The sequence below is a fragment of the Ignavibacteria bacterium genome, from assembly GCA_036262055.1.
Classification (GTDB): domain Bacteria; phylum Bacteroidota; class Ignavibacteria; order Tepidaquicellales; family Tepidaquicellaceae; genus DATAJP01.
Genome location: DATAJP010000002.1, coordinates 115,344 through 1,038,089, shown reverse-complemented (window position 1 = coordinate 1,038,089; position 922,746 = coordinate 115,344). Strand labels below are relative to the sequence as shown.

Annotated in this window: 856 protein-coding genes, 5 tRNA genes, 1 other RNA gene, 2 pseudogenes and 1 riboswitch (1 of these 865 cut by a window edge); of the genes and pseudogenes, 486 read left to right on the top strand and 378 right to left on the bottom strand. The window is 36.3% G+C overall.

Going from position 1 to position 922,746, the window contains the following annotated elements; all coding sequences use genetic code 11:
• The 15 genes from VHP32_06540 to VHP32_06470 all read right to left on the bottom strand — a co-directional run.
• Nucleotides 1–358, bottom strand: partial view of a copper-translocating P-type ATPase gene (locus VHP32_06540; GenBank protein HEX2787547.1) — the beginning only. 1,595 nt of this gene lie to the left of the window's left edge; 358 of the gene's 1,953 nt are visible here — the first part of the coding sequence; it begins with the start codon at nucleotides 356–358; its stop codon lies off the left edge, out of view.
• A gap of 55 nt (nucleotides 359–413) precedes the next feature.
• On the bottom strand, nucleotides 414–1,103 hold the full coding sequence (locus VHP32_06535) for a lycopene cyclase domain-containing protein (protein HEX2787546.1): 690 nt from the start codon (nucleotides 1,101–1,103) through the stop codon (nucleotides 414–416).
• Between the two features lie 11 nt (nucleotides 1,104–1,114).
• On the bottom strand, nucleotides 1,115–1,387 hold the full coding sequence (locus VHP32_06530; protein ID HEX2787545.1) for a DUF5676 family membrane protein: 273 nt from the start codon (nucleotides 1,385–1,387) through the stop codon (nucleotides 1,115–1,117).
• Nucleotide 1,388: 1 nt separating this feature from the next.
• Nucleotides 1,389–1,583: a hypothetical protein gene (locus tag VHP32_06525; GenBank protein ID HEX2787544.1), complete on the bottom strand. Its 195-nt coding sequence runs from the start codon at nucleotides 1,581–1,583 to the stop codon at nucleotides 1,389–1,391.
• Between the two features lie 41 nt (nucleotides 1,584–1,624).
• Nucleotides 1,625–2,692: a YncE family protein gene (locus VHP32_06520; GenBank protein ID HEX2787543.1), complete on the bottom strand. Its 1,068-nt coding sequence runs from the start codon at nucleotides 2,690–2,692 to the stop codon at nucleotides 1,625–1,627.
• Between the two features lie 34 nt (nucleotides 2,693–2,726).
• Entirely contained in the window at nucleotides 2,727–3,197 is a 471-nt protein-coding gene (locus tag VHP32_06515) for a cation transporter (protein ID HEX2787542.1), read from the bottom strand.
• A gap of 29 nt (nucleotides 3,198–3,226) precedes the next feature.
• Nucleotides 3,227–4,612 carry an efflux RND transporter periplasmic adaptor subunit gene (locus VHP32_06510; GenBank protein HEX2787541.1) on the bottom strand — a complete coding sequence of 462 codons (1,386 nt, stop codon included), beginning with the start codon at nucleotides 4,610–4,612 and terminating at the stop codon, nucleotides 3,227–3,229.
• Nucleotides 4,609–6,021, bottom strand: coding sequence for a TolC family protein (locus tag VHP32_06505; protein HEX2787540.1), 1,413 nt, complete (start codon nucleotides 6,019–6,021; stop codon nucleotides 4,609–4,611). The genes VHP32_06510 and VHP32_06505 overlap by 4 nt, the downstream gene beginning before the upstream one ends.
• Nucleotides 6,022–6,098: 77 nt before the next feature.
• Nucleotides 6,099–6,491, bottom strand: a complete 393-nt coding sequence (locus tag VHP32_06500) for a hypothetical protein (protein ID HEX2787539.1) — start codon at nucleotides 6,489–6,491, stop codon at nucleotides 6,099–6,101.
• Between the two features lie 196 nt (nucleotides 6,492–6,687).
• On the bottom strand, nucleotides 6,688–8,247 hold the full coding sequence (locus VHP32_06495; protein HEX2787538.1) for a T9SS type A sorting domain-containing protein: 1,560 nt from the start codon (nucleotides 8,245–8,247) through the stop codon (nucleotides 6,688–6,690).
• A 24-nt stretch (nucleotides 8,248–8,271) separates the two neighbouring features.
• A complete protein-coding gene (locus VHP32_06490) occupies nucleotides 8,272–9,885 on the bottom strand; it encodes a galactose oxidase early set domain-containing protein (protein HEX2787537.1) in 1,614 nt (537 codons plus the stop codon).
• 217 nt (nucleotides 9,886–10,102) lie between these two features.
• A complete protein-coding gene (locus tag VHP32_06485) occupies nucleotides 10,103–11,293 on the bottom strand; it encodes a TolC family protein (GenBank protein ID HEX2787536.1) in 1,191 nt (396 codons plus the stop codon).
• Entirely contained in the window at nucleotides 11,290–14,382 is a 3,093-nt protein-coding gene (locus VHP32_06480; GenBank protein HEX2787535.1) for an efflux RND transporter permease subunit, read from the bottom strand. Before VHP32_06480 ends, VHP32_06485 begins: the two co-directional genes overlap by 4 nt.
• Before the next feature lie 40 nt (nucleotides 14,383–14,422).
• Complete coding sequence (locus tag VHP32_06475; protein ID HEX2787534.1) at nucleotides 14,423–15,904, bottom strand: efflux RND transporter periplasmic adaptor subunit; 1,482 nt, start codon at nucleotides 15,902–15,904, stop codon at nucleotides 14,423–14,425.
• A gap of 53 nt (nucleotides 15,905–15,957) precedes the next feature.
• On the bottom strand, nucleotides 15,958–16,287 hold the full coding sequence (locus tag VHP32_06470; protein ID HEX2787533.1) for a hypothetical protein: 330 nt from the start codon (nucleotides 16,285–16,287) through the stop codon (nucleotides 15,958–15,960).
• Between the two features lie 342 nt (nucleotides 16,288–16,629).
• Between VHP32_06470 and VHP32_06465 the strand changes: the two genes are divergently transcribed.
• From VHP32_06465 to VHP32_06440, 6 genes are all read left to right on the top strand, one after another.
• Nucleotides 16,630–16,705 (top strand) — tRNA-Lys (locus tag VHP32_06465).
• Nucleotides 16,706–16,740: 35 nt separating this feature from the next.
• On the top strand, nucleotides 16,741–17,130 hold the full coding sequence (locus tag VHP32_06460) for a hypothetical protein (GenBank protein HEX2787532.1): 390 nt from the start codon (nucleotides 16,741–16,743) through the stop codon (nucleotides 17,128–17,130).
• A gap of 384 nt (nucleotides 17,131–17,514) precedes the next feature.
• Complete coding sequence (locus VHP32_06455) at nucleotides 17,515–18,960, top strand: DUF6600 domain-containing protein (GenBank protein HEX2787531.1); 1,446 nt, start codon at nucleotides 17,515–17,517, stop codon at nucleotides 18,958–18,960.
• Nucleotides 18,961–19,018: 58 nt separating this feature from the next.
• Entirely contained in the window at nucleotides 19,019–19,759 is a 741-nt protein-coding gene (locus VHP32_06450; protein ID HEX2787530.1) for an outer membrane beta-barrel protein, read from the top strand.
• 82 nt (nucleotides 19,760–19,841) lie between these two features.
• Entirely contained in the window at nucleotides 19,842–21,530 is a 1,689-nt protein-coding gene (locus VHP32_06445) for an AarF/UbiB family protein (protein HEX2787529.1), read from the top strand.
• A gap of 306 nt (nucleotides 21,531–21,836) precedes the next feature.
• The gene (locus tag VHP32_06440) at nucleotides 21,837–22,070 is read left to right on the top strand and encodes a hypothetical protein (protein ID HEX2787528.1); all 234 of its coding nucleotides are present in this window, start codon (nucleotides 21,837–21,839) and stop codon (nucleotides 22,068–22,070) included.
• On the opposite strand, the gene VHP32_06435 is transcribed toward VHP32_06440, so the two are convergent.
• The 7 genes from VHP32_06435 to VHP32_06405 form a co-directional block, all read right to left on the bottom strand.
• On the bottom strand, nucleotides 22,067–23,008 hold the full coding sequence (locus tag VHP32_06435) for a YihY/virulence factor BrkB family protein (GenBank protein HEX2787527.1): 942 nt from the start codon (nucleotides 23,006–23,008) through the stop codon (nucleotides 22,067–22,069). The genes VHP32_06440 and VHP32_06435 overlap by 4 nt on opposite strands.
• Nucleotides 23,009–23,012: 4 nt before the next feature.
• Nucleotides 23,013–25,280, bottom strand: coding sequence for a glycosyltransferase (locus VHP32_06430; GenBank protein HEX2787526.1), 2,268 nt, complete (start codon nucleotides 25,278–25,280; stop codon nucleotides 23,013–23,015).
• A complete protein-coding gene (locus VHP32_06425; GenBank protein HEX2787525.1) occupies nucleotides 25,274–26,227 on the bottom strand; it encodes a glycosidase in 954 nt (317 codons plus the stop codon). Before VHP32_06425 ends, VHP32_06430 begins: the two co-directional genes overlap by 7 nt.
• A 27-nt stretch (nucleotides 26,228–26,254) precedes the next feature.
• Nucleotides 26,255–26,422 (bottom strand): hypothetical protein, encoded by a 168-nt coding sequence (locus tag VHP32_06420; protein ID HEX2787524.1) that lies wholly within the window; start codon nucleotides 26,420–26,422, stop codon nucleotides 26,255–26,257.
• A 99-nt stretch (nucleotides 26,423–26,521) separates the two neighbouring features.
• Nucleotides 26,522–27,022, bottom strand: coding sequence for a ferritin-like domain-containing protein (locus VHP32_06415; GenBank protein ID HEX2787523.1), 501 nt, complete (start codon nucleotides 27,020–27,022; stop codon nucleotides 26,522–26,524).
• A 41-nt stretch (nucleotides 27,023–27,063) separates the two neighbouring features.
• Nucleotides 27,064–27,333 (bottom strand): hypothetical protein, encoded by a 270-nt coding sequence (locus tag VHP32_06410; protein HEX2787522.1) that lies wholly within the window; start codon nucleotides 27,331–27,333, stop codon nucleotides 27,064–27,066.
• A 176-nt stretch (nucleotides 27,334–27,509) separates the two neighbouring features.
• On the bottom strand, nucleotides 27,510–28,178 hold the full coding sequence (locus VHP32_06405; GenBank protein ID HEX2787521.1) for a DUF3347 domain-containing protein: 669 nt from the start codon (nucleotides 28,176–28,178) through the stop codon (nucleotides 27,510–27,512).
• A 250-nt stretch (nucleotides 28,179–28,428) separates the two neighbouring features.
• Here VHP32_06405 and VHP32_06400 point away from each other — a divergent pair, with 250 nt between their 5' ends.
• Nucleotides 28,429–29,058: a hypothetical protein gene (locus VHP32_06400; GenBank protein ID HEX2787520.1), complete on the top strand. Its 630-nt coding sequence runs from the start codon at nucleotides 28,429–28,431 to the stop codon at nucleotides 29,056–29,058.
• Nucleotides 29,059–29,185: 127 nt separating this feature from the next.
• Here the strand turns inward: VHP32_06400 and VHP32_06395 are convergent, their stop codons facing one another.
• The gene (locus VHP32_06395; GenBank protein ID HEX2787519.1) at nucleotides 29,186–30,541 is read right to left on the bottom strand and encodes a sigma-54 dependent transcriptional regulator; all 1,356 of its coding nucleotides are present in this window, start codon (nucleotides 30,539–30,541) and stop codon (nucleotides 29,186–29,188) included.
• The gene (locus VHP32_06390) at nucleotides 30,519–34,250 is read right to left on the bottom strand and encodes a PAS domain S-box protein (GenBank protein ID HEX2787518.1); all 3,732 of its coding nucleotides are present in this window, start codon (nucleotides 34,248–34,250) and stop codon (nucleotides 30,519–30,521) included. Before VHP32_06390 ends, VHP32_06395 begins: the two co-directional genes overlap by 23 nt.
• Before the next feature lie 7 nt (nucleotides 34,251–34,257).
• On the opposite strand from VHP32_06390, the gene VHP32_06385 reads away from it, so the two are divergent.
• The 9 genes from VHP32_06385 (at nucleotide 34,258) to VHP32_06345 (ending at nucleotide 37,921) form a co-directional block, all read left to right on the top strand.
• Nucleotides 34,258–34,449: a hypothetical protein gene (locus VHP32_06385; protein HEX2787517.1), complete on the top strand. Its 192-nt coding sequence runs from the start codon at nucleotides 34,258–34,260 to the stop codon at nucleotides 34,447–34,449.
• A gap of 81 nt (nucleotides 34,450–34,530) precedes the next feature.
• Complete coding sequence (locus VHP32_06380; protein ID HEX2787516.1) at nucleotides 34,531–35,160, top strand: class I SAM-dependent methyltransferase; 630 nt, start codon at nucleotides 34,531–34,533, stop codon at nucleotides 35,158–35,160.
• Nucleotides 35,161–35,175: 15 nt separating this feature from the next.
• Nucleotides 35,176–35,550, top strand: a complete 375-nt coding sequence (locus VHP32_06375) for a YtxH domain-containing protein (protein HEX2787515.1) — start codon at nucleotides 35,176–35,178, stop codon at nucleotides 35,548–35,550.
• Between the two features lie 28 nt (nucleotides 35,551–35,578).
• Complete coding sequence (locus VHP32_06370; GenBank protein HEX2787514.1) at nucleotides 35,579–36,016, top strand: DUF948 domain-containing protein; 438 nt, start codon at nucleotides 35,579–35,581, stop codon at nucleotides 36,014–36,016.
• A gap of 24 nt (nucleotides 36,017–36,040) precedes the next feature.
• On the top strand, nucleotides 36,041–36,196 hold the full coding sequence (locus VHP32_06365) for a lmo0937 family membrane protein (GenBank protein HEX2787513.1): 156 nt from the start codon (nucleotides 36,041–36,043) through the stop codon (nucleotides 36,194–36,196).
• Between the two features lie 19 nt (nucleotides 36,197–36,215).
• Complete coding sequence (locus VHP32_06360) at nucleotides 36,216–37,085, top strand: SDR family oxidoreductase (protein HEX2787512.1); 870 nt, start codon at nucleotides 36,216–36,218, stop codon at nucleotides 37,083–37,085.
• Nucleotides 37,078–37,542: a low affinity iron permease family protein gene (locus VHP32_06355; protein ID HEX2787511.1), complete on the top strand. Its 465-nt coding sequence runs from the start codon at nucleotides 37,078–37,080 to the stop codon at nucleotides 37,540–37,542. The genes VHP32_06360 and VHP32_06355 overlap by 8 nt, the downstream gene beginning before the upstream one ends.
• Before the next feature lie 4 nt (nucleotides 37,543–37,546).
• The gene (locus VHP32_06350) at nucleotides 37,547–37,711 is read left to right on the top strand and encodes a phosphatidate cytidylyltransferase (GenBank protein ID HEX2787510.1); all 165 of its coding nucleotides are present in this window, start codon (nucleotides 37,547–37,549) and stop codon (nucleotides 37,709–37,711) included.
• 27 nt (nucleotides 37,712–37,738) lie between these two features.
• A complete protein-coding gene (locus tag VHP32_06345) occupies nucleotides 37,739–37,921 on the top strand; it encodes a hypothetical protein (protein HEX2787509.1) in 183 nt (60 codons plus the stop codon).
• 18 nt (nucleotides 37,922–37,939) lie between these two features.
• Here the strand turns inward: VHP32_06345 and VHP32_06340 are convergent, their stop codons facing one another.
• From VHP32_06340 to VHP32_06320, 5 genes are all read right to left on the bottom strand, one after another.
• The gene (locus VHP32_06340; protein ID HEX2787508.1) at nucleotides 37,940–39,019 is read right to left on the bottom strand and encodes a serine hydrolase domain-containing protein; all 1,080 of its coding nucleotides are present in this window, start codon (nucleotides 39,017–39,019) and stop codon (nucleotides 37,940–37,942) included.
• 9 nt (nucleotides 39,020–39,028) lie between these two features.
• On the bottom strand, nucleotides 39,029–40,129 hold the full coding sequence (locus VHP32_06335) for a serine hydrolase domain-containing protein (protein ID HEX2787507.1): 1,101 nt from the start codon (nucleotides 40,127–40,129) through the stop codon (nucleotides 39,029–39,031).
• Nucleotides 40,130–40,139: 10 nt separating this feature from the next.
• Entirely contained in the window at nucleotides 40,140–41,252 is a 1,113-nt protein-coding gene (locus VHP32_06330) for a serine hydrolase domain-containing protein (protein HEX2787506.1), read from the bottom strand.
• A 120-nt stretch (nucleotides 41,253–41,372) separates the two neighbouring features.
• On the bottom strand, nucleotides 41,373–42,467 hold the full coding sequence (locus VHP32_06325; GenBank protein HEX2787505.1) for a serine hydrolase domain-containing protein: 1,095 nt from the start codon (nucleotides 42,465–42,467) through the stop codon (nucleotides 41,373–41,375).
• A gap of 95 nt (nucleotides 42,468–42,562) precedes the next feature.
• Complete coding sequence (locus tag VHP32_06320; protein HEX2787504.1) at nucleotides 42,563–43,135, bottom strand: hypothetical protein; 573 nt, start codon at nucleotides 43,133–43,135, stop codon at nucleotides 42,563–42,565.
• Nucleotides 43,136–43,221: 86 nt separating this feature from the next.
• On the opposite strand from VHP32_06320, the gene deoC reads away from it, so the two are divergent.
• Complete coding sequence (gene deoC, locus VHP32_06315) at nucleotides 43,222–44,154, top strand: deoxyribose-phosphate aldolase (GenBank protein HEX2787503.1); 933 nt, start codon at nucleotides 43,222–43,224, stop codon at nucleotides 44,152–44,154.
• 51 nt (nucleotides 44,155–44,205) lie between these two features.
• Nucleotides 44,206–45,660, top strand: coding sequence for an aldehyde dehydrogenase family protein (locus tag VHP32_06310; protein ID HEX2787502.1), 1,455 nt, complete (start codon nucleotides 44,206–44,208; stop codon nucleotides 45,658–45,660).
• A 197-nt stretch (nucleotides 45,661–45,857) separates the two neighbouring features.
• On the opposite strand, the gene VHP32_06305 is transcribed toward VHP32_06310, so the two are convergent.
• From VHP32_06305 to fsa, 6 genes are read right to left on the bottom strand one after another with little or no spacing between them, the layout of a single operon-like run.
• Nucleotides 45,858–48,455, bottom strand: coding sequence for a DNA translocase FtsK (locus VHP32_06305; protein HEX2787501.1), 2,598 nt, complete (start codon nucleotides 48,453–48,455; stop codon nucleotides 45,858–45,860).
• Nucleotides 48,456–48,513: 58 nt separating this feature from the next.
• Nucleotides 48,514–49,326: a 2-phosphosulfolactate phosphatase gene (locus tag VHP32_06300; protein HEX2787500.1), complete on the bottom strand. Its 813-nt coding sequence runs from the start codon at nucleotides 49,324–49,326 to the stop codon at nucleotides 48,514–48,516.
• Nucleotides 49,327–49,338: 12 nt separating this feature from the next.
• Nucleotides 49,339–50,424 (bottom strand): glycine cleavage system aminomethyltransferase GcvT, encoded by a 1,086-nt coding sequence (gcvT, locus tag VHP32_06295; protein ID HEX2787499.1) that lies wholly within the window; start codon nucleotides 50,422–50,424, stop codon nucleotides 49,339–49,341.
• Between the two features lie 4 nt (nucleotides 50,425–50,428).
• On the bottom strand, nucleotides 50,429–50,632 hold the full coding sequence (locus VHP32_06290; GenBank protein ID HEX2787498.1) for a type II toxin-antitoxin system HicA family toxin: 204 nt from the start codon (nucleotides 50,630–50,632) through the stop codon (nucleotides 50,429–50,431).
• Complete coding sequence (locus VHP32_06285; GenBank protein ID HEX2787497.1) at nucleotides 50,633–50,857, bottom strand: type II toxin-antitoxin system HicB family antitoxin; 225 nt, start codon at nucleotides 50,855–50,857, stop codon at nucleotides 50,633–50,635. It lies immediately after the preceding gene.
• Nucleotides 50,858–50,860: 3 nt separating this feature from the next.
• Complete coding sequence (gene fsa, locus VHP32_06280) at nucleotides 50,861–51,505, bottom strand: fructose-6-phosphate aldolase (GenBank protein ID HEX2787496.1); 645 nt, start codon at nucleotides 51,503–51,505, stop codon at nucleotides 50,861–50,863.
• A 138-nt stretch (nucleotides 51,506–51,643) separates the two neighbouring features.
• On the opposite strand from fsa, the gene VHP32_06275 reads away from it, so the two are divergent.
• Nucleotides 51,644–52,507 carry a c-type cytochrome gene (locus VHP32_06275; protein ID HEX2787495.1) on the top strand — a complete coding sequence of 288 codons (864 nt, stop codon included), beginning with the start codon at nucleotides 51,644–51,646 and terminating at the stop codon, nucleotides 52,505–52,507.
• Nucleotides 52,508–52,518: 11 nt separating this feature from the next.
• Here the strand turns inward: VHP32_06275 and VHP32_06270 are convergent, their stop codons facing one another.
• The 5 genes from VHP32_06270 to VHP32_06250 form a co-directional block, all read right to left on the bottom strand.
• The gene (locus tag VHP32_06270; GenBank protein HEX2787494.1) at nucleotides 52,519–53,970 is read right to left on the bottom strand and encodes an amino acid permease; all 1,452 of its coding nucleotides are present in this window, start codon (nucleotides 53,968–53,970) and stop codon (nucleotides 52,519–52,521) included.
• Between the two features lie 82 nt (nucleotides 53,971–54,052).
• Nucleotides 54,053–55,096 carry an ATP-dependent 6-phosphofructokinase gene (locus VHP32_06265; GenBank protein HEX2787493.1) on the bottom strand — a complete coding sequence of 348 codons (1,044 nt, stop codon included), beginning with the start codon at nucleotides 55,094–55,096 and terminating at the stop codon, nucleotides 54,053–54,055.
• Between the two features lie 152 nt (nucleotides 55,097–55,248).
• A complete protein-coding gene (locus tag VHP32_06260) occupies nucleotides 55,249–57,684 on the bottom strand; it encodes a hypothetical protein (protein ID HEX2787492.1) in 2,436 nt (811 codons plus the stop codon).
• Nucleotides 57,662–58,474 carry a 3-deoxy-8-phosphooctulonate synthase gene (kdsA, locus tag VHP32_06255; protein HEX2787491.1) on the bottom strand — a complete coding sequence of 271 codons (813 nt, stop codon included), beginning with the start codon at nucleotides 58,472–58,474 and terminating at the stop codon, nucleotides 57,662–57,664. Before kdsA ends, VHP32_06260 begins: the two co-directional genes overlap by 23 nt.
• A gap of 64 nt (nucleotides 58,475–58,538) precedes the next feature.
• Nucleotides 58,539–59,159: an RNA methyltransferase gene (locus VHP32_06250; GenBank protein HEX2787490.1), complete on the bottom strand. Its 621-nt coding sequence runs from the start codon at nucleotides 59,157–59,159 to the stop codon at nucleotides 58,539–58,541.
• 210 nt (nucleotides 59,160–59,369) lie between these two features.
• Between VHP32_06250 and VHP32_06245 the strand changes: the two genes are divergently transcribed.
• Together VHP32_06245 and VHP32_06240 are read left to right on the top strand one after the other, a co-directional pair.
• Nucleotides 59,370–60,047, top strand: coding sequence for a hypothetical protein (locus VHP32_06245; protein ID HEX2787489.1), 678 nt, complete (start codon nucleotides 59,370–59,372; stop codon nucleotides 60,045–60,047).
• Nucleotides 60,048–60,227: 180 nt separating this feature from the next.
• On the top strand, nucleotides 60,228–61,259 hold the full coding sequence (locus VHP32_06240; GenBank protein ID HEX2787488.1) for a DUF4325 domain-containing protein: 1,032 nt from the start codon (nucleotides 60,228–60,230) through the stop codon (nucleotides 61,257–61,259).
• Nucleotide 61,260: 1 nt separating this feature from the next.
• On the opposite strand, the gene ligA is transcribed toward VHP32_06240, so the two are convergent.
• Nucleotides 61,261–63,270: an NAD-dependent DNA ligase LigA gene (gene ligA, locus VHP32_06235; protein ID HEX2787487.1), complete on the bottom strand. Its 2,010-nt coding sequence runs from the start codon at nucleotides 63,268–63,270 to the stop codon at nucleotides 61,261–61,263.
• Between the two features lie 6 nt (nucleotides 63,271–63,276).
• Nucleotides 63,277–64,503, bottom strand: coding sequence for a helix-turn-helix transcriptional regulator (locus tag VHP32_06230; GenBank protein ID HEX2787486.1), 1,227 nt, complete (start codon nucleotides 64,501–64,503; stop codon nucleotides 63,277–63,279).
• A gap of 168 nt (nucleotides 64,504–64,671) precedes the next feature.
• On the opposite strand from VHP32_06230, the gene VHP32_06225 reads away from it, so the two are divergent.
• From VHP32_06225 to VHP32_06185, 9 genes are all read left to right on the top strand, one after another.
• A complete protein-coding gene (locus VHP32_06225) occupies nucleotides 64,672–66,507 on the top strand; it encodes a S9 family peptidase (protein ID HEX2787485.1) in 1,836 nt (611 codons plus the stop codon).
• Between the two features lie 5 nt (nucleotides 66,508–66,512).
• A complete protein-coding gene (locus VHP32_06220; protein HEX2787484.1) occupies nucleotides 66,513–66,956 on the top strand; it encodes an SPOR domain-containing protein in 444 nt (147 codons plus the stop codon).
• A 90-nt stretch (nucleotides 66,957–67,046) separates the two neighbouring features.
• On the top strand, nucleotides 67,047–68,138 hold the full coding sequence (carA, locus tag VHP32_06215; protein HEX2787483.1) for a glutamine-hydrolyzing carbamoyl-phosphate synthase small subunit: 1,092 nt from the start codon (nucleotides 67,047–67,049) through the stop codon (nucleotides 68,136–68,138).
• A gap of 20 nt (nucleotides 68,139–68,158) precedes the next feature.
• Nucleotides 68,159–69,061, top strand: coding sequence for a bifunctional methylenetetrahydrofolate dehydrogenase/methenyltetrahydrofolate cyclohydrolase FolD (folD, locus tag VHP32_06210; GenBank protein HEX2787482.1), 903 nt, complete (start codon nucleotides 68,159–68,161; stop codon nucleotides 69,059–69,061).
• Nucleotides 69,062–69,108: 47 nt separating this feature from the next.
• Nucleotides 69,109–69,969: a 50S ribosomal protein L11 methyltransferase gene (prmA, locus tag VHP32_06205; GenBank protein HEX2787481.1), complete on the top strand. Its 861-nt coding sequence runs from the start codon at nucleotides 69,109–69,111 to the stop codon at nucleotides 69,967–69,969.
• Nucleotides 69,935–70,858, top strand: a complete 924-nt coding sequence (locus VHP32_06200) for a Ppx/GppA family phosphatase (protein ID HEX2787480.1) — start codon at nucleotides 69,935–69,937, stop codon at nucleotides 70,856–70,858. Before prmA ends, VHP32_06200 begins: the two co-directional genes overlap by 35 nt.
• 50 nt (nucleotides 70,859–70,908) lie before the next feature.
• Complete coding sequence (locus VHP32_06195; GenBank protein ID HEX2787479.1) at nucleotides 70,909–71,406, top strand: cupin domain-containing protein; 498 nt, start codon at nucleotides 70,909–70,911, stop codon at nucleotides 71,404–71,406.
• A 16-nt stretch (nucleotides 71,407–71,422) separates the two neighbouring features.
• Complete coding sequence (locus VHP32_06190; protein ID HEX2787478.1) at nucleotides 71,423–71,857, top strand: OsmC family protein; 435 nt, start codon at nucleotides 71,423–71,425, stop codon at nucleotides 71,855–71,857.
• Between the two features lie 12 nt (nucleotides 71,858–71,869).
• Entirely contained in the window at nucleotides 71,870–73,054 is a 1,185-nt protein-coding gene (locus tag VHP32_06185) for a DegT/DnrJ/EryC1/StrS family aminotransferase (GenBank protein HEX2787477.1), read from the top strand.
• On the opposite strand, the gene VHP32_06180 is transcribed toward VHP32_06185, so the two are convergent.
• Both VHP32_06180 and VHP32_06175 read right to left on the bottom strand, forming a co-directional pair.
• Nucleotides 73,055–73,645, bottom strand: a complete 591-nt coding sequence (locus VHP32_06180) for a sugar transferase (GenBank protein ID HEX2787476.1) — start codon at nucleotides 73,643–73,645, stop codon at nucleotides 73,055–73,057.
• 5 nt (nucleotides 73,646–73,650) lie between these two features.
• Nucleotides 73,651–74,868 (bottom strand): DegT/DnrJ/EryC1/StrS family aminotransferase, encoded by a 1,218-nt coding sequence (locus tag VHP32_06175; GenBank protein HEX2787475.1) that lies wholly within the window; start codon nucleotides 74,866–74,868, stop codon nucleotides 73,651–73,653.
• A 537-nt stretch (nucleotides 74,869–75,405) separates the two neighbouring features.
• Between VHP32_06175 and VHP32_06170 the strand changes: the two genes are divergently transcribed.
• From VHP32_06170 to VHP32_05965, 42 genes are all read left to right on the top strand, one after another.
• A complete protein-coding gene (locus VHP32_06170) occupies nucleotides 75,406–75,927 on the top strand; it encodes an SLBB domain-containing protein (protein ID HEX2787474.1) in 522 nt (173 codons plus the stop codon).
• 9 nt (nucleotides 75,928–75,936) lie between these two features.
• Complete coding sequence (locus VHP32_06165; GenBank protein HEX2787473.1) at nucleotides 75,937–78,204, top strand: polysaccharide biosynthesis tyrosine autokinase; 2,268 nt, start codon at nucleotides 75,937–75,939, stop codon at nucleotides 78,202–78,204.
• Nucleotides 78,205–78,206: 2 nt separating this feature from the next.
• Nucleotides 78,207–80,018, top strand: coding sequence for an ABC transporter ATP-binding protein/permease (locus VHP32_06160; protein HEX2787472.1), 1,812 nt, complete (start codon nucleotides 78,207–78,209; stop codon nucleotides 80,016–80,018).
• A complete protein-coding gene (locus tag VHP32_06155; GenBank protein ID HEX2787471.1) occupies nucleotides 80,011–81,018 on the top strand; it encodes an N-acetylneuraminate synthase family protein in 1,008 nt (335 codons plus the stop codon). The genes VHP32_06160 and VHP32_06155 overlap by 8 nt, the downstream gene beginning before the upstream one ends.
• A 6-nt stretch (nucleotides 81,019–81,024) precedes the next feature.
• Nucleotides 81,025–82,197 (top strand): UDP-N-acetylglucosamine 2-epimerase, encoded by a 1,173-nt coding sequence (neuC, locus tag VHP32_06150; protein HEX2787470.1) that lies wholly within the window; start codon nucleotides 81,025–81,027, stop codon nucleotides 82,195–82,197.
• Nucleotides 82,198–83,148 (top strand): NAD(P)-dependent oxidoreductase, encoded by a 951-nt coding sequence (locus VHP32_06145; GenBank protein HEX2787469.1) that lies wholly within the window; start codon nucleotides 82,198–82,200, stop codon nucleotides 83,146–83,148.
• On the top strand, nucleotides 83,141–84,082 hold the full coding sequence (locus tag VHP32_06140; GenBank protein HEX2787468.1) for a methyltransferase domain-containing protein: 942 nt from the start codon (nucleotides 83,141–83,143) through the stop codon (nucleotides 84,080–84,082). The genes VHP32_06145 and VHP32_06140 overlap by 8 nt, the downstream gene beginning before the upstream one ends.
• Nucleotides 84,067–84,768, top strand: coding sequence for an acylneuraminate cytidylyltransferase family protein (locus VHP32_06135; GenBank protein ID HEX2787467.1), 702 nt, complete (start codon nucleotides 84,067–84,069; stop codon nucleotides 84,766–84,768). Before VHP32_06140 ends, VHP32_06135 begins: the two co-directional genes overlap by 16 nt.
• Nucleotides 84,769–84,771: 3 nt before the next feature.
• Nucleotides 84,772–85,743 (top strand): polysaccharide deacetylase family protein, encoded by a 972-nt coding sequence (locus VHP32_06130; protein HEX2787466.1) that lies wholly within the window; start codon nucleotides 84,772–84,774, stop codon nucleotides 85,741–85,743.
• Nucleotides 85,736–86,527: a formyltransferase family protein gene (locus VHP32_06125; GenBank protein ID HEX2787465.1), complete on the top strand. Its 792-nt coding sequence runs from the start codon at nucleotides 85,736–85,738 to the stop codon at nucleotides 86,525–86,527. The genes VHP32_06130 and VHP32_06125 overlap by 8 nt, the downstream gene beginning before the upstream one ends.
• On the top strand, nucleotides 86,524–87,492 hold the full coding sequence (locus tag VHP32_06120; GenBank protein ID HEX2787464.1) for a Gfo/Idh/MocA family oxidoreductase: 969 nt from the start codon (nucleotides 86,524–86,526) through the stop codon (nucleotides 87,490–87,492). Before VHP32_06125 ends, VHP32_06120 begins: the two co-directional genes overlap by 4 nt.
• Nucleotides 87,477–88,439 carry a Gfo/Idh/MocA family oxidoreductase gene (locus VHP32_06115; GenBank protein HEX2787463.1) on the top strand — a complete coding sequence of 321 codons (963 nt, stop codon included), beginning with the start codon at nucleotides 87,477–87,479 and terminating at the stop codon, nucleotides 88,437–88,439. The genes VHP32_06120 and VHP32_06115 overlap by 16 nt, the downstream gene beginning before the upstream one ends.
• Nucleotides 88,440–88,442: 3 nt before the next feature.
• Entirely contained in the window at nucleotides 88,443–89,624 is a 1,182-nt protein-coding gene (locus tag VHP32_06110) for a CDP-glycerol glycerophosphotransferase family protein (protein ID HEX2787462.1), read from the top strand.
• The gene (locus VHP32_06105) at nucleotides 89,614–91,197 is read left to right on the top strand and encodes a T9SS type A sorting domain-containing protein (GenBank protein ID HEX2787461.1); all 1,584 of its coding nucleotides are present in this window, start codon (nucleotides 89,614–89,616) and stop codon (nucleotides 91,195–91,197) included. Before VHP32_06110 ends, VHP32_06105 begins: the two co-directional genes overlap by 11 nt.
• A gap of 42 nt (nucleotides 91,198–91,239) precedes the next feature.
• Nucleotides 91,240–93,750, top strand: a complete 2,511-nt coding sequence (locus VHP32_06100) for an exo-alpha-sialidase (GenBank protein HEX2787460.1) — start codon at nucleotides 91,240–91,242, stop codon at nucleotides 93,748–93,750.
• 93 nt (nucleotides 93,751–93,843) lie between these two features.
• Nucleotides 93,844–94,854 (top strand): UDP-N-acetylglucosamine 4,6-dehydratase (inverting), encoded by a 1,011-nt coding sequence (gene pseB, locus VHP32_06095; GenBank protein HEX2787459.1) that lies wholly within the window; start codon nucleotides 93,844–93,846, stop codon nucleotides 94,852–94,854.
• Nucleotides 94,851–96,029, top strand: a complete 1,179-nt coding sequence (gene pseC, locus VHP32_06090) for a UDP-4-amino-4,6-dideoxy-N-acetyl-beta-L-altrosamine transaminase (GenBank protein HEX2787458.1) — start codon at nucleotides 94,851–94,853, stop codon at nucleotides 96,027–96,029. Before pseB ends, pseC begins: the two co-directional genes overlap by 4 nt.
• Nucleotides 96,029–97,804: an N-acetylneuraminate synthase family protein gene (locus VHP32_06085; GenBank protein HEX2787457.1), complete on the top strand. Its 1,776-nt coding sequence runs from the start codon at nucleotides 96,029–96,031 to the stop codon at nucleotides 97,802–97,804. Before pseC ends, VHP32_06085 begins: the two co-directional genes overlap by 1 nt.
• A complete protein-coding gene (gene pseG / locus VHP32_06080; protein HEX2787456.1) occupies nucleotides 97,801–98,754 on the top strand; it encodes a UDP-2,4-diacetamido-2,4,6-trideoxy-beta-L-altropyranose hydrolase in 954 nt (317 codons plus the stop codon). The genes VHP32_06085 and pseG overlap by 4 nt, the downstream gene beginning before the upstream one ends.
• Complete coding sequence (locus VHP32_06075; GenBank protein HEX2787455.1) at nucleotides 98,751–99,212, top strand: GNAT family N-acetyltransferase; 462 nt, start codon at nucleotides 98,751–98,753, stop codon at nucleotides 99,210–99,212. Before pseG ends, VHP32_06075 begins: the two co-directional genes overlap by 4 nt.
• Before the next feature lie 21 nt (nucleotides 99,213–99,233).
• Entirely contained in the window at nucleotides 99,234–100,280 is a 1,047-nt protein-coding gene (gene pseI / locus VHP32_06070; protein ID HEX2787454.1) for a pseudaminic acid synthase, read from the top strand.
• Nucleotides 100,281–100,284: 4 nt separating this feature from the next.
• Nucleotides 100,285–100,959, top strand: a complete 675-nt coding sequence (locus VHP32_06065; GenBank protein ID HEX2787453.1) for a methionyl-tRNA formyltransferase — start codon at nucleotides 100,285–100,287, stop codon at nucleotides 100,957–100,959.
• Nucleotides 100,937–101,647, top strand: a complete 711-nt coding sequence (locus VHP32_06060) for a PIG-L family deacetylase (protein ID HEX2787452.1) — start codon at nucleotides 100,937–100,939, stop codon at nucleotides 101,645–101,647. The genes VHP32_06065 and VHP32_06060 overlap by 23 nt, the downstream gene beginning before the upstream one ends.
• Nucleotides 101,648–101,651: 4 nt before the next feature.
• A complete protein-coding gene (locus VHP32_06055) occupies nucleotides 101,652–103,076 on the top strand; it encodes a hypothetical protein (GenBank protein HEX2787451.1) in 1,425 nt (474 codons plus the stop codon).
• On the top strand, nucleotides 103,066–103,743 hold the full coding sequence (locus VHP32_06050; GenBank protein HEX2787450.1) for an SDR family oxidoreductase: 678 nt from the start codon (nucleotides 103,066–103,068) through the stop codon (nucleotides 103,741–103,743). Before VHP32_06055 ends, VHP32_06050 begins: the two co-directional genes overlap by 11 nt.
• Complete coding sequence (locus VHP32_06045) at nucleotides 103,733–104,812, top strand: FAD-dependent oxidoreductase (GenBank protein HEX2787449.1); 1,080 nt, start codon at nucleotides 103,733–103,735, stop codon at nucleotides 104,810–104,812. The genes VHP32_06050 and VHP32_06045 overlap by 11 nt, the downstream gene beginning before the upstream one ends.
• On the top strand, nucleotides 104,799–105,968 hold the full coding sequence (locus tag VHP32_06040) for a hypothetical protein (GenBank protein ID HEX2787448.1): 1,170 nt from the start codon (nucleotides 104,799–104,801) through the stop codon (nucleotides 105,966–105,968). Before VHP32_06045 ends, VHP32_06040 begins: the two co-directional genes overlap by 14 nt.
• A 5-nt stretch (nucleotides 105,969–105,973) precedes the next feature.
• Nucleotides 105,974–106,957, top strand: a complete 984-nt coding sequence (locus VHP32_06035; GenBank protein HEX2787447.1) for an SDR family NAD(P)-dependent oxidoreductase — start codon at nucleotides 105,974–105,976, stop codon at nucleotides 106,955–106,957.
• On the top strand, nucleotides 106,950–107,900 hold the full coding sequence (locus VHP32_06030; GenBank protein ID HEX2787446.1) for a glycosyltransferase family 2 protein: 951 nt from the start codon (nucleotides 106,950–106,952) through the stop codon (nucleotides 107,898–107,900). The genes VHP32_06035 and VHP32_06030 overlap by 8 nt, the downstream gene beginning before the upstream one ends.
• Nucleotides 107,901–107,912: 12 nt before the next feature.
• Nucleotides 107,913–109,043: an N-acetyl sugar amidotransferase gene (locus VHP32_06025; GenBank protein ID HEX2787445.1), complete on the top strand. Its 1,131-nt coding sequence runs from the start codon at nucleotides 107,913–107,915 to the stop codon at nucleotides 109,041–109,043.
• Nucleotides 109,044–109,048: 5 nt separating this feature from the next.
• Nucleotides 109,049–109,681, top strand: a complete 633-nt coding sequence (hisH, locus tag VHP32_06020; protein ID HEX2787444.1) for an imidazole glycerol phosphate synthase subunit HisH — start codon at nucleotides 109,049–109,051, stop codon at nucleotides 109,679–109,681.
• Nucleotides 109,681–110,442 carry an AglZ/HisF2 family acetamidino modification protein gene (locus tag VHP32_06015; protein HEX2787443.1) on the top strand — a complete coding sequence of 254 codons (762 nt, stop codon included), beginning with the start codon at nucleotides 109,681–109,683 and terminating at the stop codon, nucleotides 110,440–110,442. Before hisH ends, VHP32_06015 begins: the two co-directional genes overlap by 1 nt.
• Nucleotides 110,443–110,444: 2 nt before the next feature.
• Nucleotides 110,445–111,440, top strand: a complete 996-nt coding sequence (locus VHP32_06010; protein HEX2787442.1) for a lysylphosphatidylglycerol synthase domain-containing protein — start codon at nucleotides 110,445–110,447, stop codon at nucleotides 111,438–111,440.
• On the top strand, nucleotides 111,421–112,191 hold the full coding sequence (locus VHP32_06005) for a class I SAM-dependent methyltransferase (GenBank protein ID HEX2787441.1): 771 nt from the start codon (nucleotides 111,421–111,423) through the stop codon (nucleotides 112,189–112,191). The genes VHP32_06010 and VHP32_06005 overlap by 20 nt, the downstream gene beginning before the upstream one ends.
• Nucleotides 112,192–112,196: 5 nt before the next feature.
• Complete coding sequence (locus VHP32_06000) at nucleotides 112,197–113,528, top strand: glycosyltransferase family 39 protein (protein ID HEX2787440.1); 1,332 nt, start codon at nucleotides 112,197–112,199, stop codon at nucleotides 113,526–113,528.
• A 52-nt stretch (nucleotides 113,529–113,580) separates the two neighbouring features.
• Complete coding sequence (locus VHP32_05995) at nucleotides 113,581–114,969, top strand: O-antigen ligase family protein (GenBank protein HEX2787439.1); 1,389 nt, start codon at nucleotides 113,581–113,583, stop codon at nucleotides 114,967–114,969.
• A complete protein-coding gene (locus VHP32_05990; protein ID HEX2787438.1) occupies nucleotides 114,959–116,059 on the top strand; it encodes a glycosyltransferase in 1,101 nt (366 codons plus the stop codon). Before VHP32_05995 ends, VHP32_05990 begins: the two co-directional genes overlap by 11 nt.
• Before the next feature lie 5 nt (nucleotides 116,060–116,064).
• Complete coding sequence (locus VHP32_05985) at nucleotides 116,065–117,126, top strand: glycosyltransferase (protein HEX2787437.1); 1,062 nt, start codon at nucleotides 116,065–116,067, stop codon at nucleotides 117,124–117,126.
• Nucleotides 117,127–118,263 (top strand): N-acetyl sugar amidotransferase, encoded by a 1,137-nt coding sequence (locus VHP32_05980; GenBank protein HEX2787436.1) that lies wholly within the window; start codon nucleotides 117,127–117,129, stop codon nucleotides 118,261–118,263. It abuts the gene before it with no gap.
• Nucleotides 118,264–118,267: 4 nt separating this feature from the next.
• The gene (locus VHP32_05975; protein ID HEX2787435.1) at nucleotides 118,268–118,957 is read left to right on the top strand and encodes a class I SAM-dependent methyltransferase; all 690 of its coding nucleotides are present in this window, start codon (nucleotides 118,268–118,270) and stop codon (nucleotides 118,955–118,957) included.
• 88 nt (nucleotides 118,958–119,045) lie between these two features.
• Complete coding sequence (locus VHP32_05970; protein ID HEX2787434.1) at nucleotides 119,046–119,834, top strand: formyltransferase family protein; 789 nt, start codon at nucleotides 119,046–119,048, stop codon at nucleotides 119,832–119,834.
• 23 nt (nucleotides 119,835–119,857) lie between these two features.
• Complete coding sequence (locus VHP32_05965; protein HEX2787433.1) at nucleotides 119,858–120,799, top strand: glycosyltransferase family 2 protein; 942 nt, start codon at nucleotides 119,858–119,860, stop codon at nucleotides 120,797–120,799.
• A gap of 5 nt (nucleotides 120,800–120,804) precedes the next feature.
• Here VHP32_05965 and VHP32_05960 read toward each other — a convergent pair whose 3' ends face one another.
• The 3 genes from VHP32_05960 to VHP32_05950 all read right to left on the bottom strand — a co-directional run bounded on the left by VHP32_05960 (nucleotide 120,805) and on the right by VHP32_05950 (nucleotide 124,213).
• Complete coding sequence (locus tag VHP32_05960; protein ID HEX2787432.1) at nucleotides 120,805–122,040, bottom strand: aminopeptidase; 1,236 nt, start codon at nucleotides 122,038–122,040, stop codon at nucleotides 120,805–120,807.
• A 235-nt stretch (nucleotides 122,041–122,275) separates the two neighbouring features.
• Complete coding sequence (locus VHP32_05955; GenBank protein HEX2787431.1) at nucleotides 122,276–123,166, bottom strand: dienelactone hydrolase family protein; 891 nt, start codon at nucleotides 123,164–123,166, stop codon at nucleotides 122,276–122,278.
• A gap of 75 nt (nucleotides 123,167–123,241) precedes the next feature.
• Entirely contained in the window at nucleotides 123,242–124,213 is a 972-nt protein-coding gene (locus VHP32_05950) for a phosphotransferase (protein HEX2787430.1), read from the bottom strand.
• 152 nt (nucleotides 124,214–124,365) lie between these two features.
• Here VHP32_05950 and VHP32_05945 point away from each other — a divergent pair, with 152 nt between their 5' ends.
• From VHP32_05945 to VHP32_05910, 8 genes are all read left to right on the top strand, one after another.
• On the top strand, nucleotides 124,366–126,795 hold the full coding sequence (locus tag VHP32_05945) for a TonB-dependent receptor (protein ID HEX2787429.1): 2,430 nt from the start codon (nucleotides 124,366–124,368) through the stop codon (nucleotides 126,793–126,795).
• 440 nt (nucleotides 126,796–127,235) lie between these two features.
• The gene (locus tag VHP32_05940) at nucleotides 127,236–127,568 is read left to right on the top strand and encodes a hypothetical protein (protein HEX2787428.1); all 333 of its coding nucleotides are present in this window, start codon (nucleotides 127,236–127,238) and stop codon (nucleotides 127,566–127,568) included.
• A gap of 131 nt (nucleotides 127,569–127,699) precedes the next feature.
• The gene (locus tag VHP32_05935; GenBank protein ID HEX2787427.1) at nucleotides 127,700–130,018 is read left to right on the top strand and encodes a TonB-dependent receptor; all 2,319 of its coding nucleotides are present in this window, start codon (nucleotides 127,700–127,702) and stop codon (nucleotides 130,016–130,018) included.
• Between the two features lie 61 nt (nucleotides 130,019–130,079).
• Nucleotides 130,080–130,967 (top strand): ABC transporter substrate-binding protein, encoded by an 888-nt coding sequence (locus tag VHP32_05930; protein ID HEX2787426.1) that lies wholly within the window; start codon nucleotides 130,080–130,082, stop codon nucleotides 130,965–130,967.
• Entirely contained in the window at nucleotides 130,954–132,024 is a 1,071-nt protein-coding gene (locus VHP32_05925; GenBank protein HEX2787425.1) for an iron ABC transporter permease, read from the top strand. Before VHP32_05930 ends, VHP32_05925 begins: the two co-directional genes overlap by 14 nt.
• Nucleotides 132,017–132,799: a heme ABC transporter ATP-binding protein gene (locus tag VHP32_05920; GenBank protein ID HEX2787424.1), complete on the top strand. Its 783-nt coding sequence runs from the start codon at nucleotides 132,017–132,019 to the stop codon at nucleotides 132,797–132,799. Before VHP32_05925 ends, VHP32_05920 begins: the two co-directional genes overlap by 8 nt.
• 42 nt (nucleotides 132,800–132,841) lie before the next feature.
• Nucleotides 132,842–135,013: a TonB-dependent receptor gene (locus VHP32_05915; GenBank protein ID HEX2787423.1), complete on the top strand. Its 2,172-nt coding sequence runs from the start codon at nucleotides 132,842–132,844 to the stop codon at nucleotides 135,011–135,013.
• Between the two features lie 12 nt (nucleotides 135,014–135,025).
• Nucleotides 135,026–136,621, top strand: a complete 1,596-nt coding sequence (locus VHP32_05910) for a T9SS type A sorting domain-containing protein (GenBank protein ID HEX2787422.1) — start codon at nucleotides 135,026–135,028, stop codon at nucleotides 136,619–136,621.
• Between the two features lie 224 nt (nucleotides 136,622–136,845).
• Here VHP32_05910 and VHP32_05905 read toward each other — a convergent pair.
• A tRNA-Asp gene (locus VHP32_05905) sits at nucleotides 136,846–136,920 on the bottom strand.
• Nucleotides 136,921–137,054: 134 nt separating this feature from the next.
• On the opposite strand from VHP32_05905, the gene VHP32_05900 reads away from it, so the two are divergent.
• The 8 genes from VHP32_05900 to VHP32_05865 all read left to right on the top strand — a co-directional run bounded on the left by VHP32_05900 (nucleotide 137,055) and on the right by VHP32_05865 (nucleotide 143,394).
• Nucleotides 137,055–137,417, top strand: coding sequence for a helix-turn-helix transcriptional regulator (locus tag VHP32_05900; protein HEX2787421.1), 363 nt, complete (start codon nucleotides 137,055–137,057; stop codon nucleotides 137,415–137,417).
• Nucleotides 137,407–138,180 carry a hypothetical protein gene (locus VHP32_05895; protein ID HEX2787420.1) on the top strand — a complete coding sequence of 258 codons (774 nt, stop codon included), beginning with the start codon at nucleotides 137,407–137,409 and terminating at the stop codon, nucleotides 138,178–138,180. Before VHP32_05900 ends, VHP32_05895 begins: the two co-directional genes overlap by 11 nt.
• A gap of 329 nt (nucleotides 138,181–138,509) precedes the next feature.
• On the top strand, nucleotides 138,510–139,406 hold the full coding sequence (locus tag VHP32_05890) for a hypothetical protein (GenBank protein HEX2787419.1): 897 nt from the start codon (nucleotides 138,510–138,512) through the stop codon (nucleotides 139,404–139,406).
• 146 nt (nucleotides 139,407–139,552) lie between these two features.
• A complete protein-coding gene (locus tag VHP32_05885; GenBank protein HEX2787418.1) occupies nucleotides 139,553–140,245 on the top strand; it encodes a Crp/Fnr family transcriptional regulator in 693 nt (230 codons plus the stop codon).
• Nucleotides 140,246–140,333: 88 nt separating this feature from the next.
• Nucleotides 140,334–141,089: an iron-sulfur cluster repair di-iron protein gene (gene ric / locus VHP32_05880; protein HEX2787417.1), complete on the top strand. Its 756-nt coding sequence runs from the start codon at nucleotides 140,334–140,336 to the stop codon at nucleotides 141,087–141,089.
• A gap of 13 nt (nucleotides 141,090–141,102) precedes the next feature.
• Nucleotides 141,103–141,456 carry a hypothetical protein gene (locus VHP32_05875; protein ID HEX2787416.1) on the top strand — a complete coding sequence of 118 codons (354 nt, stop codon included), beginning with the start codon at nucleotides 141,103–141,105 and terminating at the stop codon, nucleotides 141,454–141,456.
• A gap of 12 nt (nucleotides 141,457–141,468) precedes the next feature.
• Nucleotides 141,469–141,813, top strand: coding sequence for a hypothetical protein (locus VHP32_05870; protein ID HEX2787415.1), 345 nt, complete (start codon nucleotides 141,469–141,471; stop codon nucleotides 141,811–141,813).
• A 33-nt stretch (nucleotides 141,814–141,846) separates the two neighbouring features.
• Nucleotides 141,847–143,394: a plastocyanin/azurin family copper-binding protein gene (locus VHP32_05865; GenBank protein ID HEX2787414.1), complete on the top strand. Its 1,548-nt coding sequence runs from the start codon at nucleotides 141,847–141,849 to the stop codon at nucleotides 143,392–143,394.
• Between the two features lie 79 nt (nucleotides 143,395–143,473).
• On the opposite strand, the gene VHP32_05860 is transcribed toward VHP32_05865, so the two are convergent.
• Nucleotides 143,474–144,379: a T9SS type A sorting domain-containing protein gene (locus tag VHP32_05860; protein ID HEX2787413.1), complete on the bottom strand. Its 906-nt coding sequence runs from the start codon at nucleotides 144,377–144,379 to the stop codon at nucleotides 143,474–143,476.
• A 169-nt stretch (nucleotides 144,380–144,548) separates the two neighbouring features.
• Here VHP32_05860 and VHP32_05855 point away from each other — a divergent pair, with 169 nt between their 5' ends.
• The 3 genes from VHP32_05855 to VHP32_05845 are packed head-to-tail and all read left to right on the top strand — an operon-like array spanning nucleotide 144,549 to nucleotide 147,235.
• Nucleotides 144,549–145,055, top strand: coding sequence for a hypothetical protein (locus VHP32_05855; protein HEX2787412.1), 507 nt, complete (start codon nucleotides 144,549–144,551; stop codon nucleotides 145,053–145,055).
• Nucleotides 145,052–146,173 (top strand): serine hydrolase, encoded by a 1,122-nt coding sequence (locus VHP32_05850; GenBank protein ID HEX2787411.1) that lies wholly within the window; start codon nucleotides 145,052–145,054, stop codon nucleotides 146,171–146,173. The genes VHP32_05855 and VHP32_05850 overlap by 4 nt, the downstream gene beginning before the upstream one ends.
• 48 nt (nucleotides 146,174–146,221) lie before the next feature.
• The gene (locus VHP32_05845; protein HEX2787410.1) at nucleotides 146,222–147,235 is read left to right on the top strand and encodes a metallophosphoesterase; all 1,014 of its coding nucleotides are present in this window, start codon (nucleotides 146,222–146,224) and stop codon (nucleotides 147,233–147,235) included.
• Between the two features lie 146 nt (nucleotides 147,236–147,381).
• On the opposite strand, the gene VHP32_05840 is transcribed toward VHP32_05845, so the two are convergent.
• The 3 genes from VHP32_05840 to nrfH form a co-directional block, all read right to left on the bottom strand.
• The gene (locus tag VHP32_05840; protein HEX2787409.1) at nucleotides 147,382–148,986 is read right to left on the bottom strand and encodes a DUF262 domain-containing protein; all 1,605 of its coding nucleotides are present in this window, start codon (nucleotides 148,984–148,986) and stop codon (nucleotides 147,382–147,384) included.
• Between the two features lie 325 nt (nucleotides 148,987–149,311).
• Nucleotides 149,312–150,817: an ammonia-forming cytochrome c nitrite reductase gene (nrfA, locus tag VHP32_05835; GenBank protein ID HEX2787408.1), complete on the bottom strand. Its 1,506-nt coding sequence runs from the start codon at nucleotides 150,815–150,817 to the stop codon at nucleotides 149,312–149,314.
• A gap of 24 nt (nucleotides 150,818–150,841) precedes the next feature.
• On the bottom strand, nucleotides 150,842–151,405 hold the full coding sequence (nrfH, locus tag VHP32_05830) for a cytochrome c nitrite reductase small subunit (protein ID HEX2787407.1): 564 nt from the start codon (nucleotides 151,403–151,405) through the stop codon (nucleotides 150,842–150,844).
• A 215-nt stretch (nucleotides 151,406–151,620) separates the two neighbouring features.
• Between nrfH and VHP32_05825 the strand changes: the two genes are divergently transcribed.
• Nucleotides 151,621–153,333 carry a hypothetical protein gene (locus tag VHP32_05825; protein ID HEX2787406.1) on the top strand — a complete coding sequence of 571 codons (1,713 nt, stop codon included), beginning with the start codon at nucleotides 151,621–151,623 and terminating at the stop codon, nucleotides 153,331–153,333.
• Nucleotides 153,334–153,335: 2 nt separating this feature from the next.
• Here VHP32_05825 and VHP32_05820 read toward each other — a convergent pair whose 3' ends face one another.
• Nucleotides 153,336–155,093: a T9SS type A sorting domain-containing protein gene (locus VHP32_05820; protein ID HEX2787405.1), complete on the bottom strand. Its 1,758-nt coding sequence runs from the start codon at nucleotides 155,091–155,093 to the stop codon at nucleotides 153,336–153,338.
• Nucleotides 155,094–155,110: 17 nt separating this feature from the next.
• On the opposite strand from VHP32_05820, the gene VHP32_05815 reads away from it, so the two are divergent.
• Nucleotides 155,111–156,658 (top strand): hypothetical protein, encoded by a 1,548-nt coding sequence (locus VHP32_05815; GenBank protein HEX2787404.1) that lies wholly within the window; start codon nucleotides 155,111–155,113, stop codon nucleotides 156,656–156,658.
• Nucleotides 156,659–156,773: 115 nt separating this feature from the next.
• On the top strand, nucleotides 156,774–158,186 hold the full coding sequence (locus VHP32_05810; protein ID HEX2787403.1) for a serine hydrolase: 1,413 nt from the start codon (nucleotides 156,774–156,776) through the stop codon (nucleotides 158,184–158,186).
• Between the two features lie 121 nt (nucleotides 158,187–158,307).
• On the opposite strand, the gene ndk is transcribed toward VHP32_05810, so the two are convergent.
• The 9 genes from ndk to rpmE form a co-directional block, all read right to left on the bottom strand.
• Nucleotides 158,308–158,718 carry a nucleoside-diphosphate kinase gene (ndk, locus tag VHP32_05805; protein HEX2787402.1) on the bottom strand — a complete coding sequence of 137 codons (411 nt, stop codon included), beginning with the start codon at nucleotides 158,716–158,718 and terminating at the stop codon, nucleotides 158,308–158,310.
• A gap of 106 nt (nucleotides 158,719–158,824) precedes the next feature.
• Nucleotides 158,825–161,116 (bottom strand): PBP1A family penicillin-binding protein, encoded by a 2,292-nt coding sequence (locus VHP32_05800; GenBank protein ID HEX2787401.1) that lies wholly within the window; start codon nucleotides 161,114–161,116, stop codon nucleotides 158,825–158,827.
• Between the two features lie 43 nt (nucleotides 161,117–161,159).
• Complete coding sequence (locus tag VHP32_05795) at nucleotides 161,160–161,930, bottom strand: UDP-2,3-diacylglucosamine diphosphatase (GenBank protein HEX2787400.1); 771 nt, start codon at nucleotides 161,928–161,930, stop codon at nucleotides 161,160–161,162.
• Between the two features lie 22 nt (nucleotides 161,931–161,952).
• Nucleotides 161,953–162,399: a hypothetical protein gene (locus VHP32_05790; protein ID HEX2787399.1), complete on the bottom strand. Its 447-nt coding sequence runs from the start codon at nucleotides 162,397–162,399 to the stop codon at nucleotides 161,953–161,955.
• Between the two features lie 158 nt (nucleotides 162,400–162,557).
• A complete protein-coding gene (folE2, locus tag VHP32_05785; protein HEX2787398.1) occupies nucleotides 162,558–163,385 on the bottom strand; it encodes a GTP cyclohydrolase FolE2 in 828 nt (275 codons plus the stop codon).
• Nucleotides 163,386–163,395: 10 nt separating this feature from the next.
• Nucleotides 163,396–163,866 carry an NUDIX domain-containing protein gene (locus VHP32_05780; GenBank protein HEX2787397.1) on the bottom strand — a complete coding sequence of 157 codons (471 nt, stop codon included), beginning with the start codon at nucleotides 163,864–163,866 and terminating at the stop codon, nucleotides 163,396–163,398.
• 100 nt (nucleotides 163,867–163,966) lie between these two features.
• A complete protein-coding gene (gene rpmG / locus VHP32_05775; GenBank protein ID HEX2787396.1) occupies nucleotides 163,967–164,143 on the bottom strand; it encodes a 50S ribosomal protein L33 in 177 nt (58 codons plus the stop codon).
• Between the two features lie 130 nt (nucleotides 164,144–164,273).
• Complete coding sequence (locus tag VHP32_05770) at nucleotides 164,274–165,524, bottom strand: putative sugar nucleotidyl transferase (GenBank protein ID HEX2787395.1); 1,251 nt, start codon at nucleotides 165,522–165,524, stop codon at nucleotides 164,274–164,276.
• A 128-nt stretch (nucleotides 165,525–165,652) separates the two neighbouring features.
• Entirely contained in the window at nucleotides 165,653–165,877 is a 225-nt protein-coding gene (gene rpmE / locus VHP32_05765) for a 50S ribosomal protein L31 (protein HEX2787394.1), read from the bottom strand.
• Nucleotides 165,878–166,103: 226 nt separating this feature from the next.
• Between rpmE and VHP32_05760 the strand changes: the two genes are divergently transcribed.
• On the top strand, nucleotides 166,104–167,957 hold the full coding sequence (locus tag VHP32_05760) for a T9SS type A sorting domain-containing protein (protein HEX2787393.1): 1,854 nt from the start codon (nucleotides 166,104–166,106) through the stop codon (nucleotides 167,955–167,957).
• Nucleotides 167,958–168,010: 53 nt separating this feature from the next.
• On the opposite strand, the gene VHP32_05755 is transcribed toward VHP32_05760, so the two are convergent.
• The 5 genes from VHP32_05755 to VHP32_05735 form a co-directional block, all read right to left on the bottom strand.
• Nucleotides 168,011–169,093, bottom strand: a complete 1,083-nt coding sequence (locus tag VHP32_05755; protein ID HEX2787392.1) for an ATP-binding protein — start codon at nucleotides 169,091–169,093, stop codon at nucleotides 168,011–168,013.
• A gap of 14 nt (nucleotides 169,094–169,107) precedes the next feature.
• On the bottom strand, nucleotides 169,108–169,806 hold the full coding sequence (locus VHP32_05750; protein HEX2787391.1) for a response regulator transcription factor: 699 nt from the start codon (nucleotides 169,804–169,806) through the stop codon (nucleotides 169,108–169,110).
• 55 nt (nucleotides 169,807–169,861) lie between these two features.
• Nucleotides 169,862–170,866 carry a Gfo/Idh/MocA family oxidoreductase gene (locus VHP32_05745; GenBank protein HEX2787390.1) on the bottom strand — a complete coding sequence of 335 codons (1,005 nt, stop codon included), beginning with the start codon at nucleotides 170,864–170,866 and terminating at the stop codon, nucleotides 169,862–169,864.
• Between the two features lie 30 nt (nucleotides 170,867–170,896).
• Nucleotides 170,897–170,995, bottom strand: an RNA gene (gene ffs / locus VHP32_05740) — signal recognition particle sRNA small type.
• Nucleotides 170,996–171,115: 120 nt separating this feature from the next.
• On the bottom strand, nucleotides 171,116–172,462 hold the full coding sequence (locus tag VHP32_05735) for an LptF/LptG family permease (protein HEX2787389.1): 1,347 nt from the start codon (nucleotides 172,460–172,462) through the stop codon (nucleotides 171,116–171,118).
• A 222-nt stretch (nucleotides 172,463–172,684) separates the two neighbouring features.
• Here VHP32_05735 and VHP32_05730 point away from each other — a divergent pair, with 222 nt between their 5' ends.
• The 11 genes from VHP32_05730 to VHP32_05680 all read left to right on the top strand — a co-directional run bounded on the left by VHP32_05730 (nucleotide 172,685) and on the right by VHP32_05680 (nucleotide 182,155).
• Nucleotides 172,685–173,599, top strand: coding sequence for a nucleotidyltransferase domain-containing protein (locus tag VHP32_05730; protein ID HEX2787388.1), 915 nt, complete (start codon nucleotides 172,685–172,687; stop codon nucleotides 173,597–173,599).
• Nucleotides 173,596–174,258 (top strand): hypothetical protein, encoded by a 663-nt coding sequence (locus VHP32_05725; GenBank protein HEX2787387.1) that lies wholly within the window; start codon nucleotides 173,596–173,598, stop codon nucleotides 174,256–174,258. The genes VHP32_05730 and VHP32_05725 overlap by 4 nt, the downstream gene beginning before the upstream one ends.
• 15 nt (nucleotides 174,259–174,273) lie before the next feature.
• Entirely contained in the window at nucleotides 174,274–174,861 is a 588-nt protein-coding gene (locus tag VHP32_05720; GenBank protein HEX2787386.1) for a DUF1697 domain-containing protein, read from the top strand.
• Between the two features lie 210 nt (nucleotides 174,862–175,071).
• Nucleotides 175,072–175,965, top strand: a complete 894-nt coding sequence (locus VHP32_05715; protein HEX2787385.1) for a carotenoid biosynthesis protein — start codon at nucleotides 175,072–175,074, stop codon at nucleotides 175,963–175,965.
• 86 nt (nucleotides 175,966–176,051) lie between these two features.
• Nucleotides 176,052–176,561, top strand: coding sequence for a hypothetical protein (locus VHP32_05710; GenBank protein ID HEX2787384.1), 510 nt, complete (start codon nucleotides 176,052–176,054; stop codon nucleotides 176,559–176,561).
• Nucleotides 176,562–176,656: 95 nt separating this feature from the next.
• Nucleotides 176,657–176,932: a hypothetical protein gene (locus VHP32_05705; protein HEX2787383.1), complete on the top strand. Its 276-nt coding sequence runs from the start codon at nucleotides 176,657–176,659 to the stop codon at nucleotides 176,930–176,932.
• An 84-nt stretch (nucleotides 176,933–177,016) separates the two neighbouring features.
• The gene (locus tag VHP32_05700; GenBank protein HEX2787382.1) at nucleotides 177,017–178,381 is read left to right on the top strand and encodes a glycosyl hydrolase family 18 protein; all 1,365 of its coding nucleotides are present in this window, start codon (nucleotides 177,017–177,019) and stop codon (nucleotides 178,379–178,381) included.
• A 12-nt stretch (nucleotides 178,382–178,393) separates the two neighbouring features.
• Entirely contained in the window at nucleotides 178,394–179,077 is a 684-nt protein-coding gene (locus VHP32_05695; GenBank protein ID HEX2787381.1) for a response regulator transcription factor, read from the top strand.
• A 41-nt stretch (nucleotides 179,078–179,118) separates the two neighbouring features.
• Nucleotides 179,119–179,541, top strand: coding sequence for a hypothetical protein (locus VHP32_05690; protein ID HEX2787380.1), 423 nt, complete (start codon nucleotides 179,119–179,121; stop codon nucleotides 179,539–179,541).
• A 10-nt stretch (nucleotides 179,542–179,551) separates the two neighbouring features.
• A complete protein-coding gene (locus tag VHP32_05685; protein HEX2787379.1) occupies nucleotides 179,552–180,841 on the top strand; it encodes a HAMP domain-containing sensor histidine kinase in 1,290 nt (429 codons plus the stop codon).
• A 69-nt stretch (nucleotides 180,842–180,910) separates the two neighbouring features.
• Nucleotides 180,911–182,155 carry a YHYH protein gene (locus VHP32_05680; GenBank protein HEX2787378.1) on the top strand — a complete coding sequence of 415 codons (1,245 nt, stop codon included), beginning with the start codon at nucleotides 180,911–180,913 and terminating at the stop codon, nucleotides 182,153–182,155.
• A 25-nt stretch (nucleotides 182,156–182,180) separates the two neighbouring features.
• Here the strand turns inward: VHP32_05680 and VHP32_05675 are convergent, their stop codons facing one another.
• Both VHP32_05675 and kbl read right to left on the bottom strand, forming a co-directional pair.
• Nucleotides 182,181–183,095: a hypothetical protein gene (locus tag VHP32_05675; protein HEX2787377.1), complete on the bottom strand. Its 915-nt coding sequence runs from the start codon at nucleotides 183,093–183,095 to the stop codon at nucleotides 182,181–182,183.
• Between the two features lie 56 nt (nucleotides 183,096–183,151).
• Nucleotides 183,152–184,369, bottom strand: a complete 1,218-nt coding sequence (gene kbl, locus VHP32_05670; GenBank protein ID HEX2787376.1) for a glycine C-acetyltransferase — start codon at nucleotides 184,367–184,369, stop codon at nucleotides 183,152–183,154.
• Nucleotides 184,370–184,497: 128 nt separating this feature from the next.
• Between kbl and VHP32_05665 the strand changes: the two genes are divergently transcribed.
• The 4 genes from VHP32_05665 to VHP32_05650 all read left to right on the top strand — a co-directional run bounded on the left by VHP32_05665 (nucleotide 184,498) and on the right by VHP32_05650 (nucleotide 191,745).
• Nucleotides 184,498–185,859 carry an NAD(P)/FAD-dependent oxidoreductase gene (locus VHP32_05665; GenBank protein ID HEX2787375.1) on the top strand — a complete coding sequence of 454 codons (1,362 nt, stop codon included), beginning with the start codon at nucleotides 184,498–184,500 and terminating at the stop codon, nucleotides 185,857–185,859.
• A 76-nt stretch (nucleotides 185,860–185,935) separates the two neighbouring features.
• Nucleotides 185,936–187,264, top strand: coding sequence for a replication-associated recombination protein A (locus VHP32_05660; GenBank protein HEX2787374.1), 1,329 nt, complete (start codon nucleotides 185,936–185,938; stop codon nucleotides 187,262–187,264).
• A gap of 314 nt (nucleotides 187,265–187,578) precedes the next feature.
• Nucleotides 187,579–188,646 carry an efflux RND transporter periplasmic adaptor subunit gene (locus VHP32_05655; protein ID HEX2787373.1) on the top strand — a complete coding sequence of 356 codons (1,068 nt, stop codon included), beginning with the start codon at nucleotides 187,579–187,581 and terminating at the stop codon, nucleotides 188,644–188,646.
• Entirely contained in the window at nucleotides 188,647–191,745 is a 3,099-nt protein-coding gene (locus tag VHP32_05650) for an efflux RND transporter permease subunit (protein ID HEX2787372.1), read from the top strand.
• Here the strand turns inward: VHP32_05650 and VHP32_05645 are convergent.
• From VHP32_05645 to VHP32_05605, 9 genes and pseudogenes are all read right to left on the bottom strand, one after another.
• Nucleotides 191,742–192,953 carry an ABC transporter substrate-binding protein gene (locus VHP32_05645; GenBank protein HEX2787371.1) on the bottom strand — a complete coding sequence of 404 codons (1,212 nt, stop codon included), beginning with the start codon at nucleotides 192,951–192,953 and terminating at the stop codon, nucleotides 191,742–191,744. The two genes, VHP32_05650 and VHP32_05645, sit on opposite strands and share 4 nt — an antisense overlap.
• 11 nt (nucleotides 192,954–192,964) lie before the next feature.
• Nucleotides 192,965–193,720: a class I SAM-dependent methyltransferase gene (locus VHP32_05640; protein HEX2787370.1), complete on the bottom strand. Its 756-nt coding sequence runs from the start codon at nucleotides 193,718–193,720 to the stop codon at nucleotides 192,965–192,967.
• Nucleotide 193,721: 1 nt separating this feature from the next.
• Nucleotides 193,722–194,018, bottom strand: a complete 297-nt coding sequence (locus VHP32_05635) for a hypothetical protein (protein ID HEX2787369.1) — start codon at nucleotides 194,016–194,018, stop codon at nucleotides 193,722–193,724.
• Between the two features lie 92 nt (nucleotides 194,019–194,110).
• Entirely contained in the window at nucleotides 194,111–194,485 is a 375-nt protein-coding gene (locus tag VHP32_05630; protein ID HEX2787368.1) for a hypothetical protein, read from the bottom strand.
• Nucleotides 194,486–194,501: 16 nt separating this feature from the next.
• Nucleotides 194,502–195,500 carry an amidohydrolase family protein gene (locus tag VHP32_05625; GenBank protein ID HEX2787367.1) on the bottom strand — a complete coding sequence of 333 codons (999 nt, stop codon included), beginning with the start codon at nucleotides 195,498–195,500 and terminating at the stop codon, nucleotides 194,502–194,504.
• Between the two features lie 134 nt (nucleotides 195,501–195,634).
• Nucleotides 195,635–196,153: a 3-hydroxyanthranilate 3,4-dioxygenase gene (locus VHP32_05620; GenBank protein HEX2787366.1), complete on the bottom strand. Its 519-nt coding sequence runs from the start codon at nucleotides 196,151–196,153 to the stop codon at nucleotides 195,635–195,637.
• Between the two features lie 46 nt (nucleotides 196,154–196,199).
• Entirely contained in the window at nucleotides 196,200–196,310 is a 111-nt protein-coding gene (locus VHP32_05615; GenBank protein HEX2787365.1) for a 2TM domain-containing protein, read from the bottom strand.
• A 64-nt stretch (nucleotides 196,311–196,374) separates the two neighbouring features.
• A pseudogene (locus tag VHP32_05610) lies at nucleotides 196,375–196,482 on the bottom strand (2TM domain-containing protein).
• A gap of 153 nt (nucleotides 196,483–196,635) precedes the next feature.
• The gene (locus VHP32_05605; protein HEX2787364.1) at nucleotides 196,636–197,562 is read right to left on the bottom strand and encodes a rhodanese-related sulfurtransferase; all 927 of its coding nucleotides are present in this window, start codon (nucleotides 197,560–197,562) and stop codon (nucleotides 196,636–196,638) included.
• A gap of 87 nt (nucleotides 197,563–197,649) precedes the next feature.
• Between VHP32_05605 and VHP32_05600 the strand changes: the two genes are divergently transcribed.
• Nucleotides 197,650–199,335 (top strand): capsule assembly Wzi family protein, encoded by a 1,686-nt coding sequence (locus VHP32_05600; GenBank protein HEX2787363.1) that lies wholly within the window; start codon nucleotides 197,650–197,652, stop codon nucleotides 199,333–199,335.
• 115 nt (nucleotides 199,336–199,450) lie between these two features.
• Here VHP32_05600 and VHP32_05595 read toward each other — a convergent pair whose 3' ends face one another.
• From VHP32_05595 to VHP32_05515, 17 genes are all read right to left on the bottom strand, one after another.
• Nucleotides 199,451–200,539, bottom strand: a complete 1,089-nt coding sequence (locus VHP32_05595; GenBank protein HEX2787362.1) for a hypothetical protein — start codon at nucleotides 200,537–200,539, stop codon at nucleotides 199,451–199,453.
• A 4-nt stretch (nucleotides 200,540–200,543) separates the two neighbouring features.
• On the bottom strand, nucleotides 200,544–202,772 hold the full coding sequence (locus tag VHP32_05590) for a bifunctional (p)ppGpp synthetase/guanosine-3',5'-bis(diphosphate) 3'-pyrophosphohydrolase (protein ID HEX2787361.1): 2,229 nt from the start codon (nucleotides 202,770–202,772) through the stop codon (nucleotides 200,544–200,546).
• Nucleotides 202,773–202,868: 96 nt separating this feature from the next.
• Nucleotides 202,869–203,516: a uracil phosphoribosyltransferase gene (upp, locus tag VHP32_05585; protein ID HEX2787360.1), complete on the bottom strand. Its 648-nt coding sequence runs from the start codon at nucleotides 203,514–203,516 to the stop codon at nucleotides 202,869–202,871.
• 10 nt (nucleotides 203,517–203,526) lie between these two features.
• Entirely contained in the window at nucleotides 203,527–204,546 is a 1,020-nt protein-coding gene (locus tag VHP32_05580) for a DUF6263 family protein (protein HEX2787359.1), read from the bottom strand.
• A gap of 120 nt (nucleotides 204,547–204,666) precedes the next feature.
• Nucleotides 204,667–206,367 (bottom strand): M3 family oligoendopeptidase, encoded by a 1,701-nt coding sequence (locus tag VHP32_05575; GenBank protein ID HEX2787358.1) that lies wholly within the window; start codon nucleotides 206,365–206,367, stop codon nucleotides 204,667–204,669.
• Between the two features lie 175 nt (nucleotides 206,368–206,542).
• On the bottom strand, nucleotides 206,543–208,381 hold the full coding sequence (typA, locus tag VHP32_05570) for a translational GTPase TypA (protein ID HEX2787357.1): 1,839 nt from the start codon (nucleotides 208,379–208,381) through the stop codon (nucleotides 206,543–206,545).
• A 157-nt stretch (nucleotides 208,382–208,538) separates the two neighbouring features.
• Nucleotides 208,539–210,233 (bottom strand): M3 family oligoendopeptidase, encoded by a 1,695-nt coding sequence (locus VHP32_05565; GenBank protein ID HEX2787356.1) that lies wholly within the window; start codon nucleotides 210,231–210,233, stop codon nucleotides 208,539–208,541.
• A gap of 173 nt (nucleotides 210,234–210,406) precedes the next feature.
• Nucleotides 210,407–211,555, bottom strand: coding sequence for a ribosome small subunit-dependent GTPase A (gene rsgA, locus VHP32_05560; GenBank protein ID HEX2787355.1), 1,149 nt, complete (start codon nucleotides 211,553–211,555; stop codon nucleotides 210,407–210,409).
• A 110-nt stretch (nucleotides 211,556–211,665) separates the two neighbouring features.
• On the bottom strand, nucleotides 211,666–214,890 hold the full coding sequence (locus VHP32_05555; GenBank protein HEX2787354.1) for a S41 family peptidase: 3,225 nt from the start codon (nucleotides 214,888–214,890) through the stop codon (nucleotides 211,666–211,668).
• 198 nt (nucleotides 214,891–215,088) lie between these two features.
• The gene (locus tag VHP32_05550) at nucleotides 215,089–216,915 is read right to left on the bottom strand and encodes an ABC transporter ATP-binding protein (protein ID HEX2787353.1); all 1,827 of its coding nucleotides are present in this window, start codon (nucleotides 216,913–216,915) and stop codon (nucleotides 215,089–215,091) included.
• A 30-nt stretch (nucleotides 216,916–216,945) separates the two neighbouring features.
• The gene (locus VHP32_05545) at nucleotides 216,946–218,841 is read right to left on the bottom strand and encodes an ABC transporter ATP-binding protein (protein HEX2787352.1); all 1,896 of its coding nucleotides are present in this window, start codon (nucleotides 218,839–218,841) and stop codon (nucleotides 216,946–216,948) included.
• A 562-nt stretch (nucleotides 218,842–219,403) separates the two neighbouring features.
• On the bottom strand, nucleotides 219,404–221,188 hold the full coding sequence (locus tag VHP32_05540) for a S8 family serine peptidase (GenBank protein HEX2787351.1): 1,785 nt from the start codon (nucleotides 221,186–221,188) through the stop codon (nucleotides 219,404–219,406).
• A 46-nt stretch (nucleotides 221,189–221,234) separates the two neighbouring features.
• Nucleotides 221,235–221,750 (bottom strand): DinB family protein, encoded by a 516-nt coding sequence (locus VHP32_05535; protein HEX2787350.1) that lies wholly within the window; start codon nucleotides 221,748–221,750, stop codon nucleotides 221,235–221,237.
• Nucleotides 221,751–222,317 carry a DUF899 family protein gene (locus tag VHP32_05530; protein ID HEX2787349.1) on the bottom strand — a complete coding sequence of 189 codons (567 nt, stop codon included), beginning with the start codon at nucleotides 222,315–222,317 and terminating at the stop codon, nucleotides 221,751–221,753.
• Between the two features lie 151 nt (nucleotides 222,318–222,468).
• Nucleotides 222,469–223,500, bottom strand: coding sequence for a glycosyl hydrolase (locus VHP32_05525; protein ID HEX2787348.1), 1,032 nt, complete (start codon nucleotides 223,498–223,500; stop codon nucleotides 222,469–222,471).
• 31 nt (nucleotides 223,501–223,531) lie between these two features.
• A complete protein-coding gene (locus tag VHP32_05520; GenBank protein ID HEX2787347.1) occupies nucleotides 223,532–223,885 on the bottom strand; it encodes a DUF3127 domain-containing protein in 354 nt (117 codons plus the stop codon).
• 66 nt (nucleotides 223,886–223,951) lie between these two features.
• A complete protein-coding gene (locus VHP32_05515; GenBank protein ID HEX2787346.1) occupies nucleotides 223,952–224,806 on the bottom strand; it encodes a class I SAM-dependent methyltransferase in 855 nt (284 codons plus the stop codon).
• 200 nt (nucleotides 224,807–225,006) lie between these two features.
• On the opposite strand from VHP32_05515, the gene VHP32_05510 reads away from it, so the two are divergent.
• From VHP32_05510 to VHP32_05455, 12 genes are all read left to right on the top strand, one after another.
• Nucleotides 225,007–225,486, top strand: a complete 480-nt coding sequence (locus tag VHP32_05510) for a ubiquinol-cytochrome c reductase iron-sulfur subunit (protein HEX2787345.1) — start codon at nucleotides 225,007–225,009, stop codon at nucleotides 225,484–225,486.
• Nucleotides 225,487–225,573: 87 nt separating this feature from the next.
• Complete coding sequence (locus VHP32_05505) at nucleotides 225,574–226,023, top strand: DUF2231 domain-containing protein (GenBank protein ID HEX2787344.1); 450 nt, start codon at nucleotides 225,574–225,576, stop codon at nucleotides 226,021–226,023.
• 154 nt (nucleotides 226,024–226,177) lie between these two features.
• Nucleotides 226,178–226,891, top strand: a complete 714-nt coding sequence (locus tag VHP32_05500; protein HEX2787343.1) for a hypothetical protein — start codon at nucleotides 226,178–226,180, stop codon at nucleotides 226,889–226,891.
• Between the two features lie 209 nt (nucleotides 226,892–227,100).
• On the top strand, nucleotides 227,101–228,186 hold the full coding sequence (locus VHP32_05495; protein HEX2787342.1) for a D-alanine--D-alanine ligase: 1,086 nt from the start codon (nucleotides 227,101–227,103) through the stop codon (nucleotides 228,184–228,186).
• 17 nt (nucleotides 228,187–228,203) lie between these two features.
• The gene (locus VHP32_05490) at nucleotides 228,204–229,295 is read left to right on the top strand and encodes an ATP-grasp domain-containing protein (GenBank protein HEX2787341.1); all 1,092 of its coding nucleotides are present in this window, start codon (nucleotides 228,204–228,206) and stop codon (nucleotides 229,293–229,295) included.
• 91 nt (nucleotides 229,296–229,386) lie between these two features.
• Nucleotides 229,387–229,860 carry a GNAT family N-acetyltransferase gene (locus tag VHP32_05485; protein HEX2787340.1) on the top strand — a complete coding sequence of 158 codons (474 nt, stop codon included), beginning with the start codon at nucleotides 229,387–229,389 and terminating at the stop codon, nucleotides 229,858–229,860.
• A gap of 157 nt (nucleotides 229,861–230,017) precedes the next feature.
• Entirely contained in the window at nucleotides 230,018–231,214 is a 1,197-nt protein-coding gene (locus VHP32_05480) for a KamA family radical SAM protein (GenBank protein ID HEX2787339.1), read from the top strand.
• 218 nt (nucleotides 231,215–231,432) lie between these two features.
• The gene (locus tag VHP32_05475) at nucleotides 231,433–231,843 is read left to right on the top strand and encodes a DUF6249 domain-containing protein (protein ID HEX2787338.1); all 411 of its coding nucleotides are present in this window, start codon (nucleotides 231,433–231,435) and stop codon (nucleotides 231,841–231,843) included.
• Nucleotides 231,844–231,859: 16 nt separating this feature from the next.
• Nucleotides 231,860–232,681, top strand: coding sequence for a DUF4097 family beta strand repeat-containing protein (locus VHP32_05470; protein ID HEX2787337.1), 822 nt, complete (start codon nucleotides 231,860–231,862; stop codon nucleotides 232,679–232,681).
• A gap of 94 nt (nucleotides 232,682–232,775) precedes the next feature.
• Nucleotides 232,776–233,420, top strand: a complete 645-nt coding sequence (locus tag VHP32_05465) for an RNA polymerase sigma factor (protein HEX2787336.1) — start codon at nucleotides 232,776–232,778, stop codon at nucleotides 233,418–233,420.
• Nucleotides 233,421–233,485: 65 nt separating this feature from the next.
• Nucleotides 233,486–233,884: a hypothetical protein gene (locus VHP32_05460; protein HEX2787335.1), complete on the top strand. Its 399-nt coding sequence runs from the start codon at nucleotides 233,486–233,488 to the stop codon at nucleotides 233,882–233,884.
• A 50-nt stretch (nucleotides 233,885–233,934) separates the two neighbouring features.
• Nucleotides 233,935–236,538, top strand: coding sequence for an FAD-dependent oxidoreductase (locus tag VHP32_05455; protein HEX2787334.1), 2,604 nt, complete (start codon nucleotides 233,935–233,937; stop codon nucleotides 236,536–236,538).
• Nucleotides 236,539–236,587: 49 nt separating this feature from the next.
• Here the strand turns inward: VHP32_05455 and VHP32_05450 are convergent, their stop codons facing one another.
• Nucleotides 236,588–236,971: a VOC family protein gene (locus tag VHP32_05450; protein ID HEX2787333.1), complete on the bottom strand. Its 384-nt coding sequence runs from the start codon at nucleotides 236,969–236,971 to the stop codon at nucleotides 236,588–236,590.
• A gap of 183 nt (nucleotides 236,972–237,154) precedes the next feature.
• On the opposite strand from VHP32_05450, the gene VHP32_05445 reads away from it, so the two are divergent.
• Nucleotides 237,155–237,886, top strand: coding sequence for a hypothetical protein (locus tag VHP32_05445; GenBank protein HEX2787332.1), 732 nt, complete (start codon nucleotides 237,155–237,157; stop codon nucleotides 237,884–237,886).
• 82 nt (nucleotides 237,887–237,968) lie between these two features.
• Here the strand turns inward: VHP32_05445 and VHP32_05440 are convergent, their stop codons facing one another.
• The 7 genes from VHP32_05440 to VHP32_05410 form a co-directional block, all read right to left on the bottom strand.
• Nucleotides 237,969–239,147, bottom strand: a complete 1,179-nt coding sequence (locus VHP32_05440) for a hypothetical protein (GenBank protein HEX2787331.1) — start codon at nucleotides 239,145–239,147, stop codon at nucleotides 237,969–237,971.
• Nucleotides 239,148–239,171: 24 nt separating this feature from the next.
• Entirely contained in the window at nucleotides 239,172–240,575 is a 1,404-nt protein-coding gene (locus VHP32_05435; GenBank protein HEX2787330.1) for an NAD(P)(+) transhydrogenase (Re/Si-specific) subunit beta, read from the bottom strand.
• 130 nt (nucleotides 240,576–240,705) lie between these two features.
• A complete protein-coding gene (locus tag VHP32_05430) occupies nucleotides 240,706–241,014 on the bottom strand; it encodes an NAD(P) transhydrogenase subunit alpha (protein ID HEX2787329.1) in 309 nt (102 codons plus the stop codon).
• Nucleotides 241,015–241,104: 90 nt separating this feature from the next.
• On the bottom strand, nucleotides 241,105–242,199 hold the full coding sequence (locus VHP32_05425) for a Re/Si-specific NAD(P)(+) transhydrogenase subunit alpha (protein HEX2787328.1): 1,095 nt from the start codon (nucleotides 242,197–242,199) through the stop codon (nucleotides 241,105–241,107).
• Between the two features lie 25 nt (nucleotides 242,200–242,224).
• Complete coding sequence (locus VHP32_05420; protein HEX2787327.1) at nucleotides 242,225–242,848, bottom strand: rhomboid family intramembrane serine protease; 624 nt, start codon at nucleotides 242,846–242,848, stop codon at nucleotides 242,225–242,227.
• Nucleotides 242,845–243,873, bottom strand: coding sequence for a quinone-dependent dihydroorotate dehydrogenase (locus VHP32_05415; protein HEX2787326.1), 1,029 nt, complete (start codon nucleotides 243,871–243,873; stop codon nucleotides 242,845–242,847). Before VHP32_05415 ends, VHP32_05420 begins: the two co-directional genes overlap by 4 nt.
• A 105-nt stretch (nucleotides 243,874–243,978) precedes the next feature.
• Nucleotides 243,979–244,053: transfer RNA gene (locus VHP32_05410), tRNA-Pro, on the bottom strand.
• Nucleotides 244,054–244,241: 188 nt separating this feature from the next.
• Between VHP32_05410 and VHP32_05405 the strand changes: the two genes are divergently transcribed.
• Nucleotides 244,242–245,654 carry a T9SS type A sorting domain-containing protein gene (locus tag VHP32_05405; protein ID HEX2787325.1) on the top strand — a complete coding sequence of 471 codons (1,413 nt, stop codon included), beginning with the start codon at nucleotides 244,242–244,244 and terminating at the stop codon, nucleotides 245,652–245,654.
• A gap of 36 nt (nucleotides 245,655–245,690) precedes the next feature.
• Here the strand turns inward: VHP32_05405 and VHP32_05400 are convergent, their stop codons facing one another.
• The 4 genes from VHP32_05400 to VHP32_05385 form a co-directional block, all read right to left on the bottom strand.
• Complete coding sequence (locus VHP32_05400; GenBank protein HEX2787324.1) at nucleotides 245,691–246,332, bottom strand: RecX family transcriptional regulator; 642 nt, start codon at nucleotides 246,330–246,332, stop codon at nucleotides 245,691–245,693.
• Between the two features lie 175 nt (nucleotides 246,333–246,507).
• The gene (recA, locus tag VHP32_05395; protein HEX2787323.1) at nucleotides 246,508–247,575 is read right to left on the bottom strand and encodes a recombinase RecA; all 1,068 of its coding nucleotides are present in this window, start codon (nucleotides 247,573–247,575) and stop codon (nucleotides 246,508–246,510) included.
• 328 nt (nucleotides 247,576–247,903) lie between these two features.
• Nucleotides 247,904–251,596 (bottom strand): vitamin B12-dependent ribonucleotide reductase, encoded by a 3,693-nt coding sequence (locus tag VHP32_05390; protein HEX2787322.1) that lies wholly within the window; start codon nucleotides 251,594–251,596, stop codon nucleotides 247,904–247,906.
• Nucleotides 251,597–252,099: 503 nt separating this feature from the next.
• Nucleotides 252,100–252,516 (bottom strand): SRPBCC family protein, encoded by a 417-nt coding sequence (locus VHP32_05385; protein HEX2787321.1) that lies wholly within the window; start codon nucleotides 252,514–252,516, stop codon nucleotides 252,100–252,102.
• 226 nt (nucleotides 252,517–252,742) lie between these two features.
• Between VHP32_05385 and VHP32_05380 the strand changes: the two genes are divergently transcribed.
• From VHP32_05380 to VHP32_05355, 6 genes are all read left to right on the top strand, one after another.
• On the top strand, nucleotides 252,743–253,282 hold the full coding sequence (locus VHP32_05380) for a DUF1572 family protein (GenBank protein HEX2787320.1): 540 nt from the start codon (nucleotides 252,743–252,745) through the stop codon (nucleotides 253,280–253,282).
• Between the two features lie 91 nt (nucleotides 253,283–253,373).
• The gene (locus VHP32_05375) at nucleotides 253,374–253,841 is read left to right on the top strand and encodes a GyrI-like domain-containing protein (protein HEX2787319.1); all 468 of its coding nucleotides are present in this window, start codon (nucleotides 253,374–253,376) and stop codon (nucleotides 253,839–253,841) included.
• Nucleotides 253,808–254,983, top strand: a complete 1,176-nt coding sequence (locus tag VHP32_05370; GenBank protein ID HEX2787318.1) for a hypothetical protein — start codon at nucleotides 253,808–253,810, stop codon at nucleotides 254,981–254,983. The genes VHP32_05375 and VHP32_05370 overlap by 34 nt, the downstream gene beginning before the upstream one ends.
• Before the next feature lie 90 nt (nucleotides 254,984–255,073).
• Nucleotides 255,074–256,291, top strand: a complete 1,218-nt coding sequence (locus VHP32_05365; protein HEX2787317.1) for a tetratricopeptide repeat protein — start codon at nucleotides 255,074–255,076, stop codon at nucleotides 256,289–256,291.
• Nucleotides 256,292–256,318: 27 nt separating this feature from the next.
• Nucleotides 256,319–257,545 carry a trypsin-like peptidase domain-containing protein gene (locus VHP32_05360; GenBank protein HEX2787316.1) on the top strand — a complete coding sequence of 409 codons (1,227 nt, stop codon included), beginning with the start codon at nucleotides 256,319–256,321 and terminating at the stop codon, nucleotides 257,543–257,545.
• Between the two features lie 120 nt (nucleotides 257,546–257,665).
• Nucleotides 257,666–258,214 (top strand): hypothetical protein, encoded by a 549-nt coding sequence (locus tag VHP32_05355; protein HEX2787315.1) that lies wholly within the window; start codon nucleotides 257,666–257,668, stop codon nucleotides 258,212–258,214.
• A 66-nt stretch (nucleotides 258,215–258,280) separates the two neighbouring features.
• On the opposite strand, the gene VHP32_05350 is transcribed toward VHP32_05355, so the two are convergent.
• The 7 genes from VHP32_05350 to VHP32_05320 form a co-directional block, all read right to left on the bottom strand.
• On the bottom strand, nucleotides 258,281–259,612 hold the full coding sequence (locus VHP32_05350; GenBank protein HEX2787314.1) for a C45 family peptidase: 1,332 nt from the start codon (nucleotides 259,610–259,612) through the stop codon (nucleotides 258,281–258,283).
• Between the two features lie 131 nt (nucleotides 259,613–259,743).
• On the bottom strand, nucleotides 259,744–260,616 hold the full coding sequence (locus tag VHP32_05345) for an RsiV family protein (protein HEX2787313.1): 873 nt from the start codon (nucleotides 260,614–260,616) through the stop codon (nucleotides 259,744–259,746).
• Nucleotides 260,617–260,685: 69 nt separating this feature from the next.
• Nucleotides 260,686–263,301, bottom strand: coding sequence for a DNA mismatch repair protein MutS (gene mutS / locus VHP32_05340; GenBank protein ID HEX2787312.1), 2,616 nt, complete (start codon nucleotides 263,299–263,301; stop codon nucleotides 260,686–260,688).
• 47 nt (nucleotides 263,302–263,348) lie between these two features.
• Nucleotides 263,349–263,720: a GxxExxY protein gene (locus VHP32_05335; protein HEX2787311.1), complete on the bottom strand. Its 372-nt coding sequence runs from the start codon at nucleotides 263,718–263,720 to the stop codon at nucleotides 263,349–263,351.
• Between the two features lie 42 nt (nucleotides 263,721–263,762).
• Entirely contained in the window at nucleotides 263,763–264,374 is a 612-nt protein-coding gene (locus VHP32_05330) for a sigma-70 family RNA polymerase sigma factor (GenBank protein ID HEX2787310.1), read from the bottom strand.
• Between the two features lie 68 nt (nucleotides 264,375–264,442).
• Nucleotides 264,443–265,435, bottom strand: a complete 993-nt coding sequence (locus VHP32_05325; protein ID HEX2787309.1) for a GDP-mannose 4,6-dehydratase — start codon at nucleotides 265,433–265,435, stop codon at nucleotides 264,443–264,445.
• A gap of 8 nt (nucleotides 265,436–265,443) precedes the next feature.
• On the bottom strand, nucleotides 265,444–268,050 hold the full coding sequence (locus tag VHP32_05320) for a YfhO family protein (protein HEX2787308.1): 2,607 nt from the start codon (nucleotides 268,048–268,050) through the stop codon (nucleotides 265,444–265,446).
• Nucleotides 268,051–268,260: 210 nt separating this feature from the next.
• Here VHP32_05320 and VHP32_05315 point away from each other — a divergent pair, with 210 nt between their 5' ends.
• The 6 genes from VHP32_05315 (at nucleotide 268,261) to VHP32_05290 (ending at nucleotide 274,729) form a co-directional block, all read left to right on the top strand.
• A complete protein-coding gene (locus VHP32_05315; protein ID HEX2787307.1) occupies nucleotides 268,261–269,772 on the top strand; it encodes a YCF48-related protein in 1,512 nt (503 codons plus the stop codon).
• A 75-nt stretch (nucleotides 269,773–269,847) separates the two neighbouring features.
• The gene (locus VHP32_05310; protein ID HEX2787306.1) at nucleotides 269,848–270,636 is read left to right on the top strand and encodes a class I SAM-dependent methyltransferase; all 789 of its coding nucleotides are present in this window, start codon (nucleotides 269,848–269,850) and stop codon (nucleotides 270,634–270,636) included.
• Between the two features lie 9 nt (nucleotides 270,637–270,645).
• Entirely contained in the window at nucleotides 270,646–272,133 is a 1,488-nt protein-coding gene (locus VHP32_05305; protein ID HEX2787305.1) for a polysaccharide biosynthesis C-terminal domain-containing protein, read from the top strand.
• Nucleotides 272,130–273,230: a glycosyltransferase family 1 protein gene (locus tag VHP32_05300; GenBank protein ID HEX2787304.1), complete on the top strand. Its 1,101-nt coding sequence runs from the start codon at nucleotides 272,130–272,132 to the stop codon at nucleotides 273,228–273,230. The genes VHP32_05305 and VHP32_05300 overlap by 4 nt, the downstream gene beginning before the upstream one ends.
• Nucleotides 273,230–273,982 carry a glycosyltransferase family 2 protein gene (locus tag VHP32_05295; protein HEX2787303.1) on the top strand — a complete coding sequence of 251 codons (753 nt, stop codon included), beginning with the start codon at nucleotides 273,230–273,232 and terminating at the stop codon, nucleotides 273,980–273,982. Before VHP32_05300 ends, VHP32_05295 begins: the two co-directional genes overlap by 1 nt.
• A 21-nt stretch (nucleotides 273,983–274,003) precedes the next feature.
• Nucleotides 274,004–274,729, top strand: coding sequence for an FkbM family methyltransferase (locus tag VHP32_05290; protein ID HEX2787302.1), 726 nt, complete (start codon nucleotides 274,004–274,006; stop codon nucleotides 274,727–274,729).
• 7 nt (nucleotides 274,730–274,736) lie between these two features.
• On the opposite strand, the gene VHP32_05285 is transcribed toward VHP32_05290, so the two are convergent.
• Entirely contained in the window at nucleotides 274,737–277,217 is a 2,481-nt protein-coding gene (locus VHP32_05285) for a YCF48-related protein (protein ID HEX2787301.1), read from the bottom strand.
• Between the two features lie 184 nt (nucleotides 277,218–277,401).
• Here VHP32_05285 and accC point away from each other — a divergent pair, with 184 nt between their 5' ends.
• From accC to VHP32_05205, 16 genes are all read left to right on the top strand, one after another.
• On the top strand, nucleotides 277,402–278,910 hold the full coding sequence (gene accC, locus VHP32_05280) for an acetyl-CoA carboxylase biotin carboxylase subunit (GenBank protein ID HEX2787300.1): 1,509 nt from the start codon (nucleotides 277,402–277,404) through the stop codon (nucleotides 278,908–278,910).
• Nucleotides 278,911–278,974: 64 nt separating this feature from the next.
• Nucleotides 278,975–279,313 carry a GIY-YIG nuclease family protein gene (locus VHP32_05275; protein HEX2787299.1) on the top strand — a complete coding sequence of 113 codons (339 nt, stop codon included), beginning with the start codon at nucleotides 278,975–278,977 and terminating at the stop codon, nucleotides 279,311–279,313.
• 40 nt (nucleotides 279,314–279,353) lie between these two features.
• Nucleotides 279,354–279,842 (top strand): acetyl-CoA carboxylase biotin carboxyl carrier protein subunit, encoded by a 489-nt coding sequence (locus VHP32_05270; GenBank protein HEX2787298.1) that lies wholly within the window; start codon nucleotides 279,354–279,356, stop codon nucleotides 279,840–279,842.
• Between the two features lie 5 nt (nucleotides 279,843–279,847).
• Nucleotides 279,848–280,864 (top strand): PrsW family intramembrane metalloprotease, encoded by a 1,017-nt coding sequence (locus VHP32_05265; GenBank protein HEX2787297.1) that lies wholly within the window; start codon nucleotides 279,848–279,850, stop codon nucleotides 280,862–280,864.
• A 42-nt stretch (nucleotides 280,865–280,906) separates the two neighbouring features.
• Nucleotides 280,907–282,145, top strand: a complete 1,239-nt coding sequence (locus VHP32_05260) for a flippase (GenBank protein HEX2787296.1) — start codon at nucleotides 280,907–280,909, stop codon at nucleotides 282,143–282,145.
• Nucleotides 282,129–283,391, top strand: coding sequence for a hypothetical protein (locus tag VHP32_05255; GenBank protein HEX2787295.1), 1,263 nt, complete (start codon nucleotides 282,129–282,131; stop codon nucleotides 283,389–283,391). Before VHP32_05260 ends, VHP32_05255 begins: the two co-directional genes overlap by 17 nt.
• Nucleotides 283,384–284,700: an O-antigen ligase family protein gene (locus tag VHP32_05250; protein HEX2787294.1), complete on the top strand. Its 1,317-nt coding sequence runs from the start codon at nucleotides 283,384–283,386 to the stop codon at nucleotides 284,698–284,700. Before VHP32_05255 ends, VHP32_05250 begins: the two co-directional genes overlap by 8 nt.
• Entirely contained in the window at nucleotides 284,693–285,784 is a 1,092-nt protein-coding gene (locus VHP32_05245; protein HEX2787293.1) for a glycosyltransferase family 9 protein, read from the top strand. Before VHP32_05250 ends, VHP32_05245 begins: the two co-directional genes overlap by 8 nt.
• 62 nt (nucleotides 285,785–285,846) lie before the next feature.
• Entirely contained in the window at nucleotides 285,847–286,437 is a 591-nt protein-coding gene (nadD, locus tag VHP32_05240; GenBank protein ID HEX2787292.1) for a nicotinate-nucleotide adenylyltransferase, read from the top strand.
• 2 nt (nucleotides 286,438–286,439) lie between these two features.
• Nucleotides 286,440–287,213: a YIP1 family protein gene (locus VHP32_05235; GenBank protein ID HEX2787291.1), complete on the top strand. Its 774-nt coding sequence runs from the start codon at nucleotides 286,440–286,442 to the stop codon at nucleotides 287,211–287,213.
• Between the two features lies 1 nt (nucleotide 287,214).
• A complete protein-coding gene (locus VHP32_05230) occupies nucleotides 287,215–288,339 on the top strand; it encodes a M48 family metallopeptidase (protein HEX2787290.1) in 1,125 nt (374 codons plus the stop codon).
• 30 nt (nucleotides 288,340–288,369) lie between these two features.
• On the top strand, nucleotides 288,370–288,801 hold the full coding sequence (locus tag VHP32_05225) for a CBS domain-containing protein (protein ID HEX2787289.1): 432 nt from the start codon (nucleotides 288,370–288,372) through the stop codon (nucleotides 288,799–288,801).
• A gap of 23 nt (nucleotides 288,802–288,824) precedes the next feature.
• Nucleotides 288,825–290,327 (top strand): sigma 54-interacting transcriptional regulator, encoded by a 1,503-nt coding sequence (locus VHP32_05220; protein HEX2787288.1) that lies wholly within the window; start codon nucleotides 288,825–288,827, stop codon nucleotides 290,325–290,327.
• A 154-nt stretch (nucleotides 290,328–290,481) separates the two neighbouring features.
• Nucleotides 290,482–291,243 (top strand): ABC transporter ATP-binding protein, encoded by a 762-nt coding sequence (locus VHP32_05215; GenBank protein ID HEX2787287.1) that lies wholly within the window; start codon nucleotides 290,482–290,484, stop codon nucleotides 291,241–291,243.
• The gene (locus VHP32_05210) at nucleotides 291,236–292,327 is read left to right on the top strand and encodes an ABC transporter permease (GenBank protein ID HEX2787286.1); all 1,092 of its coding nucleotides are present in this window, start codon (nucleotides 291,236–291,238) and stop codon (nucleotides 292,325–292,327) included. Before VHP32_05215 ends, VHP32_05210 begins: the two co-directional genes overlap by 8 nt.
• Nucleotides 292,328–292,375: 48 nt before the next feature.
• Entirely contained in the window at nucleotides 292,376–292,714 is a 339-nt protein-coding gene (locus tag VHP32_05205) for a GIY-YIG nuclease family protein (GenBank protein HEX2787285.1), read from the top strand.
• Nucleotides 292,715–292,733: 19 nt separating this feature from the next.
• On the opposite strand, the gene VHP32_05200 is transcribed toward VHP32_05205, so the two are convergent.
• The 5 genes from VHP32_05200 to VHP32_05180 form a co-directional block, all read right to left on the bottom strand.
• Nucleotides 292,734–293,927: a hypothetical protein gene (locus VHP32_05200; GenBank protein HEX2787284.1), complete on the bottom strand. Its 1,194-nt coding sequence runs from the start codon at nucleotides 293,925–293,927 to the stop codon at nucleotides 292,734–292,736.
• Between the two features lie 3 nt (nucleotides 293,928–293,930).
• The gene (locus VHP32_05195) at nucleotides 293,931–294,320 is read right to left on the bottom strand and encodes a hypothetical protein (GenBank protein HEX2787283.1); all 390 of its coding nucleotides are present in this window, start codon (nucleotides 294,318–294,320) and stop codon (nucleotides 293,931–293,933) included.
• A gap of 15 nt (nucleotides 294,321–294,335) precedes the next feature.
• Nucleotides 294,336–295,367, bottom strand: coding sequence for an aminopeptidase (locus tag VHP32_05190; GenBank protein HEX2787282.1), 1,032 nt, complete (start codon nucleotides 295,365–295,367; stop codon nucleotides 294,336–294,338).
• A 44-nt stretch (nucleotides 295,368–295,411) separates the two neighbouring features.
• Entirely contained in the window at nucleotides 295,412–296,515 is a 1,104-nt protein-coding gene (locus VHP32_05185; GenBank protein ID HEX2787281.1) for a carboxylate-amine ligase, read from the bottom strand.
• A 151-nt stretch (nucleotides 296,516–296,666) separates the two neighbouring features.
• On the bottom strand, nucleotides 296,667–297,710 hold the full coding sequence (locus VHP32_05180; protein ID HEX2787280.1) for a hypothetical protein: 1,044 nt from the start codon (nucleotides 297,708–297,710) through the stop codon (nucleotides 296,667–296,669).
• Nucleotides 297,711–297,879: 169 nt separating this feature from the next.
• Here VHP32_05180 and VHP32_05175 point away from each other — a divergent pair, with 169 nt between their 5' ends.
• Nucleotides 297,880–298,602 carry an HAD family hydrolase gene (locus VHP32_05175; protein HEX2787279.1) on the top strand — a complete coding sequence of 241 codons (723 nt, stop codon included), beginning with the start codon at nucleotides 297,880–297,882 and terminating at the stop codon, nucleotides 298,600–298,602.
• Between the two features lie 14 nt (nucleotides 298,603–298,616).
• Entirely contained in the window at nucleotides 298,617–298,985 is a 369-nt protein-coding gene (locus tag VHP32_05170) for a hypothetical protein (protein HEX2787278.1), read from the top strand.
• 79 nt (nucleotides 298,986–299,064) lie between these two features.
• On the opposite strand, the gene VHP32_05165 is transcribed toward VHP32_05170, so the two are convergent.
• Complete coding sequence (locus VHP32_05165; protein HEX2787277.1) at nucleotides 299,065–301,332, bottom strand: heavy metal translocating P-type ATPase; 2,268 nt, start codon at nucleotides 301,330–301,332, stop codon at nucleotides 299,065–299,067.
• 93 nt (nucleotides 301,333–301,425) lie between these two features.
• Here VHP32_05165 and VHP32_05160 point away from each other — a divergent pair, with 93 nt between their 5' ends.
• The 3 genes from VHP32_05160 to VHP32_05150 all read left to right on the top strand — a co-directional run bounded on the left by VHP32_05160 (nucleotide 301,426) and on the right by VHP32_05150 (nucleotide 303,172).
• The gene (locus tag VHP32_05160; protein ID HEX2787276.1) at nucleotides 301,426–302,106 is read left to right on the top strand and encodes an SLC13 family permease; all 681 of its coding nucleotides are present in this window, start codon (nucleotides 301,426–301,428) and stop codon (nucleotides 302,104–302,106) included.
• A 17-nt stretch (nucleotides 302,107–302,123) separates the two neighbouring features.
• A complete protein-coding gene (locus tag VHP32_05155; GenBank protein HEX2787275.1) occupies nucleotides 302,124–302,678 on the top strand; it encodes a hypothetical protein in 555 nt (184 codons plus the stop codon).
• A gap of 83 nt (nucleotides 302,679–302,761) precedes the next feature.
• Nucleotides 302,762–303,172: a hypothetical protein gene (locus VHP32_05150; protein ID HEX2787274.1), complete on the top strand. Its 411-nt coding sequence runs from the start codon at nucleotides 302,762–302,764 to the stop codon at nucleotides 303,170–303,172.
• Between the two features lie 2 nt (nucleotides 303,173–303,174).
• Here VHP32_05150 and glgB read toward each other — a convergent pair whose 3' ends face one another.
• The 8 genes from glgB to VHP32_05110 all read right to left on the bottom strand — a co-directional run bounded on the left by glgB (nucleotide 303,175) and on the right by VHP32_05110 (nucleotide 316,270).
• Nucleotides 303,175–305,541, bottom strand: coding sequence for a 1,4-alpha-glucan branching protein GlgB (gene glgB / locus VHP32_05145; GenBank protein ID HEX2787273.1), 2,367 nt, complete (start codon nucleotides 305,539–305,541; stop codon nucleotides 303,175–303,177).
• Between the two features lie 16 nt (nucleotides 305,542–305,557).
• Entirely contained in the window at nucleotides 305,558–307,123 is a 1,566-nt protein-coding gene (locus VHP32_05140) for a T9SS type A sorting domain-containing protein (GenBank protein HEX2787272.1), read from the bottom strand.
• 68 nt (nucleotides 307,124–307,191) lie between these two features.
• Complete coding sequence (locus tag VHP32_05135) at nucleotides 307,192–308,943, bottom strand: glycosyl hydrolase family 8 (GenBank protein ID HEX2787271.1); 1,752 nt, start codon at nucleotides 308,941–308,943, stop codon at nucleotides 307,192–307,194.
• A 33-nt stretch (nucleotides 308,944–308,976) separates the two neighbouring features.
• The gene (gene mfd, locus VHP32_05130) at nucleotides 308,977–312,390 is read right to left on the bottom strand and encodes a transcription-repair coupling factor (GenBank protein HEX2787270.1); all 3,414 of its coding nucleotides are present in this window, start codon (nucleotides 312,388–312,390) and stop codon (nucleotides 308,977–308,979) included.
• A 99-nt stretch (nucleotides 312,391–312,489) separates the two neighbouring features.
• Nucleotides 312,490–313,305 (bottom strand): 16S rRNA (adenine(1518)-N(6)/adenine(1519)-N(6))-dimethyltransferase RsmA, encoded by an 816-nt coding sequence (gene rsmA, locus VHP32_05125; GenBank protein HEX2787269.1) that lies wholly within the window; start codon nucleotides 313,303–313,305, stop codon nucleotides 312,490–312,492.
• Nucleotides 313,305–313,688, bottom strand: coding sequence for a RidA family protein (locus tag VHP32_05120; GenBank protein HEX2787268.1), 384 nt, complete (start codon nucleotides 313,686–313,688; stop codon nucleotides 313,305–313,307). Before VHP32_05120 ends, rsmA begins: the two co-directional genes overlap by 1 nt.
• A 102-nt stretch (nucleotides 313,689–313,790) precedes the next feature.
• The gene (locus VHP32_05115; GenBank protein HEX2787267.1) at nucleotides 313,791–314,486 is read right to left on the bottom strand and encodes an alpha/beta fold hydrolase; all 696 of its coding nucleotides are present in this window, start codon (nucleotides 314,484–314,486) and stop codon (nucleotides 313,791–313,793) included.
• Entirely contained in the window at nucleotides 314,486–316,270 is a 1,785-nt protein-coding gene (locus VHP32_05110; protein HEX2787266.1) for an ABC transporter ATP-binding protein, read from the bottom strand. Before VHP32_05110 ends, VHP32_05115 begins: the two co-directional genes overlap by 1 nt.
• Nucleotides 316,271–316,387: 117 nt before the next feature.
• On the opposite strand from VHP32_05110, the gene VHP32_05105 reads away from it, so the two are divergent.
• Nucleotides 316,388–317,023, top strand: coding sequence for a MarC family protein (locus VHP32_05105; protein ID HEX2787265.1), 636 nt, complete (start codon nucleotides 316,388–316,390; stop codon nucleotides 317,021–317,023).
• Nucleotides 317,024–317,140: 117 nt separating this feature from the next.
• On the opposite strand, the gene VHP32_05100 is transcribed toward VHP32_05105, so the two are convergent.
• Complete coding sequence (locus VHP32_05100) at nucleotides 317,141–317,953, bottom strand: DUF4292 domain-containing protein (protein ID HEX2787264.1); 813 nt, start codon at nucleotides 317,951–317,953, stop codon at nucleotides 317,141–317,143.
• A 74-nt stretch (nucleotides 317,954–318,027) separates the two neighbouring features.
• The gene (locus VHP32_05095; GenBank protein HEX2787263.1) at nucleotides 318,028–318,480 is read right to left on the bottom strand and encodes an NUDIX domain-containing protein; all 453 of its coding nucleotides are present in this window, start codon (nucleotides 318,478–318,480) and stop codon (nucleotides 318,028–318,030) included.
• Between the two features lie 124 nt (nucleotides 318,481–318,604).
• Between VHP32_05095 and mtaB the strand changes: the two genes are divergently transcribed.
• The 5 genes from mtaB to VHP32_05070 are packed head-to-tail and all read left to right on the top strand — an operon-like array spanning nucleotide 318,605 to nucleotide 322,639.
• The gene (gene mtaB, locus VHP32_05090) at nucleotides 318,605–319,939 is read left to right on the top strand and encodes a tRNA (N(6)-L-threonylcarbamoyladenosine(37)-C(2))-methylthiotransferase MtaB (protein HEX2787262.1); all 1,335 of its coding nucleotides are present in this window, start codon (nucleotides 318,605–318,607) and stop codon (nucleotides 319,937–319,939) included.
• Between the two features lie 7 nt (nucleotides 319,940–319,946).
• The gene (locus tag VHP32_05085) at nucleotides 319,947–320,453 is read left to right on the top strand and encodes a histidine phosphatase family protein (protein ID HEX2787261.1); all 507 of its coding nucleotides are present in this window, start codon (nucleotides 319,947–319,949) and stop codon (nucleotides 320,451–320,453) included.
• An 18-nt stretch (nucleotides 320,454–320,471) separates the two neighbouring features.
• Nucleotides 320,472–321,269: an ABC transporter ATP-binding protein gene (locus VHP32_05080; protein ID HEX2787260.1), complete on the top strand. Its 798-nt coding sequence runs from the start codon at nucleotides 320,472–320,474 to the stop codon at nucleotides 321,267–321,269.
• Entirely contained in the window at nucleotides 321,270–322,034 is a 765-nt protein-coding gene (locus tag VHP32_05075) for an enoyl-CoA hydratase-related protein (GenBank protein HEX2787259.1), read from the top strand.
• An 8-nt stretch (nucleotides 322,035–322,042) separates the two neighbouring features.
• Nucleotides 322,043–322,639 (top strand): DUF192 domain-containing protein, encoded by a 597-nt coding sequence (locus VHP32_05070; GenBank protein HEX2787258.1) that lies wholly within the window; start codon nucleotides 322,043–322,045, stop codon nucleotides 322,637–322,639.
• Nucleotides 322,640–322,698: 59 nt separating this feature from the next.
• On the opposite strand, the gene VHP32_05065 is transcribed toward VHP32_05070, so the two are convergent.
• A complete protein-coding gene (locus tag VHP32_05065; protein ID HEX2787257.1) occupies nucleotides 322,699–323,082 on the bottom strand; it encodes a hypothetical protein in 384 nt (127 codons plus the stop codon).
• A 172-nt stretch (nucleotides 323,083–323,254) separates the two neighbouring features.
• On the opposite strand from VHP32_05065, the gene VHP32_05060 reads away from it, so the two are divergent.
• From VHP32_05060 to ppdK, 7 genes are all read left to right on the top strand, one after another.
• On the top strand, nucleotides 323,255–324,118 hold the full coding sequence (locus VHP32_05060) for a hypothetical protein (protein ID HEX2787256.1): 864 nt from the start codon (nucleotides 323,255–323,257) through the stop codon (nucleotides 324,116–324,118).
• 140 nt (nucleotides 324,119–324,258) lie between these two features.
• Nucleotides 324,259–324,867: a LemA family protein gene (locus VHP32_05055; GenBank protein ID HEX2787255.1), complete on the top strand. Its 609-nt coding sequence runs from the start codon at nucleotides 324,259–324,261 to the stop codon at nucleotides 324,865–324,867.
• A 33-nt stretch (nucleotides 324,868–324,900) separates the two neighbouring features.
• On the top strand, nucleotides 324,901–325,263 hold the full coding sequence (locus VHP32_05050) for a four helix bundle protein (GenBank protein HEX2787254.1): 363 nt from the start codon (nucleotides 324,901–324,903) through the stop codon (nucleotides 325,261–325,263).
• 43 nt (nucleotides 325,264–325,306) lie between these two features.
• Nucleotides 325,307–327,757 (top strand): sugar phosphate nucleotidyltransferase, encoded by a 2,451-nt coding sequence (locus VHP32_05045; GenBank protein ID HEX2787253.1) that lies wholly within the window; start codon nucleotides 325,307–325,309, stop codon nucleotides 327,755–327,757.
• A 73-nt stretch (nucleotides 327,758–327,830) separates the two neighbouring features.
• Nucleotides 327,831–328,301: a PTS sugar transporter subunit IIA gene (locus VHP32_05040; protein HEX2787252.1), complete on the top strand. Its 471-nt coding sequence runs from the start codon at nucleotides 327,831–327,833 to the stop codon at nucleotides 328,299–328,301.
• A 102-nt stretch (nucleotides 328,302–328,403) separates the two neighbouring features.
• Complete coding sequence (locus VHP32_05035) at nucleotides 328,404–330,131, top strand: PDZ domain-containing protein (protein HEX2787251.1); 1,728 nt, start codon at nucleotides 328,404–328,406, stop codon at nucleotides 330,129–330,131.
• Between the two features lie 79 nt (nucleotides 330,132–330,210).
• Nucleotides 330,211–332,979: a pyruvate, phosphate dikinase gene (ppdK, locus tag VHP32_05030; protein HEX2787250.1), complete on the top strand. Its 2,769-nt coding sequence runs from the start codon at nucleotides 330,211–330,213 to the stop codon at nucleotides 332,977–332,979.
• Between the two features lie 131 nt (nucleotides 332,980–333,110).
• On the opposite strand, the gene VHP32_05025 is transcribed toward ppdK, so the two are convergent.
• The 13 genes from VHP32_05025 to VHP32_04965 all read right to left on the bottom strand — a co-directional run bounded on the left by VHP32_05025 (nucleotide 333,111) and on the right by VHP32_04965 (nucleotide 345,096).
• Complete coding sequence (locus tag VHP32_05025; GenBank protein HEX2787249.1) at nucleotides 333,111–333,815, bottom strand: outer membrane beta-barrel protein; 705 nt, start codon at nucleotides 333,813–333,815, stop codon at nucleotides 333,111–333,113.
• A gap of 120 nt (nucleotides 333,816–333,935) precedes the next feature.
• On the bottom strand, nucleotides 333,936–334,640 hold the full coding sequence (locus VHP32_05020) for an outer membrane beta-barrel protein (protein ID HEX2787248.1): 705 nt from the start codon (nucleotides 334,638–334,640) through the stop codon (nucleotides 333,936–333,938).
• Nucleotides 334,641–334,719: 79 nt separating this feature from the next.
• On the bottom strand, nucleotides 334,720–335,145 hold the full coding sequence (locus tag VHP32_05015; GenBank protein ID HEX2787247.1) for an OsmC family protein: 426 nt from the start codon (nucleotides 335,143–335,145) through the stop codon (nucleotides 334,720–334,722).
• A gap of 67 nt (nucleotides 335,146–335,212) precedes the next feature.
• Nucleotides 335,213–336,313: a T9SS type A sorting domain-containing protein gene (locus VHP32_05010; protein ID HEX2787246.1), complete on the bottom strand. Its 1,101-nt coding sequence runs from the start codon at nucleotides 336,311–336,313 to the stop codon at nucleotides 335,213–335,215.
• Between the two features lie 11 nt (nucleotides 336,314–336,324).
• Complete coding sequence (gene queG, locus VHP32_05005) at nucleotides 336,325–337,251, bottom strand: tRNA epoxyqueuosine(34) reductase QueG (GenBank protein HEX2787245.1); 927 nt, start codon at nucleotides 337,249–337,251, stop codon at nucleotides 336,325–336,327.
• A gap of 47 nt (nucleotides 337,252–337,298) precedes the next feature.
• A complete protein-coding gene (locus tag VHP32_05000; GenBank protein ID HEX2787244.1) occupies nucleotides 337,299–337,667 on the bottom strand; it encodes a nitrite reductase (NAD(P)H) small subunit in 369 nt (122 codons plus the stop codon).
• 87 nt (nucleotides 337,668–337,754) lie between these two features.
• Entirely contained in the window at nucleotides 337,755–339,959 is a 2,205-nt protein-coding gene (gene pnp / locus VHP32_04995; GenBank protein ID HEX2787243.1) for a polyribonucleotide nucleotidyltransferase, read from the bottom strand.
• Nucleotides 339,960–340,109: 150 nt separating this feature from the next.
• Nucleotides 340,110–340,379, bottom strand: a complete 270-nt coding sequence (gene rpsO, locus VHP32_04990; GenBank protein HEX2787242.1) for a 30S ribosomal protein S15 — start codon at nucleotides 340,377–340,379, stop codon at nucleotides 340,110–340,112.
• A 13-nt stretch (nucleotides 340,380–340,392) separates the two neighbouring features.
• On the bottom strand, nucleotides 340,393–341,319 hold the full coding sequence (locus VHP32_04985; protein ID HEX2787241.1) for a bifunctional riboflavin kinase/FAD synthetase: 927 nt from the start codon (nucleotides 341,317–341,319) through the stop codon (nucleotides 340,393–340,395).
• A 31-nt stretch (nucleotides 341,320–341,350) separates the two neighbouring features.
• The gene (locus VHP32_04980) at nucleotides 341,351–341,839 is read right to left on the bottom strand and encodes a redoxin domain-containing protein (GenBank protein ID HEX2787240.1); all 489 of its coding nucleotides are present in this window, start codon (nucleotides 341,837–341,839) and stop codon (nucleotides 341,351–341,353) included.
• Between the two features lie 116 nt (nucleotides 341,840–341,955).
• The gene (locus tag VHP32_04975) at nucleotides 341,956–344,277 is read right to left on the bottom strand and encodes an HU family DNA-binding protein (protein ID HEX2787239.1); all 2,322 of its coding nucleotides are present in this window, start codon (nucleotides 344,275–344,277) and stop codon (nucleotides 341,956–341,958) included.
• A gap of 6 nt (nucleotides 344,278–344,283) precedes the next feature.
• Nucleotides 344,284–344,565, bottom strand: coding sequence for an HU family DNA-binding protein (locus VHP32_04970; protein HEX2787238.1), 282 nt, complete (start codon nucleotides 344,563–344,565; stop codon nucleotides 344,284–344,286).
• 33 nt (nucleotides 344,566–344,598) lie between these two features.
• Nucleotides 344,599–345,096: a GAF domain-containing protein gene (locus tag VHP32_04965; protein ID HEX2787237.1), complete on the bottom strand. Its 498-nt coding sequence runs from the start codon at nucleotides 345,094–345,096 to the stop codon at nucleotides 344,599–344,601.
• 195 nt (nucleotides 345,097–345,291) lie between these two features.
• Here VHP32_04965 and VHP32_04960 point away from each other — a divergent pair, with 195 nt between their 5' ends.
• The 3 genes from VHP32_04960 (at nucleotide 345,292) to VHP32_04950 (ending at nucleotide 348,205) form a co-directional block, all read left to right on the top strand.
• Nucleotides 345,292–346,626, top strand: coding sequence for an MATE family efflux transporter (locus VHP32_04960; GenBank protein ID HEX2787236.1), 1,335 nt, complete (start codon nucleotides 345,292–345,294; stop codon nucleotides 346,624–346,626).
• Between the two features lie 110 nt (nucleotides 346,627–346,736).
• Nucleotides 346,737–347,594 (top strand): WYL domain-containing transcriptional regulator, encoded by an 858-nt coding sequence (locus VHP32_04955; protein HEX2787235.1) that lies wholly within the window; start codon nucleotides 346,737–346,739, stop codon nucleotides 347,592–347,594.
• 77 nt (nucleotides 347,595–347,671) lie between these two features.
• Complete coding sequence (locus tag VHP32_04950) at nucleotides 347,672–348,205, top strand: transposase (GenBank protein ID HEX2787234.1); 534 nt, start codon at nucleotides 347,672–347,674, stop codon at nucleotides 348,203–348,205.
• A 109-nt stretch (nucleotides 348,206–348,314) separates the two neighbouring features.
• On the opposite strand, the gene VHP32_04945 is transcribed toward VHP32_04950, so the two are convergent.
• Genes VHP32_04945 through ruvB form a run of 5 tightly spaced genes read right to left on the bottom strand, consistent with a single transcriptional unit; the run spans nucleotide 348,315 to nucleotide 351,938 of the window.
• Nucleotides 348,315–348,764, bottom strand: a complete 450-nt coding sequence (locus VHP32_04945) for a DUF1573 domain-containing protein (protein HEX2787233.1) — start codon at nucleotides 348,762–348,764, stop codon at nucleotides 348,315–348,317.
• Nucleotides 348,765–348,766: 2 nt separating this feature from the next.
• Nucleotides 348,767–349,270, bottom strand: coding sequence for a MauE/DoxX family redox-associated membrane protein (locus VHP32_04940; protein HEX2787232.1), 504 nt, complete (start codon nucleotides 349,268–349,270; stop codon nucleotides 348,767–348,769).
• Nucleotides 349,271–349,293: 23 nt separating this feature from the next.
• Nucleotides 349,294–349,845, bottom strand: coding sequence for a rhodanese-like domain-containing protein (locus VHP32_04935; GenBank protein HEX2787231.1), 552 nt, complete (start codon nucleotides 349,843–349,845; stop codon nucleotides 349,294–349,296).
• A gap of 10 nt (nucleotides 349,846–349,855) precedes the next feature.
• A complete protein-coding gene (locus VHP32_04930) occupies nucleotides 349,856–350,911 on the bottom strand; it encodes a hypothetical protein (GenBank protein HEX2787230.1) in 1,056 nt (351 codons plus the stop codon).
• A complete protein-coding gene (gene ruvB / locus VHP32_04925) occupies nucleotides 350,901–351,938 on the bottom strand; it encodes a Holliday junction branch migration DNA helicase RuvB (protein ID HEX2787229.1) in 1,038 nt (345 codons plus the stop codon). The genes VHP32_04930 and ruvB overlap by 11 nt, the downstream gene beginning before the upstream one ends.
• 65 nt (nucleotides 351,939–352,003) lie before the next feature.
• Between ruvB and VHP32_04920 the strand changes: the two genes are divergently transcribed.
• Nucleotides 352,004–352,462: a hypothetical protein gene (locus tag VHP32_04920; protein HEX2787228.1), complete on the top strand. Its 459-nt coding sequence runs from the start codon at nucleotides 352,004–352,006 to the stop codon at nucleotides 352,460–352,462.
• On the opposite strand, the gene VHP32_04915 is transcribed toward VHP32_04920, so the two are convergent.
• The 3 genes from VHP32_04915 to VHP32_04905 form a co-directional block, all read right to left on the bottom strand.
• The gene (locus tag VHP32_04915) at nucleotides 352,454–352,996 is read right to left on the bottom strand and encodes an NUDIX hydrolase (protein ID HEX2787227.1); all 543 of its coding nucleotides are present in this window, start codon (nucleotides 352,994–352,996) and stop codon (nucleotides 352,454–352,456) included. The genes VHP32_04920 and VHP32_04915 overlap by 9 nt on opposite strands.
• Before the next feature lie 83 nt (nucleotides 352,997–353,079).
• The gene (locus tag VHP32_04910) at nucleotides 353,080–353,601 is read right to left on the bottom strand and encodes a DUF4920 domain-containing protein (GenBank protein HEX2787226.1); all 522 of its coding nucleotides are present in this window, start codon (nucleotides 353,599–353,601) and stop codon (nucleotides 353,080–353,082) included.
• Between the two features lie 34 nt (nucleotides 353,602–353,635).
• The gene (locus VHP32_04905) at nucleotides 353,636–354,433 is read right to left on the bottom strand and encodes a class I SAM-dependent methyltransferase (protein ID HEX2787225.1); all 798 of its coding nucleotides are present in this window, start codon (nucleotides 354,431–354,433) and stop codon (nucleotides 353,636–353,638) included.
• An 80-nt stretch (nucleotides 354,434–354,513) separates the two neighbouring features.
• Between VHP32_04905 and VHP32_04900 the strand changes: the two genes are divergently transcribed.
• From VHP32_04900 to rpsT, 7 genes are all read left to right on the top strand, one after another.
• Complete coding sequence (locus VHP32_04900) at nucleotides 354,514–355,188, top strand: TMEM175 family protein (protein HEX2787224.1); 675 nt, start codon at nucleotides 354,514–354,516, stop codon at nucleotides 355,186–355,188.
• A 27-nt stretch (nucleotides 355,189–355,215) separates the two neighbouring features.
• The gene (locus VHP32_04895) at nucleotides 355,216–355,800 is read left to right on the top strand and encodes a nitroreductase (protein HEX2787223.1); all 585 of its coding nucleotides are present in this window, start codon (nucleotides 355,216–355,218) and stop codon (nucleotides 355,798–355,800) included.
• Nucleotides 355,801–355,815: 15 nt separating this feature from the next.
• On the top strand, nucleotides 355,816–356,250 hold the full coding sequence (locus VHP32_04890; GenBank protein ID HEX2787222.1) for a response regulator transcription factor: 435 nt from the start codon (nucleotides 355,816–355,818) through the stop codon (nucleotides 356,248–356,250).
• A gap of 186 nt (nucleotides 356,251–356,436) precedes the next feature.
• Nucleotides 356,437–356,988: a DUF4199 domain-containing protein gene (locus tag VHP32_04885; protein ID HEX2787221.1), complete on the top strand. Its 552-nt coding sequence runs from the start codon at nucleotides 356,437–356,439 to the stop codon at nucleotides 356,986–356,988.
• A 25-nt stretch (nucleotides 356,989–357,013) separates the two neighbouring features.
• Nucleotides 357,014–357,550, top strand: coding sequence for a DUF4199 domain-containing protein (locus VHP32_04880; GenBank protein ID HEX2787220.1), 537 nt, complete (start codon nucleotides 357,014–357,016; stop codon nucleotides 357,548–357,550).
• Between the two features lie 81 nt (nucleotides 357,551–357,631).
• On the top strand, nucleotides 357,632–358,054 hold the full coding sequence (locus tag VHP32_04875; protein ID HEX2787219.1) for a DUF1761 domain-containing protein: 423 nt from the start codon (nucleotides 357,632–357,634) through the stop codon (nucleotides 358,052–358,054).
• A gap of 105 nt (nucleotides 358,055–358,159) precedes the next feature.
• On the top strand, nucleotides 358,160–358,417 hold the full coding sequence (gene rpsT, locus VHP32_04870; GenBank protein HEX2787218.1) for a 30S ribosomal protein S20: 258 nt from the start codon (nucleotides 358,160–358,162) through the stop codon (nucleotides 358,415–358,417).
• A 94-nt stretch (nucleotides 358,418–358,511) separates the two neighbouring features.
• Here the strand turns inward: rpsT and VHP32_04865 are convergent, their stop codons facing one another.
• From VHP32_04865 to VHP32_04850, 4 genes are all read right to left on the bottom strand, one after another.
• A complete protein-coding gene (locus tag VHP32_04865) occupies nucleotides 358,512–358,895 on the bottom strand; it encodes a Rid family detoxifying hydrolase (protein ID HEX2787217.1) in 384 nt (127 codons plus the stop codon).
• Nucleotides 358,896–359,789: a ParB/RepB/Spo0J family partition protein gene (locus tag VHP32_04860; GenBank protein ID HEX2787216.1), complete on the bottom strand. Its 894-nt coding sequence runs from the start codon at nucleotides 359,787–359,789 to the stop codon at nucleotides 358,896–358,898.
• A gap of 92 nt (nucleotides 359,790–359,881) precedes the next feature.
• Nucleotides 359,882–360,727, bottom strand: a complete 846-nt coding sequence (locus tag VHP32_04855; protein HEX2787215.1) for an AAA family ATPase — start codon at nucleotides 360,725–360,727, stop codon at nucleotides 359,882–359,884.
• A gap of 16 nt (nucleotides 360,728–360,743) precedes the next feature.
• Nucleotides 360,744–361,418: a metal-dependent hydrolase gene (locus VHP32_04850; GenBank protein HEX2787214.1), complete on the bottom strand. Its 675-nt coding sequence runs from the start codon at nucleotides 361,416–361,418 to the stop codon at nucleotides 360,744–360,746.
• Between the two features lie 133 nt (nucleotides 361,419–361,551).
• Here VHP32_04850 and VHP32_04845 point away from each other — a divergent pair, with 133 nt between their 5' ends.
• On the top strand, nucleotides 361,552–362,031 hold the full coding sequence (locus VHP32_04845) for a hypothetical protein (GenBank protein HEX2787213.1): 480 nt from the start codon (nucleotides 361,552–361,554) through the stop codon (nucleotides 362,029–362,031).
• A gap of 15 nt (nucleotides 362,032–362,046) precedes the next feature.
• Here the strand turns inward: VHP32_04845 and cysS are convergent, their stop codons facing one another.
• The 6 genes from cysS to dnaN form a co-directional block, all read right to left on the bottom strand.
• On the bottom strand, nucleotides 362,047–363,453 hold the full coding sequence (gene cysS, locus VHP32_04840) for a cysteine--tRNA ligase (GenBank protein HEX2787212.1): 1,407 nt from the start codon (nucleotides 363,451–363,453) through the stop codon (nucleotides 362,047–362,049).
• Nucleotides 363,454–363,532: 79 nt separating this feature from the next.
• Nucleotides 363,533–364,363, bottom strand: a complete 831-nt coding sequence (locus tag VHP32_04835; protein ID HEX2787211.1) for an undecaprenyl-diphosphate phosphatase — start codon at nucleotides 364,361–364,363, stop codon at nucleotides 363,533–363,535.
• 95 nt (nucleotides 364,364–364,458) lie between these two features.
• A complete protein-coding gene (gyrB, locus tag VHP32_04830; GenBank protein HEX2787210.1) occupies nucleotides 364,459–366,462 on the bottom strand; it encodes a DNA topoisomerase (ATP-hydrolyzing) subunit B in 2,004 nt (667 codons plus the stop codon).
• Between the two features lie 6 nt (nucleotides 366,463–366,468).
• Nucleotides 366,469–366,777, bottom strand: a complete 309-nt coding sequence (locus tag VHP32_04825) for a DUF721 domain-containing protein (GenBank protein HEX2787209.1) — start codon at nucleotides 366,775–366,777, stop codon at nucleotides 366,469–366,471.
• A gap of 185 nt (nucleotides 366,778–366,962) precedes the next feature.
• Nucleotides 366,963–368,144 carry a DNA replication and repair protein RecF gene (gene recF, locus VHP32_04820; protein ID HEX2787208.1) on the bottom strand — a complete coding sequence of 394 codons (1,182 nt, stop codon included), beginning with the start codon at nucleotides 368,142–368,144 and terminating at the stop codon, nucleotides 366,963–366,965.
• A gap of 5 nt (nucleotides 368,145–368,149) precedes the next feature.
• Nucleotides 368,150–369,289, bottom strand: a complete 1,140-nt coding sequence (gene dnaN / locus VHP32_04815) for a DNA polymerase III subunit beta (protein HEX2787207.1) — start codon at nucleotides 369,287–369,289, stop codon at nucleotides 368,150–368,152.
• 232 nt (nucleotides 369,290–369,521) lie between these two features.
• On the opposite strand from dnaN, the gene VHP32_04810 reads away from it, so the two are divergent.
• The 3 genes from VHP32_04810 (at nucleotide 369,522) to VHP32_04800 (ending at nucleotide 371,944) form a co-directional block, all read left to right on the top strand.
• On the top strand, nucleotides 369,522–370,463 hold the full coding sequence (locus tag VHP32_04810) for a sterol desaturase family protein (GenBank protein ID HEX2787206.1): 942 nt from the start codon (nucleotides 369,522–369,524) through the stop codon (nucleotides 370,461–370,463).
• 126 nt (nucleotides 370,464–370,589) lie between these two features.
• Nucleotides 370,590–371,276, top strand: coding sequence for a YiiX family permuted papain-like enzyme (locus tag VHP32_04805; GenBank protein ID HEX2787205.1), 687 nt, complete (start codon nucleotides 370,590–370,592; stop codon nucleotides 371,274–371,276).
• A complete protein-coding gene (locus VHP32_04800; protein HEX2787204.1) occupies nucleotides 371,276–371,944 on the top strand; it encodes a class I SAM-dependent methyltransferase in 669 nt (222 codons plus the stop codon). Before VHP32_04805 ends, VHP32_04800 begins: the two co-directional genes overlap by 1 nt.
• Before the next feature lie 7 nt (nucleotides 371,945–371,951).
• Here VHP32_04800 and VHP32_04795 read toward each other — a convergent pair whose 3' ends face one another.
• The 9 genes from VHP32_04795 to VHP32_04755 all read right to left on the bottom strand — a co-directional run bounded on the left by VHP32_04795 (nucleotide 371,952) and on the right by VHP32_04755 (nucleotide 383,008).
• Complete coding sequence (locus tag VHP32_04795) at nucleotides 371,952–374,516, bottom strand: PEP/pyruvate-binding domain-containing protein (protein HEX2787203.1); 2,565 nt, start codon at nucleotides 374,514–374,516, stop codon at nucleotides 371,952–371,954.
• Complete coding sequence (locus VHP32_04790) at nucleotides 374,509–376,137, bottom strand: 4-alpha-glucanotransferase (protein ID HEX2787202.1); 1,629 nt, start codon at nucleotides 376,135–376,137, stop codon at nucleotides 374,509–374,511. The genes VHP32_04795 and VHP32_04790 overlap by 8 nt, the downstream gene beginning before the upstream one ends.
• 50 nt (nucleotides 376,138–376,187) lie before the next feature.
• Nucleotides 376,188–377,723 (bottom strand): DUF3536 domain-containing protein, encoded by a 1,536-nt coding sequence (locus tag VHP32_04785; GenBank protein HEX2787201.1) that lies wholly within the window; start codon nucleotides 377,721–377,723, stop codon nucleotides 376,188–376,190.
• An 11-nt stretch (nucleotides 377,724–377,734) separates the two neighbouring features.
• Nucleotides 377,735–378,937: a Type 1 glutamine amidotransferase-like domain-containing protein gene (locus VHP32_04780; GenBank protein ID HEX2787200.1), complete on the bottom strand. Its 1,203-nt coding sequence runs from the start codon at nucleotides 378,935–378,937 to the stop codon at nucleotides 377,735–377,737.
• A 78-nt stretch (nucleotides 378,938–379,015) separates the two neighbouring features.
• On the bottom strand, nucleotides 379,016–380,734 hold the full coding sequence (gene lnt / locus VHP32_04775) for an apolipoprotein N-acyltransferase (protein ID HEX2787199.1): 1,719 nt from the start codon (nucleotides 380,732–380,734) through the stop codon (nucleotides 379,016–379,018).
• 51 nt (nucleotides 380,735–380,785) lie between these two features.
• Complete coding sequence (locus VHP32_04770; GenBank protein HEX2787198.1) at nucleotides 380,786–381,337, bottom strand: phosphatase PAP2 family protein; 552 nt, start codon at nucleotides 381,335–381,337, stop codon at nucleotides 380,786–380,788.
• A gap of 11 nt (nucleotides 381,338–381,348) precedes the next feature.
• A complete protein-coding gene (gene ispF, locus VHP32_04765; protein HEX2787197.1) occupies nucleotides 381,349–381,825 on the bottom strand; it encodes a 2-C-methyl-D-erythritol 2,4-cyclodiphosphate synthase in 477 nt (158 codons plus the stop codon).
• A 65-nt stretch (nucleotides 381,826–381,890) separates the two neighbouring features.
• Nucleotides 381,891–382,541 (bottom strand): HAD family acid phosphatase, encoded by a 651-nt coding sequence (locus VHP32_04760; protein ID HEX2787196.1) that lies wholly within the window; start codon nucleotides 382,539–382,541, stop codon nucleotides 381,891–381,893.
• A gap of 80 nt (nucleotides 382,542–382,621) precedes the next feature.
• A complete protein-coding gene (locus VHP32_04755; protein ID HEX2787195.1) occupies nucleotides 382,622–383,008 on the bottom strand; it encodes a VOC family protein in 387 nt (128 codons plus the stop codon).
• A gap of 99 nt (nucleotides 383,009–383,107) precedes the next feature.
• On the opposite strand from VHP32_04755, the gene VHP32_04750 reads away from it, so the two are divergent.
• The 6 genes from VHP32_04750 (at nucleotide 383,108) to VHP32_04725 (ending at nucleotide 388,234) form a co-directional block, all read left to right on the top strand.
• Nucleotides 383,108–384,775, top strand: coding sequence for a GNAT family N-acetyltransferase (locus tag VHP32_04750; protein ID HEX2787194.1), 1,668 nt, complete (start codon nucleotides 383,108–383,110; stop codon nucleotides 384,773–384,775).
• A gap of 137 nt (nucleotides 384,776–384,912) precedes the next feature.
• Nucleotides 384,913–385,350 carry a MarR family transcriptional regulator gene (locus tag VHP32_04745; GenBank protein ID HEX2787193.1) on the top strand — a complete coding sequence of 146 codons (438 nt, stop codon included), beginning with the start codon at nucleotides 384,913–384,915 and terminating at the stop codon, nucleotides 385,348–385,350.
• Between the two features lie 43 nt (nucleotides 385,351–385,393).
• Nucleotides 385,394–386,329, top strand: a complete 936-nt coding sequence (locus VHP32_04740; protein ID HEX2787192.1) for a ring-cleaving dioxygenase — start codon at nucleotides 385,394–385,396, stop codon at nucleotides 386,327–386,329.
• Between the two features lie 25 nt (nucleotides 386,330–386,354).
• Nucleotides 386,355–386,981 carry an alpha/beta hydrolase gene (locus VHP32_04735; GenBank protein HEX2787191.1) on the top strand — a complete coding sequence of 209 codons (627 nt, stop codon included), beginning with the start codon at nucleotides 386,355–386,357 and terminating at the stop codon, nucleotides 386,979–386,981.
• A 1-nt stretch (nucleotide 386,982) separates the two neighbouring features.
• Complete coding sequence (locus tag VHP32_04730) at nucleotides 386,983–387,543, top strand: NAD(P)H-dependent oxidoreductase (protein HEX2787190.1); 561 nt, start codon at nucleotides 386,983–386,985, stop codon at nucleotides 387,541–387,543.
• Between the two features lie 28 nt (nucleotides 387,544–387,571).
• On the top strand, nucleotides 387,572–388,234 hold the full coding sequence (locus VHP32_04725; GenBank protein HEX2787189.1) for a YceI family protein: 663 nt from the start codon (nucleotides 387,572–387,574) through the stop codon (nucleotides 388,232–388,234).
• 65 nt (nucleotides 388,235–388,299) lie between these two features.
• On the opposite strand, the gene dnaG is transcribed toward VHP32_04725, so the two are convergent.
• Both dnaG and VHP32_04715 read right to left on the bottom strand, forming a co-directional pair.
• Nucleotides 388,300–390,156, bottom strand: a complete 1,857-nt coding sequence (gene dnaG, locus VHP32_04720) for a DNA primase (GenBank protein HEX2787188.1) — start codon at nucleotides 390,154–390,156, stop codon at nucleotides 388,300–388,302.
• Nucleotides 390,157–390,160: 4 nt separating this feature from the next.
• Nucleotides 390,161–390,670, bottom strand: coding sequence for a hypothetical protein (locus VHP32_04715; protein ID HEX2787187.1), 510 nt, complete (start codon nucleotides 390,668–390,670; stop codon nucleotides 390,161–390,163).
• A 116-nt stretch (nucleotides 390,671–390,786) separates the two neighbouring features.
• On the opposite strand from VHP32_04715, the gene VHP32_04710 reads away from it, so the two are divergent.
• Complete coding sequence (locus VHP32_04710; GenBank protein HEX2787186.1) at nucleotides 390,787–392,022, top strand: T9SS type A sorting domain-containing protein; 1,236 nt, start codon at nucleotides 390,787–390,789, stop codon at nucleotides 392,020–392,022.
• Between the two features lie 274 nt (nucleotides 392,023–392,296).
• On the opposite strand, the gene VHP32_04705 is transcribed toward VHP32_04710, so the two are convergent.
• Nucleotides 392,297–392,443 carry a hypothetical protein gene (locus VHP32_04705; GenBank protein HEX2787185.1) on the bottom strand — a complete coding sequence of 49 codons (147 nt, stop codon included), beginning with the start codon at nucleotides 392,441–392,443 and terminating at the stop codon, nucleotides 392,297–392,299.
• 388 nt (nucleotides 392,444–392,831) lie between these two features.
• On the opposite strand from VHP32_04705, the gene VHP32_04700 reads away from it, so the two are divergent.
• The 8 genes from VHP32_04700 to VHP32_04665 all read left to right on the top strand — a co-directional run bounded on the left by VHP32_04700 (nucleotide 392,832) and on the right by VHP32_04665 (nucleotide 402,732).
• Nucleotides 392,832–393,425: a hypothetical protein gene (locus VHP32_04700; protein ID HEX2787184.1), complete on the top strand. Its 594-nt coding sequence runs from the start codon at nucleotides 392,832–392,834 to the stop codon at nucleotides 393,423–393,425.
• Between the two features lie 26 nt (nucleotides 393,426–393,451).
• The gene (locus tag VHP32_04695; GenBank protein ID HEX2787183.1) at nucleotides 393,452–393,994 is read left to right on the top strand and encodes a hypothetical protein; all 543 of its coding nucleotides are present in this window, start codon (nucleotides 393,452–393,454) and stop codon (nucleotides 393,992–393,994) included.
• 55 nt (nucleotides 393,995–394,049) lie between these two features.
• A complete protein-coding gene (locus tag VHP32_04690) occupies nucleotides 394,050–396,062 on the top strand; it encodes a tetratricopeptide repeat protein (GenBank protein HEX2787182.1) in 2,013 nt (670 codons plus the stop codon).
• 12 nt (nucleotides 396,063–396,074) lie between these two features.
• On the top strand, nucleotides 396,075–397,103 hold the full coding sequence (mltG, locus tag VHP32_04685; protein HEX2787181.1) for an endolytic transglycosylase MltG: 1,029 nt from the start codon (nucleotides 396,075–396,077) through the stop codon (nucleotides 397,101–397,103).
• Entirely contained in the window at nucleotides 397,093–398,622 is a 1,530-nt protein-coding gene (locus VHP32_04680; GenBank protein HEX2787180.1) for a hypothetical protein, read from the top strand. Before mltG ends, VHP32_04680 begins: the two co-directional genes overlap by 11 nt.
• A 10-nt stretch (nucleotides 398,623–398,632) precedes the next feature.
• Nucleotides 398,633–399,283 (top strand): UbiX family flavin prenyltransferase, encoded by a 651-nt coding sequence (locus tag VHP32_04675; GenBank protein ID HEX2787179.1) that lies wholly within the window; start codon nucleotides 398,633–398,635, stop codon nucleotides 399,281–399,283.
• Nucleotides 399,284–399,299: 16 nt separating this feature from the next.
• A complete protein-coding gene (locus tag VHP32_04670) occupies nucleotides 399,300–401,396 on the top strand; it encodes a tetratricopeptide repeat protein (protein ID HEX2787178.1) in 2,097 nt (698 codons plus the stop codon).
• A gap of 67 nt (nucleotides 401,397–401,463) precedes the next feature.
• Nucleotides 401,464–402,732: a YCF48-related protein gene (locus VHP32_04665; GenBank protein HEX2787177.1), complete on the top strand. Its 1,269-nt coding sequence runs from the start codon at nucleotides 401,464–401,466 to the stop codon at nucleotides 402,730–402,732.
• A gap of 65 nt (nucleotides 402,733–402,797) precedes the next feature.
• Here the strand turns inward: VHP32_04665 and VHP32_04660 are convergent, their stop codons facing one another.
• Both VHP32_04660 and VHP32_04655 read right to left on the bottom strand, forming a co-directional pair.
• Nucleotides 402,798–405,722, bottom strand: a complete 2,925-nt coding sequence (locus VHP32_04660) for a hypothetical protein (GenBank protein HEX2787176.1) — start codon at nucleotides 405,720–405,722, stop codon at nucleotides 402,798–402,800.
• Between the two features lie 170 nt (nucleotides 405,723–405,892).
• Nucleotides 405,893–406,147: a hypothetical protein gene (locus tag VHP32_04655; GenBank protein HEX2787175.1), complete on the bottom strand. Its 255-nt coding sequence runs from the start codon at nucleotides 406,145–406,147 to the stop codon at nucleotides 405,893–405,895.
• Nucleotides 406,148–406,218: 71 nt separating this feature from the next.
• Here VHP32_04655 and VHP32_04650 point away from each other — a divergent pair, with 71 nt between their 5' ends.
• Genes VHP32_04650 through VHP32_04640 form a run of 3 tightly spaced genes read left to right on the top strand, consistent with a single transcriptional unit; the run spans nucleotide 406,219 to nucleotide 410,054 of the window.
• Complete coding sequence (locus VHP32_04650; protein ID HEX2787174.1) at nucleotides 406,219–407,013, top strand: AAA family ATPase; 795 nt, start codon at nucleotides 406,219–406,221, stop codon at nucleotides 407,011–407,013.
• 5 nt (nucleotides 407,014–407,018) lie between these two features.
• Nucleotides 407,019–407,429, top strand: a complete 411-nt coding sequence (locus tag VHP32_04645) for a hypothetical protein (GenBank protein HEX2787173.1) — start codon at nucleotides 407,019–407,021, stop codon at nucleotides 407,427–407,429.
• Between the two features lie 33 nt (nucleotides 407,430–407,462).
• A complete protein-coding gene (locus VHP32_04640) occupies nucleotides 407,463–410,054 on the top strand; it encodes an AAA family ATPase (GenBank protein ID HEX2787172.1) in 2,592 nt (863 codons plus the stop codon).
• A 231-nt stretch (nucleotides 410,055–410,285) separates the two neighbouring features.
• Here VHP32_04640 and VHP32_04635 read toward each other — a convergent pair whose 3' ends face one another.
• The 4 genes from VHP32_04635 to VHP32_04620 form a co-directional block, all read right to left on the bottom strand.
• A complete protein-coding gene (locus tag VHP32_04635; protein HEX2787171.1) occupies nucleotides 410,286–411,524 on the bottom strand; it encodes a YCF48-related protein in 1,239 nt (412 codons plus the stop codon).
• Nucleotides 411,525–411,553: 29 nt separating this feature from the next.
• A complete protein-coding gene (locus VHP32_04630) occupies nucleotides 411,554–412,177 on the bottom strand; it encodes a T9SS type A sorting domain-containing protein (protein HEX2787170.1) in 624 nt (207 codons plus the stop codon).
• A gap of 86 nt (nucleotides 412,178–412,263) precedes the next feature.
• Nucleotides 412,264–413,040: an alpha/beta fold hydrolase gene (locus tag VHP32_04625; GenBank protein HEX2787169.1), complete on the bottom strand. Its 777-nt coding sequence runs from the start codon at nucleotides 413,038–413,040 to the stop codon at nucleotides 412,264–412,266.
• A gap of 184 nt (nucleotides 413,041–413,224) precedes the next feature.
• Nucleotides 413,225–414,151, bottom strand: a complete 927-nt coding sequence (locus tag VHP32_04620; protein HEX2787168.1) for a DUF4835 family protein — start codon at nucleotides 414,149–414,151, stop codon at nucleotides 413,225–413,227.
• A 223-nt stretch (nucleotides 414,152–414,374) separates the two neighbouring features.
• Between VHP32_04620 and VHP32_04615 the strand changes: the two genes are divergently transcribed.
• The 4 genes from VHP32_04615 (at nucleotide 414,375) to VHP32_04600 (ending at nucleotide 419,619) form a co-directional block, all read left to right on the top strand.
• Nucleotides 414,375–415,304, top strand: coding sequence for a carbohydrate kinase family protein (locus tag VHP32_04615; protein ID HEX2787167.1), 930 nt, complete (start codon nucleotides 414,375–414,377; stop codon nucleotides 415,302–415,304).
• On the top strand, nucleotides 415,301–416,194 hold the full coding sequence (gene rfbD, locus VHP32_04610; GenBank protein HEX2787166.1) for a dTDP-4-dehydrorhamnose reductase: 894 nt from the start codon (nucleotides 415,301–415,303) through the stop codon (nucleotides 416,192–416,194). The genes VHP32_04615 and rfbD overlap by 4 nt, the downstream gene beginning before the upstream one ends.
• 395 nt (nucleotides 416,195–416,589) lie before the next feature.
• Nucleotides 416,590–417,870: a serine--tRNA ligase gene (gene serS / locus VHP32_04605; protein ID HEX2787165.1), complete on the top strand. Its 1,281-nt coding sequence runs from the start codon at nucleotides 416,590–416,592 to the stop codon at nucleotides 417,868–417,870.
• Between the two features lie 30 nt (nucleotides 417,871–417,900).
• The gene (locus VHP32_04600; GenBank protein HEX2787164.1) at nucleotides 417,901–419,619 is read left to right on the top strand and encodes a glycosyltransferase family 39 protein; all 1,719 of its coding nucleotides are present in this window, start codon (nucleotides 417,901–417,903) and stop codon (nucleotides 419,617–419,619) included.
• Between the two features lie 4 nt (nucleotides 419,620–419,623).
• Here the strand turns inward: VHP32_04600 and VHP32_04595 are convergent, their stop codons facing one another.
• Nucleotides 419,624–420,889, bottom strand: a complete 1,266-nt coding sequence (locus VHP32_04595) for an NAD(P)/FAD-dependent oxidoreductase (GenBank protein HEX2787163.1) — start codon at nucleotides 420,887–420,889, stop codon at nucleotides 419,624–419,626.
• Nucleotides 420,890–421,019: 130 nt separating this feature from the next.
• On the opposite strand from VHP32_04595, the gene rmuC reads away from it, so the two are divergent.
• From rmuC to VHP32_04545, 10 genes are all read left to right on the top strand, one after another.
• Nucleotides 421,020–422,435, top strand: coding sequence for a DNA recombination protein RmuC (rmuC, locus tag VHP32_04590; GenBank protein HEX2787162.1), 1,416 nt, complete (start codon nucleotides 421,020–421,022; stop codon nucleotides 422,433–422,435).
• The gene (locus VHP32_04585; protein HEX2787161.1) at nucleotides 422,386–422,883 is read left to right on the top strand and encodes a DinB family protein; all 498 of its coding nucleotides are present in this window, start codon (nucleotides 422,386–422,388) and stop codon (nucleotides 422,881–422,883) included. Before rmuC ends, VHP32_04585 begins: the two co-directional genes overlap by 50 nt.
• Nucleotides 422,883–424,619 carry a phosphoenolpyruvate--protein phosphotransferase gene (gene ptsP, locus VHP32_04580; GenBank protein HEX2787160.1) on the top strand — a complete coding sequence of 579 codons (1,737 nt, stop codon included), beginning with the start codon at nucleotides 422,883–422,885 and terminating at the stop codon, nucleotides 424,617–424,619. Before VHP32_04585 ends, ptsP begins: the two co-directional genes overlap by 1 nt.
• Nucleotides 424,620–424,625: 6 nt before the next feature.
• Nucleotides 424,626–425,279 carry a hypothetical protein gene (locus VHP32_04575; protein ID HEX2787159.1) on the top strand — a complete coding sequence of 218 codons (654 nt, stop codon included), beginning with the start codon at nucleotides 424,626–424,628 and terminating at the stop codon, nucleotides 425,277–425,279.
• Between the two features lie 5 nt (nucleotides 425,280–425,284).
• Nucleotides 425,285–426,340: a bifunctional phosphoglucose/phosphomannose isomerase gene (locus VHP32_04570; protein ID HEX2787158.1), complete on the top strand. Its 1,056-nt coding sequence runs from the start codon at nucleotides 425,285–425,287 to the stop codon at nucleotides 426,338–426,340.
• Between the two features lie 295 nt (nucleotides 426,341–426,635).
• Nucleotides 426,636–427,667, top strand: coding sequence for an NADH-quinone oxidoreductase subunit NuoH (gene nuoH / locus VHP32_04565; protein HEX2787157.1), 1,032 nt, complete (start codon nucleotides 426,636–426,638; stop codon nucleotides 427,665–427,667).
• 208 nt (nucleotides 427,668–427,875) lie between these two features.
• On the top strand, nucleotides 427,876–428,361 hold the full coding sequence (locus VHP32_04560; protein ID HEX2787156.1) for a TlpA disulfide reductase family protein: 486 nt from the start codon (nucleotides 427,876–427,878) through the stop codon (nucleotides 428,359–428,361).
• Between the two features lie 81 nt (nucleotides 428,362–428,442).
• On the top strand, nucleotides 428,443–430,125 hold the full coding sequence (locus VHP32_04555; GenBank protein HEX2787155.1) for a DUF6029 family protein: 1,683 nt from the start codon (nucleotides 428,443–428,445) through the stop codon (nucleotides 430,123–430,125).
• Between the two features lie 95 nt (nucleotides 430,126–430,220).
• On the top strand, nucleotides 430,221–431,009 hold the full coding sequence (locus VHP32_04550) for an Omp28-related outer membrane protein (protein ID HEX2787154.1): 789 nt from the start codon (nucleotides 430,221–430,223) through the stop codon (nucleotides 431,007–431,009).
• A gap of 46 nt (nucleotides 431,010–431,055) precedes the next feature.
• Nucleotides 431,056–432,396 carry a PhoH family protein gene (locus VHP32_04545; protein HEX2787153.1) on the top strand — a complete coding sequence of 447 codons (1,341 nt, stop codon included), beginning with the start codon at nucleotides 431,056–431,058 and terminating at the stop codon, nucleotides 432,394–432,396.
• Between the two features lie 274 nt (nucleotides 432,397–432,670).
• On the opposite strand, the gene VHP32_04540 is transcribed toward VHP32_04545, so the two are convergent.
• From VHP32_04540 to der, 3 genes are all read right to left on the bottom strand, one after another.
• Nucleotides 432,671–433,543 (bottom strand): FRG domain-containing protein, encoded by an 873-nt coding sequence (locus tag VHP32_04540; protein HEX2787152.1) that lies wholly within the window; start codon nucleotides 433,541–433,543, stop codon nucleotides 432,671–432,673.
• A complete protein-coding gene (locus VHP32_04535; protein HEX2787151.1) occupies nucleotides 433,543–435,075 on the bottom strand; it encodes a YifB family Mg chelatase-like AAA ATPase in 1,533 nt (510 codons plus the stop codon). Before VHP32_04535 ends, VHP32_04540 begins: the two co-directional genes overlap by 1 nt.
• A 237-nt stretch (nucleotides 435,076–435,312) precedes the next feature.
• The gene (gene der, locus VHP32_04530; protein HEX2787150.1) at nucleotides 435,313–436,677 is read right to left on the bottom strand and encodes a ribosome biogenesis GTPase Der; all 1,365 of its coding nucleotides are present in this window, start codon (nucleotides 436,675–436,677) and stop codon (nucleotides 435,313–435,315) included.
• Between the two features lie 83 nt (nucleotides 436,678–436,760).
• Here der and VHP32_04525 point away from each other — a divergent pair, with 83 nt between their 5' ends.
• Complete coding sequence (locus VHP32_04525) at nucleotides 436,761–439,043, top strand: TonB-dependent receptor (protein HEX2787149.1); 2,283 nt, start codon at nucleotides 436,761–436,763, stop codon at nucleotides 439,041–439,043.
• A 442-nt stretch (nucleotides 439,044–439,485) separates the two neighbouring features.
• Here VHP32_04525 and VHP32_04520 read toward each other — a convergent pair whose 3' ends face one another.
• The 8 genes from VHP32_04520 to VHP32_04485 all read right to left on the bottom strand — a co-directional run bounded on the left by VHP32_04520 (nucleotide 439,486) and on the right by VHP32_04485 (nucleotide 449,484).
• On the bottom strand, nucleotides 439,486–440,751 hold the full coding sequence (locus VHP32_04520) for a YCF48-related protein (protein ID HEX2787148.1): 1,266 nt from the start codon (nucleotides 440,749–440,751) through the stop codon (nucleotides 439,486–439,488).
• 282 nt (nucleotides 440,752–441,033) lie between these two features.
• A complete protein-coding gene (locus VHP32_04515) occupies nucleotides 441,034–442,338 on the bottom strand; it encodes a T9SS type A sorting domain-containing protein (GenBank protein HEX2787147.1) in 1,305 nt (434 codons plus the stop codon).
• Nucleotides 442,339–442,410: 72 nt separating this feature from the next.
• Nucleotides 442,411–444,195 carry a carbamoyl-phosphate synthase large subunit gene (gene carB / locus VHP32_04510; GenBank protein HEX2787146.1) on the bottom strand — a complete coding sequence of 595 codons (1,785 nt, stop codon included), beginning with the start codon at nucleotides 444,193–444,195 and terminating at the stop codon, nucleotides 442,411–442,413.
• A gap of 55 nt (nucleotides 444,196–444,250) precedes the next feature.
• Nucleotides 444,251–444,835 (bottom strand): DUF3299 domain-containing protein, encoded by a 585-nt coding sequence (locus VHP32_04505; protein HEX2787145.1) that lies wholly within the window; start codon nucleotides 444,833–444,835, stop codon nucleotides 444,251–444,253.
• 34 nt (nucleotides 444,836–444,869) lie between these two features.
• On the bottom strand, nucleotides 444,870–446,186 hold the full coding sequence (locus VHP32_04500) for an FtsX-like permease family protein (protein HEX2787144.1): 1,317 nt from the start codon (nucleotides 446,184–446,186) through the stop codon (nucleotides 444,870–444,872).
• Nucleotides 446,187–446,495: 309 nt separating this feature from the next.
• Nucleotides 446,496–446,999, bottom strand: coding sequence for a hypothetical protein (locus VHP32_04495; GenBank protein HEX2787143.1), 504 nt, complete (start codon nucleotides 446,997–446,999; stop codon nucleotides 446,496–446,498).
• Nucleotides 446,999–447,655 carry an ABC transporter ATP-binding protein gene (locus VHP32_04490; GenBank protein ID HEX2787142.1) on the bottom strand — a complete coding sequence of 219 codons (657 nt, stop codon included), beginning with the start codon at nucleotides 447,653–447,655 and terminating at the stop codon, nucleotides 446,999–447,001. The genes VHP32_04495 and VHP32_04490 overlap by 1 nt, the downstream gene beginning before the upstream one ends.
• A 149-nt stretch (nucleotides 447,656–447,804) precedes the next feature.
• Complete coding sequence (locus VHP32_04485; GenBank protein ID HEX2787141.1) at nucleotides 447,805–449,484, bottom strand: 2Fe-2S iron-sulfur cluster-binding protein; 1,680 nt, start codon at nucleotides 449,482–449,484, stop codon at nucleotides 447,805–447,807.
• A 294-nt stretch (nucleotides 449,485–449,778) separates the two neighbouring features.
• On the opposite strand from VHP32_04485, the gene VHP32_04480 reads away from it, so the two are divergent.
• Nucleotides 449,779–451,173 carry a hypothetical protein gene (locus VHP32_04480; protein HEX2787140.1) on the top strand — a complete coding sequence of 465 codons (1,395 nt, stop codon included), beginning with the start codon at nucleotides 449,779–449,781 and terminating at the stop codon, nucleotides 451,171–451,173.
• A 331-nt stretch (nucleotides 451,174–451,504) separates the two neighbouring features.
• Here VHP32_04480 and VHP32_04475 read toward each other — a convergent pair whose 3' ends face one another.
• The 11 genes from VHP32_04475 to alr all read right to left on the bottom strand — a co-directional run bounded on the left by VHP32_04475 (nucleotide 451,505) and on the right by alr (nucleotide 464,559).
• Nucleotides 451,505–453,259, bottom strand: a complete 1,755-nt coding sequence (locus tag VHP32_04475) for a T9SS type A sorting domain-containing protein (protein ID HEX2787139.1) — start codon at nucleotides 453,257–453,259, stop codon at nucleotides 451,505–451,507.
• A 397-nt stretch (nucleotides 453,260–453,656) separates the two neighbouring features.
• Complete coding sequence (locus VHP32_04470) at nucleotides 453,657–455,399, bottom strand: T9SS type A sorting domain-containing protein (protein ID HEX2787138.1); 1,743 nt, start codon at nucleotides 455,397–455,399, stop codon at nucleotides 453,657–453,659.
• A gap of 128 nt (nucleotides 455,400–455,527) precedes the next feature.
• Nucleotides 455,528–455,728 (bottom strand): hypothetical protein, encoded by a 201-nt coding sequence (locus VHP32_04465; GenBank protein ID HEX2787137.1) that lies wholly within the window; start codon nucleotides 455,726–455,728, stop codon nucleotides 455,528–455,530.
• Complete coding sequence (locus VHP32_04460; protein ID HEX2787136.1) at nucleotides 455,718–456,224, bottom strand: hypothetical protein; 507 nt, start codon at nucleotides 456,222–456,224, stop codon at nucleotides 455,718–455,720. Before VHP32_04460 ends, VHP32_04465 begins: the two co-directional genes overlap by 11 nt.
• Nucleotides 456,217–457,029: a nitrilase-related carbon-nitrogen hydrolase gene (locus tag VHP32_04455; GenBank protein HEX2787135.1), complete on the bottom strand. Its 813-nt coding sequence runs from the start codon at nucleotides 457,027–457,029 to the stop codon at nucleotides 456,217–456,219. The genes VHP32_04460 and VHP32_04455 overlap by 8 nt, the downstream gene beginning before the upstream one ends.
• On the bottom strand, nucleotides 457,029–457,361 hold the full coding sequence (locus VHP32_04450) for a VOC family protein (GenBank protein ID HEX2787134.1): 333 nt from the start codon (nucleotides 457,359–457,361) through the stop codon (nucleotides 457,029–457,031). The genes VHP32_04455 and VHP32_04450 overlap by 1 nt, the downstream gene beginning before the upstream one ends.
• Nucleotides 457,362–457,460: 99 nt before the next feature.
• Nucleotides 457,461–459,401, bottom strand: coding sequence for an excinuclease ABC subunit UvrC (gene uvrC, locus VHP32_04445; protein HEX2787133.1), 1,941 nt, complete (start codon nucleotides 459,399–459,401; stop codon nucleotides 457,461–457,463).
• A 253-nt stretch (nucleotides 459,402–459,654) separates the two neighbouring features.
• On the bottom strand, nucleotides 459,655–460,140 hold the full coding sequence (mce, locus tag VHP32_04440; protein ID HEX2787132.1) for a methylmalonyl-CoA epimerase: 486 nt from the start codon (nucleotides 460,138–460,140) through the stop codon (nucleotides 459,655–459,657).
• A 31-nt stretch (nucleotides 460,141–460,171) separates the two neighbouring features.
• Nucleotides 460,172–461,275, bottom strand: coding sequence for a mannose-1-phosphate guanylyltransferase (locus tag VHP32_04435; protein ID HEX2787131.1), 1,104 nt, complete (start codon nucleotides 461,273–461,275; stop codon nucleotides 460,172–460,174).
• Nucleotides 461,276–461,285: 10 nt separating this feature from the next.
• The gene (locus tag VHP32_04430) at nucleotides 461,286–463,328 is read right to left on the bottom strand and encodes a hypothetical protein (GenBank protein ID HEX2787130.1); all 2,043 of its coding nucleotides are present in this window, start codon (nucleotides 463,326–463,328) and stop codon (nucleotides 461,286–461,288) included.
• Nucleotides 463,318–464,559, bottom strand: coding sequence for an alanine racemase (gene alr / locus VHP32_04425; protein ID HEX2787129.1), 1,242 nt, complete (start codon nucleotides 464,557–464,559; stop codon nucleotides 463,318–463,320). The genes VHP32_04430 and alr overlap by 11 nt, the downstream gene beginning before the upstream one ends.
• Before the next feature lie 581 nt (nucleotides 464,560–465,140).
• Between alr and dnaA the strand changes: the two genes are divergently transcribed.
• The 3 genes from dnaA (at nucleotide 465,141) to VHP32_04410 (ending at nucleotide 469,488) form a co-directional block, all read left to right on the top strand.
• Complete coding sequence (gene dnaA, locus VHP32_04420; protein ID HEX2787128.1) at nucleotides 465,141–466,658, top strand: chromosomal replication initiator protein DnaA; 1,518 nt, start codon at nucleotides 465,141–465,143, stop codon at nucleotides 466,656–466,658.
• 505 nt (nucleotides 466,659–467,163) lie between these two features.
• Nucleotides 467,164–468,879 carry a DNA repair protein RecN gene (gene recN / locus VHP32_04415; GenBank protein HEX2787127.1) on the top strand — a complete coding sequence of 572 codons (1,716 nt, stop codon included), beginning with the start codon at nucleotides 467,164–467,166 and terminating at the stop codon, nucleotides 468,877–468,879.
• Nucleotides 468,880–469,020: 141 nt separating this feature from the next.
• Nucleotides 469,021–469,488, top strand: coding sequence for a hypothetical protein (locus tag VHP32_04410; GenBank protein HEX2787126.1), 468 nt, complete (start codon nucleotides 469,021–469,023; stop codon nucleotides 469,486–469,488).
• Between the two features lie 137 nt (nucleotides 469,489–469,625).
• Here the strand turns inward: VHP32_04410 and VHP32_04405 are convergent, their stop codons facing one another.
• The 10 genes from VHP32_04405 to VHP32_04360 form a co-directional block, all read right to left on the bottom strand.
• A complete protein-coding gene (locus VHP32_04405) occupies nucleotides 469,626–470,987 on the bottom strand; it encodes a choice-of-anchor B family protein (GenBank protein ID HEX2787125.1) in 1,362 nt (453 codons plus the stop codon).
• 200 nt (nucleotides 470,988–471,187) lie between these two features.
• Nucleotides 471,188–472,813 (bottom strand): GMC family oxidoreductase, encoded by a 1,626-nt coding sequence (locus tag VHP32_04400; protein ID HEX2787124.1) that lies wholly within the window; start codon nucleotides 472,811–472,813, stop codon nucleotides 471,188–471,190.
• Nucleotides 472,814–472,836: 23 nt separating this feature from the next.
• Nucleotides 472,837–473,355, bottom strand: coding sequence for a sugar dehydrogenase complex small subunit (locus VHP32_04395; protein ID HEX2787123.1), 519 nt, complete (start codon nucleotides 473,353–473,355; stop codon nucleotides 472,837–472,839).
• Between the two features lie 180 nt (nucleotides 473,356–473,535).
• The gene (locus VHP32_04390) at nucleotides 473,536–474,000 is read right to left on the bottom strand and encodes a hypothetical protein (protein ID HEX2787122.1); all 465 of its coding nucleotides are present in this window, start codon (nucleotides 473,998–474,000) and stop codon (nucleotides 473,536–473,538) included.
• Between the two features lie 79 nt (nucleotides 474,001–474,079).
• Nucleotides 474,080–475,477, bottom strand: a complete 1,398-nt coding sequence (locus VHP32_04385; protein ID HEX2787121.1) for a T9SS type A sorting domain-containing protein — start codon at nucleotides 475,475–475,477, stop codon at nucleotides 474,080–474,082.
• Between the two features lie 165 nt (nucleotides 475,478–475,642).
• Nucleotides 475,643–475,765 carry a hypothetical protein gene (locus tag VHP32_04380; protein ID HEX2787120.1) on the bottom strand — a complete coding sequence of 41 codons (123 nt, stop codon included), beginning with the start codon at nucleotides 475,763–475,765 and terminating at the stop codon, nucleotides 475,643–475,645.
• 107 nt (nucleotides 475,766–475,872) lie between these two features.
• Nucleotides 475,873–476,856, bottom strand: a complete 984-nt coding sequence (locus VHP32_04375; protein HEX2787119.1) for a cytochrome c — start codon at nucleotides 476,854–476,856, stop codon at nucleotides 475,873–475,875.
• Between the two features lie 69 nt (nucleotides 476,857–476,925).
• Nucleotides 476,926–478,821 carry a potassium transporter TrkA gene (locus VHP32_04370; protein HEX2787118.1) on the bottom strand — a complete coding sequence of 632 codons (1,896 nt, stop codon included), beginning with the start codon at nucleotides 478,819–478,821 and terminating at the stop codon, nucleotides 476,926–476,928.
• A 499-nt stretch (nucleotides 478,822–479,320) separates the two neighbouring features.
• Nucleotides 479,321–479,896: a DNA-3-methyladenine glycosylase I gene (locus tag VHP32_04365; protein ID HEX2787117.1), complete on the bottom strand. Its 576-nt coding sequence runs from the start codon at nucleotides 479,894–479,896 to the stop codon at nucleotides 479,321–479,323.
• Between the two features lie 155 nt (nucleotides 479,897–480,051).
• A complete protein-coding gene (locus VHP32_04360; GenBank protein ID HEX2787116.1) occupies nucleotides 480,052–481,416 on the bottom strand; it encodes an MBL fold metallo-hydrolase in 1,365 nt (454 codons plus the stop codon).
• 150 nt (nucleotides 481,417–481,566) lie between these two features.
• Here VHP32_04360 and mnmG point away from each other — a divergent pair, with 150 nt between their 5' ends.
• From mnmG to VHP32_04330, 6 genes are all read left to right on the top strand, one after another.
• The gene (gene mnmG, locus VHP32_04355) at nucleotides 481,567–483,591 is read left to right on the top strand and encodes a tRNA uridine-5-carboxymethylaminomethyl(34) synthesis enzyme MnmG (GenBank protein HEX2787115.1); all 2,025 of its coding nucleotides are present in this window, start codon (nucleotides 481,567–481,569) and stop codon (nucleotides 483,589–483,591) included.
• Nucleotides 483,592–483,721: 130 nt separating this feature from the next.
• Nucleotides 483,722–484,441, top strand: coding sequence for a DUF2071 domain-containing protein (locus tag VHP32_04350; protein ID HEX2787114.1), 720 nt, complete (start codon nucleotides 483,722–483,724; stop codon nucleotides 484,439–484,441).
• Nucleotides 484,442–484,633: 192 nt separating this feature from the next.
• Nucleotides 484,634–485,380: a methyltransferase domain-containing protein gene (locus VHP32_04345; GenBank protein HEX2787113.1), complete on the top strand. Its 747-nt coding sequence runs from the start codon at nucleotides 484,634–484,636 to the stop codon at nucleotides 485,378–485,380.
• A gap of 49 nt (nucleotides 485,381–485,429) precedes the next feature.
• Nucleotides 485,430–485,636 (top strand): hypothetical protein, encoded by a 207-nt coding sequence (locus VHP32_04340; GenBank protein HEX2787112.1) that lies wholly within the window; start codon nucleotides 485,430–485,432, stop codon nucleotides 485,634–485,636.
• Nucleotides 485,637–485,641: 5 nt separating this feature from the next.
• A complete protein-coding gene (locus tag VHP32_04335) occupies nucleotides 485,642–485,908 on the top strand; it encodes a type II toxin-antitoxin system RelE/ParE family toxin (protein HEX2787111.1) in 267 nt (88 codons plus the stop codon).
• Nucleotides 485,909–485,915: 7 nt separating this feature from the next.
• A complete protein-coding gene (locus VHP32_04330) occupies nucleotides 485,916–486,698 on the top strand; it encodes a GNAT family N-acetyltransferase (protein HEX2787110.1) in 783 nt (260 codons plus the stop codon).
• 299 nt (nucleotides 486,699–486,997) lie between these two features.
• Here VHP32_04330 and VHP32_04325 read toward each other — a convergent pair whose 3' ends face one another.
• The gene (locus VHP32_04325) at nucleotides 486,998–487,687 is read right to left on the bottom strand and encodes a hypothetical protein (GenBank protein ID HEX2787109.1); all 690 of its coding nucleotides are present in this window, start codon (nucleotides 487,685–487,687) and stop codon (nucleotides 486,998–487,000) included.
• A 304-nt stretch (nucleotides 487,688–487,991) separates the two neighbouring features.
• On the opposite strand from VHP32_04325, the gene VHP32_04320 reads away from it, so the two are divergent.
• From VHP32_04320 to VHP32_04265, 12 genes are all read left to right on the top strand, one after another.
• Nucleotides 487,992–490,445, top strand: a complete 2,454-nt coding sequence (locus VHP32_04320) for a TonB-dependent receptor (protein ID HEX2787108.1) — start codon at nucleotides 487,992–487,994, stop codon at nucleotides 490,443–490,445.
• Nucleotides 490,446–490,586: 141 nt separating this feature from the next.
• A complete protein-coding gene (locus tag VHP32_04315; GenBank protein ID HEX2787107.1) occupies nucleotides 490,587–491,204 on the top strand; it encodes a hypothetical protein in 618 nt (205 codons plus the stop codon).
• Nucleotides 491,205–491,216: 12 nt separating this feature from the next.
• Nucleotides 491,217–491,516, top strand: a complete 300-nt coding sequence (locus tag VHP32_04310; protein ID HEX2787106.1) for a transcriptional regulator — start codon at nucleotides 491,217–491,219, stop codon at nucleotides 491,514–491,516.
• Nucleotides 491,517–491,520: 4 nt separating this feature from the next.
• Entirely contained in the window at nucleotides 491,521–492,024 is a 504-nt protein-coding gene (locus VHP32_04305) for a hypothetical protein (protein ID HEX2787105.1), read from the top strand.
• Nucleotides 492,025–492,071: 47 nt separating this feature from the next.
• Nucleotides 492,072–492,857, top strand: coding sequence for a DUF3667 domain-containing protein (locus VHP32_04300; GenBank protein HEX2787104.1), 786 nt, complete (start codon nucleotides 492,072–492,074; stop codon nucleotides 492,855–492,857).
• A 14-nt stretch (nucleotides 492,858–492,871) separates the two neighbouring features.
• Entirely contained in the window at nucleotides 492,872–493,333 is a 462-nt protein-coding gene (locus VHP32_04295) for a hypothetical protein (protein ID HEX2787103.1), read from the top strand.
• Between the two features lie 97 nt (nucleotides 493,334–493,430).
• Complete coding sequence (locus VHP32_04290; GenBank protein ID HEX2787102.1) at nucleotides 493,431–494,951, top strand: hypothetical protein; 1,521 nt, start codon at nucleotides 493,431–493,433, stop codon at nucleotides 494,949–494,951.
• Nucleotides 494,952–495,039: 88 nt separating this feature from the next.
• A complete protein-coding gene (locus VHP32_04285; GenBank protein HEX2787101.1) occupies nucleotides 495,040–495,825 on the top strand; it encodes a M23 family metallopeptidase in 786 nt (261 codons plus the stop codon).
• A 400-nt stretch (nucleotides 495,826–496,225) separates the two neighbouring features.
• Nucleotides 496,226–496,576 (top strand): VOC family protein, encoded by a 351-nt coding sequence (locus VHP32_04280; protein ID HEX2787100.1) that lies wholly within the window; start codon nucleotides 496,226–496,228, stop codon nucleotides 496,574–496,576.
• A gap of 54 nt (nucleotides 496,577–496,630) precedes the next feature.
• Nucleotides 496,631–497,071, top strand: a complete 441-nt coding sequence (locus VHP32_04275; protein HEX2787099.1) for a DUF6265 family protein — start codon at nucleotides 496,631–496,633, stop codon at nucleotides 497,069–497,071.
• A 69-nt stretch (nucleotides 497,072–497,140) separates the two neighbouring features.
• Nucleotides 497,141–497,257: a VOC family protein gene (locus VHP32_04270; GenBank protein ID HEX2787098.1), complete on the top strand. Its 117-nt coding sequence runs from the start codon at nucleotides 497,141–497,143 to the stop codon at nucleotides 497,255–497,257.
• Entirely contained in the window at nucleotides 497,233–497,505 is a 273-nt protein-coding gene (locus VHP32_04265; GenBank protein ID HEX2787097.1) for a VOC family protein, read from the top strand. The genes VHP32_04270 and VHP32_04265 overlap by 25 nt, the downstream gene beginning before the upstream one ends.
• 3 nt (nucleotides 497,506–497,508) lie before the next feature.
• On the opposite strand, the gene VHP32_04260 is transcribed toward VHP32_04265, so the two are convergent.
• On the bottom strand, nucleotides 497,509–498,507 hold the full coding sequence (locus VHP32_04260; protein HEX2787096.1) for a hypothetical protein: 999 nt from the start codon (nucleotides 498,505–498,507) through the stop codon (nucleotides 497,509–497,511).
• 86 nt (nucleotides 498,508–498,593) lie between these two features.
• Here VHP32_04260 and VHP32_04255 point away from each other — a divergent pair, with 86 nt between their 5' ends.
• Nucleotides 498,594–499,157, top strand: coding sequence for a hypothetical protein (locus VHP32_04255; GenBank protein HEX2787095.1), 564 nt, complete (start codon nucleotides 498,594–498,596; stop codon nucleotides 499,155–499,157).
• Nucleotides 499,158–499,388: 231 nt separating this feature from the next.
• Nucleotides 499,389–500,600, top strand: coding sequence for an ATP-binding protein (locus VHP32_04250; GenBank protein HEX2787094.1), 1,212 nt, complete (start codon nucleotides 499,389–499,391; stop codon nucleotides 500,598–500,600).
• A gap of 4 nt (nucleotides 500,601–500,604) precedes the next feature.
• Here VHP32_04250 and VHP32_04245 read toward each other — a convergent pair whose 3' ends face one another.
• From VHP32_04245 to lhgO, 4 genes are all read right to left on the bottom strand, one after another.
• On the bottom strand, nucleotides 500,605–501,297 hold the full coding sequence (locus VHP32_04245; protein HEX2787093.1) for a hypothetical protein: 693 nt from the start codon (nucleotides 501,295–501,297) through the stop codon (nucleotides 500,605–500,607).
• On the bottom strand, nucleotides 501,294–502,082 hold the full coding sequence (locus tag VHP32_04240) for a nitroreductase family protein (GenBank protein HEX2787092.1): 789 nt from the start codon (nucleotides 502,080–502,082) through the stop codon (nucleotides 501,294–501,296). Before VHP32_04240 ends, VHP32_04245 begins: the two co-directional genes overlap by 4 nt.
• A 39-nt stretch (nucleotides 502,083–502,121) precedes the next feature.
• Nucleotides 502,122–502,781 (bottom strand): DUF1287 domain-containing protein, encoded by a 660-nt coding sequence (locus tag VHP32_04235; GenBank protein HEX2787091.1) that lies wholly within the window; start codon nucleotides 502,779–502,781, stop codon nucleotides 502,122–502,124.
• Nucleotides 502,782–502,908: 127 nt separating this feature from the next.
• A complete protein-coding gene (gene lhgO, locus VHP32_04230; GenBank protein ID HEX2787090.1) occupies nucleotides 502,909–504,111 on the bottom strand; it encodes an L-2-hydroxyglutarate oxidase in 1,203 nt (400 codons plus the stop codon).
• A gap of 141 nt (nucleotides 504,112–504,252) precedes the next feature.
• Between lhgO and VHP32_04225 the strand changes: the two genes are divergently transcribed.
• A complete protein-coding gene (locus tag VHP32_04225; GenBank protein HEX2787089.1) occupies nucleotides 504,253–505,767 on the top strand; it encodes an aldehyde dehydrogenase family protein in 1,515 nt (504 codons plus the stop codon).
• Nucleotides 505,768–505,807: 40 nt separating this feature from the next.
• A complete protein-coding gene (locus VHP32_04220) occupies nucleotides 505,808–506,242 on the top strand; it encodes an SRPBCC domain-containing protein (protein HEX2787088.1) in 435 nt (144 codons plus the stop codon).
• 210 nt (nucleotides 506,243–506,452) lie between these two features.
• Here the strand turns inward: VHP32_04220 and VHP32_04215 are convergent, their stop codons facing one another.
• Complete coding sequence (locus VHP32_04215) at nucleotides 506,453–507,475, bottom strand: hypothetical protein (protein HEX2787087.1); 1,023 nt, start codon at nucleotides 507,473–507,475, stop codon at nucleotides 506,453–506,455.
• A gap of 359 nt (nucleotides 507,476–507,834) precedes the next feature.
• Between VHP32_04215 and VHP32_04210 the strand changes: the two genes are divergently transcribed.
• The 8 genes from VHP32_04210 (at nucleotide 507,835) to VHP32_04175 (ending at nucleotide 513,661) form a co-directional block, all read left to right on the top strand.
• Nucleotides 507,835–508,926 carry a methionine aminotransferase gene (locus VHP32_04210; GenBank protein HEX2787086.1) on the top strand — a complete coding sequence of 364 codons (1,092 nt, stop codon included), beginning with the start codon at nucleotides 507,835–507,837 and terminating at the stop codon, nucleotides 508,924–508,926.
• Nucleotides 508,923–509,339 (top strand): hypothetical protein, encoded by a 417-nt coding sequence (locus VHP32_04205; GenBank protein HEX2787085.1) that lies wholly within the window; start codon nucleotides 508,923–508,925, stop codon nucleotides 509,337–509,339. The genes VHP32_04210 and VHP32_04205 overlap by 4 nt, the downstream gene beginning before the upstream one ends.
• A 68-nt stretch (nucleotides 509,340–509,407) precedes the next feature.
• Nucleotides 509,408–510,229 (top strand): tetratricopeptide repeat protein, encoded by an 822-nt coding sequence (locus tag VHP32_04200; protein ID HEX2787084.1) that lies wholly within the window; start codon nucleotides 509,408–509,410, stop codon nucleotides 510,227–510,229.
• A 3-nt stretch (nucleotides 510,230–510,232) separates the two neighbouring features.
• Nucleotides 510,233–511,075 (top strand): tetratricopeptide repeat protein, encoded by an 843-nt coding sequence (locus VHP32_04195; GenBank protein ID HEX2787083.1) that lies wholly within the window; start codon nucleotides 510,233–510,235, stop codon nucleotides 511,073–511,075.
• The gene (locus tag VHP32_04190; GenBank protein HEX2787082.1) at nucleotides 511,072–511,821 is read left to right on the top strand and encodes a tetratricopeptide repeat protein; all 750 of its coding nucleotides are present in this window, start codon (nucleotides 511,072–511,074) and stop codon (nucleotides 511,819–511,821) included. The genes VHP32_04195 and VHP32_04190 overlap by 4 nt, the downstream gene beginning before the upstream one ends.
• The gene (locus VHP32_04185) at nucleotides 511,818–512,246 is read left to right on the top strand and encodes a hypothetical protein (GenBank protein HEX2787081.1); all 429 of its coding nucleotides are present in this window, start codon (nucleotides 511,818–511,820) and stop codon (nucleotides 512,244–512,246) included. The genes VHP32_04190 and VHP32_04185 overlap by 4 nt, the downstream gene beginning before the upstream one ends.
• A 12-nt stretch (nucleotides 512,247–512,258) precedes the next feature.
• A complete protein-coding gene (gene era / locus VHP32_04180) occupies nucleotides 512,259–513,146 on the top strand; it encodes a GTPase Era (protein HEX2787080.1) in 888 nt (295 codons plus the stop codon).
• Nucleotides 513,147–513,169: 23 nt separating this feature from the next.
• Complete coding sequence (locus VHP32_04175) at nucleotides 513,170–513,661, top strand: LITAF-like zinc ribbon domain-containing protein (GenBank protein HEX2787079.1); 492 nt, start codon at nucleotides 513,170–513,172, stop codon at nucleotides 513,659–513,661.
• Here the strand turns inward: VHP32_04175 and uvrB are convergent, their stop codons facing one another.
• The 6 genes from uvrB to mazG form a co-directional block, all read right to left on the bottom strand.
• Complete coding sequence (gene uvrB / locus VHP32_04170; protein HEX2787078.1) at nucleotides 513,662–515,695, bottom strand: excinuclease ABC subunit UvrB; 2,034 nt, start codon at nucleotides 515,693–515,695, stop codon at nucleotides 513,662–513,664.
• 174 nt (nucleotides 515,696–515,869) lie between these two features.
• Nucleotides 515,870–516,142: an ATP-dependent Clp protease adaptor ClpS gene (locus VHP32_04165; protein HEX2787077.1), complete on the bottom strand. Its 273-nt coding sequence runs from the start codon at nucleotides 516,140–516,142 to the stop codon at nucleotides 515,870–515,872.
• Nucleotides 516,143–516,181: 39 nt separating this feature from the next.
• Nucleotides 516,182–517,432, bottom strand: a complete 1,251-nt coding sequence (locus VHP32_04160) for an MFS transporter (GenBank protein HEX2787076.1) — start codon at nucleotides 517,430–517,432, stop codon at nucleotides 516,182–516,184.
• A gap of 142 nt (nucleotides 517,433–517,574) precedes the next feature.
• Complete coding sequence (gene dacB / locus VHP32_04155) at nucleotides 517,575–518,858, bottom strand: D-alanyl-D-alanine carboxypeptidase/D-alanyl-D-alanine-endopeptidase (GenBank protein HEX2787075.1); 1,284 nt, start codon at nucleotides 518,856–518,858, stop codon at nucleotides 517,575–517,577.
• A 100-nt stretch (nucleotides 518,859–518,958) separates the two neighbouring features.
• Complete coding sequence (locus VHP32_04150) at nucleotides 518,959–519,411, bottom strand: NUDIX domain-containing protein (protein HEX2787074.1); 453 nt, start codon at nucleotides 519,409–519,411, stop codon at nucleotides 518,959–518,961.
• Between the two features lie 270 nt (nucleotides 519,412–519,681).
• Complete coding sequence (mazG, locus tag VHP32_04145) at nucleotides 519,682–520,452, bottom strand: nucleoside triphosphate pyrophosphohydrolase (protein HEX2787073.1); 771 nt, start codon at nucleotides 520,450–520,452, stop codon at nucleotides 519,682–519,684.
• A 129-nt stretch (nucleotides 520,453–520,581) separates the two neighbouring features.
• Between mazG and VHP32_04140 the strand changes: the two genes are divergently transcribed.
• The 20 genes from VHP32_04140 to VHP32_04045 all read left to right on the top strand — a co-directional run bounded on the left by VHP32_04140 (nucleotide 520,582) and on the right by VHP32_04045 (nucleotide 537,323).
• Nucleotides 520,582–521,454, top strand: a complete 873-nt coding sequence (locus VHP32_04140; protein HEX2787072.1) for a site-specific DNA-methyltransferase — start codon at nucleotides 520,582–520,584, stop codon at nucleotides 521,452–521,454.
• Nucleotides 521,414–522,160 carry a PmeII family type II restriction endonuclease gene (locus VHP32_04135; GenBank protein HEX2787071.1) on the top strand — a complete coding sequence of 249 codons (747 nt, stop codon included), beginning with the start codon at nucleotides 521,414–521,416 and terminating at the stop codon, nucleotides 522,158–522,160. Before VHP32_04140 ends, VHP32_04135 begins: the two co-directional genes overlap by 41 nt.
• 110 nt (nucleotides 522,161–522,270) lie before the next feature.
• Entirely contained in the window at nucleotides 522,271–523,392 is a 1,122-nt protein-coding gene (gene ald / locus VHP32_04130) for an alanine dehydrogenase (GenBank protein ID HEX2787070.1), read from the top strand.
• Nucleotides 523,393–523,404: 12 nt separating this feature from the next.
• Nucleotides 523,405–523,650 (top strand): DUF4160 domain-containing protein, encoded by a 246-nt coding sequence (locus tag VHP32_04125; protein ID HEX2787069.1) that lies wholly within the window; start codon nucleotides 523,405–523,407, stop codon nucleotides 523,648–523,650.
• The gene (locus VHP32_04120; protein ID HEX2787068.1) at nucleotides 523,622–523,873 is read left to right on the top strand and encodes a DUF2442 domain-containing protein; all 252 of its coding nucleotides are present in this window, start codon (nucleotides 523,622–523,624) and stop codon (nucleotides 523,871–523,873) included. Before VHP32_04125 ends, VHP32_04120 begins: the two co-directional genes overlap by 29 nt.
• Before the next feature lie 262 nt (nucleotides 523,874–524,135).
• Complete coding sequence (locus VHP32_04115; protein ID HEX2787067.1) at nucleotides 524,136–525,233, top strand: tryptophan 2,3-dioxygenase family protein; 1,098 nt, start codon at nucleotides 524,136–524,138, stop codon at nucleotides 525,231–525,233.
• An 8-nt stretch (nucleotides 525,234–525,241) separates the two neighbouring features.
• On the top strand, nucleotides 525,242–526,189 hold the full coding sequence (locus VHP32_04110; GenBank protein HEX2787066.1) for a stomatin-like protein: 948 nt from the start codon (nucleotides 525,242–525,244) through the stop codon (nucleotides 526,187–526,189).
• Nucleotides 526,186–526,635 carry an NfeD family protein gene (locus VHP32_04105; GenBank protein ID HEX2787065.1) on the top strand — a complete coding sequence of 150 codons (450 nt, stop codon included), beginning with the start codon at nucleotides 526,186–526,188 and terminating at the stop codon, nucleotides 526,633–526,635. The genes VHP32_04110 and VHP32_04105 overlap by 4 nt, the downstream gene beginning before the upstream one ends.
• Entirely contained in the window at nucleotides 526,635–527,741 is a 1,107-nt protein-coding gene (locus VHP32_04100; protein ID HEX2787064.1) for a hypothetical protein, read from the top strand. Before VHP32_04105 ends, VHP32_04100 begins: the two co-directional genes overlap by 1 nt.
• Nucleotides 527,741–528,604, top strand: a complete 864-nt coding sequence (locus VHP32_04095; GenBank protein ID HEX2787063.1) for a DNA adenine methylase — start codon at nucleotides 527,741–527,743, stop codon at nucleotides 528,602–528,604. Before VHP32_04100 ends, VHP32_04095 begins: the two co-directional genes overlap by 1 nt.
• On the top strand, nucleotides 528,604–529,398 hold the full coding sequence (locus tag VHP32_04090; GenBank protein HEX2787062.1) for an SDR family oxidoreductase: 795 nt from the start codon (nucleotides 528,604–528,606) through the stop codon (nucleotides 529,396–529,398). Before VHP32_04095 ends, VHP32_04090 begins: the two co-directional genes overlap by 1 nt.
• Nucleotides 529,399–529,604: 206 nt before the next feature.
• Nucleotides 529,605–529,910 carry a DUF4286 family protein gene (locus VHP32_04085; GenBank protein HEX2787061.1) on the top strand — a complete coding sequence of 102 codons (306 nt, stop codon included), beginning with the start codon at nucleotides 529,605–529,607 and terminating at the stop codon, nucleotides 529,908–529,910.
• Between the two features lie 14 nt (nucleotides 529,911–529,924).
• Nucleotides 529,925–531,367 (top strand): aldehyde dehydrogenase, encoded by a 1,443-nt coding sequence (locus tag VHP32_04080; protein ID HEX2787060.1) that lies wholly within the window; start codon nucleotides 529,925–529,927, stop codon nucleotides 531,365–531,367.
• Between the two features lie 102 nt (nucleotides 531,368–531,469).
• Nucleotides 531,470–532,432 (top strand): tartrate-resistant acid phosphatase type 5 family protein, encoded by a 963-nt coding sequence (locus VHP32_04075; GenBank protein HEX2787059.1) that lies wholly within the window; start codon nucleotides 531,470–531,472, stop codon nucleotides 532,430–532,432.
• 30 nt (nucleotides 532,433–532,462) lie between these two features.
• Complete coding sequence (locus VHP32_04070; protein ID HEX2787058.1) at nucleotides 532,463–533,593, top strand: FAD-dependent oxidoreductase; 1,131 nt, start codon at nucleotides 532,463–532,465, stop codon at nucleotides 533,591–533,593.
• A gap of 22 nt (nucleotides 533,594–533,615) precedes the next feature.
• Nucleotides 533,616–535,754, top strand: coding sequence for a YCF48-related protein (locus VHP32_04065; GenBank protein HEX2787057.1), 2,139 nt, complete (start codon nucleotides 533,616–533,618; stop codon nucleotides 535,752–535,754).
• Between the two features lie 4 nt (nucleotides 535,755–535,758).
• On the top strand, nucleotides 535,759–536,178 hold the full coding sequence (locus VHP32_04060) for a RidA family protein (protein HEX2787056.1): 420 nt from the start codon (nucleotides 535,759–535,761) through the stop codon (nucleotides 536,176–536,178).
• A 33-nt stretch (nucleotides 536,179–536,211) separates the two neighbouring features.
• Entirely contained in the window at nucleotides 536,212–536,742 is a 531-nt protein-coding gene (locus VHP32_04055; GenBank protein HEX2787055.1) for a DUF308 domain-containing protein, read from the top strand.
• 52 nt (nucleotides 536,743–536,794) lie between these two features.
• Nucleotides 536,795–537,016 carry a DUF308 domain-containing protein gene (locus VHP32_04050; protein HEX2787054.1) on the top strand — a complete coding sequence of 74 codons (222 nt, stop codon included), beginning with the start codon at nucleotides 536,795–536,797 and terminating at the stop codon, nucleotides 537,014–537,016.
• A 40-nt stretch (nucleotides 537,017–537,056) separates the two neighbouring features.
• Nucleotides 537,057–537,323, top strand: a complete 267-nt coding sequence (locus VHP32_04045; GenBank protein HEX2787053.1) for a DUF2007 domain-containing protein — start codon at nucleotides 537,057–537,059, stop codon at nucleotides 537,321–537,323.
• 64 nt (nucleotides 537,324–537,387) lie between these two features.
• Here VHP32_04045 and VHP32_04040 read toward each other — a convergent pair whose 3' ends face one another.
• The 10 genes from VHP32_04040 to sufB form a co-directional block, all read right to left on the bottom strand.
• Entirely contained in the window at nucleotides 537,388–537,966 is a 579-nt protein-coding gene (locus tag VHP32_04040; protein ID HEX2787052.1) for a disulfide bond formation protein B, read from the bottom strand.
• 231 nt (nucleotides 537,967–538,197) lie between these two features.
• A complete protein-coding gene (locus VHP32_04035; GenBank protein HEX2787051.1) occupies nucleotides 538,198–539,283 on the bottom strand; it encodes a 2Fe-2S iron-sulfur cluster-binding protein in 1,086 nt (361 codons plus the stop codon).
• Nucleotides 539,284–539,323: 40 nt separating this feature from the next.
• Nucleotides 539,324–539,620, bottom strand: a complete 297-nt coding sequence (locus VHP32_04030; GenBank protein ID HEX2787050.1) for an iron-sulfur cluster assembly protein — start codon at nucleotides 539,618–539,620, stop codon at nucleotides 539,324–539,326.
• Nucleotides 539,621–539,959: 339 nt separating this feature from the next.
• Entirely contained in the window at nucleotides 539,960–540,403 is a 444-nt protein-coding gene (locus tag VHP32_04025; GenBank protein ID HEX2787049.1) for a SufE family protein, read from the bottom strand.
• Nucleotides 540,404–540,606: 203 nt separating this feature from the next.
• Nucleotides 540,607–541,854 (bottom strand): cysteine desulfurase, encoded by a 1,248-nt coding sequence (locus VHP32_04020; protein HEX2787048.1) that lies wholly within the window; start codon nucleotides 541,852–541,854, stop codon nucleotides 540,607–540,609.
• 77 nt (nucleotides 541,855–541,931) lie between these two features.
• Complete coding sequence (sufD, locus tag VHP32_04015; GenBank protein ID HEX2787047.1) at nucleotides 541,932–543,257, bottom strand: Fe-S cluster assembly protein SufD; 1,326 nt, start codon at nucleotides 543,255–543,257, stop codon at nucleotides 541,932–541,934.
• Nucleotides 543,258–543,263: 6 nt separating this feature from the next.
• On the bottom strand, nucleotides 543,264–544,022 hold the full coding sequence (gene sufC / locus VHP32_04010) for a Fe-S cluster assembly ATPase SufC (GenBank protein HEX2787046.1): 759 nt from the start codon (nucleotides 544,020–544,022) through the stop codon (nucleotides 543,264–543,266).
• 18 nt (nucleotides 544,023–544,040) lie between these two features.
• A complete protein-coding gene (locus VHP32_04005; protein HEX2787045.1) occupies nucleotides 544,041–545,315 on the bottom strand; it encodes a YCF48-related protein in 1,275 nt (424 codons plus the stop codon).
• 60 nt (nucleotides 545,316–545,375) lie between these two features.
• Nucleotides 545,376–546,533 carry a T9SS type A sorting domain-containing protein gene (locus VHP32_04000; GenBank protein HEX2787044.1) on the bottom strand — a complete coding sequence of 386 codons (1,158 nt, stop codon included), beginning with the start codon at nucleotides 546,531–546,533 and terminating at the stop codon, nucleotides 545,376–545,378.
• A 121-nt stretch (nucleotides 546,534–546,654) separates the two neighbouring features.
• The gene (sufB, locus tag VHP32_03995; GenBank protein ID HEX2787043.1) at nucleotides 546,655–548,100 is read right to left on the bottom strand and encodes a Fe-S cluster assembly protein SufB; all 1,446 of its coding nucleotides are present in this window, start codon (nucleotides 548,098–548,100) and stop codon (nucleotides 546,655–546,657) included.
• A 218-nt stretch (nucleotides 548,101–548,318) separates the two neighbouring features.
• Between sufB and VHP32_03990 the strand changes: the two genes are divergently transcribed.
• From VHP32_03990 to VHP32_03980, 3 genes are all read left to right on the top strand, one after another.
• On the top strand, nucleotides 548,319–548,711 hold the full coding sequence (locus tag VHP32_03990) for a cupin domain-containing protein (protein ID HEX2787042.1): 393 nt from the start codon (nucleotides 548,319–548,321) through the stop codon (nucleotides 548,709–548,711).
• A gap of 132 nt (nucleotides 548,712–548,843) precedes the next feature.
• Nucleotides 548,844–549,278 (top strand): DUF4870 domain-containing protein, encoded by a 435-nt coding sequence (locus VHP32_03985; protein HEX2787041.1) that lies wholly within the window; start codon nucleotides 548,844–548,846, stop codon nucleotides 549,276–549,278.
• Complete coding sequence (locus VHP32_03980; protein ID HEX2787040.1) at nucleotides 549,241–549,717, top strand: DUF4870 domain-containing protein; 477 nt, start codon at nucleotides 549,241–549,243, stop codon at nucleotides 549,715–549,717. Before VHP32_03985 ends, VHP32_03980 begins: the two co-directional genes overlap by 38 nt.
• A 116-nt stretch (nucleotides 549,718–549,833) precedes the next feature.
• Here VHP32_03980 and VHP32_03975 read toward each other — a convergent pair whose 3' ends face one another.
• Nucleotides 549,834–550,592 carry a hypothetical protein gene (locus tag VHP32_03975; GenBank protein ID HEX2787039.1) on the bottom strand — a complete coding sequence of 253 codons (759 nt, stop codon included), beginning with the start codon at nucleotides 550,590–550,592 and terminating at the stop codon, nucleotides 549,834–549,836.
• A gap of 142 nt (nucleotides 550,593–550,734) precedes the next feature.
• Here VHP32_03975 and VHP32_03970 point away from each other — a divergent pair, with 142 nt between their 5' ends.
• The 4 genes from VHP32_03970 (at nucleotide 550,735) to VHP32_03955 (ending at nucleotide 554,932) form a co-directional block, all read left to right on the top strand.
• Nucleotides 550,735–551,187 (top strand): GNAT family N-acetyltransferase, encoded by a 453-nt coding sequence (locus tag VHP32_03970; protein HEX2787038.1) that lies wholly within the window; start codon nucleotides 550,735–550,737, stop codon nucleotides 551,185–551,187.
• A gap of 71 nt (nucleotides 551,188–551,258) precedes the next feature.
• Nucleotides 551,259–553,250: a cation:proton antiporter gene (locus VHP32_03965; protein ID HEX2787037.1), complete on the top strand. Its 1,992-nt coding sequence runs from the start codon at nucleotides 551,259–551,261 to the stop codon at nucleotides 553,248–553,250.
• 92 nt (nucleotides 553,251–553,342) lie between these two features.
• On the top strand, nucleotides 553,343–553,693 hold the full coding sequence (locus VHP32_03960) for an MmcQ/YjbR family DNA-binding protein (protein ID HEX2787036.1): 351 nt from the start codon (nucleotides 553,343–553,345) through the stop codon (nucleotides 553,691–553,693).
• A 12-nt stretch (nucleotides 553,694–553,705) separates the two neighbouring features.
• Nucleotides 553,706–554,932 (top strand): serine hydrolase domain-containing protein, encoded by a 1,227-nt coding sequence (locus tag VHP32_03955; protein HEX2787035.1) that lies wholly within the window; start codon nucleotides 553,706–553,708, stop codon nucleotides 554,930–554,932.
• A gap of 85 nt (nucleotides 554,933–555,017) precedes the next feature.
• Here the strand turns inward: VHP32_03955 and VHP32_03950 are convergent, their stop codons facing one another.
• Nucleotides 555,018–556,244: an MFS transporter gene (locus VHP32_03950; protein HEX2787034.1), complete on the bottom strand. Its 1,227-nt coding sequence runs from the start codon at nucleotides 556,242–556,244 to the stop codon at nucleotides 555,018–555,020.
• A 75-nt stretch (nucleotides 556,245–556,319) separates the two neighbouring features.
• Here VHP32_03950 and VHP32_03945 point away from each other — a divergent pair, with 75 nt between their 5' ends.
• Nucleotides 556,320–556,841 carry a DUF6036 family nucleotidyltransferase gene (locus tag VHP32_03945; protein ID HEX2787033.1) on the top strand — a complete coding sequence of 174 codons (522 nt, stop codon included), beginning with the start codon at nucleotides 556,320–556,322 and terminating at the stop codon, nucleotides 556,839–556,841.
• Nucleotides 556,819–556,995 carry a hypothetical protein gene (locus tag VHP32_03940; protein HEX2787032.1) on the top strand — a complete coding sequence of 59 codons (177 nt, stop codon included), beginning with the start codon at nucleotides 556,819–556,821 and terminating at the stop codon, nucleotides 556,993–556,995. Before VHP32_03945 ends, VHP32_03940 begins: the two co-directional genes overlap by 23 nt.
• Here VHP32_03940 and VHP32_03935 read toward each other — a convergent pair.
• From VHP32_03935 to VHP32_03915, 5 genes are all read right to left on the bottom strand, one after another.
• Entirely contained in the window at nucleotides 556,982–558,238 is a 1,257-nt protein-coding gene (locus tag VHP32_03935; GenBank protein ID HEX2787031.1) for an MFS transporter, read from the bottom strand. The two genes, VHP32_03940 and VHP32_03935, sit on opposite strands and share 14 nt — an antisense overlap.
• A 100-nt stretch (nucleotides 558,239–558,338) precedes the next feature.
• Nucleotides 558,339–558,980: a VTT domain-containing protein gene (locus VHP32_03930; protein ID HEX2787030.1), complete on the bottom strand. Its 642-nt coding sequence runs from the start codon at nucleotides 558,978–558,980 to the stop codon at nucleotides 558,339–558,341.
• Between the two features lie 78 nt (nucleotides 558,981–559,058).
• A complete protein-coding gene (locus VHP32_03925; GenBank protein HEX2787029.1) occupies nucleotides 559,059–559,361 on the bottom strand; it encodes a YciI family protein in 303 nt (100 codons plus the stop codon).
• Nucleotides 559,362–559,437: 76 nt separating this feature from the next.
• The gene (locus VHP32_03920; GenBank protein ID HEX2787028.1) at nucleotides 559,438–559,851 is read right to left on the bottom strand and encodes a VOC family protein; all 414 of its coding nucleotides are present in this window, start codon (nucleotides 559,849–559,851) and stop codon (nucleotides 559,438–559,440) included.
• A 53-nt stretch (nucleotides 559,852–559,904) separates the two neighbouring features.
• Nucleotides 559,905–560,315 (bottom strand): AraC family transcriptional regulator, encoded by a 411-nt coding sequence (locus tag VHP32_03915; protein HEX2787027.1) that lies wholly within the window; start codon nucleotides 560,313–560,315, stop codon nucleotides 559,905–559,907.
• Nucleotides 560,316–560,400: 85 nt separating this feature from the next.
• On the opposite strand from VHP32_03915, the gene egtD reads away from it, so the two are divergent.
• Genes egtD through VHP32_03895 form a run of 4 tightly spaced genes read left to right on the top strand, consistent with a single transcriptional unit; the run spans nucleotide 560,401 to nucleotide 564,180 of the window.
• Complete coding sequence (gene egtD, locus VHP32_03910; GenBank protein HEX2787026.1) at nucleotides 560,401–561,423, top strand: L-histidine N(alpha)-methyltransferase; 1,023 nt, start codon at nucleotides 560,401–560,403, stop codon at nucleotides 561,421–561,423.
• 44 nt (nucleotides 561,424–561,467) lie between these two features.
• Complete coding sequence (locus VHP32_03905) at nucleotides 561,468–563,000, top strand: PQQ-binding-like beta-propeller repeat protein (protein HEX2787025.1); 1,533 nt, start codon at nucleotides 561,468–561,470, stop codon at nucleotides 562,998–563,000.
• Between the two features lie 8 nt (nucleotides 563,001–563,008).
• Nucleotides 563,009–563,464, top strand: a complete 456-nt coding sequence (locus tag VHP32_03900) for a DUF1569 domain-containing protein (GenBank protein HEX2787024.1) — start codon at nucleotides 563,009–563,011, stop codon at nucleotides 563,462–563,464.
• Nucleotides 563,461–564,180, top strand: a complete 720-nt coding sequence (locus VHP32_03895) for a 2-phosphosulfolactate phosphatase (GenBank protein ID HEX2787023.1) — start codon at nucleotides 563,461–563,463, stop codon at nucleotides 564,178–564,180. Before VHP32_03900 ends, VHP32_03895 begins: the two co-directional genes overlap by 4 nt.
• Before the next feature lie 60 nt (nucleotides 564,181–564,240).
• Here the strand turns inward: VHP32_03895 and VHP32_03890 are convergent, their stop codons facing one another.
• Both VHP32_03890 and egtB read right to left on the bottom strand, forming a co-directional pair.
• Nucleotides 564,241–566,064 (bottom strand): T9SS type A sorting domain-containing protein, encoded by a 1,824-nt coding sequence (locus VHP32_03890; GenBank protein ID HEX2787022.1) that lies wholly within the window; start codon nucleotides 566,062–566,064, stop codon nucleotides 564,241–564,243.
• Between the two features lie 96 nt (nucleotides 566,065–566,160).
• Nucleotides 566,161–567,537, bottom strand: a complete 1,377-nt coding sequence (gene egtB / locus VHP32_03885; protein ID HEX2787021.1) for an ergothioneine biosynthesis protein EgtB — start codon at nucleotides 567,535–567,537, stop codon at nucleotides 566,161–566,163.
• A gap of 65 nt (nucleotides 567,538–567,602) precedes the next feature.
• On the opposite strand from egtB, the gene VHP32_03880 reads away from it, so the two are divergent.
• The 3 genes from VHP32_03880 to VHP32_03870 all read left to right on the top strand — a co-directional run bounded on the left by VHP32_03880 (nucleotide 567,603) and on the right by VHP32_03870 (nucleotide 570,286).
• Nucleotides 567,603–568,259 carry an ATP-binding cassette domain-containing protein gene (locus VHP32_03880; protein ID HEX2787020.1) on the top strand — a complete coding sequence of 219 codons (657 nt, stop codon included), beginning with the start codon at nucleotides 567,603–567,605 and terminating at the stop codon, nucleotides 568,257–568,259.
• 88 nt (nucleotides 568,260–568,347) lie between these two features.
• Nucleotides 568,348–568,755, top strand: a complete 408-nt coding sequence (locus tag VHP32_03875; GenBank protein ID HEX2787019.1) for an ester cyclase — start codon at nucleotides 568,348–568,350, stop codon at nucleotides 568,753–568,755.
• A 49-nt stretch (nucleotides 568,756–568,804) separates the two neighbouring features.
• Nucleotides 568,805–570,286, top strand: a complete 1,482-nt coding sequence (locus VHP32_03870; protein ID HEX2787018.1) for a glycine betaine ABC transporter substrate-binding protein — start codon at nucleotides 568,805–568,807, stop codon at nucleotides 570,284–570,286.
• Nucleotides 570,287–570,289: 3 nt separating this feature from the next.
• On the opposite strand, the gene VHP32_03865 is transcribed toward VHP32_03870, so the two are convergent.
• On the bottom strand, nucleotides 570,290–570,637 hold the full coding sequence (locus tag VHP32_03865) for a hypothetical protein (GenBank protein HEX2787017.1): 348 nt from the start codon (nucleotides 570,635–570,637) through the stop codon (nucleotides 570,290–570,292).
• Between the two features lie 3 nt (nucleotides 570,638–570,640).
• Nucleotides 570,641–571,258 carry an FMN-binding negative transcriptional regulator gene (locus VHP32_03860; GenBank protein ID HEX2787016.1) on the bottom strand — a complete coding sequence of 206 codons (618 nt, stop codon included), beginning with the start codon at nucleotides 571,256–571,258 and terminating at the stop codon, nucleotides 570,641–570,643.
• Between the two features lie 234 nt (nucleotides 571,259–571,492).
• On the opposite strand from VHP32_03860, the gene VHP32_03855 reads away from it, so the two are divergent.
• Entirely contained in the window at nucleotides 571,493–572,008 is a 516-nt protein-coding gene (locus tag VHP32_03855; protein HEX2787015.1) for a hypothetical protein, read from the top strand.
• Between the two features lie 47 nt (nucleotides 572,009–572,055).
• Here the strand turns inward: VHP32_03855 and ddlA are convergent, their stop codons facing one another.
• Nucleotides 572,056–573,162 carry a D-alanine--D-alanine ligase gene (gene ddlA / locus VHP32_03850; protein ID HEX2787014.1) on the bottom strand — a complete coding sequence of 369 codons (1,107 nt, stop codon included), beginning with the start codon at nucleotides 573,160–573,162 and terminating at the stop codon, nucleotides 572,056–572,058.
• Between the two features lie 84 nt (nucleotides 573,163–573,246).
• Here ddlA and VHP32_03845 point away from each other — a divergent pair, with 84 nt between their 5' ends.
• From VHP32_03845 to aat, 3 genes are read left to right on the top strand one after another with little or no spacing between them, the layout of a single operon-like run.
• Nucleotides 573,247–573,729 (top strand): DUF2165 domain-containing protein, encoded by a 483-nt coding sequence (locus tag VHP32_03845; GenBank protein HEX2787013.1) that lies wholly within the window; start codon nucleotides 573,247–573,249, stop codon nucleotides 573,727–573,729.
• A 60-nt stretch (nucleotides 573,730–573,789) separates the two neighbouring features.
• Complete coding sequence (locus VHP32_03840; protein HEX2787012.1) at nucleotides 573,790–574,164, top strand: DMT family protein; 375 nt, start codon at nucleotides 573,790–573,792, stop codon at nucleotides 574,162–574,164.
• 21 nt (nucleotides 574,165–574,185) lie between these two features.
• Nucleotides 574,186–574,791, top strand: coding sequence for a leucyl/phenylalanyl-tRNA--protein transferase (aat, locus tag VHP32_03835; protein HEX2787011.1), 606 nt, complete (start codon nucleotides 574,186–574,188; stop codon nucleotides 574,789–574,791).
• Nucleotides 574,792–574,866: 75 nt separating this feature from the next.
• On the opposite strand, the gene VHP32_03830 is transcribed toward aat, so the two are convergent.
• From VHP32_03830 to VHP32_03820, 3 genes are read right to left on the bottom strand one after another with little or no spacing between them, the layout of a single operon-like run.
• On the bottom strand, nucleotides 574,867–576,054 hold the full coding sequence (locus tag VHP32_03830) for a homogentisate 1,2-dioxygenase (protein HEX2787010.1): 1,188 nt from the start codon (nucleotides 576,052–576,054) through the stop codon (nucleotides 574,867–574,869).
• Nucleotides 576,055–576,084: 30 nt separating this feature from the next.
• Nucleotides 576,085–577,044 carry a thioredoxin-disulfide reductase gene (gene trxB, locus VHP32_03825; GenBank protein HEX2787009.1) on the bottom strand — a complete coding sequence of 320 codons (960 nt, stop codon included), beginning with the start codon at nucleotides 577,042–577,044 and terminating at the stop codon, nucleotides 576,085–576,087.
• 42 nt (nucleotides 577,045–577,086) lie between these two features.
• Complete coding sequence (locus VHP32_03820) at nucleotides 577,087–578,775, bottom strand: tetratricopeptide repeat protein (GenBank protein ID HEX2787008.1); 1,689 nt, start codon at nucleotides 578,773–578,775, stop codon at nucleotides 577,087–577,089.
• A gap of 114 nt (nucleotides 578,776–578,889) precedes the next feature.
• On the opposite strand from VHP32_03820, the gene VHP32_03815 reads away from it, so the two are divergent.
• Both VHP32_03815 and VHP32_03810 read left to right on the top strand, forming a co-directional pair.
• Nucleotides 578,890–579,417: an NADH-quinone oxidoreductase subunit J gene (locus tag VHP32_03815; protein HEX2787007.1), complete on the top strand. Its 528-nt coding sequence runs from the start codon at nucleotides 578,890–578,892 to the stop codon at nucleotides 579,415–579,417.
• Nucleotides 579,418–579,427: 10 nt separating this feature from the next.
• On the top strand, nucleotides 579,428–579,598 hold the full coding sequence (locus tag VHP32_03810; protein HEX2787006.1) for a hypothetical protein: 171 nt from the start codon (nucleotides 579,428–579,430) through the stop codon (nucleotides 579,596–579,598).
• A gap of 94 nt (nucleotides 579,599–579,692) precedes the next feature.
• On the opposite strand, the gene VHP32_03805 is transcribed toward VHP32_03810, so the two are convergent.
• From VHP32_03805 to VHP32_03790, 4 genes are all read right to left on the bottom strand, one after another.
• Nucleotides 579,693–581,357, bottom strand: coding sequence for an FAD-dependent oxidoreductase (locus VHP32_03805; protein HEX2787005.1), 1,665 nt, complete (start codon nucleotides 581,355–581,357; stop codon nucleotides 579,693–579,695).
• A 61-nt stretch (nucleotides 581,358–581,418) separates the two neighbouring features.
• Nucleotides 581,419–582,984 carry an Rne/Rng family ribonuclease gene (locus tag VHP32_03800; protein HEX2787004.1) on the bottom strand — a complete coding sequence of 522 codons (1,566 nt, stop codon included), beginning with the start codon at nucleotides 582,982–582,984 and terminating at the stop codon, nucleotides 581,419–581,421.
• A gap of 33 nt (nucleotides 582,985–583,017) precedes the next feature.
• Complete coding sequence (gene rho / locus VHP32_03795; protein ID HEX2787003.1) at nucleotides 583,018–584,322, bottom strand: transcription termination factor Rho; 1,305 nt, start codon at nucleotides 584,320–584,322, stop codon at nucleotides 583,018–583,020.
• Nucleotides 584,323–584,586: 264 nt separating this feature from the next.
• Entirely contained in the window at nucleotides 584,587–585,480 is an 894-nt protein-coding gene (locus VHP32_03790; GenBank protein HEX2787002.1) for a C1 family peptidase, read from the bottom strand.
• 151 nt (nucleotides 585,481–585,631) lie between these two features.
• On the opposite strand from VHP32_03790, the gene VHP32_03785 reads away from it, so the two are divergent.
• Nucleotides 585,632–586,723 carry a calcium:proton antiporter gene (locus tag VHP32_03785; protein ID HEX2787001.1) on the top strand — a complete coding sequence of 364 codons (1,092 nt, stop codon included), beginning with the start codon at nucleotides 585,632–585,634 and terminating at the stop codon, nucleotides 586,721–586,723.
• A gap of 138 nt (nucleotides 586,724–586,861) precedes the next feature.
• On the opposite strand, the gene VHP32_03780 is transcribed toward VHP32_03785, so the two are convergent.
• The 3 genes from VHP32_03780 to sdhA are packed head-to-tail and all read right to left on the bottom strand — an operon-like array spanning nucleotide 586,862 to nucleotide 590,140.
• A complete protein-coding gene (locus tag VHP32_03780) occupies nucleotides 586,862–587,572 on the bottom strand; it encodes a succinate dehydrogenase iron-sulfur subunit (protein ID HEX2787000.1) in 711 nt (236 codons plus the stop codon).
• Nucleotides 587,572–588,366, bottom strand: a complete 795-nt coding sequence (locus VHP32_03775) for a hypothetical protein (protein HEX2786999.1) — start codon at nucleotides 588,364–588,366, stop codon at nucleotides 587,572–587,574. The genes VHP32_03780 and VHP32_03775 overlap by 1 nt, the downstream gene beginning before the upstream one ends.
• 13 nt (nucleotides 588,367–588,379) lie before the next feature.
• Nucleotides 588,380–590,140, bottom strand: coding sequence for a succinate dehydrogenase flavoprotein subunit (gene sdhA / locus VHP32_03770; protein ID HEX2786998.1), 1,761 nt, complete (start codon nucleotides 590,138–590,140; stop codon nucleotides 588,380–588,382).
• Between the two features lie 71 nt (nucleotides 590,141–590,211).
• On the opposite strand from sdhA, the gene VHP32_03765 reads away from it, so the two are divergent.
• Nucleotides 590,212–590,406 (top strand): hypothetical protein, encoded by a 195-nt coding sequence (locus VHP32_03765; protein ID HEX2786997.1) that lies wholly within the window; start codon nucleotides 590,212–590,214, stop codon nucleotides 590,404–590,406.
• A 78-nt stretch (nucleotides 590,407–590,484) separates the two neighbouring features.
• Here the strand turns inward: VHP32_03765 and VHP32_03760 are convergent, their stop codons facing one another.
• The 3 genes from VHP32_03760 to VHP32_03750 form a co-directional block, all read right to left on the bottom strand.
• Nucleotides 590,485–592,152, bottom strand: a complete 1,668-nt coding sequence (locus tag VHP32_03760) for a trypsin-like peptidase domain-containing protein (protein HEX2786996.1) — start codon at nucleotides 592,150–592,152, stop codon at nucleotides 590,485–590,487.
• Nucleotides 592,118–592,930: an enoyl-CoA hydratase-related protein gene (locus tag VHP32_03755; protein ID HEX2786995.1), complete on the bottom strand. Its 813-nt coding sequence runs from the start codon at nucleotides 592,928–592,930 to the stop codon at nucleotides 592,118–592,120. Before VHP32_03755 ends, VHP32_03760 begins: the two co-directional genes overlap by 35 nt.
• Nucleotides 592,931–593,104: 174 nt before the next feature.
• Nucleotides 593,105–594,511: a choice-of-anchor B family protein gene (locus tag VHP32_03750; protein HEX2786994.1), complete on the bottom strand. Its 1,407-nt coding sequence runs from the start codon at nucleotides 594,509–594,511 to the stop codon at nucleotides 593,105–593,107.
• A gap of 72 nt (nucleotides 594,512–594,583) precedes the next feature.
• Here VHP32_03750 and VHP32_03745 point away from each other — a divergent pair, with 72 nt between their 5' ends.
• Nucleotides 594,584–595,078, top strand: a complete 495-nt coding sequence (locus VHP32_03745) for a GNAT family N-acetyltransferase (protein HEX2786993.1) — start codon at nucleotides 594,584–594,586, stop codon at nucleotides 595,076–595,078.
• 4 nt (nucleotides 595,079–595,082) lie between these two features.
• Here VHP32_03745 and VHP32_03740 read toward each other — a convergent pair whose 3' ends face one another.
• From VHP32_03740 to VHP32_03725, 4 genes are all read right to left on the bottom strand, one after another.
• On the bottom strand, nucleotides 595,083–597,131 hold the full coding sequence (locus tag VHP32_03740) for a T9SS type A sorting domain-containing protein (GenBank protein ID HEX2786992.1): 2,049 nt from the start codon (nucleotides 597,129–597,131) through the stop codon (nucleotides 595,083–595,085).
• 108 nt (nucleotides 597,132–597,239) lie between these two features.
• Nucleotides 597,240–598,982: a S8 family serine peptidase gene (locus VHP32_03735; GenBank protein HEX2786991.1), complete on the bottom strand. Its 1,743-nt coding sequence runs from the start codon at nucleotides 598,980–598,982 to the stop codon at nucleotides 597,240–597,242.
• A gap of 119 nt (nucleotides 598,983–599,101) precedes the next feature.
• Nucleotides 599,102–599,719, bottom strand: a complete 618-nt coding sequence (locus tag VHP32_03730) for an HXXEE domain-containing protein (GenBank protein ID HEX2786990.1) — start codon at nucleotides 599,717–599,719, stop codon at nucleotides 599,102–599,104.
• A gap of 116 nt (nucleotides 599,720–599,835) precedes the next feature.
• Complete coding sequence (locus tag VHP32_03725; protein HEX2786989.1) at nucleotides 599,836–601,650, bottom strand: FG-GAP-like repeat-containing protein; 1,815 nt, start codon at nucleotides 601,648–601,650, stop codon at nucleotides 599,836–599,838.
• Nucleotides 601,651–601,786: 136 nt separating this feature from the next.
• On the opposite strand from VHP32_03725, the gene VHP32_03720 reads away from it, so the two are divergent.
• The 3 genes from VHP32_03720 to VHP32_03710 all read left to right on the top strand — a co-directional run bounded on the left by VHP32_03720 (nucleotide 601,787) and on the right by VHP32_03710 (nucleotide 604,063).
• Nucleotides 601,787–602,779 (top strand): polyprenyl synthetase family protein, encoded by a 993-nt coding sequence (locus VHP32_03720; protein ID HEX2786988.1) that lies wholly within the window; start codon nucleotides 601,787–601,789, stop codon nucleotides 602,777–602,779.
• A 92-nt stretch (nucleotides 602,780–602,871) separates the two neighbouring features.
• On the top strand, nucleotides 602,872–603,138 hold the full coding sequence (locus VHP32_03715; GenBank protein HEX2786987.1) for an HPr family phosphocarrier protein: 267 nt from the start codon (nucleotides 602,872–602,874) through the stop codon (nucleotides 603,136–603,138).
• On the top strand, nucleotides 603,119–604,063 hold the full coding sequence (locus VHP32_03710; protein ID HEX2786986.1) for a hypothetical protein: 945 nt from the start codon (nucleotides 603,119–603,121) through the stop codon (nucleotides 604,061–604,063). Before VHP32_03715 ends, VHP32_03710 begins: the two co-directional genes overlap by 20 nt.
• Nucleotides 604,064–604,069: 6 nt before the next feature.
• Here VHP32_03710 and VHP32_03705 read toward each other — a convergent pair whose 3' ends face one another.
• From VHP32_03705 to VHP32_03685, 5 genes are all read right to left on the bottom strand, one after another.
• On the bottom strand, nucleotides 604,070–604,852 hold the full coding sequence (locus tag VHP32_03705) for a glycosyltransferase family 2 protein (protein ID HEX2786985.1): 783 nt from the start codon (nucleotides 604,850–604,852) through the stop codon (nucleotides 604,070–604,072).
• 96 nt (nucleotides 604,853–604,948) lie between these two features.
• Nucleotides 604,949–605,398, bottom strand: coding sequence for a tRNA adenosine(34) deaminase TadA (tadA, locus tag VHP32_03700; protein HEX2786984.1), 450 nt, complete (start codon nucleotides 605,396–605,398; stop codon nucleotides 604,949–604,951).
• Nucleotides 605,395–606,492 carry a hypothetical protein gene (locus VHP32_03695; GenBank protein ID HEX2786983.1) on the bottom strand — a complete coding sequence of 366 codons (1,098 nt, stop codon included), beginning with the start codon at nucleotides 606,490–606,492 and terminating at the stop codon, nucleotides 605,395–605,397. Before VHP32_03695 ends, tadA begins: the two co-directional genes overlap by 4 nt.
• 6 nt (nucleotides 606,493–606,498) lie before the next feature.
• A complete protein-coding gene (locus VHP32_03690) occupies nucleotides 606,499–607,932 on the bottom strand; it encodes an aldo/keto reductase (GenBank protein HEX2786982.1) in 1,434 nt (477 codons plus the stop codon).
• Between the two features lie 115 nt (nucleotides 607,933–608,047).
• Nucleotides 608,048–608,380 carry a hypothetical protein gene (locus VHP32_03685; protein HEX2786981.1) on the bottom strand — a complete coding sequence of 111 codons (333 nt, stop codon included), beginning with the start codon at nucleotides 608,378–608,380 and terminating at the stop codon, nucleotides 608,048–608,050.
• Nucleotides 608,381–608,543: 163 nt separating this feature from the next.
• Here VHP32_03685 and VHP32_03680 point away from each other — a divergent pair, with 163 nt between their 5' ends.
• The 5 genes from VHP32_03680 to VHP32_03660 all read left to right on the top strand — a co-directional run bounded on the left by VHP32_03680 (nucleotide 608,544) and on the right by VHP32_03660 (nucleotide 613,398).
• A complete protein-coding gene (locus VHP32_03680) occupies nucleotides 608,544–609,017 on the top strand; it encodes an Lrp/AsnC family transcriptional regulator (protein ID HEX2786980.1) in 474 nt (157 codons plus the stop codon).
• 43 nt (nucleotides 609,018–609,060) lie between these two features.
• Nucleotides 609,061–610,512: a type I glutamate--ammonia ligase gene (gene glnA, locus VHP32_03675; GenBank protein HEX2786979.1), complete on the top strand. Its 1,452-nt coding sequence runs from the start codon at nucleotides 609,061–609,063 to the stop codon at nucleotides 610,510–610,512.
• A gap of 108 nt (nucleotides 610,513–610,620) precedes the next feature.
• Entirely contained in the window at nucleotides 610,621–611,544 is a 924-nt protein-coding gene (locus tag VHP32_03670; protein ID HEX2786978.1) for a DUF4349 domain-containing protein, read from the top strand.
• Between the two features lie 144 nt (nucleotides 611,545–611,688).
• Nucleotides 611,689–612,093, top strand: a complete 405-nt coding sequence (locus tag VHP32_03665) for an RNase adapter RapZ (protein HEX2786977.1) — start codon at nucleotides 611,689–611,691, stop codon at nucleotides 612,091–612,093.
• A gap of 3 nt (nucleotides 612,094–612,096) precedes the next feature.
• The gene (locus VHP32_03660; protein ID HEX2786976.1) at nucleotides 612,097–613,398 is read left to right on the top strand and encodes an MFS transporter; all 1,302 of its coding nucleotides are present in this window, start codon (nucleotides 612,097–612,099) and stop codon (nucleotides 613,396–613,398) included.
• A 125-nt stretch (nucleotides 613,399–613,523) separates the two neighbouring features.
• Here the strand turns inward: VHP32_03660 and VHP32_03655 are convergent, their stop codons facing one another.
• From VHP32_03655 to VHP32_03620, 8 genes are all read right to left on the bottom strand, one after another.
• Entirely contained in the window at nucleotides 613,524–614,405 is an 882-nt protein-coding gene (locus tag VHP32_03655; GenBank protein HEX2786975.1) for an N-acetylneuraminate synthase family protein, read from the bottom strand.
• 137 nt (nucleotides 614,406–614,542) lie between these two features.
• The gene (locus VHP32_03650; protein HEX2786974.1) at nucleotides 614,543–615,358 is read right to left on the bottom strand and encodes an SDR family oxidoreductase; all 816 of its coding nucleotides are present in this window, start codon (nucleotides 615,356–615,358) and stop codon (nucleotides 614,543–614,545) included.
• 29 nt (nucleotides 615,359–615,387) lie between these two features.
• Nucleotides 615,388–616,731: an aminotransferase class III-fold pyridoxal phosphate-dependent enzyme gene (locus VHP32_03645; GenBank protein HEX2786973.1), complete on the bottom strand. Its 1,344-nt coding sequence runs from the start codon at nucleotides 616,729–616,731 to the stop codon at nucleotides 615,388–615,390.
• 83 nt (nucleotides 616,732–616,814) lie between these two features.
• Nucleotides 616,815–617,720, bottom strand: coding sequence for a transketolase C-terminal domain-containing protein (locus VHP32_03640; protein ID HEX2786972.1), 906 nt, complete (start codon nucleotides 617,718–617,720; stop codon nucleotides 616,815–616,817).
• Nucleotides 617,721–617,735: 15 nt separating this feature from the next.
• Entirely contained in the window at nucleotides 617,736–618,593 is an 858-nt protein-coding gene (locus VHP32_03635) for a 1-deoxy-D-xylulose-5-phosphate synthase N-terminal domain-containing protein (protein ID HEX2786971.1), read from the bottom strand.
• On the bottom strand, nucleotides 618,590–619,393 hold the full coding sequence (locus VHP32_03630) for a glycosyltransferase family protein (GenBank protein HEX2786970.1): 804 nt from the start codon (nucleotides 619,391–619,393) through the stop codon (nucleotides 618,590–618,592). Before VHP32_03630 ends, VHP32_03635 begins: the two co-directional genes overlap by 4 nt.
• Before the next feature lie 27 nt (nucleotides 619,394–619,420).
• Entirely contained in the window at nucleotides 619,421–620,440 is a 1,020-nt protein-coding gene (locus VHP32_03625) for a hypothetical protein (protein HEX2786969.1), read from the bottom strand.
• A gap of 102 nt (nucleotides 620,441–620,542) precedes the next feature.
• Nucleotides 620,543–621,052 (bottom strand): DinB family protein, encoded by a 510-nt coding sequence (locus VHP32_03620; GenBank protein ID HEX2786968.1) that lies wholly within the window; start codon nucleotides 621,050–621,052, stop codon nucleotides 620,543–620,545.
• 211 nt (nucleotides 621,053–621,263) lie between these two features.
• On the opposite strand from VHP32_03620, the gene VHP32_03615 reads away from it, so the two are divergent.
• Nucleotides 621,264–622,991, top strand: a complete 1,728-nt coding sequence (locus VHP32_03615) for a T9SS type A sorting domain-containing protein (GenBank protein HEX2786967.1) — start codon at nucleotides 621,264–621,266, stop codon at nucleotides 622,989–622,991.
• Nucleotides 622,992–623,144: 153 nt separating this feature from the next.
• Nucleotides 623,145–623,849, top strand: coding sequence for a hypothetical protein (locus tag VHP32_03610; protein HEX2786966.1), 705 nt, complete (start codon nucleotides 623,145–623,147; stop codon nucleotides 623,847–623,849).
• A 267-nt stretch (nucleotides 623,850–624,116) separates the two neighbouring features.
• Here the strand turns inward: VHP32_03610 and VHP32_03605 are convergent, their stop codons facing one another.
• Both VHP32_03605 and VHP32_03600 read right to left on the bottom strand, forming a co-directional pair.
• Nucleotides 624,117–625,982: a T9SS type A sorting domain-containing protein gene (locus tag VHP32_03605; GenBank protein ID HEX2786965.1), complete on the bottom strand. Its 1,866-nt coding sequence runs from the start codon at nucleotides 625,980–625,982 to the stop codon at nucleotides 624,117–624,119.
• A 115-nt stretch (nucleotides 625,983–626,097) separates the two neighbouring features.
• A complete protein-coding gene (locus VHP32_03600) occupies nucleotides 626,098–628,113 on the bottom strand; it encodes a T9SS type A sorting domain-containing protein (protein HEX2786964.1) in 2,016 nt (671 codons plus the stop codon).
• Nucleotides 628,114–628,604: 491 nt separating this feature from the next.
• Here VHP32_03600 and VHP32_03595 point away from each other — a divergent pair, with 491 nt between their 5' ends.
• Both VHP32_03595 and VHP32_03590 read left to right on the top strand, forming a co-directional pair.
• On the top strand, nucleotides 628,605–630,743 hold the full coding sequence (locus VHP32_03595; GenBank protein HEX2786963.1) for a YCF48-related protein: 2,139 nt from the start codon (nucleotides 628,605–628,607) through the stop codon (nucleotides 630,741–630,743).
• 49 nt (nucleotides 630,744–630,792) lie between these two features.
• Nucleotides 630,793–632,496: a T9SS type A sorting domain-containing protein gene (locus tag VHP32_03590; GenBank protein ID HEX2786962.1), complete on the top strand. Its 1,704-nt coding sequence runs from the start codon at nucleotides 630,793–630,795 to the stop codon at nucleotides 632,494–632,496.
• Nucleotides 632,497–632,561: 65 nt separating this feature from the next.
• Here VHP32_03590 and VHP32_03585 read toward each other — a convergent pair whose 3' ends face one another.
• Nucleotides 632,562–634,013, bottom strand: a complete 1,452-nt coding sequence (locus VHP32_03585; protein HEX2786961.1) for a hypothetical protein — start codon at nucleotides 634,011–634,013, stop codon at nucleotides 632,562–632,564.
• Between the two features lie 520 nt (nucleotides 634,014–634,533).
• Nucleotides 634,534–634,619, bottom strand: a tRNA-Leu gene (locus VHP32_03580).
• Between the two features lie 258 nt (nucleotides 634,620–634,877).
• On the opposite strand from VHP32_03580, the gene VHP32_03575 reads away from it, so the two are divergent.
• Both VHP32_03575 and VHP32_03570 read left to right on the top strand, forming a co-directional pair.
• Complete coding sequence (locus tag VHP32_03575; protein ID HEX2786960.1) at nucleotides 634,878–636,836, top strand: tetratricopeptide repeat-containing sensor histidine kinase; 1,959 nt, start codon at nucleotides 634,878–634,880, stop codon at nucleotides 636,834–636,836.
• A 114-nt stretch (nucleotides 636,837–636,950) separates the two neighbouring features.
• Nucleotides 636,951–637,343: a hypothetical protein gene (locus VHP32_03570; protein HEX2786959.1), complete on the top strand. Its 393-nt coding sequence runs from the start codon at nucleotides 636,951–636,953 to the stop codon at nucleotides 637,341–637,343.
• Between the two features lie 56 nt (nucleotides 637,344–637,399).
• On the opposite strand, the gene VHP32_03565 is transcribed toward VHP32_03570, so the two are convergent.
• Together VHP32_03565 and VHP32_03560 are read right to left on the bottom strand one after the other, a co-directional pair.
• Complete coding sequence (locus tag VHP32_03565) at nucleotides 637,400–638,161, bottom strand: tetratricopeptide repeat protein (protein ID HEX2786958.1); 762 nt, start codon at nucleotides 638,159–638,161, stop codon at nucleotides 637,400–637,402.
• 93 nt (nucleotides 638,162–638,254) lie between these two features.
• Nucleotides 638,255–638,965 (bottom strand): tetratricopeptide repeat protein, encoded by a 711-nt coding sequence (locus tag VHP32_03560; protein HEX2786957.1) that lies wholly within the window; start codon nucleotides 638,963–638,965, stop codon nucleotides 638,255–638,257.
• A gap of 199 nt (nucleotides 638,966–639,164) precedes the next feature.
• Here VHP32_03560 and VHP32_03555 point away from each other — a divergent pair, with 199 nt between their 5' ends.
• Nucleotides 639,165–640,433, top strand: coding sequence for a citrate (Si)-synthase (locus tag VHP32_03555; GenBank protein HEX2786956.1), 1,269 nt, complete (start codon nucleotides 639,165–639,167; stop codon nucleotides 640,431–640,433).
• A gap of 59 nt (nucleotides 640,434–640,492) precedes the next feature.
• On the opposite strand, the gene surE is transcribed toward VHP32_03555, so the two are convergent.
• The 7 genes from surE to VHP32_03520 form a co-directional block, all read right to left on the bottom strand.
• Nucleotides 640,493–641,305, bottom strand: a complete 813-nt coding sequence (gene surE, locus VHP32_03550) for a 5'/3'-nucleotidase SurE (GenBank protein ID HEX2786955.1) — start codon at nucleotides 641,303–641,305, stop codon at nucleotides 640,493–640,495.
• Nucleotides 641,298–642,305, bottom strand: coding sequence for a GTPase ObgE (gene obgE, locus VHP32_03545; protein HEX2786954.1), 1,008 nt, complete (start codon nucleotides 642,303–642,305; stop codon nucleotides 641,298–641,300). Before obgE ends, surE begins: the two co-directional genes overlap by 8 nt.
• Nucleotides 642,305–643,459 (bottom strand): hypothetical protein, encoded by a 1,155-nt coding sequence (locus tag VHP32_03540; protein HEX2786953.1) that lies wholly within the window; start codon nucleotides 643,457–643,459, stop codon nucleotides 642,305–642,307. Before VHP32_03540 ends, obgE begins: the two co-directional genes overlap by 1 nt.
• 54 nt (nucleotides 643,460–643,513) lie before the next feature.
• Nucleotides 643,514–644,752, bottom strand: coding sequence for an MFS transporter (locus VHP32_03535; protein ID HEX2786952.1), 1,239 nt, complete (start codon nucleotides 644,750–644,752; stop codon nucleotides 643,514–643,516).
• Nucleotides 644,749–645,228, bottom strand: coding sequence for a transcription antitermination factor NusB (nusB, locus tag VHP32_03530; GenBank protein ID HEX2786951.1), 480 nt, complete (start codon nucleotides 645,226–645,228; stop codon nucleotides 644,749–644,751). The genes VHP32_03535 and nusB overlap by 4 nt, the downstream gene beginning before the upstream one ends.
• 134 nt (nucleotides 645,229–645,362) lie before the next feature.
• Complete coding sequence (locus tag VHP32_03525; GenBank protein ID HEX2786950.1) at nucleotides 645,363–645,659, bottom strand: GIY-YIG nuclease family protein; 297 nt, start codon at nucleotides 645,657–645,659, stop codon at nucleotides 645,363–645,365.
• Between the two features lie 211 nt (nucleotides 645,660–645,870).
• The gene (locus tag VHP32_03520; GenBank protein HEX2786949.1) at nucleotides 645,871–646,803 is read right to left on the bottom strand and encodes an ElyC/SanA/YdcF family protein; all 933 of its coding nucleotides are present in this window, start codon (nucleotides 646,801–646,803) and stop codon (nucleotides 645,871–645,873) included.
• Between the two features lie 207 nt (nucleotides 646,804–647,010).
• Here VHP32_03520 and tmk point away from each other — a divergent pair, with 207 nt between their 5' ends.
• The 12 genes from tmk (at nucleotide 647,011) to coaD (ending at nucleotide 656,478) form a co-directional block, all read left to right on the top strand.
• Nucleotides 647,011–647,634: a dTMP kinase gene (tmk, locus tag VHP32_03515; GenBank protein HEX2786948.1), complete on the top strand. Its 624-nt coding sequence runs from the start codon at nucleotides 647,011–647,013 to the stop codon at nucleotides 647,632–647,634.
• 61 nt (nucleotides 647,635–647,695) lie between these two features.
• Nucleotides 647,696–649,324: a S41 family peptidase gene (locus tag VHP32_03510; protein ID HEX2786947.1), complete on the top strand. Its 1,629-nt coding sequence runs from the start codon at nucleotides 647,696–647,698 to the stop codon at nucleotides 649,322–649,324.
• Nucleotides 649,324–650,451 carry a 5-(carboxyamino)imidazole ribonucleotide synthase gene (locus VHP32_03505; protein ID HEX2786946.1) on the top strand — a complete coding sequence of 376 codons (1,128 nt, stop codon included), beginning with the start codon at nucleotides 649,324–649,326 and terminating at the stop codon, nucleotides 650,449–650,451. The genes VHP32_03510 and VHP32_03505 overlap by 1 nt, the downstream gene beginning before the upstream one ends.
• Nucleotides 650,451–650,729 (top strand): hypothetical protein, encoded by a 279-nt coding sequence (locus VHP32_03500; GenBank protein HEX2786945.1) that lies wholly within the window; start codon nucleotides 650,451–650,453, stop codon nucleotides 650,727–650,729. Before VHP32_03505 ends, VHP32_03500 begins: the two co-directional genes overlap by 1 nt.
• Complete coding sequence (locus VHP32_03495; protein HEX2786944.1) at nucleotides 650,719–652,002, top strand: dipeptidase; 1,284 nt, start codon at nucleotides 650,719–650,721, stop codon at nucleotides 652,000–652,002. The genes VHP32_03500 and VHP32_03495 overlap by 11 nt, the downstream gene beginning before the upstream one ends.
• Nucleotides 652,003–652,006: 4 nt before the next feature.
• Entirely contained in the window at nucleotides 652,007–652,414 is a 408-nt protein-coding gene (locus VHP32_03490; protein HEX2786943.1) for a YkvA family protein, read from the top strand.
• Nucleotides 652,411–653,244, top strand: a complete 834-nt coding sequence (locus VHP32_03485; GenBank protein ID HEX2786942.1) for a TIGR00282 family metallophosphoesterase — start codon at nucleotides 652,411–652,413, stop codon at nucleotides 653,242–653,244. Before VHP32_03490 ends, VHP32_03485 begins: the two co-directional genes overlap by 4 nt.
• A gap of 30 nt (nucleotides 653,245–653,274) precedes the next feature.
• Nucleotides 653,275–653,958, top strand: a complete 684-nt coding sequence (locus tag VHP32_03480; GenBank protein ID HEX2786941.1) for a hypothetical protein — start codon at nucleotides 653,275–653,277, stop codon at nucleotides 653,956–653,958.
• Between the two features lie 131 nt (nucleotides 653,959–654,089).
• The gene (locus tag VHP32_03475) at nucleotides 654,090–654,569 is read left to right on the top strand and encodes a helix-hairpin-helix domain-containing protein (GenBank protein ID HEX2786940.1); all 480 of its coding nucleotides are present in this window, start codon (nucleotides 654,090–654,092) and stop codon (nucleotides 654,567–654,569) included.
• A gap of 12 nt (nucleotides 654,570–654,581) precedes the next feature.
• Nucleotides 654,582–655,481, top strand: a complete 900-nt coding sequence (locus tag VHP32_03470) for a hypothetical protein (protein ID HEX2786939.1) — start codon at nucleotides 654,582–654,584, stop codon at nucleotides 655,479–655,481.
• Nucleotides 655,482–655,483: 2 nt separating this feature from the next.
• The gene (locus VHP32_03465) at nucleotides 655,484–655,996 is read left to right on the top strand and encodes an RsmD family RNA methyltransferase (GenBank protein HEX2786938.1); all 513 of its coding nucleotides are present in this window, start codon (nucleotides 655,484–655,486) and stop codon (nucleotides 655,994–655,996) included.
• Complete coding sequence (coaD, locus tag VHP32_03460; protein ID HEX2786937.1) at nucleotides 655,993–656,478, top strand: pantetheine-phosphate adenylyltransferase; 486 nt, start codon at nucleotides 655,993–655,995, stop codon at nucleotides 656,476–656,478. The genes VHP32_03465 and coaD overlap by 4 nt, the downstream gene beginning before the upstream one ends.
• A gap of 85 nt (nucleotides 656,479–656,563) precedes the next feature.
• Here the strand turns inward: coaD and VHP32_03455 are convergent, their stop codons facing one another.
• Together VHP32_03455 and VHP32_03450 are read right to left on the bottom strand one after the other, a co-directional pair.
• Complete coding sequence (locus tag VHP32_03455; protein HEX2786936.1) at nucleotides 656,564–657,049, bottom strand: hypothetical protein; 486 nt, start codon at nucleotides 657,047–657,049, stop codon at nucleotides 656,564–656,566.
• A gap of 97 nt (nucleotides 657,050–657,146) precedes the next feature.
• Nucleotides 657,147–660,662, bottom strand: a complete 3,516-nt coding sequence (locus tag VHP32_03450) for a DUF4175 family protein (GenBank protein HEX2786935.1) — start codon at nucleotides 660,660–660,662, stop codon at nucleotides 657,147–657,149.
• A gap of 149 nt (nucleotides 660,663–660,811) precedes the next feature.
• On the opposite strand from VHP32_03450, the gene VHP32_03445 reads away from it, so the two are divergent.
• The gene (locus VHP32_03445; GenBank protein ID HEX2786934.1) at nucleotides 660,812–661,315 is read left to right on the top strand and encodes a hypothetical protein; all 504 of its coding nucleotides are present in this window, start codon (nucleotides 660,812–660,814) and stop codon (nucleotides 661,313–661,315) included.
• A 21-nt stretch (nucleotides 661,316–661,336) separates the two neighbouring features.
• Nucleotides 661,337–662,308, top strand: coding sequence for a prenyltransferase (locus VHP32_03440; protein ID HEX2786933.1), 972 nt, complete (start codon nucleotides 661,337–661,339; stop codon nucleotides 662,306–662,308).
• A 114-nt stretch (nucleotides 662,309–662,422) separates the two neighbouring features.
• On the opposite strand, the gene VHP32_03435 is transcribed toward VHP32_03440, so the two are convergent.
• The 8 genes from VHP32_03435 to VHP32_03400 form a co-directional block, all read right to left on the bottom strand.
• A complete protein-coding gene (locus tag VHP32_03435) occupies nucleotides 662,423–663,334 on the bottom strand; it encodes an RING finger protein (protein HEX2786932.1) in 912 nt (303 codons plus the stop codon).
• A 2-nt stretch (nucleotides 663,335–663,336) separates the two neighbouring features.
• Nucleotides 663,337–664,494, bottom strand: coding sequence for a ThiF family adenylyltransferase (locus tag VHP32_03430; GenBank protein ID HEX2786931.1), 1,158 nt, complete (start codon nucleotides 664,492–664,494; stop codon nucleotides 663,337–663,339).
• Between the two features lie 155 nt (nucleotides 664,495–664,649).
• Complete coding sequence (locus VHP32_03425; protein HEX2786930.1) at nucleotides 664,650–665,555, bottom strand: carboxypeptidase-like regulatory domain-containing protein; 906 nt, start codon at nucleotides 665,553–665,555, stop codon at nucleotides 664,650–664,652.
• Nucleotides 665,556–665,595: 40 nt separating this feature from the next.
• A complete protein-coding gene (locus VHP32_03420; GenBank protein HEX2786929.1) occupies nucleotides 665,596–665,871 on the bottom strand; it encodes an EsaB/YukD family protein in 276 nt (91 codons plus the stop codon).
• Between the two features lie 299 nt (nucleotides 665,872–666,170).
• Nucleotides 666,171–666,737, bottom strand: a complete 567-nt coding sequence (locus VHP32_03415; protein ID HEX2786928.1) for a TMEM175 family protein — start codon at nucleotides 666,735–666,737, stop codon at nucleotides 666,171–666,173.
• A 15-nt stretch (nucleotides 666,738–666,752) separates the two neighbouring features.
• The gene (locus VHP32_03410) at nucleotides 666,753–667,184 is read right to left on the bottom strand and encodes an META domain-containing protein (protein HEX2786927.1); all 432 of its coding nucleotides are present in this window, start codon (nucleotides 667,182–667,184) and stop codon (nucleotides 666,753–666,755) included.
• A gap of 190 nt (nucleotides 667,185–667,374) precedes the next feature.
• Nucleotides 667,375–667,839 (bottom strand): META domain-containing protein, encoded by a 465-nt coding sequence (locus VHP32_03405; GenBank protein ID HEX2786926.1) that lies wholly within the window; start codon nucleotides 667,837–667,839, stop codon nucleotides 667,375–667,377.
• Between the two features lie 42 nt (nucleotides 667,840–667,881).
• Complete coding sequence (locus tag VHP32_03400) at nucleotides 667,882–670,119, bottom strand: DNA methyltransferase (protein ID HEX2786925.1); 2,238 nt, start codon at nucleotides 670,117–670,119, stop codon at nucleotides 667,882–667,884.
• Between the two features lie 231 nt (nucleotides 670,120–670,350).
• On the opposite strand from VHP32_03400, the gene VHP32_03395 reads away from it, so the two are divergent.
• The 3 genes from VHP32_03395 (at nucleotide 670,351) to VHP32_03385 (ending at nucleotide 673,011) form a co-directional block, all read left to right on the top strand.
• Nucleotides 670,351–671,511 carry an ABC transporter substrate-binding protein gene (locus VHP32_03395; protein ID HEX2786924.1) on the top strand — a complete coding sequence of 387 codons (1,161 nt, stop codon included), beginning with the start codon at nucleotides 670,351–670,353 and terminating at the stop codon, nucleotides 671,509–671,511.
• Between the two features lie 193 nt (nucleotides 671,512–671,704).
• Nucleotides 671,705–672,064: a four helix bundle protein gene (locus VHP32_03390; GenBank protein HEX2786923.1), complete on the top strand. Its 360-nt coding sequence runs from the start codon at nucleotides 671,705–671,707 to the stop codon at nucleotides 672,062–672,064.
• 50 nt (nucleotides 672,065–672,114) lie between these two features.
• Nucleotides 672,115–673,011 (top strand): branched-chain amino acid ABC transporter permease, encoded by an 897-nt coding sequence (locus tag VHP32_03385; GenBank protein ID HEX2786922.1) that lies wholly within the window; start codon nucleotides 672,115–672,117, stop codon nucleotides 673,009–673,011.
• 84 nt (nucleotides 673,012–673,095) lie between these two features.
• Here VHP32_03385 and VHP32_03380 read toward each other — a convergent pair whose 3' ends face one another.
• The 3 genes from VHP32_03380 to VHP32_03370 all read right to left on the bottom strand — a co-directional run bounded on the left by VHP32_03380 (nucleotide 673,096) and on the right by VHP32_03370 (nucleotide 675,354).
• Nucleotides 673,096–673,677, bottom strand: a complete 582-nt coding sequence (locus tag VHP32_03380) for a DUF1579 family protein (GenBank protein HEX2786921.1) — start codon at nucleotides 673,675–673,677, stop codon at nucleotides 673,096–673,098.
• Between the two features lie 155 nt (nucleotides 673,678–673,832).
• Nucleotides 673,833–674,405 (bottom strand): DUF1579 domain-containing protein, encoded by a 573-nt coding sequence (locus VHP32_03375; protein HEX2786920.1) that lies wholly within the window; start codon nucleotides 674,403–674,405, stop codon nucleotides 673,833–673,835.
• 172 nt (nucleotides 674,406–674,577) lie between these two features.
• Nucleotides 674,578–675,354, bottom strand: coding sequence for a M15 family metallopeptidase (locus VHP32_03370; GenBank protein ID HEX2786919.1), 777 nt, complete (start codon nucleotides 675,352–675,354; stop codon nucleotides 674,578–674,580).
• 110 nt (nucleotides 675,355–675,464) lie between these two features.
• Here VHP32_03370 and VHP32_03365 point away from each other — a divergent pair, with 110 nt between their 5' ends.
• A complete protein-coding gene (locus VHP32_03365) occupies nucleotides 675,465–676,181 on the top strand; it encodes a PIG-L family deacetylase (protein ID HEX2786918.1) in 717 nt (238 codons plus the stop codon).
• A gap of 59 nt (nucleotides 676,182–676,240) precedes the next feature.
• Nucleotides 676,241–677,236: a lipoate--protein ligase gene (locus tag VHP32_03360; protein ID HEX2786917.1), complete on the top strand. Its 996-nt coding sequence runs from the start codon at nucleotides 676,241–676,243 to the stop codon at nucleotides 677,234–677,236.
• Nucleotides 677,237–677,246: 10 nt separating this feature from the next.
• Here the strand turns inward: VHP32_03360 and VHP32_03355 are convergent, their stop codons facing one another.
• The 4 genes from VHP32_03355 to VHP32_03340 all read right to left on the bottom strand — a co-directional run bounded on the left by VHP32_03355 (nucleotide 677,247) and on the right by VHP32_03340 (nucleotide 681,437).
• Nucleotides 677,247–678,041 (bottom strand): DUF4239 domain-containing protein, encoded by a 795-nt coding sequence (locus VHP32_03355; GenBank protein HEX2786916.1) that lies wholly within the window; start codon nucleotides 678,039–678,041, stop codon nucleotides 677,247–677,249.
• A 122-nt stretch (nucleotides 678,042–678,163) separates the two neighbouring features.
• Nucleotides 678,164–680,587: a TonB-dependent receptor gene (locus VHP32_03350; GenBank protein ID HEX2786915.1), complete on the bottom strand. Its 2,424-nt coding sequence runs from the start codon at nucleotides 680,585–680,587 to the stop codon at nucleotides 678,164–678,166.
• Nucleotides 680,588–680,651: 64 nt separating this feature from the next.
• A riboswitch (TPP riboswitch) is annotated at nucleotides 680,652–680,792 on the bottom strand.
• A 20-nt stretch (nucleotides 680,793–680,812) separates the two neighbouring features.
• Complete coding sequence (locus tag VHP32_03345; protein ID HEX2786914.1) at nucleotides 680,813–681,211, bottom strand: PIN domain-containing protein; 399 nt, start codon at nucleotides 681,209–681,211, stop codon at nucleotides 680,813–680,815.
• The gene (locus VHP32_03340; protein ID HEX2786913.1) at nucleotides 681,195–681,437 is read right to left on the bottom strand and encodes a hypothetical protein; all 243 of its coding nucleotides are present in this window, start codon (nucleotides 681,435–681,437) and stop codon (nucleotides 681,195–681,197) included. Before VHP32_03340 ends, VHP32_03345 begins: the two co-directional genes overlap by 17 nt.
• Nucleotides 681,438–681,534: 97 nt before the next feature.
• Between VHP32_03340 and VHP32_03335 the strand changes: the two genes are divergently transcribed.
• The 4 genes from VHP32_03335 to VHP32_03320 all read left to right on the top strand — a co-directional run bounded on the left by VHP32_03335 (nucleotide 681,535) and on the right by VHP32_03320 (nucleotide 684,695).
• On the top strand, nucleotides 681,535–682,482 hold the full coding sequence (locus VHP32_03335; protein ID HEX2786912.1) for an AraC family transcriptional regulator: 948 nt from the start codon (nucleotides 681,535–681,537) through the stop codon (nucleotides 682,480–682,482).
• Nucleotides 682,483–682,785: 303 nt separating this feature from the next.
• Nucleotides 682,786–683,154 (top strand): VOC family protein, encoded by a 369-nt coding sequence (locus tag VHP32_03330; GenBank protein ID HEX2786911.1) that lies wholly within the window; start codon nucleotides 682,786–682,788, stop codon nucleotides 683,152–683,154.
• 102 nt (nucleotides 683,155–683,256) lie between these two features.
• Complete coding sequence (locus VHP32_03325; GenBank protein ID HEX2786910.1) at nucleotides 683,257–683,754, top strand: SRPBCC domain-containing protein; 498 nt, start codon at nucleotides 683,257–683,259, stop codon at nucleotides 683,752–683,754.
• A gap of 32 nt (nucleotides 683,755–683,786) precedes the next feature.
• On the top strand, nucleotides 683,787–684,695 hold the full coding sequence (locus VHP32_03320; protein ID HEX2786909.1) for a polysaccharide deacetylase family protein: 909 nt from the start codon (nucleotides 683,787–683,789) through the stop codon (nucleotides 684,693–684,695).
• A gap of 92 nt (nucleotides 684,696–684,787) precedes the next feature.
• Here VHP32_03320 and VHP32_03315 read toward each other — a convergent pair whose 3' ends face one another.
• The 3 genes from VHP32_03315 to VHP32_03305 all read right to left on the bottom strand — a co-directional run bounded on the left by VHP32_03315 (nucleotide 684,788) and on the right by VHP32_03305 (nucleotide 688,151).
• Complete coding sequence (locus VHP32_03315) at nucleotides 684,788–686,011, bottom strand: YCF48-related protein (GenBank protein HEX2786908.1); 1,224 nt, start codon at nucleotides 686,009–686,011, stop codon at nucleotides 684,788–684,790.
• A gap of 113 nt (nucleotides 686,012–686,124) precedes the next feature.
• Entirely contained in the window at nucleotides 686,125–687,186 is a 1,062-nt protein-coding gene (locus tag VHP32_03310; GenBank protein HEX2786907.1) for a UDP-N-acetylmuramate dehydrogenase, read from the bottom strand.
• Between the two features lie 95 nt (nucleotides 687,187–687,281).
• Nucleotides 687,282–688,151, bottom strand: coding sequence for a hypothetical protein (locus VHP32_03305; protein HEX2786906.1), 870 nt, complete (start codon nucleotides 688,149–688,151; stop codon nucleotides 687,282–687,284).
• Nucleotides 688,152–688,312: 161 nt separating this feature from the next.
• On the opposite strand from VHP32_03305, the gene VHP32_03300 reads away from it, so the two are divergent.
• On the top strand, nucleotides 688,313–688,558 hold the full coding sequence (locus VHP32_03300) for a DUF3175 domain-containing protein (GenBank protein HEX2786905.1): 246 nt from the start codon (nucleotides 688,313–688,315) through the stop codon (nucleotides 688,556–688,558).
• Nucleotides 688,559–688,657: 99 nt separating this feature from the next.
• The gene (locus VHP32_03295; GenBank protein HEX2786904.1) at nucleotides 688,658–689,773 is read left to right on the top strand and encodes a Gfo/Idh/MocA family oxidoreductase; all 1,116 of its coding nucleotides are present in this window, start codon (nucleotides 688,658–688,660) and stop codon (nucleotides 689,771–689,773) included.
• Between the two features lie 55 nt (nucleotides 689,774–689,828).
• Here the strand turns inward: VHP32_03295 and VHP32_03290 are convergent, their stop codons facing one another.
• Nucleotides 689,829–691,070, bottom strand: coding sequence for a YCF48-related protein (locus VHP32_03290; protein ID HEX2786903.1), 1,242 nt, complete (start codon nucleotides 691,068–691,070; stop codon nucleotides 689,829–689,831).
• Between the two features lie 73 nt (nucleotides 691,071–691,143).
• Here VHP32_03290 and VHP32_03285 point away from each other — a divergent pair, with 73 nt between their 5' ends.
• On the top strand, nucleotides 691,144–691,512 hold the full coding sequence (locus VHP32_03285; protein HEX2786902.1) for a hypothetical protein: 369 nt from the start codon (nucleotides 691,144–691,146) through the stop codon (nucleotides 691,510–691,512).
• Between the two features lie 106 nt (nucleotides 691,513–691,618).
• On the opposite strand, the gene hutU is transcribed toward VHP32_03285, so the two are convergent.
• Together hutU and VHP32_03275 are read right to left on the bottom strand one after the other, a co-directional pair.
• A complete protein-coding gene (gene hutU / locus VHP32_03280) occupies nucleotides 691,619–693,268 on the bottom strand; it encodes a urocanate hydratase (protein ID HEX2786901.1) in 1,650 nt (549 codons plus the stop codon).
• A 319-nt stretch (nucleotides 693,269–693,587) separates the two neighbouring features.
• Nucleotides 693,588–694,061 (bottom strand): hypothetical protein, encoded by a 474-nt coding sequence (locus tag VHP32_03275; GenBank protein ID HEX2786900.1) that lies wholly within the window; start codon nucleotides 694,059–694,061, stop codon nucleotides 693,588–693,590.
• Between the two features lie 186 nt (nucleotides 694,062–694,247).
• Here VHP32_03275 and VHP32_03270 point away from each other — a divergent pair, with 186 nt between their 5' ends.
• From VHP32_03270 to VHP32_03210, 13 genes are all read left to right on the top strand, one after another.
• Complete coding sequence (locus VHP32_03270; GenBank protein HEX2786899.1) at nucleotides 694,248–695,705, top strand: NADP-dependent isocitrate dehydrogenase; 1,458 nt, start codon at nucleotides 694,248–694,250, stop codon at nucleotides 695,703–695,705.
• A 234-nt stretch (nucleotides 695,706–695,939) separates the two neighbouring features.
• Nucleotides 695,940–696,554, top strand: a complete 615-nt coding sequence (locus VHP32_03265) for a hypothetical protein (protein ID HEX2786898.1) — start codon at nucleotides 695,940–695,942, stop codon at nucleotides 696,552–696,554.
• The gene (locus VHP32_03260) at nucleotides 696,555–696,854 is read left to right on the top strand and encodes a transcriptional regulator (protein ID HEX2786897.1); all 300 of its coding nucleotides are present in this window, start codon (nucleotides 696,555–696,557) and stop codon (nucleotides 696,852–696,854) included.
• A 4-nt stretch (nucleotides 696,855–696,858) separates the two neighbouring features.
• Nucleotides 696,859–697,152, top strand: a complete 294-nt coding sequence (locus VHP32_03255) for a 4a-hydroxytetrahydrobiopterin dehydratase (GenBank protein ID HEX2786896.1) — start codon at nucleotides 696,859–696,861, stop codon at nucleotides 697,150–697,152.
• Nucleotides 697,153–697,290: 138 nt separating this feature from the next.
• Nucleotides 697,291–699,507 (top strand): TonB-dependent receptor, encoded by a 2,217-nt coding sequence (locus VHP32_03250; protein ID HEX2786895.1) that lies wholly within the window; start codon nucleotides 697,291–697,293, stop codon nucleotides 699,505–699,507.
• Nucleotides 699,508–699,943: 436 nt separating this feature from the next.
• Nucleotides 699,944–700,279 (top strand): hypothetical protein, encoded by a 336-nt coding sequence (locus VHP32_03245; protein HEX2786894.1) that lies wholly within the window; start codon nucleotides 699,944–699,946, stop codon nucleotides 700,277–700,279.
• A gap of 92 nt (nucleotides 700,280–700,371) precedes the next feature.
• Nucleotides 700,372–700,803: a hypothetical protein gene (locus VHP32_03240; GenBank protein ID HEX2786893.1), complete on the top strand. Its 432-nt coding sequence runs from the start codon at nucleotides 700,372–700,374 to the stop codon at nucleotides 700,801–700,803.
• A gap of 148 nt (nucleotides 700,804–700,951) precedes the next feature.
• Nucleotides 700,952–701,725: a hypothetical protein gene (locus tag VHP32_03235; GenBank protein HEX2786892.1), complete on the top strand. Its 774-nt coding sequence runs from the start codon at nucleotides 700,952–700,954 to the stop codon at nucleotides 701,723–701,725.
• Between the two features lie 27 nt (nucleotides 701,726–701,752).
• Nucleotides 701,753–702,175, top strand: a complete 423-nt coding sequence (locus VHP32_03230) for a DUF1801 domain-containing protein (GenBank protein ID HEX2786891.1) — start codon at nucleotides 701,753–701,755, stop codon at nucleotides 702,173–702,175.
• Nucleotides 702,176–702,193: 18 nt separating this feature from the next.
• On the top strand, nucleotides 702,194–703,036 hold the full coding sequence (locus VHP32_03225; GenBank protein ID HEX2786890.1) for a DNA alkylation repair protein: 843 nt from the start codon (nucleotides 702,194–702,196) through the stop codon (nucleotides 703,034–703,036).
• Between the two features lie 125 nt (nucleotides 703,037–703,161).
• Nucleotides 703,162–707,058, top strand: a complete 3,897-nt coding sequence (locus VHP32_03220) for a PAS domain S-box protein (protein ID HEX2786889.1) — start codon at nucleotides 703,162–703,164, stop codon at nucleotides 707,056–707,058.
• A 3-nt stretch (nucleotides 707,059–707,061) separates the two neighbouring features.
• Nucleotides 707,062–707,418: a response regulator gene (locus VHP32_03215; protein HEX2786888.1), complete on the top strand. Its 357-nt coding sequence runs from the start codon at nucleotides 707,062–707,064 to the stop codon at nucleotides 707,416–707,418.
• A gap of 189 nt (nucleotides 707,419–707,607) precedes the next feature.
• Entirely contained in the window at nucleotides 707,608–707,862 is a 255-nt protein-coding gene (locus VHP32_03210; GenBank protein HEX2786887.1) for a DUF4404 family protein, read from the top strand.
• 67 nt (nucleotides 707,863–707,929) lie between these two features.
• Here VHP32_03210 and VHP32_03205 read toward each other — a convergent pair whose 3' ends face one another.
• Nucleotides 707,930–708,595, bottom strand: a complete 666-nt coding sequence (locus VHP32_03205) for a hypothetical protein (protein HEX2786886.1) — start codon at nucleotides 708,593–708,595, stop codon at nucleotides 707,930–707,932.
• A gap of 53 nt (nucleotides 708,596–708,648) precedes the next feature.
• Nucleotides 708,649–709,725, bottom strand: coding sequence for a thioredoxin fold domain-containing protein (locus VHP32_03200; GenBank protein HEX2786885.1), 1,077 nt, complete (start codon nucleotides 709,723–709,725; stop codon nucleotides 708,649–708,651).
• A 125-nt stretch (nucleotides 709,726–709,850) separates the two neighbouring features.
• Between VHP32_03200 and VHP32_03195 the strand changes: the two genes are divergently transcribed.
• From VHP32_03195 to VHP32_03175, 5 genes are all read left to right on the top strand, one after another.
• Nucleotides 709,851–710,633, top strand: a complete 783-nt coding sequence (locus VHP32_03195) for a hypothetical protein (GenBank protein HEX2786884.1) — start codon at nucleotides 709,851–709,853, stop codon at nucleotides 710,631–710,633.
• A gap of 117 nt (nucleotides 710,634–710,750) precedes the next feature.
• Entirely contained in the window at nucleotides 710,751–713,402 is a 2,652-nt protein-coding gene (locus tag VHP32_03190; GenBank protein HEX2786883.1) for a penicillin acylase family protein, read from the top strand.
• Nucleotides 713,403–713,415: 13 nt separating this feature from the next.
• Nucleotides 713,416–714,582 (top strand): formate-dependent phosphoribosylglycinamide formyltransferase, encoded by a 1,167-nt coding sequence (gene purT / locus VHP32_03185; protein HEX2786882.1) that lies wholly within the window; start codon nucleotides 713,416–713,418, stop codon nucleotides 714,580–714,582.
• Nucleotides 714,579–715,457: a hypothetical protein gene (locus VHP32_03180; protein HEX2786881.1), complete on the top strand. Its 879-nt coding sequence runs from the start codon at nucleotides 714,579–714,581 to the stop codon at nucleotides 715,455–715,457. The genes purT and VHP32_03180 overlap by 4 nt, the downstream gene beginning before the upstream one ends.
• A gap of 4 nt (nucleotides 715,458–715,461) precedes the next feature.
• Complete coding sequence (locus VHP32_03175) at nucleotides 715,462–716,754, top strand: glucose-6-phosphate isomerase (protein ID HEX2786880.1); 1,293 nt, start codon at nucleotides 715,462–715,464, stop codon at nucleotides 716,752–716,754.
• 41 nt (nucleotides 716,755–716,795) lie between these two features.
• Here VHP32_03175 and VHP32_03170 read toward each other — a convergent pair whose 3' ends face one another.
• Complete coding sequence (locus VHP32_03170; protein HEX2786879.1) at nucleotides 716,796–718,253, bottom strand: hypothetical protein; 1,458 nt, start codon at nucleotides 718,251–718,253, stop codon at nucleotides 716,796–716,798.
• A gap of 78 nt (nucleotides 718,254–718,331) precedes the next feature.
• On the opposite strand from VHP32_03170, the gene VHP32_03165 reads away from it, so the two are divergent.
• Nucleotides 718,332–718,634: a DUF559 domain-containing protein gene (locus VHP32_03165; protein HEX2786878.1), complete on the top strand. Its 303-nt coding sequence runs from the start codon at nucleotides 718,332–718,334 to the stop codon at nucleotides 718,632–718,634.
• Nucleotides 718,631–719,023, top strand: a complete 393-nt coding sequence (locus VHP32_03160) for a hypothetical protein (GenBank protein HEX2786877.1) — start codon at nucleotides 718,631–718,633, stop codon at nucleotides 719,021–719,023. The genes VHP32_03165 and VHP32_03160 overlap by 4 nt, the downstream gene beginning before the upstream one ends.
• A gap of 75 nt (nucleotides 719,024–719,098) precedes the next feature.
• Here VHP32_03160 and VHP32_03155 read toward each other — a convergent pair whose 3' ends face one another.
• From VHP32_03155 to lpcA, 3 genes and pseudogenes are all read right to left on the bottom strand, one after another.
• Nucleotides 719,099–719,398, bottom strand: coding sequence for a tetratricopeptide repeat protein (locus VHP32_03155; GenBank protein ID HEX2786876.1), 300 nt, complete (start codon nucleotides 719,396–719,398; stop codon nucleotides 719,099–719,101).
• 66 nt (nucleotides 719,399–719,464) lie between these two features.
• Nucleotides 719,465–719,788, bottom strand: a pseudogene (locus VHP32_03150) (FKBP-type peptidyl-prolyl cis-trans isomerase).
• A 297-nt stretch (nucleotides 719,789–720,085) separates the two neighbouring features.
• Nucleotides 720,086–720,652, bottom strand: a complete 567-nt coding sequence (lpcA, locus tag VHP32_03145) for a D-sedoheptulose 7-phosphate isomerase (GenBank protein HEX2786875.1) — start codon at nucleotides 720,650–720,652, stop codon at nucleotides 720,086–720,088.
• Nucleotides 720,653–720,771: 119 nt separating this feature from the next.
• Here lpcA and VHP32_03140 point away from each other — a divergent pair, with 119 nt between their 5' ends.
• From VHP32_03140 to purE, 43 genes are all read left to right on the top strand, one after another.
• Nucleotides 720,772–722,898, top strand: a complete 2,127-nt coding sequence (locus VHP32_03140; GenBank protein ID HEX2786874.1) for a YCF48-related protein — start codon at nucleotides 720,772–720,774, stop codon at nucleotides 722,896–722,898.
• 48 nt (nucleotides 722,899–722,946) lie between these two features.
• Nucleotides 722,947–723,285: a DUF6150 family protein gene (locus tag VHP32_03135; protein ID HEX2786873.1), complete on the top strand. Its 339-nt coding sequence runs from the start codon at nucleotides 722,947–722,949 to the stop codon at nucleotides 723,283–723,285.
• Between the two features lie 107 nt (nucleotides 723,286–723,392).
• Nucleotides 723,393–723,671, top strand: a complete 279-nt coding sequence (locus VHP32_03130) for a hypothetical protein (GenBank protein HEX2786872.1) — start codon at nucleotides 723,393–723,395, stop codon at nucleotides 723,669–723,671.
• A 1-nt stretch (nucleotide 723,672) separates the two neighbouring features.
• Complete coding sequence (gene creD, locus VHP32_03125; protein HEX2786871.1) at nucleotides 723,673–725,013, top strand: cell envelope integrity protein CreD; 1,341 nt, start codon at nucleotides 723,673–723,675, stop codon at nucleotides 725,011–725,013.
• Between the two features lie 177 nt (nucleotides 725,014–725,190).
• Nucleotides 725,191–725,718 carry a ferritin gene (locus tag VHP32_03120; GenBank protein ID HEX2786870.1) on the top strand — a complete coding sequence of 176 codons (528 nt, stop codon included), beginning with the start codon at nucleotides 725,191–725,193 and terminating at the stop codon, nucleotides 725,716–725,718.
• Between the two features lie 147 nt (nucleotides 725,719–725,865).
• The gene (locus tag VHP32_03115; protein ID HEX2786869.1) at nucleotides 725,866–727,926 is read left to right on the top strand and encodes a dehydrogenase E1 component subunit alpha/beta; all 2,061 of its coding nucleotides are present in this window, start codon (nucleotides 725,866–725,868) and stop codon (nucleotides 727,924–727,926) included.
• 246 nt (nucleotides 727,927–728,172) lie between these two features.
• Nucleotides 728,173–728,673, top strand: a complete 501-nt coding sequence (locus VHP32_03110; GenBank protein HEX2786868.1) for a DUF4199 family protein — start codon at nucleotides 728,173–728,175, stop codon at nucleotides 728,671–728,673.
• A 101-nt stretch (nucleotides 728,674–728,774) separates the two neighbouring features.
• Nucleotides 728,775–729,170, top strand: coding sequence for a response regulator (locus tag VHP32_03105; protein ID HEX2786867.1), 396 nt, complete (start codon nucleotides 728,775–728,777; stop codon nucleotides 729,168–729,170).
• Between the two features lie 10 nt (nucleotides 729,171–729,180).
• The gene (locus VHP32_03100; GenBank protein ID HEX2786866.1) at nucleotides 729,181–729,891 is read left to right on the top strand and encodes a hypothetical protein; all 711 of its coding nucleotides are present in this window, start codon (nucleotides 729,181–729,183) and stop codon (nucleotides 729,889–729,891) included.
• Between the two features lie 2 nt (nucleotides 729,892–729,893).
• Complete coding sequence (locus tag VHP32_03095; protein HEX2786865.1) at nucleotides 729,894–731,342, top strand: ATP-binding protein; 1,449 nt, start codon at nucleotides 729,894–729,896, stop codon at nucleotides 731,340–731,342.
• Nucleotides 731,343–731,487: 145 nt separating this feature from the next.
• Nucleotides 731,488–733,122, top strand: coding sequence for an adenine deaminase (gene ade / locus VHP32_03090; protein ID HEX2786864.1), 1,635 nt, complete (start codon nucleotides 731,488–731,490; stop codon nucleotides 733,120–733,122).
• A gap of 134 nt (nucleotides 733,123–733,256) precedes the next feature.
• Nucleotides 733,257–733,802: an SLBB domain-containing protein gene (locus VHP32_03085; GenBank protein ID HEX2786863.1), complete on the top strand. Its 546-nt coding sequence runs from the start codon at nucleotides 733,257–733,259 to the stop codon at nucleotides 733,800–733,802.
• A 107-nt stretch (nucleotides 733,803–733,909) separates the two neighbouring features.
• Nucleotides 733,910–735,229 carry a nucleotide sugar dehydrogenase gene (locus VHP32_03080; protein ID HEX2786862.1) on the top strand — a complete coding sequence of 440 codons (1,320 nt, stop codon included), beginning with the start codon at nucleotides 733,910–733,912 and terminating at the stop codon, nucleotides 735,227–735,229.
• A gap of 7 nt (nucleotides 735,230–735,236) precedes the next feature.
• Nucleotides 735,237–736,400, top strand: coding sequence for a DegT/DnrJ/EryC1/StrS family aminotransferase (locus tag VHP32_03075; protein HEX2786861.1), 1,164 nt, complete (start codon nucleotides 735,237–735,239; stop codon nucleotides 736,398–736,400).
• 9 nt (nucleotides 736,401–736,409) lie between these two features.
• Nucleotides 736,410–737,453, top strand: coding sequence for a GDP-mannose 4,6-dehydratase (gene gmd, locus VHP32_03070; GenBank protein HEX2786860.1), 1,044 nt, complete (start codon nucleotides 736,410–736,412; stop codon nucleotides 737,451–737,453).
• Nucleotides 737,454–738,440 carry a Gfo/Idh/MocA family oxidoreductase gene (locus VHP32_03065; protein ID HEX2786859.1) on the top strand — a complete coding sequence of 329 codons (987 nt, stop codon included), beginning with the start codon at nucleotides 737,454–737,456 and terminating at the stop codon, nucleotides 738,438–738,440. It abuts the gene before it with no gap.
• Nucleotides 738,441–738,453: 13 nt separating this feature from the next.
• A complete protein-coding gene (locus VHP32_03060) occupies nucleotides 738,454–739,038 on the top strand; it encodes a DapH/DapD/GlmU-related protein (GenBank protein ID HEX2786858.1) in 585 nt (194 codons plus the stop codon).
• Between the two features lie 29 nt (nucleotides 739,039–739,067).
• Entirely contained in the window at nucleotides 739,068–740,006 is a 939-nt protein-coding gene (locus VHP32_03055; protein HEX2786857.1) for an SDR family oxidoreductase, read from the top strand.
• Nucleotides 740,007–740,288, top strand: a complete 282-nt coding sequence (locus tag VHP32_03050; protein ID HEX2786856.1) for a hypothetical protein — start codon at nucleotides 740,007–740,009, stop codon at nucleotides 740,286–740,288.
• Between the two features lie 19 nt (nucleotides 740,289–740,307).
• Entirely contained in the window at nucleotides 740,308–741,006 is a 699-nt protein-coding gene (locus tag VHP32_03045; protein ID HEX2786855.1) for a peptidylprolyl isomerase, read from the top strand.
• A 258-nt stretch (nucleotides 741,007–741,264) separates the two neighbouring features.
• Entirely contained in the window at nucleotides 741,265–741,744 is a 480-nt protein-coding gene (locus VHP32_03040; GenBank protein HEX2786854.1) for a YhcH/YjgK/YiaL family protein, read from the top strand.
• Between the two features lie 188 nt (nucleotides 741,745–741,932).
• On the top strand, nucleotides 741,933–742,373 hold the full coding sequence (locus VHP32_03035; protein ID HEX2786853.1) for a hypothetical protein: 441 nt from the start codon (nucleotides 741,933–741,935) through the stop codon (nucleotides 742,371–742,373).
• 4 nt (nucleotides 742,374–742,377) lie between these two features.
• Nucleotides 742,378–742,611 carry a DUF2188 domain-containing protein gene (locus VHP32_03030; GenBank protein ID HEX2786852.1) on the top strand — a complete coding sequence of 78 codons (234 nt, stop codon included), beginning with the start codon at nucleotides 742,378–742,380 and terminating at the stop codon, nucleotides 742,609–742,611.
• Between the two features lie 12 nt (nucleotides 742,612–742,623).
• Nucleotides 742,624–743,664 (top strand): DNA polymerase III subunit delta, encoded by a 1,041-nt coding sequence (gene holA, locus VHP32_03025; protein HEX2786851.1) that lies wholly within the window; start codon nucleotides 742,624–742,626, stop codon nucleotides 743,662–743,664.
• Between the two features lie 126 nt (nucleotides 743,665–743,790).
• Entirely contained in the window at nucleotides 743,791–744,393 is a 603-nt protein-coding gene (locus VHP32_03020; protein ID HEX2786850.1) for a sigma-70 family RNA polymerase sigma factor, read from the top strand.
• A gap of 191 nt (nucleotides 744,394–744,584) precedes the next feature.
• The gene (locus VHP32_03015; GenBank protein HEX2786849.1) at nucleotides 744,585–745,445 is read left to right on the top strand and encodes a hypothetical protein; all 861 of its coding nucleotides are present in this window, start codon (nucleotides 744,585–744,587) and stop codon (nucleotides 745,443–745,445) included.
• Between the two features lie 114 nt (nucleotides 745,446–745,559).
• On the top strand, nucleotides 745,560–745,823 hold the full coding sequence (gene purS / locus VHP32_03010; GenBank protein HEX2786848.1) for a phosphoribosylformylglycinamidine synthase subunit PurS: 264 nt from the start codon (nucleotides 745,560–745,562) through the stop codon (nucleotides 745,821–745,823).
• Nucleotides 745,820–746,488: a phosphoribosylformylglycinamidine synthase subunit PurQ gene (gene purQ, locus VHP32_03005; protein HEX2786847.1), complete on the top strand. Its 669-nt coding sequence runs from the start codon at nucleotides 745,820–745,822 to the stop codon at nucleotides 746,486–746,488. The genes purS and purQ overlap by 4 nt, the downstream gene beginning before the upstream one ends.
• A gap of 70 nt (nucleotides 746,489–746,558) precedes the next feature.
• Nucleotides 746,559–746,747, top strand: a complete 189-nt coding sequence (locus VHP32_03000) for a twin-arginine translocase TatA/TatE family subunit (GenBank protein HEX2786846.1) — start codon at nucleotides 746,559–746,561, stop codon at nucleotides 746,745–746,747.
• Nucleotides 746,722–748,149 carry an Asp-tRNA(Asn)/Glu-tRNA(Gln) amidotransferase subunit GatA gene (gene gatA, locus VHP32_02995; GenBank protein HEX2786845.1) on the top strand — a complete coding sequence of 476 codons (1,428 nt, stop codon included), beginning with the start codon at nucleotides 746,722–746,724 and terminating at the stop codon, nucleotides 748,147–748,149. The genes VHP32_03000 and gatA overlap by 26 nt, the downstream gene beginning before the upstream one ends.
• Nucleotides 748,150–748,287: 138 nt before the next feature.
• On the top strand, nucleotides 748,288–749,541 hold the full coding sequence (locus VHP32_02990) for a glycosyltransferase family 2 protein (protein HEX2786844.1): 1,254 nt from the start codon (nucleotides 748,288–748,290) through the stop codon (nucleotides 749,539–749,541).
• An 85-nt stretch (nucleotides 749,542–749,626) separates the two neighbouring features.
• Complete coding sequence (gene lpxA / locus VHP32_02985) at nucleotides 749,627–750,400, top strand: acyl-ACP--UDP-N-acetylglucosamine O-acyltransferase (GenBank protein HEX2786843.1); 774 nt, start codon at nucleotides 749,627–749,629, stop codon at nucleotides 750,398–750,400.
• 3 nt (nucleotides 750,401–750,403) lie between these two features.
• Entirely contained in the window at nucleotides 750,404–751,225 is an 822-nt protein-coding gene (gene panB / locus VHP32_02980) for a 3-methyl-2-oxobutanoate hydroxymethyltransferase (GenBank protein ID HEX2786842.1), read from the top strand.
• Nucleotides 751,225–752,217 carry a bifunctional oligoribonuclease/PAP phosphatase NrnA gene (locus VHP32_02975; GenBank protein HEX2786841.1) on the top strand — a complete coding sequence of 331 codons (993 nt, stop codon included), beginning with the start codon at nucleotides 751,225–751,227 and terminating at the stop codon, nucleotides 752,215–752,217. Before panB ends, VHP32_02975 begins: the two co-directional genes overlap by 1 nt.
• 31 nt (nucleotides 752,218–752,248) lie before the next feature.
• Nucleotides 752,249–753,745 (top strand): leucyl aminopeptidase, encoded by a 1,497-nt coding sequence (locus VHP32_02970; protein ID HEX2786840.1) that lies wholly within the window; start codon nucleotides 752,249–752,251, stop codon nucleotides 753,743–753,745.
• A complete protein-coding gene (locus VHP32_02965; protein HEX2786839.1) occupies nucleotides 753,726–754,985 on the top strand; it encodes a DUF1343 domain-containing protein in 1,260 nt (419 codons plus the stop codon). The genes VHP32_02970 and VHP32_02965 overlap by 20 nt, the downstream gene beginning before the upstream one ends.
• 438 nt (nucleotides 754,986–755,423) lie before the next feature.
• Nucleotides 755,424–756,269 (top strand): helix-turn-helix domain-containing protein, encoded by an 846-nt coding sequence (locus tag VHP32_02960; GenBank protein HEX2786838.1) that lies wholly within the window; start codon nucleotides 755,424–755,426, stop codon nucleotides 756,267–756,269.
• 16 nt (nucleotides 756,270–756,285) lie between these two features.
• Nucleotides 756,286–758,277, top strand: a complete 1,992-nt coding sequence (locus VHP32_02955) for a T9SS type A sorting domain-containing protein (protein ID HEX2786837.1) — start codon at nucleotides 756,286–756,288, stop codon at nucleotides 758,275–758,277.
• 130 nt (nucleotides 758,278–758,407) lie between these two features.
• Nucleotides 758,408–758,481, top strand: a tRNA-Pro gene (locus VHP32_02950).
• 54 nt (nucleotides 758,482–758,535) lie between these two features.
• Entirely contained in the window at nucleotides 758,536–760,101 is a 1,566-nt protein-coding gene (locus tag VHP32_02945; protein ID HEX2786836.1) for a bifunctional UDP-sugar hydrolase/5'-nucleotidase, read from the top strand.
• A gap of 5 nt (nucleotides 760,102–760,106) precedes the next feature.
• Complete coding sequence (locus VHP32_02940; GenBank protein ID HEX2786835.1) at nucleotides 760,107–760,391, top strand: oxidative damage protection protein; 285 nt, start codon at nucleotides 760,107–760,109, stop codon at nucleotides 760,389–760,391.
• Between the two features lie 9 nt (nucleotides 760,392–760,400).
• Nucleotides 760,401–761,843 (top strand): PP2C family protein-serine/threonine phosphatase, encoded by a 1,443-nt coding sequence (locus VHP32_02935; GenBank protein ID HEX2786834.1) that lies wholly within the window; start codon nucleotides 760,401–760,403, stop codon nucleotides 761,841–761,843.
• Complete coding sequence (purE, locus tag VHP32_02930; protein ID HEX2786833.1) at nucleotides 761,844–762,350, top strand: 5-(carboxyamino)imidazole ribonucleotide mutase; 507 nt, start codon at nucleotides 761,844–761,846, stop codon at nucleotides 762,348–762,350.
• Here the strand turns inward: purE and VHP32_02925 are convergent.
• From VHP32_02925 to VHP32_02905, 5 genes are all read right to left on the bottom strand, one after another.
• The gene (locus VHP32_02925) at nucleotides 762,328–763,638 is read right to left on the bottom strand and encodes a glycosyltransferase family 87 protein (GenBank protein HEX2786832.1); all 1,311 of its coding nucleotides are present in this window, start codon (nucleotides 763,636–763,638) and stop codon (nucleotides 762,328–762,330) included. The genes purE and VHP32_02925 overlap by 23 nt on opposite strands.
• Nucleotides 763,639–763,705: 67 nt before the next feature.
• A complete protein-coding gene (locus VHP32_02920; protein ID HEX2786831.1) occupies nucleotides 763,706–765,004 on the bottom strand; it encodes a glycosyltransferase family 39 protein in 1,299 nt (432 codons plus the stop codon).
• A 54-nt stretch (nucleotides 765,005–765,058) separates the two neighbouring features.
• Nucleotides 765,059–765,865 carry a class I SAM-dependent methyltransferase gene (locus tag VHP32_02915; GenBank protein ID HEX2786830.1) on the bottom strand — a complete coding sequence of 269 codons (807 nt, stop codon included), beginning with the start codon at nucleotides 765,863–765,865 and terminating at the stop codon, nucleotides 765,059–765,061.
• Nucleotides 765,865–766,995 carry a glycosyltransferase family 9 protein gene (locus tag VHP32_02910; GenBank protein HEX2786829.1) on the bottom strand — a complete coding sequence of 377 codons (1,131 nt, stop codon included), beginning with the start codon at nucleotides 766,993–766,995 and terminating at the stop codon, nucleotides 765,865–765,867. Before VHP32_02910 ends, VHP32_02915 begins: the two co-directional genes overlap by 1 nt.
• 5 nt (nucleotides 766,996–767,000) lie before the next feature.
• Nucleotides 767,001–768,152, bottom strand: coding sequence for a glycosyltransferase (locus tag VHP32_02905; protein ID HEX2786828.1), 1,152 nt, complete (start codon nucleotides 768,150–768,152; stop codon nucleotides 767,001–767,003).
• A gap of 105 nt (nucleotides 768,153–768,257) precedes the next feature.
• Between VHP32_02905 and VHP32_02900 the strand changes: the two genes are divergently transcribed.
• The 4 genes from VHP32_02900 (at nucleotide 768,258) to VHP32_02885 (ending at nucleotide 773,005) form a co-directional block, all read left to right on the top strand.
• On the top strand, nucleotides 768,258–769,571 hold the full coding sequence (locus tag VHP32_02900; protein ID HEX2786827.1) for a glycosyltransferase family 39 protein: 1,314 nt from the start codon (nucleotides 768,258–768,260) through the stop codon (nucleotides 769,569–769,571).
• A 14-nt stretch (nucleotides 769,572–769,585) separates the two neighbouring features.
• Complete coding sequence (locus VHP32_02895; protein ID HEX2786826.1) at nucleotides 769,586–769,894, top strand: tetratricopeptide repeat protein; 309 nt, start codon at nucleotides 769,586–769,588, stop codon at nucleotides 769,892–769,894.
• Nucleotides 769,895–770,065: 171 nt separating this feature from the next.
• Nucleotides 770,066–772,234, top strand: a complete 2,169-nt coding sequence (locus tag VHP32_02890; GenBank protein HEX2786825.1) for a two-component regulator propeller domain-containing protein — start codon at nucleotides 770,066–770,068, stop codon at nucleotides 772,232–772,234.
• Between the two features lie 3 nt (nucleotides 772,235–772,237).
• Entirely contained in the window at nucleotides 772,238–773,005 is a 768-nt protein-coding gene (locus VHP32_02885) for a 1-(5-phosphoribosyl)-5-[(5-phosphoribosylamino)methylideneamino] imidazole-4-carboxamide isomerase (protein ID HEX2786824.1), read from the top strand.
• On the opposite strand, the gene hutI is transcribed toward VHP32_02885, so the two are convergent.
• Both hutI and VHP32_02875 read right to left on the bottom strand, forming a co-directional pair.
• Entirely contained in the window at nucleotides 772,995–774,290 is a 1,296-nt protein-coding gene (hutI, locus tag VHP32_02880; protein HEX2786823.1) for an imidazolonepropionase, read from the bottom strand. The genes VHP32_02885 and hutI overlap by 11 nt on opposite strands.
• Before the next feature lie 107 nt (nucleotides 774,291–774,397).
• Nucleotides 774,398–775,420 (bottom strand): ABC transporter ATP-binding protein, encoded by a 1,023-nt coding sequence (locus VHP32_02875; protein HEX2786822.1) that lies wholly within the window; start codon nucleotides 775,418–775,420, stop codon nucleotides 774,398–774,400.
• Between the two features lie 108 nt (nucleotides 775,421–775,528).
• On the opposite strand from VHP32_02875, the gene VHP32_02870 reads away from it, so the two are divergent.
• Together VHP32_02870 and bshA are read left to right on the top strand one after the other, a co-directional pair.
• Nucleotides 775,529–776,206: an outer membrane beta-barrel protein gene (locus VHP32_02870; protein HEX2786821.1), complete on the top strand. Its 678-nt coding sequence runs from the start codon at nucleotides 775,529–775,531 to the stop codon at nucleotides 776,204–776,206.
• A 20-nt stretch (nucleotides 776,207–776,226) separates the two neighbouring features.
• Entirely contained in the window at nucleotides 776,227–777,372 is a 1,146-nt protein-coding gene (gene bshA, locus VHP32_02865; GenBank protein ID HEX2786820.1) for an N-acetyl-alpha-D-glucosaminyl L-malate synthase BshA, read from the top strand.
• Nucleotides 777,373–777,423: 51 nt separating this feature from the next.
• On the opposite strand, the gene VHP32_02860 is transcribed toward bshA, so the two are convergent.
• The 7 genes from VHP32_02860 to ppk1 all read right to left on the bottom strand — a co-directional run bounded on the left by VHP32_02860 (nucleotide 777,424) and on the right by ppk1 (nucleotide 788,425).
• Entirely contained in the window at nucleotides 777,424–779,007 is a 1,584-nt protein-coding gene (locus tag VHP32_02860; protein ID HEX2786819.1) for a T9SS type A sorting domain-containing protein, read from the bottom strand.
• Between the two features lie 64 nt (nucleotides 779,008–779,071).
• A complete protein-coding gene (gene ispG / locus VHP32_02855; protein ID HEX2786818.1) occupies nucleotides 779,072–781,012 on the bottom strand; it encodes a (E)-4-hydroxy-3-methylbut-2-enyl-diphosphate synthase in 1,941 nt (646 codons plus the stop codon).
• Nucleotides 781,013–781,120: 108 nt separating this feature from the next.
• A complete protein-coding gene (locus VHP32_02850; protein HEX2786817.1) occupies nucleotides 781,121–782,074 on the bottom strand; it encodes a rhomboid family intramembrane serine protease in 954 nt (317 codons plus the stop codon).
• Nucleotides 782,075–782,109: 35 nt separating this feature from the next.
• Nucleotides 782,110–782,850, bottom strand: coding sequence for a phosphocholine cytidylyltransferase family protein (locus VHP32_02845; protein ID HEX2786816.1), 741 nt, complete (start codon nucleotides 782,848–782,850; stop codon nucleotides 782,110–782,112).
• Nucleotides 782,851–782,904: 54 nt separating this feature from the next.
• Entirely contained in the window at nucleotides 782,905–784,785 is a 1,881-nt protein-coding gene (locus VHP32_02840) for a potassium transporter Kup (GenBank protein ID HEX2786815.1), read from the bottom strand.
• Between the two features lie 16 nt (nucleotides 784,786–784,801).
• A complete protein-coding gene (gene carB, locus VHP32_02835; protein ID HEX2786814.1) occupies nucleotides 784,802–786,292 on the bottom strand; it encodes a carbamoyl-phosphate synthase large subunit in 1,491 nt (496 codons plus the stop codon).
• Nucleotides 786,293–786,298: 6 nt separating this feature from the next.
• Nucleotides 786,299–788,425 carry a polyphosphate kinase 1 gene (gene ppk1 / locus VHP32_02830; GenBank protein HEX2786813.1) on the bottom strand — a complete coding sequence of 709 codons (2,127 nt, stop codon included), beginning with the start codon at nucleotides 788,423–788,425 and terminating at the stop codon, nucleotides 786,299–786,301.
• A gap of 170 nt (nucleotides 788,426–788,595) precedes the next feature.
• On the opposite strand from ppk1, the gene VHP32_02825 reads away from it, so the two are divergent.
• The 3 genes from VHP32_02825 to VHP32_02815 all read left to right on the top strand — a co-directional run bounded on the left by VHP32_02825 (nucleotide 788,596) and on the right by VHP32_02815 (nucleotide 792,091).
• On the top strand, nucleotides 788,596–789,639 hold the full coding sequence (locus VHP32_02825; protein HEX2786812.1) for a T9SS type A sorting domain-containing protein: 1,044 nt from the start codon (nucleotides 788,596–788,598) through the stop codon (nucleotides 789,637–789,639).
• 110 nt (nucleotides 789,640–789,749) lie between these two features.
• Nucleotides 789,750–790,787 carry a deoxyhypusine synthase gene (locus tag VHP32_02820; protein ID HEX2786811.1) on the top strand — a complete coding sequence of 346 codons (1,038 nt, stop codon included), beginning with the start codon at nucleotides 789,750–789,752 and terminating at the stop codon, nucleotides 790,785–790,787.
• Between the two features lie 29 nt (nucleotides 790,788–790,816).
• Nucleotides 790,817–792,091, top strand: a complete 1,275-nt coding sequence (locus tag VHP32_02815) for an aminotransferase class I/II-fold pyridoxal phosphate-dependent enzyme (GenBank protein HEX2786810.1) — start codon at nucleotides 790,817–790,819, stop codon at nucleotides 792,089–792,091.
• Nucleotides 792,092–792,094: 3 nt separating this feature from the next.
• Here VHP32_02815 and VHP32_02810 read toward each other — a convergent pair whose 3' ends face one another.
• The 6 genes from VHP32_02810 to hflX are packed head-to-tail and all read right to left on the bottom strand — an operon-like array spanning nucleotide 792,095 to nucleotide 797,974.
• Nucleotides 792,095–793,321: a 4-hydroxy-3-methylbut-2-enyl diphosphate reductase gene (locus VHP32_02810; protein ID HEX2786809.1), complete on the bottom strand. Its 1,227-nt coding sequence runs from the start codon at nucleotides 793,319–793,321 to the stop codon at nucleotides 792,095–792,097.
• 3 nt (nucleotides 793,322–793,324) lie between these two features.
• A complete protein-coding gene (locus tag VHP32_02805) occupies nucleotides 793,325–794,110 on the bottom strand; it encodes an ABC transporter permease subunit (protein HEX2786808.1) in 786 nt (261 codons plus the stop codon).
• On the bottom strand, nucleotides 794,100–795,014 hold the full coding sequence (locus tag VHP32_02800; protein ID HEX2786807.1) for an ABC transporter ATP-binding protein: 915 nt from the start codon (nucleotides 795,012–795,014) through the stop codon (nucleotides 794,100–794,102). The genes VHP32_02805 and VHP32_02800 overlap by 11 nt, the downstream gene beginning before the upstream one ends.
• A gap of 23 nt (nucleotides 795,015–795,037) precedes the next feature.
• Nucleotides 795,038–796,219, bottom strand: a complete 1,182-nt coding sequence (locus tag VHP32_02795; protein ID HEX2786806.1) for an acyl-CoA dehydrogenase family protein — start codon at nucleotides 796,217–796,219, stop codon at nucleotides 795,038–795,040.
• Between the two features lie 29 nt (nucleotides 796,220–796,248).
• Nucleotides 796,249–796,650, bottom strand: a complete 402-nt coding sequence (locus tag VHP32_02790) for a hypothetical protein (GenBank protein HEX2786805.1) — start codon at nucleotides 796,648–796,650, stop codon at nucleotides 796,249–796,251.
• 7 nt (nucleotides 796,651–796,657) lie between these two features.
• Nucleotides 796,658–797,974: a GTPase HflX gene (gene hflX / locus VHP32_02785; GenBank protein HEX2786804.1), complete on the bottom strand. Its 1,317-nt coding sequence runs from the start codon at nucleotides 797,972–797,974 to the stop codon at nucleotides 796,658–796,660.
• A gap of 141 nt (nucleotides 797,975–798,115) precedes the next feature.
• Between hflX and VHP32_02780 the strand changes: the two genes are divergently transcribed.
• The 3 genes from VHP32_02780 (at nucleotide 798,116) to kynU (ending at nucleotide 801,337) form a co-directional block, all read left to right on the top strand.
• Nucleotides 798,116–799,189, top strand: coding sequence for a transporter substrate-binding domain-containing protein (locus VHP32_02780; protein ID HEX2786803.1), 1,074 nt, complete (start codon nucleotides 798,116–798,118; stop codon nucleotides 799,187–799,189).
• Entirely contained in the window at nucleotides 799,190–799,996 is an 807-nt protein-coding gene (locus tag VHP32_02775; GenBank protein HEX2786802.1) for a cyclase family protein, read from the top strand. It begins immediately after the preceding gene.
• A 66-nt stretch (nucleotides 799,997–800,062) separates the two neighbouring features.
• A complete protein-coding gene (gene kynU / locus VHP32_02770) occupies nucleotides 800,063–801,337 on the top strand; it encodes a kynureninase (protein ID HEX2786801.1) in 1,275 nt (424 codons plus the stop codon).
• 155 nt (nucleotides 801,338–801,492) lie between these two features.
• Here kynU and VHP32_02765 read toward each other — a convergent pair whose 3' ends face one another.
• From VHP32_02765 to VHP32_02740, 6 genes are all read right to left on the bottom strand, one after another.
• A complete protein-coding gene (locus VHP32_02765) occupies nucleotides 801,493–802,764 on the bottom strand; it encodes a YCF48-related protein (protein ID HEX2786800.1) in 1,272 nt (423 codons plus the stop codon).
• Nucleotides 802,765–802,996: 232 nt separating this feature from the next.
• Nucleotides 802,997–804,271 carry a T9SS type A sorting domain-containing protein gene (locus tag VHP32_02760; GenBank protein ID HEX2786799.1) on the bottom strand — a complete coding sequence of 425 codons (1,275 nt, stop codon included), beginning with the start codon at nucleotides 804,269–804,271 and terminating at the stop codon, nucleotides 802,997–802,999.
• Nucleotides 804,272–804,607: 336 nt separating this feature from the next.
• Nucleotides 804,608–807,724 (bottom strand): S8 family serine peptidase, encoded by a 3,117-nt coding sequence (locus VHP32_02755; protein ID HEX2786798.1) that lies wholly within the window; start codon nucleotides 807,722–807,724, stop codon nucleotides 804,608–804,610.
• Between the two features lie 108 nt (nucleotides 807,725–807,832).
• A complete protein-coding gene (locus VHP32_02750) occupies nucleotides 807,833–809,248 on the bottom strand; it encodes an OstA-like protein (protein ID HEX2786797.1) in 1,416 nt (471 codons plus the stop codon).
• A 162-nt stretch (nucleotides 809,249–809,410) separates the two neighbouring features.
• Nucleotides 809,411–810,319 carry a choice-of-anchor J domain-containing protein gene (locus VHP32_02745; protein HEX2786796.1) on the bottom strand — a complete coding sequence of 303 codons (909 nt, stop codon included), beginning with the start codon at nucleotides 810,317–810,319 and terminating at the stop codon, nucleotides 809,411–809,413.
• The gene (locus VHP32_02740) at nucleotides 810,312–811,946 is read right to left on the bottom strand and encodes an alkaline phosphatase family protein (protein ID HEX2786795.1); all 1,635 of its coding nucleotides are present in this window, start codon (nucleotides 811,944–811,946) and stop codon (nucleotides 810,312–810,314) included. The genes VHP32_02745 and VHP32_02740 overlap by 8 nt, the downstream gene beginning before the upstream one ends.
• A gap of 268 nt (nucleotides 811,947–812,214) precedes the next feature.
• Here VHP32_02740 and VHP32_02735 point away from each other — a divergent pair, with 268 nt between their 5' ends.
• From VHP32_02735 to VHP32_02705, 7 genes are all read left to right on the top strand, one after another.
• Nucleotides 812,215–812,766, top strand: a complete 552-nt coding sequence (locus tag VHP32_02735) for a rhodanese-like domain-containing protein (GenBank protein HEX2786794.1) — start codon at nucleotides 812,215–812,217, stop codon at nucleotides 812,764–812,766.
• Between the two features lie 11 nt (nucleotides 812,767–812,777).
• Entirely contained in the window at nucleotides 812,778–813,389 is a 612-nt protein-coding gene (locus VHP32_02730; protein ID HEX2786793.1) for a YdeI/OmpD-associated family protein, read from the top strand.
• 4 nt (nucleotides 813,390–813,393) lie between these two features.
• Nucleotides 813,394–814,905 carry a LuxR family transcriptional regulator gene (locus tag VHP32_02725; GenBank protein HEX2786792.1) on the top strand — a complete coding sequence of 504 codons (1,512 nt, stop codon included), beginning with the start codon at nucleotides 813,394–813,396 and terminating at the stop codon, nucleotides 814,903–814,905.
• 92 nt (nucleotides 814,906–814,997) lie between these two features.
• Complete coding sequence (locus tag VHP32_02720) at nucleotides 814,998–815,276, top strand: hypothetical protein (GenBank protein HEX2786791.1); 279 nt, start codon at nucleotides 814,998–815,000, stop codon at nucleotides 815,274–815,276.
• 132 nt (nucleotides 815,277–815,408) lie between these two features.
• The gene (locus VHP32_02715; protein HEX2786790.1) at nucleotides 815,409–816,620 is read left to right on the top strand and encodes a T9SS type A sorting domain-containing protein; all 1,212 of its coding nucleotides are present in this window, start codon (nucleotides 815,409–815,411) and stop codon (nucleotides 816,618–816,620) included.
• Between the two features lie 166 nt (nucleotides 816,621–816,786).
• Nucleotides 816,787–818,367 carry a lipocalin-like domain-containing protein gene (locus VHP32_02710; protein ID HEX2786789.1) on the top strand — a complete coding sequence of 527 codons (1,581 nt, stop codon included), beginning with the start codon at nucleotides 816,787–816,789 and terminating at the stop codon, nucleotides 818,365–818,367.
• Nucleotides 818,368–818,370: 3 nt separating this feature from the next.
• On the top strand, nucleotides 818,371–820,923 hold the full coding sequence (locus VHP32_02705) for a T9SS type A sorting domain-containing protein (protein HEX2786788.1): 2,553 nt from the start codon (nucleotides 818,371–818,373) through the stop codon (nucleotides 820,921–820,923).
• A gap of 102 nt (nucleotides 820,924–821,025) precedes the next feature.
• Here the strand turns inward: VHP32_02705 and VHP32_02700 are convergent, their stop codons facing one another.
• The 3 genes from VHP32_02700 to VHP32_02690 form a co-directional block, all read right to left on the bottom strand.
• The gene (locus VHP32_02700; protein ID HEX2786787.1) at nucleotides 821,026–821,517 is read right to left on the bottom strand and encodes an Lrp/AsnC ligand binding domain-containing protein; all 492 of its coding nucleotides are present in this window, start codon (nucleotides 821,515–821,517) and stop codon (nucleotides 821,026–821,028) included.
• A gap of 463 nt (nucleotides 821,518–821,980) precedes the next feature.
• Entirely contained in the window at nucleotides 821,981–823,387 is a 1,407-nt protein-coding gene (locus VHP32_02695) for a T9SS type A sorting domain-containing protein (GenBank protein ID HEX2786786.1), read from the bottom strand.
• Nucleotides 823,384–823,875: a DinB family protein gene (locus tag VHP32_02690; GenBank protein HEX2786785.1), complete on the bottom strand. Its 492-nt coding sequence runs from the start codon at nucleotides 823,873–823,875 to the stop codon at nucleotides 823,384–823,386. The genes VHP32_02695 and VHP32_02690 overlap by 4 nt, the downstream gene beginning before the upstream one ends.
• Before the next feature lie 142 nt (nucleotides 823,876–824,017).
• Here VHP32_02690 and VHP32_02685 point away from each other — a divergent pair, with 142 nt between their 5' ends.
• Nucleotides 824,018–824,518, top strand: a complete 501-nt coding sequence (locus VHP32_02685) for a DinB family protein (GenBank protein ID HEX2786784.1) — start codon at nucleotides 824,018–824,020, stop codon at nucleotides 824,516–824,518.
• Nucleotides 824,519–824,588: 70 nt separating this feature from the next.
• Here VHP32_02685 and VHP32_02680 read toward each other — a convergent pair whose 3' ends face one another.
• The 3 genes from VHP32_02680 to VHP32_02670 all read right to left on the bottom strand — a co-directional run bounded on the left by VHP32_02680 (nucleotide 824,589) and on the right by VHP32_02670 (nucleotide 827,379).
• Nucleotides 824,589–825,719, bottom strand: a complete 1,131-nt coding sequence (locus tag VHP32_02680; GenBank protein ID HEX2786783.1) for a hypothetical protein — start codon at nucleotides 825,717–825,719, stop codon at nucleotides 824,589–824,591.
• A 138-nt stretch (nucleotides 825,720–825,857) separates the two neighbouring features.
• A complete protein-coding gene (locus tag VHP32_02675; protein HEX2786782.1) occupies nucleotides 825,858–826,823 on the bottom strand; it encodes a hypothetical protein in 966 nt (321 codons plus the stop codon).
• Nucleotides 826,783–827,379 (bottom strand): RNA polymerase sigma factor, encoded by a 597-nt coding sequence (locus tag VHP32_02670; protein ID HEX2786781.1) that lies wholly within the window; start codon nucleotides 827,377–827,379, stop codon nucleotides 826,783–826,785. Before VHP32_02670 ends, VHP32_02675 begins: the two co-directional genes overlap by 41 nt.
• A 195-nt stretch (nucleotides 827,380–827,574) precedes the next feature.
• On the opposite strand from VHP32_02670, the gene VHP32_02665 reads away from it, so the two are divergent.
• Nucleotides 827,575–828,225: an O-methyltransferase gene (locus tag VHP32_02665; protein ID HEX2786780.1), complete on the top strand. Its 651-nt coding sequence runs from the start codon at nucleotides 827,575–827,577 to the stop codon at nucleotides 828,223–828,225.
• Nucleotide 828,226: 1 nt separating this feature from the next.
• On the opposite strand, the gene VHP32_02660 is transcribed toward VHP32_02665, so the two are convergent.
• The 4 genes from VHP32_02660 to VHP32_02645 form a co-directional block, all read right to left on the bottom strand.
• Entirely contained in the window at nucleotides 828,227–828,946 is a 720-nt protein-coding gene (locus VHP32_02660) for a phage Gp37/Gp68 family protein (protein HEX2786779.1), read from the bottom strand.
• Nucleotides 828,947–830,029 carry a three-Cys-motif partner protein TcmP gene (tcmP, locus tag VHP32_02655; protein HEX2786778.1) on the bottom strand — a complete coding sequence of 361 codons (1,083 nt, stop codon included), beginning with the start codon at nucleotides 830,027–830,029 and terminating at the stop codon, nucleotides 828,947–828,949.
• A 44-nt stretch (nucleotides 830,030–830,073) separates the two neighbouring features.
• Nucleotides 830,074–830,613 (bottom strand): LPS export ABC transporter periplasmic protein LptC, encoded by a 540-nt coding sequence (lptC, locus tag VHP32_02650; GenBank protein ID HEX2786777.1) that lies wholly within the window; start codon nucleotides 830,611–830,613, stop codon nucleotides 830,074–830,076.
• Nucleotides 830,614–830,741: 128 nt separating this feature from the next.
• Nucleotides 830,742–831,728: a KpsF/GutQ family sugar-phosphate isomerase gene (locus VHP32_02645; GenBank protein HEX2786776.1), complete on the bottom strand. Its 987-nt coding sequence runs from the start codon at nucleotides 831,726–831,728 to the stop codon at nucleotides 830,742–830,744.
• 103 nt (nucleotides 831,729–831,831) lie between these two features.
• Between VHP32_02645 and rlmD the strand changes: the two genes are divergently transcribed.
• The 13 genes from rlmD (at nucleotide 831,832) to VHP32_02580 (ending at nucleotide 845,873) form a co-directional block, all read left to right on the top strand.
• Entirely contained in the window at nucleotides 831,832–833,232 is a 1,401-nt protein-coding gene (gene rlmD, locus VHP32_02640; GenBank protein HEX2786775.1) for a 23S rRNA (uracil(1939)-C(5))-methyltransferase RlmD, read from the top strand.
• A gap of 235 nt (nucleotides 833,233–833,467) precedes the next feature.
• Nucleotides 833,468–835,030 (top strand): response regulator, encoded by a 1,563-nt coding sequence (locus VHP32_02635; protein ID HEX2786774.1) that lies wholly within the window; start codon nucleotides 833,468–833,470, stop codon nucleotides 835,028–835,030.
• A 216-nt stretch (nucleotides 835,031–835,246) separates the two neighbouring features.
• A complete protein-coding gene (gene tsaE, locus VHP32_02630; GenBank protein HEX2786773.1) occupies nucleotides 835,247–835,672 on the top strand; it encodes a tRNA (adenosine(37)-N6)-threonylcarbamoyltransferase complex ATPase subunit type 1 TsaE in 426 nt (141 codons plus the stop codon).
• Nucleotides 835,665–836,291, top strand: a complete 627-nt coding sequence (gene tsaB / locus VHP32_02625) for a tRNA (adenosine(37)-N6)-threonylcarbamoyltransferase complex dimerization subunit type 1 TsaB (GenBank protein HEX2786772.1) — start codon at nucleotides 835,665–835,667, stop codon at nucleotides 836,289–836,291. Before tsaE ends, tsaB begins: the two co-directional genes overlap by 8 nt.
• A gap of 95 nt (nucleotides 836,292–836,386) precedes the next feature.
• Complete coding sequence (gene accD, locus VHP32_02620) at nucleotides 836,387–837,226, top strand: acetyl-CoA carboxylase, carboxyltransferase subunit beta (protein HEX2786771.1); 840 nt, start codon at nucleotides 836,387–836,389, stop codon at nucleotides 837,224–837,226.
• A gap of 102 nt (nucleotides 837,227–837,328) precedes the next feature.
• Nucleotides 837,329–838,195, top strand: coding sequence for a pantoate--beta-alanine ligase (panC, locus tag VHP32_02615; protein HEX2786770.1), 867 nt, complete (start codon nucleotides 837,329–837,331; stop codon nucleotides 838,193–838,195).
• A 111-nt stretch (nucleotides 838,196–838,306) separates the two neighbouring features.
• Nucleotides 838,307–838,687, top strand: a complete 381-nt coding sequence (gene panD, locus VHP32_02610) for an aspartate 1-decarboxylase (protein HEX2786769.1) — start codon at nucleotides 838,307–838,309, stop codon at nucleotides 838,685–838,687.
• Nucleotides 838,688–838,786: 99 nt separating this feature from the next.
• The gene (locus tag VHP32_02605) at nucleotides 838,787–839,548 is read left to right on the top strand and encodes a sugar phosphate nucleotidyltransferase (GenBank protein HEX2786768.1); all 762 of its coding nucleotides are present in this window, start codon (nucleotides 838,787–838,789) and stop codon (nucleotides 839,546–839,548) included.
• Entirely contained in the window at nucleotides 839,548–840,951 is a 1,404-nt protein-coding gene (gene glmM / locus VHP32_02600) for a phosphoglucosamine mutase (GenBank protein ID HEX2786767.1), read from the top strand. Before VHP32_02605 ends, glmM begins: the two co-directional genes overlap by 1 nt.
• Nucleotides 840,944–842,119, top strand: coding sequence for a Na+/H+ antiporter NhaA (nhaA, locus tag VHP32_02595; protein HEX2786766.1), 1,176 nt, complete (start codon nucleotides 840,944–840,946; stop codon nucleotides 842,117–842,119). Before glmM ends, nhaA begins: the two co-directional genes overlap by 8 nt.
• Before the next feature lie 13 nt (nucleotides 842,120–842,132).
• Nucleotides 842,133–843,464, top strand: coding sequence for a TIGR00341 family protein (locus tag VHP32_02590; GenBank protein ID HEX2786765.1), 1,332 nt, complete (start codon nucleotides 842,133–842,135; stop codon nucleotides 843,462–843,464).
• A 21-nt stretch (nucleotides 843,465–843,485) separates the two neighbouring features.
• Nucleotides 843,486–844,922 carry a hypothetical protein gene (locus VHP32_02585; GenBank protein ID HEX2786764.1) on the top strand — a complete coding sequence of 479 codons (1,437 nt, stop codon included), beginning with the start codon at nucleotides 843,486–843,488 and terminating at the stop codon, nucleotides 844,920–844,922.
• Between the two features lie 105 nt (nucleotides 844,923–845,027).
• Nucleotides 845,028–845,873, top strand: coding sequence for an enoyl-CoA hydratase/isomerase family protein (locus VHP32_02580; GenBank protein HEX2786763.1), 846 nt, complete (start codon nucleotides 845,028–845,030; stop codon nucleotides 845,871–845,873).
• Nucleotides 845,874–845,900: 27 nt separating this feature from the next.
• Here VHP32_02580 and VHP32_02575 read toward each other — a convergent pair whose 3' ends face one another.
• The 8 genes from VHP32_02575 to VHP32_02540 all read right to left on the bottom strand — a co-directional run bounded on the left by VHP32_02575 (nucleotide 845,901) and on the right by VHP32_02540 (nucleotide 852,126).
• On the bottom strand, nucleotides 845,901–847,457 hold the full coding sequence (locus VHP32_02575; protein HEX2786762.1) for a Ppx/GppA phosphatase family protein: 1,557 nt from the start codon (nucleotides 847,455–847,457) through the stop codon (nucleotides 845,901–845,903).
• A 3-nt stretch (nucleotides 847,458–847,460) separates the two neighbouring features.
• The gene (locus VHP32_02570; protein HEX2786761.1) at nucleotides 847,461–848,549 is read right to left on the bottom strand and encodes a glycosyltransferase family 9 protein; all 1,089 of its coding nucleotides are present in this window, start codon (nucleotides 848,547–848,549) and stop codon (nucleotides 847,461–847,463) included.
• 26 nt (nucleotides 848,550–848,575) lie between these two features.
• A complete protein-coding gene (locus tag VHP32_02565) occupies nucleotides 848,576–848,764 on the bottom strand; it encodes a hypothetical protein (GenBank protein HEX2786760.1) in 189 nt (62 codons plus the stop codon).
• A gap of 3 nt (nucleotides 848,765–848,767) precedes the next feature.
• The gene (locus tag VHP32_02560; GenBank protein HEX2786759.1) at nucleotides 848,768–849,400 is read right to left on the bottom strand and encodes a deoxynucleoside kinase; all 633 of its coding nucleotides are present in this window, start codon (nucleotides 849,398–849,400) and stop codon (nucleotides 848,768–848,770) included.
• A 75-nt stretch (nucleotides 849,401–849,475) separates the two neighbouring features.
• Nucleotides 849,476–849,961 (bottom strand): 2-amino-4-hydroxy-6-hydroxymethyldihydropteridine diphosphokinase, encoded by a 486-nt coding sequence (gene folK, locus VHP32_02555; GenBank protein ID HEX2786758.1) that lies wholly within the window; start codon nucleotides 849,959–849,961, stop codon nucleotides 849,476–849,478.
• Nucleotides 849,962–850,002: 41 nt separating this feature from the next.
• Entirely contained in the window at nucleotides 850,003–850,362 is a 360-nt protein-coding gene (gene folB / locus VHP32_02550) for a dihydroneopterin aldolase (GenBank protein ID HEX2786757.1), read from the bottom strand.
• Nucleotides 850,363–850,409: 47 nt separating this feature from the next.
• Nucleotides 850,410–851,426: a succinate--CoA ligase subunit alpha gene (gene sucD, locus VHP32_02545; GenBank protein HEX2786756.1), complete on the bottom strand. Its 1,017-nt coding sequence runs from the start codon at nucleotides 851,424–851,426 to the stop codon at nucleotides 850,410–850,412.
• A 43-nt stretch (nucleotides 851,427–851,469) separates the two neighbouring features.
• Nucleotides 851,470–852,126 carry a hypothetical protein gene (locus tag VHP32_02540; protein ID HEX2786755.1) on the bottom strand — a complete coding sequence of 219 codons (657 nt, stop codon included), beginning with the start codon at nucleotides 852,124–852,126 and terminating at the stop codon, nucleotides 851,470–851,472.
• A 311-nt stretch (nucleotides 852,127–852,437) separates the two neighbouring features.
• Here VHP32_02540 and VHP32_02535 point away from each other — a divergent pair, with 311 nt between their 5' ends.
• The 50 genes from VHP32_02535 to VHP32_02290 all read left to right on the top strand — a co-directional run bounded on the left by VHP32_02535 (nucleotide 852,438) and on the right by VHP32_02290 (nucleotide 909,132).
• Complete coding sequence (locus VHP32_02535) at nucleotides 852,438–853,724, top strand: Glu/Leu/Phe/Val dehydrogenase (protein ID HEX2786754.1); 1,287 nt, start codon at nucleotides 852,438–852,440, stop codon at nucleotides 853,722–853,724.
• Nucleotides 853,725–853,800: 76 nt separating this feature from the next.
• On the top strand, nucleotides 853,801–854,448 hold the full coding sequence (locus VHP32_02530) for a hypothetical protein (protein HEX2786753.1): 648 nt from the start codon (nucleotides 853,801–853,803) through the stop codon (nucleotides 854,446–854,448).
• A 21-nt stretch (nucleotides 854,449–854,469) separates the two neighbouring features.
• On the top strand, nucleotides 854,470–855,231 hold the full coding sequence (gene bamD / locus VHP32_02525; GenBank protein HEX2786752.1) for an outer membrane protein assembly factor BamD: 762 nt from the start codon (nucleotides 854,470–854,472) through the stop codon (nucleotides 855,229–855,231).
• A 43-nt stretch (nucleotides 855,232–855,274) separates the two neighbouring features.
• Nucleotides 855,275–855,766, top strand: a complete 492-nt coding sequence (locus VHP32_02520; GenBank protein ID HEX2786751.1) for an acyl-CoA thioesterase — start codon at nucleotides 855,275–855,277, stop codon at nucleotides 855,764–855,766.
• Nucleotides 855,767–855,827: 61 nt separating this feature from the next.
• Nucleotides 855,828–856,466 carry an ABC transporter ATP-binding protein gene (locus VHP32_02515; protein HEX2786750.1) on the top strand — a complete coding sequence of 213 codons (639 nt, stop codon included), beginning with the start codon at nucleotides 855,828–855,830 and terminating at the stop codon, nucleotides 856,464–856,466.
• Nucleotides 856,467–856,485: 19 nt separating this feature from the next.
• Nucleotides 856,486–857,157 (top strand): heme exporter protein CcmB, encoded by a 672-nt coding sequence (locus VHP32_02510; protein ID HEX2786749.1) that lies wholly within the window; start codon nucleotides 856,486–856,488, stop codon nucleotides 857,155–857,157.
• Nucleotides 857,158–857,376: 219 nt separating this feature from the next.
• Entirely contained in the window at nucleotides 857,377–857,781 is a 405-nt protein-coding gene (locus VHP32_02505) for a hypothetical protein (protein ID HEX2786748.1), read from the top strand.
• A gap of 14 nt (nucleotides 857,782–857,795) precedes the next feature.
• Nucleotides 857,796–858,266 carry a PH domain-containing protein gene (locus VHP32_02500; protein ID HEX2786747.1) on the top strand — a complete coding sequence of 157 codons (471 nt, stop codon included), beginning with the start codon at nucleotides 857,796–857,798 and terminating at the stop codon, nucleotides 858,264–858,266.
• A gap of 13 nt (nucleotides 858,267–858,279) precedes the next feature.
• The gene (locus VHP32_02495; protein ID HEX2786746.1) at nucleotides 858,280–858,936 is read left to right on the top strand and encodes a cytochrome c biogenesis protein; all 657 of its coding nucleotides are present in this window, start codon (nucleotides 858,280–858,282) and stop codon (nucleotides 858,934–858,936) included.
• Between the two features lie 3 nt (nucleotides 858,937–858,939).
• Nucleotides 858,940–859,095, top strand: a complete 156-nt coding sequence (locus VHP32_02490; GenBank protein HEX2786745.1) for a CcmD family protein — start codon at nucleotides 858,940–858,942, stop codon at nucleotides 859,093–859,095.
• A 3-nt stretch (nucleotides 859,096–859,098) separates the two neighbouring features.
• A complete protein-coding gene (locus VHP32_02485) occupies nucleotides 859,099–859,497 on the top strand; it encodes a cytochrome c maturation protein CcmE (GenBank protein ID HEX2786744.1) in 399 nt (132 codons plus the stop codon).
• Nucleotides 859,498–859,588: 91 nt separating this feature from the next.
• A complete protein-coding gene (locus VHP32_02480; GenBank protein ID HEX2786743.1) occupies nucleotides 859,589–861,868 on the top strand; it encodes a cytochrome c-type biogenesis CcmF C-terminal domain-containing protein in 2,280 nt (759 codons plus the stop codon).
• Between the two features lie 221 nt (nucleotides 861,869–862,089).
• Complete coding sequence (locus VHP32_02475) at nucleotides 862,090–863,322, top strand: folylpolyglutamate synthase/dihydrofolate synthase family protein (protein HEX2786742.1); 1,233 nt, start codon at nucleotides 862,090–862,092, stop codon at nucleotides 863,320–863,322.
• Between the two features lie 63 nt (nucleotides 863,323–863,385).
• On the top strand, nucleotides 863,386–864,255 hold the full coding sequence (locus VHP32_02470; GenBank protein ID HEX2786741.1) for a 3-hydroxyacyl-CoA dehydrogenase NAD-binding domain-containing protein: 870 nt from the start codon (nucleotides 863,386–863,388) through the stop codon (nucleotides 864,253–864,255).
• Nucleotides 864,245–864,670, top strand: coding sequence for a transcriptional repressor (locus VHP32_02465; GenBank protein HEX2786740.1), 426 nt, complete (start codon nucleotides 864,245–864,247; stop codon nucleotides 864,668–864,670). The genes VHP32_02470 and VHP32_02465 overlap by 11 nt, the downstream gene beginning before the upstream one ends.
• 16 nt (nucleotides 864,671–864,686) lie before the next feature.
• On the top strand, nucleotides 864,687–865,376 hold the full coding sequence (locus VHP32_02460; protein HEX2786739.1) for a TIGR02253 family HAD-type hydrolase: 690 nt from the start codon (nucleotides 864,687–864,689) through the stop codon (nucleotides 865,374–865,376).
• Nucleotides 865,373–865,735 carry a holo-ACP synthase gene (gene acpS, locus VHP32_02455; protein ID HEX2786738.1) on the top strand — a complete coding sequence of 121 codons (363 nt, stop codon included), beginning with the start codon at nucleotides 865,373–865,375 and terminating at the stop codon, nucleotides 865,733–865,735. Before VHP32_02460 ends, acpS begins: the two co-directional genes overlap by 4 nt.
• 96 nt (nucleotides 865,736–865,831) lie before the next feature.
• The gene (locus VHP32_02450) at nucleotides 865,832–867,757 is read left to right on the top strand and encodes a nucleoside-diphosphate sugar epimerase/dehydratase (protein ID HEX2786737.1); all 1,926 of its coding nucleotides are present in this window, start codon (nucleotides 865,832–865,834) and stop codon (nucleotides 867,755–867,757) included.
• 171 nt (nucleotides 867,758–867,928) lie between these two features.
• Entirely contained in the window at nucleotides 867,929–868,636 is a 708-nt protein-coding gene (locus VHP32_02445; GenBank protein HEX2786736.1) for a hypothetical protein, read from the top strand.
• 166 nt (nucleotides 868,637–868,802) lie between these two features.
• On the top strand, nucleotides 868,803–871,064 hold the full coding sequence (locus VHP32_02440) for a polysaccharide biosynthesis tyrosine autokinase (protein HEX2786735.1): 2,262 nt from the start codon (nucleotides 868,803–868,805) through the stop codon (nucleotides 871,062–871,064).
• 52 nt (nucleotides 871,065–871,116) lie between these two features.
• A complete protein-coding gene (locus tag VHP32_02435; protein HEX2786734.1) occupies nucleotides 871,117–872,028 on the top strand; it encodes an FkbM family methyltransferase in 912 nt (303 codons plus the stop codon).
• 1 nt (nucleotide 872,029) lies between these two features.
• The gene (locus VHP32_02430) at nucleotides 872,030–874,159 is read left to right on the top strand and encodes a bi-domain-containing oxidoreductase (protein HEX2786733.1); all 2,130 of its coding nucleotides are present in this window, start codon (nucleotides 872,030–872,032) and stop codon (nucleotides 874,157–874,159) included.
• Between the two features lie 6 nt (nucleotides 874,160–874,165).
• Nucleotides 874,166–875,986 (top strand): asparagine synthase (glutamine-hydrolyzing), encoded by a 1,821-nt coding sequence (gene asnB / locus VHP32_02425; protein HEX2786732.1) that lies wholly within the window; start codon nucleotides 874,166–874,168, stop codon nucleotides 875,984–875,986.
• A 1-nt stretch (nucleotide 875,987) separates the two neighbouring features.
• Nucleotides 875,988–877,244, top strand: coding sequence for an oligosaccharide flippase family protein (locus VHP32_02420; protein HEX2786731.1), 1,257 nt, complete (start codon nucleotides 875,988–875,990; stop codon nucleotides 877,242–877,244).
• Between the two features lie 19 nt (nucleotides 877,245–877,263).
• The gene (locus VHP32_02415) at nucleotides 877,264–879,306 is read left to right on the top strand and encodes a heparinase II/III family protein (GenBank protein HEX2786730.1); all 2,043 of its coding nucleotides are present in this window, start codon (nucleotides 877,264–877,266) and stop codon (nucleotides 879,304–879,306) included.
• 8 nt (nucleotides 879,307–879,314) lie between these two features.
• Nucleotides 879,315–880,766 (top strand): O-antigen ligase family protein, encoded by a 1,452-nt coding sequence (locus VHP32_02410; GenBank protein HEX2786729.1) that lies wholly within the window; start codon nucleotides 879,315–879,317, stop codon nucleotides 880,764–880,766.
• Nucleotides 880,759–882,015, top strand: a complete 1,257-nt coding sequence (locus VHP32_02405) for a glycosyltransferase family 4 protein (protein HEX2786728.1) — start codon at nucleotides 880,759–880,761, stop codon at nucleotides 882,013–882,015. The genes VHP32_02410 and VHP32_02405 overlap by 8 nt, the downstream gene beginning before the upstream one ends.
• 3 nt (nucleotides 882,016–882,018) lie before the next feature.
• Complete coding sequence (locus tag VHP32_02400; GenBank protein ID HEX2786727.1) at nucleotides 882,019–883,185, top strand: glycosyltransferase; 1,167 nt, start codon at nucleotides 882,019–882,021, stop codon at nucleotides 883,183–883,185.
• A gap of 3 nt (nucleotides 883,186–883,188) precedes the next feature.
• Nucleotides 883,189–884,004, top strand: a complete 816-nt coding sequence (locus VHP32_02395; GenBank protein ID HEX2786726.1) for an FkbM family methyltransferase — start codon at nucleotides 883,189–883,191, stop codon at nucleotides 884,002–884,004.
• An 11-nt stretch (nucleotides 884,005–884,015) separates the two neighbouring features.
• Nucleotides 884,016–885,137: a DUF1972 domain-containing protein gene (locus VHP32_02390; protein HEX2786725.1), complete on the top strand. Its 1,122-nt coding sequence runs from the start codon at nucleotides 884,016–884,018 to the stop codon at nucleotides 885,135–885,137.
• A 224-nt stretch (nucleotides 885,138–885,361) separates the two neighbouring features.
• Nucleotides 885,362–886,792: a sugar transferase gene (locus VHP32_02385; protein HEX2786724.1), complete on the top strand. Its 1,431-nt coding sequence runs from the start codon at nucleotides 885,362–885,364 to the stop codon at nucleotides 886,790–886,792.
• Entirely contained in the window at nucleotides 886,792–887,802 is a 1,011-nt protein-coding gene (locus VHP32_02380; GenBank protein HEX2786723.1) for a galactokinase, read from the top strand. Before VHP32_02385 ends, VHP32_02380 begins: the two co-directional genes overlap by 1 nt.
• Nucleotides 887,799–888,734, top strand: coding sequence for an NAD-dependent epimerase/dehydratase family protein (locus tag VHP32_02375; protein ID HEX2786722.1), 936 nt, complete (start codon nucleotides 887,799–887,801; stop codon nucleotides 888,732–888,734). The genes VHP32_02380 and VHP32_02375 overlap by 4 nt, the downstream gene beginning before the upstream one ends.
• Complete coding sequence (locus VHP32_02370; protein ID HEX2786721.1) at nucleotides 888,734–889,429, top strand: nucleotidyltransferase family protein; 696 nt, start codon at nucleotides 888,734–888,736, stop codon at nucleotides 889,427–889,429. The genes VHP32_02375 and VHP32_02370 overlap by 1 nt, the downstream gene beginning before the upstream one ends.
• 9 nt (nucleotides 889,430–889,438) lie before the next feature.
• Nucleotides 889,439–890,752 (top strand): nucleotide sugar dehydrogenase, encoded by a 1,314-nt coding sequence (locus VHP32_02365; GenBank protein HEX2786720.1) that lies wholly within the window; start codon nucleotides 889,439–889,441, stop codon nucleotides 890,750–890,752.
• Entirely contained in the window at nucleotides 890,749–891,600 is an 852-nt protein-coding gene (locus tag VHP32_02360; protein HEX2786719.1) for an SDR family oxidoreductase, read from the top strand. Before VHP32_02365 ends, VHP32_02360 begins: the two co-directional genes overlap by 4 nt.
• A gap of 7 nt (nucleotides 891,601–891,607) precedes the next feature.
• Nucleotides 891,608–892,624: a Gfo/Idh/MocA family oxidoreductase gene (locus VHP32_02355; protein HEX2786718.1), complete on the top strand. Its 1,017-nt coding sequence runs from the start codon at nucleotides 891,608–891,610 to the stop codon at nucleotides 892,622–892,624.
• A gap of 2 nt (nucleotides 892,625–892,626) precedes the next feature.
• Entirely contained in the window at nucleotides 892,627–893,157 is a 531-nt protein-coding gene (locus tag VHP32_02350; protein HEX2786717.1) for an HAD-IIIA family hydrolase, read from the top strand.
• A gap of 6 nt (nucleotides 893,158–893,163) precedes the next feature.
• Nucleotides 893,164–893,760: an SIS domain-containing protein gene (locus tag VHP32_02345; protein HEX2786716.1), complete on the top strand. Its 597-nt coding sequence runs from the start codon at nucleotides 893,164–893,166 to the stop codon at nucleotides 893,758–893,760.
• Nucleotides 893,742–894,455, top strand: coding sequence for a transaldolase (locus tag VHP32_02340; GenBank protein HEX2786715.1), 714 nt, complete (start codon nucleotides 893,742–893,744; stop codon nucleotides 894,453–894,455). The genes VHP32_02345 and VHP32_02340 overlap by 19 nt, the downstream gene beginning before the upstream one ends.
• Nucleotides 894,456–894,464: 9 nt before the next feature.
• A complete protein-coding gene (locus VHP32_02335) occupies nucleotides 894,465–896,156 on the top strand; it encodes a capsule assembly Wzi family protein (protein HEX2786714.1) in 1,692 nt (563 codons plus the stop codon).
• A 91-nt stretch (nucleotides 896,157–896,247) separates the two neighbouring features.
• A complete protein-coding gene (locus VHP32_02330; GenBank protein HEX2786713.1) occupies nucleotides 896,248–897,414 on the top strand; it encodes a polysaccharide biosynthesis C-terminal domain-containing protein in 1,167 nt (388 codons plus the stop codon).
• The gene (locus tag VHP32_02325; GenBank protein ID HEX2786712.1) at nucleotides 897,414–898,064 is read left to right on the top strand and encodes a class I SAM-dependent methyltransferase; all 651 of its coding nucleotides are present in this window, start codon (nucleotides 897,414–897,416) and stop codon (nucleotides 898,062–898,064) included. Before VHP32_02330 ends, VHP32_02325 begins: the two co-directional genes overlap by 1 nt.
• Nucleotides 898,042–899,163, top strand: a complete 1,122-nt coding sequence (locus tag VHP32_02320; GenBank protein ID HEX2786711.1) for a glycosyltransferase — start codon at nucleotides 898,042–898,044, stop codon at nucleotides 899,161–899,163. The genes VHP32_02325 and VHP32_02320 overlap by 23 nt, the downstream gene beginning before the upstream one ends.
• Nucleotides 899,160–900,077: a glycosyltransferase gene (locus tag VHP32_02315; protein HEX2786710.1), complete on the top strand. Its 918-nt coding sequence runs from the start codon at nucleotides 899,160–899,162 to the stop codon at nucleotides 900,075–900,077. The genes VHP32_02320 and VHP32_02315 overlap by 4 nt, the downstream gene beginning before the upstream one ends.
• Nucleotides 900,078–900,709: 632 nt before the next feature.
• Nucleotides 900,710–901,516 (top strand): hypothetical protein, encoded by an 807-nt coding sequence (locus VHP32_02310; protein HEX2786709.1) that lies wholly within the window; start codon nucleotides 900,710–900,712, stop codon nucleotides 901,514–901,516.
• 7 nt (nucleotides 901,517–901,523) lie between these two features.
• Nucleotides 901,524–902,480 carry a glycosyltransferase family A protein gene (locus VHP32_02305; protein ID HEX2786708.1) on the top strand — a complete coding sequence of 319 codons (957 nt, stop codon included), beginning with the start codon at nucleotides 901,524–901,526 and terminating at the stop codon, nucleotides 902,478–902,480.
• Complete coding sequence (locus VHP32_02300; GenBank protein HEX2786707.1) at nucleotides 902,477–903,538, top strand: glycosyltransferase family 4 protein; 1,062 nt, start codon at nucleotides 902,477–902,479, stop codon at nucleotides 903,536–903,538. Before VHP32_02305 ends, VHP32_02300 begins: the two co-directional genes overlap by 4 nt.
• Entirely contained in the window at nucleotides 903,528–904,262 is a 735-nt protein-coding gene (locus VHP32_02295; GenBank protein ID HEX2786706.1) for a WecB/TagA/CpsF family glycosyltransferase, read from the top strand. Before VHP32_02300 ends, VHP32_02295 begins: the two co-directional genes overlap by 11 nt.
• Before the next feature lie 22 nt (nucleotides 904,263–904,284).
• The gene (locus VHP32_02290) at nucleotides 904,285–909,132 is read left to right on the top strand and encodes a C25 family cysteine peptidase (GenBank protein ID HEX2786705.1); all 4,848 of its coding nucleotides are present in this window, start codon (nucleotides 904,285–904,287) and stop codon (nucleotides 909,130–909,132) included.
• 61 nt (nucleotides 909,133–909,193) lie between these two features.
• Here VHP32_02290 and VHP32_02285 read toward each other — a convergent pair whose 3' ends face one another.
• The 13 genes from VHP32_02285 to VHP32_02225 form a co-directional block, all read right to left on the bottom strand.
• A complete protein-coding gene (locus VHP32_02285) occupies nucleotides 909,194–909,682 on the bottom strand; it encodes a glutathione peroxidase (protein HEX2786704.1) in 489 nt (162 codons plus the stop codon).
• A gap of 94 nt (nucleotides 909,683–909,776) precedes the next feature.
• Nucleotides 909,777–911,276 carry a dicarboxylate/amino acid:cation symporter gene (locus tag VHP32_02280; protein HEX2786703.1) on the bottom strand — a complete coding sequence of 500 codons (1,500 nt, stop codon included), beginning with the start codon at nucleotides 911,274–911,276 and terminating at the stop codon, nucleotides 909,777–909,779.
• 41 nt (nucleotides 911,277–911,317) lie between these two features.
• Nucleotides 911,318–913,753 (bottom strand): cation-translocating P-type ATPase, encoded by a 2,436-nt coding sequence (locus tag VHP32_02275; protein ID HEX2786702.1) that lies wholly within the window; start codon nucleotides 913,751–913,753, stop codon nucleotides 911,318–911,320.
• Between the two features lie 32 nt (nucleotides 913,754–913,785).
• Nucleotides 913,786–915,402 (bottom strand): CTP synthase, encoded by a 1,617-nt coding sequence (locus VHP32_02270; protein HEX2786701.1) that lies wholly within the window; start codon nucleotides 915,400–915,402, stop codon nucleotides 913,786–913,788.
• A gap of 90 nt (nucleotides 915,403–915,492) precedes the next feature.
• Nucleotides 915,493–915,984, bottom strand: a complete 492-nt coding sequence (locus VHP32_02265) for a GNAT family N-acetyltransferase (GenBank protein ID HEX2786700.1) — start codon at nucleotides 915,982–915,984, stop codon at nucleotides 915,493–915,495.
• On the bottom strand, nucleotides 915,972–916,694 hold the full coding sequence (kdsB, locus tag VHP32_02260) for a 3-deoxy-manno-octulosonate cytidylyltransferase (GenBank protein HEX2786699.1): 723 nt from the start codon (nucleotides 916,692–916,694) through the stop codon (nucleotides 915,972–915,974). The genes VHP32_02265 and kdsB overlap by 13 nt, the downstream gene beginning before the upstream one ends.
• A 164-nt stretch (nucleotides 916,695–916,858) precedes the next feature.
• Nucleotides 916,859–917,149 carry an Asp-tRNA(Asn)/Glu-tRNA(Gln) amidotransferase subunit GatC gene (gene gatC / locus VHP32_02255; GenBank protein ID HEX2786698.1) on the bottom strand — a complete coding sequence of 97 codons (291 nt, stop codon included), beginning with the start codon at nucleotides 917,147–917,149 and terminating at the stop codon, nucleotides 916,859–916,861.
• Between the two features lie 154 nt (nucleotides 917,150–917,303).
• The gene (locus VHP32_02250) at nucleotides 917,304–918,008 is read right to left on the bottom strand and encodes a lysophospholipid acyltransferase family protein (protein ID HEX2786697.1); all 705 of its coding nucleotides are present in this window, start codon (nucleotides 918,006–918,008) and stop codon (nucleotides 917,304–917,306) included.
• A gap of 106 nt (nucleotides 918,009–918,114) precedes the next feature.
• Nucleotides 918,115–919,377 carry an iron chelate uptake ABC transporter family permease subunit gene (locus VHP32_02245; protein HEX2786696.1) on the bottom strand — a complete coding sequence of 421 codons (1,263 nt, stop codon included), beginning with the start codon at nucleotides 919,375–919,377 and terminating at the stop codon, nucleotides 918,115–918,117.
• 8 nt (nucleotides 919,378–919,385) lie between these two features.
• Complete coding sequence (locus tag VHP32_02240) at nucleotides 919,386–920,129, bottom strand: metal ABC transporter ATP-binding protein (GenBank protein ID HEX2786695.1); 744 nt, start codon at nucleotides 920,127–920,129, stop codon at nucleotides 919,386–919,388.
• Nucleotides 920,130–920,135: 6 nt separating this feature from the next.
• Nucleotides 920,136–921,020 carry a transporter gene (locus VHP32_02235; GenBank protein ID HEX2786694.1) on the bottom strand — a complete coding sequence of 295 codons (885 nt, stop codon included), beginning with the start codon at nucleotides 921,018–921,020 and terminating at the stop codon, nucleotides 920,136–920,138.
• Between the two features lie 49 nt (nucleotides 921,021–921,069).
• Nucleotides 921,070–921,969, bottom strand: a complete 900-nt coding sequence (locus VHP32_02230) for a zinc ABC transporter substrate-binding protein (GenBank protein HEX2786693.1) — start codon at nucleotides 921,967–921,969, stop codon at nucleotides 921,070–921,072.
• Nucleotides 921,966–922,649 (bottom strand): metal-dependent transcriptional regulator, encoded by a 684-nt coding sequence (locus tag VHP32_02225; GenBank protein ID HEX2786692.1) that lies wholly within the window; start codon nucleotides 922,647–922,649, stop codon nucleotides 921,966–921,968. The genes VHP32_02230 and VHP32_02225 overlap by 4 nt, the downstream gene beginning before the upstream one ends.
• Nucleotides 922,650–922,746: the final 97 nt, after the last annotated feature.

Here is a 922,746-nt window from a genome sequence, read left to right as displayed (position 1 = left end):
TGTCAATTAATGTTGCTAATTCCCAAAAAAGAATACTGCCATCAAATCCAAATATTACTAATGCGCTATAGATATATGCGACACTTATGGCTATTGCTATTAACGTCATCATTCCCGGTTGTTTTCCTTTTATCTCATGGATAAAACCTTTGAGAAAAGGAGCCCCGCCATAAAAATAAATAAATGATGAAAGCAGGAATAACACATAAAGATCTCCGGTGAACTTTAAACTTTCGCCAAGACCTAACCAATGCTGAATCATATGAGAAAGCAAAAGCACGGGTATAGTAGCAATCAGGCAAATAAAAAACCGCTTTTTAAAATCATCAATTGAATGACCTTCGTGCCTATTATGTATTTCTTGGTTTTTATGTTCTTTATGATTAGTATTCAAAATTTTTATTATTCCTTCTTTATTTATTATTTTTTAATTTATTCCACGAAAAATGCTCATATATACTTGACCAATACATCCCAAAAGTAAAACCCCAAGCAAGTTCTTCAACGGGAATACCAATTAAAAATATTCCTGATAGAGCTTTCAAATTCCAAACTAGTTGAACAAAACCCGGATACAATACATTGAGTATTTCAAAAAAGATAAAGTAATAGATTAAAAATAACAGACCTCCAACAATTATTTTAAATTTTAAATCCGGTCTGCAAATTAAAGCAGCAACTGCACCCAAAAACATAGCAATTATTCCGCAATAAATATGATTGAGGTCCGAGAATACAGCAAAAAGGAGGAATATTATAGCAGGTGATATTATGGCATATTGATGAAGTTTATGTTTTTGTTTCTCAATGTTATTAAACGGCTCATTACTGGATTTAAATATTAGCTTATATATAATTGACCCTATACCACCTACTGAAAATGTAAATATAAAACTTTCTATATCAAATCCGGTATTTGCCGCAAGATTAAAAAGCGATGGCGGATTCCAGTATTCCGGAACAAAGAGTGGCTCTGTGAATCCAAAAAGCATCGTCCATAAGCTAACCGTTAACATTTCTTTTCTATATTGCCTGTTAAGGGTGTAAATAATAACCCATACAAACAGAAAAATCAGCGACCATATTAACCATGCATATTGCATCGTAAATTACTTTAATTTTTTAGTGAAAAATTGTAAATCGCAGCTATGCATACTCCTACAAACCAACCCAGAATGAATGATTCAATTAGTCCTATAACAGCAATTCCGAAAGACATTGTTGGTTTTATAATAGTTGAAACATCAATGCCGTGTAATAAAGTATTAAAGAAAAATACCGTTTGTTCTTTGCCTAATATTGAGAGTAATATTGCACATCCTAAGTATAATAATCCTGATGTTGTGCCAAATGCCAAGCCGAATTTTTTAATATTAATTTTATACATTTTATTCTCCCGAATTATTTTGATTATTCTGATGAGTCCCGGTATGATGTCTCATCATTAATAAATGACACAAAAAAATTATTATAAGAAAAATTAATGTTGCTGTAGTCCCGTTTATATTAAAAACAGGCATTAGAAAAACTAAGAGAACCGGCAGAACGCATCCGATTAACATCCATATATGATGCTTTTCCATAAGTTTTTTGTTTAATTTTTGAAGTTATGCTAATTCATTTTTTAATTTATATATCTTATTAAAAGACCATTTGGTTTTCTTCCTACAGGAATGTCCATGATTTTTGTATGTGTCAGAACATCAATAACAGAAACTGTATTTGCCATTTGATTAGTTATATAAGCTTTGGAGCCATCATTAGTAAATGCTATTGCATGAGCCCCGGCTCCCACAGCAATACTACTAGGCATTTCCCATTGGTTATTCATTCGGTGAAAATATACAACCCTTCCTCCGTCACCGTCTGTTACCCAAAGTTCATCCGTTTGTTGGTTATATGCGGCAAACCCCGGCTTAAATCCAAGATTAACGGTTTCTTCAACCTGCAATGAAGCAACGTCAATTACACTTATGGTCATTCCTTCTTCATTATCAACATACATTTTATTGTTTGTCCCGGTCCACGCCCCAACAGGATTTGCGCCGACAATTAAAGTTGTTATAACAGTTTTTGTGCTGACATTTATTGCAGTAACATCATCGGAACCTCCGTTAGCAACAAAAGCAATAGATCCGTCTGCAGAAAAAGTAACCTCTGAAGGTTGTGAGCCGACGGTTATAGAATCTTTTAATAAATAAGTAGTTGCGCTATACATAAAAACTTTTCCGGAAGCGCTCATCATAGCGCTCCAGATTTCGGAACCATCAGGTGAAAATATAGCATTATGATTTATATGAGGAGTTATTTTATTTAATAATATAGAACCGTTTTGAGCATCTAAAATAACAATTCTGCCTTTTGAGGTATCGGAACCATGCCCTCCGTGTCCTCCGCTTAAATCTATTCCCGGAACACCTATTGCTAATTTTGTCTTAGCAGGATTTAAATATATATGGTGAGGCCATTTTATTTCATTCGCTGAAGTTCCAGCAAGTTGAATTGTGGCTTTAACCGTGTTTGAAGCAACTTCTATTATGGATAGTGAAGCATCTTCACCATTAACCACATAAACAGCATCATAATTGATATCAAGAGCTGTAGGTATGACTCCATTATCATTTTTACAACCAGTAAATACAACCAACACATATAAAATTACTGCCATCATAAAAAACTTTATTAATGTCATATAATTTCCTCCTCTGTGTTTAATTTAAATGAATTTATTGGTCTTTAGGCAATTTGCAACAGTTATCAAGGTTTTTATATGCAGTTGGGTCAGCTTTTTTATCGTTAGCATCATATCCTGCCGAGGTTATAGCATTCTCAATTTTGTTCAAATCTGTTTTTGAATCATCAAATTCAACATGGGCAACTTTTTCATCTTTATCTACTTTTACTTCGATAACCCCGTTAACTTTTTTCACAGCTGATTCAATATTTTTTTGGCAAGTTCCACATTGCATGGTAGAAACTTTAATATGCACATGTTTCTCACTGCCAATATGCGAATTTTCTGTTTTTTGCTGTGTCTGCTGATACGAATCAGGTTTTGATTGAGTTTGTTCTTTTTGAGAAAGCTGGTTTTGTTCGCCGTTATTTGTCTCTTGCTTTCCACAACCGGTAAAATAGACGATTGAAGAAATTATTATTAATGAAAATAATGAGAGCTTTAATAAATTTTGTTTTAGCATTTTTTTGTTCCTTATTTTTTAAAATTAATTTAATGTTTGTGTTCTAAGTCTTGGTTTTTATTTTGAATATCCTTCATAATATCCTGATCAGGATTAATTTTCAGTTCATCATTGTTTTTATTTGTTCCGTGATTTTCGTGTCCCGAAGTAAAACCTTTTTGTATTTGTGTTTCGCTATCAATTAAAAATCCGCCTGACGTTACAATAATTTCATCTTCTTTTAAGCCCGATGTTATTGCATAATACCCATCTTGTTCGTAGGAAATCTGGACTTGTCTTGGTTCATATATCCCTTTTTCTTTTTCAATGTAAACTAAATTATGTTCGCCGGTTCTAATGACTGCATTTTTTGGAACTCCAATTGTTTGAGTTATATATGTATTTATCCGAACTTTCACATACATGTCGGGTTTCAATCTCAAGTTTGAATTTGTTACATCAATTCTTACTTCCATTGTTCTTGAATCAGGGTTAAATACGGGATTAATAAAATTTATTCTGGCAACCATTATTTCATCCGGATAAGCAGATGATAATATTTCTGCAATCTGCCCGTTTTTTATATACTGCATATCTGATTCGTAAACATTTGCTATTACCCACACAGTTGAAAGGTCTGCCACGTCATAAATATCTTCACCGGCTGTTGCCCAATGACCGACATGAACATATTTTTTTGTAACAATTCCTGAATATTTTGAATATTGGATAGTATTTATTGTGGGATCCTCAGTTCGTTCAAGTTCTTCAATTTGGGCTGAGGTCATTTCCCATTGAGATAACCGTTCTCGGGCTGAACGGACCAAGCTTTCAGCCTGTTCAATTGCAAAGCTATTTTCACTTTTATTAACTTGGTTGAGATTATTTAATGCGAGAAGATATTCTTTTTTAGTAGCAACAAGTTCAGGCGAATATATTTCCAGAACAGGTTGTCCTTTTCTTACCGGTTGCCCCTCATAGTTAACAAACATCTTTACAATTTTGCCGGAAACGGAAGTTGAAATATGGGCAAATTTTGTTTCATTTATTTTAACATATCCATTGAAAGTCTTTTCGCCCTGAAACTGCATAACACGTACTCTTTCTGTCTGAACATTCGCGAGAACTTGTTGGGAAGGTGAAAGCTTTATCGAATTCATGTCTTCTGAATTATTTCCAGAAGCTGAGGTATCATTTTTTTCAATATTTTTTTTAACCAAATCCATTCCGCAAATCGGACACTGTCCGGGTCTGTCCTGAATAATCTGAGGATGCATAGGGCATGTATATAATTCTTTAACCTCATTTTCAGTATCTTTTTTTGCAATAGTGTTAACATATATATAATAACTGCCAACAATTAATATTATTGCAATTGAAACGACTGTTATGATCTTAATATATTTTTTCTTGGTTTCCATTTTCTTTTCTTTCAATTTTTCAAATTAATTGCTGTAGCTTTTTCAAGCTCTGCGATCATCTTTAAATACATATTAACTGATTCATAGTACATAATCCTTGCCTCCTGATACATTTTATATGAATCCAGCAAATCCAGAAAATCGGTTTCATTATTTTCATAAGAGTATTGGGTGGACTTTAAAGTATTCTCGGTTTGAGGCAATAGTATAGCATAATAATAATTCATAGTTTCTTTTGAAGAGCGAATATTATTTATTATGTTAACAATCTCTGCTCTTATGTCATTTTTCTTTGCAATGAATTCATCAGAAGTAGATTTTATGATTATTTCATTTTTGCTGACAGAGTTGCTGTATTTCCCCGAGCTCCAAGGTGCGAAAGGAATATTTATGCCTATCATAAAAGCAAATGCATTTTTTTCTTCTGAAGGCAACAGTTTATATCCAAGTTTAATATTGAAATCCGGGTACCTATTAAGTTTTGCAATTTCAAGCTCTGTTTTATTCATAAAAATTTTATTTTCCAGAATCTTCAAATCTGGCCTATGTTCGAAAGCAAAATCAATAAGTTCTACCTGATCCCGCTCCGTTATATTGAAACTATTTTTATTTAAAAGATAATCAAAGTTTATATCACTGAAATCTATCCTTGTGTTTTCATCAATAATAATTTTTGTCAACGCAGTTAATTGTGAAAAAATATTCTTTCTTTGCTGCTTCAAAAGAAATTCTTCATTCTTAAGCTTGGACATTTCAATCTGAGATTTAAAAATCTCTTGTTGCATCCCTTTCCCGACTGAATATTGAATTTCAGTTGCGGCGGAAAATGTTTTTACCAACAATTGGTTATCCTGATTAATTTGAATTTTTTTATTTATTAAATATAAATCGTAATAACTCATTTTTATCATGTTAATCTTTTCAATTGACATAACCAGTATCTCAGATTCAAGCATGCTCATATTATTAAGAACGGATTGTTTTTCCAAAGCAAGCTTGCCCGGAAAAGGGAACATTTGGGAAACAAAAAAATTAATCATCCCAACTCTTTTAAAGTCCGACATAATATCATCAAGCTCAAATTCAAACATTGGGTCAGGTAAATATGATTTTTCTTCCGCCTGATATTTAAAAGCTTCAACCCTTGTCTCAAATGATTTCAAATCAGGATTATTACTGATCGTGAAAAATAATAATTGATTCAAGTTTATTGATTCCGCATTTGCAAAGGTATTATAAAAACTGGTATCAATATCAAAATCTTTTTTTTGCAATAAAAGAAGAGAATCCAATACTTTTAGCGAAGAAGTAAACCTGTAAATTGAATCTTTTGATAAATATTCATCAAAAGTATTTTGAGTATATACTTGTTTAGCTAATAATAAAAATAATATTATTAATATTTTAAATGTTATTTTAGACATTCTTTATAACTTAATTCAAAAAATAAAAAATAACCTTTCGGTTATAACTAAAAAATAATAATTGAATTGAAGTTATATTAAATAAGAAGGGAAGATATAAAGATAGGTATATCCTGTTTATGGAATCCAGTTATACCTTTATCTATTTGCATTGATATGTTTTGAGAAACAAAGCTTTGGATAGGAATTACTATTAATACTCCCAGAGAATGGATTTCCTTGGGCAAATCTGTTTTAGAAATAGAAAGAGTATTGGAATTTGAAAGTTCTGAGGTTTTTTCCGAACAACATCCGGAGGTTGTTTTATGGTAATTTAATTCGTTAGTCTTATTATCATAAGTGTGACTACATTCACAAGAATTATCATTATTCATTGAACATGCCATCAAATTTGTGGCATAACTAAAATTAGATAATATCAATAGAATTGCAAGTGATGGGATAAAATATTTACCAAGTAACTTGAGCATATACAAAGATAATCTATTTTAATAAAATATCAAAATTATTAACGTAATTCATTAGAATTAAGTTTCATTTACAATTGTTAACAATTTCCAATTTAAAAATCGCATATAATCTAAAGAAATCTCATTTCAATTATAATTAGCAATTATATCGCTTCTTTTGCATCCACATGTTTTTTGAGTAATTCTTTATAAGACATTATTTCAATAGAATCATTTTGTTCGTTTTTGAAAATTTATTTGCTTGAAAACAATAAAAATATATTCCGCTTTGTAAGATACCAGCATCAAAATCATAGGAATATTCACCTGCTGTTAACTTTTCATTTACGAGAACAGATACTTCCCTGCCTAGCATATCATATACTTTTAAAGAAACAAATCCGGAATTCGGAATTGAAAAATTGATTCTAGTTGTAGGATTGAACGGGTTTGGAAAATTCTGAGATAATGAATATTTATTAGGAATGTTTTCTGAAAGAATATTTATCCCTGTAACCTGCGATATTTTAAATGTTGACATTTTAACCCCCGTTCCTCCTCCCAAACCAAAACCCGAACCCGTTGTATAAACATAACCGTTTTTATCTACAATCATATCACGCGGAAGTTGTCCTGTATTTCCGGCTCCCGGATAAATGAGATGCCATTGAAGAATTCCATTTGGGTTATATTTATATACCTGCAAATCTCCCCAGGAACCCCTTGCTCTTGCGCTTGCGATATAAATATTATTTAAAGTATCGAGTGCAAATGCCGGATGGTAATTCCCATCAGGCATTAATCTTGTCCACATTTCCGAGCCGTCATTGGCATATTTAATCACAATATCATTTCCATTGTTATACCCGGCAACTATTACATTTCCTAATTTATCCAGCAATACGTGTGAACCTATAGAGCCGAAAGAATTAGAGTAAGTTTTTATCCATTTTTGAGTTCCGCTTGAATCATATTTTATCGTAACAATCTCAAATGGTCCTCCGGGGTCACCTACACCGGTAGCATACACATTGCAGCTATCATCTGTGGTTACATCATAAGCTAAATCTGTTGTAAATTGCCCCGTGGAGGTATAAGTTCTATACCAAACAAAATTTCCCGAATGGTCGAATTTCAGAACAAAAAAGTCATAATAAGTCGGCTCAAAAGACTCTCCTCTTTTTCCGCAAACAACAACATTCTGATTTTTGTCTATTGACATTGCATATACATCTCCGTTAAGTATGGGATACAAACTTCTCCATATTAAATTTCCATTTTGAGGTTCAAATTTAGAGACCACACAATAAAATCCTCCTGAAGCAACTACAACTCCTGTTGTCATAATGTATCCTGAAGAATCAAACATCATTGCATCTGTGCTTATATGCCATCCGCCTAAACTATCTCTCCTTTCCCATTGGATTACGCCATTTGTGTTGTATTTTAATAATGTTAGACTCCCACCAATATATACGTTCTTTAATGAGTCAACTATCAAAACACCACTACCAACAGGTGCTGATGATGATCCAAGAACCCTTGTCCAAACAGAATCACCATTTGGTTTATATTTTATTGTAGCACAGCCGGAGGGACCCCAATCTGTTATTCCAGTTATATATGTATACCCTGAATCATCGAGCCCAATGCAACTTCCCCAATCATCATTGGAATTTTGACCTCTGTAGTAACTATTCCATAAAACACTTTGAGCAAAAGCTGAATGATTTGCAAAAATAACAAAACTAAGAATATTTAATATTATTATTTTCAAAAAAAATATTATTAATTTATATATTTATCCAACAAATAAATTTATAAAAATTCCCATACTTGGAATTTTATTTTGACCCGATGTACTTGCATTTTTCGGTCTGACAGCAAACAACAAATATTTTCCGGGAGGAGCAACAAAACCATCAGCAGGTCCTGATATAACATATGTGATACCGTCATTTGGATATGAATCTACAATCTCAAGATAAATTGCTCTTTGGTCCGGGTCAAAGCCATGTGTAGGAACCCCCGGTTTTATTAATATAAACTCTGCTATTTGCAAATCCGAGTGGCAATAAAATGAAGTTCCATAAGTCATATCAGTTGTATTTACCCAAACATTGGGCCTGCTTCCATCAAATAAATATGGTGGTTTATAAATTTCAAAATTACGGTTACCGTTTGCAAACGTGTCATCTTCTTGTAATTCCCCGCCTGAGACAAGAACACTCCCATCCAATAATAAAATTCCTGTTGAATGGTACATTCTCGTAAAAGTACTCGCGCAAGGTAGAAGTTTTGATTCTCCTAATCCACTGTTAGCTTCGGGGTCATAAATCTCAGGTAAAGTTATGCCATTCTGTCTTGGGTTTGCTTGAGAACCGCCCATTACAAACAATTTTCCATCAGGTAATATAACTGTATTTACCAACATTCTTGGTATATTCAGATTTGCCATTTCTTTCCATTCAAAGTCTTCTTGAGTAGTAGCTCCTAAATTGAAAACTTCAACCGTGTCCGCAGGTAATTCTTCTACATCATATTTGCCGCCTAAAATCAGAACTTTCATATCCGTATTGTTCGGTTTTAACGGGAGAAGAACCGAGGCGCCGCTAAATCTTGCAAGCTGAGATTCGGGCATTTCTGTCCAGAATATATCACTATTCTCATTTCCATAAGGATTAAATCTCCATTTTTTTGCTAGAGGAAACGAATAAAAAACTTCACCTTTTAAAATTCCAAATTCCTCATTGTTATAAGGAATTAAATGCGCACCCGGATAATTTACTTCGGCTTCAATAAAGTCCTCAGGTATTGCAGCTTCCGGATTAAAAGCTTCAATATTATCATTATATACAGGGTCTTCACCATCAAGCTCATATCTATATCCTGCTATAACTAAAGCTATATATGGTCTTTCTTCAGAAACAGTTCCTAAATTTGTAACAGTTGGATACCATCTCCCGTCATCCATTTTTTGAGGTTGACTATCTTGGTTTCGTAAATAATCCCAAGTTTCATTATCAGGGTCAAAAACATAAGCAAATTTTAAACCTAAACCAAAATGGACATGAGGAGAAGGAGTTTCCCTATGTCCTCCTGCGCATAATAATTTACCATCTTGTAAATATGTATGACCGCAACAAAATAGTCTTGGTAGAGGTTCACTATCTCCCGGCCAGTTAGGAATTGTTTGATCTGTAATTCCTAATGGTGGATCAGAAGTAGTAATAGTTAAAATTCTTGTTTTTATAACTTCCTCTTCGTTTTCTTCTTCGGGTGTAAATGCAGCAAAGTATAAAATCTTCATTTGCCCTTCTGAAGATGTGGGTAATAAACACATATGAACTGCTTCTTGTTGGCTATCTAAAGCATCGCTATCCGTATCAGATGGATCTGATAATACTATTCCCACTTGCCTATTTCTGATAATTCATACATAGAGTTATTCCCTCCTTAATTTTAATTTAAGATTTTATTACCGGCGGAGTTTTTTTCAGTAAATATTAATTGACAGTATCGGCACCGTAATGTATTATAAAATAAAATTAATTTGCAAGTGATAAATAGCGGGAATTGATAATCCAACCGAGTTGTAATTATAACAAGATACTCAAAATTGTATAAAAGATTTACAAGTTATATTTAAGCAATTTACTCAAGGTTATATAATATTCCTTCTCAATCAAATCAAGTTTGTCTTTAATGGAATAGTAGTATGTCAATTCCATTAGATAGTCAATTGATGAAATCTCACCGAGCGAAAAAGATTTTTGAAGCAACTCGGCGTTATTGATAGTTGATAGTGCTCCAATGCTTTCGGACAAAGTATTTCTCAAAGAAATAAATTCATCATACATTCGTTTTGTTTCAAAGTAATGTTCGTTTTTATGTTCTTCAATTAATGCGAGTGAATAGATTGATTGCAATTCTTTGGCTTTAACCCTGTTGTTTCCTTCCCATAACGGTATTGAAATTCCCGCATGAACTCCGTTAAAGTTTTGGTTCAGCAAACCCTGATACCTATAACCTAATTCAATCTTCGGAAGATTTAAGTCTTTGTTTATGCTAATTTCCTGTTTTGAAATTTCATATTGCAGATTTAATCTTTTCAAAGTCGGGTCGTTCGCTTCAATTTCTGCTTCAAGCTCTACAAACTCGGGAATTTCTTCTACGGGCGGGTATTGAGTATCTGTAAATGTTATGGGTTTCCCGCCGTTTAATTCAGTTAATTTATTGTTCGCTTTATTAATCTCAATTTGATTTAACTGATAATCACTTTGATAATTAATCACCTGAAGCTTGGCTTTGTTAGCGTCTATTACATTTCCTTCGCCTGTCTGAAGTCTGGTCTGAAAATAATCATACAACTTTTGTGCGTCATTAAGACGTCGCTGTAATTCAATATTCCGTCTATTAAGATAAACTAACTCAATGCAGGTAAGTTTTGCTTCTAACAATACATCCTGTTTAACAGATTGCAAGTCATAATTAACCTGTGCTGTTCGTATATCTGCTAAGGTGCTCCGCTTTCCATATATCGTGGGAAAATCAAATGAAAAATTAAGGGTAAACTCCGTTTGATTTCCTATACCTTTGGGACTGCCGAACAAATAATCATATGAAACTTCCGGATTATACGGAGCGAGTCCTGTATTAAATTCCATTTTCCTTGCATTGACTAAATCACTGCTTGCTTTTATCTCTTTACTATTGGAAGCAATTTCTCTCAAAACATTGTCTATGTTACTTTGCGCAGATAGATATTGATTAGTAAATAATATAAACACTGCGCAAAAAATTATTACCGATATATGTTTCATACTGATTCTGTTTTTTTGTTTGTAAGATAATATACAACGGGAACGACAATTAAATTTAAAAACGTGCTAGTCAAAAGTCCTCCTAAAATTACTTTTGCCATCGGGCTTTGGATTTCATTGCCGGGTTCATCACCTGCAATGGCTAGAGGTATTAATGCAAGTCCTGCCGCAAGTGCAGTCATTAGGATAGGATTTAACCTGTCTAGTGAACCTTGTACTATTCTTTTATAGAGATTCATTCCTTCGCCTTTAAGCGTATTGTATCGAGATACAAGCAGTATTCCGTTTCTCGTAGCAATACCAAACAACGTGATGAAACCGATTATGGAAGGAATACTTATTATCCCCGATGTAAAATACACGGCAAACACACCTCCGATTAAAGCAAGCGGTAGATTGATAAGAATTATTGCGGAGGTCTTTAAGTCTTTAAATTCCTGATACAGCAAAATAAGTATAAGAAATATCGAAAATATTGACATTATCATTAACCGTTGAGATGCTTCCGCTTCTGCTTCAAATTGTCCTCCGTATTCTATTCTATACCCTTGGGGAAGCTTTACGCCTGCATTGATATTTTTTTGTATTTCTTCAATAACGCTTCTTTGGTCACGGTCTGAAACATTTGCAGAAATAACAATCTTTCTCTGAACATTCTCACGGTTAATCGTGTTCGGTCCCGAAGCAGAAACGACATCTGCAACATAATACAACGGTACTTTTTGGCCGGTGTATGTATCAATCAAAGTGTTTCTTATATTCTGAATATTGTTGCTTGCCGGATCATCGAGACGCAATATCAATTCATAACTCTTATTGCCTTCAAATACTTGACTTACTTCTTCGCCTGCAAAAGCAGCGTCAATGAACTCTGTAAAGTCTTTCATCGGAATACCATATTGTGAAAGAAGTTCTCTCTTTGGCTTAATCTGAATTTGAGGAATATCAACTTGTTGCTCGACACTCACATCAACAAGTCCTTCTATGTTTTGAATTTGACCTTTAATCTGATTACCGAGTGTATATAACTTTGTTAAATCGCTTCCATACAGCTTTATTGCAATATTTGCCCGTGTTCCTGAAAGCATATGGTCAATTCTATGTCCTATCGGCTGTCCGATGGTTATATTAACACCTGTTATGCCTGCAAGTTTTTGCCTGACTTCTTCCATAAATTCTTCACGTGAACGGTCGGTTAATGTGAATGGAACTTCGATTTCAGAAGCATTAACGCCCTGAGCGTGTTCATCGAGTTCAGCTCTGCCCGTTCGTCGAGCGGTGCTTTTAACTTCCGGTATAGTCAAAAGAATCTTTTCAAGTACCGTTCCCATTTTATTGCTTTCTTCGAGTGATGTGCCGGGAAGCGTTACCGCGCTAATTACCAATGAACCCTCGTTAAATTCAGGCAAGAAGCTTCTTCCGAGACTGAACATTATGACTACAGAAATACCTAACAAAACTAACGCTGATGCTATTACGAATTTTTTGGCGTTGAGTGATTTTTCAAGTAATGATTTATAATGTCTGCTTAAAAATCGCACGAACCTGTTTTCTCCGTGTGCCTGTTTTTCAAGTACACGATCATTCGTTAATAGATAACTGCATAATACAGGTGTTAAGGTAATTGCTACTATTAGCGATGCAAACAACGATACGATGAACGCAATGCCAAGCGGAACTAACAATCTGCCTTCCATTCCAGATAAGAAAAATAACGGAATAAATGCGGCAATGATAATGAACGTTGCATTAATTACTGACGGACGTATTTCAATAGAGGCATTATAAATTACTTCCATTTTTCCGTTTTGTTCTTCTTTTGGTTTTAACGAATTTTCTCTTAATCGCTTGAATACATTTTCAACATCAATAATCGCATCATCTACAAGCGCGCCGATAGCAATAGCCATACCGCCCAAACTCATTGTGTTTATGGTAAAGCCAAGCCATTTCATCGTTAATATTGCAACGACAAGCGAAATCGGGATTGCAACCAAAGAGATAACGGTAGCTCTTACGTTCATCAAAAAAACAGCTAATACAATGATTACAAAAATCGAACCTTCTATTAACGTTTTTGTAATATTATTTATGGAAGCTTCGATAAAATCTGCCTGTCTGAATATGTGAGTATTAATCTGAATATCCGGAGGGAGGTTTTTTGATAAATCACTTAATGATTCATCAATTTTTTTAGTAAGCTCAAGAGTATTTGTTGCCGGCTGCTTCTGTATCGCCAAAATGACTGCGGGTTCACCTTTCACTGAAGCATCCCCAATTTTTACTGAAGATTTTATTTTGATTTCAGCAACATCGTTAATTTTAACGGGAAAACCATTTACAACTTTAATAACTGAATTCCCCATTTCATTTAATTCATTAGTTCTTCCTATACCTCTTATTATATATTCTTGATAATATTCATTTAAAAAACCGCCCGAAGCATTTTGATTTATGTTTTTGCTTGTTTCAATAAGTTCATTTAATGAAACATTATAATAACTCATTTTTTGAGGAGATGCCTGTATCTGATATTGTTTATATTCACCACCAATAACAGTTACTTGGGATACTCCTCCAATGGCAAGTAATACAGGTCTTATATTCCAATCAGCAATTGAGCGAAGCTCCATTAAATCGGGCTTGCTTGTGGATATACTTATATACATTATCTCACCCATGATAGAAGACTGCGGAGCAAGGGTAGGATTTCCAACTCCTTCCGGTAACTGCTCAATTATTGCTGACATTTTTTCCGTAACAACCTGACGGGCTTTATATATATCCGTTCCCCAATTAAACTCTACCCATACAACTGAAAACCCAGCCGAAGATGAGGAACGAACTCTTCGCACGTCGGTTGCTCCATTGACGGCTGTTTCGATTTTGAAAGTTACTAATTGCTCAACCTCTTCGGGAGCCATGCCGTGTGCTTCGGTTAATACGACAACTGTCGGAGCAGTTAAATCAGGAAATACATCCACTTCCATATTAACAGCTACATACGTTCCGAAAACCAAAAGCAGTGAAGAAATGATGACGATTAGTAATCTATTTTTTAAAGAAAAACTTACAATTTTATTTAACATTTATATCATAGTTTAAATTGATGTTAGGTAATGATGTTAATTAATGTTCGTGTCCGTGCGCCGGCAAGCTTCCCGACATAGATGCAAGCTTGATCTGATATGCACCTTTCGTAACTACTCGCTCACCTTCTTCTATTCCTGACAATACTTGTACATTAAGTCCGTCCGACTCTCCGAGTGTTACTTCCCTTTTTTGAAAGCTCTCGCCCCCTGTCTGTACAAAGACATAAAATATCCCTTGTTCTTCTATAAGTGAGGAAACAGGAATAACTAAAACATCGGGCAGTCTGTTTGTTTTTAAGAAAACTTCGACAAATGTTCCGGGAATTAAGTCTTGCCTGTAATCAATTTCAAAATTTATCGGAAGAAGCAAATTATCCTGTCCTGTGTTTTTGCCATATACAATTGATTTGCCGTTTAACGATTCCGTGTCATATGTTCTTCCATCCGGTGTTTTGAAATTAGCCGAGCGTATTTCATTTATAACGTCAATATACTTTTGAGACAGATCGGCTTTTAAAATAAGCTTCAAGTTTTGAGTAATTGTTGCAAGTGTCTGACCGGGTTGAACATATTCACCTTGTCTGACATTGAGTGTCCGTAAATAACCGCTAATTGGAGTAAAAACTCGTACACCCGCGCTACTGTAATTATAAGTAAGCGAATTATACACTTCGCTTGCTATCTCATAAGTATTTTTAATTGCTAAAAATTCTCTATCTGATACAATTTTATCTTTATTCAATTCTAATGCCCGTTCATAATCTGCCTTCGCCCGCTCATAATTAGATTTAGCTTCAATGATTTTAGTATTAATGTTTTCTTCATTCAGATTACTTCCTGAAACAGTAAAAAGATTTTCACCTTTTACGACATTCATTCCCGTAATATAGTTGCCATTGTAATTGACAATGCCTCCTGATTTTGCCGAAATGATCGCTTCCTCACTTGGCGGCGTTAATATCTGCCCCGTCGTTTTTATTGTGTAATAAAAAGTTTGCTTCTTAATTTCTTTATTTGCAAACTCGACTTTCCATGCCTGTTCTTTTAAATAAGTTATGTCGTTTCCTTCCGCTTCTTCAGGCTGGTCGGCAAGCGCAGTTTGAAAGTCGGGATAAACGGTGATGTTGTCTATGGTAATAATATCGGTAAAATCCCGTGCCTCTATTTCAAAAGTAATTTTGAAATTAGTGCCTGCGGTTGTGGGTGTTATTTCAGGACGGAATATACCGGGCGGACTTGGAGCATTGGCAACCGACGAGCCGTTATCCGTAACGCTTACCTTAACTTTTCCTTCAGTCATAGGTGTAAATAGTTCACCTATAATTGTTACGTGAGCCGCAAAGCGTGAAGTCTCGCCAACTACTAAGGGCTTAAACTCTACAAAAAGTTCGCTTTTTTTTGCGTATAATGTATAAGCAACAGGTTCGAGTTTTTGCTCTTCATTCTCGCTTTTGTTTTTATTACAACTTGAAAAAATAAATATAGATATAATCGTATATAATATTATAAGCTTCTTCATATAAGAAGTATTTTTTAATTTAGAATTTTAAATTGAAAAACTATTAGGTGATATTACGAAATGAAAACAGGGGGAGCACGTAAAAGACGTATAGTAGTAAATTCATGCAATTGTATAATCGGTACTAAGTTTTCTACCGTTTGAGAATGTGATTGTTTAAAATTATCATTTTTAAATACATCCGTAACGCTAAATTCTTTATTAACGCTTTGGATAGATTTAATATCATTCTTCTTCGCTATGAGATAAAGAAAATCATGTTTGTGTTGAAAATGATGATGTGAATGATGTGCAGGTTCAAAAATAAGTTTTGCGTCTTTTAAAACAAATTCATCGTAAACATGAGTATCGTGCTTATGGTTGTGAGGCACGATGTCATGCACTTGCAAAAACAAAAGCGCGAAAAGAATAAAAATATTGATTGAAAATTTAATCACGATTTACGAAAATAGTGAAATAATTAAAGCTAAACAATTCTATATATTACTGCGATTTTAAAATTTATTTAACCAATGAATGGTTTAAATTAATTTATTTTTTTTAATTTTATATTATTTGCAAAAAAAAACGTTTTAATATTATTGTATTTTTTTATAAAATTAATATTCAAAAGTGTCAGCGATTTTGTCAGCGATTTTTGAAAAAAGCAGGTAATTTCGGGTAAAAGTAGGAAGGATGCGATTTTAAAACATTGAAAAACATTAAAAATTTCAATATTTTACTATGCGTCCTTAGCTCAGCTGGTAGAGCAAATGACTCTTAATCATTAGGTCGGGGGTTCGAGCCCCCCAGGACGCACCAAAATTACAATCAAAATTAAAATTCACAACCTTAAAATGAAAATTAAATTACTTTTCATCATCTCTTTTTTTGCGTTATTATTTTTATCAAGTAATATCAATGCTCAGACAATGGTTTTCAGCACGGGAGTAGGTTCTGACTGCGCACCTCAAGGAACAGGAACTTCTTTTGCGCTCGGAAAAGCAGGCACAAAAATTTATGCCATTGTTAATTTAACTTCGGATTTGCCCGACACTTCCTCTGTTACGTTTCAAGTTTTCAAAGACGGTCAGTATGATTTTTCTTCAACAATTGACCTGCCGGCGAAAACGAATTGCTATTGGGTGGATTTGGTTTTTTATAAAGCAGCAGCATGGACTATCAAGGCGATAGACCCAAACGGAAATATGATAGCTTCGGGAACTGTAAATGTTACTTCTAATTAAGAATTTTTTTTTACTTCAGTTTAGATTAAATTTCCGGCTTCAAAAAACATAAATTTAAACCTCATGAGTTTTAAATAACTTATGAGGTTTTTTAATTAAGCTTTACGTTGAAAGTAAAATTCACTTTTTAACACTGAAAATTTAAACATCTTAAGCTCAGGTGAATACCGCCATAACTATGACATTATTGTCATAAAATCTTAAATTTCCTGATTCATTTCTTCTCATTCTAATCCAAATTTCAATTTTTCCTTTGGTCTGTTATTTGTCCTAATATACTTTGATGTGGTATAATTAAACTGCATTATTTAGAATAGGAGAAAAAATATGATTAACCTAAAAAAAATATTAAATTGTATATTTTTCATAACATTGATTTTTTTATTGAGTTCCTGTTCAAAGGAGAACAGTGAAAAAATTAATACGGCAGATAATCAAAATCTCGAAGTTGCAGAGATTCCTGCCGATGACATTTCTGAAAAAGACGAAGATCTTTTAACAGTAGATTACAAAGTTTTTTATGACGAGCTTGCACCTCATGGTGAATGGATTGAGGTAACCGGAAAAGAATTAGGTTTGGACTTGAAGAAAGAAGCAGGTTCCGGTGCTAATAAAAATTCAAACCACAGGAGAATATCACTTTCACAGTTTTTCGGAATAAATGACGCTTATGCTGCAGATTTTGAGTTCGGGTCATTTTTTGTATGGCAACCCTCACCGAACTTAGCAGTCGGAATAACCGCAGGCGATGCTGCAGCCGCTCCGGTTTATTATACGCCTTATACAAACGGGCAATGGGTTTATTCTAATTATGGTTGGTATTTCAAAGCTCCAACTGCACATGAAGAAATTGTGCACCATTACGGAAGATGGGTTTATTCTCCTGCAATCGGTTGGGCATGGATGCCCGGAAGAGTCTGGTCACCTGCATGGGTTGAGTGGAGAGAAGACGACGTTAACATTGCCTGGTCTCCGATCCCTCCGAGTGTTTACATAGTTGCCAATGAGATTCCTGTTATTCCTGTTTATGAAGATACATATGTGATAGTTGAAAAAAGATATTTTGTTGAACCGGTCGTTTATAATTATATCTATACTGACAAAGAATATAAGAAGCTTTTAAAATCAATGAGAAGACCAAAAGGCGTGGTAATCGTAAATAATGTCATTGTTAACCAGGGACCGGCTGTGCTTGACATCGAAAGATATCACGGAAGCAGTATCGGTGTTGTAAAGGTTCATAAAGTTGATAACATAAGAGATATTCAATTTACGGGAACTGAATTAAGTGTATTTACACCACAATTCAGGAGAGTGAAAGCAAAGGGAAATCTGACTTATAATCATTTTCCACCGAAAAAATATACGAAGTATGATGAAACTTCGCTAAGGAATGAGAACCAAAAAAGAATAGAGAGCGCATCAAAGAATAATAAGTCAGATAAGAATTTTGATAAAAACAAGAATGACAATGCCGGTAGAAATGAAAAAATAAACAAAAATGCATTTGAGAAAAAGAATGATAATTCAAAAGGCAACGATAAAAACAGAATAGACAATAAAAATAATAATAAAAAACGCGATGAGATAAAGAAAGAAAATAATAAAAAACAGCGGGATATTAATAAAGGTAATGACGGAAAACAGAATAGAAAAAGTAATGGTGTAAAAGAAAATAAAAAATCACGCGGCAACGATAATTCTAACGGCAAACAAGAACGCAAGCAGGAACGTAAAAACGACAGTAAAAAAAGTAATGATAAGAAGCGAAGCTATTATGATGACGAAAGTAATTATAATGTAAAAAACACAAGAAACGGTAAAACATAATTTGCAATTTTAATTAATTTTATAAATGAATGGTGAGAAAAAAGGAGAGAAGTAAAAAATGAATAATAATAGAATCAAAATCTTATTGTTAATTCTATCAGTGTTCTTTATCAGTAATACAGCATACTCACAAAAGTTTCGTCTTGGTCCTATAATTGGACTTACTGCTCCGACGGGAGATTATTCCGGTACCACTATGGAATATTATGCAGGCACAAGATATGGAATGAACTCGGGAGTAAATTTCGGAGCGTTGTTTAAAGCAGGTATGGGACCTTTTAATCTTCGTGTTTCAGCAACATATGCACCTTTGAGCAATACCGGACAAGCAGAACCGGGTGAAGGTTTCATTGATGTGAAAAGCGATTTACTAAGTTTTTCTATCGGACCTGAATTCGAGCTGACTTCAATTCCTACTTCCATAAAACCGTATCTGGGTGCCGATTTACTGATTTCGTCGATAAGCGGAAGGACGACTTTTACGGACGCAGATTTTATTCCTGACGGCACATATGATATGCAAAGTGCAACCCGTATAGGACTGGGCTTAGGTGGAGGATTTGAATATGGTCTCGGAACAGGGGTTCTCGACATTGGAATAAGGTATAATCTTATCAATCTGTTCGGGAAAAAGTTTGAAGATGTAAACCCTACGGCAACAAGGCGGCTTGATTCATATCTTTCATTAAATGATGACCCTGACCCGCTTGCAGGCAGCCCTACATCAGTTCATCCGATAAGCACAAGCAGAAGTATTTCAGTAATTCAGGTTAACGTATCATATCTATTCGGATTTTAATTTTTAGTTAGGTAAAAAAATAACCTTCAGGATTTTTTGCTTTTTAAAAAACTTGAGGGTTTTTTTATAAATAGAATTTTATATGGGACTATCACTCAAACCACAGTATTTAAAACGATACAAAAACATAGCAAAGCTTCTTATAAAATATGGCAGGGCAGACTTGATTTCCTCAGCCGGTCTCGAAGAAGTCGTTCTTAATGAAGATAAAAAGCAGGAAGTAACTGAAGAAATTGACCGGTTACCTAATGACCTTGAAGAATTAGGGCCTGCTTATGTTAAGCTCGGACAGTTTTTTTCGACCCGTTCTGATATGCTCCCTGCTCAGTATGTTGAAGTTCTACAGCGCTTACAGGATAAGGTAAAGCCGTTTGATTTTAAAATAATAAAAGAAATTGTTGAAGATGAAATCGGAATGCGATTCTCAAAAGCATTTCTGGAATTTGATGAAGAACCGCTTGGCTCGGCTTCAATCGGACAGGTTCATAGAGCTGTTTTAAAAAACGGCAAGCCGGTTGTTGTTAAGGTTCAGCGTCCTGACATACGGGAAGAAATCGCAGCAGACATAGATGCATTTAAAGAAATTGCAGGTTTTTTAAACGAGCATACTGATTTTGGAAAAAGATTTATGCTGGCAGGAACAATTGAAGAATTTAAAAAAACCGTTTTAAGAGAGCTTGATTACAGAAATGAAATTCAAAATCTTAAAGTTTTAGCAAACAATTTAAAAGAATTTAAAAACATTGTCGTTCCACTGTCTGTTGAAGATTATTCTTCTTCGAAAGTCTTAACAATGGATATCATAAGAGGTAAGAAAATTACTTCAGTTAGTCCTTTAAGAAAACTCGAACTTAACGGGAAAGCGCTTGCTGAAACCGTATTTCAGGCATATATGAAACAAATAATGATTGACGGTTTTTATCATTCAGACCCGCATCCCGGCAATGTATTTATAACAGACGATAATAAAATTGCTTTGCTCGATTTAGGAATGGTAGGATATGTGTCAAATGAAATGCAGAATAATCTTCTGCATATTCTTCTTGCAATCGGTGACGGAAGAGGTGATGAAGTTGCAGATTATGCAATGAAAGTTGGGAACCCTGATGAAGATGTGAATAAGCAGGAATTTAAAAGTAAAATTAGTGAGCTTGTAGCACAGCAAAAATCCACTAGTTTAGAAAATCTTGAAATGGGAAGAATAATTCTGGAAGTTACCAAAGTTTGCGGTGAGAACGGAATGGTGCTTCCCAATGAATTTGCAATGCTTGGAAAAACTTTATTGAATCTTGATAAGGTCGGAAAAATCTTAGACCCCGATTTTAATCCGAACTCTTCCATTCGCCGCAACGCCGATGATTTAATGCGTAAAAAATTATTTAAATCGGCAACTTCAAAGAAGTCTTATGACGTTCTTCTCGACTCAAAGGAATTTATTGAAAAACTGCCTTCAAGGGTTAATAATATATTAGATAAAGTTTCAAATAATGAACTCGAGCTTAAAGTTAAATCAATTGATGAAGTTTATCTGATGAATGGTTTGCAGAAAATTGCAAATCGCATTGCGATAGGATTGATTTTAGCTGCTCTCATAATTGGAGCTTCAAACTTAATGAATGTTGAAACTGATTTTACATTATTTGGTTACCCCGGTGTTGCCATGATTTTCTTTTTAATCGCAATCGCGGGCAGTATTACATTAGCAATGAAGATAATGTTTTCTGATGAACACACATCAAAGAAAAAACAGCGTAAATTGTCAGAAAATTGACACTATTTCTGACAGCATTTGTCAGGATTGTCGTATTCTACGATAGAAACGCATCGAAATTAAGCTATAATCGCATATTTTGAATTGGCACATCAATTGTAATTATATAAATCAAAGGGTAAATGAGGATGATTGGCGAGACGAGGAATATATACTAACTGAGCAAGTATATATTCCAAGTATGAATAATGTTAATACCGTAAGAACTCTGTTCCGAATGGTATCAACTTGAATTTTAATAAATTCAGTTCATACAGTCTCGCCATTTTTTTTATTCTTTCCAATCTAACTATAATCACAAATAAAATGGGAAAATGTCATAAATGCGGTAATGAATATGATAAGTCATTTGACATTACTATTAACGGTGATACTTATACATATGACAGCTTTGAATGTGCAATAGATGAACTTGCACCAAGATGCGCTCATTGTGACTGCCGTATCATCGGGCATGGAGTTCAGGCAAATAATTCAATTTATTGCTGTGCAAGCTGCGCGAGACATTCGGGTGAGGATGAATTGGTTGACAGGGTTTAATACTTGTGTGTTTTTGCTTCTTCTTTTTCTACAGATTTTTTAATCAATTCAGATACCTTCGGGATAATTACGCCATCAACACCTTCTTTCAAAGGACACTTTCCGTAACGGCTTCTGTAAACCTGTGTAAACTCTGCCCCCAAAAATAAAATTATACCCGAATAATATATCCAGATGAACAACACTGCAAGAGATGCTGAAGCTCCATAAGTGGAGCTGAATGATGTGTTACCTAAATATAATCCGATTAAATATTTTCCTATTGAAAACAAAAGGGATGTAATTCCTGCGCCAATCCAGACATATTTCCATTCTATAACCACATCAGGCAAATATTTGAACATTAAAGCAAATACAACTGTAATTATTACAAATGCAGAAAGCATATTTAAAACCTGTGCTAACGGTAATGCCAAGCCAAACATGTTTGAAAAATATTCACTTAGCAGTGTAATGGCTGAGTTTATTATTAATGATATAAGCAAAACAAATCCTGAAGCCACTACCATTGAAAATGATACGAGACGGTTTTTAATGAAGCCCCATATTCCCCTGCCCGGTTTAAGCTCTACTCCCCAAATAATATTCAAAGATTCATGAAGTTCAATGAATACTCCCACTGAACCTAATATTAATAAAATTACACTTATGATTGTAGCAAAAATTCCGGTTGAAGTATTTGAAGCTCCTTTGATAATCGTCTGAACAAGCTCCGCGCCGTCTCTTCCCATAAGGTCGTCCATCTGTCTTATAATCTGACCTGTTGCGGCTTCTTCGCTAAAGAAAAATCCTGCTACCGCAATTACAATTATTAGTAATGGTCCCAAAGAAAATGCAGCATAATAAGACAATGCCGCAGCCATCTTGAAACCTTTATCATCTAAAAGCTGATTATATGTCTCAACAAGAAGTGACCATATGGTTTTGAACCGAATCATACTTTTAGTCTATCTGGAGTTCCTGACTGATTCTGTTCATTCGTAATAACGACTGAAGCCAGGATAATGTTGATTCTGCGCCCTGGTTTTGGTTGACCATATTTATTGTTAATCCGTCATAACATGCGCCTGTAGCGAAATCGCATAACGTTTCCTGACGGTCATTATTTCCTAAAAACCATGTAAATGCGACGCTTAGACGGTTAATCCATTTGTTATCTTTTGTAATAAGAAACGCCAGAAAACAAGCATCGATAATCCCGGGAATCTCAACCGGCTGCTGGTCATATTTCGCCTTTGTTCCGCCTTTAACATACCACCCTTCGTTGCCGACAAGAGATAAACAATTTTTTTCTTTGTCATAAAGCTGGTCATAAAGCCATTCAAGAGATTCCAGAGCGTCCGCAATCATTTTCTTATCATTTTTATAATGACCTCCCATAAGCAATGCTTGCGACAGACGCGAATTAACATAAGTAAGTTTATTTTCAAACCACTGCCAATCGTCAGTTCTGGTATCAGTATAACATTTATGCAGCCTGTCAATTAACACATTGCAGATGTTTTTAATTTCGGATGCTCCTGAAAATTTGTTGAGATAAAAGACACACCCTATGATTACATAAGATATTGCGCGTGGAGATTTGAAATTTACCATATTTTTAATGCTTTGTTCAAACAAAGAATTAACAAGTCCTAATATTGATTGAGATGATAAATTTTTTATTAAATAACCCAAAGTATAAATTACTCTGCCGTTACAATCTTCCGAGCCGGTTTCTTCAAGCCATTTACGGTCATAAGACATAAAGTTTCTGAATAATCCGGTTTCTTTATTGAATGAATAAGAAACAAACATAAGATATTTATTAATATAACTGTCGATTGATTCATCATTATAAATCATTTTATATAAAACAGCAGTAAGCAAAGCCCGCGCATTATCGTCAGTGCAATAACCTTCATTTGGGTTTGGAATGGAATATGACGCATGTTGTATAATTCCCGTATCGTCTGTCAGATTTTTTAAATGATTTAAGTTTACATCCGGCAATGACGGTAAAGTTTTTGTTTTTGCCAGGCGGATATAAGGAATAGACCTGCTTTTAAACTCTTCGATTGCTTCATAAAAGGTCTGCGAATACATTTTGCCCACGTTTGACCAGATCATTTGTCTTCCCCAGTCATATGCCTTCTTTCTGAAACGATTGCGTTTATTTTCATTGAGCAGCAAGTCTGATAAAGCCTTACCAATTGCTTCGGGATTTTTAGGAGGAACAAGTATTCCCCTGCCCTCGCTTAATGCTTCCTCAGCGTACCAATAGGGAGTAGAGATAACTGCTTTGCCGCTTGCAAGCGCATATGTTAATGTTCCCGAAACAATCTGTTCCTTATGATGGTAAGGACTCACATAAATATCGCTCATCAAGAGAAACTCAAGAAGCTCTTTTGTGCTTACAAACCTGTTAATGAACATTACATTATTTTCGAGTTCATTTTTCTTAACAAGATTTTCAAGAGAATTGCGGTAAGACTCACCAAATTGACGTTTGACGTTTGGATGTGTTGCACCTAAAACGATATACATTATGTCGGGATATTTTTTTATTACTACTGGTAAAGAATTTATTACATCTTCAAGACCTTTGCCCGGTCCGAGAAGTCCAAAAGTCAGAATAACCTTCTTTTCAGATAAGCGGAATTTGTCTTTATAATATGCCGTATCAAGAAAAGGAACATCATGCGCGCCATGAGGAATGTATTTAATTTTTTCCATCGGGATGCCGTAAATTTCATTCAGCATCTCAACTGCGCGTTGAGACATTACAACAAGAAAGCTCGTGTGTTCGCTAAGCTCCTTTATAATTTTCAGTTCTTCCTTTGAGGGATTCTCAAGTACAGTATGAAGTGTTGCTACAGACGGCTTATTCAGACGCTCTACGAGATGTAAAATATTTGAGCCGGCATCACCGCCATATAAACCAAATTCATGCTGAATGTTTATTACATCGGATTCAGATAAGTTCAGATAATAAGCGGCTTCTTTAAAATCATTGACACTTTTATCTTTGATTTCAAATTTAACATCGGGAGAATATTTATAACCTTCAGGAATATCATTTAGCGCAGTGATGTTTATATGGTACTCACTGTTTGTGTTAATTGATGTGGCTAAATCGTTTGTAAAGGTAGCTATCCCGCATTGGCGGGGAACGAAGGAAGATATGAATGATATTCCGAAAGGTTTATGAATGTCATCTGACTTCAACATTTTTTAATATATTTTAAAATATCTTTAACTGAAGCAGTTGCTACTGCCATTGTTGTATCCGCTGCGCCATAGTACATTATAAGCTCATCTTTGTTAACAACAGCTCCGCAGGGGAATGTAACGTCGGGAACATCACCGACACGTTCGTAAATTTCACTCGGTCCGAATACCCAGTCATCGCAACGTTTTATTACTTTGCTCGGGTCATCCAAATCCAATAATGCAAGTCCAAGACGATATAATGAACCCGATGCAGTTGTTTTAACGCCATGATAAATAATTAACCAGCCTTCGGATGTTTCAATCGGCTGAGGACCTAACCCAACTTTATAAGCATCCCACCAGCTTCCTCTTCTTGCAGGCAGCAAAATTGTGCTGTCTCCCCAATGTTTTAAATCAGGAGAATATGAAATCCATATATGCGCGCCTAAAGAATAATGTGTCGGTGACGGGCGATGAATTAAAATCCATCTTCCGTTAAACTTTCTTGGAAATAGAGAAGCATCTTTATCATCAGGAGTTCTTATTACACCATATCTTCTGAAAGTTTTAAAATCTTCTGTAGTTGCAAGCGAAACTAAAGGACCTCCTTCTGAATAAGCAGTATATACAATTGCGTATGTACTGTTACCTTCCAGTTTCATAATTCGCGGGTCTTCTATGCCGTACTTTTCTTCAGGAAATTCCATTGGTTTTGGAAGCATTGTCGGTGTTTTATCAATAACCCAATTTGTGTAACCGTCCCTGCTTATGGCTTTGCATAAATGCGAAAAACCTCTCATGTCTTCGACGCGAACTAAGAGCAAAACTTTGTTATCATAAATTGTTGCACCGGCATTGAAAACAGAATTGACCTTATAAGGCCACATGTTTGGTGTAAGGATGGGATTATTTTTGTATCGTTTAAATAATATGCTTTCTTGAGATGGATTTTGGTTAACTTTCATCAGATACAGTTTAGTTACGAAAGAAAGTCAGATGATTATCTGAAGAGAATCCAGCCTTTTTGAAATTTTTTCACTTAAACTTTCCTGAATATCATTATCAAGAATATGTTTATATTGTCGTTTCTTCTTAGGGTTGGATTTCTTTTTGCCGATTGAAGAATGGCTTTGTTTAGTTATATGAGTAATTTTATTCATCTGGTTTAAATAAATATTACCTGCCCGGAATTTCGGGCAGGTAAATTTGGGTAAAAAAAGTGGCAGATACCAAAGAACGATTTAATTCTACTCTTTTGTTTATTCTTCTTCTTCGAGGGCTTCGATATTAATCTCTTCAGCTATAGAAGTCAAAGTTTTATCAGCGTTTCCTTCCTCATCAAGTGTTTCCTGAAGCAGCTCTTCAGAGTTTGTGTCTCCAAGTAATTTTGCATAAGTTCTTGCACATCCATAAGAAGCGATTTCATAATGTTCAACTTTCTGTGCTGCTGCGATTATAGCTGCATCCTTTACTGCGGGTTCAGCTTCTTCTTCCATAACTTCTTTTCCTTCTTCCAGTAATCCTTCCATGGCTTTGCACTTTTTACCTGTCAAACCTTTTCCGATATTTTTGGAAATTTGTTCAAGTCTTGTAACTTGATTTTCTGTTTCTTCAAGATGATTTTGAAGCGCTTCTTTCAGTTCTTCTGAAGTTGCATTTTTAACCATCTTAGGTAATGCTTTTAAAATTTGTTTTTCAGCGCTATAAAGGTCTTTTAATTCTTCAATGAAGAAATCTTCTAATGATTTTAACTTTGCCATTTTCTTTTTTATTTTAAATTTTTATAAAAACTAATTGTTCACTAAAATAAACTAATGTAATCACTTCCTAAATTGTCGTAACCATTGTTTGATTTATTTTCATTTTCATCTGACTCATCATTGTCATTTTCATTCTCAAACAACTTATCTTTTTTTTGCGGTGAATTACCGGTTCTTTGGGTTTCTGAATCCGGTTCGCTTTGATTTTCTCTCTGTCTCATATCCATTTCGATTTCTTCGGTGTCTTTGATGGCATAGAGAAAATCATCTTCTTCCATATGCTGCGGAAGATTATATGGATTTTTTCTCATTTTAATTTCTCCTCAAATTTTTTGTTGAAATTCTAATATAAATATTGTCAATTATCGTGCCATTCAACAGCTTCAAAAAATCACTTGTTTTGCAATTAATTTATATCTTTTTGAAGCTGTTTCTGCCAATTCACGTGTCAGAATCCGACAAAGCTGTCTCATTTTCAGCAGGTAATTTAATTAAATTTCCAGGCGGCAACAACTTTCGCGCAATTCTTATTAGAAGCATTCTCGCCTAAATATGGGTTGTCACTATTTTTAGAATCCGATAACCAAGTTCCGCCCTTACCGGACAACGCATCACTGCAACTCAATTGATAAATAGTTTTATCTTCCAAGCCATATTGTTGAATTGCTTCAAGAACAGATTTGCTTAATTTATCAAACAATATCCGTTGTTTTTCCAGTGTTCCTGCTGCTTCAATTTCAGCGGCAGCTTTTTCAACTTTTTCTGATGAAAATTTCCATTTTTTATCTATGTTTTTTGGACCTATTTTTTCAATTGATGTTAAAACAACACTCATCATTTCTTTTGCTTTGCTTCTGGAATCAACAGAATCGTTATCTGCAAGCTCATTTTTTATATCTATATAGTAAGAAAAAATGTTATTTATGCTTTCTCGAAGCTCGGGAGACGAAAGTTTTGCTGTATCAACCTGTGTTATTTTTACATTGTTAAAAATCGTATCCCCGCTTTTAATTGATGAAATCAAAGTATCCAGTTCTTTTCTTACCTTTGTTGTTGCAGTATCAACTTCTTTTTCCAAATTAGTTTGCTGCTGTTTATTACAGGAAATAAATCCTAAAATAAAAATAAATGCGATTAAAAATTTTAACTTTCTCATATATGTCTCCTTTTGATGTTCTATAATATTAAAACAAAACTCATACCAATGAATTCCCTTAATAATAAATTTATATTTAATATAAAATTTTAACCCTATGTCATTTACTGACAAGAAGGTCAGGGATGTCCGAGCGGTATTTAACTAAAAAAGTGAATATTTATTTTAAATTTGCAGATTTTTTACTGGCACGCCAATTGTAATTTATATGGTAGCAGTAAAAACAATTAACTTATAGGAGGTTAACAAAATGAGATTCGTAAAATCATTTTTAACAGTATTAATTTTTACAATGTGTGTGAATAATTTTGCTTTTGGTCAAAGCACAACAACAACAACTGCTACGACAACTAGAACAGTAAAGAAAACAACATATCCTTATTTTTCAATTAACCCGAGTGGTGGTGTTATATTTCCATTGTTTCAATTAAGTGAAACTTTCAAACCTAATGCAACCATCGGATTGGATTTAGGATATAGAGTAAATAAAGAAGTTGGATTCTTTCTTGACTTAGGATATTATTTTATTTCATCATCACAGGCATCAGCACCGGTTGGTAAATACATAGAATTCAGTGTTGGTCCGAGATATTATTTTACACATCCGAGTTTAAAGTCATCGTTGTTTGTTGAAGGTGGTGTTGGTGGATATAGTTTCAATCAGGCAAGTTTTGTGAATCCTGCAGATCCATCAGGTACAGTAATTCCGCAGATTGACGAAACAAGAGCAGGTGTTAATGCAGGTTTAGGTGCAACACTTGGGGTAAGTGATAATGTTGATATATCATTAAAATCAAAGTATCACATGGTATTTTCACCTAACGGAAGTTCAAGTTTCATTACAACAATGGGTGGAATTAACATTAAGTTCTTAGACTAAAACATAATTATAAAAAAATAATCAAAGAAGAGTTGTCCTGTAGTTATTCTTCACACAAAAGCCCGTTACGAATCAAATCGTAACGGGCTTCCTCTCTTATATAAAAGTCATTTAAATAAATTAAAGCTTATTCAATCCCCAAACTTTTTAGTCTTCTGTAAAATGTCCGCTCATTCATATTGAGAATTTTAGCGGCTTTCGATTTATTTCCTCCGCTTTCATTAAGTGCCTTAATAATTAATTCTTTTTCAACAGCTTTGGTTGAATGTTTAATGGAAAATTTATCGTTTTCAACGGCAGATTCCTGTTGAGGCATACGCATAATATCATCAGGTATCTGAATCGTATTAATAACAGGAGTTAGAGAAAGCAAGACAGACCTTCTAATCACATTTCTAAGCTCACGCACGTTACCGGGCCAGCTATGATTCATCAATTTTTCCATTATAACCGGTGATACTTCTCTGATAGATTTATTAAGTTCTTTATTTGCATCTTTAATAAAATATTCAACAAACAAAGGGATGTCATCTTTTCTTTCACGAAGGGGCGGAAGGTCAATATGAAATTCATTTAAACGATAATACAAGTCATGACGGAAAGTTTTATTGTTTACAGCATCGCTCAAACGTATATTTGATGCAACAATGATTCTTACATTCAAATCAATCGGCTTTTTGGAACCAAGGCGCGTAACTTTTCTTTCCTGAATGATTCTTAAAAGCTTTATCTGGTTTGAATCTGAAAGGTTTGTAATCTCATCAAGAAAGATTGTTCCGTTATTAGCAAGCTCAAACTTTCCTTCCTTCATATTTTTCGCATCTGTGTAAGCTCCTTTTTCATGACCGAAAAGCTCGCTTTCAATGAGAGTGTCGGGAATTGCACCGCAGTCAACTGAAATGAGAGCATTTTTATTTCTGTCGCTTAATCTGTGAATCATGTTTGCAATAATTTCTTTTCCTGTTCCGCTTTCACCTTCAATCATAACAGTTAAGTTAGTCGGCGCAACTATTTTAACTTGCTCAAATACGTCCAGCATAACCTTGCTTTTGCCGACAACGTCGCCCGATTTATATGCCTCCTCCATCTTTTTTCTCAATATATTAACTTCCTGATTGAGATAATTCATTTCGAGGGTTTTCCTTATAACTTTAAGCATATCATCATTGTCAAAGGGCTTTGTGATATAATCATTTGCTCCCATCTTTATGGTCTCTACAGCGCTTTTAATATCACCAAACGCTGTAAGTATTATTACAGGGAGAGATTCTTTTATTGATTTAATTCTCCTCAGCACTTCACTCCCGTCCATTTCTTTCAGCTTCATATCAAGTATGACAAGAGAATACGGCTGTTCTTTCACCTGCCGTATTGCATCGCCGCCATCCTCAACGGCTGTTACAGCAAATCCCGCGCCTTCGAGAAGCTCTGACAAAGTAAATCTTAAATATTCATTATCATCAACTATTAATATTTTTTCCATTATTATTTTTTATTGGTAATTTAATTTCTATCTGTGTTCCTTTTCCAACGGCGCTCCTGATGTTGAATCCGCCGTCATGCGATTTAACAGTTTGGTAAGCAAGACTTAAGCCCAAACCTGTTCCGGTGTTTTTAGTTGTAAAAAACGGCTCAAGAATTTTATCCAGATTTTCCTGCGCAATTCCTATTCCCGTATCTGTGAAATAAAGTATTAATTCATCGGTATCTTTATCATGTCTCACGGTTATTGTAATCTTACCTCCGTCAGGCATTGCATCTTTTGCATTAAATACAAAATTTAAAAATGCATTCTCAAGCTTTAATTTATCTACTTCAATATTCGGAAGATTATCCGGAATATCCAGTATTATATTTATATTTTTTTCAGAGAAAGCAGGTTTTACGCTTTCAACTATGTTATTTATAATTTCACGAATGTTTTCTTCCCTAAAAGCTAAGTCTTCAGGCGAGGCAAAGTCCAATAAATCTTTTATAATGTTGTTTGCTAAATCGACATTTATCATAATGTAATTCAGATGTTTTTCAAGCTTTTCATCGACGTTTGCGCGTGAAACCATCTGTGCCAATCCTCTTATGTTTGCAAGAGGATTTCTGATTTCGTGAGCTATACCCGATGAGAATCTTCCGAGCGCAGCAAGCTTTTCATTATGAATAAGTTCCTTCTGTGTTTCGATTAATTTTATGTTAGCTTTTCTAAGTTCTTCTTCACTTTCTCTTAATTTTTTTTCAGTTTCTTTTATTTCTGTTACATCCAGACACGTTCCAAACATCCTTGTAATATTGCCTTCAGCATCGGTAAATACTTCACCGGTAGACTTTACTGTTTTTACTTTATTGTCCGGTGTGACAATCCTATGAAAATAATCGAACGGTTCTTTGTCAAGATATGCTTTGCCGATAATTTGTTTTGTATATTCTACGTCGTCAGGATGATTAACCGATAGGAATGACTCATAGTCCAAATCAATGTCTTCGGGCTTACGTTCATAAATTTCATAAAGTTCGCTTGACCAAGAAACCGTATTGTTTTGAACATCCCATTCCCAGCTTCCAAGTTTGGCAATATGCTGAGCATCAATAAGCAATTTTTCACTCTCTCTGATTTTTGTTATAATTTCATCTCTTTCAAGCACGCTTCCTATTTCCAAGCCAATATTTACGAGGCATTCAAGCATTTCATTATCAAGATTATATTTGTCTTTCTTAAAGAATTCCAGAACACCAACAGTTTCATTTTGTTTAATAATAGGTACCCATATGCCGGTTGATAATCCTGCAGATTTTGCTAACTTCGCCCGTTTATATTTATTAATGTCGATTAAATCATCTATCTTTATCCAAAAAGGTTTTCCGGTTTCTAAAGTTGCCCCCGGCAGTCCTTCACCACTTTGAAAAATTATGTCCCTTGTCAGAACTTTAAACTCGTTGTAAACCGGGTTCAAATCTTCATTCCATATTGCACAAGATTCCAGTTGATTATTCTTAGATAAATAACAATGACCTATATCCCAGGTTGTATATTGGCAGACTTTATTAACAGCATGTTGAATTGCTTCATTCAAGTTAAACGTTTTATTTGTAACCTTCATTACATCATTTAACAGATTTAAAAGACTATAACGTTTATTTATCAGTTCTTGATTCTGCTTATTCTCCGTTACGTCCTGGCATATGCCTATAATCGCCTCTATATCACCTTCATCATTTTTGATAGTTGTTGTCGATAGAGAAACATAAAACTCAGAGTTATCTTTTCTTGTTGTTAAAAAATCGCCTTTCCAACCGCCCTTCATAGTGCCTTGAAGGATTTCATTCCTTTTTTCATCGGAAATATGTTTTGCAGTTAGAATAGGAATTTCTTTTCCTTTAGTTTCTTCTTCCGAATATCCATAAATTTTTTCAAATGCGCTGTTTACGAAAATTACATTATTCTTAAGGTCTGTTATGTAAATACATTCCTTAATGCCCCTTACGGCATGCGCAAATAATTTCAGCCTGTTCTGGATTTTTTCCTTTTCATCAATCTCACTTATTAACTTTTGCAATGTATTGGCAAGCTCAATAGTTCTTTCTTTGACTTTTCCTTCCAGGTCCTCATGATATGAATTAAGCTGTTCTTCAGCTTTTTTTCTTTCGATATAATTTCCTATTTGCCTGCCGATTGCCTCAAGCACGTTAATCATTTCCTTGTTAGGAGTGGATATGTCTTTATTAAAAAATTCAATAATTGCAATAACGGCGTTTTCATTCATAATAGGCGTGGCAAATACTGAATTCCAGCCCATTGCAATAACTTCATTTTTCCTTACGAATTGTTGTTCTTTATGAATAACAGGAATCCATAAAGCAGATTTATTTTCCCAGACTCTGCCAAGCAGACCGTCGCCTTTATTGATTTCGCGGCTGCGGTCTTCCATTAATGAATATTTTAATTTTTCATCTTTATCGGAGCTCCAGAGCGCTTCCACTATTAGTTTTTCGTTTTCAACAATCCATAAGATTCCGAAATCCCAACCTACTGCATGGCAAATTTCTTCAAGCACTTTCCTTGAAGCAATCTCAAGCGAATGCTCTTCTGCCAGAATTTTAGAAATTATATACTGTATGTTCAGGAACTGTTCAGTTTTCTTTCTTTCGTTTATATCTATACAACCGCCTATATATCCTATAAACTCATTCCCTTCATACAGAGGAACACCCTTATGCAATATCCAGCAATAATCACCGGCATAATTTCTCAACCGGTATTCCATTTGAAATTTTTCTCTCCTGTCAAATGCAGTTGTATACATATCCATGCATCTCTGTAAATCATCCGGATGAACACCTTCAGCCCATCCATTTCCTAATTCTTGTTCAAGCGACCTTCCAGTAAAGTCCAGCCAAATTTTATTAAAGTAATTGCATAATTTATCCTCGTCTGCCATCCATATTAAAATAGGAGCAGAATCCGCAAGAGTCCTGAAACGTTTTTCGCTCTCTCTTAATGATGCCTCAATTTTTTTTCTCGACGTAATTTCATCTTTTAATTTTTCATTTGACATTTTTAGCTCATGAGTTCTTTCATCAACCTTGTCTTCAAGCTCATCATATGATTTTACAAGCAGACGTTCCGTCTGATTTTTATTTTTTATTAGCTTGTTGGATACATATAACGAAAATCCAATAATAATAAAAGAAAACAAACTCGTCGCTATGATAAATATCTGTGAGTTCCGGTTTGTTCTTTCCGACTCTGACATTTCCTGATGAAGTAAACGAGCTTCTTCATCTTCAATTGCTTTTGTAACCACGGCTATTTCAAGCAGCTTATGCCTAATCAGATTATTTATTTCATCCTGTGCTAAGGAAAGTCCGTTATTCTGATGGTATTGATATATCGAATTATCAAGAATTTGTATGTTTGAATTAATCAATGAATCTAAAATCCATATCAGATTCTGTTGAACCGGATTGGCAGATGTTAATTTTTTTATATGGCTGATTTTTGAAAGAAGAGAATCTTTTTGAGAATTATAATTATTAAGAAATTTTCCATTTCCGGAATTTATATATTCACGTCTTAGAGCGGGCAGATATGCAGCTGAAATTCCTATAGCTGCATTTTCTTTCATTATTTCATTTGAGTGATTTATCCTGTTAATGTTTGTCCTGTATTCATCAATGTTTCTATAAATAATTATACTCATTATTATAATGCACAGCAGGAAAACGAAAAATGTTGCAGGAATAAATTTTTCTAACGGCAGTCTTGCCGTGAATCCGGAAATATTTTTATTAAAAGAGCTTCTTAATTTTGAAGGTACAATCATTGAAATAGGTCAATTTTTTATGACAAAAATAGTCAAATTTGTCAGAAATGCAATAATTTTTAACAATTTTTATTAAAATATAATTCAAAATACACCATTTGAAATGGCATAATAATTGAAAAAATAATAATATATTTGAAGTTCAAACCTGAGCAATATGAATTTACTAAACACAGCACAAATTGTAAATAGAGGAATATTTAATGTATATAATAAATACCTTAACAATACTAATAAACTTTGGGATAAAATGTATGAACAGAATTACTCAGAAAAAATGGACAGCGTCGACCAGCAGCCAAGGAATTATATTCTATCCGGATTACTCTCGTCAAAAACCGGTGATGAAAAACATAATGTGCTTGATGTAGGTTGTGGCAATGGTTCATTATATGAACTCATAACACATGATTCAATTTCTTATCACGGAATTGATTTTTCACAAAAGGCAATAAAGATGGCAAGAGAACGATTTGGAAATAAACCTGTCTTTGAAGTCACTGACTTTGATTCATTTAACGGTTCAAGAAACTACGATACAATAATTTTTAACGAGAGTCTCTATTATTTTAAATTATTAACAATTAAAAAAAACATACAAAAAGCTGTTGAGCTCTTAAGAAACAACAATAGCTGTATTATAATATCAATGTCATCATCGGCAAAATCTTTTTTAATCTGGAAGATGCTGTCATTTCTTTCAAAGCCGAAAGATGATATAATGGTCAAGAGTTTACATTCCAACAGCAAATGGAATATAAAATCATTTTGTAATTTAAAGCATTAACACAGGAGGTATAAAATGTTAGAAGAAAAATCATCATCAGTAAAAAGCTTTATGCTTGGCGTAATAACCGGCGGCGTAGTCGGCGGTTTAATAGCGCTGCTTTATGCACCAAAAAGCGGTAAAAGACTGCGAAGAGATATTATGGAAAAGAAGGACGATATTGTGGATGATGTTGAGCATTATATTGCGGCAACAAAAGATAAGGCATCAAAAATGATTACGGACGGCAGAAAGAAAGCAGAAACCATAATTGATGAAGCAGTAAAAAGGGCTGAAGAAATCAGCAAAAAAGCCGGACATTTATTGAAATCGAATAAAGACAACGGAAGTAAAATGATTTCAGACATTAATGAAGATGTAAATTCGGGTTATCTTTATTCGAAGAAATAAATGTTAAATTAATTTCAAAGCTATCGAGATGGACACTCTCAATTTAATAGTTACTATATTCCAGATTATTTTCTACATCACTGCGATTATACTCGCTATATACTTAATATCTTCATTAAAGCGTATCACAAGCTCGGTTGAAAAAATTGAAATGGAGGTGGAAAAAACTTCCATGTCTGTTTCATCTTTTATAACCGATGCCAATTACGTAATTGATGATATTAAAGAAATATCTGACGATGTAAAATTGAAAATACGGAAGGTAGAATTGTTATCGGATGCAGTTGTAGAGAAAGGATATGAAATACTGAATACAGTCGATAAGGTGCAGAATTTTGGCTCTGATTATATTAACAAAGGAATGAGAATTATATCAGGAATAGGCAGCGGCGTTAGGGAATTTTTCCATAAGTTGAAGCGTCCATCTCTTGAATTAAAAAGTTTAAGTAAACCAAGTTCTTATTAAAAAAATAACATAGGAGAAAAAGAAATGCTCTGGACAATATTTATAATACTTTTGGTTCTTTGGCTGTTGGGTATAGTATCGTCAAATACAATGGGCGGTTATATCCATATTTTATTGGTAATTGCAATTGTTGTAATATTAATTCGGTTAATTCGCGGACGAAATCCTATCGATGACTAATTGATTAATATTCCGTTAGATGCAAAAATCGAATAAGAAAAAAACACTGCGTTCAGCACAATCTCAGCAACGTCAGCCCGGCATAGAGTCAAAGATGAAACCTTTGCCGGAATTTGAAAATTCTGAGTATCATGGAAGCGGTAAGCTTAAGGGCAAAGCTGCGGTTATAACAGGCGGTGACAGCGGAATCGGAAGGGCTGTTGCCGTTGCTTTTGCAAAGGAAGGGTGTGACATTGGCATTGTTTATCTGGATGAACACAAAGATGCAAAAATCACTAAAGAGCACGTTGAAAATGAGGGTCAAAGATGCGAATTAATTTCAGGCAACATTCGCGAAGAAAGTTTCTGTAAAAAAGCAATTGATAGAATTAATAAAAAATTCGGAAAGTTGAATATAATAGTAAATAATGCTGCCGTGCAATTTCCGCAAAAAGATTTAACGAAAATTACACATCAGCAGTTAATTAAAACATTTGAAATAAATATATTTTCATACTTTTACATTACGAAAGCTGCTTTAAAATATTTAGAGGAAGGTGCTTCCATAATTAACACTACGTCGGTAACAGCTTACCGGGGCAGCGCTAATTTGCTTGACTATTCTTCAACTAAAGGTGCTATTGTATCATTCACCCGTTCATTAGCATCATCTTTAGCCCAAAAGAAGATTCGTGTAAATGGTGTTGCGCCTGGTCCTATTTGGACGCCTTTGATTCCTTCAAGTTTTCCTCCAAAGCACGTAGCAACTTTTGGCTCGGACACACCTATGGGAAGGGCGGGTCAGCCTGAAGAAGTTGCTCCGTGCTATGTGTTTTTGGCTTCCGATGATTCGACTTATATGACAGGTCAAATTCTGCATCCAAACGGAGGGGAAATTGTAAATGGCTAAGAATTCAACAATTAAAAAAGGTGATAATTTTTTTGAAAAAGTTGCCGTTATGCTAACTAAGTTTAGCGGAGGAACTACAGCATTTATTTTAGCCTTATCAATAGTAATTGTATGGGCTTTAACAGGACCAATGTTCGGATTTTCCGAAACATGGCAATTAGTAATAAATACCGGCACGACAATAATTACTTTTCTTATGGTATTTTTAATTCAGAGGACTCAAAATAAAGATTCGCTTGCAGTACAGCTCAAATTGAATGAAATAATTGCGGCAATAAACGGCGCAAGCAACCGTCTCATTGATGCAGAAGATTTAAATGAAAAAGATTTGCAGACATTAAAATCTCATTACATAAAACTTTCGAAGTTATATGGAAAGGAAGTTCATATAACAGAATCACATTCAATTGAAGAAGCAGAAAACAGACATAATCAAAAAATTAAATCGGGAAATTAAAAAAATGAACAGACTAATATTATACACAATTTTATTTTTAAGCGCGCTTTGTTATCCGGGCTGCGAACTCATCGGTGATATTTTTAAAGCAGGCATCTGGGTCGGGATAATAATCGTCATAGCAATAGTTGCGGTTATCGCTTTGATAATACGAATGTTTAAAAACTAATTTATAATCATTTTATAGGAGAAAAAAATGAGAACATTAATTTTTGTAATACCTGCGTTTGTCATCACTGTAGTTGGCTTGTTCTTTCTGCTCAATGTCCCGGTCAGCTTCAGTGATGAGCTTAAATCAGATTTAGTAATTGCATCAACGTTTATCGTTGTAAGCTTCGGGTTAATAATGCTGATGATAAAAGTTCTGAAGAACGATTAATGATTTTGGCCTGTTAATTTATTGACCGTTCATTATGTCAATAATTCTCAGTGCCAGCCTATCAGGTGATAAATTACTAATCTGCACATTATACATTACGATGACAGAACAATTTTTTTCAGGAGAATATACGCTTAAATTTGTAAAACCGGGAATGCCTCCGTTATGTCCGTAATAGTTATCCCGAACTTTAAAAATTCCAAGCCCGTATCCCATTTGACCGCCCATCAGCGATGCAGCCCATTTCAATCTTTCATTCTGCATTTCTTTTGAAATCATAGAGCCGCTGCCAAGTGCTTTTATATAAACTTTAATATCCTCGATGTTTGAAATTATGTCTCCTGCAGCGCCTGCCCATGAAGGGTCATATTTTGTCGTGTTGTCATCATATGGAAGAACAAGCGAATCCCCTGCATTATAACCGTGAGAATAATCTCCGGGAATGTATTGGTTAGTTGGTATTACGGTGTTTTTTAAGCCAAGAGGAGCAATTATTCTTTTGTTGATTTCATCAGCAAGACTGTTGCCTGTTAATTTTTCAATAATCATTCCAATCATAATTGTATTGGTATTGGAATAATGAAAATCAGTTCCGGGCGCAAAATACGGTGGATATTTTATGGCAAGCTCAAGAGCGTCTTCTTCAGTCCATTTTTTTAATGGGCGATTTTCCAATGTATCATTAAATTCTTCTGTCTCGGTAAAGTTATAAATGCCGCTTGTCATATTTGCCAGCATCCTTACGGTTATATTATCTCCGTTTGGAAAATCAGGAAAAAACTTGCTTATCGGGTCATCAAGCTTTAACTTGCCTTCATCAACAAGCTGAAGCAGAGCTGTAATGGTAAATGTTTTTGTAACGCTGCCGATTCTGTAAGTTTTACCGAGAGTCATCGGCTGCTGATTCATAACATCGGCATATCCTCTTGCTTTTTCATAAGTGAAATCACCGCAAACAACCGATATTATCATTCCCGGAAGATTGGTATTCGCCATAACGGAATCAGCAACAGCATCAATTTTATCTGTAAGCGTTTGTGCAGAAACAACTGAAATACTAAAAAATAAAATTACAATTGTGAGGAAAAGTTTTTTCATAATTTTTTTTTATTTATTAATGATATTGTCTATCGGTTCAACTAAAAAGTTAGGAACGGGATTTTTGAGGCCTGCATAAAGAGTATATTCATTATATACTATAATCATTGAACAATCTTTTTCCGGTGAATAGACTGTTATGTTGCTGAAACCGGGAATCCCACCATCGTGCCCGATATACTTATCATTGGCAATAAACATTCCTAATCCATATTTTTCCATAGGGTTATCCATATCAAAGGAATTCCATTTCATTCTTTCTGCCAGCATCTGCGATGAATGAAGCTGTCCTTTTACAAGAGCCCGGATATAAATATTTAAATCGTGAACATTGGAAACTATGTTACCCGCTGCGCCACCCCATGAAGGGTCATATGTTTCGGTAACATCAACAAGAACCGCATTATCTTTTTTATCATAGCCGTGCGCATAGTCTCCCGGTATTTGATAACTTTCAGGGATATATGTGTTTCTCAATCCGAGAGGGTTTATGATTCTTTCATATGTGTTTTCTCTAAGTGATTTTCCTGTAAGCTTTTCAATAAGTTTTCCTATTATTATTGTATTAGTATTACAATAATCATAATTCGTTCCGGGTTCAAAATTAACAGGGTTTTTGAATGCCATTTCAAGCGCATCATCACTTGTCCATTTTTTATGAGGATTATTATTTAAAGTATCTGCAAAATCTTTTGAAACAGAATAGTTAGGTAATCCGCTTGTCATTCCGGCAAGCATCCTGATAGTAATTTTATCTCCGTTTGGAATCCCTGAAAAATATTTGCTGATTGTTTCATCAAGAGATACCTTACCTTCATCGACTAGCTGCATAAGCACTGTTACCGTAAAAGTTTTTGTCATGCTACCTGCTCTGAATGTTTTATCAAGCGTCATGGGAATTTTGTTTAGAACATCTGCATATCCCTTTGCTTTTTCATACTTGAAATCTCCGCATACAACCGAAACTATCATACCGGGAAGAGTGGAATTTGCCAATACGGAATCAGTCAATGCATCTAGCTTTTCGGTAATTGTCTGGGAAGATACCTGGGTGACATTTAAAAATAAAACCAACAGAAAAAAGTTTAACACAAATACTATTTTTTTCATGAGTATTTTTTTATTTGCCTATTGCCGCAAGCAATTGTTTTGCGACTGCATCAGGAAAAGGATTTGGGAGTTGATTGCCAAACATTGTAAATATATTATACATCATAACAATAGAACAGTCTTTTTCCGGTGAATAAACGGCAATATCTACAAATCCGGGAATACCTCCATTATGTCCGTAATAGCCTCCGAAAAAATTTGCCATTCCCAATCCATATTGCGAATTTGGGTCATCCTTATCAAGCGGAGTCCATTGAATTCTTTCTGCCTGGCTTTTCGCGGAAATTAACTTGCCTTTTGCAAGAGCTCGAATATATATATTTAAATCATTGATGTTGGAAACAATGTTTCCCGCTGCGCCAGCGAGAGAGGAATTATAAACTTCGGATACATCATAATATTCTTTGGGATTAGTGAAGCTTTCACTGTGACCGTGAATATACTCTGCAGGCATCGTGGTTTTATTTACTACATAAGTATTTTTAAGTCCAAGCGGTTTTATTATTCGTTCGGTGATATTTTCTGCAACGGTTTTTCCCGTGAGCTTTTCAAGAAGCTTGCCTAAAACAATTGTGTTTGTATTTGAATAATGAAAGCCGGTTCCGGGTTCAAAATATACAGGATACTTGAAAGCCATTGCAAGAGCATCATCGGGAGTCCATTGTTTTCCGGGATTAGATTTCAAAGTATCAGAAAAATCTTTTGACTCGGAATAATTATATAATCCCGATGTCATGTTCATAAGCTGCCTTATCGTTATTTTATCCCCGTTCGGTATTCCATCCAAATATTGATTAATCTTATCATCAAGCGAAAGCTTTCCTTCATCGATAAGCTGAAATACAGCAGTGATGGTAAAAGTTTTTGTAATGCTCCCGATTCTATAAACTTTATTTAAATCCATCGGGGTTTTGTTATTGAAATCACTATATCCGCGTGTCTGCTCCCATTTGAAATCACCGCAAACAATTGATACCATCAATCCCGGGATATTGGCATTTGCCATTGCGGAATCTAAGATAGCATTTAGCCGGTCTGTGTTTTTTGGCTGTGAACATGAAAAAATGTTCCCCATAAAAATAAGAGTGAAAATTATTACTGCGGAATAAATAAAGTTTTTCATGTTTTGGTTTTAAATGTGAATAAAAATTGAGACCGGTTTATGAATGTACAAATGTATAAATGTACAATTGAGTCAGGATATAACAATATAAAGAAACTGCTTTCTAATATTTATTAATTTCTAATTACCATTCATAATTTGCAAAATTCGTTTTGCAAGCGGGTCAGCTGCAAGTTTAGATTTTGCATTGTACATTACTATTATAGAGCAATCCTGCACAGGAGAATAAGCGGTTACATTTGCAAATCCCGGAATACCTCCATTGTGTCCGATATAGCTTCCTTCGATTTCGAACATCCCCAATCCGTATTTAAGTCCTGTGCTTGCAGGAATGAACGGAGTCCATTTCATTCTTTCTGCCTGCATTTGAGGAGAATAAAGCTGGTTTTTAGCCATTGCGCGGATATAAATTTTTAAATCATTCACATTTGAAATAATATCACCTGCAGCACCTGCCCATGATGGGTCATACATTTCAGTTACATCAACATATGGAATGGTAATCGAATCTTCGATATTATTATAACCGTGTGCATAATCACCGGGTATCACATAATTTTCAGGGACATAGGTGTTTTTTAATCCAAGTTTATTTATAATTCTTTCTGTTATGTTTTGCCCTATTGTTTTTCCTGTGAGTTTTTCGATAATCATTCCGATTAGAATGGTATTGGTATTCGAGTAGTGAAAATCCGTATTCGGCTCAAAATAAACCGGATATCTGAAAGCCATTTCAAGAAGCTCTTCATTTTTCCATCTTTTATGAGGATTATTCGTTAAAGAATCCTCAAAATCTTTTGTGTCGGAATAATTATATAACCCGCTTGTCATTTCGGCAAGCATGCGCACCGTTATTCTGTCGCCATTGGGAATATTATCAAAATATTTATTGACAGGATCATCGAGTTTTAATAAACCTTCATCGACAAGCTGAAGCAGAGTTGTAATTGTAAATGTTTTTGTAACGCTTCCTATTCTGAATGTTTTATCGAGAGTCATCGGAACATTGCCATAAACATCAGCAAAACCTTTTGCTTTTTCCCATTTGAAATCACCGCAAACAAGAGAAACAATCATGCCGGGAATTTTTGTTGCAGTCATTAATGAATCGGTCACTGCATCGAGCTTTTCAGGAAGTGTTTGCGAGAATAAAAAAGAAGTGTTTAAAAATAAAATTACAGGTAAAACCTTTAGCACCCTTAAAAGTTTTTTCATTAGTTTCAATTTTATTTGAATAATAAATATAAATAAAAATTTGTTAAGAAAGAAAAACTAACGTTTTTGAAAAAGAAATGAAAAAACTTATTAATTTATTTTTGATTATTAAATGCGACATTCAAAGGCACGGCTGTGCCTTTTATTTCAACGCGTAAACCGGTGGGAGCATGACCGTTGTAAACAATAAAATCTATAGTATTAAGTCCCGGTTGAAAACCAGTATTAATAAAGAAAGGTGAGATACCATAGAATGATTCAAATGGTGTTTGAAATCCAGTTGAGGTACCATTAATTAAAATATCCATTCCGTTATTGTCAGTTGACCAAATCCCTCCGATTTCGGCTGTGTTATAGTGAAATGAGGTTAGGTCAAAAGTTAACCTGTAAACATAATATCCTGATGCATTAAATTTATCTGCATCGAATCTGGGAGCAATCCATTTTGATTCGGGTCCGTTTGGAATCCACTGTCCAATCGGCCATATATCGGATGCCGGGATAAAAGCATCGGGACCGGGATATTGTGAATCATCACTTGAAACCAATTTGTAATGCAAATCCACCTCGCCATCAGCTAATAATTGATTATTACCGTTTACTCCCGTATTAAATATTCCAGGGATAGGAAGACGTTCGGTCTGTGAGAAAGCGCATTGGGTAGCCAAAAAAAATACAATTACCGGCAAAATTTTCATTCTATGCAGTTGTTTATCAATATAATAAAATTATTAATTTATTTAGCTTTATACAAATGAATAGCATCTCAAGTTTCATAAAAAAGTTTAATAATCCTATAGATGAAATAGGGACAAAGGAGCGTGCTGCGTTTTTGGCATCGAGAAGCATAAAGAACGAAACAAAGCTTGATTTCATAAAGCTCGCGGTTTCGATGATTGACCTGACGACCCTCGAAGGAAAAGATACCGTTGGTAAAGTTTTTTCTTTATGCCAGAAGGCAAAGTTCCCTATGCCGGGCAATACCGATATTCCGCATGTAGCGGCGGTTTGTGTTTATCCGAACCTGATTGCTTCTGCGAAAAAATTTCTTATAGGAAGTGGAATACACATTGCATCGGTTGCGACTTCGTTTCCATCAGGGCAATATCCGACTGAACTGAAAATCAAGGACACAATTGAAGCAATACGAGAAGGGGCAGATGAAATCGACATGGTAATTTCACGCGGAAAGTTTTTGCAAGGTGATTATGAATTTGTGTATAATGAAATAAAAGCAGTGAAAGAAGCATGCGTTGAGGAATCAAAGAAATTAAATACCAATGTTCATCTTAAAGTAATTTTAGAAACAGGTGAACTTGAAACATTCGACAACGTTCGCATTGCAAGTTTTCTTGCAATGATGGCAGGCGCAGATTTCATAAAAACATCTACGGGGAAAGTTCAACCGGCAGCAACACTGCCTGTGACACTTGTGATGTTCGAGGCGATTCGTGATTACTTTGATGAAACGGGCATAATGATAGGAATGAAACCTGCAGGCGGAATAAGAACAACAAAAGATGCGATTGCGTATCTTGTATTGTTGAATGAAACACTCGGTGCTGACTGGATGAATGCAAATATGTTCCGTATCGGCGCGAGCTCGCTGTTGAATGATTTGTTAATGCAGTATCAAAAACAAAAAACCGGATATTATCAATCGGCAGATTATTTTACAATAGATTAAATTTATTTTTAGTAGAACAGACATTCTTGTCTGTCCAATATAACTTATCACATGCAGAAAAGTTTAACCATAAAAGAAAAATCACCGATTAAATATGCATCTTCGATTGAAGACTCAAAGCATATACAGCTGAATAAAAAATATGACTTATTCATAAACGGCAAATGGCAGAAAACGAACAAATATTTTCCGACGATAAATCCTTCGAATGAAAAAGTTCTTGCTGAGGTTGCTTATGCAAATGAGAAGGATGTTGACAAAACTGTTACTTCTGCAAAAAATGCTTATGATAAATACTGGAAAAAGTTGCCTGCATCAGAAAGAGGAAAATATCTTTTCCGCATTGCAAGGATTTTACAGGAGAAAGCTCGTGAGTTTTCGGTAATTGAATCAATGAATGGCGGAAAGCCGATTCGCGAATCCAAATCTGTTGATATTCCTCTCGTGATTTCTCATTTCTTTTATTATGCGGGCTGGGCTGATAAGCTTGAATACATAACACGCAAAAAACCCGAACCGCTTGGTGTTGCTGGGCAAATTATTCCATGGAACTTCCCTCTTTTAATGGCGGCATGGAAAATCGCTCCCGCGCTTGCATGCGGGAATACGGTTGTAATAAAATCTGCGGAGACAACACCACTTACATTATATAAGCTTGCTGAAATTATTCAGGAAGCGGATTTGCCGCCGGGAGTTGTGAACATAATTTCAGGCGACGGAAAGACAGGCTCGTATCTTGTAAATAATCCGAATGTAAATAAAATTGCGTTCACGGGTTCTACTGATGTCGGAAAGCTGATTATGAAAAGCATTGCAGGCACGGATAAGAAGCTTACCCTTGAGCTCGGCGGAAAAGCGGCGAACATAATTTTTGAAGATGCACCGATTGATGCTGCAGTCGAAGGAATAATAAACGGAATTTATTTTAATCAGGGGCATGTGTGCTGTGCGGGTTCGCGCTTGCTTGTTCAGGAAAGTGTTGCTGAAATTATCGTTAAGAAGTTAAAACAGCGCATGCGCAATCTCCGAGTTGGAGACCCGCTTGATAAAAATACCGATATAGGTGCAATTAATTCAAAACAGCAGCTTGGAAAAATCACAGAGCTTGTCGATGCGGGAGTAAGCGAAGGTGCAGAAATTTATCAGCCGCAATGCGAATTGCCTGAAAAAGGTTTTTGGTTTAAGCCGACGTTTTTCACAAACGTTTCACAGGCACACAGAATTGCAAACGAAGAAATCTTCGGACCTGTTTTATCGGTGCTGACCTTTAGAACTCCGAAGGAAGCAATCGAGAAAGCTAATAATACTTTCTATGGATTATCAGCGGGAGTATGGACATCGAAAGGTTCAAAAGTTTTTGAAGTTCTGAAACAAATAAAAGCGGGAGTTATATGGGCGAATACGTTTAATAAATTTAATCCTGCTTCACCTTTCGGCGGTTACAAAGAAAGCGGTTTCGGTCGTGAAGGCGGCTTACATGGACTGCTGCCGTATTTGAAGAGTTAAGAGACCTAGCCACGAATTTACACGAATTAGCACAAATTTTTAAAATACAAAACCCAATGAAGTCATTCCCGCGAAAGCGGGAATCCCATTTCTTTGAAACACACCCCGTCCCGATAAATCGGGACACCCCTCTCAAGAGGGGAATTTTCTTTAAAAATTATTTTAGTGAAATTTGTGAAATTTGTGGGAAAGAAAAGCTATCCATTTAAAATATCTTCAAGCTCGTCTTCGGTGACGAGAATGTCACGTCCTTTAGCGCCATTGTTGGGACCGACGATGCCTGCGCGTTCAAGCTGGTCAACGATTCTTGCTGCGCGTGCATAACCAAGTTTCATTCTTCGTTGAATAACAGAAGTTGAACAAGTTTGCATGCTCAGAATCATTCTTGCAACATCATCAAACATAATATCCCTGTCATCATCGTCACCTCCGAACTTTCTGTTCTCCTGAGTTGAAGGAAGCAGGTGGAGCTTTTTAAATCCGTCCTGGTCGCCGATATAATCTACCATAAGTTCGCATTCTTCTGTTGACATGTAAGCATTCTGAATACGAATCGGCTTCGGTGAAGCGGAAGAAAGGTAAAGCATATCACCGTTGCGAAGAAGCGCATCGGCACCGCCCATGTCGAGAATTGTCCGCGAGTCGATTTTCGATGCAACCTGATAAGCAATACGAACCGGGAAGTTTGCTTTAATAACACCGGTAATAACATCAACCGACGGACGCTGTGTCGCGACAATCAGATGAATGCCGACAGCACGAGCCATCTGCGCAAGACGCGCAATCGGTTCTTCGATTTCACGCTTTGCAGTAATCATTAAATCAGCAAGCTCATCTATGATGACAACTATATACGGCATTTTCTTGTGCCGGATTGCATCGTTGTCTTTCAGCTTGCCGTCTTTATATTTCACGTTATATGCTTCGATGTTTCGCACACCTGCGTTTGCAAGCTTATCGTAGCGCTTTTCCATTTCGCTTACCAAACTTTTCAAAACCGAAACCGCGTTCGAAGGACTTGTTACAATGCTTTCGTTTATATCTTTTGTTGTTGCGAGGTAATGCTTCTTTAACTTCGAATATAAATTCAGTTCGATTTTTTTCGGGTCAACCATCACGAATTTTAAATCGGATGGATGTAATTTATAAAGCAAACTTGCAATAATCGTGTTTATGCCGACGCTTTTTCCTGAACCTGTCGCGCCTGCAATTAACAAGTGCGGCATCTTTGCAAGGTCATCGATGAAGACTTCACCGTCGATTGTTTTTCCGAATGCAATAGGTAAAATTTTATTTGACGATTTATATTTTGGTGATTCAAGAATTGATTTGATACGGACAATCTGTGCCTTGCTGTTCGGAATTTCAACGCCGACAGTTCCTTTGCCGGGAATCGGGATTATCATTCTGATGCCGCGTGCTTTCAATGCAAGCGCAATGTCATCTTGCAGCGACTCGATTTTTGAAAGCTTCACGTTTGCTGCAGGAACAAGCTCATAAAGTGTTACAACAGGTCCGGGAGTTGCGGTAACTTTTTCAATTTCGATTCCGAACTTCAGGAGTTTTTCTTGCAACAGTCTGCCGTTTGTAGTAAGCTCTTCATCAGTAACGTTCTCAAGCTCTTCTCTTGTCGGCTGTGTCAGAATGTCGGTGCCCGGAGTATTATAGTCATCAAGCGTTTCTTCTATGTAATCGTCTTCATCAATTCCTGATAAGGCCTCGGTTTCATTTGAGTTTTCAGGATTTATGTCTGTCTCCGAGACTTCCGTTTTCTTTTCTTTAACAACAATTAAATCGGCATCGCTTTCCTGCTTGGGTTTAGCAATAATTTCTTTTTTAGTTTCTTTTACTTCGGCTATCTCAACAGGTTTAGGTCTGTTTATTTCGGTTTCCCTTATAGGTTCTTCCTCTTCAACCTCGGGCTCGATTTCAGGCTCGACTTTCGGATCTTCAATTTCTTCGATAACCTGTTCCTCTAAAATCAAATCTTCTTCTTTTGCATACTTAATTTTTTTCAGTTTCTCTTTTTCTTTTATCAGAGCTTCCGTGAATGCAGTTTTTTTATTTGCTTCCTCCTGAAGTAAAACTGCTTTTTCTTCCTGTTCTTTTTTAAGTTGTTCCTGTAATTCTTTTTTCGCTTCCGCTTTTTGTTTTTGGCTTTCCCTGAAATCTTTGGACTTTCCAATTAAATAATTTACAAAAGCTTTTAAACGCTCAAATGATTTATAAAAACTTCCATTAATGAGCAGGAATATATTTACAAACAAAAGCAAAAAAATTATTACGGTTGCGCCGACACTTCCTGTCGTCTTATAAAATATTGTTGCGACAAAATCCCCTCCTGTTCCGCTGAGCTTTGATGATATTGCTCCTGCACCGGATAAAATTCTCAACAAACCCAACGCGCTTCCAAGAAGCACCATTAACAATACGGAATAAGAAAAATAAAATAAGTAAGGACGGAATTTTTTCTTTGCAATCAAAAGAATGCCTGCAAAGATTACGAGAAGGCCTATTATCGATGAAAAATATCCGAAAAGATTATTAATGAAAAACTGCGACACAAAAGCGCCTGCAATTCCAAGCCAGTTTTGGATAGGATAAGTGCCCGAATATGTTTCCTGTCTGAAAATCGAGAAAAAATTCAGTTTTTCGAGCGTTGCTTCGTCGTTTGTAGTGTAAGAAAAAATTGAGAGTAAAAGAAGAACTCCTGCTATTAAAACAAAGAAACCAAGAATCTGTTTTTTTGCTTCAACCGAAATGTTAAAATCTTCGTCTTTAGACGTTTTTGCCATCTATTTAAAACTTAAAGATGTTTTAATATTAAATTAATATTTAACTGTAACAAGATAATTACGCAGCCGAATCGTGAATAACTGTTTTCTTCATCGCAGCTTTCTGAACTGCTTCGGCATCAAAGGCTTCTTTTAATTTTATTAAACCGTTCTGATACATCGGAAGCGCAGGATATGAATTTAATTTAGAACAAAGATTCAAATCATCTTCAAAACCAATTCCTATCAGATATTTTCCGTGTTCAGTTTCTTTAAGCATTTTCAGAACCGCATCATCCTGTGCATTCGATGCATCTTTTAGATAATGCTTTGCAAGAACCTCCGAAGTTACCTCGGGGTCATTAACAGCCAGCTCAATTTTATCTTTCTTGAGCTTGCGCAAAATCATTCCCGCGCAAACAGTATCTTCTATACAGAAATTATTAAGCTTGCCTGAACATATAATTACAAAATCTTCATTCAGATTCTCAATGAATTCAACAACACGGTTAATGTTTAGAAAACTTGCAAGCACGCATGTCTTAGCATATTTAGCTTTCAGAATTGACATCGTTCCGTTTGTCGTGCTAAAAACAAGAACCTTGTCTTTAACGATTTCAGAAGTGTATTCAAGCGGTGAATTTCCAAGGTTAAATCCCTCGACAATTTTTCCGTTTCTTTCACCGCAAAGCAATGAATTGCCCGCTCCTTTGCCTATTCTGGCTGCCTTTGTCGGTGTATCGGCAGGAATTACTTCTTTTGCTCCATTTGAAAGCGCAACGTTTATAGTTGAAGTTGCCCTCAATACATCTATTATTATTACATTTTTATCTTTTAAAGTCAGCTCATCATTAACCAATGAATGAGTTAAATAAATTGTCGCGTTGAGCATTATTTATAGTTTCTATTTTAAAAATGGCGTCTTTACAGTCTTTGCCTTAATCTTTTTACCTCTTATATCAATCTCGATATCGGTTCCGATTTTATTGTAACCTTCATCAAGCAAAGCAAGCCCTATGTTTTTGTTAAGCATAGGAGAAATATTTCCGCTTGTTACAACTCCAACTTTTTTATCGCCTGAATAAATTTCGGCACCATGGCGGGCAATTAATCTGTCATCAATAATAAACCCGACAACTTTTCTTTTCAAGCCATCAGCTTTTGCTTTTTTTAAAGCTTCGCTTCCCGTGAAATCACCTTTGTCAAGCTTTGTTATCCATCCAAGCCCTGCTTCTAAAACGTTTATGTTCTCGTCCATATCATTTCCGTATAATCTGAAAGCGTACTCAAGCCTGAGCGTATCTCTTGCGCCAAGTCCGGTTGGTTTTATGTCAAATTCTTTTCCTGCTTCAAAAATTGCGTTCCATAATGCTTCTGATTTTTCTTTGTTTGAAGAAGAATAAATTTCAAAACAAATTTTTTCACCTGTATAACCTGTTCTCGAAATGATAACATCCTGACCTGCCATTTGTCCGAACTTAAAAGTATAATAAGGCATCGATGATAAATCAACGTCAGTCAGTTTTTGCAAAGTTGCCATTGAGTTTGGTCCCTGAACCGCAAGCAATGAAGTTTCATCAGAAATATTTTTCAGATGAACATCTTCATCGGTTATGCTTTGTTCTATCCAGTCTATGTCCTTATCAATATTCGATGCATTTATTACAAGCATAAAATAATCACCGCAGTTATAAACCAGCAGGTCATCAACCACGCATCCGTTTTCATAGCACATAGCCGAATACTGCACGTCACCAACGTTAAGTTTCGTAACATCATTCGTTGTAATCTTTTGAACAAACTTTGCGGCGTCAGGACCGTGAACCTGAACCTCGCCCATATGGGAAACATCGAATACTCCGACCGAATTTCTCACAGCTTTATGTTCGGCAATGATGCCTTCGTATTGAATAGGCATTTCAAATCCAACGAAGTCAACCATCTTCGCACCAAGTTTTTTATGTATATAGTAAAATGCTGTTTTTTTCAAAATTTTATTTTTTGGTTAAATCGTCTTTAGTGATTCCGGCTTGCTTTAAAATTTCATTAAAGGTCCCAATGGGTAAATCTCTATTATGAACAGGAACAACTGTCATTTTTCCGGTTTCATCATTTCTAAAAATTTGATGGCTTCCTTTTGAACGTTTGAGATAAAATCCTTTTGATTCCAAAATTTTTATTAATTCTTTTGGTTTCAATTAGACTTCAACTTTTATATTGTATTCAAAAGTTTCCTCTTCCGTTGGAATTTCTTCACCTAATTCATTTTTAGTTTCAATATATAATTCAACTGCTTCTTTAATGTTCTTTATACTTTCTTCCATGGTTTCACCATAGCTTATACATCCGGGAAGTGAGGGAATAAAAACTGTATATCCACCTTCAGGTTCTTTCCTTAAAAGAGTTCTATAATTATATATCATATTTTATTGATTTTTCTTCCAGTCGCTTAGGAATTTCTCAAGACCGATATTAGTTAGAGGGTGTTTTACAAGCATTTCAATGACTTTAAAAGGCATTGTTGCAATATCTGCTCCCATCATTGCAGAATCAACAAAATGCAGCGGGTGCCTGACCGATGCAACCAAAACCTGTGTCTGGTAATCATAGTTTCTGTATATGTTCACGATTTGCGCAATAAGCTCCATACCGTTTTGTGAGATGTCATCAAGCCGTCCGACAAAGGGGCTAATTATATATGCTCCTGCTTTCGCGGCAAGAAGTGCCTGCGATGCAGAGAAACAAAGAGTAACGTTTGTTCTTATCCCTTCTGATGAAAAAACTTTTACAGCTTTTAATCCTTCTTTTATCAAGGGCACCTTAACTACAATGTTCGGATGAATTTTTGCAAGCTCACGTCCTTCTTTTAGAATGTCTTCGCTTTTTGTAGAAATCACCTCAGCGCTGATATCGCCATCAACAATCGAACAAATTTTTTCAAGCATTGCGCGGAAGTCTTTATGTCCTTCTTTTGAGACGAGCGAAGGGTTTGTAGTGACACCGTCAAGAATTCCCATAGCGGCAGCTTCTTTTATTTCATCAAGATTGGCGGTATCGATAAATATTTTCATGTTTGGATTTTGGTTTAAACAAAATACCTATTAGAAATTTAGTTTTAAAGTTATTATTAAGGGATTATTAATTTACTCACTTGTTTTTTTAAATTTTATTTGCCTTTTTTAACACAACTTTATTTCATTTTTTGCCTTATGAAATTAGACAAATTCCACATTATTCTTATTTGTTTTGTTGTTGTCCTTCTGGCATACATAATCATAAAAAGCAATGTTTTGAATGTACCGAAACCCGGAATGGTTAATGACTCACTTGCTGCATGGGTTTATCCAAACATCAAGCGGTTAGACCTTAACAGCGATTCCGGAAAAATGATAAAATACGGCAATGAGATTCTGATGAATACGGCTAAAATAGTCGGACCACATGCAAAAAATCCTTCTTTAAAATATGCGGGAAATAACCTGACCTGCTCAAACTGTCATTTCAGAGCAGGAACTGAGAAAAATACACTTAATCTTGTCGGTGTTGTGGGAAGATATCCGCAATATATAGCTAGATTTAATGATACATTGGATTTGGTTGAACGAGTAAACAATTGTTTTGAAAGAAGCTTGAACGGAAGAGCTCTTCCTTCTGACAGCTATGAACTGAAATCCATAATTGCATATCTCAATTTCATTAGCCAAGATATTCCTGCACACGTGAAAGTGCAGTATGAAGGAATACCCGATATAAAGCCGTTCACGGGAACATTAGATACTGCAGTCGGGAAACAAATGTACATAAGAAAATGCATGACATGCCACGGTTCGGAAGGGCTTGGCGCACCTAACAATCTTGATGAACATCCTGATGGATATGTTTATATAATCCCTCCTATTGCAGGACCCGACAGCTATAATAACGGAGCAGGAATGCATACATTGGAAAAGTCAGCGAAATTTCTTTATCATGAAATGCCTTATAACGACAGAGGAAGCTTAACAACCGAAGAAGCTTATCAGATAGCAAATTACATGAACTCGCTCTCAAGACCGAGGTATTATAAGAAGTAGTTACTTTTCGATTATTTTTTTTCTTTCCAGATATAATAAAACGGTATTCCGATTAACACAAGTACGAGACCGATTCCTGCGTCGCGCGGGTTTTGAATGATTGTTACGACCACAAGCACTGCGCAGAACAGCACAAAAATTCCGGGTATCCACGGATAGCCCCAGACTTTATACGGGCGATGCTGGTCTTTCATTTTTTTTCTGAGAACAAACACACCAAGCGCGCCTGCTCCATAAAAAATAAACGAAGCAAAGATGAGCATGTCTGTAAGCTGGTCAAACGTTCCGCTGAGTGTAAGCACGCTTGCCCATGCTCCCTGAATGACAAGTGAAGTATAAGGAGTTCTGAATTTCGGATGAACCTTTGCGGCTGATTTAAAAAATAATCTGTCGCGAGCCATTGCAAAATAAATTCTCGATGATGCAAGTATGCTTCCGTTTGTTGTTCCGAAAGTTGAAACCATAATCAGCAGCGAAATAAAAAATGCTCCGTAATTCCCCGTGAAGCTTCGCATAACCTCAACAGCAATGATTGTGTTTTCGCGATTTGCATATTCTATTACCATATCAACCGGCAGAACATACAAATAAACAAAATTTATAAGCAGATAAATAAATATTACGATGCTAACTCCTCCGAAGAGCGCGATAGGAATGTTTCGTTTGGGATTTTTCACCTCACCGCCGAGATAGCCGATGTTATTCCATCCGTCATAAGCCCAGAACGCACCAAGCATTGCCGCAAACATAGCTCCGAAAAGTCCGAGTGAAGTGCCGTTATATGCCGCTCCAGGATTTTCTCCGATTGGCGCAAGATTTTCAACCGAGCCGCCGCTTATGGTTAAGCCGAGAATTATGATTACAAAAATTCCCGTTACTTTAAGAATCGTAAAAATATTCGAGATGTATCCACCGAAAATTACACCAAGATAATTCGCGGATGTTAAAAATAAAATCGTAACAATCGTCAGCATCTTTACGCCAAAGTTATTCAGCGGATTGAAAATTCCGAGAATTGAAAAACTTTCTAAATCAGGCGACAAATGCGGAAGCGGAAGAATGACATTAACCGACTCAGCAAATACATAAGCAATCGATGCAATTGAAGCAGACTGAATAACGGAAAAACATGACCATCCGTATAAAAAAGCAAATGCTTTCCCGAACATTTCTTTGAAGTAAACATACTGTCCGCCCGGCTCGGCGATTAGTCCGGCGACTTCGGCATTCGTTGCCGCGCCGAACAAGGTTATGATACCTGCAATCAGCCATGCCAGAAGAACAAGTCCGCCTGACTCAAGTCCGTCGGTCATCGGCGCGAGCTTTTTGAAAACACCCGAACCAATCATCGAGCTTATTACAATCAGCAGAGCAGTGAAAAGTCCAAGCCGTGTTGCAAGCCCCGAGTAATGAATAAATTCTTCTTTAACCTTTGGCATAATGATGCTAAGTAAGACAGACATTCCTGTCTGTCTGGACAGGCAAGAATGCCTGTCCTACTAATTTATTTTATTCCCGCCTGCACGGGAATGACTTCACAAAAGATTACCTAAAAAACACTTTGGCTATTTTGTATGTCTCTTCATCGACGGTTTTGAGCTTGCTGATTGCTTTGGTAATTGGAATGTCAGTGAGTTGCGTCGAGTGAATCGCTGCCATTCTTCCGAATTTTTTATCGTGAACCATTTCCATTGCATAAACACCGTAGCGTGTGCCGAGCATCCTGTCGAATGCAGTCGGTATTCCTCCGCGCTGAACATATCCCAGAATCGTTGCGCGGGTTTCAAATCCCGAGCGTGCTTCGATTTCTTCCGCAAGCAGATACCCTATACCGCCTAAACGGTTTCTTCCGAAGTCATCTTTTTTCTCAAATTCTTTTTTGTCGTATTTGATTGCTTTGATTTCATCTTCGATATATGTCGCGCCCTCAGCAACTACAATGATGGAAAATAACTTTCCTTTTGTGTAGCGGTTTTTAATTACATCTACAACTTCATCGATTGAAACGTGATACTCAGGAATCAAAACTGCATCTGCACCTCCGGCAATTCCCGAATATACCGCAATCCATCCTGCATGCCTGCCCATCACCTCAAGCACCATAACCCTGTGATGCGACTCTGCAGTCGTGTGCAGACGGTCAACGGCTTCGGTCGCAATGCTCACGGCAGTATCAAAACCAAAAGTAAAATCAGTTCCGTAGATGTCATTGTCTATTGTTTTCGGCACACCAACAATATGAACGCCCGCTTCATACGCGAGTTGGGCTACATGCATAGACCCCTCGCCGCCTATTGCAATGATTGCATCGAAGTCGGCTTTATAAATTTTTTTCATCAGGGTTTCTTTACCGCCTTCGACAGTGAACGGGCTGAATCTTGACGTACCAAGAATCGTCCCGCCGCGTGCGATTATTCCGCTTACTTCCTTGCTTCCGAGATGAAGATACTTTTCGTCAAAAATTCCCTGCCAGCCGTTTAGTATGCCTATGCAGTCGAATTTATATTCCATTCCTTTTCTCACGATTGCGCGAAGAACCGCATTAAGTCCCGGACAATCACCCCCTGATGTTAATATTCCAACTTTCATAATTATATTTCCTTTTTCATTCTGAGCGAAACGAAGAATCTCATTCGTTCTAATACTGGGATTCCCGCCTGCGCGGGAATGACTTCAAAAAAATTTTAGTAGGACAGGCATTTTTGCCTGTCCAGACAGACAGGAATGTATGTCTTACTAAATTAACCTTGAGTTTGTATCACAAACCTGTTTTGTTTTAAAATAAAAATCATTGCTATTGCATAAATCAACGCGCTCAGGATAAACACAAACATAAATCCTGTTGTCATTGCAAGCATAATAGTCATAACAGTTCCGATGACGCTGAAAAATCCGTTCACTCCCCATGAGAGAGCAACAAACTTTTTCTGATTATCGCCAATGAGCGATAAGCCAATCGGGAATGGCATTCCCATAAAGAAGCCAAGCGGTGCAATCATTGCGACAGTGATTAATATTCTCCAATGAATTTCCATTCTAACCGATGATGAAAATAAAATCGGGTTTAAAATTCCTATTGCTATTACAAACAGTGCTATTATGCTGAAAATAATTATAAGTTTTTTATTTGAGCCCTTGAAAAATTTAGTTGAGAACATGCTCCCAAAACCTGAAAATATCAACATCGTTGAAATAACAGTCAGCAATGTATAAACAGGCTGTCCGAGAAACAGCGTGAACTTCTGAATCATGCTGACCTGTATCATTATATATCCAAGCCCAAGACAAGCAAAATAAACCAGATAGCTCTTATTAAATTTTTTATCGCCTTTGTCTTTTATGAATTTCAAAGGAAGCAAAATGAAAAACGCAGCAGCGACAATTGATTGAATTAAAATTACAATCAAAGTTGTCTGCGCAACGGGTCTGTCTTTCAAAGCAAGAATTGCCTTATCGTTTTGCTTAAATACCTCACTCATGTTTTCCCAGGATAAACTTCCGAATCCAAGATTGTCGTCAAAATAAGGTTTGTTATCCGTTGCCGGCTGAATATTGGTTTTATAATTTGCTATTACACCATCAAGATTATCAGTCTCTATTAACTCTTTATATGGTCCTTCCTGTTTTGAGGTCGGGTCATATTCTATATTCAAACTCAACGATGCCGCTTCATTTTTTACGCGAATGATTTCATCTTCGGTAAAACCGTTTTTCTTATAAAGCACCCCGCCCATAAAACTTTTTTCACCTTCGAATTCAGACGGTGGTCTGCGGAAAATTATAAAACAATTTTTGCTGTTTTCAATTCCCTGACTAGTTTTCTCTCGTGCTTTGCGAAGTGTTGTTATTAGTTTCGGCACTTGTGTTTCAGGTCTTGTAATATATAAAACTCCGCCGTTGTTATTCAGATGATATAAATATTCTTCGACTGCTTCCTGTGTCAAGATATAATTTTCAACCAGGCTCATTGCTCCGCTTGAAATTGCCGAAGAAGAGATTGTATGCGCTGAAATTATTACATCATAAACAATTCTTTTTCCGCTCATTATGTTTCGCGCATCATCGGTAATCAGTCGAACATTTTTGTTACCGTTAATTAAGGGTCCTGTCCAATAACGGAGTTTATTTTGTATAATATCATTTATTGCTCCATTTATCTCTACTGCGGTTACATCTTTTGCATCATGATATAAACTAGTGAGAATTTCTCCGCCGCCTGCAGAACCTATTATGAACACTCTATTAATAGAGTCGAGCGGAGCAAAAGCCATGTTAGATGCGTCTGCGGGTTTGTTGGGTAATGGTAGAGCTTTAACATTAGGAATCGTGGTTGTTGCGTTTCCGTCATCTATGATTGCAGTATAAACATCGATACCGTCCTCAGAAGGTCCGTCTTCTTTCATTACATCAACTTTGGAAAAGATATTCCATTCGGTTAAAAGCTTTTTATCGGGATTTTGCTTTAAGAAGTTGCCGTAGATTTTATTCGGGGACGAATTTATCGGAAGCATGTTATCACGGTCAGCCAAAAACAAGAAACAAAAACCGATTAAGAAAAAATTTACAAGCGAGAGCCACTTATGATTTTGAATTCCAAATACAATAGCTGCTAAAAATCCGCCCATAGCTACGAACACAATCGTTCCGTTTCCGCCGAATGCAGGCATCACAAGAACAAACACAAAGCAGGCAAGCCCTGCGCCAATTAAATCATAAGAATATAATTTATTTATGTCACCCTTGAACTTTGTTAACAGCAAAGAAATTATAAGTCCCGAAATAAAAAAAGGTAATGTTATTAATAAATAATAAACCGGAAGATAAAAGAACTGCACGCTGTCGCTGAATAAACTAAACGGGTCAAAAGGAATTTTATTCATCAGAATAAAAATAAACAAAACGCTTACCCCGAAGACAAGCGAAAGCCACGTTAAGAGTTTGTCAATATTATAATCACGCAGCTTGTTGTTGATTGCCAGAAACGTCCCGCTGATACCATAACCGAGAAGCGCAACGCTGATAACCATAAACGCGAAATGATACCAGAGAACAATTGAGAGAATTCTTGTAAGTGTGAATTCAAGGAGTAAAGTTGATGAGGCGATTAAGAATATTCCCGCATAATTTGCAGGGTTTATGATTTGTTTTTTTTGTTTAATCTTTGCTATTGACGGCATTAAATACTCTTTTCAGTTTAATTAATAAATCTTGAACGTTGGTTAGTTTTATCATGTTGCTTCCGTCACTTAATGCTCTGGAAGGGTTCGGATGTGTTTCAATAAAAATTCCTTCTGCGCCAGCCGCGAGTGCAGCTTTTGCAAGCGGTTCGATAAACTCGGGATTTCCTCCGCTCACACCGTTTTCTTTTGAAGGCATCTGAACAGAATGCGTCGCATCGAACACAACCGGATATCCGAAATTTTTCATTACAGGCAATCCGCGAAAATCAACAACTAGATTGTTATAGCCGAATGTCGAGCCGCGTTCAGTTAACATTATTTTTTTATTTCCTGTTAATGCAACTTTCTCTGCCTGATATTGCATATCAAACGGTGAAAGAAACTGTCCTTTTTTTATGTTGACAATTTTTCCTGTATTACCGGCAGCTTCAAGGAGTTCGGTTTGTCGTGAAAGAAACGCAGGTATCTGCAAAACATCGACAACATCTGCTGCAAGCTCGACATCAAGCTCACTGTGAACATCGGTTAAAACAGGAACATCAAACTCTTTACGAACTTTTGATAAAATCTCAAGGGCTTTATCGACTCCGATTGTTCTGAAAGATTTTGCAGATGTCCTGTTTGCTTTAGAATATGATGCTTTGAATATAAACGGAATTTTTTGTTTGTCTGTAATTTTTTTCAGCTCATTGCAGACTTTAAATACCAAATCCTTGCTTTCAACCACGCAGGGTCCTGCAATTAGAAAAAATGTTTTTTTGTTTTTTAGGGTTTTATAGTCTATCATTAATTAGTCAATCTATTTTGCCAACAGTCAGGGGATTCTTCGCTTCGCTCAGAATGACACTCTACTAATCATTGGTAATTGGCGGAAGTCCGTATCTGTCAGCTTTTAAGATATATTTTTGAAGCTTTAAATTTAATTCATTTTCGTTGTGCATTGATTCATCATATTTCCCTGCTTTTAACCTTTGTCTCACTGCCTCAAAAATACAAATGCCCGCTGTCACCGAAACGTTCAAAGACTGAATCATTCCGAACATCGGAATCAGGAAATTTTTATCAGCATTCCTAATAACATCTTCAGATACACCCATAACTTCATTTCCCAAGACAATAGCTGATTTTTGTGAAAAATCGAGGTCATATAATGAGTAATTTTCGCCATTTTCGACAATTGCTGTCGAAAAAATATTGAATCCTCTATTATGAAGTTCATCAAAACAATCTTTTACACTATCAAATTTATGTAATTCCACCCATTTTTTAGCACTTGCAGAGGAGTTTTTGCCGATTTTGGGAAATTCTCCCGAATTATAGATTAAATAAACCTCGTCAATTCCCGCTACTTCTGCAGTTCTAAGGATTGCGCTAACATTATGCGGATCAGTGATATTTTCGAGCACAACAGTTAATTCCGGTTGTCTTTTCTCAACAACGTTTTTAATCTTATTATATCTTTTTTCTGTCAAAAATTTTTATTATGTTTTTGAAACTCGTGACTGAGTTTTTTTGTTAAAAACAATGATACAAAAAAATTTCGTAAATTAATTTTAAATTTATAGACCCCGTTTCTTTACCTCTTTAAAGACAAAGACCATAAGTTGTGCTACAGGACAGATACAATTTATGGCGTGAAATTTAAAAAAGTGTTTTAATTAATTTCTTTAATTTATTAATTTATGAAAAATAAATCATTTTTTGTATTAACATTCCTATTATTTGCTTCACTATTATTTTCCTCAAATGCTTACAGCCAGGTATATAACGAAAGTAATAAGATGCTTAAAAACCTTAACGATTTAACTGCATTCAAAAATACTTGGGGTTTTGGCGTTAATTATACCGAACAGGGTGTAGGTTTAACTTCCGGATTGTATTTTAAGCTCAGTGAAAATACAAATCTTACTGCTAATATTTCGATCGGCGGATTTTCCGATTCGCGTGAATTTGAAGAAGTCGACCGTTATGGTAACACAATTGTAAGCAACAAAGAAAACAGAATTTTTATGATTCCTGCAACTATAGGTATTCAGCATTTTATGTTTTCTGAAGACCTTGACGGAAGCTTCCGTCCTTATGTTAAAGCAGGGGTAATGCCGTCCTTGGTTTTAACTAATCCGTATTCCAAAAGTTATTTTGATGCGCTCGGATATATGAATGCAGCTTTTGCAATGGGTCCTTATGCCGGAATAGGTCTGCAGTTTATGCAAAGTCAAGCTTTGGCTTTTAACTTTACCGTCAGTTATTCTTATCTGCCTGTAATAGGAAAAAAAGTAAACAGCTTGTATAATACTCCGATTAAAGATGTCGGCGGATTGCAGTTTACGTTCGGAATGGATTTCATCTCCCGCAAATAATAAATTCTCATTTAAAACTTAAAAAATTTAAACAGGTTATTGTTGAAAACAGTAACCTGTTTTTATTTTACCAAAACCACTCTTTTGTTTTATAGCAAATTTCCATAAATAGATATGTATACAAATATTGATTTTTAGTATACTTATTGTTAACTTGCATACACACATTATTCGTATACAATGAATAAATCAGACTTGGAAAAAATAATTTTTAATTTTTTAGATAAAAAGGAAACAATATCTGTTAATGATATTGTTTCGGAAACAGGTTTTACAAGAGCCTATATACATCGAAAACTGACAGAATTAATTGCCGAAGGCAAGGTTATTAAAACGGGAAAAGGGAAAAACACTAAATATTTAAAATCAGATAGCAAAAGAATAAAAAAATTTTTTAGTAAAGTTCATTCTTTTAAACGAAGATACATTAATGTTAATTTAAAAGAAGACGAATGTTTAAATGAAATTGTTTCTCAAACTGCGATATTATCTAAATTACATGATAATATTAAAACTATATTTGAATATGCTTTTACCGAAATAATGAATAATGCTATAGAACATTCTAATGCAAGATATATTAATGTTTTAACAGAGAGGACTAAAGAACAATTAAGGTTTGAAATTAAAGATAATGGCATTGGAATCTTTAATAATTTAAAACATAAGCTTAGATTAAAATCTATTATGGATGCAATCCAGAACTTAACCAAGGGTAAATTTACAACTGATCCCAAGAGACATACCGGCGAAGGTATTTTTTTTACGTCGAAAATTGCGGATATATTTATAATAAAAAGTTACGGGAAAACTCTAACTTTTAATAATTTATTAAATGATGTGTCAATTAAAAATTCTAAAAACGTTAAAGGAACCTTCATTACCTTTGTGCTTTCAGCAGATTCTAACAAAACCCTTAATGAATTGTTTAAATTTTATACTGATGATTCTGCAAAGTTCAATAAATCAAAAATATGGATAAAATTATTTGAACAGAATAAGCATTTTATATCAAGATCGGAAGCGAAGCGGGTATTAAACGGATTGGAAAAATTTGATGTAATAATTCTGGATTTTAAAAATATAAATGAGATAGGGCAAGGTTTTGCAGATGAAATTTTCAGAGTCTGGCAATCAAGTCATCCGCAAATAAAAATAATGCCGATGAATGCAAATGAAAATGTTATGTTTATGATTAACAGAGCGATTTAGTTTACTTGACCATTTTCTTAAATTCAACCTCATCGATTATTTTGACGCCAAGCTTTTGAGCTTTATCGAGTTTTGAGCCGGCAGATTCCCCTGCCAAAACATAATCCGTGTTTTTACTGACTGATGATGAGACTCTGCCGCCGAGGTCTTCGATAATTTTTGAAGCTTCATCGCGCGAGTATGTTGGGAGTGTTCCGGTGAGAACGAAAGTTTTTTCGTTTATGAGAGGATTTACTTTTGAAGGTTTTTTCTTCTCGAATGAAAATTTTAATCCTGCCGCTTTAAGTTTTTCAATCGCAGCAACGTTTTTCTTTGTATCAAAAAAATCGCGAACGCTCTGCGCAATGCGCGGACCGATTTCCCTGACAGAATTTATTTCTTCCACATTTGCATTGATAAGCGCATCAATATTATTAAAATGCTTTGCAAGCAGCTTTGCCGTTCTTTCGCCGACGTGCCTTATGCCGAGCGAATACAACACCCTGTCGAACGGCATTTGCTTTGATGCTTCAATTCCTGCTAAAATATTTTCAGCGCTTTTTTCCCCGAATCTTTCAAGATCAACGATTTTCTTTTTCTTCTTGTGAAGGTCGTATATATCGGTAAAATCTTTTATGAAACCTTCTTTTAAAAATATTTCTATTATGCTTGTACCAAGACCTTCGATTTCCATTGCGCCACGGCTTACAAAATGCTCAATGCGTCCCTGCACCTGCGCAGGACATAAAAAATTTATGCAGTAATAATTTACTTCCCCTTCGGGTTTTTCAAGCTTGGTGCCGCAGACTGGACATTTATCAGGAGGATGAAATTCTTTTGCTCCTTTTTGTCTCTTCTCTTTTATAACTTCAGTAACTTTTGGAATTACATCACCGCCTTTTTCAATTTTTACATAATCACCGATTCTTATATCAAGACGTTTTACTTCATCAAAGTTATGAAGCGTTGCACGTGAAATTGTCGAGCCCGCAAGAAATACCGGTTCGAGGTTAGCTACAGGCGTAATCGTTCCGATTCTCCCCACCTGGCAAACGATGTCACGAACCTTAGTAACTTGCTGTTTCGCTTTGAACTTATAGGCAATTGCCCATCTCGGTGAACGTGAAACAAAACCAAGCTCTTTCTGCTGATTAATTGAATTTACTTTCACTACAACACCGTCTATTTCATAAGGAAGCTCATCGCGAATTAATTCAATTTCATTGCAGAATTTTTTTACCTCTTCGATGTTTTTTAGAAGCTTATAATACTTATTGACGGGGAATTTTAATTCTTCAAGAAAATGAATTCCTTCGATGTGAGTTTTAACTTTAACGTCATCCGAAATAAATGAGTAAGTAAATAAATTCAACGGTCGCGCAGCAACTGCTTTTGAATCTTTTTGTTTTAAAGTTCCTGCAGCAGTGTTTCGGGCATTTGCAAAAATCTTTTCACCTTTTAATTCCTGCTCCTCGTTGATTTTCAAAAAATCATCTTTCTTAATAAACACTTCACCGCGTACTTCATAATTTTTTATTTTGCTTGTTGAAGCAGAAAGTGGAATTGATTTAATCGTTTTTAAATTTTGGGTAATATTATCCCCCTTCTCACCGTCTCCGCGTGTTGCACCGGTTTTGAATTTGCCGTTCTCATAAACGAGCGAAACTGCAAGTCCGTCGAACTTTAATTCACAGGCATAGTTATAATCAACATTTCCCAAAATATTTTTTATGCGTTTATCAAAATCATCAAGCTCATCAAAGTTGTATGAGTTCGCAAGCGAAAGCATCGGAATTTTGTGATGAACAACTTCAAACTTCGATGTTGGTGTTTCTGAAACTCTTTGTGTCGGTGAATCGGAAGTAATTAACTGGGGATATTCTTTCTCGATGTTCTCAAGCTCCTTCATCATCATGTCATACTTCAGGTCATCTATGTCAGGCTCGGCGAGGACATAATACTTATAATCAGCATCCAAAATTTTTCTGCGGAGCTGTTCGGCTTTTTTAGCTATTGCTGAAGGAATTGCCATCAGAAGTTACGGTTGAGTAGTTTCGTTTGGTGTATTGCCGGGAGTATTGGTTCGTGTATCGTTTCTGTCAGTATTTGAATTATTATTTCGCGTATTATTATTCTCATCATTACTTCTTTGAGTTGTTCGTGTTCGTGTTGTGGAACCGCTTGTCTGAGGAATGATTCCGTCTTTATTTATACGAAGATTGCTAAATTTTCTCCTGTCGAATTCAAGAGTTTTTCCGTTTAAAACCGCTTTAAACGCCTCAGAATTGCTGGTTGTTATGAGAAAAAACTTTGACGCTTTAAATATTCCCGTATCGTTTTTCCCGAAAGAAATAATTTCTTTGTCATTTATTCCAAGGGAATCGGGAATAATAATTATCTCGCCATAGTTCGTTCCGATTATCATTAGTGAAAGAGAATCGCCCTGCGATGCCGCTAATAATCTTGCCTCCTCTTCAGCTTTTCTGATTGAGTCTGCGATTTCCGCCGGAGTTTTTTTACCTAAAATATTTTTTTCATTCTCCTGAACTATTTCATCAAAATTTTGTCTTACGATTTCTACATCACCCTTGCTTGAAAATACTGACGTAATTAAAAAGAATAATCCCGCTCCCCCAAGAATTATGAATACAATTATCATCAATGATTTCATAATCGAGCTGTCAACTTTGAACGAAGACGGTTCGCGGACATCCGCTTTAGGGGTAATGTTTATCTTGTAATCTTTTTGAGCAGATTGTTTTGTCTTATCATCATTTGTTGCGCGATGTTTAATCGTTTCTGATTTTTTTAATTCAACCGGCTCAATTTTTTTATCAACAGGCTTAACTTCTTCCTTTTCCTGTTTTACGGGTTCTTTTATTTCTTCTTTCTTAGGTAATTCAATTTTGGGTTCCTGCTTCGGTTCAGATTTTGGTTCTTCTTGCTTTTCTTCCTTTGTCTCTTCTTTTTTTTCTTCAACTTTTGGAGTTTCGGAAATCTTTACTTCTTCAAAAACTTTTGTCTGGTATTTTCCGGCTTTTGCTAAGTCATAATCTTTTAAAACAGCATCAGGATTTTCGTCTAACGCAATTGCATATTGTTTTAAGTAAGCGCGTATATATGTAGGAATTTCAAAACTGAAATCTCCCGATTCCATTTTTTCGAATATATGAATACCGAAACGTGTTTTCAGAGCAACTTCCTGAAGTGTAACTTTTTTTCGTTCTCTTATTTTTTTTAAATCTTCTCCGAAGTTTTTAAGCATTAAAATATTTTGTTTAATTAATTAACCAAATTAACTGATATGCTTCTTTAAAGAAATTCATTTTGACGTAAATTTTAAATAAAATACTATGAATCTTTGTGGATAATGAACTTATTTTTATGATTAAATTTTGTAATTTTCGGGAATTACAAATCCCTGCGTGTTTTAATGTCAACCAAGAAGAAAAAGAAAGAAAGTGTAGTAAAATACCCTGTAGAACAGTTTTATTCTGTAAGAACTATCACAGGGTATACACTGTCACCTGATAATAAAACCATTTATTATATAACAAATACAACAGGCTCTCCGCAAATATGGTCTATTCCGGTAAACGGAGGATGGGCAACCCAGATTACGTTGTGGAACCAGCCGGTAAGGGATTTGATGCATTCGCCGGGTACAAACAATATTTTATTTCTCAGTGACCGTGACGGAAATGAGAATCATCAGATTTTTATGACTTCTAACAAAGGCGGTGAAGTTGAATATCTTTCAGACGGTTTTGAGGATTCACAGACTTTTTATACCGACTTCAATAAAAAAGGCAACAAGCTTTTATTTATTTCCAATAAGCGTTTAAAATATAATTTCGATACCTATATTAAAGACTTAAAATCAGGTGAAAACAAACTTGTAAGAGCATTCGATGAAAAGGTTATTTGTGAGCCGAGTGCCTGGAGTCCTGATGAAAAGCATATAGTTTACAGCAAAGTTTATTCAAACTCTGAACATGATTTGTTTTTATATGATATCGATAACGATTCGTTCAAACAGATAACGGGAATTGACGGAGAAGAAAGAGGAGTTAACTCAAATGCAAAATTCAATAATAAGGGGACGGGGTTTTATTATTTGTCAGACAGCGGAAGAGAATTTATAGGGATAAAATATTACGATATTAAAAAAGACTCTTCGAAATGGTTTCTGAAATCCGGAGGCAACATCGAAGTTTACAAAATTTCTAAAGATGGGAAGTATATGGTTTATGTAGTGAATAAAAATGCGAGCAAGACCCCGCATCTGATAAATCTCAAAACAGGAAAGAAAGTAAAATTAAGACTGCCAAAGGGAAATTATAGCAACGTTAATATTACTTCTGATAATAAAAAGCTTGTCTTTATTCTGGATAGTCCGCTGAACCCGTCTGATATTTATACCTACAATATAAAAACAAAAAGACTTAAACAGATAACATTTTCACTTGTCGGCGGAATAAACAAACAAGCATTTACCAAACCTAAGGATGTTTATTATAAAAGTTTTGATGACCTTGAAATACATGCATTATTATATATTCCTAAAGGATTAAAAAAAGATGGTTCAAATCCTGCGATTTTATGGCCTCACGGCGGACCTGAGGCGCAGGAAATGCATAATTTTAGCAAATATATTCAGATTTATTGTAATAATGGTTATATTGTCATTGCACCAAATTTCAGAGGAAGTACTGGATACGGCAAAAATTTCCAGAAAATGATATACCGTGACTTCGGGGGCGCTGAATATCTGGACGTTCTTAAAAGTATGGAAGTTCTCGAAAAATCGGGTTATGTTAATATGGGAAAGGTTGCAATCGTCGGGGGAAGCTTTGGCGGATTTATGGTTCTTACCTGTATTACGCGAGCTCCCGATTTATGGAAATGCGCAATTGATATTTTCGGACCCAGCAATCTTGTAACATTTGCTAATTCTGTTCCGGAACACTGGAAAGAAGGAGTTGCCAGATTAGTCGGCGACGTTGAGAAAGATAGAAAGTTTCTTGAAGAACGTTCGCCGATAAATTATATCGATAACATAAAGTGTCCTCTGCTTGTGATGCAGGGTAAACATGACCCTCGTGTGGTGGAAAACGAATCTGTTCAGATAGTCGATAAGCTGAGAAAGAACGGAAAAGAAGTGGAATATGTTCTCTTTGAGGATGAAGGACACGGGTTCTCGAAAGTTACAAACACAATTAAAGCTTTTAAAACACAACTTGAGTTTTTAGATAAATATTTAAGATAAAAAAAATGAGAAACATTTATTCTAAAATTAGTTTACTGCTTCCTGTTCTATTGCTTTCTCTGACAGCATTAATTTTTAATTCCTGCGGCACATCATGTCCCGATTGTGATTTGATGGTAGGACCAAACGGTGAGCTTTTGGGACCGGATGGAAACCCGGTTTATGTTCAGGATACAATTAAAATGCCCCCTGTTATCGTTGAAGAGGTGGTTCCATATAAAGTTACAATTCAGATTGGTGCCTTCAGAGACAGAAATTATGCAGACGGGCTTGCTGCAAACGCAAGAGGAAAGCTTGATTTGAGAGTAGATGTTACTTTAGATCCGCTCGATGGACTTTATAAAGTTACTGTCGGAACATTTGATGACGTTCAGACAGCAAATAATTATCTGACAACTGTTATCGGACGCGGATTCACCGATGCATTTACAAGAACGAAAAGATTTTAACAGCGTGTCATTCTGTCCGAAGGACTTTTTTGGAGAGGAATGAAGTGACGAAGAATCCAACGATACATACTTAATTTTTTATTCTTTTATTTGAAGAAAGCAAAATTAGTTTTAGAAAACGGAGTTATATTTGAAGGTTATTCTTTTGGAAGCACAAAAGAAACAACCGGCGAAGTGGTTTTTAATACTTCGCTAAGCGGCTATCAGGAAATACTCACCGACCCTTCATATTACGGACAAATAGTAATAATGACCTACCCGCTCATAGGCAACTATGGCGCAAATCTTAAAGATTCAGAATCAATAAAAGCTCAGGTCAGCGGCTTTGTAGTTGGAAACTATGAGGATGAATGGAGCAACTTTGAAGGACTCGAATCACTCGGAGATTTTTTAAAGGAAAATGACATTCCGGGAATTGCGGGAATCGATACACGCGCTTTAACAAAGATGGTTCGCAGCGAAGGCGCAATGAGAGGATTAATCACTACAGAAAAAATCAGCGATAAAGAATTGCTTGAAAGAGTTTTGAATGCTCCGCAAATGGAAGGTGCAGATTTGGTTAAGTATGTCACAACAAAAAAGAATTATCTGGTATCTCCCGACAACCCCAAATACAAACTTGCAGTATATGATTTTGGGATTAAGAAAAACATTTTGAGAGAATTTGAAAAGTTTGATGCGGCAATGAAAGTTTTTAATGCTAACACCGCTCCTAAAGAAATTCTTGAATACAAACCTGACGGGATTTTTTTGTCTAACGGACCCGGCGACCCTGCCGCTCTTAATTATGCAATTGAGAATACACGAGCTTTAATCAATACGGGAATTCCTATATTTGGGATTTGCCTTGGTCATCAGATTATTTCACTTGCCCTTGGCGCCGATACATATAAGCTAAAATTCGGACATCGCGGAGCAAATCATCCCGTGAAGAATAAATTAACCGATAAAATAGAAATTACTTCTCAAAATCATGGATTTGCAGTCGATGAAAAAACTTTAAATCCCGACATCGTTGATGTTACACACACAAATTTATACGATGGGACAAACGAAGGATTGCGGCATAAAAAATTCCCCGTGATGGCAGTGCAATATCATCCGGAAGCATCACCCGGACCAAATGACAGCAAGTATCTGTTTGAGGATTTTATGAAAATTGTGGATTCATACAAGAATTAACCTGCCTTACTTAAAATTTAATGAGCTCATCCGAAAAATTACTTGATAAAATTATTGACGGCAAAAAAACTTCTGCGGATATAAAAGCCGAAGTAAAAGCCGAAGTTGATAAATTAAAAGCTAACGGTGAACGTGTCCCCGGACTCGCGTTTATTATTGTCGGTGAAAATCCTGCATCGGTTGTTTATGTACGAAGCAAAGGCAAAGCGTGTGAAGAAATTGGATTTTATTCCGTTACTGAAAAACTTCCTGAAAATACTTCAGAAACAGATTTAATAAAACTCGTTCAGAAGTATAATGTTGACGATAAAATCGATGGCATTCTTGTTCAGCTTCCTTTGCCGAAACACATTAACGAACAGAAAATAATTGAATCAATAGATTACAAAAAAGATGTTGACGGTTTTCACCCTGAAAACACGGGACGGCTTGTTTCAGGATTGAAAAGTTTTATTCCATGCACTCCATATGGCATCACCGAGCTTTTAAAAAGATATAATGTTCAAACGAACGGAGCAAACGTTACGGTTATTGGCAGAAGCAACATTGTGGGGAAACCCATTGCGAACTTGATGATTCAGAAAGAATTTAACTCAACTGTTTCTATTTGCCACAGCGCAACGAAAGATTTGAATTTTTATACACAAAATGCTGATATACTAATTGCGGCAATCGGCAAAGCTGACTTCGTAAAAGCCAATATGATTAAAGAAGGGTGCGTGATTATCGATGTGGGCATTAACCGGGTCGAAGATGCGAATGCAAAAAACGGTTACCGCATAACGGGGGATGTTGATTTTAAAGACTGCTATGAAAAATGTTCATTGATAACGCCTGTTCCCGGCGGTGTCGGACCAATGACAATTGCAATGCTTATGAAAAACACTTTGGATTCAAGAAATAAAGCTATTTATAGTCAGTAAAATCTGTGTTAATTTTTGTAAATTTATGGTAGATTTATACAGCAGATATGCATTACTACGAAATAGATATATTTTTTAATAAGAAAAACTACGAACAGCTTTATAACGTTTTGTATTATAACGGCGTTCAGCATATCCTTGAAGAAGAAGGTTTTCTGAAAATTTACATTGAGGATAACCTCAAATGGAAAATCGAGGAGCTCCGTAATACACTCACCAATACCAACATCATTCCCGAAAAAGATTTTGTAATTAAAAAAGTTGAGAATAAAAACTGGAACAAAGAATGGGAAAAAACCATCGAGCCGGTTTTTATTAAGAATAAAATAATTGTTTATCCATCCTGGAAGAAAAATAAGCTTAAAGATACTAAAGATAAAATTCTAATTGAGATTGACCCGAAAATGTCTTTTGGAACGGGACATAATGAAACAACACAGATTATTCTCGAAATGATGGCTGAAAATCTCGACGGTAAAGAAAAAAAGCTTCTCGATTTCGGAAGCGGGACGGGAATTCTTGCAATTGCCGCAGCCAAAATGGGAATAGAAAAAGTTACTGCAATTGAAATTGATGAAATCTCAATTGAAAATGCAAAAGAATATTTTAAAATAAATGAGACTGAAAACATCAGGCTTCTAAAATCTGACATAAAAGAGCTTAAGAAAGGAAACTTTGATGTTATCTGCGCTAACATTATCAGCGGTGTCATCATAGAAAACCTTCCGGAGATTTATGGAAGATTAGTCAACAATGGGAAATTGTTTGCAACGGGGATTTTGAAAGTTGAAGAACGAGACATTACTGACAAGCTTGAGAAAAATGATTTTGAGATACTAAAAAAATATTACAAAGCCGAATGGCTCGGGATATATGCAATCAAAAAGCAGCCGGATAGCAGTAATTGACATAGGCACAAACACCTGCATCTTGTTGATTGCAGAGCTGATTGACGGCAAGCTCATGAAAATTTTCGAGCATACCGAATTTCCCAGAATAGGCGAAGGAGTTGATGAGACAAAAATAATTTCAAACAGTTCGATTCAGCGGCTTAATAAAATTTTAAAAGAGTATTTACGGTTTTCTCATACTTATGAAGCTGACAGAATGTTTGCGTTTGCAACAAGCGCCGTGCGTGATGCAAAAAACAAGGATGAGTTTATTTCTTATTTTAGAAAGAAGCTTGACCTGCAAATAGAAGTCTTTGACGGATTCACCGAAGCAAAGTTCGGATATTTCGGGGCGGTGTTTGATTTTGAGGATGGCAACTCAGAGCATTATACGGTGCTGGATATAGGAGGCGGAAGCACGGAAAATTCTTATATTGATGACGGAAAGTTTTTTTCAAAAAGCATAGATATAGGTTCCGTAAGAGTAACGGAAAAATTTTTTAAGAATGGAATAAATGTTAAATCAATAGAACAGGCAAAAAATTTCATTAGCGAAAAATTTCTCGAAATAAATTTTCTTAATCTTGAGCATCGCACACTTATCGGAGTTGCGGGAACTATGACAACACTTTCTGCTCTTAATCAAAACCTGAAAACCTTTAATGAAGAGAAAGTTCATAAGAGCATTTTAGCAGTAAACGATGTTGATATTTTGTTCAACCGTTTGTCGCGAATGAACGAACAGCAGATTCTGGAGCTTGGTGATTTTATGAAAGGACGCGCCGATATAATAACTGCCGGGGCATTGATTCTTCTTGAGTTTATGAATTATTTCGGTTTTGAAGAAATAACCGTTTCATCAAAAGGACTTCGTTATGGAGTGTTTCTTTTTCTAACAAAAAATTAAAATTAACTTAGTCATTCCCGCGAAGGCGGGAATTCCAATAATTAACAATTTTGCATTCATCAAAATATTATATAGAGAAATTAAATCTTCTTCCACATCCTGAGGGCGGGTTCTTTAAAGAAATTTATAAGAGCGAAGAAAAGATTCACAAAGACCATTTGCCTGAAAGATATGGCGGACACAGGCATCATGCTACTTCGATTTATTTTTTACTTGAGACAGGCAACAGGTCGAAGTTTCACAGAATAAAATCCGACGAGCTTTGGTATTTTCATGCGGGATGTTCGTGCACGGTTGTAACGATTGATGACAATGGAAAACTCGAAGAACATAAAGTCGGATTAAACATAGAAAATGGCGAACAGCCGCAGGCAATAATAACTAAAGGTTTATGGTTTGGCGCATACGTAAACGAACCTGATTCGTTTTCACTGGTCGGTTGTGCTGTCGCACCTGGGTTCGATTTTCTTGATTTTGAAATGGGTGAACGTGAAAAATTATTGAAAGAATTTCCACAGCATAAAGACATAATAATTAAACTTACTTAATTTTAATTAGCACATTATGAAAGTTGAACTGTCGTTAGAATCAGGAATGCGTTTAAAGGGGAAAGATGATAAAGGACTTGAAACTTTTTTTGATGCAGGAGAATCAGACGGAGGAAAAGGTTCCGCTTCTTCGCCAATGGCGGTTTTCCTTGAGGCAGCAGGCGCATGTTCTGCAATAGATGTTTTGATCATCATACGCAAAAAAAGAAGAACGGTTAACGATTTAAAAATTTCTATAGAAGGCGAACGCGCCGCAGATTATCCAAAAGTTTATATAAAAGTTCACATGAAATACGTTTTGTATAGCCCCGATGCTAAAATCGAGGAGCTTCAGCAGGCAGTTGAGCTTTCACATGAGAAATATTGCAGTGCATCGGCAATGCTTGAGAAATCGGGATGCGAAGTCACATGGTCAGTTGAAGTAAAGAAAGATAAAGAAGAAAACAAATAAGAGTTCGGATAAATGATACCGGTATCAAAACCATATTTCGATGATGAAGATTTAAAAATCATTCAGGAGCCGCTTAAGTCGGGCTGGGTTCTTCAGGGAAAGTACGTTAAAGAGTTTGAAGATATGTTCTGCAAATGGACAGGCGCAAAACATGCAGTGACTGTTTCTTCGGGTTCAACTGCACTACACATTGCAGTCATTGCTGCAGGAATAAAGGAAGATGATGAAGTTATAGTTCCCGGATTCACTTGGCTCTCAACAGCAAACTGCGTCGAATATGTTAATGCTAAACCTGTATTCGTCGATATAGATTTAAGAACTTTTAATATTGACGTTGATAAAATTGAAGAGAAGATAACATCAAAAACAAAAGCGATTATTCCCGTGCATCAGTTTGGTTTATGTGTTAATATGGATAAAATTACTGCCATAGCCAAAAAGCATAATCTCATAATCATAGAAGATGCCGCCTGCGCGTTCGGAAGCAAATTTAAAAATAAACATTCCGGAACGTTCGGCGAGCTCGGATGTTTTTCGTTTCATCCGCGAAAGTCTATAACTACAGGAGAAGGCGGAATGATAGTTACTAATGATGAAAAACTTGCCAAACTCTGCCGTTCATTGAAAGACATCGGCGCTTCAAAATCTGATTTCCAGAGACAAAAAAATGAAGAAGAAAAAAAGCAATATTCTTTTTTGCTTTCTAAATATGAACATCTGGGATATAATTTCAGAATGACAGACATTCAGGCATCTCTCGGAACAACACAAATGAAAAAAGCAGAAACTATCGTGAAGGGAAAACAACATCTTGCTTTGGTTTATGATGATTTACTGAAAGATTTAGATTGGCTCCAGCTTCCTTACAAACACAAAGATTATTTTCACGGCTATCAGTCTTATGCAGTTTTATTTAAACCGGAAGAACTGACACTGAGCAATTGCGAGAAACTTTTTGATATGAGAAATGAAATTATGGATAAACTTGAGAAAAAAGAAATCACAACGCGTCAGGGCACACATGCACCTCCTTTTTTAGATTACTACAAGAATAAATATAATTACTCGCCGAAAGATTTTCCTAATTCATACATGGCTGAGAAGTGTTCCATTGCGCTGCCGTTTTATTATGGAATGTCTGATGAGGATATAAAAACCGTGGTAAGTGAATTGAAGAGCGCTTACAATTCTTTGTAATTATTTCCTGAAAATTGAGAACACTGTAATAAAAATAATTTTAATGTCGGAAAAAAAATTATTTTTGTTTACGTAATCTATATTAAGTTTTAGTTTTGCAGGCATAACTTCCTTAACATAAAAATCTTTAGGATTGTCTGACTGCGCAAGCAGTTCATTTTCGTTTCTGAACTTTATGGAAGCATAATCTGTAATGCCCGGCTTAACCGATAGCACTTTTTTCTGCTCACCATCATAAAGCTCTACATATTCTTTCAGCTCGGGACGTGGTCCGACAAAACTCATCTCCCCTTTTAAAACATTTATCAATTGCGGCAGTTCGTCAAGCTTAAATTTTCTCAGGTAATAGCCCGCATTTGTCACGCGAGGATCTCTTTTCCCTATTGTTATTGAGCCTTTCGAGTGCGAATCAACCTTCATTGAACGGAATTTGTATAAATAAAAATCCTGAAAATTTTTTCCGGAGCGGAGCTGTTTATAAAAAACGGGTCCTTTCGAATCCAGTTTTATTATTATTGCAATGATAAGAAATACAGGAGAAAGAATTATCAGTCCTAATAAAGATACAACAAAATCAAAAATTCTTTTCATTCGAATTATGCTTGTACAACTTTATTGTAAGCTGACTCAACCGCTTCGCATACAGTTTTAACATTTTCATCTGAAAGCTGGGGATAAATAGGAAGCGAAATTTCACCTGCATAGTTTTTATAACTCACGGGATAATTGTCTATTTTGTAACCTTTTTCTTTAAACAAGGTTAATATAGGCAGAGGTTGAAAATGAACATTTACTGCAACCTGGTTTTTATAAATTTCTTCCATAATTTTATCACGGGTTTGTTCGGTAATATTTTTTATTCTCAGTAAATATACATGATAACTGCTCTCTCTGCTTTCATCAGATGACGGCGGAATCAAAGCCCAGTCTTTTTGCAGAAAAAAATTATTATATGCATCAAAAACTTTTTTTCTTTTTTTCAATATTTCGCTTTTGTAAATTTTCATCTGAGTTATTGCTATGGCGGCAAGAACATCAGGCATATTGATTTTGAAACCCTGATAAACGATGTCATATTTCCAGCTATTCCCAGCAGTTTTTGTAAACGCATCTTTTGTCTGACCATTTAGAGAAATCAGACGCAGAAAATCATATTCTTCTTTGTTGTTAAACGGTGAAGGAAGATTTAAGCATATTGCACCTCCTTCTGCGGTTGTAACATTTTTAACAGCATGAAATGAAAAAATTGAAATATCGGAAATCGAACCTGATGGTTTATTTTTATAGACTGCTCCGACTGAGTGAGCAGAATCGGAAAGCACAAAAAGCCGACCGAGTTTTTTTTGTCTTTCGGTTTTCGGAATGAATTTTTTTAAAATCTCTTTTTCATTTACTATGGAAAAAATTTCATCATAGCTGCACGGAAAGCCGGCAATATCAACGGGCATTATCGCTTTAGTTTTTTCTGTAATAAGCTCGCGGATTTTTACGGGGTCAATATTAAAGTCTTCATTCACATCTGCCATAACAGGTGTTGCTCCAACATGCATAACAGCAAGAGCCGTTGCGGCATAAGTATAGGCAGGAACAATGACTTCATCACCTTTGCCGATTCCGAACCAGTGAAGAGCAAGCATCAGACCTGAAGTCGCGGAATTTACACACAAAACATTCTCAACTTGCGCAAGCTGAGCGGTCATTGCCTCAAGCTGCCTGACCTTCGGACCGGTGGTTATCCAACCTGATTTTAAAGATTCTGTAACTTCGTCAATTATTTCCTGATTTATGAAGGGAGGAGAAAAATGTATCAATATAATATTATGAGATTATGAGTTAAGATTAATAAATTTAACAAAAATAATGTTTTAAAAGCTTGTTTGAAATTTAATTTTTAAGGGACTTTTTTGAAGTTTGAAATTATATAAACAGCGATTTTTGGCTCTTTTTTACATTATATCGCTTATTTATAGATTGAAAAAATGAAATAGAGAAAGTAATTTAATAGCTTGTAATTTTAATAACTTAGAATTAGTTCTGCTTTATAATGAGTCATGAAGCTAAACGTATTTATTCAACAAAGCCGAACATTATCTTTTTGTCCCAATTGTCATAAAATAGGATTTCTTAAAAAATCCCGCAACAGAAATGCTTTTGAAAAAATTGCTAAACTCTTTTTTTTCAGATATTACAGTTGCCGGAATTGCGGCTGGAGGGGCGTCAAATTTAAGTATAAAATTGCAAGAGGCGGCTATAAAGCTGTTTTTTTATATATAATTATAATTATTGCATCGCTCTTTTTAGCCCGTTTTTTTCTTTCAAAACTTTTTTAACTTTCAAAAAATAATTACTTAATGAAAAGACTGATATTAATTATTACCTTACTATGCGCAAATATTGCGGTTGGTCAGAGTGACAGCCTGAAAATCGGAATAGATGAGATTATGAAGACGGGAGCCAATTATTATAATTACAGTGATAAAAATGCAGTTAACATAGAAGTAATAGTTATTGGAGGAGTCAGAAACCCCGGTAAATATCTTGTGCCAAGAGGAATAACAGCAGTTGATTTGCTGTCATTGGCAGGAGGAGCATTGTTTGAAAGCTCTTTTGAAAACATTAAATTATTAAAGTTAAGATCAGATTCACCGGAACTGCAGACACGCGAGATTGTTAACTTAAATCTTCGTCCTTTTTTTGGCAAAGAGCCGAGAACATCCTTTGAAGTCAGAAATCCCGTATTGTCAGCAGGAGATATTATGATTGTCCCGATCGAATTGGAGAGAACTTTTTGGGACAATGTGAAAGACGTATTAACGGTTTTAACGCCGCTTATAACTATAGCATCATTGATAGTAACAATAACAAGAAATTAAAAATTTATAATGCAAAGCAACGGATACTCGAATAAATTTGATAATAACTTAGAAAACGATGCCTTCGATTCGTTTGATATAAAATATTATTTAAATATTCTTCGCAATAATTTAATCCCGATAATATTAATATTCATATCAACGCTCTTAATCACTTTTTATTATCTTTCCCAGACAATAGATATTTACCGCTCAACCGCAACCCTGAAGGTTGATAATAATGAAGGCAATATTCTCGAAACAAAATTCAGCGAAAACTTAAAATACGAAGCGGAAAGATTTATCGGAAATGAAATAGAGGTTTTAAAGAGTTACTATTTCAGAGACAATGTTGCGCAGCTTTTATTGGATTCTTTAAAGAGATATCCGAATACAAAAGAATGGGTGTACATAACCCGAACTGATGATGAAGGCAATACAACTCCCGCAAACTCAGAACAGCTTAGAAAGAAGCTTATACGGGCCGTCAGCTTTGAGCAGTCAAAAGGGCTGGACATTATTGAGATAATAGTTGAAGGACCTTCATTTGTTGAAAACAGGCTGATAACCTCTACATACGCCGAATTTTATAAAAATTACTCAAAAGAAATAAGCCGTCAGGATATAACAGGAGTAAAGAATTTTCTTGAACAGGAGAAAGAAAAAAAGTTTAATGAACTTAACATTGCCGAGAGCAATCTTGAGAACTTTCAGGAACGGAACGGCATCTTTATGCTCGAAGCTCAGGCAACTAATCTCGTAAATACGATATCGGAATACGATGCTCAAAAGAATAATGTTGACCTTGACCTTAAAGCAAATGAACTTGTTCTTAATGGGTTAAAAAGAGAATACAACAACATTGACCCTAATCTATATACTTATGTCGAAGCGCAGTTAAACCAAACTTATTTAAAAGGACTTCAGGAAGAAATTGCAAAACTTGAAATTCAGAAAGACGTTGACCTGACGCAATCAACCGACCCGCTTGTCCGCCAGAAAGTTACTCAGGATTACGACAAAAAGATTTCAGCGCTTGAAGGACGATTAAACGAACAAACCCAAATTCTGAGAAACTCTATTCTTTCTGAAACTCCTGAGGAAGTTAAATCACTGACCAACAGAATACTTGATGCTTCACTTGCTACTGATGCTTTAAGAACCAAATCAAGAAATTTATCTTCAGTAATAAGAAATTATGAAAATGAATTTTCAGGTCTTCCTGCAAAAAATCAGGAATTAGCTAAGCTTGAAAGAAACAAGCTTTCAAATGAAAAACTTTATCTGACTCTTGAGGAAAAATATCAGGAAGCATTAATCAACGAACGAACAAGAATAGGAAATGCAACAATTCTTGATCCCGGTTCGGATAATTTTGGACCTGTAAAACCCAACCGTCAATTGATTGTGCTCACCGGCGCTTTAATCGGGCTTGGATTAGGTCTGGCGTTCGCATTTACAAGAAACGTTCTTGATAAATCAATCAAAACACCCGAACAGCTTGAAGCAAAAGGTCTCAGTGTTCTTGCATGGATACCAACGGTCGACATTCTTAAAGAAGCAAGAAATACCACAACGGAACTTATCATTGTTAATAATACAAAAGATGCTGCATCGGAAGCATTCAAAGCACTCAGAACAAGAGTTTCATTTTCAAAGCTTGAGTCTGACCCATTAAAGACAATTTTAATTACAAGCTCGCTTCCTTCGGAAGGTAAATCATTTGTTACCGTTAACCTTGCAGGAAGCTTTGCGCTTACCGGCAAAAAAGTAATAATTGTTGACTGCGACTTAAGAAAACCGAGAATTCATAATGTATTTGAAACGGAAAGATTCCCGGGATTGAGTGATTATCTCTTTTCAAATATGAAATTTGAAGATATAGTACGCAAGACAAAACTTGAAAATCTTAATTACATTACATCAGGAACTATTCCACCTAACCCATCTGAAATGCTTGGTTCATTACAGATGAAAGAATTCATAAATAAGTTGAAATCCGAATATGATTTAGTTTTAATTGATTCTCCTCCGTTCATTTCGGTGACAGATTCTGAAATATTGTTTAATATAACCGACGGAACGATTATTATTGCTAAGGCTCAAAAAACACCTATAGACATTCTCACAAAAACGTATAAAAAATTATACAGCATAAATCCGCATAACTTGCTGGGTGTTGTCTTAAATGATTTTTCATTCAAGACATCTTATGGATATTATTATAATTATTATTATTACTATTCAAAGCCTGAGGAGAAAAGAAGAAAGAAAGAATCTAAGACAGAAGAAATTTAGCTTTGAAGGATTTAGTAAAAAAAATATTTATACTTTTATCACCTTCCGAAAAAAAGAAATTATATTTTCTTTTCTTTGCAATATTTATAATATCCTGCATAGACGTTATCGGCATTACAACAATAATGCCGTTTATAGGAGTTGTAGCTTCACCTGAGCTCATAACCGAAAACAAATATTTAAATTATATTTATACGACGCTTAATTTTTCAAGTTCGAACTCATTTCTCATCTTTTTAGGACTTGTAGTTCTCACGGTTCTTGTCTTGAGCAATTCTTTTACAGCATTTGTATATTTTAGAATGTACCGGTTTAACTGGAACAGAAACTATACCTTCTCAATGCGTTTGTTTAGCAAATATCTCAATCAGAAGTATGTTTTTTTTCTTCACAGAAATTCTTCTGATTTAAGTAAAAATATTTTAAACGAAATAAACCAGGTTATCAACGGTGTAACCATTCCTTTGCTTGAACTTGCTTCAAAATTTGTAACCGCATTTTTAATTTTAGTTTTGTTATTGGTTGTAAATCCGATTCTTGCAGTAATCATATCTGTCGTTCTCGGTGGTTGTTATTTTATAATTTATAAATCCGTTCAGAAACGGCTTAATTATACCGGAGAAAAAAGAATTGAGGCAGCGCGAGCAAAATTTAAAATTGCTGCTGAGGCGTTTGGAGGAATTAAAGACGTAAAATTACTCGGAAAAGAAAATTCTTTTCTTAGATTATTTTCAAAACCCGCAAAAGAAACATCTCATTATTTTGCATCCAACCAGTCAATAGCAATGCTTCCCCGATATGCACTTGAAGTTATTGCTTTCGGTGGAATACTAATCATAATTTTATATTTACTTTATATAGGAAGCAGTGTTGCCGAAGTATTGCCTTTAATTGCTTTATATGCTTTTGCCGGATACAGGTTAATGCCATCGCTTCAGGCAATGTTCACGGCAAGCGCGAGAATAAAATTTTATACGCCTGCATTGAATTCGATTTACCGTGACTTTAATGAAAACGGCGGCTTTAATTATGATTTCAAATTTAAAGATGAAAAACCTGTTGAGAAACTTCATTTCAAAAATTCTCTTGAGCTTAAAGATATATTTTTTAAATATCCGTCATCGCCGGATTGGGTAATTAAAGGAATCGATTTAAAAATTGAACCAAACACAACTATTGGTTTTGTCGGAAGTACAGGATGCGGAAAAACGACTTTCATAGATATAATCCTAGGGCTTCTTGAACAGCAAAAAGGCAGCATAAACGTCGATAATATTATAGTGAATCCGGATAACATGAAAAGCTGGCAGCAAAATTTAGGGTATGTTCCCCAGCAAATTTACTTGACCGACAGTACAATTGCCGAAAACATTGCTTTTGGAATTCCTTCGGATAAAATAAAAATGAATGAAGTTATCGAGGCATCGAAAATATCGAACCTTTATAATTTTGTTATGACTTTGCCTGAGGGTTTTGATACGGTTGTTGGAGAAAAAGGAGTAAGATTAAGCGGCGGTCAGAGACAAAGAATCGGAATTGCAAGAGCCTTATATACGAATCCCGAACTGCTTATTCTCGATGAAGCAACAAGCTCTCTTGATAACTTAACCGAATACGCTGTGATGGATGCAATCAATAATCTGTCGCACAAAAAAACCATAATTATAATTGCTCATAGGTTGAGTACAGTAAAAGAATGCGATATAATATATTATTTTGAAAATGGAAAAATTACGGATTCAGGAAGATATGAAGATTTGCTTTTCAGAAATGAACGGTTTAAAGAATTAGCTACAATAAGCAGTAATGTCTGATAAGATAAAAATCATTGCGGAAGTTGCGCAGGCGCACGACGGCAGCCTGGGTATGGCTCATTCATTCATTGATTTGGCAGCAGATGCCGGTGCGGATATTATAAAATTTCAGACACACATTGCCGATGAGGAGAGCTCTATTGATGAGCCCTGGAGAGTGAAGTTCAGCAAGCAGGATAAAACAAGATTTGATTATTGGAAACGCATGGAGTTCACTGAAGTTGAATGGATTGGATTGAAACAGCATTGTGATGAACGCGGAATAGAATTTATGAGCAGTCCTTTTTCAATCAAAGCGGTTGAAATGCTCGATAAAATAGGCGTGAAAGAATGGAAGATTGCATCGGGCGAGGTTACAAATACACCACTGTTCAATGCTATTGCAAAAACAAAAAAACCTGTTTTGCTTTCGACAGGAATGAGTTCCTTAAAAGAAATAGATGAGGCAGTTAATATAATAAAAAAGAACAATCTTGAATTAACCGTTCTTCAATGCACATCAATGTATCCGACTGAACCTGAGAAGCTTGGATTAAACATGATTCAGCTTTTCAAAGAAAGATATAAATGCAAATCAGGATTGTCAGACCATTCGGGAAATATTTACAGCAGTCTTGCCGCAGCAGCGCTTGGTGCCGATGTTATTGAAGCGCACATAACGTTTTCAAAAAAAATGTTCGGACCGGATGTTCCGGTATCTTTAGATTTTGAACAACTTAAATCACTTGTCGAAGGTGTGGCTTTTATAGAAAAAGCATTGAAGCATCCCGTTGACAAAGATAAAATTGCAGATGAATTAAAAGAATTAAGAAGCATATTTAACAAAAGTATCGTAGCAGGAACAAACATTCCCGTTAACAGTGTGCTGAGTGAAGAACTGCTCGCATTTAAAAAACCGGGAACAGGGTTAACGCCTAATAAAATTGATTCCGTCTTAGGCAGGAAAGTAAAGAGAGATATAAAAATAAATGAACAGATTAAATTACAGGATTTGGAGTAGCATACAATGAACAAAGCGAATAAATCAAAAAGAAAAGTTTGTGTTGTAATCACAGCAAGACCGACATACAGCAGAATAAAAACTGCTCTTGATGCAATTAAAAAACATAAAGACCTTGAGCTGCAGCTTGTTGTTGCTTCATCGGCACTTCTTGACAGGTACGGCACTGCGGTCAACTACATAAAGAAAGACGGCTTTGATATAACTGCTCAGGTGTTTAATGTTCTCGACGGTGAAAATCTTACTGCTATGGCTAAGACAACCGGAATCGGAATATTAGAGCTTTCAACTGTCTTTGATAATTTGAAACCCGACCTTGTCGTAACAATTGCAGACAGATATGAAACAATGGCGACTGCGATATCGGCATCGTTTATGAACATACCTTTGCTGCATATACAGGGCGGTGAAGTAACCGGAAACATCGATGAAAAAGTCCGCCATGCAATTTCAAAACTTGCGGATTTTCATTTTCCATCATCTAAAAAAGCAGAGGAACGTTTGATTAAAATGGGTGAAGACCCGGCAGCTGTTTTTTTAACAGGTTGTCCTTCCATTGACCTTGCTGTTGATATTGCAAATTATAATAAGCTTGACTTCGACCCGTTCAAAAAATACGGAGGCGTTGGCAATCTTCAGGATTTATCTAAAGGATATATTGTTGTGCTTCAGCACCCGGTAACAACCGAATATGAAAAATCACGAGTTCACATTGAAGAAACATTGTGGGCTATGCAGAAATTACAAATGCCGGTTTTATGGTTTTGGCCAAATCTCGATGCAGGTGCTGACGGCACTTCAAAAGGAATAAGAACTTTCAGAGAATTTGAAGATGCTTCACGTTTCCATTTTTTCAAAAATATGGAACCAACGGATTTTCTTAAATTGATAAAATGCAGTTCGTGTCTTGTTGGGAATTCCAGCGTTGGCATAAGAGAATCTTCGTTTCTTGGAATTCCGGTAGTTAACATCGGCTCACGTCAAAATCAGAGAGAGCGCGGAAAGAATGTTATTGATGTCGGATATAACAGAAATGAAATAGTTGATGCCGTAAAAAAACACCTTAAAAACGGAACGTATAATCAGGAAATGATTTACGGCGATGGTAAAGCCGGTGAGAGAATTGCGGACTTGATAACAAAGCTGCAGTTAAAAATCGACAAGGTGTTGCAATATTAAATGCCTTACAAACATAAAATTTTATTAACTGAGACAAAAGATTTCAGCAAAGATGTAATCGAATACCTGAAAACTTTTTCTGATGTTGAAATAGCGGAAAACTTTTCGCAGGAGAATCTAAAAAGCTCTTTACAAAATTATGACGTTGTATGGATTAGGTTCGGCTTTAAAGTTACAAAGAACGATATTCCCGAAAACCCGCGGTGCAGATTTATTGCTATAAACGTTACAGGCACTGATCATCTCGATGAAAAATCTTGTAACGGGAAAGGCATTAAGATTTTATCTTTAAAAGGAGAATCGGAATTTTTAAAAAATATCCGCGCAACTGCAGAACTTACAGTAACATTAACACTTGCTTTAATAAGAAATGTTATCTCTGCCTATGAATCAGTGAAACAAGGTATATGGAACAGAGATTTATTTCGGGGAACAGAGCTTTACGGTAAGACCGCCGGAATAATAGGATATGGAAGATTAGGAAAAATCGTCGCGGGGTATTTTAAAGCATTCGGAATGAATGTTTGTGCATACGATATAAATAACGATGTAGATTTTTCAGGTGCTGAAAAAGTTTCATTAAACGAGCTTTTAAAAAATTCCGATGTGGTTTCTTTGCATGTTAATTATAAGCCCGAAAATGAGAATATGTTTGCCAAGAGTGAGTTTGATTTGATGAAGAAAAATTCCGTATTTATTAATACTGCGCGCGGCGGATTGGTTGATGAAGATGCGCTGCTTGAAGCATTGAAGAGCAAAAAAATCAGAGGAGCCGCAATTGATGTTTTGAAAAATGAATTCAATGCTAACAAAGAAAATAAGTTAATAGAGTATATGAACAATAATGATAACTTAATAATCGTTCCGCATATTGGCGGGAATACTTATGAGTCTTTTTATAAAACAGAAATGTTCATTGCTCAAAAAATTAAAAAAGAATTAGGTGGATAAAAAAATTACAGATATAAATTTAAGCAAAGAGGAAAGAGTTTCTGCTGTCGGCTTTGAATATGCAAACCAAAAGCTTCAAAGAGCAGGTGAATGCCAGTTATGCGGGAATAATGTTTTTCTGGAAATATCGCATACGGACAGATATGGATTTCCTGCAAATGCCGCAGCGTGCACAAATTGCGGTTTAACTTTTTTGAATCCGAGAATGGACGGGAACGGTTACTCGAAATTTTACGAGCATTATTACAGACCCCTTGTGAGCGCATATTACGGAAGATTGTTTGATGCTAAAACAATTCAGAAAGATCAGTTAACATATACCGATGAAGTTATAGAACTTTTGAATGAATATTTAGCAGATAAGCCCGGTATGTCTTTTCTTGACATAGGAGGTTCAACAGGAATAGTTGCCATGGGCTTAATAAAAAAATTTAATGTTAAGGCGACCATTCTTGACCCTGCGCCCGATGAGATTGCCGAAGCAAACAATCTGGGGCTTGAAACGATTACTTCACTATTTGAAGATTGGAATCCCGGAAAGAAAAAATTTGATTTAGTCGGAATGTTTCAGACCGTTGACCATCTGCTTGACATAAATAATACTTTTGAAAAAATCAGAAATATCTTAACAGATAACGGGTTATTTATTATCGATATAGTTGATTTTCGTCATAATTATCTGAAATTCTGGAGCACCGAAGAAGCGGTGAAAATTGATCATCCGTTTTATTTTACCGATAACAGCTTTGAAAAAATTCTGAAAAAGTTTGGATTTAAATTCATAAAAAAATCCATTAGCAAGGATAAGCATCTTGTAATGTATGTCTGCAAATTATCAGGTGAGACTCCGAATGTAAATTATAATGATAATTATATCGAAAAATATTTTGAAGAAATAAGATATGTGCAAAGCACGAAGTGGATGAAAAAGTAATGAAGATATTAGGATTGATTCCTGCCCGCGGGGGCTCAAAGGCAATCCCGGGCAAAAATATTAAAATGCTTGCAGGCAAATCTTTAATACAGCGGGCATACGAAAGCGCAAGTAAATCAAAATACTTAGATAGAATAATTTTATCAACCGACAGCGATGAAATTGCAGAAAATGCAAGAAGTTTCGGACTTGAAGTTCCGTTTATGAGGCCGGATGAATTTGCAAAAGACGAATCACCCATGATTGATGCTGTCATTCATGCATTGGAGACACTAAACAAATCCGGTTACGTACCTGACGCGGTAATGCTTTTGCAGCCGACTTCACCATTGAGGAATGCGAAACATATCGATGAAGCAATTGATTTACTAAAAGATAATGATTCCGTTTGCAGTGTAATAGAGATACCGCAGGATATGAGCCCTCATTATGTAATGAAAATCAACGGAGATGGTTATCTGGATTACTTTTTACCTGAAGGAAAAAATATTAAAAGAAGACAGGACGTCCCAAGAGCATATAAACGGGATGGAACGATTTTTTTGACAAAAACAGGTGTTCTTCTTAACGAAAAAAATTTTTACGGAAAAAAATGTGTACCCTATTTCATTGATACTTCTTTATCAGTTAACATTGACACGCCTGAAGAGTGGCAGATTGCAGAGAAGAAATTAAAAAAAGAATAAGAATTGTTAGCAGCAGTAAATTATCACTACATAAGAAAAAATTTCGATTATAAATATCCGAGTATTTTTGGTGAAACACCTGAACAGTTTGAAAAACAGCTTTTAGAACTTTCAAAGTTTGGAGAGTTCATTAGCCAATTAGACTTAAATGAATATATTACAAACGGAAAAGCTTTACCTGAAAAAAGTATTTTAATTACTTTCGATGACGGTCTCAATGAGCAATATGAACTTGCACTACCGGTTCTTGAAAGACATAACATACCTGCAGTTTTTTTTGTCAATACTTTGCCGTTGATTGAAAAAAAAATCCTGAATGTTCATAAAATCCACATAATACGCTCGGAAATTTCCTCCGATGAATTATTTACATTCATAAAACAATATTTACATCAGGAAATAAACGAAAAAGAATTGGTTAAAAAATCAAAGTTGACTTACAAGTATGATGATGAAGCTACAGCAAGAACAAAATATATTTTAAATTTTTTTCTTTCTGAAGAAGAAAAAAACGAAGCAATAAATAAAATTTTTAATGAATATTTTCCGGGAAAGGAAGAAGAAATTTGTTCCGGACTTTATATGAATGAAGAAGCCATAAAAGATTTATATAAAAAAGGATATCTGGGATGCCACGGTCATGAGCATACTCCCCTTGCATTATCCGGTGAAAAAATTATAGAATCAGACATAAAGACTTCTAAGAATATTTTGGAGAAAATAGCCGCTGGTGAAATTTATTCTTTCAGTTACCCGTATGGTACTTATGAAGCTACAAAAGGCATTGCAAAGATTCTGAAACACAGCGGGTTTAATTTTGCTTTTACGATGGAACGCGGGATTGTTTCGGATTTTTCTCAGCCGTTTTATTTATCAAGATTTTCCTGCACAGATATGCCTCTGGCAAAAGGATATAAATATTCCGATAATAATTTTTTTAATCATCTTCCGGTAAACGAATGGAAATATGAGTAAAATCGTGATACTTACGGGCAATGAGTTAAGACATAATTACTACATCAGCGAAATATCGAAAAAGCTGGATGTCGTTGGTGCGGTGCGTGAAGAAAAAATTTATCAGGCAAATAAATTCAAAGAAAATGCAGATGAGTTCAATGTTGCTCAAAAACATTTTGAGAGCAGAAAGAAGTCGGAAGAAAAATTTTTTAAAGATAAAATAAAATCTGAATTCGATTTTGAGTTGCTTGACATCAAAAACGGAACAGTTAATTCCCATGAAGTTTTTGAATGGGTAAAAAATAAAAACCCCGATTATATTCTTCTGTTCGGCTGCAGTCTGATAAAAGAACCTTTGATTAGTTATTATGAAAACAAGATTATCAACCTTCATCTTGGGTTATCTCCCTACTACAGAGGAGGCGGCACAAATTTCTGGCCTCTTGTGAATAAACAGCCGGAACTTGTCGGAGGCACAATACATCTTGCGGTTTTAAAAGTGGATGCAGGCGATATATTGAAGCAAGTAAGACCGGATGTTAATGCAGCCGATGGACCGCATGATTTAGGAAATAAAACAATTATCAAAGCAATTGAAAATATTCCTGATGTGGTGAAAGAATATGAGAAAGGAATCAGAAAACCAATCAGACAAAACCTTGAAAAAGGGCTGGTATATAAGCGTAAAGATTTAACAACGGAAGGAATAAAACAGCTTTATGAAAATTTTGATTCCGGGATGATTGCGGAATACTTAAACAGCAAAGAAGAAAAAATAAAATTATATCCGATAGTAGAATGATTAACATTGCAGTAATAGGTGCGGGGCAGTTAGGAAGCAGACACTTGCAGGGGCTTGCAAGACTTAATATTGAAAATAACATATACGTAATAGATCCCTCAAAGGAATCATTGGAAACTGCCATGCAGCGTTTTGATGAAATTCAACACTCCAATACAAAAAAAATATTTTTTTCAGAAGAAATAGACATAAAAGACAAGCTTGATATTGCAATTATCGCCACAAATTCTCTTCAAAGACGTGAAGTCATTGAAAAACTTTTAAATTCAGTAAAAGTTGATTATTTAATTATTGAAAAATTTTTGTTTCCTTCGCTTGAAGATTACAGTGCAATAGAAACACTAATATCAGAAAAATGCAAAGGCGCATGGGTTAACTGTGTAAGGCGGGCATATGATTTTTATAACTCCATAAAAAACCAAATTTCAGGAGAAGAATATATTTCTTATAATTATAATGGATATAATTTACGACCGGCATCTAATTCAATTCATCATCTTGACCTTTTCTCATACTTATGCGGCAGTTTTAAACTTGACATAGATTCAACAGGATTAGATGCAAATTTATTAAAAGCAAAAAGAGATTCATATGTCGAATTTAAAGGAACAATTATCGCAAAGGCAGATAAAAATATTTTTATGTTAACTTCTTACAATACCGGGAATGCTCCTGCGGTGATAGAAATCAAGACGCCGCGTTACAGGTATTTTATAGAAGAAGGAAAAAGACAGGTAATAAAATCATTTGAAGAAAACAACTGGGAGTATCAGACCGGTGCGTTTGAATATCCGATGCAAAGCGCATTAACAAATCTGATTGTTGAGGAAATAATCAAAGAAGGAAGCTGCAAATTAACTGATTACAAAGAATCATTTTACATTCATAAACAATTTTTAAAATCGATTTTTGAATTTTATAAAACGAAGAGAGGAGAAGACATAAGCTTTTGTCCGATAACTTAAAAAAAATATTACTGGTCGGAACCGGAAAGATGTCCAGAATTTACGCTAAAGTTTTAAGGGATAACCATGATTTGCTTGTAGTTGGCAGAGGTGAAAAAAAGACAAATGAATTTAAAGCATTATTTGCCGACGCTGAGGTTCTTGCAGGCGGTTTAACTTCTGAAATAATAAAAAAATTTTCACCTGATACAGCAGTTATTGCAACTTCCGCTGACCAGTTGTTTGCAATGACTTCTCTTCTTTTAGAAAACGGAGTTAAAAATATTCTTGTAGAAAAACCTTCTGCATTATTTGCTAAAGACATTAAAAAATTAAATGAACTTGCAAAGGAAAATAATGCTGAAGTTTTTCTCTCTTACAATAGAAGACATTATGCATCAGTGCTGAAGGCACAGGAAATCATCGAAGAAGACGGCGGAATTTTATCAGTCAACTTTGAGTTCACCGAGTGGATAAATAAAATTGATACAGCAAAGTTCGTTCCGCTTGTGTATGAAAAACTTGTTTTGTCATATTCATCTCACATACTTGATCTGGTATTTTATCTGATAGGTAAGCCCGCTGAACTTAATTCTGACATAAAAGGCAAGAATGTAATTCCCTATCATAAGTCGGGAGCTATTTTTACCGGCAGCGGTATTTCTGATAAAAACATTCCGTTTACATATCATACAAATTTTCTTGCACCGGGAAGATGGGCTGTTGAAGTTCTGACTAAAAAACACCGATTGTATTTTAAGCCTGTTGAAAAGCTTTCTGTTCAGAAAATGGATTCACTCGAAATTCAGGAAGTTCCTATTGAAGATTACCTCGAGAAAGAATATTCTCATGGAATTTACAGAATGGTTGATGATTTTTTAAATACACAGAACAGCCGCTTATGCACACTTGATTATCACGCCGATATGTTTAAACATTATACCAAGATTGCCGGATATGACGATTGAAATATGGGAAAGAAAAGAATCCTATATATACCGAACCTTTCATATCTTGCCAACCCTGTTTTTTTCTCTGTAATAAAACACCTCCCTGATTTTCAAAATATATATTTTGATGCCGACTATTATAAAGAATATGAAAATTCCGCAAACAGATTAGCAAATGATCAGCAAGCAATGCAGTTATTTGATGAATATTACAGAATAGATAAAAATGACAAAATTAATTTTAAAAGTGAAAACGAAGAAATTAATTTTATTAAAAATAAAATAGAAGGATTAAAGCCCGATGCCTTCGTAACCATTTCAGATAAAACTTTTGTTTATAAAATCTGCACTGCTTATTTTCCTGACATACCAATTTTTGTAATCCAAACTTGCGCTATAAAAAATTCATTCCCCGGAATTTCTTTCAAACAAAAATTAGCTTCCCTGATAAAAAACAATTCTTTTCGATTAAAAAATAATATTCCTTTTGCTGAGGACACTATTTCTTACAAACTTATCTGGTCAAAATTCTGGGTACGTGATAAATCTGTTTATGACGAAAATAAATTCTTTGAAACCGGAAATCCCGGTTATGACGCCCTTTTTCTAAATCCCCTTCAAAAACATGAAAACTTAAAAAAACAATTTGGCATTGATGAAGATAAAAAGGTTATTCTTATCACCTTAACAAAAAAACGAACCATAGGTGAAGAGAAATTCAATAAGTTTCTTGATATATATTCAGAGGTCATCAAAAAAAATGAAAATATTTTTTTCATAATCAAACCTCATCCGCTTGAAAACCCTGAATATCTGAATAAAAAGTTTAACGTAAATGAGGCTAAGAATTTAAAAATAATCTTTGAGGAAAAGCTTGAAAATCTCTTTAAAATCAGCGATTTATTAATAAGCAGCTGGTCGGTTACAGTTTATGAAGCATTAATTAACAATATTCCTGCCATCGTTCTTAATCCACAGAATGAGTTTGATATTAAAACTTTCACTCCCGATGCGGAAAACATAGACATAGCAGCAGACGATAAGTCATTAAATGCTCTGATTCATCAATCCCTATTTAATTTAAATTATAGTAAATTCACAGAACGAAAAAATAATTTCCTGAAAAAAGTTCTTACCATTATAGACGGCTCTTCAGGGAAACTTGCCTCGGATATCATAAGGGCAAAAACAAATGAAAAATAAATTAACATATTTATTTTTTCTCATATTTTTTGGAATTTCATCTCAAAGTTACAGCGTGCCTGTATATCCATCAACACAGATTTGGAATCTTGCTATTCACAATGCCTTCCCCGACATAATTTATTTCAAAAATAAAATTTTTATTACATTCCGTGAGGGTTCAATTCATCCGGGAGGAGGAATACCTGACGGCAAAGTAAGAATCATTTCTTCAACAAATAACGGAACCAATTGGATTTCTGAAATATTAATTTCGGATTCGTTGTCAGGTGATATTAGAGGAACAAAATTCATTAAAATAAATGAAGACACCCTTCAAATTATAACGTACGCAGTTTATTCAGTCGGTGCTGATTCCATTAATGGAGCTAATATTACTTATTTTACAACTGAGGGAACTAACTGGAGCAGGAGAAAACAGGTTGGTGAAAATTTTTTCTGGATGTATTTCCCTGCATATAACAATAATAAAATATATTCAATAGGTTATCCTTTATTTACTAACTCATCTTTAAGATACACAAGATTATACAGCACTACAGATTTTGATTATGACAATTATAATGTTCTTAAAGATACTTTGAGTTCTACAGCTGATAAAGATAGCGAAGCAAAAATTTTATTTATTAATAATAATTATGCTTTATGTGTAATTCGGCGCGATTCACCCAATGCTCTCATTGGCAGAGCGTTTTCTCCATTTACTAATTGGACTTTTACAGATTGCGGTTACAGAATCGGCGGACCGAATATAATAAAACTATCTAACGGTAAAATTATTGTAGCAGGCAGATTGCAAAACCCGACAAGAACTTCTCTATTATCATTGGATACTACCACTTTTACTGTTAACGAAATTATATCACTCGAGTCTTCAGGAGATACGGGCTATCCCGGCTTGTTGGAACATAATGATTCGCTTTTTATAACATATTACTCATCACATAGTAGTAATGCTCGAATTTATTTATCAAAAGTCAGTTTAACTGATTCAAACTTAGTTTTACCTGTAAAATTAATTTCTTTTACATCTGCTGTAAATCGTAATAATGTTGAATTATCATGGCAAACTTCCGAAGAAATAAATAATAATGGTTTTGAAATACAGAGAATGGAAAATAATATTTGGACTAAGCTCTCATTTGTTTCAGGAAAAAACACATCAGGCATAAATTATTATTCTTATATTGATAAAAATGTGAATCCCGGAATTTATAAGTACAGATTAATTCAGAAAGATTTTAACGGTAACTTTGAAATATATAATTTAAATAATGAAGTATTAGTACACCCGCCTGAAAATTTTTATGTATATAATGCTTATCCGAATCCCTTCAATAGCACTTTTAAAATTAACTTTGACACTGATAAAATATATGATTATCAGTTGCTGCTTTATCAGCTTGATGGTAAGTTGGTAAAGAAAATTCAGGAAAACAATGTTCAGCCGGGATATCACAGCTTTAATTATACTTTGGACAATTTTGCTTCGGGAATATATTTTATGATGTTGAAGTTTAATGACGGCAAAACTGAAAAAAGGAGTACACAAAAAATAATTTTACTAAAATAAGTGAAAACTTATTGCAAATATATCATTGTATTATTCTTTTTAATGTATAATAATTTATTTTCTCAACCTCTTTTTAAATCGACAATATTCACTCATAGCACGGATTTTAGTTTCGGGCAACCACTTAACAACCACGTCTCAAGCATTGAGAAGCTAAACGACGGAAGGTTGGCATGTGTATGGGTTTCGGGATGGAGAGAGGGCTCGCTTGATAATAAAATATTGATATCTTATTCGACCAATGACGGTTCAAACTGGTCGCCTGCACAGACAGCAATCGATACGGGCGGTGTATATTTAGTTCGCGACCCCTTACTTTTCTCATTCAGAAATAATCTGTATTTATTTTATAATCTTCAGAAAGATTCAGGAAGCGTAATCGCTGCTACAGATTCAAAAGGATATTATATATTTTCAACAAACAATGGAACTAACTGGTCATCTCCGACATTGATTGATGTCGGAAAAGATAAACCCGTTATGCCTAAGCATAAGCCTGTCATCTTAAGCGATAGTTCTTTAGCATTTGCATATTACTGGCGCAACTTCAGCCAGACACAAACACATTGCGGATTTCTCCGCATCTCAAAAAATTTTGATACTGTTTCTGTTTCAGGGGATATAATGATTTCAGGAAAAAATTTAGTCGAACCCGTTTTATCAAAAACATCTTCAGGGAATCTCATTATGTTTTTCAGAAGTAATATGGACCATGTCTTTTATTCATTTTCACCGGATAATGGCAATACCTGGTCGGTTCCGGTATCACTGAATGTTCCAAATCCCGATGGTTTAGTTGATATTAGAAAGTTAGACAATAATAAATTTCTATGTGCTTGGAATAACAGCGCTTATATAAGAGATAATTTGATGCTGGGCATTTTTTCGGATTCTTCATTCAATAATCTTGAAAATGTTATCACAATAGATCGCAGAGCAAACAGCGGGGTAAGCTATCCGCACATATGTATAGCCGGTGATACTATATTAATATCGTATTCATATGTGCTGGATGAAGGAACTGAAAATGGTTTCAGAAAAATAGCATCTGATATCAGATTTGCTAAAATAAATTTAAATAATATTCCCGCATTGAGTTACAGCTTACCTAATACTTATACAAAGCTTTCCGAAAATCAGAGCTTAAGAAATTTTAGTTTTAAAAATTCATCCACCGGATTTGTTGCTGCAAATATTTTTGACGTGAATAAATCAGTTTTATATAAGACAACCGATTCTGGGATTAATTGGCAATTAGTAGTTATGGATAATTCCATAATTGATGTTAACTGTGTTACTTATAGCGACTCCTTGAACATATTTGCCTGGGGATCAAGCGGACATTATTTTAAAAGCACGAATGATGGCTTAAACTGGAGTCATCTTGTTTTAGGTGGAATATCAAACGTTTTGGACATAAAGTTTAATGAAACAAACGGGATTTTATGCGGTTCAGCGGGCACGGTTTTTTATTCTACTAATAGCGGAAACAATTGGACGAATACTACAACAGGAGTTAGCATAAACCTGCGCAATATTTATTTTTATGATTCAACCAATGTTTTTATTTGCTGTGATAGCGGCTATGTTTTAAGATCAACTAACGTCGGTGTGAATTGGACAAAACTTAATAACCAGATTTATAAAGATTTGTATTCTGTTAAATCTCATGACAGTGATGTTTACATTTGCGGTGACAGCGGAGTATTTTTAAAATCAACAAATGCCGGCAATAATTGGAGCCAGCTTAATATTGGAACAGACAAAAACTTAAGAGATATTTCATTCGATAGTTCAGGAAATGTATATTTAATTTCCGACCAGAATAATATCTACTGGTCAATGCTTCCTGATATGATTATATGGAATGAAAAAATATTAAATCAGATACATAATTTTTCTAACGCAATCGTTTTAAACAATCATTTGCTAATATCGGGATGGGACGGCAGAATTTACAACATAGAGCTTAACGAAATTCTTCCTGTAGAAATTTCTTCTTTTAATTCTCTGCTTAATGGCAATGAAGTTACATTAAATTGGATAACAGAAAAAGAAGTTAATTCAAGTAAATTTATTGTTGAAAGAAAAAAAGAAAATGTAGATTATATTAATACAGGCGAAGTTAAATCGAAAAGTTCTTCAGGAAGAAATGAATACACCTTCAAGGATAAATTGTTCGAACCCGGCTTGTATTATTACAGATTAAAACAAATTGATATAAACGGTGATTATACATTTCATTATCTTCAGAGTTATATCAACCTTTCAACACCTGAAAAATTTATTCTGCATCAAAACTATCCTAATCCTTTCAACAATTCAACAAAAATTAAGTTTGAAATTCCTTTTTCATCTGAGGTCAAATTAAAAATATTCGATATAACCGGCAGAGAAATTAAAACAATAGAATCGGGCATTCTGGCAGGCGGTTATTATGAAAGAAATATTAATTTGGAAGTGTTAAGTTCAGGAATTTATTTTTACTCATTATATGTGAAAACTCCCGATAATACCACTGTATTTTTCAAAAAAATGGCTATTATTAAGTAAATTTGCACTTTTTTGGTTGAATTTTGACTTAAAAATGACAATTAATAAAGTTATACTTAAAGTTCGCATAAATTCAAAATAATTGTATAATTAATGGGATTCTTGGACAATAAGACTATTTTAATCACGGGAGGCACGGGCTCTTTCGGAAAAAAATTTTTGGAATACGTTTACAAAAATCATAAGCCCAAAAAACTTATAGTGTTTAGCCGTGATGAGTTAAAGCAGTTTGAGATGAAGTCTTCCGGATTTGATGACGCAAATATAAGATATTTTCTTGGAGACGTTCGTGATCTTGAGAGGTTAAAGATGGCTTTTGAAAATGTCGATATCGTTGTTCATGCAGCAGCACTCAAGCAGGTTCCTGCAGCCGAGTATAACCCGATGGAATTTATTAAAACGAATGTTCTTGGAGCGGAGAATGTAATTCAGGCGGCGCTTCAAACAGGCGTTAAAAATGTAGTTGCGCTTTCAACAGATAAAGCTGCTGCGCCAATTAATTTATACGGGGCGACAAAACTTTGCTCAGACAAACTTTTTGTTGCCGGAAACAACATACGGGGATGGCATGACATAAAATTTTCTGTCGTGCGCTATGGCAACGTAATGGGCTCACGTGGGTCGGTAATTCCATTTTTTATGGAAAAATCAAAATCAAAAACGCTTCCGATTACAGATGCTTCGATGACAAGATTTAATATTTCTCTTGATGACGGTATTAAGCTTGTTTTGTATGCAATTGAAAATGCATGGGGCGGTGAAATATTTGTTCCGAAAATTCCTTCATATAAAATCCTTGATGTAGCAAATGCAGTTTCGCCATCATGTAAAATCGAATATACAGGCATCAGACCCGGCGAGAAAATTCATGAAGAAATGATAACCGAATCAGATTCATATAATACTTATGATGTCGGGAAATATTATGTAATTCTTCCCCAGGTTCCGGTGTGGAATGTAGATGAGTTTAAGAAAAAATTTAACGCAAAAAAAGTTAGTGAAGGTTTCAGATATGCTTCAAACACAAATGATGAATGGATGACCGTTGATAACATACGCGATGAAATAAAGAAAAACATTAACCCTGATTTTATACCTGAATGATGGAAGCAATTCCTTACGGAAAACAAAATATAATTGATGCCGACATTCAGAACGTTGTTGAAGTTCTGAAATCAAAGTTCTTAACCCAGGGACCTAAGATTGATGAATTTGAAAATAAATTTTCAGAATATGTCGGATGCAAATATTCGACAGCAGTTGCAAACGGCACTGCAGGGCTTCACGTTGCCGCAATGGCGCTGGGAGTTAAGCCGGGAACAAAAGTAATTACAACTCCAATTACTTTCTGCGCTTCGGCAAATTGTATTTTATACTGCGGAGGTGAAGTTGATTTTGTTGATATTGATTTTAAAACTTATACGATTGATTTAAACAAGCTTGAAGATTTATTAAAATCAAAACCTGCAGGATATTATCAAGGTGTTGTTCCTGTTGATTTTGCGGGACTTGCAGTTAATCTTGAAGAACTTAAGAAAATTACCGATAAGTATAACTTATGGATTCTTGAAGATGCCTGTCATTCGCCTGCTGCATATTTTATTGATTCAAAGGGTCAGAAACAATTTGCAGGAAATGGAAAGTTTGCAGATGTATCTGTGTTCTCGTTTCATCCTGTTAAGCATATAACAAGCGGTGAAGGCGGAATGATTACGACTAACAATCCGGACATTGATAAAAAAGCAAAGCAGTTAAGAACTCATGGGATTACAAAAATAAAAAATGATTTTGTCTGCGATGATATGAAAGAAAATGGAGAGTATGGCGGATGGTACTATGAAATGCAGGAACTTGGTTATAATTATCGTTTAACTGATATTCAGGCAGTGCTCGGAATGAGCCAATTGAGTCACTCGCTTGAAAGCTTAAAGAAAAGAAAAGAACTTGTGAAAAGATATGATGAAGCATTCAAGCCATATGCAGATAAAATAAAAACTCCGTATCATGATGACGGGCATGCATTTCATTTATATGTCATACAGGTTGAAAAAAGAAAAGAGCTTTATGATTATCTTGTATCAAATAATATTTATCCGCAGGTGCATTATGCCCCTGTTCACTTACTTCCCTATTACAGAAACTTTGGATGGAAGAAAGGAGACTTCCCTATTGCAGAATCTTATTATAGTAAATGTCTGAGTATCCCGATGTATCCGACTTTAACGAATGAGCAACAGAATTATGTCATTGAAAAAATTATTAAGTTCATAAATAAGTAATGGTATATAATATTTTAGAAGTAGCAAATACGCATGGTGGAAATTTTGATTATGTGATTTCACTTATAAAAGAATTTTCTGAATTTCAGAATGGTTTCGGAATGAAATTTCAGCCGTTGAAATATGATAAGATTGCCTTGTCTGATTATGAATGGTATCCGGTTTATGAAAAATTATTTTTTGATAACAGCCAGTGGAAGAAAATAATTGCTGAAGCGAAAAAGACAAAAGACATATGGCTCGATATTTTTGATGATTATAGCGTTGAAATACTAAAAGAAAATCTTAAAAATATAAACGGCATAAAGCTTCAGGCATCAGTTCTTTACAATGTTAATTTACTGAATCAACTATCTGAAATTGATTTATCAAAAGTTAAGTTGATTTTAAATATTGCTGCTTACGACTTAGATGAGATTAAAAAAATCATTAAGACATATTCGGATAAATTAAATCCGGCTGAAATAATTTTGCAAATTGGTTTTCAGGCATATCCAACGAAGCTTGAAGACAGCGGGCTTTCAAAAATTAAAACTTTGAAAAATAATTTTGAAAATAAAATTTGTTTTGCGGACCATATAGACGGCAAGGGGGAAGATGCAAAAATGCTTCCGGTATTTGCCGTAGCTGCGGGGGCGGATTATGTCGAAAAGCACATTATGCATTCTTCTCTCAAAACAGAATATGATTTTTACTCAAGCTTAACAATTGAACAATATAAAGATTACATTAACTTGATTGATAAGTATTATCCTTTGCTTGAAACAGATTTTGTTAATGACAGCGAGAGAGAATACCTGAGAAAAAGCATTCAAATGCCTGTTGTGAATACCGATAAAGAAAAAGGAAGATTGCTTAGTGATTTTGAATTTGATTTTAAACGTTCTAACCAGCAAGGACTGAACATAGATGAAATTAAAAAACTTCAAAGCTCGTTTCATATACTTGCAAAAGATATTAGAAAAAACACGACGGTTAAATCCGGTGACTATAAAAAAGCAAAAATTGCTGCGATTATTGCATGCAGAATGAAATCAAGCCGTCTGCCTAAAAAAGCAATTTTAAAAATCGGAGATGTATCATCAATAGAGCTTTGCATAAAAAATACTCTGAAGTTTAAAAATGTCGATAACGTTGTTCTTGCTACTTCAACATTGGAAGAGGATTCGATTCTCGGTGATTACAAATACCGCGAAGATGTAATTTTTCATAAAGGTGACCCTGATGATGTAATTCAGAGATACATAGATATATGTGATAAGCTTGGGACAGATGTAGTTGTCCGCATAACGGGTGACATGCAGTACGTTTCGGATGACATTTGCCAGATTTTATTAAAAGAACATTTTGCATATGGTGCAGATTATACAAGTGCAAATAAAGCAGCAATAGGAACGAATCTGGAAATTATAAATGTAGCTGCTTTGCGCGAAGTAAAAAAATATTTTAAGAGCGCAAACTATTCCGAGTATATGACCTGGTATTTCAGAAACAATCCCGAGTATTTCAAGCTTCATTTTATTGATTTGCCTGATGAGCTTGTGAGAGACTACCGGCTGACCCTTGACTATCCCGAAGATCTTGATATGTTTAATATAATTGAAAAATATTTTAAAGATGAAAAGCTGGAATTCAGTTTGCCTGAATTATATAAATTTCTTGACAGCAATCCTGAAATTGCAAATATTAATAAAAACGGTGTTGTAAAATACCAAACTGATAAAAACCTTATTGATACATTAAATAAGTTAACAAAAATTCATAAAGAAAACTGAAAAAAAGAATTTTATTCAGGGCAGACGGTAATACTAAAATAGGTCTTGGTCATATCTTTCGTTCTTTGTCATTGGCAGATAGCTTACAACACAATTTTGAAATAACATTTTCATCTCTTGATGAAGTAAAGACTGATTTCAGTTTCATTAAGGTCAAAGATGAAGAACATTTTTTGAATGAAGTTATTGATAGCTACGATACCATTGTTCTTGACGGATATAAATTTGATTCGGATTATCAGAAAAAAATTAAACAGAAAAACAAAAAGCTTGTATGCATAGATGATATTCCGAAGATTCATTTTTATGCAGATGTGGTTATAAATCATAATCCGGGGATAAATCCGGATTCATATTCAATAGAACCTTATACAAAGCTTTGCATCGGAACGGACTATTGTTTACTTAGAAAAGAATTTATTGAAGCATCTTACGAAGAATCGGCAAATGTTTCAAATGGCAATGTTTATCTTTGTTTCGGCGGCTCTGATTTTAAAAATCTTACAAACAAAGTTTTAAAAGAACTTGTAAAGGTTAATTCAGTAAATAGTATAAACGTAGTAGTGGGTTCAGCATATAATTACAAAAACGAATTAAGTGAAACTGCGCAAGCAAATAAGAATATTTCTATTTATGAGAATATATCCGCAAATGAAATTATTTCTTTAATTAAAAACTCAGAGTTTGCAATCTGTCCTTCAAGCGCGGTTGCTTATGAATCGCTGCTCGTAGGAACGAAGCTTATAACAGGATATTATGCCGATAACCAGAGGGAATTTTATAAATATCTTGTTAATAAACAAAATGCAGTAGGATTAAATAATTTTGATGTTGTTGACAAAAGTTTGTTTACTGAAACATTTAGAGATTTAAAATCAAAAAAGAAAACAAAAATAAAAAGTCTGAATCCTTCTGAAAATTTTTTAACTTTATTTAAAAGTTTAAATTGAAAATACGCAAGGCAAACATAAATGATTTGGATTTATATTTTGAATGGGCTAATGATGACGTTACAAGAGCAAATTCAATTAATCCGGAAAAAATTAAATACGAAAACCATGTTAAATGGTTCAAGAATAAAATAAATGATAATGATTCTTTTTTATATATTGTTTCAGAAAATGATAATCACATAGGACAGATTAGATTTGAGTTAAAAGATGACGGTTATTACCATATAGATTATTCTGTTGACGTTAAAATGCGAGGTATGGGGTATGGGAAAAAAATTCTCGAACTTGCAATGAACGAACTTAAAAATGACATACCCGGAAAAGCAATATTGATAGCATTAATACTTGAATATAATTTGCCCTCGCTTAAAACTTTTAGGGGTTATGGTTTTAAAGAAGTTGGTTCTGTTGATATAAATCACAGAAAATATATAAAACTTATTTTTGAAATATAATAATTTGATTTTACACATATATTGAATAAAGAAATAGTAATAGAAAATAAAAAAATAAGTTCTGACAGCAAACCGTTTATTATTGCTGAGATGTCAGGTAATCATAATCAGTCTATTGACAGGGCTTTTGCGATTGTTGATGCTGCTGCGGAAACAGGAGTTGATGCAATAAAGCTTCAGACATATACTGCCGATACGATGACAATTCCCGGTGCATATACAATTACTGATAAAAATTCTTTATGGTATGGCAAGGAACTTCATGAACTTTATAAGGAGGCATATACTCCCTGGGAATGGCACGAGCCGATTTTCAAGCGTGCAAAAGAAAAAGGATTGATTGCATTCAGCACTCCTTTTGATGAATCATCAGTCGATTTTCTTGAAAGCTTGAATGTCCCTCTTTATAAGATTGCTTCATTTGAAAACACTGATTTGCCTTTACTCAAAAAAGTTGCTTCGACCGGCAAGCCGGTCATAATGTCAACAGGCGCTGCTTCACTTGCAGAAATTTATACTGCAGTCCAGACACTGAAAACAAACGGATGCGATAAGCTTGTTTTACTAAAATGCACAAGTACCTATCCTTCAACACCTGAAAATACGAATTTGAATACCATAACAGCCATGCGGGAAATTTTTGACTGCATAATCGGTTTATCAGACCATACGATGGGCATTGGTGCGGCGATTGCTTCCGTTTCACTTGGTGCGAGAGTAATTGAAAAGCATTTTACTTTAAAACGTGCTGACGGCGGAGTTGACAGCGCATTTTCAATGGAGCCGGATGAAATGAAATCACTGGTCATTGAATCCGAAAGAGCATTTCTTGCTTTGGGGAAAGTGCAGTTTGATATACAAAAAGCTGAAGAAAAAAGCTTATTATATAAGCGCTCGATTTATGCAGTAAAAGATATTAAAGCAGGTGAAGAATTTACAAAAGATAATATCAGAGTAATAAGACCCGGACTTGGCTTGCAGCCGGCGTATTTCGAAATAATTCTCGGCAAGAAAGCTAATAAAGATATTAAATCCGGAACACCTTTAACGTTTGATATTTTAACATAACAATATGAACTACGTAATTGCATCGGAAAAAAAATGGAATGAAGGTTTAACGGATTTTTTTAATTCCAAAACCAAAGCTAAATGGTTTTTGATTAATAAAAAAGAAGACCTGAATTTACAAAAGCTTAATGAAATTAAGCCGGAAAAAATTTTTATTCCGCACTGGTCGCATATTTTAAAAGCAGACATTTATGACAACTTCGAATGCATTGCGTTTCACATAACGGATTTGCCGTTCGGAAGAGGAGGAAGCCCGCTTCAGAATCTTATCACACGCGGTATTTATAAAACAAAGCTAAGCGCATTTCAGATTGTGAAAGGAATCGATGAAGGCGGAATTTATTTAAAGAAAGATTTGGAGCTTCTCGGGACTGCCGAGGAAATTTTTATCCGCGCAAACGAGCTTATAAAAGAAATGATTCTGGAAATAATTGACAAAAAATTAACACCTGTTCCTCAGGAAGGTGAAGCAGTAACATTTAAAAGAAGAAAACCCGAAGAGAGTGATATAAAAAATCTTGATGCTATAAATAAAGTTTATGATTACATAAGGATGCTTGATGCGGAGCATTATCCGAGTGCTTATATTGAAACTGAACATTTAAAATTTGAGTTTTCACGTGCGAGCTTAAAAGCCGACGGAACAATAACAGCAGATGTTAGAATATCTAAAAAATAAAAAAATAATGATTGTTGTTGCTCATCCCGATGATGAAATTCTGGGATTGGGCGGAACAATGCACAGATTAATAAAACAATATAAGGTTAAAACGAAAGTTTTAATTCTTGGCGAAGGCATCACTTCACGTTCGGATAAGCGAAGTGCTGAAGACTGGAAAGATGAGTTAGCCATTCATAAGAAAAATATTAAGTCTGCACAGAAGGCAATCGGATATCAGAATTTATCCGTATATGATTTACCGGATAACAGATTTGACTCAGTGGATTTGCTCGACATTATAAAAATCATAGAAAACGAAAAACAGAAGTTTAATCCCGATGTTATCTTCACTCATCATGGCGGAGATTTGAACATCGACCACAGAAGAACTTTTGAAGCTGTGATTACGGCAACGCGACCGATGGAATCCGAAAATGTAAAGACGATAATTTGCTTTGAAACTCCTTCAGGAACAGAATGGCGTGCTTCATCAGAGCCTTTCAATTTTGTTCCAAACTTATTTATTGAAATTTCAAAGGATGACCTGAAGGCAAAGATAAAAGCAATGGAATCATACGAGTTTGAGAAAAGAAAATATCCGCATCCGCGTTCGCCCGAGGCGCTTGAAGTTCTTGCAAAAAGATGGGGAGTTTCATGCGGGAAAAAATATGCAGAAGCGTTCTGCATAATAAGATCTGTTAACTGATGTTATGGCTCACATTGTTAATGAAGATAAGCTCATAAAGTTTGAGCGGGATTTAAATGAAATAAAATTCGATTCGATTCCTGTCGGTAGTTTGATTGCAAATTTCTTATATGTTCAGTTTTACCTCGGCAGGGGCGATGAAAGGAATACGGCAATATTAAAAGACAGATTGCTGAATTTTTATCTTAAAAAAAGGGGATTACCACATTTAAATAAAAACAAGGTATTTGATTTCAGTTCTTTACCAACAAATTTGCCATTGTTGACCTTTACTTCGGATAGAAATCATTTTTTTAATATTAATTATCCTTTGCTTAAAGAATTGGAAGTCGATAATTGCATAGCATTTTTAAAGTTTGGTAAGTTCTATGGTAAATTTACGGAAGTAAAACCAAAATATGTTTTTTCTTTGGAGAATTTAAATAATCCAAACCTAAAAAAATGGAATTCAATATATTCTAAAATAAAGCCGGAGTTAAAAACTAAGGTGAATGATTTTGTAAAGAACAATAAATTGCCGAATTATTTTGCGATAAGAATTATTAATGAAATCATAATCCAAACAATTTATGTTCTTATATTTAAAAGTATTCTTTCAATTTTGAAGTCATCATATATTATAGTTGAATACGATAGGTTGAATATTTTATCGGTTCTTGCGTCAGTTGCTAAAAAGATGTTTATTCCTGTTTACACTATGTCACATGGTATTATTGCAAATAAATTTGCATATAGTCCTCTGATAGCGGATAAGGTTTTTTCATGGGGTGAAAAACAGAAAAAACTTTACGAGATTATAGGAGTAACTTCTGAAGAAATTTACGTTACAGGGGCAACTCAATTTAGTACTGATGAACACAAGGATTCGGAAATTAAAAAAAGATATGGGTTTCAGAACGACGATAAAATCATATTACTTGCTACGAATCCGACACTGCAAGATTTAAGGATAAAACTTGTAAATCTATTTGGCGAAGCAATTCAAAGTTCAAACGGACAGATTAAAGGAATAATTAAAATTCATCCATCTGAAAAAATTTCAGATTATGATTTTATTAAAGAGAGTTATCCGGAAATAAAAGTTTTTGATAATAAAAATATGTGTTACGAAGATACGTTTAAAATTGCAGATTTAATGTGTGTATACAATTCGGCTATTTCGAACGATGCTTTAATTAAGAGAATTCCGGTAGCTGTTATTAATGTAAATGAAAATTTTATCGGACAGAATGAATCTCTATATAGAGATTACAACTTTCCTGTCTGTTATACAGCAAATGATTTAAAAGAACTAACCACATATTTTTTTGAAGGTAAAACAAGTAATAGTTATATAAGCTCGATTGATAATTTCATATCAAAGAATTTTAAAGCATTCGGGTCCGAAGCTGCAAAGAATGTACTCAGATATATAAATAATGCCAGCTAAAAATAAAAATATCTTCATTGCGGGAATTACGGGGACGCTTGGCACAGCGGTGAAAAATCTTTTTGAAAAGAATGGATACAATTGTTACGGTTCATCATCAAAAGAATCCGGAAAAAATATTTTTAAGATAGATTTTGAAAATATTGATGTAAAAGAAATTGGAAACATGAAAATTCCGGAACTTGATGCATTAGTAATAACTTCGGGATATGAACCGCAAATGAATTTAACCGAATCTACCGAAGAGCATTTTGATAAAATGATTAACATACATCTAAAAGGACCATTTCTTTTAATAAAATATTTAAGAAAAAAATTAAAAAATAATTCATGCATCATACTTGTTTCTTCAATTGCCGCTTATAAAGGCAGCTATGACCCTTCGTATGCTACTGTTAAAGGAGGATTAATTTCATTAACGCGAAGCCTTGCACGCGAGCTTGCACCGGATATACGAGTTAATGCAATTGCTCCGGGTCTTATAGATGGAAGCCCCGTTCATAAACGAATGACTGACGATTTCAGAAAAAAACATATGGATGCGAGTCTGACAAAAAAACTTATTACCCCGACAGAATGCGCAGATGCAATTTTATTTTTAGTTTCGGAAAAAAATATTACAGGGCAAATATTACATATAAACGGGGGACAATTTTTTGGCGGATAAGTACAGTATAATAATAATAGGCGGCGGGATTTTCGGTTTAACAAATGCAATTATTCTTGCAGAAAAGGGACATAAGGTTACAGTTGTTGAAAAAAATTATGATGTGCTTCTTGAAGCTTCAATGGTTAATCAAAACAGAATACATCTGGGGTATCATTATCCAAGAAGCTTGCAGACTGGCAAAGAATCAATTAAAGGTCTTGAATCTTTTAAGGATATGTATGGCGATTGCATAGTCGGTGATTTTAAAAAATATTATGCTATAGCAAAGAACGGTTCGCATACCGATACGCAGGGATTTATTGATTTTTGTAAAGCGCTAAAACTTCCTTTGAAAAAAGGATTTCCGGACAAAAAAATTCTGAACCGGAATTTGGTCGATGAGTGCTGGATAACTCCGGAAACTATTTTCGATTATTTCAAATTGAGGCAAAATATTATTTATAGAATCCGTGAAAATAAAAATATTCGTATAATCAGGAATGCTTATCCACGAAGAATTACTCTCGGAAGTCCTGTCACTGTTGAGCTTAACAATAATTATAAACTAACGGGTGACTTTGTTATTAATGCAACATATTCAGGAATTTCTGAAATGTCCCGCATGATTGACGGAAAAGAAATTCCTGCGCAGGCAGAACTATGCGTGATGCCGATTTTACAAATGAGCAAGCCGCCGGATGCTTTCGGAGTAACAATAATGGACGGACCGTTCTGTTCTTTAATGCCAAAAGGATTATCTCACGGGGAATTTATTTTATATCACGTGACTTATTCTGTTTTGCAAAATCATAAGGGCTCTAACAGAACAGGATGGGACCCGTTTGACGGATTGGTGGAATTTGAACTAATGGAGCAGGCGCAAAGATTTTTTCCGATAATAAAAGATATGAAGTGGAAGGAATCGTGGATTACTACCCGTGTGGTTCTTCCTGAACAAGAGCTCGATGATGCAAGACCGACTTTGTTGATTAAGCATACTCCTAACATATTTACTATATTCAGCGGAAAATTGACAACTTGTGTAGATTCGGCTTATAACGTGTTGGAGGAAATTGAAAAAACCTGATTCAAAAAAGCTTCTCGTTGTTTGCAGAACTCTTCCTCCATTGATTGTCGGTTCTTCGATACTTATGAGCAATCTGATAAATAATTACAAAGGTAAAGTTTATGCTATTGGCGGATGGCAATATGAAGCAAAATCAGATAAGAGCTTTAAACTAAATTGCGAAACCACCTATGTGAAATTCAACTTAAAAATTTTTCAAAGAATTTTTGAAAAATATTCATATAAGTTTATTGGTTATATAAAAAATAAAATAAAGCAAAAAGCTAAGGAAAAAAAAGCGGATTATATAATGGGAGTTTACCCAAACTCTGTTTTTTTTGTTGCCGCTTTTCTTGCTGCTAAGGAAGAAAATATTCCGTTTATAGCATATATGCACGACCTCTGGCAGGAAAATTATACGGCTGAATCTATTAACGGAAAATTAGCCGCGGAATACGAAAAAGAAATTTTAACAAATTCTTATAAAGTGTTCTGCATGACTGGCATACAGAAAAATTTTTATGATGAAAAATATAACAGATGCTTAAAAACGGATTTGTTTCCTCATAGCATTTCCGATGATAAGCTTGAAGGATTTGAATTAAAAAATTCTTATACTGTTTCGGGTTCTGCAAAAATTTTATATACTGGTAACATTAGCAACGGGATGAATCTTGATGCAATTAAAGTTTTAATAAAGTCTCTTGATTATTTAGGGGGGGATATAAAAGTTACTATTTTGTGCAGTTTTGATAATGAAACATTAAAACGTTACGGAATTTTTGATGAAAGAATTACTTATAACTGGGTTGACATGAAAGAAGCATTTGAAATGCAGATGAAATCCGATATTTTATTTTTACCTTTATCATTCAAGAACTGTTCACCGCTTGAAGTGAAAACCGTTTATGCAACTAAGGCTCTTGACTATCTTGTCTCCGGAACCCCGATACTTGTGTTTTCACCTCCTGAATCTTTTCATACTGTGAGTGCAAAAGAATCAGGATGGGGATATGTAGTTGAAAAAGATGATGCTGAGTTACTTGCAGAAAGTATAAAAAAATTATTAGGGAATAACGAACTGAAGAAAAATTTGGTTTTTAATTCATTTGAAGAAGCAAAAAGACGTAGGAGCTCTTTAATTGCAGAAAAATTATATAAAACTATTAACAATTGATCACAATGATTGATAAAAAAACTTTTCCATATAAAAAAGCTTTAGTAACCGGTGGAGCGGGATTTATAGGAAGTCACTTGGTTGAAGAACTTGTAAAAATGGATGTTGATACAATAAGCGTAGATAATTATTTCGCAGGTAAAGAAGAAAATCTTGCACACTTAAAACAATATCCGAATTTTCAAGAGGTCAAATGTGATGTGCTGGATTTTGAACAGCTGGATGAATTATATAAAGGCGTTGAAGTTGTATTTCATCAGGCAGCATCGAAAAAAACTATTTGCATGAATAATCCACGGCTTGACCTTGATATTAACGCGAAGGGAGCGTTCAATCTGCTCGAGCTTGCTGTGAAACATAAAGTTAAAAAATTTGTTCACGCATCCACGGGCTCTGTATATGGTGAAGCGCAATATTTTCCGCAGGATGAACAGCATCCGCTTGTTCCCTCTTCATATTATGGCGTGAGCAAGCTTGCCGGCGAGAAATACGCAAAAACTTTTAATCATTTATATGGTTTAAATACTACAGTATTAAGGTATTTTCATGTCTATGGACCAAGACAGGAGTCGAGCGACGTTGGCGGAGTAGTTTCCATTTTTACAAGGAAAATGTTAAAAGGCGAACCTATAAAAATATACGGAGACGGCACACAGCAGCGTTCGTTTACTTACGTCAAAGATGTTGTGAAGGCAAACTTGATGTCTGCTGCTTCAAAAAAATCTGAAGCACAGGTTTATAACTGTGCGTCAGGAATAAAAGTTACTGTTAAAGAACTTGCAAATATGGTTGCTGACATCCTCGGAATTAAAAATCAGCAAATAATTTATGATGACTGGATGCCGGGTGATATAAAAGTTTTTGACATCGACAATAAAAAAATTAAGGAAGATTTCGGAATTGAGTTTGTAACAAATTTCAGGGAAGGGCTTGAACAGACTGTTAATTGGGGAAAAGAGTATTTCAAAAAGGAGCTGAAGCTTGTATAAAGGTTATAACATAGCCGTTTCAATTCCTGCATATAACGAAGAGCTTCTGATTCCTGAAACATTGGAGGGAATACCTGACTATGTTGACAAAATTTATGTTGTAAATGATGCAAGTAAAGATAAAACACTTGAGAAAATTAATGCTTGTAAGAGTAAGGATCCGAGAATTGAAATAATTAATCATGAAAAAAATCTCGGATTGGGTCAGTCCTTAATTGACGGATATGTTTATAGTAAAAACAATCCTGATATTGATATAACTGCTGTTATGGCTGGTGATAATCAGATGCATCCGGACGACCTTGCATTATTGCTTGATAAAATGATTGAGAAAGAATTGGACTACGTTAAAGGAAATCGCTTACTTCATCAGAATATCGACTCTATGCCAAAACATAGGTTTTTCGGAAATGCATTTCTTACTATTATGACGAAATTTGCGACAGGGTATTATTCTCTGATGGATCCTCAATGCGGATATACGATAATAAAAAACTCAGCTTTGAGAAATATTCCGATTGAAAAAATGACAAAGGGTTACGGATACAACGCGGATATTTTATGCATGTTGAATATAGAAAGATTTAAAGTTTCCGACCAACAAGTTCGTCCAGTTTATGACCGAGAAAAAAGTAAAATTAAATTATATAAATACGTTCCCAAGACAAGCTGGCTTCTGACTAAATTATTTTTCAGAAGATTATGGAAAAGATATATCGTGCTTGATTTTCATCCGCTTATTTTATTTTACTTGTTTGCTTTGCTAAATATTGTTGCAATAATAATTCCTTTCACCATAAGGTTTATTTATTATTATTTTACCGAAGGAAAGGCTCCGCAAACCACTTTAATTATTTTAATTTTTTCAATATTAATGACATTTCAGTCCATACTATTTGCAATATGGATGGATATGGATTACAATAAAAAGTTTAATCTTTAATTTAATATATTTATGAGAATTTGTTCAAGATGCATGATGGATGAAACGGTTTCAGAGATTATATTCGATGAAAATGGTGTTTGCCAATATTGTAAAATGCATGACAGGTTAAATGAGCTTTACCCTTTGAATGAAGAAGGTAAAAAGGCTTTCGAGAAATTAATTGCTGATGTTAAAGAATCCGGTAAAGGCAAAAAATATGATTGCATAATGGGCGTAAGCGGAGGTACCGACAGTACTTTTGCATTATATAATGCCGTTAAATTAGGTTTAAGACCTCTTGCCGTTCATCTTGATAACGGTTGGGACTCTGAAATCGCGGTTCAGAATATTAAAAATGCTTGTAAAAAACTTAATGTTGATTTATATACTCATGTTCTTGACTGGGAAGAGTTTAAAAATATTCAGATTTCGTTTCTGAAAGCATCGACACCCGATGCTGAAGTTCCGACTGATGTTGCTATAATGTCCGTGCTTATAAGAGTAGCAGGCGATGAAGGAGTTAAATATGTATTAAACGGTCATTCATTCAGGACCGAAGGTATTTCTCCTCTCAGCTGGTCATGCATTGACGGAAAATACATAGAAAATGTTCAGAAGCAGTTCGGTAAAGTTAAGATGAAAACGTTTCCTAATTTTCTCGCAAAGGATTTGCTTTATTATACATTTGTAAAAGGGGTAAAAGTCGTTCCTTTTCTGAATTATTATGATTACGTGAAGCCGAAAGTCAAACCGTTCCTTACGGAAGAACTCGGATGGATTGATTACGGCGCTCATCATCATGAAACATATTACACAATTTTTTATCATGCATTTTTGCTCCCGCAAAAGTTCGGTATTGACAAAAGAAAAACCGAATATTCCGCAATGATAAGAGAAGGATTATTAACGCGCGATGAAGCTATGGCGGATTTTAAAAACAACCCGACAGAATATGATAAACGCGTTGTTGATTATACTATTGATAAGCTTGGTTTAACTAAAGATGAATTTGAAAAAATTTATAATTATCCCGTTAAATCTTTTAAGGATTACAAAACATATTTCAGCACGCTTCAGACATTTAAAAAACCAATCAGGATGCTTGTCAATATGGGGCTTTTTCCAGAGCTGCTTTACATGAAATATATAGGAAAGGATTAAATAATATGGTAATAATAAACTACGGCATGGGGAATTTGCACTCGGTTCTTAAGGCAATAGAGCGTTTAAATTATTCTGCAAAAATTTCCGAAAGCAAAGAAGACATTTTGAATGCCGATAAGTTGCTTTTACCTGGAGTCGGACATTTCGGAAGCGGGATGAAAAGATTAAAAGAGCTTGGGTACTATGACATTCTTAATAAAAAAGTTCTCGAGGACAAAACGCCGATACTCGGCATTTGTCTCGGCATGCAGTTATTTACAAAACATAGCGAAGAGGGTGATACCGAAGGATTCGGATGGATTGATGCAGAAACAAAACGATTTGAATTCCCCGGCGATGCGCATCACAAATACCGTGTTCCTCACATCGGCTGGAACACTGTTGATGTAACTAAAAAAGATAATGTATTGATGACGGACATTCTTGAAAAAGACGAGAACCCTGCTTTTTATTTTGTGCACTCATATTTTGTACAATGTAAAAATGAAAGTGATGTTTTATTGAAAACCGAATATGGAAACGAGTTTGTCTCGGGAGTGAACAAAGGCAACATTTACGGAACGCAGTTTCATCCCGAAAAAAGCCACAGCATCGGGCTGAACATTATTAAAAATTTTATTGAGAAAGTAAATTAATGTTCAGACCCAGAGTTATTCCGTGTTTATTGTTGAAGCATCTTGGATTAGTTAAGACGGTTAAGTTCAAAGACCCTACATACATAGGTGACCCTATTAATGCAGTAAAAATTTTTAATGAACTTGAGGCTGATGAACTTGCGTTTCTTGATATCACTGCATCTAAGGAAAACCGCCTGATAGATATTGAGCTTGTAAAAAGAATTGGCAAAGAAGCATTTATGCCTTTTGCTGTCGGCGGTGGAATTAAGTCAATTGAAGAAGTAAAAAGAATTCTCGGCTCGGGAGCTGAAAAAATAATCATTAATACAAACTCCGTGAATGACCCGGAGCTTGTGAATAAAGCTGCTGAATATTCAGGCAACCAGAGCGTGGTAGTTTCCATAGACGTGAAGAAAAATTTATTCGGAAAATATCAGATGTTCACAAAATCCGGAACGCAAAAAACTTCAATAGACCCTGTTGAACATGCTAAGAAAATGGAACAGGCGGGAGCAGGTGAAATTTTAATAAACTCGATTGATAAAGACGGAACAATGACGGGCTATGACGTGAATCTTATAAGACAAATTGCCGATAACGTAACCATTCCGGTTATTGCAATCGGCGGAGCGGGAACGTTTGAGCATTTCAGGGAAGCTGTTGACGAAGGACATGCCTCTGCGGTCGCGGCAGGAAGCATGTTTGTATTTCACGGCCCCAGAAGAGCTGTATTAATTAATTACCCGACCGAAAAAGAGTTAGAAAAAATATTTAATTAATATTGTCAAATTTCGGAAATAATCTTAAAAAATTTTCCAGATATTTTATTTCCATTATATTTCTGGGATTTGCCGTTTATATCGTTATAAAGAATGATTACTTAAGCTTATTAAAGAATATTACCGTATTTGATTTTGTGGTATCAATTCTTTTTTGCTGGGTATTTTACATAATCGGCGGTTTGCAGATTGTTTATGTTCTGAAAAAACTTGACAATGTTAAATTTAAGTTCATTGATATTCTTGCATTCCCGTTCGGACAAAGTTTATGGGGATACATAATTCCTAAAGGTGGAATATTATATTTATCTTTTATTATTAAATCAAAATATAATGTCGGTTTAAAAAATACTTTGTCGATTTCTTTGTTTAGTTATTTTGTATCGTTCATTTTTTGCGGAATAACCGGTTTAGTTTATTCCTATAAGTTCAACTATAGACCTGAATTTGTAATTATTTCCTTGCTGTTTTTGCTGAGTCCTTTGATGTTCGTAGCTTTTGCAAAAATTTCAGGCAAAGTCAAAACAACAGACAGCAGTTTCTTAGGTAAAATAAAAAATATTCTTTTAGAATCAAATGCCTTCATAAACAATTTATGGAAAAATCCTTCTCTGATAATCGGCTCCGTGCTGATTTATGTATTGAGATTGATTTGCCTTAGCGGATGGTATTATTTTCTGATTGTAAATTTTAATTTTAATTATGATTACCTGGATGTTGTTCTTATTTCACTGCTTACTGAATTCCTTGAAATAATAAGAATTATTCCGGGAAATTTCGGCTTACAGGAACTTGCAAACGGCGGATTGTTTTATTTGATAAGCAATAATTTTGTTGATGGTGTTTTTATAAGCCTATATACACGTGTCATAATTCTATTTTTGACGTTCACCGTCGGATTATATTATGTCCACATCAATAGTGAACATTTTTCTTTTAAAGAAATAAAAAATACACTTTTAAATTTCAGCTCTAGGAATGTCGGAAATTACTCATAAAAAATTATCGGAAGAAGAAGCTAAGCAGAAAGAATATTATAATTCCATTGCTGAAGATTATGATAAACATTATTCGGAAAAATATTCTTTAAAGTACAGGTACGACCTTTTTGATTATATTCTTAAAGGCATTGACCTAAAAGGAGCTAATGTTCTTGATGCAATGTGTGGTAATGGACAAAATACACAATATTTTTTAAATAAAGGTGCAAATGTAACAGGGCTTGACATTTCCGAAGGTCAATGTTCTCTTTTTGCCAAGCGTTATCCTAAAACGAAAATTGTCTGCGCATCGATTCTTGATACGGGTTTTGCCAATAATACATTTGATTTTATAATTTCTGATTCACTTCATCACCTTCATCCGCGTGTCAATGAAGCAATAAATGAAATTCACCGCATACTCAAGCCCGGCGGGAAATACATGATTTGGGAACCTGCAGCGGGTTCTATTATGGATTATTTTAGGAAACTCTGGTATAAAACCGACAATAAATATTTCGAGGAAAACGAACAGTCGATTGATATAAACAAAATTAAACAGGATTTTAGTAATAAATTTGATTTCTTAAAAATAAAATACGGAGGTAATATTGGTTACCTGCTTGTTCATGAGAGTATTGCTTTTAGAATTCCGATTAATTTAATAAAATATTACGCCCCGGTTTTGCTTCCTATAGACCGCTTCATACAAAAATTTCAATTCAAGCTGATTTCTTGTTGGGGTATCACAGTTGTTAGAAAAAAATGAATATATTGAGATTAACCTTTTTTAACAAACGCTTCAACATTTCCGAAAAAAAACTTTTACTGTATGTTTTTTTAATTTCCTGCATATTTCGTGTAGTATATAGTATTGTTAATTTTTATATCTTCGGCACCGAGAAGTGGGCTGATGATTTTGATTATTTGACTTATGCAGATTATGTCCTTCAGCAAGGACCTTTTGTTGGAAAGCTTCCTGTAGGACCTGCGGAAGTCGGACCCGTGTTTCCATGGATAATCGCAGCTGTATTTTTGATTTTCGGGAAAAATTATCTGGCTGTAATTATTTTAAATTCTATCGTCAGCGCTCTCATTCCGGTTATTATTTATTATGTGGCTAAAATAGTATTTGATGTTAATGTAGCTTTTCTTTCATCGCTCTGGGCAATCATTTATATTCCTTATTACGTTGAGCTTCCTTTTATTCTCAAAGAAAGCTGGATGCAGTTTCTTTTTATCCTGACTGTGCTTCTTTTTTTAAAAAGCTTAAACAGAAAAGATGGATTAAAATATTTAATTTTAGCTTCAGTAGTTTTTGCATTTTTTATCCATATGGATGAAAGATATTTTTCGTTTTTTCCTGTGTTTCTTTTAGGATATGTCTTTCTAAATAAGTCAAAAGACAGTTCACGTTTTATAAAGCCGGCTTTTTTCCTTTTAATAGTTGCGATGTTAATGATTCCCTGGACAATAAGAAATTACAATGTTTATGGAAGACCCATAGTGCTGACCGAACGGACTGCAAAGTTTACCGATAAACTCTTAGGATATCCGCAAGATGAACATGATTTTTATGAGATAAGTCCTTACAGCAGAAAGATGATACCTTTATATGAAGGCATTAGAGATTCTATATTAGCAGGGTATGAAATAAAAAGTAATGTAAGATTCTTAAGAAATATGAACGAAGGAATCAGCAAAGGCAATATCCCTCGAGCTTATGGAACAATCGAAAATTATTTTTCGGAATTTATTGACCTTTGGTCGCCGGCAAGGTTTAACGATTATTATGTTGCAAACGGATTCCGGTATCAAAAAGCATGGTCAACACGAAATAATATATTATTCATTCTTTCGTATGGAGTATTATTACCATTTTTATTAATTAGCATTGTTTTAATTTTCAAACATAAAAATTCTAAAGGAATGTTTCTTTTGATTTTGTTGGTAATGCAGACTATAATACACGTTTTTTTAGCCCATGCAAGATTCCGTTACCGAGTGCCTGTTGATTCCGTAGTTATTATATGTTCATTTTATGCAATATTTGAAACTTTAAAAACATTTAATATTAAATTCATTAAGGTAGAAATTGACAAGTAGCGGTCAGAGCATAAATATTTTTGTTCACCCGGTTAAGCTATTTTTATTTACTATGTTAATATACATAGTAACCTTTGTCGGTGGAGTGTTTTCAGAGCTTAATCTGCAGATTATACTCGGTTCATTCATGGCGGTTTTCGCGCTAATTTTTTTGTATCAAAAAACCGAACTTCTTTATTTTTTATTCGTCGGATTTATGTTAATCGGTGACTCAGTCACCGGCAATATTCTGGGGTTTAATTATGATTACGAGAAGATGGCAAATTATTTTTTTCTACTGACCAATCTTTTCGGATTTGTAACGTTTTTTTCTTTTTTAATAAATAAAAAATTAGCCCGGTATTTTAAAGCGAATTTTAATATTGGAATTCTTGAACTTTCATTATTAATTTTTTTGTTCCTTTCAATTATTTCCACAGTTTCCTCGTCATATGCAGACCCGAGTGTCAGACAACTTTACAGATATATTGTTTATGTGTTATTTTATTTTCTTACGTTTGCTGTTATAAATAATGAAAGAATATTTAAACGTCTGATTGTGTTCCTATGCATAATATTTGTTTTTTATGTTTTCATTTCATTTTATAAATTCTTATTTACTGATGATGCATATTATCCTGCATCATACAGAATAATTAACTTTTTGCCATTTGTTATTGCTTTATACAGCTATCTTGCCGCCGTTAACAGAAAAGCACTCCAAACTCTTGTCGTTCTTGCATGGGCATTGCTGGGCACATTTGCTACATTTTTTAGTGAGAGCCGGCGTTCCGTTATTGGCGTATCCATAATCTGGCTCTTAAAATTTACCAGACTTAATGTTCAAACTTTCAGATATTTGATTTTTGTGGTTATAGGAGTTTACATTGTAGTAAATACATTACCTCAGCCCCTTATGGAGCGAATTCAGGGAACGGAGTTCACACTTGAGATATTGTTAAAAGGCGGAGAAGAAGGTCTTGAGCAGTCCGGACTTGAAGGAACACTTTTTACCGAAAGAAACGTTATTTGGGCTTACGGATTTCAGTTATTTTTGGCAAATCCTATTTTTGGTGTTGGTATGATGAATTCTCAGGAATTGATTGTTGACTTAGGATATATGCGTGCAGCAAGAATGCATAATCTTTATCTTCAGATTCTTGTTGACATGGGGATTGCGGGAATATTGTCATATTTTTTTATTATTTTTATGGTTTTTTATTATCTTTCAAAAACTATAAGGATATTTAAGAGGATTAATAATAAATTTATGGTGTATATGAGCTATGCTATACGGGATTATTATATCGCGGTTCTTATAATCGGATTTTTTGGAGCATGGGGAATATATGATAAAATCGAATGGTTTATATATGGTATTGTTGCTGCGTCTTTTAACCTTGCAAAGCATCAATCGAAAGAAGTAAATGAAGCAAATAGGGTGAAAGCACTTGAGACATAATCTTCTTTTTGTAACGGATAGTTTGGGCTTAGGAGGTCAGGAGAAGCAATTATATTATCTTCTGAAGAATATCCAAAACAAATATAATTGCACCCTTGTTGTGTGGAATTCTGATGCCAATATTAAATATCAAAAAAGCAGTAAGTATTCTGATGAAATTTCAGATATGAATGTAGAATTGATTAAGCTTGATTCAAGTTTAAGTTCTTTAAAAAAAACATTATTACTTAGAAAAATAAATAAAAGGGTCAGCGCTGATTTAATTATATCATATTCTTTTTATTTAAGCTTTTATTCATGGCTCGCCTCAAAATTCAGTAAAGCCAAAGCAATAGGTTCTTTCAGAAGTCAGATAGTAAAATCGGAAAAAGACATAAACAAGATTTTTGTTTATTTGTGTGTATTGTTTCCGAAATATTTTATTTCAAACAATAAAAACTTCAATAAAGGATTTGCGTTTAATTTCATTTTTAAGTTCAAGAAGGTTTTTATTGTCCCTAATGGTATTGATTTTACATCTATTAAATATGGCTACCATGAACAAGGTGAATATATTAATAGTATTTCCATTGGAACTTTGAATCCAGTCAAACGAGTTGATTTAGCTATTGAGGTTATAAAAAAACTGACTGAAAACGGTTTTAAGATTAAGCACGTTCACTTAGGACACGGGAAATTATTAGAAGAATACCGTCAAAAAATTAATTCTTATGGTTTGCAAAACAATTTCATTTTTGCAGGTGAAGTTGAAAATGTAAATGAATATTTATCAAATGCGGATATTTTTTTATTGACTTCCGATTATGAAGGGTTCCCTAATGTCATACTTGAGGCAATGGCATCGGGAAAGTCCGTTGTTACAACAGATGCAGGAGATGCGGGGTTAATAGTAAAAGAAAATGAAACCGGATTTGTTTGCAAAACGGGAGATCTGGATTGCTTATATAAAAAAATTATTGTTCTTATGAACAATTATGATTTGAGAAAAAGCATGTCGGAGAATTCAAGAAAAGTTGTTGAAGAAAATTATTCTATGGAAAATTTTGTAAATAAATCCATCACAGTTTTTGACTCTGTAATTAAAGATTAGGTTGAATGAAAGAGATTAAAGTTCTTATGCTTCATGTCGGAGATCCTGTTGCTGAAAACTCTTTAAGTTCTGATGAAAACTATATAAAGGCAATTTGTTTAAATGATTTGCAGGAGCATACTTATCTTAAGAAAGATATTATAAATGCATTCCAGCAAATGGAATCGCTTGCAAAAAATGGTGTTGATATTAAATACGGTTTTTGGACGAATAGAAAATCCATTAAAGATCTTTTAAATGCCGGTCGCAAAATTAAAAAATTAATTAAAGACGAAAATCCTGATTTGGTTCACGTGTTCTGGGGAGCATCGAGCTCCCTCATTGCGGTAATGTATTCAAACAAACCTGTGGTAATTTCTTTTAGCGGGAGTGATTTACTCGGTTCGGTAAATTCTTCGGGCAAATATAATCTAAGCGGAAATATTTCAAGAATTATGTCTTTAATATCCGCTGTGTTTGCTAAAGAAATCATTACTAAAAGCGAGCATATGAAGACAAAATTATGGAAAAATACGCAGAAAAAGGTGACTGTAATCCCGAACGGAGTCGAGCTTTCACAATTTTACGTAATTGATAAAAACGAGGCCCGTGAGTTTTTGGGACTGGATAAGAATAAGAAAATAATAATATTTTTTAACGGCTCGGGAGCTTACGTGAAAAATCAGCCGCTTGCTGAAGAAACCTTTAAGTTAATTAAAAATAAAATTCCCGAATCCGAGCTAATGATTTTAAAAGACATTCCGCATAACAAACTCGTATATTATTACAACGCCGCTGATTTAATGCTTCTTACATCTTTTCATGAAGGTTCAAATAACTCTGTGAAAGAAGCAATGGCGTGCAATCTTCCGATTGTTTCGGTAAATTGCGGTGACACAAAAGAAAGACTCGAAGGAGTTGTGAACTCAGCAATCGTTACTGATTATAAACCGGAGTTGCTTGCTAAGGAATCAATAAATATCTTATTAAAAAACGAACGAAGTGATTCAAGAAAAAAAATTAATGAAGTCTCAATGCAGACTATCGCTGAAAAAATTACAAACTTATACAAGACTGTCCTAAGGTAAATGAAGAATAACCAAAATTATAAAATGTGTTCTTTGAGCGTGATGGATAACTCAGGCGACCCTGATATTTCATTTGATGAAAACGGAATATGCAATTATTATTACGAATATTTTGAAAAATCAAAATTAAGAACGATACCCGACGATGAAAAAGACGAACGTTTAGCCGAAATAATAAAAAATATAAAAGACGCAGGAAAAAATAACCAGTATGATTGCATTATTGGTATAAGCGGAGGAGTTGACAGCTCCTATACTGCTTATCTTGTCAAGAAATTAGGTCTCAGACCTATGGCTGTCCATTTTGATAACGGCTGGGACTCGGAGCTTGCAGTCAGCAACATTAAAAAAATTCTGAATAAGCTCGGAATCGATTTATATACGTATGTAATAGACTGGGAAGAGTTTAAGGACATACAGCTTTCTTTCTTAAAGGCATCGACACCGGATGGCGAAATACCCACCGACCATGCCATTTTAGCGGTGCTTTACAAGATTGCAAATGAGAATAAAATAAAATATATTGTCAGCGGTAATAACTTCCGTACCGAGGGCATAATGCCGCCAAGCTGGGCTTACGGTCATATTGATTGGAAATATATAAAAGGTGTGCATAAAAAATTTGGCAAGGTTAAATTCAAATCCTTTCCGTATATTACACTGCCAAAATATTTATATTATACTTTCGTTAAAGGAATAAAGATGGTTTCAATTTTGAACTATATAAATTATGACAAAGTAAAAGCACAGAAAATTCTGGAAGATGAACTTGGATGGCAATATTACGGAGGTAAGCATTACGAATCAATTTATACAAGGTTTTATCAGTCATATATATTGCCTAATAAATTCAATATTGATAAACGAAAAATTCATTTATCAACATTGATTTTTGCCGGCTTATTATCAAAAGAGGAAGCTCTGGAAGAAATGAGCAAACCTGCGTATCCTGAAGAAAAACTGAAGTTCGAAAAAGAATATGTGATAAACAAATTCGGAATTTCAGAAAAGGAGTTTGATGAAATTATGTCAGCTCCCGTTAAAAGCTTCAGGGATTATCCTAATTCAAACGGCATCCATCAAAAATATAAGAATGTACTAAACTTTCTAAGAAAAAAGAAAATCTTATATAACTAAAATCGTGGATAACAAAGTCCGTGATATCATCGAATGGGATATTGCTGCCTGGAAGGTTTGTCTTAAGTATTGGGACTGTGTGTTGGATAAGTATAAAACTAAATCCGACTTACGAGGGCTCGAAATAGGGGCAAGAAGCGGCGGTTTAACTCTTTATTTATCAACCAAGCTCGACATAGAAGTTTACTGTTCTGACTTAGTTAATCCAAAACCCACAGCAAGCGAGCTTCATTCAAAATATAATCTCAAGAATATTCATTATTTAAGTGCAGATGCAAAGCGGCTTCCTTTTGAAGACAATTATTTTGATATTGTAGCATTTAAGTCTGTACTTGGTGCAGTTGGTAGAGATGACAATTTTAGCGACCAAAAAGAAGCTATGAAAGAAATCAAAAGAGTGCTCAAAAAAGACGGAATATTGTTATTTGCTGAAAATGCAACAGCATCTTCTGTGCATAAAGTTTTGCGAAAAATGTTTATTTCGTGGTCAGAATACTGGCGTTATATTTCTTTTGAGGAAATGCAGGAACTGTTAAAAATTTTTAACAGTTATGATTTAAAGTCAAGCGGATTTTTAAACGTTTTTTTAAGGTCAGAATCGATGAAAAATGTTTTTTCACCTGTAGATAATTTAGTTTGTAAAATTATTCCGTCAGATATGAAATATATTTTATATGGTTCTGCTGTTAAATAATTTTTAATTATTACACATTTCATTGATATACGTTTCCTTTATTAATATCTTATCTAATCTCTAACTTTTTAAAACTTACCGTAAATTATTGAATATTATTTTTTTTGGAAGAGATAATTCGTTTAACAGGGCAATTATCAAGTTTCTGAATTTAGATCACAAAGTCATAGCAGTATTCTGGGTTGAAAATGACAGATACACTTTTAAGCATAAGGTTAAAAAATTTAACAAACGCCGAAAAAAATACGGCTTGCTAAAGGCTTCGGATGAAGTTTTGTTTCATGCATTCGACAGGTTATTTCTTAGAAAGAAAGAAGGCAACAAACTTAAGGAATATCCTGAATATTTTTTCCAAAAACATAAACTTGATTGTCCTGAATACAGAATAGAAAAGATTCACAATAAAGAATGGCTTGATAAAATCCGTGAGCTTAAGCCCGATTTGATTTTCAATGTATGCTCAAACACGATTTTTAAACCCAATCTGTATAACATACCAAAATACGGCACTCTTGTTTTGCATGAGGGCGTAACACCGGAATATAAAGGACTCCACAGCAACTTATGGGCGTTAATGAATAAGGATTTTGATAAAGTCGGATATACTTTGTTGAAAGTTAATGACGAAATAGACGGAGGAGAATTGGTTTCTCAGGCAGTATATAAACTAAAAAATGATGAAAGTTACAGGATGTGGGGATATATTTCGCATAAAAGCATAATTGAAAATCTTCATATTATGAGAGAAGACCTTAAAAAATATGAACAAACTAATGAAGTAAAGAAAAATGACCCTGCCAGGAAACGCAATTATTATACTTGGATTGGGTTAAGTAATTTCCTGAAATTATATCGTAAAAATTATAAAAATAATTGATATTTAATTTTTAAGCTACTCGCTTGATTATAAGCATAATCATACCTACCTATAACGAAATCAATTACATAGACGAGTTAATAAATTCCCTTCTTAAAAATAATATTAAGGATTGTGAAATACTTTTTGCGGACGGAGGTTCAACTGACGGCACACAGGAAGTCATAAAAAAATATTCCGCTAAGTATCCGTTTATTAAATTAGTTGAAAACGAAAAACAATATGTGAACTTTGGTTTCAATAAAGCTTTTAAACAGTCAGTTGGCAAATATGTAACTTTAATGGGTGCTCATGCAAAATATCCTCCCGATTTTTTTGTTAATGCAATAAAATATCTCGATGCTGATGAATGTGATGCGGTAGGAGGACCTTTGGTGCAGTCAGGAACCACTTCCAAAGGAAAAGCAATTGCATATTGCTTATCATCTAAGTTTGGTGTTGGCAACACGGAATTCCGCGTTTACAAAGATAAAAGATATGTTGACAGTGTTGCTTTTGCTGTTTATAAACGTGAAGTGTTTGAGAAGGCCGGTCTGCTTGATGAAGATTTAATTAAAAATCATGATGATGAATTCCATTATCGTCTGAATAAATTCGGATTCAGAATTCTTATGGTTCCCGAAATGCAATGTGAGTATTTTGTGAGAAACAGCTTTGCTGGTTTATTCAAACAATATTATAATTACGGTTTATATAAACCTCTTGTATTTGCAAAGCTTAAAACCGGGATAAGAATGAGGCATTTAATTCCGCCGTTGTTTTCCCTATATATTTTGTTTTTACCTCTGGCAATTATCTTTCCGTTTTATCTTATACCGCTTACGATTTATCTGGTTGGAAATTTTTACTTTTCGTTTATAAACTCAAATTCATTTAAAATAAAACTCTTTTCATTCCTGGCTTTTCCGATTATACACTTCAGTTACGGATTAGGATTCTTATTCGGCTTAGGAAAATTATTTTAAATTCATCAGATTACAAATCTTCCATCTTCAAGTATGCGGTGTTTGTTCCCTGCTTTATCATAACCCGCAACGTTTATATCTTTTGTTCCAATCATAAAATCTGTATGCACTAGCGAAAAATTACAACCATGTTTTTTCATTTCTTCAGGCGATGTTAAATCATTTCCATTTTCAATACAGGCGCTAAATCCCCTGCCGAGCGCAATATGACACGCAGCGTTTTCATCATAAAGAATGCTGTTAAATATTAATCCGCTTTCAAAAATTTTCGAACGGCTGTCAACAAGTGCAACTTCGCCAAGATACCTTGCGCCTTCATCAATATTAAAATAAGTATCAAGAATTTCCTTGTTGTTGTCACATCCGTAATCAACAAGCTTCCCCTCTTTAAACTCAAACCAAATTCCATTGATTTGCGTCTCAAGAACCTTCACGGGACGGGTAACTTTTGCTCTACCGTTTGTTCTTCTGAAATCAGGAGTAGTAAAAACTTCTTCAGTCGGCAAGTTCGGAATGAACGTTCTGCCATTAAGGGCATTTACCAAACCGCCCTTCCAGATGCATCCCGAATTAAGCCCGATTTCAAGATTTGTTCCATCTGCACTGAAAACCAATTTATCCAAATTCATGCTCGCAAGCTTGATTGCTCTTATATTCAGCTGCTCTGCGTGTTCTTTCCATTCCTTCACAGGGTCATGCGCATCGAGACGAAGTATCTTAATAAGATTTTCAGATAATTTTTCTTTTGCTTTATTTTCATCATCAATTCCTGTTACACGTTTTGCCCAGTTTACTCCCGGAGGAGCAGCTATAGACCATTGCATATGAAAAGAAGTTATTGCCTGCGCCTGTCTCATATAAGCTTTTTGTTCATTCTTCGTTATGATTTCCATTTTATGTGTGTCAATCCCTTTCATCACATCTATTTCATCAACATTGTCAATTTTCAGAAACGCCCAATCATTTGCAAGAAGCTCATTGCTTCTGGTGACGCTGTAATTTGGAATGAATTCCAAAAATGATTCTTTCTTGTTTCTGGCAATGCGCGATTTTTTTATTTTATCAGAGCTGAACCATACATCAACATATTTTGCTCCATTTTCATAAGCAGTATCGGCAACCATCACTGCAAAATCATGGTTAAGAACTCCTGCAATTATGAGCAGGCACTGCCCTTCATAAATATCGAGAGCGCTTTTTACAATTACTTCCGAATACTTTTTTAATAAATCGGGTGACATTTAATTGGCTTTTAGTATATAAGGAAAGCTAAATTTCGCTTATTTTTATTAATTATGATAGTAAGTAATTTGAGATATTTCTATACTTTTGATAATAAAAATATAATTCTATGAAATCATTTCTGCCAATTATTTTAATAACCGGTGGAATAATTCTTTTTCTGATTATGATGATGGTATTCCGAAAAGGAAATGTTAAAAAAGATAATAATAACGGTAATAAAACTTAAAACCGTTAGTTATTATCCATCAAATTGGTTTTTAGAAATGATAAAACTTTAAGTTTGGAATTTATGGTTGCTTCTTGATTATGATTAGGATTACTTGGATTTGCAAAACCATGAGAAGCATCATAAGTCAGCACAACTAAAGACTTTCCGGCAGTTTCCATATTTTTTTGAAATGCCGTAACAGTTGAATCCGTTATTGATTTATCCTGCGATGCCCAAACCATAAGAACGGGGCACTCAAGTTTACTTAAACGCTCGATACTTCCTTCGGGCTGTCCGTAATAAAACACACACGCATCACATTTGCTTCCGAGCTCAATTGCTGCCTGAAGAGACCACGTTCCTCCAAAACACCATCCTAAAGTTGCAATCTGAGCATCTGAACCGGCGTAAGTAGATGCTCCTGAAATCATTTTATAAATCCTGTTCTTATCAACAGACTGAACATACTTAGATGCTTCTTCCCTTGTTGTTGCAACTTTACCGTCATATAAATCAAGAGCGAGAACATTAACAGCGCCTAAATCATTATTTATTTCATCGGATTCTTTTTTTATGTAATCATTAAGTCCCCACCATTCCTGAAAAACAAAAATCCACTTATTTGAAGGAACTGCCGACTTAACTAAATATCCGCTTGCAGTTGTGCCGTCATCTAGAGAGTAAGTAATAGTTTCACCTTTAAAATCTTTATAGTCTGATGGCAGCGGATTAGGATGTATGTTTCTGAATCCTGCATCATTCCCGAATGAAGCAAATTTATCAACAGCTTCAAACTTGCAATCCTCGTTTTCAGCTGTTTCACAACAAGGAGCTTTCGTGGTTGTTTGAGCAAATAAATCTGCAGTCAAGAATAAAACTGAAAACACAAAAAAAATCCGGAATATTGATTTCATTGATTTCATAGCGTTCGTTTCTGTTTGGTAAGTTACAAATATAAACGATTGTAAAACTAAAATAATTCCTTTAAATCACACTCTAAAATTGAAATCTACAAAGGGTTCATCATTTTCTATTCTTTCTTTGCGGTTTTTTATGCGCTCAGCCCCTCTGCCCAGAATGTAATCATCCCCCATTGTTCGGTAAATCAAAATGTGAAGCAGTATGTCACGCAATCTTAAAAAATGCGGAATCTCACTAAACCATTTTTTGTCAAGCGAAAAATGTTTTGAGTAACCTTCCATGTAATCATTGAAATACTTCGGGATTTTTTTATTTCGTTCTTCAGGAGAAAGAATATGATAAACCGAATAATACATTGACATTGCTATGTCAAAAATAAACCAGCAGTAATTTATATCATCGAAATCAAATAACGTAATGTTATTGTTTTCATCAACAGCAAAATTTCCACCGTGAACATCGGAATGAATAAGCCCAAAGCTCTTTGAATCTTTCGGAAGCTTTGCAACATAATCCATTATTTCATTCCACTTCTTTGCAATAACAATGTCTTCCTTACGAATATATTTATCAACGTATCTGTGTTCCGGTTCCCAATCCGGTCGTTGATATCCCGGCGGCTCTTTATAGTTCAATGCAAGCTTATGCATTTTGGCTGTAGCTTCGCCTACTTGTTTATAAGGATGATTTTCTTCTGTCGGGGCATTACCTTTTGCGCGATTGAAAAGAACCGCAGAAAAATATCCTCCCTCAACATTAAAAGTTTCAACCCATTCATTGTTTGCTGATTTATTTGGAACTGCAGCAGGCACATCGTTTTCATATAAGTAATTTATCCAGTTTACTTCTGCCTGAACCAGATTACGCGGACGTCTATCCGAATGAGTTATTCTCAGTACATAATCTTTACCGTTTTTAGAACAAAAATAAACAAGATTTTCAAATGCAAATTTAACAGGTTCGGCGGATTTAAGACCGTATCTTTTTAAAAAATCATCTAAAATAGCATCTGAAAATAAACTTTTTACTTTTTTATCCAATATTTTTAATGTTTAACTAAAATTAGGCATTAAATAGAAGTATATAAATGAAATATTCTTATTTGATCCGGCAAATAAAATTATTAAACATTTTTCTCTGACCTGCGTAAAAAATAAAATATTTCCCCTATCTGAAACCAAATCTAAGCAAAATGAAAAGATTTTTTATAATTTGTATTTCCCTTACTTTATTTATTTGTAACTATGCTTTTTCACAGAGCAAGGGTTCTATAACGGGAACAGTCATCGAAGAAATTTCTGCAAAACCGCTTGAAGGAGTCTCGGTTAAGCTTATGGATGCAGCAGGAACAACTATAAACGGTGATGTTACAAAAACCGACGGCAGCTTTTCAATTACAGACATTGATTTCGGAAAATATAATCTTGAAATTTCTTTTATAGGATATAAAACAATCACAAGAAATGATGTTGAAGTCGCAAACAGTGATGTTTTAAATTTAGGTCAGATAAAACTGTTAAGCGACAGCATAAAAACCGATGAAATCCTTGTTGAGACAGACAAACCGAACGTTCAGTTTGAAGATGATAAGCTTGTTTATAATGTCGGAAGCAATACGGTTGCAAAAGGTGAAACCGTTCTTGATGTTCTTAAAAAAACTCCCATGGTGAGTGTAGATGAACAGGATAACGTGAGTATAAGAGGAAACACGGGTGTGAAAATTTTAATTGATGGAAAAGAATCACGTTCGTTCAGCAATCTGAATCAGATGCCTGCTGAACTTGTTGAAAAAATTGAGGTAATAACAAATCCTTCTGCAAAATATCAGGCAGAAGGAGTTGCGGGAATTATCAATATAGTCTTAAAAGATATGGATGTATTCGGAACAAACGGTTACTTGAATCTTAGCGGAGGTTATAAAGATATATATAATGCAGGTACAACCCTTGGATTAAAGAAAAATAAATTTTCAGCTGAACTGAATTTATATACAGGACAGTGGTATAGCGATGGAACAGGTTTCAGCAGACGTGATAATCTGAACAACCAATCATTAAAATATGTGACTAATGATTATAACAGCTCTAACCGTTCGAGATGGTATTATGGCGCTCCCTCAATGAACTATACATTCGATAAAAAGACCTTCGTTGAATTTTTTGGTGATTTTGTCATCTCAAACTGGACTTATAAATATAATTCGAATATAAATAATACTACTTCGCAAAATGTTTCCGTTTCGCAAATTGACCAGAGGAACAATATGGACGGCAAATGGAAAAGTTACAACGCAGGGATATTTTTTAATAAAAAATTTAATGAAGACGGCGACCATGAACTAAGCATTCAAACATCATACAATAAGCCGGGCAATGACCAAAATAATTTCATAACAAGAAGCTCTATGGATGGGAATGGAAATCCTACATCACCAAATCCTTATGTTTACAAGGAAAACAGAAACTTTAACTATAATAACTTTTATGCATCTGCCGATTACATTTTGCCAATTGACAAAACAAATAAATTTGAAGCAGGATATAAAGGTTCGATTGAGAATGAAGACAATGACTTCACAAATGATTCATTAAATCATGCTACCGGACAGTATGATAGAAATACTTTGATTTCCAATAGATTTAAATATGATAAAAACATTCAGGCATTATATACTGTGTTCAATACATCTCTGGCGGGGATAGGAATTAAAGCGGGGTTAAGAATGGAACATGCAGATATAAATGGTGATGTAATTAATACCGGACAAAAATTTAATAATAAATATACAGACTTATTTCCGAGCGCAACCATAAGTTATAAATTCGGAATGACCGAAGAAATTAAAGCGAGCTACAGCAGAAGAATAAACAGACCATTCAGCTGGTTTCTTAATCCGTTCCTGAGTCAGAATACACCACAGGCGTTGTATTCAGGAAACCCGGACCTTGACCCTGAATACACAAACAGCTTCGAACTTGCTTTCATGAAATTTTTCGGAACGTTCTCCGTTACTCCGACCGCATTCTTCAGGAGAAAAACCGATGTGATTTCTTTTTACAGTGAGCTTATCGACAGCAACACAACCTTTTCAACATATAGAAACATAGGAACTTCGGATAATTACGGGATGGATTTGATTATCGGCGGCAGACCATTGAACTGGTTAAATTTAAACGGGACTCTTAGCTATTACATATCCAAGTTTGATGAAAATTCCTTGCCTTCAGGAGCAGAAAGAGAAGGAAGCTTGTGGCAGGCAAATTTAAATTCATTTGTTACATTGCCTGAAAATTTTTCTTTGCAGATTTTTTATAACTATCAGGGTGATAACGTTACGGTTCAGGGAAAGACAAAGGGCTTTCATAATTTAAGTGCAGGTGTTAGCAAAAGTTTTCTCGATAATACTTTGACTTTTAACTTGATGGTAAGAGATATTTTAAAACAAAGCAGTTTTTATGCAGAAACCTATGCGTCGGGATATACGTCCGTGAATGAAACTAAAAACAATCAAAGAACAATTAATTTTTCCATTTCATATAGATTCGGAAAAATGGAACAGGAGCAAAAACCCCAAAGAAAAAACGAGGGAAGCAACCAGCAAGCGCCTCCACCAACTAATTAAACTTTACCTGACTGAAAACTGTTATGAAGATTATAAATGGTGTAACAAAAAAGGGTTAGAAATTGCATTCTAACCCTTTAATTTTTCAGTAACTTATTCGAGCGGAACCGACGGGACTCGAACCCGCGACCTCTTGAGTGACAGTCACATTTATAACATCAAAATATTGAAAATAAAGCAGAATCAAAGTTTTTGCTTTCCATTTTTTACCTAAAATCAACCACTTTTTTCAAAAATCGCTGACAAGTTTTTTAAAAGATTTTTAAAAATCTTCAAAAAATATGTTGATGGATTAAACTCCGATTTTTTTTATAACTATACTTTTTTATTTAGCGATTAAAATAAAACTTATCCAGCGTTATAGATACTTGAAAAAAAAATTCTGCTTTAAATATGCGGTGAATTATAGATTAAATTTGCGTATAATATTTCATTATCAAATGAGATTTTTTAAATACATATATTGTAATATTAAACATTCTCCTTTTATTAAGGATAATTCTTCTATTGCTAACCTTATTTTATTATTAGGAATAGTTTTATTTTTTGCTGTTCTTGAAGATTTTTCTACAGAAATTTCTCTCGATAAAAATGAAATTACAAATGTAATTCAAATTCTTGATAGCTCTGAAGAAGATTTATTTTTTGAAGACATAATAGTAATAATTAATCAAAAAAATTTTGTAACATTCTTAAGTATTCAAGATGTAATAATTGAACCGGTAGAATTATTCCACATTTTTTCCAACCGCTCTCCACCTGAAGTCTGTTAAATCTTACTTTATAAGTAATTAAAAATTATTCGTAATATCATACCTGTATCTGTTTATTGTTTACAACAGAAAAGTATTATGCACAGGCATTTGTTTTTATGAATTAAAAAATTTAGAAAATTTAACAGAATATGAAAAAATTAATTTCATTTTTGATGCTGTCATTTTTTATAACAGTAAATTTAAATGCTCAGAGCGTTCTTACGGGCGTTGTCAGAGATTTGCAGAACAATCAGCCGATACCTTCAGCCATAATTAAAATTGTCGGGGGAACTGAAACCGGGACAACAAACGATGATGGTATGTTTAGGATAAACTACTCATCAAATTTCTCAAAAATTCTGGTAAGCGCAATAGGTTATCAGGGAAGAGAAATATCAGTTGCTGATAAAACGAAAGAATTATTAGTATTGCTTGAATCAACAAATCTTTCTACTTCGGAAATTCAGGTTGAGGGATATTTAAATAATAGAAAAAATATTGAAACTCCGGGAAGCATAGGATTGCTTTCAAAACAGGACCTTAACAGAACAAACGGTATTAATATACAAAATGCAGTTAATCTTATTCCCGGTGTTGATATGCAATTCAGAACTATCGGAGCAGGTTCGAGAATGATAATCCGCGGCTATGGTAACCAAACAAATTTCAACGGCATAGGTTATAAAGCTTATTATAATGATGTTCCTTTAACCGATGCTGATGGTTCAACAGTTCTCGATGACGTTGATTTTACAAATTTAACAAACGTTGAAGTTTACAAAGGACCTTCATCAAGTATTTATGGAACGGGTATAGCAGGCGTTCTTAATATGCGTTCGGATAAAGCTCCGCTCGGAACAAATATAATCCAAAGAGGTCTTGCAGGTTCATACGGATTGTGGAGAACAAACACGGGAATAGGAACCGGAACAGATAAATATAATATTTTCGGAAACTATGGACATCAGAATTATTCAGGTTTCAGAACTCACAGTGCTTCAAATGAAGATTTTGCATTAATGAACGGTAATGTTTATATCGATAATAGAAATACTCTTTCGTTTTTTGGAAATTATTCATATACATTTAATGAATTAGCCGGTGAGTTGGACAGTGCAAGTTTTTATAATAATGCATCCCTTGCAGATTCTAACTATATAAAGAATGACGCTCACATAAGAAATGAAAGTTCACGCCTAACCGTTTCTTATGAACACATTTTCTCACCACTTTTCGTTAATAAAACCAGCTTCTTTACGGGTTTCTTTTTCAATGACCAGCCTTCAGCAGCCGGTTTAACAAGAGCAAACCGCTCAAAATACGGTGCAAGAACTACGTTCAGTTTTACCCCAATGCTTGGAAAAATGCGTTCCAATTTCGTATTCGGCGGTGAGTTTTTTAAGAACGTAAATTTTGCCCAGTCGTATGCTTTAACTAATAATGTGCTTGGTGCTTTAAGGGGTGACCAGGAAATTAAGCCGATGACATATAATGTATTCGGACAAGCAGATGTAAATATTACACCAACAACTTTATTTACCGTTGGCTCAAGCATTAACTTTATTGAATACACAGTGAATGATATGATTGCACAATCATCAACTCACGTAAATATGTCGGGATACAAAAGATTTGACCCGATAATTACTCCGAGAGTTGCAATAAATCAGACAATTAATGATATGGTTTCATTTTATGGAAGCTTAAGTACTGGTTACTCACCCCCTTCTACAAGCCAGGTTTTAATTACACAACTTGGGAAAGTTAATTATAACTTAGAACCTGAGAAAGCATTAAGTATCGAGTTCGGTTCAAAAGGAAGTTTGCTTAATAGAAATTTGAATTATCAGCTTGCTGCATTCCAGATGAATGTCACAAATAAACTTGTGACACAAAACTTTGCTGCTGCAAACGGTGTTCCTGCATATTCAATTACAACAAATGCAGGTGAAGTCCGTTACAGAGGATTTGAAGTAGCTCTTTCATATGCCTATGTGCCAACGACGCTTCAGTTCATCACTCTTGTCAGACCGTTCGCTACATATACATATAGTGATTTCACAAACGTGGATTTCAAAAGCAATAATAATAACGATTCAGCAACAAAGAATTACAATGGATTAAAAGTTCCGGGCGTTGCACCAAATGTATTCAATGCCGGGCTTGACGTTGAAACACAACCGGGTATATATACAAATCTTACTTTTATGTTCAGAGATAAAACTCCTCTTACATTTGATAATGTTAATAACGCGAAAGCATTCAGCTTGTTTAATGCAAAGCTCGGTTTGAGAAGATCTATTGCACAAAACATTTATATAGACGTTTATGCAGGAGCGGATAACATTTTTGGTGAAACATATTACCAGCAATTATTTCTGAATGTAAACGATAAGAGATTCTATATAAGCGGACCGAATAAAGCCACATTTTATGGCGGCTTATCGTTCCAATATACAATAAATTAATTCTTGCCTCCTACTTTGTGTCGGGAGGTTTCTTCCGGCACAAAGTTTTTAATTAAAGAAAATGAAAAAGTATTTTATTGTAATATTTGTTTTAGTTATTTCGATTTATTCATGTGGAAGATTTTCCAACAAAGAAACTGCAGATGATAAAAAAGATTCAGTGAGAATTGTTTGTGTCTCAAAACAGCTTACCGAAATGCTTTTTGCGCTTGATGCTGCAGATAAAGTTGTCGGGGTGGATATTTCATCTACCTATCCCGAAGATGCTAAAAAATTGCCGACCGTTGGCTATCACAGAGCGCTTGGGATAGACGGCATTGTTTCATTGAATCCGACCGTAGTTTTTGACAATGGCGGCATTGGTCCTGATGCAATAAAAGAACAGCTTAAGCAAATCGGGATTCCTTTAAAAGAATATTCACCTACTCCAAAAATAGATGATGCAAAAAATTTGTTGTTGGAATTGGGAAGAGAATACGGAAAAGAAGATAAAGCAAAGGAATTAAATGCAAAGCTCGATGCAGATTTGAAAAAAGCTGAAGAAAAAAGAAATCAGCTTAAGGAAAAACCAAGGGTAATGATAATCCACTTCGGACAGGCAAATAATAATTATTTCGTTATGGGAAACAGAGGAAACGCAAACGAAATGATTAACCTTGCAGGAGGAATAAATGCAGCCGATACTGTTTCATTCAGATTATTAAGTCCTGAATCTGTAGTAAGAAGCCAGCCGGATGTAATACTTGCAACGGATTTTGGTTTTGACAGAGCAGGCGGTTTGGAAAATTTTAAAAAACTTCCCGGCATTGAATTAACGCCTGCTGCAAAGAACGGACGCATATATAGAATAGAAGAACACGATTTGGTCTATTTTGGTCCGCGAACCGGCGAGAATGTTTTGAAAATGATGGAGCTTATTCACCAACCTGTAAATAATGAAACTAAGTAAGTTCAGCAACATAACAATATATACATTCTTTATTGTCCTGATGATTTTCCTGATGATTTTATCTGCGAAAGTAGGTGCAGTAAAACTCACTTTTGACCAGATATTTCAATATGCTTCGTCAGTTATCACGGGCAATTACGGTAAAAGCGATAATACAGTTTACGAAAATTTATTTTTATATATTCGCCTTCCCAGAATTTTTATGTGTCTGATTGTCGGTGCAGTTCTTTCCATGTCAGGTTCAATAATGCAGTCAATTTTCAGAAATCCAATTGTTGAGCCGGGAATTGTCGGAACTTCTGCTGGCGCTTCTCTCGGAGCGGCATTTATTTTTGTATTCGGGCAAATGGTTTTCTTTGCAAGAGTAGATTTTCTCGGAAGTTTTCTTCTGCCTTTCACTGCATTCGTTTTCGGATTAACTGCAACTTTCATTGTTTATAAATTCTCGAACGTTATGGGAAAGGTTAATGTTACTTCAATGATTCTTGCAGGAATGGCTGTTAACGCAATGGCTGCAGGAGGAACGGGATTTCTTTCTTATATGGCTCGCGACCCTCAGGCGAGGTCGATTACGTTTTGGAATCTCGGAACGTTTGCAGCATCGGATTGGAAATCCGTAATGATTGTCGGAATTGTTGCCATACTATGTTTTATCTATAATCTGCGTTACGCAAAAGATTTAAATGCGCTGCAATTAGGCGATGAAGAAGCATCATATCTCGGAATTAATGTTGAAAGATTAAAACTAAAGTTGATCATTGTTAATACACTAATGGTTTCAGTTGCAACTTCGATGGTTGGTGTTATAGCTTTTGTGGGATTGATTGTTCCGCATATACTTAGACTAATAAAAGGTTCGGATAATCGTTATTTAATGATTGGAACGATTTTTCTCGGTGGGGATATAATGCTTGGAGCTGATATCTTATCACGCACACTTGCTGCCCCTGCTGAAATTCCAATAGGCATAATTACAGCTTTCGTAGGTGCTCCGTTATTTTTGTTTTTGTTAAGCAGAATGAAAAAGCAAAACAGAAAAGGCGGCGTCTATGCTTAAAACTGATAAATTATCATATCGTATAAATGATTTTTATCTCGTAAAAGATGTAACATCAGATTTTAATCCGAGAGAGTTTGTTGTTATAATGGGACAGAACGGAGCCGGTAAATCAACCTTGCTGCGTTTGCTTGCTAGAAGTTTGAGTCCCTCAGAAGGAAATGTTTTTCTTAACGATAAAGACATAAAAGATTTCAGCGAATTGGAACTTGCCAAAATAAGAGCGGTTCTTTCCCAACATTATGATGTTTCGTTTCCGTTGACTGTTGAGGAAATAATTATGATGGGAAGATACCCTTATTTTAAAACATCACCGGCAGTAAAAGATTGGGAAATAATTTCCGCGGCAATAAAGTTATTGCAGATTCAGAATTTTAAGGAAAGAAATTACAATACTCTTTCGGGAGGCGAGTCTCAGAAAGTTCAATTTGCAAGAGTTTTGTCTCAGATATGGGAAGACTCAAATTTTCCAAGCAGAATTTTATTACTTGATGAACCTGTCTCAAATTTGGATTTACATTTTCAACATGAAATTTTGCGTATAGCAAAATCGTACATACATCACAATATGATTGTGATTGCAGTTCTGCATGACATTAATCTTGCTCTCAATTACGCTGACAGGATTTTATTTATGAAAGCCGGTGAATTGAGATACAATTATGACATTAAAGATGAGCTAAACAAAGAAATGATTGAAGATGTATTTAATGTGAAAGTTAAAATTATTGAAAACCCGGTGAATAATAAACCGTTAGTGATTATTAATGAATAAATAATATTATCAAATAGTTTTAAAAATATATACCTAACCTGAATGTATAAACTTATTTTTACTCTGTTCTTATTTTTTGTACTATGTTTGTATTCTTCTATTGCATATTCTCAGAATTATGAAGATGAGAATGAAGAAGAAAGAGAAAAAAATGAACAGCAATCCGAAGACACCTTAAAAGGTGAATTACAAGAAATAGTAATTACAGGAACACGAACATTTAAAAGAATTATCGACATACCGTATTCAGTATTTCGTGTTGGCAAAGAAGAAATTAGATACGGGAGAAATGTTACGGCAAAGGATTTGCTTGCTGATGTTCCGGGATTATTTCTTCAGACGCGATACGGAAATGATGTTCGTATTTCTATTAGGGGTTTCGGAACACGGTCAAATTCCGGAATCAGAGGCATAAGGGTTTTGCTTGACGGCATTCCCGAATCTGATCCTGATGGTGAAACTTCTATAGACGGAATTGATTATACTTCTCTCGGCGGAATCGAAGTAGTTAAAGGCAACCTTTCCTCTTTATATACCAATGCTCCAGGTGGTGTCATAAATTTTCTTTCCGATATAAATTTTACAAATAGTTTTGTCCGCTCTACAAGTGAAATAGGACAATTTGGTCTATTTCAAAACGGACTTAAGCTCGGCTTAAAAGATAAAAATTATAATTATTATTTATCATATACCTATAGAAATTATCAAGGGTATAGACAGCACAGTAGTGAGTATAGACATTTATTAAATACAATTCTTCAGACATTCCCGAATGCAACTTCATCACTTACTGTTTTTGGAAATTACACCGATGGACTCCAAAAACTTCCCGGCTCACTTACAAAAGAAGAATATGATGAAGATCCTCAACAGGCTTATTTTCAGGCGGTCTCAAGCGATTTCAAACGCATAACTCAAAAGGGAAGAATTGCAGTCAGATATAATAAATCTTTTGAAAGATTTAACGATATGGAGTTAACAGTCTATGGAGCGATGAGAAATCTTGATTTCACGACTAATACATTATATAGTGTAAGAAAGAAAAATATTTTTGGCTCAACCGGCAGATATGTAAATAAAATGCCTGTCTTCGGGCGCGATAATGAATTTTCTGCGGGAGTAGATTATTTTTTTGTGTCAGGTCCTTTAACTGCGTTTAATAATGTAAACGGACAGCCGGGAGATGAACTTCGCTCTGAAAATCAGGAGTCACAGTATAATCTCGGATTTTATTTTCAGGACCAAATTAATCTTATACAAGGGAAATTATATTTTTTAACTTCCGGAAGATTTGATAAAGTAGATTTTCAAAATGATGATGATTTGTTCAGACAAAGAAATTCTCAGAGAAGCTTTCAAAAATTTACTCCGAAATTTGCATTTAACTATAAGCTGAATCCTAACAACGCTGTTTATACATCATACGGTTTTGGGTTTGATACACCTTCATCATCAGAGCTTGAAAATTATCCCGGCAGCTCGAATAACGGCTTCACAACTTTAAATCCCGACCTTAATCCTCAGTCGTCAAGAAATTTTGAACTTGGCATTAAGGGAGAATTTGTTGATAAAAGCAGAAAAGTTTTGAGAAAAGCTTTTTATGAAGTTACTTTTTTTAATACACAAATTGATGATGAAATTATTCCCTTTGTCTTAAGCGATAAGACATATTTTCGCAATGCCGCAAAAACAAACAGAACAGGTATTGAGTTAGGATTAAAATTCGAACCTTTAAGAAAGTTTGATGTAATTTTAAACTATACTTTCACAAATTTTGTTTATGATGAATATATTGCCAGAACTTACGACTCAATAGGGACTCCTGTTGACGTAAATTATTCCGGTAACCGTGTTCCTTCGGTTCCTCAGCATTTAATAAATTTCATTGCAGAACATGAGTTTGAAATTACAGAGCACGTGGAAGGTTTATTCATTTTTGATTGTGATTATGTAAGTAAAATGTTTGTCGATGACCAGAACAGTGAAAGCACAAACAGTTATTTTTATGCCAATTTTCTTGCAGGAATAAATTATAATATCGGAAATTTAGGACTCATTCTTTCAGGAGGAGTAAATAATATTTTTAACAAGAAATACGTTGGATTTATAAATATAAATGCAAACCCTGAGTTCCCTCTGAATCAAAGACGTTATTATGAACCCGGAGACCCGAGAAATTTTTATCTGAATTTAAATGCAAGTTTCCGTTTATAAATATATCAGACTATGAAAACATTTGCAAAACATATTATAATTTTAATTTTATTTTTTTATTCAGAAGTCTCGCTTTCACAGTATGTGAATTACAGGATTCATCCATCAGGTAACGTTCAGATAGAGCCATCAATTGTAAAACATCCATTGAACTCTTCGATATTTTTTACAAGTGCATACACCTTAAGCGGCGCACTGCGAAGTGAAGGAACATATACTTCAACTGATGGCGGAACAACATGGTTCGGAACAGACACTTGTCAGGGAGCTCCAATAACAAGCGGGCATGGCGGAGACCCGGGTCCTATTATTGATAAGAACGGAGTTTTTATTTTAACGCATCAAGGCGGAATCATTGCAGGTATGTATGGAAATTATTCTATTAATCTCGGAATTAATTGGTCGTCCAACAGCATTATTGCAACTAATGACCAGGATAAAGGGAATCCGGGAACGGATGACGTTCCAAACAGTCCTTTTTATGGAAGAACATATCTTGCATGGACAAAATTTACTTCACCTTTACCGGTTGTAATTTCATATACCACAAATTCGGGAATGAGCTGGGTTCCTTATATTCAGGTTAATAATACGCCTGCAGGACATCAGTCGCTTGCTCCTTATGTCGTTTCAGGACCAGGCGGAATTCTTTATACAACCTGGGCAGCGGTAATAACCAATTCTCCCTTTAATGAAGATTTTATTGGTTTTGGAAAATCAACTAACGGAGGTAATAACTGGAATGTGAACGAATCGGCTTATGATTGCAATGGAATTAAAACTTCAACATTGGCACCATGGGATATTCGTGTTAATGGGTATCCGATTATGGATGTGGACAAAACAGGCGGAAACAGAAACGGATGGATTTACATTGTTACTGCGGAGAGAAATTCACCTCCAGCAGGAGCAGACCCTGATATTATTTTTCACCGTTCATCTGACGGCGGAAACACGTGGTCACCCGGCATAAGAGTAAACCAGGACCCACTTAATAACGGTCGTTCGCAATTTTTTCCTTTTATAACAGTCGATGAAAATGGAGGACTCAACGTTGTATATTATGATAATAGAAATTCTCCTGATTCCGTAGAAGTTTTTATTTCTCATTCAAATAATGGCGGCGACACTTGGACTGACACAAAAATCAGTGACCATAAATTCAAACCGAAAGCAGTAGGCGGCACTGGCGCTGGAAATCAGGGTGATAATATCGGAATGATTTATTCAAACGGATTTTTATTTCCCGTTTGGATGGATAATTCAACGGGCATATATCAGGTTTGGACGGCAAAGGTTGATTTGACTACAATCGATGTGAAAACAATCTCTGATAACATCCACGATAAATTTTCATTATACCAAAATTATCCTAATCCCTTTAATCCATCCACTATCATAAGGTTTGATTTAACTAAAAATTCTTTTGTGAAGCTTGAAGTTTTTGATATAACAGGAAAAAGAATTACTGAATTAGTAAATGGGGATTTGCAAGCTGACAGTTATGAAAAAGAATTTGATGCTTCAATGTTAGGAAGCGGTATTTATTTTTATAAAATTAAAGTTGAAAATTTTGTTGAGACAAAACGAATGGTTTTAATTAAGTAATGTAGTTCCCTGACAATCGTCATACTCTAATACTATTATTAATTTTCAATATCATGCATTTCAACAATTAAGTATATACTAATATAAAAAGTGATAGTTTGAGAGATGAACATAATAAATTTAGAATTAAAGTTTATTAAAATCCGCTGCATATTAATAAGTTTAAACAAAAAAGGGTTAGAAATTGCATTCTAACCCTTTAATTTTTCAGTAACTTATTCGAGCGGAACCGACGGGACTCGAACCCGCGACCTCTTGAGTGACAGTCAAGCGTTCTAACCAAACTGAACTACGGCTCCGGATTTAAATAAGGTTCAAAATAACGTTTTATCAGAACATTAACAATTCACTTACTAATCAAAAATTGCAATAGAATCTTTAGTGTTTAAAACTGTCTTGACAAATATATCCGTTACGGATATATTGTATAAGCATGGCAAATAATACTTCTAAAAATCCTTTAACTCCTGCAGTGCTTCACATTCTGCTCGCACTCTCCATGGAAGAGCGTCACGGATATGGAATAATGAAGCAAGTAGAAATGGATTCGCAAGGAAAAGTGAAGATGGGACCGGGAACGCTCTACGGTTCAATCGGCCGTATGATAGAAGCGGGATTAATCAGAGAAAGCGACAGAAAGATTGACCCCGAAATGGATGATGAACGGCGTGTTTATTATAAAATCACCGGAGCCGGTCAGGAAGCACTTAGTGCGGAATTAGAGCGTTACCGTGAAGTAGTAACAGTTGCTGAACAAAAACGGCTCTTGCCGAATACATTAGCTTATGATGCATGAACACATAATACAGAAATACCGCTATTGGTATTCAAAACTTCTTCAGCTTTATTCGAAGTCATATTATGAAAGATTCGGAGAAGGAATGAAGCAAACTTTTAGCGACATTCTACGCGCGCAGGCAAAAGATGGAAAAGATTTATTTAGTTGTGCCCTCTGGATGTTTATTGAAACATCGGGCGGAATTATTAAGAATAATTTAAAATTTATGTTTATGAACAATAAAAGAATTTTAATCGTTATAGTCATAACAGTATTAATTTTAATGATACCATTTGTGGCAATGCAGTTTACAAATGAGGTGGATTGGAGTCCCGGTGATTTTTTAATAATGGGTGTACTTATATTAGGCTTAGGACTTGCATTTGAGTTTTCAACTAGAAAAGGCAGTCTCCTTAATAAGTTTGCCATTGCTATTGCGGTAGGAACAGCTTTCCTTCTTACCTGGTCAAATCTAGCTGTGGGATTCATCGGAGATGCAAATCCTGCCAACCTTTTATTTTTTGTGCTTGTCATTTTTTTAGGTTTGGGAACTATAATATCCGGGTTAGACCCGCGAAAAATGTCGCGTCTATTGTTCACAGTAGCAATAATTCAAATTGTAATTCCTGTAATTGCACTGATTTTCTGGAATAATGATTTTGCACCCGGAGTTTTGCAAGTGTTTATATTGACTGCTTTTTTTGCCGGTCTGTGGACAGCGTCAGGTTTATTATTTATGCGGGCAAGCACTCAAAAGCTTGAGATAAAACCTGCCGGTTGAGTTTTATTACCTTGTTTCCAATATTTTCTAAAATGAAAAAGGGTTAGATTACAAAAATCTAACCCCTTTTTATTTATTATTATTATGAATTAAATAACAAAAATTTTATGCGGAGTATAACATTATTAGTAATTTTTCTTTTTCTATTGATTTGTGTTTGTTCAACAGGTTATGCTCAACAAGAACTTGGGGTCAATTATAATGGTGTATTTAGTCAAATTAACCGGGATGATTTATCTCGCTGCAATGCCCGGCTCATCCGTGGGTTTGTAGATTATTTTAAATTCAAGGAGGGAAAGAAAACTATAAGCAATGATGATGGTTTACAAATGCTTCGGAATCTTCATAATGCGGGATTTAAGGTCATTCTTAACATAAAATTTAATTTCGAAAAAAGAAATCTTCCTGTTTTTGATTCAGAAATTAATTCTGAGTTAAGTTATCTGGATACAGTGCTGAATGTTATTTATAGTGACTGCGACGTCCTTGTCTGCGGAAATGAACCTTTTATTGAATCAAAAATTGACCAGAGGGATTCGCTTCTTTTAAATTTTTATATTGCGGTCGCAAAAAAAGTAAAATCGTATGTTGATAACCAATCGCGTAAAGTTCCGTTATATATTGGTGCGTTCGACAATTTATGGAAGCCTTCCTGGCAGACTGAATCCGCAATTGCGCTGATTAATTTTGCCAGAGAATCCCAATGGATTAACGGAATTGATTTGCATATTCACCATACTTTGATGGAAGATATAGATAGTGCGTTTGCGTTTGTCTCGCCGAAAATTCGTAACGACCAAAAAATAATTGTAACTGAATTTTCTTTAAAGAACGAGTGGAAGCTTCACCTTCGCGATACTATTCCAAATGTCTTAAGCATTGATTTTGGAAAACCTGCAGATTTGGAGGTTTACCAGTATTTGAATTACACAATTCATAATCCTGTTTCACGTGATGAATGGGTAACTTTTTTAAGTAAGAGTCCATGGTTTGAAACAAGAAAAAACTATCTCACAGAAGCGTGGGGGAAATTTAATGCAAATCCAAAATTTTATATGGCAACTTACGGGTTATATCAAAATGCCCCTGAAGACTTCACTCCCAAAACCGATCCTTGGATTATTAACCCGCTATTTGTGAATGTAACTGTAATACGGGATTCTATTACAAACCATTATCAAACAAACTATGCTTTTTTTGATGAGTTTGTCAAAATAGTGAAATAATTTTATTTTAAATTATATATTAGATTTCATAAATTAGCTTGGTTCTGCTTTTCTTCACGTATTCATACTAACTATTATTTGATGCCGAAATTTAATAATTATTAAATTATTTTAATAAAATATTGTTATAAATAATAACCTTTAAGATGAACTTAAATATATTAAGAAAAATAACGCACTTCTCGGAACTTAATGATGAGGAACTTAAATCTATTTACAAGTTTTGCTCAATAAAGAAATTTAATAAAAACGATATAATTTTTTTTGAATCTGAACCTTACAAAGGTTTTTATGCCGTTTTATCCGGGCTCGTAAAGGTATTTAAAGTATCTCCCGAAGGAAAAGAACAGATAATAAATATTTTTGAACCTTTCGGGACTTTTGCCGAAGTACCTATGTTTAAAAACATTAACTCACCGGATTCCAATCTGAGTTATCCTGCAAATTCTGCTTCTTTGGAAGATGACACGGAGCTTTTATTTATTCCCGCAAAAGAATATATTAATTTCATTAAATCCGACATCAATCTTTGTCTTAAAATGATTTCGGTTCTGTCGCTTAAGAATGTTCATCTTAATATGATGTTAGGAAATATTACTTTAAAAGATGTTTCCAAGCGTCTTGCAGAATTTTTGCTTTCAGAAATTGAAAAATCAAATCAAAATACTGCTACAATCAAGCTCGATATAACACGTTATGACCTTGCTGCATATCTCGGAACAGTTCAGGAAACCATTTCTCGCACCTTAAAAAGACTTCAAAACGATGGTATTATTGAAGTTTCCGGTAAAGATATCTTCATCAAAGATATTTCAAAGCTGAAAAACCTTTCCGAATAAGCCAAAAATCTTTAAAGTTTTTAATTATTTGATTTAAGTCATTGATTTTGGGGGATCGTTTATTCTATTTTTATAATAAAAAAAGAAAATGGAAATAAACACACAAACCAAAGTTTCAGATGTAATTAAATTTAATTACAAAACAACCGAATTATTCGAAAAATTAGGCATTGATTTCTGCTGCGGCGGGAAAAAAAGTCTTTCTGAGGCATGCGCTAATAAAAACATTAATTTAGATTCATTACTGAATGACTTAAAAAATTATTCATTCAATAACGATGTCTTTAATGACTGGGAATTGGACTTCCTTGCTGATTACATTGTTAATGCCCATCATACATACCTGAGAAAAGTCTTGCCAAGAATTAAAGGGCATCTTAAAACTCTTTCTGAAAAACATTCAGTTAAATATCCGGAACTTATTGAAATCAATTCGGAATATGAAAAGCTTCAAAATGAGCTTGAAGAACATATGCTTAAAGAGGAGAATATCCTTTTCCCTTACATAAAAACTTTAGTTAATGCCGGCAGGGACAATTCTACGCTCAATACGCCGCCATTCGGGTCTATTGATAATCCTATTTCAGTTATGGAAAGAGAGCATGCAGAAGCGGGAAATTTTTTGGAAACAATCAGAAACCTAACAAATGATTTTTTGATAGAAGATTCTTTTTGCAACACACACAGAATAACCTATAATGAGCTTGAAGAATTAAACAATGACCTGCATAAACATATACATCTTGAAAATAACATTCTATTTCCGAAAGCTAAAGAATTAGAAGAAAAAATTTTTAATTCTGCGTGCAGTTCAGAAGGTTCCGCCTGCATGTGTAATTTATAAAGATGAATTTATTATGAAAACTTTTATTAAATTTATTTTAATCGCTTCAATTTTTATAGCAGAGAATTTATCTGCGCAGACCGAGACTATTTCCCAAGGTATGGATATGAAAGTTTATACTAAGTGGATGATGGCAGGTGTTTTTGTTTTGTTCTTAATAATATTCGCTGTTTTAATATTCGGCTCATCGAAAGAACCATCTCTTTCGGGAGGAACAACATTGCAAGCCGAAATAAGCCCTGTCAATATTTTCGCAGGTAACACAGTTTATATGCCTGCATTAAGCACAGAATTGCTCAGAATCAGATTTATTCTGATATCGGCGCTGATAATATTTTCTGTTATACTACTTTTATTAATATTTTAAATTAAAATTATCATGAAAAGAATATTTGCATTTTGTATTTCGATTATAACTCTGCTGACAATAGCAAATACCGAAATATTTGCCTGCCCTAAGTGTAATGAAGATTTCAGAAGTGAATTGCTTAAAGAAAGAGCTAATACATTAGGAGCTCAGGAACTATTGAAAGCCATAGAAAATCAATCCGGTTCAAATCAGCTTGTTTCATCTCCTGTGAAGTATAGTATTGATACACCTGAAAAAGAAAACAGCAAAGAAGAAATTGTTGAAAATGATTCGGACGATAACTCAATAAGTATATTTACTATAATAAAATTTTCTTCTCCGCTTGGTTTTTTTGTAGTTAGTTTAATAAGTTAAAATAATTTTTCAATGGAATTTAATATAAATAAAATGAAATCCTATCAAATGTTGCGAATGTTATTTATTGCGATGGTGTTGTTACCGGTTCAGGTTAATCTTTCTTTATTCGCAGAAAGCAAGGACACAACTCAGTTCATAGAAATAATGAACAGGGATAATAGTCTGTCCATTCCGCCGTCGAGCTATGTGCCGCAGAATGCCGGTATAAAACCGGATGCATCGGTTACAATTGAATTATCCGAAGGCGACACTTATATAGGCGCAGGAGTGCTTTTCAAAGGTTTTGTAATAAACGGAAGTATTCCCGGACCAAACATAATAGTAAATGAAGGTGATATTGTTGAGTTCACGGTTGTTAATAAAGGACAAATTCCTCACGGTGCATCGATTCACTCAGCATCTACCCAGACTTCAAAATATCTCGGAAAGATAAACGCAGGTGAAACAAAATCCATGTTGTTTAAAGCATCACGCCCGGGTGTATATATGTATCACTGCGCTCCCGGAGGACATGGAATTCCGCTTCACATATTATTCGGGCAATATGGAATGATGACGGTTAAACCAAAGAAACAGTATAAGCTTGAGCAAATGCTGAATAAAAAACCTGATGTAGAATTATACATACTTCAGCATGAAATGTATTCAAGCGGTAAAGATGCAATTGACGGAAACCCTATATACACTATGTGGAATGGAAAACTGTTCAAATATATCGAACAACCGATAAAAGCAAAACCCGGAGATTATGTAAGAATAAATTATCTGAATGTAGGACCAAACAAAGTTTCTACTTTTCATATTGTCGGTATTATGTGGGACTTTGTTTATTGGCAGGGAAATCCTGACCTACCTCAGCCCGGCGGTCAGACTGTAACTTCAGGACCATCTGATTCATGGGTTATAGAATTCAGAATGCCTCCTGATGAAGGAACTTATACAATGCTTGACCATGCGGTGAGCGCTGCAGACAGAGGTGCTATCGGATTATTGATATGCGACAGAAACGCGGTCACTCCTGTAACCATAACTGCAGACGGACCGCAATATGAAGAAAAAGAATTAAAAGATATAAAATCAAAAATCATAAGAACCATTGCGCCGTTTGAACCGGGAACGCCTGATGTTGACCCCGTCGTTGAATACGGACCGGAAGTGAAAGAAGTTATGATAAAAATAATAGGAAACAGTTTCTATCCCAAATCAATCAAAGTCCATCAGGGTACAACTGTCACATGGCAGAATGAAGAAGTTTTCACTTATATGGAAGGAGAATTTTCAGGCATTCATACCGCATCAACATATGATGCGCCGGAACCGTTCAGCTCTCCTTTGCTCGGACATGCTGAAACTTTTAAAGTAAAGCTTGACAAAGCCGGTACCTATAAATATTTATGCGCACCTCATCCATATATGAAGGGTGTAGTTACGGTTGTTAATGGCAATGAAACGGCAGGAACAAAGGGAAATATGTGGATTTTTGTGCTTGTTATACTGACAATTTTGTTAATTATATATGCGCTTTATAAAATAAATTCAATAAAAAAGAATATAGTTGTTTCGCCAAGCTCAACATAATTAAATCAATAATAGACTTAACAAAAAAGGAGCAATAAATATAACTTTATGCTCCTTTTTTTTATGAATAATTAAATTTTTATTTTAAGACTGTCATTCTTTTTGTTTCGATAAATCTTTCCCCGTTATTCTCGGCAACAAGACGGTAAAAATAAATTCCGCTTGATATTACTTCAGCATTAAAAGTTAGCGTATAAATGCCTGCTGTCTGATTTCCATTTATGAGGGTTGCCGCTTCACGTCCCGCTATGTCGTATATTTTCAAACTAACATACCCGTCATATGGAAGCTGATAATCGATTCTTGTTACGGGATTAAACGGGTTTGGATAGTTCTGAGATAAAAAATATTTATCGGGAACACCGATTGAAATTTCCCCCGTTAAATTAAAATACTCATAGTTGCCGTTGTAATCTAACTGCTTCAGCCGGTAATTATACCTTCCGGGAGAAACACTCTCATCAATGAAACTGTATTGATATGATTTATTGCTTGTGCCGTTACCTTTAACAAACCCAACTTTTAACCATTGGTTTGTTGATGCAATTTTTCTTTCGATGTCAAAGCCCAGATTATTAAACTCCATTACTGTTGTCCATAAGAGCTTGATTTTATTTTCAAATACGGACGCGCTGAAAGTTGAAATTTCCACAGGCAGGATTACCTCGAATGAAGCATCCATACCTCCGTGAAAAATACAGGTATAGTCATAGGTACCCTCCTCTGTAACAATATAATCGAATGTTTCACCCACGCTCCCCAGAAACATATGGTCCCATGTTGCAGCACCGGATGGAACAGTTACCGAAGTCGTGGTATGAAATCCTTCCATCAATGTCCATCTGACAGTATCGCCCACATTAACATTGAACAAAGTTGAGGGAAGAAAAAAATTGCTGAAAACTCCGACATTATACAATTCTGCTTTAAGCGGGGAAACCCCAAAAAATAAAATTGCGAAAAATAAGATGTATTTCTTCTTCATAAAGTGATTTTTATTTAAAAAATAAAATTTTACTCCTATCCCCCGGACTAAAATTATCTGTGTTTAAAAATCACTTTCCAGTGCATTTATAGTTGTCTAAATTATATTTTAAACACATATTAAGCAAGAAGAAAATTTGTCGTAGTTATACATACCACACTATAAATTTATGAGGAAAATGCTGTTTCATTTCAGTGAAAAACCTGATATAAAGAAGTTTTTTCCACAAATTATTTCATATAACAATCTGCCTGCATGCGTCTGGGCAATTGATGAAGAGCATTCAGTGAATTATTTTTTCCCTCGCGACTGTCCGAGGATTATTTATGCAAAGTCAGAAAATATCACTGCCAAAGATGAGGAAAAGTTTTTTGGTGGAACTAATGCTAATAAAATAATCACGGTTGAAAATAAAAACCAAGAACGGTTAAGTGAAGCAGTAATTTACAAATACACTTTTGATAAAGCGGGATTTAAGCTTCAGGATAAAATTGCCGGATATTATATATCATATAACGAAATTATTCCTTTAAAATGCGAACGTATGGAAAATTTAATTAATAAAATTAAAAACACAGGCGCAGAACTTAGATTTATGGATGATTTGAATTCTTTAAGAATTGAAATTTTAAATTCTTCCATCGATAATTACTCAATTATTAAAATGGAAAAATGAAAATAAAATTTTATATCGTTTTATTTGGCATAATGTTGTTAGTGAAAACACCCACAACGGCGGTTTCACAAACTGACAGCAGCATTCAGGCGCAGATTGACAAAATCGCATCTGATTATTTAAGCAATCCTGACAATGTCGGATTGATTATCGGTATTTATCCAAAACCCGATCCGAGGTCAATGAATGCTACTCCGCCTGCTCCACAAGTTTTTGCTTACGGCGAGGTGCAAAAAGGCACAGGTGTCCGCCCCAATGAAAAAACAATTTTTAAGATGGGCTCTGTCGGTAAAACTTTTACTGCAATGCAGTTGGCACATTATGTATGCAACCCGTCGTCGGGAGTTTTATTAACCGACCCTATTAATAAATATCTCCCTGCAGGAATGACGCTTCCCGAATGGCGTGACGCAAACGGCAACATTACTTACATAACTTTGCTTGACCTTGCAACGCATTTTTCTTCATTGCCTCGTGTCCCTTCCAACAGAGTTAAGCCGCCGGGATATACCGTCGAAATGCTTTATGCATATCTGCAGAAATATAAATTGAAATCACAGCCCGGTACAAAATTCTTATATTCGAATCTCGGGTTCGGAATACTTGGCGATATAATGACAATAATAGGAAAGAATGATTATCAGACTCTTGAAAACCAAATCTTCACCGATGCTCTCGGAATGGTTGATACAAAAATTTCCTTGAATCAAGAACAGCTAACGCGTCTTGCCTATTCATATTCAAAAGGAAAAGAACAGGAATTTTACGGTGTTACTTCGCCTGCGTTTTACGGTGCGGGTGGAAATTTTTCCACGATGACCGATATGCTGAAATATCTCGCTTATAATATGGGCTACCTGAATACTCCGCTTAATTCTTATCTTGATACCTTGCACAAGGTTAGAATGACAACGGGCTTGAAAAATCTTAAATGGATGGGGCTTGCATGGCAAATCGGAACACTTAACAATAACGAACTTATCTGGAAAGACGGCTCAACAGACGGATTCACAACTTGGGTCGGCTGGGTTGATGCAACAAAAACCGGAGTTGTTATCCTTTCAAACACAAACGGCGCAAGCGGTGTGGCAATGAAAGTTATGAATGTACTGCAATAATTATTTTCATATATGTTATAAAATTTTTAAATAATAAATTACAAATAAATGTATTATACCAAAATCATTTTATTTGTTACTCTGTCATTTGTGTTCACAAATGCTACTCAAGTATTTTCACAAACTGACACTCTTAAAATTGCAATACTTGGAGACAGCAGAAGCGATGGTGAAGAAGGAACAAACGGAATAAACGGAGGAGTGCTTTCCAAGCTGTTCAGTCTTGTAAAACAGCAAAATCCTGCGGCAGTTTTTTTCACCGGTGATTTGACTCTCGGATTGGAAAAGAAAAAAAACGTGAAGCCAGGTGACACGGTTAATCCTGCGCCGACCTCAGATGTTTTTGAAAACCATTGGGAAAAAGCCGGTTTCATTTATGATCAGACTGCTTTTAGAAAAATGATTACAACTTTTATAGAAATTAAAAATGAACATCTCGGAACGGAAATACCTTTTTATCCCATGATTGGCAATCACGAAGCAATAGGCACGGTATCTGTTTCGTTGTTTAAAGAATATTTTAACATACCTCAGGCACCGGGAGTTGATTCAATGCATCTTGTTTACAACATAGGGATTGAAAACGCTAACTTTGTTATAATGGCGACGGATTATTATAACAGAAAGATTGAAGCTCTTGTCGAGCATAATCTTAACGGCGGGCAAATTGATTGGCTAAAAAACGAATTGCAGACAACAAAAGATAAATATAATTATTTTTTTGTGATGGGTCATGAACCCGCTTATTCATTAAGCGCTTTAAGCGGCGGAAAAGCAAAGGGTCTGGATAAGTTTCCGAAGGAAAGAAATATTTTCTGGGATATTTTAAAATCCAATGGAGTGAATGCATATGTTTGCGCACATGAACACACTTTTGATGCAGCAGTGCAGAATGGCTTGTGGCAGATAATAACAGGAGGCGCCGGAGCACCGTTACAGCCCGGTGGATTTTATCATTTTATAATATTAAAAATTCCACAATTTCCCGATGGTGTGCTTTCTATTGATGTGATAGATATTAATAACACACTTGTAAGAACAATTGTGTTGGCGAAGCAGTAACAAAGAATAAATCATGACATCATCTTGAAAGACGGAATAACAGTCTTAACAACATAGGTCGGTTGGGTTGATACGGTAAAATGAAGTGGTTGTCTTTTCAACCACTAACGGCATAGCCTTGTGACAATAGAGATGATGAAGAGAATTTAAAAATTATTTAAATATTTATTAACAGATTTAATAATTAATTTTTTTCTTTCTTTCAAAAATTTTCTATAGTTCTCACTATCCCATAATTTTGTATTTTGTGGAATACAATGAGCAATTAAATTATTTTTAGATTCAGTAGTTAAATAATTTTTAGGGGAATTAGACTTTATCCTTTCATTTGACTCTATGGAAACAAATGTAATATTTGCAATATCATTTATTTCCATTCTTATTTCACTTTCATTTAATCTTCTTTTTTTTGCATTTTTTTGATATTCCTTATCCTTTATTAAAAAATCATATGGAAAAATATGATGTAAATGAATTTTTCCTACCTTAGATAGCTCTGTATTAAATACATCAAAATCACTAGCTCCTTTTAATCTAAATGCTAAATACATTAATAATAAATACGGGTTTTTGGAATAAACCCCTTCTAAATCTTTTTCTGTTATAAATGATCTTTTAAATTCATTATTTTTAATATTATTAAATAATTTAATAAATCTTTTGTTAATCGTTAAACGTTCATTTGTTAAGCTATAAAAATCTTTTCTTAATACTGTCTCTGATTGTTCACTATAATGACCACTAATCATTGAAAATAATAAATATTTAACAAAAATAAATTCATCCAACTGATTTTTTTTAATTTTCGATAATGTGTATATAATAGGAACTAATGCATTTCTAGTAGTGATTAATTCTGTTCTATCAATTAAATATTTTTCAAATATTCCATTTAAGCTTATAAACGAGGTTTTAGTTTTCTTCCAAAAAGTTATAAGTTGATTTTTCAAGAACGCGTTATTCATAACACGCTTAGTAAAATCATCAATTTTAGCCGAATTATTTGCTACAGAAGCTAAACAACGCATAATTAATGGTAAATCTATAATAAATCCCTCTTTTCGCATACGCCTAATAAAATTGCGAAATTCTTCAGAAATACCATTCCAATAAGGTATAATATTTGCTAATTCAATTTCAGCAGTAATTAATGTTTTCCCTTGCTTGTTAATTCTTTTAAAAACATTTGCTACATCAGTGTAATTATCTGTTTCTATTATTTGAACTGGATAACTATAATTTAGTATATTTCTTTTATATTTATTTAGCTGTGTTGATATTTTGATTTGAGTATCATCATTAAGGATTTCATTAATAAGAATTTCATTATGACTTAAATTTTTTAAATCTTTTCTTGCCTCAACAAGCAAGGTTTTCTTATTAATGATAATAGTAGGTAACTTTATTTCTTCACCTAGCTTATTATTAACCACATCACTTGGCAATATAACTGAAAGTAGTGAAGTAAGTCTTTGCTGACCATCTATCAATAGATAGCGTGGAGGTGTTTTTTGATATAAATGGAGTCTCTCTGGTCTAATATATAATTCTCTAATGCTCTTTTTCATCCCAATTGTATCCCAAAGGACTATTGCACCAGACGGATAATCTCTCTGAATAGAATCTAACAATTTTTTTATTTTATCACTCCTCCATACAAAATCTCTTTGTATTTCAGGAATTGCAATTTCCTTATCAGCAAACATCCTAACTAATTCATCAATGGTTTTATTAGTCCTGTTTAACTTCATAGAAATTATAAAAATTTAAATTTGGAATATTCGACAAATTTAATTTAACAAATTTAATTTTAAATAAAACAGAAAAAATTATATTAGTTGATGTTTTCAAGAGAATCCTGCGAGAGAAAATAATTAGTATTATAGAATATGCAATAAAAATGGAATTCAATAAAAACTGTCACCCTGAACTTGTTTCAGGGTCAACGTAACGCATATGGATTCCTGCTTTCGCAGGAAAGACAAGTTGTTAAAAATTATAAATTCATAAAGAAGCTATATACCGCGCCACTTCGTGGAACCCCTCTCGTAGAGGGGAATTTATTTAATTATCTTTTCACTTCTTATACCCTGACCCCTGGTTGTAGTCCTGTTTCATTTTGTCGTGGCGTTCTTCGGCGGATTTTTCCCACTGAGGAACAACCGTTTCAAGAAATACTTTTTTATTCTCTCTTAATTTTTCCATTTCAAGTCCGATATATGCCTGAGCTTTTTCCTTTGTGGAAACGTCAGGATACTGAATCGGAACGGTTACTCCTAGCTTTGTGAGCAATGCTGAAAGTGAAATTCTTGCTTCTTCGCTTTTCTGAATCGAGTTTCCGAGAATCCTTGCGGCTTCAAGCGGGGCGTGGAAACCTGCTCCGTGGCTTGCGGCAACAAAATCCCATCTCCATTGCGCCTGACGGATTAAATTCAGAACCGGTTTCATCTGTTCTTCGCTTGCGCCTTTTTCCCACGCTGTCATTGCTTCAAAATGCGCTTTGACAAGCGATGCCATTGCCATTTTCAGAAGCTCGTCGATTTTATCCTGACGCTCGGTTACGTTCTGCAGAAGCTTTGCTTCGGACTCACGGTGGCAAACCTGGCATGAATTTGAAATGTTATTAAGCGGACTTTGTATGTGATGGTCGGTGAACTTGACGCCGCCTTCGGATTTATAAGGCATGTGGCAGTCGGCGCAGGAAATTCCTCTGTCGCTGTGAACACCCAATTTAAAAACTTCAAAATCAGGATGCTGTGCTTTTAAAACCGGAGTCTTGCTCAATTGATGAACAAAATCTACATGACCCACACTGTCATAATATGTTTCCATTGCTTCAACAGTCATCCCATTATCCCAAGGGAATGTTAAATATTTATCTTCCTTTCCCTTGAAATAATATTCGACATGGCACTGTGCGCAAACGAGCGAGCGCATTTCCTGCAACGTTGATTTATTGATGTCTTTTCCTTGACGTTCCAATGCCTCGATTAAAGCAGGACGAGTAATGCGAAGATTCATTGTCTTAGGGTCGTGGCAATCCTGACATCCGATTGGGTTTGCAATTTCGTGCCCCATTTCCTTAAACTGATATTTATAAAATTCGGGAATGCCGAACTTGTTCATCACGCGCGGAACGTCAGTGCTTTTGCAGGTGTAGCAGGTGCTCGGTTGAGGAACGTCAGTTCTTAAAGTCTGCCGCAGGTCTTTCACGGCATAATAATGACCGCGCCCCTGATTGTAATCTCTTGAGAAAGCATAACCTGCCCAGAGTATAACAAGCTCGGGATATTTTTCAAGCATGTCGATTTTTCCCGAACCTCCGTATTTGCTTCTGAAATTTGTATCAAGAGTTTTAATATACGTTTCATATTCACGCGGATAGTTTTCACCCCAGACTTCATTGCGAGGTTCCCATTCCGAAAGCGGCTTTACGTTCTGCAGAATCAGATTTGCTTCCGTGCGACGCTCGATAATCGAACTGCCGAGCAGTCCTGCGAGAAAAACAACAACTATGGTTGCAAAAAAGATTACCCATCCAAGCCAGGGTTTTTTCTTGACGACTTCTTTTATGCTTTTCATTTTTTATATGTGATATTTATAAAATTATTTTTTTTGTTTTCTTATCCATTCGGGAACAATGGGAGAATGTCCGGGAATGTTCGATGCAGGAAACGTGGACAAACTGCTCACCGAGCCGTGAGGAGTTTCTTCATGACAGCTCCAGCATTTTCTTTCTTCGTTGCCTGAATAAATTAAGTTAGTATGGTTAATTAATTTTTCATGGCATCGTTTGCAGTTTGCCTGAACAGCTTCGATGCCCGCTTCTTTTATTTTCATAACCTGCGGTTCAAGGCGGAACGTGAACATGAAAGAATGACGCATACCGTCAGATGCCTTAAACATATATTTGCTTACAAAATTATCCTGTGGAACGTGGCAGTCATTGCAGGTAGCATAACGCGCATGAGAGCTCACGCGCCACGATGAATACTGAGGGTACATAACATGACAATTGATGCAGGTCTCGGGATTATCGGAAAGATATGAAGTGGCATTTCCGACATGAAGAACTAACAGGATTGTTCCTATCAGCACGCCGCAAACTATGATGACCGGAACTTTCCAGTTATCGGGAGGAATTATATAGCTTATCAGTTTTTTAATCATTTACTATATATTCTTTGTAATTTAAAGTTTTTTATGAAAATATTGAATGACTTTTGTAACTTTTTAAAAGAAATCTCATTTCCTTTTGTCATTTAATTTAAATTTGATAATTTGCATCTTATCTATTGTTTTAACAAATATATATTTTTAATAGAAACAGGAACTTATAGCGTCGTATAATTATTTAATAATAAAGCGGAATATACTTCACATAAATGGCGGATATTAAGGATAACGAAAATAACATAGAAAACAACGAAGAAAATAGCTCTGAAAACGAAAATCAGGACGATTTAAAGAATCAATCGGATGAATCTAAAGATTTAAAAAAGGATTCGACTGAAGATTCTGAAAAATCTCAAGAGTCTGAAGAGTCTGGAACTGAAGAAATAAAATCTGAAGAAGTTAAATCTGAAGAGGTTGAAAATACTGACCCTACCGAACAGGAACTGAAAGAAAGTATTTATCAGATTAGTCTTGCCGATGAAAATAATCTTAAGGTAAAAGTATTACTTGAAAGAACAATCAACATAGATTGTTATGTCCGGGGAGAAAGAACTCAGGACTTTCAGACAAATAAAATCACTCTCAATCCCGACAATAAAAATACCGACAGAGAAATTGAGGTAATAATTTCTTTGGACGCTTTGCAAGATGTTCCATCTGCTTCAAAAGACAGCAACTATAAAATCAATCTTGTTAATGATGATACTCTGAAGATAAAGGTTACAACTAATAAACTTTTATCGATTGACTGTTATTATAAATCAGGAGAGGAGCAGGATTCACAGTTCAATAAGATAATTGTTAACCCAAAGCAGGATTTATCAAAACAGGATATTGAAATTTTTATTTCTTCGCAGGAGTCCAAAACCGAAAAAGTTATTTTACCCGAAGGAATTACACAGGAAGAAGCTTTTGAGAAAGGAATTTTAGTTCCGAATCCTGAAGTTGCCGATTTAATAAACGGTGAAACTGAACTTGAACAAAGAATACCTCTTACAGAAGAAGAAAAAGTTGAAGAGGCGATTACCAAAAAAAATCCTTTTGTAAGACAGCGTGAAATATACAGAAGAAACCTGACACGCGCGGCAGTTACTGCTAACATAATATTTATTATTGCGATATTTGCTTTTTATGCATGGGGTTCGCAGGAAGAAACTCCGATGACAAATCCAAATCCACCGCGTATTGTTGTTCTCCAGGATTTACCTGACCCGAAAATCAATCTTGAAAACGTTGCCGACCCGAATAAACCCGAAGAAGAGCCTGAAGAAAAGGAAACACAGGATGCATCAGTAACAATCAGAAAAGTTACTCCCAGAAGAATAAACCGTCCTCCGATTGTAAGAAATACTCCGACAGACACGACAACGGCGCGCGATACGTCCGATTCAACCGGAGAACTTGACTCAATCAGAAAAGCAAACCAGCTTGCAGATAGCTTGAAAGGAAATGATACGACAAAAACTGCTTATCAGATACCTGATTCATTGAGAACTGAATATTCAGGTAACGAGATTGGGCTCAGAATAAACGCAAGACCAATATCGTGGAAAGTTATAGATTCACGAGAGATGAATACTACTATACAAAAGTTTAATGGATTAATATTAGCCGATACAACAAAACCAAGCGGTGCAATGAATATGTTTATTCAGGTTGATGAACAAAATAACTTATTCAAATCCGAGTTTCATGATGTGCCCTTTGTAATGACAGATTCAACAATAAATGCCTTTAAAAGCAGCAAGCCGCGATCAAGAATCGGCAGAACAAATGTTTATTATTATCTTTATACAAAAGTGGGGAATCTTTACATCAATGCCGAAGTGAACAACGAGCTTTTTGAGGGATATAAAGATATAATTGATGCTGTCGTTCGCTCTATAACAATCGAGCCGCCAAAACCATCAGGCGAGCAATAAACTTATTTAACCACCATCATAGTTTTTGTTAAAACCCCTGCGTTCGATTTCAAACTGTAAAAATAAATTCCACTGGATAAATTATATTTTGAGACATCTACCGTTATGCTGTAACTTCCCTCGTTCTTAACATCATTTAAAAGATTAAATAATTTCTTTCCGGAAATATCATAAACATCAAGTGAGATGTTTGCTGTTTTTGAAATTTCAAAACTGATCACAGTTTCAGGATTGAAAGGATTCGGATAGTTCTGGAATAGTTTGAACTCTTCCGGAATTTCATTGAACTGACTGCCAATCCCGACTGTTGCAGTATCATTTCTGAAAAGCAGAATGTCCCTCTGACCTCGGTTGACAACATATATATCCGGAAACCCATCTCTGTTATAATCAGCAGTTTTGAAACCAAGACAGTTGCCCGTCATTCCTGCAGGAATAACTTTGGGAGGAACTGTAATGTTAAAAATTTCTCCTCCTGTATTTTCATATACCAGAACCGGCTGAGATGTAAATCCCAAGGCAGTTATTAAGTCTTTATCACCGTCAAAATCATAATCAAGGAAAATTCCCTCAAGCGTGTGAAGGTTTTCGCTGAATAAACGTGTTGAAGTTTCATCAGTGAATCTCCCCGTGCTGTCATTCATCAGCAGACGGTCTTGAGCAGAAACATTGCCGAGAAAATTTACATTCGCAAAATAAATGTCAAGGTCGCCGTCGAAATCAATATCATCTAAAGTTACTTTTCTTGTTTCCTGCGGGACAGGAAGCGGAAGCCGTGATGCAGTTTCGTCCATGAAAAATCCGCTGCCGTTATTTATGTAAAGTTTATTTCCATCTTCATTGCCGACAACCATGTCTTTATCTCCGTCATCATCAAGGTCACCCATTTTTATATCCTGCGTTACATCAAGAACTGCTCCAAGACGTGCAACCGATTCATCTCTGAAGGTTCCATCTCCGTTATTTATTAAAACAAAATTCTGACCCGGTGTATCTCCCGGATTTGCATTTCCAAAAATCAAATCGGGAATACTGTCATTGTTCACATCATGAGCAAGGACTGAGTTTGCTGTGCTGTTCGGAAGGCGCGCGCTTACATCGTTATTAAAAAATCCCTGACCATTGTTTAGATAATATTCATGAATGCGGTGGTCTTCAGTAGCAAATACCACATCCAAATCACCGTCGTTGTCAAAATCTGCAATTGCAATATCCTCACTGTCAAGATTTTTTTGCGGAAGCCGGGCAGCAGAAACATCGGTAAAAACACCCGAACCGTTATTTAATAAAAGTTTGTTCGGAAAATATTCAATTGCAAGAAACACATCAAGGTCGCCGTCGTTATCGATGTCGGCGCATTCAACATCCATTCCCGCGCCGGTTACTGCGGCAAGAGGAAGATTGGTTAAGCTGACATCACGATACACACTTGAGTCCTGAGCTAAAGAATTTCCTTTAAACTCAATCTTTGCAAAACTGTAAAAACATATTAATAATAGAAATATTATAAGCGGAGAAAATATCTTTTTGTTATTCAAATTTTTTTGCATCTTTAAAAAGCGGGTATATTTAAAATTAAAATAACCCTTTGAAAAGAATCGAAAAACCACGTTTTTGCCTAACCTGACAAGTTGTTTTTTTATAAATATCCACCATTTATAAAAAACTATTTCCGAACTCTTTGGATTCAAAGGGTCTGAATAAATTACTTTATTTGTAATTTTGTTCAAAATTAAAATAAATCCATTCTTAGGATTCATTCTCTTATAAAAAAATAATGAAAGCAACGAACGATCTATACAAGCTCATAAAATCTTTATCTAAAACCGAAAAAACTTATTTCAAAAAGTTTGCCGTAAGGCATAACTCAAAGGAAAACAATACTTTTTTGCGTTTGTTTGATGCCTTTGAGGCAAAAAATAATGATATAAGATATAATGAAAACGATATAAAAAAGAAATTTAAGAATGAAAAATTTGTCCGCCAGCTTCCGGTGATAAAAAACTATTTATACAATACGATTCTTAAAAGTTTAAATCTTTATTACCTTGAAGAAAAAATTAATATAAAGTTAAATTCACTTCTCAACAGTGCTAACGTTTTATTCGATAAAGAACTGTTCAACGACTCATTGAAAGTTCTTGCAAAAGCTGAAAAAATTGCAGCAGAAAATGAAATGGATATAGAACTACTGCAAGTAATAAACATTCGAAGAAAAGTCTTGAGAGTAAAAACTTCTCTCAATGAATCTGCTGAAGAAATATTGAAAACCTATGAACAAGAAAAAAACATTCTTGAAAAAATGAATAATCAGGTTGCCTATAAAAAGTTGTATGATGAAATGGTAATATATGCATCATCAAAAGGTGTAACTAAAAATAAGGAAGAACAACAAGAATTACTGAGAATAAAGAATAATATTTTGCTTTCCGACATAGCATATGCAAACAACCTGCACTCGCAAATTCTTTATCATCTCATGCTTGGGGTAATTACTCGTTTTCTTAATGATTGGGAAGCAACATATTATCATCATAAAGAAATTATTATGCTGCTGGATAAAGAACCTGAAAAGAAAAAAATCTTTGCATCGCAATATTTATTAGCAAAACAAAATCTTATTACCCCTTCGCTTGTATTGAAAAATCATGAGGAGTTTCAAAACCTTTGTGATGAACTTTTGTCAAATCAGCATGAACTGCTAATTTACTTACCGCACAAGGTCAAAAGATTTGTCGAATCAAGGACATATGTAATTATAATCGGAATGTATAAATACAGAGGGGATTTTGAAAAATGCGTTCCGCTTATTGAAAAAACTTTAAATCTTGTTGAAAACAATAATTACCGGGATGAAGAAATCGTTGCACATTATGTAGCTGCAGTTACTTTCTTCGGATTAGGAGAACTAAACCGTTCGCTTAAACATCTTAATAAAATATTTAACTCCAAATCTTTTATGCTGAGAACCGATATTCAGTCTTCCGGCAGAATTTTTAATCTTATACTTCATTATGAACTTGGCAATATAGATTCGTTAGAATATTTTGTGAAATCAACTTATCGTTTTTTGCGCAAGACAAAAAATCTTTTAAAGTTCGAAACGCTTGCACTGAAGGTCATTAAAAAATTAACAAAAATTTCCAATAATAAAGAGCTTATAGTTTTATTAAAAGAACACAGGAATGAACTTGAAGAAATTTTTCTTGACCCGGAAGAAAGTGAAAGACTGCACGGATTTGACATTATCGCATGGGTAGATACTAAGGTTGAAAATAAAACATATCAAGAGATTGTAAAAGCAAGAGCTCGAAAAGTACATTAAAATACATAAATAGACTAAGAATGGTTAAGTTCTAAGTATACAAGATAATTTTTTTGAATTTTAAGCGTTTAATTGCTAACTTTATCCTCTTAGAAATTAGTTTAAATTTATATTTATGAAATTAAAATTTATTAAATCCGTATTATTTTTTACACTTGTTATTTCTTTTTTACTAACGGGCAGCAATAAGTCATTTGCTGGTCTTGACCCGCTATATGAAGCTGCGCTGCAATCATCACTTAACCAGCTTAGAACATCATATAATATACCCGGTATGTCTGCTATAGTAATATTACCGGAAGGAACATGGGAAGGAACCAGTGGAATTTCCGACAGCGGAAGTACTATGACTTATAGCCATTCATTTGGAATCGGAAGCATTACAAAAAATATTATTGCAGCCACAATTCTTAAGCTTCAGGAAAAAAATTTATTAAATATAGACGATAAGATTATTATGTATCTTCCGCGTTATGATAATATTGATTCCAATATTACAATAAGAGAACTTTTGCAGCATACAAGCGGTATTTATAATTTTACAAACAATCCGCAATATTCGGCAGCGATAAACGCAAACTTAGACAGCGTATGGAATCCTGAAAATGTTTTGCAATTTGTTCTGGCTCCGAATTTTCAGCATGGAACTTCATGGGCTTATTCAAATACTAATTACATTTTATTGGGATTAATTATTGAAGAGGTTTACAAAATGCCGCTGCATGAAGCATATCAAAAACTTCTTTTGACAAATCACTTTCTTGGCGGCTTATCGCTCTTTCCTTTTGAAGAATATACAGGACCACTTGCTCACAATTGGGTGGACTTAAACGGAGACGGAATCCTTGATGATGCTTCTTTCATTCCGAAAACTGCAATATTCAGCGGAGCATGGGGTGCCGGTGCAATAATCTCCCGTCCACAAAAATTAGCTTTTTATGCAATGCAGCTTTTTGGAGGTGAACTTCTGGAACCGCAGTCTATGCAGCAGATGACAACCTTCAGAAACGTTTCATTTGGTAATGTCAATGGGTATGGACTTGGACTTATGCGATACACCAATGTAGCAGGAAGAACAGTTTGGGGACATGGAGGAAATGTATTCGGATATGCAAGCATAATGATGCATGTTCCGCAGGATACTATCACAGCTGTTATTTGTTCAAATCGTGATTTATCAACTACAAATTTCGGACTTCCTTTTATGAATACTGTTATAACACAGCGCCCTGTGGGGATTCAGCCAATCTCACAGGAAATCCCGTCATCATTTGAACTGAAGCAAAATTACCCGAATCCGTTTAATCCTGAAACTACTATAGAATTTAAAATTTCAGGTGACGAATTTACTAATCTTAATGTATATGATATTAACGGCAGGTTAGTCGAGACACTTGTTAACGAAAAACTTCAGGCAGGGATTTATAAAATGAAATGGAGCGGTGCTAATGTATCGAGTGGTGTATATTATTACACGTTGAAAACGGAAAATTTTTCAGAAACAAAGAAAATGATTTTATTAAAATAATTTTTTCTTCATTTCTTTACTTTCTTTACAAAAAAAATCCCCGTGAGTTTTAAATTCACGGGGATTTTAATTTTACATTTGTTCGACTTTATGAACTTTAAAAACTTTCGAACTTTATAAACTACTTTTTCAATTCCGGAAAAAAGAAATCAACTTCTATTTGTCCGTTTTCAACAGAGTCACTTCCGTGAACTGCGTTTTCTGATTTTGAATCAGCAAATTTTTTTCTGATTGTTCCTTCTTCAGCTTCTGCAGGGTCGGTTGCACCAATTAATTTTCTCCATGCCGCAACTGCCCCGTCCTTTTCCAGAGCAATCGGAACAACAGGACCTGAAACCATAAAGCTTACAAGGTCGTTATAAAAAGGTCTTTCTTTATGAACTTCATAAAATTTCTTTGCCTGGTCTTCGGTTAGCTGAACCTGTTTCATTCCTTTAATATCAAATCCATTGTCGAGTATCATCTGGATGATGCTTCCCTGAACTCTTTTCTTCACTGCATCAGGCTTAATAATACATAAAGTTTTTTCCACAAATATTCCTTTCTTGATTTTATTTTAGCGTAGGGTAGGACAGACATTCGTGTCTGTCCCGACAGGCAGGAATGCCTGTCGTACCCTGAATTATTATTAAAACTTTTTAATATCCGATTGTTCCCGGAGGAGGTGTGTTTGAAACCTGTGTTGAATCGGAAAATAAGTAATGCGGAATATTGCATCGTCTCGGCATATTCCTTTTTAGAACAAGCTCAAGCGTTGCAGGGCAGCTTTCACCAGCAACCAGTCCTGATATCGAACAGATGTTAACCTCTTCTAAATCTTCAGGCATCAAGAAATATTCAACAGGAAAATCAAAATCATCATCTTCATAAACATATTTCATGAATCTTCCCCATATAGGCGCAGCAGCATATCCGCCCTGTCCGTATGCACCTCCGAATTTAATTCTTGCATCATCAAATCCGACCCATACACCTGTCACAAACTGCGGAGTATATCCGACAAACCATGCATCGGTATAGTTCTGTGTTGTTCCGGTCTTTCCTGCTGCAGGTCTGTGGAAGAAGTTTCTTACGCTTGTTGCCGTTCCCTGTTCGACAACTCCCTGCATCATATCACTCATCATGTATGCAACACCTTCGCTGAGAACCTCTTTTGTTTCAGGAATGAACTCTGCAATTAAATTTCCGTTTCTGTCCTCGATTTTTTTAATTGCAATAGGCTCAACCCAAATTCCTTCATTTGCAAAAACCCCGAATGCATTCGTCATCTCAAGCGGTGTTACCTCACCTGCGCCGAGAGAAAGCGATAAGTAATTCGGAAGCTCCGATTTTATACCCATCTCGTGGGCAAGCTCAATTACTTTATCTATGGGCGCCATCTCCATTGCAGTTCTGACAGCAACAACATTGATGGATTTTTCAATTGCTGTCCTCATAGAAATTTTTCCGCCGGTTCCGCCTCCGCGGGGAGTCCACGTTCTTCCGCCGACATTAACTGAAACCGGGTCGTTTGAAATCATATAACCGGGTGAATACCCGTTTTGCACCGCAAGCGCATAAACAAATGCCTTAAAAGTCGAACCCGGCTGACGTTTAATTTGTGTTACGTGGTTCAGTCCGTATTTCGTTCTTGTATATGGATTCGAACCGACCATTGCTTTTATTTCACCCGTCTTCGGGTTTATGCATGTCAGCCCTATCTGAATTGTAGAGGCAAGAGATTTAACTGAATCGATAAGCTTCTTGTCATTTTTCATCTTGTCATAAATAGCTTTCCTGTTTGCTTCTGTCTTTGCTTTTTTATATTCTTCCGACTGCTTTATGTACCTGTCAACATTATCGCTTAAAACATCCTGGTTATTTTTCCAATTCCAATAACCATTAAAGGTTTTCTGAAATCCTTTAAGCTGGTCTTTTACGGCATCTTCAGCATGTTTCTGGAAACGTGTATCAAGAGTAGTATAAACTTTTAATCCGTCTCTGTATAAATCAAAACCATATTTTTCAGCAATTCTTTGAAGAGACTGACGGACATATTCCGAAAACTCAGGCGCAATTGAATTTTGAACCAGAGTTTGCTGAGTCATATTTAATTTTATCGGATCGTTTGATGCTATGTCATAAGTTTCCTTATTAATATAATCGCACTCCCGCATGGAATTTAAAACAATATTTCTTCTCCTTAGACAATTTTCGGGTTTATCTACAGGGTCATAGTTTGTCGGAGATTTTAAAATCCCGACAAGTGTTGCCGATTCAACTAAATTTAAATCTTTTGCATTTTTATTAAAGTATGTCTGCGCAGCCGCCTGAATTCCATAAGCACCATTACCGAAATAAACCGCATTCATGTAATATGCGAGAATTTCTTTCTTGGTATAGGTTCTTTCAATCTGCACCGCCGTCATTGCTTCGCGGAGCTTTCTGTTAAGAGAAGTTTCAGTCCCGATATTTTTATATAAATTTCTTGCAAGCTGCTGTGTGATTGTTGAAGCTCCCTCGCTTGTCATATCTGCACGCATTACATTTTTAATGAACGCCTGAAAAATTCTCGGAACGTCGACACCCCAGTGGTCATAGAATTTTCTGTCTTCGGTGGCAATTAAAGCATTAATCAAATCCTGCGGCATATTATCGAGCGTTACCTGCGTTCTGTTCTGAAGAAAAAACTTATCTATTAACTCGCCGTTGTCGGAATAAATTTTTGTTGCTTCTTCGAGCTTCGGATTTTCAAGCTCTTCAAGTGAAGGTAATGTCTGTGAAAGGTAAAACAGGTAACCTGCAAGGATGAAAATTGCGGTTATTGAAATGAATAGAACAAGCTTAAAGGAATAATTCTGAACTTTTTTTTGCTTCCCTTTTTTATTTCTGTACTTCTTATCGCTAAAATATTTATCTAACTCTTCTTTTTTAGACTTCTTTTTAAACACTTTTTTTATATCCCCGATTTTTCTGCTTCAGCAGAAAAAAAAATCATAAAGTTTCGTTTATAAATTCGTTAGTTTTTAAATCGTAATATCTCATCAAATTCATCTTTCCGTTTCTGAATACTGCATAAGTAAAATGATACATCCAATCACCTAAGTTAAAATATGTCCTGCCCGGAGATTTTTGTGACTCCATTTTGACAGGAAAATGTCTGTGTCCCATAATAACATAATCATATCCTTCATCGCATTTCAGCATTGCATAATCCCGCAGTCCGTCTTTCTCACCGTAATCTTTTTCGCTTGTATATCCTCTTGATGTATGTGAGGTTTTTTTTGCAAGCCATATTCCTATATCAGGATGGATGAGAGAATAAAAAAACTGGCTTCCCTTATTACGTAAAATCTTTTTTAAGATTTTGTATCCTGTATCATTATAAGCAAGTCCGTCGCCGTGATGTATGTATAACTTTCTTCCTTCAATGGTTTTCTCGATTGGCTTATCAGAAATTTTAATTCCGAATTCTTCTTCGAAATAATCGCCGCGCCAGAAATCGTGATTTCCTGCAAGATAGGTTATCTTAATGCCGCTGTCTATTAACTCGGATATTTTGCTTAATACTTTGTAGTGTCCTTTTGGAATCACGTATTTATACTCAATCCAGTAATCGAACAAATCACCGACAATGAACAGTTCTTTTGCATCAAGTTTTATGTCGTCGAGAAATTGTAAAAGAACTTTTACTTTAAGTTTTTCTTTTTCCTTAGATTCAAGTCCAAGATGAACATCCGAAATAAAATAATAAGCATCCCGCATTAAACAAGAAATAAGTTATAACTTATTTTATTTTTATGGTAGTGCTGAAATCTTTTTTCGCAATTTTGCATACACCATCATCGGAATTACAGTAGCCAAACTTAACAGTTCCTGAAATTTTAACAGTTGTTCCGGATGCCAGACCTGATGGAACAGTGAAATTGTATTTTACTTTATTGCTGCTTAAGTAATCACCTCCACCTGCAGAATAATCCTGCATGCCTGCGCCTTCAACTCCGTTTATTGACGTAACAGTAATTTCCGGCTCTTTAGGAATTTTTACATTTTTTGCCGGTTTAAAAGAAATTGTCAATGTTCCCGTTTCACCTCCGTTAAAAGATTTTTTATTTGCTTTTACGGTAACTGTAGGAACTGACTGGCTGTATGCACTTCCTGCAAACGCAAATGATACTGCAAAAAATGCAGTTAAAATAAGTAAAGTTTTTGAAGATTTTATTAAAGATCTCATTGATGAAATATTTATTTATTATTTAAAAATATAAAAAGTAAAAATCATTACAAAGACATTATGAGATAGCATAATTTATGCTAAATATCTGATATAACAATATATAACTATATCAAATTACATATCTTTAAATGGAAAAAAGAGGAATTTAGTTCCGATTATTCTTCCTGCCCATTATGCGATTCTATGCATGCATAAGCATTATGATTATGAATACTTTCAAAATTTTCCGCTTCGACTTTATACCAAGTAATCTCAGAGTTTGCTTTTAATTTCATCACAATATTGCGGACTAAATCTTCAACAAAAACAGGATTTTCAAATGCGCGCTCGGTTACATATTTTTCATCTTCACGCTTCAACAAACTAAAAAGCTCACAGCTTGCGCTGTCCTCGACAATGTCAATTATATCTTCAATCCAGACTGAATCTTTAAAACGCACAGCAACGGTTACTTCACCACGCTGATTATGTGCGCCATATTGGGAAATGTTTTTTGAACAAGGACATAAGGTAGTAACCGGAACGACAACAGTCAGCACAAAATCTTTTTTCTCACAGGTCATTGCATGAAAACGGACAGTATAGTCTATGAGTGATTTCTTTTTTGTGACCGGCGCTTCTTTTTCCTTGAAGTAAGGGAATTCCATCTCAATATGTGAGCGCGTTGCGTGAAGACGCTCCTGCATTTTTTCAAGAATGTCATAAATTGCCTGAACGTGCAATTCACGGTCTTCATTTTGGAGAATCTCGACAAACCTGCTCATATGAGTTCCCTTGAACTCTTTCGGAAGGTCAACTGTCATCTGAATCGTAGCAATTGTGTGCTGAACTTCGCGGTCTTTATCAAGAACTGCAATTGGATATTTCAAGTTTTTTACGCCGACTTTATCGATAGGAATCTGGCGTATATCTGACTGATTTTGAGTATCGGGAAGCGTCTTTTCTTCACCGTTTGAGTTTATTTTAATTTCTTTTGTTTCCATAATTTTTTAGTTATTTAACCTCGACATTGCATAAATAAGGGGAATTGGAGCAATCTATGCTCAAGCTGAAAAAGTTATCATTATTTAAAACAAACTTCCAGAAATAAAGTTTATCGGTTTCAGGAAATTCAATATCTTCAAACTTTGACGGATGAACGAAATGAAATTTACCTTCTTTGAAAGCCGCAGGAAGTTCATTAAAATCTTTTTTGTATTCAAAAAGAAAAAGCATTATGTGACCGACTTTTGGGTAATTTTTTTCAGTTACAATTCCTTTTAAATGCCAGTCGCTTGGTTGTGATTTTATTCCGCATTCTTCTTCGGCTTCGCGCACTGCACATGCAAATGGCGATTCCGCATCTTCAATATGCAGCTTGCCTCCGGGAGGAGAAAATAAACCTAAGTTTGGTTCCTGCAATCTTTCAAGAAGCAGATATTCTCCTTTGGAGTTTTTGATATATAAAAGTGTTGCGAATTTCAAGACAGGTCGGCTTTAGATGGATGGACTTTTGTCCAAATAAAAAACCCCCTTTCGAAAGTGATACACCCGGTTACCGGAAGAATGAGGGGGTTGTTAAACTTTATTTTGCTTCTCTGTGGAGAATTCTTTTTTTAGTCCACTTGCAGTATTTCTGCAATTCGATACGTTCTTTGGTGTTATTTCTGTTTTTAGATGATACATAAACAGATTTTCCTTTGTGCGGACCTTCTACGCTAACGAGTTTTATATTAATTCTTGGACCTTCTTTACGTGCCATAATCGTTTGAGTTTATTTATTACGAACAAATAATTTAGCAAAAATTTTGATAAAATTTAAGCCCAAATTTGGGTAAAATTTATAGATAAAACCGGCTATAATATCTCTTTATAGATGTTTTTATCTATTTTTAATAATAACTTCTCACCAAATCTTCATATGCTGAAGACATTTCGACTTTGCGGCGGTACATTACGGTTTTTGCGGTTTCGAGTCCTTTATCGAGGTCATATTTTACATTCTCTTTTCCGGTTTCATACCAGCTGAATGACGGAATTTCTTTTGCAGGAAAGCCGCCTCCGAAAATATTCGCAAAAATCCCTGTGATTGTTCCGGTGTTTAGCATCGTGTTGATTCCCGTTTTGGTATGGTCGCCGAAAATCGTTCCGAGAAATTGCATACCGGTGTCAATTAGCTCCCCGTTAAAGTTTAGCTTAAGCTTTGAATAATTATTTTTTAAATCACTCGTTACGGTATCAGCGCCGAGATTTACAAACGGGCTAACATAAGAATGCCCGACAAATCCTTCATGCTGTTTGTTCACATAAGAATCGAAAATCGACTCACCAATTTCTCCGGCAATCTTGCACATTTCACCAATGTAAGATGGACCATATAATTTTAATCCGGATTTCAGCAAGCAATTTTTGCCTATATAAACAGGACCTTTTATGTAAACAAAGGATTCGATGTTTGTATTGTCATCGATAATGATGCTTCCTTCGGATGCATCAAGAACAACGTTAGGAGAAAACTTTACTTTTTTCCCTATGCGGATATTTTTCGGATTTATGAAATCAACTTTTTTCGGAGTCTTGGTCGTTTTAGGAAATATTTTGAGAAGTGTTTCCAAATCGGGCTGAACAAAATGTTCGAAATGTTTTATTGTATCCCAAGGATAATTTAATTGCGAAATTGTGAAATGGTGAAGTGGTGAATCTGAAATGGTTGAAATCCCCGAATTTAAAAAGGTTTCGGGTGTCAGGATAAAATTGTTTATCGAAAGATTATTTATGAGATTTTCGATTTTATCTTTTGATATTCTTGCGAAGAGAACTTTATTATTATCTGCTATAAAAAAATTGTCATCAAGGGCTTTATCAATTTTTTTATAAACATCTTTATCAAAATGAGCTTTACCGTTTATAAAGAGGTAATCATCATTTGATAATTGATTGACATTAAAACCGGAATATGTTTCTCTTGTTATATCAGCAATTTCACTTCTGCAAAGAAAATCTATCTTAGTCTTTTTAGGAATGAATAATTTTATTCTTTCAAACGAAGTATATACTCCGCATTTCACATTGAATGATGCCCGCAAGCAGGTGAGAGGGAAAAGATTTTTTACTGAGCTGTCTTCGAATAGGCAGATTCTCATTTACACACCCCGTCTCCGGCTTCGCCGGAGCCACCCCTCTCAAGAGGGGAATTTAATTATAATAAAAAAGCCATTCTGATAAATCAGGATGGCTTAGGTTTGTTTTTAAATTCCGATTAAAAATATTATTATGCAGTAACTTCTTGTTTTTCTGACTTCTTCCCGTATTTCTTTCTGAATTTTTCAACTCTACCTGCAGTATCAACAATTTTTTGAGTTCCCGTAAAATACGGATGACATTGTGAACATATTTCCACTTTTATTTGCGGAACGGTAGAACGGGTAGTAAAATGAGCACCACACACACAAGTTACCTCACATTTGTAATATTTCGGATGAAAATTCGCTTTCATAATTATTCCTTTCAACTTGTAATATAGCCATAATTCATTTTATATTCAATCCCGCCATTTTTACATAATTTTAATGTTTTTAAGTAAAATTATCGATTTTATATCGGCTATTTATAGATCAATTTAGAGGATTCGCTTTAAAGAGTGTTATTTTATTTAAAAAATAAAATACCTAATTTATACTAAATCTTATTTTAAATTAAACTGTAATTAAATCAAAAATAAAATGAAATCATTATTACTATTTCTGCTGGCTATGATGTTTTATAGTTCAGTGATTGCGGGAGATAGGACAGTATTCATCGAAAGATATACAAGTTCAACATGCGGACCTTGCGCATCAAATAATCCTGCTCTTGATAATTGGCTTTCCACGCAAGACCCGTATAAGGTAATGGGAATTGCTTATCATATGAGCTGGCCTGCACCGGGTACCGACCCTATGTATCATCACAACACTTCTGATAATGAAGCAAGAAGAAATTATTACGGAATTAATGCCATTCCTCAGGGAAGGTTTGAAGGAACTACATCATTAAACTCTCCATACTCATCAGGTTTATTTCAATCTCTTTATGACAGCAGGATTAATGTTTTAAGCCCGCTGACCATTTTAATGACAACGCAAAATATCGGCGCAGATTCAGTTGAAGTTACTGTGAAAGTATATTGTGAAACAGCGATGGAAAATCCGAATGTAGTTTTACAAATTGCTGTTCTTGAACATATTATTCAATACCCTTCACCTCCGGGAACAAACGGTGAAATGGTTTTCCACGATGTTATGAGAAAAATGCTTCCAAATGCAACGGGAACACCTATGACATTAACACCCGGACAAATGGTTACTGTAAAACAAAAATACTGGAAAAATCCTGTTTGGAATCAGTCTGAAATAAGAGTTATTTCATTCGTTCAGAGAAATGATACCAAAGAAATAATTCAATCAGGTCAAAAGACTGAAAACTTTACTTTGCTTCCAAACCCGGGTTTTAAAGTTGTAAATCAAGGTCAGACAGGAAGCGGTACTTTCCAAATCAGCACTCCTGTGATAGCAGACGGATATAATTCACCTGTTACATTTACGGCAACGGTTGAACCGTCAAATGCAGGAATCACAACAAGCTTCCCCGGTGGAAATGTTCTGAGCAATTTTACTCAAAGCATAGCCTTGCAGGTTAACTCAAACGCCTCTGTTCCGGCAGGAGTTTATAAAGTTATAGTAACCGGAACAAACGGACAGGGCAAAAGCCATAAGACCGTTGTTAATTATCTCGTCGGCAAAAATTATGTATCAGTCGGCACAAACAAAGGAAATCTGAGCTTTAAAGTTAACGGCACTACATATTCAACTCCGCAGTTATTTACCTGGGATATTAACTCAGCACAAACAATAGAAGCAGTAACACCGCAGGTTTCAGGAAATTCACAGAATGTATTTGTAAACTGGAGCACAGGACAAACAACGCCTGTTCTTAATCTCAATATAAACGCTGAACAAAGCCAATATACGGCAAACTTTAAGACACAATATAAAGTAATAGCTTTACTCAATCCCGCAGGAATTCCCGTGACAGTAACAAATGGAAATATGTTTCATGATTCCGGTTCAGCAGTAAACATAAATGTAACTCCGTATTCAGTTCAATTCAACGGAAGAACATACTGGTTCCAAAGATGGCAGGGAGCCGGAAACGGTTCATATACAGGAACGAGCGCAAGCTTTACTTTAAGTAATCTTTCAAATGCCGTTAATCAGATTGTATACTATGATACAATAAATACCGGTATTTCATCCATAGGTTCTGAGATACCTAATGTTTATAAATTATATCAGAATTATCCGAATCCATTCAATCCGACAACAAACATAAAGTTTGATATTCCTCAACAGGGATTTGTTACATTGAAGATTTATGACATGCTCGGTAAAGAAGTTGCTCTATTAAGCAATCAGGTTTTACAGGCAGGACGATATGAAGCAAACTGGAATGCTTCAGGAATGCCAAGCGGAGTTTATTTCTATAAGCTCGTAACTCCCGCTTACAGCGAAATCAAGAGAATGGTTCTTATAAAATAAAAAGCAAAAATATATTTTAAGTCTTAATAAAAAAGCCGCTTTATGCGGCTTTTTTATTTCTGCAAGTTAAACTCAAACTTTGTTCCTTTGTTTTCTTCCGACTCAACTTTTATCTGTGTATTATGTGCTTCGAGAATATGCTTTACAATAGAAAGACCAAGTCCGCTGCCTCCCCTGTCACGCGAACGGTTTTTATCCACTCGGTAAAATCTCTCAAAGATTCTTGCCAAATCTTTTTTAGGAATACCAATACCGTTATCCAATATCGACACTAAGACATTTTTCTCTGAATCTGTAAGCCTAACAATTATTAAACCGTTTTCAGCAGTATATTTAATCGCATTATCGATTAAGTTTATAAAAACCTGCTTCAAGCTTTCTGAATCTCCAAAGACCTGAGTTTCATCATCAAGATTTGTATCGAACTTCAGTTCGATGTTTTTGTTTTCAGCAAGAGAACGCATCTCGGCGACAATGGTTTTAACATATTCATTGAAGTTGAAATACCGCTTGCTCATTCTTATTCCTGTTTCAAACTTAGAGATTGCAATTAAATCGTCAACGAGCACTTTGAGGCGGTTCACCTGCTTCATCGCGCGGTTAAGGAAATCCATGTTCACCTTTTCATCATTAATTGCTCCGTCAAGCAGGGTTTCAAGTGAAAGCTGAATTGCAAAAATCGGCGTACGAAGCTCATGCGCAACGTTTCCGAGAAACTCATTACGATTTACTTTGAATATTTTTGCAGTGTTAAGCTCGTTAGTCAGGCGTTCTGTTGTCAGCTGAAGCGAATAAAAAATATCATTAACATCATCATTGTATTTATTTTTATTCAGATGCTCACCAAGCAGCTCATTTACTTTATTCAATTCGGTTAGCTTTTCTTCGAAGTCATCGGTATCGTTTTGCTTATCAGTATCATAAATTTCCTTTGAGAAAAAATTAAAAATACTCATCGGCCGCACAACTTCGGTATTCAAGAAATATAATGAGACGATATAAATTATTATAATAATAACAGATGAAATTATTACAGAAGTAATGCCGGCATTGAAAACAAATTGAAGTATTAATGAGAGGATTAAAATTATGAGAATGAAAAACGAAAACTTTAAGATGAGGTTTGATTTAAACATCAGGTGTATTTAGCTTACGCATCTTTGAAGCGGTATCCGAGACCTTTAATCGTTTCGATGTAATCGGCATATTCACCAAGCTTCTCACGGACTTTCGCTACATGAACGTCAACTGTCCTGTCGATTACATAAATATTTTCACCCCAGATTTGATTCAACAAAATTTCCCGGGAAAAAACTCTTCCACGGTTTGCAAGAAGAAAATGAAGGAGCTGAAATTCCTTCTTCGGGAAAAACACGTCTTTACGATTTATTCTGACTGTGTGAGAAATGCTGTCAACTTCAAGGTTTTTGAATTTAATTACCTCTTCAACTTTCTTTGTGTTGACTGCTTTAACATTGCTACGGCGAATAACCGATTTCATTCTCGCAATTACTTTACGCGGTGATATTGGCTTCTGAATGTAATCATCAGCTCCGATTTCAAGTCCGACAATTTCATCAATTTCGTTTTCTTTAGCAGTCAAAAATATGACAGGAATTTTTGAATTTGACGGATCGGATTTCAATCTTTTGCAGACTTCAAAACCATTAAGCTCAGGCATCATAATGTCGAGGAGAATAATATCGGGTTTTTCATTTTGAACGGCATCGAGCGCTTCTTTTCCGTTATATGCTGTGGTTACTTCAAACTCGTTTTCTTTTTCGAGGTTGTATTTCAGCAGGTCAACGATGTCTTTTTCATCATCAACAACAAGCACTTTATATTTCATTTTTTTATCTTTATCTATCAATATATTATCCTAATGTTAACAAATCTTTATCAATTTATTTAAAAATTATTTCCTTACCGCTTTTTGCCGATTTATATATTGCATCGATAATTTCCATCACTTTTAGCGCTTCTTCACCCGAAGAAATAAGCTTATCGTTCCCCTTTAACACACCTATGAAGTGTTTTAGCTCAAGTTCGTAACTATTTTTAAACGGATTTGCTGACATTTTTATGTTAGTCGGAGTGATGTTAAGAATATTGCTTTCCATCTTCTTGAAAATCTTCAGAGGGTTAATAGCAGAGCATCCTTTTTCTCCATACACGTTACAATAGAAAAACTCATCGCGAATTAAGCTCCAGCTTACTTCAAGATTAAGCGAAGAACCGTTTTTGAATTTTATCAGAGTGAAGTTTGTATCTTCAACCGATTTTGTATTATGATAATGATTAATAGCAGAAACAGAATAAACATCAGGAAAACCGAGCATCCACATTCCCGTATCGAGCATTGCAATACCGTTATCAATAACAACGCCTCCGCCTGATTTTTCTTTTTCTGTAAACCATTTTTGCTCGGAGCTCCGCGTTTTGAACCAGCCGGTCTTCACAAAGAAAATATCGCCAAGCTCTTTTGATTTGACAAAAGTTCTCTGCATCATCACGTCATATCTGAAGCGGTTATTCATACCCACCATGAGCTTGCGCTTTGCTTTCTTCGCAGCTTCGACAATCGGCTCTGCTTCTTTCAGATTTCTTGCGAGTGGTCTTTCAACAAGAATATCTTTGCCTGCTTCAAGCGCGGCTATTGCAAGATTTTTATGAACGTTTGTCTGCGCAGAAATAATCACACCGTTTATATCGGGGTTTTCTTCGAGCATCTTATCGATGTCTTTATATGCGCCTTTGATGTTATGCTTTGCTGCAACTTTTTTTGCTTTGCTGAAATCGGTATCGACAAGCGCAACGATTTCAACGTCATTCATACGTAATAGACATGGAAGGTGTATTATTTGAGCTACACCACCCAGACCCACAACTGCAATTTTGGCTTTATCCATAGAGTTAGAGAGGAAAGTAAGAGATGAAAAATTTGCCAAGACACCCGAATCACATACAGTAATTACTTGCCGCTGCTTCCTTCCGGACCTCACGGGGTTGGGTAACACCGTATTGTTCGGGGCTTAGCAAAAATCTTGTTTTTAAGAACTTGTTTGTGTCACTCTGAACGAAGTGAAGAGTCCCCCATTCCTTTGGTAATGGGATCCTTCGCTATGCTCAGGATGACATATTCGTTTAGTTAAATATAACTAAGACGATTTAAACATTAAATACAATCCGAATACCCCTAAAATAATATTGGCAATCCACATTCCCATAAACGGCGAGAGAAGTCCCCTGTCTGCGAGCTTTTCCCCGCCAATGAGTGACGCCCAGTAAAGCAGAAAAAATAAAAGCGAGAACCCCGCGGCAATTCCGAACCCGCCTTTTCTCACGCGATAGCCGAGCGGTGCGCCGATTAAAGCAAACACTATACATGCAAACGGAATGGAATATTTTTTATAAATCTCAACGAGATATGAATCGATTTGTTTTGATGCTTCCTGCTTAAAAGTCTGATGTGTTTTTCCCGATTGCACCAATGCGAAAACTCTTTTTGCAATTGAGTTCAAGCTGTCGAAAGTTTTATTTTTCACGGCATAAAATTCGGGAGTCAAAGCAGAGTCTTTTGCATCAGGAAGATATTGTTTATAAACCGTGTCCTTATAATTCAGCGAAGCAACAATATTTATTTCATTTATGACTCTTGCAGCAAAAGTGCTGTCGGCTTTGTTAAGAACCAGCTGCAGACTGTCAGCAATATTTCTCATTGTTTCAGCCGGAAGCTCACGGTCGCCGCGGATTAAGCTTCCCTCACCTGATTGCTGGAACCCGAAATTTTCCGCAGGCAGAATCATCCTGTGTTTTTCAAATTCAACCTTGCGGTATTTATTAGCAGGGTCACCTGTGTTGTATTGATGAATTTCGCCTTTGCTGAGATTTAAAATTATATTTTTGAAATCGTTTGAGAATCCAATATCACCGCTTTGCGCTGTAAAAAGATTTTTATAATTGCCCCGCGAGTTATCATAAATAAAAATTCCCTCTATGTTGTTGCTGTTCGGAAAAGTTTTGTTCACGAGAATTTTTGCTCCGCCGATATCCTCGCTGAATTTCCCCGGTTCGAGAATGAGTGTCGGTTTTGTCCGCGTGATGTCACTGAATAGCACACGCGCCTTATGATTCGCTTCGGGAAGAACGTCGTTGTTGAAGCGCACCATCAGGTAACATAAAATTCCAGAAATCAAAATCACGGGAATCATAAGCTTCGTCAAGCTTACTCCCCCTGCTTTTGCGGCGGTGATTTCGTTGTTCGATGCAAAATTCCCGAACGCCATAAGTGTTGCGACAAGCACAGCCATCGGAACGGCAAGCGTGAGCATCCACGCAAGGTTAAGCGAGATAAGCTGAATGATTATCCAGATGCTGAGACCTTTCCCGATGAGCTGGTCGATTGACTTCATCAAAAACTGAAACAGGAAAAGAAAAACCACAATCGCCAGCGCAAAGAAAAACGGTCCGATATGAGCTTTTAATATGTAGCGGTAAAGAATCAAAATACAAATAAAACCAATTGTTTTTTCAATACTTTTATATTAAATTAATGTTAATAATGTTGCCAAATTCTGCAAAACCTGTATCATTTAAGTATAGTATAAATTAATAATTATTAAAATTATTTAATTTTTATTAAAAAGTGAGGTAATATTTCTAATCAAGAACAATATAGTAAAGAAAGAATTTCAGATTTTAAAGATAGATTAAAGAATATACCTGAATTGCAAAATCATCAAGATTTATGCATTTATACAACTGGCTCATATGGAAGATTAGAAGCATGTGAATTTTCAGATATTGACTTATTTTTTCTTTATGATAACAACAAAGAAAAAGAATTTCCAAAAATTGATAAAATATTAATTGATTCTGGAATAATAAAAATTTGTCGAGAAATGAATTTTCCAGAATTTTCAAGTGATGGTGAATATCTACAAATACATAACGTAAATAATTTTTATGATGAATTGGGAAGCAGAAAAGATGACCATTGTAATTATTTTACAGCAAGAATGTTATTACTTTTAGAAGGCAGGTTTATATATAATAAAAATTTATATGAAAAAATTATTGATACAACGATAAATAAATATTATAAGGACTTTCATGGGCACGAAAAAGATTTCAAGCCTGTTTTTTTAGTAAATGACGTTATAAGGTTTTGGCGAACAATGTGCCTAAATTATGAACATAGCAGAAATAGGAAATCCGATGCAAGCACAAAAGTGTCTGACTATGAATTGAATCTCAAAAAAAATAAAGCTCACATTAAAAATCTTAAACTAAGATTTAGTAGGAAATTAATTTGTTATTCATTCCTTTTAAGTGTTCTTTATAGTGCCGAAATTTTAGACGAAAAAAGCATTAAATCAATAATTTCATTGACTCCTTTGGATAGACTTAAGAAATTAACTGAAATGGGTAAAGTTAAAAAAGAAGATATTGATTTGTTAATTGAACATTATTCTTGGTTTTTAGAAAAAATGCAAGTTGAAAATCAAGCTTTATTAGAATGGGTAAGTATACAAAAAAACCGTGATGAAGCCTTTGGAAAATCTAGAGAATTTGCTAAAAAAATTTTCAAAATAATGATGAATGTTGACAATAGTGATAATTTATTATATTTTTTGATATGAGTAAGAAATCTTTTTTTGTTATTTATATAAATGATAATGATCTAAAAACTATTATAGATAGTATTAGGGTAGTTGCAGACCCTCAACAAAAAAGTTCTTCCCACGTAACCGTTAAAGGTCCCTACAAAACAAATCAGGTAAAAAGATTACAAGAAGAAAGTAAAGCTATTGAAGGAAAATATTTTCCAGTTTTCGGAGTGGGTACTTTTTTTCATTTAAATCAAAATACTGTATTTTGGCGATGTTCAAACGAAAATATTTTACATGATATCTGGAAAACAAAAAGTAAAAAAACCTATGATGATTATCATCCGCATATAACTATTTATGATGGCACTGATAGAAATTATGCTCAAAAACTTTTTAAAATAATTAATTTTTTTGATATACATTTTTCATTCAAAATCAATAAGTTAGAAATATATTCAAGTAATCCTCTTTTTAACTTAAAAACATTTGCCGATTATGAATTTATTACCAGAGAAGTTGGATATGATATCAATAAAAACAATATTGATAATTTAACACCTAAACAAAGGTTATATATTGTAAGTAAACTATGCAAAAAATTACAATTAATATTAAAAGAAAAAAATCCTCATAATTTAAAAAGTTTATATAAAAGACATAAAGAGGAATTATTATCTCATAATATTTAGCTATTATTCTGCGCCATGACCTCATACACCGCTTTCTTACGGGGGATTAATGTTGGCGGGCATAAGCTCATAAAGATGGAAGAGCTGAACAGGATTTTTGTTTCGCTCGGGTTCAAGAACATCAAGACTTTCATACAAAGCGGGAACGTGCTTTTCGATGCACCGGGCAAAAGCTCCGCGGCGGCTTTGGAAAAACCCGATAAAAAGATTGAAGCAAAAATCGAGGCAGGCCTGAAGAAAGCGCTCGGCTATGAAGTGAGAACGACTGTGCGGACAGTAGATGAATTGAAAAAACTGATTGAGCTCGACCCGTTCAAGAAATTCAGCAAGCTCTCACCGAAAGAAGCAAAGATGTATGTAAGTTTTTTATATGACGAACCGGAGCACAAGCCGAAGCTTCCTTATAAATCACCCGAGAAAGATTTTGAAATTATAGGAATGAATAAATTAAGCAGCCGCGAGGTGTTCATCATCGCATATCCCTCTGTCAAGAAAGGCGGTGACTACATGACTTATCTCTCGAAAGAGTTTAAGAAAATTCAAAACACCACAAGGAATTGGAATACGATTTTGAAAATGATTTCACCAATTAGCAATGAGTAATGTGCAATGAACAATTTTACAACCCCCTAACCCCCTTTGCTAAGGGGGAATATTTAACTCACTCAACTTATATTTCATTTTTATATCGGCTGTTATTTATGTTTTATAAACGTTAAATTGCATCGTTCTCCTGTATATTCACTTCTCACATTCCTGGTCATATTCTGTTTTTATGTTCATAAAAAACTTTTAAAAAATAAACCAATCCAAATGGAACAAACAGGAGTTGTACACGAAAAAAAATCTGTTACAGGTTTTCTCTGGCTACTTGCAGTTTTATATTTTTTTGTTGTTGTCGGCAATAGTTTCGCTCCGCAGATTATTACGCGTGATATGTTTAACTTCGGAAGCATACTGCTTCCGTTTATATTTGCCATAGTTCATGGTAAAATGCGATACGGACTCAAGAACATGGCTGTGTTTGCAGTCATAAGTCTCATTGTTGGAAATTTTTATGAAAACCTGAGCGTCGAGACGACATTTCCGTTCGGGAATTATTATTACAGTGATAATCTCGGACCAAAAATCTGGAATGTTCCCATCATAATCGGGTTTGCATATTTTTCAATCGGCTATCTTGCATGGATTATGGCGCAGTCATTGATTGGCGCGCTTGCTCCGGTTTTAAAGAAAACAAATATTTTTTTCGTTCCTGTTGTTGCAGCGTTCCTTGTGGCAAGCTGGGACTTTTCATTCGACCCTGACTCATCAACGATAAACGGCGACTGGGTATGGCGTGAAGGCGGAGGATATTTCGGCGTTCCGTTTTCGAACTTTACAGGATGGTACTTATGTGTTTATACTTTCTTCCAGATATTTGCGTGGTATATATCCAGACAGCCGGAGTCTGACTTTAAAAATATGCCTGCTGCAAACAAAACTTACTGGTATCAGGCAGCAATATTTTATGCAATATATGCGATTGATTTTATTCTTGGCAAATATACTGCTCCCATATATAATGTTACCGACCCCGCAGGAAAAACATGGTCAACGGGCGACATTCACGACACAATGGCGATTATATCAATTTTCACGATGATTTTTTTCTCTATTTTATCTTTAATAATAGTTAAGAATAACGAAAAAATTCCTGAGGGTTAAAATTTAATTTCAAAAACTGACAAAAGTCATTCCGAATTTTAATTGTTGAATCTATTTTTATTAAGAATAAAGCTTACAATATAAATATGGACTTCAACGATTCTCAGACAATTCTTTATGGTGTTATAATTTCCAATATTGTTGCATTAATAATGCTATTGTGCAGCTGGAAAAAACCTAAAATTGCACGTGTGATGTTTTTTCTGCTATTCATATGGGCAGGATGGGTAAATGCCATTACTGCTCTTAACACTCCGCAGGTTTATCTTGAGTACAGTAAATTTGCATTTTTTCCTATTTATAGTTATATCATAGAAGGATTTTTTGGTGATAATATCACTGCAATAGTTTTTTCAATTGCTATGTGCCAGCTTATGATAGGTGTTTCAATGCTTCTTAAAGGAAGAATATTTGTTACCGGAGCGATAGGCGGAATGATTTTTCTTATCTGCATATCACCGCTCGGGTTTGGCTCCGGATTTCCTTCAACTTTGATTATGGCATGGGGTTTATATTTGCTTCTGAATAAAAACAGAAATATTTATTTGTGGGAATCCTCCAGTAAAAACCCGGATTTGAAAATACAAAATCCATAGTTTCCAAAACTTCGTAATTGTTTTTACAGCATTTAAAGATAAAATATTTATCTTTTACTGCTGTATAATCAAAAAATTAAATCTAAAAATAACTTATGAGCAAAATTGTAGCAATTTTTCGTGCTCCTGATATGACAAGGGAGCAATATGACACTGTCATAAAAAAACTTGAAGAGGCAGGCAAAGGAAAAATAAAAGAACGTCCGCATCACATTATGGGATTAAATAATGGCGGAAGTATAGTCATTGACGTTTGGGAATCACCTGAAGCATTAAATGAATTTTTCGGAACATTAAGTCCTATTCTTGAAGGCACAGGTGTGACTGCGCCTCAACCGGAAATTTATCCGGTTCACAATATAATTTCCTGATATACCATAAATTTATCTCTTTGATTATCTTGCTTATTTAAACTATTTTACCGGAATTATAGTCATATAATTTATCAGCCATATATGAAAAAAATAATTCCGGTCGTTAGTTTATTTTTTTTGTTATTAACAAATTCTCTTCGCGCGCAAACTCCAGCTCCTGCACTTGTAGGTTATTGGCAGAACTGGCAGGATTCACAATCGCCTTATATTCAGCTCACGCAGGTAGATTCCAGTTATAACATGATAATGGTTTCGTTTGCAACTCCGGTTGAAGGAACCACATATAACATGACATTTACTCCTGAAGTTGTAACACAAGCAATGCTGAAAGCACAGATTGACACGATGAAGATGCGCGGAAAAAAGGTAAATATTTCAATCGGCGGAGCGAATCATCCTATTTACATGCTGGACACAAACCAACGCAATACTTTTATAAATTCTCTTTTTACGATTATAACCACATATAACTTTGACGGAGTTGATATTGATATCGAAGGCGCATCGATTCCACCAGCAAGCGGAACGATTAATAATCCCACCGACCCGAAGATGGTAAATATGATTGAAGCAATAAAAAGATTAATGGTGAGATACCGCCAGCAGTATAATAAAAAAATGTCTCTTACTATGGCTCCTGAAACTGCATATATAACGGGAGGGTTTTTTGCATATTCCGGAATTAACGGAGCGCTTCTTCCGCTTGTGCAGGCATTCAGAGATTCAATTGATGTCATTCATCCTCAATTGTATAACAGCGGAAGCATGTACGGGCTTGACTCTGTAATTTATAATCAGGGAACTGCTGATTTTATTATTTCTCAAACCGAATCATTAATAAGAGGATTTACGCCGTGGACGACACCCGCAGCCGGAACATTTCTTGGTATAAACGCTAACAAAGTTGCAATAGGGTTACCTGCATGCTCAAGCGCTGCCGGAGGCGGATACGTTCATCCTGATACTGTGAAAGCCGCAATAAATTACCTGCGCGGACTTGCGCCAAAACCGGCGCATTACACTTTGAAGGGTGGTCCTTATCCAACTCTGCGCGGAATGATGACGTGGTCAATAAATTGGGATGCAGTTTCAACCTGCCATCCGCGATATGAGTTTGCAAATAATTATTATGCAATTTTTCATCCTGTCGGAAGCAACATAAATAATATTTCTTCTAATGCAACAACTTTCAAGCTTCATCAGAATTATCCGAATCCGTTCAATCCGTCCACATCGATAAGATTCAGCTTGCAAAAAACAGGATTTGTATCATTAAAGATTTATGACATTAACGGAAAAGAGGTCGCTGTTTTAATCAATAATAATTTATCGCAGGGGGAATATATTTTTGATTTTAATGCTAATGAACTGCCAAGCGGAACGTATTTTTATAAACTGAGTGCAGGTAATTTTACAGAAACGAAAAAAATGATGTTAGTAAAATAATTTATTAATAGGTTGAAGATATTAATTGTCGAGGATGAACCTGAGCTTAACAAAGATATAAAAGAATATCTTTTTCAGAATGAATGCGTCTGCGAAGCAGTTTCGGATTTTAAAACTGCACGTGAAAAATTTTTTTCTTATGATTATGACATTCTTGTCCTCGACATCATGCTTCCTGACGGAAACGGAATGCATCTTCTTGAAGAACTTAAAAAAGAAAAATCCGAAACAGGCGTTTTAATAATTTCCGCAAAAAATTCTCTTGATGACAAAATCAGCGGTCTGAATCTTGGCGCTGATGATTATCTCGCAAAACCATTTCACCTTCCCGAACTTCTTGCCAGAGTAAAAGCCATTTACAGACGAAAAAAATTCAGCGGGTTTGACAGCATTAAGTTCAACGAAATTGAAATAAATACCGAACATAAAGAAGTTTTCATAAATCAAAAAAAGATTGAACTCACTCTGAAGGAATATGAGCTTCTTCTTTATTTCATTGCAAATAAAAACCGGGTTCTGACAAAAGACGCCATAGCCGAGCATCTGTGGGGAGATTACATGGATTCGTCCGATAATTTTGATTTTATTTATCAGCATGTTAAAAATCTCCGCAAGAAAATCATGAATTTAAGCGGAAATGATTATATAAAAACGGTTTATGGACTGGGGTATAAATTCAGCGATTCCGAGAAATAACACTTCAAATTTGCTTCAGAATTTTAAACTAATTTTGTAATATGAAAAAGATTGTTTCCATATTATTAATATTCGTCCTGATAATTATGCTTCTCATTATCTTTTCCTGCGGAAGCAAACCGCAAGTTGAAAACCTGCCCGATTTATCCGATGTAAATTATGTGAGATTATCTTTAAAGATGGACTTTGATTCTTTAGGTCATCAAAAAATAAAAACCATCGAAGTATCGGATTCAAAGAATATTTTAGATTTAAAAAACACAATTTCACCGGAGCCGTTTCAATATTTATACTGCACTTCATCCGGAATGATGGATTTTTATAAAGACAGCTCGCTTGTTCTAAGTGTTGTTTTCAATACAGAGCAGGGACAAAGACACATTGCATTCAACAGAAACGGAAAGCTTACTGCAATAAAACTTGCCGATGAAAACGCAAAGTTTCTCGACAGCTTTAAAAATTAATTCGGATTAAGTGAGATTAATAACCAAAATAAGTCTGTGGAATATTTTAATTGCCGTTTTAATTTTTTTAATTGGTGGTTATGCAACTTATGTTATTTATAAAGACGGGATTATTAAAACCCGCGACAGGGACTTGAACCATCAATTAGGTGAAACAATAAGAAGACTGGAAACCGGTGTGCCTCCCCCTCAACAACCGCCACTCGACTCACAGGACAGACGCGGCAGACCCGATGAAAGAATGAGAAGCATCACTCCGATTCCTCCCAACGAAAATGTTGTCATCGGGGAAACTTTTTCTGATACACTGGTTTTTCATCAACCTACAAACAAACTTCAACCTCACAGGAAGCTTACGTCAATTAGAAACATAAACGGACAAAATTTTAAAATCGAACTGACAATACTTGCTTATGAAGACAATGATGTGATTAAAACTGTTGTAATGTCTATGTCGATTTTATTTGTTGCTTTGATAATCGTAATTATCACAAGCAATTATTTCATTTCAAAAAAATCTTTCAAGCCGTTTTATAAAACTCTAGAAAAAGCAAAGGAGTTTGATATAAAAAATCAACATGAAATAAAATTCGGTAGCTCGGGAATAAAAGAGTTTGACGAACTGAATGAACAGCTTGAAAGATTAACGGCTTATGCACAGACAGAATATAAAACGCTTAAAGAATTTTCCGAAAACGCATCTCATGAAATACAAACACCGCTTGCAATTATAAAAAGCAAGTTGGATTTGTTAATTCAGTCAGAAAGCTTAACGGAAAGCCAAAGAGAGCTAGTAATGCAGTCTTTCAAAGCAGTTGAAAAACTTTCGAAGCTGGGCAATGCGCTGACGCTTCTTGCAAAAATCGATAATAATGAATTCAGAAATACAGAAAACATAAATCTTAAAAACTTCATAAATGAACACATTAGCAACTTTAAAGAAATTCTTGAACTAAGACAAATTTATTTAGCAGAAGATTTATCTGAAAAAAATGTAATTGCAAATAAAACACTGATTGATATTTTAATTACAAATCTTTTGCAAAATGCAATAAGGCATAATACCCAAAACGGAACTATAAATATTGTGCTTACGGATAAATTTCTCGAAATCTCGAATACAGGAAAGAACGAGGCATTAAATGAAAATAAAATTTTTAAGAGATTTTATAAAAAAAGCGCTGACAAAGACTCATCAGGGCTTGGGTTATCAATCATAAATAAAATTTGTGAATATTATAAATACACAATAACTTATTCTTTCAAAGATTCAGTTCATTCATTCAAGATTGAGTTTTAACTTCAAAATTGCTTCAGAATCTATTTTTAATTTTGTATAAGAACATTTATTAATTTAACATTAATAAAAATGAAAACGATAATTTTTCTGTTTCTTGTAATCTTCACCGTCTCAACAGCAAGCTCTCAAACTCCTGACCTTTACTCCTGGAGGCAGAACAATACCGTTACCGGTTATAATGGAATTCTTGCAGACGTTCAGCAGGTGTTTTATTCTGCGAGCTATGTTTATGTGAAAGCAACGGGAATACCCTCTTATACAATCGGTCCGTGGGCAATGAACCCGAATCTTCCGGTAAATCAAAACTGGACATTCAAGATTGCAAGAACCCCGGTTAATAGTCCGAGTCCAACAACAGTCGGCGGCGGACAAATCGGTGTGCTGATAAACGGTGTTGTGCTTTTCAATTCAGGTGATGCACAATCATATAACAATCAGAACATATGGCATAGGATTGCTTATTATTTTGAAGGAACAGGTTTTGATACATCAGGCGGACATCCTGCGCCGGGCGGAGCTTATCATTATCACATAAACATGAAAAAACTTTATACCGCAAATTCATCACAGCACTCACCACTGCTTGGGTATATGTTTGATGGTTATCCCATATATGGAGCTTATGGATTTGCAAACACAAACGGAACGGGAGGAATAAAAAGAATGAGGTCGAGTTACAGAAAAAGAAACATTACACAGCGCACAACTCTTCCTGACGGAACACCTTTGCAGCCAAGTCAATATGGTCCTGCAATCAGCACACAATATCCATTAGGATGCTTCATAGAAGATTATGAATACATTGCCGGTTACGGTGACCTGGATGAACATAACGGCAGAGTAAACGTTACTCCTGAATACTCGTCAGCAATTTATACATACTATGCAACGATTGATTCGCTTGGAAATCCTGAATATCCTTATACTGTCGGACCTACTTATAAAGGTGTGGTTGTTGCGGGAAATACAGGTCCGGGAGGCGGACATATAACAATCACAGAAACAGTAACGCAGTTTTTCCCGACAGGAATTGAAAACATAAATGAGGAAATGGGATTTAATTTGTATCAAAATTACCCTAATCCTTTTAATCCCGAAACGAATATTAAATTTGAGATTGCAAAATCAGGATTAACAACTTTGAAAGTTTATGATATGTCAGGAAAGGAAATCGCAGTTTTGATAAATGAAAATTTATCTGCAGGCGGTTATGTAGTTAAATTCGGCGGCTCAAACTTATCAAGCGGAGTGTATTTTTATAAGATTGAAAACAATGGAAAGTCAGAAGTGAAGAAAATGATTTTGATGAAGTAACAACAAATTATTATAAATCCTTATATTAATTATTTAATTCCCATTCTTTTTTTATTAGATCAATGCTTAAGGTTTGCTTACTAGAAAGAATATTTTTAAACGGTGATAGTGTAAATAAATTTCCTTTTTTTAATTTAACACTTAGAAGAAAAAGTAACGATTCAATTTCGAAATACTGACAACGGAATTTTTCACTTTTTTCAATCTTTTCGAATTTTTTTGAAATAAATACAGGATGTAACTCTGATATATCTCTTTTATTTATTTCATGCTCACGATATTTTTCTAATGCCCTTAAGAATTTATCCTCAGGATAAAAACTATTGCTATTTTTGCAATCATAAACTATTCCATATTTAGTATTTACATTTTTAATTAAAGCAACTCCATCGGCATATGCACCAATAATTTTATAACCAATTTGTATTACTTCAAAGCCTAATGCTTGCAAAAGTCTTGCTACTCTATCTTCAAAATCATTATCGTTAAGTTCATTTTCTAATTCTAAATAATATTTACCAACATAATCTTTCCAAGTAATTTCTTCTTTGTGGTTACTTCTGATAAAAAAAGAAGGGATGAGATTTGAATTTTTTTTGTAAAATTCTGAAATCTTGTTTGTGTCAACTGAGCAAGCTAACCGGTAATTAAAATTAAAACTTCTAAGCCAATCTTCTAATTTATTACTTTCAATATCAGATTTTAAAAATGGTTCAAATGAAAAATAAACTTTAGAATCAAAATTTCTTATATCTTTTATTTTTATATATGAAAATTTTTCTTTAGAAGAGTCTTTGTAATAACGACCTATAGCAATGACAGGTAATTCAAAATTATTTTTAAACTCTTTAAAATTTACTTCGGTTTCTAAGAAATCTGCATCGTTTGCTTTTTCCCAAAAGTTTTTACGTTTTGTTGCAAGAATAATAACCTTACTCATTATATTAATAATTTCGTTTGGATTCCCGCCTGCGCGGGAATGACACGGTGGTGTGTTTATTTCACTGTTTCGAATTCTTTTTCTTTCAGCACTCCTAACTCTTTTCCGACTTTTGTAAATGCTGAGATTGCCCTGTCGAGATGTTCTTTTGTATGAGCGGCGGAAAGCTGAACGCGTATGCGCGCCTGTCCTTTTGCAACAACCGGGTAAAAGAACCCTATTACATAAATCCCCTCTTCAAGAAGCTTTGCTGCCATATCCTGCGCCAGCTTTGCGTCATAAAGCATAATCGGGACAATCGGGTGAACACCAGGCTTAATATCGAAGCCCGCTTTAGTCATATTTTCCCTGAAATACATTGTGTTCTCTTCAAGCTTGTCACGAAGCTCTGTTGTTTCACTGAGCATATCAAAGACAGCAATTGAGCCGCCGACAATAGATGGAGTAAGCGAGTTCGAGAATAAATAAGGACGGCTTCTTTGACGGAGCATTTCGATAATTTCTTTTCTTCCGCTTGTAAATCCGCCCATAGCGCCGCCAAGTGCTTTGCCGAGCGTGCCTGTTATGATGTCCATTCTTCCCATTACGTCGTTGTATTCAATCGAGCCGCGTCCGGTTTTTCCGAGAAAGCCCGTGCAGTGTGCTTCATCGGTCATTGTCATTGCTTCATAAGTATCGGCGAGGTCGCAGATTGCTTTGAGGTTTGCAATTGTTCCATCCATTGAGAATGCGCCATCAGTTACTATTATAATTTGTTCTGCGCCTTTTTGTCTGGCTTCGATTAACATTTTCTCGAGGTCAGCCATATCATTGTGCTTATAGCGAAATCTCATTGCTTTGCACAAGCGAACTCCATCGATGATGCTTGCGTGATTGAGCTCATCGGAAATGATTGCATCTTTTTCGCCAAGCAGAGGTTCAAACACCCCGCCGTTTGCGTCAAAGGCAGCTGCATATAAAATCGTATCATCGGTATGGAGGAACGTGCTGATTTTTTCTTCGAGAATTTTGTGAATCGTCTGCGTTCCACAGATGAAACGCACGGATGACATTCCGTAACCATATTCATCAAGAATCTTATGGGCAGCATCGATAACTTTCGGGCTCGATGACAAGCCGAGATAATTATTCGCGCAGAAGTTTAAAACTTTTTTTCCGTTGACGGTAATTTCCGCTCCCTGCGGTGACTCAATTATTCTTTCGGTTTTAAATAAGCCCGCATCTTTTATTGACTGAAGTTCTTTTTGTAAAATGGTTTTGAATTTTCCGTACATTTTTCTTTGACGCTGAACGCGCTGATTTATTTTATGATTTACGCTGTAATTTATTGAAAGGTAATTTAATAGTTAATTCAATTTTTAAACCTTAATTTTGAGAAAATAAGCTCAGAGCAATACAAGTTATGGAGAAAATTACAATAAACGGAGCCGGATTGGCGGGTTCTTTGCTGGCGATTTATCTTGCGCAGAGAGGATATGCAGTCGATATTTTTGAAAAACGTCCCGACATGAGAGTCGAAGATACGGGCGGCGGACGTTCAATAAATCTCGCGCTTTCAACACGCGGTATTCACGGTTTGAAAGAAACAGGTTTATATGATGAGATAAAAAAAATCTGCATTCCGATGTATGGAAGAATTATACATGACAAAGAAGGCAACACAACTTTTTTGAGATATGGAAAAGATGACACGGAATATATTAATTCGGTTTCGCGGGCAGAGCTGAATAAAAAATTAATGGACAAAGCAGAAGAGTATGAAAATGTTAAGTTTTATTTTAACCAAAGATGCGCGGGAATAAATTTTCAAAAAAATGAAGTGAGTTATGTTAATGACAAGACGACTGAGAGCAATTCGATTACTCCTGAGATTTTAATTGCGACTGATGGAGTTGCTTCTCCTATACGTGTGAAAATGCTCGAGCTTCCAAGATTCGATTTCTCACAGGACTATGAAAACTACGGCTACAAAGAATTAACAATACCTGCGGGAAAGAACGGTGAGCATCAAATCGAAAAGAATGCTTTGCATATCTGGCCGCGTGGAAATTATATGCTGATTGCGCTTCCTAATATGGACGGGTCGTTTACCTGCACGCTTTTTCTTGCTTATGATGAAGCACTCGGTGGAAAAAACAGCTTTGAATATATGCAGACTCCTGAAAAAGTTCTTGAGTTCTTCGAAGAAAATTTTCCCGATGCAAAAAAATTAATGACTAATGTATCTAAAGATTTTTTTGAACATCCGACCGGTTCGCTAATTACTATTAAATGCTATCCATGGGTTTATAATGATAAGATTGCATTGCTTGGTGATTCAGCGCATGCGATTGTTCCTTTTTTTGGTCAGGGTATGAACGCTGCATTCGAGGATTGCGTTTATTTGAATGAGTATATAAGGAAGTATAACGGAGACTGGAAGAAAATTTTTGCGGAGTATCAGCAGGTGCGAAAAATAAACTCTGATGCAATTGCGGATTTGGCGCAAGAAAACTTTATCGAGATGCGCGACCTTGTTGCAACTCCACGATTTCAATTAAAGAAAAAAATAGAAGGTGAATTGTTTAAAAAGTTTCCTGATAAATTCATTCCAAAATATACGATGGTAACTTTTATGAGGTTGCCTTACAGCGTTGCGCTTGAGCGTGGTAAAATACAAGAGCAGATTTTGAATGAATTAAGTGAAAATAAGTCAAATATTGATGAAATCGACTGGAAAAAGGGAGAAGAATTGGTTGAAAAAATGTTAAGAAAGATAGATTAAAACTTTTGTGGGTAGGACAGGCATTCCTGCCTGTCCAGACAGACAAGAATGTCTGTCTTACCAATCTTTAAAGAATATGAACGGACTTTTTCCTGAAGAGGAACCAAAGAAAAATAAAACCGGTAACCAGCCGCTTTCCGAAAGAATGCGTCCGAAAACTCTCGATGAGTTTGTCGGACAGCAGCATCTTGTCGGACAGGGAAAATCCATACGCATATTAATAGAAAACAACGAACCTGTCTCTATGATTCTCTGGGGTCCACCGGGAGTCGGCAAAACAACTCTTGCGCTGATAATTGCAAATTCAGTCAAAGCAAATTTCATTCAGCTTTCCGCAGTGAGCTCGGGAGTGAAAGACGTGCGTGATGCAATTGCAAAAGCGGAGTTCACTTTAAAAAACACCGGGAAGAAAACAATTTTATTCATTGATGAAATTCATCGTTTCAACAAAGCACAGCAGGATTCATTGCTGCAAAGTGTTGAAAAAGGAATTATAACTTTAATCGGTGCAACAACTGAGAATCCTTCGTTTGAGGTTATTCCGCCTTTGCTTTCAAGATGCAGAGTTTTCATTTTGGAAGAACTTACGCAGGAAGATTTTTTATTCTTGCTTGACAATGCTCTTAAAAATGATGTGGAGCTTTCAAAGAAAAAAATTGAAATCGAGAGTAAAGAAATTTTAATTCAATTTTCTGCGGGTGATGCAAGACGGCTGCTTAACGGACTTGAGCTTGCTATTAAGTTACAGAAACCTGATACAGATGGAGTGATAAAAATCACAAATGAAATTTTAAAGGAAGCGTTTCAGACTAAGTATGCAAAATATGACAAAGGTGCAGAAGAGCATTATAATATTATTTCGGCATTCATAAAAAGCGTTCGCGGCTCCGACCCTGATGCGGCGGTTTACTGGATGGCAAGAATGTTAAAAGGCGGAGAAGACCCGAAATACATAGCGCGCAGAATGATTATTCTTGCAAGCGAGGACATCGGCAATGCCGACCCATATGCGCTAACTCTCGCAACGAGTGCGTTCACGGCTATTGATTATATCGGGATGCCCGAAGCACAAATTGTTCTTGCGCAGGCGGCAACATATCTTGCAGCAGCTCCAAAGACAAATTCAGCAGTTGTTGCTATCGGTCAGGCAAACAGCGATGTTGAAAATCTCCCGGCTTACGGTGTGCCGATTCATCTGCGAAATGCTCCGACAAAATTCATGAAAGGTTTGGGTTACGGAAAAGAATATAAATATTCGCATAACTATGAGGAAAATTTTGAGATTCAGGACTATCTGCCGGAAGAAATAAAAGATAAAATTTATTACCATCCTAATGAGCAAGGCGAAGAAGCAAAAATCCGTGAGCGGTTAAATAAATTATGGGGAGAGAAAAAGAAGAGGTAATATCAATTTTCAATTAACAATTTGCAATGAACAATTCCCAAGCTCATATTATTGTTAAATTAATTATTAATTGCTAATTGCACATTGTTAATTGGAATTAAGGAACTATTTAACATTTAAAAATATTATTATAAGTTATATATTAAGTTAAACCGTAAGTTATTGTTTTCTGTCAAAATAACTGAAGGAAATACTCAGTCCCCGAGAGAGAAATCAAATATTCAGGTTTAACTAAACTCACCAAAAACATATACATAACAGGACAACTCATTTCACGTAATAGTATTTGAGAATAAGATTTATCTAAATTATTAATGAAAAAAACCGTAAGAAACATTTCCATTGTTTTAATAATACTTGCAGTTGGAGCATTGCTCATCATTCCAAAACTTTTATCAACAAAAAGCAAAGAACAGGGACAGCAGGGCGCAGGAGACCAAACCATTCCGGTTGATGTATATATTGCCAATCCTGTTCAACTTGAAAATCAGGTTAGCACAGGCGGAACAATTGTTGCTAACGAGGAAGTTCAGATAAGAAGCGAGCTTACAAGAAAGATAACGGGAATTTATTTCAAAGAGGGTTCATACGTTCCGAAGGGAAAAACTTTATTTAAGCTTGATGATTCGGATTTGCTTGCGCGTTTGAGAAAACTTGATTTGCAGGAAGAGCTTGCAATCAAAACCGAACAAAGAGATTTAGAACTTCTTAATAAAGGATTAGCTACTCAGGAACAATATGACATAACAGCAAACCAGCTTGCAACAATACGTGCAGATAGGGAGTTAGTGGAGGTTGAATTAAGCAAAACAAGTATTCGCGCGCCGTTTTCAGGTGTAACAGGTTTCAGAAACGTAAGCATCGGGAGTCTTGTAACAAATGCAAATGTTCTAACAACTATTCAGGATATAGGAAGAATCAAAATTGATTTTTCTATTCCGGAAAAATACATCGTTGCCTTTAAAGAAGGACAACAGATAAGTTTCAAAGTAGATGGCATTGACCAGAATTTTACGGGAACAGTTGTGTCGTATGACCCACAATTAAATGAAAACACACGAAGCATTCTATTAAGGGCTATTGCAGATAACAGAGGCAACCGTTTGCTTCCCGGAGCATTTGTGAAAGTGAACCTTGAGCTTGGGAGTGTAAGCAATGCATTGCTTGTTCCTTCAGAAGCGATTATTCCAAAACTAAAAGGGCAGAGTATTTATATTTTAAGAAACGGTGTTCCAAAATTAACCGAAGTTGAAATCGGCGCAAGAACGGAAAAAGATGTTCAGATAATAACTGAATTAGGTCCGGGTGATACGGTTATTACGACAAATATTTTAAGATTAAGACCAAATTCGAAAATTAAAGTAGTTAATGTTAAGCAATAAATGAGTTTATCGAGTGTTTGCATAAAGAGACCTGTATTATCAATTGTAATTTCGATTCTTCTTGTAATATTCGGAATTTTCGGATTTATGAATCTCGAAGTTCGTGAATACCCGAACATCGACCCGCCTGTTATAACAGTAAACACTTCGTATCCCGGCGCAAACTCTGAAGTAATCGAATCACAAATCACAGAACCACTCGAACAATCCATAAACGGCATTGACGGTATCAGAATCATGACAAGCCAGAGCCGTGAACAGTCAAGCCAGATAAGCATTGAATTTGACTTAAGCAAAGACATAGACGCAGCTGCAAATGACGTGCGCGACCGTGTGTCAAGAGTTCAAAGACAGCTTCCTCCGGATATTACCAATCCTTCAATTGAAAAAGCAGATGCTGATGCTGTACCGATTCTGATTGTATTTGTAAAGAGCGATTCAAAAGATATTCTTGAGGTAAATCAGTTTGCCTCGAACGTTATTGCTGAAAGAATTCAGACGATACAAGGCGTCAGCTCCGTGAGAATTTTCGGGGAAAGAAAATATGCAATGAGACTGCGGTTAAATCCTGATAAGCTTAATGCATATAATCTAACACCGGTAGAAGTTCAGCGTGCGCTTGAGAGAGAAAATGTTGAGCTTCCTTCAGGCAGAGTTGAAGGAGATAATACAGAGCTGACAATAAGAACATTCGGAAGATTATCAACACCGGATGAATTTAATAAAGTTATAATAAAGCAGGAAGACGGAAATATTGTCCGTCTTGATGACATTGGTTATGCGGAATACGGAGCCGAGAATGAACGAAATGAAGTAAAAGGCAAAGGCGTTCTTGGGGTAAATATTGCAGTCATTGCTCAGCCTGGGGCAAACGTTTTGCAGATTTCAGATGAATTCAATAAGAGGTTTAATGAAATAAAAGCAGAGCTTCCTGCCGGAATGGATGCAGAACTTGTCTTTGACTTTTCGACGTTCGTAAGAAAAACCGTTCTCGAGGTAGAAGAAACGATTTTCATTGCGTTCGCGCTTGTTGTTCTGATTATATATCTGTTTCTCAGAGACTGGCGCTCGACGTTCATTCCTGTTATTGCAATACCGGTATCAATCATTGCAACTTTTTTCATTATGTATCTTGCGGGATTTTCGATTAACGTGCTTACCCTATTCGGGATAATCCTTGCAATCGGGCTTGTTTGCGATGATGCTATTGTGGTACTTGAGAATATTTATGCAAAAATCGAAGAAGGCATGGACCCGATGCGAGCTGCACTAAAAGGTTCAAAAGAAATTTTTCTTGCAATCATTTCCATCACAGTTGTTCTTGCAGCTGTATTTCTTCCGATTATGTTTCTGCAGGGACTAACTGGAAGATTATTCAGAGAGTTTGCAGTTGTCATTGCCGGGTCTGTAATTATTTCGGCATTCGTTGCATTGACACTAAGTCCTATGTTGAGTTCAAGATTATTAAAACAGCACGAGCCAAGCTGGTTCTATAAAAAGACCGAACCATTTTTTCAATGGCTTACGAATGCATACAGCAAGTCACTCAAAGCATTTATGGAAGTCCGTTGGATGGCAATCATTCTCATATTCGGAATATTCGGAATGATTTACTGGATTGGCTCATCTTTAAAATCAGAACTTGCTCCGCTTGAAGACAGGTCTAATCTGCGGATTCAGATAACTGCACCTGAAGGTTCTTCATTCGAGTTTACGCAAAAATACATCAGAGAAATCGGGCAATATGTAATTGACTCGATTCCTGAAGCATATTTCCCAACTGAAATTGTTGCCGGAGGAGGAGGAGGCGGTGCTGTAAATACAGGTGTTGTAAATATTTATCTCATCGAACCTGAAAACCGTGCAAAAACACAGGAAGATGTTTTCAGAAAATTATCACGCGAAGTAAATCAGTTCTCAGGTGTGCGGGCTTCCGTTTCACAACCGCCGACAATTGGAAGCAGGTTTGGAGGTCAACCTGTTCAGATGGCAATACTTGCGCAGAATTTTGAAAAACTTACCGAAGCGCTGCCAAGGTTTCTGGAAGAAGCAAACAAAGATCCGCGACTGCAGTTTGTTGATGCAAACTTAAAAATCAATAAACCGGAGATTACTTTATCAATCGACAGAGAAAAAGCAGCTGACCTCGGAGTTTCAATCGAAGACGTTGGACGAACCCTTCAGGTTGCTTTCGGCGGACAAAGGTTCGGATATTTCCTTAAAGATGGAAAACAGTACGAGGTTATTGCACAACTTAATCGTGAATACAGGGATAATCCGGCGGATTTAAAATCCATTTTTGTTAAGAATGCCAATGGAGACCTTGTCCAGCTTGACAATCTTGTTACTTTAAATGAGCAGGCAGTTCCTACACAAAGATTCAGATATAACAGAAATGTTTCTGCAACGATAAGCGGCGGATTAAAACCGGGATATACAATCGGCGACGGAAATGCCGCAATGAAAGAGATTGCTGACAGAGTTTTAGATGAAACTTTTTCAACTGCATTCACCGGGCAGTCAAAAGATTTTGAAGAAAGCTCCTCAAGCTTGCTGTTTGTTTTTATTTTTGCAATTGTAATAATTTATCTCGTGCTTGCCGCTCAGTTTGAAAGCTTCATCGACCCGTTCATAATTATTCTTTCAGTTCCACTTGCTCTTGCAGGTGCATTGTTGTCGCTTTGGTATTTTGATATGACATTGAATGTCTTTAGCCAGATTGGGATGGTTATGTTGATAGGTCTTATAACCAAAAATGCAATTCTTATTGTTGAGTTTGCAAACCAGAAAAAGGCACAGGGAATGGATAAGATTTCTGCAGTCCTCCAAGCAGCTCATCAACGTTTCAGACCGATAATTATGACCAGTTTGGCAACATTATTTGGAATTTTACCAATTGCAGTAGGATTCGGCGCCGGAAGCAGAATATCGCTTGGAATTGCAGTTGTCGGCGGATTATTATTTGCAGGATTTTTAACACTATACGTTATCCCTGCCATTTATTCATATCTCTCAAGCAAAAAGCCAAGCATTGCTGCAATCGAGGAATATGAAAAGAGCAAACAAATAGACAAAGACGAAGAACTTGTTCTGACTTAATTGCCGATTATGTCTCCACTCATTCCATTATAAGATTCGACTTTGACCCATGAATAAGTTCCGTCATCATTTTTCTTCACAATCCAATAATCAAAATTTCCAAACTGTCTGTCGCCTGCAGCATTGAAATGAGTCCATCCGGTTAAACCATAATAATTAGATGCGCTTTGAATGAGTGAAGATTTAATTTTATTAATGTCGCCGGAAAAATTATTCATTGTTTGTGCTGTAATGATAAGCCACATTGCATCATATGCCGATAATGCAAACGCATCGGGTTCGATACCTGTCATATCCTGAACTGCACGTTTCACGGGCATCCATTTTTCAGAAGCATTATTATCCAAACCAAAAATGGGGCAGGGATAATCTGCTTTGATTGCAAAATCCGACGCAACCGAATTTGAAATTAAAACATTGCTCAACGCTGCGCCGTCACTGCCATACCATTTAACTCTTGAAAGCTCCGGAATTGTAGAAGCTTCTCTGAAAAGCTCCATATTTTCATCAAATGCCGCAAGGTAAATACCAACCTGTGCCAAAGGAAACTTAGATGTTGCCTCTGTGATTTTATTTTTCACAAGTTCCAGAACATTAGCAAACTGAGTTGCATCTGCTGTATAACTGACCGGCTCTGTTAAGAATAATTTCTCTTCATTAGCAACATCGTAAACGGATTTATATAAACCTTCATTCCCGATATCAAGGCGATAAACCGGAATTATGTACTTAATCCCATCATCCTGAATTAATGACACAATTGCCTTGGCTTCCTGAAAATCATCAGGGCACATTCTGAAAATGTTATCATTCGGAGTTGATAAATTGCTTGCAGTGCTTCCCATGCTGATAATTAGAATTCCGTTTTCATCTGCATATTTTTTTAATCCGAGGATTTCAGCGCTCGACTGAGGACCGATTATTATTTTATATCCTGCCTTATTTAATTGCTGAAGCTTTTCATAAGCAGTCTGCGGGTCAAGTTTTGTATCTTCAATTCTTAGACTTATCTTCGTGTTTGAACCGATGCTTTGATAAAATTTATTGATGTCACTTACGGCAAGCTCGATGGCAGCCTTACTGGTTTGACCGAGCGATGACCAATCGCCCGTAAGCGAAAGCAAAGCACCAACTTTTATTTCATTAACTGCAAAAACATTTGAGCTAAATAAAAGAATAAATACTAAAAAGGGAAATATTTTTTTCATATGATGATAAGTTATTTTAAAATTGATGAGTAAACTGCAGTATCATATTCAAACGCTACTTTTCCGTTTGTTTGATGTTTTTCAAAAATTTCTTTTAAATTTTTTAGCATAATCGAACTCTTTGGATCATTTTCATTCGGCGCATAGGAGGAAGACAACAAACGTCCTTTTAAACCTTCAAAGTCAAACAGCTGAACATTATAAAAAACTTTAATATTCATTTCGCTTCCAAAAAATTTCCGGATTACGTCGTTTGTGATATTGTTATGCTTCACTTCCTTATAGTCGGTTCCGAATTTCTGAAGCAGCGACTCATAATCTTTTAAAAAATCAGTATCCTCTCTTCTGACATTCCAGATAAGTGATACATATTTTCCCTGTTTCAAAATTCTTTTAAATTCTTTTCGTGCTTTTTCAACATCAAACCAGTGAAATGCCTGCGCGCAGATTATTAAATCAATTGAATCGCTCGTTAATGTTGTTTCTTCTGCAGTTCCGTCAACACTTTTAAAATTTTTATACCCGGAAAGGAATTTCTCCGCTGCTTCACGCATTTCTTTGTTCGGTTCAACACCTATGACTTCATAACTTTCTTTCAAAAATATTTCCGATGATATTCCAGTTCCTGAACCAATGTCGGCAATAACATATCCGGGTTTTAAAATTCCTTCCTTTACAAGATAAGAAATGATTTCTTCTGGATATGAAGGACGGTACTTAATGTAATTCTCAACTCTATCAGAAAAGCGGGTTGTGGATGAATTCATTTTATTCAATAGTGATTATTGTATCCAGATATCCCGTACTATAAAAGTAATTATAAAATCTTAACAACTTTTGTCCCGGGGTTTCAAACCATAACGATTGCTTATGAATTACTTTACCCAATGAACCAACACAGATAGGTTGTTCCTGGCTTCCGAAAATTTTTATTATGCGAATTGAATCGTTCCCGCTAACTTCAGAACCGCTGTAAACATAGCATGGACTGGGCGTTTCTGAAACAACTGTTACATCTATGCGATGGTTTAAAAACTCTGTTTTTTGTATTTCAAAGGTGTTCAACAATCTTGTGTTTGTATCATTCCCATCTAATATAGCGCAACCTTCAAATATAATTAATACAGTTATTAGAAAAATATATTTTAAATATCTCATTAATTAATAGTTATAATTGTATCAAGATATTCTCCATCAAATCGATAAAATTTCAATTTTTTTTCTCCGGAAGTTGGAAATATTATTTCCTGAACATGTTTAATTGAGTCAAGTACAGCTAAACATATTTCACCCTCTTCTTTACCATAAATTTTAATAATACATTCCGAATCAGTCTTAGTTATTTCGGATGAATAGAAATAATAGCAGGGAGTTCCGGTTGATAAAATAATATCCGTCTGAACTCTGTTTCCGTCAATTTGAATGTTTTCAACTTTCATTGTATGAAGCAATACAGGAGTCTGCAAATTACTTTCAAAAATATCACAGGAGAAGAAAAAAGCGGTAAAAAACAATAATATTATTGTTTTCATAGGGGTATAATTTAATTTATGAGAGAAATTTCTCTGCATTTTTACCCAAAATTTTTGCTTTAGTTTCCTCTGAAAGCTCGTCCATTGATTCGATTAACTCACCCGGATTAGGTTCGCCGAGCGGGAAAGGATAATCGGAACCAAGAATTACTTTATCGTCGCCGATTAGTTTTATTATATAATTCAATGCATCGGATGAATGCGTTAACGAATCAAGATAAAATCTTCCGAGATATTTTTCAGGCGATATGCAATTATCGACTGCAACCAAGTCGGGGCGGACATCGAAACCGTGCTTTATTCTTCCGAACGTGAACGGAAACGACCCGCCGCCGTGTGCGAAGCAGACTTTGAGCTTGGGAAACTTATCGAAAATGCATCCGAACATCATCGAGCAGATTGCAAGCGCGGTTTCAGCAGGCATCCCTACAAGCCACGGGAGCCAATATTTCGGCATTCTGTCCTTTCCCATCATCTGCCAGGGATGAACAAACAAAGCCGCGCCTAAATCTTCCGCTGCTTTATAAAACTCATAAAGACTTTCTTCATTTAAATTCCATCCATTAATATGCGTTCCGATTTCAATTCCTTTTAATCCCAACTCTTTGATACATCGTTCCATTTCTTTTATTGCAAGATCAGGTGCTTGCATCGGGAGAGTTCCAAGTCCAATAAATCTATCGGGATAATCTTTCACAACCTCCGCAATATGGTCATTTAAAAATCTTGAAAGGTCGAGCGCATCTTTCGGTTTTGCCCAGTAGCTGAACATCACAGGCACAGTCGAAAGCACCTGAACGTCAACATGTGATTTATCACAATCTTTGATTCGTTCTTTTGCATCCCAAGTGTTTGATTGAATTTCACGGAAAAATTTTCCATCAATCATCATCTTTGCGCAGCAAGGTTTATGATGTTCAAGAGAAACAAAACCTCCATATCCGTATTTATCACGGAGATTCTCCCAGTTCTCTGGAAGAATGTGAGTATGTATGTCGATTTTTTTGGGCTTCACTTACATTAAAAAGGATTTTTACACAGAGGACACAGAGAAAAAGTAATCGGATTCCCGCCTTCGCGGGAATGACTTCTCAAAATGCTCTGTGCCGAAAAATTTTCAAGAATAAAAAAGGGGCATAAGCCCCGTTATTAAGATTTTATTTTTGGAGGCGGCTCCATAACTGTGCCGCAATTTTTACAAGTGCGAAGTTCTTTTGAACTATAAAATTCCTCGAGTATCGGCGGAAGCTGAGTTACAATATTTTCCAGCTTGAAAAATTTTTCATAAAGTTTCTCACCGCAATTTTCGCAATACCACTGAAAACCATCCATTTCCTGCGGGTCTCTTTTTCGCTCAATGACCATCCCTATTGTTCCTGCCGGTCTTCTCGGTGAATGCGGAACGCGTGAAGGCACATAAAAAACTTCACCTTCTTTTATCTTTACAAGTCTCGGTTTCCCGTCTTCTATTAAGCCGACTTCGATGTCACCTTCGACCTGATAAAAAAACTCAGGACCTTCCTGAAAATGATAATCTTTTCTTGAGTTCGGACCGCCGACAACCATCACGATGAAGTCACCGTCATAAATGCATTTATTTCCTACAGGCGGTTTAAATAAATGCCTGTTTTCTTCTACCCATTTTTGAAAATTAATCGGTTGTATCATAACTTCTCCTTATCCTCCGTTTTAGTTAACGGAATAAATTTTTGTTTTAAGATTTATTTCCCTTGTTCATATAATCCTGAATCTTTTTTTCTTCCCAATCTGAACCGAACATCTGCGACTTTCCGAATACACCCCACGCCTGGAAAGCAAGTCCGATTCCCCCATCCGAGTGTTACCCAATAAAACCACCAGTTCCCGGGTGAAGTAAGGTAATTAAAAACCACTAAGAATGCATTGATGATTAAATACGTTACTAAATTGATGTAAAAACCCCTTAGAGCTCTGACATGCTTCTGAGCTTCCTGATATTTCGGATTATTCTGGTCCATTTAGATTTTTTGATATATGAAAAATACTAAAAAGAATCGTAATTAAAAGTTCATTGGAAAAGTCAGAGGGCAGAGGTAAAAGGCGAGAGGTAAAAGTTATCTTTTTTTATTATAACTTCTCACCTTTTACATCTTTCCTTTTATAATTATTCATTACTCATTGCTCATTGCTAATTGTTCATTATTAATTGCAATCTCTTTGCATTCTTCCGAGCAAGTTCTGTTCCATTTTACATCGCATTCCTCACAAAATAAAATCTGGACATTGCAGTCTTTGTTAGCACAGTTGTGATATACATCAGTCGGTATCCCGCAGTGATAACATTTGCCAACAGGCACATATTCTTCAACCTGGTTAATGGGAACAGAAATTCTCTCATCGAAGACATAACACTTGCCCTCAAAATGTTTTCCCAGCGCTGTTTTGTCTTTTGAGTATGAGACAATTCCGCCTTCCAGCTGTGATACGTCTTTAAATCCTTCACGCAAAAGCAAAGCTGTGAATTTCTCACATCTTATGCCACCTGTGCAGTAAGCAAGAATTTTTTTATCTTTATATTCCGATAAATTATCTTTTATCCATTGAGGAAACTGCTTGAAGTTTTTTATGCCGTCGGGACGTATTGCATTTTTGAAATGTCCGAGGTCATATTCATAATCATTTCTTGCATCTACAATTAAAACATCTTCCTCTTCAATTATCTTTAAAAACTCGGCAGGTTTTATATGCTTGCCGGTAATTTTGTTCGGATCGATTTCATCTTCAATGTTCAAGGTTACAAGCTCGCTTCTGTGCCGCACAAACATTTTTTTGAAAGCATTTTCCTGAACATTATCAATTTTGAAATCCATATTTTCAAAACGGGGGTCCTGGCGCATTGCATAAATATATGCTTCGGTCTGTTCATAAGTGCCCGACACCGTTCCGTTGATTCCTTCGCTTGCAACAATAATACGCCCCTTCAATCCGGCTGCTTTGCAAAAACGAAGATGCATTTCGGTGAACTTTTCCGGATTTTCAATTTTTACGTATTTATAGTAAAGCAAAACGCGGTATGGAGGTAAAATCTTTTTTGCCATACACGAAAATACCATTTATAGCCCAAGAATTAAATATAATAAAAAAGTGTCAGTATTAATTTTCTTAATTTATAGCTAAATTGCCAAATGCGAAAAATAATACCACTTCTATTTATCTTCATATTTATCAGCAAATTAAATGCCCAAGTCGAACTCACAAATGCAGGTGACAAGGTTTATGATTTCCTGCAGAGAATGCAGGCTGCAGAAATAATCCCTGATTATAATTCATCAAATCTTCCGCTTTCGCGCGGTCAGGTCGCGGATTTTCTGAAAGTCATTGACTCAAAGAAATCACAGCTTTCCACTAACGATAAAAAGATTCTGGATTTTTATCTGATTGAATATAATTATGACATTAACCACAATCTGAAAAAAAATGCTTCGCTCACGAGCGACTTTCACGCTGAGGATATGTTCAGCAATGATAAATATAATCATATTTATACTTATGCTGATTCAAATGCGAGTTTGTTTTTTGACATAACGGGCGGTACTTCGTTCAGAAAATCAAACGGAGATTCGCTCGGAGATAATTCCATTACATTTATGGGGGTTGGTTTCCAAACCCGAGGAACATTATTTAACAGTGTCGGATATTTTTTAAAAGCTGTCAACTACGCAAAGCTTAGTGGTGATTCAGCAGGAAAAATTTTTGCATCACTAACCGATCCTGTTATTTATGCTGACTGGAAATTTAACGAACGTAACGAAAACTATTATACGCCGTTTGAAGGGTATTTAAGATATCAAACTCCGACAAACTGGTTAGCATTGACAGTCGGTAGAACAAATCTTCGTCAGGGTTTCGGTTACATAGATAAATTATTTTTATCGAATAATACTGTTGCTTTTGATTTTTTTAAACTTGATTTGGCATATAAAGCGGTTCAGTATTCTTTTACATACGGGTCGCTTCGAGGTGATTCAGCGGGCATTCCCGACCATCAGCTTGATGCAAAAAATATTTCAACGCATAGATTAAACATAAATTTTTCAAACAGGTTTAAGCTCGGATTTTTTGAGAGTGTCATAATTCCAAACTCTCCTTTCAACTTTACATTCTTTAACCCAATCAGTTTCTTAACTGCAGCTGAGTTAAACAAGGCTTCTCAAGGACGTTCTAATAATGTTAACAATAGTCTGCTCGGATTGGATTTTGAAGTTATTCCCGTGAAAAATATTTCATTTCAGGCATCATTGCTTGTTGATGATTTTAAATGGAGCTCATTGTTCAAATCGGATGACATAACAAATAAATTCGGTTATCAGGCAGGACTTATGTGGAATGACGCTTTTACTTTGAATGGTTTGGTTTTAAAAACAGAATATACAAGATTGAATCCATTTGTTTATACCCATGAACAAAATGAGTCGCAATATACACACTGGAATTTGCCGCTCGGGCATTTGCTTGAGCCAAACTCAGATGAAATTGCTGTAAGATTAGATTATTATTACGACGGCAAAACAAATGCGAATATAACTTACAGACACCAAAGACATGCTGATGGATTAATTGATTCTGCAGGAAATGTTGTCATGAATTACGGCGGCAACATTAACAACGGATTTTATATTGCTTCGAATCAGGTGCAGTTTTTAAACGGCGACCGAATTAATAAAGATTTAATTGAATTTAATTTTAATTACCGTCCGTGGCTGCAATGGGAGTTGAGATTTAAATATGTTTATGCTCTGACAAATAAGCTTTTTTCAAATCAAAAGCTTATAGATAGGTATTTCTTTGTAACGGTGGACTTGTCAATTTAAGAGGTGAAGTCATTCCCACGAAAGTGGGAATCCCAGCCTAAAATAAAAATGATTTTTACTTCCAATACCGGGATCCCCGCCTGCGCGGGGATGACCACAAAATAAAATTCCAAAATTACTCCACCCAATCAACTATAAAAACATTTGTTTCACCGGGCTGGCTGTTATTGCGGTTTGAGGAGAACACAAGCTTCTTGCCGTCAGGTGAAAACATCGGAAAGCCGTCGAACTCATAGTAATATGTTATCCTTTCAAGTCCTGTTCCGTCAACATTAATCATATATATATCAAAATTTCTGCTCATCGGGTCGGCGATATTAGACGCAAAAATAATTCTTTTTCCGTCCGGATGAAAGAACGGAGCAAAGTTTGCTGCGCCATTATCAGTAACACGTGTTTTATTGCTGCCATCGGCATCCATAACATATATGTCAAGCTTTGACGGACGAATCAATCCTTGTTTCAGAAGAGCGCGGTAATCATCAAGTTCTTTTCCTTCTTGTGGGCGTGAAGCACGGTAAACAATTTTTGAACCGTCGGGTGAAAAGAACGCTCCGCCGTCATATCCGGGCTCGTCAGTCAAACGTACAACTCCCGAACCGTCAATGTTCATAGTATAAATATCGATGTCGCCATCTCTTGTCGAAGTGAAAACAATTTTATCTCCCTTTGGAGAAACAGTTGCTTCAGCATCATAACCTTTTACGTCGGTTAGCTTTTGCATGTTGTTTCCGTTTGTATCAACAGAATAAATATCATATGTATCATACAAAGCCCAAACATAGCCTTTTGAAAAATCCGGTCTTGGCGGACAATCATCACCGCCTTCATGAGTTGATGCAAATAAAATCCTGTCACCTCCCGGTAAGAAATATGCGCAAGTTGTTCTGCCTTTGCCGTTACTGACTTGCTTAACATTGCTTCCGTCAATGTTCATCGTAAAAATCTGGTCGCACTGATATCCTCCGCGCGTTGATTGAAAAGAAAATTTATCTCCTTCGAGGGAAAAATATGTTTCGGCATTTTCACCGCCGAATGTAAGCTGCTTTATGTTTGCAAAGTGTTTTTCCTGAGGAAGTATTAATGAAGATAATGAATCTTGCATGGATTTATTACCCTGAGTTGTTCCGGGTTTATCGCAAGCTGTTGAAATACTTGCATAAAGTAAAAAAACAGTAAGAGTAAGTGAAAATGTTTTGAGCATAATGTTAAATTGATTCTTCAAACCTTGTGACGCTGAACACGCCTTCCTGGTTGTTAATTTTATCTATTATTTGATTTAGTTGTTTAAGGTTGTTAATTGTCAAAATAAGAGTTCCCTCAAACATAGAACCCTTTGTATTTATTACGACACTTTTAATGTTTGTGTTCTGGAAATTATGAGAAATAATATTCGTAATATCATTGAGCATTCCCGGTCTGTCCTCACCAATGATTTTAAGTCCGCCTGTGTATTCGCCCATTCCGTTATCGTTCCAGTTGATTTCAAGAATCCTGTCAGGGTCATGCAAAAATAAATTAACAATATTCTTGCAGGATTTTCGGTGGATTTTTATTCCTTCGGTTTTGGAAACGAATCCGAGAACCTCATCGCCCGGTATCGGGTTACAGCATTTTGCAAACTCATATTTCAACCCGCTTATATCATTATTGCTTTTACCATTTCTTAACGCAATTCCGTTTGTTGCAGAACGCGCATCATTTATGAACTTTTCATATACCTGCTGTTCGGTTTTCGATTCAGCTTGCTGTAGTTTTTGTTCTGCAGGTGTAAGCTTATTCTTGTCCGAAATCAAATCAATCATTTCGTTCATCTTATCTTCATTCTGCGCAACTTCAAAATAAAATTCTGCTATGTCTTTATATTTGAGACGGTGCACAAGCTTCAATAATGAATCATCATTAATATGAAGCTTACCTTTTTTTAATTTTTTCTCGAATAATTCTTTTCCTTTGGATGCATTTTCACGACGTTCCGCGTTGAAATATTTTCTTAAATCCGATTTCGCTTTATGGGTAATAACATACTGCTCCCAATCGCGTTTGGGTGTCTGGTTTTTTGAAGTAAGAATCTCAACCTGGTTTCCGCTTCTGAGCTGGGTATTTATCGGCACAATTTTTCCGTCAACTTTTGCTCCGATACATTTCATCCCGATTTCGGTGTGTATCTCAAACGCAAAATCAAGCGCAGTTGTTTTTGAAGGCATTACTTTTAAATCGCCTTTGGGTGTAAAAACATAAATTTCATCCTGATATAAATTGAGCTTGAAACTTTCAAGAAGCTGTTTGGAAGAATCCTCATCACGCCCAACGCTTTCGAAAGTTTCTCTTATCCATCTCATCCACTTTTCGAGATTTTCCTCGTTGATGTTTGCGTGTTCTTTGTATTTCCAGTGTGCGGCAATTCCTTTCTCGGCAATCTCATGCATCTCACGGGTTTTTATCTGTACTTCAACCATCTTCCCCTCTTTGGAAACAAGCGTAGTGTGTATTGATTGATAACCATTTTGCTTAGGCAATGAAACATAATCCTTAAATCTTTCAGGAACAGGAATGTAAATTTCCGAGCAGATACCATATGCAGTGAAACAATCGTTTTTGTTCTTTGTATCGATAATTATGCGGACAGCAAATAAATCATAAATCTCATCGAATGACTTATTTCTCTGCTGAATTTTTTTGTAAATGGAATAAATTGATTTTGCGCGTCCCTGAATTTCGAATTTAAATCCTTCTTTTTCCAGACGTTCGCGAATCGGCTGAATGAATTTTTTTATAAACTTATCACGCTCGCGTTTTTTCTCGCTGAGTTTTTTGGCAATGTCGTCATAAACTTTTCTGTCGAGATATTTAAAGGATAATTCTTCAAGCTCAGTTTTTACGCTGGACAAACCGAACCTGTGAGCAAACGGAGCATATATTTCGATTGTCTCCTGTGCCATTCGGAGCTGCTTCGGGTTTGACAAGAACTCAACTGTTCTTAAATTATGCAAACGGTCAGCAAACTTAATAAGCATCACGCGGATGTCGCTTGTCATTGAAAGCAAAAGCTTCTTATAGGATTCGACCTGCTGAAGCTCATAATTTTCAAATATGCCGTCGATTTTGGTAGCACCATCAACTATCTCGGCAACTTCCTCACCGAATTCTTCTCGAATGTCTTTGATTGTAAATTTCGTATCCTCGACAACATCATGCAGCAATGCCGCCGCAACGGAAATGTCGTCAAGCGGAATTTCTTTTGCAACAATTAATGCAACTTCATATGGATGGGAGAAATATGGCTCGCCTGAAACACGCTTATCAAGCTTGTGTGCTTCAAGAGAAAATTTAAAAGCTTTATTTATAAGGTTTTCGTTTACCTTATGAGTGGGAAGATTATTCTTCGAATAAAATATTAACTCATCAAGCTTTTTTTTATAATACGAACTTAACATTTATCTAAACCTCCAAAAAACTTATATCATCTCATCCTTAACAATGGGATTCCCGCGTGACCCAGAGGGTACCCCGCGGAATGACTTATGAGATGATTATGTGCCGAACATTCTGTCTCCAGCATCACCAAGTCCCGGCATTATGTAACCTTTATCATTCAGTTTTTCATCAAGGGCGCAAACCGTTATAAAAATATTCTCATTCTGTGTTTTTGAGAATGAATTCTTAAATTCTTTTATTCCTTCAGGAGCGGCAATTAACGAAGCAACATACACTTTCTTAATTCCGAGCTCAAAAAGTTTTTTAATCGCATAAATCGCGCTTCCTCCTGTTGCTATCATCGGTTCAAGAACAATAACTTTTATATTCGCCTTTTTAGTATCAATAACAGGAAACCTGAAATAATAGTTTACCGGCTGAAGCGTGTGTTCATTTCTGAAAATTCCGATGTGGCTTACCAATGCATCCGGGTACAAATCTAAAAATCCTTTTTTAAGTCCTAATCCGGCTCTCAATATCGGCATCAAAATAACATCATCTTTTATCTTCACACCCTTGGTTTTTTTTAACGGCGTTTCAATGTTCTCGGTTTCCGTTGCAAGGACATTATATATATCCGATGCCATCAAATACGAAATTTTATCAAGTGCTACGCTGAACTCCTGCTTGCCTGTTGATTTATTTCTTAAAACAGTAAGATATGACTGAACTAACGGGTGTTCGAGGATTTTTAGTTTTGCCATTTAAAATTATTTAATTAAGCAGTTCTACTTTAAAGCCCGTCTTTATTGTCTGAACGGACTTTGCAGACTGACCGCCCGCTGCCATTTTTATGCTTATGTCAATTGCAAGATTTGTTTCTTTATTAACTATACATCCGCGTGTGAGATTCAATACAACTTTTCCGGTTCCGGTAGTTTTTGAATCCTCCACGGTTGCAGTCAAATCTTTTTCTTTAACCTGTTTCTCAATAAATTCATTATCGAGTGTTGCGTCAATTGTTACAAGCGTCTTTCCGTTTTCGGTTTTTACATCCGACAACTTATAGTTTAAAATTTTCTTAACCGGGAAAATTAAAAGCTGGTCGCTGTCTGTTATCATCCACGAAGAGTCTTTTGCGATTGCGTTTTCAGGAAACTTCTGAAAAGAATTCTGAAGCAAATCTTTAAAGTAAGTAGTGTTCAATGTCTGCTTAACAACTTCTTTTTCTTTGTCGGTCAATGTATCACCATAGGCTTTATAAATCGCATCATGAACGTTTTCAAGTTCATATGCTTCAAGAATCTCGCCTCTTGATGAAACTCTCATCTTGAAAGGATTATTTATTAAAGCATTGAATTCAACAAAGTCAGGTTTGGAATAAACCGAATCTTTTATGTTAGAACTGTAGTTTTGAGAAACTGATGTATCACCTGAAGATATTTTTGCGCTCACAAGAATACTATCAAATGTAACTTTATAAGTTATCACCCCGGACTCATTAACTTCATTCACTTGCTCGGAATAAAATATTGTAATGTTCTGGTCGTTTGTTAAATCTTTTCCACCTGTGTTCGGACTGTTTTCTTTAACATTGGTAGAGTTTGTGATTTTATATTTTAAAACGTCATCCTTCTTTGGATTATACTTTAGCATCACCTTGTCACCGACCATAACACTGGTGGTATCGTTTCCACTTTGGCTTCCGGGTTCATCTTTTTTAGTGCACGATGAAATTACAAACATAAAAATTATTGCGGGAATTAATAATAAAAAGCTTTTTTTATTTGACATTATGGAATCGCTCCGTTTATTGATAATTTAATAAAATACTTTTTTTGAATGCTATATTAAACATACTAAATTAGTGGTGAACAGCTTAAAAATGCAAAAATACTTAAAAACTAACGTTTTTTATGCTTCTAATTCAGCATCATTTATTGAACTCAGCCACTTATAAGGATGTTCAATTGCAGTTTTTACTGTTGCTTCCTCAAATGGTGATTTAAGTTTTGCAATTTTTATGAGCTCCGTGAAATTATATCTGCCGCCTTCCTTGCAAAGTCCGAGATAATCTTCCCAAGCTGTTTTTTTATTATCGACTGATTTCTTCCAGAACTGTAATGCGCAGATTTCGGCAAGACAATAATCTATATAATAAAACGGCAGTCTGTAAATATGCGGCTGGCTTTGCCAGAAGCCGCCGTTTTTCAAAAATTCAATGTCGTCATAATCTCTGAATGAAAGATATTTTTTCTCGATTGCACTCCAGGCTTTTTTTCTTTCTTCGGGAGTTGCATCGGGATTTTCATAAACAAAATGCTGGAACTCATCAACCGAAACACCGTAAGGAATAAACTTCAATGCTCTTTCAAGATGTGCATATTTAAATTTATCGGTCTGTTCCTCAAAAAATAAATTCATCCAGTCCCATGTCAAAAATTCCATGCTCATTGAATGAATCTCACATGCTTCCATTGTCGGCGTTCTGTATTCCGGAATGTCGAAATCACGCGAACAAAATCCCTGAAACGCATGACCTGCTTCATGAGTGAGAACACGAATGTCATCTGATGTTCCGTTCATGTTTGAAAAAATGAACGGTGATTTATAATCTGCAATAAAAGTGCAGTAACCGCCGGGAGCTTTACCTGCTTTGTTATATAAATCCGTCAGCTCGCCTTCCATCATGTAATTCATAAACTCACCTGTTTCGTGTGAAAGTTCATTATACATTTTCCCGGCGCGTTCCATTATCCACTCAGGATTACCTTTGGGTTCAGCATTGCCTGTATTGAAATCTATATCATTATCATAAAAATATAATTTATCGAGACCAAGACGTTTTCTTTGCTTCTCTTTTAATTCAAGCACAACAGGCACAAGATGCTTGCGTATATGTTCTCTAAAATCAGCAACATGAGTATGATTATAATCCGTTCTACGCATGCGTGCATAGCCAAGCTCGACAAAGTTTTTAAATCCAAGTTTTTTTGCAATTGTTGTGCGGACTTTTACAAGCTCATCGAATATCCTGTCAAATTCTTTTGAGTTATCCTCAAAAAATTTCCATTTAGCTGTTGTCGCTTCTTTGCGAAGATTTCTATCGGTTGACATAATAAGCGGCGAGAGTCCAGCAATGTTATATGTCTGTCCTTTAAAATTAATTTCAGCAGATGACATTAACTTTACATACTGCGTTACAAGATGATTTTCTTTTTTCAAGTCTTCAATAATAGAGTCATTGAATGTCGAAATGATTTTATCGGCAACATTAAACAAATGCGAACCGAGTTTTTTCTCAAGCTCAGTCCGGTGTTTAGTATTAACAAGTGCTTTATAATATTTGCTCATCAGACCGTCAATTGTCGGCTTCGCATCATCAAAAAAATTATGCTCTTCTTCGTTCTTCGGATCTCGGGTATTACCTGTATACTTAATGTTTGAAATTGTTCTTGCGGTTTCGTAATGATTTCGCAAAGTATTTATTTTTGAAATTGCTTCCAGTGCAGATTCAACCGAATGTGCATTATTCAAATCATTGACATATGATTCAAAATTTTTTGAAACTGAATCAAGATCAGGTCGCTTGTAAACATATTCTGAAAATTTCATATGACTTATTTTCTGCGAAGTAAATTTTAGGCTTCGCGATTGGGATTCCTGCCTTCGCAGGAATGACTTTAAAGTGTAAACACACTCCGTTTTCGACTTCGTCGAATCCACCCCCTTCAAGAGGGGATTTATAGAAATTATTAATTACTCATTACACATTACTAATTATTAATTGTCAGAGCTTTCCGCTTGCGGCTTTTCCTCTTTGCGTGTGTCTCGTCTGCGAGGAAAGAATTGCTTTCCTTAAGCGTATTGATTTTGGCGTTACTTCAACAAGCTCATCATCTTTTATAAATTCAATCGCACGTTCGAGAGTCATAGGAACAACGGGAGTTAAAATAATACTGTCGTCTTTTCCTGATGCGCGCATGTTAGTTAATTTTTTTCCTTTTGTAGCATTAACATCGAGGTCATTATCACGGTTATGTTCACCAACTATCATCCCTTCGTAAACAATGTCATTAGGATTTACGAATAACGTTCCTCTGGGTTCAAGGTTAAACAATGCATATGACAATGCCTCACCTGCTCTATCCGATACCAAAGAACCCGTTAAACGTGTCGGGAAATCGCCACGGTATTCTTCATAACCTTGCAGATAGGAATTCATTATTCCGGTTCCTTTTGTGTCGGTTAAAAATTCGTTTCTATAACCAATTAATGAACGCGATGGAATGCTGAATTCGATTCGCACTCTGCCTGTTCCGTGATTAACAAGATTAATCATTCTCCCTTTTTTCTTCGAAAGCTTTTCGGAAATTATTCCGACAAATTCTTCTTCCGTATCAATAAACAAATGTTCAATCGGTTCAAGATTTTTCCCGTCTTTCTTTTTAAAAATAACCTGCGGTCTTCCGACGCTAAGCTCATATCCTTCACGGCGCATTGTCTCAATAAGAATTGCAAGCTGAAACTCACCGCGTCCTTTTACAATAAAGCTTTCTCTGTCAGGTGAATCTTCGACCTTCAATGCAACGTTTCTCAGTGTTTCCTTAAACAATCTTTCACGGATTTTGTTTGACTGAACATGCTTTCCTTCTCTTCCCGAGACAGGCGAAGTATTAATGGAAAACAGCATCGAGATAACCGGTTCATCAACCATAATTCTCTTTAACGGCTTTGGATTATCCTTATTACATATAGTATCACCAATGTGTACATCTTCTATTCCCGATAAAATTGCTATATCACCGGGAAAAACTTCCGGAGATTCTTTATAAGTCAATCCTTCATAAACCTGAATTTTAGAAACTTTGAGCGGAAGAGCTTTGCCGTCTTCGTTTATGCAGACAAGCTCAGCGTTTTGTTTAATTGAGCCATTAATAACTTTTCCGATTGCGAGACGACCGAGATAATCTGAGTAATTCAAGTCAGCTACAATCATCTGGAATGGTTCATCTGCATCATACTTTGGAGCAGGAATTTCAGTTATAATAGTATCAAATAAAACAGATAGGTCACTTCCTTTTTCTTCAAGTGTTTTCTGAGCAATACCTTCTCTTCCGATTGCATATAAAACAGGAAACTCAATTTGCTGTTCCGTTGCATCAAGGTCGATGAACAAATCATAAACTTCGTTCAGCACTTCCTGAGGACGCGCATCTTTTCTATCAATTTTATTTACTATAACAATAACAGGCAATCTGTTTTCAAGAGCTTTCTTTAGCACAAATCTTGTCTGCGGCAGCGGACCTTCTGAGGCATCGACAAGAAGTATAACACCATCCACCATCATTAAGGCACGTTCAACTTCACCTCCAAAATCTGCGTGACCCGGAGTATCGAGAATATTTATTTTTATATCTTTCCAGAATATGGAACAGTTTTTTGCAGCAATGGTAATTCCGCGTTCTCGCTCAAGATCCATAGAGTCCATGACTCTTTCTTCGACTTCCTGATTTTCGCGGAAAAGTCCCGACTGCCTAAACATATGGTCAACCAATGTTGTCTTACCGTGGTCAACGTGCGCAATAATCGCAATGTTTCTGATTTTTTCGTTTCGTGATTTGTTCATTAAATTATTTTTATTAAAAATTACAATACCACAGAGAGCACATATAAAAAAACAAAAGGAAGTCATTCCCGCGAAAGCGGGAATCCCATTCCTTTTGCAAAACACAACCCGTCTCCAACTTTGTCGGAGCCACCCCTCTCAAGAGGGGAATTTATTTTTAAAATCTTGAGTCGTCGGTTTTATCTAACCATGTTTTTACTTCTGCAACGACTTCTTTAACGGTATCTTTTTCAAATGGTGATTTCAGTCCTGCCATTTTCAGTAATGTAGTGAATGATTTGCTTCCGCCTTCTTTACAGAGGTAAATATATTTTTCAAGAGCTCGGTCTTTATCGGCATTTGAAAGCTTCCAGAACTGGAATGCACAGATTTGAGCAAGAGCATAGTCGATATAATAAAACGGCATTTCATAAATATGTCCCTGTCTCTGCCATCTTCCGCCCTGTTCGAGATATTCATTGTCCGCATAATCAAGATGAGGCATATAAATTTTTTCAAGCTCTCTCCATGCTTTGTTTCTTTCAGCCGGTGTCATGTTAGGGTTATCATAAACAACATGCTGGAACTCATCGACAAGAACAAGATAAGGAATGATTAGAATTGCTCCATTCAAATGTGAAAACTTAAACTTTTCAGTATCCCCGTTGAAGAATAATTTCATGTGATCCCATGTCAAAAATTCCATGCTCATAGAATGTATTTCGGCGGTTTCAAAAGTCGGCTCCATGTATTCTTTCACTTTAAAGTCGCGGCTTGAGTATGCCTGAAAAGCGTGCCCTGCTTCGTGAGTAAGAACGGTTATATCACCTTCGGTTCCGTTCATGTTAGCAAAAATGAACGGGCTTTTATATTTTCCGATGAATTCGCAATAGCCCATATCTGCTTTACCTTTACGGCTATAAACATCCATAAGCTCATTGTTAATCATGAAATTAAAAAACGTTCCTGTCTCAGGTGATAAGTCATTATACATTTCTTTTCCCTGCTCAATAATCCACTCAGGTGTTCCTTTTGGCGATGGATTGCCCGACTTGAACTGAAGGAATGTATCAAAATATAAAAGTTTATCAATGCCAAGACGTTTTGTTTGTCTTTTGCGAAGCTCCGTTGCAAGCGGAACGATATACTCACGAACCTGCTTTCTGAAATTTGCTACCATGGGAGCATCATAATCAATTCTTTTCATTCTGGCGTAGCCAAGCGGAATATAATTTTTATATCCCACTTTAACCGCCATCTGCGTTCTTACTTTTACAAGGTCATCATATACTTTATCAAATTCTTCTTTTCTGCTTTTAAAATATCCCCAATATGCTTCGAAAGCTTTTTTTCTTTTCTCGCGGTCAGGAGATTCCATGTGCGGCTCAAGGTCCATGAGAGTTTTTTCTTCACCGTCGAACATAATCTTTGCAGAAGCTTTCAACTTCAAGTATTGGCTTGCGAGATGGTTTTCTTTCTTCAGGTCTTCGATTATTGCAGGGTCAAAAGTTTTTAATGTAATTTCTGCAATGTCGAACAAATGTCTTCCGAGATGATTTTCAAGAGCTGTTCTGAACTTGGAATTTACAAGAGCATCATAGTATTTGCTCACAAGATTTTGATACAACGGTGTATTATTATCAAAGTATTCCTGTTCTTCTTCAAATTTTTTGTTGTTGGTATCAATTGAGTAATTAATGAATGCAAGAACTTTGTTGGAATCAAATTCAGTTCTTAGTTCATTAATTTTATTGATTGCTTTCAACTGAACATCGGCGGCTTCTGCATTAAGAAATTCATCGAGGACTTTATTAAATGATGATTCAAATTCCGGCATGTCAATGCGGGAATAGGTCATTTCAGAAAATTTCATTAAAACTCCTTTGGTTTAGGTAAATGGGTTTAAAAAGACAAACTATAAAATACCGATTTTTTAGCTGTTTTTAAAGGGGAAAGGATATACAATTAACAATTAATAATGTGTAATTAATAATAAAAACTCCGCTGAATTTGTATAAATTCGTGAAATCAGTGGGAGATTTTGAGCTAAAAACTTCTTTTTTGATATGAGCGGTTGCGTCCTTCTTCGGTGAGTTTTTTCCACTGCTTCTTCTGTGCGAGACGAAGTTTTGTGTCTTGTTTCATTTCATTGTAACGAATTTCATTGAGAAGCTTTTTGTAGCTTTTGAAACGCTCAGGAGTTAGTGTTTCATTCTCGAGTGCTTCAATAATAGCACACCCCGGTTCGTTAGTATGAGTACAGTTTGAAAATTTACAGTTCAGGATTAATTGGTCAATGTCTTCGAATGAAGACTCAAGTCCTTCGGCTCCGCTCCACATCAGCATTGTTCTCATTCCCGGAGTATCCATAATGATTCCGCCGTTAGGCAAAAGCGAAAGCTCGCGGTGAGTTGTTGTGTGCTGACCTTTGTCTTTATAATCAGTGATTTCGGTTACTTTCATCTTATCTTCACCAAGCAAAGCATTTATCAAAGAAGATTTTCCAACACCTGATGAGCCTGCAAGTGAAATTGTTTGATTGCCTTCGAAATATTTATAAAGCTCGTCGATGTTTTCTCTTGTAAAACAGCTTACAGCATGCACAGGCGTTCCACCTGCAAGAGCATTAGCTTCATTTACGTAATATTCTTTTTCTTCATCGGTTGCTAAATCGGATTTGCTCAATATAATAACCGGCTTCAAATCATTTTCCCAAGCCATCGTTAAGTAACGTTCGATTCTTCGCTTGTTAAAATCTTTATTCATCGATGAGACAATAAAAACATAATCTATGTTCGATGCAATAATCTGCTCGTCGGTTCTTTCGCCGGGAGTAAGTCGCGAAAACTTCGATTTGCGCGGGACAATTTCTTCAATTATCGCTTTACCTTCAGCATAAGGTTTTACCAGCACCCAGTCGCCCACAACAGGAAAGCTTATCGTATCATCAGCCGATTGTACGGCTGTTGATTCTATACGGAATCGAAGTTTGCCCGACATCTCACCGGTAAGCTCACCTGCCTCTGAAAAAAGGACGTACTGATTCTTATGCTGTATCGCAATACGCACAAGCAGAAGTTCTTCTTTATTATTAATGTCTAACGAATTTAACTGTGCCTGAAAATAATCATTCCAGCCAAGTTGTTGTAATGTGATTTTTTTAATCAATAATATTTGTTTTAAATCTGAAGTCATTCCCGCGCAGGCGGGAATCCCATTCTGGTAAAAATTGGGATATCTTACTATGCTTCGCGTACTGGGATCCCCGTTTTCACGGGGATGACTTCCATTTTTTATCTTTTTTTTTATTTCGATAAATCCGGCTTCACTGTAAAATCAGGATTGAAAGGTGGATTCATTTTTATTTCTTCAAGTACTACTTCAATTGCTTTATCAAGCTGTGCATCGATTCCTTTCACAAAATCCTGCGGTTTATTATCAACAGGAATATCAGGGTCTGTTCCGTAATTCTCGACTCCCCATTTAGCATCTTTAAACCAGGTTGAAAATTCCGGCTGGGTTGTCAGTGTTCCATCTGCAAGCGCAAAACGAGGCCAGATACCGATTACGCCGCCCCATGTTCTTTTTCCGATAAGCTTTCCAAGTCCCATAAGCTTAAACGCATGCGAAACAATATCACCGTCGGAGCCGGCATATTCATCCGTCAACATCACCATAGAACCTTTAACTGATTCAATGGGATAAGGATAGCTTCCAAACCATCTTGCAACATCCGCACCGATTCTTTTACGTGCAAGTTTCTCAAGAAGCAATTGAGAAACGTGACCGCCGCCGTTGTGACGAACGTCAACAACCAATCCATCGTAATCAAGCTCGGTCAAAAAGTGTCTGTGGAACTCTGCAAAACCATTGGCACCCATGTCGGGAATATGTATATATCCGACTTTGCCTTTTGTTTGTTTGTGAACGTATTCCTTATTGAATGCAACCCAATCACGATAACGTAAATACAAATCGCTCGAAATGGTTTTAACATTCACATATCTTCCGTTTCGTCCGCTTCCGTCAGAAACTTTCAAACGAACTTCCTTGCCGTTATAATGCAATAACAATTTATTCGGCTCGTTATTTTTTGTTACTTTAAACCCGTTCACTTCGCGAATCAAATCACCAACTTTCACGTTCACTCCCGGAGCTTTCAACGGAGAAACAACCTGGTCATCCCAAGTATCACCCGAATATATATTCGTGATTTTATATGCATCTGTATTTTTATCATATTCATAATCAACTCCAAGCTTGCCGATGTTATAAACAGGCCAAGGTCTGTAATCACCGCCCATCTCATAAGCATGAGAAGTTCCAAGCTCACCCTGCATTTCCCACATCAAGTCTGAGAATTCTGCTCTTGATGAAACTCTGTCAACAAGCGGATAATACTCATCAAAAACTTTTTGCCAATCTATGTTCGACATTGACTCAACCCAATAAAACTCACGCTGCAGTCTCCAACCCTCTCTGAACATCTGACGCCATTCATCACGCTGGTTTATCTGCACACGGACTCTCGATAAATCAAGCCATCCGTTCTTACGTGCGGGTTTTCCGTTTTCTTTTATATGCTCAAGCTCTTCGCTTGCAGTTTTTAAAACTCGAAGCTTATTACCGACACGGATAATTATTGCAGTATTATCAGATGAAATTTTAAATTCCGAAACTCCGCCGAGAAGTTTTTTCTCTGCCTGATCGACTAAATCATAATATTTTAATTCACCGTCTGCAGGAGGATTCAAACCATGATTGTTGTTTGAAAATCTCGCACCTTCAGGTTCAAATTTTGTATAAAATATTTTATCACTTGTCGAACCGATATTTTTATAAATTGCTTCCTCACTCGGAACAGGAATCATTCTGTCTGCAATGCCATTGAAATCAATTCTGATTTCATTTGATTTTGGTTTAGCTTTTTCGTCTTTGTTGTCTTTATTATCAACAGGTTTTTTATGCATGTCATCGTCAAATCCTTTTGGAGCAGGACTGAACGGCGATGTATTATCTCTCTGCAATACAACACAGAAAGGTTTTGTTGCTTTCGGAAATCCCAAATCAAAATGAATCATGTCATAAATCGGATTCAAGATTCTTGCTGAAAGCAGATACATATATTTTCCTGTCGGGTCAAAAGACGGTTCAAAATCATTCAGCAACGGTGAAGTTGCGTTGTATGATTTACCTTCAGGAACAGAAAATATTTTTATAATCTTTGTTCGCAAATCAATCCTTACCGAATAAGCAAGATATCTGCTGTCAGGCGACCAGTTAAACCCGGTTACGTTGCCGAACGTGTCTCTATCGACCGCAGTCTTTGATTTGTTTTGCAAATCAACAATGAAAATTTCATTGCGATGATTAATAACAGCGATTTTATTTCCATCAGGAGAGACTTTCATATCATAAGGAAAACCAATCTCAACATTGTTCAAGCGTGTAACTTTTTCAGGATTGTTCAGATTAAAAACATTAACTCTGTATTCACCTGTTTCATCACTCATCAATGCAATGGTATTGTCCTTATCAATCCATCTTGCAAGACGGAATCTGCATCCGTTAGCATTTGGCAATTGTACTGCAGGACCTTCCCAATTTCCGAACGCAAAAACTTTTCCGCGTGTCGTGATTGTCATTCTGCTTGCATCTTTTGAAATATCATAATCTTCCAAGTATCTTTCGGCATCAATGAATTTTCTCATTGTCTGCGTAGAAGCGCTTCTGTATTCAAAATTCAGCTTTCTGCTTCTGTTTGTTTTTAGATTCAGCTCATACAAATCTGCGCCGCAGTGATAAACAATTCTGTTTCCATCAGTGAAGGCATTTCTTGCATAGAAAAAATTATGGCGTGTATGTTTTTTTATGTCGCTGCCTGATACATCTGCTGAATAAATATTTGCTATTCTTTCGTGGTCAGAAATAAAATAAATTCTCTTTCCCACAACCATCGGACAAGCAAAGTTTCCTTTCAAATCCAAAAATTTTTCGTAGTTGCCGCGATTGTTTTTGTCAATCCATAGTTCGCCTGCTGTTCCGCCGCGGTATCTCTTCCATCTTGCAGGATCGAGAGTATTTCTGCCGAGAACTGTAAACCCGTTTCCAAAACTTATGTCGGTTGCAACTCCATATTTAATTAATTTAGTTAAAGCTTTCGTCTTAACGTTTAACGAATACAAAAAATAATAACCGCCGTGAGGAGACTGCGCATCGGTTCTGAAAATTATTTCATCACCTCTCCATTTCACTGTTGCTGTATTGCCGCCAAGATATGTTAATCTTTCAATCTCTCCGCCTTCAGCGCTAACGAGATAAACTTCCATCTGCCCTTCTTCCTTGGCAGTGAATGCAATCCACTTTCCATCTTGTGAAAATTTCGGATGCGCAACATTGCTAAGATTAGATGTTAATCTTCTCGGAATTGATTTTTCATCTTCTAACAGCCATAAGTCATCATCAGCTACAAATGCAATCTTGTTTTTGTTAACCGTAGGAAATCTGAAATACCCTTTTGAATTTGCCATTACATTATTAGAGTTTGGTTTTTTATATTTTTAATTTTTTAACATTTCTTCAAATGGAAGTCATTCCCGCGAAAGCGGGAATCCCCTTCCGAGAACACACCCCGTCTCCAACTTCGTTGGAGCCACCCCTCTCAAGAGGGGATTTTATTATTTCACAACATTATTCATTACACATTACTAATTGCACATTGTACATTGTTAATTACTCATCACTAACTGCTCATTGTCGAGCATTTCTTTTTCTCTTTGCTCGCGAAGCTGTCTTGTGTAAAGCGAGTAATACTGTCCTTTCTTAATCATAAGCTCACGGTGGCTTCCGTCTTCGATAATTTTTCCTTTGCGGACAACCATAATTCTGTCACAATTCTTAATGGTAGAAAGACGGTGTGCAATTATAACGGAAGTTCTTCCGCGAATTATCTCGTTAATTCCCTGCTGGATTTTGGCTTCGGTCAGTGTATCAATCGAAGAAGTTGCTTCATCCATAATGAAAATTGCAGGGTTAGCAAGTACCGCTCTTGCGAAAGATATTAATTGCTTTTCCCCCATTGAAAGCTTTTCGCCGCCTTCGCCGACCTCTTCGTCAAGTCTCTCAATATATTCATCTATTCCGATAAATTTAAGTGCATCTATTATATCCTGGTCAGTCGCATTTTCATTGCCATAGCGTATATTCTCACGGATTGTCCCCGAAAACAAATGCGGAGTTTGCAAAACAATACCAAGCTGGCTTCTGAGAGACTGAATCGTCTTATTCATATAATCCTGACCATCAATTTTTACTTTCCCGCCGACAGGTTCATAAAATCTCGAGATAAGATTTATGATTGTCGATTTACCGCCACCCGTTTCACCAACAAGTGCAATCGATTGTCCCGCTTTGATTTTTAAATTCATATCAGCAATAACCGGCTTGTCTTCTTCATAGCTGAACGAAACGTTTTCAAATTCGATTTCACCCCTGATTCTTTCAAAGCTGTCAGATTTATCAAGGTCTTTTACTTTCACGTCCATATCAACAAGTGAAAAAATTCTTTCACCTGCTGACATACATCCCTGCGCATGTGCATAGAATCTCGATATGTCAAGTACCGGCTCGAAAATCAAAGTCGCATATCCGAAAAATGCTGCAAGTGTTCCAAGCGTGATTTCAGGAGGCAGACCAATAGTCATCTGACCGCCAACATAAATCACAATTGCTGCACCTATAGAACCGCCGAAAATGATGAGCGGAGTATAAAGCGCCGTGTAATACTCGGACCTAAATGAAGATAAACGCATTTTTTCGCTCAGTGTTTCAAATTTTCCGCTCGCGCGGTCTTCCTGAACCATCGATTTATTGACTTCTATCCCGTTAATGTTTTCGTTAAAGCTTGCAGTAATTTCCGAATTATACTTTCTTGACTCACGGGAATATTTCAGAATTAATTTTCTTATTCTTCCCGAAAGCAAGAACAAAACAGGAATAACTGCAATTACAATCAACGCAAGCTTCCAGTTGTAAATGAACATCACAATCGAACAGAATACAATCATGCCGAATCCCCAAACTGCTTCAATGAAGTTCCATGAAATAAGCTCCGTTACTTTATGCGAGTCCGAAGTAATTCGTGACATCAGCCAGCCGACAGCAGAAGTATCATAAAAGGAAAACGATAGCTGCTGAAGTTTTTTAAACAAATCCTGCCGAATGTCGAACATAACAAACTCCTGTATTCTTCCTGCGCAAAAAATAAAAACATAAACACTGCATGCAACAAAACATCCGAGTGCGAAATAAATCCATACGTATTTCCATAAAGGAGAATAATCGTTTGTCTGCTGTGTTACAAGCGGAACTATCGCATTATCTATCAGATTCATCCAGACAACCGGCAGCAGCGCTTCGGCTGCCGCGGTCGTGAGAACAAAAACTATAAACAACGTCAGAAATTTTTTATATTTTCTGGTGTAAGAGAACAATCTTTTTAAGAAAGGAAAGATTGACCCTTTCGCCTGAAAATGTTCTTCTCTTAAGTTTGTCATAATTTTAAAATTTTTTCTTTATCAGAAATATTAGTTTAATAAAGAAGTTAATGATTTATCTTTTTCATCTTTATTCGGTTCAAGTTCCTGTGTTTCTTTTTCAATTTCTTCTTCAATCGATACCTGTATGTCATAAATCTTTTTATAAAATCCTTCGTTCTTAATCAAATCATTGTGAGTTCCTGACTCAACAATTTTTCCCTTATCAAGAACTATAATTCTGTCGCAATCCTGAACCGAAGCAATTCTGTGAGCAATTACAAAAGTTGTTTTTCCTTTTGCAAGAGTTCTCAATGCTTTCTGAATCTCAAATTCAGTTTCTGTATCAACCGCAGAAGTCGAGTCATCGAGAACAAGAATATCGGGATTCATCAACAACGTTCTTGCAATGGAAACCCTTTGCTTTTGTCCGCCCGAAAGTGTCACACCTTTCTCACCGACAATCGTTTCATAAGAATGCGGAAACACCTCAGTGATTATATCGTGTATCTGCGCCGCTTTTGCCGCATCAATAACCTCATCTATGTGAGAGTTCTGATTTCCGTAAGCAATATTATCTTTTATAGTTGTTGAAAACAAAAAAGATTTTTGCAGAACTACACCGATATGACTTCTCAAAAATTCTTTTGAGAACGAGTTCAGTTTCTTGCCGTCAAGGAGGATTTCACCTTTTTGCGGTTCAAAAAATCTCATCAGCAAAGAAATGATTGTCGATTTTCCTGCTCCTGTCGGACCAAGCAGAGCAATTTTTTCGCCCGGCTTAATCTTAAAGCTGACATCATTTAAAATATGCTGGTCATGCTCATCATCATACTTGAACGTAACGTTTTTAAATTCAATCTCTCCTTCAAGCTTTGTTTTTTCATGCTCTGAACCTGAGTAATCCTCGGTCTCAGTATCGAGTATCGAAAAAATTCTGTTGATCGCAACCGTTGTCATACCCATCTCACTCACGATTTGTCCAATTCTTCTCAAAGGCCAGATAACGAAAGTCGCATAAGAATAAAATGCAACATATTCTCCGACTGTTATCTGGTTGTTCAATACAAAATATCCGCCTGCAAGCAATGCAATTGCCATCTGAGTATAAACAATGAAATCAGAGAACGGCCAGAAATAAGCATGAAGCTTCAACAGCTTCAATCCCCATGCGCGTTTAACTTCATTTTGCGCCGTGAACTTTTTTATCTCGTAATCTTCCTTCGCAAATGCTTTTACAACTCTGATGCCCGACAAATTTTCCTGAACCATAATCGAAAGCTTATCCTGTTCAGCTTCATGCTTTGTCCATATCTCACTTTCTTTCTTATAAAAGAAAATACATCCGATTAAAATTACCGGAACAAGAGAGATTGTTATGAACGCATAAGTAACATCAATCGTCAACATCATCGTAAACGCTCCGAAGAAAATTGCAGTCATCCTCAAAGTTTCAATCACCTGATGAGTCGAAAATTTTCTAATCGTCTCAACGTCTCCCGTGCATCGCTGAATCAGCTCGCCCGTCGGTGTCTTCGAGTGGTACGCGAGCGGAACCGCCTGCAGGTGGGAGAACAGCCTGTCGCGGAGCTTCTTTATCGCCTTCTCGGTCGAGTAAGTCGAAAGCGAGCTTGCGGATACCGAAAACAAACCTCTGAACAGTGAAATAACAAGAAACATTGCTCCGAGATAAATCAGAACTGTTCCGACGTTATCGTTGTTCAGCTCAGGCAGCCAGCTATAAAATTCCTGAGCGATTGCATCGTTGTTTTCCATTTGCTTCACCGAAGTGTCCTGAGTATATGCAACGATTTTATCAACCGTTATCTGCAGAACTTTCGGCTCAAGCATTCTCACCGTCATTGCACAGATAAGAAAAATACCTGCTATTACATAATAGTATTTCCACTTATCTAAAATCCTGAAAAGTTTTTTTAGATTATTCATATGATTTAAACCTCCGAACTGATTGAGCTGCAATCAAATTCAAAGAATAAAATTATTTAATTAGAAAAATTTGGTAGGACAGACATTCCTGTCTGTCCCGACAGGCAAGAATGCCTGTCGTACCCAACAAAATTGCTATTCATTATAAAAACGTATTACTGCAAAAAAAAACCGCGAACACTTTTGGTATCCGCGGTTTCTTGAAAACTCTTTTATTTGATTGCTTTTACGTCTTTAGCATTCGGAAGTAATGTGAGGTTTCTTTAAACCACGGATTTCCCACCACCGGAGATTCGATGGCTTGTCCCATAAAGCATATATCATATGCTGCGATATGTGTTCTTAATTTTATCATCTATTGTTTACGACGAGTCTAGTTATTTAAGACTTTGAAACATTATTTAGTATATGGTTTAAAGATTAACAAAAATAGTCATTCTAAAAAAAAATGTCAATCGTTTGATTGACATTTTTTTATTAAGTTTTGATTTCTAACAGGAATTGAAAGAAAAAAATTTAGACTGGGATTCCCGCCTTCGCGGGAATGACTTCTTTTTCTAATTTATTTTCCCATCGCTTTTCTGATTGCGGCTTCGATGTTGAGCTTGCCGTAGCCCCAGTCTGAGTTCGGAACTGTTCCCGTAAACTTATCGCTTGATGCCGACGAAAGAAGCATCTGTCTTATCTGCGAGTGTGTCAATGTAGGGTCATATTGAAGCATAAGCACAGCTGCGCCTACAACATGCGGAGCAGCAGAGCTCGTTCCGCTGAAAATCTGCGTTGCAAAATCGGGAGCAGTTGAGAATGTCGTATGACCCGGAGCGGTTATGTCTTCGCCCATCTTTCCCGTTATATTATAACCGCGTCCGCCATAATAACACAAGTCACCAATAACATCCTGCGGATAAAAAGGATAGTTCACTGTATATGCCGCAACTGCAATCACACTGTCACCTGTGCAGGGAAATGTAACCGTTCCTTCATCAGTGACGTGAGATTTCCAGTGGGTTGTTCCCGACCATGACTGTGAAACGTCGCCCGTGAATCCCCACAGCACAACATTTTGCTGAGATGTTGCGGTTATGTTCCAGTCGCCGCCGACGTTTCCCGAATCTTTCTCTGAAAAACCGAACCGCATCATCACCGTGTTTCTCGAAGAAACATCTCTCGAATAAAAAATATTATATTTCCCTAATGTAAAAAATCCCGAACCGTCTGAGATAACCTGTGTCTTCATTTTCTCCGGAGTTTCAATCACAAAAGAAATTTTATTTGAAGGTTCAGTCCATAAAAATGAAGTAAATATTCCGTCGTTAATTTTTCCTTCTGATTTTCTCGGGGCTGAAATTTCATAAGTTTCTGATTCTCCTGCTGAAAGCGTATCCTTCATTAGTTCTTTTGCGCCTGCAAGGTTTCCGCCGCCGCCGATTACCGTTATTCCGTTTCGCGCCATTTCATCCATCATCAATTCTTCTTCGGTTGAGCCGTCCATAAACTGCCATTGCCACTCACCGTCTTCTATTAATAATATGTTCGGATTTTCTCCTTTGATGAACTCGAGATACTCGGGAAATTCCGTAACATAAGGAGGTGTATATTTATAATCAATGTTCGCCATTACGAGTTCTGCATCGGGAGCAATCCCGTGAATTCTCTGGACACCATAATGTCCGCCGAGAACCAATCCCATAACTCCGGTCCCGTGTTGAATTGTATCGGGTTCGGTATGAATCAAATCAACTCCGCGTCTTCGCACTGTTCCGTTTTTCTCACGGACTGAACGAACTTTGGAAGTCTTTAGCGCTACAATCTTTTCACCTATGGATAACGTATTATTTTTATCTGCATCGATTGTTATTAAAAGCTGCTCACCATAAGTCGGGTCTTGCTCTGTGAATCCCTCTTTCAAGCCATAGTTTCTGTTCTTATCATTGTTAGCATCTACATATAAAAAATCCCAGTCTGCCTGATAGCTCGGTGACTTAGCTCCGAGCAATCCATATGTTCCGTCAGCAATAAACAAAACACCAATCTTTTCATTTGCATCTGCCTGACCGTTTTTATTTAAATCAACTGCATCAACCCACGGAGTAAATTTTTTATTTCCATCAACATCAATCCAGTCGAACTCACCGCCATCGGCAAAAAAGAAATAAGGATGAAATACATCAATACCCGAATCCATATCTGCAACCACCACTCCTTTTCCTGTCAACAAATTTCCATCTTTGTCATAAAACTTTTCTTTCAGTTTGGTTGTGATATCCATCTCGCCATAAGATGTCTGCGCCTGTGTAGTTCCGCATATTAACACAAATAAAGCAATTATATATGTAATTTTTCTCATTAATATTTATTAATTAACTTTTAATTCTATAATTTAAAGGAAAATATTACTTCTTTTGTTCCTTTAATTTTATATTTGATTTTGCAATTGATTCAATTATTCCGAGCTGTCCTGCGTGATATGCCTGATGCAGCTGCCACGCCTGGATAATCCGTTCTTTGGTTTTGAACCAATCATTCTCGGGGTCTTCACACAAAGCATGAAGCTCATCAAATTCAATGTCTTTTAGTTCTTGATAAATTTTTTCATTCTTGTCGCAAACAGCTTTCCACTTTTCAAGAATTTCTTTTACAGACGGATAATTTTCAGGAGACAAACATTTTGTTCCGTTCGCAAACAAATCTCGGTATTCAGGGAAAAGAAAATCTCCTTTACCCATATAAACAGAAAAATCATCATCGCTTACAACAAGATGTCCGAGAATATACACACCGTTATTTTTTCCCGGAGATACTTCAAGATTAAAAGCTTCTTCAGGGATTCTTGCTATGGTTAAGTTTATCCAATCATTAACCAGCATTTTCCACTGGTTATATGCAAAATTAGATTTAGGATTTTCCAATTATGAGTTCATTGTTATGTCTTCTGTCGGGAGCAAATCATAAAAATGCCAGACGTTGCAATAAAAATCTCCCGGTCCGAAAATATCTTTTGCTATTCTTTTTATTTTTCCGTCATCGGATTTTTCAAAAACAGAAACTCCAGGCCAGTAACCCTGACCATCAACATAATATCCCACATCTTTTGTAAAAGTATTTCCCTGGCTTGAAACTGAATTAAATTTCCAACCGCGTGATTCTTTGAAGTCTTTATGTGTCTGAGGTGAGTCAGGCGATACCAAAACAAATGCGCCCTTCTTTGCAATGTCTTTATATGTGTCATTAAATCCATCCGCCCACATTGTGCAGTATGAACATCCCTTGCCCATGTTATGAACAGTGTATAAATATTTCTGGTCACCGAACATTTCAGAAAGCTTTACTTCTTTTCCGTCAGGAGTATGAAATACATAATCCTGTTCGACATCCATTTTTGCAAGTTCGCTATTTATCTCAATAGCTTTCTTTCGGAGCTTCTCAAGGTCCTGATAAATCCCCATAAGCTCTTTTTCTGCTTTTTCTTTATCCATTTTTGTAAAATTTAGATGATTAATCTTATAAAATAACGAAATAAATTTTCATATAAATAATAAAAAATTAAGCACAAATCACACTAAAAACACAAAAAGCACAAACAAATTTGATTGTTTTGTGCTTTGTGAATTTCATGGACAGCAAAACTTATTTCAGTCTCGGTGTTGAAATGAATAATCTGTTTGAAATGAATTCTTTGTAAGCTTTCAATGCTTCAGGAGAAGAATCTATTTTCATGTTGTAAACTTTTCCATTTTCATCTTCCCATTTTGAATGCCAGTAGCTGATTGCCTTAATGCGGGGAAATTCGCCTGATTTTAAAGTAGTAAAAACATCTTTAAACCATTCAGATTTTTTGTATGATGCGTCTTCGATTGTCCCAAATTCAAAAATCGCAATCGGCTTTGTAATTGAAATCATGCTGAGCTTGAAATAACTATCACGCAGCACATCGACAAATTTTGAGGGAGGATTATTGTGAACCTGCGTTCCATAAATGCTGAGACCAATCCAGTCTATATAATCATCGCCGGGATAGTATGCATTAAAATTATTCCATGGTTCATCCGGTGCAGAGCCCGCATTGACGTGAAATGTCCACGTGATATTATCAACTTCATACTCACGGAATAAATCTATTATGTATTTATAAGTATCCTTGAAAAGTTCGGGTCCGTCAGGATACGCAGGATTACCATATAAGTCATTGCTTCCGCCGCCATTAAGCGCGCCGCTCCATGAAAACCAGTTACCGTTGACTTCCGTTCCGAACTCAACCATTATCGGTTGACCAAATTCTTTTGCATCTTTTGCCCATCGGATTAATTGTTCATCAAGACTTCCGCTCAGAATCTTTTGAAGTGAATAAACCGGATCTTCCACTCCATCATAAAAATCACTGCGCGGCATCATTCTTATATATGGAATTCTTCCAGCCTGCATGATAGTTTCGCAGTCTTCTTTTGGAAACCTGATTCCTTTGAACCAGTTGTTTGAGAAATAAACCCAGACAAGATTTTTCCCCGTCATTTCTTCGAATGATTTTATTTTTTCGAGAGTAACAACGTCTTCGGTTGGTCCCATTTCAGGAAATGCTGAATGATAAATGCCGTACTCGGGAGGCAGGACTTTTTTATGTTGTGAAAAAACAAAACCAGTGTATAAAAATAATATACACATACAAAAAAAACTTAAAATTAATGTTGAAATTTTAGAACGGTAGGTCATCCGGTGAGAACTCCTGATTTGAATTTTCTGATTTGCTGCTCTGGCTTTGACCCGCGCCTGAAGACGGTTCAATTTTCCATGCAACAAATGAATTGAAATAAGTTGTTTCTCCCTGTTTGTTTGTCCAGGCGCGTCCCCGTAAATTGAAATTAATTTCAACTTCATCGCCTACCTTAAAACTATCGAGCAAATCACAGTTGTCCTGTATAAGCTCAAACTTTAAATGTTGCGGATATTGAGTATTCTCTGAATACTCAACTACAAAATCTCTCTTTTTGAAATTATCTTTTATTTGTTTTGACGGGTAAATCTCGTGTATTTTTCCTTGTATGGTCATTATTTTATTTTTTGTTCAATTTAATCAGTATTGTCTTCACATTAAATTCATAAATGTATTTTTTATTTAAGCCGGTTTTCTTGCTTTCAAAGAAAACATAAGCGGCAAGCTTATGTTTTTGTCGGTGAAGCGAAAATGTCCTTCTTCATCTTCTTTCATATTCGGGTATTGCTGGTAACAAGTGAATGGAAACTCATGAAAAAATTCTAGATTTAATCCTTGATTCAATAACGCCATTATAACTTCCGAAATATTATGTACCCATTCAAATGTTCTGCTGTTATTTAATTTGGCATTTCTGTCTGCATAATCTCCGCAGTCATTAAATTCTAAAGGATTATCAGAATAAAAATATGGATACTTTAAAATCAACTGATTTGTTTCTTTTGAATATTCATATAATTGTGATGCCGGATGAATTTCTGCTATATAAAAGAATCCGCCTGGTTTCAAATAATGATTTATAACCTCAGCCCATTTATTTATGTCAGGCAGCCATCCTAATACTCCTGAAGAAGTGAAAACTATATCGAATTTTTCCTCACGCAGTTTTAAAAGCTCACCGGATTTATACTGAGAATTGTCTAAATTATCAATCAATGAATTTATATCGGTGTGGATAAACTTAGCTGAAATATTCAATTCCTTTGATAAATTTTTTGCTTCTTTGATAGCAACTTCAGAAAAATCTATTCCGGTTGCATTTGCTCCGAGTCTTGCCAGAGCAAGTGTATCCATTCCGAAATGACATTGAAGATGCAAAAGTGATTTTCCTGAAATGTCTCCAATTTCACTTAATTCTATTGAATTAAGTTTATTTTTACCTTTTTTAAAGGCTTCTACATTATAAAGTGTTGATTTTTTGTGTATTTCAACACTTTCATTCCAATATTTCTTATTGGTCTCTAAAAATTCGTCCATTTGTCCGTTTATTTACTTGCAAAATTTATGCCTGAAATACTATTAAACTAATATTTAATATTATATATCTAAATTTGGTATGTCGGAAACTATAATAAATAATTAAAAGTTATAAAAAGTGTGGTAGGTTGAACTACGACAAATTTTTATTCTTGCATTATAAAATATAATATTCTAATTTAATCAAAAAATCTGAAATAATGGAACAGGATAAATTAAAAAAGATAAATAACAGTTTAACAGATAATATACAAAGCAACTGCAGCCGCAGGGATTTTCTGAAAACATCAGCGAAAGGTTTAATCATCGGAGGTATTGCAGTTACCGGTTTAAATTTCGATAAGCTTTTTGCAAACGTTCAGGAAGCAGAAACTACCGGAATGGCAAAAGTTATTAACATTTCTGATTATCCAGAGCTTGGGAGCACGGGTGGCTATGCAATGGTAACAAACAAAGTAATTGTTTTCAGAACAGGCGGAAGTTCGTTCAGAGCAATAAATACAACTTGCACTCATAAAAAGTGCGCGACTGCATTTAACGGAACGGAGTTTCAATGCGAATGCCATGGTTCAAGATTTGATAAGACCGGAAAAGTTCTTGAAGGTCCTGCAACAAAAAGTTTGAAAAGTTACAAAACGACTTTTGATTCAGCAACAAATACGCTGACAATAAATATGTAATTTAAAAATTGATACGACAGGCATTCCTGCCTGTCGGACAGACAAAATATCTGTCCTACCCGTTTTTCTCAAAATAAAATCTTGTTTATGCCTAATTCAGCCCATCTTCATTTACTTACCAATCACTTTCCTGTAATAGGACTCATTATAATTTTTCTTGTTTTACTTTACGGTGTATTTCGAAAGAATAATGAGATTATACGGCTTTCAATGGTTCTTACCGTAATTATTGCGCTGATTACTATATTGACATATACTTCGGGAGAAAAAGCGGAACAACTAATCGAAGGACAGGAAGGCGTTAATGAAGAAATGATTGAAGAACATGAAGAAGCAGCGGAGTTTGCTTTCATTGCAATGGAAGTTCTGGGAGGTCTGGCAATTGTGGGATTATTTTTATTCAGAGGTGCGGAATCAAAACGCTGGATTATCGGATTAATATACATGCTGCTTATGCTTGGAGTTCTTGGAATCATGGTGCAGACAGCTCACCTCGGCGGACAAATAAAACATTCTGAAATAAACGAAAATAAATGAGTAACGAATAATTAATAATGAATAATTAAATTTTTTATTCTTAACCAATATTTTATTTTGAGCTTTCCCAATTAACTATTCTTTTTTCACTTCTCTATAATTTTAAAATAATTACTTTGTCTCACGTTTGACGTTTCACCTTTGATAATTAATAATGGCAAACTGCATAAATTGTGGACAAGAACTAACGGGAAAATACTGCGCCAATTGCGGACAATCCGCAGATACGCACCGTTATGATTTTAAGCTTATAATAAAAGACTTCTTTGATGTCTTTTATAAATTCAAAAGCAGCATTTTCCATTCAATAAAGTTAAACTATACCCATCCTGTCCAAAGCATAAACAATTACTTCATAGGGAAACGCATTGAATTTTATAATCCGTTAAGATATGTGTTTTTTATATCCGTTTTAAACTCTTTTTTGCTGATTAAGTCAATACATCTCACATCGATACCGGCAGCACCTGATGACCCATTGGTTGAAAAATTCATAAAGCTTTATTTAAGCAACATGTCAATTATTGACATGCTTGAAATTCCTGTTATTTCTTTATTTACCTTCCTTCTTTTCAGAAAAAGAAAGCTGAATTATCCTGAAAATTTGGTTGCAAATTGTTTTTTATTCGGCAATTTATTCCTTGTAAATATTTTAGTTACTTTGGTCCAATGGTTATTTCATTCACCCGCATTTGTTGAAGTGACTGATGAAATTTTCTTCTGGAGCGGTGTAGTTTATTTCATAATTATTTATACTTTACTCTTCAAAGAAAATTTTGTTTCAGGAATTTTAAAATCACTCCTTGCTGTTATGCTTTCAAAAATAATTTATGTTTGTCTTGTCATTGCATATACGGAAATTTTTTAATTCAAAAAATTAAAGCTCACCTGCGAAAAATATTTTTTCTTACTTCTCAAAAAAGTTTTTTTATAAAAATATTTTTTCTTAACTTATAACGCCTCAAAAAAAAAATTCATCTAAACACCTGAAAAAACAAGAAACTTATTGACAAATATATTTATAATGTTATATTTGCATAAAGCAATTGTTACGTGCTTCAAAAAAATTTTTATAAAGTGAAAGTAGCAATAACATACAACGTTAAAAAAGAAACCGAGCTCGAAAATTCTTTAGAGCAGGTTGAAAACAAAAACAGCGCTGCGTCAAAATATCTCAACGAAAATATTTTGGAAAAATATTCCGAGAGAGTGGATGACACTTACGCGGAATGGGACAGCATCGATACAATCGAAGCAATTAAAAATGCTCTCGAAAAAAACGGTCACGATGTTATATTAATAGAGGCAGATGAAGAAGCATTTGACAAGCTTCGCGCTATAAGACCTGAGTTTGTTTTTAACGTTGCCGAGGGTTTTGGCGGAGCATCACGCGAGTCGCAAATCCCCGCAATGCTTGAAATGCTTGATATTCCCTATACAGGCAGCGACCCCGTAAGCATTGGCATTTGTCACGACAAATCACGCTGTAAAGAAATACTTTCCTACTATAATATACCGAATTCCAAATTCTTCATTACCGATAACATAAACGAAATTCCTGCCGGAATCACATATCCGCAATTCGTAAAGCCTCTCCACGAGGGCTCTTCAAAGGGAATTTATAATACAAGTGTAGTTCATAATATAGATGAACTTAAAAATGAAATCTTAAGAATAAAGGATTGTTACAATCAGCAGTCAATCGTTGAAGATTATTTAACAGGAAAAGAATTTACCGTTGCATTGCTCGGCAACGGAAAAACCGTTCGTGTTCTTCCCGTTGTTGAAATCAATCTCGATGAAGTGCCTGAAGGTTTCAACAAAATTTATTCTTATGAAGTAAAGTGGTTTTTTGATACGAGAGAAAACCAGCTCGACATTTTTAAATGTCCTGCGCACATCGACCCTGAAACAAACAGAGCAATTGAATTGACATGCAGAGATGCGTTCAATGTATTGCGTCTTCGCGACTGGGCAAGAATGGATGTCCGTCTTGATTCAAAAGGTGTTCCTAACATAATAGAGATAAATCCTTTACCGGGTATTTTACCTAACCCTGAAGATAATTCCTGCTTTCCGAAAGCTGCGAGAGTTGCAGGAATGGATTACGACACGATGATTAACAAAGTTCTTGATTACGCAACCGAGCGTTACAAGAAATAAGCAGCTAAAAGAACGGAATGAAGATACATATCATCTACAACGACCCTTTGCAGTATGCGACCGGCAAAATCTATGACGACGGCGTAACCGATATTGATGCTGTCGAGGAATCAATTGACATGAGCGAATACGGCGTGCTTGATGAAATGAAAGCTGTACAGCGAGCTCTTGCACCATCAGGTCACGAAGTCAAAATTGTTCCTGTTGCGCTTGATATATATAAGTTAATCGATGAACTTAAAGCTGACCCGCCTGATATGATTTTCAATTTATGCGAATCCCTCGACGGCGACCCGACTCAGGAAATGAACATCGCTGCTTTATTCGAAATTTTAAAATATCCTTATACCGGTTCTCGCGCTTTGACTCTGGGCATTGCGCTTAATAAACCTCGCGTAAAAGAAATCCTTAACTATTATAATATTCCGACTTCATCGCATTTTGTCTGCGGTGATACCGATAAATTATTTTTAAACGGCTACTCAAGAGTTAAAGACAAGTATCCTTTAATAGTAAAACCGTCACGTGAAGATGCCAGCATTGGTATTGAAAACAAATCAGTTGTATATAACGATAAAGAGCTTAAAGAAAGAGTAGAGTTTATCTTAGCTGAGCATAAACAGCCGGCATTAATAGAAGAGTTTATCGATGGACGGGAAATAAATGTCAGCGTTGTCGGAAACGTTAAGAATGATGAAAATGATTTAATCGTTTTTCCGATTTCGGAAATTGATTTTGTTGAGCTTCCTGCGGATTATCCGAAGATTGTCAGCTACAACAGTAAATGGATGTATAAAACAGTTGAGTTTGCAGGAACGAAAGCAGTTTGTCCCGCAAAAAATATTTCACCTGAACTTGAAAAGAAAATTCAGGATACAGCAAAAAGAGTTTATAAGATAATCGGAGCTTCCGATTATGCTCGTGTTGATTTCAGAGTTAAGGACGGTGTTCCTTATGTGTTGGAACTTAATCCGAATCCTGACATTGCATCTGACGTTGACAGCGATACAGGTTTTACACGCAGCGGAAAAGCATACGGCTGGACTTATGAAGAGCTGATTAACAACATAATCAACTTCGCAGCCGAACGCTGGGGAGTTAAAATTTGAAGTCATTCCCGCGCAGGCGGGAATCCCATGAGGGGATAAATTATTTTTACAACCCCCTAACCCCCTTTACTAAGGGGGAATATGAAAAGAATTGATACGAAACTTAATATCTGAGGATAGAAATAAAATTGAGAAGATACTTTTTGATACGGGAAGTTTTAACGATGATGAAGTAAAGATAGCAATGGAACTGATTGATGTTTATATCAATAACAAAGAGCAGAAAGATTACGAGATATTTACCGATGAAGATGATGAGACAAAAGATATTCGGGGATATGTCTGCATAGGACCGAGACCGCTGACTGAAGGTACTTATGACTTATACTGGATAGCGGTTAACCCCACGATTCAGTCAAAAGGTGTAGGAAGCGGATTAGTAAAGCATATTGAAGACCATATAAAGAATAAAAACGGAAGATTGATTTTGATTGAGACAAGCGGGAAGCCGGGATATGAAAAAGAAAGAAAGTTCTATGAAAAAAACGGTTATGGTCTGCTTTACCAGATAAAAGATTTTTACCGACCGGGAGACGACTTGGTAATTTATGGCAAGTATCTCTGACGAAAGCAGAGCGAAGCGATGTCCCGCCTTGGCGGGATTTATTTAACAATAAAGTTTCTCACCTGAAATAAAAGAGGTGAGTATATAGAATAAAAGTTTTGGGTGTAAGATAAAAATAATTTTCTGACACCCTTGAATTAAAAAGGAGCAAAACTTTATGGAACTCTGGCAAGAAATGATTAGAGAAAGCGTTAGCAGTCCAGAGCAGCTTATGGATAAATTCGGAATTAAGAAAGAAACAGCCGAGCGGCTCGATGAATTCTTTCAGGCACGAATTAATCCTTACTACTTATCACTAATAAAGTATCCGGGCGACCCTATCTGGAAGCAGTGCGTTCCCGATGAAGTCGAGCTGAATGATATCGATGCACCTGAGGACCCTCTTCACGAGGATGACATGAGCCCGGTGCCGAATATCACTCACCGCTATCCTGATAGAGCTTTGTTCCTTGTTACTTCACAATGCGGGCTTTACTGCCGCTTCTGCACAAGAAAAAGAAAAGTCGGTGACTCAAGCAAGATTTCAATGAAAGGTCTTGAATCCGCTTTCCAATATCTTGAACAGCATACAGAAATCAGCGACGTGATTTTATCAGGCGGTGACCCGCTTATGTTAACCGATACAATGCTTGAAAAAATCTTAATGAGATTAAGAGAAATCAAGCACATTCAGGTAATACGCCTCGGCACAAAGATGCCTTGCGTGCTTCCTCACAGAATCACTGAAAAGCTTTGCACGATGCTGAAGAAGTATCACCCGATTTATGTTAATACTCACTTCAATCATCCGTGGGAAATCACTGAAGAATCAAAACGCGCAACGGGAATGCTTGCAGATGCAGGAATACCTGTCGGAAATCAATGCGTATTGATGAAAGGCGTAAACGATGACCCGCAGGTTATGAAAGACTTAATGAAAGGTTTGCTTGCAATGAGAGTGAGGCCTTATTACATTTATCAGGCAGACTTAACTAAAGGTGCTAATCATTTCAGAACTCCAATCAGCAAAGGACTTGAAATCATCGATGCGCTTCGCGGACATATTTCAGGACTTGCAGTTCCGCATTTCGTAATCGATGCTCCCGGTGGCGGCGGAAAGATTCCGCTTCTTCCTGAATATGTACTTGCACGCGATAAAGACAAAATCATTCTCAGGAATTTTAAGTATAATATATATGAATATCCTGACGTTCAGGATGAAAACAATGCTTACACAGCACAGACAGAATTATTTATGCGCAAGAATAAAGTAAGAAAGACAATTTATAAAAAGCGAAACGGAAGCAGAAACGGTACGAACGGAAATACTAACGGCACAAAAGTGAAAGACGTAAAGATACCTGTCTTGCAGTAAAAACGTGAGACGTCAAACGTCAAACGTGAATATGAAAATTCAAAGCATTATACGTTAAATATTCAAAAAGGGGCATTAAGCCCCTTTTTTCATTATAATATGCTAATTTTATTACAAATTGCACTTTATTAATTGCTAATTGATTGAAACCTTTGCCTGCTGTTTCAGTCATAACAATTAAGTAAATAATTAAACAAAACTCTAAAGGAGATTTAACAATGAATGATGTAGCAGAAGTTTTTGTCCCAATGGTGGCAATACTCGGGACATTCGGAATACCGGGTGTGATAATACTGTGGTATTTATACTCACGTCACCGTGAAAGAATGCGCTTAATTGAAAAAGGGTTAACACCCGAAGAAGTAAAGTCATATTTTGCCGAAGCAAAAAAACCAAAAAATCCTTATGCGGCACTTAAGTGGGGAATATTATTCCTGTTTGTGGGACTTGGTATTTTTGTCTCACAAATTTTATATAACATGTATGATTTCGATGAAGGTCTTGGATTTGGAATAGTCTTAATATTCGGCGGTGCGGGGTTGCTTTTATATTATGCTATCATTACCTCAAAAACGAAGAAGGAAGAAAAATCCGCAGCGGCTATATCTTCTAAAACTTTTTCAAACTAATTGCGCAAAAAATAAAATGAGCAGGCAAAATAAATTTTTATTCATCATACTCTGCATCCTGGCAGTTTACATGACAGGATGCGGAAGTTTCAGAAAGTTCACAAAGACTGAAACTGAAAAATTCACAATCAATGCAGCAAGCAAAAGAGCATTAACGCTCGATAACGTCAGCGGAAATATAACCATAATCAAAAGCCAGGACAGCACCGTGAAGATAACCGCGGTAAAAGAAGTTCTGGTCAGGAAAAAAGATTTGGATAAGCCGTTTGATGAAGTTAAAATTGTCATAGATACCCTTACGGACAACATCAGAATTGATTATGACACACGAGATTACGATGACGGACCTTTCTCAAAAATGAGACGTCCCGAAGTAAACTATACAATAGCAGTTCCTTCGTTTCTTAGTTTGAAAATAGATAACAACAGCGGCAATATAATCTTAAATAATCTTGAAAATGATATTGTGTTGGGACTTATTTATGGCGAAGTTAGTCTTGAGCATGTATCAGGAAATATTAAAGCCGATATTAATAGCGGTGATGTTACCGGAACGATTGATTCCACAAAAGGAATGATATTCGATATTATTAATGGAGATGTTCGTTTAACATTGGGACCAAACGTAAATGCAAAAGTCAGAGCTGACTGGATTCATGGAAAATTAGAATATGATGGTCTTACTTTTATGAATGTCGACAGATATGATAACAGAGATGGAAGCAGAGATAATGAAAGTTTCAAAGGTACGTTAGGCAGCGGTTTATATGATATAAGAATAGACATGACCAACGGCAAGATAAGATTTTTCGGAAACGGAACATCAACAACTTTATAAGAGGAAGTGGGGACGACAGGCATTCTTGCCTGTCGAGACAGACAGGGGCACCCTTTGGGTCATGTCTGTCTTACCAAACAAGATTTGAATAAGATTGAAAGAATACAAGGACAACATTGTAAAACAAATTAAGGAAGGAGATTCAAACTCCTTCCGGCTCTTTGTCGATGAATACAAGGATAAGGCATATTCCCTGTGCATTAAAATCCTGAAGAATCCTGAGGATGCAGAAGATGCGCTTCAGGAATCTTTTTTAAAGCTATACAGGGCAATCCTTGATGGTCAGTTTGAAGGAAAGTCAAAGCTTTCAACTTATTTTTATACTATTGTTTATAATACTGCTGTGGATAATTACAAGAAAATAAAGAAAATTAATTTCAGTATGATTTCGATTGATGTTGAAGATTCGGATTTTTCGGAAGGCGATGAGCTGACTTCAAGATTTAAAGAAAACCTAACTTCAGAAAAAGAAACTGACATAAGAACAGCAATACAGGACAAGCACTTTTCGGAAAAAGAAGTTAAAGATCTGGTTGACAGATACATAAAAAATTTGCCTGAGCAGTATTCAATCATACTTAACATGTTTTATCTGAATGATATGAGCTATGAAGAAATTACACAAACCTTAAAATTGCCCGTCGGAACGGTAAAAAACCGCCTGTTTCGTGCAAAAGAAAAGCTTCGCGAAATTATTTTGGAAAATTACTCCGAAGAAGAAATTTTTGATTATGTATAATAAAATGAATGCTTTTAAATTAAAAAAATTTTTAATTTCTAATTATGGAAACAAGAAAAGGGAAAATGGATAACTTTTTAGATGATAAAATAAAAACCTCTTTAATGGTGGATGCGCCTTATGATTTCACAGACCGTCTGCTTAAAGAAATTGAGCTCTCAAAACAATTCGCCATCGAAGATAAAAAAGAAGCAAAGGTATTGAAATATGTAACTGCTTTTATATCCTTAATTTTTGTTTCTGCCATTGTTGCCGTTGGATATTTAATGTCAACGTCAACCTCGCCTGCCGCGCAAAGAAGCGACAATCTTGTTCAGGATTTTTCAAATCTGGTGCAGCAATGGAGTTACAGCATCTCAAACTCAATCGGATTTTCCTCAGGATATCTTTTATTATTTATTGCCATTCTCGGACTTGCCCTCATAAGTTCATTTATGGATAAATTGATTTTAAGAAAACGATAAGATATTTTAGGGTTATCTAATAAAGTTATTTCCGAATTAAATAACCTTTAATGAGAGAAGATGAAGCAAGCTTCTTAAACCCAAGCTTCAACATAACATTCCAGGACTTTAATAATCCCTCAAAGCTTAAAATTTTATATAACGATTTTCTGAATTATTTTAAAAATTCGGATGAAGCCGCCTATGGTAAATTCATTTCATATCGGGATTCAAAGGGTGAAGGTCTAAAAGAACCGGAAATTTCTCAAATACTTATTGACGCGGCAAGAATTCAATCCCGTTTTATCGGTGAATTATTTAATCTCACCGGTGAGCTTGAAAAAATCCGTTTCAATACTGAACGTGAAAGAATCATTTTTTCCTTCAAGAAAGAGTTCATTCAAAGAATTGTTTTTAAGAAATATAAGCCAGAAAGTTTAAAAGATTTAAACTGGAATGAGCTGGATGATTTTGTAAATAAGATTAAAAAAGTTTTCTGCAATGTGAACGATTTTCAAATTGATGAAGAATACGCAACTGCAAAAATGATTCTTGAAATTCTGGAAATTGCAAAAGAGTTTAAGTGGTTTTATGAAGGAGACAAATTTGCTCCGGAAAATTTTGTAATCTCGGATAAAGTAAGGCAATATGCAAACAAATTAATTACCGATTTAAAGTCACAGGGCTTACTCGGTGATAAAGAGGAATATGAGAATATAAAAGAAATTCAGAGCAATCTTGAAAAATGGAGCTTTGTAAAATATTATTTCGATAAAAACACAAAGAATTGGGTTTCATATTTTGAACCTCATAAAGTAGATTTTGACCATCTTGTTCATTTTGAAAGACCTGACGAAAATTTTGCAGAGCTGATTGAAAATCCTCACGACCATTTCAGAGAGCGCGACGGTTTCAGCTTAAACGACCATCCGAGAACAACACGCCAGATATTGAACCAGGTTGATTACTGCATGTATTGCCACGAACGCGAGAAAGATTCTTGTTCGACAGGATATAAAGACCGATTCGGTGCAATACAAAAAAATCCTCTTGGTGTTACGCTTTACGGATGTCCGCTTAACGAAAAAATTTCTGAATCCCATTTATTAAGAAAAGAAGGCTTTCCTCTTGCATCGTTTTCAATTATAATGATTGATAATCCGATGTGCCCGGGAACGGGACACCGCATTTGCAACGACTGCATGAAAGGCTGTGTGTTTCAGAAACAGGAGCCGGTGAATATTCCGCTTGTGGAGACCAGCATCTTAAAAGAAATTTTAGCTCTTCCTTATGGCTTTGAGATTTATTCATTGCTTTCAAGATGGAATCCTCTGAATATTGAAAACCCAATTATGCAGGAGTATAATAGCGAGAAGGTTCTTGTTGTAGGTGCGGGACCTGCGGGATATACAATGGCACATTATTTATTGAATTTAGGATATGGCATTACAATGATTGATGAACTTTCTGTGAGAAAAATTTATCCTGAGTATTCAGACAGCTCAAATCCAAAACCGGTAAAAAATTATTATGAAGATATTTATAATGATTTGAATACACGCGACAGTCTCGGATTCGGCGGTGCCAGTGAATATGGCATCACAGTCAGGTGGGATAAAAATTTCCTGAATGTTATTTATATTAACCTGATGCGGCATAAAAACTTCCGAATCGAAAGCGGAAAACAGCTCGGCAGTGATTATACAATTGAGGATGCATGGAACGAAGGATATAAGCACATTGCGATGTGTGTCGGCGCAGCAAAACCGAACATAGTGAAAGTCGAAAATGCAAATGCCGAAGGGGTTTTTTACTCGACAGAGTTTTTAAGCAATCTGCAAATAAGAGATGCCATTAATCCTGATAATGATTATATATTTAAGGTTAAGCTGCCGGGAATTATAATAGGAGGTGGGTTAACTGCAATTGACTGCTCGACTGAACTTTTGAATTATTATCCGGTATTTCTTGAAAAATTATTTGCTGGTAAAGGTAAGGATTTAGAAATTTCAGATTCTGAAATGCTGTTGTATAAGGAACATTACGAGCAAGTCCGGAGAGAAAAAGAGCTTGCGAAATCAGAGAACCGCATGCCGAAGCTTGTTGAACTTGTGCGAAGCTGGGGTGGCGTGAAAATGATTTACAGAAAACGTCTCAATGATGCGCCGTCGTACAGAGAAAATCATGAAGAGATAATTGAAGCGCTTGAGCAGGGTGTTGATATAGTCGAGCTGTTTTCACCAGTCAAGTTCATTGTTAATGAAAGCAAGCAGCCTGTTGCCGCAGAATTTGAAAAAATCAGCTTTAACAAAGAAAAAGATAAATTAATTTTCAAAAACTCAGGAAAGTTTGAAATGCTGCCTGCGGGGACAATCGTTATTGCAGCAGGCACAAACTGCAACGATATATACAACGATGAACATCCGGCGACATTTGAAATCGATCCAAAGACAGGATACTATGTTTTGTTTAAACCCGAACAAAACGGAAAAATGAATCTTGTGCCGTGCGAAAAAGGTGAGAAGGCGGTTTTAACTTCATACAACAAAGACGGGAAATTCATTTCGATTTATGGCGATTCAAATTCCGCATTTTCAGGAAGCGTTGTGAAGGCAATGGCATCAGCAAAGTTCGGTGCTAAGGTTATTGATGAGTTACTTAAACAAAAATCCTAAAGTGTCATTTTGAGCGAAGCGAAGAATCCCCTCCTAAAAAATCTAAAAGCTATATCTTCTTTTCCAACGGGTCTGCCAGATACTCACCAATATGAATAATGTTATTATCCGGATCTTCGATTGTAATGAATTTCATAAATCCCGGTGCAGTAACAATATCATTCAGCATTTTAACATTTTTACTCACAAGTTCATCTCTGACTTTTTGAATATTATCTGTTCTTAGAACAAATCCCGTTCCGACTTCATTATCATCAAAATTATTTCTTTTGTTTGCGCCGCCAAAGAATGAAAACCTCACATCACCTGCGCGTGCCGCAAAAAAATTCGGTTTATCATCGAGTAATTCCATTCCGAGTGTGTTCACGTAAAAATTTTTCATTGCTTCGATATCCGAAACATTAAAGCTTATATGCTGGCATTTCAAATCCATAATTTTAAAATTTTTTATTTACAAGTTATGCAAATTAGAGATTAAAACAAACCAAAGAAAAAATTTTTAAGAAACTTAAATTTCCCTCTTGACATTTAAGTTTATAGATTATTATTTTGTCGTAGTGATTGCTACGACATTTTAAATAACTAAAACGGCAATCGGAACAAAAAAGGAAAAACAATGAAAACATCATTAAAAAGCAAAATAAATCTTATTTTCGCAGCATTATTTACGATTTCTCTTGGTTTTGCAGGATGCAATACAAACCCCCTGACAAACAACAGCACAAACAACAATGGCGGTGGAAATGGCACCGGAACCGGAAGTGAAAACATCAAACTAAACTTGGCTTCGACTGAAAACACAGATAACCCGACCGGCAACATTCAGATTACAGAAGCAAAAGCATTGCTCAGCAAAATCGAAGTAGAAAACTCTGCCGGAAGCAAAGAAATCCGTCTTAATCCGATTGTCATAAATTTTGATTTAAGCGGGAACGTTAAAGACCTTGTTTCGGCAAGCATTCCTGAAGGCACTTATAGCAAAATAAAGTTTCAGCTTCACAAACCTGAAGACAACGAAACCGTTTCTGATCCTGAATTCAAACTTGGCACAAGCGGTCATCAAAGATTTTCCGTAATCATAAAAGGCACTTATAACGGAAGCGCATTCGTTTTCAAATCAAGAAAAACAATTAACATTGTGATTGACTTCAACAGACCTGTTGACATAAGAAGCGAAGCAAAAAACATTACTGTCCTTCTTCAGAAAAATTTGTGGTTCCTCAGCAACGGCATCGAGCTTGACCCGCGAAACTCCGGCAACGACGATACCATTGATGACAACATCAAAAGAAGCTTTGCAAAAGCTTTCAGAGATGACGACCGCAACGGCTCACCTGACGATAATTAAAATTTTAATCTTACTTACAAATCTCATTTCCTTCCTTCAGTCCTCCCGAACCCCCGAGCCGCGCAAGCGGCTTGGGGGTTTGTTATTTATTAATCTTCTTAGTGCTTGAAGATGTCGGTGAGACTTCTTCATTTAAAACTTTTAGCACTCCTTCTTTAAGCTTTTTATAATCAACCGGCTCTTTGAAATTTAACGTCCCGTAAGTTGCGTGATAATAAACGCCGTCTTTTCGCAAACTCTTACCTAATACATAAATGGGTTCAACATCTCCGCCGGTTCCAAAAAGTAATTCCGTCTGAATTGTAAATTCCAAGCTGTCGCTATTTTCCCGATATACATAGTATGTTTGTTTATAAAAAGGATATTCTTTTTCAGGGTCAGGAAACGCAAAAGTTTCATAAGCCAACACATCGTAATTTTTCCATTTGAATTCATCAAACCTATATTCCTTTCTCAACCCCTTAATATCAGTTAACAAACCTTTCTCATATGCATCGTATAAAATTTTCCTGTATGGACTTGCATCATCATGATTTCCAAGTGCAAAATAATTTCTTATAATATATGGATATGCTTTGTATATAGTGGAATCAAGCTTTATAAGCTCAATCAGGTTTTCGTTTGAAACAGTATAATTTTTATCTTCAGCTTCCAATATTCCTATCATATCCAATATTGAAAGATAAAAATCATTCTCTGTATCTTTTTTGCTTTTACCTTCATTTAATATTTCAAGAGCAGTTTTGGAATCATTTTTTTCAAGCAAATATAACTTTGCCAAATAAAAATATCCTTTAGTGTATAACGCAGTATCAGCTTTGTAGATACTATCAGCAAGAGCAAAAGCCTCTTCCTTTCTATTAGTTTCATCAAGTAATGCAATTTTTTCTATTATATAGAACTGTTTATTCTCAGAAATGGCAATTGCTTCGTTAAATTTTTCAAGTGCTTTATTTTCATTATTCATAAAAAGATAACAAAGTCCTATATAATAAGTAATTGCTGCAAATTCCGGATCTTTTAAATATGCTTTTTCAAAATATGACATAGCACTATTGAAATCTTCTAAATAAAAAAATGAACGACCTATTTCATATAATGTTTTATCATCAAATTCATCTTCATTATATTTATTTTTTTCCGATATTACTTCTTGAAATTTATTTTCTTCAAACAGAGCTTGCAATGTTTTATTAGGATCAGATTGTGAATATACGTAGTTTGATAAAACCAAAAGAAAAAACAATATGATTTTTCTCATAAATTATTTTTACAATTAAAATTTTTACAACCCCTTCACTTCACTTACCAACTCTGACAAAATTTTTTTCGAATCACCAAAGAGCATTTTGGTTTTGTCGTTATAGAAGAGCTCGTTATCAATGCCGGCATATCCTGCGGACATGCTTCGTTTATTGACGATTATATTTTTTGCGTTTATTACTTCGAGAATCGGCATTCCGTAAATCGGCGAGGAAGGGTCGGTGAGAGCGGCAGGATTAACAACATCGTTTGCGCCTAAAATCAGGACAACATCGGTTTTTACAAATTCGGGGTTTATCTGCTCCATTTCATATAGCTTGTCATAAGGCACGTCGGCTTCTGCAAGCAGAACGTTCATGTGTCCCGGCATTCTTCCCGCAACCGGATGAATTGCATATTTAACCTCAACGCCTTTCTCTTCAAGCAGTGCCTCCAGCTCTTTGGTTACGTGCTGCGCCTGAGCAACGGCAAGTCCGTAACCCGGAACGATGACAACCGATTTTGAATAAGCAAGCAGAACAGCCGTATCGGAAACGGAAATTTCTTTTATGCTTCCTTTAACCTCTTTGTGAGCTGAGGAAGGTCCTCCCTGTGATTTCCACGAGCCGACAATTACGTTTGCAAGGGAGCGGTTCATCGCCTTGCACATTAAAATCGTGAGTATTGTTCCCGATGAGCCGACAAGAATACCGCCCGTCAGCATCACCTGGTTATCATATAAGAATCCGCCGAGCGCGGCAGCAATGCCCGTGAATGAATTAAGCAATGAAATTACAACCGGCATATCTGCACCTCCGATTGGAAAAACAAAAGTTAATCCGTATAAAAGCGAAAGAATTGTTATGGCATATAAAATATTGAGCGAGTGATTTGCTCCGAATACGGGAATCGCAAGCAAAACTAAAATCACAAGAAGAATTAAAATATTCAGAACCTGGTTGAACGGAAAATGAAAATCTTTAATTTTTCCTTCCAGCTTTCCGTAAGCAATCATGCTTCCCGAAAACGAAACCGAACCGATTACAAGTCCTGCAAGAATTATGAGAAATTTTACGTTGAATACCGGTGCAGCAAATTGATAAGAATGAAAATATTCCAAGAAAGAAATGATTGCCACGCAAAGCGCGCCGAGTCCGTTGAAAAGCGATACCATCTGCGGCATTGCGGTCATCTGCACACGACGTGCAGCAATTGTCCCGGCAATGGAACCGATAATTATGCCGCCGAAAATCCAGAGATAATTCCCTAATCTGATACCTTCATTGTTTTCATAAAGAAATATCGTTGCAATTATTGCGAGGGTCATCCCGCCTGCCGCGATAAGGTTGCCCTTGCGCGCAGTTTCCGGCTTGCCAAGCATCTTTAAACCGAGAATGAAAGTTACAGAGGCAATTAAGTATGATATTTCAAGAATATTATTCAAAATTTTTCAACGCTGATTGGATGATTGAGTATAATCAACAATTTATTTTAACAGCTTGGGATTCCCGCCTGCGCGGGAATGACTTCCATTAAACTTTATGAACTTGATGAACTTTCAAACTTTACAAACTAAATTATTTTTTCTTCTTAAACATCTCAAGCATGCGGTCGGTTACGACAAATCCGCCGACAACGTTAAGCGTCCCGAAAATCACCGCAAGAAATCCCAGCGTGAGCGAAAGAATATCATTCGGGTCTGCAAGTCCCATAACAATTATTGCTCCGATAATTACAACGCCGTGAATGGCATTTGCACCCGACATAAGCGGCGTGTGCAAAATTGACGGCACTTTTGAAATCACTTCAATACCGAGAAAAATAGAAAGTATGATTATATAAACTGAATTTATGTTTTCGCCGAGAAATTGAATTAACTGCTCCATGTTTTTTGACGCTGATTTATTATGATTTTTTTATGAATTACGCTGAAAATTTTTTAATTGCTCATTACAAATTGCACATTGTTAATTGAACTAAATCTTTACTTCACCGTTTGCGGTTACGCAAGTCTGCTGTATTATAACATCATTAAAATCCAGATTTATCTGTCCGTCTTTTAAAAACAGCTTCATAAAATTAAAAATGTTTTTACTTAAAAGCTTGCTCGCATCCGACGGCACAAGAGATGCAAGATTTGAATTTCCTATTATTGTCACACCGTTAATATTGATTGTTTTATTGTTTTCAGTCAGTTCAGTATTTCCTCCTGTCGATGAAGCAAGATCAACGATAACGCTTCCCTTTTTCATTTTCTCGATTGTGTTTTTGTAAATTAATATCGGTGCTTTCTTGTTGGGGATCTGAGCGGTTGTAATTACCGCATCCGATTTTATTGCACTGTTATGAACTGCTTCACTCTGGCGTTTTAAAAAATCCTCTGACTGCTCGACTGCATAACCACCGGCAGCTTTATCTTCTTTTGCGCCTTCGATTTTTATGAACTTTGCTCCCAAGCTTTTCACTTCTTCTTCAACAGCCGACCGGGTATCAAACACCTCAACTACTGCTCCCAAACGCTTTGCAGTTGCAATTGCCTGAAGCCCTGCGACGCCTGCACCGATAATAAGAACTTTTGCCGGAGGAATGCTCCCTGCGGCAGTCGTGAGCATAGGGAAATATCTCGGCAGATTATCCGCAGCAATCAGCACTGCTTTGTATCCCGCAATATTTGCCTGAGATGAAAGCACATCCATAATCTGCGCGCGGGTTATGCGCGGCATTAGCTCAAGAGAAAATGATGTTATGTTTTTTGATGCAAAAAATTCCGTAAGTGATTTATTCTGAAACGGCCTTAAAATTCCTATGAAGATTAAATTCTGTTTTATTGAAGAAATATTATCAACAACGGGAGCATTCACTTTCAGGATTATATCCGAAGATTTTAAAATTTCATCTTTCGATTTTATTAATGCTCCTGCGTTTTTGTAATCATCATCAAAGAAAAATGCGCGGTCGCCTGCGGAATTTTCAATCCATAGTTCCGCACCAAGCTTTGCAAATTGCTGCACATGCTCGGGAATAAGAGCCACGCGGTTATCGTTTTCTTCTTTTAAAACGGAAAGAATCATTAATCGTTATTGATTAATTTATAATTTAAAAATTACTTAAAAAATAATCCATTGCCCCGGGAATACAAAAAAGTGTAAAGAAAAAACCAGCAATTGCACCTCCAAGATGAGCCGCATGACCTATATTTCCAAGACGGGTTCTTACTCCATATATTGTAAAACCTAAATACAGTAATGCAAAAAGCCAGGCAGGCATAGGAATAAAAAAGAAAGCCAATGTGGAAAAAGGAGCATAAACAACAAAAGCAAATACTATTCCTTCAACTGCGCCAGATGCACCAACTGCAGCGTAGTTTCTGTCTTTATAATGAAGCAGAACAGTTAAAAGCGAACTAAACAATAAGCTGATGAAATAAACCGCAGCAAATATTAAGCTTCCTGTTGCAAAACCAAATTCTTCATTCCAGAATGGTTCAAGTATTGTTCCAAATATATATAAAGCATACATATTAAAAAACAAATGAAAGTAATCTGCATGAAGAAATGCAGACGTAAACATCTGATAGAATTTTTTCTCATAAACAATTTCATAAGGCCTTTCTGCAAGTTTCTCATAATAAATGGGATTGGAATAAAAAGCCCACATTGAAATTGCAGCATTTGCAAAAATTAACGTAATTGTTACAGGTGAATCAGCAATTGAAGTCATCTTAGAATCTTTTTTATTATACCAGGACCTTCGTAAATGAAGCCCGTATAAACCTGAACAAGCGAGGCACCGTTTTTGGTCTTATCCTCAAAATCCTGTTTTGAGAACACACCTCCAACACCAATTAAAATTAACTTCTTATTTTGATTTTTTAAATTTAATTCATTTAACATATGCAAAATTTTATCAGCTATCGGTTTTAGCGGTTTTCCGCTTAATCCACCTTGTTCATCAGATTTTTGTCCAAGATTTGAACGTGAAACCGTTGTATTTGTGGCTATTATACCGGTAAAATTATGCTTACAAACAAAATCATAAACTTCCTCAACTTCTTCGCTTTCCAAATCAGGGGAAATTTTTAAAAAAATATTTTTAGGATGAACTCCATGTTTAGCAGCAAGCTGTAAATTCAAATTCTGAATTTCAGCTAAAAGATTATCGAGATATTCTTTATTGTGAAGGTCACGAAGAGATTTTGTATTAGGTGAGGAAATGTTTACAGTAAAATAATCTGCGGCATCGAAAAGTTTTTCGAAACAAATTTTGTAGTCAGTCACCGCATTAATAATGGAGGTATGTTTATTTTTCCCGATATTCACCCCGACAACCAAACCATTTTTTAGTTTTGGTTTTGCTTCAAGAATATTTTTTCTGATTTCGTCTGCGCCTTTATTATTAAAACCAAGACGATTTATCAACGCTTTTTCTTTTTTAAGACGGAAAATCCTCGGCTTCGGATTTCCCGGCTGCCCCAGAGGTGTAACAGTTCCGACTTCAACATAAGAAAAGCCAACTGCATCCCAAAACCTCAACGCAACTCCGTTTTTATCAAAACCTGCCGCAAGCCCGAGAGGGCTTTTGAATGTGCAATTTGCAATTTGCAATGAACAATTTTTAGAAGGAGAATATATTAATTTGAAAACTGGATAGAGAAACGTAAACCGTGAAATTATAAATAGCGTGAAATTATGAATTTTTTCGGAATCGAAAAGAAAAAAGATGGGACGGATTAGAAGTTTATACAATAATAATTTAAATGATTATTGTTTATACAAATATCCTGTTTTTTGACAAAACACGAAAGCCACAAAATAAAACAAAAAAGCCCTAAATTTTCATTTAGGGCTTTGTCGGAGCGGCAAGATTCGAACTTGCGACCTCATGCTCCCAAGGCATGCGCGATAACCGGGCTACGCTACGCTCCGAATTGCTGAATTATAAAAATACTCAATTTGGGATTTTTAAACAATGGAATTTGTATTAAATTAACGAACCCTGTCCTTCTTTTTATTAATTAAACTTAAAAATTATGAAATTTTTAAAACTAATTCTTCTTTTCCTCTTTATTTCACAAATTTCGTTCGCTGCACCGAGAGTAAGTTTTACTGATTTAATGAACAATTTTGAAAGAAATCCGTCTATATTGCTTGATTTAAGAGCAAAATGCTTAAATGATGGGATTCCTTTGGAAATTTATACCCGAGATAAAAAACTCATTGTCGCAAAAGGATTTGAAGACGGCAAAATAGTTTATGCCGTGATGAGAAATCTTGTGAATATTTATGATAACTGCGGAGTAATGTTTTTTGATGAGGTCGAAAGTTCGTTTGATTTAAGCACTTCAAAACTTGTTTATGGTGATAAAAGAGTAGTTGATAACACAGGCGGAGTTTATGATTTGCAATATTCAAACAGAAGCGGTTTGAATATGTTTCTGCTTGTTCCCGAATGGGCTGATCAGGTTTATGCTTTTGATGCCATAACAGGAGATTTGGTTGACCCTACGTTCATACCCGTAACCAATCCACAGCTTCAAAGTCCGAAACATGCGCTTCAGCGTCCCTGGGACGGAAAAGTTGTTGTAGCCGACCAGGTATCAGACGTAGTTCAGTTATTTGACACAACAGGTGCATATGTGAACGTATTTGCTCCTGCAGGAGGCGTTAATACCACAATACTTAACAACGTAAGAGGTGCAGCTTTCAGACCAAACAAAAATCTTCTCGTTTCATCGGCTGATGGGGGAAATAAAATTCAGGAATTTGATACATCAGGAAATCTTGTAACTACTTTTATAACAGCAAGCTTGAACAGTCCGTTTGCAGTTTTGGAAAGAACCTCAGACGTGCTTATAACGAATTCAAGCGGAACTGCCGATGTAACACGTTATGATTTAACCGGAGCACCCTTGGGCACTTTCATTACATCAAGCTTAAGCTTTGCACAGCAAATAATAAAATTGAGTAATGGAAACATTGCAACCTGTTTCTTCAGCGGTACAACGACATCGGGTTTATTAATTACTGATTCCACAGGTGCAAATATTATCAATACTTTTCAGACAGTTACGGGTCTCCGTGGTGCATGGCAGCTCCCGAATGGAAACTTTATGGTAACAAATGCAGCAGGTGTCCACGAAATGAACGGCACCACAGGAGCTTTGATAAGAACGGTTGCTGCTGCTGCAAACTTTCAGTATTTCGGATTATATAATTCAGACATTCTGGTTGGCATCAATCCTGTTCAGACAAGCAATATTGCAGATGGTTACAAATTAGGAAATAACTATCCTAATCCCTTCAATCCTGAAACAAATATTGAGTTTAAAATTGCAGAGACAGGGCAGGTTCAATTGAAAGTTTATGACGCAACAGGAAGAGAAGTTGCAAATCTTGTTAATCAGAAAATGAATCCCGGAAGCTACAACGTTAAGTTTAATGCCTCAAATTTGAACAGCGGAATATATTTTTATACACTAACTGCAAATAACTTCCGCGAAACGAAAAAAATGATATTAGTAAAATAAAATTTATCTGTATTTTTTATAAATCCCTTCAGGAATTTATTTTTCTGAAGGGATTTTTGTTTCAAGCTCTTTCATTGCTTCCGTAACTACGCCATATTCGAATCCCCTGGATAATAAATATTGAAAACATTTTCGCTTCCTTTCGGTTTCATTTTTCGCTTTCACCTTTTTGGAATATTTTTTCAGAACCGTAACTGCTGCTTTCTGTTCTTTCTCTCCGGGATATAATTCAAGAATGTTTTTTTCTATAGTCTCTTTTTCGATTCCTGATTGCAGGAGCTTTTGTATTAGCAATCTTCTTCCTATAGGTTTTCTGATAGTTTTGCTCTCAATTAATAACTTGGAATAATGGTCGTCGTTCAGATATCGAATGTTCTCAAGCCAGTTTATTACTTCTTTAATTGAATTTTCAGAGAGCTTCAGTGCAGTTAATTTCTTTTCAATTTCTTTTTTACTGCGCGGTTTGTATGCGAGATATTTCAATGCCGTTTTCTTGCCGAAATTTATTTCATCATAAAGCTTTATTTCTTTTATCGCCTGCTCTGTAACTTCGTCACCTTTACGAAGACGAAATTTAACCAAAGTATCTTCATAAATTCCCATAAAAAATCTATCCTCTATAAAAATACTGCAGCGGTTCTTATCTTTCTCCTGTCTTGTAATTTCAGTAATTATCATACCGCAAAATATAAAAAACAAATGAGAAGCTAAATGAGGTAAATTTGAAGCAATAAAAATTTAATATGGAAGGGGTATAAAATAAAATAGAGACGCAAAATCTTGCGTCTCTACTAATTCTTAGTATGCTTTATAAATCCCGGCAAATCGGACTTCGCTGCATTCAGTTTTTAAACTACTTAGATTTCTTTTCTTTTACGGTTTCTTTTGCGAGTTCATCAACACTATTTCCATTTACAGCTGCACCATTAACCAAGCCCATACTTTCTCTGATTTGGTTGAGAACCTTATCAGCTAAGTCAGGATTATCAATAAACATCTTTTTGAGTCCGTCACGTCCCTGAACTCTGTAATCCTCATAAGTGAACCAAGCACCGCCTTTTTTGATGATTTCTTTTGAAACGGCAACATCGATAAGGTCACCGACTTTCGAAATTCCTTCGTTGTATAAGATATCGAATTCAACTTCTTTGAACGGAGGAGCAACTTTGTTCTTAACTATTTTTACTTTTGTTCTGTTACCTGTTACATCTGTTCCGTCTTTGATTTGTCCTATTCTTCTTATGTCCATTCTGATTGACGCATAGAATTTCAAAGCTTTACCGCCGGTTGTTGTTTCGGGACTTCCGAACATAACACCGATTTTATCACGAAGCTGGTTAGTAAAAATCAAAACAACGTTTGATTTTGCAACCGCTGCAGTTAGCTTTCTGAGCGCCTGTGACATCAATCTTGCCTGCATGCCCATAACTGCATCACCCATCTCGCCTTCAATTTCAGCTCGGGGTGTCAAAGCAGCAACAGAATCAACAACAATAACATCAAGCGCATTGCTTCTAACAAGAGTTTCGCAGATTTCAAGCGCTTGCTCACCATATTCCGGCTGAGATACAAGAAGATTGCTTACGTCAACACCAAGCTTCTGACCGTATGAAGTATCAAGAGCATGCTCTGTATCAATGAACGCAGCAAGTCCTCCCTGTCTTTGAGCTTCGGCAATTATGTGAAGACAAAGCGTGGTTTTACCTGAAGACTCAGGACCGTAAATTTCAATTATTCTTCCTCTCGGAACTCCGCCGATGCCAAGCGCAGCATCAAGTGAAATAGAGCCGGTTGAAATCGAAGAAATTTTTGCAATCGGTTTATCACCAAGACGCATTATTGTTCCGCGTCCGTGGTCTTTTTCAATCTGCTCCATTGCTATATCTAATGAACGGAGGCGGTTTGTTTTTTCGTCTGACATAATTTTGTTTGTTATAGTTTTAAAATTTTCTTATTCAAATATACAGGAAACAAATCAATTGTTATTCTAATTTTGTTAGAATAAATTTCTTTCCTTTATTTGAATCTGCGCATGATGTGAAAACTTTGTTTTTAATTACTTATAATGTAATAATCTTTTTTTAAAATAAAAACAAAATTTTAAATACCTTAAATAATTAAGCCATAAATTTACCCATAATGCTGAAATTGAACAATTTTTATAGTTTTTTGGGCAAAAAAATACCCGCGTTTAGCGGGTATTTTAATATATAACACCTGAATTTATCAGGGTGGTTATTGCTTTAATCTTATGAACAGCCCGAGGTTTCGCCACATGTTTCGCATTTCAGACAAGTGCCGTTTCTTACCATCGTAATTGACTGGCAGTTCGTACAAATGTCACCTGTGTAACCTTTAAGCTTTGCCTGTCTGATTTTATCTGCATTAGACTCACCGTTAGATGACATTGGAGAAACTGCAACCTTTGGCTTTACGGCTGTAACTGTTGCTGCAGTGCTTTTCATCTGAGGTGCAGATGAAGACTGTGCATCATTATCATTTGAAACCGGCTTTATCTTTATCGACGGATCTGAAATAGTATCGTCTTTCTTTGCATCATAGAATCTTTCCAAGAAAATTTCTTCTTCATCATAATCTTCATCATCTATTTTTGCAATTGCATCAATAGGTCCTCTCAATTCTTCTTCCTCGATGTGTGAAAGGTCGGTTCTTGAGAGATACGTTACTGCAAGCTCTCTGAAAATATAATCGATGATGGAAGTCGTCATTTTAATTTTCGGATTACCGATGACAATTCCGTTCGGTTCAAATCTTGTATAAACAAACGCATCAACGAACTCATCCAGCGGAACGCCATGCTGAAGTCCGAGAGAAATCGCAATCGCGAAACAGTTCATTAAGCTTCTGAATGCGGCGCCTTCCCTGTGCATATCGATGAAAATTTCACCAAGCTGACCGTTGTCATACTCACCTGTTCTTAAATAAACAGAATGGTTTCCGATTTTTGCTTTTTGAGTATATCCTTTTCTTCTGTAAGGAAGCTTTCTGCGTTTGGCAATGTATCTGTGAATGATTTTCTCAGCAACTTTTACAATGTCTCCGCCGCCTGATGCTGCCTTTGAAAGGTCTGCCGGTGTAAGTGTTTCCTCAGTATCATCACCTTCTTCATCGTCAGTCATGGAATTAAGCGGCTGTGACAGCTTAGAGCCGTCTCTATATAGAGCATTTGCCTTTAAGCATAATGACCATGACATCATATATGCGCTTTTCATGTCTTCGATGGTCGCTTCGTTCGGAAGATTAATAGTCTTTGAAATCGCCCCCGAAATAAACGGCTGAGCTGCAGCCATAATCTTTATGTGCGCATTAGCGTGAATGTACCTTGTACCTTTTTTACCGCATTTATTTGCGCAGTCAAAAATCGCATAATGCTCTTCTTTCAAGTGAGGAGAACCTTCAATCGTCATAGTTCCGCAAACATAATCATTTGCTTCATCAATCTGCTCTTTCGAGAAACCAAGAGCTCTTAGTATATTAAAATTAAAATCATCAAGCTGTTCTTCTGAGAATCCGAGAACGTTCATGCAGAATCCTGCGCCTAATGAATGTTTATTGAACACAAAATTAATATCAAAAGCAGTCGGTAATTGTTTCTCTATATTCTTTATTATTTCTTTAGTGAAACCTTTTTCTATTAAAGACTGAGGATTGATATGCGGACATCCGATTAGCGAGCCGTGCCCCTTTGTGTACTTAATAATGTCTTCAATTTCATTTTCGGTATAACCGAGGTTTTTCAATGCTGGTGGTACGGATTCGTTTATAATCTTGAAGTAACCGCCGCCGGCAAGTTTTTTAAATTTCACCAAAGCAAAATCAGGTTCAACCCCCGTTGTATCGCAGTCCATAAGAAGTCCGATTGTTCCTGTCGGAGCAATAACGGTTACCTGAGCGTTTCTGTAGCCGTATTTCTCGCCAAGGTTATATGCTCTATCGGCATCTTCTCTTGCAGCTTTCAATAAATCATCAGGACAGTATTTCTTTTCAATTCCAACAGGATATATTGTAAGACCTTCATACTCATGCTGGTTTATGTTATATGCAGCGCGCCTGTGATTTCTGATAACGCGAAGCATGTTTTCTTCGTTCTCTTTATATCTCGGAAATGGTCCGAGTTCCTTTGCCATCTGTGCTGAGGTCGCATAAGATGTCATGTGCAAAATACAGGTTAAAGCACCTGTGATTGCAAGAGCTTCATTTGAGTCATAAGGAATTCCCTGTCTCATTAATAGAGCGCCGAGATTTGCATATCCAAGACCGAGCGTTCTGTAATCGTATGATAACTGGGCAATTTCTTTACTCGGAAACTGAGCCATTAATACACTGACTTCAAGAACGATTGTCCATAATCTTGTTGCATGACGATATTTCTCGATTTCAAACTTGCCTTCTTTTTCATCGAAGAATGTTACAAGGTTAAGTGATGCAAGATTACAAGCAGTATCATCGAGGAACATATACTCAGAGCATGGATTTGATGCTTTGATTTCTCCGCCTTCGGGACAGGTATGCCACTCATTAATAGTGGTATGGAATTGAATTCCCGGGTCTGCGCAAGCCCATGCAGAATATGCAATTTCTTCCCAAAGCTCTCTTGCCTTTAAAGTCTTGCAAGGTTTCGGAGCACGTCCTTCTTTTGCTGCTTTTTTAAGCTCGGTTCTGAAATATAAATTCCAGTCGCTGTCATTTTTAACAGCTTCCATGAACTCGTTGTTTGCGCGAACGCTGTTGTTTGAGTTCTGTCCGGAGACAGTCATGTAAGCTTCCGAATTCCAGTCTATGTCATAAATAGGAATAAAAATCTCTTTATAACCAAGCTTTGCAAGCTGAATAACTCTCTCTATATAATTGGCAGGAATCAAAGCACGCTTTGCTTCGGAAATTGCTGCTGCTAAAACTTTATTGCTCTTTCTGTCGAAGCCGTCATTTTCAGGATGAACACTGTGGCAAGCTTTGATTACTTTATTAAGATGAATGTTTAAAACTTTTGAACCGACAACAAGGTCGGCAACTTTTTGCTCTTCGACAACTTTCCAATTGACATATTCTTCAATATCAGGATGGTCAAGGTCGAGCGTAACCATTTTTGCAGCGCGTCTTGTTGTTCCGCCTGACTTAATAGCTCCTGCGCTTCTGTCACCGATTTTTAGAAACGACATTAATCCCGATGAACGACCGCCGCCGCTGAGTGACTCGCCTGAACCTCTTAAGTTAGAAAAATTAGAACCTGTTCCTGAACCGTATTTGAACAATCTTGCTTCACGAACCCACAAATCCATGATGCCGCCTTCGTTCACTAAATCATCACTGACTGATTGAATGAAACATGCATGCGGCTGCGGATGTGTATATGCATCCGAAGATACAACTAATTGTTTTGTGCTCGGGTCAACATAAAAGTGTCCCTGAGACGGACCTGAAATTCCATAAGCCCAGTTCAAACCCGTATTGAACCATTGAGGCGAATTAGGAGCTGCCATTTGTTTTGCAAGCATATAAAAAAGCTCGTCATAGAAATTTTTGGCATCTTCTTCCTTATCAAAATAACCGTATTTCCAGCCCCAATATGTCCAGCATCCGGCTAATCTGTGGAAAACCTGCCTGGAATCGACCTCTGAGGTGAATCTTTCGTCTTCAGAAAGAGGACCCAATTTGTCCAAATCCGGTTCGGAAGGACAAAGCCAGTCAGGAATGCCTTCCTCTTTAATAGTCTTTAGATATTTTGGAACTCCCGCTTTGCGGAAATATTTTTGAGCAATAATATCAGTTGCAACCTGTGACCAGTGTTTCGGAATAATGATGTCATTCATTTCGAAAACAACAGAGCCGTCAGGGTTGCGTATGATAGAAGTTCTTTTTTCATACTCAATAGCTTCTGAAGCTTTTACGGAATTAGGTATTAGCAACCTGTTAACTTTCATTATTACTTATGTTAAAATTATTTGTATTAAAATTTTTTTGCGGAGAAAATTCTCTGAAGATTTGTTCACTAAAATTTTTTTCTTCACCCTTCATTAAAACCAGAAACCCTTTTAAAAACTTTTTACAGAAAAAAAATCCAACAAAGGCAATGAACCCGTGTTGGACGCATTATTTTTTACAAACTTATTTTTATGTTCAGTCTTAGATTATTGTATCGGTTATCCTTGTTAAATTTTTCTCTCAATTAATTTTGATGTTCTGTGAGTTGAGTTGTTATATCAAAATTAATAGAACTGTTTTATAAATGCAAAGGGTAAATTGAAAATTTCACTATTGACTTTTAACTAATTTTTATCCGAGTGTCACCAAATGGTAAAATTTTTCTTTTCACCTGCCAAAAATTTTTCATTTGCAACTATTGACAAAGGTCTAAGATTTTAATATAACCAAACCAAGTTTATAAACTGCTCTATTAATTATAAAATTATTTTTACCGGTCTGTTTAAACCGACTCGGTATGTTTTTTGTAATTATTTAAAATTGCCTGCCATCCGTTTCTTTGTAATTCTTCACTGTGAGTATTTTCCATATCAAATGTTTCAGTAACTTTTGTTCCTCCTTCAACGGGAGTGAATTCAACTTTCACATGTCTGTTATCATCCATATCATATTCAATAAGTTCATTTGTTTTTACATTGGTATATGTTCCGCCGAAATCAAATCCTGAGCTTCCGTCTTTTGCCTGCATTCTTGCTTTGAACTTTCCGCCTGTTCGTAAATCATTTTCTCCCGCTGGTGATTCCCAATCGTCGGATGCAAAATTCCATTTTGTAATATGCTCAGGTTTAGTCCAGGATTCCCATGCTTTATCTACAGGTGCGTTTACAACTGTTTCTACTGTAATTGCTTTTTTGTCCATTTTAGCTTTCTTTTTGAGGTTTTTAGGTTTAAAAATACGCTGTTTTTATATCGTTCTGAGCATATAAGGCAGCATAAAAACAATATGTTTGGTATGTAAAAAATTACATTAACTCATTCATAAATAAAATGAAAATAACATGCCCAATTTTTAACATTAAAAGCTAAAAGTTTAAGGTTTAAATAAACTTAAAAATTCTTAATTTCATTAAACAGTTTAAGAAAAAATGACAAGCGGAGAAAATTTTTTAAAGAGCAGCATAAAAGAATTTGAAGATTTAAAAAAACTCGGCGATAAATCTTTTTCGCAAATCAAGGATGAAGATTTTTTCTTTCAGCCGGATGAAGAGACAAACAGCATTGCAATAATAATTCGCCACATAAGCGGTAACATGCTATCGCGGTGGACAGATTTTTTAACAAGTGACGGAGAAAAAGAATGGCGCAAAAGAGATGAAGAATTTGAAAAACTTTTTTATACAGATAAAGATGATATAATCGAAAGATGGGAAAAAGGATGGAAGTGTGTGTTCGATGCTGTGGGAAGCTTAACTCCTGATGACCTTATGAAAACTATTTACATAAGAAGCCAGCCGCATACCGTCATTGAGGCAATAACACGTCAGCTTACTCATTATGGATACCACGTCGGGCAAATAGTCTATATGGCAAAACACCTGGCAAGAAATAGCTGGGGGAGCTTGTCGATTCCAAGAGGCAAAAGCGCAGAGTTTAATTCAAAGATGGAAGAGAAATATAAGAAATAAATTGAGTAATAATATTAGTACGACAGGCGTTTTGCCTGTCGGGACAGACAGGAATGTCTGACCTATTAAAAATTAATTTTAATAAACAAATATGAACATCGAAACACGCGAACTTCAGCCGCAGACAATTTTATCAATCAGAGAAAACTGCGAACCAAACACAAAAAGCATTGGTGATGCGCTTGGCAAAATTTATGATGAAATTGATGAAGTCATAAAAGAAAATAATCTAACAATAGCAGCTCCGTGCCTGACTATTTTTCACAGTTATACTGAAAAGGATGTGGAGATTGAAGGGGGTACTCCCGTTAATAAAGACAAAGAAATAAAATTAAGCGGAAGAGTAAAACTTAACGAGCTTCCGGGAGGAAAAACTCTTGTTGCTTCATATTACGGTCCTTATGAAGGGCTTGGAGATGCCTATAAAACATTTTTTGATTATATCAGAGATAATAATCTTCAGCCGCAAAGCGCGCCATGGGAAACTTACGTCATAAGCCAGCTGACCGAGCCGGATTCAAGTAAATGGCTTACAGAAATTCATATCAGTATAAAATAATTGAAAAATTAACGAAACTTATCTATTTTAAGCAAGGTTTATTCAAAACTTACGCCATAATTAATCAAAATACTAATAACATGAAAAACAATTCCGCCGTTGTTTTATTATTTTTAATTTTTGCATTTTTATCCGCTTTGTTTCTAACTTCATGCAGTAACAATTCACCCGTAACACCAAATACTGAAGTGACTTTTGATTCCGCCAGATATACATGGGAGAGAATAGATATACCATATAGCAATGTTCGTGATTTTTGTGTTGTCGATACAAATCATATTTATTTTATCCGGCAATCGAACAATCAATTTATTACTTACATAGACAGGCAATTTAACTCAATTTCATATACTGACAATAATTTTAATGCAACCTGTATTGGAAATGTCAATAATATGCTTTATATAGGAGGTTACAATATTATAGACGATAAACCGATGATTCAAAGATGGAATGGAACGGCATTAGAAAATGTCCCTGTCCCTGATTATGGAACTGATTTTGATTTATTGTTTGCTTTCCCGATGTCTAACGGAGAAATATGGTTTTCTGGAGCCAGCGGAAAAACTTTAAGAGTTTCAGGCAACAATGTATATCATTATGAGTTTGATTCAACAAGACTTGTCAGCAACATAAGCAATATAAATGGTGTAATTTATGCTGCAACTACTAAAGATACCGAACAAAAAAACACTTCTATATTAAGAATCTATAAATTTCAGAGCGGAACATGGAGTATAGCAAAAGAGCAAACTTTCAGCCCGAGTACTGAATTAGATTTTTTTAGCCCTTTTGTTAACTCAATTGAAAACCATATGTATGGTCTATGGGGAATTGGGAATATATATGACTTTGACGGTTTAAACCTTAATAAGGTCTTAACTTTACCTGAAATGATTGTAAACTTTAGAATAGCCGGAACCGGTTTAAATGAATTTACATTTCCCGGTTGGCGGAATGATTTCGTTGCCGCTGGGGACGGCTCTGTTTTCAACTGGAATGGAAATAAAATGAGTGTGGAGCTGCGCTTATATCAAACCGGACTTGCATATACAACATTTTATAAAAACAACTCATATTTAGTTTTGTGTGCAACAAATAGTTCGTTTTATGCCGATGTTTTATATATAGGTAAAAGGTAAAAATTTCAATAACGGTAATTTTTGTGGTATTGATTCTGCAAAGAAATTTTTTGAATTTTATTCAATTTAATTACCCTTGCTATGCGCCGGATGATACTTTCCCTTGTCTGTGTTTTACTCATTTCAAGCAATCTTTTTGCTCAGGAATTAACTTCCGAAGAAATATTCCAGAAATATAAAGACGTTATTGCAACAGTTTATGCATATGGTTTTGATGGGAAAAAAACAGAACAGGCAACCGGTGTTATATTAAAAGACCACGGATTAATTGTAACCAATTTCAGGTTTTTTTCGGGCAATGAACGTTTTGAAGTTATAACAGATAAGGATACTATAAAAGAACCTGAGATTATTGGAATTGACATAGAACGTGATTTGATGTTAATCAAACTACCGGATAATGATTACCCTATTGTTCCCATTAGCAATAGTGATAATATAAAAACAGGTGAAAAAATTTATGCAATTGGAAATCATCTGGGTTTTAACAAAACCATTACTGAAGGAATTCTGAGCGGTATAAGGAATAAAGTAAATGAGATTCATGCAAAGTTCATTCAGATAACTACCCCCATTTCTTTCGGAGGTCAAGGCGGTCCTGTAATAAATACAAAGGGTGAAATAATAGGAATTGTATCTTCCGAAACAGTAAAAGGCGAAAACCTTAATTTTGCCATACCTGTGAATGAAGTATTTAGTGTTCCCCAAATGTCATTCAAGGACAAAAAAAAGCTGGAAGCTCTTAATCTTTTTCTTCAGGGGCTTAAATCTATAAAACAGGGAAAAAATCAGGAAGCAATTGAGTTTCTTACAAAATACCTGGTTGAATTTCCTAATGATTTCCGTGGATATAATTACCGGGGTCTTGCTTATACTTACAGAAAGATGTTTGATAATGCAATTAAAGATTTCAATAAAGCAATATCACTTAATAACAATTTTTTGCCTGCATATTCAAACAGGGGTGATGCATACTATAAATCGGGAGATTATGAAGAAGCAGTAGAAGACTATACCATTCTTATAAAAAAAGACCCGAAAGACATGTACGCGTATATAGCCAGGGGCATGGCGCATTTTGAAAATGCAGATGTCTGGGCTGCAATAGAAGACTGCACCAAAGTAATAGAAAATGACAAAAATAACTTTGACGCATATTATACAAGAGGTAAAGCATATTATAGAGCCAAAAGATATAATTCGGCAATGGAGGACTGGAAGGAAGCATTAAGAATACAACCCGGAATGAAAGGTCAATTAGATTATTTTATAGACAACGCCGACGGACACAGAGTCTGGGGTTATTAAAATAAATTTAAGAATTAATATATTTTTATGAAGAAAATCATACTTTCTCTAATTTTTTTACTTGTTACAGGAAAAAGTTTTGCTCAGGATTTAACTTCAGAACAAATCTTTGACCTTTATAAAGATGCCGTCGTAGTAATCAACGCATACGGCTTCGACGGAACAAAATCAGGTTCGGGCAGCGCCGTAATTGTCAAAGACAAAAACCTGATAGTAACTAATTTTCATATTCTTTCAGGAAATGAGAAAATAGAAATTATCACTCATAAAGATACTTTAAAAGACCCGGAGATTATTGGTGTGGACATTGACCGTGATGTATTATTATTAAAACTTCCTCATACCGACTATCAGGCAATACAGGTAGGCAACAGTGATGATGTTAAACCGGGACAAAAGATTTATGCAATAGGAAATCCAATGGGACTGGAAAATACAATCTCTGAGGGGCTTGTAAGCGGAATAAGAGATTCCGTGACTGACATAAAAATGAAGTTCATTCAGATATCGGCAAGCCTATCACCGGGAAGCAGCGGCGGTGCTGTTATAAATTCAAAAGGCGAACTGATAGGAATCAGTTCGATGGGTATGAAGGAAGGACAAAATCTTAATTTTGCAATCCCAATAAATGAAGTATTCGACATACACCAGACAACCTATACGGACAAAAAGAAGCTTGAGGCATTAAACTTTTTTCTGCAAGCGCAGGAAAATCTTGAACAGGGAAAAAATAAAGAAGCAATAGAGTTTCTTGAGAAATATTTAAAAGAATTTCCCGATGACCACAAAGGCTACAATTACCGGGGTCTTGCATACACAGGCAGGAAAATGTATAAAGAGGCATTGGCAGATTTCAATAAATCGATAAAGATTAACGCAAAGTATGCACCTGCATATACAAACCGCGCGGACATATACTTCAAGACTGAAGATTTTGAAAAAGCTATAAAAGATTACAGTTCCATTATCAAAATGTTTCCTGACAACATATATGCTTATTATGCAAGAGGCATTGCGAGAATGTCAAACGAAGATAACTCTGAAGCTGCGGAAGATTTTACGTTTGTTATCAAAAAGGATAAACATTATACTGCGGCATATTTAAACCGAGGCATAGCATATTATAAAGACCACCAATGGGAACTGGCTATCGTGGATTTCAAAACTGCAATCAGCATAAATCCGGGATTGAGAGATGATTTACAGCCTTTAATCGACCAGGCAGATATATTATGGCAGGCAGGTGTGAAATAAGCCGGGAACATATGATTTCTTCAATCTGCTCCTCAAAATGACATACTTTTAATTTCTTTCAATTCCGTTTCATTAAAAAATTAATTTATTTAGTTTTGAAACTAAATTAATGTAACCCTGATGAAAAAACTTCTTCTACCTTTCTTGCTTGTTGTCGTATTTGTTTATTCATGCAATAATAACGGTGTTGGTCCTGAAAATACTTATTATTGGGAGCTAATTGAGTTTAACCGCGTTTCGGATTTTAATGCCCATCTCATAGACGATACTGCTGTAGTAAATCACGCTAAAAGCGGACAGGGACATGGGAGTTATCCCGGTGTTGATAATTGGTTTTCAGTAAGAATTGATTCAGGTGAAGCTGTCTGGGGAGGATTACCCGGGCAATCTCAGTTTTATTCAATAGTTGCAACGATTGACTCAAGCAAAGGTGAGAAAGTAGCATACTGGATGCTGCTTCAGGTGAAACAGAATCCTGTATTTGGATACAGAAAATATGTCGGCGGATACCGTCTTAATAAAACCATAAATGCCGCAATCTCAAAAACTCTTGCAAATCCTCAATACGGCAATGGAGGAGGATGGCAGATATTCATCGAAAATTTTTCTCACGACCTGATAAAGTTTAATGAGATTACTTTGAAGGATACTTCGGTTACTTTTAATTAATACAAATAAAAAATCCGGTTCAACTTAATGTTACCGGATTTTTTATTAACATTAACAAAATTATTTTTAATATTTAAATAAAGTCCATGGCTGGCTCGGACGGCTGATTAAATAACCTGCCTGCCAGTTCCATTGCGGATGGTCTTTCAAAAATTGTTCCGCGTTAAATGCAACACCGTCTGCTCTTCCGAACCTTCCCCACATTTCCATATTCTTTGCAAGGTCTGTGGTTGTTACTTTGCCTTCGACCGAACCTGCGGGATAATACGGGATATTCCATACGGCGTTCGGGTCACTAACATAATACATAGGGTCAACGTCATAATGCGAACAAATCGTTCTCGAACATGGATTCTCTTTTTGCAGATATACATCATATGTATCTGCAAGCATAGTTTGTCCGACTTTTTCATCTATTTGTCCATAGAAGCTGTCTAATACCTGAGGCCATCTCACCCGGCGTGCACCTGTCTGCTGACGGATATCATTATATCCGACATCGGTACATTCAAGATTTCTGATTTCAGGGTCATCAGGCGCATTGTCACCAAAGAAATATCCGTCGGTTTTCTTTTTTAAGCTTGTATAAATAAGTCCTTGCTCATAATCTGCAATCTCTCCTGTTTTTATGTCACCTATGAGCCACATGTTTGCATAACCTCCGTTATTTTTTGCGTCCATGAGAGATATCCATTCATCGATACTGTTTGCATACTGGCAGGCATTTCTTGCGCGGACATATTCAGGAGTTTTTGTAGTATCATACCCCTGGAAGCCAACAATTGTAGTTTCAAGAACAACGATGCCTCCGCCTGTTACCCAGAAATCTGTCATACTTGCAATCCATCCCGGCGCAGTTTGCATAACAATCTTATTTCCGTTTGTCGGAGTAATTTCAACTATTGCATTAAAATACTGACCGTTCCAGAATTCAGTAAAAGATGTATGACCGATTACAATCTTTCCGTCCTTTGTTGCCGAACCTGTCGCTATGAATCCGCTGCAATGCGCTTTTGCAAAACGTCCTGTCGGACCCGAGCTGGCATAAATCGACATCACAGTCGGCCACCAATAGCCCGTCATTTCCATATATGCATTATACCCGATTACATCATCGAGTGTTGTCGGCACTCCGCCTTTTGTAAAACCGGAAGCAATACCGCTCATTTCGTCAAGATATTCTTTTGGAATTTTCGGCTTATGTATTCTTGCAGCGCTTTCAACAAAGAACGAATAATCCATTCCCATAGTCTGCAAAGTCATTGCTTTATAAGTTCTTATTGCAGCTGCATAATCCTGTGCTGTGAGATATCCGTATTGAAATCCTCTTTCAAACGGCTCGCCTTTTATTTTTATATGCATCCAACCGTTAATGTCCGTTCTGCTTGCTTTACTCATCCATGCTTGCTCTTGAACAGTTAATAAACTCTGCGAATAAGAATTATTACATAAGACGAATATCACGCAAAATGAAAAAATAATTTTTGGAATTAACGTTTTCATTTTTATTTCCCTAATTTAAATTTTCTTTATTGGAACATAGCAGGATTTATAATATAATCCTGAATTGCGCTGATAGGAATTTCTAAATCTGTCGGACCGTATGCATAAGCTGCAATATCATAAGCATTATAATAAAATATTAACTTGCCTCTGGAAATCCCGAAATTATTTGTATATGTCAATGTATCGTTAAACAACACACTGTTTAAAGGCTCATTTGATTTCAGGCCTCTTACTTTTCTGAACTCTGCAACAATAAGCTCGTTAAGCTTTTTCTCAAATCCGGGTTTCAGAACGTCTGATAGCTGAAGACGATTGCCTGTATTCCAGTCGAAGTTGTAATAAAAAAGGTTAGTATTCGGATGCGCACCTCCTAAAAATGAGAATACACCAATTGTATAAACAATTACTGCCGGGTTATAAAACGGAATGCTTGTATTTACTTCCTGCGACCATGGAATAACATCTGCGCCGTATCCCCGGCTTGTCATATCTGTTTTATAACTGTTATATCCGGCCATAAATGTATCAAGGACAGCGTTCACTGTAAGTTTACCTGCAACGGTATCGCTGGTATAACTAAAAAATAGAGTACTGTCGAGCATCATCTGATTAATTTTATCTTTAGCCGGACCTTGTAATAATTTTGAAAAAATAATTTCTGTATATGTGCAGTTCGAATCATTTTTAGTACAGTTGTTCGGGGTTGACCTGTAATAAACCTCACTGATTGCAAATTCATCGGAATGAGTAGTGTCTATTTTTCCGCTTGATGTATTTGACGTATTTGTTGTTCCGGAATCTTTACTGCCTGAAGTTTTTATTGTGGTTTTTGAACCGCAGGAAATTAAAACCACCGTTAATGCAACAACGATAAAAAATTTTGTGTAAAGTTTCATAGAGGAAGTTTTTAAAGTTATTAAAATTGGATGTTGATTTGATGATTAGGTTAAAACTAAATTAATTATTTAGTTTTTATTTATCAACGTTTTTATTTTACTAAGCAGGTTGATTGACTCAAGAGGAGTGATGTTGTTGAGGTCAACTTCTTTTAAAAGCTTCTCTATTTCTGGTTCAAGCGCTTTTTCAACTTCAAAGAGAGAGATTTGGAGGTCATCTTTATGCTGTCTGCGGTATTCCTTATCTTCAAGCGTTCTTAAAATTTCTTTTGCACGGTCAGTAACCGATTTTGGCAGTCCTGCCATCTGTGCAACCTGAATTCCATAGCTGTGATCTGCTGTTCCGGGATTTATCTTCCTGAGAAATATTATTTTATCATTAATTTCACGGACTTCAATTCTATAATTTTTAATTCGCTCATACATATCTGCAAGAGCATTGAGTTCATGATAATGCGTTGCAAATAATGTCTTTGCAGTTACGTTCGGGTTTTCGTGCAGATATTCAGTCATCGCCCATGCAATCGAAATGCCGTCATAGGTCGAGGTGCCTCGTCCGATTTCATCAAGAAGAATTAAGCTTTTCCCTGTGCAGTTGTTAAGGATATTTGCAGCTTCGTGCATTTCAACAAGAAACGTGCTCTCGCCTTTTGCAATGTTATCCGATGCGCCGACACGAGTAAAAATTTTATCTACAATTCCGATTGATGCGGAACGCGCAGGAACAAAACAACCAATCTGCGCAAGCAGTGTTATCAAACCAACTTGACGCAAATAGCTTGATTTACCGCTCATGTTTGGTCCTGTGATAATCAGAATCTGGTTATCGGCAGTATCAAGCATAGTATCATTTGAAATATATTTATCTCCGGCAGCAAGAAGCTGTTCGATGACAGGATGCCTTCCGTCTTTGATAATAATTTTTTCTGAATCGTTGATTTCAGGCAGAATATAATCATACTGCTCCGATACTTCCGCAAAGCTCGTAAGCACATCAAGTGCTGCAATGAATGCGGCATTCATTTGAATGTCATCAGTAAATTGCAGAATAAAATTTCTCAGTTCATTGAAAATCCTATTTTCAATTCCGGAAATTTTTTCTTCCGCATTTAAAATTTTATCTTCATATTCTTTAAGCTCAGGAGTGATGAACCGCTCTGCATTAACAAGAGTCTGCTTACGAATATAATCGGAAGGGATTTTATCTAAGTTTGCTTTTGAAATGATAATGAAATATCCGAACACTTTATTGAAATCCACACGCAGTGAAGCAATTCCCGTGCGTTTTTTCTCGCGGCTCTGAAAGTTTTCCATCCATGTTTTACCGTTAATCAAAATATCTTTTATTTCATCAAGCTCAGCATCGTATCCTTTGTTTATTATTCCGTAACTATCCGCGCCTGATATATAATTTTCATTTAGCACTTTCCCGATTTCGGCAACAAGCTCAGGTAAATCTTTTAAATTACCTGCGATTGATTTGATTGCAGATGAATTAAACTTGTCTAACTTTCGTTTTATTTCGGAAATTTTAATGGAAGAAATTTTTAACTGCTGAACATCTCTCGGGACTGCCTTGCCTGTTGAGATTTTCGAAAGCAGACGTTCTGTGTCTGCAATTGAATTCAAATCCTCGATTATTTTTTTTCTGTCGGTTTTGTTTTTGAATAAATCATTAACTGCTTCAAGACGTTTCTGAATCTGTTCCAGTTTTTTGAGAGGTCGTGAAACCCATTTCTTCAGTAATCGTCCGCCCATTGCAGTGCGGGTTTTATCAAGAATCGAAATAAGTGTTCCTTCCCTGCCGCCTTCTGCAATCGATGAGGTAATTTCAAGATTTCTTTTTGTAGATGCATCAAGAATTATATAATCACTGTAATCATAAATCAAAATTTTCTTAATGTGAGCAAGATTTGTCTTTTGATTTTCGTTTAAATAATTCATTATCAACCCTGCGGCAATAATCCCCTCGCGCATGTTATCTAATCCGAAACCTTTCAATGATTGTGTTTTGAAATGCATTGTGAGAAGCTCAGTCGCATAATCAAAATTACAGACCCAATCATCAATTTTGGAAATAGTAAAGTTTTTTGGCTGTGATGCTTCCAGACCTGAGTCTTCTATTCCAAGCAGAGTAAATATTTTTTCTTTTTCCTTTTTTGGAATTAAAACTTCGACAGGATTAATAATGCTTAATTGCTCTTGCAAAGATGTAATTGGGATTTCACATGTCCCGAACTCTCCTGTCGATACATCGCAAAAAGAAAATCCACAAACACTGTCTTTAATATATATTCCGGCGAGAAAATTATTTGACTTATGGTCGAGAAGTTTTTCTGAAAAATTTGCTCCGGGAGTTACAACTTCTATAACATCACGTTTAACAATCCCTTTGGCATGCTTAGGGTCTTCCATTTGCTCGCATACTGCAACGCGATGCCCTGCTTTAACAAGCTTAGGCAGATAATTATCAAGCGCATGATGCGGAAATCCTGCAAGCGGAACCTCAGAAGCAGCGCCATTAGACCGTTTGGTTAAAGTGATTCCCAAAACCTTCGATGAAAGTATTGCATCATTTTCGAATGTTTCGAAAAAATCTCCCATGCGGAAAAGCAAAATCGTATCCGGATAGCGGGATTTGATTTTACGATACTGCGCCATTAATGGAGTTTCACTCTTCGTCATTGAATTGATAAAAAATTATACACAGAGGTCACAGAGGAAATTCCAATCTAAATTGAAAATCTTCTTATGCCTTTCTTTAATAAAGTTTCGTTAAAATTTATTAATAATCCGACTTTCTTACTGGATAGTTTTAGATAAGTTAATATTTGTGCCTCATGCACAGGTAATATCTGTTCAACTGATTTTAATTCAATCACAACAGAATCTTCAACTAATAAATCCATTTTGTATCCAAATTCAATCAACAACTCTTTATATATAACCGGTAATATTATCTCTCTTTGAACTTTTAATCCTGCTTTCAATAATTCATATTCTAAGCATTTTTGATATGCTGATTCCAACAAACCCGGTCCTAGTGTACTATGTATTTCAATACTTTTTCCAATAATTAATTCGGTAATTTTGTTAGTCTCCATTTTTTCTCTGTGAGCTCTGTGTAGAAAAAAGAATAATGGAATTTAGTAATTTTTAATCTTGTCTTTGAGGTATTTATTGAGGAGTTCGCGCCCGCGGAATATGTGCGCTTTTACTGTTCCAAGCGGAAGGTTCAATTCTTTTGCAATTTCTTCGTATTCCTTTTCCTGCTTGTGACGCATGGTAATGACCTGTCTGTATTTTTCAGGCAGGCTTTCGATTGCATCTTCAAGAACTTTTCTTCGCTGGTCTTCGATTATTTTTGTATCAGGCACGTAATCGGTATCAGGAATGTCAAACTTGTAATCACTTTCTTCCGATTCAATTTCCTTATCGATTGAAAATGTGTTAAGTTTTTTCTTGCGCAGATAATCAATCGAATTGTTTGTTGCAATTTTATAAAGCCATGTAGAGAAAGCAAACTGTCTGTCAAAATGCTGAAGTGAATTAAACGCTTTTATAAAAGCTTCCTGCGTAAGGTCTTCGACATCCTCTTTTTTGAAAATCATTTTATATATAAGGTTATAGATATGCTGATAATATTTTTTCATCAGCTTATCATATGCGGATTGCTTGCCGGCGAGCGCTTCTTCTATCAGGGATATGTCTTCGAGCTTGGATTTTGACTGGATTTCGGAGGCTTTTTCGTCTTTCATGAAGTCACAAATTACATCTATTATAAGTGAGTATCAATTTAGAAAGGATAGCAAAAATACAAAAGTTTTTAATAAAATTTATTTTCAGATTCCCATTTAACGAACTGCTGCTCGTCTCTGACGAGCAGTTTTATAAGATCATCAAAAGAAATGTTATATTTCCAATCCAGGTTTTTCTTAGCTTTTGAGTTATCGCCGTAAATCACCTCAAGCTCAACAGGACGCAATAAATTTTTATCTGTCTTTACATATTTTTTCTCATCAAGTCCCAGCTCATTGAAAACTTTTTTTACAAAATCATTTAAAGAATTATATTCTCCTGAACAGATTATATAGTCGTCAGGATTATCCTGTTGAAGCATCAGCCACATTGCCTTAACAAACTCAGGAGCATATCCCCAATCACGATATACATTAAGATTACCAAGCTTCAGTTCATTTGCCTGTCCGTTTTTAATTTTAACGGCAGTGTTAAGAATTTTTTTCGTTACAAAATTTTCACCGCGCAGACAGGATTCGTGATTGAACAAAATACCGCATACAGAATATAATCCATATGCTTCACGGTAATTTATTGCAATCCAATGTGCAGATGCCTTTGAAATGCTGTAAGGGCTAACAGGATGCAGAACGGAATTTTCGGTTACGGGCAGGTTTTCTTTTGATACCTTTCCGAACATTTCACTGCTTGAGGAATTATAAACTCTTATTTTGGAATTTACTATGCGAACTGCCTCGAGGAGATTTGCGGTGCTGATAATGTTAAACTCAAGCGTTCCTATCGGCTGCTCAAACGACAAGCCAACAGAACTCTGAGCAGCAAGATGATAAATCTCATCAGGTTTAACTTTGTCAAGAATGCGAATTATATTTGATAAATCCTGAAGGTTAGCTTTGTGAAGCTCAATTTTATCGCTGATTCCAAGATACATTAAATTTCGCAAACGAAACTCAGACGTATCTCTTGTTATGCCGACAACTTTATATCCTTTTGAAAGCAAGAGCTGTGATAAATACGCGCCATCCTGTCCGGTTATGCCTGTTATTAAAGCTGTTTTCATTTTAATAACTATACAGTTGACGGATTTTCGATTGCAATTTCTTTTTCAGTCGTTTTATCTTTCCTGACGAACGCCATATAAGCACCTGTAATCAATGCAAGAAGAATAATTATATTTGCAATCAAGCTTATGCTTTTTCCTGCGTAATATGTTTCAGGATAAAATCTCATTTCGACTTTATGTTTTCCCGGAGGAACGACAATCGAACGGAATAAATAATCAGTTTTATAAATCGGAGTTTCCTGTCCGTCTATGTACGCTTTCCAACCGGCAGGATAATAAATCTCACTGAACACAAGAAGATTGTTGCCTGTTGCATTCACGTCATACTCAAGATTATGAATATTTGCTGCCACAAGGTTTGCATACGCAGTCGAATCAGGCTTGTCTATTTTTTGATTTATGTTTTGTTCAAGATAAGCAATCTTTCGAGCATCAAAAGAAACATCTTTAATGTTATTCAAAATCTGCAATCCGTTTTCGACTTTATATTCATCCACAAAAAATGCTCTCGGCATGTATTTTGTATTTTCATAAACAAGCTTTTTTCCTTCAAAGACAAGAATAAAATTCGAGGTTTCCGGAGTTTCGGAAATCGGCTGATCGGAGAAAATATATTTTACATTTGCGAGTCCGAGCAGGTTTTGATTCATTCCTCCGATGACGTCTATTGCATCCTGATATATCCTGATTTTTGCTCCGTGATATCCGTTAAATTGATGAAACTTATAATATGCAAGGAAGTTGCTTGTTGCAAGCTGTCCGCGGTTCATATCAGCTATTCGATACTGATAGGTGTCAGGATCTTTTTTAAGAACAATATCAACGTAATCGCTTCTCGCAAACAACTGGTCTTTTTCGGTATTAGCATCCCAGTGAAGTGTCTTTGCGCTGATATTCCATAAGTCAAATACCGCAATGATAATAATGCCCGTATAAAAATACGACATTTTCATTTTGCCCTGCGTGTAGAAATACATTAAGGCAACTGCAATAGCAATAAGAAATGCATGAAGCCGCATGTCGGATACAACATTATCATACGCAAGCGAAGCAACCTGTGTGAAGTATTGATTTATCTGCTGAGGGGATGCTCCCTGCTGTTTTGCTTCAATTGCCTTCGGTCCGTTTAGAACGGAATTTTTATATGAAGACTCGAATCCAATGATCGAAATAATGAACATTAGCCCCGCAATCCCCCAGAACACAAAAGACCATTTTTTCATTTTTGCTTTCAGCACATTATCTTTTGCTGCTTGCACAATTGATTTTATGCCAAAGCCCGCAAGGATAACAAAAATTAAATCCATATAATAATGAATCATCACGGGTGCCCTGAAACTGCTGAAGAATGGAACGTAATTATAAAACATGTCATATAGTATGGGCCAGTTCCTGCCGAAAGATAAAAACAAAAAAATGAATATTATGAACGTGAACGCCTGAACAGAAGCATTTTTCCGGAAGTTAAATATGATTCCAACTATTGCCAGCAGCAAGACAATGACACCAAAATAAACAGGCGAGTCAGTGAACGGCATCTGCCCCCAATATATATTCTGACGCTGTCCTTCAATTTCAACTCCGCCAAAACCGTAATAATATGGAATAAAAAACGTAAGCACTTCACCCGGACTGAACGACCAGTTCGTTGCATAATTATAATCAAGCGGTTGCGAAACACCTGCATTCTCGGTCTGTGCAGTAATTCCTGCGGCTCCGCGGATTGAATATTTGTTATATTCCTTGATGGACATAATAATATCAGCGTCCATTGCAAGCGCAAAGATTGTTGATGCAATAAATACAGAGAGAGCCACAATTATCGGCTTAACCTGTTCTTTAGATAAAAGCTTATAGATTACAATGTAAAAGAAATAAATTCCTATCATAAGATAAGAATAAAACAACATCTGTATGTGATGAAAATGCAGTTGTATGTAAACAATAATTGCAAGAAGTGCGAAGTTGAATAAAACTTTAAATTTATTTTTGAATCCAGTATCAATGAGCCAATCAATGATTAAAAGTATAAGCGGAACGAAAGCAAACGTCATCATTTTAGTATGGTGTCCTGTTATAATCAACTGAATGATTGGAGTTGCAATCACTCCTGTCATTCCGCAGAAGAATGCTATTGTATTATTTTTAAATTTGTACCTTGTATATGCATAAAGAGAAATCCCAAAGAAAATATAATAAGGAAGTGTCAGAAAAAATGCGCTGTCACCTGCAATACCTTTGAGAATATTATCAAAAATGTATGAGAAAAAATTATGTGCGGAAGGAAGACCTGTCAGCATCGCCGCAAGGGCAGGCATGCCCCCGAATACATAAGGCACCCAGAGCGGGAATATTCCGTCTCTTTGTGCTTCATCAAGATATGTCTTAAAACTCATCGGTGAAAGATTATCTGCCGAAGCAAAAATTTTTCCCCCGAAAATTCCTTCTCTAAAAAAAATTATAACTAACAAAATGATGAGAGCAATATAAATATAATTCTGATATTTGATTAAATCGCTTTGTTTTTCTTTATATCCTGCAAGCGGTGAGTCTTTTCCTCGAGTTGATGTTAAAGATTGCGTTTTCGAAGTTGATTTTTTAGTCTTAGCCATTCATTTGAATTTTTTAGAGAAAAACCAAAATAATATAAATATATAACGAATATAAGGAATAATTTGAGAATAATTGTATTTAGAAATAAAGTTAAGATATTATTAAATCAATATTTAATATAGGTAAATATAACAGTTTAATACAAAAGAAAATGCTATTGAATTTGATTTATTAAAGTTTTACCTTGACAAACTAATTGGGAGGTTAGAATGAATATAATTACAAAATTTTCAGTATTTTTTATTGCATTTTTTGTGTTTTCAGCAAACGCATTTGCCGGATGGACAAATCAACCAAGTGGAACTGCTTCAAGCTTGCAATCAATATTTATGCTTGATGCAAATACCGGTTACGCTTGCGGAACAGGCGGTTCATTGCGTAAAACCACAAACGGTGGAACTACCTGGACCGGAATCACAACGGGAACAACAGACAGTCTTAACTCCGTTTATTTTCTTAATGCTAATACCGGTTACATTGTCGGTGCAAATGGTTTGTTAAGAAAAACTACAAACGGTGGAACAAACTTCACGACAATTCCTACAGGAGGAACTATATCCCTTAAATATATCTTTATGGTTAGCACCGACATAGGTTACATTGTCGGAAATAGCGGTAAGATTTTAAAAACAACAAACTCAGGCGCTAACTGGATTAACTTAACTACAGGTACTACTTTTAATCTTACATCAGCATATTTTATAAATTCAACGATTGGTGCCATTACTTCTTCAAATGGTTTTATATACACAACTACAAATGGTGGTTTTGATTGGTTGAGTTTTTCAGCAGGCAGCAATGCGAATTTTACCTGCGTAAGGTTAAATACTACATTAAAAATGATTGCAGGTATTCAAAACCCAATTGTCCCGGGAGGCAATATTGCAACAACAACTAACGGCGGCGCGAATTGGCAAATAACGGACTTAGGCAATACACGCGGAATCAGGACTATAGCTTTCCCATCTGTGGGAACCGGATATATGTTTGGTGATGGTGGAAATTTCTATAAAACAATTGATACCGGCCGTACCTGGATTAATATGACTCAGGGAACAGCTACTTATAATTCTTCTTCGTTTATTAACACAAACACCGGTTGGATTGTTGGAACAACAGGTACAATTTTAAAAACTACCGACGGCGGACTTTCAGCACCTGCAGCGCCTACAAACTTGGTAGGATTCCAATCTGCCCCAAGAAAAGTTTTTCTTTCCTGGTTTGATAATGCAACTAATGAACAGGGTTATAGAGTTGAACGCGGATTAAGCATGGCTGATTTTCAGATAATAGCTACGCTTCCTCCTAATAGTGTAGTTTATGTTGATTCAACAGTGGGCAATGCAACATATTTTTATCGCGTGAATGCTTTCCTTCTGAATCAAAATTCCCCGTATTCAAATGTAGTTATGGTTGGAGTTGTCGGAAATGAGGGCAATGCAACTAATGTTCCGGATAAATTTAATCTTTACCAAAATTACCCGAATCCGTTTAATCCTGCAACAAAAATTAAATTTGACATCGCACAAGCCACCCGTGTTACAATGAAGCTTTATAATGTTCTTGGAAAGGAAGTGCGTTCGCTCGTAAACAACACAGCTTATAATCCGGGTTCTTACGAAATTACAGTTGATTTCAGCAAACTGGAAAGCGGAATTTATTTTTACAAAATAATCACTCCTTCATATACCGAAATCAAAAAAATGACTTATATTAAGTAAGAAAATTAAATATATTTATTATCCATAACCGCTTTGGAACAATTCAAAGCGGTTTTTTTTTAATAAAACGTCATAATGATTTGTAAAATATGTTCTAAAAAATCCTCTTATTTCGGACAAGCAGAAATATTAAGTAAATATTCAATAAAATATTACAAATGTCCGGATTGCGGTTTTATTCAAACCGAGGAGCCGTATTGGCTTGAAGAAGCATATCACAGCACCATTAACAGAACTGATGTCGGTTACGTATACAGAAATGTACTCCTTTCAAAAGTTGTAAAAAAAATTATTTTCTATTTTTACAGCAAAACGGGAAAGTTTCTGGATTATGGCGGCGGGTATGGTTTGTTTGTCCGCTTAATGCGGGATATAGGATATGATTTTTACTGGGATGATGCTTACTGCGAAAATATTTTTTCTAAAGATTTTGAGTTGAAGGATGTAAAAGAAAAAAAATTTGAACTTGTAACTGCGTTTGAGCTTTGCGAGCACCTTGTAAATCCTCTTGAGGATTTTGAAAAAATATTAAAGTTTTCCCGAAACATTTTCATCAGCACGGAGGTATACCCAAAGACAAACCCCAATCTGAACGAATGGTGGTATTTCGGTCTTGAACACGGGCAGCATGTTTCGATTTATTCAAAAGAAACTTTTGAGTATCTTGCAAAAAAATATAACCTTAATTTTTATACCAACGGAAAAAATCTTCACCTCTTAAGTTCCAAAAAAATCAATTCATTGTTTTTTAAGTACATCAGTTTGTATTATATTTATATTTCACTGAGACCTTTTTCTTCGGTTAAAACATTAGTGAATAAAGATTTCGATTTGGTTTTAAATAGAATTAAATCCGGGAATTAATTTTATAAATTGGGAATAGTTCTAAAGCAAACAGTTAAAAATACAGTCATATCTTATGCAGGATTAATCATAGGATATATAAATATAATAATTTTATATCCTACTTATTTTTCTCTTGCTGAGTTCGGATTAATTTCTCTTCTGATGAGTGTTTCATTTGTATATTCCCAGCTTTCTGCATTCGGTCTTGTAAATACGATTATAAAATTCTTCCCTCATTTTAGAAATGAAGATAAAACACATGAAGGATTTGCGGTATGGATGATTGCGCTTATGTCAGTTGGATTTGTTTTGATTACCGCGCTTTATCTTGTTTTTAAACCGCTGATTGATGAAGCGTTTATCGAAAATTCACCGATTTTTCTTGAGTATTATTATTGGATAATTCCTCTTTCTTTATTTACATTGCTGTTCAATGTCTTCGAAAGCTTTGCGAGGGCAATTCATCAGACTGTTCTCTCAGCTTTTTTACGTGATGTTGTTTTCCGATTGTTGACAACTGCGGGAATAATTGCAGTTGCATTCGGCTGGCTTACATTCGACCAGTTCGTAGTTTACTTTGTTTTGATTCATGCCGTCATATTTGTTGTTTTATATCTGCAAATAATTATTTCAAAAGAATACAGATTCTTTTCTTTTATAAACAAAATCGAGAGAACAAAACTTAGAAGAATTATAAATTACGGGTTCTTCACACTTCTTTCCATTTCATCATATTATATTGCACTTAATCTTGACAGAATAATGCTTGGTTCGATGGTTGGTCTTGATATAGTCGGTATTTATCAGATTTATATTTTTGTGGGAACTGTGATTGTCTTTCCATACCGTGCGCTTGGACGAATTGCAGTGCCGTTAATTTCGGATAGCTGGAAGAATAACGACCTGCCGAAAATTGACACCATGTATAAAAAAACTTCTCTGATGCTTTTAATAATTTCGGTTATTCTTTATATCGGAATTATTGTAAACGAAAATAATTTATTGCTTCTGCTTAAAAAACCGGAGTTTGCAGGAACATTTGGAATTTTTATAGTCATAGGTTTATCATTTGTAATTGATGCTACAGGAGGAATAAACTCCGACATACTTGCTACTTCCGATAAATACCGTGTAGATACCGTTTTCAACATAATTTTTCTGGCAATAAACGTGATTTTAAATTTTGTTTTTATACCTATATATGGCGGGGTCGGCGCAGCGCTTGCAACAACATTATCATATTTAATTTTCAATGTGATGAAATGGCTTTACATAAAAATAAGATTCAAGATGCAGCCATTCGGATTGAAACATTTAATTGTTTTGCTGATTGCCGGCGCAGCACTATTAATCGGTATTTATTTGCCTGTAATCGGTAATGTATGGATAGATATTTTATACAGGAGCTGTTTGGTCGGAGGATTTTATTTCGGTACTATACTTTTGTTAAAAATTTCTGAAGATGTAAATGAAAAATTCATAAAAGTTTTAAGAAGGTTCGGTTTCGCAAGATGAAAGTAACTTATGACCATCAAATATTCATAATTTCAAAATTCGGAGGGGCTTCGCGGTATTTTGTCGAAATGATAAGCCGAATGGCGCAAAAGAAAGGTGTCGATGTTTCGCTTTTCATGGGATATTTCATAAATGAATATGGTCTGGAAAATTTTAAAAATCATTTTGCGAATTTCAACGGTAAGAAATACAACGAGATAAAAAAATCCAAGATGTTTATGTTTCATCTTGATAATTTTTTGTTCAAGAGTTTTTTAAAAAAATCTAACCCTGATATTTACCATACAACTTATTATAAATATCTTGTCCCTTCCTTCAAAGGAAAGAGAATCGTAACAATATTAGATATGATGCATGAACTTATGCCTGCTGCTTTTAGTAAATTTGACAAATCAGCGGAATGGAAAAAGGAAGCAGTCCGGAAAGCCGATGGAATTATCTCAATTTCGCATGCTACAAAAATAGATTTAATGAAGATTTATAACGTGCCTGAAGAGAAAATAAAAATTATTCATCTCGCAAATTCAATGAACACAAACGTAACGTCTGAACGCATAGTAAAAGAACCTTATATTTTGTATGTGGGGGGCAGGTGGGTATATAAAAATTTCAGAATGCTTCTTGATGTATTTGCAGGTTCAACTCATTTGAAAACAAATTTTAAAATAGCTGCATTCGGCGGTGGAAAATTTTCTGCCGAAGAACTCGAATACATGGACAAGCTCGGAATTAAAGATAAAGTAATATTTGATACGGGAGCAGATGAAAAACTTGCCGATTATTACAAATATGCTTCGGTTTTTGTTTATCCGTCTAAATATGAGGGGTTCGGAGTACCGCTTCTTGAGGCAATGAATATGGATTGCCCGATTGTTGCAAGTAATATAAGTTCGATTCCCGAAATCGGAGGTCCGGCGTGTTTGTACTTCAATCCTGATAGTCCCGATGACTTAAAAGAAAAGCTTGAAATTAGTTTAACAAAAGAAGATGTAAGAAATGATCTGCAAAACAAAGCAAAGGAATGGAGAAAAAATTTCAGCTGGCAAAAAACGGCTGACGAGACTTATGAATATTATAAACAAATTTTGAACAAGTAATGAATCCGAAAGTCAGCATAATAACGGTTACATATAACGCAGGTGAGTTATTGCAGAACACTTTAAACAGCATTAAGTCTCAGGCTTATGACAACATCGAATATATAATTATTGATGGAAAATCCGAAGATAATACAATTGATATTATCAAAAAAAATGAAAAGTTTGTTTCAAAGTGGGTGAGCGAGCGGGATAAAGGACTTTATGATGCAATGAACAAAGGAATTGAGCTTGCAACAGGTGATTACATCTGGTTTATAAATGCAGGTGATGAAGTTTATTCTAAAAATACTTTAGATAAAGTTTTTAAAACCGGACAAAATGCGGATGCATATTATGGAGATGTGCAATATATAGATGAAAATGGAAAAAATCTCGGGACACGGACTTTAAAGAAGCCGCCTAAAAACTTATCATGGGAAGATTTTAAGAACGGCATGATTGTTTCGCATCAGTCGATTATTCTGAAGAAAAAATATGCCGCGAAATATAACCTTGATTATAAATACTGCGCTGACCTTGACTGGATGATTCGCTCGTTAAAGAAATGTAAAGTAATTCAGAATACAAATTTGATTTTATCTAAGTTTTTAATCGGCGGGTATTCAAAAGAAAATATTATCCCATCGAATAAGGAACGCTTTAAAATATTAACAAAACATTTTTCAATATCAAAGGTTTTGCTGAGTCACATAGATATGTCATTTAAATTTGCAAAATATTACATAACCAACAAACGGAAATTATATTAATTAATACATTTATTCCAATCGATGCTGAAAGTTTTAAAAATAAAATATGAGATGATGCTGAGAAAACTCGGAGGAAAATTCGGGCTTGACCTGAAGATGACCGATGAGGAAAGATTTATGCTTCTCATCAAGCATCATAACATTGATTTAATTTTTGACATTGGCGCAAACACGGGACAGTATGCCGAGATGCTCTTTTCGCTAGGTTATAAAGGTAAGATTGTAAGTTTCGAGCCGCTTTCTGATGCTTATAGAGCAATGAAAAATAAAAGTGAACGAAATCCTAACTGGATTGCGGCAGAGCAATGCGCTATCGGAGAGTTTGATGGCGAGATAGATATTAACATTTCTGAAAATTCCGTTAGCAGTTCAATTATGAAAGTTATGGATGAACACACAAAAGCCGAACCTTCATCGAGAACGACAAAACAGGAAAAAGTTAAGATTCATAAACTCGATACAATTGCGAAACAGTATACCGGCAGTGCAAAAAACTTGTTGATAAAAATCGATACGCAGGGTTATGAAGATAATGTCATCGAAGGAGCTAAAGAAACAATTAAGCTATGCAAAGGAATGCAGGTTGAGTTATCTCTTGTTAAGCTTTACGAAGGACAAAAACTTTTTGATGAAATGGTGAAAAAAATTACATCACTCGGTTTCAGCTTGCAGCAAGTCGAACCGTCATTTACCGATAAAAACTCCGGCAAGATGCTTCAGGTTGACGGAATATTTTTCAGAGATTAATTAATTTTCATTTTACGAGCACCATTTTTTTGGTGTCAGTAAAATTAGGTGTTTCCAATTTATAAAAATATACCCCGCTTGAGAACCTTGCGCCGTTCCAAGTAATTTTATATGCACCTAAATCCATTTGCTGATTTATAAGAATAGCTATTTCCTTGCCTGTAATGTCAAAAACACGCAGTTTTAGAAATTCAGCTCGAGGAAGATTGAAGCTGATTGTCGTATTAGGATTAAATGGATTAGGATAATTCTGGAATAACTCAAACGATGATGGAACAACACCTGAAATATTTTTTATATTAACTGTTTCATAAAAGCTTTTTATCTGATCGGCATACTGTTTTAATTTCGTAACCGAGTTCAAATATGTATCACCCTTTGCAATAAGCTGTGCAATTACAAGAGTAACTTTTTGATTAGGGTGTATAGTTTGATTATCATTTCCTGAAGAATGAATTTGTTTCCGGGGACCTTTATTATTTATAGGGGTTGTAAAACCCGTCAAATTCCCGCCGCAGTTTTCAACACTGCCTTTAAACTCCGTCCATCCGAGATTTTCCTGCGGGTCCCCCGAATAATTAAATTTTGTTATTTGCGGAGGATTTGTGTTTGGGATTACCCAAGGAGTTAAATCTTTTTTAAATCCCCTCATAAAATTATAAGCGCCTTGGGGCTCACCGTTGGGGTCATATTCACATGGGGTAGCTGATGCACCATAAGAAAATCTGGCTGAGGATGTCATACCAAAATTTCCCGGTGTTCGTAAAAACATTGTCCCGACGGCAGGAGGAGCAACCCCATATTCAGCATCCTCATTATCACCGTTGTACATATATGACATATCTCTTAATGTATCACAACCCGAATAATTATCATTCGGGTCACCAACTTCACCTTCACTGTAAATAGTAAAATGAGTTCCATTCCAGTCAGAAGAGCTCTTATTTATAATATCCCATTTATAAAACATCGCATCCTTTAGAGGGTCAAAATTATAACCCCACGCAGTTAATCTTAATTCTGCATTAAGCGGTTCTGTTCCTCCTCCGAAACCTTCACCTAATGTGTGTGAAGAAGGGTTTGCGTCAGTCATTACACAGAACACTGTCTGACTTGCATTCTTGACTCCGGGTGTATCAACAAGGGGGTCATACTGAAAATTTCCATTCACATCAACATATGGCGCGCCGAAAGGCACCATCAATCCCCAGTTCATCCAGTCATAACTTTCTAAAGGAACATCGGATTTTGATACGCGGTAAATTTTCATGTTATCATTTGTTTCAAATTGTCCGCTGCTATTAACATAACCAGGTAAGTATTCTCCTCTGTATGAACCCGCTGCCATAAGCAATTCACTGTTCACCATTGCGGCAATTGTCAAACCGCTTGTAAATATCATATAATTATTACTTCCTGCAGGCCATTGAAGTCCAGCCTGATTTTGCACATCTGTATTTTGATTAAAAATTCCCCAACTTTTTATGAATGTATTAATATTATTTGGTGTAAAAGTCTGTAATGGATGATATAAAGGGTCGCTTTTTCTTTGCATCAGCGTTCCATTATCACCGACCGCCAATGCTAACTCATTATCCAATGCAATTATACTGTTTAGATTTTGAATTGTGTTGGAAATGTTTGGTGTCCATGTTTTTCCGCTATCAATAGTTCTTAAAATTGTCCCATTATTTCCAGCTATATAGCCGTTTTTCATTGAACCGTTTCCGGGAAAAGAGTGAAAATGAATTGCGTTCAAATCAGCTGAAGTTGGTATACTTAAACTTGCCCAATTTAATCCACCATTTGTAGTTTTAATAATTAAACCGCCTGAACCAACCGCAAAAATTTTTAGTGAATCAACATAATACATTGACTTTAAGTTTCCTGCGAATCCTGTATTAACAACAGTCCAGTTATCTCCCGAATTGGTAGTCCTCAAGATTTTCCCATTGTCTGCAGCAATCCAACCAAATTTTCTTTGCTGCATATTTCCAAACAAAACATAATTTAAATTATCGGAAATAACTTGCGGGACCAGACTCCAATTTGTTCCTGTATTTGTGGAATACAAAAGTGTACCATTGCTGCCAACAGCAACATATCTTGCTGTTGTCCCGGCAACTGTTAAGTTTATGGAACGTATATCGTTTGATGTCACTGTCTGAACAACTTGAAATGTAGTCTGTGATGTTGTGGATTTTAAAATTACTCCGTTGCTTCCACCAATAAATTTAGTTCCTGTTAATGAAAAATCACACAAGAGATTATTTGGTGTGCCTGAAGTAATTGATGCCCAGGGTATAGTTCCTGTAGGACTATAAAATAATGTCCCATTATTTCCTGTAATGTAAAGAGAAGAGATTGAATTTAACTTCTGAGTTGTTCCCAAATTAACGGAATACCATCTGTAAATCTGCGAAAACAATTTACCTGAAATAAAAATTGAGATGATTATAACGAGAAAAAAAATTTTTATGTTCCTCATTTATCTTAATTTAGTCGGATCATTAGTTATCCTTATAATAAAATAACATAATTAATTGTTTCTGCAAAAGACAAATTTGGCTGTTTGTGAACTGAAAATTCAGTGCATAAAAATGACCAAATTAACTTCTTTTATACGAGGAAATTTCCTTAAAAAATACCTATTTTACTGAAAATTCAGCTATTTGTTTAAAAAAATCTTAATAGCAAACCGTGGTGAAATTGCAGTCCGCGTGATAAATACAGCACGCGAAATGGGTATAAAATCTGTTGCGGTTTATTCTGATTTCGATAAAAATTCACTTAATGTCCGTCTTGCTGATGAAGCATTTCATATAGGCGAATCACCTGCCTCAAAAAGTTATTTGCTTGCTGACAAAATAATTGACGTTGCAAAAAAATCCGGGGCGGAAGCAATTCATCCCGGGTATGGGTTTTTATCCGAACGAAGTTATTTTGCAGAGATGTGTGAGAAATCGGGAATAAAATTCATAGGTCCTTCCTCAAAAGCAATTGATTTTCTCGGAAGCAAAACTAACGCAAAGAAAATTGCGGTTGATGCAAAAGTACCGATCGTTCCGGGAACTGTAACCCCACTGAAAGATTTTAATGAAGCAAATGATATTGCTAAAAAAATAGGTTACCCTGTTCTGATAAAAGCATCTGCAGGCGGCGGCGGAAAAGGAATGAGAATTGTTCAGAGTGAAGACGAACTTGAAAGTATGTTCCGCATGGCGCAGAACGAAGCACGTTCGTCTTTCGGTGATGACAGTGTGTTTATCGAAAAATATATTCTTGCACCAAGACATGTAGAATTTCAGATTCTTGCAGATGAACACGGTAACGTTATTCATCTCGGCGAGCGCGAATGCTCGATGCAAAGACGCTTGCAAAAAGTAATTGAAGAAACTCCCTCGACAATCATCGATGATGAGCTGCGAAAAAAAATGGGTGATTGCGCAGTGCAGCTTGCGAAAGAAGCGAATTATTCAAACGCAGGAACAATTGAGTTCATCGTAGATAAAAACAAAAATTTTTATTTCCTCGAAATGAATACCCGTCTGCAGGTTGAGCATCCGATTACTGAAATGCGAACCGGCATTGACTTGGTGAAAGAGCAGTTAAAAGTAGCTTACGGCGAAAAGCTTTCATTCAAACAAGAAGACATAAAGTTCAAAGGACATTCAATTGAATGCAGGATAAGCGCCGAAGACCCTGACAATAATTTTATTCCTTCGACAGGAAAAATAACTTACCTGAGCAGATTGCTTGGCAATGGTCTGCGTGAAGACACAGGAATTGAGCAGGGTGATGAAGTATCGGTTTATTATGACTCAATGATTGCAAAGCTTGTATCGTATGCAGATACTCGAGAACAAGCAATTGAAAAAATGAAACGCGGTCTTGAAAGCTATTTGCTGGACGGGATTAAAACCAATATTTCGTTTTTATACAGCCTGCTTGAATGTCCTGAGTTCATAAACGGGGGTTATGACACACAGTTCATAGAAAAAACTTTTTTAGAAAGATATAAGAATAGTACAAAAGATAAATTTGATAACGAAGACGCGGAAGCAGCAGCTTTTGTTGCGGTGTTAATGCAAAGAGAAAGTAAAAATGATGTTGCGAATAATAATTCTGTTCTGAAACAAACATCAAAATGGAAAGAACAGAATCTGAAGTATTATAGATAACTTTATCAAAAACTATTTTTTTGAAGTCATTCCCGCGAAAGCGGGAATCCCAGTACCAAAAATAATGAAAGACTTCTTTGTTTATATCTTAACAAATAAATCGAATGAAGTTTTATATATTGGAGTTACTAATAATTTATTACGAAGGGTTATTGAACATAAACAAAAAGCTATAAAAGGGTTTTCGTATAAATACAATACGGATAAACTGATTTACTACGAACAGTTTGAAAGAAGCGATTTTGTTATTGAACGAGAAAAGACATTGAAGAAATGGAATAGAGTCTGGAAAAATGAACACGGTAATAAGATTAATTCAGAATGGAAAGATTTATTTTATGAAATTGGTGGAAATGATGAGCTATTACAAAAGAGGCTGGGATTCCCGCTTTCGCGGGAATGACTTCTTTTCTTTATTTTAATTTAAAATAAATGATTTCTTAATGACCAAATATTTAATAAACAATAAAAAAGTAAACCTCGACACCGATTCAATCAACATCGATGGTAAGTCTTTTCCGTTTGAGTATGAAAAGCTTTCGGAAAATTTTGCTTCGGTGAAAATTAACAACAAGAATTACATTGTGAATATTGAACAAGAGGGTGATAATTTGAGATTGCGTATTAAAAACGAAGTATATAATATTACTTGCAAAAGCGAGACGGACTTAATAAAAGAGCGGCTCACGGGCGGCAGAAATCACCGGAAAATCAATAATGATATTAAATCTCCGATGCCCGGTGCAATTGTTAAACTTAACGTTAAAGAGAATGATGAGCTGAAACAAGGTGATGTTTTGCTTGTGCTTGAAGCGATGAAAATGGAAAATGAAATAAAAGCACCTTTCGATTGCAGAATTAAAAAAATATTCATCGAAGAAAAAAAGAACGTTGATAAAAATCAGCTCCTGATTTCTTTAGAATGTAAATAACAAATATGGACTTATTCTTAGCAGTAGCATCGTTATTTGCCGCCGTCATTCCTATGTTCGCCTATTTAATGATAATATGGTGGATGGACAGGAACGAACGCGAACCTTTCTGGCTTATACTCCTGAATTTTTTCTGGGGAGCAACGGGAGCGATTTTTCTTGCAATTCTCGGAAGCATAATTTTCCAGATCCCTTTGAACGTTTTAATAGAAAGCGTTGCAGACGGCGACCCAAGTGAGCTTCTTGACTTATCGGGTGCGGTAATCACTGCTCCTTTGGTTGAAGAATTCACAAAAGGAATTTTTCTTGTGTTAATGTCGATGACAAAAAGATTTGACGGCGTCGTTGATGGTGTAGTTTATGGCGGTGCAATAGGGCTTGGATTCGGAATGACGGAGAACTTTATGTATTTTCTTTTTTACGGAACAACCCCTGTAAGCTGGGTGATGATTGTTATAATAAGAACTTTATTCTCCGCGGTAATGCACTGTCTTGCGCAGGCATCGTTCGGAGCTTTCCTCGGGTATGCTAAGTTTAAGCCGTTCATATATAAAATAATATTGATTCCGACAGGATATTTTCTTGCTGTATTTTTACATTTTGTATGGAACCTGACAGTAAGTTTTGAAGAAACAACTTTAGTGGGATTTGCATTTTTGGTTTTATATCTTATGGCAATCGTTGCTGTGTTCCAGATTGCACTTTATCTCGAAAGCAAAACAATTGCAAAGGAGCTTCATGATGAATCTTTACAGGGAGTAATTCACAAAGACCATTTGCACTATCTTCCTTACGTAACTCGCAGGAACAGTCGAGGATGGCTTCCCCCAAAAGTTAACCAGAAAGAATACATACGGCTTTCGGTTAAGCTTGCTTTAAGAAAGTATCAGCACAGAAATATTTCCGGCAGCAAAAAAACTGAGTATTGGAAAGAAGTCGAACTGCACCGTTATAAAATTCAGATGATTTATTATCATGCGGGCTTGCCGTATAATAATATACCGCAAGAAAATAAATCATGATATAGATTCTCATCGTTTTGTATTATTGCCATATCTTAAAATTTGATTAAAGCAAATTTAAAAAATATTTCTTACCAGACATCGGCACAAATTATACCACGAGCGTTGATGTTTGTGTTCACGTTTTATATTGCGGGAGTTCTCGGCAGTGAGGAATACGGAAAATATGATTTTGCTTTATCGTTCGGATATTTAATCGGCGTTTTTTATGAGCTTGGCGGTAATATTATTCTCACTAAGCATGTTGCCCGGGGACTTTATTCAAGTTTTGCTTACTCGCTTAAATTCCGCCTTGCTTCGATAATAATTGCAATAGTTGTAACATTTGCTGTATTGAACCTATTTGGGTTATACAGCAACAACATTACAAATATCCTGTATGCTCTAATCGGAATTGCATTCAGCTCGCTGATGAATTTATATTTTGCTTTCTTCAGAGGAATAAGCAAAATGAGCTATGAAGCAATTGTTCTCATTATACAAAAAGTTATCTTTATAGCTTCTGCGTTTGCATTGATAATGATAAACAAAACAGCGTCGAATGTTTTGATGTCGTTTTGTTTAAGCATGCTCATTGCATGGATGATAATTTTGCTAATTTTTAATAAGAAAAAGCATAATTTTGATTTTACAAATGATGAAAAGAAAATTCAGTTCAGGGATTATATAAAAGACGTTATGTCTCTCGCTCTTGTTGAGGTTTTTTCGATTATATATTTCAGGGTAACACAGATTATCCTCGAAGCACATCAGGGATTTGATGCTGTGGGAGTTTACGGAGCTTCATATAAATTTGTTGAAGTATTTACAAATATACCGGCAATTTTAATGATAGTATTGTTTCCGAACTTTGCAAGATTATCCGTCGAGAATATGCCTGAATTTAAAACTCAGTTTAAAAAAGTTTTGCTTCTGCTGTGTTCATTAGGTGCAATTGCAGTTTTAATCTGCTGGTTTTTCGGTGAAATGTTTTTTTCACTGCTCGGAAGCGACTATGCAGATTCATATATAGTATTGAGATACATGACATTGGCATTATTCATAATTTATCCAAACTATCTGCTTTCGCAATCATTGATTGCACTGGATAAAAATTTGAAATACGCCTTTATTTTGAGCCTGGTGCTTATATTCAATGTAGCGCTTGGAATAATTCTTGTTCCTCAATACAGTGTTTACGGTTCGGCTTTATCCGTGGGAATTTGCGAGTTCATAATTTTTGTTTTAAGCTTAATAATGATAAATAAAGAATTTAAATCACGTCTTGCTAAACAGAGATAAACATAAAATACCGTTCAGATTAAAAGTTCACCGCGCAAAGAACACTCCTTATTTCAGATTTTTTGACAATATTATCTCGAGAATAAAACCGCCGAAAAAATTCAAAGGAATTCCCAAAAAGGTTTTGCTGATTCGTAACGATAAAATAGGTGATGCAATGGTAACGCTTCCTGTTATGCGAACGATTAAGTATAATTATCCCGATATAAAAATAGATGTGTTGGTTTCTGACAGAAATGAATTCTTGTTTAAAAATTTCAGTTATGTGGATGAATTAATAAAATTTTCTCCTGAGGGCTGGGACACTGATAAGCTAAGAAACAGGATTTATAAATTTTTTTTCATCGGACATATTTTGCAGTTCATTCGTTTTTTTTTGATTCCGTATTTCTTTAATAAAAAATTCAAGCAGGATATAAAAAGTTTAAAAACAAGAAATTACGATGCTGTTGTTGACCTTGTCGGTTCAAGAAGAAATATTGTTCTTTCAAGAATGATTTCAAAGTTCACCGTCGGTTCAAAAGTGTTTGGCTTATTCTGGCTTTACTCTTATTACATAAAAACAAACTGGGTTACCACGATTAATGAAGATTTTATGTCGAGGAAAATTGGCAACGCTATGTCAGAAGCGTTAAATCTTGACCTGAGTCAAAAAAATAAATCCTTACCGTTACTGAATTTTGAATTTCATAAAGAAGAAAATATTAAAACCGATATAATAATTCATCTGGGCGGTTCCGTATATAGAAAATTTCCCTACGAAAAAGAAAGGGAATTAATAAAAAGTTTATCGGATTACAGATTAATCATTACAGACGCAGGAAATACCGAAGGATTTAGAAATCTAAAAGAAGAATTTAAAAATTTTTCAAATATTCAATTTAAATTATATAATTTTATAACAGATATGCTTGAAGACGTTGCCGGCGCAAGATTATTTCTATGTTATGACGGCGGACAGGCGCATTTTATTTCTCAGTATATTAAATCAATTGTCATTTTTGGGTCCGGGTCTTTGCCATTATGGAAACCGTATGAGTTTGAAGATTATCAAGCAATAGAAAGGTCACCGGCCGGTGCTGTTGCTTATAAAAGTAAAGGACAGTTCGGACATGTTGCAATACATTACCCGATATGGTGTAATCCCTGTTTTGATATTGGGTGCGAGACAAGACCGTGCCTTGGAAATATTTCGATAGAATTTGTAAAATCAGTTGTTGACAAAACTTTTAATGCAAATGCTTAAAAAAGATACTGCATATAAACTTTTCATGGTTGCGTGGGTTTATTTTTTATTAATCACGATAATAGATTTTCATTATCCATTGGGAAAAAATTACATACCTATAATAAATTTTTCCAAAATCCAAAATTTTAAATTTATCCCTTTTGTGATTATTGCATTATTAATTCTTCCGTTAAACGCATACAAATCTCAAATAAATCACCATTTATTTAAAATTTTTCTTGTCATTACAATATTAATAATTTCAGGATTTGTTTCAGCAAGTTTATCCGAAAACCCGCGTGTTGGGTTTGCATTTATGACAAGGTTTACAATTTATTTCTTGATATTGTTATATCTTGTATTTGCATTAAAATATTTTGCGGGGTTAAATGAATTTCTTATTAAGAGTTTTGTGTATGTTAATCTCTTTATAATCATTGCGTGTATTATGGATTTTTATGTCCCTGCTTTTCATCAGCTTTTGGTAGATTATTTCGGAAGACCGCTTGTTAAACATTCTTTCATTAAGTATAATGATGAAATTTTGATGCGTCCCATGGGGTTTATTACCGAATCAAATCTTGCCGCACTCAGCATAACTCTTGCGAGCTTGCTTATGCTGCTTAATAATAAAAAATTCAATCAGTATTTCAGAATATGTTTTTATGTTCTGGGCAGCTTTGCGTTGGGAATGCTGGTATCGCGCAGTTCACTTATTTTCTGTATTATAATTCTTATATATCTCTTTTTTTCAAAAGCTGTTACCAGAAAAGAACTATATATTTATGCGGCCATCTATATTATCGTTCAGCTTATTACTCCGCAGACTCAATCGAGAATATTGCAGTTCTTCGATAAAAAACAGATGCAAGAGGAGGTCTCTGTAGGTAGACCTTTAATCTGGGAAGCTGACTTCAATGCTTTTAGAACTAATCCTGTTTTTGGTGTCGGACCCGATTGCTTTTTTCATTCAAGCCAGGATTATCTTCGTCAGGTGCTTATTTCAAAAAATATTAATATAGATAATCCTTCTGAACCTAATTATTTTGAAATTAACAGCGTAAATCCTCACAGCTTAATACTTGCAATTCTAACTGAAGGCGGTATTATCGGATTTATAATCTTTATAATTCTTATCCTGTTAATTTTTTTATATTACTTAAAGAAAAAGCTTTATACTTCAATGGTTTTTTTTATTAATTTATTGATTGCGGCAGCAGTTTCAAGTTATGCTCCATATTATACATATTTTTTATTAATCAGTGTAATATTTTTTATCCTTTCACTTAACAATATGTGCATTAAAGATAAAGACAGTAATGTTTAAAGATGTAAAAAAAATATTGATTGTTAAGTTGTGCTGTTTCGGTGATATAGTATTCATCACTCCTGCTATATGCGCATTAAGAAAAAGATTTCCTAAGGCCGAAATTACTTTACTGTATTCCGAGTGGGTAAAAGATTTAATTCCCTATCTGCCTTATATTAATAATTCAATAAACTTTGAAAACCCGTTTGAGAAAAACAAAATAAAATTATTAGCGGGCGGCCTTAAAATTTTAAGAATGCTCAGAAAAGAAAAATTTGATTTAGCATTTCTTGGTCATACGGATAACCGCTTCGGATTATTGCTAAAGTTAGCGGGAATAAAATACCGCCTTGGTTTTTCTGAAACAAAGCATCTCAATTATACCGCACCGTTTAATTACAACTTAAAAGAATCTAAAAGATATTTAACAATATTAGAAAATAACGGCATTACAGATTGTGACGATAATTTGGTATTAAAGCCATCAAAAAATAAAAATGAATTAAAAAAGCAAAACGGATTTAATGAAAATGACTTAGTAATCGGAATGTTTCCTTTCGGCGGAATCAATCCCGGAACAGATATGAACATAAAGCGCTGGTCACTTCATAAGTATATTGAACTGACACAAAGAATTAAAAATAAATTTTCGAACGTCAAAATTATTTTTTTTGAAGGAAAACTGCCGGAAGAAAGCATAAAAGAAGATATAAAAACTGAATTTGATAAAGATATTAAAATTACTAAAATTAACATAGACCTAATCTCAATGTGTGATATTTTTATTAGCAATGATACGGGTCCTTTGCATATTGCAAGCGGTTTCGGTGTTAATACAATCGGAATTTTTGGACCGTCCGACCCGAATCTTGTCGCACCTGAATCAACCGGCACTGTCATTCATAAAAATATCTGGCTTAATATTGCATGCAGTCCGTGCTATACACCTGAAACTGCCCGTGATAAAAATAATCCTAAATACTGGTGTGATGATAAATTTATTTGTTATATGATTGATAATGCCTGCATGAGAGACATAAGTGTTGAAATGGTTTTTGAGGAGTTTAAAGAATTAATTAAAAATTTTAAAATGTCACCCTGAACTTGTTTCAGGGTCAACAAAATGTTGATGGATTCCTGCTTTCGCAGGAATGACAAGGTATTATGAAACGTTACGGTATATTTGGCGGAGCATTTAATCCTCCGCATATTGCGCATTCAATAATGGCAGAAGATGTTCGCGAACAAATGCATCTTGATAAAATTATCTTTATTCCATCAGGCAATCCCCCGCTTAAAGAAGGCATTGAAGTTGCGTCGCCTGAGCACCGTCTCAATATGGCTAAGCTTGCTTTCGAAAATGATAAAAATTTTGAAGTGAGTGATATTGAAATGAAAGATTTAACAAAAAAATCATATACTGTTGACACTTTAATCAAACTTAAAGAGCAACATAAAGATGATTTTATAAATTTTTATCTGATTTTGGGAGTAGATAACCTGCTTGATTTTCCTAAATGGAAGAATCCGGAGAAGCTTTTTCTGCTTTCCGAAGTAATTGTAATTAACCGACCAAATTTTTATGTTAATGAAGTAAATCCTGAATATTCGCGGAGAGTAAAATATCTCAGCGTTCTTAATATCGAAATTTCCTCATCTATCATAAGAGAATATATCAGGAACGGCAAATCAATTAAATATCTTGTTCATCCTGAAGTAGAAAATTACATTTATAAAAACAAATTATACATTTAAAAATGGAAGAAAATAACCAAGTAACCGGAGAAGAAATAACCCAGCAAGTTGAACCTCTGTCCAAATTTGAGGCAATATCGGGTGTAATTACGGCTCCTTCAGATACTTTTGAGACCATTGCGGTTACTCCTAAGACGAATTATTGGATTATGCCTACTCTTTTATTTATGGTTGCAGCTCTTATTGGCGCATTTTTATTTCTTAATGATACGGAGCTTGTGACTAAAACCATGGATAAGCGTAAAGCTGACATTCAAAAAGGTCTCGATGAAAAAGTAAAAGCAGGCGATTTAACACAAGAGCAGGCAGACCAGCAAATGGCCGTTACCGAACCATTCCTCGACCCTAACGGTTGGTTCGTTAAAGTAACCGGATACGGAGCAAATATAATTTCACCGTTTTTTCTTTTATTCTTTATGAGTGTTTTGATTTTAATAATTATGAAAATTATGAGAAGTCCCATCTCATTTTATAACATATTAAATGTTGTGGGTTTGTCGTTGACTATATTTGCTATCAGTTCAGTGGTAACAAGCATCATCTCGGTTCTGATGGGTGATTTGCAGACATTAGGTCCGGGTTTAATTTTAAGTGAAGAATCGGTTGGAGCAAAAGCGTATGCCGTTCTTTCAGGAATCGATGTTTTTTCAATCTGGGCAATTGCCGTTATGTCCATAGGATTGTCTAAGCTTGGCAAGGTTTCATTGACTTCAGTTGCTGTTACATTATATGGGGTATGGCTTCTCTTAACAGTAGTAAGAGGTTTATTAACATAATATGGAAGATTATTCCGAATATCAAAGCAAAGAACAATTAGCAAAAAAATATGCTAAGACCAGGAGAATACTATCATTAACTTCTACGGTTATATTTTTTGCGGTAGTTTTAATTTTACTATTCACAGGTTTATCAAAAAATATTTCAGCGATAGCTTATGAGTATTCAGCAAATGATTATATTGCTCTTTTAATTTTTGTTGCTATAATCGGAATCGGTGAAAGCATCATTACATTCCCAATCGGTTTTTATTCCGATTACATTCTCGAACATAAATACGGAATGTCAAATCAAACCATCGGTGGTTACTTTAAAGAAAAATTAAAAGGTTTGGTCTTAGGATTAGCATTAGGAATTCCGCTTTTACTGCTCTTTTATTATATATTAAGCAACACGGGTGATAATTGGTGGCTTGTATTTGGATGTATTCTATTTTTGTTCACAGTTATAATTGGACAGCTTGCTCCGGTTTTAATTATGCCTCTGTTTTATAAATTCAGACCCATCGAAAATGAAAACATCAAAAGCCGGTTAATTGATTTATGTAAAAAAACAGGTGTTATGGTGAAAGGCATATTTGTGTTTGATATGAGCAAAAATACAAAAAAAGCCAATGCCGCATTTACAGGAATGGGCAAAACGAAACGAATTATTTTAGGCGATACTCTGTTAAATAATTTTACTGAAGATGAGATAGAAACTGTATTTGCTCACGAAATGGGGCATTATACGAGAAAACATATAATAAAGCTTGTTGCTGTTTCAACCATTTTAACTTTCGGAGGGTTGTATCTTACAGCGCTTTTATACAAATCTTCTTTATCTTTTTTCGGTTTTACGCAAATATATGAAATAGCTGCTTTACCTTTATTGTTTTTATATTTAAGTTTATATAGTCTTGTTACTTCACCGATTACGAATATTCTTTCGAGAAAATTTGAGTGGGAAGCTGATACTTACGCACTTGAAGTTACAAAAAATAATACTGCTTACATTTCTGCTTTAGAAAAACTGGCAGACCAGAATCTTGCAGAAAAAGAACCCAACAGATTCATCGAGTTTCTTTTTCATTCGCATCCATCCTTATCAAAGAGGATTGATTTTGCAAGAAATTTCAGGTCATAATTTTTATTAATTAATAGAAGGGGATGATATATGAAAACACTTAAAGATTTATTGAAAGGTGACAGGATTCATTATGTTAACAAAGGAACACCTGTTATAGACGTAATTAAATTTATGGATTTGCACAACGTAGGCGCAGTTCCTGTTCTTAACGAAGAAAAACGATTGATAGGGATTTTTTCAGAGCGTGATTTGTTGCGACGCGTAATTGTAAATGAGATGAACTTATACGATACGATTGTAGATGACGTAATGACCAAAGAAGTAATTGTAATCGAGGCGCATGATTCACCGGAACAGGCATTGCAGGTTATGAAACAAAAGAATTTCCGGCACCTTCCTATAATAGAGGATAAAACATTGATCGGGATTTTATCCATTAAGGATCTTATGTTGCATGACCTCGGTGAAAAAACCGAACAGATAAAACAGCTGAATACTTTTATTCAATACGCGGGTTAGTTCGCAGAATAATTTAATACTATATGAAAATTACAGATTTGAAAACCATTGGCGACTTAAAAAGACACGGATATGTAGTTAAGTCAGTTAAAGATGAAGTTCGAGATAACTTAATAAAAAAGCTTAAAAGCAAAGAGATTGTATTTGACGGAATTATCGGATACGATAATACCGTAATCCCTTCAATTGTAAATTCGATTCTTGCAAAGCATGATTTGATTTTGCTCGGACTCCGGGGACAGGCAAAAACAAAAATCGCAAGGATGCTTCCGCAGCTGCTTGATGAATACATTCCAATCATAAAGGGTTCGGAGATAAATGACAATCCTCTAAATCCAATTTCAAAACATTCAAAAGATTTAATCGAACAGTATGGGGATGAAACCGAAATTGAGTGGATTTCACGCGATCAGCGTTACAGCGAGAAGCTTGCAACCCCTGACGTGAACATCGCGGATTTAATCGGGGATATTGATCCGATAAAAGCCGCGAACCAGCGCTTGCATTACTCGCACGAGGGGGCGATTCATTACGGACTTATTCCCAGAACTAACCGCGGGATTTTTGTTATCAACGAGCTTCCTGATTTGCAGCCAAGGATTCAGGTTGGGCTTCTTAACATAATGCAGGAAAAAGACATTCAGATTCGGGGTTTCAACATTCGCATTCCTCTCGACGTTATGATTGTATTCACGGCTAACCCGGAAGATTATACAAACCGCGGAAACATTATTACTCCGCTCAAAGACAGAATTGATTCGCAGATAACGACTCACTATCCGAAAGAGCTTGATGAGGGCATTGCAATTACGGAATCGCAGTCATGGATGAAGCGTAACGAGAAGCAAAATTTAATTATTCCATATTACTTCAAAGAAATTGTTGAGATGGTTGCGTTTCAGGCAAGGACAAGTGAGTTCGTTGACCAAAAATCCGGTGTAAGTGCTCGCCTTACAATTTCATCGATTGAAAATCTTGTCAGCAATGCTGAGCGTCGTGCAATCGTGAACAATGATAATTACATTATGCCGCGCATCAGTGATTTGATGGCAATTATTCCGGGAATAACAGGAAAGATTGAGCTTGTCTTTGAGGGTGAACAGGAAGGCGCAATCAAAGTTGCAAAAGCACTCATCGCAAAATCTACTCGCGAAGTTTATAAAAAATATTTTCCTGACCCGCTTCAGAGAAAAAAGAAAGATGGTAGAGAAGTGAAAGATGAGTATTCAGATATAGTTGAGTGGTTTCAGGACGGAGGCAAGATTAATATTTATGACAACATGACCTTTAAGGAATATTTTGCCGAGCTGAAAAAAGTAAAAGGTCTTGAGTCGTTCGTAAAAAAGTATCCGCAGTATTTCGAATCCGAGTATGAGCTTGCATCATTAATGGAGTTTGTCCTTGATGGTTTGCACCAGAACTCCAAAATCGCGAAAGACGAAATCGAATCCGGCGCATCATACAAAGACATGGTGAATACAATCTTCTCAGGTTCATCATTCAAGGATGAAGATTTTTATAATTGAGTTATAAGGTTTGTAAGTTTATAAAGTTATAAAGTCATTCAAAATGAAGTCATTACCGCGGAAGCGAGAATCCAATTACTAAGGGGACTCTTCACTTCTTTCAGAGTGACACGAAATTTAAAAGGGCATTGCCCTTTTATTATATGTACAACGTATGAAGGAAAAAATAATCGAAGTCCGAAATTTAGTTAAGAAATATAAAGACCTGACTGCCGTGAATGGCATCAGCTTTGACGTTTATAAAGGCGAGATATTTGGACTGCTTGGACCAAACGGTGCGGGCAAGACAACTACACTCGAAATTATGGAAACACTCCGTCCGAAAACTTCGGGTGAAGTTATCATTGACGGGCTTTCAATCGATAAGGACCAGAATAAAATAAAACAAATAATCGGAGTTCAGCTTCAGGCGGCGGGATATTATCCTAATCTGCATCTTGATGAATTGGTTGAATTGTTCGGCGGACTTTATAACGTTGATGTTAACATTGATGAGATTTTAAATCTTGTTGACCTGAAAGAAAAAGCAAAGAGCAAATACAAAGAGCTTTCAGGCGGACAAAAGCAACGATTTTCAATTGCAACCACTCTCATTAACAGACCTAAAATAATTTTTCTCGATGAACCCACAACCGGACTTGACCCGCAGGCACGAAGAAATCTCTGGCAGCTTGTGAAAAAAATTCAGGATAAAGGTACAACTGTAATGCTGACAACGCATTACATGGATGAAGCGGAATATTTATGCGAACGCGTGGGAATAATCGACCATGGAAAAATTCTTGTAATAGAATCGCCCGGCAACCTGATAGACGATTTGCTGACTCGGGGATTTAAGAGACACGCGCAACTAAAAGAGGCAAGTCTGGAAGACGTCTTTCTTGAGCTGACCGGAAGGGAGCTTAGAGATGAATAAAAAGTATTCTCAATTCCGCGCGCTTTGGGCGATCACCAAAGGAAGCTTAAAAGCAATTTTCAGAAATCCATCCGCATTTGTTTTTAATTTGCTATTCCCTTTAATTTTTATTGTCGTATTTGGATTCATTGCCGGCGGCGGTTTCTCGATTGATGTTGCAATAGATAAAAACTCGGACAAAAATAATCCGATATATAACTCTCTAAAAGAAATTCAATCTATAAAGCTCATAGAAGACAAAAAAGACGACGACATAATTTCGGATTTATCTAAGGGTGTAATTGAAGGGGTGGTGAGCATCCAGAAAGATGCAAACGGAAGTTATGTTGTTGACCTGAAGATGACCTCGGCATCACCAACAGGCGGAAATGTTTTAAAAATGATTTTGTCACAATTAATCGATAAAGTAAATCTCTCAACAGTAAAAATCGACAGACCTGTTGCAGTTCTGAAAGAAGAAACCGTTCAGGGGCGTAGATATAAAATGATTGATTTCATTTTACCGGGACAGCTTGGATTTTCTTTGCTTTCCGCCGGAGTTTTCGGGACTGCGTTTATTTTTTTGATACTAAGAGAAACACTCGTAATAAAAAGATTTTTTGCAACTCCTGTAAGCAGATTTGCAATCGTCTGCGGTGAGGGACTGAGCAGGTTAATCTTTTCGATTTTTACCGCAATCATTTTGATTGTCTTCGGGCATTACATCTTCGGGTTTACTCTTGTAAATGGATTCATAACATTTATAAATATGCTTTTGCTATGCGTAATCGCGCTCATAATTTTTCTTGGCTTTGGTTTTGTTGTTTCGGGAGTTGCCACAAACCAAAATTCAGTGCCGGCAATTGCAAACCTTATAACGCTTCCTCAATTTTTGCTTGCGGGAACATTTTTTCCGATTTCAAACTTTCCTACATGGCTTCAGCCGGTTAGTAACTTTTTACCTCTTACATATTTGAACGATGCTTTGAGAAAAATTTCTTTTGAAGGCGCATCAATTTTCGACGTCGGTTCTGAAATCGGAATTTTATGTATCTGGGGAATTGTGGTTTATGCGATTGCGATTAAGGTGTTCAGGTGGGAATGAATATCAAAGACTTGTCATTCCGCGAAAGCGGGAATCCCAGTATAAAAAATGAAAAACTTCTTCGTTTATATTTTAGCAAATAAATCCAATGAAGTTTTATATATTGGTGTCACTAACAATTTATTACGCCGCATTATTGAACATAAACAAAAAACTATAAAAGGATTTTCATATCAATATAATACTGATAGATTAATTTATTATGAACAATTTGAAAGAGTAGAATTAGCAATTGAACGAGAAAAACAATTAAAAAAATGGAATCGAAGTTGGAAAAATGAGTTAATTGAGAAAGTAAACAATAACTGGAAAGATTTATTTTATGAAATTGGTGGAACTGATGAGTTATTAGAAATTAAACTGGGATTCCCGCTTTCGCGGGAATGACTTCTGAAAAATCATTTATTCATTGTTTAAAATACCCTATACTAGAACCGACCCAGGTTTTGTTTTTGTTGAAATCCACGCCCATCATTTTTCCTTTTCCCATCCTTACTAAGTTTATCATAAGTTCGGGTTTTCCGTTCTGGGGCCAAACGGCAAGCAGGCGAATCTCTGCTTTTGCAGGCTCATCAAGGGTTTCCACGCAGGGCGAAAAAACTATTTTTCTTTGCAGAACGTAATTATGCTTTTCATTCTCGGGAATAGACGTGATGTCCTCAGATGTTACATCGAACTTAACTCCTGCTCCTGCGAAAGAATAAAGAGGTTTTAATACATAATTTTCCAAATCAGACGGAATTTCTTTCAGCTCATTCACAAAATAACTCTTCGGGACATACTTGCTTTCAATAAACGGAAGCAAGTATTTGCTTATTTTGAAAAACCAGTTTGGATGCGTTACCCATTTTACATCAAGGTCTTCTGTAAACTTAAAATTATATTTAATATCTTTTCTTCCCTTCAGCTCATCATAAATTACACGGTTATAAATTCTTTCAATAGGAATTTTCTTTCCATTCTTTTCATAAAACAACTTCTTCCCTTCTTTCTGAATTTTGGTGAGACATACTGGACTTATACCGAGCATTCGCTCTGTTGCAAGAAAATCTATGTATGTCTTTTGTTTTTCAGGTTCGATTTCAAGAAGTATTACATTCTCGGGATTTGAGTCACCGATTAAAACTTCTTTCAGCTTTTGAATGTAAGTTTCGTGATTCAACCCGTTGAAATAATGAGCATAATTTTCAGGAATATTAAAGTATTCTTTAAACTTTTGATTTAAAATTTCCTGGTAGCAATAAAGTGACGGGAAACCCTGAAGCTCGATTAACTGAGGTATGTAATTCCCATTTTTATCAAGTCCAACAGCAAAATCAATTGCAAGAACATCAGTATGAGCGCTTTCATTGGGAACTTCAAGCCCGGGAGGAATTGCCTTTTTTGAAATTTCTTTAAATTTATCGGATTGCAGAAAATTCAGAATGTCATCTGCAGCTTTAATTAGTTCGTTCTTAAATTTGGGAGTTATAAAAACCGGAGTTTCAGAAATCCTGAATTCAATTTCTGTATCAAACTCTTTATCGAGGGCTTCTAAAAATTTTTTATACTTTTCGTAAGTAAATTCGGCGTTATATTTTTTTCGAAGCTCAGGAATCATACTTTAATTACCGGTTGTAAATTTCCAGATTGGACTTTCAGTGAAAGAATTATGGTTATCCTTAGCAATAACTTTCCAGTAAAATACTGTATTCGCGGCAACCAAGCCGACATCAACTATCGTCGCCGTAGTATTACTCTCAACCACTGTTATAGGAGGATTAACGGTTCCCATAATAACATCATATTTCACCGTATCAGATGCATCGGGGTCACCTCCCAGCCAGCTGACTGTAATAAATCGTCCTATATTCGATGCATTGTCTGCCGGATTTGGGTTTGAAGGCACATCAGGAGGACTATTGGTTGGGGTTATAGGATTATTGTTATTGATTGCTTCTCTGCATGATGCAAATGCAAAAAGGAATAAGACAATCAGTAAAAAATTTTTCATAAATACTTTAAAAAATTATATTAAAAATTTTCCTTTGTCCATTACCTGTTCAACAGAATCACCGTAGTCAAACCAGATGGAGTTTTTTATGCTCACGCAGTCAATATGAGTAGTCGAGACCCAGTCTGCGCCTGTATATTTCGAATACGGATGTCCGAACGCCATATGAATTGTCGGAAGCTTTTCATCCTGCAATATATTTCCGATAACTTTTTTGCAGGCAAGATTTGTTCCTATTGCAAACTCGCCGACTCTGTTGCTGTTGTCGTCAGTCATCGTGTATGCAGTAAACTCTTCGAGTAATTCTTTATTTACGCATTCCATTTTTTTGATGCGTGCGTTTTCAATTTCTATTGTAAGAGGTGTATTAATCAAATCACCATACTTTGAACATAAGTAATCACCAACAACACCATCTACAACAAATATTCCATTAACATTTTTAGGAGAAGTAAAAATTTCACCACCGGGAAGATTTCCCCATTTTTCAACTGAAATTATTCCGCTTGTCTTAAGCCATTTTATGTTTGGTGAAAACTCTCCGACTATGTTCGTCCCGTTTTCTGAAGTAGCTTTGATAAACTTTGCTCTTCTGGCTTTCTCAATTAATTTCTGGCTTAACTCATCTATCTTTAAGAAATCAGCTCTCATGCCTTCGTTCATAATCTGCTTCGTTATGTTCACCATATGCGCGTGTCTTATTCTGTTGGCATCGACAACTTCAGTCATATCGATTCTTGAACGAAGCTCCCCAGTTTCAGGATGTGCGGCAAAAATGCTCACCTGTGACTTTGCAAGGTCATCAAGAATCGGCTGAGGCATATGCTTCAGCGGTCGCTGTGCATAATCTTCCATTACGAAAACGGAATATTCTGAACCGACTTTTTTTACTTCGGAAGCTAACGCCGCCGCAATCTCAAGAGCATTGTTATCGGTAATAATCGTAACTCTTTCATTTGGTTTTAGTCTTAGACAAGTGTTAACTGCATTTTTTGCGCCTTCGGAAAGATCGCTGTCAAAAGTAATGTTTTGAATTTCAGAGAGCATAAGTATTTTGAAAAATTAGAGTAATTATAATAAAATGAATAATGTTAATTTATTTTTAAACCCCTGTGGGTTTCTTCGATAATGTAATCAACGACTTTTTTTAAATCGCCTGTTTCTTTGTAAACTTGCAGCTGCCTGTCAGCGCCTGTTCCTTCTTGCAATATTCGGAAGATATAACTTACTTCCTCGCGGCTTCCAAGCTCATCAACAACGTCATCGATAAACTCAAGAAGTTCCTTTGCAAGAGAAACAAACTCAACTTCTTTTTGTTTTCCGAAGTCAATTAGTTTTCCGGAAATTCCGTATCTCGATGCACGCCATTTGTTTTCCATGATAAGTGCCTGACGGTAAATCCTGAAATCGAGATTCTGCTTTACAAGCTTGTGAAGCTTTGCAACGACTGCCTGCACAAGCGCGGCAATCGCAATCGTTTCATCAATTCTCATCGTAACGTCGCATGCGCGGAATTCAAGTGTGTTAAAAATCGGATGCAAGCGGATATCCCACCATATTTTCTTTGCGTTGTCTATGCAGTTTGTTTTTACAAGCAGGTTCGTAAAAGTATCAAGCTCACCGACACTTGCGAAATAATCAGGTATGCCTGTTCTCGGAAATTTATCGAAAACTTTTACACGGTAAGATTTAAAACCTGTATCTCTTCCGAGCCAGAAAGGAGAATTAGTTGATAACGCAAAAATGTGAGGGATAAAATATCTCGCAGCGTTCATAATTTGCACGCCAAGCTCACGGTTATCGAGACCAACGTGAACGTGCAGACCGAAAATTAAGTTTGCGCGTGCGGTCTCCTGCATTTCGTTTATGATTTCTCTGTATCTTGGATGGTCGGTGATTTTCTGGTCATGCCAGTGAGAGAACGGATGCGTTCCCGCAGCAGCAATTCTCATTCCGTTTGCAATTGCAATCTGCGCAAGGTCGCTTCGCATCTTTGTTACCTGCCTGCGGGCGTCTTTTATGTCTTTACAAATATCAGTTCCAATTTCAACAACGGACTGATGCATTTCGGGTTTCAGATTTTCTTTTAAAACCTGCTTTCCTGAATCAAACATCTGCTGAACGTGAGAATGCAATTCCCGTGTTTCGGGGTCAACTATCTGAAATTCTTCTTCAATACCTAATGTGTAAAGCATATTATTTTATATGAAGTCATTCCCGCGCAGGCGGGAATCCCAGTCGTTAATATATAAATCTTTTAACTAATTATCGTGTTTCTTTGGTATATCCTTGTCTTTATTGCTTCACTACTTCACCATTTCACAACTTCACATTTATTTCTTCTTCTTATCCGACTTTCTTTTCTTTCGGTTCTTTATCTTTCTTCTTCAATACAGATTTAGTGCTTTTTTTTTTAATGATGTCGTTGATACTTTCATCATTTGCGAAGCTCTGGATGAATCCGCCCCAGGTGCAGTTGTTCTGTCCTGGCTTATAAGCTTTCGCTCTTCTGATTGCCATTTCCGATGCAGCTTCGACAATCCAGTTGAAGTTAACTTCACCGATTGAGTTTATATCAGCATCAGGTGCTGGGTTGCAGAAATCGATTGCATACGGCACGCCGTCACGGACTGCAAACTCAACTGTGTTGAAATCATATCCAAGCGCATTGTTCAATCTCAAAACATAATCTCTGATTGTTTCTAAAAGCTTCGGGTCTTTGTTCGGACTTTCACTGATGTATCTTAAATGATGAGGGTTTCTCGGCTCATAAGGCATTAAGTGCACATCTTGTCTGTCGATGCAATAGCATCTGAAGTAGCTTTCAAATTTTATTTCTTCCTGAAGCATCATGACAAGCTGACCTGTTTCGTTGTATGCTTTAAAAAATTCTTCAGGGTTTTCAACTTTATAAACGCTCTTCCATCCGCCGCCTGAAAACGGTTTAAAGTATGCAGGGAATCCGATGTAATCAAAAATTCCTTCCCAGTCTAACGGGAATGCAAGATTTCTGAAAGAGTTGCCTGTGGTATCAGGCGGATTTTCATTTGAAGGAAGCAGAACTGTTTTCGGAACAGGCACACCGACTTTAACTGCAAGAGCATTGTTGAAAAACTTTTCATCAGCGCTCCACCAGAAAGGATTATTGATAACCGCTGTTCCTGAAATTGCAGCATTTTTCAAAAAGCCGCGGTAGAAAGGAACATCCTGAGAAATTCTGTCGATGATAACCGCATAATCTGTCGGCTCTGACTGAACAACTTTATCTATTTTTACGAACTCGGCGACTATATCTTTTTCGCCGCGCTCTTCACACTTTGAATTTACTTTATCTACAAACGCCTGGGGAAATGTATTTTCCTGGCCAAACAGTATTCCGATTTTTTTCATTAATTAAAATATCTCCTTTGATTTATTATATTGAAAACTCTATTATTTTATGAAATTGTGAAAATTCAAACAACGGGTAGGAATGACTTAACATAAACCATAAAATTACCTAATTTTTAGGAAAGATTTAAGGGAAAAAACCTCGAAAATACTCGTCAAAACTGTTATTATGAGCGAAAATCTGCATACTATTCTTAATAATTGCGAAGTAATGCTGTTTGATGTTTGTAACACTTTTATGTTTGGAACTGACAGGTTTTCGGAAAAGGAAAATTATCTTGAAACTTATAAAAAGATTGGAGGAAATAATTTAAATCCAGATGAAATTAAGAAGATAATTAGTGAACTTCTCAAATTAATGGTAACTGAAAGCCGTAACGAAACGCTTTTTGAATCAATTCCTCCAATACACGAATATATTAATCGATTGGAAATCTCAAAAAATTTATCTGAGGAAGAAAAATTTAAAATAGAACGGGTGTTTGAATTGCATGAAGTCGGAACTGTCTCTCAGGAATATATTGATATTCTTAAAAAACTTTCTAAAAAATATGAACTTGGAATTATATCAAACATCTGTTCCAATAGTAAAATTTTTAAACAGGCATTTGATGCGGCAGGTATTTCAGATTTGTTTGAAGTCGTGGTTTTTTCTTCTGAACATAATTTTATAAAACCCTCTCCAAAGATTTTTCAGGAAGCAGTAAAAAATTTCGATGTTCCGCTTGAAAAGATTGTCTATGTCGGAGACCACTTAATAAGAGATGTATTGGGAGCACAATCAATTGGAATAAAAGCAATCTGGGTGGAAACTCAGCAACGATGGAAATATGATAAACCAATAATCCCGGATGCACAAATTAAGCACTTAAGAGAACTAATTTTAAATTAAAAAAATTTGATAACATGACACGACGAATTTTAATTTTTTCGGATAAAAAAGATTTAATCGACTTATTAAGCATTACTGCACTTACGCTGACGAAGCTTAATCATCAGGTTACGTTTGAAGAAGTCGATACCGAAGAAAAATACATAAGGCGCAGCGGTGATGAAAACGTAAATATGATTTTGCTTGACTTGGATTTAAAAGATGTGAACGTGATAGACCTTATAAGAAAATTCCGCAAAAGATGCCCGACCTCAAGCAAAAAACTTATTGCTTTTTATAAAGACAATGAGTTTTTGAAATCACAGGCATTCGAAGCCGGCTGCGACAGCGTCATGCGCGAAGATGAGCTAAAGGTAGTGGCAAATAATTTGTTTTCGTTTTGAACCTAATAAATTACGGGTACGACAGGCATTCCTGCCTGTCGGGACAGACAAGAATGTCTGTCCTACCCCAACAAAAGTTTCACTTCTTCGCCTTCAACCTCAACGAATTTAACACAACTGACAACGAACTAAATGCCATTGCGGCACCGGCGAGCATTGGATTGAGCAGGTAGCCGTTAATCGGATATAAAACTCCGGCGGCAATCGGGATGCCGATTACATTATATATAAACGCCCAGAAAAGATTTTCTTTAATTGTCTTAACTGTCTGATTCGAAATCTTGAGCGCATAAACAAGATTCAGCAAATCGTTTTTCATCAGCACGACCGATGCGCTCTCGATTGCAATATCCGTTCCGCTCCCGACCGCAACACCGATATCCGCCTGCGCAAGCGCGGGCGAATCATTGATCCCGTCACCGACCATAATAACTTTTTTCCCCTTTGACTGAAGCTCTTTCACGATTTCATTTTTCTTATCAGGTGTTACTCCCGCATAAACATGCTGCGGATTTATTCCGACCTCGCCTGCAACTTTTTCTGCGGTAATCCGGTTATCACCCGTTGCCATGAACACCTCAAGTCCTTCGCTCTGCAAAGTCGAGATTGCAAGCTTAGAAGTATCTTTAACTTTATCGCTTATGAAAACTCTCGCAAGCAGTTCATTATCCGAAGCAAAATAAACAACCGAGCCCGTGATTGCGTCTTTGATTTTATTTTCATCCGGAACCCAGTTTTCATTTTTTACTACAAACTGTTTTGAGCCGACATAATATTTTACATTATTGCTAACTGCAATAATTCCCGAGCCGGGAATGTTATCAAACTTTTCAAGAGAAATTTTTTCGATTTTTAGATTCTTGAAGTAATCCGAAATCGATTTCGCAAGCGGATGCTCCGATAAGCTTTCAATCGAAAGTAAAATCTGTGAGTATTTATTCACATCATCAAACGGCACGAACCACTCAACGTTTTCAACCTGCGGCTTGCCCTCGGTGATTGTTCCTGTCTTGTCCATTAAAATACAATTTGCAGTTCTGAATTTTTCTAAGCTTGCTGCATCCTTAAATAAAATCCCGTGATTAGCCGCTTTGCCGATACCGACCATTATCGCAGTCGGTGTCGCAAGCCCGAGCGCGCACGGACACGCAATCACAAGCACGGTAACCGAAGTAACAAACGCATAAGCAAACGGCGGAAGCGGACCCGCAATCATCCATACTATAAAAGTAATGACAGCAATTACCAAAACTACCGGGACGAAAATACCCGAAATTTTATCGGCGATTTTCTGAATCGGCGCTTTGCTAACCTGTGCCTCACGTACAAGCTCAATGATTTTTGCCAGCATAGTTTCGGAGCCGACCTTCCGCGCTTTCATTTTGAAGCTGCCCGATTTATTAATCGTTCCGCTAATCACTGTATCACCTGTTTTCTTCTCAACAGGAAGCGGTTCGCCCGTTACAGCGCTTTCATCAATGACAGAATATCCCTCGGAAATAATTCCATCGACGGGAATGCTTTCACCCGGCTTAATCAAAATTATATAACCGACAACAATATCGCTAACAGGAATTTGCTGTTCCTGCCCGAGACGAATAACCGTTGCAATCTTTGGCTGAAGATTAATTAACTTTTTCAAAGCATCGGATGTTTTTCCCGTTGCTTTTGCTTCAAAATATCTGCCAAGTAACACAAGCGTAATAACCACCGCAGCAGCTTCGTAATAAACTGTTGCTTCAAGTCCGCTTTCAAGCAAATAACTCGGAAAGAAAGTATTTATCACACTTAATATAAAAGCTGCACCTGTACCCAACGATACAAGCGTATCCATATTCGACGACAGATGCCTGAGCTGCTTAAATGCTGTTATGTAAAACTCGATACCCGAATAAAAAATCACCGGTAAGCTTAATGCAAACATTATGTAATTTGCGTTGTGCATGTGATGGATGAACATCGCAATAACCACAAGCGGTAAAGAAAAAATTATTGCAACAATTACTTTTCTTTTAAGGACTGCTTCATCCGTCATCATCATATGCTGCGAATGGTCCATACCATTCATTCCTTGCATATCATTCTTCATCCCTTCATGTTTATCCTTTTTCGTATCATCAATTAATTTATACCCGATGCTGTCAACTGCTTTCTGCATTTGAGCAATAGTAATCTTATCGGGATTATATCTTATCAATGTTGACTTATCTGCAAAGTTAACATTTACATCCTTCACCCCTTCCTGCGCCTTCAATATTGACTCAACGCTTATCGCACATGATGCACACGACAAACCCGAGACAGGAAGAATAATTTTCTTTATGCTTTCATTTTCATTTGTGTCCATATTCTAAATTATAAATATATAGCATTAGTCTAAATGCAAATAATTTGTTATTTTAAGCTGATATTAAAAGTTTTTACGTTTAATTTTATATTAATGAGCATAGAGATATTATCATTAGCTGGATTTATTATTGCAATTATTTTAGGAAGCATAAGAAGTGATATCAATACGGGCATTATTTCTATTGCACTGGCGTTTGGAATAGGATTTTATGCTGCGGGGTTCAGTATATACGAGATATCTTCTTTTTTTCCTTCAGAGCTGTTTCTCATATTAGTCGGCATTACTCTCATGTTTTATATGGCTAAAGACAACGGAACGCTTGAGAAGATTACAAGATTTGCAATCTGGCTTACAAAGGGTAAAAGCTATCTGATACCAATATTGTTGTTTGCATTAGCATCTATCTTATCTGCAATCGGAGCAGGCAACATTGCTGCAGTTGCAATAATTGCTCCGATAGGAATGCCTATTGCATATAAATTTAAGATAAATCCTTTGTTAAGTTCAATAATGATTTGCACAGGAGCGAATGCAGGTACATTCTCACCTATATCCCCGACGGGAATTATAAATCAGTCATTAATGAAAGGTATAGGTATTGAAGATAGTAGTTTATGGTTCGAAATTTTTTTATTAACCCTCATACTTCAAAGCTTAGCTGCAATTGCTGCTTACTTTCTTTTCAAGGGCTATAAAAAGCAAGACCACATTGACCATGACAAGCATTTAAATCATCTTCACCTTCGAAGCCCACCAAAAGACAATTCATAACAATTTTTTTTATTGCTATGCTGATATTATTCGTCATATTATTTGATGTTCCGATAGGATTGGGGGCTTTTACTATAGTAGTAATTATGTCTGTCTTAAAACTCAGCCACCTTGAGCAGGCAATTAATGAAATTCCATGGTCTCCGATTCTGCTCATATCGGGAATTACAGTTCTAATAGGATTAATTGCAAAAACCGGAGGGCTAATGCTTGCAACTGATTTTATTGCCGGTAAGACATCTGTTAGTTATATAAATACCGTTCTTGCTGTCTTAGCGGGATTTGTTTCTTTATACAGCAGCTCATCGGGAGTTGTTATGCCGACTTTCATAAATCTGGTTCCCGGTCTTCTGGAAAAATTCGGAACCGGAAGCGCCAAAGAAATGATTGTTGCAATTAATGTAGGCTCTCATTTGGTGGACGTAAGCCCGCTTTCCACATTAGGTGCTTTATGCATTGCTTCCCTCGAGGAACACGATAGAAGCAAAGTTTTCAGACAATTGCTTTTATGGGGATTTACAATGCTTCTATTTAGTGGTTTAATTATATATATATTTTTAGATTTATTATAACTTAAAATTGATAAAATTTTGAATTTTGTAATATGTTATGTTATTATAAATTACGATATATGAACAATAATTTAAATTAACTTATGAAAAAATTATTACTCGCTTTTATAATTTTAACCGGATTAATTTTTTATTCATCTGGTTGTTCAACCTCACCGGAATATGCCGCCGATTGGCAGGAACTGCAAAATCAATTTCAACCAATGATAAACATGATGGAAAAAGGTTTATATACTGATTTTATTAATATGTATGTTGACCCAAGATTGGTTTCGAGAAAAGATGGTGCTTCGGCAATGCTGACCGAATTTAACATGGATAAAAGAGAACAATTATTACGAGCATTAAAAACCGCAAAAAACATGCAGCCTACAATAAATACCGTTCAAAAGATTGCGACTTTTGATAATATAACTTTTCCTTATCCTTTAAGATTTCAAAAGTTCGGAGACAGATGGTATATACTCGATAACCAGGCTTTTGAAAATAATTAATTTTAATTATCGATAATTCTTTCAGGGGATTGTGCCTGCTCAGTTAAATTTACGTTATGAACTATACTCTCAGCATCATTCATAATATCATCTGATAAATTTTGGTCTTCTAAATTTCTTTCAACTTTAGAAGACCTTTGCTCAATCTTAAAAATATTTATTGCAAGCGGAGGAAGGGTGAGACTTAAAGAGTTATCATGATGAAATCTCTTTTCTTCGAATGATTCAACACCGCCAAGATTTCCTTTTCCGCTTCCCCCATAAATTACTGCATCACTGTTAAAAATTTCCTTATAAAATCCGGCTTCCGGAACACCAATCAGATAATTTTCGCGAAGTACCGGCGTCATATTGCAAGTGAATACAAGAAAATCTTTTTTGTCATTTGAGTATCGGATAAAGCTCAAAACGCTTTGCTCTGCGTCTGAAAAATCAATCCAGTTGAATCCCCTGCTTTCAAAATCCACTTCCCAGAACTCCTTATGAGCAAGATATAATTTCTGTAAATCTTTAAAATATAAATTTAGTTTTTTGTTATAATCATTCTCAAACAAATTCCAATCAAGCTGCCACTCACAGTTCCATTCCCTGAACTGAGCAAAATCGCTTCCCATAAAATTCAATTTTTTTCCGGGATGCCCGTACATAAACCCAAAAAACAAACGCAAGTTCGCAAATTTCTGCCATTGGTCTCCCGGCATTTTGTCAATTAATGAACGTTTGCCATGAACAACTTCATCATGAGAAATCGGCAGCAAATAATTTTCATTAAATGAATACCAAAGCGAAAAAGTAATCTGGTTATGATTATACTTTCTATAAATCGGGTCAGTCGAAAAATATTTCAGCACGTCATGCATCCAGCCCATGTTCCATTTCATATCAAAGCCGAGTCCTCCGAGATGAACGGGTTTTGTAACTCCCTGCCAGTTTGTTGATTCCTCGGCAATCATCACAATGCCTTTGTTATATTTATGAACCGACTTGTTTAACTTTTTTATGAATTCAACCGCTTCAAGATTTTCATTGCCGCCATGGATGTTCGGCTCCCACTCGCCGTCATTTCGTGAGTAATCAAGATACAGCATTGATGCAACAGCATCGACACGAAGTCCGTCTATGTGATATTTGCTAAACCAAAACAGTGCATTTGATACGAGAAAATTCACTACTTCATTTTTTCCATAGTCGAAAATAAGTGTTCCCCAATCTTTATGAAAAGCTTTCTTCGGGTTTTGGTAAGCATAAATCTGCTCGCCGTCAAAATCATTCAAGCCGTGCTCATCAGTCGGGAAATGCGCGGGAACCCAGTCGAGTATTACTCCGATATTGTTACAGTGACAGTAGTCAACAAAATACATAAAGTCCTCCGGCGTGCCAAATCTGCTTGTAGGCGCAAAATAATTTACAACCTGATATCCCCACGATGTATCAAGCGGATGCTCCATCACCGGCAAAAGCTCGAGATGTGTGAAACCCATTTCCTTTGCATATTCAACAATCTTGTGAGCAAGCTCACGGTAATTCATAAAGCCCCATTCGTTTTGGGGATACTCGGATTCTTCATTCAAGTTTCTTTTCCACGAGCCAAGATGAACTTCGTAAATCGACATCGGCTTGCGTTTAAAATTATTTCTTGCACGTTCTTTCATCCAATCACTATCTTTCCATTTATAATCTTTAAGTGAACAGACAACCGATGCAGTTTGCGGACGAACCTCCGCCTGAAACGCAAACGGGTCGGATTTAATTTTTATTTCATTTCTCTGCGACTTGATTGCGTATTTATATTTTTCCCCTTCATTAATGCCCGGTACAAACAAGCTCCATACTCCCTGACCGTTGAGATTTTCCATCGGATGAACACCTTCTTTCCAGTTATTAAAATCTCCGATTACGCTCACCGCCTTCGCATGAGGAGCCCACACAGCAAAATGAACACCAGTAGCTTTGTTAATCTTTCGTATTTTTGCGCCGAGCTTTTCATAAATCTTAAAATGATTTCCTTCACCGATTAAATATAAATCATAATCAGTGATTTGAAGCGGATATGCATAGGGGTCTTGAATTTCATATGAGGTTCCGTTTTGGTCTTCAAATAAAATTGAGTAAGGGAAAATTTCCTTTACGTTCTCAAACTCCGCCTGATAAATATTCTGCGGGTTGATACGCTTCATCTGAATCTTGCCGTGCAATTCAAATTTTTCTCTGTGCTTCTTTTTGAGCTTAATCCATGCATCAAGAGCAAAGGGAAGGTAGGATGTAATGGTTAGTGTTTTGTTTTTCGTATCAAGCTTAGGTCCAAGGACCGAAAACGGCGATGAAGATTCAAAAGAGGTAATTTTATTTAGTTCATCCTTTGTCTTCATATCCTTTAATGATACGCTACCTTATCAAAACCATTTTTTTTGTGTCGGAAAAATCACCGGATACAAGCTTATAAAAATACGTTCCGCTCGGATATCCCAGGCCAAGCCATGTAACTTCGTACGTTCCGTGATGAAGAAGTCCTTCAACCAGCCGGGTAACTTCCTTACCCAAAGCATCATATATAATAAGCTTGACTTCAGTCTGGTCCGCGCCGTTTGTAACGGGAACTTCAAATTTTATTTTTGTCTCAGGATTAAAGGGATTGGGATAATTTTGTGATAAAGAAAAGTTTTCGGGAATATTTCCGGCAGGATCCGAAACACCTGTCGTGAAATCAACAATTGCCGTCCAGATGCTTAACTGCATTCCATCAAGACGCGTCCAGATTGGACGGACAACATTATCGTGAGCAATTATATTATTATAATCACCAAAAAATACTGAAGCGCTTGGTGTAAACGGCGTTGCGCTGACTTTTATGTTTTGAAAAGTTTCTCCTCCATCGGTTGAACGGGCAATATAAACATCCGTTCTTGTATCCGTGTAGTTTCTTCTGTCGTGAAAAACAAAATATAAATAACCTGTTTTCTGGTCAACGGTCATCCATGTGAAAAACTGATGCTTGCCCGGAGGGTCGTCATTTACACGTTTAATTGTGCTCCAATTAGTTCCACCGTTTGTGGATTTAATTAAAAATACATCCGTGTCGGTTGAACCGTTTCTCTGGTCAGACCAGTTAACATAAACAGTTCCGCGATTTGGTCCGCTGCTTAAATCACAACAGGTTATAGGAAGTCCGTTGCATCGCTGAAGTCCCGGAATCGAATAGTCCCAGCCTCCCGGCTGTGAAGTTATCGGAATATCGTTTGAAAGCCAGGTGTTGCCTGCGTCTGTAGAGCGGTCAAAAACAAGCCCGAGCGGTCCTGTCCATGCGACATAAATTTCTCCGTTTGGTCCGACTGCAGGAACAGCGCCTTCAACAGTATTATCCTCATCGATGCAATCACCTGCTTTTGTGTTTATTCTCATTGCAGTTGACCAGTTTGTTCCGGCATTTGTCGATTTGGAAAAAAATATTATCGAGCTGTCCAATGGACTTGCACTTCCGTAAGAATCAAACTGCGTCCATGTTACATAAATATTATTATTTCTTGTATCAACAACTGCCCATTCTTTGTCTTGCTGTTTTGGAGGAAATAATCCGAAGTATGCGCCCGGAGTTGACCAGTTCACTCCTCCGTTAGTAGATTTCTGAACCACCATTCTGTCAATCCAGCTACCGCCTGATGAAGGATTTGATAAATGAAAATAATAAAAATGACCAAGCGTATCTATAATGATGCAGGGGTCTCCCCATACGCCGTATGTCGACGAAAGTGTGCCTCTTGTCCAGTTCAGTCCTCCGTTTGAGGAATAAAAATATGCATTAATATTGCATCCCGCTACAAGTCTATTTGTATTTTTCGGGTCCATCATTATGGAAACTTCTTCAGGATTTGAAATATTTGTTATCTGAACGTTAGTATATTGAGCAAAAATTATTGAAGGTATGAAAATGAAAGTCAGGATTAATGTTTTCATAAAGTAAAATTAACAACCTAATTTAAGCATCATTTATTAAGGGTAAAAGAGAAATAATTTGGTGGGAATTATTTAATTAATAACATCTTTTTGGTCTCAATAAAACTGTGAGAGATTATTCTGTAGAAATAAATTCCGCTTGGTAGCTGGAATGTTGAATTAAACTCAATATTATAATATCCGGCTTTTTGAAATTCATTTACTAAACTTGCAATAAGTTTTCCCGTAATGTCATAAACATTTAGCTTAACAAAACCATCAGAAGGTAATTGATAGGTTATTTTTGTGGAAGGATTAAACGGATTAGGATAATTTTGGGATAAGTAAAATTTATTTGGAGTACCGATTATAATCTCTTCCTTCAAGGAATGGTATTCATAGTTACCGTTATAGTCAATTTGTTTTAATCTATATTTATAAAATCCGGAATTTAAATTTGCATCTGTGAAAGAATAATTTTGCACACTATTTATGGTTCCGCTCCCTGCAACCGTGCCGATTTTTTTCCATTCACCATGACCCGGAGAGTACCCCACGCTTGACAATTGACATCTTTCAATCTCAAACCTCTCATTATTTATTTCTTGTGATGTTTGCCAGAATAAATTAACGGTGTTATTTGCAATTTGTGAACTGAAATTTTGCAAATTAACGGGTAATATGATTTGTCCGCTGATGAAATTTCCCGTCTGCATAAATAATGTTAATGCTTTCAAACTTGAATTATAATAATTCCATCTTCCGCTGAAAGTGCTCACATTTTCTGCATATATGCTGTCGAGAAAGTTCTGATTAAGCGATGTAGTCGCCATTGCGCCAACACCGAAAGGTCCGACAAAAGCATTGTTATGATATACACCCAGCGGTGTTCCACCCAAAGTATATTCGTCCACAATATTCACAGAACCCACACTTCTGGCAAAATTACTTATCAATGAACAAAAAGCCAATGAACGGGGGTCGCCAAACCAAACATAATCCATTGCGATGCGCCATGGCGTCCTGCATGCGTCGTAATAATAAGTATATCTGCATGGAAATTCAGGCGGGCAAAGTGTGAATGGTGTTCCATCGGGAAAACACCAGTCAGGAACGATTCCTGTTGTTAACGAATGAGTTGAAACAAACAGCGATAAAAAATTATAAGTATTATTCAGCACGCTGTCCCATCCCGGATTATTTGTTATTTCTCTGAACACCCTGTAATATGCAGGGGCAAAGTATGAAAAGTTGACTCTGTAAATTCCCCCTGGTTCATTTCCTGATTTCGGTAAAAAATATGTCGAGTCAATTTCATACTGAAAAACTTTATTTATCTGTGTCTGCGCTGCCTGTAAATAATTTATTGCACCTCCGCTTCCCCATTGCCTGTGTGCCATCACCAGCGCATATGCAACGTCTTCTTCTGCATCAGTTGCAGAGCCATCCGCAGTAAAGCCGCCTATGCTGAATGGATTGCCAAGTGAATCGATTATCCATATCATCAATCCTGTCGGGTCGAGATGCAAATTGTAATATCCCCACAAATCATTGAACAATGCCTGATCGCCGCGGTTAGCTGCAAGAAGCATTCCATATCCGATGCCTTCCGAGACGGTTGCACGCAGGGTATCCCAGACAACTCTCCTGAATGCACCTGCGCCGTCAGTTGTAATGTGACGATTTTTCCAGTTAGCATAAACAGAATCGGCATCGACTGCATTGCGATTAGATGGCATTATTCCAAAGGGATAGGTTTGGTTTTGCGGAAAAGGATAGATCTGGCTGAACAGATTACTTGAGGAAATTAAAAGAAACAATATGAATAAAGCTTTTTTCATATATGTATAAACGAAAAAGAAATCTCTTTGGATTTAATTTAAAATATTATCCAATTCTTTTAAGCGGTCAATATCCTTCACAGAATTTGTTTCTTTTTCAATTATAAGCTGGTCTTTTGCGCCTGAAATATTAAACTTCTTTGTATTATCTTTTGAAATCCTGTCAATTAAATTCGTAAAATATTCACCCTGAAAAATCGGATGCTCTTTATCTTTCGGGAAATATAATGAAATCAAATTATCCTGAATTGAAATTTTTTCCAAACCGAGATTCGTTGCTTTGATTTTTAATCTCACAAGCTCGAAAAGATTTTCAACATCTTCAAGAAACTCACCAAATCTGTCGATAAGCTCTGCTCTAATTTCTTTCAGCTCTTCTTCAAATGAAGCTTCATATAATTTTCTATAGATATTAAGACGCTCGGTGTCATTCTCAATATAGTCTTTCGGAATGAGAGCATTCAAGTCGTTTTCTATAACAGTAGGGTCTCTCTTAATAGTAACAAGACTTGGTTTCTTTTCGATTTTCTTTCCGAGTTTTTGAGTTTCATCTTTCTTTTCATCCTGTTCGATTGCTTTATCCTTATCTCCAAATTCTCTGAATAATTCCGAAAATTCATTTTCTTTAAGTTCTGAAACTGCTTCATCTATAATACTCATAAATAGCTCAAAACCAATCTGTTGAACAAAACCGCTTTGTTCTTTGCCCAAAAGATTCCCGACTCCGCGAATTTCCATGTCACGCATAGATAAATTAATTCCCGAGCCAAGTTCCGTAAATTCCTCAATCGCCTGCAGACGTTTAATCGCGGTCTTTGTCAGCTTGCCCGACGAGATGAGATAAGCAAATGCCTGTGTTTCGCTTCTGCCGACGCGTCCGCGAAGCTGGTAAAGCTCCGACAAGCCGTATCTGTCGGCGTTATTTATTATAATCGTGTTAACGTTCGGAATATCCAATCCTGACTCAATAATCTTTGTGCACACAAGCACATTAGTTTTTTTCTCGATGAAGTTTATAACTGCATCTTCAAGCTGATGCGCCTCCATCTGCCCGTGAGCAATGCTTGGTTTTGCATGAGGAATCTCATGCCTTATTTTATCTGCAAGAGTATATAGTCTTTCAATTGTATCATTTACAAAATAAATCTGTCCGCCGCGTTTTAATTCATAACTCATTATCTCATGAAGTTTATCCCAGTCCATTTTTATAATTTCAGTATGAATCGGTTTTCTGTTTTTCGGCGGTGTATTAATAATCGACAAATCTCTTGCGCCAAGCAATGAAAAATTCATCGTTCTTGGAATTGGTGTAGCTGTAAGAGTTAATGTATCAATATTCGGTTGGATGGAACGAATCTTTTCTTTTGCTTTCACACCAAATCTCTGCTCCTCATCGATTATAAGCAAACCAATATCTTTGAATTGTATGTCCTTTGACAAAATTCTATGAGTGCCTATGATAATATTTATTTTTCCTTCGGCAAGTTTTTCGAGAATCTCTTTTTGTTCTTTCTTTGTCTGAAACCTTGTAAGCACCGCAACCTCAACCGCAAACGGTGAGAGACGGTCACGGAAAGTGTTATAATGCTGAACCGCAAGAATGGTTGTCGGCACAAGCACCGCAACTTGTTTATTATCGAGCACCGCCTTGAATGCAGCGCGGACAGCAACTTCTGTTTTTCCAAAGCCAACATCACCGCAAACCAATCTGTCCATCGGACTTTGCGATTGCATATCGTTCTTCACATCGACAGTTGCTTTATACTGGTCAGGAGTATCCTCGTACATAAAATTCGCTTCAAGTTCTCTCTGCCAGTGTGTGTCCTGTGAAAAACTAAAACCCTGTTCGGACTTTCGCTTTGCATAAAGTAAAATTAAATCACGGGCAATATCCTGAACTTTTTTCTTTGCTCGAAGCTTAAGCTTATCCCATTCACCGCCGCCAAGACTTGTAAGTTTTGGAACATATCCTTCCGTGCTGGAATATTTTTTTATAAGATGAATGTAATTCAGATTTACAAAAACCGTATCCCCTGCATCATAGGTCAGCTTCACTGCTTCCTGTTCATTGCTACCAACCTTAATTTTTTTCAGCCCCTCAAATTTACCTATGCCGAAATCCCTGTGAACAATGTAATCACCATACGTAAGTTCTTTTAATTCATTGAAGGTTAAACCTTTGAACTTATGTTTTCGCTTTTTGAACTGTCTGAAATATCTTCCAAAAACCTGATGCTCTGTATAAACAACCGTGTTGGCATCATTAAAAATAAATCCTTCATGCAAAGAATCACTAAGAAATTTTACTCTTGATATGTCAAGCGAAGCAGAGCTTTCTTTTTTATAATTATCTTCTTCGTTATCTTCATCAAAATTGACTGAATGTATCTGTGTATCTCTGTTAAAAATTTCTTCATCTTTGAAATCTTCAAGCAAGGATTCAAAGCGCTCTGCTTGAACTTCATCAGAACTTAGAATATAAACATCATAACCGTCACGCTGATAGTTGCATATATTTGAATAGAAATGTCTGAGGTTTGAATGAAAATCGGGCTGTGGTTTACTTGAAAAATTTTCTAAAATAAAGTTTTGTCCGGTGGGTAAAAGATTTTGAGATTCAAGAACATTCAGATTTTCAAACTGAGTTATCAAACAAATCTGATGCATATCCATAAAGCTTAAATCCTCAACCTCTGCGAGAGTTACTTCAGGATTATCAAGAACGATTAATGTATCATTACTTATATACTCAAAAATCGAGCTGTCGGGTTTATAATTTTCATCTTCGTCTGTCTGCGTTGAAAGATTCATTCCGAATTTTACCGAGCTAATTTCTTTTAACGAACGTTGAGTAGTAATATCAAACTCACGGATAGACTCAACCGTATCTCCAAAAAACTCAACACGAACTGGAGTCGAGAGCGACTCTGGATAAATATCGATAATACCTCCGCGAACAGAAAAATCACCGACCTCTTCGACAAAATCTTTTCTCGTATAATGAAACGCTGAAAGCTTTGCAATCAAATCATTAAATGGAAAATCCTTTTCCTTTCCAAGCTCTATAATAGAAACTACAAATTTATCTTTCGCAATAAATTTTTTGGAAAGCTCTTTTGAGTTACATATAATTATAAATGAATCATCCTCTGAAAGAAGTGTCAGTGATTTTGAGATTTGTTCTTCATCATCGGGTTCACCCGTCTGAATAATTGAAACATTTTCAGATGAGCTGATTGTATCCAAATCATCTTTCAGATTATTAATTCTGTCTTTCTCTGATGAGATTAAAAAAACTTTAGGATTAACGTTTTGAGAAATGTATTCAAGAATGAATGAGGTAAGCGAGCCGTTAACTCCGGTAAGACAATAGGATTCCCTTTCCTTAAAACTTTTTAAGGACTGGAACTGTGAGGAATGAAAAATTTTCTTTTTTAAGTCTTTCACAAAAATTATAGCCACAAAGTCACAAAGACGCAAGCTTCAAAACAATTTAACGCTGATAAAAAAGTTAATAACTAACCACAGATTACAGGTTTACACAAATTAACTTCTTAAAATATTGTTAATAGAATTCGTCAATTCAACAAATTCCTGAATAGAAAGCTGTTCCGGACGTTTTGAAAAATCGAAATTCACGGACTCAAATTCAATGCCCTTTTCTTCAAAAAGTTTTTTTAATGAATTTCGCATCACTTTTCTCCGCTGGTTAAATGAACTTTTAACGATTTTTTTGAATAAATCAACATCTTTTATAACATAAGAATCATTTTTGAGTTCCAGCCTAACAACTGATGACGTTACCTTTGGCTTTGGAAAAAAAGCTGTCGGTGGAACATTATAAACAATTTTCGGAACAGCATTCACCTGCGTCAGGATTGCAAGAATCCCATAATCTTTTGTATTAGGTTTTGCAGTCAGTCTCTGTGCGACTTCTTTTTGCATCATCAAAACCGCACTTTGAACAAATTGTTTATTGTCATAAAGTTTAAACAAAATTTCCGTTGTGATATTATATGGAATATTGCCAATAACTTTAATTGGTGAAGTTGTAAAGTTGTGAAGTTGTGAAAAATCAAATTCTAAAAAATCTTTATGTATAAGATTAATCTTATCACCATACTTATTCGTAAGCTCTTCTACAATAAATTTGTCAAGTTCTACAGCAGTGTAATTTATGTTAAACTTTATAAGATGCTTTGTTAAAGCTCCATGTCCCGGACCAATTTCAAGAACATTATCACCATCTTTTATGTCAAGGAATGAAATTATTTTCTTGGCAATGTTTTCATCAACCAAAAAATTCTGTCCGAGAAATTTCTTCGGACGAAATTTTTCATATTTTTTATCGAGCTCTGACATTAAATCACTGCATCAGCTTCGATTTCTATAAGCATTTCTCTCACAACAAAAGCCGATACTTCCATCAATGTCATTGCCGGTTTTATGTCCTTAAAATATTCACCTAAAACACTGCCAACCTGTTCAAAATGGTCTATCTTAGTAACAAAAATCCTGACACGGACAACATCTTTTAAACTTGAATTAAACTGTTCAAGAGCAGTTTTTATTTTTTCGAGAATGATTTTTGTCTGTTCATAAGGATTATCGATTCCGACAACTTTGCCGTCAGTTACTGCGGTCGTTCCCGAAATAAAAATCATGTTGCCCGCTTGTACTGCGCGTGAGTAACCGACTTTTTCTTCCCAGACCGTTCCCGTTGAATATAATTTTTTTTCTGTCATGATTATTTTAATAACTACGAATTATACTAATTATACTAATTTAATTTTTCAAAAATCTTTTAATTATTGTAATTTGTATAATTCGTAGTAAATATTAGTTTTTTATTTAAAAAACTTTTTTATTTCACCTGAAAGCAAATCCACAGAAATCTTTTCTATCGGATGCGGAGTATTTTCCAAAAGTAAAAACTTTGCATTCGGAATTTTTTCTGATGTATTTTTCGTTTCTTGAATCGAAACCATATTATCTTTATCACCCACGCTAATCAAAACTTCATTCTGAATTTTTTCAAAATCGGATTCTTTTAATTCAGGATTTTTTCCCAAATTCAGCATCATTTCCTCAGTTTTGTTTAAAACCTGCTTCCAATCTTGCGGTGCATGCCGCTGCTTCAACTGCTCAGCAAATGCAGGAATCTTCTCTTCGATTTTTTCGGGATTCAGCATACCTGCTTCTTTCTTTGAGGTCTCTTCGTTCCAGTCAAATTTCGTAGCAGTTGTAAAAATTTTGTTAATCAATCCTGTGCCCGCATTATTCAAAGCCGCATGCAGCGCGACATACCCGCCCATGCTGTAACCAAAAACATCTATACCTTGAAGATTATTTTCATTTATGAATTTTACAAGTTCATCTGAAAATAATTTTATTGAAAAAGGTTCATCCGGAAAATTCTCCCCTCCATGACCCGAAAAATTCATTTTATAAATCTTAAAATCACTCGAAAGTTTTTCTTCAAGCTCAGTTAATTGTTCCTTCGAACCAAGCGCACCATGTAAGAGTAAAAGATTTTTCTTCATCAATTCATTCCCGGTTTTTCAGTTGTGAGAGCTTTCTGAATACTTTCACGCTCACCGATTTGCTGGCGCCACATTGCATAGTAAAGTCCCTTAAGCTCAAGAAGTTCGAGATGCTTGCCTGACTCAACAATATGACCTTTTTCAAGCACGTGAATCATGTCCGCATGCATAATAGTCGATAACCTGTGCGCAATCATTACCGTTATATGTTCCTGTGATTCTGAAATTTTTCTTATTGTCTTATTTATTTCTTCTTCAGTAATAGAATCAAGCGAAGACGTCGCCTCATCAAATACAAGCAAGTCGGGATGCCTGAGTAGTGCTCTTGCTATCGAAAGACGCTGTTTCTCACCACCTGAAACTTTCACACCGCCCTCGCCAATCACCGTATCAAGTCCCTTATCAGCACGGGCAAGCAAACTGTTGCATTGAGCTTTTTGGAGAACATCCATGCATTGTTCATCTGTAGCTTTCGGGTTTACGAATAACAAATTTTCGCGAATCGTTCCTGAAAACAACTGCGTATCCTGAGTTACAAACCCAATCTTCTCGCGGAAAGCATCGAGGTCGATTTCTTTTGAGTTAATATGGTTATAAAATATATCGCCTTTCTCCGGCTGGTATAAACCAACAAGCAATTTTACAAGCGTTGTTTTTCCTGAACCCGACGGACCCACAAACGCAACTGTCTGCCTTATGTTTACATCAAACGAGACATGTTCAAGTGCATGCACCATCGCAGAGCGATGTTTAAAAAATACTTTATCAAACTGAAGCTCAGTCAATTTATTAATAATAACCGGATTCTTAGGTTTTTTCTCCGCAGGTATCTCAAGAATTTTCTTAAAGTTCTCCAGCGATACTTCAGTTTCACGGTATATATTAATCACATTTCCAAGCTCCTGCAAAGGACCAAAAATAAAAAACGAATAAATAAACAGTGTGAAAAACTGACCAACGGTAATCTGCTGTGTAAAAATAAAATACATCATCATAAGCAGAATCGACGTGCGGATTAAGTTCACAATTGTTCCCTGAATGAAGCTCAGACGGCGGATGTATTTTACTTTGTTAAGCTCAAGAGCAAGAATTTTATTTGTCGTTGTATTAAGACGGTTAATTTCCTGATTAGAAAGTCCGAGTGATTTAACAAGCTCAATGTTTCTGAGCGATTCCGTTGTAGAGCCTGCAAGTCCCGTTGTTTCAGCAACAATTGTTTTCTGAATCTTCTTAATTTTTTTGCTCATCACCGAACTTAAAAGTCCGATTACCGGAATAGTAAGCAAATACACCGGTGCAATAATCCAGTGAACTGTAAACGCATAAACACCCACAAAGATTACTCCGACAAGTGAAGTAAATAAAATATTTATGAATGTCTGAATTAATTTCTCAACATCTATGCGAACTTTTTGAAGTATCCCAAGTGTTTGCCCGCTTCTCTGGTCTTCAAACTCCTGATATGGAAGCTCAAGCGAGTGCTTTATTCCATCAGAATAAATCTGCGCGCCAAGGCGCTGTGTGATTACATTGATATAGTAATCCTGAAAGTTTTTTGCAATCCTTGACACAAGAGCCGCGCCGACAGCGAGAAGAAGCAATCCTATCACTCCCTGCAAAAATTGATTCGTTGTATATTGTTCGTATTTTGTTGCATAGTTATCAATTACATACCTGAACACAAACGGGTCAAGAAGTGAAAAAACCTGATTAATAGCCGCAAGAACAAGCGCAAGAATAACCAATCCGCGATAGTTTTGTAAGTATGAATATAAGAGTTTCACTTTATTTTTCTGAGAGCATTAAAATATGCAAATTATAATTTTGATTTAGGTTAGAAAAAAATGCAGAGTTAAGTTTTATATCTGTAATTTTTAACAGGAATAAATTAACTTAAATGTATGGAAATTGCACAGGGAATAGCTTATTACATAAAAATTTTCATTTCAATCTTTGTTCTTGTTAATCCGCTTGAAGGCATACCTGTTTATCTCGCTTCAACTTCCACAATGCCCGACGAGCAAAAACAAAAAATTGCTAAGACTGCCGCCATCGGTGTTGCGGTGATTCTTTTAATCGCATTATTCCTCGGCAAATTAATTCTGCAGATATTTGCAATTACCATTCCCGCGTTCACACTTGCAGGCGGAACAATAATTTTTCTCATTGCTTTAAAAATGGTTTTGGGTGATGACAATAATTCTCCTGCAGCAACTCCAACTAAAAAGAATATTGCAATAGTTCCTCTGGCAACTCCTCTTCTTGCAGGACCGGGACCAATCAGTAGTGTAATTCTTTATGCAACACAAAGCACAAGCATCTGGAATGACCTTATGATTAGCGTTGTGATTGTCATTGTTGCGATTGCAACATGGCTTGCACTAAGGGGCTCCGCAAAGATGCAGGTTTACTTAAAAGAAAATGGTGTTGATGTGCTGACAAGAATTTCCGGAATTTTGGTTGCTGCTATTGCTGTTGAAATGATAATTTCAGGACTTTTGCAATTAATTCCCGGATTGAACGCACCTAAGCCGTAAAACATCTTGCCGCAAAGGCGCTAAGACTCAAAGAATACTCATAAAAAAACTTCAACAATTTTTACTTAACTGAACTTCTTTTAATTGCCGTTGTTGGTGTTTTCACCAACAACATAATCATTTCAAAGCAACTCTCCTAAAATCACCGGGAACACTTACATTAAAGCTTAAATACGGATTGTTATTATTAAATGTTTCGTACTGAATTATGAACGACTCACCTTTGAAAGGTCTTGAGGCATAAATTGTTTTTGCGAATGCGCCGTTGCCGTAATACACAAGATTCGCATACTCAACGTTCAGCACTACCTGGCGTTTTTCATTCATATAAATAAACTTCTTCACAAGCATTGAGGATTTATCAACATAAAATTTTCTATAAGTTTTTTTCGCAGACATAAATTGCAAAACGATATCATTACCTTCCTCGGTGTACCAGACGGAATCGGTCGTATATTTTCTGATTCTTGCTCCCCCGGAAATGATATTCATAAGCTCATCGAACGATACGCTGATTTTTGTAAGTGATGAAATGTTCAGATTATTCGTAGTCCCCGTGTAGCACTTTTCATTCAAATAGTCGCAAAACACAAATTTCTTTCTGTTGAAATGTCCTGCACCGACATCAACACCAAGCGGTCCGTCAATTTTAAAATACAAATCATCTTTCTTTCTCACAACTGACTCAATGTCCGCTGTTTCATCAATGCTGCGTGTATTAATCTTAATTGTTCCTGTTGCTTTTATGTCGTTCATCTCAAGCCAGTTTTCATTAACAGTTTTCATTGTTGCAAAAACAAACTCGCTTATCGGGTCGACTATGGAACTGGTAACAGAATCGGAAGTATTACCTTCATCATCCTGAGCAAAAGAAACGTTTGAAATACTAATTAAGAAAAGTGTTATGACAAGTAGTAGTGATTTTTTCATACGCAAAATTTATGAAAAATTAATCGATAGCCTATTAAGGAAAGTTAAAGATTTTGAAATAATTATGAAATGGTTTAATCCCGTGAAGTGAGATAAGAAAAGCTCGGATTTTCTATTTCTTCTATTAAATTTTGGAGCGGATAAATTCTGTATTTATTAAAATCCGATTTATCTATCCATTTAAGCCCTCTCGAACCCGGGTCAGGAACACTTCCATCGCATGCAGTCTGGCTTTCATCGGTGCATTTGCATCTAAAAATTACCTCAACCTGGTGAATCCCGTTTCGCCAGGGTTCAAATTCTGAAGTTTCCCTTGTGAACTCCCTGACCATTATAACTTCTGCCACTTCAACATCAAGACAGACTTCTTCTTTAAACTCGCGCACTAAAGTTTCCGCTAAAAATTCATTTACTTCCTGTCTTCCTCCCGGCAAAGCATAGAAAATTCCAAATTCATCTTTATATTCAATGAATAATACTTTATTATCTTTTTCAAGATAACCCCTGGCTGAGATTCTGTGAAGCATTTTGATTTAAAAGTTTAGGTTTGAGTTTATTAAATTAGCTTATTTTTACTCAAAATTCAACGTTTTTACTCCTGTCTTACTGATTTATAACCTTATTTAAAAGCATTAAAATCGTTAATTTTGTATGATGGATACTAGTGTAAAAAGTGTTGCTCTACATACGCTTGGGTGTAAGCTAAACTATAGCGAGACCTCGACTTTGGCTAAGCAGTTCGAGTCGCGCGGGTTCAAAATCAAAAATTACGGGGATAAATCCGATGTTTTTGTTTTGAATACATGTTCAGTGACGGAAAATGCTGACAAAGAATGCCGTCAAATCGTAAGGAGCATCTTACGTCAAAATCCCGATACATATATTATTGTGACGGGCTGTTATGCACAGCTTCAGCCTGATGAAATTGCTTCGATAAACGGTGTCGATGTTGTGCTCGGAGCAAACGAAAAATTTAAGCTGTTCGATTACATTCAGAACTTCGAAAAGAATGACGTGTCATGTGTGTTCAGAAGCCCAGAAACCGAAATAAAAAATATCAACGGCGCATATTCTGCGGATATAGACTCACGCACAAGAGCGTTTCTGAAAATTCAGGACGGATGCGATTACAAATGTTCGTTCTGCACAATTCCACTTGCACGCGGCAAATCACGAAGCCTTCCAATCAACGAAGTTCTCGACAACGCAAAGAAAATCATCGATGCCGGATATAAAGAAATTATTTTAACGGGTGTAAACACAGGCGATTACAATCATCAATTAGCAATGGGTAATGAGCAATTAACATACAAATTGATTGATGTTTTATATATGCTTGAAAAGCTCGACATTCAACGCATAAGAATAAGCTCCATTGAACCAAATTTACTGAACGATGAAATCATTGACCTTGTAAGCTCATCAAAAAAATTCTGCAATCATTTTCATATTCCGTTGCAAAGCGGTGATAAAGATGTTTTAAAGCTAATGAGAAGAAGATACACGAATGATTATTATGAAAATTTAATTTACAAACTAAATGATAAAATCAAAGACGTCGGAATCGGTGTTGATGTCATCACAGGATTCCCGGGTGAGACAAAAACGCATTTTGAAAATACTTATAACTTCCTCGAGTCGTTGCCGATAAGCTATCTGCACGTTTTCACATACTCCGAACGAAGAAATACCACTGCGGTAACACTGCCCGGCAGGGTTGAAATCAGCGAACGCCGTCACAGAAGCGAACAATTAAGAACATTATCAACCGAAAAACGCTCTGCGTTTTACTCTAAATATATCGGAACCAAGCAATCGGTTTTATTTGAAGCGCAAAAAAATGACGGCACTGTTGAAGGATACACAACAAATTATATCCGCGTAAAAGTTGATTCCGAAAACGATATCGAAAATCAAATCTCGGATGTTATTCTTGAGTCTCCAAACGGAGCTTTGCCCGTCACTGCTAAAATAATGCAAAAATAATCAACCTTTGAAAGTTTATCTAATCAGACATGCTGATGCTATATCTTTTGAAACCGATGTAGTTCAGAGCGATGAATTTCGTTTTCTAACTCCGGAAGGAAGATTAACAGCAAACACAGTTTTTCATGGTTTAAAAGATGAGCTGCGTGACCTCAGATTAATTTATTCAAGCCCGCTGATAAGAGCTGTTCAGACTGCGGAGATTCTTGCGAGCAGATTGGTTTTTCCAAGCGAAGCAGAAATAAACGTTGAATTGAAAAATGAACTGAGCACTGACACAACAATTGCGAAAATAATCGGACTCCTTGAGAACACCGGTCATGATGAAGTATGCTGTGTCGGTCATGAACCGACGATGGGAAAACTTATGTTTCATTTAACAGGACAGAATATAACCAATACCGGTTTTAAGAAAGCTGCGGTGTGTAAAATTAACTTTGATGTTGAAAATGTTAAAGGTGAGCTTGAGTGGTATTTCGACCCTGATGAAATGAATTTTATCTATGAATTTTAATTCTGATATTTTTTCTTAATGAAAACATTAGTTGAAATAAAAAATCTGAACTTTGAGTATTCCAATAACGGTTTCAGGTTATCTGATGTTAACTTAGAAATTTTTGAAAAAGATTTTTTAAGTGTTACGGGAAGAAACGGTTCGGGAAAATCCACCTTGATAAAATGTCTTGCAGGAATATTTCATCATTATAGCGGAGAAATTCTTCATAATAATAACAATATTCTGCAAATAAAGCGAAAAGAACTCGCAAAATCATTCAGCTATCTTCCACAATTTGCAATTAATGAAACATACGACATTAAAGTATCAGAGTTTTTACTTCTCGGGAGATATGCATATAAAAATAATTTTGAATATACTTATAATAATATAGACAGAAGAATTGTCGATGAAGTTTTAAAGCTGACTAATTTCGAGCATTATAGAGATAAGCTTGTGAGTCAGCTTTCGGGAGGAGAAAAACAAAAATGCCTGCTGGGACTTGCGTTAGTTCAGCTTGATGTTACATCCGATTTGTCGGGAAAGGTTTTAATAATAGATGAGCCGGTAACGTTTTTGGACATTCATCATCAGAAAGAAATTTTTGAGATATTAAAATTTTTAAATGCTTGTAAAGGACTTACAATAGTTAATGTAATCCACGACTTGAATCTTGCTTTAAAATATTCTAACAGGGTTCTTGTTATGGATAACGGAAAAATTGCCGCTGCGGGAAAACCCAGAGATATATTAAACGAAATAAATCTGCTAAAATTTTTTTTAACCGAAGCAAAATTAATCAACATTCAGAATAATAATCACATAATATTATAAATGGCTTACAATAAAATTTTAATTGAGCATTACAATCAGACAAGGAAAATAATTTTAAACCGTCCTGAGAAACGAAATTCGCTTGACGAAGAAATGATTTTTGAAATTACCGATGCGATGAATTCGTTTTCTGGTGACAAGGACTCAAAATCAATTGTAATCACAGGAGCCGGAGGGAATTTCTGCTCGGGATTATTCCTCGATTACCTTCAAAAAATTTCCGAGTTTGATGTTTTACAGAACAAAGAAGACTCAACGAAGTTTAAAAATATGCTGATGGCAATATATAACTGCAGAAAACCGGTCATTGCAATGGTTGATGGTTATGCTCTTGCAGGAGGATGCGGAATTGCTTCAGCGTGTGATATAATCATTTCTTCGGACAAAGCACAGTTCGGATATACTGAGGTGAAAATCGGTTTCATTCCTGCAATTGTGATGATTTTTTTATTAAAGCGTGTTAGCGAAACTCACGCGAAAGATTTACTCTTATCATCCAGATTTATTAACGCAGATGAAGCGGTCAGAATCGGGTTTGCAAATTATGCCGTAAAACAAAACGAGCTTGAAGACTTTACAATGAAGTTGTGCGATGATTTTAATAAGCTTCCTTTAAGCTCAATGATGCTTACTAAAGAAATGTTCAGAAATATTTCTTCTATGAGCTTTGAGTCTGCGCTTGACTATGCAGTTGACCTTAATGCAATCACCCGCATGACCGATGAATGCAAAAAGGGTGTTTCTAACTTCCTAAATAAGAAATAATATATTATATGTCTAAATCAAAACAAACAAATAAAGTTAACAAACAGAACAGCAATAAGAATAACAGCAATATGCCGAAATATATTTTTATAGGTGTATTGGTTTTAGTTGCTGCATATTTGATTTATATCTTTTTTATCAAAAAAGAAGAAGTGATGACGCCTCCGCATCAACCTACAATTCAACAGTATCAGCCGCCTCCGATAACTGATACAATATTCACAAAAGAAGGAGAGGTTACCTTTATGAAGAAAGGGGGCAAGAAAATTTTGCATAAATTTAATGTTGAAGTTTCAGATGAAGACAAGGAACGTGCTCAGGGTTTGATGTACCGCGCGCAGATGGGAACAGACGAAGCGATGATTTTTCTATTTCCAAGATCGGAACCTCAATCCTTCTGGATGAAGAATACAAAAATTCCGCTTGATATAATTTATATCAATGAAAAAAATGAAGTTGTAAAGATTTATAAAATGACAAAACCTTTCAGTCTTGATTCATTGCCATCGGAAAAAAATGCTATGTATGTCGTGGAAATAAATGGTGGCCTGAGTGATAAGTTTGGAATTGCGGAAGGTGATATAATCGAGTTTAGAAAGAATTAATAATTAATTGTGCTGGGGTTCTCGCTTCGCGGGAATAATTTTTTGCTTATAGCAAAAAATTATTTTTTCTTTTCTTTTACTAACTGTGCTTTTGCAGCATATGCGGCGGCGATTGCTTCATAAGCCCATGCAATGTCAAATTCGTTCTCGGAGATTTTATTCTTCTCGCATATCTCTAGACATTTCTTAGCGTGATATAAAGCCGGCTCAGGTCTTTTCAAAACGGAATAAACGCGCGATACCTGCCAATGTCCCGTCGCAAGATTTTTCGGTTTTCCGAACTGAGTCCAGAAATGCAATGACGCATGAGCCGCATTTACCATCTCATCATCTTCAGCTTCAGTGCGGTTTTTCTTTTCAAGCAATTTCCACACATCGGTGAACAGGTCACCTGCGAACTTTAATTGCGCTTCTCTTTCTGTATATTTTATTTCGTCTGCCATAATCTTCAAAAATCGCCATTATTAGAACAAATTTTATGCCAAAATTAATTTATTAATATAAATAATTTGAATTAAGTTATTAAAAAATCAATGAATTATAATACTTATCGAGTTAAAGTATTTATAGTATTTTATTATTTACTTATTTTCATTTCCAACAAACATACCCCCAATGAAATTTCTAATTTTTACAATTATTTTTTTTGCAATTCTTTTTTCTTCCAAAGGTTATTGTCAGTATGACCGTCATGGAAATCCGATTTTTAATAGTGTTATATTAAGTGAAGACGAAGTTGATGATTTTGAAATTGACTGCGGATATTATACGATTGATGATAACATTGCAAACGATGAATCATCGGTTTACATGAATGATAACCCTACAAAGGAAGATTACATAAAATTCGCAAGAAGTTTGCCGTCATATTTCTTTATCATTCACGAAAATAGAAACGTCCAGTTCATGATAATGCCAATCATAAAAGTTGAAGATGGAAAAACAAAATATTTTTATAATGTTATTTTTCCAGGCTCCAAAAAAAACGCACTATTTCCATGTACTGTTACAGGTGCTATAAGCGAGAAACGGGCTGAAGAATTGGTCAGACTTAAGGTTGACTCCAAAGCAAAAATATACTTTGAAAATGGAATAAAATTATTTGAATTTCAAAATGCAAAATATAAAGTTCAAAACTATAAAGAATTAAAATCAGAAGTTACCGGGCTTTCTAAAGATTTGATGAGTATAAAATCTTTAAGTCTTGGCGATATCGAAACTTACATAAAAAAAGAATCAATAGGCGGCAGGCTTGATTTTGTAAAAACTCTTGAAGCCGATAAATTATACCTTGTCAATGGTGTAGCAGTCGGACCGGCTCATTACAGCATTTTTCTTTGGGGGTTAGCTGTTGCAAAGCTTGGAATTGAAGATTATGAGGAAGCATTAGAACTTTATGAAGAAATCTACAAAACGGACTTGAGACCCGAATTGGAATCACTGCTTTTAGCCGGATTTAAAAGTGTTGAAAAAGAATAAACCTTTTTATAAATCAGAGTTTTTCTTTAAAAGTAATATTTTTACAACATCCCTTTCGAATTGTATCTAAAAATGCCAAATGGTATTTTTATGAACCTCCGAAATTCTTACTGAAAATGAGGAAATTAAATTATAATTATATGAAAATTAAATATTTTATTGCAATAATACTTTTGGCATTTGTTTCTTTGAACTTTTCAGGATGCGGTTATAATACCCTCGTGAGCCAGGAGGAAGCAGTCAATTCCGCATGGGCGCAGGTTGAAAACCAATACCAAAGAAGAGCTGACCTTATCCCGAATCTTGTAAAAACCGTTCAGGGCGCGGCTGATTTTGAAAAATCTGTTTTAACTGAAGTAACCGATGCTAGAAGCAGAGTCGGACAAACAAATATTACTGCAGGTGATTTAAGTGACCCGGCAAAATTCCAGCAATTCCAGCAGGCACAAGACCAGCTTTCAAGTGCTCTTTCCAGATTATTGGTTGTTGCAGAAAATTATCCTCAGCTGAAAGCAAACGAAAGTTTTCTTCAGCTTCAGTCGCAGCTTGAAGGAACGGAAAACAGAATTTCAGTTGAACGCAGAAGATTTAATGAAGTTGTTCAGGAGTTTAATTCAAATGTAAGAAGCTTTCCTACGCTTATAGTGGCAAAGATATTCGGCTTCAAAGAAAAAGCATACTTTAAAGGAAAAGAAGGAAGTGAAAACGCTCCTGACGTAAATTTCGATTTTAATAAAAAAGAAAAATGAAGTCAATGTGCAATTAGCAAAGAACAATGAACAATGGAAAGTAATTCTGAAAATATAATTAGAAAGAAATCCTTTGACTTTGCTGTTAGAATAATCAAACTATATAAGTATTTAGTTAAAAACAAAAAAGAGTTTGTTCTTTCAAAACAAGTTTTAAGATGTGGTACTTCTATAGGTGCAAATGTTGAAGAAGGAATCGGTGGAATAAGTAAGGCAGATTTTTCAAATAAACTTTCAATAGCTTATAAAGAGTCAAGAGAAACAAATTATTGGCTAAGACTTTTGAAGGAAACTGAGTTTATTGACCCAAAAATGTTTTTATCATTGTTTAACGATAATGAGGAAATAAGTAAAATTTTATTTAGTATTATAAGAACTTCAAGGGGTAAAAAGTAATGTGAATAATTGCACATTGCTAATTGTAAATTGTTAATTGAGTATGCAGGCTGTCATAATGGCGGGAGGGTTCGGTACGAGGTTAAGACCCCTGACCAATAACATTCCAAAGCCGATGGTTCCGGTAGTTAACAAGCCGATGCTTGAGCATATTTTTAATCTGCTTAAGCTTCATGGAATCACCGACTTTGTTATGCTGCTTTATTTTATGCCTGATAAAATTCAGGAATATTTCGGAGATGGAAAAGATTTTGGTGTTACTATAAGATATGTGACTCCTGATGCAGATTACGGAACAGCCGGAGCAGTCAAATACACGGAAGAATTTATTGATGATAAGTTTGTTGTTATAAGCGGCGACGTTCTTACAGATTTTAATCTCACCGAAGTAATGCAGTTTCACAACAAAAGAAATTCTCTTGCGACCATCTCTCTTTACAGCGCAGAAAATCCTTTGCAGTACGGAATTGTGCTCACAAACGATGAAGGAAAAATAGTCCGCTTTCTCGAAAAGCCCTCATCTTCAGAAGTTTTTTCCGATACAATAAACACAGGGATTTATTGCTTCAATAAACAAATTTTTGATTTCATACCTAAAGGAGAGAATTATGATTTCTCAAAAGATTTATTTCCAAAATTGCTTGGCTTGAATGAAGCATTATATGGCTACAAATGCAAAGGTTACTGGCGTGATGTCGGAAACCTGGAAGAATATATGCTTGCAAATATGGAAGCGCTTCGGGGTGATTTATATTATATAAAACAAAAAAATGCTGCAGGAAACTGCATTGATAAATCGGTGAAATTCGGCAACGGAGCGATTATTGAAAATAGTATTATTGGTAAAGACTGCGTCATCGACAGCGGTGCCGTAATCAGAAACTCGGTTTTATGGCGAAACGTGCATGTCGGCTCAAAAGTAAACTTGCTTTTTGACGTTATCGGAAATCACTGCACAATCGGAGCAAACACACGAGTCAACGATTTTGTTTTTATTGGCGATAATTGCGAAATCGGCAAGAATGTTTTTATAAGCTCGAGCATAAAAATCTGGGATAAGAAACAAATCGACAACAACGCAAAGATTACAAAGAGCTTAATTTACGAGGATACTTTTTTTAATGAACTGTTCACCGATTCAAGAATTTCAGGACTTTCAAACTTGCAGATAAACCCCGAGTTTGCTGCAAAGCTCGGCGCGGTTTATGGCGCTTACATCGGTGAAAATAAAAAAATCATTATAGGCAGAGACATCGACGATGTATCGAATATGATTAAACGCGCAATAACAAGCGGACTACTTTCAGCGGGAAGCTCGGTTATTGATTTGCAGTTAATTCCCATTCCGATGTTGAGACAGGAGCTTAAAAGCGGTAACGGTTCAGGAGGTATATTTGTGCGCAAATCGCCTTTCGATAAAGCAACTTCCGACATTATATTTTTTGATAAAGACGGAAAAGATTTATCAAGCAACAAAACAAAATCAATCGAAAGATTATTTTTCAGTGAGGAATATCAGCGCGCATCGTTTTATAATGTGGGCAGCATCCGTTTTCCCGAACGAACCAATGAGAAGTACGAAGATTTTTTCTTAAGCTGTCTTAATGTTAATGTTATCAAGAAAAGAAAGTTTAAACTTGTAATTGATTATTCATACGGAATAACTGCTGAAATACTCCCGAACATTTTAGGTGAGTTCGACATACAAATAGTTTCGTTATCCGGTTACCTCGATAAGGATAAAATCACCCGGCCGATTAATGAGTTTAACAAAGCATTTGAGAATTTTACTCATGTAATAAAAGCGCTTGATTATGATTTAGGTTTCATGATTGATGCAGGCGGTGAAAAAACCTGGCTCGTAACTCCCGACGGTAAAAAGCTCGATGGGCACCGTTTTCTTGTGCTTGTATTAAAATTATTTTTAATGACTCATCCCGGTGTGAAAAAAGTTGCCGTGCCTGTTCAGGCAACTTCTGAAGTTGACCTTGTTGCAAAAGAATTCGGCGTTGAAGTTGTTCGCGTAAAAGATTCGCACTATGCAATGATGATGGCTTGCGAGGATAAAGAAGTTAAATTTGTCGGCGGCGTAATGGGAGGATTTTTATTCCCGGAATTTTTACATGCAACAGACGGAATGTTTTCAATTGCAAAAATTCTTGAAATGCTTGCAATTAGCGGCGTAACAATTGAACAGCTCGACAAAGAAACACCGCGTCTGTATATGGTTAAGGAAAATCTTACCTGCCCAAAAGAAGAAAAAGGGAAAGTGATGAGGCAGTTTATGGAAGATACGATTAGCTTTAAACAACAGCTTATAGATGGTGTAAAACTATTCCTCAATGGAGTTGATACGGGAGTCGATACGGTTTTGTTTATTCCCGACAAAGACAGGAATATCATTCATCTTAATATTGAAACCGAATCAAAAGAAAAATCGGAAAAACTTTTAAAAGAGTATAAAGAAAAAGCATTAAAATATATTCCCGAATAATACGGGGATTCCCGCCTTCGCGGGAATGACTTCGTTAATAAAAATATTAATTTTATAGAAATTTTATACCAAAATGAAAATAAGTGACATCTTAACTGAGCAGACAATTATGGTTAACCTTGATGCAGCGGATAAAACCGAAGCAATAAATAAAATGGTTGACCTTGCAAACAACTCGGGAAGAGTATTGAATCTTGAGAGAGTTCGTGAATGCGTATTCGATCGTGAAAAGCTCGTATCGACGGGAGTCGGCAAGGGGTTTGCAATCCCCCACGGAAAAACAGATGAGATTTCTGACGTCGTTGCGGCGTTCGGCATTACAAAAAAACCGATTGATTTTGATTCCATTGATTCCGAACCTGTAAGATTTATTTTCCTGCTTGTTGGCAAAGACAGCTTGCTTAATGTTCATATAAAACTGCTTAGCCGAATTTCCAGAATTATGAATAAAGATGAGTTTAGAGGAAAACTTTTGCTCGCTAAGAATTCTGCGGATGTCTTAAAGCTTTTTCAGGAAGAAGAACAGCATATTACCGATGTTTAAAGCTTATACCGGATGATGATATTAAGGTTATTGTTTCCATTTTTATTTTTATTCCTATTAGTTCAATCCGTTAAATCAAAACCTTTCAAAGAATTTAAAGACTTGAAAAAAAACCAGATTCAATATACTCTGTCTTTTTCCAAACCCCAGAATAATTATTGCGATGTAGAAATTCTTGTTTCAACTGATTCGGAAGAATCTCTGCTATTTTCAATGCCCGTATGGACCCCCGGTTCTTATTTAATACGTGAGTTCGGCAGACACATAGAGCGTGTAAAAGCATTTAATGAAAACGGCAAGGAGCTTGAAGTATTTAAAATAAATAAAAATACCTGGCAGGTCAACTGCGCAGGCGCAAGTGAAGTCAAACTGACTTATAGCGTTTACTGCAATGAACTGACTGTCCGTACAAGCCAGGTGAATATCGACCATGCATTTATTTCTTCTTCCGGTGTATTTATGTTTGTTCGCGGACGGCTTGACAGCAAATGCATACTTAAAATTAATCCATATAAAACCTGGAAAGAAATTTCAACCGGATTAAGAAAGATTGCTAAAAATAAATATGAAGCTGAAAACTATGATAACTTTATTGACTGTCCGATTGAAATCGGCAATCAGGAGATAATTGAGTTCACCGTTGCCGGCAAAAAACATTATATCTGCATGGCAGGAAAAGGAAATTATAATGCAGATACATTAAAGAAGGATTTCAAAAAAATTGTAGAAGTTGAAAAAGATTTATTTGATGATTTACCCTATGAAGATTTTACATTCATAATTCTTCTTGTAAAAAATGGCGGCGGCGGGCTTGAACATAAAAATTCCTTTGCAGCAATTGGTGACAGAAATCTTTTTGATAATCCCGAAAGATACAAAAGATTTTTAGGGCTAATCTCACATGAGTTTTTCCATTTATGGAATGTAAAACGAATCAGACCTGTTGCTCTTGGTCCGTTTGATTACGACAATGAGAACTACACAAAAATGCATTATGTAACAGAAGGCTGGACAAGTTTCTATGACAATGTCTTTTTAAGAAGAGCTGACATACTTAATGACGAAGAATATATAGAATACATCGAACGTGATGTAAATGATATAATGAGATTTTCGGGACGCTTTAAGCAGTCGCTTGAAGAATCAAGCTTCGATAACTGGATAAAATATTACCGCCAGGATGAAAACAACCGCAACTCCCAAATTTCATATTACACGAAAGGTGCGCTTGTTGCAATGATGCTTGACATAGAAATAATTCGCGCAACTAACGCAAGAAAATCTCTCGATAATGTTTTAAAATTATTGTGGCAGGATTATAAGAACAATCCTGAACGCGGTTATGACGACGCAAGAATAAAAGAGCTGTGCGAACAGGTAAGCGGAAAGAATCTCAAATCGTTCTGGAAAAACTACATTGCCGGAACAAAGGACCTGCCTTTGGAAGAATATCTTGGCTATGCCGGTATTGACATGACAAATAAAAATGCTGAAGATAAAATCAGTCTTGATGTTGAATATACTGTTGTTTTGGATTCTGTAATCCAAATTACAAAAGTTTATGAAGGCGGAACAGGATTTGAAGCAGGATTAAATTTTAAAGACAGAATAATTTCCATTAACGGCGAGACCGTAACAAAGGCAAACTATGATGCAGTCCTTAACGCAAACGAAACAGGTGATGAACTTATTGTAAGAATCGACAGAGACGGACTCGAAAAAGAAATCAAAGTTACTTTGTTAACTGCAATTCCTGTTTACAAACTAAGTTTAACAAAATACCCGACCGAAAATCAGCTTAAGGTTTTTAATAAGTGGATTAAAGGATAAATGTGAATTTATTCCCGCAAAAGCGGGGGGAACCCTTTGGGTCATCCCGGTAGTTTTCAAAATCTAATCATAAAATTTTATGTCTCATAAATACGTCTATTACTTTGGCGGAGGAAAAGCCGACGGCAATGCGGAGATGAAAGACCTTCTTGGCGGAAAAGGCGCAAACCTTGCCGAGATGATTAATATCAACTTGCCTGTCCCCGCAGGATTTACAATCACTACTGAGGTTTGCACATACTATTATAAGAATAAAAAAACTTATCCGAAAGTTTTAGAAACTCAGATTAAAGACGCGCTTGCAAAAGTTGAAAAACAAATGGGAGCAAAATTCGGAGACAGCAAAAATCCTTTGCTTGTCAGCGTGCGTTCGGGCTCCCGTGCTTCAATGCCTGGAATGATGGACACGGTTTTGAATCTCGGCTTGAATGATAAAACAGCCGAAACTCTCATCAAAAAGACCGGCAACGAAAGATTTGTTTATGATTCATACAGAAGATTCGTGCAGATGTATGGCGACGTTGTGATGGACTTGAAACCGAAAGATAAAAACCAGGTTGACCCGTTTGAAGAAATCATTCACAAGAAAAAAGAAGCCCGCGGTATAAAGCTGGATATAGATTTCACTGTAAAAGACTTGAAAGAACTTATCAAAGAATTTAAATCTGCTATCAAAACCGAAACAGGAAAAGATTTTCCGACCGACCCGATGAAACAGCTTTGGGGCGCTGTCGGAGCTGTTTTCAAATCCTGGATGAATGACCGCGCGATTGTTTATAGAAAGCTTAACAGCATTCCCGAAGAATGGGGCACCGCTGTCAACGTGCAATCAATGGTTTTCGGAAATATGGGAGATACCTCAGGCACAGGCGTTGCATTTACGAGAAATCCTTCCAATGGTGAAGATGAATTTTACGGTGAATTCCTTATGAATGCGCAGGGTGAAGACGTTGTAGCAGGTATCAGAACACCTCTTCCAATCTCAAAACTAAAAAAAGAAAATAAAAGAATATATGACCAGCTTGAAGAAATAAGAGAAATTCTTGAACAGCATTACCGTGACATGATGGACATTGAATTTACGATACAGGAAGAAGTTTTATATATGCTTCAATGCCGTGTCGGTAAAAGAACAGGATATGCTGCGGTGAAAATTGCAGTTGATATGGTGAAAGAAAAATTAATCAACGAACGTGAAGCAGTGATTCGTGTTGAAGCTGAACAGTTGAATCAGATGCTCAGACCGATTTTCGATGAGGCACAAAAAAATGATATGATTAAAAAGGGAAAGCTTCTTACAAAAGGTTTAAATGCAGGTCCCGGAGCTGCAAGCGGAAGAGTTTATTTCAATTCTTTTGATGCCGTAAACGCCGCTGCGCGCGGTGAGAAAGTAATTCTCGTAAGAATCGAAACATCTCCTGAAGACATTCGCGGAATGAATGCCGCTCAGGGAATTCTTACTTCTCGCGGCGGCATGACCTCGCATGCAGCGCTTGTTGCAAGACAGATGGGCAAAGTCTGTGTTGCGGGATGCGGTGATTTGGATATCGATTATCTTCTTAAAACAATTACCGTTAAAAATAAATCTCATAAGATTCACGAAAAGGATTATTTATCAATAGACGGTTCTACAGGCGAAGTAATCATCGGCGAGCTTCATCCTAAAGCGTCTGAAATTTTACAGGTGCTTGTCGATAAAACAATGAAACCTAAAGATTCGGTAACATATAATTATTATTCCACTTTCATGAAGTGGGTCGATGCAAACAGGCGTTTGAAAATCAGAACAAACGCTGATCAGCCCGACCAGTCCGAAAATGCAATTGCATTCGGAGCGGAAGGCATAGGGCTTTGCAGAACCGAGCATATGTTCTTCGGCGGTGATAGAATCGATGCTGTCCGTGAAATGATTCTTGCCTACAGCGAAGAAGGTCGCAGAAAAGCGCTTGAGAAAATTCTTCCTTACCAGCGTGATGACTTCGAAAAAATATTTTTGGTAATGAAAGACCGTCCTGTAACAATAAGAACTCTCGACCCTCCTTTGCATGAGTTTCTGCCAAAGACAGAAATTGAAATGCGTAAGCTCGCAAATCAAATAGGTACTAACTTCGATGAAATAAAATACAAGGTCGACTCGTTGCACGAGTTCAATCCGATGCTTGGGCATCGCGGATGCCGTCTTGGTGTTTCATTTCCTGAAATCACCGAAATGCAGGCAAGAGCAATATTCGAAGCAGCCGCTTTGGTTATCAAAAAAGGAATAAAAGTGAAACCCGAAGTTATGATTCCGCTTGTGAGTCATATCAACGAATTTAAGCTTCAGGAAGACATAATCCGCAGAGTTGCCGCTGAAGTTATGAAAGCGAAAAAAGTCAAGATTGATTACATGGTCGGAACGATGATTGAAATTCCGCGCGCTGCATTGACTGCGCGTCAGATTGCCGGAAGAGCGCAATTCTTTTCTTTCGGAACGAATGACTTAACTCAGATGACTTATGGCATTTCACGTGATGACTCAAGCCACTTTCTCCCTAAATACCTTGAAGTAGATGTGCTTGAAAAAGACCCATTTGTTACCGTTGACGTTGATGGTGTAGGAATGCTTATAAGATTCGCAGTTCGTGAAGGGCGTGATGTAAATAAAAATTTAAAAATTGGAATTTGCGGGGAACACGGTGGTGACCCTGAAACAATTTCATTTTGTGAAACCAACGGACTGGATTACGTAAGCTGTTCGCCGTTCAGAGTCCCTATTGCGCGTCTTGCTGCAGCAAGAGCACAACTAAAGGCAAACGGCTTAAATACAAAAGAAACAAAAATCAAAAAAACAAAAGCTAAAAAGAAGTAAATTGAAATTCCCCTCTTGAGAGGGGTGTCTCCGATGAAATCGGAGACGGGGTGTGTTGAATAAAATTTATTATAAAAACAAAAAGCGGTTTCATACCGCTTTTTTTATACATAATATTTTTTTAAAACAATTTACAATCCAAATGAATATCCAATGCCAACCCCAATCTGAAAATAGCTTCTTCCATGAACAGTTTCTGCAGGAAGATTTACAGATTCACTTGTTGTCGAGCTGCCTTGTGTAATCTTAGTTGTCTGATTGAATACAGCACCCGTTTTCTTTAAAATGTTGTGATACCTTACCATAATATTTCCAAACAATGCAGTTCCTAAATTGATGTTTAACCCCGCACCGGCATTTAATCCAAACTGCGAAAGTGAACTGAAGCTGATTTCAGTAACTTTAGGAGGATTTGAAGAATCGGTTATTTTAAATGTCCCGGGCGTAAATGAATATAAACCCGCAGCAGCATCAATATAAATTCTTAGCATTTTATTTCCCGGAATATTTATATAATATCTCGGACCGATATATCCGCTGAATTGATTTGTGCTTGTTCGAGTGACAGTAGAACCGGGAATTACAACGTATCCGTCTTCAAAAGGAATAAAATCACTGGCAAAAGTCCCTGCAATTCCCCAGTTAGAATTTAGATTCACTACCGCTTCAACCTGAAAACCGGGAAAGCTCTTAAAAGCATTTTTCCAGCCCGAGTCCGAAAGCCAGAAAGAATAATTTCCTCTTGCTATAACGTTAACAGAAGGTTTAAACGTTTGTGCGTTTATTGCTTCTGTGAAAAAAATAAAAAATAAAAAAATGTAAAATGTCTTTTTCATTTTTCTGTATGTTTAAAGAATTTCATTCCGAGTTAAAAATTAATTAAATTATAATCTTATATAAATAAAAAAAGCGGCTCGAAGCCGCTTTTTTATACAATACTTTCTTTCAAATAGAATTTACATGCCGAAAGTAAATCCAAGACCTATACCGAACTGTAAATAACTTCTTGCCGGAATATCTTCGGGAGTTGAATTTGTAGTAGTAGTTGTTGTTGTACCTTGCTGTTCAACAGTTATTTTCTCTCTGAAAACTACATCTGTTTTCTTCAATACATTATGATACTTTATCATAAAGTTTGCAAACATTGAAGGTCCTAAACCAACATTCACTCCTGCGCCGGCATTAAATCCGAACTGTGAAACCGAATTAAAAGTTATTGTTGTAACTCTTGGCGGATTTGTAGTTTCGGTCATTTTAAAAGTGCCGGGTTTAAATGAATATAAACCTGCTGCCGCATCTATGTAAATTTTAACCATTTTGTTCGCAGGAAGATTTATATAATATCTTGGTCCTAAATATCCAGCAATTTGCGAGGAGCTTTCCTGTGTAAAGGTTGCACCCGGAATTGTTAAAGTTCGGTCTTTCGCAGAAATAAAATCCGCAGCAAAAGTTCCTGAAATTCCCCACATTGATGTCAGATTGACAACTGCTTCTAACTGGATTCCCGGAAATTCTTTATACTCATTTTTCCATGTTGAGTCGGAAAGCCATAAAGAATAGTTTCCTCTTACTATAACGTTTACAGATGGTTTAAAAATTTGCGCCTGAGCAGCGCTGCCAAAAATCATTACTAACAAAAAAGTAAAAATTAATTTTTTCACCTTGTTCCTCCTTTGTTTTTTGTTTTCCCCGTTCAGATAAAAATAGATAAAATAGATATGTTAAAAAAGTAAATTTAGACTAAAGACTATAATTAAAGTAGTGTTCTTGCTTCACATCACTGCTTATGCTGAGAGCCACAGGACAATTACGTGCAATATTTTCAAGAATTGCGCGTTTGTCTTCAGGAATGTTTTCTGAAAGTTCATAAAAAACTTTTATGACTGCAAGCTTTCGGGGTTGAGTAGTTGTCATGTGTTTTTCAACTCTGACCTGCGAACCGGATAAATTTATATTTTCGGGATCAGGATTTTTTATGTCCATTGTTGTAATAGAGCAGACACCAAGCGAAGTTGCAAGCAAATCTGTCGGAGAAAATGCTTCTCCGCGACCTTTATTATCTACAGGTGCATCTGTTGCAATTTTGTCTCCACTCGGACCGTGGGTTGCAACGCAATGAAACCCGCCTTCATAAAAAATATCTATGTTAACCATATTTTTTGTCATTCCTGCGAAAGCAGGAATCCATAAACGTTTTGTTGACCCTGAATCAAGTCCAGGGTGACAGATGAATTTACTTAACTAAAATCATCTTCTTTGTTTCCGAAAAATCTTTAGTTGAAAGAGTATAATAATAAATCCCACTTGGAAGATTTTCTGCACTCCATTGAACTTTATAATTTCCAACCGGTAACTCTTCATTAACCAATACAGCAACCTCTTTCCCTAAATCATTATAGATTTTTAATTGAGTAAATCCAAAATTAGAAATTGAAAATTCGATATTCGAAATTGGATTAAATGGATTCGGATAATTTTGTTTAAGCTCAAAGCTTTCAACCTTCGTAACAGGGTCAGAAATACTCGTCGGAATTGTTAACTGAACCAATCCTAAAGTATTATTTCCTGCGTTTGGTATCGCAAGCGTGTCTGTCCATCTGTTCACGTAAATATCCGCAGGATTCGATAAACCGGATGTAACTACAAAAGCCGGTAAAGCAAAATTTATGTCATATCTAATTACTGACTGCGCGCTCCATGTTGAAATATAAACATGGTCATTTCTGTCAAGTGAAATGCCGTCAAAGTTTCCATATGAAGTCGATAAAATTGTCTGAACGTTTGCTGAATCATTCAACGGAATACTGTAGACAATCGCAGATGCTCCCCATGTGCAGGCGAGGATTCTATTGCGCGGCTTATCTACAAAAAGTCCATTTGGCTGTCTTGCAGTTGTTCCAACCCATGTCCAGAATTCCGAGGTATTAGTATTAACTTTATAAATTCTTCTTGCTGAGAAATCGGATGCATAAAGCATTCCGTTTGTTGAATCAATTGCAACATCATTTACAAACGTTGCGCCGGTTATCTGCACGTTTAAAATTTCATTCGCATTGCTTAAATCATATCCGCGAACGCGGGTTCCGTTTGCAACATAAACTTTTCCGTTATAATATGTTATGCCGTGAATGCTTCCTCCGACATTTTTAAAAATGGAAGTTGTACCGTCCTGTGTTCTTTTAACTATGTTACTGCTTGATGTATTTGAAACATAATAAGCCTTCCCGACAGGGTCGTATGTAACGCTCTCGGGCGAGCTGTATTGCGCAAATGAACTGCTTACAAAAACGAGGGAAAGTAAAATTAAAAAGAATAACGAGTAGAGTTGTAACATGAATTATTTAATTATTTTATTTCTGATTTTGCTTTTTTAAGATTTCTTATCCAGCCGGAGTATTTCGTCCGCTTAACCGGAGTTCCGCTGAACGTCTCATTGAATTTTTCTTCCGTATAATTTAGCAATTCGTCATAAGACTTATTAGTTATTTCGGCTCGCGGAAAAAATGCTTCTTCAACTGTAAAAACACCTTTCCCGTTATAAGGACAGACATCCTGGCAGATATCGCATCCGTAAATCCATCCATGCATATTTATTTCATCAGGAATCTCTCCGCGATTTTCTATTGTCTGATATGACAAGCATAAATTTGCATCAAGCTTATATTCATCATATAACGCGCCTGTCGGACATGCATTCAGGCACAAGCGGCAGGTTTTGCACATATCCTCAGCCGGTTCATCATAATCCAACTCCTGATTTATTAATATCTCACATAAAAAGAAAAAGCTCCCTGCATCGGGATTTATTACATTAGTGTTTTTTCCCATCCATCCGATTCCTGATTTCACCGCCCACACCTTTTCCATCACCGGACCATCATCAACATAAAATTTTGTTTTGATACTTGAGTCAAACTCTTCGATTTCTTTGCAAACTTCTTTCAATTTTTTCTTTAAAACTTTATGATAATCTTTTGAGCCCCATGCATACCGCGAAATCTTTGGCATGTTTTTATCTTCATTATGCGAAACAGGAGCATCATAAATGTATGCAAGAGAAATTATGGACTTCACATCTTCCATTATTAAAAAAGGATTGATCCGCTTTTCAAAATTATTCCCGAGCCAGTGCATTGTTCCGTGCCTGCCTTCATCAAGCCAGTTCTTGAAATAAATTTTTTCTTTATCGAGAACTTCAGCTTTTGAAACACCCGCTTTAAAAAACCCGTTCTTAAGACAAATTGATTTTATATGTGAAGTGAGGTTTTGCAAGATACTCGGAATGGGATTCCCGCCTGCGCGGGAATGACTTCTCTTAGTTAAAACTTAAAATTAAAAATTTTCTTCTTTGGTTTTTTTATGTAAATAAAATCATTTTCTATTTTATGCTCAAAAGTTCTCAGCTTGCATCCCATCTTGTGCGGTTGTTCGCCTGTTTCTAAATGAAACTGAAAACCATGTACCGGACAAACAACATATTTTTCATTCTGAACTTCATCGATATATCCCTCATGCATCAATGGTGAATGATTATGAGGACATACATTGTCAACAACATACACTTTATCATAAACCTTAAAAATCGCTACCTCGGTTTCATCATCGAGCTGGAAAAACTTACCGTGCTTATTCGCAAGCTCTGATACTTTTACAGATTTCACAAAGTTTTTGTCGATATTGCCAAACATATTATCAAAATAAAAATTTTACAAATAAAAAAGGACAGACAAACCTGCCTGTCCTTTTTAATTATATTTCTTTAAAAAAGAGAATTTTTACTCTTCTTTTTTATCTTCTGCCGGTTTTTCGATTCTTTCTTTTCTTTCGGGTCTGTCTCTTCTATCCGTTCGTGGTCTTTCTTCTCTTTCAACATAACCCTCAGGTTTCGGCAGCAATGCTTTTCTGCTGAGTTTTAGTTTTCCCTGGTCATCTTTTCCGATTAATTTCACTTTTACCGCCTGTCCCATTTTGAGAACTTCTTTAACATCTTTCAATCTTCTGTGTTCTATTTCAGAAATATGAAGAAGCCCTTCTTTGCCGGGTAAGAATTCAACAAATGCGCCAAAGTCACGAATGCCTTTTACGACACCGTCATAGGTTTTTCCTATTTCCGGCTGCTCGGTAATTTTCGAAATCATGTCTTTTGCTTTTTCTGCAGACTCAGAATTCGTCGCGGCAATAGTAACTTTACCTGCGTCATCGATGTCAATCTCAGCACCGCTCTCGGAAATAATAAGACGAATATTTTTTCCGCCCGGTCCGATTACTGCGCCAATCATTTCTGTCGGAACATTCATCGTATATAAGTGCGGAGCATAAGTAGAAATATTTTCTTTAGCTTTTGAAATTGTTTCATTCATTTTTCCGAGTATATGCAGTCTTCCGTCTTTTGCCTGAGCAAGAGCTCTTTCCATAATGTCAAATGAAATTCCCTGAATCTTTATATCCATCTGAATCGCAGTGATGCCATCGGTTGTTCCTGCAACTTTGAAGTCCATATCACCGAGATGATCCTCATCACCCAAGATGTCAGACAGAATTGCTGTTCTTTCACCTTCTTTTATAAGTCCCATTGCAATACCTGCTACGGGTTTCTTAATAGGCACACCTGCATCCATCAGAGCAAGTGAACCTGCGCAGACAGTTGCCATCGATGATGAACCATTTGATTCAAGAATATCGGAAACAATTCTTATTGTATAAGGAAATTCATACTCATCAGGAGACATATTTTTCAATGCACGCTCTGCAAGATTTCCGTGCCCGATTTCTCTGCGTCCCGGTCCCGGTCTTCCGCCAACTTCACCCGTGCTGAACGAAGGAAAGTTATAATGAAGCATGAATCTTTTTGTAACATCAACTTTATATCCATCGATTATCTGTTCATCGCGTTTCGTTCCGAGTGTTGCCGAGGTTAAGCTTTGAGTTTCACCTCTTGTGAACAATGCAGAACCGTGTGTTCTCGGAAGAACACCGATTTCGCTGGTAATGTTTCTTATATCGGTAGTGTTTCTTCCATCGAGACGTTTTCCTTCATTAAGAATCATCTCCCTCATCTCATAATACTCGATATCGTTGATTATGCTTTTTATTTTCTTCTCTGCAGTCGGGTCTTCACCGTATGCAGGGTATCTTGCAATTATTTCAGCCAATGCTTTTTCATGGATTTCTTTAGCTTTGCTTCCTCTGTCTTCTTTTTTAAGAATACTTCTTTGAGCAGCTCTTAACTCGTCAATGATAATGCTTTTTATTTCTTCAATTAACTGCTGGTCAACGTCAGGCAATTTAACTTCTCTTTTTGGAATTGCAACTTCCTTTGCAAAGTCTTCCTGGAACTGGCAAAGCATCGCAATATACTGATGAGCAAATTTAATTGCTTCAAGAAATTCTTCTTCTGAAATTTCTTTTGCTTCGCCTTCAACCATCAAAATGGAATCTTTCGTTCCTGCAACGATTATCTCAAAGTCTCCCTGTTCGCTTTCATCTGTCGAAGGAAAAACAATCATTTTTCCGTCAACTTTTGTAATGCTTACTTCCGAAACCGGAATGTTAAAAGGAATATTTGAAATTAATAATGCTGCAGATGAACCTATACATCCGAGCACTCCTGAATCGAAGTTGCCTTCGGATGAATATAACGTTGCAACTATTTGTGTTTCGGATAAATAACCTTCCTGAAACATCGGACGCAATGGTCTGTCGATAAGACGTGAGTTTAATACCTCTTTATCCGGCGGCTTACCTTCACGTTTGAAGAATCCGCCCGGGATCTTCCCGTATGATGCGGTTTTTTCACGGTAGTCAACTGTCAGCGGAAAGAAATCCTGTCCTTCGACAGCTTCGTTTTTTGCTGTGGCGGTGCAAAGAACAACATTATCACCAAGAGTAACGAGCACGGCACCGTTTGCCTGTTTTGCTAATCTTCCCGTTTCTAATGTTAATGTCTTTCCACCAATCTCAATACTTTTTCTATGTATCATTTAGTTTTTGTTTGTATCAACCTGTCATTTGTCATTTTTAGTCATTTTGAAGCGCAGCGAAAAATCTCACTTGCTCGTTATAAATGAGATTTTTCACTTCGCTTCCCGCAGGATTTTCCTACGGACAAAATGACAATACGGTCGAAGTTTTTATTTTCTTAAATCAAGTTCTTTTACGATAGCTCTGTATCGTGTGATATCTTTGTTTTCAAGATATCTTAAAAGCTTTCTTCTTTTACCAACCATTTTTAACAATCCTGTTCTTGAATGATTATCTTTTTTGTGTGTGTTAAAGTGGTCAGCAGAAAGCTCGTTAATTCTTGTTGTCAAAATGGCAACCTGAACTTCAGGTCTTCCCGAATCTTTTTCAGATTTTCCGTATTTTGAAACAAGTTCTTTTTTTTGTTCTTTGTTTAACATATTTGTTTTTGAATTAATTTAATTTATTTAAAACCTTTGTTTTATCTGAAGCCATTGCCTCTATTAAATCTTCGAGAGAATTAAACTTCTGTTCTTCTCTTAAGTAATCTATGAAATTTACTTTTATTTTTTTCCCGTAAATGTCTTTGTCAAAATCAAAAATATTTACTTCTATTTTCAAGTTGTCATTATCTGATACCGTCGGATTAACACCTATGCTCATCATCCCATTATGCCTTTTTCCATCAATCTCTACCGACACAGCATAAATTCCTTTTTTAGGAATCAGCTTGAACTCATCGATTTTTAAATTCGCTGTCGGATACCCGAGTTCTTTACCGCGTTTATCACCGTGAATAACTTCACCTTCAATCGAGTATTCCCTTCCAAGCAAGTCATTCGCTTTCTCAATCTCGCCTGTCAATAGAAAATTTCTTATCTCCGTGCTGCTTATATGAGCACCGTTAAGGGTAAACTCTTCGACTTTATCGACATTAAAATCAAACTCCTTCGACATTTCTGCGAGCGTATCGAAATTTCCCTCGCGGTTTTTTCCGAACATATGGTCATAACCGAGAACCAAATCGGTCATTCCAACGCCATTTATAAGGTATTTTATATAAAATTCGCGGGCAGGGGTCTGAGAAAATTCCTTTGTGAAATTAATTATATAAACTAAATCAATTCCGTAAGACTCGAAAATTTTTATTTTCTCATCGGTAGTCGAAAGAATCTTTATATCTCTATCTTTATTTCTAAGAACAATTTGCGGATGAGGGTCAAATGTTACTATGACACTCCGCAATCCTTTATTCTGCTTTACAGAATTTAAAATCTTTATAATCTCCTGATGTCCGAGATGAACTCCGTCAAAAGTTCCGACGGTTATAATACTCTTTTTATCAAACTTTAACTCTTCTAAGCTTCTTGCAACAATCATATCTTATATGAACATACTGCACGATTAAAATCTACTTAAGAGATTTTAATGTTTCGTTTATTTTCTCAAAGTCCGGCTGTTTTCCGGCATCATCCAGAATTTCCGCATATCTTATAATTCCGTCTTTATCAACAACGAAAGCTGACCTTCTTGAAACACCGTTCATGTCATATACAAATTTTCCGTCGTCATATCTTGTGCCGTAGTCAACAATTGTTTTCTTATTGAAGTCACTTAAAAGCGGAAAATTAAGATTATTTGCTTTTGACCACGCTTCCTGAGTAAAAACAGAATCAACGCTTATGCCGAGTACATCCGCATTTAACGAACTGTAATTTCCAAGACCTTCATTTATTGAACATGCTTCTTTTGTACATCCGCCTGAAAATGCCTGCGGGAAAAATAATATAACAAGATTTTTGCCTTTGTAATCACTGAGTGAAATATCTTTCACCTCTCCCGTTAAATTCTTTGATTTTAGAGTAAAATTCGGTGCCTTATCTCCAACTTTTAGTGCCATAATAGTTACATTAAAATTTTAGCAAAGCATTAAATATACCTAAATTTTAAGGCATTAACAATGGAATTAGTGTGGTATTAAGTATTGTTTTTTTAAGTAGTTAAATCCGTTGTTGGTCAGATTTTGACCTTTTGTGAATTGTTTTTTGCTTCCTGAACCGTGGGGTATTTTCCAACTCTGACACGGTAATAAATCCCTTTTGCTCCAAGATTTGCTTCAACTACACTGACATTTTGAACTCCCGCTTTTTTAAGAGCGTTGGCTTTACCTTCTGCGATAGCTTTGTCTTTATATGAGCCGGTCTGGATGTAAACTCCGTCCGTGGTTCTTATGTAAACTACATTGTTTGCAGGGTCGTTTATTTGTTCCTCTTCACCGGGATTCAATTTTCTGTATTGTGAGTCTTCCTGAGTTGAAGTGGTTTGATTATTTTGCGTAGGTGGTGTTTGTGGCTGTGATGAAGTTTTTACAGTATCTTTTCTGTTTGTTGTATCTTTTGATTGCTGATTTTGTTTTGAAGAATCTGTTATGGCAGGAATAACCTGCTGTTCTTTTTTAACTGAATCTACAAGAACAGGCACGGATTTCGGTTTGAATAAATCTGATGACAACAGGAAATATATTCCAGCAAATACAGCGATGACAATTCCGATTAAAATCATTATTGATAACGAAAATATTTTGCTACCTTCTTTTTGTTCGTCTGTAACGTCTCGTTTAGGGTATGGCATTTGTTCGTGCGGAGTGGGATGAACAGTTTTCATTCCATGTCCACCTTCTTTATCCTCAAAAATATCGTTGTAATCTTTAAAGAAATCAAACTTCACATCCTCATCATCGCCATTTTTAAATAAAACCTGTTCATCTTTCTTTGCTTCAAGCCCTTCGAATGGTTTTACACTCTGAATTTCTTCGTGAAGCTGTTTTATCTCCTCAGGTATTAAAATATCAGACCCTTCAAATGAAAAATCTTCTTCTTGCTTATTTTTTTCAGCTTCGGCTTTGATTTCTTCTTCTATGACTTCTTCAGATTCTTCTTCCTGCGGAAGCTCTGCTTCTGGAATGCCCGACTCGGAGACACTGTCTTTAAATAAATTTTTGAAGTCAAAATCAGGGATTTTTATATCGTCATCCGGTGTCTGTGCTTTTAGCTTTTCTTCTGTTGCTTTGTTAATGTCTTCAATTTTCTTTATTGTATCGCTGTCTATATCATTAAAATCATCTTCATCGAGCTTTGCAAAATCTTCAGAGATTTTGCTTTCGATTTCTTTTAGGATTTCATCGCGCTCATCAAAAAGTTTTTCTTTCTCTTCAAACATATCCCTGAAAGATTGCTCTTCGCTTTTCGGCTCCTCAATCCTTGTTTCATCTTTTATTTCTTCAGATGTGTCTTGCTGGGTTATTAAATCTTCTTCAAGAACATTCGATTCTTCAGGAGTTCTTATTTCGGGTTCTTTTGATTCTATTTCAGAAACATCTTCAGTTAATGCCGGTTGAACCTCCTCTTGAATCTCTTCTTGAATCTCATCTTCCGCTACAGGTTCGGGAGATACAATATCCCCGAAAGTTTCCTTAATCTTGTTGTTTAACTCTTCTCTTATTCTTTCAAAGTCGAGTATTTCTTTTTCACTCGGAATGTAGCCATGTATTTCGGTGGTCTCTGTTTCAATTGTTGCTTCGGGTTCTTTAATATCTTCAATCGGCTCTTTAAGCTCAACGACCAGCGGTTCTTCTGGCTCTTCCCTGTCAATGAAACTAAAATCAGGAAGCGCTTCTTTGTGGGTTTCGATTATTTCTTGTTTTTCAATTACATTCCTGGCTTCAATTTCGTCAATCGTACCCGAAAGTATTTTATCGGAGATAGTTTCTTCGGTTGGTTCGGTTTTGGCTAATCTATATCTTTCGGAATCAAAGAAAGATTTTCTGCGGTCATCAGCAAGTTTATCAATTTTTTTCTCAGTTGATTCTTCTTTAGATTCTTCCCTGAAAATCTCTTTAAACTTTTCTTTTGTCTCTTCTTTAGCTTTATCTTTTTCTGTAAGTTTTCCTTCGACAACGCTGACGCGTGATTGTATAAATTCTTTCTCCTCAATTTCATCGATTACTTCCTCGTAATCTTCCATATCCACGTCAGGATAATCTTCTTCTTTGAAGTTAGTTATGAAAGCAACTGTAACCGGTTCGAGATTATTGAATGAGTCGTTTACGTCATAAGAAAATTTCTTAACGGGGGAAAACGAAACGGTCTGAAGAATTTTTCCGCTCTCGCCTTTTTTATAATTTACATCAAACTTCCCAAATTCGCTTATGTTTATGTGTTTCCCTTTGATGAGAGAGTTTCTGAGAATGGAAAAAATATTATTGACAATTTCAGCGGCATCAATCCGTGCAACGTCGAACTCATCCATTATTTTATTTATAATGTCTTCTTTCTTCATTGCTGGTTAGGACTCTTTCTTTATTTCTTCAACCATTTTTTCTTCGGGGAAAAATTTAACCTTATCTCTCGGCGGTAAAAGCTCTTCAGTCTTCTTCTTTTTATTAACGCGGCGCATCATCGGTTTGTGAATCTTCTCGAATTTTCCAAAGTCTTCTATTTCAACGGCATTGCCGTTAATAACGTCTTCCTTTACAAGCTCAAAAACCCTGTCTATGATTTTAGAAGAAATCTGACGGTTTAAACGAACCTTGAAAATAATTTTATTAAGTAAAGAATTTTTATTCATTAATATAAATGTAGAGACGCAATATTTTGCGTCTTAATAAAAGATATATTTAATTTCTGAAATTAATCTTTCGAGATACTCTTTGTCGGTTTCATCAAACGAAGCAAACTTATAGCTGTCTATGTCAAGAACTCCGCTGACCATTCCATCGAGCATTATCGGAACAACTATTTCCGAATTCGAACCTGCATCACAGGCAATATGTCCCGGAAACTCATGCACGTCATCCACAATTAAAGTTTTTTGCTGTTTTATGGATTCCCAGCATACGCCTTTTCGTTCTTTAAGCCGTGTGCAGGCTGTTTTTCCCTGAAACGGTCCGAGCACAAGCTCATCCTGATGTTCTTCGTCTATAAAATAAAAACCAACCCATGAAAATATTTCAAATGATTGCTTTAATGCTGCTGTGATGTTTGCTAAATTGGCAACTAAACTTGTTTCGTCCGAAATGAGCGAGACAATCTGGGGGATTAATGATTCGTATTTTTCTTTTTTAGACTGGTCAAAATCTACTGTAACGGTTTTCGCCAACTTGAAGCCAATTTATCAAAATTAAGAGAATATTTCCTTATTTGAAATGGTTTTTTTGTTCTTTTGTCTTTATAAATTAGCCCCAAAGACGCTAAGACGCAAAGGTGTTTTTACTTCTCTCTTTTAACTCTCCCGCTTTCACGTTTACATAAGTATATTCATTACTAATTACTTATCGATTGTGTATTTTTGTTAATGCCAAAATCTGAAAACCGACTCATTCTTGCTCTTGCTATTCCGGCGGTTCTTCAGACTGTCGTAAAATCTTCATTTACATTATCCGATGCATACTGGGTTGGAAAACTCGGGAGTGTGCCCCTCGCTGCGATTTCGGTAGCCACCTTTCTTGTCTGGGGAATGATGTCTGTCGGCGAAATGATTGCAACAGGAACAAACGCGCTCGTTGCGCAGTCAACCGGCGCAAAAAACAATGCGCTCTCGGCAAAAATTTCCATAATAAACATTGTTAATGCTTTTTTCTATTCTGTCATACTCGGTAATCTCGTTGTACCGTTGACTCCATATTTATACGACCTCATACATCTTGATGCCGAGCAGCGTTATTTTGCCGATGAATATTTTCATACTATTCTTTACGGATTCCCTGCATTTATATTGCTCTCGACTTTGAGTGCTGCGTTCCGCGGGTATGGAGACACAAAAACTCCTTTTTATCTTTTGATGTTTGCAGCAATATTAAATTTTGTTTTAAATCCCGTATTTATTTTTGGAATTAAAATCGGAGATGAACTAATTCTGAATTATGGAATCAAAGGTTCGGCTCTTGTAAGTATTTTATCATATTTTCTTGCATTCTTAATCGGGTTTTATATTCTGCTGAAACGAAAGCTCGCAGATAAAATTTTAAGCTATACATTCGATACAAAAATAATTTCCGATACGTTTAAAATCGGATTTCCGCTCGGACTTAACGGAGTGGCATTTTCAATGATATATGTTTTCGTAGCAAGTTTTGTTGCTGAATATGGAAGCACGGGACTTGCTGCGCTTGGAATCGGACACCGTTCAGAGTCGCTTGCATATCAGACAACTGTAGGTTTTGCGCTTGCTGCGACGATTATGGTCGGGCAGAGCATCGGCGCGGGTCTTCCCCAAAAAGCAGAACACTATACATGGAAGATTTTAAAACTATCGGGTGCGTTTATTGTTGCTTATTCAATTTTTCTGTTTATTTTCAGCGCGGATATTGCCGCAATATTTTCTCAGGATGCAGGGGTAATTCAAGCAGCATCGGACTACAACAAGCTCGCCGCGCTTGTTTTGATTTTCACTGCTGCCGATGTAATCTTAAGCGGTGCATTTTCAGGCGCAGGTGATACAATGCCTCCTGCAGTTATAAGTTTTACTTTTAATATAATCCGTATTCCTTTATGCTTCTTATTGTCTCCTATCTGGGGATTAACCGGCGTATGGATTGCAATATCTTTTTCTGCTTTACTGAAAGGTGTTGCCATAACAATCTGGTTCAAGCTCGGCAAATGGAAAACAAGAGGAGTGAGGATTTCATAAACATAAAAATGTAAGTACGACAGGCATTCCTGCCTGTCGGGACAGACAAGAATGTCTGTCCTACCCGGTTTTTAGCTTAACATGAAAAAATATTTACAGTAATTTTATAAATGCCTTTAGAAATCACAAAAGAACTTTTACGCAGAATTGAAATTGTCGGGATGGTTCTCGACAAGCCGGGATATTATACTGAAAATGATTTCTGCGAGCATTTCGGTTACAGCGTGCAGAACCTGCGTCTCGATATGCAAATCCTGCGTGAGAAAGGTGTTGATATTCACTCAACAAAAAAAGTTTTCGTCATCGACCGAAAGCTCGATTTGCAAACATTGAATAACCTCATAAGCTCTTACATTGCCGTTAATGACAATTATACAATACGCAATCTTAAGCCGATACAAAAAGTCTTTAAGGATGAAACTCTTATTACGTTCATAAAAATTGTTAAGTCTATAAATTCGCGAAGCATAATCGAAATGGAATACGGACATGATAAATACAATCAGCCGGTCAAGCGTCTCATTACTCCAATCGGACTCAATAATCTTGGAAAAACCTTCCACCTCATTGCACTTGAAAACGATGACATTAATAATCTCAAATTTTTTCTTCTTGAGAAAATTATCTCGATAAAATTCACAAATAAAAAATCCGCATTGAAAGAGCTTCCCAATCTCAGTGAAGTTTATAAATACTCATGGGGGAGCTATTTCGGGGGCGAAGCCGTTGAAGTAAAGCTTTTATTCGATAAAAAAACCGGTGAGTCACTTAAAGATAAAATTTTTGTCGAGGAACAGGAAATCGAAGAAACCTCTGACGGATATGTTTTGAAAATGAAGGTTAAACTATCGTATGAATTTATCTCGTGGGTTATGGGCTGGGGCGGAAGTGTGAAGATAGTCTCTCCAAAAATATTAAAAGACGAAGTTGTGAAACGGGCGAAAGAAATAGTGAAGAGTTATAGTTAATTAATATAATATAGCCTATTTTCTTAACAATTAATTAGCGCACGGTAGAGACGCAATATTTTGCGTCTCCTTTTTTAATGTTAAAATTTAAGAACAAATACAGAATACCTACATCCAGATTAAAAGGCTGGGACTATGGTTCTTCAGGATTATATTTCATTACAATCTGTACAAAAAATAAAGTACCTTATTTTGGAAATATACAATTCGATGAGGCAAAAGACACAGCGTCTATACAAAAAACAAAATTGGGATTAATTGCAGAAAATTTTTGGACAGAAATTCCAAAACATTTTGCATTTGTCAAATTAGATGAATTCATAATAATGCCAAACCATATTCATGGTATTATATTCATGGACAAAGAACCTCAAGTTCAATGGTTTGAAAATAAATTTGGTCCCCAATCAAGCAACTTAGCATCAATTATTCGTAGTTATAAAGCTGCTGTAAAAAAATATTCAACTCTTAACAAGATAAAATTTGAATGGCAAGAAAGATATTATGATCATATTATTAAATCAGATATGGAATTGGAAAATATAAGGAAATATATAAGTGAAAATATTTTAAAATGGACTTTAGATGAAAATTATATAAAAAATGAATGAGACGCAAAATATTGCGTCTCTACTATATGGTTTATCAATTTAATACCCAAAACAAAAAACCCGCTCTTCGCGGGTTTTTTATTTAAGACTATCACTTAAAATTGAACTCTTACTGCATGCTTGGGTCGATTTCGCAGGTGATTTTTAAAATCTTTTCGTTCTCAGGATCATTTGAGTAAACCACCAAAGTTTTCTCCTGATGTCCTTCTCTTCCCTGTGTGTTGAAGGTTACCTGAATCTGTCCCTCTTCACCTTTTGCATATTCTTTTTTGTCACCTACTGTTGCTCCGGTGCATCCGCAGGAAGTCTGAACTTTGTCAATCACAAGAGTTGCGTTACCGTTGTTTTTAAACTTGAAGTTATATTGAATCTGCGGTCCTTGTGGAACTTTACCAAAATTATGTTCGGTTTCATTGAACTGAAGCTTTGGACCTTTTCCTTCAGTAGATGCGGTCAAAGTAGAATTTGAAAATACAAAAAACATCAATGCGATTATGCCAAGCATTCCGGCAGTAAAATAAGAAATTTTTGCGATTTTTGTGTTTATGAAGTTACTCATTTTTAATTACCTCCGTTGTTAATATTTCCCTCCGGCATAGCCGTGGCGGTGTTTTGTGAGGAAACCGTTTTTGTAGTTTCCCTACCTGAAAAAATAAATATAATGATTATAGCAATCAACATAAAAATATCCTGCACAATCCGCCAAATTATGTCTGATGGTGTAGATGCAGCGCTTGTGGAAAAGCACCCACAATTGATTTCAAGCCCCCTTGCATATGCCTGTGCTAGCCCGATTATGAAGAAAAAAAGCAATGTGCCAATAATAGCAGCATTTGCTTTAGTCCACTTTCCAAAAATCAGCAATAAACCCGAAATTGCCTCAATATACGGCAGAATTATTGCTATTAAATTCACAGACCATATCGGGAAAAGATGATATCCTTTTACAATAGATGCAAATGCTTTCGGGTCTGTGATTTTGGGTATGGCAGCATAAATAAACAAGCCGCCGATTATCAACCTTAAAATAAAAAGAACAGTTTTGTTTTGGAAGAATTCTTTCAATATTATTATTATAAATTATAAGTTTATTTTTCTACAGGATAACCTGCGGTTTCCCATTCTTTATAACCGCCTCGGTAAATATTCAAGCTTGTATATCCAAGTCTTGCAATCTCATAAGCCAAATCAATGCTGATTTCACATTCTCCTCCGCTGCAATATACAACTATTATATCGTCCTTTCCGATATTTGAAAGAAAATGTCTTTTATCTTCTGTGCTGATTTTCATAAACTCTTCATAAGGAATGCTTATTGCACCTTTTATTTTCCCCGCATCATATTCGTGTTTCGGTCGTCCGTCTATGAACAAAGCTCCTTTTTCATGAAGCAATTTTGCAAAATCCATTTTAATATTTTGTGGTTTTACTATACCGGTCTTTGGGTCATAGTTCGGATTCTGCATTATGTTTTGAGTTTTTATCTGACCCTGTTCATACTGTTGTTTAAGCTTGTCACTGTTTTCTTCCGAATACATGCTTTCATCAATAACCAAAGGCAATCCTCCCGGACGGACAAAGTTTATAGCAAGTCCGACTACAATGCAAATTCCGAGAATGAATAAAATTTGTTTTCCCATATAATTAAAATTAATATTTTATTTTTACTCCTGTTGCCTGAATACCCGAAGCGCATGTATTATAGGCATTAATCAATTCTGCATACTTCGATATAACGTCATTCTTGAGTCTTTTAAATGCGTAATCTTCCGACCCGTTATAATTTGCAAACAATTGCGTTGAGCTTATAAAAGATTCAAATGCTAAATCGAAAATACTTTCAAAATCACTTTTTGCAACCGATTCGTTTTCACATAAACTCAACATTCCGGCTTTATAGTTTATATATTTTCTCTTTAGTGCTTCAAGCTGACCTTTCAAAGATTCTTTTTTATAGCCAGGTTGTTGGCCCTTCACAATTTCAAATACGATAGCAGCTTCATTTAAAAAAGAATTGTATCCTGCTACAATTGCTTCAAACTTTTTCTGATTCGGAATTCTTAGTTTAACCGGAACGTATAAATCAATTAAACGTCCAAACCCTTTCGCTTGTTTGTTAAACTCTTCAAACGCTTTCCCAACTTTATCGTTTAACTTGTCCGCACGTAAAATATCTTCTTTATATTCTGAATTTTTATAATACGTATATGCAGTATTAAGAGTATAAAGATAAGATTTTGTCTCGTGCAATAAATTTGAAAGCCCGTTCTTAAAATTCGTCTCCATTAGGGTGTCGTCAGGTCTAAATTCGTCTGAATTATTTTCTTTTTCTAATGTTTCAATTTTGTGTTTTAATATCTGGTCTGACGTTATGTCATGCACACTAATAACCGGGTCGTTTGCAAGTTCTGTTGGTGTAGGAATTATTCTGAAATACTCATTTTCCGCAAACTCAACATCAGCATATAAAGAATTATAATAAGAAATATAACGGTTATAAAATTGTAAATCACTTAATGAAAATATTACCTGTCCATCAGGTCCGCTTACAGGCTTCATTTCATAATCTGCCTGCTGTTCTTCACCCGAATTTTTTCCTGCTTCTCTTTTTTTAAGTTCAGTAATCTTTTCTTTCAGCTTTCCGCACGATATGGTAAAGAGCAAAACTAAAATCGAAAGGACAAAACCAAAAGATTTAGTTCTCATCAAAAAGCCCTTTTTGAGGAGATTTTCGGTTCTTTTTTATTCCTAAATGTTTATAAGCCAAGTCCGTAGCTTCACGACCTTTTGGGGTTCTCTTTATAAAACCCTCAACAATAAGAAAAGGTTCATAAACATCTTCGATTGTTCCGGGGTCTTCCCCGACCGAAGCCGCAACATTTGAAAGTCCCACAGGTCCGCCATTGTGCTTCAAAATAATAGTTTCAAGAATTCGTTTATCTATTTTATCCAAACCGTATTCATCAACGCCTAAAGATTCCAGCGCATATCGTGCAATGTCTTCAGTGATTGTTCCATCGCCTTTAACGATAGCAAAATCGCGTGTGCGCCTTAATAAACGATTTGCAATTCTTGGTGTTGCCCGGCTTCGCTGTGCAATTTCTCTGCAGCCCGCTTCATCTATTTTTAAATTCAAAATTCTTGCGGAACGTTTTACGATATCTGATAAATTATCCGTGCTGTAATAATCAAGATGTGCTGTGATTCCGAATCTGTCAAGCATTGGAGATGAAAGTAATCCCTGTCTCGTTGTTGCTCCGATTAACGTAAATCTCTCAAGCTTTATCGGTATGCTTCTCGCTGCAGGTCCCTGGTCAATCATTATGTCCAGCTTGTAATCCTCCATCGCAGAATACAAAAACTCTTCAACAATTTTCGGTATGCGGTGAATTTCATCTATGAATAAAATTTCGTTCTCACGAAGCTTCGTAAGCATTCCTGCAAGATCACCCGGTTTTTCTATGACAGGTCCCGACGTTGAAACAAGATTTACCCCGAGCTCATGTGCAATTATCAGCGCAAGAGTAGTCTTGCCAAGTCCCGGAGGTCCCGTGAATAAAACATGGTCAAGCGATTCGCCAAGCTTCTTCGAGCTTTGAATAAAAATTTTGAGATTATCTTTAACTTTCTGCTGTCCGATGAAATCATTAAATGACGACGGACGGACTTTGCTTACAAAATCCTTGTCCTCCGGAATAAGCTCAGTTGTATTTAATGCGCCTTTTCTGCTCAAACGGTTGAGAGTAAAATTTATTAATCACTTATGTATAAAAATAATATTAATTTATTTGTATTAATATGGAAAATAAAGATACAAACCAACCATCAGGTCTTGTTCATGAAGTTCAAATGGTGGTGATTGCCCGGAAAATCAAGGTTCTGGGAATTGCCATAATGATAGGGATTTTTGCAATTTATCTGCTTGGCGTTTTTGTTTCCACGTCTAACATAAACAAAGACCTGGCGGCATTGAATCTTGCTTCGCTTCTATTTTGTTCTGTAATGTGCATAAGCTCTGTTTATGTCCGCAAAGCATTGCTGAAAAAAGTTACTATGCAGAATTTCCAGACAAAATATTTTACAGCTCATATTGTAGCATTTGCAATGTGCGATGCCGGAGGATTGTTTTGCATAACCACAAACTTGTTCGTAAATCAAAACGTAATTTATGCAAGCTTCGGAACGTTGATTACTTTATTATATCTGTATATTAATTTCCCGAAACAGGAAGATGCGCAAAACGTTTTCTTAAACTAAAAACAAGTCCCATAGCAAAACTGAAATCGAAAACTGGTCTTTTATTTCTCCGTTTTTAATCATCTTGGCAATTTCTTCTTTGGTAAACCAACCTCTGTTTGTAATTTCATTTGTGTCAAGCTCATCTGATACCTGCTTAACATTTGTTGCGCTGAAACAGTGGAGCAGTTGATTGCTTGAACCAATCGAAGGATGAACAATGCCTAACTTTTTAATATTCCCTTTCCTTACCTCACAGCCCGCTTCTTCTTTTAACTCTTTTATGATAATATCATCAGGTTCAAATCCTTTATCGACTACACCGGCAGGAATTTCCCAGCTATATAAATCCGTTAAATATCTATAATTCTGCACCAATACAATTTTTCCCTGTTCATCTTTTGCGCAAACGCCTGCACCTTCAAAATGATAATGCACACCTTCAAACTGGATTTGCGTTCCATCAGGAAGTTTAATGTCATCCACACGCATTGATATCCATTTGCCGTCAAATACAGGTTTGGAATTTAAAATTTCCCAGAGTGGTTTTTTCATTTAATTTATAAAAAATTTGACACAGAGTTCACAGAGGCAAGAAAAAACTTCCCCCTTTGGAGGGGGGAAGGGGGAGGAAAAATTTATTCGCTTACGTTGTTCGCGTCTTTTGTTTTCGTTTTATTGCTTGATTCCGTTCCATCATTTGTCAGCACTATTCCTGTTGCTTTAATCTCATAAACTTTTTGTGGTCCGACAATGTTAGAAACATCTTTTTTGTTTTTTGCATCTTCATTAAAATGCTTAGCCATTTTTTCTGAAATTTCTTTTATAGCAAAAACACCATTGACGGTGGCAGTCTGATTAAAGCTGTCTTTTGGAAGAACAAAGTTATGGTCTGTTTTAACTCTGATTTCTTTGTCACCTTCCATAAAAGTAATCCAGCAACCTGCTTTCTGACAGACGTCAACAATTGAAGCTGTTACAACCACTTCCTGACCGTTATATGTTTCAGGGTTAGCAAATAATTCTGTTAGCGTTACGGTTTGAACACCCTCGGGAAACTCTTTGCCGTAAAGTTGTCCCTCTCCGCTTGCATCCTGTGCAGAAACCGAAGCAGTAATGAACAAAGAAAAAATAAGTAAAAATAATTTTAATGATTTCATTTTTTTGTTAAGTTAATTTATTATGATAAAATTTTTATTTGTAAGCAGCAAAATCAAGAAAAGCATCCATTGCAAATAAATTAGATACATCTTTGATTGCATTATAAGCGCCGGACTTTCCCGGCAGCTTATATGAAACTTTTACTCTTTCCGCCTTTTCAAATCCTGCGAGTCTCAATGTTTCTTTCAATATATCACTCGTAAAAAAACTTCTATGGTAAAGCGGATGATTGCCGCCTTTCCATTTTGACTTTGAAAGCCTGAACTTCAAGCTGTTCCAGTTAGGGACTTCAAGGAATAAAATCCCGTCATCATTTAACAAAGAGCGTATTTTTTTTAACTCATCAACAGGATTCCAAAAATGCTCAAGAACATGCCACAGAGTTATAACATCAAACTTCTTTTTTTCATTTATTAAATCCTCGACTTTTTTGTTCGATACATTCAACCCGAATTGCTTGCTTGCAAATTCAAGCGCTTTATTTGATACATCGATTCCATAACATTCATAACCGGAATCAGAAGCAGTTTTCATAAATAATCCGCTTCCGCAGCCGACATCAAGAAGTTTTCCTCCTGATTTATACTTCTTCAAGTAAGGAATTCTCTGCTCATTGATTGCAAAAATTTCTGCAAGGTGCGGAAACTTTGAATGAGCATTATAATCACTTCTCAAGTATTGAATATCATAATATTCCTCATAAATCTCGGATTCATCGGGCGGATTGAGCAAATAAATCAAAGAACATTTTTTACATTTAACAACTTTAAATTCTTTTTCCGTCAGCTCGATAGAATATTCATTGCTACCGCAATTTGGACATATCCGCATTAAACAATTTAAAAAATTGAAATTTCGTTTTAAATCCATTAATTTGAACTATTCAAAACTAATCTCATAAAGCGGCATATTTGGAAGAAAAACGTACCAAAAACATTGAATTTACGGATAAATTAAAGATTTCACGCATCGAGGCGCTTAGTGACGGCGTTTTTGCAATTGCTATGACGCTCATGGTTTTGAGTCTCAAATTTCCCGACCAGTTTCCTTCGAATCCGACACATCAAGAGCTTATTAACGGACTTCTTGAGTCTTTACCGGCGCTTGAAAAATATTTTATCAGTTTTTTGGTTCTTGGAATTTATTGGATGCGGCATCAGGCACAGTTTACTTTCATTCAATTTGCAACACGCGGACTTTTATATATCAATATAATTTTTCTTTTATTTGTCGCTTTGATTCCCGCTACAACAGCTTTTTTAATGACTTATAATTCTAATCAGATACCGCTTCAGCTGTACTTAATAAATAATCTTCTTATAAGTTTGGTTCTTATCTGGCATTGGCATTATATAACAAAAATAAATCCCAACCTTATCGTAAAAGAACTTACGCCTGATTTAATCAGAAAAGGTTTTTATATGAATCTTGTGGCTTGCCTTTTATTTGTTGTTTCGATAATTATTTCATTCTGGAATTTAAGAATGAGTATTTCGGTTCTTTATATAATGCCGATTTTATTCCCATTCTATCGTTTTGTAGAAAAAAAACGAATGAAAGAAAATTATAAAAATTTGCATACATAACCTTAAAAATATTAAAACTACTTTTTAATGACTTCCGAAGAAATCGAAAATATAATTAAGAACCGCAGAACGACTAAACCTGCAAAGATGAACGGTAAAAAAATCCCTGATGAAATAATAAAAAATCTTTTATCAATGGCAGACTGGGCACCGACGCATGGACACACTGAACCCTGGTATTTAACTGTCATAAGCGGTGAAAATGTCGTAAAGTTTTGCCGGTTGCATGCTGAGATGTATAAAACTTACACACCGGCTGAAAATTTTAAAGAAGCGAGTTATGAAAAGATTTATAATAATGGAAATATGGTTTCCCACATGATTGCAATAGGTATGAAGCGCGGAAGCAAACCAAACATCCCCGAAATTGAAGAAATCGAAGCAACTGCCTGCGCCGTTCAGAATATCTGGCTCACCGCAACTGCTTATGGTCTTGCTGTTTATTGGGGTTCAGGCGGGATGACGTACAAACCGCAGATGAAAGAATATTTCGGACTTGATGAGAATGATATATTTTTAGGGTTTTTATATCTTGGTTACTCCGATGAAAAATTTGAAGGAAAAAGAATTAAACCTGCCGGAGAAAAATTCAGATGGCTGGATAAAGTTTGACAAAGTTTGAATTAAGTGTATAAGAAAGTTTTCTTCATATCGTTCTTAACTGCCCTTCTTATTATTGCTCTTCACTATTTTGAAAACTCGTTTTTCATGGGTGAAATTTCTACAAAGACTTATATAACTATAATCGGAATTATTTTTTTGGGAATAGGCGCTTTAGTTGGGATAAAGCTTGCCCGGCGAAAAACAGTTGTAAAAACTGAAATTCAATATATAGAGAAAGAGCCAGCCATCAATATTGCTGAAAATGATATCCTGACTGACCGCGAAAATGAAATCCTCGTTTGCATTATAAAGGGCTATTCAAATAAAGAAATCGCAGATAAGCTCTTTGTTTCCGAAAACACCGTCAAAAAACATCTTAATAATATATACAGCAAGCTCGGCGTCAGCCGCAGAACCCAGGCAATTTCAAAAGCAAAGGAACTGGGAATAACCGCTTAATAAAATCCCCTCTATGAGAGGGGTGGCTCCGATGAAATCGGAGACGGCGTGTGTTTCAATATTTATGAATTTTCATAAAATTCTTAAAATTATACCAAAGTATTACAAAAAATTATACTAAAGTGTGATGCGCAAGGGCAGTCTGATATGCTATTTTTGTATAGTTTAAAATTTAAATTATAAAATATGAAAAAAGCAGCTTTAACATTCGGTTTAATCGGAGGCGTATTAGTTATCATTTATTCTGCAATTCTTTTTATGACTTTTGGGGATTTCGGAAACATGCCTTTAGATAAGCTCGGTATTCTCGAAGTAATGGGCTATCTCAATTATCTGATACTGATACTTGCAATCTTTTTCGCAATGAGAGCTCAGAAAAAAGAGTGGAGTGAATCCGGACAATCGATGAAGTATATGAGCATTGTAAAAGTGGGACTTATGGTCTCATTTATTGTTGCATTGTTTGTGGGAATCGGAGAGTTCATTTATATATCCATAAATCCTGAGTTTTTCAATCAGTATGGTGATTTGATGGTAAGGAAACTTGAAGCCGGCGGAGCCTCCGCACAGGAAATTACCGACCTCAGGCAGTCAATGGAAGATTTTAAATGGATGCAAAACCCGATAGGCAGCGGTGTATTTTATTTCTTCGAATCATTTGTGATAGGCGCAGTAATTGCATTCATTTTCGGAATATTTCTGAGACCGAAGAATAAAGTTAGTATGGCTCAGGCATAATTATTATAATTAAAAATTTAAAGATATGAAAAAAACAGCTTTGACTTTTGGATTGATTGCAAGTGCAATCATAATTTTTTACTCTTTCATTTTTTATTTGATATTTGGAGATGTTAATACGATGACACCTGGAAAAATGACAGTAATGGAAGTCTTCGGATACCTCCGCATTATAACTCTTATAATTGCAATATTCTTCGCAATGAAATCACTCAGGAAAGACCCTAATAATTCAACTTATATGTCTGTAGTCAAAACAGGACTTATGGTAGCATTAATAGTCTCCGTATTTATCGGAATAGGAGAAACTGTTTATACTGCTTTGAACCCCGGCTTATATGATAAATACGGAGAAATGGAAATTCAAAGTTTACAAGAAAAAGGAGTATCGCCCGAAGGAATTGCCGAAGAGCGTAAAATGAGGGAAGATTTAAGATGGATGGCAAATCCTGTGATGGCGGGAATATTTTGTTTCTTAGGAATATTCGTTATAGGGGTAATTGTTGCGTTAATTCTGGGAATATTTCTAAAGGCAAATACTGTTGCTCAGGCACGAATATAATATCTCTTTTTAGCGTTTTTACCGGATAGTTTTTGGTTTTAAATTCATTTTGTTTATTTTTACTAAACTAAACCAAAACATATGATGCAATTTTTCATGGGCTTAAATTATTTGGCAATCATCGTTTCAGGTATTGCATTCTTTTTTCTCGGTTTCCTCTGGTACTCACAGCTGTTCGGAAAAATGTGGGCAGCAGAATTAGAGAAGTTAGGTTTGAAATTCAACGAACCAGGCAAAGGCGAGATGGTCAAAAAAATGCTTATATCTCTTTTTGCAAATACTTTAATTGCTCTTGCATTGGCTGTCATTATAAAATATCTGAACCTGCAAACGCTTAGCGGTGCATTTCATTTAGCGCTTCTTGCGGGAGTCGGAATTTCAGCCGCAACCATAATGATAAATTATAACTGGGAAGGAAAATCTTTAAAATCATTTTTAATTGATTTTTCTCATATGTTCGTTGGTATATTTATCTGCAGCATAATCCTGATAAACTGGAAATAAGTAAAAATAGCAGATTTTTAACAAATTCAATCTATTAACCCTCATTTCAGACATTGAAATTACGGGTGAAAATGCGTAATTTGTTGTTTATTTAAATTTTATAGTATGCCATTAAGACATAAATCAGCTCAGAAAAGAGCAAGACAGACGGTAAAAAGAACCGAGAGAAACAAGAAGTATAAAGCTTTATTAAAGAGAGCTGTAAAAAATGTAGTTGATGCAAAAGATAAAGCAAAAGGTTCGGATGAGCTGAAGAAAACTACAAAGCTGCTCGACAGAGCTGCTGCAAAAGGCATCATTCATAAAAACAAAGCTGCCAACACAAAATCAAAGCTTACCAAGAAAGTTAACAAGCTCGGATAAGATTTTTTATTTGCTTCAAAGGCGAAAAGACACAAAGTTTATTTCAATAAAACTAATGTTTCAAAAGAGACATTAGTTTTTTTATTTCTGCTAGTTATTTTTTGTTCACGTGGGCTATCACATCCATCTCCACTAACACATCTTTCGGCAATCTTGAAACTTCCACAGTTGAGCGTGCAGGAAGTGACGTTCCGAAAAATTCATTATAAACTCCGTTCATCTTAGCGAAGTTATTCATATCGGTAAGATAAACCGTAACCTTGACTGCGTTCTCAAGTGATGAATCATGGTCTTCAAGCAGGCTTGATAAGTTTTGTAAAACTTTTCTTGTCTGTATTTCAATGTCGGGACCCAGCACTTTCCCTTCAGCATCCATTGCTATCTGCCCTGATGTATAAATAAGGTCGCTGTATTTTATTGCCTGGGAATAAGGTCCAATTGCAGGCGCTATTTTTTTAGATACAAGTTTTGTTTTCATTTATGTCGCGTCACATTTTTCTAAGATTCTGTCGAGGTCATCGTTTGAATAATACTCGATAACAATTTCACCCGAGTCTTTCGATTTCTGATTTATTTTAACCCGTGTTCCAAAGAATTTCCTAAGCTTGTCTTCAAGACGCTCAGTCGAAGGATTCCATAACGGGCTTATGACTGCTCGTTTTTTCTTTTCACGCAGGTTTCCTTTTGTCATTTCTTCCAGCTTTCTCACAGGAACTTTTTCTATAACAACTTTTTTCCATAGCTCAAGCTGGTGTTCTTTATTCTCAACCCTCAATAAAATTCTTGCGTGAGCTTCCGAGATTTCATTTTTTCTGAGGGATACTTTTATTTCAGACGGAAGCTTCTGAAGACGCAGAATGTTTGCAACCGTGCTTCTCTGTTTTGAAACTTTCTCCGCAAGCTGCTCCTGCGTCAAGCCGTAGCTGTCCATTAATGTTTGATATGCATTTGAAAGCTCTATTGCATTTAAGTCAGCTCTTTGAATATTTTCGATTATTGCCATCACGGTCATTTCAAGCGCGCTGATGTCCTCTTTGGTAAGAAGATTCGCCTTAATTGTTCTCTCTCCCAAAAGCTTGCACGCCCTGAGTCGCCTCTCACCGGCAACAAGAATATATCTGTCTTTATTTTCAACCGAAGTTTTAACTGTAATCGGATTCAGAAGCCCGTAGTTTTTAATCGATTCTTTGAGCTCGTTAATTTCAGAATCGGTAAATTCTTCTCTCGGCTGATATGGGTTTAAATCAATTTTTTCAATCTCGATTTCAAGTGAATCTTTTTTACTTGCATTTTCAATTGCGCTCACGTCAACATTCTTCTCTCCGAAAATTGCCGAGAGCCCTTTCCCTAACCTGTCGTTTTTGGTATCCATAATTTTGTTATTTGTTTAACACAAAATCACAAAAACACAAAGTTTAATTATAATTTTTTTTTTTGCTTTAGTGTTTATGTGTTTAAAAAAAATTATCCTTCCTGTTGTTCTTGCTGCTCTTCTACAGCAGGATTTTCTTCTTTAATGTATGAAGATAAACCGTTTTTAATTAAAAATTCTTTTGCAAGCGACATATAATTTTTTGCCCCGACCGATTCCGCATCATATTTAATAAGCGGTTTGCCGAAGCTTGGTGCTTCACCAATTTTTACGTTTCTTGCAATCTTAGCTCTGAAAACTTTATCATCAAAATATTTTCTTAGCTCTGCTTCAACCTGATTTGCAAGACGCAAGCGGGAATCAAACATCGTAAGCAAATATCCCTCGATGCTTAACTCCGGATTAAAAGTGTTTTTAACATTCTTAATTGTATTCAATAATTGAGACAATCCCTCAAGCGCATAATACTCGCATTGAACAGGAATCAAAATTGAATTTGCCGCAGTCAAAGCATTGAGCGTAATCAACCCAAGAGACGGCGGACAATCGATGATTATAAAATCATATTTCTTATCAGCAGAAGCGTTTGCAATAAAAGATTGCAGTTTATTTTTCAAAACTCTTTCACGCGAGATAATTTCCACAAGCTCAAGCTCTGCCGCAACAAGGTTTATGCTCGATGAAATGATATCGAGATTTTCAATTTGTGTGTTCTTAATCGAGTTTTCGATTGACTGGTTTGAAATCAGAACTTCATAAATCGTCTTGCCGTCATCTTTTGCTTCAATACCTAAACCCGTGGTCGCATTTGCCTGCGGGTCGGCATCGATTAACAAAACCTTTATGCCTAAGCTTGCAACAGATGCAGAAAGATTTATTGCGGTTGTGGTTTTTCCGACTCCGCCTTTCTGATTTGATATGGAAATTATTTTTGTCATTAAATTTGCTTGGCCGTTAAACTTCAAAAGAATCTTCAGGATTCATAACAATACATTTTTTTCCAATCGCTTCGATTTTTCTTTTGAAATTCTGTGCATCCTGTTTTATTACATCAAATGTATTATAATGTATTGGTATGATGGTGTTTGCATTAATAAACTCAGCAGCTTTTACCGCTTCATCAGGTCCCATTGTAAAATTATCTCCAATCGGCAGAAAAGCATAGTCAATTTTATTTAATTCACCAATCAACTTCATATCATAAAACAAAGCAGTGTCTCCTGCGTGATAAATAGTTTTACCGTCAATGTTAACAATCGCGCCTGCCGGCTCGCCCGCATAGCTTCCATCGGGCAATGAAGATGAATGATGAGCAAGAGTAAGTTTTATTGTTCCGAATGAAAATTCATAGCATCCACCCAGGTTCATTGCGTGAGTTTTCCTGTGCATCCTGTCACAATAATATGCAATCTCGGCAGTAGCAATTATTGTTGCATCATTTTCACCCGAGATTTCTATTGTATCACCAAAATGGTCTGCGTGCCCGTGTGTGAGAATTATATAATTACATTCAATATCTTTTGCCTTAACCTTTGCTGCAGGGTTTCCTGTAATAAACGGATCAATTATTATGGAATCTTTGCCTGAATTTATCTGAATACATGAATGACCGTGATACGTGATTTTCATCCTGCTGCTTTTGAAACAAAATACCCTATTTTCGAATTTAATTAAATGAAAAATACATTGAATTATTAAATTAATTAATTGAATTTAGTGCAATTAATCTCAAAAACAACCTCAATAGAAAAAATAGAAAAATATGAAAAAACTATTCTTATTATTTTTTGTGTTTGCTTTTACAGTGCCGGGCTTTGCCCAGGATAAATGGGTATGGACAGTTGCCGAGTTGAGTTATTACTCCGGACCTGTTTCGCCTGAGTATCAGTACAGGTGGACAGTTACAATAAACAATGACAGGAGCGCAATGTTCACAAGAACAGGCGCGGGAAAAGACACTTCATTTTCTTTCACACTCGGTCCTAAATGTTTCAATAAACTAAATAATTACATTAAAAATTATGACTTAATAACTGTAAACCCAAGCGATATGGAAACAACATCGCAAAAAATCGGAGGTCCGTCTTATACGCTTAAGATTACGATAATGAATACAAATCCAAATTATGACCAGCCGCCGCAAATAAAAACGTTCCCATCGCAACAGAATGAAGCATGGTCTTCCAAAATGAATAATGTTTATAAAGCAATGGAGTGTCCGGTTTCTAAAAGACTAAGATAAAAAATCTCGGGCGGGTTATAATTTTTTAAATTCGTATTCGTTCTTTTTGTCGATGATTTCGTAACCTGCCTGTTTGATTTGCTCACGCAAATCATCGGCAAGCTTGAAATCTTTTGATTTTTTTGCTTCGATTCTTTTTTCAGCAAGCTCAATAATTCCGGGAGGGACATCAAGTTCCTCCTTTTCTTCCTTCAAATCTTTAAATCCTAACCCAAGAACTTTATCAAATTCATAAACAAGAAAAAGTTTTTCATTATCTGAAAGCTTTTCATTTTTTAATGTCATCCAGAGCAATGCAAGCGCTTCGGGAATATTCATGTCGTCATTAATCTTTTCATTAAACAACCTAACAACTTCAGAAGTCTTTTCGGAGCTTTCAGTTTTATCCGATGCTGCCTGTTTTAATCTTAAAATTTTTCCTTTCAGATTTTCATACCCACTTTTTGCAGAGTCAAGCCCTTCAAAAGAAAATTTTAGCTTCGTTCTATAATGTGCATTTAACAAAAAGTATCTGTAATGAATCGCCGTGTATCCTTTTTGATTCAAAACATCTATGGTCAAAAATTCTCCTTTCGACTTCGACATTTTCTCATCACCCATATTCAAAAATTCACCATGCAGCCAGTAGTTCACAAACTTTTCGCCTGTGCATGCTTCCGCCTGCGCAATTTCATTCGTATGGTGAACGGGAATATGGTCAATTCCTCCGCAATGAATATCAAAATGATTTCCTAAAAATTTCACACTCATAGCCGAACACTCGATATGCCATCCCGGGAAACCCTTTCCCCATGGGGATTCCCACTCCATTGCTCTTTGCTGGTCTTTCGGTGAAAACTTCCACAAAGAAAAATCGGTTGGGTTTCTTTTCTCGGCAGAAAACTCTACACGCTCGCCTGCGCGGAGATTTTTTATGTCGAGACGCGCCATTGCGCCGTAATCAGGAAACTTTGCCGTATCATAATAAACTCCATCGCTCGTTATATATGTAAAACCTTTTTTCTCGAGACATTGAATCATCTCGATCTGCTCTTTTATGTAATCGGTCGCCTTGCTGTAAATATCCGGAGCAAGAATGTTCATCCGTTCTAAATCTTTTTTAAAAATATCGGTATAATACTCCGCAATCTGCCAGACAGTTTTCCCTTCACGCGCTGCGCCAAGCTCCATTTTATCTTCACCCTCATCTTCATCAGAAACAAGATGCCCGACGTCGGTAATGTTCATCACGTGAGTAACTTCATAACCGTTATAAACCAAAACTCTCTTTAAAATATCTTCGAACAAATACGTGCGCAGGTTCCCGATATGCTGATAATTATACACAGTCGGTCCGCAGCAATACATTTTTGCTTTTCCCGGCTCAATCGGAATAAACTCATCAGTCGAGCGAGTTAATGTGTTATGAAGATATAATTTCATTTTTATATTTTATACTAGGTAGAACAGACATTCTTGTCTGTCCCGACAGGCATTCCTGCCTGTCGTACTAAAACGACTCTTAATCCAAATTACTTAAAACGCCATTTGAAACCAAAAGAATAATTATTATTCCAAGTACAATTCTATAGATAATAAAAACCATGTTGCTGTGTGTGCGGAGATAATGCAAAAGAAACTTAATCGATGCATAGCCAACAATTCCGGATACAATAGTTGCTATAATCAGCGATGTCAAATTTGAATCCAATAATGTTGCCCGCTCGGAATATAGTTCATATAACCCGCTCAGTGTAATTGCGGGGATGCTGAGCAAAAACGAATATCTCGCGCATACATCACGCCTTAACCCTCTGAATAATCCTGCAGTAATCGTAACACCGCTTCGCGAGCTTCCCGGTATCAACGCCAATGCCTGCGCGAGCCCGATGACAATACCGTCTTTAATTGTAATATCTTTCATGTCCTTAGTTCGCGTTCCGACTTTTTCCGCTATATATAAGATTATAGCAAGTATAATCAACGAAGCGCTTATTACATACAATCCTCTCGCATCGCCTTCGATAAAGTCTTTTAACAGCAAACCGAAAATACAAATCGGTATCGTGCCGATTATGATTAAAAGAAAAATTCTCGATTCTGGATTTGAAAAAAAATCTTTATTCTTGAACGCTTGCAAAAAACCTTTCCATAAATTTTTTATGTCGGTTCTGAAATAAATGAACGTCGCAAGCAACGTCCCCAGCTGTATCACAGCAGTGAAAGCCGCTCCTTCATCTTTCCAACCGAGCAATGCCGGCACAATTCTCAAATGCGCGGTGCTGCTGATTGGAATAAATTCCGTCGCTCCCTGTACGATCCCGAACACAATAGCTTTAATTATTTCTTCCAAATGTTATAAATGTTACAGTATAAAAGAAACCCGTTCGCGATAAAAAGCAAACGGGTTCATAAGTTTAAATTAAATTTTTGAACTATGCATTATTATTAAGCATCGATGTTTGCATACTTCGCATTGTCCTCGATGAACTTTCTTCTCGGTTCGACTTCCTCACCCATAAGCACTCTGAACATCTTATCCGCCGCAGATGCATTTTCATTAGTTACAAGCAAAATCGTTCTTGTCTCGGGATTCATTGTAGTTGACCACAATTGCTCGGGGTTCATTTCACCCAGACCTTTGAATCTCGAAATCGCAACTCTGCCCTCAGGCACTGCCCCCGTTTCATCCTCGACAATCTCTTCCGTTGCTCCCTCGCCGTTTACGGTTGCTTTTGGCTTCAGACTCTTTTTATCAATCTTTAATGACTTTAAAATCGAATCTCTTTCCGCATCATCATATGCATAAAACTCCTGCTTGCCTTTCTTCACTTTATAAAGAGGCGGCTGTGCAATGTATAATCTTTCCGCATCAATCACTTCTTTCATGTGACGATAGAAGAATGTCAGCAGCAAAGTTCTGATATGCGAACCGTCAACGTCGGCGTCGCACATTATAATTATTTTTCCGTAACGGACTTTCATCACATCGAAGTCATCCGAGTTACCAATCCCTGCACCTATGGCGGTTACAATATTTTTAATCTCATCGTTCTCAAGAATTTTATTAATTCTTGCTTTCTCTACGTTCAAAATTTTTCCTTTAAGCGGAAGTATCGCCTGGAATCTTCTGTCGCGCCCCTGCTTTGCAGAACCTCCCGCAGAATCACCCTCGACGAGATACAACTCACATTGCAATGGGTCTGAAATCGAGCAATCAGCAAGCTTGCCAGGAAGTCCGAAACTGTCGATAGCATTTTTCTTTCTCACGGTTTCTCTTGCAAGCTGTGCCGCTCTTCTTGCCTCCGCAGCACGAACTGCTTTATCGATTATTCTTCTTGCAACGGACGGGTTTGTTTCCAAAAACTCACCAAGCTGTTCATTCACAATTGTCTGAACGATACCTTTCACTTCACTGTTGCCCAGTTTTGTTTTTGTCTGTCCTTCAAACTGCGGCTCGGGAACTTTTATGCTGATAACGCACGTCAATCCCTCACGATAATCATCACCCGTTAAGTTAATCTTATCGTTTTTGATTAGATTATTTTTCTGTGCAAAATAATTCAGTGTTCTCGTAAGCGCTGCCTTAAATCCTTCCAGGTGTGTTCCGCCTTCGTGCGTATTAATGTTATTCACAAACGTATAAATGTTATCGTTGTAAGATTCATTATACTGAAATGCAACTTCACACTGAATGTTTTCTTTATTGCCCTCGACAAAAACCGGCTTGCCTGTTAAAGATTTCTCACCTTCATCAAGATATTTTACAAAATCAATAATACCGCCTTTGTAATGAAACGTCACATCTTTGTTGGCAACACGTTCATCTTTTACTCTGATTGTAAGGTCTTTATTAAGATACGCAAGCTCACGCAGCCTGTCTTCAAGTGTATTATATTTGAAATTAACATCCTTGAAAATTTCATTATCCGGGTAAAACGTTACGCGGGTTCCTGTTTTTTCCTTAACTTTTCCTGTTTCTTTAACAGGAGCAACAGGCACGCCTCTTTTATATTTTTGATAATATATCTTTCCGTCTCGATATACTTCAACTTCAAGCCATTCACTGAGCGCATTCACTACCGAAACACCAACACCATGCAGACCCCCTGAAACCTTATAAGTGTTTCTGTCAAACTTACCGCCTGCATTAAGCTGTGTCATTACAACTTCAAGCGTAGAAATTTTTTCAGTCGGGTGCTTTCCTGTCGGAATACCTCTTCCGTTATCTTCAACGCTCACAGAACCATTCTTGTTTATCGTCAGCGTAATCTTCGTGCAATATCCCGCAAGCGCTTCATCGATTGCATTATCAACTACCTCATAAACAAGATGGTGCAATCCTCTCGCCGAAACGTCGCCGATATACATCGCAGGTCTTTTGCGGACGTGTTCAAGTCCCTTAAGAACCTTAATGTCACTCTCTTTGTATGTATTACTGTTACTTGCCATATATTTTTATATAAATACTATTTCTCTTATTAATTTTTTATTTAAGCTTTGGTTTAAACGCGGAATGATTTCATCTTTTCTCACCGATAATTCATAACGCCAAACCGAGTTTTCAACTTTCACGTATAATTTATGTTTAACAATCCTTATCGGCTCGGAAAATTTTGCAATCGAGCTTCCTACGCATTCTTCCCACACGTTCAAGATTTTCAAATCCTGCATCCTGTCATCAAGACCAATGTGTTTCATAAAATCATTCAGTTCGTCTTTCAGACAAACTGTTTTATTAAAACGATTTTGATCTATTCTTGGCATAATCTCATTTATAATTCCCCCTTAATAAAGGGGGTCAGGGGGTTGTTTAATAATTTACCCCTTCTAAACAAATAAATTCCCCTCTCGAGAGGGGTGGCTCCGACTTGTCGGAGACGGGGTGTGTTTAACACCATGTTAATGTTTTTAACTCTCCTGTTGGAGTCTCCGCAAGGGACTCCAACGCTTTACTCCTGCACCACCTCTCCGTTTGTTACTTTAAAAACGGAAATTTCATTATCTTTATAAAACTGCTTTATGTTATTCAAATAATTCCTGTCAATCGTCGTCAAAAAAATCTGCCCGTAGTCTTTCAAGTGCGATATAATCTGCGATACTCTGTTCTCATCAAGCTCAGATAAAATATCATCGAGAAGCAACACCGGGTCGGTATTTTTTTTACTCTTCAGATATTCATACTCTGCAAGTTTCACTGCAACTATGAACGTCTTATGTTCACCTTGCGAACCGTGATTTTTCAAATCAAAAACATCACCGCTTTTCGCAATCTTAAAAACATAATCATCTCTCTGCGGACCGACAAGCGAAAGCACTCTACCGGTTTCTTCTTTCTTGAATTCAGCAAGACGTTTTTTATAAACACTCTCCAGATCCTCGACACTAAGCTCTTTATCTTTTAAAACATCAATCTCGCCAATGAACTCCGAGTAATAACATATCTCCCCTTTACCACCGTCTTTTACAAGCAGCGCATAGCTTTTCTCGAAGTCAGCAATAAACTCTCTTAAAAAATTCAGTCGCTTAAAAGTTATGTTCGCCGATACCTCTACAAGCTTTTCGTTGTATGTATTAAACAGCGAATTAAACTCATCATTTGAATACCTTTTGAAGATTACATAATCTTTCAACAAAGCATTCTTCAACTGAAGCAAACGGTTCAGCTCTTTAAGTCTGTCGAGATAAACTCTGCTTGTCTGTGAAATCAGAATATCAAAGAACTTTCTTCTGTCAGAAGGATTACCGTAAGAAATATTCAAGCTGTGCGGAGTTAAATAAACAACCGGAAACTTTCCGAACAGCTCCGATGAAACACTTGTAATTTTTTCTTTATTGAGAAAGAACGTTTTCTTTTTTGCATCCGAGTCATACTCAACACTTACAATCTCATCGTTATCAAGGTCATTTACATAATCACCTTTTACAATAAAACTTTTCTCGCCCTGCTTAACGCAATCGGACTCACCCGAACCTATAAAGCTCTTCGCAAGACTAACCAGCGAAATTGCCTCAAGAATATTCGTCTTGCCGTTGCCGTTGTTGCCGTATATAAAATTGAATTTGCCGTTAAATGCAGCTTCTAAAAAAATGTAGTTTCTGAAATTTTTGAGGAATAGCTTCTTTAAAACCAATGTATTTAACTTATTCTTACCGGCATTACGAGCTCCATGAAGTTTTCATCTTCCTTCTGCTCGGTCGGATTTGCAATTGCGGCTTTCGAAGACGTCGTAAAGTTCATCAGCACTTCATCCGTTTCAATCTGGTTCAGGCATTCAAGCAGATACTCCGCATTGAACGCAATCGAGAACGGCTTCTTATCAAAATCTTCTTCGGCATCATTATTCACAAAACTGCAGTCGAATGATTCTTCACCTTCTGCGCCTATTTCAGGATTATCGGCTTTCACCGTAATCGTATCATTCTTAATTTCCAATTTAACTCTGTGAGTGATATTGTCAGAAACAATCTGCGCTCTTTTAAGCGACTGCTGAAAATCACTTGTGTTCGTCTTTAAAGTCTTGTCGTTATCCTTTGGTATCACCGATTCATAATTCGGGAATGTATCATCAATCAATTTTGAAATAATCTCAACATCACCGAAAACAATCTTCAGCATATTTTCATCGAAGCTCAGCTCTGCAGGTTCATTTTCATTCAAGCGGATATATAAATTGCATGTCTTTGTCGGAACAACAAGCTTGCTGTCGCGAATATCAGGATGATTAAAATTTTCTTTTATGATTTTTCCGAGTCTGAAACCGTCAGTAGCAACCATACGAAGCTGGTCTTTTCTTATGTCAAACAAAACTCCCGACATGTTTCTTCTGATAGCATCAGTATTAACCGAATGAATCACTTTGCTGATAAATCTTTTCAGAACGCCCCCGTCCATCTTAACTACATTTTTCAATTTTGTTTCTTCCGGCAATGGAAACTCATCTGCTTCCTGGCAAGGAAAAGAATATTTACTCTTCTTTGTCTTAACAAGAAGCTTTGTGTTGTCGGAGCTCTCAAAAGTCAATTCTTCTTTCGAAAGAGTTCTCACGAAATTCAAAAGGCGTTTTGCATCGACCGCAATTTTTCCGTCCTCACCGCCGGTAACTTCAAGCGATGATTTAACAAAAATTTCCAAATCCGATGCCAGCATTGTCAATTTATTTCCACTTAACTCGAACAAAACATTATCTAAAATCGGAAGCGTAGAGCGTGTAGGGATTACTGAATTTAGCTTATTAAAAGCTGTTACAAACTCCTGGGAAGTGGTTTTGAATTTCATCCGGTAAGTTTTATAAATTTAATTATTTATCTACAAAAATACTCATATTTTGCAGAATATACAATGAAATAAAAGTTGGTAATTCGGCTTAAAGTGGTCATAAAGAGAGAATTTTTGCTATTCATTTTCATTCGTGAAATTTGTGTTAATTCGTGCAAATTCGTGGCTTAGGTTTTTTAATTTCATTTAAAAAAACTTTCCTTATAATTATTTTTCAACTGAATATTTTTTAATGGACTTACAAACAATTTCATATATCATAGTCGGCGGCTCGGCCGTTTTGATGGTCATTCTCGAAAGACTGTTTCCTTACACGAAAGGGCAGAAGCTTTTTCGTGAAGGATTTTTTTACGATTTTATTTTATACACCGTCGTTCAGAGTTATCTGCTTGGACTTATCATCTTCGGACTTCTTAACTGGATTAAAGCCGATACCGACCTTTACAAATACAGCGTGATGGAAAATCTCGGCATTCCAATCTGGGCGCAGTTTCTTTTTTTCTTTGTCACGCATGACTTATACATTTACTGGTTTCACCGCTGGCAGCATAACAATTCTTTTCTGTGGCGTACTCACGAAGCGCATCACTCCCCGCGCACAGTCGATTGGCTTTCCGGCTCTCGCTCGCACGCTCTCGAAATTTTAATTAACCAGACCGTTGAGTTTGCTCCGATAATTCTTCTCGGTGCTGCTCCTGAAATTGCAATCATGAAAGGAACAGTCGATGCAGTCTGGGGAATGTTTATTCACTCAAACATCGATGTTCGTCTCGGCAAGCTGCAGTATTTTATCAACGGTCCCGAAATGCACCGCTGGCATCACTCCGATGACGAAGGTCGCGAGTATCAGAACAACTACGGAACCAAGCTTGCAATCTGGGACTGGATGTTCGGCACTGCATTTTATCCAAACCCGGACGAGCGCAAACCCATTAAATACGGGCTGAGCGACACTCCCGACTACCCGCTCTCGCACCTGACCTGGCACGATTTTAAAAACATGGACACCGCCGGGAAAGATATGCACAACGCCGCTGAAGCAAACAACAGGCGAACATTTGGCGGTCGAATAGTTCATTTCTTCAAAGTCATTTTCATAGACTCATTCGTCTATCTCAAGCAGCACCTCTTCGCCTTCCGCAGCTTCAAAGATGATAAATATGTGGGAGAGTAAATTTTTCTATTTTAAGACGGAATGCTCCGTCTCACCAGCTGTTATAAAAAGAACAAATAAATCCCCTCTTGAGAGGGGTGCCTCGAAGAGGCGGGGTGTGTTAGGGGGAGGACATATTTTTTTCATATGAAAAAATGGAAATATATAATTATTACAGTCGTAATTTTATTTCTGCTCGGAGCAGGATATTATCTCAAAAGAAAATATTATGACCCGAAAACAAGATTAAATAATGCCAACGAAGAAATCACTGCACTTGTTGACCAAAACAACATTAAAGAAGGTGATATAATTTTTCAATCGCTAAACTCAAAGCAGTGTCAGGCAATTAAAGATGCAACAAAATCGAAATACACTCACTGCGGAATAATCTTTAAAAACGGAAACGAGTTTCTTGTTTATGAAGCCGTTCAGCCAGTTAAGATTACGCCTCTAAACAAATGGATTGCACGCGGCAACGATGAACATTATGTAATCAAAAGGTTAAACAACGCCAGCGAAGTTTTGAATTCTGAGATTGTGAAAAATATGAAAAGCGAAGCAGAAAGTTTTGTTGGGAAAAATTATGATATATACTTCGGATGGAGCGATGATAAAATTTACTGCTCCGAGCTTGTCTGGAAAATTTATAAAGATGCCGCAAACATCGAAGTCGGAAAATTAAAAAAATTAAAAGACTTTGACTTATCAGGTGATGAAGTTAAACGCATAATGAGCGAACGTTATGGAAGCAACATTCCTTACAACGAAGATGTTATCTCACCCGCAGATATTTATGATTCGGAGTTACTCTATACAGTAAAATCAAATTAATGTCCGAATACACTTCAACAATCCGGCAGGACTTTGATGTCATCTCCGCTTTTCCTGCAAAGAAATGGGACCATAACAAAGAATTTTATAAGTTTGTTATTAAAAATCTTCCTGCGAATTGTAAAAATGTTTTAGAAATCGGAAGCGGACAGGGTAAGCTCTGCAAAGAAGTTGCAAAATATTCGGAATCGGTAATAGGTTTGGATTTGTCTCAAAGAATGACTGAACATGCGCAAAAATTAAACTCTTCAGACAATATAAAATATTTTACTGCGGATTATCTTAATTATGATTTTCCTGAAAATCATTTAGAATGTATTATCACCATGGCAGTTTTACATCATATTAATTTTGATTCATTCGCAGAAAAAGTAAAACATAATTTAAAGCCGAACGGCAGACTCATAATAATCGATCTTCTTCAAAACAGCTTCATTGAAAACGCACTGAATGCAAGTGTATCCATTCCGCTCGGCATTGCAAAAAATATTTATCATAACGGATTTATAAGAACGCCGAAAACCGAGCGTGACCAATGGAAAAAACACAGCGCAACTGATGTGTATTTAACTTATCGCGAGCTTATAAAACTTGCCAATAAATATTTTCCCGGGGCCGAAATAAAAAGACAATTATTCTGGAGATATTCTTTGGTGTGGACAGAATAAAAGTGTGTCATTCTGAGCGTAGCAAAGGGGTACCCTCTGGGTCATCCTTTTCATTAGTAAATACCTTCCCATTCTCATACTTCACCCTCTTACCCTCCAAATCATTTTCAACATTACTTACAATCGCTGACGGAATTTTTAATTCTCTCAAAAGAATTGCGCCGTGAGAAAACTTACCGCCGGTTTTGCTGATGACCGCTTTATATTTTTTATACTCACTGTATTTTCCCGGGTCAAGATAATCAACAATCAAAATATCTTTCCCTTCACCTACAACTCCTTCAGCCGAGCCGGGATAAATCACAAATGAAAAATCCTGTTCATATACATCACCTTCATCAGCCCAGAATGTTCCCGTAATGCTCCGCACTGCATCGAATTTCTTAAGCCACTCCCGTCCCTGTTCTGTGCCTTGCAAACCCGCATGCAGTCTTTGAAACAGCCGCATGTTGTTATCGCGAAACCACTCGCGGACATAAACAAAATAATTATTGAATCCAAAAAAACCCGCAGCATAAAACAGCTTCGCAGTTCCTCGTGGCTGTTCAAGCTCAACAACACTTTTAAAATCCGATGTGTTTCTTGGCGATGCAGGGTCGCTTTCAAAAGAAGTGCGGTGCTTAGAGCTTTCATTAAGCTCACTGTAAATTTTATTTTTCTTATAAAGAAATGCTCCCCGCGAGCTCGAATTCGCCGCTTTTATGATTATGTTCGTGCGGACAATGAACATATAATACCTAACAAACCAATTAATATACTCACCGGTTTCTTTCAACGACAAAAGTTCTTTCTCAAATTCTTTTATGTGTTGCTCAGTCGATAAAATATATTTTCTGGTAACACAAATCATTTTATAAAATCGCGGAGTGTTTTTTATGAACTTAAAGAAATTAAATTGTAATTCAGGTGCTGTTCCTCCAATGTCCTTTGATAAAACCGATGAGGGTAATCCCCATCTTTTGAACAACGACATATACAAATCAAGATTTATGTACGATGCATTTTCATACAAAACCGTGAACGGTTCATTGTCTTCAAGAACACGCGTATCCCAAAGAGAATAAATCCTGCTGATACTCGCCGCCGCTCCAACCTGCGCGTAATCCATGAGTTTGCTCACTTGCTTTGGCAGAATCTCATCGAGATTTGCCGATGTCAAAGCGCGGTGCCAGTTGTATGAAGTCACAGGTCTTATTTGCAACAAGTAATAACTCTCTCCGTCCCAAGCCCACTCGATATCCGAATGCTGATACTGAAAAACACTTATACATTTATTTAAAAAATCCGTGAGATTAGAAAGCATTAAAACAAACGGTGCATCCTCGACATACATGTTCCAGTTTTTCTGCCATTCACCTTTCATATCCGAAACAATCGCACGAAAAGGTTTTTTCTTTCCGCTGACAAGCTCTTCAAGATGCCCCTCGACCCATTCGATCTCACAGCTTATGTTTCTTACAAACGCAACACCCGAAACCATCGGCTCGATAAACTCCTGAACAATTACTTCATTCACTTGTTCTTTTCCACCGCTTGCAAACACATTAAAAATTCTTTCCGCAAGCTCTTCCTTTTTTACACTAATAAATGAAGCGTATTGGCCTGCGCTCGATGAATCGATGTTGTCTTCATTTGATGAAGACGAGCGAACCGCATACAGCGAATGAGTACTTAATATTGAGTAATTAGTAATTGAAAGATGTTGTTCAACTGCACTGATTGAAAATTCTGATAACTCAGAATTTTTAATTGTAAAAAATTCAGGGACTTTTATTTTTGCACTGGATTCAATTGTTGCAAGTTTTAATCTCCCTGATTTTGTATGAGATGAAAAAGAATTTTTATTAGTAATTAATGATTCTTGAATAGTATTTACAAATTCTTCTGGTTGCTCAAAATAAGGATAATGTCCCCAGTTATTTTTTACAGTTATATTCAAGTTCGCTCGCGCAAGTATCGCATCCCACGCAGGAAGATTTTCAATGCTCACAACTTTATCTTTCTCTCCCCAGATTATCTCAATGTCATTTTCAATCCATTCGGTTAGGTCGAGAGCGTTATATGGTTTTACATATTTAAAATACTCCTCAAAAATCTGAGTTTGTTTATAGCCGTCTGTAAATTTTTTAATTATGTTTTTGCTCCAGTATCTGTCTGTAAGTCTTTTTGAAATTCTTCTTGGATGGTTTGACAAAATATATTTCGCAATCTTTCTTGGAATGGCTGACGACAACAAATTTCCATATTTGCTTTTCCACAAATTCGCTCCGATGGGAGCAAACAAAATTATTTTATTAAAATACTTGGGATATTTAACACAGACGCGCAAAACAACAAGAGCGTTTATTCCGCATGCAAGAATGTTACAGCCCTGCTTGGTTTGCTTAACTAAATCATCAGCAAGCTTGTCGAGAAAGTTAAAAGAATTAAAATTTTTTGATTTATTATCAAGGTGAGAAAAATCTATTGGCACCGGAGTAATAGTTTCAAAATACGGAAGCGTATAATTCCACCATATTTTATTGCTCCCGTTTCCGCCAAGCAGATACAATATGTTTTTTCCATTATTCATCTTTCGTTACATATCTATTATTCTCTTTTACAATTTTCAAAATAGTATCGTTTATCTCAAGTCTTTTTAAAGCTTCGAGTGAACAAGGAGAAGTAATTGACCAATTATCCTGACTTACATATCCCGGAAAATTAATTCTGTAAGTCCAGTCTGAATATTTTTCTAAAATATTTTCATCGAGATAAAGATACTCAGGTAAAAGTTGAATGCTGAATATGGAAGCCGCTTCCATAACTTTTTGCAATGCACAATAAATAAATCCTGTATCAAACTGATCTTCATTTAAACCAAGAAAATTTAAAAAAAATTTTCTTTCAAGCTTATCAATATATCCCGCTTCATACTTCCACCACACAGGCAGAAAGCTCGAATCATGTGTCGAGACCGTTGCAATGGAATTTGTTCTGTATTCGAGAGGATTTTTAAAGTGAAATCCGTCATGATAAACCTTGTTCCATCTCTGAACATCGATTCCGGGAATTCCAAATTCTTTTAAAACAGTGTATGAACACTGAGGCACCGTTCCCAAATCTTCCGCGCATGGAAGCATATCCGTCGCAGAGTTCATTTCGGAAATAATTGTTCTTCCGTGAGTTTCCCAGAGATTTTCTTGTTGGGGTTCAAATGAACCCCCGGTTTTTTTCAACTTATTCTCTTCATAAGATAATGTCCATAATCTGAACAACCCCACAAAATGGTCAATTCGGAACATATCATAAAAATTTTCCGCATACTTAAGGCGGTTTTTTATATATGCCCAGTTATCGGTTGCTATGTTGCCCCAATCATAAGGCGGCATACCCCACTTTTGTCCTTTGGCAAAATACATGTCAGGAGGAGCACCGGCTTGTTTGTTCAGTATAAAAAAATTTTGTTGTGACCATACATCGACGCTGTCACGCGCAACAAGAAATGGCAAATCGCCTAAAAGCAAAACATTGTTTCTGTTTGCATATCGCCTTGCAGATTTGAGCTGTTCATATAACTGCCACTGAAGCCAGTAGTAAAATTCAAATTCTTTTTTATTTTTTTCTTCGGTTTTCTTTATGAGTTCTTCAGAAAAATTTTTATTTATTTCATTCCAATTGCTCCAGTCTTTATCACCCGATTTTTGTTTTAAAATCTTAAATGCAGCATAACTTTTTAGCCAATAAATATTTGTCCTGATAAATTTGTTATAATTTCTTGAGTTAAAATTCTTAAGCTTCAAGAAAATTTTTCTTAAAAGCTTTAACTTTGCATCTTTAATTTCATAGTTAACTCTTTTTTCTCCAGCAGGGAATTTTTTTTTCAGCTTTGCAATGTTATCTGCATAACTTTTTATTTCAACTCTTCTGAGATGTCTGAGAGAAACATAGCAAGGTTCAAGCGCAAATGTACTGATGGAATTATATGGAGAGAAATCGTGGCTGAGTTCGTTTAAAGGTAAAAGCTGGATTATTGTCTGACCCGTTATGTTGCACCAGTCAACAAGTCGTTTCAAATCTGAAAAATCACCAATCCCTATGCTTTGTTGTGAATAAATATGAAAAAGAGGCGCGCATACTCCTGCGCGGCGGTTGATTCCGATTCGTTGCCATTTGTCGGCGGTATGAGTATTTAATAAATAACTGTAATCCATTTCAACCGGGGATTCCCGTCTGCACGGAAATGACTTCGATAATAAATAATTTAGTTATGAAAATCAGGAACTCGTTTAGCGAAATGCTTCAGATAAATTTCACGTCCGTTTTTTTCTTCGGGTTTGTTGCTCTTTGCTTCAGCAATCTTTTCCAAAAATTGATTCTCCAAATTTTTCCCCGAAACTTCATAAGCAATTTCAATCGCTCGAGCAGCATATTGAAGTATTTGAATCGTTTCTATTCCTGAAATGTCCGCAAAAAACCATCCGCAGCTTGTGAACATCAGTAAACCATATCTTTGCATCTCAAGAAGTTTAATGCAAAACTCAGATTCTTCCGAACTCAGATACCTTTTCGCATTATGATAAAAAAACTCAGAGCCGGTCTTTAAATCAGGGGTTAAAATAACTTTTATGTAATCGTTCCTCGCATTCCATACATCTTTTAAAAAGTGACTTCCCGCATCTTCATAAATTTTTGCAATCTTGTCACGCAGCCAGTTCAATGCGTCACGTAAAGGCGAGCGCCATTCCTGATTCCATCCATTTATTCCCCCTCCCGAGCATCCGCAGTCTTCTTTCCATCTTCCGACACCGTGCATACAGCTCCACGAAGTTCCCTCACCGTCGCGACCTGTTTTAATTTTTACTTCATACTCTGAAGGATGGTTTTCAAGATACTCACCGAAATTTGTAACTGTTAATCCTGACCTCTGCGCAAGTTCATAAAACAAATATGCAAGAGTTCTTTCAGCAAAATTTTTATGATGACCGAAGGTCTCACCGTCTATTGCACTTGAAATAAGCTGGTCTGTTTTGCATTTAGCATCAACATTCTGCATAATTCTGTTTGCAAGCTTTGTTGCATCATATATATGGTCATCGAATGCAATGTTTCGTGAAAGCGGTCCGTCATAGAAAAAAATGTTTATGAATTTATTTTTTAGTTTTTCCGAATAACAACGATATGCAATCTTGGAATTTATACTACCGTTGCTTACATCTTTCCACTTGCCACGCTTTGCTTTTCTGGTTTTTTCTGCCTGCGAAGGGTCAAGAATAATGTATTTTATATTCTCATTAATTAAAGCTTCAACAGTCGCCTGATTGCATGCAGTTTCTGAAAGCCATATTGCCTCCGGCTCGCGGTTAAAGTGAAATTTAAAATCTTCAATTCCCCATTTTATCTGTGTTATTTTGTCGCGTTCATTTGCAAGCGGCATAATGATGTGATTATACACCATCGCGATTGCATTACCGTGCCCTTTGCGTTTTATAACGCTTATTTTATCGGCATCTATTATTAATTGATATGTTTTGGGATGAATTTTTTTTATCCAGTGAATAAGAGTCGAACCAAAATTAAAGCTGAGATATTCGTAGTTGTTAACTTTAGTAATTACGTTATCGGAGTCATCCACAATTACTGCGTGTGCGTTTGGTTTATAACATTCCTGAAAAATTCTTTCGTTCCAGTCGTGAAAAGGCGCTGCGGATGGCTGGGGGCTTATTTCGTTTGTCCATGCATCCTCGCGAGGCGGCTGATAAAAATGACCGTGTATGCACAGATATTTTTTTGCACTCATTTAATTTTTAATTAATGCTCAATTGCAGAAAGCAATTTTATTTTGGTCAGAATTTCGCCGTCGGGTTCGCGTTCATTGCGCTCGATGATTTGCCAAACGGGATGATTATCCGCATACACCTGCCATAAGGAAATTTTTCCCTCAATTACTTCTGCACGCCATGCAGCAGGCATTTCAAAACGGTTTTCTTTCAACAGCTTTCCGTTAACATCAAACGTTCCGCTTGCCTTGCCGAAAATTGCAATCGAAGTATCATCGACATAAGTATGCTCGAGTGTTATTTTATAATCAGGGAACCAGTCAAAGTAACCTTTCCATGCCTTCAGTAGAGTATCTTTTCCTTTTGCAATCGTTCCCATTGAATCGATGAATGAATGGTCATCGGTAATCATCTCGATAATCTTTTTTGCATCATGAGAGTTTATAACGGAAATAAATTCGTATGTCGTTTTTATTGTGTCATACTTTGCTTTATCAACTGAAACAGATTTGAAATCGGATTCCTTCCCGAGATAAATCGATTCAAGTTTCTCTTCGACAATTTTATCCTTTACTTTTTTAACTTTGAAAGCCGTCTTACCGGGACGTGATGCAACTATGCGAAGCAGTTTCGAATCTACAAAATGCAGTGCCGCACCGTCTTCAACACCATATCCTTCATCAATCACATCTTCAAGAATTAATTTTTTAAAAACCTCTCTCAATTCCGGTCTGTCATCATAGTGCGGACAAAAACTTCCTTTGAGAAGTCCGACACATTCAAGGCGGTCAAGCTCACCGGGATTAGGATTTGTAATTCCGTCCTCAAACCAGCAGATTGCGCCTGCGCTCATCCCCGAAAGTATCACGCCTCTCTGCCATGCTTTCTTCATAATTTTATCGACACCATATTTCATCCATGTTTCCATAATCAGTTTTGTGTTGCCACCGCCAACGTGAATAATATCCTGTTCAAGAATAATCTTCTCAATCTCTTTTAAAGTTTTCGTTGTCTCAGCTAAAGGAAGATGTGTCGGTATGCAGTTCTGCTCCCGGAAAAATTTATAAAACAAATCAATATATTCTTGTCCGTCATTGCTTGCGGTTCCAAGAAAGCAGATTTTAGGTTTCTCAACCATAGCAAGGTTAAGCAAATACTTATCCAATAAACCGTTTTCCGGCTCCATGGAAAACATTCCGCCGCCAAGCGCTACAATTTGTTTGGGTCGTTTCAATTAATTATTAATAATTACCAAAATATTATGAGAGAATATTGGATTAACAGATTAAAAATTAAAGTTTAAAAATTATGATTAGTTTTGAGAATTCTTATGTCTGAATCGAAGAAACATAAAGAAAAGAAATAATACAACAATTGAATACATGCTAAATCTTCCGAGTATATCACCATACATCGTATATATAGTTTGAAAATCTCTTGCTTCGATTTTTTTTGAGATAATTGTTTTAACATTAACCTCTGTTGCATCAAACATGTCCCCATAAGGAGAAATGAAATCGGAAATACCTGTATTAGCACAACGCGCAATCCATCTGCGGTTTTCTACTGCACGAAGAACGGCATATTGGTTATGCTGATAAACTCCAAACAGCTTTCCCCACCAACCGTCGTTTGTGATTATGACAATGAACTCCGATCCTTTGCGGACATAATCTGCAACAAACTCGGGGTAAACCGACTCATAACAAATAGCAGCATTAAAGTTATACACAGTATCCATTTCAAATGTCCTTATAATACCGGTGTCTGCTTCTCTTGGTACGATAATGCTGAAAACGGTTGTATCCTGTCCCATCTGAAACGAACTCAGACCCACGCTCCATTTAATCATGTCTTGAAGAAAAGTAAGCTTTTCCTGATATGGCATTCGCTCACTTGCAATCACAAGCTTTGCTTTATTATGAACCATCAATGAATCCTTATGCATGCCGGGTTCAATTAAAACAGCAGAATTAAACACATCATATTTCTCTCCTTTGCTGTTGAGCGTTCTTGCATCGGGAGGAGCAGAGTTAACATCAGGATAAACAAACAAATCAGGTGTTCCAGTAAGCACAGGAATATCAATACTGTCAACAACATTCTGAATTATTTTATAGTGCGAATCATAATAATCATACCGTAAATAATATGGAAAAGCAGTCTCGGGAAGTATTATTAAATCCGGTTTTGGTTCTTGTGACGCGGCTTCACGAATTTGGTTCGCATAATCTTCGGTGATTTGATTTATCTGTGAGCCCCATTTCTTCCATGGATTAACATTTGGCTGAATTATGCTTACCTGAATTTCTTCTTTTATCGGGTTTTGTTCAACATTTGATAAACTCGTTCTATTAATAAATAAAAAATTAAAACAATCGGGAAGCAAGTATATGACTACTATAAAAGAAATTAATATAATTAATTTAGCTGTGTTCTTTCTTCCGCTGTAAATAAAAAATAAAAGTTTATAAAGCAAACACCCTATGATACAAATCCAAAATGAAAGACCAAACATTCCAGTAACTTCGATGAACTGAATTTTACTGAGATTATATGTCTGCGTATATGCAAGGAAAAGCCACGGAAAATTTATCTGCCCGAGTGTCTGGAAATATTCAAACCCAACCCATACAAACGGAAAAATAAATATGAAAAGAGTTTGATGATTATATTTTTTAAGGGTTCGGTAGAAGAAAAATAAAACTATCGAAGGTATTACATAAAATAAAAACGGATGAATAATAAGCGTGAAAAACCCGCCGATTGCGATGAACCAGTCTGCGCCTTCATTAAAGGCGCTCAGCATAATCCACGACACTGCAATAAGCTCAAATACAAAAAACAAAATATAGGTTCGCCTGATAACCTGTTTATAGCTTTCGCATTGAGTCAAAATGTATATATAAAGAGCAACAGCAATAAATACAGCGGGATATATATTAAGCGGAGGGAATGATATGCCGAATAAAATTCCCGTAAGAATGCAAAGTAAATACGGACGAGATTTAAAAAAATTTATTAAATTCAAAAATTCGTTTTTGGTAGAGACGCAAAATTTTGCGTCTCATATATTTAAATTCTATTTAACAATCTTCAGTTTTGAGTTCACTAAATTCCATAGTGCGATTAAAATTAAAGCAACTATTGAACCCCATACCGCACCGGCAATAACATCAAACGGATAATGAACTCCGACGAATATGCGCGCAAGAGCCATAATCGATGCCGTGAGATATAAAACAAATGTAAAGTTTGGGTAAAAATGAGAAAATAAAGTTGCCGCAGCAAAATTATTTACTGCATGATTTGACGGCAAGCCATACGGACTATTGCATCCGACTAACAAATTAACATCCGGCAATGCCTGACAAGGACGAAGCCGCCCGATAAATTCTTTAAGAAAATTAGTTGACTGGTCGGTTAAAAAAATCAAAATCAGAACAAGAATAACCGCAACACGTCCTTTTGCTCCGCCTTTAATTAACAGATAGAGTAAAATGATAACATAAAAAATTGTCCAGTGATTATTTTCCGTAATGAACGGCATCAGCTTATCCGTTACAGGATTGGCGAGAGTCTTATTTATGAAATAAAATACAGAAGTATCTATTGAGTTGAGAAATTCGAGCATTAATTAATCAGTTACTTTGAGTTGTTTTTAAGTAGCGCGGTCGCATATGCAGCGCATCCCTTTTTTTGTCCGACAAACCCGAGTCCCTCGGATGTAGTTGCTTTGATGGAAATGTTTTTTGTTTTTAAAATCTTTGAAATATTTTTTTTCATTTCGGGAACGTATTTATAAATCTTCGGCTCTTCGAGAATTATCATGCAGTCTATGTTTTCAACTTTCCATTTTTTCTTAACAAGTTTATATGATTCTTTTAAAAGAATTAAGCTCGAAATATTTTTATATTTTACATCGGTATTCGGAAACTGATGTCCTATGTCCTCAAACCCTGCCGCTCCCAGTATTGCATCGCATATTGCATGAAGCAAAACATCTGCATCGGAATGCCCGTCCAGTCCCATCGTATGCGGGATTTCAACTCCACCCAGAATAAGTTTGCGCCTTTTTGCAAGTTTATGAACGTCATATCCAAGTCCTGTTCTGTATGCCATTTACACACCCCGTCACCGATTACATCGGTGCCATCCCTCTCAAGAGGGGAATTTTTATTTAAAAATTACTTTATATAATATAAATAATTCGGAATGCGGATGAACATTCCGCTGTTACCGCCGCCCATGTCACTGTACTGGTCGCCCGCATTTGCGACTATATTATATCCTTTTTCTTCCGTTAATTTTTTTCTGAAATAACTTTTATATTCAAGAGCGGTTGAGTTATAAAATTCCTTGGGTCTGCAAATGAATTCAGCATAAGTATTATAACCGTTGCGGGTTAAGTTTTTTGCAATGTATGGCTGGAGATTATCGTTACTGCCTGTGATAAAGATGATTACAAAACCTCTACTTACAACATAATCGTATAATCTTTTTGTTGGAAGCGCAAAAGAATTTAATCCTTCGACCCAATTTGACCAGGTAGTATCATAAAACTGTTCATTGTTTAGATATAAGCGTTCATAAAGCATAACATTCGAGAGCAGTGTTTCATCTAAATCAAAAACAATCGCGGTTTTTCCGGTGTCAATGGGAATTTTATCGAGATAAGGAATTACTTCATCAATGATTACATTGAGTTCAGCATCGTGGCCGCCGGATTTATAATAATTAAAAACATCTCCTTCCTGGGTCAGAAGAAAATAATCCTGAGCATAAATTGCTGAAGTAAATAGAAAGAATAAAAAAACAATCAGGCTTTTAATTTTCACGTAAAAATTTTGTTATAAAATGTTAACATAATAACTCCTGCGCGCAGATAAAATCCAAAAATCAACCGTGAAATGTTCAATCATTCTGAAATTCTTTCTGCAAATGCAATTATATGGCCATCAGGATCTGCAAAATAGCACGCTTTGTCTCCCCAGTCACGGTTTTGTATATCACTTATTAATTTAGCGGATGACTTAATTGCTCTGTCAAAATATTGCTGAATATCCTGAACATACAGATACAATTCACAGCGCGGAATACCGTTTCCTTCAGAAGGATGCGGGACTTGTCCCGATAATATTTTTGCAATCCCGTCCTCAGGCATTAAACCTATTTTACATTCTTCTGATAACTCAAACTCAGTCATTCCCGGAACGTCCAGACTTGGTTTTATATTGAGTAATCTTTGATAAAAATTTTTACTCCGGGTCTGGTCTTTTACATAAAGAATAAATTGAGCTTTCATAAATTAAATTTTGTATATGAGAATATATAAGCGACTAAATAAGTATAATCAAATTCCCTAAATTACATATATTTTACAATTACATTATTCTGAAACATAATGGATTTGCTGATAAAACAGATAAATATAGAACAAATAATTCCTCTGCGGGCAAAAATTCTCCGCAATGGCATTACTGAAAAGTCCCGTTTTCCTCACGATGAAGACGAAACAACGATTCATTTCGGTGTAATAGAAAACGATAATGTTGTTTCGATTGCCTCTTTATATAAAGAAAATTATAAAAATACTACGGGAACCGGTTACCGTCTGCGCGGAATGGCAACTGAAAATGAACTTCAGAATAAAGGTTATGGAAATGCAATTCTGAACAACTTAATTGAAAAAGTTAAAGAGCTTAACGGTGACTATATATGGTGCAACGCAAGAAGCACGGCTGTAAATTTTTATCTGAAAAATAATTTTGAGATTATTTCCGATGAATTCGGTATGCCAGACATTGGTCCGCATTTTGTAATGATGCTCCGCTTAAAAAAATCCTCTTTATCAAAATCTGTCCGTGACATCGAAATAAAAAAATATTCTTATAGAATTCCGTTTGAAAAAATTGCCTACTACCCCGAAGAAAAGCGCGATAATGCAAAGCTACTTATATATAAAGACGGAAAAATTATCGATGATAAATTTTATAATGCATTAAATTACTTTCCGGAAGATTCCTTGATTGTCTTTAACGATTCAAAAGTCGTTCATGCACGGATTTTCTTTGAAACATCAGAAGGAACCAAGATTGAATTATTTATTATTGAACCTTTCGATACAAAAGATTATACAAAAGCATTCAACACAAAGGGACATGCAAAATGGGAATGCATGGTCGGGAATTTGAGAAAATGGAAAGAGCCCGTTCTTACAAAAATAATTGACAACGGATATACAAAAATAATACTGAAAGCAAAAAAGAACTTTCTATCTAATAAATTTATTGTTGAGTTTATATGGGAGCCGGCATATCTGAACTTCAGTGAAATTGTAAATATCTTCGGAATGACTCCGCTACCGCCATACATAAAGCGTGATGCAGAGAAATCCGATGATGAAAAATATCAGACCATCTATGCAAATCAGGAGGGTTCTGTTGCTGCACCCACCGCAGGTTTGCATTTCACACCCGAGTTTATGAACAAGCTTAATGAAAAAAATATTAAACAGGATTTTGTTACGCTTCATGTAAGCGCTGGAACGTTTCTGCCTGTGAAAGGCGAAACAATCGGGAAACATAAAATGCATCCCGAATGGATTATCATTAACAAAAAAATCATCGAAGATTTATATGAACGTGATTTTGTCATAAGCACGGGAACCACAAGCCTGCGCACACTTGAAAGCTTGTATTGGATTAGTTATCTGATTCTCAATAAAAAAATCACGGACGAAGCACAAGAAATTAAAATAAACCAATGGATGCCTTATGAAACAGAGTATGATGTCCCGAAAAAATTTGCGCTAAAAACCATTCTCGATTTTATGGAAAAGAATAACCTGGACAAAATAACCGCATCTACCTCTCTATTAATAGTGCCGGGATATAAATTTAAAATGGTTGATGCTTTAATCACCAATTTCCATCAGCCGCAAAGTACACTTTTACTCCTCGTTTCCGCATTTATAGGCGAAAATTGGCGAAAAATCTATAAACACGCCTTGGAAAAAGACTACCGTCTATTCAGCTTCGGCGACAGCAGTCTGCTTTTCAAAAACAAGTAAACAATTTCCATTGCACATTGTTCATTGCTAATTGCACATTGATTTATGTGTTGACACACACATTTATTTTATATATATTTGTTGTAACACATAATTATATATTTTATATGGGTGAAGGTTTAAATAAATGGTTAAAAATGAGTAAGACTCCTGACAAAAGAGTCGAGGCAATCTTGAACCTTGCTGTTGTTGATACTTTTATTAGGAAGAAGCACGATGAACTTTTTTCTCAATATGATTTAACAATGTCGCAGTTTAATGTTCTGAGAATATTAAAAGGGGTTTATCCTGACGGTCATCCGAGATGTGAAATCATTACACGAATGATTGACCCTTCTCCGGATATAACAAGATTAATCGACCGTTTAATCACAAAGAAGCTCGTCAAAAGAGTAAAAGGAAAAGAAGACGCGCGAATGTCCGTTGCAGTCATAACTCCGAAAGGCATAGAGCTTCTCGATGAGCTTAACAAGAAAGTTTCTGCTTTAACAAATAAGTTATTCGAGAGTATTTCGGAAAAAGAGTGCGAAACACTCTCGAATATATGCGAAAAAATATATTCGGAACAAAATTAAAAAAATTTCTGTTAATATGTGTTACAACAAATAAATTACGAAAATGAAAAACAAAATCAGTGGAATTCATCACATAACGGCTATATCCGGAAACGCTCAGCGAAACTATGACTTCTATACAAAAGTGCTCGGAATGAAATTCGTTAAGAAAACCGTGAACTTCGATGACCCATATACTTATCATTTTTATTATGGCAACGAACCTGCCGAACCCGGAACATTGCTTACTTTCTTTCCGTGGGAAGGAATTACCGTCGGAAGAAGAGGCATAGCACAGGCAACTGAAATTCAATTTTCAGTTCCTAAGGGTTCATTTGATTACTGGCTTAAGAGAGTTGATGAACATAATGTTTTATACAATAAACCTTCTGACAGATTCAACGAAAGTTATCTCGTTGTCCTTGACCCTGACGGTCTTAAGCTTGAGTTCGTAATTTCTGACAGAGAAGACGACAGAGAGCAATACGTTAAAGGCGGAGTTCCTGCAGAAGCCGCAATCAAAGGTTTTTACGGAACAACCCTTACTTTGAAAAATATCGATAAAACTGCAAAACTGTTAACTGATGTTTTTGGTTATAAGCTCATAGATGAAAAAGTTAACCGCTTCAGATTTGCGGCTGATTCAAATGAAAATGCAAACTACATCGACCTTGTTGCTGTTCCCGGTGAGTCCATAGGTAACGTTGCAGGCGGTTCGGTTCATCATGTTGCTTTCAGAGCAAAGAATGATGAAGAACAAATGGCGTTCAGAGAAATTTTGGCTGACAGAGGATACAACATTACTCCGCAGATAGACAGAATGTATTTCAAGTCTGTTTATTTCAGAGAGCCTGGCGGTGTGCTTTTTGAAATCGCAACCGACCAGCCGGGTATGACTGTAGATGAAAGCGTTGATAATCTCGGAAGCACTTTAAAGCTTCCTCCGATGTATGAAAGCAAGCGCGCAGAAATCGAAAGCGTTTTGCCAAAGTTAGATTAAATTAGACTTAGAGATAAAATAAAAAATGAAAGAACAATTTCATCATATATTTATACCTGCGAAAAATAAGAAAGATAGTTATACAATACTTTTGCTTCACGGCACGGGCGGGGATGAGAATGACCTCGTTGATATAGGAAGATTATTCGGAAAGGATGTTAACCTGCTCAGTGTCAGAGGCAAAGTTCTTGAAGGCGGGATGCCGCGATACTTCAAGCGTCTTGCTGAAGGTGTGTTCGATATGGATGATCTGAAGCTCAGAACAAAAGAGCTTTATGATTATCTCGTTTCTGCTTCAGATGAATTCGGAATTGACAAAATTAAAATCATCGCACTCGGATATTCAAACGGTGCAAACATCGCGGGAAGCATTATGCTTACTTATCCCGATTTTCTTTCGGGAATGATTCAGTTCAGACCAATGAAACCGTTTGATGTTCAAGAAAAAATTAATTTTCCGGAAATACCTGTATTCATAAGCGCAGGCAGAAATGATTTTGCTGTCTCGCTTCCTGAAAGCAAAAGCTGGGCTGATGAACTTCAGTCATACGGGGCTAAGGTTGATTACAATGTTATAAACAGCGGTCATAACCTTACAAATGAAGATATTGAATTGTCTTTAAAATGGTTTCAGAAAAATTTTTCAAAATGATATGAATAACAAAATTAAAGTAATTGGATTTGCAGGGAGCTTAAGAAAAAACTCTTACAATAAAATGCTGTTAAGAAACATTCAGAAAATGTTTCCGCAGGATATGGAAATGGAAATAATTGAAATGCCTGATATCCCGATTTATAATTATGATATACAGGAGTCAAAAGGTTTTCCGGCAAGCATTACGGAAATCGGTGAAAAAATAAAACAAGCTGATGCAGTTTTGTTTGCAACTCCTGAATACAACTACGGCATTCCCGGCGGATTGAAAAATTTCATCGACTGGCTTTCACGTTTGGAAAGCAAGCCCTTCTTCGGAAAACCTATGAGCATGGTCGGTGCAACAACCGGACTGGGGGGCACCATCCGCGCTCAGGCGAATCTGCGAACTGTATCGCTATTCATAGAAACCAACGTGATGCCGAAACCCGAGATTTATGTTACTCGAGCAATGGAAAAATTCGATAAAGACGGAAACCTTATCGATGAAATAACAAAAAAAGTTTTAGAGAAATACATTGAGAGATTCAAAGAATGGATTTTAATTTTCAAAAAATAAAAATTTTTAAACTTAAATAATAAAAATCATGAAAACAAAAAATTATTTATTAGGCACATTCATAGTTCTGCTTGCATTTATCATAATGGCTTGCGGAGAAAGCCAGAACGCAAACAAAAATGCAGCCGGAAACAATGATAACGTAACTCTAACTGCAGCATCGAACAGCGGAACACAAACAACTGTTGACGTGAACAACAGCATTGTTAACTGGAAAGCATCGAAGGTTACGGGAAAGCATAACGGAACGGTTAAAATAAAAGACGGTACGATTTATGTTCAGAACGGACAAGTAACCGGCGGTAATTTTAATATTGATATGAATACTATAACCGTTAGTGATTTAACCGGCGAGTCAAATCAAAAACTTACGGGTCATTTAAAGTCTAATGATTTTTTTAGTGTTGAAAGTAATCCAACATCAAGTTTTGTAATTACTGAAATTGGTCCCGGCACAAATGGTGCAACAAACACAATTAAGGGCAACCTTACAATCAAAGGAATCACAAAGCCGGTTCAGTTCCCTGCAAACATTCAGGTGAACAACGGAAAAGTGACCGCAAAGGCAACTTTTGATATAGACAGAACAGAATATGACATTAAATATGGTTCAGGAAAGTTTTTTGAAGGTATTGGTGATAAAGCTATACACGATAACTTTAATATTGAATTAGACTTGATGACTAATTAAAACAACCTTCGGGTACGACAGGCATTCTTGCCTGTCGGGACAGACTGGAATGTCTGTCCTACCCGTTAAAGGGTAAGCGACTCCAATTTCTTCTTCTTCTCTTTTGCCAGATTCATAAGCTCAAGCGGGTCAGCTTGAGTTTTTCGCATTTCATCTCTTTTAATATCATACTCCACTTCGATAAATTTTCTTAACAGGTCTAAGGCAAACTTCATATAGTTGGTTTTTGTCTTGCTGGGATTTGCAAGTAATGTATACCTTGAATCGTTTTCCATTGCGCTCAACTGAAACTTATCACTTGAAAGCTGCGCGAGAAGTTTCACTGCCTCATCATCTTGTAACTTATTCATAACTTTAGCGACATCAATCTTTCCTTCGTTAATGTAATCTTCCCAGAACTCTTTCAGAATAATATTAATATGCTTATTGCTAATTAGCGACAAATCGATTTTGTCAAAAATATAATCAAGTACATCCTGGTCGCAGTTAAGAATCAACTCTATCAACTCACGCTCACACGCCGGAATAACATTCTTGTCAATTTTCTTCGTCGCAACTGTTTGTTTTTGTTCTGTTTTTATGTTTTGATTAACTTGTCTCGGTCTGAGTTCTTTCGATTGCTTAATCAACTCATCACGCAAATCTGATTCATAAAGCTTATGCAAATCAGCAAGCTCTTTAATATAAAACGCCTGTTTAATTTTATCCGGCATTTTCACTACATAGCTTATAATCTCTTTTATGAACGCAACCTTATCATTAACCGAACTCAGCTTATTTTCTTTTTTATATAAATCCGCAATGAAATTTATTACTGATTTTTTTGTGTTGATGGCAGCCTCAAATTTTTCCTTTCCGTGATTCCTTACATAAGAATCGGGGTCTTCACCATCAGGCAGAGAAACAATGCTGAGGTCAAGCCCCGCTTCAAGCACAAGCTCAATCCCACGCTTCGATGCTTTTATTCCCGCAAGGTCGGAATCATATATAAGAACAATATTATTAGTATACCGAGAAATTAATTTTATCTGTTCTTCGGTAAGCGCAGTTCCGCTTGATGCAACAACGTTGCGTATTCCCGCCTGATGAAGCGAAATCACATCGAAGTAACCCTCGACAAGCACCACGTAATCAAGCGCGCGAATGTAATCCCGCGCAAAGTTCAGTCCGTATAAAATTCTGCTTTTGTTATAAACTTTAGATTCAGGTGAGTTAATATATTTCGCAAGCTTGTCATCTTCAAACATCTGCCTTCCGCCGAACGCAACGACCTTTCCGCTTTCATTAAAAATCGGAAACATCAGTCTCCCTCTGAAGCGGTCATAAAATTTATTCTGCGAATTTTCTTTTTCGGATTTTATAATAAGTCCCGCCGCCTCGATATCTTCAGGACGGAACATATTATCTTCCGCAAAATGATTATAAAGCGAGTTCCAGTCCTTATGCGCAAAGCCAAGTCCGAAAATTATCAGCGTTCGTCCTTTTATCCCGCGCTCTTTCAGATAATTAAAAACAAATTCCCTCTCGCTTCCCGAAAGCCCTTTCAGCACATGATAAAAATATTTCGCCGCCTGTTTATTGATTTCATATTGCAGAGCAACTTCGTTCGATACGTCGGGCTTGGATTTATTTATGTGAATTGTAATTCCTGCGCGCTCGGCAAGCTTCATCGCCGCTTCAGCAAAAGTTATTTTCTCGTAGTTCTCGAGAAACTTAAAAACATTTCCACTCGCCCCGCACGAGAAACAATGATAAACCTGCTTCTCTTGAGAGATGCTCATCGAAGGATTTTTATCGGGATGAAACGGACACAGCGCAAGAAACGACTTTCCGCGTTTTTTCACGTGGATATACGACGACATCACGTCAATTATATCATTCGCCGAAGCGATTTCATCAAGCTTATCGGGAGGTATGAGCATTAAACTATAAGTAAGTTTTTAATTTAAAACTAGGTATAATAATTTTTTTGAGTTCTTTTTTATCAAAAAATTTTCTGTCAACAACAGGATGCTTTCGTTTGTTGTAACTTTTAAAATCCGCCTTTGATATAATACATACTCGATTTACTTTAAATGTTGCATTAATTTCAACTATAATTAAATCTGTCCACTTCTTATTTAAACCTAATCCAGATCCAGTTCCTCTTTTATTTTCATCGGTAATGGTTTTAACTGAAATATATAATTTTTCATTTTTATTAAATAAATCATAACCTGGATTATTAGTTATCGGTGGTTTTTCTAATTTAATTCCTCTGTTTTCATAATATCTCATAACAATCATCTCTCCTATTCTACCAATAATATTATCATTACCTGACAAATAATGACACGAATCTCCAAAATCTCTTAATTTTTTTCTCCAAATTAAATATTTTTTTACATACTCTTTAGAAGCTTTATATAATTCTTTGTTTGAGGTAACTTTACTCATTTAACAGGAATGTTAAACAAATTTTGGTGTTTATATAGATACCATAAATTAATATCTTAAAAGCTATTTTAAAAGAAACAAATTTGAAATTTTACAGCAAATATTTTTACATTTTATTGATTTTTTTCACCGTTGGAAGCGTCTATTCGCAGGAAAACGTGAGAATTATGTCATACAACATCCTTAACTATCCCGGTTCGGATGCCAATACCCGAAATCCGTATTTCAGAACAATTATAAGAAATTCCAATCCCGATGTTTTGGTAGTCGGCGAGATGCAGTCACAGGCAGGCATGGATAATTTTTTAAACAACGTTCTTAACCAGACAGGAAGTCAATGGAGTGCAGGAACATTCATAAACGGACCCGATACCGATAACGGAATTTTTTTTAAAACCGGTAAATTTATTTTTCTCGGCAACAGGGTTATACAAACCGCTTTGCGCGACATAAACGAATTTAAGATTATTCACGTTAATTACCCTATGGATACGCTTCGCATATATGCAGTTCACCTGAAGGCAAGCGAAGGAAGCGCAAACGAACTTCAGCGCGCTGCAGAAGTTGACAGCTTAAGAAAAATTACAAATCAGCTTTCTGTAAATTCCTGTTATCTTGTGTGTGGTGATTTTAATATTTACGGTGCAACCGAATCTGCTTACCAAAAGCTTTTGCAAGTGAACGGAAATCAGCAGGGACATTTTGTTGATGCATTGAATATGCCCGGAACATGGAACATCCCAAGTTATGCAATATATCACACGCAGTCACCAAGAGTGCGGGCATTTGGTGGCGGGTCAAATGGCGGAATGGATGACAGATTCGACATGATTTTATATTCCAACGCAATGGCAACAAACGGAAGAATTATTTATGTAAATAATTCGCTCACGCCTTACGGCAATGACGGACAGCATTATAATGACAGCATAAACAAGCGTCCGAACCTTGCAGTCGCAGATTCAATCGCTGACGCGCTTCATTATGCCGCAGACCATATTCCCGTATTTGCAACGTTCAAGTTCGGCAACCCGATGTCTATCAATCCAATCAGCTCAACACAACCCGAGAAATTTAATTTATACCAGAACTATCCTAATCCTTTTAACCCTGCTACACACATAAAATTTGATTTAACAACAAACGCTTATGTAAAACTGACGATTTTTGACATTCTTGGACGAATAGCCGATGTCCCTGTCAATAAACATTTGAACAGCGGCAGTTACGAAGTTAACTGGAATGCAAACAATCTTTCAAGCGGAATGTATTTTTATAAGCTTGAAGTTTTTGCACAGGACGGAATGAGCATGAAGTTTGTTCAGAGCAAAAGCATGATGCTTGTGAAATAAAGCTTAAGTTTAACACAAAATCCACAAAAACACGAAATTGTTAATTATTTATGAAACAGTTTTGTGCTTTTGTGGTTTCGTGATATGAAAGAAACTTTGACCCTGACCACTTTTACAGCACCAGGGTTACAAAGTGTTGTGTGAGGAATAGCGGGGTATAAATATGTAAGGCGGGAATCTTCGGCTGGCTTAAACTAAGGGCTGGGAAAACTCTCGAACACTATCTTACAAAGCTTCAGGCAATTTATCTTTTCAACTCACTTCACCAATTCATTTATTGATAAAATTCATCATCTTCTTCGGCAGAAATATATTTCACCGGAGCTTCAATGGAAACTTTTTCTTCTGTTAAAAATGTATTGCAGCATGTCAGACATAAAGCAACTCTTATTCTGACTGTGCTTAGTGGGGTTGTCTTCACTATCTTATAATTCCTTTTTGTCTTAGGGTAAGTTATAAGCATAGTATTGCAATGAGGACATTTCATGGCTCTAATTCCTCCTTAGAATGTTGTTTAATTCGGCAACTGCTGAGTGACGCGGGGATGAATTTAAATTCAGTCCTATTTACGATTACTTCAAATTCTGCATAATTGTTCCTTCGGCTTAAGAAAGTTAATCGTCCGAAAAAATTTCCGTGCACCGGATGCTGAACATTATAATATTGTTTTAATTTTAAGCGAAAAGATTTCGGCTTCGGTTTTTCAACCGCAGTATCTGCTAATGCTTCCATTGATTTAAATGTTTTAAGATTAATTTCCCGGCGCGGCGGTTTAAGTAAAATTGCTTTGAGTAATTACTACTCTAAGAATGTTTTCAGACCGGTTGCAGCGAACGTTTTACTCGGAGATGACGAATGGTTATGATTCTCCTTTTTTCAAAATCTGGATTCCGTCGTCACAAAACTGGTTAATCATAACACTTTCATTAAGATACCAGGCATTGACCGAATATCTCCAACAAAATTACACTGAGCATAAGCTTTATAATGGAACCTATATTCGAAAATTTCAGTATGCCGAATATTTCTGGACGCTTGATTATTCCACACTTGCTCAATCATCTGAAATAGTGAAACTCATTCAGGTCTTGCATTATCTTCAGAAAGATTTTACTGTTCTGTTGTATCCGCACAAAGAACAGTCCAGGTTTTTTTATGTTGTAGATGATTCCGAAGAACAGCTGGTTCTTGGAGAGCATTACGGCGGCGTGAACTCACCCGGCAATAAAGATTTGGTTTTTAAATTTAAAAGCAAAATTCAACTGACTAATCCCGGAAGTTCAATATTATGGCACGAAGTTAATACCGGCATTCCGAATATAGAGGTAAGCAACGTAAAATTTCTGACCAACGAGCAGCATGATTATATCTTAACACAATCAAACGAATTAATTCTCTTATAAATACTCACAAATTCACATTTAAAAACATGGCAGCAAATAAAATTTCAGAACTAACCGAGCTCACCGAAATCGGTGACAGCGATATTCTTCCCGTTGTTTCGGGAGGAGAAACAAAACGCATCACCCTCGACAATCTGCTCGCAAAAGCAGTGCGCATTGATAAACCAAATCAGATTGAATCTGTTGACAGCAAAGAAGCGATTGCAGACGATGATATTATTATGATTGAAGATTCGGACGATGCAAACAGCAAAAAGAAAATCACTCGCGAAGAATTTCTTTCCGATACCATCAGAATGGATAAATCCGACCAGATATCCGGGCTTGATGAAAAAACTTCCATACATGAAAACGATATTTTTCTCATTGAAGATTCAGAGGGCGGAAACGATAAAAAAATGATTAAGGTCAGCACGCTCCGCGATGGACTTGCTCTGATTGTCGAAGGTGAAGGCGCTCCCGGCTCAGCACCCGCAAAAACCGGAAGCATATATATAGACACTGCTACCGATGCTATCTATATTTCAAAAGGGACAACCGGTACAGATGACTGGGTAAGTGTGGGGTAACTCCTTTTTCTGTTTAAATACGTCTTTCAAATTGATATTTTGATTGATAATTTGAATGATGTCTAAAAAACCGTCACAGAAAAAAGCACAAGCACAGAAACCGGCATCCCAAAAACAGGGTAAAGCTCAGAAAACAGAAGTCAATATAACTGTTCCGTTTGAGCCGCAGAAAACACAAAAACTGCTTATTTATGTAATTCTTGCGATAATTTCGGCAGTTCTCTCTATATATTACATCAGCTACGCAAATTCGCAGAACGGAGTCAGCAGCTTTCCGCTTGATGACCCCTGGATTCATCTTACGTTTGCAAAAAATCTCGCCGAGTACGGAAGTTTCTCATATTTCAAAAACGAAATGGCAACTGCCGGCTCCACATCGCCTGTTTATACAATTCTTCTTGCCGCAGGATTTTTCATAACTAAAAATGAAATGATTCTCAGCTATGTCCTCGGCATAGCTTTTTTAATTTGTTCGGTCATTGCATTTTATAAGCTAAGTTCATTTGAGTTCGGCAAGGAAAATTATTTCGCGCTCGCATGCACGGGAATTTTCATTCTCGATAAATGGATGAATTTCATTGCCGACAGCGGAATGGAAACAACGATGTATATCTTTTTTCTGATTGCCGGATTTTATTTTTACAAAAAACGAAAAGCCATTCCGTTTGCAATTCTTTTTGCGTTAACTTTCTGGACCCGTCCCGATGCGGTTGCTTTTTACGGAGCAATCATAATTGATTACATCATCGTCTCTTACTTCGCAAAGACGGACAAATCATTACAGCTTTTCACCAAAAATGATTTAATGAAAATTGCGGGAGTAGCAGGAGGAATATTAATTCTATATTTTATTATGAATCTCGTTCTTTCGGGTTCTCTCTTGCCGAACACATACAACGCAAAACTTGATGCACCGATGATGCGAACAAGGGACTATTTTCTTAGTGAAGAGGTTTGGGGATACTATACTACCGGTGCTTATGGAATAATTATGATTGGATTTTTATTTTCAACATTAAAGTATGTATATGATTTAATAAAAAGAAAGTATAATCAAAACAGCGGTTATATTTTATTTTGTTTCTGTCTGGTTTTCATTTATTGGTTCAAGCTCCCATATACGCACAGATTCGGCAGATACCTTATGCCGCTTATTCCTTTTTTAATTCTTGTTTCAATGCGCGGATTTCGTGACATTTCACAAATTCTCGCTTCATCCTTCAACAGCCGTTCTTTTGCAAACGGATTTTTTATTCTGATTGTTGGGATAACTCTTGTTATTTCTGCTATTAATTACAACCAAAACAAACAGCTATATGCCACAGAATGCCGTTATATTTATGACAGACATGTAAAAGCTGCGTTATGGATAAAAGATAACACAGCTGAAAATGATATAATTGCCACTCATGATGTAGGTGCAATAGGATTTTACAGTCAAAGAAAAATAGTGGATGTTGCAGGGCTTATCTCTCCGGAGGTTATCTCAAAACTTAAAGAAAGTAATTACAACGTTATAATGACCGAATATATGAAACAGAAGAATGTTTCTTATCTGGTGTTTCTACAAGAGTGGTATAGAGTTGTAAACCAAAACCCTTTATACTCAACAGCTGATTCATTAGAGCCTGAAATAATGGAAATTTATAAATTTATTCCCGAAACCACATTGATTCTTTCTAATGATTCCAGAAATATGAATATATACGCCGGCAATTTGATACAACAGAAAGCATATCAACAGGCAATAAATGTGTTAAATCGTTCCCTTGCAAGCACACCCAATTCTTCTTACACGTACTATTTGCTTGCGTTAGCATATGCATTGGGGGGTGATGAAAAAAATGCTGAAGCAAATCTGATGAAAGCACTTCAATATTTTCCGGACTTTAAAGAAGTATTAATAGCTTTAGGAGATATAAATTTAAGACGCGGGAATTTGACTGATGCTAAAAAATATCTCAACAGGGCAGTTATAATTGACCCCGGTAATTCAAAAGCGCTAAGTCTTTTAAATTCAATACCTGATACTGTTAACAGCAACACTCAGTCAGATACTTTGAAATAATTTTTGGTTCTGATGAAAAAACAAATCTGGATTTTTTTATTCATTGCAATAGGATTAGTTATTGTTCTTTTAACTTTATCCTCTTTCTTTTTATTTTATTTTCCCAATACAAAAACTTATTCCGAAGACAAGTTTTTCAAAATTACCAAAGGACAATCCTTTTCGGAAATAGCCGGTAATCTGAAAGAAAGAGGAATCATTCGTGATGACTTTTCTTTAAAAATTGCAGCCAAAATCACCGGCAGAGAATCTCAAATTATCGCCCGCAACTATTTTTTTTCTGGCGGATTGACTAATAACGAAATCCTCGACATACTGACAAACCCTTCATATTTTCAAACTACCCGCCTGCGCATTCCCGAAGGATTTACCATCAGACAAATTGCTAAAGTTGCGGAAGACAGGTTTTCAATTCCGCAAAAAGATTTTATTGCTGAAACAAAAAATCCTAAGTATATAAAAGAGCTTAATCTCGAGGGCAAAATAAAAAACCTCGAAGGTTTTTTGTTCCCTGATACATATATAGTTGACATAAATACCGATGCAAAAGACCTGGTGAAAACTTTATTCGATGAATTTAAAAAACAGGTTCTGCAAAACTCCGGTATGATGCAGAAAATGGGCGCAGATAAGACAAATATTCTTAATGTTGTTACTCTTGCATCCATTATCGAAGCCGAAACGTATTTAAAAAATGAGCTTGAAATAATTTCGGGTGTTTATCATAACCGCCTGCAAAAAAATATGAAGCTCGAAGCGGACCCGACAGTGCAATATGCTCTGCCTGATGGTCCCAAAGAACGGCTTCTTTTCAGCGACCTGAAAATAGATTCTCCGTACAATACATATAAAAACACCGGCTTGCCTCCGGGACCGATAAATAATCCCGGTTTTGATGCAATAAAAGCCGCCTTAAACCCCGCTAAACATAATTTTTTATTCTTCGTAGCAACAGGCGAGGGCGGTCATAAATTTTCGGAAACTTATGACCAGCACTTGAAAGCTGCGCAGGAATACCGTAAAAAAATTGATGCAAAGTAATTCATCAAAAATATTATTCAACTTATTCTTAAAAACCGATTACCGGGATAAGGAAAAAACTGCATATAAAAAGCTTACCGGTATCTTTATTTCATATTTATTTGCCAATTCATTCATCGGTTGGAGCAACTATATGCGTTTCGATGAATACAGCTTTGTTGTTCTTGCATTCAGCATAAATATTTTTTTCATAACATTTGTTTCGCTGACCGAGTATGCAGATTTATTTTTTTCAAAGCGCCAGATGGACATTTTTACATCACTTCCTCTGAAAGACACCGAAATTTTTAAAGCAAAGCTCAAATCTGCAACTGCATATATTTCGTTTTTCTGTATATCCCTCATAATCCCCCAGTCAGTTTTTGTGTATTTATACAGTCACGATATTTTGAGAACTTTAATGTTCGCAGTTCTTTGCTTTGCTTTTACCTTGTCGATTTTATATCTGATTCTTCTTGTTCAGACTTTTGTAATTCTAATATCAAAAAAACAGTCCGGATATCTACAGTATATTCTTCAATTCTGTTTTATTTTTTTCATCGTTTATACTTCTTCGCTTTCTTCCAAAGCAGGTCTGGAAAACAAGCGTTCAATAAGAGATTATGATATTATTCAATATCTGCCGCAGAATTTATATTATCTCGGAATGGACAGTTATGTATATTTTGCATTGTCGATTTTAATATCTTTTCTGATTTTTCTTTTATTCTATTATATATTAAAATCCAATTATTCAGTAATATACAAGTTCCTCACAGTCACCGATAAGCCTAAAAAATCCCGTTCAAATTTTTCTTTAACTTCATTAAATAATTTTATAAGTTCACGACTTTTAAAAAACAACATTGAGCGTGCCTCTTATGATTTAATGAAATACCAGTTTATAAACTCACGCTCACTGAAAGTAAAATACATTCCAACGCTGTTTCTGCCGATAATATTTGCGGTAATTGCCGTAACAACCAATACACCCGGCTTTTTGACGTTAAAGTCCGCAGCTTTTTCCAACATAACGCAGGTGGTTGCAATTTTAGGTCCGACAATCACTATGATGATTATAATGTCATCACGTCTCATGATTTCAAGCACTAAAATCTCCGACGAGAACTCTGCAGGAACCGATTGGCTTTATAAATCAATGCCTGTTAAAGAAAACGTCTGGATTTTTAATGGGGTTAATAAATTCATATATATAAATCTCATTATTCCCATGCTTCTTATGGTATTTTTTATACTTTTGGTTCGTCTCGATATTAAAACCATAGGATTAAATATGTTCTTCATCATATCCTGCCTTATATTTATAAACTCATTATTCAGCTTGTTTGATAAAACCTTTCCTTTTACATTGGAAAGCTCTAAATTTAACTCTACTTCGAAATTTCTCGAAGTCTTGCTGACAATGGTTCTGGGAGTTGTAATTTTTGTAGGTCAGATTTTTATATTTCAAAATGTTATTTTTGTAATAACAGCAATTGCCGTGATGCTTGTTGTTTCGTTTATGATAAATAGAAACTAATTAAACGGTTATGACAGAAACCAAAATTTCCTCAGGCGTTCAGACTCAGACTAAGCCCTTAATAAAAACATATAACGGCGAAGGCAAGAACATAATACTTGCAATCACGGGAACAAGCGGTTCGATTTATGGATTAAGAATGCTGAGGGCTCTTCTTTTAAATGAGTTCAATGTTGATTTGATACTTTCAGAATATGCGCAATATACTCTCGAGTGTGAATGCAAAGTTGACATTAAGCCGTCGAACATTACAAGCATTTTTCCTGAAATAATGATGCTTAAATCATCCGTAACCATTCACAGCAATCTTGATTTGAAATCCATAATTTTTTCAAGCGGTTATACCGTAACCGGAATGGTTATTGCTCCCTGCTCAATGGGATTGCTTGGAGGAATTGCCGACGGTGAATGCGAAAATCTTATCGAGAAATGCGCAGACTATGCGCTTTCATACAACAAACCACTTATAATCGTCCCCAGAGAAACACCCATTAATAAAATTCATCTGAAAAATATGCTCGGTGTTATGGATGCAGGAGCAATGATGGTTCCCGCAATGCCTGCTTTTGATTTTTTACCTAAAGATTTTAATGACCTTGCGGATTATGTTGCGGGCAAAGTTATGGATATGCTTTGCAAAGGTGAAAAACCGATGGCATAATTTAAACTGCTTGTTTATGGAAGACTCACACCTTACAGACTTCGAAAAAAAACTCAAGAATTCAAAAGGAACCGAACGCGCAAAGCTTTTAAACGACCGGGCTTATGAACTGCGCAACTCCAATCCCGATAAAGCTATAGAACTTGCTAACGAAGCAATCACTTTATCAAAATCTCTTTCTGATAAAGCGGGCATCGGAAGAGCTTACCTGACAATTGGATGGTGTGAGTTTCTCAAAAACAACAATAAGAAATCTCTTGATGACACAAATGCAGCTCTAAAAATTTTTCTCGAGCTGAAAGATAATGAAAATCTTGCTTATGTATATAATAACTTAGGAAACATATACAACAGCATGGGTGATTTTGACAAAGCTCTGAAATATTATGAGCAGGGTCTGCGCCTTCACAGAGATACTTCCAACCACAAAGGTGAGTCGCATACTTTAAACAACATAGGATTAGTTTACTACCGCAAGGGTGATTACTCAAATGCCCTTAAACATCATTTGTTCAGTCTTGCAATAAAGCAGCAGTTAAAAGACAAATCCGGCGAGGCGACTTCCCTTATTCAAATCGGCGATGTTTATCACAGAATCGGTGACCATGCGAACGCGCTTGAAAATTTACTTAAGGCAATGATGATTAAGCGTGAAACATTCGATAGATACGGAGAAGGAAGTGCGCTGAACAGCATCGGAAATGTCTATTGTGACCTTGAAGATTATGACAAGTCGCTTGAATATTACAATAAAGCTTATGCGCTTTTTAAAGAACTGAAAGATTTATCCGGTGAAGCGCTCACTCTTGGCAACATGGGGAATATTTATTTATATAAAAATGAGTTTAAAGACGCTCTTAAATATTATCTCGACTCGCAAAAAATATTAACCGGGCTAAATGACAAAGAAAATATTGCAACTACATACATAAACATCGGAAATACATATACCCGAATGACCAAATTTAAAAATGCAGTAGAGTTTTATGAAAAAGGGTTGGAGCTAAGCAAAACAATCGGGGCAAGACGCGGACAAGCATTAAGTCTTCTCGGACTCGGACAGGCATACAGTGCATTGAATGATGAAAAAAACGCAGAGATTAATCTTAATGAAGCGCTGAAAATAACTAAATCAACCGGAAGTAAGGAAATAACCTTTAAAGTTTTGAAAGAGCTCTCAGGCATTCATGAAAAAACAGGTGACTATAAAAAAGCTCTCGAATACATAAAAGAACATCATACAAAACAGCGGGAAATTTTCAATGAAGAATCAGATAAAAAATTAAAAAACCTGCAGGTAATGCATCAGGTTGAAAATGCAAAAATTGAAGCCGAGATTTATAAACTCAAAAACGTTGAGCTTGCAAAAGCGCTTGCTGAAGTTGAGTCGTTAAATAAGGACTTAAAGCGTCTCGATGATGAAAAAAATGACTTACTTGGAATTGTTGCGCATGATTTGCGAAATCCTCTTTCATCTTTGATTATGTTAGGTGATGCAATTAAGGATAATTTGGCTTCTGAAAACCTGAACAAAGAAGAAATTGCTGAATATGCCGGCGACATTGAGGTAACATCAAAGCGCACTCTTATAATATTAACCAACCTGCTTGATGTAAATTCATTCGAATCAGGCAAGTTTAAAGTTGATATTAAAAGAATTATCATAGATGACATAGTTAAAAAGGTGGTTGAAGCCCAGAGCGATTATGCGCAGAGCAAAAAAATAACTTTGATAACAAACCTATCCGGAGGACCTTATCATATAATGGCAGACGAATCCGCTGTCGAGCAGGCAATAACAAACCTTATAAACAACGCAATAAAATATTCACCGCATAACAAAAAAGTTACTGTCTCATTAAAACGGAAAAAAGACAAAACTCTCTTTTCAGTTAAAGACAATGGACCGGGTATTTTAAAAAAAGACCGTGAAAAACTATTTTCAAAGTTTGCAAAGCTGAATAACAAACCGACCGGGGGAGAAATTGCAACAGGGCTTGGTCTTTATATTGTTAAAAAGCTTATGGAAAAAATGAACGGTGATGTATATTATCACGGTGATGTAGGAAAGGGATCGGATTTCACTCTGGAATTCAATTATTGTAAAATTTGATATTTTAAAATTCAAAATATATTTCTATATTTCATACATAAAATTTACCCGTTAGGAGGATTCTAAAATGATTAAAAAAGTTTTATTCTCCTTTTTTATATTTAATCTCTTATTTGTAATAATTTTAAAATGTTCTGCGCAAACAGGGTTTGCCATTGGGGAAAGTGGAACTCTTCTAAAAACTACAAACGGAGGCATTAACTGGACTTCTCAAGCTTCCGGAACAAATCAGGTATTATGGTCTTCATTTTTTCTTAACCCCTCAACCGGGTGGATTGTGGGCGGAACAGGGGCTACCGATATTGAAACAAGTTTAATCTTGAAAACAACAAATGGTGGTGCAACATGGGTTGAACAAAATGCAGGTGTAAATCACTGGCTTACATCTGCCTGTTTTATTAATGCACAAACCGGTTGGATTGCTGGCTCGGGTAGAACTGTTTTAAAAACAACCAATGGAGGAACAAACTGGAATGTCCAAATGACTGATCAGGATAATCTGCGGCTCGAAGAAATATGGTTTGTTAATGAAAATACCGGTTGGGTTTCTGCATGGGCAGGAATAGTTCTTAAAACTACAAACGGTGGTGCTAATTGGTTGACTCTAAATACCGGAACTCCTGAAGATATTTATTCTTTAAAAGTACTTTCACCTACTGTTGCATACGGCGCAGGTGAACATGGAGTTATAATTAAAACAACCAACGGCGGAAATAACTGGACTATCCTGAACAGTGGAACAACAATGAATCTGTTCTCAATTCATTTCAATAACCTGACAACAGGATGGGTAGTCGGTCACGACGGAAAGATCTTGAAAACAACAAATGAGGGGGCTACATGGATCTCACAGCCAAGCGGAACAACCGTTCGTTTGGAATCTGTTGATTTTTTAAATGACTTAACAGGATGGGCTGTAGGAGGATGGACAGGCAGTGTTATTTTAAAAACTACAAACGGGGGCACTAATTGGACTGCTCTCTCAAGCGGGATTAATGAATCATTATTTTCTATAAATTTTCCAAGAGGCGTAAGCGGAATTGAACCTGTAAATTCTTCCTCACCTGAGGGTTTTCATTTATACCAGAATTATCCTAATCCTTTCAACCCTTCTACAACAATTCCCTTCAGCATAACAAAACCGGGATTAGTAAAGATAGCTGTTTATGATATGCTTGGAAAACAAGTAGCTGAGCTTGTAAATCAAAATAAGCAGGCAGGAAGCTATAAAGTTAATTTTAACTCCGACAAATATTCACTTACAAACGGAATATATTTTTACAAGTTTACAAGCGGTGATTTTTCTGAAGTGAAAAAAATGATGCTGGTAAAATAAATATTTTAATATTCAAAGCTAACATTACAGAGACGTAAATTTTTGCGTCTCTGTTTTGGTTAAACTCAAAAATCCCACCCAAAAAATATCTGCTGAAAAATTCCATCCTGAAATTTCGTGAAATTCTTTTCAATTCTTTTTCCAGCATCGTATCTTAAAACTAAAAATCCGAATACGTTAAGCCTTAATCCTGCTCCGACACTTCCGTATGTTTGTTTATATTCTTCAAACGAATCGAATGCGCTTCCGGCATCAAAAAAAACAGCGCCTTTCATTACCGGGAAAATATAATTCAAGCTGAGAGGAAGTTTCTGGTTTATTATGTTAAAAATAGGAAATCTGAACTCTGCATTCGTCTGCCACATCTTTGTTCCTCTTATGTCCTGAAAGGGCCAACCCCTCAATGACCAACTTCCGCCCATGAAAAATCTTCTGGGATTTTTACCTTCGTTCATAAACCACTGCGCACGCGTTGCAAAAGTTGTAGAAGCTCCTATGCGAAAATATTTTCTGTAATCAAGAAGAAAGCTGTAAAAGTTTTCATTTGAATTCTGAATGTCAGAAGTATATCCTAAAGTCGCATTGAATCTCTCTCCGTCAAGAGGTCCTGTAAATCCCCATATTGCATTGTCTTTTACGTAGCTTACGGAATTTGAAAGCAAAAGTGAACGGCGGTAGTTTGTTATGTCAACATCTTTAACCGATTGTGATAAGCTTGTTGTTGTCTCAATTCGCCTGAAAAATGAAAGCGGATAAGACATACTGAGATAACCTCCATACATCCTTTCATAATACACCTGGTCTGATTCCCCGATGTCATATCTTCTTCCTGATAAATGAAAAATTCCGTATGCATAATTCAGTCTTTCTTCAAGCGACACCTTTGATACTGCAACGTTGAAGCTTTTCCAGAATCCCGTGTGAATATCCGAATTATTAAAAATCAAAAAATAATACCTTTCATTCCCGAGCATATCGCTCAAAGAAATCACTCCCCCCGCATTAGTTCCGAAAACAGGGTCTGTAGTAATCGACGTTGTTGCCAAATCCATTGAAAAATCTTTTGAGTACTTCAAATCTTCCTTTCCATGAATACCCTTTTCACTTTCTGTTATCCATATTCCTTCTTTTTTGCTGTAATCTATTTTATAAATAAATTTGCTCGAGTCATATTCCATCGAAATACTGTCCAGCAGTCTCACCCCGATTTTTCCGTTCTGAAAAGTCGTGAAAACAATGTTGTCATTACCTGCCCATCTTGGGTCCTGCGCTGCTGTCGTGAAGTTTGTAAGTCTCCTCATTTCGAGCTCATCAAACGAATCATACGTATATTCAACCGCAGAAAGCCCTGGGTTTATGTTTTGCTTGTATTTTAAAAAATCAATCATCCATAAGTTCTGCGCGCCTCCTAAATCCGATGTAAAAATAATTTTATTTCCGTCATCCGAAAAATTTGGAGAGTAATCTGTCTGCTCACCAATTGTCAGATATTCAATGTCGTTTGTTTTGAGATTATATAAAAATAAATTGTATTTATTTTTCTTTCCGAATGAAGTTCTGTCGGAAGCAAACACAACGAAGTTTCCGTCAGGTGAAATATCAGGGTCGCGGTCATCATAATAATCATTTGTTAATCTCGTCAGTTTTTCATCTTCAATGTTGAACAGATATAAGTCACTCTTTCCTGAAAAATCTATTCCCGGAAAAACGAGCTTCTTGTTGTCCCTGCTCCACATTGGAGAACCGATTCCGACAATGTTTTCAAAAGAATAATCTGCAATGTCATCTCCTGTGCTTATGTCATATATATGAATTGCATCTGCTTCCCCTTTCTGTGTTATGAATGCAAGCTGTCCATTATTTGATATATCCATCCCCGTTCTGAAGAAATGAAATGCCTCAAATTCATCCGATTTCTCACCCTCAATAAACAATTCAGGAGAAGCATTTTTTTCATCAACCTTAATTCTGAAAACGCTTGTATATCCTATCTCATCACCTATAAAAAATACTTCATTCAGTCCGTTAAAATTTGTATAAACGGGTTTATGTCCGAATACCTTTGAATATATATTCTGTGTTGTTTTGGTTGGCACATCTTCGGTGCTTTTTTCGTTCTGATAATATTGCCTCATATATGGCAAAAATTCCTTATCAAACTCTTTGTAGTTTTTCCCGATTGTATATTTCATTACTTCTGAAAAATTATCATCCATCCAGAAATTATCAATTAATTCTAAAACTTTTTCCTCACCGTATTTATTGGCAATGTATTCAAGAACCTTCTGTCCAAGTTTGTACATTAAATAACTTCCATATGTTTTTTCCCATTCAATCAGACCAACTCCGTATGGACTCAGCATCGCATCTTTGAAAACCATCTCTGACTGTGTGTCCCATTCGGTTGACCAGTACTCCGCAAGTCCTTCAGTAAACCAAAGTGGGGGCATCCTATCTTGAATTTTCCCGTAGCTCCGCAATTGATTTAAAATTTTACTCGTCATAAAAACGTGAGTCAATTCGTGTCTTATAACGTGTTTGAAATTTCCAAGCGAACCGTCAAAAGGAATCACAACTCTGCCCTTTATGAACTCAAAAAATCCTCCGACACCGTCAGGAATCAACCCGGGCGTTGTATTAGTTTGCTTAAAATGCATTGCCGAAGAATAAAAAATTATCGGCACCGTATCGATGAGCGAATACTTAAATTTTTGCTGAAGAATTTCATAACTGTCTTCGGCAAACTTCGCGCCTATTTCGGCAAGCTCCCTTGCTTCCTTGTAATAAAAAACTTTGAAATGTTTTGTTGAGATTGTATGCCACTCGAAATCGGAATACTGAACTTTGTTTCTTCCGAAATCCACAAACTGCGCACTGGCAGAATTGGAACATAAAAACACAAAAATTAAGCAAAACAGCGGTAATGAATCGCGAAGCCTAAAATATGTTTTTATTTTTTGCGGGGAAAAATTTGTAATTTTTTTCATCATATCGCAGGAGTTTAATCAACAGGATTAACCCGGATTTACATGAGGGCTGCTCTAATATTCCCGATATTTTATAACTAAATCAACCCTTAAAAACGGGGATATGAAGTAAATTAAGGATATAGTTCCCCTCTTGAGAGGGGTGGCTCTGATGAAATCGGAGACGGGGGTGTTTAAATATTAATTAAGAAGTCATTCCCGCGCAGGCGGGAATCCCATACTGAGTCTGGGGTACCCTTTGGGTCATTTGATTCAGTGTCAACAAATGCTTCGGAAAAATGCCTATTCTCATAATCCTCCACAAGAATTGCTAATGAATCTAATTCGTTAGCTTCTTTTGAACCAATTTTTAAATCTTTTTGCATAAGATTATATATCTTTTCTAATGCAAATTCATATTGTTTTTTAGATTTAATAATGCTCGACATATCTTAATATATTTTTTTTCTCTCTTACTTTCAAACCTCAAATTGAATATTTTAGTCATTATACTAAATTTATGATTCCTATATCAAAAATTAAAAATTTATCCGAAAATCAACAAAAAATTATTAACATTATACAAAAAAACGAATTAAAGTGTAAAATTTCTATATCGAATGAAAACTTGATTTTAACTTTTACAAAAATTAAAATAGAACAAATTGCTGATAATTTATTTAGAACCCAGGACTTTCAAGAGATTCCTATAAAAGATTTAATAAGAATATTAAAAAAAAGAAACATGAGTGTCCTTCATTCTTGGTGTGGGGGATTTATTAGCACCCAGACAGGCGATCCTGTTTTTCGTTTTGACCCAAACTTTCCATTATGGGTAAAAGCAGGGTTGTTAGAGGATTATGATCCAAAAGAGAAAATAGAAATAGATTTTGGAATTGATGAAAAAGAAATTAAGAAAGCGATGACAAAATTAAATAACTTAATTGGATTAAAAAACATTAAACAAGAAGTTGACCAATTAATAAAACTGATTAAATATTATTTAGAAACTGGCCAAAATATAAAAAACCGTATTTCACTTCATTCTGTTTTCACTGGAAATCCAGGGTCTGGGAAAACCACAGTTGCTCGAATATTAGCTGATATATATAAAGCATTTGGCATCTTAGAAAAAGGTCATCTTATCGAGGTTGATAGAGCTGGGCTTATAGGAGAATACGTTGGTCATACAGCTACTAAAACTAAAAGTGTTATTAATAGTGCATTGGGTGGAGTTCTGTTCATTGACGAAGCTTATGCTCTTTCAAATAAGGGGATAACGATTTCGGTCAAGAAGCAATTGAAGCTTTATTAAAAGAAATGGAAGATCGTAGGGGAGAATTTATTGTAATAGTAGCTGGCTACTCTGACGAAATGAAAATTTTTATAAATTCAAATCCGGGCTTGGAATCAAGATTTGATAAAGCTTTTGAGTTTGAAGATTATAATAATGACGAATTGTTTGCATTAGCTGAAAAAATGTTAAAAGAACAGGGATTATATCTTAATAAAGATGCTAAAAAACAATTAAAGGTTATTTTAGAATCAAAAACTATATTAAAAAACAAAACATTTGCGAATGGTAGGGGTGTTAGGAAAATAGTTGAAGACATAATTAGGAATCACCATATTCGAATATATGATACTCCTAAAAATAAAAGAATAAAAGATACACATAAAAAAATTATTTTAGCAGATGTTCTTGGTTTTAATCCTACTGAAAGAAAATAATTAAGTCTTTAAATTTTCACAATATATTCATTTATGAGCGATAATTACAAGTTTAAAGAACTGAAAACCTATGCCGAGGATGAGTGGCTTTTCGGAAGCACAAAAAAATACCGAACCGTTTTTGAAGAGAAAACCGTAACGTATATTGACGCCGAATTATCTCTATACAATAAAAAGTTTGATGAAGAAGACTGGAAGCTTACTGTAAATCTCAAAGCATTCGACAGTAAAGGTGTAATGCTTTGTGATTTACCCGTTACAAAAGATGTTCTGAAAACTGAAAACATAATTTTCATACGCAACGGTTGGGGCAACAAAAATCCGGGAGCGTTTTGGAAGCGCGGTTCATATCGCTGGGAAGCATGGATTGACGGGCAGGTTATCGGTTCAAAAAATTTTTACATAGAAAATCAGGGCATCGTTACAAAAACACATAACCCTTATTTCAGAATAAAATCACTTAAGCTTTATGAATCGGGAAATGAAGCCGCTGATAAAATAACTTATCTCAAAACTTTTGATTTCGCCAAAACAAGATTTATTTATTTTGAATTTATTGCGGAGAACCTTGTCAAAGATAAAGACTGGTGGGCTTGTGAAATATTTTTTAACTTTGAAACCGATCTTAATGAGCTAAAAGGTCAGGATACACAATTTAGAGTTATAAACAAATCCGACAAAGAATTATTTTTTACAGGTGGTTGGGGAAATGCAAAAGGCGGAAGCTGGTTTAAAGGAACATATTTTCTTGATATTGTTTTTATGGAAGAAATTGTTGCGCGTCTTCCGTTCAAAATCGATACACACGACGAAGAAGCGGGAGAAAGCTACTACCAGGATGCGCTGAATGAGCCTGTCGAAACTGCAAAGGAACTCGAAACTAAATCATCACCCGAAAGTCCGACCTACGAAGAAGCTATAAAAGAACTGAATGAGCTAATCGGACTTGAGTCCATAAAGAAAAAAATAAGTGAATATGCAGATTATATAAAGTTTCTGAAGCTGAAAGAACAAAAGGGTTTAAGTGGAAAAGATAAAATTCAGCTTCACTCTGTGTTTACTGGCAATCCCGGAACGGGAAAAACCAAAGTTGCAAACCTTCTCGGCAAAATTTATAAATCGCTCGGGCTTCTTTCAAAAGGTCATGTTCATGAAGTTGACCGCGAAATGCTCGTCGGCGAATATATCGGGCACACAGCACCAAAAGTTAAAGATGCAATCAATCAGGCGCGCGGCGGAATTTTGTTCATCGATGAAGCGTATTCGCTGGCACGAAGCGGTGAGGACTCGCGCGATTATGGCAAGGAAGTCATCGAAATTTTAATCAAAGAAATGTCCGATGGTCCCGGTGATATTGCCATAATAGTTGCAGGTTACCCAAAGGAAATGGAATTATTTCTCAATTCAAATCCGGGTTTGAAATCCCGCTTCAATATGTATTTTAATTTCCCCGATTATACTCCCGATGAGCTTATGAGTATTGCAGATTATTATATGAGCAAAAGCGGAAACCAAATTACTCCCGATGCAAAAGCCTTTCTGCTTAAAGAAGTCATTGATGCTTACCGCGACCGTGACAGGACTTTCGGCAATGCGCGTTATGTGAACGGCATCATTGAAGAAGCAAAAATGAAAATGGGTTTGCGTATCGTAAAAGAAGGTGATGTAAGCAATCTAAAATCCGAAGAGTTTACTACCATTACACTACAAGACATCCAAAGTGTGTTCAATCAACGCAAATCAAAACCTGTTGATATTCCGATTGACGAAGAGCTTTTGCGTGATGCTCTCGCAAAGCTTAATAATTTAATAGGACTTGAAAACATAAAACAGGAGGTGAATGAAATAGTCAAGCTTGTGCGTTATTACCGTGAAGCGGGGCGCGATGTAAAAAATCTCATTTCTCTGCATTCTGTCTTTATGGGAAATCCCGGAACGGGAAAAACAACAGTCGCCAGAATCCTTGCAGACCTTTATAAAGCTCTCGGCATACTTGAAAAAGGTCATCTTGTTGAGGTTGACCGTTCGGGACTTGTTGCAGGTTACGTCGGACAAACCGCAATAAAAACAACAGAAGTTATAAACCGCGCAATGGGAGGAGTTTTATTTATTGATGAAGCTTATGCTCTTTCAAGCGGAAGAGGAAATGACTTTGGTGAAGAAGCAATAGAGACAATTCTTAAACAAATGGAAGACCGCCGCGGAGATTTTATTGTCATAGTCGCTGGTTATACAAATGAAATGGCTTATTTCATCGAATCAAATCCCGGTTTGAAATCCCGGTTTGACAAAGTATTTTTATTTAGAGATTACAATGCTGAGGAACTGTTTATAATTGCAGAAAATATCTTCAAGCAGGAAGGACACTATATGGATGAACAGGCAGCAGCGCATTTAAAAGAATATCTTAAATCTCTCGATGCAGTCCGTGATGAGCATTTCGGTAACGGACGCGAAGTCCGCAAAATCGTAGAAGAGGCTATCAAGAACCACCACATAAGAATAGTAGATATACCTAAAGAACAGCGCACTGAGGAGACATACAAAAAAATTACGCTCAGCGATGTAGATGAATTTGTTCCCATCGTCGTTCAAGGAAAACCAAAAATGGGCTTCAGTGTATAAAATCAACAATTGTAGAGACGCAACATCTTGCGTCTCTAAATGTAATTCTCCTTTCAGAGAAGGTTAGGAAGAGAACCCCGAAGTCATTCACGCGAAGGCGGGGGGAACCCTTTGGGTCATCCCATTCTTTTCAAATCAAAAAACTAAAACAATAAAGCCGTCTTAGAAAATTCCTAAAACGGCTTTATCGCTTTAACACAGATGTATGAAGAAATAGAAGGTACAGTAAACTTATTTTACTAACATCATTCGTTTTGTTTCTTTAAAACTTCCCGCGCTTAATGTATAAAAATAAATCCCTGAAGATAAACCTATTGCATTCCAATTAATCGAGTAACTCCCCGGTTGTAAAAATTCATTTAACAAACTTGCTGTTTCTTTTCCGCTTACATCAAAAATCTTTAAACTTGCAAATCCGAAATCGGCAATCCGAAATTCAAAATTCGTTGATGGATTAAAAGGGTTAGGATAATTCTGCTTCAACTCAAACTCATCGGGAATTTCTGTAGATGTATTTGTTATTTCCGTCGGAAAAATTTGCCCGCCGCCATCTGTGGTTTTTAAAATCACTCCGCCTTCACCGCATGCCCAGCCTTCCCAGTCAGCCAGATAGAAAAAACATTTATGAAGATTCTGCGTTGTGCCCGAAACCTGAAATCCCCATGTGTTCCCCTGGTTTGTTGATTTCATAATTACACCGTCATCACACACCGCATAAACTTTATCATTATTATTCTGCGAATATTGATAAGACCTTATTGTCCTATTTGTTGGCGCTGGAATTGTAAACCAATTACTTCCGAAGTCTGAGCTTTTCCGGATTAATCCGTTTTCACCCATTAGAAGCAATGGCGCATGAAACATTGGTAATGCATAAAAATTACTTGTTACACCCGGATTAATTTGTGTCCAGACATCCCCGATTGCATTTGATCTGACCACTACACCGCCGTCACCTGCGGCAACAACAAGAAACGCATCGCTAATTACATTGAGCTTCGCCGTAACTCCGCTGTTTTTTTGCACCCATGTAGCACCATTGTTGGTAGATTTTAAAATTACACCGTTGTCACCGCAAATCATTGTCCCGTTATCGGCAATGTATCTCAATGTTGAGGTAACAGGACAAGGCACAACATTCCATGTTTGTCCGTCATTGGTTGTTCTTAAAATTAATCCGTTCTCGCCAACCGCAATTAAGGGAGCACCTTGCACTTCAAGCCATGCAATGCTGTACAATTTATTTGTTGTTCCCGAATTCTGCTGAGTCCATGTCGCTCCGGCATTAGATGTAAATACTATTATTCCGTTATCTCCGCAAGCCCAGACCCTGTTGCGGACATCCGAATGGTCTGCTACTATACTGTAGAAATCATTTGAAGTGCCGGAATTTTGTAATTGCCAGCCGGCACTTAAAGTGCCGGTGGCAAGGAAGGTTAACAATAATATGATTTTTACAACTTTACTCATAGAAGTTACTTTTAAGATTGCATCTTAATTTACTTCACAAGAAGCATTCTCTTTGTGTCTTTTAGGTTTCCTGCTCTCAAAGTATAAAAGTAAACTCCGCTTGTAAGATTGCTTGCATTGAAGTTAAACTCATACTCGCCTGCATTTAATTCTTCGCTGACAAGTGTTGCAACTTCATTGCCAACCAAATCATAAACTGCAAGAGTTACAAGCTCTCTCGAAGGAATGCTGAAATTTATTTTTGTTGTAGGATTAAACGGATTTGGAAAGTTTTGTTTTAATTTGAATACATCAGCAATTGAGGAAATCGGTTCAACACCGGTTGTAACCGTTAGTGAACCGTCCATGCCCGGATGAAGAGTGCAAACATAAGTATAATTTCCAACCACAGTTACTACATATGTAAATGTTCCCGATGATTGTATCGGTGAAGCAAATGATGATGCTCCACCGGGAACTGATGTACTTGTTACGTCATGTGTTCCTGAAACCCACGTCCATCTGATTGTATCCCCTACATTTGCTGCAACGTTTGCAGGACTGAAAGTGGTGGTAAAACCGGGACCAACCTGAACAGTTCTTATTGTTGCATCAGCAGATGAAACTAACATCAACGAAACACAAAAAATAAATAAAGTAATTATTGTTTTCATAGTTTTATTTAGTTTATATTATGTCTTAAAAATTGTCGTATGTTTAACTACAGCAAAATAGAAAATACTTTTCTATTAATCAAGAGCTAATTTTTTATAAATTCATTTATTAATAAAATAGCTTCCTCAAGTTTTTGTGTAGTTCCTTGAAATGGATGAACTGCTCCAAAGGTGTGTCCGGTATTTTCCAGCAATTTTAGTTCGGAATTACCGTTTTGGCAAAGTGTATGAAGGGTTTCTGCGCTTGAATAATCTACCGAAATATCTTCTGTGCCGTGAATTATTAACCACGAGATATTAATTTTTCCGGCAGCTTTTTCAATATCTAATGCTTCGGCATTTCTTTCAAAATCTTCAAGAATTGATACATTCATTCTCATCATTTGTCCGGTTCTCGAATTTTGCACTTCCCAGTAACCCTTTTTCTTCCAATCTTCTTTCAAACGGTCTGAATATCTATCAAACGTTGAAACAGACGCAAGCGTAATCAGTTTTTTTACTCTCTTGTCTTTTGCAGCTTGTAATATAACAATGCCGCCGCCTCGTGAATGTCCGATTAAAATAATTTTATTTAAATCATATAAAAACTTTTCACGGTGATTTTCAAGATAATCAATAACACTTTCCAAATCTTCAAGCTCACGCGTAAAAGTATTTTCTGCAAATCTGTCTAGGCGCGTAAACTCTGTCAGCTCATTACCTTCTTCTCCAACCCCATTGTATGAAAAATTAAAGCTCACAACAAAATTTCCTTCAGCTGCGATTTTATCAAGCATATAAGGAAAGCAGCCCCAATCTTTAAATCCCTTGAACCCGTGACAAAAAATTACAAGAGGCATCAAATCATCAAGCCGTGTTTTCATAAAACGAAAATCGGTTATAAGATTATCACCGTATCTGTTGGGGATTTTTAATGATAACAGCTCAATCTGCACCATAAATCTATAAAATTAAATTAAAATTATTAAATTAAAATTATTGAGGTGAGAAAAACAAATTTATTAAAAAATTGGCTCTTCACATTTCACAGCTTCACAATTTGAGACATCACCGGTTCTTATATTCTATATAAGTATTTTGGTGCGTCGGGTCATATTGTATTAGTTTATCATAAACCGATTTGCTTCCGTAATCGAGAAATGTCTCTGCAATTTCTACACTCTTTTCATCAAAAAATATATCCGCATTAAATGCCTTAATTTCCTTTTTCTTTATGACAGAAATTTTCTCAACCGCTCTCAAAATATATTGATATGCATTGGTTTTGTTGAGTGCAAGCGAATCAAGCCCCATCCAATGATATTCGAAATAACTTTTTCTGAAATCTTCAAATCTCGGATTGGTTAGTTCCTGAACAAGCTGTAATCTTGATGGTTTGGAACCGCCGCCTGTTTCAGTCCATCCGGTTTTGTCGGTCATTAGTTTATTACAAATATCCTGAGCTTTTTGAAAATACTTTGTGCCTCCTTTGGGGTAATAAGAATCTTCGTCAAATCCGATGATAAGATATGCATAGTAATTCAGCAGACTTAAAAGAGGGTCAAATATAACGTCATTTTTCATGAACTGCATAGAGCGTGAATAATTAAAATTAACACGTTCATCAAGTATTCTTAATGTTGTTGTGTATTTTATCGGGTCTGATTTATTTTTTCTGTAAATTTCCCTCTGTGCAACCACAAATAACTGCGTATTATATTGGTCAAATCCGTTTGTACCTGTAAAGTTAAATTCAAACGTGCATTTGACAGGAGGTATCGGTTCATCATGCCATTTGTTACGGTTAAGATAATCTTCAACCTGAGTTTTAAATTGTTTCAGACGCTCGCGGGCTTCAATAGGAAGAGTCTGGTCATTAACATTAACAATTGCAAGCAAATCCTGTGAATATGTATTTTGTAATGCTCCGAACACCAAAAATACAAAAACCGTAAGTGATAATTTTTTTATATTATGATTGAAAAATAATTTCATTCGATTTCTTTAAATTAAAATTGTCTTTATAGATAATATTTTCAATTCATTTATTATTTGAACTGTTTAAACTAAACCGTTTTTTAAGCAGAATTAATGCTTATTTTAAGCTAATTTTATACTATAACTATTATTTATAGTGTTTTGGCGTGTAAAAGTTTCTTCTTAATATTCGATTTGCTAAAAGCAATTAAAAAATTTCAGAATTAAATACATATTTAAATTGAATTACATTGTAATCGGCGAACCTTGTGTTGATTTTGTCATCAAGAAAAACGGTGATACATTTAAAAGCTTTGGAGGAATTATATATTCCCTCATAGCAATGTCTGTTCTTGCAGATAAAAATGATGTTATATATCCTGTTATGAACGCGGGTGAAGATGAATATGACAATATTATCTCTTTGTTAGGTGATTATCCGAATATTAATACTACCGGCATTAATAAAACTAAATTCCCGACAAGACAGGTCAATCTGGATTATACTGATACAACAAAATCTGAACGGCAGGAATCTTCAACATCGCCAATGCTAAGTATCGAATTTGAAAAAATAAAACCATTTCTTGAGCTTGCTGATGCGGTTTTAATTAATATGATTTCAGGTGCCGACATAACGTTAGATACAATGAAGCAGATTAAAAATAACTTTACAAAAAAAATTCATCTTGATGTTCATAATCTTGTTATGCAGACTCATAAAGACGGTTCCAGAACTTATATCCATAACGATGACTGGCTTGAATGGTGCACAAGCGTTACAACTTTACAGATGAATGAACACGAAATCAAAGTTCTCACAAAAGAGAAAAGGAAAGAATATCATATTGCGGAAGAAGTACTGATTAACTCAAGGAAGGATGTCAAAGGGTTAATCGTAACACGCGGAGCAGATGGTTTATCCGGCTACACTATGAAAGAAAAAGTTTTTAATAATGAAAAATTCATTGACCTCGACAAACAGGATATATGCGCAATCGACAACCCTCATTATCTTGATGCGACAGGTTGTGGTGATGTTTTTGCTTCTGCGTTCACACTGGATTATTCAAAAAACAATGACTTCACAAAAAGCATGCACTATGCAAACAGGATAGCATCATATAAGACATCTTTACAGGGAATAGGAGACTTAAAAAAATTAAAATGAGAATATTTGTTACAGGTGCAAACGGATTATTAGGACAAACAATCATATCAATTTTCACGCGTGAATCAGACCATCAGTTAATAACAAGCGGAATCGAACCGGCTCCGCTTATTGATCTTGGACATCAATATGAAAAGCTCGACATTACGAACAAAGAAGACGTAAAAAAACTAATCGGGTTTTATGAACCAAAAGTAATTATTAACTGCGCAGCATATACCGACGTTGATAAGTGTGAAACAGAGCGCGAGCTTTGCTGGAAAGTAAACGTTGATGCTGTGAAAAACTTAATCATTGCGGCGCGAAGCAATAACTCAAAGGTTGTTCATTACTCAACCGACTATGTCTTTGACGGAAAAAACGGACCCTATACGGAAAAAGATAAACCCAATCCGATTTCGTTTTATGGTCGTTCAAAACTTGCAAGCGAAAATGCTCTCATAACAAGCGGAATAAATTATCTGATTTTACGAACTATGGTTTTGTTTGGAATCGGTAATAACATAAAACCGAATTTTGCCCTCTGGATGATTGATAAATTAAAACACGAACAGCCCGTTAACATCGTGACAGATCAGATTGGAAACGTTACAATTTCCGATGACCTTGCTTATGGAACCCTTAAAGCTATAGAAAAAGGATGCACGGGGATTTACAACATTGCAGGTCGCGACATACTTTCTCGATACAACTTTGCTATGAAAGTCTGTGAAGTATTCAAGTTCAAAAAAGCTTTGGTTTCAAAAATTCTAACTTCAGAGTTGAATCAACCTGCTCCGAGACCATTGAACTCAGGGCTTGTAACACTCAAAGCTCAAACCGAGCTTGGCTTCAAGCCGATGGACTCGCTTGAAGCATTAAGGTTATTAAAAGTTCAATTAGGATATTAAATTTCTTTTCTCATTCTAAAAAATTGAAGTCATTCCCGCGCAGGCGGGAATCCCAGTATTAAGGGGAAGAACATAAAAATTCCCCTCTCGAGAGGGGTGCCGCGAAGCGGCGGGGTGTGTTAAGTAAATACTCTTATCACCCTAAAATAAAAATTGAAGTCATTCCCGCGAAGGCGGGAATCCCAGTATTAAGGGGAAGAACATAAAAATTCCCCTCTCAAGAGGGGTGCCGCGAAGCGGCGGGGTGTGTTAAACCCACCACTGTCACCCTGGGGTACCCTTTGGGTCACTTGTTTCAGGGTCAACGTTATGTTGTTTTAATTATTTTATTATGTGTCATTCTGAGCAAAGCGAAGAATCTCTTTTTTAATATTTTGAATAAAGAATACTAATATATGCTCGACATAAAACTAATAAGAGATAATCCCGATACTGTAAAACAAAAACTGAAAACAAGAAACGAGGACGCATCACAAATTGATGCAATTCTTGCAATCGATACAGAACGTTTAAAGCTGATGCAGAAAGCAGACGAGCTGAAAGCGCTTCGCAATAAAGTTTCCGATGAAATCGCCGTAATGAAAAAAAATAAACAGGACGGCTCTGCAAAAATCGAAGAGATGAAAAAAGTCGGCGAAGAAATTAAACAGCTCGATGAAACTCTGAAAAATTTTGACGGCGACATTGATGTAATTTTAAGAAACCTCCCTGCTCTTCCGGCAGATAATGTTCCCATTGGCAAGTCTGCCGACGATAACGTCGAAACAAAAGTCTGGGGAGAAAAGAAAACATTCGACTTTAAGCCCAAAGACCACCTCGAGCTTGGAAAGTCTCTCGACATTCTCGACTTCGAACGCGGCACAAAAATTTCAGGTAGCGGCTTTCCTCTGTATAAAGGCAAAGGCGCAACTCTCGAACGCGCTCTCTGGAATTTCATGCTCGATACTCACATCACAAAAAACGGCTACAGCGAAGTTCTCACTCCCGTTCTCGTGAACCGTGCTTCTATGGAAGCCGCCGAGAAAGTGCCGAAATTTGAAGAAGATATGTATCACATGGAAAAAGATGACCTGTTTGCAATTCCGACTGCTGAAGTTCCGATTATAAATATTCACCGCGATGAAATCTTAAAAGACGAAGAACTTCCTATAAAATACTGCGGATTTACAAACTGCTTCCGCCGCGAAGCAGGAAGTTACGGCAAAGACACAAAAGGATTTCTGCGCGTTCATCAGTTCAACAAAGTCGAGCTTATAAATTTCTGCAAGCCCGAAGATTCTTATGAAGAGCTTCAGAAAATGCTCTGTCATGCAACCGGAATTCTCGAAGCATTGAACGTTCATTACCGTATCCTCGAGCTTTGCACCGCCGACCTCGGCTTTGCCGCAAGTAAGTGTTATGACCTTGAAGTCTGGTCTTATGCAGAAAACAAATGGCTTGAAGCATCTTCAGTCAGCAACTGCACCGATTTTCAATCGCGTCGCGGAAAAATCCGTTTCAAAAGAAATTCACCTGATGCAAAATCAAAAACAGAGTTTGTCCATATATTGAACGGTTCAGGACTTGCAACGTCACGCTTGATGGTCGCGCTTCTCGAGGCAAACCAGACCAAAGAGGGCAAAATAATTATCCCTGAAGTTTTAAGAGATTATACCAAGTTCGATATAATAGAATAAATTTTTAATTCTTAATTCAACACAAACGACTTGAATTGGAATTACATCACAAATTATCCCACAAATTATCCTAAGACTTGTTTATTTTTTCTTCTATTACTATTAACGCTTTTTAAGCTACCTGCTATTGGATTCGATGACATTCAGCCGTGGGATGAAGGCATGTATGCAGCCCGCGTTAATTCAATTTATCTCAACGGTGATTTTTGGGATCAGGCACAGCACTCCGTCGCAGGCATGGACTCGGGCTCACAGCCTCCTCTCGTTGTCTGGCTTGGATATTTCGCAACTAAGGCATTCGGCTTGCACGACTGGATTTTAAAATTAATTCCATTCATCTTCGGACTTCTTTCCGTCATCGTCATAACAATGCTCGGCAAAGAGCTTTTCGATTTCAAAACAGGGTTTCTCTCGGCGGTAATTTTTTCTTCATCTGTCTTATTCAGCATCTACATAAAAAGATTTCAACTCGATATCCCCGTTCTGTTTTTCATTCTGCTGCCATTTTATTTCATCGTGAAATTTTTAAAAACTTCGGAATACGAACACACTTTCTTTGCTGGAATCTGCTTCGGTTTATCATTAATGACAAAGCTACTTGTCGGCTTTATCGTCCCTTTAATCTTAATTTGCTTTCTCGTCACTTTATTCTTTCACAAAAACAATTTAAACAGGAAAAAAATTTTTACCGGAATTCTTATTCTTTCTTTCACCGGCTTACTAATCGCGCTCCCATGGCATTATCACGTGCTCGAAAAATACGGCGGCAGTTTCATCCAATATATTTTTGGTTTTCATATCTATCAACGTGCAGTTGAAGGAGTCGATGATAACACAAAACCCAGCGGAATCTTTTTCTATATCAACTATCTCTTAACCCTTTTCCCGTTTGCAATTCTTGTTTTCTATTCAATTTATTATGATTACAAAAACAAAATACAGAATAACTGGAAGCAATTATTTATCCACTTATGGTTTCTAATCCCGTTAATCTTAATTTCTTTTTTTAAAACCAAACTCGAACCATACGCATTCTTATTTCTCCCCGCTTTCACAATCATAACCGCAAGCTTCATTCTCAACAATCACTGGTCAGAAAAAGACAGGCGAAACATTTTTATTTTATTGCTCTTCAACATTTTTTGGTTTTTCCTCGGTGATTACAAACGATCTTTCTTATCTTTAATCACTATCAATCTTTTAATCAGCATTCCAATAATTCTCATTATAGCTCTATGCATATATTTACTGACAAAAAAAGACAAAATAAATTTTGATAAACTAATCTCACCTTACACTCTCACAGCCTTCACTCTTTTATTTTTCATCTTCAACAACATCTTTCTCTTCTTCAATCCGCCTGCGTTCGAAAATAGCTTCAAGCTTTCAAACATAAAAAACTATCTCGACGAAAAGAATGTAAGCGAATTCATTTATGTTTCGCCCAACTATAAGTACAATCCACAGTTAAGTTATTATTTTAATGGAGTTGACATGAATTGGAATAGGGGATATAAATGGAATCTCGTAGAGCTGAATGAAAACCCTTTGCTCGCAAAAGCAAAATTGGACAGCTTAAAAAATAATTATGATTATATAATAATAGAGAAGGACAACATAAACCGCGGCACATACTTTGAATCAACTTCGTTCATCCCTGACGGCTACCGCCTCCTCATGAAATACCACGGCTACGAACTATGGGGCAGCAACATCGAAAGCGATAGCCGGACTCATTTCATAAAATGAACTTTCAAAACGCAAACCTGTCCTTTGAATCTATTGGCGATTGTATCACCCTCGCGCTTGCCCCAAACGTAAGGTAGCTCCAAATCCACGTTACTAAAATCGATACTTTGTTTTTAAATCCCACCTGATACCACAAGTGAACAAACAGCCACAAAAGCCATCCCATAAATCCTTTAAACTTTAATCCCTTTGATTCTGCAATTCCGTCTTTTCTTCCTATTGTCGCCATCGTTCCTTTATCAACATAATGAAACGGTTTATTTCTTTTTTCACCCTTAACTTCATTCAGGATTAACCTTGCAACATATCTTCCCTGTTGCATCGCAACGGGTGAAAGTCCCGGCAACGGCTTTCCGTCCTGTTCGAAATGCGCAATGTCTCCGATTACAAAAATTTCGGGATGGTCATCAACCGAGCAATACTGGTTTACGATAATTCTTTTCTGTTTGTCGTGAGGCAGCTTCAACTCCTGTATAAGAGGCACCGGCTCTACTCCCGCTGCCCAGATAATCAGATGTGAATGCAAAACATCACCTTGTATAAAAACCTTATGCTGCTCGATGTTCTCTACCCTCGTATTCACCATAACTTTTACACCCCGCTCTTCAAGAGATTTCTTTGTATATTCTGAAAGCTTCTCATCAAAAGTCGGCAACAGTCTTGGTCCCGCTTCAATCAAAGTAATCTTTGCTTTGCTTGTATCAATTTTTCTGAAATCTTTTTTTATGATTGTATGCGAAAGCTCTGCTATCGAACCTGCCATCTCAACACCCGTCGGTCCGCCTCCGATAATAATATAATTCAGAAGCTCGCTTGCTTTTTCCGGATGGTTTTCTGCTTCTTCAAATGAAAACAAAATTTGTTTTCTTATTCTAAGCGCATCAACAAGATTTTTCAATCCAAGCGTATGTTTCTCCCATTCATCATGACCAAAATAACTTGTCCGCATTCCTGCCGCAAGAATCAGGTAATCATAATGAATCGAAGCATTGTTAAAAAAAACTTCATGCTTGTCAATGTCTATTCTCGTAACGTTTTCCATAATTACCGTTACGTTATTCAGCCCCTTTGTCAGATTTCTTGCAGGTATTGCAATGTCGGCAGGACTCAACACTGCGGTTGCTATCTGATAAAGCAGCGGAGCAAATAAATGATGGTTAGTTCTGTCGATTAAAGTAATCTTGAGAGATTTATCTTTCGATAATTTCTTTACTGCCTGTAGTCCGCCAAATCCCGCACCAATAATCACAACTTCTTTTTGCTTAGGCATAAACCGGTATATTAATCAGTTATACTATAAAAATCGTAAATTTTTATTTAAGCTTATATTCATTAATAATTATGTATCCTTTATTTTTTATGGATTTAATCTTTACACAATGCTAATTATATTAAATTATATGGACATAATTTTCTTAATAATTGGCTTGCTCATAGGGGCAATTGCTGCGTTTTTCATAGCAAAATACAAGTTTTCATCTGATAAAGGCATTTCTCCCGATGAATTAAACCGTCTTAATTCAGAAATAACGCTGATAAAAACAAATCTCGGAAAAGCCGAAGAAAGAAACATATTCTTACAAAAAGATACCGAAGAAAAAAAATCACAGCTTGCTTCTCAGAACGAAAAACTGATAGACCTGAATTCCGCTCTTTCAAAAAAGAATGCCGACTTTGAAAATCTTCAGACAAAGCTCGCTGAACAAAAATCCGAACTTGAAAATCTCCAGCAAAAATTCATAAAAGAATTTGAAAACCTTGCAAACAAAATTCTTGACGACAAAAGTGATAAGTTCACAAGGCTCAATAAAGACAATCTCGATAACCTGATAAAGCCGCTTCGCGAAAAGCTGACAGATTTTGAGAATACCGTTCATCGTGTCCACACGGATGAAACAAAGATGCGAAGCCAGTTAATTGAACAGCTGAATCTTCTCAAAGACCTGAACAAACAGGTAACAGAAGAAACAAACAACCTCACAAAAGCTCTCAAGGGAGATTCAAAAACTCAGGGAAGCTGGGGCGAGTTTATTCTCGAAAGCGTTCTCGAAAAATCCGGCTTACGAAAAGGAAGCGAATATGATGTTCAGTCATCTTCAGTTAATGACGACGGCAAGCGTCTGCGTCCCGATGTAATTATTTATCTTCCCGATAATAAAAATTTAATAATAGACTCCAAAGTCTCCTTAACTGCATATGAACAGTTTGTTTCTTGTGTTGCAGAAAGCGAAAAAGAGATATGCCTGAAAGAGCATCTTAAATCTGTCAGAAATCATATCAAAGGTTTAAGCGGAAAAAAATATCAGGATATTCCCGGCTCGAAAAGTCCGGATTTTGTTTTGATGTTTATGGCTGTCGAGCCCGCATTTGCGCTTGCAGTTCAGAATGATGCTGATATTTTTACCGATGCATTTAACAATAATATCGTAATCGTAAGCCCGACGACTCTTCTTGCAACTTTGCGGACTGTCGCAAGCATCTGGACTCAGGAAAAACAAAACAAAAATGCTCTTGAAATCGCCAGACGCGGCGGACAGCTTTACGACAAATTTTGCCTGTTCATTGATGACCTTAAAGAAGTTCAGAAACAAATTTCTAAATCAGGTGACTCTATAGAAAAAGCTATCAGCAAGCTTTCATCGGGAAGAGGAAGTCTCACAAGCCAGGTTCAGGACTTGAAGCGTCTGGGGGCAAAAGCAACCAAAAACATTGATGAAAATTTTTTAGAGCTTTCACAGGAAAACAATAACGAAAACAATAATGACAATGAAGGACCTACTTCATCTATACACGAAATACAATCACTGGGCGAATAAGCAGCTTTGTCTGAAAATTTCCGAAATAGGAAACGAGCTTCTCGATAAACCCGTCAAAAACAGCTTTCCGTCTTTAAGAAAAACGGTCTATCATATCTGGGATGCCGAAGCAATCTGGCTTGAACGTCTGCTTGGAATGTCGGCAACCGACTGGCCCAGCAATCATTTCAAGGGAGATTTCATTGAAGCGCAGGATTTAATGCTGAAAATGTCCGAACGCTTTGTTGATTATATTGCAACCAACGATGAAGAATTTTTAATGTCTGAGTTTTCTTACAAAGGATTGGGAGGACAGGATTATAAAAACAAACGCTATCTTTCCATTATGCATTGCATGAACCATTCAACGTTTCATAGGGGACAGCTTATAACAATATTAAGAGAGTTCGACGTTCCTGATTTACCGGGAACGGATTTGATTATATACATAAGAGAAAATAATCTTTAATGCCGGAATCATCAGAAAAAATATTTACCGGAATTCCCGCATCACCGGGCATATCAATAAGCATTGCTTATACATATTCACGCGGAAAAATTTTAGTTAATCCATCAGAACAGAGTGAAAAAGACATTGAGAATGAGCTTCTTGATTTTGAAAAAGCCATTGAGCTTTCGTTAAAAGAATTAAAAAAAATATATAAAATTTCTCAGGAGCGTATCGGAGAGGAAAAATCCAGAATATTCGATGCTCAGATTGAAATCCTTAACGATACGCATTTTCTTGAAAGCGTTAAAAAACGAATTATCACGGAACGAAGAACCGCAAGCTATATCTTCAACGACGAAATAAAAAAACTCGAAAATATTTTGCTCGCAACCGGTGATGACTATCTTACCGAACGTCTCACCGATATACGCGATGTTAACAACCGCGTTCTCCGGAATATGAAACGCGAGAAGCTTGTTTCCAAGGTGGAGGAAAACTCAATCATCGTTGCGCATGAGCTTACACCTGCAGATACAATTTTATTCAGCCGTCGTAAAGTTCAGGGTTATGTAACAGATGTCGGGGGAGTTACTTCACACGCCGCAATCATTGCGCGGGCGCTTCGCGTTCCGGCAATACTCGGAACAAAATATGTTTCGGATTACATAAAAAACGGTGAGTTTATTATTGCTGATGGCTTTGAAGGGATTGTAATTTCAAATCCTTCACATAAAACAATCGAAAAGTATCAGGAGAAGCTTAAAGAAGTTAAAGCATACGAGAAAAAACTTTTTGAAATAATAGACCTCCCCAATGAAACACTCGACGGCAAAAAAATAAATCTTTCCGCAAACATCGAGTTCGACGAAGAAATTGATTTTGTAACTAAATATGGTCATTGCGACATCGGGCTTTACCGCACCGAACATTTATTTCTCGAAGCAGGGGACTTTCCTTCGGAAGAATATCAGGTAGAAGAATACTGTCATATTGCCGATGTTACCTATCCGAACTCTGTAACAATCAGAACTTATGACATCGGCGGAGATAAGCTCCTGCCGTCATCACAAAAAGAAGATAACCCAAACCTCGGGTGGCGCGGGATAAGAATCTGTCTTGACCGTGTTGAAATTTTCAAAGAGCAGCTCTGTGCAATCCTGAAATCTTCCGCAAAGAAAAACATAAAGGTTCTTTTTCCTATGATTTCTTCCGTTGAAGAAATCAGAAAAGCAAAAAAAGTTCTGGATGAAGCAAAGGCAGAGCTTAAAAAAGAAAATGTTAACTTCGATAAAAACATAAAAGTCGGTGTTATGATTGAAGTGCCTTCGGCTTATTTCCTTGCTGATGCTTTTGCAAAAGAAGTTGATTTCTTCAGCATAGGAACAAACGATTTAATTCAGTATATACTTGCTGTTGACCGCGGTAACGAGCGCATTTCTCAGCTTTATCAGGAATTTCATCCCGCTGTAATCCGCGCTCTCGATAAAATAATCCGTATTGCTCATAAAAATAAAATTCCTGTTTCTGTGTGCGGGGAAATGGCGTCTTACAAGCTTGCAAGCATTGTCCTCATCGGCATGGGTGCAGATGAGCTTAGCGTCACTCCTTCGGAGTTCACTGAAATAAAAAATATCATACGTTCGATTAAATATAAAGACGCAAAAAAACTTGTCGAGGAAATTCTTGAACTTGATACTGAGGAAGAAATACGGCAAAAAGTAAATAAATATTACAATAAAACTTTTAAAAAATAATACATTTTGTCAGAAGGTGAAAAATTAACTTCAGCAATAGAGATTTTTATTAAAAAATTTCAAAATGTACCCTTACATTATTTATTTGAGAGTGATTTAAAATGTGGATTATATAATGAGATTAAAAAATTATTTTCAGGAAACAAACAATTAAATACAACTTTTGAACTAAGTAAATATTACGTTGAACCCGTAAAAATACCAGAAGTTACTACTGAATACAAATATTTTAAGCATTATAAATCAAAAGGTTTTTCTATTCAAGTATCACACTGTAGATTTGATATAGCAATTTTAGGTCCAGAAATAGAATTCAATTCTATCAAGACATATAGTCCAGATTACGACTACACAGGTGATGCAATGTGGTTACAGCCGGTTCGTTATGGAATAGAGTTAAAATTATTTTACACACCAAATCATGTAAATTTAATAACAATTAACAATGAAATTGAAAAGTTAGATTCTTATGAATATTTTGAAGGTTTTTTGTTTAATGGAATATCTTTAAATTTTTGCTATACCGATTTTGATAATAATATAATGAATAAACTACAAATAGGTGGATTCACTCAAACGCAAAACGTTGAGTTATTTTCTAAAAGAATCGATTGTTTAGTTATTTTCAAAAATAAAATTTTTATAAAAAATACAAAATAATTTAAATGCTATTAAGCGACCAAATAAGAGAGTGTGATAAATCAAATATGTTTGACATTCTGGAAAACTTCGGAAAACAATGCGAAGAAGCCGTGCAAATCGCTGACAAATATGATTTATCAAAATATGATTTTACTGGAATCGATAACATAATCCTAAACGGACTCGGCGGCTCTGCAATCGGCGGAGACTTCGTGAGAAGCTTCCTTCAATACGAGCTTCCCGTTCCGATGTTTATCAATCGCAACTACCACCTGCCTGCATTCGCAAGCGATAAAACGCTTTCGATTATCTCAAGCTACTCAGGCAACACCGAAGAAACAAACTCTGCGTTCGAGGAATCACTCAACAAAAATTGCAAAATCATCTGCATCACAAGCGGCGGAAAAGTCGAGCAGGTCGCAAAAGACAACGGCCTCCCTTGCATAAAAATCCCCGGCGGACTTCAGCCCCGCTGCGCATTGGGATATTCTTTCTTTGTCGTGTTAAAAATTATGTTGAAGCTTAAGCTCGTCGAAGATAAATCAAAAGAAATTGCGGATACAGTCAATCATATTAAAAATTTATCAAAAGAGCTTTCTGATTTTAATAACAAAGATAACCGCCCGGTTCATATTGCGAGAGAATTAAAAGACAAGCTTCCTATAATTTATTCAAGCGTTGATGTTCTTGATATTGTCAATCTTCGCTGGCGCGGACAGATTGCTGAAAACGCAAAGCAGTTAGTCTTTGGAAATTTTTATCCTGAAATGAATCATAACGAACTTGTCGGCTGGCACTGCAATAAAAAACTTATGAAACAAATGTATGTGCTGATGCTTGAGGACAAAGAAGACAACAAGCGCATTCAGACAAGAATGGAAATCACGGGATCGGTTTATAAAGAATTTGCGGACGACCATATGCACATTAGCAGTGATGCTCCTTCGCGTCTCGAAAGAATTTTCGAGCTTGCATATCTCGGCGACTGGGTAAGCTACTATCTCGCAATCTTAAATAAAGTTGACCCAACCCCCGTCAAAGTAATCGAACACTTAAAACAAAAACTCTCAAAAATATAATTTTTAAAACTACCGTAGAGACGCAACATCTTGCGTCTCTATTGAAATATAATTCCCCTCTCGAGAGGGGTGTCGCAAAGCGACGGGGTGTGTTCATCTTTTTTTACTTTTGCTCCCGCAGGAGTCTCCTGCAAGGGACTCCTGCGTAATTCACAATAACCTTCAAAAAATTTGTGTAAATTTGTGCAAATTCGGGGATAGTTTTTTTAATCTTAAATTATCATTCTGTCATAAATTCTTCATTTCATTTTTGCTTATTTTTTAGGATTTTATATGATAATTCGATTTCTATACTATGCCAGAATGGTTAATTGATTTACTAATTACACTCGTTAAAATTGCGGTTGTGCATGGAGTCATTCTTACAGGAGTTGCTTATTCTGTTTATGCTGAGCGAAGAGTTTCGGCTTTCGTTCAGAACAGGTACGGTCCCAATCGTGTCGGTCCTGAAGGTCTCCTACAGCCCCTCGTTGACGTAATAAAGCTTTTGATGAAGGAAGACATTGTTCCTGAAAAAGCTAACAAGTTTATTCACGCGCTCGCTCCCGGAATTTCCATCGTAGTCGCGCTCTCCACTTTTGCGGTAATTCCTTTCGGCGATACAATTACTCTCTTCGGAAGAACAATCCAATTGCAGATTGCAAACGTTAACATCGGGATTTTATACATTCTCGCATTGCTATCGCTTGGTGTATATGGAGTAACACTCAGCGGATGGTCATCAAACAACAAATATTCGCTTCTTGGCGGTCTCCGCTCTTCTGCGCAGATGATTAGTTATGAGCTTTCAATGGGTATTGCAGTGCTTGGAATCATCATTATTAACGGAACTTTAGAGCTTAACCAGATAGTTCAAAACCAATACGGCTGGCAATGGAACATCATTTTACAGCCGGTCGGATTCATAATATTCCTTGTGGCGTCATTCGCTGAAACAAACAGAGCGCCTTTTGACCTCCCTGAAGCAGAGCAGGAGCTCGTCGGAGGTTATCACACGGAATACTCAAGCATGAAATTCGCAATGTTCTTTCTCGCTGAATACGCTGCAATGATTGTTGCATCTGCCGTTATAACAACTTTATATCTCGGAGGATGGCAGTTCCCGTACCTGCAGACATTCGGATTGCCTGATTTGCTTGTAAGCATAATTCAGGTGCTGGCATTCTGCATAAAAGTTGTTGCTCTGGTGTTTTTCTTTATTTGGGTTAGATGGACATTGCCTCGATTCCGTTATGATCAGCTGATGGATTTAGGATGGAAGGTGATGCTCCCTATAGCTCTTTTAAATTTATTCGTAACAGCATTAGTAGTTCTTTTATTAAAATAATTTTTCAAAATTCCCCTCTCGAGAGGGGTGGCTCCGACAAAGTCGGAGACGGGGTGTGTTAAAAGAGATTGTCATTCCCTACATGCCACCGGTGGTGCTGGCAGGGAACTCTGCAGGTCATCCCCCGGAAAACACGTGTCATTCTGAGGAGCGAAGCGACGAAGAATCTCTCTTTTTTTGTTTTTTAAAAAGTTTTAAACCAAGTTTTATGATTAAGAAATTTTTATTGTCAATCGTTATAGTTTTTGCTTTTGTAAATCTAACTAAAGCGCAGTCGTTTTATGATTTCACTCTTGAAGACCTCAATGGTGATGATGTTACATTAAGCGAGTTGTTAAAAAAGGGTCCCGTTATGCTTTCGTTCTGGGCAACCTGGTGCGCTCCCTGCAAAGATGAAATGAAATATATGAACGACATCTGGGCAAAATATAAAGACAAAGGTTTTACATATCTTGCAGTCAATAACGATAACCAAAAATCGCTTTCAAAAGTCCGTTCGTTTATTTCTGCAAACGGATATGAGTTCCCGGTTGTGCTCGATACCGATGAAAAAATCTTTGAAGCTTACCAGGGAAGCGGTCATCCGTTTTCCGTAATCATTGGTATGGATGGTTCGATAAAAGCGCGCCATCTCGGCTACGTTCCGGGTGATGAAGTAAAATTTGAAGAAGAAATAAAAGCTAATCTGAATTAATAAACTTAATTCAGGTTTTATAAAGTATATTTAATCGTTCAGTCCGGATAATTTCCGGATACATAAATTAAATCATCCTTAATGAAAAAATTCCTACCGGTTTTTTTGTTTGTTTTCATTTTTTACTCAGATGTTTTTTCTCAGACAACCATTCCCCCACTTAATATAGGTGACTTGAAAGTCGATGCTTCCGTAAGCAACCTTCTTCGTTACGGCAACGGTTATGAATATTTTAATACTACAAAGGCACCGAAAGAATATTTTGAGAATCTTACCGATGCAAGGTTATCAATAAATGACGTCATATTGGGACTGCGTTATGAAATAAGCGACCCCATTGAATATGGTGTTGATTTCAAGGGCATAAAAAAAAGATTCATTGAGTATAACCATAAAATTGGAGTATCTCTTCGCGCAGGAGATTTTTATGATATTTATTCACGGGGACTTACTCTCAATGTTTTTGAAGAGCGCGCCCTTGCTTATGACACAGGTATTGATGGAATTAGGTTAACTTATAAAAATAAATTCAGCGATAATAAACAAAATCCTCTTGACTTCAGAACGCAGATAATTGGCGGTGATTTGGAATATCGTGACTTTCTCGTTCTTTCAAGAGTTGAAAAATATAAAATCAGAAATGTTAACTTCGATTTTTCTCCTATCAAACAGGTGAAGTTTGGTGGAAGTTATATATATTCTCTCGGCGACATTCCAAACGCCGATGTAACTACAAATATCAAAGCATACCTGCCTGAAGTGAACATGACTGTTAATCTGCCTGACTTCGAGTTCTATACCGGTTATGCGCGCAAGCACATAAACACAAGCCCAAACACTTTATATCCACAGGCGATTTCTGCTGATGGCGACGGGTTGTATTCTTCCGTTTCATATACAAAAGGAAGCGTCGGAATGACTCTTGAATATAAAAATTATAGATTCGATTTAACAAACCCGGACAACAGAAGTCCTGACAGACCTACAAAGATGCTGCCGTTTCAGAATCCTCCGACAGCAGTTAAAGAACATACATATACTTTGATTTCACGTAACCCTCACGTCGTCAACTTTAACGATGAAGTCGGTGGACAGCTTGATGTTTTATATGTTGTGAATGATAAACTCACTCTTAACTTAAACGCGGCTGTTGCATCCGAGCATTACGAATATATAGACAGCGATTCAACAAGCAGACTGGTTTTCGCTCGCGTTGATAGAAGCGACAACTTTATCCCGAATTTTAATAAGGCTTTCTCTCCCTATTGGGAAGCTTTTGTTGAAGCTGAGTATCTTGCAGATCCAAAATGGACTTTCAAAGGCGCATATTGCAGACAGTATTCAACACTCTATAATTATGAATTTCCTGCAAATTCCAAAATTGACCATTTTACAACCGTTCCTCTTGAAGTGAAATATATTATTAATAAAACCTATGCATTGAAGCTGAACATGGAACAGCAATGGGCATACAGCTCTATAAGAATCAATCAAAAGAGTTTTATGAATCAATATATTTCATTAAATTTAACCAAGTCACCTGAGCTCAGCTTATCAGTAAATGCTGAATTCACAAATGACGATGAAGAACCGACGGGTAAAAAATTCTGGGCGCAGGGTGAAGCTCTTTACCGCCTGAACCAATCAAACACTGTGATTGTTTCTTATGGTAGTGAGCGCGGCGGATTGAAATGTACTAACGGTATCTGTCGTTTTGTCAATCCTTTTGAAGGATTCCGCCTGACTATTCAAAGTCAGTTTTAACACTATTTCCCCCTTTGGAGGGGGTCAGGGGAGGATGCCTCTCTTAAAACTTAACCAATACTTAATTTTATTTTTATATCTTAAGGAGTTTCAAAATGAATAAATTAATCAGTTTCTTGTTAATATCAATTCTTGCTCTCTCACTTACTTCGTGTGAAAGCAATGACAGTCCGCTTGTTGTGAGTCCGTCAAATCTAACAGCAACAAATAAAGTTTTAGTTGAAATATTTACAAACACAAGCTGCATTCCATGCGTCCCTGCAAATCAGTTTCTTGATAATATTTATAATCTTCAGGGGGTAACCATTAATGATACTAATGTGATAATAATCAGATACCATACCGCTCTTTATCCTAATGACCCGTTTTATCTATATAATGTTTCCCAAAACGATGCCAGAATTTCGTATTATAACTCTGCAAGTTCGAATCCACGCGGGTTTCTTCGCGGAACGTTTATGGGACAATTTAGCATTGGAACCTGGACAAATCTCATAAACGAACGTCTTGCAACAACGTCTTCTTATGGCGTAAGCGCAACCAATACTTTTAATGCATCCAATAGAACAGGAACTCTGGATATAACTGTAGGTCAGCTTTCGGGAAACACTCAGGATGGCATTGTTCTTCACGTTGCATTAACCGAAGACAGTCTTGCATTCACCGGACAGAACGGAGAAACATTATTTGAAAATGTTTTAAGAAATTTCATAACACCTGTTAGCGGCGAACCGTTCTCTATTTCTTCAGGGCAATCCGCAAACTTTGTTTTGAACTACACTGTTAATAACGCTATAAATTTATCTCACGCAAACTTTATTATTTTTGTTCAGAAAGTATCAACCAAGGAAGTATTTGTAGTAGAGAAATATTCAGTTGATTGATACCTTATGTTTTGATAGATTTGCAGAACGTATTACTTTTTTCTGATTGGCAAAAAAACAAGCAAAAGTTTTTGTATTAGATACCAACGTTATCCTTCACGACTCAAGCTGTCTCGTCCAGTTTGATGAGCATGATGTCGTAATTCCCATAACCGTGATAGAGGAAATTGACCATTTCAAGCGCGGAAGCCAGGTCATAAACCTGAACGCACGTGAGTTTGCACGCACGCTCGATTCAATGACCGGCTCTGCTTTATTTAATGGCGGTGTTTCACTCGGACGAGGCAAAGGCAAAGTTTCCATCTCCATTTCAAAAGGTCTTTCTGAAGATATAAAAAATATTTTTAAGGAAGATAATCCTGACCATAGAATTTTAAGCACTGCATTAGATGTAAAAAATAAGTTTGAAGGCAAGCGTCCCGTAATTCTTGTTACAAAAGACGTTAACCTTCGCATGAAAGCAAAAGCAATTGGGCTTCCTGCCGAAGATTATACAACCGACAGAATACCCGACATCGAAGAGCTTTATAGCGGTAAAGAAACAGTTGAAAATTTTGATGATGATATTTTACAAACTTTACATCATGCACCTTTTGAAGTTCCGCTTACGAAAACCTTCAAAAAACATAAGCAGGAAATCATTGCAAACAAATATTATATTCTAAGAAATTCGAGTCGTTCTGTATTAGCTTATGCCGATTTATCTCATGACTTATTAAAAAAAGTTGACAAGGTTCCTGTATATGGAATAATGCCGCGTAATGCAGAACAAACTTTCGCCGTCAATGCCTTAATCAACAGCGAAATCCCACTTGTCTCAATGACAGGAAAAGCGGGCACAGGAAAAACTTTACTCGCTCTTGCATCAGCGCTTCACGTAAAAAAACAATATCGTCAGATTTATATCGCGCGTCCCGTCGTTCCGTTGAGCAACAAGGACATCGGCTATCTTCCCGGTGATGTTGACAGCAAACTCGCGCCTTACATGACACCGCTTTGGGATAACCTCAAAGTAATCCAAGACCAATATCCTGAAAATGACAAACATCATCAGGCAATTTCTCAGATGCTGAAAGATGAAAAGCTTGTGATTGAACCTTTAAGCTACATTCGCGGAAGAAGCTTGCAGAGAATATTTTTCATAATTGATGAGGCACAAAACTTAACGCCTCACGAAATAAAAACAATCATCACCCGAGCAGGTGAGGGTTCAAAAATTGTTTTCACAGGTGACATATATCAAATCGACCATCCGTACCTCGACTCACAGTCAAACGGGCTTTCATACTTAATTGAACACTTCAAAGGTGAGAAGCTTTACGCGCACGTAAATCTTGTCAAAGGCGAACGAAGCGAACTCGCCGAACTCGCCAGCAACTTGTTATAAAATTTTTTATTGTAAATTCCCCTCTTGAGAGGGGTGGTCCCGACTTGTCGGGAGCGGGGTGTGTTTAAAACTTTCGTGTCATTCTGAGCGAAGCGAAGAAATAAAATTATGGGTAAGACAGACATTCCTGTCTGTCTCGACAAGCAAAGCTTGTCGCTCTAACTTTATCCAATTTGTATATAATTCCCCTCTTGAGAGGGGTGCCGCGTAGCGGCGGGGTGTGTTTAAAGTTTTCCCTTTTGGAGGGGGTTAGGGGGAGGACTGAAATCTCTCCTCACTCTTCCGTCATCATTCTGAACTTTCTTCTAGTCTCAAAATCTTCATCCATATGCGATAAATCCTTCGGCGAGTAGTGTCTGCGAAGCCAGAAACTAAGTCCGTCAAGCCCCGGGAACAGCACGCGCTCCGTAATATTCGCCTGATCAAGCTTATCCCTTATTTCCCATTTAAGTTTCGCGGGAATAATTATTCTGAAATATAAATCAGGATACTTCTTCAGCCAGTCACCAAGAATCGCTTTCGAGTCCGACATCAACGAAAACAAAGCATGCTGATTAATTATCCTGTCATCAAGCGACGGCGGTTCAAGAAACATCACAAATTTTTTTTTCGATAAATTATCGAACACCTTCAGCGACTTGCAGACTTCATCAAGCATCTCGGGCGTAAAAACATTCGACCCTTCCAACCTTATTTCTTTTTTTAATTTTGCCGGAAGTATCTCATTCGACTTAACATAATTCACACACCATATAACTCCATCGATATCATACTTAAAAAAATTCGCAGTCGCAAAATGCAAAGCAATATAAGGCGAGTAAGTCCAGTCAAGCAGCCTCGTCGGCAAGCCGTGATGCTGCGCAACCGCAAGCCAGTTCCATCTAGAATACCCCGGCGCAGGATTTCTATGCGCATACTTTCTGAAATTCCTCAATAAATGTCCTTCAAGCTGTGCAAAATTCCCACCCAGGCGAATCAGCGTTGTCTTCAAATCATATTCCTTATTCGAAAGCCCTCTATATACATAACTCGAACGGTATCTCTCCAGTTTTTCATCATAAGAATCCTTAAACAAAATTTCCTGAAGCTCCGCCCAGCTGCTTACAACAATATCATTCTTTGAATATTTCTGCTTCACTTGTTTCATCAATAATTCCCCCAGCTTTCCCTGTCAAGCGACCTGTATTGCACCGCCTCACTTATATGCGCAGGTGTGATATTTTCCTCTCCCGCCAAGTCCGCAATCGTTCTCGCAACTTTCAGAATTCTGTCATAAGCCCTAGCAGATAAATTCAGCTTGTTCATCGCAAGCATTAAAATCTTCTCACACGCATCATCGATTTTACAATAAACTTTTATATCTCTTGGTTCAATCTGCGAGTTCGTATAAATCCCTTTCATGTCCTTAAATCTCTTTAGCTGAATTTCCCTCGCCTTCACCACGCGCTCTCTTATCTGCTCCGACTTCTCTACATCTTTTTTATTCGCAAGCTCTTCGAACGGCACGGGATTAACCTGAATGTGAATATCAATCCTATCCAAAATCGGTCCCGATATCTTCGAAATATGCTTATGAATGTCATAATCCGAAAACGTCTTTAGCTCTTTCGCATTTCCTGCAGGACTCGGATTCATCGCCGCAACAAACATAAAACTGCACGGATATTCAACCGTAAGCTTCGAACGCGCAATTGTTATCTTTCTGTCTTCAAGCGGCTGTCTCATGACTTCAAGAACATTCCGCTTAAATTCAGTAAGCTCGTCAAAAAACAAAACTCCGTTATGCGCAAAAGAAATTTCTCCCGGCTTTGCCGATGTTCCGCCGCCGACAATAGCAACGTCGCTTGCGGTATGATGCGGTGAGCGAAAAGGTCTCTTGCTTACAATGGAATTTTCCTTCGATAAAATTCCCGCTATCGAATGAATCTTCGTAGTCTCAAGCGATTCATCCAGTGTCATCGGAGGCAAAATTGTCGATAGCCGTTTCGCAAGCATTGTCTTACCCGAACCCGGTAGACCAATCATAATTATATTATGTCCGCCTGCAGCGGCAATCTCCATTGCGCGCTTTACTTCCGCCTGACCTTTAACGTCAGCAAAGTCAACCGTATAATTAGAATACTCCTGAAACAACTTTTCAATTTCAATCTCATACGGCTTCAATGAAATCTCATCATTCAAAAACCCAACCACCGTTTTCAAGCTATCCACTGGATAAATTTCTATCCCGCCTATGAACGCCGCTTCCTTAACATTATCCGCAGGAATTATAACTCCCTTAAAATTTTGTCTCTTCGCCTCCGCCGTAATCGAAAGCACTCCCGGCACACTGCGAATATTCCCATCGAGTGAAAGTTCACCAATCAATAAATAATCTTTCAGCTTATCCGTTTTCACCTGTCCCGTTTCAGCAAGAATTGCAATCGCAATAGGCAAATCAAATCCCGCACCTTCTTTTTTCAAATCAGCAGGCGCAAGATTAATCGTATATCTTCGGACAGGAAATTGATACTCGTTATTTTTCAGCGCGGCAAGAACACGTTCCTTCGATTCTTTTATGATGCTGTCAGGCAGACCCACAATCGAGAACGAAAAAAGCCCGCGCTCGATGAATGTTTCAACACGGACAATATGAGCTTCAATCCCGAATGTAGCGGCAGTAAAAACCTCAGAAATCACGGCGATTATTTATGATTAATAAATTAATGATGATTAACTATGAATAATATATGAGTAATTAATGTTTAGTAGTGAGCACTAAATAATATCACAGAATAATTTTAAATAAAAAATTCTAATAAATTCACTTAAGATAGGTATTCCCCCTTTGGAGGGGTTAGGGGGAGGACTTATAACCTAGTAGGACAGACACTCCTGTCTGTCCCGACAGGCAGTTTGCCTGTCGCACAAATAAAATCAATTCTTCTTTCTGAAATTCATCGCAATCGGCACGCCTGCATATCCAAATCTCTTTCTCAAATTATTTTCGAGGAACTTCCTGTAATTATCAGGAATCAACTTCGGCTCATTGCAAAAAAACGTGAACACCGGAGGGTCAGTCTTTATCTGCGTAATGTAATTTATCTTCAGCTCTCTGCCGTTTGCAGAAGGAAGCGGCTGTAATTTTTTTACCTCTTCAAGAAAATCATTAAGGTCGCTTGTTTTTATTTTCTTCCCGCGCTCCTGATTGATTTCATGCGCCTCATCAAGCACCTTATGAATACGCTGCTTCGTCAAAGCAGATATGAAAATTATTTTTAGATAAGTTAAGCTCTTTAAATGACTCTCGATTTTCTTTCTCAAAATTTCTGCAGTCTTTGAATCCTTCTCGATTAAATCCCACTTATTAATCACAATCAGTAAACCCTTTTTGTAATTAATTACTTCCTCCAGAATTTTTATGTCCTGTCTGTCCAGTTTAAACGGTGATAATTTTAAATCTTCTGTATTTGCATATGGCTCCATTATCAGCGAAGCATCTATCACAACAATCGCAACGTCACATCTCTGAATCGCCTTATAAGTCCTTACCGTTGAAAAAAACTCGAGCGATTCTTCTTTTTTAATTTTACTTTTTCTTCTAAGCCCTGCAGTATCAATCAAAACAATTTCTTCACCATGATATTTCAACACCGAATCAATTGTATCTCTCGTCGTTCCCGGAATGTCCGTTACAATATTTCTGTCTTCTTTCAATAGCGCATTTACAAGAGATGACTTTCCTGCGTTTGGTCTCCCTATAATCGCAATTTTTAGTCTTTCATCTTCCTTGTCTTCACTCTCGTCAATGTTCTCTGTTAAAATATCCAGCAGGTCCGCAACGTTTCTTCCGTTCAATCCCGATATCGTGAACGGCTCTCCAAATCCAAGCGAAAAAAACTCCGCCGCATTCACATCACGCTCATTGTTGTCGCACTTGTTCGCAACAAGAATAATTTTTTTATCACCCTTGTATTTTCTTAGCAGCTTCGCAATCTCTTTATCGACAGGATGAAGTCCGGCTGCAGCATCAACCGTAAAAATAATTTCATCCGCTTCATCAATCGCAAGTTTTATCTGGTCACGTATCGCCTTCTCAAAAAGCTCATCCGTATCAGGCACAAACCCGCCCGTATCGATGAGAAAAAATTTCTTTCCCGTCCATTCCGCCTCGCTGTAATTCCTGTCGCGCGTCACCCCGCTTTCAGGATGCACAATCGCCTGCCTCTTCCCTATAATTCTGTTAAACAACGTCGACTTCCCTGTGTTCGGCCGCCCTATAATTGCAATAATATTTTCCAAAATTCTGTGTTTTTAGTTTGTTTTCGCTGTAGAAAACATATAAAATTTAATCTTTAAAATACTTTTAATATTTTGATTTTAATATGAAATATTTTCTTACCCTTTTTATGCTCCTGCTGAATTTTTCTTCACAAAATCTCTTTGCGCAAACCACTCAGGAAATTCGCGGAAAAATTCTCGACGAAGAAACACAAAAACCTGTCGCATTTGCATTGATTGAAATTCTGAACTCTGATTTAAAAACCGAAACAAATGAAAATGGTGAATTTGTTTTTTCAAATTTACCTCCCGAAACATATCAGCTAAAAATTTCTGCGCTCGGCTACGAACCTGTTATAAAAACCGACCTGATTCTATACGGAAGCAAGCCTTTGCAAATAACAATCAATCTCATTCCCAAAGGATTTATCACGGAAGAAATAGATGTCGATGCAAATTATTTTCAGAAAAGCTCCGATATAAACGTAAGCTTCATGAATCTCGACTATGAAGAAATTCGCCGCGCACCCGGCGCAGTGGAAGACATCTCAAGAATGTTCCAGTCAGCTCCCGGTGTTTCAATCGGCAATGACCAGCGCAACGACTTAATCGTTCGCGGAGGTTCACCATCTGAAAATTTAATTTTAATCGACGGCATAGAAATTCCTAACATCAATCACTTCGGAACTCAGGGTTCATCGAGCGGAGCAATATCTTTTATCAATTCAAAGTTCATTCTCGATGCAAATATGTTCACCGGCGGATTTCCTGTCATCTACGGTGACCGTCTTTCAAGCGTTCTCGATATTCACTTCCGGGAAGGCAACCGCAAAAATCATTATCAGGATATAAATCTTTCAATGGCTGGCTTCGGCGGAATCTTCGAAGGACCTCTCACAAACAAAGGGAGTTATATGTTTTCCGTTCGCCGCAGTTATCTCGAGCTCATTCAAAGTGCAATCCGTCTCTCTGCTGTCCCGAATTACTGGGACTTCAACCTGAAAGCAACTCATGAGTTTTCACCGACTGACCGTCTTACTCTGATCGGCTTCGCGGGCATCGACAAAGTAACCTTCTCAACAACAGAAGAAGACAATAACCCATACGGCAGGTCAAACGCCCGACAAAATTCTTTCGCCACAGGATTAAATTACACAAAGCTCATCAAAAACGGTTTCATTCAAACCGTTCTCTCAAACTCTTATGCAAATTATAAAATAGACCAGCTTTACTCCGACATCGACAAGCTCAGGTTCATGTCCAACTCTTCCGAAAACGAAACAACTCTTAAATCCGACTTGAACTATCAGCTTAGCAAATCGATAACCTTAAACACAGACATCGGCGCAAAATATGTTTTTATAAAGAATAATTTATTTCTTGATTCAAACACTTCGCCCGCAGGATATTATTACAACGCAATTGATGCTCACGTTGATACAACAACATATAAACTATTCACGCACATAAATTTAACCTATAAATTATTCAACGACCGCCTTAACATTAACACAGGTCTTCGCTACGATTACTTCGATTACATCCGCCTGAAAAGCGTTGTGTCTCCTCGTCTTGGAGCTTCTTATAATCTCACAAGCGTTACTTCCCTCAGCGCATCATGGGGAATTTTCTATCAGTCACCGCAATACCTCTGGATAACTTCGCACCCGAATAACTGGAAGCTCAACAATATCCGCAGCGAACATTACATCGCAGGCATCGAGCACTTTTTCGATAAAGATTTGCGCGCAACCCTCGAAGTCTATCAGAAAAATTACAAAGACTATCCCGTATGGAAAGATATTCCATATTATATTTTAATTGACGGCGGCGCAGATAACGGACCCAACATAGTCGGTGAAGCGGTCAGTGCAGGAACAGGATATATCCGCGGAATTGATTTTTCTCTTCAGAAAAAATTAACAGAGACGGGTTTATATGGATTGATAAATTATTCTTACAGCTTTTCAAAGTTCAAAGCTCTTGCAGGAAACGAAAAGCCCGGCGAGTTCGACCCCGGTCATCAGTTCACTCTCATCGCGGGGTACCAATTTAAAAACGATTGGCTTGTCGGAATCAAATTCAAATACGCAGGCGGAAGACCTTACACTCCGTTTAACATCGACTCATCGAAATTTTACAATCACGGAATTTTTTCTACATTTGATTATAACAGCGCAAGATATCCTTATTACATGCGCTTCGATGTTCGTGTTGATAAAAAATTCAACATCAAAAAAATCAGCATCGTCGGCTATCTCGAAATCCAAAACCTCTTCAACAAAGACAACATCTACAATTATTTCTGGAACGAAAACAAAAACCAACTCGGTACAATTTACCAATGGGCTTTCTTCCCCGTCGGCGGCATCAGCGTCCAATTTTAAATATAAAAATGCAAATGAATTGAAGTCATTCCCGCGCAGGCGGGAATCCCAGTATTAATGTATGAATAGAACTCCCCTCTTGAGAGGAGTGGATTCGACGAAGTCGAAGACGGGGTGTGTTAAGCTTGTTGCAACTTCATTCCCCCTTTGGAGGCGGAACGTCCCGTCTTGGCAGGAGGGTTAGGGGGATGACCTTTTTCACTTTCAAACAAAAAACCTCTCCTGCAGGAGTCTCCTGCAAGGGACTCCTGCGCTAATTATCATAACCACGTATTAACAAAAACCCATTTGCCGTTGTTGGTGTTTTCACCAACAACCATGAAAACTTCCCTTATTCTCGGTTTGTCGGAAGTTGGATGCATCAAAACAAAAAACCCGCTTCCGCGGGTTTCACTTTGTAAACATTATAAACCTATTGAACTTTATAAACCTTATGAACTTTCTACTTAACTAAAACCATCTTCTTCACTTCCTTAAAATCACCGTTACTCAACTCATAATAATAAATCCCCGAAGCTAACCCGTTCGCATCAAACTCATACTCATATGTCCCCGAGCTCAACCGCTGATTAATCAACTCTGCAACCATCTTTCCCGATAAATCAAAAACACTTAACCTCACATTTGAATTTCTCATGTTTGACGGAACGTCAAACCTTATCTTCGTCACCGGATTAAACGGGTTCGGATAATTTTGATGCAGATAAAATTTATCAGGCACCTCCGTGCTTATTTGGTTTATAAATACCGTTCCGCCTGTTGTGGTTTTTATAACTGTTCCGTTATTGCCGACCGCATACCCCGTAAAATTATTTACAAAATATATGGAGTATAAAGTCTGGTTCGTGTTCGATGTTTGTGTTGTCCAATTATCGCCTTTTGATGTCGATTTCAAAATCGTTCCCCCTTGTCCCCCAATGAACAAAACACTGTCAGGGCGTTTCGTTACTGAATAAAAATCATCCGTCGTTCCCAGATTAACTTGGTTCCAGTTTACTCCTGCGTTCGTGCTTTTATATATATACCCGCCTTTCCCGCATGTCACGCAGGTTTTTGAATCAAAACAAGTTATGGATTGCAAATCATTAAAAAACTTAACAAGTGACAGCGTCCAAACAACTCCGCCATTATATGTATGGTAAGTCTGGTCGTCACCAACCACATATCCTGTATCAAGAGAAGGAAAATAAACTGCGTAATGGTCATCCTCAAGACCTTGTTCTGTCCATGTGCTTCCCCCGTTTATTGTTTTTAAAATCCTGCCGAAGTTTACTGCCGCATAACCAACTTCGTTGTTATAAAAGAAAACCGCATGCACAGTATCTTCCGGGTTCAGTGTATATACAGCTCCCCATGTGCTTCCCCCGTTTGTCGTTCTGAAAATTTTTCTGCTCCCGACTATCCCCGTGTTCTCATTAAAAAAATGCACACAAAATAAATTTGAAATCTCCGAATTATCTATAAGCGTGCTTACCGTCCATGTTGCGCCGCCATCAATCGTTTTCAGGACTCTGCCTGTGTGTCCAACCGCATAACCTGTATTAGGATTTACAAAATAAACTGATTTAAGCAGCTTATCGGTGTTCGACACCTGCTGAACCCAACCGGACTGCGCCTGAACATCATTTATAAAAACATTCAATACACTAAAAACACACACAAACATAATTACAAATATGTTAAACACTTTATTATATAAAATTTTCATTCTATTGATATATAATTAATAGTATACTGCAAACAGTATACCATCCGAGCAAAACAAAAATAATGTTTTTTGATGTAATAAGATTTGTAAATAATAAGAACTTAAAGGATGTATTTCTACTCTCTTGCATTTAATTCCCCTCTTGAGAGGGGTGTCGCGAAGCGACGGGGTGTGTTTGCTATATTTTACTCCAAACAAAAAACCCGCTTCCGCGGGTTTTCTTTATAAACTTGCTCCAAAGCACTCCCTCTAGGAATAACCTTATAAACTTTTCAAACTCTTCTATTTCAACAGCATCAGTTTTTTGGTCTCGGTAAAGTTTTCTGTGGTAAGTCTCAGGAAGTATACTCCCGAATTAAATCCATCTGCATTCCATTGAAAATTATACATTCCTGCATTGAACTCGCTATTCGCAATCACATTAACTTCCTTACCTAACGAATTAAAAACTTTCAGCACCACGTTGCTTCTCTGCGGAAGTGAAACCTGAAAGCTCGTTGACGGATTAAACGGATTCGGATATGCGTTCGAAAGCGAAAACTTCCCGGGGATAACTGTGTTCGGGTTCCCCGCACTGGTAAGCACGTCTAAATTCACTTTCCATATTCCCTGATTTGCATGAGTCGTTATGTAAAGCATGTTGTTTTCACGAAACATAGAGTAAATAGAAATGTTCGCAGGAAGATTATTTGTAAAATTTATCCAGTTGTAATTAGTATTTCTGTCATAATAAACTCCATAAGGTCCGCCCGAAGTCCCTACGTATCTTATCCCCGTCAGAATAACCGAATTGTACTTTTCCATTGCAAAAAAATTCGAAAAACTTCCTGATAACTCAAGCGTTCCTGCTTGTGTCCAGTTGTTTCCATTATCGGTCGAAACAAAAAGCTTGTTCAGGCATCCTCCAATTATTTTGTTATCGGTTTTTATCATTGATGTCATCGGCTTTGAACCGTCAGGGTTTGAAGGCAATCCGTTGTTAGCCGGATAAATCCAGTTCAATCCGTTATTGGTCGAATAAAACAAGCCGTTTCTCGCGCCTGCATATAATGTGCTCCCGTCATTATAAAAATAATTTATTATGCCGAAGTTTGTCGGCAAGCCCGTGACTCCGAACCAGTTATCACCGTTGTTCGTGGAAGCATATACTACTGCACCCGTGTTTGCATAAGCAATAATGTTGTTGCCAGAAACAACCGCATCAAAAATTCCTGTCCCGAAAGTTCCGTTCACAGGGTCAAGCTGCCACGTTGCTCCGTTGTTTGATGAAATCAGCATTCCGTCTTCATAAGTTCCCGCAAAAATATAATTGCCCTTTGTTATCATGCAGAAAATACCCGATAACGCAAAACCTGTATTTACCGCATTCCACGTATCACCGTTATTTGTAGATGAATAAATATTCCCGCTGGTTAAAATATTTATCATCGACCCTGCAAAAAGCTTATCACCGCTTCTCACGATTGAAGTGGCAATATTTTCGCTGATGCCCGTTGTTTGTGTCCATTGAGAGTATGAGCCGGAATAGCTCGAAAAGAAAACTGAAAGAAATGCCAATAAAAAAAGAGGTGTAGGTTTTTTATCCATTATTATTCATTAATTAAAAAACCTTCATCCCTTACACCAAATTAAGAAAAAAATAGTTTAATATCTATATAGTTACTCTTTATAATACTCCTGCAAAGACTTCACTCCGATATCACCCGACTTTATCCGTGCAATTCCTTCGGCTACGGAGCTTGCTGCGGAAAGCGTAGTCACAAACGGAATCTTATACTGCACCGCCGCCCACCCGATTGCATACTCATCGAAACGCGATTCCTCGCCGAGCGGCGTGTTAATCACAAGATTAATCTCCCTGTTCTTTATAAGGTCAACAACGTCAGGTCTTCCTTCTTTAACTTTGAACACCGGCTTCGACTTAATTCCGTTCTCATTCAAAAACTTATTCGTTCCCTGCGTTGCAATAATTCCAAAACCCATGTCAACAAATTTTTTAATCATCTCAACCGATTTTTTCTTCTTATCGTTTTCATTCAGGCTGATAAAAATATTTCCTGTAATCGGAAGAGAATTACCCGTTGAGTCCTGCGCTTTCGCCATCGCAGCGCCGAACGATTTCGAAATTCCCATCACCTCTCCCGTTGAACGCATCTCAGGTCCTAAAAACATTTTCGCTCTCGGAAATTTCTGAAACGGAAACACCGATTCTTTAATTCCTATGTATTTTAAATCCTCGAAATTTTTTAAGTCAAACTCTTTCAGCTTTCTGCCGACAACAAGCTTTGCCGCAACTGATGCAATCGGCACTCCCGTCGTCTTGCTCACAAACGGCACCGTTCGCGATGCTCTCGGATTCGCCTCTATGATATACACCACATTATTTTTAATCGCAAACTGAATGTTAATCAGCCCCACAACATTTAAGCCCTTCGCAAGCTTCTTTGTATATGTTTTTATCTGGTCAAGATTTTTTTTCGAAAGCGATATCGGCGGAAGAATCGACGTGCTGTCCCCCGAGTGTATTCCCGCTTCTTCGATGTGCTGCATAATCCCCGCAATGTAAACGTCCTTACCATCGCAAAGTGCATCGACATCAATCTCGCGCGCTTCTTCTAAAAATTTATCTATTAACACAGGATGGTCTTCGGAATATTTCGATGCTTCCTCAAAAAACGACTCAAGCGCATCATCATTGTATACAATCTGCATTGCACGTCCGCCAAGCACATAAGACGGTCTCACCAGAACAGGATACCCGATTTTATTCGCAATGCTTAACGCCTTATCTAAAGTCTTCGCTGTTCCATATTCCGGCTTCGGAATCCCAAGCTCATCTAATAATTTTCCAAACTTTTTTCTATCCTCTGCAACGTCAATGTCTTTCGATGAAGTCCCCAAAACTTTCAATCCGTTTTTTTCAAGCTCTTTGGAAAGCTTCAATGGTGTCTGCCCGCCAAAGCTCACAATTATCCCCTTAACATTTTTCTCGTACTTAATAATGTTCAGCACATCCTCAACCGTCAGCGGCTCAAAATAAAGCTTGTCGGTTATGTCATAATCCGTCGAGACAGTCTCGGGATTGCAGTTAATCATTATCGTTTCATAACCTTCCTCGCGCAGCGCCTTCACGCATCTCACACAGCAGTAATCAAACTCGATTCCCTGACCAATCCTGTTCGGACCGCCCCCGAGAATAATAATTTTTTCCTTATCCGATGAAACCGACTCGTTATATTTTTCATACGTGGAATAATGATACGGTGTGTTCGCCTCAAACTCCGCCGCGCACGTATCAACCGTTTTATAAACAGGAAGAATGTTGTTCTTAAAACGAAAATCCCTTATCTCTTTTTCTGTGGTTTTTAAAATATTGGCAAGCTGCTTGTCCGAAAAGCCAATCTTCTTGGCTTTCTGCATTATCTCGGTAGTAATTTTTTTCAATATATCTGCATTTTTAATTCCCCCTTAATAAAGGGGTCAGGGGGTTGTTTAAAAATTATTGAACGCTTGACGCATCAATCGTATATATAACATCCGAATACTCATCCTTAATATCAAAATTTATTTTCAGCTGTCCTTTCACTTTCACGACACCTGTCAAAAAATCCGTCGTCTGCCCGTTCATCATCTTTACATAAATAATCTCATTAATAAAAACCGGGGGAGCGCAGTAACAGTTCAGCGGGGGAGTAGAGCACAATAAAAATTCATTCATGTCCTGCAATGCCGAAATCGGAGTCATGAACCCGTTTATCTCAACGTTCTTGTTGTTCAAATTTCTTACATCATTCGGAACTTCCTTTCCGGGAATGTATGTCCTTAAAGTTTTAAACTTAATTAAGTTGTAAGGTGCGTTCGGGTCAAAAGGAATATCAGAAAAACCCGACGGCGTATTGAACTTTGCATCACCATCAAGAGATGATTTTTTTGATGTATCCTTTTGTGATATTTTTTCTATGTCAATCCTGTTGCCGTTTTCATTCACGATAAACGGCTTGCCGTCTGTTCTCTTCGTCGAAAAAAACAAAACACAAATTACTATTATTAAAACCGAATAGCCGGTATATGATAAAATCTTCATTATTTTTCTTTGCTTAAACATTAAACTAATTAGCTTATGCTGGTGATAAATTTTTCGCAGCATCCGTTCGGTATGCCTTTACTGCCGGTAAAATTGATACTAACATTGCCAATATAATTGTTCCTAAAACCAAGTATAATTCAAAAATATTGAACGTCATTCCCGTAATTAAAATGCCCGTTTTTGCCGAAATCAGCGGACTAAATACATAAACTGCCAGATGCCCGATTAACAATCCCAGAACCGCTCCACCCAGACTAATGAACAACCCCTCCAGAATTATTATCCCGAATATCATTCCCTTGTTCGCTCCCAGCGCGCGCATAATCGCAATGTCTCTTTTGCGTTCATTGATTGAGTTATAAATCGAAACCAGAATCGAAATCACCGCAACAAATATCACAAGATACGCAACAATCAACAGCACCGAATTTATGTTCCCTATAATTTCGAACAACTGCATAATTTCCATAACAGGAATAACCGCCTGCGCATTCATACCATGAAACTTATCATCGTTTATCTGCCTCCTCAGTAAATCAAAATAAATCGGACTCTTCAGCGATACCAAAACCGACGTAATCGTTTTTCTGTCCTCGGGAATCCCCGAACTTACATAACTGCTGTCGTTACTGTTACTGCCATTACTAATACTATCTTTAACAACATTTTTTTGTTCTTTAGTATTGTTGTGTGAATGCCCGTGTAGATGTCCGTGTCCCGAATGTGAATTTGTTTTTGTAGTATCCGTTGCACCCTTAACATTCTCAACTCCATGATAGTGCATATCCCACACCGACTCCATCGGAATGAAAATCACTTTATCGTTCGGCGTAAACGTCTTTTGTAAAATTCCCGTTACAACAAAATTATGTTCATCGTGTTCCTCTGCATATTCATACGCCTCAACTCCATGCGAACCAATAAACGAATCTCCAATCTTCAATCCTGTTTTCTCTGCGACATCGCTTCCAATCACTGCTTCATTTTCGTTTTCAAATTGTTTGCCCGATGCAAAGCCATATTTCTTTCCCTTCTGATATTCAAACTGCGTAAAAATATTTTGCGTCGTTCCAATCAACCTGAAGTTCTTATAATTATCTCCCATCACATAAGGAATCGCAAGCTTCACTCTCTTGTCTTTCGCAAGCAGCTCATAGGTTTTCACCGGCATATTATTAACAGGCAGCCCGATATGATAAATAGTATTAAGCGTTAACTGCAGCGGACTTCCTTTCGGTCCGACAATCAGCTCGTATCCGGTTGCGGTCTGGTTAAACGCCTCCGCACTTTCCTGTTTAATCACAAGAATCGCCACCACAAGCGCAACTCCTAACAATGTCGATATCACTGTCAACACCGCCGATAACTTCCTCTGTTTAATATTTTTTAATACTATTTGAAAAAGATTCATACAAAATTAAAATATTTAAAAAACCTGTCACCCTGAACTTGATTCAGGGTCAACATATGCTTGTCATTCCCCACGAAAACGGGAATCTCATAAAACTTATATAACGAATGGTTTTGTCATTCCCGTCTTGCCACTATGTGGCGCAAGTAGGAAACCCTCGTATTTGTCATTCCCGCGCAGGCGGGAATCTAAGCAAAAATCTATATTAGAGAATTAATTTTAATAATTTAATACAAGGTTTACTTTTTAATCTACAAAAATAAAATCTTTATATCTAATATCATACCTTAAGTATTCAGATCCCATAAAGTCTTCTTTAATAGATAGTATAAACCCAAACGTATCATCAAGTCTATATCTGAAAACTTTTTCGTTTTTTACATTTTCGTTTTTCACACAACTCGGAACTAGCTCTGATAGTTTTTCAGGATAATGTCCATTAATTTTTTTAAACTGTTCTAAGCAAACTACAATTTCTCTTCCTTGTTGCTTAATATTCTCTATTCTATATCCTCTACTATATAATTTACCCACGACAAACAAACATATTGCAAATAATGGAACGACAATAATAAATATTTTTTTAAAACTATCCCTGTGTTTATATTTTAAAACATAAATCAGTAAGAAAAATAATCCCACGAAGAACCCAATTACAAAAAACCTAAAATAAATATTCGTGTATAAGGCTGTTCCTAGACTATTAAAAATCGAATCCCATATTCCAAATGGATTTAATAAACTTTCCATTAGTTTTTATTTAAACTTTCAAACTCCACCACTCTCCCAAACCTCCCAATCACATCCTTATCATGCGATACCAAAACCAAAGAAATATTTTTCTCATCACAAACTTTTTTTATCAGCTCGATTACATTCTCCGAATTTTTTGCATCAAGATTCGCTGTCGGCTCATCTGCAAGAATTATTTTCGGATTATTCACTATCGCTCTTGCTATAGCAACCCTCTGCTGTTCACCGACCGAAAGCTCCGCAGGCTTATTTTTCAACTTATTCTTTAAACCAACATACTCAAGCATCTCGCTTGCAAAACTTTTATTCGGCTTACCGGCAAACGTCATTCCCAGCAGAACATTTTCAAGCGCAGTAAATCCCTGAAGCAGGTTAAACGTCTGGAATACAAACCCGAAATTCTGCGCGCGAAATTTATCGCGGTGCGATTCATCGAGCTTCGTTATGTCGGTGTTATTCACAATCACGCTTCCTGAGTCCGGCTTCAATATTCCCGAAACCACATTAAGAAACGTTGACTTTCCGCTTCCGCTCCTGCCGTAAATTGCTAACTGTTCTTTTTCTTGTAATATAAATGAAGGAATGTTTAACACATTGGTTTGTTCGCCTGATGGCAATCGAAAGGATTTTATTATGTTCTTTAATTCTAACATTTTACAAAAGCGAAGTCATTCCCGCGAAGGCGGGGGGAACCCTTTGGGTCATCCCACTACTGTTGGCAAATACTAATCGTTAAAAAAACCGCTTACAAAAAAGGGGCATTAAGCCCCTCGTTCAAATTATAAAATAAATCAACAACTCATTAACTCGCAACCGTTGTGTTCACCGCTGTCCCTACAACAATTCCTTGTTCGCCGACCGAATCATAATCATAACCTTCCATTCCCTTAGTCTTGTTCGCAAGCTCCATGAACACTTCTTCCGAATTATCGAAATCAAAATTATATCCGAGCACCTTCGCAATGTTCTTTATAACTTTCCATGCCGGACGCGAATTAAACTTCGTTCCGTGTGTCCATCTGTCATTCGGTGCGCCGAACTTATCCCATCTCGAAAGCTCAAAATCTCCCGGAAGTCTTTCCTGCTCAAGTGTTGCAACTGCAGGTCTTACTCTCTGAATCCTGCTCTGGAAATTCACAAACGTTCCGTTAACTTCCGCATATGTTGAGTCGGGAAATAAAACATTCGCCGCATCAGAATACTTATTTTTTGTTTCAAGATGCTGAACGCTTCCGTCAATCTTTTTTAAGAAATCATTATATCCCGGAATCCTTGTAATGTCATCATTCAATACATACAGCAATTTAAACTGTCCTGCAATCAAATCTGCAAGCTGATTATTGTTATATGCATTTATGCCAAGCAGCTTTAAACCGTTTGAGTTCGGTGTTTTGTCCGAACGTCTCAGCAAATCATCACCAAACGATTCATCTATGTTAGGTATGTAAAAAATATTATTCGAATTAAAAACTTCCGATGCAAGTTTCTTTAATGCGTAGTTGTCTTCAAGGGTTGAGAATGGCGAAGCAACAAAACAAATCTCGGATGCATTGTAGCTCTTTAATATATACGCTGCTTGTGAAATCGCTTCATCCCATCCTACTTCAACCGTCTCGCTGTTTCCACCCGATGATGCTTTTATTTTTGGCGAACCGATTCTTAAGTTTTCATCATTTACATATTTAATCGTATTCAAACGTCCCCAGTCACATAGCCAGTAATCATTCACTGCAAAATTTTCTCTCGGCTCTATTCTTAATATGTTATTGTTTCTCACACCCATTATCGAATTACATCCGCGCGCGCATCCCGGACAAATCGTATTCGTAAATGACATCTCCCATACACGCGACTTAAATCTGAAATCTCTCGAAGTCAATGCACCCACAGGACAAATTTCAATCACGTTCATTGAATATGGATTATCAAGCTCTTCACCAGGAAAAGTTTCAATCGTAACTTTTTCACCTCGCTGAACAAACGTAAGCTCAGAGTCTTTTGCAATCTCATCACAGAACCTTATGCACCTTGAACAGCTTATGCATCTCTCCGCATCAAACATTACATTAGGACCTAACTCAACTCTTTTATCTTTTTCATTTTTCTCTTCATCAAATCTTGAAATGCCGACTCCATATTTATAAGCATAATCCTGAAGCTTGCACTCTCCCGCCTCATCACAAATAGGGCAGTCAAGCGGATGATTAATCAACAAAAACTCCATAACTGCATTTTGCGCGTGAGTTGCTCGTTCATTTTGTGTATGAACAACCATTCCTTCAGCGCATGGTGTTGCGCAGGCAATTGAAAGTTTGGGAAATTTTTCGATTTCAACGAGGCAAATCCGGCAGTTTCCGGCAACCGAAAGACCCGGATGCCAGCAAAAATGTGGAATTTCTATGCCATTTTCACGGGCTGCCTGTATTATAGTCTGCCCGGGCTTAAATTCTATGAGCTGATTATCTATTGTAATTGAAGGCATAAATCTCTGAAATTTAGTATTCAACCTAAATTAAACAAATTATCATAATAAATGTATGTAAAAAAGCGTCTTTTTGAATAATTTTACACATTAAAATCTTATGAAAATAGCCCTTAATTAGTGCAAATTATATTCATATTTGAAGAAAATTAAAATCAAGCTAGTTCGTTTTCTCTATATATATTATATATAAAATAGTTACGAAAAGGTGTTAAAGTAATTTTTTATTGCTTTTTAATTTTAAATATTGTATATTTGAAAGATTAAAATTTTAAAAAAATCAAAAACAACAGTATGAAGAATATCTACAAAATAGTATTACTCTTCGCAGCTTTTTTAGTTGTAAGTAATGCTCAGGCTCAGTCTGTGTATGATAACTACAGAGATCCCGATTCAAAGGGAAGAAGGTTAGAAGTTTATGGTCAAAATCTTTTTGATTTGAACCACTTTCAGGATTTAAATGGTGATACAATCACCAGCATGAATTTAAATCTTCGCGCTGATTACAGACAGTGGAGATTTACTCAATCAATGTTAGTTGGCGGTTATGTGAACACAGGTGTTAACTATAATTCACATAAACACAACAGCGGTAACTCAATCGGAAGAACTGATTTCGATGCAGTAACCTACGGTGCTGCCTCTTATTATTTCTCACCTAATCAGTTTTATGTAACCGGTGCTTTAGGTTTAAGTTATGCTACTTTCTCACAAGATACAGGAACAACAACCACGGGCTCTATTTCACGTAATGAAGGTCCTGGATATTTGTGGGGAAACGTTGGTTATGGTAGAATTTATAACGCAGGAAGAATTAAAGACGCTATAAATATCGAAGACGCTATGAGACAGGGCGGTGTTATCACAGGAACCCTTCCTAACAGTGTTACGGTTGCAATCGCAAAGCTCGTTACTCAAAGAGATAACGGTGATTTCGATGCAGCTTCACATGATGACCAAGACATTCAGTTCTTTAATGCTTTACAATCATTATTACAAAGAGATGGCGTTGTCAGCGGTGATTTCACAATGGCACAAACCATCAGAATTTATGAAGCTCTTAACAATACAAGAGGAAGATATGTCAACTATCCAAGATACGTTGGATATCAATTCCAGGTACAAGCTCAATGGCAGTTATTCAACCAAACAAAGAATAAACCACACGACCATCATTTGGCTTTCGATGCAGTGTTCGGTAAAGCTTTATCAAACAATACATCTTTCTTGCTTTCAGGATTCTTCGGCATGGCTTTAGATTCATTAGCCAGCGGTTTAGCTCCGTCAGCAGGTTTCGGTGGTCCGGGTTCATTCCAGAACTATCTGCCTTTCATTCCTGACCTTAACAATCTTGACTTCTTCGTAAGATCAGACGGTACAGGTTTATACAAAATCGGTTATGTTGGATTCAAAGATAAATTCTTTGGCGCAAGAGCTGATATATTCCACTCAATCAATTCAAGAGCCGGTATCAGAGGTGCTATTGAGTTCTCAAGTTTGTCATTCAACCAATCGGGACTTGACCCAAGAACAACAATCGGTGCTGAAGCAAGACTTGATTATAACATCACACACTGGTTGCGTTCATACGTACAAGCAGGATTAAACAAAATCTCAGGTACAGGCGAAAGAGATTTAGAATACAATGCTGCTATCGGATTTGTATGGAGAGTCTTAGGTAATAACTAAGATTTGTAAAATTTAAATAAGTAGTTTAGTTTTTAAACTAAACCCCGTTTCTGAAAAAGAAACGGGGTTTTTTATTTCCACATTTTTTGCCTGTAAAGGTCACAAGGGAAATCCCTTGGGTCGAACAAACCTGTCTCTTAAAACAATAATTTTGACGCTCTAGCCTCAATCATAATGTCATCCTGAACGAAGTGAGGGATCCCATTCTCTTAGATAAAAAACAACTCTTCTCTTTACACAAAACAATACATAATACTTTCTTAAAAAAAGCCCGCGTTCGCGGGCTTCTCTTTATAAACATTACAACTTTATGAACTTTACAAACTCACTCTTACTTCACAAGCATCATCATTTTCGTCTGAATAAAATTCTCCGTTCTCAGCTGATAGAAATAAACTCCGCTTGCAAGTCCCGTTGCATTGAAATCCGCTTCATAACTGCCCGCACTTAAATTCTGGCTCACAATCGTTTTTATAAACCTTCCGAGATTATCATAAATATTTAACGTTACAAAAGATGTTTTGCTAACATCAAATTTTATTTTTGTCATCGGGTTAAACGGATTCGGATAGTTTTGCATTAAATTAAATCTGTCAGGAACATTAGATGAAATCTGTTTTATTCCTATCGGACCCAGTGTTCCGTCATATTTTACATTTTGTGCAAAAACCCCGCCATGTGTATTTCGCGAATCCTGCCATACACACATCGTCATTCCGGATGAGTTCATTACCGTATTTGCATACGACTTCAAACTATTAACTGTGCTGACACCGTTGTTTCCCCAGTTCTTAGAACCTGATTGCCCGACTCTGAACGCTCTATATTGGTCAAGCTGCGGACCTAATATTTCCGTCATGTAAGTAACAACAACATTTGTATCTTTTGCATGGCAGTCAATTTCGAAAATTCCAACCGTATCAAGGGTAGTATAAGCTAATCCGTTGTCTCCCCATTGCCTTACTCCTAAATTATTTATTCTTTGTCCGTAAACTGCCTGGTGGCTTTGAGTTGTCGGGGGGTCAAGTTCTGTCCAGAATGCATAAACATCATTTGTTACCGTGCTTACTGTTACCGCTGCCTGTATATGTCCTCTTGCTGTTGTTGTTGCAACAAGAGTTCCGTTGTTTGCAAACATCTGTGTTCCTCCGGAAGAATATCTCTGAATAGACGAGAAAAACGTTGAGCTTCCTGTATGGAAATATGATATTATGATTCCGTTCATTCCGTCGGGAATAACTTGCGGCACCATATATATCGGCAAAGTATTTCCTGTATTGGTATAAACAATCTTAGGAAGCTCTGCCCATAACGATGGCTGACCTGCTGAATTATACTTATTGCACATCAACGAAACATTATCGGGGATAAAGCTTCCGACAGTGTCTTTCGGTCCATATACCCAGCTTACAATATAGCTTCCGTTATCGGAGGGAACTACATTCGGATACTGGTACCTTTTGCCGTCAGGGGATTGAATATTAACCGGCGGATTATATTGCGGAACACCTGCGGAATTTAATCTCTGAACCTTTACCCATGTTGTCCTTGTCGGCGGATAAAAATACCACCAGACAAAAGCTGTGCTTCCGTCAGATAAAACCGCCGCCTTTGGCCACATTTGATATCTCGATGTTTCACTCGTAAGCGCAACACCGTCTGCTCCCCATAAAAATGTTCCTGTAGGGCTTATCTTATATGCATAAGGATTGACCGTAGTATCCGTGCCGGTTGAAGCGCGTTTATCCGAAAAAACAACAATTGCGTTTCCCGAAGCATCGGTTTTTAAGTCCCAGTCTCCAATCCATGAGTTTTGAGGTTTATCGCTTACAAGCAATCCGTTTTCACCGAATTGTTTAACTCCATTAACATCTAACCTTTGTATATATACTTTCAGCTCTCCGTCACCTCTGCCGTCAAACCATGCCATGTAACAACCGCCGTCTGATGCGAGAGAAATTTTAGGGTCAAGCTGAGCATTATCTACATCACAAATGGTGTTGTTGACAGCAGGGTTGTTAGACCACTGCGCAATCAAGGGGTAATTAAAAATAAGTAATGAAATAATCAGTATAATTTTTTTCATGATATTAAAATTTAATTATGGAATTTTGTGATATTGTAGGTAAGATAAATTATAATTTTCGTGAAGACAAGCATCATATTTTTCAATATGAAGTTTAACGGTGTCTTAATTTGGATTAAATTATCTCTATCATTATAAATTATGTCTGTGTCATTCTGAGCAAAGCGAAGGGGCACCCTCTGGGTCATCCCATTCTTTTTCACTAAGAAGATTTCAGTACTTATAAAAAATTCCCCTCTCGAGAGGGGTGGATTCGACGAAGTCGAAGACGGGGTGTGTTAAATTATTTTGCTTTATGAACAGAATAATATGTATATTTCCGGCATAAAACAAAAAAGCCCGCGGAAGCGGGCTTTTCCTTTATAAACTTTATGAACTTTACAACTTTATAAACCACTTACTTCACAAGCATCATCGACTTCGTCTTAACAAAATTCTCTGTTCTTAACTGATAAAAATAAACTCCCGATGATAAATCTTTCGCATCGAAAGTTACTTCATAACGACCTTGTGCATAAGCTCCATTCACAAGTTGCGATACAATCTTTCCGCTTGCATCATAAACTTCGATTCTCACATTTGACATTTGACCATTCACGTTTGACGGAACGTCAAACACTATTTTTGTGCTCGGATTAAACGGATTTGGATAATTTTGTTTAAGTTCAAATTTATCGGGAACTATATTTGAGTTTTGTTTTATGTCGTTTGGATATCCGAGAGCTCCGTTGATACTTATGTTTTGCACATAAATATCACTTGAACCGTTTCTGTCATCACCCCATCCCGTATAAACCATTCCTGTGGTTGTTCGGAATATCTGTGTGCTTGATTGTGTCTTTGAGCTTGGAGTCGTAGCGACATTCACGTTCCAGTGAATCGCTCCCGACGGTCCCGTTTTTAAAGCTTTTGTTTCATATGTTGCTCCTCCTGTCTGCTGTGTATAAACGCAAACAATGTTCGTGTCTTTTGCGCCTATCCAGATATATGTTGGTACAACTGAGGTCATTGGAAGAAAAACTTTTCCTTCATTTCCCCAGTTTCGGGTTCCGCTTACGCTGAATTTTTGTCCATAAATTCCTGATTGTGATTGATTGAAATTATTATCCCTCCAGAAACAATAAGTTTCTCCCGAAGAAGGCACATAAACCGAAAACGGCTGGTTTCTTAAGAATGCATCTGCGCCCACTACCCAGGCTCCATTAACGGGAAATTGTCTTGCACCTGCAGAGTTAAACCTCTGAACATATGGTGAGCCGTTAGTTGCGTTTCTATCGTCAATCCATGTATAAACTGCTCCGTTATTATAATCAGACGCAATCGGAGGATTATAAAATCCACTCACCCTTCCTAATGCATACACGGTGTCAGGCGTTGGATTCCAAACCGTAGTTCCTGTTGTGCTGAATTTTTGTGTATATATTCTGTAGTTTTGTGGATTAATAAATGAACCTGTATAACCTGAATACATTGTTATAATGCTTCCATTATCGGATGCAACATGTTTAGGCCAATCAACGTTTTCACTTCCTTGCAATGAAATTGCAATATTGTTTGCAGCCCACATCTTTGCTCCGGCTCTTGAAAGTTTTTGCATATGCGCCTTTCTCGGTGTTGAAGCAAAAACCCAGATGAAAACATAATTTCCGTCTGATGTCTGCACAACTCTTGGATTCGCCTGATAAACCGAATTATCCGCGGAAAGGTCAACGCCGTTTGCTCCCCACAGAAATGTTCCCGTCGGAGAAATTTTATATGCGAAAGGTGTTATCTGTGCGCCGTTTCTTGTGTCTGTAAAAGTTACAATTGCGTTGTTGCTGTCATCTGCAATCATATCATAATCAACAAGTGATGAAGACTGCGGGTTTGAGCTCACAAGTAATCCGTCTGCGGCAAATTGTTTTACGCCGAACGCATTAAATTTCTGAAGACGAACCGTATATCCGCTGCCCCGGTTATCAAACCAACTTACGTAACACCCACCGTCTGAAGTCAATGCAACTTTATTTAATACCTGGTCGCCGCTTCCTGAATAAACTTCTGTATTCTGCGCAGGATTCGATGACCATTGAGCATTTAACAGTGAGTAATTAATGACGAATAATGAAAAAAATGTTATGGTAAATAAGAACTTTTTCATTTTAAAAATTTATGTTATTTATTTTTTAAAGAAGTTAGGTTATTAAATGTATTAAATTCGGATTGTTAAATAAAGGTATGATAAAAGAAGTTAATCTGCTTCAAAAACGTCATTCTGCTTCAAGGAAGTTAAATTTTCCAGACACGCTTCCCGGGCGGCAAGTCACGTCCTGTCGATTGCAAAATTTGAAAAGTAATTTTCTGAAGCTTTAAAAAAGCATCAAACTTCTTTTCTATGGATTCATTAGCCCGCGACTTGTGAAACTCTTTTTTAGATTTAAAAATTTTATTTATCGCTTTAGAGTTCACGATTTTTTCATCAATTTGCATAATTTAATTTATCAAATTTATCTTTTAAATTATACTTATTAAGAATATTATCTAAAGTCGCTTTATCTATAGTTGCTTCATTCAAAAACCTTATAGCTCTTTCTCTGTCTTTGCCTCTGAATGTATCAATCATTATTGCTATGAGGTATTCAGGAGAAATAACAGAAATATCTTCTCCATCGAATTTTTTTATTGCTGCATTCTCAACTGCTTCCGCTGTTAATTCATTATACACGGGTAAAAATTGAACCGGGATTCCTTCAATCAGAATATGTTCCTTTTCAACCGGAAAGTTTTTTTCTTTTGCCCACGCGTATATTTCTTTCAGAGGGTTAAGACTTTTTGCATCTTCTGTTTTTATAATAACAAAAATATCTAAATCAAACGTTGCGATTGGTTCTATATAAAAAATACTTGCGAATGCTCCGCCCACAGCATATTTTTTTATGATATTTTTACTTATTAATTCCTCAATGTTTTTTATTGTCTTAATCAATCTTCACTCTCCTGTCTGCAAATAAATGATTATTCGGATTTATGTTTTTATCCAGCGCAAGCGAAGCGTCTATCTCGACAATCCTGCACTCCTCCGTATCCTTTCCTGCCTCCGCAAGATAATTTCCCTTCGGATCTAAAATCACGCTCTGCCCCGTGAAAGAAATATCCTTACCGCCGTTCACATCTGTCCCGATTCTGTTCGCTGTAATCGTGAACACATGATTCTCAAGCGCTCTCGTAAACATCGCTCTCTGGCAGTACGGCATAACAAGATTTGATGAATGACAAATTATCTGCGCCCCCCGTAAAGCCAGTGCCCGTGCGGTCTCGGGGAATATCCAGTCGAAACAAATCATCACTCCGATTTTTACTCTCCCGAAAGTCTCTTTCTGAATTTCAAAAACTCCCGGCACATCTCCCGGCTTGAACCATTTTTTTTCTTCATCGAACAAATGAATCTTCCTGTAAACTTCAAACTTCCCGTCGGGATAAATCACATAAGCGGAATTATAAAAATCTTTTTCATTCTCTGCATCACGCTCACAAAACCCCGCAACAAGAAAAGAATTTTTCTCTTTAGCGATTTTCAGCATCGCATCAAAAAACTTTCCCTGTCCCGCAACCTCCGACAAATTTTTTAATTCTTCAAAGCTTGAAAACAAATATCCCGAATTTGCAAGCTCAGGCAAAACAAGCAAATCAAAATCTTCTTCGGGAATCAGGTCCGAAATTCTTTTTATGTTATGTTCAACATTCCCGAACTCCGGCTTAAACTGCAAAAACCCTGCTTTCATTTTATTCATTATAATTCCGCTCCGTCCTGCCAGATATGAAAATTCATCCCAAAAGGGTCTGAAATCATCATATTATTATCGCTGTACTCCTGTGTCACCGTGCATCCGTTTGCCTCGAGCTCCTTGCGCGCCTTCTGAACATCATCGACCTTGAATTCAAAAAACACCGTTCCCGCCTTCCCGCCGTTTTCAAAAACAAAATTCATAATCCCTTTTTTCATATAAGTGTCGTTGCCCTTAATCTCCGTAATTTCCATTCCCAGAACTTCCTGATAAAACTTCATCGCCTTCTCATAGTCCTGCACCTGAATTGCAATGTAAGGTGAATATTCCGATTTCATTTTTTTTATGTTTTTATTTTTTTATACATATAATAAAATCCCCCTCTCGAGAGAGGTGGATCCCGATGTAATCGGGAGACGGGGTGTGTTAAAGATTTCTTACCCTTCCTCTTCTTCTTTCACCACCTGATTAAAATACTCCTTCAAATTCCCCGCGACTTTTTTCCCGGCAAATTTTTCAATTGTCTCATAATTATTTTCAATCACCTCTTTTATATTCTCCACCGACCCATATTCACTTAAAAGCTTCACCATCGTTTTCTTTCCGACTCCCTTTATGTCCTCAAGCTCTGATTTAAATAAATTTTTATCCCTCAGCGTTCTGTGATACGTAACCGCAAACCTGTGCGCTTCATCTCTCACTCTTTGCAGCATCTTCAATCCGCTTGATGTATGCGGAATCGACTGCGGATCAGAATGTCCCGGCAGATAAACTTCCTCCAGTCTCTTCGCCAGCCCGATTACGTTCAGCGTCTCCAAGCCAATGTCGCTCAAAACTTTCACCGCCGAGCTCAGCTGTCCCTTGCCGCCGTCAATAACAATTAAATCCGGCATCGAAGCAAACGAAACATCCTGCTGTTTTTCTTTTTCATCAGCAGGCACATCCATAATTTGGTATTCTTCTTCCGCATCTGTTTTCACATGACCGTCTTCAACAAATCTTCTGAACCTCCTGTGTATAACCTCCCGCATCGAAAGAAAATCATCGGGTCTGCCGACTTCGTTCAACGCAGTCTGAATTTTAAATTTCCTGTAATCCGATTTCTTCGGCTTGCCGTCAATGAAAACCACCATCGAAGCAACCGTATCCGTTCCCTGAATATGCGAAATGTCATAGCACTCAATTCTTCTCGGCAGCTTCGTCAAACGCAAATCCCTTTTCAGCGCTTCAATAGAATGCGGAATAAATTCCTTTTTCATCTTCGCAAGCTTTATTTCATCAAGCACATATTTAGCATTCGCCCGCACCATAGCCACCAGCTTGGCTTTCTCGCCAATCTTCGGAACAACAATTTCAACTTTACTATTCTTTCTTTCCTTCAGCCATTTTTCGATTACATCAATATCTTCAATCTCTTTTTCGAGATAAATTTCCTCAGGGACAAAATCTGATTTCTCATAATAGCTCGTTACAAGATTTTCAATCACTTCATCATCGGTTTTTCCTTCGACGTTGTCCAGTGCATAATGAGACTTCCCAATCACTTTTCCTTCGCGGATTTTCAGAATCATCCCGACCGCTTCCTTCTCCTCACGAGCAACAGCAAATATGTCTCGATCAATTACATCTTCATCGACCATCTTCTGCCGTGATGAATAAACCTCGAGCGCATTAATCGTATCTCTCAGCTTCGCCGCTTTCTCAAACTGCATATTGTTTGCATACGATTCCATTTCCGAGTTCAGCTCTTTAATCAAGCTCGTCGTCTTGCCATTTAATAATTTCGCAACCTGATTAATCATCTTGTTATAATCTTCTCTGCTCACATAACCAACACACGGCGCCTCGCACTTATGAATATGATAATCCAAGCACACTTTATATTTATTTGCAGTAATCGTTTCTTCTGTCAGATTAAAACTGCACGATCTAATCTGAAAAACATCTCTTATTGACTTCAACGCGCTTCGCATTGTCTTCACATCGGTATAAGGACCAAAATACCTCGACCCGTCCGAACGCTTTTGTCTCGTCGGAAAAACTCTCGGGAACGCTTCATTCGTTATCACAATATACGGATATGATTTATCATCTTTTAAGTTGACGTTATATCTCGGCTTAAATTTATTAATTAAATTTAACTCTAATATTAACGCCTCGACTTCATTGTCAGTCCTGATAATTTCCAGGTCAGCAATCTTATTAATCATCACGTCCAAACGTGTCTCATGCGGTCGCGACTGGAAATACTGACGCACACGGTTTCGCAAAATTTTTGCTTTGCCGATATACAACACCTTACCAGTCGAGTCTTTAAACTGGTAAATACCCGGCGACGCGGGCAGTGCATCAATTTTATTTTTTAAAACTTCTGACATTTTTTTAATACTTCAAAAAATTTTAAATCCAAAAATTCCCCTCTCGAGAGGGGTGTCGCGAAGCGACGGGGTGTGTTACGAATTTCCACCCTTATATTTTATTTTCCGTCCGCAGGAGTCTCCGCAGGGACTCCTGCGAACTATGAGAACAACATTTTTTAAAAACATATTCCCCCTTAATAAAGGGGACAAAGGGGGTTGTTTTTCTTTTTTTCCAACCTCATAACAACACAATATCTTTTTTTTCTCTGACTTACTTTTTTTTGTGCTGGGTCAACTCTATCAACACATTATTGGTGGATTTCGGATGAAAAAAAGCAATCAGCATATCATCGGCTCCCGTCGTAGGAACCTCATTTATAAGCTCTATTCCGCTTTTTTTTGCTTCGGATAGGGATTTTACGATGTCCTCCACCTCAAACGAACTATGGTGAATTCCTTCGCCCTTCTTCTCTATAAATTTATATATCGGGGAATCCTCAGATGTTCCCTCAAGCAGTTCGATGTCAATATTTTCAAGATGAAATTTCTGTACGTTCACTTTTTGCTCCGCTACAAATTCAATCTCTGACGGTTTCACTCCGAAAATTTTTTCGAACTTCGGCACCGATTCCTTCAACGACCTCACCGCTATTCCCAAATGCGCAATCTTCATAATTATAAACTGTAGTCGTGTGTCATCCTGAACGAAGTGAAGGATCCCCTTACTTTCAACTAATGGGATTCTTCGTCGTTTCACTCCTCAGAATGACACAAGTTTAAAAATTCGTTTATATAAACTGATCCAATCCCTTCCTTCTCAAATAATCAACAACTTCCTTCACCTTTTGTGATTCTCCTTTTTTACAAATCAACAAACCATCCTCAGAATCTATTATCAATAAATCCTCAACTCCGATCGTTGCAATTATTTTTTGCTCTCCAAGCACAAGAGTATTTTTCGTATCAATCAGAACAGCTTTTGATTTCTTTACATTTCCATGATTATCTTTTTCGTTTATATTATAAATTTCATCCCAAGAACCGATATCGTTCCATCCGAAATCACTCTTAATCGTATAAACATCTTTGCACTTTTCCATAACACCGTAGTCAATCGAAATTCCTTTTATCTGCGCGTATTCATCTTCAAGTATTTTATCAAAATTATTATCGAGCAGTTTTTTCTCGAGATTCAGAAGCGACTCGAACAAATCAGGCAGAGAACATTCAAATTCTTTCATAATCGTATCAACCCTGAAAATAAACATGCCGCTGTTCCACAAAAAATCTCCACTCTCCAAAAACATTTTCGCCATCGGCAAATCGGGTTTCTCCGCAAAAGTTTTTACCTTATAAACTTTCTTCGCGGTGTTGTCAGAACCGTTAAGACTAACTTCGATGTTTGTATCGGGGTCAAACTGAATATACCCATATCCTGTCTCCGGCTTGTCAGGCGTAATCGCAAGCGTCACAATTCCTCCGTTGTCGCCGACAAATTTCATTCCTGCTTTTACGTTAAGCTGAAACTCGGGAACGTTTTTTATTATATGGTCTGCCGCAAGCACAAGAACATTTCCCTTCGGGTCGAACTGCTTAATGAAAACACTCGCAAGACCTATGCACGGCGCGGTATTCTTGCCGAATGGCTCACAAATGATATTTTCCTCGGGAATTTTCGGAAGCTGTTTGCGGACTTCATTTTTATAATTTATGTTCGTTACAACATAAATTTTGTCGTCCTTTATCAAACCTTCGATACGCCTGTAGGTTTGCTGAATCATCGTTTCGTTATTATTTGCAATCCTCAAAAACTGTTTCGGGTGTTTCGATGTTCCTTTGGGCCAGAATCTCGTCCCGACCCCGCCTGCCATTATTACTGCATAGTTCCCCATACTTGTTGATTTAATTTTTCTTTTTCTGCGTAAATATCTTCACCGGGTCGTTTAGATAAAATACGAATTCTTCAAAATCTTTTGTCGGCTTATCCAGAGCTATAAGCTTATAATTGTAAATAATGTAATTAAAAATCTGCTTTATGTCATTGTCAAAAGGACTCAATCTGTAATTCTGAATGAACTTAATGAATATATAACATGCCTCAGATAACCTTGCAAGCTTCTTCATGTCCAGACGCTTCGACAATACAACGGTTTTTTTGAGTATATTATACGTCTTTGAAAGTTTGCGGAGCCCTTCATATATTTTATATTCACCTTCAATCTCGTCTATCGATTTAAAAATAATCTCAAGTTCCATAATCTCTGCTTTCAGCACCATCATCATTTTTCTTCGTGAATCCTTTTCCGTTACCTGGCTTTCCGTCACATCTTTTTTCTCATATAAAACTTTTTCCGTCTCTTGTTCTTTCGGCTGTTCAACAACATTTTGTCTTATTTCTTTTTCTTCCGCTTCGGCAATTTCTTCAAATGTTTCAACTGGTGCTTCGGATAATGCAGTATCAATAGTTTCTTCCTCAACTTCGTCTTTAATCACTTTTTCCTCAATAATTTCATCCGTTTTCTTTTGATGTTCTTTTTCCGCAAGATACTTTTCTATTTCATAAAAATCACCAAGTACTTTCTCTATTCCTGAAAAATCTTCCTCTAAAATAAATTTTTCTATAACCCTCAGCGAATACGAAAATATATTTACATCTTTTTGTCTTATCTCAAACGGCAGACTGCTTGCCTTATCAAAATAACTTTCCATAAACCCGTACATGTTGGAAATTATCTCAAACGTCATTTCGCTCGTTGCTTTTCCAAGTTCCTTTGACTTCCTTGAAATAAACTCGGATTTATCTTTTAATCTGCTGTCGTTGTCATCATATTTTTTTATTAACTTTTCAATCTCATCAAAAGTCAGAGTCATCTCCAGGTTTCCCGCAACAAGCCGTTTCTCAAACTCTGCAAATCTTCTGTTTTTTTCATCGGGAAGTGGTGTTTCCTCGTCAATTTCATCATTTTTTTCAGGCAATATCTTGTTTTCTTCAAATATATGTGTATCTTCGTATTCTGTGGTTTTCTCTTTTTCTTCTTCGGAAGATACTTCAAGATGCTCACTCGAAATCTCTATTATCGCTTCTTCATCAAGTTCTTCTTCGTCTTCGGGATTTACTTCGCGCTCATGTTCATTTGCTGATTCTGAAACTGTTTCTTCTTTTACTTCATCAATTTCCTCTGTTTGTTTTTCGTCATCAATAAGGTCATTATGTATTTGTTCGGGTTGTTTTGTCTCCATCAAATCACTTAAATCAAATGCTTCTTCTTTTGCCTCAACTTCTTCTTCGCTTTGCTCTTCTGGGTATGCCGTATTTTTTTGTTCTGACCTTTCATCCCGGTTTTGTGTTTCGGTTTCGTTCACTTCATCTGCAAAGCTTTCTTTCACTTCCTCTAAACTCACCGATATTATCTCTTCAATTTTTTCTTCATCTTCGGGATTCAAATCCTTAAACTGCGTTATGTCAATTTCATCTTCACTGAATTCCTCCGTTACAATGTCCCTCTCTATTTCACCAACCTTGAATTTGCTCTCCGAAATCTCATCCGATACTTCCCACTGCTGCTCAAGATTATTTTCAGCAGCATAGCTCGGCATTTCTTCCCCATTTTCTTCCGTTTCTCCGCTTGCCTTGTTCAGCTTAAAGCTTCCAATCACAATTCTTTTCAGATACTCGACGTCGTATTCAATATTCACTGGAAGATTTTCATACTTCAAAGAATTTTCATCAAGTTTTTTATAAACAAATAAAAGATAGCTGCACAGCGAACCGCACTGTTTATATTTCGATAAAATAAAAATATCTCTGAGAATATCATCCGAGCTCATCAGGAATGTGATAGCTTTGCTTGCCTCTGTTCCGGTAATGTCAAACCCCGACGAATAAAGTGAGTTCCTTAGTTTTTCGAGTATGAAATTTATGTACTTGTGATTTCTATTTAACATAAACCCTTTTTACTCTTGGTGATATGTGACAGGTAATTTCATATGGAATGGTCTTAACAATTTTTGAATGCTCATACGCAGGATATTCAGGTCCCAGCAGCGTCACTCTGTCTCCGACTTTAATATCCTCATTTTTTTTAATATTAACCATAACCCAATCCATGCACACCGTCCCGACCGTTTTGTATTTTTTACCGTTAATTACAACCTTCGCCTTATTCGTCAGCGCGCGGTAATATCCATCACCGTAACCAACCGGCACAGATGCAATCAGCGATTTCTCCTTCGTAAAATACCTTCGCCCGTAAGAAATGCTTTTATTTTTTTTTACTTCTTTGATGAGGTTAACTCTCGACTTTAAGGACATAACAGGAATAAGTCCAATATCGTTCTTCGGTTTTTTGATGTCAGGATAATATCCGTACAAAGAAATTCCCGGACGTGCCATGTTGAACATTTCATTCTTATAATTAAAAATTCCCCCGCTGTTCTGCATGTGCTTAAGCTCGAATTTTATTCCTTCCTTCTCGAGCTTCTTCACAACATCTACAAAAAGCTTCATCTGCTTTTTTGCAAACGAATGATTCTTGATTTCACTCGTCGCAAAATGCGAGTATATTCCTTTCAGATTAATATTTTCCAGCTTTGCAATTTTTCTAATCGTCTCGAGAATTTTTTCTTCCGTAATCCCGACACGGTTCATTCCCGTATCAAACTGAATATGAACATCCGGCTTCATCTTCATTTCTTTTGCGACGTCGTTCAAAAAAACCGCTGACTTATAATCCGTTATCGTAACGTCAATTTTATTTTTAATTATTTCCTTCACCAATTTCTTGTCATGCTTCAGCGTTCCGAGGCACAATATCGGAATATTCTTCTGCCCGTGCTTATTCAGATATTTTCTCAGCGACAATGACTCAACATAATCCGCCGTCCCAAGATAATCCGCTCCAAACTCAGCCAGCGCAAGCGATGCCTCATAAAATCCATGCCCGTATGCGTTTGCCTTCACCACCGCACATATTTTTACGTAATTTTCACCCTTAGAGTTTTTTTCTGAATCTCTTTCGGGATTTTTTTTTGAATCCTTCTTTAAATTTTCTTTTGAAACCCTTTTTATGTTTTTCTGTGCTTCTTTTTTTATGAGATGGAAATTGTTTTTTAATGCTCCGAGGTTGATTTCGGCATATGTATCGTAAAACGACTCATCAAAATTATATATGTGCATTAAGCAAATTAACCAAACCCTTTTACAAAATATATTTATAATTTTAGTCTGATTTTCCTTTGCATACGAACAAAGGAAGTCATTCCCGCGCAGGCGGGAATCCCAGTAGTGTGGGGCATATATCACAATTCCCACAAACCTTCCCCCTCCCGCAGGAGTCTCCCGCAAGGGACCCCTGCGCACAACAAACGCACCCGCCGTTGTTGGTGTTCTTCCCGAAGGGATGGCTTTGCCACACCAACAACAAAAAATTTTTCAAACTTTATTGACTAAGTTTAAAACTTTCTTTAATATTATATATCAATTTCTTTTACCCGTTCTTTGTTAGCTAATTGTTAATAACTTTTTTGAGTAATTTTTTTAATATTAATTTATTATTATTAAACCATTACTACTAACATCGATTGTTAGTAACTTTTTACCTGTTTAATTAATCCATAAAAATCAGGTACTTAATTTATTGCCCACATGTTAATAATTATGTGAATTAATGACTTTTTGCTTGTCCCGATAAATTCGTTTCTTAAAGTTCTTTTTTAAACCAAACAGCTTGTTAATAAAAATATAAAGAGTTTATATCGTTGAATAATACTTTACCCTCTTCCGGCTCAGACGACTTTCACAAAGAAAACACAGGTGTTCAAAACACAGCACAGCTCACAACCGAAGCAGATGTAATCTGGAGCAACTTTCTGCGCCTCCTTGAAACCAAAATTAAAAAAAGCGTAATCGAAACCTGGTTCACTTTTCTCAAACCGGAAAAGTACGAGGACAACATCCTTACCGTTACTGTCCCAAACAATGACATTTATGGTATGATTGAGTCACGTTTCAACAAGGACATCGATAACGTTCTTAAAAGTCTCCTCGGCGATGAAGCAAAGTTAAAATTCGAAATTGCACAGTTGAATTTATTCTCTGCTCCGACAGATACACACCACGAAGCTCAGCAAATTACGCCTTCAATAAAAATTGCGGAGCCGAAAACACTCGTTTCAAATTTACCATCAGAAAACCAACAGCCCGAAGAGCCGTTCAAATCAAATCTTTATTCAAAAAATACATTTGAAAATCTTGTAAAAGGCGAAAACAACGAGCTCGCTGTTTCGATTGCCTATGCAATTTCAAACAATCCCGGCAAAGCATATAATCCGTATTTTGTTTTCGGCGGAGTAGGTCTCGGGAAAACTCACCTGGTTCAGGCAATAGGGAACGAAGTCCTGAAAAAATATCCAGAGAAAAAAGTTTATTACACAACAGCATCTGAGTTCACAAACAGATTTACCGACAGCATCGCGCAGAACAAAATGGATTTTTCGACTAAAAAACCTTACGGCACAAAAAAGCTCGACGCATTTTATAAATCACTCGACGTTTTAATCATTGATGACATTCAGAACCTCAGCGGTAAAACTTCTACACAGGATTATTTCTATCAGATTTTTAATTATCTCTTCCACGAAAAGAAACACATAATTTTCTCGAGCGATAAGCCGATAAATCAAATTCTCGGTATCGAAGAAAGACTGCTCAATCGTTTTCAGTGGGGAATGGTCTCTGACATTCAGCCTCCTAACTGGGAAATGCGTGTTGCAATCATAAAGAAAAAACTTGAGGTTGCGCAGGTCGAAGTTCCTGATGATATAATTAACTTCCTCGCGACAAACGTTAAGGACAGCATCAGAACAATCGAGGGATGTATCGCAGGTATGATTGCCGAGAGCACTTTTATTTATAAAGGAGAAATAACTCTCGACATCGCAGAGAAAGTCGTCAACAGGGTAGTCGGCGTTGCTAAACGCAACAAACACGTAACTCTCGAAAATATTCTTGACGTAGTCTCTGACTATTACAGCATCCAAAAACGTGACATTCTATCAAAAAAACGCACAAAAGAGATAGCTCAGGCGCGGCAGATCGCAATGTTTCTCGCAAAGGAATACACCGACATGACACTTCAACTCATTGGCTCATTTTTCAACGGCAAGGACCACGCTACGGTGCTTTATGCGGTCAATACAATCAACAAGCAGATAAAAGCCGACAAAAAATTCGCCGCCCAAATCTCCCACGTAAAAGAGACTTTAAAAAATAGTTAAAAGATTAAAAGAGTTGTTAAACATAATTTAGTAGGACAGACATTCCTGTCTGTCCCGGAAGTTCTAAATCCCCTCTCGAGAGGCGGAACGTCCCGGCTTGGCGGGAGGTGCCGCGAAGCGGCGGGGTGTATTAAAAAATTTAGGTGGGGCATCAGCCCCTTTTTCATTTAAAACAACCATACGTGTCATCCTGAGCGTAGCGAAGGATCTCGTTTTTATACAAAAAAAATTAAGAAACCGTTTATTAACAAATTTGTTAATAATTTTTGTTAATTTTGTTTTAATATTTATAACTTACTGACAATAAAATTTACTGAACCTGTTTTTAATAATAACAATTGTTATAAGTATCAGTAACTCGCATTTTTTATAAACACATTTTCAGAACGATTTTATTTATTTATAAAACACATTTGAAGTTTTTCCGACTTACTAACAATACTGACACCTTTACTATTACTACTATTAAAATATATATTATATAAATATAATAAGAAGACAATAAGTGATTCAAAAACTGGTCATAAAAAATTATTTACTTATCAAAGACGCTGAATTAAATTTCACAAACGGATTAAATATAATCACAGGTGAAACAGGAGCAGGGAAGACAATCATACTTGATGCCTTGTCTTTAATATTAGGAGAGCGCGCAGATTATTCAATAATAAAAAACCAGAACGAAAAACTTATCATCGAAGGAATATTTTATTTTAAAAAAAATGAATCGGTTAAGGAGTTCATATCAGATAAAGAACTGGATTTTAACGATAAGGATGGTGAGATAATAATACGCCGTGAGCTTTCACAAAAGGGAACCAGCAGAAATTTTATTAACGACACCCCGGTAAATATAAACGACCTTAAAGAGCTTGGTGATTTAATAATCGATATTCATTCACAGAACGAACATCAGTCGTTACTTAATAAAGAAACCCAGCTAAAAATTCTTGATAAGTTCTCAAGCCTTGATGAACAGTTAAATAAATACAAAAACAATTTTAACGCATACAAAGAACTCGTAAATAAATACAAAAATTTCCTGGAAAGAAAAAATCAGATTCTCGAAAAAAAATCTTTGCTGGATTTTCAGCTTAAAGAAATAAATAATGTTAACCCGCGTCAAGATGAAGAACAAGAACTCGAAAACGAGCTTAACAAACTCGAAAATTCTGAGGAAATTGCACTCGGATTAACCCAGATTATCAACCTTCTTTATGAGGGTGAAACCAACGTAAATTCCATATTATCAATAATTTCTAAAGACATAAAAAAACTTACCAAATTTGATAATATGTTTGAAAAATTATCGGATGAAATAGAATCAAGTTATGTTTCTCTAAAAGAAATCAGCCATAACCTTATCGACTATAACAACAACTTAAACTTCGATGCCGCCCGAATCGAACAAATCCGTGAACGCCTCGGCAGTTTAAACTTCCTGAAGAAAAAATATAATTTATCCGTCAACGAGCTGATAAAAAAAGCAGAAGACCTGACTCAGGAATTAAATCTCGCAGAAAACTTCGATTTTGAAATCGACAAACTCAAAAAAGAAATCGAAACTCAAAAAGAATCTTTATATAAAGAAGCTGAAAATATTTCTAAAAAAAGAAAAAAATCATCAGCAGACTTAGAGAAAAAAGTAAATTCATATCTCAACGAAACAGGTCTCGAAAACGCTGAATTTAAAGTCGAGTTTAAATCTTCATCTATCTCAAACGAAGACGAATTTAATTATAAAAAAGGTTCTAAAACAACAACAGGCATTACATCAAAAGGAATAGACGACATTGAGTTCTTTGTCCGCATAAACAAAGGCGCGGATTTTTCATCACTCCGCAAGTCTGCTTCCGGCGGTGAAATCTCCAGAATAATGCTTTCCATCAAAGCATCATTGTCAGAAAAAGATGACGTTCCGATTTTAGTCTTCGATGAAATCGACGCAGGCATAAGCGGGCGAATTGCAAACAAAGTTGGAAACCTCCTGCAGGAAATTTCAAATACGCATCAGATAATTTCAATTACTCACTTGCCGCAGATTGCCGCAAAAAGCAATAATCATTTTCATGTTTCAAAACAAAACAAAGGCAGCGAGACAATCACAGACATAAAAACTCTCGACAAAAATGAAAAAATATCCGAAGTCGCAAAAATGCTAAGCGGGGAAAAAGTAACTGATGCCTCCCTCAAAAGCGCAAAAGAACTTATCAATAATTAAAAAAACTTAGTAAATCCCCTCTTGAGATGGGTGGCAACGAAGTTGACGGGGTGTGTTAAGTGAGAGGTTTTTCCACCGAAAAAATCATTATAAATCCGTAAATTACAACAATACAAACTCAAAAGATAAAATAAAAATCAAATGGTATCACAACTTGCATTATTAAACGATGAAGAACAAACATTAATGCTGAACGTGCCCGCGCTTATAACCATTCTTGTTGCCGGCTCCGATAAAGACATCAGCAGCAAAGAACTTGACTGGGCGGAAAAGACTATCAACTTCAGAGCAAGAAAAGAAGGTTCAATCTTGCAGGACTATTATTACGAAGTTAGTAAGTTCATCGATGATTCAATAAAAGATTTTATGCAAAAGCTTCCCGAAGATGTTTCTAAAAGAACCCTTGAAATTGGAGAGATATTATATAAAGTAAATGCCATCTGGCCTAAGATTGACCATGATTTTGCGAAGGCGCTTTATGACAGCTTCCTGACCTATGCAGAGCAGGTTGCGCAGGCATCAGGCGGAATACTCGGAAGCTCAGCAGTAAGCCCCGAAGAAAAAGAGCTTATGAAGCTTAACATGATTAACCCTCCAAGCGTAAAGTAAAAGCAAAAATTTTATAATAATAAAAAATCCCGTTTAGATGTTCTCCAAACGGGATTAATTTTTTTGTTTTGTAGAGACGCAACATTTTGCGTCTCCGTTTTGTGTCTTCGCTACTTCGTGGCAAAAACGAAGCGCGCTTATCTCACCAACATCATCTTCTTTACGTCAGAAAAATTTCCCGCTGTGAGCTTATAAAAATAAATTCCTGATGACAATTCTTTTGCATTCCAGGTGATTTCATAATTTCCTGCAGCTTGATTTGAGTAAACATACTTCGCAAGCTCCTTGCCGAGCGCGTTATAAATGACAAGCGAAACATTGTTGCTGTTAGACGGAAGCGAATAAGAAATCTTTGTTTCAGGATTAAACGGATTCGGATAATTTTGCTCAAGCTTATACTCGCCCGGTGTCGTTCCGTTATTGTTTCCGATACCGACCGACGTTCCCATTTGAACTACATATAAGCCCGTTGAAATATCCGATATAACAATTTTTCCGGAAGCAAAATAAGGATAGCAGTTCCATGCTCCCTGATAAGCTGTTCCTCCGCCCGGATATGTATCATACCTGCCAATTTCCTGCGGAGAAAGCGGGTTTGAAATATCATAAACCAAAAGTCCCGACCTGTAATGCGCAAGATAAAGTGTATCACCCTTTACGTACGCATTATGCACCATTGTTGCTTCGTATGGAACAATATCCGCTACCTGAAGAGGAGCCATAATGTTTCCGATACTCCACACCTTAGCATGATTTGAGCCGCCCTCATCTGTTGTTATGAGATAATCACCGTTCTTTGATGTCCAGGCATTGTGAGTAACTGCGCCGGGATATGTCCAGAACGTTACCTGCTTCAAGCTGTCTTTGTTTGTTGCATCAATCACGGTCAGATTTGAGTTGCTGATGCAAGCCGCATAAATGGTATCGTTGCGTACATGGCAATCGTGAACATATCTCGTTCCCCATTGTCCGCGCTTAACGGGATTTTCAGGGTCAAGCAAATCAAGGATGAACACACCGCCGTTATTGTAATTCCCTCCGTTGCAATATAAATACCTTCCTTCGTTTCTCACCGTGTGGCTTCGCACATATCCCGGAAAAGTATAATTTTTTACAAGATGAACAGAGTCCGGAAGATACTGCATGTCAACAATCTGCACGCCGAGACCGCCCTCGGAAACTATGTAACAATAATTTTGATATGTTGCCATTTCACGGTAATTATAAAACGAACCCGGTCCGTAAATTGTATCGCATCTTACGATGTTTGCAGGGTTTGTAATGTCATACCAGATTGTTCCGCCATAAAAACCGATTATTGCATACTCTCTGCCGTTTGGCGCAGTCCAGCCCCAGCAAGAGGAATAATACCACCCCGCAGGAGTTCCGCCTGAAGTGAACTCGTTTTTACTGCCGAGCAAAGTCATATTCAAAACACTTTGTGAATACGCCGTTTGAAAAAGCATAAAACTTATTAAAAGTATAAATAAATATTTCATATGTAATTTTAATTCAAAATTTATTCAAAATTATATGATAAACTAATAATTGGCATAATCAGAAACTAAACAAAATTTTTGGGATAAAAGCAGGAGAGTTTGTCATTCCCGCGAAGGCGGGAATCTAAATGAACATTTTTATAGAATAAGTATTAAATTGTCTAAGAAGCTTAATAGAGAAGTACAAGTGTCAAAAAGATTTATTGAAAATTCTTCAGCTCTTTTTGAACTTGCTGAGCTAATCTCAGTGTCATTGCTGCTATGGTGAGGGTTGGATTACCTGTTCCTTCGGTCGGGAAAACCGAACTGCCGGCGATATATAAATTTTTATGGTCGTGTGTTCGCTGATTAATATCTACGACAGACGTTTTCGGGTCTGTACCCATTTTGCAGGTGCCGTTTATGTGACCTGCGCCCTGATTATATTGGTACCCGATTTCAGTTGCGCCGAGGGCAGCAAACATCTGCTGTGCTAATTCTTTACCTGCGTTCTGCCCGTCAAGAGCATACTGGTCATATTTATAAAATATCTTCGGTCGCGGTATTCCGAAAGAATCTAAGTTCGTCGGGTCGGGAATGATTCTGTTGTCAGGATTGGGAAGCGACTCAGTTAAAAAAGCAAATCTGAACTGCTTCGGAACGTCATTGGCAATCTGGTTTTTTAATTCTTGTCCGTATAAATTTTTTTGCTTTATAAGATAGACTGCATATGCCGGAGGAAAACCAATCGGCCAGCTCCATCCGTCATTACCGATTTCAATTCTGAACGAGCTTCTCTGGCTTCTCCATGCACCGTCACGTAAATTCTCTATTCCTGAAGTCGAAATAGGCGAACGGTATGGATAAATATTTTCAGGATAAAGCGCATAAGCAAGCAGGGTAAGATTGTCCATTAAATTTCTTCCGACCTGTCCCGAGGAGTTTGCTATACCGTTCGGATATTGGTTATCTGTTGACATCAACAGCAATTTTGCCGTTTCAATTGTGTGAGCGGCAAGCACAAATATTTTTCCTGTGATATTATTGTTTGCATTGTCCGGAGTTTTATAATTTATCCCGATTATGTTTCCGTCAGGGTCTGCCTGAACAAAAGTTGCAACTGCACTCGTGATAAACTGTGCGCCTGCCTGCTGTGCAAGCTGAACGTGAACAGTTGCATCATACTTCGCCTGTATCGGACAAATCGGAATACAGCTCGCATTGCCGCAGCATGATTTTCTTCCCTGATACTGCTGTGAATTTCTTGCCTGTGGCGTTGCCCTAACTTCAAGACCAAGCGGAGCGAGCTTCGGCTGAAGCAATGAATCCATATATGTCATTGCAAGCGGAGGCATCGGATAATTATTATTTCTCGGCGCGCCCAAATCATATTCAGAATTTCCCGAAACACCAAGCTGTGTTTCTGCCTGCGCATAATACGGCTCGAGGTCGTTATATGAAATAGGCCAATCAACCCCGACCCCGTAAGTTGACTTCATCTTAAAATCATTAGGCAATAACCTCACCGCAGTCCCGAGCCAGTGCCATGTCGTTCCGCCAAGAGCGCGAACGTATGTGCTTCCGAAAGTATCAGGACCCGCATTAACAAAATATTGTCCCGGCTCCGAAAGATATGGCATTGGTGCATACTTCGTCTGCGGATATGGCGTATCGATATTTCTACCCGGAGTGTTTTGATATAGGTCAACAGCTTTTTCTCTGTCGATTGCTTCACCTGCTTCAAGCACAATAACCTTTGCTCCTGAAGAAGCAAGAGACCACGCAAGAATTGCTCCCGAAACTCCCCCGCCTATTATGACTACATCTGCATTAAGATTATTCTGCATTAAGCTTTTTTATTCTAATTATTCTATGAAGTTTGCGGCGGTGTTGCCCATGAGTTTGTTGAACCATGGCACTCGCTTTCGGGACTTCCGTAAACCGTTGCTGCCCATCCGAGACTTTCATTAAAATTTGCTGTAACCAAACCGTAGTTTACCGAAGTATTGGTTGTCCTGTATTCGGCTGCATACCAATATTGCGTGATTGTCTGGGCAAGTTTTTCATCTTCTTTGTCAACTAAATCAACCGCTGCATCGGTATCTAAATTCACAGGTTTTCCGGGAGACAAACCAAATTTTGTATATAATTCTCCAATCGTGGTTGTTGATTGAGGAACTGTCGTTAAACTTGTGAGGTATTTTTGTGCAAGACCTTTGTCAAGTTGAGAAGCATCAAACCCCGTTAACAGCGAGCTGAGCTGAATAAACTCATCTAACGATACATCGGTCTTTTTTGAACAGGATTGTAAAAAAGGAAATGAAATCAGCGCAAGTCCTGCTGCAGATGTTTTAATGAAATCTCTTCTGCTGAATTTTTGCTGAAACATTTTTCTCCTTTGCATTTAAGTTAAACGTATGAGAAAAAAATTTCAACATAAAAAGAAAAAAACTTGAGTCATTCTGAACGAAGTGAAGGGGCACCCCTTGGGTCATCCCTTGCACAAAGAATAAAGCTCTTAACTTAACAAGAAGAAGGTTTTGAGTTTACTACAGTGCGGCATTATGTTTCACTCCATCACCACCTTCTCCGGTGTTATGTGTCCGCCATCAAGCACATACTTCCAGCTTCCGTCAGCTTGTTTTTTCCAGACAGTCATGTAAACTCCGTTCGTTAAAGTATCTGCTCCGCTCTCTGTTTTTGATTTTATCTGCCATCTCCCGAAAGTATATCCAAGCTCACCCGACCCCGACATCTCTCCCTTCAGCGGCTCCCATGTCAGCGTTGCATTGGGATTTTTAGGCCGGTTAAAAATGTTTTTTAACTCCTCAATCCCGATAATTGGCAGTTTGTTCTCGCCCGACAATATTACCTTTTCGTCTGCATAAAAAACAAACGCTTCCGACGTCCCTTTTTCCTCCGACATTCTAGAAAATTCTCTGTCAGTTTCCATCATTCTTTGTAAGTCATCATTGAAAAAACCGAAATTTAAAAATACTTCCGTCAGCATAAAAATTGTTAATATTGTTTTCATAACCGAATTTGAATTTAAAAAAGGACAGGCAAAGCAACCCTCAGCATCACCCGCCCTTGGTAACAAAAGAGAAAATTATTTATTTCAATAGCGTCATTTTCTTAACGTCTGAAAAATTATCCGCTGTAAGTTTATAAAAATAAATTCCTGACGATAATCTTTCCGCATTCCAATTAAAACTGTATTGCCCCGGATGTAAATTCTCACTAACTAAATCAGCAACAACCTTTCCTGTAATGTCATAAACTTTCAGTGAAACAAATCCGAAATTGGCAATCCTAAATTCGAAATTGGTTGTCGGATTAAAAGGATTTGGATAATTTTGTTTAAGCTCGAATCTTTCAGGAACCACATTGCTGATTTTTTGAACACTCACAAAAGTATTTGAAAGCAAAATTGCTGCAAGCTGTCCGCCGTAAGCACCCATATCATTTCGCGTTGTTCCGCGCGAAGGATATAAAGCGAAACCCGGCGCACCCTGCTTATCATTATATATCACCGCAGTATCACCCGCATCAATGCACGGCGACCCCGTTCCGAGAATAAAATTCGCGCTGTCAAACTGCGGCGCAGTATTTATGTTTCCCATTCCCGCAACAGTTGCATTTATGTTTGTATATGAAAAATTCATAGTTCCGGAATATGCTGCACCCGGTCCGGTATTGCCCCAGACTATACAGTTCCGGATGAATGTTGTTGGCGTATTAGAGTATATCCCTCCGGTTCCCGCCGTTGTTGCAGAGTTATTTACAATTGTGTTATTCTCAATAATTTTTGGAAGAGTACCGTTATTATTATTAATCCAAAGAGCAGCACCTGCTCCATATGAATTCGACCCGTAATTTTTCGTAATCACGCAGTTCTTTATTGTTGCTCCGGTATAATTCAAAACTATTCCGGCTCCGTATCTTCCCGTATTGTTCATTATGATGCAGTTAAGAATTTTCGGATTCCCGTCACCGCATCTTATTCCGCCTCCGCCTGTACTCACCACCCCTGTTCCAATTGCTGCCTCGTTATCTTTAATGACGCAGAATCTTATAGTTGGAGATGTATGCGCTGTCAAAATTCCGCCCCCCTCAGTATATCTTCCTGCTCCGTGTTCATCCTGCCACTTTGTGCCTTTGCCTCCTGTAATTGTAAATCCCTGCAGCACGGTTGTCGAATCTTCTCCTTGAAAAATCCTTACACAGCTTGCAGAATCGGGATGAGACGGTGTGCTTCCGTTTATTATAGTTGTATTAATAAAAGTGAGATTACCTGCAATATAAAACCTGCTCGTGAGAACAATTTTCTTTCCGCCGAAAATTATGTTTTCAAAATATGTCCCGGGTTCAACCAAAACAGTATCGCCGTTGCTCGACGCATTTATTCCCGCCTGAATCGTTCCATAACTCCCCGGAACGTTAATGATATTTGCTTTCAACATACTTGAAAGCAATATGAAAAGAATTAATAATTTGTAAAACGTTTTCATAATTAAATTCCTTATTTTGAAGTCTAATAAATTATTTATAGGGTTTATTTATTTAGACAATAAGGAAATAGGAGTGTGACAGCAACAACAAAATGTGGGTAGGACAGACATTCTTGTCTGTCCCGACTTGTCGGAGCGGGGAACAAAAGGGGTTGTTTCTAAAACTTATTCAACTTTATTCTCATCACCATTCTTCTCACCCGGCTTTCTTTTCGAAAAATCATACCAGACATAAGACATTGCAATTATTATGACAACGATAATAAGTATTACGGTTTCTGTGGTCATGTTCTAAAATAACAAAAGGCGGGAATAATTTCCCGCCTTAAAGTTTTATAAAAATCTTACCAAGTGTCATCCTGAGCAAAGCGAAGGACCTCGTTTTAAAAAAAACGCTACTGTCTCGGCGTAAACTTCTCAACCTTATTCTTCACCGGAGGCAACGTCCGTAAATAATCATAAATCGCATTAAGGTCTTCCAGAGTCATGCTGCCCAGCAAGGGCCACGGCATAACCGTATTAAACTCACCCGGCTTTACCACTTCAGGAGTATATATGCTGTGGTCATACATCTTAAACTTGCCTAAGAAAAATTCTTTTGACCACGTCCCGATTCCCGTTTCATTGTCGGGAGTTATGTTCGAGCTTCTCACCACACCTGTCGGCAGACTAAACTCCATTCCCCCTGCATACATTTTATCTTTTATGTACTCGCCTTTCTCCTGCGGTGTATGGCAATCTATGCACGAAGCGGAAGTCACCAGATATTTTCCGTATGCAACTGTATTCGATTTATCAGGTCTCGGTTTCAAATCGCTGTTTGTCGGCATCGTTCTCACAAGTATGTTCAAAGGAAAATTTAGCGACGGCTTAGGCACAACGTTTTCAATCGGCTTCAAAGTTCTCACATAAGCAATCACCGCATAAATGTCTTCCTTGTCAAGCTCTCTGTAATTCATGTATGGCATCAAAGGAAATAACGCTCTTCCGTCTTTGCTTACGCCCTCCGTTATCGCGCGGAAAACTTCTCCGTCTGTCCAGTCGCCTATTCCCGCGGGAGTTATGTTTGCAGAATAAAGCGTTCCCGGAAAGCCGGGCATTTCTTCGGGACTGAACTTAAATCCGCCCTGACCAATCGTTCCCGGCACAGCAGGGAATGTAAACTTATTAAAATCTCTTGCCGAATGGCAGTCAACACACGACATCACGTTGTTAAATAAATATTCACCTCTTTGGATTCTTTCGGGTGTTAGTTCAACCTTTATGTCAGGAGCCGCGTTGACCTTGGGAAAGGCAGTGTACATATAAACAAAAAACCCGACCACAACTAAAAAAATTACGCATACAACTATCAGTAAAACTTTTTTAAATGTTTTCATAAAGGGAAAAAGATTTTTTGATTATACAAAATTAAAGGATTTAATTTTAAAATTGAAGTGTTCAACAAGTCAATCTTCCGATAACACAACCAGCTTATCGCCGTCTTCAAACTTAATTTTATCGGATTTTTTCGGATTTACAACCACACCGTACGCTTTTGACGCATCTTTTGAATACCTGTTCAGGCGGTAACCAAACGCCGTTTGATTTTTTTGCGCCGCAGATTGAAGCACTGCATAAAAATCAGTTTCAATTCCCGTCTTAACATAATCCGAAACCGGCTTCAGATAAATTTCCGAGCCGTCTGCATCAAACAAATCATCGAACACAGTTTTTAAATTTCTATTTTCTGTTAACTGTGACATCAGCAAGCTCACAAGCCTGTTACTGACAATGAAATCATCTGCTTTCGTAACCTCCGCAAGTTCCTTATCGCGTATGTCAAGCATTTCACTGACGATGCTGAATTCCTTGCCTGTTTTGTTGCTTATATCTCTGAGATGCAGAAGCGTTACCAATGCTTTTGCATCGGCATGTTTAATGTCGTGCGCATCAGAGTCGCACAAAATTATTATGTGATTAAAATCCTCCGCGACAAGCGTCTCTATTGTTTCACGTTCCGTAGTGTCGCTCTGCACGCACTCGAGATTCGTGTTTTTCATATGATGCTTGAGCTCATTGATGACTATGGGAGTTTCAGGATATTCATCTACAATTTTTATAATCGAACCCTTCGAAGAATAATTATCAAGCTCGCGGACAATATCTTTTCCCATGTCGTTCCACGAGAAAATCAAAATCTTTCCGGCTTCATTTTTTTCCCCGGTCTTGGTAACAATTAAATCTTTATAGTCAGTGCGTTTTGGCTCGGAATATTTTATCGTATCATCATCTTTCGATACTGCAATCACTTTGTCGCCTTTTGCAATAACTGTATCCATGGGCGGATTAACCTTGCATTCACCTGACGTTGATTGAACACCAATGACCGATGACTTCTCGAACGAAGCAAGCGCATCTTTATATGCCTTCCCGACAAGCGCCGGCTCTTCCTGAAAATAAATTTCATCACCGTCAAAATCCAACAGCTCCGTATAAACAATGCTCAAGCCCGATTGTTTGCACGTCTGCGCAATCACACGTGAAATCAAATCATCCGAATACACAAGCGATGCTTCATCACCGCCGACAAGGTTTGCAATGTCCTTGTTTTTAATATTCGAAATCTCCGCAGTGATATGATACTTCTCTTTTTTTCTTTCGGGATTATTCGTGATTGCAAGAATGCACTTTATAACCGTTATGTCAGGTGAGTCATCTTCAGGTGCAAGAATCGTAATCGCCTTAGCATCGTTCGGGTTCACAATCTGCAAATCATTATAATCAATCGGGTTTCCGCTTCTGCAGATTATCTTCATGTTTTTTCTATCGGGAATGCGAACCCTCAGTTCATCTTCCATCTCGACTTTGTCCTTGTCACCGAGAATTACAATCTTCGGCGATGCCTGATTTTCATTTGCTACTATAAGCTCTGATATAATCGGAAAAATTTTCTCCGACCACCCGAGTATCAATATATGACCTTTCTCTATTACGAACGAACGTCCTTTTCTTAAATCATCAACCTTCGACGATATCCCGCTCGAGAGTAAACCGATAAGGGTTGACACGATGAAAATTCCGCCAAGCGTAACCATAAGCATCACAATTCTGAATCCCCATCCCGTATCTCCGCCCATCGTTCCCGGGTCAAGCGTTCTCATCAAGCTCAGCCACGCCGCCTCTATGAATCCCGGCGCATCCTCTCCCTCTTGCCCGATTCCGATTATGCTAATCACAATCGCCGCAACCCCAACAAGCGCAAGCGAAATCAACCCAAGCCACCCTATCAGCGCAATCACTCCCCGCGACATCAATTCATCAAACTTATACCTCACCGTTTTAAAGAAAAGAGAATCTTTCATTTTTTATTTTATTTTTTCTGAGCTAAAAATTTTTATAAAGTGTCATTCCCGCGCAGGCGGGGGAACCCCTTTGGGTCATCCATATGCGTTTTATTAATCCTTATCAATGTGTTATCCTGCTCCAAAGGAGTCCCTTTGGGAAGCGAAGAATCTATCCTTTCACAAAACACCATTGCGTTTTACTAATACTACAAATGTGTCATCCTGAGCGTAGCGAAGGATCCCCCTCCGCGAAGCATTATTTAATGTTAAATACAAAAAACTTTTTTCAACGTTGCTAAATAACAAAAACAAAAAATAAATTACTAATCAGAATTTATGGGAGAGAAATCAAAGAATTGTCATTCCCGCGAAGGCGGGAATCTAAGTAAAAATCTTTATAGAAAATTTATTTTATATTTAAAATTATTATCCAAAACAAAAATTTTCGTGAGTAAAAATTCCCCTCTCGAGAGGGGTGTCGCGTAGCGACGGGGGTGTGTTAAACAAAATTAACCTTCTATTTTTTCAATATTTTATACCTATGACAAGTCAGCATATGGTCGTTCACCATTCCTGCTGCCTGCATGAACGCATAGCATATTGTCGAGCCGACAAACTTAAATCCCCGCTTCAATAAATCCTTGCTCATTGCATCCGACTCTTTGCTTGTCGGACCCAAACACGATTCTCCGTCCCAATTATTTTGAATAGTTTTTCCTCCGGTGAACTGCCAGATATGTTTATCGAAGCTTCCGAATTCTTTCTGCACCTTCAAAAAATTTTTTGCGTTGATAACCGCCGAGTTTACTTTTAATCTGTTGCGGATTATTCCCGGGTCGGTCAAAAGTTTTTCAATTTTTTTCTCCGTGAACTTTGCAATTTTTTCCGCTTCAAAATTCGCAAACGCTTTTCGAAAATTTTCTCTCTTCTGTAAAATTATGTTCCAGCTCAACCCCGCCTGAAACGCATCGAGTATCAGAAACTCAAACAGCTTCCTGTCATCATGAACCGGCACACCCCATTCCTTATCGTGGTAATCCATCATCAACTGATTACCCATACACCATTTACACCGAATAATTTCCTTAGCCATATATTTATGTTAAACTATTGTTTTTATAGTTCTATAGTTTATAATTCCCCTTTAGAACTCATTCCCGCGCAGACCGGGGTTTTTAATAAATAAGTCAAGTCTTAACAGACCTTCCAATTGTTTCACGTGAAACAATTCAAATCCATTTGTAACACTTATAATAACTGATAATCTTTATACTTCTCAGGTGCGAGAACGCGTTTGTTCGGAAATTTTTCCACTATCTCCTTGCCGACGGAATCAATCGCCGGCTCATCACCATGAACCAACACGATAAGCTCGGGGTCAAGTGTTTCGACCATGTGCATAATTCCCTCCTTAGTCGAGTGCGACGAGAAGCTGAAGTTTTCGATGTGGCACAAAACCTCCGCGGTATCGACACCGTATTTGTCCAGGTAAATTATCTCGAACTTCTCGGCGTTCTTAATGTGGTACCCTGGTGTTTCAGGATCGCAATACCCGCACATCGCAATTCCAAAATTGCGGTTGCGCAGAAAGTTCTTGGCAATCTTGTAAGAGTATGTCCCCTCAATAACCATTCCGCTCGTCGCCAGGATAATCCCCGGCTTCTTATAAAACTCTCCCCTTTGGATGTCCTCCCGCTTTAGAATCTGAACGTCAATGTCGCTTAATTTGAAACCCTGCTTGGTTCGCCGAACGGTATAATTAAAGTCATCATAAACGTTATTTAACGCTTTTGCAAGCGAGCTGAAATAAACCGGAACGTGCGGAATCTTATTCTTCATCATCATTTCATCGATACGTGCGAGCATTTCCGATGCCTTCCCGAGCGCAAAAACCGGTATCAAAACCGACCCGCCTCTGTTGGTTATCTTATTAATGAACTGAGCCAAACGTTCCTGCTCACGATCATAATCAGGCATTGTAGCCGCTAATCCGTTGGTGGTTTCGGTAATCAAAACGTCAATCTTATGCTTCGGAAGCTCTGCTTTTGGAATGAGCTTCTGGCTGCGGAAGTTGATGTCCCCTGTAAAGAAAACCCGCTTGTTTTCAACGTTCAACAGCACACCCGCCGAGCCAAGCAAGTGTCCTGCATCGGTAAATTGAAAATTAACCTGTTCATTCAAACTTGTTTTCTCGTTGTAATCCCGCTGCTTGATAATCATCGGAATCAGGTTCAAAGTCTCTTCGGTGTAATACTTAATCTGCGATTTGTCCCATTCATCCTCGAATTCCCTCTCCATCAAAAATGCAGTATTCGCCAGAGTAATCTCAGCAATCGAATGCGTCGGCTTGGTCATGTAAATGTTCGCATACGGAAACAGGTTCAGGAAATACGGCAGTGCCCCGATATGGTCATTATGCGCATGAGTTATCATTAAATTCTGAACGGTCATGTCTTTTATAATCTCATAGTTCGGAAAAATCTCTCGCCCTTTTTTGCGAGGATGCAGACCGCAATCCATAACAAAATTGTCCTTGCCATAAGAAAACAAAAACGAGTTCGCCCCGATTTCATTTCCACCACCCAAAACCTTAAAAATGAGATTATTTTGCATTATTTGAATTGTTTCACGTGAAACAATTTTGATTTAAATAAATAAACGTTGTTTTAACAATATTTAGATATAAACTACTGTTATATAAATAAGATATTAGAATTTGAATAGATAATCAATATATTTTCTCGTAATTTTATTGTTAAATTTATGGCGAAGAAATATTTTGATATAATTGTTATCGGGGCAGGGCATGCCGGAGTTGAGGCGTCGTATGCTTGCGCTAAGATGGGGTTTTCGGTCGGGCTTGTGACGATGGATTTGAATGCAATCGGGCGAATGAGCTGTAACCCTGCAATCGGCGGAACAGCAAAGGGACACCTGGTTCGTGAGATTGATGCGCTTGGCGGGGTGATGGGAATTCTTGCGGACAAAACGGGCATTCAATTTAAAATGTTGAACCGCTCGAAAGGTCCTGCAGTATGGTCGCCGAGATGTCAATCGGATAAAGATTTGTATTCACTCGAGGCGGCGAAGCTGATTCGTAAAACAGACGGCATCACTCTTGTTCAGGATATGGTTCAGGAGCTGGTAGTTCAAGAGGTGAAGTGGCGAGGTGGTGAAGTGGTGAAGAATCAAATGCGAAATGGTGAAGAGTCAAATGTGAAGTCGTGGAGTGGCGAAGTGGTGAATGAAAAGAGTGTGAATGGTATCAGTGAAGAAGAATTGTTGTCCGGTTATAAATATAAGATTAAGGGAATAAAGACTTCGCTGGGTTATGAGATTGAGTGTAAGTCGGTGATAATTACGTCGGGGACTTTTTTGAATGCGATAATGCATACGGGACAATCGCAAACAGCAGGCGGTAGATTGGGAGAAAAATCTGCAACGGGTCTCTCGGAATGTTTGCTCGGAATGGGATTTGAGACAGGCCGATTGAAGACGGGCACTCCCCCACGGTTGGATATTAACACGATTGATTTTTCAAAGACGGAAGTTCAGCCCGGTGATGATGACCCAAAACCGTTTTCATACAGAACGGACAAGAAAAATTTTCCCGAGAAAAAACAGATCGATTGTTTCATTACATATACTAACGAAGCGACGCATGATATTTTGCGAACGGGTTTTGAAGAGTCGCCGATGTTCACGGGCAGAATAAAAGGCATTGGTCCGCGTTACTGTCCTTCCATCGAAGATAAGATTTCAAGATTTTCGGAAAAGCCGAGACATCATATTTTTTTAGAGCCGGAGACATTGAACGGCGAGACGATTTACATGAATGGATTTTCTACGAGTCTGCCGGTTGACGTTCAGCAAAAAGCAGCGCGAACAATTCCGGGACTTGAGAATGTTAAGCTCGTGAAGCAGGGTTATGCGGTTGAATATGATTTTTTTCCGACTCATCAAACAAAGCTTACACTCGAGACGAAAATTGTCGAGGGGTTATATCTCGCGGGACAGATAAACGGGACGTCGGGTTATGAAGAAGCAGCGGCGCAGGGATTTATTGCAGGTGTAAATGCTGCGTTGAAGCTGAAGGACAAAGAGCCGTTTATATTGAAGCGAAGCGAGGGATATATCGGTGTGCTGATTGATGATTTGATTAACAAATGTCCTGAAGAGCCGTATAGAATGTTTACTTCAAGCGCAGAATATCGTTTGATATTAAGACAGGATAATGCCGATTTGCGACTGATGCAAAAAGGTTATGAGCTCGGATTGATTGATAAGGAAATGATTGACAAGCTTGATGAAAAGAAAGAGCTGATTAACGAGGCGCTGGTTTATTTAAATTCGAATACGCTTGTGCCTTCGCAGGCGAATGAATTTTTGAAATCGATTAACTCGTCGGAGATTTCGCAAGGGGAGTTCATTGCAAATCTTGTGAAGCGCAATGACGTGAAAACAAAAGAGCTTTTCAGCATCGATGCGTTTAAGGAAAATAAATTGATTCAGGAAGTTCTGAGTAACGAGGAAGTGCTCGAGCAGATTGACATCGACATAAAATACAGCGGGTACATAAAGCGCCAGCATGAAATTGTAGATACGTTTAACAAGAATGAAGACCTGACGATTCCTGATGATTTTAAATACGAGAAGCTGAAATCGATTTCTGCGGAGGCGATGGAGAAGCTGAAGAAAGTTCGTCCGCGCTCGATAGGGCAGGCGATGCGAATTTCGGGAGTACGTCCATCAGATATTTCGGCGTTGATGATATATATGAGAGGGTGATTCAATGTGCAATTAGTAATGTGCAATGAGCAATGAGTAATTGATATTTACCAATCATGTCACCCTGAACTTGTTTCAGGGTCAACGAAACGTATATGGATTCCTGCCTGCGCAGGAATGACAAGGCAGAGTGGGAGAAAAAAATAAACAGCCGGTGTTTTTGACCGCGGAGTGGCGAAAGCTTGTGATGGCGAATTTTCTCATCGACCCGTCAATTCTTAAGAAGTATATCCCTTATAAAACCGAGCTTGATAATTGGAACGGCAGGCATTATGTGAGCATCGTCGGGTTTATGTTTTTGAATACAAAAGTCCTTGGGTTGTCGCTGCCGTATCATAAAGATTTTGATGAAGTGAATTTAAGATTTTATGTCCGCTATAAAGAAAATGGTAAATGGAAAAGGGGAGTAACGTTTATTAAGGAGATTGTTCCGAAGAAGATTGTGAGTGCTGTTGCGAATGCGATTTACAGTGAGAATTATATTACGCTCCCGATGAAAAGAGAGTTTGTACAGAATGAAAATAATTTCGAAGTTAAATATAATTTCGGCTCGCAGAACTTTCTTTATGCCAAAGCGGGAAACGAGAAAATTGTTTTAAAAGAAAACAGCGAGGAAGAATTTATTACCGAGCATTTCTGGGGTTATACTAAATGCGATGACCTAAAAACATCGGAATATCAGGTTGAGCATCCGAGATGGGATTTATACGAGATAAAAAATTTTGAGATGAATATTGATGTGAAGAATATTTATGGCGCGGAGTTTGTCGATACGTTGTCGGTGAAGCCGCATTCGGTTTTGCTTGCTGAGGGGAGTGAGATAGTTGTGAGGAAAGGGAGGGTGATATGAGAATTTTTGAACAACCCCCTTTTTTCCCCTTTATTAAGGGGGAATTAATTTTAAACTGTTGAGAAAGAAATGGGATTCCTGCCTGCGCAGGAATGACTTCGTTTATTGTCTTAATTAAAAAGGAGAAGGGGGATCCTTCGCTTCGCTCAGGATGACACAAAAGTTCAGGGTGATAAAAAAATTTAATTTCTAATGGATATTTTTTATGAGATACATAAGGATTTGCCGAGAGAGGGTCCGGGGGATAATGCATCAACAAGGAAAGCGCTGAGTTATCTGAAAAATCTTCCTAAGGATGCGAAGATTCTGGATATAGGGTGCGGACCGGGAATGCAGACTCTGGAGCTTGCGAAAAATCTTGAGAGCACTTCCTGCAAAATCATTGCGCTGGATAACCACGAGCCGTTTTTGAAAGTTGTCGACGAAAAAGCGAAGAAAGAAAATCTTTCGGAGAAAATTCAGACGCATTACGGGTCGATGTTCTCGCTCGAGTTTGAGGATGAGAGCTTCGACTGCATCTGGGCGGAAGGGTCGATTTACATTATCGGGTTCAAGCGGGGAATTAAGGAATGGAAAAATTTTTTGAAAGAAGGCGGGTATCTTGTTGTTTCGGAAATCAGCTGGCTGAAGTTTGATGTGCCCGAGGAAGCGAAAGAATTCTGGTCAACGAAATATCCCGTCAAGCAAATCTACGAAAATCTTCACGACATAAAAGAGAGCGGGTATGAAATCATCGAGCATTTCACTCTGCCGAGCGAAAGCTGGCGGACGGATTATTACACGCCGATTGAAAATCGCATTACCTCGTTATGGGATAAATACATTAACGACCAGGAGGCAATGAACGTGCTTTATGACACACAGCAGGAGATAAATATGTTTAATAAATACTCGGATTATTACGGGTATGTGTTTTATGTGATGAGGGTGAAGAATTAACGGTAAAGATAGTAGTTGAAACGACTAATAATTTTATATATTTTAAATTATGACAAATACAGAAATAAAAGATATAGTTAAGGAAGCGATAACCGAAGTTTTGGAATCAAAACCTGAATTATTGGAAAAAGCGCTTTTGAATGCTATTGAAGATATAGGGTTAATTAAGGCAATGAATGAAGGCGAAAAAGGTGACTATGTTAACTTTGATAAATTTATGAATGATTTAAACAGTCGAATTGATTCAGGCAATTAATTCGAATGATAATTAAAATTGAAAAATCTTTCGAGCGCGATGTTGCAAAAATTAATGATAAAATTATTCTGTCAAAACTTTCTGCTGTAATCACAAACATATCCGCAGTTTCTTCTCAAAAAGAAATTCCTAATCTTAAAAAACTTTCCGGTAATCAGTCGTATTATCGGATAAAAATAAATAATTATAGAATAGGCATTTCTATAACCGGTAATGAAATAATATTCATAAGATTTCTTCACAGAAAAGAAGTGTATAGATATTTTCCTTAATGTCTTCATGGTTATTCTCACCGATAAAAAAATTTTAGAAAAATCTTTGCGCAGAAATGCGGCGTTGAATATTTATCAGATTGGGGATTTGGATGATTTCTTCTGGAAATATACGACGTGGTATGGAGATGATGCGCAGGAGCCGAAAAATATCGTTTTGGTTTATGCGGGAGTTACGCCTCCGACAATGATTTCGCTTACCGATGATGTTGCGGGAATGACCGCGCTTTTGAAAAACGTGAAACAAAGTTTGCCGGGAAAATTCTTTTGTCATTTAACTCCGGGGCTGATAGATGTTTTTGGCAAGGAGGCAATTATTGAAGATTATGGCTTGCATTATAAGATGACGCTGAGAAATCTTAATACAGGTATTAAGATTGTTGAAAATAAAATCAGGCAGTTGACAATACATGACATTGAGGTCATAAAACATTTTTATTCTTTCAGTTATATCGGCAATTGGTTTGATAAAAGGATGCTTGAGACGGGAATATATTACGGGTATTTTGAACCGGGAGCCAACGAAGAGGAATTGATAGGGATTGCGGGGATACATATTTATTCCCCTGAATACAGAGTTGCGGCAATAGGGAATGTTACTACACATCCTGAGCATCGAGGTAAAGGGATTGCAACTCAGGTGACTTATAAATTATGTACGGAGCTGTTGAAGAAAGTAGATTATATCGGATTAAATGTTATGCCTGATAACGAGGCGGCTATCAGGAGTTATAAAAAGATTGGGTTTGAGGTGAGTGCGGAGTATGAGGAGTATTGTTTGGGGAGATGATGCCAAATTATTTTTTATAGCTTTTTAAATAAGACTGGGATTCCTGCTTTCGCAGGAATGACCTCTTTTTGATTAATGTAAGTGCACAAAAAAACTGTCATTCCGGTTTGCCAAATGAGCCGCACCGGAATGACAGTAGATTGTGTAAGCGTTAATAGAAATACTTATTTGTTTGTCATCTTTTCAATTTAAAAATAAAAATAGCTGTCATCATTAATAAATATTTCCTTAACGCTATCGTTTATCAGGTGGATTCATAAATTTTTACCCTTTAAGTTTTTATTTATAAATCCCGGAGGTTAATCCGGTTCGCCGTCTCTGTTTGTATCTCTGTAAATTCTTAAACTGTTGTTAATATTTGTTTGAATATTTGAATTTATCATTGCATCATTTACGGCATTCATCGGGTCGAGATAAGTTCCTCCTGAAAGGAACCACCCATAAGGACTTACTCTGAGAGTCAGATAAGTCATTGAAGTTGCCGCAAGATCAATGGCTGTTGGAAGATTCAATATAAGATTCGCATTTGCCGTAGACTTATAAGTAAATGCTGTTCCGTTGTATGTGCCTTTTGCAACTATGGAATATCTTCCGTTTGCGTCAACAAAGTCAGGGTCTCCTACAGATTCGCCAACACCAAGCTGATAAATATCAAGAGATGCCGATGAATATGCTCCCGGTCCCATATATGTGTTGCTTATTCGAGCAATACCATTTGAGTTTAAATTAATATATAAAATATACGGACCAAACCTGAAATTATTATATACACCCATAGCTGTTCCTAACTTTATATCCCGAACCAAAACTTTAACAGAATCTAACTGAAAAATTCCATCTGTTGCGCTGTTATCAGGTGAACCTCTGTATCCGACTTCAATATTATCTGAAACAGGACCTGTGTTTGTATCTGAACAACCATTAAAAAATAAAACTGCAGAAAAAACCAATGCATAAAAAAAACTAAGAAAATAAATACCGGGTTTCATAAAACCTCCTAATTGTTAATTAATAAGATAAATATGTCCCGGTTATTTCTTCACTCTCTTAATTTTTTAACCATCAATTCAATTTTTGCGTTCCTCAAAAGCACCGAAATATAACTTGAAACATATATCCGTAACGGATATATTATGAGATATGATAAAACGGTAAAAATCGTTAATTCGGGAACTTATGCAACATTTAAAGACCTTTTTCCGTCTAAACCTATAATACAGCTGGAGAGAAATTTCCGCCGAGAAATTTACAAATCACACTACAAAAAGGGACAAAATTTTAATTATTAATTATATGAATAACATTTACAAAAAATTAGCATTACTCTTGATTCTTGTGTTTATGGGGGCAGGAACCGGTTTTTCACAACAAACAGGGAGCATAACGGGAATGGTTGTTGACCGTGATACAAAAACACCCGTTCAGGATGCAACAATTACTTTGTTTAATTCTAACGACTCATCAAAAATCGGCGGAGCAGCAACCGATGCCGCCGGTATGTTTGTTATTTCAGGTGTTCCGTATGGAACATACAAGCTTGAGGTGAATATGATTGGTTACGGAACAGCGGTCGTTCGCGGAATAACGGTATCAAGTGATAAACCGAATGCAAATGTAAACACAATTTCACTCCGCGCGGGCATTACCGAAACGGAAGAGATTGTCGTCGAAACAGAGAAGAGCCCGATTGAATTCAAAGCCGACAGAAAAGTTTTTAACGTCGAGGGACAAATGATTACTCAGGGCGGTTCTGCAGTTGACGTTCTGAAAAATATTCCTTCGGTGTCGGTTGATAACGACGGCAACGTAAGCTTGCGCGGAAGCACAAACGTAAAGATTACCGTTGACGGCAAACCGTTTGGTTTGCAGGGACAAAACAGAAGCGCAATACTCGAGCAGATACCCGCTAACCAGATTGCCTCAATTGAGCTTATCACAAACCCGGGCGCAAAATTCGATGCTGAGGGTGTTTCGGGTGTCATAAATATTATATTAAAAAAATCCGATAACCTCGGATATAACGGCAGCTTACAGCTTAATGCAGGCACACAGGATAAATATACGGGTTCGCTTAATATGAATGTTAGAAAAAGCGATATTAATGCATTCGGCAGTTATGATTTCAGAAGATTTAATACTCCCGTTACAGGTGACGTAACAAGATACAATTACATTGACCCAAGCGCTTATTACTTAGACCAGAATACTTCAGCGACTAGCAGAAATACAAACCACTTTGTAAAAGGCGGAATAGATTATAATCCGAATGAGCTTAACACAATGAGCTTATCTGCTAATTATATGAACCGTGAGGGCAGAAGAAATTCAAGGGGAAATTCACTTCAGCAAAATACCTCAGGCGTAACAACTTCTGAATATTTAACCGACGGCGGTGAGGACAGAAAAGGATATACGCTTGACGCCAATTTTTATTATCAGAGAAAATGGAAAGAAACAAAAAGAACACTGACCGGGGATTTTACTTTCTCAAGAAATGATGATGATTTAAATTCTTTCACAAAGGAAACCCCGATTAATCCCGTTATTCCTGACCCATTGAACAGACAGCAAACAAATGACGAAAAAAATAATAACTTCACAGGGCAAATAGACCTTGTGAATCCGTTTAGTGAAACAATGAAGCTTGAAGCCGGCGTAAAGACAACGATTAATGATATTGATAAAGATTATGTAACAAACGATTTTAATTACACAACAAATCAGTTTGCAGTAAACCCTAATTTTACGAACAGATTCAAATACACAGAAAATGTTTATGCCGCATACCTTTCATATTCCGGAAGCATGGGGGATTTTTCATATGTGCTGGGGTTAAGGGGTGAGCAGACTAATACAAAGGGCGACCTTGTAACGACAAACCAGCAGTTTGACCAGAATTATTTTGATTTATTTCCGAGCGCAAGCCTGTCGCAGAAACTCGGAAAGACCGAAGAACTTTCTTTAAGCTACAGCAGAAGAATTCAGCGTCCGCAGTCATGGGCATTGAATCCATTCAAGCAGGCATCCGACCCTCAGAATTATTTTTCGGGAAACCCGAACTTAAAACCCCAATATACAAACTCTGTTGAGCTCAGCTTCATAAAATATTTAAACACAACGACAATCACCCCTTCGATTTTTTACAGAAGAACGACGGATTTAATTCAGCGTGTGAGAGTGCTTCTCGATAGCAACGTTGCGGAAGTAACTTTTGCAAACTACGCAAAGGAAGAATCTTACGGCGGCGAGCTTATTGTTAACTCTCAGGTGTTTCCATTCCTGAATCTTAACGGAAGCTTAAGTTATTTTGAGACAAAATCAGATGCGCAGAATTTATCTCCGGGACTTGCCAACAGCAACTCAACCTGGAGCGGAAGAGCAAGCGCTATGTTAAACTTGCCGGAATATTTTAACCTGATGCTTTCTTATTTCTATTCGGGAAAAATTACTTTTCCGCAGGGAAACCTCGACCCGTTCCAGTCTTTCGATGCATCCATCAGCAAAGATTTCTTTGACAAAAGATTAACACTCGGTTTCAGGTTCAGCGATATTTTCAATACGCTTAATTTTAAGGTTAACATTGTCAACGACAGGAATTTCAGGGAAGACCTTTCATTCAAGAGAGATTCAAGAACGGCTTTTTTCAATCTTACTTACAGGTTCGGAAATTACAAAGATAATAAACCGACCAGAAGAAGACGTCCGACCGAGCAGCAGCAACCGGGCAACGACGGCTTCGGGTTTTAAAAGTACTTAACATTTATTTCGAGCATAAAAAAGGACGGCATTGACCGTCCTTTTTATTTTAAGCAAGTTCCTTGACATAAAATTTTTTAATTATTAACTTTGTAATACAAAGTGCTTTTTATCACAGAAATTTTTATTAAAATGGATAAACAAAAAGAATTACTGGAAGATATATCGGGAATAAAAAACCTTATGGAGCGTTCATCGACGTTCAGCTCCATAAGCGGGTTATCGGGAATCGGCGCAGGCATAATAGGGCTGGTTGCGTTCGTGATTTCATTCATTAAAATATCCGAGTATCCCGATTTATACCGCATCACACTTGCTCAGAAGAAAGAGCTTGTTATGTTTCTTATGGTTGTTGCAATGCTTACGCTCACTGCTGCAGGAATAGTTGTGGTATTTTTTTCATACAGAAAGGCAAAGCTCAAAGGTCTGAACATCAAAGATATATCGGGCAGGAAAATGACATTAAACTTGATAATTCCGCTTGCAACAGGCGGAATGTTTTCTCTGATTATTCTGATGCAGGGAGTATTCGATTTAATTATTCCTACGACTCTTATTTTTTACGGGTTAGCGCTTGTCAATGCCGGGAAATATACGTTTGAAGAAATGAGCTGGCTGGGAATTATAGAAATAATCATCGGCTTAATGGCAGCAGTTCTCACGCCGTACAGCCTGTGGCTGTGGGGAACCGGCTTCGGCATCCTGAACATTATCTATGGAGCGATAATGTATTATAAATATGAAAGATGATTTGCAATTCCGATGAAAGAAATAATAGACAATATTAATAAAATTTTCGAAAGCAGGGTGAGGCTCGGCATAATGTCGATACTTGCCGTCAATGACGGAACGGATTTTAATACGCTCAAAGAGATGCTCGACGTTACCGACGGAAATCTTGCGAGCCACATAAACGCTCTTGAAAAAGAGAAGCTCATAAAAATAAAAAAGAAGTTTGTGGGGAAAAAAACCAATACAAGCTATCTGATCACAGAGACCGGCAGAAAAACATTCAAAGAGCACCTGTCGGCTCTTGAAAAATTAATTAAGAATCATACTTAATTTTATGAATAAATTAAAATATATATTTTTACTTGCCGCTTTATTTATAATTTCATGCTCAGCCAATGAAAAAGAAATAGGGCTTAACGAAGAAATCCAGCATGATGATTTTTTTTATTCCGTGCCGGGATATTTTACGATGGATTCGATATTCGACGGCTCGGTAGTTTTCAAGCCGAAGGGAAATTTTTATGTCGTAAAGTTTAAGGTTGATAACCGGGCAAAAAAAGTTGACCATCTGTGGAATAATTCGATTGCATACATAATTGATGAAAACGGGAATACTTATGAAAACTCGGTTGAGCATCAGAAAACGCTGAACAGAATAGAGCCGTTCAGGTTCAAGGAACAGCACGAAACAAAGCCTTATGAAAGTGAGGTTACATATTTTGTTTTCGAGGTGCCCGAAAGCGTCAAGAAGCCGTATTTAATGGTACGCGGAGAAACATTGATGGGAGACTTCTTCGACGGCAGTCAGTTTAGAAAAACAAAAGTTAAATTGTTTTAAATATCTGCGCGGTTTATCTGCCTTAAAAGATGGGTAGTTATGTTTGATTGAAAACATTATTTTCGTTCAAACAAAACTATTTAAAACAATCAATGACGGTCTGCCAAAACTGCGGTAACGAATTTCAGGGAAATTATTGCAACAACTGCGGGCAGACCGCCGACACTCATAGATTTTCATTAAAACACATCTTCCACGAAGCTGTCCACACATTCACTCACGCAGATAAAGGACTGCTTAAATTAATTCCCGATTTATTTACCAAACCCGGTGAAACAGTCCGCAATTATATTGCCGGCCAAAGAAAGAGATATTTTAACCCCATACAGTTTCTTATTATCATGACTGCAATAGCAGCATTTGCCACGATTCAGTTTCATGTTATGGAATCGGTAATTTCGACAACTACGGTAAATTTGCATGGAAGAGCATTATTCTTCTCACAATTTAATACTTTTATTTACAAGTATATTAACATAATAATGTTTCTTAGTGTGCCTCTTTTTGCTTTGTTTACACGTATCTTCTTTTGGAAATCGGGATATAATTATGCTGAAAATTTAATTATGAATACTTTTTATGCGGGACAAAGAAGCGTTATGTATGTCGTTATTATTATTCCCCTTGTAATAATCTGGAGACCTTATTTAACCTTTATTATGATGGGTTTTACATTATTATGGATGATTTATTATTATTATGCCTTTGCACAGTTTTTTAAGTTCAGAAGTGTTTGGATGTTTTTAAAAGGGTTTCTGTGCATAGCGCTTTTTTATGTGATTCATGGAGCTTTAATGTTTGGAACATTTTATTTATTCTTTTATAAGCCATGAGAAAAATTTTAATAATGTTTTTATTTTTTGTCAGCAGTGTTGCGACCGCGCAGGAAATCAGCAAAGTTACCGTTTATCTTGAAGAAGGAGAAAAAGGAAAAGATTCCTATGCAACGATTAAAGAAATAACAGTGGAAAATAATTTCATAAAATTTTCCGAATCTTATACAGGAAAATTGAAGAACAGGGAGAAAACCATTATTGAATGCGACCTTACAAAAGAATTAAGAGATGAACTAAAAAATTTAATTATCAAAAATGATTTTTTAAAAAATACAATTGAGTTGTATAACATATTATCGCCCGCAAGCTATAAAAAAATAAAAATTAACATAGAGTCAACACGGGGATATTTCCGCACGGAGTTCGAAGGCGCGCAGTATGATTACCGTTCTTCCGAGACCGCAAAAAAAATTGAACCCTTACTAACTTATTTAAAGCAGCTTTATACAAGCACAAATTTAAAATGTAAATAGGCAACAAGTTGGCAGGAAAAATGAAATTTTAAACAACCCCCTTTATCCCCCTTTATTAAGGGGGAATATATAATAATTCTAAAATAACATTCTCATTATGAAAAACCTTTCATTAGCTTTTTCAGTTTTTTTTGTTTTGGTTTTTGCTCAGTTTTTCTCCGCACCTGTTTTTTCTCAGGACGATGACCTTCGCGAATATTATGAAAAGCAAAAAGCTTTATATGTAAAAACCGATGATGCATTGCGTCTTGGCAGCGAGATTGTGCTGAATGAGAAAGAGCTGAAGGTTAATAATTACTTAAAATCCCTTCAGCAGGGATTTATTCAATCTGCAGGAAAAAATTTTCCGCCGGCTAATTATTTTTATAAAAACCGGAGAATGATTGACACATCAAGAATTTACGGTATCATAAAGCGAATGCCTAAAGGCGGACTTCTTCATGTTCACAGCTCGGCAATGGGTTCTGCCGAGTGGTTAGTGAAAGTTGCATCATACATGCCAGACTGTTATATGTACACTCAGCCGACTTCGCAAAATAATGTTTATGGCCAGCTTCAGTTTTTCAAACCGGGTGAAGCTCCTGCCGGCTGGGAATCTCTTGAAAAACTGCGGGCGCAGGATTCAAATTTTGACCAGAAGCTTCTTGACCTTTTAACTTTTGGCGAGCAGGATGACAGAAGCTCCGTAATCTGGGTTGACTTCGAACAGATTTTCACCAGAATCGGCGGTATCGTTTCTTATTATCCTGTATTTACAAAATTTCTTACAACGGCTTTTGATTCACTGCTTGCAGACGGAGTGTATCATATTGAGGTACGGACGTCACTTGGCGGACTGTATGACTTAACCGGCAAGCAATACACAAAAGAAGATGTACTGACTGTTTATAAAACCGCAGCAGAGATGAGCAGAATGAAGTATCCGTATTTTTCATATAAAATTATTTACAGTGACTGGCGCGGCAAAACGCAGGAACAAATTGCAGCAAGTTTGCAGACGGCAACCGACCTACGGCAGAAATATCCGAATGTAGTTGTTGGGTATGATTTGGTCGGCGAGGAAGATAAAGGACACACAACAGAATTTTTTGCAGAGCAATTTCTTAATGCAAGCGAAATAGCGCAGCAGATGGGAACGGATATTCCGTTTTATTTCCATGACGGTGAAAGCACACTGCCTGATGATTTTAATTTATATGATGCAATTGCTTTGAGAACAAAAAGAATCGGACACGGAATAAATTTGTTCAGGTTTCCTTCGCTTGTTGATGTGGTGAAAACAAATAACATTGCTCTCGAGGTTTGCCCGCTCAGCAACCAGATACTAGGCTATGTAGAAAATTTAAGAATGCACCCTGCATCCGAATATATAAACCGTGGTCTTCCGGTTACAATAAGCTCGGATGACCCGCTGATTTTTAATTACGATGGATTGAGTTATGACTTCTGGTCTGCGTTCATGGCATGGGAGCTTGACCTGCGTCAATTAAAACGTCTTGCATTAAACTCGATAGAATACAGCTCAATGGATGCCGGTGAAAAACAAAATGCCTATGCGCATTTTAGCTCTAAGTGGGATGACTTCATTAATCAGGTTTATCTCGAAGCAGGTAAATAAATTCTGTTTTCTTAAATAATTCATAAAACTTTATTCCGTTTTTTATAGTTTAATATTTATATGCTCAGACAAAATATGAAAACAAACTATGAAAAACGGAATTTTTATTTTATTGATAACGCTAATTTTCTTAAGCTGTTCAGGAAAAAACGAAACATATAACGCTGCAGGTGAAAAGGAAACCGAAGAGCTTGAAAAAGAAAAACGTCAGGATTTTTATTTAATATACTTTAATTTTAATCTTGCGATCGCGCAGTACAAGCTCGGTTTAATTGATAAAGAAGTAGCTGCCCAAAAAATAGAATCACTTCTCAAAGACACTGAAGATTTTTATAATGCCAGGTCTGAAAAATTATATTCTTATGAAGACTGGGTGTTTCCCCTTCAGGGATATGGTCCTGATCAGATTGGCGGAAAAAACGGAAACGGTTTCAAATCAAATAAATCGGATTTTCTTGAAGGAAAATATTCAGGACATCCCGCGCATGATATTTTTATCTTCGATAAGAACCAGGATAACCTTGATGACCGTACGAACCAGCCGGTAAATGTTTTATCTTTATCGGGCGGAATTGTTGTATCTACAAAAGAAAGCTGGATGCTTGGCGATAAATCAAAAGGCGGAAAATTTATTTGGGTATATGACCCGGTTACTCAATCCGTTTTTTATTATGCGCACAATAATGAAATATTTGTTGATGTTGGCGATTTAGTAAAGCCCGGAGATAAAATCGCAACAGTCGGAAGAACAGGAAATGCATTTGAATCACGCTCACCGACACACCTTCATCTTGGAATGTTTAAAATAATTGATAAACTTCCCCAGCCGCACAATTATTATAAGGAACTTGTTAAAGCAAAACAGGTAGGTTAAACTTTATTTAATAATTTTTCGTAATATAAAATGAGGGTTTCAAAATAACTGAAACCCTTATTTTTTTGACACTTTTCTTAGATAATAGCAATAATTTTTCCATTATTTATCCTCTTGACATTTAAAATAAATTATACCATATTTGTCGTAGCAAATACTACGACGTTTAAAATTTATGAAAAAACTAATATTTTATATAGATTCGGCGATTAGAAAAACAAATCAGCAGTTTTAACTTCTCATTAGTAATTCCTTCATCCCCCATACAAATCCTTCGATTCTTGTGAATAAGAAACGAAGGATTTTTTTTATTCCTATAATTCTAAAATTAAGCATTGCCCATATTTAAGATTTGTTTATCAAAAATGATTAATTTATTTTATCGTTCTAATTTAGAAAAATGGAAGCGGGACACATAGAATTATTTGTAAAAGAACCTTTAGTTTCAATGAAGTTTTACTGCGATGTACTTGGTTTTGAGCTTGTTGAAAACCAGGGTGATAAGTTTATCTGGGTTAAATCAGACGAAATTTTAATCCTGTTCAGACCCGGCAAAGAAACAAATAGAGAAAAAAATTATCAGGAAAGTTCTTTCGGATTGGTTTTATATACTGATAATCTTGATGAAAAAGCAAAGCAACTTAAGGAACGCGGACTCGTATTTAAGGGAACCGATGGGTCGGACAGATGCCTGACCTTCACCGACCCTGACGGCAACTGGTTTCAGCTTGTAAACCCAAAAGAACATTAAAAAATATTCTCAGGATAAATGAAATATTTATTTTTCATAATTATAATAATTTTTATGACAGAAAATTTAAAATCACAGACATCGCATAAGATTGAAGACTTTGGTTTTCTTCTCGGCAAGTGGCAGATGCAAACCAAAAAAGGTATCGTGTTTGAAGAGTGGCAGACAAGTGAAGACAGAAATAAGCTCACAGGCAGTTCTTACAGGGTTAAAGACAGTGACACAACGCTTCTTGAGAACCTTGAGTTATCAATTGAACCCGATGGTGTATATTACATACCGACGGTAATAAACCAGAATGACGGCTTGCCTGTCAGGTTTAAGTTGATTTCAAATAAAGAACAGGTTTATATTTTTGAAAACCCCGAGCATGACTTTCCTCAAAGAATAATATATTTTCCGAAAGATAAAAATAATCTGCATGCGCGTATCGAGGGAAAATATAACGGAAGTGAGGCAAGTTCGGAGTTTATTTATACAAGGGTTGTTGAGTGAGTTTTAAACAACCCCCTTTGTCCCCCTTTTCTAAGGGGGAATACTAACTAACAATTAAAAATAAAAATTATGGGACGAGTAGTTCATTTTGAAATTCACGTCGATGACGTGAACCGCGCATCAAAATTTTATTCAGACATTTTCGGATGGGAATTTAATAAATGGGAAGGCGGGGATTACGGCTGATTAAAACCGGAGAAGATGGAACCCCGGGAATTAACGGAGGCATGATGCCGCGCCGCGACCCGAAAGGAAATGTATATAATACGATTCATGTTGATAACCTTGACGAGTCTATGAAAAAGGTTCAGGCAAACGGTGGAAAAATAGTTGTTGAAAAAATGGGAGTTCCTAAAGTCGGATGGATGGCTTACGGCACAGATACAGAAGGAAATATCTTCGGCATGATGCAATTTGACCCGGATGCAAAATAGTTTTTAGCTCACATGGCTGGATATTTCATAATATACCAGCAAAATATAGGAAACAGCCAGCACAATAAAACAAATTTTGTCAAGTTTTTTCGATGCTTTTTCGTTTCCTTTTTTCATCAGAGAAAGCGAAATGATGGAAGTAATTATGCAGATGAAAATGTAAATAAATGATATGTCATGCAGAACGTCTACAAGCGTAAGCCGTTGATTTTGCGGAAGAGTGGAGCTTATCACATACTGGCTTGCGATGGCAGCAAAGATTGCCCCGACCGAAAGTCCGAATCTCGGGTCAAGGTCAAGCGGATTAATGAAAAAAGTTGCAAGTGAAATTAGAACAGAAATAAACAGTCCGATAAATAATTTAAAAAACAACCCGGCGCCTTCCCGCTCAAGGTCAACATAAATTATAACTCTTGAATAAGTTGCATATTCACCATCCGGAATATCGGGGTCGCCGTAATTTGTTTCATAAGGGTGGTCTTCAACCTTAATTCCATATCCTGTTATGCTCCACCCATCAATTGTTATATTGTTTGCAATTTTAGTGTTAACCGTATCAGGAATGAATAAAAGTTTCGTTTTATCTTTTTCAATGTCTTCGATTATTAACTCGACTCTCTGTCTGTCAAACGGAAAATCCGTTATGTCCCACTGCTCTTTAACCTTACTGAGAACTTTCAGCGTCATATAATAAATTTCACCGTTTGGTCCGCGTTTTTCATTTGTCTCACCCATTTTGCTTATCTCTTTTGCATTCACAAGCTCAAAATTTTCAAGCAGGTGCATACTGTCTTTGCTTGAATTATACCATAAGTAAAAATCCATGTTCATCTGATTATTCGGAAAGTCGATGTCATAAAGAGAAAATATATATGCGCCGATTTTTACAGTATCGGGAGTTCTCGGAACGGAATCGGTTTGCGAAAATGAATAGGAATTAGAAAATAAAATCAGGAAAGCTGCGAAGAAAAGACATTTAATAAATACTTGTTTTTTTATCAAATGTTAAGTTTGTGTAAAATTAATATTTCTTGTTTAATAATTCAATCTTGTTTAATTTAATATAAATTAATCAAGTTATTAGTATTATGGCAAAACAGATTAAAACCACACAAAGTAAATCCGAAAATTTCGGCGGTATTTCATCGGATGCGGTTAAAAAAGCCACCGGCAAAAGCTGGAACGATTGGATAAAGCTTCTTGATAAAGCCAGCGCTAAAGAAATGACGCATAAAGAAGTTGCGCAGATGATTTATGATAAACATGAAATCAGCGGATGGTGGTCTCAGATGGTGACAGTCGGCTATGAGCAGGCAACAGGAAAAAGGATTAAACATCAGGTGTCGGACGGTTACTCAATTTCAGTAAGCAAAACTTTTGACGCGCCGGTGAGCAAGCTTTACGATTATTTTTCAAAACCCGCTTTAAGAAAAAAATGGCTTTCGGAAAAGGTATCCATAAGAACGGAAACAAAAGATAAATCAATGAGGATGAACTGGGAAGACGGCAAGACAATTTTAAGCATAAATTTTTATCCCAAGAATAGTAAAAAAGCACAGGTGGTAGTCCAACATGAAAAACTTCCCGGAAAAACGACCGCAGAAAAGATGAAAAAGTTCTGGAAAGGTAAATTAGAAACCCTGTTAAATTAAAATAATTATAAATATATTAACTCTATTTTGTAATATTAAACTGTAAAATTAGGAGAATATTGGGGGTTTTTTAGTTTTTTTGCTCTGTTCACATTGGTGCCACCCACCAAAAATTAATATTACTCATTTTTCCTTTATTGCGCTCAGTAAAAATTAGTCTATAAAATACGGCATTAATTTGCTGTTATATACTATTTAAAATTTTTAACCACGATTGAATAGTAAAAAATAGTGACTACATCAGATTACATATTTATTTTCATATGTATTGGCATTGTATTAATCCTTGCGGCATTTTTTTGCAGAAAAAGTTTCTCAAAAGTTTTAACTCTTAAAAAAGAGATTGACAAAAAAGATAAACTTTTCAGGGCGATTACAAGCGGATGCCTTGACGGTTTTTGCATGCTTGCAGCGCAAAAAGACAATTCCGGTCACGTAAGAGATTTTGTTTTTAAGGAAATAAATAATCTTGCAGCAAAGCAAAAACACCTTCAGCGAAAAGACGTAATCGGCAAAACTCTTTCCGAAGCAAATCCAATTTATAAAGAACGCGGCTTTATTGAATTATTCAGTGAAGTATATAGAAGCGGAAAACCTTTTGAACAGGAATACACAATGCCCGATGGACACTACGAAACCTGGTTTTATCAACAGATAATTCCTTATCAGGATGGCGTCATTGTTTTTAACAGGGACATATCAAAAAGAAAGCTTGAAGCCGAAAAGGAAAAACTGCTGACCGAAAAACTTCTTGAGGCAAACCAGAATAAAGACAGAATAATTTCCATTCTTGCTCATGATTTGCGCAGTCCGCTTTCGGGAATAATAGGATTAACGAACATAATGAGCGAAGAATATAACGAACTGACAGACAGTGAAATAAAGGATTACCTTAACACCACGGCAAAAACTGCAACTGATATTTTTAACCTGCTTGATAACCTGCTTGAATGGGCGAGAATCAAAACGGGAAAAAAAGAAATTGAGCCTATTGTATTCGATTTGCGAACCCAAGTTGATAACGTTATAGAGCTGCTTCAGCTTAACGCACTTACAAAAGGCATCGAAATAAAAAATGATGTTCCGTTTAAAACACTTGTAAATGCAGATAAAAACTGCATTAATTCAATTTTAAGAAATTTGATTTCTAATGCAATAAAATTCACAAGAGATAATGGAAAAATTATCATTACGGCAGTTCACCAGAGTGATAAAGTTATGACTTCAATTATTGATAACGGGCTGGGCATCAGCAAGAAAAAACTTGAAAAGATTTTTAACAGCGATATGCAGTCAACCGCAGGAACGAATTTTGAAAAAGGATCCGGTTTCGGATTGATTATCTGCAAAGACCTTATTGAAAAAAACGGAGGATGCATCTGGGTAGAAAGCATTGAAGGCGACGGGTCAACATTCAACTTTTCACTTCCGGCTTTTAAATAATCTCTTAATTACTCAATTTAATAGAATCTCTTTTTGAATAATAATCGAGCTTGATTCTTCCATCACCGCTCGGTGTTTTTTGCTGAATGCCTGTTTCATAATGTCTTATCGCCTGAAGATAAATTTTGTTGACTGCTGAGGGAACATATGATGAAAAAATTACCTGTATGTTTGTTGCGCCGACAACATTCTGTTCAATTGTTACAAGCGTGCTGTCGTTCACGCTGTTGATGATATTAACCTTTACGTTCTCATCAGTCTGAACGACACTATTCCATGAAATGTTAACGGGTGCAGTTCTCTGCACGCTGTCAGGCAGAGGAAGAAAAGAAATCGTTCTGCCGTTGAAATTTATTTCATTTTTGTAAACTCTGTTTTGATTGTCGTTGTATTCCCATTGGTAGTTCGATGCTAACGCTGTTCCTGTTACGGTTAATGTATAAACCGAACCTATCAGCGATTTGGTTAAAGGAAGTCCGTTTAACTTTATGTAAGAGGGGGAGGTCAATTCAACTTCGGTTCCGCTCGGCAGCTTAAATGTTGCCTCTGTATATAATTCTAATTTTGCCTCGTTGTATCTTATGAAATAATTTTGATTAATCTTATCTATGTCAACTTCATTATCCTTCGGACACGAACCTTTGAAAAAAGCAAGACATGATATCGTGAGCAGAACTAAAAATTTTATTTGCTTCATTTTTGATTATTGAACTTATTTCCAAAATAGTTATTAAAAGCAAGTTCATCAATTCCTTTTCTTTGTGAGGAAGTCCAGTCAATTGCAGGACGCTCGACGTTTTCATCAATATATCCCATTCTGAAGATAGCCATAAGCTCCTGATCAAGGGGAATATTCAGAATCTCCGAAACTTCTTTCCATTTTTTGGGAATTTCACCGGGAGTTGAAATAAACTGCATTCCCATTCCGATTGAAGTTGTGACGAGCCATAAAGTCTGAATCACCGCCCCCATACTGATGACGGAATAAAACCCCGAAAGCTCACAGGGTTTATATTCATCTTTTGTAAGCGTAATTGCGAACAGAAGCGGTGATGATGAAACGAGCTTTTCTTCATCGTTGCCGAGAATTTTTGAGACTTTGAGCATTGAAATTACTTTGCCACCGGTTTCGGAGAAAATGCTTTTTGCAAACGGTTTAAGAAAAGCGGGCAGGTGGTCTATGTGTATGCCGTCTTTTGTTTTTTCCATTTCTTCTTCTGAGAAGCGGAAATATTTTTTGTATTGTTTCCAGAAGCGGCCGTCATCCATAAGCTGTGTCATTGCATCGCCTGCGATTCGTCCGATTTTTTTGATTACGGATTTATCCTGCACAAGCACAAAGCGCCACGGCTGTGAATTGAAATGACTCGGGCAGTGCGAGGACATTTTCACGAGAAGGTCGATGTGCTCTTGTGATATTTCCTTGTCTAAAAAAAATCCGTTAGTTGTTTTTCTTTTCTTTATTGCTTCGAGTAAGTCCATGAAAAATTATTTTAGTAAAACCATTTTTAATTAGAAAAATTAATCTTTGATTCTATAATGACCGATGATTTCCCAGAGGTGAAGCTTGTCTTCGTTTGCCACGTAGCCGGGATTGGGATGATTGTGAATGACGTAATAATTTCCGTTTGCGAAAGTGTCGGATACGATGCCGATGTGGTCGCTGTAACCATCCTGATTCATATCCCATACAACGATGTCGCCGGGCTGAAAGTCAGCATCGTTATTGAGTGTCTGCCAATATTTAGCAAACCAGACTTCGAGATTCATTACACGGCGATGGTCTATGTTTGAATCGGGTTTTTTTGCTTTCCATCTTTTCATGGGGTATGCGTTCCAATCGGATTTAACGTCGTCGTTGATTGCTTTTTGTAAATCGGTGATGCCTGATTTTCGCAAAGCGCGAACGATTACATCAGTGCAGACTCCTATGGTTTCATCAATGTCACCATTTGGAAAATCAATTGTATAATATGCCATCGACATATCGTATTCGTAATTATCGGCGAGAGTTTTCTTTGCGCCGTCGAGAACTTTTTGCTGATTGGCGGAAAGTGATATTTGTTTTGCTGAATCTTTTGATGTTTGTGTTACTTGCTGCGGCGAAGAAATTTGTTGAGTATTTTCCTTGTTGCAATTAAACGAATAGAAAAATAAAAAGAAAATTATTATGAGTGTCATGTTATAAAATTAAAAATTAAAATAAATATATTTTTCACCCTAACACCGGGATGACCCAAAGGGTTCCCCCCGCCTGCGCGGGAATGACTTCCTCTAATATATAGTTACAAAAATAAATATTACATTATTATAATCTTGAAATAATTTTATCGCTTATAGTGTCGCCGACCGAAAGTGAAGACGTTGCGGCGGGTGATGGAGCATTGAGAACATTTATGATTCTTTTATCTTCTGCAAACAAAAAATCATCGATTAAGTTTCCATGCTTGTCTACTGCCTGCGCGCGAACCCCGCTTCCGCCCGGAACCAAATCTTTGCCGGTGATATCGGGAATAAGTTTTTGCAACGAGTTTACAAATTCATATTTCATAAGTGAGCGGTAAAATTCGTAAATGCCTGTCTGCCAGTGTTTCCACGTGATGTGATAAAATCCGCTCCACGTGAAAGTGTCTTTCATGTCTTTAATGTTCATATCGAGCTTGCCGTAACCCTCGCGCTTCATTGCAAGGACGGCGTTTGGTCCCGCTTCAACATTTCCGTCAATCATTCTTGTGAAATGCACACCAAGAAACGGGAACTGCGGGTCGGGAACGGGATAAATAAGATGGTTAACGAGATAGCGTTTGTGTTCTTTTATATTGAAATATTCTCCGCGGAATGGAATTATCCGAACGTCGAGCTTGTTGTTTGTGAGCTTTGCGATACGGTCGGATTGCAAACCGGCACAGCTTACAAAAATTTTGCATTCATAATCGTCTTTATCTGTGATGACGGTCACGCAATTAGAATCCTCATCAACATCTTTTAATTTTTCTTTGAGCTTTATGTTTACACCGTGTTTGTAAAGTATGTCAAAAATTTTTTCTGTTACATTTGAGTAATCGATGATGCCCGTTTGCGGAACGTGAATTGCTTTCACGCAATTTACATAGGGCTCGATTTCCTTTGCTTCTTCTCTTGAAATAATTCTTAATCCCTGCAGACCGTTTTGGATTCCTTTGTCGTATAGAATCTGAAGCGCTTTTAGTTCGTGTTCGTTTGTAGCGACGATGAGCTTTCCGCAGATGTCGTATTTGATGTTATGTTCATTGCAGAACTCGAGGAGCATTTTATATCCGCGTATACAGTTTTGCTCTTTAAGACTGCCGGGCTTGTAATAAATTCCTGAATGAATGACTCCGCTGTTGTTGCCGGTCTGGTGTTTTGCGATGACGTCTTCTTTTTCGATGATGCAGAGTTTTACACCGGGATTTTTCTTTATCAGGTTGTAAGCAGTTGCAAGACCGATTATGCCCGCACCAATTAATATGACGTCGTATTTTTCTCTCAATTAGTTTAATTAATTCAATATATTCTATTAAATAAAAATTTTACAGTAAAAAATAGCTGTTTATAAGGATTTTATTATGAATAAAAACTTTGATGCATATATGTTAAATTGCACTAATATCTAAAAACTACAATAAATTACATGTCTAAAAAATTTCATAATTTCATAAACGGAGAGTGGCGTGATTCAGTAAGCGAAGAAACTTTTGAGAACAGAAATCCTGCAATGTGGGAAGATGATTTGATAGGGACGTTCCCTTCATCGAATGCAGATGACCTTGATGATGCGGTGATTGCTGCGAGAGAGGCGTTTAAAAAATGGAGATTGGTTCCTGCTCCGAGACGCGGTGACGTTCTGAAAGTTGTCGGTGATAAAATGCTTAAGCATAAAGAAGAAATTGCGCATGAGATGACACGCGAAATGGGAAAGGTGATTGCAGAAACACGCGGCGACGTTCAGGAAGGAATTGATACTGCATATTATGCGGCTTCCGAAGGAAGAAGATTATTCGGATACAATGCACCGAGCGAAATGCCGAACAAGATGAACATGAGCTTCAGGGTTCCGATTGGTGTCGGCGGATTTATAACACCGTGGAATTTTCCGATGGCGATTCCGACATGGAAATTATTTCCTGCGCTTGTCTGCGGAAACACATGCGTGTTCAAACCTGCGGAGCTTACTCCGAAGACTGCAACAACGCTTGTGAAGATTATCGATGAAGCGATGAGAGAAGTTTTGGGAAGCGGTTACATACCGGGAGTTTTGAATCTTGTGCATGGAAGCGGAAGCATTGTCGGTGAAGCGATGACATCGCATCCTGAAATCGATTTTATTTCTTTCACGGGTTCGACTGAAGTCGGGAAGAGAATTAATACCGTTGCTGGCGGAGATTTGAAGAGAGTTTCTTTAGAGCTTGGCGGAAAGAATGCGCAGATAGTTATGGACGATGCTAATCTGGACTTAGCGCTTGATGCTGTTTTATGGGGAGCATTCGGAACGACGGGTCAGAGATGCACTGCGACATCGAGATTGATTTTACAGAAAAAAATTCATGATAAATTTATAGATAAGCTTGTCAAGCGAGTCGAAAAATTAAAGCTTGGTTACGGTAACAATGACGGCATTGATGTTGGTCCTTGTGTGAGCGAGAAGCAAAGAGAAACGGTGAACAAGTATGTGAACATCGGAATCGAGGAGGACAAAGCGACGCTTGTATGCGGAGGTGATTATGCGACGCGCGGTGATTTGTCGAAGGGATGGTTTTATAAGCCGACGATTTTTAAGGACGTAACCACTTACATGAGAATTGCGCAGGAAGAAATTTTTGGTCCGGTGCTTTCGGTTATCGAATGCAAAGACTTGGATGATGCAATACAGATTTTGAACTCAACGCAATACGGGTTGTCGTCGAGCATATTTACGAATAATGTTAACGATGCTTTCAGGGCGATTCGCGATATCGAAGCGGGGATTACATATGTGAACGGCGCTACAATCGGCGCGGAAGCACACATGCCGTTCGGCGGTGTGAAAGCAACGGGCAACGGTCACCGCGAGGGCGGATGGACAGTGTTTGATTTTTATACCGAGTGGAAGGCTGTTTATGTTGATTACTCGGGTAAATTGCAGAGAGCGCAGATTGATAATTATTGATCAATTTGCAATTTGCAATGAACAATGAATAATTAAAAAATTGAAATACCAATTAAGAACAGAAATATTAATTAACGCTTCACCCGGAAAAGTGTGGAGCGTTCTAACAGATTTTGAAAAGTATCCGGAATGGAATCCGTTCATTAAGTTTGTGAAAGGTAATCCGATAGCGGGAGAAAAAATTTCTGTTCGTCTGGAACCACCTGATGAAAAAGGGATGACGATAAGTCCGAAAGTTTTAAAGGTTGATTATAACCGGGAGTTCAGATGGAAAGGTCAGCTTTTCATTCCGGGTTTATTTGACGGTGAACATATATTCGAGTTAAAAGATAATGTGAACGGCACAACAACATTTATACACAGAGAAAATTTTAGCGGAATATTGATTGGGTTTTTTAAAAAAATGTTAGAGGGAAACACAAAGAAAGGATTTGAGATGATGAATGAAAAGCTGAAAGAAATATCAGAGAAGTGAATAAGTAGGGCAGACGTTCCCATCTGTCCCGACAGGCAGAAATGCCTGTCGTACTAAAAGATATTAAATGAAGAATCCCATTGTAATGATGGGATTTTTGTGTTTGTATATACCGGGATGTCTCCCGCACTGTGCGGGGATGACTTCAATTATTAGGAATCACTCGCTTCGCTCGGGACAGACAAGAATGTCTGTCCTACTAAAATTTTTTTATAACCTCCCTGCTTCTTTTAATACAAATAATGCATCTGCTGTAACCCATTCGTTCATGATTTTTTTGCTGGGGGAGCCCCAGTTGACGTAGTCGGTGTTGTGCCCGAGTGTGTTGGAAGTTTTGAAATATTTTTTTTCGGCTGGCCATCCTTGTGATTCGCCGGTGGATTTGAGTTCTTTGCTTTCAAGCAAGTCGAGAGCGTCATTGCATCGTTTGTCTTTTATGTAGCCGGATTCTGCGAGAACTTTTAGTCCGTGGAGAATGTCATAATGCCAATAGAGATGATAATGCAGGTGAGTAAATTCCGGATGAATGATTTTTCCGTTTGTGATTCTTTTATATAAATGACGGCTTAAAAAAACTTCTGCGGCTTTGTCTGCGGCTTTGCGGACTTTTTTGTCGTTGTTCAGCTTTGCATAAAGAGCAAGTCCGCGAAGAGGCAGGATTGTTTCCATGAATGATGAAGTGTCTGCAGAAAAATTTTTGTCGCAGTTCCATCCGCCGTCGGGCCACTGCCAATGGAGCAGGCGTTCGACGAGAGAATCGATTCGCTTGTCTTTAAATCCGAGCTTCTGCAAATACCAAAGAGCATTGCCCTGCATTGAACCGCATCTGCGATAGCGCCCTTCGATTACCGGGACGCCTTCCTTTTGCTGAAGCTGAGATTTTTTTTCTATGATGACTTCGTTGAAATAAAACGGGTTCAGCCATGCGTCAAGCACGTCATCTTTTGCGGGATGAAGCGATTTGTCGTTTTCGGGATAGCCGATGTCAGCAAGCGACGCAAGAACCCAATGCGCTCCCTGCCATTTATCGTAAACGTGACCTTTAGAAATTATGTGTCCTGATTTATCATGGCGCGGGAGAAGTTTTTTTGCGATGTCACCGTTTCTGATTTCTTCGCGGAGGTTTTTTATTTCTTTTGAGTTAGGGTTTTCACCGAGAACGTTGACGCGGACTTTCCATCTGATGGATGGGTTAGTGCTTTGCAGTAGTTTGGTGATTAATTGTGAACGCATGATTAATAATTGATGCTCTGTGTTATTCTGAGCGAAGCAAAGAATCTCGTTTTATAATCAGACAAAGAAGAGATCCTTCACTTCGTTCGGGATGACACCCAAAGGAAAATATTTCAAACATAATAAAATTTATTTGAATTTTATAGTTCGTTGAATTAGGTTAATTTGTGAACACACCCCGTCTCCAACTTCGTTGACACCCCTCTTCCCATAGGGACTCCTTCGGAGCAAGAGGGGATTTGATGTAGTTTTAATATGAATTTGTTAACCGGAGACGCAAAATATTGCGTCTCTACAAAAAATTAGGAGAAAAAATTAAAAGTAAGTTTCCAAATACACCGACGAGTATTTTTAGTGTGATGTCGACGCTTTCGAATGAGTGCGGAGCGGTGAATCTTTCACAGGGATTCCCTGATTTTCCGGTTGACCCGCAGTTAATGGAGCTGGTTGCAAAAGCAATGAAAGACGGGCATAATCAATATGCGATGATGACGGGTGTTCCCGTTTTGCGGCAGAGCATTTCAAAGATTGTAAAGAAATTTTATGACAGGGACATAAATCCTGATACTGAGGTTACGGTAACATCGGGAGCGACTGAGTCGCTTTTTGCGGCAATTAGCGTTGTAGTGAATGACGGTGATGAGGTGATAATGTTCGACCCTTCATATGATTCTTATGAGCCGGCGGTTACTTTGAATAAAGGAGTTTCGGTGAGAATACCGCTGACGTTTCCCGATTATAAAATCGATTGGAATAAAGTTAAGGATAAGATAAACGATAAGACGCGGCTGATTATTTTGAACTCTCCGCATAATCCGACGGGGTCGGTTATGTCCGCAGATGATTTGAATACACTTGCAGAGATTATACGCGACAAAAATATTTATATATTGAGTGATGAAGTTTATGAGCATATAACTTTTGACGGCACGAAGCATCAGAGCATGTTGTTGAACGATGAGCTTTATAAAAAATCTTTTACCGTTTCATCTTTTGGAAAGACATTTCACATAACGGGCTGGAAGGTCGGCTATTGCACGGCACCTCCAAACCTAACTTCGGAATTTAGAAAAATTCATCAATTCCTTACATTTGCGACATCAACACCGTTTCAGTTTGCACTTGCAGAGTACTCGATGGACTTGCAAAGGATAGCAGACCTAAAAAATTTTTATGAAGAGAAAAGAAATCATTTTTTGGAGCTGGTGAAAAAGACGAGGTTCAAGCCGCTTGAATGCAAGGGGACGTATTTTCAGATTTTAGATTACTCGGATATATCAGATGAAAATGATTTTGAGTTTGCAAGGAGAATGACAAGGGATTACAAAGTTGCTTCTGTTCCTGTTTCGGTTTTTTATGAGAACAAAGATGATAATAAAGTTTTGAGGTTTTGTTTTGCGAAGAGCAACGCAACTCTTGAGAAAGCAATCGAGAATTTAACCAAATTATGAAGAGATTTTTATTTTTAATAATATTGATTGCGTTTGCAGGATGCGGTGATTCAATTAAGGGGACTTTAGATAAACAGCTAATGGGAGTTGATAAGGTGAAGATTTATTTTACAAACATTGTTCCAACAAAGGATACTGCTACCGAGCAGAGGGCAATTATCACGATTACGAATCTGGATACGGTGAACATGCTTGCGCAGTCGATAACGGATGAAACATCGGAGTTTTATAAATGCGGATATACGGGAACGATTGAGTTTTTCAAAGACAACATCAGCATCAGCAACATGCAATTCAACTTAATGAATGAGTGCAATCATATTGTTTTCCGCGTCAAAGATAATATATATTCAAAAAAAATATCAGATAAAGGAATCGAGGTTTTAAATAACTATTATAAAACTATAAATTAATTCCCATCCACAGGAACTATCCAACCGAAATCTATTTTAAATAATAAACTATGTAAGTAACTTGTAATATGTTAAAATCCGTAAAAATTATACTATTTTTGATATTTCCCGGTCTGATTTTTGCTCAGAGCAACCCTGAGGAGATATACGACAGAGCATCTGAGGAGTTCGGCAAAGCGAATTACACGGAGTCATATAAGCTTTATGATGAATATATAAAATTAAGTCCCGACAGCTCAAAAGGATACGTGGGCAAAGCAAACATTCTGCTTCTTACAAACATGCCGGATGATGCATTGAAAATTTATAATGAGGTTCTTGATAAAAATCCAAATTCGGCACCGGCGCTTTCAGGGAGGGGTGTTGTTTATACGATGAAAGGAGATTATGCTTATGCCATTGAGGATTTTAAAAAATCTCTGTTATATGATTCGACAAATACTTCAACATTAAATTCTCTTGCAGCGACATATCTGAAAGTCGGCTATATTGATGATGCAATAAAAATATTTGACAGGTCTTTGCTTTCAGACCCGGACAATCCGGAAACATACAGAAACATATCTGTTGTCCATTTTAATTTAGGAGATACAATAAAAGCTTTTGATGCTCTGAATAAAGCCCTTGAAATAAATCCCGGCAATGTTAATGTTCTTAATACGCGCGGCGCATTGTATAAAGAATGTAAAAAGCATGAGCTTGCAATTAAAGACTATGATAAAGTTCTTGAACTTGACCCGCAAAACGCGGAAGCTTTCTGCAGAAGGGGAATCGCTTATCTAATGCTCGGTAATAAAAAGAAAGCAGTTGAAGATATGGAATATGGAATAAAACTAAATCCCGGATTTAAACCTCAGGTTGAAGCTTATTTAATCGAAGCAAAAAATTAATTTATGAAGAAAAAATTACTATGTTTTATTGTTTTTATTTTGTCGGGATATTTTTCAGAGCAAGCAAAAGCTCAATATACTCCTGACCAGATTTTTGGATTCGGAAAAGAAGCATTGCTTGGGCAAGATTATAAAACTGCAATAAATTGGCTTACGCAATATATCCAGATAAAAACCCAGAGTTCGGAAGCATATAACCTGAGAGGAGAAGCATATTTTGGTTTGAATAATTATCAAAGCGCGATTAACGATTTCGGAACAGCTATTCAACTTGACCCAAAAAACATAAAAGCTTACATCAATCTTGGAATCTTATATATATCGCAGAAAGATTATCCCAACGCAATAAGCAATTTAACGAGCGCAATCCAAAACAGTCCCGGAAACGCAGTGGCATATTTTAACCGCGGAGTGGCATATTATGGAAACACACAGAATGATCTGGCTATGAGTGACCTTGATAACGCGATTCAATATGACCCGCAGATTTCAGATGCATATAGATATAAAGGGCTAATTAATCTATCCCAGGGAGATTCAGTAAAAGGACTTGCAAATTTTAACAAAGCGATTGAAATAAATCCGCAGAACTATAAGGCATTTTTTGACAGAGCGGTATATTTTTACAATAAAAATATTTATGATAAAGCACTGAGTGACCTAAACGAATCTATAGACATTTATCCCAGAAATTATCAGGCACTTATTATACGGGCATATATTTTGAACTCAATGCAGGAATATACTCTGGCTTTGAATGATTTGAAAACAGCCATTGAAATAGCTCCGGATATGCAGCCAAAGGTAAATGATTTTATGGAGCAAATTAAATTAAAAATAAGATGAAAAAATTTTATTTAATTTTGGTTCTCTTTTTCTTTTTTCTTTTTTCGAACACTAAAGAAGGAAGCGCGCAAAATGACCCCGATGCAATTTTAAGCCAGGGAACGACAGCGCTTAACTCGGGAAGTTATGTTGAGGCATTGCAGCTTTTTGACCTTTATATGACGATGGTGTCAAACAATGCGGAGGCATATTACAAAAGAGGCACAGTAAAGTTTAACACAAAAAAATACCGTGATGCGCTTGTTGACTTTGACAATGCCATCCAGATAGACACATCCCAATCCGATTATTTTAACCTCAGGGGGCAAACGAAAAAAGAATTGAAACAGGACAGTGAAGCACTCGATGATTTTACAAAAGCGATTATGTTAAATCCCGACAACCCGGAACCTTATAATAATCGCGGAATGATTTACGGTGATAAGCGTGTTTTCGGAAATGCAATTATGGATTTCACAAAAGCATTGAAGCTTCGTTCGGGATATACCGAAGCATATTTTAACCGCGGTGCAATTTACATGCAGATGGAAAACTGGCAAAAAGGAGTTGATGATTTTACTAATGCAATAAAAAATAATGCATCTTTTGCACAGGCATATGAGCTTCGGGGAATTGCAAATATGTATCTGCAAAAATATGAACTTGCCGTAAATGATTTTGAGCATGCGCTTGCACTTGATAAGTCACTCAAAGAAGAAATCCAGCCATTTCTCGATAACTCAAAATCAAACATGAAGAAAAAGTGAGAGCAGCATCTCTCACATTTCTTTTGATTGTATTATTCTCATGCAACAAAAATGATACAGTTAAGATTGAAAATGTTTTAGACAAGAAAGATTCACGCGAAGCAGGCTCAAATAAGCCGGATAGTTTAAAAGAAATTAAAAGGATCACAACTTCCGAAGCCGGGGTTAACATAGGCAAGGAGGTGATTATTGCCGGTGTTGTTGCACAGGTGACCAAAAGAAACAAAGTTTCATACCTGAATTTTGACGATAAATATCCTAAAAATACTTTCGCGGGAGTAATATTTGCTTCAAAATATGCTAAATTTGGTAATTTAAGTTTTTATGAGAAAAAGAATGTTGAGCTGACAGGGATTATAAGTGAATATAACAAAAAACCTCAGATAATTTTGAACTCACCGGAACAAATAAAAATTATAAAATAATTTATTCGACTTATGAAAACTAAATGCGGATATGTGTGCCTGTTCGGGCTGCCGAACGCGGGGAAGTCAACACTGATGAACGCAATGATAGGGATGAACCTGAGCATTGTGAATAAGAAGCCGCAGACAACGAGGAATAAAATTCTCGGGATACTCACGGAGAATGATTACCAGATAATTTTTACCGACGTGCCGGGGATATTGGAGCCGAAGTATGAAATGCAGACGGTGATGGCGAATGAAATCAGGAATGCAATGAAGGGTTCGGATGTGATTGCGCATATTGTCGATGTATCGAATTTTGATGTAAAAGAATTTCAGAAAGTGCAGGAACAGTACGGGAAGTTTTTTAAGGATAAAAAATATATTCTTGTTTTGAATAAGATTGATGCAATTGACCAGGACAAGCTTGTTGAGATTGGGAATGCGATAAAAGAAACTTACAGCGGTGATGTTATTCCTGTTTCTGCAAAGGAAAAGTTTAACATCGATACGCTGAAAAGAGAGCTTGTGAATGATTTGCCGGAGGGAGAATTTTTATTTAATGAAGATGAAGTAACGGATAAGTCGGAGAGGTTTTATGCGGCGGAGATTATCAGGCAGAGCATACTTGAACTTTTGAGCGAGGAGATTCCGTATAGTGTTTTCATAAACATAACCGAGTTTCAGGAGCGTGAAGCGGAAGGGAAACCGGATTACATAAATGCGGATATTATTGTCGAGAGGGAATCACAGAAAGGGATTATTCTCGGCAAGGGCGGCTCAATGATTAAGAAAATCGGTGAATCATCGCGGATTGAAATTGAGAAGATGCTTGGGAGAAGAGTTTTTTTGAAACTGTTTGTTAAGGTGCGAAAAGATTGGAGGAAGGATAAGAGATTTTTGAAAGAGAATTTTTAAAAAAGTTTTTTTATTTTAAAAAAATGGAAGAGAAACCGACCCCAGAACAACTTCAAGAATATTTTAAAAACGACAGAGCAAAGTTCGATTCAATTGCAAATCATTATCGTGAAAACGATACACAATTTTATCTCGAACATATACATCCTTTATATATAAAAGAACGGTCGATTGACAGCAAATATAAATCACCGGTTTTTATTAACGCGAAACAATATGATGTTAAAAAAATGGATTATAGTGTTCTGCCCGTTGAGCGTAAACCGGTAATTCCAAAAGCTGAGTATGTTAACCCTGTTTATTCGCAATTAAGACCCGGTGAAATAGAATGCCCTTATTGCCATCAAAAAGTTTACCCTTATCATTATGCAACAATATCAACAAGCGGCTGGGCAATGATTATTATGGGAACTCTTTTAACTCCGGTTATTATAGGAATTATATTTGTAATTGCAGGTACCAGAATGAAAAACATTCATTCCGGTTGTCCGAGATGCGGGATAAGGTATAATTAATTACTTTCCGTCCAATCTATCTATTTCATCTCTAAGTTCGGCGGCGCGTTCAAATTCCAAATCTTTAGCGGCTTCAACCATTTCTTTTCGAAGCTGGTCTATTAATTCATTGCGCTGTTCCTTTGTGATTTTTTTATCAAGCACACCCGTCATTTCTCTTATGCCGCTTTTCTTGTCGTCACGTTTTGGTCTGCCGTATTCTTCGGTATTTTTGCTTTTGCTGTCGGCGATGATTGTCGTAGACATAATTTCCTCAAATGATTTATAAACGGTTTTCGGTTCGATGTTATGTTTTTTATTGTATTCTTCCTGAATTTGCCTTCTGCGCGCGGTTTCTGCAATAACCTTTGCCATTGAGTCGGTGATTTTATCCGCGTAAAAAATTACAAGACCGTTTACGTTACGCGCGGTTCTTCCTGCGGTCTGAAGCAAAGATTTTTCGGAACGCAAGAATCCTTCTTTGTCGGCATCGAGAATTGCAACGAGAGAAACTTCGGGAAGGTCGAGGCCTTCTCTTAACAAGTTGACACCAACAAGCACATCAAACTCACCGAGACGGAGTCCGCGCAAAATATTTATGCGGTCGAGAGTATCGACTTCGGAGTGCATGTATTTTACTTTTATGCCGATGTCAAAAAGGTAATCGGTAAGGTCTTCGCTCATTCGTTTTGTGAGTGTGGTAACAAGCACACGTTCGCCTTTTACAGAACGCTTTCTGATTTCGTTTATTAAATCATCAATCTGATTTTTAACGGGACGCACCTGAATTTCTGGGTCAAGCAAACCGGTCGGCCTGATAATCTGTTCGACGATAACGCCTTCGCTTTTTTCAAGCTCATAGTTTGCCGGAGTTGCGCTCACGAAGATTGCCTGATTGACCATTCCCTCCCATTCTTCGAATGTCATTGGACGGTTGTCAAGCGCAGACGGCAGTCTGAAGCCGTGTTCGACAAGGGTTTTCTTGCGCATGCGGTCGCCGTTGTACATTCCTGAAATCTGGGGAACGGTTACGTGAGATTCATCGACGACGAGTAAAAAGTCTTTCGGGAAGTAATCAAACAAACACGACGGGCGTGAGCCCGCTGGTCTGCCGTCCATGTGGCGCGAATAGTTTTCTATGCCGCTGCAGTAGCCGATTTCCTGAATCATTTCTATATCGAAATTCGTGCGTTGTTCGATTCTTTGCGCTTCGATGTGCTTACCCTGTTTTTGGAAATAATTTATCTGGTCTTTAAGCTCTTCTTTTATGTTGACGATTGCTGCCTGAACTTTGTCTTTACTGCTTACGAAATATTTTGCGGGATAAATAGCAACGCTTATGTCTTTTCCGACAACACTACCATCAATGCGGTTGATGTAAGAAATTTTTTCAATCTCGTCATCAAAAAGCTCTATGCGGATTCCGATGTCGTTTTCATAAGCGGGAATGATTTCAATCACGTCACCGCGAACACGGAACGTACCGCGTGAAAACTCGTAATCATTGCGGACGTAATGTATGTCGATGAAATTCGATAATAAAGTTTTGCGGGAAATTTTTTGTCCGACGCGAAGTACTATCATTTGCGCGGCGTATTCTTCAGGCGCACCGATACCGTAAATACAGCTCACCGATGAAACGACGATAACGTCTTTTCTTCCTTCGAGGATTGCCGATGTTGCGCGAAGACGGAGACGGTCGATGTCTTCGTTTATGGATAAGTCTTTTTGTATGTAAGTATCCGAAGAAGGCACGTAAGCTTCGGGCTGGTAGTAATCGTAATATGAAATAAAAAACTCAACGCGGTTTTCCGGGAAAAATCTTTTGAACTCGCCGTAAAGCTGAGCGGCAAGAGTTTTGTTATGCGACATTACAAGCACGGGCTTGCCCGCGTTTTGTATGACGTTTGAAATCGAAAAAGTTTTCCCCGAGCCGGTGACACCAAGAAAAGTCTGGTACTTGTCGCCTCTTAAAACTCCTTCGGTAAGCTCTTTGATTGCTTTTGGCTGGTCGCCGGTTGGCTTGTATTGTGATTCTAACTTATAAGGCAAAATATTATTTACTCCTGACTAATATATTCTAAAAATCCATCTCTTGTAATTCTGAATAAATTAAGAATTTCAGGTAAGAAAAACGAGATTCTTCGCTTCGCTCAGAATGACACTATTTGCTTAGCTTAAAAGGATAATGTTTAAGTAGTTGATTATTTGGCGTTTATTTGATGAAATCTAAACGATTTTAGTCTTTAGATTTATTTCATTTAACACCGATTGGATACGCTTAAGTTCCTGAACTTCACCTGATTTTATGATGGCTTTACCTTTTGTATGCGCAATGACGGCAATTTGTTCGCAGTGCAAAAAATCGTAGCCGGTTGCTTTGTTGAGCTGGCGGACAACATCGTCCCAGTAATGAGCGGAGTTGTAAAGTTCAAGCTTGCGGGTTACATCAACACCCGAATCGACATCGGATTGTTCAACTTCTTTTACGGTAGTAGACATTCTTACATAAATTAAAATTGTTTTATAAAAAATATTTAATCAGTAAGGAATACTTGCATCAGGAATATTTCTCAGTTTGTATAATTTACTGAAGACCGGTTTTTGAAACTTAAGAGCAGCGATATAAATTACTCCGCTTGCCAAGACCAACAAACTTACTATAATCATTATTGTCTGCAATCCCAATGATGAAATAAAAAAACCGAACAGCATCATGATGACGGAAGAAACTCCCCAGCAGAACATTGTGTTGACTCCGAGCACTCTTCCGCATTTGTCGGGGTCTGATAAAAGCTGAAGCAAAGTATTGCTCATACCCATCGTTGCTATGAAAGCAAAATCAACACCCATCGCAAAAATAAAACTTAACCATAACGTTCTTGAAAAAGCAAGTCCTATGAGAGATGCCCCTGAAACAAAAATACAAATTATTAAAAACCATAGCAAGTTTTTTGTTGACTTTCTTTTGCCGAGATAGATTCCGGAAGTAAGTCCGCCGACTGCACCCGCTATAAACAGCACTCCAAGCTGGGATGAACCTCCTCCCATAAAGGTTGAGTCTATTGCTACGAGCTGAAATGTTACGAATACAAATACCGAGCTGATTGCGGTTGCGGCAAGGATTATTCCGAGCAGGACTTTATTTTGAAATGTATAGCTTAGCCCGGTCTTTATCTGTTGGAAAACCCCTTCGGTTTTGGTTTGGTATTGCTGCTGAACTCCCTTTACACGCATAAAAGAAAAGTAAGCGATTACGTTAAAAATGAATGCGCTGAGGAACGTGCCTGCTGCGGAGAATGCAGCAATTAAAAAGCTGAATGAAGATGATGCAATAAGCTGTCCGATTTTTGCATTAGATGCGGCAGCACCCATGACTTTCGGGAATTCTTTTTCATCTGCAATCATGTCTTTTACAATTGCAATCATTGAGGGGTAATATAAAGAAAAAAATCCGCCGAGCATGAACGAGCAAATTAAAATAACAGGATAAGTAAGATTGTTTGTTATAAAAATGAAAAATACGACGAGCGCGAGGATTACAAAGATGAAATTGAAATTGATGATTATTTTTCTGCGGTTATAGCGGTCAGCGATTACACCCCCGTAAACACTGAAAAGCATAAAAGGCACGTTCTGCGCAAAGCCGATTACACCAAGCTGTGCCGATGAGTGAAACTTTGTGTAATCAATCCACACCATCGTTAGAAAAGAGAGGTAAACACTTATGAAAACGCTTATATCGGTGACGAAATAATGAAAGACATTTTTCTTTTCTAATGGAGTAAGCATAGGTAATCTTTGGTGATGTCCTAATTTAAAAAAATGGTAGGCGAAAGCTTCAGCTTTCGTTTAAACGAACCCAAAGGGTTCGGCTACATAAATATTTATTAAAATCAGGAACTCTACTTAATGGTGAAAAAATTACTTCTTGTTATTTTCTTGTGAACTGACAGATAGCTTCGCAGATAGCGTCCTGAATGTCTTTGTAATATGTATTGCTGCCTGAGAAACCGTTCATTGCTATGTAAAAAATTATAAGTTCGTTGTCACGTGAAATTGCGTAACCTGTAAGAGTGCTCACACCGTTTAATGTTCCGGTTTTGGCATGAACGTTTCTCTCAGCTTCGCCCCCAATCATTCTTTTTCTGAGTGTGCCGTCATATCCACCGATTGCAAGAGTCTGATAAAAGAAATCAAAATTTTTAACGTCGTCATACATGTATTTCAAAAGACGCATATACATATCTGACGTAACCATGTTTTGTCTTGTAAGTCCAGAACCCTCGAGGATTTCAAAGCTTCCACGGTCCTGACCCATTGAGGTAAGAAGCTCGACTACGGCTTGAGTTCCTTTTTCAAGAGAACCCGGAATTCCGCCGTGAACTGCGCCGACAACTTTGAACACAGTGATTGCAGAATGGTTATCGCTTTCTTTATTCATATATGAAAGCACGTCGAAGATTTCATGCGAAACTTCTGCGAGTTCTTTTGCCGCAGGGGGAGTAACGCCTGATGTAATATTGCCGTTAAAGACTATTCCGAGACGAACGATTTCCGATGCGAGCAAATCGGCAGCGGTTGAAGCGGGATTATAGCCGCCCTGATTTTTATCCAGATTTATAGCGCTAACATAAGGCCAGTAATTTGAGCGTGTATCACCTTTAAAATAATTTGAAAGCCCGTAATAATTATTATCTAAAAACGACTCATCGTAATATAAATTTCCTGAAACGGATTTTATTCCTTTTTCCGAAAGACGCTGCGCGAGAGTTGCTATGTCAGATGAGTTTAAATCAGGGTCGCCGAAACCTTTAAGATAAATGTTTCCTTCTATATTGCCATCGGTAACGGTGCCGTCTGTATAGACGATTGTTTTGAATTTGTAATTTGACCCGAGAAATTCAAGCGCAATTGCCGAAGTAACAAGCTTGGTGATTGAAGCGGGAATCATGCGCGATTCAGGGTTATAAGAATAAAGCATATCATATTTAGACGCGCTTACGATTTGCACCGAGACGTTGCAGTCAGCCGCCGCAACGATTTCATCTAATCTTTTTTGAAGCTCAAGAACCGGGTCGTTTGAAGGTGAAGCGAGAACGTTATTGGGATTAAAAAGAAATAAAATAAAAAACAGATATGTCATCCCTGCGAAAGCAGGGATCCAGACTTGATGTTTCTTATAGGAACTTAGTTTATTGTTGAGGAAAATTTTCATAACTCTTTACACACCCCGTCTCCAACTTCGTTGGAGCCACCCCTCTCGAGAGGGGATTTTTACTTCTTCTTGCAGGCACTCTTTACGAAGCAATAGGGATTTATTTTTTATTTAAAAATTTTTTTACAATTTCATCAGCTTTGATGATGACTTCTTCGAAGTTTTTGTATTCGGAGAGCTTCAAAGCTTCGTTCATTGTGCACCATCTGTATTCGGAAATTTCATCGTTGTCTATCGTGACTTTATCATTCTGCACTTCTGCAAAATAAAACTCATTTGTTTTTTGTATAAGTCCTTTTTTATTATCTTTGAAGTGATATTGCTGTGTGAGTAAAATATCTTCAGAGATAAGCTTTATTTCATCGCTTTTGATTCCTGTTTCTTCAAAAAGCTCACGGAGAGCCGCATCGAGTTTAGCTTCTCCTGCGTCTATGTGTCCTTTTGGGAACGTGCCCCATTTATGAGCTTTGAGGAGGAGATATTTTATCTCACTCTCATTCTTGTCGCCGAACTTCTTGAATATTATTACACCGACTGCGTTGTCTTTAAGCATTGTTTAAAAACTTCCTTCTCCAAAAATCTACACAGAGGACACAGAGAAAAAATAAAATTCACGAACAAAAAATTATTAGTTTGTCTCTATTAACTTCTTTGAATATAAAATAAATACCTTTTCTCGATATTTTTTTTTGGATTCCCGCTTTCGCTGGAATGACATTTTGTGGTACTTTATCGATTTATTTTTTTTGTTTCTCTTGGTATTTCTCTGTGAACTCTGTGTAAAGTTTTTTAAGCTTTGAGTCTTTGTGCCTTTGCGGTAAATTTATTTTGCCTTTTCCCAGATTGCGTCCATTTCCTCAAGTGTCATGTCTTCAAGCTGTTTGTTGTTAGACTTTGCGAACTCTTCTATCTTTTGAAATCTCGATGAAAACTTTTTTATCGTTCCTCTTAAAGCGTCTTCAGGATTTATTTTTAAGAAACGCGCATAGTTCACTATTGAAAACAGCAAATCGCCGAGTTCGTCTTCGATTTCTTCTTTGCTTTTATTTGCCTGAACGTTTTCCTTCAGCTCTTCAAGCTCTTCGGAGATTTTATCGAGAACGGGAGCTTCTTCTTTCCAGTCGAAGCCGACTTTCGACGCTTTCTCCTGAATTCTATATGCTTTGAAAAGCGCGGGAAGCTCGCCGGGGATTCCGTCGAGAACAGACTTTCTTCCTTCTTTTGCTTTGAGCTTTTCCCAGTTAACTTTTACTTCGTCTGAGTTTGCAACCTTCACGTCACCAAAAATATGCGGGTGGCGGTCGATTAATTTTTTCTGTTCGGTTTTCATAACATCGACGAGAGTGAAGTCGCCCGTTTCCTCCGCCATTACGGAATGAAAGAGAACCTGAAGCATCACGTCACCGAGCTCTTTTTTTAGTTCGGTCATGTCGCCGGAGTCAATCGCATCGAGGACTTCATGAGTTTCTTCGAGGAGGCATCTGCGCAAGGATTTGTGAGTCTGCTCTTTATCCCAGGGACATTCCGCTCTCAGCCGGTTCATCAGCTCATAAAATTTTATGAATTCTTCAGCCAGGTCTTTTGTGTCTGCCAAAAATGTAACTTAATTGAGGTTTGAAATCTAAATATAAGCAGTTGAGGAAAAAGTATAAAGAGAGAAGTGAGGGGGAATTTACTTTATTTAAGAATTTTAAAATTCTATATACTAATGTATATTTACAATATGCAAACAGATTTATTCCTTGGAGACTCTAAAGAAGAATTAAAAAAACTTAAATCTAACTCAATTGATTTAATAGTAACGTCCCCTCCTTATACAGATCAAAGAAAGAATACCTATGGAGGTATTCATCCCGATAAATATGTAGAATGGTTTTTACCTATTTCTAAAGAGCTTTTACGTGTTTTAAAACCTACAGGAACATTTATTCTTAATATTAAAGAAAAAGTTATTGAAAGTGAACGCGCAACATATGTTTTAGAATTAATTATAGAAATGCGTAAACAGGGATGGTTATGGACAGAAGAATTTATTTGGCATAAAAAAAACAGTTATCCCGGAAAATGGCCAAATAGATTTAGAGATTCTTGGGAAAGACTTATACAGTTTAACAAAGAAAAAAGTTTTAGTATGTATCAGGAAGAAGTTATGGTTCCGATGGGAGATTGGGCTAAATCTAGATTAAAGAATCTTTCAGATACAGATAAAAAAAGGGATAACTCCAAAGTTAAGAGCGGTTTTGGAAAAAATATCTCTAATTGGGTGGAAAGAGATAAGGCATATCCTACAAATGTTTTACATCTTGCAACTGAATGTAATAACAAGAAACATAGTGCAGCTTTTCCCGAAGAATTACCTGAATGGTTTATAAAATTATTTACTAAAATAGGTGATACAGTTCTTGATCCATTTATGGGTTCAGGAACTACAATAGTCGTTGCAAATAGGATGGAAAGAAATTCCATTGGAATTGATATTGTTCCCGAATACTACGATTTAGTCAAAGAAAGGCTGTCATACTCAAAATTATCTCTGTTTAAAAACAAAAAAGAAGATGAAGACACTAAATTTGAAAGACGTATCGCGGTACGTTGAAAAAAACATAGGTGTTTTTCATCAAAAAAGAATTTCGGGTTTAAATAATCTTAAGCTTATCAAGGTTTTAAGTAAAAAGAACCCTTATCTTTTTAAAGCCAAATATATTCTTACGGCACAAGATATAATAAAAAGTTTAACAGATGCTTATATATCTTCACAAGAAGAAACAATATTTGGAGATTGGCTTGAAGGACTTGCAATATTTATAAACGAAAAAGTTTATAAGGGCAGAAAATCAGGAATACCAGGCATTGATTTAGAGTTTGATAAGGAAAAAATCAGATATATTATTACTATAAAATCAGGTCCAAATTGGGGCAATAGTAGTCAAGTAAAAAAATTAATTGAAGATTTTGATAGAGCAAAAAGAACTTTAAGAACAAGTAATTCAAAATTAAATGTAGTTGCTGTAAACGGTTGTTGTTACGGCAGAGAAAATAAATCTGATAAAGGTAGTTATTTTAAATATTGCGGTCAAAAATTTTGGCAATTTATATCTGGTGATAAGGAATTATATATAAAAATTATTAAACCTTTAGGCTTTAAAGCAAAGGAAAGAAATGATGACTTCATACAATCATATTCGCAAATGATAAATAAATTTACAAAAGAATTTGCTGATACCTTTTGTAAAAATGATGGTTCTGTTGATTGGGATAAATTTGTTCAATTTAATTCTGCTGAAATTTTACCCAAAAAGTAATTTTATATTCATTTCTTCTTCATTGAATCCCTCCTGTAAATACAGTATTTTTATGGACTTATCGAATGATTCAATTTTTATCAAAAATTAATATAAACTAATATAACTATATGAAAATAGGTGTTCCAAAAGAGATTAAAACCAACGAGAACAGAGTTGCTTTGACACCGATGGGTGCGGAGATACTTGTGAGAAACGGGCACAAAGTTTACGTCGAGCAGACAGCAGGTGTGGGAAGCGGATTTTCGGATGCGGACTACAAAAAAGTCGGCGCGACAATGCTGAAAACTCCGGATGATGTTTTCGATACTGCTGATATGATTATGAAAGTTAAAGAGCCGATTAAGCCGGAGTATAAAAGAATCAAAGCCGGGCAGACAGTGTTCACTTATTTTCACTTTGCTTCATCAAAAGAGCTTACCGAAGCAATGATGAAAAACAAATGTATCGCAATTGCATATGAGACTGTTCAGAAACCTGACGGCTCGCTTCCGCTTCTTATTCCGATGAGTGAGGTTGCTGGAAGAATGGCTCCGCAGGAAGGCGCAAAGTATCTTGAGAAAACAATGGGCGGTCGCGGTGTGCTTCTCGGCGGCGTTCCCGGAACACAGCCAGCTAATGTTGTAATTTTGGGCGGCGGTATCGTCGGAACAAACGCAGCAAAGATTGCAGCGGGATTCGGCGCAAGAGTTACCATTATGGATAATAATTTATACCGCTTGAGATATCTTGATGATGTTATGCCGAAAAACATTCAGACCATGATGAGCAGTCCTTATAATATCCGCGAAGCAATTAAGGAAGCTGATTTGGTTATCGGCGCAGTTTTGATTGCAGGCGCAAAAGCTCCGAAGCTTATCACAAAAGATATGTTGAAGCTTATGAAGCCGGGCGCTGTTGTTGTTGACGTATCGGTTGACCAGGGCGGATGTATCGAAACCTGTCATCCGACAACACACGCTAATCCGACTTATGTTGTGAACGACATTGTTCATTACTGCGTAGCGAACATGCCGGGCGCAGTGCCGTTCACTTCTACGATTGCTCTGACGAATGCAACGCTTCCTTATGCAGTTGAGCTTGCGAACAAAGGCGCGATTGCGGCGATAAAGTCAAATCAGGAGATTAAGCTCGGATTGAACATGATAAACGGAATCATTACTTACAAAGGTGTAGCAGATGCGTTTAAGTTTAAATACACACCTGTTGATGAAGTATTGAAGAGGTATTGAAACAAAAAGTAATTGCCAACTGTTTTAAAAATAAGAAGGTATAGGTTCTTCTTTTTCAGTTTAGAAAATAATGAACCTATTCATATTCATGTTGAATCAGGTGATAAATATGCTAAATTCTGGGTTGAACCTGTAGAATTGGCGAGATCATCCGGTTTTAAAGCACATGAATTAACTGAAATTAGAGATTTAGTAAAAGAACATAAAAATTTAATAATTAATAAGTGGAATGAACACTTCGGAATTAATAACGAATAAATTAAATTCACTGGCGCAAGATATTAAATTTGATGAATATATGATGCGCGTGATTTTGCTTGATGGCAGGGAATTGAGTGTTCCGTTAGAATGGTTTCCTCGCTTAAGAGATGCTAACAGCAAACAAAGAAAAAACTGGCGTCTTATAGGAAAAGGAATCGGTATTCATTGGGAAGATATTGATGAAGATATTTCAGTTGAGAGTTTGTTAAAATATAATTAATTATCTGAAAAATAAATTTGTGAAATTGAACCCCTTATAGGTTATGCTATGAGGGGATTTTTGTTTTAATACACTCCCATGTAGGACAGACATTCTGTCTGTCCCGACAGGCAAGAATGCCTGTCGTACTAATCCAAACTTCGTTTTACTTCCCAGAATGACAATAAAAGTGCTTTTTACAGTGCGTTTTTTTAACTGTTTAAATAGCTTCAATAATTTTATTTTATACAAACTAAGTGCTTCCTTAAAATTAAATGCTACCATGAAAAAAACTTATCCGCCGGTATATTATTCGGACTATTTACAACTTGAAAAACTTCTCGACAGCCAGAAAATGAAAAGCGAAGAGTATGGCGAAGCCGCACATGATGAAATGCTTTTCATAATCGTGCATCAGGCATACGAGCTCTGGTTTAAACAAATAATTTATGAGCTGGACTCCATAATTGAAATGTTTAAAAACGAGGTCATCGAAGAAAGCAATATCGGGAAGTGCATTTCCAAAATGCAGAGAATAACTTTGATTCAACGTTTATTAATCGAACAATTATCTGTTATTGAATCTATGACTCCGCTGGACTTTCTCGACTTCAGAAATTTTTTGATTCCTGCATCAGGATTTCAGAGTGTTCAATTCAGAACAATTGAAAACAAGCTCGGCTTGCGGTCTGAAACCAGAGTCACTTATAACGATAAGCAATATTATACGGTTGTTTCGGGTGAACATCAGAATGTTCTGAAGGAATCGGAGAAAGAACAGAGCTTGCTTTCGCTTGTAGATGACTGGCTTGCAAGGACACCATTTTTGAATTTAGAAGGATATGATTTCTGGAAGAGCTACAAAGGAACGGTCGAGAAACAATTGCTCGAGGATAAAGAAATTATTATGAACAATCCGAGCTTATCAGAAGAAAAAAAGAAACGTCAGCTTGAAGAGTTCGAAAAGACGATTGAGAATTTCAGAATGATTATCGATGAGAAAAAATATAATGAGCTTGTTGCACAGGGACACAGAAAAATTTCTCACAAGGCATATCTCGCGGCGTTGTTCATTAATCTTTATCGCGATGAGCCGATTTTGCATCTGCCATTCAGGTTTTTAACATACTGCGTTGAGGTCGATGAGAATTTTACGATGTGGCGATACAGACATGCGCTCATGGTTCACAGGATGATTGGCGCAAAGATCGGGACAGGCGGTTCATCCGGCTCGCATTACCTGATGCAGACGGCTGAGAAGCATAAAGTGTTTAAAGACTTTTTTGATTTATCGACTTATCTTGTTCCGCGTTCGGAAATTCCTGAGCTTGATGAGAGCTTAAAAAAACAACTGGGTTTTTATTATACATATAACAAATAATAAACATTATGGAAATCATTGCCATAGTCATTCTCGCTTTTTTTATCCTGATTTTATTTCTAAAAACTGCGCGGGTCGTTCCGCAGAAAACAGTTTTCATTGTCGAGCGTCTCGGAAAATATCACGCAACGCTCGATGCGGGATTTCATATTCTTATTCCGTTTATTGACAGAGTTGCATATAAACACTCGCTGAAAGAAATGGTAATGGACGTTCCGCCGCAGACTTGTATTACGAAAGATAACATTCAGGTTGAAGTTGACGGCGTTTTGTATTTGCAGGTTATTGACCCTGTAAAGTCGTCTTATGGAGTTAACAATTATGCGTTTGCTTCGATACAGCTTGCGCAGACGATGATGAGAAGTGAGATTGGAAAGATTGAGCTTGATAAAACTTTTGAGGAAAGAGAATCGATCAATGCGGCGATTGTAACTGCGATTGACAAAGCGTCGGAGCCGTGGGGATTGAAGGTGATTCGATATGAAATAAAAAATATTAATCCACCGCCGAGCATTAAGGATGCGATGGAAAAACAAATGAGAGCAGAGCGTGAGAAACGCGCGCTCATTGCGGAGTCAGAGGGTGATAAGCAGGCGAAGATTAACAGAGCTGAAGGTGATAAGCAGGAAGCAATTGCAAAATCCGAAGGTGAAAAACAGAGAAGAATTAACGAAGCTGAAGGACGCGGACAGGAAATCGAGAGGATTGCTTTTGCAACGGCTAAGGGTATCAGGGAAATTGCGAATGCAATCAACGAAAGAGGCGGAAGTGATGCGGTGAATTTGCGAATCGCGGAGCAGTATTTAGGTGAGTTTGGAAAGCTTGCGCAGAAAAATAACACGATGATTATTCCGAGCGATTTAAGCGATGTTGCTACTATGGTTGCAACAATCAGCAAGACGTTTACATCAATGAATCAGAAGTCAACCGAAATTCAGCAGGAGCATAAAAAATGAGCTTATTAGAAAATTATCCGCTCGTCTGGTTTATCATAGGTATTTTGTTTTTGTTTGCAGAGCTCATAATGCCGGGATTCATAATTTTCTTTTTTGGAATAGGCGCGCTTGTGACGGCGCTGCTGACGCTGGTGTTTGGCATTGAAAACGTTGCTGTGCAGATTTTGATTTTTATTGTTTCTTCAATGCTTAGCTTGGTATTTCTCAGAAATTTTTTCAGCAAGCTGTTCAAGGGGAAAGTAGATGCAAAAGGAAAAGTTAATGATGAGTTTATCGGAAGAAAAGTTATGGTTGTACGCGAGATAAAACCAAATTCTTTAAAAGGAAAAGTTGAGCTTAACGGTGCCTTGTGGGAAGCAGATTCGGAATATTTCATCGAAAAGGATGCGGTTGTTGAAGTCATCGGCAGAAAAGATTTAACGTTGATTGTAAAACCGGTAGAATAATGTCAGAGATAACGGCGTTTATCAGAGAGGTTAAATATATATCTAAGTTTAGAGAAGAACTCGAAACCTTAGATTTTAAAAAATTTAACATTAATGAAGCTCCCGGAGTTTTTTTATTAAAGGATAGTAAGACAATATTTTCTATTTCAAAATGGGTTTCACCTAAAAGAACCCGATCTTATCCTTATGAAAGAGTGTATAATTCTTTAAACGGTGGCAAGGTAATAACCATAATTCCGATAGTAAAAGATGAAGGATTTGATGGAGATAGGGATTTTCTTCAATTCGATACTGTTTCTTTAATGAGTTTATTGGATGTTTATATTATATATGCATATTATGTTGATGCAGAGAAAAACAATAGGTATGAGGGTAAATATTTAAATAAAATTACAAATCAGAAATTTGATAATAGTTTTATTAAAAAGAAAATCAAAGAAATAAAAAACTATAGAAGCTCATCATTACATTGGAATCTAAATGAATTATCTAATCCTATAACGATTAATAATGCAATAAAATCTTATTTAAATATTTCAAAGAATTTGCAAGTGAAACTGCATGATGTTAAAGGAATCGAAAAATTTAAAAATAAATTGATTGGTGAAGTTAATATTTTTAAAGAATTTTCCAGAAATAAATCTAAGGGTGCTCAAAATAGAGAATTTCTAACAACCCAACCTAAAGAAATTTTGAGTACAAAAACGAAGTCAAAGATAACTATAAAAAATTATTTAGGTGGTTTATATCATTTTACGGTTGATGAGATTGAGATTAGCAGCAATAATTTAATTCTTATAGAATCTAAGTGTAGTAAATCATTAAAAATTCCTTCTCGAGGGGATATAAGAGATGGATTATTAAAAATGATTTTATATTCCAATCTTGAAAAAGTAGAGCTAAATAATAAAAAATATAAGGCTATACCTTTGCTTGATTTAATTTCGCTCAGACTTAAAGGTAACATTAGTAATTATTCAGATAAAGCAGATATTGATAAATTCATAAGAACGAATGAATTAATGTCATATGATATTGAGTTAATAAAAACAATTTTTCTCGAAGCTCAAAAGAATAAATTTATTATAAGAGTTAGAAAAGGATAATGATAAAAAGTCCGTTAAGATATCCGGGGGGTAAGAGTAAAGCTATAAAAACTATGTTACCACTAATTCCTGATTTTGATGAATACAGAGAACCAATGTTAGGAGGTGGTTCATTGTTTTTAACTCTTAAACAACTTTTCCCTCAAAAAAAATATTGGGTAAATGATATTTATTATCAGTTGTTTAAATTTTGGGAAATGTCTCAAATTAATTTAGATAATTTAGAATGTGAGATCAATAATTTAAGAAATAAATTTAACTCAGGAAAAGAATTACACAAATATTTGATTGAAAATATTGATAAATTTAACGATATACAAACTGCAAGCGCATTTTTTGTTTTAAATAGGATTACTTTTTCAGGAACAAGTGAATCGGGAGGATACTCTCAACAAGCATTTGAAAAAAGATTTACAGAAAGCAGTGTGGAAAGAGTAAAACAATTAAATGGCTTACTTTCAAATACACTGATTACAAATTTTGATTATTTAAAAGTAATTAATACACCAGGAAAAAATGTGTTTATTTACTTAGATCCACCATATCATTCGGCAACAAAATCCGCATTATATGGGAAAAACGGTAATTTGCATAAAGATTTTGACCATGAAAAATTTGCTCAATCAATGAAAAGTTGTGAACATAAATGGTTAATTACGTATGATGATTCTGAATACATAAGAGGGCTTTTTTCTTTTGCAAAAATATATTCATGGAATTTAACTTATGGAATGCGAAATGTAAGAAACGGATCTGATAAAAAAGGAAAAGAATTATTTATATCAAATTATTTATATTCGATGCCTGAATTGAACGAACAATTTTTATTGTTTGATAAAAAGAAGAAAAAACTTTCATATTAATGAACATATCTCTAAAAAATAAAAATGCGGTGGTGTGCGGGAGCACGCAGGGAATAGGGAAAGCTATTGCGGTTGAGTTTGCAAAAAGCGGAGCAAATGTTACACTTGTTGCGCGTGATGAAAATAAATTGAAAGAAGTTTTATCGGAGCTTGAGAGTGTTAGTGAAAAAAACCAGAAGCACGGTTTTATTGTTGTGGATTTTGATAATTCGGATAAGCTGATTGAAGCGGTTGAAAAATATGCAAAGGATAATCCGAGTGTTCATATTCTTGTGAACAATACGGGCGGACCGAATCCCGGGAAAGCAATAGATGCGGAGATTGATGATTTTTTCTGCGCGTTTAACAGGCACTTGATTGCAAATCAGATTTTGGTGAGGACGTTTGCGGAGGGAATGAAAAAAGAAAAGTACGGAAGGATAATAAATATTATTTCTACTTCGGTTAAACAGCCGATACCGGGGCTTGGTGTTTCAAATACGATTCGCGGTGCGGTTGCAAGCTGGTCAAAGACGCTGGCGGGAGAGCTTGCTCCGTTTGGAATTACGGTTAATAATGTTTTGCCTGGAGCGACGAGTACGCAGAGGCTGACTTCTATTATAGAGAACAAATCGAAGAAGCTCAGCAAATCAGAAGATGATGTTAAGGAAGAAATGATGAAAGAAATTCCTGCGCAGAGATTCGGGTTGCCCGAGGAACTTGCTTATGCGGTGACGTTTCTTGCTTCGGAAAATGCGGGTTACATAAACGGAATTAATCTGCCTGTCGATGGCGGAAGAACTTTGAGCTTATAAAGTGGTGATTCTATAGTTAGAAAAATATAACTGATACAACCTCCTTGCTTTTGACAAGTGTATTCTCCCTTTGGAGAGGATTAGGAGAGGACTTATAAGACTTAAGTATTTGCAAACAATACTGGGATTCCCGCCTTCGCGGGAATGACTTCTTAATTTTGACAAGAAGTCTGTCCTACCAGGATTTAAATTTTAAAATTATATAAATGATAGTTTATAATGTTACGGTTAATATTGATGAGCCTGTAAAAGATGAGTGGCTTGAGTGGATGAAACAGGAACATATTCCCGATGTTATGAAGACGGGATTGTTTGTTGAATATAAAATTTTGCGACTGCTTCAGCCGAAACCAGATGACGGTGATACTTTTGCGATTCAGTATTTTGCAAAGAGCATGGAAGATTATGAAGCATACATAAAAGAACATGCGCCAAGACTTCAGGAAATTCACAGTAAAAAATATGAAGGCAAGTTTCATGCGTTCAGGTCAATTCTTGAAACAGCAGATTAACGAACTAACAGTTTATGGAGAAATTAAAAAATTATATCGGCGGTGAGTTAATTGCGCCCGCTAAGGGTAATTACATAGACGATTATAATCCTGCAACGGGAGAGGTGTTTACGTTGATTCCTGATTCAGATAAAGATGATGTCGAGCGGGCAATCGATGCGGCGGAGAAAATTTTTCCGTTATGGTCGCAGATGCCTGCGGAGGAACGTGCGTCGTATATGATGAGGATAGCCGATTTAATAAAACAAAAGTTTGAAAAGTTTGCTCTTGCGGAAACGATTGATACGGGAAAACCTTTGTGGCTTTCAAAGGAAGTTGACATTCCGCGCGCGGTGAAAAATTTTGAGTTCTTTGCTTCGGCGATAATTCATTTTGCAAGTGAAGCGCATGCGACGGATAACACTGCGATTAATTATACATTGAGACAGCCGCTCGGGATTGTCGGCGCGATATCGCCGTGGAACTTGCCTTTGTATTTATTGTCGTGGAAAATTGCTCCTGCGCTTGCGGCGGGCAACTGTGTTGTTGCGAAGCCGTCGGAGGTTACTCCTCTTACGGCGTTTATGCTTTCGGAAGTGTGCATCGAAGCGGGCTTGCCGAGAGGTGTATTAAACATCGTGCATGGTTACGGACATAAGGCGGGGCAGGCGATAATTTCTCATGAGAAGGTTAAGGCGGTTACGTTCACAGGCGGTACAAAAACGGGAAGAGATATTTCACGCATTGCGGCACCGATGCTGAAAAAACTTTCGCTCGAGCTTGGCGGAAAAAATCCGAATATAATTTTTGCGGACTGCAAGTATGACGAGATGCTTGAGACGACGATAAGGTCATCGTTTTCTAATCAAGGTGAAATTTGTCTGTGCGGTTCGAGAATTTTTGTCGAGAGAAGCTTGTATCCGAAATTCAAAAATGATTTTGTCGAGAGAATAAAAAATTTAAAAGTCGGTGACCCACTTTCGGAAGATACGAAAGTCGGGGCTATTGTTTCGCAGCCGCATTTTGAAAAAATATTAAGCTACATTGATCTGGCAGAAAAAGAAGGTGGAAATATTTTGTGCGGGGGAGATTCTATGGATATTGAAGGCAGATGCGGGAAGGGCTGGTTTATCGAGCCGACGGTGATTGAAGGACTGCCGCATACATGCAGAACGAATCAGGAAGAAATTTTTGGTCCGGTTGTTACATTGGTGCCGTTTGATACTGAAGAAGAAGCTTTGGAAATGGCGAACTCGACGGAGTACGGACTTGCATCTATTATATGGACGGAGAATTTATCGCGAGTGAACAGAATGACTACGCAGATAAAATCAGGAATTGTGTGGGTTAACTGCTGGATGCTGAGAGACTTGCGAACGCCGTTTGGTGGTGTGAACAGTTCGGGAGTTGGACGCGAGGGCGGACTTGAAGCGTTGAGGTTTTTTACTGAAGCAAAAAATGTTTGCATAAAATATTAGTGTTGCCGCAGAATTTTGCCACAAAGCACACAAAGAAGCACAAAGGAAAGAATAAAAACATAGACACAGAGTTCACAGAGAAAAACAAAAGGAGAAATTGTAATGAAAAAATTTAATAATTCTGTTTTTAAGTTTGCAATATTTATATTTGGTTTCTTCAATGTTTTATTCATCTACTCAAATGTAAATTCCCAAACCTCCGATAATCCGAATAAGCTTTTTGATGACGGATTAACTGTTTTGGTTTTTGGTGACTGGGGAAGAGAGGGAATAAAGATTCAGCAGGATGTTGCGAACCAGATGGGGATTTTTGCGCTGGCAAACAATGTGCAATTTCTGGTTGTTGTCGGAGATAATTTTTATGATGACGGCGTTACAGGACTCGATGACCCGCATTGGACGAGGTCGTTTGAAGCTGTTTACACCGCTCCGTCACTGCAAGTGCCTTGGTATGTTATGCTCGGAAATCATGATTACAGAGGAAACATTCACGCGCAGATTCAATATTCTGCTATCAGCAACCGATGGAAAATGCCTTCGAGATATTTTTCAAACACGGCAAAAATTAACGATACGACCGAAGCCTTGTTTGTGTTTATGGATTCGAGTCCGTTTGTGCAGTCATATTATACAAGAAAAAGCATGAAGAACGTTGTCGGTGTTGATACGCTGGCGCAGTTAAGATGGGCTGACAGTGTGCTTGCAAACTCAAATGCAAAATATAAAATCGTTGCGGCGCATCATCCTGTTTTTTCATACGGCGAGCACGGGCAGACGAAAGAGCTTATCACTCAATGGAAGCCGATGCTTGAAAGAAATAATGTTGATTTGTATTTAGCGGGGCATGAACACGACTTGCAGTATTTATATCCGCCGGACGGAAGCGTGCATTATTTTGTTTCAGGTGCGGGTTCGGAAACAAGACCGACAACATCGGGAGAATATACGAAGTTTGCAAAAGGAAAAACCGGAGGGTTTTTATTGCTGAACTTTACCGATAAGATTAAAGCTGCTTTTGTTGATCACAGCGGAAATGTTTTATATCAAACTGAGATTACAGATTAAGTTTAAAATTAATTTTAGTAATTAATCATAATGCTTTCTTTCTGGGAAAAAAATTCTTTTTTAAAGTATGATGTCATCATCATCGGCAGCGGAATACTCGGCTTATCGACCGCATGCGAAATAAAAGAAAACCATCCCGATAAATCAATTTTAATTTTAGAGCGCGGAATTTTTCCGACGGGCGCAAGCACGAAGAATGCTGGCTTTGCGTGTTTTGGAAGCTTGACGGAGATTCTTGCCGATTTCAAAACGAAAGGCGAGCAGAATACGCTTGAGCTTATAAGCAAGCGCATAAAAGGAATCGAGGCACTACGAAAGAGACTTGGTGATGAGAGAATCGGATATATTAATAATGGCGGTTATGAATTAATTGATAAGGACAATCTGGACAAGCTGAATTTCCGCGGAGGTGTGAACCTGATGCTTAAGGATATTGTCGGTGAGGATGTTTTTGAGATAAGAGATGATTTGATTTCGCAGTTCGGGTTTAATGCAAACAGGGTTAAGTCACTGGTTTATTCCAAATATGAATCACAGATTGATACGGGATTGATGATGAGCAATTTGATTTTGTATGCGCAGGAGAAGGGAATCAGGATAATAAACGGAAGTGAAGTAAAAGATTTTCACATTAAAAGTAACAAAGTTGAAGTTGCGGTATCGCATAATGTTTTGAAAGAAGATGTTGTATTTGAATGTGAGAAGCTTGTGCTATGTTGTAATGCGTTCACGGATAAGCTTTTCAAAGACATAAAAGTGACGCCGGGACGCGGACAGGTGCTTGCAACAAAGCCGATAAAGAATCTGAAGTTCAAAGGTGTGTTCCATTATGATGAGGGATTTTATTATTTCAGAGATTACAATAATAGAGTAATCTTTGGCGGCGGCAGGAACAGAGATTTCAAGAAAGAAGCGTCGCATGAGTTTGATTATAATTTTGAGATTCTCGATGACCTCAGAGAAAAGCTCGAGCATGTGATTTTGCCGTCGGAAGAGTTTGAGATAGATTATTACTGGACGGGCATAATGGGGTTTACGGAAACAAAAGAACCGGAGATACGCGACATCGAAAACAAAGTCATCGGCGCAATAAGCTGCAACGGGATGGGCATTGCGCTATCGAGCTACTTAGCAAAAGAGATTACAAGTAAATATTTTTAATTAAAAAAAACCTCGCCGGAAAATGAAAAATTTATTAATAATTTTGTTTCTGACATTAACACATAATCTCAACGCACAAACCCAATGGAGCTGGCAAACGCCCCAACCAAACGGAAATATGTTAAGAAGTGCAAGATTTTATAATCAGCAGACAGGGTATATATGCGGATTTTCTGGAACCGTATTAAAGACAACAAACGCTGGAACTAACTGGTTTAACTTAAATACCAATGCAGCTTTTTGGATGAATTCATTATATGTATTTGATAGCTTAAACGTAATTTGCTGCGGCGATACGGGCAGAATTTTGAAGACAACCGATGGTGGAATTAACTGGAAGACAATTATATCAGGTGCAGGAATATTATTATATGGAATTGATTTCGTTAATGAAAATACAGGTTATGTATGCGGTGCAGGCGGAGTTATTTTTAAGACTACTAATAAGGGAGAAAACTGGACGAACTTAAATTCGACAACAGGTGCACGTTTAAATGCCATAGATTTTGCGAACAGTAACACAGGTTATTGCGGTGGTGCAGGAATAATGTTAAAAACTACTAACGGCGGAAATAATTGGTTTAATACTAATGTGACATTCAGTTTTCCTTTTGCAATGATTCAGTCCATTTCATTATTGGATTCCAACAATATTTATGCAACAATTGTACTTGATTCAAAACTTATATATTCAAGCAACGGAGGCACCAATTGGAACTATTATGATACTCAACTGCCTCAAGTTTATAATGGCATAGATATGCCAAACTCAATTTCATTTTTAAATGTGCAGACGGGATATCTTGCAAGTGATTTTGGAAAAGTTTGTAAAACAACAAATGGCGGATTGAACTGGGTTCAGGATTCGACATTTACTTTTCCATACTCCAGACCTAATATTTTTTTTGGAGTATATGCAAACCAGAATATAGTTTACGCAGTGGGTGGCGGAGGAACGATTATAAAATCAACTAATTCGGGAAGCAGTTATTTTCTTCAAAGCGGCAGAAGAACCCGGCAGACAGATGTCTTTTTTATCAATCAGGATTTAGGATTTTCAGTCGGGTGGTCAGGTGAAATATGGAAAACTACTAACTCAGGAAACAATTGGATACAAAAAACATCTAACACAAATAGAAAATTACAATCCGTATTTTTTACAAACTCACAGACAGGATATATAGCAGGAGATACCGGCTTAATTCTGAAGACTACTAATTCAGGAGAAAATTGGTTTACTCAAACATCAGGTTCGGATAGAATGCTGATTGATATTTATTTTTTAAATCAATCAACGGGATACATTTGCGGAAATAACAATCCAATTCTTAAAACTACTAATGAGGGAAATAATTGGATAGCCATAACAAGTCCTATTGCCGGAGATTTAAACAAAATATATTTTCAGAATGAGAATACTGGGTTTTCTATTGAGGATGGTAGTTTCATGAGAACAACAAATGGCGGGATAAGCTGGAGTATAAATAATACATTTGGAGCAAAAGGTTTATGTTTCGTAAACTTAAATACAGGATATGCGGTTCGGGGCGGGGGTCAGGTATTTAAAACAACTAATAATGGACTTAACTGGTCTCAGATATCTTCACAAACAGGTTGGGTATTTTATGATGTGTATTTTGAAAATGAAATGAAAGGAATAGGTGTAGGTACTTCGAATAGTTCGAGCTATGGTTTGATTGCAAAAACTACAAACGGAGGAGTTAACTGGACCCAGATGTTTGTTACAAATAATTATTTATTTTCGGTTGATTTTGTTAACGAACAAACAGGATTTATAGTCGGTGACTGGGGAAACATACTCAAAACCACAAACGGAGGATTAACTTTTATAAATGAAAATCATAACGAAGTTATATCAGCTTATGAATTAAAACAGAATTATCCGAATCCGTTTAATCCATCAACGAATATTGAATTTAATATTCCACGTTTCGGATTTGTAAAACTATTGGTGTATGATATTACAGGAAAAGAAGTTGCTGTTTTGTTAAACAAAGAATTAAATCCCGGTGAATACAATATAGGATGGGATGCTTCTGCATTACCAAGCGGAGTTTATTTTTATACTTTGAAGGTAAACCCCGAAACAAGTTCAGGACAAGGGTTTTCTCAAACAAGAAAAATGATTTTATTAAAATAAATTTATGGCAGAAAAAGAATTATTAAATTCATCACGGGCACCGGAGGCGGTGGGGCTTTACCCTCATGCGAGAAGAGTGGGCAATTTGCTTTTTCTTTCGGGAGTTGGTCCGAGAGAAAAAGGGAAGAAAGAAATTCCCGGAGTAACACTCACGGAAGCGGGAGAGATTTTGGATTATGATATTGAAACACAGTGTCACTCGGTTTTTAAGAATGTGAGATACATTCTTGAAGACAGCGGGTCAAGCTGGGACAACATTATTGATGTAATTGTTTTTCTAACTAATATGAAAAAAGATTTTCCTATCTTTAACAAGCTGTATGCTGAGTACTTCAAGGACAATCAGCCGTGCAGAACCACAATAGAGATAAATGCTCTACCGACACCCATAGCAATTGAGTTAAAAGTAATTGCAACAATATAGTTTTTATAATTTTTAATAATTAACAAAACAATAATGTCAAAACACATTCAAAGTTATTCTCCTCTGTTTATGTTGAGAGGATTTCTCATTGTAATTCTCGGTTTGATTGCAATATTCACTCCACAATTTGTGATTAACTCATTGATGGTTTTTCTCAGTTGTGTGCTTCTTCTTGTCGGGGTAAGTATGATTGTTATGGGACTTCGCGGCGGTTTCGAAGATAATTTTCTGAAAGTTCTCGAAGGCGCGGTGTATATGGTTTTCGGTTTGTTGATTTTATTAAACACACAGGCATCTGCAGATGTAATTGTAACTTTGCTTGCAGCATTGTTTGTTGTCGGCGGGTTGGTTCAGATATTCGCGTCGATATTAATAAGACAGGTTATTCAAAATGAATTTCTCGGAATATTAAACGGTATCATTACAATTTTGCTTGGAATATTAATCTGGGCTGACTTTACAATGGGAAGCTTCGGAATAGTCCGCTTGATTGGTTTATTTCTATTAATTATGGGAATAATTTCCATCTGGCAATCAATGAAAATCAGGACATATAAATATTAATAACCCCCTCATTTAGAAAGAGGAGTACAAAACCAAAACAAAGGAGAAAACTTTGGAAGAGTTACAAAAACACTGGTGGGCAATTGCCCTTAGAGGTTTCATTGCAATAATATTCGGTCTGCTTGCATTCATAACTCCGAGGATGATGCTTGTATCACTTGTGCTCGTATTCGGATGTTACGCGCTGATATCGGGCGTGTTTATTTTCTTCGGTGCGTTTGCAGTTAAGGATACAAACGGGAGAATGTTCAGAATATTGGTGTTGTATCTATAGCAATGGCATTTAAAATTAAAAATCATACATTACAAACAGCATGACAACAGAGCAAGATAAACTTGACCATCAAAACGCAGTAACAGTTTTTTCATCCGGAAATGAAGCGGTTATTTCTGTGGTTAAATCTATTTTAGATGAAGCAAATATAAAATACCTGATAAAGGGAGAAGATGTTGAAAATTTATTCGGACTGGGAGTTATAGGAACAGGATTTAATCCCGTAACGGGTCCCGTTGAATTTCAGGTTATGCCGGAAAACGTCAAGTATGCAAAAGAATTATTGAAAGATGTAAAAGACGAGTAGTTAAGTTATAAAATAAGAATGGAAGTCATTCCCGCGAAAGCGGGAATCCCATTCTTATAATAACTCAATACATATAGTTTACGGGATTATCGGGGCAAGGTCCTAATCCGCACTCAAGAAATGAAGTTACCACATTAGCTGCCGCTAAAATAAACACCACATAAAAAGCAAACATAGCAAAACCTTCGAGCTTGCTGCCTGAAGGTTCTGTTGATTTATCAGTTAAGCTATCTGATGAAGTTTCAAATTGCTTTCCGAATAATATCACCACAGCGATTATGAATATTGTTATCATAAAAAATATGAATGCCCATGTATAAAGATGCATCCCGAGTATCGGTGTACCGTAACCTGTCGGCTGTCCGGGGACAGGAACTATGTGCAGTAAAATTTGTCTCATTGAAACCGAAGCACCGAAGAGAGCACCGATGATAGACATTCCATAATGCGCGGGTCTGATTCCAAACTTCAGATTCATCGCAAATCCGGTCATTACCATAAGCATTCCGACTCTTTGCAGTAAGCATAACGGGCAGGGAAGTTCATTTAAAACGAACTGGACTGTATATGCACCGATAATTACCAAGCCGAGCCCGAGTATTCCAATTATATTAATTGTTTTTGCAACCGGATGCATGTTCATTTTATCAGAATTATCAGAGATTAATATTTATTGCATCTGTTATGTGATAGCGGAATATTAAGGAAGAAAAAACGATATTTATTATAAAGGTGATGATTGCAGCTTTGCGCATACCTTTATAAATGAAGAAGATGTTTATCGTGAGAATGAGAAAAGGTAAAGATGCCATGTTGGTTTAAGAATGGGATTCTTCGCTTCGCTCAGAATGACACTTGTATAGTATTATATAAGTTACATATATTCCACTTGAACATCATCGGTCAGGGGGTGTGACTGACAGGTGAGTATGTATCCCTCCTCGATTTCAGCATCTGAAAGCCCTTCGCGTTCATCCATTTTTACTTTGCCGGATAAAAGCTTTGCGCGGCAGGTTGTGCAAATGCCGCTGCGGCATGAGTAAGGCGGGTCAAGTCCCGCGTCAATTGCCGCCTGCAGTATGGTTTTCAGCGGGTCAACGGTTATAATTTCATCTTCACGGTCGAGAATTACTCTGACTTTTCTCGGGACAAGCTCCTCTTCAACAATTTCCATTATATCAGGTATGGGAGGAGTAAAATATTCGGTATGAATTTTCTCGTTAGGAATTTTCCATAGCAGCAATTCGCTTTTAACTAAATCCATCATAGGCATGGGACCGCAGATGAAAGTTTCAAGGTTCTGTGGTTTTTCAGGAGGATGTTCATATCCAGTATCGTTGAAAGAATTTTTTATGATACGGGCTAAGTCATGAACATTGATAAAACCTTTTAATCCTTTCCAGTTGCTGTCGTAAGCATGCAAAGTATAGCAAACAATTAATCTTTCGGGATTATCTTTTGCGTATTCATCGAGCTCTTTTTTGAACATGATGTTTTCCTCGTTCTCACTGCCATAATATAAAATAACTTTGCTGTCGGGTTCGCATGCAAGAATGGATTTCAAAATTGCAAACAAAGGTGTGATACCGCTTCCTCCAGCAATGAGTAAATAAGTTTTTTTGTTACCGGCTGAAAGCTCGGGAGTAAAACTTCCGTTGGGGGGAAGCGTTTCTATTCTGTCGCCTTCATTCAGAACGTTTACGAGATAATTTGAAACAACGCCGTTGTTGGTAACTTTGCAGGCAAATGAAAGCGGTTCATCAGTATGCGGACTGCTGCAAATTGAATATTCTCGGCGGTATTCCTTGCCGTTGAGGATTACTCTGAAGGCAAGATACTGACCGGGTTTGTATTCAAAGAATTTTTTTAATGTATCGGGAATTTCAAACGTAAACGATGCGGAATCTTTTGTGAGAAAAGTTTTTTTGGCGATTTTTAATGAGAAGTATTTAACAGACATAGCAAGCAATTTTTATGTCTTCAGAAGTTTTCGACTTCGATTATAAAAATCCAAGCTCAAGCTTAGCTTCTTCGGACATTTTATTCATATCCCACGGAGGTTCAAACGTTATGTGAACTTTTGCATCGTGAACCATCGGATGATTTTTCAGTTTTTCCTCGACTTCACCAGGCAGTGTTCCCGCAACGGGGCATGACGGCGAAGTCAAAGTCATAATCACAAGCACATCATTGTTCTCCGCGATTTTAACATCATAAATTAACCCTAAATCATAAATATTAACAGGTATTTCGGGGTCAAAACACATTTTTAAAACTTTGATGACTTCTTCCTTCACGACTTCGGGCGGATAGTTGTGCTGAGGTTTTTCGTTATCTTCCTCGATAGATTTTTTAACCTCTTCCGCCAAAGTAGTTTTCGGCTGTTCGGATTTGGTTTCAGTTTTATTTTCAGGAGCATCTTTTTTTGTTATGTCGTCTTTTTTCATTTCGTTTCCTGTTTCTTCAACGTCTGAAGAATCAACAACAACTCTTTCAACTTTTCCGTCTTTTTTTATTATGTTATAGCTTGGCATATTAATATTAATTAAAAATCTTGTTTAATGCTATAGGCATTCGCCTATCGAGACAGACAGGGGGCACCCTTTGGGTCATGTCTGTCCTACTATTAGTTTGGTTTAATTCTTGTTTAAAAAACTTTTTGCATAATTTTTCATGTAGCTTATCATTGACACGAGTCCGTTTGAGCGGGTCGGTGATAAATGCTCGCGCATTCCGATTTTATCGATGAATGCCATATCAGAATTTACAACGTCTTCGGGTTTTTGTCCCGATAAAACTTTTATGAGCAGGGCAATTAATCCTTTTGTAATGATTGCATCGCTGTCGGCAAAATAATATACTCTTCCATCTTTGAATTCGGGACGGAGCCATACTTGTGACTGACAACCGGTGACTTTGTATTCATCGATTTTATATTTCGGGTCAATCAAAGGAAGATTTTTTCCGAGGTCGATGATGTATTCGTATTTGTCAGTCCAATTATCGAACGTAGAAAAGTCTTCGATTAACTCGTTTTCGATTTCCTGAATTGATTTATTATTTATTGCGGTTTCGTTCATAAACTTTTTAAAACTAAACACAAAATCACTAAAACACAAAACAAAAATTAATTTTCGTGGTTTGATATTTTTGTGTTAAAAAATAATTATATACTGTATCACTGATTTTTAAACCAAACACAAAAACACAAAATTTTTAAATTTATTGTAATTCTTTGTTTCGTGCTTTTGTGGCTTTGTGTTCACAATTTTTTTATGTTAAGTTATGAAAGCATTTTTTTTACTTTGTATATCCCCTCAATCATTTTATCTATTTCTTCTTTTGTATTATACAATCCGAACGAAGCGCGTATAGTTCCCGGAATGCCAAAACGCTGCATAAGCGGTTCTGTGCAGTGCATTCCCGTGCGGACGGCAATGCCCATCTGGTCGAGAAGCGAGCCGCAGTCATAAGGATGAAAATCTTTTATCAAAAATGAAATTATGCTTGCTTTATTTTTTGCCGTGCCGATTATCCTTATGTCACCGATTTCATTTAACTTATTTGTGCCATATTCGAGCAGTTCGTCTTCGTATTCTTTGATATTGCTTTTTCTTATGTCAAATAAATAATCGATTGTTGTTCCCATTGCGATTGTGTCTGCGATGTTGGGAGTGCCTGCTTCAAACTTGAACGGCAAATCGTTATAAACTGTTTTTGCGAATGAAACGGACTTAATCATTTCACCGCCGCCCTGATAAGGAGGCATTGCTTCAAGCAAGTCTTCTTTGCCGTACAAAATTCCTGCGCCTGTTGGTCCGTAAAATTTATGCGAGGACACTGCATAAAAGTCAGCGTCTAAATCCTGAACGTCGATTGTAAGATGCGGTCCTGCCTGCGCGCCGTCGATTACTACGATTGCACCGTACTTGTGCGCCGTTGCAATCATTTCTTTTATGGGGTTAATCGTGCCGAGTGAGTTTGATATATGAGCAACGGAAACAATTTTTGTTTTGTCCGTGAACATCGATTCGTATTCATCGAGCATGATTTCTCCGCTGTCGGAAATGGGAATGATTTTTAAGACCGCTCCGGTTTTTTCGCAAATCATCTGCCACGGAACGATGTTTGAGTGATGCTCGAGAGTCGAAATCATAACTTCATCTCCGGGCTTCAGAACCATTCCGCCGTAAGATGCGGCAACGAGGTTTATTCCGTCGGTTGTTCCTTTTGTGAAGATGACCTGACGAGTATTTTCTGCGTTTAAAAATGCGCGCGCCTTCTCGCGTGTTTCTTCGAATGCGCGTGTTGCCTTCTCGCTGAGGCAATGCACACCGCGATGAACGTTGCTGTTCATTTCGGTGTAGTACTCGGTTAATTTATTTATTACTTGTTTTGGCTTTTGAGTTGTGGCAGCGTTGTCGAAGTAAACGAGCGGATGGTTATTAACTTTTTGAGAGAGGATCGGGAAATCCTCTCTTACTTTCATTACGTTGTATGGTGATAATATTTTTTCTTTAACATCAATCATATTGGTATTGTAGTCGAACCTTTTAAGGTTCGTACGAAAGCTAAAGCTTTCGGCTACATTTTTAACTCAATTTATACTTAAATCTCTTTTCTGAGCTTTCTCATCAGATTTTTGTGAAGATATTCTCTAAGTGAATCATCCTGAACGGTATCGATTACATCGGTTGCAAATGCGTGCATCAATAAAATTTTTGCTTCGGCTTTTGAAATTCCGCGTGAGCGCATATAGAACATTGCAATTTCATCGAGCTGTCCTGTTGTTGCCCCGTGCGAACATTTTACATCGTCTGCATAAATTTCAAGCTGTGGCTTTGCGTTTATCTGTGCAGAGTCGGAAAGTAAAATATTTTTATTCGACTGATATGCGTTTGTTTTTTGTGCATCTTTGCGAACCATAATTTTTCCGTTGAATACTGCAACGGATTTATCATCCATCAATCCTTTATAAAGCTCGTTGCTGTAACAATTCGGAACTGCGTGGTCGGCAAGAGTATGGTTATCTGCAAACTGTTTTCCCTGCAAAGTATAAAGACCATTGAAGTGGCACTCGCAGTATTCACCTGCAAGAACAGAGTTAAGGGTATTCCTTATTAAAGAACCGCCCCATGTAACAACTGTGCTGTTATATTTGCTGCGGGTATCCTGCTGAACCTGTGTAAGCCCGATGTGGAATGCTTCGTCGCCATCGTTCTGAATTTTGTAATGCTCTATTGAAGCGTTCGACTTCAAGACGATTTCCAAAACTGAGTTTGTGAAAAACGGATTGCTTCCGATTGTGTTATACTCTTCGATTACGTTAATGCTTGCGCCGTCTTCGAGAACGATTAAATTTCTCGGCTGTGCAATCAAGCTTTCTTCACGCGCATCGGCGATGTTAAGAATCAAAACATGCTCGTTAACGGTGACGTTCTCGGGAACATAAATGAACACGCCGTCATTTGCGAAAGCGGTATTGAGAGCGGTTAAGCTGTTGCGGTAATAATCGGCATACTTTGCAAAATATTTTAAGATAAGCTCGTTGTGAGTTTTTCTTGCATCTGCAAAGCTCCCGATGAAAACGCCTTCCTGATTGGTTTCAATTTTTGAAAACTTGGAAGAATAATGTCCGTTTATTAAAACGATTATGTTGCCTTCAAATCCCGGGAAAATAAATTTTGCAACTTCTTCATAAGAAAGATTAATTTTCTCATGAATGAGGTATTGCCTGAATTTATTTTTAAGAATCGGGTTGAGGTTGGTATATTTCCACTCTTCGGATTTTTTTCCGGGGAAACCGAACTCCTCGAATACGGAAATTGCATCCTGCCTTATTTGGTGAAGCGGACTCTTCGACTCGCCGTTGAGCGAGCTTTCCATTAGCTTGAAATCCGATATGAGTTTATATTTTAAATCCTGATTTTCCATCTGTGCTTATGCGTTAACTTTTTCTTCTTCTTTAACCCAGTCGTAGCCCTGTTCTTCGAGGTGAAGCGCAAGCTCTTTACCGCCTGACTTTACGATTCTGCCGTCATACATAACGTGCACAAAATCAGGAACGATGAAGTTTAATAATCTTTGATAGTGAGTGATTACAAGAAAAGCATTCTTGTCGCTTCTTAATTTGTTCACGCCTTCGGCAACGGTTTTGAGAGCGTCGATATCAAGACCTGAATCTGTTTCATCGAGAATAGAAAACTTAGGGTCGAGCATTGCAAGCTGGAAAATTTCGTTTCGCTTTTTCTCACCGCCTGAAAATCCATCGTTGACGTATCTGCTTAAGAACTGCGGGTCAAGTCCGACAAGCGAAGCTTTTTGCTTCAAGAGCTTTAAAAACTCTGAAGCAGAATACGGCTCTTCGCCTTTTGATTTTCTGATTTCGTTAACGGCAACTTTCATGAAGTTGGTCGTCGAGACTCCAGGAATTTCAACGGGATACTGGAATGCAAGGAACACACCTTCGCGCGCGCGTTCTTCGGGTTCGAGCTCGAGTAGGTTTTTTCCTTCGAAGATTACTTCTCCGCCGGTTACTTCGTATCCCTCGCGTCCTGCAAGAACGGAAGCAAGCGTGCTTTTTCCTGAACCGTTTGGTCCCATGATTGCGTGCACTTCGCCTGCGTTTATCTGAAGATTAATTCCTTTAAGAATCTCTTTATCTTCAACTTTAGCTTTAAGATTTTTTATTGTTATCATTTTGTATTAAGTATAAACTTATTTTATTAAAACTGTCTTTTTTGTATCTATTAAATTGTTGTTTATGAACAAACTGTAATAATATATTCCGCTTGAAAAACTTTCCGCGTTCCATTCCGTTTCATAACTTCCGACGTTCATATTTTCGTTCACTAAAATCGCCATCTCTTTTCCTAAGCTGTTATATACGACTATCTTTATTTTACTGCTCAATGCAACATCAAACTTTATTTTTGTAATCGGATTGAACGGGTTCGGATAATTTTGTGATAAAGTGTGTTTATCAGGAACACTATTATTTAAATTTATTATGGGTGTTAACCCGCCGTTAGTCGTTTTAAATAATTTTCCTCCGCTTCTTGCACCTGCAAAAATTGTCAAGCTATCCGCAAAACAAACCGATTGAAACTTGGCTACATTGGAAAAACTTTCATTCCAGTTCAATCCGCCGGTTGTTGTTTTATAAATATAACCTAATCCGCCGGTGTTGTCCACAAATCCAACAATAAATCCTGTTGTTGCGTTTATAAAATCTATATCAAGGGATGAAATAAAAGTGGAAGTAACCTGAATGGTTAACCAATTTTGCCCTTTATCATATGTTATCATTATATTTCTATTTGCTGCCGCAAAACCGGTATCATTATTTACGAACTTTATAAAGCAAGGATGTATCGTTGTATTGTTGTGTGCCATATACCAATTATAACCACCGTTAGTAGTTCTCAAAATTCTTCCGTAAGTTTGGGGCTTAACTATGTATTCTCCTGTTATTATTCCGGTATTTTGATTAAAAAATTTAACGCCATAGACAGGATATAAATTAATATTATTACTTAACGAAACCCAATTTTGCCCGCCATCGAAAGTTTTTAACAAAATACTGGTATAACCCACCCCATATCCAATAAACGAGTCAAGCATATTATAAGTATTTGCGGAAAACATTGCGTTATACTCTAACCAGTTTACGCCTCCATTTGTAGTCTTGATTGTTTTATTAGCCACATAAATAAATCCAGTAGTTTGATTAATAAATTCCATATCATTGAAATATGTCCCGCTATAATTCAAAGTCCAGTTAATGCCTTTGTTAGTTGTTCTAAGCACGCTATATGCAGGATAATTTTCGTCAAGAAGATAACCTGTGCTACTATTAACAAAAATTATTTCTCTGATTCTTCCGGTTGCTCCACAATTCACTTCAAACCAGTTTTGTGCATATATATCATTACAGTATGTCAAAGAACTAATAAAAATAAAAACTATTAAAATATATTTTTGCAAGTTCATAAAAGATTCTCCTCCCATTAGTAAGAAATCTTTTCAATAAGAACTAAACAATATAAAGATTTATTTTATTAAAACTGTTTTCTTTGTATCGATTAAATTATTGTTTATGAACAAACTGTAATAATATATTCCGCTTGAAAAGCTTTCCGCATTCCATTCTGTTTCATAACTTCCTGCATTCATGTTTTCATTGACCAAAACCGTCATCTCTTTTCCCAGAGTATTATAAACAACTAATTTTATTTTACTGTTCGAAGCAACATCAAACTTTATTCTTGTTGTAGGATTGAACGGATTGGGATAGTTCTGTGATAAAGTATGTTTATCAGGAACAGCAGTATTTATTGTTGATATAAAAGTTGTTCCGCCTGTGGTGGTTTTTAACAGGTATGATCCACCGGCAAATCCTGTTAGTTCATTTATGAAATTAATAGAATTTATTGCATTACTAGCGCCTGTATTATAAGATAAATTCCAAATATTGCCACCATCAGAGGAAATATAAATTTTATATTTAATGCCATAATATGGAGGACTGACAAGATAGTAGTGATAGCCACATAGAAAAATATGATTGTTTATAATGTCAATTGAATTTATAACAGGAATAGAATCTGAAACAAAAATGGTTTTCCATGTTTCTCCCTGATTACTGGATTTACATAATCGATTTACATCCAGTAAATATAAAATATCATTATCTAAATACATTTTTTTTGCATTAGTGGAAAATTGAATTGCTTGCCAATTTAGACCACCATTAGTTGTTTTATAAATATGGCGTGTAAGTGGAAGATATTTTTCACCTAATGCAATGCCCTCAGATGAGTCAAAAAATAATAAATCAGTAACTAAATGCAAGTTTAAATCTGAGCCAAGCTCTATCCAATTTTGTCCTCCATTAGTTGTTTTATATATTTTGCCATAGTTAGAATTAATTCGACCTAAATAAGAACCAAATCCCGTACTTGAATCCAGCATATAATGATTATACATACTATCGGGCAAATTATATTCAAACCAATTCTGTCCGCCATTATTTGTTTTAAAAACTTTTGTTCTATTAAAAACAAACCCCAAGTTGTCATCAAAAAATTTAATTCTCTCAATACCTTGACTTCCACAATCAAGAATGGTTGACCAATTAATGCCCAAATTTGTAGTCTTTTTTAATTTGCTACCACTAGATATATATCCTGTATTAATGCTTGTAAACATTATTTCACTTACACCGAAACTTGAATTTATTACTTGCCAAGGTTGAGAATATGATGTATTAAACATCATTAACAATAATACCGTGTATATTATTTTTCTCATAGTGCAAAAATTAATTTTTTTACCCAACACTTCCTTCTAATGAAATTGCGAGGAGCTTTTGGGCTTCTACTGCAAATTCCATCGGGAGCTGGTTTAAAACTTCTTTTGCATATCCGTTGACGATTAACGCAACCGCATCTTCTTCGGAGATTCCTCTTTGCTGGCAATAGAACATAATGTCTTCACCGATTTTTGAAGTTGTTGCTTCGTGCTCAACTATTGCGCTCGGATTATCAATTTCAAAATACGGGAACGTATGCGCTCCGCATCTGTCAGTCATTAAAAGTGAATCGCACTGCGAAAAATTTCTTGCGTTGTCTGCGCGTTTTGCAACAGAGACAAGTCCGCGGTAACTGTTGTTGCTTTCTCCTGCGGAGATACCTTTTGATACGATACGGCTTTTTGTGTTCTTGCCGATGTGCTGCATTTTCGTTCCTGTATCTGCCTGCTGTTTGTTGTTTGTAACTGCAACGGAATAAAACTCACCGATTGAGTTATCGCCTTTTAAAATCACGCTCGGGTATTTCCATGTAATCGAAGAACCTGTTTCAACCTGCGTCCATGAAATTTTTGAATTGTTGCCCGCGCAGATTCCGCGTTTGGTAACGAAGTTATAGATACCGCCTTTGCCGTTTTTGTCGCCGGGATACCAGTTCTGAACGGTCGAGTATTTTATCTCTGCATTGTCATGCGCAATCAATTCAACGACTGCGGCGTGCAGCTGGTTTTCATCGCGCATAGGCGCGGTGCATCCTTCGAGATAGCTTACGTAGCTTCCTTCATCTGCGATGATAAGAGTTCTTTCGAACTGTCCCGTATTCTGCGCGTTGATTCTGAAGTAAGTCGAAAGCTCCATAGGGCATCGAACGCCTTTTGGAATGTAGACGAATGAACCATCGGAGAAAACCGCCGAGTTCAATGATGCAAAAAAGTTATCGGTATAAGGTACGACTGAGCCGAGATATTTTTTCACGAGCTCAGGGTGTTCCTGAATTGCTTCGCTGATAGGTGAAAAAATTATTCCAAGCTCTTTAAGCTTTTCTTTGTATGTTGTTACAACTGAAACGCTATCCATAACGGCATCGACTGCAACTCCTGCGAGCATCATCTGCTCTTCGAGAGGAATACCGAGACGGTCATAAGTTTTTTTGATTGCCGGGTCAAGCTCATCAAGACTTTTCAGTTTCTTGAAATCTTTTGGCGCGGCGTAGTAATATATATCCTGATAATCGATTGGCGGATAGTGAACGTTCTGCCAGTTTGGTTCGGTCATAGTGAGCCAGTAGCGGTAAGCTTTCAGGCGCCACTCAAGCATAAATTCGGGCTCGTTCTTTTTTTGTGAAATGAACTTTACGATGTCCTCGTTCAGTCCTTTCGGGGCACGTTCTTCTTCGACTTCCGTGATGAATCCGTATTTGTAGTCGGTTCCGGTAAGTTCTTCTAAAATTTGATTTTGATCGCTCATGTTTAAAATTATTCAGAAATTCTGTAAATACAGTAGTTTAGTTTCTATAAATTATAACTTTGAAAGGCAGTATTTAATTCCTGAAACAAGACTAAATTAGTCGTATTTTGCGAAAAATAAAAGGCGGAAATTAGGTCTTTTATGAAGCACAAAGTTGGCTGATAATTGAATTATGTAAGATTATATTGAATAAAATAATAAAAAATTCAGAATAAGATATGAATGAAACAAAAGATTACGGCAAGTATAATATAAATCTTGATGTGAAGTATAATCATCTTGAGCTGGTTGACGTTCCGCATGTTGTAAAGGGGAATAAAGAGAAGTGGTTTAACCAGACTTTGACGCAGGTGAATGACAGTGTCGTGAGAATCGGGATAATAGAGGGTGAGTTTCACTGGCATAAGCACGATGATGAAGATGAATTCTTTTTTGTGCTGGAAGGAAAGTTGTTTATTGATGTGAAAGAATATGGAAAAGAAAAAACTATAGAGCTTGACCCGATGCAGGGAACTACAATTACAAAGGGTGTTTTGCATAAGCCGCGTGCTCCGAAGAAAACGGTGATGCTGATGTTTGAGACCGGCACGATTAAGCCGACAGGAAGTTAACAATAATTAATTACCGAAAGCTTCAGCTTTCGTTTAAACGAACCCTGAAGGGTTCGGCTACCTGAATAATTTTAATTAGTAATTTGCTTGTAAAAGCATATTGTTTTAAATAATTTTAATAAACAAAAAATTATGGAACAACAACAGGAAACAAATTTAACTTCGGATGAAAAACTTCTTTCAATGCTTTGTCATTTATCGCTTTTTTTTGGAGGATTGGTAATTCCCATTGTAATATATTTCATTCAAAAAGGGAAAAGTAAATTCGTCGCATTCAACGCGCTTGAGACAATTTACTTTCACATATTTTATATTGTTGTTGTTTTTGTAGCGGCATTTGTAATAACAATAGTCGTAAGTATCGGGGCAATGGCTTCGACAACTTCACGAAACGATATGTCGCCTCTTGCCATAATTTTAATTGCCGCAGCAGCGCTTTTTATTTTTGCTATCGTTATTTATTTTATAATACTTGCAATCATTGCCTCTATAAAATCATATCAGGGGATAATTAAAAAATATCCGATAGTTGGCAATATGGCTTACAGACAGGTTTATGGAAATTAAACAATACATAGAGTCAAATCCGCAAGCGACAACCTCTGATGAAAGATTGTTTTCTTTGCTTAGCCACCTTTCGTTTTTCTTTGGAGGGCTATTTGTATCTTTGATTATATACTTCACTCAAAAAGATAAAAGTAAATTTGTTGCATTTAATTCTTTAGAAGCTATCTTTTTTCAGTTGAGTTACCTAATAATTGTGCTTCCGTGTTCGTTTTTATTTGGAATATGCTTAGGAATAATAGATGCAGCGAAAGGTTCAGCCGGCAGAGATTTATCAGGCATTATGATAATTATTTTCTGGGTGCTTTTGTTTATTGTTTTTGCAGCACTTATGTTTTTCGGAATATATTCGGTGTTCGTTGCAATTAAAGCATACAAAGGAGAAATTAAAAAATACCCGATAATTGGAAACATAGCATACAGAAAAGTGTATGGAAGATAGACGATATTGAAACGAAACAGAATTTAACCGAATTCCAGACTTTTGAGAGAAGGACAAATTTAAAACACAAAAGGGGCGAAAGCCCCTTTATGTTTTGTAATTATAATGTATATAATCTACGGTTTTTGTATTCTGAACTTATCCCATTGTTCTTCAGCATAAGGCAGAAAACTTTCCGGTGCCGTTTTGAATGCTGCATCGGGAGTTGCACCGCCCCCTTCAGATTGTTTTTTCCCGTCAATCTCGAATTCTATTCTGGTTGTTCCGCGAATTGCGTATTTTGTGTTTCCTTCGTGCATCATAAGCTTAAGCGCATCAGGACTTACATCTCCTTTGCAGGACATTCTGTATAAAAAAGTATTTTCAGCTTTGCCGTCACTGTTCAAATCCGTAACGCTCAAAGAGTTTGGAATATATTCAAGCTTCATATCAAGCGGGCATTCTTTTATGAAATCATTTATGTCCCACAGAAGAGTTGCTTTATCACCGTCGATGAGATAGCAATACCCAAAAAGTTCTTTTGAAAGCAGACGCTCATCACCCTTATTCGTCGTTTGTTCGTCCGTTTCGGTAATTATAAGCAAGTTCTCGCCGTTCTTATCAAGCCATCTTGAACCCGCCATAATATTTCCTTTGTATTTAACCGATGCCGGAATATTTTTTTTATCAAATTCGAGAGGAATAAGTTCATCAGCTTTTTGATTCAAAGTTTGGGAAGCAGACTCTCCGGTTGAGCCGGTTTGTGTTTGCGTATTAGAGTTTGTCTGTTGTTGTGATTGCGGTTGATTATTTGTTGATGAAGATGAATCTTTTTTATTGCATGAAAATAATAAAAAAGAAAATAGAACTACCAAGGAAAGGGTTATAGTTTTCATATATTTATTTTCTGAAATATTATAAAAAGATTATTTTTAAGATAGGGAATTGGGAAGCTATGAAAAGTATAAAAGAATAAGTTTATTGAAGATGAGCTATGTAATGCTGATATTGTTGCATCATTATCGAATCCCGTAAATTATGATTATTCTGACCGCAGAATTAAAACATCTTGATATTCTTTCAAAGCTGTTCGATGAATACCGCGTGTTTTATGAGCGCGAAAGCGATATCGAAGCCGCAAAAAATTTCATGAAACACCGTCTTGAAAATAAAGACTCGGTTATATTTATTGCGCTCGATGGAAACGGCAACGGAATGGGATTTACACAGTTATATCCTTCTTTTACTTCCGTGGGAATGCAGAGAATGTGGATTTTGAATGACCTCTTTGTAAACGAAAATTACCGCAAACAAAAAGTCGCAGAGTCGCTTCTTAACAAAGCTGAACAGCATGCAAAAGAAACCGGGGCTTTCGGGATGCTTCTTGAAACACGCAACACAAACATACCCGCACAGAATTTATATGATAAGCTTGGTTGGTATAGGGATACCGAGCATACGTGGTTTTTCAAGCCCGCTGATGAAATGTAATTAATTCTTATTTACATTCATACCTGTTTTTTTCATTATTAATTACTCATTATTAATTACAAATTGCATTCGTGCATATACCCATACTTACCGACATATTAATAATTCTTACTCTTTCGGTTTTGGTGACTCTGCTTTTTAACAAGCTGAAGCTGCCGACTGTTCTGGGGCTTTTAATAACCGGAATAATCTGCGGACCTCATCTGCTTAGTCTTGTTACGCAGGTTTCACAGGTTGAAATCCTTGCTGAGATTGGGGTAATACTTTTGCTTTTTACAATCGGTCTTGAGTTTTCAATTAAGGATTTACTGCGAATAAAAAAATATGTTTTTATCGGCGGATCGATTCAGATTGTTCTCACGGTTTTACTCAGCGCGGTGATTTGTTATTTTTTAAATTTCTCGCTGAAAGAGGACATCTTCATAGGATTTCTTGTTTCGCTTTCGAGCACTGCAATTGTTCTGAAGCTTTTGCAGGACAGCAAAGAAGTGAACAGTCCGCAGGGAAAAGTTGCGCTCGGCATTTTAATTTTTCAGGACATTGCCGTAGTTCCCATGATGCTTTTTATTCCGATTCTTTCGGGTAGCAGTGATAATGTTCTGACTGATATCGGCATATTGATTCTAAAAGGAATCATAATCATTGCGGGAGTTTACATTGCTACGCATTATGTTATGCCGAAGCTTCTTTATCAGATTACGAAGACGAAAAGCAAAGAATTGTTTATTCTCAGCATTATCGTGATATGTTTTGCAGTGGGCTGGGCGACTTCATCACTTGGTCTTTCGTTGTCACTGGGAGCTTTCATTGCGGGTTTGATAATTGCGGAATCGGAATACAGCCATGAGGCAGTCGGGAATATAATTCCGTTTAAAGCAATTTTTGAGAGCTTCTTTTTTGTATCAATCGGAATGCTTTTAAATATATTTTTTGTATGGGAGCATATCATAGTAGTTGTTACAATAACTCTTATTGTAATGAGCCTGAAATTTTTCACTGGGTGGTTTTCGGCTTTGTCGCTGAAAGTTTCGGTGAGAACGATGGTATTGGTCGGATTGCTTTTGTGCCAGGTCGGTGAGTTTTCATTCATACTTGCAAAGCTCGGTTTCGATTCGCAGTTGATTTCGGGAGATGCGTATCAATATTTTCTTGCAGTTACTATTGTAACGATGGCGGTTACACCGCTTGTTTTCAGATCAGGTCATAAGATTACACAAAGAGTTTTGAACACGCATTTTTCAATGCGATTCGGGGAGTATCTTGCGAAGAAGCATTTCTTAGACCCTGCAGTTCAGAAAATAAGAGATTATAAGAATCACATCATAGTAATCGGATATGGATTGAACGGCAGAAACGTTGTCAAAGCTGCAAAATATGCGCTTCTGCCGTATGTGATAATCGACACAAACCCTGATGTTGTGAAAGAAGAATTGAAAAACGGCGAGCCGATTATTTTTGGTGATGCTTTGAATGAAAATATTTTAGAAATGGCAGGGGTCAACAAAGCAAAGGTAGTTGTGATTGCAATATCGGATTCAATTGGAACGAGGAGAACTGTCTCGACCATTCAGCACATAAACCCGGATGCTTATACCATAGTAAGAACAAAATATGTTCAGGACATAAATACACTGATGAGGCTCGGAGCAAATGAAGTTGTCTCGGAAGAGTTTGAAACTTCGATTGAGATTTTTACGAGGGTGCTTTACAGATACAGGATTCCGAGAAACGACATTGAGCAGTTAGTGAATCTGATAAGGTCATCGGGATATGAAATGCTGAGAGCATTATCGACGGAAGAAAAACCGGAGATGGATATTACTTCGGCTTTGCAGAATGTGGAAATTGCAAACTTCAAGGTTACGGAGATGTGCCCGCTTGCATATAAGACGATTGCCGATTCGGACATGCGAAACAAGTATGGAGTTACCTTGCTTGGAGTAGCGAAGAAAGACCACGTTGTGAACGTTCCTGACGGTCATACTGTGCTTGAGCCGGAGGACGTGATTTATGTTCTTGGCGAGCCGGATAAGATTATAGGGTTTAAGCAGTTGTTTTGTTGAGAGTGGAGGAATGAACACACCCCGTCGCCGATTTCATCGGCGCCACCCCTCTCTAGAGGGGAATTAAATAAAATCGTGAATGAAATGTAATTATGAAATTTGAGGAGCTGAGAAAATATTTACTTTCAAAGAAGGGAGCTGAGGAGACGTTTCCTTTTGGTGAGGATACTTTTGTTTATAAAGTAGGAAATAAAATTTTTGCCATAACATCTTTTGATTTGCCTTTGAGCATAAATCTGAAGTGTGACCCTGAAAGAGCAATTGAATTACGGGAGCAGTATGAAGAAGTTCAGCCGGGTTATCACATGAACAAAAAACACTGGAACACGGTTTTGCTCGAAGGGAGAATACCGCTGAAAGAAATTAAAGAAATGATTGACCATTCGTATGAGCTTATCATAAAGTCATTACCAAAAAATAAACAAAAATATTTTTTAAAATAAATAATAATTGTTATGAAAAAATTTTTCATCATCAAAGGATTTTTGTTTTTATTAATCATCTCCAATTTACATGCTCAGGATATTCCGGTAAGCGGGACAGGTAATGCAGGATTGAAAGCAATAGAGGATAAAATGCTTGAGTTTATGAAAAAGTGGAACGTTCCCGGCGGACAGCTTGCGTTTTCAAAAGGCGGCGAGATAGTTTATTCAAAGGGATTGGGTTACGGTGATAAAGAAAATAAAGTGCCTGCAACGCCGAATAATATTTTCCGCATTGCGAGCTCATCGAAACCGTTCACTGCGATGGCGATTTTGAAGCTGGTTCAGGATGGAAAGCTGAAGCTTGATGATAAGGCATTTAAAATTCTTGAAGATTTGGTTTTATCAACACCGATAAAAGTTGCTGACCCGAGAATTTGGGACATTACGGTTGCGAATTTGCTTGAACACAGTGCAGGATATACATGGGAGCATGGCGACCCGCAATCGAAGTATGCGCGCATTGCGCCTGATGCTTTGGGCAAGCCGAGACCTGCAGTCCCTGAAGACATTGTGAGGTATATGTTGGGACAGCCGCTTGATTTTCCTCCGGGTGAGAAAAAAGTTTATTCGAATTTCGGATATAATGTTCTTGCGCGAATCATCGAAAAAGTTTCGGGGCTTACTTATGAACAATATGTTCAGCAGAATGTTTTAGCACCGGCGGGAATAAATGATATGGTTCTTGCGAAGACACGTTTTGTGGAGCGGCAGCCGAATGAAGTGGTTTATTATGCAGATGACAGATACAACGGAGTGTGGTCAGTGCTTGATGCGGAGGAGCTTCCGATTAACATGCCTTACGGTGGTGATTTTCAGCTTGAGCTTACGGACGGACATGGCGGATGGGTTTCCTCTGCTGAGGACATGGTGAAGTTTGTGAATTACATTGACCCGACAACGCCGGGTCAGCATTTGCTGAATGCCGATATGTTAAAGGTAATGCAGACTCAATCAACTTTCCCGGTTGCACCTGATGCAAAACAGATTCAAGGTAAAGGATGGAATATCAGTTTAGACGGATTGAACTGGCAGCACTCGGGAGCGTTTTTTGGAACGAGTTCTTTTGTGATGAGAGACGGAACGAACGGAGTTAACTGGGCGGTAGTGTTTAATTATTTGCCTATGGAACAGCTAAATGATTTTTTTGCGGAGCTGTATGGGATTTATATAGATAATATTAAGGATGTGAAGTGGTGAGAAGGGGTTTTAAAACATTTATGTTAATAATACTGGGATTCCCGCCTTCGCGGGAATGACTTCTTTAATAAATAGTTTAATAAGATTAAATTATTTCAACATAGCCTAAATCTTTTCCGAAGGTTTCTTCGAGACGTGATGTTGCGATGAACGCGATTATGATTGTGGTTAGTCCGACGATTAATGCGCTGTAAACTATTCCTGTTATGGGATTTAAGAATTGAAATGAAAGTGTGCTGAGGATTACCGAGCCGCGAATGAAATTCGGAACTGATGTTGTGACTGTTGCGCGCATGTTTGTTCCGAACTGTTCGGAAGCATTTGAAAGCATAATGACCCAGTAGCCGCATGCGAAGCCGATAAGCCCGCAGTAAACATACATACCTGTTGTTCCGAACTTGTTAAAGAATAAAAATACAAAAAGCATTACGGTAACACCGCTGACAAAAATGTGAATAACTTTTTTGCGCGACTTTAAAATCTGGCTTATCCATCCGCTTAAAAAATCTCCCGCAGAAATTCCGATGTATGCAAACATTATTGAAAGACCTGCTTTGACCGGTGTGGTGAATCCGAATGCTTTGCCGAACTCAGGTGAGAAAGTTACGAGAACCCCGACCGCAAACCACAAAGGCAATCCGAGAAGTATGCAGTTTAAAAATTTAAAAAACATTTTTTTGTTTGTGAACAATTTCAGGAATGCGCCTTTGGGAATGTTAGTGTGTTTTATGGAAGTGTACATGCCGGATTCATAAACCCCGACGCGCAGTAGCAGAATTAAGAATCCCATTCCGCCGCCGATGAAATATGCATTGCGCCAATCGGTTAAGTCGCCGACAAGTGCAGCAACGACAGCACCGAGCACGCCGACACCTGCGACAATCATGTTTCCGTAACCGCGTTTTTCCTTCGACATGGTTTCGCTGACGAGAGTGATTCCCGCGCCAAGCTCGCCTGCAAGCCCGATGCCTGCCAAAAATCTTATGATTGCATATTGAGGTATGTCGGTAACGAAGCCGTTGATAACATTCATAACGGAATACAAAATAATTGAACCAAAAAGAATCGATACGCGTCCTTTTTTGTCGCCGAGTATTCCCCAGAGTATTCCGCCGACAAGCATTCCGCCCATCTGCATGTTGAGAAGCATAATGCCTGTTGAGGTGACCTCAGCATCTGTTAAGCCGAGCGCTTTAAGAGATGCAACACGCACGATGCCAAACAAAACGAGGTCATATATATCAACAAAATATCCAAGTGCGGAGACCAGAACAATGGTCGCGACTTTCTTTTTGGAATTTCCGTCCTGCATTAAAGGGTAATTAATTCTAAAATAGGGTATTTAATTTATATAAAATTTTTTCTTGTTTATATATATATTTTATTGATGAAAGAGAAAAACCTGTTTACGCTTTTAGAAGAGCTTGCAAAAAGCAATGTGAAATTTGTTGTATGCGGAGGAATAGCATGTGTTTTGCATGGTGTTAACAGAGTTACTTTGGATATAGATATTCTTGCTGATATGGATGAGGTAAATTTAAAAAAGATAATAGATATTGCTCATTCTTACGGATTGAAGCCAAGAATTCCCGAACCTGTTGAGAATTTTTTAGATGAAAGCAAAAGAAATAAATGGGTTGAAGAAAAGAATGCTTTAGTTTATACATTTTTTTCAGATGATGGAAAAATACAGCTTGATGTATTTTTAAAATATCCTATTAATTATAAAGATGCATTTAAAAAAGCAGATAAAATAGAATATAGAAATTTAGATTTGTATGTAACCTCTATAGAAGATTTGTTGTTTGCTAAAAAGAATGTTTTACCACCCAGACATAAAGATTTACAAGATATAGAAGAGTTAGAAAAAATTTATAAGAGTCGTTATGGAAAAGAAAAAAAAGATTGATCCTTTATTTGACGGGCATCAGGAAATTAATATATCAGAATTAAACATCGAAGAAAAATTCGAATACATTCTTCTTCACATAGAGCTAATCTACAATCTTCGCCAGGGAAAACTAATCGAAAATAAAAATTTAAAAGAGATTAAAACTCGGTAGAAATTACTTCTTCTTTTTCCTCTCCAGGTTTAACAACAACAGCACTCGTTTCTTCTTGTGCAGGTTTTATTTTATGAATCATAAAAATTGCAATTAAAGTAAATGCCATTGCAATATATCCGACATAAGGATAATTTAAAAGCTCACCTGTTGGACTTTCAACCACTATAAATCCTGCGACAAGTGAAGCAATGCCTGAAGCTATCTGCATAAATGCGGAGTTTATGCTCATGAACCCGCCCCGGTAACGGTTGCTGACAACTGATGTAATATATGCAGTAGCAGGGACAAATCTTCCGCTGAAGCAGATGAAAACAAGTGTTGTGAAAATAAGAGCGATTGGGATAGAAACCGGCGGCAAATTTGTAACAAAGAAAATAGGTATTAAAGAAAGGAAAGCCATAACCATGAATACTTTTGGTTTACCGTATTTATCGGACAGCTTGCCAATTCTTGGTGAAGTCAAAATTGTTGCAGCTCCGCCAATAAAATAAATCAACGTAAGTTCTCTGTCTGAAAACCCGATATTCGCTGACATATAGGGACTGATGAACGGCACAATCGTGAACTGTCCGAGCACAAGCATCATTATAAAAACCAAAGCCATCCGCAGATTTGAATTTTTCAGAATATAAACAAGCGTATCGTATGGTTTTGTTTTATCGGTTTTATGGACAAGGTGCGCTTTGACCTCAGGCACGTATTTCATTATCATAAAATAAATCGGGGTGCCGATTGCAACGAGAAAGAAAAACGGCGCGTGCCAGTTCCAGAAGCTTGCAATAAATAATCCGAACGGTACACCAAGCACCGAAGCAAGAGAAAATGAAGTTGATACATAACCCATTGCTGTGCCTCTTCTTCTTTCTTCGATGACATCGCCGATAATGGAAAACACGAGCGCCATCAGAAGTCCGCCGAATAATCCCGTTAAAATTCTTGAAAGCACCAGAACTGTATAAGTTGGCGAGAGTGCACAGGCAAGAGTTCCGAGAAGAAAACCGAGATACATATTCATCAGAGCTTTCTTTCTGTCGAAATTATCAATCCAGAATACTCCTATAAAGCTTGAAAGCCCTGCGGCGAAAGTATAAGCAGAAACGAGGAACCCGAACTCCTGCGGGTTGATTTGAAAAATCCGCATAAGCTGCGGACCCAGCGGCATCATAATCATAAAATCCATTATTGCAGTGAATTGCACCGACGCGAGAACAAATATTAATATTTTTTCTTTTTTATCCAAGTATGTTTATATAACAAAAAAAGATTCCTGCAAATAATTGACAGGAATCTTGTATATTTGTATTCATAAGACTTTTAACGGAAAACTCTTTATAAAAGTTTTACTTCTCCGCTGTCTGCTGAGCCTTCATTTCTTTTCTGTGTTTCAGATATCCCGTAATAACAGGGATAGTTGAAATAATAATAACCCCGATTATCACATACTCAAAATTCTTTTTAATGAAGGGAATGTTTCCGAAGAAATATCCGAGTAATGTCATTGAAACAACCCAGAGTATCCCGCCGAAAATGTTATATGACAAAAACTTTTTGTATTCCATCTTTCCGACACCTGCCACAATTGGTGCAAACGTTCTTGCAAACGGAACGAAGCGCGCATAAATTATTGTTTTGCCGCCGTGCTTTTCATAAAACTCCTGCGCTTTTATCAGGTGCTCTTTTGCAAAAAATTTCGACTTCTCCCGTTTAAAAATTTTTGGTCCTGTTTTTCTTCCGAACCAGTAGCCGACAGTATCGCCGATTATTGCTGCAAGAATTAAAGTAACGTTCATCACGAAAATATCGAGATAACCCTGAGAAGCGAGAAGTCCGGCAGTAATTAAAAGCGAATCACCCGGCAAGAAAAATCCGATTAATAATCCGGTTTCAGCAAATACAATGATGATTAAAACGAGAAGTCCGCCCCATTTTATGAGTCCCTCCAAGTCTCTTAAATTCTTGAAAAAATCGATAATTACGTCCATCTATGCGTTTTTATATGAATAACGAAAATAACTTATTTAGTTTTGAAATGATACGGTGATATTTTTCTTTGGAGGATTTTAAAACTCGAAGTCTTTATTAAATAACGAAAGTCTGTAAGGATGAACTTCTCCTTTCATAACGCCTTTTTTAAAAGCAGGATCATTTTCTAAAAACCGCTGAGCTTCTTCGAGATTTTCAGCTTTAAAGATTGAGATGCCAAAGGCAGCATCCTCACAGGGTCCCGCAAGTAAAAGTTTTCCTTCGTCAAAAAATTTTTTCAAATATTCAAAATGCTCTCCGATAATCTTAAAATCTTCTTCCGTTCCCGTTTCCATGAAGTTTTCTTTCACGGGTGTTATTTTTTTAACAAAGATTGGCATATGTCTAAATTTAATTAAAAAGGAGATTGAAAATACTCAATCTCCTTTCGTAATACGAGTAAAATTTAAAAAAGATTTACTTCATTTCTTTTGGTTCGACCACGCTAAACCAGTTACCAAACGGGTCCTGCATTACCATTTCGGTTCCGTAAAATTGCTCTTTTGGCTCACCCTTGAATTTTACTCCTTTGGCTTTTAGTTCCTCATAGGTTGCTTTGCAGTTGTTCGTAACAAACGCTCCCGGTCCGAAAACGCCGTCCCCGGAAAGCTGCTTTATTTTTTCCGCATTTTCTTTGCTTATGAAAGAATTATCAACAGGCAAAAGAATCAATTCGATATCCTGTCCTTTTGGAGAAACCGTAAGCCATCTGAAATTATTTTCCATCGGAAAATCATGTTTTAATTCGAATCCAAGTGTGTTGACATAAAAATCTTTTGCTGCATCCTGGTCGGTAACGTAAATTGTTGAATGTGAAAGTTTTGTTATCATATTTTTTATTTAAGATTTGTAAATACAAATTACAAATCTTCATTTAATTAAACTTATTCAAAATTGCTATTTTGTGCAAACATTCCCATAAAGCAACTGGGGATTACTATAAGCGGCTCTCGCTTAATGGCAAAGTTTATTTGAAAAATTTTTTGTTTATAATCTCTCGGACTTTGTCCTGTATAATTTTTGAATAACCTGCTGAAAGACGGGATACTTTCAAAACCAAGCTGAAAACACACGTCTGTTACGGGATAATCTTTTTTCAGCAATTCTTTTGCTTTATCTATTTTCTTTTCAAGTAAATATTGATGGGGAGTTTTGTTATATATTGTCTTAAATAATCTAACGTAATGGAATTTGGAAATACACGCTTCGCGCGAAATCTCATCTAAGCCGAGAGGTTTTTCGTGGTTATCGTCAATAAAGATTTTTGAGTAAGCTATCTTTTTATAAATACTCATTTAAATCCACTAAATTTGCAACTAACGTATATTCCATAATGTTAGTTTTATTTATACATATTAATAACTAACTTAACGAAATTAAATGAACAAAAATCCCGAAATTTTGAGTGTCATAAAGCTAAATTCAGCCGGAGGCGAAGCTGATTTTGAAAATGATGTTATAAAAGGATTGACCTCGCATCCCAAATCCATTTCTGCAAAATACTTCTATGACCATGAGGGTTCATTGTTATTTGAAGATATTTGCAAGACACAGGATTATTACCCCACACGCACCGAAGAAAAAATTTTACAGGACAATATCGAGGATATTTTTAATAAAACAAAAAATGTAAAATGTATTGTAGAGCTTGGAAGCGGAACGTCGGTTAAGACAAAAACTATTTTAAAATATTTTGCAACACACCCCGTCAACTTCGTTGACACCCCTCTCGAGAGGGGATTTAGCAAACTTGAATATTTTCCGATTGACGTATCCGATATTCTGGAAACTACAGTTGAGAAATTAAAAACTGAATTCCCATCGATAAACATCACGGGAATTATGAGCGAGTATGAGGAAGGAATCGAAAAAGTTAATGAATTAAACAACAAACCTAAGCTTATAATTTTTCTCGGTTCAAGCATTGGAAATTTTACTCCGGCCGAAGCAACAAATCTGCTGAAAGTTATTACTGCTAACATGACTGATGATGATTTTTTTCTTATCGGATTTGATATGATAAAAGATAGGCAAATACTGCACAAGGCATATAACGACAGCGATTGCGTGACGGAAGCATTTAATTTAAATTTGCTGAAGAGAATCAACGGGGAGCTTGGAGCAGAATTTAATTTAAATAACTTTTCTCACCATGCTTTTTTCAATGAACAGGAATCCCGTATCGAAATGCACCTTGTTTCGAAAAACTTGCAGTATGTGAAGTTTAGGAAACAGAATAAGGAGATTTTCTTCGATGAAGGAGAAAGCATTCACACAGAAAACTCCTATAAATTTTCGAATGAAATGGTTTTGGATATAACAACTTCAGCGGGACTGCAAAAATTGACCGAATGGAAAGATGAAAATAAGTATTTTTCATTGTGGTTATTTAAAAAGAGTTAAACTAAATTTATTTTATAAATTTTAATAAAATTAAAATCCCGCCTATGAAAAAGTTAATTTTATTGTTTTTATTTATGTTTTTATTTATTGCAAATTATTCGTTTGCACAGTTTACAGATCCGGTATGGACTACGGTTGGCGGCAACAGTAAACGGAATGGTTTGACTGATGCCGGATATTTATTTGGTCCGCTCTCTAAAAGCTATGCAGCAGATAACAGTATTTGGGGAATGCAGATTTTTTCGTATGGCAGTAAATTTGTTACCTCGCGTTATGTCTCACTTTCACCCCTAAAAGCTGTTGTTAATGCATTTTCCTATGCAAGTGTGCCGAATTCTGGTCCTATCTGGCGGTTTGAAAAAACCGGAGCCGTGTATATAGTTATGGGTTTCAATGACGATAAAGTTTATGTTCGTGATTTTCAGCAGAATGGAAATGACTCCATTTTTGCTTTAAATGCAGAAAATGGAAATGTTATCTGGCGATCAAATCATACGGTAGAAAGAGGAATAATCTGGACAGCTGCATTTACATCAAACGGTGATTTGATTCTGCCCGGTTCAGGAACAAAAAAAATTATGCGGATTAACCATATGACCGGAGACAGCGTGTGGACAAATGATCGGATTATTCCTAATACAGGAGCAGAATGTTTATGCGTGAATGGCAACACAGTTTATGCTTTTCAGGGAGGATTGACAACACCAAAAACTTTAATTGCTATTGATGCAAACACAGGACAGACAAAATATTCTTCACCGGAACTTCCGGGTGATGGCGATCAGGAAATTCCATTCAGTATATCAGCAAACGGAATTATTTATATTATTAGAGACGGTGGATTAATGTATTCGTTGATAGATGATGGAACTTCATTAAGCATAAGATGGTCTAGACCGGTTTTACATCCTGTGGGAACATATTCACAAATTGGTATTTCATACGACAGTTCTGTTTATATACCGTACGGAAGAAAAATATATCGTTTGAGTTATGTAAACGGCACTGCTCTTGACTCATCAATTGAGATTGCATCATCAGGAACTATTAATCCAAGGTTTTTGATTGGTGCTGTAGGAGAATTATATGTTGGTAACGGTGCTTCCGTTCCTTCCGAAGGAAGATATTATAGATTTAATGCAAATCTGCAATCAATTTCGGTTAATCTTCCATTTCCTTATAATTATTATTCAGGTCCTGCTTTTGGAAATACGAATTTAGTACCAACAATTTTGATGACAGGAAGCGGAACACAAATTTATACGCGATATTCTGTTATAAGCAGTATGAATCCTATTTCTTCCATTGCACCGAATAATTTTAACCTTTATCAAAATTTTCCTAACCCATTTAATCCGGAAACATTGATTAAGTTTGATATTGCAAGTGCTCAGTTTGTTCAATTAAAAATTTATGACGCAATGGGAAAGGAAACCGAGACTTTAGTGAATGGTCAATTGAATTCAGGGACATATCAGGTTAAATGGAATGCGTCAAAATATTCGAGCGGAATTTATTACAGCAAGCTTATTGCAGGAAATTTTATCTCAACAAAAAAAATGATGTACATAAAATAAAATCTCTTATGAAAAGTTTATATAATTCAGCTGATAACCAGGAAGTTATTGACCGCATAAATAAATTATCTCCGGAATCAAAAGCTCAATGGGGTAAAATGAATGTTTCACAAATGCTTGCACATGCAGACATAACCATGAAAAGCGCTCTTGGTGAAATTAAAGGTAAGAGAACCTTGATGGGTAAATTATTTGGAAATATGGTTAAGAAGAAAATAACTTCTGATGACACTCCTTTTAAACAGGGATTACCGACGGATAAGGCATTTGTAATGACAGGAAATGAAAAAAATTTTGAAGCCGAAAAGAAAAACCTGATTGCCTCAGTTGAAAAAATCGGGCGGGTCGGAGCAAATGGAGTTTCTAAAGATCCGCACCCGTTCTTCGGAGAAATGACCCCACAGCAGTGGGATGTTTTAATATGGAAACATCTTGACCACCATTTAAGGCAATTCGGAGTGTGAATCAGTCTGTATACGATATTAAACTTGAGTGGGGATTAAATGGAATAGAAACACTTGCGCCTTTTTCTGATATAATAATAATTATCGATGTTCTTTCTTTTTCGACCTGTGTTGATATTGCAACATCAAACGGAGCGATTGTTTTCCCATATAAATATAAAGATGAATCAGCAAAAGAGTTTGCACAATTGATTAATGCGGAATTAGCTTCTCTCAGACGAAATCAAAACTCTTTTTCTCTTTCACCCGAATCACTAATAAGCATTTCCAAAGGAACAAAATTAGTTTTACCCTCACCTAATGGTTCGACTTTAAGCTTATCTGCAAAAAAGATTCCCGTTGTCTGCGGATGCCTGCGAAACGCAAAGGCAATTGCCGAATATGCAATGACAATAGGGAAAAAGATTTCATTAATTCCTGCAGGTGAGCAATGGCAAGAACATAAAAATGACGGAGCAATCAGGTTTGCGTTTGAAGACTTTATTGGCGCAGGAGTTATCATAAGCTATCTGAAAGGTACGTTATCGCCCGAAAGCAAATCAGCTTTATCGGTTTTTCAAAGTTTTTCAAGCAATATTTTCGAAGAAATAAAAAATTGTATTTCAGGAAGAGAGCTTGTTGAAAAAGGTTTTGAAAAAGATGTAGAACTTGCGTGCGAATTGAATGTGAGCAGCAATGTTCCTGTTTTGAAAAATAATTTTTATGTTAGCGCATAATAAAAAACCCGGTAATTTCTTGCCGGGTTTTCATTTAAACCATAAATTTTATAATACCTGTTACTTCATCAAAACCATTTTCTTTGTGATTTTTGTATCACCTGAAGTGAGAGTATAAAAATACGTTCCGCTTGCGAAGTTTGATGCGTTAAATCTTGCCGTGTAATATCCCGCAGTCATATTTCCGCTTATCAAAGTTGCAACTTCTTTTCCTGAAACATCATAAAGCTTTAAAGTTACAAATCCTGAAACAGGAATTTCGTAATTAATACTTGTTACAGGATTAAAGGGGTTCGGATAATTCTGTGAAAGCCTAAACTGTGATGGCGCAACAGGGTCATTTGTGATGCCGACCAATGCAACTTCGTCTGCGCCTCTTGATGGAAATAAAGCATTTCTTATTGTTCCGTCAATGTCCGTTAATATTCCCGGAACGGGTATTCCGCGAAGCGAATTATCCGTAAGCGATGCACCTGCAAGATGCAGGTCGGTATCGGATACAAACGTTACGTTTCTGAATCTTGTATTCACTTCATTTGGAAGAGTTGCAGCGCGGTATACTGTTGAATCGGTATATGTAATACCTTCCCAGACAGCCATCGATGAATTTGCTCCGGCATTGGAATAATAAACATTATAGTCAACACCTGTAATTCCGGTCATTCCTGTAAGCGCAGAACCTGTATGCGTACCCGTTCCAACTCCTCCGGTTCTGTTGTTAATAATGATATTATTTTTTTGATTATAAATAAGCTGTCCTGTTGCGGTTTTTATGATTCCCGCAGAAAGAACAGTATTTGTTCCGCCGCCCGTATGCGTTCCGCCTAATTTCATCGAATTGTAATTAACATTGCAGGTATAATCATTTGTTCCCGTAAATAAAATTCCATAAACAGTAACTGCATTGTTGAAATTATCGGTGAGTGAAATAAAATTATTATAAATGTTTATTGTAGAGCCGGCACCCGGTGCAACTGATGTATAAATTCCTCTTATTGTTAATCCTGTCGAAGTCGATGTTGATTTTACATCATAAATTTTATTGTTCTTGATTGTTACGGTATAAGCCGCAGAAACAGCGAGCGAGATTCCGGAAGGATTGGTTACATTATATCCGGTTGTATAAATCGAACAGGAGTCAATTATCATATTGTTTGAGTTTGCCTGCATCCACACGCCGGCAAATCCCCAATTTTTTATTTCGCACGAACGAATTATGTTGCTGTCATTGTTAATTGCGGCGGTCCCGTTACTTCCGACTCCGGTTCTGCCTCCGTCAATAATGCAGTTTGTTATCAGATTGTTTGAGTTTCCATGGGGGTCACCCGGTGAAACTCCAAAGCTTACCACTCTCGGACCGGCAGTGTTTTGAGTTGCATTGGTAAGTGTGCAGTAACGAATAACACATTGATTTGCACTGTTAATTAAGTTAACAGTATTGGAGCTTGTGCCGGTGGAGATTGTGTTGGAAATCGTAAGCCCATTTGCTGTTCCGGCTCCGCCCGGTCTTCCGTCAATGACAACGTAATCTGCTCCGTCTATTGCAATAACGGCGTTATTGTTTATGCTGGTTGAAATAACCTCGTTATTGTTGCCTGCAGCAGGTCTGAGAAATATTGTATTTGTAGGACCGCTTCCGATGCGTGAAGTCATACTTATGGGAAATACTTCAGTCGAGCCGTCATAGTTTGACTGGATTTCAATGAAATATGACTGTGTAATTGTTGCGGGGATTGCATTGTAAGCTTCCTGTATGTTTGAGTGCGAGCTTATAAGACCTCCCACACCGTTACGAAGCTGAACAGAGTTTGCCTGCGCTAAGCACATTGAAGAGGTAAGAAAAATAAATGAGGAAATTACAAGAAATTTGAAAACAAATTGCATAGAGTTAAGACCCCCCTTTATGGTTTTTGATTAATGGGTATAATAGGTAAAAATAAAACATAAGCTAAAAATTTCAAAGGGAAATAAAACGTATTTTTACTCATCCTTCACGCATCTGAATCCTGAGATTAGCCAGCGTTCGTGAGTTTTGAAGAAGTTTCTGTAAGTGTTTTTTGTTGATAAGTAATGTGTTCCGAATGAACCTCCGCGCAAGACTTTCTGATTGCTGAACCATTTGTCGTTGTATTCAGCGAAGCCGGATTTAAAGCCGGGGTAAGCCATGAACTCCGATGAAGTCCATTCCCATGTATCGCCAATCATTCCGTAACATCCGTAATATGATTTTCCTTTTTCAAAAAAGTTGACGTTGACGGGTTTCCAGATGTTAAATCCAAGCAGGTTGGTTTTGCTTTCATCAGGGTCGTCGTTTCCCCACGGGAATAAATTATTTTCGCCTGTGTCTTCGTTGAACGATGCGGCTTTTTCCCATTCTGCTTCAGTCGGCAGGCGCTTGCCTGCCCATTTTGCAAAGGCATCGGCTTCGAAGTAGCTTATGTGAGTAACGGGTTCGTTTAGAATGTCATCGATGAAAACTTTTCCTCTGAAATCATATTTAAACCACTTGCCGTTATCATCTTTTGCCCAGTAAAGCGGAGCGAAAATTTCGTTATCGTTTTTCCAATACCATCCGTCGGAAAGCCAGTAATGAAAATCCTCATAACCTTTTGCATTTATGAACTCGAGATAATGTCCGTTGGTGACAGGATATTTATCGATTGAATATTTATTTATGAAAACTTTATGCGCAGGCATTTCAATGTCGTAAGCAAAGCGGTCGGGAAACTTTTTGTTATCGAAACCGAGCATGAACATTCCTTCGGGAATTTTTATCATTTCTTGTTTTACGATGTGACCGTTTTTATGAGGAAGCTCAATCATGTTCACGGGTTTGTAATCATCGGCAAGCAAATGTTGTAAATCATATACGATTAATTCCTGATGCTGCCATTCGTGATTATAGCCGATGAGAAAATTTTTAATCATTTCATCTGTAAGCTGAGTACGTTCATCTTCAAAGAATTTTATTACCTGATTATTTATGAACTCTGCGTACTCGAAAGTTTCTTTTACTGTCGGGCGTGAGATTGTTCCGCGTTTTGCTTTGTTGAAAAGCTTTCCGTAAGTGAGATAATATGAATTAAAATAAAATGCCAAGTCTTTGTGAAAAGGTTTGAAGTCAGGATAATAAGATTTTAAGAGCTGTTCATAAAACCAGGTTGTGTGTCCGACGTGCCAACGGGGCGGACTCATAAATGCATCGGTCTGCACAACGTAGTCTTCGATTTCGAGCGGTTCGAGAATTTCAAAGGTCATTTTTCGCACGCTCAGAAAAGAATCGAGAAGCTCTTTCTTTTTTCCTGAAATTGCAGAATTGTTTTCCCCCAACTTTGATTTTAAAGTTGTAATTTCCATATAAATACAGCGAGTTAAATGTTTATTATTAATATATTGTTTTTGATAAAATAATAAAACCATTAATGTTTCCTATTCGTTTCCAAAATGTTTCGCAGTTTTTTGGAGAGCAAAAAATTCTCGATGACATAAATCTCGACATCGAAAAGAATAAAATTACTGTCATTATCGGCAAAACGGGAGCGGGAAAATCAACGCTTTTGAAGATGGTTAACGGGCTTGTGAAGCCGTCGGGGGGGAAGGTTTTTGTTTTTGAAAATGAGATTGATTATAACAATCTGCCGGAGCTTAGATTAAAAATAGGGTATTCGGTGCAGGGAACGGGGTTATTTCCGCACATGACTGCTTACGAAAATATTTCTTTGCTTGGCAGAATAAATAATTGGGATAAAAACAAAATTGATGAACGGGTAAATGAATTGATTAAGCTTGTTCACTTTGGCGAGCATTTGTTACAGAAGCATCCTTATCAATTATCGGGAGGCGAACAGCAAAGAGCGGGAATTGTAAGAGCAATGTTTTTGAATCCAAAAATTTATTTGCTCGATGAAGCATTTTCATCGCTCGACCCTGAAACGCGAACCGATATTCATAAAGAGATTTTGCATATTCAGCAGACGGAACCGCGAACGATTCTGCTTGTAACTCACGACATGCACGAAGCAAAAACATTGGGAGATAAGATTTTAAGAATTGAAAAACATTCTGTCATTCCAGCGTAGGCAGGGGGAACCCTTTGGGTCATCCATTTGAAGCTGTACCAAAAACTTTATTTAACCAAAAAACGTTGTTATATAAAAATATAACATCATGGACTTAGAAGAAAACAAAAAGATTGTTCAGGAATTTTACCACACTATTATCAACGAAAAGAAAATTGATTTCATCGGGCAATATTTAACCGATGATTTTGTTCATAACGGCGAACAGCGCGGAATCAAAGGACAAAAGGAAGCAGTGCAGATGTTCATTGCGGCGTTTCCTGATTTGCAGAATACTATTGAAGTTTCTCTTGCTGAGGAAGATTTGGTAGCGGTGCATGAAACATGGAAAGGAACTCACGAAGGCGAGTTTATGGGAGTACCTGCTACGAAGACACCGGTTAACTGGCAGTCAACAGCGATTTTGAAAATCCGCGGCGGTAAAATCTGTGAAGCGTGGGATGTTAACGATTTTCTTTCGCTGTTTCAGGAAATAGGAAAATATCCTCAGGAATAAATTTTCAGAAGTCATTCCCGCGCAGGCGGGAATCCCAGTCTATTTAATAATGAAGTATAAATTTTATTTAATACTTATTATCCCATTAATTTTTTCTTTCACTTTTTTCAAGAAAGAAAAAATTACTGTCGGTACGAAGCATTTCAATGAGGGATATATATTAAGTGAAATTCTCTCGCAGCTTCTTGAGAGCAATGGATATGAAGTCGAGAGGAAATTTAATCTTGGCGGGACATTGATTTGCTATGAAGCTTTAAAGAACAACGAGATACAGGTTTATCCTGAATATACCGGCACAATAAAGGAAGAAATTTTAAAAGTTGATGGTAATATTCCAACCGACAGTATCCGGAAGCTTGCGCAGTCGAATCTAAACTTAACATTCTCACAGCCGTACGGATTTAACAATACTTATGCGTTGACGATGAAGAAGTCGTTAGCGGATAGGTTGAATATTAAAACAATTTCAGATTTACGAAATCATCCTCAGTTAAAACTTGGTTTGAGTTACGAATTTATAAAACGTCAGGACGGGTGGGATAATCTTGCGAAAGAATATGCACTTCCTCAAAAGCCCGTCGGTATTGAGCATGGGCTTGCATACGGAGCGCTTGAAGAGGAGAAGATTGATTTGACGGATGCGTATTCAACGGACGGGGAGATTACGAAATATGATTTAGTGATTCTTAAAGATGATAAGAATTTTTTCCCTGATTACTCGGCGGTTTCGTTTTACAGACCTGAGCTTGATGAGAATACAAAAAATATTTTAAATAGTTTATCGGGAAAAATCGATGAACATCAAATGCAGGAAATGAATGCGGCGGTGCTGTATCAAAACAAAACTTTTGCTGAAGTCGCAAATGATTTTTTGAAAAAGGAAAATTTGATTCATCAGGAAACTGAATTTAAACAGACGCATATATTAAGTGACATACTTTCAAAAACTTTGGTGCATATTAAAATCAGTGCGATTGCAATATTTATTGCGATATTGATTTCTGTTCCGCTGGGAATTTTGATTTATCTGCAAAAAAAATTGACGCGGCCTGTGTTATATATGACGGGGATTTTGCAGACGATTCCATCAATTGCATTGTTTGCACTGATGATTCCGCTGTTCGGAATCGGGGTTCTGCCTGCAATTGTTGCGCTTGTGCTTTACGCGCTGCTGCCGATTACGAGGAATACTGTTACGGGATTGCTTTCCGTTGACCCGCTATTGAAAACAGTTTCTGACGGGCTGGGATTGACGACAACACAGAAACTGAAATACGTCGAGTTTCCTTTGTCGCTTCCATCTATACTTGCGGGAATAAAAACTTCTGCAGTAATTATTGTCGGCCTGACAACCATTGCGGCGTTCATTGGCGCGGGAGGATTGGGAGAGTTTATTGTTACGGGGCTTGCGCTGAACAATACGGAACTGATTTTAATGGGAGCAATTCCTTCCGCGATTCTGGCAATACTCACAGAGCTTTTCTTTGAAATGATAGAAAGGTTAACCACACCGCAATTCCAGCGAAAATAAAAATTAATCTCTGTAGTTATCAAGATGAAGTCTTATCATCGAAGCTTTCAGCACGGGATATATGAGTATTGAAATGATTACAATAAAAATCAGCCCGCTGAAAAGCGCATACACACCTGCAAATATTTTCGAAGAATTATCAGTTAATGCGTTAATTTCACCCATTCCCCCCATAATCATACTTGAGTTAAGAAAGGCATCTACCCAATCAAACCCGCAGATATAACGATAACCAAGCATTCCGACGACCAGATGAAATGCTATTAATATCGTTGCTAAAATAAAAAACCTTATTGTGTGATTAATAACATGCTTTGTCTGAGCCTTATTTTTATTGTTAGTATTATTCATAATTTATGTATTATTATTTTTCATTAGCTCTGAAATTTTTACTTTCAGAGAATCGTTTGAAGAAGATAAACTATTTATTATGTTCTCACGTTCTTCAGGCAATCTGTTCTGGCTAAGCTTGCTTTTTGCATCGATTGATTTTACTTCGATTTCAAAAGCAACAATACCGTTCAGCAAACCGTTACGATATTTATCAGAAAGCTCATTCCATTTATGCATAAAATCGGATTCAAATTCATTTATGGTTTCTTCAATGAGAGCCAATCGTTCTTCGTAACTTTCGAGAAGCTTAGGTGTGCCGTAAACATGAACAGCCATATAGTTCCAGGTCGGAACAGATTCCTGCTTTATATAATTTGTCGGTGAGATATAAGCATGCGGCTCGGAAAAAATTGCGAGAACTTCTTTTGAATCTGTAAAGCTCTTCCATTGCGGATTTGCTTTCGCAATATGAGTTTTAATCGTTAACTTGTTTTCCTTTTCGGTGATAATAAAAGGAATATGAGTTGCAATTACTTTTTCGTTTTCGTCAGTTGACACAAGAAGTCCAAAATTAAATTCTTTTATGAACGAAACTATTTTTTTATAATCGGTCTCTTTAAAATGCGCAGGGATATACATCGTGTTATTATATTATATTACTCAAAATTATTAAATAAATTGGTTCATAAAACTGCAAATTTTGTTCAATTTGTTTAAATTTGCCATTTAATATTATTTTGCAACGTTTTTATTTTGTTTTATGTTGATAGTATTGAGTGAAAATTATTATTTTTACTCAATTGTTTTTGAGGCATTTCGAGGAATAACTGCAGGACTACATTAAACTTTTTTAACAAAATAAAAATTAACAAAATGAAAACCTTAATAGTATTTTGTTCGTTATTTTTATTTAGTTTTAATTTGTATGCCGGTGACATCAATAAAGTATGGGATAAAAATGAAATCAACAGAATAGCTGATGATTTTATTTTTAACAGCCTGAAAATCAACAATCCTATTATTGCCGATGAAAACAATGACGGTATTTTTGATATTCTTAATATCGAAGAAAGCGGTGAAATAAGAGGATACATAAATTCAGGAACGAATGAAGCGCCTGTTTTTGATAAGTCTCAATATAAGACTTTTCAGACCGAGTTAAGCTCGATTGTTAAATCAATGCCGATGCCTGTATTCTTTGCAGACAATGACGGAGATAAAGACGTCGATATGTTTGCCATAAACGATGTTAAGTATAATTCTGAAACGAAACAGTTTGACAAGCAAATATTGGAGCTTGAGAATACGATGGACTTAGACCATTATACTCTCATAACTATTGCACTTGTTTTGATTATTGTAATTCTGATTATTGCGATTGCTAAATAAATTTAACTGAATTTTAGAAGGCAGTTTGGAAACGAACTGCCTTTTGTTTAGCTGAAATAAGAAGTTTTTAATCTTTTATCTCTTTCGAAACGCTGCATTGCGAGCTCGAGTAATTTTGTGATAAGCTCCGAGTAAGAAATGCCGCTTGCCTCCCACATTTTCGGATACATGCTGATTTTTGTAAACCCGGGAATCGTGTTGATTTCATTCACATAAATTTCTCCGGCATCGGTCAAGAAGAAATCTACTCTTGCCATTCCTTCACAGCAAAGAATTTTAAAAGTATCGCAGGCAATTTGCTGAATTGCGTGAATGATGTCCTGCGGAAGCTTTGCTGGAATTTCAAAAGTAGCACCGTTTTCGTCGAGATACTTTGCGTTGTAATCATAAAATTCATGAGTCGGGTGAACTTCGCCGGGCAGTGAAGCAATTGGTTCTTCGTTGCCAAGTACGGAGCATTCGATTTCACGCCCTGAAATATTTTCTTCGATTAAAATTTTATTATCGTATAAAAAAGCATCCTCAATTGCTTTGATGAGCTCGGCTTTATCATGTGCTTTTGAAATGCCGACTGATGAACCCATGTTTGCCGGCTTTACGAACAAGGGCAGACCGAGATGCTTGATTATCGCATCGGGAGTTGTCTTGCCGTATGAATATTTATTGAATGCAAGATATTTTGAATTTTTAATTCCCGCTTCGATGAGCAAACGCTTCATAACGTCTTTATCCATTCCCACTGCGGAACCGAGAACATCAGGACCGACAAATGGAATATCTGAAAGCTTCAGCAAACCCTGCACGGTGCCGTCTTCACCGAACGTTCCGTGAAGAATGGGAAAGACAACATCGATTCTTCCGATTGATTTTTTATTGTTCAAAGAAATCATTTTGTCATCAATATCACCGGGGATTAGTGCAAGCTCTTCGCTTGTGGTTTCGAGCTTAATTTTTTGCGGGTCTGATGCTTCAAGCAAAAAACTTGAATCTTCATTTAAATACCACTTTCCCTGCTTATCGATGCCGATTAGAACAACATCATATTTATTTTTATCGATTGCCTCAATTACATTCTTTGCAGATAAAAGTGATATTTCATGCTCGGCAGAGCGTCCGCCGAAAATTATTCCAACACGCTTTTTTTCTTTGCTCAATAATATAAATTAAATTATTATTTAAATCTTTTTAAGAGTTAATTAATTTACTAAATTTGCTTACTCTTAAAAAGTTTAATCTAAATGGCTTTAAGAATATCAAAAATCGCCGTGCTGTTTGTGATTGCCGCAAATATAACCGTAGTTGTATGGAATAATCTTGTTGATTATAACTCAAACTATGTGTTCATCAGCCACGTTATGAGCATGGACACGACATTCCCCGATAACGCTCTGATGTCAAGAAGCGTAACCTCTTCTTTCTGGTGGAATTTCTGTTACATATTGGTGATTATTACGGAGATTATAATGGCAATACTTTGCTGGATTGGATTTGTAAAGCTTATTAAAAACCGTAAACAAAATTTTGATGTGTTTAATGATTCTAAAAAATTTGCCATATATGGATTAACTTTAGGATTAATTTTGTTTGGCTTTGTGTTTATCACGATAGCAGGAGAGTGGTTTCTTATGTGGCAGTCAAAGCAGTGGAACGCCGTTGAACCGTCTTTGAAAATGTTTATAATGTCAGGAGTTGCGTTGATTTTTATTTCATCAAAAGATTAGAAATTTATGCTCAATAGTAACAATAATAATTTTAATATAAAAACTTTTTATCAAACCTCTATGGAATCTGTTGCAGTCAGAACAATTTTGTTTCTTGTTATTTCGAATCTTTTCATGACCATTGCATGGTATGGACACTTAAAATTTAAACAGATGGAAGGTTTTGAGAATCTGGGATTGTTTGCAATAATTCTAATTAGCTGGGGACTGGCATTTTTCGAATACTGCTTTATGATTCCTGCCAACAGAATGGGCTTTATCGATAACGGAGGACCTTTTAACTTAGTTCAGCTGAAAGTTATGCAGGAAGCCATAACACTTGTCGTTTTTACGATTTTTACGGTCATTTTCTTTAAAGACCAGAAATTAACATCAAATGATTTCATCGGATTTGTTTTTCTCGTATTAGCCGTTTACTTTATTTTTAAAAAATAATTTTACATTTCATAAGTTATAATGTCTGCCGAAAGCATCACTCCTGAAATAATTTTGCGCGCTTATATCAACGGAATTTTTCCGATGGGAGACCCTGATGCAGAAGATGAACTTAACTGGTATTCACCTGAACAGCGGGGGATAATTCCGCTTGATAAATTTAAAGTTCCGAAAAATCTCGAGAAGCTTTACAGAAGAAATAAATTCAGGATACTTGTTAATAAAAATTTTGAAGAGGTAATTAAGGAATGCGCAAACGTGAATAATCGTAGACAGCCCGAAACGGGATGGATAACGCCGAAAATAACGGAGCTGTATATTGAGCTTCACAAAATGGGATTTGCGCATAGTGTAGAATCATATTTCGAAGGTAAGCTTGTCGGGGGCTTGTATGGGGTTACAATTAATGGTGCCTACTTCGGAGAGTCAATGTTCACGAAAGCGACAGATGCTTCAAAAGTTGCGCTTGTGCACACGGTTGAAAGACTGAAAGAAAAAGGATTTAAACTTCTTGATACGCAGTTTATAAATCAGCATCTTGTGCAGTTTGGCGCGATTGAAATTTCTAAGGATGAGTATATGAAAATGTTAGAGGAAGCGTTACAGGTGAAGACAAGTTTTGTGTGAAACCATGTATTAGTACGACAGGCATTCCTGCCTGTCGGGACAGACAAGAATGTCTGTCCTACCAGGGTTTAATTTTTACTGCCCTTCGTTTATCAGCTCGCTCGGTTCTTTTTCTCTCCAGCTTAGATAATATTTCTCATCGTTATAATCTTTTGCGAAGTTTGTGAGCTTTAATGGCTTGAAAGTATCCATCATAACTGCTGTTTCAAGAGTCTCGCGTTTTCCAAGCGATGCGTCAACCGTACCCGGATGCGGTCCGTGAGGAATGCCCCCCGGATGCAAGCTGATTGAAGCAAACTCAACACCTTTACGGCTTCCGAAGTTGCCGTCAACATAATAAAGCATTTCATCGCAATCGATGTTACTGTGATTATACGGAACAGGTATGGCAAGCGGGTGATAGTCAAGCATTCTCGGACAGAATGAACAAATCACGAACCCGTTGCCTTCGAATGTTTCGTGAACATACGGCGGCTGGTGAACTTTTCCTGTAATTGGCATGAAGTCATCGATATTGAAAATCCAGGGATAATAAAATCCGTCATAGCCGACAACATCAAGCGGATGATAATCATAATGAACAAGGTTCATCTTGTTTCCTTTTTTAATCATCACGACGAAGTCGCCTTTCTCATCAACAACTTTTAATTCCTGCGGGATTTTTATGTCGCGCTCGCAGTAAGGCGAGTGCTCAAGAAGCTGTCCGAACTCGTTGCGGTAACGCGCAGGGGTTCTGATTGCCCCGGTTGCTTCGAATATTAAATATCTCGGCGCGGTTTTATGAATAAGCTTGAATGTGATGTTACGCGGAATGATGATATAATCTCCTTTTGTAAAAGGAAGTATTCCGAAGTTTGATTCAAGAACTCCTTCGCCTTCGTGAATAAATACAACTTCATCACATAAAGCATTGCGGTAATAATTTTCCATCTGCTTTGAAGGACGGCACACACTCATCACGATATCGTCGTTGAACATAATCGGCTTTCTTCCGAATACAAAATCCGACTCTTCGGGAGTTCCTTTTGTTTTGAAGTGATAAGGACGCAGGTCGGCATCTTTCCATTCCTGAATCACAAACTCATAAACTTTTTTATCGATTGATTCGATTTTCGCGGGTGAGTTTATGTGATAAGCATTTGTCAGATGCCCCCCGAAGCCGAGAGTCGAGAACAGTTCTTCTTTATAGAGAGAGCCGTCGGGCTGTCTGAACTGTGTGTGTCTTTTCTGTGGGATTTGTCCCAGTTTATGGTATAATGGCATAATAAAAAAAATTTAAATTTTATAAATAAATTAATGTGAATATAATTTTTCTAAATATCTTTCTGCATCGATTGCCGCCATACAGCCGGTTCCGGCAGCTGTAACTGCCTGCCTGTAATAACTGTCCTGCGCATCACCGCATGCAAAAACTCCTTCGATGTTTGTCTGCATCGAAGATTTTTTTGTTATCAGGTATCCAACATCATCCATATCCAAAATTCCTTTAAAAATATCCGTATTCGGTTTGTGTCCGATTGCGATAAAGACCCCGTCCATCGGGATTTCTTCGGTCTTTCCCGTTTCGACATTTTTTAGGCGAACACCTGTAACCGATTTTCTTCCGTTTTCTTCTTTGCCGAGAACTTCATCAATTGTCGTATTAGTTAGGAATTTAATTTTAGGATTTTTTCTTGCGCGGTCAAGCATAATTTTACTTGCTCTGAATGAATCGCGTCTATGAACAAGTGTAACTTCACTCGCATGGTGAGTAAGATAATTTGCTTCTTCCATCGCGGTATCACCTCCGCCGACAACAATAACTTTTTGGTTCTTAAAAAAGAATCCGTCGCAGGTTGCGCATGCAGAAACTCCGTAACCCATGTAATAATTTTCGGAATCAAGTCCCAGAAGTTTTGCGGTAGCGCCTGTTGCAACGATGCATGTGTCGCAGGTATATTCTTCGCCGTCATCAGCGGTAAGCACAAACGGACGAACATCAAAATTTACTTTTATGATATACTTATAAATCGATTCCGTTCCGAACCGGTGAACTTGTTTTCTCATAACATCCATAAGTTCCGGTCCCAAGATTCCATGTTCGAAGCCGGGATAATTTTCAACATCTGTTGTTATCATAAGCTGTCCGCCGGGCTGGTTTCCTTCGAACATAACAGGAGCCAGATTAGCGCGAGCAGTATAAAGAGCGGCAGTGAACCCTGCCGGACCTGAGCCGATTATAATTACTTTGTGATGATTTTTATTTTCAGTCATTAAGGTAAACGAGGTTATTTATGTTTTATGTTTTTAAATTTTTTATATATTAAACAATTTATTTTTTATTGCTTCATTGCCGGGGCTTAAGTCTAATGCTTTCTGCCAATACTTGCGGGCATTATCTTTGTCACCCATCGCGTTATAAATATCTCCCATATGCTCGTTAACAACTGCACTTCCGCCGTTGACTTGAAGCGATTGCATAATATAGCTTCTTGCTTCCTCATATTGCTTCATCTTGTAATAAATCCATCCTATAGTATCAAGATAAGAGGCATTCTTAGGTTCTTTCTGCAAAGATTTTTTTGACATTGCAAGAGCTTTGTCGAGCTTTACTCCGCGCTCGGAAAGCTGGTATGCATAATTATTAAGTATCAATGCGCTTTCAGGGTCAAGACGCAATGCTTTTTCATGAGCTTCATCCGATTTGTCATACATTTTCTGATTGTCATATGCCAGCGCAAGGGTTGAAAGCATTCCGACATCATCCGGGTTTATCTCGAGAGCATATTCAAAATAATTAATTGCTGTCGGTTCATCACCCTTTCGCTGAAGCACAAGACCATAAAAATAATTTGCCTGAAAATCCTCAGGATACAGGCGCACTGCTTTCGCAAGCGCATCGTCTGCTTCTGTGATTTTATTTTGTGTATAATATACATAACCTATCTGAAGCAAAGCATCTTTTGCCGTGTCGGCTAACTGCAATGCCTTTTCGAATTTTGCCGTATATGAATCAAAATCTTTATTTACAATATCTATTGCGCCGAGAAAATAATACGGCACCCATTTATCAGGATAATTTTCGCTGACATTAGTGAAAATATTTTTTGCAATTGTGATTGCCTCACGGTCCTGCACAATTAAATTATAATAAATTTCGCCAAGCTGGATTTTCTCTGCATAGCTTAAGGAATCCTTACCAAGAATTTTTCTGAACTTTTCGAATCCTTTATCCATTTCGTTTTTAACGAAATAAATTTTCGTAAGCTCAGTAAGTATTTCTTTATCCTTCGGGTCAATTATAAGAATTTCCGTATATAACTGCTCGGCTTCATCGGGACGGTTTATCATTACATAAAGCGCAGCAAGCTGTTTTTTATATGCAATGTCAAACGGATAAATTTTCAGAATAGCTGAAAGCGTTTCTACGCATTTTTCATAATCTTTATTCTGAAAATAAATCTCATACATTCTTTTCAGCACATCGAAATCATAACCTATCTCATCAGTAATTTTTTCGTATATAACAATTGCTTTCTCAGGTTTATTCAGATGTTGATACATTCTGGCAAGCGAGTACAGTCCGTAGGTATAGTCAGGTTTTTTTCTTATGATAGCTTCATATGTCTCGGCTGCTTTGTCATATTTTTCCTGAGCGCGCAATATCCCTGCTTTCAATTCAAGATAAGTAATATCATCGGGAGAAATTCTTAATGCTGAGTTGATAGAGCTTAAAGCATCAGCAGGTTTATCGAGTGTGAACTGTAGATTTGCGATTGCAAAATATATTCCTGCAGCTTTGTCATACTTGAGCGCGGTCTGATAATTCTGCAGCGCATCGTAGTAATTGAATTTCAATTCCGCAGTTTTGCCTGCAATGAAATAACCCTGCGCCTGTTCGTTGCTGCTGACTTTATCTGTTTGTGAATAAGAATTTTTGCTGAAGAATAAGCAAAAATAAAGTATTATAAATATGAAACTTATATAAGAAAACTTCTTTTTCATTAAGACATTATGCAATATTAAAGATAAAATTACTAATTCCCATTTACAATTTATATAAATGTATCCTTTTTTATCCTATATAATAAAAATTAAAAATGTTAATTTGTGGTTCCTATGTCATTCGAGAAAATTCTATTACCGGATATTTTATTCATTATTTTTGCCGTTGTAGCGGTTTTTTCCGCAATTATGATGGTTACAAGAAGAAGCCCGGTGACAAGCGCAATATATCTTATCGTGAATTTTCTTATGGTTGCGGGAATATATCTTTTGCTTAACGCGCAATTCCTGGCAATAATTCAGATATTGGTATATATGGGTGCGATTATGGTGCTGTTTCTCTTTGTTATACTTCTTCTTAATCTTCAGGATGAAAAAAAGCTCATCGAAAAAATTACTTATACAAAGATTTCAGGCATTCTTTTATCCATACTGCTTGTCTGTTTGCTGGGTTATACTGTATACTACGGATTTTATGGAAAATATCCCGCTTTGAGTCCTAATTCTGTTGACATCGGAACTGCGCAGACTTTAGGAAAAAGCTTAATTGTGAATTATTCATTCCCGTTTGAGATTGCCGGCTTTCTGCTTCTTGCCGCCGTTGTCGGTGCTGTTGTTCTTGCTAAAAAGAAATTCGAATAAAATTTAATATATGGTCTTATTAGAAATCATAAATGCCGCCTCGCTGACTTTTTTGATTATTGCTGTTTTTGTAATTGCAATGATTATATGTCTTATCACATTAAAAAAAGTAGCAAACAGAAAATATAACATTCAGGCGTTCTACGACCGCAAAAAAACCGAAGAACAAAACGCGCAGTAGCTTATTTATAAAAGTTTTAAATTAACACGAAAACACTAAACCACAAAATAAAACTTTGTGATTTAGTGTTTTTGTGTTATAAGACAGAATTGAGTTAATTTTTTATAATTGCCTTTGCGACGTTTTGACCGTCGATTGCGGCGGAAACAATGCCGCCTGCATAACCTGCTCCCTCGCCGCAGGGATATAATCCGCTAACTTCAACATGTTCATAAGAAAGTTTATCTCTTGGTATTTTTACCGGGGAGCTTGTGCGCGATTCGATGCCGATGATCTGCGCTTCATCGGTATAATATCCTTTCATCTTTTGCCCAAAATCAATTAAGCTTTTCCGCAATCCTTCTTTTATGAACTCCGGAAATAAATTATCGAAGTCAGATGAATAAATTCCGGGGATGTACGAAGTGCCGTTTAGTTTCGATGAAACTATGTGATTTACAAAGTCGGTAATCTTTTGCGCAGGGGCTTCCTGTGTACCTGCGGTATTGTTAAGAAAAAATAACTGCTCAAGTGATTTCTGAAACTCAAGTCCGCATAAAATATTTTTGGTATTCAGTTTTTTTGAAAAATGCTCGTTGAAATAATCAGACTTGTTATGTTCAGAGTACAGATTTTTTATTTCTTTGAAGAGATTACCGGTTAAGTCTTCGAGGTTTATCTGCACGACGATTCCTGAGTTGGCATATTTTGAATCGCGTCGTGACATTGACATTCCGTTGACGACGATTTCACCAGGTGCAGTTGCAGACGGAACAATCAATCCACCGGGACACATGCAGAATGAAAACACTCCACGTCCGGATGCGTGTGATACAAGCTTATAACTCGATGCAGGAAGGTTTTCATCGCGCGGTTTTTGTTTGTATTGAATAAAGTCGATTAATTGCTGGGGATGCTCTATGCGCACTCCGATTGCGAACGGCTTTGCTTCGACTAAAATGTTTTTGCCGTGAAGTAAATAAAAAATATCTCTTGCGGAATGCCCAGTTGCAAGAATTATGTTATCAGAATCAAATTCATTTTTGTTATTTATGATGACGGACTTAATCTTGTTGTTTTGAATCGTGATGTCGGTTAATTTAGAGTCGAAATGAACCTCACCGCCGTATTTCAGAATTGTTTTGCGGATGTTCTGCACGATTCCCGGCAGTTTATTTGAGCCGATATGCGGATGAGCTTCATATAAGATGTCGTCTTTTGAGCCGTGCTCGACAAGAATCTTCAGAACTTTGTTTACGTCACCGCGCTTGTCGGAACGGGTATAAAGCTTTCCGTCGGAATATGTCCCTGCACCGCCTTCACCGAAACAGTAATTTGAATCGGGGTTAACTTCATTAAATTGCTGGATTGCGCGCAGGTCTTTTCTACGCGTGCGTGCATCCTTGCCGCGGTCGAAGATGACAGGCTTAATTCCGTTTTCAATAAGTTCAAGGGCAGCAAAATATCCCGCAGGTCCTGCGCCGATGATTGCAACGCTTTTATTATTTTTAACGTGAACATATTTTGATGAAATGATTTTTTCTTCAGGAGGAGCTTCGTTCACATAAACTTCAACCTGCATGCGATAAACAGGAAATTTTCCCCGCGCATCAAGCGAGAGCTTTAGTTTTTTGAAGTTAATTTCTCCAGGGGAAACTTTTAGCTTTAATTCTTTTTTGATTTTGGATTGAATGAGCTTATCGTCATAAGCTTCGGAAGGGAGAAGATTGGTATTTAACTGCTTTATCACTTTGTCATTCCTGCGCAGGCAGGAATCCATATGCGTTATGTTATTAAGACCGGGATTCCCGCTTTCACGGGAATGACTCCGGTGTTATTTTTTAATCATTAAACTCGGCGGTGATGTCTTTGCCGGTTTTGCGGTCTATGAACTTGAAATCATCAAGAGCGAGCAAATCATCTTCTGCAACTTTAAAGCGGGTGAAGTATTTCATCTTTAATTTTCCAAGTTTGCTTGGAAATCCGGCTTTCATATACCCGTAAAGAAGCGGATTAAGTTTTAATATAAGCTTGTGTTTGTGCGAGCTTCCTTTATATCGCTGCAGCCATCTTTCGATTTCTGTTGTGAAACCAACGCGTGACTGAACGTGCCCTGTTCCGCTGCAAAGCGGGCATTGGTCTGATATGGCATGAAGAATCGATTGACGTATTCTTTGACGCGTAATCTGCACAAGCCCGAATTCACTCATCGGAAGCACGGTTACCTTTGCTCTGTCTTTCCGGAATTCTTTTCTTATTTCTTCGTAGAGTTTTTTTCTGCTTCGCTCTTCGTATAAGTCAATGAAGTCAATCACAATAATTCCGCCGATATCCCGCAAGCGAATCTGACGGACAATCTCTTTAGCGGCTTCGATGTTCGTATTGAGAGAGTTAAGCTCCTGCTCCTGATTCTTTGCATATTTACCGCTGTTGACGTCGATAACGGTCATTGCTTCTGTTGTTTCAATTACAATGTAACCTGCTCCTTTAACCCATACTTTTTTGTTAAGCGAATCGTTAAGCTGGCGTTCAACGTTAAATACATCGAATAACGGTTGGTTGCCGTTATATAACTCAAGACGTTCTGCAAATCCCGGCGAAGTCCTGTCGAGATAATTTTTTATTTCTTTATGAAGTTTTTTGGAATCAACAACAATTTTTGAAACATCTTCTTTCAGAATATCTCTCATCACGGATGAAGTTGTTGTTGCATCTTTATAAAGCAAAGAAGGAGACTTTGCGGTTTTAAGCTTTGCTTCTATTGAGTTCCATTCAGTTATCAAGGTATTCAAATCTTCCCTGATAAGTTTTTCATCCTGATTCATTGCAACAGTGCGGATAATAATTCCGAAACCTTTCGGAAGCATAGAGCGGACAATCTTTCTGAGACGGTATTTTTCGCGCGGGTTATAAATCTTTTTGGAAATTCCTGTGCGCTTGCCAAAGGGAATAAGCACAAGGTATCTGCCGGGAAGTGAAATTTTTGAAGTAACCCGCACACCTTTTTTGCCGACAGGTTCTTTTGTAATCTGAACAATAATATCCTGCCCTCTTTCCAGATTAGCAGGATTAAGTTTTATTTTTGATTCGGTTGAATTAGCACGTGAGGCAGGCTGGTCGTTTTCTTCATCTTCTTCATCTTCAATATCGGTATCTTCCTCAGACAGAAGAGTATCATCTAATGTGTTAATGTCGGAAAAATGAAGAAATGCATCCTGCGGGAAGCCGAGGTTTATGAATGCGGCGCGAATGCCCGCCATAACTTTCCATACTTTACCGAGATAAATATCACCGACGTTGCGTTCCTGGTCCGGGCTTTCTACAAAAAATTCGGTTAGCTTGGAATCCTCTGTGAGAGCGATTCTAATTTCATTGGAAGTCGCATTAATCAGTATTTCTTTTTTCATCTATATCGGGGATTAGTTCATCAGCTCCTTATTTTATGAGTTCATTGTCGCTAAAAATTCCTTATTGCTCTTTGTGCCTTTCATTTTTCCGAGCAGCCATTCCATTGCCTCAACCTGATTATAATCGGCAAGAATTTTTCTCAAGAGCCATACGCGATTCAATACATCGCTTGGAATCAACAGCTCTTCTTTTCTTGTTCCGGATTTGTTCAGGTCGATTGCAGGAAATACCCTTCTGTCGGAAATTCTTCTGTCAAGAACGGTTTCCATGTTTCCTGTTCCTTTGAACTCTTCAAATATAACTTCATCCATTCTGCTTCCTGTTTCAATCAATGATGTTGCAATGATTGTCAAGCTTCCTCCTTCGTCGATGTTTCTTGCAGCACCGAAGAATCTCTTCGGCTTGTGCAGAGCATTTGCGTCCACACCACCTGATAAAATCTTTCCGCTATGAGGAATTACAGTGTTGTGAGCTCTTGCAAGACGGGTGATACTGTCAAGAAGTATAACAACGTCTTTTCCTGCTTCAACAAGGCGTTTTGCTTTTTGCAGAACGATTTCGGAAACCGCAACGTGTCTTTCCGGCGGTTCGTCGAATGTTGAGGCAATTACTTCAGCATTAACGTTTCTTTCCATATCCGTAACCTCTTCAGGTCTTTCGTCGATTAGAAGAACAATCATGTGAACTTCAGGATGGTTCCGTATTATGCTGTTTGCAATTGTCTGAAGCAAAATTGTTTTACCGCTTTTGGGAGGTGAAACTATGAGACCTCTTTGTCCTTTTCCGATTGGAGTGAATAAATCCATAACTCTCATTGAGTATTCAACGGGAGTTGTTTCAAGATTTAATTTCTCATTCGGATAGAGAGGTGTAAGGTTATCAAATAAAATTCTGTCTCTTATAAGCTCGGGATTTCCGTAGTTGACCTGTTCGACTTTCAGAAGCGCGAAAAATCTTTCGCCTTCTTTCGGTGGACGAACCTGTCCGCTTACGGTATCACCTGTTTTGAGGAGGAATTTTTTAATTTGCGAAGGTGAAACATAAATATCGTCCGGCGACGGCAGATAATTATAATTTGCTGACCTTAAAAAACCGTAACCGTCAGGAAGAACCTCGAGCACACCAAAAGCATAGGCATAGCCGTCTTTTGCGGTTTGTGCTTCAATGATTTTAAAGATGAGTTCCTGTTTTTTGAGGTCGCTGTAACCGTTAACATTGAGTTCTTTAGCGATTTTAATCAGTTCGGGGACTTTTTTTGATTTCAAATCCAGGTTGTCTTTCGAATTTGCATTCGGAGTAGGAGCAACACCGGCTTTGGATGTGTTTTTCGAATCCATTTATTATCCTTTGTTTAGGGGTAACATATTAATTAAGATGTTTGTAAAAATTGGTTGATGGTTTTGGGGGTAGAGTTGTTAAAAAAGTATGATTTTAATTTATATTGTTATAATTTAGTATTATAAGCAGTTAAATTTTAAAGGGTGTGTTTTTTGATGCACCCAAAACTAAGCTAATTATAGTAAAAATACAAGTGAAAAGTTGCAAAAATACATAAAAGAACAAGCACTTTTCTTGTTCTTTTATGTATTTTTTAAAAGATTTTACATGCTCACCACAAACCCATGCACAATATAGGGGTCGTTTGTCCCGGGGATGTTTTTTGTGAAAACATCATAAGGAATAAAAAATCTTCCGTTTGTTCCCCATTGTGTTCCCCAGCTGTTCTGAACAAGGAATGCTCCATTGCCATAAGGAGTCTGAATTGTATCATCATAACCAATTATGCAGACGCAATGTCTTCCTTCTGCATCACTTGCGGAAGCATATTCAGGAAAGAAGTATGGAGTATTATTTTTATATGCGGCATCCCCATCTGCTCCCATGCCTTTGTAAGCATTTAAAGCAATCACAACAGGATAGCCGCTGAGCAAATGAGACTTGATGGACTCTTCATCCATGTTGATTCTTGCATAATCTTTTATCCTGTAATTAGCAGCAATTGTTTTTAAAGATTCGGGGGGTGTTACGTTATACTGTCCATTAACATAAGGCATGTAGTCCCACGGCACAGCACCGACAGTTTTTACAAACTCAAGCATGTCAAGAATATTTGTCCCGTTATCCTGCCCGCCGTTCAGTGAGTTATATAAAAAAGCAGGACTGAATACTTTCATTCCGCTCATTTCACCGTTAGCATCATAAATGCTGTAATTATTTTGCATCGCTGCAGTAATTGTCATGCAGGCATAACCCAAGCCCCATGCATTGCAGGCATCTTCCTGTCCCTGGTTGCCGACTTCAGGAACAATAGTGCTTTGCCAGTTTGTAAATGTCTGAGGTTTCGTGCCGTTATAAGTAACAACAGATACCTGAAGATTGTTATATGCATCTTCAGAAATGTCGTTGTAACCTGTTCCGTAATTTGTCTGCGCATTCAGGGAATTACAGATAACCGCTGTAAAAATAAAAGAGAGGATAAAAGATTTAAGTTTCATAAATTATTTGCTGTTAAAATTTTGTGATGTGAAATTTTGAAATATACTTTCAGGGTCTTTATAAAAATACTAAATTAATAATAATTTTTCATTTAACATTTATGTTCATATAAAGTATATTTGCTAATAAAATTTTTATATTCATAACATATTGGCAAAATTTTTAAAACGTGAAAAATCATTTCTGATAGCTTTATTAACGCTGATTATTATAACAGTGTTCCAGAGGGATTTATTTGAAGACGTATCGCTTGGTGCATCGCTTGTTTTGTTCTTTGTGATTTTTGTCGTGATAATTTATGCGGCAATAGGGGTTGCAGACCATGCGGAGGTGCTTGCGCATAAGTTCGGTGAACCTTATGGAACGATGATACTTACATTTTCGGCAATCACGGTCGAAATCATCATGGTAACGGCAATGATGCTTCACGAAGCAAAAGACCCGACTCTTGCGCGTGATACGATTTATGCGACGCTGATGATTTTGATTAACGGTATTACCGGATTATGCATGGTCATAGGAGGATTTAAATACGGCGAACAGTTTTTTAATTTGAAAAGCTCGAACTCATTTTTATCAATGATAATTGCAATTATCGGCATCGGTTTATTTCTGCCTGCATTTGCTAATCCTGAGCAGTTAACCATTCTCGAACGGTTTTTGATTTTTGCATCTTTAGCGCTTTATGCATTTTTTCTTTCGATGCAATCTAAAAAACACAGTTATTTTTTTTCATATAAAAACGCCGAAATAAAATCCGAAAGAGAAGAAGAGCTTGAATCAAAAAAAATAAACGGGTGGTATCATGCGGGAATGCTTCTTGCAATAATTCTTGTTATAGCAATGATAGCAGAGTTTTTATCGATTTCGATTGAGAATGGAATATTAATGCTCGGGCTTCCTGTAAAGCTTGCCGCATTAATAATTGCGTTAATCATAATTGCTCCCGAAGGTCTCACGGCGCTTCGCGCAGCGTATTCTGATGACATGCAGAGAGTGATAAACATTACATTTGGTTCTACACTTTCGACCATTACGCTCACAATACCGGCAGTATTAATAGTCAGCTTCATCACGGGCAATTCTATAATTCTCGGGTTAAGTCCTTTTATGGGTGTGATGGTAATTACTACTTTATTGCTGGGATTTATCAGCACAACAAGAGGGGACTCAAACGCACTTCAGGGATTTATACATATAATACTTTTTATTACGTTTGTGTTTCTGATATTTTTGGGATAGGTTCGGAAGAGATTTTATAGAGACGCAAAATGTTGCGTCTCTACGTGTTACGTTTGTGTTCCTGATATGTTTATAAATGTAGCCGAAAGCTTTAGCTTTCGAAAGCGAACCCTAAAGGGTTCGACTACAAAATAAATTTTACAGCTCTCTTTTTGAAATACGGGTTTTCAATTTTGAAATATGCCACGTAATATTTATTTCTTTCGGGCATGCTTCTACGCAATTGAAAATCGTGTGGCATCTCCAGATGCCGTTTGGCGTATCGAGTATGTCCATTCTCTCATCAGCCGCATCGTCTCTTGTATCATAAGCAAATCTATATGCTTTCAGAATAGCCGCAGGACCTATGTAGTTTTCATTCGTCCATGTTGAAGGACAGCTTGTCGTGCAGCAAGCGCATAAAATACACTTTGCCGACTCAAATAATTTTTCCGCATCTTCATTTGATTGCAGACGTTCTCTGTCACTTGGGGGAGGAGTATGGTTTATCAAATATGGTTTTACAACTTCATACTTTGCCCAGAAGTCGCTCATGTCAACAACAAGGTCTTTTATAATTGGCAATGACGGCAGCGGTTCTATCACAAGCGGTTTTGATGTATTCAGGTCTTTCAGAAGCAGCGCGCATGCAAGTCGGTTTTTTCCGTTTATTTTCATTCCGTCGCTTCCGCATATTCCGTGAGCGCATGAACGCCTGAACGTCAGCGTCCCGTCGTGCTTCCATTTTATTTCATGCAGAACGTCGAGAACACGCATATCCTCGCCTATGTTCTGCAGATGAAAATCCTGAAAATACGGTTGCTCATCTTTTTCAGGATTATACCTTAAAATTTTTACATGAAGATTCATTATTTTATCTTATAATCAGTTTCTAATGTCGAAATAAATTTGTTTAAATCAGGACATTTGTAAAATGTTTTCACAGTCTCGATTGCTTTCTGGTTTTCTCCTATAAAACTGTAGCTGACGGCTATTGCCGCAAGGATTGTCTTCAAGCTTCCTGCCGGAGTATTAAAAGTATCTTCATCGGCTGTCTTAGGACAAATGTTTTTATTCTGAAGCAAAAAATCTTTAAGCTGTTCGGTATATTCCTTTATGTCAAGATTAACAAGGTTAGGGTAATCACGCGTTACGTCAACAAATTTATTATTTTCCCATTTATAAACCATAGTCGGAAATCTTGTTTCGGCATAGTTCGTAAAAGCATACGAAATACCGTCGAAGGCAGTTTCTATTTCATAATGATGGTCATAGTTTAAATCCTTGAACTGGAAATATACGTTTCCCAGAAACAAAGTATCGGTCGGGGTATATTTATAATTTGAAAGCGTTCCGCCAAGAAGCTGAAAGCAGCAATGAGCCCCGCCGCTGTATTGCGAGACAAATATGTTTTTTTCACCCGTATTATTTAAGTCGATGATGACAACCGTATCAACCATGTATTCTGCAACGTCATCATAAACAATATTGCCGTCCTGTTTTATGACGACATGAGTTGAATAATTTGCGGTGTCATATTTTGCTGTAACCTGAAAATCACCGATGCTATAATTCTTATCATCAAAATACGACTGAGCATTAGCATCAGAAAAAAACAAACAAAATAAAAATAGGGATAAAAACACTGAAATGAGGTATTTCATTTTCATTATGTTCTTAATATTTCCTTTCCATCGGTTTATATCTGGTAACAACAACAGGCTTATATTTTATTTCGGGTCCCTGTCCGTTTCCCCTGGATATGAACGTATGTTTCATCCATTCATCATCGTTACGTTTCGGGAAATCTTCGCGGGTGTGAGCTCCACGGCTTTCGGTTCTGTTATATGCGCTGAAAACCATTGCCTCTGCAGATTCGAGAAGGTTATCAAGTTCGATTGCTTCAATTAAATCAGTATTAAACACAGTTCCTTTATCCTGTATGTGAACATTCTTATATCTTGCTTTTAGTTCCTCAACTTTGTCTTTCATTTTTTTCAGTGCTTCTTCTGTTCTGAAAACACCGCAGTCATCCATCATTGTTTGCTGAAGCTCGGTTCTTAACGCAACAACAGTTTCGCTTCCGGTACTGTTCAGAAGATGCGAAATCATCTCGCGGGTTTTTTCTGAAACTTTATTTTCGTCAATGTCTGAAAGAGTTGCTGTTTTCAAAAACTCTGCAATTGCTTTTCCGCCTCTTCTTCCGAATACAACGAGGTCAAGAAGCGAGTTTGTACCCAGACGGTTAGCTCCGTGAACAGAAACGCACGCACATTCGCCTGCAGCATAAAGTCCGTTGACAATATTTCCTTTTTCATCTCTCAACACCTCGCAGTTTGCATTTGTCGGAATGCCGCCCATCATGTAATGCGCGGTCGGCTGAATCGGAATCGGTTCTTTTGTTGGTTCAACGCCAAGATAAGTTCTTGCAAAACCGGTGATTTCAGGAAGCTTATCATCGATAACTTCTTTGCCGAGATGCGAAACGTCAAGCAGAACGTAATCAGTGCCGTCACTTCCTTTAATTCCTCTGCCTTCTCGAATTTCGGTTACGATTGCTCTTGAAACCATATCACGCGGAGCCAAATCCATAACAGTCGGTGCATATCGCACCATAAATCTTTCTTTGTCTTTATTTTTTAATATTCCACCTTCGCCTCTTGCAGCTTCGCTGACAAGAATCCCAAGCTTCCATAATCCGGTCGGGTGAAACTGATAAAACTCCATATCTTCAAGCGGAAGTCCGCTTTTATAAATAAGTCCGAAGCCGTCGCCTGTACCGACGTGAGCGTTGGAAGTAATTCTGAAAACTCTTCCGTTACCGCCTGTTGCAAACATAACCGCCTTTGCATGAAAAACGTGAATCTCGGAAGTTCTTATGTCAATTGCAACAACTCCTTTAGAAACACCATTATCGATAATTAAATCGGTTACAAAAAACTCAGAGAAAAACTTTACTTCGTTTTTAATTGCTGTTTCATAAAGTGTCTGAAGCATAACATGCCCGGTTCTGTCTGCAGAGTAACATGAACGCTTAACGGGAATTCTTTTTCCGTAAGGGTCAGCAGGGTCAGCAGGTTTTGTATGACCTCCGAAATTTCTTTGCGCTATGTATCCGTCTTTGTTTCTTGAAAACGGCATGCCCATGTGTTCAAGCTCAATGATAGCTCTTATGGCATCGCGGCACATAATTTCGATTGCATCCTGATCTCCGAGATAGTCACTTCCTTTCACGGTATCGAACGCATGATTTTCCCAGCTATCGTCTTCCATATTGGCAAGCGCAGCGCAGACTCCTCCCTGAGCAGTTCCTGTATGTGAACGCGGGGGGAAAACTTTTGATAAAACAGCGCAGGAGCAATCTTCAGGCAGTTCAACTGCGGCTCTTAAGCCCGCTCCGCCCGCTCCCACAATAACCACGTCAAATGTATGCAGCATTTTTTAATGTCCTGTATAATTGAAAAATATCAAAAAAATAGATGTTTTTAAATGGAAAATGTTACTTTCTTTTGAAAGATGAAAAGAAAGTAACCAAAGAAAAATCTTCCGCTTATGAAAAATTGCCTAAATTTCAAAATAATTGCGTAAAAATTCAAACTCCTCATCCCAAAAATCGGGATTCGTCAGACAGTGAATTTTTATTACCGCAATTATTTCAAAATTCATTACGCCAATTTTTCAAAGGCGGTGAAAAACAGGTTTAATCTTCTTTTTGAAGAATCTCCTTAGTCAAAAGGAATGGGATTCCCGCCTGCGCGGGAATGACATCTTTATATTACTGTTTAATCTAACATCTTTTTTAAAGCTCTGTATAAGTCGAGCTTCATTTTGGTTTCTTCGGGTGTGTACGTATAAATGTTCTTCAGTTCGAGATAAGCAAGCATTGCATCCATTTCACGTCCCTCCTCGATTGCCATCATACCAATATAATACAATGCGGTGACGTTATAGGATGAATAACCCGACATCAGGTCGCGTTCATAAGCTGCATTGAAATATTTTTTTGCAAGCTCTTTATTATTTAAATCTTTATAATAAATTGCTCCGATTTCTGAATATGCCTTTGTAAAAGTTGAATCACGGCGTATTAAATCGTTATATATTTTAATTGCGTTCTTATAATCTTTCATTTGTTTATACGTCTCGCCAATCTGAAATCTTATATAAGTGTCATTAGTGTCTTTCTTAAGAAGCTTCTCATAAAATCCGAGCGCTCGTTTATAATCTTTTGTCGTTGTATATGCATCTGCAAGAGCATATGATAAAGTGTTAAGCAAGCTGTCGTTATCAAATTTTTCGCGAATCTGTGTATATAAAGTTTCCGCTTTTTGATAGTTTGCGGTTACAACATATAAATCAATCATGTCTTTATATACATAAAACGAATCAGGGCGAAGCTCAATACATTTAATCAAATAATTTTCAGCTTTGATTAGATTATTTTTATTTAAGGAATCCTGCTTTATAACAAAAGTATCAATTACAACTTTCATTGTATCAGCTTGCTTTGTGTAATACCAGTTATTGATTACACGATTTTTGAAATTCGACGCAAGCTTGTAGTTTATGTTAAATAAATTTTCCTCTTTCTTTGCAAGAAATTCTGTATTGTCACCACCGGAGTTTAAGACAACATTAAGAAGAGTTTTAAATGAATTTATTGCCGATGCAAAATTCAGGTTGCCGTAAAATCCATATGAATAAGTTGTAATGCCGACTACTTCGCCTTTGTCGGTAAATAAAGCACCTCCGCTGTTGCCGGGTGAAATTGCCGCGGTTATCTGAATAACCTTATCAAAAACTTTCTGAACGAGTGCGTAAGTATTTGGGTCTGTGAACTCAACTCGTTCTTCCGGTCTTATTGCAGCAATTATGCCCTGTGAAATTGTATATTCAAATCCCAAAGGACTTCCTATTGCAAAAACATCCTGCCCGACCTTTAAGTCATCGGAATTTCCCATTGTAACAGTCTGAAAAATTCTTCCATTTGCATTTTTAATTTTTAAAATTGCAAAATCATTTTTTTCATCAACCATTATAAGCTCGGCATCGTAAAACGTGCCATCACTTGTTTTCACGAGAATGCTGTCTAAACTTTCAACAACGTGATAATTAGTTCCGATATATCCGTCGGGAGTAACCAGAAAGCCGCTTCCGTTCAGAAGAGTTGTGTCCTTCGGGGTTGATGAATAAGAATAGTAACTATAATAATCATCCACATGATACCAGATGGAAACTAAAGCATCTTTGTTCTTCTCTATAATTTGCTGAGCGTTGTAAATGTCATCAGCGAGAATGTTTACCGGTGCTTGTGTTAATCCTGCTTCTTTTTCCTGCGCAAAAAGATTTGACGCAGTGAGAATAAAAATTGCGAGAAAAGTATAAGTTAGTTTTGCGGTGAGTTGTTTCAAAAAATTATTTGCCTTTCCATTCGGGTTTACGTTTTTCAACAAATGCTTTCATGCCTTCAAATTTATCCTCCGATGCAAAAAGCAGATAGAAATTTTTTCTTTCGAATTCGAGTCCTGCTTCTATTGTAAGGTCAAAAGATTTCAAGACAGATTCTTTTGCAAGCTGAACAGCGACGGTCGGCTTTGTTCCAATTTCTTTGCCAAGCTCGATTGCTTCATCGAGAAAAACTTCATCGGGAACAACTTTTGTTACAAGTCCTGCGTTGAACATATCTGCGCTTGTGAACATTCTACCTGTTAACACCATTTCCATAGCTTTCGCCTTGCCGATTGCTTTGGTTAATCTTTGCGTTCCGCCGGCACCGGGAATTACGCCGAGGTTGATTTCCGGCTGACCGAATTTTGCGCCTTCTGCGGCAACAATCATGTCGCATGACATTGCAAGCTCGCATCCGCCTCCAAGAGCAAATCCGCTTACTGCGGCGATAATTGGTTTTTTAACTTTTCTGATTTTGTCCCATCGTGCAAACTGGTCGCGCAAATGCATTTCGATTGCAGTAGCGTCAGCCATTTCTTTTATGTCTGCGCCTGCGGCAAATGCTTTTTGATTTCCTGCGACTATCATGCACCCGATTTGCGGGTCTTTGTCGAATGCTTCGAGAGTCTCAACGACTTCTTTCATGAGTTCGATGTTGAGTGCGTTCAGTGCATCGGGACGGTTAAGCTGAATTAAACCGACTTTCAGGTGTTTTCCGTTATCGACTTCGGATACAAGAATATTCTTATATTGTGCGGATAGGTGTGCTTTTTCGCTCATTTATAGAAATATATGTGTGAAATTATGTTAAAATTGAAGAAATTATGAGTAAAATATTAAATTAGTGAGTGGAGATGTGATTAACAATTCAATAAAAGGAGAAGTAGGACAGACATTCCTGTCTGTCCTCGACAGGCAAGAATGCCTGTCGTACTATTATTTAAAATTATCTTTTTACTTCACTAACATCATTTTTTTTGTTTCACTGAAGTTGTTTGCTGAGAGCTTATAGAAATAAATTCCGCCGGGGAAGTTTGCGGCATTCCATTTTGCAGTATAGTTTCCTGCTGAAAGCTGTTTGTTGATAAGAGTTGCAACTTCTTTTCCGAGAGCGTCATAAATTTTTAACATTACAAATTCACTTCGCATACCCTCAGGAACAGAAAACTCAATCACTGTTTCAGGATTGAACGGGTTCGGATAGTTTTGTCCGAGCAGGTAATCTTTTACCAGAGCATTGTTTTCAGGTGTTATGTTTGCAGTTGTTGTATCAATCATGTGAATCCATAAACCTGTTTGCATGTCGGAAGAAATAATTTTTCCGGAAGCAAAATAAGGGTAGCATCCCCAGTTGCCGCGATATTGAGCGCTGTCGGCTGAAGGATACGTATCATAGTAAGCAATCTCAGTCACACCTGTCGGAAGTCCGCGCAAGTCATAGAATCTCAACCCGGCTTCGTAGTGAGATACGACAAGCAGGTTTCCTTTTATAAAAACATTATGGCAGATTGCATTGCTGTTTGCCGGAACTGACGGACGAAGCGCACCAACATAAGTTATGTTGTCATAATTCTGTATGTTCCAGATTTTCACTGAGCCGGGCGGGTTTTGTCCCTCGTCAGTTGTAATCAGATATTTTCTGTCCTCTGTTATTTCACAATTATGCGTAAGAGTGTAGCTCGGAAGATTATTGAACTCTTTGATTACTCTAATGGTATCTTTGTTCCTTGCATCAAGAATTGAATATTGATTTGCAAACATCTGCGCAGCATAAATGGTGTCGTTTCGGATGAAGCTGTCATGCACATACTTGTTATATCTTCCTTTGCGAACCGGGTTAATAGGGTCCAGCAAGTCAATAATTGCAATGCCTCCGCTTGGCGCAGCGTTACCGCCGTTGATGTACATATACCTTCCGCTGTTTGAAATCGTATGTCCCTGAGTGAAGCCGGTATAGTTCCAGGTTTTTACAAGCCGGACTGAATCGGGAAGATAGCTCATGTCAATTATCTGCATACCGCTTCCCGCGTTATCGGTTACCACATATGCATAATTTTGATAAACTTTGACTTCCCTCCATGGAGTTGTAGGACCTGAAACGAAATCTTTTTCGACTACATTATTTGTATCCGTTATGTCGATGAACGAGGTACCTGTTACACAGCATAAAATTGCATATTCTCTGCCGTTCGGGGCAGTCCAGCCCCAGATTGCGGCATAAATTGAGCCAAATTGAGATAATGGTTGCGAAGGTCTTGGATTGTAATTTTTTGAAAATTTTATATTTCTTGAAATCTGAGCGTTAATCGTAGTGTTTGAAACAGCTAAAACTAACAGTAAAAGTATAATAATTTTTTTCATTTAAAGTAATTTTAATGCAACACAAATTAATATTTCTTCCGTAAAATAGAAATATCAAACGAGCATAAAACAGTGTCAGAAAATCAGGATAAATATATAGTCCGTCCAATTGAAAAACGCGACAACGAACAAATCAGTAAGATTATCAAAACAGTCATGACGGAATTTGGCGCAGTCGGATGCGGTTATTCGATTGAAGACACTGAAGTTGACAATATGTTCGATGCTTACGGAGTCCGCGCAAAATATTTTGTTGTTGAGAAAGACGGCAGAATTCTTGGCGGCTCCGGGGTAGCGCAGTTGTTGAATGGAGATGCTGATACCTGCGAGCTGAAGAAAATGTATTTTCTTAATGAACTTCGCGGAAAGGGTTTTGGTGAGAAGCTTCTGAATCTTTGTCTTAAAGCAGCGAAGGAATTGGGTTATAAAAAATGTTATCTCGAAACTTTGACTCAGATGGAAAACGCGCAGAGATTATACGAAAAGCACGGCTTCAAAAAACTTGAGAGACCTATGGGAGATACAGGACATTTCAAATGCAACTGCTGGTATGTGAGGGAGGTGTGAAAATCTATTTTACCAATAACATTTTTTTAGTTTCTGTATAATCAAAACTTTCAAGTTTATAAAAGTAAATACCGCTGTTTAAGTCTCCTGCGTTCCATTCCAATTCATAATTTCCTGCATTAAGATTTTGATTAACTAAAATTGATATTTTCTGCCCGAGCAAATTATATATTTTTAATGTTACATAAGATTGTTCAGGGAGTTCAAACTTAATTTTTGTTGTTGGATTAAATGGGTTGGGATAATTTTGATGTAAAACAAATTTATCGGGGATAATGTTACTGGTATTTGTAATATTTACAAAACCCCCAAAACTGTGTTTGTAAATTCCATATCCTGCAACTGCAGCATAGACAGTATTCTTATGGCTGTATAAATAATTAACAGTTTTATTCTCCAACTCCCTGCTTATGTTAGTATAGTTAATTAAATTGTTTGTGGATAATCTTACGGGATATTGCGATGCACCCGCAATGATTATGCTGTCACTTCTGATTAACATATGCCGTGCAGGGATTAAAGTATTAGTCCAGTTCACACCATTATTTGTAGATTTAAATGCATAAGTGCCATTACCAATGTAAATATTATTACCCATTGCACCGAGCACCTGATAAAAAGAGCTTGGTAATCCTCCACCCATCATTCTTGTCCAGTTAAGTCCGCAATCTGTTGATTTGAAGGCATACATTTGTTCAATCATAAATAAATTGTTGCCAAATTTTTTCAAATCATATATCAGAGGAAAAAAGGAGGTAATGCCGTTATTTCGCAGCTGCCAGCTCGTGCCTCCGTTGCTGGAAAAATAAATACCGTCTGATAAAACACCCAAATAAATACTATCACCGCTTGAAATTATATTCGAAACATACTTATCCGCAAAAGAGGGAACAAGAGTCCAGCTGGTTCCTGCGTTAATTGATTTATATAAACCATCTTCAGTTCCTAAATAAAGTCCGTTTGAAGCGGCATGAATCGTTATTATTCTTCCCTGGACGGGAGGATATTTTTTGGTCCATTGGTGAAGCTTAGTTTCCGTAACATAAATACAGTCGCCATATTTCTGCGCTGCATATAAATTATCATTATCGTCCGATGTTATTACGCTCAGGTTTTCCGCCTGTATTCCATTATTTTTTTCTATCCAATTTATATTGTTTATGTTTGTTGAGAAAATGCCTCTGATTACATTTGTAGAAAAAATATTGTTATTGAAAACCGTTATATTAGTGGCATCTATGTTATTGTAAATATTATTCCACGTTTGTCCAAAATTTGTACTGCGGACAATTCCCGATTCTGTTATAGCATAAAAAACATCATTAAATATATAAAGCTTTAAAAAAGAACCTAAGGAAGCATCAGGCATTTGGATCCAGTTTGTTCCCTGATTTGAAGAATAATAATTATGTCCGTTTAAACGTCTGCCAAAAAAATAATTTTCATTTGCAGTCAAGATTACAAATGGAGGTGAAGTGTTATCAATGGACGTCCAATTATCACCGTTATTTGTTGATTTAAATAAGTTAAAAGGTACAGATGCAAGTATTGTAGAAGAATTTGCTCCCATACAATACATATCGAAAAGCTTATTAAAGAAAAGACCTTGCCATGAATTTCCAAGGTTAGTTGAACGATAAATCGTGTTATTAGATTGAGAATATAAGATCAGAGTATTGCCTGACTTTATTAAATTGCGAACATTTGAATTTAGTAATCCTTGATTTGCGGGAATCCATGTTTCGCCTTGATTTATAGATTTATAACAGGTTATGCTGTCATCGTTTCTAAAAGAAAGAAATATGGTACTGCCAATTGATTCAAATCCTACAAACTGTCTGATGTTTAAATGTTGGGTATTTAATAATTGCCATGAATCTCCATTATTTGAAGAACGGTAGATTTTGTTATAAGCAGAAGTAAATAAGTAAGTACCGTTTGAACCAATGAAAGACGGATTACCTCCATTGATTCCGGTTGAGACATCAATCCATTGTGAAAAACAGATATTTGTTAGAAATAAACTGAATAAAATTATTAGCCCGGCGCGCATATGATTTAATTTAGTAATTAAATATATTAATCTTTATTAAATAAAAAAACCAAATAAAATTAATAATTAATTCTATTTGGTTTTTTAAAAAAGAGTGAAATTTTATTCCTAATTCACGCTTTCTTTCATCTTTTTTGCATATTCGTATGCGTTCATAACGTCGATTACTCCGCCGGAGCGTGAGAGAGACGAGAACGAAACCTTTGAGCCTGAGTCGCCGACCTTAACTTTCAAGCCGTCATATTTTCTTACTGAGTTTGAAAGCACTTCTTTTAACTGCGCCGCAGTTAATTCAGGGAAGTATGCTTTAATAATTGCCGCAACTCCCGCAGCTTCAGGTGAAGCCATGCTTGTTCCGCTGATTCTTTCATATTTGCCGTTCGGGATTGTTGAGTTTATTTCAAGTCCCGGTGCAAATACGTCAACAATTTTTCCGGAGTAATTTGAAAAGTTTGCAACAAGGTCATATCCTCCTGATAAATTCTCAGGGTCTTTAGATGAGTTATAACTTTTCATCCATGAGCTTGCTCCGACCACGAGCATATTATCAAAATAATTTATCTGTCCGTTTTCATTTGTGAATTTTCTCGGGTAGTTAATCGTCGTTTCTATATCAGCCGATTCATTTCCTGCAGAGACAACAAACAGCACGCCTTTTTCTTCGGCATATTTAATTGCCTCAACTACAATCTCAGGATTAGGAGAAAAATATTTTCCTGCGGACATGTTAATAATATCAGCGCCGTTATCGACTGCATATCTGATTGCGTTTGCAATGTCTTTGTCGCGTTCATCGCCTTCACCGGGAACAGCGCGGAGAAACATAAGCCGAGCAAACGGCGCCTGTCCGATGCCGTCCTTATCCGCTGCAATGATTCCTGCTACGTGCGTGCCGTGGTCATCGTCTCTTGAACGAACGTCATTGTTGCCGTATCCCTTTTCATATAAATTATTCGGGTCATCGCCGATTAATTCTTCAGGATCTCTGTCATCAAATAAATATTTATTTTTTATTTCGTATTCTTTAGTATATTTTTCAAGCTCTTCTTTTGTAAGCCCGATGAACATATAAGTCGTGAGAATAACCATTGCAGCGCTTTTGTATTCGCCCTTTAAACCTTCTGCGGTGAGCTTCAGTTTTTCGGGGTCGGTTGTGTATCCGCCTCGTTTAAGAACATCTTCTGCGTCAATCAAACCCTGCAAAGATTCTTTAAGCCCTTCATAAGTTCCTTTGATATCCGAACGCTCGGAGTCATATTCCATTTTTACTCTTCTATAATACGGGTCACTTTCAGGAACGCCTTCTTTTTTCAGGCGTTTGAGTTCACGGGTTACTTCAAAGTTCAGATATTTTGCATCACCGAGGAAATTCCATCCGTTGAAGTCATCTATGTAACCGTTGTTGTCATCATCCACACCCGCGGATCCGTTCACTTCTTTTTCATTTTTCCAGATGTTGTTTTTCAATGCGGGATGGTCTATGTCAAAGCCAGAGTCAATCACCGCAACGATAACTTCACTTGTCTGAGGTTTTTCAGGAAGTGAGTTTATATATTTGAAAAAAGTTTTTGTGCGTGTTCCTTCGTAACCGTCTTTCTCAGGATCGAGCAATGCCCAGTCAGGTAAATCCTTATCACCTTCATCATCGATATCAAAATATAAACCATTATTATTCTGATTTTCTTCACTGTCTATGTTAAACAGCTTTAAAAATATATCGGCGATTCCAGGGTTTGAGTATATCTTATCCGCTCTTTGAGCAACCGGTGTGCCCGGAAAAGTAAATGAGGATAATGAAACTACAGAGAAAAGCGCTATTGCAAAAACTGTTATTCTGTTTATAATTTTCATTTTTTGTTCTAAAACTTAAATATTTAAACAATTGACAGGAACGTAAGTTCCTTATTTACTATATGGCGAAATCAAAATAACTAAAATAAATGGGTTAAAATAAAGAAAAGATAATGCCATTAAGGTTTAGCCTGCCTGGGTTGAAAAACGTATGGAGTGTTTTTGTTTTTCATCCAATTGATTACTTTTATGATGCCGACGTAGTTTAAAATGATGCCGAGAATTATTCCGATTATGTAATCAGATGTTTCTGCGAGATTGCTTGATGAAACATAATAGAAATAATAAATAACGATTGGCAAAAAAAGAAAAATACTTGTCAGCATTCCGGGGTTATAAAAAGTTTTTCCTTTTATGTTGAACAAAGTTGTATGCGCCATGAAGTTGCCGAGTGAAACGATAATCGGAATCATTGTGAACCATATTGCATTGTTGTTCACAAAAATTGCAGCGGCATAAACTCCCCAGCCAAGAATTACATTGATTATAAAAGCCGAACTTGTATTGAGCGGATATCTTTCAGGTTGAGTGCTTTTGAATAAAACAGTGTTGACCATTCCGGGAAAGTAACCGGGGTAGCGGTATTCTTCAACCTGATGAACGAACAACGAGATTAAGCTTATCCACAACAATATTTCAAAACTTGTTAATTGAGTATGAAATATTAATAGAGCAATTATATTAAGTATTGCAAGAATACCGCCGATGTCAAACCAATGATTTCTGAGGAAGTTCAAATTAATTTATTTGAAAAAATAAAATATTGTTTATGAATTGCAATTTCCAGTATAATCTGGTTTGAATAGAGAGCTTTAAAGAGACGCAAAATATTGCGTCTCTACATATCTCATATTTATTTTACAAGAGTCATTTTTTTTGTAATCTTGAAATCACCGGACTGCAATGTATAAAAGTACATACCGCTTGGCATATTTGCGGCGTTCCATTTTGCTTCATAGCTTCCTGCAGTCAGACTGCCTTCAAAAAGCCCGGCAACTTTTTTGCCGAGCATGTCATATACAGATAAACTTATTTTATCGTTAGCTATATTTTTTGGAATGTCAAAAGTTATGGTTGTCTCAGGATTAAAAGGATTCGGAAAGTTCTGGTGTAAAGCAAATCTTTCAGGAACTTCAGTTAATATACTTTTAACTGAAACGGGCTCGAGACTTCCGCCTTCAACCAAACGATAAAACTTGTTAACGTCAATATTCGTGAAAACCTGTGTTGTTCCAGAAATCCATCTCACTACTAATGAATCTATCACTGTTGCATTACCGAGTCCAAAATGCGCATTAAGCATATTCATCGAGCAGAAGCTGTTTTGAGCATTGATTTCTGTTCTTTGCCACATTGGAGTTCCGTTAATGTTAGCTTTAATTTTTATTTTTGTTCCGAGCGCTGACTTGCCTGAAACACCGCCGGTGCATTTTAGATTTATGAATGCATTTGAGTTTACAGTTGTGTTTTTGAATAACGCTTTCACTGTGGCAGTTCCTGAAGTAAATATATCGAGCTTGCCGTCGAGGTCATAATCAGCGGCGGCTATTCCGAAACGAGAGCCGAGGTCAGTTGCAATTTCAATGGATGTTAGCTTTGTAAATGTTCCGTTGCCGTTGTTTCGGTAATAAAATCCTACAGAATTTCCTGCATTGCCGACAAAGCAATCCAGCCAGCCATCGTTGTCGAAATCTCCCCAAACATTTGAAAGCGAGCTTGCAAGGTCTGAAACAATCGGACCAACCTGCGCTGAAGTCATTTTTGTAAATGTTCCGTCGCCGTTATTTTTATATAAGTCATTCGGAATTGTTCCGTTGTAATTTGTTCTGAATGCATCAAGGTCACCGTCATTATCATAATCAATCCAGTTCCAGACCTGCCCGTCTGCATTATCAGTTGCAAGAGGCGCGGAAGTAATTTTTGCGAAGTATGGATTTCCGGTTTCAATAAAAAGATTTTTGTATAAATAATCGGGAGCAAGTGAACCCGTTGCCGGACCGCTGCCGATGAATAAATCAATGTCACCGTCATCATCGTAATCATACCACGACGGAACAGTGTAAGGAGCAGTTCCAGTTGTAATTATGCTTGTGTCAACTTTTGTAAAATTACCGCTTCCTGTATTAAGAAATAAAATATTAGGATTGGTTATTCCTGCAAAATTAAATGCAGCCGCAATAACAAGGTCAGGTCTGCCGTCGTTATTGTAATCACCGAATGCGCATCCCCATCCTTTGTTCACACTGCTGTTTCCTATTTGACCTGTTATTATGAGAGTAAATGTTCCGTTACCGTTATTATTTCTATAAAGAAATGAACCGGGTGCGTTTCCTCCCGATAAATAACAATCTATGAAACCATCATTGTCATAATCAGCCCATGTTGTTCCGAACACCGAGGAAAAATTTCCCTGAATTGCGTTACTGATTTTTAAGAAATTTCCTCCTCCCATGTTTTTATAAATATCGTTTTTTCCTACAACATACAGGTCAAGCTTGCCGTCATTATCAAAGTCAATCCATGCACAGCCATTAAAAGCACCTGCGGCTGAAGGCGGGTCAGATACAATAGGATTATTGGAATCTGTTATTTTCTGAAAAGATTGGGGGAAACTATAATTGGCGATAATGAGGGTTAAGCCAATGAAAAACAGTAGTTTAATTTTCATATCGTTAATTTAGTTGTTCTCAATATTACGGACAAGTTCTAAGAATAGTTATTTATAGGAAGCTAATTAAAAACAGAAATTTTCATATTAGTAAATACTTAAATTTCATATATTTAATGTTTTATTATCTTTTTTGATGATGGATTCTAATTCCGGTAAATATAAAAAATATACGGCAGAAGTTGATAATCGTTTGATGGAAGTTACGGGCAAAAACGATCCGAAGCTGCTTTATGAGCCGATAAAATATATTCTCTCAGGCGGCGGAAAGCGAATACGTCCTGTGCTTTTGATATTCAGCTGCGAGGCATTTGGCGGAAAACCGGAAGATGCATATAGCGCTGCTGTTGCAATCGAGATACTGCATAATTTTACTCTTGTGCATGATGACATTATGGACAATGCCGATACACGGAGAGGAAAGGAAACCGTTCATAAAAAATGGGATGCAAACATTGCGATTCTCGCAGGAGATGAAATGATTGGTCTTGCATACAAATCACTTTCAAAAACAAAGTCGGACAGAATAAGTGAAATTTTCGATTGCTTCACTGACGGAATTATCGAAGTATGCGAGGGACAAAGCTACGATAAGGAATTTGAAACGAGAGGTAACGTATCGCTTGATGAATATTTAATGATGATCGGGAAAAAAACCTCGAAGCTTCTTGAAACCTGCGCAGTGGTCGGAGCGTTAATTGCCGGCGCAGATGAAAAACAAATTAATGCGATGCGTGAGTATGCAAACAACATAGGGCTGGCGTTTCAGATTCAGGATGACCTGCTTGACATTATTGCCGATGAAAAAGATTTCGGCAAAAAAAACGGAGGAGATATTTATGAGCACAAAAAAACTTATTTGATTTTAAAAGCACTTGAAACTGCAACAGATGGAAATGACAAAACGGAGCTTATGAAAGTTATTTCTAACAATGGTGAATTAATTTCTGAAACCGATGTCAATAAAATAAAAGCGATTTATAAAAAATACGGTGTGATTGAAGATGCAAAGAAAAAAATTGAGCATTATACAACCAAAGCAAATAATTATTTAGACATAATTTCAAACGAAGAACATAAAAAACAGCTCCTTTGGTTTTCGAGCATGTTGTTAAGCAGAAATTTTTAAAAACAGGTCATCCTGAGTGTAATGAAGATTCCATTTTTTCACTAATGGGGGGATTCTTCACTTCGTTCAGAATGACACATAAGAAAAGTATTGTGATAGAACGCGAAGTAACAATAGTAAACAAAGCCGGCATGCACACGCGTCCGGCATCACAGCTTGTGAAGATTGCTGCAAAGTATAAATCCGATTTTTTTATTTCAAAAAATAATTTTGAAGTGAACGGTAAAAGCATTATTGGTGTGATGACCCTTGCTGCCGAAAAGGGTTCTAAGCTCATCCTCAGATTTGAAGGACCTGATGAGGAAGAGTTTTCTAAAGAGATGGTAAAATTTTTTGAAGATGGCTTCGGGGAACTATAAAATAAAATTCTTATTATCCATTCTTATTTTTTTTGTTTTTATTTCCGCCTCACACGCTTTCTTTTTTATTCCTTCATACGGTTCTGATAAAGTTTTCATAATTTTCCCCGACACAAATTTTTATTCTGCATATCTTCACAAAAAAAATGGAAACGGTTATGAAAACTGTTTTTTGATGCAGAAAGATAGAAAACTTATGCTTGTTTGCGATGGTGATTTTCTGAATTTCAAAAATGGAAAAATTAATTATTCATTAATGGACTTTCAGTTTGATTTCTTAACCATTAAAGACAATGTAATAAAATATATTGACCCTGAACTTATGGTGAAGGTGCTTTATATAATGAATAATAATAATTTTGCATATAGAATTTCGGATGCGATGCGCAGTCCTGCTTTGCAGCACAGATATATGCGCAGAGGATGGTCTGACAGGGGCTCATCGCCGCATATGTTCGGGCTTGCCTTTGACATCACGAATTACTGGTCAGCCGAAAACAGAGACAAAATTCGTGAGGACGCAGTCGGGTTAGGATTGAAATTTCTTGAACATGGAAGAAACCGCCACATACACCTTGAAGACAGCACAAAGTGGCTTAACAACCCTTATTTTTTCACGGAAGAAAAGTCGATGGAGTTTGTGGACAAAATAGATTCGAATAATTATGTCATGAACATTCCAATTGAAGTAGAAAACAGCTTCAATTATAAAAACTTTATCAGGATAGATTTTCATAACTTGCAAACATCCGATATAAAATTCATCGCTGAAAGCATTTACGGTAAAAAATTATTTGAAGTAACCTGCGGTGTATTTAAGGAAGGAAATAATTTTATTTTTCTTAATAAAGAATTGTTTGGCTCGGAACCTTTGGTATTAAAAATTTATGAAAGAGGGAGTTTAATTTCCAGAGAAATGATGTAAGTAATTTCAGGATGAATATTGTCTCTTAAAGGGATTGAAGAGATATTGTTTTATTTTATTGAGCGGTCTTTTGATGAAAAGACAAACCCATGGAATAGGCAAGCCGTTATTTCTCCATGCTTTCAGAATCTCAAAATTTCCCTTCATAATGTTTCTTATGCTTCCGTTTGAAAGACCTCCGAGGCGGATTTTTGTAAGAATTCTGTCGTAATAAAATGCAGTAACTTTATTTACTTTAAAAAACCTAAGCATCAGTTCATAATCAGCCGCAATGTTATACTGCGTATTAATCGTGCCGAACTTTTTGTAAACATCTTTTTTTATGAAAAGACTAAGGTGGTGGGGAATTTCTCCGTCTTCAAAATAACCCGGATACATTTTTTTGCTTTTCCAGTAACGGACAATTTTGTCTTTATGTGTGTCGTCTCTTTTTATAAAAACCGCATTGCCGTATACAGCGGAAGTATCGTTTTTCGCAAACACATCAGCAACATTTTTTATAACGTCTTTGTCATAGTAGAGGTCGTCAGCATTCAAAAGCCCGATAATGTCTCCGGTAGCCATCGTAATTCCTTTATTCATAGCATAATAAAGACCATTATCTTTTTCGCTTATGAATATAGAAATTGAATTGCCGAATGAAGAGATAATTTCAGGAGTTTTATCAGTTGAACCTCCGTCAATTACTATATATTCAATGTTTTTATAATCCTGAGAAAGAACCGATTCAATGCAATCCTTGATAAACTCTTCCCCATTATATACAACGGTAATAATAGAAAATTTCATAACTATTCTGCTATAAAAATAGAAATTAAATTGTTAATATAATATGGAATAAGGCGGGTTATGAGAGGAATACAGCTAAAAATCATTGAATTTCAACTATCTTTTTAAGTCAAAGAAACTGTTTATAAGCTCTCCGCATTCGATATCCATAACCCCTCCGAGAACATTGACTCTATGATTCATATTCTTATTATTTGTAACATCAAACACGCTTCCTGCAGCTCCGCATTTTGAATCAAACGCTCCGAAAAAAAGATTTTCAAGCTTTGAATTCACAAGAGCTCCCGCACACATTACGCATGGCTCAAGAGTTACGTACATCGAGCAACCCATCAGATATTTTGATTGCAAGTAAGCTGATGCCGAAGTGATCGCAAGAATTTCCGCATGCGCGGTTGAATCTTTAAGTGTTTCAACCTGGTTATGCGCTTTCGCAATGATTGAGTTCTGGAAAACTATAACGCAACCAATGGGAATTTCTTCACGGTCATATGCTTTTTCTGCCTCTCTGAAAGCATATTTCATCCATCTTTCGTGTTCAGTCATTTTTGCTTGGAATCTTTTTGCTTCATAATTTCTTTAAACGTCAGAAATCTGTAGCCACGTTTGCGCAGGTTATTGACTTCACGTATGTAATTATTAAAATCATTCACATCAAAATCTACAAGATACGCCTGTGATCTTACCCCACGGTTTGTATTAGTAAATATCTGCGAAAATAAATCATAAATTTTTCTTTCCTCGGTTTCTTTTGTTGTAAATTTTATGAGAACCGTATCTTCATAAAGAACTTTCGAGTACTTATTAAAATGCGCAGACAAATCCTGTTTAAAGTTTATGTCTTTTGAAATGTTATTCAGAAAAATTCCGCTTGTGTTCGGATACTCTATTGTAACCGAGCGGACTTTTCCTTTCCACTGTTTTTCGCTCATGTCATTTCTAAAATCTGCCTCAGGAATATCCTGATTTCCGACATCATAAATTAAAACGTAATCCCTGCCCGTTTCAAGAATTTGAGATTGAATATCGGCATTTTCAAAATTCACCGGAAGAACGACTGTAAATTTTTCGGGAGATGAGACAATTTTTTCAAAATCGGAAGCACTGAGTTTATCTACATTGTTAAGTATAATGGCAACATCGGAGGCAATTCTATTAATTTTGTCGGAATACAAAAGAGATAATTTACCGAGCGGTTTTTTTGTTGAATCAGCAGAATGATAAATATCTATGGAAAGATTTTTTGAGCGCGGGTCTTCCGTTACGGTTTCCGCAAAATCAACCGATTTCAGGAAACTTTTTAGCTCATAATTAACTGATGCAAGAGGCAGGTCATAGGGAACAAGCACTTCTTTGTTGAACCAAAGCGCTTCATTTTTATTTTTTGCAGCGTTATCATTAATCCATTCTTTCATTATTCCGAACGTGAACAAAATCGTATCTATTTCATTCGGCATTTTTATTTTCAATTCTTCTGCGGTATAATTCTTTGTTTTTACTTCCTCGGTTGTTGCAGTAACATCCTGCTTAGTGACATTTCCGGAAACAATGAAAAGAATTATTCCGGTTATTGCAAGAACCGCGAAAATTAAAAGCTTAACTTTTGTGTTGGAGAAAATATGGTTGAATTTCCAGAACATTGCTAATTAAGTATATTCCGCCTGCATCAGCTCTTCATGCAGCCGTAAAAAAATTTGTTTGGCGTTCTCAACCGGGGGATAGTGCAGAACCTGGGCTATGTCATCGACATATTTATCTTTTCTTGCACCTACAAGAACACAGCTTACTCCGTCAATGGAGTTTATAAGAGCAACTGCTTTTTGTGATAAAGTTAACTTATGAAAATTTTCACCAGTTAAATCATTTATGCATTTATTTATGAAACCGCTTCGCTTGCTTGCCTTCATCTTATAATGGTTTGATACAAGATTAAGCATGATGTAAATATTGTTCAGAAGTTTTTTCAGAAACTCAAGCGTATCTTCATTCTGGTAATGCGCGTCGAATTGTTCTATTAAGTAATTAATTTTAGGGACAAAGTGATGCTCAACGTTATCATTAAAATGCTCAATGCTTCCGAAATACTTCCAGTTCTCATCAATTATTTTTCCGAAAGTAAAAAGCTTTTTAAGCTTTGTCATTTCCTCTTCGTCAATGGAATATGTTACCAGCTTTTCTTTAATCATGTCATCTTCCATCAGCTTCACTTTTTCAATCTGTTTATAAAAATCTTTTTCGGTATATGCGGTAAAATGAAATTCCGCAAGCCGGACGAGTCCTTTCGAGGTGATTGCATTCAATGGACGATTGATTAAGGCATAAATATTTTTTTCTGCGGCAAGCTCAAGAACTGTTTTCGTATCTTCTTCCTGATTTTTATTTATCAGCGCGCCTATTTCAAAAAGATTGAATGGAAGCTGAATGAACTTAAAATTATTGTTTTCAGAAACTTCATTTGCAATTTTTAAAATTCTTTCAAGCGAAGTGAAATTATAAGCGCTTGAGCTTACAGGAAAAGTGTTCGATGAGATGCCGTAACTCTTTATTTTTCCTTCGGTTACTTTTTGTTCCAGCCACTCAAAAGCTTTTTTTATTCGTGTGTAATATTCCGTGTGAGCAGCTTCGGTTGAGATATTATTTTTTTCCGCCCATCCGAGATAATATTCAGGATTGTGAAGCAGATAAACATCGATATAGTTTTGGTTTAACCTGTAAAGCTGGCGTTTCAGTTGATCTTCGAGAAAATCAGGACTTATGCAATGCCAGAGACCCTCGGCATACTCTACTATATCTGTAAAGGGATGTCCGTGTTCTTTTTGTTTTAACGCAAACTTATAATTCTGTCCCTGAAGATATCCGACTTTTGTAACGAGTGTAATGTCCTCACGTTTTATTTTTCCTTCGTTTGCAATTTCATCGAGAACGTTTCCGACAAGAATCTCGCTTCCGCCGTCGGAATAATTCGCGGAGGTATCGATAAGCGTAATGCCGTCTACCAAAGCTTTCTTCAAAGCTTTGTGATGCTCGTCGATTCTATAATCGACTCTGTAACATCCGAAACCGATTTTGGAAAAATTCATACTTTGTCATTCCTGCGCAGGCAGGAATCCATTTTGATGGTGGTGTCAGGAATTATTTCCTGATACGTATTTGTCAAGACGTAAGTCCTGACAACACAGTCAAGTTCATTATATGTTAAACGCTCTTTGCTTTTTTCATTGCGGCGAAACCTTTTATGTAATAAATCAGCGCAACAAAGCTCAATGCGCACATTGCAATTGCATAAGGACTTGCCGAACGGATGATAGGAAATATCAATGCGATGGCAACAAGAGCTGTAAGTGCTACCCCGATATGCGCTGCGGTACGATTTCCGTTTTTTGTCGGGAAAGAAAGTATGACAAGAATGACTCCCGCAATCGGAGCGATAAGTGCGGTTCCGCTTTTTACGGGACCGTTGAAATAAGAAAACAATCCGAGTCCAATCAAAACAAGTCCGTTGAACAACATCATTTTAAAATTATTCATAGCAAGTGAGGTTTTTGATTAAATTATTAACATATGCTTACTATATCAATTATATTATTTGTGCTTTCGCAGTTAATACCCATTAAAAGAGATATTGACATTTAAATCTATTCTCCTTAATTTATAAGGTATTTAATTAATTTTACCTTAATAATTAAGGCAAATGACAAAAATAGGTGAAGATATTAGGTTTGACGAGATAGATTACAAAATCCTGTCCGAGCTTCAGAAAAATGCCCATATCAAAAGAAACGAGCTTGCCGAAAAAGTCGGCTTGTCGCTTCCTTCCACAATCGACAGAATCCTTAAATTAGAAAATACCGGAGTCATTCAATCATATACCGCAATTCTCGACGCAAAAAAGCTGAAGTATGATATTACGTGCTTCATTACGGTTGTCAGCGAATCCTCAAAGCATTACAAGCAGTTTATTGAGCATTGTGACCATACGGATGAAATTCTTGAATGCCATTCAATTACAGGAGACGGCTCGCATATTTTAAAAATCAGAACCGAAAATACTTCATCGCTTGAAAAGCTGTTGGCAAAAATTCAGGCATGGCCCGGAGTTAAGTCAACAAAATCAAACATCGTTTTATCCACAATAAAAGAAACAACAACCCTTTCACTAAAATGACATTTAAATAATAATATAATATAAAACTAAAATAAAAAACTACATGGACGCAAAAAACAAAGAAGAGCAAAAAGAGAAGCTCAAAAAAATTAATGACGTGTTCAAGCTTGCAAAAGAAAAAGAAGTAAAGATGGTTGACCTTCGCTTTACCGACATGGTTGGTCAATGGCAGCACTTCTCGGTTCCGCTGAGTAAATTGACCGAAGATGTATTTTACGAAGGTTTCGGATTCGATGGTTCGTCAATAAGAGGATGGAAGGCAATCAATGAATCGGACATGCTTGCAATTCCCGATCCGGCAACTGCAAACATCGACCCGTTTATTACAACGAAATCTATGAGCTTAATCTGCGATATTTATGACCCGATAACAATGCAGCCATATGATCACGACCCGCGTTATGTTGCGAAAAAAGCATTGGATTATTTATATAAGCTCGGGATTGCGGATACTGTTTATTTCGGACCTGAAGCTGAGTTTTTTATTTTAGACCACGTAGCATATAATGTAAATGAATATTCAAGCTGGTTCAGATTGGATTCTGTAGAAGGTTTCTGGAATACAGGAAGCGAACACGAAGCAAACCTTGGACATAAAATCAGATTAAAAGAAGGTTACTTTCCTGTGCCTCCGTCTGATTCAACAAACGACATAAGAAACGTTATGGTTGAGCATTTGCTGAACGCAGGTATCGATGTTGAAACACAGCACCACGAGGTTGCAACTGCAGGTCAGGCGGAAATCGATTTCAGATTCTGTCCGATGCTTAATTGCGCAGACCAGTTACAGATGTTTAAATATATTGTGAAGAATACCGCAAGAGCAATGGGTAAGACGGCAACGTTTATGCCCAAGCCGATTTTTGGTGATAACGGAAGCGGAATGCACACGCACATCAGTTTATGGAAAGACGGCAAGCCGTTGTTCGCAGGCGATAAATATGCAGGCATCAGCGAAATGGCATTGCACTTCATCGGCGGTTTATTGAAACACGCTCCTGCTCTGCTTGCATTATCAAATCCGACAACAAATTCATACAAGAGACTTGTTCCGGGATATGAAGCTCCGGTTAATCTTGTTTACTCACAAAGAAACAGAAGCGCGGCAATAAGAATACCGATGTATTCGCAAAGCCCGAAAGCAAAAAGAGTTGAGTTCAGATGTCCGGACGGAACAGCAAATCCGTATCTTGCATTTTCGGCAATGCTTCTTGCAGGATTAGACGGCATACAAAATAAAATTGAGCCGGGCGACCCGATGGATAAGGATATTTATCATTTGGCACCCGAGGAGTATAATAAAATAAACCATGCTCCTGCAACACTTGAGCTTGCTCTTGAAGCCTTGAACAAAGACAGAAGTTTCTTGACACAAGGTGGTGTGTTCTCCGAAGACTTGATTAATACATGGATTGATTACAAAATGGAAAAAGAAGTGAAGCAGGTTCAGTTAAGACCTCATCCTTACGAATTCCATTTGTATTACGAAGTATAATATCTTATTATATGTTGTTTTGCTAAGGACAGTTCCGGTTCGGGACTGTCCTTTTTCATTTTGGAACAATAAAACAATCGGGAAGTAACAAAAGAAAAACCAACTGCCATGAAAACAAAAATTTTACTTCTCGCATTTGTAATTTTTTCATCAGGAATATTATTGGGATGCAATAAAAAATCCAATGATACCGGAAATAACCCGCCGCCGCAATTAAGATTGCTTGAGGATGAATCAGCCCCAAAATTCAAAATTGATAATTCTGAACCTGTATCGAAAAATATGGACGCTTTACAAATCAAAAATCAATCAAGAACTTCAACATCCATTCAGATTCAGGATAGAATGGTTGTTAAGTCAGGGCAGATTCAGATTGAAGCTGATAATTATGATGGTATTCTTAACGAAATTATAAAGTTAACTGGTGAATATAAAGGATTTGTTAATAACTCAACTTCATCACTAACACCCGCAAGCAAAAAACAGGGAAGTATAAATGTCAGAATTCCTGCGGCATCATTTGATGAGTTTGTAAGAAAAATTACCGGGCTTGGAAAAGTTATGTCGGAAAATATTTCTTCGCGTGATATTACTGATGAATTTATTGATGTTCAAGCAAGATTAAATACACAGAAAGAATTAGAAAAAAGATTGCTTGATTTATTGAACAGCAAAGCGGGAAATTTATCTGATGTGATTGATGTTGAGGATAAATTATCAGATGTAAGAAGCAAGATTGAATCCGCAGAAGGCAAAATAAATTTTTTAAAAAATCAGGCAGAATATTCAACGCTTCAGATAAACATTTTCGAGCCGTCGATTTTAAATACATCTTCAGGCGGAGGATTCTTTTATGAAATCGGGCAATCTATCTCAAAAGGATTGACAGGATTTACGGAAGTTACAGGCGGATTAATCGCCGGACTAATTGCATTTACACCGGTTATAATATTTTTTGTAATCCTTTTCTTTATCTTGAGAAGATTATGGAGGAAAAGAAAGTTGAATAAGGTTGCAATTCAAACCTCATAAAATTGTCATTCTGAGCGCAGCGAAGAATCCCATTCAAGTTATGGGATCCTTCACTTCGTTCAGGATGACACTCGTGAGTCAATAAATTCTAACTAACATTTTTATTTTATTATAGTGAAATTGTGTTAAACACATTTCAATTCAATGCCGCTTACAGTTCAGATAAATTCATTTTCATATAAAAAGTCAGGAATACCAAAAGATGAAACCGAAAACGGCGGAGGATTTGTTTTCGACTGCCGTTTTATGAACAACCCCGGCAGACAAACCGAGTTCAAAGAAAAGCATGGCAAAGATACGGAGATAATTGAATTTTTGAATGCGCAGGATTCAATGCAGGGATTTTTAAAAAATGTTTATAGTATCATTGACCCGGCGATTGAAAATTTTATCGAACGCGGTTTTTCTAACTTAATGATAAGCTTTGGATGTACAGGTGGGCAGCACCGCTCAATTTATTCTGCTGAAAGAACCAAAGAACATATCCTTAAGAAATATCCGGGAGTTAATGTTGTTGTTAAACACAGAGAGTTTGAACATCTGAACTAAACTGTGCGCCGCCTCACTTATCCATCCTATGATGCATTAATAATCGAGAAAAAAACTTTTGCTCTTCATTTGTTATGCCAATTTTTTAACGGACTTGTTGCGGGAATAATTGTCTTACAGGAAATTATTTTAAAAAAATCTTTATCAGGCACGGACTTTGAAGTAACAGTTCTCATTTATCTTACATCAATTTCATTTTTGCTTTCGATTTACGGAAGCGAAATAATAAACAGAACCTCGAACAAACCGAGAACGTTGTTTATAATCGGCGCAATCGGCAGGGGAGCGTTAATCTTCATTCCGCTTTTTGATAATGTATGGTTTTACATTTTTGTAATTTCCATTATGTTCATTGCCGATGCGCTGCTTCTTCCGGCTTGGAATTTTATTTTCAAACATAATTACACTGACCAGAACAGAAGCAAGCTTTATTCTTATGCTTACAGCTTCACGACAATAGTGCTGTTAATTGTTTCAATCATTGCAGGATTTATGCTTGATGAAAACGATATGGTTTATAAATTAATTTTTCCGATTGCCGGGGTTTCAGGAATATTATATTACTATTACATGTCGCGCATCATGAAGCTGGGCATGCAGGCTGATAGTATGGAAAAAATAAAATTAAGGAGCATAAATAAAAAGTTACTTAAAGACATTTTGATTTTACCGATAAGGAATTCAATAAGGATATGCAAAGAAGACAAAAGATTTTTTAAGTTTGAGGTGAATTTTTTTCTTTACGGAATGGCATTTATGATTCTTGCTCCCGCAATCCCAATTTTTCTTGTCGATTATCTTAATCTTGATTATACTCCTATTTCAATTGCGAAAGGTTTTATTTTTCACGGAGCATTAATTCTTGCAACACCGTTTATGGGAAAGATACTTGGCGTTAATAACCCGACAAAGTTTTGCGGAATTGTGTTTTTAACATTAGTCAGCGTTCCTTTGCTTATGCTTGTGAGTGATTTGATATTGAAAGGCGGATTATCGCTTCAGCCGGTTGATATAATTTATCTGACATTTTTTATTTTTGGAGTTGCTATGAGCGGAGTGACGATTGCGTGGAATCTCGGGTCAATATATTATGCGCCGCATAATGAAGTTGCGAATTATCAGGCAGTGCATATAACTTTGACGGGATTGCGCGGTTCGTTTGCTCCTATGCTTGGATATTTTGTGATAGAATTATTTTCTATTGAGGCGAATTTTATTTTATCGGCGGTGTTGTTTGCAATTGCGGGAACAGGAATGCTGATGGATTATAGAAAAACGAAGCGTTTTAAGTCAACCACGGTTTAACAAAAAAACACAAAAATACGAAAGCACAAAATCAAAACAAACGCTTATGGATTACTGCCTTCGCAGGAATGACATCGAAGTTTGTGGTTTAGTGATTTTGTGATTGAAGTTTTTTATTGAAGGGGTTATGACTGAACTCGTCTCAGTTTTTTTCTGGGACCGAGCTCGCTATCATATACTTTTTTCACGCCATCGCCTAGAGATTTTTCAATGTCGCGTATGTTTGCAACAAGACGCTGAAATCCCGACACTTCCACAGATGCTGCCTGGTCTGTTCCCCACATTGCGCGGTCAAGCGTTATGTGCCTCTCGACAAAACATGCACCGAGCGCAACTGCAGCCCAGCTCGGAGAAAGACCTGTTTCATGTCCTGAGTACCCGATTGGAACAGTTGGATATTTTTCTTTCAGCGTGCGGATTACATTTAAATTTAATTCTTCAAGTGCACAGGGATATGTTGAAGTTGAATGCGCAATCATGAGATTATCCGTTCCGATTTCAGAAACTGCTTTTTCAATTTCTTCCATCGTTGACATGCCTGTTGAAATCATCAATGGTTTTCCTGTTGATTTCTTTTTCTTTAACAAACTTATATCAGTAAGTGATGCTGAAGCGGCTTTGTAAAGCTTGGGATTAAACTGTTCGAGAAAATCCACAGATTCTTCATCCCAGCATGAAGCAAACCAATCCATTCCGATTTTATTGCAATATTCATCAATAGCTTTGTAATTATCATAAGTCAGTTCAACTTTATGTCGATAATCAATATAAGTCATTCTTCCCCAAGGGGTATCTCGTTCAATATACCACTGGTCTTTAGGAACGCAAAGCTCGGGAGTTCTTTTCTGAAACTTTACTGCATCGCATCCTGCGCTTTTTGCTCCGTCAATCATTTTAAAAACATTATCCATCGAGCCATTATGGTTGATGCCGATTTCCGCGATTACATATACCGGTTCACCGTCACCGATAAACCTGTTTCCAACTTTTACTTTTGCTTTGTTCATATTTTTCAATATATAAAATTAATGTTAAGAAAGAGTTAAGAAATAATTTGAGTTTTGTGTCATTCTGAGCAAAGCGAAGAATCCCCTGATACTGGGATTCCCGCCTTCGCGGGAATGACTTCCTAACAGCACTCATTCTACCAGCAAGTCCAGCCGCCGTCAACAACAAGGTTTGCACCAGTCATGTATGACGATGCATCGCTTGCGAGATAAATAACAGCACCCATATAGTCGGTTGGCGCAGCCATTCTGCCAAGCGGTGTTTTCTTTGAATATTTTTCCACAAAAAATTCATCCTGTGAGTTTTCAACTCCGCCGGGTGAAAGTGTGTTAACGCGAACTCCTTTATTGCCCCAATAAGCTGCAAGAAATTTTGTAAATGAAATCACTGCGCCTTTTGTTGTGGAATATGCAGGCGGCTTATAAAAATTCTGATTTCCGTTTTTGTCGATGTAGAGAGACTGGTCAGGACCGACAATGCCGTATGTCGAAGCAACGTTAATGATGCTTCCTTTTCCTTGATTCGCCATCTGCGCACCAAAAATCTGCGAGCATAAAAAAACTCCTGTTACATTCACATCTAGAGATTTTTTCCAGAGCTCGAGCGGATAATTTTCAAACTTCGACTGTTCGGTTGCAGCTTGCGGATTCTCAAACATATCATTTATTGCCGCGTTGTTCACGAGCACGTCAATTCTTCCGAAGTTTTCGAGAATTAATTCTTTTGCAATCTGAATCGAAACTTTGTCGGTAACGTCCATGTCGATTGCCATGGAATTAAATCCAAGCTTGTTGACATATTCTTTTATGGAAGAAGTATTAAGGTCGCATGCAATAACAGTTGCATCTGCGGCGGCAAGAGCTTCGCAGTGATGCTTGCCGATTAACCCGGCAGCACCCGTAACAACTGCAACTTTATCTTTGAGTGAAAAAATTTTTGATATTCCCGGCATCTATTATATTCTATCTATTGTATTATATGCTATGCTGTAGCTTTTTGTTTTGGCTTCATGTTGAAGTTGCTTGTCTTTCTGAAAACGGGTTCGACAGGTTCACCTTTGAGATAACCCTTGACATTTTTTTCTTCAACTGCTTTTTTCAGAACCGGCATTACGTCTTTGTATGCGTTTAAAGTATATTCAATATCTTCGAAGCTGTGAGAGAAGCACATATTATGAAAACCTCCCCACAAAATTCCGCGCTTAATCATTTCCTGCTGCACAAGCGATTTCATTTCAAGTGGGTTTCCGGCAGCGGCATCGAACGTTACGATTGTTCTGCAATCATATCCCGCACATTTTGTATAATTCATTCCGAGTTCTTCGGCGATTTTGTTGTAACCTGATTTTAATTTCTCTCCCTGCTTTGCAAGATAATCAGGAACGTTCTTATCGCGTATTACATTTATTGTTGCTTTCGCTGCGGCAAGAGAAAGAGCTTCACCGCCAAACGTTGTGAAAAAGAAAACATCTTTATCGAATAATTTCATAACGTCTTTTCTTCCTGTCAAAACTGAAATCGGCATTCCGTTTGCGATAGCTTTGGAAAAGCAAGCCATGTCAGCACGAACGTTGAAATACTGTTGTGCGCCGCCGAGTGCAATTCTGAATCCTGTCCACATTTCATCGAAGATTAACAACGCGCCGTATTCATCGCAGACTTCACGGACTTTCATTAAGAAATCATTTTTTTCCTGTTCGAATACAAACGGCTCGAGAATTACACAAGCAGTTTCATCATCGATTGAATCAATTAAAGATTGAATGTCATTATAATTAAATGTAAAAGTTAAATCCTGAGCAGCTTTCGGTATGCCGGCGTTTCTGTCCGTAACACTTATATACCAGTCATGCCAGCCGTGATAACCGCAGCATAAGACTTTTTCGCGTTTTGTGAAAGCACGAGCAACACGAACAGCAGCAGTTGTAATGTCGCAGCCTGTTTTTGAATAGCGAACGCTTTCAACATTTGGGACTACGGATTTCACAAGCTCGGCAACTTCAACTTCAAGCGGGTGCATTAATGAAAATGTAATTCCGTCTTCGAGCTGTTTTTTTATTGCTTCATCAACATCGGGGTAGCAGTAGCCAAGCACAAGAGGACCGATGCCCATGTTGTAATCAATATACTCGTTTTCGTCTGCATCCCATACGTGTGAACCTTTTCCGCGAACGAGGTAGTGAGGCGCAATGCCTTTTACCCATTGTGTCGGACCTTTTGCAAGAGTCTGGGTGTAAGCGGGAATTAATCCCTCGGCTCTTTTGAGAAGCTCTTTTGATTTTTCAATCACAGGAAAGTCGTTGTTAAATTCTACTTTGTTAGACATAAAATTATTTTATAATATTCAATTTTAAAACAACCCCCTAACCCCCTTTTCTAAGGGGGAATTTCATACAACAAAAAGTTAATTTAAATTTTTTCTAAAATGCTGTCTGCCATTTGTTGTGCAGTGAAACCTTCGTGCTCAAGCACGTCATTTAATAATGCCGGCTTGAACCATTTATTGTTCAATGCAAACGGTAAAACATTCGCAGTTTGTTTGTGCCGCAATAATATTTCAGCGAGAATCGTATATAAACCGCCGACTAAGAAATGGTCTTCGATAGTTACAATCCATCTTGAGTTATTAACTGCATTTAAGATTGCAGCTTCATCGATTGGCTTTACTGTTCGCAAGTTTATAAGTCCAACTGATACACCTTTTTGTTCAAGCAGCTCTTTTGCTTTGAAAGCTTCGCCGAATAAAAATCCATATACTATTAATGTCACGTCTTTTCCTTCGGAAAAAATTTCAGCTTTGCCGCATTCGAAAGTATGGTTATGCTGGCAGACAGGTTTAACATTATTGTAGCGAATATAAAACGGTTCGGGATGTTCAAGAATTGTGCGAAGCCCGATTAACATGTCTTCTTCATCGGCAGGACAAAAAACATTCATCGGCGGAATGCCGCGCATGATTGAAACGTCCTCGATTGCCTGATGTGTCGGTCCGTTGGCTTCGGATAAAAATCCCGGGACGCCTCCTACAAGCTTAACAGGCAGGCAGGAAATTCCAACGTCGGTTCTTACGAACTCAAATGCTCTTAATGTAAGGAACGTTGCGAGCGCATGCGCAACGGGTATTCTTCCGCGAAGAGCAAGTCCTGCGCAAATGCCGACAAGTGTCTGCTCCATTATTCCCGTGTCGATGAATCTGTTTCCGATTTGATTCGGCAGGTTTCTTATTGCAGCTCTGTTTTCTGCAGTCAGCACCATGAATCTTTCATCTTCTTCAACGAGTGCTTTTAAAATTTCTTCGTATGTTGTTTTGGTCATTAGTAAAGTAAAATTTTATCTTGCTATGATTACGTCTGATGTAATGTCAGCTTCTTTTCCGCCTTTAAGCTCTTCGAGAAGCATTTCGATTTCTTCGGACTTGAAGTTCACAAACCATCTGTCAGCTTTTGCTTCAATGCTCGGCAAACCTTTGCCTCGTCTTGTCTCTGCAACGATTACCACTGGCTTAGTTTGCTTTTGTTTTGCTTCGGTGAAAGTTTTTTCCATGCTTTCGAAATCATGTCCGTCGCAGGTATATGCATTCCATCCGAATGCTTCGAATTTATTTGTTATCGGTTCAAGCGGAATAAGCTTTTCTGTTTCGATGTTTGCCTGAAACTGGTTTCTATCGACAACACAAATTAAATTATCGAGCTTATATGCATTTGCAACGAGAAGTCCTTCCCATATTGTGCCTTCATCAAGCTCACCGTCACCAAGTATGACGACAATTTTATTATTATGCCCGCGAATCTTGCAATCCATAGCAACACCGATTGCAACGCTGAGAGAATGTCCGAGCGAGCCGGAATAAAACTCAACTCCTGTTACGTTTGTGTTAGGGTGCCAGTAAATAAAATCATCTGTCTTGAGATGTTTTTTCAGACGGTCTTTTTTTATGAAGCCGATTTCTGCAAATGTTCCGTAAAGCGCAGGAACATCATGCCCCTTCGATAAAAATAAATAATCTCTATCGGGATTTGCAATATTATTGCAGCTTATGTTTAAAAAATCTTTATACAAAAAAACAATCAGGTCAGCGCATGAAAGCGACGCTCCGATGAAGCATCCTCCGTCGGTTGACATTCTCACAATATGCTCACGCACTTTAAAAGCAGTTTCTTTGAGGTCATTAAGTTTTTCTTCGGTCATCGTTTATTGTTTTTATAATCAACCGTTTTCAACTCGCCGATGTGGTTTTTGTACCAGTATTCGCCGGCGTATTTCTGGTTAATTTCGTAAATTTCGGGTTTTTGCTTCAGCAAATTTAATATATCTGCAAGCCCAAATAAAGGATTATCGGCATACAATTCGTCATAAATGCGCTTTATAAATTCATAATCCTCTATATAATCAATCGTGAAACGGTGCGACTTTGAGTAATCCAAACCCGTTTCCCACTCAACATTGCCGATTTTGAACCGTTCAGGGCGTTCCCATATAAACGGCGTTGTATGCTCTCTCTCCATTTGTAACACTGCTTCCTTATATGCAGTTTCTAAAGTATCGAATGACATTACTTCTACGTCATTACCATCGGGATAAGTTGCAGGATGAAGGTTGCTTACAAAATCAAAATTATTTTTTAAATAATAACCAAAAACCTTGTCGATAATCTGCGGGTCTATCAAAGGACAGTCCGATGGAATTTTTGAAACGACGTCTGCTTTATATTTCTCTGCGCATTTGTAGTGACGTTCGAGCAAATCGGTGGGATGTCCGCGAAAGCATTCGATGTTATTTTCTTTGCAGAGCTTTTCAACAATATCATCGTTTGAATCGATTGTTGCTGCGACTACAATTTTTGCGGCAGTTTTTATCGCCTGAACACGCTCGACCATTCTTATGAGCAATGGTTTGCCTGCAAGCGGCATCATAATTTTATCAGGCAAGCGTGTTGAACCTCTTCGCGCCTGAATGACAACTAATATTTCGGAATTTATTTTATTCAAAAAATTATTGACGAAGATGCTGATTCGCTAATTCAATGCAACTTGAGGACTGAATTGCTTAATCAAATCAGGTATAAGGTTTGTAATGTCGCGCTTTGCTTCAAGCATCTCGCGGCAGATGCGCGCAATATTGCTTGCTGACATTCCTCCATTTTGAATCGGTGCCTGGCGCTTAAGGTCTTTAATGTCAAACGCAGAATAAACTTCTTTGCCAAGCGCAATGCCTACATATACAACGGTGGAATATCTTGTTATGAGAACGTCGCAATTTGCAATCATATGGTTAGTATTTTCAGTCTGGAATACAAGAGAACCGGGTGCCCATTTATCGACTTCCTTTTTTGCGCGTTCAAATTTTTCGTTCGGATGGAGCTTGAAAATTATCTGTCTGCCGTTAGCAATTTTAACAGCTTCTAAAATGAATTTTTTTCTGTTCTCATATTTATACGTCTCGCGCATATCCGATGTGCACACAAGAACATAATTTCTATATGGAAAACTATTGTTAAGATATTGGCGGCAGTTATCGAAATTCGGAATTCCCGTCACGGCAATCTTCTCGGGTCTGACACCCTTTTTAATAAACAGTTCACGGTAGCCCTCCGAAGCGACACAAAAAATATCATAAGCATCAGACAATCCTGTTACCGAAGTGCTTGCAAAATATCTCGGAAGTTTTAAAGTCTTTACTATATAGTATGCAAGATTTTCGGGGTCTGTCATTCCTTCCTGAACGAGAATTACTTTTTTATCTCTAATGTTTTTCGGAACGATTAAGTCGCTGCAGGTAACAACGAGGTCATAGTTATTATCTTTTCCCTCGCTGTCGATTTTAAGCTTGTTATTATAGAGGTATTCTAATGTCTGGGTTTTAAATTTTCCGCCGAGAACGGAAAAATCGAGTATGCCGGTTTTTGCTGCGGCACGGACTATGCCGTCGGAATAGTAAGGAGTAAAATAATTATCATAATCTGAAAGATTCTGCGCAATCTGGTGCATCATTGTTGTCTGATTCATCGACCCGCAGATAAACAGTATTTTCTTCATCCCATAAATTTAATTGACTTATCCCGATTATTCTAACACCCCCATGTAAAATAATTATTATTTTAAAATTATTAAAAGCAGAAAAACCGTATAATTCTAAAATTATCTCAAATATCTTTCCCTCAATACCTTTATATGGTGAAGTTCGTGCCCTGATATTATATACAATAGTCCTCTTACCGAAACATTATTTCCGTTTGCATTTCCCGTACGGTTTAAAATTTCTTCATCAAATGTACCGAACAAGGCAATGTTCGATGCGCGTATATAAAGCATTTCATCGGAAATATCCTGAATTGTTCTCCGGTTGAAATTCGAATGGTTCATATATTCGTTTTCATCAAAACCGGGAAGAGGTGTTTTTTCATTTCGTGCTATGGACATTGCGCGGTATGCCATCACACGCTCGGCATCGCACATATGCCCGAGAACTTCTTTGATTGTCCATTTGCCCGGCTGGTATGCATGAGCCCCGATTGCTTCGGGTATGCTCTGATAAAACTTTCTTGCTTCTTTTCCCTGCTCGGTTAAAATAACAATTATGTCTCCATCAGGAACTTCATCTATGTACGGCTTATAAAAACTTGCGTATTCGTTTTCGGTGGGTCTCATAATTACTATCCTTTCTTGCAGTTTACGTCAAATTCATATCGAACGCCGATATTTCTATTTAAGCGTTTTTTTAAAATAAAAGTTTCAATCATTAATATCAGCCATAAAGAGAGTGAATAAACGGAAGAGTTATGCAGCTTTTACCTTTTTGTGTTTATCATTTCTTTTTTGCACACAATTTCTAAACTTGAAAAAACCTTGAAAATCCACTATGAAAAAAACCTTAACTTCATTGCTTTTTGTTTCCGGTCTTTGGTTTCTTAATTTATTTTTCTATAATGGTTCTGTGTTCGCACAGCAGCTTGCAGTTCCATTTAGGGTTGAAGTCGAGCAGGTGTCACAATTAAATGCTCCAACTCTTCAGTCGTATGTATATGCACAGCAGAATGGTAAATGGCTTTTAATGGCAGGCAGAACAAACGGACTTCATAATTTTCCGTCACCTGTTAATAACTCCGCGTTCCCGACAGTGTTCGCAAATAAGATGATGTATGTTTATGATCCTGTTACAGACACGCGATGGTCAAAAAATATTTATACGGATTTACCTTTGGGAGTTGCCGACCAGCTTCGCGCAACTAATCTGCAATATTTAGTTCTCGGAAATATGCTGTATGTTGTCGGTGGTTACGGAAAAGATTCCGCGTTAAGCTCACCGGGAAGAGACTCGATGGTTACTTTTCCTCGACTTACTGCAATTAATATAAGCGGTGCGATTAATGCGGTGATAAACGGAACATCGATTGCACCTTTTGTGCGTTCAATTATTGATACCAACATGGCGGTTACGGGAGGGAAGCTCAGAAGACTTGACAATACTTTTCTTTTATGTGTCGGGCAAAAGTTCACGGGGCTTTACGGATTTTCAGGTTCGGGAGTTCAGAACGGTGTTCAGAAATATACCGATGAAATCAGAACTTTTAACATTGTCGATGACGGAGTTAATTTAAGCATAGCAAATCTTTCGCACATCACAAATCCAGCGATACTTCATCGCAGGGATTTGAATGTGGTTGATGTTATAAATAACACAACGCGATTACCTGAGCTTCGTTTGTATGGAGGAGTTTTTACAAACGATGTTTCTACGTGGAATAATCCCGTGAACGTTTCTTTGACGAGCGCGACACAGGATAATTCTTTCTCTCAAAGATTTTCTCATTATGACTGCGCTAATCTGGGAGTCTATGATTCGGTTTACAACCGAATGAGCACGGTGCTTTTCGGAGGCATTAGCTTATGGACATTGGATACGCTTACGAACACTCCTTACATCGACACAGCAGGGTGCGGGGGACCGTGCATTCCGTTTATAAATCTAATTTCGGTTATCACGAAATACAGCAATAATTCTTATAAGGACTCATTGCTACCGATTCGCTTTCCGCAGAATAAAACTTTAGGTTCGGAAATGAATTTCATAATAGATACGGCGCTTCCTACGTATAACAATCGCGTGATAAAGGTAAATCAGCTCAGCAACAGAACGTTTGTTGGTTATCTCTATGGAGGAATAGATGCAAGTGCAACGACGTCGGAAAATTCTTTTATGCATCAGATGTATGACAAATCAAAGCGCGGACGCGGAGCGGGAAGCACGGCAACGTCGATAATTTATAAAGTTTACCTAACGCCAAACGTGGTTTCGGTGCAGAATATTTCAAGCATCGTTCCGCAGAAATATTCTCTTCATCAGAACTATCCGAACCCGTTCAATCCTGTTACAAAAATCGGATTTCAAATTCCTAAGAGTGGTGTGGTGAAAATTTCTATTTATGATATAACAGGAAAGAAAATTTCATCGCTTGTGAACGAACAGCTCAACGCGGGAAGCTACGAGACAATCTGGAACGGCGACAAATTTTCAAGCGGAGTTTATTACTATACGATTGAAGTGAATGATTTTGTTGAAACGAGAAAGATGCTATTGGTGAAATGATTTTATCATTTTATCATAAGTCCCGTCTTTGCGGGACTGATGGTGAAGTAGAAATAATCTTTGTAATAAAGAAATATTTTTTTATTTTTATGAAGTCGAAGTATATACCTGCTTTTAATTTATTTTTTTGAAATAATCCTCAAAAATAATAAAATGAAACCTTTAATAGCTTTATTAGTTTTCGTTTTTGCAATCAATGCTTGCAATTTAAACACAAATAAAAAAACAGGAGGTATATCCTCTACAAATCCGAAAGAAGACTTTATGAAAGGTAGTAATTATGTTAACGAAAAAAATTGGGGATTGGCAAAAGTTAATTTAGAGCGCATACCTAGTTCAGATGAAAATTATTCAAAAGCTCAAGAATTATTGAAAGAATGTTATAAACACTTAGATAGTTTAAATTTTGTAAAAGGTATGGAAGCTTACAATCAAAAAAAATGGATTGAAGCAGAAGAGAATTTTAAAAATATAAGCAAACATTATCCTGTTGATTCAAACATTTTAATAAAAATTAAAAAAGAGATTTTATTATATAATGAAAAACAAGAAAAACTTAGAGCTGAAAACGAAAGAAAAGAAGAACAAAAATTTTTAAACTCAAAAGCTGGAAAAATCTGGAAGTTTTGTCAGAAAAAAAATGCGGTTGTTACTAAAGAAGATTGTATAAAAGCTAGCGAAGATAGGATTTGGATTGGAATGAATATTTGGTTATTGGTTGCAAGAAGAGGTAACCCGAGTTCTGTAAATCCGTCAAATTATGGATATGGAACCAAATATCAATATTGTTGGTGGGATTATACACCATCATGTTTTTATGATGATGATGAAGATCGTTTAGTTGATGCATATAACTAATTAGTATTTAATGTTATATATTCGGGCATAAAAAAACCGCATTGAAGTTATCAATGCGGTTAGTGGTTTTATGTGCCCGGGGCCGGAATCGAACCGGCACTGCCTTTACAGGCAACAGGATTTTAAGTCCTGTAAACTGTTAACAGTTCTATACAGTCCTTAAATTAACTCCCTTTTAAATATACTCTTAAATACAGAGTTTATTTGAAAAGAACGTCCAAAAAATTTAAGACGTTCTTTAATTTAATATATTAACTGTAAAATTAATTATTTAATTAACATCATACGTTTAGTCTGAACAAAATTGCCTGTTTGTATTCTGCAGAAGTAAATACCACTTGCTAAGTTTGAACCATTGAAATCTACATAATATGCTCCAGGTGTGGAATGATGTTTATTAACTAATACACTTACAACCTGTCCTAAGTAATTATACACTGTTATATTAACAAATCCTTCTTGTGGAATTAGATAATATACTTTTGTAACAGGATTAAATGGATTTGGATAATTTTCTAAAGCATATTTGTCAGGAGTAATACCCATTATTGTCTCGGTGTTTTCAGAATAAGTATCTGGCAAATAATCAGAATGAATTACATAATTCATTTGTTTTGAAAAACCAGATTCTTGCGAACTATTATCAACCATTGTTACTTTATATGAAATAGTTCCATAACTTTGCAATTCACCCGGTCCTACAAAAATATTTTCAGTATAATCAACATAATTATCACCCGATGTTGAACCAATATATTGGTATGAAACATCACCGGTGTCAAGCTTATATATTTTATAAGTATTAAAGTCTCTTTCATCGCGATTTTTTAAATGTATTTTAGGATGATAAAAATTTCCGCTGCTAATATGGCTTGCACGAACAGACGGAGGGGGAGGAGCAGGATCAAAGTTTGTTGAGTTCATCATTTTAGTATATGTGCCATAGCTTGCGACAAGAGCAATACCTCCGGTATTATACATATCAGCTCCTTCAATTTTGTTAAATACGGAAGCTCCTGTACCCCAGCCTGAGATACTTGAGAAAGTTTGTTCAGATGTTGAGTTAAATAGTCCGCTCGAAGCTGTATTGATAAAAACACTTGTATGACCATATGCACCGACAAAAACCAGGTCATTATAACCATCTTTATTAATATCTTTTGAAAAAATTAATGGAAGAGATGGGATATAGCTTGAACTGCTAAGTGTCCAGTCTGCAGTTCCGTCAACCGAACTGCCTAAATTATTTAAATATACTTTTGCAACATTATCATTGGATGCAACTATTATATCATTATAGCCATCATTGTTGACGTCTTCAACAAATAAATCCTGAATGTAACTCATACCGGTATTAATGTCTGCAAAGGCTGAAGAATTGAATGTATTACTACCTGTATTTAAGTAAACTTTTACATAACCATTAGAAATCAAAATTAAATCATCTCTATCTGATGTGTTTGAAGGGAAAAAGATATGTTCATTTATCTGCTTTAGTTTTATCTTGGTTGCGCTGCAAGTAAAAGAATAGGGCGTTGTGTTTAAATATCCATCATACTGATTATAATAAACTTTAATTCCATTTGATTGAACTATTATTATATCCTCATATGTATCTTCTTGATTAAATGAACCCTTTTCAATATATGAAGAACTAACACTGAAACTTTGCTGTTGTCCCGTTATTGTATTATTGTTATTCCAGAATACACGCATATTATCATTTTGAATTGTTACTATGTCCTTTTTTGTTGTGCTGTTTCTTAATCTTACCGCAACCATTCCTCTGAACTGGTTTAAATCATATTGAGACGGATTTTCAGAATAAAATGCACTTGAAGGAGAACCCAGACTACCACTTCCATTATTTGGAGCCCATTTTCCTAATCGGTATGTTAGGGTAAAATCGGTAGAATTTAAAGATGAACCCACATCAAGACGGCTTGTGGAAATTTCCTGCAAAGAAAAATAGTTTGTAGCATTTTGTCCTCCCCAGTCAACCGTGCTGATGCTCCCGGTGTTAAAATAAGAGGGAGGCGCGCCTTCGCCATCGTCCTGAGAAAGTGAAATTTGTGATGAAAACATAACAAAAAATAAAAATAGAAATGCGGGGTTTTTAATGAATTTTTTCATTGTTTATTTTTTTTTAGGTTAATAAAAAAGGGCAAACCAAAGCGAACTGCTTCGGCAGTTTAGATTGAGTACTTAGCGGTCTTCAATTTTTTGGAATGCCCTGCTTTTTTAAAAGCTATTTTATTAAAATCATCTTTTTTGTATCAATTTTTTTTCCTTCTATAATTAGTGAATAGAAGTAAATTCCGGATGAAAAATTTGAGCCGTCAAAGGCAAACTCATATTCTCCCGGATTTTTTATTCCTTCTAAAAGTTTTTCAACAACTCTTCCCGTTATGTCATAAATAATTAATTTTACTTCTGCTTTTTTCTTTATATCAAATTTAATTTTAGTAATCGGATTAAATGGATTAGGATAATTTTGATAAAGCTTAAAATTTTCAGGAACGGGGTTGTTATAATTTGTAATATTTACAGTTCCAAACTGTTTAAAATTGGTATAGAAAAAATCACCGGTCGGGGTTGAAGAAATCACCTTACCTAAGGGTGTCATGATATTTATTTTATTATCATTATCCATATAATGTAAAGCAGGTCTTACAAATGACGTTGAATCAATTCTTTTAAAATAAATCGAAGAAAAATCATAAAAAGATTGTTTTTTGTAAATGCTCGTTAACTGGTTTCCAATACCACCTTCAGAATATGCAATACATGGATAAAGAACTATAAAATTACCTTCAATTGAAGCTGTATCAATTCCCATATTAGGTCCGGCTCTAATACCTTGCAAAGTGTAGAAGACTGTTTGAAAATTATTTTCTCCGGGTGTTCCGGTATGTTTAATAACCCCCAAGCTTCCGCTTGAGTCTCCAATTCCTGTAGTCGTTATTTCTTTCTTGCCGTCATTATCGTAATCTTTCAAAAATGCATACCCGCAGGAAACTGGAGCATTAGTTATAATTTCTTTTATGCTGTATCCATGCCATTGTGAGGGTGTATTGCCGGTTGAATCAAGATAATTGACATATCCGCTTTCCCACTGTGTATCACCGATTACAACTTCGTCCTTTCCGTCGTTATCAATATCACCCGGACATATGCTGTAGATAAAACTTCGCGCATTTATAGGGACTTGGGTATCAAAAAAATATTCCGTTGCATATTTTGTTTTAAATCTCTCTCTTATTATGTAAGTGCTGTTTTCTTCCGGCATATAACTTATCCAAAATTCCTGTTTAATATCACCGTTTATGTTGACTGAATCCTTTTGCATGAAGTCAAACATAGGTCTGGCTCTATTAAACGAAGCATCAAAAAATTTATAAACTCCCGGTCCTAAACATTCATATACTCCTTCAGCAAGCTCCCCGGTAAATATACGTGGACCCACGCACAAAAACTCTTTTTTTCCGTTACTATCAAAATCAAATAAGGACTCCGTATGATTCCAACCGCCATGCTGCAAAACTGTATCCCAATCTATTCTGTATGTTTCAGGGGTTATATTTTCAAATACAACCACTCGAGTTGGCTTATATAACGGATATGATAATGTATCTGAAATAGGATAAAAAGTATATATTGCTTCTGTCTTACCGTCATTATCTATGTCCCCGATAGACTGACCATTATTCGGCTGTCCGCTTCTCCAGCTTGCCCACATTTCGTTGAATGTAATTGAAGAGCTGTAAAGAAACACTCTTCCATCATCAAGGAAATTTCTCAGAGGCACCTTTGAAGCATTTTCATTCAATATGTTAATCCTGTAATTATGAAGAACTTCTTTTTCTCCCGTAGAAAACTCTATCTCTAAATCATCAAACCGTGACATAAACGAATTCATCAATTCTGAATTTGTTTTTTTAACAAGAGTTATCTTTTTTATTTCCTTGCTCTGCTTGTAATTTTTATATTCACTTAAAGTTCCGTTTCCGTTGTTATTATATATAATCAGTTCATTTTTTGATTTATAATATACTGCAATATCTTTGAAATAATCCTGATAGTTAAATAACCCTATTACAATGGTGTCTTTTTGTTTTTGTGTCATACGATTTTCATCCAGGTTTCCCTTGAAAACGGTTAAACCTAAATCTGATGGTCTTATGGTTTTCGGAGAATCGGAATTGTCGGCAAATAAATTGAGATATGAAAATGAAAATAATAATAAAAAAATAATCTTCTTCATAAGAATTAATTTTTTAAGATTTAAAAATCACAAAAAATTCAGTAAAGATTATTTTTTTATAGAATGATAGATTTAAAGTTGATGCGGGGCATATTACTATTTAAAAAATTTTATTTTCAAACAGTGCTGTCATAGCAAAAATAATTTAACCTAAATAAATTTTAATTTTATTTTTTTATAAAATCAATTCTATAATTAAAAATCTCAACTAAACATTATCATCATAATTTATCTAAAAATTATTAAAAAACTTTGGACAAATTTTTGAGGTTGGACGCAGTTTAAGAATCGTTAATTTACAAAATAGTGTAATTTCCATCTTATTTTAAACAAAAATGGGGGACAGAAAATTGAAGTTGGACATTCCAATTAAAAATGCCATAAAAACTAATTAAATATATGATTTGTATGGATTTAGCTTATTATTAATATGTCCCACTTCAAAAAATTGTCCATATATCTTAATAATTTATAATTTAAATTTGTATTGAATGAAAAACTTATTCATAATTTTGCTTCTAACATTAACATATAATTTAAATGCACAAACTCAGTGGACATGGCAGATGCCATTGCCAAATGGAAACGGATTGGATGATGTAAAGTTTTACAATTCCCAAACGGGTTATGCTTGCGGACATTCAGGAACAATTTTGAAGACGACAAATGGTGGAAATAACTGGTTTAATCAAAATTCCGGAGTCACTACATTAATTCGTTCTTTCTATTTATTTGATAGTATTAATGTGATTGCGTGTGGTGATTCAGGAAGAGTACTAAGAACAACCAATGGTGGTAATAATTGGACTCTTATAAATACAGGACAAACTATTTTGTTAAATACCATAACGTTCACAAATTCAATAACCGGTTATATTTCAGGACATTCAAATACGATTTTAAAAACCACCAACGGTGGGTTTAACTGGTTTAATCTTAATTCAGGAACAAGTACTAACTTTCTATGTGTTGCATTTGCCAATGAAAATATAGGATATGCTTCGGGAAATGCTAAATGCATAAAAACAACAAATGCAGGAGCAAACTGGTTTGATATGGGGATAACTTTTACTTTACCTTTTTCAATTATATATGATATCTCAATTATTGATTCTAATAATGTCTATCTTTTAATCGGAGGAGATGAAAGAATTGCATACACAAGCAATGGAGGAGCACTATGGAATTATTATGATGTTAATCTCCCGCACATAGTAAGCGGAGGAGTTGATGAAGTTAGAGCAATATCTTTTATAAACCTCCAAACAGGTTATTTAGTCTCTGATGGAGGAAGTATTTGTAAAACAACAAATAGTGGACAAAATTGGATCCAAAACACAACATTTAGAACTAATTTTCAGATACATGGTGTGCTTTTTGATGTATTTGTAAACCAAAACGAAATCTATGCAGTAGGTGGTGGTGGAACAATAGTTAAATCTACAAACTCCGGCGAAAATTATTTTCTGCAATCAGGTTATAAGCGGGATTTCTTAGACATACGTTTTGTAAATGAAAACACTGGGTTTGCAATAGGTGAATGGGGAGAGTTTTATAAAACAAACAATTCAGGATCTAGCTGGATACAAAAAAACATAAACACTCAAAGAGATTTAAACTCAATATTTTTTGTAAATGAGCAGACAGGATATATTGCCGGAGATACGGGACTGGTTTTGAAAACAACTAACTCAGGTGAAAATTGGGTTTCTTTATCTACAGGAAGGAATAATATTTTGAATGATGTTTATTTTACAAACCAGTCAACAGGATATATATGCGGAACTCTTGGACTTGTGATGAAAACCACAAACGAAGGATTAAACTGGTTCAGATTAGATAGTGTTGAAAATGATACGTTTTGGAAAATCCATTTTATGAATGAAAATACCGGCATAACCATTTCAAGCACTGTAGTGTTAAGAACAACCAATGCAGGAACTAATTGGATAATTCAACCCAATGCAGACGGAAGAGCTATATATTTCATAAATGAAAATACCGGGTATCTGGGAAGCGGTTCGAGAATGTACAAAACGACTAATTCAGGTGAAACATGGGCACAAATATTTTCAAGAAGCGGATGGGTATTTCAGGATTTATATTTTGGAAACGAAATGGAAGGAATTGGAGTGGGATATGCAGGTCAGGAATTATTAGTAAAAACAACTAACGGAGGATTAAACTGGTTTAGATTATTTGCAACTAATAGTGTTTTATATGGCATAGACTTTATCAATAGCGAAACCGGTTATATAGTTGGTGACTGGGGCAATATTTTAAAAACAACAAACGGTGGGTTAACTTTCATTGAAGAAAATCATAATGAGATTGTCACGCAGTATGAATTAAAACAGAATTATCCAAACCCGTTTAATCCAGTGACGAAGATTGAGTTTGATATTCCGTCAAGTGTGAACAGTCAATTGTCGGGTACCCCTTGGGTCAATGTGAATTTAAGTATTTATGATATTACGGGTAAATTAATTGCAATACTGATTAATAAACCTTTGCAAAGTGGAAATTATGAACTAACATGGAATGCCTCTGCTTTACCCAGCGGAGTTTATTTTTATACACTAAAGACAGGTGTATTTTCTCAAACTAAAAAAATGATTTTAATGAAGTAAATCCAATTTCTTATACAATTCTCTTTTAATTAATTTAAATCATCACATTATGGCAAAACAAAAAAAATTCTCGTTATGGGGCATAGGATTCTTATTTTCAATTTTAAGCTTTCTATTATTTTCAAACAATAACATTTATGCTCAATTTCCTCCTGTTGGTTATCCTTTTCATGCAATTTCAGATGGAAATGATAACATTTATATAACAGGGATGGCATATAATTCAGCTAACTCAACCAATGATATATTTATTGCAAAAATTGATGGTTTTGGTAATTTAACATCAGAGTTTTTAGAAAATATTGATGGTTTGGATAAAGGAATGTCTATAGCACTTGACCATGAGAGCAATATACTTATAACAGGATTTTACTATAATTCCAATACATCAACTAATGATATTATTATTGCTAAATATAATAGTTCATTAGATTCACAGTGGGCAGTAGTTATTCCTAATGATGCAGGAGATGATGCCGGATTATCTATAAAAGAATTATCAGAGGATAATATAGCAATTTGTGGGTATTATACTAATCCGGGTAATGTAGATTGTTATTTATATGTAGTAGATAACAGCGGAAACTATGAATTTGATGGCGCTTATGATTCTCCGGATAAATTAACCGATGTTGGCACATCACTTATTGCAGATGATTATTATATATATGTAGCAGGATATACTGATCAGGGAAGTACTTATGGTTATGATTTATTATTGGTTGATTTTGATATTAGCACCGGCTCAAAAGTTGGGAATGAATTTATTTATAATAGCATTGCTAATGAATACCCAACCGGTCATATCATAACTGATTTCTCGCAAAATCCAATATTAAAATCCAAAAGGTCTTTATCGGTTCATCAGGAATACTCAGGGGGCAACAACAACTTCTTTACTTGCTATATTGATGGAAATAATTTAAGTAATAATTGGTACGACACCTTAGATTATTCAACCAATGATGTTTTAACAAGTGTAATTTGTGATAATGAATTTATATATTCCGCGGGTTATACTCATCGAGGAAGGAGCGAATATGATTTCGCAATATTAAAATATGAAGCAAATGGAAATATGGTTAGTGGTTTTCCTCTTTGGTATGATCATCTTGCATTAAAGGGAGATGATAAGCCTTCCTCTCTTTTAATCAGCAATGATCTTCTTTATATAACAGGATATAGTAGTTCTATTGTTAATGAGTATGTTGCTGTAGGATTTAATGTAGGTATTGTAGATTCATGGGAAAATGCAGAACCTGTTTGGGTTGGCAGATATATACCAAATTTGGGTAATAATAACTTGGGACAAATGAAAAAATATACTTATTGTGCAGCAGATAAAAATGGAAACATAACTATGATTGCATTTGGCTACAATGATAGCAATTCATTCATTGCGGGTCAAAAATACAATCGAGAAGGTAAAGTATTGCATTCAATACAACCTGAAATTATAAGAACTAAACGAATTATTCCCGGAATAATAGGTGAAGAAACAACAGTTACAAATTATCCCAACCCATTTAATCCCGTTTCTAACATTAGTTTCACGCTTCCTGCGCAACAGTTTGTTGAACTTGCAATTTATGACATAAGCGGAAGACAGATAGAATCATTAATAAAACAATATTTGAATGCGGGAAATCATATAGTTAAATGGGATGCGTCTAAATATTCCAGCGGGATTTATTTTTATAGATTAAAAACGGAAAATCAGATTATTACAAAAAAACTTGTGCTTGTAAAATAATAAAAATTCAGGTATGCCCTGCCGGACCCCTTAGAGGAGGTGGGACCCGCCAAAAAGGGCATACCTTATTTATTTTTAAATTTGCTTTGGAATTTTTCTAAAAACCAATTTTTTTCGGGAATAAAATAATGAAGTTTATTAATTTCATCATAACTAAATTCAGCTAATTCCTGAAATTTTTTATCATGCATAAATTCCAAGGTGTTTATTTTTATTAATTGTTTAATATATTTTGTGAAATTATCAATTGAACTTTTATTAAGCTCATTAATTTTTTTATTTCGTTTTTCAAGTTTTCTTAAATTGTCCAATTCGAATTCAATTGCAGAAATATTTTTCTGTTCATAATAAATTTTACAAAAAATTATTTTAGCACTTACATAATTAGATATGTTCCTTGAACCGACTAATATTAAATGAGAGATGCTTTTGTTATAATTCTTTTTTATAAAATAAATTTTTGCATAAGATAAATTTATAAAATCTTTGTTTTTATCATAATTTAACAATTTTTTATATTTTTCGATAAAGTATTGCGCCCAGTCTAAATTTCCGGTTGAGGTTGCAATAGAAACCACATCTCTAAAAGATTCAGCATTAATTTCATTATTTAATAACAAGAAATCATTTTTTTCTTGAAAAAAATAAATATCAAATAATTTCTGTCTATAGTCATAATTACCTTTATGGAGCATTAGTATATAATAATTTACTATATATAAATAATAATGGAAAAGTTGTGTTTTGTCAAACTTATTTAGATTGGCTTCTAAATATTTTAAATATAATTTTTCTAATTCTATTGTAGATTGGTTTTTTCTCATACTCAACTGAATTGATATAATATAATAGATAATGCAAATATTTGGATGTTCATTTTGTATTTTTTCAAAATTTAATTTAATGTCATTCAAAATTTCATTTAAATATGGAAACTTAAGGTCAAATTTCTTACCGGCATACTCCTCATGCAATATCATATCATTATAACAATGTAACAACTGGAAATAAAAATTATAAATAATGTTATCTCGCTTGGTATTTAAAATATCAGGATAATCTAGAGCTTTTTCATTAATTGTAAAGTTGTAATAATCATCTTCAATTATAATTCTGTTTGAATAATAGTTTTCATCTCGTTTAAATTTATTATCAAAAATTTTTATAAATTCATTTAATTTTTTCTTATAGTGAGTTGTAAACTTCTTTTCTCGCAAAGCTCTAAGCTCATACATCATATTAGTGTTTTCATCTTTTTCAAACTCCTTTAATTTTAGAAAATACTTCAACAACGAACGAAATTGTTTTGAAAGCCGATTTCTTTTGGAATTATCTAAATTTAGTTCTTTAAAAAGCTCAGTCTCCGAATTTAAATCAGAATTATAATTAGCATTAATTTTTTTAAGATTTTCAAAAATTTTTACTATAGTTTTATCGGTGTTATAATAAGGAGATTTTATGAACTTCTCAAACTCAATAATTTCATTTTTAGTAAGATGTGAAAATAAATCTAACATTATGTTGCTTTATTAAAGTACAGATGTACTATTTAAAATTTGTATTATATAAATAGGATATTGATGCAGCATTTTATAAAAGTCCCTCAATTTTTTCTCTTTTTCAACTCTAATTCAAATCATTTTAATATTTATAAACTCTGAAAAAAATAGAATATTGTAGATTTTAATAATAGACGTTGTCAGATTAACGAGCTTTTCAAAAACATATAATCTATATGGTCACAACAAAACAAACGACTCTGAGAACGTCTGTCTATAATCTTATTAAAATCTAAACAGAATCGTTTCAATTCTGTTAATCTGAATAAATAAAATTTATTTCAAATCTTTGAATCTTAAAACAATTCTTAATTGCATTTTTAAATACAGTCTAAATACAAGCTTGTAAAGTGTGATAAGAGATTATTCCTAGAACCCCGGGTGGCAGGAACTGGTAGAAACGCAGGACAAAAATTGAGAAGTTTTAAATCTAAAAAGAAAAAGACCTTTCAATTTAATAATCAAAAGGTCTTGTGTGTGCCCGGGGCCGGAATCGAACCGGCACTGCCTTTACAGGCAACAGGATTTTAAGTCCTGCGCGTCTACCAGTTCCGCCACCCGGGCGGGTGGCAAATTAATTATTGTTTTTACTGGAATTAAACCGAGCTAAAAGCTCGATTTTAATAATTAATTCACGTAAATATATGGATTTTACGCTATAATAAAAATGCAAAGCATATTGAGAAATAAAAAAATCAATAATATAAGTTAATTTGCTTACAAATTATCAAAAATATAGTTAATTTATGTATGTTTTTTTGATAATTTCACTATCACTTATTGGTTTAAATGAAAAATATGTCTTATTTGGGCACAACTGATATGCGAATTTCTTCTGTTAATCTTTCGGAAATTCGTTTAAAAAATGGCTATAGTTTAAAATCAATTGATGAGATGAAAGCAAAACTCGAAGCTCATATTTCATCGCTTAATTTTCACACCGTTAATCCTTCCCTTTTAAAATTTGCAGAGCAATCTCTAAAGGTTTTTAAAAGTTACAATGATTATAAAGCAGTCATAAGAGCAATGCGGTTAATCGTTGCTTATTATTATTTCACTTCAAATTTCAAAGAGTCAATAAACCAGATAGAAAAAGCTTTGGTTTATTGTAAAAAACACGATTTAGATACAGACCATTTTTTGTTTATTGCTGCTTCTAATTATTTATATCTGGGCGATATGACAAAAGCTTTGAGTTATATCCGTGAATCGCTAAAAATCAGGAAGCAGAAAAATAACAAGAAAGGAATTGCGCAATGCTATAACAGCATGGGTTTGTTTTATAATAATATGGGAAATTATTTTCTCGCTTCAAGATATTATCTTAAGTCCTTAAAAATTTCCAGAACATTGCCTGATAGCGCAGATTTAAAAAACGTTCTGAATAACCTCGCTGTCATGTATATGAATGTTAAAAAATATGACAGAGCAATAAAAATCCTTGAAGAAAATATTTCTCATCTCGGCAAAGACAGCACAGACTTGAGTAAGCTTGCCACGTGTTACTGTAATCTGGGAAACGTATATACACATCTTCATGATTATAAAACCGCATTAAAATATCTTGAGCTGGGTGATTCGATAAGCATAAAGATTAATAATAATATAAACCGGGTTCAGTCACTGAATCATCTTGGGGTTTTGCATGAGCATAAAAAAGATTATGAGAATGCGGAAAAATATTTTAAAATTTCACTCGAAATTTCAAATAAGATTGGTTATCAGAATGGTTTCCTGACGAACTATTCAAATCTTGCTTCGATGTATATAAAAACATGCAGGTTTGATAAAGCAATAGCCATGTTAAATAAGAATCTTGTTATTGCAAAGAAGATGAAAGCACTGAATATTCTGAAAGAATCATATCAGATGCTGTCACAGGTTTATAAAATAAATAAAGACCATAAAAATGCTTACAAGTTTCTTGAAAAGTATAATAAAATAATTGAGCAGTTAAATAAGAAAAAGGTATCGCTCAGAACAAAAAGCCTGCTCCTAGAAAATGAAGTTGAAATGCAGGAAACCGAGCTTAAGATTTCTGATGAAAAAAATAAAAAATTGATAGAGCTGTCTGAAAATCTTGACAGAGCAAACAAGGACAAGAATGATTTTATCGGAATCGTTTCACATGACTTAAGAAATCCGATTTCAACTATTTCGGCAATTGCCGATTTCATAAATGAGCATAGTGATTCTTTAAGCAAAGAAGAAATACAGTCGCTTATAGAAGACATAAAAAATTGTTCGGTTAAATCATTGGATATTATGTCGAATTTGCTTGACATAAACTCTATCGAATCAGGTAATTGGAATGAGAGACAAGAAAAAATTAATCTTGTAGAGTTAATAAGCCAGATAAAAGAGAAGAACCAGGTTTTCGCAAATCCTAAAAACATAGAAATAATTCTTAATAAAAAAATTAAAAACCCGGAGGTTATTACTGTTAAGATGTGTATTGAGCATATCATAAATAACCTGGTTTCCAACGCAATTAAATATTCTCCATTCAACAAAAAGGTTTATATTACTTTGCGTGATAATGTAAAAAATATTTATGTTGGCATAAAAGATGAAGGTCCGGGATTTACGGAATCAGATAAAAAAGGATTATTTAAAAAATTTGCCAAGCTTTCCAACAAACCAACGGGAGGAGAGCCGTCAAGCGGGTTAGGTTTGTATATAATCAAAAAATTATCCGAAATTATAAATTCTCAGGTTATATTAGAATCAGAACCGGGCAAAGGTGCTACTTTTACTCTTAAAATTCCCACAAAGAGATAACCTGCTATGTATTTAGTTTTTAAATACTTACCTTGAACTAATCAATTATCAGACTTATTTTTAATACCACCCTGAAACATTGCTTATATTAGCAAAACAAAATAAAATTCAATTATGAACAAAATAATTATCCGAAGCTTGATGTTGCTTATGCTTGCAACGTTAATTTCTTCGTGCTCTACCTGCAAACGCAGTGCAACAGAAACATTTCAGGATGCCGAAAATCCTCCGACTGATGACATAATCCAGTACAGGATGATTTATACAGGGACAACAAATAATGATTTGATAATTGATTTGCTTCAGGGGGAATCAACTTTTGTTATGGAATATAACGGAAACGGAAGTTTTATAGTTAACTTAACAACTAATGAAGGGCAAATTATAACGAATCTTGCGAACGTTACAGGCAGATGGAAAGGAGTTAAAAAATTTAATGTTACTTCCACAAATCCTTATTTGCTTCAGGTAAGAACTGAAGGTCCCTGGAGTGTAGCTTATTATTAAAATAAAAAACCCGGCAAAACCGGGTTTTTGTTTAAACACTTTTTTTAAATCTCTGCCTATAATCCGTTTATTCTCGGTCTTAGTTCAGCTTCGTATTTGGGATTAAGCTGAATTGCCGTCTCCCAATCTCTTCTTGCATTTTCTTCATCACCTATCATAAGATAATCAATGCCTCTGTTATAATACGTTTTCGCAAGACGGGGGTCTCTTTGCAGACTTCTTGTATATTCGTAAATTGCCTGATTGTAATTTCCGAGGTAATCATAAACAACTCCCTTATTGTAATAAGCAATAGTATCGGTCGGCTTTAGCTCGATAACTTTATCATAATCCGTCAGAGCCGCCTGATAATTTTTTAATCTTTCATGCGCATTTCCGCGGTTCATGTATGCAGAATGATTTGTCTGAATAAGCGAAATATATTTATCGTAATCTTTTATTGCTTCAAAGTATAATTTAATGTTCTGGAAGTGATTTCCCCTGTCGAGATATGGACCCGGGTTTGTAGAATCTTTTTTAATCAGAAAATTATACTGCTCAAATTCTTTTATGTTGTAGTATTTATATACGCTGTCTCTCGGAATGCTGTAACCCATATGAAAGGTTTCGAGACTGTCTCTATAATCATAATATCCGACACCATAAACGTCAGTACTGTCTCTGTAACCTGCAATTTTCCATTGATCACCTTCCGGTTGCATGTTAGGGTCGGTTAAATTAGACTGGTTTTGGCTATTAACAGTATCTTCTTTTTTTTGACATCCCGTCAGAATAAAAATTGTAATAATCAGAACTGTTATTAAGTTAAATATTTTCATATGTTTAGTTTGTATTCCTGCAAAAATGAACTATATAAATATCCATATTAATTATTACAAATTTTATACCAAAATTTCATCATTTATCATTTATTATTGACTGGAGCGTATCTTCGCAATCTGCATTTTTTCGGATAAATCACTTTCGAACGAAGGGTCTTGTTGGATTACAATATTCCAGTCTTCGAGAGCTCCTTTGTAATTTCCTGAATTATAATTTGCATTTCCGCGGTTTAATCTTGCTCCTACATTGGTTGGTTGACGATTTATTATAGATGTATAATCTGAAATTGACAATTGATAATTGCCTGCTTTATCATGTGCATTTCCTCTTACAAAATAGAAGTAAACATTGTTTGTATCCATATCAATTGCCTTTGTGTAATCAGTAACAGCCATCGGAATATTATTGAAGCTTTCGTGGATATTTCCTCTATTTATATAATCCTGAGCAGTCGGATAAAGTCTTATCAGGTTATCATATTCCTTTATTGCCTCAGAATATTTTTCCATCTTAACATACATTGCCGCAAGATTTCTCAAGGCAGGCAAATCAAACGGGTCAATCTGCAGGGCTCTCTGATAGTCCGCGACAGCTTCATTATATCTTTCGATTTTGAAATAGGCATCTCCGCGGTTTTTATAATAAACAGGGTCGGCGGGATATTTTTTTATCAATTCTGTATATACATTAATTGAATCAAGAGTTGCCTGTTCAACCTGTTTTTGACATCCTTCAATTGAAAAATAAAAAATAATAAGCAGAAGAACTATAAATCCTGATTTTATGAGCCGATTTACCATAAATTATTAACAAAATGATTTTTGTTCATGTTATAAATAAAAAAGAGACAAAAATGACCTTTAAAATATATACAAATTTGAGACCAAATAAATTCTAAATAATAATGCTGTTTTGGGCATAAAATCGTAACTTTTTACTTAAAATTAAATCGTATATATTTAATGTTCGATAACATTACATTATAAAAAATCTTTAAAAATGCGATTAAAAGAAAAACTCGCTTCTCAAATTCCTGCCCTGAGAGAAGAAGCGAAATCAATCGTAAAAAATTACAACACCAAAGTAATTGGTGACGTTACGATTGACCAGCTTTACGGCGGAATGCGCGGAGTAAAAGCATTGATTTGTGATACCTCAGAGGTCGGCTTAGATACGGGACTCATCATAAGAGGAATTCCTATTTTAGAATTAACCGGCAAACTTCCCGAAGAAATTTTTTATTTGCTCTTAACCGGAGAACTTCCCTCAAAAGAAGATTTGGATGCACTGATGAAAGACATTGATTTACGTTCAGGTGTTCCTGATTATATCTGGAAACTTATTGATACATTACCTGACGAGACACACCCCATGGTGATGCTGAGCACTGCAGTTCTTGCAATGGAAAACGAATCCGACTTCAGAGAAGCTTATGATAACGGCTTGAGCAGAGATAGATTATGGGAGCCGATGTATGAAGACTGTTTGAACCTGATTGCACGCATGCCGGCAATAGCTGCTTACATCTATAGAAAAAAATTTAACAAGGGCGCGAGAATTGAGCCTGACCATTCACTCGACTGGGCAGCGAATTACGCTCACATGCTTGGCATTGACGACAAAGACGGTTCATTCAAGGACCTTATGAGATTATATATGGTTTTGCACTCAGATCATGAGAGCGGAAACGTTAGCGCGTTCTCAACACAGACAATCGGGTCGGCTTTATCAGATGTTTATTATTCTGTAAGCGGCGGATTGAACGGACTTGCAGGACCGCTTCACGGACTTGCAAACCAGGAATGTTTGCGATTCATAGTTAAAATGCGAGAAGACATCGGTCACTCACCATCTGACGAAGAAGTAAGAACATACTGCCTGGATTTGCTTAATAATAAAAGAGTAATTCCGGGATATGGTCATGCTGTATTAAGAGTAACAGACCCGAGATTTACAGCGTTTCTTGATTTCGGTAAAAAATGTATGCCTGATGATGAAATTTTCAAAATCGTCGAGCAGTTGTTCGACATAGTTCCGAAAATTTTAATCGAGCAGGGAAAAGCAAAAGACCCATGGCCGAACGTTGATGCGGCAAGCGGTTCTTTGTTACATCATTACGGCTTAAAAGAATATACTTATTATACGGTATTGTTCAGCGTTTCAAGAGCATTAGGATTATGCGCGCAGTTGATTATGGCTCGGGCAATGAATGCTCCGCTTATCAGACCGAAGTCTGTAACCACAAACTGGGTAAAGGGTCAGTTATAAAATAGTTTATTGTAGAGACGCAAAATTTTGCGTCTCTACATTTATGCATCTCCGCATTCTTAAAACTTCAAATTCCAACTCTTAATTTCTTCAAGTGTTTTATGGTCAGTAAGATTGTAGTGGATTGGTGTTATTGAAATATAATTTTTCTCGACTGCTTTCTGGTCAAGCTCAATGTCTTTATCTCGTGAGGACATTCTTCCTGTGAGCCAGTAATATTCCCGCTTGTTCGGATCAAAACGCATATCATACCAGTCATCCCAGACAGATTGCCCCTGTCTAGTAAATAAAATTCCTCTGACTTTTGATTTAGGAACGGGAGGAATATTAACATTAAGCAATGTTCCTTTTGGCAATCCTGTTTTCAAGACATGTTTGCCAAGCATTGCAGCAAATGATGCCGCTAAATCAAACTTATTATAAGTGAAGCTCGCGAGAGAAATTGCAATCGATGGAATTCCGAGAATTGTTCCTTCAGTTGCTGCAGATACTGTTCCTGAATATATAATATTTATCGCAGTATTTGAACCGTGATTAATTCCCGAGACAAGCAAATCGATTTTTCTTCCTTTAAGTAAATTGCGGACTGCGAATTTAACAGAATCGGCAGGCGTTCCTTCTACAGCGTAACCATAATAATTTTTATCGATTAAATTTTTTCTTACGCGAATGGGATTTGCAATGGTTATCGAATGTCCCACAGCGCTTTGCTGTGTGTGAGGTGCAACGACATAAACTTCTGCAAATTTTCTCAACGCTTTCCATAATGCTTGAATGCCGTCGGATTCAATTCCGTCATCGTTTGAAATAACCACTAAGGGTTTTTTATTTGTTTTTTTCTTTTCAGTCTTCTTAAAGGTTCTCTTATTCATCTTTTTTTAATTCTTTTAATTTTTTCCAGATTGTGTTTTTTAGCTTATCGAGATTTTCACCGGTTACAGATGAAATCAGTAATTTAGTTTCTTTAATTTTCAGTTTCGCAATTCGTTTTTTTGTTTCTTCCGAAATTGCATCCGCTTTTGTGAAGCAGATAATTCTCGGCTTATCCATCAAGTCAGCCCCATAGTTTTTCAGTTCATCGGTCAAAGTTTTATAATCTTCAAGCAGGTCGCTGTCTTCATTATCAACTTTTGTTGAATCCAAAAGAAAAACTAAAATCGAAGTCCGTTCAATATGACGCAAGAACTGCAAACCGAGTCCTTTGCCTTCTGAAGCCCCCTCTATAATACCGGGAATGTCGGCAACAACAAATGTTTCGTATTCTTTATATTTAACAATGCCGAGATTAGGAATCAAAGTTGTGAAAGGGTAATCAGCAATCTTTGGTTTTGCTGCGGAAATTTTTGAAATCAAAGTTGACTTTCCTGCATTGGGAAAACCCACAAGCCCGACATCTGCAATAAGCTTAAGCTCGACAACGATATCAAGCTCTTCACCTTTTTGTCCCGGCTGTGCCATTCGAGGAGCCCGGTTTGTCGAAGTTTTAAAATGCGTATTGCCGAGGCCGCCTTGTCCGCCTTTTAAAATTACGATTTCATCTCCGTCATTCAAAACTTCACCGAGAATTTTTCCCGTTTCAAAATTTTTTATGATACTCCCGGGAGGGACTTTAATGATTTCATCCTTGCCGTCTTTGCCTGTTTTATCTCCGCCCTGTCCATGAGTACCGCGAGGAGCTTTATAATGCCTGCTGTATCTTAAATCGATTAGGGTGGATAAATTTGAATCCGCTTTGAAAATAATATCACCGCCTTTCCCTCCGTCTCCTCCATTTGGTCCGCCTTTGGGTACAAATTTTTCGCGCCGGAAGCTCACACATCCATTGCCTCCGTCGCCTGATTTTATGTGTATTTTTACGTAATCTAAAAACATTAAATTTTTTCTTCCTTATTTTTAAAATATCCTTCAATTAAATCTACAAATAAAATCACTTTGACATCATACATATCAACTTTATTTTTTACGAATAGATTTTTGAGATGCTCTACAGCATCATCCCAAGATGGTAATTTTTCAAGCTCTTCAAAAGTATCGGACATTTCCTGTCTGTTAAATTTAAAAACTTTTTTGTTTATCGCTTCAAGCTCATCTTTTTTGAATAACCGCTTAACTTTTTTTCTTTCTTCAGCTAAACTTGATTCATTTATGACTTCGGTCGGCAGTTCGATGTTTATCAGGTCTTCCTGTAATTCAATTGCCGGTATTTCGTGTTTTGCATAGGCAGCAGCATCGATATTTTCATCAAAATGCTTTATGTCGCTTTCAAAATTTACGATAATTTCACTTTCTTCGGCAATAGGAGTAACCACCTCATCTTCTTTTTTCTCTTCTTCTTTTAGTGTTACAGGCGATTCAATGTAATTAAATTTATCTGTGAAGATTTTTATAATGTCTTTTAAGCTTATTTCGTTTCCGGTGAAATGCTGTTCGTATTCAGTTAACTTTTGAAACAACTCATAAAATTCTTTGTCACCGATAAAAGTTTTTATAATGTTAAAATCAATTTCAGAGTGCAGATTTACTTCATTTTCGGAAATATATTTCAGCTTGAATAACTGAAGTAAAAAATTCCTTATGCGTTCGGTTGAAATGTCTTCTTTCAGCTTTTCATAAACGATAATGTTTGTATGATGAAGAACTTCTTCAATTTGATATGAAGTTATGATAACGTCACCGCTGTCGTCTATATATTGTGAAATTGTATCGGTATAATAATTATAAAATTTTAATAATTTTAGTTTTTCTTTTAATTGATTTGCAGGAATTGAATCCAGCTTGCCGAATAAAAACTTTTTCAGAGTCCACACAGGACGGATTGTATAGTTAAACCTTAACTTAACCGCATCTTCAATGAGCGAATTTAGGTCGTTAAATGAAAACCCGTCATGTTCAATCTTATACCGGATAAAATCTTTTGTAAACTTTGTAAAAGGAGTTTTATATAATTCGGTGAAGTCGTTAACGACAAGATTCTTTACCTTTTCGGATTCAATGTGAATATTTTCTATTAAATAATTATTGAGCATACCAAAATGAAGTCATTCCCGCGAATGCGGGAATCCCCGTCATATTTCTAAAATTTAATTAGTTTGCAATTTAACTCTATTCAAAAAAACAATTCCTATTACAAACAAAACTATCAACGAAAGCACCGCAAGCTTTTGGTCTCCTGAGATTGCCGACACAAGCCCGAAGAGTAATGGTCCCAATAACGTAGATGTTTTATCAAGCAGTGCATAAAACCCGAAATATTCGGCTTTGCTTTCATAGGGCGTTAACCGGCTCATTACAGCGCGGGATAAGCTTTGGGTAGAGCCAAGAAAAAACCCCGCGAAGCTGCCGATTATGTAAAACAAATGAACCTGCTGTCCGAATAAATCAACATATGAATCTTTATTTACAAAAATGAATATTGCAAGAATTATAATAAGCCAGAAAATTATGTTAATGTTCAGAGATTTCAGCTCTCCGATTTTATCTCCAAGCTTTGCAAACACAAGCGACCCTATAAGAGCCGTAATCTGAACGAGAATGAAAAATATTGCAAGCTGTGTAATCGTAAAGCCAAGCGTAGTGCTGGCAAATATTCCCGCAAAAAATATTATTGTATTAACCGAATCAATATAAAAGAAAAACGAAATCAAAAAATTTTTCAGGTTCGGAAGATTTCCTATGTGAAGTAAAGAATTTTTTACTTTCGTGAACCCGTATTTAATATAACTAACATCAGCCGGAGGTAAAACATTCTTTTTCTCTTTTAAAAATAAAAACAAAGGGAGCGAGAATAATAAAAATAACATTCCAGTTACAGCAAACAATAAATTCGGATTATCCTTCAAAGGGAACACAAGAAATACAGAAATAAGCGAACCGAGATAGCCAACCGCATATCCGATTCCCGAGAGTTTATTATAATATTCAGGTGTAGTTATTTCAGGAATGAACGCATCATAAAAGGTCATTCCAGTCTGAAAACCAATGTTTGAAACGATAAATAAGATTATTGCAAACAAAATCGTTCCAGGTCCGGTGAAATACATCATGCAGGTTGCAATAACCGACATCAATGTAAAAACAAACAAAAACTTTTTCTTGTTTGAAGATAAATCTGAGATTGCTCCGCAAACAGGATTGAGAACAGCGGAGATTATCATTGAGATGTTTATTCCAAGCGCCCAGTATAAATCGCCGATTGGTTCGTCATTTGCAATTACGGATTTAAAAAAAACGGCAAAGACAAATGCAACAATTATAGTCGCATAAGTCGAATTGGCGAAATCGAATAATGACCAGACAAAAACATCTTTTTTATTTTTCATTTTTTCTTGAAGTCAATCAATCCTCGGCCCGTTTTGTTCAGCTTATTGCTTTCCTTAAGCTCATCGAGAACCGCATCGAGAATCCCGTTTACAAACTTTCCGCTATTGCGGGTGCAGAATTCTTTTGCAATGTCTATTGCTTCGTTGATTGAAACTTTCGGGGGGATATCGGGAAAATACATCAGCTCGGTTATGCCCATTCGTAAAACAATCCTGTCAATAACGGAAATTCTTTCGAGTTCCCAGTTCTGGCATTTGCTCGTTATTATTTCATCGAGCTCTTTTTCATTTTTCAAAACGTGAGAAATGAGATTATCAACAAATTCTTTGTTTTCCTCGCTCAGTTCGTTTACAAAAATGTCTTTCTTGATTTTATCAACCGGGTCTTTTGACATTTCGTAGGCATATAGTATCTGCAATACTTTTACCCGCAAGCTTCTTCTGTTGGTCAAGCTGAAACCTTGTTTATCCTTCATCTGAGTCTAATAATGTGTGTAATGTTAAAATACTTATTTAAAAATTCATTAGAAATAAACTTATAAATATCAAAAAGTTAATAATTTATAAATGAATAGTAGTGTCATTCTGAGCGGAGCGAAGAATCTCTTTTTTATTGACAATATTCTTCATATAAATCATTCCATTGCGGATTAAAATTTTCAATTAATTTAATTTTCTTTTCTCTTAACCAGCCTTTAATTTGTTTTTCTCTTTCTATCGCTGATTTTATATCATCTGTGTTTTCAAAATAAATTAGTTTATTTAATTTATATCTCTTTGAAAAACCGTCAATTATACCCGATTTATGCTGGCTAACTCTTGAGCATAAATTATTTGTAACGCCGGTATATAAGACTTTATTAAGTTTATTGGTAATAATATAAACATAATATTGTTTTGTAAGCATATTCTAAAAACGAGATTCTTCGCTTCGCTCAGAATGACACCAATGTAGATTTTTTAAAAAGGATTCAGAATTCAATTAAGATAAGTACTTGAATGGGATCCTTCACTTCGTTTCCCAAAGGGACTCCTTTGAAGCAGGATGACACAAAGCTGTTGGATTCTTCGCTTCGCTCAGAATGACACTAAGATAGATATTTAAAAGTTTAGGGTTGTTACCCAATTCCATAAAACCAGAACATTAAAACAGCAAAGCTTTCTTTTATACAATACCAAACTTTGCCTTCGAGAGATAGGGGCATTTCAGTTGCGACTGCGCTGGAGTTAATGTCATTAAAACTGCAAATCTCTTTTATCCTGTATAAGTGATAGTTATCCGATATCAAAACAACTTTATTCCACTTTAATCTTCTATATAACTTATCCCGAAGAAAAAAAATCTGTTCGCGTGTTGAGTTAGATGTATTTTCAATAATCAGATTTTCATCTTTTACGCCATATTTCAGAAGCTCATTTCTTGCAACGTCGGCTTCGGTCATTTCATTAGGCGAGCCGCCTCCGGTCAATACCAGACGAGGAACGATTTTATTTTGATATAATTCAAATCCTTTATTTATGCGCTCGCGCAGAACAGGGGAAGGTCTGTTTCCGCCCCAAACCGCTGCGCCGAAGATTACACCGGCATCATTTTTTCCATTATCGGCGGAAACCGTTCCGTAATCATCATGAAAGAAAAATATATTCAGAAATATTGCAAGTATTCCTATTAATATAACAAACATTGCATTTGAAGCAGTTTTGAAAATTTCAAGCTTCCCTGACTTTGAACGGTATAACTGATATAACCCGCAAAGTATAAACATCATTATGAATAAAAATACCGAACCGTAAACAATTCTTTCGTCTTTTACAGCGATTAAATTAAATAGAATTAAAGTAAGCAATCCTGCAATCGACGCGATGAAGATTATTATAAGGGAAGTTAATGTTAGTTTGGATGAAGAAAGAAAATTCAAGAACATCAGAACAAAAATTAAAAGAAATAAAATAAAACAAATGATGTTGCCGGTTTTTAAAAAACTGAACTCATCGAGACGTAAATCCTGATTTGAATACCGCAGATTGGTGACAATGAAGCAGGTAAGCAACTGAATAAAAAATAAGCTGATTAGAACGAGACTTTTAATGGTGCGAGTATTTGTTTACGATAATATTTAAAATTTAAAATTAAATATATATTTAGAAAATAAGCCCGAAATTATACTTTTGAAGAAGATTTTGACTTCTAAATAAGGTATATTTTTGCAATCTTAGAAGTACCTATAAAAGTGGCTTCCTAATTATTACATTTACCTATGTTTATTACATTTGAAGGCATTGATTTCAGCGGGAAATCAACTCAGGCATTGCTTTTTTATAATCATTTAAAGAGGTATAATAAAAAGGCAATTTTGCTCCGCGAGCCGGGAGGAACCATTGTTTCAGAGAAAATTCGCAAGATTTTGCTTGATAAACGGCTTGATAATATGACTTATTTAAGCGAATTTTTGCTCTTTTCTGCATCGAGACAGCAGCTAACAAGTGAAATTATTCTGCCTCATCTGAAAAAAGGTTATATAGTGGTTTGTGACAGGTATTATGATTCCTCGACGGCATATCAGGGTTTTGGCGGAAAAATTGAACTAAAAACGGTTGAGATAGTTAATAAAATAGCTTCCGATGGTCTCGTTCCGGACAGAACTTATCTTATGAATATTACATTGGGTGATATGGCTAAGAGAAAATCAAAGCAAAATGAAAGAGACAGGATTGAAAAACGAAAAGCAGATTATTATAAAAAGGTTATCAAAGGATATCTGAAGATTGCTTCGGAAAATAAAAAAAGATTTTTGGTGCTTGATGCAGCCGAATCAAAAGCACTCATTCATAATAAAATACTGGAAGATTTTAAAAAAATAAGTTCACACAAAAAAATATAAATTAGTTCATAAATATATGTTTAATAAAAATAAATTTTTTAAGGGCAGGCTGATTGTTTATTTGTCTGCAGTTTTATTTGTATTTGTAACGGGTTCGACTTTTAAAGGCGAAGATGATATTTACGATAAGATAAACAAGAATCTTGACATACTTGGAAAAGTTTACCGTGAGATAACTTTGAACTACGTAGATGAAATCGACCCGGACAGATTTGTTGCCGCAGGGATAGAAGGAATGCTTTCTACACTCGATCCTTACACAAGCTATCTTGATGAGAGAAGCAGGGACCAGATTGATTTGATTACACTCGGAAAATATGGCGGCATTGGTGTTACAGTTGGTTTGCGCGACAGCGTTGTAACAATCACTGAAGTTATGAACGGTTATGAAGCGCAGAGAAAAGGATTAAGACGCGGTGATAAAATTCTTCAGATTGACGGCAAAGAAATTTCAGGATTGAAAATTGATGATATAAGAAAATTCGTAAGGGGTCCGGTTGGCTCTGTCATCAAATTAAAAATTGACAGGGAAGGAAACGAACTTGATATAGACATGACACGTGAAGAAATTATTTTGAAGAATGTTTCTTATTCCGGATATCTTGGCGAAAAAGCCGATGGTATCGGGTATATAAAGCTTGACAGATTCACGAACAACTCTGAGCAGGAATTTACTAATTCCTTAAAAATGCTTCAGGCAAACGGTCAGCTAAATGGTTTGGTTATCGACTTGCGCGGCAACGGCGGCGGATTGCTCGATGCTGCTATCGGTATTTTGAACAAACTCGTTGAAAAAAACAGCCTGCTTGTAATAACAAAAGGAAGAAAAGCTGATTCCGAGAAAAAATATTTTTCAACCGAAGAACCTTTGCTTAACAAAAATACTCCTCTTGCGGTTCTGATTGACAGCAATACTGCTTCTGCATCTGAAATCGTAGCAGGAGCTTTGCAGGATTTGGATAGAGCTGTTATTATCGGAGGTAATTCGTTCGGCAAGGGACTTGTTCAGCAGTTTAAAGACCTTGATGCAGATTCCCAATTGCGCATTACGCTTTCAAGATATTTTACACCATCGGGAAGATGGATTCAGGAAAAAAATTATTTTAAAGAAAACAAAAGCGGTGTATTCCTGAACAAAGATGCATTCACCCAGATGGAATTTAAAACACTTGACGGCAGAAAAGTTTTAGCGCTTGGGGGAATTATGCCTGATGTGAAGCTTGACCTTGCGGCTGAAAGCGACATTCATCAATCGTTGATAAACAACGATATGTTTTTCAAATTTGCAAATTATTATTTACTCAGCAATCAAGTTGATAAATCTTTCAGAGTCGATGACAATGTTTATAATGAATTTTTAAATTTCCTCAGCACATCAGGTTATATTTACAATTCAGTTGCTGACAGAAAAATTACCGATTTAAAAAATATCGGAACTCAAAAAAGTTTTTCATCAAGATATAATGAATTGTTACAAAATCTCGAAAACGAAGTTCAAGCAGAAGAAACCGGCGAACTTAATGCCGCAAAAGATGAAATCAAAAGAAGCATTGAGATTGAAATAAACAAAAGAAGAATAACAGAATCGGAACAGATTGAAGTAACGTTTCCGTCAGATTTAGTTCTGCAGGAAGCAATAAAAGTTCTGAGAGACAGAAGTCTTTATGATTCGTTATTAAGACCGTACTAATGAAAATAGGAATACTTGGCGGCGGACAACTTGCAAGAATGTTAATTGAGTCCTCATATAAGTTCGGATTTGATTTTAAGATTCTTGCCAATGAGGAGGATTCTCCTGCAGGGATAGTTACGCGCTATTTTCAGAAAGGTGATTTTAACAATGAGGCCGACCTTATCGAGTTTTCAAAAGACTGCGATGTTATTACGCTCGAAAATGAATTCATAGACTACAAAAAAATCGAAGCTCTCGAAAAGCTGAATAAAAAAGTTTATCCATGTTCAAAAATAATTAAATTAATCCAGGATAAACTTTTCCAAAAAGATACATTGCTCAAAGCGGGAATCCCGGTTGCAGATTTTGTTAATGTTGAAAATAAAGAGGATATTGTAAAATTTGCAAAAGAGCACAGCTATCCTGTTATTTTGAAATCGCGCACGATGGGTTATGACGGTAAGGGAAATTATAAGATTGATTCTGAAAGTGATATTGAAAAGGGAATTACCACTCTTAAAGCCCGCGGTGAATTAATGTGTGAGAAATTTATTAATTTCGATAAAGAAATTGCAGTTCAGGCAGCTCGTAATCATAAAGGCGAAATTGAAATATTTCCCGTAGTTGAAACCATTCAAAAAAACCATATTTGCCACATAGTGCGGGCTTCAAAGAATTTGTTTGATGAAAAAATTGTTAATGAAGTAAATGAAATAACAGAGAAGATTCTGGAGCAGTTAAATTATACAGGGGTTATTGGAATAGAAATGTTTTTAACCACGGATAATGAAATTCTTGTAAATGAGCTTGCGCCAAGAGTGCATAACTCGGGGCATTATACAATCGAGGGATGTTATACTTCGCAGTTTGAAAATCACATAAGAGCAATACTCGATTTGCCTCTTGGCAATACGGATATGACAGCAGGCTCGGCAGTTATGATAAACATTCTCGGTGAAAAAGAAGGCGAGCCGGATATGGAAGACCTGAGCGGAATTTTAAAACATGAAAAAACATATGTTCACAACTACAGAAAAAAAAAATCTCTTCCCGGAAGAAAGATGGGGCACATAACCGTGCTGCATGATAGCTTAAGCGAAGCTGAAAAAATTGCTAATGAATGCAGAAGGATAATTAATGTTTAATGCCGTTTAATATGGAAGAACTGGTTCTTGTTTATGAAACATATAATTATAATGAGGCAATGATTATAAAGGCAAAGCTTGAAAGTGAAAGCATTGATTTTAAAATTACAGGAGCGAGTCCGTATTTTCTTACAATGGAAGGCGTGAACAGCGAGCTCGGAAGAATGGCATTGAAACAGCCGATAAAGTTTTTTGTTTTACCGAAGTTTTATGAAATAGCAAAGGTGCTTATTAACACGGATAATTCACAGCTTCTCGATGAAGACTATGAATATTAAATTGAATATTAAATATTATATATACGGAGCTATTTTCCTCACAATGGTTCTTGCTGCATTTTTATTGAGCAATCTCTTTAAAAACAATTCTGTAAAAGAAAATATCATAAGCACAAACATAAAACCCGAAATGCCCGTTCAAAACAACCCTTATTCAGAAGAAGATTACTTAAAACTTCATTTCGATAACATACTTATTGATTCACATAATGATTTTTTATGGCAGGTATATGACAAGGGAGCGGTTTTTGAAAACAGAAATTCATTTACTCAGTCAGATTATTTCAGATTTAAGGAAGGCGGTGTTGACGTTCAGATTTTTGCAGTCTGGATTCCTATGAAGGAAGTGAAACGTTCGGTTGGTTTTACAAAGGGGCAAATTGAAAGGTTATATAACATTGAAAGAAACAATCCTGATAAAATCGAGATTGGAAAAACTTATGATGACATACTTCGTATTGTTAATACAGGCAAGCTTTGCGCATTATTAGGAATCGAAGGAGGCACGGCTGTCGGAAGTTCAGTTGATAATGTAAATATGTACTGGGATTTGGGTGTTCGATACATCGGATTGACATGGAATAACTCAAACCTAATTGCATCTTCTGCGCGTGACGAAAGAGAGCGCGGTAAAAACGGAGGTCTAACGAACTTCGGCACTGAAGTTATTAAGCGCATGGATGACGTTGGAATGCTGATTGATGTTTCACACCTTGGAGAAGCAAGTTTTTGGGATGTTATTGAAATCAGCAAAAATCCGGTGATTGCATCACATTCGAATTCATATTCAATAAATCCACATTTCAGAAATCTTACCGATGAACAAATAAGAGCTATTGCGCAAAGAGGAGGAGTGATAAACGTGAATTTTTACGATGAGTTTCTTGATAAGCATGCCAAAAGAAACCGGACTTCTAATGCATATAACTTATACAGCGCTGAACTTGATGAACTTAATGAGAAATATGGTGATGACTTAATAAAGTATAATGAAGAACGTGAAAAGTTTTTGAAAGAAAAAAATCTTGAAAGCGGCACAACCATTGATAAGGTTATCGAGCACATAGACTATATAAAAAATCTTGTAGGAATAGATTATATCGGAATCGGTTCGGATTTTGACGGCGGAATAACTCCGCCTGTTGAGCTTTATGATGCAAGCTGTTATCCTTTGCTTACAAAAAAGCTTCTTGAAAAGGGATATACAGAGGAAGACGTGAAGAAAATTTTAGGATTAAATTTTTTAAGAGTATTTAAACAAGTTTGCGGATAAAATTATGGAAGACAAAGACACAAAAATAATTTCAGGCATAGAAGAAAAAGCAGAGCACATTACTCCGGCGGAGGTTGATAAAGTTTTATCGAGCGAAAAAGTAATTGATGCAAAAGAAGATAAAGTTAAGAGAGAAAAATTATTTAAATTGTTTGACCAGGTAAAGCTCGGGATGCAGATGATGAAAGATTTTAAAGCAAAAAGATATACGCAGGTGCCGTGGAGAACGGTTGGGTTAATTACGGCTGCATTGCTTTATTTTATTAATCCGCTTGATATCATTCCCGATATACTTCCGATATTCGGTTATACCGATGACGCTGTTGCGTTCGCAGCAATATTTAAATCGATACAAACCGATTTAAAAAATTATTGTCACTGGAAAGGTCTCGACCCGGCGAATTATTTTTGAAAAAATTAAAAACGAACAGAGAAATTTTGAAAGATTACATTAACGTTCTTTTTATAGGGGACATTGTCGGTGAGCCGGGATATAAATTCACAAAAGAAGTTTTACCTGAGCTTAAAAAGAAATATGAAATCGATTTTACGATTGCAAACGGGGAGAATATAAATGAAGGCAACGGCATACTCGAGCGTGACGCAAAAAAACTTCTTGAGCTTGGAATTGATGTTTTAACGGGTGGAAATCACACTTTTGACAAGATTCAGGCGCATAATTTCATCAAAAATGCAACAAATGTACTGCGTCCTTTTAACTATCCGAAGGGGGTTTACGGGAACGGCTACGGAGTTTATAGCGTTAAAGATGAAAAGTGCAAAATAGGCGTTGTCAGCCTGATGGGACGTGTTTATTTGAAATATATCGATTGTCCCTTCAGAGGATTCGATGAAGTGTATAAAGCAGTCAGCAAAGAAACAAAGATAATTTTTGTTGATTTCCATGCGGAAGCATCGGCAGAAAAACTCGCATTTTATTATTATGCGGACGGCAGAGCATCTGCAATAGTCGGTACACATACTCATGTGCAGACAGCCGATGAGAGGATTTCCGAAAACGGAACTGCATATATTACAGATTCCGGCATGACGGGACCTTATGATTCCGTAATTGGCACGAATAAAGAATCCGCCATAAAAAGATTTATCTTCAGCACTCCCCACCGCCATGAGGTTGCGACAAATGATGTTAAGTTTGCAGGTATGTTTTATAAAATAAATAAAGATACGGGGAAAACGGAAGTTATGGAAAGAATATTCTTCCCTGAATTTAAAAAATAAATAACTAATTAAAATCAAAGGAGAAAAACTATGAAAAGAAATATTCTATTTCTTATTGTAGCAAGCATTATGGTTTACATTGCTTCAACAGGAAGCGGCTGCGAAGATAATCCCACCGGTCCAACGATAATAACAGATACAAATGTACATGTTTATTCGGGAAGAGTTATAACGGGTTATATGAGTCCAACATCAATGTCGGGTATTAATTTATTTACCGGTACAATTGTTACTTCAGAAAGTACTCAAAAAGATATTTTACTCAAAGATCTTGATGGAACAAATCAAGATTGGTTTTTAAGAGATGGCAGTTTATCTCTTCTCGATTTGCCGGCAGGCTCTGAAACTCTTTTTAAAATGCTAAGAGAGTATGATGATTTATCAAAAGAGCGTTTTGATACAATATCACGGATTAAAAACATTGGTTCCACAACCGTTCAACCAACCACGGAATTTTTTAATATTACATCAACGGCTCAATATTCCAACCCGCAATATCTTAATCCACCTCTTTCAAACAGAATGGTTCTTTCATTTTATTTGAAAGGAAAATATGAAAATGGTGTAACTCCAAATAAAGTATGGGGATTAATTCATCTTGAAAAAATGGAAACCGTCGGCGGAGAAGTAAAGCTTACCGTTAATGTTAAAATTAACACAAAGGGTGAAAATCAATTCCTGAGAGAAAGAACCGTTACGGGTATTGAACAGTAATGTTTTCAAAAAATATTTCATTTAAAAAGGGCTGCAAGACAGCCCTTTTTTATTTCAGCATATCTTCTTTTTTATCCCGAATATTCGTTATAAAATCTTTAAATTATTGTGAACGATGAAAAACATCTGAAGTGAAAGACTGGCAGAAATACATTGGCTTTACAAAAAATGAAAAACGTGTAATTCTATTTTTAATTATTGTTCTTACCGTAGGATTTAGCATTAAGCTGTACGTGGAAGTTATCAGCAAACCCGAGCTTCCTCCTTATGATTTTTCCGAATTCGATGAGAAATATCGCAAAGCATCGGAAACGTATAGTAAGCTTTTAAGCGGCGACACAACGATTTCGGACAGCTTAAACAATGTTATAGATTCACTTCTTAACAAAAAACAGAATGAGTATAAGGAATTTTTATCCGTTAATATTAATACTGCTACAATAAATGATTTTATAAAACTTCCCGGAATTGGTGAAGCAATGGCAGGCGAGATTGTTGCTTACAGGAATAAAAAAGGAAATTTTAGAAAAATAGAAGACATAATGAAAGTTGATGGAATAAAAAAAGCAAAATTTGATAAGATAAAAGAATTCATAAAGATAAAAGATTAAGAATATACTAAATTGATAAACACCTCCATAAATCTGACACAAAAAAAAATCCGCATACTTTGCACTGATGCAAAAAATGAAATTATTTTTTTAAAAGAAGAAGAATCAAATGTTGACTTCAGTGAGGACGTTTCAATTTATGGAAGCAATTTTGAAATAATAAATGAGCTTGCGGAAATAATTTCAAATGCCTTAAAAAGTGAAAATATACCTGCGCTTAATGCGCGGCTTATTCTTGATGTAAATCAATTTTTTATTAACTCGGTTCCGGTAGAAACTTTTGATGCTGAATCCCTTAAGTCATATATCATCTGGGACATTTCAAATTTTTATCCGGATATATATAAAAACTTTATTGTAAATTATCACAAAATTATTTCCTCAAGCGAAGCACAGGATATTCTCGGAGATTATAGAATTCTTACCATAAGCATTAGAAATAACTGCATTAATTTTATAAATGAGCTTTTCCGGCGATGCAATCTGACAATTGAAAAAATTGACATTGATTTGTTTGCCCTTAATAATCTTTTCAAAACAAATCCCGGAGCGGATTCAAAACTTATAATGAACTGTTATAAAAACCGCATCGATTACCTTATAATGAGCGGAAATAGTTTGCTTTGTTATGATTACGTTTATTTTAAAGACAACAACTTCGACATAGAGCTTGAGAATAACATAAAAAGATTAAACAGCAGAAAAGAATTTGAGAGGGTAAAAAATATTTATATATCGGGTGAAGATTATTCCGAATACGTTTTGAATGAAATAAAAAAATTTTACGGCAATAAAGAAATAAGCATAATAAACCCGTTGAATTTTTTAAAACCAGGAGAGAATTTTGTCAATAAAGATGTGTTGAATAATTCCGGTTATAAGTTTGCATCCGTTGCAGGAGCATTAATTTAATTTTGCGTGTCATATCGGGAAAATATAAAAGCAGGATTCTTAAATCGCCTCAAACGGAAAATGTAAGACCTACAACCGACCGCGCCCGTGAGACCTTGTTTAATGTTTTAAATAATCTTATAGATTTTGAAGGCATAAAAGGTATGGATTTATTTTGCGGAACAGGAAGCTTTGGAATCGAATGCCTTTCAAGAGGAGCCGGCTTCTGCACATTTGTGGATTTTAACACAAAAACAGTTGAAGAAAATATTAAAATGTTAAAACTGGAAGAAAATTCAAAAATCGTGAGAGGAGATGTCCTGAAATTTACAGATTCGGAGTTAAATTCAGCGCTCGTTTTTGCAGACCCGCCATATGAATTTGAATATTATGATAAACTCATTGCCCGTGTTCTGAAATCAGAGACAATGTTTGTTCTTGAACATAGCGATAAAATAAATTTCAAAAAAGATTTTTCCAACAGAGTTTTTCTTGAAAAGAAAATTGGCATTTCACATTTTACATTTTTCAGATGAAAAAAATAACAGCGTTATATCCGGGAACATTCGACCCCATAACAAACGGTCATCTTGACATAATAAAACGCGCATCGAAATTATTTGATAAAATAATTGTAACGATTGCGGTTAATTCCGGCAAGAAACAACTATTCACAAAACAAGAACGCAGGGACATGATTGAAGAATGTGTCAAAAATTACGGAAACGTGAAAGTAGATATTTTTGACGGACTCCTGGTTGACTATGCAAAGAAAAAAAATGCTTCCGTGCTGATAAGAGGATTGAGAGCGGTATCTGACTTTGAGTATGAGTTTCAGATGTCGCTTATAAATCATAAGCTTGACAGCGAGCTTACTACGATATTTATGATGCCAAATGAAAAATATACTTATCTGAACTCATCAATTGTTAGAGAGCTTTCGTCATTCAGGGGAGATGTTTCTGATTTCGTTCCCAAATATGTTCAGAAAAAATTAAAAGAGAAGTTTAAGAGATGATATTGGTGTCATTCTTATGAGCTTTGCGAACGAAGAATCCCACACTTTTGTGTGGGATTCTTCACTTCGTTCAGAATGACAAAAATTATAAAATCGTAGACAGGTCAGTACTTGTTTTCCCATCTCTGAAATAAATCAGCACCTGCTCAAAATCTCCTGCATCCATATAACCCGGGACATTCCTTGAAGTAGCTCCATTATACAAAAATGTAATGACAGAACCGTCAGGATTTAAAAACACGTGCGTAGGATAGCTCATTGCTTCGAACTGTCTTGCAAGGTCAGCAGCAGAAATGTTTTTTCCACCGTATGAATAAGTTTCAGTTCCCGATGCGTTAAGTCGGACAAAAACAAAACTTGAAGCAAGAATGCTTGATATTGCCGGCTCTGCATAAATACCGTTCATCTTATCAACCCAGGTATTGTCGGGAATATAAATTTCAACAATGACTTTTTTGTTCTGGGATTTAGCCTGAGCTAAACCGTCTGTGAAATTATAAACCGTCTGCGAAAACACCTGTGAAGTGAACGCAAGAATAAACAATATTAACAAATACTTTATGTTTTTCATTTTACTTTTGTTTTGCCTGAATTTTCGGCAGGGAAGATTCCCATTTCTTCCCGGAATTTAATCCTATAATGTTAAACATAAATTAAGGATTAATGTTTCAATTATCAATATAACCGGATTGCTTTAATTGCAGGAGGTATTTGGATATAAGCAGTTCATAATCCTCATTATAGCCGTTTTTTTGGATTTTCAGGAACTCCTCTTTTAAGGCATTGAATGAGTTCGGACCGCTTAAAATAATTTCGGGAGGAGTATTGCGAACTACGTTATTGCCGGGTTTTGACTCGCGTTTTTGTTCGAAATCTTTTTCTCTTTGCGAAAGCTGAGCATCGAGCATTCTGGAAAGAATGCGGTTTTGCTTTTCGATTAACTGGTCATCAATTTTATATTCTGACATCTGCTTGATAATTTCATTCATTTCTTTTCTCATTTCATTCATGTCGCCGAGAAGCTTTTCACCTGAGCGCTGTTTTTCTTCTTCAAATTCTCTCTGAAGCTGCTCCATGGATTTCTCTATTTGCTGCTGCTCCATTCTCAGCTTATCAATTTGCTGTAATTGTTCCTGACTGTAACCATCTTTTCCTGATTTTCCATCCTTACCGTTTTTTCCGTTTTGTCCTTCTTTGCTGTCTTTGCCGTTCTGACCAAATTGTCCCATCTGACCTGCAAGCCCCTGCTGCTGCGCAATCACATTTGCAAGCTGCTGCATTAGCTGGTTCATTTTTCCATTGCCTGATTTCCCATCTTTACCGCTTTTCCCGCTCATGCTCTGCTGCATTTCAGAAAGCATATCACCAAGCATCTTTGCAGCGTTATCCAAGGATTCTTTTGCTTTACCCTGATTACCAACTGCATCACTCTTTTTGCTGTTCTGTAAATCTTCGGATGCTTTATCCATCTTATTATAAGAATTGCCGAGCTCTTTGCCAAGCTCCGGACTCATCTGAAATCCGTCTTTCGACATCCCCATAAGGTCATCTATGTTCTGCGATAAATCTTTTTGAAGACCTGACTGGTCTTTGGATTTACTCTGAAAATTTTGTTTATCATTATTGCCAAGTTCCTGAGTTTTTTCTTTAAGCTCCTGCTGTTTTTTGCTAAGCTCTTCAAGATTGCTTTTTATGTCTTTCATTTTATCCATCATCTTCTGAGACATATCCTGTGTGTCAAGCATTTCGTCTAAAGATTGCTGCATTTCTTCATTCATTTCATTCAGATCTTGCATAATTTCTTCCTGAGTTTCTTCTGATTGGTTTTTATCGTTCTGCATCTGCTCGCTTGATTTCTGCATTTTGTTCTCGGTATTTTTCTTATTCATTTTATTCAGCAAATCTTCAAACTTTTTTGGATTCATATCATCATTGCCGCGTTTCTGCAGGTCTTTCATCTGGTCAACAGCTTCCTGCAGTTTTTGTTTAAAATCGTTTGTTTGCTGTTTTATGTCCTGCTGCTTATTAGCTAACTCAGATAATTTTTGCGGGTCGTTTTGATTAGCGTTCTCAGTTTCTTTTTTTAATTCATCTTGTTGTTTAGTTATGTCATCAAGCTTTTGGGTAAGTTCCCCGAGTTTTTGCATGCTCTCGATTTTTTTCATTAAGTCCATCAGCTTTTCCATGTTTTTCTTGAACATTTCTTCATCGAAGTTAAAATTCTTCATCGCATCGCGGAGTTCCTGAGGATTATTTTTCTTTAAGGCATCCTGAATTTTTTTAAGCATATCCTGAAGCTCGGGAGTGTTAATCTTGTTAAACAATTCCTGAAGCTTCATATATTGCTCCAGTGTTTTATCATTGAGCATGTTGGTTTTTTGAAGCTCGTTCAAACTTTGTTCTATTTTATTTTGCGCATCCTGCAAAGTGTTCTGAAGATTTTCGACTTTTTCCTGGATTTGCTGTTTTTGATTAGGATCATTTAAACCAAGTTCTTCATTCGTTTTCATCAGGTTGCGTGACTGCTGTGACTGCTGACTCATGTCGGACATGCTCTTAACTATTGAGTTTAAATCAGCTTTGATTTCACTTGTAAGCTTTTCTGTTTCTTTGAGCAAGTCCGATGCGGAGAAATAACTCAAAGTTCGCAGTTCGCTCTTGCCGGTTTTTCCGGTGTTGTCGGTAACTTCGAGATAATACTCAACTCTCTGATTTTTTCCGGGCTTTGGAAAATTCCATATATAAGGAACTTCAACAGCAGTTGCGTTGAGGTTTGTTACGGGAATGTTAAACGAAGTAAACTTTGGTGCAGCAGTTGAGTTGTTGTTCGAGATTGCGTAGTTCAATTTCAAAGATGAAAACCCGTAGTCATCAGAAATCCTTGCGCGAAGTAAAAGCTCGGATTGTGCTTTGATTGTATAATTGACTTCCTGCGGTTCAATTATCGTAACTGTCGGCGGCTGATTTGAGTTGACGGTGATGTTATACTCTGTTGCATTTTTTCCGTCTGTGCCGTTGATGTCTTTTAAAGTAAATTTATATTTCCCGTTCTGTGATGCGGTTATGGAGCCGTTTGCTTTATCGCCGTTTGTGTTAAATGAAATGAACTGCCCGTTGAAAGTAATGCCTGCCTGGGAAAGTTCTTTATTTGATTCAAGATAAAAACTGATTTGGCTTCCTTCGGGACAGATTATGTTGCCTTCGTTTTCGTTTAATTTCTTTTGGGGAAGTCCTGAAACCGCCGGAGGTGTAATGGTAACAAAGAATTTTTTTACAACAGGATAATCAGAAACTGAAATAAAGTATTTTGAAGAATTTATATCTTCAAGACTTACAAAGTAAGTCAGCGGGTTGTTTATGTTTTCAATCTTGGTGTAATAAACATTATTCCCCGAGCTTGTTAAAGTTCGTTTCTCTTTTTCGACTTCGGTTCCGTCAGCAAATTTCTCGATTAAGGTTAGGTTTATTTCTTCAACTTTTAAATCGGGTTTGTTGGACTTTAGTGTAACTTTTATTTCCGCTTCACCGCCTTTAACGATTTCAACGCTGCCGGGAGTTACTTCAAAATAAATTCCGTATTCGTTGTTAATGAAGCTATACTGGTAATTCACCAATCTGAAATAAGCGGCATTCAGGTCGTTTCCAAAAAATGCAAACGATAAAACATAAATTACTCCGACGCTTAACAGAACAAAAAACTTATTCCGTAACGATTTATAATTTATGAACGAAGCAAGATTTTTGTTTTTTATGTTGTCATTAACCTGAAGTAAGTTTTCAAAAATCAATTCATCAGAGTTAGATTTTATCGCTCCGGCTTTATCATACAAGAACAAAGAATTTGAAAGCTTGTCTTTTATGTCGGGATAATACTTCCCGAGCTTATTTGCATAAGCAACTGAGTTAATGTTCTGAAAAAATGATTTGAAGAAATTAAACAGAATTATTCCAAGAGAGCCGATTGAGACAGCAATGAATCCAAAAAACAAAACTTTTCTTATTGTAGAGTTGAAGCTGAAAATGGATTCAAGAACAAGAATTACGAATAAAAGCGAAGCAGAAAAAATGAGCAGTCGGAGGAAATTATTTGCAAAAACATAAAGCGATTCTTTGCGGCTGATTGCCGAGAGCCGTGAAGTAATCTCGTTGTATGTGTTCTGTGCGGTTAACTGAAGTGTTGACACGATAAAAACCCTTAATTACTAATATAACTTAATAATTTACAATAAGTTTCAGTAAAATTCAGTGTAATCATAGGATTTAAAATTTTGTTAGAATGACAAGATTTTTAAATTACATATTGTCTGAAAACTGCTTATTTTTAAACATACGAATGGATTTCAAAGCCACAATTTTAACTGCAATTGAGAGAGAAATAAACGTCTGCAAAAGATTGTTTACTTTGCTTCCTGCCGGTTCATATGACTATAAACCTTTTGAAAATACGCGAAGCATTTTGGAGCTTCTGCAATACCTGAGCTGGGTTGCGGTATCGCCGATTGATTTTTATGTAAATGGAACACTCGAGACGCAGATTGAAATGTATTCTAAGTATAGCAAGGACAGTGGCAAAGTAACACCGGAAAATTTTTTGCAAAAGATGGACGAGCAATGGGTGAAGATTCAAAGCCTGATGGAAAAAGTTGACATCAAAATGCTTGAAGAAAAAATTGTTATGGTTCCCTGGAGGGAAGAGTTTCCGATGGGAATGGCGATTACCGAGACAAGCATCAAGTGGCTTACAGGTTACAAAATGCAGTTGTTTTTATTTATGAAAATGTCATCTAATCCTGGGCTACACACGGGTGACTGCTGGATAACAACGGACATAGAATAAATTTTATAACATAAATAATTTATGAGCGAACAAACAAATAAACCAGAGCAAGCCAAACCGATGAACACAATGCAGAAGGCAATTATGGCATCACGTGCTTATTCCTTTCCTGCATCAGTCATTCCGATAATTTTCGGTTCGGTACTTGCGCTTCCCGTTGTCGGAGGAAGATTTAATTTTTTCAATTTCATTCTGACATTAATCGGTGGAGTGCTTATTCAAGTCGGCACGAATGTTGTTAATGACATTTATGACTTCAAAAAAGGAATCGATAAGGCGGATGAAAAAACCGGAATTCCTCACGGAGGCTCGATGGTGCTTTCGATGGGAATAGCTGATTTGAAATTTATGAAAATGGTTGCGTTCATTTCCATATCCGTTGCAACTTTAATCGGCATTTATCTTTATACTCAGGTCGGTCCATGGATATTATATCTGACAGCTTTCGGATTTTTATCGGCGATTTTTTATACTGCTGCCCCTGTTGCGTTAAAATATAAAGCGCTTGGTGATTTGCAAGTGATATTTTCTTTCGGTGTCGGAATGACTCTCGGCGCTTACATAGTTCAGACAGGACAGTTCGCATGGGGACCTATTCTTTATTCGCTTCCGCTTGGATTATTGATTGACGCAATACTTCACTCGAATAATATCCGCGATATTAACTTCGATGGAAAATTCGGTGTTAAGACTCTACCAATACTTATCGGTCAGGATTTATCGATTAAATTATACTGGGCTTTACTGATTGGCGCTTATGTTTCTTTGATTATTTTTGTTGCCATCGGAAGAATTTCTCCGTTTGCTTTGCTTGCGCTTATTACTTTCCCGGCGGCATGGAAACTCATGACAATGATTAGCGGCATTCCCGATGAGCCGCAGGCGAGATTTGAATACGGCTCAAAGCATACAATTATGACAGCGCAGTTGAATATTCAATTTGGATTGACGTTGATTATTGGTTTGCTGGTAGCTTATTTTTTCTTTAGCTAAATGATTTAAGCTTGTGTCTTTCTGAGGAGCTTTAGCGACGAAGGGGTACCCTTTAGGTCATCCCATTACCAATATGAAGGGGATTCTTCGCTTCGCTCAGAATGACAAAGGGGGTTATTTAAACTCTTCTCTGTAGATTTTCCATTCATCATTTTCTTTCCGCATGTATAAAGTTTTTTGTCCGTCGGATTTAAATTTATCCGAATTATATTTTTCATAAAAAGTTACTTTATACTCAACAGGATTGTCATTTATCTTTTGATATTTCAAGCTGTCAATATTGATGTTAATATAATTATATCTATCGAAGGTATAATCGATGCGCTTTAGACGAGTTTCCTTATCAATTTTTTTATTATCGCTTCCGTAATATCCATAATCTGCCGTAAGATATTTTGAATACTCGTTTAAGTTTTCATTTTCCCATGCCGCTTCCCAGTTATCGAGTGTTTTTGCTATTGCATATTCATCTGAGGTTATGTTTTGGTCAAAGTAATTATAGACTTTATAGATTCCGTATATAATAAGTATGAATAAAAGAAAAATTGAAGCAAAAAGGAAAAAAATTCTTTTTTTATGGAACGATGCTTTTTGTTTATAAGCAGTCTCAACTTGTTCATTAAACTTTTGACGGTCTTCTTCGCTGGATTTGAGGATGATGTTATGTCCACAGAATTTGCAATATGATGAATTTGCATCAACAAGCTGTCCGCATTCGGAACAGGGAATCATTCCTTCAAAACCGGGTATTCCTGCGCCGGGAATATTTTGTGTTTCGTTAACTGGCTGGATTGGTTCAATTGTGTTGATTGGGGGGATTACACCGCGGGGTACTTCGTTTGCAATATCGAGGTTTTCCTGTTTTTGTTTTTTTACTTCAGGATTTTCTTCGCATCCGTAAGTTGTGCATCCTTTGTTTTCCTCCCAGCATTCTTTGTGATGCGGAGTTTCGCACACGGGACATTTAATAATATCAGCACCGGGCTTGATTGAACTATGGCAATATGGACAGGTTTGTGTTTTCAGGTTTAAATGAAAATTTCCTCAGGTAAAAATTCAATATGCAAGTCTTCTTTTCCCGTTGCAAGAGTTAGAATGTCATTAACAGGAATGTTAAGCTCCTTCAAAGTTTTATCTTTTATGTAATCATACAGCTCGCTCTTGTTGTAAACCGAATGAAATAATTTCATTTTTAGAATCTTATCGTCAACTTTTATGTCATCGATTTTCATCGTATTCATATTTGCGAAGATTTTTTTCTTCAAATCGGATTGCGTGTCGAATAATTCATATACAACTTCATTGTTAAACATTAATTCGAATTTTTCTGTATTAAAATGTTTGCATCCGAAATCAAAAATATCTTTTATCTTTGCTTCGCTGAACTTTGCGTCAAACTTATGAAAATTCTTAAAATTATAATGCGAAGCGCAGTCTTCTTTTTCCTGATACTCTACTATATACGAGTCATTCGAGATTCCGTTGTATATAAATCCTTTACCGATGAGAATACTGCTTTGATCAAACCCGTGCAGTACTTTCACAGCTTCCTGAACTTCAATTGCTGCAATGATTGACGAGATAGTCGGCGTTGTCGGAATTTTTCCTTGCTCGATGTCTTCGATACCAAGAAGCAGACAGGATTTTCTTTTATTGAGAAGCTGATAATCAATTTCACTCATTGTGCATTCATAGCACGGAGAATTTTCGGGATAAAAAACCCTTGCGACTCCTGTGAGCACTTCGATTGCTCCGTCAATCCAGACTTTGTTTGCTTTTCTGCATGATTGATTAACGAACAATCTTGCCTCGCGGTTATCAAGCCCGCAGATTACCAAATCCATTTCCTTGAACACACCGAGCCCGAGATTAAAAATATTTACTGCGTAATATTTTACGTTTACATCTTTGTTGATTTCCTTTGCGCGCTTTGCAATGATTTCGGCTTTGTATTTTCCTTCGTCTTCTTCACGGAACAAAACGCTTCGTGTGAGATTCGATTTCTCGACTTTATCCATATCGACTACAAAAATATTTCCAACGCCGAGCATTGCAAGATTCTTCACTATTTCATTTCCGAGCGCACCGCATCCGACTACAAGAATTTTTGCGTTCTTGAGAATGCTTTGATCCCACCAGGAAATTAACTCAAAGCGTGAATATTTATTATCAACGTCGATTTTCATAAGAAATTTTACCCACTAATTTCACGAATTACACAAATTAACGATAAATTAATTTGAAATTACTTTAATTGAAGTGTTAAAAAGAGGTGAAGTTGGCAAGAGTATTTTAATACTCTTGGTTTTTATAAGAAGTTTGTTAATACTTAATTTTTATATTATCTTGCTTTTGTCAGAGTCCATGTCCCGCCTCCACCGCCGTCATGCTGCCATGTTCCGCTGAAAGTATATTCTGTATCTGATTCGAATAATGTAAATTCCGTTGTGCCGGTTGCATTATTCCAGGGCTGGCTGTATTTGAATCTCATAACGCCGGTATCTTCATCGAATGAACCCTCCGTTATCTGCCCTGTTTTCTCGCTGTCTTGTTTCCATGAACCGGTAACTGAAGCGTCTGTAATATTTAAAGTTACATCACCCCATCCTGATTTCCACGTTCCTGATAAACCAACTAAATCTCTTTTTTTCACAAGAAAAACTGTATATAAGCGCGCCTCCTGTGATGGTTGTAATAGTTCACTCGGGATTGTAGAGAATGCTGTTTTATATCCTTCTTTAGATACTTCCACAGTGATTTTTTTGTTGAGGTCGCTGACGTTCAGCAATATATAACCTTCACCGTTGTTGTCTGTAGTTACCCCCATTGTATTTTGTTCTATATATATACGTGCGCCGGCCAGAGGTTTTGTATTTTTATCTACAACCTGAACTATAAGAGGTATGTCATTTGCTTGCTTCTTTTCAAGAGCAATGGTTACTTCAGAGGTCTCACCGGTAATTGTAACTGATTTTGGTAAATATCCTTTAGCATCTACCGCTATTGTTATTACCTGATCTTTTTTATAATTATGGTCGTATATTAAAATTCCTTCAACTCCGGTTTGGAGAAATCCGGCTCCATTGAGTGTTACTGTTGCACCTGATATTGGCTCGGAGTTATTGTTTACATCAAATCCCACAACTTTTATTGTTAGCGGTGTGGTTTGTGCGGAAACCTGCCCGTATGGGAAGACTAAAGCAAGTAAAAAAATATAAACGATGATAAACCTGAAGTTATTTTTCATATGAACTTTATTTATTTTTTATAAATAATGTTATGTTGTTTTATAAACTTCCTGCTGTAATCTCCGGGTGAAGCCGGAGGACATCGCCTTCCTTCACCCCGGCTTCTGAGAGGGTCTGATTATCTTTGAGCTGTTTGCCTGATGCTTTGTGATGAAACTTATATGAGAGCGGTTCGCCGTCGGGTCCTGTAAGAGGCATTTTCATTTTCGGAAGCAAGACTTCCATGATTCTTTTTATCGGGGCATCATCGGGCAGAGTCGCTTCCTGCTCCTTGTTGCCCGTCGCGTCTATTATTGTAACGTTTATCTTCGCCATACTCTAAAATATGTATATTTATTTATACATAAAATTGAATTTCTGTTACTTTCTTTTGATTCATAAAAACCTGTTTTCTTAATCCGCATTTGAAAAATTGGCGTACCCCGAAGAGGCGGCTGTGCCGAAGAATTTGGAAATAATTGCGTCAATAAAATTCGCTGTTTGAGTATTCTGACTTGTCAGAATACGAGTTTGAATTTTATAGCAATTATTTAAAAATTTAGACAATTTTTCAGGAGCGGAAGATTTTTCTTTGGTTACTTTCCTTTTCATCTTTGAAAAGAAAGTAACAGAGGTTACAATCTATTAGGCGACAGCTTCTTTGATGGAATGAAATAAATCGCGGGGATTAAAATAAAAATTCCGGTCGGGATGTAAATGCTTATTAAGCTTAGCGGAATACTGATTGCATAAAGCGCAGTGCAAATCCAGTTAAGCTTATTCACGTCGCGGCGGTTTTTCTCGGGAATGTGAGTGAGATTTTTATTGACTACAAGCTGAAGTGTTGAGTATGCCGCTGCATTCAGCGTCATTACTACTCCATAAAAAACGTGGCTTTGAGAAGAAAAAAAATCCAAGCCAAGCGCTTCGGTCGGCAGGGGGATGAGCGACATAAAAAATAATAATAAAAAATTCAGCCAGACGATTGAAGCGTTAACTTTTTCAAGCTGCTCGAACATTGCATTGTGGTTGAGCCATAAAATCCCGATGACAATGAAGCTCAGCGCATAAACTCCCACGTGCCTGATTACATCGTGCACATTATCGGATGTAAATGCCGGAAGCTTTATTTCAAGCACCATCAATGTGATAATGATTGCAATAACTCCGTCACTGAACATCTCCAGCCGGTCTTTTTTCACTGAGCTTTGTTGAGTTTAATTTGCAGGGGCGAAAGTCATTACTTTGTAATCAACCGAAGTAAATATTTTCAGATATCCATTTTGAATGTCATAACGCTGCGCCGCTCCAAGCAGCCGGAGATATTCTCCTTCCATTTGTATCTGCGCACATCCGACATCCGTTGATAAAATTTTGCTTATTGATACTACAGTGCCGTTCAGGTTATACACTCCTGTAAAACTGTTGCACGGTCCTGTGCCGGTGACTTGCCCGGTGGAGAATTTCACGTCAAAGTCTGCGGTTACGGAATCACCGGTGACTGATATAAGAGCCCACATCGTGTTTTCAAACGGAGGCCCGCTCATTTTTCTTTCGGAGCCCGAGCTTGAGCAGGAGATAAATATAAATGCTGCAATCAGTAATGAGGGAAGGAAAAAATATTTTGATAAGGTTGTTATAGTCTTCATATGTTTTGTAACATACGAATAATTGAAAAAAGTTTAAATGAATAAGTCCTCCTTTGGAAGAGGACTTTCAGACCGAAAGGAGTTATTTTCTTTTGAAAGATGAAACAATTTCAACGCTGATTTTTATGATATTCTATAATCAAAGAAATTTTAAATCATAACAAAATCTTAGTAATCTGCGTTGAGTTGGTTAATACATCTTCCTGAATGTTGCGGTGGTGGTCAAACCGTCGGTGACTGAATAAAACGTCAGGCGGTTGCCGGAAGCATTGCTTGATATGCTGTATCTCGTTACGTTGCCGAGAAATGAGAAATATCTCTGCTCCAGGTCGAGCTCCGGGCAAGCCATTCTCGTAGCTCCGATTGCACCGATTGTAAGCGTTGTTCCGGTGACGGTATATGTGCTGAAATAGTGATTGCAGGGAGCTTTGCCGTTCATCTGGCTGCTGTCGGCGAAGTTGAGTGAAATCTCGTTGCCGGAAGTAAGATACATCGTGTCGACTCTCTCGCCGTAAAGCGACTCAAGCATCCACTTTGTGTTTTTTATGCTCTGTCCCGTTCCCGTCGTTCCTGCTCCCGAGCAGGAATACAAAACCACTGCCGTTATCATTACAATTGCGACTACACCAAATAAATATTTCAGATTTGTTTTCATATTTCGCGTTTATCTATTAAACACAGGAAAGAGTGAAAAGGTTTAGAATAATTCAAATTGTCCGTGTTCTTTTATTTTCCATGTATCGGCACCGTGACGAACAGCAACAGTTTCTAAAACATTTAATATTGTTTGGTGTTCCGGCGTAACTCCATTTCTCAAAAGAGGCATAATATGGAAAACAATTTGCTCTAAGGTTGGAAATTTATTTTCGAGTTTTTGGCGTCGAAGATATGAAATGAGATAATATTTTATTCTTAAATGTATATCAACATGAGTTTTAAATTTTGCATTCTTTTTTAAAGTAAATAATTCTGTGTCATCATCATAATCAAATGAATCTAATAATATTGGTGTTAAATCCGAATATTCTTTTTTTAATAAATCTAAAAACCCCAATTCCAAACCTTTAATTACTAATTCATCATTTATTTGTTCGAGTGTGGCACCATTATGTTGTGCTATAACACCTTCGACTGTCTGAAGAATTATTTCACTAATGTCCATTCCTAAATGAGCTTTTAAAATTGCTTTAGGGTTTTTGACTTTTTTAAAGTTAATTATTAATTGTCCTGCAAGCACCGTGAAAGGATGTTGTCTTTTCTTAAAACTTGTTTGACCATTCGCTTGTTTAACGGCACCTGCGTATTCAAAACCTGCCCTTTCTGCACTATCTAAAATTAAGTGCCAAAGTTCAGGGTCTTTATGAGCAAATACAAAACTCATCCATCTGTCAAACTTTAAAACTCTATACATTTCCTCAATAGATTTTGCAATTAACTCTGAATATTCTTGTTTAGTTTTTTCTTGCTCACCACCTTCTATTGCTTCTAATTGTCTATCCTTTTTAGTTACTTCAAGGTCAAGCCATGCATTCCACATCACGGATAAATCCAAATAGGGGATTTTATTTCCATAAGGCGGGTCTGTATAAATGTAGTCTATGCTTTCAGATTTTATTTGTTTTAAATCTGTTGCGGTTCCTTTATAGATTGATGCATTGCTAATTGTCTGCTCGTTAATTTTATATTGTATTTCGCGTTTAGCATTTAACACAGCTGAAAACTTTTTTGTGAAAGTTTCCATTAAATCTAAATTAACAATCTGAGGTGCAAGACGATAGCGATAATACATCATTGGGCCACTATTGCCTGCATTTTCACTGGCATATGTCGAATGATGATAAGTGAGATTTGCTTTGTTAACACTGCTAGAAAATGCAAGTAACAACGAGTTTCTAATGTTGTTATTTTTTTCTTTATTTATTAAATGTTTAAGAAAAGCAAGTTGAGCAAGTTGTTTATCGGAAAATAAATCTTCAATTTTTTCTACATCAGAACTTTTAGGAAGAATAAAACCTTTTGGATAAGGATATTTTTTAAGAGCTTGCTTAATTTCTTCTTTGGATTTAGGTTCGTTTTTTACATAGGAATTTTTAACCCTATCGAATGCATCCAAAAACTCTCGTTCTTTAACCGGAGCGATTAATGAGCTAACAATAAATACTGACATTGGATTTAAATCAATATGAATTGCTTTTCTATCGTTCATTAAGGCTTCAATTAAAGTAACACCACTTCCACCATATGGATCTAAAATAATGTCACCGGGTTGAGAGAAATTTTTTATATATTCAGCTACGATATTCCAGCTCTGTTTTGTAAAATAACCATGAACGCCAAAGTGTCTTTTCGCAGCTCGTTTTTTAACAGGAATTTCTTCCAATAATGGACGTTTTAAATAATCAAACTTTTCTTCTTTGGATTTTTCTATAACAGGTGTATATATAATTTCTTTTCCTGTTTGAAAAGACTCCGGAGATAAATATTTATAAAGTTGTTCCCAATATTTATTTATATCCTTAACATTGCAGTATATAAGTGGCTTTTCAATATCTTGCCGGAATAAAATAAATTCTCTGCCATTAGATAATGCAAAATACTTTGCGCGAATTTCGGGATGTATTGCATAACTAAATACTTGTTCAACATTATCGCCCTGTGTTATTTGTTCATTAGGAGCTTTTGCATCCAAAACAAAAGCAAAATTGTCTTTCACCTTTAATAAATAGTCAGGAATTATTGTTATTGGTCTTTTCTTTGAACCAATTTTTAAAAATGGATGTAATAAATTTTTGCTTCTTATAATATTTTGTGAATTATAACCCAATGCTTTTAAAATAGGTAATATAATTTCTTCACGAACACTATCCTCTTTAAAATCAGGTGAATTTAATAACTTAAAGTTGAAGTCTTTTAGGAGTTTTTGGCTTGATTGCATATTAACTTTTGTAAACTAACTAAAACCAAATATTTAAACAATAACTTCTGTTGGATTCCTGCTTTCGCAGAAAAGACAATATATAACAAATGTTATATCTATAACATTTTTTAATGTTACAATTGTAACATAAATCCCTTTAATTTCTGTATATATTCGACTAATTTTACCAAATCATTTCATTAATAAATCAGATTTTAGTCATTTTAATTTTAACCTAAAACAAGGGGTATGAAAAATATTAAACTTAGCAGTGTGGTTTATCTTTTGGTGTTTGGAGTTATTCTCGGCGGGTTCGGGCTTGGACTTGCAGGATGCAACAAAGGCGGCGGTGATACAATCAAAGTCGGGCAGTTTGCATCGCTTACGGGAAGTGAAGCTACGTTCGGGATTTCATCTGACGAGGGCTTGCGTCTTGCAGTTGAAGAAGTCAACTCACAGGGCGGAGTGCTCGGAAAACAAATCGAGCTTATCACCGAAGATAACCGCGGACAAACTTCCGAAACTCAGACGGTCGTTCAGAAGCTCATTAACAGGGATAAAGTCGTTGCCATAATCGGCGAGGTTGCATCATCACGAAGCAAAGCAGGCGCACCGATTTGCCAGCAGAATAAAATCCCGATGATTTCTCCGGCTTCGACAAATCCTGAAGTTACCGCTATCGGCGATTATATTTTCAGAGTTTGTTTCATCGACCCGTTTCAGGCAACTGTTATGTCGAAGTTTGCTCTTAACTCTCTGAAGGTTACAAAAGTTGCTTTGCTTATTGACGTTAAGAATGCTTACTCAACAGGTCTTGCGGAAAATTTCAGAAGAGTGTTTACTGAAATGGGCGGACAGGTAATCGGTGAACAGCAATATACCGCAGGTGATAAAGACTTCAAAGCACAGCTTACTGCTTTAAAGAATGAAAACCCGCAGGCGATTTTCATTCCGGGATATTATACGGACGTAAACTTAATTTCAATTCAGGCGCGCGAGCTTGGAATAACGATTCCTCTTTTCGGCGGCGACGGGTGGGAATCCGAAAAGCTTACCGAAGGTAAAGCAGCTAATGCGCTCGAAGGTTCTTTCTTCTCAACTCATGCATCAATAGATGACCCGAATCCGAAGATACAGAGCTTCGTTCAGAAATACAAAGCTAAATACGGAAAAACTCCTGACACTATGGCGCTTCTTGCTTATGACGCAGGATGGATTTTGTTTGATGCAATTAAAAGAGCCGGTTCGACCGAAGGTCCGAAAATCAAGGATGCTATTGCAACCACAAAAGATTTTCCCGGTGTATCGGGAACAATTTCACTTAACGAAGACCGTAATGCAGTAAAACCGGCAGTAGTTATGGAAATCAAAAACGGAAAGTTTGTTTATAAAGAAACAATCGCACCGTAGTTCAAGTGGTGAAGTGGTGAAGTTGCGAAGTGGTGAATTTATGAAATGGTGAATTTGTGAAGTGGTGAATGTTTAAGGGTGAAATAATGAATTTGTGAAATCGTGAAATGTGAATATTTTAATTGTTAAATAGTGAATGTTTAAATGTGAAGTTTTAAATTTGCGAAGTAAAGAAATACATTTAACAATTATTATGACTTTTAACGAAGATTTAAGAAATAGAACTAAAAAATTCGCTATTAGTGTTATTTCACTTATAAAAGATGAACCTAAGAAATTTGAGGTTCAAATAGTTTTTAATCAATTACTAAGATCTGCAACTTCAGTTGCAGCAAATTTTAGAGCTGCTACAAGAGCTCGCTCTAAAAAAGAATTTTATTCAAAGTTATCCATTGTTATCGAAGAATGTGATGAAGTATGTTTTTGGTTGGAGATTATTATTGAATCGAAATTATTAAGCAGTACTAAAACAGATTTGTTATATAAAGAGGCAATGGAATTAGTAAAAATATTTTCTTCAACACGTAAAAAAATCAGAGAGAAATATTTATGATACTTGTTTTTATTCGCAAATTCACGATTTCACAATTTCGCATTTGAACTATGACAGAGTTTCTTCAACAGCTAATTAACGGACTTTCGCTTGGTGCAATCTATGCACTGATTGCACTTGGCTATACGATGGTTTATGGTATTCTGAAATTCATAAACTTTGCTCACGGCGAGGTGTTTATGCTTGGAGCATTTTCAGGATATTATCTTGCGGGGTTATTCGGAGTAACATCACCGTCTATTGTATGGGCAGTTATTATTTTAATTCTAACGATGGTAATCACCGCAACAATCGGTGTGATAATCGAAAAGCTTGCATACAGACCATTGAGACATTCATCCAAGCTCACTGTGTTGATTACTGCAATCGGAGTATCGCTGTTTTTGCAATACGGCGGACAGCTTGTGTTCGGCGCAGACCCGAAATCTTTCCCGACATTAATCGAAAACTATAATTTTAATATTGCAGGTGTCAGAGTATCGTTGATTCAGCTTATCGTAATTTTCTTCTCGTTGTTTCTGATGCTTGGCTTGAGATTCATTGTAATGAACACAAAAATCGGAACGGCAATCAGAGCGGTTTCGAATAATCTCACAGCAGCATCATTGATGGGAATCAACATAGACAAAGTAATTTCATTCACGTTCATTCTCGGTTCTTCGATGGCAGGCGCAGCAGGTATTTTATATGCAATCAGCTATCCGAGCATCGACCCGTTAATCGGCTTATTACCCGGCTTGAAAGCATTTATTGCAGCGGTTCTTGGCGGTATAGGCAATTTTCCCGGAGCAGCACTTGGAGGAGTATTGATTGGAATAATCGAAACGCTGACGGTTGGATATATTTCACCTACTTACCGCGATGCAATTGCGTTTGCAATTTTGATTATCATTTTATTATTCAGACCATCAGGGCTTTTAGGAAAGAAGGAAATAGAAAAAGTATAAGTTTAACAGATATTGGAGGAAACAAAAAAGGGGATTCATCTCAGGATGAAGCCCCTTTTCTTTTTATATGATAAAATTATTTTTTTACCTGGTATATTCTATTTGCATCATCTTAAACTCTTTTCCGGTTTCGTTTAGAGTTTTGTAAAATTCCCATGTAGTGCTGTTAGCATTGTTGAATGTAATAACTTCTCTTACTGAGCTTGGTTGTCCGGTCATAAGGTCTGTAGAAGTTCCTGTCATTGTTAAAGTTTTTCCGTCTGCGCTCATTGTTCCGCTTGTATTATGTATAGATGTTGAACCGTTATCTATCCACATGTTTTGATAAGTTTGAGTTGCATTATCATATGCTGTTATGAACATTCCCTCAAAAGGCGAACTGTTTCTGTCAGATGTTGAAGTAACTTTCCCCTGAAGATATCTTCCTCCGTAAAGCATTTCATTTACTAATGTGCCTGTGCTTGTCATAGGCTGTGCTCCGGGATATACCCATAAGGTTGTGCTCACATTCCATGTCCCAACAGATGAAGCCATCATTTGGTGCTGTGTTCCAGGTGTCATGAATTCCGTCCATTTTTTGAATCCCTCGCTGTCATTTTGAGAATAAACCAATGAAGTGCCGCTAACCAAAAATAAAAATACAAATAGGGGAATTAATTTTTTCATAAGTATAAAGATTTAATTTGATAAAATTGTGGAAGCATAATTTACTTAAAAATTTGATTAATATAAATTAATAAGCCATTATGAAACAACTAAACTACTAAAAACAAAAAAGGGGCATTTGCCCCTTTTCATATTGAAAAATATTTAAATTTTTTTTATCGTGTATATTCGATAACCATCATTTTATACTCATTACCCGTTGCTCTGTCAGGACCATACATTTCCATTGTCATTTTGTTGTCACCATCGAAAATCAGCACTTCTCTTATATTACATGGTTTCCCTGTCATAGGGTCAACCATTGTTCCCGTCATTGTAAGTTTCCCGTCTGCACCAATATTTCCTGTTGTGAACATTATACCTGTTCCCATATTATCTATCCAGGTATTTTGATATTGTTTCGCAGCGTTATCATAAGCAGTTAATGAAATTCCTTCAAAAGGCATTCCCATCATTTGCGCGGTAATTTTTCCCTGTAAATATCTGCCTCCAAGAAGCATTTCGTTTACACAAGTCCCGGTGGTTACCATTGGTTCTGAATTAGGTTCCATCCACATTGTGTTTTTTAAATTCCAGGTACCAACTGACTTTGCCAGCATTTGTTGTTGTGCTCCGGGAGTCATTGCTTCCATCCATTTTGCCATTTCCTCATTGCTCATATCCTGGGAATATGCAGAGGACATACCGGCTAAAAATAGAATAACGAATAAAGATAGTAATTTTTTCATGGGGTTTATATTTTTTTGATTAATGAAAAATTAAAGGGTATTGAAAACTCTTATACAAAAATAAAAAAGCTTTCTTTATGATACTTCTTGAAAATTGCTTATTTGGTTTATGGAAAATTATTAAATAAATTTCTCAAATAATATATATTACGAAAAATTTTTAAGAGGGGATTTACTTATTTAGCAATTCAGGACGGTATTCGAAGTGCATTGTGTCATAATGAAACCATTTACCACCCCAAATAAATCCATATTTTTCAAATATTTGCACGATTTCCATAGGGATTTGATTTCTGTAAGTGGTAGATTTATCCCAAAGCCAGTAATCGGAATAAGCCGTGTTTATGTCGATTGCAATTCCGAACGAATGCGCGCTGTAGCGGTTCGTTCCTGCAATTGGACGCCAATTGAATGTCCCTGCGGTTTTTTTAACGTATTTTTTCAGATTATCAGGGAGCTGTTCAAGCTCATCGGAAACTGCTTTGAGCTGGATGTGAGCATCATTAATTTGTGAAACCTGCAATCTTTCGTTTGATGAGTTAGGCATCCAATCAATTGTAACAAGGTTTTGCTTTACTTCACCGGCGGAATTACCGTACATCTTCATAAAAAAAGGTTCATAGCGGATTCTTCCGGGGTCAAAGTTTTCGCCCGGAGGAGGGTTCCATTCACCAATAGGGTATTCAAGTTTGAACATATCTTCGAGGTCGGGATTGTCGAGCATTTCATCAAATGTTTTTTCTTTGCCATCATCGTATTGCATCACTGTTCCGTCCTTCCAGTATAAATTGTTTTCATCAGCCGAGTCAAGAAAATCAGGATATGCTTTTAAAAGCTTTTGCAGACCTTCGGGAATTTTCTTTTGCTGCTCAGCGTTAGCATTGCTGTTATTAACAGATTTTGTTCCGCACGCGAAACACAGCAAAATAACTATTGTGAAATATCTCATAGTCTATTTTTCGTATATTTTTTTACAAAATCAATTAAGTTATTTTTGAATAACGGGATGAATATAACTTAACCGCCAAGCAGTTAATTCTCACCTTACATAAAAACAAAATGAAAATACTTTATATCTTTCCCCATCCTGATGATGAATCGTTCGGACCATCTGCCGCAATGTCGGCACAAATGAGAGTGGGACATCAGGTTTTTTTATTGACCCTGACAAAGGGAGGCGCAACAAAACAGCGTCATAAATACGGTTATTCTGTTGACGAAATGGGAGAAGTGCGCTACCGTGAAATGTTAAATGTTGAAAAAGCTCTCGGACTTTCGGGAATGACCGTGCTTGATTTACCTGACAGCGGACTGAAAGAAATGGACCCGCGTGAAATTGAGAAAGTTGTCGAGGAGGAAATAAAAAAAATTAAACCTGATGTTGTTGTGAGCTATGCTGTTTATGGCGTAAGCGGTTTTCATGACCATCTTGTAATGCATGCAGTCGCAAAAAGAGTTTTTTTGCAGATGAAAGATGACGGCGCTGATTATCTGAAACGTCTTGCGTTTTTTACTTTGAGCAAAAAAGATCTTGAACAGAAAAAAGACACGAATGCGTTTAACATTCAATCATCACCTGATGAATTGATTGACTGCCAAACTCCTATAAATGAAGAGGATAAAAACAAAATGCGCGCAGGACTCGATTGTTATGTAACATTTCAGGAAACGATAAAAAATGTCGGAGTTGCCGATATGTTCGGTGATTTTGTTTCATTTGAGATTTTCGGTGAAGACCACAAACCGCCGTTAAAAGATATTTGCGAAAAGCTTTAAAACACTATTTAGTAGGACAGACATTCTTGTCTGTCCACTAAGAATTTAAAAAATATTTAATGAAGTTAATTAACAACGAAAATATTACCGACCCGACAATCAATCTTGCGCTTGATGAGTATTGCGTGAGAAATCTCGATGTTGAAAACGAAAATTATATTTTGTTTTACATAAACGCTCCGTCGATAATCATTGGTAAACATCAATGCACGATTGAGGAAATAAATTATCCCTATACAAACAGAAATAATATCTATGTTGTCCGCAGAATTTCCGGCGGCGGCGCCGTATATCACGATTTCGGCAACTTAAATTTCAGTTTCATAAAAAAATATGAACTTCACAGCATAAACAATTTTCAGAAGTTCACCGAACCGGTTATAAAAACTCTTCATTCGCTTGGTGTGAATGCGGTTCTTGGAGGAAGAAATGACATTACCGTTGACGGAAGAAAAATTTCAGGTAATGCGCAGTTCTCGAACACAAAATCGATGTTTTCTCACGGCACTTTATTGTTCGATTCAAATCTTGATGACGTTGTCGAAGCATTAAATGTTAAAATAGACAAAATAGAGAGCAAAGGGATTAAATCCATAAGAAGCCGTGTTGCAAACATAACGGAGTTTCTTAAAGAAAATATTTCGATTGAAGAATTCAGAAATGAGTTACTAAAAAACATTTTTGGAAGTGATAAAAATTTTCCTGTTTATAATCTTACGTCCAAACAATGGCATGAAGTGAGAGACCTTGCAGAAAAAAAATACAGAACATGGGAATGGAATTTCGGACGTTCGCCTGAGTTCAACATTCAGAAAGTTCACAGGTTTGATTTCGGTCAAATCGATGCAAGATTTCATGTGAAAGATGGTATTATCCAGGATATGAAAATCTTCGGTGATTTCCTCGGGCATGGTGAAATGAAAGAAATTGAAGACAAGCTGATTGGCAAAAAATATATGGAAGATGAAATTGAAAAAGCCGTGGAAGGAATTAACCTGAAAGAATACATCGGGATTGAAAATTCGAAAGAATTTGCGAAGTTTTTATATACTTAAGCTCGTTAACTTATTGCGCGAACAAAACAGTTCTCATCAAGTTTAAAATATATTGATATGAGTCACTCGTAATTTTTGCATCCCCAAGAAAGCCGTTATCCAGCACAAGAATCAAAAATAAAATAAGCACATTCATCAAAGTAAATGCTCCTGTAAGCATGCTTTGTATAACTAACTGATCCATTGTAAAGAAATAGGTGAAGAAAACAGAAAGTAATGCACCTATGATGAGCACAACCCACATAACGTTAGGCACTCTGTTTGTTGCGTAAAAAATTCTTGTCCGGCGTTGACCTACAAGGTCATTAAGCTTCTGATATATTTCCTGCAGAACAATTTCCTGGGTCTTACTGGTGGGATTATAACCTGCAAGTATTACAAAAACCTGAGAAAGTTTTTCCTTAGCGCTTGTGCTTGTTTGTCTTGTCTCCATTAAATCCCATTCCTCTGCCACAACAATTGAATCATACTGCATCAGCCGTGTCCTGATTTCGCTTTTCTGAGGGTCATTAAGAACTCCGACATCAAGAAAAAGCTCGAAAGATAAAATTGCTTCATTATCAACAGTCTCTTTTGCCGCTTCATAATCATTCCATGTTGCAAACACAACGAATGCAACAAGAACAGCATAAATTAATCCGTAACCGTTAAAAATAAAGCTTGCGACCTCATGATTGCTTTTCCAGTTTTCGGGTTCAAGTTTTTTTCTGATAATAATGAGTATAAGAATTGATGTCCCGACGGAAACAACTGAGATTAAAGGAATGGAAACTATTAAAGGTAAACGTATAAGCCACTCTAACATTCTATAAAATATATTTTTTATAGAGTTATATCAACGGATTTAATTAACAATTAACAATGTGCAATGAGCAATTAATAATACCAAGTATTACTAATTGCTCATGGTTAATTGTACATTGCAAATTACAGTCCCAGTGTCAGCTCAAAGAAAACATTTCTTGTAGCAGCGGGAATCCAGTACGGCGTTCCCGAGCCATCAACGCTTCCATAAGTTTCATAAAGCTTATCGAAAATGTTGTTAACCTTTAAGCTTAAATCAAATTTGCTAAGCTGCTTATAGTTGAGAACCTTCATTAAATCAAAACTGATGCCTGCGTTGAAAACATTATACGGCTCGATTACTTTATCTACATATCCCGGAACGTTTCTTGCAGAAGGATTTTTTCTGTCATTTTCGGAATTATCCAGATATTGTTTTCCGACTGACTGCATGTTCACATAAACAGTAAAGCCGTACCTGTTTTTATAATGTAAGCTCAGGTTACCTATTATGTCGGGAGTTAACAAAATTTTATTATCGGAATAGTTATTTCCATAAATAATATTTCCTGTTGAATCAACTCCGAGAACTTCGATGTACTCATTAAAAAAGTTTTGTGAGAGATTCAGGTTTCCTGAAACTCCGAACTCGTGGGAAAGATTTTTTAGCAATTGATAGTGAAGCTCAAGCTCGATTCCTCTGTGAGTTGATTTTCCCGCATTGCCGACAATCGGCTGACCGACGTTGTCGAGCTGACCGTTGTTCACGATTTCATTTCTGAAATCCATCCAGTAAAAATTTAAATTTGTGTTCAGTTTTTCATTGTCATATCCGAAACCAAGCTCGAAGTCAAGCATGTCTTCAGGCTTAATTAACGGGTCTTCGTAAGTATTCGTCGCAGGGTCAACAACTCTGAAGTTCGGCGTTGAGTAAGGACTTTCAGCATCATAGATGTCTTTCAGCCTCGGCTCTCTGCGCGCATAAGAAATGTTTGCAAACGTTCGGAAGTTATTTGTGAATTTATAATTCAAACCGAGACGCGGAGTAACAAAATTATAATTTACCGTGAAGTCATACGGCTTAAATTTATCTTTCGAGATTTTGTATTGATGATTTACATACTGAACACCAAGCATCCCCGTAAGCTGCGGAGTCAGCTCATAAACTTCATTCGCAAAAATAGAGAATGTTCGCTTGCCTCCCTGATAATAATAATATTGATAATTCACGGGAGTGCCTTGCGGAAGCGCATCACCGAAAGTTATCTCACCGTAATGCTCCGATTTATGGAAACGAACCTCACCACCGACAACAAGCGAGCCATTGTTAGAGTGATTCCACTTTAATTTCGGAAACCATCCATAAGTGTCGTTGTTCACATAAAGATTTGTAACGATGTCTGATGTAATGATTTCATAACCGAGTGCCGGGTCATAATAAAATGAACCGTCGGGATTTCTTCTATAGTAAGCCGGGTTATATAAAGTCGAATCTGGAACATAGTATGGATTCAATCTGAAATAAGAAAAATCATAACCGTAATAAGCAGGGAAGTTTGTTACGAAGTATCCCTCGCCGCGAATGTAACTGAACGTATTAGAGATAAAAAGATTTTTTGACGGCTGAGTGTTGAAAATTAATTCATAGTGCGGCTGGTTATAGTTATCGGATTCATTCGGGAATGTGATGAAATTATATCTGCGGTCTACAAGCTTGTCGCCTGTTACCTGCCCATCGAGATAATCTCTTGTAACGCCGAGATATGCAAGATGGTTTTTAATCGGTCCGCCGTAAAAATTTAATTTAACGATTGAGTGGTTGCCAATCATTTTTCCTGCGCTGAAAAAATATGCCATGTGGTCAGACCATGAAAGATCGCGGTATCCGTCGGTGTTTATTTTGGTGAACTTGCCATAAAACCCGAAACCGTTTGCAACGTTGCCTGATGAATACTCGAGCGAGTAGCGTTTGGAATTATAATTTCCGTATCCGCCTTTAAGATTTAAGAAACGATGCTTGAAGTAATCGATTGTCTGAATGTTAATAACACCGCCGATTGATGACGAGCCGTAAAGCGCAGTCCCGATGCCGCGCTGAATCTGGATATTCTCGACTGATGCGGTTAAGTCGGAAATATCAACCCAGTAAACCTGATGGTCTTCGGGGTCGTTCTGCGGAATGCCGTTTATCATAATTGACAGGCGATGCTGGTCGAATCCGCGAAGCGTGAGATAAGAATATCCGACTGACGAACCGGACTCGGAGTAAGTATTGATGCTTGTCGTTCCTTTCAGGAACATCGGAAGGTCTTCCATCCAGTAACGCTCTTCGATTTGCTCGCGGTCGATGTTTTCGAAAGTGATGGGAGTGATTCCCTCGACTCCTCGCAGAGCATCGACTTCGATTGTCTCGGTCTCGATGGTGGTTGTGGAATCATCATCTTTACTTGTGTCATTCTGAGCGAAGCGAAGAATCCCATTCTGGGAAGTCATTCCCGCGAAAGCGGGAATCCCAATAATTACGGATAAAAAAAATAAGTTTACAAAGAACACAAAAAGTTTTTTCATTTTATTTTAAAAATAAAAAACGCTCAAACCCTTTCCGAACCTGATAAAATGGAAAGTATTTAAGCGTTAAAAATTTTTTAATTCCTACGCCGGCATTACCCGGATCAGGTTCAAAGGGACTCTCTCAGCCTAAGTTTGATTTGCGGAGACGCAAAATGTTGCGTCTCTACATGCAAAAATCAATTAAGCACCCCTGTATGTTTACAAAGTTACAGATTTGTTAAGTTAAAATAAATCAATAAACTTTTCTTTATTAATGCCGTCTTTTAATTTTTTATCTCCTGTCCATAGTTTTGCATTCAGTTCCAAGCATAGTGCAACAAAAGGTGTATCGTTTAAATCGACATTTTTGCAAAATTCATAAGCTTTCTTTTTGTTTTTCGATGAGATTGTTGTTTCAGAAATAAATTCAATTCGTGATGTTAAAAGATGCAATAGCTCCAATAACTCATCAGAATTCAATTTTGAATTATTAAGTAATTTATTCTGATGTTTTAAGATTTCAATTAATACGAAATTAGGCGAGAACAGTTGGTAGGAATCAGTAAATATTATTTCCTGGAATTTGTTGTTTTGTGAAAGGAGAGCGCTGAAAATAATATTTGTATCAATTACTATCTTCAATTTCTTTCAGGAAATCTTTGCCATATTTTTTTGACCATTCCTCTTTTACTTCTTCAGCAAGATTCAGAATAGATTCATCAAACTCGGCTTTATCACTTAATTGCTGAAACCTTAAAAAATTATAAATTTCCTTTATGAAATCTTTATAGTTCTTATTATTGAGCTCAGATTTTTTTAATGAGATTAATATCTCATTCTCGTTAGATTTTATATTTAAGCCTGTCATAATATTAAATTAATATACAAATGAATTAAAGTAAACTCTATTTATAAGAACCTTATTTAAATAAGGTATTTTTAATAAATAATTCCTATATTTACCAATGATTCTTAAAGGATATCCTGATTATACTAAAGAGGGTTTTGATATAAACGCACCGTGTCCCGAGTGGAAATGGCCGAATATGATTATTCATAATAAAACTACATCGGCTGATTATCCCATGCACACAGGACCATTGACGCTAAAGTTCACGCTCAAGGGCGCGGAGTTCTTTAAAACTTCCGAGCGTGATTATACTGTCGAGGGCGGCTGCTATTTAATCATCAATCAGGGACAAAAATATTCGTGCAGAATTGCTTCGCGAAGCGAGGTCGAAACGATTTCGGTTTTCTTCAGACCTCAATTTGCTGAGGAGGTTCTTGCAAGTCTTGTAACTCCTGAAGATAAATTACTTGAGCTAAAAGAAACAAAGAGCGAGCTTCCGGTTCATTTTGTTGAGAAAATTTATGAACAGAACAGCTTCATCACGACTTCGATTATGAAGTTCAAGATCGCATCCGAAAATAATCTTGAAGATGAAGACTGGTTTGAAGATGAATTTTTTACGCTTCTGAAAAATATGCTTGTGCTTCACAGGGTCGTGAATAAGGAAGTCGAGAATGTTTCATCGGCGAAGCTTTCAACCAAATGGGAAATCTACCGCCGCGCGCATGTTGCAAGAGATTATATCGATGCTCATTTTACGGAAGAGATAAAGCTTGAAGATGTTGCAAAAGCATCATGCTTGTCTTTATTTCACTTCATAAGAATTTTTAAAAACATTTTTAAAGAAACTCCGAGACAGTATATCATAAAAAAACGTCTTGATAAGGCATCGGCTTTATTAATGCACTCGGAAGTTTCCGTGACGGATGTTTGCTTTGATGTCGGCTTTAAAAGCTTGAGTTCGTTCAGCTGGCTTTTTAAACAAAAATTCGGAATGTACCCTGAACAGCTTCGCCATTCTTATCAATATTTCCAAACCTCATTTAAAAACCTGAAAGTGTAATTTTCAACGCAGATTAGACGCAGATTTTTTATGATAGATTAAGATTTAAACTGAATATTCTTCAATACAAAATCCACAAAAACACGAAATAAAACAAAACATTGCAATAAATTTATATTTAATTTTTGTGTTTTTGATATTTTGTGTTAAGTCTCTTTAAAAGTTATTTAATTTTGTGTAGTTTTTAACTCTTCCCCAATTTAGCAATTTTCAAGAAGCACACCTGTTAATATTTTCTTAACTTTGTATCAGTAATATTAATCACAAACTAAACTGCAGAACAATCTGCAAGGAGAAATTTAAATGGCAAATACAATTAACTGGTTCGAGATTCCGGCTAAGGATTTCGATAGAGCATGCAAGTTTTACGGAACACTTTTTGACGCTGACCTTCACAAACAAGATATGGGTGAAGCTAAGATGGGATTCTTCCCGTATGACGGCAATGGCGTGAGCGGTGCTGTCTGTGCAGTAAAAGATTTCGAGCCGTCAACAAACGGTGTTATGGTTTATTTAAACGGCGGCGAAAACTTACAGGGAATGCTCGATAAAGTTGCGCCTGCAGGCGGAAAAGTTGTTGTTGAAAAAACTTTGATTACTCCTGAAATCGGTTACTTTGCGATTTTCATGGATACAGAGGGCAACAAAGTTGCAATGCACTCACCTAAATAGGCAAACTCATTCCATTATTATAAGATAAACAGATTTCCGATTTAACTTTCGGAAATTTTGTTTATCTTAATTATCTTTGTTTTAAATTAATTCAAAAATATCATGTCAAAACCATACGACTGGAGTAAGTTCACAGAAAAAATTGCGGTGAAAGGTGTAACACCAAAACAAATGTATGACTGGTGGATAACCGGGGATAATCTCGAGAAATGGTTTTTAAGACGCGCGGATTATTACCGGGACGGAAAAGTGATTTCTAAAAGTGAATCATGCAAAGCAGGTGACAGTTATGAATGGGAGTGGTTTGGCTACGATGTGATTGAAGAAGGAAAAGTACTCGAAGCAAACGGAAAAGATTTATTCAAGTTCACGTTTGCAAACGGCTGCACGGTAACGGTTAAGTTCGAGCCGTTCAAAGATTATACAATTATTACTCTCACACAGGAAAATATTCCACTTACCGAAGAAGCAAAAGTCAGCACACATCTCGGATGCTCACAAGGGTGGCAGTTTTATCTTTGTAATATTAAGTCCATCGCCGAAGGCGGAATAGACATCCGGAATAAAGATTCAGAAGTAAGAGGAGTTATAAATTCATAATTTTTTTGAACAGTTTTTATAGATAATGTGTTATGAAAATTATTTATTTATTTTTGTTTGTTATTTTGTTCTCACCAATTAATTCTTATTCACAAAAAATTGCATTAACGTTTGATGATGCTCCGAGAAAAGATGGAGCATATTATACAGGCATTCAAAGAACCAACACGCTTATTCAAAGATTGAAAGATGCAGGTGTAGTTCAAACTGCTTTCTTTTGTGTATCGGGAAACATCGATTATGACGGACATTTTCGATTGCTAAAATACATCGATGCAGGACATATCATCGCAAATCATACTCACACTCATCAGTTTCTTCGCAACATCGGATATGACGGATATATTCAGGATATAAAAACTGCCGATTCGATTTTATCGCGTTATAATAATTTTAAAAAATGGTTTCGTTTTCCTTTTCTTCAAGAGGGAAGAGACATTCCTGAGCGCGATAACATAAGAATGGAATTAAAAAATTTAGGATATGTAAATGGTTATGTTACTATTGATAATTATGACTGGTATATAGAAAGCTTATTTCAGAAAGCTCTCAAAGAAAAAAAGAAAATTGATTACAGAAAGCTTAAAGATTTTTATATCGAGCATTTATGGAACAGCATAAAGTTTTATGATGACATTGCACTGAAAACAATCGGCAGGTCACCGAACCACGTTTTGCTTTTACATGAAAACGATTTAGCCGCATTATTTATAGATGACCTTGTTGCTTACATAAGACAACAGGGCGGTGAGATTATTACAGTTGATGAAGCTTACACCGACCCGATTTTTAATATTGAGCCGCAGACACTTGTGTTGTATCAGGGCAGAGTAGCAGCAATAGCAAAGGATATGGGTTATACCGGAAAGTTATATCAGGAATCAGAAGACGAAGAGTGGCTCGATAAATATTTTGAGAATTATGGAATTATACAGAAATAAAATAAGTAGAGACGCAAAATATTGCGTCTCTACAAAGATTAATTTATTTTAATAAATTCCCAACAAGTCGGGATTTCTGTTAAAATGATAAATCATTTTAACATCAACATTTTCTTAACTGCAGTAAAACTTCCTGACACAAGCTTATAAAAATAAATTCCGCTTGAATTATTTAATCCGTTCCATTCAACATTGTAACTCCCTGAGTTCAAATTTTCATTCACTAAAGTTGCAACTTCTTTTCCGTTCATATCATAAATTTTCAAAGTATAAAAATCTGAATTAGGAACACTGAACTCAATTGTGGTCGAAGGATTAAAAGGATTCGGATAATTTTGTTTTAACTCAAAGCCGTCTGCAACTGTACTTATTGGGTTTGCAAAAGTCAGACCTGCAGCGTTTGTAGTTTTTCTCACTACGCCGTGACTTCCGACCATCCATCCCGTGTTTTGATTTATGAATTCAATCTTTGAATATCTGCTTGCGGGCAGATTGGTTTCTGTCCATGTAGTGCCGCCATCAGAAGTGCTTACTACGGAGCCGTTATCACCCGAAGCAAAACCTATGTTTGGATTGATAAAACAAATTGTATATAAACCCTGTCCACCGGTATCACGCTGCACTGTCCATGTTTCACCTCCGTCAGTTGTTTTAGCAATATAGCCCCGGTAACCGCATATCCATCCCGTATTCTCGTTGATGAAATCAATTGCATAAACAACTCTGAAGTCAGTTGTCGTATGTTTTGTTTCCCAGCTTTGACAACCGTTTGTTGTTTTCATTACCTGCGAGCTTCCGCTTGAATAAGAAGTTTTCCATCCGGTATTTTCACTAGTGAAAAACATATCAGGTACGGCAGCGTTAATTACCAAAGACCAGTTTATTCCTGCATTAGTTGTTTTGTATAATCGGTTATATGAAGATGCCCAACCCGTCTGGCTGTTTAAGAAAAATAAATCCTGTCCCTGGTTTCCGAGATATAAATAATTTATCCAATCGAGCCCGCCGTTGGTAGAATATAAAAGCGAATCATTTGTTGACGTCATGAATCCCGTTGTTTCATTCAAAAACCAGACTGCATTTAGATTGTCACCCGTGAAGCCGAGTGAAAGATCTATCCAGTTTTGGCCACCGTTAGTGGTTTTCATAAAAAACTCACCATAGCCGCAAATGTAACCGACATTTGCCGAAGGAAACGAACAGGAAAAAATTTGGTGTCCGGGAGATGGCGGTGATTGGTTAATCCATTGGCTGTAAGCATTCACGCTTACAAAACTAAGAATAAAACAAAGAAGAATTGTAATTAACGTTTTCATTTCGATTTTGTGTTTTGATGTTAATTAATTCTCCTTCTTCCCCGAGGATTGAACATATTAAACAAGCATTTAAAATGAAAGGGTAATTTCACGAAATGCAGATAATGCGAATTTTAAGCTATTATTTCGGGTTCAGGGGTAAGTTTTAAACCGAATTTTTCAAAAACTTTGCCTCTGATGAGATTAGCTAATTCGATGAGTTGGGTCGTGGTACCGTTGTAATTTACAAGCGCGAGTGTATGGTTAGTTGAAATTCCAACTCCCATATATTTGTAACCTTTATAAAAACCCGAGTTCTCAATCAGCCATGCGGCGGGAATTTTATATCTATCTCCTGATTTATATGAAGGAGGGTTTAGCTCTTTTGCATTCTCTAAAAAATTTTGGTATGATATTTCATCCAAAACAGGATTCATAAAAAAAGACCCGCACGATCTTGTGTTCGGGTCGTGAATGTCAATAACCATCGATTTCCTTTTTCTGATTTCAATCACGCTTTCTCGAACGATTTTTAATTTTTCTTTTAATGAATCAGTCGAATCATACTTAGTGTTTTCAGAAATATATTTCTGAAGCTCGGGATATTTTATTTTTGGACTTTCTGTTTTGGAAAGCTTAAGCGTAACATCCGTAATGACATATTTTTCTTTATCTTCTTTTTTAAATCTACTCTGACGGTAATCGAATTTACATTCCTCATTAGAAAAACTTTTTTCTTCAAGGGTATTTACATCAATTGCATTAAGAGAAACAAAAACATCTTTTATTTCCTGTCCGTATGCGCCGACGTTCTGCACGGGAGTTGCACCGACTGAACCGGGAATGCCTGAGAGACACTCAATTCCAGAGTAACCATTTTCGACGGCAAATTTTACAAAGCTGTCCCAATTTTCTCCTGCATTTATTTTTAAAATAATTGAATCCGAATCTTGCTCTAAAACCTCAAATGCCTGAAATTTATTTCTCAGAAGCAAAATAACTCCATCAAATCCTTTATCGGGAAAAACGACGTTGCTCCCGCCGGAGAGAACATAAAACTTTAAATTTTTTTCACGGGAAAAGTTAATTGCTTCTTTTATTTCAGCAGGTGATTCACACTCTATAATATATTTTGCAGGACCGCCAAGACCAATGGTGGTAAGTGATGATAAAGGATAGTTTTCTTTTATGTTCAATATATGGGCAGGTTATTCTTTATAATTTCTGTAATTAAATTTATATGAACAAAAAAAACAAGATTCTTCGCTTCGCTCAGAATGACACTATGCATTTATTGATACAGTGCATTGAGCTTTTGTTTATCAAGATTTACTTCTTCTTTATATTTTTCTGCGTCTGTTAAAATATTTTTTGCATTCACGCTTGCATCCTGAATGCTGAGAACGTTTTCGGAAATCACCGTTGTAACGAAGCTGATCGATTTCAGCATCCAGTTATCGAGTGCATTTTTATAATCCAGTAACTGGGGGTCTTGATTAAGAGCCTCATATTTTATGTCAAGCATTTGCTGCCGGATATCATTCAGATTTCTGAGATTCTTTTTCATTGCAACTGAGTTCTCAACTTTTGTTAAATCGAACTCGCTCTGAAATTTATCTTCGAGACGTTTGAGCAAAGCGAAATATTCATTGCTCAATGTTTTATCTTTTATTTTTTGCTCCTCTTGTTTCTGCGCATCGATTATCTGCTGCCGTTCATCCAGTTCAAGCTGCTGCTTTAGCAGTTCCGCTTTTTCAATCTCATTAACTTTATCCAGCATTAATTTTACTTCATTATAATATTCATCGTTAGGATTCACTTTCGTAAGAAACTGTTTTGCTCCGGCATAATCATTTACATTAAATAACTTCACCCCCTGAATATAATTTATCTTTGATTGTGCAGCTGTATAATCGCCTTTACCCGCCGGAACTTTCTGAAAATATATTAACGCCTGGTCATAGTTTCTCTTAGCAAGGAAATCCATCCCGCGGTCATAATCCGACACATTGAAATATGTTATCCATAACAATCCGAGAATGACAAGCACAAGTAAAATGATAATCGACATGAAGATTATCATTTTATTTCCCTGTTTTGTCATAACTTCAGTATCAAGTCTATCGTCGTTGACTTCTCTTTGGCTAAAATTATCCTGCATAATTTCTTTTGATTTAATTTTAATTAGCTTAAATTTAAGCTAAATATATTTTAATTAAAATTCGTGAAAAATTGAGTATTAATTCATTTAGTTAACGAATCTTAACTTAATTTATTTAATAGAACAGATATTTTATTAGTTCCAAATTTAAATTCAATATTATGTCGGAAGAAAACAAAAATTTGTGGTCGAAGGACGTTGATACCCATTGGCATCCGCCTGAAGGTTTTTTTGAGCAAGCGCCTGAAAAAATTGCAGAAGGATTGAAAGCGGCTTCAGATGGTGCACAGCAGGCAATGGACAGGTTGAATTTTTATATCAACCGCGCAGGCGAAAAACTTTCTGACCAGGCAAAAGCGAGATTGGAAGATGCGAAAGCAATGCTTCACAACCTCTATAATAAATGACACGAATCTTTTAGTCGAAAATTAACCTGAATTAATTTTTTATTCTGCGAACCCTAATGAGTTCGACTGCGTTATATATTATACTACTTTATGTAACGTATGGGAAACAAAAAAATTAATTTAGGTGTAATCGGTTTTGGCGGATTTGCAATGTTTGCAGTTCAGAATTTTTTGCAGCTGCCTGAAATAAAAATTGCAGGTATGTGCTGTACTCATCGCGAAGCAGCGCAAAGAGCATCAGAAAGATTTGGACTTGCAGGCATTCTGGAAATTACTGATATGCTTGCAAATCCTGAAATCGACCTCGTATATATTGCCACTCCTCCTTTTCTTCATTACGAACATTCCATGAAAGCACTCAATGCAGGGAAGAATGTCATAGTCGAAAAACCTTTTGCATTATCTCTCGAACAAGCAGATGAAATGATTGCGCTTGCAAAAGAAAAAAATCTTTTGCTGTCTGTTAATCTCATGCAGAGATATAATTTGCTTTATGATAAAGTTAAACAGTTAATCAATTCAAAAGCGCTCGGTGAAGTTCTTCACGGGTATTTTGAAAATTATGCCTCCGATGAGGGGCTTTCACCCAAGCATTGGTTCTGGGATAAAGGAAAGAGCGGAGGAATATTCATCGAGCACGGTGTGCATTTTTTTGATATGTTTGAGGGTTGGCTCGGAAAAGGAAAAGTTGAGTGCGCTCAAGAGTCAATGCGAGAAGGAACGAATATAATTGACCAGGTACAATGTTCGGTAAAATATAAAAATGACGTTATGATAAATTATTATCACGGGTTTACACAGGCAAACAGAATGGACAGACAGGAGCTGAGAATACTTTTTGAAAAGGGGGACATCACACTTTATGAATGGGTGCCGACAAGAATAAAAATTCACGCAATTACAAATGAAACGGAAACAAAAATCATAAATGATTTATTTCCTTATGCACGTATCGACATGACAAGCTGGTATAACGGTGATGAACGGAAAACAAAATCACGCTTTAAAGATTATGAAACATACCAGCAATATGATTTATACTGGAACGAACAAAAAGAAAAAATGCATATATACGGGGATATACTTCGTGCAATGATTGAAGACCAGATTGAATGGATTAAAAACAAATCTCACAAGAGAATAATCACTGAAGAAAACGGAAGAAGTTCACTTGAAATGGCAGTAGAGGCAGAGAGATTGAGCGAAAAGAAATAATTAATTATTGTAGTCGAACCCTTCAGGGTTCGGGAACGAAAGCTAAAGCTTTCGGTTACTTTATGAGTATCATTTTTTTCGTCTGAGAAAACATATCAGAATTCAAAGTATAAAAATAAATGCCGCTAGGAAAGTTACTTGCATCCCAAGTAATCTCATAAGTTCCTGTAGAAAGATTTTGATTTAATAAAGTCTCAACAAGCTTTCCGTTAATATCATACACATACAACTTGACGTTTGACATTTGGCTTTTGACGTTTGATGGAATATCAAACACAATCTTTGTAACAGGATTAAAAGGATTTGGATAGTTTTGAGATAAAAAGAATTTTTCAGGTATATTCGATGATATTTGATTTATACCAATTGGAAAGCCCGTGCCGCCTCCGTTTGTGGTTTTAAGAATCGTTCCCCAGATGCCGACAAGCCAGCCGGTGTTTTCATTTACAAAATGCATTCCGTGAATATCATTATGATTCGGGACGACGAGTGAGTCCCAGTTCATTCCATTGTTCGATGTTCTGAAGATGTATCCCGCCTCGGCGGCAATGAAAACTTTATTTGGCGTTACATATTTCAATGAATGTACTGTAAAGCCGGGGGTAAGATATACTTCGGGCGTCCAATTTATGCCGCTATTTGTAGTTCGCATCAGCATTCCGCAGCATCCGCTTACCATACCTGTGTTTTCGTTTATGAAATCAATCGCAAAAAGAGGGTTAGGCATTCCAAACCATATTGATGACCATGTTACTCCTGCATTAATGCTTGTCCATACGGTTGATTCCGTACCTGTGAAGATGATTTTATTTTCACTTAAGATTTTTAAATCGAGAATGTCAAGCGTATCGCCGCTGATTGAAATGTTACTCCAATTTAATCCGCCGTTTGTTGTCTTGAAAGCTTTTGCTTTATTGCCTACAACAATTCCGAAACTGCTGTTAAAAAATCTTATCTGATTCAGGTTGGTTGTAATTCCGAGATTAACCAACTCCCAGTTAACGCCGCTGTTTATTGTTTTATAAAGCTTTCCGTTATTACCTGCAATATATCCAGTTTCGGAATTTATAAACTGAATTGAATTGTTTGACCCGCTGATATTTATCTTCTGCCAATTAACACCTGAGTTGGTTGTCTTCAAAACACAATCATCACCGCAAATCCATCCCGTGTTTTCGTTTATGAAACATACATCGCTAAGCTTTCCCGTGACATTGGAAGTCTGTGAAATCCATTGAGCGTCTATGGAATGAGCAGTAGTAAAAACAATTGCAATTATGAAAACAAATTTTTTCATAGTATAAATTTCACGATATAGGTATTAAAATTCTATGTAGTTTTTAATATATTTAGAAATAAAAAATACATAAATGGGAATATTTTATAACATAACTCAACGAGCCATTGAACTTTTCTATAATGAGAAACTTTCACCGGAAGAAGCTTGGGAAGAAGCTTGGAATGAATTAAATGTTGAACTATCGATGATTAAAAAATCTTGTCCAAAAAGAGTTTACTTAGGATTTTGTTATAACAATAGATTACAAGAATTAAATTTTAATATACGAACAGGTAATAATAAAAATTATAATTATGCTAATGAAGGATATAGATTATATATCAATGATAATAGTATTAGAGATATGAAGATCGCTGATTTATGGAGAACAATAATGAGGAATCTAAATGAAGATGAGAATAAAGCTCCTAATAATCAATTGGATGTTTTGTCTGCTTAATTGATAGTGGGCGTTTAAGGCAATAAATATTCAAGCATTTCGTTGACTCTGAATCAAGTTCAGAGTGACAAAAAGTTTTTTCTCTGTGAACTCGGTGGCAAAATTTCTAATCCAGCATCGGCATTTTGATGCCGAATTTTTTTTCGTTATTGATTGCTTCTTTATAGCCCGCGTCTGCGTGACGGATGATTCCCATAGCCGGATCATAGGTTAGACATTTCTCTAATCGTGATCCGGCTTCTTTTGTGCCGTCTGCAACTATTACCATTCCCGAGTGAATTGAGTTTCCGATTCCAACACCGCCGCCGTGATGCAGCGATACCCAGCTTGCACCGCCGACACAATGCAAAGCAAAATTTAGAATAGGCCAGTCAGCAATTGCATCCGAGCCGTCTTTCATTTTTTCTGTTTCGCGGTTTGGTGATGCAACGCTTCCGCAGTCGAGGTGGTCACGACCGATAACAATCGGAGCTTTGACCTTTCCATCACGAACCAAATCATTAAAAATCTTTCCCGCTTTTGCGCGGTCGCCATACCCAAGCCAGCAGATTCGCGAAGGCAATCCCTGAAAATGAACTTTCTCTTTTGCGGCTTTCAGCCAGTTATGAAGCGGCTTGTCATCAGGAAAAGCTTTCATTATCGCTTCATCGGTTGTGTAAATATCTTCAGGGTCTCCCGAAAGAGCAACCCACCTGAAAGGTCCTTTGCCGTCGCAGAAAAGCGGACGGATAAACTCAGGAACGAAGCCCGGAATATCAAACGCCTGCTTAAAGCAATTCGCATAAGCTTCACCGCGCAGGTTGTTTCCATAGTCGAAAGTGATTGCGCCTTTCTGCATGAACTCCCACATCGTTCTGCAGTGAGTAACAACTGTTTTTCTTGCAAGCTCGATGTATTTATCGGGATTTTCTTTTCGTAATTTCAATGCTTCATCAAATGTCATTCCCATGGGAACGTAACCGTAAAGCATGTCATGCGCAGAAGTCTGGTCCGTAAGAACATCAGGAAAGATGTTGCGTTTTAAAATTTCAGGAAGCAGTTCACCTGCATTGCCGATTAGTCCGACTGACTTTGCAATTCCTTTTTCTTTTGCATCGAGAACGATTTGCAATGCTTCATCGAGATTGTCTGTCATCACATCGCAGTAACCCGTGTCTATTCTTTTTTGTATGCGAGACTTGTCAACATCAATACCAAGAAACGCAGCGCCGTTCAAAGTTGCAGCAAGGGGCTGAGCTCCGCCCATTCCTCCGAGTCCGCATGTAAGTACAAACTTTCCTTTCAGCGAGCCGCCGAAATATTTATCCGCGCAAGCAGCAAATGTTTCGTATGTTCCCTGCAAAATTCCCTGGGTGCCGATGTATATCCAGCTCCCTGCCGTCATCTGCCCGTACATTGTAAGCCCTAAAGCATCAAGGCGTCTGAATTCATCCCATGTTGCCCATGCAGGCACAAGCTGTGAGTTCGAGATTATTACACGCGGAGCATTCGCATGAGTTTTCAAAACAGCTACCGGTTTTCCTGACTGCACGAGAAGTGATTCATCTTCATTAAGAGTTTTTAAAGTCTCGATAATCTTGTCATAACTTTCCCAGTTGCGAGCAGCTTTGCCGTATCCGCCATAAACGATAAGGTCTTCGGGACGTTCCGCGACATCGGGGTCGAGGTTGTTCATAAGCATTCGCATTGCGGCTTCTGCCTGCCAGTTTTTGCAGGTCATTTTCGTTCCGGTCGGTGCTTTAATTTTTCTTGACATTAAAAAGTATAATTAAATAAAAATTATATTGGTTTTCAATTTAGAAACGTTGTTTTCTAATTGAATATTAATTTTAGGGTTCAACCTAGGATAAAAATAGCTTAATGTTTGTTTACCTGAATAATTTTGTATTATTCTAAATTCTTCATTAGTAATTTTAATTATTCTATTTCTCATTATTTCGTAATGGAAAAATCCAAAATATATAAATCTATTTAATATTTTAATTCTTGAAATTTCCAATTGCTTATTCATTTGCATATATTTTTATTGTATTAATGAAATTTTTTCAAATTCAAATAAAGTTTTATTTTGTTAGTTATTGTTCTTTATTTAAATATTTATCATATACTACACCACCAATAATAGCAGAAGCAAAGATTAAAACATATTGGATTATTTCTTTATTGTACCATCTGCTTTCTGTGTTAAGTTTTTCTATTTTTTCTAAAACACCTTTATATATTTCTAATATTGTATTTCTTTCATCATCATTTGGATTATTCTTATACATTTCTGTTAGATCTTCCAGAGATGAGTTATATATTTCCAAAGTTTTTGCATCAATGTTTTTTTGATTTTCAAGAATATTTTTAACAAGGTCAAAAGTTTGTGATATTACTTTATAATTAAAATCAAATATGGATATTAGTTCTTTTAAGGATAGAGATTTATGTTTAATATATGCATTCAGTAATAAGGATAAATTTTCTTTATTTAAATTATTTAAATCTGTGATTCCTATTTTTTGAAGTTTTTCTAATAAATCACTGCTGATTTTAGATCTTTCCATTTTTTAAATATTGATTAATTAAAAAATAACTTTGAAAATATTAATTTAATAGCATATTATCAGTATATGAAAAGACTGGGATTCCCGCCTTCGCGGGAATGACATTGGTTCTCTTTTTCAATTTTAATTCACATCAAAAATCGTTAAATTTGTTGTTTGTAAAATTTAACTCGCCTAAATATAAAAATGTCAGAAAATACACCAATTACAGTTGCTTACGGGGATGGAATAGGTCCTGAAATCATGACGGCAACACTCGATATTATCAAAGCTGCAGGAGCAAAACTCGATATCGAAACTATCGACATCGGAGAAAAAGTTTACCTCAAAGGCAACACCTCTGGAATAGAAGATTCATCATGGGAATCTTTGTTAAGAACAAAAGTTTTTTTGAAAGCTCCGATTACTACTCCACAGGGCGGCGGATATAAAAGCTTGAACGTCACTGCAAGAAAAACACTCGGACTTTTTGCAAACATAAGACCGTGCGTTTCTTATGCTCCGTTTGTTAAAACAAAGCATCCGGTTATGGATGTTGTAATCGTCAGGGAGAACGAAGAAGATTTATATGCAGGTATCGAATACAGACAATCGCAAAACGTAACAGCTGCAATTAAGCTTATTACAAAACCCGGCTGTGAAAAAATTATCAGATATGCATTTGAATATGCAAGAAGCCATTACAGAAAGAAAGTAACCTGCTTCGTTAAAGATAACATCATGAAAATAACCGACGGGTTATTTCATAAAGTATTCGATAAAATCGGTGAGGAATATCCTGACATTGAAAAAGAAACATGGATTGTCGATATCGGTGCTGCAAAGCTTGCAACCACTCCTGAAGATTTTGATGTAATCGTAATGGAAAACTTATACGGTGATATTTTATCGGATGTATCTGCTCAGATGACAGGTTCTGTTGGTCTTGCAGGTTCGGCTAACATTGGTGATAAAGCTTCGATGTTTGAGGCAATTCACGGCTCCGCTCCAAGAAGAGCAGGAAAGAACCTTGCCAATCCATCAGGATTATTGCTTGGCGCTGTTATGATGCTTGTTCATATTAAACAAATCGATGTTGCATCAAAAGTTCATAATGCGTGGCTTAAAACAATCGAAGATGGTGTTCATACATATGATATATTCAAAGAAGATGTCAGCAAAAAATTAGTCGGCACAAAAGAATTTGCTCAGGAAGTTATTGCAAGACTGGGACAAACTCCAAAAATCTTGAGACCTGTTCAGTATTTTGAAAGAGAAGCAATTGATATAACGGTATCAGAAGACAGCTTGATGAAGAATGCTCAAAAGAAAGAGCTTGTCGGTGTTGACGTATTTGTTCAGTTCGAGCCCGGCAAACCTGAAGAGCTTGCGAATATCTTAAACGGAATGAACTCCGATAACTTGAAACTTCTTGCAATCAGCAACAGAGGTGTTAAAGTATGGCCGGCAGGACTTGTAAAGCCGTTCTGCGTTGAGCAGTATAATTGCAGATTCATGAATCCTTCAAGCGGGAAAGCAATTTCTCACGATGAAATAATTTCACTGCTCGGAAAAATGAAAAATAAAGGTCTGGATTTCTTGAAAACTGAAAATCTTTATACATTCGACGGCGAAGCAGGATATTCGTTGGCACAAGGACAGTAACTTCAATGTGCAATGTGCAATGTGCAATGTGCAATGTGCAATGAGCAATGAGTAATGTGCAATGAGCAATTAGTAATTAAAAATATACTGGGATTCCCGCCTGCGCGGGAATGACTACCATTATTTAAATATGAAGCCCGATAAATCGGGCTTTTTTATTTTATGCTTGACATTAAAAATATTTTGATATAGTTTTGTAAAGCACTTTAAAAATTAAAGCACTTTATTAAAACAATGAAAACTTACGAAGCAGAATCTGAATTATCCGTAATCAAAAAAATAATGGAAGACAGCAGAAAGCTTAATGTTGATAACGGGTTTTATTATATTTTTTGGGGAATTCTTACATCGACAGCCCTTATTTTAAATTATCTTCTGATAATTTATAATTATTCAGGACAATATATAGGATTTATGTGGATGATACTTATGGTTATCGGTGCCATTATAGGAACAATTGCCGGCGCAAAAATGGAGAAAAAGAAAAAAGTAAAAACCTTCGCCGGAGAAATTCTTTCTTCACTATGGATTGCAATAGGAGCAATTATATTTACTTTTGTTTTTATCGGGATTTTTACGAAAGTATATAATGCAATTTACATTTCAGGATTTGTTTCATGCCTTCTTGCAATCGGATATTTTACAAGCGGAACCATTCAAAGACTTAACTGGCTTAAATATCTTTCGCTAGCATGGTTCCTTGGAGGCTGGGCATTTTTTATGAAGCCGACCACCGAATCGCTTTTGTATTTTGCGTTGATGCTTATATTTTTCCAGACCATTCCGGGAATTATTTTATATAAAAAATATAAAAGGGACTTAAATTCTGAATTACCTTCTATTGTATAAATGGCTAACTTTGACTATAACGAAATTGATGATGTAATTCACTCAAGAATAAGAACCGCTGTTATGGCTGTTCTTGCAAGCGTTGAGGAAGCCGACTTTTCTTATCTGAAAGAAAAAGTAAATGCAACCGACGGCAACCTGAGCGTACATCTTAAAAAACTTGAAGATGCCGGATATGTTTCGGTCAAGAAATTATTTATTGACAGAAAACCGGTTTCAAAATATAAAATTACATCAAAAGGTTTAAAAGCATTTGAGGCATATATCAACAAACTGGAATCGTTAATCAAATCGAAATAAGATTATGGCTAAGCTGACCTCACAACAAATTACAGATGCAATCGAAGCAATGTATGGATGGCAGTATGTAGAAAATTCTTTAAAGAAAACTTTTAAGACAAAAGGTTTTCCCCAGACAATGGGATTTATCTCTGCTGTCGGTGCATTATGCCAGGCACAGGACCATCACCCTGACTACGGAACATTCAAATATCAGGAAGTCGCTTTATCATTTTCGACGCATTCAGAAGGCGGAGTTACACAAAAGGATTTGGATATTGCAAAAGCAATAGATGAAATTTTTGATAACGGATTGTAGTTTGTAAACACGAAACCACAAAAACATAAAACTTTTCAATTTTTAATTTTGTAGTATTTTAGTTTTGTGATTTTGTGTTAAAAATTTTTATTTCGACAGACAAGAATGTCTGTCGTACCCACAAAAGAAAAATTTTATATGAAAAGATTATTTTTACTATTAGCATTACTTTTATTTATAATAATTGCTTTTGTTTCTCAGGCAAATTCACAGACAAAAATTTCAGGAACAGTTACAGGCGAGGAAAGCAAACCTCTTTACGGCGCAAATGTTGTTCTTGAAGGAACAATAGACGGTGCAACAACAGATGAAAAGGGCTTGTATGAATTTGAAACAGATAAGACGGGACGGTTTAATTTGATTGTTACGTATGTTGGTTATGCAGAGAAAATTGTAATAGTTGATTTAGCTCCCGGACAAAATGTTGTGAAAGACATAAAGCTGGGCAAATCAGAAATCGAGACCGAAGAGATTATTGTAACTGCAAGCTCATTCACATCGGGTGAAAATTCACGAGTTACACTTACGCCTCTTGAAATTGTCCGTATTCCCGGGGCTGATGCTGACCTTTACCGCGCAATAACGACTTTCCCCGGTTCAAATCAAGTTGATGAAGGAAGCCGCATAACAGTTCGCGGTGGCGACCCTGATGAAGTAATAACAATTTTAGACCAGGCAACATTATATAATCCGTTTATATTCGATGATTCTTATAATACGTCTTCATATTCTACAGTTAATCCATGGAGCTTACGTGGAATCAACTTCACAAGCGGCGGTTTTTCTGCAAAATTCGGAAATGCGCTTTCGGCGGTTCTCGATTTAAAGTCATATGAAATGACAAGAGGAACGGGGATGTTCGCGCTTCTTGGTGTTGGTGCAGGAAGTCTTGCCGGAGTTTGGACAGCAAATGACGGAAAGCTCGGAGCAACTTTTCAGGTTGACCAGACTTATCTAAAGCCGTTTTTTGATTTGAACGGAATCACAGCAGAATATTCTAAGGTTCCTGAAGCGAGAGGTTTCGGAGGAACCATTGCAAAACAATTTTCTAAAACAGGTTATGCAAAACTTTATTTTAGTTATTCAGGCGACCAGCTTGGAATACTAAGCAACTCACCTTCATTCGATGGGTTTTATACAACTAAATCGCATAATTATTTTACAAATCTGAAAGTATCTTTCGCACCGACTTCAGCATCAAGCTTAAGCATAGGCGCATCGTTCAGCCACTTTGACCGCAATCAGGCATATGGACTTCTTGATTCAAAAAGCAAAGACTACTATGCAAAGCTGCGGGCTGATTTCACAAATCCGGTTACTGAAAAAATCGAGTTCAATGCTGGCGCTGAAATCGAGTATAACAAAAATGATTTAAACGGAATTTTTCCTGAGAACGGATATAACATTCGTCCGGGTGCACCTTCAATAAACCTCAATCTTACGGAGAATACAAAAAGAATAGGAGGTTATGCAGAAGGACTTTTCAAAGTTACAAAAAAGTTTTTTGCAATCACAGGTGTTAGAAGTGATTATCATACTCTTTCAAAAAAAGTAAGCTTTGACCCCAGATTATCTGTCGGTTATCAATTTAATAATTATAATGCACTGAGAGGAGCCGTTGGTATTTACCATCAATATCCGAGAGTAGATGAATATGAGCGTTCTTTTGATAATGACCTCGATGCTCAGGAGGCAATGCATTATATTCTGGGATATGAGTTCAATAAAGACAATGAAATTATCTTCAGAGTTGAAGGATATTATAAGGATTATAAAAAACTTCCTTCGACTTATGCTCCATTATATTTCGGTCAACCGCCGACCTACGCATCAACAGGGAGCGGGTTTGCAAAGGGCATTGACGTATTTTTAAAAGGAAAATTTGAAAATAAATTTACCGGATGGATTTCTTACGCATACTCTGATTCAAAGAGAAGAAGATTCGATAGTGATGCGCTCGTTTCAGCAACATATGACATAACCCATAACCTCACAGTTGTCGGAAGCTATAATATAACAGACCGTTGGACGGCAGGAGTGTCTTACAGAATTTCTACAGGCAAACCATATACCCCTGTAGTCGGAAGCTATTATGATTTTGTTGAAGACGTATATGTTCCCATTTATGCAGAAACAAACAGCGGAAGATTCCCCACATATCAGAGAGTTGATTTGAACGTTCAGTATTTAACGTCTCTCTTCGATAAGTTCGCTGTATTCTTTGTTGCACTGAATAATTTACTCGATACAAAAAATTTATATCTTATTACATACAATCAGGATTATTCGCAAAAGATTGAAGTTCGTTCTAATAACAAAAGAATAGTTTATTTCGGAGTGGGCATTCAATTATAAATTCTTAATAAGCCGGAACTGTTTTTATAAATTTTTGTTTTTATATAATAGAAGGTTGCAACAACCTCCTAATGATGTGAGAATAATTGCAGGACATATTTTAAACTTATTTTTATAATTTTAAAAAATAAGGAATTACTCCAATGGAAAAGTCACTGTAGTATCTCACTCTCTGTGTGAAACATTTCTTTCAAATCTGCGCTCAATGATTTTATTTGGCGCAGATTTTTTTTAAGCACACCAATTCCATTCTTGCAAACTAAGCAATAATACTGTAAAATCACATATTTAATAGCTAAAATATAGCAAAAAATTTTATTTTTTAAATTTTGGGAACTAGTTACATCCGTTTTAGTATATGATTTGAATTGATTATAAGGAAGAAACTTCCTTTTTTATCAATCATTTTCCCAAAACCAAAAAATTTAAACCAAAAATGAAAAAATCTTTACTTTACCTTTTTTTATTAGGAGCGCTATTTATTCTTAATTCCTCGGTTCAGGCTCAGAACCAAAATTTCTCAATGACAAACAATACGGGAATGACCCTTATTGACGTGTTCATTTCTCCGAGTGATTCCGATTCATGGGGACCGGATGTCATTCCAAAAGATATGATTCTTGATGGTGAAACATTCGATTTCACTTTCACAGATGTATCAGCTGAGCAATGTATGTGGGATATAATGTTCACAGCCGATGATGGTGTGAAATATTATATGAAAGGAGTTAATCTTTGCGAGATAACCACAATTACTCTTACAAAGAATTAAGTTTTTAGAAATTCTGATTTTAAAATAGCTTCTCTTTCTTTTTGAATAGAAGCTATTTTTTTATTTTAATTAAAATAAACCTCAACTACTTTATGAAAAATTTATTCAAATTTTTATTTATGGTTGCTTTTGTTGTTACTCTGCAATCTTGTTCAAAAGATAAAGGAGCACCAACAACAAATCAGCAAACCACAACACAGCAGCAGCAGACAACAAATTCAGGTTCAAACACAACGTCATCGAGCAGCACCGATAATGCCGTTCAGAATTTTTCAATGGTCAATAATACCGGAATGACATTAATTGATGTGTTCATTTCTCCTAATGATGCTAATACCTGGGGTGAAGATGTTATTCCTAAAGATGTTATTGCAAACGGTGAGACATTCGATTTTACCTTCACAGATGTTTCTCCCGAAAAATGCATATGGGATATCAAGTTCACCGGAGAGAACGGAACAGAATACATAATGCAGGATGTAAATCTTTGTAAAACTGCTACAATTACTCTGACACAACAATAGTTAATTAAGTTTAAATTATCTTAAAAAAATGGCTTCTTTTAGCATGGAGGAAGCCGTTTTTAATTTTATATATAAAATCCTACTTTTATTTATCCTCGTTATACATTTTTAAATCCTTTATTTTTATAGTAATCAAAAAATTTAAGTCATGAAAAAAATATTTGTAATATTATTTCTTCTGGTTTTTTCTTATGCGCAGGCGGATGATTTTTCCGACGCGATGGTGAAAGCCAAACTAAATTTCAAAAACGCTGTAAATAAAGCTGATGAGAAAGAGCTTATAAAAGTTCGCGGTCAGTTTGAAAGAATTTTACAGCTCAAAAAAGACGAGTGGCTTGTTAACTACTGGATAGCATTCACGGATTATAATCTTGCTCTGATTCATTCTCAAAAAGAAGATAAAGAGAATATAAAAAAATATACCGAGTCTGCGTTTACTACACTTGATAAAGTAATTGATAAAAATCCGAATTTCTCAGATGCATATGTTTTGCGTCTTGCGGCAACTTTCAACAGATGGCTTTATGAGCAGGATAAAATGATGGACATAATTTCAGCTTCACAGCAAGCTGAAGAAATGTCCAAATCAGCCGACCCGAATAATCCCAGGTATTTTCTTGTAAAAGGGATATCGCTTTACTGGACTCCTGCAGCATTTGGCGGAGGTGAGGAAAAAGCGCTCGAGCAGTTTCAGAAATCCGAAGAGTATTTTAAAATCAGGAAAGAAGTGAACGAAACATATCCCGATTGGGGGCAGGACCAGCTTTATGGATATTACGCTCTCGCGCTTATGAAACGGGATAAAGAAGGCGACATGGCAAAAGCGAAAGAATATATTGATATGGCTCTTGCAATTGACCCTGAGTCAGGTTTCATTAAAAGTTTTGTTGAAAAACAGTATAATGAAAAAACAGGAAAGTAAAAAACTTTCTATACTTTAAAAGATATTATGAGCATACAAGAACAAATTAAAAAGTATATAGACAGCCAACCTGAACCAAAACGCAGCGACATGCAAGCGTTGCACCGCATCATTCTGCAAATAATGCCAAAATGTAAATTATGGTTCCTGGATGGCAAGAACAGTGAAAATAAAGTTGTTTCTAATCCTAACATAGGATATGGATTTCACACCATAAAATATGCTGATGGAAAAACCAGAGAGTTTTATCAAATTGGCATCAGCGCAAACACAACAGGAATCTCTGTCTATATTCTTAGTATTGAAGATAAGAAATACTTAGCTTATACATATGGAAAAAAACTCGGCAAGGCGAGTGTAAGCGGATATTGCATTAAGTTCAAAACTTTGAAAGATATAAATATTAATATACTTGAAGAAGCAATAAGACATGGGTTTGGGCATGGATAAAGCGGGGTAATTCATTAGATGAAAGACAGCTTATTATCCGAAAAAGAAAAAAAAGAAATTTTAAAAATGATTTCCGTGAAGAAATATCCGGAAATCATTTTTATTTTGGACAAGCATTCAACTGCTCACGCAGGCACCGCAAAGACAAAAGATAAAAGGTTTGTCATAACCGAAATAACAAAATTCATAAATAAGAACTCAAAAAATCCCGTCAAAGATTTTTATACCACAGGAAAAAAATTTCTGTCGGTTAAAAGTGATAATGCAAAAGAAATAGGCATTGCTTTGCTCAGAAGAGGTTACAAACAAAACCCTGCTGATGTGAAAAAATGGCTGTGTAAAATTGCCGATGATAAAAATTGGGAAGTAAGGGAAAGCGCAGGCGGAGCTTTTGCTGGAGTTCTGAATGCAAATCCTGAACTTTATGATTACATGTGCAAACTTTGCAAACATAAATCCGAAAACGTAAGACGCGCTGTATTATTTTCCGCACATGGTTTAATTGACGAAGAAAAAAATTTAACTAAAGCATTAAAGCTTATTGAAAAACTTTTAACGGATAGTTCGGTTTATGTAAAGAAAAATTTAGGACCGTTCATTCTCGGTTCTTATTTTGCAAACAGGTATCCGCAAAAAGTTCAGAAGCAAATTTTGAAATGGACGAAGAAAAAAGACGAACACTTGAGGTGGAATCTTGCAATGACATATAAAAACAGCTTCGGGAATAAATATCCCGAATATGCTTTGCAGACACTTTTGCTGCTTAACTCCGATTTAAGACCTGTTGTTCAAAGAGCTGTTAAATCAACGATTAATTTCCTTTCCAAAAGGCACCCTGAAAAAGTTAAAAAATTGAAATAATCGAAACAAATTTCAATAAAAACAGTATATAATAACATAAATTACTGTTTATTTTCTTATTTATTTTAGTTAAAATTACCCTTTCAGACTTCATAGCTTAATCTTCATTTACCCGAAGGAAAGTTATGAAAAATCTCTTGCGTGAAAATAAGGCTAATGGCAAGTTAGCTAAAAATCTATTTCCTTTTTCAACCATCCTAAAGGGACAATCCAATGGGGATAGTCTCATTAATTCTCATATTCCTTCAGTAAATCCAAATAAAAAAAATAATACATTAGCTGAAATTGGTTTAATGTTTATTATTTTTGTTATTTATTTTTTCGCGGGTAAGCTAGGGCTTAAGCTTGCTTATGAAAATGCAAGCGCAACTGCAGTATGGGCGCCGACGGGTATAGCAATAGCATTTTTCTTATTAAGAGGTTATCATATTTTTCCGGCTATTCTGCTGGGGGCATTCTTAATTAATGTTACAACGACGGGAGATATTCCGACTTCCATATTTATTGCAATCGGTAATACTCTCGAAGGTCTTGTTGCTGCATATCTTGTAAACAAATTTGCAAACGGAAAGCATGCTTTTGGAAATGTATATGATATATTAAAGTTTTCAATATTTGCAGGAATTCTTGCAACAACAATCAGCGCAACCATAGGTGTTACAAGTCTTTCTTTTTTTGGTTTTGTAAACTGGAACAATTATGTTTCAGTTTGGCTTACATGGTGGCTTGGTGATGCAGTAGGTGCGTTTCTCGTGGCACCATTGCTCATTCAATGGATTTTAAATCCACAAATTAAAATTAATAAAGAAAAAATTGTTGAGGGCACTCTTGTAATACTGACTCTTGCAGTTGTCTGTGTCATAATTTTTACTCCATTATCGTACCCTGCAGAAAACCATTATCCATTCAGCTATCTCATAATACCACCATTTGTCTGGATAGCTTTCCGTTTTTCACAGCGCTTTATAACAACTGCAGCATTTGCAATCAGTGTTGTAGCAATATGGGGAACACTTGAAAGGTACGGTCCTTTTGTGGTGGATTCACTCAATGATTCTCTTTTGTTTTTGCAGGCGTTTATCGGAATCATAACCGTAATGTCAATAAGTTTTTCTGCAGCAATAATCGAAAAAAACAAAAGCAGGAAATCACTGGAAGACAGCCAGAAAGATTTAAAAGATTTTATTGAAAATGCATCGGTCGGACTTCATTGGATCGGACCCGATGGAAAAATTATTTGGGCAAACAAAACCGAACTGGATTTGCTTGGATACACAGAAGATGAGTATATAGGTCATCACGTTTCCGAATTTCATCACAGTCAGGAAAAAATAAATGAGATACTTACGCGCTTAACGGACAATGAAACAGTTCATAGCTATGAAGCACAGTTGAAGTGCAAAGATGGCTCCATAAAACACGTTTTGATTTCATCCAATGTTTATTTCGAAGACGGAAAATTTATTCATACCCGGTGTTTTACCAAAGATATTACGGAGAAGCGGAAATTAGAAATGGAAGTTCAGGAACGTGAGCATGCGCTTCGCGAAGCAGAAAGACGCAGATGGACAATGCTTCAACGTTTGCTTGATAAGCTTCCCGCAGGGGCTTATACTTGCGATGCAGAAGGGTTAATCACATATTACAATGAAAAAGCGCTTGAGGTATGGGGACGCGCTCCTAAATTAAATGACCCGGTTGACCGCTACTGCGGTTCTTTTAGGCTTTTTCTTAATAGTGAGTTGATAAATCACAATACATGCTGGATGGCACGTGCATTACATAACGAACAGGATTATAACGGAGAAGAAATTGTAGTTGAACAGCCGACCGGAAATAAAGTTACAGTTCTTGCACATGCAAATCCTATTTATGATGATTCGGGTAAATTATTGGGAGCAGTAAATGTTCTTGTGGATATAAATGAGCGGAAAAAATTCGAGAGGTATCTCAATATACAATATTCTATTTCTAAAGCACTTGCCGGGTCAGGAACATCAAAGGAAGCTGCACAAAAAGTTCTTAAATCAATCTGTGAAGGCATAGGATGGGAGCTTGGTGCGTTATGGATTGTTGATAATAAATCGAATGTTTTACGAATCGAAAATTCCTGGTGCAAGCCCGAGAACAATGAAAAGTATTCTAAGATGGTGGAGCAGGAAAGAACATTTGAAAATGGAGAAGGGCTTCCGGGAAGAGTCTGGGAAACAGGCGCTCCGGCATGGGTGCACGATGTAACATCTGATAATAATTTCCCCCGCGCGCCGTTAGCTGTGGAAGCAGATTTACATGCAGGTCTGGCATTTCCAGTGAAAAATGAAAATGAAATAATAGCTGTTATAGAATGCTTCAATAAAAATATTCTGGAGCCGAAAGAAGATTTGCTTAATGTGCTTAATGCATCGGGTAGACAGATAGGAAACTATCTTGCAATGAAGAAAGCTGAAGAGGAAAAGCAAATAGCACAGGATACATATCAATCATTATTTGAATCAACCCTTGATGGAATTTTGATTGTTGATAATAACGGAACCTACGTAAATGTTAATGAAAGTTATTGCAGAATGCTAAAAGGCACCCGTGAAGAAATAATCGGTCAAAATTTCAGCAGGTTTATGCCGCCGGGTATGTTTCATCATGCGGCAAAGGCATTTGAAGATTTAAAAAACACCGGTTATTTCAGGGGAGAGTTTCCGTTAATGGCTCTTGACGGTTCAATTGTTCAGGCAGAATGGGTTTCAAAAGCAAACTTCATTCCGGGAATGAGTTTCTGCGTTGCAAGAGACATATCAGAGAGAAAACTTGCCGAAAAAAAATTAAATGAAGAATATTCATTCAGGAAAGCCATTGAAAATTCGGTAGCATCAGGAATAGCTGCTATAAATTTTAACGGAACGCAAACGTATGTTAATCCGGCTTTGTGCAATATGCTGGGCTGGACTGAAGAAGAACTTACAGCGGCAACGCCTCCGTTTTTTTATTGGCCTCCTGAAGAAATAGAAAACATAAACAATGCCTTTGCAAAAACTTTGCAGGGCACAGCGCCTCCAAACGGATTTGAGCTTAAATTCTGCAAGAAAAACGGTGAAAGATTCGATGTGCTTGTAAATGTTAATCCCATCAAGGATAGCGAAGGAAAACCCTCCGGCTGGCTAGCGTCAGTGACTGATATTTCTCTGATGAAAAAAGTCGAAAAAGAATTGAAGGATTCATATCTGAAAATGGAAGAGCGTGTAGCTGAAAGAACAAAGGAACTGCATATTATTGTTGAAGAAATGGAAAGAGAAATATCCGAAAGAAAAAGAACGGAAGAAAAATTAAAAGATGCTCATGAAGAGCTCATTCATTCGGAAAAGCTTGCATCACTCGGAAGATTTGCATCCGGCATAGCACATGAAATCCGGAATCCGCTTGCAAACATAAGCGCTCTTGCACAGCTTCTGAATAAAGATAAAAGTCTTGATATCAGAGTAAGGCAGCATTTGGATTATATATTGGTAAATTCAGACATTGCAAACAATATCATCAAAGATTTATTGATGATTGCATCACCGCATAATGTAAATCTTAAATCGACTAAGATAAGCGACATTATTGAAAATCTTTATAACCTTGTAAAACCAAGGTGTGATAAATATAATGTTTCTCTTAGCATAGAATTAAACGAGAATCTTCCGAAAGTAAAAACAAATCAGGAAAAACTGCAAACTGCATTTTTAAATTTCGTTTCGAACTCAATAGATGCGATGCCGCATGGAGGTGAATTGAAAATTTCTGCCAAAGCAGACAATAACACAAATGAGGTAATTGTGTCATTTAAGGATACCGGAATAGGAATAAAATCTGAAAATCTGAATAAGGTTCTTGAGCCGTTTTTTACTACAAAGGATGCCGGAACCGGATTGGGTTTAAATCTGGCTTATGAAGTTATAAAAGCAAATTCAGGGAAATTAAATATTAATAGTAAAGTTAACGAAGGCACGGAAATTATCATACGACTGCCTGTCTGTAAAGAATGCTAATACATGAAAAAAATTTTAATTGTTGACGATAACAAATATATTCGTTTTGCATTATCTGTCTTGATGGAACAATCCGGTTATAACGGACACGAAGTCGGGGAAGGCGAAAAAGTAATTGCTGAGGTTAAATCCAAAAACCCGGACTTAGTCATACTCGATAAAAAACTTCCCGGTTATGACGGTCTCGACCTTCTTGTCGAAATTAAAAAAATAAGACAAGAACTTCCGGTAATTATTTTAACTGCATATGGCGATGAAAAAACTCGTGAGAGGGCATTGGAGCTTGGTGCAGATGTTTTTATGACCAAACCGTTCGATAATGATGAAATTATAAGCACGATAGAACGACTTTTAAAATAATTCGAGAGTTCATAACTTACCACCAACCAATAATTACTCAAAACTTGTCATTTTTATTTAAGGTATCCGTTATAATTTTAATTCCTTTTATAATTGCTGCAATTTATGCCGCACCGTTATCTGCGGGGATATTAATCATATCGGTAATTTTCATAATAATATTTTTTTATTCGAACAAAGAGAGGAACAATGCTTCATAAATTAACAGAACTGGAAGAGAATGTAAGAAACTCAAAACTTCCGGAAAACCAGAAAACAGAAATTTTAAACAACATAGATGATTTGCGAACCGAATACATCAGTTCGGGAGAACAGCATACAAATCCTGTCAAAGCATCTTACAGTGCTTTGCGCAAATCGATATTGGAGTTTGAAAAAGAACATCCGACGTTAGTGAAGAACGTAAATGAAATTTCTACGATGCTCTCTAATATGGGTATTTAGTTTCAGATAAGTCATTATGAGCGAAGCGAAGAGTCAAACCCGCCTCACTCATAATGATATAAAATTATTAGTAGTTTACTTCTTTGAAGGTTACATCTGAAGGCGGAGTAACTTCACTATCACTGATTCCCGAATCCAAATCAATTGCCGTTGCTTCCATAGTCATTCCTTCGGTTTTCACTTTAAGCGGAATCATGTTATCATAAACGCTTATTGTGGAGCCCGGTGACATTTCATATATGTCGCATTCTTTTCCTATGATTGTTTCAGTTCCGATTTTTTTGAATTTCTCGAGTTCTTTTTTCAAGTCGGCATAGTCAATTTCAGAAGGGTCTTTCTTTGCTTTATCTTTAATTTTCATTTTGGTGTTCTGTTTTATGTCGCCCATATCCATCATTGTATATATCCATTCAGCATCATTAAAGCCCTGCATGCTTACTTTTTGTCCCTGCATATCATAGGACATGTTGGTTTTTGATTTTTTTCCTTTCACTGCAATCACACCGCTTCCGTTCATCATTCCGGAAATTTTATAATCAATTTTAAATCCCTTGTTCATAATATCTGCGGGATTACTGCCGGAGGAGCTTCCGGTGTTATTACTGCTTGTGGTTGTTCCGGCAGAATCGGTTTTGCCGCCCGTTGTATTCTGATTTTTTGAACAACCTTGAAACGAAATCTGCAAAGAAATGAAAACTGCAATTAAAAATAAAAGTTTTAATAGATTTTTCATTTTACTGTGTTTTTTATTATTTTCTTAACTTGAAAACATAATGTTAAAAAGTATTATTTTGTTTGTTCTTTAAGTTTTGCCTGAATTTTTTGTTTCTGGTCAACGTATGATTTTCTTGTTCCCCAGATTGCAAGAGACTTGTCAATATATTCATCAGCTGTTTTGTAATCTCCCATAGCATAATATAAATTGGATTTTACAAAGCTCGGACCTGCTTCAAAAACTCCGCCTTCTAAATAAGGAAAAGCCAAGTCGGTATTTTTAATAGCTTCCATTCTCATTTCATTTGTTGCCTTCTCATCTTTTGAAACTTTCGATGCCTTGCCCAGATAATACTGACCGATGTAAAAATTTACCATCTCATCAGAACCATACTTTGACTCGAGGATTGCTTTATACTTATCAATGTCGTCCTGTTTTCCTTTACCGACTGCATCATTGAATAAAAATATATAGGCATCTTTCTGCATATTTGATTCCGGAAATCTGGTGATTAATTCTGCAACCGCAACCGTATCATTTTTTCCCATTGCGGTCTGGAATAAAGCATCATCATAATATCCCGATGCATTTCCTTCGTCATTTTTGATTACGAACTCAAAATATTTTCCTGCATCCTCAGCTTTACCAACATTGAGAAGTTTTTCCGCATACAAATAATTTGCGGTAACATCATTTGCATTTTCCATTACTGCTTTCTGCAATGCAGGAAGAGTCTTTACTCGGTTTGAGTAATTCTTTATTGTTTCAAGAAAATCTTTTGCAGGATAATACCCGTAAATTCTATCGACTTCATTTCCGTCACCGTCAACAAAAACAATTGTCGGATAACCAACTACATTATATTTTTTGGCAAGCTCAATGCCCTCGCCTTTTTCCGCATCAACCTTCCAGTTGATTTGGTTTTTCGATGCAAAATCAATTATTTCAGGATTTGTGTAAACCTTTATGTCTGTATGCACGCACCAGATGCACCAGTCGGTTATGAAGTCAATCATTAAAAGCTTGTTTTCAGCTTTTGCTTTTGCAAGAACTTCCTGAAATGTTCCGTTCTCAAATTGAAGCTCGTTTGAATAAGAGATTTTAGAACAGAGAATTAACGCAAATAAAATTAAAAGTATTTTTTTCATATTATAAATTACTGATTTTTAAACTTCTTATGTTTTTAAAAGGAACTATATTAATTGAATAAAGTTGTAATATTACTATGATACTATCAAATTATACATTAGGATTCAAAATAAAAAGGTTTTTTTTGGCTGTTCTTATCGTATTTTTGGGCTCATCTATAGGTGTTTCTCAGGGATTTTCTCAGACTAAGAAGCCGCCGGTAAAAGAAAAAACATTTTATCTCGGAATTGGAACCTCAATCTCGTCGTTTTTGGGAGGTGAATTTGGCAACAGGTTTCAGATAAGATACGGAGAAGATGAATATAACTACGATGGATATAATTATGATTACGGACCTTCATACAGTCTGAGCCCTGTTCAGATTGCAATAATTGCAGGAAAGAAGCTTAATGAAAATATCTCGCTTGAACTTGAGATGTCATTTTTTAACCATACAAAAGGTTTCATAGACAACAGGGATATAACAACCGGCTCTAATGCAGGCACTCCTTATTATGATTCTTATGAAAGAGCAAAAATGCTTTCAATACCATTGATTGCATCGGTGAAATATTTCCCGGGAGGAAGAACTAACAGCGGGATTTACCTGACTGCAGGCGCAGGTTATGCCTATATGCGGGAATCCATTGAGCGTGTAAGAACATTAAAATATTTTGACAACTATTATTATTACTATTATTATTCGAAGCAGACTCTTGCAAGCTATTCAGACCACCAATGGCTGCCCGTGATGAAGCTTTCTGCAGGAACAGCATTTGATTTATTCGGAACTCTTGCAGGCGACGTTGAGCTGACTTATACTAACTTCAAAACAGTAAAAGAATTTGGCGACCCGCTTACCACAGGTCACGGTTCGTCGTTTCTCCAGAACCTTGCTTTAACGGGAAAGTTCTTTTTTGACATTTAAATTGTAACAACCTCCTAACCCCCTTTGCTAAGAGGGAATTTTCTCAAATTTATTTTTAACTCCATTTAACATAACAATTAACTTAGGTATTTTGCATAAATACTTAATCCGGGTTAATTGCATCCTGTCTTAAAAACCATAATCGGTCTTTTGATATTATTGATAGCGGTTTTCATAACGCTTGGAGTTCTCTTCAGCGACTTAACGCAAAGGTCATTTTATGAAGAAACGGGAACAGTAAAAGTCGAAGGAATCACCGATACTGTCAACGTCATAAGAAATAATTTCGGAGTTGCGCATATTTATGCACGCAATGAACGCGATATGTATTTTGCGCAGGGATATACTCACGCGCAGGACAGGTTATGGCAGATGGACATTATGCGGCGTGTTGCTGAAGGACGTCTTTCGGAAATTTACGGAAGGGACGTTCTTGATTATGATGTTTTGTTCAGAACAATCGGCATCGGAAAATCAGCTTACTCATTTTATAACCAGCTCTCACCAAAAACAAAATCGATTCTCGACAGCTACACAAAAGGTGTTAATTATTTTATTCAGACTCACATAAAAAATCTTCCGCTTGAATTCGACGTGCTTAACTATAAACCCGATGAATGGAAGCCCGAGCATAGTTTGATGATAGTCCGTTTGATGGGATGGGATTTAAACCTTTCATGGTATGCTGATTATATGTTCGGTGAAGTTGTGAATAAGCTCGGACTTGAAAGAGCAAAAGAGCTTTTTCCAATTTATCCCGAAACAGGACCGTTTGTAATTCATACTAACAAAGAAACAGAAAAGAAAGATTCAGTAAAAACTAAAAATGAAAAAAAGGATGTCACCCTGAACTTGTTTCAGGGTCAACGTGATGGAAATTCTTTTACTCAATATCCTCCCCTTGTATTGCCTCCCGACAAGTCGGGACGTTCCGCCTCCAAAGGGGGAAATAATATTTCTTATAATGTAATTGAAAATAATTATAAATCCCTTGCAGTTGAAGGCGCAGATTTTTTTAATACGGTTAAAAATTATAGAAATTATTTCGGCATCGAGGGTTCGCACATCGGAAGCAATGCATGGGTTGTCAATGGCAAGAAAACAGAAAATGGAAAACCGATTCTCGCTAATGACCCTCATTTGAGTTTGTCAGTTCCTTCGAAGTGGTATGAAATTCATTTATATAACGACCAGTATAAAAGCAGCGTTGCAGGATACAGTCTGCCGGGAACGCCGGCGGTTGTAATCGGCTCTAACAATGTTATCAGTTGGGGAATGACCAGCTTGATGAGCGATGACTCGGATTTTTATATTTTGCAGCTGGATTCATCAAACAGAACAAAGTATAAAATCAAAGATGCAACATATCCGCTTGACAGCTTAGTTGAAAGCATAAAAGTAAAAGGCGAGAATGATTCTTATGATTTTACATGTTACACAACGCGCTTGGGTCCTGTTATTTCAAATCTTAATGTTTCAGGTTTCGGAAGAAAGCGCGAGCTCAGAACCTCACCTGATAAAATTATTGTTCTGCGATGGACAGGTTTTGATTTTTCAGATGAGCTTGAAGCAATTTACAAAGTCAACTACGCTAAAAGCTGGACTGAATTCAGAAACGGTCTTTCTTTATTCGGGGTTCCACCCTCCAATTTTGTGTATGCGGATACTTCAGGCAATATCGGTTATCAGGTAGCAGGGAAAATTTCTTTGCGTAATAATGTAACAGGCGCAGATAACGGTTATATCCCGACTTATACTTCGATGGGAACAGTTGATTTTACGGGATATGTTCATTTTGATGAGCTTCCGAATGAATACAATCCTCAGAAAGATTATATAGTTACAGCAAACAACCCGCCGTTAAAAGATTATAAATATTATATCTCTGACTTATTTGAGCCGCCTTACCGCGCAATGCGTATTGACGAGATTCTGAAATCACGCGGAAGCTTTTCTGCAGATGAGTTCAAGCTTATCCAAACCGATTTTATGAATCTTCTTGCAAAGCAATACTGCGAATATTTGTTTGAAGCATTCAGGGATTCGGTCGGCATTCCGATGGATTACAGAAAATATTATGAGCTGTTGAAAAAATGGGATTATCAGATGACGGCATTCAGCCCTGCAGCGACAATTTTTGCTGCGTTTGAAATTCAGCTTTATAAAAACTTATATATGAATTTGCTTGGCAAAGATGTTTACGATAATTATGTTTTTATTCAGAATGTTCCTGTTAGAAATACTGTCAAGCTTCTTACAAAAAATAACTCGTGGCTTTTTTCTGATGGCCAGAACGAAACAACAAACAGAAATTTCATTTTGCGTAAAAGCTTTATTGACGGAATAGATGAACTGAAAGAAATTTCCGGAACGGATGATTATAACAATTGGCTCTGGGGAAATTATCATAAAATTCTTATGCAGCATCCACTGGGACAGGTGCCGGCGCTTGGCGGAATCTTGAACATCGGTCCTTATGAAATGGGCGGAAGCGGGGTCACTGTTAATAATGCCGAGTATAATTTTTCAAAACCACTTGAAAGCGGAAATTTTAACTTTACTCTGGGAGCGTCGATGAGGATGATTGTTGACTTATCAAAAAATAAAAATTTACTTACTATAATAACGACAGGACAATCGGGACAGCCATTGCATCCTAACTACAGAGACCAATCCAGGTTATGGCTGAACGGAGAATATACATCAATCACTATCGATTTCAATGAGCTTCTAAAAGAAGAGCTTAAAGTTTTAAAATTAGAACCATAAAAATTCTCATTTATTGAAAAAAATTTTACTGCTTGGCTCAGGTGAGCTGGGAAAAGAATTTACAATCGCTGTCAAGCGACTCGGACATCAGGTCATTGCTGTTGATTCATATAACAACGCGCCTGCACAGCAGGTAACGAATGAACGCGAAGTTATAAACATGCTTGACGGCAACGAACTCGATAGAATCGTTGCGAAGCATAAGCCCGATATTATCATTCCCGAAATAGAAGCAATCAGAACAGAAAAATTATTTGATTATGAATCGGTCGGAATACAGGTTGTTCCGAGCGCAAGAGCGGTGAACTATACAATGAACCGAAAAGCAATCCGCGATTTAGCCGCAAAAGAACTCGGACTTAAAACTGCTAAGTATAAATATGCCTCAACACTTGATGAGTTTAAAAATGCAATTAAAGAAATCGGCATTCCTTGCGTTGTGAAACCTTTGATGTCATCATCGGGCAAAGGACAGTCAACTATTAAATCTGAAAGTGACATTGAGAAAGCCTGGGAATATGCAACAACAAAAGGTCGCGGAGATTTTAATGAAATAATAATTGAGGAGTTTATTGATTTCAAATTTGAAATCACGCTGCTCACGGTTACACAAAAAAACGGCGAGACGTTATTTTGCGCGCCGATTGGCCACAGACAGGAACGAGGTGACTATCAGGAAAGCTGGCAGCCGTGTCCGATGGATGAAAAGCTTTTGAAGAAAGCACAGGACATAGCAAGGGAAGTTACAAAAGCGTTAACGGGTGCAGGAATCTGGGGAGTTGAGTTTTTTATTTCAGATGATGATGTTTATTTTTCAGAGCTTTCCCCAAGACCTCACGATACGGGAATGGTAACACTTGCAGGGACACAGCAGTTTAATGAATTCGAGCTTCATGCAAGGGCAGTTCTTGGTCTGCCGATTAACGAAATTAAGCTCTTGAAAAACGGAGTCAGTGCAGTTATACTTGCAGATGAAGAAGGTATAGAAAATCCGCAATACACAGGACTTGATGAAGCATTGAAAGAAAAAAATTCTGATGTAAAAATTTTTGGAAAGCCGGTTACAAGAAAATTCAGACGGATGGGAGTAGCGCTGACGTTTGGTGATGAAGGTGAGAGTATGGATACATTACGAGAACGTGCCAAAAGCATTGCATCAAAAGTAAAGGTAATCAAATGAATAAAACATATGGTATTGGGATTCCCGCCTTCGCGGGAATGACTTCCTTAATATTATTTATTGTTTTAATTTTTCCTTTCGAAGCAAAATCTCAGGATAATGATTCCACAAAAAGCATCATTGATATTGTTCAGGAATATATTGAACTGAGAAGGGCATTTGATGACAATTCCGAATCAACAAAACCCGCGCTTTTTTCATATTCAAAAAAAGATGACGAGGATGCAATTTATAAAATAGATGCTGCGATTCTTTATAAGAAACTCGATTACACAGACTTTGCAATTGCTCCGTTTGTTCAATTTGAATACATAAGCGGAGGCAAAGACAGAAAAGAAAAAGTAAAAGGCGGACTTACATTTAAATATTATTTATACAGAACAAAAAACAGTGCGGGGAAAATAGAACCGGAAGTTTCTTTCTGGAAAGATTTTTATTCAAAGAGAGAATTATTTGAAGCAAAACTTTCTTTCAATCCGACGTTTCCTAACTTTGCAATTCCTATAATGGACGCGTCGAAAGTTAAATTCAAATATAACGGGAAGGATAACCGCTGGGTGTATGGATTAAATCCAACCATCGGATTCGACTATCAAAGGCAAACGGGACCTAAGAAAAAAGATGATTTTAAAACTTATGATTCATTTGCATCATTGAGCTTTACTGTTAAAAGGTATTATATTCAGTTTGATTTAACAGGAAGAATCGAACGGGAAATAAATCCGAGCGTAAATTATGGATATAAATACGAAGGAACGGCAACTCTTTATCTTGATGAAAAAGAAAGGTCATCGCTGAATGCAAAGTTTGAGCAAGAAGAAAGAGATGATGAAAGAAAACGAAGAATAACTCTGGGATTGGGATTAAAATTATGAACAAATGGATTTCATAAAAGTAAATAAAGAATACATATCTTCATTTTTTTCTGATGATGAACTTAGAAAAGTTCAGGCGGAAGTTTTTAACGCTGATAATTCTTTAACATATGGAACGGGTAAAGGCAGTGATTTCCACGGATGGATGGATTTGCCGGCAAGGATTTCAGAGAGTGAGATTAATGATATAAAATACTGTGCCGAAAACTTGCGTTCAATTTCTTCGGCAGTCGTTGTCATAGGCATAGGCGGTTCGTATCTCGGTGCAAGAGCGGTTATTGAAGCATTAAGCCCGTCGTTCAAAAATAAATTTGAAAAAGGTAATCCCGATATTCTATACGCTGGGCATAACTTGAGTGAAGAATACCTTCACGAACTTCTGAGTTTATTAAGCGGAATTGATTATTCCATCATTGTTATTTCAAAATCAGGAACGACAATTGAACCTGCAGTCGCTTTCAGATTGCTGAAAAATCATATTGAAACAAAATACGGCAAGGATGAAGCAAGAAAAAGAATCGTAGCGGTCACCGATAAATCAAAAGGAGCATTAAAAAAACTTGCGGATGAAGAGGGCTACAAGACTTTCGTAATTCCCGATAATGTCGGCGGAAGATTTTCAGTTTTGACTCCTGTTGGATTGCTTCCTGTTGCATGCGCTGGAATTGACATATCCGGTTTGCTTCAAGGAGCAAAAGATATTTTAAACCATATTAATAAAGAAAAAGATTTTTTTAATAATCCTGCATGTTTGTATGCCGGGCTGAGAAATATTTTATACCGAAGCTGGAAAGAAATAGAAATTATGGTAAGCTATGAACCTAAACTTGGTTATCTTATCGAATGGTGGAAACAATTATATGGTGAGAGCGAGGGAAAACAAAGGAAAGGATTATTTCCGGTAGGAGTAAATTTCACGACTGACCTTCACTCACTTGGTCAAATTATTCAGGACGGCAAAAAGAATTTTTTCGAGACTGTTCTATGGGTTGATAGGACAAACGCCGAAATAAAGATTCCCGAAGCACAAAATGATCCGGATGGATTGAATTATCTGTCGGATAAACGAATCAGTTATATAAATGAAAAAGCAATGCTTGGCACAGTTCAGGCGCATACGCAGGGAAGCGTTCCTAATATCCTCATTAAAATTCCTGAATTAAATGCATATTACATCGGTCAATTAATATATTTCTTTGAGCGTGCCTGCGGTATCAGCGGATACATGTTAGGAGTCAACCCATTCGACCAGCCCGGTGTGGAAGCATATAAAAAAGAAATGAAAAAACTATTATGATTGAAGGTTATTTAATGTATCAGCAAATAAGCGGAATCATTCTATAATTTTTCTGCTTTGCTCACAAGCCATAGTTTAAACGGAAATTCCATTTTTTCTTTTTTTAACTCAAACAATAGTTCATCTTTTTTTTTCTCATCTTTTTTTTCTTTCGCATCTATAAGTTTTGAATAATAATTCACAAATACTCTCAATTTATTTCGTAGCTCTTTTGAAATAATATCATTTTCTTTCAGGAACTGCCTCACGGAATGAATCAGGTAATGAGTATCCTGAATCATATCAAGTTCATAAAATATTATCAGTTTATACTGACGGTAATTTATACGGTCATAATAATCTACTTCTTTTATTTGTGAAAGAATCTCAAGCGCTTTTTGATATTCTTCTCTTGAAAATGCCAGATCAAATTCGCATGCTTTTATTGTATTTTCTCTGATTCTTTCATTCAGATATTTCGAAAATGTATTTAAAAATTTTTCAGCTTTTCTGAACTCACCCAGGTAATTGTAGGTCTGAAAAGCGATGCTGAACAAAGTCGGGTCTATTGCATTTGTAGAAGGCTCAACTATAACATTAATTTTAATTAAAAATTCAATTATGTCGGCAATGTGACGGTTATATAACGGAGTGTCTGAGGAATTCAGGCTTCTGCCTCTGAGACACCAATTTATCATAAGTGTTGAATACATATAAAATGCTTTCGGAGCAGCATTCTTTCCTTTTTTAATCATGAGTTTTTTAGCCTTCAGAAAATATTCCGGGTTTTTGGGCTGCTGAAATGCTTTCATCATATTGTAATTAAAGCGGATTACATCTTTAAATGGTGAAGATTCTTTTTCGAGTTCAGCCAGGAAATTTTCTAAGTTAATATTCTTAAAAAACTCTTCCGCTATGTTTTTTTCAAAGTTGTAAACTTCAATGTTAACATACTTTCTTGTCTGCTCCTGCATTAAAATCGAAAGAATGTAAATGATTATATATTCATAATATTTCATACGTTCGGCAAAAACTTCTTTATTCTTTTTTTTATCGGAAGCTATCTGTATTTGGGGAACCTGTAAAAAGTGTTTTTCAGTCAGGACAAGAAAATCAAATTCATCCTGTTTTTTATAATATGTTTCAACATCATTCCATTTTGTGTCATACAAATTGTGCAGATGCCTGCTACGGTAAAACATAAGCAGGTACCTGTCAGGAAGTTTTGTTTTTTTAATTTCCGAAATCGAAATATATTCTTCGCACATTTTAAAAAGCCCGGATGATAATTTGCGTATGGTTGCGTCATTATATGATTTACCGGGATAAAGACGTTTAAAAATTCGTTCACGGCTTATTTTACTTTCATCGAAGTCCGGATAATATTTCTTTAATTCCTGCCAGAATTTCAACAAATAGGCGCTGCTGCCAAAATATGGTGAACGCACGAACCTGTCAAAATCTTTAATTTCAGACGGATTTAGCGTTTTTAAAACCTTTATGATTGAAAAATTCTTCATTTGGACATTATGAAAATTTATTCACATTTTTAAAAAAATCTGTTTGCATAATAACTTTACATTGTGCAATTTTGAACTATGAATGAAAAGGAAAAAATTTTATGGCTTCTTCTGAAAGATAAAACTTACAGCGGTCTCAGATTCAAAAGACAGCACCAAATCGGAAAATATGTTCTCGACTTTTACTGCGAAGAACAAAAAATTGCTTTAGAGCTTGAAGATGGATTTAAGGATGACAAAAAAAGCTTATACCATTCTTTAAGAAAAGATTTTTTTCGTTCAAACGGTATTAAAGTAATCAAACTTCCCGAATCTTCATTACAAAGTGAAATTAAACATCTGTTAAATAAAATACTCTATAAAAAAAGGAAAACAAAATGACAAAAAAAATATTTTTACCGGCAATTTTTTTATTTGCATTACTTGCATTTTTTAACACGGAAGCATCTGCTCAGTCAATTTACTTCTGTGAAGGTGTTGACTCTGACGGTTATCCGATTGAATCAGCATCAACATTCAACATTAACAGAAGCGGCGGCTTCCTTTATGTTCTTTGCCGTCTGCCTTATACAATTGAATGTAAATCAGTCCGATATGAAATTTACAGAAACGGTGATTATGATAATACCGTTTATGTTGATACAGAATATGACTGGGTTTGGTTCTGGAAAAAGATAACATTTTATAAAAACGGCAATTATACTTTCTATCTTTATGATTGTTTTGGAAACAGCTTAGGTTCAGCTTCAGTCAGGATTAATTATAATTAAATCTAAGGTATTAGTTTTTACAACAAAAAGGGGCGAAAGCCCCTTTTTTATTTTGTCTAAAATTTAAAAAATCTATTACTGATTCATCTTTGAAATCATGTTTCTTGCATTCTCGTTATCAGGATTAAGCTCAAGAGATTTTTCATAATTCAATATTGCATTCACCTTGTCGCCTTTTAGCATGTAAGCTTCTCCCAGGCTGTCATAAACGTTAAATGAGTTAGGATATTCTTCAACATTAAGTTTTAATACGGCAATTGCTGCATCGAAATTACCGCCTTGTAAAAATGTATAACCAAGGGAATTCAACTGACCTTCCTTGAAATTATATATGTCAGGTTCATTTGCTTTTATCTCTCTATACTTAGCAATCATTGCATCAACGCCGCTTTCAATGAAAACAGGAAGTAAAACATCTTCAAGCGCAATTTTAGGCTCGCTCACGCTCATAAGCTCAACATCGAAAATCAAAGTTGCTCCGGGAGGAATTACATCTCCTGCGCCTCTCTCGCCATAAGCAAGATTGGAAGGAATGATAAGCTGATATTTATCACCGATATTCATCAATGCAATACCTTCATCCCATCCTTTTATGACCTGCCCTTTTCCGAGAACGAATTCAATCGGCTCTTTTCTTTCGATTGATGAATCAAAAACCTTTCCGTCGGTTAACCGTCCCGTATAATGAACCTCAACTGCTTTTCCGTTTACCGCAGGCGCGCCGCCGGATTTGGAAATAATAATGTATTTTAACCCCGACGCAGTTGTGACAGTATCATTCTGCGCAAACACGTTTGATGAAATAAATAGGGAAAGAATTATTAAATATTTAAGCATGATATAATAAAAGTTTATTTTTATAAACAACAAAACAGTGTCATTCCGCGAAGGCGCGAATCCAAACTATTAAGATTCATTATTCAAAAAATTTTACGTTCTAAAATATCTTTGAGTATATACTCTTAGAACGAAAAACCATTTTTGATTAGATTCCCGCCTTCGCGGGAATGACAAACCGTAAAATTTTATTTTGCCGTTGTTGGTGTTTTCACCAACAACCCATTATAAATTCTTCTCTATATAATCGATTAGCGAATGAATTACCTTTATATGTATCTCCTGCACTCGGTCTGAGTAATTCGATTTCGGCGCGCGAATTTCAATATCGCAAAACTCAGCCATCTTACCTCCGTCTTTACCTGTAAGTCCGACAACTTTCATTCCTTTCGTCTTTGCCGAATCAATTGCATTCAATATATTTTTTGAGTTTCCGCTTGTGCTGAGTGCTAGAAGAACGTCACCCTTGTTTCCCAGCGCCTCAACATATCTTGAAAAAATAAAATCAAAACCGTAATCATTTCCTGTGCAGGTAATATGCGAGACATCAGATATTGCGATTGCAGGAAGTGCTTTTCTTTCGTCTCTGAATCTTCCTGTCATTTCTTCTGCGAAGTGCATTGCATCGCACATCGAACCGCCGTTTCCGCAGGATATAATTTTGTTTCCCGATTTCACGGCTGTAACCATTAAATCACCGGCTTTTTTCACCCGTTCAAAATTCTCAGGGTCAAAAATAAAATCATCTAAAACTTTCTTTGCCTCTAAAAAATTGTCTTTAATTGAATCCATTCAAATTTCGGTATTTTCAGATAACGTTTTTATTTTAAACAATATTTCTTAAATTAAATTAATATTAAATACTGGAATTAATCATATTTTTCAATAAAATCCCCGATAATCTAACACATATGAATCCTATTCTTACAAAACTAAAACTATTTTTGTTTCTTCTTATTGCTAATTGCACATTGTTAATTGCAAATTCTAATGCTCAGTGGACTTTCATAAACCCGTATCCGACGACGGAAGATATTTTCAGCATTGCCACTCCTGCTCCGAATAAAATTGTCGGCATAACAAATTTTATCGGTGATGCAGTTATCAGCACGAATGCAGGTGCTAATTGGACGACCGTTCCAGTTGGTGACGGTATAATCCGCGCAATAAATTTTGTTGATGCAAACACGGGATATGCAGCCGGAGCATTTACGGAAATGCTTTTCAAGACGACTAACGGCGGATTTAACTGGTTTCATCTTGCCGGCTCGCCCGATACAACAAAATACGGAGTTCATTTTGCAAACCATCTCACAGGATGGTGCGTAGGGTTTAATGGTTTCATAATGAGAACAACTAACGGCGGAGTGAACTGGGTTTCGCAAACAAACCCGGGAATTACAACTTCAACATTGTATGGAGTTTTCGCTCCGGGTTCGCTTCTTGTTCACGTTGTCGGAAATGCAAACTCTGTCTTGCGTTCGACTGACGGCGGAAGCACGTGGGTGAATCATCCGCAGATTTTCCCAACAAGCACAGATTATCGCGGAGTTAGATTTATCGGAACATCGAACGGTATGATTTGCGGTTCAGGAAAAAGAATTGCCATAACCACAAACAGCGGAGTTAACTGGACTGTATCATATAATCCGGGAGGTTCTGTTTTGCTTTGGTCAATCGACAGGGATTATCTTGGTAACGTAATAGCAGTTGGCGCAAGCGGAACAATCATTCGTTCGACAAATGACGGCGCAACATGGAGCGAAACAACAGCCCCTGGATTCACCGGAACATTGTATAACGTTAAGTTTGATGGTAACAATACTGCTTATGCTGCAGGCGCAGACGGAAAAGTTTTTAGAACGACAAACGCAGGCGCAAACTGGACTGAAGTAAGCAAGAGCTTCTCAACTGCATCAATTCAGGGAATGAGTTTCTTGAATATAAACACAGGTTATGCAGTTGCTGCAAATGGTTTTATAAGCAAAACAACAAACGCGGGAATTTCATGGACAACACAAACTTCACCCGTAACTACTCAGCTTGAACAAGTACAGATGATTGACGCGAACAATGCATACATCTGCGGATACTCGGGAAAAATTTTAAAGACAACAAACGGCGGAACAAACTGGATTGATCTTGGAGGAACAGCTACAAATGAATTATTGGATTTAGACTTTTTGGATGCTAACACGGGATTTGTTGCAGGGCAGAGCAGTCAGGTATTGAAAACAACAAACGGCGGAGTGAACTGGACTAACATAAACATCCCCGGAAATGTTTTAATATACGGAGTTGATTTTGTGAATGCAAACACCGGCTGGGTTGACGGTGTCGGAGAAGTTATTTATAAAACCACAAACGGCGGAACAAGCTGGACTTTGCAGTGGGATGGGTCTTCACTCGGTTTATACGGATTATCTATGGTTGATGAGAATAATGGTGTTGCAGGCGGTTCAAGCGGACTTGTGCTATGGACATCTAACGGTGGTACAACATGGACACCGGCAACCACGCAGCCTGCTTCTACTGTTTGGGATGTGAAAATGCGAAACGCGCTTTCAGGTTATGCAGGCGGTGCAAGCGGTTATGTTTATAAAACAGTTGATGGCGGAAGAAACTGGACTCAGGAAACAAGGATTACGATTAATACTTTTAATACTGTTACAATTTCAGGTGACGGTTATGGTTTGGCAACGGGAAATTCAGGAACAATGATTCGTTCGCTCACACCTCTTGTTGGAATTACTCCTGTTACAAGTGAAATTCCTGCTGAATATAAATTGATGCAGAATTATCCCAATCCATTTAATCCGACCACCAATATCGAATTTCGGATTGTGAATTTCGGATTTGCAAAACTAACCGTGTATGATGTAACAGGTAAATTGGTTAGAACATTAGTAAATGAAAATTTATCACCCGGAAGTTATAATGTTGAATTTGATGCGACTTCACTTTCAAGCGGAATATATTTCTACAGATTGGAAACAAATAACTTTTCCGAAAGTAAAAGAATGATGTTAATAAAATAAACAAAAGGATGTCATCCTCGTGAAAGCGGGGATCCCATTCTTAACTATATGAAATCATTATTTATTTTTCTTTTTTTGATTATTGCGGCCTGCGAGGCAAACTCGCAGGTTGTGTTTGTTACGGGTTGGAAGTCGGATGCCGACAAGCAGGTCTATATTTCCGAATGGAAAAGCGATGCGGATATGCTTGTATATGTAACCGACTGGAAAGTTGATGCGAAACCAAACTCAGGCATGTGGTATTTTACAGAGTGGAAGTCTGATGCCGACTGGCAGATTTATTTTACAAGCTGGAAAAGTGACGCTGACATAATTATAAAATTCACATCATGGAAATCCGAAGCCGGCTGGACAGATAAGGGTAAGAAAAAATTCGGATTGAACTAAAATTCTTTGAAACAAAACTCCTACTCAAGCAGTATATACGACTAAACTCACAAAACACCATTTTATGACAATTTATCTACTCTTTTAAATAGAAGAATAGATAAAATATGAACTCAGTTAATGATTATCCTGACCTGGAACTCCCCGGCGCAGGTAATCCTCTAACATTCATTATTTGCCGCAACCTCATTTCAATTTTCAACATTCATTCCGTTAGTCATAACGGAGCTCAATTCATTGTCTTTGCAATAATATTTATAATATTCCCGATTGTTTCACCATTCTTTTCCCAAATCAATTCATCCAAGAATAATTTCTCAAAACTATTTTTAACAAACTTAAAATCAATATCTCACGATATTGATATTTTTCCAGAAGGAGAATAAAATGGAAAACCAAGACAGTGGCGGAAGTCATTTTGTCCGGACATTTGCAAATTCGTTAGCATTTAAAATTATTGTTATTGTCGGATTAATATTTTTTCTTTTAATTCCATCGGCGTTTATTGGCTCGCTTATAGAAGAAAGACAGGAAGTCAAAGATGCGGCATTCACGGAAGTTTCATCAAACTGGGGCGGCAAGCAAAATATCGGCGGTCCCGTTCTTTACATTCCTTATGTGAAAACAATCAAAGATACAAACGGGAAAATTAATACTTACGAAGACATTGTGAAAATTTTGCCTTTGAACCTGAGTATCGACGGTAAAGTAGATTCGGAGCTCAGAAACAGAGGTATATATAAATTTACTTTATACACAACTCACAATAAAGTTACCGGCAAGTTTGACCTTAGCCATATTCCCGACATTGATACAAACAACACACGTCTCAAATGGAATGAAGCATATGTTCTTTTCGGTATCAGCGACATGAAAGGAATAAAAGATAATATTCGCTTGAAATGGAATGATATGCAGACGCAGTTTTCTGCAGGATTGATATCGGCAGATGTTTTTGATGCAGGCGTAAGCTCAAGTGTGAATGTTATTCCTTTTGAAATAAATAATTTTGAAATTGACCTTACTCTAAACGGCAGTGAGAGCTTGACGTTTCTTCCGCTCGGGAAAGAAACGAACGTGAACATCACATCAAACTGGGGAGACCCGAGCTTTACAGGAAATTTCCTGCCCGAAGAAAGAAAAATTACAGATACCAGCTTTGAAGCAAGCTGGAAAGTTCTTGACCTGAATAGAAACTACCAGCAAAGCTGGATAAGAAAAAACAATAAAGTAGAAATTGCATCATCTGCATTCGGACTTAATTTCTTTGTTCCGCTGAATGGTTACACTGAAGTAATGCGCGCTGTAAAATATGTGTTGATGTTCATCGGGCTGACTTTCATTATTTTCTTTTTCGTGGAATATCTCGGCAAGAAAAGAATTCACCCGATTCAATATACGCTCGTCGGATTCTCTCTGGTTGTTTTTTATCTGCTTTTGCTATCAATATCAGAGCATCTGCAATTTAACTTAGCGTATCTCATTTCGAGCGCAAGCATAATCTTACTTATAGGGCTTTATTCCCTAAGCGTGCTCAAAAGCAAAAAGTTTGCATTCTTCATCAGCTTAGCACTGACTGCACTGTATGGGTTCTTATATATTCTATTGCTTAACGAAGATTACTCATTATTAATCGGAAGCATCGGAATATTTGTTGTGCTTGCGGTGATAATGTATTTCCTGCGAAACATAAATTGGTATAAGGCAAACCGGCTTCAGCAGGCATAAATTTTCCCCCGTCCGAAAGGAAGTCTGTTTTTTAACAGGCTCAGGAAAACAATCCTTCCCGGTTAACTCCTCCGGGAAGGATTTGTAATTTTTCACCTAAAATCATCATTTTATCTGCGGCTTAAATTTCGTAATTTTGATTTGAACAGAAATGAAAGGAGAAAAATCGTTATGAGAATGTCACAAAAGTTACATGATGAGTTAAATTTGCAGATAAACAGGGAGCTTTCATCTGAATATGATTACCTGGCGATGGCAGCTTATTTTGAATCTCAAAACCTTGATGGCTTCACGAACTTTTTCAAGGTTCAGGCCGCTGAAGAGCATTTCCATGCAATGAAGATTTTTAATTTCGTGAATGCTATGGATGGAAGAGTAATTCTTAAAGCACTCAAAGAACCAAAAGCCGAATACAATTCCATTTATGATGTATTTGAAGCGGCAATGAAACAGGAAAAGTTCATAGCTGACTGCATAGATAACCTTATGGACATGGCAATTAAAGATAACAATCACGCAGTAATGAGTTTCATGAAATGGTATGTAGATGAACAGGTAGAAGAAATTGATTTGTTCAATAGACTGATTGCAAAAGTTAAGCTGGTTGGTAATGAGGGGCACGGTATTCTTATGCTTGATAATGAGCTTTCAAAAAGACAGGCGCCTCCTGAAGTTCTTTCAATCAGAACCGATACAGGCGAGTAAAAATTTCCCCGATTGACTTCTATCGGGATACAAAATTTATAACGGGGCTAACGCCCCTTTTTTATTAATGCAAATTATTAGTAGGACAGACATTCCTGTCTGCCTGAATGGGATTCCCGCCTGCGCGGGAATGACTTCAAAGGGAATATGGCACAGCTTTCAATTACTGACACAGAAGAAAAAAATAAAGAAAAAAATAAAAGAGAAGTTTTCATAAAATTCGACAGAAAGAATTTTGATGACGATACTCTAATCAGATTATACAAAGCAATTTTATTGCCGAGAATGATTGAGGAGAAGATGTTACTGAATCTTCGTCTCGGAAAGGTTAGCAAATGGTTTTCGGGAATCGGGCAGGAAGCAATTTCTGTCGGCGTTGCCGAAGCAATGGAATCAGATGAATATATTTTGCCGATGCATAGAAACCTTGGTATTTTCACTTCGCGCAAGCTTCCTCTTGATAAATTATTTATGCAGCTTCAGGGAAAGTATGACGGGTTCTCAAAAGCCCGCGAGCGTTCGTTTCACTTCGGAACGAATGAGCATCATATTGTCGGCATGATTTCACATCTTGGTCCCCAGCTTGCAATTGCAGACGGTATTGCACTTGCGTGTTCTTTGAATGTGAAAGCAAAAAAGGATAAAGCGAAGATTACGACTGTGTTCACCGGTGACGGCGGAACGAGCGAAGGTGATTTTCACGAAGCGTTAAACGTTGCTGCGGTATGGGATTTACCTGTTGTATTTATAATTGAAAATAATTGTTACGGCTTATCCACTCCCGTGAACGAGCAGTATAAATGCACAAGCTTATACACAAAAGCTGAAGGTTACGGAATGGAAGGAATGCAAATTGACGGAAATAATATTCTGACTGTTTATGAAACGATGAAAAATCTTTCCAAGTCAATCAAGAAAAAACAAAAACCTGTTTTGCTTGAGTGCATGACGTTCAGAATGCGCGGACATGAAGAAGCATCGGGAACAAAATATGTTCCGAAAAATTTATTCGATGAATGGGGAAAGAAAGATCCTGTAACGAACTATGAAAATTTTTTATTGAATGAAGCTGTAATTACCGAAGACTTTGTAAAAGAAACAAGAAAAGAATTTAAAAAAGAAATTGAGTCAGCGCTTGATGCTGCGTTCAGCGCGCCAAATGTTATTGCAAACACCGAAGATGAATTAAAAGACATTTATGAACCTTATGAACAGATTGTTATTAAGCCCGGCTCGAGTGCAAAGTCATCAAAAAGATTTGTCGATGCAATCTCTGATGGTCTTAAGCTTGCAATGGAAAAATATGATAATTTAATTTTAATGGGACAGGATATTGCAGAGTACGGCGGTGTGTTTAAAATTACTGAGAATTTTTATAAAGAATTTGGCAAAGACCGGGTTCGTAATACCCCATTATGTGAATCTGCAATCATCGGCGCAGCATTAGGTTTATCGGTTAAGCACTACAAGGCGATGGTCGAGATGCAATTTGCTGATTTTGTTACATCGGGATTCAACCAAATCGTGAATAACCTTGCAAAGATTCATTACCGTTGGGGACAGAATGCTGACGTCGTTATCAGAATGCCCTGCGGCGCAGGTGTTGGCGCAGGACCTTTTCACTCGCAATCAAACGAAGCGTGGTTTTTCCATACACCGGGATTAAAAATATTTTATCCATCAAATCCATACGATGCAAAAGGAATGATGATTGCCGCATTTGAAGATCCGAATCCTGTTATGTTCTTCGAGCATAAGGCATTATATAGGAGCTTGAAAGAAGATATTCCTGATGATTATTATACAATCGAAATCGGGAAAGCAAGCATTGTTAAATCCGGTGAGGAAGTTTCAATCATAACTTACGGGCTTGGTGTTCAGTGGGCAAAAAACTTTGCAGAAAAAAATCCTGACATAGATTGTGAGATAATTGATTTGCGAACTTTGATTCCTCTTGATAAAGAAACAATTATTAACTCGGTTAAGAAAACAGGAAAAGTTATCATACTTCACGAAGATACTTTAACCGGCGGAATAGGCGGAGAAATTTCTGCAATTATTTCTGAAAATTGTTTTGAGTATCTCGATGCACCGGTTGTTCGTTCAGCAGGACTCGATACACCCGTTCCTTTTGCCTTAGAGCTTGAGCAAAACTTTTTCCCGATTAAAAGATTCGAAGAACAAATCAGAAAGCTTGTTGAGTATTAAATTATTAGTATTATAAATTATACACTTTTTTTAATTCCTTCTGATTACGATAAGTTTGTATATGTTTTCCCCTTTGGAGGGGAATTAAGGGGAGGACTATGAGACTTGAAAGTATTTTGCAAACAGTACTGGGATTCCCGCCTTCGCGGGAATGACTTCTTTTTACACAATATAATGTGGCTGATTCTATTAAATCAGAATATTTATATACAAATTTATCAAAGCGTCATTTCTAAAAAATAAATTTTGAAATACGGATTATTTGCTGGCTTGGCTTTCATCATTTATGTTCTTATAGAGATGTCGATTTTCAATCAATATAATACTCAACTAAGCTTAGCAAACTTCGGGTTTTATAATCTCTCTTTTCCGTTTCTTTTTATTGCAACCTATATAGGAATTGATTCTTTCAATAACGAAAGCAGAGAGCTTAAAAATCAGAATTTGAAGTTTAAAGATGCAGCATTATACGGAATACTAATCACATTCAGTTTCATAATCCTTACAACTGTTTTTACTTATATTTATTATAATAATTTTAATAAAAATATTTCCAATACCTTAATCAACAACATTTATACTTATTCATTGCTTGATATTCAGTTATTAAACTCTCCGTTTATACGCAATAATTTATATTTTGAATTCAATACTTATTATTTGATTTTCCAATTAATTATTTATTCAATTTTTGGCGGATTTATCGCTTCGATTATAAATTCATTAATAATAATTAAATTTAAATAAGTTTTTTCTAAATTTATAGTTTTTTAACTTATATTATATTTATTTGAATATTGAGATTACATGGATACAATAGTAATTTGCTTGTTCGGGGGTAAAAAAGTATGGTAAATCCTAAAACTATCAAGGTTTTAGTCGCTGAAGATAATTATATCAATCAAAAATTAATCAGTAAGCTTTTACTCAATAAAGGGTATAATATTACGATTGTTGATGACGGTCAGAAGGTTCTTGATGCATTAGAAAATGAAAAGTTTCATATTATTCTGATGGATATTCAGATGCCTGTTATGGACGGATATCAGGCGACTAAACTTATACGTGCAAAAGAAATTACAAGCGGGAAATATGTTCCAATTATTGCTGTGACAGCTTTTGCTATGGAAAGCGACCGGCAAAAATGCTTTGAGATTGGCATGGATGATTATATATCCAAGCCGTTTAATAAAGATGATTTTTATAAAATCATAGAAAAACATTTATTGATACATTACGGATAAAAGATATAATTTGATACCTAAAATTTCATTTCCTCTTTTGTTGTTTGTTCTGCTCTTTCTTCTTAGTTCCTGCGATAAAAACCCTGATAAACGCGGATATCAGGCAGACTTTACTGAATTTTTCAAAAACGATTCCGGCTGTTTCATCCTCTACGATTTTAATAATAAGTATCACATATATCATAATGAAGCTTTTGCCAATAAAGAATTAAGTCCTGCAGGGACTTATAAATACCTAACCGTTCTTTCGAATGTAATCAATTCGAGAAATGATTCATTAGGAACAACGGATACCTCGGCAATAAATGCGCAAAAGAAAATCATAAAAAATTTTAGTTACGGAAATAATGATACGAGCTTTTCACCCGGTAATTTTTTATGCGGCGATGTTTTAAAAATTTCTGCTGTTGAACAAATTAATTTCATCAGAAAAATTTATATGAATGAAATTAATTTATCGGCAGAACAGCTTAATGTTTTTAAAACAAATTTTGTTTCAGATACGGTGAACCAAAGAAAAATTAGTTTCGTAAATGGAGAATGTCGCAATAACGGTGATAACGCGCAAAAATTGAATTGGTGCCTTGGAACCGTAGAATATGGTAACAATTTATATATTTTTGCATTAAATTTAGTCAACAGCTCGGAAGCCCGCGCTAAAGAAATAACCGAAAGCATATTGTACAGGTTCAGAATAATAGAACCTGAAAAAGAGAGTTAAATATGGCATCTTCAGATAAACCCCGATTAAATCCTATATTAAAACTTACATTATTATATTTCGTATTAAGTGTCGTTGTAATCATTTTCTGTGATAAGCTGCTAATTTCCAACATGACAACTTCAGGATTTTTTTCTGAAGTGGATCTTTACAGGCGTCTTTTATTCATCATAGCCACAACCGTAATTTTTTATTTTATTGCCGATAAATTATTTGCTCTTAAAAAAATAAATCCACCAATATCTTCATCTTCTTCATCTGCCGATGGAAAAAGTTCTTATGCGGATTTACTCGATGCAAAAGTGAAAGCTGAAGCCGCTAACCGCGCAAAAACTTCCTTCCTTGCAAATATGAGCCAGGAAATAAGAACACCGATGAACGGTATTGTGGGGATGACCGAGCTGCTTTCATTAACAAAGGTGAGTGAAGAACAAAAAGAATATCTCGATATAATAAAATTTTCTTCAACTACACTCTTAGCCATTGTAAACGACATTATGGATTTGGCAAGGATCGAGTCAGGAAAGTTTAAGCTTGAAAAAACGAACTTCAATTTTGAGCATCTTATAAAAAATTCCTGCAAAGTCATGGAAGCCGATGCAAGAAGAAAAAATATCGAGTTAAAATCGAACTGTGATAATCTTCCTTCAAAAGAAGTTCTTGGCGATCCGCTGAGAGTTAATCAGGTTATAATTAACATTATTTCTAATGCAATCAGGTTTACCGAAAAAGGAAAAATTGAAATAAACGTCAACAGCGAGCTTGATTATGGAAAGATAAATTATTTTATAACGGTTAAGGATACTGGAATAGGAATTGCACCTGAAATGCGTGAAAAAATCTTTGAAGCGTTTACATATAACGACCCGCTTGGAAAAATGACTTATACAGGAAAAGGTCTTGGGCTTGCGATTACAAAATGTATTCTTGACTCGATGGGAGGCACAATTAATATAGACAGTGAAATTGGTAAAGGCACAACCGTGAAATGCGAACTGCCATTTGAATGTGTTGATGTTACAGAAAATGCAGAAAACATTTCAAGTGAAAATTATGATGGAAAGCATGAGGGAAAAATAAGCATACTTGTTGCAGAAGATAATTTTGTAAACCAGCGGCTTGTTAAAGAGCTTCTTGAAAGAAAAGGATATGAAGTAACGATTGTTGAAAACGGCTTGAAAATTTTCGATGCAATGGAAACGAAGAAAAACTTCTATATGATTTTAATGGACGTTCAGATGCCGGTTATGGACGGACTTGAAGCAACCTCAATCATACGCGAAATCGAAAAAGAAAGCGGAGGTCATTTGCCAATTATCGGCATAACGGCATACTCAATGAAAGCCGACAAAGAACGGTGCATAGAATCAGGAATGGATGACTATCTCGCAAAGCCGTTCACCAAAGATGAGTTTTATAAAAAAATAGAACATTTTATTTATAAGACGTAATTACAAATCCGAAGTCATTTCCGCGGAAGCGGGAATCCCAATCAATGAGCAGTAATCTGCATTCCCAAATGAATGAGATCTTTCACTTCGTTCATGATGACAAATTTTTTTAATATTTAAACTCTAATTAATTTTATTAACTCTAATGGACGATACATTTTCAATATCGGGTAATGTTGTTGATATAGTAAACCGCAAGATAACTTCTTCGACAATTCACGTTAAAGACGGAAAGATTGAAAAAATTATTTCCGATGAAAAAGCAAAGTACGATACTTATTTGATGCCGGGATTTATCGATGCGCATATTCATATTGAAAGCTCAATGCTTATTCCATCGGAGTTTGCGCGCATTGCGGTAATTCACGGAACAGTTGCAACGGTTTCTGACCCGCATGAAATTGCAAATGTTCTCGGAATTGACGGCATTCGTTACATGATTAATAACGGAATTCAGGTGCCGTTTAAGTTTTATTTCGGCGCATCGTCTTGCGTTCCTGCTACATCATTTGAAACGGCAGGAGCAGTTATTTCCACAAATGAAATCAAAGAGCTTTTTGAAGTTGATGGTTTGGTTTATCTGAGTGAAATGATGAATTACCCGGGAGTGTTATTTGCCGACCCTGTTGTGATGGAAAAAATTAAAATCGCAAAAGATTTTCGCAAGCCCGTCGATGGACATTCACCCGGCTTAAAAGGTGAGCAGGCAAAAAAATATATTGATGCGGGAATCTCGACCGACCACGAATGCTATATGCTTGATGAAGCTCTCGGCAAGCTGGCACTGGGAATGAAGATAATCATTCGCGAAGGGTCTGCGGCAAAGAATTATGATGCTTTACATACGATAATTCCAGAGCATTACGAAAATGTAATGTTCTGCAGTGATGACAGACATCCTGATGATTTGATTCTCGGTGAAATCGATAAAATCGTTCACCGTTCCGTTGCGCACGGCTATGATGTTTTCAAAGTTCTGCAATGTGCATGCATAAATCCAATTAAGCATTACGGACTTAACGTGGGTATGCTTCGGGAAGGTGACCCTGCAGATTTCATTGAAGTAAATAACCTAAAAGATTTTAAAGTTCAGAAGACTTTTATCAACGGTGAGAAAGTTGCTGAGAACGGAAAGTCGAACATTCAAAAAGTTACCTCCGAAATTGTAAATCATTTTAATGCGGAACATAAAACTCCAGGTGATTTTAAAATCAAACAAACCGGAAGAAACATCAGAGTTATAAAAGCAATCAACGGGGAAATTATAACTCAGTCATTTGAAACCGAACCGAAAGTTGAAAACGGATTTTTGGTTTCCGATACAGATAGAGACATTTTAAAAATTACGGTAGTTGAAAGGTACACAGGCGGAAAACCTTCAGTTGCTTTCATAAATAACTTTGGATTAAAAAAAGGAGCGATTGCTTCGAGCGTTGCTCACGATTCGCATAACATTATTGCAGTCGGAACATCCGATGAAGACATTGCGCTTGCTGTTAATTCAATCATAGATGCAAAAGGCGGAGTGTGCGTTGTGAACGATGGTAAAGTAAACGTTCTCGAATTACCTGTTGCAGGTTTAATGACAAATGAAGATGCCTATTCTGTTGCTGAAAAGTACCAGACTATCGACAAACTGGCTAAAAATCTTGGCTCAAAATTATCGGCTCCGTTTATGACGCTGTCATTTATGGCGCTTTTGGTTATTCCATCTTTAAAATTGAGTGATAAGGGGCTTTTTGACGGCACAAAATTCGAGTTCGCACCTCTTCAATTCTAACAAAATTCTAATAAAATTTTGACAAAATTAACCGAATTTTAACAAAATCGTAACATATTTACGATTTTTTGGATTGAAAATCTGAGATAGTAAAACTAATTTAAAAGTTTGTAATTTTAACAATTTAGGTGAATTTGGGATTCAGAAAATTACTCATTCCTTTTTATTTTATTAGCTTATTATTTATATCAAACAGCGTAATTGCGCAGGACGAAAAAATCGGGCAGCAGAATATTTTTGGCAACACAACAGGCGGTTATTATAATTATGCAGACCCCGAAGGTGTTAATATCGAAGTCAACGTATGGGGATTTGCCAAATTTACCGGCAAATTTTTAATTCCTCAGGGAACAACATTACAGGATTTGATTTCTTATGCAGGGGGTCCGACTATTGATGCAAAGGTTGAAGAAATAAGATTGCTTCGACCCAAAAATGACAGCATAGGAATAACAAAAGACCAGATTATTACTTTCAATTATAATGACCTTTTTTGGCAGGATAAAGTTGGTTCTTCAATGAACAAAGCTAACCCTGTTCTTTTGCCGGGCGATATTTTGATTTTCCCCGGAGAGCCGAGATTATTTTTCAAGGATGAACTGATGTTATGGCTTGCAGTCGGTTCAACTCTTATTTCACTTGCAATCCTTGTATTGAACATTACTAATAAGAATAATTAATTTTTTTTATTTTCGGTTTCTATCGAAATATTTGTTCACTCCATTGCACGGGTCTAATAAAATTTTAGTCAGTACTTAATTTCATTCTCAGAAAACACAATTTAAATATGGCAGAAAAAGACATACTAAAGAAAAAAATTAAGAGTAAAAAATTCACTGTCGGCATTATAGGTATGGGTTACGTTGGTCTCCCGCTTGCGCTTGAGTTTGCAGAAAAAGGCATAAATACTCTGGGCTTTGACCTTGATGATAATAAAATCAAAAAAATCAATAAGGAAAAAACCTCATACATAAAACATATTCCCACAAAGAAAATAAAGGAATGCGTCGAATCAGGTAAACTTTCATCCACAACAGATTTTTCAAAATTGAAATCAGTTGATGCAATCATTATCTGCGTTCCGACACCGCTCGATAAAAATCGCGAGCCTGATATGAGTTATATAGTAAGCACGGGAAATACGATTGCAAAATATTTAAGAAAGGGACAGCTTGTTTCTCTTGAAAGCACTACATATCCCGGCACAACCGATGAGCTCCTTCTTGGGATTTTCAACAAAACAGGATTAAAAGCAGGAACAGATTATTTTCTTTGTTTCTCTCCTGAACGTGAAGACCCGAACAATAAAGATTATTCTACATCAACCATTCCGAAAGTTATCGGCGGTTACACAAAGAACTGTCTCGACCTCGGAGTAATGATATACAGTTTCGTAATTAAAAAGCTCGTTCCTGTTTCGTCTACAAGAGCCGCCGAAGCAACAAAGCTTCTGGAAAACATTTTCAGATGTATTAACATCGCGCTCGTTAATGAGCTTAAAGTAGTTTTCAGCAAAATGGACATTAATGTCTGGGAAGTAATCGAAGCAGCTTCTACCAAGCCATTCGGTTATACTGCGTTTTATCCCGGTCCGGGACTTGGCGGACACTGCATTCCTATTGACCCGTTTTATCTGACGTGGAAAGCGCGCGAGTATGAAACACCAACCAAATTCATCGAACTTGCAGGCGAAGTAAATACCGCAATGCCTGATTATGTAATCGAAAGAGTAATGCACGTCCTAAACGAAAACAAAAAATGCCTCAACGGCGCGCGAGTTTTATTGTTAGGACTTGCTTATAAAAAAGACATCGATGACTTGCGCGAATCTCCTTCACTTAAACTGATTGAACTGCTTCAGGAAAACGGAGCAAAGGTTGATTACAATGATGACTATGTAACGGAAATTCCTGAAATGAGAAAATATAAGTTCAATAAAAAATCCGTTAAGCTTACTAAAGAGAATTTAAAGAAATATGATTTGGTGCTGCTCTCAACCGACCATTCATATTATGACCCTAAATATATTTTGAATCACGCAAGACTTGTTGTGGATACAAGAAATAAATTCAAAGGATTAAAAAGTAAAAAATTATATAAAGCATAAATAACAAATGAAAGTCCCACTACTCGATTTAAAAGCACAATACGCGACAATAAAAGATGAAGTTACAAAAGCACTTTTGGATTGCGCTGAGTCACAACATTTTATCTTAGGTCCTGAAGTACAGAAGCTTGAAGAAGCAACAAATAAATATCTGCACGTAAAGCATTCAATCGGTGTTTCATCGGGAACCGATGCTCTTCTCATTGCTTTAATGGCAATAGATTTAAAGCCGGATGATGAAGTTATCATCCCGACATATTCATTTTTTGCAACTGCAGGCGTAGTAAGCAGAATGAACGGAAGACCCGTTCTTTGCGACATAGATCCTGTAACATTCAACATCGACCCTGCAAAGATTGAAGCGTTGATTACAAAAAAGACAAAAGCAATTTCACCTGTTCATTTATACGGGCAGTGCGCAGACATGGATCCGATAATCAAAATTGCAAAGAAACATAACTTAAAAATCATTGAAGACGGTGCGCAGGCAATCGGAACACAATATAAAGACGGAAGATATGTCGGTGAGCTTGGAGATATCGGATGTTTCTCATTTTTTCCGAGCAAAAACTTAGGCGGGTTTGGTGACGGCGGTCTTGTAACCGCAACAGATGATGAGCTTGGTGAAAGACTTCGCATACTCAGAGTTCACGGCGGGAAGCCGAAGTATTATCACAAGATAATCGGCGGTAATTTTAGAATAGATGCTATTCAGGCAGCAGTCCTGAACGTAAAGCTTCCGCATTTACAAAGCTGGACTGATGGTCGTCAGAAAAATGCTGAAAAATATACAAAGCTGTTTATTGAAAACGGTCTTGCAGAAACAGAAGGTAAGACTTCTTTCGATGCAAAGAATAAAGTTTTATTGCCGAAGCCGGTTTATAAAGATTCAAGCGTAAAAAATTATCATATTTATAATCAGTATGTAATTCGTGTTGAAGACAGAGAAGGAGTAAGAAAATTCTTAACCGACAATAACATCGGTAATGAAATATATTATCCGGTTCCGTTCCATTTACAAGAATGTTTCCAATACTTAGGATATAAAAAAGGTGATTTTCCTGTTGCAGAGTTCTGCGCTGATTCATCACTTGCAATCCCAATTTATCCGGAATTAACTGACGAACAGATTAATTACACGGTCAGTAAAATAAAAGAATTTATCGGGTAATTTTATTATATGAAGAAAGCACTAATTACCGGAATCACAGGACAGGATGGAAGCTACTTAGCGGAAATTCTGCTTCAAAAAGGTTATGAAGTTCACGGCATCATAAGAAGAAGCAGTTCGTTCAACACTTCAAGAATTGACCATCTGTATAATCAGCAGGGTGTTTTAGACAAGAAGTTATTTTTGCATTACGGCGATGTTGTTGATACAAGCAATTTGAACCGCTTGCTTGAAAAAATTCAGCCGGATGAAATTTATAATCTTGCCGCGCAGTCACACGTTAAAGTTTCTTTTGAGCTTCCGGATTATACAGCGCAGGTTGATGCGCTCGGAACACTCCGATTTCTTGATGCAATCCGCGAAACGGGTTTAAAGAAAGTAAAATTTTATCAGGCATCTACCAGTGAGCTTTATGGAAAAGTTCAGGAAGTTCCTCAGACCGAAAAAACTCCTTTCTATCCGCGCAGTCCTTACGGTGTAGCAAAGCTCTACGGTTACTGGATTGTTGTTAATTACCGCGAAGCGTACGGCATTTATGCCTGCAATGGAATTTTGTTTAATCACGAGTCACCAAGAAGAGGCGAAACATTTGTTACAAGAAAAATCACACGTGCAGCAGCAAGAATAAAAGCAGGCTTGCAAAAAAATCTGCGAATCGGAAATCTTCATGCAAAGCGTGACTGGGGTTATGCTCCTGAATACTGCGAAGGTATGTGGTTGATTCTCCAGGAGAAAACTCCTGAAGATTACGTTCTTGCGACAGGTGAAACTCACACTGTCCGCGAGTTTGCTGAAGTTGTTTTTAGAGAGCTTGATATGGAACTTGAATGGAAAGGCGAAGGAGCTAAAGAAAAAGGAATCATTTCCAAAACCGGTGAGGCGGTAATTGAAATTGATCCTGAGTATTTCCGTCCGACTGAAGTGGATTTGTTAATAGGTGATGCATCAAAAGCAAAAAAGAATTTGGGCTGGGAACCTAAAGTAAAATTTGAGGAGCTTGCAAAAATTATGGCGCAGGCAGATTATGAAAAAGTTTTAAAAAGAGGATATTAATTGGCTGATAATTTTAATGGTATTAACTTAGCAATAATAGGTTGCGGCAAATGGGGAATGAACCACGTCAAAACCGCAAACGGAGTCTTAAAAGAAAATTTTAAAATTGTCTGTGATAATTTTGCAAGCAATGAAGCAAAAATAAAAGAAGTTTCTCCTTCCGTAAAGTTCACAACTGATTTAAAGAAAGTTTTAAATAATCCCGATATAAATGCTGTTATCATTGCGACTCCTGCAGAGACTCATTATGAAATAGGAAAGCAATGTCTTGAGCAGGGAAAAAATGTTCTGATTGAAAAACCAATCACGCTTCATTCAAATGAAGCTCAGGAGTTAATCGATATTGCAAAAAAGCAAAACCTGAAGCTGATGGTCGGACATGTTTTGCTTTATCATCCTGCCATCCTGAAAATTAAAGAAATGATTGATTCGGGAAAAATCGGTAAGCTTCAATATATTTACAGCAACAGATTGAATCTTGGAACAATAAGAAGCGAAGAAAATATTTTATGGAGCTTTGCTCCGCATGACATTTCGGTAATACAGTTTTTTACGGAAAGCAATCCCGTTGAGATTTTTTCAAAAGGCGCAACGTATGTTCAGGATGACATTGAAGATACTACGATTACTTATTTAAAATATCCAAACAATGTTAATGCGCATATTTTTGTAAGCTGGCTGAACCCGTTTAAGGAACAGCGTCTTGTTATCATCGGTGATAAAGGTATGCTTGTTTTTGAGGACAGCTCTAATACTGATAAGCTTAAATATTTTGAAAAAGGTTTTCAGGTTAATGAAGAAGGACAGGTCGAGAAGTTTGATAAAAAATTTGAAGTTATTAATTTTGATGAATCAAAACCTCTTGAAGAAGAGCAGAAACATTTTTATAACTCGGTTATGAATAACACTATGCCTTTAACCGATGGAGTGCATGCGCTGAAAGTTCTTGAAATACTTGAAAAAGCACAGCAAGGTTTAAAAAATTAAATCATAAATTACTTTGGAAAAAAATTATTACGTAAATCAATATGCAGTTGTAGATGACAACGTTGAAATAGGCGATGGAACGAAGATATGGCATTTCTCACACGTACAACCAGGTTCAAAGATCGGGAAGAAGTGCGTGCTTGGTCAGAACGTTAACGTTGCGAACGGTGTTACAATTGGAAACTTCTGTAAAATTCAGAATAATGTTTCGATATACGAAGGCGTAACGCTTGAAGATTATGTCTTCTGCGGACCTTCTATGGTGTTCACTAATATTTTGAATCCGCGCTGCAAGTATCCGCAGGTTGGCGCTGAATTTTACATTAAGACTCTTGTCAAGGAAGGAGCTTCACTCGGAGCAAACTCGACAATTGTCTGCGGAATAACCATCGGACGTTTTGCTTTTGTTGCGGCGGGCGCAGTTGTTACAAAAGACGTTCCTGATTTTGCGCTTGTGATGGGAAATCCTGCACGAGTAAAAGGATGGTACAGCGAAGCAGGAAAAAAATTAATCTTCGATGAAAAAGGAATGGCACACTGCGAGAAATCAGGTGTTACATATAAAATCGAACACGGTGTAGTTCACGAAGTAAAATAATTTTCATTTAAATTATATTAAATTTATTGATGAAATATCTTGTTACCGGCGGTGCAGGGTTTATAGGTTCAAATCTGGTTGAAGCGCTTCTCCAACGCGGACATTCAGTAAGAGTGCTCGATAATTTTTCTACAGGAAAAAGAGAGAATCTACAAAAATTCGATAAGGATATTGAACTGGTTGAAGGAGACCTCAGAAGTCTTCACACGGTAGAGCAGGCAGTTAAAGGAGTTGATGTAATTCTTCACGAGGCAGCATTGCCGTCCGTTCCGCGCTCTATTAAAGACCCGATTACAACAAATGAAGTAAATGTCACCGGTACTCTTAATATTCTTAATGCAGCCGTCGGCGCAAAAACGAGAAGAGTTGTCTTTGCATCATCGTCTTCCATTTACGGTAACAATCCTGAGCTTCCGAAACACGAAGACATGGTTCCTAATCCTCTTTCGCCCTATGCAGTTTCAAAACTTGCAGGCGAAAACTACTGTAAAGTTTTTGCAAAGATTTACGGACTGGAAACAGTTGCTCTCAGATACTTCAACGTATTCGGACCTAATCAAGACCCATCATCACAATACTCAGCCGTTATTCCAAAGTTCATAAATGCAATTTTAAAAGATGAAAGTCCTGTTATATACGGTGACGGCGAGCAGTCAAGAGATTTTACTTACATATCAAATGTTATCGAAGGAAATATTCTTGCTTCAGAAATGAAAATAGACTCGCCTGTTATCGTGAACTGTGCTTGTCATGACAGAATAACATTGAATGAGCTTGTTGCTTCAATCAATAAAATTTTAGGAAAGGATATCAAACCAAAATATAATGATGAGAGAACGGGTGACGTAAAACATTCATTTGCGGCAATCGGAAAAGCCGAGAAGCTTTTGAATTATAGAGTGACCGACCCGTTCATGAACGGATTGGAGAAGACAATTGCATATTTTCAAAACCTGAACAAAAGTTAGATGAATATTCGTCTTTTCATCAATAGAAATGTAACGCTGAACCGATGTCCGAACTGCAAGGAAATCGGGACACTGAAAAGAAAACGCCATCTCAGCTTCATGATGCAGGTTCAAAAGATTTTTTTTCTCAGGCAGTTCAATTGTCAGAATTGCGGATGGAGCGGGACACTTTTTACAAAGCGGCTTTCTAAGAATTACTTGGTTGTTATAATTTTCTATATAGCTTTAATTGGCGTTACATACTTTTTAATGACTTTTATTCTCAAAAATTTATTCAAATAATCTTTATATTAATAAACTTATGAAATCACTAAACATTTTATTAGCAGGTATTTTTTTCTGTGTGTCTGTAGCTGCAGGATGCGGTAAAACCGAAAACACCGGCAATACAACATCAAGCGGGACAAGACAGAATACAACAAATTCATCCCAGCAAACACAGAATACACAAACCCAACAAACACAAACTAAAGATACGGCTGTCAAAAAAGACTCCGTAAACAAAGAGGAGAAAAAAGTGGACGATAAAAAATCAGCAGGCGACGTTGTGAACATGAAAACCTCAATGGGGAACATAAAAATAAAATTATATACCGATAAAGCCCCAATCACTGCAGGCAATTTCAAAGAACTTGTAGAAAAAGGATTTTACGACGGAATAATTTTTCACAGAGTTATCGACGGATTTATGATTCAGGGCGGAGACCCAACAGGAACCGGCACAGGCGGTTCAGGAAAAGTTATCAAAGATGAATTTGGCCCGGGATTGAAACATGATAAAAAAGGAATGCTTTCCATGGCTAATGCAGGTCCTAACACGGGAACTTCGCAGTTCTTTATTACGCTTGCTCCGACACCATGGCTTGACGGCAAACATGCAATTTTCGGTGAAGTTATCGAAGGAATGGATGTTGTCGAAAAAATCGGCAAAACCAAAACAGGTCCCGGCGACAAACCTGTTACGGAAGTGAAGATGATTAAAGTTACAATGGACGACTAAATCAATTTGCAATTAGCAATTGACAATGTGCAATTTTCTAATGAAGTCATTCCCGCGCAGGCGGGAATCCAAGCAATAATTTAATTAAGGGCAGATTATTATAGCTCTCAAATATGAAGCAGTATAATCGGGGCGTAAGCCCCGATTTGCTTTTAATGTGTCATTCTGAGCGAAGCGCAGCAAGCCGTCTCTTCTGGAAAGAATCCCTAAGTTTTGTTGTCATTCCCGTGCAAACGGGAATCCCATTCTATTCTAAATATGGTAATCGACACTCTCAAAAACTCAGCGCAATATCATTCTCTTCATCCTAATTTCAAAACGGCTTTTGATTATCTGACGTCAACCGATTTTTCGAAAACGGCAAACGCAACTTATGAGCTCGATGGAAAAAATGTTTATGCAATCGTAAGCGAATATGACACCAAGCCCGCTCTCGACGGAAAATGGGAATCGCATCTAAAATATTATGACATTCAGTTTATTGCTCAGGGACAGGAGTTTATGGGATATGTAAATAAAAATTATATGAAAATCTTGGAAGAATATAACGATGAAAATGATTTTATGCTCTGGCAGGAAAAAGACAAAGGAACAAGTGTCGAAAACATAGACGTGAATTTCATACACTTCAAGGAAAACAACTTCATGATTCTCGGACCTGATGACATACACATGCCCGGCATCGTAATCAGCGAACCCGAGAAAGTAAAGAAAGTGGTTGTGAAGGTGCTGATATAATTAGTAATGAATAATGTGTAATGAGTAAATAAAAAAACTGAAACACTGTCATTCCTGCGGGGTACCCTCCGGGTCACGCAGGAATCCATATGGAATTTGATTTTATCGGGGCGCAAGCCCCGATTTTGTTTAATACGCATTGATAAATTATTTCAATTTTTACATATTAAATAAATTGATGCGCATCAATGATTGCTAAACCTCTCCTTAGAAAACTAGTAAAACAAAAATTAAAAGATGCTGAAGCACTTATTAGCAAAAAAAGATATTATTCGTCAATTTATATAAGTGGTTATGCAATAGAACTAGCTCTAAAACATGAAATTTGTAAAATATATAAATTTAAAAGAGGTTTTCCAGAAACGAGTTCAGAGTTTAATTCATATACAAGTACTCTTTATCTTAATCCATATATCACAATTAATGATATAAGGAATCATAATTTACAGAGATTACTTCAATTTTCAGGGGCAATAACAAGAATTAATTCTGAATGCCAGAATGAATGGAACAATATAATAACATGGAATCCAGAAATTCGTTATAAAATTTTGACTACAAGAAAAAATGTAGCTTTAGTAAATTTAGATGAAGTTAAAATAGTTGTAAACATTATTTTAAGGAGATAAAACAATGGCAAAAAAAAATCAACATGTAATTCCATTTGGTGGTGGATGGGGTGTTAAAGGAGCAGGTAATAGTAAAGTCACAGTAATTACTACTACTCAGAAAGAAGCAATAAATGTAGCAAGGGATATTGCAAAAAATAATAAAACCGAAGTTGTTATTCATGGAAGAGATGGAAAAATAAGAGATAAAGATAGTTATGGAAAGGATCCAAATCCTCCTCGTGATAAGAAACATTAATATTGTTTCTTAATGCCTAAATCTCCATCATTCAAAACATCATTCAGCTCCCTGATTGATAAAATCAAAAAGGGGCAGGTTCAGAATAACTATCTTTTGTTTTGCAGTCAGAAGGTGTTGTTCGATGATTTTATTGCTACACTGGGAGATAAATTCGCAGGAAAAGATTTTAACCTTAAAGACAATTACAGGATTTATTTCTCCGATGAAGATGATATTCTGAATGTTCTCAATGAATGCTCTAACATAGGATTTTTTGTTGAGAAAAAAATTGTTATGCTGAAGCTGATTAAAAAATCCGGCGTCAAAGGGTTAAAAATTGCGGATAAGAAATCATTGATGGATTATTATAATAATTTTAATCCCGATACGATTTTAATTCTTAATGACGCAAACGAAGATTACAATCCTGATAACTATGCAGATTTGATTAATCCCAATCTTGCGATTTATGATGTGAATGAATTTTCCGAAACTGCTTACAAGAACTGGATTAAATACCGCTTCGATGATTACGAAATTTCCGATAATGAAATTGAATACCTAATGCAGTTTATGAATATGTCTTATGATGAGATGAATCAGGAAATTGAGAAACTGAAAATTTACTGCATGGAATCAAAAAAGATTACAAAGGAAGACATAAACCTTTGCGTCGGAGTTACAAAAGATTTTTCCGAAACTGCTCTCATAAAATCAGTTCTTGAAAAAGACTCTGAAAAAGCATTGCAGATTTATGAAAGCTTAATCCTAAAAAAAGACGTCGAGATTTTTCTGCTTATACTTCTCAACAGCGCATTTATTTCGATTGCAAAGCTCACCGACCCGCAGACCCGCCAGCTTTCCGGCTTTCCGCTCAAGCGTGCGCTCAAGCTTTGGTATGATTCCGATGAACTTTTACCTGTCTATAAAAGTTATCTATCCCAAATAAACGAAATTCAATTAAACAAAGCTTTTAGCTATATTTACAGCGTGGAAAAAGCGTTTAAATCATCCGATACTGATAAAAATTTGACGTTTTCTAAACTGATAATTGACCTATGTAATTTGTAATTTTTTCTTTATTTTTCCATAGGCAGTGCCAAATAACAAGTGCAAAAACATAAACTTATTTCAAAACGATAAGGAAATAATATCGGAACTAATCCTACATTTTTAAGTTAAATTAGATAGAAAATATTGTCTGAAGAAAAAACAGATTATAAGAAATTATCAGACGAACAACTTATTTTCAAATTTCAGCAGGATGATGTTCAGGCATTCAATGAAATTGTTCTTAGATATAAAGATAAGCTTGTCAACTTTCTGTTCAGGTACACCGGCAGCAGGGATGAATCCGAAGATTTAGCGCAGGATACATTTCTGAAGCTTTATAGGTCAAAGCATTTATACAGAGAGATAGCGAAATTCTCAACCTGGTTTTATACGATTGCAATTAACATCGCAAAAACCAATCTGCGGAAAAAAAGCAGATATAATTCGATTTCGATCAGCGACTTCGACCCTGAGAATGATAAAGACTTCGATTTGACGGCCGATGTTCAGCTTCCCGATGAAGCTGCAAATGCGGCAACTGAAAATGAATTTATACAGAAGGCAATCAATCAGTTAAGTGACAAGTTTAAAGAAGTAATTATTATGCGCGATGTGGAAGACCTCGAGTACGAAGAAATTGCGAAGATTACAGGGCTTCCGCTGGGAACAGTAAAGTCCCGCATAAATCGCGGAAGAGAGAAGCTCAAAGAAATGCTGAGCGGTATTTACAAACCTGACAACGAATGACGAAGTCATGAGTAAGTAACAAATGAGTGACGAAGTCAAGAGTGATATTAGTAAGTAATTAACTTATATATATAATGTCATTTTTGTTTTTCTTTCGCGAAGATTTTTTCAGGGTTTGAAAAGTCTGAAAGAAAATAAAAAACAAAAATCCTGAAAAAACTTTTTTATAGAAAAATTTAATACAGATTAAGTTGTTACACGACGAAGACGAAAAATATTTACAGATAAGAGAAAAACTCCGTAGTTTACCACGAGTAAAAGCAAGCGATAACTTTATGGTATCGCTCCAGCATAAGATAAACCTTGTTGACGCAGAAGCCCGTCATCTCGGAAGCACAATCCACAAACAAACACACGAAAGACTTCAACAGGGAACTCTGTCAAGATTCTTCGGATTTCAGCAGAGACCATGGCTTATTCCATCACTTAGTTTTACTGTTGTAATATTCCTTGTATTGATAGCAGTTTATTTTGGTTACTTCAATACATCAGGAACCGACATGCAGACTTCAAACAACAGTCCGCAGACAATTACTCAGAACAGCGGGGTAACGGGAAATACTAATAATACTAACTCAACAAACACACAGCAGCCAAATTCCGGAAATAATACAGGAACTGCGCAGGAAAAAATCGGCAATACTGACAGCCAGCCGGGCAATGACGAAGGACTGCTTGCAACAAACGATGATAAATTAGGTAAGACAGATAGTTATAATAATAGAAGTAATGTTAATGTAATGAACAAACTTCCCGTAACCGAAACCAGCAGATCGATTTCAAATGAAGAAACCGAAACTATGACCGCCGAACCGCCTGCAAATACCGAAGAAATGAAAATAAATTCATCAACCGAAAAACCGGGAATGGTCGGTACCACAATCGATGGCGGCAGAACAAAAGCTGCAATGAGACCTTTTGACGAAAATAGCGGTATATCTGTCGATGAAAAAAAGAAAGATTCCTCAAAAAATCCAAGAAACATACGAGAAGTTATCAGTATCGGCAAAACCGACCTTGAAGAACTTATTGATGCCTTAAACGGAGAGTAAAATCCACTCAATAATAGTAGATAATTGTTTAATAAATGATTTATTAATTCATTTATTATCACCTGTTTATATCCTAAATTAAACCATCTACAATAAATCATATCTAATATTTTGATGTATTTAGCGAAAGTTGTCATACGTTTGCGTGAATCAATACTCGACCCGCAGGGAAAAGCCGTTGAGCATTCACTTAAATCACTCGGATTTAATGCAATTCTCGATACAAGAATCGGGAAATATATTGAACTTAAAATCGATGCTGAGAATGTCGAAGATGCGAGAATCTTAATTGAGGGTGCTTGCGAAAAGCTTCTTGCAAATCCTGTGATGGAAGATTTTTCATATGAAGTTGAAGAATTAAAAGAAGTCGAAGCATGAATGCAAAAATAGGCGTTGTAGTTTTTCCCGGCTCTAATTGCGACCATGATGCATATTATGTCTGCAAAGAAATAATAAAAGCCGACACAAAATTTTTGTGGCACAAGGATAGCTCAATCGAAGACAGAAACATTATCATTCTTCCCGGCGGATTTTCTTACGGCGATTATTTAAGATGCGGAGCAATCTCGAGATTTTCTCCGATTATGACAGATGTAATTCGCTTTGCTAACAATGGCGGAATTGTAATGGGTATCTGCAATGGCTTTCAGGTGCTTTGCGAGTCAGGTTTGCTTCCCGGCGCATTGCTGAGAAATGAAAACCTTAAGTTTGTCTGTGATACAGTTTCATTGAAAGTCGAAAATAATAAAAGTATTTTTACGGGTAATTATGACATAAAGCAGAACATCGATATTCCTGTAGCGCATGGCGAAGGAAATTATTTCTGTGATGACAATACATTAACGGAGCTTATAAGCAACAACCAGATTTTGTTCAGATATAACAATAACCCGAACGGTTCTTTGGATAATATAGCGGGCATTCAGAATAAGAACAGAAATGTTCTCGGCATGATGCCGCATCCTGAAAGAGCTTCGGATGAAGTTTTAGGTTTAAACGACGGACTAAAGCTTTTTCAGTCTGTTGTTGAAAGTGTAATTTAGTTTTTGAAATTTGTTGGGTACGACAGACATTCCTGTCTGTCGAAATAAAAAATTAAAGGAGTAACATAATATGTTCGGATTAGGAACACCGGAAATAATATTAATAGTGATAGTGATTTTAGTTTTGTTCGGAGCGAAAAAAATTCCCGAATTGATGCAGGGATTAGGCAAAGGCGTGAAGGAATTTAAGAAAGCAACCACTGACATAGAAAAGGACATAAACACCGCTTCAAATGATGAACCAAAACCGAAATCTTAAAGAGATACAGGAAAATTTATATTCAGGTGATTTAAAGCTTGTTGATTTAGTAAATCACTACTTAGAGAACATAAAAAAAAAATCTTCCCTCAACGTTTTCATTTCGGTATTTGAAGACGAAGCTCTTCAGCGCGCAAAAGAAATCCAGAAAAAGATTAATAACAAATCCGCAGGCAAGCTTGCAGGACTTGTCATTTCCGTCAAAGACGTAATTTCCATTAAAGACAAGCTTCATACATGCGGTTCAAAAATTCTCAGTAATTTTTATGCTTTGTATAATTCAACTGCTGTGCAGAGATTGCTTGATGAAGACGCAATCATCATCGGCAAAGTCAACTGCGATGAATTTGCAATGGGTTCATCGAATGAAAATTCATACTTCGGTCTTGTTAGAAATCCCATTGATGAAACACGCGTTCCGGGCGGTTCATCGGGCGGAAGCGCAGTATCTGTTGCTGCTGAGATGTGCCTTGTATCACTTGGCTCAGAGACAGGCGGTTCGATAAGACAGCCCGCTTCTTTTTGTGGAATCACGGGACTTAAAGCAACATACGGAAGAATTTCCAGATTCGGCTTAACAGCTTTTGCTTCTTCATGCGATTCAATAGGAGTGTTTGCAAAAAATAATTATGACATCGCTGCTGTGATGAAAGTTATTTCAGGAAAAGATGAACGCGATTCAACTTCATCGCCTGTCGAAGTTGATGATTATGTAAATGAGATTTCAAAAACATATTCACCAAAAGACATCAAGTTTGGTTTTGTAAAAGAATATTTCGGTGAAGGACTTAACGAAGAAATAAAACAAAGTATTTTAGTAAAAATCGAACATCTCAGAAAAAAAGGTTTTGAAGTTAAAGAGGTTTCATTGCCTCATTCAAAATATGTCATTCAAACTTATTATATTTTAACCTGCGCTGAAGCATCGAGCAATCTTGCGAGATATGACGGAGTTCGCTATGGATACCGCACGGAGGATTTTACAAACCTGGAAGAAATGTATGTCAACACCCGAGCGGAAGGATTCGGCGCAGAAGTAAAACGAAGAATTATGCTCGGAACTTATGTGCTTTCATCGGGATATTATGATGCATATTACCGCAAGGGACAAAAGATGAGAAGAATGATTACGCAGGATTTCGATAACGCATTCAAAGAAGTTGATTTTATTTTATCTCCAACCACACCAACCACAGCATTTAAAATAGGTGAAAAAACCGATGACCCGCTGTCGATGTATCTCAATGATATTTATACTGCATCGGTAAATCTCGCAGCAATACCTGCCATTTCAATTCCAGCGGGAACAGACTCAAACGGTCTGCCGTTCGGACTTCAGATAATGGGCAAAAAGTTCGACGAATCAGGACTCTTAAGAGCCGCCGAGCTTTTCCAAAACTAATATTAATTCCCAAAATTTATATTTTCTCGTCATTTTCATCCTGAATTTGCATATCTATTGCATTTTAAAAACATTATATTTAAGATTATATTAATACATAATTTAGCGAAACGATAGGTATCGTTTTATGATAGATTTATGCCAGATAATTTACTTAAAAAAGATTCCGGTGAGCTCAAAAATACCGAATTAAACAAAAAAACCGAGACAAAAAATTCTGAAAAATCCGATAACAGCGTAAACGGTTCAAAAATAAAAAAACCTGTTCAGAGACGTTATCAGAAAAATAATTTCAGAAGACAATTTAAACGTGAACCTCTGCAATCCCAAAAACCAAATATCACCGGGAACGCCGAAAAACCCCAGCTTGTTAAATCACGCAATATTCCTGAACGTGAACAAAATCATCAGTCTCAGAAATTAAACAAACCTTTAGTATCCGATTACACAAAAATCGTCCCGCAGGGAAAAATGATTTCCGTTGTTGTGCCGTTATATAACGAAGAAGAATCATTGATGGAACTGTCTCTTAAATTAAGAGATGTGTTCGACAGGATGAAATGCATGTATGAAGTTATTTTTGTCGATGATGGAAGCAATGACGGTTCTTTCAAACAGATAAAATACATTCACTCACGCAACAGCAGGTTTCACTGCATAAAGTTCAGAAGAAATTACGGAAAGTCAGCAGCGCTTCAGGCAGGATTTGACATGGCGCGCGGTGATTATGTAATTACAATGGATGCAGATTTGCAGGATGACCCTGATGAAATTCCTGAACTTATTACTATGCTTAACTCAGGTTATGATTTAGTCAGCGGATGGAAAAAAGTTCGACACGACCCGTTTATCAAAAAACATACATCGAAGTTTTTTAATTATGTGACATCGAAGATGTCAGGAATTAAACTTCATGACTTCAATTGCGGTCTAAAAGCATATAAAAAAGATTTGGTGAAATCCGTCAGAGTTTACGGTGAAATGCACCGGTATATACCTGTTTTAGCGCATTTATCGGGTTTTAAAGTAACTGAAAAGCCCGTAAAACATCATGCCAGAAAATACGGCGTTACGAAATTCGGTATCAGCAGATTCTTCAACGGATTTTTTGATTTGCTTACAGTGATGTTTAATACAAAGTTTCATACCAAACCGCTTCATTTGTTCGGTTTGTTCGGAATAATTTCTTTTATAATAGGTTTTGTAATTACTGCTTATCTGACAGTAATGAAATTTGCTGCAGGGCAATATATCAGCGAACGTCCGTTATTTCTTGTCGGACTTTTATTTATAATTGTCGGAACACAGTTTTTTTCACTGGGTCTGATAGCAGAGATGATAACAAAAAACCAGATGAAAGACGAAGAAATTCTGGTAGAAACCACAATCTAAAATAATCATTTTAAGGACAGTTTTATTTTTAAAGACTGTCCTTTTTATTATTGATACTTTTAATGCTGCTTAACACTGTTTAACATTGTCTAACTCAGTCATATCAAATAAAGCGCGCATAGGCTCCAATTTTAAAATTGGGAATTTTTCCGTAATAGAAGATGACGTTGTCATCGGAGATAATGTTGAAATAGGAAATAATGTAACCATTGCCAACGGCGCAAGAATTGCAAACGGGGTGAAGATTTCTCATGGAGCGGTAATTGCAACCCAGCCGCAGGATTTAAAATTTTCAGGTGAAGTAACAACTGCAGAAATTGGTGAAGGAACTGTAATACGCGAATATGTAACAGTAAACCGCGGGACAAAATACAGCAATAAAGTTGTCGTTGGAAAAAATTGTTTCATTATGGCTTATGTTCACGTTGCTCATGATTGCATAATAGGAGATAATGTCATCCTTGCAAACAGCGTTCAGATGGGTGGACATGTGGAAATTGATGATTACACAATTATTGGGGGTCTTGTCGGCATTCATCAATTTGTGAAAATCGGAAAACAAACGATGATTGCAGCCCATTCCATGCTTGTCAAAGATGTTCCGCCTTACATTGTTGCAGGCAATGATCCTGTACAGTATGAGGGAATTAATCATATAGGTCTTAAACGCCGCGGATTTACAAGCGAACAGCTTGCAAAGCTTCGCGAAGTTTATGAAATTATTTATAATTCCGGCTTAAACGTTTCCGACGCAGTGAAAAAAGCTAAATCAGAAATTAAAGCTGATAATAACATAAATGATGTTTTTGATTTTATTGAAAAAAGAAGTACACGCGGAATCATAAGAGGGCTGAAATAAATTATGTCAATCGACAAAGAAAAAGACAAGCACATAACCACGAAGGTTCTTTACTCGATGAAAGAGCGCGGGGAGAAAATCACAATGCTTACAGCGTATGATTTTCTTACTGCAAAATTTCTTGATGCTTCAGGAATCGAAGTTATACTTGTCGGTGATTCTTTGGGTAATGTTATTCAGGGGAATGAAACAACACTTCCCGTTACACTCGATGAAATGGTTTATCACGCAAAGATTGTAAAACGTGCCGTAAAAAATGCAATCGTTGTTGCAGACATGCCTTTCATGAGCTACCAGGTCGGAACGGAAGAAGCGATAAGACATTGCGGAAGAATGATGAAAGAAACAGGATGCGATGCTGTGAAGATGGAAGGCGGAGATTACATTGCAGAGACAGTAAGAAGAGTTGTTGAAATAGGAATTCCGGTGATGGGGCATCTCGGGCTTACACCGCAATCAATAAATAAATTTGGAAGCTATAAAACCCGCGGCAAGGAAAAAGAAGAAGCTGATAAAATTTATAAAGATGCATTACTGCTTGAGAAGATGGGCTGCTTCGCAATAGTTCTTGAAAAAATTCCTGCTCCTTTAGGCAAAAAAGTTTCTAAAGCAATAAAAATACCGACAATTGGCATCGGCGCAGGACCTGATTGCGACGGACAGGTGCTTGTTACACATGATATGCTTGGTATGATTCAGGAGTTTAAGCCGAGATTCGTACGCAGGTATATGAACTTTGCCGATGACGTAAAAAAATCTTTTACAAAATACATTTCTGATGTAAAGTCAGGTGAGTTTCCCACGAAAGACGAGAGTTATTATTAATGGATTACACTCCCGATGAACTGCTAAAAATTATTAAGCCCGCCGATAAAATTGTTCTGACGACCCACGTTGTTCCCGATGGCGATGCAATAGGAAGCGAGCTTGCCTTTTGTGAATACTTGAAACAGCTCGGTAAAAATCCTGAAATTATAAATCATTCTCCGACACCCTACTTTCTTCAGTTTCTCGATAAAGAAAATAAGATTTTAGTTTTCAAAGATAATATTGAAAAGTATAAACATAAAATTTTAGAAGCAGATCTGATTGTGTTGTTGGACACGAATGAATTTTCACGAACAAAAACGATGGAATCGTTTGTCAATGAATCAAAAGCAAAAAAGATTTGCATAGATCATCACTTGGGGTTAATTGCAGAAAACTATGATTATGTAATTTCTGATATAAATTCACCTGCAACTTGTGAAATGCTTTATCATATAATAAGTAAAGACAATCCGGATTACATAAACAAAGATACAGCGAATTGTTTATATACCGGCATAATGACAGATACAGGTTCTTTCAGATATCCCCGCACGACTGCTGAAACTTTTTCTATTTGTGCTGATTTAATTACAAAAGGAGCTGACCCTGTTTATATTTATGAGAAGATTAATGCAGAAAATCCTGTAAGCAAGATTAAGCTTTTGTCTCTTTTTCTTTCAAGCCTTGAATTTTATAATGATAATAAAATTTGCATAGGACAGTTAACTATAGATGATTTTCAAAAATCAGGTTCGGATAATACCGAGATTGAGGGTTTTACTTCTTATATTATGTCGTTGAAAGATGTTGCGGTGGGTATTATCATAGTAGAGTTAAATGACAGTTTGAAACTATCATTCAGGTCAAAGGGAGAAATTTATGTCAACGAACTTGCCAAAGAATTTGACGGAGGCGGACATAAAAATGCTGCCGGTGCGAACGTTCCTAAACAAGATTTTAATGAGATAAAAAAGATAATTTTAGATAAAACCAAAAAATACATTTAAAAATTTTTCATTAAGTAAAAAACCTTTCAATATGGAATTTCAATATACAAAAACCCCCGCTAATACCACTGCCGATGCTTATGTATATTTTTTGTTCAAAGATGAAGAATTGCTCAGAAAAAAATTAAATGTCATTCAAAAAGACTTAGGAATAAGATTTGATTCAAATGCGCTGAATGATTTTAAGGGAAAAGATACTCAGGTTTCTGTTTATTATGTAGATGGCAAAAGAATAATTCTTTCGGGTCTCGGAAAAAAAGAAAAATACAATCTTGAAGTTTTAAGAAACTCAACAGCCCGCGCTGCCAAGTATGCTGAAGGAATAAAGCTTTCGAGCATTGCCGTTGAAATTTTTAAAGTATCGGGAAAAGTTGAGGATGTTATTGCAGCTGAAACAGAATCAATCATTCTTGGTTTGTACAAATTCAACAAATACAAAAAAGACAAGAACGAAGAAAACGGAGACAGTAAAAAAGAAATTACTTCAGTGATTTTTTTTGGTGATGCAGGTCAGCCGAATAAAATAAATAAAGTCATTGCCGATGCGCAGGCAATTGCCGAAGCAACTGCTTTCACAAGAGACTTAGGCAATGAGCCGTCTAATGTTATGTATCCTGAAGAATTTGCAAAAATCGTTGCTGCCGAAGGAAAGAAAGGAAATTTTGAAGTTAAGATTTTAAATAAAGCTGAGATCACGAAGCTCAAGATGGGAGGAATACTTGGTGTTGCTCAGGGAAGCATGCGCGAACCGCGTCTTGCAGTTTTGAAATACAACGGCGGCAGAGCAAAAGATAATCCTATTGTGATTGTCGGTAAAGGGGTTACTTTTGATACCGGTGGTATTTCTATTAAACCATCTCCGGGAATGGAAAACATGAAAATGGATATGAACGGCGGAGCAGCGGTTGCAGGAATTTTCAAAGCGCTCGGTCAGCTTAAGTTGAAAGTTAATGTCATCGGTTTGATTCCTATGGTTGAAAATATGCCTGACGGCAGCGCATTTAAACCGGGTGATATTTTGACTGCCTATAATGGAATGACAATCGAAGTGCAGAATACGGATGCAGAGGGAAGATTAATCCTCGCTGATGCGCTTGCCTATGCAGATCAGTTTCAGCCGAAATATATAATCGATATGGCAACGCTTACAGGCGCAGCATTGATTGCTCTTGGTAATACTGCAACCATTGCAGTTACAAATGATGATTCTCTTTATAAAAAACTTGAGCGCGCAGGAAAAGAAACTCACGAAAGATTATGGCAGCTACCGAGCTGGGATGATTATGATAAGCTCATAGATTCTGATGTCGCAGATGTCTGCAATATCGGCGCGGGAAGAGTTGCCGGCTCAATAGTTGCAGGAATGTTCCTCAAACGTTTTGTTAATAACAATAACTGGTGTCACCTCGACATTGCAGGAACGGGAATGGCTCCTAAACAGATGTCTGAATATGTACCAAAATATTCAACCGGTGTAGGTGTCAGACTTCTTACAAGATTTTTAATGGATGAAGCAAACTCTCGTTAAAATATTTTTATTTTTTTTATTAATTCTTCTTGTTGTTTCGTTTGGAAACGATAAGCAAACTATTGCACATCAAAAACCTGCAAGCACATTTAGGCTTGGTAATGAGAATTTGCTTTCTGAAAATATTGCTTTGATTTCAGGCAAGAATGTTGGCATTGTAACCAATAATAGTGGCATTTTATCCGACGGGACGTTGCTTGTCGATGCAATGCTTCAGCTTAATAAAGAGAAAATCAACGTAACAAAAATTTTCAGCCCCGAGCATGGTTTCCGCGGCGATGACAATGATAACAATCACATAGATTCAAAAACGGGAATTGAAATTGTAACCCTCTACGGCAACAAAAAGAAACCCTCATCAAGCGATTTATCAAATGTTGATGTTCTTGTTTATGACATTCAGGATGTCGGCACAAGATTTTATACTTTCATAAACACGATGTATTACTGTATGGAAGCCGCTATTGAGAATAATAAGCAAATTGTTATCTGTGACAGACCAATAATCCAGAATCCGGAATACATCGATGGGTTCATGCTTTCCCCGGATATAAAATCATTTGTCGGAATGCTTCCTATTTCTGCTGTTTATGGTTTAACCTGCGGAGAGCTTGCGAATTATCTTAATACGGTTGAGCTTAGTGGTAAATGCAATTTGCAGATTTCAAAGATGAGTGGATACTCACGCACAACCGAGTACACTTCACTCAACTTAGCATGGGTTAAGCCGTCCCCGAGTATGTATTTCCCTTCCACTGCGGTTGCGTATGCAGGAACCTGCCTACTCGAAGGAACAAACTTTGCCGAAGGACGCGGAACCGACAAGCCGTTTGAATATGTCGGCGCTCCATATTGTGATGGTAATGTTTTGAAAACGGAAATGGACTCTTATGGATTTGCGGGAGTTGAGTTCACTGCAATCGAGTTCACTCCGACTTCGATAACAAGTCCATCTAATCCACCGAAGTTTGTCGGTGAAAAATGTTCAGGAATTTATGTTAACATTACCGATAAAAAAACTGCCGAACCGTTTAAAATTGGAGTTGCGCTTTTAATTTCTCTCAACAAACTTTTCCCAAAATTCAAAATCCGCGACGATAAATTTCTAGATAAGCTTTCCGGCACCCGCGAGTTAAGAAAAATGATACTCGATGGAAAAGATTTAAGTTATATAATTTCAACCTTTCAAACACCGCTTTCAGAATATAAATCAAGTATTTCTTCATTTTTTTTATATTAACTTCCTGAGAACATTTGGTATAATTTTTGTGTATAAATATTTACCTATTGACATTTATATTTAGAATATATAATTTGTCGTAGCATTAACTACAACAGAAATTAAAAAATGAACGCAAAAATCGAAACACTCAAAAAAGACGGAAAGTTTGAAAAGACTTCCTACATTTTAGCATCAATAGTAGTGGTATTATTGGTTGCCGGATTTATTTTCTCATAAATCCTCCTTTGACCCAAGCAGAGCTGGCGGATACCGGCTCTGCTTTTGTTTTTATGCTTTACTTCTGACTTTTATGCTCACCTTAGACCTTTGACTTTTAACCATTCAATTTAATGATTACATTTCATATTAAATTGAATTGTATAATATCCAAAAACGACTTATTTTTTGTCGTAGTGTTTATAACAACATCCGTTTTTTATATGTAAAATAGAATGAATGAAAGAATTAATTAAAAACTTAGAGTTCCTTGGTTTCACCAATTACGAGTCAAAAGTGTTTTTGGTGCTGATGAAGGGACACAACATGACGGCTGCCGAAATAGCCGAAGAAGCGGGAATCCCCCGGACTTCCGTTTATGACATCCTGAAAATATTTTCAGAGAAAGGATACTGCAACGAGTTAGAAACCCCTACTAAATTAAGATACGAAGCTATTGACCCTGAAGTAATAGAAGGGAAGATAGAAAATGAAATAACACAATCTTCGAACAAACGTCTGAAAACTTTAAAAACAGTCTTCGAAGAAGTGCGCGCTACATATAAAGCCAGCATGCCAAGCGAAAACAAAGTTGACGTCGAGCTCATAAAAGGATTTAATAAATATAGACCGTTAAAGTTTATAGATTTAATAAAAGAATCCAAAAAAGAAATAATGTTAATGAATAGATTGGAAGGTCATGTTTCCACAGGTTTAGACAATGAGGTTAAGAAATTTTTTAAAAGGGGTGGAATATTTAGATCTATTTATGAGAGCACAACTAATTTTAAGCTTATAGTTCAGGGTGAAATTGTGAAAGCTTCTAAAGAATATTTATTAGAATTATGTGAAGAGTTTGTGAAACAAGGAGAACAAATAAAACTTTCGCGAAAAATTCCACAAAATATGGCAATTTTTGACAGACAAATAGTATTTGTAAGCTTGGTTGATGAAACTATTTCAAAAAATAACCGCACTGATATGATAATACGAAATAAAGATTATGCAGATTACGCAATTGAGATATTTGAAAACTACTGGAACAAATCAATGACTATTGACGAATATAAAAAAGCAAAAAATTAATTATCTTCCGAAAAAAATGAAAAAATTATTAGCACTTATAATATTAATACTTACAAGTAATATAGCATCAGCCGGTGACCCGGGCGCAACAGTGGGATGGAGCGCGCTTGGAACGGGTTTAAACGGGGAAGTAAAAGCCATAACTTATTATAATGGCAATCTTATCGCTGCAGGTTCTTTTACTATGGCAGGGGGTCTGTCTGCTAACCGCATAGCGATGTGGAATGGAGCAAGCTGGTCACCTCTCGGACAAGGTGTAAGCGGAACGGTTTATGCTCTGCAGGTATATAACGGTAATTTGTATGTTGGCGGTTTATTTACCTCTGCAGGCGGAGTTACATATACTTCATACATTGCAAGATGGAACGGAGCAAGCTGGTCTGCAGTCGGAACGGGTTTAAATGATGAAGTTACTTCTTTTGCCGTGTTTAACGGTGAGCTTATAGCGGGCGGAAAGTTTAACGTGGGTTCAAGCTATAACATTGCCAGATGGAACGGAACATCCTGGATGCCGATGGGTTCAGGGACAAATGAAGATGTGAATGCGTTAACACTATGGGGAGATACACTTATTGCTGCGGGAAGATTCAGTACTGCAGGCGGAGGCTCTGCAAGTAAAATAGCAAAATGGTATAATGGATACTGGTTTCCAATAAATAATGCAACATTTAACGATGAAATTTTTTCGGTAGGTGTTTTTAATGATTTGCTTTATGCAGGCGGTAAGTTTACGATAGGCACAGGTGTTCAGTCAAATTATCTTGTTTGTTTTTATGGAGGCAACTGGGTAAAGGTTGGAAATGGTGTTGAAGACAGAATATATTCGATTCTTTATTATGGACACAGTATGGTTGTCGGTGGACAGCATAAGTTTTCATATAACACAATTGCTCCTGATTCGGTTTATGTGAACAGAATCTCTGTGTTTGATGGTTTGAAGTGGTCAGGGTTTTATACGGGAATGAATGATAAGGTTAATGCCGTCATTGAAGGACCTGACGGTTCGCTTATTGCCGCAGGGGAATTCACAACGGCTGGGGGAAGAGTCGCGAACCGCATAGCAATCTGGGATACTTTATCGCAGGTTTCAATTTCCGGAACAATCAGATTCAGAGGAAGCAATCTTCCTGTTCAGGGCGGCTATGTTAAAGCGGTTAGGGTTGATTTAAATACAAGGCAGGCATTAGTTGTTGATTCAACAAATATTACCTCAAGCGGTAATTATACTTTGAATAAAGTAAGAAGAAATGATACCGTTGACGTTATTGCATTTCCTGAGGATATTATTGAACAAGATTTCACACCCACATATTATCCATCAACTCCATATTGGCAAGGAGCAACACGGCTCTATGTCAGCGGGAATTTAACTGATATTAATATACTTGTAGATACAGCAAATGCTGTTTCAGCAACGGGAAGTGTAACGGGTCAGGTAATCCTAAATTATACACCTCCGGGATTTATCGGAACAGGTCTTGGTCTGGATTTCAAGTCATCTGCAATCGTTTATGCAAAGATGGGCGGAGTATTCAGGAATTTTGGAATCACAGATAATTATCAGATATATAGCGTTACATCACTTCCTGCGGGCAGTTATGAAATGATTGCAAACAGATTGGGTTATACATCGGATACAGTTATAGTAAATGTTCCTGCGGGCGGAACGGTGAATAATATTAATTTTAATTTAAAGCCGCTTGATAATCCTGTGGGAATTGATCCGGGCGGAATTGAAATAGTAAAAGATTTCAAACTTAATCAAAATTATCCGAATCCGTTTAATCCCGAAACCACTATCGAGTTCACACTCGATAAGCCGGGATTCGTTAGCTTAAAAATTTATAACATACTCGGAAAAGAAATAGCTTCATTTTATAATGAAAGATTAAATGAAGGCAATCATATGTTAAAATGGAATGCCGGAAGCCACAGCTCGGGAGTATATTATTATAAGCTTTCATTCAACGGAGTTGAGCAAACCAAATCAATGGTATTGATAAAATAAAATTTTAATCGGCTGTGTTTTTTGTTGCAAAAGGGAATTCTTGAGTTTTAAGAATTCCCTTTGTTTTTTGTAAAAAACTCAATAAAATATTCATTTTTTACTAAAAAAGGTATATTTATATTGAATCTTTCGGGATGTAGCGCAGTCCGGTAGCGCACTTCGTTCGGGACGAAGGGGTCGCTGGTTCGAATCCAGTCATCCCGACAAATCGGGGGAATTCTGATTTTTCTCGCATCTTTTAATACTCTTAAGCCTTTAATGAAAAAAATTATTTTCTCATTTTTTATATTTTTGTTTTCAGGAGGAGTCCTGTTTGCGCAGGATGATGCCGTTGTAAAAGAAGTTCAGGTCCTTCATTGGAATGATTTTCATGCACGAAATACGTCATACAGCATCAACAAAAAAGATAGCGCCGGAAATACTTATTCTGTTATAATCGGAGGCACCGCAAATCTTCTCGGATACATAAACAAATACAGAGACGGAAAAACAATTTTGTTAAATGGCGGCGATGATTTTCAGGGATCGCCGATTTCGACAATCACAAAAGGACGATCGCAAATTGAGCTTCTGAACTTATATGGTCTTGATGCGTTTGTTCTCGGCAATCATGAGTTTGATTACGGAGAAAACAATCTTGACTCTGCCCTAATGAATGCAAACTTTGATTATCTTTCTGCTAACGTTTGGTTCACTCCGCAAAACAAAACTTTCGGGAAGTCATATGTTATTAAGGAAATTAATGGAGTAAAAATCGGAATTATAGGACTTACTGCACTTGATTTGAAAACACTCGTGCTTCCCTCCGGTGTGGATGAAATTGAAATGCTGAACGTTGATTCCGTTGTTTCTGTAAATATTCATGCGTTAAAAAATCAAAACTGTGATTTAATTTTCCTGCTTACGCACATCGGAAAAGAGAACGACCAGAAGCTTGCAGAAAAATTTTATGGCGATTTGGATGTGATTGTCGGAGGACATTCACATACACCGCTTTTCAAACCTGTTATACAAAACGGAGTTATCATTGTTCAGGCGGGTTCTTACGGCAGATGGCTTGGAAAGCTGAATTTAAATGTTGACATAACAAAAGATACTATTTTAAGTTATAAAGGAAATTTAGTTGAGACTTTATTGGACTCATCCATATACAATATGCATGCAGCTGCGTTGGTTGATGATATGCTAAGAGAGATAGAACCTGCGCTTAAAAGAGTTATAGGAACATTGCAAAGTGAATGGAAACAATCGTATAGCTCTGAAAGCAACATAGGACAGTGGGAAGCCGACGTTGTCCGTGCAAAAACAAACTCCGATATTGCTGTTTTGAATTCAGGCGGAATAAGAAAAGGCTTATCGCAGGGAAATATTACGGTTGGTGATATTTGGGAAATAAATCCATTTGGAAATACAATAACAATATTCGGTGTTTCCGGCAAAACACTAAAGGAAATGATTCGTAATAATATTAAGCAGAGAGTTATTGAAATTGACCAGGTAGGTTCAAGTGATATGCTGGTTGCTTCGGGTATGGAGATAGTTTATGATTCTAAAAAAGTTCTGAACAAAGAAGATGATTTTATCATTAGCATAACCGTTAATGGTGAGAATATTGATGAAAATAAAACATATCAATTAGCAACAAATAATTATATGGCTGGACAGTTTAAAAAATATTTCGGAGACGTTTCACAGGAAATTGTTATTACGGATACGAACATAATAGACAGGGATATGTTTATTGAAGCAGTTGAAGAACAAAATACGATAAATTCAGTCTTAGAAAAAAGAATAATTGACGTTTCAAATCAAGATTCAAATTAGAAATAATGGCACAACAAGTAAGATTAGTAAATTGCATTAAGCTTAATAAGGAATTACCCGGACTTCCGAGTCCACCCATTCCCGGTGAGCTTGGACAAAAAGTTTATGAAAATGTTTCGAAAGAAGCGTTCAATATGTTTCTTGAACATTTCAAGATGATTGTAAATGAATATCGTTTAGACCTCAGCTCGCCTGCAACTGACAAAGTTTTTGAAGACCAGATGAGAGAATTCTTTTTTGGAGAGGGTATCAAGCTTCCGGATGAATACGTTCCTCCTGCACAAACATAAAAAATCCGTTTGGTATCATATAGCATTGATAAATATTTAGACTTACCCAAGAACAAAGCTTATACTATTATTCTTGACGAAAAAAACCTGAGAGTCCTGAGGGTATTCCTTTGGTTTCTGATAGTAGCATTTATTGTTATTTTGGCTATTGGTGTCGGCGAAGGAAGACACATCTGGTATATCTATGTTCCGGTAATGTCCCTGAATATTTTATTCTTAGTGTTACTCAAAATTTTTTATAAAAAGATATTTAATATTGAAAACATAAGAAAATATCTTTTTATTTTTCTGTTAATACAGTTTGTGTTTATTCAGAGTGGAAATTTCATTAACTACTTTTATCCTCCTCCAAAACAGGAAATGGTTCCCGCACCTGAACGAGCAAGGTCGGATGTAAAAAAAGAGGGCATTACTGTAAAAACATCAAGCGATAACACCGATTATTTTTCAGGTTCAATCATTATTCTTTGTTTTTATATAGTGTTTTTCAGGTTTACAAGAAATGAATACCTGATACTTTATTCAATTGCGGCGCTTGGTCCTTTGATTTTAGATTTAATTTTTTACCGGAGCCTTGATGTTGATGAGCTTGTTCCGGGTGTTTCTATTACGGCAATGTTTCTTGTGATTTCAATTTTAGTTGAGCGTAAAAGATACAGGGACTTCAGTAACGAATTTGATTACCAGCATAAGAAAAATTTTGAAACAATCCGCATGCGGAAAGAGCTTGCGTCCGCAAGGGAAATTCAACTTTCAATGCTTCCGCGGAATAATCATAAAACAAATGAATTTGAAATTGCAGGAATCTCGATTCCTGCAACGGAAGTAGGCGGAGATTATTTTGATTATTTTGAAATTTCAGATACAAAAATTGGTTTGTTCATTTGTGACGTATCAGGACACGGTGTTGCCAGCGGACTTTTGCTTTCAGGACTGCGAAGCTGTATGCATATGATTCTGGAAGATACATCGGAACCACGTGTCGTTATGGAAAAATTAAATCGTATGATGCGCAAAACACAGAATAGAAAAATGTTTGTTACTGCGGTGTTCGCAGTTATTGACATCGCAAATAATAAATGCGAGATTTTCAATGCGGGCCATCTGCCGCCATATAAAATTTCCGGAACGACCAATGAGATTTTTAAGATTAAAAAACACAGCATAACACTCGGAGCTATGGATTCAATTTTTGAAAATGGTGCTGATAAGGAAGTAAAGTTTGATTTTAATAAAAATGATAAATTGATTTTATATACTGATGGTGTTAATGAAGCAATGAATACTCAAAAAAATGAATATGGGTTTGATAATATTGAAAAAATTCTTTACGCAAATACCGATAAGTCTGCAAATCAACTTCTTAACATTCTCACTAAAGATGTTGAAAGATTCACTGATGGCAGTATTCAAAGAGATGACTTAACAATTTTAATAATCGGAAGAAACTAAATGGCAAAACAAAAACCTATTGTGGGAATAATCATGGGCTCTGATTCAGATATGCCTGTTATGCAGCAAGCAGCAGATGTGCTGAAAGAATTTGGAGTATCTTATGAAATGAAAATTACATCTGCCCACAGAACGCCTCAGTTAATGGCAGAGTATTCATCGGAAGCATATAAGAACGGAATAAAAGTAATAATTGCAGGCGCAGGCGGTTCGGCGCATCTGCCCGGAATGAGCGCAGCTTATTCTCCGGTTCCGGTTATTGGTGTCCCGATTGAAACCAAAGCTTTGAAAGGTTTAGACTCACTTCTTTCAATTGTGCAAATGCCTTATGGCGTACCAGTTGCAACGGTAGCAATTAACAACGCCAAGAATGCAGCGCTTCTTGCAGTAGAAATTCTTTCAACATCAGATGAAAAACTTTTGAAAAAAGTAGTTGCCTTCAAAGAAAGAATCAAGAAAGAGTCGTTACTCAAAAATAAAAAGATTAAGAAGAAGCAGCAGATTTGAGTTGGGAAGATTTCTTAATCAACCAAAGAAGTGAAACAAAAATTATAACTTCCGAAATAACATATTTCAATTTATAAAAACTTTCAAACGGACTTTTATCAATTCTCCATAAATTATCAGGTAATGCAGATAAAACAAATCCAACTGCAATAAATCCGATTAAGTACCTACTTTCTTTATTTTTAAAATCTGCATTTATAATTATAAGTATCACCGGAATCAACCACACAAGATTCATCACCCAAGTGAACGTGCTGCTCAATAAAATAATCAATAAAATTAACTGCCATTTAATAAACTCGATGTAATTATTTTGCTTATTATTGCGCAAAACATTAAAACTTAATATAAATAGAATTATATAAATTATTGGAGATAAAAGTTTAGAATTTAATGTTATTCCTATACCCTGCATTGCCCAAACAAGCGAAGCTTTTGAATTAAAACTTAAGTATTCTGTCTTATATAAAACTTTATCTTTGAAAGACAATGCCTCGGGTGCCATCTGGAAATAAGTCGAAAGAACTTCAGAAGGAATCTTCATTTCATCAGTTCCGCTTTCACTGTATTCTGTTATTCGAGGAAGCTCATTTACAAAATAGTTATATGTCGCATCTTTGCCGTTCAGCAAGACAGTTAGAAAAATTAATCCAGCCATGCTCGCAAGGTAATATTTTGTAAATTTCCATTTTCGCATCACAATAAAAAACGGCAATGCTAAGATTAAATTAAATTTTATGAATGTAGCTAAAGCAAAAAATATTCCTCCTAAAATATTTTTATTATCGTAATACGAAAACTTGATTGAAAAACAAATTAACAGCAACGCCAATCCGCTTATCTGTCCCCGTTCAATCATTGTGTAAATCGGAAAGAAGTTTAACAGAAGTATTCCATAAACTAATAATGAAGTTTTGTCTTTTTTAAGGTTAAATGTGCTTATTAACACCCATACAGATAAAAAACAGAATACAACGTTTAGAATATTCCATAGGGTCTTCGCGGTTTTGTAATCAAATAGTGTAAATACTTCAAAAATATAAGCCACCGACGGTGGATATAAAAATCTGCTATGCTTAAAAACCGAAACGCCATCCCACAAATTCCAGTCGCTTATAATCTGGTTTTCGTAAATGCTTTTCCCGGCTTTTTGAACTTCACCTGCAGTATAATAAGCAGTAAAATCCATCTGCAGACTTTGTTTGCTTATGTTATAAACATTCCATGAGAGATTAGCGAGAGAAAGAAGAAAAAGAATTGATAAAATTATTTTTGCGTAGCGATTCATTCAATATTATTGAAGTCATTCCCGCGCAGGCGGGGGGAACCCTTTGGGTCATCCCAGTCTTTAAAATTTATTTATACAGCAGATAAAATTCTGAAATCCACACTCCTATTACAAACAAACAAAACGCTATCCCGATTATTTTTCTTTTTATATCAAGATTTTTAAACAAGTTTTTCCCGAGATATAAAGCGTTACCTGTTCCAAGAATAAAAAACGGTATCAGCACATAATGATACCTCGACAGCGCAACGAAAAGAAAAAACATCAGCATCCAAGAAAGAATAAAGCTCCAGATTAGAAAATTATTTTTCTTTAACGTCAGCAGTCCCCAGATTCCAAAAAGCATCACAGCAAAATAGGGAAGATTGACCAGCGCGACATATAATGGATTTATTGATTTATAAACTTCGGTCGAAGTCCGGGCTTTGTTTTCGTCAGGCATGAAGTAAAGCAAAATCATCCTTTCGCTTGAAAACAAATATCCGATTTTTTTTACTCCCACGATTAAAAATTTATGCGGATTGTGAATGGCATAATCGATTCCCTGTCTCCAGAACTCTCTATCTTTTTTTATTTCATCCTGTTCATTGAATAACGGGTTTGATTCTTCGATTTGATAATACCACGTGCCTGTTGCATTGGGATTGCTTCCGCCCCAAAAAGTAAATCCTGCCTGAGTCGCAAGAGAAAACCCACCCAGCTCTATTTTATTCCGCAGCATCCATGGAAACACAAAAATGAAAACTCCGACTAAAAATAAAACCGAATATTTAATAGATTTATTTAATCGGTTTTTAGCATAACCTTCGAATAATTTTCTCTGGTGGAAGAAAATGAACAATGGAACTATGAACACTGATAATGCAAAGCTGCTGCGAATCATTATTGCCGCTCCCCAAAGCAATCCGAGTAAAATTATTTTACCTGTATTCAACGTTCCGCTTCGCAGACATAAATACAAAAGCAGTATTTCAAAGAAATTAAATAACGGCTCGCTTAATAAAGTCTGGCTGTATAAAACATTGGAAGGAAAGAAAGCAAATATTGCAAGAGTGATTAACGAATATTTGGTATCAAGAAATTTGAGACACAGCAAAAAGAAAAGCAGACAGGTGAAAATTTCTATTATGGATTGAATGAACTTTACACATAAAATATTTTCACCAAAAACTTTGAAAATCATAGCAATGAAAAACGGATAGCCGGGAATATTCCGCGCAGTAGTTTTTCCTTCGAAGGTGTATTCACCTGTATTGTTTATGCTTTGTGCAAGCTGGTAGTAATCAAGACTATCGGAGCGAATTTCTTCGCGGACTGTGAACGCGAGAATAATTTTTACCGCAAATGAAAAAAGCAATATTAACATTAAATATTGCTTTTGTTTTTTTGTCAATTTGTTTAAAGACTCGAACAATTTATTTTATTTTTCTGCAACGAGCAAAATGCCTGTTCCTTCTTTGTTGTCGGTATGAACATCCATCCACATTAAAATTAACACGAACCATAAAGTAAATAAATAATAAAACGGCAAAATTAAAATCAACAGCTTCGATTTTCCTGCCATCAGAATCGGGTACTTAATTCCCCATCTCCATGAAATATTTCCCCACTTGCCGTATGTGTAATTAAAATGCTTAATCTTTAATCCCGCTTTGTTGAGCTTTTCCGTTATATCTTCTTTTGAGTAACCATTGCGCGCGTGTTCTTCTATGAAGCTCGCATCATCTTCCGACTCTGCATCACTGCCGCCGAGATTTGATGGGGTGTTCACCAAAAGCTTTCCGCCCGGCTTAAGCGCTTTAAAAAAATTATTGAATACTAACTGATCTTCGTGTATGTGCTCCATAACATCGACCGATAAAATAAAATCAAACTCGTTTTGATAGTTTATTGTCAATAAATCTGCAATCTCGAATTTTACTCTGTTTCCGTAACCTGTCTTGTCAAAAAAATATTTGCAGTCTGCAACCTGCTCATCTTTAACATCGATTGCAAGAATTTTTGAATTCTTATAACGTTTTGCCATGAAGTAAGAATACTGCCCGAAGCCCATTCCCGCATCGAAGATATACATTTTCTTATTGGGAGGGAATAATTTTTTTATCTGTTTTCTCACGTGCCATGAACGCAGAAACATTAAGTCGAGAAGCCAGTAGAAAACTTTTCTTAAGAAAACATTTTTTGAAACAATGTCGCCAAAAACTTTTTTGACCGGATCGTATTGCATTAACCGTTTTTTATTTTATTAATTTTTTGTTTTACCTGTTCAAAAACCATATCTGCAGTAATCACCTGCATGCAGTTCGGAACAAAGTCGCACGTCATCTTATAGCAAACCAGACATTCCAATTCATATGGCACAACTTTCGTAATTCTTCCGTAATCTTCAATTTCGTTATATGAAGTTGGACCGAACAAACAAATTACTTCTTTCTTCAATGCTGTTGCAATGTGCAGAGCGAGCGTATCACCTGTGATGAAAATTTGCGGAACATTCATTAAGGCAATAAATTGTCTCAAAGAATTATTGCTTCCAGTACTAATAATATTTTTACTTGAAGAACTTAACGCCTCAAGTAATTCTTTTTCTTCTTCACCGCCATAAAGTAATATGCACGCGTTATATTGTGCTTGAATTTTATTTATAAGCTCAATGTACCCGTCTTCACGCCATTTTTTATATTCCCATCTATCGCTTGCACCGGGATTTATCCCGATGATAATATCAAAATTATATTTTTCAAGATTTTTTAAATACTCATCGCTGAATTTCTGCTCGACGTCGTTAAGCTTAACAATTATTTCTCCCTTATCATAATCAAGACTGCAAATTTCGTGAATAATCTGCTGATATGTTTTTGTATTCGCTTTTTTTAAGTTATCAAAAGCACCCATCTCAAACCATTCTATTGCCTCATCATTAAAAGTAAAAACTTTTCCGTTTGGCTTTAAGCCGAATCCGATTTTTTCTTTTCCGTTTGCTTTTGTTGCAAGCGCAGCACTTACGGGAGAAGGGTCAAGATTAATTACCAAATCAAATTCCTCAACATCCAAATTCGTTTCAGTAGCGATGTTTTCATAAACAAAAATTTCGTTCACTAAATCATTATTCTTAAATAAATCCTTTGCATTATTTTTTGTAAGCCAGACAATATATGAATCGGTGTATTTTTTCTTGAGCGAATGAAGAATTGATGTCGTGCGGAGCACATCACCGATTGCATCGAGCTTTATAATTAAAATTCTGAATCCCATGGGTGTATATAAATCACAATCGGGACAAAGCACACCCGTTGTTTTATGCGGTTTACAAGGCCGGTCACCCGGAAAATATATGCAATCAGCTTTTAAAATCATTTAAATCAGTTCGATTCGTTAATAATTTTCTCAATTAACTGCGGCAGCTTATTAAATTCATTATCTTTTAATTTCTCTTCAACATTCTTTGTGAAATCAACTTTATCAGCATTGTCAATATATTTTTTTATTCCTTCGACTAATGATTGAATGTGGTTTGATTTAACAACATATCCTGTCTTTCCAACTACGACATCTTCTGCAAGTCCACCGACATCAGTTACTACAACAGGTTTTCTGAAACCATAAGCAATATTAAGAACTCCGCTTTGCGTTGCTTCGATGTAAGGAAGTACAACAAGCTCGGAAATCGAGTAATACTTCCAAACTTCTTCATTCGCGACAAACTGCTGAACAACTTTTATTTTATCTTTTAATCCGAGCTTATCTATCTGTTCATAATATTTATCTGGCGAATCATAAAACTCCCCGACGATTAATAATCTAATGTCTTTGTTATATTTCAGCAACGCAGGCATTGCATCGATTAAAATATTCAGTCCTTTGTATTTTCTTACATAGCCAAAAAACAAAATTATTCGGTCGGTATCGGAAAATCCTAATGACTTTCTGATGTCTTTTAAATCTTTATCCGGTGTTATGTTATAAGAATCATAAATCGGCAAAGCAGACTTATAAACTTTTCTCCCTTTTGAATATTCTTTAATCGAATCTTCAACTGTTTTTGAAAGAACAAGAAACTTGTCAGGATGTTTCAGTCCAAGTTTCGTCAGAAACTTATCGATGAATCTTCCTTCGTGCGAAATAACATTCTCGGTAATAAAAAGAATTTTATTCTTAAAATCCTTTTTCAGCTTTCGTGAAATTGCGTTATGCGAAGGACCAAAAAAAGGATTCCACCAGTCAAATATTATTAAATCCGGATTTTCCGCCTTAACTGCTTTTGCGGTTTTTCCCCAGGTAAACGGATTAATGGAATTTATAAGTCTTGTATTCGGAACTTGTTTTAAAACCAGACTGCTTTTGTCCTGCTGGGTTGTTCCCGGAAATAAAATAGACGGATATAATAAAGTATAATTTATTACTTTAACGTCGAAATTATCCTTAAGAATGTCATAAACATACGAAACAAAAAGCGCATTTCCACCGCGATAAGGATAAGCCGGACCTAAAATTACAATCTTTTTCTTACGCAAATAATTGAAAATTAAAAACTTAATATAAGAACATAAAACGTCATTTTTAATTCATTTATTAAAGTATTTTAATTAAATTGACTAAATTTACCCTATAAAGCCATATTGAATTACAGAAAGTTTCTCATAATTATTATTTCACTGCATTTAATTTTTTTCCTTTATTCAATTTTTTGGGGTAATATCTATGTTGGTGATTATCCCGAGTATCTGAACCAGGCAAAAAATTTTATTGAACACGGTAATTTTTATGCAAAAGATTATGCGGATAAATTTGACATAAATTATTTGACTCGCCGTCCTCCGGTATACGCGGTTTTCATAATTTTATCCCGCCTCATTATTAATTCGGATTACTCCGTTATTTTTTTTCAATCAATACTCAGCATAATAAACATTCTTGGAGTATGCAAGCTTCTTAAAAATTTTAATTTTAAGATTAATATTTATTTCTGGGTGTTGTTGTTTGTGATTTTGTATCCAAGTCAGCTGATATATGCAAACACTGTTATGACCGAAATGTTATTTCAGACGTTCTTATTCTGGTCGGTTTACTTCTGTTTCAAATTTTTAAAGTCATATTCACTAAAAGATTTATTATTGAATAATATTTTTATCGGGCTTGCAGTGCTTACAAAACCTGTTATGCTGGTTTTTGTATTTATAAACTTATTATTTTTTATTTTTGTGATTTTTAAAAAGAAAATAAAAATTACTTATATCTTTCCATGTTTGATACCTGTTCTTTGTGTCTTGTCTTTTTCCTATTATAATTACACGCAAACAAATTATTTTCACTATTCAAGCTTGCAGTTTAATCATTTGTTTGACTATAATGCTGTTTTCATAATTCATAATATACATGGCCAAGAAGAGGGAAATAAAATTTTAAAAGAATACATAATACACTTTGATACTTTAAAAACATTAAAAGAAATTGCAGATGAAAAATATAAGTATTCCAAAGAAATAATCTCCAATAATTTCGGACAATATCTTAGTTACCAAATGAAAGGATTTGCAAACTTCTTTTTAGACCCGGGAAGATTCGATGTGTTTACATATCTTAAAATTAATCCTGATGACAATAAAGGTTTGCAAAACGCTTTTTTGTATGAAGGTTATGGCGGAGTTATTAAATATTATTTAAATCAACCTCTTCCAATTTTAATTTATCTGACGTTAATTATGCTAATAAATTTATTCTTCATAATTGCATTAATCTTTTTTATGTTTGAAAAAAATGTTGAGGGAAGGTTAAGGCTTTACATGGTTATGGCAGTTATATATATAGCTGTTTTTTCAGCCAATTATGCGGCACTTCGTTATAAGTTGCCGCTATATCCGATTTTGGTAATAGCTTCAGTATTTTTAATAGAGAAATTAAAAGAAATTTCATTAAAGAAAAAAACCAGCTAATTTTAACTGAAATTATGAATAGAATTAACACTTTAACTAAAATTCTTGAAAGTGAACCAAATGATTCGTTTTCAAGATATGCGCTTGGATTGGAATATGTAAGTTTAAATGACTATGATGAAGCTCAAAAAGAGTTTAATTTTATATTAAGGAATGACCCTCAATATCTTCCTGTATATTACCAATTAGGGAAGGTTCTTGAATCAACGGGTGATTCTGATAAAGCATTAAAAATATATCAGCAGGGTTTATATGTTGCCTCTTCTCAAAATGATTTGCACACAAAAGCGGAACTGCAAGATGCAATCGATAGTTTATATTAAACATTTAATAATACGCGCATATTATTGATACACTTCTACCGTCACTCTTAAAACAAAATTAAATTTATGCAAACCGGAAAATCAATTATTGTATTTATCATAGCAATATTTTGTCTTTTTATTCAAACAACTGGTTTTTCTCAGGCTGTGAAGTGGGAAAATTATACCGATATGAAAGAAATCTCACAGATTGCAATTACACCTGACAATATTGCATATTGCGGCTCAAAAGGCGGAATCTTTGCCGTAAATCTTAATACCGGAGAAGTAATCAAAAAATACACTAATATAAACGGTCTGCTGAACAATGATGTTTTAAGCTTAACAATTGACAACCAAAACAGAATCTGGATAGGCAGTGCGGACGGTTCTATTTCTATATATGATTATACAAATAATGTCTGGAAATATATATATGATATAAAAAATTCAAGTGAATCGGATAAATCCATAAACAGCTTTGTTCAATATGGTAATTTTATGTTTGTAGCAACAGGTTACGGCATTCAAAAAATTTCAGTTTCAAATTTCAGTTTTATCGATGCGCCATATTATCAGCTTGGGAATTTTGCTCCAAGAACAAAAGTGAATGTTCTTACTATTTTAGATAATACGTTATTTGCCGGTACAACCATGGGCGCTGCTTATGCTAATTTGATAAATTCAAATTTAAACAGTCCGTCAAGCTGGACAAACTTTAATTCATTCGGTGCAAATAATAATGTTCTTACTCTTGCTTCCTTTGATAATAAAGTATTTGCGGGGTTACAAGGTTCCTGCATGTTTTATGAAAATGGATTCTGGAATGGTTATCCGAATGCCAAAATATCAAGCGGAAATATCAGAGGTATTTCATCAGTTCAGAACAGGATTTATTTTACGTTAAGTACAGGTGTGTTTTATGCAATACAAGGTTCACTCGAAACAGTGACTTTATTTGATGCTTCACAAAATTTTAAAAATGTATATGCAGATAAAAATAATAATATCTTATTATCATCTCTTGCAAACGGTATTTATACCAGTGTGAGCGGAAGTTATGCATATGTCTTTCCAAATGGTCCTTCTAAAAATTCTTTTGACTGGATTTCGATTGATGAAAACGGTGTAGTTTGGTCTGCAGCGGGGCAGGATGGAGCAGGATTTTCAAGCTTCAATGGAAGTCTATGGACTAATTATACTGCAGCAACACATCCTCAAATCGGACCGAGTAATTTCTTCAGAAAAATTTATACTCAGGGAACTACCGTATGGGCTTTAAGTTTTGGCGGAGGACCAACATTAATTGAAGGAAGTAATATCCGGAATTTTAATCCATCAAACTCAACACTTCCGGGTATAGTAGGGTCACCTAATTTTTGCACACCATTTGGAGGCGCTTTTGACAATAGCGGAAGATTCTGGATTTCCTTTTATGGAAGTAATAACTCCCAGAGTATTTATTGTTATATCGGAGATGGAAATTTTGTGGGGATACCAAATTCCGGATTTATAAATAATGCTGCGCTGGGAGCAATGGCAATTGATAATTATAACACCAAATGGGTTGTCTCCAGATCATCAAACGGGTTATATTTTTATAATGAAAATAGTTCATTGACAAATTTTTCCGATGACGTATATGGATTTTATACTGCGGGAGATTTTGGTGCAGGAATCGGTGACATATACGATGTTGTGGTGGATAAAAACGGGGAAGTCTGGATTGCTACCAATAACGGAGTTTTTATTATAGCTAATCCATTAGCTGCAATTCAGAATCCGGGCAGCAAACCTGCACCGGTGAAATTAGGACTAATCGAAGGAAATTTAAGAGTTCCGTTTACAGAACTTTGCCAGACTATCAGCATTGATATTTTAAATAATAAATGGATAGGGACACAAAGAAATGGAGTTTTTCATTTATCATCAGATGGTTCTACTCTCATTGAGCAATTCAATACAACAAACAGCCCAATTCTTGATAACAGTATAAATAATATAAGAATAAGCAATGAAACGGGTATAGCTTATTTTGCAACTTTGAAAGGGTTATCATCAGTAACTACAAACGGTATTGAACCAGTGGCTGAGTTTAAAGAAATTACATGCTCGCCAAATCCGTTTTTATTGCCTGCAAATGTTGACCTGAAAATTGATGGTTTAATAGAAAATTCATTTCTGAAGATTATTACATTAACCGGGGATGTTGTGGCTGAATTTGAGTCTCCGGGCGGCAGAATTGCAACATGGCAAAACAGCAGAAACATTAATCTTGCTTCGGGAGTTTATATAGTAGTGGCATTTAATAAAGACGGCAGCAAAGTCGGAAAGGGCAAGTTTGCCGTCGTCAGAAAATAAGATATGTTAGTAATACCAGTAATAGATATAAAAAATGGCAAGACTGCAAGAGTATTTGAAGGGCATAAAAATTATACCGAATATTACTGTGAAAGTCCCTTATCTGTTGCACGTTTGTTCAGAAAAGAAAATTTTAAAACTCTTCATATAACTGACCTTGACGGAGCCGTTCAAGGTCAGATGAGGAATTATGATACCATCTATAGAATTGCCAATTCTATAGACATCCCGATTCAAATTGGCGGCGGCATAAGAAGTTTTGATGTTGCAAAAAAAATGATAGAAGATTTGGGTGTCTATCGCGTTGTAATCGGAACTGCTGCAATCACTAATCCCGAGCTTGTAAAACAAATCATAAAAGAATACGGCGCATCAAAAATTGCAATCGGCATTGATGAAAAATTGAATAATGTCGTTAAGAACGGATGGGTTGATTATGCAAACATTACTCCTCTTGATTTTGCAAAGATGATGGAAGACATAGGTGTTAAAAGAATAATATATCAGGATGTAACACGGGTTGGGAATTTATCAGGACCTCACATCGAACGCCTTGTTGAAATTGCTGAGAATACCAAATTGAGGATTACTTCTGCAGGGGGAGTAAATGATTACCGTGATTTAAAAAAACTGAAAGAAATTGAACATCTTGGTATTGACTCAGTTATGATTTCGCGTGCTTTATATGAAAATAAATTTCCATGTCAGATGCTCTGGAGAGATGTCGAGTGCCAGGATTTATCTTTAGACCTTCCCGCAGTTAAGGGATAAGCTTCATTACGTTGTCGATGCTGTAAATCTTTCCTTTTTTAATAATATAAGAAATTCTGTTCACGGCAAAGTTATAAACAAGCTCTTTATAGCTTTCCATGTCGAAGATTAATAAATCTGCCTGTTTGTTTTCCTGAATGCTCCCTATTTCATTTTGCATATTCAAAGCAAATGCAGAATTAATCGTAACAGCATTAATAATTTCTTCTGAACTCATCTTCAGCATTCTCGATGCAAGCGACATTATAATCTGAATGTTTTCCGTCATCGCAGTCCCCGGGTTAAAATCCGTTGCAAGTGCAACAGGGACATTATTCTCAATCAGTTTTCTTGCCGGCTGGTAGCTTATATCAAGAAAATATGAAACACCCGGCAGCAAAGTTGCAATCATGAAATTTTTTGAAGAGTTATATCTTGATATTCGTTTTATATCAGCATCGTTTAGCACTTCAAGATGGTCAACAGAAATTGCGTTTACGTTTATTGCTGCTTCAATTCCGCCGATTGAATTAAACTGGTCAGTGTGTAATTTCGGAATTAATCCGAACTTCTTTCCCTGTTGCAATATCTTTTCAGACTCCTTTGCGGTAAAATATCCTTTCTCACAAAACACATCTATAAACTTTGCAAGTTTTTTCTGAGCAATAACGGGAATCATTTCATACATAACTTCATTTATGTATTCATCTTTATCAATGCCTGCAGGAACAGCATGTGCTCCAAGAAATGTTGGGATTATATCAAGATTGTATGAATTTTTACGGTTTAACTCATTTAAAACCCTGAGAGTCTTTATTTCACTTTTGGTATCAAGTCCATAACCCGATTTTCCTTCAAGCGTTGTTACTCCAAACTTAAAAAAGTTTTTAATTCTTCTTTCTCCTGCTTCAAGCAACTGGCTTTCAGTTGCTTTCCTAACTGCCTTGACGGTGGAGATTATCCCGCCTCCCGCTTTTGCAATTTCTTCATAAGTTCTGCCTGCAATTTTCATCTCGTATTCATTCTCGCGTGAGCCGGCAAAAACAAAATGCGAATGCGAATCAATAAATCCCGGTATTACTACATTTTTAGCGCAGTCAATTTCTATGTCAGGTTTTATTTTTTCTTTACTTAAAAAATTCTTCAAGGAACTTTGCTTGCCTGAAAAAATAATCTTATCATTATCTAGAATAACGGTGCCGTTTTTTATCAGGCCAATGTCATTCTGCGTTTTCCCCTTTTTAGGAAATGCATTTTCCCAGCGGCAGGTAACGAGTTCTTTAATATTTTTTAGTAAGATTATCATAAACTTTAAAATGTTGCCGAATCCGTAAGGGTTCGTTCGAAAGCTGAAGCTTTCGGCTACTTTTTGAAAACCTGAAACAAAAAAGGGGCGTAAGCCCCTTTAAATTTTTAGCTTGCTTTCGCAATCTTCATTGCATCGGTGTACATCTGGTAAAGAGGTTCTTCTTTTCTCCAGCATGCTGCAAGATGGTCAGGTGAGCCGATTGGTTCAAGCGGCGGCTCTTCGTTCCAGCATTTTTCGATTGCAAAGAAACATCTTGTACAGAAATGACATCCTTTCGGATAATGAGTTGCAGGCGGAACCGAGCCCTCAATTGTCGCAAGAGTTGATTTTCTTTTATCAGTTGACTTCGGAATTGAGTTAAGAAGCCCGATTGTATATGGATGCTTCGGATTTTTAAAAATTTCTTTTACAGGACCATACTCGGCAACTTTAGATGCATACATAACGCAGACTCTGTCGGAAACTTCCGCAATAACTCCAAGGTCATGAGTAATTATAATCACGCCCATTCCTAAATCTGTCTGAAGTTTTTTTATAAGCTCAAGTATTTGCGCCTGAACTGTAACGTCGAGCGCAGTTGTCGGCTCGTCTGCAATTAATATTTCGGGATTGCATGCAAGCGCTATTGCAATCATAACACGCTGTCTCATACCGCCTGAAAGCTGGTGAGGATATTCGCCGTATCTCTGCGCGGGAGCCGGAATACCGACAAGCTTTAACATCTCGATTGCTTTTCTTTTTGCTTCCTCCTTAGAAGCTTTTTGATGCAGAATAATTGCTTCTTCGATTTGATTTCCGCAGGTAAAAACTGGATTAAGCGAAGTCATCGGTTCCTGAAAAATCATGCTAATGTCGTTTCCTCGAATGTCGCGCATTTCTTTCTCGGAAATTTTTAACAGGTCTTTTCCTTTAAATATGATTTCGCCGCCGGCAATTTTTCCCGGAGGTTCGGGAATCAACCTCATAATAGAAAGCGAAGTAACGCTTTTTCCGCATCCTGATTCTCCGACTATTCCCAAAGTCTCGCCCTTTGAAAGCTCAAAGCAAACATCATCAACAGCTCTTGAAACGCCGTCATCGGTATAAAAATACGTCCTTAAGTTCTTTACTTCTAAAAGTTTATCCATATTGTAAAAATTTAATAAAATTATTATAAATTTGGCATTGTTTCAAGTATCTTTATTAAATTAATAACTTTTGGTATGTTTGTAAACCGTTAAATTAAATTATAAAACATGAAAAAATTAACCCTGCTGGGAGTAATATTCGTTTTTTGTTTAATTTCTAATGTTTCTTTAGCGCAGCATTTTTCACCGAAATTTGGTTTTAAAGGTGGAATGAGCAACTCAACCCAAAGTGTAGATTTAACAAATGATACACTTGAGCTGCTTTATGAAAGAGATAATAGATACAGAGCGGGATACACATTTGGAGTCTTCACGGATTTTCTATGGTATAAGTATATAACTGTTGGTACTGGGTTGGATTTTTTTCAGAAAGGACATAAGCTTGAAATTACAGTTACTTCAGAAACAGGACAAGTATTAGGAACCGATTATGTTACTTATAATCAAAATTATTTAATCTGGAACTTGTATGCCAAGATAAGTCCGCCCGGACTTGAAAGAGTTCATCCATACGTAATAATTGCCCCTCGTCTTGATTTTTTTCTGGGTTATAAATGGTATTTTGCCGGAGACCAGGAAGCAAACGTTGAAGATTATGTATTAGAGAGATATAAAAAAGTATCGCCAAGTGTATCTTTTGGTGCAGGAGTTGAAATAAATAAAATAATTCCATATTCAATTATCCTTGAATTTATGTATGTTCCTGATTTGACTGCTCAGTTTAATGAAAACGGAAATAAATTTTGGAATACAGCATATAGTATTTCCGCAGGATTAAAATTTTAATTTTATAATAAAGTTATTTAATGAAAATAGGTATCACGTGTTATCCGACTTACGGGGGTAGTGGTGTTGTTGCAACGGAGCTTGGTAAAGCGCTCGCACTGCGCGGGCATGAAGTTCATTTTATTTCTTATGCTCTGCCAATGCGTCTGCAGGGATTTATTCAGAATATTTATTATCACGAGGTGGAGTCTTTTAATTATCCGCTTTTCGATAATCCCATGTACACGCTAACACTTACGAGCAAAATTGTCGAAGTTGCTATGATGAATGACATTGAGCTTATCCACGCGCATTATGCAATTCCTCATGCAACAAGCGCATATCTTGCAAGGGAAATTTTAAAGAATGAAAAGAAATACTCGAATCATTTAAAAGTTATCACAACTTTGCACGGAACGGATATTACGCTTATAGGACTCGAGCCTTCGTTTCTGCCTGTTATGAAATTCAGTATTGAGCAGTCTGACGGTGTTACTGCCGTATCAAATTTTCTGCGGGAGAAAACAGTTACAAGCTACCAAATTAATAAAGACATAAAAGTCATTCCGAACTTTATTGATACGAATAAATACAAAAGAGAAGTTGATGATAAGACCGAATGTTTCAGAAAAAATTATGCGCCAAACGGCGAAAAGATTTTAATTCATACCTCAAACTTCAGACCATTGAAACGGGTTGAAGATGTCATAAGAATTTTTAATGAAGTGAGAAAAAAAGTTCCTTCAAAGTTACTGCTTGTCGGTGATGGTCCGGAAAGGGGAGATGCTGAACGCCTCACACGCGAGCTCGAGATTTCCAACGATGTGAAATTTTTGGGAAAGCAGGATGCTCTTGTAGAAATTTTGTCAATAGCTGACTTATTTTTAATGCCTTCGCAATCAGAAAGCTTCGGTCTTTCAGCGCTTGAGGCAATGAGCTGCAGCGTTCCTGTTATTTCATCAAGCATAGGCGGTTTGCCTGAGCTTAACGTTCACGGTGAAACGGGCTACATTGCCGAAATAGGAGATGTTGAAAGAATGTCAAGGTATGCAATTGATTTATTAACAAATGAAAAAAAGTTTGCGTTGTTCTGCAGACAGGCAAGACAGCGAGCCGAAACTTTCAGCGAAGACAGAATCGTTCCGTTGTACGAAAATTTTTATGAAGAGGTTATTTGTAAGAAATAAAAGAACAATTTTGTAGAGACGCAAAATTTTGCGTCTCTATAAAACCTACAATTACTTTATCAAAATCATTTTTTTCACGTCTGTAAACTTAGAAGTTTCAAGCTTGTAAAAATACATTCCGCTTGTTAACCTGCTTCCGTCGAAATTTATTTTATATGTTCCCGGTGTTAAATTTTGATTTACCAATGCAGAAACCTCTTTTCCCATAACGTCATATACTTTCAATTTCACAAAATCAGGGTTCGAAATTTTAAACTCAATGTTTGTAACCGGATTAAAAGGATTCGGATAATTTTGAGAAAGAGAATATTTTTCAGGAACTTCACTTGAAATATTTTCAACAGAAACAGGATTCGGAGTTATGAAAACTTTATATATAACATCATTCGCTGTGCTTGGACCGCCGTTTGGCAATGTTGCTCTGATGCCGCCATAAATATAACCGACAAGTGTTCTTCCCTGAATGCTTCTGAACTTTATAACCTGATTGTCATAAGCAGAAACGTTTTCAGATTTAATCATCTCAGAACTGGTTCCCAAAAGTCCGGGCATTTTTGCAGGCAAAACTTCTTCTATTGTGGAGCCGTTTGCATTTTTGGTCAACAATACAATATCGTCAATAAACGGTACAAGTGTATCGCGTTCATAATTTCCGCTATTATAATCATAAAGGCTTGTTCCGCCGAATAACGTGGTGTACATTTTGCCCGTTACCGAATCAAACATAGAAAGATGTGCTGTATGGTACTGACACATCTTTTGTGTGAAGCTCATATCAACCGAACATCCGTTTGCATCCATGTAAACAGGATTCTGAAACGGTAAATCAATATTATGTTGAAAGACACCTCCGTAAATAATTATATATGGAGTCATGTCCGGTTTCAAAGCAGGTGAGACATTTAAATCTCTTCTGTGAAGATTAACGGTATCAATGTATTCGTAATAATCGGTTATTGAAATAGTTGAAGATGTTTCGTCTATTTTAAATTTTTTATACGAGTTTGTATATTTCTGGTCATTGTTGCCTACTTGAATGTAATTTCCTCTGAAATCATGACCGCCGATTAAATAGAAAAACCCGTTCATATATTCCATATCACCGCCGCAAACTTCAACGCGGGTATCTTTAACTTGCTTAACTGAAGATGCCATGGAAGTCCCGTTTATTACGGCATTCATCATTTGCGGAACGTCAATTGCAGTAAGCATCGGGAATGTTTCATAGTTCCCGATTAAGCTATCGATTCCGAATCCGCCGCATACATAAAGCTTTGTACCGACCTGAATGCCCTGAAGATTTGTTGAACGCAGAGGGTCAGCTTGCGCGATTGATAAATCTGTAAATAAATTTCGTGACCAAACCTGATTAGTATTATAATCAATTACATAAACCATTCTGTTTGCATATGTTCTCGGGAATGCCGTTGAAGGTGTCATTCCGTGCAAGCCGTTTGTTCGTCCCCCGATTAACAGCCACTTGTTGTCATGTTTTGCAAATGTAAATGAATGAAGTCCGGGTGCGCCGGGAATGTTCAATGCTTCAAGCTCTACAGTGAATGGGTCATCGTTTCCTGCAAATGCAAATTGAAAAGATGTAACTGTGAGCAAAAAGAGTAATAAGAATTTTTTCATTAATATGTATAAGTATTTTAAATTTAATTTAATGCGGGTAATAAAAAAAATATGTGAACTGATTTTATGAGACAAGAGGATTTACCCAATCCCCGTTTTCTTTGATAAGAGTGATTAGCTCGTCAAGTGCGAATTCCGTATTGATACTGCGTTTAACAACTTCTTTTCCTTTGTACAACGTTATTTTTCCGGGTCCGCTTCCAACATAACCATAATCTGCATCTGCCATTTCGCCCGGTCCGTTCACAATACATCCCATTATTGCAATTTTTATGCCTTTCAGGTGGTGGGTGCGATTGCGGATTTTTGCGGTAGTTTCCTGCAAATCGAACAAAGTTCTGCCGCAGGAAGGGCATGAAATATACTCTGTTTTTGAAATTCTTGTCCTTGTCGCTTGTAAAATCCCGAAAGATATATTGTTAAGCTTATTTGCGTTAATCGTGTCGCTTTCAAGCCAGATTCCATCACCGAGTCCGTCGATTAATAATCCGCCAACATCTGTCGAGGAATAAAGCATTAAATTTTCTTCATCGATTTCTTTATATTCGCGTTTAATAATAACAGGATTTTTTATGTCCTTAAGATGAATGAATGCTGCGCGGATTTCTGCAAGAGCATTTTCATTATCGGTTCTTAAAATCAAAACCGTCGTGTCATCGTTTTTTAATTTTGCAACAAGCTCATGAGTTAAGTCATCGATTGTAAGCAGTAAAAAATTCTGTTTATCAGATAAATTAATATCCTTTGTATATTGTGAAGGAGTTAAAAGCGGAAATGAATCATTTTTGTTTTCAAGACCCATCCAATGACCATAATCAAAAATCTTTTTCAGTGTTCCGGGTAAATTAAAATCAATGTCTTTGTTCTTTAAATAGATATAATCCGCAGCAATATCGTTTATGTTCCACTTATCAAGTGAAGCATCATAGTTATAACCGATGTCAGCAAGGTTTTCAGGTTTTACTGTTTGTTTTTCGTTGAGTGTTAAAATCACAACAGGAACATGATGCCCGCCCGTTTTATTTATCTCAATTGAACTTCTCTTTTCGTAATCAAACGGGTTAATCGGATTTTCATGAATAGCAGGAATCAGCTTTGTGTTATCTCTTCTTGAATATCTCTCGACAAGTCTTTTGCAGACAGGAACTTCAAGCTCAGGTTCTTCGGTGAGCGAAACTCTTATTGTATCACCAAGCCCGTCTTCTAAAAGCGTTCCGATTCCAACCGCCGATTTAATTCTTCCGTCCTCACCTTCACCTGCTTCGGTTACGCCAAGATGAAGAGGGTAATTCATTTCTTCCTCTTCCATTTTGTTAACAAGCAAACGGTAAGCTTCAACCATCACCTTCGGATTGCTTGCTTTCATTGAAAGCACGATGTTATAAAAATTATTTTCCTGGCAGATGCGAACAAACTCAAGTGCAGACTCAACCATACCAAGCGGTGTGTCACCGTAACGGCTCATTATTCTGTCTGAAAGCGAACCGTGATTTGTGCCGATACGCATTGCCGTTCCGTATTCTTTGCAAATCAAAACAAGCGGAGTAAATTTTTCTCTTATTCTTTCGAGCTCGCTGGTGTAATGTTCATCGGTATAATTATAAACCTGAAATTTTTTCTTATCGGCATAGTTACCGGGATTGACGCGGACTTTCTCAACAATTCTTGCGGCAAGTTCAGCGGCATTTGGAGTGAAATGAATATCGGCAATCAGCGGTGCTTTGTATCCTCTTTTGCGAAGCTCTTTTTTTATGTTCTCCAGATTCTTAGCTTCGTTCATGCTCGGAGCGGTGATGCGGACATAGTCGGCACCTGCTTCGATTATGCGGATGCACTGCTCGACAGTTGCCTGAGTGTTCATCGTATCTGTGGTGGTCATTGATTGAATACGGATAGGGTTGTTTCCGCCAAGAGGAATATCACCGATGAACACTTCGCGGGTATGATAACGCGAGTATTCGGTTAAACTGTTGCAGTATTTTTTAGAATCTGTAGTTACTATCATTCCTTTTTAACACATCTTATATTTGTCATTCCTGCGAAAGCAGGAATCCATCAACGAAACGTTGACCCTGAAACGAGTTCAGGGTGACAAAAATAAGGATTAAAAAATTTATCTCAATTTTTTGCTTTCGTGGAATAAAATCTTTTTTTCTTCATCAGTTAAGCTTGCATAGCCACCCTGTGAAAGCTTGTCAAGTATTTCATCGATTCTTTTCTGTGCCATGCGTTCCTGTTCTTTTGATTCTTCCTGATATTTATCTATTACCGGTTCATTTTTTATTTCTTCAAACTTAACTTCTTTTGGCTTTTGCTCTTTCGATGAACCGTTGGTATAGCTTGTGTATATGTTCCCGCTATCCTGTTTAGTGTTGAACTTATCAAAAATATCAGGTTTCTTAAAACGCATGCTCATTCCCCGTCCACGTCTTGTTGTTATCCATAAATAAATAAATCCTGCAACTGCACCTCCGAGATGTGCAATGTGTGCAATGCCTGTATTGGCACTTGAAAGGATATTCATAAAATCAAAAAACATATAAAGCAAAATTACATACTTTGCTTTTACGGGAATCATGAAATAAATATAAATCGGTCTGTTCGGGAATAAGAAAGCAAACGCTGCAAGTATTCCGTAAATTGCACCCGATGCTCCGACAGTCGGTCCTGTTGTTGTAAACATAGGCGCAATGATTTCATTTGCAACAGCTGCAGCAAAACCGCACATCATGTAATAAATCAAAAACTTTTTTGAACCCCATATATTTTCAAGCTCGAAGCCGAACATCCACAGGATAAACATATTCATGAACAAATGCATAAACCCGCCATGCAGGAACATGTATGTAATTAACTGCCACGGCATGAAATATCCGCTGTCTATTGGCCATAGGTAAAAATATCTTATTAAATATTGTTCTGCCGGAACGCCGTCTATAGTAAAATTCCCTAAGAAAAATGCCTGAATAAGAAAAACTGCTATGTTAAGTACAAGGAGTATTTTCAGAACAGGTGGGAAAAAACTGAATCCGCCGAATAATCCCGGTCGTCTGTTAAAGGTATTCATTATTTAAAACTCTCAATCTTTTTAATGTCTTTTAATTATTTCTTTTCATTCCATAATTTCTTTGCCTGTTCATAATCTTCTTCGGTATCTATTTCGATGCATATACAATCTGAAACATCAATAGCATGCTGGCTGTTCCGTTTTTCGTTCGTATCAGCCATTTTTTGGAGATAAACCTCGTGAGGTTCGTTCCTGTTAGCGGGGTTCTCCATGTCTTTACTCAATATACCGAATAAGTTTTGCATATAATATGAAGAAAGACGGTAAATGCCGGTTGCTTCTCCAATTGCACCGGCTAAGTCTATGTTTTTACCTATTTTAGTAATACGATTGTCCATATCACACGCAACTTTTACCATTTCATTATTTAAATCGGAGGTTATATTAACAGCTGCCGGATTCTCAAGATGAGAATTATTTAGTTTTCGTATAACATCACTTTCAAATAATATGTCGGCATCCAATAAATAAATGTCTTCATCACGAATTAAATCTTTTGCAAGGCAAAGTCCATATGCGGAATTTGTTTTAGCGTAGTCTTCATTTGTTACATAGCGGACTTTAAGTTTTGTAAAATTGTATGCTATGTAATTTTTTATAAGTTCTTCACGATAACCTGTTACCATGATAAATTCTTCGATTCCATTGTCAATCAAATTGTCTATTGTAATTTGCAAAATATTTGTGTCTCCGATTTTCAGAAGACATTTTGGCAAATCTTCGGTTAAAGGTTTTAATCTGCCGCCGATACCTGCGGCTAATATGACTGCCTGCATAATTTCAAAATTTAGTTAAGGTTTTGTTATTTTAATAATAACGGAAAAAACTTATCAGAGTTCCACCTGAGTGCCGACTTCAAAAACTTTATCATTCGGCAAATTAAAAAACTCGGTTGCGCGCTGTGAGTTGTTAGAAAGGAGAACAAAAATTTTATTTCTCAAACGATGGAAAATATTTTTATCTTTAACTAAAAGCGATTCTCTGCCGAGGAAGAATGTAGTTTTGTTTTTGTCAACTTTAATTCCGCGCTCATTTAATACATGAATTACTTCATCTATATTAGTTTTATCCATAAATCCATAGAACGCAATTACTTTATAAAATCCCTCGAGTGGATTTTCTATCTCAATTTTTTCTTCGAGTTTTACGTGCGGAACTTTAAGGTAACTGATATTTAAAATGATAATCTGCTTATGCAAAAGCTTATGATGCCTGATGTTTAAAATAAGCGGCGGCGGTGTGCTTTTTCTGTTGCTTGACATATAAATTGCCGTTCCGGGAATCGTGAACATTCTCGTGCTTATTAAATCCTCAATAATATTTTCAATCGGCTGCGTTTCTTTCTGAATTTTATCCATAAGCTCTCTTCGTCCATGTTTCCATGTAGTCATAATAAAATAAATTAGCGCACCAAACAACAGCGGGAACCATCCACCCTGCCAAAGTTTAAGCATGTTTGAACTCCAAAAAGCAATATCAATTACAAAGAAAAACCCTGCGACTGCAATTGCAAAAGGCAGCTTCCATTTCCAAAGTCTTGTCATCGCAATAAATAATAAGATAGTAGTCGTAACCATAGTCGATGAAACTGCAATACCGTATGCTGCTGCTAAATTGCTTGATGTTTCAAAACTAATCACGAGCAATATAACAGCAGCGCACATTAAATAATTTAAACGGGGAATATATATTTGCCCTGCTTCTTTTTCAGACGTATAATCTATCTTTAACCTTGGTAAATAACCCAATTGTAATGCTTGGAACGTAAGTGAGAATGCGCCGGATATTACCGCTTGTGATGCAATTATTGCGGCAAATGTTGCTATAATAACCATAGGATATAAAGCCCATTCCGGTCCCATATTATAAAATGGGTTACTAACTTTGTCAGGTCTTGCAAGCAGAAAGGCACCCTGCCCGAAGTAATTTAATGTTAATCCCGGCAAAACAATAATGAACCATGCAGCTCTTATAGGGAATCTTCCGAAATGTCCAAGATCAGCATATAAAGCTTCACCCCCCGTTACAACAAGAAATACCGAACCTAAAATAATAAATCCGTGAAATCCGTTTTCAATGAAAAAGTTTACGCCCCAATATGGATTTACAGAAGCAAGCACGGAAGGATTTTGTATAATCCAGCTTATTCCTAATACCGCAAGCGTCGTGAACCAGATTAATGTAATTGGTCCGAAAATTTTTCCAATACCGCTTGTCCCTTTTTTCTGAAAAAGAAAAAGGATAATTATGATTACTATTGTAATTGGTAATATAAAATGATCAAAGTAAGGAGTAGCAACTGAAAGTCCTTCAACTGCAGATAATATGGAAATGGCAGGTGTGATAATTCCATCGCCATAAAGCAGTGCTGCACCAAATAATGCCAGAGCGATAATAATTGCTTTAGTTTTTCCCGATATCTTGTTGTTAACAAGCGCCATCAATGCAAGTATTCCGCCTTCACCTTCGTTATCAGCGCGCAGAACAAGAATGGAATATTTAATTGAGATAATTAATATTAACGACCAGAAAATAAGTGAGAGGATGCCATAAATATTATCATGGGTAAGCGGTATTGCATGCGGACCATGAAAACATTCTTTGAGTGCATAGAGGGGACTTGTTCCTATGTCGCCGTAAACAACTCCGAGTGCGGTGAGTGAGAGTAATGCTAAATACTTTTTTCCTTTGTGCTCGTACGAGCTACTCAAAATACTCCTAATTTAATTATAAACTATAATTATATAATTCCAGTTCAGCCTCAACAATGTCTTTAAGCTGACACAAAAACCATCTGTCAATTTTTGTAGCTTCAAAAATTTCATCAATCGTTGCATCTACAAGCATTGCATATCTAATCCAAAAAATATTATCACTTCGCGGGACCATAAGCTTTGTCAAAATTTTTTCTTTCAGTTCCTGCTTTTCTTTTTTATTAAGGTTAAGCAAATATTCCGTATCAAATACATCTTTTCCATCTGCTCCAAATCCTGCTCTCCCGGTTTCTAAAGAACGGATTGCTTTCTGAAAAGCTTCTTTAAAATTTCTTCCTATGGACATTGCCTCACCAACGGATTTCATCTGGACTCCAAGCACATCGCTTTCAGGATTCGATGAACGGAACTTATCAAAATCCCATCTCGGAATTTTAACTACGATATAATCAATTACCGGCTCAAAGCTTGCAGGAGTTGTTTTTGTAATATCATTTGGAATTTCATCAAGTGTATAACCCACAGCAAGCTTCGCGGCAATTTTTGCAATGGGGAATCCCGTTGCTTTCGATGCAAGCGCAGAGCTTCGCGATACGCGAGGATTCATTTCGATTACAATCACACGACCCGTATCGGGATTTACCGCAAACTGAATGTTTGAACCCCCTGTTTCAACACCGATTTCGGAAATTACTTTCTTCGCTGCATCACGCAAAACCTGATACTGCCTGTCGCTGAGTGTCTGCGCAGGTGCAACTGTTATCGAATCTCCCGTATGCACACCCATCGGATCAAAATTCTCTATTGAACATATAACAACAAAATTATCATTAATGTCTCTCATAACTTCAAGCTCAAACTCTTTCCAGCCGATGAGAGATTCTTCGATTAATACTTCTCCAATTGGCGACGCAGTAATTCCGCGCATGACTTTTGTCTCAAACTCTTCGATGTTGTATGCAGTTCCTCCGCCTGTTCCGCCAAGAGTAAATGAAGGTCTTATGATAACAGGAAAACCGATTTCTTTTATAAATTCTTTTGCATCTTCGGTTGAATGGACAAACCTTCCTTTTGCAACCTCAAGCCCGATTTTTTCCATAGCAAGATTGAACAATTCGCGTGATTCGGCTTTCTTTATCGGTTCAACCTTTGCTCCTATCAACTCAATGCCGTATTTTTCTAAAATTCCCTTTTCGTATAAATCCATTGCTGCATTTAAAGCAGTCTGTCCGCCCATAGTCGGAAGAATTGCATCCGGTTTTTCTTTGATGATAATTTTCTCTATGAACTCGGCAGTGATTGGCTCGATGTAAGTTGCATCGGCAATCTCAGGGTCTGTCATTATGGTTGCAGGATTGGAGTTTATGAGAATGACTCTGTAACCTTCTTCTTTGAGGGCTTTGACGGCTTGTGTTCCTGAATAATCAAACTCGCATGCCTGACCGATAACAATAGGTCCGCTGCCGATTATGAGAATGGATTTAATGTCGGTTCGTTTTGGCAAGTATCGTTAATCGTAAATTTTTATTTTCAATGCGTCGTGTTCCATAACTTTTTTTCGGACTTCTTCCTTGATTTCCTTTTCGTGTTTGCTCTTTACCTTTTTCAAAAAATATTCCTGAATATTTATTTTCTGATCGCTTGCATTTCTTCGCTTTCTGATATAACTGCCATCGGGAAGCAAAACTCTTGATTTGACATTATCGCTTAAATATAATTCAAGTATTTCAATAATGTCTTCTTTAATTCCTTTATCTTCAATCGGGAATAATACTTCGACGCGTCTGTCAAAATTTCTTTCCATCCAGTCGGCGCTTCCGAGATATACAGAAGAATTCCCGTTATTATTGAAATAATATGCCCTGCTGTGCTCCAAAAATCTTCCGACAATACTCTGCACCATAATATTTTCGCTAAGTCCTTCGATGTTTGGCTTAAGCGAACAAATTCCGCGGACTATCATGTCGATTTTAACACCTGCTTTGGAAGCTTCATATAATTTTAAAATAATATCGTTATCCATCAACGCATTATTTTTTACAATAATTCTTCCGTTACCATATTCTTTATGAGATGCAATTTCTTTATCAATTAATGAGAGTAATTTTTTTCTTAAGAATACCGGGGCAACTATGAATTTTTCAAAATTTAATTGCTTTGAATAGCCCGTCAGATAATTAAACAAATTCGATGCATCTTTTCCAAAGCTTTCATTACATGTGAATAATCCAAAGTCAGTATAAATTTTTGATGTTGCAGGATTGTAATTTCCCGTTCCCATATGCAGGTATCTGCGCATTCCGCCTTCTTCTTTTCTGACAACAAGCGCAAGCTTGCAGTGAGTTTTCAAACCGACAAGTCCGTATACGACATGCACACCTGCTTTCTCAAGTGCGCGCGCCCAGATGATATTGTTCTCTTCATCGAAGCGTGCTTTCAATTCAACTACTGCTGTTACCTGCTTGCCGTTTTCGGCAGCTTCAATTAATGACTTAATAATAGGGGAGTCACCGCTTGTTCTATATAATGTAAGCTTTATTGCATAAACATTAGGGTCTTCCGCTGCTTGCGCAACGAACTCGCTGACAGATGAGAAAGAATAAAATGGATGATGAAGCAGTATATCACGCTGTGAAATTGCTTTAAAGAAATCATCCTCCGCTTCCCTAAAGTAAGAAGATATGCGCGGAGTAAAACCCTCATATTTAAGATTACGTAAATCTATTTTATATAATTCCATAAGGTCGGCTAAGTTCATTAAGCCATCCATTTTATAGATTTCGTATTCTTTAACTTTTAAAAGGTTTACAAGAAAATTCAAAAGCTTATCAGGCATTTTTTTATCGACTTCAAGACGGATAAGGATTCCCAATCTTCTTTTTTTAACTTCTTCCTCGATTAATTTTAATAAATCATCCGCTTCTTCTTCTTCAAGTTCAAGATCTGCATTGCGTGTGATTCTGAAACTAAAACAATCGGTTGAGTGCATTCCCGGAAAAAGCTTATTAACGTTTGCGCGGATTATTTCTTCAGTTGAAATATATTGGTATCCTTCAAGAGTGTTAATTTTGTAAAACCTTGGAATGTTGCTCGGTATCTGGATTACACAAACTTTTTCTTCGTTCTCGTCAGTAGTCGGGTCATCGAGAATAATTGCAAGCGCAAGACTTCTGTTTACAAGATTCGGAAACGGATGAACGTTGTCAATTGCAAGAGGAGTTAAAATTGGAAAGAGTTCTTTATCGAAATATTCATTGACGGCCAATTTATCGGATTCAATCAGCTCATCATATTTAAAAATGTTGATGTTGTTTTCTCTGAGCTGCGGGGTAATGACTTCGTTAAAAGTTTTGTATTGTTCATCGACAAGCGGAACAAGTTTATTCCAGATTTCGGTAATCTGCTCTTGCGCGCTCATTCCGTCAACAGAAAGTTCGTTCACGTCGCTGACAATCTGACGTTTCAATCCCGATACGCGAATCATAAAAAACTCATCGAGATTGTTTGAGAATATTGAAAGAAATTTTACTCTTTCGAGAAGAGGGTTTGTGATATCCTGAGCTTCCTCGAGGACTCTTCGGTTAAATTCAATCCAGCTTAACTCTCTATTGAAAAAAAACTCTTTTCGCTTTTGCATAAAAATATCTGTATTTACAGTATTTTATTCATATTTTACGGTCATAATTTATATTTTCTATATATTACTTTCTATTCATAAAATGGGAATATAATGTTAAATTTTAATGGTTTAAAATCTTTAATTTTTGATAAATTTTCACTAAGTTTTAATAAATTAAATATCTTGCTATGAAAAAATTATTACTGATTTTGATTGTGGTCATAGTATCCGGTACAGGCTATGCACAAAATAAAAAAGTTTTATTTGAAGAGTTTACAAATGCTTCATGCGGACCATGCGCTGCAAGTAACCCGACGTTGAGAGCATATATGGAATCCAAAGGTGACAGCATAATCGGAATAAAATATCATACAAACTTTCCCGGCTTTGACCCGATGTATAATGCAAATCCGACCCAAGTAGAACAAAGAAGGGGAGGATATTATTCAGACGTTAATGCTGTTCCTTGGCTTAAAGGTGACGGAAATTGCTTTGCTGATATCTGGCCATTCAACCAGACAAATCTTGATAATGCATTTAACACAAGGAAAGCAATTACTCCGCAGGTTTTGATTACAGTTATAGACCAGAGGATTGCCGGAGATACAATAAGAGCGACAGTTACAATAAACATTCCTTCAAATTTGCCTGCAGGTGATTATAAGCTGAGAGTAATGGCAACGCAGAAATATATTCAATATGTTACTCCTCCCGGTTCAAACGGCGAAATGTATTTTCCGCATGTATTTTTATTGGGTTTGCCTGATATGACCGGAACAACATTGCCGACAAGCGCAGGAACGCATCAGTTTATATTTAAATATAAAAGACAGGCATCATGGATTGACTCTCTTGTTTCTACAGTTGCATTCGTTCAGAATGATGCAAGCGGGCAAAAAGAAGTTTTGAATGTTGGTGAAGGCGCCGATAACCCGACAGGAATCGTAAACACATCAACTGAAGTTCCTGCAAGCTTCAAGCTTCATCAGAACTATCCTAATCCGTTCAATCCGAGCACTTCGATTAAGTTCGAAGTTCCCGTAACAGGACACGTAAAGCTGAAAGTTTATAACTCACTCGGCAAAGAGGTTGCAACTCTAATAAACGAAAACCTCATTGCAGGAACATATGACTTTGATTTCAACGCATCAAACTTAGCTTCGGGAGTTTATATTTACAAACTCGAATCAAACAATTTCTCAGATGTAAAGAAAATGATGTTGCTAAAATAATTTCCTAAATTTTACAATTATTTAAGGGGCGGGAAGCCCCTTTTTCATTTATTAAACCTTTTAAAATACATATATTTATCAAACATTAATTTATTTAAATTTATCGAGATATGGCGACAAAGAAAGACTTCCTAAAAGAGACAATCCAGCACATTGACATCAAAAAACATAATGTAGTTCCGCTTGTTGATGACATGAAAGACATGGCTTTTTCATCGAGAGATTTGGCAAAAGCTGCCGAGTATTATGACATGATGCTTTCTGACCCTAATTGTTCAGTTATGTTGTGTTTAGCAGGCTCACTTTTTTCAGCAGGATTAAAAAATGTTGTAGTGGACATGGTTCGCAATAACATGGTTGATGCAATCGTTTCAACGGGCGCTATTATGGTTGACCAGGATTTCTTTGAAGGACTTGGCTTCAAACATTATAAAGGAAATCAGTTTGCAGATGATAATGTTTTGCGTGAATTAATGATTGACAGAATTTATGATACATATATCGATGAAGAAGACTTAAGAGAGTGCGATATGATAATCGGAAATCTATGTGACACTCTTGAAAGAAGACCATACTCATCACGTGAGTTTATATGGCACATGGGTGAGTATCTCTCAAAGAACGGAAAGAATAAAGACTCTGTTGTGCTTGCTGCATATGAACACAATGTTCCGATTTTTGTGCCTGCGTTCTCGGACTGTTCTGCAGGATTCGGATTGGTTCATCATCAGTTTCATAATCCCGATTCGCATGTTTCTATTGACTCGGCAAAAGATTTTCTTGAGCTTACAAAATTAAAGCTTGATGCTTTTGAAACCGGCTTATACATGATTGGCGGAGGTGTCCCGAAAAACTTTGCGCAGGATACTGTTGTTGCAGCAGAGATATTAGGCAAAGATGTCCCGATGCACAAGTATGCAATTCAGGTTACTGTTGCAGACGATAGAGATGGTGCGCTTTCAGGTTCAACATTGAAAGAAGCAAGCTCATGGGGAAAAGTTGACATGACCTACGAACAAATGGTCTACTGCGAAGCAACAATTGCGATGCCGTTGATTTCAGGATATGCTTATCATAAAGGCAATTGGAAGAACAGAAAGAAAAGAGAATTCAGCAAGATGTTTCAGAACGAATCAGTAAACGCATAATTAATTTTTTATTCAATAAAAGTTATTTAATGGAAAAAGAACTGAACTTAAAAGTTTCCGATATGGCGGAGAATTTAATTTTCTCCGAAATTGTAAAGCTTGCAAATGAGCTTAACGAAAAAATTAGAAACGGCGAGAAAGTTTTTAATCTCACCATCGGCGATTTTAACTCACACATTTTTCCAATTCCCAAGCTTCTTGAAGAAGAAATAATAAAAGCGTATCAGCGTCACGATACAAACTATCCTATTGCCGGCGGAATGCCTGAATTAAAAAAAGCAATATCCACTTTTATTCAACGCAAAGAAGACCTGCATTATTCACCTGATGAAATAACCGTTGCAAGTGGTGCGCGTCCGTTAATTTTTTCAACATTTTCAACACTTGTAAACCCGGGTGAGAATGTAATCTATCCTGTTCCTTCCTGGAATAATAATCACTATGCTCATATCTCTTTTGCAGAGCATATAGTCATTGAGACGTTCCCTGAAAATAATTTCATGCCGACTGCAAGTGACATAAAGCCGTTTATTAAAGATACAGCTTTAATTTCATTATGTTCACCTTTAAATCCGACGGGAACTGTTTTAACGTACGACATGATGAAAGAAATCTGTGAAGTTATTCTCGAAGAAAATGACAGACGCGGAGATGACGAAAAGCCAGTTTATCTTATGTTCGACCAGATTTATTGGGCGTTGACATATAACGGTGTTGAGCACGTCAGCCCTGTTCATGTATATCCTGAAATGAAAAATTATACCGTTTATGTTGACGGTATCTCAAAATATTTTGCTGCAACCGGTGTGCGTTTAGGATGGTCACTTGCCCCTGCTTCAATCACCGACAGGATGAAAACATTCATTGCCCATATGGGCGCATGGGCTCCGAAGCCCGAGCAGATTGCAACTTCGCATTTCTTAAAAAATGATGAAGCAGTTGACGGTTATCTTGATAACTTGAAAGACGAAGTCAGCTACCGCCTGAATAAATTTTATGAAGGGTTGTTATCACTAAAAGCGAAAGGGTACCCAATTGAGGTCATTCCTCCGCAGGCAGCAATTTATCTAACCGTGAAATTTGATCTAAACGGCAGAATTAAACCTGATGGAAATATCATAAATGATTCACACGACATCACACGTTATTTAATCAATGAAGCAAAAATGGGGCTTGTTCCTTTTTATGCATTCGGAACGTCCGAAGCTTCACACTGGTTCAGATTGAGTGTCGGAACGGTCAAGAAAGATGAGATTAACGATGTGATTAAAAACCTCGAAACTGCATTGAAAAAACTTACTTAAGATTTAATTTAAACTAATAGAAGTTAAAACCTCGTCCAAAGTTTTGTGCTCAGGAAAATATGAAAGTATTTTCTGAAGCACGTCATCTACAATAGAGTCGGGGCAAGACGCTCCGCTTGTCAGGATAATTTTCACCGGATTTTTTTCAGGAATGAAATTCTTTGTGGTTAAAAACTCGTGCGTGTGTATGTTGTAATGCGTGATTGTATTTCTGTCAAGAATTTTTTCAGCAGAGCTTATGAAATATGTCGGAAGTTTTTCTTCACAAAGCTCAACGATATGTGATGTGTTTGAACTGTTGTACCCTCCCACAACGATGGCAATATCCGCATCCTGTTCAAGCAAGCCGTAAGTTGCATTCTGGTTATCATGAGTTGCATAACAAAGCGTATCGCGGGTGTCCGCAAAATGTTCTTTTATGTTTTCATCGCCGTATTTCTGAATCATTGCTTGCTTCAGATAATCTGCAATTGACTGCGTTTCAGTTGCAAGCATTGTAGTTTGATTCACAACCCCGATTTTATCGAGATGTTTTTCAGGGTCAAAGTTATTCGAGAACCTGTTCTTGAAGAAATCATAAAACTCATCCGTCGAAATTTTTCCTAAAATGTAATCAGCTAAAATTTTTGTTTCGTCAATATCACGGACAATCATTGTCGGAGCATTTTCTTCGCTATGCGAAAAAGTTGCGCGGGTTTCCTCGTGCTTGTATTTTCCGTGAACGATTATTGTATGTCCTGATTTTCCCAGTGTTTCGGCGCGGTTCCAGACTTTTTCCACAAAAGGACAAGTCGTGTTATATTTCAACGGGTCAATGCCGATTGATGAAAGTTTGTTTTCAATTTCAAGTGTAGTTCCGAATGCAGGGATAATAACAATATCTTCGGGCTTTAATTCACTCCAGTCAATCAATTGCTTTCCTGATGTTTCTGTTAAGAATTTCACTCCGCGGTTTATTAAATCTTTATTGACCTCAGGATTATGAATCATCTCACTCAAAAGAAAAATTCTTTTATCGGGATTTTCAGCAAGCGCTTTATATGAAATTTCAATTGCATTCTCGACACCGTAACAAAATCCGAAATGACGCGCGATATAAAACACTACCGGACCGAAATCGAGTTTGGTTGGTGAGTAATCTTTTTTCCTCGGATCGGAAACCTTCCGGATGTTTTTCAGTTTTGAAATAACCGGGCTTCTGTAAAATATCGGGATGTCAAATGTTTTCATAAATTATGCTACAAGCTTTTCAGGTGTATATGAACTAACCGCTTTTTTGAATAAAAAATAATTTAATATAAAAATAAACAAACCTATTGTAAATATTATCAAAGAATTCAAATAAAATAATCCTGAAACCTGTCCCAAAATGAGAAAAATAATAGGTAAAATAATAAAAACTGTTCTCTGCTGAGCTTCCTGAAATGTTTTTGCTTTGGCGGAAACAAGCACCATCATGAATATTGCAAGTAATGTAACTGCCGGACACAACCATAAAACTAAAACAATCCACTTTGCATACGGAAACTCATACTGAGAACCGACAATGTATATTCCTAAAATGTTTGCAATAAAAAATAAGATAAACGATACAAATGTTATGGACAGTGAGGGTACTAATGCCGATAATATTTTTGCCTTAAACAATTGATTGATTGTAACGTTGGTATATAAAATGGACTCTATTGTTCTGTTTTCTTTCTCTCCGACAAATCCTGTCCCCGCAATTATGCTTGCAGTCATAATCGGTATAATCAAGAATAATGGCGGGAACATAAATCCCAATGCAAATGCAACCAGCTTATCTTTGTCCGTAAATGTATCATTTATGTCAGGAAACGGAATTGAATTAAAATCCTCTTTCATTGAATTTGAAAAAATTGTGCCGATATAAATTCCTGCAGGAAGAAGCAGGCAAAATATAATTGGGACAAGTATAAACGGCAGATAAATAAGCCTGTCGCTGAACACCGTTTTTAAATCTTTTCCGACTATTGCCCTATATAAATTATTCTGCATTATTGTTTATGCTGTTCCTTTTCTGAATTGCAAAGTAAAGTTCTTCAAGGTTTATTTTTCTTTGGACTGCCTCATATATCTTGCCGTTATTTAAAATAATCTCTCGGATTATTCGGTCAGCATCTTTATTGTCTTCAATCTTTATGGACAAAAAATTATTAGTTGCTTTAAATCCGGCAGGGAAGTTTTCTCCTTTAATTTCAAGATAAACAGAATTATCCACACCATTAGACAACTCACTAAATTTTCCAAAAGCAATTAATTTGCCTTCATCTATAAATCCATAAATTGAACAAATATCTTCTGCATATTTTAATTGATGCGTGCAAAGAAAAACCGTAACGTGAAAATCTTCAGCTGCCTGTTTGATGAAATCATTTACCATCTTTGCGCCTTCAGGGTCAAGCCCGGAGGTTGGTTCATCAAGAAAAACAATCTGGGGATTGTTCAAAAATGCTCGCGCAAGCTTCAAACGCTTTTTCATTCCCGTGCTGTAATTTTTTACCTGTTTATCTTTTTCATCATATATATCGAATCTTTTTAGAAGCTCACTGCACCTGGATTTTAGTTCAGTTGAATTTATTCCAAACAACGTTCCAAAGAAAACTAGATTTTCATAACCGGTCAGGTAATTATAAAATTCGGCATTCTCGGTTAATACACCGGAAATGGAATGAACATCGGAAGCATTATCGTAACTTAATTCTTTTCCTTTTATGAAAATTTTTCCTGCAGTTGGATTTAGTATGCCGTTAAGTAATCTGACGGTTGTGGTTTTTCCTGAGCCGTTAGGTCCCAAAAACCCAAGGACTTCGCCTGCTGAAAGAGAAAACGATAAATTATTTACAGCGTAAGTTTTATTATCGAAAGACTTGGAAAGATTTTGTGTTTCTATTATTTGCACTACTCACTTTTAATTCTGAAATTTTACCCTTCAAACGCGGCTATTCCCGTTACGTCTTCGCCAAGAATTAGCGTGTGCATTTCATGTGTGCCCTCGTATGTTTTTACGGATTCGATATTATTAAGGTGCCTCATTATCGGATATTCATCAAGAATACCATTAGCGCCGAGCATTTCCCGTGCCATCGATGCAATGTTTTTTGCAATCTCGCAATTGTTTCTCTTTGCAAGTGAAACCTGCTGAGGTCTCATTTTTCCTGAATCTTTTAATTTACCAAGACGGTAATTCAACAACTGTGCTTTTGTAATTTCAGTAAGCATATATGCAAGCTTTTCCTGTGTAATCTGAAACGCTGCGAGAGGTTTGTTAAACATTATTCTTGACTTGGAATAATTAAGCGCTGTATTGTAGCATTCCATCGCCATTCCCGTTACTCCCCACGCAATTCCGTATCTCGCCTGTGTTAAACACATAAGAGGTGATTTTAAACCGCTGCTGTTCGGCATCAGGTTTGCTTCGGGAATCAGGCAGTCTTCAAAAACCAATTCAGATGTAATTGATGCTCTTAGTGAAAGCTTTCCTTTCATTTCAGGAGCGGTAAATCCTTTCGTTCCTTTTTCAACTAAGAAGCCGCGGACTTTTCCATCGAGCTTTGCCCATACAACCGCAACATCTGCAACCGTTCCGTTTGTAATCCACATCTTTGCTCCGTTCAATAAATATCCGCCGTCAACTTTTTCCGCTTTTGTAATCATACCGCCCGGGTTGCTTCCGAAATCAGGTTCGGTCAATCCGAAACATCCGATTGCTTCTGCCCTCGCAAGCTTTGGAAGCCAATGTTTCTTTTGCTCTTCGCTTCCGAAAGTATAAATCGGATACATAACGAGCGATGACTGCACTGATGCGAAACTTCTCACTCCGCTGTCGCCGCGCTCGAGCTCCTGCATAATCAAACCGTATGCAATATTGTTCACGCCCATTCCGCCGTATTCCTCCGGCAAAGTCGGACCGAACACTCCAAGCTCTCCCATTTTTGGAACAAGCTGAGTAGGGAACTGCATTTCCTGGTTATACTCTTCGATAATCGGCAGAACTTCTTCATTAACAAAATCTCTTATGGTATCGCGGATAGATTTCTCTTCATCGGTGTATAACTCATCGAGGTCATAATAATCCACGCCTTTGTATGTAGTTGTAGTTGACATTATATTTTTAAATTAATTTTAATTTCTTTTTAGTTTGATTGAGCTTCACTAAGTGAAGTAAGACTTTTAATGATTTCCTGTTTCATCTCGACGTTGTCAATCGCAAGCGTTTCCATTTCACTCAAGACTATGTTATAAAAATAAATCGATTTTTCTTTAAGATTATTTTTTGAAGCTTCATCTTCGGTTATCATGCTGTCAAGCTCAAACAACTTTGCAACCGCAAAAAATTTATTTATATCAATGTCGGCATTGAAGCTTAGCATTGCCGAAACCGTCTCAACAGGAAGACTTTTTATAAAACCATAATCAACTCCGAGTATTCCTTTGCATGCTCCGTTTAAGTTTTCTTCTGCTTCAGCCCTGCTGAACACATCTTTATTCATCAGCATCTTTAAAATGACTGCAGTGGTCGTCTCAATTTGTCTCATCAAATAATCACGCGAAATCATACATCTTCTCCAATTTTGAGTAATTCTTTTCGGTGGTATTTATCTTCACTTTTATGCTGTTTTTCAAGTATTTTATGTCTTTCACTTCCGCAAGATTGTATAAATCACTAAGTCCTTTATAGTCACCTGCTTTCAGCTTCACGGTTTTATCAAAATTATTTGCAGTCAGTTCTTTTATTATTGCATCAATGAGGTTGTTTAAGTTCATTCCTTTCTCTGCAGAAACAAAAACCGAGTTCGGATGCATAACTTTTAAGTCATTCATTAACTCTTTACTTACTTCAGCAGAGGTATGCTCACGCAGAGCATCAACTTTGTTGAATACATTAATAATTTTTTTGTTATCCGCTTTTATTTCTTTTAATGTTGTCATCACTGCTTCCATCTGCTCTCTGAAATCCTCGTTTGAAACATCAATCACATGCAATAAAATATCAGATTCAACAACCTCAGCAAGAGTTGACTTGAAAGATTCAACTAACATATGAGGAAGGTTTTTTATGAATCCGACCGTATCAGAAATCAAAATCTTTTTCGGAAATCTTGATATAACGTCTTTGGTTTTCTTGTCTTTAATGCTTAAAGCTCTTGTCGAAGTATCAAGTGTTGCAAAAAGCTTATTCTTTACATATACATCAGAGTCCGTCAAAGAATTTAACAGCGTCGATTTCCCTGCGTTGGTATATCCGACAAGAGAAATCCTGTAATAATTTTTTCTTTCTGCTGCCTGTGTTTTCCTTTGTGCCTCAAGTTTCACGAGCTTTTCTTTCAGAACGGAAATCTTTTTGTCGATTAAACGTCTGTCAGTTTCAATCTGAGTTTCACCCGGACCTTTTGTTCCGATACCGCCGAACTGTTTTGAAAGGTGAGTCCATTGTCTAGTCAGACGCGGTCTCAGATATTCAAGCTGCGCAAGCTCAACTTGAAGTTTTGATTGCGCAGTTCTTGCGTTCGATGCAAAGATGTCGAGAATTAAATTCGTCTTATCCAGAACTTTTGTCTTAAAAGCAACCTCAAGATTTCTGAACTGCGTGAACCCGAGTTCGTTCTCAAAAATTACAAGCTGTATGTTATTGTTCTGAACAAAATCCGCAATCTCATCGACCTTGCCTTTGCCTATCAAATATCTTGAGTCAAAAAAACTGTTTTGCTGAAAAAAGGTTTTCACCACTTTTGCGCCTGCAGTTTCCGCAAGCAGCTGCAATTCCTCAAGAGATTTTTCAGAAAGGTTATGTTTTTCAGCAAATTTGTTTGAATAACACACCAAAACCGCTCTTTCCTGTTCTTTTCTAACTTCTATCAAAATAAATTCTTAAATTTTCTCTATAATATTCTAATTTTTAAAAATACCTAAATTGTTTCCGAGATTAAAGATAAATTGAATTGCCATTTTTCCATAATTTTTATGTTTATTTCGTGGAATCCGTTAAATATTTTGCATTATATGAAAAAATTTCTTCTATTTATATTATTGCTTCTAACTGTTTCGCAAAGCATTTATTCGCAGCAATTAACTCCCGGCAAAGATACAATATATGTAGGGGTTTATGAAAATCCTCCGTTTGCTCACAAGGATGAGCTTGGAAGATGGACAGGTATCGCGGTTGACTTGTGGCTTCTCATTTCTCAAAAGAAAGATGTACGATACAATATAATTGAGATAGACCAGGATTCGATTGCAGCCGTTCTGAACTCGGGAAAAATTGACGTTGTTGCTAACAGCTTAATCTTAAGCGACAATACATACAAAGATATTGAGCTGACATATCCTTTTTATACTTCATCCCTCGCATATGCTACAAAAAGCACAACGGGCAAAGATCCTCTGGTAAGTGTTTTCGATATTGTTATATCATGGAGTTTTCTAAAGCTTGCATTAATATTCGTGTTAAGCATAATTCCTGTCGGAATTTTAATCTGGCTGTTTGAAAGAAAATCAGACAAAAGCGATTATGGCGGTAAATGGCGAAAGGGTTTCGGGATGGGAGTTTTCTGGGCAGGCACAACTTTCACTACTATTGCAGGTGAAAAAAATCCTTCGACAACCGGCGGAAGAATTGTAACTCTTGTATGGATGTTCATCAGTGTCATTGCGGTAAGTTTTTTTACTGCAACAGTTACGAATATCATAAATCAGGATATAAACCAGCCGATGATACTTAACAAAAAAGATTTTTCAGGCAAATCTTTGGGGCTGCTGAAAGACATTGATGATTATAATTTTAAAAACCTTGGAGCAAAATTAAAAACTTATGACAGCAGTAACGACGGTTTTAGAGCATTGAAAGACGGACAAATCGATGCTTTTGTCTCAAATGAATATATGCTGAGATATGACATAAAGACAATGAATTACGATGACGTTATTCTTTACCCTATGCGGGCAGAGCAGGTTTCGTTTTCATTCGGAATGAAACATAATAGTCCCATCAGAGATTTTATTAATAGTTCATTGCTCCAGGTAATTGATACTGAAGAATACAGCAGAATTGAGTATAAATATCTTGAGGCATACTAAATGAAGTTATCCATTGAAATAAATAATAAAAATTATTCAGTTGATGTTTCAGCACCTCTTGAAATATCCATACCTGTTAATTTCAACGCAGAACAGCCGAACACATATGATGTCGAGCTTGCGACTTCATTCCCATATCAGGCGGGTGATATAATCGGCGATACACGTCAGGGCGGAAGCTGTAACTTTGAAAAAGTTACCCTTATCCCTCATTGCAACGGCACACACACCGAATGCGTCGGTCACATAACCGATAAAAGAATTTATGTAAATGATGTTCTGAAAAATATTTTTATGATTGGGGAATTAATTACCGTAGAACCTGTTAATGCAGATAAGACTAAAGATAATTATGACCCAAAGTTCAACGGCACAGATAAAGTCATTACACGAGAAAGCATAGAGAAAAAAATTAAAAAAAATGATAACGTAAAAGCTTTAATGATAAGAACTTTGCCGAACGATGATTCCAAAAAAATCAGAAGATACATGCAAAACGAACCGCCATTTTTTTCTAATGGCGCGATGAGTTATATTAATGAACTCGGCATTGAGCATCTGCTTGCAGATTTGCCTTCAGTTGACAGAACATTTGACGAAGGCAAGCTGTCTAATCATCATATTTTTTGGAACGTTAAACAAGAAAGTCACGATGTCGAAAAGAATAATCATTCATTGAAAACAATTACTGAAATGATTTATGCATCAAATGAAATAACTGATGGAAAATATTTGGTGAGTATTCAGATTCCCGATTGGAAATCAGATGCCGCACCAAGCAGAGTATTTCTTTACAATTTGCAATGACCTTTTTAATTAATTTTGTTTTTAAAAGTTCGTATTAATTTGTGAAATTCGTAATTAAATTGTAAAATGTACACAACAGATAAAAATTACGCAAAAGACGCTGACAAAAACGACCCGCTGAGGGAATTCCGCAACCGGTTTCATATTCCCCGTGATAAAGACCGTAATGAAGTTATTTATCTTTGCGGAAACTCACTTGGACTTCAGCCGTTCATAACTAAAGCATATGTTGAACAAGAACTGGAAGACTGGAAAAACCTTGGCGTCGAAGGTCATCTTCATGCGCAAAACCCGTGGCTGCCGTATCACGAGTTCTTAACCGAAAAAACCGCTGCGCTTGCGGGAGCAGAAAACGAGGAAGTTGTGAACATGAACTCGCTTACGGTCAACCTGCATTTAATGATGGTATCATTTTACAGACCAACAAATGAACGTTATAAAATATTAATTGAAGGAAATTGTTTTCCTTCCGACCATTATGCAGTTCAATCACAGATAAGATTTCATGGTTTCGGTGTTGCGGATGCATTGATTGAAGCAAAGCCGAGAGAAGGCGAATCCATCACAAGAATGGATGACATTTTGGAAATCATTGACAGGGAAGGAGATAAGATTGCTTTGATAATGATTGCAGGAGTGAATTATTACTCCGGGCAATTGTTCGACATGAAAGGAATTACTGAGGCAGGACATAAAAAAGGATGCATTGTTGGTTTTGATTTGGCTCATGCAATAGGAAATGTGCCATTGTATTTGCATGACTGGGATGTTGATTTTGCTGTGTGGTGTAATTATAAATATATGAATGGCGGTCCCGGCGCAATAGGCGGAGCTTTTATAAATAAAAAGCACGTTCAGGATGCAACACTTCCGAAATTTCTAGGATGGTGGGGACATGATAAGGGAACAAGATTCTTAATGGACTCGAAATATATTCCGATTCCAACTGCTGAAAGTTGGCAGTTAAGCAATCCTCCGATTTTTCAATTAGCGGCATTAAAAGCATCTCTTGATGTTTTTTATGAAGCTAATATAGAAAAACTGAGAGAAAAAAGTGTGCAGCTTACTGGTTATATGGAGTATCTAATAAACGAAAAAAATAAGGAACATAATAATTTAATAGAAATTATTACACCCGCAAATCCCGATGCGCGGGGCTGTCAATTGTCATTAAGAGCAAAAGAAAACGGAAAAATTATGCATGACAGATTGATTAAGGAATGCGTTTTTTGTGACTGGCGTGAACCGGATGTAATACGCGTTGCTCCTGTTCCGTTATATAATACTTTTGAGGATGTATATTGTTTTGTGGAGATATTGTTTAAGCAAGAAAAAAATTAATTTGAATTTAGTACGACAGGCATTCCTGCCTGTCGGGACAGACAAGGGGTACCCTTTGGGTCATGTCTGTCCTACCATATTAATGTTTACAAACAAAAAAGCCGCTGAGCAAGCGGCTTTTTTGTTACATATTTCTCTCTATTGTTCTCACTACATTATTTAATAAGAGTCATTTTTTTTGTCTGAACAAAATCATTTGTAATCAGTTTGTAGAAATAAACTCCGCTTGCAAGATTACCTGCTTTAAATTCATATTCATAAGTTCCAACGTTTAATTTTTCATTTACCAATGAGGCAATTTCTTTCCCGGATATATCATATACTGCCAGCTTAACAGGTCCTGCAAAAGGAATTGAAAAATTTATCTTCGTGCTTGGGTTAAAGGGATTAGGATAATTTTGTTTAAGCTCAAATTTATCCGGTACGCCGGTTCCGATTTGAGAAATTCCAACTGCACCGTTAGCGCTTGTAACATACATTGCTCCTGCAGCCCCGCTTCCTATTTCACCAACTGCAGTACCTTCAAGCAATGACCTTAATGATACACCGTACATGTGACGTGTTTCAAGGTTGAGCTGGTCGATGAATGTAAAACCCAAATCATTCGAAGTCATAATTTTTCCGTGGTCTCCGCAGGTGGTAATCTTAGTGTTTATTCCGTCAGTGAACATATCTATAGAGCGAAGATGTTCGCTTGTAAGAAATTGCAGATTAACCGACCAGGTATGCCCCCAATTTGTTGAACGTAAAATCGTTCCGTTGTTTCCGCATATCATTGCTACATCCGGATTTATGAAAACAACGTCATTAAGATAATCAAATCTTCCGGAAGGTCGTGATACCCAGTTAACTCCGAAGTTGGTTGAACGCCATATTAATCCGTCAGTCCCGCTTATTATTGCTCTTCCGTCAATTGCAAAGTTCGGCGAGAAAGCAATCGAGTGCATTGTCCACGGAATGTCTGTTCTTTGTGTCCACACCGCACCACCGTTATTAGTCTGAAACATTGCTCCTGCGTAACCGACAGCAAGAACGTTATCAACTCCCCATGTTTCAAGACCCCGCAAGGTATGCAAAACATCCGTCGAGTCTTTTGAGACTGTCCAATTTGCGCCATCATTAGTGCTTTTTAAGATAACCCCGTTAAGACCGACTGCCCAAGCCCAGGTCGGATTCCCCGCGCCCTGCCATTTAACATCATTAAGCCAGATTGTTAAATGCTGGTATACAAGATTCCAGCTTTGACCGCCGTCTATTGTTCTTATGATGGTTCCTCCCTGACCTACAGCAAGACCGGTATTTGCGTCCTTAAAATCGACTGCAAAAAGCGAATATGGAACTCCGGTTTGATATAATGTCCAGGGTTGTGCTTGGGTGCTTTCGACTGTGGCAAACACCAAAAATAAAGCGAAGAAAAATCTTTTCATAGCAAAAAATTTAATTTAGAAAATAATTCTAAGCTTCAGGGTGATTTTTTCAGGGTGTGATAAACAGGCGAAGTAGGGTAACTGAGCGAGTTTATTTACTACAAAATTGCGATTATAAAAATAAAAATCAAGACTTTTGTTTGTAAATAAGCATTTTTACTAATGAATTAAAATAAAAAAGCCCCGTTTTCACGGGGCTTCCTTACTATGAAAAAAGTATATTTGGAAATTCTTACTTAATAAGAGTCATTCTTTTCGTTTCAACAAAGTTGTTTGTTGTCAACTGATACATATAAATTCCTGAGGCAAGATTTGTTGCATTGAAATCATATGTATAATTTCCTGCGCTCAATGTTCCGTTAAACAATGAAGCAACTTCTTTTCCTGTTATGTCAAACACAGTTAATTTAACAGGACTTGTGAAAGGAACTGAAATATTAATTTTAGTGCTTGGGTTGAACGGATTAGGATAGTTCTGGCTCAACTCAAATTTTGAAGGAACTGTTGTTCCGTTCTGGCTGATGCCTACTGCACCGTTTGCGAATGTTACGAACATTGCGCCGGTAACGCCTGTTCCGACTTCACCTACTGCAGTTGCATTTGTTAATGAGTATAAAGAAACTCCGTATAAATGTCTTCCGTCAGCATTTAACTGATCAAACCAAACGAAACCATTATCGTTTGATGTCAGGATTTTTCCATGGTCACCAACTACAGTAACTTTGCGGGCAATACCGTCAAAGAACTGGTCAATTGAACGCAAATGCTCAATTGTAATTGATGAGAAATCAATAAGCGACCAGCTGAATCCCCAGTTGGTGCTTCTTAAAACTGTTCCGTTGTTACCGCAAATCATTGCGACATCCGGATCTAAGAAAACAACATCATTCAGGTAATCATATCTGCCTGAAGGTCTTGATACCCAGTTTGCTCCGAAGTTTGTTGACCTCCAGATTAAACCGTCTGTTCCGCAGATAATAGCTCTACCATCAACTAAGAAGTTAGGTGAGAATGCAATTGAATGCATTGTCCAAGGGATATCGGTTCGCTGAGCCCAAACTCCACCACCATTGTTTGTCTGGAACATTGCTCCTGCATAACCAACTGCAAGAACGTTGTCTGTTCCCCATGTCTCAAGTCCTCTTAATGTATGCAATACATCAGAAGAATCTCTTGAAATGGTCCATGTAACACCGTCATCAACAGATTTTAAAATTACACCGTGTAAGCCAACCGCCCAAACCCATGTCGGATTTCCTGCGCCTTGCCATTTAACATCATTGAGCCAGATTGTTAAATGCTGCCAGACAACTTCCCAGTTTGCGCCTGCATCCGTGGTTCTCAATACTGTTCCGCCCTGACCGATAGCAACACCGGTGTTTGCATCTTTAAAGTCAACACCGAATAATGAATACGGCTGTCCCGTATTGTAGGCTGTCCATGGTTGAGCATTTGCAATGGTTACAGTTAAAAACATCATTGCTAAAACCATAAAAATTTTTTTCATAGCAGTTAATTTAGTTTTATGAATATTATTTAAAATCAGGGGTTTTTCTCTTTCAGGGTAAAACAAAAAACTACGTTTTAAGATAGTTTTTACACTACAATTATAAAGAACCCAAACAATAAAATCAAGACTGATAAAAATAATTATTAATTTAGCTTAGATATAACTTATTTATCCTCAATAAGTCGTTAATTCTAAGTTAAAACACTTAATTATACTTACAATTATTGGCTATTTAAGTTTATTTTTTGAGGATTTTGTGGAAATATAGAAATGTAAATAAAAAAGCCGTCAAAAGACGGCTTTTTTAAAATAAATCAATGTTTTTTTACGAGGTTACTTGATAAGCATCATTCGTTTTACGTCAATGAATTCTTTTGATTCCAATCTATAGAAGTAAACTCCCGATGCAAGATTTGTTGCATTGAAATCAACCGAGTAGTATCCGGGTGACTTCATTTCGTTAACAAGACTTGCAATCAGTCTTCCTGTTATGTCATAAACTTTCATAGATACAAATCCCTGTTTCGGAATTGAGAAGTTTATTTTTGTTACAGGGTTGAACGGATTCGGGAAGTTCTGTTTTAATTCATAAACAGTTGGAATAGCATTCGGGTCTTCTATGTTGGTCGGATTTATCTGGTCAACATAATCCAATGCTCCGAGTATCCATCTTCTCTGAGGTGAACCGCTTGCACCACCGACTGCATTTTTAAGAGATTCAAAGTCAACACAGAATGTTGCAACGTTAAAGTTATTTGCCATTCTTCCAACACCATTATAGTTACCGGCTACTCTTGTAAATGCATATAAGTGTGACAAGCTTGGAACAGTTGATTTTGCAATCACATCAGGCCATGGACCTGAAGTGCTGTCTTTTAATCCTGCGTTTATTCTATCACCCATTAATCCCTCAGGACCTGTGCTTCCGGTAGGTCTGTCGGCAACGAATGTCCATCCGAGTGTGTTTGAAACGAAATCAACATCAATATATGTTGAGCCGGTTCTGCCCCAGTGATAACCGGCATCCTCAGCAAAAATTATAAGCTTTGATTTTGTTGCAATTGAAGTTCCGCCTGAAGCAAGATATGTCTTTAAAGAATCTTTTACTCTGTTCGAAGCAACTGAAGTTCCTTCACCAAGAAGAATTACTTTTTTGTAACCTCTGAAAGAAATACCTGTAGTTGCAGTATTTCCGCCTCTATTGAATAAATCATAAGTAACGCCTCTTGAGTTAAGACCTGCAATGATTGAGTCTTTTGAAATTCTGCAGTTTGCGACTGTTGAATCGTATAAAACTATTACATCGCCTTTTGCCTGGCGTTTGAAAGTAATGTTATAAGTTTGTGTTGATTTAAGTGAATCAGCCCCATTATAAGCCCATACAGCATATTGACCAACGGATGAATCACCCGGATTTAAACCTAAGCTTCCCAATATTGCATCGAGTGCAGAATTTTGAATAGTTAGTGTTGTATCTGTTCCGCCATTATTCGATGCCATTCCAAAAATCGGTGGACCTGTGAATGTCGGACTATCATAATAAACTTTATATGTTGTTCCTTCGCCTGAACGTCTCCAGTTAAATAAAACATTACCCGTATTAAAGACTGAAGTTACAATTGTAGTGCCGCTTGCAGGTGCATTAAGATTGAAAGCGGACAAAACCGGGGTTTGCCTTCTTAATGTAACTGCTCTCGGACCGTTAGCAGCTTTTAAAGAATCGTTTACAGGAAGTGTTCTGTAAGCCCATGCATCCCATTGACCAACAAGCTGACCGCCTGTTGCAACTCCAAGTGCTGCAAGCATTGAATTTAACTGTCCTGATGTAAATGTCACTGAATTTAATCCAGCAGGAACCGAAATTTGTCTTGATGTAGCATTTGGTGAGCCAAAAATAAATCTATATGAAGCGCCCGTTGCCGAAGTATCCCAGTTAAAAGTAATAGGAGTGTTTGAACCGGGCAAAGTATTAATTGTAACACCTGCTGCAGGTGAAGTCAAGTTATATGCATTAAGGACAGGAACATTCTGAATTTTAACTTTTGAAATTGTTTTAAATAAATTCAGTCTTCCTTTAGATAAAATTAAACTTTGAAGCGATGCTAAAGTATCAACACCCTCCATTATAAACTTCTTAAATAATCTTGCGCATGAGTCAGGGTCGTTTTTTGCTAAAGTTATAAACGGCGCCCCTGCCGCAGCATACATCAAGCCCACTGTTCCTGCCACGTGAGGTGTCGCCATTGATGTTCCGGTATTGTTTGCATAATTATTATTTGGAGTAGTTGAAAGGATGCTTGTGCCCGGAGCTCCAATGTCCATATTTATAGGACCAAAGCCTGCTCCTGAGTTTTTAACGTCTGTGTTCGTTGTGTTTGTTACTGAAATCATAAAATCAGAAGGGCATGCTGTCGGAATATCACCAACAATGTCAATGTTAACATTATTGTTAGGACCTGCACCGCAATTTAAAATTCCCCATGCACCAAGTGAATCATAAAATCCGCACCATAAAGGATAGTTCGCCGGCTGACCGTTATCAACACCAAATGAAGAATTTGTTGAAACTACAAATGCGCCTTTTTGTCCGTTCGTTTGCAGATAAAGCATTTTTTGTTTAAGAACATAACCGTATGCTTTTACAACTGTTGCTTCAGTTCCGGATGACCCTTGAACTGCCATAACTTTGACTTTCCAGTTAACACCGGTGACACCCTGGTTATTGTTACCAACTGCACCGATTGTTCCGGAAGTGTGTGTTCCGTGTGATGCACTGGTTATTACACCGCTGTTTGTGTAAGCACTCCATCCATCATAATCATCTACGTATCCGTTTGCATCGTCATCAATTCCATTACTTGGAATTTCACGTGTATTCTTCCAATAACTTCCGTCCTGATGAGTTAAGAAAAAACCGTCGTCAACGTCGGCACAAACAACGGTATCGTTAAATACAGTTTGACCGCCGGTTGCGATTGCCCAAGCTTCAGGAGCATCAATGTCTGCATCAGGTGTTCCGCCTGTCTGCCCTGTATTATGCATATCCCATTGCTCATTGAATCTCGTGTCATTAGGAAAAACCTGTTGTCTTGATTGTACTTTATGGTTAAACTGCACAAGCTTAACATTTGGCTCACCCATAACATCCATCAATGCGTTAACAGATTCGCTTTTAGTTCTGTCAAATTTAAACAGCCATATATTATACGGCTCGAATAAAACTTCTTTGGGTTCGAGACCAATACTGTTAGATCTGTTATATTGTGAAGCAAAATTATTTGCATCCACTCCTTCTTTAAGCATTACGATAAGCTCGTCTTCGATATAATTCTGGTCGTAATGAAAGTTGGTTTTATTGTTGTTCTCACCGATGGTTTTCCCGCCTGAAGAAATTAACAGCGCGGTGACGATAACAATAAAAAGAATTGGTAAAAGGTTTTTTAGTTTCATGATAAAAAATAATTAATAAAGGTTATTTTTGAGGTTAGCAAAGAAATAAGTTAAGATTTATTTTGCTCAGATAAAATACATTTTGTATCTTAAAATTTAATTAAAAACCTATTTTCTAATGGGTTTATCATCTCGCCACATAAATCCCGGAAGACGCAAATTTATCTCGGAAATGTTGTTCTCAGAGGCATATTGACCGGTTGGATCCTGCTCTATTATGATTTTTTCAACCTGTTCGGTGCTGTCAAATAAAACCTTCATATCTACGCCTGATATTTTATTCACACCATTTGCTTTGCCGTCTTCTTCATACAGAAAATAAATACTGCTTGAGTTATTATCTGAGAAGACATTGTTTACTTTGTCGTTCAGAAAATTGATTATGATATTATCACCTGTAACCTGATTATATCTTTCTTTGAAATAAACAGAATCTGATTGCGAAATAAGAAATGAAGGTCTTTCGGATGCTTCAAATTTCATTACATAAATTGTCTGTAGTTGTTTACCCGGAAGCTCGGCATAAATAGAATCACCCGTCATCTGAGAATTATTCTGCCATACCACGGGGTTGCCTGTAAGGGAAATAGTTTCAGCATCACGAAAATAAAATGCATTTTCCGAACGTGACATAAATTCAGTTCTTATCGTCTCGACGTTTCCGCTTGCAGTATATTTTTCAGGTTTATCCCTGAATGCTTCCATCATACTGCTGTAAATAAACAAAGTGTCGTTTATGCCGTTTGCGTTTTGTTCAATCTGCTGAAGCTTCGCATTACCGGTTATCTTTGTGTAGTTTCTATCTTCAAAATTTTCTAAAAAATTTCCGGTGATGACAGTGTTGTTATTCTCACTTACTATTGTAACGTTTCCTGATGCTTCCGAACGGTTTTCGAATGAAAAATCTCTTAACGTATCTGCAGTTATAACCGTTGAATCCGAAACCAGCTTTGCATTCTGATATGCAAATGATAGTCCCTGACGTTTCAAAAAGTCCACGTTTTCAGCCGTTATAACTGCAGAATCCGTCTCGACTTTCACGTTCCCTTTTGCGTAAGAATCTTCCGAGTTTCTATAATATGTTAGTTCCTTTGATGTGATTTGATATTGCGGGTTTCTTATGATTACATCCCCGTTGAAAATTGCTTTTGCTTCGTTGAAGTAATATGTTCCATAATCGGCACGCAGTGTTGCATTGGGGTCTTTTAGTGTGACACCGCCTTCACCTGTCGCGCGTTTTTCATTTCCATAATAAACACCGCGAGATGTAGTGAGCGTTAGAGTATCTTGATAAATTCTCACATTTCCGACAAGTATGATTCTGTTTTCATCTATGAACTGCGTAGCGGAATTGCAGAATACGCGAATGTTTCCCTGAACAAACTGGACGTTGCCCTCCGCTTCACGCACCGATTTTCCATCAATAACCTTGCCCGTTAACCTGTCCGCATTCTTAAGCTCGACAACTTCCTGCGCAAAAAGAGAAAATGGAAGAAAGAATAATATGAGAAAAAATATTTTCACAAAACTAATTTAATTAATTTTGAATGTTTAAAATGTTCAATAAAAAGGGGAGAGGAAGATAGAGTGTCATCCTGCACCAAAGGTGTCACTTTGGGAAACGAAGTGAAGGATCTCGTTTTTAAAGAAAAGATTCTTCGCTTCGCTCAGAATGACACACTTAGGTCATTTCTTCAACACCATCTTTTTTGTATGAGTGAATTTAGGAGTGACCAGCTTATAAAAATATATCCCGCTTGCGAAATTGTTTCCATTGAAAGTTACATGATATCTCCCGCGCTGATGAAATCCGTTTGCTAAAACCGAGACTTCTTTTCCTGTTACATCATATACTTTCAATGAAACATTTGATGCTTCAGGCAAACTGAATGTTATTTCCGTTCCGGGATTGAACGGATTAGGAAAATTCTGTGCAAGCTCATAAGTCTCCGGTAGGCTGGTTGAGTATTTGCTCGTGAGCAAAAAATAATCAATCCAGACATAATCAGACGAAGTTCCAAGCGCGCCGCCGTTTTGCAAACTGTAGTTTACAGCGAAATAAATATTCTGTCCGCTGTATGCCGACAGGTCATAGCTTTTTTTATGCCAGACTCCCGCCGAGCCGTTCACCTTGAATTGGTCTATTTCTACAAAGCTGCTGAGATTATTGTTTGTTGTGGAGATTAAAACTCTTATAGTGTCCTTAAACTCACCGTCAATTGAACCGCACCAGAAAGACATTGTGTCACCGGATTCTATATTGGTCAGATATGGAGTAACGAGCCAGTCGTCTATTACGTTCTTAGGATTTGCATTATCAAAATTGAACAGATAAAAATTATTCCCATCGTATGCATTCTGATAGCCGAGATTTAGAAAGGTAAATGCACTTCGTATCTGAGGCACAACAAAACTGCTGTCGTTGTTTACTTCAAGCCATCCCCGTGATTGAATGTTTCCAGTGTCGAATGTTTCCTCAAACTTGACGAATTGTGCATATGAAGTGGTGAGAGAAAAAAAAGATACAATGACCACAATTGTCATTCTGAGCGTAGCGAAGAACCCCATTCTTTTTATTATATAAACTTTATTCACACGAATAAGAAATCTTTAAATCTTTTTTTACCTGTTTAAGAAAATCGAGACCATCTTCAACCGCATTTATTCCGGGCGGAAGAGCCTGATTGCCGTAAGCTGCAGCGTTAGCCAGTTTAATTATATCCATCTGAAGCGGAGCCAAATCTTCGCAGAGAAAATAATTCTTATCTGCTTCAATCTCGGATTCTCTCGGAACCGTAACAGGCCAGTCTTCCTGTGGTCTGGGAGTTGTAGAATTAAAAATATTTACAAAAGAAGGTGACGTTAAATCTCTGTTGGTCAGATGCCCGAGATTCCACTTATCAGACATAGTTTTTATGACCGATGTATGAGTCATTTGCTCGGAAAAAACTGTCCCGCTCTTTATATATGCGGAAATAAAAACAGCCGGAACACGCACTCCCAAACGATTGAACTTAAAATTCATTTCCGTGTTTGGCTGAAATATATAAGGCGGCTCTGCAAGCGGCGGAGGAACGTGGTCGTAGCATCCTCCGTGTTCATCGTATGTAATAATGAGTAAAGTATTTTTCCAGTTGTTGCCCGTTGAACTGTTTGATTTTCTAATTGCGTTATAAACTTTGCTGATTAACTGTTCACCGGGTAAAACACTCGACGGTAAAACAATACTTCCAATCAATGGTGCAGGCGGATGTTCATCATTATGAAAGAAGATCAGTCTTGGTTCTATGAAAGAATACTTTGGAAGCAATCCTTTCTCGACGTCGTGTTCAAAATTTTCAAAGTTGCAGATGTTAGAGCTTGCGTATTTTATTAACCTCGGAAAATGAATCAGTAAAGTAAGCGGAATGATATCTTTATGGTCAAAATAAATTCTCCACGTATGTCCGTTGTTTTCAAGACGTTCAAAAATCGTTTCCTGAAAATTCAAAAGCCATTTTTCATAGGGTTCGTTATTTACATAACCCCATGACGAACCGCAGTTAAAAAATGCCCTGTTGCAAAATGTCTGCGACGGCACAGCGCAATGCCAGTTATCGCATACGGCAAAACTTTTCGCAAGCTGGCTGATGACGGGTACTGCAGTCGGCGGAAAACAGCTCATTATGATTTTATATTCGGAGTAAGTCGGCATTCTTCCCTGAGTTGCGCGGAAGTTATTTATGTAATCCTTAACAAAACCGTCCATCGGAATATTTTCCGGAAGCGGGTCAGGTTCGTTATATGGAGAAAACATATTGTATGTTGTAAGAAACCTGTTTGTATCAGGAATCACCGTTCCGAAAAGTTGCGTATTAATATGAGGATACGTCTCACCCGGGTCAGGATTCGGATTATTCATTATTGAATCGGGATAAGTCCTGATGCTGTCAATAAACTTTGCCGAATCTGCATAAGAAGGAATAGGGTTTGTATGATTTCCGAATGCTACTCCTTCAAAGCTTTGCCCGTTAGGCGGTGGATTTTGAGGTGTGTATAAATAGCCGAGCATATTGTCGAACGAGCGGTTTTCCATCATAAGAACAACTACGTGGTCAAACTTATCAAGATTGTTAACAACTTCCTGATTTTGAAAAAGCTGCGGCATATTGTTTCCGATTGTGCCAAGCGCAATTGAACTTCCGGCAAGCTTCAGGAAATCACGTCTTGAAAATTTATTCATAAAAGGTAATGAGTATCAAATAAGTATCAGCAGAATGAGTTTCCGCTTTTCAAATTAGATTTCAACATAATATTTCAAACATAAAATTAAAACTCAATTGTTTTAATAACAGACAATTTTTATTTTAATTCCAATATGAATGTTAATGTCATTCCCGCGCAGGCGGGAATCCAGGTAACTATAATTATAGAAATTAGTATTTTATAATCAAACAAATATAAGAAGAACTTAGCGAATTATATTTCGTATATATCTACAAAAAAACTTTATGCTCAAAAAACTTTCCATAGTTTCCCCGATTTTAATTGTTTTGTTTTTCTTTTCGGTTTCTGCAAATGCTCAGACAGAATATGTCTGCTCGCCTTGCGATATTGATTGCGACACGCAGGTATATGATGCTCCAGGCAAATGTCCGCACTGCCAGATGGAGCTTGTAGATAAAAGTACTGTGCTGTTCACTGACATTGCAATCGACGAAGTTCCTAAAACCGTTGCATCAAATAAAGAAATAATTATTCTCGACGTTCGCAGTCCCGAAGAGCATAACGGAACAATCGAAGGAAGATTGAAAATTGGCGCTCTTAAAAATGCAATTAATATAAACATAGAAGAGCTTCCGCAAAGAGTTAGTGAGCTTGAACAATATAAAGATAGAGAAATTATTGTTTATTGCACTCACAGCCACAGAAGCAGACGCGCAAGTTATATTCTTAATAAAAACGGTTTCATAAAAGTCCGCAACATGGCTGACGGAATTTCACAATGGGAAAACAAAAATCCCGAAGGCGGACAAGAACTTTATATAGATTATAATCCTTAAACAAAACCATAATGGCAAAAATAAAGCATAACCCTGATGCAAAAAAATTAATTGATGAATATATCAATGCGCTTCCACCATTTTCAAAAGCAATCTGCAAGAAACTTCGCACGTTGATTTTGAAAGCTGACAAGGGAATCATCGAAGACTGGAAGTGGGGACCGAACTATTATTACGAAGGAATGATTTGTGGCTACGGCGGTTTCAAAAAACATGTTGCGCTTGCATTTTTTCAGGGAGCTGCAATGAAAGACCCTTACGGCATAATGGAAGCATGCACCGAAACAACAGTTCACAACAGAAGAATTTACCTGTACGATGTAAAAGATATAAATGAAAGTGCGATTATTGAATATGTTAAAGAGGCAATCGAGCTTAATAAAAAAGGAATTAAAGTTGTCGTAAAAGACAAGACCGTTGTCATTCCCGATGATTTTAAATCAGCTCTTAACAAAGGAAAGCTTCTAAAAGGATTCGAAGCGCAAAGTTACTCGCATAAAAAAGAATACGTTCAATGGATTACCGAAGCGAAGCGTGAAGAAACCCGCAAAGAAAGAATTGCAAAAGCCGTTCAAATGATTTCAAAAGGCGAAGGAAGACACGATAAATATAAGAAAAAGTAATTTCATGAATGCCTCGGAAACCGGAAGGAAGATTGATGAAATTATTGATTATGCCGACAAGCATCAGAACAATGCTCCCGCCGGTGTAATTAAAAAACTCCGCATTGCCGAAAAACTTGCCTCAAAAACAGACTACAGAAGGTATGACATTTATAAAAAAATCGGACTGATTTATTCAAACAGGGGCTGCCATGACAAGGCATTTGAATATTTTTTTAAAGCGGAAAAAACTCCCGCTGCAATTAAGGACGAAGAAAAACATTCCGAGATACTTTCTTTAATAGGAAATACTTATTACAAAATTTACAATACAAAGAGCGCTCTCGAGTATCTTCTGTCTGCATTAAAAATTCAGCAAAGCATTGGCGACAGGCGCGGTGAGTGCCTCACCCTCATTCGCATCGGGAATGTTTATTATCTTAATAAAGATGACATTAAAAAAGCTTCAGCGTGTTTTTCAAAAGCAAATAAAATCAGCAAGCTTGCAAAAAGCAAGAGGTTTGAAGCTCTGACAACCGGTGCATTGGCTGACTGCTATTACGAATCAGGAAATTACAAAAAGAGCATTGCTTTTTATAAACATTGCCTAAAACTAATTGAGGAGCAAAAAGATGATTATTATAAAGTTGGCGCTTATGAAGGACTTACCAAAAGCTATTTTGCTCTCAAAAAATATCAGCAGTCATTGGAATATGCAATGAAATCTTTGGATGCCGGAAGAAATTTTGCAAATTATAATATAATGTTCATTGCGCTTGGCAATATTATTCTCATTTACTATAAGCTGAAAGACAGTAAGCATGTATTGCATTATATCAATGAGGCAAAGAAAATAGAAAAAAAGATTGATGACCGTCTGGCATTGAGAGATTTTTATAAAGAGCTTTCAAAAATTTATTCGGCTGAAAATCCTGCCATGGCGCTGGATTATTTTATGAAGTATCATTATGTTTATTCTGAAATAAACGGCGAAGAACTGCAAAGAAAAACAAACGAGCTTAAGGCAGTGTTCGAAAGAATTCAGGCAGAAAAAGAAGCCGAGATTTTGCGGTTGAAAACACTTGAGCTAAAAAGAGAAGTTGATTCCAAAACAAAGGAAATGAACCTGATGGCAAATTACCTTGTTCAGAAAAATGATCTTATAAAAAAACTTACTGAAGATATTAAAAAATATTCCCGTAATTTTAAAACATCAAAGGTAGATTTCAGAGAATTTGACGAGTTCTTGAAAACTATAGAAATAAATAACCGCCTCACGGATGATGTAATAATCTTTGAGAAAAATCTCGACACTCTTAACTTTGCGTTCATTAATAAGCTTTCAAAAAAATATTCTGCACTTACTCCCATCCAATTAAAGATTTGCTCTCTTCTGAAAATTAATTTATCAAACAAAGAAATCTCAAATCTTCTGCATATTTCAAACCGCACAGTTCAGAATCAGCGTTATAAAATAATTCAGAAACTGAAGCTTCCGCGTAAACAGTCACTAACCACATTTATTAATACTTTCTGATACTTCTCACATACTCTATTTATACTCTATCCGCAGAAACCTGTTGTATAAACCTTTTCTGTTAGGCAGTTTTGTTCAACTGTTTAACAAAAATGAAAAGTAAAAACTCTTACAACCTTGCATCAATACAGGATCAGCTCATTCTTAATTTAAATAAAGAGCTTGTTAAGAAATTAAGAGTAAGATTCAGAAATCTTACGCATGATGAGCTTAAAATCTGCGCTCTTGTAAAATCCAATCTTGATGATGCAAAAATAAAACATTTGTTATCGCTTTCAGATAACACTCTCAAAGCATTTTACAATAAGATTTCAAAAAAATTAAAAATTCCCTTAAAAACTCAATTACATAATTACTTAACTAAAATATAGGAGCAATAAAAATGAAAACATTCACACAATATTTTTTTTTTTTGTTTTTCGGTTTTTTTAAATACTTCAATAAGCGCGCAATGGATAACGCTGAGTTCAGGTACAACAAGCAATATCACAGGTTCTGCTTCGGTGCCCGGCAGCGGAAATAACCTGTGGTTCACAACCGGAAACGGAAGCGTTCTAGTTACAACCAATGCAGGCACAAATTTTACTTCAAGAGCGACCGGAGTGCCGTCTCTCACCGATATAACTTTCAGAAACAGCACAACAGGTATTGCAGTCGGCGGTTCATTCGTGCTTGAGGCAACGTCTCAAATTGTTATTACAACCAATTCGGGGCAAGACTGGTTTCCGGCAATGAACATAAACGGCTCTATATTAACTGCTGCGCATTTTCTTCCTCAAAATCCAAATATTGTGTTTGCGGCAGGAGGTTCAAACATGTTTAAATCAACTAATGGAGGATTAAACTGGACTCAGGTTAATGTAAATTTTTTAATGGACTTTACAGCATCAATAACTTCAGTTACATCGGGTCCGAATACAAAACTTTTTGCCTTCGGGGGGAATTTTGTTCCTCCGTTTGAAACTAAGGTGTTTGTTTCCACTGATATGGGTGCCACCTGGAACCAGATAACAGCTGGTTTTGCGTTAAACGATTATATTACTGCAGCATATGTTATTCCCGGAACATCTACAATAATTGCTGCAACAGGCGATGGAAGTTTATACAGGTCAACTAATGGCGGAGATAATTTTAGCCCTATGACTGTAAATCCTCCGATACAAATTGGAAGCAGTTTTGAAGCTATTACAGGTGATGGATTAGGAAACGTTTATGTAGCCGGTCTTGACGGATCCGTATATAAAATGCCTGCAGGTTCAAACACTGCAACACCAACAACTTTTCAGCCGCCTGCAAATAATGGAATCAATACAATTGTAAAAGGAAGCTCGGATGGAGATAACCCTTTGATTGATAATTCTTATTATGTCGGATGCGGCAATGGTGCAATTTATAAAACGTCAAACGGCGGCGGAACAACAGGAATATCAAGTCTCGGAAATCCCGTCGTAAATTCATTCGAGCTCTATCAGAATTATCCTAATCCGTTCAATCCATCGACAACTATAAATTATAATTTAATTAAAAATGGTTATGTTATAATTAAGGTTTATAATTCTTCAGGACAGGAAGTCTCCACCCTGACAAATCAATTTCATAAAGCGGGATATTATTCGGTCAGTTTCAATGCATCAGGTCTTTCATCGGGAGTATATTTTTATAAAATCTTTATTGATGGATTTTCCGAAACAAAGTCAATGGTATTGATAAAATAATATTGCTTTGTATTCAGGAGTTACCCAAGAATGCAATAAACATAGAGACACAAAATCTTGCGTCTCTATGTTTTATTACTTCTTTTCACTTTACTCTTTTCCCATTTTTGCCTTTTGCATTTTTACTTTTCACCTTAACTTCACTCAAAATAAAACTCATCCTCATATGAAATTCCTGAAGCTTTTCATTTACATTGTTTTAATTATAGCTCTTATTCTTTTCCTGCTCTGGAAACGCTCACCGACTTTAACCGACCCTGTCGCACAAGTCGAACAGCCCGGTACATATACTTCAATGCCTTATGTCGAATTCAACAAGCTCATTCCTCAGCGCATTGAATACACAAAAGACAAAAGCACTTTTCTCGAGCCATATAATAAAGAAAAACTTGAGTTCATTCAGCAGAACATCGGCAGCGTGAACGACATGCAAAAGTTTCTTATGCTTGCAAGTGTTCCGAATATTGAACTGGGATATTACCAGATTGCTCCTATAAAGCAGGATCCTAAAGTTCTTTCATCATTTCAGTTTGAGCAGGGAATGACAGGGTGGTTCTGGATTTACGGAACGTTCATCGACAGCACAGGCAATACCGCATCGTTCATGTATTATTTAATTAGAATGGATATGTTTCCTCCTGAACTGCGAAAGCAAATGAACCTTCCTATGGGCTCGACAACTTATTATTTTATTTCGACAGGTGTCGGAAGAGGAAACGAATGGAAATACTCACCGTTTATGTTCGTTCGCGGAGAGTATAAAATAAATTCCGATTCATCATTTTCATTCAAAGCAATCGATGCGCCTGATGGGTGGACTTCAAACTTAAGCATGGACGGAGTTGGAAACTTCATCGTGGAATCCGGCTGGACAGACAGCACCGGAAAGAAAAACGGATTTTCAGCCAATATGGATGCGGTAAGAAGACCGTATCTCGACAACCCCGGCGGATGCACACCTTGCGCAGGCGGAGCAGGGACTTTGTATTTTTCATATACACAGCTTGCAACGAACGGAAACATAACATTGAATGACTCTTCAGTCGCATGTAAAAACGGAACAGGATGGGTTGACAGGCAATGGCTTAACCGGCAGGTAACAACAGTTTATTATTCGCTGCTTGCAAATGTAATGAACGTTTTTGAATCCGAAACCCGCGGACTCGGAAAATATGTCTGGCTCAATCTTCATCTTGGAAATGATTTGCAGTATATGGTCTCAGGAAACTTTGGTCCTGAAGTTCCGATAACCAAAGGCACAGTTTTCCCGACAAACACAAATCGTTACGGTCCGAATGATGATGTTCAATGGAAAATAAATGGAGTAACTGCGGAAGTCCTTGATACTCTTACAACAGAGGGCATAACTTTCCCGATAAAATATAAAATCAATACACCTGACGAAGTCTATATTTTAGACGCAACAAAATTCCCGCATTCGGTCAGCATAGACTTAACGAACAATCTGCATTACAACGGCTCGGCTTTGGTTTATGATTCAACTGGAAAATTAGTCGGCACAGGATTTATGGAAGCAAACCAGTTTGCACCTGAAGCACAATACACATCAAATGTTCTCGAAGGAATGGGACTTCAGGTTAATGCACAAAACATTGCAATGTTCAGTTCATATACTCAGCTTCCGTTCTCGAAAGGATTGCCAAGCCTGCTGGTTAGTATCTTAACAGTGATAGCATTAATTACCTTTATAATTTTATTCATAAGAACAATTTTCAAGAAAACCTGACAAATGAAATTTCTTCTTATCTTTTCTTTTTTTGTATGTGCAGTATTATTAGTTGGGATTAATCTAAATAAAGATAAAAATTTTAAAGATGTAAATGTGAACCAAAAGGATGAGGAGGAAGAAAAATCCGGACCCGGATTTGTTCCTGCTCAGGACTGGTTTGCCAAACAGCGCGCATTTCCTTTTGATGAAATTCCGCAAGATGAATATCTGAAATCGGTTGAGTATGTCAAGAATGAAATGCCGTACTCAAGCAACCGTGATGTTGTCGACTGGACTCTTGCCGGACCAATCAACATCGAAGGAAGAATAACAACTGCAGTAATTGACCCGGTTAATCCTCAGATAGTTTATTGCGGCTCTGCAAACGGCGGAGTTTGGAAATCAACGAACTTCTGCCAGACGTGGACAAGCATTTTCGATAATCAGAATACATCATCAATCGGTGCTCTTGCAATTGACCCGAACAATCCAAACATAATTTATTGCGGAACGGGTGAAGCAAATTCTCTACGCAGTTATTATCCCGGAACAGGAATGTATAAATCCGTTAACGGTGGTGCTAACTGGACATTCATTGGCTTGGATAGTTCGTTCTGCATCGGCAACATTGCAATCAATCCTTCAAACTCGCAGGAAGTATATGTTGCATCGATGGGATGGACACGCAGAAAAAATGACCAGCGCGGAATTTATAAATCAACAAACGGCGGAGTGAATTGGTCGCGTTCATTTTTTATTGCAGACTCAGTCGGAGCAATTGATGTTGCAATTGACCCGTCAAATCCTTCACGTGTATTTGCTGCAATGTGGGAAAGACAAAGACGCGAAGATTATGTTAAATACGGCGGAATAAAATCAGGTTTATATTTATCAACAAACTCAGGCGCAAGCTGGTCGCAGGTATCGGGGGGATTTCCCATCAATGATGCAACGCTCGGAAGAATTTCTTTTGATATATGCAGAAACTCTCCGCAAATAATGTATGCTCTCACAGCATTTGCAAACGGCAACTCGCGGGGATTATATAAATCAACGAATGATGGAGTGAATTGGAATCAGGTAAATGCTTCGGGTGCCGCTTCATCTAACTATGCATGGTTTAACAGGATCTGCAAAGTTCATCCGACAAATCCTGATGTTGTAATATGCGGAGGATTAAATATGGAAGCTTCAGTAAATGGAGGCACATCATTTTCAACATTACCGGCATCACATGTCGATGAACACGCAGTTGCTTTTGCTCCGTCAAACCCCGGTTTTCTTGTATTAGGGAATGACGGCGGAATAGATTATACAACTAATGCGGGTTTAACATGGAACGAAAGCACAACTCTGCCCATTACACAATTTTATGCGGGTGATATAAGCTATCTCAATCCATCAACAATACTTGGCGGAACACAGGATAACGGAACAATAAGAACAACAGGCGGATTAGTATGGAATGAAATTTACGGAGGTGACGGATTTTATGCTCTTGTTGATTATTCAAACCAGCAATATGTATATGCATCATCTCAAAGCGGCGGACTTGGAAGATCAACAAATGGCGGAAGTTCATTTCTCGGAGCAACCTCAGGACTTGATTTGACCTACACAAACTGGATGACTCCTTATGTTATGGATAAAAATAATCCGCAGATTTTATATTGCGGGACATACAAAATTTTCAAAACAACAAACCGCATGCAAAGCTGGACTGCAATAAGTCCTGACTTGACAAATGGTCATGTTCAGAATCTCGGAACAATAACAACAGTCGATGTCTCAAAATCAAATCCGAATGTAATTTACTGCGGAACAGATGATGCAAACGTTTGGGTAACGCAAAACAGCGGAACAAACTGGACAAAGATAAACAACGGTCTTCCTTACAGGTGGGTTACGAGGGTTGCAGTTCATCCTGATTCTGCAAATGTTTGTTATGTAACTTTATCAGGCTACAAAGTTGATTCAACCGGCTCACATATTTTCAGAACAACAAACTTTGGTACTAACTGGACTTCGGTAAGAGGCAATCTGCCCGACGCTCCGATTAACGATGTTATTATTGATCCAAACTTCACAGGCACGCTATTTATCGGAACGGATATTAATGTTATGGTCTCGACCAACTGGGGAACAACCTGGTCAGTGCTTGCGCAGGGAATCCCGTCTAACGTCCCGTGTCATGATTTGACATTGCATAACCCGACTCGAAAGCTTGTAGTATGGACTCACGGCAGAAGCGCGTTTCAGATAACGTTGCCCGTGGTATTAAATACAGAAAATTCTGCTTCAGAAATTCCAAACAGTTATGAGTTAAAACAAAATTATCCAAACCCGTTTAATCCAAGTACGAACTTAGAATTTCAAATTCCAAAAACGGAATTGGTAAAGCTCACCGTCTATGATATTTCAGGAAAAGTGATTGCAAATTTAATCAATAAAAATTTGAATCAGGGAACTTATAGAGTTCAATTCAACGGAAACAATTTATCGAGCGGTGTTTATTTTTATAAACTAACCGCAGGAGATTTTTCGCAGACACGTTCGATGGTCTTAATAAAGTAGATTCCCCCTTTGGAGGGGGAGTAAGGGGAGGACATATGAGACTTGAAAGTATTTTGCAAATAATACTGGGATTCCTGCTTACGCAGGAATGACAAATGAGTCTTATATCTTCACCTGTCTTTTAAAACTTTCTTCAAGCGAAATAAAAGTCTCCGTTCTCTGAATCCCTTTGATTGACTGAATTTTTTCGTTCAGTACGTCGCGCAGGTTTTGTGTGTTCTTGCACACAAGCTTTGCAAACATGCTGTATATGCCCGTTGTATAATGAAGCTCGACAACCTCCGGAATTTTACTCAGCTCTTTTGCAACATTATGATACAAAGAACCTTTCTCGAGATATACTCCGATGAATGCGGAAATATCGAATCCTATTTTTGAAGGATCTATGATAAGCTCAGAACCTTTCACAACTCCCATCTCGTTTAATTTTTTCATCCGCACATGAATCGTTCCGCCCGATACTAACAACTTTTTTGCAATATCGGTATAAGGAACAGTCGCATCTTTCATTAAGATGGAAAGAATTTTTAAATCGAGTTCATCAACATCGATTTTTGTCGCAAACTTTTCATTGCTAACTTGATAATTTTCCATTTGATATTTGATATTAAATTAACAAATTTATAATAAATATGTTGATTTATTATTAATATAGCAAAAATTTACTTAATTAAATATTAATATTGCAATAAATGGTGGGGATGCTTAATTTTGTATTAACTCTGTAGGGTGGTGAAACAGGCAGACATACCCTCCGGTCTCGAGGGTGGAGAGTTCGGGAGAAATTCTGGATTCAGGGCTAACCGCTCCATGAAGGTTCGACTCCTTCCCCTACAGCTCGTAAAGCCAAAAAAAATGTTCATTCGGCAGGAGTAAAATCCCGGCTAACCCCAAAAAGCAGTTTCCAAAAGATACTGCTTTTTGTTTTTACACAAAAAAAGAGACGGAAAATATTGCGTCTCTACGATAAAACTTATAAAATATTTTTTCCGTGCAGTCAGGAGTTAACTCCTGACTGCTAAGCAAACATTGTTTTTGCTTTTTTACTTTTGCTTTTTCACTTCAATAATATCATTTTCCTCGTCTCAACAAACCCATTAGTTTCCAATCTATAAAAATAAACTCCGCTGTTTAAGCCGTTTGCATCAAAATTAATTTTATAAGCGCCGGCATTTAAATTTTGATTAATCAATGTTGCAACAATGCTTCCTTTTATGCCATAAATATTCAGCTTCACAAATCCGAAATCAGCAATCCGAAATTCGAAATCAGTCACAGGATTAAACGGGTTCGGATAATTTTGTCCAAGAGAAAATTTTTCCGGAATTTCATTCGAGATAGGATTTATTCCTGATGGAATGGATTGAACAAATGTCCACCATACTCTTCCGCTGCTTCCACCTGACCACACTTTTTTTCTGTTATAAATTTCCAGACAATCATACCAGCTGTAAGTTGTGTTGTCCATAACCCAATTTGTGCCTCCGTTGCTTGTGAACATAATTGCTCCGGTTGTTGGCGTTCCGTGAACCGCCCATCCCGTATCAGCAAACACAGACATAAATTGAATATCATTTATCTGGTTCCATCCTGCCTGTGATACTGCATTATTCTGGAAAATCCAGTTCAAACCTCCATTTGTGGTTTTGTAAATATTATTCCTTTCAAGATTTGCCGCGCCAATCCATCCTGTTTCCTGGCGTACAAATGAAACCGAAAGCAATGAGTTATGTCCGTTGCCTGTTGGGGGCACATTCGCAAAACGATTTTCAAAACTTGCTCCTGCATTTGTTGTATAAAGCAAAACATCGTATCCTGCAATCCATCCTGTTGTAACATTCAGCCAATGCATATCATTTAATTCCTGTGCTGTTGGCACAGAGGGAGTTATTTCTGTCCAGTTATTTCCACCATTAGTCGTTTTTGCAAGAAATGGCTGATAAGGAAAACCTTTGCTTCCTGCGATGTAACCGGTGTTTGCATTTGCAAACCAAACCGAGCGGTTGATTCCCGATACGGGAGGACCATATTGTTTAAACCAGTTCAATCCGCCATTAGTTGTTTTTCTTATCTGTATTGAACCGCCAACACACCATCCCGTGTTTATGTTTATAAAATAAATTCCGTTATAGGCAGTAGTGAATGTCGTATCGGCAAAACTAAAAGATGTCCATGTTGCTCCGCTGTTTGTTGTCCGGATACCGCCATTACCCGTATGACTGCACCATCCATACAGAGAATCAACAAATATCATATCAACTATCTGTGAAGTTACGGGAGTCGAAACGAATTGCCACAAAAACGGCGCGCTCGAATTTGTTTGATTGTTATTTGTTGAAGAATTTCCGGTTCTCCAAAATCCGCAGTTTACATCATAAAAATTATTGTTAAAATCCTGCGCAATAATTTGAGAACAGCATAAAATAAAACCTAAAATCACGTTATATAAAAAAAACTTTTTCATTTATTTAAATTTAATTGTTTACGAACTAACATTATTTGTCCGGTATGATATGCATTATGTATGTTTATGTTTTCAAAAATTTCCCACCATTTACTTTGATTGTCAGGAAAATTTTTAAAAACATTTTCATCAAGTTTTTCATCGGAAATATTTTTTATAATATCCGAAAGCTCATCAAAAACCTGATACATTTTTTTTATCAGTTCGTCTTTAGATAAACTGTCGTACATATTAAATGTCGGGTCGTTATCCTTTTCAATTTTAATTGTATCAAGAGGAACATCTTTTATTCTCATTAAATATCTTTCATTCCAGAAAAGCAGATGGTCAACAAGCTGTCTTATGGAATGAACATTATCACCCGGTTTCCGGTTAAACTGCTCATCGGTAAGCCCTTCAAGAGCTTTAGTCAGCGGAATAAACCAGTTTTCCTCATTGTAACATGCATTAAACTGCTCGAATAAAATTTGACCGCGTTTCGAATTCATAGCTTTTTGTTAACCGTAAAATAACCAAATCTTTAAATTTTAAAAACAATAAACCTTAAACTTTAATCTTTCGTATATTATTGTTAGATTAAGCTTTCCCAACAAACTTTACCTTTTTTTAAAAAATCTAAAATACAAACACATGGCATTAAAAGAAGCATTAAAAGCAGAACTTGAGCAGGAAATGAAATCAACAAGAGAAATGCTTAAGAGATCTCCCGAAAAAGACTTTGAAAAAAAACCTCATGAAAAATCCATGACTCTTGGGGAGCTTGCATCACATGTTGCAAACACTAACAAATGGATATCGCTGGTTGTTGATAAAGATGAGTATGATTTTGTAAAAGAAAACTATTCTGAAAAAACTGCTAAGTCTAATGAAGAATTAATGAAGATTTTTGATGATACTCTTGCAGGGGCAATTAAGTCGCTTGAGAACACTACGGACGAAGAGCTTATGAAAGGCTGGAAGTTAAGAGCCGGAGACCAGATTTTCTTTGAATTGCCAAAGGTTGCCGCTTTGAGGACAATGGCATACAGCCATTTATATCACCACAGAGGACAACTATCAGTTTATCTTCGTCTTCACGATGTTCCGCTTCCTTCTGTCTATGGACCGACTGCAGACAATCCGATGAATTAATTTTATTAAAATAAACAAATTTAAAGAGACGCAAAATTTTTTTTTGCGTCTCTTTTTATGTTATATCAAATTATTTCCGGTGAGTTTTTATAAAGGAAGATAATCCCGTTGTATCAGGCTGCTCCATTTCACACGGTGCATAATAAAAATTCGTTTCGGGCGCATTCAGTAATCTTAGATACGTGTTATGGTCATGCTCAAATCCTACCCAGCAGCTGTACTGGTCAAAAGACGGTGAACCTGACGGACAGTTTCCCGGAATTGCTTGCCCCAGATATCTTACCTCACCAACATGATGGTAATATATACCTTCATAGGTGAAATAACTATACATAGCAAAGAAAGCTGTTTCAATGGATAAAGGAAGCAGAGTAGGGTATTGCTTAAGTAAAATTGTATCAATCTCGCTTATAAAGCGAGGAATGATGTCTCTCGGATTAACAACTCTATGACTTTCTGCACCAGCAGAATTTACTATGCTGTTAAAATGTTCTACATAACCTTTATTGCCGACTGTCGGCGCTGCAAAAGTATAAGATTTTATGTTAAAAACATGACCCATTCCGTTATCAAGCATCCAGGAAGTCAGAACGGTTGCAAGCGCTCCGCCAAGACTATGTCCTGTTATGAATAAATCATGTTTGCCTGACGGAATTGGTCTTTTTATAGCAGTTAAGTATTGAAGAAAAGTTTTATGTGATAACGGGTCAAGCAAGCTTAATATTTTAGATAACCCCAGCGAAGCACCTTCAGAAATCGAATCGTTCACATTACCGCTATATGTATAAGGCACCATGCTGTAAACAAGAATATCTTCTTTAATGTTAGTTAAAAAGCACCAATCTGTTCCGCGTATTGCAATCGCATACATATCGGGATTTTTAAGAGTATCTTTAACTACATAAAGCATGTTTGCCTTGTCCGGTGTTAAAGCAGGTCCCCATTCAAGCTTCCAGTTTCCTCCCGTTTCATAATTGCTGTTTGAAAGCTGGACTATGAGCGAATCCCTCATATAAACAGGATTATTTTCATTCACATAAGCAAGTGAAGCAAGTGTCATGCACGCGGCTGATTCATCATCGTTATATCCTTCATAAAAGCTTGTCGGTGCCTTTTGGGAAGTAACGGGTGAATTGGAGCATGAAACAAAATAAATTGTAATTAATATTACTACAGGTATTAATAGATAAAATTTTTTCATTCTATGTTTTATATGTCTTTATTTAATAAGACGTTTTAAATTTATTCTAAAAAAATAGATTAAATATTATTAAATAAAAACAAAAAAACCCGCCGAAGCGGGTTTAATAATTAGTGCTAAAACTTTTAAATTAAGAGTTTACTTTGTAACTTCTTCGTCTCTTTCGACTTTTATTTTAACTTCCGGTTTTCCATCTTTTCCTATAGTTCTTTCAATTGTTATGTCCTTATCTTGCACTCCGGGATTGTCCTTTTTAACTTGTTCTCTGATTTGTTCATCTGTCATATTTTCAAACGGTTTCTCATCACCAAGAGGCATTTTTTTAAGCTTAATAACTTCACTACCGTTATTGTTGTCAACGTTAATTTCTAATTGACCTCCTTCAGGCATATTAAAATCAGTAACCATGAGTCTTTTCTTTCCGTTTATATTTTCATAACTCACTTTTGCCCCTTTGAAACCTGATTGTTCAAGCTGTTTATAAATTTCCGCAGTAACTTCTTCATCGGTTTTTCCTTCTCTGTTAATTTCAATCTTCAGGAAATTTTCCAGAGCATAAGAATATAATGGCATTGTTTCGCTGTCGGTCATTGGCGTAAGCTTCACATTTGAAACTCCAGCAACAGAACGAATTTTATTGCTTATGTTCTCAGCTTCCGCTCCCGTTAAGTCTTGTAAAATCATGTGATGTAATTCTGTTTTACCATCATTACTGCCTGAAATTTCATGTGTTGATATAAATTTTTTGTCAATCTTTCCGACTTCTTCCATCATGATTGATGAGCTTTCTCTTGGCGATTCCCATGAAAGCAAATATCCCAGTGTGTTAGTCGAAGTAACAGGCATGTTGCACGCTGCAATTGTTAAAAGTAAAAACGCAATGATTGCAAGTTTAATACGGTTGTGTGAAAGGAAATATTTTAGATTAAAAGAATTTTTCATTGTTTGATTTGATTGATTGTTTAGAGTTTTTTTGCGAAACCAGAAATCGAATTCATCATACGATGAATCGTAACTTTCCGATTTTACATTTTTAAATAATTCATTCATATTTTTATCTGTATCATCTGACATTGGATTCTGAAATGAGCTTGATGGTTTCATTTTCAATTTCTCCTGAATTAATGTTTGCACTTACTTTTTTATCCGACTGAATTTCTTCAATCGTTTTTTTCATTTTTTGCCGCGCGCGGCTGAGTCGTGATTTCACTGCTGAAATACTCGACTCATTCTGGATGTCCTTAATTTCTTCAATCGAAAAGCCGGCAACTTCAAAAAGAAGAATCGAGGAACGCTCTTTTACTGATAACTTACTTAAGGCAACTGATAAAGCATTGTGATTGTCGAACTTTTCATCCTGCTTAAAATCAACAGGTATGTCGTGTTCTTTCTCGCTGAAATCAAGCGGAAGAAATTTTTTCCAGAAATTATTTCTGTAAAAATTTTTTGTCTCTCTTGATACAATCGTGAAAATCCAACTTTTGAATTTTGTTTCGTCTTTCAATGAACTGAAATTCTCAAATGCTTTCAGCATTGAATGCTGCAAAACGTCTTTTGCATCATCCGCAGAAATATCCCTGCAGAGATATTTGCAGAATTTTACAATATCGGAATAAACCGGCTTAAGCAGTTCAAGAAATTTCTGAGAATCACGTGACATCAAGTACTTGTTTTATATATTAGACGCAAAGCAACCCAAAAAGTCGCAAACATAATTTTTTGATGCTGTTTCAACGCTGATTTTTATGATTTCTTATGAAATCATAATTAAATCAGCGATTATCTGCGTTAAAATTGTTAATTTTGAAAATAATTTGAAGTCATTCCCGCGAAGGCGGGAATCCCAGTCTTTGTTATGATGATTTTATTAGACCAAAAAATTCAAGAATATTCAGACGGTTTTACAAGCAAGGAAAGCGAGCTTCTTGAAGAAATCAGACTGAATACGACCCAAAACCGTGATGATTCTGCAATGCTTTCGGGATTTCATCAGGGAAGATTTCTTGCAATGCTCAGCAAGTTAATGTCGCCGCATTGCATTCTTGAAATAGGAACGTATGTAGGTTATTCGAGCTTATGTTTTGCTGAAGGACTAAGTCATCACGGAAAAATTTATACGATAGACATAAGCGAAGAAAATATTAATATTGCTAATTCATATTTCAAAAAATCTGAGTATCAAAATAAAATCGTTCCGCTTCTTGGGAATGCTCTTGATATAATTTCAAACTTCAACGAAACAATCGATATGGTTTTTATCGATGCCGATAAAATTAATTACATAAATTATTACGAAGCTGTTCTGCCGAAGATGAGAACGGGAGGATTAATCATCGCTGATAATGTTCTATGGTCGGGTAAAGTTCTCGATGCCGCAGAAGGAAGAGAAGCTGATGAAGACACAAAAGCACTTCATAAGTTCAATGAAATTATAAACAACGATAATCGTGTTGAAAATGTTTTGCTTCCCTTAAGAGATGGCTTGATGCTAGCGAGAAAAAGATAAATTAAGCAACTAATTTAATAGGCATCTGATTGTAAGTTTTTCCCTTGAGTAATCTACCATTCTTTTTCTTATGAAAACCACCCCATTGTTTGAAAAAGAATGGGACATGATTTAAATAGCATTGTTGTTTAATACTTGTAACCCAATCTTCTTCAATAGGTCTTGCTTTAAATCCTGATTCCCCACCTACTATAACCCAGTTAATTTTCTTTAAATTTAAATTATCTAAAGGTCCAAGCAAAGGCTCTAAGGATAGAAATTTTATTTTAGCATCAGTCTTTCTTAGATCATCGATTCTAAATTCTACCTTTTCATCTTCAACAGACACCCCCATCCAAATATTAGGAGACCAATTTAAAAATTTATTTAATTCTAACAATCTTTCAGATCGTTTTGTTAAAACTTGAAATACATGCTGTGGACATTCATTCATTACATCAAAAACTTTTTGAATAAAATCCAAAGGAACGTCTTTCTGAAATAAATCACTCATACTATTAACAAAAATCATTTTTGGTTTTTTCCATGATTTTGGAATATTTAGGGACTCTGGATGTATTCTAACTTTTTTAAATCCAGCGGAATATTTCTCGACGCCCATTAATTGCAATCTCTTAGACATTATCTCTGCATAACAATTTTTGCAACCAGCTGAAAGTTTGCTGCATCCTGTAGTAGGATTCCATGTCATTTGAGTCCATTCTATAGATGATTTTGCCATTTATTTAACTTTAATTGCTTGAGGTGTATAATCTTTGATTTTTTTACAATTAGATTTGAAAGTTATTTTTTCAATTTTACCTTCTTTTACTAATTGTTTTGTAACGTCTTTGTAATGCTGTGCTAAAAACCCATTTTCTAAAGCATATAATAATACTTCAACATCGGTTTTTAATTCTCCAGCTACAATTTTAGTTTTAATTTCATCTTCAAAAATTTTTATTTTTTGAGATTTATTGTGTTCACTAAATAAACTTGGTTGTTCTAAACTAATATTTTCTCTATGAATATCAAAGTTAGCTTCTCCAGTTATTTTGTCTTTTTCCCAACAAATCTTTAAAAATTTTTCCATCCCTAAAGGATGATTGGTTCCGAATATTAGACCGTATATATTTGCACCCTTTTTAATTGAAAATTTTGATAAAAAATATTTTGTATTAATACTAATTAGCGATTTATAATAATTAAAAATTTCATTGTGTATTTTATAATAATCAGATTGTTTTATACTATCAGGATTAATTCCTAAATACTTCTTGAAGTTAGGATCATCTTTAAATCTTTTAAAATATGAAGAAGAAATAAAGAATAAAAAATCAGTTTTAGGTAGCTTTATTATTTCTTTAAAGATTTCTTCGGATACAAATCTAACTCCACATTGATCTAAAAAAATAAAGTTTATTGATTTGTCAAAGGTTTTATTTATTTCATTAAATAATTTAAAGAAATCAGAATTTAGTATTTCTACTTTAAATAAATTATTAATCTCGGTTTTAACATTTTTTAATAATAAATTGTATTTGTTCTTATTAAGTTCATTTAAGAAAAGATTTATTTTGATTTCATTTTTTAGAATTAAATCTTTGTATTTATTAATATTTTCAATAAATATTAAGGGACTTCCTTTGTTACCTTTTACATCTCGTCCCGGTCCTGCAAAAAAATCAAATATATTTATTTGAGGATAGTCAGCAAATTTAGTAACGGTGAAAACAGGTAACCATTCTTTAAAATATCCTTCAAGTATACTTAATTTAAATAAGGTACCTTCATAAAATTCTTTATTATGGAATTCCTTCGACATTGCCCTTAAATATTTAAGGATAAGTTGAGAAAAACAAGGGATATTTACTTACTAAACGTTCCCGTTACTTTATAAATAGTATAATTTTTCAATTCCTGGTCTGATTCAAATCCAATTCCTTCAATAATCTCTTTTGCTGTCGTTATCTTTACGTATTCCTCCGACGAAACTCTTCGAGTTTTGTTTGTCCATAAAAGCTTTTGTGTAATCAATTCATTTCCTTCAACGCTTCTGATTTTAACGCTGTCCTGCATTTCGATGTTTTTTGTATCATCATGAACAACTCCGCGCTTGCCTGTTAAGGTCGAAACATTTTTTCCTTCTTTAAAAAAATCAACCACCGCGCCGCTGTCTATTATAGTGAGCCCTTTTTGGCTGTAATAAGCAATATATTTAGCTTTGAGAATTGCAATTACCTGATTGGAATCGGAAAACGACACGGTCGCATTCCAGCTTTGCTGGTCGGGGGAGTCGCCTGCAGTGAAATCCGTCTTTTGAGGAATATATCCTCCTTCACCGCATCCGATTATTATAGAGCCGCAGAGAATAAAGAGAAGAAAGAAAACTTTTTTAACACTGAACAACGCTGAATATTATGATTTAGTATGATTTTAAAACTAATAAATTAAAAATGTCATTCCCGCGCAGGCGGGAATCCAAAGAAATATTTATTTGGAAATAAAAAATTAAGCAATCAAAGAACTATAAAAAATCAAAGTCCCAATTCAATCAACTTATGTATATGTAAAATCCCCTGAAGCTTGTTTTTCTTGTCGGCAATTATTAGTGATGTAATTTTATTGTCTTCCATAATTTCCAATGCGCGTTTTGCAAGAGTATCTTTCGGAATCAACTTAGGATTTCTGCTCATCACATCTTTTGCAGTAAGATTTTTTATCTCAAGAGTTTTTTCAAGCAAGCGTCTGATGTCACCATCGGTGATAATTCCTTTAACCGTGCTTCCGTTTACAACAACTGCACATCCGAGACGTTTTGATGAAATCGCATAAATAATATCTTTCATTCCCGTTGATTCTTTCACAGTCGGAACATCATCACCTTCACTCATAATGTCTTCGACTTTCAATATAAGCTTTTTACCAAGCGAACCGCCGGGATGAATGAATGCAAAATCTTCTTTTCTGAAATTTCTTTTTTGCAGAAGCGAAACGGCAAGCGCATCACCGATTACAAGCGCAACCGTCGTCGATGATGTCGGAGCAAGATTATGCGGACATGCTTCTTCTTTCACTGAAGCATCTATTATTATATCACAAACATCCGCAAGGTCGGATTTTGTGTTGCCTAAAATTCCAATCATCTTCACGCCGAGGTCGCGCAACGTTGGAATAATTTGTTTGACTTCGCTTGTATCACCGCTCTTTGAAATCAAAATCACTACATCATCTTCACGTACGATTCCCAAATCACCGTGAATGCTATCAGCCGAGTGTAAAAAAATCGAATACGTTCCTGTTGAATTAAAAGTCGCAACAATTTTTTGCGCAATGATACCTGATTTACCGATTCCCGTAATCACAATTTTTCCTTTGCATTTGAAAATCGCATCGACCGCCTGCCGGAAACTGTCGGAAAACTCAGCATTGTTGAATCTACGTTCGAGGTCACTGATAGCTTTTTTCTCGATTGAAATTACTTTCCTGGCATTTTTGATAACATCTTCGCTTGTTTTGCTCAATTTTTGTTAATTTTTGTCAATTTTCTTTAGGTATTATTAAGAGTATTTTACCATTTAGACAAACAGATTACTGCAAAGTTAAATTAATTTCTGATTTATTAATATGAAAAAGGGAGATGAGTTAGAGCTGTCGATTTCGGAGTTGAGTTCCGAGGGGATGGGTATTGCCAAGATTGAAGATAATTTTGTGATTTTTATTCCGCAAACTTTGCCCGGCGACAGGGTAATTGCGCAGATTAATAAAAAAAAATCTAATTATGCGGAAGCAAAATTAGTCGAGCTTCTCGATGAATCGCCCGATCGTGTTGCACCATATAGTATGCATTTCGGTGTTTGCGGCGGTTGCAAAATTCAGAACTTTGCTTACAACAAACAGCTTGAGTTCAAAACCAACGTTGTAAAAAATGCTTTCTTGCGGATTGGTGAGTTTGACAACATCGAAGTAAATGACTGCCTCGCAAGTCCCGAGGTTTTTTATTACAGAAACAAAATGGAGTTTTCATTTTCCGATGATGTATGGCTTGAAGACCCAAGTTTGAAAGGAACGGAAAAATTTGCGCTCGGACTCCATGTTCCGAAATTTCATTCAAAGATTCTCAACATAAAATACTGCTTCCTGCAATCGGAGCAGTCAAATAAAATTTTAAATTTCACACGTGACTTTTTCAAGGAACGAGGCACGAGTATTTATTCGACTAAAACTCATTCGGGATATTTAAGATTTTTGATTATTCGTCAATCGAAGCATACACCTGACTTGATGGTGAATCTTATTACTGAAAATTACGATGAAGAATTAATCAAAGAATATGCTAACGCTTTGAGATATGCAGTTCCTGAAATCACTACGATTATAAATGCGATAACATCGAAAAAAGCGCAGGTTGCTTTCGGGGAACAAGAGTTTGTTATATATGGTGACGGGGTGATTTATGAGAAGCTCACGAATCTGAACGGCAACGAGCATACATACAAAATTTCCGCAAATTCGTTTTTCCAGACGAACACTTTGCAGGCGGAAAACCTGTTCAATATAGGAATGCAATACGGGGATTTTAATGGAAAAGATAATGTTATTGATTTATATTGCGGTGCCGGGTCGATTTCTTTATTTATTTCAGATTCAGTAAAATACGTTAAGGGAGTTGAGCTTGTTGCCGATGCAATTGCAAACGCAAACAAGAATAAAAAGCTAAACGGAGTTGCAAATTGCGACTTTGAGCTTTCAGACATCAAAGATTTTTTGAAAAGCTCATCTATTGAGCAATTCAATAAAATCATTCTTGATCCGCCGAGAGCGGGATTGCATCCTGAAATCTGCGAAATTTTGTCTGAAACAAGAAAAGAGAAAATCGTGTATATAAGTTGTAACCCCTCAACACAGGCAAGGGATTTAAAGATAATTTGTAACAAGGGAAATTATAAGCTTGGCAGAATTCAGCCGGTTGACATGTTCCCGCATACATACCACGTTGAAAATGTTGTTGAGGTATTAGCAAACTAAAATCAATATGAATGTCATTCCCAGCTTGCCACCGTGTGGCGAAGGCGGGAATCTAAGCTAAAAACTTTTTAGAACTAAAATTTTTATTATCGAATATCTCTTCTGTTTAAACTTTGGGTACGACAGGCATTTCTGCCTGTCGGGACAGACAAGAATGTCTGTCCTACCAAATAAAATTTTTATAAATCTAAACAGGAGAGTTATGTCAGCAAGCAATAATATAGCAAACAATTTTATGAGTAAAATACTTTGGGTAGATGACGAGATAGACCTTCTTAAATCGAACATTATGTTTCTTAAACAAAAGGGATATGATGTTGAAGAAGCAGCTAATGGTGAAGATGCTGTGAACATGATTGAGAAATCGGATTACGATTTAGTCTTCATGGATGAAATGATGCCCGGCATGGGAGGTCTTGAAACTCTTTTGAAAATAAAAGACGTCAAGCCCGCGCTTCCGGTTGTGATGGTAACGAAGAACGAAACCGAAAGCCTGATGGAAAATGCAATCGGCAAAAAGATTTCGGATTATTTATTAAAACCTGTAAATCCCGGACAGCTTCTGCTTGTCTGTAAAAAACTTCTAGATTCAAGAAAAATAGAAGGCGACCAGCTTTCACGTGATTATATTCAGGAGTTTAACCAGACTTCAATGGCGTTGATGGAAAATCCCGATTGGCGAGACTGGATTGAGCTTTATACAAAGGTTACTAACCGCGAACTTGAGCTTGATGAACACCCCCAACTTGGATTAAAACAAACCTTAACAGACCAGAAAAAAGAATTTAACGTTGAGTTTGGTAAATATATTGAGAAGAATTACAAAGACTGGGTAAATACTGAAGACATTAATAATAAACCGGTTCTGTCAAATCAGATAATGGAAAAATATGTTTTCCCTGAGCTTGATAAATATAAATCGGTGTTCTTCTTTTTAGTTGACTGCATGCGTCTTGACCAATGGCTCGAAATGGAAAAATATTTGCATCAGTATTTCAGAATTTCAAAGGATTATTATTATTCGCTTCTTCCGACTGCTACACCTTACAGCCGTAACGCAATCTTTGCGGGATTATATCCATCAGAGCTTGAAAAACATTATCCGAACTTATGGAAACAGGATGATGATAACGAAAACAGCAAAAATAATTTTGAGCGGGAATTTCTTGCAAAGCTTCTCGAAAGAAAAAGAATAAAACTAAGAAATGAATTCCGTTACACAAAAATAATGGATTCCGAGTTCAGTCGCGGAATTGAAAGTAAAATTCCGTCTTATCTGAATAATCATCTGAACACAATCGTGATTAACTTCCTCGATATGATGGTTCACTCGCGAAGCGATTATGCAATCTTAAAAGAAATTGCTCCCGATGATTCTGCGTTTCGTTCGCTCACGACTTCATGGTTTGAGCATTCATCGTTCTTTGGAATGCTTCGCCAGCTTGCGAATAAGCCTGATGTGAAGGTGATTATCACAACTGACCACGGAAGCATCCGCTGTCTGCATGGCGTTAAGGCATTTGGCGACAGGGAATCATCTCCGAATCTACGTTACAAATATGGACGCAATGTTAAAGCAGAGCCGAAGCATTCGATGTTGATAACAAAGCCGACCGATTACAGACTTCCCGTAAGGAACGGTATGGTGAATTACATAATTGCCAAAGAAGATTTCTATTTTGTGTATCCGACCGATTATCATAAATACTTGAATCAATATAACGATACATTCCAGCACGGTGGCATTTCTCTGGAAGAAATGATACTGCCGGTTATATCGCTGGAATCAAAGACTTAGATTTAGATAAATATTTTTTACTTAGCAAAGCTCATTGAAAATATTTCAGTGAGCTTTTTGTTTTTTATCTGTGTCATTCTGAGGAACGTAGTGACGAAGAATCCCATTCATTTTAACTCGGGGGATTCTTCGCTTCGCTCAGAATGACACCAAAGAATCATTTCGGTAAATTTTTCAGAGTTTATAAAGCGGTTTTATTTTCCGAAATTTGTTTATATGGAAATAGTTACGCAAAATGAAGATGAAACGATTAACGCCGGATTTGAATTTGCAAAAAATTTAACTCCCGGTGACGTTGTCGGCTTATCAGGTGACTTAGGCGCAGGTAAAACACGATTCATAAAAGGCATCTGTAATTATTTTCAGGTTAAAGAACCCGTTAACAGTCCCACGTTCATAATCGTTAATGAATACAAAGGGCAGCATGATAACAAACCTATGAAGATTTTTCATTTTGATTTATATCGCCTTAATAATCCCGATGAATTAATAAATCTCGGATTGGATAACTATTTCACAAATGAATCCATTTGCTTAATTGAATGGATTGAAAACGGAAGCGACATAATAAATCCCAATCATCTCGTTGAACTCGGTTTTGGAAATGCCGATAATGAAAGAATAATTAATCTGCATGAATAACCTTCTTTTAATAGATTGTTCAGGAAAACACGTTGAATTCGGTTATTATGTCGATTCCCGCTTGGTAATCAACAAAAAACTGGATAGAGATAATAATGCAGATTCGTTAATTTACAATTTAGCTATTGAATTAGATAAAAAAGGGTTATTTTTAAAGAATGTCGAATGTGTTTCGGTCTCAAACGGACCGGGTTCTTTCACGGGATTGCGTATCGGGCTTGCAATAGCGAAGGGCATTTGTTTCTCAACCGGAGCAAAACTTGTGCTTGTTTCATCGCTCGATGTTCTCGCAAATAAGGGGGAATCGGATAAAGATTTTATTGCGATAATTTCCGCAAACACGAAACTAAACGAATATTATTATACGGTTTATAACAAATCCGGTGGAGAGTTGAAACGAACAGATGATTATAAGATAGGATTGCTTGATGACATTAAGAAGTTGAATTTAAAGATTTTTTCAGAGGAAGATTTTAGTTCTTCAAATATTAGTTCAATTGAATCGTTATTGCAGTTGAGTTTAAAAGCAATCGATGAAAATAAATTTGAGAATTATGAAACGGCAGAACCGTTTTATATGAAAGAATTTATTCCTCTAAAAGCAAAAACAGAAAAGTAATTCAATTGCTGTAGCCGAAAGCTTCAGCTTTCGTGAACGAACCCTGAAGGGGTCGGTTACAATGAGAAAATAAACAGAAGAGAGAGAAAAATAATTTGGCTTGGTTTAAGAGAAAACAGGAAAACATAACAACCGATGAAAAGAAAGGCGTTCCCGACGGCCAATGGATAAAATGCGACGGATGCGGAGAGCTTATTCACCGCAAACAATGGGAATCGAATTTTTATACCTGCCCTAAATGCGGACTTCATTTCAGAATCGGAAGCGATGAATACATAAAAATTCTTATCGATGAAGGAACGTTTAAGGAGATGGATAAAAAAATGAAATCCATTGACCCATTGAACTTCACGGATACAAAGCCATACAAAAAACGTCTTGATGAAACTTTCAACAAGACTGATTTATATGATGCGATAAAAACAGGCACGGGAAAGCTTGAAGGACACGACATTGTTTTCGGATGCATGGATTTTGATTTCATCGGAGGCAGTATGGGAAGCGTTGTCGGCGAAAAAATTTCACGAGCAATAGATAAGTCCATAAAAACAAAAAATCCGTTAATTATAATTTCATCTAGCGGCGGCGCAAGAATGATGGAAGGCGTCCTTTCCCTTATGCAGCTTGCGAAAACAAGCTCCAAGCTTGCAAAGCTTGATGAGGAAAAAGTACCTTATATATCGATTTTGACTAACCCGACAACGGGCGGAGCAAGCGCTTCATTTTCTATGCTGGGTGATTTTAATATTGCAGAACCAGATGCTTTGATTGCATTTGCAGGTCCTCGTGTCGTTAAGCAGGCAACAGGAAAAGATTTGCCAAAGGGATTTCAGAAGTCAGAGTTTTTGCTCGACCATGGATTTATTGATTTGATTGTCGAAAGAAAAGACATGAAAGCAAAGCTTTCGCAGATTTTGAATTTGATAAAGAATTAAAACACTTGTGTCATTCTGAACCCGATTCATCGGGTGAAGAATCCCATTCGTTTTATCTCAGGGGATTCTTCGCTACGCTCAGAATGACAAACTTAAAAAAATATGAAAGTAGTCAAAGAAGTCAGGGCAATGCAGGAAATTTCGGAGTTCAACCGTTTGACTTACAAGAAAATCGGTTTCGTTCCCACAATGGGTTATCTTCACGAAGGACATACTTCTTTGATTCTGAAAGCAAAAGAAGAATGTGACATTGTTGTTGTGAGCATTTATGTCAACCCGACACAGTTTTTGCAGGGAGAAGATTTTGAAACTTATCCGCGAGATTTCGATAAGGATTATGAAATGTGTAAGAACGCGGGAGCGGACTATATTTTTTATCCCGATAATCTTCAGATGTATAAAAGAAATCATATGACTAACATAATGATTTCAACAATTACAAACAGACTCGAAGGAGAAATTCGTCCGGGACATTTTATCGGAGTTGCTACAATTGTTCTGAAGCTTTTCAACGTTGTTAAACCTCATAAAGCATACTTCGGACAAAAAGATGCACAGCAGGTTGTAGTTCTGAAACGCATGACAAATGATTTGAATCTTGATGTCGAAATAATTACCTGCCCCACAATACGCGAAGAAAACGGTCTTGCAAAAAGCTCGCGAAATACTTACCTGACCGATGCAGAAAGAAATGATGCTGCGATTTTATACGCCGCGCTTGAAAAAGGAAAAGATTGGGTGCTTAAAAGAAGCGAAGACTTAACAACTGAAGAAATAAAAGAATTAATGAGAGATGTAATTGATGAAACCGTAAAAGATGCAAAAGTACAGTATATTGCAATAACTGACAATGAACTTTTGAACGAAATTAAGGATATAAATGGTTATAAGGGTGAAGTATTGATTTCACTTGCCGTAAAAATGGGAAAAACACGGCTTATTGATAATATTGTTTTTTCAAAGAATTAAAAAAATATAAGTTTTATAAAGTGTCATTCTGAGGAGCTTGCGACGAAGAATCCCCGAATTTTTACTCAAGGAATCCTTCACCTCGTTCAGGATGACAAAAAGGATTGAAAAATGAAACGCATAATGTTTAAATCAAAGGTTCATAGAGCAACCATAACACAAGCGGAGCTTCATTATGAGGGCTCACTTACGCTTGATTCTGCATTGATGGATGCGGCGGGTATGCTTCCATATGAGCAGGTTCAAATTGTTAATGTAAATAACGGTGAAAGATTTGAAACATATTTAATTGAAGGTGAGAGAAATTCAGGTATAGTCTGCCTGAACGGTCCTGCTGCCCGCAAGGGTCAGGTCGGTGACCAGATAATTATTATTAATTATGGATTATTCGATGAACATGAGCTTGTAGGTTTTGAACCGAAAGCTATTCATGTGGATAAAAATAACAAAATCATAAAAGAAAAAAGCTCCCTTGAGCTTATAGATGTATAATTGAAGTAGTCCTCTTTTATTCCGCTTGTGCTGGGATTCCCGTTTTCACCGGAATGACTTCAGTCAAGCGGATTCTTTTTTAAACGCTTAACATACTAAATGAAAAAATTAGCTACCGTTATACTTGCTGCCGGTAAAGGTAAACGTATGAAGAACCCCGATAAGTCAAAAGTTATGTTTGAGCTTGGCGGGAAACCGATGATTGAATACGTTATCAACCTTGCACTAAAAATAAATTCTGATTTAATTATTCCCATCGTTGGTCACCAAAAAAATGCAGTCATAACTTTTTTAAATACAAAGTTTGATGCTCATTCAAGTAAATTAAAATATGCTCATCAGGATGAACAGCTGGGAACAGGACATGCTGTAATGCAGACAAATCTGCACATGGAGGACTTTGATGGTGATGTTTTGATTCTATCGGGCGACGTTCCTTTGCTTTCATTTGAGACTGTTGATAAATTTCTGAAATTCCATCAGGCAAATAATTTTGATGCGTCGCTTTTATCAGCAATATTCGATGACCCTTCAGGTTACGGTAGAATTATACGCGACAATGAGGGAAATTTCATTGACATCATTGAACATAAGGATTCGAATGATGAGCAGTTAAAAATAAAAGAAATCAACTCCGGAATTTATATTGTCGATAACAAAAAATTATTTGAAGCATTAAAAACTTTGAAGACGGATAATTCGCAGGGTGAATATTATCTCACGGACATTTTCAAATATTTCCGTGATATGGATTATAATATAGGCGCAATTCCCGTAGATAAAAATCACGAGATTACCGGAATAAATACTATAGAACAATTGCAGGATTTGGAAAATTTATATTTGACGGGAGCTAAATAATGTCTGACATAATAGTTTCAGTTTCAGGAGTGCGTGGAATAGTCGGTGATTCATTGACTCCGCAGAACATTGCTAAATATGTTTCTGCGTTTGCAGAATATTGCAGGTTAAATTCTAAAAGTAAAAGCATAATTGTCGGAAGAGACGGACGCCTGCATGGCGAGATTATTGCCGATATGGTAATAAACATTCTTAAAATTGCAGGATTTAATGTGACGTTCATTGGTGTTGTTCCGACCCCGACTGTTCAGATTGCAACCGAAGACCTTAAAGCTGCAGGCGGAATTTCGATTACCGCTTCTCATAATCCTCAGATATGGAATGGTCTGAAATTTTTAAATTCAAACGGAACGTTTCTTGATGAACTTCAGGTGAAAGAGTTTATCGACATTGCCGAAAGCGGAAAGTTTCAATATGCCGATATTGATAACATCGGCTCTGAGGTAAATGATTTTTCATGGTTAAAAAAACATGTTGCCAAAGTTTTAAAACTGAAAATTCTGGACAAAGCAAAAATCCGCAAAAGAAAATTTAAAGTTGTTGTAGATACGGTTAATTCTGCCGGTTCTAAAATCGTTCCCGATTTACTTGAAAAGCTCGGATGTAAAGTTATAGAATTATTTTGTGACGGAAGCGGAGTCTTCCCTCACACTCCCGAACCGCTTCCTGAAAATCTTACGCAGCTAAGCAAAGCTGTTAAGAAACACAAGGCGGATTTCGGAGTTGCCATTGACCCGGACAGCGACAGAATGGTACTGATCACAGATGAAGGAGAGCCGTTCATCGAAGAAAACACGATTACATCTGTTGTTAACTTTGTCTTAAGAAAAACTAAAAATAAAGATAAGACCGCTGTAGTTAATTTATCAACAACAAGAGCTGTTGATGATGTTGCTAAGCCGTTTGACGGAAAAGTTTTCAGAAGCGCAGTCGGGGAAATAAACGTTGTCAAGGAAATGATGAAGAATAACTCTGTCATTGGTGGTGAAGGAAGCGGCGGAGTAATTTATCCTGAACTTCATTATGGAAGAGATGCAATTGTCGGCTTGGCATTGTTTTTGAATGAGCTTGCAGATTTTTCTGAAAAACAGGGAAAGAAGAAAGGAAAGCTGAGCGATTACAAAAATCAGCTTCCGCAATATTTTATTTCAAAAGCTAAAATAGAAAACGTTTCTGACCCGGATACAGTACTTAATATTGTTGCGGGTGATTATGCTGAAAACGGATGCATCGTAAATACTCTTGATGGTGTAAAGCTTGATTTCGAGGATTACTGGATTCATCTTCGCAAATCCAACACTGAGCCCATCATAAGAATTATTACTGAAGCTAAAGACAAAGAATCTGCAGAAACAGTCCAGAGTGCATTTGTAAGTTATATTAAAAGTTTAATTAATGGTTAAAAAACAGACTCCAGTAGATTACTTTAATGAATTTTTAGAATCGGAAAAAAGCTCCGGAGTTCTTCTAATTATCTGCACTGCAATTTCATTATTACTTGCAAATTCACCTTTATCTTCAGCTTATTTAAGCATATTTAATTTTACATTCGGCATTGAATCATTACATTTGCGCGAGCCCGTTTTGTTGTGGATAAATGATTTACTGATGTCAATATTTTTTCTGCTTGTCGGGCTTGAAATAAAACGCGAGTTTGTCTGCGGTGAACTTTCTTCCTTCAAAAAAGGAGTTCTGCCAATCGGTGTTGCGCTTGGGGGAATGATTTTCCCTGCTTTGATATTCGTGATGTTTAATGCCGGCACTGATACAATTTCAGGATGGGGAATTCCAATGGCAACCGATATTGCTTTTGCGCTTGGAATAATTTCAATTGCCGGAAAAGCTGTGCCATATTCGCTTAAGGTTTTTCTTGTTGCTCTAGCAGTTGTTGATGACTTAGGTGCAATCATTGTGATTGCAATTTTTTATACATCTAATCTTGCATTGGTAAACTTACTTTATGCGGGAATATGTATCGTGGCTTTATTTGCAATGAACAAGCTTAAGGTTAAGAATATTTTCTTGTATTTCATTCCGGGAATATTTTTATGGTATTTTATTTTCTTATCAGGTATTCATGCAACAATTGCAGGTGTTTTGCTTGCGCTTATGATTCCGATTTTTAAAAATACAGATGTGTCACCTTTGCACCGTCTTGAACACGCATTGCACAAGCCGGTGAATTTTTTAATCATGCCGTTATTTGCTCTTGCAAATACCAGCATTGTTCTTGACAGCAGTTTTATAACAAGTTTATTATCCAATTATTCATTTGGAATTATGTTCGGATTGTTTTTCGGAAAGCCGATAGGTGTTTTAATTTCAACATGGCTGTTAATCAAAACAAAAATTGCGCAGTTTCCTGACGGTGCAAAATGGTCACAGATTATAGGAGTTGGTTTTCTCGCAGGTATAGGATTCACGATGTCAATTTTTATTACTACCCTTGCTTTCACTGATTTTAGTATTATTGAAAGAGCTAAATTTTCAATATTAATTGCTTCCTTATTGTCCGGTATAATAGGTTTTATTATTTTAAAAAAGAACGGTAGAAATATACCGTCCGATTAGTAAAAAACATTAAATGACTTTATCGAGATACTTAAAATATATTTTTAACATTAAAAGAGGTTCCGATGAAGAAACGACAATTACGGAAATTACCGGTAGTGTTGACTTAAAAGGCGTCAATATCTGGCTTCTGTTTTGCTCCGCAATCCTCACCTGCATTGGTCTCGACACAAACTCTGCGGCGGTTATTATTGGGGGTATGTTAATATCTCCTTTAATGTTTCCGATTCTGGGGATAGGTCTATCGATCGGAATTAATGATTCAAATGTTTTCTCACGTTCCATAAAAAGTCTTTCCTTTGCGGTCATAATTACTTTAATTTCAAGTTTTATTTATTTTAAATTCACACCATTGGGTGATGCTACGTCTGAACTTCTTGCCCGGACAAGCCCTACCTTACTTGATGTTCTCGTGGCATTTTTTGGCGGTGTTGCAGGCATAATTTCAATCTCAAGAATTAAAAAGACTAGCGCTATACCTGGTGTGGCAATCGCAACGGCATTGATGCCTCCCCTTTGTTCAACAGGATATGGACTGTCTCTTGGTTCATTTAATATTTATGGCGGAGCATTTTATCTTTTCTTTATAAATGCAGTTTTCATAAGTATTTCCACATATTTAATTGTTAAGCTATTAAGATTTCCGTTAAAATCCTACATGAATAAAGCATATGAAAAAAAAGTGAAGGTATATATGGCTATTGTGTTGATTATAGCATTATTCCCAAGTATTTATTTTTTATATACGGTGTATCAAAAATCTCAGATAAATCATATTATCAATGACAATATAATAGTTTCGATGATTACTCCTGAAAGGGAAATAATTAAATGGAATATCCGTGAAACTGATTCGGTAAATTCCATAAATATTTTTTATGCTGGAAGAAGAATTAACGATGTTGATAAAAAAAAATATAATGAAATATTAATTAATTCAGGACTGGATAATTTTAAGATAAACCTTGTTCCTATTAACGTTTCAAAAGATGAAATTAAACAGGTAAGCGAAGACATAACACGCGAAATGTTAAAGACCATTGAGCTTAATGCAAAATCCTCCGAACCCGTTATCGAAAATAACCTGCTTAGAGAAATTTATAATGAAATAAAACTGGTGTTTCCCGAGATAGAAGAATTCAGCATAGGCGAACAATATAAAGTTCAAGACGATACAGTAAACGTAAATAATAAAGATTCCTTAAAGACCGATACGCTTAAAACATTGTTTGTAAAATTCAATTCAAGTGTGAATATTGCAAATAAGAATACCATAAAGGAAAGAATCACAGCGTTTATCAAGAATAAACTGAATTCAGATTCTCTTATTGTCATTGAAAATTAAAATTCTAAATCCGCCGAGATAATGCTGCTACTGCTAAACAAATTTACTTATAAAGAACTTTTAGAATTTGAAAAGTTCATCAAATCTCCCTTCTTTAATACAAGCGAACGCGTCACAAAACTATTTTTTTATTTAAAGAGTTTATATCCCGGGATAACAGAAGAGAAAATATCCCGCGAAAATATTTTCAAAGCGATTAATTCCGGGAAAAAATATGACGACCAGAACGCACGGAAACTTATTTCCGACTTTAACAGAATTTTTGAAAAATATCTTGCATATAAAAGCTTTGAAAAGTATAAATCAGCTTATAATTCGTATCTTTCCACTTCGCTGAAGGAAGCGGGCGACCAGAAACTTTTCAATTTTACTGCCAAAAAAATCCTTACAGACTTTGATAATAATTTTAACCGCGATAACGATTATTATTATTACAAATATAAAATTGAAAATGATGTTTATTATGCAAACTTTGATTCGTATAAACCCGGTATACCTAAAATCATAAAAGATAAATCAAAGGACGTTGACTTCTTGTTTGCATTTATGAAGCTTCACATATATAATGAAGTTTTGAATATCGAAACAGCAATGAAGAAGAAACTTGATTTTGATTATTCATATTATGACAGCATTATGGGTTTTGTTAAGCAGAATGAAACTGAAATAAAACGTAAACATCCTGACTTATATGTAATTTATCTCAGAACCTTAATGTATAAGCATTCGGACGAATTTGCATACGTTAAGGAATTGATTAATTACATCAGGAAAAATGCCCGGAAATTCAACAAAGAAAAATTAAATTTTTATTATACCTTCGCCGCTGCTTTTTATTGGGAATTTTATAATAAGGGTGACTTATCAGTCATAGCCCCATTGTTCAGTATTTATAATTCAATGATGAAAGCCGAAAGCTTAATAATGTACAATAAAATTTTTGCTGCTGATTTTAACTGCATTGTTCTTGTCGGGCTTCATCTTGAAAAATATGACTGGCTTGAAAATTTCATTTATAAATACGGCAGTTATCTTGACAAAGAAATAAGAAAGGATTTGGTGAATCTTGCCCTTGCGCGTCTGCATTTCCGCAAGAATGATTTTGAAAAAGCAATTTCTTTTGCTTCAAAGGTAAAATCTTCAAGCCCGATTTATTATGTAAATATAAACTTCATATTTGGTAAATCATTCTTCGAGCAAAATGATATAAAGTCGCTTGAATATATTCTTGATAATCTCAAGCATTATAAATCACGCAACAAACAGATTAATAAAGATTTAATTGATAACATTAACATTTTTAATTTTTACATGACAAGATTGATTAAGATTTATGACTCAAACGATGAAGACAGCTACATTGAACTGAAAAACTTTTTGAAAAAAGAAAAGCGGTTTGTTCCTGACAAACGCTGGCTTATTGAAAAAATAAAAGAAAAAGAAAAATCATTTAAATAACTTAAAATCTTTCGACTTTAATCCGCAAAATTTAATAATTAAATTGTAACGAATATAATTAATTTCCCCCTTTGGAGGGGGATTAAGGGGGAGAAATAAGAAAACTTGAGCAAAAAATACCAATCATACTTACCAAAATCACACAGGTTTAAATTCATAAAATATAAAAAAGACGGCTATAAGGCGACCATTACGATTAACCGCGAAGATAAGCTGAACTGCCTTAACCTTGAAACTATTCAGGAGTTAAAAAATGCTTTTAAGCAGTCTGCGTGGGATGATGATGTAGCGGTTGTAATTTTAACCGGTGCCGGCAAGCGAGCATTTTCCACGGGCGCAGATGTAAAAGAACAGGGTGATTATTTCATAAACAATCCCGATGATTATTATAAATGGATGTATGAGTTCATTGAGCTTCATCAAGTAATGAAAGATTTAGGCAAACCGACAATTGCCCGTCTAAATGGAATGGTTGTCGGAGGCGGCAACGAGCTTAACATGAGCTGTGACCTTGCAATTGCAGCCGACCATATCACGATTAAGCAGGTCGGTCCCAGAATGGGAAGTGTTCCGGCTGCAGGGGCAACACAATTCCTTCCGCTTATTGTTGGCGACAGAAGAGCACGTGAAATAATTATGTTGTGTGAAGACATTCCCGCAAAGAAAGCTCTTGAGTGGGGACTTGTAAATGAGGTTGTGCCTTATGCACAGCTTGATAAAGCTGTCGATGTTTTAGCAGAAAAATTATATAACAAATTACCTGTGTGTTTAAGATATGCCAAGCAGCAGTTAAACTTCTGGAGAGATTTATCGTGGCATCTGACAATAGGTCATGCCCGCGACTGGCTTTCAATTCATAATCTTTCAAATGAGGTGAAAGAAGGAATAACAGCTTTCAACAAAAAAGAAAAATTAAATTACAAAAAAATCCGGGAGAAAAAGTCTAAGTAAGGTCATTTCCGTGCAAGCGGGAATTTTTTATTTCTTCACTCCAATTTCCAGCTTATACTCAAAGCTTTCTTCAAATAGTTCTTTTCTTCGGTTTGCGCCCCAAAGTTCGAGCTCTGGGTTTTCAGGAGTCGTCGTTTCAAGTTTCATTTCCAGTATATCGTTATTAACCGACATATCAACATTCTTCACAACCGATTTATGACCACGGTCGAGCCCGTCAGCTACGCGCAAAATTCCTGAAAGTCTTCTTACAAGCTCTTTATCTTTTGGGCTGAGCTTATGATATCCCTCGTGCTTGGACTTAGGGTGAGACTTGCGGTGGTAGCGCGCTATGTTTGCTATGATTTCAATTTCATTATCCGTAAACCCAAGCATCTCGGAATTTCTTATTAAATAATATGAGTGTTTGTGATGCTGTGTATGTCCGATATGATATCCGATATCATGCAATAGCGTACCTGCTTCGAGATATTCCTTTGCCCGGTCGTCAAGTTCAAATTTCAATTTCAAAAAATCAAAAATTCTTAAGGCAATATGTGTTACTTGTTCGGCATGTTCTTTTTCATAATTACAAAGTTCGGCAAGATGCAAAATGCTGTTACGGCGGACATTGCTTAAATGCCCGAGGTGTTCATTTCCAAGTTCTTTGTTTATAGTATCAAGAATTATTCCCTCACGTAAAGCAAAGTTCGATACTGTTATGGAAGGAAGCTCAAGCTCGTTGAATATTTGTTCAAGTATCAATGCGCCTGCAACGATAATATCTGCGCGTTTTTCATCAAGCCCCGGAATTTTTTTCCTGTCTTCAATTGTCTCTGCTTTCAGAATTTTTTTGATGATTTTATCAAGCGAATCTTTGCTGTAAGTGAAATTATTAAGATTAAATTCATCTTCAATATTTGGCTTGTCGAATGCATAAATCATCAGACCAATATTTGAAATCGTGCCTGAAGAACCAACTGCCAGGTCAAATTTTTCATTTTTAATTGCGCGAATAACGGGATTTATAGCTCCTTTAATATATATTCTTGCCTCTTCAACGGCTTTCTCTTTTACTTTCCCATCTGGAAAGAAATTCATTGTCAGTCTAACGGCACCTACTTTGACGCTATTGCCATGAATAATATTTCCTTTTTCACCGATTAGAATTTCAGTGCTTCCGCCTCCGATATCAATCATTACAATTCTTTTGTTAAATATCGGCAGCGCCTGAAGAGTTCCGAGATAAATCAAGCGCGCTTCTTCATAACCTGAAATAACCTCAATTTCTATTCCTGTTTCCTTTCTTACACGGGAAATAAATTCTTCTTTATTGACAGCTTCACGCGTTGCACTCGTTGCAACCGCTCTTATGCGAGCATTAAAAGAATCACTCACTTTCTTAAATCTTCTGACGGCATCAATTGCTCTGTCAATTGCATCCGGAGTAAGATACTTCATGTCTTTTGAACTGCTCCCCAAGCGTACGACTTCCTTATCTCTCGTTAAGATTTTAAACCGTTCTTTTCCCAATATTTTTGCAACGACAAGATGAAAGGAGTTTGTCCCTAAATCCATCGCAGCAAGTACATCATTTTTCAACATAAGTTACTCGTTAGTTTTATTTTTAATCATGTTAATCATTGAAACAGCTGTATCAAAAACCTCACTCAATGAAATGTCATTTATGTTAACTGTTTTTGATTTTATATAAATATTATTTTCTCCATAAGGTGCCCATTCAAAACCGTTTGTCGGACCAAATAAAGACAGCACGTTTGCATTAACCCCTCCGGCAACATGCATAACACCGGTATCGTTAGTTATGAATAAATCCGTCTTGCTCAAAACAGCACCGACTTTTCTAATCGGAGTATTTTCCAGAATAGTATGAGGAATGTTTTTTTCGTTCAATAAATCAGACAGATTGCGTGTAACGTCCTTATCTATAAAACCCGATGTTATCAATATATAATTCCCGTATTTTTCATAAAGCTTAGAAATGAGTTCAGAAAAATTTTCAACGGACCAGCGATTTGCAATTTTTCCTGCGCCGGGATGAAACGCAATCAATAATTTCGATTTATCAGGAAAGTTTTTTGAAATAAATTCTTCTGCAAACTCATTCTCGTTTTTATGAAGTATGATTTTTATTTTTCTTTCCTGAGGAGGAAGGTCGCATCCAATCTGTCTTCCGATATCGAGATTCCGTTCAATCTGATGAAACTGTTTTTTATCCCATTCAAAATCCGATTTTATGTTAAGCAGAAACTCCGACCCGTTCGGTTTCCCATCTATACTTTTTACCCCGATTTTTACTTTTGCTCCGCTGAAATAATTTATAAGATGTGAAGTTCTCGAAAGTGAAACAGTCGAAGGGACAAATCCTAAATCGAAATGCCTGCTTCGTAATTTTTTTATGAAGCTTAGAATTTTTTTAACAGAAGATTTGTCATAAACAAGCACATCATCAATGAACGGATTTATATCGCTGAAAAGAATTTCATAATTTATCGGTGATGCAACGAGTGTGATTCTTGCGCCCGGATATTTTATCCTTATTGCCTCAAACAGCGGGACGGAGCACAGCATATCGCCAAGCTGGTTATGCTGGCGGACTATTAAAATATTTTTCACGTCCGGTAGTTCGGAAGAGTTAAGAGGTTTGGCTTTTAAGAATAGTTTTAATAATTCCAAATTGTATAAGGAAACTAAAAGGAAGGTTATTTTATTTCTTCAAAGTCGGCATCGATTATTTTTGAGCCGTCCAAATTTTCTTTTTTTGCCTGTCTGTTAAGATTGTTGTTTTGCGGAGGATTAGGATTTCCACGCATCCCTTTTAAAACAGTCCTCACTACAAGCAAAATCAAAAAAATAAGAATTAATATTATTATAAATGAAAATTTACCCATTGTCTATTTTTCTGCGGACTTGCTTGCGCCCGGGTCATAAAATTCCATCGCCGGACGTTCAGGTTTCAAAATTTCAGTTACTAATTTTTCAAAATCTTCATCATTATTGACAAAATCAATCTCGGTAGAGTTTACTATCATTACTTTTGTTGTCTTAAATCTGAAAAAGAAATAATTATATGCTTCATTTAAATCTTTTATATACTCCTCTCTGATTTCTTTTTCTATCTCCCGGTCTCTGTGACGGATATTAAACATCAACCTGTCCATGCTTGATTGCAGATATATAATCAAATCAGGGACGACGAGATTTTTCTCTATGAGTGTTGCAATTTTTTCATAAAGCTTAAGTTCGTCATCTGCAAGATTCAGATAAGCAAAGATTTTATCTTTCTCAAAAATATAATCGGCAACAATATATTCGTGAAACAAATCCGGCTGACGCAAATCCGCAAGCTGCCTGTAGCGGCTGAGCAAAAAATACATTTGAGTATGAAATGCATATTGCTGGGGACTTTCATAAAATCTTTCAAGAAAAGGGTTCTCATCAAAGTTCTCGAGGACAAGCTTCGCATTCAATCGCGCTGAAAGCTTTTTTGCAAGCGAAGTCTTTCCTGCGCCTATAACCCCCTCTATTGCAATATATTTTATATTAATATCCTCCGTGTTTTCTGGGAAGTCATTTCCGTATAAACGGAAACCCCGATCGTGTTAATTTTCATATTTCTTTACTACCAAAGCATCTCCGCTCTTACTCAAAAGCTCAGTTATTGTTTCATTAAAAACCGGATGAACAAAATCCGGTGCAAGCTCATACATGGGAATTAAAACGAATTTTCTTTTCTCAATTTCTTTGTGAGGAATGTTTATTCTCTCCGATTTAATAATTTCGTTTCCATAAAACAAAATATCTATGTCAATCTCCCGCTCCTGCCACTTGCCTTTGCTTTTCCGTTTGAGCTTCTGTTCAATTGATTTTACTTCATTAAACAATTCTTCAGCAGAAAGCATTGTTTCAATCTCAACCGCAGAGTTTATAAAATCGGGCTGTTCCTTGAAACCCCACGGTTCGGTTTCATAAAGCGATGCTTTCTTTATAATCTTCGTATCTTTTAAAGAACCAATTTCTTCAATCGCTCTCTCGATATATTCAACCCTGTTGCCTAAATTAGAACCAAGCCCTAAAAATACTTTCACATCCTCCCCCTCAATCCCCCTCCGAAGGGGGAAGAAAAATTTTATTCACGTGTATATTTTTGTTCAATCTCAACGTTGTCGATAATGCCAAGCGGTGCGTTTGGTTTTCTTATTCGCACGGTCACTTCATAAACCTTATCGAAGTTATTTAGTATTTCCGTTCCAATCATTTCATTCACGGTTTCAATCAGGTTAAACTTATGTGTCGTAAAAATCTTCTCAACTAATTTATACACAGCAAGATAATCTACTGTATTGTTCAGGTCATCAGTCATTTTCAATCCCGGCAGGAAGCAGTCCATCTCGATATCTACTTCAAATTGGTTGCCGTATTCCTTCTCATACTCAAGCACTCCGTGATAAGCATAAAACTTCGCATTATTTATTTTAATCTTGGTCAATTAATTATTTTGTTGAAGTCATTCCCGCGAAGGCGGGAATCCCATTCTTATCTTTTCTTCTTTGCTGTTTTCTTTGTCATTTTCTTAACAACCTTCTTCGTCTTCTTTGCAGAAGATTTTTTAGTAACTTTCTTACCTGACTTCTTTAAAGTTTTTTTCGAAGACTTTTTATACAACTTCTCCAGAGCTTTCTGCATTGCTGCTCCGATGTCAGCAGGAGAATCAACAGTAATGATTCCGCACTCACGCATAGTCGCAAGTTTTTCATCGGCAGTTCCTTTGCCTCCTGAAATAATCGCTCCCGCGTGTCCCATTCTTCTTCCGGGAGGAGCAGTTTTCCCTGCAATAAATCCGACAACAGGTTTCTTTACATTCTTCTTTATGTAATATGCCGCCTCTTCTTCAGCGCTTCCGCCGATTTCACCTATCATAACAATCGCATCAGTATCTTTATCTTCATTGAATAATTTTACTGCATCAATGAATCGTGTTCCAATCACAGGGTCGCCACCGATACCGATACATGTTGACTGTCCGATACCAAGCTTTGTTAATTGATTTACAGCTTCATAAGTCAGCGTTCCGCTTCTTGAAATCAACCCCACTCTTCCTTTTTTGTGAATGAACCCCGGCATTATGCCGATTTTACATTCATCAGGAGTTATTATCCCCGGACAGTTTGGTCCTATATATCGAACACTTCTGCCGTTTGTATTTAAGTGTTTAATATAATCGTAAACTCTAATCATATCTTTGGTGGGAATTCCTTCGGTGATGCAAACAATCACATCGATACCCGCATCAGCTGCTTCTATAATTGCATCGGCAGCAAAAGGCGCAGGAACAAAAATAACCGACGCATCTGCTCCTGTTTCATTAACTGCATCTTTAACTGTATTATAAATCGGAATCTTGTCATTGAATTTCGTTCCGCCTTTTCCCGGTGTAACGCCTGCAACAACTTTTGTTCCGTAATCAATCATTTGGTTTGCGTGGAATGTTCCTTCACCGCCTGTAATTCCCTGAACAACAACTTTAGTCTTTTTATTAACAAGAATGCTCATTTAGTATTTTGTATGTTATGTAATATGTTTTAAGTTAGCTTATTTATTTTTTTGAAATTTTGTTATTCTTGATTTTCCATTTTCCTGTATCGTCTGAAACAAGATTATATGTTACCGTCATCTCGGTTTCCTGCTCCTTGCCGTTGACTTCTTCAACCTGCTTCAGCTTAACTTTAACCGTTGAGCTGTTTCCTTTCTGCGAAACAACTTCAGGTTCGGAAAGTATTACAAACTTCTTTACGTTTTTATACGCAGACTTGAATTTTTCTTTGGAGCGTCCTTCCCACAAGCTTGCAGCGTTATTCATGTTCTTGTCAAAGTTGCCGTCCTCATCTGTTCCGCGTTTTATGTATTCAAGATAATCATCGATTGTGGTTTTCGGATTGGTAACCTTCTTGTTAAGCTCTTTTTCTTTCTGAACAACCTTTGCGTCTTTCTTTTTTTTCTCTGCGGCGGCAAGTGAATCTCTTATTGCAGTCGAATCAATATGCGATGTAATGGAATCAATGTGAGTAGTAGAATCACCCGTAATCTCCTGAAGCTTTTTCAGCCGTTCAAATTCCTCACGCGCTAATCTTTCTTTTTCAGCATCGGCATTAAATTCCTGATTCGGAGGAACAAACTGCGGCTCTTCTTTTTTATTACACGAACTCAGCACAATAAACCCGAAGAGTAAAATGAATAAATATTTGTTTTTCATAAACTATATTTAACAAAATACTCTAATTAAAAAATTTATTCAATTTATTAATTGGTTTTGTGGATAAATCCTCAAATATTAACTTGAATACCTCATCGCTTTCAGCTAATTTTATTGTTGACATATATTTAACTTTTGGATTATACTGAGTTTAACAAAACATTAGGATTTAATATGAAAATGCTTCTTTTCAGCGACAGAATGAGAAGAAGCATTTTTTATTTTAGAAATTCTGATGGGTTTTCTTATGTTATAAATTTTAAAGAAGCTTAAACTCACAAAACCAAATTTTAAATCTAACTTTTTAAATAATGGCAGAATCAACATACAAAGAACCGGCTCCGTATAGAAAAGGCGAGGCAAATCCATTCGAATCAATGATGATTAGATTCGATAAAGCAGCAGAGATGTATAATCTCGAAGAAGGATTATATAACTATCTTAAATATCCTGTCAAAACCGTAATAGTTTCGATACCCGTTCAGATGGATAACGGCAAGCTCGAAGTATTCGAAGGATATAGAGTCATACATGATAACATTTTAGGTCCCTCAAAAGGCGGCATCAGATATTCACCTGACGTTGACCTTGACGAAGTTAAAGCGCTTGCATCATGGATGACATGGAAATGTGCAATTGCAAATCTTCCTTTCGGAGGAGCAAAGGGCGCAGTGAAATGCGACCCGTCAAAACTTTCAATGACAGAGCTTGAAAAAATAACAAGACGATATACTTCCAATATGCTTGAGATATTCGGACCGGATACAGATATACCTGCACCGGATATGAATACTAATGAACAAGTGATGGCATGGATAATGGATACATATTCAATGCACAGAAGAAAAACTGTAACCGGTGTTGTTACAGGCAAGCCGATTATAATCGGTGGTTCACGCGGTAGAAGAGAAGCAACCGGACGCGGAGTTATGATTGCGGCAATGTGCGCTCTTGCACGTCTTGAAATTGATGTTAAACATACTACAACCGTAATTCAGGGATTCGGAAATGTCGGTTCGGTCAGCGCGCAATTGCTCAGAGAAAAAGGTTCAAAGATTATTGCCATCAGTGATATATCAGGCGGATATTATGACAAGAACGGTATTGATGTTGATTTGGCAATCGAATATGTGAAGAAAAATAGAACACTTGAAGGCGGTGAATTCGGAACAAAGATTACCAACGAAGAGTTACTCGAATTAGAATGTGACATTTTAGTTCCTGCTGCAAAAGAAGACCAGATTTCTGCTGAAAACGCTCCAAGAATTAAAACCAAAGTTATAGTTGAAGGCGCTAACGGTCCGACGATGGCTGAAGCTGACCAGATTCTTAGAGACAAAGGCATAATGGTTATCCCCGACATACTTGCAAATTCAGGCGGTGTTATAGTTTCCTATTTTGAATGGGTTCAGGACAGACTCGGATATTTCTGGGAAGAAGATGATGTTAATAACAGATTGAACAGAATGATGACAGAAGCTTTTGATAATGTTTACGAAACTGCGGTTAAGTTCCAGACAACACTCAGACTTGGTGCTTATGTTTATGCAATCGATAAAGTTTCACAGGTATTGAAGCTCAGAGGAATATACGGGTAAGATTTAATGTGTCATTCTGAGGAACGAAGTGACGAAGAATCCCATTCCTTTTAAAATGGTGACACATAAATTATAAATGATATACAGGATAATTTTATTTTATTTCTCTTTAATATTTTCTTTTGTTCTTTTTAATAATTCTTATGCTCAGGTTGACTCTACGAATATCAATGTTAATGTAAAAACTAACGATGAAATTGTTAGAGACCTAATAAATAAGAATATTGATGAGCTGAAAAATTTTCTTGAGTCGGATACTATATATGTTGAGATTAATGAAGAGAATTCTTCACTTAGAAATTTTATTAACGGAAAGCTGAGAAACAGTCTTGATGAGTATAGTCTCCGTCCTTTTAACGCAGACCTGGCTTATATTCCTGCAAAGCTTCAAGTGAGGAATGTAAAGGTAAATGTAAGTTATCCCGGATTTGGCGGAACAGGAGTTCTGGGCAATAAAAGTTTTAACAGAGTTATAAGCGTTAGCTTTGATGTGAGTTATAACAGGTTAAGTGATAATACAGTAATATATACAAAGAGAATTGAAGATAAATATTCGGACGAAGTTGATATTTCATTAAAACAAAAAATCGAAAACAGTAATTATTCTTTTTTAAGTTCTAATCTTCCCGAAGATAACTTTTTTAACAAATACCTGATTCCGGCAGGATTGATTGTCATCTCGGCAGTAACAATTGTTTTATTTTTCGCAATAAGAAGCAACTGACTTTTTGTGCTACAATATAATATGAAAAGATATACTTATATAATTATTTTATTAATTTCCGCAGTGCTGTATTCATGTTCATCTGCAAGCAAAAGCAACATAAACACAGACGACCCCGAAAGAGCTCTCGCCATCGCGATGAAAAGCTATAATGAGGGTGATTATCTTCAGGCAATCGAAGATTTTTCTTTGATAAAGCTAAAATTCTCAGGAACCACGGTCGCAGACAAGGCGCAGTATTACCTCGCTATGAGCCATTATAAAAGAGAAGAATATATTCTTGCTGCATATGAGTTTGAAATGTATATAAAGAATTATCCTTCAGGACCGGAGGTAATAAATGCCGCATATAATCTTGCAATGTGCTACTACGGTTTGTCGCCTGCATATAATCTTGATCAGACATATACAAAGCTCGCCATATCACAATTTCAGCTTTTCCTTGAGCTTTTTCCTGACAATCAATATACGTCTCAGGCTGAATCACGCATTAAGGAATTAAGAACTAAGCTCGCTTTAAAAGCTTATGCAAGTGCAAATCTTTATATGGATATGGATGACTACAGAGCTGCGACTGTTTATTACGACTATGTGCTTAATGATTACTTTGATACCGAATATGCCGATGACGCTGCGCTCGGGAAAATTCAAGCGCTCATAAAAAGAAAAAAATATTCCGAAGCTGCTGAAGAAGTAACAAAGTTCGAAACAAAATTTAAAGACAGTCCTCTTCTTGCAAGAGTGCGAAGCTTGAAAAGCGAAATCGCTTCGAATCTTAGATAGAGGGAAGTCATTCCCGCGCAGGCGGGAATCCCATTCTTTTCCAATGTCCCAAAAAAAGAAAACAGTTCAGGATTCTCAAATCCAGATGGTTGAGCTTGTAATGCCGAACGATACAAACGTTCTCGGCAATCTTGCAGGCGGACGCTTAATGCACTTTATGGATATTGCAGCTGCGCTTTCTGCAGCAAAGCATGCTAACACTATTTGCGTAACCGTTGCAGTTGACAACCTGATTTTTCATCGTTCAATCAAACTTGGCGAAATTGTCCGTCTCAAATCATCAGTCAACCGAGCTTTTAAAACTTCTATGGAAGTTGGTGTAAAAGTCGAGATTGAGGATTTTTATACAGGAGAAGTTTTTCACTCAAACAGCGCTTATTTGACTTTCGTTGCAATAGATAAAGTTACACAGAAACCGATACTCGTTCCCGAAGTTCTTCCTGAAACCCCTGAAGAAATAAGACGCTATGACCAGGCGTTGAAACGACGCGAGCAAAGATTACGCCAGAAACACGGCATCGTAATGGATATATAACTCAACTAAATTGTTGGGCAGGACAGACATTCCTATCTGTCCACGAAGTAAATTTTCCACCATGATTCAACTAATATGCGATAAGATTTCAAAGGACTTTGACAGAAAAAATGTATTTAAAAATGTTTCATTTGATTTAAAAACCTCGCAGTCGCTTGCCATCACCGGAAAAAACGGTTCCGGAAAATCCACCCTTATTAAAATCATCGCAAATTTTATAAATCCTACTTCAGGTTCATATAAAATTTCACAAAACGGTTACGGGCTTCCTCAAAATAAATTATATAAAGCAACGGGGCTCATTGCGCCTTATCTGAATTTGTACGACGAGCTTACAGGTTATGAAAACTTATTATTTTTTTATAATCTGAAAACAGGTGTAAATAAATTAAACCCGCAAAAGAAAAGTATTATTAATAAATATCTTGAAGAACTGAATTTATCGAACGCAAAAGATGAACAGGTAAAAAATTATTCATCTGGTATGAGGCAGCGCCTGAAATTTGCATTTGCGATTATGAATGACCCTGAATTGCTGCTGCTTGATGAACCAACAAGCAATCTTGATAACGAGGGACGCGATATATTTTTCAATATTATACAAAACAGAAAGAAAAACTGTCTTATACTTCTTGCAACAAATGATGATGAAGAGAAGAAACTTTGTGATGCTTCTTTAAACATCGAAGATTATAAATGAATATTACAGAAGATTACAAATGAATGAGTTTATACAAAACGTAATTGAAGTATTCAGAAAAGAATTAAAATCCGAATTCAGAACAAAATATGTTCTTAACTCGCTTTTGATGTTCGTTCTCATAAGCGTGGCAATTATCAGGTTCGCAGCAGGTGATGAAAAACTTGATGAGGATATTACGACGGGGCTTTTTTGGGTTGTGATTTTTTTTGCATCGGTCAGCAGTCTTGCAAGAACATTTATAAAAGAACAGGACAAGGATACTGTTAACGCACTGAAGCTAAGTTCAATTCCTGAAGCTGTCTTCATTGGTAAGTTAATGTTCAACCTGGTGTTAAGTTACTTTACGGGATTCCTGACTCTTATTTTGTTTGTTATGATAATGGATTATCAAATTATGAATATATTCGGTTATGTTTTGGTTTTTCTGATAGGAATAAAAGGTCTGGTAATCAGTCTTACAGTAATCGCAGCAATTATTTCAAAAGCTAACTCAAAAGGAACGCTTTATCCTGTGCTAGCGTTTCCAATTCTGATTCCATTGCTTATAACAATAATTCATTCATCAAAGCTTTTTGCTTCGGGAGCGCAGATTTTTGCTCTTGTTGATGAATTTATAATAATGATTTGTTATATAATCGTCGTTTTTACTGCTTCTATTATGCTTTTTAAATTCATTTGGGAAGAATAGCTACATTTAATTATTTAAACAAATAAGGTAATTTTGTAATAAACCAAAAGAAGTCATTCCCGCGGAAGCGGGAATCCCATAAACATTAATAAAGTAGCCGAAAGCTTTAGCTTTCGTTCTAACGAACCCTGAAGGGTTCTACAACAGTTTAAAGAAATCATGAAAAGTTTTTTAATACTAACATTATTTATATTTATCGCATTCGCCGGTTGTTCTAAAATGGAAGAAAAAAAACCAACTGTTACGCCGGGCGGTCAGCAAAATCAAAATCAAACTAATCAGCAGGACGGGATTCAAAATCCTCACAGTAATTTTGATTCAAAAACTTCAAACTCAGGCGACCAGCAGGCAGAAAATTTGAAGCAGCAAGCAGAGGATAGCTATACTGTATATAAAAAGGAATCGAGTGATTTTAATAAGCAGGATGCAATAAATAAAAATATGGCAGCCGGGATGTATTATACCTATGATGCCGATTTGCCCCCGAAGGATAAATACAGACCTGCGCTGAGATTCTTCAGAGTTGTGCTTGAGCTTGATCCGAATAACAAAGACGCAAAAGAGAACAAAGAAAAAATCGAAGAGATTTATACTATGATGGGCAAACCGGTTCCGCAGGACTAACAAAATTCATAAAAATGGATAAAGAAAAAACACTTTGGACCGGCTCGCCTTCACAGGTTTTAAACTTAGGCGCGTTCATCTTAATACTAATAATAGCCGCTGCGGTAGTTGTTGTTTCTATATTGTTTCTTCCGCTTCTCTTGATTTTATTAATCGTACCTCTTGTTATGCTTATAATTAATTATCTGAAGGTTAAATCCGAAGTCTTTGAAGTTACAACACAGCGTTTGAGAAAAACTACGGGAATATTCAGCAAGCAGACAGAAGACCTTGAGCTTTACAGGGTGCGTGATTACAAAATTCTCCAGCCGTTTTTTTTAAGATTGTTCGGATTAGGGACTATTGAATTAATCACAATTGATAAATCTTCACCGCACGTTTTAATTCCCGCGGTGAAAAATCCAAAAGAATTAATTGACATCATCAGGGAAAATGTTGAGAAAATGAAAACCGCAAAGGGAGTTCGGGAGCTCGACGTAGAATAGTGAAATAATAATTATGACTGACACATTTCTCAAATATGCTTCATTAATTTTAATCACACTTGTAATTCTTTTGGGATTTCTTGTTCCCATCCCATACATCCCCGCGTTAGGCGATAAAGCAAGAGTCTTATATTTTCACGTTCCTATGTCATGGATTAGCTTCGTTGCATTTTTAATGTCGATGATTTATGCAGTTAAATATCTGAGAACACGAAATCCCGAATATGATATCAAAGCATATTCATCGGCACATCTCGGATTTTTATTCTGCATTCTTGCAACTGTAACCGGAGCAGTATGGGCAAAATTCAGCTGGGGTTCTTTCTGGAACTGGGACCCGCGTCAGACTTCCATTTTCATATTACTCCTGATTTACGGAGCATATTTTGTGCTCAGAGCCTCACTTGATTCTTACGAACAAAAAGCCCGATTAAGCTCTGTTTATGCAATAATTGCGTTTGTAACCGTCCCGTTTTTTATGTTTATTATGCCGAGAATCGTGGAATCTTTGCATCCGGATCCGATCGTTAATTCTCAGGGTAAAATTAATATGGATAGCTCTATGCTTATAATATTTTTGACTTCATTGGTAAGTTTTACGGTGTTATTTTGGTGGATGCTGAGACTTAAAATCAGAAGCGAATTGTTAAACTACAAATTAAACGGATAATATTTGGATAGTCTTTATAGCTTTTTAGAAACCAATTCAATATATGTTGTTCTTATTATTACGCTAATCATTTGGCTCGGATTATTTATGTATCTCAGCGGCATTTCAAAGAAATTAAAAAATCTGGAAAGAATTTCAGAAAAGAAACAGGACAGTTAATTTATGAATGGTAAAGCAAAATACATTATCGGCGGAATCATAATACTTGCATTTCTTGTTGTCGGCTTTATGTCATTTATGGACAGCAAAATTGAATATGTTGATTTTGCAGAAGCGCAAAACAGACTCAAGACTGTCGAGGTAAAAGGATACTGGCTGAAAGATAAGGAAACAAAGTTTGACGGTAATACAAATACTTTCAGTTTTTATATGCGCGATGATCACAACAACGAAATGAAAGTTATTTTTGACGGAGCAAAACCGAATAATTTTGAAGTTGCTGAAGCTGTTGTAGTAAAAGGTAAAGTCAAAGACGGCTGCTTTATGGCGAAAGATATTTTAACAAAATGTCCTTCCAAGTATGAAGCGCATCCTGACGAAATAAAGAAATCACAATTATAAATCATAAAGGTGTCATTCTGAGCGAAGCGCGGCATAGTCGTCCCTTTGGGAAAGAATCCCCTTGCATTTCTAACATCATAAATAATATAAGTTGCTCGGAAAGTTTTTAATATACATAGCGTTTGCAGTTTCAGTCCTTTCGATAATCTCTTTTTTGCTGGTTCATTTTAAACAGGAAAAATATCTGAAGTTCGGAAGAATTTTTTATTATGCAGGTGCATTCAGCGTCATTGGTGCATCGGCATTTATGTTGTACAATATTTTATCGCATCAGTTTCAATATACTTACGTTTGGGAACAAAGCAACCGTGAGCTCGGATTGCCACTTCTGATTTCTACGTTTTACGCAGGTCAGGAAGGAAGCTTTATGCTCTGGACTTTCATGACTGCAGTTATTGGGATTTTCCTGATGCGTTATCTCGGCAAAGGCGACCGTCTTGAACCGCAGGTAATGAGTGTCTATAGCTTAGTGCTTGCATTCCTTGCATTCATTCTGATTTTAAAATCGCCATTTAATTATGTATGGGATTCTTTTCCGGGTGAAGTTGAATACGGTTTCATTCCTCCGGATGGCAGAGGATTAAATCCATTACTCCAGAACTTTTGGATGTCTATTCATCCGCCTACACTTTTCGTAGGTTTTTCATCAATGGCTGTCCCGTTTTGTTTTGCCATAGGGACATTAATGAAAAACCGTTATAAAGACTGGATTGGATTTGCTATGCCGTGGCTTTTGTTTTCAGGCGGTATCCTCGGGCTTGGAATTATGATGGGCGGTTACTGGGCTTATGGAGTTCTGGGATGGGGCGGTTACTGGGCTTGGGACCCCGTAGAAAATTCCTCATTCATTCCATGGCTTATAATCGTTGCCGCAATTCATACAATGGTTGCGCAGAAACGAACCGGTGGTTATATAAAAACAAATTTGATTTTATGTATCATTGCATATTTGCTTGTGCTTTATTCAACGTTCCTGACTCGAAGCGGTGTGCTCGGCGATTCATCCGTTCATTCATTTGTTGACCCCGGGCAGGAAGTTTATTTATCTCTGATAGTTTTCATCTCGCTCTTTATTTTAATTGCAATCTTTGCTTTTGTTTTCAGGATTAAGACCTTAAAAAAATATGCTCCCGAAAATAAAAAGTTATTAACTCGTGAAAATGCTTTATTCGTCGGCTCGCTTACGCTTTGTGCAGCGGCAGTGATAATTCTTGCAGGAACAAGCTGGCCTATAATTGCAAAGGGTTCGATTGATGCTGAATTTTACAACAGGATGAATCTGCCTGTAGCTATTCTCATTGCATTCATAAACGGTATCAGTCTCTTGCTGAAATGGAAAACATCGAGTGATGAAAAATTTATACAGGGATTGTTTTTCCCTCTCATACTTGCCGTTATTGTAACCATCGGTCTTGTACTGGTCGGCGTTCAGGATTTTCTTTTTGCGCTCTTTGCTCTCGCTGCGCTGTTTGCATTCTTCGTTAATATAGAAATTGCGGTTCGTCTTTTCAAAAAACAAAGAGACAACATCGGCGCATACATTGCTCACGTCGGGCTTGCGCTTGTTTTTCTCGGCATTATTGCTTCGGCAAAATACAGCAAAGAGGAAAATCTTACTCTTGAGCTTAACAAGCCGGTCAATGCATTCGGATATACAATGACTTATGTCGGAGCATCCCCGTTTGAAGATGCAAACAATAAAACCGATACAAAATATCATTTCAATATTCTGCTCGAGAAGGACGGAAAAGAAATGGTCTTACAGCCAGTTATGTATTACAGCGCCTTTTCACAGGGAGTTATGAAAAATCCCGATATTGCAAACTTTGCAACAAAGGATTTATATATTTCACCAATGGGGCTTGTCGAGCCGGAAACGTTTGCACAGGAAGACCTGCATGAGTTTAAAAAAGGCGAAGTAAAACAAGTTGGAGATTTATCGGTTGAGTTCGTTGATTTCGATTTCGGAAATATGCAAAAGGGCGGAGAAGAAATTCAATCAGGAAATTTCGAAATGGGTGCAATTTTGAAAGTAAAAGATTCAAAATTTACCGAAAACATTTTGACAAAAATAAAATATACTGACGGGAATCCTGAGTATTATGAAGCCAAAATGACCGGTAATGATAACTATAGTTTTTACTTTACTAAGATGGCTATCAAAGGTGAGGAAGAAGGCGGACCCGCAGGCACGTTTGCAATAGTTGATAACAGAGTTAAGAAAGAACATGACGAACATCAGGTAACAGAAGAAGCGCTTGTAATAACCGCTTCCATAAAACCGTTCATTAACATTCTCTGGGCAGGCACAATAATTCTCGTAGCCGGATTTTTTATTTCCATTATAAGAAGAAGAAAAGAGATTCTATAAGTTTATAAAGTTCATAAGGTTCGTAAAGTTTATAAGGTTCGTAAAGTTTATAAAGCTGAGCGAAGCGAAGTCCCGACCTGTCGGGATTTTTAAAGTTATAAAGTTGTTGTTTTAAAAATCCCCTCTTGAGAGGGGTGGCTCCGATGAAATCGGAGACGGGGTGTGTTAAAACAAAACTATGAGATTAGGGGCAATGCCCCTTTTTTATTGTCAAATAATAATTGAAAAAATTTACTTCATATAACAAGTGCATAGATTATTTATTCTCACTCGAGCGGGTAGGAATAAAATATGATTTAAAAAATATCAATCTTATTTTAGACAAGCTCGGTCGTCCCGAAAAATCTTTTAAGGCAATTCATATTGCAGGAACAAACGGTAAAGGTAGCGTATCCGCGATGACAAACTCCATTTTAATCGAGAGTGGTTTTAAAACAGGTTTATATACATCACCGCATATTTTAGATTTCAGAGAAAGAATTTTAATTGATGGAAAACTCATTTCAAAAAAATTTATAGTTGATTTCACGAATAAACTTATTCCATTAATTCAAAAGATTAAACCGAGTTTTTTTGAAGTTACAACTGCTCTTGCATTCGAGTATTTTCGTCAAAAACAGGTCAAATTTGCAGTAATTGAGACAGGTTTAGGAGGTCGGCTCGACTCTACAAATGTCTTAAACCCTATTATAGAAATTATTACATCCATCTCCATTGACCACACAAATTTTCTCGGCAGCACAATCGAAAAAATCACAAAAGAAAAAGCCGGCATTATAAAAAAGAATTCTGTCTGCATTATCGGTAATGTTTCTGCAACCAGCAAAAAAATAATTAAACAAGTTTGCAAAAAACAAAATGCAAAGTTTATTGATTCAGATAAAACAAAAATTTCAAATTTAACTTTGCCGTTAATCGGCGCTTACCAACAAAATAATTTACGAACCGCCGTTGCTGCATTAAAAGAAATTTTGAAGAAGGAAAAACTTCCGCATATAAAAAAGAACATCAAACGCGGATTGAAAAATATTGTTTCGAACTCAAATTTTCACGGAAGATTTGAGTTAATAAATAAGAATCCGAAAATCATAATCGATGTTTCGCACAACGAACAAAGCTTAAAAAATCTTTCAGATAATTTAAAACAGGTTCAGTATAAAAATCTTTATGTGATTTTCGGTTTAATGAAAGACAAGCAAATTGCCCAATGCATTTCTCAGATTAAAAAGCTCAAAGCGGAAAAAATTATTTTAACTAAGCCGGAGTACAAACGCGCCGCAGAGCCGGAAGAGCTCGCAGAATTTTTTAATTCAACGAAAAACATTATCACAAAACCAGACTTAAAAGAATCATATAATTTCATAAAAACTGCATTTAAAAAAGATGATTTACTGCTTATCACAGGCTCATTTTTTGTTGTGTCAGATTTCTTAAAAACATATAAAAAACAGTAATTTATTATCAATTCTGATAAATAAATGAGTATAAATAAACGTTTTTAAAAAGTATATTAGTTAATGAACTTAAATAGCATTAAAACTATTGGAATTCTTGGGTCAGGAACGATGGGAGCGGGCATTGCTATATCCTGCATAACCAACGGCTATAAAGTCGTTATTTATGACATAAACGACGAGATACTCGGTAAAGCGGGTCATCAAATATTAAAAACTCTCAATAAAGCAGTCGAAAAAAACAAACTCACCACTGAAGCAAAACAAGATGCTTTGGACAACCTGGATTTTTCATCGAAGTTCATTGAGCTTGCAAAGTGTGATTTTTTTATCGAAGCTGTTCCTGAAAATTATGAAATCAAAAAAGATATTTTTGAAAAGCTTGATGCTAACTGTTCACCGACTGCGATTCTTGCAACTAATACTTCTTCAATGTCCGTTACAATGATTTCGACGTTCGTGAAAAATAATCCGTCACGCGTTGTCGGGATGCACTTTTTTAATCCCGCGAACATTATGAAGCTTGTCGAAGTTATTAAAGGTGATTTTACAACCGATGAAGTTTCGGATATAACTTATAATCTTTCAAAAAAAATCGGCAAGGTTCCTGTAATGGCGAAAGATACCCCGGCGTTCATTGTGAACAGAATCGCGAGACCATTTTACGGCGAAGCACTCAGAATGTACAGCGAAGGAACAGCAGACTTTAAGACAATTGATAAGGTGATGAAGAACTGCGGAGGGTTTGCAATGGGACCATTTGAACTTATGGACTTAATCGGTATTGACGTTAATTTTTCAGTAACAAAATCCGTCTTTGATGCGTTTTTCTATGATTCTAAATACAGACCAAACTTCATTCAGAAGAAAATGGTAGATGCTAACTTGCTTGGCAGAAAGACGGATAAGGGATTTTACAGTTATGAGAAGTAAAGAAAAAGATAAGGAATTGTTGGAAGTATTATGCACTCATTCACTCAGAGTTACCAGCCCGAGAGTGGAAATACTGCAGATCTTAAGAGCAAATCATAACCCTCTGACAATATCTGAAATTCATTCAAAAATAAAATCTAAGGGAACAGACCTTGCAACTGTTTACAGAACCATAAACTCTTTTTTAAAATTTAATATTGTTAATGAAGTAGATTTTAAAGACGAGTTTAAGCGTTACGAATTAATTTTTGACAGGCATCATCATCACCATGTTGTGTGCAAAGTTTGCAAGAAAGTTGAGAACGTTGATTTTTGTGTTGGAAATAACATTGAAAAAGATTTAAAGAAACGGGGATATAAAAACATATCTCATTCACTTGAGTTCTTTGGAATTTGTCAGGATTGCGCGGAATAAAACCGGAGATGATTAAATGATAAAAGCAATCATCTTCGACCTCGATAACACGCTTGTTGACTTTATGCTTCTTAAAGAAAGAGCAATAGCTGCGGCAATCGGTGCAATGATTGATGCCGGGCTTAACTTATCCTTTGAAGAAACGCACAAACGGATTGATGAAATATATAAAGCAGAAGGAATTGAATATCAGAAAGTTTTTGACACAATGCTCGAAAATGTTCTCGGCAGAATTGATTACAAAATACTCTCGGCAGGCATAGTTGCATATCGGACTGCGCGGGAAGCGGCATTAAGTCCTTACCCGAAAGTTTTCCCGACTTTAATAGAATTGATTAAAATGGGAATTAAGCTTGCAGTTGTTTCGGATGCACCTGTTAAAGAAGCGTGGCTGAGATTGTCTTATTTAAACTTTCATTACCTGTTTGATGTCGTAGTAACATACGATGATTCGGGAGAAAGAAAACCATCAAAAGCTCCATTTAATTTAGCTCTGCAAAAATTAAATCTTACTGCAGATGAATGCCTGATGGTTGGCGACTGGGCTGACAGAGATATGGTCGGGGCTAAAGCCGTTGGTATGAGAACGGTTTTTGCAAGATATGGAGATACTTTTAATACACAGCATCCTGATTCAGATTATGAAATAAATGAAATATCCGAACTAATAAACATAGTTAAAAAACTAAATAATTCTGTAAAATGATAGTTGGAATTGGTATTGATATTATTGATATTAAGCGCATCCGCGAGATAGTTGAAAAATTTGGAGATAAATTCTACGAGCGGATTCTAACTGAGAATGAAATAAAATACTGCAAATCTTTTTCCAAGCCCGAAATTCATCTTGCAGGGAATTTCACCGCTAAAGAAGCTTACTCTAAAGCCATCGGGACGGGTGTGGGCAAGGAATTTTCGTGGAAAGACATCGAAATTGTTCACGATAAAAAAGGCAAACCGTATATTCATCAGTTAGTTGACAGGGGGTTCTTCTTATATAAGTTTCACGTCAGCATTTCCCATACCGAAGAGTACGCCTCTGCCGTAGTTGTCTGCGAAGATTAATATTTGATTTATATGGAATTATTTTATATTTTTAATTAGATTTTGAAAACCATTTATACTAAAACTTCGTAATTATTGTAATTTTTATACAATTTAATGCCAATACAGTCACTATATAACAAGATACTAAAGGTCAGAAATCGTCATTTCTTCGGATTGGACATAATTGCTTTTCTAATTACTCCCTATATTGCGCTTTTAATCAGATTAGACTGGAGTTTCAATATGTCTGATTATTATCCCGCGCTTCTTTTTGCAACTGTAGTATTTATTGCTCTTAAAGTCAGTTTATTTATTCCGTTAGGTTTGTATAGAAGATACTGGCAGTATGCAAGTATCGATGAGCTTATACGCTTGATTGTCATAGGGATAACCGTTTTGATATGCCAGACAGCATTGTTCAGCATATTTTATTATGCTCAAGTGCTTCAATTTAATAAACTTCCGCTTTCATTGCCGCTTCTTGATGGCGTATTAACTTTATTGTTTATAGGCATAACAAGATTAAGCATAAGAATCATTGAAAGATTTAACGAAAGAGTATTTAGCGAACATAACTTTGAAAAGATACTTATTGTAGGTGCAGGTAAAGCAGGGATTTCAATTGTTCAGGAGATGCAAAGAAATCCGCAGCTTGGGTATGCGCCTATCGGATACATTGATGATGACCCTCAGAAACAGGGAGTTAAGATAAGGGGTGTTCCGGTATTAGGCAAAAGAGGACAGATTAAGGAAATTGCAAAGGAATATAACATAGATAAAATATGGATTGCCATACCTACGGCATCAGGAAGTGACATACGCGAAATTGTTGCTCTTTGTAAAAAGATTGGTGTTAAAACAAAAATTATCCCCGGTATATATGAATTGCTCGATGAGACTGTCAGAATTGACTCTGTTCGTGAAGTACAGATTGAAGATTTACTAAGAAGAGACGTAATTGATACGGACATTAACGAGGTTGAAAGATTTATAAAAGGCAAAAGAATTTTAGTAACCGGTTCGGGAGGTTCAATCGGCAGCGAGCTTTGCCGCCAGATTTTGAAATTTAAACCCAAGGAACTTGTGCTGCTTGGGCATGGTGAAAACTCCATCTTTGATGTTGAACAGGAATTGATGAGGAGAATAGGATTTTTATCAAACGGCCATAATCCTGTTATTAAGACCTTAATTGCCGATATAAGATTTCCGCACAGAATAGATGCAATCTTTGCAAAATATAAACCCGAGGTAGTATTCCATGCCGCAGCCCACAAACACGTTCCTATTATGGAAGTGAACTCGAGCGAGGCAATCACTAACAATGTTCTCGGAACAAAGATTCTTGTTGAAAGCGCATTGCGCAACGGCACTGAAAATTTTGTTCTTATCTCGACTGATAAAGCAGTAAATCCGACAAGCATAATGGGAGCATCGAAGCGTGTTGCCGAAATGATTGTTCTTAACTATGCAAAGAACTTTAATAAAAATTATGTTGCAGTCAGGTTCGGTAATGTTCTCGGAAGCCGCGGCAGCGTGATTCATACTTTCAGAAAACAAATAAAAGACGGCGGACCAGTAACACTCACACACCCCGATATAACAAGATATTTCATGACGATTCCTGAAGCATCACAATTGGTTTTGCAGGCATCGGTTCTTGGTAAAGGCGGGGAAGTATTTGTTCTTGATATGGGGGAGCCGATAAAAGTTATTGACCTTGCAGCCGATATGATTCGTCTTTCAGGATATGAGGTTGACAAAGACATAAAAATTGAAATTACCGGCTTGCGTCCCGGGGAAAAACTTTTCGAAGAATTATTCATAAAAGAAGAAAAATACGAACAGACTCTTCACGAGAAAATTTTAATTGCAACAAATGCCAGCAATGTATGCATGGAAAACTTTGACAATATGGTTGAGGATTTGATTGAAATTTCCAATAATTCAAACAAATCTCAAATTGTATATATGCTAAAGAAGATTATAAAGGAATATGAACCTGCATTTCATGCAGAATTGAAAGAAACTGTATCAAAATAACATTATTTACATTTAATTTTATAGTATTTAAATTACAGTCCTTATTTTTGGAGAAAAGTTTGTAAAAAAGCGGCGCAGTATTAAATTACGTTAAAATTGCAGTTTTTCAATTAAAAATCTTGAATTTACCATATATTAATATTAAATTGTATCAATCTTAAGGGAAAACATATGAAAAAAATATTTACTACCTTGTCAATTGTTTTTATTTTTTTTGTTGTAAATAATGCCTTTTCACAAAGCCGAACTCCTGCTCCAATCAGCGTAGGTCTATATTTGAATGCTGATTTCGCAACTAATGATGCATACGGTGCAGCATTCGGTTCAGGATATAACTACGGTGCTATCTGGGGAAGAGGAGTTTCATTGACCGGTAAATTCGGTTTAGGTCAAAAACGTTCAAGCAGAATTGTTGTCAGTGCAGAATATAATAAGATGATTAACAGCAATGAAGAGAACAAAACTCCGTTGCTTATGAATCCTAATCCTCCTCATACATTTTACGATATAATTTCAGGTTCAGTCGGATATGAATATGTCTTCCGTTCAACCTGTCCGGACAGACAATATCTTGGATTAATGTTAACCGTGAACAACATATCAGCTCCTAATTACAATTACTATGGTGAAGTTGAAAGCTCAATGAGATTCGGTCTTGCATTAACAGGCGGTTATGAATGGGTGTTTGGAGCTAACAGAAATATCGGATTGAACATCGGTATTAAATATAATGTTATGAATATGTTTAATGATGACAATAGTGCTTTACTTGGTAGTACAAATTTGAATGATGGTCCTAATGCTGGCGGTCCGGGATTCAAAAGATATTTCAGCATTGTTACAGCTAATGCCGGAATAAATTTTTACTTTGGTAAATAATATAAGTTTTAAAAAAGTTTTAAAATAATCATTATTAATTTATAAATAAAAAACTCGGTATCTGCCGAGTTTTTTATTTGTCTTATCAATGCTCTAAAAGATTATTATTCCTGAAGGTAGTATTCTTCCAACACATTATAAGCAGATAACCAAAACTATCGTATTTATGTCAAGACAGAACGGAAAACAAGACTTAAACAGCTCTCAGGCAAAATTTGAAACATCAAAGGATAACTTTAAGATTTATCTTTCTATCCTTAAAGCAAATATACTTCCCATAATTATTATTTTTTTGGTCTGCGTGATAGTGACTATTTTTTATGTAATTAATGCAAAAGATATATTCAAGTCAAGCACTTCCATTCTTATTCAGAAACCGCAGGGCAGTCTTCTTTCATCCAATATAATTCCGGGTCTTCAGGATTTTGCAAATGACAGATTTGTATCCAACGAAATTGAAATTTTAAAGAGTTATACCATAAGAAGAAAAGCTGCGGATGCGCTGCTTGATTCTTTTAATGTAAGTAATGAAAAAAACCGTTTTTATTTTGTCATTAATCAAAAGAAAAAAGATGCGCTTGAACCTGTCAACGCGGAAGAACTGACGGAAGGACTTGCAAAAATTGTCACCGTTGAACAAAAACGAGGACTTGATATAGTAACGTTGGAAGTTGAGGACCCTTCAAAATATGAAGCTAAGCTAATCGCAAACGCATATGCAAACGCATATCTCTCATACAATCTCGAATTTAACCGGAAGGGATTAATAAACATAAGTAATTATCTTGTAGAAATTAAAAATAAAAAATTACAGGATTTAAATAACTCTGAAGCAGCTTTGCAGGATTTTCAGCAGCGCGGAAATATAGTTTTTCTTGATAACCAGGCAAGCTCGATAGTTGAACAAATTGCAACTTTGGAGGCAGAAAAAAACGCATCGGAAGTTGAACTCACAACCTCAAGAAAAACATATGATGCTTTAAGAAGCGAACTTGAGAAAATAGACCCTCAGCTCATAACTTATGTTGAGTCACAGGTTACTCAAAGTTATATAGATCAATTACAAAAAAATATAGCAGAGCTGGAAGCTGAAAAAATCAAAGAAATAACAATACCCAAAGAACAGAAATTAATAGATAGAGTAGCTGCAGAGTATGATAAAAAATTGGATTTGTTAAAAAAAGATTTAAATGAAAAAATAGATGTTCTAAAAACAGGAGTATATGCAAGCACACCCGATATCAGGAGAGAAATTGTTCAGCAGCTTTTGTTATCAAACATTAAAGTTCAATCCTCAAATGCAAAGTTTAATTCTTTAAAAGGATTACTTGGAAAATATGAAGTCGAGTTTTCAAAACTTCCTGCGCAGGCAATTGAGCTTGCAAAGCTTGAAAGAAATAAAAAAGCCGACGAAAAACTTTTCCTTCTTCTGGAAGAAAAATATCAGGAAGCAATCATAAATGAAAAATCGTTGTTAGGTAATGTCAGCATTATAGACCCTGCTATTGAAGCATTAAAGCCGACAAAGCCCCACAGAATGTTTATTTTAATAACAGGGTGCATATTTGGTGTATTGCTTGGAATCGGTTATGCAATGGCAAGAAATTATTTTGACAGAACAATCAAATCCCCTGAAGATATCGAATCAAAAGGTGTCAGCTTGCTTGCATGGATTCCTTCTATCGCAGACTTGAAAGCCTCAGGTTCTTCTTCTGAGGAATTCTTTGTAGCAAACAATCCGAAATCTTCAGAGTCCGAATCTTTTAAAGCGCTTAGAACAAGAATTCAGTTTGCTAAGCTTGACGGCGGACAGTTGAAAACAATTCTTGTTACGAGTTCAATTCCTTCGGAAGGTAAGACTACCGTTGCATTAAACCTCGCAGGTTCTTTTGCGTTATCGGATAACAAAGTGTTATTGATTGACTGCGACTTGCGTAAACCAAGAGTGCACTCTGTGTTTGAAACAGAAAGATTCCCCGGATTGAGTGATTATTTGTTTGGAAATGTTCAGCTGGATGATATTATTAAGCCTACTAAGATATCAACATTAAGTTATATTACAAGCGGCACCATTCCGCCGAATCCTTCCGAATTATTGGGTTCAAAGCAGATGCTTAATTTAATTGAGCATCTTAAAACTTTATACGATTATGTTATAATAGATTCTCCTCCATTTATCTCAGTTACTGATTCTGAAATCCTTTCCAGAATAACCGACGGTACCGCCTTGGTTGTTTTAGCAAACAAAACACCTATAGATGTATTTATGAAATCATGTGAGAGGCTGCATAATATGAATCCTCATAACTTCCTGGGAGTCGTCTTAAACAACTTCAGCTACAAGAACGTTTATGGATACTACTATAATTATTATTATTATTATGCTAAACCCGATGCAAGCGGAAAGATTCCTTCTAAAGTCAAATAATTTTAAATTTATTATCAGGGCATTTTAACTGCCCTGTTATAAATTATAACTAATGAGCCGGAATTTTTATACCAACATAGAATTAAATCTGCTGTCATTAATTTCAAATGGAATCGGAAACGATTCGATTAAAGGGAAAGCTGTTATCCGCGGGTATAAGCTGCTTTCAAAATCTACCGGAAAATATACCGTACATTATGACAATAAGAGAACTCATAACAGTTTTGATATAACCATATCGGCACCGTATGATAATTTATATGCTGAGCTTCTTATACTCGGAACAATAGAAAAAGGCACCGTGAATTTTTTAAAATCATTTGTAAAAAACGGTGATATGGTTTTTGATGTCGGAGCAAACATCGGATTTTATTCTCTGTTGTTTTCAACATCAGGACCCGATACAAAAATTTATTCCTTCGAACCGATGCCTGTTACATTTGAGAGATTGAAACAAAATGTCTTTCTAAACTCCAAACAAAACAACATTAACATTAACAATATAGCGCTGAGCGACAAAGACGAAGACTTGAAGATTTATTTATTCAAAGAACTTCATCACGGATATAGTTCGATATCTACTCAGGGCAGAAGTGACGCAGTTGGTTTTGATGTTCATGGCACAACATTGGATAAATTTGTTTCAGAGAATAAAATTAATTCTGTGGACTTAATAAAAATTGATGTCGAGGGCGCGGAAAAGAAAGTTCTTCAAGGCGCGAAAGAATCAATTATGAAATTCCACCCTTCGGTTCTTATGGAAATGAATTTTGAAACCTGTGAAGCAAGCGGATATAAGTGCAGTGAATTAATGGATATGCTTTCAGGTTCAAATGATTATATTTTATATAAATTTCCTTCAGCAAGAGGAAACTTGACAAAGATGAAAGATAAAGCTGATTTTTCTCACGGTGATAACGTTTTATTTGTAAGCCCAAAACATAAAGATAGGATTAAAAGCTAAAGTGTTACAGGTAACGGTAAAAAAGGGAAATGTTTTAACGGAAGATGTTCCGGCACCCGTAGCCGGAGAAAAAACTCTTATCATACAAGTTGTCAATAGCTGCATTTCCGCCGGAACTGAACTCAGCGGTATAGCGCATAGCGGCAAGTCTTTAATTAAGCGCGCCATCGAACAGCCTGAAAAAATTAATAAAGCCATAAATTATATTTCAAATTTCGGAGTGCAAGGTTTTCTTGATAAAATCGATACGGAAAATTCTGCGAAGCCTACAGGTTATTCTGTCTCTGGAATTGTTGTTGAGGTTGGAAGCGGTATTAAAAAATTTAAGCTTGGTGACAGAGTCGCAGCAGCAGGTTCAGCTTATGCAAATCATGCTGAGTTTGTGGAAGTACCTGAAAATCTTACGGTGAAGATTCCTGGAACATTGGATTTTGAAAAAGCATCATCCGTTACGCTCGGCGCTATTGCACTTCAGGGTGTGAGAAGAGCCGATTTAAAGCTCGGTGAATTCTGTGTCATTATTGGCGCGGGTATTCTGGGGCTTCTTGCTGTTCAGATGCTTGCATCATCGGGTGTAAGAGTAATCACAATCGACCGGGACGAGCATCGCCTTGGCTTAGCAAAGGAATACGGCTCCGAGTTAGTTATTAACTCTTCAAATATCGACTCTCTTAAAGAAGTCGAGCTCGTAACAGGCGCGCACGGCGCAGATGCGGTGCTTTTCACTGCGGCTACCACAGAGCCGGATGTTATTTCACAAGCGTTTAAAATGTGCAAGAGAAAAGGGAAAGTTGTCCTCGTCGGAGTTGCAGGCGATACAATCAAGCGTGATGATATGTATATGAAAGAACTTGACTACATAGTTTCCACTTCTACAGGTCCGGGCAGGTATGATTCAAGTTATGAAGAAAAAGGAATTGATTATCCTTATGATTATGTTCGCTGGACTGAGAATAGAAATATGTCGGAGTATTTGCGTCTGCTTGATAAAGGTCTCGTGAACATAGATAAGATGATAAACGGCATCTTCAAAATTCAGGATGCTCCTGCTGCGTTTAAATCATTGACCGAAGCACAGCCAAAACCATTAATGGTAATTCTCGATTATGCTAATGCTTCATTTAAAGATAATTTAATTTCAAAAAAAGTACAGGTTTCTGATTTTAAAGCAAAGCAGGGAGTTATTAATGTCGGTCTTATTGGCGCAGGTAACTTTGCAACAGGAGTCCATCTTCCAAACTTAAGAAAATTAAAAGATAAATTTCATATCAGAGCTATTGTCAGCAGTAAAGGATTAAAAGCGAAGCAAGCAGCTGAGCAATATGGAGCAAATTATGCGTCAACCGATTATAAAGAGGTTTTGAACGATAAAGATATTGACCTTATAATGATTTGCACGCGTCATGGCAATCACGGAGCATTGACTCTTGAGGCATTGCAGGCAGGTAAAAATGTTTTTGTCGAAAAACCCTTGGCAATAAATAATGATGAGCTTAAAAAAATTGAAGAATTTTATTCATCATCCGATTCTTCTCCAAAGCCGGTATTGATGGTTGGATTCAATAGACGATTCAGCAAATATGCACGGGAAATAAAAAAACATGTTAATAAAAGAGTTAATCCTTTATTCGTTTCATACAGAATTAATGCGGGATATGTTCCTGAAAACAGCTGGATTCATGAAGACGGCGGCAGAATAATCGGTGAAGCATGCCACTTTATAGATTTTATGAATTTTTTAACCGGTGCTAAAATAGAATCTTATACAACACTTAATATGTCGCCGGCTGATAGCTCAAAGTTTAATCCCGGAGATAATGCTTCCATCATACTTAAATATTCTGATGGCTCTATTTGTAACATAAATTATATTGCATCAGGAAATAAAGAATTGCCAAAGGAATGTGTTGAGATTCACTTCGATGAAAAATCGATTGTGCTCGATGATTTTAAATCGCTTAAAGGGTACGGCGTTAAGATAAATGAAATAACCTCATCATCACCTGATAAAGGTCATATTGACGAGTTGAATGCGTTATATGATACTCTAAGCGGTGTATCAAAAAACTTTCCTATTGAACTTCAGGATATGTTTCAGACCACAGCAGTGACATTTAAATTAAGCGGTTAATTTCTTATGTGCGGCATAGCAGGAATAATATCGCCCGGCTTTGATGTAAATAATGATGAATTACTTTCATTAGGATTTTCAATTCAGCACAGAGGTCCTGACCATCAGGGTATCTGGTTTTCACCTCAAAAAAATATCGGACTTGTTCACAGACGGCTTGCAATCATTGACCTTAGCGAGAGAGCAAACGAGCCTATGTCCGATGCATCCGGAAAAATTAAGTTAATATTCAACGGTGAGATTTATAATTATAAGGAAATTAAATCTCAGCTTGAAAAAGATTATGAATTCAGAACGTCATCTGATGCTGAAGTAGTTATATACTCATATTTAAAATGGGGATTGAAAAAATCTCTCGAAAAATTCCGCGGGTTTTTCGCATTTGCAATATATGATGAAAACATAAATAAGCTTTTTATTGTAAGAGACAGATTCGGAAAAAAACCGCTTCATTATACAACCATAAACAATAAGTTTTATTTTTGCTCCGAGCTTCATCCTTTCTTAAAGTTAAAAAAATTTAAGGTTAATGATGAAAGCATCTATGATTATTTTTCTATCGGCTCGAACATTGCTCCGCAAACATTTTTTGAGGGTATCTCCAAGCTTGAATCAGGACATATTTTAGAATACGACACAAAAAATTATTCATATATTACCTATAAATATTTTGACATCGCTGATTATCTTAATAAATCAATAGAAGATAAAGATTATTTTAATAATTTCGAGCGATTGCTTGACGAATCGGTTCAATACCGTTTTGTTGCTGACGTTCCTGTAAGCATTACACTCAGCGGAGGCATTGATTCGTCGTTGAATGCTTATTATTGCAGGAACTTGAAACCTCTTGCAGTCACAATGAAGTGGGAAGGTGTCAATGTTTTTGATGAATCAAGAATTGCTGCTAAGGTTGCGAAGAAATTTAATCTCGATATATTAGAGCTTAGCATAAATCCTAATTCCTTCAGAGAATACTTTGATGAATATATCGAAATTCAGAAAGACGTTCCTATCGGTGACATAAATACCATTTTAATTTTTATTCTATCTAAGTATTTGCGTGAAAATAATTATAAAGTTTGCATTGTCGGCGAAGGCGGTGATGAGCTTGGTGCATATCCTTCATACTTCAGGTCATTTCAGATTGCAAAATACCATAACTTATATCTTTTCAGAATGTTGCTGCCGTTTTTAAAAATTGCAGACAAAGGAAAAATATTTGCCGATTTAAAATATAAGAACGATGTAATGCCAAAAAATGCACTGTTTGGATTTTATGAATATCAGAAAAAAAATTTCTGGGCGGGAAAAATTTTTAATACATACGAGAAACTGCTTCCGTATATGAACGAAATCAACTGCAATACCGATGAAATGGATTTATATCTTAAAAAGATTTCGAACATTGAGTACAAAATCCGTTTGCCTGAACTCATACTTGCAAGAATTGATTACCCTTCGATGGCTTCCTCAGTTGAAATTCGTGCTCCTTATATGGATAATAAACTAATTGAGTATAACTCGTCGTTGAACTGGAATGTAAAAACAAAGAACGGAACAGCAAAAAGTATTTTAAAAGAACTTGCAAGGAAACATCTACCTGAAGAGGTTTACAGCCATCCGAAAGTCGGCTTTACCGAAATATTTTCGGATTTCTTTTCGAAAGAATTGCCTGATATTTTTAATTCCGAGATTTTACAAAAAGATTGCCCGATAAAAAATTACGTTTCTCAGAATTTCCTTAAAAATTGCCAGCAAAATCTGAGAAATGAAAATCTATGGCGTCTATATTCATTAAATAAATGGCTTGAGAAAGTAAGCTGAGATGAAACAAAGTTTAACGGGACTGATAAAAAATAAAACACTGCACAACATCAGCATGGTGTTTGTTTCTCAGATCGGTTCAAAAATCTTAATTGCCTTATCTTTAGTCATTGTTCTCAGGTATATTACTCAGGATGAGTTTGGAATGATATCTCTTATTCAGTCGCTTATCGTAATTGGTTCAGGAGTCTTCCTGCAGGGATTGAATTTTTCTTTCATAACAAAATTAGCTGGTGCTAAATCAAATATCGAAGAACAAAAAAAGTTCTCTGCTTCGAATTTTTATTCGACAATCCTTATAGGTATTGTACTTTCAATATGCTTTTATCTTGTTATAATGGTTAAGCCTGAGATATTAAAAGAATATGGCAGACAAAATGTTTATTCTTTATTAATCATAGCGGGGATACTCGGAACTTCATTGGTTAATTTCATAACTGCTTATTATCAAGGGAGAGAGCTTTTCAGGTTTTCTGCAGCGATTACTTTTCTGCAGGCGTTGTTTATAATTTTATCATATCTGATTTTAATTTATCTCGATTTAATTTCTTTACCTGCAGTTTTGATTGTGATAGCAGCAACACCGTGTATGTTTTTTTTGTTTACTGCTTTTATGAATAGGAAAGTTTTATTAAGCAGTAACTTTAATTTTAATATTGTTAAAAAAGAGATTTACGGTTCTCGCTATTATATTTTATACAGCTCGCTTCTTGTGATTGCAAGCCAGCTTGATATATTAATGATGTCAAGATTTTTTTCATTTAAAGATGTGGGTGAGTACAGTGTTGCATCGAAGCTTTATTCTTTTTTCATTATCGGTCTTGCTTCCATTCACACGGTTCTTCTTCCAAAATTTTCTTCTTTGAAAAGCATTAATGAAATGAAAGCGCTTTTAGTAAAATCTATGCGTTTCACTGTCCCCGCTGCTTTTGGGCTTGTCATCATCGTTTTGCTGACATCAAATTGGATTATTAGGATATTTGCCGGCAGTCAATATGAGGAAGCACAGGTGCCGTTAATAATTTTGTCAGTATCCGCCGGTTTTTCATTAATATTAAGTCCGTCCGCAAACATTTTATTTGCAGTTTCAAAAGTACGGGTCTTGGTTCTATCAGGTATTATGCTTCTTGTTGTGGCATTTCTTTGCCATACATTTATCACCAGCAGATTTGGTGCAGACGGCGCAGCAATCTCTACCCTGATATCTTACCTTACGATTAACGGATTTTTGTTTTTATATGTTTTTAAGTTAAATTAAATTTTTAAAGAATTTAGTGGTGAATATAGTAAACAGAGCGGTAAATAAAGTTAATGTTATTTTAAATAATAACATTGACCATTTAAAAACGGTATTCGGCAGTTCATATAAAAACTATAATGAAACTGTTTCTGCTTCATATGTCGATATTAATTTATTAAGTGTTGAAAGACTTAATTCGAATATTACAAGTATACTAATTGAAAACTATCTAACACACAAGTTCGATATTCTTGGTTCGGGTTGGGTCGATGTTAATCACAGTGCAGAACATCAGACATTGTTTAGAAATAATCTTGCTGATATCGAACAAAATATTTTACCGGAATTTTCAGATGAATATAAATTCATTAATTGGCATAAAGATTTTAAGAGTGGTTATGAATGGGATTCAAAAGTTTTTTGTAAAAAAATAAAAATAGGAAAACAACAAGGTGTCGATATAAAAATTCCATGGGAGCTCGCAAGACTTCACCATCTGGTTCAATTAGCGGTATTTTCTATCAAAAAAACTAAGTTTACAAATCAATGCATCACTGAGTTTCAAAATCAGATTTCAGATTTTTATATTAATAACCCCGCGGGGTATGGCGTCAACTGGACTTGTGCAATGGATGTAGGAATAAGAGCTGCTAATATGGCTATCGCTTATGATTTATTTAATCAGCTTGATACGGAAAATTTATTTACGGAATCATTCAAGGTTATGTTTTACAATTGCTTGTTCGAACATTGTAAATTTGTATCCAATAATCTCGAATATTCCGATAAACTGACAACCAATCATTATCTCGCAAACATTGCAGGGCTTTTAATTGCTTCGCTTTATCTTAAAGAGAACGCAGAAACAAATCACTGGATTTATTTTTCGGTTACAGAAATTATTTCAGAATTTGATAAACAATTTTATAATGACGGTGGAAATTTTGAATCGTCAAGCTCTTATCACAGGTTAAGTCTTGAAATGGTTATTTATTCTGTTGGGTATATAACTGCATTTTATAATATAGATAAAAAAAGATTCACTAGAATTTTTGATGATAAGAGTTTTAATGACATTAATAATTTCTTAGGAAATAATTTTATTGAAAAACTCGGGAAAGCAATAAATTTCTTAAACGATTTGATAAAACCTGACGGAAACATCGCGCAGATAGGCGACAATGACAGTGGCAGATTTGTTAAATTAACTCCATCAGGAAATATTTTAAATGATATTGAGTTAAAAGAATATTTAAATCTTATAGATAAAAAATTTGATTCACGGAATTATTTTAATGAAAATAATTTAGAATGCAGAAATACTTTATCGTCTGCTTTCGGTTTAATAGCTATCGAAGAACTGTCAGAATATAAAAACTTATATCCTCTTGAGTATTCTTTTATTAAATCATTAACTGGTGAAAATATTATTAAATCAAAATCTGTAGATTATAAAAATGCTGAAAGTATAACAACAGAATTAAAAATTAATTTTGATAATTATTTTAGTAAAGAAACAGTAATAAAAAACTCAGGCAATCTTTCTTTAAAAGACGGACTTGAATTCAGATTTTATCCTGAAAGCGGAATCGTTGTTTATAAATCAGATGCATTGCATATGATAGTTTATTCAACTACACCCGGACAAAATGGAATCGGAGGACACACGCATCTCGATAAAGGGAGCATCGAATTATTTTTAAACGGCAAGGAAATTTTTTCAGACCCGGGTTCTTATCTATATACTTCAAATCTCGAAATGAGAAATAAATTCAGAGCAATGGAAGCTCATAACGGAATAATAATTAAAGATGAAAACATTATGTCTAAATTACGGAATTCATTGAAAATTAATCCATTTATGCTTAATCTGAAATATGCTGTTGAGTTTATTGAAGTAAATAGTTCTCATTTATTTTTAAAGATAAAGTATGAATATTTTGAGCATATGAGAGAAATTATTATTAACGACGATTCTATTATAGTAAAAGACTTTTGTTCTGTTGATTTTGAGCAGAACTTTAATAAATTTGAATATTTTTCCGACGGATACGGAAAATTAAAAAAAACTAAAGCTTAAAATTATATTTGGCATATTTCGAATTAAATAAAACAAGCAACAACGACATAAAAGCTATCCTCATTTTTCTATTGTTGTCATTGATAGCGCAGGCTTATTATTTCAGCAATGATACTGATATTTTTAGATTGATATCGATTGGTTCGGTTGCTTTCTTTTTTTTCTATGCAGTTACAAAATTACATACTGATGAGTTTTACATTACTGCATTATTTATTGCAGCTTCATCCATTATAACGGGATTTGCAGGAAGAGAATTAAAAGAAATAGTTTTAGTTCCTCTGTTTATTTGCTTTTTGATCTTCAAAAAAAATAAATTAAAACCGCTTCCTCTTCTTTTTATTTTATATGCAATTTTCGGAATGATAGCTTTTTTCACTAATTTCGAAATGCCTAATTATTTTGAGGTATCATCTGACCAATCTACAGGCTTTCAATCGAGGTGGTGGATTATTTCATCACTTATCTGTTTTTTAATCGGATATTTATTTACCGAAAATCTTGATAGAAATAAGTTCATTAAATTCATTTTTTATTTCTTCCTCACAGTGCTTTCCGTCTCTTTAGTAATGTATGCTCTTAACATTGAGAAAATTCCTTTCTTCAATTCATTTGTATGGAGTAACAACATTGAGTTTAACCGCTTTGGGATTTTATCGAACTCGGGATTAATTGTTTGTATTTTTATTGTGTCCGGATTTATGAAAGAAAAAAAAATAAGATATTTATTTTTCCTTCTTGGGGTTTTAGGAACATTATTCGGCGGCGGGCGGGCATCATTTATTGCGCTTTTAGTTATTGTGTGTATATATTTCCTTGTTTCGGATTCTATAAGTAAGTTTGTTAAAATTGGCGTTACTGCCGGACTAATACTTTTTGTCATAAGTTATAAACAGCTTGGTATAGAAAACGAATTACCGAATAACATTCGTCGCGCAATGGAGTTTAGCGATTTTGAAACAATATATTCTGCAATAACTTCAAACTATGATACGAAGAATTTTAACGTGTTTACGACCGGTGATAATCTTGGTGATACTTACGGAAGTTCTTTTGGACGGCTGACTGCATGGATAATTGCAATGGAAGGGATAAATAAAAACCCATTTTTTGGAAACGGTATTGAGAATAGTTATAATCCCGGTGTTGGCGAAGATGAGTATCACTTTGAAAGTCTGGTTTATTCGGGGGGATTGCATAATGTATTTTTCTCTCTCGCCTACACGTGGGGAATTCCCGCCTGCATATTGTTTTTGATTATGTTGGTTATGGCAATTATTTATACGTTCAAAGAATATCTAAAAGACAGAAATGTTTTTTTTGGTTTCCTTACTTTTTATCTGATTGCGTCCTTTGTTCAGGGTTTTATGGGTGATATACATTATGATTATTTTTTCATGCTTATTTTTGGACTCGTCTTTTCCGAAAAATATTATTCAACACAAAAAGAAGTTGAATAAAAAAAATATACTTCTCATTTCATATTTCTTTCCTCCTTTTGCAGGCGGAGGTGTTGTAAGAATCAAAAGCATTTTTAACTTCCTGATTGAAAAAAATTATAATGTTTCCGTGCTGACTGCCACAAGTGATTCTTATCCTGCATTTTACGAATTGGAACCGGAAAACTCTGAATCAAAAAAAATTACCCGCATTAAGCTCCCTTTTAGTAAAAACATTGTTGGAAGTATGAACAAACATATTGTCTCAACTACAAAAACTTCTTCCGGTTCAAATATAAAAAAGAAAATTAAAAGTTTTTTTGTGCCCGATGAATATGCTTTCTGGGCTTTTAAATCTGCCCGTGCGGGGATTAAGCTTTGTAAAAAAGAAAAAATCGATGTTCTTTTTTGCACAGGACCTCCATTCTCTGCGTTTTTATCAGGATATTTGATTTCAAAATTTTATAACTGTGATTTAATGCTTGATTACAGAGATTTGTGGACTCAGAATCCCTTTCTAAAAAAATCTTTTCTTGCAAATAAGCTAAACAGATTTTTAGAAAGAAAAATTTTGAGGAAAGCAAAATATGTTATTACAACTAACCCAAAAGCAGAAACTCAGTTAAGGAACTTTGAACCAAAAATTGCAAAAAAAATTAACGTAATACATAATGGATATGTTTATAAACCATCAATCACAGAAATTGCATATCCGTTTTTGAATAACTCAGGATTTATAAATATTGTTTATTCCGGAAGTCTCACCAAAAACAGAACCCCAGAATATTTCTTTGAAGCTTTGCAGTCATTTAAAAAATATAACTTTAAAATTTCTTTTCTTGGCTTCTTTGATGTTGAGCACTACAGTTTAATAGACAAATACGGGTTGAAAGAAAAAGTTGATGTTCTCGGCTCAAAAACATTTCAGGAAAGTTATGACTATCTTGTTAAAAATGCGGATGTGCTGCTTGTTTTTCAAAGGAACTCAGATGGCGGAAAAACTGCGATTCCAGGAAAATTATACGAATATTTGGCTATGCAAAAACCTGTTCTTTGTTATGATGACGATGAGGGTGCAATGACGGATTTTTTAAATACGCTCGGATTAAAAACAATCAGATATAATGATGTTAATGCATCTAAATTATTGATGGATAAAATCTTTTCTGATTATTCAGGATTCCTGAAATCACAACGGCTTTCAAATGATATGATAGAAAAATTTGACAGAAAGAATCAGAATGAAAAACTAATTAATTTATTAAGCTGAGCTATGAAAGTATTAATAATTAATCAGTTTACGAGGGGCATTGGCGGTGTCGATAAAATTGTGAATAGTCAGGTTCAAAGCTTTGAAAAAAACAAAATAGACTACAAGTTATTTTCGTTCCTTAATAAAGAGTTTGATGACATGAATGCTTTTCAAAAAGCAATTTTTTTGAAAAATTATTTTGCAAAGAAATTATTTGTGAACCAGCTTGAAGAAATTTGTGATTCATTCAAGCCGGATATTGTGCATTTCCATAACTTGTATCCTTTTATGCATTCCTCGGTACTGAATTTTTTCAAAACAAAAAATATTAAAAAAGTTTATCACCTCCACAATTTTTATCCATTCTGTCTGAACTCATATTTTTATGACAATCAAAAAATATGTTTCGACTGTTACGACAAAAAATCATTTAACCCCGGCGTGGATAAAAAATGTTATAACGAATCATATTCACAATCTTTATTTGTCTCAAAAAACAGAGCATCGGTTTTTGATTGGATTGAAAATAAATTTAATATAGACAAGTATATAGCTGTCAGTAATTTTGTTAAAACAAAATATGTCGAATTAGGTTTTTCTAAAAACATTTTAGAGGTAATTTACAACCCGGTAGAGTCAACGGAAGAAAAGATAGACCAATCTGTAGGTGACTATGTTTTGTTTATGGGTAGCATAATAAAAGCAAAAGGAATTTTTGATTATGTCAGTATTGCTAAAAATTTAAAAAATATTAAGTTCATTATTGCAGGTGATGGAAAAGACCTTCCGGAAGTATTGAAATTAATTCAAAATGAATCTAATATTGAATATGTTGGTGAAGTTGACGGGGAATCTAAAAAAAGGCTTCTGACAAATGCAAAATTAATTATAGCTCCGTCTTTATGCTACGAAACATTCGGACTCATTGTTATTGAGGCAAATTGCTTCGGAAAACCTGTATTGGCTTCAAGAAGAGGCGGCTTGGAAGAGCTTGTTACCGAAAATAAAAACGGGTTCCTGTATGAACCTCTCGAGATTAATTCATTGATGGAAAGAGTTCAGAATTTATATGAAAAACTTCCGGATAATTATGACAAGCAATACTGCTATAAATTTTCAAGAAAATTTTCACCGGATATTTTTTATAATAATTTGATGAATATGTATAATCAGATACTTAATAATTAAATAATGACCAAAGACAGATTACAAGTTGTAAAATATTATTTGGATGGCAAAAAAAATAATACATCTTTTTTTGAACTCCTTAATTTTTTCTTCGCTTCATCTTATGGAAGTAAAGCGGCAAAGAAAATTAAAAACATTTCCGAAAACGATGGATTCTATGAAGTTTATTTTCAGGGATTTGACAAACCTTTATTTTTTCCGGTCTCTTTTGATCTAAAAATGCTTAATCAGGTTGTGGTTGAAACATTTTATCCGGAAAACTGGCATTATTATACAATCCCCGAAACAAAAGTTAGTGCCGATGATGTCATTGCAGATTGCGGAGCATCTGAAGGAATTTTCACCTTTGTTAATTTAGGAAAATTTAAAAAAGCATACCTGATAGAGCCGCTTCCGAAATTTGTAAGCGCATTGAAAAAAACTTTTGCCGGTTCTGATAATGTTGATGTAATAAATTGTGCATTATCGGATAAACCGGGAGAATCATTCATTTCAGAAGATGGAATTTGCGCAAACCTTGATACCGGTTCGGGAACTAAAACCAAAATTGAAACACTTGACCAGTTGTTTTACGATAAAAATATAAAAATTACATATATAAAAGCAGATTTAGAAGGTTATGATTACGCAACATTATTAGGTGCAAAGAATTTAATAACAAAAAATGCTCCGAAGATTGCTATTACAACCTATCATAAATACGAGCACGCCGAACAGATAAAAAAATATTTATTGTCGCTTAATTCTAATTATAAAATAAAAACAAAAGGCATTTATCAGGAAACCGGCAGTCCTGTTATGCTCCATGCATGGGTTTGATTTAGAAATTATTGAAAAAGATAGCTTTCATAGGGACAAAAGGTTTTAATTTTGGTGAAGATGCCTTTGGCGGATTTGAAACCGTAATTACCGAACTTGCGCCAAGATTAATTAAGAAAGATTATGATGTTACTGTTTATTGCAGAAAAAAGCTTTATAAAACAAAAACCTATCCTGATAAAATCGATGGTGTTAATTTGAAGTTTTTGGGAAGTATCGAAACAAAAAACTTCGGTACACTTTCAAATTCATTCGCCGCAGTGCTAAGCGCAATTAAAAACAAAACCGATGTCGTATTTTTTTTTAATATTGGTCTTGGAATATATATTCCTTTATTAAAATTATTCGGAATTAAAATTGTTACTAATCTCGATGGTATAGAGTGGGAACGAAGTAAATGGAGCAAGCTTGCAAAAATGATGTTTAAGACAGGAGCTTACTTCAACGTAAAAATGGCAGATGTTCTGATAGCAGATGCTGAAGCGATACGCAAAATTTATCTCGATAAATTTAAGCGTGACAGTGTTGTAATTTCATACGGTGCGGAATTATATGACGATATTCCTTTTAGTTTGCTTGAAAAATACGGAGTTGAACAAAATAATTATTATTTACTCGCCACAAGATTCATTCCAGAAAATTATCCGAAACATGTAATCAAAGAATTCATAAAATCAAATACCGGTAAACAGCTCATAGTTCTTGGAAAAAATTATTATGGCTCTGAATATGAGAACAGTATCAAAGATATTTCAGACCCGCGGGTCAGGTTTTTAGGGCATATAGCAAATAGAAAAGAACTCCTTGCTTTTTACAGGCATTCATATTGTTATATTCATGGTCATTCAATGGGAGGCACAAATCCGACAATGCTGGAGGCAATGGGAAACTCGTGCTCAATAATTGCATTGGATACGGTTTTCAACAGGGAAATGCTTCAGGACGAAAATTACGGTCTTTATTTTAATTTAAAAACTGGAAATCTAACTGAAAAAATTAATTTTATTGATAAAAATCCTGAACTTGTTAAAGAAATGAAATCAAAAACTACCGAAAGAATTAAGAATTATTATAATTGGGATTTGATTGAAAAAAAGTATTTCGAGATGTTAACCAATTTGAACGTTAAATAATTAAAAAAACAATTATTTATATTTAAAATTGATAAATATTTATATGTTTTTTGCTACTTTTAAATTCCTTATTTTATAAGCCTTTATTGGGGATATCGGAATAGAAAGTTTACATCAGTAAGTCGCCTTCGCAGTTAAGCATATTTTTAACATCTTTCATCCCCAACTTATTTTATTTTTTTATTATCGATAATTAGTATATTTATATTACAAAATCATAATTAATGATTTGGAAATCTACAAGCAGAAGCGGTATAGTAAGGATAATTGATTATTTTACAATCTTTATTACTTTCTATATTGCATATTTTTTCTGGAGTTTGCTTGACCAAAGAATCGGCGAAAACCTTATTGGTAACATCGAGCTTTTTAGTCTTGAAGCGGGTGCAATTTCAATTTTAATTCCATTCATAGGCGTTTATATTTTTAAATATTTCGGTGCGTATTCATACCAGCGGTTCACTTCCATAAAATCCGAATTCAAAATCATTATCAAATCAGTTCTGCTCATTGACTTGCTGTTTATATTCTTTATGTCCCTTGCGCGTATGGGAAACGTTTCGCGGACGTATCTTTTAATTTTCTCAATCACACTGTTAATATTTATTTGCATTCAGAAATTTTTAATGTTTATCATTGCAAATAAAATCAGAGCAAAAGGTAAGGACATAAAAGAAGTTCTTGTAATAGGTTCGGAAAGTTTGACTGTAAAATTTTTACGAACAGCAAAGAACAATCCGAATTTTGGTCTGCATATTAAAGGCATACTAACAGATAAAAAACTTGCAAGTGACAGCATACTTGATTATCCGATATTAGGAGAAATAAAAGATTTCAGACACTTTCTTACTCAGTTTAAAATTGATGACGTAATTGTAACGTTGTCATTAAATGAATTCAGTAAAATTGAGGAAATCATCGAAATTTGCGAAGTCGAAGGGGTTCAGATAAGAATAATTTCTAACTTCCTTGGCAAAGTTGCCAAAAAACTTCGTGCAGATGAAGTATTTGAGATGCAGATTATCAGCATAACAATGACACATGATAACGAGCTTCAGCATCTTTTGAAACGAACAATTGATATCATTGGTGCAAGTATTGCAATAATTCTTTTTTCACCTTTTATGCTTCTTGCTTTCATCGGAATTTATCTTTCCAACGGCAAACCGATTTTATATAACTGGAATGTAATAGGTTACAATAAAAAACCTTTCAAAAGCTGGAAATTCAGGACAATGTATAACGGCGCAGATAACATAAAAGAAGAGTTGATGAAACAAAATGAAATGTCGGGACCTGTTTTTAAAATTAAAAATGACCCGCGCATTTTTCCGTTCGGAAGATTTTTAAGAAAATGGAGTATCGATGAGCTTCCTCAATTATTCAGTGTACTAAAAGGCGATATGAGCTTGGTTGGTCCGCGGCCTGTTTTTTATCAGGAACTTGTGAACTATCAAAGCTGGCAGAGAAGAAAATTAAGCGTAAAACCCGGACTCACATGTTTGTGGCAGGTAAACGGCAGAAATGATATTTCGGATTTCAATGAGTGGGTAAAACTTGATTTATTTTATATAGATAACTGGAACGTGTGGCTGGATATAAAAATTCTTTTGAAAACTATTCCATCGGTTTTGCTGGGTAAGGGAGCAAGTTAATGATTGTAGTTAGAGCGCCTTTCCGTCTTCCTCTTGGCGGCGGCGGCACAGACCTTCCTTCTTATTATCAAAAAAATGAAGGGTTCTTGATAACGGCAGCAATAAATAAGTATATGTTCATCAACATTAATGAACCTGCCATTGTCAATAAAATAAAAATAAATTATTCCAAAGTAGAAATTATCTGTCCGCAGGATATTGATTCTCTTCAGCATGAAATTGTCCGCGAATCTTTGAAGTATCTCAAAGCTATAAGACCAATGGAAATTAGCTCAATGGCTGATTTATCTGCGGGAACGGGAATGGGCTCTTCAAGCTCATATGCTGTCGGACTTTTAAAAGCGCTTAATGCAATGCTGAGACGTGATATTTCTACCCACGAGCTTGCAGAAGAAGCATGCAAAGTTGAAATTGAATTGATAGGCAAACCTATCGGGAAGCAAGACCAGTTTGCATCAGCATTCGGAGGAATTATTCAGCTTGATATCGACCGGCTCGGAAATGTTACTGTTACCCCTCTTGATTTAGACCACGAAGTTATATACGAGCTTGAGAACAGATTATTGATGTTTTATACCGATATGGAAAGAGATGCAAACCAGATCCTTGGCGAACAATCAAAAAAAATCTCGGAGGCTAAGCCCGAAAAAAACAAGTCTTCTGCACTTGATTATATGGACAAAATAAAAAACATAGGTTACAAGATAAAAGAGACTTTGCTCGATGATGACATTGATTCATTCGGAAAGCTGCTTCATGAACACTGGCTGACTAAAAAAAGCGTTTCGGATAAAATGAGTAACTCCAAAATTGATGATTGGTATGATTTGGCAATGAAAAACGGTGCGATTGGCGGAAAAATTATGGGTGCAGGCGGCGGCGGATTTTTATTGTTATGTACCGAAAACGGTAAACGCAAACATCTGCGCAAAACAATGGAAAGCGCAGGATTAAAATACATGGATTTTAAATTTGATTTTGAAGGTGCAAAGGTTTTAGTGAATATATGATTAACGTTCTTATCACAGGTGTCGCCGGATTTATCGGTTCCAATCTTGCCGACCGTCTTGTTAATGACAAAAACTACAGAGTCATCGGCATCGATAATCTTGCGTATGGCGTTAAGGAACAGATTCCCGATGGTGTGGAATTTCACAAGCTCGACATAAGGTCAAAAGATATTTACAAAGTTTTTAATGATGTTGATTTTGTTTATCACTTCGCAGCGAAAAACAGCATTATTGACTGCCAGAATGACCCGCTTGAAACTTCTGATATAAACATCACAGGCACAATAAATGTTTTTGAAGCATCGCGTCTTGCAGGCGTGAAAAAAGTTATTTACGCCGAAAGCTCGGCTTTGTATGAAGGAAGCGATGTAATTCCGACTCCTGAAACCGAAGTTAGGCCGCAAAGCTTTTACGCAATCAGCAAAGTTGGAGGAATGCTTTTTGCTGAAGGATATAAAAGATTTTTTAATGTTGACTCGACTGCGTTAAGATATTTCTGCGTTTATGGCCCGCGTCAGGATTACCGCAGAACGGTTCCTCCTGTTTTTTCTGCTTTCATAATTAAGTTACTCAAAGGCGAGCAACCTATTATATACGGCACGGGTGATAAACGCCGTGATTTTATTTATGTCGATGACATAAATGATTTTCACCTTCAGTGCATGACCGATAACCGTACTGACAATAAAGTTTTTAATCTCGGAAGCGGTGAAAATTTTTCCGTTAAGGAAATTTATGAAATGATTGCAGGTTTACTTGGTTCGGATATTGAACCTGTTTATAAAAATGATTTACCGGGTGAGGCATTTCAGAATCTTGCTGACATCACCGAAGCAAAGAAATTAGGATGGATTCCAAAAGTTGATTTAAAAGACGGATTGAACCGTTCTATTGATTTTATTAAATCCGAAATGGCGAAAGGTAAGATTTAATGAAAGCTGTAATTCTTGCTGCAGGCAAAGGTGAAAGATTCAGGGAAGTAACAGACGCGATTCCAAAACCGATGCTTGTCTATAAAGACAAGCCCGTTCTTGAACATAATATTTTGCTCTGCAAAAAATACGGAATAACGGATTTATATATAAATCTTCACCATCTTCCTGATGTCATCAAAAATTATTTTGGTGACGGTTCAAAATTCGGAGTGAGTATAAAATATTCATTTGAAGATGAGCTTCTCGGGACTTCAGGCGCAGTAAAAAAAATCGCAAATAATTTCTTGCAAAACAGTAAAGAAGATTTTTTTGTAATTTATGGTGATAATTATTCGGATTTAGATTTGAGCATGCTAAAAAATAAGTTTGACGAAGTAAATCCTCTCGGTGTTATAGGGTTTCATTACCGAGAAGACGTAAGCTCAAGCGGTGTTGCGTTGTTTGATGAGAATTTTAAAATAAAAGAGTTCATTGAAAAACCTAAAACAGACGTTGGTACTAATTGGGTGAATGCAGGTATTTATTATTTCAGTCCTGAAGTTTTAAATTTTATTCCTGAAGGGTATTCTGATTTTGGAAGAGATATTTTTCCTGATTTAATGAAAAAAAATCAGTTTCTTTACGGAGTCTGCTACAAAGACGACGTGCTTTATTTTGATACAAAAGAATTTTATAATAAAAATATTTCATAATATATTTTAATGAACAAAACGATTGGAATAATTGGTTTATGGCATTTGGGAAGTGTGATAGCGGTCAGCTGGGCAAAGCTTGGCTATAAAGTAATCGGATTTGATTACGACAAAAAACGTATTGAAAACTTTAAACAAAACAAACCTCCGATTTTCGAGCCTGGCTTAGAAGATGAAATTAAAGATTTAACAGAAAAAGGATTACTTTCTTTTACCTATAACATAAAAGATTTATCCGAATGCGATTTTGTTTTTCTGACTTATGATACTCCCGTTCGTGATGATGATTCGAGTGATACGAGCATTTTAAAAAAATCTGTCAAAGATGTACGCGGTGTAATGAAAGATAATTCAATCTTGATTGTCAGCTCGCAGTCGCCGGTCGGATATTGTGAGGAATTGAGAAATCTTCTTAAAAAGAAAAATAAAACTTTAGAGCTTGCTTACTCACCTGAGAACTTGCGTCTTGGAGAGGCTATCGAATGTTATTTGAATCCGGGAAGAATTATTCTCGGAACCGCATCAAAAGACACTGAACAAAAATGCATCGAGCTATTCGGTAAAATTACAAACGATATTCTTGCGATGAGTCTCGAAAGCTCCGAAATGGTGAAACACGGAATCAACTCTTTTCTTTCTACGAGCATAGTTTTTGCAAATCACATTGCTGACCTTTGTGAAGAAAAAGGTGCAAATATCACTGATGTTATAAAAGGAATGAAATCCGATGTAAGAATCGGTCAGAAGGCATATCTTGCGCCCGGTATTGGCTTTTCAGGCGGTACCTTAGGACGTGATTTGAAAGTTCTTGAAACCGTTAATAATGAAATGGATGGTTACGCAAAGCTTTTCGGATTTATTCACAAAACAAACTTTGAAAGAAAAAAAGTAATCGTTAAAAAAATCGAAAAGATTTTAAAAAAGCTCAAAGGAAAAAACATCGGTATTCTTGGTCTTACATATAAACCGGGTACAAGTACTTTGCGACGCAGCTTGCCGCTTGAGATTGTTGATTTGCTTATAAAGAGCAAAGCCAAAGTAAAAGTTTTTGACCCAAAAGCTGATTATGCTGAACTTACGTTTAAGCCAAAATTTAAAATCGAGAATAGCATAGAAGCTGTTGCAGATAAATCCGATATACTTGTTATTCTGACTGACTGGCCCGATTTCAAAAATTATGATTGGTCAAAAATAATTTCTTCAATGAACTCAAAGAATTTTTTGGATGTCAAAAATTTTCTTGATAAGAAAAAAATGAAAGAAATCGGATTTAATTTTTATTCGTTAGGTGCAGGTGAAGATTTAAAAAGAGGGAACAAGTGATTTTAAAAGACAAAACAATTATTGTAACAGGCGGTAGCTTGGGCATAGGACTTGCGATTTCAAAAAAATGTGCGCAGGAAGGCGCAACAGTTATTATAGCCGCAAGAAATAAAACCGATTTAGCAAATGCGTTAACAGAGTTAAAACAAATTTCAGATAAACCTCATACATCATATTCACTTAACATCGGCAACTACGAAGAAGTTGTGAAATTTGCTGACTGGTGTAAGTCACAGAATCTTGAAATAAACGGTTTGGTAAATTGCGCAGGTGTTTATGGTCCTATCGGTAAAACAACCGAAGTTGATATGGAAAAATTTACCGAGGCGATTCAGATAAATTTTCTCGGCACTGTATATATGTGCAATGTTTTTGCGCCGGTACTGAAATCAGCTACAAAGAAAAAAATTGTTAACTATTCCGGCGGCGGCGCTGCAACTCCTTTTGCAAATTATTCCGCTTATGCTACAAGCAAAGTTGCAATCGTGAGATTCACTGAAAACTTATCAATAGAGCTTGCCGACGAAAACTTCGACATAAATTGCATTGCTCCGGGTTTTGTGATTACAAGATTGCATGAGCAGACAATTCAGGAAGGTGCAGGCAAGGCAGGCAAAGCATTTTTTGAAGGAACGCAAAAGCAAATGGAAAGCGGCGGTGTTCCTCCTGAAAAAGCCGCTGACCTAACGGCATTTCTGCTTTCTGATGAGTCCGATGGAATCACAGGCAAATTTATTTCGGCACCCTGGGATGCATGGACAGAAAAAGATTTTCAGGATTTATTGAAGTCGGACAAAGATTTTGCGACACTAAGAAGAATAGATAACAAAGGATTTTATAAAAAATAAATATTAGATGAGAGTTGGTATAATTGGCTGTGGATTGATTGGACGTAAACGTACATTAGCTTTGGAAAAAAAGGATGAACTTATTGCGTGCTGCGACACGAATTCAGTAATCGGGAAAAAATTTGCAGATGATTTCAAATGCAAGTTTTATTCTGATTATAAAAAATTAATCGATGACTCAAACTGCGATGCAGTTATTGTTGCAGTTGTGAATAAATACATAAAAAAAATTGTCATTTATGCTTTGAAAAAAGGCAAGCACGTAATCGCTGAAAAACCTCTCGGCAGAAATGCAAAAGAAGCGGAACAGATGATAAAGACTTTAAATGCTGCAAACAAAAATAGAAAACGAAAGCTCGTTCTTAAAACAGGATTCAATCATCGCTTTCATCCCGCATTACTGAAAGCAAAAAGCATTTTTGACAGCGGTGAAATCGGAAAGCTTATGTTCATCCGCGCAGCTTACGGACACGGCGGAAGAAACGGCATGGAAAAAGAATGGCGCGCCTCGAAAGACCTTTGCGGTGGCGGCGAGCTTCTCGACCAGGGCGTGCACATAATCGATTTAAGCCGTTGGTTCGCGGGTGACATTGCAAAAATATTCGGTATTTCCAAAACGAAGTTCTGGAACATGAAAGTCGAGGACAATGCTTTTGTGCACATGACTGCAAAATCAGGCGCAGATGTTCATTTCAATGTAAGCTGGACAAACTGGAAAAATATTTTTTCATTTGAGATTTTCTGTACAAAAGGTTATCTAAAAATTTCAGGTTTTGGTGGAAGCTACGGCAAGGAAACTCTTGAAGTTGGTATCAGAAAATCCGAAGGCGGAAGACCCAACATAAAAAAATATTCATTTCCGAAAGAAGACAAAAGCTGGAACCGCGAATGGCGCGAATTTAAATTGGCAATTAAAGATAACAGACCTGTTTTAGGTGACGGTATCGATGGACTCAAAGCAAATATGATAATCGAGAACATTTATAAATCTAACAAGCTTGGTAAAACTGTAAGTATAAAATAAGAATGATAAAAAATATTTTTTTTGACAGAGACGGTGTAATCAATCACGTAGTTTTCAGAGAGAAGTTCGAAACTGCTCCATGGACTTTTGATGAGTTCAAAATAAGAGAAGACTTCGTTGAGCTTTATGATTCCTTGAAACACAAAGATTATAATATGTTTGTTGTTTCAAATCAGCCCGATGTCATTCGCGGTGATATGAAACAGGAAGAGCTTGACAAAATCACAAAGGTCATAACGGATAAATTTGATTTCAAGGAGATTGTTTACTGCTACGACAGCGAAAACACAAGCTTCAACAGAAAACCAAACCCGGGAATGCTTCTCGGCTTAATCGAAAGATACAATCTTAACCGCGATGAAACCATCATGGTCGGCGATACCTGGAAAGACATTGAAGCTTCACACAAAGCAGGGATAAAAACTATATATATTAAAAATAATTATAATAAGTTAAATTCGTATCTGCCTGATTTCGAAGTTGATACTTTGCACGAAGTTGAAGATATCATAAATAAATTAAACAAAGAGTAAATATAAATGAGTTTTTCTGAACAGTTTCTGAAAGAATCAATCGACATTATAAACAAGCTGGATAAAACCGAGCTTGAAAAAGCTGTTGCTATCTTAAAGCAGACCCGCGAGAACGGCGGAAGACTTTTCATCATAGGTTCAGGCGGCGGCGCAGGTCATGCATCGCATGCTGTCTGCGACTTCAGAAAAATCTGCGGCATGGAAACATACTCTCCATCTGATAATGTATCAGAGCTTACCGCACGTGTGAACGACGAGGGCTGGGACGTTTCTTATGTGAACTGGATTAAAGGAAGCAGATTCAACAGCAAAGATTGTGTTCTGGTTTTTTCAGTCGGCGGCGGAAATGCAGACAAACAAATCAGCATGAATCTCGTGAATGTTATCAAACACGCAAAAGAAATCGGCGCAAAAGTTGTTGGTATTGTCGGGAAGGATGGCGGCTACACAAAAGAAGCAGGTGATGCAGTAATTTTAATTCCGACAGTAAATGAAAGCAGAATCACACCGCACACTGAAGGTTTTCAGGCAATAGTCTGGCATTTAATAGTATCTCACCCTGAGCTACAAATAAACAAAACAAAATGGGAGTCAGTAAGTTGAAAGTAAAAATTTTTGCAGACGGGGCTGAGAAAGCAGGCATGCTGGAGATGTATGCGAATCCGCAAATTTCGGGATTTACTACAAATCCGACATTGATGAAGAAAGTTGGAATAAAAAGCTATGTCGATTTTTCAAAAGATATTTTGTCAAACATAAAAGATAAGCCGATTTCACTCGAAGTTTTTTCGGATGACTTCGATGAAATGGAACGACAGGCGCTCGAAATAAATTCTTGGGGAGATAACGTTTATGTAAAAATTCCGATAACAAACACTAAGCGCGAGTCAGCGGTTAATCTCATAGAAAAGCTTGCTAAGAAAGGCGTTAAGCTGAACATCACTGCTATAATGACCGTTCAGCAGGTGAAAGATATTTTACCTGCATTGAAGCACAGTCCCGCTTCGTATGTTTCGGTTTTTGCGGGAAGAATTGCAGATGCCGGCGTTGACCCTATTCCCATTATGAAAGAGGTTGTTGAGCTTTTGAAGCCGTATCCGCAAATGGAATTAATCTGGGCAAGTCCGCGTGAGTTGCTTAACATAGTTCAGGCAGATGGAATCGGATGTCATATCATTACCGTTACAAATGACATTCTGAAAAAACTCCCGACACTCGGAAAAGACCTTGATGAATTTTCACTCGATACCGTTAAGATGTTTTATGATGATGCAAAAGCTGCAGGATATAAAATTTAAATAATCCAATTGAATCTGAAAAATAAAACATCATTTTATTTATTTTTAACCGGATTTCTTTTTTTAGTTACTTCTATTTCTTTTTCTCAGCAGGATTTGACTCCCGTTCAGGATAATGTTTACATTTTTCTTAAACGTATGCAATTGCAAGGATTGATTCCTCAATACAATTCTTCAAATCTTCCTTTATCACGCAATCAAATCTCGAATTTTTTAAAACAGATTGGCTTCCAAAAAAGTAAATTAGCAAACACTGATAAAAATATTCTGGACGAATATTTAGTTGATTATAGTTACGAGCTTACAGGTAAAGTAAAAGCAGAAAATATTCTCCAAGGAGGCAATATTTTAAGCAACAAAAATAAATATTTATATTATGATGCCGATTCTTCTAATTCGCTTTTCACAAATTTATATTTCGGTGTAAACCAAAAAGTCGGTAACGGCGATTCGCTCGGGAATCATAAAATTACTTTAGGTGAAGCAGGAATTGTCATTCGCGTAACGTTCAGAAATATTCTCGGATTTTATTTGAAGGCAACAAACGGTGAAAAGCTAATAGGCGATTCCGCCGATATTCAATTTGCAATCAACAACGACATAAAATATAAAGCAAATAATAAATTTGTTCTTGAAAAGAAAAACTTCGATTCTTTCAGAGGATATTTGCGTTATGCACCTAAAAATGATGAGTGGATATCTGTGATGATTGGACGTGAACAGATAAATCAGGGATTTGGATATATGGATAAATTATATTACTCGAATAATACAATACCGTTTGATTTGGTTAAGCTTGATTTGAACTTCAAAAAAGTAAATTACTCTTTCAGCTTCGGTTCGTTAAAAGGAGATTCGCTCGGCCGGGACATTCCGACAAAAATAATTGCATCGCATAGATTAAACTTAAACTTATTTGAAACTTTTAAGCTAGGTTTTTTTGAAAGCATAGTTTCAACAGCTACACCGTTTAGCATAACATATCTTAACCCGATTAGCTTTTTAACATCGGCAGATTTAAACACAGGTCAGGCAAGCACGGAAAGCAGTAATACAAGCTTGGGACTGGATTTTGAATACATTCCTGTAAAAAATCTGGGCTTGCAATGGACGTTTTTAATCGATGACATAAATCTGAAAACGGTGTTCAAAGATGATTCGACATATAACGATAATAAATTTGGTTATCAGCTTGGAATATTTTGGAATGATGCTTTCACCTTACCCGGCTTGACATTCACAACTGAATACACTCGTCTCGACCCGTTTGTTTACTCTCATAGAAGCAACAAGAGCAATTACACAAACTGGGCTTTGCCGCTTGGACACCACATTGAGTCCAACTCAGATGAAATTGCGGGAGAACTTCAGTATTTTATCTCAAATAGATTTAATGTAAAATTAAGATACGGCTACACAAGGCACGGCTCGGGATTTATTCTTGACAGCTTGGGAAATCTCGTTCGTAACTTCGGTGGAGACATAAATTTTGGTGAAGGAGACCAGACAGTTCCTGTAAAAAATACTTTTCTACAGGGATACAGAATTAACAGCAATAATATTTCATTTTCACTTAATTTCCAACCGTTGAAACAGTTGTTTATAGACTTAAATTTTCAGTATTGGTTATCTGATTATGTTTACAAAAACCAAAAGTATAAAGATTTTTATTTTAACGGATATTTTTATTTCTACATTTAATGGGTAAATTTTCCTTAAATAAAATTGTAAAGCTGTTTCTGGAAAGCAAATATGTTTTCTTTCTGACCGTTTCGGATAAAATATTTTTTTTTTGCTTTTTCTCATCTTTGCCCGCTTCTATCCCGTCGATGATTACGGAATAATCATCTCATCGTTTGCATTATCCAACATTGTAATTCTCTTCTTTGACTTCGGGCTCCCGATTTATCTGCAAAAAACCATTGCGCAGGATGCAAAAGCTTCGACTGACTTAGTTTATGCTTCCGTTAAAATAATTTTTTATTCTTTCCCTGTTTATATATTAATAAGTTTTATTTCATTTCTTATTATTTATCCGTTCTTCAGTCCGCTTCTTGTTATTGAGATTGTTTTGATAATTTTCTTGTCGAATTTCATTAACCTCTTCAGCAAAATTTTATTTGCAAAAAATAAATTTAAAGAACTGTTTTATGTTCAAAACATCATAAGATTTGCAATTCTTTTATGCGTATTTTTGGAAACGCTTCTGCTTGATTTCCAGATTGAGTTCAGTCTTGGTTTTTATCTTATCGGCAACCTCATTTTAACTCTTTACTTATTAGTATTTGTAATTAAATCCTTGCAGACTAAATATAGATCCATTCCATTCAAATCAGTTATTAAAATTTTAAAAATATCTTTTCCACTTGCGCTTGCAGTGCTTTTTAATTTTCTTTATGATAAAATTGATATTGTGCTTATTTCAAAATTCACAAATTTTTATGAGACGAGTTATTACAGCGTCGGATACGGTCTTTATAAATCGGCAACTTTAGTGTTTGCGTTTTTATTAATTGTCGGCTTAAACAAAGCATCGAACTTAAGCTCTAATAAAACAGCTCTAAAGATTTTATTCAATAAATACGCTTCTCTATTAATATTTATATCCATAATTCTTAACTTAATACTATTCTTTGGAGGTGGAACAATAATTTCTATAATTTATACCGATAAGTTTGCTGCCTCTGATTTTGTCATAAAAATTCTTTCATTTGCGGTATTGGGTATCAGCTTAAATAATCTGACTGGTGTTATTCTTAACGGAATCGGTGACTTTAAGGGCAACATGTATGTAACCCTGATCGGACTTGTGATAAATGTTTTACTTAATTTAATTTTTATTCCTCAATATGGAATTGCAGCGGCTGCTGTAATCACGCTGATAACGGAGTATTTTATTTTCTTCGGAGGATATTATTTATTAAACAAACATTGGCGGGAAGCTCCTGCCCAAGCATAATGCCTACATCTAACTGGCAAAATATTTCTTATAATATTGAGTTAATCAGGAAGATTAACCCTCAGACAATTCTTGATGTTGGAGTCGGCTTCGGAAGATGGGGCATCTTAATGCGCGAATTTCTTGAAGTATGGGATAACAATAATTATAAAGGAGAATGGAAAAGAAGGATCGATGGCATAGAAATTTTTCCGGATTATCTGAAACCATACCATTCATATTTTTATAATAATATTTATACTCAGGATGCATATGATTTTTTACGTGAGACAAAAAATCAATATGACTTAATAAATTTCGGCGATGTTATAGAACATTTTACCAAAGACAAAGCTTATGAAATTATGAAGCTTGCTCTTGAGAAGGGAAAGTATTCTCTCGTTAATATTCCGATAGGAACCAACTGGCAGCAGAAATGCGACTATAATGAATATGAAAATCATTTGAGCAGCTGGGAGATTTCCGATTTTGATTTTCTTCAGCATAAGAAAATGAAGATTTTCAAAGATTACGTTGAACGTAAATTTGCAGTTATTTTATTTTCAAACGAGAAAATTAATCTTAGGAAATATGATATTGAGCACGCTAAGAATATTTTAAAATATAAATTAGGTCTAAAAGATTTTATTGAGAAAATTAAATCGAAATAAAACCGAAGTAATCTTTGCAGGAACGTTTAATCCTCAGGAAAAACTTTCCGGCTCAGAAAAAGTAGCGAAGAGAATATTTGAAGCTTATACAAAAAATCATCAGTCCGTTTTTATAGATTATTTTCTCGACGGTAAAAAATATGGTATTATAAAAAAACTATTCGGACACGAACTGGTTCAGGAAGTGAATGGCAGTCCGGTGTTAAAAACAGGGATTTTCAAGCTGATTTTGACTGTTTTGAAATGCAGGCCTCGTATTATCCACCTTATTACATATGAAAGATTCTATTCTATTTTATTTTTTTTAAGACCATTATTTCGCTATAAAATAATTTATAATGTGCATGGTATAAGAATTTATGAGAATGAAATTAATGGGTCGAGCATATCGACTTCATTGAAACATAAGGATAAAACCTGCGAGAAATTAATTTTTAAGCGTTCTGATAAGCTCTTATTTTTATCGCAAAACTCTTTCAACTTAGCTTCGAAATATTATCAATTGAATAAAGCTAAAACTCAATTTATCAAAAACGGTGTCGATGAAATTTTTCACAAAATATCCGTGAATAAGAATTTCAAAAATAATGTTTTGAAAATTGTTTTTGTCGGAGAAGTCATAAATAAACTAAAAGGTTTTGATTTCTTGCTTAACGCATTGCGAAAACTAAATTTTTCGGTAGAGCTGTATGTCATTAGTGATTCAAGAATTGAAACGAGTAACTCAGAGAAACTTATACTTACATTTCATAAAAGAATGGATACTGTTGATTTTGCTAATTTTCTAAAAGACAAAACGGTATATGTTTCTGCAAGTAAAAGCGATTCGTTTTCAATAACAGCAGTTGAGTGTATGTCGGCAGGGCTAATTCCAATCTTAACCAACCAAACAGGAAGCTCAGAATTAATTGATAACAATGTTAATGGGTTTGCATTTAATTTTAATGACGAAAATTCTCTAATAAATATTTTAATTGAGCTAAACGGAAATCAAGAATTACAAAACCGCATTTCATCCGAATCAAAGAAAATATATAATGAATTAAGCTGGACTAAAGTCTGTGAGTCATATGTGAAAATTTATGAAAATATGCTATGAATCTGACAGTTTTAATGCCTGTATATAACGGAGGTGAGAAGACAAAATTTGCAATAAAAAGCATATTAAAACAGACTTATAAAGACTTTGAGTTTTTGATTGTCAATGACGGCTCAACCGACATTACCGAAGAAGTAATTTTATCATTTAAAGATTCCCGGATAAATTATAAAAAAATTGAGCACTTGGGGATTTCAAATGCGTTGAATTATGGAATTAATAATTCTTCAGGCGATTACATTGCCCGTATGGATGGCGATGATATTTCGCTTCTTAGCAGATTGGAATTGCAAGTGCAAGAAATTAAAAAAGATTCATCAATTTCGATTTTATCAAACTGGTATGCTCATATGAAGAATTATAAAGTTTTCAGAGTCGTGCAAACCCCTTTATCAAATGAACAAATCAAAAGAGATTTATTAAAGCAAAGCGTTATCTGCCATGCTTCAAGCATTTTAAAAAAGTCTGACATAATAAAAATTGGATTGTATAATCCCGAATATGAGGGTCTTGAAGATTATGAACTATGGCTTCGCGGATTAAACGAATTTACTTTCAAAAATATTCCGCAGGTGCTGTATTGCGTTAATGATTACGGAAAAAAAGAAATTAATAAAAATAACAAACAAATTTTATTTGATTTAACGAACAAATATTTATCGCTTTATGGCAGTGCTGAAACGAAATTTGATTCGACATATCTTTATGGAAATAAGGAGCAGCTTCGTGGATTGAAACTTCCGAAGTTAAACCTGAAATATTTGTTTCGTTATTTTTACAGCTTTATGCCCAAATTTATTTACAATAAAAAAATTGACTTATGGCTTTATTGGAGAATGTTAATTTTAAAAACGATGTTTTCGAAGCAAAAATCTGAAATTAACAAAGAAATTAAAGAGATAATATCAAATTGAAAACAAACCCTAAATCTCTTTTAAAATATTTTCTTTATCTCAATATCATTTTTCTTCTTATATATATATTATTTTTGAAAAATTATTTATTAGAAAAAATAGAATTAACTCAAGAGGAACCGGATTATATTTTTTATTTTGGAATATTCAATAATCTCGAAATTGCAATAATCAGCTTTTCAATATTTTTAATTGTAATATTAATATTATGGGACAAAATAAAAAAATTGATTATTTCAGTAACTAATATAAATAAATTCTTTATCTATTTATTAATAGGAGTAACATTTTTGAAAATATTGCTTCTTACATTTGTTCAAACCCTGCCGTTTAGTGACGCGGACTTATATGTAAACCTGGCAAAACGCTTATATGAAACGGGATCATATTTAAATAATAGTGGTGATTATTCTGTTTACTTTCCGGTAGGATACCCATTTATATTGAGCATATTTTTTAGAGTATCCTTGGATCCTGTATTAGTAGGAAAGATATTTAACATTATTATTTTTAGTGGAACCCTGATAATACTCTACAATCTATTTAAATCTAAATTAAATAAAAACCAACTCATAATTTTTCTTATAACTTTTGCATTTTTACCGAACAATTTTTTCAGTTCAAATGTTTTAATGACAGATTATCTGTTCTTATTTATGGCTTGGCTGATTTTCTTTATAGTACTTAGAGAAAAAATTAAATTTCCTCATTTGATCATTATAGGCATCCTAATCGGTTTAACGGCTTATATTCGACCTCTTGCATTAGCTTTTCCGTTACTATTTTTATTGTATTTTATAAAATTTGATAAAAAATCGGTGATTCTTAAATTTGGAGTAATCGCAATTTTTATGCTTCTTGTAATTCTTCCATGGATTTTGAGAAATTATAATTTATTTGATTCTATAATAGTAGTATCTGCAAATACAGGAACAAACTTTTTAATAGGAAATCATGTAAACGCAAACGGGGGTTACAATTTTGATACTGCTTCTTTTCCGTCCGCTAAAACCGAAGTTGCTGAAGACAAAATAGCATTTCAAAAAGGTTTAGATGATATTTGGAATAACCCTGTAAAATCAATTTTAAGAACTCCGGTAAAAATTTTCAGAGCATACTATAGATTTGACAGTTCATTCATCTGGACTTTTAAAAAAACAAATAATCAAATTCCTGATATTATATTAAGCATATTTTTTTATTTTTCAAATGCACTGTTCTTTTTAATTTTATTTTTCAATTTTTTCTATGTTTTGAAAAAAGGAATAAAAATTAATTCGAAGTTTAATTACTTGATGGCTTTGTTTTATGGATATACATTACTCTTAATGATTGTGTTTTTTGGCAGCGACAGGTTCATTATACCGGTAATTCCAATTCATATTTTTTTGTTTACAAAATATTTTTTTAACGGTAAAGAAAATTATGAGCTTGCTTAGTGTGTTAATGACTACATATAACTCAGGTAAATATTTAAAAGAATCGATAAACAGTATTTTGAATCAGGACTATAAAGACTTTGAGTTAATAATCGTTGATGATTTTTCAGAAGACAATACAATGAATATCATTGAAAGTATTAATGACAAAAGAATTAAGCTTTTTAAGAACAGTAAAAAAGGCAGAGGTAATGCTTTAAATTTCGGATTGAATGTATCAAATTCAAAATATATTGCTTTGAATGACTCCGATGATATTTCTGTACCGTTTAGATTGTCAACTCAGCAGAATTATTTAAAAAATAAACCTGATAATTTTGTTGTGTCAACAAATTTTGCATGCTTCAGAAACAACAAGTTATTGTATGAGATACAAAACCCCGAGCATTCTAAAGATATAAAAAAAAGCTTAGCAAAACATTGTAGAATTATGAATTCTGGTGTTATGTATAACAGAGAACATATTCTCAAATCCGGCGGATATGAAAATGTTTTAGCAGAAGATTATATGCTGTGGTTGAAAATAATGAATGACACGGAATTTTATAATATTCAGAATGTATTAATGTTTGTGCGGTTAGATGAAAATTCATTGTCTGTAGTTAATCAAAAAAACTTTAAGGAGAAAAATAAAGCCGTATATGATATTCAGGGTAAGAGTATTGATTATTCTGTAGAAAGTAAAAATAGTTCAGAAAAAGAATTAAATATTCTGAAAGGTTGGAGGGAATATTTTTACGGTACACCTCAAAATGCGCGTAAATACTGGCAAAAAATAGGTTTTAAAATTTTTAATCTAAAAATATTGTTTGCATATGTATTAACATATTTTCCTGAAAGTTTTGTTGTAAAATTTAAATCTTTTATGCTAAGGTATAGAATTGAATATTATTTAAAATATTTTTCTCAAAAAAACAGCACATTGAGAAAATTATTTAAGCAAACATTAAATAGTGTTCGATGAATATTCTGCATTTAAATAATCAGCTTAATCTTGCCTGCGGAGTATCAAATTCCATTTTTAATCTTGCTTACACAACACGTAATAAATACAAACATCATTTCCTTGCATTAACCGAAGATGCAAAAGAAAAATTCAATAAAGCAGGTTTTTATCCCGAGCTTTTTCCTCATAAAAAAATCAGTTTATTTAATTCATATGATACAATAAAATTCATAACAAACTATTGTGATAAGAATAAGGTTGACATAATTCATTCGCATCACAGAACGTTTGATGCTTTAAGCTTTTTGGTTAATAAGGTAAGAAAAACAAAAACTATTGTAACCGTTCATAATATCAGGTATGATAAGAAATTTATAAGTTACAGCTCGGATAAAATTATTGCTGTCAGCAAATATGTAGCTGAGCATTTGCAAAATCATTATAAAAAAGACGATGCAAAAATCGAGATCATTGAAAATTTTATAAATAAAGATTTTATTAAAATCACTCAATATCCCGATTTTATAAGAGCTTCCCTTAAATTAAAACAAACTGATTTTGTGTTATTATATGCCGGCAGATTTAGTGAAGAAAAGGGAATTGATATATTAATTAATGCTTATGAATCATTAAAAGAAAAATTTTCGGGAATGAAGCTGGTTTTAATCGGCGGAGGTCCGGAAGAAAATTATTATAAACAACTCAACCATGAAAAAAATTTAGATATAATATTTTCTAAACCTGTTGAAAATATTTTTGATTACCTGAATATTGCTGATCTTGTCATTCTTCCTTCACGTGATGAAGCTTTTGGGAATATCATATTAGAAGCAGGATATCTAGAAAAAATTTTCATTGGTTCCGAAATCGGTAATATCAGAAATTTCATACAGGATAAAAAAAATGGACTGCTGTTTCAATCCGGAAATTATCTTGACCTTGCTGAAAAAATTCAGCATGCATACATAAATTTTGATAACCTGAATCAAATTGGAATTAACCTGAAAAATTCTCTCATGGATAAATTTGATGAGCAAAAATTTGTTTTAAAAATTCAAAATTGCTATGAGCGGTAACGGTTATATTTTTAATAAGCTCATATTTAATGAGGATGATTTATTTTCTCTCGTTCATAAATCTGTTCAGCAGCCGGGAAGTTTTCTTCTTACATATTTTAATCAATTTTGTTTTAATGTTTATATTAAAGATAAAAAGTATAAAGATATAATTGATAAATTTTTTTATGTTTATAAAGATGGGTTTGGTATTTATTGCGCATTTAAATTACTAAAAAAACAGAAGTTAAATAAGTTTAACGCATCTGATTTAAATCTTAAATTATTGCAATTGTTTTCAAGATTAAATTTAAAGATATTCGTTGTCGGCGGCAATTTTCAGCAAGCGCAATTGAATGAAAATTTCATTTCGCTCGGAGCAAATTTAGCCGGATATGAAAACGGTTTTTTTGAAACAAATGAACTCGGGTCAGTTGCGGAACATATTAAAAAAAGCGGGGCAGATGTAATTTTTCTTGGAATGGGGGTTCCGCTTCAAGAAAAGGTTGCTCTTGAATTGACAAAATATCTGAAGAATCCCAAAATTATTTGTGTAGGAAATTTTTTTGAGTTTTTAACCGGAAACATAAAACGAGCCCCGCAATATTTGCGCAATAGCGGTTTTGAATGGGTTTATAGATTGTCAAAGGAACCAAAACGGTTATGGAAAAGGTATATAATTGGAATCCCTTTGTTTGTTTATCATATTTTAAAAATTAAGTTCGGCAAAGAACACACGCAATAATATACGATTGAGAAATAATTTTATGAAGTTTTTTTTCAGCTCTGCATTTTTATACTTTCTTTTTTTATCAGGCAGCATATCAGCTCAGAATCCAAACTGGATAACACCAAATAAGCTTTACATTAAGCTCTCAATTACAGAAGACGGTATTTACCGCATAGATAAATCCGATTTTACAAACCTGAGCATTAACACATCAAACATAGACCCAAGGACAGTAAAAGTAATTTACAAAGGTGCTCAAATTCCTATTTATTTCGAAGGTGAAAACGATGGCGTATTCGGTGATAACGATTATTTTGATTTTTTTGCTCAGAGAAATTATGGAGGTCCGACAAATTATCTCGACGGTTATAGTTTTCAGCTAAAATATACAACCAACGAATATTATAATGAATATTCAGATACAAATGCTTACTGGATTGACTGGGGCGGTGACAACGGCTTGCGTTATAACATCGTGAACTCACAGAATAATTTAACTCTTTATGATAAACAGTATTATTTAAAAAATTATCATTTCGAACAGGATAAGATTTACAGTCTTGGTGAAAAAATAAACCCGACAGATTTCAGAATTTTTAATACAGAAAGAGTTCAGGGTGAAACTTGGTATTGGAAACAACTGACAGACGGAACATCTCAAAAAGATTCTGCTGCTAATCCTAATTTTTTTAGTTCTCCGCAAAACTTATGCGAAATGAGATTGTTTATTTACCCCAATTCGCTTGATACACATAAATATAACATAAGAGTTAATTCCCAGACTGTATCACAGATTAATAAGATTTCTTATAACCGTTTAGACACTACAATTACATTTCCTTCAAACATTTTAACTGGTTCGACAAATAATGTGTTTGAAGTTTTTTATACTCACGGTTCATCAAACCCGAATATTTTCGGAAATGTTTATTTTGATTTGATGTCATTAAACCTGCCTATTTCATTTACGTTTGATAATAACCGTATCAGTTTTGAAACAAAAAGCACAGATACCACAAGAAGAGTCTTTAAGATAAAAGGATTTAATGGCGCAAATCAGGTTAATATATATGACGTCAGGAATAATCAGCGTATAGTTAATTATTCCGTAAGTGGTGACACCTTAATTTTCAGCGGAAAGCAGAACGGAAAGTTTTTTGTTGAGAACAAAACAATTACAAAAAAACCTGTAAAGCTGAGAACAAGAATGGTAACCAATCTTGTAAGCAATCAGGCAAATTATATTGTAATATATCACAAACTTTTTGAATCACAGGCAGAGCTTCTTAGAGCGCATCGCCAGTCTTATGATACTCTCATTGCAAAAAAAATAGACATCGAAGACGTGATGGATGTTTTCAATTATGGAATTGATAATGCAATTGCAGTAAGAAACTTTGTGAGAAATGCTTATGCAAACTGGCAGGCACCGAAGCTTAAATACATTTGCCTGTTTGGCAGAGCATCGCTTGACCCGAAGAAAAATGCATCGAACACAGTTTATTATAAAAATTACATACCCACTTATGGTAATCCGCCTTCCGATGGTTACTTTGCTAACATAAACGCAACCGGATATAAATATTTCCAGCAGATTCCTGTCGGCAGAATTCCTGCATATGATATTGATGAAGCAAATAATGCAGTCGAGAAAATCATTGCATACGATAACGAAAGAAACAACTTCAGCAGTTGGTGGAAAACTTCGGTGTTTATAACGGGTGGACTTGACTCAAACGAACAGAACAGCTTTAAAAGTACTTCGAACAGCATGATAAATACTTACATGGCAGGGAATCCGTTAAGATTAAGTTCAAAAAGAATTTATCGTGATGATGACGGAAGCGGTATAACTTTTGCCTTTTCAGATTCGATTAAAAATAGCTTCAATGAAGGAGCGATGTTCATGAATTATATCGGGCACGCCGGAAACGGCACCTGGGATAATGGTCTTGAAAATCCGAATATCATAAACAACGGGAACAAACTTCCCGTGCTCTTTAGCATGACCTGCTTCACAGGAAAAAATTCAATTCCGGAAGATAGAGGATTCGGTGAAAAGTTTATTTATCTTCCTGATAAAGGCGCAATCGGTTTTATTGGAAATACCGGCTGGACTTTTGCTTCTTCGGGAATTTTTATGAACCAGAAATTTCTTGAATCATTCAAAGGCGGTTCAAGAAGAGTGGGGGATATGTTCAGGTTTGCATCCGTTTCGGATTCTCTCAATTCAAGTTACCCCTCAATCTTTACAGTTAATACTTATAATCTTTTGGGAGACCCTGCTTCCAAAGTTTTAATTCCCAATCATCCTGAGTTCGTTATCAGACCTGCGGATTACTCGCTGTCAAATCCATTCCCTGCGGTCGGTGAGCAATTTACGATTTATGCTTATCCGAATAACTATGGTATTAATGCCGACTCATGTAAAATCAGCTTTCAGCTTTTTAAAAATAATGCACTGCAGAATGAATACGATACTATCATAAGAAACTTCGGATATTACAGAGACACAGTCAGCTATGGCTTGTCCATAAACACAAACGGATATTATAAAATGAAAGTTACGGTTGATTCCGATAACTGGTATCCTGTCGAATATAAACCTAATAACACAATCACGTTTGATATTCCTCTGAGAAATATTTCTTATGTGCCGTTAAAGCCATATCCCAATTCAATTATAAGAACCGATTCGGTCGAATTTGTCGGAATAAATCCGAATGTGAATCCTTATTCAAATAACGTAAAAGTCTATTTGCAGCTTGATACTACTTCAGGTTTTACCTCTCCTATGACATATTTCAAAACAGTTACGGGAGACATAAAAACAAAATTCAAGCTCGAAATTCCATACAAAACCGAAAATAAAATTTATTTCTGGCGGATGAATGCGCTGATTAACAATATTGATTCTTCCGGCTGGTCACCTGTTCAAAATTTTGTTTACTCAAACAGTTTAAGCAAAGACAATTCAGCGGCAGATTCACTTGTTTCCGTCATTGGTATGAATCCAAAACAATTTGAGAAAAGTGAAATAAACAATTTGCAATATACCGGTAACGGATTTGAGTTGAATACTTATGAAGGAAATCTGCGCGTCCGTTCCTATGGAAACCGCGGTGAGGCAGCAACTGAATTCGAGTTTAACGGAAGCATAATAAGAATAGATGATGTAACACGTTTTGCAGCGGGATTGTTTATTTTAAAGCTGAATAAGTTTACAGGTAATTTTATTGAATTCAAAAACGTTAGGATGAGCACCGCTCAATCGTCAGATTCACTGGTTAATATACTCAATACTTTTGATACCACACACATTCTTATGATTGCCAAAGCACATTTTACTCCTGGACAAAATTTTGAGTTAAGCCCTGCTGCATTGGATAAGCTTCATCAGCTTGGCAGTGAATATGCAGATTCAATTGGTTCATTTGGATATTACAATCAGTGGAGTTTCTTATCGTATAAAGTAAATAACCAGAACATAACAAGCGAAGCATACTGGCGCAACGGAACGTTTTGCCAATATCCCGTTGAGCCGGGAACATGTTATGCCGAGTGCACAAAACTTAGAAATTTCTCCGATACTGCGGGATATATTTCAAAAATGATTTCTCCCTCAAATAATTGGATTAATCTAAGCTGGGCGCAGGAGCTTAACAATACATATGATTCGGTAAAATTTGATATATATGGTATCAACCGCGACAATAAGCAGGTAAATTTGTTCTCAAATGTTTCAAGCAATAACTCGTTTGATTTGTCATCAATAAATTCTTATGATTATCCGTCTCTTCTTTTAAGAGCAAATTTAAAAATTGATTCGACATCAACCGAATCTCCCGTATTAAACAACTTCAAGTTGTCATTGGTGCCTCCGGCTGAACTTATTCCCGATAATTATTCTTTTCAGTTATCTGATACTGCCGTTCAGGAAGGTGATACCATTAATATAAAAATAAAATATCAGAACGTCGGTTACATAAATATTAAAGATTATATCGCAACCTGGTATGTTTACAACAAAGGCAAGATAACCGATTTGAAAGTTGATACTGTAAATACTTTTGCGTTTATCGATTCGGTTTATCAGTCTGAAATTGCTTTCAATACAGCCGGATACAGCGATACGGTAAATATTTATTTTGATGTTACTCCGTTTAATAATCAGAATGAGTTTTTTACTTATAATAATACTGCCGTAACATCCGTTTTTGTTCAGGGTGATTCGCTTCAGCCGGAAATGGAAATTACCTACAACGGCATCGAAGTTCAGAACGGCGATTTCATTCAGTCAAAACCCGACATTAATATTGATTTTTTTGATGATTCACGTTTGGTAATCACAGGCATTGATACGTCACTCGTAAGAATAAAGCTTAACGGACAATTCATTCCTTATTATATAAACTCAACTCCAAATCCTGAGCTGCAATTTATCATTCCTGACGATTATAAACTTCTCGCTAAGATAATTTACAAGCCGATACTTACAAACGGAAACTATAGGTTTGAATACATAGCAAAAGATAAATCAGGAAATCCCGGCGATACGGTGAAACACTCGCTTAGTGTGGATGACAACTTAAAAATCCTTGACCTTACGAATTATCCGAACCCGATGAAAAACGAAACGAGCTTTATGTTCAGCTTGCGCGGAGGAGTTAATCCCGGAAGATGCACGATTAAAATCTACACTGTTGCGGGAAGACTTGTAAAGCAGATTTCAGCAAATGCCAACATCGGCTACAATCAGATTCCGTGGGATGGCAGAGATTCAGACGGCGACAACATGGCAAACGGAGTTTACTTATATAAAATGATTATCGAAGGCGACTCAAAAATCGAAACCTCAACTCAAAAACTGGTGATATTGAAGTAAAATTATCGTTAAGCATAAACCGAAGTCATTCCCGCGAAAGCGGGAATCCCAATACTAAATTTCACTTCTTCAACTCCGTTTCAATTGCGCTGACTATCTCTTCACTCTCGGGTTTTGTCTTATTATGAAACCTTCCGACAACGTTACCGTTTTTATCGACTAAGAACTTTTCAAAGTTCCATTTCACATCACCGCCGGGAGCAAAGTTTATCATTTTTGCATACAATGGATTTTTGTTGTCACCTAAAACTGCTATCTTGTCAAATAACGGAAACGAAACTTTATATTTGTTTTCACAAAAAGTTCTTATCTCGTCATTGGTTCCCGGTTCCTGCTCGCCGAAATCATTGCATGGAAATGCAAGTACTTCAAATCCCTTTGCATTATATTTCTCATAAATCGCTTCAAGCCCTTCATACTGCGGAGTGTTGCCGCAATATGTCGCAACGTTCACGATGAGCAAAACTTTTCCTTTATAATACGACAAAGAAACTTCCTTGCCGTCCATGTCTTTAACTTTAACGTCGGATATGTTAATTGTATCAGTCATATTTTGTAAAGTTGAATTATAATTATTCTCGGCTTTTGAACACCCAAGCAGAGCAAAAATTGTTAATATAAAAATTATTGTTTTCATAAAAATTTTATGTTCCTTCTAAATTAAGTTTTCCCAAAGTTTTCTCTGATTTAGCAATAACCACGCATGCAAGCGAATCGGCAATAACGTTAGGGACAGTTCTGCACATATCAAGCAATCTGTCAACACCAATAATCAATGCAATACCTTCTTCGGGAACCCCTATAGACTTTAACACAATAATCAGCATAATAAGTCCGATACCCGGCACAGGCGCAGTCCCTATTGCTGCGAGAGATGCAGTTAAAACAATTGTAAGTTGCTGTGTTAAACTCAAATCAAATCCGTAAACTTGCGCAATGAACATTGCTGCAACCGCCTGATAAAGCGCTGTTCCGTCCATATTTATTGTTGTTCCAAGCGGTAAAACGAAGCTCGCTATTTTATTCGGAACACCTAATTTCTTCTCGCAAACCTCCATTGTAACAGGCAGAGTTGCGGCTGATGAGCTTGTCGAAAACGCAACTGCTATTACCTGTCTTTGAGTTTTGAAAAAATCTATTACTGACATTCGTGTAAATGCTTTCAGAAGCAAAGGATACTCGACAAAAGTTAAAATTGTTAAACCTAAAATTACCGTAAGAGAATACAAGAGCAAAGTTTGCAGTATATTAAACCCAAACTCCGATACAGTTGCAGCAATTAAAGTAAACACTGCATAAGGTGCGATATACATGACTTTTTCCACAAGCACAATTAATGCTTCCGAAAGCCCGCTGAAAAAATTTATTACGGTGGCTGATTTATCTTTGGGAATCTGCGTGAGAAAAATTCCTATCATTATTGAAAAGAAAACTATCTGAAGAAAATCCCCGTCAGCAATTGCTTTGAAAGGATTTTTTGGAACGATGTTCACAAGAAAATCAACAATGTTCAGTGAAACATTCTGGTCGATTCTCGTTTTCGCTTCATCCTGAAAAGTTTCCATCAGCCTGTCCCGCGTTTCAGGAGGCATTGATGTTCCCGGCTGAATAAGATTAGCAAGCGTCAGACCGATAGTAATTGCAATCACCGCAGTCAAAGCATAAAACCCGATTGTCTTCCCGCCGATTTTTGCAATATGTTTTAAATCCGATAAGGAGGCAGCTCCGACAATAAGCGATGCGAGAACAAGCGGAACAGCAATCATATTCAAAAGGCGTATGAATAAATCTCCAAGCGGCTTAAAAACCATCCCGATTGTTTTTACTTTTTCAATTGCTGCAATGTTTTCAAAATTATCCGTTCTTCCGTCAGGATATTTAACAAAAGCTCTTAATGCTGCCTTTTCTTTTGAAGTTTTAAAATATTTAATTATGGAAATCTGAGCATCATTGCCATAAGTTTTGACAAGCGAATCACCTTTGAAGAAACTAAACTCCTGCCAATTCTGAATTTCAAATTCATTCCCGCTGCTTATAACTTCAAGCTTGTGCGGACTGATTGCGAAGATAGAACCAAATACCGCGCCGAGAATTAACCCGATTACTATCTGTGTATGTAAGGCAATCTTAAATTTTTTCTTCACCGGTTTTTTTGATTAGTGAACTATAAAAAATTGAATGTTGATTAACCAAAGCTGCTGAAAATTCTTTTTCTTATATATTGAGCAATGAATAACAAAATAGCCGAGCCGACACCTATCACAATCGTCAGAACCCAATAATCAAAGCTCAGGTAAGAAATTTCATAGAACTTTTTCAGAATGTTTATTACCACAAAATCCCAGTTCGTAGCCGCTAAAAACAGATAAATGAAAATAATTAATAATCCGTAAATTAAATATGTATTATTATTTTTGTCCTCATTATGAATTGCAACCGAATAAAAATTAGCAATCGATGTTATGATCATCGTTGTCAGCAAAATCATCTGGTCTTCAGTCTCATTTATTGTAAAGTACATACCGGATATGTATGTACCTAAATATCCCGCTACAACTATTATCAAAGCGGAAATCAAAACAAAAGAAAACAATTCTCCAAGAAAGTTTTTCGGACGAGTAGTGTTGGAATTTTTTAATGCAATTATGAATGACGGAAGCCCTATTATAAAAATGTTTATTAACGCAATTCTTCGGGGTGTGAGTGCAAACTCAAGAAGAAATATCAGACTGAATAATGTTGTATAAATAACAATGAAGTTCTTTGTAAGGAATAGTTTTGAAATTGCCGTTACAGTATTGACAATTTTATTTCCCTCATTAAATATTTCAGGCAGAAGAGAAAATTTATTTTTCAGCAATACGATATCCGCAATCTCTTTTGTTATCTGGCTTCCTTCCTCCATCGCAATACCCATATCGGCTTCCTTGATTGCAGGCAGGTCATTCACGCCGTCGCCTATCATTGCTGTATAAATCTTTTCTTCTTTCAGGCATTTGATGATTCTTAGCTTGTGCTCGGGCTTTAATCTCGCGAAAATTTGATTTTTTAAAACAGCAGTTTTAAAATCAGCATCGTTAAGCTTTTCCAGTTGACCTCCGGTAATCATCTCATCGTCATTTATCTCCCAGCCGATTCTGCTTGCAATCGCCTGCACCGCATAAGGCGCATCACCTGAAAGAATTTTAAAGCTTATTCCGTTATCCCTGAACAAATTTATTGCATCCATCACGTCATCGCGTACCTGATCGGAAATCGACATAATGCAAAATGGAGTTATCTCAAGACTGTCTAAGTATTCCTGCGAGTTCTCAAAACTGTTTTTATTGGTTACCTCACCAAACAATAAATTTCTGTAAAGTTTTAAGTTATTTTTATCAAAAAGTTCTTTTGAATAATTTTTTGATTTTTCATCAAGTCGCTCAACAAGAATATCATAAGCTCCGAGAACTAAAATTCTTTCTTTTCCGTCAAATTTAATTTTAAGCAAGCTCATCTTGTTTTCCGAGCTGAAAGGAATCTCGTCCAGAATTTCCATTTTATCAACGGCAGGAATACTCTCAATTGCTCTTATGGTCATGTTTTTATCGGAAGAATATTTTGCATAATCTCCTAAAAGCTCTTTCGCGTTAACTTCACTTACATTTTCATAACAATTCACCATCTCTACTTCCAATTTGTTCTGCGTCAACGTTCCTGTTTTGTCCATGCAGACAATTTTCACATTCGAGAATGATTCTATTGCATTCAGCTTCTGAATGATAGCCCCTATCTTACTGATGCGGTAAACACCTAAAGCAAAAGTAACCGAGCTCATAAGCACCAATCCCTGCGGCACAAGTGAAATTAAAATCGTCGCCATCTTACGGATAAAACTGACATTGTCCAGGCTTGCATTGTTGTCAAAAAAAAGATTTAAGACAATAAGAAAAAGAGCAATTCCGAAAAGCGACTTAACGATAAAATCCAGTTTCCTTTGAAGCGGTGTTACCGTAAACTTATATTTCTTTGCCATCACAGTAACGTTCGCAGCATAACTCTCATCACCGACTTTTTCCGCAACGTAATAACCGTTTCCCGAAACACAAAAGCTTCCTGATAAAATTTCATTATCTTTAATTTTATCAACAGGTAAGGATTCTCCCGTTAATAACGATTCATCAATCTCAAGATGATTGGCAGAAACAACCTTCCCGTCAACAGCCGCCTGGTCTCCGCGCTGGATAAAAATTAAATCATCTGTAACAATCTCATCCTGATTGATAATGATTTCTCTGCCGTCGCGCACAACGGTTACTTCCTTCTTTAAAAGCAAGCTGACCTTATCAAGCGCGCGTTTGGCTTTTATTTCCTGAAATATCGCAAGGAATGTATTTGTAAATGCAATGGTAACTATTCCGATGGAATCAAGAAGTAAATTAACATCACCTGAGCGGTAATAAAAATATATAATGGCAAGAAGTATTGCGAAGATAATATAATTGAAAACGGAAAAAATATTTTCAACTATAATTTCACGGATTGTTTTTGATTTGGCTTTGGAGGTTTTGTTGACTAATCCTTTTCGTATTCTCTCATCAACTTCGTTCGTATTTAATCCTTTTAATTCCAATAGTTTCAATTATAAATATTTTGCAAACATTTGCAAACATCTTAGCTGTAGCTCTTTGCAGCTTTTACGAATTCTCTGAAAATAGGATGAGGTATTACGACTCTCGATTTAAATTCAGGATGGAACTGCGTTGCAATAAAAAACGGATGTGTCTTCTGGGAAAGCTCAATCATTTCAATCAATGTGCTGTCCGGTGAAACTCCCGAAAATATCAGTCCTTTATCCGATAAATCTTTCCTGAAATAATTATTTACTTCATATCTGTGTCTGTGCCTCTCATTCACAAATTCTTTTTGGTAGCATTTGAAGGCAAGAGAATTTTTTTCTACGATACACGGGTATAAACCTAATCTCATTGAACCGCCTTTTACTTTCACGGTCTTCTGATATTCCATTATGTCAATTACATTGTATTTAGATTCCTTAAACTCGGATGAGTTTGCATTTTTCATTCCTGCAACATTGCGGGCAAATTCAATCACAGCACACTGTAAGCCCAGACAGATTCCGAAGAAAGGAATTTTATGCTCACGCACGTATTTTATTGCCTGAATTTTTCCTTCAATACCGCGATTGCCAAACCCGGGACACACAAGCAATCCGCTTATGTCTTTCAAAAATTCTTTCGCGCCTGTTTTGCTTTTCTCTATGTCTTCGGAATCAATCCATTTCAGATTTACTTTCACATCGTTGTAAGCACCCGCATGCACAAACGCTTCCATAATGCTTTTATAAGCATCAGGAACACTGTTATACTTTCCGCAAATGCCAATAGTGATTGTCTTCTTTGGGTGTTTTATTTTATCAACGACTTTAGTCCACGATGTAAGTTTCGGAGCAGGAGCTTTAATATTTAATTTTTTCAGAACTGCCTCATCAAACCCTTCTTTCTTTAAATTCAGCGGAACTTCGTAAATGGATTTTGCATCAAGCGCCTGCAGAACATTTCCCGGCTCGATATTACAGAACAAACCGATTTTATTTCTTAATTCTTTGGAAAGTTCATGCTCACTTCTGCAAAGCAAAATATCCGGCTGAATTCCAATTTCAAGCAAAGTCTTTACCGAGTGCTGAGTTGGTTTTGTTTTAAGCTCTCCTGCAGATGCAATATAAGGAACAAGCGTTAAATGAATTGAAAGCGAATTGCTTTTTCCAACCTCAAGCATCAACTGTCTCATTGCCTCAAGAAACGGGAGCGACTCGATATCGCCCGCTGTTCCGCCAATTTCTGAAATTATAATGTCATACTTTGATTTCTTTTCAAGCAACCTAATCCTGCGTTTTATCTCATCTGTTATATGCGGAATTACCTGCACTGTAGCTCCTAGATAATCACCGCGACGTTCTTTTGTTATGACCTCGTTATAAATCTGACCCGTTGTCATGTTGTTTGCCTTTGACATATTTTCATCGAGAAATCTCTCATAATGTCCTAAGTCCAAATCAGTTTCTGCTCCGTCATCGGTTACAAATACTTCACCATGCTGTGTCGGTGACATTGTTCCCGGGTCCACGTTTATGTAAGGGTCAAGCTTTTGTATCGTAACCTTTAGTCCCCGTGATTTCAAAAGAAGTCCAAGCGATGCCGCGGCAATTCCTTTTCCAAGCGAGCTCACAACACCGCCTGTAAGAAAAATATATTTAGGTTGTTTTGTCATTAAATATTTTTCCGAAAAATTTTATTTATGTTTTTAATTTTAAAATATTAGTATTAATCATAAAGTATCATAAAAATCAGCGTTGTAAAATTACACCACAAACGAATACAGCTTTGCGTTTATGTACCTGTCGCCTTTTTTGTTTTTCTTCTTCAATAGTCCTTCGTATTCAAACCCGCATTTTTTCAAAAGCTTTTCTGAGCGCACATTATCTTCAAAAATTTCTGCCGAAACTCTCACAAGATTCAGTTCATTAATCGCAAAAAGAAGCATGTCGTTTATCGCGTGCTTCATATATCCTTTGCCCCAGTAAATTTCACCAAGCCAGTATCCTATTTCTCCTGCATGCTCAAATCTTTTTCTAAGCCCGATTCCACCGACATGAACTCCATCGCACTCGATTGCATAGTTATAGTCTTTCCCGTTATTTTCTGTTTCCCTGCATTTGTTCAGCCACCAGTAAGCATCAAGCAGCGTATATGGATTGGGAACGAGCAAAAGCCAGTCCGAAACATTCTTGTTGTTTAATAACTGCACAAGTGAATCTCTGTGCGCATCGCAATATTTTACTAACTCAACCATTTTTTAACTCCTTTCAAATCTTCCGACGTATCAATCGAAATCGAATCCTTATTGGTCAAAACAATTTTTATCTTTCCGCCGTTCTCAAGCACTCTTAATTGCTCAAGCTTCTCGGTTTTTTCAAGCCGGCTCTCAGGCATCTTTGTAATTTTCATCAGATAATTTTTCCTGTAAACATAAAGCCCGTAATGCTTATAATAACTTACGTTCTTTAAGCTGTCTCTGTTGAACGGTATCGCGCTTCTCGAAAAATACAACGCTCTAAACTCATCATCAAAAACTACCTTAACATTATTCGGGTTATTAATCTCTTTTTTATCTGTAATCTTCCTCGCCGCTGTCGAAACCTGCACAGTCCTATCTTTTTTCAGCGCATCGATTGCTTTATCGATTATTCTATAATCAATAAACGGTTCATCACCCTGAATATTTACAACAATGTCGCACTTAAACTTCTTCGCTGCTTCTGCAATCCTGTCGGTTCCTGAACGGTGCTTTCTGGAAGTCATCACAACCTCCCCGCCAAATCTTTTCACTGCATCAAAAATTCTTTTGTCATCCGTTGCTACAATCAATTTATCAATTAATTTTGATTTCAAAGAGCTTTCGTAACACCATTGAATCATCGGTTTCCCGTTTATGTCCGCAAGCGCTTTGCCGGGAAATCTTGTCGAGCCATATCTCGCAGGTATTACACCAAGAACTTTCATCTTAATTAATCGTGTTTTATTCGGTTCTGTTTTATAATCATATGCCTTTGTGCTTTTGCGTCTTCGCGGCAAAAAAAACAAAAGTTATTTTTGCCGTTGTTGGTGTTTTCACCAACAACATTGGGAAAACTATCTTTGAGCCTTCGCGTCTTCGTGACAAAAATTCACTTATCCAGCACCTTCGGAACCTTAAAATAATTTCCCGTCTTTGCAGGTGCATTTTTCAATGCTTCTTCCTGCGAAAGCCATTTTTCATCTTTATCTTCACGCATCACATTAATTATCTCGTTAATATTTTCAAGCGGCTCTACATCATCGAGATTAACCTCATTCATCTCATCCATATACTCGAGAATCCTGTTAAGGTCTTTCTGAAGCTTTGCTTTTTCCTCATCGGAAAATTTCAGCTTTGCAAGCACTGCAATTTTTTCTACATCCTGTATTGTAACTGACATATTATATTAGGTCACCCTGGAGTACCCTCCGGGTCACTTGATTCAGGGTCAACGTTTAGTTTAATAATGAGATTCCCACTTGCGCGGGAATGACTTCAATTAAAAATTTTTTATCAACAATTCCTGCCGTTGTTGGTGTTTTCACCAACAACCATTATTTATCAAATTCCTCAACTAACATTTCCCTAATTCTCCCCAACAACGCTTTATCCTTGCTATACTTTACCGGTTCAAAAAACTTTACTTCGACTCTCGCAGAATTTATTTTATATTTCCCCTTCTGCATTATGTTAAAAGAACCTTTTATCAGCACGGGAACAATATCTTCCTTCGCTTCATCTGCAAGTACAAACAAACCTTTCTTGAAATCTTTTATCTCTCCGTCAGGTGAGCGCGTGCCTTCGGGGAAAATTACAATCGAAATTCCTTTTTTTACCTTCTCTGCCGCTTTGCGCAGTGCCTTCAGTGCCTCGCGTCCGTTTTCCCTGTCAATCGGAACATACTGTCCTAAATACATGCCCCATCCGAAAATGGGAATCTTTGTCATCGATTTTTTGTAAATGAACCTTACGTTATTCGGAATTGCCTGCATGAGAATCGGTATGTCGAAATATGAAGCATGGTTCGAAACAAATACATATGATTTATCCCTGTCAATTTTTTCTAAACCGCTGACCTTAAGCTTAATTCCTGAAACAAGTAAGATTACCTTAGAAAAAATCTTCGATATGTAATGAGTAATTCTCCCTTTTGAGTCAAAGGGGCTGACCAGTATAGTGAGTATGGCTATAATCAGAGCATAAACCGCAATAATTATTGCCTTAACTATAGTAATCACTCCTGAAAATACTGAAATCACACTTTATTTAAAAGATATATTATGGGGAGAAATTGAACAATTAGTAGGATAGACATTCGTGTCTGTCCCGACAGGCAGGAATGCCTGTCGTACTCAATGTAAGCATTTATTTCTTCGGTATCGGCGAGCCATGCGGGTCGGTTTCAGGATGCCCGAGCTCTCTGTCGAGCTCTTCGACTAAATCCTCGGGGAGTATATGCTCGAATTTCTCCGCATCGATGTGAATGTCCTTTGCATCGACAATGTTTTCTTTCGTAACATAAGTCTCCCAAAGTCGGTGGCTTCGGACAAGACGCAGTGCAAGCTTATGACCTTCAGTCGTGAGGTAATAATGTCCGTTCGTTTTTGTAACAAATCCTTTATTGCTAAGCTCATTCATAATGCCGCCGAGCTTGTTACCTGAAACCCCGATTTCTTTTGCAAGCATTGTTTTAAACTCTTCATCGCGGTATCTTTCACCGTATCTGTGAATAAACTTCACAACGTCCTCAAGCGTGTTCATTCTTTGTGCCTTCATTCGCTTTAAGTACTTCAACACAAGTCCTTCCTTCGGTGAGAAGAAGAACGCAAGCGCAAAAATCAAAACTGCAACAAGCACAATAGATGCGCCTGAAGTATAATTGAAGTAATATGATAAATATAAACCTGCTATCGACGACACAACCCCGATTAACGCAGAATAAAACAACAGCCATTTAAGTTTATCGGTCAGCAAGAACGCAGTCGCAGGCGGAGTAATGAGCATAGCGATAATTAATATCACGCCGACAGACTGCAATCCTGTTACAATCGACATCGAAAGAAGCGTCATCAAAAAATAATGAACCACCGCAGATGATATGCCGATAATTTTCGCCATCGTCGGGTCAAATGACGTTACAAGCAGCTGCTTATAAAACAAAATCACCGATAATAAAATTATGACTGTTATAATTCCTGAAAGAATAATATCGCCTGTGGACACGCCCAGTACGTCCCCGAACAAATATGATGACAGGTCAAGATGCACCTGTTTAAGTTGTGACACCAATAAAATACCTAATGCAAATGCTCCTGTGAAAATAATACCGATGGAAGTATCTTCTTTTATTTTAGAATTTCTCTGAACAAAGCTTATGAGCAAAGCAGAAACAATGCCCGCTGCGAGCGCACCGATGAAGAGCGCAATTTCGTTTTTCTCACCAGCAATCATAAACCCGATTACAACACCCGGCAATACCGAGTGCGCAAGCGCATCACCGATTAGCGACATTCTGCGAAGCATAATGTACACCCCGATAAGTCCGCAGCTCACTCCGATTGAAATCGAGGCAATAAGCGCGCGCTGTATGAATTCATATTGTAACGGTTCCGTAAGAAAATCTAACATGCTTTTTTTTATAATAACTGTGTTGCTTTTTCTAAAATTGTAAGTCTTCCGCCGTAAGTTTTCTCGATGTTTTCTTTTGTGAAAACTTTATCGGTTGGACCTGCGGCTACTAATGTCTGGTTAATTAGAATTAATTCATCAAAATAATCTTTTATCCTGCTCAAATCATGATGAACAATTAAAATTGTTTTGCCTTCGTCTTTGAGTTCTCGTATTAATTTAAAAATCGCTGCTTCGGTCTTTGCATCTACGCCTACAAACGGTTCATCCATAAAATAAATTTCACTCTGCTGCGCAAGCGCGCGCGCAAGAAAAATTCTTTGCTGCTGTCCGCCCGAAAGGTTTCTTATCTGCGTGTCTTTATATTTTATCATCTCAAGCTTTTCAAGAGACTTAATTGCAATTTCATTGTCCTTCGTTCCGGGTCTCCCGAACGTGCTTAAATAAGGATAACGTCCCATAATCACAACGTCATAAACATTGATAGGGAAGTCCCAGTCAAACTGTTCTTTTTGCGGAATGTATGAAACCCGCTTCATTACATCCTGAACCGGCTCGCCAAAAATCCGCACTTCTCCAGTATCAATCGGTAAAAAACCGAGAATGCCTTTTATCAAGGTTGACTTACCCGCCCCATTAGGTCCAATTATACCTATAATCTTACCGCTGCCGATGCGCAGGTTAATTCCCTTAATCGCTGGCTTCCTGTTATATGTAACCGTTAAGTTCTTTACCGTAATAATATTGTCCATAAAAAATTAATTTGGAAATCTAAATGAAATTCCTGCTCCTATAAAATAATCCGTTAGATTATCCTGCAAATCATATCCGCCTGATATGTCAAGCTGCACATTATTATTTACAAGATATGTAAATCCTGCATCAACATAATGACGTGAGTTTTGACTATTAAATGGAATAAATCCATATATTTCAGTGAACATCCCAACTCTATTTGTAAAATCAAAGCCCATAGAAACCGAATATAAAAATGTTGAGTTAGTAGTACTTTCACTATTATCCATATCAATTCCTAAGTTATATGAAAGCTCACCGATGTTCGGCAGTTGATTTGAAAAGCAAAGTTTTAAAGACGGATTAAAATAACTGTCACTGCTTTTTAACGTTAGTGCAGGTAAGTCAGCTTCAACCAGTAACGATGTCTTAGGCAATATTTCACCTTCTTCTAAAATATTAAGCTTAGCTCCAATCATTAGAGGACCGAAATCCGTTGAAGAGGAATTACTTGAGTCGTTAACTATGGTTTTTCCTGTATTGACGCTTGTTCCGAATCTTAATTCAATGGTTTCTGCCAGTCCATAACGAGCCAGTAAATCGGGAGTTGTAAAAATTTCATAAACAACACCACTGATATGATTGTATCTTATGCGTTCGTATGAAAATCCTGCCTCAATTTGAGTATAATTCAACGGCACAATATCAGGAGACTCCGTTTGGTCAGGCCTGTCTGTTGAAATCGGAGAAATTTCCTGCCACCTCAATTCAACCTGTGTATCATTTTTAGGGGCAATTTTTTCAGACGATTCCGATTGGTCGGGTCTGTCTGTTGAAATAGCTGGAATATTTTGTGCAGCCGCAGAACCGCTGATAAATAAAAAAATAATGAGTAAGATTTTTTTCATAATATTTTAAAAAAGGAAGTCATTCCCGCGAAGGCGGGAATCCCAGCCGTTATTTTAATGAATTTACAATTGTATTAACATTATGCTTAACAGCGCCTATGTATGTTCCGTCCTCCGTTCCTTCATTCCCGATTGAATCGGAATATAAAACGCCTCCGACCTTTGCTCCTGTCTCTGATGAAATCTGCTCGAGCAGTTTCGGATTAACGCTTGTTTCTATAAATACGCTTTTTAATTGCCTCTCCTTTATAAAATCAACGAGTTTCTTAACGTCATCGGTCTGGATTTTTGCTTCTGTTGAAATTCCCTGTAAGCCATGCACTTCAAAACCGTATGCTCTACCGAAATATCTGAATGCATCATGCGAAGTTATAAGCACTCTCTGGTTTTCAGGCAATTCCTGAACCCGGGATTTTATCCAGTTGTTCAATGAATCAAGCTGCAATAAATAATTATTCAGGTTATCTGTATAATATTTTTCATTTTCTTTATCAACAGAAATTAAACCTTTAGCAACATTCTTTGCATATGTTTTCACGTTCTCGACGTCAAACCACGCATGCGGGTCAGGGTCGCCATAACCCTTTTCATCGGTCATCGGAGTAAGCCCTTCGGTAACGGTAACAACTGTTTTCTCGCCGCCGGCATTGCGAATCATTTCTTCAATCCAGTGCTCAAGCCCGAACCCGTTTATGAAAACTATGTCGCTTTCAGAAATAAGCCGCGGGTCATTCGGCTTTGCCTTGTATATATGAGGGTCAACCCCGACCCCGCAGATGCTGTAAGTCTCAACTTTATCGCCACCGATGCTTTTAACAACGTCATCAATTATAGTTATTGTTGAAACAGCCTTTATTTTTCCCGAATCACTTTTGTTTTGAGTTTTATTGTTGCATGAAGCGAGTATTAAAATCGGAATTACAAGAAAAGCTAAAAAAAGTTTTTTCATAGTTTACCTGTTTTGTTTTTATCGTTAGTATTATTCACAAATATATTGCTTGCAAGCTTATCGCTAAGAAAAATTTTTTCGTTGTTGCATGAAATCTGAACCGAGTTATCGAAATTTATTTTATCTAAAATTAATATCTGGTCGTTTAGTTTAATGTTCATTTTTGTCAGATATACAAGTACCTCTGAGCTTTCATCCGATACTCTCACAATTGTTGCCTTATCACCGATGTTAAGCTCGGTCAGCTTTATTGATTTATCTTTTGCAATATTTCCGTTTCTGTCGGGGATAGGATGCCCGTGCGGGTCATGCGCAGGAAAATTCAGAAACTCTTCAAGCTTTGCAATTAAATCATCCGATGAAGCATGCTCAAGCATTTCCGCTTCATTGTGAATTTTATCCCATGGATATTTTAAATATTCAGTAAGAAAAACTTCCCATATCCTGTGTTTGCGGATTAGGTTCACCGCAATTTCATCGCCCTTTTTTGTAAGCTCAGGATCTTTATAAGGAGTATGTTTTACAAAACCTGACTTAGCAAGCTTAGATAGCATTTCGCTTACCGAAGCGGACGAAATATTCATCTTTTCGGCAAGCTGGGAAGTAGAAACTTTTCCGCCCGATTGCTTTAAAGAATAAATATTCTTTAAATAGTCTTCTATGCTTGTGTTATTTTTCATTAGGATAATTTAAATAGAATGATATATATATACAACATTAAAATTAGGTATACCTAACAATTTTAGTTAAGGAGTAGAAATTTTAAATGAGTATAAT

Excerpts from the sequence above, each read along its gene's own strand:
- neuC (HEX2787470.1), top strand. The coding sequence starts at position 81,025 with ATGAACAAAGCGAATAAATCAAAAAGAAAAGTTTGTGTTGTAATCACA.
- VHP32_04625 (HEX2787169.1), bottom strand. The coding sequence starts at position 413,040 with ATGAAAACACGGCTTGATGATTTGATGCCTCTTGTAATTTTTTGTCAC.
- VHP32_04395 (HEX2787123.1), bottom strand. The coding sequence starts at position 473,355 with ATGTTTCAGCAAAAATTCAGCAGAAGAGATTTCATTAAAACATCTGCA.
- VHP32_04335 (HEX2787111.1), top strand. The coding sequence starts at position 485,642 with ATGATAATTAAAATTGAAAAATCTTTCGAGCGCGATGTTGCAAAAATT.
- VHP32_06505 (HEX2787540.1), bottom strand. The coding sequence starts at position 6,021 with ATGTCTAAAATAACATTTAAAATATTAATAATATTATTTTTATTATTA.
- VHP32_04795 (HEX2787203.1), bottom strand. The coding sequence starts at position 374,516 with ATGAATAATGGAAAAAACATATTGTATCTGCTTGGCGGAAACGGGAGC.
- VHP32_03325 (HEX2786910.1), top strand. The coding sequence starts at position 683,257 with ATGTCAAAACCATACGACTGGAGTAAGTTCACAGAAAAAATTGCGGTG.
- VHP32_05060 (HEX2787256.1), top strand. The coding sequence starts at position 323,255 with ATGAAATTTCTAATTTTTACAATTATTTTTTTTGCAATTCTTTTTTCT.
- VHP32_05160 (HEX2787276.1), top strand. The coding sequence starts at position 301,426 with ATGAGCATAGAGATATTATCATTAGCTGGATTTATTATTGCAATTATT.
- VHP32_04270 (HEX2787098.1), top strand. The coding sequence starts at position 497,141 with ATGGGACGAGTAGTTCATTTTGAAATTCACGTCGATGACGTGAACCGC.
- VHP32_03375 (HEX2786920.1), bottom strand. The coding sequence starts at position 674,405 with ATGAAAAAATTACTATCTTTATTCGTTATTCTATTTTTAGCCGGTATG.
- rho (HEX2787003.1), bottom strand. The coding sequence starts at position 584,322 with ATGGATTCGAAAAACACATCCAAAGCCGGTGTTGCTCCTACTCCGAAT.
- VHP32_02690 (HEX2786785.1), bottom strand. The coding sequence starts at position 823,875 with ATGAATTCGAAACGCGGTCAAATTTTATTCGAGCAGTTTAATGCATGT.
- purQ (HEX2786847.1), top strand. The coding sequence starts at position 745,820 with ATGAATGCAAAAATAGGCGTTGTAGTTTTTCCCGGCTCTAATTGCGAC.
- VHP32_05460 (HEX2787335.1), top strand. The coding sequence starts at position 233,486 with ATGGATAACTTTTTAGATGATAAAATAAAAACCTCTTTAATGGTGGAT.
- VHP32_03820 (HEX2787008.1), bottom strand. The coding sequence starts at position 578,775 with ATGAAAAAGAAGTTTTCTTATATAAGTTTCATATTTATAATACTTTAT.
- VHP32_03960 (HEX2787036.1), top strand. The coding sequence starts at position 553,343 with ATGAAATTTGAGGAGCTGAGAAAATATTTACTTTCAAAGAAGGGAGCT.
- VHP32_03840 (HEX2787012.1), top strand. The coding sequence starts at position 573,790 with ATGGAATCTGTTGCAGTCAGAACAATTTTGTTTCTTGTTATTTCGAAT.
- VHP32_06440 (HEX2787528.1), top strand. The coding sequence starts at position 21,837 with ATGGGAAAATGTCATAAATGCGGTAATGAATATGATAAGTCATTTGAC.
- VHP32_04550 (HEX2787154.1), top strand. The coding sequence starts at position 430,221 with ATGAATAAATTAATCAGTTTCTTGTTAATATCAATTCTTGCTCTCTCA.
- VHP32_06035 (HEX2787447.1), top strand. The coding sequence starts at position 105,974 with ATGATTGATAAAAAAACTTTTCCATATAAAAAAGCTTTAGTAACCGGT.
- VHP32_05655 (HEX2787373.1), top strand. The coding sequence starts at position 187,579 with ATGAAAAAAACCGTAAGAAACATTTCCATTGTTTTAATAATACTTGCA.
- VHP32_02445 (HEX2786736.1), top strand. The coding sequence starts at position 867,929 with ATGAAAAAAATATTTACTACCTTGTCAATTGTTTTTATTTTTTTTGTT.
- VHP32_05070 (HEX2787258.1), top strand. The coding sequence starts at position 322,043 with ATGTCTAAATCAAAACAAACAAATAAAGTTAACAAACAGAACAGCAAT.
- VHP32_03270 (HEX2786899.1), top strand. The coding sequence starts at position 694,248 with ATGTCAGAAAATACACCAATTACAGTTGCTTACGGGGATGGAATAGGT.
- VHP32_06145 (HEX2787469.1), top strand. The coding sequence starts at position 82,198 with ATGCCTTACAAACATAAAATTTTATTAACTGAGACAAAAGATTTCAGC.
- VHP32_05270 (HEX2787298.1), top strand. The coding sequence starts at position 279,354 with ATGACCAAATATTTAATAAACAATAAAAAAGTAAACCTCGACACCGAT.
- VHP32_05425 (HEX2787328.1), bottom strand. The coding sequence starts at position 242,199 with ATGATTCTTTCCGTTTTAAAAGAAGAAAACGATAACCGCGTGGCTCTT.
- VHP32_04810 (HEX2787206.1), top strand. The coding sequence starts at position 369,522 with ATGGACTTACAAACAATTTCATATATCATAGTCGGCGGCTCGGCCGTT.
- VHP32_04285 (HEX2787101.1), top strand. The coding sequence starts at position 495,040 with ATGAAAAACGGAATTTTTATTTTATTGATAACGCTAATTTTCTTAAGC.
- VHP32_03755 (HEX2786995.1), bottom strand. The coding sequence starts at position 592,930 with ATGAGCGAAAAAGCACACCTATCCGCACAATATAAGAATATTCTTGTA.
- VHP32_03670 (HEX2786978.1), top strand. The coding sequence starts at position 610,621 with ATGAAAACAAAAATTTTACTTCTCGCATTTGTAATTTTTTCATCAGGA.
- VHP32_06390 (HEX2787518.1), bottom strand. The coding sequence starts at position 34,250 with ATGAGTATAATTATTTATAGAAACATTGATGAATACAGGACAAACATT.
- VHP32_02705 (HEX2786788.1), top strand. The coding sequence starts at position 818,371 with ATGAAATTTCTTCTTATCTTTTCTTTTTTTGTATGTGCAGTATTATTA.
- VHP32_04465 (HEX2787137.1), bottom strand. The coding sequence starts at position 455,728 with ATGCAAATTGATGAAAAAATCGTGAACTCTAAAGCGATAAATAAAATT.
- trxB (HEX2787009.1), bottom strand. The coding sequence starts at position 577,044 with ATGACTGAAAATAAAAATCATCACAAAGTAATTATAATCGGCTCAGGT.
- VHP32_03875 (HEX2787019.1), top strand. The coding sequence starts at position 568,348 with ATGGACTTAGAAGAAAACAAAAAGATTGTTCAGGAATTTTACCACACT.
- VHP32_05430 (HEX2787329.1), bottom strand. The coding sequence starts at position 241,014 with ATGGAGCAGTTAATTCAATTTCTCGGCGAAAACATAAATTCAGTTTAT.
- VHP32_02720 (HEX2786791.1), top strand. The coding sequence starts at position 814,998 with ATGAAAAGTAAAAACTCTTACAACCTTGCATCAATACAGGATCAGCTC.
- VHP32_05910 (HEX2787422.1), top strand. The coding sequence starts at position 135,026 with ATGAAAACATTTGCAAAACATATTATAATTTTAATTTTATTTTTTTAT.
- VHP32_02370 (HEX2786721.1), top strand. The coding sequence starts at position 888,734 with ATGAAAGCTGTAATTCTTGCTGCAGGCAAAGGTGAAAGATTCAGGGAA.
- VHP32_02810 (HEX2786809.1), bottom strand. The coding sequence starts at position 793,321 with ATGAAAACATTTGACATCCCGATATTTTACAGAAGCCCGGTTATTTCA.
- VHP32_02915 (HEX2786830.1), bottom strand. The coding sequence starts at position 765,865 with ATGCAATACGATCCGGTCAAAAAAGTTTTTGGCGACATTGTTTCAAAA.
- VHP32_05935 (HEX2787427.1), top strand. The coding sequence starts at position 127,700 with ATGAAAAAATTAATTTCATTTTTGATGCTGTCATTTTTTATAACAGTA.
- VHP32_04675 (HEX2787179.1), top strand. The coding sequence starts at position 398,633 with ATGACAGAAACCAAAATTTCCTCAGGCGTTCAGACTCAGACTAAGCCC.
- VHP32_02815 (HEX2786810.1), top strand. The coding sequence starts at position 790,817 with ATGGAAAAAGAACTGAACTTAAAAGTTTCCGATATGGCGGAGAATTTA.
- VHP32_05915 (HEX2787423.1), top strand. The coding sequence starts at position 132,842 with ATGTATAAACTTATTTTTACTCTGTTCTTATTTTTTGTACTATGTTTG.
- VHP32_04330 (HEX2787110.1), top strand. The coding sequence starts at position 485,916 with ATGGTTATTCTCACCGATAAAAAAATTTTAGAAAAATCTTTGCGCAGA.
- VHP32_02400 (HEX2786727.1), top strand. The coding sequence starts at position 882,019 with ATGAAAGTATTAATAATTAATCAGTTTACGAGGGGCATTGGCGGTGTC.
- VHP32_05105 (HEX2787265.1), top strand. The coding sequence starts at position 316,388 with ATGGAAATTGCACAGGGAATAGCTTATTACATAAAAATTTTCATTTCA.
- VHP32_03500 (HEX2786945.1), top strand. The coding sequence starts at position 650,451 with ATGCCGTTTAATATGGAAGAACTGGTTCTTGTTTATGAAACATATAAT.
- VHP32_05725 (HEX2787387.1), top strand. The coding sequence starts at position 173,596 with ATGAGTAAGAAATCTTTTTTTGTTATTTATATAAATGATAATGATCTA.
- VHP32_06340 (HEX2787508.1), bottom strand. The coding sequence starts at position 39,019 with ATGAAAAAACTTTTCCTCACAATTGTAATTTTATTTTTTAGTATTTCA.
- VHP32_06260 (HEX2787492.1), bottom strand. The coding sequence starts at position 57,684 with ATGCCGTCAATAGCAAAGATTAAACAAAAAAAACAAATCATAAACCCT.
- VHP32_03275 (HEX2786900.1), bottom strand. The coding sequence starts at position 694,061 with ATGGAAAGATCTAAAATCAGCAGTGATTTATTAGAAAAACTTCAAAAA.
- VHP32_05605 (HEX2787364.1), bottom strand. The coding sequence starts at position 197,562 with ATGGCAAAAAAGATTTTACCTCCATACCGCGTTTTGCTTTACTATAAA.
- VHP32_05380 (HEX2787320.1), top strand. The coding sequence starts at position 252,743 with ATGACAAGCGGAGAAAATTTTTTAAAGAGCAGCATAAAAGAATTTGAA.
- VHP32_03615 (HEX2786967.1), top strand. The coding sequence starts at position 621,264 with ATGAAAAAAACCTTAACTTCATTGCTTTTTGTTTCCGGTCTTTGGTTT.
- sucD (HEX2786756.1), bottom strand. The coding sequence starts at position 851,426 with ATGAGCATTCTTGTTAATAAAAAGACTAAAGTTGTTGTTCAGGGAATT.
- VHP32_04360 (HEX2787116.1), bottom strand. The coding sequence starts at position 481,416 with ATGCAAAATAATCTCATTTTTAAGGTTTTGGGTGGTGGAAATGAAATC.
- VHP32_05045 (HEX2787253.1), top strand. The coding sequence starts at position 325,307 with ATGCAGGCTGTCATAATGGCGGGAGGGTTCGGTACGAGGTTAAGACCC.
- VHP32_04950 (HEX2787234.1), top strand. The coding sequence starts at position 347,672 with ATGTTAAAATTTAAGAACAAATACAGAATACCTACATCCAGATTAAAA.
- VHP32_04210 (HEX2787086.1), top strand. The coding sequence starts at position 507,835 with ATGTCGACGCTTTCGAATGAGTGCGGAGCGGTGAATCTTTCACAGGGA.
- VHP32_05150 (HEX2787274.1), top strand. The coding sequence starts at position 302,762 with ATGAAAAAATTATTACTCGCTTTTATAATTTTAACCGGATTAATTTTT.
- VHP32_05265 (HEX2787297.1), top strand. The coding sequence starts at position 279,848 with ATGGACTTATTCTTAGCAGTAGCATCGTTATTTGCCGCCGTCATTCCT.
- VHP32_06015 (HEX2787443.1), top strand. The coding sequence starts at position 109,681 with ATGTTCAGACCCAGAGTTATTCCGTGTTTATTGTTGAAGCATCTTGGA.
- gyrB (HEX2787210.1), bottom strand. The coding sequence starts at position 366,462 with ATGGCAAGTAACAGTAATACATACAAAGAGAGTGACATTAAGGTTCTT.
- VHP32_02665 (HEX2786780.1), top strand. The coding sequence starts at position 827,575 with ATGATGATTTTATTAGACCAAAAAATTCAAGAATATTCAGACGGTTTT.
- VHP32_05855 (HEX2787412.1), top strand. The coding sequence starts at position 144,549 with ATGAGGAAAATGCTGTTTCATTTCAGTGAAAAACCTGATATAAAGAAG.
- VHP32_02910 (HEX2786829.1), bottom strand. The coding sequence starts at position 766,995 with ATGATTTTAAAAGCTGATTGCATATATTTTCCGGGTGACCGGCCTTGT.
- VHP32_04005 (HEX2787045.1), bottom strand. The coding sequence starts at position 545,315 with ATGAACTTGCAAAAATATATTTTAATAGTTTTTATTTTTATTAGTTCT.
- VHP32_06445 (HEX2787529.1), top strand. The coding sequence starts at position 19,842 with ATGGGACTATCACTCAAACCACAGTATTTAAAACGATACAAAAACATA.
- VHP32_03160 (HEX2786877.1), top strand. The coding sequence starts at position 718,631 with ATGACAAAAAAAATATTTTTACCGGCAATTTTTTTATTTGCATTACTT.
- VHP32_05960 (HEX2787432.1), bottom strand. The coding sequence starts at position 122,040 with ATGTCACCCGATTTATTAAAAAAGTATTCGGAAGTAATTGTAAAAAGC.
- VHP32_03565 (HEX2786958.1), bottom strand. The coding sequence starts at position 638,161 with ATGAAAATATTTAACTTAATAACAGTTCTGATTATTACAATTTTTATT.
- VHP32_02635 (HEX2786774.1), top strand. The coding sequence starts at position 833,468 with ATGAGTAAAATACTTTGGGTAGATGACGAGATAGACCTTCTTAAATCG.
- VHP32_04930 (HEX2787230.1), bottom strand. The coding sequence starts at position 350,911 with ATGAGAACTAAATCTTTTGGTTTTGTCCTTTCGATTTTAGTTTTGCTC.
- VHP32_05980 (HEX2787436.1), top strand. The coding sequence starts at position 117,127 with ATGAAGAATAACCAAAATTATAAAATGTGTTCTTTGAGCGTGATGGAT.
- VHP32_05710 (HEX2787384.1), top strand. The coding sequence starts at position 176,052 with ATGGACTTCAACGATTCTCAGACAATTCTTTATGGTGTTATAATTTCC.
- VHP32_02850 (HEX2786817.1), bottom strand. The coding sequence starts at position 782,074 with ATGAATACCTTTAACAGACGACCGGGATTATTCGGCGGATTCAGTTTT.
- VHP32_04770 (HEX2787198.1), bottom strand. The coding sequence starts at position 381,337 with ATGCTCGAATTTCTCAACTCAATAGATACTTCTGTATTTTATTTCATA.
- VHP32_05885 (HEX2787418.1), top strand. The coding sequence starts at position 139,553 with ATGAACTTAAATATATTAAGAAAAATAACGCACTTCTCGGAACTTAAT.
- VHP32_06380 (HEX2787516.1), top strand. The coding sequence starts at position 34,531 with ATGAATTTACTAAACACAGCACAAATTGTAAATAGAGGAATATTTAAT.
- VHP32_04660 (HEX2787176.1), bottom strand. The coding sequence starts at position 405,722 with ATGATGAAAAAAATTACAAATTTTTCCCCGCAAAAAATAAAAACATAT.
- recA (HEX2787323.1), bottom strand. The coding sequence starts at position 247,575 with ATGTCAGACGAAAAAACAAACCGCCTCCGTTCATTAGATATAGCAATG.
- VHP32_02960 (HEX2786838.1), top strand. The coding sequence starts at position 755,424 with ATGAAAGAATTAATTAAAAACTTAGAGTTCCTTGGTTTCACCAATTAC.
- VHP32_04340 (HEX2787112.1), top strand. The coding sequence starts at position 485,430 with ATGACAAATACAGAAATAAAAGATATAGTTAAGGAAGCGATAACCGAA.
- VHP32_02740 (HEX2786795.1), bottom strand. The coding sequence starts at position 811,946 with ATGAATAAATTTTCAAGACGTGATTTCCTGAAGCTTGCCGGAAGTTCA.
- VHP32_05575 (HEX2787358.1), bottom strand. The coding sequence starts at position 206,367 with ATGAAATTTTCAGAATATGTTTACAAGCGACCTGATCTTGATTCAGTT.
- VHP32_06370 (HEX2787514.1), top strand. The coding sequence starts at position 35,579 with ATGGACACTCTCAATTTAATAGTTACTATATTCCAGATTATTTTCTAC.
- VHP32_02535 (HEX2786754.1), top strand. The coding sequence starts at position 852,438 with ATGGCAGAATCAACATACAAAGAACCGGCTCCGTATAGAAAAGGCGAG.
- VHP32_02795 (HEX2786806.1), bottom strand. The coding sequence starts at position 796,219 with ATGTCAACTACAACTACATACAAAGGCGTGGATTATTATGACCTCGAT.
- VHP32_04095 (HEX2787063.1), top strand. The coding sequence starts at position 527,741 with ATGATAAAAAGTCCGTTAAGATATCCGGGGGGTAAGAGTAAAGCTATA.
- VHP32_04085 (HEX2787061.1), top strand. The coding sequence starts at position 529,605 with ATGATAGTTTATAATGTTACGGTTAATATTGATGAGCCTGTAAAAGAT.
- VHP32_02700 (HEX2786787.1), bottom strand. The coding sequence starts at position 821,517 with ATGGAAAATTATCAAGTTAGCAATGAAAAGTTTGCGACAAAAATCGAT.
- VHP32_03200 (HEX2786885.1), bottom strand. The coding sequence starts at position 709,725 with ATGAAAAAAATACTTTTAATTTTATTTGCGTTAATTCTCTGTTCTAAA.
- VHP32_05675 (HEX2787377.1), bottom strand. The coding sequence starts at position 183,095 with ATGAGTAAGGTTATTATTCTTGCAACAAAACGTAAAAACTTTTGGGAA.
- VHP32_03395 (HEX2786924.1), top strand. The coding sequence starts at position 670,351 with ATGAAAAATATTAAACTTAGCAGTGTGGTTTATCTTTTGGTGTTTGGA.
- VHP32_03255 (HEX2786896.1), top strand. The coding sequence starts at position 696,859 with ATGGCTAAGCTGACCTCACAACAAATTACAGATGCAATCGAAGCAATG.
- VHP32_06365 (HEX2787513.1), top strand. The coding sequence starts at position 36,041 with ATGCTCTGGACAATATTTATAATACTTTTGGTTCTTTGGCTGTTGGGT.
- VHP32_04620 (HEX2787168.1), bottom strand. The coding sequence starts at position 414,151 with ATGAAATTATTTTTCAATCATAATATAAAAAAATTATCACTTACGGTT.
- kynU (HEX2786801.1), top strand. The coding sequence starts at position 800,063 with ATGTACACAACAGATAAAAATTACGCAAAAGACGCTGACAAAAACGAC.
- VHP32_06110 (HEX2787462.1), top strand. The coding sequence starts at position 88,443 with ATGGGAAAGAAAAGAATCCTATATATACCGAACCTTTCATATCTTGCC.
- VHP32_03655 (HEX2786975.1), bottom strand. The coding sequence starts at position 614,405 with ATGAACAAAGCAAAAGTAAAAGTTGGAAACAGGTTTATCGGTGACGGT.
- VHP32_05510 (HEX2787345.1), top strand. The coding sequence starts at position 225,007 with ATGGAACAGGATAAATTAAAAAAGATAAATAACAGTTTAACAGATAAT.
- dnaG (HEX2787188.1), bottom strand. The coding sequence starts at position 390,156 with ATGCTCATACCTCCCGATAAGCTTGATGAAATCGCTTCGGCGAATGAT.
- VHP32_03035 (HEX2786853.1), top strand. The coding sequence starts at position 741,933 with ATGATTGCTAAACCTCTCCTTAGAAAACTAGTAAAACAAAAATTAAAA.
- VHP32_04560 (HEX2787156.1), top strand. The coding sequence starts at position 427,876 with ATGATTAAGAAATTTTTATTGTCAATCGTTATAGTTTTTGCTTTTGTA.
- VHP32_03480 (HEX2786941.1), top strand. The coding sequence starts at position 653,275 with ATGAAAAGAAATATTCTATTTCTTATTGTAGCAAGCATTATGGTTTAC.
- VHP32_02515 (HEX2786750.1), top strand. The coding sequence starts at position 855,828 with ATGATTCAACTAATATGCGATAAGATTTCAAAGGACTTTGACAGAAAA.
- VHP32_04960 (HEX2787236.1), top strand. The coding sequence starts at position 345,292 with ATGCCAAAATCTGAAAACCGACTCATTCTTGCTCTTGCTATTCCGGCG.
- VHP32_03685 (HEX2786981.1), bottom strand. The coding sequence starts at position 608,380 with ATGAATAATTTTAAAATGATGTTGTTCAACGGACTTGTTTTGATTGGA.
- VHP32_05500 (HEX2787343.1), top strand. The coding sequence starts at position 226,178 with ATGGCAAACTGCATAAATTGTGGACAAGAACTAACGGGAAAATACTGC.
- VHP32_05100 (HEX2787264.1), bottom strand. The coding sequence starts at position 317,953 with ATGAAAAAATCACTACTACTTGTCATAACACTTTTCTTAATTAGTATT.
- VHP32_03300 (HEX2786905.1), top strand. The coding sequence starts at position 688,313 with ATGTCGGAAGAAAACAAAAATTTGTGGTCGAAGGACGTTGATACCCAT.
- kdsB (HEX2786699.1), bottom strand. The coding sequence starts at position 916,694 with ATGAAAGTTCTTGGTGTAATACCTGCGAGATATGGCTCGACAAGATTT.
- VHP32_05680 (HEX2787378.1), top strand. The coding sequence starts at position 180,911 with ATGAAAACGATAATTTTTCTGTTTCTTGTAATCTTCACCGTCTCAACA.
- VHP32_05555 (HEX2787354.1), bottom strand. The coding sequence starts at position 214,890 with ATGGCAAATTCAAAAGGGTATTTCAGATTTCCTACGGTTAACAAAAAC.
- VHP32_05015 (HEX2787247.1), bottom strand. The coding sequence starts at position 335,145 with ATGACAAAAAATATGGTTAACATAGATATTTTTTATGAAGGCGGGTTT.
- VHP32_05210 (HEX2787286.1), top strand. The coding sequence starts at position 291,236 with ATGAATAAAAAGTATTCTCAATTCCGCGCGCTTTGGGCGATCACCAAA.
- VHP32_02240 (HEX2786695.1), bottom strand. The coding sequence starts at position 920,129 with ATGGACAATATTATTACGGTAAAGAACTTAACGGTTACATATAACAGG.
- VHP32_05285 (HEX2787301.1), bottom strand. The coding sequence starts at position 277,217 with ATGAGGAACATAAAAATTTTTTTTCTCGTTATAATCATCTCAATTTTT.
- VHP32_05365 (HEX2787317.1), top strand. The coding sequence starts at position 255,074 with ATGATACTTTCCCTTGTCTGTGTTTTACTCATTTCAAGCAATCTTTTT.
- ispG (HEX2786818.1), bottom strand. The coding sequence starts at position 781,012 with ATGATAGTAACTACAGATTCTAAAAAATACTGCAACAGTTTAACCGAA.
- typA (HEX2787357.1), bottom strand. The coding sequence starts at position 208,381 with ATGAACAAATCACGAAACGAAAAAATCAGAAACATTGCGATTATTGCG.
- VHP32_02590 (HEX2786765.1), top strand. The coding sequence starts at position 842,133 with ATGACTTTATCGAGATACTTAAAATATATTTTTAACATTAAAAGAGGT.
- VHP32_05890 (HEX2787419.1), top strand. The coding sequence starts at position 138,510 with ATGCTTCGGAATCTTCATAATGCGGGATTTAAGGTCATTCTTAACATA.
- VHP32_03945 (HEX2787033.1), top strand. The coding sequence starts at position 556,320 with ATGAAAGAGAAAAACCTGTTTACGCTTTTAGAAGAGCTTGCAAAAAGC.
- VHP32_06185 (HEX2787477.1), top strand. The coding sequence starts at position 71,870 with ATGATACCGGTATCAAAACCATATTTCGATGATGAAGATTTAAAAATC.
- VHP32_05705 (HEX2787383.1), top strand. The coding sequence starts at position 176,657 with ATGAGCAAAATTGTAGCAATTTTTCGTGCTCCTGATATGACAAGGGAG.
- VHP32_05745 (HEX2787390.1), bottom strand. The coding sequence starts at position 170,866 with ATGGATAAAGCCAAAATTGCAGTTGTGGGTCTGGGTGGTGTAGCTCAA.
- VHP32_02955 (HEX2786837.1), top strand. The coding sequence starts at position 756,286 with ATGAAAAAATTATTAGCACTTATAATATTAATACTTACAAGTAATATA.
- VHP32_05350 (HEX2787314.1), bottom strand. The coding sequence starts at position 259,612 with ATGAGTAAAGCAAGCAGAACGGACATTAACGGTTGGATGCATATAAAA.
- VHP32_02805 (HEX2786808.1), bottom strand. The coding sequence starts at position 794,110 with ATGCAGAATAATTTATATAGGGCAATAGTCGGAAAAGATTTAAAAACG.
- VHP32_04195 (HEX2787083.1), top strand. The coding sequence starts at position 510,233 with ATGAAGAAAAAATTACTATGTTTTATTGTTTTTATTTTGTCGGGATAT.
- VHP32_03665 (HEX2786977.1), top strand. The coding sequence starts at position 611,689 with ATGCCGCTTACAGTTCAGATAAATTCATTTTCATATAAAAAGTCAGGA.
- creD (HEX2786871.1), top strand. The coding sequence starts at position 723,673 with ATGGAAAACCAAGACAGTGGCGGAAGTCATTTTGTCCGGACATTTGCA.
- VHP32_02245 (HEX2786696.1), bottom strand. The coding sequence starts at position 919,377 with ATGTTAGATTTTCTTACGGAACCGTTACAATATGAATTCATACAGCGC.
- panB (HEX2786842.1), top strand. The coding sequence starts at position 750,404 with ATGTCAATCGACAAAGAAAAAGACAAGCACATAACCACGAAGGTTCTT.
- VHP32_05000 (HEX2787244.1), bottom strand. The coding sequence starts at position 337,667 with ATGTTTGGCAATATCGACAAAAACTTTGTGAAATCTGTAAAAGTATCA.
- glnA (HEX2786979.1), top strand. The coding sequence starts at position 609,061 with ATGGACGCAAAAAACAAAGAAGAGCAAAAAGAGAAGCTCAAAAAAATT.
- VHP32_06165 (HEX2787473.1), top strand. The coding sequence starts at position 75,937 with ATGCAAAGCAACGGATACTCGAATAAATTTGATAATAACTTAGAAAAC.
- VHP32_03180 (HEX2786881.1), top strand. The coding sequence starts at position 714,579 with ATGAATAAAACATATGGTATTGGGATTCCCGCCTTCGCGGGAATGACT.
- VHP32_05335 (HEX2787311.1), bottom strand. The coding sequence starts at position 263,720 with ATGGAGACTAACAAAATTACCGAATTAATTATTGGAAAAAGTATTGAA.
- VHP32_04150 (HEX2787074.1), bottom strand. The coding sequence starts at position 519,411 with ATGCTTAAAGACAACGCAGTCGGTGTAATAATATTCAAGAAGTTCGGC.
- VHP32_06285 (HEX2787497.1), bottom strand. The coding sequence starts at position 50,857 with ATGATATATAATTATAGAACTCTTTTAAGGAAAGAACCTGAAGGTGGA.
- VHP32_03230 (HEX2786891.1), top strand. The coding sequence starts at position 701,753 with ATGAGCATACAAGAACAAATTAAAAAGTATATAGACAGCCAACCTGAA.
- VHP32_03000 (HEX2786846.1), top strand. The coding sequence starts at position 746,559 with ATGTTCGGATTAGGAACACCGGAAATAATATTAATAGTGATAGTGATT.
- VHP32_03165 (HEX2786878.1), top strand. The coding sequence starts at position 718,332 with ATGAATGAAAAGGAAAAAATTTTATGGCTTCTTCTGAAAGATAAAACT.
- VHP32_05200 (HEX2787284.1), bottom strand. The coding sequence starts at position 293,927 with ATGATTCCTGAGCTTCGAAAAAAATATAACGCCGAATTTACTTACGAA.
- VHP32_02970 (HEX2786840.1), top strand. The coding sequence starts at position 752,249 with ATGGAATTTCAATATACAAAAACCCCCGCTAATACCACTGCCGATGCT.
- VHP32_02530 (HEX2786753.1), top strand. The coding sequence starts at position 853,801 with ATGATATACAGGATAATTTTATTTTATTTCTCTTTAATATTTTCTTTT.
- VHP32_05580 (HEX2787359.1), bottom strand. The coding sequence starts at position 204,546 with ATGTCAAATAAAAAAAGCTTTTTATTATTAATTCCCGCAATAATTTTT.
- VHP32_04110 (HEX2787066.1), top strand. The coding sequence starts at position 525,242 with ATGGAAATCATTGCCATAGTCATTCTCGCTTTTTTTATCCTGATTTTA.
- VHP32_02325 (HEX2786712.1), top strand. The coding sequence starts at position 897,414 with ATGCCTACATCTAACTGGCAAAATATTTCTTATAATATTGAGTTAATC.
- VHP32_02825 (HEX2786812.1), top strand. The coding sequence starts at position 788,596 with ATGAAAAAATTATTACTGATTTTGATTGTGGTCATAGTATCCGGTACA.
- VHP32_05530 (HEX2787349.1), bottom strand. The coding sequence starts at position 222,317 with ATGGATAAAGAAAAAGCAGAAAAAGAGCTTATGGGGATTTATCAGGAC.
- VHP32_03720 (HEX2786988.1), top strand. The coding sequence starts at position 601,787 with ATGATGGATTCTAATTCCGGTAAATATAAAAAATATACGGCAGAAGTT.
- VHP32_02760 (HEX2786799.1), bottom strand. The coding sequence starts at position 804,271 with ATGAAAAAAATTTTTATGGTTTTAGCAATGATGTTTTTAACTGTAACC.
- VHP32_03265 (HEX2786898.1), top strand. The coding sequence starts at position 695,940 with ATGAAAACTTACGAAGCAGAATCTGAATTATCCGTAATCAAAAAAATA.
- VHP32_04070 (HEX2787058.1), top strand. The coding sequence starts at position 532,463 with ATGCTTTCTTTCTGGGAAAAAAATTCTTTTTTAAAGTATGATGTCATC.
- VHP32_05940 (HEX2787428.1), top strand. The coding sequence starts at position 127,236 with ATGAGATTTTTTAAATACATATATTGTAATATTAAACATTCTCCTTTT.
- VHP32_04875 (HEX2787219.1), top strand. The coding sequence starts at position 357,632 with ATGATGCAATTTTTCATGGGCTTAAATTATTTGGCAATCATCGTTTCA.
- VHP32_04920 (HEX2787228.1), top strand. The coding sequence starts at position 352,004 with ATGGAAAATAAAGATACAAACCAACCATCAGGTCTTGTTCATGAAGTT.
- VHP32_03205 (HEX2786886.1), bottom strand. The coding sequence starts at position 708,595 with ATGAAAAATCTATTAAAACTTTTATTTTTAATTGCAGTTTTCATTTCT.
- VHP32_04405 (HEX2787125.1), bottom strand. The coding sequence starts at position 470,987 with ATGAAATATTTATTTATACTTTTAATAAGTTTTATGCTTTTTCAAACG.
- VHP32_02505 (HEX2786748.1), top strand. The coding sequence starts at position 857,377 with ATGGAAGAAAAAAAACCAACTGTTACGCCGGGCGGTCAGCAAAATCAA.
- VHP32_06420 (HEX2787524.1), bottom strand. The coding sequence starts at position 26,422 with ATGAATAAAATTACTCATATAACTAAACAAAGCCATTCTTCAATCGGC.
- VHP32_04865 (HEX2787217.1), bottom strand. The coding sequence starts at position 358,895 with ATGAAAACAAAACTTGTATCTAAAAAAATAGCGCCTGCAATTGGACCT.
- VHP32_04700 (HEX2787184.1), top strand. The coding sequence starts at position 392,832 with ATGTTTTCAGACCGGTTGCAGCGAACGTTTTACTCGGAGATGACGAAT.
- panD (HEX2786769.1), top strand. The coding sequence starts at position 838,307 with ATGAAACGCATAATGTTTAAATCAAAGGTTCATAGAGCAACCATAACA.
- VHP32_05450 (HEX2787333.1), bottom strand. The coding sequence starts at position 236,971 with ATGGATTTGAAATGCCAGCATATAAGCTTTAATGTTTCGGATATCGAA.
- VHP32_05040 (HEX2787252.1), top strand. The coding sequence starts at position 327,831 with ATGAAAATAAGTGACATCTTAACTGAGCAGACAATTATGGTTAACCTT.
- VHP32_06350 (HEX2787510.1), top strand. The coding sequence starts at position 37,547 with ATGAACAGACTAATATTATACACAATTTTATTTTTAAGCGCGCTTTGT.
- VHP32_04290 (HEX2787102.1), top strand. The coding sequence starts at position 493,431 with ATGAAAAACCTTTCATTAGCTTTTTCAGTTTTTTTTGTTTTGGTTTTT.
- tsaB (HEX2786772.1), top strand. The coding sequence starts at position 835,665 with ATGAATAACCTTCTTTTAATAGATTGTTCAGGAAAACACGTTGAATTC.
- VHP32_03225 (HEX2786890.1), top strand. The coding sequence starts at position 702,194 with ATGAAAGACAGCTTATTATCCGAAAAAGAAAAAAAAGAAATTTTAAAA.
- VHP32_02305 (HEX2786708.1), top strand. The coding sequence starts at position 901,524 with ATGACTACATATAACTCAGGTAAATATTTAAAAGAATCGATAAACAGT.
- VHP32_06460 (HEX2787532.1), top strand. The coding sequence starts at position 16,741 with ATGAAAATTAAATTACTTTTCATCATCTCTTTTTTTGCGTTATTATTT.
- VHP32_02975 (HEX2786841.1), top strand. The coding sequence starts at position 751,225 with ATGGATTACACTCCCGATGAACTGCTAAAAATTATTAAGCCCGCCGAT.
- VHP32_03830 (HEX2787010.1), bottom strand. The coding sequence starts at position 576,054 with ATGCCATTATACCATAAACTGGGACAAATCCCACAGAAAAGACACACA.
- VHP32_02670 (HEX2786781.1), bottom strand. The coding sequence starts at position 827,379 with ATGTCACGTGATTCTCAGAAATTTCTTGAACTGCTTAAGCCGGTTTAT.
- VHP32_02675 (HEX2786782.1), bottom strand. The coding sequence starts at position 826,823 with ATGAAACCATCAAGCTCATTTCAGAATCCAATGTCAGATGATACAGAT.
- VHP32_04020 (HEX2787048.1), bottom strand. The coding sequence starts at position 541,854 with ATGATTGATGTTAAAGAAAAAATATTATCACCATACAACGTAATGAAA.
- VHP32_02890 (HEX2786825.1), top strand. The coding sequence starts at position 770,066 with ATGAAAGAAATCTCACAGATTGCAATTACACCTGACAATATTGCATAT.
- VHP32_06085 (HEX2787457.1), top strand. The coding sequence starts at position 96,029 with ATGGTATATAATATTTTAGAAGTAGCAAATACGCATGGTGGAAATTTT.
- VHP32_05795 (HEX2787400.1), bottom strand. The coding sequence starts at position 161,930 with ATGCGGGATGCTTATTATTTTATTTCGGATGTTCATCTTGGACTTGAA.
- VHP32_02440 (HEX2786735.1), top strand. The coding sequence starts at position 868,803 with ATGTCAAGACAGAACGGAAAACAAGACTTAAACAGCTCTCAGGCAAAA.
- obgE (HEX2786954.1), bottom strand. The coding sequence starts at position 642,305 with ATGTTTTTAGATTACGTAAAAATACACATAAAATCAGGCGACGGAGGC.
- VHP32_03605 (HEX2786965.1), bottom strand. The coding sequence starts at position 625,982 with ATGAAAAAATTCATTAAAAACCCCGCATTTCTATTTTTATTTTTTGTT.
- VHP32_05820 (HEX2787405.1), bottom strand. The coding sequence starts at position 155,093 with ATGAATCCTAAGAATGGATTTATTTTAATTTTGAACAAAATTACAAAT.
- VHP32_04075 (HEX2787059.1), top strand. The coding sequence starts at position 531,470 with ATGAAAAAATTTAATAATTCTGTTTTTAAGTTTGCAATATTTATATTT.
- VHP32_03445 (HEX2786934.1), top strand. The coding sequence starts at position 660,812 with ATGGATTTCAAAGCCACAATTTTAACTGCAATTGAGAGAGAAATAAAC.
- VHP32_02790 (HEX2786805.1), bottom strand. The coding sequence starts at position 796,650 with ATGAGACAAATTGAGACGACCACTGCAGTCATTTTAAAGATGCTGATG.
- VHP32_04055 (HEX2787055.1), top strand. The coding sequence starts at position 536,212 with ATGTCAAAACACATTCAAAGTTATTCTCCTCTGTTTATGTTGAGAGGA.
- VHP32_03055 (HEX2786857.1), top strand. The coding sequence starts at position 739,068 with ATGAAATATCTTGTTACCGGCGGTGCAGGGTTTATAGGTTCAAATCTG.
- VHP32_05690 (HEX2787380.1), top strand. The coding sequence starts at position 179,119 with ATGAAAAAGATTGTTTCCATATTATTAATATTCGTCCTGATAATTATG.
- VHP32_05215 (HEX2787287.1), top strand. The coding sequence starts at position 290,482 with ATGAAGGAAAAAATAATCGAAGTCCGAAATTTAGTTAAGAAATATAAA.
- VHP32_02735 (HEX2786794.1), top strand. The coding sequence starts at position 812,215 with ATGCTCAAAAAACTTTCCATAGTTTCCCCGATTTTAATTGTTTTGTTT.
- VHP32_03155 (HEX2786876.1), bottom strand. The coding sequence starts at position 719,398 with ATGATTGCTAAGTATAGAGAGATAAAAGCAAATGAACCTGACATATAT.
- rfbD (HEX2787166.1), top strand. The coding sequence starts at position 415,301 with ATGAGAATATTTGTTACAGGTGCAAACGGATTATTAGGACAAACAATC.
- VHP32_02395 (HEX2786726.1), top strand. The coding sequence starts at position 883,189 with ATGACCAAAGACAGATTACAAGTTGTAAAATATTATTTGGATGGCAAA.
- VHP32_06330 (HEX2787506.1), bottom strand. The coding sequence starts at position 41,252 with ATGAAAAACTTTATTTATTCCGCAGTAATAATTTTCACTCTTATTTTT.
- VHP32_05155 (HEX2787275.1), top strand. The coding sequence starts at position 302,124 with ATGCTGATATTATTCGTCATATTATTTGATGTTCCGATAGGATTGGGG.
- VHP32_02820 (HEX2786811.1), top strand. The coding sequence starts at position 789,750 with ATGGCGACAAAGAAAGACTTCCTAAAAGAGACAATCCAGCACATTGAC.
- VHP32_05275 (HEX2787299.1), top strand. The coding sequence starts at position 278,975 with ATGAAAGACTTCTTTGTTTATATCTTAACAAATAAATCGAATGAAGTT.
- VHP32_03440 (HEX2786933.1), top strand. The coding sequence starts at position 661,337 with ATGAGCGAACAAACAAATAAACCAGAGCAAGCCAAACCGATGAACACA.
- VHP32_02520 (HEX2786751.1), top strand. The coding sequence starts at position 855,275 with ATGTCCCAAAAAAAGAAAACAGTTCAGGATTCTCAAATCCAGATGGTT.
- VHP32_05480 (HEX2787339.1), top strand. The coding sequence starts at position 230,018 with ATGGAACTCTGGCAAGAAATGATTAGAGAAAGCGTTAGCAGTCCAGAG.
- VHP32_03925 (HEX2787029.1), bottom strand. The coding sequence starts at position 559,361 with ATGCCAATCTTTGTTAAAAAAATAACACCCGTGAAAGAAAACTTCATG.
- VHP32_05515 (HEX2787346.1), bottom strand. The coding sequence starts at position 224,806 with ATGGACGAATTTTTAGAGACCAATAAGAAATATTGGAATGAAAGTGTT.
- rpsO (HEX2787242.1), bottom strand. The coding sequence starts at position 340,379 with ATGTTAAACAAAGAACAAAAAAAAGAACTTGTTTCAAAATACGGAAAA.
- VHP32_06450 (HEX2787530.1), top strand. The coding sequence starts at position 19,019 with ATGAATAATAATAGAATCAAAATCTTATTGTTAATTCTATCAGTGTTC.
- VHP32_04740 (HEX2787192.1), top strand. The coding sequence starts at position 385,394 with ATGAAAAACAAAATCAGTGGAATTCATCACATAACGGCTATATCCGGA.
- VHP32_03360 (HEX2786917.1), top strand. The coding sequence starts at position 676,241 with ATGAAGTTAATTAACAACGAAAATATTACCGACCCGACAATCAATCTT.
- VHP32_02660 (HEX2786779.1), bottom strand. The coding sequence starts at position 828,946 with ATGGCAAAATCATCTATAGAATGGACTCAAATGACATGGAATCCTACT.
- VHP32_06025 (HEX2787445.1), top strand. The coding sequence starts at position 107,913 with ATGAGAATTTGTTCAAGATGCATGATGGATGAAACGGTTTCAGAGATT.
- VHP32_03170 (HEX2786879.1), bottom strand. The coding sequence starts at position 718,253 with ATGAAGAATTTTTCAATCATAAAGGTTTTAAAAACGCTAAATCCGTCT.
- VHP32_05310 (HEX2787306.1), top strand. The coding sequence starts at position 269,848 with ATGATTTGTAAAATATGTTCTAAAAAATCCTCTTATTTCGGACAAGCA.
- ric (HEX2787417.1), top strand. The coding sequence starts at position 140,334 with ATGGAAATAAACACACAAACCAAAGTTTCAGATGTAATTAAATTTAAT.
- VHP32_05470 (HEX2787337.1), top strand. The coding sequence starts at position 231,860 with ATGAGCAGGCAAAATAAATTTTTATTCATCATACTCTGCATCCTGGCA.
- VHP32_05790 (HEX2787399.1), bottom strand. The coding sequence starts at position 162,399 with ATGAGATCTTTAATAAAATCTTCAAAAACTTTACTTATTTTAACTGCA.
- VHP32_05755 (HEX2787392.1), bottom strand. The coding sequence starts at position 169,093 with ATGTTTAAATCAAACCTCATCTTAAAGTTTTCGTTTTTCATTCTCATA.
- VHP32_06345 (HEX2787509.1), top strand. The coding sequence starts at position 37,739 with ATGAGAACATTAATTTTTGTAATACCTGCGTTTGTCATCACTGTAGTT.
- VHP32_03905 (HEX2787025.1), top strand. The coding sequence starts at position 561,468 with ATGAAAAAGTTAATTTTATTGTTTTTATTTATGTTTTTATTTATTGCA.
- VHP32_06125 (HEX2787465.1), top strand. The coding sequence starts at position 85,736 with ATGAGTAAAATCGTGATACTTACGGGCAATGAGTTAAGACATAATTAC.
- VHP32_02775 (HEX2786802.1), top strand. The coding sequence starts at position 799,190 with ATGAAGTTATCCATTGAAATAAATAATAAAAATTATTCAGTTGATGTT.
- VHP32_02450 (HEX2786737.1), top strand. The coding sequence starts at position 865,832 with ATGCCAATACAGTCACTATATAACAAGATACTAAAGGTCAGAAATCGT.
- VHP32_03880 (HEX2787020.1), top strand. The coding sequence starts at position 567,603 with ATGTTTCCTATTCGTTTCCAAAATGTTTCGCAGTTTTTTGGAGAGCAA.
- rsmA (HEX2787269.1), bottom strand. The coding sequence starts at position 313,305 with ATGTCAGAGCTCGATAAAAAATATGAAAAATTTCGTCCGAAGAAATTT.
- VHP32_03990 (HEX2787042.1), top strand. The coding sequence starts at position 548,319 with ATGAATGAAACAAAAGATTACGGCAAGTATAATATAAATCTTGATGTG.
- hutU (HEX2786901.1), bottom strand. The coding sequence starts at position 693,268 with ATGTCAAGAAAAATTAAAGCACCGACCGGAACGAAAATGACCTGCAAA.
- lpcA (HEX2786875.1), bottom strand. The coding sequence starts at position 720,652 with ATGGATTCAATTAAAGACAATTTTTTAGAGGCAAAGAAAGTTTTAGAT.
- VHP32_05770 (HEX2787395.1), bottom strand. The coding sequence starts at position 165,524 with ATGAGAATCTGCCTATTCGAAGACAGCTCAGTAAAAAATCTTTTCCCT.
- VHP32_03430 (HEX2786931.1), bottom strand. The coding sequence starts at position 664,494 with ATGAAAATCGACGTTGATAATAAATATTCACGCTTTGAGTTAATTTCC.
- VHP32_04640 (HEX2787172.1), top strand. The coding sequence starts at position 407,463 with ATGAGCGATAATTACAAGTTTAAAGAACTGAAAACCTATGCCGAGGAT.
- VHP32_02295 (HEX2786706.1), top strand. The coding sequence starts at position 903,528 with ATGAGCGGTAACGGTTATATTTTTAATAAGCTCATATTTAATGAGGAT.
- hutI (HEX2786823.1), bottom strand. The coding sequence starts at position 774,290 with ATGATAATCTTACTAAAAAATATTAAAGAACTCGTTACCTGCCGCTGG.
- aat (HEX2787011.1), top strand. The coding sequence starts at position 574,186 with ATGTCTGCCGAAAGCATCACTCCTGAAATAATTTTGCGCGCTTATATC.
- VHP32_03890 (HEX2787022.1), bottom strand. The coding sequence starts at position 566,064 with ATGCAATTTGTTTTCAAATTTCTTGTAATTTCCTCATTTATTTTTCTT.
- VHP32_03045 (HEX2786855.1), top strand. The coding sequence starts at position 740,308 with ATGAAATCACTAAACATTTTATTAGCAGGTATTTTTTTCTGTGTGTCT.
- VHP32_04400 (HEX2787124.1), bottom strand. The coding sequence starts at position 472,813 with ATGCAGAATAATCTTAATGCAGATGTAGTCATAATAGGCGGGGGAGTT.
- VHP32_02435 (HEX2786734.1), top strand. The coding sequence starts at position 871,117 with ATGAGCCGGAATTTTTATACCAACATAGAATTAAATCTGCTGTCATTA.
- VHP32_06480 (HEX2787535.1), bottom strand. The coding sequence starts at position 14,382 with ATGTTAAATAAAATTGTAAGTTTTTCTTTAAAAAATAGATTACTAATC.
- VHP32_03915 (HEX2787027.1), bottom strand. The coding sequence starts at position 560,315 with ATGAGTATTTATAAAAAGATAGCTTACTCAAAAATCTTTATTGACGAT.
- VHP32_05590 (HEX2787361.1), bottom strand. The coding sequence starts at position 202,772 with ATGTTAAGTTCGTATTATAAAAAAAAGCTTGATGAGTTAATATTTTAT.
- VHP32_04280 (HEX2787100.1), top strand. The coding sequence starts at position 496,226 with ATGGAAGCGGGACACATAGAATTATTTGTAAAAGAACCTTTAGTTTCA.
- VHP32_04750 (HEX2787194.1), top strand. The coding sequence starts at position 383,108 with ATGGATTTGCTGATAAAACAGATAAATATAGAACAAATAATTCCTCTG.
- VHP32_04255 (HEX2787095.1), top strand. The coding sequence starts at position 498,594 with ATGGCAAAACAGATTAAAACCACACAAAGTAAATCCGAAAATTTCGGC.
- VHP32_05700 (HEX2787382.1), top strand. The coding sequence starts at position 177,017 with ATGAAAAAAATAATTCCGGTCGTTAGTTTATTTTTTTTGTTATTAACA.
- VHP32_04435 (HEX2787131.1), bottom strand. The coding sequence starts at position 461,275 with ATGGGGAACTATGCAGTAATAATGGCAGGCGGGGTCGGGACGAGATTC.
- VHP32_04455 (HEX2787135.1), bottom strand. The coding sequence starts at position 457,029 with ATGAATAAAATGAAAGCAGGGTTTTTGCAGTTTAAGCCGGAGTTCGGG.
- VHP32_02510 (HEX2786749.1), top strand. The coding sequence starts at position 856,486 with ATGAATGAGTTTATACAAAACGTAATTGAAGTATTCAGAAAAGAATTA.
- VHP32_03130 (HEX2786872.1), top strand. The coding sequence starts at position 723,393 with ATGAACTCAGTTAATGATTATCCTGACCTGGAACTCCCCGGCGCAGGT.
- VHP32_05660 (HEX2787374.1), top strand. The coding sequence starts at position 185,936 with ATGAACGGACTTTTTCCTGAAGAGGAACCAAAGAAAAATAAAACCGGT.
- VHP32_03970 (HEX2787038.1), top strand. The coding sequence starts at position 550,735 with ATGATTATTCTGACCGCAGAATTAAAACATCTTGATATTCTTTCAAAG.
- VHP32_05645 (HEX2787371.1), bottom strand. The coding sequence starts at position 192,953 with ATGAAAAAAATATTTCCCTTTTTAGTATTTATTCTTTTATTTAGCTCA.
- serS (HEX2787165.1), top strand. The coding sequence starts at position 416,590 with ATGCTCGACATAAAACTAATAAGAGATAATCCCGATACTGTAAAACAA.
- gatC (HEX2786698.1), bottom strand. The coding sequence starts at position 917,149 with ATGTCAGTTACAATACAGGATGTAGAAAAAATTGCAGTGCTTGCAAAG.
- VHP32_04645 (HEX2787173.1), top strand. The coding sequence starts at position 407,019 with ATGGAAGATCGTAGGGGAGAATTTATTGTAATAGTAGCTGGCTACTCT.
- VHP32_05165 (HEX2787277.1), bottom strand. The coding sequence starts at position 301,332 with ATGGACACAAATGAAAATGAAAGCATAAAGAAAATTATTCTTCCTGTC.
- VHP32_03220 (HEX2786889.1), top strand. The coding sequence starts at position 703,162 with ATGAAAAATCTCTTGCGTGAAAATAAGGCTAATGGCAAGTTAGCTAAA.
- VHP32_04190 (HEX2787082.1), top strand. The coding sequence starts at position 511,072 with ATGAAAAAATTTTATTTAATTTTGGTTCTCTTTTTCTTTTTTCTTTTT.
- VHP32_04160 (HEX2787076.1), bottom strand. The coding sequence starts at position 517,432 with ATGCTTACTCCATTAGAAAAGAAAAATGTCTTTCATTATTTCGTCACC.
- VHP32_04120 (HEX2787068.1), top strand. The coding sequence starts at position 523,622 with ATGAACACTTCGGAATTAATAACGAATAAATTAAATTCACTGGCGCAA.
- VHP32_05520 (HEX2787347.1), bottom strand. The coding sequence starts at position 223,885 with ATGACCATACAAGGAAAAATACACGAGATTTACCCGTCAAAACAAATA.
- VHP32_02990 (HEX2786844.1), top strand. The coding sequence starts at position 748,288 with ATGCCAGATAATTTACTTAAAAAAGATTCCGGTGAGCTCAAAAATACC.
- VHP32_05345 (HEX2787313.1), bottom strand. The coding sequence starts at position 260,616 with ATGAAACTTTACACAAAATTTTTTATCGTTGTTGCATTAACGGTGGTT.
- VHP32_03920 (HEX2787028.1), bottom strand. The coding sequence starts at position 559,851 with ATGATAACAAAACTTTCACATTCAACAATTTACGTTACCGACCAGGAT.
- VHP32_05455 (HEX2787334.1), top strand. The coding sequence starts at position 233,935 with ATGAGAGAAGATGAAGCAAGCTTCTTAAACCCAAGCTTCAACATAACA.
- VHP32_04850 (HEX2787214.1), bottom strand. The coding sequence starts at position 361,418 with ATGAAAATCACGTATCACGGTCATTCATGTATTCAGATAAATTCAGGC.
- VHP32_05860 (HEX2787413.1), bottom strand. The coding sequence starts at position 144,379 with ATGAAGAAGAAATACATCTTATTTTTCGCAATTTTATTTTTTGGGGTT.
- VHP32_06180 (HEX2787476.1), bottom strand. The coding sequence starts at position 73,645 with ATGAAAAGAATTTTTGATTTTGTTGTATCTTTATTAGGACTGATAATT.
- VHP32_04385 (HEX2787121.1), bottom strand. The coding sequence starts at position 475,477 with ATGAAAACGTTTTACAAATTATTAATTCTTTTCATATTGCTTTCAAGT.
- VHP32_02575 (HEX2786762.1), bottom strand. The coding sequence starts at position 847,457 with ATGTTGAAAAATGATGTACTTGCTGCGATGGATTTAGGGACAAACTCC.
- VHP32_03590 (HEX2786962.1), top strand. The coding sequence starts at position 630,793 with ATGGCAAAACAAAAAAAATTCTCGTTATGGGGCATAGGATTCTTATTT.
- VHP32_04690 (HEX2787182.1), top strand. The coding sequence starts at position 394,050 with ATGATGTCTAAAAAACCGTCACAGAAAAAAGCACAAGCACAGAAACCG.
- VHP32_04985 (HEX2787241.1), bottom strand. The coding sequence starts at position 341,319 with ATGATTGTTGCAAGAAGCTTAGAAGAGTTAAAGTTTGATAAAAAGAGT.
- VHP32_04790 (HEX2787202.1), bottom strand. The coding sequence starts at position 376,137 with ATGGATTACAGTTATTTATTAAATACTCATACCGCCGACAAATGGCAA.
- VHP32_03330 (HEX2786911.1), top strand. The coding sequence starts at position 682,786 with ATGGCAAATACAATTAACTGGTTCGAGATTCCGGCTAAGGATTTCGAT.
- kbl (HEX2787376.1), bottom strand. The coding sequence starts at position 184,369 with ATGTACGGAAAATTCAAAACCATTTTACAAAAAGAACTTCAGTCAATA.
- VHP32_06305 (HEX2787501.1), bottom strand. The coding sequence starts at position 48,455 with ATGGCAAAAACGTCTAAAGACGAAGATTTTAACATTTCGGTTGAAGCA.
- VHP32_05135 (HEX2787271.1), bottom strand. The coding sequence starts at position 308,943 with ATGAAAAAAGCTTTATTCATATTGTTTCTTTTAATTTCCTCAAGTAAT.
- VHP32_02965 (HEX2786839.1), top strand. The coding sequence starts at position 753,726 with ATGAAGCAAACTCTCGTTAAAATATTTTTATTTTTTTTATTAATTCTT.
- VHP32_05195 (HEX2787283.1), bottom strand. The coding sequence starts at position 294,320 with ATGAAAAATTTTTTACTGATTGTCTTATTCCTTTTTGCATTTGCATCA.
- VHP32_05245 (HEX2787293.1), top strand. The coding sequence starts at position 284,693 with ATGTTTAAAGATGTAAAAAAAATATTGATTGTTAAGTTGTGCTGTTTC.
- VHP32_05375 (HEX2787319.1), top strand. The coding sequence starts at position 253,374 with ATGAACATCGAAACACGCGAACTTCAGCCGCAGACAATTTTATCAATC.
- VHP32_02365 (HEX2786720.1), top strand. The coding sequence starts at position 889,439 with ATGAACAAAACGATTGGAATAATTGGTTTATGGCATTTGGGAAGTGTG.
- VHP32_03635 (HEX2786971.1), bottom strand. The coding sequence starts at position 618,593 with ATGACCGAAGAAAAACTTAATGACCTCAAAGAAACTGCTTTTAAAGTG.
- sdhA (HEX2786998.1), bottom strand. The coding sequence starts at position 590,140 with ATGCTGCATACATTTGACGTGGTTATTGTGGGAGCGGGCGGAGCGGGC.
- VHP32_04165 (HEX2787077.1), bottom strand. The coding sequence starts at position 516,142 with ATGTCTACTACCGTAAAAGAAGTTGAACAATCCGATGTCGATTCGGGT.
- VHP32_04630 (HEX2787170.1), bottom strand. The coding sequence starts at position 412,177 with ATGAAAACAATAATTACTTTATTTATTTTTTGTGTTTCGTTGATGTTA.
- VHP32_03725 (HEX2786989.1), bottom strand. The coding sequence starts at position 601,650 with ATGAAAATTAAACTACTGTTTTTCATTGGCTTAACCCTCATTATCGCC.
- VHP32_03800 (HEX2787004.1), bottom strand. The coding sequence starts at position 582,984 with ATGAAAAAAGAAATACTGATTAATGCGACTTCCAATGAAATTAGAATC.
- VHP32_04785 (HEX2787201.1), bottom strand. The coding sequence starts at position 377,723 with ATGAGTGCAAAAAAATATCTGTGCATACACGGTCATTTTTATCAGCCG.
- ppk1 (HEX2786813.1), bottom strand. The coding sequence starts at position 788,425 with ATGCAAAAGCGAAAAGAGTTTTTTTTCAATAGAGAGTTAAGCTGGATT.
- VHP32_04365 (HEX2787117.1), bottom strand. The coding sequence starts at position 479,896 with ATGGCTAAGGAAATTATTCGGTGTAAATGGTGTATGGGTAATCAGTTG.
- VHP32_05875 (HEX2787416.1), top strand. The coding sequence starts at position 141,103 with ATGAAAACTTTTATTAAATTTATTTTAATCGCTTCAATTTTTATAGCA.
- VHP32_05525 (HEX2787348.1), bottom strand. The coding sequence starts at position 223,500 with ATGTGTATATTATTTTTATACACTGGTTTTGTTTTTTCACAACATAAA.
- VHP32_02465 (HEX2786740.1), top strand. The coding sequence starts at position 864,245 with ATGAGAAGTAAAGAAAAAGATAAGGAATTGTTGGAAGTATTATGCACT.
- VHP32_05600 (HEX2787363.1), top strand. The coding sequence starts at position 197,650 with ATGCGAAAAATAATACCACTTCTATTTATCTTCATATTTATCAGCAAA.
- VHP32_03870 (HEX2787018.1), top strand. The coding sequence starts at position 568,805 with ATGAAGTATAAATTTTATTTAATACTTATTATCCCATTAATTTTTTCT.
- VHP32_06415 (HEX2787523.1), bottom strand. The coding sequence starts at position 27,022 with ATGGCAAAGTTAAAATCATTAGAAGATTTCTTCATTGAAGAATTAAAA.
- VHP32_04915 (HEX2787227.1), bottom strand. The coding sequence starts at position 352,996 with ATGAAAAAACCACTCTGGGAAATTTTAAATTCCAAACCTGTATTTGAC.
- VHP32_05825 (HEX2787406.1), top strand. The coding sequence starts at position 151,621 with ATGGCGGATATTAAGGATAACGAAAATAACATAGAAAACAACGAAGAA.
- ptsP (HEX2787160.1), top strand. The coding sequence starts at position 422,883 with ATGCCGGAATCATCAGAAAAAATATTTACCGGAATTCCCGCATCACCG.
- glmM (HEX2786767.1), top strand. The coding sequence starts at position 839,548 with ATGTCTGACATAATAGTTTCAGTTTCAGGAGTGCGTGGAATAGTCGGT.
- VHP32_04670 (HEX2787178.1), top strand. The coding sequence starts at position 399,300 with ATGGAAGACTCACACCTTACAGACTTCGAAAAAAAACTCAAGAATTCA.
- VHP32_02940 (HEX2786835.1), top strand. The coding sequence starts at position 760,107 with ATGGCACAACAAGTAAGATTAGTAAATTGCATTAAGCTTAATAAGGAA.
- VHP32_04540 (HEX2787152.1), bottom strand. The coding sequence starts at position 433,543 with ATGAAACAAGTGAAGCAGAAATATTCAAAGAATGATATTGTTGTAAGC.
- VHP32_02310 (HEX2786709.1), top strand. The coding sequence starts at position 900,710 with ATGACAGATTATCTGTTCTTATTTATGGCTTGGCTGATTTTCTTTATA.
- VHP32_04025 (HEX2787049.1), bottom strand. The coding sequence starts at position 540,403 with ATGAACGAAACCGCAATAAATAATAAATCAATTCAGGAAATCGAAAAC.
- VHP32_05370 (HEX2787318.1), top strand. The coding sequence starts at position 253,808 with ATGGCTTACAGAAATTCATATCAGTATAAAATAATTGAAAAATTAACG.
- hisH (HEX2787444.1), top strand. The coding sequence starts at position 109,049 with ATGGTAATAATAAACTACGGCATGGGGAATTTGCACTCGGTTCTTAAG.
- uvrC (HEX2787133.1), bottom strand. The coding sequence starts at position 459,401 with ATGTCAGAAGTTTTAAAAAATAAAATTGATGCACTGCCCGCGTCGCCG.
- VHP32_03115 (HEX2786869.1), top strand. The coding sequence starts at position 725,866 with ATGGCACAGCTTTCAATTACTGACACAGAAGAAAAAAATAAAGAAAAA.
- VHP32_05080 (HEX2787260.1), top strand. The coding sequence starts at position 320,472 with ATGAAAACATTAGTTGAAATAAAAAATCTGAACTTTGAGTATTCCAAT.
- VHP32_05720 (HEX2787386.1), top strand. The coding sequence starts at position 174,274 with ATGACCTCATACACCGCTTTCTTACGGGGGATTAATGTTGGCGGGCAT.
- VHP32_05895 (HEX2787420.1), top strand. The coding sequence starts at position 137,407 with ATGATGCATGAACACATAATACAGAAATACCGCTATTGGTATTCAAAA.
- VHP32_03250 (HEX2786895.1), top strand. The coding sequence starts at position 697,291 with ATGAAAAGATTATTTTTACTATTAGCATTACTTTTATTTATAATAATT.
- VHP32_05630 (HEX2787368.1), bottom strand. The coding sequence starts at position 194,485 with ATGAAAACAATAATATTATTGTTTTTTACCGCTTTTTTCTTCTCCTGT.
- VHP32_04240 (HEX2787092.1), bottom strand. The coding sequence starts at position 502,082 with ATGGACTTACTCGAAGCAATAAAGAAAAGAAAAACAACTAACGGATTT.
- VHP32_04525 (HEX2787149.1), top strand. The coding sequence starts at position 436,761 with ATGAAATATTTTCTTACCCTTTTTATGCTCCTGCTGAATTTTTCTTCA.
- acpS (HEX2786738.1), top strand. The coding sequence starts at position 865,373 with ATGATAGTTGGAATTGGTATTGATATTATTGATATTAAGCGCATCCGC.
- VHP32_03370 (HEX2786919.1), bottom strand. The coding sequence starts at position 675,354 with ATGAGATATTTCACAATAGTTATTTTGCTGTGTTTCGCGTGCGGAACA.
- VHP32_05405 (HEX2787325.1), top strand. The coding sequence starts at position 244,242 with ATGAACAATTTTGAAAGAAATCCGTCTATATTGCTTGATTTAAGAGCA.
- VHP32_04105 (HEX2787065.1), top strand. The coding sequence starts at position 526,186 with ATGAGCTTATTAGAAAATTATCCGCTCGTCTGGTTTATCATAGGTATT.
- egtD (HEX2787026.1), top strand. The coding sequence starts at position 560,401 with ATGAACAAAAATCCCGAAATTTTGAGTGTCATAAAGCTAAATTCAGCC.
- gatA (HEX2786845.1), top strand. The coding sequence starts at position 746,722 with ATGATGAACCAAAACCGAAATCTTAAAGAGATACAGGAAAATTTATAT.
- VHP32_04200 (HEX2787084.1), top strand. The coding sequence starts at position 509,408 with ATGTTAAAATCCGTAAAAATTATACTATTTTTGATATTTCCCGGTCTG.
- VHP32_02225 (HEX2786692.1), bottom strand. The coding sequence starts at position 922,649 with ATGAAAAATAACACAAGCATAGAAGACTATTTAAAGAATATTTATTCT.
- ligA (HEX2787487.1), bottom strand. The coding sequence starts at position 63,270 with ATGGCAATTCCTTCAGCAATAGCTAAAAAAGCCGAACAGCTCCGCAGA.
- VHP32_03030 (HEX2786852.1), top strand. The coding sequence starts at position 742,378 with ATGGCAAAAAAAAATCAACATGTAATTCCATTTGGTGGTGGATGGGGT.
- VHP32_03285 (HEX2786902.1), top strand. The coding sequence starts at position 691,144 with ATGGGAATATTTTATAACATAACTCAACGAGCCATTGAACTTTTCTAT.
- VHP32_03245 (HEX2786894.1), top strand. The coding sequence starts at position 699,944 with ATGAAAAAATCTTTACTTTACCTTTTTTTATTAGGAGCGCTATTTATT.
- holA (HEX2786851.1), top strand. The coding sequence starts at position 742,624 with ATGCCTAAATCTCCATCATTCAAAACATCATTCAGCTCCCTGATTGAT.
- VHP32_02920 (HEX2786831.1), bottom strand. The coding sequence starts at position 765,004 with ATGTTAATATTGCTTTTTTCATTTGCGGTAAAAATTATTCTCGCGTTC.
- VHP32_06385 (HEX2787517.1), top strand. The coding sequence starts at position 34,258 with ATGCACAGCAGGAAAACGAAAAATGTTGCAGGAATAAATTTTTCTAAC.
- VHP32_04045 (HEX2787053.1), top strand. The coding sequence starts at position 537,057 with ATGACAACAGAGCAAGATAAACTTGACCATCAAAACGCAGTAACAGTT.
- mtaB (HEX2787262.1), top strand. The coding sequence starts at position 318,605 with ATGATGGATACTAGTGTAAAAAGTGTTGCTCTACATACGCTTGGGTGT.
- VHP32_02845 (HEX2786816.1), bottom strand. The coding sequence starts at position 782,850 with ATGCAGGCAGTCATATTAGCCGCAGGTATCGGCGGCAGATTAAAACCT.
- VHP32_04855 (HEX2787215.1), bottom strand. The coding sequence starts at position 360,727 with ATGACAAAAATAATTTCCATATCAAATCAGAAAGGCGGAGTCGGAAAA.
- rpmE (HEX2787394.1), bottom strand. The coding sequence starts at position 165,877 with ATGAAAGCGAATTTTCATCCGAAATATTACAAATGTGAGGTAACTTGT.
- VHP32_06310 (HEX2787502.1), top strand. The coding sequence starts at position 44,206 with ATGCAGAAAAGTTTAACCATAAAAGAAAAATCACCGATTAAATATGCA.
- VHP32_04885 (HEX2787221.1), top strand. The coding sequence starts at position 356,437 with ATGAAAAAAGCAGCTTTAACATTCGGTTTAATCGGAGGCGTATTAGTT.
- VHP32_02685 (HEX2786784.1), top strand. The coding sequence starts at position 824,018 with ATGGCATTAAAAGAAGCATTAAAAGCAGAACTTGAGCAGGAAATGAAA.
- nusB (HEX2786951.1), bottom strand. The coding sequence starts at position 645,228 with ATGAAGGATAAACAAGGTTTCAGCTTGACCAACAGAAGAAGCTTGCGG.
- VHP32_04945 (HEX2787233.1), bottom strand. The coding sequence starts at position 348,764 with ATGAGTAACTTCATAAACACAAAAATCGCAAAAATTTCTTATTTTACT.
- folE2 (HEX2787398.1), bottom strand. The coding sequence starts at position 163,385 with ATGGAAACAAAAGAAATTAAAATAAACTCAAACGGTGAAGAAAAGACG.
- VHP32_03040 (HEX2786854.1), top strand. The coding sequence starts at position 741,265 with ATGGTAATCGACACTCTCAAAAACTCAGCGCAATATCATTCTCTTCAT.
- VHP32_04375 (HEX2787119.1), bottom strand. The coding sequence starts at position 476,856 with ATGAAAACATTTAAAAAAGTTTTACTGATAGTTGTATGCGTAATTTTT.
- VHP32_04245 (HEX2787093.1), bottom strand. The coding sequence starts at position 501,297 with ATGAAGCAAATAAAATTTTTAGTTCTGCTCACGATATCATGTCTTGCT.
- VHP32_04555 (HEX2787155.1), top strand. The coding sequence starts at position 428,443 with ATGAAAAAATTCCTACCGGTTTTTTTGTTTGTTTTCATTTTTTACTCA.
- VHP32_05545 (HEX2787352.1), bottom strand. The coding sequence starts at position 218,841 with ATGAATAATCTAAAAAAACTTTTCAGGATTTTAGATAAGTGGAAATAC.
- VHP32_03425 (HEX2786930.1), bottom strand. The coding sequence starts at position 665,555 with ATGAAAAATAACTTCAGGTTTATCATCGTTTATATTTTTTTACTTGCT.
- VHP32_03420 (HEX2786929.1), bottom strand. The coding sequence starts at position 665,871 with ATGGCGAAGATAAACGTTACAATAATAGACGCGACGGGCAACAAGGAG.
- VHP32_03570 (HEX2786959.1), top strand. The coding sequence starts at position 636,951 with ATGAACAAAATAATTATCCGAAGCTTGATGTTGCTTATGCTTGCAACG.
- VHP32_05225 (HEX2787289.1), top strand. The coding sequence starts at position 288,370 with ATGAAAACACTTAAAGATTTATTGAAAGGTGACAGGATTCATTATGTT.
- VHP32_03350 (HEX2786915.1), bottom strand. The coding sequence starts at position 680,587 with ATGAAAAAACTTTTTGTGTTCTTTGTAAACTTATTTTTTTTATCCGTA.
- VHP32_04880 (HEX2787220.1), top strand. The coding sequence starts at position 357,014 with ATGAAAAAAACAGCTTTGACTTTTGGATTGATTGCAAGTGCAATCATA.
- VHP32_04515 (HEX2787147.1), bottom strand. The coding sequence starts at position 442,338 with ATGGATAAAAAACCTACACCTCTTTTTTTATTGGCATTTCTTTCAGTT.
- VHP32_03930 (HEX2787030.1), bottom strand. The coding sequence starts at position 558,980 with ATGGACGTAATTATCGATTTTTTCAAGAATTTAAGAGACTTGGAGGGA.
- VHP32_04520 (HEX2787148.1), bottom strand. The coding sequence starts at position 440,751 with ATGAAAATTTTATATAATAAAGTGTTTAACATATTTGTAATTATGTTT.
- VHP32_06220 (HEX2787484.1), top strand. The coding sequence starts at position 66,513 with ATGAGAAACATTTATTCTAAAATTAGTTTACTGCTTCCTGTTCTATTG.
- VHP32_06120 (HEX2787464.1), top strand. The coding sequence starts at position 86,524 with ATGATTAACATTGCAGTAATAGGTGCGGGGCAGTTAGGAAGCAGACAC.
- VHP32_04480 (HEX2787140.1), top strand. The coding sequence starts at position 449,779 with ATGAAGAATATCTACAAAATAGTATTACTCTTCGCAGCTTTTTTAGTT.
- pnp (HEX2787243.1), bottom strand. The coding sequence starts at position 339,959 with ATGATACATAGAAAAAGTATTGAGATTGGTGGAAAGACATTAACATTA.
- VHP32_05985 (HEX2787437.1), top strand. The coding sequence starts at position 116,065 with ATGAAAGAGATTAAAGTTCTTATGCTTCATGTCGGAGATCCTGTTGCT.
- VHP32_05840 (HEX2787409.1), bottom strand. The coding sequence starts at position 148,986 with ATGAAGTTAAACAGGACTAATAAAACCATTGATGAATTAGTTAGGATG.
- VHP32_06355 (HEX2787511.1), top strand. The coding sequence starts at position 37,078 with ATGGCTAAGAATTCAACAATTAAAAAAGGTGATAATTTTTTTGAAAAA.
- VHP32_05205 (HEX2787285.1), top strand. The coding sequence starts at position 292,376 with ATGAAAAACTTCTTCGTTTATATTTTAGCAAATAAATCCAATGAAGTT.
- upp (HEX2787360.1), bottom strand. The coding sequence starts at position 203,516 with ATGGCAAAACTAAAAATCCTCGAACACCCGTTAGTTCAGTCATATCTT.
- VHP32_02385 (HEX2786724.1), top strand. The coding sequence starts at position 885,362 with ATGATTTGGAAATCTACAAGCAGAAGCGGTATAGTAAGGATAATTGAT.
- VHP32_05250 (HEX2787294.1), top strand. The coding sequence starts at position 283,384 with ATGCTTAAAAAAGATACTGCATATAAACTTTTCATGGTTGCGTGGGTT.
- VHP32_03860 (HEX2787016.1), bottom strand. The coding sequence starts at position 571,258 with ATGTATATCCCTGCGCATTTTAAAGAGACCGATTATAAAAAAATAGTT.
- panC (HEX2786770.1), top strand. The coding sequence starts at position 837,329 with ATGAAAGTAGTCAAAGAAGTCAGGGCAATGCAGGAAATTTCGGAGTTC.
- VHP32_03215 (HEX2786888.1), top strand. The coding sequence starts at position 707,062 with ATGAAAAAAATTTTAATTGTTGACGATAACAAATATATTCGTTTTGCA.
- tadA (HEX2786984.1), bottom strand. The coding sequence starts at position 605,398 with ATGACTGAACACGAAAGATGGATGAAATATGCTTTCAGAGAGGCAGAA.
- VHP32_04205 (HEX2787085.1), top strand. The coding sequence starts at position 508,923 with ATGAAGAGATTTTTATTTTTAATAATATTGATTGCGTTTGCAGGATGC.
- VHP32_03575 (HEX2786960.1), top strand. The coding sequence starts at position 634,878 with ATGCGAATTTCTTCTGTTAATCTTTCGGAAATTCGTTTAAAAAATGGC.
- VHP32_03855 (HEX2787015.1), top strand. The coding sequence starts at position 571,493 with ATGAAAACCTTAATAGTATTTTGTTCGTTATTTTTATTTAGTTTTAAT.
- VHP32_02860 (HEX2786819.1), bottom strand. The coding sequence starts at position 779,007 with ATGAAAAAATTCTTATTACTCTTTTTGCTCACAGTTACATCTTTTCAA.
- bshA (HEX2786820.1), top strand. The coding sequence starts at position 776,227 with ATGAAAATAGGTATCACGTGTTATCCGACTTACGGGGGTAGTGGTGTT.
- VHP32_05170 (HEX2787278.1), top strand. The coding sequence starts at position 298,617 with ATGACACGACGAATTTTAATTTTTTCGGATAAAAAAGATTTAATCGAC.
- pseC (HEX2787458.1), top strand. The coding sequence starts at position 94,851 with ATGATGGAAGCAATTCCTTACGGAAAACAAAATATAATTGATGCCGAC.
- VHP32_02780 (HEX2786803.1), top strand. The coding sequence starts at position 798,116 with ATGAAAAAATTTCTTCTATTTATATTATTGCTTCTAACTGTTTCGCAA.
- VHP32_05290 (HEX2787302.1), top strand. The coding sequence starts at position 274,004 with ATGCTGAAAGTTTTAAAAATAAAATATGAGATGATGCTGAGAAAACTC.
- VHP32_03540 (HEX2786953.1), bottom strand. The coding sequence starts at position 643,459 with ATGCTCAATAATTATTTAATAGAAAATATTCACATTGAATCCGAAAAG.
- purE (HEX2786833.1), top strand. The coding sequence starts at position 761,844 with ATGGCAAAACAAAAACCTATTGTGGGAATAATCATGGGCTCTGATTCA.
- VHP32_04175 (HEX2787079.1), top strand. The coding sequence starts at position 513,170 with ATGGAAGAGAAACCGACCCCAGAACAACTTCAAGAATATTTTAAAAAC.
- VHP32_03315 (HEX2786908.1), bottom strand. The coding sequence starts at position 686,011 with ATGAAAACGTTAATTACAATTCTTCTTTGTTTTATTCTTAGTTTTGTA.
- VHP32_03985 (HEX2787041.1), top strand. The coding sequence starts at position 548,844 with ATGGAACAACAACAGGAAACAAATTTAACTTCGGATGAAAAACTTCTT.
- folD (HEX2787482.1), top strand. The coding sequence starts at position 68,159 with ATGAGCTCATCCGAAAAATTACTTGATAAAATTATTGACGGCAAAAAA.
- purS (HEX2786848.1), top strand. The coding sequence starts at position 745,560 with ATGTATTTAGCGAAAGTTGTCATACGTTTGCGTGAATCAATACTCGAC.
- VHP32_04345 (HEX2787113.1), top strand. The coding sequence starts at position 484,634 with ATGGATATTTTTTATGAGATACATAAGGATTTGCCGAGAGAGGGTCCG.
- VHP32_05490 (HEX2787341.1), top strand. The coding sequence starts at position 228,204 with ATGAAGATACATATCATCTACAACGACCCTTTGCAGTATGCGACCGGC.
- VHP32_05355 (HEX2787315.1), top strand. The coding sequence starts at position 257,666 with ATGAAAAAACTTCTTCTACCTTTCTTGCTTGTTGTCGTATTTGTTTAT.
- VHP32_06400 (HEX2787520.1), top strand. The coding sequence starts at position 28,429 with ATGAGATTCGTAAAATCATTTTTAACAGTATTAATTTTTACAATGTGT.
- VHP32_05900 (HEX2787421.1), top strand. The coding sequence starts at position 137,055 with ATGGCAAATAATACTTCTAAAAATCCTTTAACTCCTGCAGTGCTTCAC.
- egtB (HEX2787021.1), bottom strand. The coding sequence starts at position 567,537 with ATGGAAATTACAACTTTAAAATCAAAGTTGGGGGAAAACAATTCTGCA.
- VHP32_03625 (HEX2786969.1), bottom strand. The coding sequence starts at position 620,440 with ATGAAGAAAATACTGTTTATCTGCGGGTCGATGAATCAGACAACAATG.
- VHP32_03705 (HEX2786985.1), bottom strand. The coding sequence starts at position 604,852 with ATGAAATTTTCTATTATTACCGTTGTATATAATGGGGAAGAGTTTATC.
- VHP32_05995 (HEX2787439.1), top strand. The coding sequence starts at position 113,581 with ATGTTAATATACATAGTAACCTTTGTCGGTGGAGTGTTTTCAGAGCTT.
- VHP32_03645 (HEX2786973.1), bottom strand. The coding sequence starts at position 616,731 with ATGTCTAACAAAGTAGAATTTAACAACGACTTTCCTGTGATTGAAAAA.
- VHP32_03535 (HEX2786952.1), bottom strand. The coding sequence starts at position 644,752 with ATGAAAAATAAAAAAGATGTTTTTGTCTGGTCATTATTCGATTTCGCC.
- VHP32_04450 (HEX2787134.1), bottom strand. The coding sequence starts at position 457,361 with ATGAAATCGGAATATTCACCTTACATTGCAATTCAGGTGCAGGACTAT.
- VHP32_04225 (HEX2787089.1), top strand. The coding sequence starts at position 504,253 with ATGTCTAAAAAATTTCATAATTTCATAAACGGAGAGTGGCGTGATTCA.
- VHP32_04825 (HEX2787209.1), bottom strand. The coding sequence starts at position 366,777 with ATGCCAAGAATAGATCAAAATCGTTTTAATAAAACAGTTTGTCTGAAA.
- VHP32_02500 (HEX2786747.1), top strand. The coding sequence starts at position 857,796 with ATGGATAAAGAAAAAACACTTTGGACCGGCTCGCCTTCACAGGTTTTA.
- VHP32_02485 (HEX2786744.1), top strand. The coding sequence starts at position 859,099 with ATGAATGGTAAAGCAAAATACATTATCGGCGGAATCATAATACTTGCA.
- VHP32_03620 (HEX2786968.1), bottom strand. The coding sequence starts at position 621,052 with ATGAGACCCACCGAAAACGAATACGCAAGTTTTTATAAGCCGTACATA.
- VHP32_03815 (HEX2787007.1), top strand. The coding sequence starts at position 578,890 with ATGTCATTCGAGAAAATTCTATTACCGGATATTTTATTCATTATTTTT.
- VHP32_04975 (HEX2787239.1), bottom strand. The coding sequence starts at position 344,277 with ATGAAGAAAGAAGACATTATAAATAAAATAATGGATGAGTTCGACGTT.
- VHP32_06060 (HEX2787452.1), top strand. The coding sequence starts at position 100,937 with ATGTTAGAATATCTAAAAAATAAAAAAATAATGATTGTTGTTGCTCAT.
- VHP32_03950 (HEX2787034.1), bottom strand. The coding sequence starts at position 556,244 with ATGCAGGACGGAAATTCCAAAAAGAAAGTCGCGACCATTGTTCTGGTC.
- VHP32_06155 (HEX2787471.1), top strand. The coding sequence starts at position 80,011 with ATGTCTGATAAGATAAAAATCATTGCGGAAGTTGCGCAGGCGCACGAC.
- VHP32_06475 (HEX2787534.1), bottom strand. The coding sequence starts at position 15,904 with ATGAAGAAGCTTATAATATTATATACGATTATATCTATATTTATTTTT.
- VHP32_03775 (HEX2786999.1), bottom strand. The coding sequence starts at position 588,366 with ATGAAATACCTCATTTCAGTGTTTTTATCCCTATTTTTATTTTGTTTG.
- VHP32_02710 (HEX2786789.1), top strand. The coding sequence starts at position 816,787 with ATGAAATTCCTGAAGCTTTTCATTTACATTGTTTTAATTATAGCTCTT.
- VHP32_04135 (HEX2787071.1), top strand. The coding sequence starts at position 521,414 with ATGAAGACACTAAATTTGAAAGACGTATCGCGGTACGTTGAAAAAAAC.
- VHP32_03260 (HEX2786897.1), top strand. The coding sequence starts at position 696,555 with ATGGCTAACTTTGACTATAACGAAATTGATGATGTAATTCACTCAAGA.
- asnB (HEX2786732.1), top strand. The coding sequence starts at position 874,166 with ATGTGCGGCATAGCAGGAATAATATCGCCCGGCTTTGATGTAAATAAT.
- VHP32_05325 (HEX2787309.1), bottom strand. The coding sequence starts at position 265,435 with ATGAAAACAGCTTTAATAACAGGCATAACCGGACAGGATGGCGCGTAT.
- VHP32_05715 (HEX2787385.1), top strand. The coding sequence starts at position 175,072 with ATGGAACAAACAGGAGTTGTACACGAAAAAAAATCTGTTACAGGTTTT.
- VHP32_05180 (HEX2787280.1), bottom strand. The coding sequence starts at position 297,710 with ATGAAAAAAATCGGAATACTGTTTGGCCAGGAAAATACATTTCCCCAG.
- VHP32_03335 (HEX2786912.1), top strand. The coding sequence starts at position 681,535 with ATGATTCTTAAAGGATATCCTGATTATACTAAAGAGGGTTTTGATATA.
- VHP32_02565 (HEX2786760.1), bottom strand. The coding sequence starts at position 848,764 with ATGGGTAAATTTTCATTTATAATAATATTAATTCTTATTTTTTTGATT.
- VHP32_06225 (HEX2787485.1), top strand. The coding sequence starts at position 64,672 with ATGTCAACCAAGAAGAAAAAGAAAGAAAGTGTAGTAAAATACCCTGTA.
- VHP32_06430 (HEX2787526.1), bottom strand. The coding sequence starts at position 25,280 with ATGTTGAAGTCAGATGACATTCATAAACCTTTCGGAATATCATTCATA.
- VHP32_02765 (HEX2786800.1), bottom strand. The coding sequence starts at position 802,764 with ATGAAAAGATTTTTCTTCGCTTTATTTTTGGTGTTTGCCACAGTCGAA.
- VHP32_02680 (HEX2786783.1), bottom strand. The coding sequence starts at position 825,719 with ATGAAAAAATTTTATCTATTAATACCTGTAGTAATATTAATTACAATT.
- VHP32_04295 (HEX2787103.1), top strand. The coding sequence starts at position 492,872 with ATGTTTTTATTTTTTGTCAGCAGTGTTGCGACCGCGCAGGAAATCAGC.
- VHP32_05230 (HEX2787290.1), top strand. The coding sequence starts at position 287,215 with ATGGAAGATTATTCCGAATATCAAAGCAAAGAACAATTAGCAAAAAAA.
- VHP32_06105 (HEX2787461.1), top strand. The coding sequence starts at position 89,614 with ATGAAAAATAAATTAACATATTTATTTTTTCTCATATTTTTTGGAATT.
- VHP32_06360 (HEX2787512.1), top strand. The coding sequence starts at position 36,216 with ATGCAAAAATCGAATAAGAAAAAAACACTGCGTTCAGCACAATCTCAG.
- VHP32_02345 (HEX2786716.1), top strand. The coding sequence starts at position 893,164 with ATGAGTTTTTCTGAACAGTTTCTGAAAGAATCAATCGACATTATAAAC.
- VHP32_03735 (HEX2786991.1), bottom strand. The coding sequence starts at position 598,982 with ATGAAAATTATAAACAGAATAACAGTTTTTGCAATAGCGCTTTTCTCT.
- VHP32_04090 (HEX2787062.1), top strand. The coding sequence starts at position 528,604 with ATGAACATATCTCTAAAAAATAAAAATGCGGTGGTGTGCGGGAGCACG.
- VHP32_04000 (HEX2787044.1), bottom strand. The coding sequence starts at position 546,533 with ATGTTTACAAGCATTAATACAGGATATATATCTAGTGGTAGCAAATTA.
- VHP32_03320 (HEX2786909.1), top strand. The coding sequence starts at position 683,787 with ATGAAAATTATTTATTTATTTTTGTTTGTTATTTTGTTCTCACCAATT.
- VHP32_05420 (HEX2787327.1), bottom strand. The coding sequence starts at position 242,848 with ATGACTTCAATTGCTGATTCACCTGTAACAATTACGTTAATTTTTGCA.
- VHP32_05920 (HEX2787424.1), top strand. The coding sequence starts at position 132,017 with ATGCTTAAAACTGATAAATTATCATATCGTATAAATGATTTTTATCTC.
- VHP32_03690 (HEX2786982.1), bottom strand. The coding sequence starts at position 607,932 with ATGAATTTTTCCAAAATCGGTTTCGGATGTTACAGAGTCGATTATAGA.
- nrfA (HEX2787408.1), bottom strand. The coding sequence starts at position 150,817 with ATGAAAAGCATAAAAGAAGTCGTCAAGAAAAAACCCTGGCTTGGATGG.
- VHP32_03135 (HEX2786873.1), top strand. The coding sequence starts at position 722,947 with ATGAAATCATTATTTATTTTTCTTTTTTTGATTATTGCGGCCTGCGAG.
- VHP32_06050 (HEX2787450.1), top strand. The coding sequence starts at position 103,066 with ATGCCAGCTAAAAATAAAAATATCTTCATTGCGGGAATTACGGGGACG.
- VHP32_02235 (HEX2786694.1), bottom strand. The coding sequence starts at position 921,020 with ATGAAAAAAATCTTACTCATTATTTTTTTATTTATCAGCGGTTCTGCG.
- VHP32_04100 (HEX2787064.1), top strand. The coding sequence starts at position 526,635 with ATGTCAGAGATAACGGCGTTTATCAGAGAGGTTAAATATATATCTAAG.
- VHP32_05620 (HEX2787366.1), bottom strand. The coding sequence starts at position 196,153 with ATGATACAACCGATTAATTTTCAAAAATGGGTAGAAGAAAACAGGCAT.
- VHP32_06335 (HEX2787507.1), bottom strand. The coding sequence starts at position 40,129 with ATGAAAAAAATAGTATTTGTGTTAAACTTTTTTCTGTTGGTTTTATTT.
- ppdK (HEX2787250.1), top strand. The coding sequence starts at position 330,211 with ATGTCTCATAAATACGTCTATTACTTTGGCGGAGGAAAAGCCGACGGC.
- VHP32_05400 (HEX2787324.1), bottom strand. The coding sequence starts at position 246,332 with ATGATAATTACTGAAATTACAAGACAGGAGAAAGATAAGAACCGCTGC.
- VHP32_04495 (HEX2787143.1), bottom strand. The coding sequence starts at position 446,999 with ATGGAAAGTTTATTAAATCCATTTGGAATATGGGATTCGATTTTTAAT.
- VHP32_02270 (HEX2786701.1), bottom strand. The coding sequence starts at position 915,402 with ATGACAAAACAACCTAAATATATTTTTCTTACAGGCGGTGTTGTGAGC.
- VHP32_04895 (HEX2787223.1), top strand. The coding sequence starts at position 355,216 with ATGACTTCCGAAGAAATCGAAAATATAATTAAGAACCGCAGAACGACT.
- VHP32_05810 (HEX2787403.1), top strand. The coding sequence starts at position 156,774 with ATGAAATTAAAATTTATTAAATCCGTATTATTTTTTACACTTGTTATT.
- ispF (HEX2787197.1), bottom strand. The coding sequence starts at position 381,825 with ATGGCATACAGAACAGGACTTGGATATGACGTTCATAAACTTGCAAAA.
- VHP32_04310 (HEX2787106.1), top strand. The coding sequence starts at position 491,217 with ATGAAAGAAATAATAGACAATATTAATAAAATTTTCGAAAGCAGGGTG.
- VHP32_05850 (HEX2787411.1), top strand. The coding sequence starts at position 145,052 with ATGAAAATAAAATTTTATATCGTTTTATTTGGCATAATGTTGTTAGTG.
- VHP32_05390 (HEX2787322.1), bottom strand. The coding sequence starts at position 251,596 with ATGAAAGTTAACAGGTTGCTAATACCTAATTCCGTAAAAGCTTCAGAA.
- VHP32_03750 (HEX2786994.1), bottom strand. The coding sequence starts at position 594,511 with ATGAAAAAAATTATTATACTTTTACTGTTAGTTTTAGCTGTTTCAAAC.
- VHP32_03050 (HEX2786856.1), top strand. The coding sequence starts at position 740,007 with ATGAATATTCGTCTTTTCATCAATAGAAATGTAACGCTGAACCGATGT.
- VHP32_02230 (HEX2786693.1), bottom strand. The coding sequence starts at position 921,969 with ATGAAAAAACTTTTTTTAGCTTTTCTTGTAATTCCGATTTTAATACTC.
- VHP32_05870 (HEX2787415.1), top strand. The coding sequence starts at position 141,469 with ATGAAAAGAATATTTGCATTTTGTATTTCGATTATAACTCTGCTGACA.
- VHP32_03290 (HEX2786903.1), bottom strand. The coding sequence starts at position 691,070 with ATGAAAAAATTTGTTTTCATAATTGCAATTGTTTTTACTACTGCTCAT.
- tmk (HEX2786948.1), top strand. The coding sequence starts at position 647,011 with ATGTTTATTACATTTGAAGGCATTGATTTCAGCGGGAAATCAACTCAG.
- VHP32_02725 (HEX2786792.1), top strand. The coding sequence starts at position 813,394 with ATGAATGCCTCGGAAACCGGAAGGAAGATTGATGAAATTATTGATTAT.
- ade (HEX2786864.1), top strand. The coding sequence starts at position 731,488 with ATGGACGATACATTTTCAATATCGGGTAATGTTGTTGATATAGTAAAC.
- fsa (HEX2787496.1), bottom strand. The coding sequence starts at position 51,505 with ATGAAAATATTTATCGATACCGCCAATCTTGATGAAATAAAAGAAGCT.
- VHP32_02265 (HEX2786700.1), bottom strand. The coding sequence starts at position 915,984 with ATGGTTGAGTTAGTAAAATATTGCGATGCGCACAGAGATTCACTTGTG.
- VHP32_03105 (HEX2786867.1), top strand. The coding sequence starts at position 728,775 with ATGGTAAATCCTAAAACTATCAAGGTTTTAGTCGCTGAAGATAATTAT.
- VHP32_05235 (HEX2787291.1), top strand. The coding sequence starts at position 286,440 with ATGGAAGAAAATAACCAAGTAACCGGAGAAGAAATAACCCAGCAAGTT.
- VHP32_03650 (HEX2786974.1), bottom strand. The coding sequence starts at position 615,358 with ATGCCGGGAATATCAAAAATTTTTTCACTCAAAGATAAAGTTGCAGTT.
- VHP32_05475 (HEX2787338.1), top strand. The coding sequence starts at position 231,433 with ATGAATGATGTAGCAGAAGTTTTTGTCCCAATGGTGGCAATACTCGGG.
- VHP32_06270 (HEX2787494.1), bottom strand. The coding sequence starts at position 53,970 with ATGTCTGTCTTACTTAGCATCATTATGCCAAAGGTTAAAGAAGAATTT.
- VHP32_03355 (HEX2786916.1), bottom strand. The coding sequence starts at position 678,041 with ATGTTAGAGTGGCTTATACGTTTACCTTTAATAGTTTCCATTCCTTTA.
- VHP32_05650 (HEX2787372.1), top strand. The coding sequence starts at position 188,647 with ATGAGTTTATCGAGTGTTTGCATAAAGAGACCTGTATTATCAATTGTA.
- ald (HEX2787070.1), top strand. The coding sequence starts at position 522,271 with ATGAAAATAGGTGTTCCAAAAGAGATTAAAACCAACGAGAACAGAGTT.
- VHP32_06190 (HEX2787478.1), top strand. The coding sequence starts at position 71,423 with ATGAAAGTTGAACTGTCGTTAGAATCAGGAATGCGTTTAAAGGGGAAA.
- VHP32_04215 (HEX2787087.1), bottom strand. The coding sequence starts at position 507,475 with ATGCGTTCACAATTAATCACCAAACTACTGCAAAGCACTAACCCATCC.
- VHP32_04315 (HEX2787107.1), top strand. The coding sequence starts at position 490,587 with ATGGATAAACAAAAAGAATTACTGGAAGATATATCGGGAATAAAAAAC.
- VHP32_06425 (HEX2787525.1), bottom strand. The coding sequence starts at position 26,227 with ATGAAAGTTAACCAAAATCCATCTCAAGAAAGCATATTATTTAAACGA.
- VHP32_04680 (HEX2787180.1), top strand. The coding sequence starts at position 397,093 with ATGCAAAGTAATTCATCAAAAATATTATTCAACTTATTCTTAAAAACC.
- VHP32_05175 (HEX2787279.1), top strand. The coding sequence starts at position 297,880 with ATGAGCGAAAATCTGCATACTATTCTTAATAATTGCGAAGTAATGCTG.
- VHP32_03365 (HEX2786918.1), top strand. The coding sequence starts at position 675,465 with ATGAAAATACTTTATATCTTTCCCCATCCTGATGATGAATCGTTCGGA.
- VHP32_05640 (HEX2787370.1), bottom strand. The coding sequence starts at position 193,720 with ATGAATTCATCCACAACCCGCTTTTCTGATAGAGTTGAGAATTACATT.
- VHP32_03240 (HEX2786893.1), top strand. The coding sequence starts at position 700,372 with ATGAAAAATTTATTCAAATTTTTATTTATGGTTGCTTTTGTTGTTACT.
- VHP32_04715 (HEX2787187.1), bottom strand. The coding sequence starts at position 390,670 with ATGAGTAAAGTTACCTCAAACAAAGAATTATATAAAGCTTCTAAAGAG.
- VHP32_04935 (HEX2787231.1), bottom strand. The coding sequence starts at position 349,845 with ATGGGAAAACAAATTTTATTCATTCTCGGAATTTGCATTGTAGTCGGA.
- VHP32_03095 (HEX2786865.1), top strand. The coding sequence starts at position 729,894 with ATGGCATCTTCAGATAAACCCCGATTAAATCCTATATTAAAACTTACA.
- VHP32_04265 (HEX2787097.1), top strand. The coding sequence starts at position 497,233 with ATGGGAAGGCGGGGATTACGGCTGATTAAAACCGGAGAAGATGGAACC.
- VHP32_03710 (HEX2786986.1), top strand. The coding sequence starts at position 603,119 with ATGGCTTCGGGGAACTATAAAATAAAATTCTTATTATCCATTCTTATT.
- bamD (HEX2786752.1), top strand. The coding sequence starts at position 854,470 with ATGAAAAGATATACTTATATAATTATTTTATTAATTTCCGCAGTGCTG.
- VHP32_04650 (HEX2787174.1), top strand. The coding sequence starts at position 406,219 with ATGATTCCTATATCAAAAATTAAAAATTTATCCGAAAATCAACAAAAA.
- VHP32_05010 (HEX2787246.1), bottom strand. The coding sequence starts at position 336,313 with ATGTTACAACTCTACTCGTTATTCTTTTTAATTTTACTTTCCCTCGTT.
- VHP32_02885 (HEX2786824.1), top strand. The coding sequence starts at position 772,238 with ATGTTAGTAATACCAGTAATAGATATAAAAAATGGCAAGACTGCAAGA.
- VHP32_04380 (HEX2787120.1), bottom strand. The coding sequence starts at position 475,765 with ATGACCACAGAAACCGTAATACTTATTATCGTTGTCATAATAATTGCA.
- VHP32_04060 (HEX2787056.1), top strand. The coding sequence starts at position 535,759 with ATGGCAGAAAAAGAATTATTAAATTCATCACGGGCACCGGAGGCGGTG.
- VHP32_03175 (HEX2786880.1), top strand. The coding sequence starts at position 715,462 with ATGGATTTCATAAAAGTAAATAAAGAATACATATCTTCATTTTTTTCT.
- VHP32_03505 (HEX2786946.1), top strand. The coding sequence starts at position 649,324 with ATGAAAATAGGAATACTTGGCGGCGGACAACTTGCAAGAATGTTAATT.
- VHP32_02470 (HEX2786741.1), top strand. The coding sequence starts at position 863,386 with ATGAACTTAAATAGCATTAAAACTATTGGAATTCTTGGGTCAGGAACG.
- VHP32_02755 (HEX2786798.1), bottom strand. The coding sequence starts at position 807,724 with ATGAAACTAAAAAACCTTTTACCAATTCTTTTTATTGTTATCGTCACC.
- VHP32_03740 (HEX2786992.1), bottom strand. The coding sequence starts at position 597,131 with ATGCGCGCCGGGCTAATAATTTTATTCAGTTTATTTCTAACAAATATC.
- VHP32_05095 (HEX2787263.1), bottom strand. The coding sequence starts at position 318,480 with ATGCTTCACAGAATCTCAGCCAGGGGTTATCTTGAAAAAGATAATAAA.
- VHP32_04035 (HEX2787051.1), bottom strand. The coding sequence starts at position 539,283 with ATGTCTGTTAAATACTTCTCATTAAAAATCGCCAAAAAAACTTTTCTC.
- VHP32_05120 (HEX2787268.1), bottom strand. The coding sequence starts at position 313,688 with ATGACAGAAAAAAAATTATATTCAACGGGAACGGTCTGGGAAGAAAAA.
- VHP32_05055 (HEX2787255.1), top strand. The coding sequence starts at position 324,259 with ATGAAAATTAAATATTTTATTGCAATAATACTTTTGGCATTTGTTTCT.
- VHP32_02540 (HEX2786755.1), bottom strand. The coding sequence starts at position 852,126 with ATGAAAAACAAATATTTATTCATTTTACTCTTCGGGTTTATTGTGCTG.
- VHP32_02460 (HEX2786739.1), top strand. The coding sequence starts at position 864,687 with ATGATAAAAGCAATCATCTTCGACCTCGATAACACGCTTGTTGACTTT.
- VHP32_04470 (HEX2787138.1), bottom strand. The coding sequence starts at position 455,399 with ATGAAAAAGTTCTTATTTACCATAACATTTTTTTCATTATTCGTCATT.
- rmuC (HEX2787162.1), top strand. The coding sequence starts at position 421,020 with ATGGACATAATTTTCTTAATAATTGGCTTGCTCATAGGGGCAATTGCT.
- VHP32_03810 (HEX2787006.1), top strand. The coding sequence starts at position 579,428 with ATGGTCTTATTAGAAATCATAAATGCCGCCTCGCTGACTTTTTTGATT.
- VHP32_05065 (HEX2787257.1), bottom strand. The coding sequence starts at position 323,082 with ATGGCAGACGAAATAAAATATACAGAAAGAGAAGCGCAATTAAAGTTC.
- rsgA (HEX2787355.1), bottom strand. The coding sequence starts at position 211,555 with ATGACTTCAGATTTAAAACAAATATTATTGATTAAAAAAATCACATTA.
- VHP32_04275 (HEX2787099.1), top strand. The coding sequence starts at position 496,631 with ATGACAGAAAATTTAAAATCACAGACATCGCATAAGATTGAAGACTTT.
- VHP32_05815 (HEX2787404.1), top strand. The coding sequence starts at position 155,111 with ATGAAAGCAACGAACGATCTATACAAGCTCATAAAATCTTTATCTAAA.
- VHP32_03390 (HEX2786923.1), top strand. The coding sequence starts at position 671,705 with ATGACTTTTAACGAAGATTTAAGAAATAGAACTAAAAAATTCGCTATT.
- VHP32_03120 (HEX2786870.1), top strand. The coding sequence starts at position 725,191 with ATGTCACAAAAGTTACATGATGAGTTAAATTTGCAGATAAACAGGGAG.
- VHP32_05505 (HEX2787344.1), top strand. The coding sequence starts at position 225,574 with ATGCCTAATTCAGCCCATCTTCATTTACTTACCAATCACTTTCCTGTA.
- VHP32_05330 (HEX2787310.1), bottom strand. The coding sequence starts at position 264,374 with ATGAAAGACGAAAAAGCCTCCGAAATCCAGTCAAAATCCAAGCTCGAA.
- VHP32_05930 (HEX2787426.1), top strand. The coding sequence starts at position 130,080 with ATGAAAAAGTATTTTATTGTAATATTTGTTTTAGTTATTTCGATTTAT.
- VHP32_04755 (HEX2787195.1), bottom strand. The coding sequence starts at position 383,008 with ATGAAAGCTCAATTTATTCTTTATGTAAAAGACCAGACCCGGAGTAAA.
- VHP32_03790 (HEX2787002.1), bottom strand. The coding sequence starts at position 585,480 with ATGAAACTTAAATCTTTTATCCTCTCTTTTATTTTTACAGCGGTTATC.
- VHP32_06435 (HEX2787527.1), bottom strand. The coding sequence starts at position 23,008 with ATGATTCGGTTCAAAACCATATGGTCACTTCTTGTTGAGACATATAAT.
- VHP32_06530 (HEX2787545.1), bottom strand. The coding sequence starts at position 1,387 with ATGTATAAAATTAATATTAAAAAATTCGGCTTGGCATTTGGCACAACA.
- VHP32_05315 (HEX2787307.1), top strand. The coding sequence starts at position 268,261 with ATGAATATAATTACAAAATTTTCAGTATTTTTTATTGCATTTTTTGTG.
- VHP32_06055 (HEX2787451.1), top strand. The coding sequence starts at position 101,652 with ATGGCTCACATTGTTAATGAAGATAAGCTCATAAAGTTTGAGCGGGAT.
- VHP32_04115 (HEX2787067.1), top strand. The coding sequence starts at position 524,136 with ATGAAAAAAACTTATCCGCCGGTATATTATTCGGACTATTTACAACTT.
- VHP32_04635 (HEX2787171.1), bottom strand. The coding sequence starts at position 411,524 with ATGAGTAAAGTTGTAAAAATCATATTATTGTTAACCTTCCTTGCCACC.
- VHP32_04065 (HEX2787057.1), top strand. The coding sequence starts at position 533,616 with ATGAAAAATTTATTAATAATTTTGTTTCTGACATTAACACATAATCTC.
- VHP32_03340 (HEX2786913.1), bottom strand. The coding sequence starts at position 681,437 with ATGACAGGCTTAAATATAAAATCTAACGAGAATGAGATATTAATCTCA.
- VHP32_03295 (HEX2786904.1), top strand. The coding sequence starts at position 688,658 with ATGGGAAACAAAAAAATTAATTTAGGTGTAATCGGTTTTGGCGGATTT.
- VHP32_06395 (HEX2787519.1), bottom strand. The coding sequence starts at position 30,541 with ATGGAAAAAATATTAATAGTTGATGATAATGAATATTTAAGATTTACT.
- VHP32_05050 (HEX2787254.1), top strand. The coding sequence starts at position 324,901 with ATGGAAAGTAATTCTGAAAATATAATTAGAAAGAAATCCTTTGACTTT.
- VHP32_06100 (HEX2787460.1), top strand. The coding sequence starts at position 91,240 with ATGTATAATAATTTATTTTCTCAACCTCTTTTTAAATCGACAATATTC.
- VHP32_05665 (HEX2787375.1), top strand. The coding sequence starts at position 184,498 with ATGGAGAAAATTACAATAAACGGAGCCGGATTGGCGGGTTCTTTGCTG.
- cysS (HEX2787212.1), bottom strand. The coding sequence starts at position 363,453 with ATGAAATTATATCTTCATAACACATTAACTCGCTCGACTGATGAGTTT.
- VHP32_05075 (HEX2787259.1), top strand. The coding sequence starts at position 321,270 with ATGGCTTACAATAAAATTTTAATTGAGCATTACAATCAGACAAGGAAA.
- VHP32_03305 (HEX2786906.1), bottom strand. The coding sequence starts at position 688,151 with ATGCAGGATAATTTTAGCCAAAGAGAAGTCAACGACGATAGACTTGAT.
- VHP32_03640 (HEX2786972.1), bottom strand. The coding sequence starts at position 617,720 with ATGACCAAAACAACATACGAAGAAATTTTAAAAGCACTCGTTGAAGAA.
- sufB (HEX2787043.1), bottom strand. The coding sequence starts at position 548,100 with ATGAGCGATCAAAATCAAATTTTAGAAGAACTTACCGGAACCGACTAC.
- VHP32_03900 (HEX2787024.1), top strand. The coding sequence starts at position 563,009 with ATGAAAAGTTTATATAATTCAGCTGATAACCAGGAAGTTATTGACCGC.
- VHP32_03865 (HEX2787017.1), bottom strand. The coding sequence starts at position 570,637 with ATGAATAATACTAACAATAAAAATAAGGCTCAGACAAAGCATGTTATT.
- VHP32_02870 (HEX2786821.1), top strand. The coding sequence starts at position 775,529 with ATGAAAAAATTAACCCTGCTGGGAGTAATATTCGTTTTTTGTTTAATT.
- VHP32_05445 (HEX2787332.1), top strand. The coding sequence starts at position 237,155 with ATGAAAACATCATTAAAAAGCAAAATAAATCTTATTTTCGCAGCATTA.
- VHP32_02375 (HEX2786722.1), top strand. The coding sequence starts at position 887,799 with ATGATTAACGTTCTTATCACAGGTGTCGCCGGATTTATCGGTTCCAAT.
- VHP32_05750 (HEX2787391.1), bottom strand. The coding sequence starts at position 169,806 with ATGAAATATAAAGTGCTTGTTGTTGATGATGAAAAAGACATCGTTGAC.
- VHP32_03495 (HEX2786944.1), top strand. The coding sequence starts at position 650,719 with ATGAATATTAAATTGAATATTAAATATTATATATACGGAGCTATTTTC.
- VHP32_06410 (HEX2787522.1), bottom strand. The coding sequence starts at position 27,333 with ATGAGAAAAAATCCATATAATCTTCCGCAGCATATGGAAGAAGATGAT.
- VHP32_05140 (HEX2787272.1), bottom strand. The coding sequence starts at position 307,123 with ATGAAAACATTAATCCTGACTTTCATTTTCATACCTTCAATAATTTTT.
- era (HEX2787080.1), top strand. The coding sequence starts at position 512,259 with ATGAAAACTAAATGCGGATATGTGTGCCTGTTCGGGCTGCCGAACGCG.
- VHP32_05865 (HEX2787414.1), top strand. The coding sequence starts at position 141,847 with ATGAAATCCTATCAAATGTTGCGAATGTTATTTATTGCGATGGTGTTG.
- VHP32_02380 (HEX2786723.1), top strand. The coding sequence starts at position 886,792 with ATGATTGTAGTTAGAGCGCCTTTCCGTCTTCCTCTTGGCGGCGGCGGC.
- VHP32_04595 (HEX2787163.1), bottom strand. The coding sequence starts at position 420,889 with ATGCCTAAGCAAAAAGAAGTTGTGATTATTGGTGCGGGATTTGGCGGA.
- VHP32_02925 (HEX2786832.1), bottom strand. The coding sequence starts at position 763,638 with ATGAATCGCTACGCAAAAATAATTTTATCAATTCTTTTTCTTCTTTCT.
- nrfH (HEX2787407.1), bottom strand. The coding sequence starts at position 151,405 with ATGATTAAAAAACTGATAAGCTATATAATTCCTCCCGATAACTGGAAA.
- VHP32_04390 (HEX2787122.1), bottom strand. The coding sequence starts at position 474,000 with ATGAAAACAATATTAACAATTTTTATGCTGACGGAAGTATTTTTAAAT.
- dnaN (HEX2787207.1), bottom strand. The coding sequence starts at position 369,289 with ATGAAATTCAAAACCACTTCCCAGGAGTTTGTAACAGCTTTTAATAAG.
- VHP32_04485 (HEX2787141.1), bottom strand. The coding sequence starts at position 449,484 with ATGCCTTCAATTACAATAGATAATCAGCTCATAGAATTTAAGCCCGGG.
- VHP32_05925 (HEX2787425.1), top strand. The coding sequence starts at position 130,954 with ATGAAACTAAGTAAGTTCAGCAACATAACAATATATACATTCTTTATT.
- nhaA (HEX2786766.1), top strand. The coding sequence starts at position 840,944 with ATGGTTAAAAAACAGACTCCAGTAGATTACTTTAATGAATTTTTAGAA.
- VHP32_02875 (HEX2786822.1), bottom strand. The coding sequence starts at position 775,420 with ATGGATAAACTTTTAGAAGTAAAGAACTTAAGGACGTATTTTTATACC.
- kdsA (HEX2787491.1), bottom strand. The coding sequence starts at position 58,474 with ATGATAGACTATAAAACCCTAAAAAACAAAAAAACATTTTTTCTAATT.
- VHP32_06325 (HEX2787505.1), bottom strand. The coding sequence starts at position 42,467 with ATGAAAAAACTTTTAAGGGTGCTAAAGGTTTTACCTGTAATTTTATTT.
- VHP32_05760 (HEX2787393.1), top strand. The coding sequence starts at position 166,104 with ATGAAATCATTATTACTATTTCTGCTGGCTATGATGTTTTATAGTTCA.
- surE (HEX2786955.1), bottom strand. The coding sequence starts at position 641,305 with ATGAATAAGAGAACCTTTAAGAAGACTGAAAAGAAAAAAACAAATAAA.
- VHP32_04745 (HEX2787193.1), top strand. The coding sequence starts at position 384,913 with ATGAGTAAGACTCCTGACAAAAGAGTCGAGGCAATCTTGAACCTTGCT.
- VHP32_04305 (HEX2787105.1), top strand. The coding sequence starts at position 491,521 with ATGAATAAATTAAAATATATATTTTTACTTGCCGCTTTATTTATAATT.
- nuoH (HEX2787157.1), top strand. The coding sequence starts at position 426,636 with ATGCCAGAATGGTTAATTGATTTACTAATTACACTCGTTAAAATTGCG.
- VHP32_06300 (HEX2787500.1), bottom strand. The coding sequence starts at position 49,326 with ATGCTCAACGCGACAATTTATTTAACTCATTCATTGGTTAATGATGAG.
- VHP32_02605 (HEX2786768.1), top strand. The coding sequence starts at position 838,787 with ATGAAAAAATTAGCTACCGTTATACTTGCTGCCGGTAAAGGTAAACGT.
- VHP32_03385 (HEX2786922.1), top strand. The coding sequence starts at position 672,115 with ATGACAGAGTTTCTTCAACAGCTAATTAACGGACTTTCGCTTGGTGCA.
- VHP32_05945 (HEX2787429.1), top strand. The coding sequence starts at position 124,366 with ATGAAAAGATTTTTTATAATTTGTATTTCCCTTACTTTATTTATTTGT.
- mnmG (HEX2787115.1), top strand. The coding sequence starts at position 481,567 with ATGGCGAAGAAATATTTTGATATAATTGTTATCGGGGCAGGGCATGCC.
- VHP32_04980 (HEX2787240.1), bottom strand. The coding sequence starts at position 341,839 with ATGGCACTAAAAGTTGGAGATAAGGCACCGAATTTTACTCTAAAATCA.
- prmA (HEX2787481.1), top strand. The coding sequence starts at position 69,109 with ATGCATTACTACGAAATAGATATATTTTTTAATAAGAAAAACTACGAA.
- VHP32_04040 (HEX2787052.1), bottom strand. The coding sequence starts at position 537,966 with ATGAACATGCATCCGGTTGCAAAAACAATTAATATAATTGGAATACTC.
- VHP32_06200 (HEX2787480.1), top strand. The coding sequence starts at position 69,935 with ATGCAATCAAAAAGCAGCCGGATAGCAGTAATTGACATAGGCACAAAC.
- VHP32_04370 (HEX2787118.1), bottom strand. The coding sequence starts at position 478,821 with ATGAAAGATTCTCTTTTCTTTAAAACGGTGAGGTATAAGTTTGATGAA.
- VHP32_03080 (HEX2786862.1), top strand. The coding sequence starts at position 733,910 with ATGGCAGAAAAAGACATACTAAAGAAAAAAATTAAGAGTAAAAAATTC.
- VHP32_04140 (HEX2787072.1), top strand. The coding sequence starts at position 520,582 with ATGCAAACAGATTTATTCCTTGGAGACTCTAAAGAAGAATTAAAAAAA.
- VHP32_05360 (HEX2787316.1), top strand. The coding sequence starts at position 256,319 with ATGAAGAAAATCATACTTTCTCTAATTTTTTTACTTGTTACAGGAAAA.
- VHP32_03455 (HEX2786936.1), bottom strand. The coding sequence starts at position 657,049 with ATGAAAAACATAAAGTATTTGTTAATATTGTTTATTCTTGCGTTCACT.
- VHP32_03400 (HEX2786925.1), bottom strand. The coding sequence starts at position 670,119 with ATGCAATCAAGCCAAAAACTCCTAAAAGACTTCAACTTTAAGTTATTA.
- VHP32_03600 (HEX2786964.1), bottom strand. The coding sequence starts at position 628,113 with ATGAAGAAGATTATTTTTTTATTATTATTTTCATTTTCATATCTCAAT.
- dacB (HEX2787075.1), bottom strand. The coding sequence starts at position 518,858 with ATGAAAATTTTCCTCAACAATAAACTAAGTTCCTATAAGAAACATCAA.
- VHP32_05220 (HEX2787288.1), top strand. The coding sequence starts at position 288,825 with ATGAAAATTACAGATTTGAAAACCATTGGCGACTTAAAAAGACACGGA.
- VHP32_06405 (HEX2787521.1), bottom strand. The coding sequence starts at position 28,178 with ATGAGAAAGTTAAAATTTTTAATCGCATTTATTTTTATTTTAGGATTT.
- alr (HEX2787129.1), bottom strand. The coding sequence starts at position 464,559 with ATGCACATATATAATTTTGATGAGTCGTTTTACGATACATATGCCGAA.
- VHP32_04970 (HEX2787238.1), bottom strand. The coding sequence starts at position 344,565 with ATGAATAAAAATTCTTTACTTAATAAAATTATTTTCAAGGTTCGTTTA.
- VHP32_03845 (HEX2787013.1), top strand. The coding sequence starts at position 573,247 with ATGGCTTTAAGAATATCAAAAATCGCCGTGCTGTTTGTGATTGCCGCA.
- VHP32_06535 (HEX2787546.1), bottom strand. The coding sequence starts at position 1,103 with ATGCAATATGCATGGTTAATATGGTCGCTGATTTTTCTGTTTGTATGG.
- VHP32_05320 (HEX2787308.1), bottom strand. The coding sequence starts at position 268,050 with ATGGCTAAGACTAAAAAATCAACTTCGAAAACGCAATCTTTAACATCA.
- VHP32_03405 (HEX2786926.1), bottom strand. The coding sequence starts at position 667,839 with ATGAAAACAAATCTGAAATATTTATTTGGTGTAGTCGCAATTGTAATG.
- VHP32_06240 (HEX2787488.1), top strand. The coding sequence starts at position 60,228 with ATGAATAAATCAGACTTGGAAAAAATAATTTTTAATTTTTTAGATAAA.
- VHP32_03585 (HEX2786961.1), bottom strand. The coding sequence starts at position 634,013 with ATGTTAGATTTATTTTCACATCTTACTAAAAATGAAATTATTGAGTTT.
- VHP32_06500 (HEX2787539.1), bottom strand. The coding sequence starts at position 6,491 with ATGCTCAAGTTACTTGGTAAATATTTTATCCCATCACTTGCAATTCTA.
- VHP32_04320 (HEX2787108.1), top strand. The coding sequence starts at position 487,992 with ATGAATAACATTTACAAAAAATTAGCATTACTCTTGATTCTTGTGTTT.
- VHP32_04730 (HEX2787190.1), top strand. The coding sequence starts at position 386,983 with ATGAATAACAAAATTAAAGTAATTGGATTTGCAGGGAGCTTAAGAAAA.
- VHP32_06065 (HEX2787453.1), top strand. The coding sequence starts at position 100,285 with ATGAACTACGTAATTGCATCGGAAAAAAAATGGAATGAAGGTTTAACG.
- glgB (HEX2787273.1), bottom strand. The coding sequence starts at position 305,541 with ATGAAGACAAAGGATGAACTAAATAAAATTACCTCTTTTGAATCTTCA.
- VHP32_03555 (HEX2786956.1), top strand. The coding sequence starts at position 639,165 with ATGCGATTAAAAGAAAAACTCGCTTCTCAAATTCCTGCCCTGAGAGAA.
- VHP32_03235 (HEX2786892.1), top strand. The coding sequence starts at position 700,952 with ATGAAAAAAATATTTGTAATATTATTTCTTCTGGTTTTTTCTTATGCG.
- VHP32_02285 (HEX2786704.1), bottom strand. The coding sequence starts at position 909,682 with ATGACTGATACAATTAACATATCCGACGTTAAAGTTAAAGACATGGAC.
- mutS (HEX2787312.1), bottom strand. The coding sequence starts at position 263,301 with ATGACGAAGAGTGAAACTCCATTAATGGCGCAGTATCGTAAAATCAAA.
- VHP32_02945 (HEX2786836.1), top strand. The coding sequence starts at position 758,536 with ATGAAAAAAATTATTTTCTCATTTTTTATATTTTTGTTTTCAGGAGGA.
- VHP32_05115 (HEX2787267.1), bottom strand. The coding sequence starts at position 314,486 with ATGAAGAAAAATCTTTTACTCTTACATGGTGCGCTTGGTTCGAAGGAA.
- VHP32_06525 (HEX2787544.1), bottom strand. The coding sequence starts at position 1,583 with ATGGAAAAGCATCATATATGGATGTTAATCGGATGCGTTCTGCCGGTT.
- VHP32_04860 (HEX2787216.1), bottom strand. The coding sequence starts at position 359,789 with ATGGATACCAAAAACGACAGGTTAGGGAAAGGGCTCTCGGCAATTTTC.
- rpmG (HEX2787396.1), bottom strand. The coding sequence starts at position 164,143 with ATGGCACGTAAAGAAGGTCCAAGAATTAATATAAAACTCGTTAGCGTA.
- VHP32_06005 (HEX2787441.1), top strand. The coding sequence starts at position 111,421 with ATGTCGGAAATTACTCATAAAAAATTATCGGAAGAAGAAGCTAAGCAG.
- VHP32_03955 (HEX2787035.1), top strand. The coding sequence starts at position 553,706 with ATGAAAAAATTTTTCATCATCAAAGGATTTTTGTTTTTATTAATCATC.
- VHP32_02350 (HEX2786717.1), top strand. The coding sequence starts at position 892,627 with ATGATAAAAAATATTTTTTTTGACAGAGACGGTGTAATCAATCACGTA.
- VHP32_04845 (HEX2787213.1), top strand. The coding sequence starts at position 361,552 with ATGAAAAAACTATTCTTATTATTTTTTGTGTTTGCTTTTACAGTGCCG.
- VHP32_04475 (HEX2787139.1), bottom strand. The coding sequence starts at position 453,259 with ATGAAAAAAATTATACTGATTATTTCATTACTTATTTTTAATTACCCC.
- sufC (HEX2787046.1), bottom strand. The coding sequence starts at position 544,022 with ATGATAACAATAAAAAATCTTAAAGCTAAAGTTGAAGATAAAGAGATT.
- VHP32_03940 (HEX2787032.1), top strand. The coding sequence starts at position 556,819 with ATGGAAAAGAAAAAAAAGATTGATCCTTTATTTGACGGGCATCAGGAA.
- VHP32_04725 (HEX2787189.1), top strand. The coding sequence starts at position 387,572 with ATGAAAACAAAAAATTATTTATTAGGCACATTCATAGTTCTGCTTGCA.
- VHP32_05025 (HEX2787249.1), bottom strand. The coding sequence starts at position 333,815 with ATGAAAAAGACATTTTACATTTTTTTATTTTTTATTTTTTTCACAGAA.
- VHP32_03560 (HEX2786957.1), bottom strand. The coding sequence starts at position 638,965 with ATGGTAAATCGGCTCATAAAATCAGGATTTATAGTTCTTCTGCTTATT.
- VHP32_03075 (HEX2786861.1), top strand. The coding sequence starts at position 735,237 with ATGAAAGTCCCACTACTCGATTTAAAAGCACAATACGCGACAATAAAA.
- VHP32_03595 (HEX2786963.1), top strand. The coding sequence starts at position 628,605 with ATGAAAAACTTATTCATAATTTTGCTTCTAACATTAACATATAATTTA.
- VHP32_04430 (HEX2787130.1), bottom strand. The coding sequence starts at position 463,328 with ATGTTAAATAGAAATCACAAGTACATAAATTTCATACTCGAAAAACTA.
- VHP32_04910 (HEX2787226.1), bottom strand. The coding sequence starts at position 353,601 with ATGAAATCATTAAAATTATTTTTACTTATTTTTTCTTTGTTCATTACT.
- VHP32_02420 (HEX2786731.1), top strand. The coding sequence starts at position 875,988 with ATGAAACAAAGTTTAACGGGACTGATAAAAAATAAAACACTGCACAAC.
- VHP32_06275 (HEX2787495.1), top strand. The coding sequence starts at position 51,644 with ATGAAATTAGACAAATTCCACATTATTCTTATTTGTTTTGTTGTTGTC.
- VHP32_06230 (HEX2787486.1), bottom strand. The coding sequence starts at position 64,503 with ATGCTTAAAAACTTCGGAGAAGATTTAAAAAAAATAAGAGAACGAAAA.
- rpsT (HEX2787218.1), top strand. The coding sequence starts at position 358,160 with ATGCCATTAAGACATAAATCAGCTCAGAAAAGAGCAAGACAGACGGTA.
- VHP32_04655 (HEX2787175.1), bottom strand. The coding sequence starts at position 406,147 with ATGTCGAGCATTATTAAATCTAAAAAACAATATGAATTTGCATTAGAA.
- VHP32_03410 (HEX2786927.1), bottom strand. The coding sequence starts at position 667,184 with ATGAAGACTATAACAACCTTATCAAAATATTTTTTCCTTCCCTCATTA.
- coaD (HEX2786937.1), top strand. The coding sequence starts at position 655,993 with ATGAAAAAAATAACAGCGTTATATCCGGGAACATTCGACCCCATAACA.
- gmd (HEX2786860.1), top strand. The coding sequence starts at position 736,410 with ATGAAGAAAGCACTAATTACCGGAATCACAGGACAGGATGGAAGCTAC.
- VHP32_02290 (HEX2786705.1), top strand. The coding sequence starts at position 904,285 with ATGAAGTTTTTTTTCAGCTCTGCATTTTTATACTTTCTTTTTTTATCA.
- VHP32_02730 (HEX2786793.1), top strand. The coding sequence starts at position 812,778 with ATGGCAAAAATAAAGCATAACCCTGATGCAAAAAAATTAATTGATGAA.
- VHP32_03695 (HEX2786983.1), bottom strand. The coding sequence starts at position 606,492 with ATGTTCTGGAAATTCAACCATATTTTCTCCAACACAAAAGTTAAGCTT.
- VHP32_02895 (HEX2786826.1), top strand. The coding sequence starts at position 769,586 with ATGAATAGAATTAACACTTTAACTAAAATTCTTGAAAGTGAACCAAAT.
- VHP32_05955 (HEX2787431.1), bottom strand. The coding sequence starts at position 123,166 with ATGAAATCAATATTCCGGATTTTTTTTGTGTTTTCAGTTTTATTCTTG.
- VHP32_04695 (HEX2787183.1), top strand. The coding sequence starts at position 393,452 with ATGGCAGCAAATAAAATTTCAGAACTAACCGAGCTCACCGAAATCGGT.
- VHP32_04585 (HEX2787161.1), top strand. The coding sequence starts at position 422,386 with ATGAAGGACCTACTTCATCTATACACGAAATACAATCACTGGGCGAAT.
- VHP32_04905 (HEX2787225.1), bottom strand. The coding sequence starts at position 354,433 with ATGCGGATATGTCCAAATTGCGGTAGCAATGAATATTCTATCGAGCTG.
- VHP32_05295 (HEX2787303.1), top strand. The coding sequence starts at position 273,230 with ATGAATCCGAAAGTCAGCATAATAACGGTTACATATAACGCAGGTGAG.
- rlmD (HEX2786775.1), top strand. The coding sequence starts at position 831,832 with ATGAAAAAGGGAGATGAGTTAGAGCTGTCGATTTCGGAGTTGAGTTCC.
- VHP32_05385 (HEX2787321.1), bottom strand. The coding sequence starts at position 252,516 with ATGGACAAAAAAGCAATTACAGTAGAAACAGTTGTAAACGCACCTGTA.
- VHP32_03140 (HEX2786874.1), top strand. The coding sequence starts at position 720,772 with ATGAATCCTATTCTTACAAAACTAAAACTATTTTTGTTTCTTCTTATT.
- VHP32_04955 (HEX2787235.1), top strand. The coding sequence starts at position 346,737 with ATGCCTTTAGAAATCACAAAAGAACTTTTACGCAGAATTGAAATTGTC.
- VHP32_05190 (HEX2787282.1), bottom strand. The coding sequence starts at position 295,367 with ATGCTCTCTGAAATTCAAAACATTACTTTTGACAGCGATCTTTCCGAA.
- VHP32_06515 (HEX2787542.1), bottom strand. The coding sequence starts at position 3,197 with ATGCTAAAACAAAATTTATTAAAGCTCTCATTATTTTCATTAATAATA.
- VHP32_02695 (HEX2786786.1), bottom strand. The coding sequence starts at position 823,387 with ATGAAAAAGTTTTTTTTATATAACGTGATTTTAGGTTTTATTTTATGC.
- VHP32_02340 (HEX2786715.1), top strand. The coding sequence starts at position 893,742 with ATGGGAGTCAGTAAGTTGAAAGTAAAAATTTTTGCAGACGGGGCTGAG.
- pseB (HEX2787459.1), top strand. The coding sequence starts at position 93,844 with ATGGGATTCTTGGACAATAAGACTATTTTAATCACGGGAGGCACGGGC.
- VHP32_06265 (HEX2787493.1), bottom strand. The coding sequence starts at position 55,096 with ATGAAAGTTGGAATATTAACATCAGGGGGTGATTGTCCGGGACTTAAT.
- tcmP (HEX2786778.1), bottom strand. The coding sequence starts at position 830,029 with ATGTCGAAGGAATTCCATAATAAAGAATTTTATGAAGGTACCTTATTT.
- VHP32_06375 (HEX2787515.1), top strand. The coding sequence starts at position 35,176 with ATGTTAGAAGAAAAATCATCATCAGTAAAAAGCTTTATGCTTGGCGTA.
- VHP32_06485 (HEX2787536.1), bottom strand. The coding sequence starts at position 11,293 with ATGAAACATATATCGGTAATAATTTTTTGCGCAGTGTTTATATTATTT.
- VHP32_04735 (HEX2787191.1), top strand. The coding sequence starts at position 386,355 with ATGAAAGAACAATTTCATCATATATTTATACCTGCGAAAAATAAGAAA.
- VHP32_03680 (HEX2786980.1), top strand. The coding sequence starts at position 608,544 with ATGACAAAAATAGGTGAAGATATTAGGTTTGACGAGATAGATTACAAA.
- VHP32_05540 (HEX2787351.1), bottom strand. The coding sequence starts at position 221,188 with ATGAGAAAAATTACATATATAATTGCTTTATTTGTGTTAATATGCGGA.
- VHP32_04805 (HEX2787205.1), top strand. The coding sequence starts at position 370,590 with ATGAAAAAATGGAAATATATAATTATTACAGTCGTAATTTTATTTCTG.
- VHP32_03805 (HEX2787005.1), bottom strand. The coding sequence starts at position 581,357 with ATGGATTCCTGCCTGCGCAGGAATGACAAAGTGATAAAGCAGTTAAAT.
- VHP32_05185 (HEX2787281.1), bottom strand. The coding sequence starts at position 296,515 with ATGCTTTACACATTAGGTATTGAAGAAGAATTTCAGATAGTTGACCCC.
- VHP32_03380 (HEX2786921.1), bottom strand. The coding sequence starts at position 673,677 with ATGAAAAAATTAATTCCCCTATTTGTATTTTTATTTTTGGTTAGCGGC.
- VHP32_04410 (HEX2787126.1), top strand. The coding sequence starts at position 469,021 with ATGGTATCACAACTTGCATTATTAAACGATGAAGAACAAACATTAATG.
- VHP32_05440 (HEX2787331.1), bottom strand. The coding sequence starts at position 239,147 with ATGAGAAAAATCATATTGTTTTTTCTTTTGGTTTTATCAAACTACGTA.
- mltG (HEX2787181.1), top strand. The coding sequence starts at position 396,075 with ATGAAAAAACAAATCTGGATTTTTTTATTCATTGCAATAGGATTAGTT.
- VHP32_02585 (HEX2786764.1), top strand. The coding sequence starts at position 843,486 with ATGCTGCTACTGCTAAACAAATTTACTTATAAAGAACTTTTAGAATTT.
- sufD (HEX2787047.1), bottom strand. The coding sequence starts at position 543,257 with ATGGAAAATCAGGATTTAAAATATAAACTCATATCGGATTTCAAGCTA.
- VHP32_03610 (HEX2786966.1), top strand. The coding sequence starts at position 623,145 with ATGAAACCTTTAATAGCTTTATTAGTTTTCGTTTTTGCAATCAATGCT.
- tsaE (HEX2786773.1), top strand. The coding sequence starts at position 835,247 with ATGGAAATAGTTACGCAAAATGAAGATGAAACGATTAACGCCGGATTT.
- VHP32_06245 (HEX2787489.1), top strand. The coding sequence starts at position 59,370 with ATGAAAAATAAATCATTTTTTGTATTAACATTCCTATTATTTGCTTCA.
- VHP32_03525 (HEX2786950.1), bottom strand. The coding sequence starts at position 645,659 with ATGCTTACAAAACAATATTATGTTTATATTATTACCAATAAACTTAAT.
- VHP32_06170 (HEX2787474.1), top strand. The coding sequence starts at position 75,406 with ATGAAAAGACTGATATTAATTATTACCTTACTATGCGCAAATATTGCG.
- VHP32_04080 (HEX2787060.1), top strand. The coding sequence starts at position 529,925 with ATGGAGAAATTAAAAAATTATATCGGCGGTGAGTTAATTGCGCCCGCT.
- VHP32_05300 (HEX2787304.1), top strand. The coding sequence starts at position 272,130 with ATGAAAGTAACTTATGACCATCAAATATTCATAATTTCAAAATTCGGA.
- nadD (HEX2787292.1), top strand. The coding sequence starts at position 285,847 with ATGAAACGTTACGGTATATTTGGCGGAGCATTTAATCCTCCGCATATT.
- VHP32_04800 (HEX2787204.1), top strand. The coding sequence starts at position 371,276 with ATGTCCGAATACACTTCAACAATCCGGCAGGACTTTGATGTCATCTCC.
- VHP32_05550 (HEX2787353.1), bottom strand. The coding sequence starts at position 216,915 with ATGACAAACTTAAGAGAAGAACATTTTCAGGCGAAAGGGTCAATCTTT.
- deoC (HEX2787503.1), top strand. The coding sequence starts at position 43,222 with ATGAATAGCATCTCAAGTTTCATAAAAAAGTTTAATAATCCTATAGAT.
- VHP32_02355 (HEX2786718.1), top strand. The coding sequence starts at position 891,608 with ATGAGAGTTGGTATAATTGGCTGTGGATTGATTGGACGTAAACGTACA.
- VHP32_04505 (HEX2787145.1), bottom strand. The coding sequence starts at position 444,835 with ATGAAGATTTTATCATATACCGGCTATTCGGTTTTAATAATAGTAATT.
- VHP32_05565 (HEX2787356.1), bottom strand. The coding sequence starts at position 210,233 with ATGAAATTTTCTGAAATGACCTATTCCCGCATTGACATGCCGGAATTT.
- VHP32_03780 (HEX2787000.1), bottom strand. The coding sequence starts at position 587,572 with ATGAATCTTCATGTAAAAATTTTAAGGTATAATCCTGAAAAAGATGAG.
- VHP32_03975 (HEX2787039.1), bottom strand. The coding sequence starts at position 550,592 with ATGAAAACTATAACCCTTTCCTTGGTAGTTCTATTTTCTTTTTTATTA.
- VHP32_04325 (HEX2787109.1), bottom strand. The coding sequence starts at position 487,687 with ATGAAACCCGGTATTTATTTTCTTAGTTTTTTTTATGCATTGGTTTTT.
- VHP32_05595 (HEX2787362.1), bottom strand. The coding sequence starts at position 200,539 with ATGCTCAAAACATTTTCACTTACTCTTACTGTTTTTTTACTTTATGCA.
- VHP32_05845 (HEX2787410.1), top strand. The coding sequence starts at position 146,222 with ATGTATTATACCAAAATCATTTTATTTGTTACTCTGTCATTTGTGTTC.
- VHP32_02495 (HEX2786746.1), top strand. The coding sequence starts at position 858,280 with ATGACTGACACATTTCTCAAATATGCTTCATTAATTTTAATCACACTT.
- VHP32_02315 (HEX2786710.1), top strand. The coding sequence starts at position 899,160 with ATGAATCTGACAGTTTTAATGCCTGTATATAACGGAGGTGAGAAGACA.
- VHP32_04235 (HEX2787091.1), bottom strand. The coding sequence starts at position 502,781 with ATGACACTCATAATAATTTTCTTTTTATTTTTCTATTCGTTTAATTGC.
- VHP32_03210 (HEX2786887.1), top strand. The coding sequence starts at position 707,608 with ATGCTTCATAAATTAACAGAACTGGAAGAGAATGTAAGAAACTCAAAA.
- VHP32_06520 (HEX2787543.1), bottom strand. The coding sequence starts at position 2,692 with ATGACATTAATAAAGTTTTTTATGATGGCAGTAATTTTATATGTGTTG.
- VHP32_02300 (HEX2786707.1), top strand. The coding sequence starts at position 902,477 with ATGAATATTCTGCATTTAAATAATCAGCTTAATCTTGCCTGCGGAGTA.
- VHP32_04665 (HEX2787177.1), top strand. The coding sequence starts at position 401,464 with ATGATTAAAAAAGTTTTATTCTCCTTTTTTATATTTAATCTCTTATTT.
- VHP32_03490 (HEX2786943.1), top strand. The coding sequence starts at position 652,007 with ATGGAAGACAAAGACACAAAAATAATTTCAGGCATAGAAGAAAAAGCA.
- VHP32_04490 (HEX2787142.1), bottom strand. The coding sequence starts at position 447,655 with ATGTTAGAATTAAAGAACATAATAAAATCCTTTCGATTGCCATCAGGC.
- VHP32_04570 (HEX2787158.1), top strand. The coding sequence starts at position 425,285 with ATGCTATTAAGCGACCAAATAAGAGAGTGTGATAAATCAAATATGTTT.